Consider the following 922,746-nt stretch of genomic DNA (forward strand, 5'->3'; position numbering starts at 1 on the left):
CCATTCCAAATCTATAATCCGCACTACCTACGCCGCTCTCACAGCACGCTTGATAATGTGCCTTGGTTACGTGAACAGTGGCCAAGCCCAATTTATATCAATGCGTCTGATGCGAAACGTTTAGGTATTAAACACGGTGAAACTGTATTGATAACAAGCCCTCAAGGGAAGATTGTACGTCCTGCGTTAGTGACACAAACGATGAAGCCTGGTGTTGTGGCGCTACCACACGGTAGTTGGACAAATGTTGATGAAAAAACAGGGATAGATATGGCGGGAGCCGACAATACGCTAACCATTCAAGTCCCTACAGGGCTTGGTACATCAGGGTGGAACACGATGCTATGTAATATCGAAAAATGGCATGGTGACCAGTTAGTTCCAGATGCTGCAATTCCACAGCGTATTATATTTTAGGGGGCAATAAGAAATGGATAAACAAGTCGGATTTTATATTAATGTTGCCACTTGCATTGGTTGTAAAACCTGTGTTGTTGCATGTAAAGACAAAAATGACCTTGAGGTCGGGCGCAACTTTCGCCGTGTATATGATATTGAGGTAGGAGAGTATCCACGTCCTCGGACTTGGCACTTGTCTATTGCCTGTAACCATTGTGATGATCCGCAATGTGTGAGCCATTGCCCTACCACCGCAATGCACAAACGAGAAGAAGATGGTGTTGTATTAGTTGACCATGATAAATGTGTTGGTTGCCGTTATTGCACATGGGCTTGTCCATACGAGGCACCTCAGTTCGATGCCAGTATTGGTATGATGACCAAGTGCGACACTTGCCTTGATCTCCGTGAAAAAGGGGGGAATCCAATGTGTGTTGATTCTTGCCCTATGCGTGCGATTGAATTTGGCCTAATTAGCGAATTACGTAAAAAATATGGCTCAAATGCAGATATCGCAGGGTTACCTAGTTCAAGTATTACCAAACCGAACCTTGTTGTCGGTACAAAAGGATAAGGAGAATTATCATGCATGAATTTCCGTTGGTGATTTTCACCTTATTTATGCAAGCTTCTGTGGGGTGCTTGCTCGTTACATTAGTATGCTATTTTCGTGTGCTTGAAGGCGGAAACAACCTACAAAGTGTCCAGTTTATCAAATTGCCTATTTTAGCCAGTTTTGTTCTGGGTTGTGTTGGGTTGTTGGGTTCATTATTTCACATGGGTAACCCGCTACACATGTTTTATACCATGCTGCATGTGTCTACTTCATGGATGAGCCGTGAAGTGTGGGCAACTGCAATTTATATGGCGCTATTATTTTTCAGTGTCGCGCTGCTATTGCTGAAACAAAAAGCGAATGCGCTGCTACTATTGCTTAGCGCGTTAGCCGGTATCATCTATATGTACGCAATGTCAGCCTTATACGCTAACACCTTGTTTAACCTATGGAATGGCTTATTTACCTACGCCAGTTTTTTTGGTGCGGTATTACTAGTTGGTGGTGTGGTAGCTGCATTACTACTGGTAGGTTCTTTGCGCCGCGATGGTAAAGAAGAGCAATTAAAACGAGTGGTTAAAATTACGCTAGGTATTGGTGTTATTGGGATCTTACTGATGCTGCTGGGCGCATTATCTCTTCTTGGAAACATGGGAGAGCCTATCTATATGGGAATGACACCGCGTGAACTCCCAGATGGTTTAGTGAATTTAAGCATTGTTAGGGTCATACTTGTTGCATTGGGTATCGTATTTGTGGGCCGTTTACTGTGCTCAAAAAAGGGGCACGCTGTGAATGCAACATTCGTCATGTCACTGGCAACACTCTGTATTTTTGTTGGTGAAGGCGTTGGCCGAGTGGTGTTTTTCTCTCTAGGTGGTTAATTCTTTTAGAGACAAAATGATATTTGCCTCTAATTATATAATGTTTACCAATAATGTGAACCGAGGGATCTCCCTCGGTTTTTTAGTTCTCTACACTCTCAATAAATCAATAACCCTTTATATAATAAGGGATTAAACCAGTATAATTTCAAAATAAATAGTAAATTAAGTTGATTGTTTGTAATGATTATAATTATCATTATCTCTCTTAATCTCTTTTATTGCTTATTTCTTATGAATTTAAAAACTAGCAAGCTACTCATTCCATTAGCAATTTCAGCGGCATTAGCGCCTTATCATGTATTTGCTGTTGATAATTCAAAAAATGATCAGATTACAGTTACAGGCAACTGGCTTGAAAATACTGAAGATGGTGAGGTGGTATTTAATCACCCAGGTGCGCGAACAGTAAAAAACCAACAACAAATCAAAGAATCAGGCAGTGAAACCATTGCGGATGCATTGAAAGGGATACCCGGTGTACAGGTACGAGAAAGTAACGGGACTGGTGGGAGTGATGTTTCCTTGAATGTTGGGGTTCGTGGGTTAACCTCACGCCTTTCACCTCGCTCAACGATTTTACTCGATGGTATGCCACTAGCGGCAGCGCCTTATGGCCAACCTCAGCTGTCGATGTCGCCATTATCACTAGGTAGTATTGAATCTATTGATGTTATCCGCGGAGGAGCTTCCGTACGTTATGGGCCACAAAATGTGGGGGGCGTAATTAACTTTGTGACAAAGCCTATCCCGAAAGACTTTTCTGGTGGTGTCTCGTTACAAACCCAAGGGGCTAAAACCGGAGGGCTAAAAACGCTAGTCGATGCGTCCGTGGGGGGCTCAAAAGCCGATGATTCAGCGGGAGCGATACTACTGTATTCAGGGTTACATGGGCAAGGCTACCGTAAAAGCAATGATAATACAGATATTGATGACCTGATTTTAAAAACACGTTATGCCATAACCGATAATGACGAGTTACTGGCGAATTTTCATTATTATCATGCAATGTCAGGTATGCCTGGGGGGCTAACTCAAGCGCAATATAATGCTGACCCATTCCAATCAACGCGGCCTTATGACCGTTTTGAAGGGGATCGCCAAGATATGTCATTGAAATATAAACATGAAGAAGATGATAAACAATTTGAGTTAATGACATGGTTTAGTAAAAGTTATCGGGGTAGTTACATAGAAAGTGACCATAAAGATAAAGCGAATGAAAGACGGCTAGTTTCTTACCCTCGTCACTATACCGCGTATGCAATTGAACCGAGTTATTCACAATTATTCCGTTTTAATGATATTTCGCATGAAGTAACAGTGGGATACCGCTATTTAAATGAAACCGCAGACGAAAAAGCTTACCGCTCAAATTGGTACCAAGCTGGCACTCAAAGTTCGCGGCCGAGTACTAATGATTATTACCAACACACATCGGGTGGAACAGAAGCCCATGCTATTTACCTTGATGACACCATTGATGTTGGTAACTGGACTGTGATCCCAGGGCTCCGCTATGAGAACATTAATATTCATTTAAATGACAGTTTTAAAAACCAAAACAGAAGTAAGCGATATAGCGAACCACTTCCTGCGCTGGCGGTGATCTACCATATTGATGATGAATGGAAACTATTTGCCAATGCCAGTACGTCATTTGGCAGTTTGCAGTATTTTCAGTTGAACACTAAAGGGGTAGGGAATTCACCCGCAAATGGGTTAAGTGCAGAAAAAGCACATAACTATGAAGTGGGGACTAAATACGATAATACTGCGCTATCTCTTGAAGCGACATTATTCTATATCGATTTCGATGACCAATTACTTTACGTTGAAAATACAACGGGTTGGACAAATTTGGGCGCCACAACTCATCAAGGAGTGGAATTGGCGGCAAGATATAACTTGTCTGAGCTGAGCGATAAATTGGATGGTGTTAGCGTGTACAGTACTTATACCTACACTAAAGCGGTAAGTAAAAAAGGTGATTTTGCTCATAAGGATTTACCGTTTTATTCACGGCAAGTCTTTACCGCAGGTAGCCGTTATGAAACGGGTAATTGGGTATGGAACTTGAATACTTATGCGCAATCTACCCAAGAATCGCCTGGAACATCAAGCCATTATGTAACAAAACCAAGTGCTGATGGCCGATACGGAACAATCCCCGGATATATGGTGTGGGACGCACGAGGCGAGTACCATTTTGGTAAAAGTTTGTCTGATTTAACGCTATCTGCTGGTATTAAAAATCTTTTTGATCAAACCTATTTTACACGTTCTACGGATAATAATTATGGTATCTATGTGGGGCAGCCAAGAACTTACTATGTTCAAGCATCTGTAAAATTTTAATAAAAACAAGGTATAAGAATAATGATGAGAAAACTTATCAATACATTTGTACTGATTCTTAGTGCTGTTAGCCTACTATTTTCAACTAATAGCCTAGCGGCATCTATTACTGTGACGGATATTGCGGGTAGGGATGTGACGGTTAATGCCCCTGTATCTCGAGTGATGCTGGCGGACAGCCGAGTTTTAGTTGCGTTGAATATATTACATCCGCAAGACCCATTAAAAGGGATTATTGCTTGGGATGATGCGTTAATTAAAAAAGCGCCTGATTTGAGTGTTGCGTACAGCAAAAAATTTCCACAACTCAGTCAAATACCTGTTTTTCCCAACCCTTATACGACAGATTTTAGTGTTGAAAAAGCCTTAGTTGCCCAGCCTGATTTGTTAATTTTTGATATTGGTTTAAAAAGTAAGCTTGCTGAAAGTGGCACCTTATCGTTATTGGAAAAAAGTGGTTTACCCGTTGTTTTTATCGACTTTAGGCAATACCCATTGAAAAATACTATGCCGAGTATGACATTACTTGGCCAAGTATTTGGTGAGGAACAACAAGCACAAGCATTTAATCAGTTTTATCAACAAAAGTTAGACTTAATCCGTTCAAGAGTGGCTAAACTTAGCAAAGAGCAGCGCCCAAGCGTATTTATTGAACGAGCAGCTGGTATCCAAGGGGAAGATTATTGCTGCAAAACGTTCGGCAATGGTAATTTTGGCGAATTTGTTGAAACTGCAGGCGGAAATAACCTTGGTTCCCAATGGTTCAGTATTGGAATGGGTGGGGAAATCAGTGAAGAACAATTGATTCACAGCAACCCTGATTATTACTTGATGACTGCAGCTGATTGGGATAGTACCCGTAAAGGTAGTGCTTCTGTGCCGTTAGGTTATACAGGGGATAAACAAAAGTCCTTGGCCCGATTGAATAAGCTAATGGAACGCCCTAAATTTCGTTCATTATCTGCTTATAAAAATAAGCAGGTATTGGCGTTATACCAGCAATATTATGATACGCCATTTAACATTATTGCGGTGGAAGCGATTGCAAAATTTATCCACCCAGAGTTGTTTGCAGACCTTGACCCACAGGCTGATAGCGATTATTTACACCAGACTTTTACTGCCCTAGAGGGGGATGGTGTATTTTGGGTTCAAGCGGAATAAATTTCTTCTTATATAGCCCGCTTTAGTGGTGTTGGCAGTTAAAGCGGGCAACGGGCATATAGTTTGTGGGTTAATTATATTTTTTTAGGTTTCGTTGAGCACAGGCAAAATGATTTTTGACGGGTATTCGCTAGAAATATGTAGGCTATTACAAGCTATTTTCCACGTTCTATCACCCGCGATAGTTTTACCTGTATTTGTATTGAAGTCATATTTAGGGAAATTGCTACTAGAAATATCTAATCGGATACGATGTCCTTTTGCGAAACGGTTTGCACAGGCAAAGGGCTTAATTTTTACTTCGACAATTTCATTTGGGGTTAATAATTCCTTCTGTTCATAACCATGCCGAAAACGACAACGAATGATGCCATCAGTAATATTCATGGCATAGCCTTGAGGGTAATCGGCACTGGGAGGGTAAACATCAATAAGTTTTGCGGTGAAATCTGTATCTAATGCATCACTGCTTATCCAAAGCGACACTTCAATTTCACCTGCTAAACAGACATCTGCTTGTAATTCTTCGGTTTCGAATACTAATACATCACTGCGGGCAGAAAGGGGTAGGTTATTTTGCTTACTACCAAAAAAATTTGGTAATTCACATTGATTAAAAGCCCCACCCCAAAATATAGGTTGACCTGAAGTTAAAGCACCACCAATGGTAGGCACTGGGTGCCTAGGGTCATAACAATAGGATATTGTGGCTGTTTTAGCATAGGGCTGATGATGTAATTTGTTATTTGGCCACAGATAATACATGGTTTTTTCAGTATTTGGCAAAGGCCATTGATGGTGGCTAAGCCATTCTCCCCCATGTTCTATACGCCCTTGTTGGTTGCGTTTACCACTTCCACCACCCATCATGAATATTGTTACTTCTTCATGATGTTTTTTTGCATTTTCACCTTTTAAGTGAGTTTCAAACCAGTTTAAACGGCAAGATAACCAACTTTCACTAACATTGTGATCAAATGCTGCGATATCTCCGAACTCTGCGTCACCACTGTGCGTGATATTACGGTCGCCATGTAGCCAAGGCCCCATAATTAACTTTTGCGGTGATTGTTTTTTGGTAACAAATGCATAGTAGTTATCTAATGTTGAACTGACATAGGCATCGTACCAGCTAGACATAAATAACACTGGGATATCAGGTATTTGGTCATAATAGCCTTCGGCATAAATACCTATTTTTTTCCAATAATCGGAAAAACACTCTTCTTCCCATTGTTCAAATAAATATGATTCATATTCAGGAACATGTTTGAGCAATGTTTGCCCTTGATACCATGGCATTGTCGTAAACCATTCATGGATATTTTCTTGTTCGAGTGCGGCTAAAATGTCGGGAGACTGCTGAGCTAGCGGGCTTAGTTTAGCTTGTTTAAATGCCCAAGTGGCTTGTTTAAGTTCAAAAGCACCCCCTTGACGTATCCCACATTGGTAGGCGTTGGCAAAACCGCCAGAATCCAGCACCATCGTCTGTAAACCTGGTGGATTTAAACACGCCATTGCTAATTGTGTATGAGCGGCATAAGAGAGACCCATTGAGCCTATTTTGCCATTACACCAGGGTTGTTCCATAATCCATTGTAATGTATCAAAACCATCTTCAGCTTCATTAATATATTTTGTGAACTTTCCTTCGGACCCATAGCGCCCGCGGCAATCCTGATACACAACAATAAAACCATGTTTACTGAAGTATTTTGCCATTTCTTGGCGTGTTATTTGCTGGCCAGATACCATTTTTTCCGAACGAGAAGGTGCGGTTTTATCATAGGGTGTTCGCTCTATAATCACGGGAAAAGATGCAGTTGATTGAGTTAGTGGAAAGTAAACATCTGTTGATAGCATTATTCCATCACGCATTTCTATTCGGTAATTCTTCATATCCATCTTACTAATACCCTATGGTAACGGCGACGCTCAGTAAACCAATGCTGACTGCCATAAAAATGATAAAAAGCGGTAAAATGTATTTTGCCCAGGTGGTCCAACTGACACCGGCTGTAGCTAAAAAAATCAATAACCCACTCGATGTTGGTGTGATCATATTGGTTAGCCCATTACCCATTAAAAATGCAAAAACCGTTGTTTGGGGGGAAACACCAGAAATTTCACCAACGGGGCCTAGGATTGGCATTGTGACAGCGGCTTGCCCAGAAGTAGAGGGAATGGCAATGTCTAATAATAGTTGGGAGATAAACATGCTATATGATGAAACATAAGGTCCGTGATCACCGACAAGCCCAACTAATTGATGAATTATGGTATCGAGAATTTTACCTTGAGAAAGAATAATTTCGACAGCAGTCGCCAACCCAATTAACACCCCTGCGATGAGGACTTTTTTCATTCCACTGACAAATGCGTTAGCGGCGGCACTTGCGGTCAAACCACTACAAAAAGTTAAAATGACACTTAAGAATAAATAGTAGGCAGATAAATCATTATTTTTCCAATGCCAACGATTAGAGGCATAGACTAAAAATGCAACACCGATGGCTAAGATAATTAACATAAGTTTATGGCGATAGGTTAATGGTGTGGTTTGATTATGTTCTTCAGCCACATAGTTTGTGAGTGTCGTTTTACGAATGCTATAGAAAACGAATAAAATACCGAGTGTAATAAAAATAAGGTACGCCGCAATTCGCATACTTAAACCACTAAAAACGGGTAAACCAACAAGCGGTTGTGCGATAGAAAGTGCATACGGGTTGGTGATAGAGGCGAGGTATCCGACCTTAACCGCAATGGCTACAATGGCAAGCCCAATAAGTTCATTCAATCCAACGCGTTTCACTAAGGCAATAACCATGGGAATAACCAAAAGATACTCTTTGGCTAACCCCATAAAGGTACTTCCCATGGAAAATACAATCATTAAGAAAGGAATTAACAGGTAGATATTGCCTCGGGTAACATGGAGCAACCGCTCTAGCCCTGACTCTATTGCCCCTGTTTTATTGAGAATACCAAACATTCCTCCGATAAATAACACCATGTATATAAGTGGTGATTGTTTAACAATTCCTTCAGGGATCGCTTTAAACAGTTGAGGCAAACTGACGGGAGCGGCAGTACCTTCCTCCGATTTCTCAGTGCCTAATAATTGCGCTAACTTGATGTCTTTAGTGATAGTTTGGTAAGAGCCCGGAATGACTTTCTTACCATCGCGCTCATATTGGCCTGAATTAACAAAATAAGTCATTAAAAAAGCAATGATAACAATAGTTAACATTACTAAAACCGGGTTCATTTGCCAGCTAGGTGGTGAAGATGGGGCTTGTATTGTGCTGTTTGTTGGTTGCATGGCGTTGTCTCTTTTATTGTAATTAATTATGAGTCGTAACCGAGCTGCCTCGATATACGTAAAGCAGACAGAAGCAGTTGTTCAGTCATTTCTTGTTCTTTTTCATCAGAAAAACGGCTTAGAGGTAAGCTAATGCTCAGTGAAGCAATACATTCCCCATGTTGTGAAAAGATAGGCGCGGCAATCGCACCAATACCTGCGGTTAGTTCACCTCGGGTAATTGCAAAACCTTGTGAGCGTATGGTTACAATAGATTTTTCAATAGAGGGGTTCTTTTCAATAAAATGTGCTTGAACATCTTTAGGTGAGTAAGCCAATAGCACTCTGCCTGAAGCCCCAGAACCTAACGGCCGGCGATTTCCAGCTTCACTGCGCACTTGAAGTGATTGCCCTGATGGCTTATGAAGAACTTGTAAAATCTCATCGTTGTCACGTATACGCATTTGAATGTTTTCATCAAAACGTTGACGTAGTTGCTCTGCTTCAACTTCTGCAACTTGGATATAGTTAATTTGCTGGCGAGCGCAATTCCCCAAGCTTAATAATTGATGGCCTAAATGATAAGTAACCGGATTTTCGTTTTTTTGTACGAAATGGCGATTTTCTAGTGTGCATAATAAGCGGTATACCTTGGATTTATTCATGCCAGATAAGCGTGCAAGTTCACTTAACCCAAGATTGTTTTTTTCACCTAATAGCATCAATAACTGTAAAGCATCATCAACGGCAGTGACAATATTCTCTTTCATATCAACCTCGACCGGTTTATACAGTAAACCATTGGTTTATTTAATAAAATTAGCATGGAGAATAATAAAAAATGATTCAAGAGAGTTGTTAATAAATTGTGATGTGAGTTAGGGTTTTAAAAAGGTATTTTTCAGTTATAAAAATAAAATTAAAATATTATCAATATAAAACAATTGGTTATGGAAGTTTTAAAATAAGAGCATTTTGATGACAACGTGAATAGAAATGATTGTAAATGGGTGACTAATTGTCATTCATAGCGGTTATTTGGTTTACCTGATGAAATTGATAAGTACGCCAGCAATAATGAAAAGAACCTCCAGCGAAAAAATGCGTCATTTTTATTAAATTTTTAAGGGCAAAATTCGGAAATGGCAGTGGTTATCAAAAAAGCAACGAAGGTATTTCTTTAATAATGAGCCTTATGGCAGAATGAAATTCACTTTTCTTAACGGATAACAGAGATGAAACTAGCGCTGGTCGGTTCCGGGAAAATAATTATGTCGGCTCTCGATGCCTTAATACAGGTGCAGGGGATAGAGCTAGTCGCACTGTGTGTTCGGGCGGAAAGTATTGAAAAGGGACAGGCTATTTGCCAACAATTTGGTATAGCAAAGTTGTATACTGACTACCAAAAATTGTTACAAGACCCTGATGTTGAGGTGATATACATAGGTTTGCCAAACCATTTGCATTATCAGTATACCTTCGATGCATTAATGGCTGACAAACATGTGGTATGCGAAAAACCGTTTACACCAAATTGGCAACAGTTGCAGGTGTTAATTTCCATTTCACAGACTAGAGGGCTTTTTTTGTTTGAAGCCATTACGTCTATTCATACCCCTGAATTTCACTTTATCAGACAACATATTGGTAAAATCGGTGAAATCAAAGTGATTCACGGTAATTATTCCCAATATTCAAGTCGATATAATGATTATTTGCAAGGCCGAGTTCATGCTGCATTTGACCCACTGCAAGCCGGCGGTGCACTCTATGACATTAATCTTTATAACATTTATTTATTATCTGCCTTGATGGGAGCACCCGATAATAGCCACTATATTTGTAATAAAGGGTTTAATGGAATTGATACATCAGGGGTATTAACGGCCTATTTTGGGCGTTCAGTTGCATCGTGTGTGGGGGCGAAAGATTCGGCAAGCCCCGGTTACTTTATTATTCAAGGTACCAAAGGGTATATATGTATCAAGGGAGCCCCAAGCCTTTGTCAGTCAGTTGAGGTTTGTATTGGCGGGGAAATATCCAGCGTATCTCGGGATGCAGCTATCAGCCATATGGTCTATGAGTTTGCATTTTTTCGTGAGCAAATTGCCACTAAAAACTATGCTAAATGTAATGAATTACTTGAATTAGCATTAATTGTCTCAAAAATATTGCATCAATCACGAGACGATGTGGGGCTGGCATTTGGATCATAAAGACATTGGCAGCGCGATGGCTGCCATAATCTGTCAATTTAAAATGAATATAAAGATGCGACTGATTTTCCAAGTTTTTCAGCAAGCTCTGATGCCGCATATCTATCCATGACCACTTCAATATAGGCCGCATGCTTTGATAGTTCGGCCTGTTTAATTGCATTGTCTAATTCATCGCAATGGGTAACACGCTGACAATACCAATCTTTGCAGCCTAATGCTGCAGGGAGTTGGGCATAATTCCATTGGGGTAAGTCGTTATAATAGGCTTCAGGGTTTTTACACAAAAGTCGCTCAATTAAATAGCCATCATTATTCAGGACAAAAATAATGGGTTTTAAGCCAAAGCGGGCAAACTGGCTAATCTCTTGGGCAGTGAGTTGGTGAGAACCTTCTCCAGTCACTAAAATAACTCGCTTCTGTGGCTCTGCAATTGCTGCACCAAAGGCCGCGGGGGTGGCCCAGCCGATAGAACCCCACAATGTTTGGTTATGAAATTGTGCATTTTCAGGTAATAAAGCAAAACCTAACCCCATGGAGGCAGTCCCAGTCTCTGCAACAATAATATCGTCCTGACGGAACATTTTTTCTAGGCGAGGGTACAAATATGAGGCGGTAATTTGGCCATTTTCACCTTGCTGAGGGGATCCTAATCCTTGAGCTTTGAGCCCAACATGGTTAAGTGAGGGCGCAAATTCTTTTAATTTATCTAACACATCTTTCATCAATACATTCGGGTAGATAGCGGAACCCACTTTCACATGGTCAGAAAGAATGTTAATACAGCTTTCAGGGTTAATATTTGCGGTGAAGCTGCCGGAGTTGAAGTCTGTTAATACCGCGCCAATACCCATGACACAGTCACAGCTTTCGACGTACTCCCTAACCTCTGGATTCATCAGTTTGCCGTTATAAATCCCCATATATTGAGAGTTAGATTCGCTTACTACCCCTTTATCCATAAACATAGTGGCGTAAGGTAGGCCCGTTTTTTCAATAATCGCTTGAACATCAGCGGCTAAGCCGAAGCGTGCGGTTAAAATCCCAGGAATAATACAGGCTTTTGTACTCGATGTGAGCTTTTCGACAATAGCTGTAACGGCAGCTGATAATGACTCGCTATGACTTTTATTTATAGTGATAGTTTCAGGTGTTTTGTCTGTTTTAATTGGCATGATAGCGTAGTCAGAAGGGAAACCTAAATAAACCGGTCGAGATCCTTGTAAAGCGGTCGTAATTAAACGTTCTGTTTCGGCAATACAGTTTTCAGGCGTTAAAATAGCGTGAGCACAGCTTAAATGTTGGCTCATTTGATAAAACACATCAAAGTCACCATTTCCTAGGGTGTGGTGAACTAAACGGTGGTTTTTTTGAACTCCACTTGCTGGCATGCCAACAAGATGAAAAAGGGGAAGATGCTCGGCATAAGCGCCTGCAATACCATTTAAAGCACTGAGTTCGCCGACACCAAAAGTCGTTGATAATGCTGCTGCACCTTTCACGCGGGCATAGCCATCCGCAGCATATGAGGCATTGAGTTCATTGCAGTTGCCAATCCAGCGCATATTTTCACTTTCACATACGGCATCTTCAATCGGGAATGCGTAGTCACCAGCAACACCAAAAATATCGTGAATACCGATTTGGTAAAGTCTATCTAATACGTATTCGATAACAGTCTTGTTTATCATGCTGATCTCCAATAATTGCATAGCCAATAATTCTAAGTTGAATTATTTTTATCGTTTATTATGCTTTAAAGGAAATCACTTAAACTCATTCTATCTATAACTAAAAATTATAGGGGGCGAAATGGACATTCGTTCATTACGTTATTTTGTTGAAGTTGTGCAGCTCAATGGTTTTAGCCGTGCGGCAGAAAGTTTATTTGTAACGCAACCAGCGATTAGCCGCAGTATTAAAAAACTAGAAGATGAGCTTGGCTATACGTTACTGACTAGGGAAGTCGATGGCGTTAAGTTAACAGAGGAGGGGGATATTTTATTGGCTTATGCGAAGCAAATCCTTTCTCAATTTGGGAATATGAAAAAAGCGTTACTGGAAAGGTCTGGTCCTATATCTGGGGTGCTACCCGTGGGGTTACCACCCGTGATAGCATCGACCTATTTTGCTGATATTATTATGGCTTTTAGCCAACGTTATCCACAGGTGGAACTGAAAATTCTTGAATTGGGTACGCGAAAAATGCGTGAGGCAATGTTAAATGGCGACGTTGAAACTGCCGCTGTGATGTTACCTTTTGCAGATGAGCGCTTTGAAGTACACCCTTTTTCAACGGACCGATTAATGCTCTTGGTTAGTAACCAACATCCACTATCAATACGTGAATTTGTTAAATTTAGTGAAATAGTCGATGAGCCTTTTATTTTCTTTTCTGATGATTTTCTAATTAATGAACTTGTTGTCAGTGCTTGTGGTATTTATGGTAAAAAACCCACTATTTCTGGGCGCAGTAGCCATTTAGATTTGGTGACCGCTATGGTAAGAGCTGGGGTAGGGATAACGCTACTTCCAGATAGTATGTGGAAAAACACCAGCTCAGTGGGGTTGTCCGTTATTCCCGTTATTGAGCCAATACTGGCTTACGACATTGCTTTAGCGACAGTAAAAAATCACCACCAAAGCCGTCGTGCACAAGCATGGCATGATTTGGCTTTGGATATGTTAAGAATAAGGGAAGTATGAGTAAGGCTTGCATAAAATTTGATACCAATCAGGTATTTTCTTATGAAGCCTTCACTTTTTGTCAGTCATTACGGATAAAATAGAATAAGCCCAAACACAGCAAAGGTGGCAAGGTGCATCCAGCCTTGGATGGGGGATGTTCTCTGGCCATTAAATGAAAGCATAGTCAGTAACATGGTGATTGCGAATAAAACAATTTCTGCGCTAGAAACCCCCATGATGACTTGTTTACCAGTAATAATGCCGATAATTAATACTGCTGGCACAGTCAAACCCACCGTTGAGACAAATGCACCTTGGCAAAGGTTTATCGCTCGTTGCATTTCATTATTCATTGCCGCTTTTACAGCTGTGATCGATTCAGGCGTAAATACGATAATCGCGATCAGGACACCACCGACTGCTGCTGGTGCTCCTAAAGCCTCAATTCCGTAATCAGTTACGATAGCTAAGTAATGCGCAAGTAACACAATAGGGAGTATCAGCCCAACTAATACACAAGAGCGAATGATAATGGATTTTTTGTTTGACTCAGAGTGGTTATCTTTATTTTCGACATTATTGTCTGCTAAAACATGGTTAGTTGAAACGAATTGTTCTGGGACATTCATCAGCCCTTTAGGAGGCTGAATAAAAAACCGGCGATGGCCTCGCATTTGCATCCACAAAAAAGCCCCATAGATGAGTATAGTAATACCCGAAATACCAATGGCTTGCGTATAGGAGTACTCCCCTTGGCTAGAGGTGTAATTTGGTAGTATTAACGCTAAACCTGTCAGTAATACGATCATTGAAAGATAACTGTTCGCACCTTGCGTATTATATTCTTGTTCACCATTTCTAGCTGAACCTGCGAGTAAGCAGATACCTACGACGAGGTTCATGATAATCATCATCACTGCGAATATTGAATCACGCCCAATGGTTGGAAAATCACCAGGTCCTAGTAGGACTGAAGCAATAAGAATTACTTCAATTAAGACAATCGATAAAGTCAGGATCAGTGTTCCGTATGGTTCACCCAATTGTTCAGCAAGATGGTCAGCTTCTTTAACAACACCGAAGGAAGCGGTTAGTATTGTAATGAACAACAGTAGAAAAACCCAAGTTGCACTAAATGCTGAAAGGCTGTCATTAAGTAATGTTTCGCCACTTAAGATAAAGAAAATGACGACTAACCAAGAGCCAATTAACCGAGCCCAAGTCGTTAATGGGATGAGCGGACTATTGAAACGGAAGTGCCCCATAATATTTTTCCTTAAGAAGAAAGGGCCGTCCCTGTTGCTGATACGTACTTGAGGTCGTCCTCAAGCCGATAGAATGTAAATTAACGGTTACTATAGCATTCATCGATTATCTTGCAACCTTTGCTTGCTCAATGATAAACATTCATTTATTAATGAAATGTGGGTAGGGTTTAAGTGTTGATTTGGATTTAAACTTTTCTTTAATAAACAAAGATTATTAAAGTTCAAAAATAATTACATAAGAAATTATTTTTGATTTAAATCACATATACAAAATATTATTCATACATTAATAAATTAAAGGCGCTATTGTTAAATAAATGAAAATGAATTGTTTGTTTTATTTGGCGGGGTGACAAATGAGCGCAGTAAAATATGACTATATTATTGTCGGTGCAGGTTCTGCTGGTTGTGTTCTGGCTGCTCGGTTGATCCAAGAGACGCAATCTAGAGTATTACTTATCGAAGCGGGTGGTAGCGATAACCATTTGTTTATTCGTATGCCAGCAGGTGTAGCGAAAATTATCGCCCAAAAAAGCTGGCCTTATGAAACTGAGCCAGAGCCTCACGCTAATAACCGTAAAATGCAAATTGCTCAAGGCAAAGTGCTGGGGGGAAGCAGCTCTGTCAACGGAATGATCTACATTCGAGGCCAAAAACAAGATTATGATAATTGGGCTCTAAATTATGGATGTGAAGGTTGGGGATACTCGGATGTATTGCCATGGTTTAAAAAAGCAGAGAATAATGAAAGCTTAACAGGGGAATACCATGGGACAGAAGGCCCACTTCCGGTTAGTGAAAACAGATATCGGCACCCATTATCAATGGCATTTATTCGTGCAGCACAAGAGCATGGCCTTCCTTATGTCAATGACCTTAACGGAGAAAGCCAGCAAGGAACAAGCTTTTACCAAACCACAACGCATAATGGAGAAAGAGCCAGTACGTCGAAAACCTATTTAAAATCAGTGGAAAAGAGTGACAAATTGACATTAAAGCTTGGCACTCAAGTGAACCGTATAATCATTCGTGATGGCCGCGCGATTGGTGTTGCCTATCAAGGGAAAAATGGCCATGAAGTTGAGGCATTCGCCAGTTGCGAAGTATTGGTCTGTTCTGGTGCGATGGGCTCTGCAAAATTATTGATGCTATCAGGGATCGGGCCTGAAGAGCACTTGTCTTCGTTGGGGATCCATACACATATGAATCTACCTGTTGGCAAAAATTTTCATGACCACCTACATATGTCAATTAACGTCACGACTAAGCAGCCAATAAGTTTATTCGGTGCGGACCAAGGCTTAAATGCGATTAAACATGGGGTAGAGTGGATGGCATTTCGCAGCGGATTACTCGCATCTAATGTTCTAGAAGGTGCTGCATTTAAAGATAGCTGCAATCAAGGTCGCCCTGATGTACAAATTCACTTTTTACCTATTTTAGATAGTTGGGATGATGTTCCTGGTGAGCCACTGCCCGCTACCCACGGTTTTTCTTTAAAGGTCGGGTATTTACAACCTAAGTTTCGTGGTGAAATTTTATTACGCAGCACAGACCCACAAGCACCGCTAAAAATTCACGCTAATTACCTTGCATCACCAGAAGACATGGAAGGCTGCAAGCGTGCAGTTAAATTTGGTCTGGAAGTATTGGATTCCGCTTCATTACAAGCAGTAAGCAAAGAGGTTTTAATGCCGCCCGCTTCTGTACGTCATGATGAAGCTCAACTTGAAGAGTTTGTCCGAAATTTTTGTAAAACGGTTTACCATCCTGTGGGAACTTGCCGTATGGGAACGGATACCACAACGTCAGTGACTGACTTACGGCTACGAGTGCATGGTATTGATAATTTACGTGTAGTGGACTGTTCTGTGATGCCTGAAATTCCAAGTGGAAACACCAATGCACCAACGATCATGATTGCAGAACGCGCAGCAGCAATGATTATAGAAGATAGGAACGAAAATTAGCCTTGTGATGGGTCAACATAGGAAAAACAGCATAAAACCAAGGCAACCGCCTGAACTTTATGCTGTTTAAATACACTTATGGTACTTAGAGCGAACTAATGTTAGGTTATGTGTTATACAGTAAACCATTATTTTTATTTTATTGATTTATAACATCTTTATATTTAATGATTTATTTTGTATTCAAGGGTATGTTCATTTAATTAAATCTATCAAATAAAGCAGCATTTTTTTGTTAAAATTAAATAAACTATTACTGATATTCAACTTTTAATATTCCAGTAGCCTTAAATAAGCCTAGTTCAATTTCTTTTCCTTCATGAAATACGGGTGTCGCAGTTAATACTGGCTGTGTTTGATAAGTGAAATTACGGTATTCATTAGGTAATAAAAGTGTATTATCTGCTTGAATTTTTAGACCTAAATTAGGGTTGGATGTTTCAACTAAATCAGTATTAAAGCCAGCACTAGAGCTTTCAAGCTTTAATTTAAGATTTGGATTACTGGATGATTTATTTCCGCAATCCAAATGATAGTCAATATTTTTTGTATAGCGTTCACTGGTAAACTTATTTAGATTTATTTCACCAAATGAGACCTCAATAGGTTGTCCAGGGCCATTTTCACCATATACATCACAAGTGCTTTCAATAACATCTACCTTAATTGTTAATGTATAGGTTTCTGCAATACAAAATCCACTAAAAAAAATAATTAGTGTGTTCGTGAGTATTGCAAATAGTAAAAGTAATCTTTCTTTTATTATTTGAATTAAGAATATCATAATTATTTATACTCCAATCAATAAATTAAATAATTTATTTTTATTAATTAATTACAACAGATAGAATAGCATTTCCAACCCTCGAACCTGGCTCAGGATTTCCCAATGCAGATAGAGTTGAGCTAATGGAGAATGGTAAGTTAGTATTTTTTTTAATCTCAGTTTGAACTAAATTATTTGACATACATTTTCCTGAGACACATACATCTAATTGGCTTTCTACACCATGTAATAAATCAATTTTATTTTCAGGTAAAAATTGGAATGTGGCGCTCATATCGCCAGTGCATGATATACTTCCGTCAATTTTTGCAATATTTCCATTTATATTATTTGAATTGACATTACCATGAGATATAGTTAATGGCATAGATACATTGCAAGAAGGCAATACAGGGATTTCAGGGACATTAACTGAACAGGTTGTTCCTACAGTTTTGTCATTCACAATTATTTGTAAACAGGTATCGGCATAACCTGTTGCAGATGCAGAATAATCGAAGAAATTGATATATCTAACATTAAACTGCCCAAATTTCACGCCAAAATCAGGTAGCACCTCACTACAGTGCTTAGGTGTGTTTCGTGTGACTGAATAGTATTTAACTACACCTAGATTATATATACTACTAAACCCAGATAGTAGAGTAATATCTGGTGTTGCCATAGATTGTATAGAGCCTGTCGATGAGCGACCAGTTGCAATAACTGTAATATTACACTCAGTATTTGTGCTGTTTTTGATCTCATCTGGAATATACAAAAAATAAGGACCTAACGTTTTTGGTATAACATTGTATGCATCACTAATTAGTGGATGCTTTATACTTGTTGTATATATACTGTTAGGATTTAATGGGCTTGCATTAGCTTTACTATTAATTATGAATAGTAAAGTTAGCATCAATATTTTTATAAGATAAATGTTTTTATTTTTTAGCATTACGCTATTACCTATCAATTTTTATAAATTATTATTGCGATGCTATGACGTTAATCATATAACATTTCAAAAGCAATTAATGCAGAAAAAGCACCAGGTATGAGTGGGCCGGACGTTCTGATAGCTGAGACATAATAAGTTAAGTTATTTTGGCCTGATGCAATTAACGTGGGGTTACTTTCTTTACCTATTGGTAATATTTTCCCTTCTGAATTTGCTACTTGCAACCCAAAGCCGTATGCTCCATTGACTCGAATAATATTCGAATATTCAGGTTCATTTACTGCTAAAAATTTAACTTTGACCGCAGGCTGTGTGCTACTCCATACCGTTTTTCCAGTTTGGAAATTTTGAAGCTCACTTTGAACTTGCAGGCAATTTAACAACTCAATTTGGAATGGAATAGGCTGTATCACTTGCTCAGAAGAATTTAAATCACTGAATGATATATTTCCTAGTGAGATTGATTGGTTAGTAGATTTCATGGCTAATTCGCATGGATTTTCAGTTAAAGAACCTGAAACATGAATGACTCCATGCTGTCCATCAACCTCCCAACCATCTGTAGGCCTAAACAGATTAGTATTGCCAGCAGTTGCTGGCAATACTGTGGCTAAGCAAAGTGAAATGACCACATGTTTTGAACGTAGCCAGTGGTATATTCTTAAGCTCATAAATATGTCCTCATTTAGCTTTATATTCCTTTGCTATTTATATAATGATCTTTTTTAGTAACAGAGCAGATTGTATTTTTACAATCAAAGGCTAATTTTGGACGACCACCATAGTCATTAATATAAGTAATTACGGGGGTGTTACCTAGTTGCTCATTTGTCATTCCAATATTGATTTCACTAAAGGGTGCAATCATAATTGGAGTAAATTCTTTTGCATCTGTATTTTCATGAGCCCCTGCATTGATTATTGTGATATAATAAGGTGTTGGGTTTTTAACAAAAACAACACTTCCTTTTCTCTCAAGCTGCATTTTTTCTTGCCATGGTGCACTGTTTTGCTGTGGTGCAATTGCTTCTGGACGGTAAAATAATTTTATTTTTGTTTGTAATGCAATCTGTAAAGTATTTGGTTTATCACTCTTCGGTGGGATCTCTCGCATATTAAAATAAAATAATGATTCTCTATCCTGAGGTAAATTTTTTATATCAGGTAAAGATTCAATTTTCATTTGGCTAGATTTCCCTGGTTCTAATCGTTGAACCGGTGGTAATACAATCAATGGTGATGTTATTTTTTTACTTTCTTCATTTTCAATCCAACCTTGAGCAAGATAAGGAAGTTGCTTATTATTATTGTTAATATTTAAAGAGATTGACTTGTTCTCTCCATCAAAGATAACTCTTGTTCTATCTAATGAAACTGCAGCCTCTGAAAAACCACTTAGGGCTAATGACCCTAAAAAAACATTTGTTAATATTTTTTTGATATTCACTTGGTTATTACCTTTATACATTAATTTCATCTATTTAAATTAAATAATTATTTGTTTTTTACTACCTAGTTACAAGGAAGTAATAAATTGTCTTGAACTTCTCGATTCATTAATTCAGAAGGAAAAGTTATTTCACATGACATATTTTTACCCCATGTTATATTCATTGTTTCTGAAGGATGAACACCACTAATATAAGTGTTACCTAAATCGCCTACAATCCCGACATTTTGCTTTTTATGGTTTGTTACTTGGGCCCCTAATGGTGGATGAGCACCATCAGTAAGTACGATAACAGCCATAACTTTTTGACCTGAAATAACTGAAAATGAGCGATATCCAATGGCACCTTCAGTCAATGTTGCTTGAATAACGGATTGTTGGGCGTCAATGTCATCAGGCAGTTTATTTAAATCAATCTGTGCTTTATTTCGATAGTAACTACTGACATCTGAAATAACTGCTTTCCCAAATCGGTTTGATTCAACAGGAACGCCAATACCGCGAATTGTAATATTTGAAACATTATCAGTATCAACTAATATACGAGCTCCACCAAGATTATTTATTCTATGGGCAACAATACCTTTTCCTGTCAAAGTCAAACCACCAGAAGTGGAAAGACCAAAAGCACTATATTGGTTATTTACATGATTCGCATTTGCTGACCAGCGAGCGCTATCTCCTTGATGTGAAATAAAAGCACTTGCAGTTCCTCCTTTTCGATTTGCGCCCGCACTGACTTGATAATTTGTTCTATCATCCAATCTGTCATAATAAGAAACACGATTGGTCGTATCATAGCGGCTTGTATTCATCGAATAACCGACATTCGCCCCGTTACTTAGTGGGAAAGATAGTGATACATAAGCGCTATCATCTGTCACACCGTTATAAAAACTGCGATTTGCAGATAAACTAATACTCATGTTTTTTATTGGGCCAATATCCATATATTTGGACAGCATTAAACTGTAATAGTCATTATCTTTTTTGTCCCAATACGTCTGATGGTTATAATTTAAATATAATGATAATCCTATATCCTGGAAGTTTTTATCCCCCTGTGTCAGGATAGTTGTCGCCTCAGTTTTTCATAAAAATATAACAGGGAGCGGTAAGTTAGATATTAGTGAAGCATTATCCTGAAGATCATAAGAAAGCCATCATTAGAAAGCTGGTTGAAAGTGGCTTATCATTACGCCAATTCGCAAAGCTAGAAAGTATCAACTTATCTACTTTGTATTCATGGCGAGATAAGTATTTAAAAGCAGGTTCTAGTTTGGCTGATAGCAATAGTTCAGATGGTTGGTCACCAGAGCAAAAGTTCTCAATTGTTTTAGAAACAGCAGCATTGAGCGAAATTGAGTTAAGTGAGTATTGCCGTGAAAAAGGGCTTTACCCTGAGCAAGTTAAAGAATGGAAGCGAAGCTGCATTGCAGGCAATCAAACTAAAGCCCAGCAACGTAAGCAATTAACCCAAGAGCGAAAGGATGATCGTAAGCGGATTAAAGAGTTAGAAAGAGAGTTAAAGCGCAAAGATGCTGCGCTTGCTGAAACGGCAGCGTTGTTGGTGCTCAGAAAAAAGTTAAATGCCTACTGGGGGGAAGACGAGGACAATTAACCTCACTCACAGATAGGCAGCATTACGCATCTCTGATTGATGAAGCAGTCGGCTCAGGTGCTAGAAAAGAGAAAGCCTGTGAAGAAGTTGGTATGTCTGTACGCACATTACAACGCTGGCAGGAAAGCGGTGAAATCAGTGGTGACAAAAGACCTACAGCTGATAGGCCAGAACCGAGTAACAAGCTCACTGAGGAAGAGCAGCAAGCGATATTAGCTACCTGTAACCAAGAAGAATACGCCAATTTAGGGCCAAGTCAGATAGTGCCAATGCTGGCAGATAACGGGCAATATCTCGCGTCTGAATCGAGCTTTTATCGTGTGTTGAAAGCCAATGACCAGCTAGCCCATCGAGGTAAAGCAAAACCTAAAGGTAGCCGAGCTAAACCTAAGGGGTACACAGCGACAGCGCCAAACCAAGTGTGGACTTGGGATATTAGTTACTGCCCGTCAACGGTCATTGGTCGGTTCTTCTACCTCTACATGATAATCGACATCTTCAGCCGTAAGGTTGTCGGGTGGGAAGTTCATGACAGTGAATCAGGTGAACATGCTGCCCAATTGCTTGAGCGCACGCTCTGGTCTGAGAAATGCGTTAAAAAAGACGTGGTATTGCATTCAGATAACGGTAGCCCGATGAAATGTTTGACGATGCAAGCCAAAATGCTTGATATGGGTGTCATTGGCTCTCGTAGCCGCCCCGGTGTCAGCAATGATAATCCGTACTCAGAATCATTGTTCCGCACGGTCAAATACAGTCACCGCTGGCCAAGCGAAGGCTTTAAAAGCCTTGAAGATGCAAGAGCTTGGATGAAAGGCTTCGCTCAATGGTACAACACTGAGCACAGGCATAGTCGCATCAAATTCGTGACACCAGCGCAACGCCATAATGGTGAAGATAAAGCGATATTGGCAAGACGCCATGAGCTATATACCAAAGCGCAAAAAAAGAACCCTAACCGCTGGTCAAAGGGTATTAGAAACTGGGAGGAAATCGGTGATGTGAAATTAAACCCAGAGAACAAAAAAGAAGCTGCTTAACAGCTCAGGCGACAACTACCTTGAAAAACGCCGTTATTGACTGATATGGTGTATAGCTCTTTACTCCCATAATTACGTAATCCTGTTTTTTGGGTATTTAAGAATTCACTCATACTCATATAACTTCGTTCTGAAAAACGATAACCAGCGAACTGTATTTGGCTATCGAATTCTTCAAATCGTTTAGAATAGTTTATTCGGTATGAGCTCCCACTTAATGTTCCTTCACCGGGTAAACGGGCAATAGACTGAGTAATATCAAATGAAAGAGCACCGAATGCGAGCAAATCTCGCCCAAATCCCATTGATAACGCATTATAATTTTGGCTATTTAAACTACCGCCAATTAAAGACCAACCATTGCTTATACCCCAAGAAAATTCACCTGTAATGAAATTTTCCCCTTCACTTTGGCGATCAATATTCGTTGGCTGACCTAGTGCAAATTTATATTGAACTTGTCCAGGTCTTGTTAGATATGGCAAGTTTGCAGTATCAACTTGAAATTCTTGAATAGAACCATCTTGCTCTTTTATGGCAACATTTAGCGTTCCGGTTATGGCGTCACTTAAATTTTGGATACGAAAAGGGCCTGGCGCAACTTGAGTTTCATATAATATCCGTCCTTGCTGCATGACTGTCACTGTAGCATTACTTTGTGCTATTCCTGTTATTTCAGGGGCATATCCACGTAAGTTTGGTGGCATCATGCTTAATTCAGATTGTAAACTGGCACCGATAAATCTAAAACCATCAAAAATATTTGAGGACAAATAGTCTTCACCCAGTACGAGTTTAGCCTTTAATTCAGATAGAGCTCGGTAGGCATAAAAACGATCCCATGTGAAATCAGATTGATCACGTCCTTGGCTTCCTGTTGTATGGTTATAACGACTTTGCCAATCCGCTCGAAACCGCCAAGCACCTAAATTGATACCAGCGACGCCATTACTATTCACTGAAGATGAATTCGCTCCTCCGTTATAGGAATTGGTGGAATTAGCATTTACATTATAATCAATAAGCAAGGCTGATATTCCATTGTCCCAGCGAGAAGGGGGATCCCAGTTTTCTGATGTGTATTCTAGGTATGCTTGAGGAATACTGACATATAAAGATGACGTAGCTAAATCACCGCGCAGTAGTAATCCTGGCAAGCTATCCTCACTAAGGCATTGCCCTTCATGCCACCATGTTAATTTTTTTTGCGACTCTGAAGTAAGCCCTAGCAGCTTAACTATTTCAGGAGATAAACAAGGCTGGCTATCTTCAGGATCATGCTCACCAGAATAATAGGGGATGTTAATATCAGATATTTGTTCATTATTAATTTTTAAAGTGAAATTATAAACCCCGGGCATAATATAACCGGCGCGAGAGAATTGGTTTAAATCAATGTTATTTTTGTCTTCTAAATCTAAAACATCAGTATTGAATTCAATATAATTATTCGCATTGGTCGTTAAAGTCACACAACTGACTGTTAACCCAATAAGAATACTTAACAATTTTAATTTTGGTGTGTAAATAGGTAACGAAGACATAAAAATATTCCTAAAATATAGCAATAATTTATTTATTATTTAGTAATAATCCAGTTTAAAACGGATTGATGTCTGATACTGTCCAGCACGTAACGGTGTGTCATTTGAAACAACTTTTAACTGATAATTCAAAATATATTTCCCGGGTTTTATACTTTTCGGTAATGTTTTTTTTCCTGGGTAAATATATTCTCCATTCGATTCAGTTAATAATAATGCTATCCCTTGTGCAGAACCCGATACCGAAAAAAAATCCCCATTAACAGGCCCATCAAATGAAACTTCAAATGTTTTCCAAAGTTCGCCTGTATAAGATGTTAGCCTGCAACCAATTAATGTAATAAAAAAATCCTGTGCCTGTCCTTGCCCTTCTTGCTGTATTAATGACAGTGGTAATATCCCCATATCAATGGATTGTTCATAAGAACCGGTATCAATACTACACGCTGTATCCATAATGCTACCTTGCATTATCAAATCCATTGAACTCTTTTCAAAAGCACATTTAAAAAAGGGTAATAGTAAGAAAAAACACAATGACAAAATAGTTTCTTTTTTCTTTGTTATCATATTATAACCATTAAAATATACACCACGAGATTTATTAATCTCGTGGTGAGATAGCATTTTATAAAAAAATTATTTAATTATATGCTAATGTAAAGTTAGTAACTGCTTGGAATTTTCCTGGTGTTACTGGAATAACTTTGCTTTGTGCATCAACTAGCTGAAGTCCAATTAATGATGCTTGGAATTTTAATGTATTATTTCCTTCAACATAATTTTGTTTTGCGCTAGAGTTAACTTTAATTTGAGTACCTGATGAGTTCATGATCTTCACTGCGGCACCAGTAGCATCACCTGTAATCTGTAAATAGCCTGTATTTTTCCCTGCTTCAGTTCCTTTGAAAGTGACAGCAACTTGATTATCACCTTTCAGGTTACAGCCTTCTAATTTAATCTGGAACGGCTGCGCTGATGATTCACCACCATTATCTAAAGTTACATTAGATACTTGGCCTAATGGAACCTCTTGATTCTCTTCACCGGGAGCAATAGAGCATGGTGCGTCAATAATAGAACCAGAAAATGTTACCGTACCACTCCCTGCATCAACAGCTAAAGCAGATGCACTCATTAAACCAGAAATCATAGTTGCTAAAATAATTTTTTTCATTTTTTCCTCAAACGATAAGTATAGGTATACATATAAATATTTATATGCATCTTTTAAATAAAATATATTTAAATAAATATATTTAAATAAATATATTTAAATGGATTAATAAAAATAAATTGTATCAGAGGCTGATATCTTATTTCTTAAAGAAATTACATCATCCGAAGGGGATTTTTGAACTTCTGCAATAATAAGCTTAATAACTCTTTCAAATGGACATTCGAGTGCTACGCTTAAATTAAATAACATATCAATACTAATTTTATTTATTCCACGTTCATAACGTGACATTTGTTGCTGTGAAACATTCACTTTCTTGGCTAGGTCACAAGCTGTAATACCATTCTCTTTGCGTATTTTTCTTATAACTAATCCACAGTAAATAGAAAATAGATTATCTTGTGTTTCATATTTGGATATGACTCTATTAACTTTACTCATAATTAATAACAAGGTCTCAGTTTAATAATTCAATAATTTATTTTACTCTTATGTATTCCCCTTAAGTGCTTACAATTATAATGAGTAGATTTTTTTAAATCAAACCACTAAAAAGAATCAAGTCTAATTAACAGCTTATATTTACATTTTTTACAATTCAGTTGTTTTACTTATCTAACAATAAGTTATAAACATTCAAAGTTTTTAACAATTTTTTTAAAATCAAATTTAGAAGTTAGCTTGTTAGTTTATTAGGCTTGGTTTGACATGAAAAAAGTATTTTTATCTGAAATTAACAAATTTTAATAAATTCTCTTAAATTGTAACAGAATAACTTGATTTCAATCAAAAACACACACATAAGGAGTGATCATGCAATTTGAAAAATGAAAGACTTTATAAAAAAATCAATAAAATCAAATGATTAATCAATACTCTCATTTGGAGTAAAAATCTACAAAAAAATACAATTAAATCATTATAGTAGCTAGCAGAGATGGTGTGTAATTTCTTTTCATTACATCAATAGCCTTACTTATCTAAATATTTATACCTCCATAGCCGAGACACTATAGGGTTCTATCTGCTCAAATTTTTTGTTATGGGCTCTTCTCGCTTACTTCATATCTAGTTAGAGAGTTACTGCAGAGTAGTAAACAAGTACGGATATGTGTCGTTTTTTACCATAATGCTTTATTTTAAGATATGACTTAGGGCGGTCACTAGTCTGATATTTTTTAACTTGGTTTTGTTAGCCTGTAAATTCAAATTGTTATGAAAGTAAGCTAGATTCTATTTATTTAGAAAGAGAAGGAGAACCAATAGTGAGTTTTTATGATATAACAGGAGAGAAAACAGCATAGTATTATATTTATAAATTAAATATTATGCTGTTTTTTGATTAATGATATTTTTTAGTTGGGTGTAAATCTAAAATATAGGCTACACATTAAACAAGAAGTTGAGTACATCGCCGTCTTTAACGATATAATCTTTACCTTCAGCGCGCATTTTGCCTGCTTCTTTTGCGCCTTGCTCACCACGGTATTGGATAAAATCATCAAATGCGATAGTTTGCGCGCGAATGAAGCCTTTTTCGAAGTCTGTGTGGATCTTACCTGCAGCTTGTGGAGCCGTAGCGCCAACAGGGATAGTCCATGCACGAACTTCTTTAACGCCTGCAGTAAAGTAAGTTTGTAAGTTTAATAGCTCATATCCAGCACGAATAACACGGTTCAGTCCCGGTTCCTCGATGCCTAAATCTGCCATAAACTCATCACGCTCTTCATCTTCAAGCTCTGCGATGTCAGACTCGATTGCTGCACAAACGGGCACGACGACAGAACCTTCAGCTGCAGCAATTTTATAAACCACATCTAAGAATGGGTTATTTTCAAAGCCATCTTCATTAACGTTAGCAATGTACATTGTTGGCTTTAATGTTAAGAAGCTCAAGTAGCGGATCGCTGCTTTATCTTCACTAGATAAATCTAATGTGCGTAACATGCCCGCTTGCTCTAAGTGCGGCAGGCATTTTTCTAATGCTTCTAATTCCGCTTTTGCGTCTTTGTCGCCGCCTTTTGCACGTTTTTGGACGCGATGGATAGCGCGCTCACAGGTATCAAGGTCTGCGAGTGCTAATTCCGTATTAATCACTTCAATATCTTCGGCAGGGTCAACTTGGCCTGCAACGTGAATGATATTGTCGTTTTCAAAACAACGAACGACATGGCCAATGGCTTCGGTTTCACGGATATTCGTTAAAAATTGGTTACCTAGGCCTTCACCTTTGGATGCACCTTTCACTAAGCCCGCAATATCCACGAACTCCATAGTCGTTGGTAAAATACGCTGTGGCTTCACAATCTCAGCTAATTGATCAAGACGTGGGTCTGGCATTGGCACAACACCCGTGTTTGGTTCAATCGTACAGAAAGGGAAGTTGGCTGCTTCGATGCCGGCTTTGGTCAATGCATTAAATAGGGTGGATTTACCCACGTTAGGCAGACCAACGATACCGCATTTAAAACCCATATGTTTCTCACCTTAATAGCAAGGGGCAGCCACGCGCTGCACCCAATGTTTAGAAATTGGCGCTGATTATACACAAAAAGTTGATTCGGATGAAATGAACTCTTATGTGGTTGCTTTAAAACCATGCAGACGGTTGATGGCTTTGTCCATACCATCTGCTAGAAGAATATCTGTACACCTAGCCGCTTCATCAATTGCATCATCAATTAATTTTTGTTCAGATAAAGGCGGTTTACCCAAAACAAAACCAACGACTTTATTTTTATCACCCGGATGGCCAATACCAATGCGTAAACGATAAAAATTTGGGTTATTGGCGAATTTACTTTGAATATCTTTCAGCCCATTATGGCCGCCATTACTGCCACCTAACTTCATTTTAGCCACACCAGGTGGTAAATCGAGCTCATCATGGGCGACTAAAATTTCATCGAGATTGATGCGATAAAAATTGGCTATAGCGGCAACAGATTTACCACTTAAGTTCATAAATGTGGTTGGAACTAGCAGGCGAATATCGTTACCGTTCATATTAATGCGAGCGGTATAACCAAAAAATTTAGCTTCTTCTTTCAATGGCTGGTTATGGCGCTCAGCCAGTAAATCAACATACCATGCACCTGCATTATGGCGCGTTTGTGCATATTCAGCACCCGGATTGGCAAGTCCAACAATTAACTTAATTTTGCTCACGGTGGTGATTTCACTATCAGTTATGAAAATAATGCCCTAGTTTACCTTGTGAGATGCAGGATGTACAAAATTGTGATAGATAAAGTCACTGGGATTATAATTGCCAGATAAACTATTCGGGTTTACTGATTTTTTGATAAAAAGCACTTTTTGTACAGATATTCTTGCTAACTTCCTTCCTTGTGATGTCTATCGCAAAAAATTTTACTTAATGCACTATAATCATTACATAAATATAAAGTATGACCGAATTTATTTACACATGCTTGCTTATCAGTTTACTGGTACTGGAGGTATATATGAAACGGAAAAGCGCTCATCTTCTTGGTAATGTCTTCATGGGAATCGGAATGGTGTTGATGATCGGGAGTATCGGTGTCAACTTATTCTCTCATATCGTTAACTTAGGCCTTTCAGAACTTATCACTAATGGTTCCTTATTCGGTATTTTTATCGGTGCGATGGTATGGTTAGTCGGTGCTAGGATCGGCGGCCGTGAAAAAGTTGCAGACCGTTACTGGCAGTTAAAACAACATTATCATTCACGTAGAGATAATCACCGTTATCCATAAATAGCCTAAAGCAATTAATTGCTGATAATGGTGAACGAGTCTGATAATTAGGCATTAAGAGGAGTAAAATTCATGAGAATTTTGCTCTTCTGTCGTGAATATTGTGAGTTATTTTAAATGGTTATTTTTATGCCATGATATGCTGAAAATTATCAATTGGCTGGCTATAAAGTATAAAAATAGGTATTTACGGGGGGTACCCTCTACAATCATAAAGCCCCTGCAAATGACATTGCAGGGGCTTATATTTTTATTGCGACTTTTTCATCACGGTTGAACGCTAAAACCCAATACTAGGGAATTAGTGCTCAAACATTGCTGAAATTGACTCTTCGTTGCTGATACGACGGATAGCTTCAGCTAACATACCTGAAAGCGTTAAGGTACGAACATTGCTCAGCGCCTTAATTTCAGGAGAAAGAGGGATAGTGTCACAAACAATGACTTCATCAATGACTGAATTTTTGATGTTGTCTACAGCATTACCTGAGAAAATCGGGTGTGTTGCGTATGCAAATACACGTTTAGCACCACGTTCTTTCAGTGCTTCAGCTGCTTTACACAGAGTACCACCGGTATCAATCATATCGTCCACTAAGATGCAATCACGACCTGAAACATCGCCAATGATATGCATAACTTGAGAAACGTTCGCACGTGGGCGGCGTTTGTCAATAATGGCCATATCAGTGTCATTCAGGAGTTTTGCGATAGCTCTAGCACGTACCACGCCGCCGATGTCTGGAGATACAACGATTGGGTTTTCCAAATTCTTCTGTAACATATCTTCCAGAAGAATAGGGCTACCAAATACATTATCCACAGGAACATCAAAGAAGCCCTGGATCTGCTCTGCGTGTAAATCGACTGTGAGTACACGGTCTACACCTACACTTGACAGAAAATCGGCAACAACTTTAGCGGTGATTGGTACACGGGCAGAACGTACGCGACGATCCTGTCTTGCATAACCGAAGTAAGGGATAACAGCGGTAATACGACCAGCAGATGCACGGCGTAGCGCATCGACCATAACAACCAGTTCCATCAGGTTATCATTGGTTGGTGCACAAGTTGACTGGATGATAAAAATATCACCACCGCGAACATTTTCATTAATTTGAACACTGACTTCGCCGTCGCTAAAACGACCAACAGCCGCGTCTCCAAGATTAGTGTAAAGGCGGTTAGCAACACGTTGTGCTAGTTCCGGTGTAGCGTTACCAGCAAAAAGCTTCATATCGGGCACGAGAAAAACCTCAGGCTTGCGTCCAGAGAGATATTGTTGACCAATAGCGACAAGGCTTATTGGTGCAATACACGGGTTATCCCAGCGCGGAACTTGTGCAGTGGGGAAACGTTAACGCCTTGAGCGACGAACCCTTGCACCCACGATGGGGCTTTATTTAACACCTGCAGGGCATCCGCTTGTGTTTCAAATTCAGAAAAAACACATGCGCCTGTTCCTGTAAGGCGAGACGGAGCATATTCTAACAGCCAAGAAACAAGCTGTTCAACCTCACGAAAACGTTTTCTTGCGATTGGTTCGCAGTCATTTGCGTACGGAGCCAGTAATAATGCGGCTAGGGAGCGTTTTGGAGAATTTCGATTTAATTGTGGATCTGTGAAGATCATCGGGGTTGATATTTCAATTCCGGGATGAGCGACCAGATACCATTTCTCTTTAGGGGAAGCTTTGGTTAAAATATCACCAACCCCTTCAGCGAAAGCGGCATGCCCACGAACAAACACAGGGACATCTGCACCTAATGATGCGCCTAATTCTGCAAGGACTTCATCAGAAACCTGTGTGTTCCAATGTTCGTTAAGCGCAATTAAGGTGGTTGCTGCGTTTGATGAGCCCCCGCCAATACCACCGCCCATGGGTAATATTTTATGGATACGGATATCAGCACCTAATGGGCCACTGTGATGTAAGGTCTCGCGGCAATAGGACTGTAATAATTTAGCAGCCCGTAAAATTAGGTTTTTCTCGGGGGGAACCCCTTGCATTTCAGTCAATAAATTCAGTTGGTCGTCATCACGTGTTGTCATGGTGATTTCATCGCCATAATCAACAAATTGAAATAGAGTTTGTAACTCATGGTAGCCATCAGGGCGTTGACCTGTGATGTACAAAAAAAGATTTAATTTTGCCGGAGAAGGCCATGTTAACGTCATTTCTTCAGTGTCCAACTATCCATTTTTAATTTAATAAGCCTGTCCCCTTGGCGTAACTCGAGGTAGTTCGGCAGCATAGGTGCCGTTTTGCTGTCATAGGAAATATAGTTGAGTTGCCATGTTTCACCATTACTTTCAAATGTGACACTTTTTAGCAGATGATTTTCATCTAAGGTGAAGTCAGTTGCACGCCCAGGTGAGCCAGTTAACCAAGCAGTTAGGTCATCAATTGGAATTTCCATACCAGTGAGCTGATAAATAAGTTCACTTGGTACGTCACTCATATGGGTTTGGCCATCTTTAGTGGTTAGTCGAGCTAAATCAGGTTCAACGGTCAGTTCAAGTTCGCGGGAGCCTAACGGATTAGTTAACAATAAACGGTATTTTTCTGGCGTATATTGTTGCCAGAAAAACTTAGCGTACGTTTTTGTCTCCCCTCCGTTATAGGCAAAGGAGCCACGGGTTTGGTAGTCACGTAACTGATTTAATTCTTGTTGATGTGCTTTCCACTTAGCATCGGATGCAGAGCCAGTTCCTTTAGTGGTTGTTTGTGACGTTGTCACGCAAGCGGTTAGCAAGACGCATGAAAGTGGCAATAGGCGAAAAAAGTGCTTATTTATGTGCATAAAGGATAAAGCTTGAGTTAATTGCATATCAAATCTCAAAGTTGTATTGGGCGCTGATAGCAGTCTCTATTGAGTTACTTGCATTTAAAGAGGTTTAGTTTAGCGCGTTAAGGCTATCTGAGCCATCTATTACACTCGATCTATTGTACTCGATGATATACCTAGCCAATAAAAATCTGTAAGTGATTTACAGTTTGTATACAAATAACCTGTTTGTATACAAATGACATGGTGTATTGATGGGGGGAATGGTTTCCTAAAGATCCCTAAAGATGGTGTTAGGCCAATCTGATTTTGGCTAATGGGGGGTAACGTTATCAGGGGAAACCTCATTAGTCACCATTTGCTTTCTGTGCGAAATAATTGCATCCTCTATGCATCTTATTGCAGTTAATTTATCATTGTAAATAATGATATGGCTGATAATCAGTTTCATATAGCATAAATAAACGATAAAATTACGATCAGCTGGATTGGTAAAATAACTATTACGTCTGTTTTTTCGGTTTATTTTTTGGCGTGGGTCATCTTTCTGAAGGATAGGCTTATGCAAACCGTAGAAAGAGAGACGCGGATCATCTACAATAGAACAATATAAATAACAGTATTGCTAAATTGGTGGGGAATACCCATCGAGCATTACTGAAAATAATTAGCACTGTAAGCAATGTGAGTAAGTCGTAAAGCACAATGACCTTATTAGCCTTAGGCATCAACCATAAAACAGCACCAGTAGCCCTGCGTGAGCGGGTGACATTTGGTCCTGAAAAAATTGACCATGCACTTGAAGAACTCCTCAAACAGCCTCAAGTGAATGGTGGCGTTGTGCTGTCTACCTGTAATAGAACTGAGCTTTATTTGAGCCTTGAATCACAAGAGCGGGCTCAAGAACAACTAGTAAAATGGTTGTGTGATTTTCATGGTATAACCCAAAAAGATTTACAGCCAAGTTTATATTGGCACCAAGACGACCGGGCTGTTAGTCACCTAATGCGTGTGGCGAGTGGTTTGGATTCCTTAGTTTTGGGTGAACCACAAATATTAGGGCAAGTAAAAAAGGCATTTGCACTTTCACAAGGTAATCATTCGTTATCGAGCGAACTTGAGCGCCTTTTCCAAAAATCGTTTTCTGTTGCAAAGCGTGTGCGTACAGAAACCGATATTGGTGCAAATGCCGTTTCCGTAGCATTTGCGGCTTGTACGCTTGCTCGTCAAATATTTGAATCACTTAAGCATTTAAATATTTTGTTAGTTGGCGCAGGGGAAACTATTGAACTTGTGGCTCGTCATTTGCGTGAACACGGCGTACAAAAAATGATGATAGCGAACCGAACACGTGAACGGGCGGAGTTATTGGCCAATGAGGTTAATGCACAAGTCATTTCGTTATCGGATATTGATAACCGCTTAGCAGAAGCGGATATTGTCATTAGTTCAACGGCGAGTCCTTTACCCATTATAGGGAAAGGGATGGTCGAGCGTGCAATGAAAATACGTCGTAGTAAGCCGATGTTATTAATCGATATTGCCGTTCCCCGAGATATCGAACAAGATGTTGAAAAATTAAGAGATGTTTATCTCTATACTGTGGATGATTTAGAGTCTATCATCGCACAGAACCTTGCTCAGCGAAAAGCCGCAGCCGTTGAAGCTGAATACATTGTTGAGCAAGAAAGTAGCCACTTTATGGATTGGTTGCGCTCACAAGCGGCAGTGTCTACAATTCGCGATTACAGAGAACAAGCTGAGGCCATTCGGGCAAGCATGGCTGAAAAAGCGTTGACGGCTATCCGTCAAGGTACAGATCCTGAGCAAGTGATCATGCAATTATCGCAACAATTAACCAACCGCCTTATTCACGCTCCAACTAAATCTTTGCAGCAAGCTGCAGGAAATGGGGATGTCGAGCGTCTAAATCTACTTAGGGACAGCTTAGGGCTGGACCATCAATAACCACATTTTAATCATAGGTCTTATATAACGAATGAAGCCTTCTATTGTCGCAAAACTAGAAGCATTACAAGAACGCTACGAAGAAATTGAAGCGCACCTTGCTGATGCAGGTGTAATCGCCGATCAAGACCGTTTTCGTGCTTTATCAAAAGAATATGCTCAATTATCTGATGTCGCTAAATGCTTTAGCGCATGGCGCACAGTACAGGATGACATCGAAACAGCTGAAATGTTGTTAGACGATCCTGAAATGAAAGAAATGGCTCAAGAAGAGCTGAAAGAAGCTAAAGCGCGCAATGAAGAGCTTGAACAGCAATTACAATTGTTGCTGTTGCCGAAAGATCCTGATGATGAATATAACTGTTTCGTTGAAATCCGTGCGGGAGCAGGGGGAGACGAAGCGGCAATTTTTGCGGGTGACTTATTCCGTATGTACAGCCGTTATGCGGAAAATAACCGTTGGCGCGTTGAGCTCATGAGCACGAGTGACGGTGAACATGGCGGTTTTAAAGAAGTTATCGCGAAAATTTCCGGTGATAGCGTTTATGGTCGCTTAAAATTTGAGTCAGGCGGGCATCGTGTTCAACGTGTTCCTGAAACTGAATCTCAAGGTCGTATTCATACATCTGCTTGTACTGTGGCTATTTTGCCTGAGCTACCGGAAGCTGAATTACCTGAAATTAGCCCTGCGGACTTACGTATTGATACCTTCCGTTCATCAGGCGCGGGGGGGCAGCACGTTAATACCACCGATTCTGCAATTCGTATTACCCATATTCCGACAGGTATCGTTGTTGAGTGCCAAGATGAGCGTTCTCAGCATAAAAATAAAGCAAAAGCGATGTCTGTATTAGGTGCGCGTATTCGCCAAGCTGAAATGGATAAACGCCAAGCTGCAGAAGCGTCTGAACGCCGTAATTTATTAGGTTCTGGTGACCGTTCTGACCGCATTCGTACCTATAATTTCCCACAAGGCCGAGTGACGGACCACCGTATTAACTTGACGTTATACCGTTTAGATGAAGTGATGGAAGGAAAACTGGATTCACTTATCCAACCTATCATCAATGAATACCAGGCAGACCAACTTTCTGCGTTGTCTGAGCAGGAATAATGCAATATACCGAATGGGTCAAGCAGGCAGCGAATCGGCTGTCTGCAAGTGACAGTGCGAAGCGAGATGCTGAAATTTTACTGGAACATGTCACAGGCCGCAGTCGTACCTATCTTTTTGCATTTGGTGAAACGGAACTCAAAGCCGAAGAATTCCAACAAGCTGAATTACTTTTGCAACGCCGTGAGAAAGGTGAGCCTATCGCCTATATTGTCGGTGAACGTGAGTTCTGGTCCCTTCCTCTTTATGTCTCACCTGCAACATTAATACCTAGGCCAGATACTGAATGTATCGTTGAACAAGCCTTATCTAGGTTAACAGAGCAAAAAAATCACATTTTAGATTTAGGCACTGGGACTGGGGCAATTGCATTAGCCTTGGCGTCTGAGATGCCGCAAAGTCAGCTTATTGGTGTGGATTTTAATCCTGATGCGGTTGCTTTAGCACAACGAAATCAACAGCGCTTAAATATTTCAAATGTCAAATTTATACAAAGTAATTGGTTTGCTTCACTATCAATTCAACAATTTGATATGATTATCAGTAATCCACCTTATATTGATGAAAATGATAAGCACCTCAGTGAAGGTGATGTGCGATTCGAGCCCTTAACCGCTCTAGTGGCTAAGGATGAAGGTTTAGCCGATCTAATTTACATCATTAAAGAGTCTAGAAAATATCTGAAAAATCAAGGGTGGTTACTTCTTGAGCATGGCTGGACACAAGGTCTTGCGGTGCGTGATTTATTTAAAGTACATGGGTACACCAAAATTGAGACCTGTCTTGATTATGGTGGAAGAGAGCGAATTTCACTCGGTCAATGGAATGGTTAAGTGGCATAGCACTGGGAATGTAATGAAAACCATAGCGAATATAGAATTTAATCAACTCCCTTTAAGTGAAGGGATCATGACTGTTTCACAATGTATCCGTCATGATTTCCCGCTGATGAAAGTGCAAGCTCAGTTAGACAGCTTAGTCTCATCAGCCAAGTCTTGTATCGATTTAACCGCTGATAACGAAACCAAAATTCAGCAGTTGACCTCACTTTTTTACCAAGAATGGTCGTTTGGCCCAGCTGAAGGCATTTATCTGTTATCAGATATGCTATGGCTAGACAAAGTACTGTCATCTAAGCAAGGTACGCCAGTGACACTCGGTGCTATCTTTTTGTACGTTGCCGAGCGCCTTGGCATTGCGATTTATCCCGCTATTTTTCCGACTCAATTATTATTTATCACTGAAAGAAATGATGGCAGCCAGTGGGTAATTAACCCTGTAAATGGCGAGTCTTTATCACTACACACATTAAATTTATGGCTCAAAGGAACCGTTGATCCTTTTTCTGAATTTTACCATGACCAATTGGATGTAGCAGAAAACAGCGTTGTCATCCGTAAAATTTTTGACACATTGAAAGCGTCATTAATGGAAGAGAAAAAGATGGAATTAGCGCTGCGAGTTTGTGAAACGCTTCTGACTCTTGACCCTGAAGACCCTTACGAAATTCGGGACCGAGGGTTAATTCTTGCACATTTAGACTGTAATCATGTGGCGTTAAGTGATCTCAATTACTTTATTGAGCACTGTCCAGAAGACCCTGTTTCTGAAATGATTAAAATACAAATTTATTCGTTGGATAATCATCCAATCGTATTACATTAATTAACATACAGGCTAATGTCCCTGTTTCAATATTAAAGGTAAGAGTATGCAGCAGAAAGTAGTCAATATTGGTGATATCAATGTCGCGAACGACTTGCCGTTTGTGTTATTTGGTGGAATGAATGTATTAGAATCTCGCGATATGGCGATGAAAGTGTGTGAGCATTATGTCACTGTGACCCAAAAGCTGGGGATCCCTTACGTTTTTAAAGCATCATTTGATAAAGCAAACCGCTCATCAATCCACTCTTACCGTGGCCCAGGTCTTGAAGAAGGAATGAAAATTTTTCAAGAGTTGAAACAAACATTTGGTGTGAGAATTATTACTGACGTTCATGAACCTGCGCAAGCAGCTCCTGTTGCCGAAGTTGTTGATGTTATTCAATTACCGGCTTTCTTGGCTCGTCAAACGGATTTAGTTGCAGCCATGGCTAAAACAGACGCAGTAATTAATATCAAAAAACCTCAGTTTATCAGCCCAGGACAAATGGGAAATATCGTTGAGAAATTTATCGAAGGTGGCAACGATAAAATTATTCTTTGCGACCGTGGAGCAAACTTTGGTTATGACAACCTAGTTGTTGATATGCTTGGTTTTAATGTCATGGTTCAAGCATCAAAAGGCTGTCCTGTCATTTTCGACGTAACCCATGCACTACAATGCCGCGACCCGTTTGGTGCAGCATCTGGTGGTCGTCGTGGGCAAGTTGCTGAATTGGCAAGAGCTGGAATGGCGGTTGGGATAGCCGGGTTATTTCTTGAAGCTCACCCAGACCCAGATAATGCACGCTGCGATGGCCCATCAGCATTACCATTAGATAAGCTGGAACCATTCTTAAAGCAAATGAAAGCAATCGACGAAGTTGTAAAAGGCTTCCCTGAGTTAGATACGAGTCGCTAAGTTAGGCGGTTTATGCAACTCACTGAAGTCGTTTCTATGTTCGGCGCTGATTTGCAGCGCCGATATGGTGAAAAGATTTATAAAATTACCTTACATGGTGGTTTTAATTGCCCAAACCGTGATGGCACCCTTGGGCGAGGAGGCTGCACTTTTTGTAATGTGGCTTCTTTTGCTGATGAAAATCAGTCATCTCAAACTATTAGTGAACAAATTCACCAACAGATCACCCGAATTTCCCGCGCAAAACGTTACTTAGCTTATTTCCAAGCCTATACCAGCACTTATGCCGAAGTGAGCCTATTAAAACAACTTTATGAAGAAGCCTTACTGCAAGCCGATATTGTTGGATTATGCGTAGGTACCCGCCCTGACTGTGTTCCTGAGTCAGTGTTATCCTTGCTAAGCCAGTATCAACAGCAAGGCTATGAAATATGGCTTGAGTTAGGTTTACAAAGTGCCCATGATAAAACACTACATCGTATTAATCGCGGCCATGGTTTTGATGCATACCAACAGACGACACAAAAGGCTCGCAGCCTTGGATTAAAAGTTTGTACACATTTGATTTGCGGATTACCCGGTGAAAATGCCCAAATGAATATGCAAACACTTGATAAAGTCCTTGAGTGCGGAACGGATGGTATCAAACTTCACCCTTTACATATTGTCGAAGGTAGTGTGATGGCCAAAAGTTGGCGGGCAGGGCGCTTGGCAACGCTTTCTCTCGATGAATATACTGAAATTGCAGGTGAAATGGTGCGCCATACTCCGGCTGATATTGTTTATCACCGTATTAGTGCCAGTGCAAGAAAACCCACATTACTCGCCCCGAGCTGGTGTGAAAACCATTGGGTGGGAATGAATAATTTATATCAATATTTCTTAAAATGGGGCGGGCAAGGCTCCGCACTTTGATATATTCAATGAGAATACATATGAAATCAACTTTCTATAAAGCTATTATCGTTTCGTCTCTAATTACGTTTTCTTTTCAAGCGATAGCTCAACTTGATATTACCCCAGAAGATAAACAGAAATTTGTACAAACTCACCAAAAAGCAGCCAAGAAAGATGCTCAGGCCCAGTATCAGCTTGCCCAAATGTATTTTTCCGGTTTAGGTGTTCTTCAAAATCTTAATAGTGCGCGTTTATGGGCAAACGAAGCTGCAAAAAATGGTAATGGGGATGGTTATGCATTATTGGCAGATATCAATCTATTAAGTGATAGTTATTTTTCACAGGAATTGATTGATGCTCGTAAGTACGCGACGAAAGCTGTTGAAATGGGCAGTACGCGTGGCAAAATCAGTTTAGCAGAGTCATTGATAAACCCAATTGCGGGTAAAACGGATTATCAGCGGTCTATAGAACTTCTTAATGAGGTTAATGCGTTAAATAACCCAGATTATTTTATTGCGCCTATTTTGCTTGGTGTTATTTACTTAGATGGCAAAGGTGTTGCAAAAGACGAAAAGCAAGCACAACAATGGTTTGATAAGGCAAATGAGATGACTTATCCGGGCTATGCAGAGTGGATGGCAGCGTTTAAATTTTCTGAAGATAATACAGGTACGGTGACCATCGACCAAGTGAAAGCAAAAAAATTAAGGGAAATAGCCTGCGAAAAAGGAAAAAGTGCAGGGAATGAGATGTTTTGCTTCAGCGAGTGATACTAAACCGCCATGTAAAATAACATGGCGGTTTGGTTTGATACTTAAGTTAAGGTGTTGTTATTGGCTTTTCTGTGTCGATAGAACCCGCTTGTTCGATAGCTTTAACGGCTTCAAGCGCATGATCCATTGAATTATAAAAACTCAATACGCCTTCAATAGGTGCCACTTTTGCTCTCGCCAATGTTTTTAATGGCTGGAACGGAATATCACAAACTAAGATATGGGTATCTTTGCGAACGGCATCTATGAATTTTTCGAAAGCTTCTAAGCCCCCCGCATCCAATACAGGTACTGCGTCCCATTGCATAATAATAGTTTTATAGCCAGCGCTTTTGACACGTAACTCATCAAAAATACGTTCAGCAGCAGCGAAAAACAACGGGCCATTTATTCTTACGACTAAGCGGCTTTGTTCTTCATCTGTTTCTGCTAGTTGTGTTGAACGGGTCATATTGGCAATACGGCGCATAAACAATAATGATGCGAGAACAATCCCGACAGTGATGGCAATAACCATATCAAATAGAACGGTTAGAGACATACATAACACTAATACAATAATGTCATCTTTAGGAGCACGTTTAATTAGGTAAACGACCTTACCTGCAGCACTCATGTTCCAAGCCACAATCAATAATAATGCAGACATAGCGGCTAATGGCAGATAAGAGAGCATTGGAGCAAGAACCAATAATGTGAGTATCACCAGTATTGAGTGAATAATCGCAGAAATAGGGGATGTTGCACCTGCTCGAACGTTAGCTGCGGAGCGAGCTATTGCAGCGGTTGCGGTGATCCCACCAAAAAAAGGCGCTGCAATGTTCCCCACACCTTGGCCAATAAGTTCACTATTAGAATGGTGTTTGGTTCCCGTCATGTTGTCCAATACTACGGCACATAACAGTGACTCAATTGCGCCCAGTACCGCCATAGAAAATGCTGCAGGCATTAATGCGGTGATCATCGCCCAGTTAATTGGTGCACTTCCGGGGAGTTCCCACGGCAAAATAAACTGCGGTAGAATAGGGGGAATACCATTACCTTCAGTGCCATCAGGCAATAAATAGCTAAATTCAGAACCGATAGTCGCGACTTCCATACCAAATAATGAAAGCACCCACATGACGAAAGTCCCGACAATAAGGGCTGGCAAATGGCCAGGAAGTTTTAGTTTTAGTTTAGGCCAGAAGATAAGCACCAAAAGGGTTGAAAGCCCAATTAAAGTGTCACTGTATTGAAATGTGGGGAATGTATTGCCAATAGCAATTAGCTTATCAACATAGTTTTCTGGGACATGCGCCATTTGCAAGCCAAAGAAATCTTTAATCTGCATTGTGGCAATGGTGATAGCAATTCCCGAAGTAAAGCCTAAGGTGACAGAAACGGGAATGTATTCAATAAACTTACCAAAGCGAGCAAACCCCATCGCAAGAAGTATGATACCCGACATCAATGTGGCGACTAATAACCCACTCAACCCAAATTGTTGAGAGACTGGGTAGAGGATCACCACAAAAGCAGCCGTGGGGCCAGAAACGCTATAGCGAGACCCACCTGTTACTGCAATGATGATCCCTGCAATAGCCGCAGTATATAGCCCATATTGTGGTGGAACACCGCTAGCGATAGCCAAAGCCATTGCGAGGGGGATAGCGATAATACCCACGGTAATACCCGCGATTAAATCCTTAATAAAGCGGGTAGCCGTATATTTTTCTTTCCAACAAGAATCTATTAGCGCACTAAAAGGGCGCAACCTATTAATTTTTTTTGTACTCATTATACCCTACCAAATAACAGGGTGAAAAATAAACGAAAGATGTACCTATAAGGATACGCTTAGCAACCTGAAAAAAATCTGTTATGTATCAATGAATCTACAATTATCATAACGTTTTCAGTAACAAAAGTAAAAAAACGTTATATTATAAAGAAAAATAGTTAGAATATATTTTATATGGTTACGTTCCTGTTTTAGATGTGCATATAAATAATAGTCATTTTATTTTTTAATCGTAAATATAAATCATTATAAATAATAAATTGGTCAATACTTAATCGACTAAACTGCTATTATTGCTGCCAATAGCCCTATCCATTGAAGCAGCGCTATCCCAAGTGCTCGTGTGAAAAGGCGTTTAGTTCCAGACCACCTTTGTTGCATCGTACGATATTTAATTTTGCTTGGAAATAAACAATTCAAAGCATTATCAAACTGTTCCGTTTCATTATGCGTGTAGATAATTTTAAAAAAATGGTTATCTAACCAAAGACGATATATATAATACTGGCAAATTATAAATATAATTACATTGGCGAATAAAATATATTTAGAGTAATTAGAATAGAAAAACAAAGCGAATTGGCAAAATAGTGCCAATACAGACCCAGTAGCAAAATAACGCCAACTATGAGTCAAAATAGTGATGACCTCACCTTGCTGTTTATTCATCAATGTATTCATTTTTCACTCGGTTTAGATGGTAATTGGTGTGCCAATCATTCAGTTGTTCTATCGTTGCTGTATTTAAAATAACTTGTGGGCGAGCTTGTTCAACTAACGTTACGGCATCTTCTATGTTTTTAGCATCGCCATGATGTACCAACCATGCAACAGCAACAGTCGCACTTCGTGAATAACCTAATTTGCAATGAATGTATACCGGACCCTGTTTTATCAGTTCATCCATAGTATGGACTGACTTTTCGATATCTTCCGCGCTTAGTGGTAACAAATCAATTTGCGGTTGGCTACAATATTTCAGTCCTTTGCTGTAAAAATTGCGAGGCCATTCGCAAGTCATATCTAAAACAGCTTGAGCTTGCAAAGCGTATAGTGGGCGGCCTCCCAAAACGATATGTTGATTAACAATACTGGGTTGTGCGCAGTGCTTAGCGAAGTAATGATAGGTTCCCCAAGCAATGAGCCGGTACGGTAGTAATAAAATAGCAGCAGAAGGGGAAATATTTCCTTCAGGTGTTTTTTGAAAGACGCTGGCGCCTGCCCCTAAATAGCCGAGGGTAATAAAAAAGAGGGCGATAGCGGGCCATAATAGTACCCAAGCAAATCCTTGGAAGATAAAAGCAAGAATAAAACAAGCAAGAGAACCTATTCCATAGTTTTTGCTCATTTTAAAACTGCGAGGGGACCCCGTGTAGTGCCATTGCCAACGAGTTTGTATAGGAAGCAAATAGCTAATTAATAGGCCAACTGCAAATCCAGTAACGACATCAATAAAATGGTGCTGCCATGTGGTCAACACTGAAATTAAAATTAAAATAGACCAGCTATGAAGTAACCAGCGCCACTTTATTGGAGTATGGGCTCGAAAACGTAACCAGAGGATCCACAATAAAATAATATGTAATGAAGGGGCTTGGTTAAAAGGGAGGTCAAATAGTTCTAGGCTGTTAAACATCCAGCCAAATAGCCCATCAGTGGTTGGCCGAGGGAAACTAAACTTAAGTGGAAATAGCAAAAAACCAATACAGGCAACAAGAGAAGCTGTGATAAGCCGTAGGCCATGGATGGTTTGTTCTTTACGGGTCGTACAAATAAATAATGATAACCCATAGAATATGTCAATACTCCAATAGGGAATGATAGTCCAAGGAAGAAATGGAATATGTGTTTCCCAAGAAAAAACGACAGACGGAACCCGGTGTAACGTTGCAGTATACGTATTAACTTGGCCATAAGTTAAGAAGAAAAAAGGGGCTAAAAAAACTAACCATAGCAAACCAGACAATATTATTTTGTGTCGAGGTATAGTCTCTTGAGGCTCGCGGGTTGTAATCATCATCCTTTATTCTATTCCTTTAAATAGCAACAAACTGGTGGTGATATCAAAAAAATAACTGGAAAAACAGAGAGTATTAAGCAGCATAGGTGCTTTACTCGCAATAAACAACGGGTATTAGCGATGGTTAAAATTAGTGATTGATGGCAATGGTTCACCATCAATCATTAACAACTAATTATTTACTGCCAATCATTCACTGCCAATCATTCACTGCCAATCATTCACTGCTAATCATTCGTTGCTAATTACATAGTATGTTGAATGCATTAACGTCGTCTGGCTATAGATACGCTGAATATCCCCCAGTTATCAATAGATTGATTCAATTTTTCAAAGCCCGCGTCTTCAACTAAGCTATCCATTTCACCTTGGCTGCGGCAACGCATAACCCATGCTTGACCACCTTGGTGGCTTGGTAGTACACGGGCAATCATCTCAACTTGGGGGTGCCATGGTTGGCAGGTATAAATTAATAGCCCACCAGATGGAATTGCCCGAGAAAGCCCATTTAATGACGCCTTTATCATTTCATTACTGGGGAACAGTTCATATAAGCCACTAACGATACCAATAGTTGGTGATGGTGAAACGGCAGCTAAATCATCAGCGTCAAAAGCATTGCCTTCAGTGAATTGAATTTTGTCTTCAAGGTAACGCTGTTTGATGTGTAGGCGGCCTTGTTCAACGTTGACAGGGCTATAGTCTCTTAGTAGGACAGATTCGACTTTGCCATAGTCATTGATTGCGTCAAAAATGTAACGGCCTTGGCCTGCGGCAATATCCATAATTCGCACAGGTGTCCCTTTATCAGTGAGGTCACGAATAGCCTGTCGAATGATATTTTCAATGTTAACTTTACGTTGGCGTATTCCTTGCCAGCCGATACTGTTGAGATACTGTCTATCAATAACACGGCCAAATAAGCCTTTACCCTGGGCTTTATCGCGGTATACGTAATCAAGGGTTGAGCCTGAATCAAACCCTTTGTCATAACCAATACGAATACCTTCAGAAGCTTTGCCTAGTGTACTCATTGATTTGCTCATAATTTTATAAGCAAGATTTTTAGGGCACCATTTAGGCAATGGAGTCATGAGTGAACGATATTTTTCAGCGCTGGCACTCCATATATCTTCATATTGATAATTATGTTGGTAGCGCGGTAAGGCGAATAATTTGTCGATAAAATCACGGATTTTCTCTAGCGGGATATGACGATCTTTTTCTCCTAAAGTGTCGTGATAAAAACCGGGTAATATATGTTTTTCTTTTATTGGGGTATTTAATTTATCAAAAAATTGATGTTGAGGCCGATGGTGAACAACGTGGTCGCTACCTGAAATAAATAGTTGGGTGGGCAAAGTAATTGCGCCCGCATCAGCAACGATGCGATCAGCCGTTTTATACAGTTCAAGTAAAATATTGACGGCAATAGGGCGAGTAATCAATGGGTCGCGATTAAACGAATCAATGCGTTGTTCATCATGAGTGAGATACTTGGCTTTGACATACGAATTTACATAGAACAAGCCGCGCGTTTTTTGCATTAAAGCAAGCCCTGTTCGGGCAAATGGGACGTACAATTTAACTTTAAATGCAGGGGAGGCGAGTACCATCCCTCGAATTTTTGGGGCGTAGTCATGAACCCAAGCGGAGACAAGAACGGCACCAACACTTTGCCCGATAACAATGATATTTTCTAACGGAATAGTATATTCAGTGGAAATGTAACGCACAAACTCATCGACATCATTGATGGATGTGCTGAGTGAAGGGCTATAACCTCGAGGGCCATCATTTCTGCCATGTCCACGGGCATCCCATGCAAACATAGCATAGTCAGGTAGATTAAGTTCATCGACTAAATGGGCGACACGGCCGGAATGTTCGTGGCCACGATGAAATAAAATAACCGCTTTGTTGGTCGAAACCTCTGCTGGCCAATGTCGATAAAAAAGAGAAGTATGGTCACTGGTGGTAAATTGGGACTCAATAACGGGACGTTGCGTCAGATAATCTGTTTGAACGTTCATAATTCTTCCTTAATTATTATTCTCATGTGTAGATAATTCACAAAGAGCACGGCGAATACGGTTATAGCAAGTATAAAACAGCAACAAAGTTAAAAAGATAAACAGATAACTTACCCAACTAGACAATATGAGCTGTGGAAAAATGCTAATGAGAAGCCCTAACGCACCGAAAAAAAATGCACGATCACTTTTACCTATTGGGCCATCATAGCGGCGAGACGCACCAATAGCTTGAGCGATAACACCAATAAATTCAGTCAGTAGCGTAAGAAATAGAATGAATAAAATAAGCCAAAATACTTGAGGGAAAATAACCGCAAATGGCAAGTACAGAGCAATATCTGAAATGACATCACCGAGCTCATTCAATATTGCACCAAGGTGGCTTTTTTGGTTGTGCTCCCTAGCTAACATGCCATCAATCGCATTGAGTGCCATACGAATAAACAGAACGAAAGGTAATAAAATAAACAGGTGTGGATTTGGAATGAAAAGTAATAGCATTCCGCTGATAACGGATAGAAGTAAAGCCGCCAAAGTGACTTGGTTGGCGGTAACACCCGCACTAAATAGCTTATGAACAATTGGACGAAGAAGATCTTGAAATTTAGGTTTCAGATCGTAAATGGTCATTGAGTATTCCTTTCCCATCACTGCACTATGACGCAGCATTGGGATATATCAATACGCGATTGATTGATTTCTGCAATAAGAGCTATCTCAAGTTAGGAGATAACCAAAGGAAGCTATCCTATAATTTTAACGATAAGATTACGGCAATTATTTGAATAATCGAATAAAAAATATTTAGTGGCAGTGAAATAGAAGGGACTTATCAAAATTAAGGAAAAACAGATTAACCGATATGATACCCGATCACGCCAATACTTTTTGTTTATCGATTCGTGAACGCATTCGTTTGAATTGGCTAGGTGTCATTGTGGTCATTTCTTTGAATTTTCGACAAAAAGCGCTGTGATCAGCATATGCACATTTACTGGAAATTTCAGTAATTGAAAAATCATCTTCGAGCAGTTCAATAGCATGTTCCAGACGCATCTTTTGAATATATTGTTGGGGGGTTATCAAAAAAATCGCTTTAAACTGGCGGTTTAATTGAGAAAGCGAGAGGCCAGATATTTCAGCAAGAGTTGTCATTTTTATCGCAATATCAAAATGTTCACTAATATAGCGCTCAACACGGCTAAGCTGGTTATTCAGTTTAGGGCTGACCGATTTGACATCTTGTAAATCCACTGAAATTCCTGCAACCCCAATAACTTGGTTACGTGTATTAAAAATAGGAACCTTAGTTGTTAAACACCATCCCAACAAGCCTGCTTTATACAGGTGCAGTTCAAGCTTATTAATGACGCTAATTTTCTTTTCCATCACTAAATAATCTTGAGAACTATAGCTTTGGCCGAGTTCCGAATGAAAAATATCCTCAGCACCTTTACCTACTAAATGGTTAACACTATCGATTTTACAGCGGGTGGCTAAATTATCATTGGCCAAAACATACTTTGCATTATGGTCTTTCACAAAAAAAGTCACATTCGGCAAGGTATTAATGAGTGGCATAATCAAACCTAAATGGTTTAATAAAATATCAATATTATCAACGGGAAATAGCATGTTTTCCTGACTAATCAACAGCAATTTATTTAGATTGATCATGCCGCGCTCCGAAATATTAAATTAATTTTATTAATTCTGTTAAATATTTTTAGATTGTGCTGAAAACCGCATAAGTTTGTTAGAAAGATATCAAGAGTTGTTAACAAAAATCAAGCATTCTATTAACAATGATAATAGATAGGATGCTAACCAATGCAATCTCAATATACCAAAATTGAAGTTATCGACTCTCATACCGCAGGTGAACCAACTCGGCTTGTTATTGATGGATTTCCCGATTTAGGGCAACAAAGCGTGGCCGTTCGCTTAGATATTTTGCGTAATAGTCATGATATCTGGCGTCGTACAACGATTTTAGAACCTAGAGGTAATGACATTCTAGTGGGAGCCCTATTGTGTAAACCACAAAACCCAGCGGCAACAGCAGGCGTGATTTTTTTTAACAATCAAGGTTACTTGGGAATGTGTGGTCACGGCACTATCGGTTTAGTGGCCTCGTTGCACTTTCTGGGGCATATCACTTATGGCAACCATCTTATCGAGACGCCAGTTGGAGATGTAACAGCACAATTACATCAAGATGGTAGCGTGAGTATTCAGAATGTGTATTCGTATCGCTATCGCAAAGCGGTACGAGTTGATGTCCCAGATCTCGGCACGGTTATTGGGGATATCGCTTGGGGTGGAAATTGGTTTTTTCTTGTTGAACAGTCGCCAGTTGCCATTGATTTCCAAAACATTAAATTACTGACAGAAGTCAGTTTAAAAATCAAGCAAGCCTTAGTTGACCAAAGTATCTACGGTAAAGATGGCCAAGAAATTGACCATATCGAATTATTCGGTTCACACCCCAATGCCAATAGCCAAAGTTTTGTGTTATGCCCAGGTGGCGCATATGACCGCTCGCCTTGCGGAACAGGGACTAGCGCTAAACTCGCCTGCTTAGCTGCAGATAAAAAGCTGGCGGCAGGGGAAATCTGGCATCAAGCCAGCGTCATTGGCAGCCAATTTCAGGCTAGTTTTCAACAGGCTGATGAAAACGGCATTATTCCGACTATTCGCGGGCATGCCTATATCAGCGGAAAAAATACCTTATTGATAGATGAACAAGATCCATTTCGTTTTGGGATCTCGGTGGCATAGGGGTATGAAATGGAACGTAAATATCCAGTGATCGTGGTGGGTGGTGGCATTATTGGTTTGAGTATCGCACTGACAGTGCAAGCGAATGGCTCACAAGTGTTGCTGCTTGATAAACAGGAAATTGGCCAAGGTGCCTCATTTGGCAACGCAGGGCATATTGCGACAGAACAGGTTTTCCCGATTGCTGATCCGAGTGTTTTAACATCAATTCCAAAAATGCTCCTTGACCCATTGGGCCCTCTGCGTCTGGATTGGCGTTACTTATTACCGTTAACACCTTGGTTAATCAAGCTGTTAGGTAACATGCGCCATAAGCCCTTTACCCATATCCATCATACATTGATGACATTAAACAGTGCCGCTTTCGATTCATGGCAAGTATTTATTCAGAAATGGCAATTAAGTGATCTTGTCAAAATGAAGGGTTCACTGTTGGTGGCTGAGAAAAAAGAAACGCTCGATAAGTTAAGCCAGCACAGTGAGTACTTGCAACGTGTTGGTATAGCTAATCAATTGATTGATCAAGATGCGCTACTAACACGCGAACCTGCTTTATCCGAAAGGCAAATCGGGGGTATTTTTTATCCAGATACCGGCCATGTTGTGGATTTATGTGCATTACACCAAAAGCTGACTGAGGCGTTTTTACACGCGGGTGGACAAGTATTAACCCACTGTGAAGTAACAGAAATTACATCGACGTCGAATCAACAAGCGGTATTGACAACGACCCAAGGCCAGTTCACAGGCCAAAAAATTGTTATTGCAGGCGGCGCATTTTCCAAATCACTAGTGAGAATGGTTAGTCGCATCAATGTGCCGTTAGAAACTGAGCGCGGTTATCATTTGATGTTGCCCCATGAATTGGGACGATTATCAATACCCGTATCAAGTATGGATAGACGTTTTATTATGACGCCAATGTCTCAAGGGTTACGCCTCGCGGGAACCGTGGAGTATGCGGGGCTAAAGCGTCCAGCCAATATGCAACGCGCTCAACATTTTCTACCGTTAGCGCAGCCGATGCTGAAAACGCCATTGAACAGCCAACAATCTACACCGTGGATGGGATTTCGCCCATCAACGTCTGACTCTTTGCCGGTGATCGACCATAAAGGCCCTTATATTTTTGCTTTTGGTCACCAACACTTAGGGCTAACCCAAGCAGCGATCACCGCAGATATCGTTAATAGTTTTATTCATCAGCAACCGACAAGTATCGATTGCATCCCTTTTTCCATTGAGCGATTTCTTTAATATTGAGGAGAATTCAAATGAATTTCCATGGCATTCTTGTTCCTTTAGTCACGCCATTTCATGATGATTTAACATTAAATATCAGTGCGCTTGCAGAGTTAACTGAAAAACTTATTGAGCGCGGAGTTACCGGTTTAGTGGTATGCGGGACCACGGGAGAGTATTACGCATTAAATGAAGATGAACGTAAAACCGTGCTGTCTACGGTTTGTAAAATTGCAAAAGGGCGAGTGACACTAATTGCGGGTATTAACGACTTATCAACTGAAGGTGCCATTGCACGAGCGAAACAAGCTCAAGAACTGGGCTATGAAGGATTAATGTTATCGCCACCTCCGTACAGTTTACCGGATCAGCAAGGGGTGTACGCCCACTATGAAAAAGTCGCAAAATCAACACCATTACCCATTATTATGTACAACTTCCCAGCTCGGATCGGTATTGAAATTGACATTGAAACGGTTATCAAGCTAGCTGAAATTGACAATATTGTCGCTATCAAAGAAAGCAGTGGAAGCTTTAGCCGAGCACTGCATCTATTACAAACACCATTCAAAAATTTTGAGGTCATTTGTGGTTGTGATGACCAACCAGTAGATTTCTTCTTTTGGGGTTCAAAAAGTTGGATAGCAGGAGCTGGGAATGTATTCCCAGCAGAGCAAGTTGCTATTTTTAATGCGGCGCAAGCGGGTGACTGGCAACTCGCTAAGCAGATTATGAATGAAATTTATCCTGCAATTTACTCAATGGAATCAGGAAACTATAACCAAAAAGCCAAAGCGGGTTGCTTGAATGGCACATTCAATGTAGGCCCGGTCCGTTTGCCTCTGTCAAATATAGCGTCTCAAGAACGCGATGAATTCATTAAATTGATTAAACGCTAGGGGGAAATATGACCATGACCCAACAGCAGGTATTTGAACGTGCAAAACAAGGAAAACTGTGGGCTGGCAATTTAATTGCGGGGCATGCAGAACAGCAAAATAAATTAGAAAACCGTACCCCAATCGATAATAGCGTTATTGGTTTTATTGCTGACGGTGATGCGAACGATATTAATGTCGCTGTACAGGTAGCACGTGACACGTTCAATCAAGGTGAATGGCGCGGGTTATCACCTCAAGAACGTAAAGCTATCATGCTTAAGTGGGCTAGTCTCATTGAACTGCACAGTGAAGAACTAGCGGCACTAGATTGTATAGATGCAGGTAAGCCTATCACTGAATGTTTAAATACTGATTTACCCGCAACCATTGAAACCTTTTATTGGTATGCCGAAGCGATTGACAAACTGTTTGGCAAAATTGCACCGACAAGTCATCAAGAATTGGGGCTGATAGTGCACGAGCCTATTGGCGTGGTTGGGGCGGTGTTACCGTGGAATTTTCCTGCTCAAATGTTTGCATGGAAAGTGGCTCCCGCGCTTGCTGTAGGAAACTCGGTGATTGTGAAGCCTGCCGAATTAACCTCATTAAGTGCCTATCGTATGGTGGAACTGGCCTATGAGGCAGGTGTCCCTCAAGGTGCATTAAGTTTAGTTTGTGGATTAGGTGAAAAAGTCGGGGAAGCCCTTGGTCGCCATCATGATGTTGATATGGTGTCATTCACCGGTTCAACAGATGTGGGACGCTTATTTTTAAAATATTCCGCCGAAAGTAACTTAAAGGAAATTGTGCTCGAATGTGGCGGTAAAAGTCCTCAAGTAGTGTTTGAAGATGCAAACATTGACGCGGCAATTCCACATATTATGGCGGCTGCCTTTTGGAATATGAGTGAAAATTGCAGCTGCGGTTCTCGTTTAATTGTGCATGAAAGTATCAAAAAAACACTATTAGACAAGCTTGCTGTAGCGGTTAAAGAATGGAAAGTGGGTGACCCAAGGCAAGCGGATGTTTCAATTGGGCCAATGGTCGAACAGGCTCATTTTGAGAAAGTAAAATCCTTTTTAGATACCACGGTAAAAGAGGGAGGAAAATTAATTGCGGGTGGGAAAATCCATCATGAATTAGGTGCTGGGTGGTACATCGAGCCGACAATTTTTGATGAGGTCACACCTGACATGTCGCTATTTAAGCATGAAGTTTTTGGCCCTATCTTAGCCGTTACATCCTTTAAAACAGATGATGAAGCGGTCGCTTTTGCCAATGACACTCAATATGGTTTAGCGGCTTCATTTTATAGTCAAAACATTCACCGAGCCATGCAAATTGCACAGCGCATTAACGCAGGCACTGTTTCAGTCAATGGCTTTAGTGAAGGTAATATCACAACACCGTTTGGTGGCTTTCGTCAATCAGGTTTTGGCGGTAAAGATAACGGCTTAGAGGCATTTGAACAATATACTCAAACCAAGGTTATCTGGTTTATCCATCAGTAAAAACGTTGACCTGAGTGCCCAAGTGGACTCAGGTTTTTTTTACCCTGCAAATACAAATAAACAATTACAATAACGAAGGAGTACAAAATGGAAGCCATCGTTAATACAATCGTTGGTTACATCTGGGGTAATGCATTAGTGGTATTATCGCTAGGTGTTGGGCTCTATTTTACATTAGCGACTCGCGGTGTACAGTTTCGCTACCTTATTAAAATGGTGTGTTTGTTAAAGGAAAATAAAGCGTCAAAAGAAGGCATTTCCTCCTTCCAAGCATTCTGTTTAGCGTTGTCAGGACGTGTGGGGGTGGGGAATATCGCGGGGGTGGCGACAGCCATTGCCGCAGGTGGCCCCGGTGCGATTTTTTGGATGGTTGTCATGGGGTTATTAGGCGGAGCAAGTGCATTTATCGAATCCACACTCGCTCAAATATACAAACAGCGCTCTGATGACCAATACCGTGGAGGCTCCCCTTACTATATCGAGAAAGGGTTAAAATTGAAGCCATTTGCCATTATGGTGGCTGCCGTTATTTGCCTATCTTATGGTGTACTGGTTCCGGGTATTCAAGCCAATACCATAGCGGATTCCTTCCAATCCTCATTCAACTTACCCCCAATTGCGACAGGCAGCATTGTGACAGTGCTGATGGCGTGGCTAATTTTTGGTGGTATAAAACGTATTGCGAGTGCAGCAGATAAGATTGTACCAATTATGGCTTTGGCTTATATCGTCATGATGGTGATCATCTTGGGTAGCCATTACGAACAAGTGCCGGCTATGTTCAGTTTAATTTTCCGCAGTGCGATGGGAATGGACGCTGTATTCGGTGGTATTATTGGTACGGCTGTTTCATGGGGGGTGCGTCGTGCGGTTTTTTCCAATGTGGCCGGTGCGGGTGAAGCCACATTTAGCTCTGCGGCCGCTGAGGTAAGCCATCCTGTAAAACAAGGGCTGATCCAAGCATTTTCGATTTATATTGATACTGTCGTTGTGTGTACAGCATCGGGTCTGATGATCCTTGTCACGAATATGTATAACGTTTTTCCCGATGGTTCGGCAACGGCCTTAGTTGAATATGTCCCAGGGGTTGCAGCAGGAACCGCATGGACTCAGATGGCGGTATCAACCGTCTTTACTTCCGCAGGATCAGGATTCGTCTCAATCGCTGTATTTTTATTCGCATTCACAACATTGATGGCTTATTACTATATCGCAGAAACCACAATTGTTTATCTTGATAGAAAATTGCGTTACCCCATTCTCAAATTGATACTGAAATTTGTATTTTTGATTATTGTTTTTATAGGAAGCGTGCAATCAGTCAGTTTAATGTGGAGTCTTGGTGATATCGGGTTCGGTAGCATGAGCTACCTCAATCTTATCGCCATTGTCTTCCTATCAAAACCTGCATTACGGGCACTGCGTGACTTTGAGCGGCAGGAAAAACTCGGTGTTGACCCAGTGTTTGACCCAAAAGTAGCAGGAGTAGAAAATGCAGAACTCTGGGAAGATATTAGCCGTGAATACCATGCACAAGGAGTAGGTATAGAACCGAAAGAGAAACAAAACAAAGGGATGGAATATCAAGAAAGAGAGGGTAAGAACTAGAAGAAAAATGGCGGTGAGGGAGGGATTCGAACCCTCGATACGTTGCCGTATACACACTTTCCAGGCGTGCTCCTTCAGCCTCTCGGACACCTCACCGTTTTTCTAAATCTGTTGTGGAGTAGGGAATAAAAACCTGCTCTGCAACGGGGCGCTACTATAGGGAAAATAGCGTCTTACGTCAACTCCCTATTTCTCCTTTTTCCGACTTTTGTTGCTGTTTAGCTAAATAAAAAACAATTTGATTATTATCTAATCTTAAATGTGACCGACTAAGGTAAATAATACTCTTGATGTTAATTTAAAACGGCAAGTCGTGGAGGTAAAAACCGTTAGCTAGTTAACAAATTTCTGATTGAGTAGCGTGTATAGGCTTGATTAACTTGAAAAGAAATGCCATTCGGCACACTCTGTTAGAAACCAAAGAGGAGTTGCCATGAATATTTTATTTTACCATCCATTTTTTGATTCAAAACAGTGGATTGACGGTATGAAAGCGCGATTACCACAGGTGAATATTCGCCAATGGGAAAAAGGGGATAACCAAAGTGCGGATTATGCCATGGTTTGGTTACCGCCTTATGAATGCCTTGCTGGCCGAAGTGATTTAAAAGGTATTTTCGCGTTAGGTGCGGGGGTGGATGCTATTTTAAAGCAAGAACAAGACAAACCTGGCACCTTACCGGCAGGCGTTCCTGTCATGCGTTTGGAAGACACGGGTATGGCGATCCAAATGGAAGAGTACGCTTGCGCGAAAGTGTTAAGCTATTTTCGTCGCATGGATGAATACCGGCAGTTGCAATCACAGCGTCAATGGAAGCAGTTACCAGCTTATCAACACGAAGATTTTGTTATCGGTGTGATGGGGGCTGGTGCATTAGGGCAAGCCGTTGCAAAGCGCTTAGTTAGCTTTGGTTTTCATGTAAGAACATGGAGCCGCTCTGAAAAGCAACTAGATAACGTGAAAAGTTATTTTGGTAATGACCAATTAGCCAGTTTTCTTTCTGGTACCCGTGTGGTTATTAACCTTCTGCCAAGTACACCAGAAACGGTGGGAATTTTAAACCAGCAGCTGTTTAGCCAGCTACAGCAAGGGGCATATGTCATTAACCTTGCACGTGGAGCCCATTTGGTTGAACAAGATTTGCTTGTAGCGCTTGAATCAGGGCAAGTTGCAGGTGCTGCACTGGATGTTTTTGCGAGTGAGCCGTTATCGCAAATGCACCCGTTCTGGACACATCCACGTATCGCTATCACTCCCCATGTTGCGGCCTTTACAAAACCGAAAGAAGCCATGGATATGATTGTCAGTAATATTGAACGCATTGAAGCAGGCCAAGCCCCTGTTGGTGTGGTTGATATGCAACGCGGTTATTAGCCACTTCTTTGTTGCGAGTGGTCTTTGTGATCACTCGCAATCATCACCCCTAATATCTTTCCTATTTTTTCGATATACTGAAAGTAACTGCTTCGGTCACGAGGTGTGACTACTGAATCTGTAAAATAGGATAATATATGAACGAATTTTCAATCGTCTGCCGTATTTTGGGGACACTATTTCAACGTAGTCCCTCTGATAGCCTCGTAAAGCCGCTTATTGATATGATTGCTCAAGATAAATTAAAAGCATCATGGCCATTGGAACAAGATGAGTTGTGGTCACGCATGGCGAAAGATCTCGATATCAATGCGGTTAATGCGGATTACCAAGCTCTGTTTGCAGGTGGATCCCCAGCAGTTTCAATGTTAGCGAATGATTACGATTCTGAAATTACAGAAGCAGAGGTTCGCGAATTTTTAACTGTGAGAGGAATGTCTTTGACGAATGCGCCGGCTGATGCGTTTGGTGCTTTACTACTCGCAGCTTCTTGGTTGGAAGACCAAGCGGCGGAAGTTGAACCCGCATCTGGAATAACTTAACCTATTGTTATATAAATGATTATTAGATAAATATTACCCTGCGCATGATTTGCGGCTTAACCGTAGTCCTAGCAGTGGCTATTTAGTGTCTATTCTCTTTAAAATCGAGGTGTTGCCATCGTACTCTTTTAAGTATGCACCGTAGTGTCTAAATAGCATTTCAGGGCCTTTATGTCCCATCTGTGAAGCCAGCCAAAATAGGTTAACGCCGTTACTAATATGCTTGATCGCAAATGTGTGTCGGGTTTGGTACGGGTTTCTATATCGTACGCCAGCTTTCTTTAATGTCGGTACCCATGCTTTTTTTCGAATTGCATCCGCACCAGCCCATGCTTTATTTGTTTTTGGGTCTTCGAAAATGGTTTCATTTTTTAAAAAAGTAAATGGTTTTTGATTATTGATTGCGGCCATTGCATCTTCATTCAACTCTATGATCCGCGTTCCTGCTTTTGTTTTTGTACCTTTAATGACTCCAACAACACTAGCTGCTTGTACGTGAGCAGTCCTGCCTATGAAATCAATATCGCCCCAGCTAAGTGCGCATAACTCAGAACTACGTAGCCCGGCGTTTTTCAAGGTAGTTGTCGCCTGAGCTGTTAAGCAGCTTCTTTTTTGTTCTCTGGGTTTAATTTCACATCACCGATTTCCTCCCAGTTTCTAATACCCTTTGACCAGCGGTTAGGGTTCTTTTTTTGCGCTTTGGTATATAGCTCATGGCGTCTTGCCAATATCGCTTTATCTTCACCATTATGGCGTTGCGCTGGTGTCACGAATTTGATGCGACTATGCCTGTGCTCAGTGTTGTACCATTGAGCGAAGCCTTTCATCCAAGCTCTTGCATCTTCAAGGCTTTTAAAGCCTTCGCTTGGCCAGCGGTGACTGTATTTGACCGTGCGGAACAATGATTCTGAGTACGGATTATCATTGCTGACACCGGGGCGGCTACGAGAGCCAATGACACCCATATCAAGCATTTTGGCTTGCATCGTCAAACATTTCATCGGGCTACCGTTATCTGAATGCAATACCACGTCTTTTTTAACGCATTTCTCAGACCAGAGCGTGCGCTCAAGCAATTGGGCAGCATGTTCACCTGATTCACTGTCATGAACTTCCCACCCGACAACCTTACGGCTGAAGATGTCGATTATCATGTAGAGGTAGAAGAACCGACCAATGACCGTTGACGGGCAGTAACTAATATCCCAAGTCCACACTTGGTTTGGCGCTGTCGCTGTGTACCCCTTAGGTTTAGCTCGGCTACCTTTAGGTTTTGCTTTACCTCGATGGGCTAGCTGGTCATTGGCTTTCAACACACGATAAAAGCTCGATTCAGACGCGAGATATTGCCCGTTATCTGCCAGCATTGGCACTATCTGACTTGGCCCTAAATTGGCGTATTCTTCTTGGTTACAGGTAGCTAATATCGCTTGCTGCTCTTCCTCAGTGAGCTTGTTACTCGGTTCTGGCCTATCAGCTGTAGGTCTTTTGTCACCACTGATTTCACCGCTTTCCTGCCAGCGTTGTAATGTGCGTACAGACATACCAACTTCTTCACAGGCTTTCTCTTTTCTAGCACCTGAGCCGACTGCTTCATCAATCAGAGATGCGTAATGCTGCCTATCTGTGAGTGAGGTTAATTGTCCTCGTCTTCCCCCCAGTAGGCATTTAACTTTTTTCTGAGCACCAACAACGCTGCCGTTTCAGCAAGCGCAGCATCTTTGCGCTTTAACTCTCTTTCTAACTCTTTAATCCGCTTACGATCATCCTTTCGCTCTTGGGTTAATTGCTTACGTTGCTGGGCTTTAGTTTGATTGCCTGCAATGCAGCTTCGCTTCCATTCTTTAACTTGCTCAGGGTAAAGCCCTTTTTCACGGCAATACTCACTTAACTCAATTTCGCTCAATGCTGCTGTTTCTAAAACAATTGAGAACTTTTGCTCTGGTGACCAACCATCTGAACTATTGCTATCAGCCAAACTAGAACCTGCTTTTAAATACTTATCTCGCCATGAATACAAAGTAGATAAGTTGATACTTTCTAGCTTTGCGAATTGGCGTAATGATAAGCCACTTTCAACCAGCTTTCTAATGATGGCTTTCTTATGATCTTCAGGATAATGCTTCACTAATATCTAACTTACCGCTCCCTGTTATATTTTTATGAAAAACTGAGGCGACAACTATCCTGACACAGGGGGAGCCCGGTATTAATTGCAAACTGGAATAAATTTTTCCATTGCTCATACCTTACTGCATTATATATAGCGGTTACTTCCTCTGGCGTTAAAGGATCCACAATGTAGTCACTATCTGATGGACTATTTTTAGATTGATATCTCGATGCTGTCACCATATTTGCAGGATTGGATGTAATTAAACCATCGGTTACCGCTTCATCTAATGCGCTACGCAAAAAAGATAGCTGGTTCCTAATTGTTTTTAATGATGTCTTTTGTTTTTGGATCCATGTTTTTAATATGCCGGGCGTCAAATCTACCACTGATAAATCATGCAGTGTAGAAAGGGCACTTTTACATTTTTTATAGCCACCAATTGTGGAAGGGGATAAACCTCTGGTTTCACAAATATCTAAATATTCGTCCAGATATTCATTGATATTTCTACCTCTGTGTTTGTTGCCAAATACTTTTAATTTTGATGATTTAGGAAAATATTCAACATAAGAAAAAATACCTTTTTCAATTTTGTTATATATTTCGCCTAATAAACGTTCTGCATATTTTATATTTTTAGGGTTAACTTCAAGATTAGATAGGGGTTCTCTGCAATGAACCCCTTTAAACGTGAATGAAATATTAATTGTTTCCCCTGATTTATGTTTTCGGATCATTACTCCGCGAGGGAGGATTTGTTTTGTCTGGCCCATTTATTGACTTCCTTTATATCAATCCAGCGTTCTTTTACGCCTTCAATTTTCAATACGTGAACTCCCTCATGCCAGACTAGCCTTTGTAACCGTTTATTGATTGCTTCTGTTGTCTCGCCAAATAACTCGCAATACTTTGAAATTGGCAAGCATTCAACTGAAAGGCTTGTATTCATAATTATCTCCACATCTGCCGCATACAGATTTAAAAATTAAATATCTTTGTTAACTGATTTAAGTAAATGCTGGTGGATGCTATGCCTTATTCTGCTGTTCCATTTCAGTTTTAATCCATTCTTCAGCTTGTTCATTACACGCCAGTACATCAGGCATCATTAATTCAATATCAATCGATTCACTTGCTACGTGAGTTAGTAGGCCCATAAACTTAGCAAACTCTTTTGAATCGCAATCAATAAAATTAGCTCGATACGCACTAATTAAATGATTACGTGCAAATAGAACACCAAGCTTCATTTGTTCTTTGTTGAATAGTGGTTCTTTCCGTAGCTTTTCAATTTCAGGGCATAGTTGACGAATAAATTTTAGCGCCTCTTCATGGCTTACTGATTTTTCCATTTGCTGATTGAACCAGGAGTTCAAATCACCAGAATGAGCTTTCATGTCATTGCACATTTCAGGCTCAACCCATTGGTAAATGCTCTGAATCCATGAGCGAGCTTCTTTGACATTACCAATTGATAAATAGTGGTCGGCAATCATCAGAACCATGCTCCAGCGGTGAATATCCCAAGATAGTTTGAGTTCAGTTCCAGCATTACGCTGAAGTATTTCAATTTCTTCTGTAAGTTTGTTATTCATAATCACACTCGCTTAAATTCAATAACCCACACCCACGGATTATTATTCCATCCGTCAGTGCCGTTAATATTTTCCCAATCACGCCGAAATGCTCTTATTGGTTTTTCAAACCACCCAATTGAATTAGCAGCGTCAGATTGTGAATTATCAAAGCCTTCTGCCTTGGCGTCTTCTTCACTAATTGATTGCAAGCGCTCTACGCGAACATCATTAATTTCTAATGTAATGCGTGAAGCCCAACGAGGCATATTACTTGAGGGTCTCCAGCCTTGCCGAAAATTATCATCGCAATCGATATATTCAGGCGCATACCCACCATCAGCCTTATAAACACAGTTTTCTACTTTTTGGTATGGGGTCGGATCTTTAAATAGGTCGTAAGCTTTTTCGCTATCAACTAACGGACCTTGCCATGTTTCACGAACCCAAAGGCGATCGCCAACCTTACCGTAAGGACAGGTAAGAGGGTACGTCCTGTCATTCCAAGTGGCACCATCAGTGGAGCGCAGAACACAGCGACCATCTTTGACGCCTGCGTGATAATTTCCAGCCCTTAAACCGCTATAGTTCAAGTTAAGAGCCTTATCAATTGGTTTGAATTTAGCAATGCAGCGAGTTTGAGTTTTACGGCCATCAATGATGGCGCGTACCATTTCTGAGTTAAAAATAATTCCGCGCTCTTTCATGTCAGCCTCTCATTAATCCCAACCGTTGCTATAACAAATACCTTCTGGTGACTCATCCCACACCAAGAGACTCCCACCGTAATAAAGCGCTAAGACTAATTTGTCGAAACGGGAATATGCTTTAACTATTTTCTTACCTAAAATCTTGTCATTCACCTTGCCCGCAATTAATTCATACACATTGTTATCATCCTGCAGTAGAGGTTCGCTGTTGTAACCGCCTGTACGTTGAATACTTAAATGGAAACTATAATCACAGCTATATGCGCTAACTGAATTAGACGAATATCTTGATGTTGACCTTTCTTCTGGATGTATGCCGACTTGAATAAACCCATCATGCTCATCATTAATAAAGACTTGCGGTGACTCCCATTGGTTTTCCATTGCTGATTCACTATTATCTTCAATAAAAGCTTCCCACAAATCAGAGGCTTTAATGTATTTAGGGCACTCATCGTCACTTGTGAAATCTTTTACTAAAGCGATAACTTTTTCTTGTAAATCAGCTTCAATACCTGAATTCTCCCAAGAGTTACGCATTTTTTCAGCAACCAGTGTGTTGTATTTTTTCAAATCAACCACATCCTCTATATTCGCTGGTAATGCATCCTCCATTGCATTTTTAAATGCCTTACCAAAATCGCTATAGGAACGAAAGGCGTCATCAACAACACTGGTAAATAATTTAGTGATGCCTTTATCAATAATTTCTACGGCCTGCTCGCTATTAGCAAATTCAACGCAACGCTGAATTAATAACTCACTTAACGTTAGCTCTTTCGACATAATTAATACTCCACACAAAATTTAGATAACAAGATCCCGTTTCTCAATAAAGAGAATTAAATTCCTTGGTGTTGGCTAAATAGTTATTCTGTTTTTTCTTTATATTTTAATAATTCGATTAATAGCTCGATGGTATTAACCATGTGAAACATAAATACAGCGTTTGTGTGTCGATAACGAAAAGCTTTATCCCCGTCACAGTCGATTTCTATTAATGGTTTGATATTTTTAAAATCAAAATCATCTGTAAGCTTAAAGCTAATATCAAAGGTACTTAATTCAATTAAACAAACTTTAAAATGACTATCAATTGAATCTTTAACTTGCTCTCGGATTAAATTAAGTTCAGCATCATATTTTAGGGTTTCGAGTTTTTTATCAAGCTTACGTTGAAGCAAAAGAAAATTACCAGGATAAAGGTCATGACCGAAGCATTCTGCTGGTGGTTCATTATCAATGTGGTTAGATAACCGTGTTGTAATTCCATTTTTTGCATCATCAATGTGAAAAGTTTCAGTTTTTACAGTGCCACAAGCTTTCACTAAACTGCCTAATAGCGCTTGATGATCTGGCTTTCGCGTTGTGGATACAAACAGGAAACCCTTTTTAACATGATAAAGAGCAGTGATGATTTTTGTTTTAGTTAAAGCGACCTTTAGCATTTCTTCTACTGCAATGTGTTTTAGCTCAGCTTCAAGAAAATCATCGATACCTTGTTCTTTCAATTTCTCAATGCGTCTATTAACCTCAAATGCGATAGCCGCTTTTGGGAGTATCTTTTCATCAATACGAAAAGTAATAATATAGCCACCTTCAATTGGTGTAACTAATTCACCAGTGATTTTATTAGGAATGAATCCGTAGCTAATAGAATGTGATTCTAAAATATCAACAAAGGGTAATTCTTTTAAATGTTCTTCTAAAGCTTCGGCGCTGGGTAATTCAGCTTTAAAAATAACACAGCTAGTAATTGGAAAACGTTTCATCTGTTAATCTCCGCATAATTATTAACGCTCCACACAATAAATAAGACCACTGACAAATAATGAATATATTTACCTAGTATGAACACTGAATATCAGTGGCCTTATGTATTATGAAAAAGGGCGGCACAACACCGCCAAAAACTACAAGGGTCATTTATTACTAGCAGTGGCGTTTTTAATTTCCTCTTGAACTAAGTTATAGATTTCTTCGCGACAAATTCCGATATTCTTTGGCGCTTCGATACCGATCCGCACTTGGGTACCTTTAACACCGAGAATAACAATTCTTATATCTTTATTGATAATTAAAGCTTCAGATGGATTTCTTGTAAGAACAAGCATGCTAAGCACTCCACACAGTTTATAAGGTTGCCTGAACTAACTTATCCACATCAGGCGGCTGTGGTATTATTGTTATTCCGCAATAACAATAAGGATTAAAAATGTCTAAGAAAGATGATATCCCTGTATTTCCTATATCTGGCTACCAAATCGGACCCTTGAGAGGATATGACGCTTTAGTTATGAAACTACAGTATCTATCTTCGCCAATGCAGTCCTTAGACCAGGCTCAAGAAACTAATTTCTTCGCATTAAGTCCTGATGTTGTTAGGGGGATCATTTCTGACCTCCAAAAACATCTTGAGACCCTTGAAAAGTCCGAGATTCAATCGCCTCAAGGGAAGAAGCATTAACTGTTGGGAATGCACTGTAGCCATGTTGGATAGTTTTCCCGAACGCATTAGCCTCTAGTTCTAGCGAATTTCTATCCAGCATTAAGACTTCAGTGGTTTTTGCGATAAATGACAAGTAATCCGCAGCTACCGAGCCATCCGTTCTCAAATAACAAACCGTGGCGCCATTGATTTTCAACTCAATAATATTTCCTGTTGTTTTATTTGCTTTATTCGACATAGCTAGAACTCCACACAATTGAATTTAGTTAAGCATTAATAATGACTTGGCAGCGTTCAGACTGGTCGAAAATATCTTCATCGAGCTTTTCCAGTTGGCGCTGTAAGTCGGCTTGCTTAGCTTTAAGTGCCGCCAGCTTTTGAAGTTCAGCGGCTTTTTCCATAATCCATGCCGCAGCATCTTCTTGCGACATAGCTACGCTAAAAGTAACGATTGGTTCATTTGAATTGGTTTGCATGAGTTTCTCTCCATTGCTTTGATGTATTCAATGTAGGATATCCGACATTGGCATGTCAAGCTAAAATGTAGGGAAACTTACATTTATTTTTTTGAGGGGTTAGTAATGAGGGCTAATACAAGGAACTACCAATGGGGGGTTGGTAGCAATGAAAATTAAAAATCAATTAAAACTTGCTTGACGACACCTACAATCCTGCAGTTCTCATCGAAGTCTATTGTCTTATAGAAAGGGTTTAAAGGGATAAGGTACCTGTTCGGCCAGTCTTCTACGAATTTTTTTAATGTTGCTTCTGTTCCGCCATGAATATAAGCAACAACAATTTTCCCATTTATAGATGAAAAGCGTGTCAAATCAGGTTCAACGATAACTATTGAGCCGTCTGGGATGGAAGCATCCTTAACAATTGTAGTCATTGAAGAGCCATTTACACGCAAAGCGAAAGCATCACTAGAGAGGCTGAGGGTGGTTGTTATATATTCGTTAACATCATCAAGGCAAACCCCTGAATCAGTTTCAGTCCAAGTTCCAGCTTGAACCCAAGACAACACAGGCAACTCACGAACAGACACCGACAAGCCTCTTGTGTATGGGGCATCGCAACTTCCAGTTCCTTCAACTAACCAGATAGGGTTGCACTTTAGTGCTTCCGCTAGTGCCTGAAGGTTGGCTCCGTTCGGTTGGTAATCATCTTTCTCCCATCCAGTAACGGTGACACGATTCACACCAGCGATTTTAGCTAGTGCTTCTTGGGTTAATTTTAGCTCTTTTCGCCTTTCGCGAATTCTATCTCCCATGCTCATGTAGGATAGCCTACCACTTATCATTGTAAGTTTCTTGACATTGTAATGTTGGATATCCTACATTATGGATTAGACAGTACATTATGAGGCCTCAAAATGAAAAAAAGTGATGTTATCTCTTACTTCGGTGGTTCATGCAATACAGCTAAAGCTTTAGGAATTAAACATCCATCCGTAAGTGGGTGGGGCGAAATAATTCCTCAAGGTCGAGCTTATCAAATTGAAAAAATCACAAAAGGAAAATTGAAATTCAATCCTCAGCTTTACCAAAACGATACCAAAACCAACTAACTGAGTTAACTACCAACAAAACAACGGAATTGTAGATATGTGCAAACAAACATTAAAAGAAGTCGTGAAAGAAATGTGTAAAGCATTCCCTGGTGGTCGTTCAGCAATGGCGGGTGCGTTGGGTATTTCTGAAACTACTTTCAATAACAAGCTGTATGAGAAAAACGGCTGTCGTTTCTTTGAAAATGATGAGCTTGAAGCGATTGAGGAATTATCAGGTACCAAAGCGCTGGTGGCTTATCACATGGAACGTCACGGAATTACACCGGTAGTAAAAATTGAAGCTGAGAGCTTAGATACGGTTGAGTTATTTGATATTCAAATGCGCCTTGGTGCAATGCAAGGGGCTTTAAGCGTTTTAATCAAAGACAGTATTTCTGATGGCGTTCTAACACCAGATGAAACAAAGGCTATCTACAGAAAGATGGAAAAAGTCTTTGCTTATGCGCTTGGGTTTGTTGGTTCTTTGGAAAGTGTTTATGGGATTAAACCATGATGAGCATAGCTAGAAAGGTTGACGCCCCAGATATGCGGTCCGAGGCGTCGGGTGCTAATAACAACTTGTGTGGAGTAACTAGCATGAGCAGTTTAACGAATTTACGGGGTAGAACGCAAGTACGCGCATCTATCCGCGACGGTCGTTTTGTCTATGAACTAAAGGTACCAGAAGGGCGGCAAGAGACCAACTACAAGTTTGTTGAGTGGTTGGTAGATGATTTTAATGCAACTTTTGGGAGAGGGAATCGTGTCCAATGAAAAACATAAGAACCTCAATCGTTACTTTAGAGATAAGCGGGGACGCGTCGTCCATGTTGTTGAGTGGGACAAACCAAGGCAACGGGTTGTTTTCATGCTTGATGACTATGAGCACCCCTGTTTTGAGCCCCTCGAACAATTCAAGAAATATTATACAGAAGTTAAATAGGTAACAGCATGAGCGTAAAACTATCAAGTTATGTATGGGATGGCTGCGCAAGTGCAGGTTTAAAGATAACCTCTGTTGCGATAATGGCCCGTCTCGCTGACTTTTCAAATGATGATGGTGTTTGTTGGCCATCGGTACCGACAATTGCCCGGCAAATAGGTGCGGGTGAAAGCACGGTACGTACCGCTATTAAAAACTTAGAAAAAGCCGGTTGGTTATCAAGCGAAAAGCGTCGTAAAGGTAACCGCAATGCGAGCAATATCTATCAATTAAATGTTGATAAATTAGCTTCAGCGGCAATGGCTGCACTTTCTCAACCGCCAGTTTCTGACACGTCAAATCCTGACGCATCAAATTCTGTTGCATCAAAATCTGTCCCGTCAGAATCAAGCAAAAATAATCGTTTTGACCCGCCAGAATCTGGGGGCGATCCGTCAGTAACTTCAAAACATGATCCATCAGTAACTAACTCTTCGTCGCAGAATTCTAGCGAATCCAGCGACCAGTCAAAAATTGATTTTTTAAATCGTTACCCAGAGGCGGTGATTTACAGCACTAACTTTCAAAAATGGGGCTCAGCCAATGACCTCAAATGTGCGGAATGGTTATTTGAGCGCAAGTGCGAGGTATTCAAAGACTTAGGGCTCAAAGCTCCTAAGGAGCCTAATTTTACTGATTGGGCAAACGAAGTTCGCTTAATGGTTAGCGTTGATGGGCATAGTCACAAAGAAATTTGCCAATTCTACAAACGCGTTGTTCAAGATGATTTTTGGAAGAAAAACGTTCAGTGCCCAAGAACACTACGCAACCAGTGGGATGACCTCACATTGCGCCTTGCTGGTGAGCAAAAAGTTAAGGTCGATGCTGTTGAGCGTGATAACGCATTCACAAGAATCATTGGTTCCCGTTCAAAACCTCAAAATCGTATTGAGGAAATTGCAAGTGAACTGGCTGGGAAATCAGGCGTTCGTCGCATGACTGATTTTGTAGGCCGTAAGGCATGGGTAGGTATTTGGCAGCAAGCAGCAGAGCTAGCAGCGAGAGAGGTGACAGCATGATGCGTAGTGAAACTAAAACAATCTATGGTGTTGACGTGCTAGGCATGATTGCCATGTTCAAACAGTTACGTAAATGGCGCGCGATTAGCAAGCTTCGCAACAGATGGAATCAATCCCGTCGTGATTTAGTGACTTGCAGGAAGTTTCGCCACTTAAACCATCATGCTGACCATTTTCAAGTTCAGCAGCGTTATAAGCATATGCGTGAGTATGTTAAATCCCACCAGCAGCGAGGTGCTATCTGATGAAGCTAACATACGGATCAGTGTGCCCTAACATTAAAGCGGAAAGCATGGCTCAAATAGCACCGCAAAGCGATTACGTTAAAAAGCTCAATACTCTGAAGTTGCAGCCAACTCACGAACTTAAAGAGATTAAGGATCAGTGGCAATCACCCGAAAACCTTGTATGTGGCATTAATTCAATCTATGGACCATTTACCCTAGACCTATTCACTGACGGTGAAAATAGTAAGGCACCTCATTTCTATACCGCGGAAGATAACGCTCTCACTCAAGATTGGTCAGCGAAGTTAAAAGAAATTGGCGGTGTTGCCTTTGGTAATCCTCCGTACTCACGTAGCTCATATCATGGAAAGCAAGCAATAACAGGTGTTCGTCACATTATGTCCCATGCTTCAGCGATGCGGGAACTTGGTGGTCGATATGTCTTTTTATTGAAAGCAGCAACGAGTGAGGTGTGGTGGCCAGAAAATGCAGATCACATCTGTTTTATCCGTGGGCGTATTGGTTTTGACGTTCCGAAGTGGTTTATCCCCGCTGATGAAAAACAAAAACCAACCGGTGCATTCTTTGCCGGGGCAATTGTTGTTTTCGATAAAACATGGAATGGAAAAGCATTTGATTACATTAGCCGTGAAGAATTAGAACAGCGCGGTAAGGCATTTATAGAGCAAGCACAGTGGTTAGCGAAGAGGGTGGCTGCATAAAATGATAACTGAATACCAATACACGCAAGGAATTGAAGTTATTAGGATTGGACGCGAGTTTGAGACAATAAATGCCCCGATCCTAAAAGATATTGCTAGTTATTCACCATCTGCTGCGCACCGAACTTTTGAAATGTTAGAAAAAATTGGCTGCATAAAATATGTCGGTAATTTCGCTGCTGGGAAAACTAAGCAGAGGTCAAAGCAATACAGCATTGATCCTCACGCAATTACAAAGTTAAAAGCAGTATGGGAAACAAAGCTAAAAAAGAGCGGGGCAGTAAAGCCAGTCAGTAAGCCAATAGTCTCTGTAGCTGAAGTTAAATCAGAAGAGACTTTTAATGGAAATGATTTTGAGTGTGGGATCAGGGTTGTTGAAAAAGCCTATATCGGGGACATGGGGAGCGAGACGCTTAAGAAATTAGATAGACTTTTGGTGGAGGTTAGGGCGTGAAAAACAAAATGCCAGAAATTCACCAATGCAAATGCGGTAGTGAAGATCTCCACATTCAGACTCTTGAATACCGTACTTGGTTTTATGTTTATTGTCATAGCTGTGGGGCGAAAGGCCCTGCAGTAAATGATAAGCCATCAGCAATAGCAATTTGGAATAAGGTGGTAACAAATGGCTAGCAATAAATGCATGTTCTGTGGTGGCAATGCTGATTTGCTTTGTGATGGCGTTATTTGCTACATCGGTGAGCGAAATGATAGTGGCGTATTATCCCGATTCTCATCGGCTTACACTTGCGATGCTCCTATGTGTGCAAGTTGTTCCACTTTTCATGGAAATCTTCACTGGCGCAAGGGTCGCTCTGGTGGTTGTGAATCAATTGATTATTGTCCTATTTGCGAAAGTCAGGAAGTAGGCTTTGGTCGCCATTATATATTTGATGACATTGGGCAGGTTAAAATTTATCGCCAAGCTCACTATGCCAAGTTCAATTCAGCTAAAGGTAATCATTTATCTGTTATCCGTGGTGGAGGTCAAATATGTCTGGATATTTAAGTCTAGTCCTGCCTTTTCCACCAAGTGTTAATGCTTGCTGGCGGAACATCAACGGTAAAACGTTAATCAGCGCAAAAGGGCGTGCGTTCCGGGCTAGTGCAATAGCTGCTATTTATACCCAATTAAGACCAAGGCCTAGGGTAATTACTGAAAATGTATCCGTCATTGTGAAGATGTTCCCACCCACTTATCACAGAAGGGATATTGATAACTATCTAAAAGCACCATTTGACGCCATCACCCATGCCAATATTTGGAAAGACGATGAGCAAGTTAAGCATGTTGATATCACTTGGTGTGAGGTAGTTAAAGGTGGTCGATTTGAAATTGAGATAAGGCCTCTCAATGCAGAAGTGGAGAAAATATCATGAGTCATCAATGGATATTAACCCCAATATTAATCCCTGAACTTAGCGCGGTGATATTTAGACCAGGTGCACATTTAAATACATTCAATGGAAGAATGTTGCTCATGACTTTGCCTGATGAACTGAAACATAAACCGTCAGGCCTTATTTCCCTTTCTGACCGCTACCTCAGCGACGCGCTGAATGAGATTGAGATGTTAAAGCCAGTGCTAAGACTTTCTGTAGATCCTGAACCACCAGCAAGTTTTATGAAGAAACCTAAATTACAGCGCTGGACTAATGATAAATATCTGCAGTGGGTTAAATCACAGCCATGTTGCGTATGCGGTGCTACATCGGACGATGCACATCACCTAATCGGTCATGGTCAGGGCGGTATTGGCACTAAAGCCCATGACTTGTTCACTATTCCATTATGTCGCATTCACCACAGCGAATTGCATAAGGATCCAAACGGATGGGAAAGGGAGCATGGTAGCCAATTAATTTTTTTAATTCGATTCCTAGACCGTTCAGCGGCACTGGGTGTTTTCGGTTAACGTAGGGTGCGGCCTACTAAAGAGGTATTAAGTGATTTATCCATTAACGACAGGTAAAGGCGAAGAGCATTTAAAATTACGTACACTGGAAAGCGTGTGGATCCGTGGGCGTTTAAAAATGTGGGGAAGATGGGCGGCATTCAGTAAGGTACCAGATGCAGCGGGTATGTTTAACCAGTTATTAGAAGAGCCAACAATTACCAAAAAAGCCTTAAAAGATGCAATGAAGAGAATGCGCACATCAGGGCTATCTAAAGAAACGTTATTAATGTTCTTGGAAGAATTTAAGGATAAAAAGGCACTCAGTAGTATGTGGTTCTGTTCGGATGCTGAAGGCGGCAAAATGGACAAGGTCATTTGTGAGGTTATGAAAGCTGATGCTGGTTTATTGAATATCCTAAAAGAGCATTATGTTTATAAAAAATCCAAGTATAAAATCGCGCAGGAGCTTTGTGAGCAAGATGGCCGTTATTGTTTGCGTACATATCAGGATAGGGTTAAGGCGTGGATTAGTGTTGCTGAGTTTATGCTATATCGTCCGATGTGTGATGAATTCGACCGTAAGTATCATTACGGCGAATAAAGCTTGACTAATCTGCCGATAAAGTTATAGTTTTTGTATATGCTGCGCGAAGCTGTACACGCAAGGCAGTAAACGAATTTAAAGCCTCGCAATAGCGGGGCTTTTTTATTAAATTGAATTAAGGAAAGATAAGTAAGAATCTCTGTCTTCTGAGCTGACATTTTCCATTTTCTTAAGCTTTTCATTAATTAAATTAAGATTTTTTCTTTGTAGGAATTGCTTTGAATCCTTAAATAACTGAGATAGTTCATCTATTCTAGTCTTAATGGTACTAGTTCGTATTGATACTTCTAAAAGTAAAGGGCTAGCAGCCTCATTAATTTCAATGGCATCTAGCAACTTAAGATCTTCATAAATAGAAGTGTATCGATTTTTTAGGTTATTTTCTGGCAATAGGACATGAATATATTGCATTTTCCCCACAGAAACCGAATCAAAAGCCTCTCCGCTTTCTCTAAACTTTTTATTGAACTCAAAAAGTAATGACTTCAGTTTTTTATCTATGTTTGTAGTGTCATAGGCAATATCTGGATTTTGGTTCTTAGCAATATTTCTGAATTCATTGGCGGCGGTTCTTCCAACATACTGAGAATTACATAAACGCTCTATATTCATTGTTGACCATAAAATATCACGGCCTTTAAATTTAAGAGCTTCGAGGGATTCTCGCCAAGTTGGCAGGTTAAGCTTGCCTTGGGATATAATTGATTTCCGTTCTTCATGCTCCCTGAACTTATCAAAGTCAGAGGCTAGCCCTTCAAATTCAACCCCAAATATATTTTTGCCACAACTGTTACCAATAATGGTCTCGATATTTTCAGTTGTGACAACAATATATCCTTTATTGTGAGGTTGATTGCAGGTGGATAGGGAACAATGTACTTTTTCTTTAACCTCATAATATCCTATGATTTTTTCTAGTTGATGCTCTCCTTTGGGAATTTTACTCATAAATGATGGTTTCGAAATGATATCGTCCCATTTATCTAGTTTAATCGGTCCATTTTCAGTATTTAGAAATATCATTAACTCACCTTTTGCCGAATACAAAGATTGATAACGCTCACATTATAACCACACTTCACGTTATAAGTAATGTTATGAAAGCCAAGTTATTTGTGACGGTTAGCTAAAATATATGGACATTGCAGAGTACGATTTGAATATGCCAAGGATAAGGAATACAGCTGAAGAAAGTCCGAACAAACACATACATATGAGCAATGTCACTGATATTTTTATGTTTGAAATAAAGCCTTGCAATATATTGTTAATGTAAGCAAATGCAGTTGTTACTATTGCCAATGTTAGACCTACGCAAAAATACAACATGGAGTCGGCAAAAATCATAAGTATTTCACTCGGGATGCTTTTATTCCAAACATTACCGAAAAGCGCAAGTAAGGCTATAACAGCACCGCCGTTAGATAAAAATAACATTTTTACCACTTGCAAGCCTGATTCATATCCAATTCTATAAACTTCAACTGCTAGCTCATTTGATATATGAGCGTTATTTTTTTCAATGCCTTGTTCATTTTTCATGAAAACACCTATTTAAGAAAGTGATGATCATGACTAGCTTCTCATATTCATTATTTTTTATCTAAGCAAAGTATTAACTTCTATAGCTAATACTTACTCGTTAGCCACATTGATGGTTTTTATTGTCTAAATATCAACTGAATTCATTAACCTCCACTGGCTTTTATTGCTGGTGGTTTTCTATTAACTAATTTCGGGCACTCCGTAGGGGGTGGTATATGCGTATGGACAAATTAACAACTGGCGCCTCCTATGCTGCCTCTACGGGTTCAACATTCTATTGGCTAAAACAATTATTAGATGGTTTCTCATCTGAGCAGTGGGCAGCGATTGGGGTGTTGGGAAGCCTACTTTTAGGTGTAGCTACATTTTTAACAAATTTATATTTCAAACGAAAAGAAGATAAGCGCAAAGAGGCGGCTCATGCCAAAGATACCAAATAAAATCAAAAAAGCTGCCGCTGGTGGCTTAATTGCATTGACTGTAAGCATGATTGCTTATTTTGAAGGCATGGAAACTAAACCTTATAAAGATGTTGTGAATGTCACTACAGTTTGTTTTGGGCATACGGGCGCTGACATTATCCCCACAAAAACCTATACAGAATCAGAATGTTTAGCTTTGCTTGAAAAAGACCTCAGCATAGTCAGAAAGGGTGTAGACACTCTAATCAAAGTCGATATTGACGATAACACCCGAGCCGCTATTTACTCCTTTGCTTACAACGTGGGCACAGGTGCTTTTGCGCGTTCTACGATGCTAAAGAAACTGAATGCAGGTGATATCGCTGGTGCTTGCAATGAATTAAAACGCTGGACTTATGCAGGGGGTAAAGAGTGGAAAGGCCTAATAACACGCAGAGAGATAGAAAATGCAGTATGCCTTGGAAAGTTCGACTCGGCTTACTTTTATTCTTTATCGGATTCCCCATCTACTTGGCAACTGGCGTATATGTACTCAGAGACGATACCTGTGGTGTTGACAAGGTAAGCTTAGAAAAGCGTTGCCAAAAAGCCCTAGATCACTACCGAGGCAAGCAGGTGAATTTATGAAAATCGATAATTCATTCTGGTTATTTCTTATGGTTGTCGGGCTAGGCTTCTGGGCTGTTACTGAATATGAAAATAATTCACTGCTGAAAGATGACAATTTTAAGAAAAGCAAAATCATTGCTACACAATCGCTTCAATTCAATCGGTTTAATCAAATGGCTACTACAGCTTATCGCCATGGCATTCAGACTGAAGCCAAATCACAGGAGAAAGTCATTGAATATCGAGAAATACTCAAAAAAGAGCTTACTTGTGATTTGCCTGTGCCTCAGCCTATTGCTGATGGGTTGCTCAAGTATACCTACGAATTACGGTCAATGTACGCCGATCCCCAAAACACTAACCGAGCCAGTGTTAGTACCACTACCACCAACACATTAACTTATTGCCAAGCGGTGCTATGGATTGAACCTTTGTTATCAGCGTTAGATAAGGCCAATGGGCAATTAATGAGCATTGGAGATATTGAAGAAGATAGAAGTAATAAATAATAAGTGACTCATATCAATAATAATAATGGCGAGTCGTAACTCGCCTTTGTATTTACTTAACTAATTCAATATCAATAATACGAATTGCTGACATTCCTGATTTGAAATATTTAAGTGAATCCTTAAGGGCTAATTCGTTCTGCGCTTTAACATCATTAACGTCGATGTTATTTACAAAGAACTCATACGTATTTGAACCATCATTAGTCTTTAAATCGTAAGTTATTTTATACATAAAAATTACCTAAATAATATTTATAGTGAGAGGGTAATTATAGTGAAATTAAATATATACGCCATGAAGATATCATTTTGTTTCGGGATATATTCTCTTGAGGTAATTACATGAAGCTTGAGCCAAGAGCAGTGAGGTTGATAACAACTATTATAGAATATCAATGTGATGATTGTAAGCAAGGTGCAATGGTTAGAGATAAAGGGTGCAATACCATTCAACTAACTGACCCGCCGAGATTTAAACACATTTGTACTCAGTGTAGCAAAGCTGATTAGCTTTCCGATGAATACCCGCTATTTAAGAATGCCTACGCTTTAGATGGTGAGGCACCCGCCAGCGATACTGAAAGAATTACAAACATTGAGCAGACTATATCTGGCATGGGAGCCAAAATAGAGCGAATGATGAAGGAGATTTGTTCAATTAAATCAGGGTGGTCATTATGAATGATGCAGGTTGAAAGGAGGGTTTATTATGCCACTACCAATGTATAGAAACCACGAAATAGGCCTGACTGGGCGACTTAAATTTAGACGTCAGAGTATTACAGGACTGCCAGTATTGCAGGTTGAGATTAATGTAAAGCGCCCACGATTCCCTTTATCCATGCAAGATAAAGATACAAAGACCACAACTAGCTGGCGCGATGCCACATTTGAAGAAGCTATAAGAATACAAATTAACTTAGAGCGCAACACTAAACAAAGTGAGCATTACATCGCCGGTGAAAAATTACCACGAATGAAATAGCAAATGGAGGAAGCCATGGGCAGCGAAGGCTTTAAGAACCCCAACCAATTCAGAGAACAACTGGACAAGCAACTAAATAATGGGGATATAAATGTTAAAGGATATCAACCCAAGCGGTCTAGCAATTTCAAGCCACTCTCACCACCAAAGAAACCTTAAACTCATTAGATTGATTAATTTTACGTATAATTCAAAAGGTACTCCTGAGGGGGGACCCTTACCACGAGGCGGCGACCACGCGGAAAACGGCTCATTTTCAATTTTTCATGCTGTCAGCAGCAGGTGGGCTAACCTTTTGATTTAATTTGTAAATATTGATATTGAGGTGACAGTTTTGAAAATGAGTTGTCACCTCAATGTGTTATATCTATCTGATAATAAATAAAAATATCAGTTTTCACCTGACAGAGTGAGGTGTCAATGTCCAACATCAGCAATCTGGGGGACGCCTACAACTGGAGCGTGGCTAAGATTGCTGAAGCATTCGGCTTGAATCGCGGAACAGTTAAAAAGCGATTGCTCGATGCAAACACCCCGATAGCAAATATGGTTCGGGGAAATCCCGTTTACGCTTTACGAGATATTGGCCCGATACTTTTCGGCGCTGACCCTGATGCCAATACGAACAGTCTGCAAGATCCATCATTAATGCCACCCAAAGATAGGAAAGATTGGTTCCAGTCTGAAAACGAACGGATAAAACTAGAAACCACACTTAAACAATTGGTTCCTGTTGCCGATGTGCATTTGGAAATGGCGGTATTAGTTAAAGCAATAACCCAAGTTTTAGATACATGGCCCGATAAATTAGAGCGAGATAAGGGATGGAACGCAGAGCAGCTCACTGAGGTGCAAATCATTGTTGATGAATTACGGGATATTCTCGCTTCTCGCGTGATGGATGCGGAGGATTTTGACGAATGACAGTAAATTATGCCTCAGCATCAACGGTAAGAAAGGATGTCGCATCATTATTAAAAGCTCCCCGTAGAATGCCAATTGCTCAGGCTGTAAAAAAATATATGCGCGTTCCAATGGGGGAAGGCTCTTCAATACCGTGGGATGATTCATTAACACCTTATATTATTGAACCCATGAATTGCCTTGCAGATCGTCGCTATGACTCAGTGATATTTGTTGGTCCAGCTCGAACAGGAAAATCATTGGGGCTGATTGATGGCTGGATCGTCTATGTCATTGTTTGTGACCCTGCAGACTTTCTTCTCATCCAAATGACGGAAGAAAAGGCGAGGGAACACTCTAAAAAACGATTGGATAGAGCCTTTCGTTCAAGTCGAGAGGTGGCTAAAAGACTAAGCCCTCACCGCAATGATAATAACGTTCATGACAAAACATTCAGGGCGGGGAATTATTTAAAAATTGGCTGGCCATCCGTCAATATTATGTCCTCTTCGGACTATCGGTTTGTTGCATTAACGGATTATGACCGGTTTCCTGAAGATATAGACGGAGAGGGTGATGCCTACACACTAGCCGCAAAGCGTACAACGACATTTATGTCCGCAGGTAAAACACTTGTTGAAAGCTCTCCTGGTCGAGAAATAACAGACAGTAAATGGCGACGAAATACACCTCATGAGGCACCACCTACAACGGGGATTTTGTCACTTTATAATCGGGGTGATCGCCGCCGCTGGTATTGGCCATGTCCGCATTGTTCAGAATATTTCTTACCAAACCGTGAAAACATGGTGGGCTTTAGTGAGGGCGATGACCCAACAGTAGGTAGCAAGGCAGCACGATTACAGTGTCCACACTGCATGGGAATTATCGAACCAGAACAGAAAAGAGAGCTAAACAATAAAGGCGTTTGGCTTAGAGAGGGGCAGTCGATTGACCAAAATGGCGTTATAACAGGTGAGCCAAGAGAGTCACGCATTGCTTCATTTTGGATGGAAGGTCCTGCTGCGGCTTATCAAACATGGGAAAAGTTAGTTTATAACTTACTTAATGCGGAGCAGGAATACGAGCGAACAGGCAGCGAGGAAACGTTAAAGTCAGTCATTAACACTGACTGGGGGCAACCGTATTTACCGAAAATCAGCCAAGAACAGCGAAGCGGCGATGATCTCAAGGCTCGTGCTGAGTATTGGGATTATGGAACGGTACCCGATGGTGTTCGTTTTCTTGTGGCTACCGTTGACGTGCAGGGTGGTAAAAAACGTCGATTTGTTGTTCAAGTCACAGGCTATGGCGCTAGAGGTGAACGTTGGATAATAGACCGTTTCGACATCACTCGCTCTTTACGTTATAGCGAAGATGGTGAGGCTAGAAAAATAGACCCATCTTCTTATGCGGAAGATTGGAATATATTAATTCCTGATGTACTTGATAAAACCTACCCACTTCAAGATCGTGAAGATTTAGAAATGGGAGTCCACGCTATGGCGATAGATACCGGTGGTGAGGAAGGGGTAACGGATAACGCTTATCAATTTTGGCGTAAATGCAAAAAAGACGGCCTAGCGCGCCGTGTCTATCTGTTTAAAGGAGATGGTAAAGCCAAAAGCAAGCTGATTACCAAATCCTACCCTGATAATACGGAACGTTCAGACCGCCGTGCAAGAGCGCGTGGTGATGTGCCTATTTATTTGTTGCAAACAAATGAATTAAAAGACCGTATTTCCGCACATTTAGGGCGGGAGACTGTGGGTAATAACTATGTCCATTTCCCTGACTGGCTCGATGATTCGTTTTACGATGAATTAACGTATGAAGAGCGCGACAGCAGCGGAAAATGGTCAAAGCCGGGCAAAGGGGCTAACGAAGCTTTTGACTTGATGGTCTATGCACATGCGTTAGTTATTTTACTCGGTTACGAAAAAATCAAATGGGAGAACCCGCCTAAGTGGGCTCAGTTGCCGGATATCAGTGAAGTTAAACTATCACCTCTGACTTCTAATCAACCTCCTCCAAAATCAACACCAATTCAAACTCAAACAGAAACGCAAGAAACCAAGCCTAGCGCAAGTTCGGCATGGACTCCTGTGTCTTCAACATCTGGGGGATGGGTATGACCCGAGACGAAATTAAAGAAATGAGGGACGCGTATCTAAAAGCGGAAATGGAAATACTGCAGGGGAAAAGTGTCACATTTAATGGGCAGTCCATGACAATGGAAAACCTCAGCGAGATCCGCAAGGGGCGAGAATACTGGGAGAGGCGATATGCACAAAGCAGTGCTACAAAACGCAAGTCACCCGGCTATAAATTAGCGAGGTTCCAATGAATTTTCTTGATAAAGCCATATCGGTGATTTCACCAGGATGGGCCAGTAGTCGCTTGCGCTCACGAAACCAAATCCTCGCCTATGAAGCCGCAATGCCATCACGGCAACATAAAGCAAGGCGAGAGCCCCGTAATGCCAATCAATTAACGCAAACTGGGGGGAAATCATTGCGCGAGCAGGCGCGGTGGTTAGATAACAACCATGATCTTGTGATTGGTATCCTCGATAAAATGGAGGAGCGGGTTGTTGGTAGTAGGGGAATCATCGTTGAACCTCAGCCACTATCAATAACAGGGCAAATCCATGAAGAACTAGCCAAACAAATAAGATCTGCTTGGGCTGAATGGTCAATTCGTCCAGAAGTGACAGGGCAATTTACGCGCCCAATGCTTGAGCGTCTCTTGGTTCGAACATGGATACGCGATGGGGAGGTCTTTGCTCAATTAGTCAAAGGAAACCAAAAGGGGTTGGATAAACAAGCGGGGATTCCGTTTTGGTTGGAAGCACTTGAACCTGACTTTGTTCCTATTCATCTTGATGATACAGGGGAAAATATCCGACAGGGGATCCAATTAAATAACTGGGGTCGCCCACAATCCTATTCTGTTTACAAAAACCTGTTAACCGCAGGACAGCAAATGGGAGATCTCAAATCCATCCTCGCTGAAAACATGCTGCATATAAAATATGTACGGCGGTTACATCAGGTGCGTGGTGTCAGTTTATTTTCAGGTATCTTAATGCGCCTAAGCTCTTTGAAGGACTATGAGGACGCAGAGCTTACAGCAGCAAGGATTGCAGCTTCATTAGGGATGTACATTAAAAAAGGTGATGGCAGTTTCTATGATGCCGATGAAGATAAAGAAGACCGAAATATCATCATTGAGCCGGGCATAATCTACGATGACTTATTGCCCGGTGAAGAAGTTGGCATGATCAAATCGGATAGGCCAAACCCAAACCTTGAAAACTTTCGGAACGGTCAGTTAAGAGCTGTTGCTGCAGGTAGCCGGGGTAGCTATTCCAGTATTGCTCGTGACTACAACGGAACATACAGCGCACAAAGACAAGAACTGGTGGAGTCATTTGAAGGGTATTACATCTTGCAAGATACCTTCTGCGGCTCAATTAGTCGGCCTGTTTATCGACAATGGTTACAGATGGCTATCGCTGCTGGCGTCATTGTGGTTCAGGCTGATGTTGACCGTAACTCACTGTACAACGCGACATACAGCGGGCCTGTTATGCCATGGATAGATCCACTTAAAGAGTCAGCGGCATGGAAAACACAAATTCGAGGAGGGGCGGCAACAGAGAGTGATTGGGTTCGTGCTAGAGGTGGAAACCCAGCGGAAGTTAAACGCCGCCGCAAAGCGGAAATTGATGAAAATAAACGGCTTGGATTGGTTTATGACACAGATCCCGCCAATGACAAAGGTAACGACAATGCAGACGAGAAACGCGCATCTCATGCTACCAAAAAACAGCACGAAGATGAGTAAACCGCTAATGTCGGCACCGGAGAAAAGCTGGTTTCAAATGAAAGCAACCAGTGAGACTTCAGCCGATATTTATATTTATGACGAAATTGGGATGTGGGGGATAAGTGCAAAGCGATTTACCGAAGATTTAATTTCCCTTGGCAATATCAACCATATCAACCTCCATATTCATTCACCCGGCGGTGAGGTTTTTGAGGGTATCGCCATTTATAACCAGCTCAAAAACCACAATGCCAACATTACGGTTTATATCGATGGGTTAGCGGCTTCCATGGCGTCCGTTATTGCCATGGTGGGTGACGAAGTCAAAATGCCAAAAAATGCCATGATGATGATCCATAAACCTTGGGGTGTGTCGTGGGGTGATGCCAATGATATGCGAGATTATGCTGATCTGCTCGATAAGGTCGAAAACGTCTTAATTCCTGCCTACATGGAAAAAACTGGGAAAACCAAAGAAGAAATTGAAGCCATGCTCGGCGAAGAGACATGGTTAACGGCAGAAGAGTGCGTGGAGCACGGTTTTGCTAATACTGTGATTGAGCCGGTTAAAGCCATGGCCAGTCTTTCATCTAAACGCATCGAGGAATTTAAATCCATGCCGAAATCATTACAAAACACCTTGAAAAATAGCTTAGCTAACCCACGAAACACAATAACATCAAACGCACCGGCGACAGAGCCTGCACCACAATCACAAAATCCAACTAATACACAACAGCCAGATACGGCAAGCATTCAGGCGCAAGCACGACAAGCCGAGCAAACGCGCATGAATGGTATTAAAGATTTGTTTGCGATGTTCGGCGGTAAGCATGACAGCATCATGGTTGAGTGCCTGACAGATATCAACTGCACCGTCGAGCAAGCAAAAGACAAAATTTTAGATTTGGTAGCCAAAGAGGCGACACCAACAAATAAAAATAATTACGGTGCTCATATTTATGCGAATAACGGTAATCTTGTCGGGGATAGCGTCCGCGCATCATTAATGGCGCGTGCAGGATATGATGAAATTCAAGCCGATAACCCATATAACTGCATGACTTTACGTGAATTGGCGCGTATGTCATTAGCGGATCGCGGTGTGGGCGTTGCGAGTTACAATCCAATGCAAATGATTGCGATGGCCTTTACGCATACAACCTCAGACTTCGGTAATATTCTCCTCGATGTTGCCAATAAATCCATTTTACAGGGGTGGAATGAAGCAGAGGAAACCTTTGATTTATGGACCAAGAAAGGCCAACTTAGTGACTTTAAAACCGCAACGCGTGTAGGGATGGGGGGCTTCAATTCACTTCGTACCGTCCGTGAAGGGGCAGAATATAAATACGTAACGACCAGTGACAAAAAAGAGACGATTGCACTGGCGACTTACGGGGAGCTGTTTAGCATTTCTCGTCAAGCCATTATCAATGACGACATGTCCATGCTAACCGATATCCCAATGAAATTGGGGAGTGCTGCAAAAGCGACGATTGGGGATCTGGTTTACCTTATTTTAACCAAAAATGAAAAAATGCGGTCCGATAATAAACCTCTCTTTAGTGCTGACCATGGCAACACGATTAAGGGGGGAATGGATGTTGATACTATTGGTAACGGTAGAACCGCTATGCGTAAGCAAAAAGAAGGTGAACGCACGTTAAATATTCGCCCTGCCTTTATGCTTGTGCCGACCGCGTTAGAAATCGCTGCCATTCAGGTAGTAGGTTCAGGTAGCGTAAAAGGCGCAGATGTGAACGCTAATATTATTAACCCTATCCGCAATATCGCTGAAATCATCACAGAGCCCCGTTTGGATATCAACAGCGATACCACTTGGTATATGACTTCAGCGAAAGGCACTGACACAATCGAAGTTGCTTATCTAAATGGTGTTGATACGCCGTATATCGACCAACAAGAAGGTTTCACTTCTGACGGTGTAACTACAAAAGTCCGCATCGATGCTGGTGTTGCTCCTGTTGATTACCGCGGATTGGTGCGCGTTGAAGCTCCATAAGCAAAACTAAGAATACAAAACCTCTCGCCCTAACGGGCTTTTTTTATACCTAAAATCTGGCTCCTCGGGGCCAGAAGGAGAAGTTATGGCTAAGAATTATCAACAACAGGGATTAACTGTTGAAATTAAAAATACAGGTGCAACCGCTATTATCAGTGGCGATTTGGTCATGGTGGGTGCATTAGCCTGTATCGCTGCAACAAATATTGAACCAGGGGAAACTGGTGATGGATTTGCTGAAGGTGTCTTTTTACTAAAGAAAAAGGCGGGCGTTGCATTAACGGCAGGTCAAGCGGTGACAGGTGATAAAGGGGTTGTTGCAGATAAAGGCGGCGTTCCTGTTGGTATCACATGGGAAGCGGCTGAAGCTGGCGCGGAATTAGTACCCGTAAAACTTAATATTTTCCCAGCGACAGCGGCAGCAGGTGGTTAATTTATGAGTGCGTTTGAGAGGTTAACAGATCGACTGGACGCACTCACCACCAAACGAATGGGAAAGCCTATATCTATTAACGGTATAGACCACATCGGGGTGGATTCGCACTTTTTACCTGAATTCGGCCCCGTCACAGGGGATGGGCTTTCTTATGTCATTTTTTCAGCGGGTTATCAACCTAGAAAAAACGACAAAGTGGTTGCTGGTGGGCGCTCTTATCTGGTCACTCGCTATCAACGATTTAATGGTAAATGGATGATTTTTGTTGAGGACGATGATGATGAAGGGGAAGGATGAAGCGATTCGAAACCTTAACATTATTGTTGAGAAAGTCACTCCCGTTGCAACAGCTCAAGCGATAAATCGTATTGCTGCTCGAGCAGTAAGTCGCAGTGTTAAGCAAGTTTCTAAAGAAGTCAAAATCCAACAGAAGATCATCCGCAAGCGCGTAAGGCTCAAAAAGGCCAGTGCAAAGCATGGAACCCCTAAAGCGCGGATCACTGTGAACAGGGGGAATTTGCCCGCTATTGTACTTGGTACAGCGCGCGTTCAATTATCCCGAAGTCGAGGGATTGAGCGACGACATGGCAGTGTTTTAAAAGTGGGTAAATTCACCTTTAAAGGCGCATTTATTCAACAGTTAAAAAATGGTAAATGGCACGTCATGCAACGACTCAGTTTAAGTCGTTACCCGATTGATGTTGTTAAAATACCCGTTTCTAAACCGCTAACGGAAGCCTTTGAAGAGCATGCAGTTAAAGTCCGTGAGGAGGACATGAGTAAAGAAATGCGTGATGCCTTAAATAACCAATTACGGCTGTATTTTAAGGGGGGGTAGTGATTAAGCACACCAAGATCCGCGAGCTAGTGATTGAGGGCCTCAAAGCTAGCATTCCAAAATTATCAACTTATGACGGGCGACCCGTCAACTTCGATGAAAATGAACTGCCTGTTGTTGCTGTTTATTTAACTGAGCCTCGCCCAGACCCAAAGTACCTTGATAGCAATCAATGGACAGCCATTCTTCATATTGAGCTGTTTTTAAAAGCGGCCAAAACCGATTCTGATTTAGATAAATGGGTAGAAGAAAAACTGTATCCAGCAATCAAAAACATAACAAATTTAGGTGATGTATTAACCGATATGACGCCAAAGGGGTTTGATTATAATCGTGATGATGAAATGGCGCTATGGGCATCGGTTGATATTACTTACCAAATTGAATATGAAATGTAAGGAATTTTAAGATGACAAAAGTACCAAATCCACTGGAGCCCACGAAAGGGGCTGGCACGACACTCTGGGTTTACACCGGAACAGATGACCCTACCAAGGATCCGCATACTGATACAGGTTTTACTCGATTAGCTAAAATCAAATCACTAGAGCCGGGGGAAATCACGGCGGCAAGTGAAGATGACAGCTACCTTGATGACCCTGATGGCGACTGGGAAAACACCACTCAGGGTGAGAAATCATCAGGTGAAACCAGTGTTACCCTTGCTTGGCTGCCGGGTGAAGAAGGACAAAAAGACCTTGTTAAATGGTTTGATGAAGGTGCGCCACGCTTTTACAAAATTCTGTACCCAAATGGCACGCTGGATTTATTTAAAGGCTGGATTAGCGGCCTAGGTAAACAAGTCCCGATCAAAGAAACCATAACCCGAACGGTAAAGATAAAGAACACAGGCCGTCCAACCATGGCAGAAGAAATCCCCCCAAAACCAGCGGGTAAAACAGTTACTCAACCAAAAGAGTAATAAATATTTAAATCAATCAAATAGCCACAGAAATGTGGCTTTTTTATATGCATTTCACCCTGTGCACCACATGCACACACACCTAAAGCATCGAACCGTTATTTAGGAATGAGCCTTTGAGGAAATCAGTTATAGCTGATACTGCTTCGATGGGCTGATCTCCTATGTGGCAAGGGTTCATTACTAAGTAAGGACAGTATCATGGCTAAATTAACAGTCATCAATAATGCTATATCTGAACAACCAACTATGACCAGCTTAGAAATGGTTGACTACATTAATGCTGATAGAAAAGCAAAGGCTGAGGTGGAAGGTTTAAACTTCCCATGCAAGCAATATAAAAAGCTTTCACATAAAAACTTTATGGCAAAAGCTCCAAGAGTTTTAGGTGAAAGTCAATCAGCTAAATTTTTAGCTGATTACATTGATAGCAAAGGGCGGTCATATCCGTGCTTTAAATTCCCTAAGCGTGAAGCTTGTCTGATGGCTATGAGTTATAGCTACGAACTTCAAGCACAAGTATTCGATCACATGACAGAGTTGGAGGCTGAATCAGGATTTGGATTTACCATCCAGCAACTACAGCACATGTTAGCAGTGGCAAGAAAAGCTTCTGATGAAGATTCTAGCGATGCAGGCCGCCGATTACGTAAAAGGCAAGATGATTTGGTTATATTAAATCGCGCTGAAAAGCTGATTGGTGACATTAGCCAAATGGCTCTAGGGTTAGTAGGTGGCGGTAAGTTGCTAACTCATGACAAATAAATTTAATTACGTCTCCTCAAAATTGAGGGCATTGATTTTACAGATAAATAGGTCGCTAAGCGGCCTTTTTTATTATTAACGAAAAGGTATCGATATGTTTTTAAAGAAAAAAGAAATCAAAATTGGTGAAGAAGTTATCATTCTTTCTGAATTAACTGCCCTGCAGCGTGCTGAGTATTTTGAATTATTAGTCCATCAAGAGAGTGAACTTGAAAACCTCAAAGGTCACGCGCTGGGAGCTAAAGTAAATCGACATGGCGTTGAGCAACTTACATGGATTGTCTCTCGCTCGATTTGGAACACTGATAGAAATCGCGACATTGAAACCATCTATCAGGAAATACTCGATAACTGGGGTGATTCAGCCTTAAAAGCCGCATTTGATACCGCCTCTAAACTAAGCGGCATGAACAATGACAGCGACCCTAGTGAAAAAGAAGGGCAAGAAGCGCAGGAGCCTGAATCACTGGAAAAGTAGTCGCGCGTGAACGTGTGTTTGCTTTGCGACTGGCGCGTGAATTTGGGCGACCTGACTGGCGACGAATGCTAGATGAAATCAGTGCAACCGAGTATAGCGATTGGACCGACCATTTCAGCAAAGTACCGTTCACGCCTCAGCTTATTGATACCGAATTTGCTGCATTACAGAAAACCGTATTTCAGACCATGTTTGGTGGTGATACTGAGTTAACCGATTTTATGTTACTGACCGATGTAGAGGCGAGTGATACAGAAATGTCAGACGAAACACTGCAGACAATCGGCGAGGGAATTGTCGGAGGGGTGCGATATGAGCAACCAAATAGCGGATCTTGAGATTAAGATTGGCGCGAATACAACCGAATTCCTTGAGAAAGCCGGACGTGTTGAGCGTGAATTAAACAAGCAGGAGCGTGATGACCAGCGATTTGCGAAAATGCGCCAAGATGCATTAGACCATATCGCAGCAAAGGAAAGTGAAAGGCAGAGAAAACGGCAGTCTCAACTCAAGCAGTTTAGTGACGCGTCTGCAGCAGCGCATCAGCAAAAAATTTCAGAGCTTGAAGCAGAAGCACGCGCCGTTGAAAAAAATCACATAGATGTGAAGCGCATTTTTGAGGAAGAGATGCGTAAAGGAAAGCGGCCCGAATCAAATACTGGACTTGTTGCACAGTATGATGCGCAAATGGATGCATTGCAAAAGTACAATAAAGGACTTGAAGAAGCCCAAGCAATACGCCAGCGTCTTAACAGAGACTTACAAAACGGGCTCCTGGTTGGTAAAGAGTATGCGACACTTCAAAATCGAATCGGTGGGATAATTAAAACAACCACAAGAGCCGAAGAAGAGCAAACGCAGGCCAAGCAGCGTTTTATTAACAAGTTAAAAGAACAAGTGACTCAACAGAACTTGTCTCGCACTGAAATGTTACGTATTCAAGCAGCTCAGCTGGGAGTTTCAAGTTCAGCTGATGTTTACATTCGCAAACTTGAAAAACAAAACGTAGCGTTAAAAGGTGTAACGATTAGCTCTGGCCAGTATCGCCAAGCAATGCGACAGTTGCCAATGCAAATGACCGATATTGTCACTTCTTTGGCTTCCGGCATGCCACCGTGGTTAGTAGCCGTTCAGCAGGGAGGGCAAATTAAAGACTCGTTTGGTGGGTTTGGTAATTCACTGAAAGCGATCACATCTTTAATTACACCATGGAAAGTGGCCATGTTTGGTGGTGCCGGCGCATTAACGGCATTTGGTGTTGCTGCTTATCAAGGGTCTAAAGAGCTCAGCGAGTACAATAAACAGCTTATTTTAACGGGCAACTATGCCGCTAAAACCAAAGGCCAACTTAATGAATTAGCAAGGTCACTTTCGGGTGACGGTATCACGCAGTACAAAATGGCTGATGCGCTGGCACAAGTCGTTGGTTCGGGGTCGTTCACTGGCTCACAGGTAGACATGGTTGCTGGCGTTGCGGCAAAAATGGAAAAGGCCACAGGGCAATCTATCGATGAAACTATCAAGCAATTTCAGCGACTCAAAGATCAGCCGGTTCAAGCTGTTATGGAATTGGATAAGTCTCTCCACTTTTTAACAGCAACGCAACTTGAGCAAATAACTACGCTTGAGGAGCAGGGGCGAACATCTGATGCAGCTAAGATTGCGATGGAATCTTATGCTAATTCAATGAGAGACAGGACGTCTCAAATTGTTGAAAACTTAGGGTATCTAGAATCAGCTTGGAGCTGGGTTGGTGATGCTGCAAAAGATGCTATAGATAAAATGCGTAACCTCGGAAGAGATCTATCGGTAGAAGATGAAATTAGCCGATTAGAAGATTACATAACGAGATTCGATAATTCAATTTATACGTTTGGAATGGATGAAAGAAAGCAAAGGCTGGCAGCGTTAAAAGAAACAAAATTCCAAAATGATATTAAAGCAGCGCGGGAAAAAGCTGATAGAAATGAAGAAGAGAGAAAGAAAAGAACATTTAATGCAGACCAAAAATTAAAAAGAGATTACGAAAAAGCAGAGGAAAAGCATCAAAGAAGACTTAATGAAATAAAGAATTCTGGAGGTTCAAAAAACGTAATTGATGAAGCGATAAAGCGAGAGGAGATAAGATATAAGAAGGAGTTAGCTAGAGAAACTCCAAAAAAACCGAAAGGTAAGGCGTTTCGTCCTGATATGGGAACGCGGAACGATGAATCGGCACAAGCTGAAGTCACATCTCTTCAAGCTCAGTTAAAGCTACTTGAACAGCATTCCTCAACCACTGACTTTATTAGTCAGCAGCGTAAAAATTTACAGCTAGAACAAGCCAAATTTGATGTTTTAGAGGAGGCAAGCAAAACTCGTAAATTATCCCTTGATGAACAATCTTTATTAAAAAATAAAGAAAGTATTTTAGCAAATAAGATGAAATTAGCTGATTTGGGCGACCAAATTTCCAAGCAAGAACATCTTAATAAATTGCAAGATCAGGCTGATAAATACGTCAAACAGCAAGAAGCACGGCAAAAAGCCATTGCGGATTCGCTGGGCAAGTCGTCTTTAGAGCTTCAGCGGGCACTCGAAATAGAGCAATTACGTTCAACCTATGGCAATACCCCACAGTGGGAAAAAGTTGAAGGCGCAAAATTATCGACCTTTGCCCAAGAAGATGCCGCTAAACAAGATTGGGCGGCTGGCATGAAAACAGTCTGGGGTGACTATCGTGACGCCGCTTTAGATGCTAATGCGCAAATTCAAAGCGTTACATCAGCGACATTAAATGGATTTAGCTCCACACTGTCTAGCGTGCTAGTGGATGGACAAGCCAACTTTAAAGACTTCACTAAATCAATTTTGAAAATGCTAGCGGAAATTGCTATCAAAATGAGTATTGTTAAAGGATTGGAAGCCTTTGGCTTTGGTGGTGTGACCGCTAATGCAAAAGGGGGTGTATACAACTCTCCTGGTCTTAGTGCGTACAGTGGACAAATTGTATCGAAGCCAACTTTATTCCCGTTTGCTCGTGGCGCTGGATTAATGGGTGAAGCAGGACCAGAGGCGATATTACCTTTACGCCGAGGAATTGATGGGAAATTGGGGGTTGTAGCTGCAAGCGGTCCAACGGGCGGTGAGGTTAATCAAACTTTCCAAATTAATATTCAAAATGATGCTAGCAACGGTGAAATTGGGCCGAATGCAGTTAAACAAATTTTGAATTTAGTGGAGCAAAAAACCAAGCAAGTTATGATAAAAGAACGCCGTGATGGTGGTTCGTTTCAAGCGTAACATAATATGAAGCCCTCTGTTGAGGGCTGAATAATGGAGGGTTAATGGAAACATTTAACTGGCCTATTAAACCGGGGATGGGAACAGAATCCTCCCCCCGAGTGAGATCTGTTAGTTTTGGTGATGGGTATGAACAACGTAAACCTGATGGGCTAAACTCACAGCTTGAAAAATTCAATGTGAACCTATCTCTTACGCCAGAAAAGGCTAATCAGGCGTTAGATTTTTTAAAGCGCCATGGAGGGGTAAAATCATTTTTATTTCAACCGACTAAAAGCCAGCCAGCGGTTGTTGTCGTTTGTAGAAAATGGTCTTCAGACAGCGGCAACATCCGCAAAACAATAAGTGCCGAATTTGAAGAAGTGGTTCTGTGATCAGTTCATAAGTTTTAATTAAAGCGTCATCTCGGCTATCATTGGTCAATTGATAAGAGGCAAAAAAGGGGCTTTGATGAAAAAACTAGTGTTGGGGTTACTGCTTTGTTCGCCTGTATTTGGAGCTTCGGCGGAATGGGAATACCAGAGCGACACTGACCAAATGCGAGGGACGACTTCTTATTTGGGCACAATGGTAATTAAGCCAATAAGTAATAGTTCCGCTGGTGATTTAACTATGATCGTTGCTAGTGATAATAATAAAACATCTACTGGCATAGGAATGTACCTTCTAAATGAGCATTTTGATTGTGATAATGTAAGGCTGTGCAAAATCGCAGTGAAATTTAATAAAGGAAAGGTACTGGATAATTACATCAGGCTCAGCAAAGATCATTCTATAGCTCACTTTGTCGATGGCATGGAGTTAATTGAAACCCTTAGAATGGTTGATTCAGTCTTTATTGAGGTACCTGTTAGTGGTAAAGGATTAGTTCAATATAAATTTAATCCAGCAGGCATGAAGTGGAGCGGTATAGTAGAAGAGGGGGAGTACATCACATCAATAGGTGATGTTGATTTTATCAAATCTGTAATTGAGCCATCTAACGATACCTATGTGAATGATAGGGGGCACAAGTGTAATCTAATTAAGAATTTTAAATTCGGCACAAATAATAAGTTTGTCGGTGACGCCTCTATTTGCTTTGCCAGCCAAAAACCAATTTATATTGAGATAGATAATATTATTGCCAAAAGAAATGACCTGATCCGAGAAATTAATAAAGCTCGTAAAGATGACGAAGAACTAAATGGTGATGTAAGGGTGTGGTTAAATTCAGATGACAGTAAATATTTATCATCAGTTTTCATGAGTAAAAGTAAACTGAAAGGATATCAAATACACATGTCCTACAAGCCAAATGCAAACGCTTTTATAGAATAACCCGGTATAAATATTTCATTGGTGATAGCCATCCTCGGGTGGTTTAATAGGGTAATATATGATCTGTTTAGCAATCTAATTTTATTGGGGTTCTAAAGTGAAATCATATAAATACATTATCGGTTTTGCGGTTGGCTTTCTATTACTATATTTAGCGATACCTAGTACTAATGAGTCACCAAAAGATAAAGAGAAAAGTAAGGACAGAGATGTAATAAAACTTTGTTGGAAAGATTATGAGAAAAAATCTCTTTCACCAGAGACTAAGCAATTCGTTGCTTCCGTGTGTGAAAAGAAAGAGGATGATTTTCAAAAAAAATATGGTGTAAAACCATAATGTTACATCTTTCAAAACAGCCACCTTCGGGTGGTTTTTTTATGGGTAAAATAAATGCAAAACATCCCACCAGAATTGCTGATCGCGACAACAAAACTTGAAGCAGAAGCAGAAATTATACTCTATGAAATAGACCTAACAAATATAGGTGGAATTCGGTATCGATTCCACAACGGTACCAATGAATCATCAGGACCGGTTATTTGGCAAGGCCAAGAATATGAACCTTACCCAATCATGGGGGATGGGTTTGATTTAAATGGCAAGGGTCCATCGACACGCCCAACTATTTCATTGTCTAATTTGTTCGGCCTAATTTTTGGTATAGCTAGTCGCCTAAACTCAGGTTTAGGGGGGATTGTTATTCGCCGTAAAACAACAGCACAATTCCTCGATGCAGCGAATTTTGCTGGTGGTAATGACAATGCAGATCCAACGCAAGAGCAAGTTAGTCGCTGGGTGATTGAGCAACTAACCAGCCTTAATGCGGAAACAGCGACATGGGAACTTGCCGCCCCAACGGAAACAGATGGCGCCACTTTTCCAGCTCGAGTCATCCTTTCTGATGTATGTAATTTTGGCTATCGCTCTGAAGAGTGCGGCTATAAAGGTGCACCGGTTGCTGATGAGCTCGGCAACCCAACTCAAGACCCCAGTAAAGATAAATGCGGTAAGCGCTTATCTGATTGTAAATTAAGGAATAACGCACACCGAATAGGCTGCTTCCTCTCTTCGTCTCGCCTCAGTCAATAAGGATCGCCATGTTAGAACAAACTATTTTGGAACATGCAAAACGCATGGCGCCACAGGAATCGTGTGGCCTTGTGATTATTCAAGACGGTACCGAGATTTATATTCCTTGTGAAAACCAACATATCGACCCTGAAAATCATTTTTCAATTGCGGCTGAAGACTACATTCAAGCCAGCCAAATAGGTGAAGTCATCGCGATTGTTCACAGTCACCCCGGCGGCAATCCCTATTTAAGTTCAGCAGATAGAGCGCACCAGTTAAAAACAAACCTCCCCTGGTGGTTGGTTTGCGATGAAAAAATTATCAAATTTGAGTGTGTGCCAAAGTTATTAGGCCGTGAGTTTATTCATGGCTCTACAGATTGTTATGGCCTATTCCGTGACGCTTACCATTTAGCCGGTTGCTCATTGCCAGACTTTGACCGTGAAGACAATTGGTGGCGGAAAGGGAAGGAGCTCTATTTAGATAACTTAGCGGAAAATGGCTTTAAGCAAGTCAAAAGAGATATCCAGCCCGGCGATATTATTTTGTGTTGCTATGCCAGTTCCCGCGCAAATCATGCCGCAATCTACTTGGGCGACCAAACTATTTTGCATCACGTTCCTAATCAATTGAGTAAGCGAGAGGTTTATAACGAAAGATGGCAACGAATGACTCACTCGATTTGGCGCTACCGCGACTGGCAACCATCCGCTTTTATGGGGATCTGCAACGATTTGGCCGTCGATTCGATTTAAATATTAAAACCGCAGCTGAAGGGCTTCATGCCTTATTTCTTCAAATTCCCAATCTAAAACAACAATTCCGTGATGGCTGGTACCAAATTCGCATTAGCGGATCCGATGTTGACCCCAGCGAATTACATCAGCGTGTCCATGAACCTCTGATGGCAAATGCGGTAATTCACATCGTTCCGCGTATCGAGGGTGCAAAAACAGGGGGGGCATTTCAATTTATTGCCGGCGCAGCCGTTTTGGCGATCGGGTGGTGGAACCCTGCAGGCTGGAGTTTTGGCGCGTCGATGATGCTGGCAGGTGGTGCAATGATGATTGGTGGGGTCGCGCAAATGTTAACGCCGATACCTAAGCCTGCCAATTTGTCGCGTTCTGAAGAAGAAAAAGGGAACACGTACTTCAGCAATCTCGAAAACGCAGTGGCGCAGGGGATGGCGGTACCGGTTGCTTATGGTGAAATTATGTGCGGCTCAAGGGTGATTTCACAAGCAATTGAAATCATGGATGACGGTGACGCAAAAGATATTGATGTGGGTAAACACGGTGGTAGTGGGGAGACGTAATCATGGGTAAAGGCGGCGGTAAACAACATACTCCTTATGAGGCGCCAAACGATTTAACATCACGGCAGAAATTATCAATTATTGATTTAGTGAGTGAGGGTCCAATTGAGGGACCAGTTGGTGATTTAAAGGGGGTTTATCTTAATAATACTCCCGTTATTGACTCCTCTGGTAACAGCAATGTAAACGGCATGACCGCTCAGTGGGTGTCAGGCACTTTAGAGCAACCAGCCTTAGAGGGGTTTTCATCATCATCAAGCGAAACTCCTGTCAGTATTGAAATCAAAAAAAGCACACCTGTAACTCGCACAATAACTTCACGAAATATTGACCGCTTACGGTTAACGTTTGGCACCCAAGCGTTGGTTGAAGTGAAAGATAATGGGGATCGTGTTGGCACATCAGTTGAGTTACAAATTCAGGTACAACGTAATGGTTCGTGGGTAACTGAAAAAAATATCACTATTCGTGGTAAAAGGAGTAATTCCCCATACCTAATGGCTGTGATTATCGATAAGTTGCCACCGCCACCTTTTAGCATTCGCATGGTTCGTCTAACGCCAGATAGCAACAGCGATAAATTACAAAATAATACTATTTGGTCAAGTTACACCGAAATTACCGATATTAATCAAACCTATCCAGGCTCAGCAGTCGCGGGTCTAACGTTTGAAAGTGAACAGTTTGGTAATCAATATCCTACACGTAACTATTTAGTTCGGGGGCTGATTGTTCAAGTGCCGAACAATTATAATCCTGAAACTCGCGTATACAGTGGCATTTGGGATGGAACGTTTAAGCCTGCGTATACCAATAATCCTGCGTGGGTGCTGTATAGCTTATTAACAACGAAGCGATTTGGGCTAGGTAAAAGACTGAAAATAGCTGAGGTTGATAAGTTTGCGCTTTACGTTATTGGTCAATATTGCGATCAACTGGTACCTGATGGCTTCGGTAATAAAGAGCCTCGAGTCACCTGCAATGCTTATATTACTGATATTCGCAAAGCTTATGATTACTTCAGTGACCTGTGCTCAATAATGCGCATCATGCCTGTGTGGAATGGGCTGCAAATGACATTTGTTCAAGACCGCCCTAGTGATGTCGTTTGGCCTTACACAAATGCAAACGTGGTTAATGGTCGTTTCCACTACAGCTTTAGCCCATTAAAGGCTCGTCATACCGTTATTGAAGTACGCTTTATTGATCCGCAAAACGGCTGGAAAACCAGTGTTGAGCAAGTCTCTGATGATGCATTGGTTGCTCAGTTTGGTCTTAACGTGCTTCGAGTTGATGCATTTGGCTGCACAAGCCGTGGACAAGCTCGGCGTTATGGTCTGTGGATATTATTGACAGAAAAATTAGAGACCCAAACTGTTGAGTTTGAAGTAGGCGCGGAAGGGCTACGCCATACTCCCGGTGACATTATCGAAATTATGGATAATGACTGGGTGGGTGGCGAGGACCCTATTGGCGGTAGGCTCATTGCCATCGATGCCACTCAAAAGATTTTAACGCTTGATAGAGAAGTCACAAAACCTAAATCTGGTACCGCTTTTATTTCGTTAATGAATGCCACTGGCCGTTATGAGCACGTAAAAGTGACAGGGTACTTAGGCAACAATCAAATTAAAGTTGAATCGGTACCAAAAGGTGTCGCCACAAAATCGGTATGGGGTATTAACCAGCCCGATTTGGCTCGTCGTTTATTTAGGGCGATTACGATTTCTGATAAGGGTGATGGCACTTACGGTGTTATTGCAGTTCAGCATGTTCCCGAAAAAGAGGCCATGGTTGACCAGGGGGTGAAATTTGAACCGTTGCCTGACACGCCATTGGGCGGCTACATTCCTCCAGTTGAAAACCTCTCTGTTGAAGTCAGTGCAGATAGTGACAACTGGCAAGTGGAAGCCAACTGGACAACCGCAACGGCGGTTCGAGGTGTTGATTTTGTCCTCAAACTAACTCAAGCGGGGCGTATTGTTGGTACCGCGAAAACCCAAGAAAACCGTTATCGCATTGGTAATTTACCGCAAGGGAATTACCTGCTCTCTGTCGCACCACAAAATAAAGATGGGCAAAAGGGCGAACAAGCCTCGGTCTCATTTGATATTAACCCACCGCCACCGCCGTCTTACATCGATGTTGAGCCGGGCTTTTTCAGTTTAGGGATTATTCCTCATGTGGGAGGGCAAAATGCGCTGCGCCTGCAGTATGAGTTTTGGTTTTCCGAAAAACAGATTGCGAATATCAATGAAGTTGAGTTGCTAGCTGAATACCTTGGTAATGGCACGATGTGGGTTATTCAGGGGAGAAAGCTTAAAGCTGGCCAGACATATTTTATTTATGTCAGAACCGTGAACCCAGTAGGAAAATCGCAGTTTGTTGAAGCCAATGGTAAGCCAGAGGATCGGGCTGATGAAATATTGGAGGTTGTCGGCGATAAATTCCTCAGCACTGAAGCTGGCCAGCAAATGCAAGAGCAAATCGACTTCAATCAAGGAAATGTTCAACTGCAACTTGAGCAAGCGGCTGAAGCGACACTTAACAACACAATGATGTTAAATCAAGTTTCATGGCGTTTATTCGAAGAAGAGGGCACGCGTAAATCTGAAATATTCCGACTTGAACAAGTGAGAGTATCAGACCAGGAGGCGCTAGCACGCTGGCAGCAGCAAGTTAAAACAGACTACGAGCAAACCTCATCCGCAGTTCTAAAAGTGGAAGAATCTATTTCAACACTTGAAGAATCGACAGCTAAAGACATCTCACAAGTGAAAGCTGAGATTAAACAAGTTGATGACAAGCTTGCACCAATTGACGCTCGTGTAACAGAGCAAAAAGAGGCTATTGCTAAAATCGATGAGACGCAAACGAAGCATATTGAAACAGCAGGATCCCGATTTAATGATAATGAAGCGCTAATCAATCAACTAGCACGCACAATTGCCAATGCTGAAAGCTCACTAGCGGAAATGGGGATGCAGCTGACTGCGGAATATGGCAATCAAGCAGTTGAGCAATTGAGAATAAAAGCGTCTATTACTCGACTCGATACTGTTACAGCTAACAAATTCCAATCATTTGCACAGTCTATTGAAAAGCTAGAAACGCAGTTTAATGATGTGAATGCAACCATCACAACACTTAAGAAAACGGTGTCTGACAATGAGGAAGCACAAGCGGAAGTTAACGAGCTCATTAAATCAGAAGTGGGTGAGAATAAGGCAGCAATTGAATTGCGTGGGCAAACTATTTTCGATCACAAAGGGAATGGTTCTGCGATTTACACAATTAAGACCGGTATTAATTGGAATGGCCAATACTATGACGCCAAGTTTCTTATGGGCGCTACGGTGGCAAATGGAAAGGTAGTTACGCAGATTGGCTTCAGTGCAGATACATTCGGTATTTTCAATCCTTCCAGTGGCAAGTTGGAGCCTGTTTTCTTTGTTGAAAATGGTCAAGTATTTATCAATGAAGCGTTTATTAACAAGGCAGTCATTGGCAGTATTGTTGTCCAAACTGACATGCGCTCACCTAACTATGTGCCGGGTAAATCTGGAATGCGTATTGATATGCAAAATAGTGTGTTCGAAACAAACAGCAATGAGGGGGACTACTCCGTTATTCGAAACAGTAAAGGCGACTACTTTAAGTATAAAAACACCTACATTATTGAATTGGGGTGGTTCTTATGATTGATAGCTTATATGGCGTGAAAATTCGAAATTTAGACGGCAGTGAGTTTATTTTCAATGAGCACACCGCTCCAGCGACAAACCTATGGACTCGTTATGTCAAAAGAAGTGACGGCCTATCCCCAGACGGCGGCTGGCTAACATACAAATGGAATTGCCCCAATGAAATCCCAGAGGGTTATGGCTTTCAAGTGGTTTCTTTGAGTGCAGCAGAAGTGACGTTTACACAAAGTGGCGATAGGCGTTACGTATCAGGGACAAAGGATAAAATCGCTTATAGCTCCAACGGTAGAAAAGTCACTGTGATGGGGATGATGGATTATGACCTGAACTATGTAAAAATCATTGCATTCCCGACAATCGGATCCCAGAAAACGGCGAGCGGTTTTGGGTTAAAAGTGATGGGAAGTTCTGTCTTTCTGGAAAATACACCCCCGTTGGGTTATGCCTATGCAACTCACAAAGCAAAGGTCTATATTACAGAAGGGTTTAACATTGGAGAGACTTTCCCCGGGCTAACGATTGAGAATGCGGTATTTTTCTTTTATACCGATGACAATAAATCCTTTATTCGTTTGGAGCCATCGAATGTACAAAGCTGGGAAAAGTTAAAGTGGTGGCGTTATGTCAGTAGAAACCGAAATAGCACCAACATCACAGCATATTCGCCTGCGTGGTATTGGGTTGTTGCTTTTACGAATGTGCAACCCGCTCAACTGGATACACCCGGCTTTGGTTTGAAAATTCGCAACCTAGAAGGGAGGGTCACATTTAACTCTCAAATGGGCGTAATGACTCGGCCTATTACCGTTCCCGGCAATCAAATCCCACTAGGCTCGGGTATTAACGTTGATTCCATTCGTCGGCCCATGTACACACCGACAAAGGTCGGGGAGATATTCAGTAGTGATGGCGGTTTAGGCTGGTGGCGAGACCTGAATATAGGGAATTTAAGTGAGTCTCAAATCAGTTTATTTCAAACCAGTACATCTCAACAGCGTGGTTATCATGGCAATCAAACGATAGCCCGAACCGCAACACCCGCTATTTTTTTAGACGCTGCAGATTATTTTCCTTTTCCATAGGTAACCATATGAAAAAAATTAAATATGCGATATTCGCAGGAATCGTCGTGCTTATTGCCGCGTGTAAATCCCCTGTAACAGTCACGCACGAGGTCTGTGAAGGACTATTTGTTATCACGCAATCTGATGCAAGTGAGTTTAAACAACACCACTGTATGAAATAAACAACTGAACACCTACAGGCCGCTTAATTGCGGTTTTTTTACGTTCAAAATTCAAGGAAACACCATGATTTATGAAATTGGCACTATCTCAACAAAGGCTAGCGACCCAAAAATAACAGGTAAAAACACGTTATGGAAAAACAGTGTGACGAAAGTCTCTGTAGGTCAAATTATTCTTATACAGTCTGGAGATACGATATATCAAAACAGCATTCGCTCGGTGGAAAGTGATATACAAATGACGTTGAGCTTTCCTGTCCCGGCAACACTCACAGATGTGAAATACGTTATCTCAATCACGATGATTGGTTCGGTATCAGACGGCGTTAACAAAGCAACAGCAATGATCACTGAAAGCTATCAACTGATGATGATATTGAACCGACTCATGACCGAATCCGGTGTGATTAAAGTTGTGTTACCTGACGGCACTGAAATGCAACTGAGAACGGAGAAAGAAAGGGATAGATTGCTAGATGGGAAGCTTGATAAGGCAGGTGGAGATGTTAATGGTCGACTGGATGTAGCATCTGTCGTTGTAGCAAGTCAGTTAGTGGCTAAAACACCAAAAGAAAGTCGCATACAACTAAATCCTATCGATGCTGGCCCACGAATTGAATCGCGTACAGAAGGTGGAGCATGGCGAATTTATGCACTACCTGAAACTGGTGGCACGTTAATGAAAGTTGGTGATTTTGGAGTTGGAGCGTTAAGTATAAATAATGTACCAAAGGAGTTGGATCTTAATGCCAACAAAGCGAGAGCACTAGGCTTTTTTTATATTAATCCCGATGCAGTTGGAACCCCTTCAGGAAGGAGCGAATATGGTGGTGGCGTGTATTTTGGAAGAGACCCAGCAGTTTCATCTAATATTTTATATTCCCCTGATTGGTCTTCAAAGGTTTATTTTAGAACACCGATTGGTGCATCAGCGATGTCAGGGTGGTATGAGTTCTATACAACAGGGAATACGACAAAAGACGCAAATGGTAACTTAAAAGCCGCATCGCCGATTGTTAAAGTTTTTGCTGACCATGTCGATCCAAATGAAGAAGCCGAAGGTGTAACACTCAAAAAATTGCACACGGGAATTTATCAATTACATGGCGTTCTTGGCCTGCACTCGGATGCTAGCTGGGGTGGTGTAAATGGTGGTATTACGATTCCATGCGGTATTAACCAGCTCCCATTGGTATATGCGCTTTATGATGTACTTGAAAAAGGCAAACCACACCCATTTGACGGTCGTATTGTTGAGCCCGATGAGGACGGGGATATTGTTTTGTATACATCATATCGTCAGCATGATTTACCGCAAAATATTCAATATGAACGCTTCAAGCTTTACCCTGAGTTTTTGCGTGATGCTACAGAGGGTGAGGAATCAATACCGGGTTTTGACGGAAAAGTTGAATTAACACCCGGAGAACCTTGCGATATTCCTCGCGGCCACTGGGTTGATGTTCGTGTAAACATGCCATCAAACTCTATCTACAATCAAAAGCAAGCTGAAGCTGAGAGACTCGCTAAGATGGAAGCAGAGCGATTAGCGCAAGAAGAAGCCAAACGCGCAGCAGAGGAAGCGGAAAGGGCAGAGCAGGAAGCTGCGGAGCAGGTGGAGCAACAATAAAAACTAATGCGCCAGCTCGATCTGGCGCGTTTACCTTGCGGCGCTGTTTTGGCAATTTTAAAAAAATGGAAGACCATCCTCATCAAGTGGAGCTGGTGGGGCATATAATAATCTTAAATTTTCTTCCCAAAATCTGACAATCTTTTTCGCTTCAGGATCGAAGTAGTCGGTAACGTCAACACCTAAATTTTCAAAAATAACATCTAGCTCAAACCATGCATTTCTACAATCACCAATGAACCATTCTGATGGCTTTTCATTAAAAAAATTTATTCTGCCGGATCCTGCTTCAAGCTCTTTGTGTATATGGTTCTCTAATTCGAATAAATTCCAATTCAATGTTGAAGGAATGAAATATGCAACCTGAAAATCAAGAGTTGGATCCCCAGTTCTTAGGTTATTCAATCGTATTAAAGGATTGTTTATTGTCATTCCAACCTTAAATCTATTATAGTCAGAGGCACTCATAAAAACATAAATCCACCCGCCATCCATTATCATCTTATCTCCTGCGGTAATATTAACCATCAAAGCTTTAGTATCTGATTTTAATAACACTTTTTATATGCTTTCATAATAACAAATTTCAGCATAATCGAGTGGGTGAGAGTTATCAATCACTAGATTTATTTTGCTTGAGCAGATCACATTCTACAACATGAGCTCTGTGGCTGCGGAACGTCAACAATATGCCCTTGATGATAATAACGCATTGCTGTAATTAGACATTAAAAAGCCGCAGAAATAAACTGCGGCTAAGAAACATCATTAATCAATACTATGTTTTTGCGGAGGGGGGGCTTTATCTTGCTTGTTTATATCTAGCAAGTTAATTTGTCGATCTATTAACGCCCTATATTTGGCTCTTTTTTCTGCGTCTGTTAGTGGAGAACTGTCTATTAACATAGTTAAGTTATCAAAATCTTCGTTTATTGTTTTTCCGTTTATAGCTTTTATTAGCGTACGTATGTTGACTAATAGTATAAAAAAAATAAAAAGGAATGAATTCGTATAAAACCCAACTTGAATACCACATAAATCATTTATTTTAAGTGCGAAAATATTTGAAATGCAGACAAATAGAAGTCCAATTAAAGCCCCAAATGCTGTTTTAATTGGGTGAGCTAATGTTAAAATATCTAAGAACTTATGAAAAAAAAGGCTAGCTCGACTATCCATTACATCGCTCCTTCCTTGGCTCCACCAGCTTGTATTTTATTCTCTTGTAAGCGGTGAGGATCTCTTAGTATTCGCCCGCTGCCACCGCTTATGTTTATATTCCTTTTCTGGATGAACTTTAATAGTTGCATCGCTTCATAATTGTTATAGCCAAAATAGCCATGCTCAATCCTAAACTTCAATAGAGTATTTTTAGCTGCAATGAAGCACGAAAGGATTAATGGAAATGTTAGAAAATACAATGGAATGTTGCTATACGTGCAGAAAATGAAAAGAATTGGTAGGGGTAAAACTAAAATTAGATAGCTATAAAATGCTTTTTTTTGCTCACTTAACAAAAACAGAACGGCTAATGACTCAGCTTTTTTCTCACTAGCTGATCTTTTGTACTGTTGCTTGCGGTAAATTACAGCCTTATACCTTCTAAATCGTTTTACTTTATTTTTTGAGTAATAGATATTAGCTACAAATCCAGTTAAGACGCTGCAAAGACCGCCCAATAATCCTGAAAATATCACCGTATGCTCTTTAAGCGTCTCTTCTGCGAAAGAGAAATGGAGTGTTAATACCAAAAGGCCTGCAACAATTAATGATATTACGAACCTACCATAGCCATTCATTCAAATACCCTTTGAGGTTGGTTTTCCGTATGTAAGGTAGTTTAGCATATAATTTTATTTTTTTTATAAGCAAGAAAAAGCCCACCGAAGTGGGCTTTTAGTGAACTTAATAATCCGCGTACGATTTGCGTATCATTTGTAGTCCTATTTGTGTCAGTGCGTAGTCCAACTGATTTTGCTAACTTCCTGTTTTTAAACCTGTTGTCCTATCACTGACCCACCAAATTTGGTGGAGCTGGCGGGAGTTGAAACCGCCGCTCAAGAAGAGCTATTTGATAGCTATATTCTTAGCTGGTATGGCAGCTTTTTAGGGAAGGTTGAGGCCCATGCAATAACCCCATTTTACCGTACTTTAGCCCAGATTACCCGTGATGCAGTTATCGCACTGCGTGATGAACTTGACTCAGATACGGAATAATTGTGACGCTGTCACTTTTGATTCTGGGTATTACTCTACTTTAGTCGTCAGTGTTGATTAATAATTTTGATTGAGTTTGAACGAATAAGAAAGGCAACAGATTTTCCTGTTGCCTTTAATGCTTTTATCAATCGAAATTATTTATGGTTAAAATCAATCGACTAATGGAATGACCAGTTTGCCCGGTTTGATTTCCAGCCCTTTAGCGAGTTTCTTCGCGGTTGCTTCAGCAGCACCATTATCTGGATTCAACACATAAACAGGCTGAGTTTCAAAGAAAGTTTCAAGTGAACTGTTTAAGTAAGGAATAACAGCTGACATAGCGGTATCCATATTTTCTGGCGTCACTTTGTAATTGCTAATATTCAATTCTTTTAAGTAAATTGAACCTGTTTTGGCGTCAAAGTAAGGACGCGCAGTGAGTGTCAGGTTAATTTGTGCTTCCGCTTTACCAATCAGCGAGTCTAATTTAACGGTTGCATCCCCCGTTAACGCGACTTTTCCTGGTTCACTGCGGCCGATTTCTGATTTTAAATTCGCGAGCTGAATATCTGCATCAGCAAAACCCGTAATACCGACTTTATGGTCATATTTCACTTTATTAGCAAGGTAATTATTAATTTGTGACTCACTAATACTAAACTCAGATAATTGGCTACAGCCCGATAAAAGAGTGAGAAAGCCCACCATAGCAGCGATTAAAAACTTCTTCATAAAGACTCCTTTTACAGTAACACCGCTAGTTTAGCGCATTACTGCCCACTCAACATGACTGTTTCAATTTTTTTACGGTTAAATTGCTTATGAAGAGCCCATAAAGTGATAAAACCGATGATCCCTAATAAGAACCAAGGTAATTGTGGCATATTCCATTGGTGGCCAATATCGTACATCCAGCCGCCACCGGTATAACCGACAGCTCCGCCTAAAGCAAGGCCTAAGCGGCTAAAGCCCATATAGCTCCCTCGTGCTCTTGGGTCAGCAAGTGACGCGCTCAATGTTTCTCTAGCTGGGTCAGCGGTTATTGTGCCGAGATAAAAGAGGCAAATAAGAGCAAATAACGTATTGAGAGAGGTTGTCATGCCAATTGGAAACATGCTGAGACTCATTAAAAATAGCCCGGCCATGAGCCGGTGTTCAAGGCGAAAATGTTTTTCGCTCCAACGCGCAATAGGGTAAAGCAATGTTAAAGATATTGCTGCTTCAATGGCATACATCCATTTGACGGCAGTAGGTGTGCCTGCTAATTCATTGACAACAATCGGGAACATAAGCATCACTTGTACTGACAACATAAAATAGCCCGCCAATGTGACCACATAAGTTACAAAACGTTTGTCTTTCAGTACGCGTCCCATGCCTTCTTTGATGGGGGTTCTGACAGTTGAGATCCGGTAAGCGGGTAATAACCAAGCATTGCAAATGGCCGCAATAATAAACACCGCAGCGCCAACCCAGCAGACATAATGGAAGTCATATTGCAATAACCAACTACCAATCAACGCGCCAATAACGGCTCCAGCACTGTCTTGCATTAAGAGTAAAGAATAAAAACGGCCGCGTTCATACGGGCGGGTCAATTTAATCACTAATGCGGTTCGTGGAGGGTCAAATAAGGTGCCACCCAGTGCTGAGAGGACACAAGATAACCATAATATCCAAGGGTCATGGGCCACGGCCATCACCGCAAAACCACTGGCGCGTAATAACATCCCAATGACAATCATGGGTTTTGCGCCAAATCGGTCAGCAATAGCACCGCCAAAAATCCCCAAACCCTGTTGAACAAACTGACGAATTCCTAAGGCAAAACCCACCACCACGGCAGCCCAACCCAGCTGATCAACAAACCGAATAGAAATAAGTGGAAAAACGACAAAAAAGCCGAGGACAACCAACATGTTGTCAAATAGGAGAAAATACTTACCAAGGCTTCTTGCCCGTGACACCTGCGCCATGAGACACCATTAGAAAAATAGCAAAGAGGGAATGTTTTTAAAATTACGTATCAATAATATCAGTATATTGCGGGGTAATAGATGATATATTTTTATCGATAAATATTCGTCATACTTCACTCTGTGACGGTGTTGACTGCGTTCGGCTACTTGGGTCACATACTCGTGCATGCTCCCCAATCTATCCTCTCTAGTCGCCTAGTCACAGAGCGAATTATTTAGAATATTATTAATTATCAAAGCATAGACTGCTGGTGGCTTTAGTGATGTATTGGTATTTTAATTTACATAATATGTTTTTCGTCAACGCATTGTAAGCTACACTTTAGCGTTCTAAGTTATTGGCTTGGAAAGAGAGAAAATATCTGGCTTTTTATTAATTAAGGGTTAACGATGTTTGGTTATCGTTCAAATGTACCGAAAGTGCGCCTTGTCACTGATAGAATGGTTATTCGTTTGACTTATGAACGTGATAACTATCGACTAGCTGATTATTACAGCCTGAACAAAGACTTTTTAATTCCATGGGAACCCATCAGGGACAAATCTCATTATCAGCCAGCAGGTTGGCAGAATCGGTTACAAGTCATGAATGAAATGCATCGAGAAGGGAGCGCTTTCCATTTCGTACTATTAGATAAAGAAGAAAACGAAGTGATGGGAGTAGCGAATTTTAGTAATGTATTGCGCGGCTCATTTTATGCATGTTATCTAGGTTATTCACTAGGTGAAAAATGGCAAGGTCAAGGCCTAATGTATGAGGCACTAACCCAAACTATCCGTTACATGCAGCAACACCAAAAAATACATCGAATTATGGCAAATTATATGCCTCATAATATGCGTAGTGGTAATTTATTGACCAAGCTTGGCTTTGAACGGGAAGGCTATGCAAAGCAATACTTACAAATCAACGGTGAGTGGCGTGACCATGTATTGACGGCGCTGACAGATAACACTTGGGCACTGAATAAAGCCTAAATTCCTAATTTACTTTTCAATCGTAGTCAGTTGCAGTGCACACTGTTAAACTGATGCGATTGTATTCTTTTAGTCTATCAATCATGAATTTATTAAAATCATTGGCGGCAGTAAGCTCCATGACCATGATGTCTCGTGTGCTTGGGTTTATTCGTGACGCTATTATCGCCCGAGTGTTCGGTGCAGGAGCCGCGGCTGACGCCTTTTTTGTCGCCTTTAAATTACCGAATCTTTTACGTCGAATTTTTGCTGAAGGTGCCTTTTCACAAGCCTTTGTCCCGATATTAGCGGAATATAAAAACCAGCAGGGAGAGAAAGCCACCCGTACATTTGTCGCTTATATTGCAGGGATGCTAACCCTCGCTTTAGCGATTGTGACCATCCTTGGTATGATTGCAGCCCCTTGGATCATTTATGTCACCGCACCTGGCTTTACCGATGACGCTGATAAGTTTGCGCTGACGACGGATCTTTTACGGGTTACATTTCCTTATATTTTTCTGATTTCACTGGCCTCTCTCGCAGGCGCAATCCTGAATACTTGGAACCGTTTTTCGGTCCCTGCATTTGCGCCAACGTTACTCAATGTCAGCATGATCATTTTTGCTGCTTTCGCCGCGCCTTACTTTAACCCACCCATTATGTCATTGGCGTGGGCTGTGTTGGTTGGCGGTGTTTTGCAACTTGTCTACCAGCTACCCCATCTTAAAAAAGTGGGCATGTTAGTGTTACCCCGCCTGTCATTTCGTGATAGCGGGGTTTGGCGTGTAATGAAAATGATGGGGCCGGCAATTATCGGGGTTTCAGTTGCGCAAATTTCTTTAATTATCAACACAATATTTGCTTCTTTTTTACAATCTGGTTCAGTGTCATGGATGTATTACGCTGATAGGCTAATGGAATTGCCATCAGGGGTACTTGGTGTGGCTCTTGGTACTATTTTATTACCATCATTAGCGAAAAGTTTCACGAGCGGCAATCAAAATGAGTATCGCCAATTAATGGACTGGGGATTGCGTCTTTGTTTATTACTTGCTCTACCCTGTGCGTTAGGGTTGGCAATACTCGCAGAAGCATTAACGGTATCGCTATTCCAATACGGTAATTTTACAGCGCATGACTCATTAATGACTCAATATGCCTTAATTGCCTACTGTGTAGGGTTAACAGGCATGATTTTGGTGAAGATTTTGGCACCAGGTTTTTATTCGCGCCAAAATATTCGCACGCCAGTGAAGATTGCGATTGTCACTTTAATTTTAACCCAATTGATGAACTTAGCCTTTATTGGCCCTTTACAACATGCAGGTTTAGCCTTATCTATTGGGTTAGCGGCGTGTTTTAATGCGGGAGTTCTCTATTGGCAACTGCGCAAGCAAGGTATTTTTCAGCCTTTAGCCGGTTGGAAAGGGTTTATATTTAAATTATTGATAGCGTTAATTGTAATGGGCGCTGTGCTGTTTGGTGTTTTACACTTTATGCCTTCTTGGCAAGACGGTAATATGCTGATGCGTATGCTACGTTTGATAGGCGTCGTGATTATTGGTGCAGGAAGTTATTTCGTAGCTTTATATGTACTCGGGTTCCGCCCTCGTGATTTTATGAAACGTAGTGTTGCCTAATTAATAAGCCATCAATGATCTTAAAAGCCCAATTTTAATGAGAAGAGCTCATAAAATTGGGCTTTTTTTATCTCTGTAATCTGCGTCGTTAAGGAAAAAATAACCATAGATCTGTTCCCTTCAATTTCTAGTGAGTTCTTAAATTAATTCCAATAGTAACTGAATTATTAATTTCAAAATTATTTTATGAAATTTCAATTAATTGTTTTCATTGATAAAAATAATAGCCCACTCTATTTATGGGGTACATTGACTGGGTTGTTGTTACAACAATCAAGTGATAGGGAGATATTCAATTCATTGAATATTATTTGTTGACCGATGTCAACGGAATGATTATGTTATGTATCTCGGGGGCCAATGAAAAAACATCCGAACAAGCATATTCAGGCTGCTATTGAATATGCGATAGAAAATGGCTGGCTCTGGGTTAGTGCAGGGAACTCATCACATACTTTTTGTAAGTTACGCTGTGGTAACGCAGTAGATGAACACAAAACACATATGATGAGTGTCTGGTCAACGCCGAAAGTCATGGAAGTGCATGCGAAACCAAAGCGGCTTAGGCCGCTTATTCATACTATATGGGATAATTATGGCACTATTTACTTTCACATTAACACTATCTGGTGTGACTGCAGATACTGAAGGCTTAGTTGATACCTTATTTGCTGCAGGCTGTGACGATGCATTGGTGTGTTTCTATGGTAAATCGGTTTATTTAGAATTTGATAGGGAAGCGGAGTCTTTAGATCTTGCCATTGAAACAGCGATCACAGACATCGAAAGTACATCGATGAATATAAAAGTGGAATCTATTGATTCAACTTTAGTTGGGTTAAGTGATATTGCCGAATTGACAGGACTAACTCGTCAGGCAGTGGCTTTATTGAAAGATGGGGCTCGAGGTAAAGGCCATTTTCCAGCACCCGTACAACGCTTGAATGGCGCCTCCCCGTTATGGGACTGGGCGAGCGTTGCTCATTGGTTACAACAGAATAACAGGTTGGTGCATAGCCCTGAACTTTATGAACAAGCAAAAACACTTTGCAAATGGAACTTAGTGCTTCGCAATTGTGCAAATGAACATGTTGAGGAATTGCAAAAATTAACATCAAAGTTAGTAAAGCAACGCAAACAAAAACGGCTCACCGAAGTGAACCGCTAATAGGCTATTTATTGATTTGAATTACATTCTTTCAACGGTTTCAATGCCCAGTGTGTCTAGGCCCGTTTTTAATGTTTTTTGAGTTAATGCCGCTAATTTCAAGCGGCTTTGGCGCTGGGCTTCGTCATCAGCTGACAAGATAGGGCAGTGCTCATAGAAACCAGAGAATAAACCGGCTAACTCATACAAATAAGCACACATCACATGAGGTGTGCCATCACGTGCAACAGTGAGAATGGTTTCTTCAAACTGTAATAAACGTGTTGCAAGCGCAATTTCACGCGGGTCTTGTAATGAAATAGGCAGAGTTAGGTCTGTGTGGGTTAAATTAGCTTTCTTGAAAATAGAGGCCACACGGGTATACGCATATTGCATATACGGTGCGGTATTTCCTTCGAAAGCTAACATGTTGTCCCAATCGAAAATATAATCAGTCGTTCTGTTTTTGGATAAGTCAGCGTACTTAACTGCCCCAATACCAACCACATTCGCAACGTTAAGCAATTCATCTTCAGACATATCCGGGTTTTTCTCACGGATCAATGTTTGAGCGCGTTCAACTGCTTCATCAAGCAAGTCTGATAAACGAACGGTACCACCGGTACGAGTCTTAAACGGTTTGCCATCTTTCCCTAACATCATCCCGAACATATGGTGCTCAAGCGCCATCGATTCAGGGATGTAACCTGCTTTACGGACGATGGTCCATGCTTGCATCAAATGTTGATGTTGGCGTGAGTCAATATAGTAAAGAGAACGGTCAGCGTGCAGGGTTTCGTAACGGTATTTAGCACAGGCGATATCGGTTGTTGTATATAAGAAGCCACCATCTTTTTTCTGGACGATCACGCCCATTGGTTCGCCTTCTTTATTTTTGAATTCATCAAGGAAAACAACCGTTGCGCCTTCACTCTCAACGGCTAAACCTTTGGCTTTTAAGTCAGCAACAATGCCTGGAAGCATGCTGTTATATAAGCTTTCACCCATCACGTCATCTTCGGTCAATGTGACATTTAAGCGGCGATAGGTTTCTTGGTTCTGCTGCATAGTGATATCGACTAATTTGCGCCACATTTGGCGGCAATATTCATCACCGGATTGCAATTTTACAACGTAGCCACGAGCACGTACTGCGAACTCTTCATCTTCGTCGTAGTGTTTTTTAGCTTCGCGATAAAACTCTTCGAGGTCAGCAAGCGCCATATCGGTGGCATCTTCATTTTGCACTTTTTCAAGATAAGCAATTAACATACCAAATTGCGTACCCCAATCACCGACGTGGTTGGCACGAATGACTTTATGACCAATAAATTCTTGGGTACGTGCAGCTGCATCACCAATGATGGTTGAACGCAAGTGACCCACGTGCATTTGTTTTGCGACATTAGGCGCTGAATAGTCAATGACAATCGTTTCAGGCTTGACTGGTGCGACGCCTAGGCGTTGTGATGCTAATGCCTCTTCAACGTGTTTTTCAACCCACGTTGGTTCAAGGAAAATATTAATAAAGCCAGGGCCTGCAATTTCAACTTTGCTGGCAATCCCTTCCAAATCTAAGTGATTAACAAGCTGTTCAGCCAGTTGTCGCGGAGCTATCCCCATCTTTTTAGCCGCGCCCATCACTCCATTCGCTTGATAATCACCAAACTGAGCTTTAGCGGACTGACGCACAAGTGCATCACTGCCTTCTGGAGCACCCGCTGCTAACATCGCAGCACTAATTTTATCTGAAAGAATCGCCTGAATATTCACCGAATTACCTTAAATTACGAACCATAGTTACCGCATTGTGCCATCACATGCGTATAACTAAAAGGTTGAAGAGAAAAATCGGCAGGTTTTATACCACATTTTGGGGCTCTCATGCTACAGTCTGCGCCATTGTTTAGCTGATAAGTTTTTGTAAAGAGAGGGCTTTAGATGCCACAATTTAGCAAAATTTCGCAATTACAAGATTTATGGGATGACCTACCTGTATTTATGGGTAAATTACAACAGTTGGCGCAGGAATTGAACTTATCATTGTCATCTTTTCCGATAGATCATATTTCGGTGCGTTGCCATCATATGGCAACTGCAGAACGTTGGCATCAAGGGTTAATGGGATGCGCTGAGCTTTTATCTGACAATGTTATCAATGGCAGGCCAATTCGTTTATATGAGTTAAAAGAGCCATTAAACGTCGCGGGTCAAGATGTATTTATTATTGAATTGCCTTTCCCAAAAGACAAAATTTACCCGAAAGAAAGTTGGGAACATATCGAAATGGTGATTGATGTTGAGCCGAGTCAGCTAGAAACCGCAGCATTCCAGTTATTACCTGATCCTTTACCCCAAGGGTATCGTATTAAAGTAAGCCAACCCAAAGGGCAGCAAGAAAGGTTGCCAAATCCAACATTAGCAGTGTCAAATGGTGAAATAACGGTTAAATACCATCCTTTCACGCTAAAAAAGATAATTGAAAGTGAAAAATAAGTGATGCAATTAACGTTATTGATTAATAGTACACGTTAACTTTTAGTGCTGTGATGTCTATCCGATAACATTTTCCAATAAATGGCATTATTAAGCGAATTGTTAACGTTTAACATTAAATTTTTTCATTATTTTGGGGCATATAAAACCCGTGTTTTATTGCTCTATTTCGGAGGTCGTAATGGCAAAACTGGAAATCTGTTGTTTCGGAATTGAATGTGCCCAAGTGGCTCAAGAATATGGTGCAGATCGTATCGAACTATGCTCTGGTGCTGCAGACGGTGGCCTAACCCCCAGTTATGGTTACCTGAAATTAGCCAAAGAGAAACTGCATATTCCAGTTCATCCTATTATTCGTCCTCGTGGTGGCGATTTTTGCTATAACATCAGCGAATTTGACGTGATCCGTGAAGATTTAATTATGATTAAGGAAATGGGGTTTTCAGGTGCCGTTATCGGTATATTGGATAGTGAAGGGCGCATTGATATCAACAGGATGCATACGTTGATGGAAATTGCACAAGGGATGAATATTACTTTCCACCGCGCATTTGATATGTGTATTAACCCATTATTAGCTTTAGAACAATTAAACGAGCTCGGTGTTGCGCGTATTTTAACTTCTGGGCAGCAACAAAGTGCGGAGTTGGGTTTACCGCTTTTGAAAGAACTCCATGAAAAAAGCCAGCAAATTAATGGCCCACAGATTATGGCAGGTGCGGGAGTACGTTTAGCTAACCTAAGTAAATTTATGGAAATCGGTTTATCTGAGGTACACAGTTCCGCAGGGAGAACGGTGCCATCAACCATGAGTTACCGTAAAGTAGGGGTAACAATGGCCTCTAATAGCGAAACGGATGAATTCACCCATTACTGTGTTGATGGCCCTACGGTAGAAGCGATGAAGGACTTTATTTCTATTACTGAAAAAGTTTCCGTTTAATTGCCGCTAGCCACAATAGGCAGCTTGACGATAGAAATTTTAAATAAATTGTTATTCTCTAAGGAAAATCAACTAGTTGGTTTTCCTTGTTATTTTTCAGCTAACCAATGGTTAGTTACCATTAAAATACTAAATAAAGAAACTTATAATATTGTTTATTTATCATTAATAGCTCAATTATTGCTTGTGTTGATACACGTCAATTAACCCTTGTTTTTATAAGGCTACTATCTAATTACTATAAGAATACTAAGTAATTCAATTTATAATAATTAATGAGGTAGCAATGTAATGATCAATAAAATCAGGGAAAAAGCGCTGAGTCGGAGACAGTTTATTCAAGCCTCTGCCTCTGTCGCCACGACAACAGCTATTGCCAGCTCCATCTCTCTACCTTTTTCCGCTCAAGCAACACCCACTATCACAATCCAACCCGACGAAGTCAGCGAAAAAATCAAATACAGTGCATGCTTAGTCAATTGTGGTAGCCGCTGCCCACTCAAAGTGCATGTAAAAGATGACGTTATTACTCGCATATCGAATGAAACCATGTATGACGACACCCAATTTGGTTTACATCAAATACGCCCCTGTTTGAGAGGGCGCTCTGTTCGTTGGAAAACCTATAACCCAGACCGCTTGAAATACCCATTATTGCGTACAGGTAAACGGGGGGAAGGAAAGTTTAAACGGATCAGCTGGGACGAAGCGACGACGATTGTGGCTCAAAAACTGCGCTCAACCATTGATACTTATGGTAATGAAGCGATTTACTACCAGTATGGCTCAGGGTCTACCGGTGCTAATTTACAAGGGCGTAATGCCTGCAAGCGTCTATTAAACCAACTAGGTGGATTTCTTGATCAGCATGGAACTTACTCAACTGCACAAATAAACGGTGTTATTCCGTATGTCTATGGCAAGTTAGATGATTCATTACTGTCTGAAATAGCGAATAGCGATTTAGTCGTGATGTTCGGCCATAATATTGCGGAAACGCGTATGTCCGGTGGTGGTCAGTTCTATGAAACCTTAAAAGCATTAGAAAAAAGCCAAGCCAAAGTCATTATTATTGACCCGCGCCGTACTGATAGCGTGACAACGCTAGGCGCTGAATGGATCCCAATCTATCCGGGCACTGACGGTGCGCTTGTAGCTGCAATTATCCATACATTAATTAAAGAACAATTAACGGATGAGGCTTTTTTAGCGAAATATTGTGTGGGCTGGGATAGCCAGACACTTCCTGAGTCAGCGCCACAAAATGGCTCATATAAGGATTATATTTTAGGGCTCGGTGATGATGGTGTTGAAAAAACACCTCAGTGGGCTAGCCAAATTACAGGTGTTTCGCCAACCCGTATTGTTCAGTTGGCTCGTGAGCTGGGTAATGCAAAAGCAGCGTGGATTTCTCAAGGCTGGGGATTACAAAGAACCGCATCGGGAGAGCAAGCGGCCCGGGCAGTGATGATGTTACCGATTGTCACGGGGCATATTGGACGCTCTGGGACGAATGCGGGAGGATGGGGAGGTAACGTGGCGTATTCTGTGCCTGGTTTTGCTATTCCAAACCCAGTTAAAACCAAAATCCCGTGTTTTATGTGGACCGATGCGATTGCGCGCGGAACCGAAATGACCGCAACAAATTCAACATTGCTCGGTAAAGAGCGTCTTGAAACCAACGTGAAATTTTTATGGCACTATGCGAGTAATGTCACGGGTAATCAACATTCTGATTTGAACAAAACCCATAAAATTCTAACAGATGAATCCCTATGTGAATTTATTTTAGTTTGGGATACGCATATGACACCATCGACTAAATATGCGGATTTGATTCTACCCGATGTGACCAGTGTTGAATCGAATGATTTAATTAATAATTCGTATGCAAGCGGTGCTTACCATTATGCTATTCGTCTACAAAATGCGATTACGCCATTATGGGAGTGTCGCCAATCTTATGATGTTTTAACGGATATTGCTGAAAAGCTGGATATTAAAGACCAATTTACCGAAGGTCGTACTCATGAGCAGTGGATAGAACATTGCTATAACCTAATGCGAGAAAAAAATCCCCATTTGCCAACATTTGAAGAAACGAATGACATGGGAATTGTTGATAGGAAATTGGCAAACAGTGCAGATTATATTGCATTAAAACCATTCAGAGACTCACCTGAAACTGCGCCATTACCAACCCCATCGGGTAAAATTGAAATTTATTCAGAAAGGCTCGCTAAGATAGCGAAAGAGTGGGAATACCCTACTGACCAGCGAATTCCTGCTGTGCCTGAATATTGTGTGAATACGGAAGGTGTTGAAAACAAAAAAACTAAGCAAAAATATCCGCTGCAAATGACGGGCTATCACGATAAAGGCCATGCGCATTCATCGTATTTTAATATTGCTGTGTTACGTGAAGCCGTGCCTCATTAATATTGGATTAACCCAATTGATGCATCAAGTCGTGGTATTCAAGATGGTGATATGACTGAAATTTTCAATGACCGCGGACGTATGCATATTAAAGCGAAAGTGACTGAGCGCGTATTACCGGGGGTGATTGCGGTTCCGCAAGGTGCTTGGCGGGAAGTCAATGAGGAAGGGGTCGATATCGGTGGTTGTATCAATACACTAACCACACAACAGCCTTCAGCTCTCGTTAAAGGGAATCCACAACATACTAACTTAGTTGACGTGAAACGTGCATAAGGAGCGACAAATGAAACAGTATGGTTTTTATTTCGACTCAACAAAATGCACAGGATGTAAGACGTGTCAGGTGAGTTGTAAAGATGAAAAAGACCTTGATTTAGGCCCTAAATTTCGTCGGGTATATGAGTTTGGTGGTGGTAGTTGGCAGCAGCAAGAGGGGATATGGCAGCAGAATGTTTATAACTACTATCTATCAATTTCCTGTAATCATTGTTCTAACCCAACATGTGTTGAAGGTTGCCCAACAGGGGCGATGCATAAACGTGAGCAAGATGGGTTAGTCGTGGTAGACCAAACCATTTGTGTTGGATGCCGTTACTGCGAGTTACGTTGTCCATACGGTGCACCGCAGTATGACGAAAAGAAAAAATTGATGAGTAAATGCGATGGATGCTATGAACGTGTCGAAAAAGGGATGAAACCGGTTTGTGTTGACTCCTGTCCACAACGTGCATTGGATTTTGACGATATCAATATTCTACGTGAACGTCATGGCAATATTAGCGGGGTCGCCCCCATGCCAAACCCGTCTCTTACTAATCCTAATATTGTGATTAAACCGCATAAAGATGCTAAACCTTGTGGTGAAAAGAGCGGTAAATTACAAAATCCAGCAGAGGTATAATATGCACGAACTTCCACTCGTTTTTTTCACTGTATTGGGGCAGTCAGCGGCAGGTTTATATTTGTTGGCTTATGCAAGCCGAAGACTGGGTATGTTGAGTGAAAACCAATTACGTCATGCCAATATAGCTGCATTCGTCATTATGATCATTGCACTAGTGATTGGTGGTTTGCACGTTGGGCAGCCACTGCGCTTCTTCAATATGCTTTTAGGAGTCGGCCGTTCACCAATGAGTAATGAAGCCTTACTCAGTGGTATTTTTGTCGCTTTTGGGGCTGCAACTTTATTATTTACCTTGTTTATTAAAAATAAGGTGCTGAGTGAACTGTGTAACGTTGCCACAGTTATTTTTGGTTTGGCATTCGTATGGTCAATTCCTCAGGTTTATAATATTGCCACAGTAGCGAACTGGTTTACTGTTTTCACGACATTACAAATGTGGATGACACTGCTAGTTGCTGGTGGCGCATTAGCGATTTTATTCGGGGCTCAGCGGTTGGGGGCGATGGCATTTTTGATTGGCTCAATTATGATTTTTGCCACTCGTGCAGCTTATGTGTCATTCTTAGGCGAGACAGGGCCTGAAATTAGTGCCGAACAAGCGGGTTTTTGGAGCTTCCAGTTAGTCGTCTTAGCGGTGATGCTGTTTGTTTATCCTGCTCTGTTATATCGCGGAAGAAATTCATTCGCACTATTAGGCCTATGTGCGCTAGCGGTTATTTTAGCCGAGTTATCTGGCCGAATTGCCTTCTATAATTTATGGCAAATAACAATGTAATCGCTTGTTTACTAGTATGATAATAAATGCCTATGACTTGATTGCCATAGGCATTTTATCTTTATGGCTTACGAGCAACTAAAATTGCACGTAGTGGTGCGGGGTAACCTTCGATAGTTTTAGTTTTATCATTTGGGTCTAAAAATTCAGCCAGTGAATCTGTTTTCATCCACTGTGTGCGGCGTTGCTCTTCCAAAGAGGTTACTTCTTGGTCAACAATTCGCACATCAACAAAGCCGCATTTTTCCAACCAAACTTTGAGCATTTTAGCGGAAGGAATAAAATAGACATTACGCATTTGGGCGTAACGGTCACCGGGGATCAAACACTGAAATTCATCCCCCTCAATAACCAGGCTCTCTAATACCAATTCGCCTTCACTCACTAATTGGTTCTTAAGTTGCCATAAATGGTCGAGCGGTGAACGGCGGTGGTAAAGTACACCCATTGAAAATACAGTATCAAATGCCTTCAATTCGGGCAGTTGTTCGATACCTAAAGGCAATAAGTGGGCACGTTGGTCATCACCTAGTAGCTTTCTGACGGCTTCAAATTGGCATAAAAATAGTTCAGTTGGGTCGATACCAACAACAAATTTGGCATCTTGTCCTAACATACGCCACATATGGTAGCCACTGCCACAACCAACATCTAAGACATAGCGGTCTTTGAGTGATGAAATATGGGGTAGTACGCGATCCCATTTCCAGTCTGAGCGCCATTCAGTATCAATATTCACGCCATAGAGAGAAAAAGGGCCTTTACGCCATGGCATTAATTGTTCAAGAATATTATTCAGACGTCGCGTTTCGCCCGCAGTGAGTTCGGGTTCACGCGTTGCTGTCACGCTATTGCGTAAATCCAAATGGGTAGGAACCATAATGGGTAGGTTATCTAGCATTTTCTCCCATGAGGAAAATCCACCGTGTAACCCTTGTTTTTTCCATTCTGAAAGTTGTGCCGGAAGCGTTTCAAGCCAATGACTTAGAGGGCCAACCGCAATTTGTTGGTAAAAACGACCAAAATCAATCATGCCTAGGCCTCTTTAACCGCTAACAGTGAACCAAAATTAAAGCACTGGAACCAAACTTCACAGTGAGTAAAACCGACATTTTTTAAACGAGCTTTATGTGCTTCAACAGAGTCTGTGAGCATCACGTTTTCTAACATACTGCGTTTTTGGCTAATTTCTAATTCACTATAGCCATTTGCCCGTTTGAAGTCGTGATGCATATTGAACAATAATTCACCGATTTCGTTGTCTTCGAAATTGAATTTCTCAGAAAGCACTAAAATACCGCCGGGTTGTAGCCCTTGATAAATTTTACTGAGTAATAATTGGCGATCTTCCGGGTTGAGAAACTGTAAGGTGAAATTGAGCACAACCATGGAAGCATTTTCAATATTTACATCGCGAATATCGCCTTCGATAACGTCAACCGGTGTGTCGGCACGATACGCATCAATATGGCGGCGGCAACGTTCAACCATTGCAGGGGAGTTATCAACAGCAATAATTTTGCTTTTTTCTACTGTAATATTACGCCTTATCGATAAGGTTGCTGCACCTAAAGAGCAGCCTAAATCGTAAACATGGCTGTTGGGTTTGACAAAACGACCCGCTAGCATGCCAATCATCGTAATAATATTAGAGTACCCTGGCACGGAGCGTTGGATCATATCAGGGAATACTTCAGCAACTTTTTCATCGAATTGCCAGTCACCAAGGTTAGCGATAGGCGCAGAGAAAAGGCGGTCTTTTGAGGTTGGATCCGAATTTGACATAAGTTCTGTATTAAGCAAAAACAAAAGTAGTGGAGGATTGTATCAGAAAGGCAGTCTACTGAAAATCAATCCATAAGCAATGAAATAATGAGCGGCACATTAATAACTCGTGCCGTTACAGAGAATAAAAACTAAAGATTAAATGAAACGATTTGCAGCCAAGGTAGGTAATAAGTATTGGCGATAACCATTAGTGCCATAGCAAGGTAAGTGGCTACCATACCTGAACGGCGATATGAATAATCGTGATTTTTCAAGCCGTAAGAGTGCAGTAATCGGCCTGCTATTAAGATCAGACCACAAATATGAATCATCCACACTTGCGCGCCATTCATTTCCATTAAAAGCAGTAAAATCAATGAGATGGGAATGTATTCGATGGCATTACCATGAACGCGGATAGCGGTTTGCAACTCATAAAAACCGCCATCACCATAGGCTATACGGTATTGATTACGCAACTTCACAACATTTAAAGATAATCTAAGCAGCAGTAAGGCACCCAGTACAGCATACAAAGAGCTGACCATTTTTTACTCCACCATAAAACGAATCAAACTATGAAAACACCTAAAAATATAAGTTATAGTAATGGGTATTGACAATATTTTGTGAATTGTAAATCCTAAAAAGCCGTTAGACAAATGAAATCACAACTTTTTTGAGTCAGTCTTACACTCTATTTAATCAAACCTTCTTTTTTTAAGTGAGTTAAAATAGTCACCGCTGTGCTTGAGCAGCGAGGTAAATCGTTAATGCTAAACCAATCCAATTCAGCAATCTCAGCTGCGGGTTGTGGCTCCCCTGTATAGTCCGCAAAGTAACAACGAATACGGACTTGCGTTCCATCTGATTTTCCATCAGCAGGGCCAATGAACTCACCATAAAACCGGATAGAAGCGGCATCTAGCTCAAGTTTTAATTCTTCAGCAATCTCACGGCAGAGTGCTTGTTCGTCAGTCTCACCTTGCTCACGTTTTCCACCGGGTATATAAAATAAACTTTTATTATGGGAACGCACCATCGCAATTTTGTGGTCTGATAAGGTGATCAACCCAAGCTTATCAATGATTTTAACACTCATAATAGGGACACCCTGTTATTTAACGATGATAAGAGAATTATTGCTGTAAGTGAGTCATTAAGTAAACTGATAAAATTACTTAATGACTTAAATTATATTGTTTAAAAATTATTTTTTCTCAACGATTTTTACCAATTCATAACGAATACTTGGGGCATCAGCCGGTGGGTTTGGTACATTGAATTGCTTCACTTGTATAGTATAAGAGAAGCCTGGTTGATATTCGAAGCCTTGAATTGAGCTATAAAAAAGTTGCCAGTCATCACTTGGGTTTTCTTTCACTTTCATACATTTCATTGGGGCAACGCCCATACAATCAGCAAGTGAAGAATCAATATAAAAAGTTTTTGTATTATCAGTCTCTGCGGGTTTCATGTTCTGGCATCCAGCAAGTAGTACGAACATGGAAGTGGCAAGTATAATTTTTTTCATGGGTAGTCCTTAAACTGCAGATGGTGATTAATTCAGCGTTATATCTGTCTGTTGTGATTATAGCAAACTGAAAAAGGTAACGATTCTGAAATAGAAAGATTAATGATTAAAGCGATATTTATTAACCAATAATTGAATTGGAATACATTAAGTGGTGATTTTTCACTCAAAAAGGTATCGAACTGATGAAATAAACCTTTGCTGCAATATGTACATGGTGCGGATAGTCCCTTAAAATCGATAGGATCATCGTGATAGACGTCTATCTCGCTATTCAATTTTATTGTTGTTGATTAGAAAAACAATAATTGATGAAAATATGATTAAAAACAAAATGGTTTACGCGTTATGTAGAATACGTAACTATTTGTCTAACAGAATTTCCTGTATAATGTCTGCCTTTTTGACATTCTGAATTTTCAGCCCGTGTTTCGCAGATAAATAGGGTTCAGCAAAATGCCAAAATCCCGCAGCAAGCAAAAGCACAACAGCTGAGTAAAAGGATATTGTATGCGTACTAATTATTGTGGGCAGTTAAACATCGCTCACGAAGGCCAAAAAGTCACTCTTAGTGGATGGGTAAACCGCCGTCGCGATTTAGGTGGTTTGATTTTTATCGATATGCGTGACCGTGAAGGGATCGTGCAAGTTTTCTTCGACCCCGATCGTAAAGACATATTTGAAAAAGCGTCAGAACTGCGTAATGAGTTCTGTATCCAAATCACAGGGACAGTACGCGCACGTCCAGATAGCCAAAAAAATAAAGATATGGCAACGGGCGAAATTGAAGTTTTTGCTGAAGAACTGAATGTTTTCAATAAGTCAGAGCCACTACCATTAGATAGCAACCAAACGAATACAGAAGAGCGTCGTTTAAAATATCGCTATTTAGATTTGCGCCGTCCAGAGATGTCTGAGCGTCTGCGCACGCGTGCCAAAATTACCAGCTTTGTTCGTAACTTTATGGATAACGAAGGGTTTTTGGACGTTGAAACGCCAATGCTAACCAAAGCAACACCAGAAGGTGCTCGTGACTATTTAGTGCCAAGTCGTGTTCATAAAGGTAAATTTTACGCATTACCTCAATCACCGCAACTGTTTAAACAGTTGCTGATGATGTCAGGCTTTGACCGTTATTATCAAATCGTAAAATGCTTCCGCGATGAAGATTTACGTGCAGACCGCCAGCCTGAATTTACCCAAATCGATGTTGAAACCTCTTTCATGACCGCAGAGCAAGTGCGTGAAATTATGGAACGTATGATCCGTAATTTATGGTTAGAGGTAAAAGGGGTTGATTTAGGCAACTTCCCAATCATGACCTTTGCGGAAGCTATGCGTCGTTATGGTTCAGATAAACCAGACTTACGTAACCCAATGGAGCTGGTGGATGTGGCGGATATCGTAAAAGATGTTGAATTTGCGGTGTTCTCAGGCCCAGCAAATGACCCGAAAGGCCGTGTTGCAGCTCTGAAAGTTCCTGGTGGCGCAGCTATGACGCGTAAACAAATCGACGAATATGGTCAATTTGTTGGTATTTATGGTGCGAAAGGCTTGGCTTGGATGAAAGTCAACGAGCGAGCTAAAGGCCTTGAAGGCATTCAAAGCCCAGTTGCAAAATTCTTGAGTGAAGATGTGATTAACCAGTTATTAGACCGTACTGGTGCTGTTGATGGCGATATCTTGTTATTCGGCGCGGGCGCAAAAAATGTAGTGACCGATTCAATGGGTGCGTTACGTTTGAAAGTCGGTCGTGACTTTGAATTAACCGATTTAAATAGCTGGCAACCACTGTGGGTGATTGATTTCCCAATGTTTGAAGATAATGGTGAAGGCGGGTTAACTGCGATGCACCATCCATTTACTTCACCTAAAGATTTCTCACCTGAAGAACTGGCGAGTAAACCTGAAGAAGCCGTTGCTAATGCGTATGATATGGTCATCAATGGTTACGAAGTTGGTGGTGGTTCAGTACGTATTCACCGCAATGAAATGCAACAAACAGTATTTAGCATTCTAGGTATTAATGAAGAAGACCAACGTGAAAAATTTGGCTTCTTATTGGATGCATTGAAATATGGTACACCGCCACACGCAGGTTTAGCATTTGGTCTTGACCGTTTAGTCATGTTGTTAACAGGCACTGATAATATTCGTGATGTTATTGCTTTCCCGAAAACAACAGCAGCTGCGTGCCTAATGACGAATGCACCGAGCCATGCGAATCCTGATTCATTAACGGAACTCGCTATCGCGGTGGTTGCGAAAGACGAAGAGTAAGTTCAATGAAAAAATATAAGCGCCCGGAATCAGTATTAGTCATTATTGTGGCTCAAAGTAGTGGGCGGGTGCTTATGTTACGACGTAAAGACGACCCAAACTTCTGGCAATCAGTGACTGGAAGTTTGGAGCCTGATGAAAAGCCGTACGAAACGGCGTATCGTGAAATTAAAGAAGAGACAGGTTTTGAGGTTGAACAAAACCAGCTACAAGATTTGTCGCACAGTATCATCTTTGAAATTTTCCCGCATTTCAGGCATCGTTATGCACCCGATGTTACGCATTGTAAAGAACATTGGTTTAAAATGGTGCAAAGTGAAGAAAAAATGCCATTACTGACGGAACACAGTGAATTTCGTTGGCTAGCCCCCGATGAAGCAGCGAGCTTAACGAAATCCTGGAGCAACAGTCAGGCTATTTTAGAATTTGCTGTTTAATTATTTATTGACGTTTTTTGGAGATATTTCATGGCAGGTCATAGTAAATGGGCCAACACCAAACACCGTAAAGCGGCACAAGATGCTAAACGCGGTAAAATTTTCACTAAAATTATCCGTGAATTAGTGACTGCAGCTCGTTTAGGTGGTGGTGATCCCGCAACTAACCCGCGTTTACGTGCGGCTATAGATAAAGCATTATCTAACAACATGACTCGTGACACTTTAAACCGTGCTATCGCACGTGGTGTTGGTAATGATGATAATGATAATATGGAAACCATCATTTATGAAGGTTATGGCCCAGGTGGAACGGCTGTTATGGTTGAATGCTTAAGTGATAACCGTAACCGTACTGTTTCTGAAGTGCGTCATGCATTTACTAAAACGGGTGGTAACTTGGGTACAGACGGTTCCGTTTCTTACTTATTTACTAAACGCGGCGTGATCACTTATGCACCTGGCGTTGATGAAGATGCCATAATGGATGCGGCATTAGAAGCAGGCGCTGATGATGTTGAAACTTATGATGATGGTGCAATCGATGTTTACACAACACCAGAAACGTTTGGTGAAGTGAAAGATGCACTAGATGCTGCAGGTTTCACCAGTGAAGCCGCAGAAGTATCGATGATCCCATCGACTAAAGCGGAGTTAGATGCAGAAACGGCTCCTAAATTATTACGTCTTATTGATATGTTAGAAGATTCAGACGACGTACAGGAAGTTTACCACAATGGTGATATTTCTGACGAAGTCGCTGCCACACTGTAAGTCGTGAGGCACTAAGTGGCCATTTAGTCATTTAGCATAATCCGCGTAGAGAAAGCGGGCTGGCGCAGCCTGTTTTCTCTAACGCCTTCTATTCTTTCCTTTCCTTTATCCGCTATACTTTCTTTGTATCGACGAGCTAACTAAAACAGTTTAATTAATATAACGAGGAATAAATAAACGTATATGGCGATTATTTTAGGTATTGACCCCGGTTCTCGTGTTACGGGATACGGTGTTATTCGCCAGCAAGGCCGGCAATTGCTGTATTTAGGCAGTGGATGTATTCGTACCCAAGTTGATGATTTACCAAGTCGTCTGCAACGAATTTATGCGGGTGTCTCGGAAATTATCACCCAATATCAACCTGATGTATTATCCATTGAACAAGTTTTTATGGCGAAGAATGCGGATTCAGCATTAAAACTTGGTCAAGCCCGAGGGGCTGCAATTGTTGCTGCTGCAAACATGAATATACCCGTATTCGAATATGCGGCTCGCCAAGTGAAACAAACGGTTGTAGGCACAGGAGCTGCAGAAAAAAGCCAAGTACAACATATGGTTAAATCGATTCTGAAGTTGTCGGCGAGCCCACAATCTGATGCGGCAGATGCTTTGGCAATTGCGATTACACATTGCCATTTCAATCAAAACCTTTTAAAAGTTGGCGACCCACGGTTAGTTTTAACTCGCGGCCGTTTAAGATAGCGAGTTTATCTTAAACAGAATCGCTTATTAATAAATAGCGCGTAGCTGGATATGCATCCAGCATTTTTTGTGGTATAAACAACGGTATTAATGATAATAAACCAGCCTGTTCAGGGTTTAGATAGTATGTTCAGGGTTTAGATAGCAATAGAGGGCTTCAATGTGATAGGTCGTTTACGTGGTATTGTTTTAGAAAAGCAACCTCCAATCGTATTATTAGAGCTACAAGGTGTCGGTTATGAAGTCCATATGCCGATGACTTGTTTCTATGAATTACCCGAAATTGGTCAAGAAGCGATTGTTTTCACTCATTTTGTTGTTCGTGAAGATGCCCAATTATTATATGGCTTTAACGACAAGCAAGAAAGGGCGCTATTTAAAGAACTGATCAAAGTTAATGGGGTTGGTCCAAAATTAGCTCTAGCAATTTTATCAGGGATGTCTGCTCAACAATTTGTTTCTGCGATTGAACAAGAAGCTATCGCATCACTGGTCAAATTACCTGGTATTGGTAAGAAAACGGCAGAACGTTTAGTGGTCGAAATGAAAGACCGCTTCAAAGGCCTAAATGGCGATTTATTTAATCAAAATAGTGACATTAACCTACCAAGTGTGAACAGCAAAGTACCAAGCATGGCTGATATTGAGGCAGAAGCAGCTGCTGCATTGATTGCTTTAGGGTACAAACCACAAGAAGCAAGCCGTATGGTGAGTAAAGTCGCAAAACCGGATAGCGACTCTGAAACATTGATCCGTGATGCCCTTCGTGCCGCACTTTGATTGAGAGACGTTGAATATGATTGAAGCTGATCGCCTAATAACGGCTGAAGTATTACAGTCAGATGAAGAAGCTATTGACCGTGCGATCAGGCCAAAGCTATTGAATGAATACATTGGTCAGCCCCAGGTTAAAGACCAAATGGAAATATTTATTCAGGCGGCAAAAATGCGGGGCGATGCGCTTGACCATTTGCTAATCTTTGGTCCTCCAGGGTTAGGTAAAACAACTCTGGCTGGGATTGTTGCAAATGAATTAGGCGTTAATCTGCGTACAACTTCAGGGCCCGTATTAGAAAAAGCAGGCGATTTAGCAGCCATGTTAACTAATTTAGAACCTCATGATGTCCTATTCATTGATGAAATCCATCGATTATCTCCAGTTGTTGAGGAAATACTTTATCCCGCAATGGAAGATTACCAGCTAGATATCATGATAGGTGAAGGGCCTGCTGCGCGTTCTATTAAAATTGATCTCCCTCCTTTCACATTAATTGGTGCGACGACTCGGGCTGGGTCACTCACATCACCATTACGTGATAGGTTCGGTATTGTGCAACGCCTAGAATTTTATCAAGTTAATGATCTACAACATATTGTCAAACGTAGCGCCCAATACATGGGGCTAGACATCACCGAAGAAGGGGCTCTACAAGTTGCTATGCGCTCGAGGGGAACTCCACGTATTACCAACCGTTTGTTGCGTCGCGTGCGGGACTTTGCACAAGTAAAAGGCGATGGTTCAATTGATGGGCTAATAGCTAACCAAGCATTAGACATGTTAAATGTTGATGCTGCAGGCTTTGATTATTTAGATAGAAAGCTTCTGGTGGCTATTATTGATAAATTTATGGGCGGCCCAGTTGGTGTTGATAACCTTGCAGCAGCCATTGGGGAAGAGCGTGAAACCATAGAAGATGTTTTAGAACCTTATCTTATCCAGCAAGGCTTTATTCAGCGCACCCCTAGAGGCCGAATGGCGACGGTTCATGCATATAACCACTTTGGTTTAACCCCTAAAGAAATTTAATTATATTAAATAAATAAAAATGGCCCCAACATTGAAAGCAATGTTAGGGCCATTTACATCAAAAATTGTATGTAACAACTGAAATTATGTAGCTCATAGCTTAAATTAATTTTTCGCTTTTATTACTAAACTAAATACGAACAGAATAGCGGATACCAACACCACAGACGGCCCTGCAGGGGTATCGTAGAAAGCAGAAAGTGTTAGCCCACCAGTCACAGCAATCATACCAATTAAGACAGCGATAGAAGCCATTTGCTCAGGCGTTCGAGCAAAACGCCGAGCCGTTGCCGCGGGTATAATTAATAAAGACGTAATAATTAACGCCCCGACAAATTTCATTGCAATACCAATTGTTAGTGCGGTAACTAGCATTAGTAATAAACGCAGTCTTTGAATATTAATGCCATCAACAAAAGCAAGTTCAGGGCTAACCGTTATGGACAAAAGTGCCCGCCAACGATAGAAAAGCAACCCGCAAACGACAATAACGCCAATAAAAATCGTTATAATATCCTCATAGCTGACTGAGAGTAAGTCACCAAATAAATAAGCCATTAGGTCAACACGGACATTAGCCATTAAGCTAACAACAACTAGACCTAAAGAGAGTGAACTGTGCGCCATAATACCCAGTAGAGTATCAACAGCAAGTTGTGGCCGCTTTTCTAGCCAAACTAAAATTAAGGCCAATAACAAAGTGACAGCAATAACAGCATAGAATGGGTTGATATTTAATAGAAGCCCAAATGCGACGCCTAGCAATGAAGCATGGGCTAGTGTATCGCCAAAATAGGACATACGGCGCCACACAACAAAAGAGCCTAGAGGACCTGCCGCAATGGCAAGTAGCATACCTGCTATCCAGCCGGGTAATAGTAACTCAATCATGTTTGCAGTCCTTGCTGTGTTGGTGGCCAACAATAATATTGCCTTCTAAATCGTGTTGATGATTATGTTGATGGCGGTATACACCGAGTTGTTGAGCACCGCGATAACCAAACATTGCCACAAACTCAGGGTGGTTTGAAACAACGTCTGGCGCGCCAGAACAGCAAATATGGCCGTTAATGCAAAGTACTTTATCTGTTTTTGCCATTACGAGATGTAAGTCATGGGAGACCATTAATACGGCGCAGTTAAGCTCAGTTCTTAACTGATTAATTAAGTCATATAGAGCAACTTGACCTGTGATATCAACGCCTTGAGCGGGCTCGTCAAGCACTAGCAAGTCAGGTTTATTGAGTAGGGCGCGAGCCAGTAAAACACGCTGAGTCTCACCGCCTGATAACTTTTGCATTGGTTGTTCGAGTAAATGCGTTGCCTTGACCCTCTCGAGGGCGGGTAACAAATGCTCTTTACGAACACCAAGCTTTAATAACATAAACCGTTTAACCGTAAGAGGAAGCGTCGTATCTAAGTGAAGTTTTTGTGGAACATAACCAATAGCGAGAGAAGAAGGACGCGTAATGGTACCTGATGTAGGGGCAAGTAACCCGAGTACAACACGTACAATTGTTGATTTTCCAGCGCCATTCGGGCCTAAAAGGGTCACGATATCACCTTTATTCAGTTCAAAGGTAACATCGTTGAGAACCTGTTTTTCGCCAAATGAAACAGAAATCTTATTTAAAGTTAGTAGTGGTTGCATGTGAAAAACATCTTGCAGAATTCATGTTGTGTTATATTATAACATTTCAAAGTTAAAATCACGGAAAAAGACTGCTATGATACATAAATCGAAAAACATTGCCTGTAAATTTCTTTTTGGGGCAGTGGCAAGCTCGGTATTAAGTGCAACAATGGTATCAACCGCGAATGCTGATGTTGTGACTTCAATTCGTCCACTGGCCTTTATTGCAGCTGGTATTGCTGATGGTGTCACTGAGACACAAGTTTTATTACCAGATGGCGCTTCGCCTCATGATTATGCACTTAAACCTTCTGATTTGAAAAAAATTAAACAGGCTGATTTATTTGTATGGGTTGGGCCTGATATGGAAATGTTTTTACAGAAGCCAATCAATACATTACCACAGAATAAACGCCTAGCATTAGCTGAACAGAAAAATATTAAGCCGCTACTTATGGCAGAGTCCCATGAAGATGAACATGACCATGAACATGGAGATGAGGCTAATCATGACAAGGATCACGAACATCATCATCATGGTGAGTATAATATGCACATCTGGTTATCACCAGAGATCGCAAATTTTGCTGCGCAAGACATTTATGAACGTTTAGTAGAGCTTTATCCTGAACAAAAAGATAAGCTAGACGTAAACCTTCGTAAATTCAAAGAAAATATGACGCAAAATGATCAGAATATTGCTAATATTTTGCAGCCAGCTAGAAACAAGGGTTATTTCGTTTTTCACGACGCTTATGGCTACTTTGAAAAACACTATCAACTCGCTCCTTTAGGGCATTTTACGATAAACCCAGAAATACAGCCAGGCGCGCAAAAATTACATCAAATACGAACACAATTGGTTGAGCATAAAGCGCAATGTGTTTTTGCTGAGCCACAATTCAGGCCTGCTGTGATTGAAAGCGTAGCACGTAATACGGGGGTGAAAATGGGAACTCTCGACCCACTAGGAATTGGGCTGGCTATAGAGCCGGATAGCTACATGAAGTTTTTGACTCAACTATCAGAGCAATACGCCAGCTGCCTGGATTAAAAATAGAAGGAATTGTTTAAGTGCAGCAAATGGCCAAGAGTCTGGTTCAGGTATACGGTAGCCTGTCTAGAACACACAAAATTGTATTAAGTGCGCTCACTGTAGCGACTATGGCCGTCGCAATTTGGCGGCCAGTTCATATACCAACAACGACTGAAAATGACGGAACACCAGATACCATCATTCCGCTCTCATTATTACCTGCAAGTGATGCTACCGACGATATAATTCAAGATAGTAGTGAACAGCTACCTGATGAAGGCCTCGCTGATACTGACGCTGAAGCTGCAGAAACTGGTGGGGCAGCAGCACCTCTCGTTCATGAATATGTTGTTGCAAGTGGTGATAATTTAACGACTATTTTAACTCAATTCGGTATTGAAGCGGGTGATGTTGCAACACTATCCAATCAACATAAATCGCTGAGAAACCTGAAAATAGGCCAATCTTTAAATTGGTCGTTAACTGATCAAGGCGAATTAGAATCATTGACATGGGAAGTTTCTCGCCGTGAGACCCGTGTATTTACCCGCGTTGGAACGACAAACAAATTTGAAGAAGCCAAACAAATTCGTGAAGGTGAGTGGACTAACAGTGTATTAAAAGGCACGGTTGACGGTTCATTTGCACAAAGTACAAATAAAGCTGGCTTAACACGCAATGAAGGCCGTGAGGTGATCAAAGCCTTGCAATGGCAAGTTGACTTCAAAAAATTGAAAAAAGGCGATAAATTCAGTGTGTTAATGAGTAGAGAAATGCTGAATGGCCGTAGTGAACAGAGCCAACTCATTGGTGTTCGTCTACAAACAAATGGAAAAAGCTATTACGCTTTTCGTGCTGAAGATGGGCGATATTATGATAGCGAAGGGAATGGCTTAGAACGCGGTTTCTTACGTTTTCCAACTGCTAAACAATTTAGAGTTTCTTCACAATTCAACCCTCGACGAGTTAACCCAGTTACTGGGCGTGTAGCACCGCATAAAGGTGTGGATTTCGCAATGCCAGTTGGCACACCAGTGCTTGCTGTTGGTGATGGTGAAGTCATTGTTTCAAAATACAGCGGTGCTGCAGGTAACTTTATTGCGATCCGTCATGGGCGTCAATATACCACGCGTTACATGCACTTACGCCAGCTATTAGTTAAGCCAGGTCAAAAAGTTAAGCGCGGTGATCGAATTGCGCTATCGGGCAATACTGGGCGTTCGACTGGGCCTCATCTACATTTTGAAATGTGGGTTAATCAACAAGCGGTAAACCCACTCACTGCGAAATTACCTAGTTCTGGTGGCTTGACAGGGAAAGAGCGTAAGGAATACTTAGCGCTAGTTAAAGAAACTAAACCACAACTTAAACTACAATAACTTAAGTTTCTATTTTTATCGCTGGCAGGTACTTGTATCTGCCAGTTTTCTTTGTAATGCTCCCGTAAACTATTATTATAAGCTATAGAAAGATAGCTATTATTCACTTGAGTACAGCATGAATAAAGATCAAGACACTGATAGTAAAAAAGGCTATGTGCCAACGTTTCACCGCTCTTACCTTTTACCTAAATATTGGGGAGTGTGGCTAGGGGCCGGTGTTTTAGCCGGATTGGCTTTCATTCCGGTTAAAATACGTGATCCTTTACTGGCTAAAATAGGAAAATGGGTTGGACGACTAGCAAAGAGTGGTCGCCGTCGCGCTAAAATTAACTTACTTTACTGTTTTCCTGAATTGACAGAACATCAACGAGAAGAGTTAGTTGATCGCATGTTTGAAACCGCACCACAATCTTTTGTCATGTTGGCTGAGCTATGTCTGCGTGGTGCGAGTAAAACGCTAGCTAGAACGCATTGGCATAATCAAGAAATTATAGAGCGTTTAAAGCAGCAGCAAAGTAATGTTATTTTTATGGTACCTCATGGGTGGGGCGTTGATGTCCCTGCGATGTTATTAGCAGCCAAAGGCCAGCAAATGGCTGCCATGTTTCATCACCAAAAGAACCCCGTTGCAGATTATTTATGGAATAAAGCAAGATACCATTTTGGGGGGCGCTTACACTCAAGAGAGGCGGGTATTAAGCCTTTTATTGCTTCTGTTAGGCAAGGTTATTGGGGCTTTTATTTACCTGACCAAGATCATGGTGAAGAGCATAGTGAATTTGTCGATTTTTTTGGCACATATAAGGCAACATTACCTGCAATCGGTCGGCTAATGAAGGTATGTAAAGCGAAAGTTGTGCCACTGTTTCCTGTTTATGACCATAAAACGCATCAATTGCATATTTATATTCGTGAACCGATGGATGATATTGATGGAAAGGATGATAAGTATATAGCACGAAGAATGAATGAGGAGCTGGAGTACCTGGTTGCTCCGAATTTAGAACAGTACACATGGATATTAAAGCTATTGAAAACGCGAAAAGAGGGTGAAATAGAACCTTATCAGCGAAAAGACCTCTATCGTTAGTGTACAGATATACAGAATAAATTTTAAGCCATTACTTTTTAGTAATGGTTTTTTTTATTTAAAAGTGAGTATTTATAGAAATATACGCTTGATGATTGGTAATTTTAAAAAACTGTACACGATTATTAATAACGAAAATTTAGGATAGTACATTAATGATTTATGGATGTTTCATTCATTTTTTGAGCTGTATCTAATTTTTGTAAAGTCTTGATAAAAAGAAGAAGAACAAGGTTAAAGTTAACTTATTGATTTATATATCGATTGTAAATATTGCATTGTATATTTATAACTTACATGACAGATAGTTAAGTGCAATATAAGGAAGATATGCTTAATGAACACGATAAAAGAGCAAAAAAGCTTATGTATTCGTTCGATTGATAAGAGTTAATCTAAGGTATGCTAAAAAGTTTTGGATGGTAACATTTAATCCTAAGCTCAGAAGTCAATTTTATACATGGGTAAGGAAATGAGAACAATTAGATATTTTTTTTAGAAAAAATGTTAGTAGCCATTCAAAGCATTAATTGTAGAATGAACGAGGGTTAAGATTATTACTTGCCGAAGATCAGATAAGCTAGAATTGATAAATATCATACTGTATCGTTTTAAGTAATTATTATTCTAATCATATTATTATTAGCTGTAATTAGCCTGTGTTGCATCAATCATAAAATTAAATCTTAGTATAAATACGAGGTGACTTTATTTCAATGTTTGTATTGTGATATTCCTCTTTATTTATCTAATGCAAAGCCAACTATCCAGTAGATAATATTATAAAACCATCATTAAATGACTAACCAATTATAGTTATTATTTGTGTACTTCACCATGATTATAATTGAGTACTGTTTTTTTTATTCTAAAATTATTTTTTGTTTAATTTTTATAAGATTGTTAGTTTTTTATTTAATAAAATAATTTATTCTTATTTGGTATTAAAAATGCTATGGGTGTTTTTTTTGTTTACATTCTTACTTTGTTATTTTTTTAATTTAAAATTGAAATTATTTATAGGTTATTTCTATTCATGATGTAGTCAGTGTGAAAATTATATTTTATATATAAAACGGATCTTCATATTAAAAATTATTCCTTACATACAAAAAAAAGAACTTAAATAATTTTAAACATATGAGTAAATACTAAGCGTTATGTATAATCACTTATTAACGACTATAAAATATATTGCTATATTTTAATTATATAATAAAAATAACTCCCAGATTAATACTTGGAGACTCTATGGAAAAAACTCGAACAACGTTAGATCAATGGATAACTCTACAGGCAGTGGTTGACTGCGGTGGTTTTGCTCAAGCAGCTGAAATTTTGCATAGGACACAATCATCAATTAGTTACACCATTAGTAAATTAGAGCAAACATTGGAAATTGAAATATTTTCTTTAGAAAAACGTCGTGCAGTATTAACTAGACAAGGAGAGCAGCTATTAGCGCTATCGAGAGAGGTAACAAATAAAGCAATTTCATTAGAAAAGGTTGCTAAATCATTAAATTACGAAGGAAATAATAAAATTAATATTGTTATTGATTCACTATATCAAAGTGATGAAATACTGAAAAAAATTGGGGATTTAAGTCGGTCTAGAAAGGATTATGATATTGATTTAAAACGTTTATTATTAAAAAAAACAGATATTTTTGGGGTTAAAAATTATGATTTATTAATTACTCACCATTACGTTGAGTCGTTAAACCCTATATTCCTTGAGCAAGTTGAGGCGGTGTTTGTAACCAATCCAAATCATAAACTTCAACATTGCCAGGCTGATAATATATTGAAATCAATGGAAAAAACAACATTGATTGCTTTGGAGTCTACAGAGATAGATGGTATGAAAAGTATCCAAACTATTCATGTTCCTAATGTGGATTTAGCAATTCAATTAACAGAGAATTCGATTGGGTATTTATGGTTACCAAAGAATTTAGTCCAGAAGGAATTGAATAATAATTCATTAAAAGAGCTGAAAACAGCAAATAAAAAATCATTCTATAATTTCTACATGTATATGAATAAAAATTCAATGGATAATGAAATTTTAAGATACTACCTTATTGATAATGAAAAAATTAAATGAATGAGTCAATTAATGAATAATTAAAATAAAACATAAATATTTTAGATGTCATTTTAAAAAATTCAATGTATCCATTAGTTAACTTAACTAAAGGTAAATGGTATATTTCTTTCGTACACCCAATATGAGTAATTTATTTATTCATATAGTAGCAATTAATAATTAAAGATTTTTATTATAGGAACTATTATGAGTATTCTAAAAAATCCCTAGCAGTAATAGGGGTTGCTTTAGCTGTAACATCTGCACCAACTGTTTTTGCTTCAGGTACAATTAATTTTACCGGGGAAATAACTGACATTGCTTGTACAGTTGATAGTAACTCAAAAAATTTAAATGTTGACCTTGGAAAGGTATCAGCTAAAAGTTTAGCTGCACAGGGTGAAGTTGCAGGATTGAAAGACTTCACGATTAAGCTTGTTGATTGTCCAGCAAACTCGAAAGTAACCGTACGCTTTGGTGGTACACGTGATACTGCAGACCGCGATATTCTTGCAATTAACCAAGGTGCAGGTGTTGCAAATAATGTCGGTATTGCTTTATTTGAAAAAGACGCAACAACACAAATCAAATTATTTGATGATTCAAAACAAATTGAATTCGATGGTGCAACAGTAGACTTAGATTACGTAGCTCGTTATAAAGCAACAGGCGTAGCAACTGCTGGTCCTGCTAATAGTAGTGCAGTATATAGCATTCAATATCATTAATTAGTTGGAGGGTGACAATGGTTGCCCTCTTTCTCACATCAATATCATGGCTGTTTTATGAAAAAAATATTTTTTTCAATCTGTATATGTTTATTTTCTATTTCTAACATCTCTCAAGCGTCAGGTATTAGTGTAGGTGGAACGCGTTTTGTCTATGAAGAAAACAAACGTGAAATTGATATCCCGATTTTTAATAGTGATAAAGAAAAACCATTTTTAATCCAAAGTTGGGTTTCTCCATTTAATGGTGAGGGTAAAGCACCATTTATTGCGACGCCACCATTATTCCGAATTGAACCAGATACAAATGGTTCAGCGAGGATCTCATACATAGGTGAACCTATAAATTCAAATGAAGAAAAAATCTATTTGCTTAATATTAAATCAATACCACCTAAAGATAATAGTATTGAAAATGAGCTACAGATAATTATAAACTCACAATTTAAACTGTTTTTAAGGTCGAAAGATATTGAACCTTTTGATTTTGAAAAGGTTAATTTAATTGAGAAATCAGATGGAGTTATGATTGATAACCAAACACCATATCATTTATCAATCAAAAATATCCTTATCAATGGCAAGGTCATTGATGGTGCTAGCTTAATATACCCATTTAAAAATGATTATATTCTTAAGAAAAAAACAAATAATAGTGATTCAATAGTTGTTCAGTTTATTAATGACTATGGCGCTATCATAGAGAAAAAAACCAAGTAAGAGTATCTAAGATGTCAGTTCTCTATACCAAAAATAGACTTATGTATTCTAAAGTTTTTACTACGATCAGCTTAATATTGTATGCCAATAATACAATTGCTGAAGATATATTTGATATCAATGCTATTAATACTGGAATTGAAAGTCAAGTTGCTGATGTGAATAACTTGGGCTACTTATCATCCGCAGGTGGGCAATTACCAGGTGATTATTTTGTCGATATTTATATTAATGATCAACTTGTGGATAATAAGAATATTACATTTTTATTTGATGATAAAACTAAAAAACTACTCCCTAAAATAACAAAAAATATGCTACTAGAGTGGGGGGTAAAAAACTCAGCAAGTGAAAAATTCTCATCAATTGAAGGTGATGAATATTTGAACGATATTGCTCAAGTTATTCCTAGTGCTAATTATCAATACAAATTCGAAATCCAACAACTACAAGTAAGCATTCCTCAAATTGGATTAGAAAATACTAGCCGAGGCTACGTTGAGCCAAAAGAATGGGACGATGGAATTAATGCAGCATTTGTTAATTATACTGCAAGATTTAATAAACATTGGTACCAAAATAGAGACAACAGAGATAATACATTCATAGGTTTAAGAAGTGGCATTAATATAAATGCTTGGCGTTTACGTAGCTATAACACATATAGTAATACAACAAATGAAACAAACTGGAATAATTTACAAACCTATATAGAACGAGATATTAGAAGCTTAAAAAGCCGATTAACGATTGGTGAAACATCCTCTGATAATGGTGTGATGGAAAGCAACCCTTATCGTGGGATAAGGTTAGCCTCCGATGAAAGTATGTTACCTCAAAGTGAAAGAGGTTTTGCACCGACAGTCACAGGAATTGCGCAATCAAATGCGATTGTTACTATCAGGCAAAATGGTAATGTGATTTATCAAACAACTGTACCACCTGGTGAGTTCTCAATTAATGATTTATATCCAACTTCATACAGTGGTGATCTTGAGGTCTCCATTGAAGAAGCTAATGGAACAATCAGATCTTTTATTCAGCCGTTTTCAGCGGTACCAATGATGCAAAGAGCTGGTGCATTAAAATATAGCGTGGATATTGGTAAATATAATGTTGATAGTGCACGGCGTAAACCAAATTTTGCGCAAGCATCAGCAATTTATGGGTTACCATATAACTTATCCGCTTATGGAGGTTTTTTAGTTTCCCAAGACTATCAAGCTTACACAATAGGTACTGGAGTAAATTTAGGTAATATTGGTGCGATATCGACAGATATTACGCAAGCATCAACACAATTGATTGATAAAAAGAAGGCAGAAGGGCAATCGTACCGAATTCAGTATTCAAAATATATTCCAGACACAGGCACTTCTTTTTCTTTGGCATCATATCGCTATTCAACAAAGAATTACTATGATTTCTCTGATTCGAATAATTATTTCTATAATATCGGTCGGAAGAAACAACAGTTTCAAGCATCAGTATCTCAATCGCTTAACGGAATAGGTTATTTATCAGTGAATGGTTACCAGCAATATTACTGGGATAAAAGTGGTTCTGATAAAAATTTAACGATGAGTTTTAGTTCTAATTATAATTCGATGAATTACAGTGTTGCGTATTCTTATACAAAGCAAGATTATTCGAATACCAATGACCAAATGCTGTCATTAAATTTAAGTATTCCTTTTGATTTAGGACGGAAAAATAATTGGATCAATTATAGCTATAATACCAGTAAAAATGGCGATTCTATTAGCTCATTGAGTTTTAATGGCACGCAATTAGAAGATAATAATTTGCAGTATGACCTTACGCAAAGATATAACCATAGCCATGACGAATATAGTAGTTCCGTTAGTGCAAACTATATAGTTTCATCAGGGGAATACAGTGCAGGCTATAATTATGACCCTAAATATCATTCTGTCGATCTCGGTGCAACAGGAGCATTATTACTGCATTCTGGAGGGCTAACGACATCACGTACTATTTATGATTCTGCAGTACTCGTAAAAGCTGAAGATATTGATAATTTAAAAGTGAATAATGCGCAGTCGCTCTATACTAACTCTTCAGGCTTTGCCGTAATTCCTACGGTCACACGCTACGAACGAAATAAAATTAGTGTCGATACTGCAACATTAAGTGGTAACAATGATGTTGCTATTAATACAACAACCGTTGTTCCTACTCAAGGTGCTATTGTATTAGCTAATTTTCAAGCAAAACGCGGTGCTAGAGTATTACTAAAACTGCAGCATGCAGGCAAACCCATTGCATTTGGCACTCAAGTTTCTGTGATAGAAAATGAAGAGCAAGTGACTGGAGGTATTGTTGCAAATGATGGGGAAGTTTATTTAAGCGGTGTTCCAGAGCAAAGTACCATCATTGTAAAATGGGGTAATAGTCATAATCAACAATGTACAGTTCCACTTTCATTATCGTTAGAAAATGAAAAAATTCAGTTTATAGAACGAACTTGTGAATAGGGGTCGTCATGAATAATTTAGGATTAAAAATCGGCATTCCGTTACTTTTATATTCACAATTTGGTGTTGCAGAATTTAGGGCTGAATTTACTAACCAACTTGTTAATTCGAATAAAACACTTTATGTCTCACGCACATTACCGGTAGGTAGTTTTATTGGTTCAGTTGATTTAGGTACTCATTCCCCTTGGGTGTGGTGGAATGTAACTGGTAATACAGAAGTTGGCATCTATTTACCAAGCGGATATGGGAATTCAAGGTATATTTCTGGTGTAGGTTATGTGAGAGAAGTTAATAGCTCAGGTGTGGGTTATGCTTTACATGGTACAGTATTGAGTCCTTGCTCTGGTTCTGCGTATGTTGATGGAGTAAATACGAAAGATGGAAATATTAGTAATAGGTTAATTTGTGGTTCTAGTGCATCATCAGCAACATATACTGTAAAGTTAAGAGCAGATTTTTATAAAGTTGGTAACAATGTTAAAAGCCAAACTTTACCAACAACTAATGCTGCAATGTTAATTTTATTCCATAATGGTTTTATTACGTCAGATTTATATGGAAGAGTCGAACCCAAAGTAAATATGGGGCCAATTAATGTTATTTCGAGTGGTTGTGAAGTTAAAAATAAGTCAATAGATGTGCCGTTCGGTAAAGTCAGCAAATCATCGTTTACAGGTGTTGGTTCAACGAGCTCCGAGAGTAAGAAAAACTTTCAAATTCAATTAGATTGTGACCCTATATCGCCTATAAAAATTACATTTATTGGAACTCAAGATGCAAGCCAAACACCAGGGGCAATTGCACTCAATAATTTAGCCGATGAAAATACAGCGAAGGGCTATGCAATCCAAGTGAAATATAAAGGAGCACCAATTAAGCTTAATCAGTTAATGCCTATCGTTGAACAAAATAACGTAGGGCAATATAACATTCCATTGGAAGCTGCTTATATCCAAACTCAATCTACAACAACAGCAGGGAAAGCAAACGGTACGCTACAATTTAATTTGCAATATCACTAAGTTCTATTTGCTCTGCACGTAACAAGAAGTGAACTGCAGAGCTTTACTGTCTTGCATTACTTCTTATTTAGCCATCATTTTGTACTTTATCTTAATTCATCACTAACCTGAAGTAAGTTATAGTTAGTTTTTATTGATGCATAAATTGAGGAAGACTATGGCATTTGATCGTATGGATTGGCACTACGGTGGTGATTATCCTTCAGAGTTACCTACTGAGAATGGAGGCACCCATATTGGCTTTTATTTGACATGGATTATTCATAATAATTTAGTCGGAGAATTTCATGTTGAAGAATCAGAGGAAGAGCTCGCATTAGTCAAAGCTCGAAAGCTTGATGGCCGTGAATTTTTGATGACAATGTGTGATGAAAAATTTATAGATGAAGATTTAAGTGATGAAGGTAACGCTTTTACTCAGTTCTATTATGCAGCAGAAGAGAAAGGCTACTTTGAAGATTATGAACGTGTTCTTAAAGGTAATTTACCGACAACTTACCATATAGAAAACTCATGGGAAAATTACGATAAAATTGCACCTGTAATTAGCGAAGCATATATCAAATGGAAACAGGCTCAAGATTAGATAGAGCATCAATATAAAAGAAAGCCCCCACCCATTAGGTGAGGGCTAAAAGATTATTCGACTTCTAGAATACGACAAGTGTTCGTACTACCGACAGTACCCATTAAGTCACCTTGGGTGACAAGAACCACGTCGCCACTCATTAAATAGCCGTTATCACGCAAACGCGTCACTGCCTCGTTCGCAGCCGCAATGCCATCTGTGTGGGTGCTACAGAAAACGGGAGTAACACCACGATAGAGAGAACACTGATTAAGCGTTTTTTCATGGCGAGACATTGCAAAAATCGGTAAGCCAGAGCTGATCCGAGACATCATACGAGCAGTACGACCAGACTCAGTCATTGCAATGATAGCTTTAACCCCTTTAAGGTGGTTAGCTGCATACATTGTTGACATGGCAATCGCTTCTTCTGGGCTACTAAACTCTGCCTCTAAACGGTGTTTAGATACATTCAGGCCAGGCATTTTTTCTGCACCAAAACAAACTTGTGCCATTGCAGCGACAGTTTCTGCTGGGTACTGGCCTGCAGCTGTTTCAGCAGAAAGCATAACGGCATCAGTACCATCCAACACCGCATTCGCAACGTCCATAACTTCAGCTCGCGTTGGCATTGGGTTAGTGATCATGGATTCCATCATTTGTGTTGCAGTTATAACAACACGATTTAATTGGCGAGAACGGCGGATCAATTTTTTCTGGACAGCGACTAATTCTGGGTCGCCAATTTCCACACCGAGGTCACCACGAGCAACCATAACGACATCAGAAGCGAGGATAACTTCGTCCATGACTTCATCATTGGCTACGGCTTCTGCTCGTTCTACTTTAGCAACAATTTGGCATTCACAGCCTGCATCGCGAGCCAAGCGGCGTGCATAATCTAAATCTTCACCTGAACGAGGGAATGAAACGGCTAAATAATCAACATTAATTTTTGCTGCGGTTTTTATATCTTCTTTGTCTTTATCTGTTAATGCCTCAGCAGAAAGGCCGCCACCGAGTTTATTAATACCTTTATTGTTAGATAATTGGCCACCAACAGTAACTTCTGTAAATACTTGTAACCCTTTGACTTCGATGACTTTTAATTGAACTCGCCCATCATCAAGAAGTAAAATATCGCCTGGAACCACATCAGCAGGTAAACCTTTATAGTCGATGCCCACTTTATCTTGGCAGCCTTCACCTTTGCCTAAGTTGGCATCAAGAATGAATTTATCACCAATATTTAGGAAAACTTTACCATCTTTAAACGTGGAAACACGAATTTTAGGACCTTGTAAATCGCCGAGGATCGCAACATGACGACCTAAACGAGCGGCAATTTCACGTACTTTATTAGCACGTAATTGATGGTCTTCTGGAGTTCCGTGGGAGAAGTTAAGGCGAACAACGTTGGCACCAGCATTGATAATTTTTTCAAGATTATTATCGCGATCGGTTGCTGGACCAAGAGTTGTAACAATTTTAGTTCTTCTAAGCCGTCTAGACATGTATTACTCCGTTGACCTGTAATGGTGTTGATAAAAGAGTGAAACCATTTCACTCCATTTCGAAACCTGTTTACTGCAAATAGGGATGCTGACACGAGCACAGCTATTATATACAGCCAATTTCTTAATGCTATCAGGTCTGTAAAACTATTAAAGCCCGAAAGCAAAGAAAAGCATTTATACTGTCAATTTATTGCCTTTAGATGCTATCAAACCGCGAATCACGTAATGCTTCTTTGACGCGCTTCAAGTTATCTCTAAATTTTTCACCTCTTCTTAACGTAAAGCCCGTAGTTAATACATCAATTACAGCGAGCTGAGCCATTCTTGATACCATTGGCATATAGATATCCGTATCTTCAGGAACATCAATAATAATAGATAAGGAAGCGGCTAGAGAGAGTGGTGAGCTTTCTGAGGTAATTGCGATGACTGTAGCGTCGTTTTCTCGAGCTAAACGTGCCATGTCAACTAATGCTTTGGTTCTTCCCGTATGGGAAATGAGCACAATAACGTCTCCTTCAGTACTATTGATACAGCTCATACGTTGCATGACAATATCATCGAAGTATATGACAGGAATATTAAAGCGAAAAAATTTATTCATTGCGTCATGAGCCACAGCGGCTGAAGCACCAAAGCCAAAAAAACTGATTTTTCGAGCTTGAGTTAATAAATCGACAGCACGGTTAATTACCCCGATGTCTAGTGTGTGTTTTACATTATCTAACCCAGCCATAGCAGATTCAAAAATCTTGTAGGTATAGGTATTTACTGTATCCGTTTCTTCTATATGGCGGTTTATGTAAGGAGTACCATTGGCTAAATTTTGTGCTAATCGTAATTTGAAATCAGGGAATCCTTTCGTGTCCATTTTTCGACAAAATCGGTTTACTGTTGGTTCACTAACATCGGCCAATTGCGCTAGTGTGGCGATGCTAAGATGAATGGCATTTTGTGGCATACTTAGAATGACTTCAGCCACCTTTTTTTCTGATTTACTTAAAAAATCGAGACTAGTCTTCATTTGTTCTAAAATATTCATATAGCAAAAGCGCCTATTTCATCGAAAGGAGAAATTTTTGAGTCATCACGTTATCCTATTGTTGATTTTAAATTTCTTACTGTGATGCTGTAATAAAGAGTGAAAATATACTATGTATGATAGGTAAGCTATCTGAATACAGGTGATAAATAGCAGCTTTTTGTGAAACTTTGACCCGTATCTAATTTTCAGATTAGTAAACAACCTACTTATTTTGTTATTTTTTTACGAAAGCTGTCTCCATTCAGTTAAATCGCATCTTTTTAATACACTAAAAATTATTCAGTGTGTAACATAAGATTGAACAGGCAATATGTTGTTTTTTTCATCATAAAAACTGTGATCGGTATCATGAACATTTACTGGGCACTAGCAACAGGGTACATTAGCGGAATTAGGGCTAATTTTAACAAAATTACAATAAGGCCTATCCTAGTTAGGTCTTACATTCCGCAAATTGAGGAGAACCAATATGGCGGTACATAATGCTGCTCAAGCTTGTGACTTAATTATTTTTGGCACCAAGGGAGACCTCGCTCGTCGTAAGCTGCTGCCATCGCTTTATCAATTAGAGAAAGCAGGTTACATTCATCCTGATACGCGCATTATTGGCGTCGGCCGTGCTGAATGGAGTCAAGATGATTATGTTCACTTTGTCAAAGAAGCGTTAGAGAAGTTCTTAAAAGAAGATCTCGATTCAGCCTTATGGGAAAAACTGAGCGCGCGCTTGGATTTTTGTAACTTAGACGTTAATCAGACTGAAAGTTTTGTGCGCTTAGCTGAAATGTTAAAACAAGATGCACAACCTGCCATCCATTACTTTGCAATGCCACCGAGTACTTTTGGTGCAATGTGTCAGGGCTTGGGCCATGCTAAATTAAATAAAAAGCCAAATCGTGTTGTCATGGAAAAACCACTGGGAACGGATTTAGCATCGTCACAAGAAATAAATAATGAAGTGGCTAAGTATTTTGATGAAAGCCAAGTCTATCGCATTGACCACTATCTTGGTAAAGAAACCGTTTTAAACTTACTCGCATTGCGTTTTGCAAACTCGTTATTTATCAATAACTGGGATAACCGCACTATCGATCATGTCCAAATCACGGTTGCAGAAGAAGTGGGAATCGAAGGTCGCTGGGGGTATTTCGACCAAGCTGGCCAAATGCGTGATATGGTACAAAACCACTTATTGCAAATCTTAACGATGATTGCCATGTCGCCACCGGCAGACTTAACCACTGACCGTATTCGTGATGAAAAAGTGAAAGTCTTGCGTTCTTTACGTCGTATTGATCATACCAATGTGCGTGAAAAGGCTGTACGTGGGCAATATACCTCTGGTTTTGTTCAAGGCAAAAAAGTTCCTGGATATTTAGAAGAAGAGGGTGCGAATAAGCAAAGTATGACCGAGTCATTCGTTGCTTTACGTGTTGATATTGATGATTGGCGTTGGGCAGGTGTACCTTTCTATTTGCGTACGGGGAAACGCCTACCTGCTAAATGTTCAGAAGTTGTGGTTTATTTTAAAAAACCCGCGCTGAATATTTTCTCTGAAAGTTATCAAGACCTGCCTCAGAATAAATTAACTATTCGTTTGCAGCCTGATGAAGGGATTGATATTGAAATTATGAATAAGGCACCAGGCCTTGATCATAAACACCGTTTACAAACCACTAAACTGGATTTAAGTTTCTCTGAAACTTTCAACCAGACTCATCTTGCAGATGCTTATGAGCGTTTATTACTTGAAGCCATGCGTGGCATTCAAGCATTGTTTGTTCGCCGTGATGAAGTAGAAGAAGCATGGAAATTTGTTGATTCTATTATCGATGCATGGGCAATGGACAATGAAGCGCCTAAGCCATATCAAGCAGGAACTTGGGGGCCGATTGCATCTGTAGCAATGATCGCACGTGATGGCCGTTCATGGAATGAGTTTGAATAATATTATCAACACATGAAATGTTAGTTAGCGTATTGATTTAAATGGCGGGATGACCCGCCATTTTTCTATGTTTACGATATTTTTATCTTTATTACATAGGGAACTAAAGGATTAGTTCACTACGTCCTGTCGCTGCCATATGAATAATCGCTTGTTCGATGCGTAAACATGCCATTTTAGCGGCATCAGGAACGGATAGCCCTGCTAATAACTGGGCGGTGAGTTCTGCACCAAATAAATCCCCCGTTCCTTTTGGTGTGACAGGGTAACGTTTATGACGGATCACGGCTACGTTATCTTTGGTAACACAAACCACTTCAATATTATCGTCATCAGGCTGGAAAGCACTTGTGATGATTACCCACTGTGTATTTCCCTTTAATAAGCTACGGGCTGCGGCTGTCGCATCATCCAAGTTATTGACTTGTTTACCACTTAAGGTCATGAGTTCGAATTTGTTTGGAATAATTCCTGTAGCTAAAGGTATGACTTTATCGCGGTATACCTCGGCAATTTCGGGTGGAATATAAAAACCACTATCTTCATCACCCATGACTGGGTCGACAATAACCGGTAGCGCTGTTCGTTCTTTACGGACTAAGGTTAGCCAGTTAGCTAAGTCTTGGGCTTTTTCTGGGGAGCCTAGATAGCCTGTCAAAATAGCTCTCACTGAATTTAAGCTACCACGCTCAACAAAACCGTTTAAATAACCACGAAACCACTCACCAGGTAACTCACCACCATAGCAAGTTGTATAATGAGGCGTATTACTGAGTACTACAGTCGGTACTGCCGCAACACGTAAACCTTGTTTTGTCAGGGCTGGAACGGCAATGCTATTTCCAACACTGCCATAAATAACTTGTGACTGAATTGAAACAACATCATAAGGTAATGGTGTTGCATCAGCAGAATTTTGGAAACTATTAGAGGTAAGGCTAAAGGCGTTCATGGCTCTCTCTTCGGCATATTACAATCATATAGCTACTATAAGAAGCTTGTTCAATCAGGTTGTCAATGCTAAAAATCGAATAGATTATTTAAGGCGTGATGAGAGTATAAAAAGTGGGAAAAAGCATTTTTTTTAAAAAGTAATTCCACTGGAAAATTTATCATTGTCGCTTGTTTATTCGTGTAGTATCCGACATATCAAGGGTTAATTAGCATATTAATGAATAGTTATGCATATTTCTATTCAATATAAAAAATGTTTATATTCATTGACTTAATAAAATTGGCATGCTAAAAATAAGCTGAAATTAACTATCAACATGAGGGTTCGGAGTAAATTGGGTAGATGTCTACCTGATGAAAAGAATAAGATATCATGCTTAGCTCAACTAGCGGCAAGATCAGCAAGTCCCAAAAAAGAACGACACACAGGCTTTTCCTTTCAGCTATCCTTTCCAGTGAACACTACTGGTGTGGTGCATTATAGCGTCTCTCTCGATTATTCATTTCGCTGAATAAACTCAGCAACACGTTGTTATTTATTTGAATTTTCAACAACCGCGCAATAGTTATTTGTATTATTAACTTGTACAAAAAATAGTCTATTACGTGGCTGTATATAGAGAGATATTATAATGATTTACTGGATATTTTTAGTATTAGCTATCATAACTGAAGTTATCGGTACCCTATCAATGAAACATGCGAGTGTAAGTGGTGATTTCACCGGTATGGTGGTGATGTATGTCATGATAGCAACATCGTACATTTTACTTGCTGTCGCAGTTAAAAAAGTGGCACTAGGTGTCGCCTATGCACTATGGGAAGGTATCGGTATCCTTTTTATCACAACATTTAGTGTCATGTGGTTTGGAGAAACGCTATCGCCAATGAAAATCGGTGGGTTAGTATTACTGATCACCGGTATTGGGCTGATTAAATCAGGCACCAAAAAAGCCACTGTTCGCCAATCTGCACAGAAAGTAAAACAAGTTACACAAAACGCGGTCAATGCAGCCAAAACAAATGCTTTAGTTGGGCGCGAAGCTAAGTCGGAGGCGTAATATGGCCAGTCATTTTGAATGGTGGCATGCTGCGTTTTTGATCCTAGCAGTCATATTAGAAATCGCCGCCAACATTTTGTTAAAAATGTCGAATGGATTTAAACGGTACTGGATAGGCATTCTTTCTCTCATTGCGGTACTCGGAGCCTTCAGTGCATTAGCGCAAGCAGTAAAAGGCATCGAGCTTTCAATTGCCTATGCATTATGGGGGGCATTCGGGATTATCGCGACAGTAGCAGCAGGTTGGATACTTTTCAATCAACGGCTAAATTATAAAGGCTGGGGGGGAATTGTGTTATTGCTACTAGGTATGGTTCTCATCAAGATGTCGTAATGCTCGTCATATTTTGCATTGTCGCGTTGTTGGCTGCATTCGTTAACCCTAGTCACATACTTATGTATGCTCCAAGGGATTAACTCACTTGCCGCCTAGCGACACTGCAAACTATTTAGAGCATGAATGGGAAGCCTATTTTGCACTGTCGCGTTGTTGGCTGCATTCGTTAACTCTAGTCGCATACTTATGTAATTAGTTATATTCTCAAATTATAGCTATTCAAAATAAAATGGGCGCTCATAACTGGCGCCCATTTTAATTAAGTTAAAATTTGCCTAATCAATCAATTGCAGCAACAATCTTAATTTCGACTTTATATTCAGGCTTCATTAGTAATGCTTGGACAGTACAACGGACAGGCGCACTTCCAGCAACAACCCATGCATCCCATGCTTGGTTCATACCTGCAAAATCGGCTTTATCAGCGAGAAAAATAGTCGCATCAAGGATTTTACTTTTGTCTGAGCCAACACGCTCAAGCATGACATCAATCGCTGCAAGCGTGTTTGCTGTTTGGGCAACAATGTCAGCATCAAGGTTTTCAGGAACACTGGTGTAGTAAATTACATCATTGTGAATAACAGCTTCCGACCAACGATTATCTGGGTCAATGCGTTTGATAGTCATAATTATTCCTTATTATACATGTAGCTCAAGAATAACAGTTTGTAGGTAGGATGAAAATCAGTTGTTCAACGAAACAATAATTACCTCAGCAGGGTTAATAAACTCATGGTAAAGTGTGAGCCCTCATTATTACTCATAAATAGGTCTTGTAGTGCACGACGATTTTTCTGCGGATGGCTTTTTAGCCAGAACAATTCCCGGTTTTCAGCCTCGAGAAGCACAAGTTACTATGTCAAACGCAGTAACCGAGTCGATTGAGCAGCAGCATGTGCTAGTGGCGGAAGCTGGTACTGGAACAGGAAAAACTTATGCGTATTTAGTTCCTGCATTGCGTAGCGGAAAAAAAGTTATTGTTTCAACGGGCTCAAAGGCCTTACAAGATCAACTGTATCACCGGGACTTACCAACAATTATTGAGGCCATGAATTACACTGGGCGCACAGCCTTGTTAAAAGGGCGTTCGAATTATTTATGTCTAGAGCGATTAGACCAACAATCCCTCGGGGGTGGTAGTCTTGAGCCTGAGATATTGTCAGCGGTTGTGAGGCTACGCAGTTGGTCCATCGAATCTGAGCTAGGAGATACAAGTACTTGCCATGATATCGCTGAAGATAGCCCAGTTTGGCCATTGGTAACCAGCACTAATGATAATTGCCTTGGTAGTGATTGCCCGCGTTATCAAGACTGTTTTGTTTTAAAAGCACGACGCAAAGCATTAGAAGCCGATATTGTTGTTGTGAATCACCACTTATTTATGGCTGATAGAGTGGTGAAAGACACAGGTTTTGGTGAGCTAATCCCCCAAGCAGAAGTCATGATTTTTGATGAAGCGCACCAAATTCCTGATATAGCCAGCCAATATTTTGGCCAGCAACTTAGTAGTCGCCAATTGCTGGATCTGGCGCGCGATATGATTATGACCTATCGAACAGAGCTAAAAGACCAAGTGCAGCTACAAAAAAGTGCAGATAGACTCACGCAAAGCACGTTAGACTTTCGGCTCAATTTGGGTGAAAACAGTTTTCGTGGCAATTTACGTGATTTACTGAAACGTCCTGAAGTACAAAGGGCGTTGACGCTCCTTGATGATTCCCTTGAACTTTGTTACGAAGTGATTAAAACCACTTTAGGCCGCTCACAGAGCTTAGACTCTATTTTTGAGCGCGTCACAATATACCGAAATCGTTTAAACCGTTTAAAAGATGTGACAATTGCGGGTTACAGCTATTGGTTTGAAAGTTATGGTCGCCATTTTTTATTGGCACTAACACCCTTAACGGTTGCAGATAAATTCAGTGAAATGATTGCAAGTACGCCGGCCAGTTGGGTATTTACATCAGCGACGTTGTCAGTAAATGAGAAACTAAGTCACTTCACTGACCGTTTAGGTTTAGTTACTGCAAAAACGTTATTATTAGCCAGTCCATTTGATTATCAAAGCCAAACTTTATTATGCGTTCCTCGCTTTTTACCAGAACCCAATCAACGAGGTTTAGCACAAAAATTGGCAACAATGCTACGACCTATGATTGAAAAAAATCAGGGGCGCTGCTTCTTTTTATGTACCTCACATCTGATGATGCGCGAATTGGCGGAAGAATTTAAATCTTCATTGACATTGCCGGTCTTAATGCAGGGGGAAAGTAGTAAAAATAAACTATTGTCTCAGTTCATTTCAGCGGGGAATGCCGTGTTAGTCGCGACGAGTAGTTTCTGGGAAGGGGTTGATGTGCGAGGGGATGAACTCACTTGTGTCATTATTGATAAACTCCCATTTACGGCACCGGATGACCCGTTATTAAGAGCCCGCATCGAAGATTGTGAATTACGGGGGGGAGATCCATTCTCGGATGTTCAATTACCCGATGCCGTTATTACTTTAAAACAAGGTGTGGGCCGGTTAATTCGTGATACCAGTGACTATGGTGTCATCGTCATTTGTGATAACCGTTTAGTGACTCGCCCTTATGGTGAGGTTTTTTTACGTAGCCTTCCGCCATCACCACGGACAAGAAGTATACAAAAAGCAATTGCATTTCTTGAAGAAAAAAGGCAAGAAGCAGATAGAGCAAGCTAAATCCTATCTTGTTTTTCTGCTATTCCTACAGCCGTTTGTGCTAATATAAACGGCATCTTTTAATCAAAAACTATTAATTTGCCGGAGTTTAGGCATGTCGAGTCGTATTCTTGCTGTTGATACAGCAACAGAAGCCTGTTCAGTCGCGCTTTGGTGTGATGGTGACATTATTTCGCGTTTTGCTATTTCTCCTCGCGAGCACACGCAAAAAATTTTACCAATGGTTGAGGACGTTCTTGCAGAAGCAGGAATGGGGTTGAGCCAGTTAGATGCATTGGCTTTTGGGCGTGGTCCTGGCAGTTTCACGGGTGTTCGTATTGGTGTTGGGATCGCACAAGGGCTAGCATTAGGGGCTAATTTGCCTATGATCGGCATTTCCTCTTTAATGACACTTGCAGAAGGCGCCTTTCGTATTGAGGGCCATGAACAGGTATTAGTGGCTATAGATGCACGGATGTCAGAAATCTATTGTGCCCAATATCAGCGAACAGCTGAAGGTCAATGGTTAGGTGAAGACACTGAAGCCGTTTTACTTCCCGATGATTTTGAAAGTAAATTTGCTAAACTTTCAGGGCGTTGGGGTTATGCAGGCACAGGGTGGGAAGCTTATCCTTCATTATTGAATGCATCAGCTACATTAGCTAACAGCCATATAACGCTGCCTGATGCGCAAGATATGTTACCCATTGCAGCTCAATTATGGCAACAGGGAAAAGTGGTTGCCGTTGAAAATGTCGAACCGACTTACTTACGTAATGAAGTTACATGGAAAAAATTGCCTGGTCGTGAATAAGATACAGGAAGTTAATTGATATCGAATTGGCTATATCTCGTGATATAGCCAATTTTTTGTGTATAGAAAACCCCCAGCTAGGCTGGGGGTTCCGTAAAGCTTTCAGCTTTGAATAAGATATTAAAACCCCTTTTGATTTGTTAAAACACCTTGCGGTCTGGCAACTGCAAGAGTCAAACAAAAAATCAAAAGGGGGTCCCAATGGGGGACGAAAAGAGCTTAGCGCATACACGATGGAATTGTAAATATCACATTGTTTTTGCCCCAAAGTATAGAAGGCAAGTTTTCTACGGTGAAAAACGTAGGGCGATAGGTAGTATTTTAAGGAAATTGTGTGAGTGGAAAAATGTCAGGATAGTGGAGGCAGAATGTTGTGTTGACCACATACACATGCTTCTAGAAATCCCACCCAAGATGAGTGTTTCGAGCTTTATGGGGTATTTAAAAGGAAAAAGCAGTCTAATGCTTTATGAGCAATTTGGGGATTTAAAGTTTAAATATCGAAATAGAGAGTTTTGGTGCAGAGGGTACTATGTTGATACGGTAGGAAAGAATACGAAACGAATACAAGAATATATAAAACATCAGTTAGAACAGGATAAATTGGGAGAGCAATTGTCGCTCCCCTATCCGGGCAGCCCGTTTACGGGCCGTAAGTAATCCATAGATGCAAATGTCAGAGCCGTTATGCGCCTGTTAGGGCGCGGCTGGTAACAAAGCCTTATAGGCGCATATTAAAAACCTCCGGCTATGCCGGAGGATATTTATTTATATTAAACATAAAACCAATCAAATATTGATTATAAAAAATACAAATCGAATCATTTAATAATTTAGGGTATTATTAGGCAGTAATAGAACTATTATGGCGACTTTTAACATATCGTGTTTTTGTTTGCTAAATGCTATTTAAAACTGTATTACCTGAATTTATAATATAGCTAATCGGAGGTGGTCTATGAATATTGAATTAAACTGCCGTAATGCACTTAAAGGCCTTTTTGTTGCAAGCGTATTAGCACTAACAGGGTGTGTTTCTATACCAGCTTCAATTCAAGGTTCGGTTCAAAACCCAACAGATAACTTAACATCTGTACAAAATGCCCCTGAAATGTATATTGGTCAGGAGGCGCGTTTTGGTGGAAAAGTCCTTGCCGTTGAAAATGAAGCTGCAAGAACACGTTTAGAAATTGCGGTGATGGCATTAAATAAATATGATGCAGCGCCAGAACTTAATGCGCCTTCTATTGGGCGTATTTATGCTTATCTAAATGGCTTCCGTGAACCAAGTGATTTTACTAATCGTTATATCACTGTAGTGGGGAAAATCACGGGTGAGCAGCAAGGGAAAGTAGGGCAAGTTCCTTATAAGTACGTCACGTTAGATGTTACTGGTTTCCAACGCTGGAATGTTGCTCAAAGTGTTATGATCCCACCATCTGGCCCGTGGGGTTATGGTTATTACGGAGACCCATATTTTTATAATCACCCATGGGGTTATGGTTATGGATACGGTTACCCTGGGGGACCAGTACCCGTACAAACTTATTTAACAGAATAACACTCCCGTATCTGTTTAAAGGCCCTGCTTATAGCAGGGCCTTTTTGCTAGCACAAAAAAGAATATCCAATAAGCGTTAATAGATAAAAGTACGCAATAAAAACATTAATTGAAATATAATTCCAATAAAAGTGACTTCGGTTAACGTAATAGGCTAAATCCCTTCTTAAGTGGCTAGATAACCACTCCAAAAATCACGTAACATCATGTATAATTGCGCAATCTTGTACAGATTTACATCTGTTTAACTAATTTAAGACAAACTAGGCGGCTTAGTCCGCCTAGTTTTTTCTTGAAGGAACAAAATTTATTTAGTGATAGACCTCTCAACCTTGACATTGTCTGTTTTTCAAACTGGTACGCTGAGTTAATAATTTGTTAAAAGAGATGTTGAGTATAATAACTTCACTAAATTCAGGAGTAACATTTTGGAAAAAATCTGGCTAAAAAATTACCCTGCTGATGTGCCGGAAGAAATCAATCCTGATAGCTTCGCTTCTCTAGCAGAGTTACTTGAAAATGCGGTCTCTCAATTTGCCGACCAACCTGCATTCATTAACATGGGCGCGGTGATGACTTATCGGAAACTTGAAGAGAGAAGCCGCGCTTTTGCTGCCTACTTACAAAATGGACTTGGCCTTAAAAAAGGGGATCGTGTCGCGTTAATGATGCCAAACCTATTACAATATCCGATAGCCTTGTTTGGGATATTACGTGCAGGTATGGTTGTCGTAAACGTTAACCCACTTTATACCCCAAGAGAATTAGAGCATCAATTAAATGATAGCGGTGCAACAGCAATTGTCATTGTGTCGAATTTTGCGCATACATTGGAAAAAATTGTTTTCAATACCAAAGTGAAACACGTCATTTTAACTCGGATGGGTGACCAGCTTTCACGCCCTAAAGCTACAATTGTTGATTTTGTTGTCAAATATGTAAAACGCTTAGTCCCTAAATATAATTTACCCGATGCGATCTCCTTTCGCCGTGCCATGCATTATGGCTATCGTATGCAATATATTAAACCTAATATTACTGGCGATGACTTGGCCTTTTTGCAATATACGGGTGGAACGACGGGGGTTGCTAAAGGAGCGATGTTAACTCATCGCAACATGCTAGCAAACATTGAGCAGGCAAGGGCAGCTTACGGGCCTGTATTGAAATTTGGCGCTGAATTTGTTGTCACTGCGTTACCGCTGTATCACGTTTTTGCATTGACAGTAAACTGCTTACTGTTTATCACTGTAGGGGGCGTTAACTTATTGATTACCAACCCTAGAGATGTGCCCGATACCGTAAAACAATTAGGACGTTATCCCATTACATCAATTACGGGGGTTAATACCTTATTTAATGCATGGCTGCACAATGAAGAGTTTAAAAAACTGGATTTTTCACGTTTACGCCTTTCAGTTGGCGGTGGCATGCCTGTTCAAAAAGCAGTTGCAGAAAAATGGCAAAAGCTCACAGGAAAACATTTACTCGAAGGATATGGTTTAACAGAATGTGCCCCACTAGTAACCGGTAATCCTTATAATTTAACCAGTTATAGTGGAAGTATTGGTTTACCTGTTCCGTCAACAGATGTTAAATTTCTTGATGATGAAGGCAATGAAGTTGCTATTGGTGAGCCAGGTGAAATGTGGGTAAAAGGTCCTCAAGTCATGAAAGGCTATTGGAACCGGCCTGATTCCACCGCTGATACGATAGTGGATGGTTGGTTAGCAACGGGGGATATCGCTGAAATAGATAGCGAAGGGTATATCCGCATTGTTGATCGTAAAAAAGATATGATTATCGTTTCGGGTTTTAACGTCTATCCTAATGAAATCGAGGATGTTATTTCTGCACATCCTGATGTTATAGAGTGTGCTGCAATTGGCATACCAAGTGAAAGTACCGGCGAAGCGGTTAAAGTTTTCGTTGTAACGAAAAATGCGAATTTAACGGGTGATGAGCTAAAAACCTTTTGCCGTCGTTCATTAACCGCGTATAAAGTCCCTAAGATATTTGAATTTCGTGATGAATTACCAAAATCTAATGTGGGTAAAATTCTGCGTAAAGACCTACGTGATGAAGAAAAATTGCAAAGAGAAAAATCACAAGTATGATTGTGGTTTAGTCTTAAACTATGAATAGATGACGCCGGTTTTAGCCGGCGTCATTGTGATGAAAATAAAAAAAGAGAAACTTGTTTTGAATTATCGTTTAGTAACTACAGATAGCGAATTAGCCCAAGTATGCCAAGAGGCGAGTAATGCACCATGGCTCGCTTTGGATACCGAGTTTGTTCGTACCCGAACATATTACCCACAACTAGGTTTGCTACAACTATATGATGGAAAACAAGTTTCGTTAATTGATCCATTATTAATGACGGATTTTAGCCCGTTCAAAGCACTTCTGACGAACTCTGCGCAACTTAAATTTTTACATGCAGGGAGTGAAGACCTTGAAGTGTTCATGCATGATTTTGATTGTGTTCCTGAGCCGATGATCGATACACAAATTGTAGCGGCATTTTTAGGTTATCCAATTTCTTGTGGCTTTGCGTCATTGGTTGCTGAGCATTTAGGCATTGAACTAGATAAAAGTGAATCACGGACAGACTGGCTTGCGCGCCCACTGAGTGAAAAACAATGTGATTATGCTGCTGCTGATGTGCTGTATTTACTACCATTAGCTGAAATTCTGATGGAAAAAGTGACTGAAGCGGGCTATTTGGAAGATGCTAAAGATGAGTGCCAACGTGTTGTGGCCCGCCGGCAAAAAGCGTTAAAGCCTGAAAAAGCCTACATGAATATTCATAATGCATGGCAGCTACGTGATGAGCAGCTCGCCTGTTTGCAATTATTAGCCCAATGGCGTTTAAATCAAGCAAAAGCCCGCGATATGGCGGTTAATTTTGTGGTAAAAGAAGAGCACCTGTGGAAGGTCGCCCGTTATTTACCGGGTTCGCTCGGTGAACTCGATGCGCTTGGTTTAACGGGGCAAGAAATTCGTTGCCATGGTAAGCGCTTATTATCAATTGTCGAACAAGCTAAACAACTCGATGAGAGCCAATACCCAGCTCCTGTGTCGAATATTACTGAACAGAGCCAATACAAAAGCGTATTTAAAGAAATTAAAACAGTAGTTAAAGATATTGCTGAAAACGAAAAATTTAATGCAGAGCTATTGGCCTCTAGGCGGCAAATTAACCAATTACTGTCTATTCATTGGGGATTAAAGTCTTCGGCTACACCTCCTGAGCTGTTGGCGGGCTGGAGAGGGCGGTTACTTGCAGAACCCATCGCAAAGTTATTAGCGAACGTATAATGCATTCAGGTACAAGAAGAGTGCTTCTTGTACCTAATTTAAATACCTGAGTCTATTTATCTTTATCTTTATCTCCATTATTCATTCAATAAACTTATAAAAACATATATCTTATTTGTTTTTAAATATGTTTATTTGTTTTTTAATTAAAAACTGTAATTAGTCTTAAAAATCAAATCAATTATTAATGTAAAAAGTAATAAATAAAATTACTTATTTCAGGGTTTTTAATTAACCAATTAAAAAATAAAAAGTTATTTTATTTTAATGCTTTAATAATGAAAGGTTGAATTATATTTCTTACATTTGTAAATGAAAATTATTTTTATATACTGAATCTCGAGCATTAAAGGAAAGAGTAATCTTTTATTTAATGTGTTTCTTTAATAAATCAACCTAATTCAAACTTCTATTTAAGAGGGTGAATAAATGAAAAAATTATCACTAATTACAGTCGCAGTATCTTTCTCTATATTCTCTGTTGGTGTTATGGCAGAAACGGAATCAGCGCAAAGCTTAAGATACGATCTTGACCTAACAAATATTATTGTTGGTAAAACCCAATCAACCATGGGGCCACACGGTGGTAGTATTGGCGCACCGGGTATCGGTTCTCGTTTTATGAGAGATGGGAAAACAATTTCATTTTCAGGCTTAAAAAACTTAGTCACGCAAAAGCCAGACAATGTTTATGTTTTGGAAAGTGGCGGTAGCCCGCACGGCGGAATGGGTAAGTTCCAATTTAGTCAGGTTGCAGATGCTGAGGTATATTTCGGTGATTGGTCACAAACTGGGGAAGCCGATGACGCAATGCACACGGTTTATTTCTCCGGTGAAAATGCAACGACAGAAGTGCCAGCCAGTGGCCAAGCGACTTATACTATAGCGGGTATTAACCAGTTTGCAGGTGAAGTAAAACAGACGGGTTGGTTTAATGCTGATTTTACAGATAAATCATATACAGGTTTATTAGAAGGAACGGATAGCCACTCCATGGCGGGGGATATTAAAGAAGACGGTAAATTTAGCGGTACTGCCATTGCCAATGAAACACACCATGGTAACAGTATGGGGCAACTCTTTGGGGATAATGCAGAACAAGTGGCGGGTATTCTCTCTTATGAGAATAACCGTGAGTTAGACACGGCATTTGGTGGCCAGAAAGACGAATAATTACTGAACATATAATAAGCTAAAAAAAGTAGGCAAAAGTGATTTTGTCTACTTTTTTATTTTTGTCATTACAATGGTAGACTAATCATGTTAATTTTTAATAAAAAAACAGATTTAATATATTTGAGTTTATTATTATTTTTTTCTCTCCCTTCGGTATTGTCAGCTCAAGAGCTAAAAGGAGGAGTTATCGGTAATTTAAAAGATTATAGTAACGAAAAACTTCAATCAGAAATAAATAATGTTAAATATAGTGAAAAAAATATCGACGAACTTGGTTTTATTCTTTATGATCTCATTCAGAAAAAAGATTTCGATAAAATAAATGGAATTATTGGTAATTACGTTAACCACAAAGACCACGATAAAGAATTGGTTAAATACATTCATTCTGAGAAGGCAATGTTAAATAAGCAGTATGATTTAGCAATTAGCCTATATAATGAGATTTTGATTCACAAGCCTAATATGTTGTTGGTTGAGTTAAAATTTGCACAAGCACTAATCTATGTTAAACATTATGAATCAGCATTGTCAATATATCAAAATATAAAAACAAAATATAAAGGAAGAATATCAATTCGATTAACTGAATTTATTAAAAATAAAATAATAGATTTAGAAAATAAAAATCATTGGCAAGGTACAATTAAGCTAGGTTCAAGTTATGATTTTAATTTAAATGAAGCATCAAATAGCCGTGAGATGTACTGTTTTCGTCGTAAATGTATGAATAGTAGTAACCAGTCTATCGCTGGTGGAAAGTGGCATTATTATACTAAATTATCAAAGCGTTTTCCTCTAGTAGGAAACCACTCAACGGTACTCTCATTAGGTATAGTTGGGGTAGAGCCAATGAAAACAGTCGCGGTTAGAAAAACAAATATATATGTTACTGGGGAGTATCAATTTGATAACGCGAATACAACGTTCCATATACAGCCCACCCTTGAGGCTAAATGGCACGATAACCAATACTATAATTTAAGCCTAGGAGGAAAAATAGCGACAGAATACACGTTAAATCATCGGGTAACCTTGTTAGGTAATATTGAATATAAAAATAAAACTTACCCTTATAAGTATAGTTTTAATAACGGCGATAAATGGGTTTATTCAGTTACTGGTACCTATTTAATAAACCCTCGATTAATGGTTTTTGGCAGTTTTTATGGAGCCAACAGGAAAAAACAATATGATAGTGATAGCTATGTACAGTATGGGGTTAGAGCTGGTTTTTTAAAAGTAACCGAACTGTGTGACCTACTTATTGCAATAGGTTATAAGCAAACAAACTTTGAACGGTTTGATGCATTTTTGAATGTAAAAAGAAAAGATCATAATGGGTATTTAAATAGCCAATTAACGTTTGATAAAAATAAGATATTAACTTTTACGCCTTCTATTTATTTTAATAGCCAAGTGAATAAGAGCACGGCAGATATTATTTATTCTTTTAAGCAAAGTGAAGTCGGTGTCAATTTCACCAAGAAATTTTAATTTTCACCGGAACAGATAATGAAAATCAAAACAGTGATAGCCATTAATATCGCGACAGGGTTATCTATTGGTAGTATTGCAAATTTAGTCTATGGACAACAAAGTGCAAATATTGGCTCTATTGTAGTGAATGATAAAGCAACAACTATCAAAGAGCGTGATAGAAAAGGGGCGGATGACCAATATGATAAAGACGAATCAAATATTTATATTAGTAAAGAAGAAATTGATCGTTATAAAGGCACTAACCCTGCAGACACCATTAATCATGCAGTAGGGGTATATAGTGGTGACGCCCGTAATAGCGGGGCAATAGACCCCAATGTACGAGGGATACAGGGGCAAGGGCGTGTCCCGGTGACTGTAGATGGTACAGAGCAAGCTATCACTGTTTGGCGTGGTTATAATGGCGCGAATAATCGTAACTATATCGACCCGAATATGATTAGTAGCATTAAGGTAATGAAAAGTGCAACGTTAGACCGCAATGTGCGTACATCGACAGGCGGTGGAGTTGCCATAACAACGCTAGGCATTGATGACGTTGTGGATAAATACAGCAAGTTTGGTTTTGATATTAAATTAGAAACATCGAGTAACTCGACAAAACCGAGGGTTAATCAATTAAGCCACGGTATAGATTACCGTGATGATAAGCGGCTATTGAATACGTTAGACATGCAGAAGTTTCGTGGGATTTATTTTAAAGATCACGAAATGCTTGTTGATCCTCGCAGTAAAGGTAACGCTAATTTCTTTAATCTGCAAGATAACGCCGCGCGTATTGCCATTGGGACACGGCAAGAAAAGTTTGATTTGATGCTGGCATACAGCTATCGCAACCAAGGTAATTATTTTGCTGGGCGCCGAGGGGCGGGTAAATTTTATGACGACATCATTACTTATGACCCTAATAGCCCAAATAAAGCGATAGACCCATATATGCCCTTCGTTGCTAGGATTTATGGGTCAAATAAAGAGGTGGCGAATACATCAAATGAAATGTCGACATTGTTGGCTAAATTAAACGTGATGCTACCTAATTCACAGGACTTATCCCTTGGTTATATGCATACATCAAGTCATTATGGCGAAATCATGCCATCGCAAATTCGGTATCATGATTTAGAGGGAAAAATTCCACAATGGCCTTTAGCTAACTTGGCACTAAATACTTTTTACGCCAATTATTCGTTTAAACCTGAGTCCATTGGTTGGATTGACTTTCGATTAGGCTATTGGTTGACAAAAACGGATTTAAATTCAAATACCGCAGGTGGCCAACCTAGGGAACCAATGGAAAGGGATTGGAATTATGAATTTGGTCGAGATAAAAATGTAGCTAAAAATCCTGCTATCAATGGCACCTTAGTTGATGGGATTAAATTAAACCAACTAAACGATCGCTATGGTGTTTCATTATCTAATAAATTTCAAATTACACCTGAATTTAAAGTAACGTTAATGGGGAGCTTAATTGATGAAACCATTGGTAGCCGTGAAGATATCTTTAATTCGGACTCTAGCCCAAAGGGTAACATGTTCCGAGCTATCCCTAGGGAAGGTAAGCGTCAAGAATATAATGGGACTATTCGCTTTGATTGGCAGCCTACTGATTGGTTAAGTCTGAATGCAGGGGCTCAATATATTAGCTACTGGTCAAGGGATTTATTAAAAGAGAGACGCATTGCGGCTAAAGATATAAATTATGCACCTTATAGCCATATAACGGCGAGAAATTTCCTATTATCCCGTTTATTAAGCGCTGAAGAATATCAAACAATAAAACAGTATATTGATGATAAAGGGAATACATATAATGATATAAAAGAAAAAAATTATGAGAGAAGAATTTTTATCGAGCAAGCATTAAAAATGAAAAAGAATTCGTTACGTGATGTTGGATTAATAGGGAAAAAATTAGAATTTAGAATCACAGAAGTTAACCATATAGTGAAATGGAAAGTGGATGAAAATAACCGATTTACAGCAAAAAATAATCCATTTTATAATGGAGAGGTTGATTTAAAAGAAGAAAAAATAGACCCTGTCACCGGTTTAAAAGCCAAAAGATATCTCGTTGACCGCGATATTAATAACACTCAAGATGAAGTGAAGCATTCCAATAAACAAAAATTTAAAGCGCCGAAAAGAAATGAAGAATCAGCTTGGGCTCCGGCATTAGGGGCAACAATTTACTTAACAGAGAACGATCGAATATTTGGGCGTTATTTAGAAACCGTTAGGATGCCAAGTATCTTTGAAGACACTATTGGTTTTTCGGGGGGAAGAGAGCCGAATTACACACCACCAGTTTATTTGCCAGAACGCAGCCATACGATAGAACTGGGATATGTGCGTAATTTCCAAGATCTCGTCGCAGCAGAAAACCATGCTGATTTACGCATAAACTACTATAACACGGTTGTCACAAACGCATTTGATAGGAACGACAGATTAGTCTTTACGCAGGTTGATAAACATAATACGGCCGGTTTGGAACTGTTGGCGCGTTATGATAATGGCTGGGTATTCGGTGACTTAGGTGTGGATTATCGCTTAAAAAATGAGGTTTGTGATGAAGTTTCACTGATGGTAATGGACCCCTATAACAAATTTGGTGGCTCAGAGTGTACAACAGCAGGGTTCCCTGGTGGCTATTTGCGTACTCAACTGCAGCCTAAGTACAGCATCCATGCCAACCTTGGTCTGCGTTTCTTAGATGAACGTTTAGAAGTGGGGAGTCGTTTGCGTTATCACAGCAAAGCAAAAAATGAAGATGAAGCGGAAATGATGGATAAATACCCGTACCAGTATGCGCCATTAAACAATGACCCGATGAGTTGGAATGCCGTTTTTACCGCTGATGCTTATGTTAATTATCAGTTTAATAAAGACCTAGCATTTGAATTATTAGCCACCAATTTATTTGATGAATATTATATAGACCCATTAACCCGCAGTATGATGCCTGCACCGGGTAGGACTGTGCGTTTCAATATCACCAGTCGTTTCTAAAAAGGATCCCCCTTCGCTGATACTGTTGCATTTATGTATTGGTGAGGGGGCTATTAGGGATATTAAAATGATTACTTTACGTTTTAATTTTGCTGTGATGGTTTCTTTATTATTTCATTTTGGCATCGTTTTTTATTGTTTAAATATAGAGAAAACACGCTCTGCACAAATTTACACGCCAATATATGCGGCTATCGTCTCTGTTGCATTGACACAAAATGTAATTGAAAAACAAACAAATGACGTCACATTAAATAATAAGCTAGTGGGAGGCTTACTTGCAGAGTCACAACAAAATGAAAATGCTGTAATTAAAGTTGCTAATAAGAAAAATATACATAGTGATGAAAATAAAGCGTCAGAAAAACAAAAAAAAATTATCGAGAAAAAAGAACAAAAACAACCAAATAAAAAAGTGATTAAGCAGAAAGAACAGGAACAAAAAAGTGATGATGTAAAACAAGAACAGCGTGTAGGTAAAAACGACAGCCAATCTTATGCAGCAGGCCAAGCGGGAGCACAAAGGACGACCTCGGTAGGAAACGCAACAGATTCAAACTACCAAAGTTATATTGATAAACTACGTAGTGAAATTGAACGACATAAACGTTACCCAAGAAAAGCGAGAAATACCAATGTTCAAGGAACGGTTCTGGTGAATTTTACGCTTACGCCATTGGGGGAGATCACAAAGGTGAGTATTGAAAAGTCTTCTATGCATGTTCAACTGGACGAAGCCGCATTAGCTGCAACACTAAAGAGCCGCTCTGTTGGAGTGCCACCGGAAGGTCTAAGAAAACAGCACACGTTGGAAATTAAATTTAAGCTATAAAAGGATTAAAACATAACTTCTGGCTAATCAGGGCAAATTACATAGTAAAAAAGCAAGCCGCCATAATGTATAGCGGCTTCTTTGCGAATTATTTTTCTACTGTCGTGGTTTTAATTTCATCACCTTCAGGAAGTGTGACATTTAATTCCAAAACAGAAATATCATCGTCTTTTTGTTCAAATTGCAATGACAACATTTCAGGGTCAATTTGCACATATTTACAGATAACCTGCAAAATATCGCGTTTCATATCAGCAAGATATGGGGGCTCACTATCACCACGGCGACGTTCAGCGACGATGATTTGTAATCGCTCTTTTGCGATATTCGCTGTCGTTTTTTTTCTCGACAGAAAGAAATCCAATAAAGCCATTATTTACCCCCCAAATAGGCGTTTTAAGAAACCTTTTTTCTCTTCTTCAATGAAACGGATAGGGCGAGCTTCACCTAAAATACGCGCAACACAATCATCATAGGCTTGGCCTGCATCAGATTCTGTATCTAAAATGACCGGCTCACCTTGGTTAGAAGAGCGCAGTACAGATTGGTCTTCAGGAATAACGCCAATCAAAGGAATACAGAGGATCTCGAGGACATCTTCCATGCTTAGCATATCGCCACGAGTTACACGTCCAGGGTTATAGCGTGTCAATAATAAGTGTTCTTTAATTGGCGTATCGCCTTTTTCTGCGCGACGTGATTTTGACGCTAAAATACCTAAAATACGGTCAGAGTCACGAACGGAAGAAACTTCTGGATTGGTAGTAATAATGGCTTCATCAGCAAAATAGAGTGCCATTAAGGCACCACTTTCAATACCCGCAGGGGAATCACAAACAATAAAATCGAAACCAAGGTCATCACTCAATTCGTCAAGAATTTTGCCAACGCCTTCGCGAGTTAACGCGTCTTTATCGCGTGTTTGTGAAGCAGGTAAAATGAATAAATTTTCGGTGCGCTTATCTTTGATTAAAGCCTGATTAAGGGTTGCATCACCTTGAATAACGTTTACGAAGTCATAGACTACTCGACGTTCACACCCCATGATAAGGTCAAGGTTACGTAGGCCGATATCAAAATCGATCACTACCGTTTTGTTCCCTTTTTGTGCCAGGCCAGTAGCTATGGCCGCGCTTGAAGTGGTTTTACCAACGCCACCTTTACCTGAAGTCACTACAATTATGCGTGCCATGAATAATTCCTTGTAAATAAGGTCTAATTTAAATATTCGATGTTAAGTTTATTATCAACTAAACAAAGTTTAGCTGCTTTGGCGAGAAATTCAGCAGGGATTTGATCGCTCAGCCAATATTCACCGGCAATTGAGACCAGCTCAGCTTGCAAATGAGTACAATAAATCTGACTTTCAATATCACCAGAGGCTCCAGCTAAAGCACGGCCTCGCATCACGCCATAAATATGGATATTACCATCTGCTAACAGTTCTGCACCTGCACTAACATTGCTTGTGACGATCAGATCACTATTTGGTGCATAAATACGTTGCCCAGAACGAACAGGAGTATTGATAATGCGAGTTTTACGATATAAAGGTTCAGTTTGAACTGTAGCAGTCTGAGGTTCAGGCTGAATTTCAACAGGCTTTTGACTTTTACCTTCATTTAATATCGGTAAACCCGCATCGTTTGCTTTTTGCCGTATCTGTGGGTCAGTACATCCACTGATCCCTACAATACGTAATCCCGCAGAAATAACAGATTTATGAATACTCTGTAAATCGGCATTTGGGGATAATTCAGCAATGTTAATCACGACAGGGGCATTTTTAAAGAAATCAGGAGCCTGATTTACTTTATCTTGCAGCGCTTTTTTGATGAGTTTAGGCTCTTCACTGTATAAGTGAATAACTGAAAGAGTAAAACTGCTGCCTTTAAGTTCTATTGGCGATTGTGGCATCTATCCAGACTCAGCAAATTAAAATTTCCGAAACAATCCTCGGGTGAAGATATTCTGTAAAACAATAGCATGTTATAGTTACTATATACTTCAAGCAAGCTAATGAACTAAGAAAAAGAGTTAAATATAATGATTTGTGCAATTTATAGAAGCCCTAAGCGTGACCAAACTTATCTTTATATTGAGAAGAAAGATGATTTTTCACGTGTTCCTGATGAATTATTAGCTCAATTTGGAACACCTCAATTTGCCATGCTTATCTCATTAGATAAGCGTGAAAGGCTCGCCAATGCTGACTTGGCAAAGGTTAAATTAGACCTCTTAGAAGTTGGTTATTACTTACAATTCCCACCTCCGGTGGAGGATTTGCTTTCAGAACATAAAGAACTGAATAACTAAAGCAAATTAAGAAAATCCTGAAAAGCAAAGATAGTCTGGAGGAGACGAATGAAACCAACGTTATTATATACATTAGTCGCTGGCTTATTTTTAACAAGTTGTTCTGCAACACGGAATGAATCAGTTGTTACTCACCCGATTACCGCAGAACAAAATGCGGCTATAGCCCAAGAAGTCGCTGCTTTAGATAAAGCATTCCCTATTGAACAACGTGAACCATCACAATTTCCTGCTTATGTGGAATTACTGAAAGAACATGCTATTGCTCAGGGAATTAAACCTGCCACCATTGAACGCGCTTTTGCTAATATTCATTTCATTGAGCGTGTTGTGAAAGCTGATAAAGGCCAACCAGAGAAAAGGGCGACGGTTACGTTAGCAAGCTATCTAAAAAATGTACTCCCACAATCGCGTATCAATGCTGGCTATAACAAATATTTAGAAAATAAATCCACTCTAGATGCTATCAGTGATAAATATGGCGTCCCACCTCAGTTCATTGTTTCGTTATGGGGATTAGAAAGTGGTTTTGGGCGCTCGCAAGGTAAAGAAGATGTTGTTTCTGCACTTGCAACACTTTCATTTGAAGGCCGTAGAGAAGCGCTTTTTAGCAAGCAATTATTAGCTGCACTTGAGATAATGGACAAAGGTTATATTCCAGAAGATCAACAGCTCAAAGGTTCATGGGCTGGTGCCATGGGCCAAAGCCAATTTATGCCAACCTCTTATTTGTCTTACGCAGCAGATGGCGATGGTGATGGTAAAATGGACATCTGGAATAATAAATCAGATGTGTTTGCATCTATTGCTAATTATTTATCAACAGAAGGTTGGCAAGCTCAATTACCATGGGGCTACCAAGTTAATTTACCCATAGATTTTAATAAAACGTTGGAAGGCGTAAAAGCAGAACAAGGGAAATCTGTTCGTGAATGGCAAGAGTTAGGCGTTACATTACCTGCATTTGCTCAATTATCTTCAGACGTAAAAACCTGGGTGGTTATCCCTGATGATCCTGAAGGTAGAGCATTTTTAGTGACTGAAAATTTCCGTACCATTATGCATTGGAACCGCTCATATTATTTTGCATTGAGTGTATGCATGATGGCAGATGGTATCGCTAATAAAATACAATAACGATAATAGGAGTACTATTATGTATCAACATCGTGACTGGCAAGGTGCGTTACTTGATTTCCCTGCAAATAAAGTTGTTTGTGTTGGTAGTAATTACGCAAAGCATATAAAAGAGATGGGGTCTGCGACACCAGAAGAACCCGTTATTTTTATTAAACCAGAGACTGCTTTGTGTGATATTACTCAATCAATTGTTATTCCAAAAGATTTTGGTGCTGTGCATCATGAAATTGAGATGGCGATTTTAATTGGTATGCCATTAAAAAATGCAGATGAAGACCGCGTATCACGCTCTATTGCAGGTTATGCAGTTGCATTGGATTTAACCTTACGTGATTTGCAAGCTAAATTTAAAAAAGCAGGTCAGCCATGGGAAAAAAGCAAATCATTTGATGGTTCATGCCCAATTTCCGGTTTTATTCCTGTTAGTAGCCCGAATGACTTACAAAATGTTCAGCTTTCACTGGAAATTAATGGTGAAGTTCGCCAAGAGGGCTCGACGCGTGATATGATCACACCAATTTTACCGCTGATTAGCTATATGTCCCGCTTTTTCACATTACGAGCAGGGGATGTCATCTTAACGGGAACACCTGAAGGTGTCGGCCCATTAGCTTCTGGTGATATGCTAAAATTATCAATTAATGATCACTCGCTGACTACACGGGTTATTTAAGTATAGGATTAATAAGTATTATGTCGCAGTTCTGGCAAGTTAAAACTTTAGATGAGATGACAGATGAAGAATGGGAATCTCTCTGTGATGGTTGCGGGCAATGCTGCTTGCACAAATTAATGGATGAAGATACAGATGAAATCTATTTTACTAATGTCGCCTGTAATCAGCTAAATTTAAAAACTTGCCAGTGTAAGCATTATGAAGACCGCTTCAGCTATGAAGCGGATTGCATAAAGCTTAATCGTTATAACTTAGAAACATTTGAATGGTTGCCAAGTACTTGCGCTTACCGTTTGTTATTAGAAGGAAAATCTCTTCCTGCCTGGCACCCATTAAAAACAGGATCTAAAGCGGCAATGCATAATGAAGGTGTGTCTGTTCGTCATATTGCTGTTAGAGAAATTGACGTGGTGGATTGGGAGGAACATATAATGAATAGACCCATGATAGGAAGAGGCTAGTAGTAATATCTCAAATATACAGTAAATCATTATGGAAATATCTTTGCCAACAGTAGGCTTATTTGCCATTTTAAATATTGCCATTTTGCCGGCAATATTCTCTTTTTTTGAAAAATTTAGCCAAGCTGCATTGATGATGGTCTATACATTTTAATCGCGGTATCATGCTGTTTTATACGAAAATAAATAGTAATAATAATCACACTCAGACTGGGTGTGGTTATTTGCGTTATTAATAATAAGAATTATTTCTAATAAATACTCGATGTTAACCCTCTAATATTATCGTTCCTGACATAAAGTTTGAGTATATGAAAATCTATCTTTAAAACTGTCCACCCACTAATTCTTACGCGTTATAGGCTAAGCTGCAAAGTTTTCATTTAAGAAAATATTATAATTTGTGACTTCTCATTTTGCTTTTCTCAAAATACTTGGCTAATCTGTTTTGGTAAAAGCGACATAAGGGGATAGAAATGAAAACATTTGGGGTGGTGCTCACAATTATTGGTCTCGTTACTGCAATTATTTCTTACAATATGGATGTCAGCATTCCTATTGTATATGGGGAGAGTGTGAAAGATACAGGACTGGCATTTGATAGACAGAATTATATCATTGGTAGTTTGTTAGTCGCATTTTTTGGCGTTCTAATTGTCCTATTTGACAATAAACGACGCAAGTAAAATGGGGGATGTCTTACCAATAGACGGATGGTCATAATACGTTAGCTAATATGGTTAATATAATCCAGATATTGATAGATATAAGCAGAACACCAATAATTACTCTTAAAAATAAATAAAGTAGCTGATAGCAAAAGCTCTAGGTAATAATGCGGACAAGCTCCAGTATGCTAAACCAGATAAAACTAAGACAAGCAGTAACAAGTAATGAAATAAATCATATTTTTTAGGGTGTTGAAGTAATAAATAGCTGCTAATGATAAAGAATTTTAGGCTAAAGTAATTTATTAGCCGTTGCTGATATAATATTGAACACTTAATGCGATATTGTTTTATTTTCGAATAAAATTGAGTTTATATTAGTTTCACTCAGTTATAATAAATAAATATTTTAATTTAACCTAGAGAATATTTCTTATGAAAAAAATACTTGTGTTAGCTGGTTTGGCTATTATTTCTGGATGTGTTTCCAATGAAACTGAAATGGAGTCAAAGAGTGTAGGCATAGCAAATCCTGCATCAGTATATTGTGAGCAAATTGGGGGGACAGTCGAAATTGAAAATACAGCGGATGGGCAAGTAGGGTACTGTATTTTACCATCAGGTGAAAGAGTAGAAGAATGGGCTCTATACCGCCAGAACAAACACTAGTCAATCTTTCACCTCTTAACTGCCATCAGCAGAAATATTTTGTGAGATTTTTGCTGTAGTTCCCCTCTAATAATTTTTCTATTCTATATTAATCATTTCTTGAAATTAGCCGATATTACTATTATCCAGTATAACTGCCAGTGTTAAGTGTGTTTTCATAGTTTGATCAACGAGATAACTATGTTTATATACATGTAAAATACTTAGTAGACACATCATAAGGCTTTTTTGCGATATTTTGATGGCCTCATATGGATTTGGTAAGGGAGTCATCGTGTTTTTATGGTAAATTATTGATATAAAATATTTTTATCCTTTAATGTCACATAATCGGTAATTTGTAGTACGAAAACAGAAACAGCTACCTTATGTTATGTGATTGCTAAATAAAGTGGGCTTATTAGAACGATTGATTCACTAAAAAGACGCTAAACTGCCTGATAGTAGAAAAATAGCAGAAGGAAAAAGCATCTTTTATTGATGACTTTTTGTATTAGATCACACTTTAACACACGGAATGAGTGATTTAGGAATATTCCTAATGTCAAAATTTGTAATGTAGATCACCTTTTTATAAAGTGTTCGTTTTAAGAAAATATCATTGATTTCATATGGTTATAAAAAGAGAAAATTGACGTAACGCAGTTTATAGTTTGTACAGTTAATCAAGTTTTCTTATTCTATATCAAAAATAATGATAATTTTTTTTAACATAGGCTCAACTAAATAATTTGATATTTCAGTTTTCACTTCAATATCAAGTTGAATGAGTAAAGAATTATATTGCGATTTTATCACTAATTCTTCTATCAGATTTATTTCGTCCGTTTCATTTATTTTGAAATTTTGATTAAAATAGATATTTACCTCGTTAAAAAGCATATTTTAAAATTTTAATAACAACCAAAGCTGACTGTTAATACAAAAGAACATATATACACTCTTGCTGTGTTATTTTGATATTCAAGCATAATAATTCGGAATTCAATATTTGTCATTTTTAGATATGTCATACTCTTATTAAGAATGAATCATTAATTTAATTAATGTTAGTCTCTTGAGTTGATGTTCAGTAATTGATGAATTTCATGGTCATTCTGCAACAAAAAGTATCAAAGTATGAATGAAATTATATATTCAATGTAAATATAATGATTTTTGTTATTTCTAATAATCTGTAATTTCTATTTTGTTAGTTTTTAATGTTATGCAATGGCCAATTTCAATACATTAAAATCTAAATATTAATCTTAGTGCGAGTAAGTTAGTTAAATCTAAACATCAAGCAACCCAATCAATAGATCGCTTTTGATAGCTTGTACCTATCAAAAAATAAATAAGTGATGGAAAAAACGATTTAATAAAACTTAAGTTATTATCCCCCTGTGTCAGGATAGTTGTCGCCTCAGTTTTTCATAAAAATATAACAGGGAGCGGTAAGTTAGATATTAGTGAAGCATTATCCTGAAGATCATAAGAAAGCCATCATTAGAAAGCTGGTTGAAAGTGGCTTATCATTACGCCAATTCGCAAAGCTAGAAAGTATCAACTTATCTACTTTGTATTCATGGCGAGATAAGTATTTAAAAGCAGGTTCTAGTTTGGCTGATAGCAATAGTTCAGATGGTTGGTCACCAGAGCAAAAGTTCTCAATTGTTTTAGAAACAGCAGCATTGAGCGAAATTGAGTTAAGTGAGTATTGCCGTGAAAAAGGGCTTTACCCTGAGCAAGTTAAAGAATGGAAGCGAAGCTGCATTGCAGGCAATCAAACTAAAGCCCAGCAACGTAAGCAATTAACCCAAGAGCGAAAGGATGATCGTAAGCGGATTAAAGAGTTAGAAAGAGAGTTAAAGCGCAAAGATGCTGCGCTTGCTGAAACGGCAGCGTTGTTGGTGCTCAGAAAAAAGTTAAATGCCTACTGGGGGGAAGACGAGGACAATTAACCTCACTCACAGATAGGCAGCATTACGCATCTCTGATTGATGAAGCAGTCGGCTCAGGTGCTAGAAAAGAGAAAGCCTGTGAAGAAGTTGGTATGTCTGTACGCACATTACAACGCTGGCAGGAAAGCGGTGAAATCAGTGGTGACAAAAGACCTACAGCTGATAGGCCAGAACCGAGTAACAAGCTCACTGAGGAAGAGCAGCAAGCGATATTAGCTACCTGTAACCAAGAAGAATACGCCAATTTAGGGCCAAGTCAGATAGTGCCAATGCTGGCAGATAACGGGCAATATCTCGCGTCTGAATCGAGCTTTTATCGTGTGTTGAAAGCCAATGACCAGCTAGCCCATCGAGGTAAAGCAAAACCTAAAGGTAGCCGAGCTAAACCTAAGGGGTACACAGCGACAGCGCCAAACCAAGTGTGGACTTGGGATATTAGTTACTGCCCGTCAACGGTCATTGGTCGGTTCTTCTACCTCTACATGATAATCGACATCTTCAGCCGTAAGGTTGTCGGGTGGGAAGTTCATGACAGTGAATCAGGTGAACATGCTGCCCAATTGCTTGAGCGCACGCTCTGGTCTGAGAAATGCGTTAAAAAAGACGTGGTATTGCATTCAGATAACGGTAGCCCGATGAAATGTTTGACGATGCAAGCCAAAATGCTTGATATGGGTGTCATTGGCTCTCGTAGCCGCCCCGGTGTCAGCAATGATAATCCGTACTCAGAATCATTGTTCCGCACGGTCAAATACAGTCACCGCTGGCCAAGCGAAGGCTTTAAAAGCCTTGAAGATGCAAGAGCTTGGATGAAAGGCTTCGCTCAATGGTACAACACTGAGCACAGGCATAGTCGCATCAAATTCGTGACACCAGCGCAACGCCATAATGGTGAAGATAAAGCGATATTGGCAAGACGCCATGAGCTATATACCAAAGCGCAAAAAAAGAACCCTAACCGCTGGTCAAAGGGTATTAGAAACTGGGAGGAAATCGGTGATGTGAAATTAAACCCAGAGAACAAAAAAGAAGCTGCTTAACAGCTCAGGCGACAACTACCTTGAAAAACGCCGTTATGTATCCTCTCTTCGAAATCATATAGAGCATATGATTATAAATTCTAAATAGGACTAATTAAGAAAGACATTTACTTGCATTAAATAAATGGTTTAAAAATGAAACATAAATAACTAACTGTATTCAATATACGGTAGAACATCTATTTTCCTTATTTACCAAAATGAAAGCTTAATAAGTTCGTTTAAATGTAAGAATAAAAATCTCATATTAGGAAATGAAAATGAAGAAAGTACTACTGACTGCGGTTGCTACAACAATCATCGGCTTATCAACAGCTAACGCAGCAAATAAAGTTGGCGGTGGCCAAGTTAACTTTAACGGTAAAGTAACTGATGTTTCTTGTACTGTTTCTGTTGACGGTCAAGGTAGCGATGCAAGCGTATACTTAGCACCAATTTCATTAGAAGAAGTTCAAGCAAGTGGTAAAGGTACATTATTAAAACCAAAAACATTTGCAATTGATGTGACTAACTGTTCAGCAACTTCAGCAGATGCTAAGACGATCGGTGTAGTGTGGACTGGCGGTAATTTATTAAGTGGTAGTGAAAAATCAGGTTATTTAGCAAATACTGATATTAATGGTGCAAAAAACATTCAATTCGTTCTATCTGCTGATGATGCGAAGAAATTCATCGTTCCAGGTGCTGCGGCCGGTGAACAACAGCCATCCATGCTAACAAGCAAAATTACTGATGGTTCGCGTTTCCAATATTACGTAGGTTACATCACTGACAAGCCAACAGAAGTTACTGCGGGTGAAGTAAAAAGCTACGCAACTTACGAAATCACTTACCAATAAGAATAGGTTGGTTGTTTTAAATTAGTGTTATTAACGTTGTAGTGAAACACTAATCGATATTATTGCAATAAGCGGTAGAACACTGCCGCTTTTATGTTTTGAGGTTTAAATGAAAGCTATCGTATTAGCATGTTGTTTTATCTTCAGTATTAATTCGTTTGCTAACAATATAATTGTTAATGGTACGAGGTTTATTTACCCTGGAGATGAGAAAGAGATCACAGTACAACTTTCAAATACGGCAGAACGTCCAGCGGTTGCTCAAGCTTGGCTTGATACAGGTAATGCATCAGAAACACCTGATACGATAAAAACCCCATTTCAAATTACCCCTCCTGTTTCTCGAGTAGAAGCAAAGGGTGGTCAAAATTTACGCATAAAGTTGATGGATAAAGGGCAAATTCCTCAAGATAGGGAAAGCTTATGGTGGCTCAATATTCTCGATATTCCGCCTACCGTAAAAGGCAAAGATGGAGAAATGCAGAATGTTTTACAACTAGCAATTCGCTCTCGTTTTAAGTTCTTTTACCGACCTGTTGGGCTAGGTAGCCGAGAATTAGCACCTGAACAGTTAGTTATCAAAACAAATGGTAAGAATATTGTTATTGAAAATCCAACACCTTTTTATATTACGGTTACAAAAATATCCACCGATGGGAAAGTAGGCCTCACAGATAAGACTGTTTTGATAGAACCCAAAAATCAGACATTAGTTGAATTAAAGCAGGCAATTAAGTCAGGTAGTAAGGTTGTTGTTAACAATATTAATGACTATGGTTCAGATGTTGCGGTGACTCTAACTGCAAAATAGGAATATATAATGAAACAGCGAGAGTTAAACAATAAATATAGCAATACACTCTCTGTAGTCTGCTTTATTACGTCATGGATTGTTCCCATATTCTATGCATCAGCGGAAGAAGAAACCTATGAATTCAACAGTGGCTTTATCATGGGAAGTAAAGACAATGTTGACTTAGATCGCTTTAATGCCACAGGGATTAGCCCAGGAAAGTATTCAGTTGATGTATACACGAATAATGATTGGAAAGGGCGTTACGAACTTAATTTTGAAGAACAAAAAAATAAACAATTAGGGGTTTGTTACACCCCAGAGTTACTTTCAAACTTAGGTATTGATACTGAAAAATTTAATTCATCAATTGATAAAAATAGTGACACTTGCCTGCCATTGGATGAGTGGAACAGTGACAAAGAAGTTAAAGATATATTTCATACGTCGACACTTCGTTTAGATATTTCTGTACCGCAAATATATGAACAAAAAATTTCTCGTGGTTATGTCTCTCCCCAATTTTGGGAAACAGGAATTCCTGCGTTAAATATTGGTTATATGGCTAATTACTATGATAGCCATATCAGTGGAAACCAAGGCTCAGACAGCTCTAGCGCTTATTTAGGCGTTAATGCTGGCTTGAGCTATGATGGTTGGCTACTGAAACATATAGGAAATTTGAGTTGGCAGCGCTCTGCGGGGTCGGACTGGAACAGTAATCAAACCTATCTTCAGCGACCCATTGCTGCATTAAAATCAAAAGCGACGGTTGGGCAGTTTTATACGGATGGTAACCTATTTGATAGTTTTGGCTTGAGAGGTGTAAAGCTAACAACTGATGACAATATGTATCCAGATGGGATGACAACTTATGCGCCCGAAATTCGAGGGATCGCTCAAAGTAATGCCTTAGTGACGATTCGGCAAAATGGCAATATTATTTATCAAACAACCGTGTCTCCTGGGCCATTTAGTTTGAATGATGTTTATCCATCCGGCTATGGTAATGATTTGAATGTTACAGTAAAAGAGGCTGATGGTAGTGAGACTAATTTTAGTGTGCCATATTCTTCGTTAGCACAATTATTACGTCCAGGGTTTACGCGTTACCAAATAGCGGGTGGTAAATCTGATTCTGAAAATTTAAGAAATCGTCCTTTTGTTATGCAAGCGACTCTTCAGCATGGGATTAATAATACATTTACTCTTTATGGTGGGGTCACTGCTTTTGATGATTACCAAGCTTATTTGTTAGGAAGCGGTATTAATACTGGGATTGGTGCGGTTGCAATTGATGTAACGCAATCTCGTATTGTATTTAATCATCGTACAGATTATGGGCAAAGTTATCGTTTTACATTTAATAAGTTATTCACTGAAACAGACACAAACCTTGTGTTAGCAGCATATCGATATTCTACGAAAGATTATTACAATATTAATAATGCACTTTATGCCATTGATAACGATAAACGTGGCGTTGTCGATACATTAGGGCGTGAAAAGAATGGTTTCAGTTACACTATTAACCAAAATTTACCTGAAGGTTATGGTGGAATTTATTTCATGGGGCGTATTTCAAGTTATTGGGATAAGTCAGGAACAGAAAAACAATATCAACTAAGTTACAACAATAGCATCAATCGCCTTTCATATGGTTTGTCATTTATGAGGGTGTATACACAAAATAGTCATGATAAAAAAGATGACAGGATCGGTGTGAACTTGAGTATTCCTCTTTATTGGGGAGAGAATCAGGTATCTACCTTAACGTCAAATACTACATTTAATAATGAAAAGTTCGGAAGTAGCCAAATAGGAACCAGTGGTACGTTTGACCGTGATAACAATTGGACATACGGTATCAATACTTCAGTTGCAAATGGTGGTGCGAAAAATATCGGTCTTAATACTAGTTACCGTACATCGTCAGCCAATACAAATGCGAATTACAGCCAAGGTGAAGGTTATCGCCAATATGGTGTAGGCGCAAATGGGTCATTAGTTTTGCACTCTGGTGGAATAACGCTAACGCCGAATAATGCAACCACAATTGCATTGATTGAGGCGAAAGGCGCAGAAGGTGCATCAGTGGTAGGGGCGATGGGGACGACAATTGATAGTCATGGTTACGCTATTGCGCCTTATGTAAGGGCTTATCGCACTAATAAAATCGAAATTGACCCGAAAGGCAGTTCCGAAGATATTATTTTTGAAAATATGTCATCACAAATAGTTCCTTATGAAGGTAGTGTTGTTAAGGTTAAATTTGGTACTAAGATTGAAAAAAAATGTGATTTATAACGTTAAAAGGCCTAATAACAAACCTCTACCATTTGGCGCTAATGTGACAGACCAAAAAGGTGAGTCAATCGGTATTGTTGGGCAAGGTGGTATGGTGTTCATTAGCAGTGAAATTGCAACTAATGCCATTATTACGTGGGATAAAGGTCAATGTACATTCTCATTAGCTGCAGGAAATAGTAAGGAAGTTCTATGTCAATAAAAAATCAATGGTTTTGGTATATTGGGGTAGGGTTACTATTTACCGCAAATGGAGTATCTGCAAACAATTGGTGGACAGAACGTATCAATAGGAATAGTTGCGAAAGAACGAACCAGCCTGCATATAGAGTAGATATGAGGCTAGGAAAAATAGTTGTTGATCCTAACCTCCCGGTTGGTAGTGTAATTAAAACGCAAGATTATACAATGAATACCAATCAAACTTACCTCTGGTGCCGTGGAAAGGTGAATATTGAGGCTGAAGTCGTGATGCCTGACCTACGTGATATTGGTGGAAAAGTGTATCAAACGAATGTTGAAGGTATTGGTTTAAAATTCCACCGCTCATCGGGTCGGCAGCATTCTATGACTTACCCAAGTACTTTTCCTATAGATGTGGGATATTATACTACCCCAATGTCATTAAATGATTCTACTTTTACGTTAAGTATAATAAAAACGGCTAAATATACAGGAACCGGAACACTCGCAAGTGGTATCTATACTACTTATGGATATAAACCTAATAACAGTCCAATCTTAGTTAGTTATTTAGATGCAAATGCTATTACTATCGTTTCGCCATCCTGCCAAGTGACAAGTGGTGAAAATCAAAATGTAATGTTAGACCCTATAAAACGAGTTCAATTAACAGCGCGAGACCAACCTGCAGGTGAAAAAGATTTTACAATAAAATTGAAATGTAGTGGTGGTACTAGTTTTACAGGAAAAACTAATATTGATGTGACTTTTAGCGGAATTAAAGCAACGGGTACTCAAGTCAATGGTGTTTTAGCAAACCAAAGCACATATAGCCCAGCAAAAGGAATTGGTGTTCAAGTTATACAGCGAAAAGATAAAAGCCCAATCAATTTTGGCCGTCCATATCATGTAGCATCATTAAATAATAATGATACTAAAGATATCGATATAGAACTTACTGCTCGTTATTTTCAATATGAAGATAGAACTACACCGGGAGAGGTTTATGCTCAAATGCGCTTTGATATTACATATGATTAATTATTAAAAATATCTTATTCAATAATAAAGGTTGATTTCATATTTAGACTCAACCTTTATTCTGTCATTCAAAATGATAATACGTAATTATTATAGGAAAATCATTTTAAATCAACGATTATGCTTTCTGCAGTATACTGTCGCTCTTTATTTGATTGTTCAAATTCATCATTTTTTTCAATTTTTAGTCCGCTTGTATAACCTTGAAAAAACCATTCAATCGGGCAATTTAATGCTTCAGCGATATCAACTAAATGATTAATTGGAATTTTGTTAATACCATTTTCATAACGTGATATTTGTTGTTGGCTTAAATTTAATTTCTCAGCTAAATTAGCGCCTGATAGACCGAGTTCTTTTCTCCGGTTTTTTATTTTAATACCAATTATAGTATGAATGTCCATATGACATCCTCAATTTATAGGAAAGATTATTATTCAATGCACTTAATTTAAATTACGCTCGATAGTATATTAAAAAACAAATGAATTTAAAAGTTTTTATGAACATAATTATGATGAGAATCTCTATTTATAACTTGTTCATTTGCAGTATAATAACATTATTTATGATATGGTTATTATAATTACATAAGTAAAAATATCTATATTTATTATTCCCCACGGTGAGGTCTTTAAATTTAATTTTTAATATCTTATTTCCGCCTCTCAATTTTGTTAAATTTTTGATTTAAAATCAGCTAGTTATAATTTCTATTATAACACTGGTGTTATAGTGGTAAAGTTAATGGATCGTTTTAAAATGTTAATTTTTTGTTTTGGCTGATTTAATCTAAATAATCGTTTTTTAAAAATAAAGGTACAGATCAATAATATTAATCATATACCAATTTAATTGATATTAAATACAATCTTAAATCATCTTAAATGATTACTTAGAGAATGGATCATGTTTAGCATTTTGATTCCATATGTATTCCATTTTAAGTGCGATATTACTTGCAATACTTTGGTCATAAAAATCGCAAATAATCTGTAATGACATATCAATACCTGCACTAATGCCTGATGAAGTATAAAACTTATTATCATGAACCCATCTAGCTTTCGGTTGCCATAACACTTGGTTATTAAGAGAAGTTACCCACTGATAAGATAGCTTATTTGTCGTAGCTTTAAAGCCATTTAAAAGAGACGTTTTAGCAAGAAGTGCGGAGCCAGTACAAACGGAAATGACAGTCTCTGCAAACTCGGCTTGTTTTTTTAGCCACTGAATATACTGATCATTTTTCGATAATGAGCGAGTACCTTGCCCTCCAGGTATCAAAATACATTGATAGCAAGGGGTCTGAATAGGTAAGGTATTAAGTGTAACTCCCTGAGAACTGCGCATGGGCTCTCCTGAAGGTGAGATAAATACAATTTGGCAATCTTTTAAGCTACCAAATACTTCAACAGGCCCCATGACATCAAGGGTTTCAAAATTATCAAAAAGGATAATTGCGATAGAATTTAGCGACATATTTTTCTCAGATGTTGTCATTGTTGAGTATATTGTGCCACGTTATATATTTTATGATTGGGATTTTGTGCACTCTAATATACTTATATTACTTAGTGATAAACAAAATTTCATAAGCGTGATAAAGCATAAATATGGGCACTGAAGTATACTGTATAAAACCTATTGGGCTTTTAATACCAAACTAGCGAGGTTAACAATGAAATTATATATTTATGATCACTGTCCATTTTGTGTCAGAGCAAGAATGATTTTTGGTTTAAAAAAGTTAGCGGTAGAGCAAATTGTGTTATTCGATGATGACATCGAAACACCGACAAAAATGATTGGTCGGAAAATGCTGCCTATTCTACAAAAAGATGATGGGAGTTATTTACCTGAAAGCTTAGATATTGTGCATTATGTAGATAGCATTAATGAACCTAAATATGTAGGAGGAAACATAACCCCTGAAATAGAGGCTTGGTCTAAAGCGGTTTCTGCTGTGGTATATAAGCTTGTGACACCACGTTTTACACAAACTGATTTCCCTGAAATTAGTACAGCAGAAGCCAGAGCTGCATATATCGCTAGAACATCAAAATCTTATGGTGATTTAAACGAGCTTAAAAAAGAAACGCATACGCTGCTAGTTGAATTAGAGCCCCAACTGTCGTTATTAGATGCGTGGCTAGAAACACGGGGGGAGGTCATTGATATTAATGATTTTATTATTTTTCCAACTTTACGTAGTTTGAGCATAGTTGAGCACTTAGCATTTAGCACAAACATTCGCAACTATATGGAACGAATTGCAAAATCTTCGAATATTAATTTGTTATTTGATAAGGCTAAATAGTCTATCTAGCTGCCAGTTTAGTGTTTTTTGGCAAACGTTTACCGCCTCTAAAAGAGGCGGGTTGTATTCGTTAATTGACGTAGTCGCGTAGTGTATATACTAACTTGTAATGGCCTTGAGTTAACACTAGTTTGTTGTTTTTCAATGAAATTATCGCACCTTCAGACAGTGCTCGATTTATCATTGAATCCCATTTGGATAAATCTTCATCAACGCATTCGAGTTCAGTCCTACTTAAATTTTTTACGGTAATTTTTGCGTTTTTGATATTGCCAAATCCGTTGAAATCATTACACATTGATGCAGAAACAAACATTTTTTCGCCAAAAGCAAGGAAAGGGGCGGTCTGTTTACTGTTAATCGTCTTACCATTTACTTCAGTTAAAATAAAACGGTGGTGCATCAATTTATTTTCAAGTGCTTGGTCATCATTACGCGCATTGACTTGATGAGTTTGGCATGCTGCTAGCAATAAACCCAAAATAGTAAGTGGAATTAGGCGTTTCATAATCCCAGATCCAACTATGCGTTAACAATATTAGGGCAAGTTTCCCCACAACTAATTTGACGGATATTATTTAGCGTAGTTTGACTGATACTTGTTAATGCTTCTTCTGTTAAAAACGCTTGATGCCCAGTAAATAACACATTATGACAAGAAGAAAGTCGACGAAAAACATCATCCTGTATTACGTCATTAGATTTATCTTCGAAGAATAAATCACGTTCATTTTCATATACATCCATACCTAATGCGCCAATTTTTTGTGATTTTAGTGCATTAATGGCGGCAACAGAATCGACTAACGCACCTCGACTTGTATTGATGATCATGACCCCATTTTTCATCTTCTTGAATGCATTTTCATCGAGTAGGTGATGATTTTCAGGTGTTAATGGGCAATGAAGAGAAATAATATCTGATTGTTCATATAGAGTATCTAAGTCAACATATTCAGCACCCAAATCTAAAACAGCTTGGTTCGGGTATGGGTCATGTGCGAGTAAACGCATTCCAAAGCCCTTTAAAATACGTAGCGTCGCTTGGCCAATTTTCCCGGTACCGATAATGCCAGCAGTGCGGTTATGCATATTAAACCCCGTTAATCCCTCGAGAGAGAAATTTGCATCTCGTGTACGCTGGTACGCCCGGTGGATCCGGCGATTAAGGCATAGCATCATCCCAACTGCGTGTTCTGCAACGGCTTCAGGAGAATAAGCAGGGACTCGAACAACTTGGATACCTAATTCTTTAGCTGCTTGTAAATCAACATTGTTAAAGCCAGCACAACGTAAAGCTAAAATTCGAATATTGAGTGCGGCAAGTTCTTCTAAAACAGCACGATTAGCTTCGTCGTTAACGAAAATACAGATAGCGTCGGCACCAACAGCATTTTTCGCTGTCTGAACCGTCAATGGAAAATCAAAATATTCAATACTAAAATTAAATCCAGAATTTTGATTAACTTGTTCCATGTGCTTGCGGTCATACTGTTTGGTACTATAAGAAACAATTTTCATCATAAAGACTCCAATTTTTAGGAACCAATTAGAAAAGAGTAGGTAAAAAGGTGTACCTACAAAATATAAACTCAGAATAAGACAATTAAGTTTGTAAATCACCTATAAATTAAGAAAATAGGTATCTGTTTACGATTGAATGTGGTTTATCTTTGTTAGTATCGCGTTTAATGAGACGATTTTGCTGAAATTTATCATTTGCGCTACAGAACAATTCAGACAAGGGACGTAGTAATGCAGTTAATGAAAAGAGCATTCAGAATATTACTCTGCTTTTTGGGTGGAAGCATTGCTCTCTTAATACTTTTATGGATAACGATATCCCATTGGGCTCCTGTTGTTGCATCATACTATCTTCCTAAGCCATTTAAACTGTCGTTTTCAGAACCAAGAATTAGTCATGGCCAATTGGGTATAGCAAGTATCAGTATAACAGCAAACAATTGCACATTGGTTCAATTGAATAGCACAAGGCTTTCTGTCTTTCCCTTGCATGCTATTGTGGATGGCCTTGATATAAAAACTGAATGTTTAAGCGCTCTTGAGCCAACTAATGAAACAGTTAATGAACCAATTAACATTGAAGAGCTTATCGATAATATTCCTGTTTTTTCATTAGTCATAAATAATGCCAACATACAGCCATGGAGTGATTACCAAGGCAGTATCTGGTTACGTAAAAATCAGGCTAACCCTCTAGAATTTGATTTTAGCGGCGACAATTTAAGGTTGTCATCTTTAATAAACAGGGAACACCAATTAGTCATTCAAAATTTTTTAGCATTTCTACCAGAACAAAAGCAAACAATAGAATTATTTGGTGATGTGCAACTCCCCTTAATGGCAAATCAGCTTCCAGAAAAAGGCGAGCTGAATGCTTATTTTAAGTTAATCAACCCAGAAAAATTCTTACAAGCTAAATTCAGTTGGTTGAATGACCAAGGCGTCCTTAGTGTCATGGATACAGACACTAAGGAAGAATTGCTTTATTTACCATGGTTACTATCGCCTTCTAGAATACAAATAGCGCAAGGGAAGTGGCAATGGAAAGAAGCAGATATTCCTTTACAAGGCGGTATCAGCCTTCAAGTTGATAACTGGGATAATACATTAAGTGAAATGGTATTTTCAGGGCGTATTAATATGCTCACACAAGCAAAGAAAGGGAAAGCCAATATTGTCTTAACTGTGCCATCTACCCAGATAAATTTACTCGATGCTGATATTAACTTTAGGTTACATGGCCAAGTTAAATATGATGATATGGTGCTGGATATTAATTTACCAGCCAAGGTTTCAGGCCAGTTAGCCACACCAAAAGTTTCTTTTTTATCCAGTTCATTATTAAGAGCTTATGGCCGTCTCTCTGAAACACTGGTTCTTAACGAAGTTAGATTACCACTCGCGGGGACATCGCTAGGTGAAGATGGCATTTCAGGGCGTTTGCAAGCTATTCTAAAAATTAAAGAGCAATATTGGGGGGATTTTGATATTCATTTGGATGGTAAAGCTGATAAATTCACCTTGGATAAAGGAAAATGGTTTTGGAATTATTGGGGAAATGCCAACTTGCCGTCATTATCGGCTAATTGGGATATTAAGGGTAATGGAAGTTGGCAGGACACTTTAATCACATTAAATAGCTTAAATACAGGGTTTGACCAAATACAATATGGGCTCTTATCGATGAGGGCTCCGCGTTTACAACTAAGTAAGCCATTAGTTTGGCAACGTGATCAGAATAAAGCCAATTTTAATGGACAATTACAGCTTACCAGTGAACGAATGCAATTTGGTACTGAAAGTTATCTACCAAAAATTACATTAAATGCGGATCTTAGTGGAAAATCTCCCGCTGAATTTCAACTTAAAGGTGATTTAAGCACTAAAGATGTCGGGCCAATCGTCATATTTGGGCGCTGGGACGGAGAAAGATTAAGAGGGGAAGCGCGTTGGCCTGAACAGTCAGTCACGGCTTTTCAAACATTAATTCCTGCTGATCTTGGAATTGAATTAAAACAAGGAAAATTATTTTCTCAAGCTGCTTTTTCAATAACACCAGAAGATGGTTTTATTGCAGGAGGACACTGGCGTGTAGAAAATACTAGCCTTTGGTTAAAAGATGGTGAGTTATCAGGATTAGACTTTGTTTTACCATGGCGTTTAAAACAAAGTACTTGGACTTTAGGGGGGAAGGCGCCCGTTGAGTTACGTATTAAACAGCTCAATAATTTATTTGAATTGACGGATATTAAAGCCGATCTTTCTGGCTCATATCCACCAACGGAAAATATGCCGTTAAAACTGACTAATGTGGGCTTTAAAACCTTAGGGGGTGAGGTATCGATGGATTTACTGCGCTGGCCACAAATCCATGCCTCCTCAATAAAATTAAGACAGATTGAACTTAGTCAGTTATTTACCATATTAAAAGTGTCACAATTTGCTGTTTCAGGTAAAGTTAATGGTGAGTTACCTTTTTATTTAAATAATCCAGAGTGGATAGTTAAAGATGGGTGGTTAGAAAATAGTGGGCCATTAACGTTACGGCTAGATACTCAATTTGTTGATTCCATCCGAGAGGATAATATATCTGCGGGTTCCGCTATGGGGTGGCTACAATATTTGGAAATAAAACGCAGCCGTACAGACGTTAATGTTACAAACTTAGGGTTGTTAAACATGAAAACAATCCTTGAAGGATATAACACGCAAGAAAAGAAAAAACGTGAAGTTCATTTGCATTATCAACATGAAGAAAATATCTTTCAATTATGGCGTAGTTTACGATTTGGTAGCTCTTTAGAAGAGTGGTTGGAAAAAAATTTATAATGAGCATAAGAATGAACGTGAAAATATTAAAATTTACTACAGCTATATCGATTGCGTTATTGTTATCAGCTTGCTTACGAGTTGAGGTCGCAACACCGGATAAGCCCATCAATATTAATATGAACGTAAAAATTGAACATGAAATCCAAATAAAAGCGGATAGGCAAGTAGAAGAATTATTAAAAGAAAATAGTGATTTGTTCGGAGAGGTAAATCCCAAATGAGTCGAATTATCAAAGTACTAGCGCTATGTTCATTATTGACTACTTTTCAGGCTGTAGCAATTACAGTGGATGAAGCCAAAGAAACAGGCCTATTGGGGGAAACGCTGTCGGGCTATTTAGCTCCGATTAATACGAGTAATCAGGAGGCTACTAAACTAGCGGCACAAATTAATCAAGAACGAGAAAAAAGATACAGCGAAATTGCTGCAAAAAATAACCTAAAAACAAATGAGGTCGCTAGGATAGCAGGGCAAAAACTCGTAGAACGGGCAAGTTCTGGGGAGTTTGTGCGTGGCATTAATGGCCAATGGTTACAAAAGAAATAAAAAGCGCACTCAGAAAGTGCGCAAAATATAACAATGGTAGTTTTGGGTTTTAATAATATATGACTTAAAAGACTATATCTTAAGCGATAATAGTATTTATATGACTTTGTGCTTGTTGATGTGCTCGTTCAACGGACTCTTGGCCTAACGATGTTCCTTCAGCAAAAACGAACTCAACGTCTGTAATGCCAATGAAATCTAAAAATAATGTTAAATAAGGCACCATGGTATCTGTTGGTGTGCCTTTATAGATACCACCTCGGCTCGTTAATATATAGGCACGTTTGTCTTTTAATAAGCCGACAGAACCTTGTTCTGTATATTTAAACGTGTGGCCTGAGCGAGCGATAAAGTCGAAGTAATGTTTTAAGTGGGAAGAAATCGTAAAGTTATACATTGGGGCTGCAATAACAATTATATCGTGAGCTTTAATTTCCTCAATTAACGTATTTGACAGGTCCAAATGTGCTTGTTGTTGTTCTGTTTTCGTGTCACTTGGGCCAAAAGCTGCTAAAATTTCACCGTCAATCGCTGGAATTGGCTCTTTGACTAAATCTCGTACAGTTACTGTATCTGCTGAGTGTTTTTCCTGCCATTGTTGAATAAAGTAATCTGCCATTTTATTGCTTTGTGAATAGTCAGCCAGAATACTTGATTTCAATAGTAATACTTTACTCATGTGTTCCTCTATTTTTAGGTAAAACTTTATTGGTAATGATACGTATGGTGTAACTGATTGATAGGAAAAAAATTAGATAGCCTTCTTCAAAAAAATTGATGGTATTTTTATGTGATAACAACAATTAAAAAATAAAAACGAAATTTAGCCCTTACAAATTACGAAGTGGGTTGGCTAGCGTGTATTGAAATTTATTAAAGATAAGGATTTAACAGGTGAAATCCATTCTGACGGCATTAACTGCTGATATTGGACAAACTTCATTACGTGACCAATGGTTGCTAAAGAAAAGAGTGCAGGGTATTGCAAAGATCCAGAACGAAAAATCGCGCTCTGCGGTACTTGACGCTATTAAAATAGATATTGAAAAGGCCAAACAAAAAGTTGAAATTAAACGATTAAACTCACCTAAAATTGTGTATCCAGATAATTTACCGGTTAGCCAGAAAAAAGACGTTATTTTAGATGCCATTAAAAAGCATCAAGTTGTTATTATTGCAGGTGAAACTGGGTCAGGTAAAACAACGCAGATCCCAAAAATTTGCCTGGAACTTGGCAGAGGGGTTCTAGGGTTTATTGGGCATACACAACCAAGACGGTTAGCTGCACGCTCAGTCGCAACACGTCTTGCTCAAGAGCTTGAATGTGAATTAGGTTCAAATGTTGGTTATAAAGTCCGTTTTAGTGACCAAGTGAGTGAAACGACTCAAGTCAAATTGATGACTGATGGTATCTTGCTTGCAGAATTACAAAATGACAAATTGCTGTTGCAATATGACACTATTATTATCGATGAGGCTCACGAAAGAAGCCTTAATATCGACTTTATTTTAGGTTACTTACGTCAATTATTACCGAGACGTCCTGATTTAAAAGTGATTATTACATCGGCAACCATTGATCCTGAGCGTTTTTCGAAGCACTTTAGTCACGCTCCGATTGTTGAAGTATCTGGGCGAACTTATCCCGTTGAAGTTCGTTATCGCCCTATTATTGGAGAGCAAAACGATAGTGACCGTGACCAAATTGATGGGATCATAGATGCGGTAAATGAACTGTCGGTTGAAGGTAATGGCGATATATTGATTTTTATGAGTGGTGAGCGGGAGATCCGTGATACTGCTGATGCGTTATCAAAACTTTCTTTACGTCACACTGAAATTTTACCTCTTTTCGCAAGGCTCTCTAATAGTGAGCAAAATCGCATCTTCCATCCTCATGGGGGGCGGCGGATCATTCTTGCAACAAACGTAGCAGAAACATCATTAACTGTACCGGGTATCAAATATGTCATTGATACCGGTTATGCGCGAATTAGTCGTTATAGTTACCGAACAAAAGTGCAACGCCTTCCTGTTGAAGCTATTTCTCAGGCTTCAGCTAACCAACGTAAAGGGCGCTGTGGCCGTGTTTCTGATGGGATTTGTATTCGTTTATACTCAGAAGATGACTTTCTATCACGTCCAGAATTCACGGATCCTGAAATTTTACGGACGAATTTGGCATCAGTTATATTACAAATGACTTCTATTGGTCTTGGTGATATCTCTGCATTTCCATTTGTGGAGGCTCCAGATAAACGTAACATCCAAGATGGTGTGAAATTACTGGAAGAACTAGGTGCAATTAAGTCCCACAAACAAGCGGATAAAGGCTATCAATTAACGGATACAGGTAGGCAACTAGCCCAGCTTCCTGTTGACCCAAGGCTCGCTCGGATGGTGATTGAAGCTCGTAAACATGGTGCAGTACGTGAAACAATGGTGATTGTTTCTGCATTATCAATTCAAGACCCGAGAGAGAGACCGTTAGAAAAACAGCAAGCTGCTGATGAAAAACATCGGCGTTTCCATGATAAACAATCAGACTTCTTAGCCTTTTTAAACCTTTGGGATTATTTAAAAGAACAACAAACGCAGCTTTCTAACGCCCAATTTAGAAAAATGTGTCGCCAAGATTTTCTAAATTACTTACGTATTCGAGAATGGCAAGATTTGTATACCCAATTGAGACAAGTGGTGAAAGAACAAGGTTTTGCCATTAATAGCTCTGAGGCTGATTTTCGGAGTATTCATGTTTCGCTATTGGCTGGTTTGCTTTCACATATTGGCCAAAAAGACGCGGATAAACACGAGTTCACTGGGGCTAGGAATGCACGTTTTACTATTTTTCCAGGGTCGGGTCTATTTAAAAAACCACCCAAATGGGCAATGGTAGCGGAACTTGTTGAGACATCGAAATTATGGGGGAGAATTGCCGCATCCATCGATGTTGAGTGGGTTGAACCCTTAGCTGAACATTTAACTAAACATAGTTATAGTGAACCTCATTGGTCAAAATCTGAAGGTGCGGTAATGGCATCAGAAAAAGTGACGCTATATGGGCTACCTATTGTTGCATCAAGGCAGGTTAATTATGGGAATGTTGACCCATTACTGTGCCGTGAATTGTTTATTCGTCATGCATTAGTTGAAGGGGATTGGGCTACTCGTCACGCATTCTTTAAAGAAAATCTGAAGTTATTATCTGAAGTTGAAGATTTGGAGCATAAATCACGTCGGCGTGACATTTTAGTTGATGATGAAACATTATTTGCATTTTATGACCAACGGATCCCGAATGATGTGATTTCCTCCCGTCATTTTGATAATTGGTGGAAAACGGCATCTAAGCAACAATCTGACTTGTTAAGCTTTGAAAAGAGCATGCTGATTAAGGAGGACGCCAGTAATGTTTCGGCACTTGATTATCCTAACTATTGGCATCAAGGGGATTTAAAATTTCGGTTGAGTTACCAATTTGAACCTGGAACTGATGCTGATGGTGTGACGGTACATATACCTCTTGCTGTATTAAATCAGGTTCAGAATATTGGCTTTGATTGGCAAGTTCCTGGGCTGCGTCATGAGCTAATCGTTGCTTTAATTAAATCACTACCTAAACCTATTAGACGAAATTTTGTCCCTGCACCTAATTATGCTTCTGCATTTTTAGAACGAGTACCAGAGCCTGAAGGCAGTGTATTGGATAAACTTGAACGTGAATTACGCCGTATGACGGGTGTCACTGTTGAACGCGAATCATGGCAATTAGCGCAGCTTCCAGCCCATTTAAAAATGACGTATCGTGTTGTAGGTGACAAAAATAAAACTGTTGCAGAAGGGCAAAATCTTGATGAGCTAAAAAATAGCTTAAAAGAAAAAGTGCAAGAAACATTATCTGAAGTTGTGGATGACGGCATTGAGCAACACGGGTTACATATTTGGAGTTTTGGCGAGTTGCCTCAACGTTATGAGCAAAAAAGAGGCGGATATTCCGTTAAAGCTTATCCTGCGTTAGTCGATGAGAAAAATAGCGTTGGTATCAAGGTATTTGAAACCGAATTGGAGCAACAGCAAGCTATGTGGGCCGGAGTACGTCGGTTATTGCTGTTAAACATTCCATCGCCAATTAAATATCTACATGAAAAACTACCAAATAAATCAAAATTAGGTCTGTATTTTAACCCTTATGGTAAGGTATTAGAGTTAATTGATGACTGTATTGCTTGTGGCGTCGACCAAATAATTGCTGATTTTGGTGGCGCGGTATGGGATGAAGTGCAGTTTGAAAAACTGAAAGAGTTTGCACGTGCAGAATTAAATGATGTGGTTGTTAATATTGCTAAGCAAGTTGAACAAATATTAACAGCGGTGTTTGCTATCAATAAACGTCTAAAAGGGCGGGTTGATTTTTCGATGGCGATAGCGTTATCGGATATAAAAACACAAATGTCGAATTTGGTATTTAAAGGTTTTGTGACCACTCATGGTTGGAAGCGCTTACCTGATATTCTTCGTTATTTAAATGGGATAGAGCGGCGATTAGAAAAATTAGCGATTGACCCTAACCGAGATCGTGCTCAAATGAGTAAGGTAGAGCATGTTCAGAATATGTGGCAACAATGGCTAGTTAAATTATCTCCAATTCAGAAAAATATGCCAGAAGTTCAAGAAATTCGTTGGATGATTGAAGAACTGCGAGTTAGCTTGTTTGCCCAACAATTGGGAACTCCGTACCCAATATCGGATAAGCGGATCATACAGACGATGGAGCACTTGTCTCAACAACTGTAAGAATGATTATTTTACTCGTTGACGCTTCACATATTATTTATGTGAAGCGCTTTTCCTTTTTTAGTCAGTTTGGGCTTTTTAGTTACAACATACAAATAGATTGTAAAAATATAAGCATCTGAGATCGTACAACAGTAATTTTCACCAGTATAAGGGAAGTGAAATGGTAATAGGGGATTAATACTAGAAGATTATTGAAGTATTGAAGTATTGAAGTATTGAAGTATTGAGATCTTGAGGTTTTGAGTGTGTGGAAAATAGGAAATTACAGTAAATAGGGCTTAAATTTACGCATCAAAATTAAGCCCTTTGGTACAAAGCTAAACAACTAAATAATAGAGTGCTGGAATAGCAGCGATAGCAATTGCATAAGCCATGATTTTTTCAATCATCTTTAATGGTACTTGGTTGGTTTGTTGCTGACGAGCATAGAAAAATATCAAAATACCAGGGGCATACAAAACAACGGATAATAGTAAATTAATTAACCCTGAAGCATAAATCAGCCATAAACCATAAAGGCTAGCAATAGCTCCAACCGCAAATAATGCTTTATTATGACGCTCAAAAGCCACTTTGACTAAAAATGCACCGACAAGGAAATAGGGGACTAAAATCATTTCGGAAGCTATAGTAAGTAATGTATTGTAATTACTTCCACTAAGCCAAATAAGAACTAAAGAGAGTTGCACAGCACCATTAGTGAGCCATAAAGAAGAGGATGGCGCATCATTTTTATTTAGTTTGTTGAATATTTTAGGAAATGATTGATACTGCGCGGCGATATAAGGCACTTCAGCGGCCATAATGGTCCAACTTAGATAAGCTCCACAAACAGAGATAATGAGGCCAGCCGCAATAATAATATCACCACTCGAACCAATTAAATCTATCATGAGAGGAGCCATGGATGGATTTTTTATTTCTGCAAGTTCAGCTCTAGGCATGATACCAAGAGAAAGTAAGGTAACGAGTATATAGATAATTAAGGCGGAACTGACAGCAAAAATTGTTGCTAAGCCAACATCACGGCGGTTTTTAGCTCTAGCTGAAACGACAACAGCCCCTTCAATACCAATAAATACCCACAGGGTAATCAACATAGTATCTTTGACTTGCTCCCAAACAGGAACGCCAAATTCGATACCACTGAAATCTGCATTGAAAATATCAAGTCTAAATGCCAAAAAAGCTAATACAATAAATAAGCCAAGGGGAACTAATTTTGCCATTGTAGCGAGTTTATTAATTCCAGCGGCTGTTTGTACTCCACGAAGCACTAAATAGTGAACAAACCAGAGAAGTATTGATTCTCCGATTAGGGCTTGCCATGTGTTCCCATCACCAAAAATGATGTTATCAGGGGTATCAGTAAAAAAACTGATTGCTGCGAATACGATAACAAGATAAGACACATTGGCAACTACCGCACATAGCCAATAACCCCACGCAGAGCAAAAACCAATTAATTCCCCAAAGCCGACTTTGGCGTAAGTAAATATCCCACCATCAAGGTCAGGTCGTATACGAGAAAGCAACAATAAGGCAAATGCTAAAAAAAGGATGCCCACACCAGTAATTGACCAGCCGATTATTAATGCGAGAGGGCTAGCCACTTCAGCCATATTTTGAGGGAGACTAAAAACACCGGCACCAACCATCGAGCTAAGAACTAGCGCCGTTAGAGCGGTAAGACTCAAAGTATTTTTCAAAGTAAATCCTGAACGTTCAGAAATCAAAAGTTAAAATGACGTTAAAATGCCATTACAATAATTAGTTTAACTAGAAGCCATAAAAAAAGTAGACAGAATGACTGCATGTTTTCAGTGTGTGGATTCTACGAACGAAATGAGAGATATGCAATGGTAATGTATGCATTTTTTAAGGTGTTTTATGCACTTTCTTAAAAGAATGAAGGTGGATAGTGTGTGAGATGTGATTTAACGGAAACGAAGTGAATAAAAACAAAAAAACCAGCCGAGAAGGCTGGTTTTAGTATCACAGAATATTGAACTATTTAAACAAGTCAGCACTGATGGTGACACTTCCACCATTAGATTGCCATTCTCTTGTAATATGGAAATATTTAGCCCCTTTTGCTTCCGCACGTTTTGCTATTTGGTAACGTACTTCAGGCGTATTGGTGTAATATCCAGAGAATGTTATAGAGTCAAATGGAACCATTTGAGCCGCGGCTGTTTTGTTGACTTCTTCGATAACATAACCACTTGGCAGGGTCACACTAGTACGACCCGGTTGACTGCTAGAGGTTTCAAAGAAGCGTCCGACTGCGGTTGTTGGTTCTTCAGAAGATGCAACACCAGGAATGCGAACTTTTTTAGCAGCTTCACCACCTTCAGCTAATAGAGCACGGCCAGCGTCTGAATCAGCAGGAACCACTGCGTCTTCATTCAGTACTTGTCGCTTCGGCGCATCTTTCTTATAGATATAAGCTGTCGCTAATGTGTTTCCACCATCATTCATTGCGATATTACGAACCACATAGAACGAAGCTGCATTTTTCTCAAGGGCTTTTTTTGCAATAGCCTCATACAGGTCTGGTTGAGAAGGGTAAAAACCACTTACCGTAACAGTATCAAAAGGTTCATATTCGGTTGCATCCGCTTTTGACATTTCCTCAACACCACCGAATACACGACGCTTCGGTGAATCAACTTCTGGTGCATCTTTTGCGTAGACGTCTGCAACAACACGCATGTTGCCACTATCACCTACATCATCAAGGCTTTGAATGTAAAAGGCATACGCCCCCATTTTATCAGCCCTACGGGAAACTGCATCAGATGCTTCATAAATAGCATTAAAGCGCCCGGTAACTGTTATACGCTCATAAGGTTTTAATTCAGTAGCCTGTTTTGGCGTCAATTCAACAGCCGCCTGAGTAGCAGTTATACTAGTTAATGACAGCACCGCGGCTGCGATGACCGTAGTTTTCAGCTTCATACAAAATCCTTCCGCCTTGCGCAATTTATTATAAACATGCTGAATCTTAGTTGTATCACATGTACGTGATTATTACACGTAACAGAACCTGTTGTCTCATGATTTTATTTTTATGAGAAATAAATAATTATTGACTAGTTAAATTTACCAGATTTTTTAAAGTATCCAGTATTTTATTGACCTAAAACTAAGATTTTCACTGCGAATTCCATTTACTGTCTAAGAATCGAGATCAATTATGGATCAAGACGCTTATTTTCAGTAGGTTATTAGAACATTAAAAATCTGTTTATGCACAAAATAAGACTTTTCTCTGTGATGATGGTCATTATTTTAGCAAACACCCTATTAACAACATTACTTCAGGCATTAAAAAGGGAACATTATGCGTATTGGTATACCAAGAGAACGACTTGCCAATGAAGCGCGTGTTGCAGCTACGCCATCAACAGTGACTCAACTACTTAAATTGGGTTTTTCTGTGTGTGTAGAGCAAAATGCGGGTCATTTAGCTAGTTTTGATGATGTAGCATATGAGCAAGTGGGTGCCGAAATCGTTGATCGTGATACTGCATTTGCTGCGGATATTGTTTTTAAAGTCAACGCACCTCTGGATGATGAAATTCCTCTGTTAAAAGAAGGAGCAACACTGGTGAGTTTCATTTGGCCAGCACAGAATGCTGAGCTAATGGAAGCTTTAAAGGCTAGAAATATTAACGTGATGGCGATGGATGCGGTACCACGTATTTCACGTGCTCAGTCACTTGATGCGCTTAGCTCAATGGCAAATATTGCAGGTTACCGTGCAATTGTTGAAGCTGCTCATGAATTTGGCCGTTTCTTTACGGGGCAAATCACCGCGGCAGGTAAGGTGCCACCAGCGAAAGTCATGATCATTGGTGCTGGGGTTGCTGGCCTTGCTGCAATTGGTGCTGCGGGTAGCTTGGGTGCCATTGTACGTGCCTTTGACACTCGCCCTGAGGTAAAAGAGCAAGTTCAGAGTATGGGTGCTGAATTCCTTGAGCTAGATTTCAAAGAAGAGGCTGGCAGTGGCGATGGTTACGCCAAAGTGATGTCAGAAGCATTTATAAAAGCGGAGATGGAACTGTTCGCTGCACAGGCGAAAGAAGTCGACATTATAGTGACCACGGCACTTATTCCAGGCAAACCAGCGCCTAAATTGATTACCAAGGAAATGGTTGAATCAATGAAGCCGGGAAGTGTGGTTGTCGACTTAGCGGCTCAAACGGGTGGTAACTGCGAATTAACCCAAGCTGACAAATTAGTCGTGACCGACAATGGTGTGAAAATTATTGGTTACACAGATTTGCCAAGCCGTTTGCCAACACAATCATCCCAGTTATACGGCACCAACCTTGTTAACTTGATGAAATTACTGTGTAAAGAAAAAGATGGCGAAATTAATATTGATTTCGACGATTTGGTTATTCGCGGTGTAACGGTGATTAAACAAGGTGAAATCACGTGGCCAGCGCCCCCAATTCAGGTATCTGCTCAGCCGCAGGCGAAACCGCAAGCGGTGGAAAAAGTTAAAGCACCTGAGAAAAAGATGTCACCGACGGTAAAATATGGCTTGATGGCATTAGCTATCATCTTGTTTGGTTGGTTCGCTAATTCAGCGCCAAAAGAGTTTTTATCGCACTTTACTGTATTTGCATTAGCTTGTGTGGTTGGTTATTACGTGGTGTGGAATGTGACTCATGCATTGCATACACCGCTAATGTCAGTCACTAATGCTATTTCAGGGATCATCGTCGTGGGCGCCTTGCTTCAGATTGGAAGCGGTGGCTGGGTAAGCTTCTTATCCTTTATCGCCATATTGATCGCGAGTATCAATATTTTCGGTGGGTTTACTGTAACTCAACGCATGTTAAAAATGTTTCGTAAAGGATAAGGGGTAACTTATGTTGTCGAGTGGAATTGTGACAGCAGCTTACATAGTTGCTGCTATCCTGTTTATTTTCAGCCTTGCGGGGCTATCACGTCATGAAAGCTCTCAACGAGGGAATACTTACGGCATCATCGGGATGGCTATTGCATTGATAGCCACCATTTTAGGTCCTCACAGTGCAAATGTGGGCTGGATGATCGTTGCGATGGTTATTGGTGCGGTTATCGGTATTCGCTTAGCGAAAAAAGTTGAAATGACAGAAATGCCTGAGCTGGTGGCTATTTTACATAGTTTCGTCGGTTTAGCTGCAGTGCTGGTTGGTTTTAACAGCTTTATCGCTAGTGAAGGGCATGCTGATGTTGTGATGGAAAACATTCACTTAACTGAAGTTTTCTTAGGGATCTTCATTGGTGCAGTGACCTTCACCGGTTCAGTAGTCGCTTATGGTAAATTATCAGGGAAAATGTCATCAAAACCGATGATGTTACCTAATCGCCATAAACTGAATTTAGCAGCGTTAGTTGTTTCATTTATTCTGTTAGTCATTTTCGTTAAAACAGAAAGTGTCGGCTTACAAGTCTTCTTGATGCTAGTCATGACCGCGATAGCTTTAGCTTTTGGCTGGCATTTAGTGGCATCAATTGGTGGAGCGGACATGCCAGTGGTTGTTTCAATGCTGAACTCATATTCAGGTTGGGCTGCTGCAGCGGCAGGTTTCATGTTAAGTAATGACTTGCTGATCGTTACAGGGGCATTGGTCGGTTCTTCAGGTGCGATTCTGTCTTATATTATGTGTAAGGCGATGAACCGTTCATTCATCAGTGTTATTGCAGGAGGCTTCGGTACAGATGGTTCTTCAACAGGCACAGAAGAAGAAATGGGCGAATACCGTGAAAGCACTGCAGAAGAAGTCGCTGAAATGTTGAGAAATTCAACATCAGTGATTATCACTCCAGGCTATGGTATGGCAGTGGCACAAGCACAATACCCTGTTGCAGATATCACGACTAAATTACGTGAACGTGGCGTAAAAGTGCGTTTTGGTATTCACCCTGTCGCTGGGCGTTTGCCAGGGCATATGAACGTATTACTCGCAGAAGCTAAAGTGCCTTACGATGTCGTATTGGAAATGGATGAAATTAACGATGATTTCTCTGATACCGATACCGTTCTTGTCATTGGTGCTAACGATACGGTTAACCCAGCAGCTCAAGAAGATCCAAACAGCCCAATAGCGGGGATGCCAGTTCTTGAAGTTTGGAAAGCAAGCAATGTCATTGTATTTAAACGTTCAATGAATACAGGCTATGCAGGGGTGCAAAACCCGTTATTCTTCAAAGAGAATACACAGATGTTGTTTGGTGATGCGAAAGATAGCGTTGATGCGATCTTACGTGCTTTGTAATTTAATGAATCACTAATTCATGTCAAAATGATATAAATAAGAATGGGTTACTGGTTAATATCAGTAACCCATTCTTGATTTTTAAGTCACTAGTTAATCATCATCAGCAGGAGTGATAGGGCAGACAAAACCGTCAGGTTTAATTGCTAATAAATCACATTTTAGTTTATCGATGACATGTTCCGCAGTATTCCCTAAAAAGGCGGCTGAAATGCCTGTACGGCCTAAAATACCGAGTACGACAACCCCCGCATGTAACTCTTCACACATATCAGGAATAATTTTCTCAGGTAGGCCCTCTCGGACATGGGTGTACTTTTCATCAATACTAAACTTTTGCCGTAACTCTTTCATGGCAATTAAATGTTGGCCGCGTAGTGCGTTGTTATATAGGCTCGGATCGAAATCAGGTAACTCTATGGCAATATTCATAGGAGCAACAGGATACGCACTTACTAAATGGATTTCCTGCTCTTTAATAATACGTGTTGCTAAGTCTTTTGTTTTTTCAACCAATTTGATATTGAGGTCATCATGATAAGATTCCTCATTCGATAGGTTAACAGCAACAACAACTGAACCATGGTCAGGCCATACTTTATCTTTTACCATCCAAACGGGAGCGGGGCATTTTCGGAGTAAGTGCCAGTCAAGTGGGGTAAAAATAATAGATTCAAAATTATCTGTTTGATGTGCCATTTTGAGTAATAAGTCATGTTCACCACTTATCACTTCTTGAATAATGGCTTCATATGGCTTGTTATGCCAAATAACTTTAATTTCAATATCAATGCCCGCTTCAAGATAGAAATGAGCTTGTTGTTTGATCCAAGCCGCTTTTTGGCTTATTACACCTTTGCGCATGGCATTACGTTCTTCAGGCGAAAGTAATGTTGTCATGTCATAGGAAAGGTCGTAAATAGGTAAAAACGCTTTTATCCGTCCACCATTACGCTGCACGATGTAGACAGCACGTCTTAATGCAGGTTGATCATCCTGATTTGGGTCAATTGCAACTAGCAGGTTTTTATAGTTTGCCATATTGAAATCCTCTTGATACACGGATGTTTCCATATAGATAAACTATGATATTGGGATTAAATAGGCAAGAAATCTGGGAAAAAAAATGAAAACGGATCACCGATAACGTGATCCATTTAGGGATATTAACATGTAATAGCTGAAACTTTACCTGCAATATCAGTCAGTTTTGTCATATCTTCGATAGTGATATACTTACCTTTAACACTCAGCATGCCACTTTTCTGGAAACGGCCTAAAAGGCGGCTAATGGTTTCAACGGTTAATCCAAGATAGTTACCGATATCTCCACGCGTCATTGTTAATCTAAATTCTCTTGGTGAAAAACCACGCTCTGCAAAGCGATGAGATAGGTTAAGAATAAATGCAGCTAAACGTTCTTCAGCGTTTTTCTTGGATAATAAAAGGATCATTTCTTGATCGCCTTTAATTTCACCGCTCATTAAACGCATAATTTGCTGACGTAAATTAGGCATTTTGCCTGACAAATCATCTAAGGTCTCAAATGGTATTTCACAAACCATTGATGTTTCAAGGGCTTGTGCAAAACTCGGGTGCTGTGTATGAATGATAGCGTCAAAACCAACAAGGTCTCCGGCTAAGTGAAAACCGGTAATTTGCTCATCGCCTTCTTCGGTTATTGTATAGCTTTTTATTGTACCTGAGCGGATGGCATACAATGAACGCAATTCATCACCAGCTTTAAATAAAGCTTGGCCTTTTTGAATGGGTTTTTTGCGCTCGATGATATTATCAAGTTGATCCAGTTCATGTTCATTCAGCGTAAAAGGAATGCAAAGTTGGCTAATACTGCAGTCCTGGCAATGAATAGCACAACCACCAGACTGGATGCGACGAACAACTCTTTTTTCTGGGATCATATTTAAGGCTCAATCAAGTTAAAATTATTGATATGAGTCAATTTTAACATAAGATAATGCAACTGGTAAGTAGTAAAGTATGACAGAATCGACTTAATAAACAAAAAAGCCAATCAGAGAAACTGCAAGAGATTAGTGAATTTAGATGTTCATGCTAATTTAAAGAACATTACTAAATATAAAATTTGATATAGGTTAAATTTTGGTCTTTAAACGATAAAAAGCGATATGTACGACCTATTGTAATTAATACTTAAAATTATGCTAATTAAGCACGAAACATTAAACTAATTAGCATTAATTTAACACGAAAATAAATTTATGAATATCAATTTTTCAAATTAACCTCAAAAAGGAGAATATAATGACACTTACTCAACAGTCTTTACCCACTTCGATGACGGTTGTTGACATTATAGAACCTGGTGGACCAGAAAAACTGCGATTAATTGATAAACCACTACCTAGAGTTTCTGCAGGATATTTGCTTGTTAAAGTGGAAGCGGCTGGAGTTAATCGTCCTGATATTTTTCAACGTAAGGGGTCTTACCCTCCACCGGCAGATGCATCACCGATTATGGGACTTGAAATCGCAGGAACGATTGTTGCCAAAGCGGATGATGTAGATGAATGGCAGATAGGCGACAAAATTTGTGGGCTGGTGGCTGGGGGAGGTTATGCAGAATATTGTTTAGTACATAAAAATATCGCATTACCATTAGGGAGCCTTTCTTTTATCGAAGGGGCTGCGATACCTGAAAACTTTTTTACTGTTTGGGCAAATGTTTTTCAAATAGGTAAGCTTAAGAAAGATGAAACGGTACTTATTCATGGTGGGACATCGGGTATTGGCAGTGTGGCGATTATGTTAGCGAAAGCCTTTGGTGCAAAAGTATTAACAACCGTTGGTTCTGAAGAAAAAGTGGATGCAGCAAAACGACTCGGTGCGGATTGTATTATTAACTATAAAAAAGATGATTTTGTTGAGGCGACGCTCAACTACACCTCTTCACTAGGTGTTGATATGGTTGTCGATATTATTGGTGGAGATTATGTCGCGAAAAATTATCAAGTTGCCGCTAAATTTGGGCGGATCATCCAAATTGGGATGATGAAAGGTAACCCTAAAGAGTTAAATATGATGCCTTTAATGGTAAAGAGATTGACTCATACAGGCTCAACCATGCGCTCTCGTACTATTGAAGAAAAAGCATTGATCGCTCAAGAACTGAAAGAACAAGTTTGGGATTTGTTACTAAACGGTAAAATGAAACCTATTATTAACAAAGTGTATCGTTTATCACAGGTAAAAGAAGCTCATGAGCATATGGAATCTGGAGATCTTATCGGCAAAATTGTTTTGTTAAACAATTGATTAACTGTTATTTCTGTGATTTTTACTATTCTTCTTTAGTCATTTTTGAATAGTAAAAATCGCATTCAATATAACAATTTTTTCACATATTCAAGCTTTTTTAGCGTAAAAATCTCTTTACAGTTGACTAAATTTTGATTTTTTGTGTTTGTCCACAAATCAGAACGAAATTAGAAGGAGTTTGTTAATAATTTAATAGAGATCGATTATACCTATGAATAAGTTGGCCATTAACGGTTTGTTTATCAATAAATAATGTTTAAATGATATTTTTAAATGCATATCATTAATATATTGATATCTCTTATATAAACATAGCCCGTTATGCACTTTCCAATGATATTAAGTTAAGTGACTTAAGTGCAATTAGCACGCGTTAATTGTAGTTTGAAGGTGTAGTAATGATAAATAATTTTAAAAATTCAAAAATAAATGTTGATGCATTATTTTTAGGCCCTAAATCTGAAAATGCTGTCTTTTTCAAAGAAATGATGGAGTATTCAGTTAGTGAACATATGCATTGGCGCTCTAGCTACCATCCTGAAGATCCTGATCTTATCTCTACTGTTGACCGTTATGCTCCCGAGTACCGAGATACGCTTTATCGTACTGAAGGCATTCTTAATCAACTCTCTTCAAAATTAAAAACAACGTCGGTCCCCTGGTTCTCTCCCCGTTATATGGGGCATATGAATGCAGATACACTGATGATTTCTAATTTGGCTTATGTCATGGCAATGATGTACAACCCCAATAATTGTGCACAAGAATCTTCACCAACGACAACCGTTTTAGAAATAGAGGCTGGGTTAGATTTATGTGCCATGTTTGGTTATGACGTACAACATGCATGGGGGCATATTACATCTGGTGGAACGGTAGCTAACTACGAAGGATTATGGGTAGCTAGAAATATTAAAACACTACCGTTGGCGATTATGCAGCATCCACAATCCAAATATCTACTGCAGGGCAAAACCGAAAAAGAGTTACTCAATCTCTCTGTTTCTAAGGTGTTAGATTTAATTGATGAATTAAAGAAAATGCATATTTTCGAAGAAATTCGTGATTTGACCTGCCGTGGTGTTGGAATAAAGCAAGGAAAACTCGGTAAGTTATTGGTACCGCAGTCTAAACACTATTCATGGATGAAAGCGATGGATATTCTTGGTTTAGGCCAACAGAATATTGTGCAACTCCCCGTTGATGCAAGTTATCGAACGGATGTGCATAAAATGCGGGAAACTGTATTTGCATTGATTGAGCAAGGGGAGCCAATTTTAGCCGTAGTTGCTGTTGTTGGAACTACAGAAACTGGCGCGATAGACAATGTAAAAGAAGTCATTGAGCTACGACGTGAATGTGAGCAGCGTTTTGGGATTTCCTTCTATGTGCATATTGATGCCGCTTATGCGGGATACGCTTGCGCGATGTTTCGTGATGAAGAAAATCAATTTATGGAGTATGAGAATTTACTCCAACGTTATCATAGTGAAGGCATTTTTCCTGAAAATATGGTGTGGCCAAAGCGCGATGTTTATGAAAGCTTTAAAGCATTAAGCCAAGCTGACTCTATTACTGTTGATCCTCATAAAGTGGGGTTTATTCCGTATGCCGCAGGTGCAATCTGTATGAAGGATAAGCGGATTGTGGATTTAGTTTCTTATCATGCTGCATATGTATTTGAAGAAGTACAAGAAAAACAGCGTACAACAGAAAAAGCGCAGAATGTGTTACTTGGCTCTTCTATTATGGAAGGATCAAAAGCAGGGGCAACTGCAGCAGCGGTATGGGCTGCACATCGTTTAGTCCCGTTAAATATTTTAGGGTATGGAAAAGTGATTGCGGCAGGGGTCACCACAGCGAATTGGATGATCGACAAGATAAATCAATGTGAGCCCTTTATTATTGAAGATCGCCAGTTTTCAATTATTGCGATGCCTACACCGGACTTTCACATGATTAATTTTATGTTTCGTGAAATCGGTAACACATCTTTAGAAAAACAAAATCAATTAAATAAACGGTTATATGAATTATGTTCTTATGCCGCAGGGCGAAGTTATTCTAATGATTTTCTCACCTCATCAACCTCACTAACACATGAAGAGTATGGCGATAACCCATTGAGCTTATGTCGAGATGCACAATTTTCTGATAGTGAATGGCATAAAGTACGGTCAATTTATGTGCTACGGGCAGCGATAATGACGCATTGCTTGCGTGATAGGGCTCATTTTGAAACCTATTGGATGGAATTAAAAAATATCTTTGAAGACAAACTGCAACATCTCATTAATGAAGAAAATAAGTTAAATCATTCCAATTATAAAATTAAAATTTAATTACTTGTTAGGATCTCAATATGAAAAATCGCACACTTGGTAGTGTATTTATTGTTGCAGGTACTACGATTGGCGCAGGTATGTTAGCTATGCCTATCGCTGCCGCTGGTAATGGTTTTTTAGTTAGTTTGGCTATGTTATTAGTATTGTGGGCATTGATGTGTTACACAGCATTACTTTTGGTTGAAGTTTATCAACATGAATCTCACGAAACTGGGATCGGTAGTGTTGCTCAACGGTATTTAGGGCCTAGCGGTAAATTTATTACGGGCTTTAGCATGATGTTCCTTATGTATGCATTGACAGCGGCTTATGTGAGTGGCGCAGGGGAAATTATTACTTCAAATTTAAAAAGTAGTTTTGCCATTGATATGGCTGATTGGATGGGAATTGTTGTATTCACCATCATTGGTGGGGGAGTTGTATGTTTTGGGACTTCATCAGTAGATTTTATCAACCGTATTTTATTTGCTGCAAAAATTGTTTTCTTAGTCATTATATTGGCGTTAATGATACCTCATGTTGAGCAACAGAATTTATTAGCAGCACCAACTGAAAAAGTCCTCATTTTATCGGCTATTCCCGTATTTTTTACCTCCTTTGGTTTTCATGGCAGCGTCCCTAGTATCGTCAAATACATGGGGGGAGATGTCAAAAAACTTCGTGTTATCTTTATCATCGGTAGTGCTATCCCGTTAGTTGCTTATATTTTATGGCAAATTGCAACATTAGGGAGTATTGGCACAACAACATTTGTTGGTATTCTGGCTGAAAACGCAGGGCTTAACGGGTTGCTCGATGCAATTAAGGATGTAGCTCAATCAGGAAAAACAGAGTTAATAGCACAGATGTTCATGAGTTTGGCTTTAGCAACCTCTTTCCTTGGGGTCGCTTTGGGGTTATTTGATTTTTTAGCCGATTTATTTAAACGCCAAGATAATGCTTCAGGGCGCATACAAACGGGTTTACTTACCTTTGGACCACCACTAGTTTTTGCTTTATTTTATCCTAAAGGGTTTGTAATGGCGTTAGGGTATGCCGCGATTGCACTTTCAATACTCGCCTTATTATTACCTAGCGCAATGGCATTCAAATCAAGAACATTGAATCAACGGAAATATCAAGTCCTAGGTGGTGGGTTAGGCCTATCATTGGTATTTATTTGTGGAATTATTGTTATTGGTGTTCAGTTAGGGATTGTCTTCAATATATTACCTAATATTGGTTAATAAAATACGTGTATACAAGCCAGCCGTATCTTGATGGCTGGCTTGCTCAATTCCTAAAAGCCTTTCCTAAATTTACTGCATAATTTACTCAGCTAGACAATTCACCGCACATTTTTACTGTTGTATCGACAGTTAGTCGGTATAATCCATATAAGAATGATTATCATTAGCACGTTATGCACAAAAACAGATATATCTAAAGCTAGCATTTTCTGTAAAAGTAACTATTATATTAGATATATCGGTTTTAGTACGAATAACCACTGAGAATTTTAATGGCAAGTGAACAACAACTAGACCCGTGTTTGTGTAACGGTAAAAGTGTTAGCCGTATGTTTAACCCTAAACAGTTAAGGATTTATATCCTGCATTTACTGACAGGGGGAATTAATTACGGTTATGAGCTAATAAAAAAAATTGCAGAAGAGACAGCAGGTTTTTATTGCCCGAGCCCTGGGGTGATATATCCGACTCTAACGTTGTTAGAGGAGCTAGGGTTTATTTCAGCGGGTAAAGATAATGGAAAAGGGCGAAAGTGTTATGTCATTACCCCCGAAGGTCGCTGTTTTTTATTACTAAAAGCTGAAATATTGGCAGAAGTTCAACTAAAATTAAAATATGCACAGGAATTAAAAGCAGGTAATCAATTTGCTAATGAAATTGAATGTGCTGTAGACAAATTTAAGTCATTGTTGAGACACCAAATAGTGATACAACAGTTGACGAAAGAAGAGACAACAAGAGTCTTTGAGATCATTAACCGAGCAGTAGAACGAATTGAGCAAGTCAATGCCGTGTTAGTGGCAGAGGAAAAATAAAATGGCTAAAACGAATGATATTATACAAGCAAAAGAGCGTTTATATATGAAAGAAACAAGCAAAATACCACAAACCGACGCCCCGGTTTCATCTGAAAATGAACCGCCTATAAATACGAATAAAGAGGTTAAGTTTAAAGAAGTTGTATGCCCAAGTGTCCCAACTTCATATTTTAAGCGGGCTAAGAAACAGAAAATAAAATAACAATTTGGATAGTTTACAAAATCTTTATTCACATAAAATGCATAAAGAATAAACTTTATTTATTTTCATTATTGGTGAACAACGGTACTCATTTCTATTATGTCGTCAATAAGGTAAATTTTAGGGTGCATATAATTATTTTGTAAACTGTAACTATCATCCTATATTAATATACAGCTTCTTAAGAAAATCCCCTGATCACTAACGTTACCAGGGGTATCGGTTACAAGCCCAACTTAGCGTGTATTTGGGCTATTTCGTTGCTCCACAGTTGTTGTAACTGTGGTTTTTGGTGGCTTAGTTTGCGTTTCTGGTCCGCAAGTAATTTTTGCTCCAATATAAGCAATGTTTCTAACAACTCATCTTCATGAGTAGTTTCCTTACTGGGAATTTCAACCATCGATTTAACAGGGGCATTTCCCCCAATTGTAGACGCTAATAATGGTTGTGTTTGCTGTTCAATTTTATGATAGATATCATCAAGATTAAGGTATTCCTCTAACCGATTATCATCGATAAACCAGAATCGTTGGCAACTATTTTCAATGAGCCACCTATCATGGCTGACGACCAACAATGCTCCAGAAAATAAGCTAATTTGCTCGCAAAGTGCTTCCTTACCTTCTAGATCAAGGTGATTGGTTGGTTCATCCAACAAAATCAACTCGTACTGGGCCAAACTTAAACCAATAAACAATAATCTAGCGCGTTCGCCACCGCTCAGCGTAGCGACTTTTTGTTGATGACGCGTGTAGGTAAAACCCGCACCAATCAATGCCATTTTTCGTTGTTCATCGGTTAAAGGTGCAAAATGACGTAGTGCATCCAATAGACTATCATTATCATTTAGCTGCTCTAATTGTTGGTCATAATATCCAACACTAATTGCAGGATGAAACTTCAACTGTGCGCTATAGCGTAAGTCTTGCTGATAATGTTGCCAAAGTAGGCGCAGAAGTGTTGATTTACCACAGCCATTGGCCCCCATGATAGCGATATGCTCACCACTTTTGACTTGATGAAATGCCGTTTTAAATAACGAATTTCCATTCGGTGTTGAGACAACGGCGCCTTCCAATTCCAAAACTCTATCTGCAGGAATGGCTTTACCATTTAAGGCAAGCCGCCATTGATAGCCTTCAGTTAACTCTGTTTGGGCATCTTTAAGGCGGTCAATCTGTTTTTCCATTTGCTTAGCTTTGCGTGATAAGGCTTCATTGTCATACACATGCCCCCAAATGGCTAAGCGTTTGGCACTTGATGCAATACGGTCAATTTCTTTTTGCTCTGCTTGGTTACGGCGTGCGTCGGTGACGTCTTTTTCACTCAATGCTTGTCGTGCTGCACTGCAAGGTAACCGATAATAATGCAGTGATTTATCTCGTAAGATCCAAGTGCAGTTACTGACTTTATCTAATAACGATTGGTCATGAGAAACTAGCACAAAACTGCCTTTCCATGATTGTAAGAAGTTACCTAACCAAATAAGTGTGGGTAAATCTAAATGATTACTAGGTTCATCGAGTAACAGTAAATCGGGTTGTTCAATTAAAGCACGGCCCAGAAGCAAACGTGTATGTTGTCCGCCACTGATTGCATTCGCTTTTTGTTCCCATTGTTCAGGTGTAAAACCTAATTCTGATAATATAACCTCAGCTCGCCAACATTCAGTGACTTTATCTTGTTCGGGTAACTTTTGAACAAGTGCATCAAGCAGTGTCAAACTGGCAACATCATCGGGTAAGTGTTGTTCAATATAAGCAGTTACACAATGATTCGAATAAGTGATACTGCCACTATTGGGGGAGAGTTGTTGGGTTATTAGCTTCAACAATGTACTTTTGCCACTTCCGTTATGGCCAATTAAACCAATACGGTCACCTTGTTGAACAGTAAAAGAGATGTCATTCAATAAGGTAGAGGTTGAGGTATCGTAATTTAATGATTTTACAGTTAATAAAGTGCTCATAGCTTACTCAAATTTTAGGCATAAAAATACCAGGGATAGCCGTAACGACAACCCAGTAAGCTGAGGGAAGGTTTTCTTTAGTGGCTTCGCTCAGGCAGGGTTATCGCAGTATAAAACTGTGAAAGCCTGAGCTCTGGCGATTACCAAAGAAGTGTGAATATTCAATAAGATCACACAACAACATAAATTAGCCTCCTTAATATTCATCTAGTTAATCGATGAGACAATTATAGCTAATATGTTATTTAACCAACAAGGTCCGAAAATGCGCTCTCTGATTATTATGGGAAAAAGCATATAAAGGTATAAATAATACTTATATCATGCACGAATAGATGAATAATATTGCTGCGAATTGGGTTCTTGTTATGTAACGTTTAAAATCATGATTCAAATAATAAGAGAGCCCCAAATGAATGTAGAAATAAAACCCGCAACCCGTGATGACGCTGCTTTGATATTAGATATGATCATTGAATTAGCAGATTATGAAAAAGCACGTCACGAAGTTAAAGCCTCGGTGGCTGATATAGAAAATTCCCTATTTGGAGCGAACTCAAGCACAGAAGCTTTAATCTGTTATGTGGATGGGAAGCCAGCAGGATATGCCGTATTCTTTACTAGCTATTCAACATGGTTAGGCAACAATGGTATTTATTTAGAAGATTTATATGTTTCTCCTGATTTTCGTGGCGCGGGAGCAGGAAAAAAATTATTAAAGCATATTGCCGTGTTAGCCGTAGAACGAAAATGCCAACGGTTGGAATGGAGCGTTTTAGATTGGAATCAGCCTGCAATTGATTTTTATAAAAGTATTGGTGCAGAGCCTCAGGATGAATGGGTTCGCTATCGAATGGATGAAAAAATAATTGCCGAATTCGCAAGCTAATATTTAGTCACTGTTCAAATATTGCTGAATAAAGCCAGTAAGTTAATTTGCTGGCTTTATTTTTTGAATTAAATATATACAAATGATGCCTTATCCTGATTTTTGTAAGTTTATTCTGTTTTTTTGTGACATAAGGCAACTAAACTTAAACCAAACGTTGATAAACTATCATTAAATTAAATAGATAGCCAATTTAATGATAGTGGTAACACTTACTTGGCCGAGTTTATAATAAATAATATTATTTTTAGTTTTAATGGTATTTATTTCGTATAGAGACAGTTATGTCATTTTATTAATAATCACCAGGTTAATAATCAAAATAATTGTTGTTCCTTGTTTTCTCATTTAATGGAAAGGGATGGTATGAAAATAAATAAGCAAAAAATATCTTTTTACATCATTTTAATATTAATTATTGTTGCGGGTGGTCTTTATTACTGGAATGTTAATTCAGGTGGGCTACCTGCTGGGTTCGCGCAAAGTAATGGTCGTATAGAAGCAACAGAAATTGATATTGCCACTAAGACGGCAGGGCGTATTGAAACGATTAATGTAAAAGAAGGCGATTTTGTTAAAGAAGGGCAAGAACTTGCTCGTATGGATACGCGAGCACTCCAAGAGCAGCTACATGAAGTACAGGCTCAATTACGCCAAGCTATTAGTGCAGTGACGACGGCTGAATCAGCTTTAGCACAGCGTAAAAGCGAAAAAGTTGCAGCTCAAGCTGTCGTTCGTCAACGTGAAGCTGAGTTAGATGCTGCACAAAAACGACTAAATCGCTCTAGAGCTTTGGTAAGAACAAACGCCGTTTCTCAACAACAAGTGGATGACGATACCGCCCAGATGCAAGGTTCTCGCGCAGCCCTGGAAGCGTCGAAAGCCCAAGTGGCTGCAGCGACATCAGCGATTGATTCTGCCAGCGCTGGTATTGTTCAAGCTAAAAACCGTGTTGACGCAGCGACAGCAACGGAACGTCGTATTATAGCGGACTTAGATGACAGTATTCTAAAAGCGCCAAGAAATGGGCGTATTCAATATCGTGTAGCTGAGCCCGGTGAGGTACTTGGGGCTGGTGGACGGGTTTTGAATATGGTCGATTTAAGTGATGCATATATGACCTTTTTCTTACCAACTGAAGACGCAGGTAAAGTTGCCTTAGGTAGTGATGTTCACATTATACTCGATGCTGCACCAAACATCGTGATCCCAGCGAAAGCCACTTTTGTAGCAAGTGTCGCACAATTCACACCGAAAACCGTAGAAACACAAAATGAACGCTTAAAATTAATGTTCAGAGTACGTGCGCGTATTTCTCCAGAATTATTAGAGCAACACCTCGAATATGTGAAAACAGGGTTACCTGGAAAAGCATATGTGCGTTTAGACCCTAACGGATCTTGGCCTGCTGAACTTGAGGTGAGATTACCACAATGACCAATAAACTGATGGATGATGTGATTATTGATATACAGCATGTCAGCCAGCATTATGGTGATAATTGTGCGTTGGATGACATTGTGCTTTCCATCCCAGCGAGAAAAATGGTTGGGTTGATTGGCCCCGATGGCGTAGGGAAATCAAGCCTGATCTCCCTGATTGCAGGAGCAAGAGTGATTCAACAAGGCCAAATAACGGTACTTGATGGTGACATGAATGATATTGAACACCGTAGAGCAGTTTGTCCTCGCATCGCTTACATGCCTCAAGGGTTAGGAAAGAACCTTTACCATACGTTATCTGTTTATGAAAACGTTGATTTTTTTGGCCGGTTATTTGGCCAATCAAAAGCTGAGCGTGAATATCGCATTCAAGATTTGCTTGAAAGTACCGGGCTTGCGCCATTTAAAGACCGTCCGGCTGGCAAATTATCAGGCGGTATGAAACAAAAACTTGGGTTATGTTGTGCGCTAATTCATGACCCTGACTTATTGATTTTAGATGAACCTACCACTGGGGTTGACCCGTTATCTCGCGCACAGTTTTGGGATTTGATTGATCGCATTCGTTTGCGACAAACCAATATGAGTGTTTTGGTCGCAACCGCGTATATGGAAGAGGCGGAGCGCTTTGATTGGCTAGTGGCAATGGATGATGGCAAGGTGCTCGCTACAGGCCATGCATCTGAATTAAAAGCTCAAACGCAATGTGATGACCTTGAAGCTGCATTTATTGAATTACTACCTGAAGAAAAACGCAGTGGGCACAAAAAAGTCGTGATCCCTCCGCGTGATACCTCGAAAGACAATATTATTGCCATTGAAGCCCAAGACCTCACCATGCGTTTCGGTAACTTTGTAGCAGTTGACCATGTGAATTTTAAGATCCCAAAAGGGGAGATTTTTGGTTTCTTAGGCTCCAATGGTTGTGGCAAGTCAACCACGATGAAAATGTTGACGGGTTTGTTACAAGCCAGTGAAGGGCAGGCATGGCTATTTGGCCAAGAAATAGACCCGAAGGATATTGAAACACGCAAGCGTGTCGGTTATATGTCACAAGCATTCTCATTATATAGTGAATTGAGTGTTGAGCAGAACCTTGTGCTTCATGCCAAGCTTTTTCATATATCTGAGGATAAAATCCCTCAGCGAGTTGACGAAATGTGCCAGCGTTTCGAACTTGATGATGTGCGAGACGTCATGCCAGACGACTTGCCTTTGGGGATCCGTCAAAGGCTATCTTTAGCTGTCGCGGTTATTCATGAACCTGAAATGTTAATCCTTGATGAACCCACTTCAGGTGTAGACCCCGTTGCCAGAGATATGTTTTGGAATTTAATGGTTGACTTATCAAGACGTGACGGTGTCACTATTTTTATTTCTACCCACTTTATGAATGAAGCAGAGCGCTGTGACCGCATTTCACTCATGCATGCAGGTAAAGTCTTAGATTGTGATACCCCTGTTAACTTGACCAAGAAAAGAGGGCTTGGCACGCTTGAAGAAACCTTTATCGCCTATTTACAGGATGCCGTGGGGGATGCAGGACAAGGACAAGAGACCGCGCCAGAGTTCCACGTTGACCCTGAACTAAAAGAACAAGCGACTGAAGCATTGAAAAAACGTTTTAGTTTGCGTCGGCTATTTAGCTATTCCATACGGGAAGGCATGGAGTTACGTCGTGACCCTGTACGTTCAACACTGGCATTATTAGGAACGGTAATTCTTATGTTTATCATGGGTTACGGCATTAGCATGGATGTGGAAAATTTACGTTTTTCAGTGCTAGATCGCGACCAAACAGGGCTAAGTCAAGGATATACACTGAACTTAGCTGGTTCACGTTACTTTATCGAACAACCTCCAATCAAAGATTATGATGATTTAGAGGCTGGTATGCGTAGCGGAAATATTACCGTTGCGATTGAGATCCCACCTAACTTTGCAAGAGATGTTGCTCGAGGGAGTAACGTTAAAATTGGTGTGTGGATTGATGGTGCGATGCCAAACCGCGCTGAAACTGTGCGTGGTTATGTACAAGCGATGCATTTAGCATGGCTGAGCACGATGGCTGCGCGCCAACCGGCTGGCGTTGCAGGGATACCGGCTATCGACATTGAGACTCGATATCGTTATAACCCAGATGTTCGTAGCTTACCGGCAATTGTTCCCGCGGTTATTCCATTATTATTAATGATGATCCCAGCCATGCTGAGCGCGTTGAGTGTTGTTCGGGAAAAAGAGCTCGGTTCGATTATCAATCTTTATGTAACTCCGATCACCAAATTAGAGTTTTTGCTTGGAAAACAGCTCCCTTATATTCTATTGGGTATGTTTAACTTTGTGCTACTTTGTATATTATCGGTATATATATTTGGTGTTGAATTTAAAGGCAGTTTTCTGACGTTAACGTTGGCTGCATTTTTGTATATCAGTATTGCAACAGGCATGGGGTTATTAATTTCATGCTTTATGAAAAGCCAAATTGCGGCAATTTTTGGTACTTCTATCATTACGTTGATACCCGCAACTCAATTTTCAGGAATGATTGACCCTGTCTCATCATTGGAAGGTATTGGCCGCTGGGTTGGGATGGTCTATCCAACATCACATTTTTTGACTATCACACGAGGAACTTTCTCTAAGGGATTAAATTTATTCGATTTACAATCATCATTTATCCCATTACTGATCACCATACCTTTGGTTATTGGGCTAAGTGTTCTATTCCTGAAAAAGCAGGAGGCATAGCGATGATCCGTAAAATTCAGAATATTTTTAACCTAGGAGTCAAAGAATTACGCAGTTTAGGCCGCGATAAAGCGATGTTAGCTTTGATTGTTTTTGCTTTTACCGTGTCGATTTATTCGTCAGCAACCGTGACGCCTGGATCTTTACATAATGCGCCTATTGCGATTGCTGACCAAGATAAATCACAGTTATCAAACCGAATAATCAATAGTTTTTATGCACCTTATTTCTTATCTCCTGTAGATATTACGCCAGACCAAATTGATGGTTTGTTAAACCGTGGTTCATATACGTTTGCATTAGATATTCCACCTAATTTTCAACGTGATGTGCTTGCAGGGCGGCACCCAGAAATTCAAGTCAATATTGATGCAACAAGGATGAGCCAAGCCTTCTTAGGAAATAGTTATATTCAAAATATTACCTTAGGGGAAGTGAATGAATTTTTAGCAAAATACCGTAGTAATGCGAGTTTGCCTGTCGACTTGGAAGTACGTATGCGCTTTAACCCCAATTTGACACAGTCATGGTTCGGTTCTGTCATGGCAATCATTAATAATATTACGATGTTATCGATTGTTTTAACGGGGGCGGCGCTGATCCGCGAGCGGGAACACGGTACAGTCGAGCATTTGATGGTTATGCCTTTAACACCATTTGAAATTATGATGTCGAAAATATGGTCAATGGGGCTGGTGGTACTGATCGCATCCGGTGTTTCCTTAATTTTGGTCGTAAAAACATTGCTACAAGTACCAATCGAAGGGTCTATCTTATTGTTTATGTGTGGGGTGGCCTTGAGTTTATTTGCGACAACGTCGATTGGTATTTTTATGGGGACGATTGCACGCTCCATGCCCCAGTTTGGTTTGTTGATGATCTTAGTGCTATTGCCATTAAATATGCTTTCTGGCGGGATGACTGCGCGAGAAAGTATGCCTCAGCTTGTTCAAGATATTATGTTAACCATGCCGACAACACACTTTGTTAGCCTTGCTCAAGCGATTTTATATCGTGGTGCTGGCTTCCAAATTGTTTGGCCTCAATTTGCAGTTCTTGTTGTGATTGGTGCTGTGTTCTTTTCTCTCGCACTCATTCGTTTTCGTAAAACGATTGCCACCATGGCATAACCTACTGTACATAAAACATCCATTAAAAATAAAACGCTTGCTGAATTGTTCAGTAAGCGTTCTAATGCTTTGCCTATTAATTATATGAACATGATTAGGTTGTGCCTATCAAATCGATAGTAGGTAATGATTGGATTAAGCTGCTGTAAAACAGTAACTTAATAGGCAACCAAACAGGAGAACATCATATGTCATTAATTAATACTCAAATCAAACCATTTACTAACCAAGCATTTAAAGATGGCCAATTCATCGAAGTTTCTGAAAAAGATGTTGCAGGTAAATGGAGCGTTTTCTTCTTCTATCCAGCTGACTTTACCTTTGTTTGCCCAACTGAACTGGGTGACATTGCTGACCATTATGAAGAATTCCAAAAATTAGGTGTTGAAATTTTCTCTGTTTCTACTGACACACATTTCACCCATAAAGCATGGCATGCAAGCTCAGAAACTATCGGTAAAATCAAATATGCCATGATCGGTGACCCAACTGGCGCATTAACACGTAACTTTGAAAACATGCGTGAAAACGAAGGCTTAGCAGACCGCGGTACTTTCGTTGTTGACCCACAAGGTATTATTCAGGCAATCGAAATTACTGCTGAAGGTATTGGTCGTGATGCAGCTGACCTGTTACGTAAAGTTAAAGCAGCACAATATGTTGCTAGCCACCCAGGTGAAGTTTGCCCAGCTAAATGGAAAGAAGGTGATGCAACGCTGTCTCCATCTTTGGACTTAGTCGGCAAAATCTAATTAATCTATCTTAATTGATTAATACTGAATAATTCAGGTTGCAGGTGTTTAGGCCTGCAACTTGGATCATGACGGGTATATGTACCCGATTTTATGATAAAAATTAAAGGGGATTACATGCTCGACAATAATTTACAGGCACAGTTGAAAGCCTACTTAGAACGTTTAACTAAACCCGTTGAATTAGTTGCTAATATAGATGACAGCCAAAAATCAAATGAAATCAAACAGCTGTTAGAACAAATTGCCTCACTGTCAGATAAAGTCACTGTACGTGAAGAGCGCAATAGCGCACTAAGAACACCGTCTTTTTTAATTACTAACCCAGGTACAGATAGTGGTTTGCGTTTTGCAGGCTCACCTCTGGGACATGAATTTACCTCTCTTGTGTTGGCATTATTGCAAATCGGTGGTCATCCATCGAAAGAATCGCAAGAGTTATTAGAGCAAGTTAAAGGCCTTGAAGGCGAATTCCACTTTGAAACTTATTACTCTTTATCTTGCCATAACTGCCCAGATGTTGTTCAAGCTCTGAACTTAATGGCAGTTTTAAATCCAAATGTTAGTCATACCGCCATTGATGGCGCGCTTTTCCAAAACGAGATTGATGAACGTAATGTCATGGGCGTTCCAGCGGTTTACCTGAATGGAAAAGAGTTTGGTCAAGGGCGTATGACACTCAGTGAGATTGTGAGCAAAGTTGACACGAATGCCGATGCGCGTGCAGCGAAATCACTGACAGAGCGCGAGCCTTTTGAAGTCCTCGTGATTGGTAGTGGCCCAGCAGGGGCTTCAGCAGCAATCTATACTGCACGTAAAGGGATCCGCACAGGCGTGATAGGCGAGCGTTTTGGTGGCCAAGTCATGGATACGGTTGATATTGAAAACTATATTTCCGTTATCAAAACGGAAGGCGCTATTTTTGCAGGTGCGTTGAAGAACCATGTGGACAGCTATGATGTTGATGTTATTGATGGGCAGTCAGTGACAAAATTGATCCCAGCTGCGCAAGAAGGTGGTTTACACCAAATCGAAACAGCATCAGGCGGGATCTTAAAATCACGCAGTATTATTATTTCAACGGGTGCTCGCTGGAGAAATATGGGCGTTCCAGGGGAACAAGAATACCGGACGAAAGGTGTTACATTCTGCCCACACTGCGATGGCCCATTATTTAAAGGCAAGCGTGTTGCCGTGATTGGCGGTGGTAACTCAGGTATTGAAGCGGCTATTGACCTAGCGGGTGTCGTTGACCATGTGACTGTACTGGAGTTTGCACCAGAACTGAAAGCGGACTCAGTATTACAGCAAAAAGCACGTAGCATGAAAAATGTGGATATTATCGTTAATGCGCAAACCTTAGAAGTAAAAGGTGATGGCAGTAAAATGACCGGCCTTGAGTATAAAGACCGCACTGATGATAGCGTACATTTATTGGAAGTGGCGGGGGCATTCGTACAAATCGGTTTATTGCCTAATACCAATTGGTTAGGCGACACCGTTGCCAGAAACCGTATGGGCGAAATTGAAATTGACGCTCGTAACGAAACCAGTATTAAGGGTATTTTTGCTGCTGGTGACTGTACTACAGTACCTTATAAGCAAATTATTATTTCAGCCGGGGAAGGGGCCAAAGCCGCACTTAGCGCATTTGACTACCTCATCCGCACAAGTACCAGAACCGCTGAATAGGTATAATTTACTTTATATTCAGTGAGTTGTAGTCAAAAGGCACTCGGGGGCGAGTGCCTTTTTTTTGTGCATAGAAAACCCCCAGCTAGGCTGGGGGTTCCGTAAAGCTTTCAGCTTTGAATAAGATATTAAAACCCCTTTTGATTTGTTAAAACACCTTGCGGTCTGGCAACTGCAAGAGTCAAACAAAAAATCAAAAGGGGGTCCCAATGGGGGACGAAAAGAGCTTAGCGCATACACGATGGAATTGTAAATATCACATTGTTTTTGCCCCAAAGTATAGAAGGCAAGTTTTCTACGGTGAAAAACGTAGGGCGATAGGTAGTATTTTAAGGAAATTGTGTGAGTGGAAAAATGTCAGGATAGTGGAGGCAGAATGTTGTGTTGACCACATACACATGCTTCTAGAAATCCCACCCAAGATGAGTGTTTCGAGCTTTATGGGGTATTTAAAAGGAAAAAGCAGTCTAATGCTTTATGAGCAATTTGGGGATTTAAAGTTTAAATATCGAAATAGAGAGTTTTGGTGCAGAGGGTACTATGTTGATACGGTAGGAAAGAATACGAAACGAATACAAGAATATATAAAACATCAGTTAGAACAGGATAAATTGGGAGAGCAATTGTCGCTCCCCTATCCGGGCAGCCCGTTTACGGGCCGTAAGTAATCCATAGATGCAAATGTCAGAGCCGTTATGCGCCTGTTAGGGCGCGGCTGGTAACAAAGCCTTATAGGCGCATATTAAAAACCTCCGGCTATGCCGGAGGATATTTATTGTGCATAATCTGTACAAAAAAGGCTCAAAAGTGCCTAAAAGTGTTCAAGTGTGGACAACTTGTGGACGATCTAAACGCTGATTTGGTGGTACTTACAGCGGAGAAATACATCCCAGTGTGGACAATTTGTGGACATGCAAAAGTTAAATTTGCTTCGTTTTTCGTCGTCAAAATCATCCTAAAACGGACAATCTATTAAGCTAACTCTGTTCCTCCTTTTAATGGATTATACGTAATCGCATCCTGAAGAAAGTCCGGTGCAAAGTGTGCGTAGGTCAGTGTTTGCTGTAATGTCGAGTGACCTAGGATCCTCTGCAAAGTAATAATACTGCCGCCATTCATCATAAAATGGGTTGCGAAAGTATGCCGTAATGCGTGCGTGGCTTGGCCCTGCGGCATGTCAGGCTTAATGGTCTTTATGTGCTTTCTAAACATATCGTAAGAGGTGTTTGGAAAAAGCAGACCGGATTTTCGCGTACAGACCTTATCTGCGACTTCTTGGGAAATCGGCACAATGCGCGCTTTCCCCGTTTTGGTAAAAGTGAAACGGATTTTATTTTGGATCACATGCTCGCGTTTTAATTTAACCGCTTCCCCCCAGCGTGCACCGGTGCTTAAACATAAAATCGCCACTTTTTTATTATCACCTTTTAATATATTCAGCAGCAGCCCGATTTCTTCATGCGTTAAATAAGACATTTCAGTCGCTTTTTGCTTTAACCGTGATAACCCTCGTATTGGGTGTTTCCCCATAAATAAATCCGTGCCTTTAAGGCGGTAAATATGCCGCTTATCGCTGAAAAATCACGGTTTATCGTGGAGGGCTTGATATCGCCCCATTGAAAGGGTTGTATTCCGAGTCTAGCTATCATGCCAATGGGTTAGGTGCGGCAACGGTTAAATTTGCCTTACCTGAAGGGGCTTATTGGGAGCGTATTATTGATAGGCCGTCACAGTTTGATCGCAAAGCTAACTTTTTTGGTTCTTATAAAGGGCATTGGTGGACACTGCCACAACAGGATTTAACCCAAGCCAAAGAAATCTGGCTAACGGAAGGTATTTTTGATGCACTTAGCTTGATTCAAAATGGTATTGCGGCTGTATCGTTAATGACTTGCCATAATTACCCTGAAGTCGCGTTGAATACGTTGAGAACTGCGCTAGGGAACAATAAAAAGCCGTTGTTGGTTTGGGCGTTAGATAATGGTGCAGCTGGCGAACGCGCAATGAAAAAGTTTGTTGCCCGCAGCCATGATGATGGATGGAAAGCCACGGCCGCGAGACCTACTGAAAAAGAATGTGGCAACGATTGGAATGACTTGCATATGAAAGGCAAGCTAACGGAGCGCGATATTGCCCGTTATCGCTATTACGGCAAGTTGTTGTTAGCCTCAACCGCGTTTGAAAAGGCGCGTTTAATGTTTAACTGGACAGAGCGTTCAGAGTTCGATTTTCAACACGATAATCGCTTGTATTGGTTTAAGTTGGATATCGATAAAATGATGAAAACCATTGAACGTATTCATGATGCCGAACCTGATTTAGATGAAGATGAAGCCAGACAAAAAGCGGTGAAAGAGTCCGGCACGGTGGTTGAAATCGCTAATTGTTATCCCACACCATTATATTTCCAAAAGTCTGTAGAAACCGATGAATCATGGTATTACATGCGAGTCGATTTTCCTCGGCAGCCACAAGTTAAAGCCACGTTTACCGCCTCACAGTTAACCAGCGCCAGTGAATTCAAGAAGCGTTTATTGCATGTGGCCAAAGGGGCGGTTTATACCGGCACAACTTTGCAATTGGACCGCATTTGCAAACAAGCCTTGCCAGATATTAAAGAGGTGATCACGCAAAACTATGTGGGTTATAACAAAGAGTATGGTGTGTATGTGTTTAATGATGTTGCGGTGCAGGATGGTAAGTGTTTTACGTTAAATGAGGAGGATTATTTCTCTCTCAATAAGTTGGATATCAAGACGTTAAGCCTTAGTCCATCATTGGCCATTAATACCGATTTTAGTGAATTTGATACCAGTTGGTTAAGTTCTCTTTGGGATGCGTTTGGTGCAAAAGGTTATGTGGTGTTGGCGTTCTGGCTGGGTTCGTTCTTTGCGGAGCAGATACGCAAGACCCATAAAAGCTACCCATTTTTAGAAATTTGCGGTGAGCCTGGTTCAGGTAAAAGTACGTTGATTGAGTTTTTATGGCGTTTATGTGGCCGTGCAGATTATGAGGGGTTCGATGCATCAAAATCGAGTGTTGCCGCTCGAGGACGAAACTTTTCACAGATAAGTAATTTGCCAGTGTGTTTAATTGAAAGTGATCGCGTGCAAGATAATGCAAAACTAAAAGCGTTTGATTGGGAAGAGTTAAAATCACTGTATAACGGCCGTGCGACGCGTTCACTAGGGGTTAAAAATAGCGGTAATGAGACCTACGAGCCGTTATTTAAAGGCAGTATTGTGATTGCACAGAATGCAGAGATTAACGCGTCACGCGCCGTTTTAGAACGGATTATTCATCTTTATACCGACAAAGCGGAGCAAAGTGTTGAAACTCGTTATGCTGCCATTGCCCTTGAACGTTATCCTATTGAAAAGCTGTCTGGTTTTCTGCCTACGGTATTGATGAAAGAAGCGGCGATATTAAAGCAATACAATGAGCGTGTAGATGGCTTACAGGCGCAGTTATTTGCGGATAAGGCGATTAACCATGAGCGGATCGCCAAAAATCATGCACAGTTAATCGCATTATTGGAAACGTTAGCGTTAGTTTTACCCGTAAAAGCGGCACATATTCGCCAAACTCGTGGCTTTATTATTGAGTTGGCCAAACAACGTGTTCAGGCGATCCAACTTGACCAACCGCAAGTGATGGAGTTTTGGGAGCTGTTTGATTATTTACACGATAATGAGGCCTTTGGTGTGAATCATTGCGGTGAAAAGGGAGTTTATGCGGTGAATTTTAACCATATTGCACAGGTGGCCAGTGAATACCGCCAGTCTATGCAATTGAATACCGATATTAAGAACTTATTGAAATCGGGGCGAATGCGTAAGTTTGTGGGCGTTAAGACGGTGCGAAGTGTGGTAAACAGCCAGTTTAATAGCACGCTTGCGGTGGGGAGTACGCTTAAAAGACCCGAAGTGATTAAGTGCTGGGTATTTCAGGAAAACAGTGAGAGTTAGTTTTCTCCTCTATTTATCTATAGGCTGCCGATGTGCAGCCTTTCTTTTATCTGTAGAAAGCCATCAAGTAAGTGCTATAAATACTCAGAATGACAAACAAGTGAAAGCATAATGGATTGTACAATAAATGAGCATTACTAAGTGTCTTTTATATAAATAGAGAATTTGTGGGAGGGGTTCGGAAAGCGGTTACAATGGTTACAAAATTAAAATAGTCTTATATCTTATTGATACTATAAATAAATATGGTAATAGAAAAAGGTTACAAATGGGTTACTTTGTGGTTACGTGTAACCGTTTTAATAGGTTACAAATTAAAACTATAACTTATTGTTTTATAAGGATGTAACTTTTTAACCCCTGTTTTGTAACCCGTTGTAACCAGTAAAAAGTTACAACGGAGTTGTTTGTAATCAGTGGGTTAGGAGTGTTTTTAATAGGGTGTAACCGTTGTAACCGGTTTCCGAAAGGGGCAAAGTTATAGCTGTTGCAAGTTAACCATTAATCTTTAATCGGGTTCGTAATTGTATGATGGTTCAATATAGCCAAAACTAATATAAGAAGGTGAGGATAAAAACTCAACATCATATATATCTACGTCAATTATATTACTCACATTTTCAAAATTGCCAGTAAAGGTGATTAATATATCCGTATCAAAATCAAAGTTTGTGCTTTCAGATGTTGTACCTATATTAAAATAATCTTTATCTGTTGAGTCCCTATGGAATAAAGTGAAATCACAATAAGCGTTTGCATTTATATTCACTCTTGTTTGCACAACAACCATATCATCTTCAAACTGAATTAATTTTAAAAACAATGGATTTGAAGGTGAATGCGAAAATGTAATATCATTAAAACTAATTTCTAAGTAGTCATAGTCAAATTCAAAATCAGAATTTACATCTGGTTGAGGTTCTATTTGGTTGGTATAATCCTCAGCCTTTTCTTTGATTAAAGAGTAAAATTGCCCAGAGGAGGAATCTAACATATTAGCTAATTCAGTTAATAGTATTTCAGGATCTATTTGTGATTGAAGCTTTGAGATTGCGCTTGATAGGTCAGCAATAACATCAATGTGTTCAGAGTGTTCAGCGTATTTCAGCCAATCTTGATCTATACTTACCGCAATAATTTTTTTATTGTATTCTTCTGCCCATGCATCTAATGAAAGGAGAGCAATTGCATCTGGGAATTCTGATTTTTTCTTACCTGTCTCCTCAAATGGTGGCTGATTTGAAAAATACATTTTCATTAATTTTTTTACATCTAGGCAATCATCAACATTAATAATTTCTAATCCCGTTCTACCAATGAATTCGGATATTGATTTATCAGTTGACTCATTAGGTATTAATTCGCTAACCATATCTTGAAAATCGACCAGCCTATCATTATGCGAGTCATAGTATCGAATGAAGTCTTTTATAGCCGAACTTAAACCAGCATGCTTCTCTTGTTTTTTTTTCAAAAGATGTTTTTTTAATTCCTCAATAATGATATCTGGTATAACTAATTCTATATTTGAGTCTTTAAATTGGTCTAATCTTTTTAGTAGCCCTTTATTCAATGTTAATCCATGGTTTATAAAAATGGAAGTGTCAACACATAAGGCATTATATTTACTATCTTTCATTTTACTCATTCCAAAAAACGTTTAGGGGCGTTAAGTATAATTTTTATTTATGTTTTTGTGAATGATTGAATAAACACTGCAGAAATGCCTGTCTGATATTATTTATAGTCAGTTTTCTGGACTAAAATGGCCCTATAACTATTATGTAATTAATGTGAGTGTGAACACAAAAACTTGAGTTGACAAAACTGTAAAAATGCACCAACATTCAGGTTGACAAAATCAAATATTTGCACCATTTTTTATAAGAGATGATTATGACCGATTACAAAGCCCCTTGGTTTTTTTCCGATGATTTAAAAAAAGAGCGACTGACTATAGTTGCTGAAGAACTACTAAAAGTCCTTGATAATACTTACATGCAGTTATCTACACCACTAGATGATAATTATACAAGAGGAACGTGTACTTTTGGTAGACAGAGACAACTTTTAATTCAACTATGCATGAGTGGTAAATTTGATTGGTTAAAATTATCACACGCAGGAATGGATGTTACTTTTTCAATTGGTACAGTACCTGTCAGATTCTTTGCTGATGACCCTGATAATCCTCAAAAATCAGGATTTTATAGAAGAAATCAAGTTGACCAATTATGGGAACCAGAATTAACAGCACCTACAATGCATAGATTTGTGATTGAAAAACCAGAATTTGAGGGAGAAGGTGCTAGAGTTCATTTCATTGGTTATAATGCGTTAAATGAGATGGTTTCAAAATGGACCTATGGTGATGAAAGAGTAACAGTACTTCATTCTGAAGATAATACTCCTCCATTATCTGTTCCTATTGATTTGGATCCTATCAGTGTTCTTACAACTGATGTGGGAAAAAGCAGTAATAGTAAAAACGAAAAATAGGTGAAACAAAGTGTTTAAAGGCTCTAATTTACGATTGGCTCGTCTGTATCACGAGCTATCTCTTGAGCAAGTTGCTGAGCGGGTTGGTAAAACCCGCCAATACATTCAGCGCTTGGAAACGGATGATGCATCACCAACACAAGAGCTTACAAATGAATTAGCTAATGCCTTACAGGTTAATATTGATTTTTTTTATGAAAGTAGTGATGTTCTAGTTAACGAGGAAATCGTACATTTTAGAAAACGAAGTTCAACACGGATGTCGACTAAGCTAGCAACGTTGTCACGAGCAGAGTTGTATAGAAGGCTAATTAATATTTTTGACGAATATTTAAACTTACCTCCAGTTAAATTCCCGTCAATTAAAGTTATAACGCAAGATGATATTGAGAAGGCGGCTGAAAAGTGTCGATCTGATTGGGGATTAGGCATGGGACCCATAGAGAATATGACACGTTTAGCTGAAAAATTGGGGGCTTTTGTTACCTCTTTTGAATCTGTTTCAGATGAGGTTGATGCACTATCAGTGCCTTTAAGTCGTCCATTTATTGTTCGAAATATGGCGAAAAGGTCTCCATGCAGGCAACGATTTGATATAGCTCATGAAGTTGGGCATTTAATTTTGCATGAAGGTATATCTACAGGCGATAGAATAACAGAATCACAAGCGAATAGATTTGCTTCTGCACTTTTGTTACCTAGATCTTCAATGGCAAAATATTTTCCTCGACCAATAGGAGGAAGGATAGATTGGAAGGGGTTAAGCAATTTCAAGCTGACATGGAATGTCAGTAAAGCGGCTATAATCTATAGGGCTCATCAGCTGTCTTTATTGACTGACGCTCAGTATAAAACTGCTTTCTTTGGGTTAAAAAGAAAAGGTGAAGCAATTGATGAGAGGGAAGATTATCTAATTGAACATGAAAAACCAGAGTTTTTTCATAGGGCGATTAGAGTTCTTATTAATGAATTAGGTATAAGCCCCCAAGATTTAGCTAATAGGCTCAGAATTTCAGTGAATATGCTTTCTAATTTATCTGGAGACATTTTGTTATCTGAGAAAGTCTCGCAACCGGAAGAAAGCAATGTAGTATCTCTAGCTGGGTATAGATTAAAATTCGCTTAGTTTGATTTAATAAAAACCGTCAAAATTTTGGCGGTTTTTTTACTCATAATTCAGCACAAACTCGCACAACTTCCACTTAAATTTACTTCCTACCCAAACCATACCCAGCCTAACTTTCAGCGCTCCGCACACCTGCACAAATTCCCACCCCTTTTGTGTGCGGGCGAGGCGGGGGAGCAAGCGCGCGCAAAGGGGTAAAGATGAGCCGCGCTGGCTATGATGGGATTAGTCCATGAATGGCGTTATTTGCGATTATTCAGGCTGTACAGCCTAGATAAGATGTAAAATAGTTTCGGGTATGTGAAATAGGTAGAACGGCACTAAGGCCGTTCTATTAGCTTTGAAAGGGGGAACATCGGTTAATGTGAATTGAATGGTTTATTTATAATTCGGTTCTTTGTTCTTCGCCTGCGTCAAAAAATCCAGCAACGCATATTGTTTAAAGCGGATCACCTCAACACCTAGCATGTCATTAATTGATTTCATGCTTTCCATCAACGGTAATAACTCATTGAACCAAAACACCATTGCGGCTTTTTCAACATCACCAAGGCTACCCGAGCCTTGCGGGATGATCCCCATCAGTTGCGGTGGTATCCGGTGCATGGCCAACAAATCATCGCGAGTGGTGTCCTTGATACCGACAAACTCATCTTTAGCGCTGATTTGGGAGAAAGGTAAAATTTGAATCCCATCCTTGCCACCATTGGCGGCATAAACAAAGATATTTTTAAATGCCTTACCTTTACGGGCTTCGGTGAGTGATTTCTTTAATGACTCAACAGCCTTGTCGTCAGCCAAAGCCGCGGAAAGATACACCATCACACCGGCGTGACTGCCATTTTCATAATAGTTGGTCCGAAATAGGGTGGCTGAATGATTCAAGTTAGCGGAAATAAGTCCGGCCAAATAATCGGGAGTGCCATATATCTCTTGGTGAATACACGGGTTTTTCAAATGAATCACGCTATTTTTGCGGAACTCGTAGGCATCTTGGTAATTCTTCACTTGCCAGTATTGTCCCTCATTCACACCGGCACGGGTGTACTTAGCCAAGGAGGGTTTAAGCGTTAACATATCACCGAGCCAGTTAATACGTTTTTCAAGGTATCCATTACCAAAAACCACAAAATCCTGCGCTAAGGTAGTGAAATCAGGGCGTGATAAATACGGTGTTGGTTTAAAACAACTGGTGATCACATTACGTTTAAACACTAGCGGTGATTGATGGTAGGCAGCTGACGAGGTAAACGAACGCGCAATACCAGTAAAATCAATTGGAGTTTCATACCAGCGGCCATTATGGTTGCACTCCATGCAGTCCAGCAAATCACCAATGCCAGAGACAATTTTACGGATTGGGCAGAGGGGAATTTAGTCAAAGTTCCTGCCTTTGATTTAACGGTCGGTGGCGTGCAGCTGCTCGGCGTCAATGACCGGCTGATGTCATTAACATTAACGGATAATCGGGGTTTTGAGGCTGACACACTAGAACTTACTATCGATGATACCGATGGCAAAATTGCGTTACCGGCGCGTGGGACTGAGATTTCCGTCTCCCTTGGCTGGCAGGGGGAAGCCTTAATACATAAAGGGGTGTATACCGTTGATGAAATTAGCCATTCAGGCCCACCCGACCAAATCACGGTAACTGCCCGTAGCGCGGACTTTCGGCAAGACTTTAACGTCAAACGGGAATACAGCTGGCACGATATCAAAGTCCCTGATGTGGTGAGTGCAATAGCGGGGCGTTATAACCTAAAACCCGCAGTGAGCAAACAATTGATGCACATTGAAATTGACCACGCTGACCAGACCAACGAAAGCGATATTAGCTTTTTAACGCGCATGGCTGAAATGCTCGGCGCGATAGCCACCATTAAAAATGGCAGTCTGTTATTTATCGTGCCTAATCAGGGAGTCACGCAAAGCGGCAAGCCATTGCCGGTGATAACCATTATGCGGGAAAGTGGGGATAGGCATTATTTCAGGTTAGCAGACCGTCAAGCGTACACCGGCGTACAAGCTTATTGGTTAGATTTGAACTACGGCAAACAAAAGAAAACCAGTCTAAAACGCAAGCAAAAGCCCAAAAAAGAGAAGTCGAGCAAAAAAGAGGGCGATTATATCGAGGGTGCCGAGGGTAACGTTTTTGTGATGCGACAAACCTTTAAAAACGAGCAATCCGCTAAACGTGCCGCCGCGGCCAAGTGGTCAAAATTACAAAGGGGCGTAGCAGAATTTAATATTACGTTGGCCGAGGGGCGCGCAGACCTTTACCCTGAAATGCCCGTCACGGTAACAGGCTTTAAACCGACTATTGATAGTCACCAGTGGGTGATTAGCCGAGTGTCACACACCATTGATGGGAACGGGTTTATCACCCATTTGGAACTGGAAATAAAAATCAAAGATATTGATATGACGGATGACGAGCAAAACGAAACATAATTGATTATAATAACGTCAGGCATACCCATAACCCAAGGTTATAAAATGGCGTTCAATTGTCCAAAGTGTGGCGCTGTGACTTATACCAAAACCAGTAAATCCATGAGTAGTGAAACCCGTAGAAGTTACCACCAATGTCAAAATATTTTGTGTGGTTGCTCTTTTACGACAATAACCTCAGTGGAAATTTATCTAACAAAGACAATCCCACAAGAGTTGCCAGAATGCTTTGAAATCCCGATGGATGAGCTACCGAGATCACATAGGGGAGAGAAACAGGTGGAGATGTTTTGATATATTATATTGAATGATTAAAATTTCTTTCGAGCCAAAGGTCGAAGAGCCCTAAACTATTCTCTGCTATAACATATTTACCATTAGGTAATATCGCAGTAATTAATTTATCGGAATGCAACGACAAAACATGACCATCAAATGAAACGAAAGTAGTTGAAATAATTTCATCGATACACTTATCCATATCTCCAAAGTCTTGTTTGACGAATGTTATAAAGTTAGGTTCAGTGACAGATATATCGCTTTTAATTAGATGTTGAAATATGGAATATACTGAGGATGTCACTTCAACTGGTTCCCATTTTTTTGATACTAGTCTTGATTCCAGAGTATCTTTTGAGAGTGTAGAATAATTAAATATCCAGCCACCTTTACCTTCTTTTATTATTGGCTTCGCGCCCAAAAACTCATTTAAATTTTCTACATTCAAGTCATCCCCCCAAGGCATACCTATATCAAACTCTAGTGATAATTTTGTCCAAATAAATTCAAGCATAAGTAATACAGGATTTGCCTTGCTTGATGTCATGAAATCCCAGTACCCATCACGCATAGGAGATGAGTATGGTCTACCATTATTTTTAACTAAGGAGTATTCCCCACAGATAATTAGCTGTGGGAAAGATGGAACACCATATCCTTCGCATTGTTCTTTTTCTGATATAAAATTTACAAGTCCTTCTCGTAAAGAAAACTCTGAAGAAAAACCATCATACCCAAGAACAATTTTAACAGGCATTAATTGCTCCATAAAAATAGAGGTATAGATCATCTCATTCTCTGGAGTAAGAGTTTCTCTACAATGATAAGGCGGTGCTGTGATTCCCGTTATCTGAGAAAAAGTTTTATATGACGGGGATAAGTCTACTTTCCTGCTTTTATCCTCAGTTCCTTCAAAAAGATATTTAAAGTAACTGTCCGAAATTTGTTTTAATTTATAAAATGAGTTAATGAGATCTTTTGAATATAAATTTTTCTTTACTTCAAACACAACGAGCACATTTTTCACATGCCATTTGTAAGAGCTAGTATATGGGATTTTTTCACCTTCACCACGAACTAGCATACAATCTATTTGCCCAGATAGTAATTCCTCACCATCAGTTATAAATCCTTCTACGATTTGTAGCTGAAGTTGCTGTGGGATTGCTCGACTCAATATGTCTTTTGATAATCCTTCATACATATCACCAATCGTTGGCCCATGACTTAATTCATACGCATCTAATTTGGCTTTTTCTTCATTTTTGAAAGCTTGTAACAGCTCGGAAATATTTTTTATCATTTTTTCTATCTTAATTAAAGTATATGGATTCTATAGTTTAACAGGGAATAAATTTCATTAATATTGTTGATTCCATGTTTAAAGTTGAATAACCACTAATAGTAAATGTTTGTTATTATAACGATATGGTTTAATTTATAATGGTTAACTTTTTTGTTTTAGATATTAAGAATATATTCGAAAAAAATTAAAATGTGAACTGAGTTAATAAATATAAAAATAAAGGTAAAAATTAATGAAATTAAATTGATAAAAAAAACCTTAGAGTTATATTTATGGATCAATCAGGTACCTTAAATAAGGATTAAGCATGTTTATAGATTCAGTGACGATTAAAAATTTCAAAGGCTATCATGGAACTCATGATATTGAATTTAATACTCCCAATGGAGTGGAAGGTAGTGGGCTTAATATTTTTGTTGGCGAAAATAACTCAGGTAAGTCGACTATTTTTGAAATACTTGATCTGGTAAAAGAAAGTACTAAAAAAGATCCCTCCTTACTAATTAACAAATCAGATCCTGCAGTGATTTTTGATGATTTTTCTGTCGAAGTTACATTCACGGGTAATATTTCAGCTAGCATTAATGCACACGTACAACAAAATAAAATAACTTCATTTATGAATGCGATATATAGAGATAATAATGGACGGGAATATTTCAAAGTTAAAAGGTCTTGGGATAAAAATTCTCCTGATGACATAAAGAAAATAAATTTTTGGGGTGAAGTAGAACAAATCTACTCTAACCCTGCAGGAATAGATGCGCCATTCAAAAAGTTTTATGACAATAATTTTATATGGGCAGACACAAATCCTAGTGATGAATCTAAGTTTGGTGCATCGACAATCTGTGGTTCTCTCTTAAAAGAAATAGCTCTTGGGCATGTCAATACACCAGAATATCAGAGATTTCAAGCTAGTTACCAAAATCTTTTTAATAATCCAACATCTAACTTGAGAAATAAAATATCTCAGATAGAAACTAAAATTCAGGATGTTTTTTCATCTCAATTTGGTGCGGCAAATATTTCATTTTCATTCGAAGAATTACAAATAGAGAGTTTTTTTAAAACTGCAAGTATCATTATTGATGATGGCGTTTCTGTTCCTATGAGTGAGAAAGGTCATGGAATGCAAAGAGCTGTGGCTCTATCTTTATTACAAGTTTATGCTGATCTAACCTCTAACGTGGCAAATGCCCCAGTGTATAAACCCTTTTATTTGTTCATTGATGAACCTGAGATATGTTTACATCCAACAGGACAAAAAAAATTATTGGATGCGTTGATGACCATTTCAAAAACGAAACAAATATTTATTTCTACTCACTCTCCTTTTATGCTTTCTTCCCCGTATTTAAGGAATGCGGGTCTTTTTATTTTCAAGAAAACAGATAATAAGAATACAATCACTCCTGCTACAACATCACCAATGTTTCCATGGAGTCCATCTTGGGGTGAAATTAGTTATAGAGCGTATGACTTGCCTACTGTTGATTTGCATAATGAACTATATGGATATTTACAAGAAAAAAATACATTAAAAAGTATTTCTGAAGTTGAACAGTGGCTAAATACTAATCATATTGCATTTAGTAAGCTATGGACGAAGGAAAGAAATGGGAACCCACAATCACCACAACCCTCAACATTACAGTCATTTATTCGGAATCATATTCACCACCCTGAAAATGTTACGATGCAAGCCAATAGGTATACTGAGTCGGAATTGAAACAATCTATTGATGAAATGATCAATCTTCTTTGAGCAAGATATATTTTTCTCTGTTATCGTAACCTTGATTAAATAATCACTCCCACCCATTGAAAAATAAGCAAAAACAAAGCCTCTTATCAAAAGAGGCTTTATAAGTGTGGTCAATATGTGGACATTGACTATTGACTAAATTCATTTAAATCAATTGGTTAAATCACTTTCAGAACGCCGCACTTAGCGCATTTGACTACCTGATCCATACAAGTACCAGAACCGCTGAATAGGTATAATTTACTTTATATTCAGTGTGTTGTAGTCAAGAAGCACTCGGGGTGAGTGCCTTTTTTATATAACTATGGGTTATGACTAAAAATAAGCAGGTTTAAAAGCGAAATAAAAGTTTTTTTAAACTAAGTGTATTAAGAATAAGTTGGTTAAATTCTTGAGCGTTGTGTCTATCGCCTGACATTTGGCCGCCAATTAAACATAAGTGAACCAATTTCCCGATTTTTTCGGCATATTCACGGGGAATAGAAAGCTGATTTAGTTTATTAATAACGAAGGACAAACGTTTTTCATCAACACGGTGTTGGTACTCTGCGACTAAAGAGTCGTTAAGTGCCCAAGCACGGATAGCTATCTCTCTTAGTGGGTGTTTTTGAGAGGCAACATTAAGGTATCTTTTTAAAATATCATCAAGAGTATGCCCCATGTTAGCTTGTACTAACATCAGCTCTGTATATTCTAGCTCCCAACGATAAAGCAGTGTGCGTACAAAGTCTTCGCGATTCTTAAAATGATGGTAAAAAGACCCTCGAGTTACATTTAATAGCCTAGCAATATTTTCACTGGAAAAACGAGTATGTCCTTCAGTGTCTAATATTTTAAATCCCGCGTTGACCCAACATTCTCTAGTTAATTTTTTCATTGTTCAATACAGACTGTGTATGGTGAAAACATTATTGTTACTGTTCAGCTCTAACTTGTCTTAATAAGAGTGTAAGGGAATTAATATGAAAGAAATAGCTATTATTGCTTTCGATGATTTTACAGATATCGATTTATTTTTGATGTGGGATATTTTGGGGCGTAATCAACAGGATTGGCGTGTGCGTATTTTAGGTGTGACACCAACAATTCGTTCGACGCATGGATTAACAATTACGGTCAATGGTGCAGTGAAAGATGCTAATACGGCTGATGCAGTTTTATTTAGTAGTGGCAAGATAGGAGTCCCAAATATTTTAACTAATCCTAATTTTTTACCTGAATTACATTTGGACCCAAAGCATCAATATATTGGTTCTATTTGCGCAGGCGCATTTATTTTAGATGAGTTGGGGCTATTACCAGAACGCAAAGCAACGACACATCAAGATGCGCGTGAAGGCCTTATATCTCGAAAAATAACACCTATAGATCAACCGCTAGTGTGCCATGGAAAAATTGCAACCGCGGGAGGTTGTTTGTCTTCTGTATATCTTGTTGGCTGGCTGATAGAGTCTCTATTTGGCAAACAGAAGCGCAAAGAAACTTTGTACCATGTTTTACCTGCTGGACAGCAACTAGAATTTGAAGATTTAATCCAATCAACACTAAACCAAAGTGAAATGTCATAAACTTTTTGAAGGTGGTACTCAAATGATACGCCACCTTTTATTATTGTAGCGAATGATTCTTACTGTATAACCCAAGTGTTTTCTTTATGTATCAATTAAATTCATTTCATTAACCAATGTTCAAACCTGCGCAACGATGATTCACTCCGCTCATAATGTGGGTACGTAAATACCCTAATATCATGATTTTTCACAAAAAATAATATTTATTTGTTTTCTGTCACATAATTAAAATAAGTCAAATTTATGATCATGAAAATCATTCACGTTCGAAATGAAATTAAGTCGCTTTCACTCAGTCAACAGCTCTGGCATAAATTAGATAACGCGAGCAAGTTAACGTATTTACAACATAAATATTGATGAATGAAAAACGAAAACTTCTAGAAAATCAAGAAGTAAATTTATTTTCTATCTTAGAATTTAGGGTGTGGCGAGACGATGAACAAAAATTTTACATTTACGATTAAAAGTAGTCTTTTTGATGAAAATTATAATCCTTCTGAAAATACACGTATAACAACTAACTTTGCTAATTTAGCCAGAGGGAAAAATCGCCAAGAAAATTTGCGTAATACGCTTGTCATGATGAACAACCGTTTCAATACATTGGCCTATTGGGATAACCCTAAAAGTGACCGTTATTCAGTCGAGTTGGAAATTATTTCTGTCGAGATGAGTGTTGAAGGGAATGGTCATACTTTCCCCGTGATTGAAATATTAAAAACCAATATTGTTGATCATAAATCGGGCGAGCGAACTGAGGGCATTGTTGGAAATAATTTTTCATCTTATGTGCGTGATTATGATTTCAGTGTTTTATTGCTAGATCACAATAAAGACCAAGCCAACTTTAGTATCCCAGAAAACTTTGGTGACTTGCATGGGAATATCTTTAAATATTTTGTGAATTCGGACGAATACAAAGCGCATTTTAGTAAGGCGCCAGTGATATGTTTAAGTGTATCAAATAAAGATATTTACCACCAAACTGGAAATACCCATCCTATATTGGGTATTGAATATCAGCAAAATGGAGCTTCATTAACGGATCAATATTTTAAAAAGATGGGGTTACAGGTTCGTTATTTCATGCCTAAAAATAGTGTTGCACCGTTGGCATTTTATTTTACGGGAGACTTGCTGAGCGATTACAGCAATATTGAATTGATTAGCACAATCAGCACGATGGAAACATTCCAGAAGATTTATCGGCCAGAGATTTACAATGCGAACTCTGTGGCGGGGCCATGTTACCAACCGAGTTTGACGAACCAAGACTATTCATTAACAAAAATTGTTTATGACCGCGAAGAACGTAGCCGATTGGCTATTGAGCAGGGGAAATATACAGAAGAACACTTTATTGAACCCTATAAGCATATTCTAGAGCAATGGTCTGCTAACTACGCGCTTTGATTAATTATAAAAATTTAAGGTCAATTATTATGAAAACATTATTACCAACATCTACCGCTGGCAGTTTACCCAAACCTTCTTGGCTTGCTCAGCCTGAGACGCTTTGGTCTCCTTGGAAGTTGGAAAACGAAGAACTTGTAGAGGGAAAACAAGACGCACTGCGTTTATCCTTAGAAGATCAACTGCGCGCAGGAATTGATATTGTTAGCGATGGTGAACAAACGCGTCAGCACTTTGTGACGACATTTATTGAGCATCTCAGTGGCGTTGATTTTGAAAAGCGAGAAGTGGTTAAAATTCGCGATCGCTATGATGCGAGCGTGCCGACAGTGGTTGGAGCGGTTGAACGTCAAAAACCTGTTTTTGTGGAAGATGCTAAATTTTTACGTAAGTTAACGAACCAGCCGATAAAATGGGCGCTTCCTGGCCCGATGACAATGATTGATACACTGTATGATAACCATTACAAAAGTCGTGAAAAACTGGCATGGGAATTTGCTAAGATTTTGAATCAAGAGGCAAAAGAGCTTGAAGCTGCAGGGGTTGATATTATTCAATTTGACGAGCCTGCTTTTAATGTGTTTTTTGATGAAGTGAACGATTGGGGTGTAGCTGCATTAGAAAGAGCCATTGAAGGGCTAAAATGTGAAACCGCAGTTCATATTTGTTATGGATACGGCATCAAAGCCAATACTGATTGGAAGAAGACACTGGGTTCTGAGTGGCGGCAATATGAAGAGGCTTTCCCAAAACTGCAAACCTCGAGCATCGATATTATCTCTTTAGAATGTCATAATTCTCATGTTCCTATGGACTTAATTGAGCTTATTCGCGGTAAAAAAGTAATGGTGGGGGCGATTGACGTAGCGAGCAATATCATCGAAACACCAGAGGAAGTCGCTAATACATTACGTAAAGCGCTCCAATTTGTCGACGCCGACAATCTTTATCCATCCACTAACTGTGGTATGGCACCGTTATCTCGTCGTGTTGCAACTGGTAAGCTTAATGCATTAAGTGCCGGTGCTGAGATTATCCGCAGAGAATTGTTGAATAAGTAATTTAAGTATAAATTAACGAATACAAGGACCCAGAGTTGATGGAGTGCCCTATAAAGTTGGGACTTCATGGTATCTGGGTTTTTTTGTTGTTTTGAGTTTCTTTTTTTGCTCTAAACTGAGGTATATTAGGCGTATTATCTCAAAATTACTATTTTCAACAGGAATATCGGCAATGGCTTTGATCCCTAAAAACTATGCGCGATTAGAAAGTGGCTATCGTGAAAAAGCACTTAAAATTTACCCATGGGTTTGTGGACGCTGTACCCGCGAGTTTGTGTATTCAAATTTGCGTGAATTAACCGTGCATCATATCGACCATGATCATACCAATAACCCAGAAGATGGCAGCAATTGGGAGTTGTTATGTCTATTTTGTCATGATCATGAACATTCTAAGTACACCGAAGCTGAAATGTATGGCACGAATGTCGTGGCAGGGGAAGATGCGCAAAATGACGTTGAGGCAGCAACTTATAACCCGTTTGCTGACTTGAAATCGATGTTAAATAAGAAAAAATAAGTCTCATTGTAAATTCAGTCGATTATATCAAAAAGCACTCTATTGAGTGCTTTCTTGTGCGAGTTTAAATCCGTATTGGTTGTTAATGTATATCCTCATGACTGCGGTATATGAGCGATAATTCAGGGTGATGCCATAGACTTGCAGGAGTCACTGTTTTACGTTCCCACGGAATTTGTCCAATAAACCATAATTTCCAAAAATTTAATTTTGCATTCGGGTTTTTAGTTAATAATTCTTTGAAGGTTTCTAATTCCCCTATTTGAACTGATAACGCAGATTGATAAATATCGAAAACAAACTTTGAACAAAACTGCCTAGAAGACTCATAATTAAATCCAGTGTGATAAAACTTATTTAAACGAGCAGGAACTTCGGAAACTAATGCAGATTTTTGTTCATTGGTTAATGTATGTGTAAATCGACGTACGCTGTAACGTGTAGCGCGGCGAAATCATTTGCACTAATTGGCGAGCAATTTTGCATTAAAGGATAGATATATAATTGCTAGGTTTTGCACTGTGCGGAATTGATAGAAATAAACAAAATTAAAAACTTGGCAAGCCGCAAGGCTTGCCGTGGATATTATGGTTTTTCTGGCCAATCGATATCTGGTGCAAGTGAAGTATCGATATCAGCAACATTGATGCTATAAATTTCCCATTGTTTTAGTAGCTCTCTCTCCTCATCTGTCACCATTTCTAAGCGCACTTTACGCTCAAGCATTAAGATATTTTGCTCTACCTCTTCTAAGCGTTGTGCCTTTTCCTGCTCGGCCTGTGCAACCAATGCCGCTTTTTGGGCTTCGGTATCAGTAACCCATTTTTTGCCATTCCACTTATCAAATTCAGTTTTCGGCTCTAAAAGAGTCAGTGTATCGGGCAAATCGCCAATGAAATCAATTTCAATCGGTTGGCGGGTTTCTGTGCTGTACGCTGTTTTACCTCGGTTATCTGTTACGATTTCCCATTTTGCTCCATCTTCACTACGCACAACTGCGAAACCCGCTTTTGTCGGTAATTCGGGCGCGTCGATATAAGCACCAGCGGACACGCTCACATCAAAATAAATATTTTCCATGCTCGCGTTTAAATATTCGCGCGTGTGTGGGTCTGCAATATAAACTTTAATCCAACCCGCTTTTGTTGCTAAACCATTGTCGCCAATTTCGGCTTGTTCAACCTCTAAATTATAGTTTTTCATTATGCTGCTCTCACGATATATAAAAATGCAATGTTGCGTGGACGGTTTTCATTTGCTGTTGGTACAACCCTTGATGCGGCGAAATCCATTATTGCATGCGAACCCGCACCACTTGGTGTTACACCATTCTCTTCTTGATATGAAGAACGAATTGCCCCAGTACCTGTGTTTTGGTTTGAGTTTGATTTGAAGGATTTACCTAATGAACCTGTAATATCTCTGATCGCATCACCTTGACTTGATAATATGTTTCGACCAGCGTCAATATTCCGACCAGCATCAAGACCACGAAGGAATTCTCCTCGTAAATCAGGTAAAACCCCTGTTGGGTATGCTTTTGCTAAAAGTGGATAGGTTGTTTTATTGAATGATTGTCCATTGCAAACTAAAAAACCTGACGGAGCGGTAGCTTGAGTCCATGGAATAGGTGCACCCACGGGATAGTCGCTTAATCCTACTGTCCCTAACGTTTTTAAACCCCCATTGTGATCCTCGGTCACATTGAATCCAGTGTATACTTTTGCGTATTCCCAGTTTTCAGTCGTACCATTCCCTGATGTTGAAAAACCAACACACAGGTCTTTTCCTCTGACTTTATAAGCAAGCTCAAACCCACGCTTAGCGCTATAATCATTTATTCTTGTAATAATTACAGTGCCATCAATCAGTGAAGAATAAGGCGACTCAGATTTACTCATCTGCACTGAACCACGAAAACCAATATCGTACTGTGCTTTAGTGACTGTTAAGGATGGAGTGCTGCCGATATCGGCAAATAAACCATTTTCACCCTTACTGATTTTTCCTGCCAACGAGGCATTGACTTCATCCTTGCTGTATAAGCTTAAATTATTCCTTGCATCACTGGCGTTTTTTGCTCCCGTTCCGCCACACTCAACAGGTATCAAGCAGTTACCGATTCGACCTGTGCTATCAACAGAAAATGTTATTTTATTTGTGTTGAGGTTTTTTACTGAAATCCATCCAGTATTACCTAAGTCGAATGAAGAATTATTATTTGGCGTTTTAATGGAAACATCTGTGCCGCTTATGGTAAATCTATTTCCATCCGCATAATTTCCGGTTGGTTGTTTCTTGCCTAACTCAGTAGCCAGTAAATTCAAACTAGGAACTTTGTCATTATCATTGCCTAGAACACCTGAAATACTCGCTTTGTCAATTTTCTTATTAAGGCCATTATCAACATAAGCGGTCGAGGCATAATTACCGCTACCAATGATTTGACTGATTGCTTCTGCAAGCTGATTAGTCTTTTTAGGGTCGGGTTGAATGCCTGCTTTAGCTAGTACATTTTTGAGTTCTAATTGAGTATCACGCGTGGCTGCCTGTACGTTATTGAGCCACAGTGCGGTGACAATTGTACCTAATTGCCCCGTGGTAGGGTCACCATCATGAAAGGCGCTGTCTGGGGTATTAATGGGGGGCATTAAGTCCTGCATATCAAGACTCCTGATAAGTAAAATAACAGAATGTATGCGCGGGTTTTAAGTCATTAAAGACCGTTTCAATGACTGAATCCGCCCAAAATGAAAGGCGCTCTCCTGCAATGGAGCCACCTGCACGAAAGCGGTAAAATTGTGCTTTTGAACCAAAAATATTGACGACCCATACCCATAAAATACCAGGATGCGTTAACCTATCACCTGCGCGGCTTACCCCTGCTTGAAAGGGATCTAATTCATCAATGGTAATGTCATAACCGAGCTTTTTCGCCAGTTGAACAAAATAAGGGATGGATAGGCCGCCTGTTTCAGCGAGCTTGACGAGAACCAACTCAAGGCGCTGCTGATAACTTAATTTGGCATCGGGCGTTAAGTCTAAAACCCGTTCCCAATCAGGAAGCAGGCTTTCAGCAAAATATGGCGTAACACCATTTCGGGCACGGTCAGCACTTTCTAGGGTGAGATCAAACCGTTTTGTTTCAGCGTCGAGCTCAGCATCCAGTCTAGGCGCATCCAGTGAATAACTAACAGGGGGTAAGAGCTGCATTAATAACGATTTCATTGCGGTAACCTCACCACAATATTGCCTGGTCGTAACCATTCAAGGTGCGTTTCATCGACCAGTGCGATCACATTACCCGTAGGCTTGATAATGACACGGTCAGTAATGCCTGGTATTAATGAAATAGCCGTTTCTACCTCACTCCGAATTAAACGCTGACCAGGCGCAATGCGGCTCATTACGGCTTGAATTTCGCTATCAACTTGCGCAATAGCTGCTTCTAAGCTGATGCCTTCGAGGGTGACCTCAACCTCAAAATCAACGTTTCGTAGTGTCGGTGCGAGCACATAGGAATTTTTGGCCGTGACGGGTCGAACATCATCAATATGCGCTTGAGCGGCTTCGATAATGTCACGAGAAGGCAGGCCATCAGCAGAGGTGATCGCAATATCAACCGTTCCCAAGCCACGACGCAACGGATAAACAAACGCATTCGTCACGCCAGGCACTTCTAGTGCCCAGCGGCGATAGTCGTATTTATTGCCCCCTGCGGGTGGGCGTCGAATAATATCGAGTAAACGGGCTAATAGACTCGCGTCAGTCTCGATATCTGTACCACCTGAAAGCTGATTAATTGCGACTAAACTGTTAACGCCCATTGGGGCATTGACCAGTTCGCCCGTGGTGGGCTTGGATAAATTACTGATTGTGCCTGATTGGCTGGCTTGGATAGTGACGGTGGCCTGCGCATTTTCAGGTAGAGTGACCTCAGCGGTTGTAAAACAAGAAACATTATCGCCTCTAATTTGACTCCCCGCAGGCAATACCGCGCCTTTTGAGCCTGTGATCACGGCGATCCCTTTTGCTGTTGTTGCAGGTTTACGGGTTAAATTCCGTGTCCGAGCATGAAGTTCTAAATAGTCGCTATCCGCTGTATCAGGAAAGATTTGGCGCACAATCCAGCTTTGATGCTGATAAATTCCTTCAACAACGCTAGCAACGGAAGAAGCACGCACAAAATAATCGCTATCCGTGCCAATATCCGCATCGGGAAGCTGATTTTTGAGGTCATTGAGTAAGGTATCGCGGATTTGCTCAAATGTAGGCGTAATAAACATTAGGCAATCCTCACGGTATGTTTAAAGTTTTGAGTTTGGTTACCTGCATCGATGATCTCAATCCACAATACTGCCCGTTTTAGGCCATCACGATGGACGGTCACCTGAATTGAAAGCGCACGGCCATCATCAAGTAAGGGCTGCAACGCTTGCTCAGCATATTGACGAGCGAGCACATACACGCGAGAAACATCTTTTTCACGCGTCAATTCATGTAATCGGGAACCCAAGGAACGGTCAGCCCACCAACTGCCGAGCGGAGTCATTAGACGCAAGTAAACGGCATTAGAGAGGGTATTGGTTCGGGTTCCAGCGTAATCGCCAGTTGATGTATCGAGTGCTCTGTCCATGCTGCGCAGTATCGCAGCATGGGTAAATGATTAGTGTGTGAAGAGGTTCAGCACTTTATATGAGGGGAGTTAGGGTTTTGCGGTGCCAGTATCAGCGCCATTATTACCATTTGGATGTTTATGGCCTGTCAGAGAAATGTCACCTGCTTGAACATCACCGTCAGTTTGATAGTTCCCAGACGTCTGCGTGATATTACCCTCAAAGTTAGCGCCTTTACCACCTTTAATTGCCATACCGCCATTGCCCGTGATTTGTTTCATGGCGGTTAGCTGCTCACTGGTGGTGACCATGGGGGTGTTAAAATCGGCTTTTTCTTCCGCATTCACTTCATACTGTTTGCAATTAACCCGATAAAGGTCGCATTCAACATCAATAATACGTCCGCGCTTTAACACAATTTTAGCCCCTTCGTCGGTGTACAAGGCTACTTCGCCCGATTCCAGCCCTGCAAGGCGATAAGCGCCATGTTCAGTAGCAATGACAATACCGTGAGAGGAACGACCACCTAATGGCAGTATAATCGCTTCTGTGCCTGGTAGAGGGCGAGAAGTAAACCCATAATGTTGAAAGATTTCCTGCCCTTGTAATGATTCACCCGATAAACCTTCACCTTGCATGGTTTGGACTTTACCTTCACTATCCGTGGCATTTAATACCGCCCTAAACGCCATTCGAATGCCGTTTAATGCTTGGTTAATGCGTTGATTAATTTGGTTCCACATAACCCCCCCCTTACTGACCTGCTTGTGCGGGTAGGTCAACAGGTTTAATCTGGTCTTTTCCTTTCTTTTTACTGCCTTTTTTACCTTTTTTCTGTTTCGGGAAAGCATCGGGTATCCAGACAGCATCTTCTTTAAAGCGCAATTGCGTTACTGCACCGCCTGGGCGACCACCGATAAACGTGCGCCCCATTAAAAAGAAAATATCATCAATACCGTGTAACTCACTTTGAATGTGGACTCGTTGCCCTGGTGTCCATAGCTCACCATTCGGGGTGCGGTGACCATACACCTCCGCTACAATATCAAGACCTGATAAGCGGGCATCGGCCATGGCTTTTTTGGCACGGTATTGGAGCTGCTCTTGATTATCAACATCGCCCGAGGTCAGAATTTGCGGGCGATAATACGGTACAGTTGGGTCGGTCACTTTTATTTTTAAACTATGCTGACCAGATGCACTCGAAACGGCCGCCGTGTCATCTTCTGCCGCATCATATGTGACTGTATATGCCTTGGGTGTTTTATCATTGGGGTCAGGTAATGGCACAGGTTTAATCGGTAATTTTTTATTGCTGGTCGTGGTTGCATGGCTTTGAGCCAATACCATTAACTCTGAAAAACAGCCTTGAATATTGCGGCTATCGGACAGTGATATCAGGTTATTACCTTGCCCGTCACGGCGCATAATGAGGTCTGCAACAGGCGGTTGATTATAATCAGGCCCACCTATAACCAAGGTTCCATCTGGATCGAACCACGGGTGTAAACCGCGACCTGCCGCCGCTTTCATGAGTGAATCCCACGCACGTTCGCCAGGCTCAATATGCACGCGGTCGTTACGGGTGACTCCATCGGCTTGAATACGGATTTTTTTAATCCCTAATGGCCGTACAATGCTGGCAATCACCTCATCGAGACTCAATTGACGAGCGCTAAAGATAGGTGCAGCGCAATCGACTAAAATCGCGGAATCATCACGACCCGATAGGCTTAATGTCACACCACGACGGGAAACATCACGCGCCACAGTATCAACACGGCCTGATAACACCACATCATCATTAATTTTCACTTTAACGGGCGCACCTCTTACCGCATCCGCAGGAAAATTACCCTCGGGTAACCCAAGGGATAATTGCCAGGCATCGGCCGCTTTTAAAAAATCACTGTCAATACGGTAAGTTTGCCAATCACTGTGTGATGTGCCCCCAATTAACAGGGTGATTTTATCTTTTAACTCGGTATTATCGGGCGTAGGCATTGATGATATCTCCGACTTGTAGAAAGTTTGGATTGCGAACCTGTGGATTTAAACGGTGCAGTTCGGTAGCACGACGATAATCGCCATACCAAGTGTGCGCGAGTAAATGAAAGTTAGCAGGCGCAGTGAGGGTCTTACGGGTCAATGGTGGGCGTTTCTCAATAACACGTAATCCCAAAGTTTGTACGCCTAGTGCAACTTCTTTGAGGGATGACACGACGCCTTGCCACAATAAACCGATAGGCTCAGCATCAGAGCTGACCGATTGTGTGCGAGGTTGGTAATCCGTGCGTAACGTAATGATAGCCTGTAATGCTAACGTCCTTACCTCATTGACCATCAACTCAATATCAGCGGGTGACATTTGGTTAGGCTGTACAGTGTCAGCAAGCACTTGCGTGGTAATTGCTGCAATTTCAGCTACGGCCATCACTTGATACAGCACCACCAAATCCTGCACATCAGCAGGCTGCGCATTGCTTGGCATGGGGACGGTGGCCGCGCGTTCCTCTTGCACTAATGCAACAGGTAAACTGACCAATTCATCAACCACTGCAACACTATCACTCCACGCCGATAATAACGTGGTCGCATTTACCCCTTGCTCTACGTTGACGGTTTGTGAAGCGTTGGGAAGATAGCCATTTTGGGGCGTATTTGAAGCCATAAACGGCGAACTGTAGCCTTTATAGCTATTGGATTGCTTTGTATTAATCACTCCAGGGAATTTTAAATTAAGCAAATCGCCTACGGCACTGGTGCGAACGTCTAAAACTGATTGCAAATCATTAATAAAGGCACGCGGATAACTGAGATAATTCACGCCGTCACTGAATGCGCCATTAAAATCACCGCGCATGATAATTAAGGTGTTCATCATGCCTGAAAGAGCGCCTTTTCCTTTAGCAAGGTAGCGCAATCCCTTATTTACGGGTGCCATGACTTGCTCAAATAAATCACTCATGCGCTCTGAAAGCTGATTTATCTTGTCAAAGATATCATCACCAAGCTGCTCAGGGTGCGCCTGTGCGAGTTGTGTACCTGTGTTCGCTTCTAGGAAAACCAACTCTAGGCTACAGCTATCCACATTTTCAGCCTCATGACCGATGCTGTACTCAATGCATTGAGCCTGCGGAATAGAGCCGTGGACAGGGTGAATTAACTCACCTTTGCCAGGCTCATCGAGCACCGCAATGAGGTTATCCATATCGCGTTTATAATTGTCGCCCCAAAATACGGCACTGATGCGAAAATTACGGGGTTTGCGCCCCAAATCCATGACATCGCCGCCATCAATAAAGGGGTATTCATGGGTTGCAACCTCACGGGATATACTGTCTTTGGTGTTGTACACATCAAAGGTCACCCCACGAAATGAGGCGTTTTGTAAATCGGTTTGCCAACTCATGGGAACATCCCTCCTGTGGTGCGGCCTGCATCTTGACCATTGACACGGTTGACCGACTCAGCCACTTGCTGGCCGTCGAGTTCAACCACGCTGCGCACTTCAATCACAGGGGGTGGCGGTGGGTTTTTAAGGGCTTCGAGTAAAGGTTGAAGTACACCTGATTTTTCAAGGGTGTCAAAGGTGATCACATCCTGATTGATTGCACCTTCAAACTTAGGTAGCCCCGTAATTCCTAATATTTGATTGACGACATCTTTCGCGATCACACCCGCTTGATTCGCTTGCTCTTGGTCTTTGGTGTAGCGTTGTAACCACTCTTCGTTTTCTGTGGAGTAACCTTCGCCGAATTGATACCACGGCTGATATTTTTCACGAGCGGCATCAATCATGGATTGGGGGTAGTTGGCACGAATTGATGCCCACCGTTCCTCACTTCCCATCAAGGCTGCATCTTCTTCAGGAGAGGTAATTGTTGCCAGCTCTGTCGCAATCATGCCCCAACCAACTAAAGACCCCCAACGACCAAAAAGCCCAGAGGATTTAGCACCAGCCCCCGCACCAGTCGGTAAAGGAGAGTTTTTTCCACCAGGTACACCTGAAATACCCTCACCACCAAATAAGAATTTTAATGCAGCAAAGGCAATAGCAGCTTGAGTCATGGCTTCAATGCCTGTTTTGGCGCCCATCACAGCGGTAGTAAGTCCTGGAAACTCTTTACTAAAGTCCGTAAATTTATCAGCTAAATTACCCAAAGAGTCTGACAATGGTTTTACAGCACCCATCTGAGCAAAATCACTTTGCTCTTTAGCTTGTTGTACTTTGAAGTCATTTTCCTGTGCGATTAGTCCATAAGAAACATATCCCTCACCTTCACCTTTGGGTAAATAAAGTTGTTTTTTACTTTCAGTTTCAACTTGCTTGATATAACCACGATACTCACGCGCAGCGAGAAGTCCCATAAGCGCTTGTTGGTCGGCGATTAATTGACCGATAGCGGAGGACTCAAGAATTCGACGTTGTGATTCAAGCAATTTTTGATACTCAGGTGAGTTTTTATCTGTTTTTGATAGCTGTTCTTCAAGTTTTCTAAACTCAGGGTTTTGTCGTGCGATGACATCTGTAAGTCCAACCAGAGCTGAAATAGGGTCAATACCTTTTGCTTGAGCCTGCGTTAATGTACCCGCCATATCAATGCCATATCCATCCACTTTAATGGCTTTAGCTTTCGTGGCGAGTTCCTGACTTGAAACCTTATTGAGTAAGTTGACAAAGTTATTACCTGCGGTATCGGCTGTTGGCGCGTTTTTCATCATCCCTTGGCTATAGGCTAATAACTTAACGATATCCTCAGAACCACTATAACCAATGGCTTTAGCCTTAGATAAAATTTCAGGCAACCACTTGGCCATATCAGAAAACTCAAATGAGCCTTCTTGGCCAGAGCGGATAGCTGCATCCATCACTTTCATCATTTCATCAGCAGAGGTGATCCCGTACTCTTTCAGTGATTCAGTCACTTTTGCTAACTCTTCACCGCCAACCCCCGTAGCTGTTGAATATTGTTGTAAAAGTGGCATTAACTCTTTGATTTCCTCAAATTCAAAAACGCCTTTTGCAAGCAATCCACCAAGAAGATTAGCTGCCTCTTCTTTTGTTCCTCCGCCTTTGGCAATAGAATCTTGAATAATAATATCTAACTCTTTTTTACCTTCGATACGCCCTTGGATATCACGATCATTAAAGGCGACATTACTCATATCGGCGAGGGTTCGGCTATAACTCATTTGTTTTTTAACAGGAGGAGCAACAGCCATTCCTCCTGCGACCAGAGCACCACCTGCTTTAGCAATGCTACCTGCTATATCAGAGACTCGTGCTAATCTATTCATGCCTTGCATTTCAACTCTAAGCTGACTAACACGCTGGCGCATACGCTCATAGGCGCGTGATTGTTCATCAATAGAGAGTGTACCGCTACGAGCTAAACGGTTATAAGATGCAATAGTTTGCTGAATTTCGCGCTGTATGGCACGCTCAGCACGGATACCTAGTGTTTCCCGGGCACGGTTTTGACGCTTGATTTCTTCACCCAATGCCCGATTTTGACGTATACCTTCTTCTGAGGTAGTGCGTTGGCGCTTACCGAGTTTCTCTTGCGCTTTTTCAGCGTTCTGGCTCTCTTTGGTGCTATCACGCATCGCTTTGGTAATTGCCTTAGAGGCGTCATCACGTGCCGAAATGACCATTGATAGTTTAAATTCTTTCGCCATGATTAACCTCGTTTGGATTTTTGCTTACGTTGACGGCGGGACTTGACGCGAGTCGTTTTCGATTTTGTTGATGTTGACTTGCCACCATGCAGGCGGTTTAAAGCATTGAGATAGCCGTCCAGGGTAGGACGGCTCATAGAAAGGCATTGTTGCTCAGTGAAACCGTACTTACCGAGGGCTAAGACGACGGTTCGGAAGCTGTCTCGTCGTTGTTCTTGGCTCGCCGCTTTTTTTTTGCGATATCGATGGCCTCATCAATCACGTCATAGTCCATACTGGTGAGGTTATCCAGCAGGAAGTCTGTAGTAATAACGTCTTGCGGAATATCCCCCAACTTAATTAGGGCGCGTTTGGTTAATGCCATGCGATAGTAAAGATCAGAGCCTTTACTATCGGTAGAGCCGCAAACTTCTTCGGTCTCATCAAGCGCATCATAAACGTCACGCATGACAGGGATTTTGACGGCAAATATCAAGTGACGTTTGCCGTCATGGTCGATTCCATCCAGTAACATCAGCGGTTTTACATCAGCCATTATTCAATCACCTTACGCAATGCATTCAGTTTTAGATCACGTTTTGCTTCGTTATCGGTGGAATATTTTTCCCCGACCTCTGTCACAAAACAGTCAAGGTATGAGATACGCTTACCACCTGAGCCACTAATCGGGTACTGAGTCAGCTTCGAGCCTTCAATCGCGCCCCAGTCCATATCACCGTTTAAAGGGATCACAACAGAAATAGACAGTTCATAGGTGGCAATGCCGCGCATGAATCCCTTGGCGCGTCCTGTTTTGTTCATGGTTTTGACAAGCTTACGGCCTGTGACTTCTTGCACATCCATGTCGGTAACTTCCACTTCACGGCCGTCAATTTCTAAAATAATCGCACCTGCATATTCTTCTAACATCAGTGTTCTCCTTAGACGAACAGGTCAATGCGACCCGCAAACACATGCAAGCCATTGACAACATCGGCAGGGATAGCGGCATTCAGGCGGTTAGGGTCTTTACCGTCACGCTCAACCAACAATAGTCCCTTGTTTTCTTCCACGTTTTCGAGGATTTCTTCCTCTTCGAGTTTAATCAGCACATCCAACAGCTCAGAGCGGACTTTCACGCGCGTGCGTTCATTGAGCTTGTCGCGTGGGAAGCGTTGCGAAATGCGCTCACGGCACGCTTTACGGGTATAATCCAAGGTACGAATGGTGGTCAAATCCAGTAACGCAGTATCTTCAACGCCTTCCACATTACGGGTATAGGTGGTAATGGCGCGCACAATCTGCACACGGTTACCTGCGCCCACTTCAAGTGGGGTTAAGCCGTTATGTAAGGCATTTTCTTGCTCATTGCGTCCCGCGCGTTTGGTCACAGGGGCAATATCTAACCCTTTCAGTTCAAGGGTGTTGAGTGGACGCGCAGGGTCTTCTTCCGAAGCAATCACAGCACCATACGCCGCACTGATTTGACACGGTAATTTCACCGAGCCTGGATACCACGCGATTGATGTCCGACCATCATTAATATCACTGGCGAGAGTGGTTCCTGTACTGAGTGTACCTGTCCAGCCAGCCGTACCAATTGCGCCGCGTTGCTCCATGGCACCGCTGACTTTTTCTAAATGGGTGCGTAATTTTAACAGCGAGGCTTTATCACTAAATGGAATCGAAATAATGTTATGACCTGCCGCAAATACGGCATCAAGCGCAGGTTGAATATCGGCATTATTTTCACCCCCAACCATCGCGGTGACCGCAGCCGTAACCCCTTTGGCCGTCGATTGCACATCAATGACAATATCATTACCCCAATCACCCGATTGACGCGCTGTGAGCGTCACGGTGCCATTGGTTTCACCTGTCAGCGCAGCGACCACAGGCAAGTGAGTATTCGCATTGACAATATCTACAACCGCCTGATTAAGCACAGATACCGTATCTGCCGTTTCAACAGGAATATCGAGGCGGTCACCACACACGAACAGTGAGAGCGTGCCACCCCGTGTGGCAGGGGCGGTAATAGTCAAGGTGGCACTGGCTTTTTTACCTGCGGCTGCCTCTTCAATACCAATGACCTGCAATTGTAAATAGGGGTTTGCATCAATCGCGGCTTTCGCCATGATATGCGCTAAGGAACCCGCACCAAAGGCAACGGCGGCAGCGTCATCATCATAGATATCAAGGGGCATTAATGGCGACGCCTGCGCCGTCGATAACATTGACGCAATAATTAAAAGCGTCTGAGGGTTGCCTGGCAGCGTGCGCGTTGCCATACGCGTATTGAATTCAAAATATTTCCCAGGTTTGCGAATGCTACCCGGAATGGTATCAAAGGTTACCGTCATGATTTTTGTCCTTTGTTTGTGGCTTTCTTGCTCACCAAGACTAAATCACCGTTAGTCAGTAGGCGGCGGTAATAAGCGGTGTCTGGCACAGAAACCGCCTCACCATCGGTAATATAGCGACGGTGCTGATATTCAAATGACACCCGTAAAGTGGGTGCAGCTTTCACTAACAGTGTGTTCATGGTGTGGGTTTCCTTGTCGGCACTAAGTCCGCAGGTGCTTCAGCACTGCCAACACCCGGTGGGTCATAGTGCAATCCGACACGCAACAAATCCGGGTCGGGCTGTTGAAGCTTGCCGCGATAAAGATTAAAAAGGTTATCGGCTTCGTCAGGGTTGCGGGTAAATTCAGGCCAATCGCCATTCGCGAGAACGTGTTCATGCCAACGGGTTTCAAATTCACACGCAAAAATTGACAGTGCCCGCTCATTGACTTGCGTGTTGTAAAGCGTTCTGACGACACCAGGCATCAATGGGTCGATGGTCAGCCCTAAATCCTGCCCGGTTAACAAGCGACGCACACCGTGTATATGTCGATACGTGCCAACCTCATTGAGGTTAGCGCCACCTGTCCGGCTTGCAGCGTCACTGCGCGTGTTATAATCACCCACCATGACCACAAATTTACCTGTCACAATCACTTTCTGTCGGCTGGTACTGGTGTATTTGCTGTTTGTGATCCCGCCGAACGTCACCCAAGCCGCCGGAAATGCCCGGATGATATTGCCCATATCCACATCGAGTTCACCGCTGTAGTTGGCAACTTCACGTAACATTCGCCCCATACCCAGCGTTAGACGTTGAATGATGCTGCTTTCAATTTGAGTGATCAAAATGCACCTCCGCGCGTTGAGTCACGACCAAACTGACGTTGACTGCTTCCAAATTTCATTTGTGAAGACGACTTGATCACTTGACCGTTATCGGAACGCCCCAGACTAATTTTGCCTTCGGCCACGCGCTCAAAAAAACGAATAGCATCGTCATAGCGTGTCTGGATTTCAGGCGTGGACATTTTATACGTTGTTGCCAGATGGTAACGGGCAATGTCACAGCATCGCCCCGTCAATATCCGAGCACCATCTGCAAAGGGGAGCGCATAACGCCCCACAAGATAACCGTCAATTTCACTGCTCGCGCGTTCCAGCGCATAAACCATCACCTCAGTATTGATTTGTCCTGTCATGGCTTCATCAGTGAGGCTCACACATTCGCGTTCACCAAAGGTTTTCACCATGTCATCTTGTGTGGCGTACATAGCAGGCTCCCTTATTTGCCTTTCGGTGCGGGTTTATCATCCGATTTTTTATTTTCGGATGGCTCTACGGGGGCATTAGGCGTATTTAAGAGAGCAAGCTCTGCGTGTAAGGCTTGATTTTCATCCGTCAGGCGCTTCACTTCCGCTTTCAATGCACTGATTTGCTTCTCTGCACCCGCATCAGGCTGTTTTTTTTCTGCACCCGCGTCACCCACAGAGACCACGAGCATCGGCTCAGATTGCAGCACGTTTAGCTGGTCTTTGGTGAAGTGGTCGTCTGGGTACTCCGTCGCGGTGTCACTGTGCGCAATCCCACAGCGACGAAACCCATTCACTTTCGCAGTAATAATAATCGGCATTACGCATCACTCCCTGTTGAGCCATAGGCTAATTGCCAAAAACCATACCCCCCTGCGGCACGTGCTTCGGCACCGAACAGGAATTTTTTGCGCTTAAAGACACCATCACTGTTCATGTCGGTTTGTTCAACCAGCACAGGTGCTTTGCGCTCTTGGTAGATAATCGGTAAAACGGCTTGAGTGGTATCCAGTAAGAACCACGCCGTATCGGAGGTGATACGCGCCGAGACGACAACTTCGGCAGTACCTTTGTAGATATTGACCTTACCATCTTCTAAACGGTCAGCCGTCATGAGGGCATTCGCGATATCTTCAAGCGCAGGAGGAACCAGTAAAATATTGGGGTTCACATCCAGCGGGCGACCTTCGTCGTCTTTCATGTTGCGCAGGGCGGTACGCGCTGCACCGTAAGACGCCATAGCCGCTGCCTGGGTTGCAATGGACAGTTTTTTCGTGCCTTTATTGGAAACCGAGTTTTTACCGACAGGGTGGTCAGTATCAAAGAAGTATTGGCCGTCATAACACGGACGTTCAAAACCGAGGTTAAGGACTTCATAGACAATTTCGTCAGCCAACATGCCCGCAGAGCGACCTGCACCTTTGGCTTGAACCGCGTATTTACCTGTGCTGTCATCTTCAATGTCGTTACGGTCGACCTCAATCGTGGCTTCCCAGTCGTCATTTTCGATGGTGTATTTATGGGCGGAGAGTGATTTAATCACTTTTTCACCGACCCAACGTTTCATCGCAGGGAAGTTGGATAACCAGCTGTAATCTTCAGATTTTCCCGTCGACGGCACTTTCATGGCAATTTTTTGCCAGGTTGAAGGCGCCTCTTTTAATGCATTGTTAAATGTCATATTAATACTGACAAATAACGCGCTGATATTGGCTTTATTCACAATCATGGTATTTTCCTAATTAACCCATCATGACCCAGACACCATCTTCGGTGACTTCCAACACAAGACCCGCAGGGGTAGTCGTGGCTTCTCCAGCCTCACACACCGTCACGGAGTCTTTCACATCACACAGTTTGCCTACATGGGCTTGCGTGACAGGCTTAGCCGTATCGTTGCCTAAATAAAAGGCTTTTTGACGACGCACCATCACACTGATATCGCCTTGTTCACCGTCGCGGTTATCGGCAAAATCATCCGAGACGCCCAGTACGGTTAAACCCGATGCACCTGGGACAGCAAATCCGTCGGCATTGGCGCACACAATGTGCCCGCCGTAGATACGCACGGCAGCAGCACAACGTACCGCAAACAATTCACCGTCACGGTGAGGGGTATTTCTATCTTGGGTCATGAGTTACTCTCCCAACTGTTTTTTAAATTCTTCGGGGTCAAGCCCGAATTGGCTGCAAATCGCCAACTGGTCTTCGGTCAGCTCCGTGGTCACAGAGGTACTTTGCTCTGCACCTGCGGGCGCTTTACCCTTGGATTGCAGTTGTGTTAATGCCGCAATCGGGGTGGCTTTTTCGAGATAACCTTTAAGTGCGTCAGGGTCTTTACGCCCTAAGTCTTCCGCCCAATCTTTCATGGCCGTGTTGAGACGTCCATCACTGAGCGCGGCCTGGATCAGACCACTCACTTCCTGTTGCTGACCTGCGTTCAATGCTTCGTTGTACTTCGCTTGCAGTTCAAGATAGCCTGCAAGTGGTACATGTTTGGTTGGGTCGTAGGCTTTACTGGACAGGTCAGCAATCAAGGTTTCTTTGCCTTTGAGTAAATCCACTAAGCTTTGATTGGCGGCGACGGTCGTGCCTTGACCGTTTGAAATCAGGTCAATCGCTTTTTGCAGTTCTGTTTTGATATCTTCTGCTGTTGCCGTGGCGGGCAAGTTCAGCATCCAACGCAGGTTACTGAGTAGCTCTTTGATGAGTTCGTCATCCACAGTGAGATCCTCTTCGGTGGGTTGAGAAAGTGCAGCAAACTGAGAAGCAGCGGCAAGCATCACTTCATCCATACCATCTACTGCGGGGGTGTTGGTCAGTGCGGCATGAAGCAAGACTGTCACATGACCGTTTTTGTCATAGTTAAAAACAGGGGAAATAAAGCGGTACTCTTTGGCGGTAATGGCCGCTGCTGCCGCTTCCGTCCACTCCACGTTGATAGCATAAAGACCATCGCCTTCACGCCACGCAATATCCGTAAACCAACCCGCTGCGGGCGCAGGTTTACCATTTTGAGACGCGCGGAGGGTTTGGTGTTCATAGTCAATCACGTAAGGTGTTTGACGGGCTGCGACCTGTGCAATCAACGTTTCAGCGATTTCACGCGTCATTAACCACGCGTCACATTCAACGGGGCGACCATCGACAGCACGAAACTCGCCAGCAGGGAAGAGCTGGATTTCGTTAAGGTTTTGGCTGAGAATTTCAGCGACACAAGCAGCAATGTATTTTTTCATGCGGGCAGCATAACAACTGCCAGTAATGGGGAGTGTGTGAAGAGGTTCAGCACTCGGTGATAAAGCGGGAAAAGTAAAATGACTGAGGGCTTGCAATGCAATCTCTACGATAACGCATTTAAACCCCGTTTAAAAACGTTTTAAACATCCAACCACGAACAATGACACTCTAACTCATTAAAATGGCTCACAGCGTCTTACAGGCATTATTTTAACTTATTCAATCAGTCGGCTTAAATAATCTTCCACCGTTAACGTCATACGGTATTGATCCCACTCGTCCAATTGCAAGAAGGGTCGCGCTGGGATTTTGATTTTATAGGCGGGTAACGTGTGGTATTGGCTAAAGTTACTGCGCGACTTGCGAACAAAACGATTACCCACGGTGCCGTCTTTACGTTGCCGATAATAGGCTTGTTGACTGCGTGCAGGAATATTAATCTCACCACCTTCTTGGTGGATACGCGCATACTTGACATTGGTTCCCACCACAGCGCTATCATTATCACTGTATTGACCAATGCTGCTGGCTAATCGCCCGCTGTCTTGTAGTATTCTCCCGCCTGCGCGACGACGCGCATAAGCGGGACTCCAACCTAACCACGCAGGGCGACCTTCTTGTGCGAAGTTTTCCTCTACCGCATCCGCCATCATCCCCGCTAATTTACGCATCAAAGGCGCGCGACTTTCGATACCATCGACCAGTTTTTGCAGTGCGGCTTCGTATTCGCGTGTATCAATTTTGACGGTGATCATATTAACCTCAAAAGTCGGTTTGCGTGGTGACACGCTGCAATTGATTATCTTTAACTTCAACGACCCACCAACGCTTTTCGTGTTGCGTTGCATAGTATTGAACCCCATCCTCACCCAACCGCATTTTTTGCGGTGATTCAATAATTTGCTGTACAAATAAGTAATCGGCTTGCGTGATATCCTGTTGGGCGAGTGCCTTAATGGTGGGCGCATCAACATAAAATGCATCTGTATTGGGGGCGGAAGATTGAGGACGCGCGGCAATGGGATAACGTTGTGCAGGGTTAGGTTGTGTGGCATTGACCGCCTCTTGATACCCTAAACGAAAGTCCGCGCCTGTGAGTGAGCCTGTGATGTATTGACTCGCGGCCGTTGGGGAGTATTTATCTAATTCAGGTTGATAGTTAACCTGTCCAGGATTAAAACCAAAACCCGGGTCTGGCGTATACACTTGACCGTCTTTCGGATTTTTAAAGCCTGTGACGGTACGAGTTTCACCTGGCACGCCATACTCTTGCTCAACGTCCACCAAGCGCCCCTCAGAGGACTGCACCATCAACCCCAAACGCTCAACATCCTCGGCACTGCGTGTGCGCACCCGACAGCGACAACGGTAACCATCAGGCGGGTAAATGGTTTGCCAAATCGGATCGTCATAGCGGGCAATAAACCCATTAAGTGCCGCATGAGAAGGACGAATACGATTATCCATAATCCCCACGCGCTCCCAATAAGGGCGCTCCTCGACGGTTGCCATTTGCTGCTTGTAACGTCCCGCCATGTACGAGGATTGCAGATTGGTTTGAAAAATGGTGTCTAATCGACGCGGGGTTAAACGCTTGCCGTGCAGCTCCCCTGTATCCCTATCGGCAACCAAGCCTTTCCCGAGCCAGCCTTTTTGCTCAAGAATGGGAATGAGGCGTCGTTCAAAATCGGCATAGGTCTCACCCTTTTCAAGGGCTTCGTTTAACGCTTGGCGAATATCGTGCAACACATCAAGCTTAAGCACACCTGCGACAGTGAACGCTTTGGCGTGGGCTTGTGCTTCAATATCATACCAATGGAAACCAACGGCATAGCCTTTACTTTCAAAGTAAGCAATTGCCTCCGCAGGGGGGAGGCTCATGGCATAGCGCAAATCTACCGCTTGTTTAGCTGTCGGCATGGAGGCGCCCCCACACATCCGCCACAAAGATAGCCTGGCTCAATAACGTTTGAAGCGTGCTGTCATCCAAAAGCGGATAACTTTGCGCAATAATATTCATGGCGTCATCGACACTTTGACCTTGCTTGAGAGCGGCCACCATCGGCGTTAAGAGTTGGCTCATGGCTGCCCCAATGGTATCAGACTGCGGCGGTGCATTATCGAGGGTGATTTGTGCGGGATCTATTCCATCCGCTTCTACCGTTTGACTTAGCACGCCCAACCCGTAACGTGAATGACCGTAGCTTAATGGTGTGGGTAACAACGGCAGGGCTTGGCGCGCTTGCAATACAGGCTCATCCTTTTGGGCTTGCGGGATAGCGGCTTTCTTATGCACCCAAGAAACAGGGATACTCCCCACACCTGCGGTCACTAACTTACCCACCGCATCAGCAAACTGTGGTAAATCAACGGCTTCACGGGTATCAAACACAAAACGTGGTAAACGACGTGGGTTCACGTCTTGATAGCCATTGAGAGCCAACAACATTTGGATAAGCTGGCGAAACATCCCCTCAAGCTGGCGAGCATCGGCGGTTTTTAAATCGTGACGCACTTCGTTATGCACATTACCGAGGGCATTGGTGGAGCTTTTTCCGTCCGCCTGTGAGGTTAATGTCCCCCCTAAAATTACTTTGGATTGTGTCCGTTCCGCCCAGGCAATCATTTCCATGAACGGGTCAGAGCCACCCCCTGCGGCGCTTTCAAAGTTGATGTCTGTCCCTTGTTGAACGGTTGCAACCGCATCATGCCCCAAGTTAACCAGTGCATCTAACAGTTTATCTTTGTCCTCATCGGACGTGCCCGCAGGGTATTTGGCAATCCGTGCAGGCAAGCCATAAATCTCTAAGAACTCAGCAAAATCACGCAGCGAAAAGTTTTTAAACAGATACGGCCAGACGAGAACGCGGAATAACCCACTGGTGGCAATAAACCCACTGCGGGCATTGTGACGATGAACCAGCCAACCAAACGGCCATAACTCCGAGCCGTTCATTTCATCGGTGTTGAGGCGAACTTCGTCGCGTTGCTCAGGCAAGGTGCGGAACCAATAATGGGGACGCAGGTGCAAGGCTTTGGGTAACCACGTGTTATCAAGGCGATCCCATTCCAACTCTTGGCAACTAAACCCATGTCCCACCGCTTCCATCCCATTCAGTATGATATCTTCAATTTCAGGCATCGCATCAAACCAGGCTTGCACGTTCGCGGTCATGTCTAGCTCGGCTTTGGTGGCATTTTTTGGTGGCTCAATCGACCAATCCAACGTTAATAACGCATTCTTGCGCTTTTCCATTTCGGCAAAGATATGGCCGTCACGCTCGACCATATCCCCAAACAGGCAGGCCTGCGCACTCAAGTCACCGCGTTCAGCCGCTTGTAAGATACGCGGAAGCTTACGGATAGTGAGTCCACGTGAGGGATGATCAGGATAAATGCGACTCATCCGTGCTAATTTTACGGTTTGTGACGTTTTTAAAACTTCACGTTGTAACGGGTTACCGTGTATATCCACAATTTTTGACATAATAAATTCCTACCAAGCACCCGACCCAAAGCGTCGACCTTCCGGTCGGCGGGGACGAGTTTGAATATCGGTGTTACCTGCACGAGAAACCGCCAAAGACCAAAGCATGTGCAAGGCATCAGGGCCATCATCATGGTCAGCCTTGGGAAAGTGGCGCAGTTGGTCAATCAGCGTGTGTTGTGTTGCGTGCAAACGAATAAGCCCATTGACCATATGAGGCTGTAAAGACTCAATGCGCAAGGCTTTATCACTGTTTGGAATGACAGGGATAGCAGGAACGGGTATCCCTAACATCGCAGAACGCTTCACTAATTCGGTACGTAAAAACTCCTGGAAGGCGATGGATTCAAACGCCCACGTTAAACAGCCGTATTCGCGCTGATAGTCAATCACATCGGAGATAATGCGGTCAGGTAAACGGCGTTTAATATCTGCCTCAACCACATCAAGGATACCTGTCATGCGATTGAATCCGCCCACGAGCAAGGCTGACGGGTCACGAGTTTTATTCTGCTTACCGAGGCTTGGGTCACATGCTCCGTAAAAAATCCAATCGGAGAGATGGTTAGACCAAAAGGTAATGCAACTGGCAAAAATCGCATCTTCACCGCTCACGGGGTCATTTTGGTATTCGGAGTCAAACGTATCATGACCATCACGCGCACGAATTTTCATGAGGGTTAACAGTGGGCGTGCCGCCCAAGAGACAATTGCCCCCTCTAACATCGCAGGCTCATTCTCATGGTAGAAGCGCTCAGCTTCATCAATTTGTTTATTGTGGATCAAGGTTTCCCATTCATCCCACAATTTCATATTGGCAGGCATCTGGAGAATGGCTTTAAACCGTGCCGTCCGCCACATGGCATTATTGAGGGTACGAGAGAGTACCGAGTCATAGTGCAAGATGGTTCCGATGTAAACAATGTCAGTTTTGCCGCCTGCTTCACCGAGTGGCATCACCGTTTTTTTTAACCAGTTATGCAGCTTCTCGCGCTGCTCAGGGTTACGCACCATCTCATCGTTTTCAATATCATCGAGCACCACTAAGTCAGGGCGATATGGCCCATGTCGCAACCCCCGCAATTTCTTACCGCTACCCGCAACTGTCACTTTGATATTATTGCGTGTGACGATAGTCCCCATCTGCCAAGTACGCCCTTGACCGCAAATATCAGGGTAATCATTTTTTAGTCGTGGGTTATATTCCAGTTCGGCTTTGATGGCTTCGAGCATCGGGTAGGCTTGGTCGATACTGTCCATAATGATGACCGGATACTTTTTCAGCTCACGGATAATGCACCACAGCGTAAAGAGTTGACTCACCAGCGTCGATTTAGCCTCACCACGCGGTGCGGCGATGGCGTCACTTTCGGCATCTGAACTCGCAACAATGGCAGGTAAACGACTAAAAAGATAATTATGCAACTGACTACGGGAGGGGTGGCGCACATAATGTGGGAAATAGGTTTCCACAAAGAAGCTGTAGCCGTTCTCGACATCTGCGACTTGCGATCGCCTTGCCTCAGCAGCCTCGGGGTCAGCATCAAAGCCTAAGCACTCCGCCTCAATGGTTTGGCGCAGTTCGGTGATGTAGTCCTGGAGTGAGGCTTTAAATGCTTTTAATGAAACCTTTTTTGCCATTATGATGACCTGTTGTTTAATCTGTTATGACCCATTGATAAAAGGAAAATTAAATGAGTATTGCTGATATCATTCCTGGCTATGACAGCCTCAAAAAAGTCATTAGTACCGTTAAGGGTGCGATTGACACTAAAGAAGCCTTGTCTATCATGAAAGTTGAATCCGATATCTACCCGCAGCTTATTCAATTACAAAGCCAAGTGCTGACGGCGCACCAACTGTATGAGGCGATCTTGAGCCAAAAAAACGCGGTAGAACGCGAATTGATAGAGCTTAAAAACCACCTGATAAAACTTGAAGATTATGAGCTGCATACTTTCAGTAGTGGCAGCACGGTGTTTAAACTCAAACCATCTCAAGCAGGGACGCAGCCCCTTCATTATCTTTGTCCCCACTGCAACCACGAACATATCGCGTCGATATTGCAACCAGGCCAGCCGGAAACTTTTCATCACACCCTCCAATGTCCACGTTGTAAAACCACTTTCTTAACCGAAAAAATAAACTCAACCCCTCGCGTCAGAACTAACCCACGTAAAGATGGGGCATGGTGACCTAATTATCATGATTGGGGTTTAAAACACTGTTCAGTGTATGCTTACCCCGTAATACCAGTGATGCCTTAAGCAATCGTTCAGGCATCATTGCGCTTACTCCCAACTCATCATCGTATCAAGAACAGCTAAAGCACCGCCCATTAAACCTAGGTAATTAGGGTAGCGCTCCTGTAACTGAGTAATGAACACTTGTGTCTCTTTTTCTGCTTCCGCTAACAGGTGCTTTTCCTCTTCGGTTGCTTCCGTCGAAACAAAACCACGTATTTGATATTAATAGTTTTTTAATTGTTTTTTAATTTCATCCATATGCACGCTCCAATTCTTCGGCAAAGGCTTCTAAAATTTCCACAAACACCACGTTGTGTTGTGGGTACTTGTCACTGATAAACTGCCCGAACCGTTGGATCACATCGATGGCCGTGGCCAATTTATCCGTTTCAGGCAGTATTTTTTTACTTGCAGACGTGGCTTTATTAAAGGCATCCGCAAGGCTTGCCAACAGCTCAACACGCTTCTCGGCAGGAATATCAGGGTTTGTATTGATTTGCTCTGTCACGGCTTGGCACTGCACAACAAGGCTCATCAATACCGCACGACCTGCATCTTCAACGCCGCCACCTGCCAACATGTGCGCGGCACGCATTTTGTCCCAATCGTCATTTTTGTCTTGGGCTTCCTTCTTCCAGCGCCGCGCGGTCACAAAGGCCACGCCAATTTGACTCGCCGCCACCTCTAGGGAAAGCTGACTAAAAATGTAAGCGCGCCGTAACTTATCGCGTGTCTCTTGCGGATACGCCATAATTACAAGCCCATTTTCGCGCGGATTAAAATCACCGCCGTACTGACCACACAAGCGGTGACACCACCTGAAATAGCGCCTGCCACATAACCACGGCGAATAGCCCCGTTGGTTGCCTCTTCACGAATGAGGTCAATTTGCTCATCCATGTTTTCCATTTGACGTTCAATTCGGTGTTCAATCCGATTTAACTGGCTGTTAATGGACAGTAAAACGTCTTTTTTACGTCCTTTTTGTGGGCGTTTTTTCATCTTAAACTCCTTGTTGATGGTGGCTTGATGGCCTCATGGGTATCGTGATAACGGCAAACAAGGCCGTCTAAGTAAGTAGTTCGATTGCTGAGGTCTTGCGCGCGGTCACAGGTACTGACGACACGTAACCAAAACCCGGTACTCAGAAAAATAAATGCGCACATCAGGATAGCGATAGCGGCTAACACGGGCATACAGCGTCGTAATAATGGTGTCATCTTCATGGGGTGACCTCTCTGCGGCACTCTTTAACGACGTCTTTTACATAGCCTTGTAAGTAGTCGAGCTTGTCCTGATCTCGTTTGATATCGGTTCGGATATCTTCAACAAGGAGTCCAGCTTCAACAGAGAATTGGATTTCGGCTCCATCGCCCACGGTGCTGGCGCTGGAATGGTGGCTTGCGGTGAGCTGACAGGTTGCAAGATCGGCGCGGGCGAACTGCAACCGACGACGGCCAGTAGACAAATCATCACGCAAGGCTTGAGATTGGGCTTTTTCACGGGCTAACTCCTGTGTGTAATACGTATCTAATCGCGATTTTTCACGCTGGGCGTCTTCCATGCGTAGCATGGCTTGTTGTGTTGCGGCGGATGCCTCATCGGAGATAGCCTTTAACTGGCTGGCATACGTCGCTTGGTTAGTTTGAATAATGGTGTTGTAGTGATAACGTGCCAGCATGACACCCGCAAATGCACCCGCCGCAAATAACAACCACGCGCCTACAATGAGTGCAATTTTCAATGAGCGAGTTAATGTGTTTTCTGTGATTGAGTTCATGGCGTTGTCCAAGTGGTATTCATCTGCATTAACTCCCAACACAACAGCTCAGCTTCTTGATTACGGCGGATAACTTGGCCGTAGCAACCACCAGGCTGACCTTGAGTTTTACGACAGTCCTTCCCACCATCAAAGACCCAACGGGGGATCTCTTTACAGGCACCCTCGATGTCACCTGCCTGTAACTTGCGGTAGAAGGTGGATGAAAAGCATTTACCCGCACCGATGTTATAAGGGCAAAATGAAGCGATACCCGCGATTTGAGGCGGTGTGAGTGACACAGGAACATGCTTTTTCACCCAGGCAATGGCTTTATCACGCTCAATAGCATTTAAGCGTTCGCATTGTGCCTTAGTCAGCTTTTCACGGGGCTTGACAGCACGGCCATCAATACGGGTGACGCCTTGGCATACTGTCCAAATTCCGCCTGCATCTTGATAAGCGGTGGTGAAGTTACCTTCTTTTTCTTTGATAAACTGGTCAAATATCTGGCTTTCACTGGCTCCACCCACAATCAATGCAACAACGGCGGCAGTCAGGTAACGCTGCTTCATATCCATGTTATAAATCCTTGGGGGATTTGATGGATGCTTCAATCAGCTTTTCGGCATCCTCATGAGAAACGGGTTTATTCGAGAAATAGTTCTCTAAAATACGCGTTCGGCGTTTTTGCTCTCGGCGATTCAATAGGTAGGTCAATGTCCCAAGCAGCACACTGGCAAACACACCAATGAGGAATCCCCACTCATACAATGACAAGCCACTAAAAAACAAACCCAATCCAGCGAACCAATACGATATTTGAGTGATGAACTGGGTTATCTTTTCATCCATGCATCTGTCCTTTTCAAGGAAAGAGATCGGGTTCATGGCAACCTCCTCACGCTCACATAACAGCCTCCCAAAAACCGAGGGAAATGGACGAAAAACCCAATCAAAAATAAGAGAGTTTGAGTATAAGGAGATGGGAAAATAGAGAGTGTTTGAAGGGGTTCAGCAGTTAGCTACCAAACCCGAAAGGGGGTTTTTAGTGTGTCATAAATCACACTCGAATATCAATCAAATAAACGGTCTTGTGCGGCTTCTTCTGCATCAAGGTCACGCAATAGCTTCCACCCAATGCGATCACTAAAACCGTATTTAGGGCATAACAGCGCCATGGCTTGGCGGCGTGAACGGCCTTGTTCGCCCAACGTTAACAACTCTTTGATAAAGCGTTGATTGCGAATTTGGCGAAAAGCTTCTTCGCACCGTGGGATATAAAACGCCGTTTTACCAATGTAGTGCAAGAGCTGCTTGCATTCGTCTTCGTTTAACACTTCGCGTAATAGGCGATGCACGCCCCCCGTGCGCTCTGCGGCCTCACCACTGATACCTGCTAATGTAACACCACCAAAGCGGCTAATGAGCCGTGATGTGGCGTTGTAGCCAATAACATCAATAAGCTGTTTAGCTGAATCTGGTAAGAGCGTTTCGAGCCGTGCAAGTTCAGCTTCGTCAATCGTGGTTTGCATGTTACCCCCTAAAATGAAAACACCCTCCAAAAGGAAGGTGTTCAGTATTTCATTTTTATTGGGGCTTGACGTGTTGAAGGGGTTCAGTGGTTAGAGGTCAACGGCGCGTAAATTAGATTTATCTTCAGGGGCGTTATTTAACTGATGGTCACAATCTTTTTTAGCTGTTAGATATGAGTTAAATGTTGATACATCAATTTTACCCTCTGATATTGCTTGCCCCCATAGTTCAGTAGAGTAAATGGATAGTGCGATACAATATTGGAATGGCGATGCTAATGGTTTTCCTAGTTTCTTAGCATCTTCACTAAGTGCTTTTCGCTCATCACGAGCTTTTCTCCATACTGTTTTATCGTCTGCATATTTAAAACTTTGATACCCCTCATAGGAGCTTTCTGCTAAAGCAACAGAACGCTTAAAAATATCCTCTGCTATAGGCTTTAGTTTAATGTATTGTGCATCAGTATCATTATTTGCACTTACCAAAGAGCTAGTCATAAGTAATGGTAACATAATGCTTAGTAAATACTTTTTCATTTTCACCTCAAAATAAATTCGGTTGTTTTGCGGTTAGGATAGCAGATTGTTTATGTCGTGATAATAAGTCCCACGCATGGCGATCACTAAAACCAAACTTAGGGCACAGTTTTATAACGGCTTTAACACCTGATAAACCGCCCTTTAAAAGGGCGTTATATTCACTGATAAATCGTTGGTTACGCCATTCACGCATGGCGACTGAAGCATTAGGAATATAAATTTCAGTACCACAAAAATGAGATTGAAGCGTGACTGAATTATGCTCACCAATAACGTGTAATAGTTGCTTAAAGCGTTCTGTATCCGTTGTCTTTGTGAAAACAAACGTTGTTCCGCCAAAGACTTCGATTAATTTTAATGTGTCTGAATACCCAATTAACCCCGCAATATGCCGTAATGTTTCAGGGAGTAAATGTTCAACGGCTTTGAGATCCATTTTTCGCCCTCCGTTTTGCATCAATGATTAAGGCTTTCATTAAGTTAGATAACTCATCAAACGTTAACCACTCAATTTTTTCACGGTCAAACATACGCTTAGCCATTGCCTCTGCATATGACCAAGGACGCTTTGCATCAGAAAGCAACGCCTCAATTTTACTCAAAATAGCTTCCCTTGTTGCAGGGACACTAGGGTGACGCCCGTATTTACGCTTACTTTTGCGCGGATAACCTTGGTCATGAAGATAGTCACGGACTTGGCTTAACTCGTCTAGCGTTAATTTTTTAGCGGAATTTTTACCCGTCATACGAACCAGAATACTGCGATAGGTTTCATCATCTAATTTAAGGTACTGTTGAGCTGCTTTGATGATACCAATTAATATCTTTGCGTTAGGGGATGCCATTAATCTATCTCCTCTAAGTTTGCGTGACCTGTCACGCTGGTTAAGTTGAGCTGACGGGCATCACGGGTTAACCAGCAATTAGATTGACCGATAAATAACCCTTTGCAATGGTTAGGCATTTGCTCTTTACAATGCGGACAAATGCCTAACTTGGCTTGCTGACGCTTGAGATGCTCAAGGTTGCACAGTAAGAGCAATGAAACCAATTCGTTGCGGTCATAAGGTTCACGGCCTGGGTTACGATTTACGCAAAGATATTCAAGCGCCTCTTTTTCTAAGTCAGTAAAAGTGAATTCCATGCGGTGCAAACCATCTTTGCGCTGATTGGCACGCTGGCGACGCTTACGCGCCGCTGCTTGTGAAGGTGCTCTTAAGTTAGTCATAGTAAGTCACCCCCATTATCTACCTTCAAAGTTAACTCTTTAACACGCTTAAACTGACGGACAAGCACAGAGGCTTTGCTGAAATAAGGCCAATACCATGAAAATTTGTTATGTAGATTTGGGATCTCTTTTTTAGCACGCCTTTTACCCCAAATTTTTTCCAACTTTTTAACTTTTGTAGGGCTATAAAGTGATTTTTGACGTTTAGACCAAAACAACTCGACCAATGGATTAAAATCCTCGCCATTAAGCCGCCCCCATCCAGTATAAATTTGGCTATCCAGATAGACCGCTAACACTGTTTTTCCTTCCCCAGCACTAACACGCCTTATACTTACTTCGGTATCTCTGTACTGAAAATCAACTGAAGCGAAATAATCTTTTAGATCTCCTTCAATTTTCGCCCATTGCTCTTTACTTATGCTCACTTGACACCTCCGCAGACTGGCACTTGCATTCGCCAACTACCATGCGAGTCAGGTGACTGGGAGTATCAGATAATGACAAGTTATTGATGTGTATTTTAGATTCTTGCTTCCGATACAAAACAATTGCAACATCACCTTGAATATCAATAACTTTACCTGTACGTGATGATGATTTGATAGACGCACCACGAGAGTTAATATTGTAACGCTGAATAGTAAAATCGACCTTGTCACCAATACTGATAGTAAATAATGACTTAGGAAGCACTTTTTCACAGGTAGGACACCAACCTTTACGCATGATTATTCTCCCTTCCATAAGCTGAACACGTAGAAGAACAACCACCACGAGGCCAGTCATTACAGCTATCGCACAGATTTGACTTGGCAATGTGATTACGAAGCTCCTTAGCAAAATCACGGCAGTTAAAAATTTCATCTCTTAATGCCGACTTTACCTGTCCCATATAATCGCGATCAGGTAGAGAGTCGAGAATGGATTGTAACGATTCTGCCAACTTATCAACGCCTTGAGCTTGTAATTCACAAATATAGTCATCGGAGAATTGAATATCATCAGCGCTTAGCGAAATAAAAAGTGGCTCACAAAACTCACTGGAGCGCTCTCTTGAAACATCAATTTGTGGTGTTAATGGTGTGAATGGACGAACATAACAAACAGGTGTTGCTGTTATAATGAATTTCGGTTGAATTATATTATTAGTTGATGCGTTATTATTAAGCATAAATACCTCGTTATCTGGATTTAGGCGTAAGCCAGCCCCTGCGGGTTTACGCCATTAATTAAAAGGTTAAGTTTTTGAGTGAGTTACATTATTTAGCAGTTTAATGTATCAATATCGATGTAATAAGGTTCAATATCGATTTCTACAATGGTTCTTTCGCCTTCATCTTTAGCTCTACCTAATGTTCTCACTGTAGGGCCTCCGCGCAAAAAACGACTACGTTGATAAATGAAGGTATGACCAACAAGGTATTTTTCATTAAACTGTTTGGCTGTTAGTTTGGACACGATGACCTCCAGACGATTTGAGACAGTAATCAGCACGACATTCCGCCCATCTGCGATTTACTTCTTTACGTGCTAGGCGGACAGCATCAACCCAATTTTTATGTGCTTCAGCAAATAATTCTTTACGTTCTGCAATCGCTGCGCTTGTTGCATAATGAATAAATGACATATCACACTCCCGCAATATCAAGTGAAATAGGGGCATACTGATCACTATCACCAACCCGCTCATAAATACGGACATACTGACGACTACCAACGACTTGAATTGCTTCCCCAATCGCCTCCATCGCGCTAATCCAGCGCGTATCTTTAATATCTAAGCGGCGTAATGAAAGCACAGCACCTGTATTAATATTGCCTTCTTTATCAACGGCAAAGGCCTGGTCAATAATGGAATGAATTTCTGGTTTTGCACCCTGTACCCAATCTTTTAAACACTCATCAATTAAAGTCTTAGCACCTTGTAAACGCTCATCAAAAGCAATACGGTCTTGTATCGCACGTTGGATTTTGTAGCGGCCATCGAATGAATACAGTGTAACATTGCCTTTTTTACCTCCTACATTAACGCCGAATTGTTCGGCAGACAGTGCGATAAATGCCTCAATATCACCGAAAGCAGCAATTTTAAATTGACGTAATAACTCACTGATTTGTTGAGCTTGAGTGACTAATTCACCAACCAATGCGTCACGCTGCATATCAATGGGCTTAATTAAATCAATAGGGGTTAAAATGCCTTTCGCATCGCGCCAGTAGTTCTCGATTACTTCATGTTGTGTAAATTGTTTTGGATTAGTGTGCATTGCTTTTCCCCTTATTTGTTAGTTTCATTGCTTCGATTGCTTTTTTGATACCAAGAGACATTCTTTTTGCAATGTCGATTTCATTGTCTGTTGCGCCACGCCCTGTATGGCTGCCGATAATTTCATAATTCATTGTGCCATTGTTATTCTCTGTAATGTTGATTGTAATTTGTACAGCCATAATCCCTCCTAATGTATTGATTCAGACCAGTAAACGCGGCAACCTTCGGTATCGAACACGCCTTGTTTACCCTTATGACTATTAAAATATTGGTAAGACGCCTTACCTTCCTGAATGAGTGCATCACAATAGCTGTTTCGGGCTACGTGAATGCAAGGCTTACCTTGACGGGTGATCACACTCAATATGGTGACGCCTTGCTGTTCTAAGTGCTGTGCCACTGAGCCTGCACGTAGCAAGTCAGAGACAATGGATTGGTTTTCAGTCGTAATAGTGATATCCATGTTGAACCCCATTATTTCTTTGCTGATTGAAGCTTTTCTATTTCTTCACGAGCATCAATCAATACACTGATTAACTCATCGAGATTTTCGCGGCGAAATAAAACCCCTTTACTTGACATCTCTCTATCAAACACCAGATCATTAATTATAAGTTCGAGTTTATCGATGATGGTCTTAGCCATATAACCACCTAATTAATCAACATTTCCGAGAACTCATGAACCATTTGAACATCAATAGGTTGACCACTAATTTGGCTACCATTAGATATACCGCGTAAGAACTTAAACAAACGGCGAGCATTACCTTTACACGCTTTATAAAGGGCATTTAATACTTCTGGTTCAGACGCTTCCGGTAACATGGTTGTGATCATGTTAGTGATATCATCTTCGGGTAATGATTCCCCCATGCGTAAAGCAAAGCCCACACGGCTATATAATTGCTTATACTCTCCACGCTTACCTTTTAAGTTAAGAATCAAGCGAGGCATACCTGCGAGCACAATACCAACCCCTGATTTATCATGGATACGGCGCAAGGTTTCTAAGGCGCGGTAAGGTAAGTTTTCCGCTTCATCGACTAAGATAATGCGCCCCGAATCACGCAGATTTTGTATAATGGATTCGCTCAATTCGTGCATGTTGCCACGCTTACTTAAACCCAATTTGTTGCACAGCTCCTCCAAAACAACACGAGCGGTATAACCTGGGTCAGCTTCGATAAGCACTGCATTTAAATTTTCTTTGGCGTACTGACGAATAATCATGGTTTTACCCATACCTGCATCACCATAGATAACGTTAATATCACTATCCATGTGCGCCATACGGATAACATCACGCCCTTTACGTGCCATTAACGTATCAACATAGACAGGCTTAATACGACGTGATTTATCACGCTCTTGTTCACGAGATATGAACTGACGGACTTTTTCTTCTACCGCATTAACATCGCCGTTATACTTATTTTGCAAAAACTGATTAATTACGGCCGTACTGACTCCTATACCGCGAGCCGCTTGAGCTTGTGACCAGCCTTTGTTATTCATCATCGTGGTAAGTTCATTAACGATAGACATCGTAAACCTCCGTTATTGGTTACCTGCTTTCGCAGATAAGTATTCATATTCAGATTGTAAAAACGTAATCGGTTTTCTTGGTGTCGTGATAGGTTCATCCGCAGGAATAAAACCACCAAAATCAGGCGTAGGCTTCGTATCAATTAGTGGGCGAGCCTCAGCCTCAATCTCACGTATCTTATCTTCGACACGAGTCATACGGCGTTTACGACGGTCTTCAATGGCTTTATCCATTTGTGTGGTTGGTACTGCGGCCACTTTGTTACCGTTCCATATTGCGGTGCAGACATAGGTTCCATCCAGTTTGCGAATAATGACTTCCTTCGCATCATGAATGTCATAAGCCACACGAACTTCGTCACCATCAACGAGGATCAAGTCTTCGGCAAAATACTCGTTGTTATTAAACTCAATCCAACCGCGCTGTGCCTTTCTAATGACTTCAGGCATAAACATCTCGCGTAATTCAATTTCAGTGAGATATTCGATTTCATCGCCTTCAGCAGCTAACACTTCTTCGCGGTAAGCCGCAGGGGTTAAATGGCGACCGTTGCGTTTAGGTAATTCGCTGTGCTCATGCTCATAGTTATAACGCTGTACTTCAACCTCAATAGCATCAAGTAGCTGCTGCCAACTCGGAAGCTTAGCTAATGCACCTTTTTGCACTGGATTAAGTTCTTTATTGCTCTCGATAGCTTTTACAGCAGACTCGATACGACGGCTGGTAATACGCACATGTTCTCTGTCTGCACCTAATCCATTGTAAGTTTGAAACTGCTGAGCTACTCGACGGGGAATAACCGCATTGAGACGCTCAATAATCCCGCGTGCTTGTGGGTTACCAGGAATACCCGTCATATGCTTGATACCTAAGCGAGGGAAAATACCTGTAATATCAGCATCTAACGTTTTGTTTTTCTCACCACCACCATTATCTGAATAGGTAAATAATGGCTTGCCATGGTATTTCATGCCGTGGCGATAAGCCGATGCAACGGCGATCACGTTCTCTGATAAGTCCAAACTCCAACCCACAAGAAAGCGTGTCCGACCATCTAAAACCAACGTTAATTCAGGTGTAAATGGGCGTCCGTGAATAGGATGAGCCACTTTCATATTCATGGACTTACCATCTGATATCCAACAACCATTTACTGGCATCTGTGACCAGTCACGCTTTTGATAAGTTTCTAATGCGCGAGCTGCCGAACCTGTCACGCGTCCTCGTGCTCGTTCGCGTTTTGGTAATTTATCCATGACGCGGCGAACAGCATAATAAGAGGGCATAACATCCAACATAGTAGGCTGGTCTGCGTAGTGCTCCTGCCACTCTTCGGTGAATGTGCGGTACGCTGCCATCAACGATGGGCCATTCACATTACGATGATGTGATAAGAACATCGGTAGCCATGAGACCTGCTCAGGACGTGTCTCTTTATGGTGACCGGGTGCCAGTAACGCCAATCGCTCATCACCATTATTGGTACTCTGATACAATGTGACCCATTCCTGTAAAGAGCGGATGCTCACGCCTCGGCGGGTTGTCCCTTTACGCGCATTCGCATTATCCGCAGCTTGCTGTAACGTCATAGGTAAAATACCTTTGCGGGACTGTTCAGAAATACGTGTCACCGCCCCAATGCGTGTATCGCCTGCATAAATCAAAGAAAGCACTTCTAAGGCTAATGTTGCTCTCGCGTCAGCAATGCTTTTTTGATCTGCGGTTAACGATGAAACTTCACGCTCTAACAATGCAGGGCACTGGCGCATTAAAGCCAACTCATCAACGGGTTTAACGCTGGTATTTGATACCGTTTTTTCGAGTGCGTTATCCGTTTTTTTCTGCTCAAGAACTGCATTAAAATGACGTTGTTTGATAACTTCCTGCGCCGCCTCTGGCAAGCAATCAATGTGATACTCAAAAGCTTTTGTTCCCGTTCTACGGCGACGTAAGTTTTCGTTTTCACCTGAATACTTGTCTAGGCGGCTACGAATATTTTGCACCCGCGTCGGAAAGTCCGGTAGTCCAACGCATTCTTTAGCGGTAAGCCAAATAGACATAATTCACCTAATCAAGCTGTTTTGAGGTTAGAGAAATGAGGCGTTACGTGATAACGACTCGGCCAGATAACAGCAGGTTCAATACCAATCACCTCTGCGATGATCTCTTCTACTTTTGGATAAGAACGATAGAAGACATTACGCATGGTTCCAGTCTTTAAACCGTGTTCAATTTCTAATGAGGATAAATCCACTCCACGCTGCTCAAGTGCCGTATAAATTGCCTTACTCGACCAGTCATGACCTTCGCGCACAAATAAATGTGTCAAATCTTGCCTAGAAAGCTGCATTATGTGATCCTCTTGTGTTTATCGCTTTCGATAATCAAACTCTATAATCGTTCTCGATTATCGTTATTGATGATACTAAACGAACAATAATCCGATTGCAAGATTTAAATCGGATTATTATTACATTTTAATTGTTGCGGTTAATAAGAAGAGGTTCTCTTTTATGTCAGATAGTTACAATGAAAAGTCCGAAGATAAGACAAAAATTCGCGATCGGATTATTAGTACGACACCAATAGTCCGCTTTGGTGAAAGGCTCAAGGAGGCGATGAATGGAATAACAAATGTTGAGTTGGCTAAGCGAACAGGAATGTCAGAAGCTACGATTCGAAAATATATTGCAGGTAAAATTTTCCCAACAATTGATAGCTTAGCCATTGTTGCAGATGCATGTGGAGTTTCTTTTTCTTGGTTAGCATTTGGCGAAGAACCTGATGAAAATAATAGTTCGAAATACACAGAACAAAAAGACGATTTCAACAACGAGATTCTAACGGCATTTAACCGATTATCGCATAGTGAACGTGAGTTAGTTGTTGAATATATCTATAGGGAAGGAATTAATAATTTAGTGAGAATAGCCGCATCCCACACACCTGTTTTGGGTAACGATATGATGCTTCCGATAGTTGAAGCATTGCCTTTACGCCCTGTTTTAAAGAGTGCTATTAAAATAGGATTAGCTAATAATGGGGAATATGACAAAGAGATTTTACGCATTCTTGAAAAAATCGAGTCCAGCAGCCAAAGCAATAGTTTAGCCAAGGATAAGGTAGGATGATTGATTGCTGATTCAATTGTCCTTTAAATATGGTTTAAACACTCCTAAAACATGATCATTAGTATGCAGAATAGAATGCAAAAAATAACAAATTAAATCAAATTGTATTCTTTAGTGCAGAATCAATAAACTCTCGCCAAGTCAGTAACCTCAAGGCGTTCAGCCTATCTCAATCCAATTTTAAATAGTGCAAGATTGATCACCTCCCCACAAACGTTTATCAGATGAACGGGCAATAAAGCGAGATAAGGTCGTGGTTGTTGAAAGCGGAACGCGACTTTCTGCAATCAAGTAGTCTTCGCCATTATGGCCGACAATCATACCAACATGGTTACTCCAACATAAAGAAGCCGAGGCTATTTGCCTAAACAGCTCGGTTCCAATACTGGTAAAGACAACATCGCCAACTTCGTACTCATGGGGATAATTTATTTTTGTCATAAAAGTACCTCAATATAAACAATGCTATTAAGGTACAGTTATAAAGACTAGAAGAATTCTCGCTATCGGATAAACGCTGAAAATCATTCTTGTTTAACTAGGGTATATATTAGTCAATTGTTCACTAAGTAATTTTATATTGCTAATTATCTCGTCTTCGCAATGAGCAGCATAGCCAAATAGAATTGCATTTTGGTGAGGACTTTGAATACAGTAGCGCGATAACGGTTGTGCTCCAAAGCCTAACAGACGGCATTGGTTAAGGATCACGTTAGTATCATAACCGTCTTTAACCCAACAGACAGTATGAATGCCTGAATCCGTCATTTGTACATTAAATAGGTGAGGGAGATAGTGATTAATGGCATTGATAAACGTATTTTGCCTATCGTAGCATATCTTCCGTATTTTTCTGACATGGCGTGCATAGTGGCCTTCTTGGATAAACTGGGCTAAAGCGGCCTGTTCTAAATAACCACAATGGCTATCGCTATAATATTTCATCATGGTGAATGCTTCACTCAGAATTTCTGGCACAATTAAGAAACCTAAACGAAAGCCAGGATACATCATTTTAGAAAACGTCCCTGCATAAATAACACGTTGATGATTATCTAAGCCTTGTAGCGCTTGAATTGGCTTTGATAAAAAGCGAAATTCACTGTTGTAGTCATCTTCAAAAATCCATGCGTTGTTTTGTTGTGCCCAATCCAATAATGCTAAACGCCGCGGTAAGCTGAGGGTTGTGCCTAGCGGAAACTGGTGAGAAGGCGTGGTATAAATTAATTTTGCTGTTTCATGGTGTTTTGCACCGTAGGCAATATCCATTCCTTCTCTGTCAGATGAAATAGCAGCAATATCAGCACCTGCAGCGGTGAAAATAGCTCTGGCGCTATCATAACCAGGGTCATCTAACCATACTTTGTCCCCTTGCTGTAATAAGATTTTTGCTACTAAATTAATGGCTTGTTGCGTCCCATTAACAATAATAATTTGTTGTGGTTTGCAGTGAACCCCGCGAGTCGAACGGACGTAATCTACCAATAAGTTTTTTAGCGGTGTATATCCATCAGGATGATTAAAATGTGCAATAGGCTGTTTGGATTTACGCCAAACACGGCCTAGTAGTCTTCCCCATAATTCATGTGGAAATTGGTCAACACAGCCAATACCAATATTAAACATTTGGTACTTGTTGGTGTCCGGGCGCGATTTTTCCCATAAGTTCGTTAAAGTAGAAACTTTAGGATTCAGATTTAATGCAGGATATCTAGATTGGTCATTCTGCTTAGTACTATCTATGGTACCAACTAATTCATCAGGAATGTGGGGAGAAACATAAGTTCCCGAGCCTTTTTTTGAATAAATATATCCTTCATCAATTAATCGTTCAAACCCAGCAATGACCGAGTTTCGTGAGATCGACATCATTTCGGCTAATGCTCTAGAGGAGGGGAGTTTAATGCCGACAGCAATACGACCATCTAAAATAGCGTTACGTATTGTGTGATAAACATTTTCCTTAATATAGCCTTCTTCAAGTAAAAGTAATGGAAACTGTGCATGCTGTTGGCGTCGCATAAAGTGGATCCTAAATAAATAACAAAAGTGTCTCTTATACAGAGCCAGATTGCTATGTACTATAGCGCCATTATGTAATATGTCTATAAATGGAAGGGTTATTATGAATAAAATGGCATTACCAGTGACAGTCGAATTTGTTACTCCTGATCATTACTCAGCATGGTTAGTATATTGGTTGGAATACCAAAAATTTTATAAAGTCGATTTAAGTGAAGAAATTACCTTAAAAGCATGGGCACGTTTTTTTGATGAGAATGAACCGATGTATTGTGCTGTTGCACTTGAAAATGGCAAAGTTGTTGGCTTTGTGAATTATTTATTTCACCGGTCAACATGGGCTGAAAATGATTTTTGCTACCTTGAAGATTTATATGTGACGCCAGAAATGAGAGGGCGGCATGTCGGGAAGCAATTAATTGAATTTGTGCATGCACAAGCACAAGAAAAACAATGTGGCCGCTTATATTGGCATACACAAGAAACCAATCTACGTGGGCAAAAACTGTATAACTGGGTGGCAGAAAAACCTGGTGTGATTGAATATAGGATGCCTTTGTAATAGAGCTCAGTAGTATATTCTATATTTTGATAAAATATTGGCAGGCCCGCGGTTTAACAACAACGGGCTTTTCTGTTTTATCAGAAAATAAGCAAAAATTAGAGTGTTAAATTGGCTAGTTGGCTTCTAACGTCCATTAATGCGAAACCGAGCAGATTTAACCCTTTCCATGTTAATGGGTTTTCAATATTTTCAGCATCCTCAGCAAGGCCTATTCCCCATATTTTATCGACAGGGCTAGCTTCAACGAGCACGCGCTCATTTGTGGAGAGTAAAAATTGTCCCAATTCTTTATTCTGAGAAAATTTTGCCATATTAGCCGCAACGACAATAGCGAAACGATTTTCATCCCAAACATCTTGCTTAAACCCACGAACTTCACGGCCAAATGCTTTAGCCGCTCCAGGATTTGGTGCATAAATAATTTTATCCAGCGTTTCTAAATCGCCAAATAAGCGTGCTTTCTCGGCCATCATAAAATGTTCTGCACTGGCAAAGCGGTGGTTATTGACAATAAATGGGGAAGGGTACCATTGGCTGAAACAGCTTTTTGTTATTTGATTTTGTTTGGCTTGGTGGCCCCAGAAGAAAACATATTTAAATTTTTTCCCTGAGCGATATTGTTTGCAGAGGCTTGTGATATCCATAAATTAAACTTTATTAAGTAATAATATTCTTAGCTTATCGATAATAAAAAGATTTGGATATCAGAAAAACCTGCTTAGCATGCTAAGCAGGTAATAAAACTAAAGTACTTTACTTAAAAATTCCGCAGTTCGTGGGTTTTTAGGTGCAGTAAAGAGTTGTTCTGGTGTGCCTTCTTCTTGAATAATACCTTGGTCAATGAACATGACTCGGTCAGCAACTTCACGCGCAAATCCCATTTCATGGGTGACGATGACCATCGTCATACCTTCATTTGCAAGAGTTTTCATCACGGAAAGTACTTCACCAACTAATTCGGGGTCAAGTGCAGATGTCGGCTCATCAAATAACAGAATAGATGGCTGCATGGCTAACGCTCGGGCAATCGCAACTCGTTGCTGCTGCCCTCCAGATAAACTGGCTGGCCATGCATCAATTTTATCTAACAGTCCTACTTTGATCAGGAGTTGCTCAGCTTGCTTAAGCGCCACTTCCTTTTTTATACCTTTCACTAAGGTAGGGGCCATCATCAAGTTTTCTAACACAGTCATATGAGGGAATAGGTTAAAACGCTGAAATACCATCCCCACATTTTCCCTCATCTTATTTAAATCAGTTTTAGGATCATGAACGTCAAAGCCATTGACTTTAATTTCACCGCCATCTGGACGTTCTAGTGCATTTAAACAGCGTAGAAAGGTGCTTTTTCCTGAACCGGAAGGGCCAATGACACAAATCACTTCTTGAGGTTTAACTTCGCAAGAAATGCCTCTGAGTACATGGGCATCACCAAATTTCTTTTGTAAATTATTAACGTAAATCACTTCTGCCCAACCTTCTTTCCATATATTGCACCAACTGAGCAAGTATAAATGTCAGCATCCAATAAATCACAGATATCGTTAAGTAAGGTTCCCAGTAAGTTGCATAAGCACCGGATACAGTTCTCGCTGCATAGGCGAGATCTGCCAAGCCGATAGCGGAAGCGAGGGAGGAATCTTTGACAATCGCGATGGCATTATTTCCCAGTGGGGGAAGAATGCGCCGAAAAGCTTGCGGAAGAATAACCTTGCGCATTGTTTTTGCCCAACTCATGCCAAGAGCACGAGAAGCCTCCATTTGCCCTTTATCAATGGACTGAATACCCGCACGGAAAATTTCAGAGACATAAGCTCCTGAGTTTAAAGTAATTGCAATGACACAAGATAGAAATGCACCGTAATCTGAGCGGAGCATTTTAGCGGTGTCAACGGACATTATCCCAGATGTAACAAATAACCCATCACGAGGGTTAATAAACAGTGGCACTAAGGCAAAGTGAACAACCATTATTTGAACGAATAACGGAGTACCACGGAAGGCACTGACATAGAAGCGAACCGGCCACTGTACAAAATAATGTAAAATAGGTTTCCAAATTCCTTGTTCAGCTTTGGCCGTTCTTCCTAAGCCGAGGGTTAACCCCCATAGTGAGCCTAAAATAACGCAGATGATGGTCGCTTTTATCGTCATCATTGCGCCTTCAGCAAATAATGGAGCGTATTCTTCAATTATTTCCCAACGAAACGCAGACATCTTAATTTTCACCCTGATTTATAACGTGAAAAAGCCATCCAAGGATGGCCTTAAGTTAGATTAAATTATTGTTTTGGTAATTGAGGAACGTTTTCATCAAACCATTTTTGGTAAATTTTATTGTATGTACCGTCTTCGATGATCTTATTTAAGCCGTTATTTATCTTTTGCTGTAATTCACTATTTCCTTTAGCGACAGCAATACCAAAATATTGTTTTTCGAAATGGTTATCGTAGATAAGTTTAAATTTTTTCTCAGGGTGGGTTTTTATGTAGTATTTAATGACACCGACATCACCAACCGCAGCGTCAATGCCATCTTCGAACAGTTCTTGTAATAAAAGCGGAGTATTGTCAAAACGTTTGATTGCTGTGCTGTTTTTACCTATTACATCAGAAACAACAATATCACCAGTGCTGGAGTTCACGACGCCCACATTCAGGTCTTTTAAGCTATTTAAGTCTTTTACATCAGAGGTTTCGCTGATGACGATCGCTTGCTCAGCCGGGAAATAAGGGTTAGAGAAATCAACCATGTTTTTGCGTTTATCTGTAATCGTGATCCCTGAAATTAAGATGTCTCGATCACCAGACGACAAGGTTGCAAAAATCCCTTCCCAAGGTGTATTGACAAGCTTAACGTCAAAACCTTCTGCTTCTGCAACCGCTTTAATGATGTCAATATCAAAGCCTTCAAGCTGTTTCTGGCTATTTTCATATTCGAATGGGCGGTAAGTCCCGCCAGCACCAACGGTATAGCTTTCTTTTGCGTAAACATTCCCGGCGAAGGCTGCTAATGACATACAGCCAGCAAAAACTAATTTCTTAAACATACCAACCTCTTTAATTATGCATTTATAGTGAATAAAAATACATAATATTTCCGTTACAGGCAAATGATTTTTATATAGCGAAGTGAGATAATTTTAGGGTTTAATTTTTTATGGGTGGAAAAATATTCATTTAAAGATAAATAAGTGAAAGTTGATTAAATCGAAAATAAATTGAGAAAAGGAAAATATAGGAATAGCGCTTTTTTTACCTATCAGTTACAAAAATTTAACGATAGACTGATTAACAAACTTACTCAATACTCGAATAAAAACAGATTACGCTCTCATGGATAAGATTCTATTAGTTTTGTGGCCATTATTTGCTCTCATTGCAATGGGATTTGTATTACGACGTTCGACAATATTCGCGACTGATTTTTGGCCGAGTGCGGAAAAATTAAACTACTTTATTTTGTTTCCCGCACTGTTAATTAACAGTTTAGCCACCGCGCCTTTGGATAATCCTAAATTACCCTATCTAGCGAGTGCTATCCTTTGTGTTCTAGCGATTAGCTCTGCGCTAACTCTAGGTTGTAAATATTTATTCAAAATACCTATCCCGAGGTTTGGTGCGTATATCCAAGGAATTACGCGGTTTAATACTTATTTAGGGTTGGCTATTGTTGCTGATTTATTTGGCAAAGAAGGGATCGCTATTGCTGCGGTAATTATGGCTGTTTTGGTGCCAAGCTGTAATGTCATTGCGGTACTTTCGTTATCTTCGGGGCAAAAGGTTTCAGTTAAGCAAATTTTATTGCCGATCATAAAAAATCCATTAATCATTTCCTGTGTCGTTGGTGTGTTATTAAATATATCACCTATCGGATTGCCATTTGGCTCTGACCAATTTTTAAAATTACTCGCAGCCGCCAGCTTGCCACTGGGGTTAATATGTATTGGGGCCGCATTACAAACAGCAACGCTAAGAAATGAATTTAAACCTATTATGGCATCGACATTGCTACGTTTATTTCTTATGCCTATTTTAGCGGTAACAGTGGCGGGGCTATTTTCGTTGCCAAATCTTGAAACCATCCTATTAGTACTATTTTTTGCTATCCCTACGGCGCCAACAGCCTATATTTTAACGCGTCAGTTAAATGGGGACAGCCAACTAATGGCAGGTATAATTACATTACAAACCGTGACAGCGGTGTTCACATTACCCATTGTTCTATCCTTTGTAGTGCATTGATCATGATAATAAATGCATTGCTGAAGATATAAGTACATTAATCGCAATATATTTTGCAACTGTCACATTGATACTCTATGTTATCGGAGATGATTTTATCTGATGATGAGGAGTTGTGTGTGTCTTTGGAAAAATGCCAGAAATATGAAAACTTATCTATTGACGATGTTTTAGATAAACTTTCGTTGTTATATAGCAATGCAATTGATTCATTAAGAGATGCTATCGCTATTTATGTAGAAGAAGGCCGCATACCAGATATTACTGAAAGGGATAATGGGTTATTTGCTTACCCTGAGCTGTGTGTTACATGGGAAGGGAAAGTCGACCACTGCGAAAAAACACGTGCTTATGCACGCTTTGTTAAACGCGGTAATTACACCATTACGGTGACTCAGCCAGAGCTATTTCGTGCTTATTTAGCTGAGCAACTGTCTATTTTGCAGCAAGATTATGATGTCACTTTTGCTGTTCGCCCTTCAAAAATTGAAATTCCTTATCCTTTTGTCATTGATGGTTCAGATTTAGTGTTGGATAGGAGTATAAGCAGTCATTTAGCTGCACATTTTCCGATAACCGATTTATCTCATATCAGCGATGATATTACAGATGGTTTGTACTCTGCTACGGATGAAATGCCGCTGTCTCATTTTGATGCATTGCGTGTGGATTTTTCATTAGCGCGTTTGAAACACTATACAGGAACCCCTCCTGAACATGTCCAACCGTACATTTTATTCACCAATTATAATCGCTATGTCGATGAATTTGTGAATTGGGCATGTGAGCAGGTCCGTGATCCTGAAAGTCGTTATATTGCATTATCTTGTGTAGGACATAATTATTTAACTGCTGAGAATGCAGACCCACAAATTGCCACTTCTGATTTAACCTGGAAAAAATTTCAAATGCCTGCATATCATCTAATCGCTAGAGATGGTGCAGGAATTACTTTAGTGAATATTGGTGTTGGGCCTTCAAATGCAAAGAATATTTGCGATCATTTAGCCGTTTTACGACCACATGCTTGGTTGATGATTGGCCATTGTGGCGGGTTAAGAGAAAGCCAAAAAATTGGCGATTATGTTTTGGCCCATGCTTATTTGCGTGATGACCATATTCTTGATGATGTATTACCGCCAGATATTCCTATTCCAAGTATAGCGGAAGTCCAGCGCGCCTTATATGACGCAACAAAACAAGTTAGTAATATGCCTGGGGAATTGGTAAAACAACGTCTCAGAACAGGAACCGTTGTTACAACCGATGACCGAAATTGGGAATTACGTTTTTTTGCAACAGCTCGCCGTTTTAACTTAAGCCGCGCGGTCGCAGTGGATATGGAAAGTGCCACAATTGCAGCTCAGGGTTATCGTTTCAGGGTTCCCTATGGCACGCTGTTATGTGTTTCTGATAAACCATTGCATGGCGAGATTAAATTACCCGGTCAAGCCAACAGTTTTTATGAAGGTGCAATCTCAGAACACTTGCAAATAGGTATTCGTGCTATTGATTTATTAAGGCAAGAAGGGGATAAATTACACTCAAGGAAATTGAGAACATTTGATGAACCCCCATTTAGATAGCAAGGAGATGCAATCAATGGCTGTAATACCTGTGCTTGAAACAGAAAGATTGATATTAAATAAACATCAAGTGAGTGATTTTCCTGCACTTGCGAAATTATGGGCAACTGAGTCGATGGTTCGCTACATTGGTGGTATGCCATCTAGCGACCGCGAATCATGGATGCGCATGCTAGCTTACGGTGGTTTATGGCCGTTATTAGGATTTGGTTATTGGGCTGTCCGTGAAAAAGCAAGTGGCCAGTATATTGGTGATTTAGGGTTTGCTGATTTCCATCGCATGGTTGAACCCCAAGTTAAAGGTATTCCAGAAGCGGGTTGGGTCATTGCACCTGAATTTCAAGGAAAAGGTTACGCAACAGAAGCAATGCAGGCCGCATTGTCTTGGCTAGTAAAAGAAAATAAGTTCCGGCAATCTATTTGTTTTATTGAGCCGAGGAACTTAGCCTCTTTACGGGTGGCTGAAAAGTTGGGCTACGTAGTTGACCGTGAAATTTTTATGAATGGCGCAATCACGGTATTATTACGGCAACAATTAGCTTAAGTTGTGAATGTTAGAGCGGGTTATTATTTCATGCATGATGAACTGGATATTTCTCAAGTTAGCCAATTATCAGGTCTAGCGGCATCAACCTTACGTTATTATGAAGAAAAAGGGTTGATTAAACCGATTGGGCGCAAGGGGTTAAAACGGGTTTATCACGGGAAAGATGTTATCACCCGCTTATCTTTAATTGCATTAGGGCAAGAAGCTAAATTTACACTCGACGAAATTGCTATCATGCTCAATCATAAGGATGGCCCTAATATTGAACGTGCGAGCTTACTTGAAAAAGCTGAAGAAATTGAGCAAACCATACAGGGGTTATTAGCCTTAAAAAAGGGTATTTTGCATATTGCGAACTGCCCTGAAGAAAATCACTTTTTATGCCCTAATTTTCAAAAAATTATGGAAAACAGCTTAAAATTAAACTCACTAAAGAAAAGTCAGCGTTAAACATTATCCCACCATTGATAATAATCAATCCTATTTTAAAGCATAGAATGGGATTTATTCTCTGATTACACTCCTAAGATTACCGTCACCATTTTAGGAAAGTTATGACTAACCATTTTCTTGCATTTGAGAAACCCATCGTTGAACTCAATGACAAAATTGAAGCGCTTATTGCTTTCAAACAAAAAGGGCATCCTTCAGAAATAAAGTTAGAAGAAGAGATCATGCTCTTGAAAAAAAAGAGTCATTCGCTGACGAAAACGATATTTGCATCTCTTGGGGCATGGGAAATTGTCCAGTTAGCTAGACATCCACTAAGGCCTTATCCCCTTGATTATATTTCATTGATATTTACTGAATTTCAAGAGCTAGCAGGTGACCGCGCTTTTGCTGATGATAAGGCGCTGGTGGGAGGGCTTGCTCGTTTGGATGGTAGGTCTGTTATGGTGCTGGGGCAACAAAAAGGGCGTACAACAAAAGAGAAAGTTATGCGTAATTTTGGTATGCCGTCGCCAGAAGGCTACCGTAAAGCACTCCGTTTAATGAAAATGGCAGAACGTTTCCATTTACCTATTTTGGTATTTATTGATTCTGCTGGGGCTTACCCCGGTGTTGGCGCTGAGGAGCGAGGGCAAGCAGAAGCAATTGCACGCAATATCATGGAAATGTCACATTTAAAAACCCCCATTATTTGTGTTATTACAGGTGAAGGTTGTTCTGGCGGTGCATTAGGAATTGGTGTTGGCGATCGTATTAATATGTTGGAATACAGCACGTATGCAGCGATATCCCCGGAAGGTTGCGCTTCTATTTTGTGGAAAGATCCCCAAAAGGCACAAATTGCAGCGGAAGCAATGGGTATGACCGCGCCACGGTTAAAAGAGCTTGGTATTATCGATACTATTATTTCTGAGCCCTTGGGGGGAGCACACCGCGACTATCAATTAGCTGCACAACAATTAAAACAACAGTTACTGACTGATTTAAATGAACTAACTCAATTAGATATGGAAGTATTGTTGGCGGAACGGTATCAAAAAATAATGGATTTTGGTTACTGCTAATGCTATTAGTTCAGGTTAATAGAAAACTGTAGGGGTTAAATATGGCTGTTGACCTGAATTTATTGAAAGTGTTTATTGCTGTTGTGACACAAGGGAGTTTTGCCAATGCAGCAAAGTTACTTTCAATGCCGACATCGAATGTGAGTCGTTATATTAAACAGCTGGAGCAACAACTTAATAGCCAATTAATTGAACGCACAACCCGGCAAATGCGGTTGACCGAGACGGGAAACATTTTATTTGAGCAAAGTCAAAAGCTAGTCAGTGAATTAGAACAGGTTGTGGTGCAAATTTGTTATCCACAGCAAATTACGGGAACGTTACGGCTAACTATTCCGAGTGAATCTGGTAGTTTATTGTTAGCTGATTTATTAGCAAAATTTGCATTGTCCCACCCACAATTGAATATTCATTGTGATACTCAATTAATCCCCCAAGATGTCATTAGCGATGATATAGATCTATTACTCACTTTTCATCGTGGTCATCTTGAAGACAGTAGTTATCATTCACGCCTGGTTAAATCATGGCAAAGCGTTGTGGTAGCAGCTCCTCAGTTAATTGAAAAAGTGGGAAAACCACGTTCATATACTGATTTAGCCAGTATGCCGTGCATTTCGAGTTTGAGTGCGTTACAGGGGCAACCGTGGATATTTATTGATTCATCTGGCTTGCAGAAAAAAGTGATAATTAACAGTAACTACCGAGTGAATAGTGGCGCACTGGCTTATGCTGCTGCAATGAATGGGATCGGTTATGCCATTCTGGCATTAGAAGCATGCGCAGAGCAGATTAAACAGAAGAAATTAGTGCGCATAGAATTCGATGAAGTATCGCCAGCGCCAATAGAACTTCGTGCAGTTTATGCGAGTCGTAGTGCATTATCGCCGAAGATAGACGCTTTTTTACAGTATTTGTTAGCAAATATTTAGTTATGCTAAGCGTGGATCAACGCTAAAATCCAGTGGTTTAACCGTCCGTATGGCTTTTTGAAATTGCGGATGCAACGGGTTGATTATTGCGTTGTATTCATAGGGAATAATACAAGAGGGAATTAACAATACTAAGCTATCTTGGTTATTAAGCCATGTAGTGCCAATATCCATTGTAGAGGTTGACGCTGGGTCTTGCTGCCAATCCGTTGGAAGGTGGTCTAACGACAATTTCATTACGTACTTATCATTGATATCTATGGATAGTAAACTGAACTGGTTTAATAGTATGTCTTGATTGATGTGTACGAGTATTTCAAGGGTTGCTAATGAAATACTCGTCGATGTATAAACAGCGGGAGTCCCTTTATGATTCCAACGCCCACCATAGAGCATAGCCCCTTGGCCCGACCATGCATCGTGAGCAAAAATGGATTTAACCAACCGATATAGGATCATGAAAATACACCATGTTCAATACGGCCAATTAAATCAATCACTTCAATGGCTCCGCTTTCTGTTGCGATAAGCTCAATAGGGCGTAAATGACCCAAGCCTTTCACTGGGTGATTGAGCCAATCACTTGCTGCGTGTTTATCACCATTAAATAAACGCACTGCGGCATCAAATACCCTTACTAGACGTGCAATTCGTTCACTTTCATCAGCATTTAGGGGCTGGCCAGCATTTTTGCGACGAGCGATATTGCGTTCATTGATACCAGATATCCGCAATAGTTCTGTTTTGCTCACCCCTGACCACTCTTGGATATTGTCTAAGACAGAGACAGATAGGCCTTGACGTAAATAATGGGTTAATTCAATACCCCTTTCAGCGGGTAACCCGACATGGCGCCATAGTGGCTTAGAAGCAGAAGCTGCGGGTTGAAGCGGCGTTGTGGGGATATAGTTTCTCATTTGAACCTCCTGACATTTGTCACCTTCATTATAGACAAATGTCAGGGGGATGTAAAATAAACGAATAAAAAACGAGCAGGATACGGTTACTTATCACCACGTAGGCGAATTGTCAGGCCTTTTAGGAAGTAACGCAGTAATTGGTCTCCACATTCGCGGTAGTTTTTATGACCTGGTTTGCGAAATACAGCGTTAAGTTCAGGCTTAGATACGCGAAAGTCAACAAGCTGATAAATTTCAATCATATCTGTATCTTTTAATTCAAAAGCCACGCGTAATTTTTTGAGCATAATATTGTTATTAAGGCGGCTATCAACTTCAGGTGCGGGATGATTTTCATCTTTTCCACGACGGTGATAAATTAAACCGTTTAGAAAATGCCCCATGACATTGTCGTTACATTCAACATATTCAGGCTCATTATCTTTTTTTAACCAAGCCACCATTTCTTCTTTTGTAACATCCAAATCTGCAAGTTTTACGATTTTAACCATTTGGGCGTCGCTTAAGTCCAACATATAGCGAACGCTGCGTAAAACATAATTATTAAGCATGGTATTGTATTATCCATTATCTATAAAAGTTAATTGGCTATTTATTGAGTAAGGCCAATAAAGTATTCACTATGACAATCAATGACAGGGTGAAATTGAAAAGGAATGTATTTTGAGAGGGGCATATTATGAGGGATTAACCAAGATAAAGCAAAGTGCTAAACGATGCTTTATCCTGAATAATAAGTTAACCGATGAAATAAATAAGGGAATAGAAAAATATTAAGGTAAGACCGACAGTTAACAGCATATTTTTCAATACTGAGGCAACAACGACACAGAATAACGCCCCCCATAAGTAAGGATTATCTGGGAAGGAACGTAGCTCATGGTTTTCCAATAAGATAACAGGAGCACAAATTGCGGTTAATAAGCAAGGTGCTGAGTACCCTAACGCTTGACGAACCACAAGTGGGAGGCGTATTGGCAACTGTGGTATTAGAAAAATATAACGTAGAGTAAAAACAACCGCTGTTAAGGTAATAATTAAAAGCCAAATCATTTTTCTTCTTTCAATATACGTGAAACAGCCACTGATACAAACATCCCACCCACACCTGCGATAACAATAGCACTGCTAAAGGAGTACATTGAAAGTACGATAGCGACAACGAGCGAAAAGATAACGCCACAAAGTGTGCTTATTTTTCTGGTTAATGGAACGACGATTGCGAGCAAAGTTGCAACCACAGAAAAGTCGAGATGTAAGCGGCTCAAATCGCCCACAATATTGGCCATGGCAATCCCACAAAGGCTAGTAATTAACCAAACAAGATAAAAACTAAACCCAGCACCAAAGAGATAGGGAAAACTTAAACTCTGGCGTTTAGCAGCGCTAATCGCAAATAGTTCATCAGTCAGCAAAAAGCCGATGCTAAGGCGCTGAGGTGTTGTAAAGTCTTTAACTTGGGGGCGCAAAGTCAGCCCATAGAGTAAGTGCTGGGAAGTAATAAAAAAAACAGAAATGACAATTGTGATATAGCCTGCACCCGAGTTAAGCAACCCAAGAGTGACTAACTGTGCTGCGCCTGCAAATACCATTGCAGACATCGCTACGCTTTGCCAGAAATCGAGACCAGTTTCGACTGCCATTGAACCCGCTAAAACTCCCCAAGGAATAACAGCGAGATTGAGAGGAGCGGTATGAACCGCGCCTGCCATCATCGCTTTTTGCCATTGATTATTTTGTTGTGACGCCATTTAAGCTAACCTTATTGTAGTTATGAGTACTTATATAATTTGATTGATTTTAAAGAGATAAAATATTAGTGGTGGGATATTTTAGTTTCATACAGGCTTTATCCGACTTTACTTCTAAATAGCACCGACTTTTATGTTATAACGCGAAACCTTAATCAAATCACTACTGCTATTTTTATTTATTCCATGGTATTAAATACCGCTTTAGATTTAAATTTTGGTGTTTATCTCTATTCGACTAGCTGTTTATAGCTAGCTTCTGATTAAGAGGTTTGTTTTGGTTTATTATTTCAATTTAATCCTCCGGTTCAATGTTGTTTATCTAGTATTTTGCATTTAATTGGTTTTATGTATCGTAATGTAATTATCGGGCAGTGATATCTTTTACAAGTCATGTAAAGCCTGTATCATAATAACCATAAAGAAACAATGTGAATTTTTTGTTATAACTTTTATTGAGTTAGCGGGTTTCCTATGCTTGAAAATCTCGGTATTACAAATTTATGGACTTATCTTATCGGTGTTATTTTTATTACACTGGTACCAGGCCCTAATTCTTTATTTGTTTTAACTAGCAGTGCAAAATATGGTGTGAAAAATGGTTATAAAGCCGCATTAGGTGTCTTTACAGGAGATGCTATACTCATTTTTCTCTCATTTTTAGGCGTTGCATCTTTAGTAAAAACATCACCTATCTTTTTTAGTGTTATAAAATACGCAGGGGCAGCTTATTTATTTTATTTAGGGATGAAAACCCTGTATAGCGTATTATATAAAAAAGAAAATACAGGTGATGTTGATTCAATTATCTTAGAAACCAAGGGTACCTATAAAAAAGCTGTTTTTTTAAGTTTACTAAATCCTAAGATGATCATTTTTTATGTTTCATTTTTTATCCAATTTATTGACCCAGCTTACCCAAGTGCAGGTGTGCCATTTTTCATTCTTGGCCTAATTTTAGAAACCTGCAGCATGATTTACTTATCACTGCTGATCTTTGGTGCGGTTGCTGTAACGAATATGGTCAAACATAATAAAAAACTGTCTAAGTTCTCTAATAGCTGTATTGGTGCCGTATTCTTGATGTTTGGAGCAAAACTTGCACTAACCGCATAATGGTTTTATCAGAAATTGAATATCCTTTGGCGTAGGTTTTCCGTTAACCCATGGGGTTTCATTTGGAGCCCCGTCCTCAGAATACATAACTTGTTGCTTATAATAATCAAATGAGTTTTCCAATTTAGTCCCCTAAAAGTTTACAGCTAACCGTATCAACTAAGCATACGACAATTTATTTTGAAAGACCGCGCTTTGAATGCCCCATATTTTCAATAATTAACTCATCCTGCAAATCTTTTGGGCGCAGCAACAATCACATGGCTCAGGCTCGTTACCAAAAAAACGTTGATAAAATAGCAGAGCAGATTTCTCGTGGAGAATTGAAGCCCAGAGCTCGATTTTCGATCCATAGAGCTTTTGCTAAGCAAGAGGGTATTTCATTAGTGACAGTGTCACAGGTGTATCGTGAGCTTACTGAAAAAGGCTTAGTGAGTGGTGAAAACAATAAAATCAGTCATTCTCTATATGGTGGACTTAGAATAAAGCACAAAAAATTTGATGTTTTTTATCGGATTAACGTCTAATAAGATGTATCAATAGAATAGTTAATGGAAAAATGATGTTAAAACACTTAATTGAAGTAGCAAAGCAATATGCTAAACCCGCCACCTTTAATGGTTATATAGAAACTGGCTATGTGGCTTCGGCATTAGAAACAGAAGATGGTGAGATCTATAGTGGTATCAGTATTGATTCTGCATGTTCACTTGGCTTTTGTGCGGAACATGCCGCTATTGCAGATATGCTTAAAAATGGCAAATCAGTCATTAAAGCCATTGTTGCCGTTGATGCTTCAGGTTGTATCGTGCCGCCTTGTGGGCGCTGCAGGGAGTTGCTAAGTCAGTTGTCGGATAAAAACCAGTCAACAGTCGTTGCTGTCAATGAAAACACGCAAGTGACATTAGCAGAGCTAATGCCATATGACTGGAAGGCAACAAGGTGTTAGGCTCGACACCAGAAATACAAGGTAAGAATGGCACAATAAAAAAGAGAAGTGGTGAGATGAGAAAGGAAATTAAACATTTTACGGCAACAGCAATGATCCGTAATGAGCATGGTGAGTTTTTATTACACGAACATCAAAAACTTGGTTTTTGGTTACCCCCAGGTGGCCACATTGAAGAGAATGAAGAACCACAACATGCTGTTTTTCGAGAAGTTCTTGAGGAAACAGGGCTAGAGTGCCGAGTGATTAGTTGCGGTTTGCCATTTGCCTCACAAGTGCATGATTCATCTCATACACAAGTACTACCGTTGCCCATTGCTATTTTGAAAGAATTTATTGCGGATAAAAAGAGAGGAAACCATTGGCATATTGATATGATTTACTTATGTGAGCTATTACCCTCATCACAACCGCCTTTTGCTCCATTTGAATGGGTGCCATTTGAGAAACTCACCAAACTCAATATTCCTGAAGATGTTATTGAGTTGGCGAAAGTGGTTAATGAATACTATCGGTTGCAGGGCAAATAGCGATCATTTGTGTGAATATAAGATTAATTTACATTAAAGAATAATAAAGATAATCCCAATAGAATGAGTAGAGTACCAATTGTTCTATCCATAACGAATTGGTAGTTAAGAATTTTGTTTCGTACTACAGGTGTTGCAAAGAAAATAGCAATTAGACTAAACCAAAGCCAATGAGCGAAAGAAATAAATAGGCCATAACTCAAATTTAACCAAATTGAGTTCTGTGTACTGATAACTTGGCTATACACAGAGACCACAAAAAACATGGTTTTTGGGTTTAACGCATTCGTTAAAAAACCATTTTTAAATGCATTTAAGGCCGATAATGGCTTTGAGGTGGTCTTGTCTGAGGATATTTTGACTTTATTAGTCAATGATTTAAACCCGATGTACACCAAATAAAATACACCAATAAGTTTAACGATTAAGAATAATGTTGGTGAACTCAAAATGACTAAAGTGATGCCGAAAACGGTATAAAACACATGAACTTGCACACCTATAGCGATACCTAGCGCACACAGTAAGCCTGTTTTAATTCCATAGGTATAACTATTACGAGTTACCATAGCAAAGTCCGGTCCCGGACTAATAACAGCTAAAATGGTTATAGTCGCTACTGCAATAATTTCATTCATATTAATTTCCTTAAAGGTAATAAAAACAGACCAAAAATGTATTTTTTTTGAAATCGCTTGTTTATTTATTGTTTTTATTATCAATAGATTGAATAAAACTAAAAAGCGATTTATCCTGACGCAAATCTGTCAGTTTTAGTTACCTATATATGAAACTACCACCATTAACGTCATTACGTTTTTTTGATACTGCTGCAAAAGCAGGCAGTTTTGTGCAAGCGGCACATGAGTTGAATGTGACTCATAGTGCGATTAGCCGACAAATTCGTTTATTAGAAGAATACCTTGGTGTTGAGTTATTCGAACGAAGGAACCGTGCTGTTTTTTTAACAGCGAACGGCCAAATATTGTTACAAACCACTAGTTCGATATTTGAACAGCTCAAAGATGGTATTGAAAAGATAAAAAACAGCACATTTCCTGATGTTGTTAGCTTGTCTTGTGAACCAACAATTGCAATGAAATGGTTAATACCTCGACTTACGCATTTTTATCAGCAATATCCTCATATTACAGTACATTTAGTCGCAGCTGGTGGTGTAATTGATTTCACAAAAACGAACGTTGATTTAGCATTGAGGCGTAATGATTTTAAATGGAATGACAATCTTTGCGCGGTAAAAGTGTGTTCAGAACGAATGGGAGTCGTGGTTCGGCCTGAACTTGATTTTAAGAAAAACGCTAGTCATATAGCACTGCTATCAACCACATCTAGACCCAATGCATGGGAAACTTGGCAAAATATAAAAGAAATAGCGCTTCAAAATAGTAAAACTATTACATACGAGCACTTTTACTTGTGTATTCAAGCGGCCTTAGCTGGGCAAGGGGCGGCTCTCGCGTCATTTTTGATGGTTGCCGACGAAATACAATCGAAACAATTAGCCGCGCCATATGGTTTTATTGAAGATAATTCAGCGTACTATTTATTGTCATCGAAACCTGTTGAGCAAGGTAGTGCAGCGGCTATTTTTACGCAGTGGCTAATTGAACAGGTGAATATCAGTATTGAAACTCTGATAGATAAAAGATAATTAGCTATCAAAAAAAGAAGGTTTGGTTATAAAGCCAGCGAGTCTTAATGAAAAATAAATAATTTATGCCATAACCTTTTCTTTGCATGCTATATTTCTCGGCTAGGTCTAGTGTTTTATGTCGGAGCAAATAATGAGCAAAATACGAGTCGGTGTTATTTTTGGTGGTCGATCAACAGAACATGAAGTTTCACTACAGTCCGCTAAAAATATTATCAATGGGTTAGATCGCAATAAATTTGATGTATGCCTTTTGGGGATTAATAAAGAAGGGCAATGGCATGAATATAACGAATCTGATTATTTATTGCATGGTGATGATCCCTCTCGTATTGCGTTAAATACGCCTAAGCGAGCCATCGCACTTGTTCCAGGTAAAACGAGCGAGCAATTTATTTCATTAGAAGATGCCAAGCCATTGCCACAAATCGATGTTATTTTTCCTATTGTTCACGGTAACTTAGGCGAAGACGGCTCGCTACAAGGGTTATTGCGCATGGCGAATTTGCCGTTTGTAGGCCCAGGTGTTTTAGGCTCCTCTGCCTGCATGGATAAAGACGTTACCAAAAGATTACTTAGAGACGCAGGCTTAAATATTGCTCCATTTATAACAGTGCTCAAAAATGAACGTGCAACAACTGAATATGAAGCGACCGTGGCGCAATTAGGCTTACCACTTTTTATTAAGCCAGCAAATCAAGGTTCATCTGTCGGGATCAGTAAAGTCAGCACTGAATCGGAATTTAACGCGGCGCTGGATTTTGCCTTCTTATTTGATATGAAAGTCCTTATTGAAAGCGCAGTAAAAGGGCGTGAAATTGAGTGCGCCGTATTGGGTAATGAAGAACCTCTTGCCAGCCCTTGTGGTGAAATCGTATTACACGACAGTTTCTATGCGTACCACACTAAATATATTGATGAAAATGGTGCTTCTGTCGTGGCTCCTGCACAATTAGATGATGCCGTGAGTGATAAAATACGTGAGATTGCCTTATCTGCGTACCGCGCACTAAATTGCAGTGGAATGTCCCGTGTGGATGTTTTCTTAACGGAAAACAATGATGTAGTCATCAATGAAATCAACACATTGCCTGGCTTTACAAATATCAGTATGTATCCAAAATTGTGGCAGCAAGGTGGTATGACATACCCACAATTAATCAGCCGACTGATTGAGTTAGGAATTGAAAAATTCCAACAAACTGCGATGTTAAAAACGGCATGTGATGAGCTTTAATCGCTGAGTAAAATACTAACTATCTCGGTGGTTTTTATGACTACCGAGATGTTTCTTAACCCTGAACTTGAGCTTTCATCTGCTGTAAAAATAAATTTGTTTCTTTTGGAGAAGTGAGCCGGACAAACTGAATATGGCGTAAATTGAGGTTTGCCATATGACTTAGGTTTCTTTTCTTATTTGGATAGTAGGTCTTTAGCAGCCACAAAATTATCGAATCGCGGCTGAAAAATGCATTTTTCCAACGTTCTTTATTGCCTGTATCTTCCCACAGCTCTTGCCCAGAACAAATGCGCGCTAATGTACGCGTAATAGACTGATAAAGGGTTCGAGGCAAGGAGTAATCCAACCAAACCACCATATCAACCTCTTTCCATTTAATGGGTTGAGTCCGTGTATAGTTTCCATCAAGGACCCATCCAGATCCCGCGTTATCTAATGCAGCGGTGAGTTTCTGGCTAAGCTCATCATCCGAAGAACCTTGCCAATTTGCTAGCCAATATAAGCTATCTAACTCAATAGGAGGGACATTTAACAACAAAGAAAGTTGCTGGCAAAGGGTACTTTTACCGCTGCCACTCGTGCCAATAATATTAATTTTCATATGTAAACATCAGACGGATTTTGTTATTAGGATTGATTTGGAATGGCTGAATCTGGAACCATTGCCTGAGCAATGATCCCAGATTAGATGCCTCTACAAGTAACTCAATTGTTGTAAATTACTTGCACCAGACATAATTGATATAGCGGAATAGTGGCTCAAAACCGAATTTTTTATATAGGTCAAAACCTGCTTCAGACGCATCTAGGAAGCAGTGCTCTACGCCTTGCTGGCGGCAAAATGCAAGTGCGTAATCAATGAGTTGTGAAGCGTAGCCATTACCTTGGTAGCTTGGCTCAGTACCAATATCATCAAAACGGGCTAACGTTCCTTCAATCGTCACAGTCATTGAGGTCGCAGGCTCGCCATTGACGAGTAACACAAGGTGAAACTGTGGAGCGCCTTGCTGTAGTGCATCTTCATGATAACGCACATATTCCTGAATAACCTGGTCGTGCTCTTCTGACAGATAAAATGCAGAAACCAGAGGCTTTGCCCACAAGGACAGATCGTGATTCGCTAAGACGATATCGACTTGGTTATCAGGCAGTTCAACTTCATTTTGCTTAGCTAAGGTTAATGCCATCGCAGTAGTGACGCTGTCACGTTTATACCCTAAAGATTCGGCCTCATTAACCACCTGCGGGAGCATCTCTTCGGGGATCACTAAGGTATGGTTTTTCTTCTGTGAAACAAACAGGTTGTGAGCCTGCATAAAGGCGTGACTGGTCGAGTCAGGCTGCAAATAAATGAAGTTAAACGCCGGCGAATTAAGGGGCGTTAAATAGCAAATTGTGTGTTGTGCAATCTGGATACTATGTTCACAAATAGATGTCCAAAACGTTTTTTCAATCGATTGATAATGTCTTAAATAGTACAACGGAATATTCATTTGTCAGTTACCTGATACAAAACGAGTTAATCGATATGGGCCAAGGGCAGCTTGTTCTATTCCATGCAAGATTTCATCTTGAGCCAATTGGCATATCAAAGGCGCTAGCGTGATCGCAGCGTGCATACTGATAATATATAAACCTTCGAAATCAGCAACTTTTCCGACAATTGGCATCTCATCTTTAGGCATAGGTCGCATTCCTATGAAAGCGTTTTCAAGATTTAACGTATGACTACCTATAAATGAATTTTTAATCGTTGTAAGGGCGTTTTGTGCGATAGCCACCGCATTGTGCTCAGGTTTTTCACTAATATAGTCTTCAGCACAGAGTATTTTACCTGAACCTGCTGGCCGTAGCTCCATTTGTGGTGTCGAAATGATATGTTGAACCAATGTTTGCTCGGTGGAGCCATTGATATGCACAATGATAGAGGGCGAGGCTATAACAGGTAATTCAACATGTAGCGATTGCATAAGTGCAGTCGCGTCTGTACCCGCAGTCACGATAACCTGTTCAGCCAAAAAAGTATCTGTTTGAGTCTTTACGCCAATGATGCGTCCACCTTCCTGCAAGATAGCTTGAACTTCCTGCTCAGGTAAGTAAATAAGGCCTTGTTCAATAGCAAAGGATAATAGCGTTTTTGTTGCATGAATGGGGTCAACACTACCTTCATCTGGGCAAAATGCAGCGAGTTCAGGTAAAACAGATAAGCAAGGTTCCATCTTGTGAACGGTTGACTTGTCCAATAATTCGACATTAAATCCACTCTGTTGGTGGTGGTAGACATATTCTGCAGTTGCTGAATCTGTTTCTTGCCAGCTGAGAGCACCTGTCCACTGGATATTTAACTTTCCATCAGTGTGTTCATCGAGTTCATGCCATGCAACAAGCGCCTGTTGGCGCAGTTGACTATAGGCATCAGGCCTTCCATATGACACATTCAACCAAGCGAAAGCGTGCTGTGTGACACCTTGGCCTGCGTGTGCTTTATCAAGCAAAATGACCTGCTTATCAGATTGTTTTGATAAATACCAAGCTAATGTTGTACCAACAAAACCAGCTCCAATAATAATAATATTTTTTTTATGAGTCGGGTCCATTAAGCCTCAGTGTTTACAACGAAATCGATAGCAGGAAAATTAGAAAGGATTTTAATAGTTTAATGAATAATTATATAGATGAAACCTATAAATAAAGCACGATTACACCCATTTTTATCAGATACGAACAATTGATGACAGAAAACGGAGAATAGGGCTACAACCTAGTAGCCCAATGAGACTAAAAAATTAAACACGGATAAAACGAGTCACAAAAGCAATAATAACTAATAGTGCAGAGATTAATAATAATGCAGTCGCCAACGATAGTTGGAAGGCAACAAAACCAATAGCAGCTGGTCCCGCCAAAATACCTAAATAGCCTAAAGTAGAAATTGCGGGTACGGCAAGAGCCTCTGGCATCGTTTTTTGCTTCCCTACAGCAGAAAACATCACTGGTACTATATTAGATGAACCCGCACCGACTAATGCAAAACCCATGATGGCCAATATGAGATGAGGAGATAAAACAGCAATAACAAAACCGAGGCAAGCAAGTAAAGCACCTAAAAATACGACACGTGCGGAACCGACTCGCATAACAATTTTGTCGCCCAGTAATCGGCCAATAGTCATGGTTGTAGCAAAAGCAGCAAACCCTAAACCGCCTAAAGTCTCTTTTAATCCATGGTGTTCAATTAAGAATACAGCGCCCCAGTCAAGTACTGCGCCTTCAGCAAGAAAAACGGCAAAACAGACGATGCCAATCACCAAAACAACGCCTTTTGGGATAGCGATAAGCGGGCCAGTTGGGGCATTAGCGTAAGGGATTAAACCGTTATAGCAAATAGCTAACAAAACCACTGCAACAACTGAAATGATGATTGATGACATTGTTGCGGAAGCACCAAGTAGCAAAACTAAACTCATGGTACCTGCACCCGCGATGCCACCGACACTATAAAAACCATGAAAACCAGACATGATTGGTTTATCAGATGATTTTTCAACAATCACTGCTTGAATATTCATCGCGCAATCCGTTAAACCAATGAAAATCCCAAATAATAATAAGGCAATAATGATAAAGTTAACTTGCGATAAAGAGGATAAAACGGGGAATAACAAACTAAAGGCGATGGTGGAAAAAACCATTAAGCGGCGGCAGCCAAACTTGGCAGCTAATGCTCCAGTCACTGGCATCGCAATAAGTGCTCCTCCACCAAAACATAATAGCAGCATGCCAAGGGTAGCATCATTTGCTCCTGTGTTAAGTTTGACATAAGGAACAATGGCTGCCCAAGCCGCGGTAACAAAACCAGCAATAAAAAAAATAATTCGAGTAGAAATTTGCTCCCTTTTAGCGGGTATTAAAGATATATGGCTATTAACTTGTTGAGTAGATTGCATTTTATAGTACTTCTTAAAAAATAAAATTAACTACCTGTATTTAAGATAGTCAGAATTTGTTCATGAAGATATGGGCAGCCCGTTGCAACAACGGCACCGCCAGCTTCGGCTCGGTTGCCATCCAATGTAGTCACTATGCCACCCGCACGTTCTATAATAGGGATTAATGGAACAATATCATAAGGTTCCAGTGCGAATTCGACACAAATATCGATTCTACCCGCTGCTAACATTGCCATTGCATAGCATTCTCCTCCATAGCGAGTCATAAGTACCTGTTTCTCCAGCGTCATAAAATGAATGTCTGGGCGTGCTGCAATAGGTTCTGGTGATGTGGTATGCAAAATGGCTTGTTCGAGTTTGACTTGCTTGCGAGTAGATAAGCGATATTGCCCGTGAGAGCTACTGGTCCAGCTCCCGTGTTGATCAGCCCAAAAACGTTCGCCAATATAGGGTTGGCTCATCATCCCCATAACCGCTTTGCCATGTTCAGTTAGGCCTATCAGGTTTGCCCATAAAGGAAGACCACAAAGGAAAGGGCGGGTTCCATCAATGGGGTCAAGCACCCATTGAATGGGACCAGTACCCGTTATTCCATACTCTTCACCCATGATAGAATGCGTTGGGTAATGTTTGGATATCAGTTCTCGCATGGCTTTTTCTGCTAGCTTATCTGCTTGAGTGACTGGGTCGAAGCGATAGTTCACTTTGGGTTTGTTTGCAATAACGCTGAGTTCATGTGTTCGATAGTATTCAAGGGAAATTTTACCGGCAGTATTTGCAAGCTCATGTAAGAAAAAGCTATCTGGTAACGGAGAGTGCGCCATTTAGTTGTCCTCGAGTGCTTGAACAAGATAGTGTTTGACATCTTTTCTTGCTCGATTATGATTGATAAAAATAGTCAATGAGGAATTCCATGCTCGATTATGTCGCTTTTCCAGAACAAAGGCAAAATAAAATTCGCCAGCTACTACAAGATGAAGGGCGAGTGGTTTGCACGACATTAGCCCGTAAAATGCAAGTTTCAGAGCATACCATTCGTAGGGATTTAAATGAGCTAGCACAAGAAGGCGCTTGCCGACGAGTCCATGGTGGAGCGGTTAGTATGCTTGAAGAAAAGGGCACATTCGAGCAGAGAACGGCACAAAACCAAGATGAAAAGATCAAAATAGCGAAGGCTTGCAATAAACTAGTCAAACAAAATACCTGTATTTTTATTGATTCAGGTTCAACTAACTTAGAAATCGCTCGTTATTTACCTTCAGAACTATCGTTAACGGTTGTGACTCACTCTCCATCAATAGCATTGGAATTAATGAAAAAACCACTATATGAAGTGATTTTAATTGGTGGGAAATTAAACCGCCAAGTTGGCGCGAGCATTGATATTTCTGCAGTAAATCAAATAAACCAAATTCATTTTGACCAATGCTTTATTGGTGGCTGTGCTTTAGATCCACAAATGGGGGTCTCGATATTCGATTATGAAGAATCTAAATTTAAGAAAATCCTTTTTGAGCGCAGTAATCAAGTTATCATGGGAGTGACCGCGGACAAGTTACCCGGGGTCGCGAGGTATAAGATTGCCAATTGTGATCAAATTTCAATCTTAGTTATGACAACAGAATTGAATAAACAAACGGCTGACTTGTTTACTAATATGGCAATAAAGATCGCACAAGCATAGGCCATTATATCTAACGTTTATCTTATATCGTGAGGGCATTTTAGGTGCTATTTGTTATAAAGAACTCAATATAATATCGTCGAAAGACCCTTACAAAACATGATGAGTGTATGATGAAATTAAAAATTGCTGCTTTGTTATTTTCGACTTATTCGTTAAGTATATTTGCTCAGGATTTACCTGTGAGTATGCAAACTCTTCACTTAGCAGGCGAAGAAATAAACTATTACTTAATCCAAAAGCAAGCAGAAAAATCAAAGGATTTATTAGTTTTATTACAAGGCTCAGATTGTAAAAGCGTCATTAATAACCCAAACATGCTGAAAAATTTCGGTGTTGTATTTCCTGATAATGACATTTTATTAGTTGAAAAAACAGGGCTAAACAGTCAGGTGGGGACTAATGATGAAGAAGCTTCGGAAGAAGAATGTCCTGTTGACTATATGTCAAAAGACTCGCCATTAGAACGTGCCAATAATTATATAGCGGTATTAAAACAATTGAAAAATGATTACCAACACATCGTGCTATTAGGCGGAAGTGAAGGTGCGTTGGTGACTAATTTAATTGTTGCTCAAGAAAACTTTATTACCGCATCCGTTGCATTGAATGTTGGTGGTCAATATTTTATCAATGACGTATTGTACAGTATTGAAAATAATACACCTAAAGAAGAGGTTGCAAACTCAAAAGAAGGTTTTAAACAATTTGCAGAAGCGGTAAAACAAAAGCAATTAAATAACGACCAATTTGTCAGTGGACATGGTTCAAAATGGTGGTATGAGATGCTTACCATTGATAATTCAAAACTTATCCAGTCAGTCAAAACTCCACATTTAGTGATACAAACAATGGCGGATACCAATGTGGATGCTCATGGTACAGATAATATGATGCAACAAATCCGTAATCCCCATGTTAGTTATCGAGCATATCAAGATTTAGACCATTTTTTCAAAGATAAAAATGGGCAATTGCAGACAGAACAAATTGTGACAGATATTCAACATTGGTACCAAACGGTGACAAAATAAAGTGGATATATTAGTGGGATTACTCCCATTATTATGTCACCCCCGTACAATTAGGCACCTCGGTTATTAAGATGCATTTAATAAAATCACTCTGCAATGTAGCTGTAGTAATTAAATATAGGTTCAAAACCCAGCTTTTTGTAGATAGATAATCCATCGCTGGATGATTCTAATACACACTGTTTAACCCCTTGCTGATGGCAAAGGTATAGCGCATGTTTAATAAGTAAAGTCGCTAACCCTTTACCTTGGTATTGAATATCAGTACCAATATCATCAAGTCGAGCTGTTTGATTATTAAATGTCATAGTTAAGGTTGAGACTGGTTGCTGATCTGCAAATAAGACTAAATGCACCATATTAGTTTGTTTATCAAGCGCTCTCTGGTGATAACGAATATACTCGTCGGTAACAGTTGAGTCACTTTCATCTGTATCAGAATCGACAGGGAATGCTGTAATTAAAGGCTGAGCCCAATCTTTCAGTTGATCATTGCTCAGTGCTACCTGAAAACCAGAATTAAGCTGTGGTGGTGAATTGTATTGTGATAAAGCCTCTTGCGGCAAAATCATTGCGGTTGATTCACCATCTGCGATTAATCCACGTGTCGCTATTTCCGTCTCAAATGCTGAAAGTACCTGTTCATGAACAACCAATACATAAGGTTTAGCTTGCTGTTTGAATAACGCTTCGGCCTTTTCGTAATCTGAAATGAGAGCGCCTTGGTGGAGATAAATATAATTAAATATAGGTAATGGCAGCTCAGAAAAATAAGCACTAGTTTGGTTGCTGATTTTCACCGCATTTGCACATATTGCAGCCCAAAAATAGTGTTCTTGTTGATAGAACAAATTTTCATTGTTATTCATTATGTGTACTCAATTTATTGTAGTAGATAATATTTTTATAGTTTGATTGTATATAAAACTGAGTGTTCACTATAGTGTTCGTAAAATTGGAAGCACAAAAAGAACCATTTTATTGCAATTTATTAGGTTTATAAGAAAATAGGGGCTCCTAACAAAGGCATTGCATAAGAAATAAGAGAAATATTATGAATAACGCCCCTGACACGATAACCTTTTTTGAGCGTTTACTTCCATTGGTGGTTTCCGGTAAAAAAATTATCACTATCCGTGATAAAAGCGAAAGCCATTATATTCCTGGGACTATTGTGAAGGTATACGCGCTGGAAACAGGCGAATATTATACTGATATTAAAATACTGTCGGTAGAGCCAATTTTTTATGATGACATTTCTGAATACCATGCTAAGCAAGAAGCCATGAGTCTAGAGACGTTGAAAGCGCTTATCAAAGAGATTTACCCAAACGAGCCATATTTATACGTAATTACTTACCAGTTGCGAAATAGCACTGACTGATCACGAATATAGTTTTTTTGCAATTTGTAAAAATGCCTTCGTTGCAGGTGATGCTTGGTTTTCGTTATTAACAGCAAAAGCAATACTACGCTTAACCGGTGGGTTAAGGGGTTTAATCACGATGTCTTGAAGATGAGCAGGAATTGCTAATTGTGCAACAATAGAAATTGCTTCTCCCCGAGCTACGAGTGTAAAAGTGCTTAGCAATTGCTTTGTCTTAAATTGAATTTTTGGCGTTAATTTCTGTGAATGAAATAAATCTAGAACGATTTTTCCAGAACCCGCTTGGGTTAAATTAAATGGGTAATCACAAAGCTGCTTCAAAGAAATAGAAGGTTCATTTGCCAGAGGATGGCCTAATGGCAGTATAGCAACCATTTGGTCATCTTTGACTTTAAACGTATCAAAGCGTTCATCGGGTAGAACGACAACACCAACGTCAATTCGCTTTTCTTGTAACCACTGTGTAACGGTTTCATCATCGCCTTCATCAACCATAATATTTATCAATGGATATTTTTGGCGAAACTTATCGAGTAATGGCGGTAGGAGCCCTAAAGATGACCCCGGACCAAAAGAACCAATTCGCAAAATACCCGCCTTCAGACCATTTGCAGCAAATGCTTCTTGCTTCATCGCCTCCTGAATATTGAGCATATTATGAGCTCTTAATAAGAGTTTTTTTCCTATCTCAGTTAACGTGGTTTGATTTTGCTCTCGAGTAAATAACACGACACCAAGATCTTTTTCAAGGGATTTTACCGCGTGTGAAATGGCCGATTGAGAGATGTTTAATTTCATTGCAGCAAGCGTAAAACTTTTGAGTTCGGCTACTATTGTGAATATTTCAAGTTGGCTTAATGTCATGAGTAAATGCTCATTAGGATATGACTCAGCATTAAGGTTAGCTTATCCATCATGTAAAGAGAAGCGAAATATGAGTTGATAACAGGGAATACACGGATGAGCAATATAACAGAAATGAAAAGACGACCAAGTAATTTTATATTTTTCCAAATGGTATGTGTATCTGTCATTTGGGGAGGAACATTCATTGCAGGTAGGGTTATTCAACCTGAAATTCCACCGTTATTATCCGCGACGGTGCGTTTTCTTTTTGCCAGTATTTCGTTGGTTCTTGTCATTATACTCGGTCGATTAGGTTGGAAACGAATAAATAAAAGGCAGCTATGGCAGATTATGTTATTAGGGGCCAGTGGCGTGTTTATTTATCAAATTTTATTTTTTTATGGTTTACAAATTATTCCTGCGTCAAGAGCCGCATTATTAGTCGCCATTAACCCTGCCATGATAGCGTTCATTTCTTTTCTTCTTTGGCAAGAAAAGGTTTCATTGAAAAAAGGTGCTGGGATTACGTTATGTGTTGTTGGGGCAATAATCTTGTTATCAGATAAAGCGCCGAGCAGTGATGTTTTTATGGTTAGTAAAGGAGATCTAGCTATTCTAGGATGTGTAGTTAGTTGGGGGATTTATACTGTAACAGGTAAAAACGTTATTAAAGAAATAGGAGCATTACATACGGTAACTTACGCTGTGTTATTTGGGACTTTGTTATTGATAGTAACGTCGTTGTGTCTCGATATCACATTAGATACGGTATCATTATTTTCTCTAAAAGATTTAGTGAGTTTGGGCTATTTGGGTATTTTGGGATCAGCAATAGCTTACGTCTGATATTATCAGGGGGTCTCACAATTAGGGGCTGCGGGTGCAGGGGCATTTATTGCACTAAATCCGCTGAGTGCGGTTATTGTGGGAACTCTATTTCTTAATGAGCAAATCAGCACAGTGATTTTTATTGGCGGAATATTAATTGTTTTCGGAATACTTATTGCGAATAAAAAATAATATAAAAATAGGCCAAGTAGAGGCCTATTTTACGTTTATTTAAATTGTTCTTGGTGCTTTAAAATAAATTCTTTAAGTGATCTCGGTGCTTTGCCTGTTATTGTTTGAAAATTATCGAAAACCATTCCTGAGCGGTCTAATTTTCCATTAGTAAAATCTACATAATGGTCATAGATACTTTTCATATAGGCGAGCTCTAAATTATTTTTAAGGGCATGTTGCCAAAATTCATCGGGATTTTCTGCCTGATAGCTGAAAGGGATCCCCAACTCTTCTGTTAATAACTCAGCTATTTGTGTGTAATTTCTATTTTCATAACCAAGGCGATAAATTTGGCCTGCGTGCTGTTGCGGGTTAAGTAAGCAATAAGCCGCAAGTTCAGCAACATCGGCGCAGTCTACCCAACTGAGTACCGCATTGCCAAAATAAGAGCGCAAGACGCCTTTTTGCAAGTTATCATCTCCTTGATAACCCAGTAAGTTTTGCATATAAGATTCGGGGCGAAGGTGAGTAAATTGTATTCCTGACCATTCAATATAGCGTTCAATAAGTTGGTGCCATGCCCAATGTGCCACTTGCGCGTCATCGTCCCCACAGGCACCTAAATGCACGATATATTTCACGGCTGATTTTTTTGCGATATCAACAAAAACCTTACTTTGTACAAGCATATCAATGGTATAGCCTGTCATCATGAAAACAGAGTCGATATCTTGTAAAGCGGTTTCAATAGTATCTGGCTTATCGTAATCCATAACAACAGTTCGATAAGGTGTGTTCTTCAATTTAGCAGGATCTCTAACCGCTAAAACAATATCATGATAGCCTTTTTCCTGTAATGATTGAACGAGGTAGTGACCAACCTGGCCTGTTGCACCAGTGATAAGAATTGTATTTTTCATGAATATCCTATAGTGACAATATATTCAGTTAAAGTGTTTTGCTCATAATATATTCAAGAGATTGCTGAGTTTCGCTTGTAAATAAAATTTCTTTCATAATATGCATATCGTTTGACTGATAAAATGTCATTGCTCGAGTGTTACTTGCGAGAACATCTAGCCATAGCAAAGAGTCACCTTGCTGTTTTGCGAGCGCTTCAATTAATTTAAATACGATTTTTCCATAACCTTTACCTGTAGCGCCAGGAGAAAAGTAAAGTTTATTTAATAAAGTACCAGCTAAATCGGTTTCAGGTATACAGGAGTGATAGGTTAGTTTTACTAAACCGATTGGGCTAGTATTTTCAATAATATACCAATCAATATGCTGTTGATTAAGGTCTGCAGTGATTTTAGCTGTGCTGTATTCTTGACTTAAATATGTGTTAAGTTCATTTTGGTTATTCCATAATGTAGCAAAATGATGCAAATAACTTTCCGTACCTATTTTATGTAGCAATAATGCATCATGTTTCGTGGCTTTTCTTAGTATATGGGGAACTTGGTTCATAAATGTTTTCTCCTGTGCTTTATCAGTGTATAGCAATCAATTGATAAACGTCATAGAAGAGGAAAAGTAGAGCATTTTTGGTACTAAAGAAGAAAAAAGGGCAATTTAGCCCTTTTAACTGATAATTATTTAATTGTTTGGCTAATATCTGAGTAAGCAAATAATGCTTGAGCTCCACCTGTATGAATAAACAGAACGGGAGTTTTTTCTTCCGAGTTTTCTAAGTAGTCAATTAATCCAGCCATGGCTTTACCGGTATAAACTGGGTCTAATAAAATACCTTCTTGCCTCGCTAATAAATTGATTGCAGCGAGGCCTTTTTGGTTTGGCATTCCATACATCGGGGCAAAGAAATTATCCCATAATTGTACTTTTGGGGTTTTCGTTAGAGCCAGACATTGAGCCAACTCGGTTTGTAATTTCTCGACTTTAGGGGCTTGGTCTTGCTGCTTTCTTGAAACGGTTACGCCAATCACTTGGCTTTGTGGTAATAGTTCTTGCAAACCAATGGCAAGCCCTGCGTGTGTCCCAGCACTCCCAGATGCAACAATAACTTTATCAAATTCTATATGTTCTGGCTTCTGTTGAGCTATCTCAATAGCACATTGAATATAGCCTAAAGCACCTAATACATTTGACCCACCCACAGGAACAATATAGGCATCTTTAAGAGAAAGAGTTTCAATTAGTGCTTCCATTTGAGATTGTGGGTCAGTTAATTCATCACACATGACACAACGAGTAGCAAATAAGTCGGTTAATAATTTATTACCATTATGCAGAAAGTTAGGGTTATCACTTTGAATTGGATTTTCTAACAAAGCGACGCATTCAAGCCCATACATGGCAGCAACAGCCGCGGTTTGGCGAACATGGTTTGATTGAATTGCCCCCGCAGTAACAATAATCTTTGCTTTTTTGGCTAATGCATCGGCCATTAAAAATTCGAGTTTACGTAATTTATTCCCCCCCATGGCAAGAGGGGTCATATCATCACGTTTTATATAGATCTCACGGCCAAACTTATGCGATAAATTATTTAATCGATTAAGAGGAGTCGATGCGTTAAGTAAATCTATTTTTGCGAACTGTACTAATTGTTGTTGAAGAGACATCTAAACTCCCAATAATTAATAAGAGAAACCAAGGTAAAGGTAAATAGCAAGTACAACACTGGCCGTTACAAGTGCATAAGGCATTTGTGTTCGGATATGTTCAATATGTTCGCAGTCTGTCGCCATTGAGGCAACAATAGCATCCGCAGAGATTGGAGAGGTCATATCACCAAATATTGAGCCAGAAATTGCTGCACCTATCATATATTCAACAGGCATTCCTACAGACAGGCCTAATTGAACTCCGATAGGGATCATTATAGCGAAAGTTCCCCAAGAGGTACCTGTTGCTAAAGACATAATGGCGCTAATTATAAAGATAAAGCCAATAGAAAACCCTGGCGCCATAACGCCCTGAGTAACTTCAGCAATATAAGCACCTGTATTTAACTCAGCAGAAACATTTCCCATTAAGAATGCTAAAATCATAATTGAACTAATTTTTAGCATGTTGGCATAACCGATAAACAACTCTTTGAAGAACGCATCAATATTTAATAGGCGTCGGCCGACAAACCAACAGAAAGAAACCACTGTACCAAACATGACACCCCAATATACGGAAGTCGATCCACTTCCTTTGCTAAAGTCACCGTCGCCTGTAATATACAGAGCAATAGGTACCATTAACACCGTCGATAAAATAGGAATAAAAAAGTTTAATGAGGAATGAGCATTAGGATGGTCAATAATCTCTTCTTCGCTATCTTGGCTTTGTAATTGGGAAATATTCCCTGCAATGAAATTCTGTTGATATTTTTCTTCCGCTTTTTTCATGGGGCCCCATGAAACGTTAGTGAATACATAGAATAGAATAGTTATAATGGATAGCCATGCCATCAAGTTGTATCCAATCGAAGTAATTAAAATATCAAAAGGTTCACCTTGAATCAGCCCTTGGGATATTTGTACCCCGATTAACCCCATTATTACCGCTCCCCAGCCATTAATAATGGCGGAGGAACAAACAGAAACACACGCCGTTTGGATAATATAGGACATTTTTTCAGGGGCAACGCCATATTGTCGTGCGAGATTCTTAGTTGAAGCTCCGGCTACTAGCTGGTTAATAGAGCTTTCAATAAAAATAAGAGAGGTAATGATAATGGCGAGCAATTGAGTAGATTTACGGTTTTTAATCAGTTTTGTTTTATTTGTGAGTAACTGAACTAGAGCGCGAACTCCGCCTGTAACGACAACAAGTCTCATGATCCCACCAATCATGACCATAAAGACAATTGTTCGCGTATTCCCCGCCGATGAAAACGTATCAATAATACCATCAACGGTACCTTGCACACCTAATAGTAGATTGTGGTCATGAATAACAGTAAAACCAACGAGTATTCCTAACATTAATGAAAGCATGACTTGGCGAGTTAATATCGCCAAAATTATCGTCACAATGGGGGTAATAACGGTCCAAATACCATAGTCCTGCATGTGTTTACCTGTGATCCTAGTGAAAGTATGAATTTTATAATTATCGAAAAATCATAGCATTAATAGGAACACGGTAGAATAATTTTATTCAGCTTGAAATGAGTTGTGACAATAAATTAATAAGAAAAAGGCCAAACAGATAAATGCTGGCCATATGTATAGATGGAATCAAATATTACTGTCGAGCTTGCCACTCTTTAGCGGTTATTTTACTGACATCTTCTGTCTTAGTTTCACCAATTAATTCAATAAATTGAGGTTCAAGAGTTGCATAGTATTTGAAGCCACATTTTTCTTGGGCAATTTTAGATTGTTCGTTACCTTGAAAGTAACCGCACCATAAATTATCTAATTTTAAATTAGTGAATGCATGGTGCATGATGGCGTTAATTGATTCTGGTATAAGGCCTTTACCCCAGAAGGGTACACCAATCCAATAACTAACTTCTGCATCATTTTCCCCAATGGGGAAATTACTTTCATGGCTAAATGATAATCCAATCAGACCAATAGCTTGGTTTTCATTTTTTAACGTTACAGCGTAAATTTCATCACGCATAAAAATATTCTTGATGATAGAAAGACTCTCTTCTTCACTTTTATGAGCTGGCCAACCTGCGATTGGGCCAACTCTTTCATCTCTTGCATAGAAATATAAATCAGCGGCATCTGTTTCTTGCCAAGGACGCAATACTAACCTATTTGTTGTAAGTAGCATTTTCTAGTCTCTTCGTAAGGTGTTTTTAAACTTGGAGACCATTTTAGGTATTTATGGAAATAAAATAAGGGCGTAACTTGTTCATTTTGGGTACTTATGGCAACTTTTTTGTTATGCTTGCGTCATATGAAGCAAATTAAAGCACAATAATCATGCAGCATTTAAAAAATTATCAGATTGATTTGCCTGAAGCCATTCGGATTGGTGAAAGCAATATGGATGAAATGCAATGTAAACCAATTAAGACATCTTATGTGACGGTTTGTATATGCAAGCAAGGACATGCAGTATTCAATATTAATTTTAAACGGCACCCGGTACGTAAAAACGATATTATCGTTTTATATGATGACTCCTTTGCAATGCTGCAAGCCAAATCACGTAATTTTCGTTTGGAATATTGGTTGATTGATAAAAAGTTAGCAACAGAAATTGCTTATGCATTACCACGTCAACTGTTTGCTTTTTTTAATGATTTTCCTGTTATTTCAACGCCATTAGGAAAAGTGGAGCTACTTGAAAACTGGAGGTATATTCTGCTAGCTATAGTACATAACTGGGGCGAACATGGGTTATTACAGTTAAAAAATCATTTGCAAAATTTATTTTTAGAAATTAATCATCATACTCAACACACATTTAGTAAACCAGAAAATAAAAGCCGCCAAGAGCAACTATGCTGGCGTTTTTGGGACTTAATTACAATTTACTGTAAACAATATAAAGAAGTAAAATTCTATGCTGAAAAATTGTCTATTACGCCATTTTACTTATCTAAGATTAGTCAAAGTTTCTTTAATGACCCGCCAAAAGTATTAATTGATAGGCAAGTTATTCTAGAAATAAAAGCATTATTAGAAGTTGGTAATCTGTCCATTAAGCAAATTGCTGATGAATTAAATTTTGAAGATACATCCTATTTATGCCGCTATTTTAAACGGCATACAGGAATGACATTAACGGGATTTAAAAAACGAGTTGCACAAAGAGAGCAGGGAAATAAATAACATTAGTATGGTTCAATTTTTGTTGAGTACTTTTTTATAAACTCAATAAAACAGCGCAGCCGTGGCGAAACAGCTTGGTTACGGTAATAAACTGCATTTATGGGCTGACGGATCTCAATGGTTTCTTTTGTTAACACTTGTACTAACTCCCCACTTGCGAAGGCGTCTTGCGTGACGAAATCAGCAGAACATAGAATTCCAGCACCTTGAATAGCAAGGTGAAATAAAACTTCACCGCTGGCACCTGCAATATCGGGGGTAATTTTTAATAACTGTCCATCATGCGACGTAACAGGCCATGTATTTAAGGACTCTGGATGAGTAAAACCTAATAGGCAATGTTTTTTCAATTCATCAACGCTCTGTGGTACGCCATATTTTTCTAAATAGGAAGGACTAGCAACTAAACGTTTCTGGCTAAAGCCCAGTAAAGTAGCATTGAGTGATGAATCCTTGAGTGTGCCAATACGAAATGCAACATCAATTCGTTTTTCTAATAGATTAGTAATCCCTTCATAGTTATGGATTTCAAGTTCGATTTGCGGATAAAGTGCATAAAATTGTGGGATCAACGGGGCAATAACATGTGTAAGGAAGGGGGTTGATGCATCTATACGTAATTTACCTGAAGGAATAGCTTGCCGTATTGATAGCATATCTTCAGCTTCTTGAGCTAGTTCAACTATTTTTCGCGATTTCTGCAAAAATGCAGCACCTTCATCACTGAGTTTAATCGAACGAGTTGTTCGGTAGATTAACGTCGTATTTATTTTTTCTTCAAGCCTGAGTAATAAACGACTTACTGTCGATATCGTCATGTTTAATTGTTCTGCAGCTGCGGTGATAGAACCACAATCTACAACGCTAATAAAGGCTTGAAGCTCTTCAAAAGTTATTTTCATTATTGCATATCCGGCAAAAGTTATTTTCACCTTAACGCCTTTTTCATTGAGTATCAATGTGAAAAAATTCTGCTCATTAATAAAAATGTTAATAAATTATTTCAATAAGGTTTTTATATGAGAATTAACACGGCATTACTAGCATTAGCAATAGGGGCTTTTGCTATTGGAGCAACAGAGTTTTCGCCAATGGGAATGCTTCCTTATATTGCTGATAATATACAAGAAAGTATTCCATCTGTGGGTGTGATAGTGGTTATTTATGCCCTTGGCGTTATGGTTGGCGCTCCTATTATGACACTATTATTGGTAAAAAAGCGGCCTAAAGTAGCACTAGTATTTTTGATGTCGATCTTCACTGTTGGGAATGTATTATCGGCAATGTCACCTGATTTAGTGACACTGTCACTTTCACGATTCGTGACGAGTTTGAATCATGGCGCATTTTTTGGATTAGGTGCAATTGTTGCGGCAAGTGTGGTTCCTCCGGGGAAACAAGCAAGTGCAATAGCGGCTATGTTTATGGGGCTAACAATAGCCAATATCGGAGGAGTACCTCTGATGACGAAATTAACACAAGTTGTGGGATGGAGGCAGGCATTTTATTTAATTTCAATTTTAGGCATTCTGACGATTATTAGTTTAATTTGGGCTTTACCAAGTAACCTAATGGGGACAAAAGTAAATGTAAAAAGTGAATTGCGTATTTTACGTCGCCCTCAAGTCCTGTTAGGCATGTTATCTACTGTCTTAGGTGCAAGTGCAATGTTTACGCTGTATACCTATATTACACCAATGTTAATGAGTTTTATTCAGGCTTCAGACCAAATGATCACGATGATGTTAGTGATTATTGGTGTAGGTTTTACTATTGGTAACTATATTGGTGGATTATTTGCAGATAAGTCGCTCTTTGGCACTTTAATAATATTTTTCATTATGTTGGCATTAAGTATGGCTATATTCCCATTTATTGCGATAAATGCTTTTGGTGCGGGTGTCGGCCTAATGATATGGAGTATTTTTAGTTTTGGTATTGTACCACCAATTCAAATGTTAGTTATGAATGCAGCTACAGGGGCTCAAGCCTTAGCTTCTTCCGTTAATATTGGGGCATTTAATTTAGGAAATGCTATAGGTGCAGCAATTGGAGGGGTAGTTTTATCCTACGGGTATAGCTATTCAATGATTAGTTTTATGGGAGCACTCGTTGCTGTTTTAGGTATTTTGGTTATTCTGGTTTCTTTTCGCAAAAAATCCGATATTAAAGTAGAAGCTGAAATTGCATATGACTAATTTAATTACATTTATTCAACTGATGATTATCATAAAGTTACAGTTCAATAAATTAAAAGGATTATCGCACTGGATAAATACAATCTGAATTAAAAAGCAATGTTCGGAGTTTTTTGGTACTGAAATTTGCCATAATTAATGTAATTATCTAGCGGAGGGTGGCATGATGACAGCTAAAAATTTGTGGAAAACACCGGAACAGAGATGGCAAGCGGTAATTGAACGAAATAAAGCCGCAGATGGTCATTTTATTTACGGTGTAAAAACATCAGCTATTTATTGCCATCCTTCTGCGGCTGGGCGTTTACCAAATAGAAATAACGTTGAATTTTTCGATAGTGAACAGCAAGCGATTAAACAAGGCTATCGTGCTGGAAAACGTTTTCGAGCAGAAAATTCACGATTAGCCCAATTTTACCAAGAACAAATTGAAAAAGCTTGCCGTTATATTGAACTGCAGGAGCAAGCGGTGAGTCTGGCAAGTTTAGCTGATTATATTGGTATGAGCCGTTACCATTTACATCGTTTATTTAAAGCACAAACCGGGTTAACCCCAAAGGCATACGGGGATGCTTTTCGCCACAAAGCATTGCAACGACAGCTCCAAGAAAAAAAACGAATAACTGACGCTATTTATGATGCGGGTTATCAATCAAATAGTCGCTTTTATGAAGCTTCATCTAAACGATTAGGTATGACACCAAGTGAATGGAAATCAGGTGGCGGTGGTAATAAAATTTATTTTGCTCTTGCAGTTTGCTCATTGGGGACACTACTCGTTGCACAAAGTCCGATAGGTGTTTGTGCTATTTTATTAGGGGATGACCCTGAGCAGTTATTGAATAATTTACAGGATAAATTCCCAAAAGCAGAGCTGATTGGAGGAGATGACGGTTTTGAACAACTGGTAGCTCAGATAGTGGGTTTTATCGAGGCACCTGAAATTGGTTTAAATTTACCATTAGACATTCAAGGTACTGCATTTCAACAGCGCGTCTGGCAAGCTTTACGAAATATTCCATTAGGAGAAACGGTAAGCTACAGAGATATTGCAGAGAAAATTGGCAAGCCTAGTGCAGTCAGAGCGGTAGCTAATGCCTGTGGTGCAAATATGTTAGCTGTCGCTATTCCGTGTCATCGAGTGGTTAGAAGTAATGGTGATCTTTCAGGCTATCGTTGGGGCATTGATCGAAAACAAGCGCTATTGCTAAAAGAAGCCCAGTATAAGGCAGATAATAGTTAATGATAGCTAAGAAAATCATGGGTGGCCATAGTTTTCATATCATTATGTCTAATAAATTACTTTAGCTAGAATATTTAAGATTAACAGCACCAATATTAATATATAATGGGTGCTGTATTAGTAAATACAATATGATATCTAAAACTAAAATATTATTTTTAGAAGTAGCTATTTTCATTTATTGATATGTGAAAAACCCATTACAAACCCATTAAAAACTATCCAGGTAATATGTTTTTTTATACGGTTGATAATAATGCTATATTTTTTGTCCTTTATATTTTTCACGTCTTTTTTCTCGAATAAAAGTATTTGCTTTCTTAAATATCCAAACAATAGGTTGTAATAAGATGAATTTAGGGTGTGGCTTTCCTCTTGTGTTTTTTTCATATTCCATAAATATTCCTAATAAAGTACGAATTTATATTTAGAATTGCATGGCGAACATTTTTAAAAAAGTGACAGATTTGTTTTTTTGCAAAATACAGATCAAATTCAGTCATTTTTGTATTACATTATCCTTATGGGAAAATGAGAAGGGTTTATAATGTGTTACTGTACAAACAAATAGCACAAGAACTACAGGAAAAAATTAAACAAGGTGAGTTTCTTAGCGGTGAAAAGATGCCGTCAGTGAGGGATATTGGGCGCACTCATCAAGTCAGCATCACTACTGCACAACTCGCGTACCGTGAGCTGGAACGTTTACAACTGATTTATGCAGTACCTAAATCAGGGTATTTTGTGATACCAGAAAAAACAGAAGCTCTTTTGCCTAAAGTGGCAAATTATATTCAAAAACCTGTCCAAGTTGCTCAATGGAATCCAACAATGGATTTTCTGCGTGTATCTGAGCGGCATGGTGTGACATCATTATCTTGTGCCGTCCCTAATATAGAAGATAAAAGTTTAGAGCCACTATGGCAAGAAATGACCATGGTTGCACGTCGTAAACTTTCCCTAACTCTGGAATATGATAGCTTGCAAGGGCTAGCGTCCTTAAGAGAACAAATTCATTTAATTTCCGATGATAGTCATCTGTTTACGCCTGATGATATTGTGACCACGACGAGTGGTCATCAATCATTATCAATCGCTTTGCAAGCGTGTACACAAGGTAATGATGTTATTGCAGTCCCCCTGTGTCAGGATAGTTGTCGCCTCAGTTTTTCATAAAAATATAACAGGGAGCGGTAAGTTAGATATTAGTGAAGCATTATCCTGAAGATCATAAGAAAGCCATCATTAGAAAGCTGGTTGAAAGTGGCTTATCATTACGCCAATTCGCAAAGCTAGAAAGTATCAACTTATCTACTTTGTATTCATGGCGAGATAAGTATTTAAAAGCAGGTTCTAGTTTGGCTGATAGCAATAGTTCAGATGGTTGGTCACCAGAGCAAAAGTTCTCAATTGTTTTAGAAACAGCAGCATTGAGCGAAATTGAGTTAAGTGAGTATTGCCGTGAAAAAGGGCTTTACCCTGAGCAAGTTAAAGAATGGAAGCGAAGCTGCATTGCAGGCAATCAAACTAAAGCCCAGCAACGTAAGCAATTAACCCAAGAGCGAAAGGATGATCGTAAGCGGATTAAAGAGTTAGAAAGAGAGTTAAAGCGCAAAGATGCTGCGCTTGCTGAAACGGCAGCGTTGTTGGTGCTCAGAAAAAAGTTAAATGCCTACTGGGGGGAAGACGAGGACAATTAACCTCACTCACAGATAGGCAGCATTACGCATCTCTGATTGATGAAGCAGTCGGCTCAGGTGCTAGAAAAGAGAAAGCCTGTGAAGAAGTTGGTATGTCTGTACGCACATTACAACGCTGGCAGGAAAGCGGTGAAATCAGTGGTGACAAAAGACCTACAGCTGATAGGCCAGAACCGAGTAACAAGCTCACTGAGGAAGAGCAGCAAGCGATATTAGCTACCTGTAACCAAGAAGAATACGCCAATTTAGGGCCAAGTCAGATAGTGCCAATGCTGGCAGATAACGGGCAATATCTCGCGTCTGAATCGAGCTTTTATCGTGTGTTGAAAGCCAATGACCAGCTAGCCCATCGAGGTAAAGCAAAACCTAAAGGTAGCCGAGCTAAACCTAAGGGGTACACAGCGACAGCGCCAAACCAAGTGTGGACTTGGGATATTAGTTACTGCCCGTCAACGGTCATTGGTCGGTTCTTCTACCTCTACATGATAATCGACATCTTCAGCCGTAAGGTTGTCGGGTGGGAAGTTCATGACAGTGAATCAGGTGAACATGCTGCCCAATTGCTTGAGCGCACGCTCTGGTCTGAGAAATGCGTTAAAAAAGACGTGGTATTGCATTCAGATAACGGTAGCCCGATGAAATGTTTGACGATGCAAGCCAAAATGCTTGATATGGGTGTCATTGGCTCTCGTAGCCGCCCCGGTGTCAGCAATGATAATCCGTACTCAGAATCATTGTTCCGCACGGTCAAATACAGTCACCGCTGGCCAAGCGAAGGCTTTAAAAGCCTTGAAGATGCAAGAGCTTGGATGAAAGGCTTCGCTCAATGGTACAACACTGAGCACAGGCATAGTCGCATCAAATTCGTGACACCAGCGCAACGCCATAATGGTGAAGATAAAGCGATATTGGCAAGACGCCATGAGCTATATACCAAAGCGCAAAAAAAGAACCCTAACCGCTGGTCAAAGGGTATTAGAAACTGGGAGGAAATCGGTGATGTGAAATTAAACCCAGAGAACAAAAAAGAAGCTGCTTAACAGCTCAGGCGACAACTACCTTGAAAAACGCCGCAGTTGAATCGCCAACATTTCCAGGATTGTTACAAACGTTGTATGGCTTAGGTCGGAAAATTATTGAAATTCCTATTGACCCTGAAACTGGAATAGACCTCGATAGGCTAGAGGAAGCATTCGAACGCTGGGAAGTAAAAGCAGTTGTTGTGACGCCGAGTTGCAATAACCCAATGGGCTGTATCATGCCTGATAATAACAAACAACGTTTATTGAATATTGTTGAAAAACATCATGGAACAGTCATTGAAAATGATTGCCTCGCAGGGTTGGCGTATCAGTATCCAAGGCCTTCGACAATACAATCGCTAGATAACAATGGACATGTGATTTTATGTAGTTCTTTTTCAAAAACGGTTGCACCAGGCACTCGTACGGGGTGGATAATCCCTGGGAGATATAAAGAGAAAGTTCTACATTTAAAATATTTATCGCACTGTTCTGGTGAGATTTTTATGCAGCAAGTTATGGCGAACTTCTTAAAGGAAGGGCATTATTTTTTGCATTTGCGCCGAATGAGACAGCATTATAGTGAACTACAATGCCAATATAAAGAGTTAGTTGAAACCCATTTTCCTGTTAATACTCGTATTTCGCGGCCACAAGGAGGATTTTCATTGTGGGTTGAACATCTACCGGTTGATAATCGTAAATTACTCGATATTCTACATCGTAATAAAGTCACTGTTCTAACCGGGGAACATTTCTCGACTGGTGGATGTTTCCTTAATCATTTACGAATAAATTACGCGCTTCCATTAATCGCAAGGCGACGCAATGCAATTAAAATATTAGGGGAAGCATTAAAAGTCACAAGTTTAAAATAATATAAAGCCCCTTATTCTGTAAATATGTCTAATGAATAAGGGGGCTATCAGTTGTTAAATAGTCGTTTTTGGTTGGCTATTTTTAGAATAAAACAAGTAAACCAAATAAATAAGAGTGAAGCTAGCCGTGTACCCCGTAAAAATCATCCAGAAAGTTTTCCAATCCACCACGCCATTGACCGTATTTAATTCGATAACCCAACCACATAATACAGCACCTAAAAAAGTACCAAAACCGTTAACTAATGTGGTGAATACTCCTTGAGCTGTTGATCTAAATTCGGGAGCAATTTCTTTTTCCAAAAATAGCGAGCCAGCGATATTAAAGAAATCAAATGCGCAGCCGTATACAACCATGGACAAAAATAAAGCGATGGTACCAATTACAGTGAAATCACCATAGGCAAATAAACCTAATCGTAAAATCCACGCAATCATACTCATGAATAAGATGGTTTCAATTTTGAACTTTTTGAGTAGCAGAGGTAAAAGCAAAATGAAGATGATTTCAGAAAATTGCGATATTGATAAAAAGATAGTGGGATATTCAGAAAAAATAGAGCCTCTAGCTTCGGGCATTAATGCCATATCTTGTAAGAAGGGGACGCCAAAGGTATTGGTAATTTGTAAGACAGATCCCAATAGCATGGCAAAAAATAAGAATACCGCTACTCTTCCTTTTTTAAATAGTAAAATAATATTTTGGCAACTAAAGCTGGATTTTTCTCCTTTTTTCTCAATTTTACAGCTCTGCGTTGAAATAAAGAATACAGAAAAAATACTGAGCACAACCGATGCAATTGCGCCGACATATAATTGATAAAAACTCATTTCCAATTTTAATAAGCTAATTGTCCACATAGCGACAATAAAGCCTACAGTACCGTAAACTCGTATTTTGGGGAAATAGACATCAGAATCGAGTTTCTTGGCACTCAACATTTCAAAAACAATGCTATTACAAACAGAAATAGTTGGCATATAAAACATTAGATGAACTAATGTCATAATAAATAGCAGGGTTATTGAATGACTATGAGCCATAGCGATTAAAAATACAGCAGAAATAATATGTGATGCAACGTAAACAAGCTTTCGGTTATTAATTTTATCTGCAATAAATCCGATGATAATTGGCGAACATAAAGCTGAAATGCCTAATGTACTAAAAATCAGACCAATTTCACCGCCTTTGAAGTGCAATGTATTGAAGAGATAAGACGCGAAAGTAACTAGCCATGATCCCCAGATAAAAAATTGTAGAAATGAAACAAATTTCAACCGAGTCGTGATATTCATGTTTATACACCTTCCGTTAGCTTAAACATGCTTTAATTTAATTATTAAATAAACTGTTCTTTTCAATTCATTTAATAACCAAGTATGGAAGCATCTATCTTGTTATTGTTTGTGCATTATAAAATAGCTAGTGAGAGTTTTTTTTGATATGGAGGCGGATAATCATCGATTAATAGCTGGAGTTAGCCTATTTATATAGGAGATATTACGTATTCAAACACATAGAAATAATAAAATTAGCTATTAATTCTTGTTTCTGTATTCAAAATATCTGAACAATAGATAATATTTATTTAACTTTTTCATAAGTTAGTTGAATTTAATTAACGTTTAAGGTTTAATGGCTGTCTCTTCACGTTTGTCTTCCAGTTTGCTGTCTCAACTAATTATCTCAATATTTCCAGTCGTTAAACATCACTTGCTCCCTAGCAACTCATTACCAAAAAACTCCCTCATTTTCTTAAAAAAACGCTATAACCTCAATCATAGCGATGATTGGGAAATTTAATGTATGTCAAAACGAGAATATTATGATCTCCACTCATTACTTACTGCTTTTATCTGCAGTAGCGGTATACCTTGTTGGCACCGCAGAATTCATGTTGTCGGCTATTATATCGCCGTTAGCAATTGTGTTTCATGTTCAGCCCGAACAGATTACTTGGCTGATATCGGCTTATGCTTTGGCCTATACCTTGGCTGCTCCTATTATTGGTTTCTTATCAGATAGAATTGACAGGCGTAAAATTGTGCTCACGGCTCTCTTGTTATTATCGCTCGACAGTTTAGCTATCATTTTTGCGCCTAATTTATTGATTGTTCTAGTTTTAAGGGGGCTCGGTGGATTGGCTTCTGCCTCACTTGTTCCCGTTATCTTTGCCCTTGTTGCTGATGTAATTAGTGAAAGTCAACAGGCTATAGCAATGGGGAGTATTATGATGGGAATGACAGTCGGTATTATTACAGGGCCTATCATTGCAGGGGTATTAGTTCAATATTTTGCTTGGTATGCTCCATTTGTATATACCGCAATAGGATGCTTATTGGTATTTATCATAGCGTTATTTACGCTACCGCACTCTCAAAAAACGATCGGAAGAAAATTATCTTTTAAAGCGATTAAGCACGTAGGTATTGTCAGATTCATATTAGCTAAAAGCATATGGAATGGCGTGTCGGTCTGTATGTTTTTGCTTGCAGGTGAAATATTAAGGCAACGATCCTACTTAGAAAGTGTGGAGGTCGGTAGCTTAATGGGATTATTTGGAATTGGGCTATTATGTGGTAATGGCTTAGTTACAAAAATTGAAAAAATTAAAGCATCAAATAATGCAAAACTCGTGGTTATTATTTTAATAATTATGGTTACGATTACCTTATTTCTCAGTGGGTGGCTTTCGTTAATTGGTTATGGATTATGCTTAACTATTTTAGGGGGGATGTTGGGTCTAGCATCACCGATAAGTACAGCAATGTTAGCAAGAAAAAGCGCAGAGAATAAAGGTTTTATTTTGTCTATATCCGAAAGTGTTAACAACTTGATTTTATTATCTGCATTACCAATCTTTTCTTTACTCTTTGCAAAAAATTATCTTAACGTTTCTATAATCTTGACTATTGTATTATTGAGCGCGGCTATTGTTTTAGTTTTTCCTTCTAGAGAAAGGGCAAAGAAACTATAGATAGGGTATTTTCTCCACTGAAAATAGTTTTTCGGTGGAGAAAATACGAGGGTCAGAAAACTAATAATTGTTTTTTTCTTAGACGCATTCCATTTAACATGGATAGCCAGGCTAAAAATGTAATAAACATAAGAATAATGAAAATAAAATAGGGTGGAAGTTCAGTTAGTACAACTCCTGTTAACATCGGATTAAATGCACCACCAAGTAGCCCTAGAGATTGAGCCGAAAAATAACTGGCCTTCATTCCGTCAGGGGCAATACTATCAATTAACATATATTCTCCAGGGGCATAGATTAACTCACCTAGAGTGAAAATAAAGGCGCCAAGAGCCCAAAGGTATAAATTTTCATGAGAATACATAAAGGTTGCCAATCCTAAAATGAAAAATAGGCTACCTAATGTCATTAATTTTCTTAAATTATCTGGAGTGATCCGTTTGCCGACCGTATATTGCAAAGTTACAACGACAATTGCATTCACAGGTAAAATAACGCCAATAACCACTTGGGCAAAGTCGCTGTTAGCAACGGTAATGGCATACTGCGATATCCAAGTCGTAAAAGTACCGAAAACTAATGAGCCTAAGAAGGTGGATAAAATAAACCATGCTAGGACTTGATCTCTTAGCATAGCGACAGGGTTCCATTTACGGATCTGGCCTTCTTCTAAAGGTATTGGTTTTATGCTTTGCACAAACCTCTGTATAAAGAATATAGGGAAAGCGGCAGAAATTGCAGCTAAATAGAATGGTAAGTTAATGCTATACATTAATAACCAAGTACCAATAGGTGGCCCAACGGTCCAACCTATATTAATGAATGTATAATTTAAGGAAAATATTTTTGCTTTTAATGCAACGGTAAGAGTATCTGCAAAATAGGCTTTTAGTACCGTTGAGAACACGGAATAAGAGCAATTTATTAGCGAAAAGAAAATAATGACGAGAATTGCATTATTAACGATAGGTATTGCAACAAACCCACAAATAAAGGCGATAACTGCAGATAACATGCAGCGTTTTTTGTCAACGCGGTCAGCTAGCATACCAAAGCCCATGCTAAATAAAACACCGACCACCATAGCCATTGACATTGCGACACCGACAATATCAATAGCCATTTTATATTCGCGGGTTAAGTAAATAGCCATAAAGGGCAATGTTGCACCACGCCCAATAGTTAAGAGCAGTGACGATGCAAGTAATGCACTGTTTGATATATTAAATTTAGATAACATGGCTCACAACCTAACTTATTAATTGTTGTTATATATTTGTTTCAAACTATCTGTAAGCTATAAAATACCTAAATTTACAGTGGTGAGATATGGTGATTAATGCTCAAAATTGAAAACGATATTTTGCTGATGCTAATGTACCATTTTCAATTAAATATCTGGAAATATGAAACACCGACAACCTAATTGAATGTTATATGCTAGTGAGTAATTCTACACAATAAAGGAAAAACTTTATTACTCAATTAGGTCAAAAAAGACTCTATCCTTAAAAAATAGCTTTAAAGTTTTTGCTTTTTTGGCATATAAACTAGAAGCCGATTTCCTTTGTCTATATCAAAAGTCAACGAAGTATAGTCATAGTGCTGAGTGCAGTTTTGGTAACTTATTTCACGAATTCCCGTACAAGGTTGATAAATTTCATGTTTATTCCATAAGGTATTAAAGTAATCTGATTTTGAGCTTAAGGTATTAACCAGTTTTTGAATGTGAGGGTTGTTTTTCGTCCGAGCATAGTCGCGTCGGAAACTGGCTAACAATTGTTGTGTGACAAGAGGCCAATTAGGAAAACGAGTTTGGTAGCGTTCATCCATAAACAGCAAATAGAGAAAATTACAATAGTAGGGCTCTGCGCTTGAAAAATGGAAGTATTTATCAGCCAATGCGTTAAAAGCAAGTACATCCCAGTGTAAGTTGAGAACATAACAAAGATAGTCTGAAGGAAAGTCATTTATCATTCGAGTTATTGCGGCAGGAACATGATGTTCAGTCTGGCCAGTCGCTGTGGGTTCTCTATTTTGTGTAAGTAAATAAAGGTGCTGTCGTTCAGCGCTATTTAATAGTAGAGCCTTCGAAAGGTTATCCAAAAATTGGTTAGAAACGCCAATATCTCTACCTTGTTCTAGCCATGTATACCAAGTTAGACCAACTCCAGCAAGAGCGGCGACTTCTTCACGCCGTAACCCCGAGGTTCTACGCCGAGTGCTTCTAGGTAAGCCGAGTTGTTCAGGTGAAACACTTTCACGTTTATTTTTAAGAAAATCAGCAAGTTCTGGACGAGTTCTTTGTCTATCTTTCATAGTCTATTGCTTTTAGTAATAGTATAAATGGTTAAATTGTATCAGGATAATTAAGCAATTATAGTCCTCGTTTCCTATATTGTCGAAATGAGAAACAGATGAACAAGCATCAAATTATTGCATTGGTGGTCTTATTACTAGCTGGTTTTGTGACAATTTTTGACTTATTTGTTGTTAATGTTGCAATTGTCAGTATTGAAAAATCATTAAATGCAAACTTAACGGAATTAACACTAATTATTGTTGGTTATGAACTAGCATTTGGTTTGTTATTGATAACAGGAGGGAGATTAGGAGACATATATGGAAAAAGAACATTGTATCGACTAGGTATGGTATTTTTTGTTATTTCATCTGCATTATGTGCGGTCGCTCCTACTGCGGGAATTCTAGTGCTCGCGCGTTGTATTCAAGGGTTATCTGCTGCTTTATTATTTCCACAAGTTTATTCCAGTATTCATGTGAATTTTGAAGGAGCACAAGCTAAAAAAGCGTTTGGTTATCTAGGTATGACATTAGGTCTTGCTGCCATCGCTGGGCAGGCTTTAGGGGGCTGGCTGATTACTATGAATGTTCTAGAATTGGGCTGGCGAATGATATTTTTAATTAATATCCCGATTGGTGCTGTAGCTATAGGGCTGTCCCATTACTTATATGAGGGGAAAAAACTGAGTGTTAATTTAGATTGGTATGGCGTTGTACTATCCAGTATAGGAATTGCTATGGTTCTGTTTCCTTTACTGATGTTGCCAATTTGGGGATGGACATGGCTCTGTAGTGGTTTATTACTCATGGGCAGTTTAATTCTGTTACTGTTTATTGTTTGGGAACGAAAGCTGGAACGCGCAAATAAAGTGCCATTATTGAGTATCCAGCTACTTTTTAATAAAGCTTATGTGATTGGTCTATTTACCGTTTTATGTGTTTATGCGACATCATCTGCCTTTCCTTTATTAACATCCATACTATTACAACGTGGGTTTGGCTTAACGCCGTTAGACTCTGGATTGATCTTTGTGCCCGCAAGTATCGGCTTTGTACTATCTTCATTATTAACGCCCAAATGGACTAATTGTTTAGGGGATAAGGTTATTGTGGGCGGGGCAATTGGCTATGGTTTGAGCTATTTGCTATTCATTGGATTACTGTTCATTGTTACTCCAACAACCAATCTAAATATTATTACGCCGGCATTATTTCTTATTGGGTTTACCCAAGGAATGATTATGACCCCTATGTTGAACTTAATTTTATCACGGGTTAATTCAACATTTTCAGGAATGGCATCAGGCGTTATGGCGACATTACAACAAGTCGGGGCTGCTTTAGGGGCAACAGTGGCTTCTGTTATTATGCAATATAGCTTATTGGCTTCTTCATACGAAAATGCTTTTCTGCAGTTAAAAGCATCTGTGATTAATAGCCTGTATTTCAATATGGTTATGGCATCATGTGCAGGACTATTATTATGGTGCTTAGTTAATAATAACAAAAAATTAAAAGTGTAGGGGAAAGGAGCAGTATCAATTGCTCCTTTAATATCAGATTACAGTGCAGCCGTATATACGCGACGGCTAACCACTAGGTCAATATCTTGGTGCTCGCCTAATTTCACCATATCGTGTGCAGCCAAGCTGTTGATTAATGGTTCAATAACATCTTGAGTCAGCTGGTAGTCACTAAAACGTGTGCCTACTTGCATTTTTTCAAAGAATGCTCGAGTTAACTCGATAGATTTTAATGCTTTCTCTTGCTCTGAACCAGATGTAATTCCCCAAACTCGTTCAGCATATTGTGCTAACTTAGCTTGTTTCTGTGGTAATCTTTCGGCCAACATAGATGGCAGAACAATAGCGAGTGTTTGTGCATGATCCAAACCATACAGCACAGTGATTTCATGGCCTAACATATGTGTAGACCAGTCTTGTGGAACACCAACACCGATTAAACCATTTAAAGCCAACGTAGCCGTCCACATTAAATTGGCACGAATATCATAATCTTTTGGTGTCTCAAGAGCTTTAGGGCCAATTTCTATTAATGTTTTTAATAAACCTTCTGCAAATGCATCTTGAACGTAGGCATTCACTGGATAAGTTAAATATTGTTCAATAACATGAACGAAAGCGTCAACAACGCCATTACTGATTTGGCGAGTCGGTAAAGTATAGGTTTTTACTGGGTCAAGAATAGAGAATTGAGGAAATACATGGTCGCTCATAAAAGCAAGTTTAGAATGCAGTTCTTCACGAGTGATCACAGAACCTTTGTTCATTTCAGAACCTGTAGCAGGTAATGTTAATACTGTACCAAAAGGCAGCGCAGTTTTTATGGTCGCACCTCTGTTTGTGACCACTTCCCATTTATCGCCTGGATAATTTACCGCAGCAGCGACAAATTTAACGCCATCAATGACGGAACCGCCACCCACAGCTAGTAAAAAATCAAAGCCTTCTTTTTCAATTTTATCGACAGCTTTGATCAAGGTTTCATAGCGAGGATTAGCCTCAATCCCACCAAAATGGTCGAATGTTCGAGACCCTAAAGCTTGCTCAACTTCGCTCAAGGTTCCTGTTTTTCTTGCACTTTCACCGCCAAATAAAATAAGAACCTTAGCATTTTTAGGGACAACTCTGTCAAGTTCGCTGATTTTACCTTCACCAAAAATGATACGAGTGGGGTTATAAAATTCGAAATTGTTCATATATGGCCCTCGTAGAAAGTAGAAGTGAATCTAAATAATTACATGCATATAATTACAAGTAAATATAATACAACCTAAATGATTGCACATCATATCGATTTAATGGTTTATATTTCAATAGAGAAATTATCTTGATCATTGTTAATTGTAGTTAATCTTAATTGTTTTTTTTATATTTTACTGATGTGGCAATCTTGTTAAGTTGAAGGTGGGATTTAATTTGACATGGACAGAAAATTCAGATGATAAATATAAATGATAAGAAAATGAATGATAAAATAATTAATAAAGATTTGATATTTTTAACGGAACATATAGATGGTAGGCCATTAGTAGGGGAACAATCTTCTGAACTTAACAATATATCTAATTGGTTTAATCCTATAGATGAATTTACAAGGCTTAAAATTGCTCATCATTCAATGAGTAAGCCAACAAATGACTCTACACATGATTATCACGTTTTGATTCAAATAGGAGGTGATGACACTGCGGCTAAATCAACGGGTCGATTATTAGCGAAATTTCCTAATAATTCACTTGTAATACAGTTTGATATTGCAAATGAACAATGGAAGGTACTACATGGTGACTTAGAAACTAAAATTAAAGGGAAAATACGTTGGGTGGTTATTGGCCATGGGCAGTATAAAGGACGTAACCAGCAAAGTTATTTTGAAGGGTACCAAGCATACCAACTTATTGCAGGGCTGAAGTATCTTAAAAGTCATGTGTTAAAAGCATACCCACCGAGTAAGATTGTTTTAGCCGGCTGCCAATTAGGCCGTGGGGGCGTAAATGAAAATTTTGTTTTTAGGGCAAGTGTTGAATTAGCTAAACAGGGAATATACCTTCCAGTCGTGGGGTATAATAGGCCTATCGGTGTCACGAGTGACAGTAAAAAAATAACGTGGCCATATGATTTAACTGGAGAAAAGCAATCTACTAAAAATTGGCGGTTAGAAATTAATTTTAACCAAACTGACCAACAAGCCTATATTAATGGCAAGCATGCTAGTTTATATTTTATCGATGAGTTAAGAAGTGGTGAGCTAGACGTTTGGCAGTTAATAAAAGATTACCACTCTACTGCAATGGATATTTTTAGGGATCCAAACAATGAGTATAAAATCGACATTGATTTGATTAAGAAAGTGGCTTTTAACCATGATGCATACGCTATTTTTAAAAATAAATTAAACACGAAAGGCATTCTATTTAATAGTGATTTTAGACGTGAAATACTTCGTGAATATGAGAATGTTGGAATATTAGAAGCACCATTATGGTTAATGATCAATAAAGACAATGTGAATGTTAACTCGCAAAAAAATAACGATAATATCAAAATCATTATTCGAACAGGAAGGGGGATTGTAGGGAAAAAATATACGGAAGATCTACTGAAGGATTTCCCGAATAGCACACTGTTGTTTCAGTTAAATCCGAATACAATGGAGTTTTTCTTAGAGCATGGTGACATAGAGCAGTTACTCAAGGCACCCAAACAACAGTGGATATTAATAGATAATCTTCATCCTGAACCTGGTTATGTACAAAACTATGCTAACTCGTTAAATGTATTAAGATTAAGATATGGTTTTAAAATGCCAGAAAGTATTTCACTGTATTTAACCGATAAAAAATCATTATTAACTAAAGATGAGAAAATAAGTTTTTTTGATGATTTAAAAAGTAAACTAAAAACAAATGGAATATATTCAAAAGTCTTTTTAGAGAATAATTTTGAAACAAGACATAAAATAAGAGCATTACTTGAGGATATTAGCATAGGTAATTTGCTAATAGAAAACATTGATATAAGTAAAAACCTTTATTTAAAAGGACACTTTACATTCCAGGATGGGAGTATTGATAAAGATAAATTAAAAGTTGCAGCATATGACCCGATCATCAGCAAAAGAATTAACAAAATATGTGATGCTGAGAATGAAAACTATTTTTCCCAGATGTGGGATTCAATTTTTTCTGATGATGGCACTACTGGGATTAAGCAACAGGTTATTGAAGTAAAGGAAATTTTGGTATTTTTAAGTCACCAGCCTGAAAAAATAAATTACCTAAGTAAGCAGTCTATAAGCCGTTTGTCTGAGTTATTCCCAAGTGGACAAGGTTATAATCATGCAGAAGTTTTGAAATTAGTTCAAGACCCAATAAAGTTAAAAGAATATAATCAACATATTGAAGACTTTTTAATTATCTATATAGATATTGAAATGCCATTTGCAGATAAAAAATCATTAAGAAAAGAGTTTGAATTAATTATTGATTTAAATGAAAAAATAAAATCCAATTATGCAGCACTCTCTCAGTTATCATTTAAAGACGGGTTCGACATTACACTCAACAAATTACCAGTTGAGATACATTATTTTGAAGGGCTCTATTTTTTACATATTTTAAAATATAGTAATTTAACTAATGAACAACGTTTACAATTTAATGATAAATTAGAGGTTTTAACGAAACTAACACGTAAAAAAGAATTGGGTAATATTACCAGTAATGAGCTGCAAGTACTCAATCGGTTTGATGAGATATATCAATTTAATTCTAATTTATTAGGCGCTGTTTCTAATGAAATAAATGAGCAATCTCACATAGTCTTATTTGAAAATATAGGGAACAATCAAATCATCACGTTTCAAAGTGATGAAGAGATATATACAATTACAAGCTACTCGTGCAATGATAAGTATTTTCTGACTTTATCCGATACGACAGGTGTCGAGCTGATTATTAGTCATTCAGAATTTAGCCAAGCAAAGCAACACTTATTTAATATTTTCAATGAATATATTAACCAAGAAATAATCAAAGAGGATGGTACTGCGTCCACAAGAGGAAGTATTGCAGGATTTAAACATGAAGTAGGCGAAGCCCTGTTTGGCGAAGTGAAATCTATAAATACAAAGAGTGAAGCATACCAAAGTATGCAGAAAAATATAATGAGTGAGCTAGATGTCGTTTTCAGGTTATCAGAGATATCAGTGACTGATAACTCGGAAATTATTTTTGGCGAGCAGGTCACCTCATTGAAAACGCTTAGAGATATTGGGGCTACGATAGATAACGAGCCATTAGATTTTAAACATACTAAGCTCGCAAGCTGGGAGGATAATGTTAAATTTAATCCTGACAAATTAGTATTTCAGTTAGCCTTTTTAACTGGCAATGAAAAGGATATTAATTTAATTAAAATGCTAAATAAGAGCTTACAAGATGATCAAATAGCAAGACGAATTGATGGTAATTCAATGCTCCAACCAAGGGCCGTACTACAAGAACAATTCCAGATTATTCAGAAATTACAATTTGATGATTGGGCGAATATGGAGACAGCCATGGAAGATTTACGACGTGTCGGTGCTAAATTACCAGTCTATGCCAGAATGGCTAATCATTTCGGACAAGGAATTGGTTCTACAGGAATATTTTTGACGATCAATTCTGTCTATCAGTTGATAGATGAATTAGATAATCCTAATTTATCAGAGAAAGAAAAGCGAGAAATACAGAGAAATCTTGATCTAGCCTGTGCAAGTGCATTTTTTAATTATGGAGATATGGTCTTACAACCTATTTTACTTAAGCTCGCTTATAAACAAGCTGGCTCATTTAATGTGTCATCGAAAATTACGGCTCGTATTACAATTATATTTAACTTAATTGGAATGGGTCTAGATGTATATCAAGCTTGTGAAGCATTTGAACAGCTAGATAAAGTTACAAATGATAAAGATCGGCAAGATTTAATTGTGAATGGTTCATTGTCAATTGCCAACATCGCTGTGGGTGGTGTAACTATGATTGGTATAATCATTGGTTCATCTGCAATACCCGTTGTTGGTTTAATTGTTGCGGGTTCCTTATTAATTGGAGGGATGGTATATACAGGTATTCGCGCAGTAGAAAAAATTGAAGAGGAACTCGGTGAGTCTCTAGACTGGGATGAAAAAGCTAGAGAAGGTATTCGTGCCGCACTTGGTTTTCCCCCTTCAGACAATATATTAAATCGATTTAGTTATAAACAGCATTTAACTTACTTTAAAAATATAAATTGGCAACAAGATTTAGATACTTTTAAGTCATCATTTTTATATCAGGGGTTTGATGAACACTTGCAACTGGTTGGTAAACCGATCCTTGAGGAACATATAAAGTATTATATTTATTATAGAGATAATTCAAAAACAATTGATAGTATAGAGTTTTCTGATTCGGATAATAGTGTATTTCTTCGTCATATTGATAGTGATGAAATCGGGCCTTACTATACTATCGAGCAAATTAATTTTATTCGGGAAAATTATTATTATGATCCTCAAGATAATCGCTGGGTAAAAAGCACTCAACCTCAAAGCATTAATGAACTGAATTTTAATTATCGTTTTAGGCTTGTGAATAAAAAGGCTCCTATCGATTATAAAGACATTGGTGAGGAGGTTGCCAACGATATTATTGTGCTTAACCCTGAATATGATAGTTCATTATTAAAAGAGTTCTTACATAAAAATAACTTGGGTACGTCTTATAGACTAAAAAAAAGGCAGTCAGTTGCTACACAATTAAGTTCTTTATCGGCATCAGAATTACGGTTATTTCAAGCCAGAAATAATTACACCAATATTACTCATCCAGATATTAATAGCAATATTGCAGTACATAGGCTAGGGAGTGAATTTTTAAATCAACCTATTGATATTGCAAGGGAGTTGTTGAGTGAGAGCCCTAGGGTTATTTATGAAGGTATGCAAAATATTGGTTATCGATATGAAAAAGAAGCAAAGCAAAAAAACATTAGTTTTAACCCAGGAAATGGGACAGATATTATCGTTGGGAAAAAAAATTCAAGGAATTTGTTTAACATCAATACAGGGCATAAATTTCTAGTCGGAGGAGAAATGGATGACATTACAAACTTGTCCTTGTTATTTAAGTATGATGTTCAAGAAAACAAAGATATTTATTTTGATGGTAACGGCGGCAGTAATGGCATAATTATTAAAGATATTCCATCTAAGTGTAAAATTGATATCAATTTGAGCAATGAGACATCAGAAGTAGCGTTAATAAATCATGGCGTTAAGCGGATACATCTACGTAATGTTCATGATGTGATGCTAATTGGGGATAGAACTACGAAAGCAGAACTATTAGGCAATAAAGAACCCAACACATTGGATGCTGGGGCAACAATTGCCTTTATTCAAGGTCTGGAGGGAGATGACCAGTTAATATTTGAATCTGGAATAGTTAATGGTGGCGAAGGGGATGATAGTTATTTTCTACGTCGTGTTGATTGGTACAATGAGCAAGATGAATTAAATAATAACTTATTAGAGCTATCTGCTGTAATTATTGAAAATACCCAAAGCCAAAGCAGAGTAAACTTAGGGTATACATTAAACGAAATCAAGGGGGTGTGTATCTCTGGTAATGACCTCATCTTAGCTATTGAAATGAAATTAGCGGAGTCAGAAACCAAAAAATTAATATTGAATGTTACTTTAAAAAACATGTATAAACGCCATAGTAATGGTAGAGAGATTGTTCATCGCTATCAATTACATACACGGGACGGCTTTGTATTAAATACTAAATCAAATGATTTAGACTCAAGTGCTTCACATATTATCAGTGAAAATATTTTCAACATTACTTATCAAAAGGGCGTTGCTACTACAATGAGTATTGATGAGAGTGAAAAAACGATTTCAGTTGATAATAAAATACACCATCAACCCCTATGGGGAGATTTTAAATTCCATGGGTTAGTAAGTAAGCTAGAATATGAGGGAAGCAGTAGTGGTGACTATCTATTAATGGTAAGTAGAAACAGCCATGTTATGATTACTAAAGGGAAAGATATTTATCAGGTTAGCCCAGATCAAATTTTTAAAGGTAAAATAACGTTTGATTTTTTAAATATTAAACCAGAAATGAAAGATGATTTTGATGTACTAATTTTGTTACCTTATGAGAATGGGTTTAATATTAAGGCATTAGGGACATCAATATTTTTATATGATAAGTTCAGTAATGAAAAACTTGAAATTAATCTTATTAATTTATCATTTCCAATGAGTAAAGACATTTACATTAAAGATGGTCATGGAAGTCTATTTAAAATAAAAGTGGGGCAAGAGTTTCATGATGTAGAGGCCGTTGAATGTTTGGAGTTACCCACGGAAAGGGATGATTATATGAAAATCCCTAAGGGATATAATTCCCGCTATCCTATTTTAGATACAAACAATGGTGATGACCTCATTGAAGATAATAGCATGACAGGAAATATCATAAATTCAGGTGATGGTAATGATATTGTAATTGCCAATGGAGGGGCGAATGTTTTGTATGGGGGAAACGGTAATGATTATGTATATGGTGGTGAAAAGAGCGATCTGATTCTATCTGATTTAGGTAATGATAAACTTGATGGACAAGGAGGTGGGGATCATTATTTAATCGATGGAAGTAAAGGCCTCGGTAATACAGAGATAGTAGACCAAGTTGGATTTAATCGTATTCATTTATTTAACTTTAGAACAGAGTATAAGGTCATAAATCAACGAGAAGAGACTTACCATCTTTATACATCGGAATCTAATTTGCGGACAGTCAAAGTAAAAATCCCCCAAGATAATAAAAATAACAATAATCAAGTTTATCACCACCAGCGATTACCCTCACATATGCCAATCCATATTCATAATGATGGTATGGCTCATTTAGTTCGCTACCTTGCTGAACAGCGCCAATATAAAACAGAATTAGCGCCCGAGCAGATTTGGCACCCTATGGATGAATTTAAACATTTTTCTAACGAGCTAAGTTTTTCATCAATTATTGATACAGAGGCAAAGAATATACATATTAGTGAGAATGCACCATTTAGGCGTTTGTTTATTCGGACAAGTGGTTCAGAGCAAAAAATTTGGGATAGAAGTGGAGTTGGACGAGTATTTAAAGGGCAAGCAGTCACAGGAGCTATTTCAATACCAGATGGTATTGAGGGGAATAATGTTCTTTATGCGTCAACAAGTGATACCAATTTATATGGTGGTGAAGGCAATGATGTTTTCATCTCCAATGGTTCAAATGGGTTGTTGACAGATGCCAGTGGGAAAAATAGCTTTATTATTAATGGTGAAATTGTCGGTTGGAATTCGCTGTATAGCTTTGGCGGTGAAAACACGATTTACCTCATTAATTTTAATAAGGACGTCACTCGAGAAGAACCTGATCACCGGAGTAATGCAACTCGATATATTTATACTTCAGAGCAGGGACGCAGTGTGAAAATATTTCAGTATCCGAATACGATAGCGCCTACTGTTGTTCATGTGCAATCTTTAGAGGGGTTAGATGCGCATTCAACCCAACAAAAATTGGATCATCTAGTGGAGTCGTTAGCTGCATTGCGTTTACAAGATGAAGAAAACGGTATTGGTATGCAGGATATTGAACATTTACAGGTGGATTGGGCCCCTGTTAACCTTGTGGATAATTACATGAAAAAAGTAAGTTAGAGAGGCGAGGTAAACCACAAAACTTAAAAATATAGGGAGTTTTGTGGTTTTTAAGTCATTATTTAGCCCAAATCATCTTTATCTACAAAGTGTTGTACTAAAATAGTTTTAAAATTGATGCTAGAATTTAACGATTAAATGTAGCAAGTTATTTAAAATATATTATTTTTTGTTGTAACGGGAGAGTATATAGCAATGAGACGTTTTATTAGTTTAGAGCTGCCTCCTGAACCCATAATTAATGGCCAGTGCGTAAGGAAACGCCTGAAAAATAGCATCTGTGATAATTGTGCCACCAGTTGTCCCGTCGGTGCGGTATCGTTTAGCCATATGAATGCAGAAATTAATAATGAACTGTGTTTCCAATGTGGTAATTGTTTATTTGCTTGCCCTGTAGATGCTATTGAAAATATCAACCCTCATGAACGTAGTTATCAAGGGGAGTTTCTGATAGTAAACCATGACGAGCCTATTGCGAATGCGGATGAACTGATTGTTTGGCACCGACAATATGGTATTCGTGGGATGCAAATTGCTGAACCGTGGGTTGATAAATGGTTGCCAACGATAGCGGCATTAAACTTAAAACTCAAAGCGTTACAAGAACCTATTTGGCAATTGCGTATTGTTCAGCCGGAACAAGTTGATAGCGGCCGCCGTATGATGCTATTTCGTCAAAAATTAGATTCGAAACCTTTGGATAAGGGACAGGTAAAAACTGGGCTTAATGCGAGAAAGCAATTTTACCCTGAAGATAGCTGGTTTAAAGTCGAGCTAGACACGGAAAAATGCATTCTTTGTGGTGCTTGTGCCAAAATGTGTGATGAACATGCGATAGAAATTGAAAATAACCAATTTTTGATAGATGAAAAACGCTGTACGGGTTGCATGAGCTGCCAAGTCGTTTGTTTTCCTAAATCTATTCATGTACAAACCTATACAGCTAAAAATAACGTGCCAAAAATTTTCCATTATTATGATGCGCAGTGCCATACTTGCCACTTACCCTTTTCTTCTTGGGAAGAAAATACCCATATTTGCCCAATTTGTGCACAGCATAAGAAACAAGGGTGGCTATAATGGTGACTAAGGCTCATTTTTAGAGCCTTATCATGCTAACCTATTAATTTAAATGATTAATTACCAGTTTTGCAATTAGTGGATTAATCATTGGTGGCGTTTCGTGGCCCATACCTTCAATAACTTCCAATTTTGCGTTAGGAATATTGTCAGCAATATCTTGCCCTGCGGCTAAAGGGAAGAGCGGGTCGATTGAACCATGAATAACCAACGTTGGTACGTTAATTTGCTGAATATAAGGACGCAGATCTCCGGTAACGGCAACCGCAACAATTTGGCGTTTAGTGCCTTCGGGTGAATGATTACGTGCGAGCGATTGCAGTATATATTCACGGTAATAACTTTCATCAAATGGGCCGAATGTTGAGCTGATCCGGCGATAAAATGCGAGTTGTCCTGATAAATATCCTTCTAAATCCTCTTTTGGGTTAGCACTTGGGCTCATCAATATTCGCATTACATCGGGAGCACTTTGTGGCAGCGCTGGGTTCCCTGTTGATGACATGATTGTGCAAAGAGAGAGTGTACGTTCAGGGAATTTCGCTGCTACTATTTGCGCTATCATTCCGCCCATAGAACGTCCAATAAAGTGAGCTTTATCAATAGATAATGTATCCAATAGATGGATAATATCCTCAGCCATATCGAATAAAGTATAAGGAATAGTGAAAGGCTCACCTTTTTGCATTTTTTCAACCAATTCCCCTAAATTAATAGATGGAAACTCATTGATATGATGAGATAAACCCGCATCACGGTTATCTATACGTAAGAGATAAAAACCGGCATCTGCAATCTCCTGACAAAAATTGGAGGTCCAGCTAATGTTATGGCCACCTAAACCAGGAATAAGGACAATTGCAGGGTTATCTGGTGTTCCAAATGAGTCATAAAAAAGTGGAGCTGAATTAGTTTTGGTCATTTTTCTTCCGGGATCGTTATTAATGAATAGTGCTATTTATATGCCGTAGTTTCGTTGTAATTGCGAGCCATAAAAATTGGCAATGATTATCTTTGATATAATTGAAATATACCATGGCAACGCAATATAAGTCTGTTTTTCAGCCAATTCCGTAAAGCAATTAAAAATCATTGAGATATGATAAGTAGTAAGCAAATCGTTTGCTTGAGTAGAATAATTATTAATATATTTTTAGGTTTTATATGATTTACTTTATTTCAGATACCCATTTTTGTCATTCGAACATTATTAACCTATGTGATCGCCCATTTAAAAGCACCAGTCACATGAATGATACATTAATTCATAACTGGAATGCGTATGTTACTGATCATGATGAGATTTACATACTCGGTGATTTTTTATACAAGGGCAATGGTGCGGATGCCAATAAAATATTACGCCGTTTAGCAGGGAAAAAATATTTGATCCGCGGCAACCATGATAAATTTTTAGACGACCCCGAATTTGACCAATCGTTATTTGAATGGGTTAAAAGCTATCATGAGTTGGAATATCAAAAACAAAAATTAGTGTTATTCCATTACCCAATACTAGAGTGGCAAGGTTTCTTCCGTGACGCGATTCACTTATATGGACATGTTCATAATTCAGGTAAAGACCCCGAGCAGTTTAAGCGTTTAGCGGTATTAGGGCCCCGGGCTATTAATGTTGGTGTGGATGTGAATAATTTTTTCCCTATTAGTATTAAACAGATATTAAAAAAGGCAAATAGTTAACTTTCTTTTTTTGCATACAAATAAACTGAAGCTCTTGATACGCCTAAGTGTTGTGCCACTGTTTCCATAGATTTTTTGATATCTAACAGGCCTTCATTGCGCAGCACTTCAATTAAGTTTTTTCTTTCGTCTGCTTTCAATGTCCGAGGTGTCGCTGCTAAGGTTGCTGCATATTGGTCGATACGCATGCGAATGGCTTCCGCACCATTAGGCTCAATATGCTCTTTTATTGGGCTATTTCCCACATCTATAAACTGCGACAGCATACTTTGCATGCCTCTAAACAACGTCATATCCAGATTTAAACACAATGCTGCGATATATTGCCCTGACTCATCTTTAATGCCAATCGACGTACTTTTTACAGGGCGCCCATCAGAAAATTGGTTGGTATAATTGGCGATGATGTTCGGAAAATCTGCAGATTCAATTCTTGCATGACCGAGTTCAGTAGTCGGTTCACCAACTTGGCGACCAGATAAGTTATTATGAATCGAAAGGATTGAGTGTTCTGGGTTTTTAAGGTCGTGTACAACGACTTCACAAAAAGGCGCAAATGTTTCACTAAGGCCTTTTGCAATAATTTCAACTTGAGCCAGTAATGAATTATCTTTTTGATCTGACATGTCATTTCCCTTCATCTATCAAGCGGTAATAGTTAATTTTAACCTATTTTCAGTGTTGCTAATAGATGAAGGGCGGTGAACATTATGAAACCCATTCTCTATAATACTAATTGTGCAAAGTGCTGAATATCGACATTGCCTCCACTGACAATGATCCCCACACGCTTACCTTGAAACAACTCTTTGTGGGCAAGGGCGGCAGCATAGGACAAGCAACCTGTTGGCTCCACGATAATTTTCATTCGTTCAGCATAAAACTTCATGCGGTCAATAAGTTGTTCATCAGTTACAGTGAAAATATCATCAACCTTATTTTTGATAACTGCAAAGGTGTAGTTACCTAGATGTTGGGTTTGCGCACCGTCTGCGATGGTTTTCGGCGTATCAATGTGCACAATTTCCCCTCGGCGAAATGATTGTTGTGCATCATTGCCCGCTAAAGGTTCAACCCCATAAATTTGGCAATTAGGGGATAACTCTCTGGTTGCAATGGCACACCCAGAAAGTAAGCCTCCGCCACCTAAGCATACAAACAGGGCATCTAATTCACCCACTTCTTCAATCAGCTCTTTTGCTGCTGTGCCTTGGCCAGCGATGATATCAGGGTGGTCATAAGGAGGAATAATCGTTAACCCTTGTTCCGTTGCGAGTTGTTGGCAAAGTACTTCTCTGTCTTCTTTGTAGCGATCAAAACGGATAACGGTAGCACCGTAACCTTGCGTAGCGGCAACTTTCACGGCAGGTGCATCATTAGGCATTAGAATGGTGGCTGGAATGTGCAGAAGTTGTGCTGCTAAAGCGATGCCTTGCGCATGGTTACCAGAAGAAAATGCAATAACACCGGCTTTTTTCTGCTCAGGGCTTAATAAACTTAACGCATTAAAGGCCCCACGAAATTTAAAAGCCCCCATGCGTTGGAAGTTTTCGCATTTAAAAAATAGCTCACCACCAAATTCTTTATTTGCGGTTGTTGAAGTAAGAACAGGGGTTTTATGCGCAAAACCCGCAATACGTTGTGCTGCTGCTTTCACATCTTGATAAGTCGGTAGTATTAATTCTGACATGATATAACCCCAATGAATAATAAGTCGTTAAACAGAAACTGCAATCGCTTCAATTTCTAAGGCTGCGCCAAAATGAAGTTCAGAAACGCCTGCAACAGCACGGGCTGGGCGGTGCTCTCCTATCCACTTAGCATATATCTGGTTGAATAACGGCCAGTTTTCCATATTTGCTATATAAACTCGGACTTGAACCAAATGCGTTTTATCGCAATTAACGGAACTTAAGCATGCTTGTAAATTAGCAAGTACAAGGGAGGCTTGTTCTTGGAATGACGCGTTCGTAATGGCATTACCGAGTTTATCAACGGGCAATTGCCCTGAGATAAAAACCAGTCCATTTGCAGTAACGCAGTGTGAATAATGCCCTTTTGGGGCAATGAGTGTTGGTGCATTGACACATTCAATATTCACACTCTCAATAAGTTGACTCATATCGACCTCTCGATAAAAAACCATTAACTGGATTTTTAGTCTAATCCTAGACTATCTGTTTAGTCAATGCTTTTTTAGAGAATAAATTTGGTGTAAATAGCAACAAATTGTTATTGGAGTGTCCATCAACATGGCAAAAAGAAAAATATAAATATAAGCGAGTTAATCAAATGATTTATTGGGGAAAAGGTAATTATTAAGCGTAAATTCATCACTATATTCCTATAGGCAGAATTTAAAGTGGCAAGGCGGACTAGGTGATATATCCTAATTGAAAATGATTAAGAATAATCAAATTGTGACGATATCATTTAAATGATAAGAAGTTGTTATATAAATACTTTTAGGGATATCAGATGGCAAAGTTCACATTTAATCTTCTTTCAATTTTTGGGAAAAAAGAATTACCCGTTGCAGAACAATATTTACAAGAAGCGCTTTTGCCTTTGTCAGTACTAGATGAAGCATTGCCTAAAACTGTTTTAGAGTATGTGTTAGATGGAAAATCGCCAGAAGTATTGGTTCAATTAAGCCAATTGGATAACGAAAAAGCCGTTATTTTACTCGATAAACCCGGTACCGTAGATTGGTGGTGGGGAGGAAATAGCTTTAACTCGAGTCAATATAATAAATTAATTCGCCAAGGGGCAAATGCAAGACATAAGTTATATTCAAAAGTGGGTGATGGGATTACTTCGTCGCAAATCGCTCGTTTTGCAAAAGTTTTAGCTGCAGCATGTCAAGATATTAATATCAAAGTATTAACGCCTGAATTACCGTCATGGGTGAGTTATTTAATGGGCGATGCCTTTGCAAAAACCTATGATAATTCGCGGGATACCAAGTTAGAACATCGAAAACATTGGCATTTTGACTTACTAACGGAAATTATCGAACAAGAGACAGATAAACCGGCTAACACCATTTTATATATCATTTTCGATCGGCACCATTTATCCGATTACCATTATGATAACTTAAGTCGGCTCTTTGCTATCCCTGGTTTCAAAGCGTATTTAACTGCAGAGCAAGCGTTTATTAAGCAGACATTAGTGAATCATTTATCTGCTGCTGGGCAAATTCAATTAATCAATACGTTGAAGAAAGACGTTGACCTTTATACGCTTTTTGCTGACGTATTAGTTTCTTTTGCCACCAGCTCGTTAAAAACAGTGCGTGCAGCTGCGGAACCTACAATGGCAATTTTACCTGCACAATCGGTCACGCAACATTTAACCCAAATTTTAACAGAAGGGACGCCCAAACAGCGTACTCAAGCCGCAGATTTATTTGCTCGAATAGGTGAACATCGAGAGATATTAGAAGCTGCATTAACAACAGAAACGAATAAAACCGTCCTGAAAAGTATTGAAAGTGCGATTTCGAGATTTTCAGTGATGGATACAGCTAGCCAGGTTGAAGAAGCCGAGTTACCTGAATTCGTTGAATTAGAAGATACACCGCTGCCTGAAAGTGCAAAAGATATTTTAGTTAATAATTTCAATGAAATGCTGCAAAAAGCAAAAGAAAATGCAGAAAATGAAATTGAAGAAAATAAACAACAGAAGCACAGCTACAATTGGGCACAACGCCATTACAAAGAATTCCAAAAGCTTAATGCACAAGCTTGTTGCAAAGTGATTGATAAACTAAATTCAGGTAAGGAAATTATTACTGACCATGAATATAGCGTGGTGAAATTTAAAGAACGTATTACTAACTTGCCTGAATTTACGTTATTCCATGCATTACGTCTGATCAGCCATAACCGCACAAATGAAGAGCATCTATCCCATTACCATCTTACTCGAGAAGTTCCACCAAGAATTCTTGGGCAAATTGAATTGCGCCAATTAGAAAAAACGTTAACACAATGCCATTTTAAAAATGCAACACGGTTAATTGCAGACCTTTGCTTACGCTCATATGCCAATGGGTTAGCCATTTTTAACCAGCCAGCACAAGTTTGGCCGTTTTTTATTCAACACCCAGATTTTATTGCAGAAGCATTGGGTTTAATTCCTCAACAAGAAAAGCAACGTCATTACCAAGAATATGATGCGGCGAGTGGAATTGATGTACTTGCCATGCTGCCGACCATTCCCGCGCGATTCATTCCGCGTATTATGGAGTTGGCTCTTGGGGAAAATAAAACTCATCGTCTGAGTGCGCAGAAACTACTAGAGACATTACCGAATATTCACCTTAATGCGGCTGAGGGGTTAGATTCAGGTAAGCAAGAAATTCGTGTTACCGCAATTGAATGGTTGGCACGATTAAAAAGCCCTGATTCATTGAAACCACTTTATGCATTGTTAAAGAAAGAAAAACGCGAAGTGGTGCGGGCTGCCTTATTAACCGCTCTGGAACAATTTGGGGAAGATATTTCCGGTTACCTTGCGCCTAAAGTGTTATTAACAGAAGCGCAAAAAGGGCTAAAAGCGAAAGCGCCTGCCAGTATGGCGTGGTTTAACTTAGATACGTTGCCCGCATTAACTTGGCAAAATAATAAACCCGTAGAAGCCGATATTATTCGCTGGTGGGTGATCTTGGCCGTTAAATTAAAAATGCCAGCAGGTAATGGGTTATTGCAACGTTATATTGGCTTACTTTCAGTCGATAGCCAAAAGAAACTCGGCAGTTTTATTTTAAATAGTTTTATCGGGCAGGACATTGCTGGGCCGTCATTAGAAATGGCAATGGCGGAAGCAGAACGCGATGCGCCAAAGCGCTTAGCTAATTATCAAGATTGGGTGAAACGTTGGCCTGAATATTATAGCCAATATGAAAACTACACGTTAGAGCAGACGTTTAATGAGATAAAAAATGAAGTACTGCGCCGTTATTTAGGTTCCGCTATTAGTGATAAAGGGATGTTAGCACTGATTTGTGGTATTGAAGGGCACCTTGCCGTGACTACATTGCGTAATTATATGCGTGACCACTACCAACGGCGTGCACAAATTGAAGCTATGATTGATGCGGTGGCGACAAGCAATGACCCACTCATCATTCAATTATTATTGTCACTTTCTCGCCGTTATCGTACCGCGTCAGTTCAAGAAAAAGCGCGCGGATTGGTTGCTCAGATTGCCGAGCGTAATGGTTGGAGCGCAGATGAACTTGCGGATAGAACAATACCAACAGCGGGAATGGATGAAACCGGTATTTTGGCACTTGAATACGGTGACCGCACGTTTACTGCGAAACTGGATGCACAGCAAAAATTAGTTTTGTTTAATCCAGAAGGTAAAGAAATCAAAGCATTACCTGCTGCACGCAAAACAGACAATGAAGAGTTGGCTAAAGAGTCTAAAAAGTTATTCACTGCGAGTAAAAAAGAGCTCAAACAAGTGATTGAACTACAAACCGCACGTTTGTATGAAGCGATGTGTGCAGAGCGCCTTTGGACAACCGCAGACTGGCAGGAATATATTCAAGCACACCCGGTGATGCGTGGCCTTATTGAAAAACTAGTTTGGATAGAAACCAAAGACAACAATATTCTGAATGTATTTCGTCCATCGGACGATGGCAGTTTATTAAATTTAGATGATGATGAAGTCACTCTATCTACTGATTCTTATATCAAATTAGCCCATGCGGCATTGGTCAGTGAAGATGAACGGAAAGCCTGGATAGCACACTTTAAAGATTACAAAGTGAAATTTTTATTTTCGCAAATGGAGCATAAAATCCCTGATTTGGATCTGAAATTAACCGAAATTGAAGACCGCAAAGGGTGGCTAACCGATACCTACACCTTGCGTGGCGTCTTGACAAAAATGGGTTACCAGCGCGGGCAGGCGGAAGATGGTGGGAGCTTTACCCACTATGCAAAACATTTCGCCAGTTTAGGTTTTTATGTCTATATCGAATTTAGTGGCAGTTATGTGCCAGAGGAAAATATCCCAGCCGTTTTGTATTCATTAAGCTTTGAGAAATCACAACAAAGCTCATGGAACCGCAGCTATATCGAGTTAAAAGATATCCCGCCTATTTTGTTAGCTGAAAGCTATGCGGATTATTTAAAAGTTGCGGATGCGTGTGCAGGTTTTGATCCTGAGTGGGAAAAGAAAACACCTTGGTAAGCGGGTTTAACGTAGGATTTTGGAATGACTAAAAATAAAACAACACAAGGGAATGTTCTGCGTGAAAGCGCAGAAGTTCGTTTTGCCGATGAATTGGCACGTTTAACCGAAGCAGATAAACAGAACCCGAAACCACAAGGGTGGTTGCGATCGCCTCGTGCCGTTAGGCAATTTATCTTAGGTGATGGATCACTCAATATTTCTGCAAAATTTTTCGGTGATGATGCTTTAGTTGACCGCGCAATTGTGACGTTATTAGGCAAACAAGGACTAATGCTAGTGGGGGAACCCGGGACAGCGAAATCCATGTTATCGGAATTATTAGCTGCTGCAATTAGTGGTGACTCAGGTTTAACCATTCAAGGAACCGCAGGTACAACTGAAGATCATATTAAATATTCGTGGAACTATGCTTTGCTACTAGCAGAAGGCCCGACGGAAAAGGCTCTGGTGAGTTCACCGTTATACCAAGGCATGCAAGAAGGTAAAATCGTTCGTTTTGAAGAGATAACCCGATGCCCACCTGAAATTCAAGATGTGCTGGTCAGCTTAATGTCAGAAAAGCAAATGATGATCCCGGAAATGAAAGACAATGCACGGATCAGCGCGAAGCAAGGTTTTAATTTGATTGGTACAGCGAACTTGCGTGATCGCGGTGTTCATGAAATGTCATCAGCACTAAAACGCCGATTTAATTTTGAAACTGTGCGGCCAATCCAAGACCCCGCCTTTGAAATTGAACTGATTAATAAGCAATTAACCACAGAGTTAGCCGACCTCAACGGCCTAGTGACTATCCCTAGCAACGTTATTGAACTGTTAGTCACCACCTTTCAAGAGTTGCGTTCAGGGAATACCAAAGATGGGGGCAATATTAAAACCCCAGATGCGGTGATGTCGACAGCTGAGGCCGTGAATATTGCTTATGCATGTGCGCTTGAAGCCCATTACTTAGGCGATGGTACGCTCAATGCAGGGGCCGTTGCACGGCAGCTTATTGGTGTGGTGTTAAAAGATAACCCTGATGATATCAAACGGATGCGTTATTACATTGATAATGTCGCGAGAGAAAGGGCAAAACACAGCCAAGAGTGGAAAGCCTTTTTTGATGCATCAAGGGCATTTTGGCAATAAATTTTTTATCACAATGGCAGAGCCGTGAGGGCTCTGCTAATTCGTCTTCATGATAACTAAATCAGCAAAAGGCCATTTAAGGCGAATAACCCTTAGGGAAACAGCGGTGAGCTTGCTATCGATACCTTTACCAGAACGCATTGAAAAAGCATTACAAGATAGGCGACAACTTGAGTCAGTGGGTATTTATTTTGCGCCAATTCGTCATCATAGCCCTGCGTGTGCATACAGCACACTGTCTTTGATTGAGCACATAAAACCCGATTACGTTTTAATTGAAGGGCCTGATAGTTTTAATGGGCTACTGACCAGTTTGCTACATCATGATACTCAGCCACCTGTCGCTATTATGGCGCAAACAGAGTTAAAAACCACACAGGAGGATGATAAAAGTGACGCCGTCACTCGCTCTGCCTATTTTCCTTTTTGTGAATATTCCCCTGAATGGCAAGCTTTGCATATAGGCCAGCAATACCAAGCCCAATTACGTTTTATTGATTTACCATGGACAGCACAAGTTAATGAAGATGAAGCAAATGATCTGCAATCTCAAAGTTTGCAGAAAGAGCGCTACTTAGCACATAGCTTGTTTATTAGCCAGCTTGCGAAAAAAAGTGGTTGCCGTGACCATGATGAATTATGGGAACAGATTTTTGAATTACGAGCAATTGAACAGCTCGCAGATTGGCCAGCCTTTTTTATGGATAGCTTTATCTGGTGTGCTCTGGCACGACTTGATTATGAACCCCAAGTCCTTGAGTCAGAAGGTTCCATACAGCGTGAGCAATATATGCAGTCGCATATCCAAACCATTAAAGCCCAACATCCGGAAGCTAAAATTGTCGTGGTAACGGGGGGATTCCATACCCTTGCGCTACTTGAAGGGTTGGAAGAGGCGCGCAAACAGCAGTTTAAGCTTTCTGCGGCACAACAAAAAGCGTTTATCCAACAGCAAAAACTGGGCGAACAAGACAAGGCTTGGTTTATTCGCTATAGCTATGACAAACTCGATGCATTGAATGGCTATGCATCAGGGATGCCTTCCCCCGCATTTTACCAGCAGTCGTGGTTGTCATTATTAGAGCAACGCCAAGCCCAGATGGCAGGCGACAATCAACCTACACAAGCTTATCGAAATCGTTTAGGTGTTGCCTATCTGTCTAAAGTTGCGCATGTCTTACGTGAAAAGCAATTTGAAGCCGCTCCTGGCTTTCTATCGGTTAAATTGGCCGCAGAGCAAAGCATTCGTCTTGCCGCCTTTCGTGGGCATGCAGGTCCTGGGCGCTATGATCTGTTAGATGGGTTACAAAGTGTTTTTATCAAAGGTAGCTTAGATGAAAGCCAAATTGAGCTTTGGCAGGAAATAAAAACCTGTTTCTCTGGCTTTTTACTCGGGAAAATCCCCAAAGGGACAGCAACGCCTCCGCTGGTCACTGAAACTTATGAAATCGCAAAAAGTTTTCGTTTCAAACTTGATGACACCTTAAGTAAGGTGAGTCGCTTAGATGTCTATCGTAATCAACAACATCGTGCGCGTAGCCGATTCCTGCATTTATTAGCATTTCTCGATATCCATTTTGCTAAGCATCTATCTGGGCCAAACTTTTTTTCTGGTAACCAAATGGATTTATTGTTTGAAGAATGGCAATACGCGTGGACGCCCAATGTTGAAGGGGAATTAATTGCCTTATCAGAACAAGGAACACAATTAAAAGCTATTGCCCTAAACCGTTTGTTTGAAATGGAGAAAAACCTAGAACAGCAAGGTGTTAGTCGTTCAAGCCAAAGTGCGGTCGGGTTACTCATGCAAGCAGCATTGATTGGGTTGCATCAACGGATGCCGGCATTATTTTCCTTGTTAGATGGTTATATTCAACAGGATACAAAGTTTGCGTCATTGATTGCGTGTGGTCATAAACTTGTTCATCTGTGGCGGGGGCGCCAATTCTTTGATATTGACGATGGTTTTGCTATCGAAGCACGTTTAGATGCCTTGTTGCAACAAGCGTTTTATTGCTTTGCACAAATTACGCAGGGGGATGAACAGCAGCAAGAACCCCATTTCTCAGCCTTGCTTTCTTGCCGTGAATTAGTCACTTTCATGCCTGAAATCAATAAAAACCATGATTATGCCATTGATTTTTATCAGGAATTAGACCGCTGTCAAGGTCAATTAAACCATACGCCACTTTTAAAAGGTGCGGTGGATGCTTTGCGCTATCTCGGGGCAAAAATAGATGAATCCGTTCTAACAGAAGAGATTAAGCGTGCGTTCAGCTCCGGTAGTGATCCTGAAATGGCCATTGGCTATTTTATTGGTGTGATGCGAACCGCACCCGAGTTAGTCTTACGCATACCATTACTCATTGATATGTTAAATCAGTTACTTAGTGAATGGGATGAAGGGCGTTTTATTCAAGTATTACCCGATTTACGGTTTGCATTTAGCCAATTAACGCCTAAACAAAATGCACAAATGGCACAATATGTGGCACAAGACTTAGCGATTGAGGCAAAAGAACTCACACTGCACCAAACCGAGTTTAATGAGCAACAAATGATGCAAGTTATTCAACTCGAACAACAATTACAAAGCCAGCTCACTGAATTAGGGTTACAAAGTTGGTTTGCTCGCGCTCAGGAAGGTAAATAATGAGTCAAAAAAATGTCACATTAACCCCTGAACAACTTCTACTGGCTAAGCGCTGGCGTTTAATACTCGGGCAATATGCCGATAACGCACTTGGCCAAGCCACCTTCAGTGCTGAAGAGTTGAAAATAGAACGTTCTTTGGACTTTTTGTATCGAAGAGAATACCAACGTCGAGGCTTAAAGCAAGAAACTGGACGTCATGGTTCTTTAGATGCTTCCCAATTGACCGCGGTTAATTGGTTAAACCAAGCCCGTAAATTGTTTCCTAATAGTACCTTTGAGCGGATGCAATCTCAGGCTTTAGAACGTTATGAGATCAGTAGTTTGTTAAAGGACCCACAAGCGCTAAATGCCATGGAGCCGACAAAGTCCCTCGCAAAAGCGTTGTTAAGCCTACGCGGGAAGATGAATGAAGAAACCCGTGATGCCGTTAAAAATATTATACGCAAAGTCGTGGATGATATTCTAAGTCAAATACGTAACCAATTTCGCCACGCACTAACAGGACGACGTAACCGCTTTCAACGTTCACTGGTCCCAAACAGCCGTAATTTTGATTGGCGAGGGACGATTGCCGCTAATTTGAAAAATTACGATAAACAAAATCAACGGTTAGTGATAAAAACACCTCATTTTAATTCTCGTCAACAACAACATTTACCGTGGGATGTGATCCTGTGTGTTGACCAAAGTGGCTCGATGGCGAGTTCTATTATGTATGCGGCCGTGTGCGCGAGTATCTTAGCGGCATTACCGACTGTACGCGTGTCTTTGGTCGTTTTTGATACTCAAGTTGTTGATTTAAGCCACCTTGCACAAGATCCTGTTGAAGTGTTAATGACCGTGCAATTGGGTGGCGGAACGGATATCGCTAAAGCGATGCAATATTGTGAAAGTTTGATACGTAACCCAAAACGCACGGTGATTAGCTTAATCAGCGATTTTGAAGAGGGTGGCGCGCTGAATCATTTACTAAATTGCACACAACGTTTGCATAGCCAACAAGTGAAGTTGTTAGGTTTAGCCGCGTTGGATGATGAAGCACTTCCCGTTTATGATCCTGAAATTGCCCAAAAACTCGCTGATAGAGGGATGCATGTTGCTGCATTAACCCCGGAACATTTTGCTCAATGGTTAGCTGAGGTCATGCAATGAGTTGGAAAAACAGTTATTTACAGTATGACGACGATGCATTAGCCGTATTTGCGAATGTGGGGTTACTGAGACGTGCCCGCAAAGATGTTGAAAACCAAAAGGTTAACCCAACAGACTTAGACGCTGGAACATTTACGAGTGATGGTCAAAGCGTTTCTTTAGATGCGCAAGGGATCCAAAAAGCCACTTGTGATTGCCCCGCAACAGGGTGTTGTAAACACATTTTGGCGGCAGTTTTGTGGGTACAGTCGAATGCAACTACAGAAATTGATCCAGCGGAACCGATAGCCAGTGAAACGGTACTAAGCGAATTATTCGCACTGCAACCAGAGAGCTTAATCAAACAAGCAACTAAGCCTGAACTTCGTTTAGCGCTGAAATTTATAGCGCAATGGCAAGACGACAAACTGGTTTATGAAGCGCAATCCAACCAGTTAAAAATTAGTCTGCCAGAATATGATGAGCCAATTATTTATATGCGTAATAGTGGCTTACAGGGCATGATTTCATCTCTACCCGAAAAACAAAAAAATGCGGTTCATCTCGCTATTATTGCAAAATTGAAGCTTCAGCATGGCCAAGATTGGCATTGGCCAGAAGAGCTAACCGCAGGTCAAGTGCATCAACAGGGACTTAGCCAAGACGATAAAGTGGTGATGGGTTCCATCGAACAATTTATTCAGGATATGTTACGGCAAGGACTGTCACATATTAGCCAAAGCAGTGCTAGCCAGTTGCAATTACTGAATATGTCAGCACGAGCAGAAGGGCTGCCTCGCTTAGCTAATGATATGAGACGCCTTAGCCAACAAGTTAAGCGCTTAGCTGACAAACATTTTACGATGGATGAAGGGCAAGTTTTGCGGTTAATTGCCGAGATATCAGCTTATTTGTACCAATTATCAGTAGCAAATGAACATCAGCTTATTGAACTCAAAGGGTTACAAAGACGGCAGTATAGCGATAAATCCATAGAATTTGATTTATTGCCTATTGATGCAAACTGGTGGAAAACCGAGAGTGGTGCGATTGGAGCTACATTGAGTTTCTGGGATCGGCAAAATAAAAAAATCATTCAATGCACGCAAGGTCGTAGTAATAGCCTTGACCCAACGTTTAATCGACAAAATGTTTGGCAAACACTGGCGTTATGGAAACATACAGCCGAAAGTTTGATGAAAACCCCCTTTAAATTGCATTCACCGCGGTTATCAGAGGAAGGTAAATTATCAGCCACTGGCGAAAGCTATGCGGTTAGCACTAAAGAAAAGGGGGTAACAACCAATGATTACCTTAACATTAAAGCTGAATTTGGTTATACCGATTGGCAGCTGGCGGCTAATGAATTGCCAACACTCACACAAGACAATCGGTTTTCCCCGGTTTTATTGCATATTGATGACTATGAGCCGCTCTATTGGGATGAAACAGAACAATGTGTCTTATGGGCGGTGACTGACGCACAACAAAATCGGGCATTTTTACGGTTAAACTGGCTAGGGAGTGATGACCATAAAATTGAAGAATTGCGGTTTATTACGAAACAGCAATGGCCAATTTGTGCTGTGACGGTGCAGGTAAGTCATTCGCAAGAGGCGATTCAGTTGGTACCCAAAACGCTATGGTTAAAAAAGGAACACGGTATTGAGCTGTTCTACTTAGACTTTGAAAGTACACCACGTAAGAAACAACGTTCAGGCTTTTTTAATAAAATTATCGAATATATGGCGAAAAAGCAGCAAAAAAGCCAAGTTTTTGTGCCTGAATTAACGTTGGCTAGCCAGCTTGTTCGGCCAATACTTTCAGTATTGGAAACGCAAGCGTGCACAGGAAGACAATGTTTATCCCAAACCCAACAAAATGAAATTGCGTACGTTATTAGAACGCTAGAGGATTTGGGGGCTCTTTGGTTGGCTAATCAATTCAAACCATTGATTGCCTCCAGTGACTTACAACCCGAAGTACTATTACAGTTAGTCTATTTATGTGGCCGTTTTGAAAGGTTACAAATGCCATTGCCTTTTCAATTTAATCAATAATATAAGAGGGAGTAAGATCACTCCCTCATTATGTATCAACAGTGTGTTACTTCTCATTAGACTCAAATGACGCTAAGAATGTCCGCAGTAACTGATCTAATGCTTGTTGTTCTTTTTGCGATAATTTAGCAACGAGGCGGGCTTGGTTTTGTGTATGTGCTTCAATAAGTTGGTTGATTAGCGTTAAGCCTTCGGTTGTTAGTGAAACCAAAAAACCGCGGCCGTCATCAGGGTTGGCATGGCGGCTGACTAACCCCGCTTTTTCTAATTGGTCTATTCGGTTAGTCATTGTCCCCGATGTAACCATCAACGTTGAGAGCATTTCCCCTGGGCTTAGCGTATAGGGGGCTCCTGCACGGCGCAAAGTTGCAAGCACATCAAAACTTGAACGGTTAAGACCAAACTGAGCGAAGACCTTTTCCATTTCCCGAGTTAAGTGGTACGCGACATTACCCAACCGACCAATTAATCCCATTGGGCTAATATCGAGGTCAGGGCGTTCTCTTTCCCACTGTTGAGTGATTTTATCTATTCTATCCATAGGCAAATAATGGCGGTTATTTATCTTGACGTCAAGGTAAAATGCACATATCTTGACGTCAAGATAAACTGAAAGAGCAGAAATATGAATCGACTAACGGTTTTAGGGTTGACGGCATTAGCACCGATTGTGTGGGGAAGTACATACTTAGTGACAACAGAAATGTTACCCGCAGGGATACCATTAACATTGGCGGTATTGCGCGCTTTACCTGCAGGGTTGCTATTGATACTCGTGCTACGAAAACTACCTGAGGGTATTTGGTGGTTACGTGTAGTGATATTAGGTGTTTTAAATTTTTCTCTATTTTGGTGGTTATTGTTTATTGCTGCGTATCGCTTACCTGGTGGTGTGGCTGCAACGGTTGGCGCTGTACAGCCATTAATTGTTTTATTTTTAAGTCGTTGGTTGTTAAATAGCCGTTTATCACCAGTTTCTATTATGGCATCAATTGCAGGGGTATTCGGGGTGGCGATATTGCTTTTAACACCGAATGCAGCTTTAGATCCGCTAGGCATTATTGCAGGGTTAGCCGGCGCATTTTCAATGGCGGCGGGAACGGTATTAAGCCGCCGCTGGCAGCCACCCGTCAGTGCTTTAACCTTTACTTCATGGCAATTAACTGCGGGAGGGCTAGTTTTATTACCCTTTGCCATTGTGTTTGAGCCAGCTTTGCCAGCGTTGCCAGCGTTGAGTTCATTAAATTTAATTGGGTTGGGGTACTTAACGCTTATTGGTGGAGCATTAACTTATGCCTTATGGTTCCGTGGGCTTGCAATACTAGGCCCAAGTTCAGTTGCGTCTCTTGGGTTTTTAAGCCCTGTGAGTGCAGTAGTTTTGGGGTGGTTTTATCTCAACCAACAACTTAGCACCTTGCAATTTATTGGTATGATTGTCATTTTACTCAGCGTGTGGGCGAGCCAACGAGCGGAAACAAGAAAAGTGATTTTAACTTATCAACGTTAAAGTAAGCTCTGTAGGTTCCTCATTGCCTATAAGTTGTTCATTGCCTGTAAGTTGTTAACTAGATGCAATGAGCAACTTTTCCCTGTGTTAATATTCATTAGAGTATTCATGCGGTCTATAAATAAGTGGCTAATATGTTATTTCCTGATGAAGAAAATACGGTACAAATTGCACCAGAAGCTTTTTTACTCAAAGGGTTTTTACTGGGGCAAAGTGAGGCACTCTTGCAGTCATTAAGCAACGTTATTGCTGCTAACCCATTAAGGCACATGGCAACCCCAAATGGCTATCAAATGTCTGCAGCAATGACTAACTGTGGTGAGTGGGGCAGGGTAAGCGATGAGAAGGGATACCGCTATAGTAGGCGTGACCCTGTCACTAATGAACTATGGCAACCTATGCCTATTCCATTTGTTCAATTGGCAATTTCTGCAGCGAGCACCGCTGGCTTCGATCATTTTATCCCTGATGCCTGCTTAATTAACCGATATGCAGTTAGCGCTGCAATGTCATTGCACCAAGACAAAGACGAAGCCAATTTCACTCAGCCGATTGTCTCTTTTTCTTTAGGATTACCAGCCACCTTTGATTTTGGTGGGGCAACACGAGATGCGCCTAAAGTCGCTGTTTATTTAGAACATGGGGATGTTTTGGTCTGGGGAGGCCAGTCACGGCTGAATTATCATGGAGTACGTCGTATTAAACCAGGTGTACATCCGTTGTTAGGGCCTTATCGCTATAATTTGACGTTTAGGCGTTCTCAACCCTAAATTCACCTTTTACAGTATGCCGATTTATCAATTAAATAGACCATGAATGACTTAATATTTCATTTCAGTAGATTAAATAATATTAATCGTTAAATTTGGTATTTATATAGAAAAAATATCATTGAATAATAAATTGGATACACCTATAAATGATGATTATAAATTAATATAACTAGGTATTGGTAGGTAAGTGAATGTATAGCTTTTTAAATGATTATAATGAGATAGCCCACCCTGCAGTTATGCAGACTTTAAATGATTTATCAGGGAAACGTTTCAAAGGTTATGGCACTGATGAGGTTTGTAGCAGGGTCACGGCTCAAATTAGATTAAGGATTGGCCAACCTAGTGCTGATGTTCATTTCTTTAATGGCGGTACAATTACTAACCTGACAACGATTTCCCATGTATTACGACCTCACCAAGCGGTGATCACCGTGGAGAGTGGCCATATCGCAGTCCACGAAACGGGGGCAATTGAAGCGACAGGCCATAAAGTCATTACCATTGACTCACCATCAGGTAAATTAACCCCCGCACATATTACTAAAGTGTTATCTGAGCATGGTGATGAACATACTGTCCAGCCTAAGCTTGTTTATATCAGTAATTCAACCGAAATTGGCACTGTTTACCGTAAACAAGAGCTAGTTGCGCTACGCGAGATTTGTGACGCTCATAACTTACTGTTATTTATGGATGGTGCTCGCTTGTCTTCTGGTTTAATGTCGAAATATAGTGATTTAACCATTGAAGATGTCGCGAAATTGACCGACATTTTTTATATCGGTGGAACGAAAATAGGCGCATTAACTGGGGAGATCTTAGTGATTGTAAACCCCGCATTGCAATCAGATTTCCGTTTTAGTATTAAGCAAAAAGGTGGGTTACAAGCAAAAGGTTGGCTACTCGCTGCCCAGTTCGAGCCACTGTTTAATGATGATTTGTATTTTAAGTTGGGAAGCCACCTTAATGAGATGGCATCACAATTAGCTTCATTTTTTACCGAAAAGGGCTTCCAGTTTCTTGCGCCTGTAGAATCAAACCAAGTTTTTGTTATTTTTCCCAATGCATTGGCGAATAAATTATTAACGCACTACCAGTTAAGCTTAATTTGTAAGCCGACACCGGAAACCACCTGTATTCGCTTTTGTACCTCATGGTCAACAACTCAGCAAGATGTAGACAAATTAAAGCAGACTTTCCAAGCTTTACTTTAGGTAATTATCATCCCAATAAATATTTCCGATATTTCGCCTATATTTATTGGGTTTTATTTATCATGATGGCGGGATATTGATGACGTTAATGAGCAATTTGCCATGCCTTGGACTTTTTCCCATCCTGCGGTTGTTTTTCCGATTAAACAAAGTCGATTTGGGCGCTTTTTAAGCTTGCCTGCTTTAATTTTAGGCAGCTTAAGCCCAGATCTATTTTATTCAATGATGTGGTACTCGGCAGCGACTACGGCTCATGACTTGATAGGCTGGTTATATACTGGCTTACCATTATGTTTACTCATCACTATTTTTGTACAAAAAAGTGCTTTTTTTCTCCACTATGCTGTCCCATTTCCCCTAAAAAGCAGAAGTGTAAGCTCACTTCGACAATTCTGTATTGTCGTGCTTTCTTTTTATATTGGTGCCGCAAGCCATATTATCTGGGATGCTTTTACTCATCAGTCGGGGGCTTTTGTTCGGCACGCCGAATTCTTGCAGATTGTCGTATTTAACATGACAGATAGCCAAGAAATTGCTATTTATAAATTACTGCAACACCTTGGCTCTTTATTGGGGGCGTTGTACTTGTTGATAAAATACAAGCAGTTCTACCGCCGGCAATCTGCAGTTCAGCAGCTACGGTATGCGAAAAAGTTAATGGTATTGCTCAAGATTGCCATTATTTCAGCGTGTGTTTCCTTACCATTTGCTTATAATTTAGCCATGAAAGGGGATGTGCTTAGTTTTAATCGCTTTGTATATTTAGAACTGACACTGCTAGTGCCTGTTTTTTTTACAGCAAGTATATTGTTTGCACTGATAAAATATCAGCGCCAGCGAAAGGCAATGCAGAGTTAGCCTTTCGTGAGTAATAGCCCTGATAACATGATATCGATGGCAGCGATACTTTTCTTTAATCGCTGTTGGCTATCACCTTGTGAAATCCAATAGGCCGCTTCAGCGAGACCTCCATTAATCAAAAAAGCCAATGCGTGGGTATCAATATCTTTAATAATGTCTTTTTTGGCGAGCTCATAGAGTAAACGTTCAATCTGTTCGGTACATTGCAAGTTTGATTTAGCTAAGAAATCGCCTAATACGGCTTTCGCGTCACGAAAAATAATTTGTTGATATTCGGGCTCTAATGCCATTTCTAAGTAAGCATGACAGCGCTGACAAAAACTGTTCCATAGGTCTTCAGTATGGTGAGTAATTGCTTGTAAACGTGCATTCATTTGTGAGTCGATTTGCTCAACAACGGCAGTAAATAAGCCTTGTTTGTCGCCAAAGTGGTGGTAAAGGGCACCACGTGTGAGATTGACACTTGCTGCAACTTCATCCATTGAAGTTTCTGCATAACCAAGCCGGCTAAAGTGCTCTCGCGCTGTAGTTAGCAAATTCGCACGTGTTTCTGCCATTTGCGCTTGTGTTCTTCTTGCCATAAAAACTCTCTTACATACAGGGCGTATAATTATTTACATTCAATGTGTATGATTATATCATAATTATACATACACAAGGTATGTATAATTAAATTTCATATTGGAGCTCATATGATAGGTCGCTATCAGCAGTTATTTCAGGCAAAAGAAAACCAACGCTTTGTGATAGCAGGGTTACTGGCGCGTTTATCGTTACCGATGATGGGGATCGGGATCATTACCTTGTTAGCACAGCTAAAAGGGAGTTACACCTTGGCAGGGCTTGTTTCTGCAACTTTTGTATTAACGTATGCGCTGCTATCTCCACAAATTTCCCGTTTAGTGGATAAATATGGCCAATTTCGCGTCTTGCCAGTGGTGACTGTTATCAGTGTGCTCGGTGTGTTTATTATCATCATAACCACGTGGTTATCGTTACCGGATATCGGTTTATTTATTGGTGCATTGCTAACGGGTGCAATGCCCAGTATGTCGGCGATGGTCAGGGCAAGGTGGACTGCGCTGTACAAAAATCAACCCATATTACAAACGGCATATTCATTAGAAACTGTATTTGATGATGCCACTTTTATTGTTGGCCCTCCGTTGTCTGTCGGGATCACTGTCGCTTTATTTCCTCAAGCAGGCTTGCTGGTGGCAGCAGTTTTATTAACCGTGGGAATGGCTTTGTTTATTTCACAACGCAGTACTGAACCCAAAGTCGTAGCATCTGATCATCTTGTAATGCCGAATAAATCAATTATTTCAATGGTTGGGTTGCAGTTATTGATTGCATTGATGATTGCTTTAGGTGTGATTGTCGGCAGTGTGGATATTTTGAGTGTTACTTTGGCTCAATTACAACAGCAACCGGCGATGGCCAGTTTAGTGTTATCGGCCTATGCAGTCGGTTCATGTGCAATGGGGATTGTTTTTGGGGGGTTAACCTTTAACACGCCTTTGCCTCGCTTACTATTCCTCAGCGGCTTAATGACGTTTCTTTCTATTGTGCCGATGTGGTGGGTCGTCGGGGTTTATTCTCTATCTGTGGTGGTGTTCATTTCCGGGTTGTTCTTTGCCCCGACGATGATCATTGCAATGACATTAGTTGAGAAAATTGTTCCGCAAAATAAATTGACAGAAGGAATGACCTGGTTACTCGCTGGGTTAAATATTGGCGTTGCTATTGGCGCGATGTTAACGGGTAAAATGGTGGATACTTATGGCCCTTATGCCGGTTATGCTGTTGCGATATCTGGTGGTATTTTCGTTTTAATTTCAACATGGTTGAGTTACTTACGCGATAAAACCCAACAAAAAATAGCAGTTGAATGCGAAAATGGCCATTAAAAACAACGAAAAAATAAACCATGTAGTGATAAAATCATAAAAAATAATGTAATGAGGTAATCTAATGCATTCTCCTGTCTTTCGTGCCGCTACACTTGATGATGTCGACCGTTGTTATGCGATTGAAGTCGGATCCTATGAAGGGGATGAAGCCGCAACAAAAGAAAAGATAGCCACGTGGATCCAACAATATCCAGATGGTTTTTTATGTATGGAATTAGCAGGGGAAGTGATTGGCTTTATTAATTCAGGTTGTGCATGGGACGTTGTGATGTCCGATGAAGAATTTAAAGAGCTTATTGGACATGACCCACAAGCTCCAAATGTCGTCATTATGTCAGTGGTAGTACATCCCAAATACCAAGGTAAAGGGTATTCATCTTTACTGATGAAAGTGTTTATCAATTCTATGAGAGAAATGAATAAAGAAACAATTCATCTAATGTGCAAAGAACGTCATATCGATCTGTATAAGCATTTTGGCTACCAATATGTTAAACCGTCAGAATCTGACCATGGCGGAATGACGTGGCATGAAATGGTGATGAAACTGTAAAATCTATTTTCTTAAGCCTGTGATTTTGTTATCTGGTATCATATTTCATTATATATAATCACTATTTGGGAAGTCATAATGATAATTTGGGTTGATGCGGATGCATGTCCAAAAGTAATTAAAGAAGTTTTATACCGTGCGGCAGATAGAGAAAAAGTGCAAATAACATTTGTTGCAAACCAGCGTTTAACGGTACCACCATCACCTTTTTTAAAAACTTTGCAGGTGCCCGCGGGCTTTGATGTCGCGGATAATGAAATTGTATTGCGAGCTCAAAAAGATGACTTAGTGATCACAGCCGATATCCCTTTAGCCGCAGAGGTTATGGAAAAGGGCGCGAATGCATTAAATCCTCGAGGGGAACGTTATAGCGAAGCGACTATTCGTGAGCGTCTTAATATTCGTGACTTTATGGATACGATGAGAGCCAGTGGCATCCAAACGGGAGGGCCCGCAAGTTTAAACCAGAAAGACAGGCAGCAATTTGCCAATGAGTTAGATAAGTGGCTGTTACAACGTAAAAAAGCATTAGCGTCATCATAGGTCGGCACATTTTCTGATTGAAGCTCAGAAAATGTGCATAGCAAAACAGAATTACACTCTATACCGTGTCTATAATGGGTAACCTTAAATTTTTTGAAGAAAAATGATGGACCCATTACACAGCATTATCATCACACTTTTCTTATTTATACTGACCTTTTTTAATCCTGGGGCAAATTTGTTTATTGTGGTACAAACCACATTGAGCTCAGGTAAAAAAGCGGGGTTAACTTGTGGTTATGGCGTGGTGTTAGGCAATGCCATTTATTCAGGGCTCGGCTTATTTGGTCTGGTCACATTAATGGCGGAATTCGGCTCATTATTTTCAATCATTAAGATCCTTGGTGGCTTATATTTACTTTATTATGCAGTAAGTGTGTTCACTAATAAAACGCAACTCAATCTGTCCACCGAAAATACCATGGAACGTTTTCCTTCAGGTGTCTATTTTAGGCGGGGCTTGATTTCTGATTTATCAAACCCACAAACGGTTTTATTTTTTATGAGTATTTTCTCGACGACTATTTCGCCTTCAACACCACTATGGGCCAAGTTAGTCATTTGGATGGGTATTGTTATTGCGTCATTAATTTGGCGAATTATTTTATGCCAAACATTTTCTTTAACTTCTGTGCGTAGAACTTATTCACGGGTTCATAAAGTTGTCGGTAAAGGCGTTGGGGTAATTTTAGGGGCATTGGCAACAAGGCTGATTTACCAAGGTGTCAGCGAACTGGTTATAAAAAAATCACCGTTCTAAATTGATTAATGATAGATCCATTAATCAATAAAATAGCCTCAAACCCAATAAAATGAAGCTATTCACAGTAGAAAAATGACTGATTATTGATGGGTTAACCAATGTTCAACTTCTTGATAATTACCGCGAAAGACGATGCGCTGCTGTTTTTTACTCAACTGATAGCGATACATTGGGTCGTAATACTCATTCAACAATGGGACTAACCACGAAAAATGTGTTCGGGTATCGCCAGTTATTTTCTGGTCCGCTAAAGCAAGCTCAAGTAAATGAGTCAATTCGATTGTACGTTGTGATCCTAAACGTTTACGAATGGCAGACAAACCATGGTGCAGGTAGTCGCTATATTCCTGCCAACCGCGTTCAAAACCAAAAGCCGCTAAAAAGTCTTGAGTCATACGGTCAAAGTATTCATATTTTAAACGCTCAAGACGTAGTTCAAAAGGGTCGTCAATAATAGCGATGGGCGCTTTTTCCATTTGTGTACGTAGTTCAAGAGGTAGGCTATTTGCCCCAATGGCACGCCCTTCATCCTCCAGTACCCAGCGTTGGCAATGTTGAGCTTTTTTCAATAAGCTGACCGCTAAATAATTTTCAAAAGTGGCCTGTGAATACTGCTGTTGTAACGTACGGCCAAACGAAGAACCCCGATGATGCGCAAGACCTTCTAAATCAATTCCGTTTGCTAAGTGATGAACTAGGGCGGTTTTACCATTACCTGTACAGCCGCCCACTAAAATGATAGGGCGTTGCACCAATTCATTGACAGCATCAATTGCTGTTTGTCGTAATGTCTTATAACCACCGTTGATGAGAGGATATTCAATATCCACCTCTTTTAACCACGATTGCACGATATGTGACCGCATTCCTCCGCGCGCACAGCAAATATAGCCATGGGTATTTTTTTTACAGGCCTCTTTCCACGCAGTGACCCGAGCCATTTTAATGTCTCCACCGACAAGCTGGTGGCCTAGTTCAACGGCTTTCGCTGAACCTTGTTGTTTATAGCATGTACCGACTGCAGCGCGCTCATCATCATTCATCAAAGGCAGGTTAATGGCATTAGGCATTGACCCTTGCTGAAATTCGATAGGCGCTCTGACATCGATGAGTGGTGTGTCAGTGATTAAAATTTGGCGAATATTTTGCGAAGAAGTGGTTAATTCCATAATAACAGCGAGATTCTTTAAAGTTGCAATAGGATTACTATACTCTTAATCCCATTGCTTAGCATTAATGTTAGGTTTAAAAGGATGGTTAGTATTTTACTACTTAATGATGATATATTGTTGGTAGGTATTTTAATGTGAGTAAGGGGTAATACTATGAAGATGCTAACGATTCAAGAGATGACCGAAACTCAAAAAATCCAAGTACGTACTAGGCTCGCACAAGAAAGGAAAAAACTTGGCCGTGAATTAACAAATTCCGAGCAGAGCAAGGTAAGAAAACAAATTATTACCGAAATATCTCAAGAAGTCGAAAAACAAGCGAAAAAATTACGCGCAGAAAAGAAAAAAGATAAATTAGTTCCTAGTGATGCAAGTTACAGTTGGTCTTCTCAAAATCACAAAAGAGGGTATCGCTAATTTTTAATCAGAGTGTTCCGCTAGTGATTTGTATTAAGGAATTGTAATTTTATGCCATTCAAATCATTTAAAGACCTCAAAAATGAAAAAGATTGCGTTATTATTATTGTTATTCAGTAGCTTAACTGTCGCAAAATCCAATTATCATGGGAAACCATCCCGTAATGATTCTGTTGTTGTGCATGTTTGCGCTTTATCTCCTTTTTCTAATTTCTATGCAGAAGCTGCAATGTCTGAACAAACTGCGCGACACAAAACCTCTCGGCGTTGTGAATTAGGACAAGGGCAAGGCAGTATTTTCTGTAAAGCTCAAGATGCAAAATGCAGTACCAGCAAATTATCGTTTGGTGATCAATATATTGAAGAAAGTCTGATTGTCTACGCTAAATCGTGGCAAAAGGGCGATTATATTGAAGTATTTGATGATATTCCGTATCTTTCCCGCCACCATTTCGCAGATAAAATAGCTTCTTATACTATCCCTGATGGCTGGATGGTACGTTTTTACGAAGGCGATAATTATACTGGCAAATACCATACCGAAATGGGTGGTTCGCACAATACATTGGGCTATAGCCAAAAAACCCGCTCAATTAAAATTATTAAACGGCAATAACGTCAAAGGCCAGTGTGTCTGGCCTTATTGCTCTCTTTTTTTATCGACGGCCTGATTGAAATTAACTTTTTTATTTTGATTGCGGATATGCTCTTTAATTTCTTTTTCTAAAAGTGGTAAATCACCCGTACAAATTTTATCCAGCAACACATGGTGTTCTTGGGTAATTTCTTCCATTGGCTTAGTGAATGTTGATATGCCAATAATAATAGTGAGCTGTTTTGCTACATTTTCCCATAACGACGTTAATGTTTTATTGCCGCTTAGTTCACACAATGTACGGTGAAAATGGACATCACTGAGGGAGAAAAGATAGTTATCCTCGAGTGTCGCAGCTTTGGTCATTTGGTTAATACATTCGGTTAGTTCGTCAATGCATTGCTTATCTAAATGCTTTTTCTGAGAAATAAACCTTCTAATAGCATGTAATTCTAATAAGACCCGTACTTCGATAAGCTCATCAAGGCGTTCTTCCGAAACTGGAGCCATACGAATACCTTTAAAAGGCTCATTGATAACAATACCTTGGCTTTCGAGAACTCGAAGGGCTTCCCTAACAGGAACTCGACTTACGTTCATTTTTTCCGCAATTTCTTTCTCGACAATACGATCACCAGGCAAAATATAGCCACGTGTGGCGGCTTCAACTAACCTGTCAACCACATCGTCAGTCAGTGTTCTTGCTTTAATAGGCTGCCAGTAATCATTTTTTGCCGTCCCACCTAAAAAAAGGTTTTTTTTACTATCAGTCATCGTAAATGCCTATAAAATTTTTATTAATCAAATAGTAATGATTTTAGATATTCAAATTTTGTTCTAATAAAATTATCACATCATCAAATCATAGACCACAAAAAACATAGAAATAACAGTCATACGTTATTTAGACCAAACTCGATTCAGATCACAATTAGAACGATTGAATATTGTATACAATCTTACAATCTAGTTTAATGCACCCAATTGATAAGCCGTTATTGAAAGAAAAGTGAAGGAAAAAATGATGGATAAACGATTGGAAGACATAAAAATTACTGAGATTGTTGCAGTTCCACTATTTGGAGAAAGCCCTAAGGGGGGCTGGTCAAATGAAATAAAACCAGAAGATCCCATTCATGCCATCATTGCGGTTCATACTGACGCAGGTATTACAGGCTATGGCAGTGTATTTACTGATGGTCGCTTGGTTGAGGCGGCTATCCCAGTGCTAGCTTCTTTATGTATTGGTGAAAGCGCATTACAACCAGAGCGAGTATCTGAAAAGTTAAGACAGAATACTTTTTGGATGGGTCGTGGAGGAACTCTTACACACACAATTAGCGGGATCGACATTGCACTGTGGGATATTTTAGGTAAAGCAACAGGGCTGCCGGTGAGTACGCTATTAGGTGGTAACTATAGGTCAAAAGTCCAACCTTACTGTTCGTTGCTGATGGAAAAACCAGATGTTATGCACAAGGTGATCCTAGAATATAAATCATTAGGATTTAAAGCATTTAAAATAGGTTGGGGACCTTTTGGCCGCTGTAATGATCAACAATTAGACCGTGCAATTGTCGAAGCTGCAAGGGATGCTGCAGGGCAAGATTCCCAACTATTTGTTGATGCAGGAGCGAGCGATGCATATTGGCCGAATGGCTTAAAATGGGCAATCCAAACCTCACATATGTTAGCTGAATATCAGGTGGGTTGGTTTGAAGAAGCTTTGCGGCCTGATGATATTGAAGATTTCAAAGTACTGCGTAAAGAGAGCCCTGTAGCGATTGCTGGTGGTGAAGTATTGACTCGCCGTCAGGCTTTTTTGCCATGGTTATCGCAAGGAGCGTTTGATATTGTTCAGCCGGATGTGACGAAGGTAGGCGGAATTTCTGAACAACGCCGAATCGCGTGGCTAGCGGATGAGTTTGGCGTGAAATATGTTGGCCATGGCTGGAATACCGCAATGGGGCTTGCTGCTGATTTACAAATGGCGGCCGCTTTCCCACAAGTGGATTATGTCGAATTTATTGGTGGTAGCCAATATATTGATGGCATCGTTAAAACGCCTTTCAAAGTTGATGAACAAGGGTACCTCACAATACCGAATACACCAGGTCTGGGTATTGAATTGGATATCGAGAAACTCGCTAAATTCACGATAAATCCTGAACGTTTATTTAAGTAACTAAAGTTATTAGCCAGAAAGAAACATCTTTCTGGCCTCCATTTATATAAAGGTCTGGTTACTATGAAATATAAAAATAAAGGTACAAAAGTCAGATTTTCGATAGCAATTTTAATGACACTCGCAATTGTTATTAATTATCTTGATAGAACGGTGATGTCAGCAGCAGCACCAACGATCTCTGCAGAGTTACAAATATCCCCAGAAATGATGGGGTGGATTATGTCTGCCTTTTTTCTTAGTTATGCTCTTTGCCAAATTCCGGCTGGCTTTATTGCAGATAAATATGGACAAAGAAGAACATTGGCAGGGTCTGTATTATGGTGGTCACTAGCTACCGCAGCAACAGCATTAGCTAAAACACCGTTGAGTTTTATTTCAACGCGTATTTTAATGGGAATGGGAGAGGCAGGGGCTTATCCGTGTAATAGTGGTATTGCAGCAAAATGGTTCCCGGATAGAGAACGCGGTAGGATCACGGCATTATTTGATAGTGGCTCAAAATTTGGTACTGCTTTTGCTATGCCATTAGTGGTGTGGATTATTGCTAAATGGGGTTGGGAAGCGGCATTTATTATTTGTGGAGCCCTCGGTATTATTTGGGTATTTGCTTGGCTTAAGGTTTATCACGATCCTGAACAACACCCTAAAATTAGTGCTGAAGAACTTGCTTATATTAGAGAAGGACAAGTTAAAAAAGAGGGTATCGATAATATCCAACCAATGAAATGGTACCAATTAATTCGCTATCGTAATGTTCAAGCAATGTGTATTGGTTTTTTCATGTTGGATTATGCTATCTATTTCTTTATTACTTGGTTTCCCGCTTATTTAATGATGGAGCGGGGGATGAGCCTTGAAGAAATGGGTTTTGCAGCAATGCTTCCACCATTATGTGGTATTGCAGGGCAATGGTTGGGCGGTTGGGTTACTGACTATTTATTTATCAAATATAATAATGTCAGTCTTGCACGTAAAATTCCGATTGTAGGGGGAATGTTAATTGCCACGAGTATTGCATTTTCAGGTTTAGTTGAATCAGTTACGCTAATGATGACATTATTATGTTTATCTTACGCAGCTCTTGCATTTGCCGCATCTGCCATTTGGTCTTTACCAGGAGATGTTGCCCCACGCAATATGACTTCAGTATTAGGTGGCATGCAAAGTGCCGTATCTAATTGCGGTGGAATATTAGGCCCAATAGTGACAGGGTATATTATTGCAGCTACGGGATCATTTATATGGGCCTTAATTGTTTCTGGGATTGCTTGTGCTATCGGAGCTTTGGTTTATTTAATTATGTTAAGAGATATTAAGCCTATTGTTCCCATCGAAAGCAATGAAGAAAAGTGCATTAATATAAAATAAATAACCGCAGAACAAAAACGTTGGAATTCAAGTAATGTTTATTTTCGATAAGACTATAAATGCCAAGAATATTTCGCTTGGAACATCACGGAAAATATTTCTTGGTAGTGAAAACATGATGATAGCAAAGGTATTGCTAACAACAGGAACAGTTGGTGAACTACATGAACATCCTCACGAACAGATGAGTTATATCGTATCTGGCTCATTTAATTACCGTGTTGGTTTAATAGAAAATAGAGTCAATAGTGGTGATGTTATTTATATTCCATCTAATGAAAAACACCAATGTGAATGTTTAGAGAGCGGGGAAATATTAGATATATTTGTCCCGATGAGAAAGGACTTTCTTATAGAGAATTAAAATTTTTCACTGTATTATCAAGCGGCAACGTTCTGTTAGCCGCTTTTCTTCATTTATTGATTATGGTATTTCAACAGATAAAAGGAATATTCCTGAATATTCATTTGGTGGAATATCTTTTGTTTTAATTAATTGGCTAGAAACCTGAAACTGTTTTTGGCTAAATGCATCAACATGTAGCGTTGTTTCAGGAGAACCATCAATATTAATTTCTGATTCCAGGCCATCGGCAATAAATATAACATTATCGCCATCAAGCCCAGCTATCGCTGTAATTTTTACATCTGTTGTTTCTGTACAGCTCACTCGAAAATCAGTAGATACCTTATTACCATTTAGTGAGCTATTAGATAATGTGCCATGATCTAAATAATCAGGCCCTTCAATGTTACAGTTAATATTAGTTGGAGTTAATGGAGAGCACAAGATAATTGGATTGTTCGCTGTTTGTGCTATTTGCATCTTTTGTCGATATAAGATCCCTAAATTAAAACAGAAGCCTACTCCTGGCTTTCTTGGGTAAAACTGCCAACGGCCTTGTATTTTTCTATTCAATAAATTGCCTTTTTCTAGCGCTCTGGCAACCTCGCTAAAGGTGACGGGTTTTTCATCCCAGGAATTTCTTTCAGTCAATCTAACGGAATGGGTATCAAAACTGACAATGTGCGAGTTTCCTGCACCATAGCTACCATCAGCATAGGTTCCCCATGAACCGAGTTCAATGTCACAAGGGCAGGAACCAGAAGCCTGCATGGCCATTGGACGATTATCATGTTCTAGATCACCACGTAGAATATACCTAGCTTCGATCCATGCACCATAATCAGCAACGAACTCACCTTGAGCAGCAAATTCGGCATGAGCACCTTTTAAAGGTGAAACAAGCAGTAAAATAGCAAAAATAAATTTTTTCATAATATTCTTATAAAATGTGTTATTCATAATAAATATTAAAAGTTGTTGTAGCTGTGAAGTCACCAAGCTGAATACTTTTATTATTAATAGCGTCCTCTTCAGCTAAAATATAGGCTTTAAAGGCAATGATGGTGGGAAAACCATTTTTAGTATCTATTTGTAATGGATAATGTTCATTTAATTGTACTTCACCATGCTCATTCATTAATTTGATGCCATAGCCTGCACTTCCGTTATCGCTATCAATTGCTACAGCACCTTTGATATTAGAGTTTTCGATTCCAGTGAAAGCCATCGAGTAGGAGAAGTCAGGTAAATATTCACAGTCAGAGAGAGTGATATCAAATGGTTGCATGACATCTTTTTTTTTGTAGAGATCTTTATCACTGATTTCATTAAAAGGTACAACTAAATCGGAGTCACTATTAATATTGCAGGGTATGGCATTCCTCAGTACACCTGAAAAATTAACTTGGTCGGCTGATACGATATTTGCCGTTAAAAAACACAGTAGGGTAAATACTTGTTTTTTCATTGGTATGCTACCGTTAGTGTGGCATTTGCAGTAAATGCTCCTGCGTGTACACGTGCTGAGCTTGAACTGCTCTTCACTAAGCTGGCTTTTAGGTCTGGCGTATCGTGATCTGAATGATAAGTATATGAAAAATCTGAATTTATCTTTAATGAATTAGAACCTTGATAAAGTTGTAATGCGATATCATCTTGCTCATTAATTGCTAATAGGTCTTTGTCAAAATCAGAGGGCGCCCCATCAAAGCTAAAAATGACATCAGTTCCAGACGAAATTCCATTGCATTCCCATTCAAAATCAATGTCTTGAATGTAGGTTTTCCCATCTTTTGTGGGCACGAGAGCTACAACTAAGTCATCCCCAAAATCAATATCAATAGGGCGGTTATTGTTGATAACACAAGGCACGCCCTCAATTAAACGCCCACTAAAATTAACGGGTACTGCCGATGCCGTATTTATTACGATGATAAATAACGGTAATAAAAAGTGTCTTGTTCTCATAATAAATATCCTAGTGGTATCCCACAGTAAGTGTCGCGGCCGTAGAAAACTCGCCACCAACAGGTCGAATTCCATTTGCTAAAGCTAATTCAGCAGTTAAGGCAGGTAAGTTTGAGTCATTATCTATGTAATAACGACTTCCTATCACCATAGGTTTATTATCAATAAATAATTTGATATTAAGCCCAGGTGTATCTGCGACATCAAGGCTGTTTGCTGTTTCACCTTGAACACCATCAAAAATAAGATATAGTTCATCAAAATTAGAATCGCAATATAAGTCATAATCAATGACTTCTATGTACTTCCCAGAATCTATTTGAGATATGACAATATCATCACCAAAATCCACAAAAATTGCTTCATTATCGTTTAAAACACAACCACCGGATAACACATTCACTTTTACTGTTACAAATTTGCCATCAGCCCATGCATAGAGCGATATAAATAACAATAAACTGAAGCATAGAAACTTTGATATTTTAAACATTATGTTACCCATCTTTTGTAAAGAGTATTACTTTATTTGTTGTGTTTGGCATTGGGTTGCTGAACAGTTATAGGGTAAATAGACTTGGCCACCATAGTCGTTGATATAATTAATAATAGGGGCTGTTCCGAGTTGTTCGGCACTAATTGATAATTTTTTCTCTGCAAAAGGTTCGACATCGGTTACTGTAAAACCCGCTAATTTTTCTGCCGATTGGCTCTTTTTAATGCTATTTAAAATAATAAAGTAGGGTGTTGGGTTTTTTGCATAAACACCATCACTTTTTTTAATCAAGATAAGCTTGTTTTGCCATGGAGAATTTCTCATTTCGGTTGAATCCATGACTAGTGAAGCAGGGCGATAAAATAATTTGACTCGTGTTTGAAGTGCAATTTGTAATACATTACTTTTTTTACTTGTTGGTGGAATTTCTCGTAAATTAAAGAAAAATAAACTTTCTCTATCCTGAGGTAATTTGCCTATATCAGGTAAAGATTCAATACGTAGTTGACTTGTTTGTCCTGCGTTTATACGTTGGATGGGTGGTAATATAGTGAAGTAAGATGTGAGTTTGTCACCTTTAGCATCCTGTAGCCACCCTTGGGCTAAATAAGGTAACTGAGGGTTTTTGTTACTTACAGTTAATGACACTGAGTTATTATTTCCATCAAAAATAATTCTGGTTCTGTCCATTGAAATAGCTGAATACGCCTGAGCTGCCATTAAACTACTTAATAAAAAAACGGATATTTTTTTCATCATGATTGATTACCTTCAATGAGTTTTTATTAATTACAGGATAATAATAATTTGTCATAAACATTGTGTTCTTCAATATTTTCTGGAAATTGAATTACACACTCAGAACCTTGCCATGAAACATTCATTGTCTCTCCAGCACGGATCCCTCCAATATATGCCTCACCTTGGTCACCAATAATACCAGTAACCTTTCCATCTTTATTCTTAATATCTGAGGCAAAAGGTGGATAGCTACCATCTTTTAGTCGTACTACCGTCATTAATTTTAAACCATATATGACATCAAAGTTGCGGTAACCAATTGCACCCTCTGTTAACGTCGATTGTGTTACTGATTCAGCAACTTCAACATTCTTAGGGAGTTGGTTAATATCGATAACTAAGTTACTTTTATAGTAGCTATTTAAATCAGGCACAATTGCTGTGCCAAAATAATTGGAACGTATATGGCTACCATTATATTTAATAGGAACGTCTTTAACACCGTTTGTATCAACAATAATACGGGTTCCGCCTAATGCAGTGATAGGGTGGAAACCAGATCCATAACTTGTTAATGTCATTCCACCTTGCAATGTCGATGAAACATTTATTGAACTATTACTAATATAGTTAAAACTTGAATTAAAATCAGTATTGTTCCCTTTATGGGAATAATATCCACTAAGTAAAGCACTATGCCTGTTGTTACCGACACTGAGAGAAGCGTTATTTTTTGTATCAATTCGGGTATTTGCGGTCAGTTTATTTGTATTGTCATTCTTTCCGTTATACGTTGAGTAGTTAATGTTTGTTCCACTGGAGAAAGGAACTGAAATACTCATGTATGCACCGTTATCACGGTAACTCTGCATTTTACTGCTAAAAATATTAATGGATAGGCCGACATTACTAAACATATCGGTATCTGAGTACTTTGAAAATGTTAGGTTATATCGATGACTATTTGGCCTATTCCAATAAGTCTGGTGGTTATAGCTTAAATTCATCGATGAACGCCAATCAGTAAAATTTTTACTCATTGAAGCGGTATACAAGTTTTTATTAAAGCCAGTGTAAATAAATTCGTGGTCATTATTATAATTAATGAAGTCTGCCATGGTCATAAACTCACGGTCAATGACTCTCTGTGTCGATAACATCAACTGGCTATTTTGTTCTTGAATGCTTTTATAATAATCGATTTTAATCGATTTCCCTTTATGTGTTGATTCAGAATTTATTGATGAAATAGATTGAGTTAAAGAGGTTGATACTGCACCAAATTGAGATAAGTCGCGACCAATACCAATAGAAAAAGCATTGTAGTCATGACTATTTATTGCTCCCCCAAAAAGAGACCAACCATTATTTACCCCCAAAGATATTTCACTCTGCGCAAATAGGTCGCCATCAACATGGTGCCTTAAATCTGTTGGTCTACCTGTACTTATTTTATAACGAATCGTTCCGGGGCGAGACAAAAAGGGGACATTTGTCGCTTCAACTTCGAATTCCGAGATGCGCCCATCACTTTCTTCAACTACTACTTGTAAGGTTCCTGAAATACCACTATTCAGGCTTTGAATTCTAAATGGCCCTGCGGGTACTAGACTTTCATAAATAATGCGCCCATCTTGGCTGATTTTAACAATCGCATTTGTTTCTGCAAAGCCAGTGACTTCTGGAGCATAAGAGCGTAGATTGGGTGGAAGCATATTGTCATCAGATCGCAGAGCTATACCTGTATATTTAAAGCTATCAAACAAATCGGACTGTAAATAATCTTCACCAACAATTAGTTTTGCTTTTAAGCCTCTTACTGCACGGTATGCATAAATATTATTCCACTTTAGCTCTTTTAAATCATCAGCTTTATTGGTTTGAATATGGTTATAGGTTCCTTGCCAGTGCCCACGAATTCGCCAACTATTTAAATTAGCGCCAATAACACCTAACCCTGAAAGATATATTGCATCGTTTGTATAGTTGTTGCCAAGGCTATGATTATATTGCGATGTCAAGCTGTAATCCGAAATAACGCCAGTGATACCATCTTCCCAGCGTGAGGCAGGCTCCCAATCAAATGTTGAATACTCTTGGTACATTTTGGGAATATTGATTGTTAATGAGTTATTTGATAGCTCAGGTTTTGCAGTCATTCCCGATAAGCTCGCTATGGATAAGCAGGTTAGCTCATCGACTTTTTGCCATTCCAATGAACTTAATGCTGATTTATTGAGGTTGAATTTTTCAACAATATCAGGGGTTAAGCAAGCTTCTGATTTTTCACCATCTAAGCTTACAATATGGATTTTTTCTTCGGGCAAGTGTGTGTTATTGATATAAATTTTTAACGGATAAACGCCAGGAACAATATATAAATCACGAGAGAATACCGCTAAGTTGATGTTTTCTCTATCTTCGGCATTCAAAATATTAATGTTGAATTGAATATCATCTTCATCCGCAAATGAGATGAAACTGTGTAATATGATAAATGACAAAATTACTTTTTTCATAATAGCAGCGTAATTTTTTTCAAAAAGCACAGAAAATATCATGTTATTTTTCTTCATTCTAATGCCTTTATCTTATTAAGCTGAGGCAACGAGTTGTCATTACCTCAGCTTATTGCTATCGATAATTAAATTAATTATATGAAAGCACGAAATCTGTTACTGCTTGGAACTCGCCAGGTACAATTTCCACTGGACCTTGTTGACCCGTTGGAGTACCTAAACCTTTAACGTATGCCGCAAACTGCAATGTGTTCGTTTGCTCTTGTAATTTATGACTAGAATTAGTGGTTTCATTTAAAACGATAGGTGAGTTATTGCTATCTACTATTTGAATTCCTGCACCTGAAGCCGTTCCAGTAATTGCTAATAATGACTTTGGATCATTTGTTGCAGCGGCACCGCTAAAAGTGACATTAACGGATTGCTCAGTTTCTAACGTACAATCAATTAATTTAATATCAAACATTACTGGTGAAGATTGACCATCTGATTTGCCATTATTACTTAATACAGAATCAGCAACCTGGCCTAAATCTACTGTTTGGTCTAATGATGCTGGATCAATAGAGCAGGGGGCACTAATAATACTTCCGGTGAATGTAACTTTACCACTACCATGATTAATAGGAGCAGAAAAAGCACTAAAGCTTATTAAACTTGTCAATGCTATACTTATAACTGACTTTGTAAGTTTCATAGGTAATTCCTCTAGTAAATATAAAAAATGGATTTTAATAAAATATAGAATCATCTCTTTAATCAGGGAAAGAATAGAATTAATAACTATCATTTGGCTAATCGGTATGTATAAATAGTATACATACACCAATGCTAAGTAAAGGCAGTGTCTCCTATTAAAATTGTATTTTTTGATAGGTTATTATTCATTTCTTCTAAAAAATATCCAGTGTGAATTAAAATTATCTTTTAAATCAAATTGTTAATTATTTTTATAAATGTTTTAAAATTTAAATTTTTTAATAGTGGAAAGTACTTACTTTCATTTTGTTACAGTTTTAATATGAAATTTATATTTATTACTGCAATTTTGAGTAATGCAATTGCTGGAAATGAAATCGATAAAGGTAATTGTGTTGAGTAGTAGTAATGATTAATACGCGAAGAATAGGTATTAAGTGTAGGTGATTTTTTTGAAGGGAATTAATTCATATTTCCGGTACAGCTTTCATTCCTAAATATAAGACATTTCTTAATGATAGAGAAATCGAAGCCTATGGTTATAACTTAATTTTCAATTAATTTGAAATTGTAATAAGTATTATTACCTAATTGCATGTGAGCATCATCATAAATAACCAAAAAAATTTATTAGTGAAGATCACCTTGATGAGGCGAGGTCACTAATATCCCGTTTGGAGTGAGACTCGTTGGTATAATTATCTTTGCTTTTAACGTCGCGAATTACACCATGGGTCATTAGAATATGCTCCCGTATTATCAATCGAGTTGTTTTCTATCATATCCAAATAGAGTAACTCAACTTCAGTTCTTGCCCATGGTGTGCGACGAAGAAACTTTAAGCTAGATTTAATACTTGGATCTTTGTTAAAACAGTTTATTTTTATAATGCGTCCAAGTTGGCTCCAACCGTATCTATCAACCAATGCATTAACTTGCATTTCTAGTGTAACCCCATGTAAAGGGTCTTTTGATTTATATTCACTCATTACGGCACATCCGAAGCATAGGCAGGTTATTATTAAGCGCATATAAATAAGCTGAATACCAATCTAAGTCAATAGGGTGTTAGCAATGACTGAACGAGCAAGGTCTATTTTTGCTCTGATTTCTATTTAACATAATATGCATTATGCGAACCTATGTATGGAATAAAGAAATCCAGCGTTCTGGCTGGTTAATCATGTTGGTTCGTTTAGCCTTTAATTGCTGTTCTTATCTCTTGATTTATTTCATCCAAAAGTGTCGCTAGTTTAAAATATTCAGAAATATTGCTGATTTTAGACAAAAGCAGATTGTTAGTTTCTTCAGTAAGTGAAGTTAAACGCTTTTGTTGATCTTCTTCAAGCATTAAAAATAATAACAACGAAGCTGTAAAAATAGTTCTATTACTAATCCCATTCTTAAACGCAAATGACTGCAAATTTTGTACGAAATACTCTGGTAATTGAAATTTAATTTCCTGTTCTTCACTTGAAAAATCAGTATGTTCAATTGATAAATTTGAAAAGCGTTTATCTTGTAGAACCCCTTCAAGGAATCTATACAAGTATTTGATATCAGTTTGTTTATTCATTGTTAATCCTCATTTTCCAACGCATGTCATCTTGTTGCTATTGGTCTATGTTGTCTTCGACCATTAGGCTATTTCGCTGTTAAACGTTATGTTAAAACATGGCTTAACAGGAGGCGCAAGCGCAGTTTCTTGCTTCTCGACAAGTCCCCCCTTGTATCGGCGGATTGATGAACGGTTATCTTTAAAACTATCGAATGCCGCCTTACATGCCTAACGGCATAATACAGGTTAGCTTAACAATCATTGAGTTAGATAGTGATGATTTTTAAAAGGATTAAGCTCATCATCGCAGGCTGCGCCTACGCTAACGAGCTTAACCTTTTTATATGTTTCGTAAAATACGTGCTCGAATTAAAATGTACATAACCGCTTTATCATCTGCTTCTGATGTGGAATCGAACATCCAACCTATTAATGGGATGTTGGAAGCTATTGGTGTAGATGAGTCAGACTTAATGGAGTTATGCTGAATAAGCCCACCAATCAATAAAGTGTCACCGTCTTTTAATTGTACTGTGGTATCAATAGAACGTTGATTGAAAACAATGTCAGATGCTGTAGAAATGTTGGAAACACTATCTGCCTTAGATTTCACGGTTAGCATCACTTTATTATCATTAATTACTACAGGAACCACTTCTAATGAAACGCCAACATCACGTCGCTCAATAGTTTGAAATGGATTTTTGATATCGATTCCTTCACCAACAATTTTTCCCGTAACAATGGGGACATTTTGCCCTGATGAAATGAAACCTCTTTTTCCAGACATTGTCAAAACCCGAGGAACAGAGAGTAATTTACTCTTTTTATCGGTTTCAACCGCTGTTAAGGCAAGACTTAAAACATTGCCAGAAAAAATACCAAACGATCCACCACTGCTTGATAGAACATCACCAAGTGAACTGGTATTAATCCCTCCAACAACAGTTGCACCCTCTTTTTTACCTGCTCCAAACGAAAAATCAAAACTACTACCTTCTGTAGTTTCAAACATAATACTTTCAATTAACACCTGTGAGCGTTGAACATCAATTGATGGAATAAAATCAGCTAGTTCTGTTTGGTTATCTAGTGACGTTGTCACAATAATACTATTGCTACCTTCATCAACAATAGCATGCCCACCTGAGTAATTTGATGATTTTAAAAAGATATCAACAACGGGGAAAATATCTTTAGCGAGTACATTACTTATCCTATAAGTTACCGTTTTTTGGTCAAAAAAACGTCCTCTCTCAGGTGTTGGGTAATCAGGCAAATATTGCAAACTAGAACCATCTGCCTCATCCCAATATTGGTTTTCATCCTCAATGTTATTATTTTCAAAATCAATTGTATGAATGCCCTTTTTGCTTTTAGTTATAACAATCGGATTCCCTGGGCTAACCTCATAACCACGTGATGCCAGAACTGATACAAAAAAAGAATGGATCTCGTTTACAGCAACATCCGAATTATAAATTGTTACCGTTTCTGTAAAGTCATTTGGCGTCAAAACACCCTTACCTGTTTTATTCGAATACCATGAAACAAATTCATTAATTGGTACATTATTCATTTCAATTCTTTCAGCGTAAGTAATTATCGAAAAAAAACACAGAAAACTAGCAATTAATAATTTCATTTTCATTACCTTTATATATCCTAATCTTACATGAATTAATTATTTCTAATTTATATCCTTTTAATACCAGTTCTTTAGAATCAAACTCATGACCATTTTTATCTTCGAATTTAATGAAATAGTCATTACCAATTGACCTTGAATACTTTATCTTTAAATTTGCAAGATGATATTGAGTGTTCTCTGAAGGTGTAAAATCAGGTTTATAATGTAAGTATAAATAGCTTACCCCAAGACCCAATAATACACCTAGCATTACAAGCCTAAATTTAGAGAAACGCTTTAAATATATTTTTGTTAGTCGCATAATTTCTTTTAAAGACCGTTTTTTGTTTTTTACACCATGAGTAAAATAAGGAGGAAGTAGAGAAAAAGTACCTTTTTCATAATCAGAGGAAAATATTTGATTAGTATCATATGCAGAATACAAGTCAGTTCCTCTATAAATCCAACGGTCAACTATAGGGGCATTTAATGAATCACCATATTTAACTATTCCTAAGTGAATTTTTGGAGGGCTAATCTTTATCCCTAATATTAAATTAATAAAAAAACCAATAAATGGAATAGGTAACCTGTCAAAACGACGACAATAAACAATATGTTCTGCTAGTGCATCCCTAGCCTGTTTATCGACTAAAGATATACTTTGCACTAAAAAAAGAATATCCCATCCTAATTTTCTAGCATGTAAGAACCAATCTAAAACAGGTTGGCGTGTTTTATCATTCCATGTACGTGTATTTAGCCATGTTCCACATTCATCTAATACTATTAATCCATTCTTAGACTCATCTTTTTCTTTATTGCCTAATCCTATTAATTTGAAATCTTCTAATAAGGGTTTATCAGGTAAACGATATACCCGTGTTTTTTTTGCATTTCGTCCTACACTTGGCATATAATGAAGATTCAAGTTTAAATTAGTTGCAACAGGTAATCCTTTCACTAATTTTTCTTGTATCTTAGATATTGCAATTAATGATTTTCCTGAGCCTAAAGCCCCTGTTATAAAATAAACTGCCATCATAGAATCCTATTTGCATATTCAAGAAATCTATCTTTTAAATCAAAACAAAAAACTGTTATTTTAGTCGCCATAACAACAGAAACACAGTTTGTAAAACTGTCTGGTAATATTGACTCTGCTAAAATAAAATACTCATTAGGGAGAGGGTTGTATAAAATAGATGATAAATAACCAAGCAAAACACCGATAGTAATAGCTAATAAGCTAACTAAAGAAAATGAAATAATTCCTGTTTTAGTAACTAATTTAGTAATAAAGGATGATATAAAACCTATAAATATAGGCAATAATCCAATTAAATATCGTAATAAAGCAGGAATACCCAATAATAATGGCATTATTAAGGCTCCTTACGTAATAAATTACTTGCTGAGGAAAAAACATACCAAAATGTTAAAATATACATAACCCAAGATAAAATTGATTTTATTTCGATTAACTTATCGCATGATAGAATCATTCTATAGTTTTCAAATTCATAAAAAATAAAATCTTTACATCCACTACCATTAGGTAATTGAGGGAAAAATGCATTAGGATTTATAAATCCCTCCCAAACCGCTCCGCTATCATCACTGTTAAGCCCAAACTGTACTGATGCTAACCGTGAAGCCGAGTCAAAAACAGAATCACCCTCGCCATAGTATCCATCAGGATTTGCTATACGTCCTGCACCTCGTATTAAATTATCAATAGAATCAGATAGTTCACTAGTAGATTGTTGTAGTTTCTTATTAGCATTAGATTCATCTATAGCTGAATCATAATGTTCAGTTAATTCATTTCTTATTGATTTAGATAAATTGGGAGTAGCATTTTTTATACCAAACTCCACTGACTCGGTAATATCTTCTTTAGAAAGTGAATTATTAGAATTATTACCTCCTCCACTATTCCCACTATTACCTCCACTAGAGCCATCATCTCCACCATTTTCGCCTTCTCCATTGTCATCATCTTCTGATGGTATAGAAGGCTTATAAGATTCGTCAGAAATGTTTCCTGTAGGCACCCAATCAGCCGAACACTCATTATCACCAATACAAACAATTACACCAGTTGCCTCATATTCACAGCCATCATAATAAATAATACGTTCACCATTAATAAGATATATATTTTTAAAGCTACCTGTAATATTGGGTTTAATCTCACATTCATTAACCAATGGTATATCAGAATCAATTGTGGTTCTTTGCATATCTCCAACAATAAATGCAGTTAACGTCCAAACATTCAATTTTTCAGCAGGTTCACCATCGTAAGTACAATTATCGTCAAAATATATGCGAAATTCTGATTTTGGATACTGCATCTCAAATATAGAGATCATGTCTTTAAATACATTGTTGGCACTTTTTTTAGCCCCTTCACAAGCAGATAATCGCATTTCATTATCAATGTAATATATATAACCTGAAGATCCATCAGGTTTCTTTATTAGCTTAGACTCAGAAACAACAGAGTCACGATAAGTAGATTTGGAAATACTTATCCATTCATTTGAATTGGCTGAAAATGAAATAAGCATGAATAAATAAAACAATAAAAATTTTATTTTCACAAATGAAAAACCTTAATCCATTATTCATTGTAAGATGCGTGTATATAATTCTACACGCATCTATTTCTAGTTAAGATGCCCGATTAAAAAACTTCTTAACTAATTTATAGCAAATCATAGTAACTGTTACAGAAATTAATAGATCCCATCCTTGCCCCGTAAGAAGAGTTACCTGTTCCTTCAGAGTATTAAAAGCTCCAGAAACAGGATCTACAGCATCCGCTGCTAATGCTAATGACGATGAAGTAATAGCAGATACAAAAATAGATGATTTTAATAAAAAGGATTTACTTTTAATCATGTTGATACCTCTGATAAACGTTTAAAATATAAGAATGATGCTGATACACACCATCCCAATCCAAAGGCAGCCATAAAATAAGAAATAATTATCATCGCTGTCCTCCAAAAATTGCACCTATGCCAAAACACATAACAAGACCTAGACTTATGAATGAAATATAAAACATTTCAAATTGTTCTAAACTAATGGAATCCATTGAAACCCCATGTTATTAATTAAAATGAAAAGCTATTTTTTATCTAATGGTATTAATTTTGCTTTTTTTATTTTCAAAGAGCCAAAATCACCAACTGAATACGATGAATTATCTAAGGTATAAAACCCAAAGGGATATGGCGCTTCTTCCTTGTCTAATTGGATAATGAATCTTTCAGGATAAACACCACCATTATAAATATAGGCATTTTGTTCTCTGAAAGTTAATACCTCACCTGTTTGTTTGGAAATAACTTGCTTACTATTTACTTTTCCATCAACTTCATTAATTTCAATTTTCAACATAAATAAACACCTTATATTTAAAAAGGACACTGGTTTGTTTTTAATTTTTCATTTAATAATGTTTGATATATAGGAGGTATATCAAATCGTAAATTCATATCACTAATATGCTCTTCACGTATTATCATGGATAGAACTGTATTAATATCCCCATTAAAAAAATGAAATACTTTAGCAATATTGGCAGAAGCTTGTTTTCTCAACCATTTAACTTTAGCCTCTATTGAATCAATCGCTTTTCTACCAAATAATTTAGGAATTGATTGTGGTTTACTGGGATTTATTTGAGCGGAATAAGCACAAAGCCCTGTATAAATACCTGCAATATTAAGAAGCACATCAATAGATATTTCTTTTAATTCAACTTCTGAGCGATACCAGACACCAGAAATTTTTTGTTCTAATGCTTTATTATAAATACGCCAATAAACTCGTGATTGCCTAGAACCTACGTTTACTATTTCTTTAGTCGGGCACCCATTAGAATCAATAGCTTGAGAGGTTTCTAATTTCGGTTTTGGACCTTTACCACCATAAAATGCATCATCGTTGTACGCTTGTAATGCAGCGGTACAAGTATAAATACCATCATAATCATCAGTGGCTAAATCTAATCTTTTTAATCTAATAATATCCAAATGGATTAACCACTTATGGATTTTTTGCGGTGTTGTTCCACTAAAAACATGAGCACAACCTTTACCTGAAATCTGAACATAAAAAGTGTCTTTATTACCGCCCCAATAAACAACGCCAAAATGCTCAACACCGCCTTCATCACTATATAGTAACGCTGAATCTTGATAAGCAAATCCACCCTTTCCTCTTGGTGCTCCCATGACTAAACCAAATACAGATGAAAGCCATGATTTTAAGCGAGAGAAATAGCATGAAATCAAATCTGTTTCATAACGATTACGCTGTTCATCGGTCATATTAGAATGAATAATCTCAGGTATGTCCTGATAGTCGTCATGAGTAAAAGTGATATCACGATGCTGATATTGTTTATATGAAGGTAAAAATTGAAATTTTCGCCATTCAAAACCTTTTTCTTGAAAGGTATGAACATCTTTCATAACAGAAATAGGAGCAGAAAACGCAAAAAAATCAATAAGTACAGATCTTTCCTGCTTATCAGACATTATGACTCTCCTGATACCCAGTAAAATCCCCTGATTCCGCTGTTGTTGGCGCTAAAATAAAGTTATCACTAAAGTAGCAAGAACATTCTTTAATCAATTCATCAAAGGAACGATAAAAATCCCAGTCAATACCAACTTTGGCATTAACTCCGTATCCTTCAATAAAATCAAAATAAATAATGTTCATATCACACCAAGATTAGTATAAAGAATGACGCAAGTGCCACATTGGGCACTTTATGATGACATAATGATAAATATATTTAGCTGGATATGTCAATAGTAATGACACCATAAAGTGACACTTATGGCACCCATGGTAAGTGAGTGATAATTTAGATGTACAATGAGTGACAGAATTGCCAATTTAGAATGGGACGTGCTATGGATAATAAAGATGATGAAATGTTACTACTAACATGTTCTGAGAGGATCAAATCGAGCATATTGAGCAATTTCACTTATGACGACATTGAGAATGAGACAGGGATAAGTGCCAGAACATTAAAACGCTTAGCCGCTGGCGAAAGAGATCCTAAAATTAATGAAATAAGAGAAATAGCTAGAGCTACTGGGAAAAACCCAATTTGGCTCGCTTTTGGAGATCTAAATACAACCCTTGGTGAACATGCTTATTTTTTTAGTAGTGATAAAGTCGGTGTAAATTTTCCTGAGCATACAACTTTAGATGTTGCAGATAGAAAAATGCGAGTCTTAACTGCAGTTACAGACCTACCCGATGAAGATGTTGCATTTATTGAAAGGTTTATAGACTTACTGAACCTAGATAGAACAATATCAAAAGTAAAGAATAAGCGTTATCAACAAGATTAAGTAACTAGTTGGCTGAAAGCCTGAAGTTATCCTGAGACTACCCCCGTAGTACAGCACGGGGGTTTTCAAATTTTGCTGAATCCAAGTGTATTACTAATAAATTCTTCGAGTAATAATCAATGATACTATATAAATACTTATCTGTTGATAGAGCCTTTAAAGTACTAAAAGATAAAACAATTGCATTTACAACAATGGATTCATTCAATGACCCTTTTGAATTTGCTAATTTAACGGCTTTTCCAGATAAACAATATAATAATGAAAACATACTTGATATATTTAATGATTATAGCAAAAAATTCATTTTAAATAGAGAGTCGAGCATTTTGTGCTTGACAAGACAACAACTAAATCCATTAATGTGGGCTCATTACGCAGATAATCATAAAGGCATTGTTATTGGTTTAAATATATTAGAAACTAATTTCACGAGCGAAACTGAAAATATTATACCTGCTCAATATGGTAGTGTGATTTATACTGTAACAAAACCTAACTATAGATATATAACACCTATTTTCAAAGAAAATAAAATAGGATTAGATACTGATTACAAAAGCAAAAACCTTGAATTACTCCAAAGAAGATATTTATATAAATCAATGCATTGGAGTTATGAGGAAGAGGTTAGAGTAGTAAAAGCAACTTCTGGTGAAGATTTAATAAATACAGAAAAAAAGCATGTTAATTTATATAAACTAAAAGAAAAAAGCATATTTTCCATACATATAGGAATGAGATGCAATCAAGATGATCTAGCAAGAATAAAGCCTTATATTAATAAAGGTATTGAAATATACAAGTGTCAAATAGAAGAAAGTACGTGGGATATGAAAGCAAAAAAGGTGGAAATAGAACATGTATTCAAAGATAAGAATAAAACTAAAAATTTAAAATTCAAACCGATTTAATCAAGTTACTCATATACTATCTATTAACGTTTAAATGCAAACAAAATAGATAGTATATAATTAATATATTAAATATTATTCACACCAAAACCAGATAGATCATCAACATCATTGGGATTACTATTTTTAATTATAGCCTTATCTAACATATGTTCAGCAAAAACATCATTATGTAGATTATTTTTTTCAAACCAACAACAGTGGACATGAAAGAAATCATTTCCAGCATATTTAACTGATTTTTCAACAGTCATACTCGGACCGCCAGATTTAAGAACAACAACATCGCCATTAGCAAATTTACTCATATACACACCTCTAATTACGTTTAGGTTCTTCTAATAAATAAGGTCAATTTTAGTAAAAACAAGGTTAAAATATAATTTATTTGATTCGCACAATGCACTCTATGTGTAAAGACGAACCTTCCCGATTGCGGTAAACCCCAAAACCATTCTACCGCAATCGCTCAGAACCCTTTTGTAACATAGCGTAATACATTATGCGAACCTATGTATGGAATAAAGAAATCCAGCGTTCTGGCTGGTTAATCATGTTGGTTCGTTTAGCCTTTAATTGCTGTTCTTATCTCTTGATTTATTTCATCCAAAAGTGTCGCTAGTTTAAAATATTCAGAAATATTGCTGATTTTAGACAAAAGCAGATTGTTAGTTTCTTCAGTAAGTGAAGTTAAACGCTTTTGTTGATCTTCTTCAAGCATTAAAAATAATAACAACGAAGCTGTAAAAATAGTTCTATTACTAATCCCATTCTTAAACGCAAATGACTGCAAATTTTGTACGAAATACTCTGGTAATTGAAATTTAATTTCCTGTTCTTCACTTGAAAAATCAGTATGTTCAATTGATAAATTTGAAAAGCGTTTATCTTGTAGAACCCCTTCAAGGAATCTATACAAGTATTTGATATCAGTTTGTTTATTCATTGTTAATCCTCATTTTCCAACGCATGTCATCTTGTTGCTATTGGTCTATGTTGTCTTCGACCATTAGGCTATTTCGCTGTTAAACGTTATGTTAAAACATGGCTTAACAGGAGGCGCAAGCGCAGTTTCTTGCTTCTCGACAAGTCCCCCCTTGTATCGGCGGATTGATGAACGGTTATCTTTAAAACTATCGAATGCCGCCTTACATGCCTAACGGCATAATACAGGTTAGCTTAACAATCATTGAGTTAGATAGTGATGATTTTTAAAAGGATTAAGCTCATCATCGCAGGCTGCGCCTACGCTAACGAGCTTAACCTTTTTATATGTTTCGTAAAATACGTGCTCGAATTAAAATGTACATAACCGCTTTATCATCTGCTTCTGATGTGGAATCGAACATCCAACCTATTAATGGGATGTTGGAAGCTATTGGTGTAGATGAGTCAGACTTAATGGAGTTATGCTGAATAAGCCCACCAATCAATAAAGTGTCACCGTCTTTTAATTGTACTGTGGTATCAATAGAACGTTGATTGAAAACAATGTCAGATGCTGTAGAAATGTTGGAAACACTATCTGCCTTAGATTTCACGGTTAGCATCACTTTATTATCATTAATTACTACAGGAACCACTTCTAATGAAACGCCAACATCACGTCGCTCAATAGTTTGAAATGGATTTTTGATATCGATTCCTTCACCAACAATTTTTCCCGTAACAATGGGGACATTTTGCCCTGATGAAATGAAACCTCTTTTTCCAGACATTGTCAAAACCCGAGGAACAGAGAGTAATTTACTCTTTTTATCGGTTTCAACCGCTGTTAAGGCAAGACTTAAAACATTGCCAGAAAAAATACCAAACGATCCACCACTGCTTGATAGAACATCACCAAGTGAACTGGTATTAATCCCTCCAACAACAGTTGCACCCTCTTTTTTACCTGCTCCAAACGAAAAATCAAAACTACTACCTTCTGTAGTTTCAAACATAATACTTTCAATTAACACCTGTGAGCGTTGAACATCAATTGATGGAATAAAATCAGCTAGTTCTGTTTGGTTATCTAGTGACGTTGTCACAATAATACTATTGCTACCTTCATCAACAATAGCATGCCCACCTGAGTAATTTGATGATTTTAAAAAGATATCAACAACGGGGAAAATATCTTTAGCGAGTACATTACTTATCCTATAAGTTACCGTTTTTTGGTCAAAAAAACGTCCTCTCTCAGGTGTTGGGTAATCAGGCAAATATTGCAAACTAGAACCATCTGCCTCATCCCAATATTGGTTTTCATCCTCAATGTTATTATTTTCAAAATCAATTGTATGAATGCCCTTTTTGCTTTTAGTTATAACAATCGGATTCCCTGGGCTAACCTCATAACCACGTGATGCCAGAACTGATACAAAAAAAGAATGGATCTCGTTTACAGCAACATCCGAATTATAAATTGTTACCGTTTCTGTAAAGTCATTTGGCGTCAAAACACCCTTACCTGTTTTATTCGAATACCATGAAACAAATTCATTAATTGGTACATTATTCATTTCAATTCTTTCAGCGTAAGTAATTATCGAAAAAAAACACAGAAAACTAGCAATTAATAATTTCATTTTCATTACCTTTATATATCCTAATCTTACATGAATTAATTATTTCTAATTTATATCCTTTTAATACCAGTTCTTTAGAATCAAACTCATGACCATTTTTATCTTCGAATTTAATGAAATAGTCATTACCAATTGACCTTGAATACTTTATCTTTAAATTTGCAAGATGATATTGAGTGTTCTCTGAAGGTGTAAAATCAGGTTTATAATGTAAGTATAAATAGCTTACCCCAAGACCCAATAATACACCTAGCATTACAAGCCTAAATTTAGAGAAACGCTTTAAATATATTTTTGTTAGTCGCATAATTTCTTTTAAAGACCGTTTTTTGTTTTTTACACCATGAGTAAAATAAGGAGGAAGTAGAGAAAAAGTACCTTTTTCATAATCAGAGGAAAATATTTGATTAGTATCATATGCAGAATACAAGTCAGTTCCTCTATAAATCCAACGGTCAACTATAGGGGCATTTAATGAATCACCATATTTAACTATTCCTAAGTGAATTTTTGGAGGGCTAATCTTTATCCCTAATATTAAATTAATAAAAAAACCAATAAATGGAATAGGTAACCTGTCAAAACGACGACAATAAACAATATGTTCTGCTAGTGCATCCCTAGCCTGTTTATCGACTAAAGATATACTTTGCACTAAAAAAAGAATATCCCATCCTAATTTTCTAGCATGTAAGAACCAATCTAAAACAGGTTGGCGTGTTTTATCATTCCATGTACGTGTATTTAGCCATGTTCCACATTCATCTAATACTATTAATCCATTCTTAGACTCATCTTTTTCTTTATTGCCTAATCCTATTAATTTGAAATCTTCTAATAAGGGTTTATCAGGTAAACGATATACCCGTGTTTTTTTTGCATTTCGTCCTACACTTGGCATATAATGAAGATTCAAGTTTAAATTAGTTGCAACAGGTAATCCTTTCACTAATTTTTCTTGTATCTTAGATATTGCAATTAATGATTTTCCTGAGCCTAAAGCCCCTGTTATAAAATAAACTGCCATCATAGAATCCTATTTGCATATTCAAGAAATCTATCTTTTAAATCAAAACAAAAAACTGTTATTTTAGTCGCCATAACAACAGAAACACAGTTTGTAAAACTGTCTGGTAATATTGACTCTGCTAAAATAAAATACTCATTAGGGAGAGGGTTGTATAAAATAGATGATAAATAACCAAGCAAAACACCGATAGTAATAGCTAATAAGCTAACTAAAGAAAATGAAATAATTCCTGTTTTAGTAACTAATTTAGTAATAAAGGATGATATAAAACCTATAAATATAGGCAATAATCCAATTAAATATCGTAATAAAGCAGGAATACCCAATAATAATGGCATTATTAAGGCTCCTTACGTAATAAATTACTTGCTGAGGAAAAAACATACCAAAATGTTAAAATATACATAACCCAAGATAAAATTGATTTTATTTCGATTAACTTATCGCATGATAGAATCATTCTATAGTTTTCAAATTCATAAAAAATAAAATCTTTACATCCACTACCATTAGGTAATTGAGGGAAAAATGCATTAGGATTTATAAATCCCTCCCAAACCGCTCCGCTATCATCACTGTTAAGCCCAAACTGTACTGATGCTAACCGTGAAGCCGAGTCAAAAACAGAATCACCCTCGCCATAGTATCCATCAGGATTTGCTATACGTCCTGCACCTCGTATTAAATTATCAATAGAATCAGATAGTTCACTAGTAGATTGTTGTAGTTTCTTATTAGCATTAGATTCATCTATAGCTGAATCATAATGTTCAGTTAATTCATTTCTTATTGATTTAGATAAATTGGGAGTAGCATTTTTTATACCAAACTCCACTGACTCGGTAATATCTTCTTTAGAAAGTGAATTATTAGAATTATTACCTCCTCCACTATTCCCACTATTACCTCCACTAGAGCCATCATCTCCACCATTTTCGCCTTCTCCATTGTCATCATCTTCTGATGGTATAGAAGGCTTATAAGATTCGTCAGAAATGTTTCCTGTAGGCACCCAATCAGCCGAACACTCATTATCACCAATACAAACAATTACACCAGTTGCCTCATATTCACAGCCATCATAATAAATAATACGTTCACCATTAATAAGATATATATTTTTAAAGCTACCTGTAATATTGGGTTTAATCTCACATTCATTAACCAATGGTATATCAGAATCAATTGTGGTTCTTTGCATATCTCCAACAATAAATGCAGTTAACGTCCAAACATTCAATTTTTCAGCAGGTTCACCATCGTAAGTACAATTATCGTCAAAATATATGCGAAATTCTGATTTTGGATACTGCATCTCAAATATAGAGATCATGTCTTTAAATACATTGTTGGCACTTTTTTTAGCCCCTTCACAAGCAGATAATCGCATTTCATTATCAATGTAATATATATAACCTGAAGATCCATCAGGTTTCTTTATTAGCTTAGACTCAGAAACAACAGAGTCACGATAAGTAGATTTGGAAATACTTATCCATTCATTTGAATTGGCTGAAAATGAAATAAGCATGAATAAATAAAACAATAAAAATTTTATTTTCACAAATGAAAAACCTTAATCCATTATTCATTGTAAGATGCGTGTATATAATTCTACACGCATCTATTTCTAGTTAAGATGCCCGATTAAAAAACTTCTTAACTAATTTATAGCAAATCATAGTAACTGTTACAGAAATTAATAGATCCCATCCTTGCCCCGTAAGAAGAGTTACCTGTTCCTTCAGAGTATTAAAAGCTCCAGAAACAGGATCTACAGCATCCGCTGCTAATGCTAATGACGATGAAGTAATAGCAGATACAAAAATAGATGATTTTAATAAAAAGGATTTACTTTTAATCATGTTGATACCTCTGATAAACGTTTAAAATATAAGAATGATGCTGATACACACCATCCCAATCCAAAGGCAGCCATAAAATAAGAAATAATTATCATCGCTGTCCTCCAAAAATTGCACCTATGCCAAAACACATAACAAGACCTAGACTTATGAATGAAATATAAAACATTTCAAATTGTTCTAAACTAATGGAATCCATTGAAACCCCATGTTATTAATTAAAATGAAAAGCTATTTTTTATCTAATGGTATTAATTTTGCTTTTTTTATTTTCAAAGAGCCAAAATCACCAACTGAATACGATGAATTATCTAAGGTATAAAACCCAAAGGGATATGGCGCTTCTTCCTTGTCTAATTGGATAATGAATCTTTCAGGATAAACACCACCATTATAAATATAGGCATTTTGTTCTCTGAAAGTTAATACCTCACCTGTTTGTTTGGAAATAACTTGCTTACTATTTACTTTTCCATCAACTTCATTAATTTCAATTTTCAACATAAATAAACACCTTATATTTAAAAAGGACACTGGTTTGTTTTTAATTTTTCATTTAATAATGTTTGATATATAGGAGGTATATCAAATCGTAAATTCATATCACTAATATGCTCTTCACGTATTATCATGGATAGAACTGTATTAATATCCCCATTAAAAAAATGAAATACTTTAGCAATATTGGCAGAAGCTTGTTTTCTCAACCATTTAACTTTAGCCTCTATTGAATCAATCGCTTTTCTACCAAATAATTTAGGAATTGATTGTGGTTTACTGGGATTTATTTGAGCGGAATAAGCACAAAGCCCTGTATAAATACCTGCAATATTAAGAAGCACATCAATAGATATTTCTTTTAATTCAACTTCTGAGCGATACCAGACACCAGAAATTTTTTGTTCTAATGCTTTATTATAAATACGCCAATAAACTCGTGATTGCCTAGAACCTACGTTTACTATTTCTTTAGTCGGGCACCCATTAGAATCAATAGCTTGAGAGGTTTCTAATTTCGGTTTTGGACCTTTACCACCATAAAATGCATCATCGTTGTACGCTTGTAATGCAGCGGTACAAGTATAAATACCATCATAATCATCAGTGGCTAAATCTAATCTTTTTAATCTAATAATATCCAAATGGATTAACCACTTATGGATTTTTTGCGGTGTTGTTCCACTAAAAACATGAGCACAACCTTTACCTGAAATCTGAACATAAAAAGTGTCTTTATTACCGCCCCAATAAACAACGCCAAAATGCTCAACACCGCCTTCATCACTATATAGTAACGCTGAATCTTGATAAGCAAATCCACCCTTTCCTCTTGGTGCTCCCATGACTAAACCAAATACAGATGAAAGCCATGATTTTAAGCGAGAGAAATAGCATGAAATCAAATCTGTTTCATAACGATTACGCTGTTCATCGGTCATATTAGAATGAATAATCTCAGGTATGTCCTGATAGTCGTCATGAGTAAAAGTGATATCACGATGCTGATATTGTTTATATGAAGGTAAAAATTGAAATTTTCGCCATTCAAAACCTTTTTCTTGAAAGGTATGAACATCTTTCATAACAGAAATAGGAGCAGAAAACGCAAAAAAATCAATAAGTACAGATCTTTCCTGCTTATCAGACATTATGACTCTCCTGATACCCAGTAAAATCCCCTGATTCCGCTGTTGTTGGCGCTAAAATAAAGTTATCACTAAAGTAGCAAGAACATTCTTTAATCAATTCATCAAAGGAACGATAAAAATCCCAGTCAATACCAACTTTGGCATTAACTCCGTATCCTTCAATAAAATCAAAATAAATAATGTTCATATCACACCAAGATTAGTATAAAGAATGACGCAAGTGCCACATTGGGCACTTTATGATGACATAATGATAAATATATTTAGCTGGATATGTCAATAGTAATGACACCATAAAGTGACACTTATGGCACCCATGGTAAGTGAGTGATAATTTAGATGTACAATGAGTGACAGAATTGCCAATTTAGAATGGGACGTGCTATGGATAATAAAGATGATGAAATGTTACTACTAACATGTTCTGAGAGGATCAAATCGAGCATATTGAGCAATTTCACTTATGACGACATTGAGAATGAGACAGGGATAAGTGCCAGAACATTAAAACGCTTAGCCGCTGGCGAAAGAGATCCTAAAATTAATGAAATAAGAGAAATAGCTAGAGCTACTGGGAAAAACCCAATTTGGCTCGCTTTTGGAGATCTAAATACAACCCTTGGTGAACATGCTTATTTTTTTAGTAGTGATAAAGTCGGTGTAAATTTTCCTGAGCATACAACTTTAGATGTTGCAGATAGAAAAATGCGAGTCTTAACTGCAGTTACAGACCTACCCGATGAAGATGTTGCATTTATTGAAAGGTTTATAGACTTACTGAACCTAGATAGAACAATATCAAAAGTAAAGAATAAGCGTTATCAACAAGATTAAGTAACTAGTTGGCTGAAAGCCTGAAGTTATCCTGAGACTACCCCCGTAGTACAGCACGGGGGTTTTCAAATTTTGCTGAATCCAAGTGTATTACTAATAAATTCTTCGAGTAATAATCAATGATACTATATAAATACTTATCTGTTGATAGAGCCTTTAAAGTACTAAAAGATAAAACAATTGCATTTACAACAATGGATTCATTCAATGACCCTTTTGAATTTGCTAATTTAACGGCTTTTCCAGATAAACAATATAATAATGAAAACATACTTGATATATTTAATGATTATAGCAAAAAATTCATTTTAAATAGAGAGTCGAGCATTTTGTGCTTGACAAGACAACAACTAAATCCATTAATGTGGGCTCATTACGCAGATAATCATAAAGGCATTGTTATTGGTTTAAATATATTAGAAACTAATTTCACGAGCGAAACTGAAAATATTATACCTGCTCAATATGGTAGTGTGATTTATACTGTAACAAAACCTAACTATAGATATATAACACCTATTTTCAAAGAAAATAAAATAGGATTAGATACTGATTACAAAAGCAAAAACCTTGAATTACTCCAAAGAAGATATTTATATAAATCAATGCATTGGAGTTATGAGGAAGAGGTTAGAGTAGTAAAAGCAACTTCTGGTGAAGATTTAATAAATACAGAAAAAAAGCATGTTAATTTATATAAACTAAAAGAAAAAAGCATATTTTCCATACATATAGGAATGAGATGCAATCAAGATGATCTAGCAAGAATAAAGCCTTATATTAATAAAGGTATTGAAATATACAAGTGTCAAATAGAAGAAAGTACGTGGGATATGAAAGCAAAAAAGGTGGAAATAGAACATGTATTCAAAGATAAGAATAAAACTAAAAATTTAAAATTCAAACCGATTTAATCAAGTTACTCATATACTATCTATTAACGTTTAAATGCAAACAAAATAGATAGTATATAATTAATATATTAAATATTATTCACACCAAAACCAGATAGATCATCAACATCATTGGGATTACTATTTTTAATTATAGCCTTATCTAACATATGTTCAGCAAAAACATCATTATGTAGATTATTTTTTTCAAACCAACAACAGTGGACATGAAAGAAATCATTTCCAGCATATTTAACTGATTTTTCAACAGTCATACTCGGACCGCCAGATTTAAGAACAACAACATCGCCATTAGCAAATTTACTCATATACACACCTCTAATTACGTTTAGGTTCTTCTAATAAATAAGGTCAATTTTAGTAAAAACAAGGTTAAAATATAATTTATTTGATTCGCACAATGCACTCTATGTGTAAAGACGAACCTTCCCGATTGCGGTAAACCCCAAAACCATTCTACCGCAATCGCTCAGAACCCTTTTGTAACATAGCGTAATACATTATGCGAACTTAAGTGTGAAATGAAGAAAACCAGCGTTCTGGCTGGTTAATCGTGTTGGTTCTTTTTGGGTTCTAAACTCAGTTTGACTTCATAAATCTTTCGTTTTTCAATGAATTCTATGAGCCATAAGATAGCCAATGAATTCTGGTAATATGCTACAGGTATTCCCACAAAAGTTATTGACCGACGTTTGATACCAAACAAGAATATGACGGTATATTGCTTCTATAATTACAGGCTAATTTACTCATATAGATGTGGTCACATGGCTTACAAACTGAATCTTAACTGGCCTGAATTTTTAGAAAAATACTGGCAGAAAAAACCCGTTGTATTGAAAAATGCATTTCCTGATTTTGTCGACCCTATCACACCGGATGAACTGGCTGGCTTGGCCATGGAGTCGGAAGTTGACAGCCGCCTAGTCAGCTTTATTGATAATAAATGGGAAGCGAGTCACGGCCCGTTTGAAGATTTCAGCGAACTAGGCGAAAAAGGATGGTCACTATTGGTGCAAGCGGTCAACCATTGGCATATACCAGCGGCCGAACTAGTGAAACCGTTTCGTGTACTGCCCGAGTGGCGTCTTGATGATTTGATGATCTCCTATTCAGTGCCTGAAGGTGGTGTTGGGCCTCATATTGATAACTATGATGTTTTTATCATACAAGGTATGGGACGCCGCCGCTGGCGTGTGGGCGATGCCCTACCGATGCGTCAGTTCTGCTCACATCCGGCATTATTACATGTCGACCCATTTGAACCGATTATTGACGTGGAAATGGCACCAGGAGATATTCTGTATATTCCGCCGGGATTCCCTCACGATGGTTTCACTTTCGAAGATACCATGAACTATTCTGTCGGCTTTCGCGGGCCGACTGGTCGTGATCTGCTGAGCAGTTTTGCAGACTATGCGCTAGAACAGGATTTGGGTGGCATAAATTATGGCGATCCTGACCTCACGGTGACTGAAAATACAGGTACCATGGAACCTCATGAGGTTGAACGTCTACGAGCCATGATGATTGAAATGATCAACAAGCCGGATGATTTTGAACAGTGGTTAGGCCGTTTTGCAACGACTCTACGTCATGAGCTGGATATTGCACCCTCAGATCCGCCATATCAACCGGAAGAAGTGCTAAGTGTGTTAAATGACGGTCAAAAACTGATCCGACTGAGCGGCTTGCGAGTGATGCGTATCAATGAGCACTTTTTTGTGAATTCGGAAGGCTGGATTACCACAGAAACAAAGGGTGCAGATGCATTGTGCCAGCTTACGGAAGTCGGCATCAATGAACTCGGTGAAGCACTGGAGAGCCCTGCTTTTATCGCGCAATTAACCGAATTTATCAATCAAGGATATTGGTATTTCGAAGAGTAAGTCGCACCTGCCCAACAAGATAAAACACCTGCTAATGGGTGTTTTGTCTCGGCTCATCTAGAAAAATATCTCTTTCAGATTTCAGAAATTTCTACAGGTAAAAAGAAAGAAAAACCCATTAACCAAGTTTATCCCTTCGGTCCTTGTGCTTTTGCCAGTTTTTAGGTTTTATCTGTTATCTAATAAAAGTCAAATAGGCTAGTTTTAGTCATTATCTTACTTAGTGGTACTAATGTTCGGAGTTAAAAATGACAGTTTCTACTCGGCTAGTCAGCGGCTTATTATTCGCAACACTTTTGGCTTCTCAACACGTGCGTGCTGATGCTGAAACTAAACTAAATAAAGATGTTAAGCTAAATCACGCAACCGTATTTTTACGTGGTGCTGAATTAGATAACACCGTGACACTGTCACTTAATAAGGGGGCGAACTCGGTCATCCTCACCAATATCGCAAGTAATATTGACCCGCGTACGCTATCGATTGATCTTGAACAGGATGATGTGGTTATTCGCTCCGTTAATATCCAAAATATAGCAACAGAAGCTAATTATCCAATGGCTATTGCTGAACTTTTGGATCAGAAAAAACAATTAAGCCAGCAGATAGAGACATTGAATATTGCAATTAAAGTCGGTGAAGAACAATTAAATTTATTGAAAGATCACCGCTTTTTTGGGGAAAATACAGCGAAAACCCTAGAAGAATCAGCCCAGAAATTAAATTTTATTCGTCAGCAGATGTCTAATATTTTACAAGAGCAACAAAAAAACCAGTTGGAATTAGTTGAACTACAAGAAAAAGCTACGTTATTGCAGGCAAAAATTGATGAAAAAATGCCCTCTTCAATTGGTGAACAGACCCAAATTGTCTTGTCTATCGATGCGCAAAAACCGGTGACAGCAGAGTTGCAAATTTCTTATTTAACACCTGATGCGGCTTGGTCTCCAAGTTACGATATCCGCAGCCTGAATTCGCAATCCCCTATTGTTTTAACGTACAAAGCGGACATAGTGCAAAATACAGGCATTGATTGGGATAAAGTTAATTTAACACTTTCAACGATTAACCCGTCTAAAAATATCACGCCTTCTGTCTTACAGCCTTGGCGCTTGTCCGTTTATGATAATAACGCTCAAATAACACGCCAGGCTCGAATGAAAATGCCAGCAGCGCCAATAGCAATGTATGAAGAAAGCAGTGTCAGTGAGAAAAAAACAATAAATTCAGGTGTTTCAGATTTTGTAACTACATCTAACAATGGTGTCAATTTAAATTACCAAATTGCCCTGCCTTACTCCCTGAAAAGCACGATCAAACCGAATTCGCTCACCATTAAACAACAAAATATTGATGTAAAATACAAATATACTGCCACGCCAAAATTGACTGAAGAAGTATTCTTACAAGCGAATGTTGAAGATTGGCAATCACTTAACTTATTGAATGGAAATGCTAATGTATATTACGGAAATACGTATGTAGGCAATTTTATAGTCAATGCCAATCAATTGGTTGACACATTGAGCGTTCCTTTTGGTGTTGATAAGAGTATTCAAGTCTCTCGTGAATCAAATGAAAAGATGAAGAAAAAACCGAGTTTTATGGGGTCGACTATTCAACAAACAGAAAGTTACTTGGTCAAAGTAAAAAACATGCATACGAAACCCATTGAATTGACTGTTTATGACCAAATTCCAGTGAGTGAGGACAGCGATATAAAAGTATCTGCAATAGAGGATAAAAATGCGGTTACCAATAAAAGCACTGGTGAAATAACATGGGATATTGCCTTAGAACCGAATGAAGAAAAGCAAATTTCATTTAGTTATTCGTTGAGCTACCCAAAAGATAAACAGATATTAGGGTTGTAACAATTTTTGTAGTTCTTTTTCGATGGCGTTAGAATAAACCCACACTGACACGACAATTATAACTATGAGGTTTCCATGATTATTTTAGTAACAGGTGCTTCTTCTGGTTTTGGTGAATCAATTGCCCGCAGATTTATCAAACATAATTACACCGTTATTGGAACAGGACGTAGAACTGAGCGTTTAGATGCTCTCCATCAAGAGTTAGGTGATAAATTTTACCCTTTAACATTGGATATCCAAGATAGAACAGCCATCCAAGATGCGATTGCAAGTTTACCTGCACACCTCAAACATATTGATATTTTAGTTAATAATGCCGGTTTGGCTTTAGGCTTAGAACCGGCGTTTGATGCCAATCCTGACGATTGGGATGTGATGATTAATACGAATACCAAAGGTTTAGTTAATATGACTTACGAGGTATTGCAAGTCATGGTTGCTAATAACCACGGTCATATTATTAATATTGGCTCAACTGCAGCGAGCTGGCCTTACAAAGGTGGTAATGTTTATGGTGCAACCAAAGCCTTTGTGAAACAATTTTCACTTGGCTTGCGTGCTGATTTACAAGGGAAAAAAATTCGAGTTACCGATATCGAGCCGGGCCTCGTTGGTGGTACAGAGTTCTCAAATATTCGCTTTAAAGGGGATGACGATAAAGCAGCTAGCACTTATCAAGGCGCAGATGCTCTGACCCCTGAAGATATTGCTGAAACAGTTTATTGGGTTGCTACTCTACCGGCTCACATGAATGTAAATACATTAGAATTGATGCCTGTTTGCCAAACTTTTGCTGGTTTAACCGTATATAAACAACTTTAATTTTTAGTACTATTCTATACAGACGTACTGATACACTTTTAGCTATACTGGGATTATCGGTCCTGTTTGGTAAGGAATTTACATGAATTCACATAAAATGTTGAAAACTGGCTTAACTGCAATATGTTTCTGTCTCCCTTTACTTTGGGCTACATCATCTTCCGCTGCACAATCAACGACATCATGTACTGCAGGCAGTACGTGTGTTTCAGTAGGTCAAGGTGATGACTCTCTTAATAAAGAGCAAGCGCGCCAAGAAAAGGAACAATGGGATGATACCCGTATGTTGCGCAAAAAGGTTAATACTCGTACCGAAAAAGAGTTTGATAAAGTAGATCAGGCTTTTGATGCAAAAGATAAATGCGAGAAAAGCCTCAATCTAAATGCTTACTGGGAACCGAGCACTAAACGTTGCCTTGACGTAAGTAATGGCCGTCCAATTAATAATCCATAACCTTATAGGTTGTTTTATGGAGCTGTTGATCAAGGAGAGAAGATGAAAAAGAAATTATTGTTACCCTTATTTGCACTGGTGCTAGCACCAGCTTTCGCGCAAGCTTCATGTGAAAGCGTAATTGAGGAAATCAAACAAAAGATTATCAATAATGGTGTTCCTGCAGATAACTTTAGTTTGGTTGCAGTGCCTAATGATGAAGTTGACGCGTCTAAAGGCCAAGTCGTCGGCCACTGCCAAAATGATTCTTATAAAATCATTTATACCCGTCATTAATTATAAGTTATAAGTAAAAAACAGGGCGCTACTCATGATGGCGCCCTATTTTTTGATTAATAACTTACTTAGTTCGTAACGTGCTTAGTTAGGAATGGTAATAAGTTCTTGTAGTTTATCTGTATTAAGGTAATGCCCTAACTCTCTTTCTTCTGGCCGCAATAAATACGGGATCTCCCCAATTAATGGTGCCTTAATATGATGTTGTAACCGTTCAATGATTTGTGCGTAGTGCGCCAATCCTGGATTGATGCGGTTTGCCATCCAACCAATTAATGGTAAGCCATCAGCTCGAATTGCATCCGCTGTTAGTAATGCGTGATTAACACAACCATGTTGAATGCCGACGACTAAGATCACACCAACAGGTTGACCTTTTAACCAGTCTGCATAAAAAGTATTGTCATCAAGTAGATAGCGCCATCCCCCATTACCCTCGATAACAACCATGTCACATTGATGATGTAAATGGTCTAGACCATGCTTTATTTTATTAAAATCAATGCTATTTTCATGGCTGTAATTGTCTGTAATACGCACAGGGTTAACTTCATCATAAGAAACAAGGTCTTTAGAAACACTGTGGATGAGTAATGCATCTTTATTTCTGATTCCTTCAGGGGTATCAATGCATTGATCTGCAATAGGCTTATAGCCCACTGCTTTAATTCCTTGGTTATTTAGTGCTTGCAAGATGGCAAGCGTCGATACTGTCTTCCCGACATCTGTATCTGTCCCGGTAACAAATAGATTGATCATGGTCTTTTTCTATCCTGAAGTGACAGACTTATACAGCAATAAGCTGCAAAAATGATATGGATTCAGTTTATTGGAATGGGTAAGTGAGAAGTTTGCGTTAGCTCAATTTTGTGTACGATAGTATAAATATTATCGAATTGTTTTAACCTTGTAATAGTTGTAGTAGCAGTGAACCATCATATAATGCTCTCTGTATTAATGATGTTTCACTCTCCTTTACTGTAAATAAAGATTTTTCTATCGATAAATTGGATGAATACAGAGGAACTGCGTATTTATTTATATGGTCATGTAAACATTTTAAAAACAGCTCAGAACCTTGATTCAAAGGTGAATTGACTAAAATTAACTCACTACCAAATAAATTCACCATCAGTGCTAATGGTTTAGCTAATTGCTGGGCAACTTGATTAATAAGGTAAACACAAAGTCTGTCGTTTAATGTTGCTCCAGCGCAAATTTTTTCAATTGAAATATCGTGTTGATGCAAAAAAGAATCAGGGTAGTTTATTAGGAAATTATTAGCTTGCCGCAATATTGCAGGAATGGACGTTTTTGTTTCTAAGCAATCGTTGCTACCGCAATAGCAAAAGTTATGTTGGTATGGCTCACATTGGGTATGGCCAAACAAAATAGGTCGACGGGTATTCGCATCTAAGGCTGTTCCATGGTTTAACACCATGACATTAATAACATCTTGTAGCTGTAAGTAAATGATGTTTTTTGCTTTTCTTTTCTCCTGATGAGAAAAGTGGTCCATTAACGCCAACGCATCGACTGGCGGATGTAAATAGGTGGGTAAACCCGTTTGCTTGGTAAGGTGTTCCGCAATGGCCAATTGATGGATTTTAAAAGAAGGATGCTGATAAATAACACCGGTATGGGGATCTAAAATACCATCAATAAGAATGCTAATGGCGGTGACTCTTTCTAATATGTTTTGATGACTAGCAAAAAATTGACTAATTAATTCAGAAAGTGAATCCATAAATTCGCTATTCCCTAGCGGTGTAAATGGATATTCTGTTTGCGCTAAGGTAACCGCATTAATTTCTTTCAGGGAAATGGTAAGTTTCTGCTCTTCAATACGGATCGCTAGAAATTGCCACCCTTCACTTTCAATCACTAGCCCTATCGCTGGGCGTCCACGTAAACCGAGTACAGGAAACTCTAATTCTTTGATTAAGTGGGCATCCATAAGCTCGCGTGTAATTTTAGTGATACTTGCAGGCGCAAGCTGTGCTTGTTTTGATAAGGCAATACGCGAAATTGGACCATGCTGATCAATGATACGATATACAATCCCCGTATTTAATTGTTTGATTTGGTCAATATGGCCTGTTTGATTCACCATGGTAATAATTCAATTCCTTTATAAAGCAATGAGTTATTATGCCTTAATCTGTGTATGAATGATTTCGTTTGCATTGAAAGTGTGAGCTTACTCACTTTTGTTGACCAACAATATTGGCCATCAAAAGATTTGTTAATTTTTTGGCGACAGCAGGTAATGCTCTACGCGTATTGTAGACTAACCAGACTTCAGATGAAGCATTAATATTTGTGAGTTTTAAGTATTTCACACCATCAATTTTCATACGTGTGAATGATTCTGTAATTACGGAAATTCCCATACCTGCGGCAACTAACCCCAAGATAGTCATTGCTTCCCCTGCTTCTTGAGAAATGGTCGGTACCACCCCTGCAGATGTTAACAATTGGTTTATTTCATCATATAACGCAGTACCGACATCACGTTCAAAGAAAATAAAAGGATAATCAGCAAGCTGTTGAATATCGACACCAACATCAATAAATTCTAACAATGGGTGCCCTTCATAGACAGCGACCATAAATGGCTCTTTAAATAATAGCTGGTAATCCAATTGTTCTGGTAACACCGTATTTCTCATAATGCCGAAATCAATTCGCCCCGTAATTAATGGTGCAATCTGTTGTTTCGTATTCATTTGGTGCATATGAATAGAAACCTCTGGGTATGTTTCCCGATATTGCCGTAAACTCATTGTGACCTTGTGCATAAACGGCGTAGTTGAAGTAAATCCAATGGATAACTCCCCAAGTTCGCCTTTTTCCATGCGAGCCGCTTTTGTCGCAGCTGCATCGACTTGCGCTAAAATTTGATACGCTTCTTTTAAAAACATCGTGCCTGCTGGCGTTAAGGCAACATTTCGGTTATTCCTTTCTAACAGTTTTGCATTAATTTTCTCTTCAAGTATTTGTATTTGTTGGCTTAACGGGGGCTGTGAAATATGTAAACGTTCAGCAGCCTTGCCAAAATGGAGCTCTTCAGCGACAGCAATAAAGTACCGCAGGTGCCTAAGTTCTATACTCATCGTTTTCTCGATATCATTGATATGTTTAAAATATCATTGTTAATGATTAATATATTAGACAAAAAAATAGAAAGTTTCTATTCTTTGATCGAAATCAAACGTGTTGGTATGACAAGGAATATACATGGAACACTCACAGAATAGTCTTACATCTGAGCAACCTAACGAAGGAATAAGGGCACCCCAGCAAGGAAATACCACACCAAAAAAACATTACATACAAAGAGATGATGCGCTGTATTTACGTGTGACTTTATCTTTTTTTACGGTGGGTTTTGCCACATTTGCATTACTGTATTTTGTGCAGCCAATTTTGCCTATGCTGTCAGAGGATTTTAATATTTCCCCTGCCACTGCAAGCTTGTCATTATCACTGAGTACTGGCTTGATGGCATTAGGTTTATTAATTACAGGGCCAATTTCAGATGCAATAGGTCGAAAAAATGTGATGGTGATTGCATTGACCTGTGCCGCATTATTTACGCTACTTAGTTCCGTCATGCAGAGTTGGCAAGGGATCTTAATTGCGAGAGCATTAGTTGGTTTGTCGCTAAGTGGTGTTGCCGCGGTTGCAATGACCTATTTAAGCGAAGAGATCCATCCAAGCTATGTTGCACTATCCATGGGCTTATATATTAGTGGTAATTCATTGGGTGGAATGAGTGGCCGTTTGGTGACGGGAGTGATCGCTGATTTTTATTCATGGCGTGTTGCCGTGGTAATTTTAGGTTCGTTAGCTTTGATCGCGGCTATTGGCTTTTGGCGCTTATTGCCCCCTTCTCAGCACTTTCGGGCGAGTTCTTTAAAACCTAAGAATCTGTGGGTTAATTTGCATCTACACTTTAGAGACAAAGGCTTACCTTTTCTATTTATTGAAGGCTTTGTTTTGATGGGGGGCTTTGTCACAATGTACAACTACATTGGATATCGCTTACTTGAAGCGCCTTACTCTTTTTCTCAGTCTACTGTCGGCTTGTTATCCGTTATTTATTTAACAGGGACTTACAGTGCGACTAAAACAGGAAGCCTAATTCACAAATATGGACTTGGACAAGTACTCATAGCGTCCATCTGTATGATGTTAGTTGGTATTTTAGTCACATTACATTCAAATGTTTGGTTAGTTTTACTTGGAATGACAATACTGACAACGGGTTTTTTTGCAGCACACTCTGTAGCTAGTAGCTGGGTGGGACGCAGAGCTAAACGAGCACGTGGCCAAGCGTCTTCCTTGTATTTATTTAGTTATTACGCAGGGTCAAGTATTGCAGGTACGGTTGGTGGCTTATTTTGGCAACACTTCGGTTGGAATGGAGTTGCTTTATTTATCGCTGGAATATTATTTATCGGCATTATCATTGCTTGCCGTTTGAAATCAATTTGTTATAACCAATAGGTTAGGAACTAATAAAGGTTAAGCTACCGCTCCTCCTCGTGATTAGTAGATGATGAAAATGTCTATTAATTACGAGGAAACTCAATGAAACCATTCTCACTAAAACTATTTTTATTTGCATCATTGCTCTTTTGTTGTAGTTCTTTTGTTTGGTCCCATGGCTATGTCGAATCCCCTGAAAGTCGCTCATATTACTGCAAACAAGGTATAAATACTCACTGTGGGCCAGTGCAATATGAGCCGCAATCGATTGAAGGCCAAAAAGGCTTCCCCCAATACGGCCCAGCTGATGGAAAAATTGCTAGCGCTGGTATTGGTGCTTTTTCTCCCTTAGACATACAAACTACGAACCGATGGAAACGGGTTATTTTAAATTCACCTAATGTTAAGTTTAAATGGCGCATCACGGCAAAACATAAAACGACAAAATGGGAATATTTCATAACTAAGCCTGACTGGCAGCCAAATGCCCTATTATCGCGTAATCAATTTACACTAACCCCATTTTGTAAATTTGAACGTGTAGAAACTCCAGGGGAAATTGTGGAACACAACTGTGTATTACCGAAAAATCAAAAAGGTTACCATGTAATCTTAGCCATTTGGACGATATATGATACACCAAATGCATTTTACCAAGTCATTGATACAGAAATAAATTAACGTAAAAGTAAAGTTATATACAAGAAAAGGACAAGTGTTAAAATACCCACTTGCCCTTTTAAGCTTCGTTTTATTATTGATAAGCTCGATAGTTAATGGTAATTATAATTATCACCCATTTGAATGTTGTAACTAAATGACTATAAAACAAGATTTGATTGATACGTTCAATGAATTGGAGTCACGGATAAACCAATTTAGCCTCTTGCTGCTGGAACAATCAAAACAGGTTCCATTTACAGCCCATGTATTTCAATTACCTTCAGTTATTAAAGGTGAGGAAAATAATGAAATAGAACAAATTTCAGTACATACACTAGCGGGTCATGATGCTGTGAGTGAAGCAATAAAGTTAATTAACTTATTATTTTTGCAGAATAAATCCGAAGAAATTAGCAATAAAGCCGCTATCCGCTTACCTGGCGTTATATGTATACAAACTCATTTGCAGACATATCGTGACTTTAATTCGTTAATATTAAAGATCAATGAGTTAAAGATGCATATAAAGGCAATTGTCACACAAGTGAATGAACCTCATCGATTCGACTTTATCCGTGACAGTTTACACGGACTGCTGACATTAAATACCTATCGTACCCTCACCTCATTGGTTGATATCGATACAGTTAATTTTGGCTGGGCGAATAAAAAAGTTATCAATAAAGTGACCAAAAATACAGTACTAGACCGTTTACAAGCAAGTATAGATAGTGGCCGTTGCCCTCTTCATTTACCTAAAGAACATTGGCTTTTACAACTGGAAAATGAAATTCGGTTAATTGATTCCCTACCTCATAATGCGGTTTTGAAAACTCAACGCCCTGTAAAAGTTCAGCCAATAGCTCGAGTGTGGGATAAAGAGCAACAGAAACAAACGCAGTTTGCCTGTGCAACACCTTTATTCGTTTTTGCGCTCGAAAAAACAGTAGCAGAAATTAAAATCGGTGAGCTCCCCGATTACCATGCAAATAACATTGCTATTCGTAATCGACCTAAAGCAAAACAGGTTGAATTATTAATTCCTCGATTAAATTTGTATATTGAACGCTAAAAAAACACCCATCTGTAAAACAGTATGGGTGTTATATAAAGCCAGTTTAATAAGCTAGCTTAAGATTTCATGCTGCCAACCATATCTTCTGGACGAACCCAATCATTGAACTGTTCTTCAGTTAAATAGTTTAGTTTCAGTGCAGATTCTTTCAGCGTCAGCCCTTCTTTGTGTGCTTTTTTAGCAATTTCTGCCGCTTTATCGTACCCGATGTGGGTATTTAAAGCAGTTACTAACATTAACGATTCATGAAGTAATTTCTCAATGCGCTCACGATTTGGTTCAATTCCAATCGCACAGTGCTCATTAAAGCTACGCATACCATCAGCTAACAAGCGAACAGATTGTAAGAAATTATCAATTAGCATTGGGCGGAATACATTCAGCTCAAAATTACCTGAAGCCCCACCAATGTTCACAGCAACATCGTTCCCCATCACTTGAGCACATAACATTGTCAATGCTTCACACTGTGTCGGGTTAACTTTACCTGGCATGATTGAACTGCCTGGCTCATTTTCTGGGATAGATATTTCACCAATACCGCAGCGAGGACCAGATGCTAACCACCTTACATCATTCGCAATTTTCATTAGAGAAGCGGCTAAACCTTTTAAAGCACCGTGTGCGTGCACAAGGCTATCACAAGTTGCTAATGCTTCAAATTTGTTCGGAGCTGTAATAAATGGCTGGCCGGTTAATTCTGCAATTTTTTTCGCAACACGAACGGCATACTCTGGATGAGTATTTAAACCGGTCCCTACTGCTGTACCACCTAACGCTAATTCACACACATGTGGAACTGCGTTTTCAATGTGTTTTTCACTATGCGCTAACATTGCAGCCCAACCAGAAATTTCTTGGCCTAGCGTCAGCGGAGTTGCATCTTGTAAGTGAGTACGACCGATTTTTACGATATCTTTAAATTCTTTCGCTTTTGCATCTAACGTTTGATGCAAAATTTTCAGTTCAGGGAGAAGATGTTCGCGGATTGCGACGACCGCAGCAACGTGCATTGCCGTTGGGAAAACATCATTTGAACTTTGACTTTTATTCACATCATCATTAGGGTGAATAAGACGATCGTTACCACGTTGGCCACCGAGAATTTCGCTACCACGGTTAGCTAAAACCTCGTTCATGTTCATGTTACTTTGTGTACCAGAACCTGTTTGCCAAATAGCAAGAGGAAATTCCGTTGGATGTTTACCAGCTAAAACTTCGTCAGCGGCAGCAATGATTGCATCGCCGCGCTCTTTAGCTAATAATCCGAGATCCATATTGACACTAGCAGCGGCTTTTTTTGTGATAGCGAGTGCGTGAATCAACGCAACAGGCATTTTTTCTACAGATATACGGAAATGTTCTAAAGAACGCTGCGTTTGCGCGCCCCACAATTGGTCAGCAGGTACTTCAATTGGTCCCATTGAGTCTTTTTCAATGCGAGTGGCTGCCATTACTATCTCCTTAGGTACATACACAGAATAATTGATTTTAGAATCATCTGCTTGCAGGTAAGCAAATAACCGAGCAGTATAATGCCACAAATTGAATTTCATTTATGAGACTTGGTCGAGCTTATTGTATTGTAGTGAAAAGGAAATCAGTTGATTTTTATGAAAAAGAGAATTTTGCTATGCTGAAAATGATAAACAAAGTCCAAAACTATGACTGGGGCAGTAAAACGGCCCTGACTAAGTTATATGGGATTTCAAACCCCGATAACTTACCAATGGCTGAACTTTGGATGGGGGCTCATCCAAAAGCAAGCTCCGAAGTTCTCGATACGGAAAAAAATCAAAGTATTCCACTTAATGTCTTAATTGATAGCGATCCTGAAGCTTATTTAGGTCAACATGTTGCACAGACGTATCATCGTTTACCTTATTTATTTAAGGTGTTATGTGCTGCTCAACCGTTGTCTGTTCAGGTGCATCCAAACAAAACTTATGCTGAAGTTGGTTTCGCCAAAGAAAATTCAGCAGGGATCCCTTTAGATTCCCCAATACGTAATTATAAAGATGATAACCACAAACCTGAACTGATCTTCGCATTAACACCTTTTAAAGCGATGAATGCCTTTCGCCCACTAAATGAAATCGCTCAGCTTCTGGATTTTGTTTCTGCTGCCCATCCTGATATTCAGTTATTTGTTCAGGACCCCACTGAAGAAAAATTATCACGTTTATTTGCACAAATTCTTAACCTAATGGGTGAACAAAAAGATTTAGCACTTGGTGTATTAAAAGCAGCATTGAACAGCCGACAAGGTGAACCATGGAACTCAATAAAGCAAATGGTTAGTCTGTATCCTGAAGATAATGGGTTATTTACCCCTCTTCTTCTTAACATCGTTGAATTAGAACCTGGTGAAGCGATGTTTTTATATGCCAGAACGCCACATGCTTATCTAGAAGGTGTCGGGTTAGAGGTTATGGCAAATTCAGATAATGTACTGCGTGCAGGGTTAACAAATAAGCATATAGATATTCCAGAGTTGATTGCGAATATTGACTTTAAGCCTACGTTTGCAAAGGATTTATTGAACACCCCCGAAAAATCTGGAAATATCTGGAAATATAATATTCCAGTAGAAGATTTTGCATTTAATATATATTCTATAAGCCACTCGGAAGTTGTGCTATCTAATAATAGTGCCTCAATTTTGTTCTGCATTGAAGGCCAGTTAGTTCTGCATTCAAGTAATGATGAAATATGCGTTAATTCAGGTGAGTCTGTATTCTTACCTGCTTATGAGAAAAGCATAACCATTAATGGCAGTGGTAAACTAGCCCGAGTATTTAACAAATAGTGTCATATTCTGTATTTAACCGTCTTTATTGCATGAAGATGGTTACTTAAAACTTTTATAAATTTATAAGTACGGCAATAACGTACTGAAAGGATGGATGTTTATAATGAAAAAGTCATTAGTCGCGGTTGGTGTTATTGTTGCTCTAGGTGCAGTGTGGACCGGTGCTTCATGGTATACAGGTTCTAAAGTAAAAGATGAACTTGATAGAGTAATCCTCAAAACCAACGATTTTTTTGCTGTAAATGTGCCTGAGTCGGGTTTGAACTTTAAAGTAGAAAATTATGAAAAAGGCGTATTTTCATCTAAAGCAGATATTGTAATCACCTCTGCAGACTCAGTCTCACCAGACGACTCCATTGTATTCAAAACGAATATTGATCATGGCCCATTCCCATTATCACAAGTTGCTAAGTTTAATTTATTACCTAAATTAGCAGCAACACAAATTGAATTAGCTAATAACGCAACCACAAAAGAATTGTTTGAAGCAACACAAGGTAAACCTTTTGTTCATGGTTCCGCTGTTATTGGCTATAGCAAAAGTATTGATACCAGCTTAGAACTGATCCCTATCGAATATAAGAAAGATGATGTTTCATTATCATTCAGTGGTTCGAAGTTCGATGTATCAACAACCTCTGACCTTGCTGCTGTAGATGCAACTTTAGTGACGGATAATTTAGTTATTGGTAAAAAAGATAACTCTGAATCCATGACTTTAAAAGGTTTAAAATTAGTCTCTAATGTAGAAAAGTCACAATATGGCTTCTACACTGGAACCCAGTCATTTGTTATTGCGGATACAGATTTCAACATCCCTGAAACCAAATTCTCTTTTAAAGATTTCAAAATTTCAAGTGATACCTCTATTACTGGCGAAGATGTAAAAGGAAATATTTCTTATAGCATCGCTGATTTAAAAGCATTAGAGCAAAACTTAGGTTCTGGCGAATTAACTGTTGCTATTGAAAAATTAGATGCTAAAGCATTAGGTAAATTCGTTGAACAATATAATGAAGCTTTAGCGCAAGGTTTAGCTAGCGGAGATCCTACTGAAGCTACAGAGCGTTTAGCAATGGAGATGATGTCTACAACATTACCAGAGCTAATGAAAAGCAAGCCTGTATTTACGGTTAGCCCTTTCTACTGGAAAAATGAAGCTGGCCAAAGCTCAGTTGACCTAAACATCACATTCAATAAATGGAACCAAGACGAAATGACTGCGTTAGCAATGTCTAACAAAGTTGATGAAGCTATCAAGCAACTCATTACGTCTTTCGATTTCAATTTAAAACTGAATAAACCAATGATGATCGAATCAATGACTCAAGCAATGATTATTGATCAAGGTGTACCAGTTGATGCAGAAGCTAAAAAAGAAATGAAAGGCATGATCACTTCTGAGTTTGAAGGTGTTCAGCAAATGCTGACTTCAGATATGTTCTCTTCTCCATTTGAAGAAATGTTTATGACTGATGAAGAACGTGCTGAAAAAGCTAAGCAGAAAAAATCACCGTGGATGATTGATAGCGAAAATGACTTAACTATGACTATCAAATTTGCAGGTAATGACCTGACATTCAATAATGATAAATATACCTTAGCTGAATTCCTCACTAAGATGAAAATGATGTCTAGCCCAGAAGATGCATTAGAATATGAAGCTGTACCTGCTCCAGACGCAGAGCCAGCACCAGAAATGGAAGTTGAGCCTGAGTTAGCTCCACAAGAAGCACCAGCTAACTAATTTGACTCAATACCATCTAGTGACGAAAGCCAGTTAATATTAGCTGGCTTTTTTATTACACCACGAAATAAACGTGATATATATCACAATATTAATGTAATAATTAATCTCGTTTCACATTTTTCGTGATTCGTAATTGCCTTTAATGAAATAAAAGTCAAAATAAGGATAGAAAATAGATAAAGGATCATTCCGTGATTAATACACATTTACCTTTAACCGATTTACACCGCCACCTCGATGGCAATATTCGTCCAGAAACGATCCTCTCCTTAGCAGAACAGCATCATATTCAATTACCTGCTACAGAGATTGAAGCATTGCGCCCTCACGTCCAGATTATAGGACAAGAAGCTGACTTAGTTGGTTTTTTAGCAAAGCTAGATTGGGGAGTCGCTGTTTTAGCTGATTTGGACGCCTGTCGCCGTGTCGCGCTTGAGAATGTTGAAGATGCCTTTAATGCTGGTATCGATTACGCAGAGCTACGTTTCTCTCCTTACTATATGGCGATGAAGCACCAATTGCCTGTTGAAGGTGTAGTTGAAGCCATTGTTGATGGTGTACGTGCAGGGTGCCAACAATTTGATATTAAAATTAATTTAATTGGTATTTTAAGCCGCACTTTTGGCCAACAAGCCTGTACAGCTGAGCTGCAAGGATTATTAGCGCATCGAGATCATTTATGCGCATTAGATTTAGCAGGAGATGAGCTCGGATTCCCTGGAGAGCTCTTTGAGTCACATTTTATTAAAGCTAGAGATACTGGGTTAAATATTACTGTTCATGCAGGTGAAGCGGCTGGAGCAGACAGTATTTGGCATGCTATTAAGGTATTAGGCGCACAACGAATTGGTCATGGCGTTAAAGCTATAGAAGACCCTGCTCTAATTGAGTATTTAGTAAAACATCAAATTGGCATGGAAAGCTGTTTAACGTCGAATATTCAAACAAGTACAGTTCCATCCTTAGCTCAACACCCATTGAAAACCTTTTTACAACAAGGTGTTATGGCTTCAATTAATACAGATGACCCAGCAGTTCAAGGTATTGAGTTACGCCATGAATATGAAGTGGCTGCCCCACAAGCTGGTTTAACGGCAGCAGAAATAGAACAAGCACAACGAAATGGTCTGAGTATGGCATTTTTATCGGATAGTGAGAAAAAAGTGCTCTTACATAAAGCTGCTACTCGTTAATTTAAATTTCTTAAGGGCATTTGTTAGAATGCCCTTTTAAATTTTCAAGCCACTTTCCTATATTATTGTATTTCTACGTTTATACACAGACACACGACTCTCCTTTACTAGCTCACTTTCTGTATTCAATGTACAAGTACAGTTGTTAATTTAGCGATTATTAAACCCACTGTATGTTGTAACTAAATATAGCTAATCCTATAAATCAATAGCAAAAATATGAGGGGGTACTAATCCCCCTCAATCTTAGAATACTTATTTCATCGATAACCGTTTAGCATAGCGCTGAGCAAGTACAGCGCTGACCATCAGTTGTATTTGGTGAAAGATCATCAATGGCAATAAAATAACCCCCACTGTCGCAGCAGGAAACAACACATTCGCCATTGGGACTCCATTAGCTAAACTCTTTTTCGAACCACAAAACACAATGGTAATTTCATCTTCTTTGCTAAAACCTAACAACCGTGCAGCCAACGTATTAAATACAATGATAATAAATAAGATAACGCAAGTGACAACCACAATCATAAATAGTGAAAATGCGTCTATTTTCTGCCAAATCCCCTCTACCACCGCTTCACTGAATGCCACATAAACGACCAATAATATTGAAGACCGGTCAGTCATATTAACTAATTTGCGATTACGGTTTATCCAATTGGCAATCAGCGGCCGAGATAAATGCCCCACAATAAATGGCAGCATCAATTGCATTAGAATGGAGCCTATCGCATTAAGCGTATCCATGGCTTGGCTGCCATCAGCATCCATCAATAAGCCCACTAAGATTGGCGAAAGAAAAACCCCAAGAATACTCGACGCCGATGCACTACAAATAGCTGCAGCAATATTCCCCCCCGCTACCGATGTGAATGCAATGGCTGACTGTACAGTTGCAGGTAAAGCACATAGGTATAAAAAGCCCATATATACAGTGGGTGACATCCATTTCGGAACAATCACGGCAAGCCCTAGGCCTACGATAGGAAATACAATGAATGTACTCGCAAAAACCAAGAGATGTAGGCGCCAGTGCCCTATCCCCGCCATGATTGATTCACGAGATAATTTAGCCCCATGCATAAAGAACAATAATGCAATTGCAGCAGTCGTTAAATATTGAAACGCCGTTTTTATATCGCCTTCACAAGGAAAAAGACTGGCTAGAATGACAACGCCAATCATGATAAGTAAAAATGGGTCTATTCTCAGTTTAGCTAGCAAATTCATTCGATTATCCATAATAAAAGCCAGTTATATTAACTGGCCTTATAGTGAGCGTTGATGACATTAAAAGATTGCTTCAATTGTCCGTTTTTCTTTTGCCGAACGTATACCTGCTTCAATAAGTTTCATAATATCTATCGCTTCGCTCGGGGTGACAGGATTTGGTTTACCATGGCGAATCGCATCATATATCCCTTGATAATAACCACCATAATTTCCGCGTTGGTTTGGCCAAGATTGTGTTATAAGCTCATCACCTTGTGACAGCGTCACATTACCCATGTTGGTATCAATTCCCCAATCAGCCCCTTCTGGACGTTGGCCGCTCTTTAAGCAGTCTTCTTGGGTGTCTAAACCATATTTAACATAGCTACCATTCATACCATGAATAACATATATCGGCGTTGGTGCAGCGGCTAATGTTGTTGCATGTAATACCACTTTTTTATCTGCATACTGCAAAACAGCATGAAAGTAATCCACTGCCTGTGCATTAGGGCGGATCATGGCAAGATCAACGTTGATCCCTAAAGGCCTACCAAAATATTGCAAGACTTGGTCTAACAAATGTGGCCCTAAGTCGTACCAAATACCGGCTCCGGGTATATCGGCTTCACGCCAACGTTGCCTAACTAGCGGCCGATAACGGTCAAAATGGGATTCATAGTATTTAATATCCCCTAGCTTACCTTCTTCTAAGATCTTTTTAACGGTTAAAAAACCTGAATCCCATCGACGGTTATGATAAACCGACAGTAGTTTTCCAACTTGCTCCGCTTGTTGTTTTAATTGCTCTGCCTGTGAGACATCTAACGTAAAGGGTTTATCAACAACTACATGTTTTCCAGCTGCCAATGCCGCTTGTGCAAGGGGGAAGTGAGTATCATTAGGTGTAGGAATGACAACTAATTCGATATCTTTATCCGCAAAAACAGCTTCTGGAGATGCAGCAACATGAATATTTGGCCAATCTGCCTTAACCTTATTGGGGTCACTGCTAGAAATCGTTGCCAAATCATACCCTTCTAAAATACCAAGGAAAGGTGCATGAAATGTTTTGCTTGCATAGCCATATCCGATGATCGCGACTTTAATTGGTTTAGACATTTAGACCTCATACAACGATGAACACAAGTGGAGATAAAAAGTACCATCAGAAGGAATGAAATGGCAAATAAATCTATGATAGGATTGTAAATTGTCCAGCGATTTTGCCAAAATGGGTTTTATTAATTATGACTTCAGTTTATGACGCTAACCGCATCACTGGCTGGCTATTAGTTCCAGCAATCTATTTGTTATTAACCTTTTTAGCTGTTTGCAGTATGACTGTCATGTATTGCATTAAATTTTATGAGATTGTCACGACTGTTGACCATTGGACACGTTTTATTCCTGCCGCTTGGTATTTGTCATTCGCCATTGCTATTGGGATGACTATTTTCAGTATCCATGTGTTGCAACTGATGTTTTCTCGTTCAAAACATTTCCCTCGCCGTTTTATTATTTGGCTGCTTATTTTATTATTATTAGGCATAAAAACCTTCGCTTTTTCACCTATTGACGATGAAACCGCTTTGCAAGTCCTTGCATGGCCTTTAATTGGCGCGGGTTTCTTTGTCCCTTATTTCAAGCGTTCCCAACGTGTAAAAATGACTTTCACACAAGATCGATAAGCATCATATAAATTGCTTGATATCATAATGATAGTTTAACTGGCTGCGGCCAGTTTTTGTTCTTTTTTCATTTCAGGCAATAGCATGACTGATTATTTATTACTCTTTGTTGGAACAGTGTTGGTTAACAACTTCGTCCTCGTTAAATTCCTTGGCTTATGCCCTTTTATGGGCGTCTCAAAAAAACTCGAACCGGCCATTGGTATGGGCTTAGCAACGACGTTTGTTATGACATTGGCGTCAATCAGTTCTTGGTTGATTGACACACTTATCCTCATTCCTCTCGACCTCATCTATTTGCGGACGCTAAGCTTTATTTTAGCGATTGCTGTCGTTGTACAGTTCACTGAAATGGTGGTCAGGAAAACGAGCCCAACGCTCTACCGTTTACTCGGCATTTTTCTGCCTTTAATTACCACCAACTGTGCAGTTCTTGGTGTTGCCTTATTAAATATTAATATGTCTCATACTTTTATGCAGTCTGCCGTATACGGTTTTGGCGCTGCTGTGGGTTTCTCATTAGTGATGGTTTTATTTGCCGCTATTCGCGAACGTTTAGCTGTTGCCAATGTTCCAGCCCCTTTTAAGGGCTCGTCAATTGGCTTGATTACCGCTGGCTTGATGTCTCTCGCGTTTATGGGCTTTAGTGGTTTGGTGAAATTCTAATGATGTCTGTATGGATTGCTATCGGTATATTAGCCGTTTTTGGCCTAGTATTTGGGCTGATGTTAGGGTATGCCTCATTACGCTTCAAAGTTGAAGCTGACCCGATTGTCGAACAAGTTGAAGCAATATTACCTCAAAGCCAGTGCGGTCAATGCAGTTACCCTGGTTGCCGTCCTTACGCTGAAGCGGTTGCCAATAATGGGGAAATGATCAACAAATGCGCCCCAGGTGGCGAACAGGTCATGCTGAAAATCGCTGAATTGCTTAATGTCGACCCTCAACCGATTGATGGCGATGAGGCCGCGCAAAACCCCGTCCGTAAAGTTGCTATTATCGACGAAGAAAACTGCATTGGTTGTACTAAATGCATCCAAGCTTGCCCTGTTGATGCCATTGTGGGTGCAACCCGCGCCATGCACACTGTGATTGAAGACTTGTGCACCGGCTGTGACTTATGCGTCGCCCCTTGCCCTACAGACTGTATTGAACTTGTTCCTGTGAAAACGACTACAGCCAATTGGAAATGGGATTTAAACACCATCCCTGTAAAAAATATTAGTGTTGAACCCAATGAACAGCTTGTCTCTAAAGTAAGAGGTGAAACTCATGCTTAAGCTCTTTAATTGGTTAAAAAAAGATAATATCTGGGATTTCAAAGGTGGGATCCATCCGCCTGAAATGAAGCTACAATCTAGCCAGACACCGATGCGTATTGCATCAGTGCCCGATGAGTTGTTTATTCCATTACAACAACATTTGGGCCCTGAGGGAGAACTAATTGTTCAGGTTGGTGACTCAGTATTAAAAGGCCAGCCATTAACTAAAGGGCTTGGGCGTACTGTACCTGTTCATGCATCAACTTCAGGGGTGATCACTGCAATTGAACCTATGGTAACGGCACACCCTTCTGGTTTAAAAGAATTGTGTGTGCGTATTGCAGCCGATGGCCATGATACATGGTGTACTTTGTCCCCAGAGCCTAATTACGTTCAACTAACCCGTGCTGAATTACTGCAAAAAATTGAACAAGCTGGGATAGCCGGCCTCGGTGGTGCAGGTTTCCCAACCGCATCAAAATTGGCCGGAGGTCAAGATGCGATTAAAACATTAATCATTAATGCAGCTGAATGTGAGCCTTATATCACAGCTGATGATAGGTTAATGCAAGAACATGCACAGGAAGTCATTGAAGGCTGTCGTGTTTTACAGCATTTATTGAACCCTGACCAAATATTAATTGGTATTGAAGACAATAAACCTGAGGCTATTCAGGCACTCAAAGATGCGATCACGCCACAAGATAAACAGGTATTCATTAGGGTTATACCAACTAAATATCCATCTGGTGGTGCTAAACAACTGACAAAAATTTTGACAGGAAAAGAAGTGCCGTCTGGTGCGCGTTCTTCACAAATTGGTGTGTTGATGCAAAATGTCGGTACTGTGGTCGCCATTAAACGCGCGGTTGTTGATGGCCAGCCATTGATTGAACGAGTGGTAACTGTCACCGGAGAAGCAATCAGTAAACCGGGTAATTTTTGGACTCGTTTAGGGACTCCAGTTAAACATCTATTACAGCAATCCGGTTTTAACCCAGAGCCAGAACAAATGGTGATTATGGGGGGGCCTTTAATGGGCTTTACCCTACCCGACCTGAATGTCCCTGTCGTAAAAATTTGCAACTGCTTACTGGTCCCCACAATGGAAGAAATGGGACCTAAAGCACTAGAAGAAGCGTGTATTCGTTGTGGGTTATGTGTCGATGCCTGCCCAGCCGCGTTACTTCCTCAGCAACTTTATTGGTTCAGTAAAGGGGATGAACACGAAAAAGCGCAAAAACATAATTTATTTGACTGCATAGAGTGCGGTGCATGTGCTTATGTATGCCCAAGTAATATTCCGTTAGTGCAATATTATCGCCAAGAAAAAGCGGAAATTCGTGAAATTGCTCAAGAAGAGCGCCGAGCTGCTGAAGCTAAATTACGTTTTGAAGCAAAACAGTTGCGTATGGAACGTGATAAACAAGCACGAGAAGAACGCCATAAAAAAGCCGCGGTACAAGTTGATAGCGCGGATAAAGATGCAGTTAATGCAGCCTTGGCTCGAGTTAAAACCAAACAAGCAGCGACCGCGGAGCCCATTAAGATTATTTCGGGTGAACTGCCAGACAATAGTGCTGTGATTGCTGCTCGCGAAGCCCGTAAAGCTCAAGCCCGTGCAAAACAAGCTGAAAAACTGGCTAATGCACAAACAGAGCCCGTTGACACAGCGGCCACGGATGATCCTCGTAAAGATGCTGTCGCAGCCGCCATTGCCCGTGCGAAAGCTAAAAAAGCGGCGCAAGCGGAACCTGTAACTGAGCCAGTTGCTGAAGCAGTCACTGACGCAGACGTTGACCCGCGCAAAGCCGCTGTCGCAGCTGCCATTGCACGTGCGAAAGCCAAAAAAGCGGCGCAAGCGCAACCTGCAATTGATCCAGTCGCCGAAGCAGTCACTGACGCAGACGTTGACCCGCGCAAAGCCGCTGTCGCAGCTGCCATTGCACGTGCGAAAGCCAAAAAAGCGGCGCAAGTAGAACCTGTAACTGAGCCGGTTGCCGAAGCAGTCACTGATGCAGACGTGGACCCGCGCAAAGCCGCTGTCGCAGCCGCCATTGCCCGTGCGAAAGCTAAAAAAGCAGCTCAAGCGCAACCTGCAACTGAACCAGTTGCCGAAGCAGTCACTGATGCAGACGTTGACCCGCGCAAAGCCGCTGTCGCAGCCGCCATTGCCCGTGCGAAAGCCAAAAAAGCGGCACAAGCGCAACCTGCAACTGAGCCGGTTGCCGAAGCAGTCACTGATGCAGACGTTGACCCGCGAAAAGCCGCTGTCGCAGCCGCCATTGCCCGTGCGAAAGCCAAAAAAGCAGCTCAAGTGCAACCTGCAACTGAGCCAGTTGCTGATATAGTAACTGACGCTGAAGTTGACCCACGCAAAGCCGCTGTCGCAGCCGCCATTGCCCGTGAGAAAGCCAAAAAAGCGGCGCAAGCGGAACAACTTGCACAAGAAGAGCTCACCCCAGCAGCTGAACAACCCATTGAAGAGGAAACCGACCCTCGGAAAATTGCCGTTGCCGCAGCAATAGCGCGGGTAAAAGCCAAACAAGCACAAAAACAACATGAACAAACGACTACAGAGTAAGTGATAACGAGATGAAATTTAGGCCAATTGATGCGAAAAATCGCCGTTTAAAAATTGCTAGCGCGCCATTTACTCATAACAAACAAAGCACCAGTTTAGTCATGCTTTGGGTACTTTTAGCAGCAATACCCGGTATTGCTGCTCAAGTTTATTTCTTTGGCGTTGGCACCTTATACCAAATTATTTTAGCGATGCTAACAGCCGTTATCACAGAAGCGGTTTCTATTCGTTTGCGCCAGCAACCTGTAGTTCCTGTACTAAAAGATAATTCAGCCATTGTGACCGCACTATTATTAGCTATCAGCCTACCTCCGCTCTCACCTTGGTGGATGATCGTATTAGGGACATTTTTTGCTATTACCATTGCTAAGCAATGTTATGGTGGATTAGGACAAAACCCTTTTAACCCCGCGATGGTGGGTTATGTTGTTTTGCTAATATCATTCCCAGTTCATATGACAAACTGGCTACCCCCGCATGAATTACAGAGTATGTCGATTTCAGCACTTGATAGCCTATCAATCATACTCAGTGGCCATACGCCAACAGGGATCACCCTCGAACAGCTACGAACGGGAATTGATGGCATGAGCCAAGCGACCCCGCTTGATAGTTTTAAAACAGGGCTACTGACTCACTCTATTTCTGAGGTTTTACAGCAACCTATTTTACAAGGTTCCTTAGCGGGTATTGGTTGGCAATGGGTGAATATTGGCTATTTAGTCGGTGGTTTGTTCTTATTACAGCGCCGAATTATTAGTTGGCATATTCCTGTATCATTCTTAGGTACATTAGCGGTCTTAACTATTGTTAGCTACTTAGTTGATGATAGCCAACATGCATCACCATGGGTTCATCTGTTGTCTGGCGCCACTATGCTAGGGGCGTTTTTTATTGCTACTGATCCTGTCACTGCATCGACGACGCCTAAGGGGCGGATTATTTTTGGTGTGATTATCGGTTTCCTTGTTTGGGTGATCCGTGTATACGGTGGTTACCCTGACGCTGTCGCCTTTGCCGTGTTACTCGCCAATATTACCGTCCCATTAATTGATTACTATACGCAGCCTCGTGCGTACGGTCATGGACATAAGTAAGGATAACCGTATGTTGAACACGATGAGACGCCATGGGGTAACGTTAGCCATCTTTGCAGCAGGAACCACTGCGCTTAGTGCTGCTGTATACACGTTAACGAAAGGGACTATTGCTGAGCAAGCAGCTATTGTTCAGAAAAAACTACTCGACCAAGTAATACCAAGTGATTTATACGATAACGACCTCGCAAAAGAGTGTTATTTGGTCACTAATGAGGCCATACTGGGTAATAAACAACCTAGACGTTTGTATCTCGCCCGTAAAAATGGCGAACCTGTTGCTGCTGCATTAGAAACAACAGCACTAGACGGCTACTCTGGGGCTATACATCTATTAGTTGGAACCGATTTTCACGGTACCGTACTAGGTACTCGCGTAACAGAACATCATGAAACCCCTGGGCTTGGTGACAAGATTGAGACTCGAATATCTGATTGGATCACCTATTTTAGTGGTAAAAAAATAACCTCTGACAATGACCCTAAATGGGCCGTTAAAAAAGATGGAGGTGAATTTGATCAGTTTACTGGCGCAACAATTACACCCAGAGCAGTCGTCAACGCGACTAAGCGTACCGCTGTATTTATGCAACAAATTCCACAACAATTATCGAATTATCCACGCTGTGGGGACGAATAATGAGCGATTCATCTAAAGACTTATTAATGCAAGGTTTGTGGAAAAACAACTCTGCATTAGTCCAATTATTAGGGCTTTGCCCTCTTCTTGCTGTTTCATCGACAGCAACAAACGCATTAGGGCTAGGCTTAGCGACAACATTAGTCTTAGTTTGTACTAATGTTACCGTTTCTGCTTTACGCAGGTGGGTTCCTTCGGAAATTCGAATCCCTATTTATGTGATGATTATTGCGTCTGTTGTCAGCGCAGTACAAATGTTAATCAATGCATATGCTTTTGGTTTATATGAATCTCTTGGGATCTTTATTCCGCTAATCGTCACCAACTGTATTGTTATTGGACGCGCAGAAGCCTACGCTTCTCGTAATCCTGTTGGGCTATCAGCCCTTGATGGGTTTGCCATGGGCTTAGGTGCAACGGCGACCTTGCTTGTTTTAGGTTCAATTCGTGAGATTTTAGGAAATGGGACCTTATTTGATGGTGCTGACTTACTTCTAGGGTCTTGGGCCACCTCTCTTCGTATTGAAGTGTTACACCTTGATTCGCCATTTTTACTCGCTATGCTACCACCTGGTGCCTTTATTGGCCTCGCGCTACTCTTAGCAGCGAAGTATTTAATTGATGAAAAAATGAAAAAAAGAGCCGCACGACAATCCGGTATCCAACCCGAACGTGAATATGAAAAACAGCAAGGTTGCGGCAGCCATATTTCTTAACAGTGATATTTTGTGAGCAATGAATAAATCAAAACGCATTGAAATTCTAACTCGTCTACGGGATAACAACCCACACCCGACAACGGAGTTAGAGTTTAACTCCCCCTTTGAGCTGTTAATCGCCGTTTTATTATCAGCTCAAGCCACTGATGTGAGCGTCAATAAAGCGACAGCAAAGCTCTACCCAGTTGCTAATACGCCTGAAACTATTATGGCGCTCGGTGTAGATGGGATAAAAGAGTACATTAAAACCATTGGCTTATTTAATACCAAGGCTGAAAGTGTCTATAAAACCTGCCAAATTTTGATTGAAAAACACAACAGCCAAGTTCCTGAAAACCGAGAGGCCTTAGAGGCTTTACCGGGTGTCGGTCGCAAGACGGCAAATGTGGTTCTTAATACCGCATTTGGCTGGCCGACTATCGCGGTTGACACGCATATTTTCCGTGTCTGTAACCGCACTAACTTTGCCCCTGGTAAGAATGTCGTTGAAGTTGAAGAAAAACTCCTTAAAGTTGTACCAGCAGAGTTTAAAGTCGATTGTCACCATTGGTTTATTTTGCATGGACGTTATACTTGTATTGCCCGTAAACCTCGCTGTGGCTCTTGTATTATCGAAGATTTATGCGAATTTAAAGAAAAAATTTATCCAGAAGATTAACCACGGTACTATTTTTATAGGTTACAGATAATCGATATTTTTAATAAAGAATCTAGTCTGTAACGCATTTTTTCCTTGCTCTAAGACTTTGTCTTACGTAACAATAGAGCCAAACCCAACATCAATAAAACGGTAAGTATGTTCCAAGACAACCCACTGCTCGCGCAACTAAAACAAACATTACATGCCCAGACTCCACGCGTCGAAGGGCTGGTGAAAAGCACTGAAAAAGGCTTTGGCTTTCTCGAAGTTGATGGCCAAAAAAGTTATTTTATTCCACCGCCTCAAATGAAAAAAGTCATGCACGGTGACCGTGTTGTCGCTGCTGTTCATACAGATAAAGACCGTGAATTCGCAGAGCCAGAAGAACTGGTAGAACCTTTCTTAGACAGGTTTGTTGGGAAAATACAAAAAAAAGAAAATGATAACCGCTTATTTGTGATCCCTGACCATCCCTTACTTAAGGACATGATTTCTTGCCGCCCAGTCAATGGCATTACTCATGAATTTAAGCAAGATGATTGGGTGGTTGCACAAATGCGTCGCCACCCATTAAAAGGTGATAAAACTTTCTACGCTGAAATTACTGAGTTTATCACCGATGGTGACGACCATTTTGCCCCATGGTGGGTAACGTTACGCCGTCACCAATTAGACCGTGATGAGCCTCAAATGGTTGATAGCGAACGAGATGACCAAGGCATTGAACGCGTTGATTTAACTCACTTACACTTTACGACGATTGACAGCGCTAGCACTGAAGATATGGATGACGCACTCTATGTCGAAAGAATCGATAACGGTGACTTAAAACTGTATATCGCTATTGCTGACCCAACAAGCTATATCCCAGAAGGAAGCGAGCTAGATAAACTGGCTTTAGCCCGTGGATATACCAACTATTTGCCTGGTTTTAATATTCCAATGTTACCGCGCAAATTGTCAGATGACCTATGCTCTTTGCGCCCAAATGAACGTCGCCCTGCTTTAGTCTGCATTGCACTCATCAAAGAAGATGGACGCATTGATGATAACATTGAATTTTTCAGTGCTTGGGTTGAATCAAAAACTAAATTAGTTTATGACGAAGTCTCTGATTGGCTTGAAAATACAGGTAGTTGGCAGCCAGAAAATGATATTGATAAGCAACAAATTTTACTGCTTAAAGAAATGGCTGACAGGCGTTTGCAATGGCGTGAAAACAATGCACTCGTGTTCAAAGATCGCCCTGATTACCGCTTTGTATTAGATGATAGCGGAAATGTGGTTGATATCGTGACCGAACGTCGCCGCAGTTCTAATCGCATTGTTGAAGAAGCGATGATTACTTCTAACCTCTGTGCTGCAGCGGTACTAAAAGAAAAGCTAGGGTTTGGCGTATTTAATGTACATATGGGGTTTGAACCTCTGCAAATTGACCAAGTTGTTCAAACACTAAAAGACAATGGCATTGAAACAACGGCAGAATCGCTATTAACACTAGAAGGCTTCCGTCAACTACGTCGCCAATTAGATGCTCAGCCAACTCAATTCCTTGATAGCCGTATTCGTCGCTACCAAACGTTTGCAGAAGTCAAAGCTGATCCTGGCCCGCATTTTGGTTTAGGGTTTGATGCTTATGCGACATGGACTTCACCAATCCGTAAATACACAGATATTGTCAATCACCGTTTAATCAAGTCGATTATTGCGGGTAAACCTTCCGCGGATAAACCCTCCGAAGAGTTATCAATCAAATTAGCAGAACGCCGCCGTGCAAACCGTATGGCTGAACGCGATGTTGGTGATTGGCTCTACTCTCGTTACTTAAAACCTTTTGAAGGTACGGATACAAAATTCCCAGCTGAAATTATTGATATCACCCGTGGTGGAGTACGAGTCCGTTTAGTCGACAATGGAGCTGTCGCATTTGTTCCCGCCCCCTTCATTCATAGCGTTCGTGATGAAATCCAATGTAGCCAAGAAACAGGTAATGTTCTTGTGAAAGGTGAAATCGCTTATCAGCTTAATGATATTATCAATGTCACCATTAATGAAGTTCGCATGGAAACACGTAATATCGTCGCTAGACCTGCCGAATAATAACTTTTGTGCTACTCTTAAAAGACCATAGTTTTTGATACCTATGGTCTTTTATTCCTCTGTCTGTTATTTTTCAACCTCAAATTCGGTTAAGCGTTAAACTGCAGGCGTTTTCCCATATTTTTTCCTGATTATTCTTATTCGTAAATTTACCTATCGTGATATTTTATTAACTGTTAAATCTGCACTAAGGGTCAATAAAATGAACACAGTAAACAAACGTATTTTATCATTTGTGGTGGTAGCCACTGTCGCTATCAGTGTCAGTGCCTGTTCAAATATGTCTAAGCGCGATAAAAACACAGCGATTGGTGCCGGTGTAGGTGCTGTTGGTGGCGCGGTACTGACTGGCGGGAGCTCTATAGGTACCGTTGGCGGTGCTGCTATTGGTGGAATAATTGGCCACCAAGTAGGCAAATAAATCTCATCATCTCCTATAGCCGCTCCCCTTAATCTAGAATAGCGTTCCTCATGAACGCTATTCTATTTTTCATATCCGATAATCGATTAAACTATTGACGCCAAAAAGTGTACAAAGTACACTTATGTTTAATACAAAGGGAGGGAACCCTGTGAGTCACGCAATTGAATTTATTGAAACCAGCTTTTTTACCAAACAAATCCAATCTATCGCCACACAAGAAGAACTTAGGATATTACAAAATGAACTTATCGCATGGCCAGATAAAGGCGATATCATCCAAGGAACAGGTGGGCTACGTAAAATTAGGATGGCAACAGGTAATAAAGGGAAAAGTGCAAGTGTACGCGTTATTTACTTCCTAGCTACAGCAGAAATTATTTATTTTATAATGGCTTACCCAAAAAATGTCAAAGACACGCTAAGTGACTTAGAAAAAGCAGAATTAAAGAAACTAACGAAATTACTAAAAAATGAGGTGTAAAATGAGTATATTCAACGAATTAAAAGCCTCTTTAGAAGAAGCTGTTGAAATAAAACAAGGTCATCAAAAAGCCGCTAATGTTACTCGTTACGAAATTACTGATGTCAAAGCTATTCGAGAACAACTGAATGTTTCACAAAGCGAATTAGCCCATGCACTAGGCACTAGCATCGATACCATTAAAAGTTGGGAGCTTAAACGACGAAACCCAACAGGATTAGCGGCTAAAATACTCATCGCTATTAAGCGTAATCCGGCTTTGTTTGCTGAATTAGCAGAAATTTAATCATTTCAATCTTTATCAAATGAGTGGCTCTCTAATAGCCACTCATGATAAAAAACTCTCAAGTCAATCAGCCACCAGCTAGCTTAACTTGAAAACCTTTCGCCTCAAGGTACTGTTTGATAACATCACGTTTATCACCTTGAATTTCAACATTACCGTCTTTGACTGCACCGCCACAACCACATTTCTTTTTAAGATCAGCCGCTAGTTTAGACAATTCGCTGTCTTCAAGGTCAAGACCAGTTACAACACAAACCCCTTTTCCTTTACGACCTGAAGTCTCACGGCGAATTCGCACAATACCATCGCCTTTAGGTCTTTCAACTTTGGGCTTATCTTCAGCAATACGCCCTGTCTCAGTACTGTAAACAAGACGACTATTTGAATCACTCATAGCAAACCTTCAATAGATTGATTGATTTGTTGTAATGTGACTGTTGGGTTTTCACTGCGCGTAATCGGACGACCAATCACCATATAATCGACACCCGCTTTTACTGCATCTTGTGGTGTCATGATACGTCGTTGGTCCCCAACATCACTCCCCGTAGGGCGAATGCCTGGGGTAACTAATTTGAAATCCGCACCACATAGCTGCTTTAAGCGTTGTGCTTCATGGGCTGAGCAAACAACACCGTCTAACCCACATTGCTTAGTTAATAAGGCTAAACGCTCGGCATGATCTGCCGGTGAAGCATTAATCCCAATACCGATAAGATCAGACTCATCCATACTCGTTAATACGGTTACTGCGGTAAGTAATGGTGCATCTTTGCCATAATGTTCAAGTGATTGACGTGCAGCTTCCATCATACGAGCACCTCCACCAGCGTGAACATTAACCATCCAAACCCCCATTTCAGCCGCAGCTGCAACCGCACGGGCGACAGTATTAGGAATATCATGGAATTTCAAATCTAAGAAAATATCGAAACCACGCTCATGGAGTGACTTAACAAATTGAGGACCATTAAAAGTAAACATTTCTTTGCCTACTTTTAAGCGACAATCACGTGGGTCAATGCGATCCACAAAAGCCAAAGCCTCATTAGCATCTTCATAATCAAGTGCCACAATAATTGGCGAATGTGTGTGGTTCTCAGTTGAGGAAATCATTTCTTAGCCTTTAAAGAGTCGTTATTATTTAAGAAGGTGACGCTGTCACTGCCCATCCAGCCCGCGAATAGGCTTAATTGTGTCCCAAGAGCGACAAGATGGGCAATGCCAATATAATGCACGCGATGTAAACCCACATTTATGGCAACGATAATCGGGTTTTGTACGAATTTGTTCTCCTACCATTTTACGAAGCAAAATCAAACTTTCTTTTGCCCTTCCATCTTCGGCTTCTTCAAGATGGTAGTCCATTAAACGATAGAATAAACGCATGGTAGGATGGCGTTGAATTTGGTCATTAATATAATTTGCAGCAGCTTCATGGTTTTGTTTTTCAACAATAATATCAGCTAAATAAAGTTCTGCGATAGCCCCTGAATTACCTGCAACACACTGACGTAGGTAATCTTCCCATTCATCTGCTTGGCCGGTATGTTGGTAGCAATCAAACAGTAAAGGTAATGTTTCAGCGACTAGCTCTCTATCTTGTTCATAGACTTGTTTTAGAACATGAATCGCTTTATCGTAATTACCTTGTTCGATAAATAACCGCCCCTTCATAATTGAAACCCGAGCACAGTGGTTATCGGCTTGTTCTGCTTTATTTAACAATGTCAGAGCATCTTCAAGATCATCACTCGCGAGTTGTTGGGTCGCTAATTCGCAATAAAAATGGGCAATTTGCTCTCGTAGTTCTGGATGCCCTGATTTAACCAGTTTACCTGCTGTTTCAATGGCTTTAGTCCAGTCACTGGTTAGTTGGTAAATATTTAATAGGGATTGTAAAGCACTTTGTTTGAAATCAACTTCATCCGTTAATTGCTGGAACATATTTTCTGCACGGTCATAAACGCCTGCAGCCATATAATCTCGGCCAAGTTGTTGAGTTGCTAATAAACGTTGTTCAAATGATAAAGCGGCACTTTCCACCAGCGATTGGTGAATACGGATGGCACGTTCAACTTCACCTCGAGAGCGAAATAGATTTCCCAAAGTGAGATGAGCCTCAAAGGCGGAGCTGTCTTCATTTTTTAGCATGTCGAGGAACAAATCGACAGCTTTATCTTGTTGATTAGATAATAGAAAGTTAACGCCTGTCACATAATCACGTGACAAGCGATTCGCATGTTGTTGCTTATCTTGTTGAGCACTTCTGCGCCCCATATACCAACCGTAAGCAGCAGCAACCGGTAGCAGCAGAAACAGCAACTCGAACATACAGGATTATTCCTTGTTCTGAGTCGTCACTAATGAGGTTGATTCGGAAATATTATTTTCTCCAGCACCTAATTGTGATTCTAAACGTCTAATTTTACGACGTGCATTTTTCAGGCTAACAATGACCCGTAAATAAAACGCAGCACAGACTAGCCAACCTAGCACAAAACCGACACCAAAAAGTGATGCAAGAAGGGTTGATAATGAAAAATCCCCTTTTGCAATCAGGTAGTTAAATGTAATAACCTGATCATTGCTTGAACCTAGCGTAATCGAAATAATAAAAAAAGCGACCGCTAGTAATAAAATCAGAAAATATTTCACATTTATTCCCGTTATCAGTTCTATTCATCCAATAATATCTACCTGTTAAGGTAGCATTTCCAGCGCATTCAGACAAAGCAATTTATTTTATACAATGAGAGATTTAAGCTATATCCCCTCTAATAATGGTTAACTTGATGAAAGATTAATCGGCTTTGTTAAATACCCCCCATGTCCGCAAAATATAATAACCAAATATGGTAAAACAGGCACTGATGATCACGGAAGTAATTATATCAATAGGCCAATGCATGCCCAACAGCATACGGCTAAATGCAATACCCTCAGCCCAAATAGCAAGCCCTATCGATAACACATATAAACGTTGTTGCCAAAAGAGCGCGATTAAAAACAATGCCCAGCCAGCTGCAAATAGCATATGACCAGAAGGAAAAGAATACCCTGTTTCTGCTTGCCAATGCTTACGCTGCCATTTAGGTACATTTTCATCTTGTTTAACTGTGTCTTTAATTAATTTCGCTCGTATACTACGTTTTAACTCATAAAAATCTGATGAAGGAATTTGATATTCGGTTGCCAGCCATTCTACATAAGGGCGTGGCTCTTTAAATGTGCTTTTCAATGCGCTCTTCAAACCTTGTTGCAGTAATACAACGCAGATAAGAACAAACAGAATTTTTAGTCGCTGTTTCTTTTTTGAACGAAAAACAAATGCAACCGCCCCTAGAAATAACAGAGCCGTTAAAACACTGTAAGGCGTTCCCGCAGTGTCTGTCAGCCAAAGAAGCCATTTCATTGAGTTAAACTGGGTTTCTGGTGACCAATGCCAGCCTGTGATTATCATCAACATGGGCGGTGTCATTAATAACAATGCAAAAGCACAAACGACCAAAACAGTTTTTTTCATTCAATGTATTCCAAGTAAAGTTCTATTAAATATACAAATATTACATTCACACATTATTAACTCTGTTATAGTAATACAGTGTTGGTCGTGTGCAAAGAATACCAACCTCTATATGCTAAACGTCATATAGCATCGATGTAATATAGTTAAGCTACTTTATATCGATAAACGTTATTAATTAAGCAAGAGTTACTTTAACTAATGAAAGAAAATATGCAGCTAAAACGCGTTGCTGAAGCAAAGCTCCCAACACCTTTTGGTGAATTTTTAATGGTGGGTTTTGAAGAAATCGCAACCGGTCGTGATCATGTAGCGTTAATTTTTGGCGATATCTCTGGAAATACACCGGTTCTCAGCCGGATCCACTCCGAATGTTTAACCGGAGATGCGTTATTTAGTCTACGCTGCGATTGTGGTTTTCAATTAGAAGCCGCGCTCTCTCAGATTAGTAAAGAAGGCCGAGGAGTATTACTTTATCATCGTCAAGAAGGCCGAAACATTGGCTTGCTGAATAAAATTCGCGCTTATGCATTACAAGATCAAGGCCTCGATACGGTTGAAGCCAACATCAAACTCGGATTTAAAGCCGATGAGCGTGATTTTACCTTATGCTCTGATATGTATAAGTTATTGGGGATTAATGAAGTTCGCTTATTGACGAATAACCCGAAAAAAATCGACATCATGCGTGAAGCAGGAATTAACGTTGTAGAGCGTGTTCCACTGATTGTCGGCCGCAACCCAAGTAATGAACATTATCTTGACGTTAAAGCAGAAAAAATGGGGCACATGCTATTTAAGCACCAGTGATCTCACCAAAGGAAGAGTGTTCTGCTCTTCCCTTTGTTTCTCCTATTTCATTATAGCCTCTCAAAGTGTGCCATTTATTGGCTACTATATTCACTTTCTTTCCATAAGGTTTATACTGTTAGCCATCTGATTACCCTGACGAATAAACTGAATTCTTGAGGCTTATTCCGCATACTACCAGGAGATACTGTGAACAACCTGCATTCCATTCAACGCATGAGAAGATTGCGTAAAACTGAAAAACTCCGCACTTTATTCCAAGAAACACATCTTTCCGTTAATGACCTTTGCTTGCCAATTTTTGTTGAAGAAGAACTCGACGACTATATGCCAATCAATAGTATGCCGGGTGTTATGCGTATTCCAGAAAAACGTCTTGCTTATGAAATTGAGCGTATCGCAAATGCAGGAATAAAATCAGTGATGACCTTTGGGGTCTCCCATCATCTTGATGATAATGGTAGTGATGCATGGCAAGAAAATGGTTTAGTGGCACGTATGTCACGTATCTGTAAAGAAACCGTTCCTGAAATGATAGTGATGTCTGACACCTGTTTTTGTGAATACACCTCCCATGGCCACTGTGGAGTCATGCACGGCCATCTCGTTGATAACGATGCAACCATCCATAACCTAGGTTTACAAGCGGTTGCCGCTGCACGCGCAGGTGCTGATTTTATTGCCCCTTCTGCCGCAATGGATGGTCAGGTAGCGGCAATTCGCCATGCACTTGATGAAGCTGGTTTTACAGACACCGCAATCATGTCTTACTCCACAAAATTTGCTTCAGCACTTTATGGCCCATTCCGAGATGCAGCGGGTTCATGCCTTAAAGGGGATAGAAAAACGTATCAGATGAACCCAATGAACCGCCGTGAAGCACTCCATGAGTCATTAATTGATGAACGTGAAGGTGCTGACGCATTGATGATAAAACCTGCGGGAGCCTATTTGGATATTATTCGTGATTTACGCGAACATACTCAATTACCTATCGGTGCTTATCAAGTCAGTGGCGAATATGCGCAAATTAAATTTGCTGCTCAAGCGGGTGCAATTGATGAAACGCGTGTGGCTCTTGAAACACTCGGGTCAATCAAACGCGCAGGGGCTGACCTCATTTTCACTTATTTTGCTTTACAATTAGCCGAAGCCAACGCGTTATAACCTCTTTCCGTTAAAGAAAATCGCACCACTGTATATAATCACAGTAGTGCGGTTTTTTGCCATTTTTGGTGAATAATAATACTTAAACTGCCTTACTTATAACCAAATGGCTATTTTGCTCTTTGCAATTCAAGTTGTTGAGTTAAAGTTTGAGCATAATGCTTCGCCTGTTCTGCCGTTGCCAAACCGGCAATTAATAAATCTTGTTTACCCGCAGATGTCGTTGCAACCACTCCCCAGTAATCAACTTCAACTGTAATACTTTCAGGGTTTTGATCTGGCATTGGCAAAATATCAAAATAGTCTTGTAATGGTGCAATAGTAATGGTGGTGTAATCTGCATTTAAGCCCAATGGAAATTCTTTATCTGCATATAGACGCAAATCATGAACTTCCGTTTCAGGTGTTCTCATCACAATAGAATATAAGTTAGGTATGTGCTCCAAAATGTCACGAACCTCTTCGTTCGCACCATCAAAATGGGATGTGGTTAATAAGATATCTGCTGCCCACAATGCCCCTTTATAGAAATCGGTTTCATTGATATCTGCCATACTCATTTCCTTTATAGTGTTTTCGATAAGCTCAGTCACATGGTGACCTGTACTCAAGCTATTACATTCAATTATTTTGCACAAAGAAACTTATTTATGGCGAACTTCACCCTATTTTCATTTAGCCTAGTTGCGACTATTTTCTCCTTTAATCTACCGTCTATTTAACACCATAACGTAGATTGCCATCAAAAATATTGAGAAAAAACAAGATTGATAAATAAGATTAAATATTAAAAAACAAAAACGCCCGTAGGATACAATCATACAGGCGTTTAGCTATTACGGTTTAATGATTAATGTAGCATCTGCCTTATCACATAATGCAAAATACCACCATGACGGTAATAATCCATCTCAGTTGACGTATCAATACGACAGCGAGTTATAACTTCCTTTATATCACCATTGCCATAAGTGATCCTCACTGTGATATCCTGCCCTGGGGTAATTGATTGTAACCCTGTGACATCAATGCGTTCATCTCCTTTTAACCCGAGCGTTTTGCGAGATACCCCATCTTTGAATTCTAGAGGTATAACCCCCATGCCAATCAAATTAGAACGGTGGATACGCTCATATGATTCAGTAATAACGACTCTCACACCTAATAAATTCGTGCCTTTCGCAGCCCAATCCCGGCTAGAACCTGAACCGTATTCTTTACCTGCGATTATGGCCAGTGGGCGATTTTCTTGTTGATACAACATTGCCGCATCATAAATCGCCATTTGTTTGCCAGTCGGTATATGTAAGGTATAGCCCCCTTCAACACCGGGCACCATTTCATTACGAATACGAATGTTTGCAAATGTCCCCCGCATCATCACTTCATGGTTACCACGACGCGAACCATAAGAGTTGAAATCTGCGACAGCAACACCGTGCTCTTGCAGATATCGCCCAGCAGGGCTCTCTTTTTTGATATTCCCCGCAGGAGAAATATGGTCAGTAGTTACCGAGTCGCCGAGGATCGCTAAAATATTTGCACCATGAATATCGTTGACCGGTGCTGGCTGGACTTTCATCCCCTCGAAGAAAGGTGGATGGCGAATATAGGTTGAGTCTTCTTGCCAAGAATAAGTGGAAGAACTTTCAACTTTTAATGCTCTCCAAGCGTCATCACCTTCAAAAACCGCATTATATTCCTTACGGAACATATCTGTTTTAACTTGCTGTACAGCTTGCGCAATTTCAGCACTCGATGGCCAAATATCTTTCAAGTAAACATCGTTACCTGATTTATCGACACCGATAGGATCGGTTTTCAAGTTGATATTCATATTACCCGCCAGCGCATAGGCAACCACAAGTGGCGGTGATGCTAACCAGTTGGTTTTCACCAGTGGGTGAATTCGCCCCTCAAAGTTACGGTTACCTGACAGCACGGCACCAACAGTAAGATCTGTTTGTTTAATCGCCTCTTCTATTGGTTCTGGTAATGGCCCTGAGTTACCTATACAGGTTGTACATCCATACCCAACAAGGTTAAATCCAAGCTTATCTAAATACGGCGTTAAGCCGGCAACGGCAAGATAATCAGTAACCACTTTAGAGCCCGGTGCCAATGAAGATTTAACCCATGGCTGGCGAACTAACCCTTTTTCAACAGCTTTTTTTGCTAATAGCCCCGCTGCCATTAATACACTTGGGTTCGACGTATTTGTACAAGATGTAATTGCTGCAATAACGACTGCGCCATCGGTTAACTCAAAGGTTTTATTTTGATATTTAACGGAAGGATAGCTTGATGGGGTTTTCTTGTTAACTTCTAACTCGACTGCACCGCGAAATGCTTTTGATACTTGGCTGAGTTCAACTCTGTCTTGTGGACGTTTAGGCCCTGCTAAGCTGGACTCCACCGTTGACATGTCTAACTCAAGTGTACTGGTAAAAATCGGTTCATCACCTGCATAACGCCATAAACCCTGCTCTTTACTATAAGCTTCCACCAGCGCAATTTCATCATCACTGCGCCCAGTTAAACGCATATAAGACAGTGTTACTTCATCAACAGGGAAAAAGCCACACGTTGCGCCATATTCAGGGGACATATTCGCAATTGTTGCTCGGTCTGCTAATGGCAAATCGGCCAAGCCATCACCATAAAATTCAACAAACTTACCCACTACACCATGTTGACGTAGCATTTGTGTTACCGTCAATACAAGGTCGGTTGCCGTTATCCCTTCGGGTAATTTCCCTGTTAATTTAAAGCCCACAACATCAGGGATCAGCATTGAAACCGGTTGGCCTAACATCGCGGCTTCAGCTTCAATACCACCGACACCCCATCCTAGTACACCGAGCCCGTTGATCATGGTTGTATGGGAGTCTGTTCCGACTAAGGTATCCGGGTAAGCATATAATTTACCGTCAATTTCTTCATGCCATACCGCCTTACCTAGGTATTCTAAATTAACTTGGTGACAAATACCGGTACCCGGTGGCACCACTTGAAAACGGTTAAATGCTTTTTGCCCCCAACGTAGAAATAAATAACGTTCATGGTTACGCGCCATTTCAATTTCGACGTTATCATCAAAAGCAGATTGTGTGGCAAACTCATCCACCATAACAGAGTGGTCAATCACTAAATCAACGGGAGACAGCGGGTTCACTTGCTCAACATTACCGCCTAGTGATTTAACCGCTTCACGCATCGCAGCAAGGTCAACAACCGCCGGAACTCCGGTAAAATCTTGCATGAGAACACGCGCGGGGCGATAAGCAATTTCCCTATCTGCATGCGCGTTTTTTTGCCAGTCAATGATGGCTTGTAAATCTTGTTCGACAACTGAGCTCCCATCAATATGACGTAATAGGTTTTCGAGTAAGACTTTTAATGACTTAGGTAACTTCGTCCCCTCACCGAGCTTTTTTTCAGCAAGCGCTAAACTGAAGTAATTATACTGCTTGTTTCCAACATTGAGTGTCGAGGCACTCGTTGTTTTTAGACTCAACGACATAACTCCTCCTTGGTTTTTATGACTATGGCAATATGTGTATTTACCACTATTATTTTTTGTTAACCAATTGTAATCATAGTTGCTCTAGAGATTTGATTTATAGATTTTGTGCCAAATATTGAATTTATCTCTATTAATAATAGGAAATTTAAGATAAGAAGGGAAATAAGTCAGAAAAAAACCGAGAACACCAGCTAGGTATTAATAATAAAAACCCTAGAAATACGATCACTAGGGTTCCTTCTTACAAATTAAGACAATGCAAAAATATAAAGAAATTAAATAATAGGCAGTTTCATATCTTTAAAAAATTCTTCAATTTCGTCATTGTTACGAATAGCAACCGCTTTATCGACCACATCACGCGTTAGATGCGGTGCGAAGCGCCACATAAAATCATACATATAACTACGTAAGAAACTGGTACGCTTAAAACCGATCTTAGTTGTGCTATAGCTGAACTTATCACGCATATCAATTACAACTAAATCGCTATCACTAACAGGATCAACCGCCATACTCGCAATAATACCAATCCCTAGGCCTAATCTAACGTAGGTTTTGATCACGTCTGCATCGGTTGCGGTAAAAATAATTTTAGGCTCAAGACCAATTTTCTGAAATGCCACATCTAATTCTGAACGACCAGTAAACCCATGGGTATAGGTTACAATTTGATATTCAGCAATATCCTCAATAGTGACATTTTTTTTCTCCGCAAGTGGATGGTCTTTTTGCACAACCACACAGCGATTCCAATGGTAGCATGGCAACATAATCAAATCGTTATAAAGGTGTAATGCTTCGGTTGCTATCGCAAAATCACTGTTACCTTTGCAAACTTCCTCAGCGATTTGCGTTGGTGAGCCTTGCTGCATGTGCAATGAGACATGTGGATAACGCTCAATAAAACCTTTGATGGTTGGAGGTAAAGCATAGCGAGCTTGTGTATGTGTCGTGGCAATACTCAAGCTGCCTCTATCTGGATAAGTATGTTCCCCAGCAACCGAGCGGATCGCTTCTATTTTTGATAACACTTCACGAGAGATCCGCACGACTTCTTCCCCTGCAGGGGTAACATGCGTTAAGTGCTTACCGCTACGTGCAAAAATTTGGATCCCCAGCTCATCCTCAAGCATCCGCACTTGTTTACTGATACCGGGCTGCGATGTAAAAAGCCCCTCAGCAGTTGAGGAGACATTCAAGTCATGGTTAACCACTTCAACAATATAACGTAATTGCTGCAATTTCATATTTCAGTCTACCTCATACATGGATAGTGTGCTTTTGCTATCTATAGCTAAAGAATATTAGATATAATCAAAAGTTATAATGGACTAATTTGATATAACAAATATAACATCATTATCATAAGAATAAACAGTATGATGATAAAATTTCATCTAAGTGCTATCCACAACGATGAAAAGCAGTAAGATTCTGCAAAGACGGATTAACTTTATTTCATTATGTGCTTCAATAAGTGAAATGAATTTTGCAAGGCCCTTACTGCAAGGTTTAACGTATTGGAGTGGATATCGTAATTCTCAACGAAGAGAGGTGGTTACATGCGTTTGAATGTTTTGGCTTTATTAATTGGTATGTCAACTATTTCTTTTGCCCCTACGCTATTGGCGAAAGAAGTCAGTTATGGACAACAAAAAATTGTTTTGTCTGATGCAATTGAACCCGGAAATGATTTTTATCGTTATGTTAATGACGATTGGATAAATAAAGCACAAATCCCTACTGGTATGCCACGCATTAACTCTTTTGTGGAATTATATTTAAACACAGAAAAACAAATTCAATCGATTATTGACCAACTACAGCAGATCCCTGAAAACAAGCTCACGCATAATCAACGAAATATTCGAAATTTATACCTCAGTTACCTGAATGAAAAAGCTATTGAGCAAGCTGGAATTACCCCAATAAAATCCGATTTAGATGCCATTTCTAAAGCTAAAAACCATAATGATATTAGCAAATTAATGACAAAACCCGACTATAAATCGCTGATTTCCTACTGGGTAGACTTAGATGCCAAAGCACCTGATACCTATGTACTTTATATCGGCCAAGGCGGTTTAGGGCTACCTAACCGTACTTATTACCTCGATAACACACCGCAAATGGAAGATATTCGAAAAAGTTATATCGCTTATATCGCTACCATGCTAGAGCTAGCCGGTGAAAAAGATGTCACACAGAAAGCACAGAAAATTTTTGATTTGGAAAAAGCAATTGCAACTGTACATTGGAGCCCTGAGGCCCGCCGTGACACGATCAAAAACTACCACGCGATGAGCTTAGCTGAAATGAAAAACCATACTCAAGGTTTTGATTGGAATAGCTTTATTACTAGCCGCAAGTTAACTGATAAACAACTTGAGAAAGTGATCGTTGAAACCGACAGCGCAGTGGAACAAACCGCAAAGATTTTTGCAGATACCCCAGTTTCAACATTAAAAGATTACTTAACCTTTCAGTACATTAGTGAACATGCACGTTATTTAAACCAAACCATCGCAGATGCGCAGTTTGATTTTTACTCGAAGAAACTTAATGGTATTGAAAAGCAACGCACCCGCCAAGAACGTGCGTTGCAAACCGTTAACTCACTCCAAGGTGAGCCTTTAGGGCAAATTTACGTCGAACAATATTTCGACCCACAAGCAAAAGAAAAAATTAAAGATTTGGTCAGTTATGTGAGAGGAACATTTAATTCACGCTTAAAAGTCAATGACTGGATGGATGAGCCCACTCGCCAAGAAGCCCTTAGAAAATTGGAACAATTTACGGTTAAAGTGGGTTATCCCGATCAATGGAATGACTTTAGTTCGATTAACCTCAAGCCCGATTCATTATTAGAGAATTATAAGCAAGTTCTAGCTTGGTCATATGATGATATGATTGGCAAAATTGGCCAACCTGTTCGTCAATGGGAATGGGGAATGACGCCACAAACAGTCAATGCCTATTTCAACCCAGTTCAAAACGAAATTGTGTTTCCTGCTGCTATTTTGCAAGCCCCTTTCTTTGACCCTAATGTTGACCCTGCCTATAACTATGGTGCAATAGGTGCCGTAATCGGCCACGAAATGGGCCATGGTTTTGACGACCAAGGTAGTCTATATGACGGTACTGGGCAATTACGTAACTGGTGGAGTGAGAGCGCCAAAACTCACTTTAAAGAAAAGACCGCTAAGCTTGTTGATCAATATAACGCATTTACTGTTGATGGTTTAAATGTAAATGGCGAGCTTACATTAGGGGAAAATATCGGTGACCTCGGTGGGTTAAATATTGCCTTGAGTGCTTATAAACAATTCGCCAAAGAAAGCTATCCAAATGGTGAGGCCCCAATTATTGACGGAACAACTGGGTTACAACGTTTCTTCATCGCTTGGGCTCGTACATGGCAAGAACTGTCAAATAAAGAATCTGAACGTAATAAGATTATGACTGACCCTCATAGTCCTAACCAATTCCGTGCTAATGGTGTAGTACGCAATATTGATGATTGGTACCAAACATTCGGTGTCGATAAAAATAGCGCTCTGTATTTGGCGCCAGAGCAACGTATTCGTATTTGGTAATTTATCAATGAAAAAAGAAGGCTCGAGATTTAACTTGAGCCTTCTTTCTATAGCTAGGCGCTAAGCCCTAAGAGCATACATCAGTATGTAACTAAAATCAGAAGCTTAAATAACAACTCTGTTGTTTAAATCACTTTCTAATTAATGCAATACTGTCGTTTAAATTACTTTATAATCAATACAATACGCTAAATAGTTCAAGTTGTGGCTAGGCAGCAAGCGGCGCTAAGCCCTAGGAGCATACATAAGTATGTGACTAGGGTTAGCAAGCGCAGCTAACAACGCCACAGCTTGAAATATGACGCGTATTATTTGATGACGCCGCAGGCCATTCTAGCCCCACCACCGCCTAACGCTTCTGGATTATCAGAATAGTTATCACCACCCACATGCACCATCAATGCACGATCTTGAACATCTTTGAGTGATTTTAAACGTGGTGCTAATACCGCATAATCAGCATTACCTTGGCTATCGGCAACTAGGCCAGGTAAATCGCCTAAATGCCCTGTATTATCATAAGGACCTTTATGGACACCTGTTTTAGCTGTGTCTAAATGACCACCTGCTTTTAATGCTGGAACTGATTTACCGTCTTTTTCTCCGGGTTCACAGCTTGGGTTTTCATGAATATGAAACCCATGAATGCCAGCTTGCAGGCCCGTTAATTTGGGCGTGAACAGTAATCCATATTCCGTTTCTGAGATAACAACCTCACCTATTGCTTTACCATCACCTGTTGGGGTCGCTTCTTTTAATACAACAGTAGATTGAGCAGCGTATGCTGTCCCCGCTGTCAATAATGCAGCCAGTAAACACATTTTTAACTTCATTTTGCCTCCGGTGTATAACTTTTATCTATCATTCCATCGACTTACCTAAACACCTTAACAAGGTAAGAACTATTACTGTCAATTGATAACCACAACGACTTTATCTTAAGTTAACACAAATTAGTTATCACTTTGGTGCTACATTTGAGTTTAGTTGAAAATTGGCGGTTATATCACAGTGAGCGATAAGAAATAAAGGAAATGACCGTATAACAGTGGGTTATTCACCGATAGGCATTGATATGAAATTGACAAGTTAACAAAAAAGCCAATCAAATTAAATGATTGGCTTTTTTTCTTGAAAACAAAAGAGAACAATTATTTCTCTTTCACTTCCCATTTACCGTCAACGTAAAACGCACTCCAACCCGTTGCTTTGCCATTTTTTTCTGAAGAAACATATTGTTGCTTCGTTTTACGGCTAAAACGGACGACAGTTGGGTTACCTTCGCCATCTTCAGCTGGTGCTTCCGCCAAATAAGCAAGTTTTTCAGGTAAACGGTCTTTAAAGCGTTGTAATTCTGCAACTAATGGTGCACGTGTTTCCCGTGATTTAGGGAATGTATTTGCCGCAAGGAAAACCCCAGCTGCGCCATCACGTAACACAAAATACGCATCGGACTTTTCACATGGAAGTTCCGGTAATGGAACCGGATCTTCTTTCGGTGGTGCGACTTCACCACTTCGTAAAATTTTACGCGTATTTTTACACTCTTCGTTGGTACACCCCATGTACTTACCAAAACGCCCCATTTTCAGGTGCATTTCCGAACCACACTTGTCACATTCAATGACTGGGCCATCGTAACCCTTAATACGGAATTCGCCTTCTTCGATTTCATAGCCTTCACATGCCGGGTTATTACCACAGACATGTAATTTACGGCCATTATCAATCAAATAGCTGTCCATCGCGGTGCCACATTTTGGACAACGACGTTTTGCTCTTAACGCATTAGTTTCCGCATCATCCCCTTCAAGCACATTTAAGACTTCATCTTCAGGGATAAGGTTGATTGTTTTTTTACAACGTTCTTTTGGTGGTAAAGCGTAACCAGAACAACCTAAAAATACCCCGGTTGACGCGGTACGAATACCCATATGGCGTTCACAATCAGGGCAAATGATTGAAGTGATCACCATTGGATTGGTGCGCATTCCACCTTCTTCCGGTTCTTTTTCAGCAACGTTTAGCTGCTTACTGAAGTCAGAGAAGAATTCATCTAACACCGCTTTCCATTCGGCATCATGATTAGCAACGTGGTCAAGTTGGTCTTCCATACGCGCAGTAAAATCGTAGTTCATCAGGTCGTTAAAGTTTTCCTCTAATCGATCGGTTACGATTTCACCCATTTTCTCTGCATAGAAACGACGATTTTCAACTTTGACATAACCTCTATCTTGGATCGTCGAAATAATCGCTGCATACGTTGAAGGACGACCAATACCGCGTTTTTCTAGCTCTTTAACCAAAGATGCTTCACTAAAACGTGCTGGCGGCTTGGTAAAGTGCTGGCTAGGCAATAACTCAGTTAATGACAATTCCACACCAACTTGTATTGGCGGTAATGTTTTATCTTCATCATTTTTACGCAATGCAGGCATGACTTTCGTCCAACCATCAAAGCGCAGAGTACGCCCTTTGGCTTTTAGTTCAAAATCCCCTGCTTTGACCGTTAAGGTTGTTGAATCATATTTCGCAGGTGTCATTTGACACGCCACAAATTGATTCCAAATCAATTGATACAACCTTTTCGCGTCGTTCTCCATGTCTTTTAGTGATTCAGGTAAAACATCGACACTCGAAGGACGAATGGCTTCGTGCGCCTCTTGCGAATTATCTTTACTACTATAAACATTCGCGTCTTTTGGCAGGTATTTCGCGCCAAAATTATCATTAATATAACCACGAACCATGTCGAGTGCATCTTGGCTCAAGTTTGTTGAGTCAGTACGCATATAGGTGATGTACCCAGCTTCATAAAGGCGCTGAGCCATCATCATGGTTTTTTTCACGCCAAAACCTAAACGGGTGCTGGCGGCTTGTTGTAGCGTTGACGTGATATACGGTGCGCTCGGCTTGCTTGACGTCGGCCTATCTTCACGGTCAACAACCGAAAAACGCGCTTTCTCAAGGAGCTTAACCGCTGCTTCTGTTTGCGCTTTATTGACCGGTTTAAATGCCTTACCACCTTGTGAAGTGACTTCCATACGCAAGTTAGCGACATCTTTATCCGCTAAATCGGCATGCAGTTCCCAATATTCTTCAGGAACGAAGGCTTTAATTTCCCTTTCACGTTCAACAATGAGTTTCACTGCAACGGATTGGACACGACCAGCAGATAAGCCTCGAGCCACTTTTTTCCACAACAGTGGAGAAACCATGTAACCCACAACTCGGTCCATAAAACGACGCGCTTGTTGTGCGTTAACTCTATCTATGTTTAATTCCCCAGGACTATCAAATGCCTGAGTGATCGCATTCTTCGTAATTTCATTAAATACAACTCGACTAAAACGAGTATCATCTCCACCTATCACTTCGCGTAAATGCCACGCAATGGCTTCCCCTTCGCGGTCCAAGTCCGTTGCGAGGTAGATGTGATCAGCATCCTCCGCCAGTGATTTAAGTTCAGAAACTACTTTTTCTTTACCAGGTAGAATTTGATAATTCGCTTTCCAACCCTGGTAAGGGTCAATCCCCATACGCTTAACTAATGCGTCACGCGGATCTTTTTTTACTTTCTTTGTTTTGTCGGTAGATGAGCCTGTACTCTTTTGTGAGCCGGTTTGTGAACCAGAGCCGCTTTTCGGCAGATCACGAATGTGGCCAACGCTGCTTTTTACAACGTAGCCACTGCCAAGATACTTATTAATCGTTTTGGCCTTTGCCGGGGACTCCACTATAACAAGAGCTTTACCCATATTTACCTTTACCTAAATATCAATAATGGCGCATTTCTACATTAAAATGCGCAAAATGAGGATCTCTTTTTTATATTGCGACACAATCACAATATATCAATATATTTTTAAACAATTATTTGTGTTGAAACAAAACTTATAAATTCAATCACGTTATTCTAAAAAGCACAAAGTGTCTTCTAGTCGACTGATTTTAACCATATAAAGATGTTTAGCCATAATTGAAAACCACACACTCTACCTGATAAAATGCTAGAAGCAACCAATTATTTTTTCAAGGAAGCCAACTTATGCAAGACAGTTTACCATTCATCACAAAGAAAGAGTTACTTGAAAAAGCTAATGATATCATAAAGAAACATGATGATTACATTCATGGTATGTTTGTTGATACCGTTGAGCAACATCGAGGTACTCTGGTATTTAAAGGGGAGTTCTTCTTGGATGAGAACAATATTCCTACTTTAAAGAGTACAGCTGCTTTTAATATGTACAAGCACCTCGCTCATGTACTATCAGAACAATACCAATTGAGTGATAATAACTAGTTAACACGTTTGCTTTTTGTATAAAATTTACCGGCTAACAAGCCGGTAAATTAATAGTAGATTTAAAAACGCTTATTCGCTAGGCGAAATTCAAAATTACAAGAGTGGTTTTTGTCCGCGTTGCCACCAGCGCAATAATAAGTTATCCACGCTCTTTGCCGCGCTTCCCATAAACTTATCCATCATTTTTTTACTTAATACATAACGAATACTAACTATTTCCTTAGTATCAATTGCATTAATAATAAAATCATCACTAACACCGATATTATCCACTAACCCTTTATCAAGCGCCTGTGAACCATACCAATACTCCCCCGTTGCAACGGCGGAAATATCTAAAGATGGGCGGTTTTGATGCACAAATTGTTTAAATAATTCATGTGTTGAATTTAAATCTTCGACAAACTTCTTACGGCCTTGCTCCGTATTCTCACCTAACATGGTCAATGTGCGTTTGTATTCACCCGCAGTATGAAGTTCTACATCAACATCATGTTTTTTTAGTAACCGATGGATATTCGGAATTTGAGCGACAACACCGATCGAACCAATAATGGCAAATGGCGCTGCAATGATTTTATCTGCAATGCAAGCCATCATGTATCCGCCACTCGCCGCAACTTTATCAACCGCAATAGTCAGCGGGATATTTTTTTCTTTGATCCTTAATAATTGCGAGGCTGCTAAACCATAACCATGAACCATCCCTCCTGGGCTTTCAAGTCTTAGTAAAACCTCGTCTTGTTGATCAGCAACTGCAAGAATAGCGCTGATCTCTTCACGTAAAGAAGCGACTTCACGGGCATCCATGCTACCCTTGAAGTCTAATACATATAAACAAGGCTTTTTAACCCCTGTTTGGCCTAACTTAGCCCCTGTTTTCTCACTTTTTGATTTTGCTTTCTGCTGTTTTTTAAATGCTTTTAGCCACGCTTTATGTTCTGACTCATTCATTTTTATCTGTTGCATTTGGCGCTGACGCTCACGATAGCTCTCACCTAAATCTGTGATTTTCAAAGCACCTTTTGCCCCTTGTCGACGCATGCCTACGCCAAACACAAAAACAGCTAGCAAAACCACCGCCACCAAAATTGTGACGATTTTTGCTAAAAATAGCCCATATAATGAGAAATACTCCACAATCTGATCCTTTTGATGTTTATCTTCAATACAAAAAATAATCTCACGATTACGCGCAAACAACCAGAAAAAAACAGAGTTAGCACGACAAACTTCGTTAATAACTATGTTAGATTAGCCAATTATCGCAATCAGTGCGATGATAACCATACATGCTAATCACTATAGTAGGAAAGAATATGCTCCAATATCAGCCTAGACAAGACCTATTGAAAGGTAAAACAATCCTTGTGACTGGTGCCGGTGATGGCATTGGCCGTGAAGCGGCACTCACTTATGCTCGCTATGGTGCATCCCTTATCCTTGTTGGTCGAACGCAGCATAAATTACAAGCCGTTAGTGATGAAATAGCGGCATTAGGTGGAAAGAATTCGCCGTGCTTTACGTTAGATTTATTAACAGCAACGATTGATGACTGCCATTCACTCGCCTCGCAAGTTGCCTCCATTGCACCTTATTTAGATGGCGTTTTGCACAATGCTGGAATACTTGGTGTGGTTGCCCCTATCACTGAGCAACCAAGCGACCTCTGGCATGATGTTATGCAAATAAATGTTAATGCCACATTTATGCTAACCCAAGCTTTGCTCCCTCTATTGCTCAAAGCACCTAATGCCTCATTGATTTTTACCAGTTCAAGTGTAGGTAAACAGGGTCGCGCGGGTTGGGGAGCCTACGCTGTCTCCAAATTTGCAACTGAAGGTTTGATGCAAGTGTTATCCGAAGAATATAAGCAGAGCAATCTCCGAGTAAACTGTATTAATCCAGGCGGTACTCGAACCGCAATGCGAGCAAGTGCATTCCCTGACGAAGATCCACTTAAATTAAAAACCCCTACCGATATCATGCCTATTTATATCTATTTGATGGGTGATGATAGCCTGCGTAAAACAGGGGGAAGCTATGATGCTCAACCAGGGCGAAAACCGGGTGCTGCGGAGTAAAAACAATGTCTCAAAGCCGACACGAAGAACGCCAACAACGTTTAAAAGAAAAAGTGGATGCCCGAATCGAAGCTGCACAAATTGAACGGGGTATCGTGATTGTCTTTACTGGAAATGGGAAAGGCAAAACAACTGCTGCTTTTGGTACTGTCTGCCGTGCGGTAGGTCATGGTAAAAAAGCGGCCGTTGTTCAGTTTATTAAAGGCGGCTGGGATAATGGTGAACGTGAATTACTAGAGCCTCAAGGGGTTCCCTTCTATGTTATGTCAACCGGGTTCACATGGGAAACTCAAAACAAAGAGACAGACACCCTTGCCTGTATGGAAACATGGCAGTACGCTAAGCAATTGTTAAGCGACCCACAGTACGATTTAGTTATTTTAGATGAGCTAACCTACATGGTGAGTTATCATTACCTCCCATTAGCAGAAGTGATCCAGGCATTGCAAAGCCGTCCTGCCAATCAATCTGTCGTGATCACTGGTAGAGGTTGCCACCGAGACTTAATTGAGTTAGCCGATACAGTAACAGAAATGCGCCCTGTGAAACATGCGTTTGATGTTGGAATTAAAGCTCAAAAAGGGATTGATTGGTAATAATCCGATAATAAAGTGCAATAATACGATGTTTTTTACAGTTATTGCACTTTTAATCTAAAGTTATTTAACTGCTCCATCAATCAATCTATAAAAAATTATTTATTCTTATTCATTTATAACGCCAATTTGGTGTAAATATTAAATGAATAAATGTTTTAGATAATTTAAATTACTTTCAATAAATTTAGAAAATAAAATATCACAATTAATGTATAGCAAGAAAAACAAAACATAAAAATAATTAATGATATTCATTGTTATTTATCATTTTCATTAAACTGGATACGTATAACCACATCAGTAAAACTCCCTCATTAGACCAAAAGCCCCTAAACACAACCATATGATAAAAAAGAAATTATTTTAAAGATAGCAAAATCAGTGCGCAGTCCGCAATTGATAACACATCAAATAGCAAAATTATTGCACAACGCCATGCAGACATCAGTACGATGTATTTAACGCAAACTAATTCTGAAATAAATGCTATTAATGGCCAAATGAATTTAGATGCGTCGGTATCACTCACTAATACGGGAACGTCAACCATTCATAGTGGTCGTTTGATGAATATCAATGCGAACCAACTCAATAACACCGGCGCGATTGTTTCAAATAATGGCAAATCAGTCATTAATACTAATTCAATGAACAACCGTTCTGGTTATATTAAAGGACAAAACCTTGCAATTAAAGCCTATAGTATTGATAACCAAGCAGGGCTAATTAATGCAGAAAATAATCTCGACATTGAAACCAGTTATTTAAATAACAGCAACAGTAATGACTTTAAACTTGTTAATACCAAATTTGGGCTAACAGACCAAAATGGCGGCCTACAAACCAATAATGGTATCATTAAAGTTAAAGGTGATACGTTACATAATATCAATGGCTCTATTGTTGCAAATGTAAAAAATAATTCTGCAGTACGCAATGATGTTGATATTAATCTCAAAGCAGCACTCAATAATGATTATGGGAAAATTACAGCGGCTAATAACCAAAAGCTTGATATAGGTTCATTAGAAAACTACTCTGGAGAAGTGAAAGCCGGTAAAAACCTAACTATTGATTCAAAAAACCGCATTAATAACCAATATGGGACTTTACGTTCTACTAATACCACTAAAGTTACCAGCCCTATCGTCACGAATGGAACAACAGGAAATATTTCAGGTAATCGAGTGATTATTGATTCTGCATTAACTAACTAAAATAGTTCACGCTTAAAAGGGAGGTCATTTGACCTCCTCTCCATTCTACTCATAACAGAACTAATATTCTGAGTTAATCACAACTTCTTCACCAAAGCGCCCTGCTTTTGGCAATGGTTGGTAAGATGAGTTTGCTGCGCGTAAAATACGCACACCGCGAATACCTAACTCATGCGCTGCTGCGATATCGGCATCAGCGTCACCATAATATATAGTAAGTTTGTGATCACGCATCCAGCTTACTTTATTATTTTGGCCTGGCTCATCACCCGCAAAAATGACAGGTTGCATTTTATCTGCCGGTATTGCTAAACCTTCCTGAACGTATTTAGTTACTGTTTCTGTTTTGGTTTTCGTACGGCCAGTAATGAAATAAACAGTGTCACCGCGCTCTAAGTGCATTTTGACTAAATCAATACCCACTTGTTTTGGCATACTGAATTTGTCCCACTCATTATTCATTTTTTCCCAAAATTGCTGATTTTTGAGATAGCTAAAATCGTTAGGTGAGAACTCTAATTTACCACGGTAAAAACCTGGGCTCGAAAATAACACTGTATCATCGATATCAAACCCAACAGCCATCGGGGCTTTTCCTTCTAGGCTTTGTTTAATTTGCTCGATGGAAACCCAATGGACAGGCTGTTGTTGAGCAAGTTCAACAACGGTAACGCCAGGGCTTACGGTTTCTGGCATTGGAATTTTTGCTTGAGACGTCGCGGTAAAACTTAATGCCAATGCAATCGCACTCAAAGTCAGTGTTATTTTTTTCATGTTTCGTCCTTATTCAGGTTTATCCACTTAAACCATTCTTTATTTATCTGGATAAACTGGGTAAGTAATAGGTTTATCTGTAATTTTGCCTTTATTATCAGTTAATAAACCAATGTTTGTGAGTCATATCTCACAAGAGAGGTCATACTAAGACTTTTAGTTACATTAAAATGAGACAAATGTCTCATAAATATTATCTATTATTGATAGGTTTCATAATAATGTGAACTAGACCATTAATTTTCTTATTATTAATAAGGTTATGTTCAATTCAATCATTACCCTAAGATAGGTAATTTCTCTCATATAAAAGCTAATATATTTTAATAGACAATAAATTAGACAAAAACACGCTGAGGGGATGGCCCCAGCGTGTTTAATATTCGATATGCAATCAGTCTAGATGCGAGTACGACGTTTCGCTGTTGGTCTTGATGATTGACGTTTTGATGCAGGACGTGATGCGACTTGTGTATGGCGTTTTACCGCACGGCGAATTTGGTTCGCTTTAATACGACGTTGGTCACGCTCAACAGCAACCTTACTTTCCGTTTCTACTGGCAATTCCACCAGCTCACGAAGATAGTTAGTTTGCTCTAAACCAAGCTCCGTCCATCCTCCACGAGGCAAGCCTTTTGGTAAATCAATATCACCATAACGCACACGGATTAAACGGCTGACTTGGACACCAACAGATTCCCAAAGGCGACGGACTTCGCGGTTACGCCCTTCAGTCAAGGTGACGTTAAACCACTGGTTCATTCCTTCTCCTCCACGGTAAGAAACCGTTTTAAAAGAAGCTGGACCATCTTCCAGTTGTACACCATTGATTAACTGGCGAATTTTTGCATCATTAATTTCGCCAAATACGCGTACTGCATATTCACGTTCAACTTCACGACTAGGGTGCATTAAACGATTAGCTAACTCACCATCTGTCGTGAATAGCAATAAGCCGCTTGTGTTAACATCTAAACGGCCAACAGCAATCCAGCGAGCTCCCGTTAACCGTGGTAAACGGTTAAAAACGGTTGGGCGCCCTTCAGGATCATGACGTGTGCATAATTCGCCCTCTGGCTTGTAGTAAGCCATTACACGGCAGATTTCCTTTTCAGCTTCTTTGATCGCTAATAAACGGCCATCTAAACGAATTTTTGTTGCGGGTGTGACTTCAACACGGTCTCCTAGTGTAGCAATTTTGCCATCAACACTAATACGACCCGCTTGCAGGAATGTTTCGATTTCTCGACGAGAACCATGCCCAGAACGAGCAAGGATTTTCTGTAATTTTTCAGTTTTTTGCGGTTTTACGCTCATGTAACCCTCTGCTGTCGCCTTCACAGGCGTCAAATACCTTTTTGGCACGTTATTTTTGCCGCACCAAAAAGCAATGAATTTGAAAACCCGCGCATTATACACAGGTTTGTCCTGAACCCCTATTACTTATCTGTATATCGCACTTTCAATACTATTTTATTTAATTCAGTACTGAACCTTAGACTTTCCAATAGTGATATTTACTCAAAAGGCGTTGGATCGCCAGTTCCGACTCGTGCTACAACCGGTGTATCATCAGTAAAGTCAATCACCGTTGTGGGTTTTTGCCCAATATAGCCACCGTGGATCACTAAATCGACTTGTTTATCAAGTAAATCGCGAATTTCTTCAGGGTCTGATTGCGTGAAATCATCACCGGGCATAATCAAACTCGTTGACATCAACGGTTCACCAACCGCTTCGAGTAAATCTCGCGCAATCGGGTTCGACGGCACACGCAAGCCTATGGTTTTACGTTTTTCATTCATTAAACGCCGCGGAACCTCTTTCGTTGCCCGTAAAATAAAGGTGTAATTACCCGGCGTATTATTTTTAATTAAACGAAAAACGGTATTATCAACATGTGCGTAATTCGATAGCTCAGAGAGATCCCGACACATTAATGTAAAATTATGGTTAGCATCCAGCTGACGGATACGACAGATGCGCTGTAGAGCATCTTTTTCTTCTAAACGACATCCAATGGCGTACCCTGAGTCGGTAGGGTAAACAATCACACCACCTTTATTTAAAATTTCAACACTCTGGCTAATAAGTCTTGCCTGAGGGTTGTCCGGATGGATATAAAAAAACTGGCTCATACATACCTCTAATTTTTGGGTATCGACAGCATCACCCGGCAAAAATACCTATAAATGCTACTATCTCTTAATTCCATGAGATGACCTACTCAGAATAAATCATCACTTATAATAATTATTTTACACCGCATTATTAATACATCAATTGATTAGCTGCTTTTTACTGCATTCCAAAGCGTCCAAACTGCATTATCATCATTAGGTAGCCATAAGTTTCGGCCAAGTTCTATCCAAGAACATGGTCGATGAAAATCTGAACCAACAGATGTATGTAAATTAGCATTGTTGGCTAATTCAGCTAAATATTGCTTTTCATTTGGTGGTTGCTGGCAATGAGAAACTTCCATGGCATCCCCTTCACACTGTTTAAAATGCGCAACCAACCGTTTTAACCATTTATTGGATAGTTGATATTTAGCAGGATGAGCCAATACCGCAACACCGCCTGCCGCATGGATTGCGTCAATGGAGGCTTGAATTGTGCACCACTTCGCAGGGACATATCCTGTTTTCCCTTTTGATAAATAGCGCTTAAACACGTTATTAATCGTTTTTTCTTTACCTATTTGCACTATATATTGTGCAAAATGTGCCCGCGTTACCTGCCCACCACCAGAAATGCGCTGTGCGTTCTCCCACGCATCATCAATGCCTGCTTTTTGTAATCGCCTGCCCATCTCAATACCGCGTTCGAAACGACGCTCAGATTGCTCTTCTAACAATTCAACCATAGCAGGGTGTGACGGAGAAAAATTTAACCCCACAATATGTATTTCAATATTTTCCCAAAGTGTCGAAATTTCAACACCATTGACTAGCTCAATTGGCCTTTCGTTTTCAGTAAGATAGCGGCGAGCCTCAAATACCCCCTCACAAGTGTCGTGATCGGTAATTGCTAAAATATTAACCCCTTTTTCTATCGCACGTTCGATTAACGCGGCAGGAGTGAGTTCACCATCCGAGGCAGTCGTATGGCTATGCAAATCATAGCGAGTCACTAATGGCGTCGAGGCTGTCGACATATTGATATCTTCTCCAATTTCCATGAAAAACTATTTTTCCTAATAAATTAACAAAGCCCTTGACACAAACAATGCGATCTAGTTAACTAGTACGCAAGACAACCAAGACCAAAAATAATCAGTTTATCCAGTGAGGCATACAATGACTTTATTTAACTTATCAAATCGTTGGTGGCGTGACTTCCCAAATTGGGCGGAAGCCGCACGCGCATAGTTATTGTATGTTTCAGTGCCAAACCCGCCCTTCCTCGGCGGGTTTTTTAATGTCAAAAATTAATGTAAGGCAACAAAATGAACGAACAAAGCACCACATTAGCACATTTTACGTATCTGGATAGCCCAATTAATTATCAGCCTGATCCAACATTATTATTTAATCATCTGTGTCATCAAGTTCCATCAACAATGCTGTTGGAATCCGCTGAAATTAATAATAAAGCTAACTTACAAAGCTTGCTTGTTGTCAACAGCGCACTACGTATCCGCGCTTTTGGTCAAAAAGTTGAAATCGAAGCGTTAACGCCAAATGGCCAGGCTTTATTACCCAAACTATTAGCGCAATTAACAGATTTAATCATGCATCATAGCATGCAAGAAAATAGTTTAACGGTGACGTTCAGCCTACCGGCACAAGATTTAGACGAAGACAGCCGTCTAAAGGCGGCATCTTGTTTAGACGTTTTACGTGCGCTACCCGCTCTCGCGCAAACTTATTCGACAAAGCCTGAAAATCTGTTTGTTGGTGGGTTATTTGCTTATGATTTAGTCGCAAGTTTTGAAGATTTACCCAACGTTAATACCGTTAATCACTGCCCTGACTATTGTTTTTTTGTTGCTGAGCATTATTTAGTGATTGACCATCAAAATCAGGCTGCTCGGCTAAAAAGCAGCTTATTTAGCCAAAATGAGCAAGATGTCGAAACTGTTAAGCAGCGTCACGCACAAATTATTGCTTCGTGTCGGCCATTCTTACCTGCGCTTCCTTTAGCAACTGCGCCCGATTTTGCCGTATCGATAAACAAAAATGACCAAGAATATGGGGATGTTGTTACTTCATTAAAAGAAGCCATATACCGTGGTGATATTTTTCAGGTTGTGCCTTCACGTAAATTTACGATGCCGTGCTCGCATCCGTTGATTGCATACCAAAAGCTCAAAGCACAAAACCCAAGCCCTTATATGTTCTACATGCAAGATGACGCATTCACACTTTTTGGCGCTTCGCCTGAAAGCGCACTCAAATATGCGACAGAAAATCGCAAGGTCGAAATTTACCCAATCGCTGGAACTCGCCCTCGAGGCCGTAACACACAAGGTGAATTAGACCTTGATTTAGATAGCCGAATTGAGCTTTCCATGCGTTCAGATGAAAAAGAGCTTGCTGAACACATTATGTTAGTTGACCTAGCGCGCAACGATTTAGCACGTATCTGTGAAGCGGGTAGCCGCTATGTTGCCAACCTAACTAAAGTTGATCGCTACTCTTTCGTAATGCATTTAGTTTCTCATGTCGTGGGAACATTACGCCAAGATTTAGATGTTTTTCATGCATATCAAGCCTGTATGAATATGGGGACTTTAACGGGGGCACCAAAGGTAAAAGCAATGCAGCTGATTGCGCAATATGAACAAGAGCGCCGCGGGTCATACGGCGGAGCCGTAGGATATTTTCAAGGAAATGGTGATTTTGATACCTGCATCGTTATTCGCTCTGCGTACGTAGAAAATGGCATTGCCACTGTACAAGCTGGAGGTGGCGTCGTTCTAGACTCCATCCCTCAAGCCGAAGCCGATGAGACCCGAAATAAAGCACGTGCTGTGATCCGCGCAATTGCCCAAGCACACCAAGTTAAGGAGTTATTCTAATGGCGAATATTTTACTGCTCGATAACGTTGACTCCTTTACTTATAACCTAGTAGACCAACTGCGTGCAGGTGGCCATAACGTGGTTATTTACCGCAACACCGTCAATGTAGAACATATTTTATCTGTATTAGAACAAATGATTTCACCAATTTTAGTCTTATCGCCTGGTCCAGGAAAACCTAGCGAAGCAGGTTCAATGCCAGAAGTTTTAATGCGAGTAAAAGGCAAAATTCCTGTTATCGGTATTTGTTTAGGCCACCAAGCTATCGTAGAAGCCTATGGTGGGACCGTCTCTGCCGCAGGTGAAATTTTGCATGGTAAGTCATCAATAGCCACACATGATGGTTTAGCCATGTTTAATCATCTTGAAAACCCAATATCAGTGGCTCGTTACCACTCTCTTGTTGGTAGCCAAATTCCTGAAAGCTTGACCATTTGTGCCCAGTCAAATGGCATGGTCATGGCTGTACGTAATGATAGCGATAGAGTTTGTGGATTCCAGTTTCATCCTGAATCCATTTTAACAACGCAAGGCAAACAGTTGTTAGAAAATACCGTGGCATGGGCTCTTTCTACTCCCAATGCAATCGAATCCTCTCATTCGCACTAACGGAATACTAAAGAGCCAATTATGCAAAATATTTATGATAAATTATTTAAAGCGCAACCGCTGACTCAACAAGAAAGCCAGTTCTTGTTTAATGCCATCATTCAAGGTGAATTGACAGAGCCTCAGTTAGCCGCTGTATTAATCAGCATGAAAATGCGTGGTGAACAACCACAAGAAATTGCTGGAGCCGCTCTAGCTTGTTTAGAAAATGCACAACCCTTTCCTCGTCCTGACTACTCATTCAGTGATATTGTTGGCACGGGTGGAGATGGCGCAAATAGTATCAATATTTCAACAGCGAGCGCATTCGTTGCTGCTGAATGTGGTATTAAAGTTGCCAAACACGGTAATCGTAGTGTTTCGAGCCGTTCAGGATCTTCAGATTTACTTGCGGCTTTTGGTATCGCTCTAGATCTCAGTGCACAAAGTGCTCGTGACGCATTAGATGATCTTGGAGTTTGCTTTTTATTTGCACCGCAATATCACAGTGGGTTTCGCCATGCTGCACCTGTACGCACTCAGTTGAAAACCCGAACGTTATTCAATGTATTGGGCCCATTAATTAACCCTGCTCGTCCGCCAATTGCCCTTATCGGTGTTTACCAAGCGTCATTGGTAAAACCGGTGTCTGAAACATTACAGATGCTTGGTTTCACCCGTGCAGCTGTGGTACACAGTGGAGGAATGGATGAGGTTTCATTACATGCAGTCACTCAAGTCGCTGAACTAAAAGATGGTAAAGTACAACATTACCAATTAACTGCAGATGATTTTGGGTTAAAACCGTATCAATTACGTGACTTAGAAGGTGGTACACCAGATGAAAACCGCGTATTGCTTAGTCATTTACTTCAAGGCCATGGGCAAGCCGCTCACGAAGCGGCTGTAGCGGCCAATGTTGCCATGTTGATGCGTATTAATGGCCATGAAGACTTAAAACAGAACAGCGAACACGCACTCGCAATTATTCGTAGCGGTAAAGCATTTGACCGCGTTACAGCACTCGCGGCAAGGAAACAATAAAATGAAAGCGACAGTCTTACAAAAAATTGTTGATGATAAAGTTGACTATTTAATCGAACGCAAAGGCAAACAACCGTTAGAGAGCTTTATTGCTGATATTCAGCCTAGTCAGCGTAGTTTTTATCTCGCACTAAGCGCAAAACGCCCTGTTTTTATTTTAGAGTGCAAAAAAGCCTCTCCTTCAAAAGGGTTGATTCGTGCTGACTTCGACCCTGCAATGATAGCTAAAACTTATGCGCCCTACGCATCTGCGATTTCTGTTCTTACTGATGAAAAATATTTTCAAGGGAAAATGGATTACTTAACGATTGTCAGTAATACCGTAAAGCAACCTGTGTTATGCAAAGATTTTATCATTGACCCATACCAAATCTACCTTGCACGTTACTACCAAGCGGATGCTATCTTACTGATGTTATCTGTCTTAAATGATGATGAATATATAGCATTAGCTGAAGTTGCTCATCAACTTAGTATGGGAATATTAACGGAAGTCAGTAATGAGGAAGAATTAGAGAGAGCTATTCAGTTAAAAGCAAAGGTTGTTGGCATCAATAACCGCGATTTACGTGATCTTTCTATTGATTTAAATCGAACTCGTGAACTCGCCCCCCGCTTAGCGGAGGGTACCATTGTGATCAGTGAGTCAGGTATTCATCAGCATCAACATATTCAGTCGCTAAGACAATTTGCGAATGGTTTTTTAATTGGTAGCGCATTAATGGAACAAGCTGACCTAGATAAAGCCATTCGAAGCTTGTTAGTAGGAGAACATAAAGTCTGTGGTTTAACCCGCGAGCAAGATGCAAAAGCCGCATTTGAAGCAGGAGCACACTACGGCGGGTTGATTTTTGCTGAAACCTCCCCCCGAAAAGTGACGTTGTCACAGGCGCAAAATATCATCCATGCCGCACCGTTAAAATATGTCGGTGTTTTTCGCAATCAATCTGCCGATTTTGTTGCCCATATCGCCAAACAGCTTGCTTTATCTGCTGTGCAATTACATGGTGAAGAAGATGCTTCTTATATCAATACGTTAAGAACATTTCTACCAAACTACTGTGAAGTTTGGAAAGCACTCGATATGTCACGAACGACTTTAAATGACTACGACACACAAGGTATTGATGTGTTACTGCTGGATAATGGCTCCGGTGGAACTGGCAAAACCTTCGATTGGTCAGCAGCCCCCTCGTCCACAACACAGAAATTAATGATAGCGGGCGGGCTTACCCCTGATAATTGCCTAGACGCGGCAAAGTTACTGTGCAACGGATTAGACTTTAATTCAGGGGTTGAAATTGAACCTGGCATAAAAAGCGAACAAAAAATAAATTTGGTGTTGTCAGCGTTGTTAGCCGAATCAACGGCTCACTAATACACAACGAAAGATAAAACTCCAACACCAATTAATGTAACTGATAAAATGGACAATCGATAATGAGCAAATTAGATCCGTATTTTGGCGAGTTTGGTGGACAATATGTCCCAGAAATTCTTATTCCCGCATTAAACCAATTAGAAGATGCGTTTATCGACGCACAAAATGATGCTGAATTTATTCGTGAGTTTCACGACTTGCTAAAAAACTATGCAGGTCGCCCGACTGCACTCACGTTGTGCCAAAATTTAACGGCAGGTACAAAAACAAAACTCTATTTAAAACGTGAAGATTTATTACATGGCGGCGCCCATAAGACAAACCAAGTATTAGGCCAAGCACTACTGGCTAAGCGAATGGGGAAAAGCGAAATTATTGCAGAAACTGGCGCTGGGCAACATGGGGTTGCAACAGCGCTTGCTTGTGCATTATTGAACATGAAATGCCGTATCTATATGGGCGCAAAAGATGTTGAACGCCAATCTCCCAACGTATTTCGTATGAAATTGATGGGCGCTGAAGTCATACCTGTTCACAGTGGCTCAGCAACCTTGAAAGATGCCTGTAATGAAGCATTGAGGGACTGGTCTGGCAGCTATGATAAAGCACACTATTTATTAGGGACAGCGGCGGGGCCTCACCCATATCCAACAATTGTACGTGAATTCCAACGCATGATTGGTGACGAAGCAAAACAACAGATTCTCGAAAAAGAAGGCCGTCTACCCGATGCGGTAGTTGCATGCATCGGTGGCGGTTCAAACGCAATAGGCTTATTTGCCTCTTTTATTCCAGAAGAAAATGTGAAATTAATTGGTGTTGAACCTGCAGGATTAGGGATTGAATCTGGGCAGCATGGCGCTCCATTAAAACATGGTCGTGTCGGAATTTATTTTGGTATGAAATCACCGATGATGCAAACCAGTGAAGGTCAAATTGAAGAGTCGTATTCCATCTCTGCAGGATTAGATTTTCCTTCCGTTGGGCCTCAGCATGCCCATTTAAACAGTATTGGTCGCGCAGAATATGTTTCCATAACCGATGATGAAGCCTTAAATGCGTTTAAATTATTATCACGTAAGGAAGGGATTATTCCTGCGCTAGAATCATCTCATGCTCTCGCTTATGCATTAAAAATGGCGGAGAAAGAACCGAATAAAGAACAGTTATTAATCGTCAATTTGTCTGGCCGTGGTGATAAAGATATTTTTACAGTACATGATATTTTAGCCAGCAAAGGAGAAATCTAATGGAACGCTACACCCAACTTTTTGAACGTTTAGCTCAGAACCACCAAGGCGCATTTGTTCCATTTGTCACTTTAGGTGACCCGGATGCTGAATTATCATTAAAAATTGTCGATGCCTTGATTGCTGGTGGTGCTGATGCATTAGAGATTGGTATTCCTTTTTCCGATCCACTGGCAGATGGCCCAACTATCCAAAATGCGAATTTACGTGCATTTAAAAGTGAAATCACCCCGACAATTTGTTTCGAATTACTCAGCCGCATTAGAGAAAAACACCCTACTATTCCTATCGGGTTATTAGTATATGCAAATCTAGTATTTACCAATGGCATCGAAAATTTTTATATTCGCTGCGAAAAAGCAGGCGTTGACTCGGTATTAGTTGCAGATGTTCCTATGTCTGAATCACAGCCATTTCGTGAAGCTGCACGAGCTCACAACATTGCGCCTATTTTTATTTGCCCACCAAATGCTAGTGATGAGCTACTTCAACAAATTGGAAAATATAGCCAAGGTTATACATATTTAGTATCACGTGCAGGTGTGACCGGCACAGAAAAACGTGCTGAAACGCCATTGACCCATTTATTGAGTGAATTAAACCAATATAGCGCAGCTCCCGCCCTACAAGGCTTTGGAATATCAGAGCCTGAACAGGTAAAAGAGGCGATTAAAAATGGTGCAGCTGGTGCAATATCAGGTTCTGCGGTAGTTAAAATTATTGAAAATAATCTTAGTCGCCCTGACATCATGCTTAATTTATTAACTGAGTTTGTTGTAAAAATGAAAGCAGCAACACAAAAATAGATAAAGAATAAATAGTAATCAAGCCATATTTAAAATTAATGGCTTGATTGCTTCAAAACATTTTTATAAAGAGATAAAATGACAAGTTCATTTTTCACACAATCACTTCTTAACTTAAATTCCCTTACATATATTTACATACTCTAAATAACCGTAATTTATTTTTCATTATAATTACTAGCTCACTCAATCATAAAAAAAACTTACCAAATCAAGCTTTATTCAAAGTAGTGGCTACGCATTACCACTTTGATAATTACCCTTACCAAAACCATAGCAGAGTAAATATTACCCATTGATATCATTTATTATTTTATAATCAAACGTATAAATAGCTATATATATAGCAATATAGGTGCTTTACTCTTATTTTATACAGATAGAGCAACCTTAACAACGGGCATTCCTATTGTTGCAGCTGGTGATATTCTTGGCTACAACGTTTCAAATGGCCAAATCACGATTAACAACCGTCTACAGTCAGACTCACCAACAGATATCATCGCTCGTTCGGCAGTTATTCGTGGAAATATTACAGCTAAAGAAATTAATGTTATTACTGGTAATAACTTTGTTGATGCAGATGCAACTAACTTTATTATCTTTTCCATTATACGTATCAGGTAATACTGCACAAATCATTGATCAACAGATCAATAATCAAGCAACACAAGATAGATCTCGTCAGCAACAAACACAATTAGAAACTAAAGACGTTTTAGGTAAAAACAGAGAACAAGCAAACAATATTTTAGTTTTTGATGATGAGAAAGACTGCTTTGAAATGAAACGAGTTATTTTGCTTTCCGAGCCAAAGCTCCCATCAATGCGACCTTTAGAGACATATGCAAATCAAGTCGTTGGTGTTTGTATTGGTATTAACGGTGTAGAAACACTCGCTAAAGGCCTACAGGATAAAATAATTAAGTCAGGCTATGTAACAACTCGGGTTAATATTCCTGAACAAAACATTAGCGATGGTACGTTAACTTTGCAAATAATCCCTGGCAAGGTCGCTAACGTGAAATTAACGGAAGGCAGTGATACCTATATTACTTTAGGAGCAATCATACCTGCTAGAGAAGGCGATATCCTAAACATTCGCGATATTGAACAAGGTTTAGAAAACCTTGAGCGTATACCTGGAGCCAAAGTCAATATCGAGCTAGCGCCAGGTAAAGAATTCTCAACTTCAGATATTTCAATCCAAAGGGAAAAGTCACCTCACTTTAACGCTAGTGGTTACTATAATAACTCAGGCAGCCGGCAAACGGGTAAAGACCAAGTTGGCGTTACCCTTTATGGAAACAACCTTACAAGCTTAAATGATACTATATATGTATCAGCGGGTAAAAATTTAAAGAACCAAGCTCGCAATAGTAGTAGTAATGCTGCGATTTATTATTCAGTTCCTTATAACTATTGGCTTTTCTCTCTCTATGCTAGCAAAAGTGAATATAAACAAACAATTAATGATACTATTGCTAGTTATAAGTACTATGGTGATAGTAAATATTATAATGCGACAGCAAGTAATGTATTTTTACGTGGACAAACTTATAAAGATACCGCATCTATTCAACTAATTAAGCGTAAATCAAAATATAAATTAGAAGATATCACCTTACTTTCACAACAACGCGACTTAACCAGTCTGAAGCTTGGCGTTAGCCACCGACAGAATATTGATAACTCAACTGTTGACGCTTCAATTTACTATCAACGTAACGTACCTTGGTTTGGAGCCGATGAAAGCTGGGATATGAAATATGGTGATGTCAGCACCATGGGGCGACTATTCACTCTCGATGTTTCAGGAATGATCCCTTTTGCGTTCAATGATTTTGTGATGAGTTATAACCCACAATTATTTGTACAATATTCACGAGACCGTTTAACCATCCAAGATCAATTCTCGTTAGGTAACCGTTGGACTGTACGTGGTTTTGATGAAGAGTTTTCACTAATCGGAGATAAGGGGTTTTATTTACGAAATGAATTTAACTTTTATATCCCTGGCTTCTCCTTTTATCCCTACTACGCACTTGACTATGGCAGAATATTTGGAGGTGTTTATCCTCTAGGCCTCTATTCTGATGACCAATTATTAGGTACGGCTATAGGCATGAGAGGTAATGTTAATATATTCAGTTATGACTTATTTCTAGGTGTACCACTTTATAAGCCGGATGAATATGAAACTAGCAGTGTCAATGCTGGATTAAACGTGCAGTGGTTTTGGTAATTTAATATTGCAAATTTGAATAATATCTTAAAGCTGAATATGCTCCTGTATTCAGCTTTTTTATTTCAAGGTAGTTAGTCTCAATATTTTATTTAATCTTTATTAATCGCCCTAAATAGTGAAAACCAATAAGTACCTTTACTTTATTATCACTCTATAACACTAATTAATATATTATAAATATCATCATCATGATTTGTTATTATTATGATTATCACTTGTTAAATATATGTTCGATTTTAATAGTAATTGAAAAATCCGAGAATACGAATATTCTCGGATTTCCTACTTCTCTCTAATCCTTCAGAATTCAGGTAGTACCTGTATTGCGTCCAATCAAATTCTTAGAAACGGTAACCCGCACCAAACATAAATACAAATGGGTCTAAACGAGTATCAATTTTGTGTGTGTCATTACCCGCTTTAAATTTCACATCTGTTTCAATATTCATCCACCACACTGAAGCATTCAGCATCCAGTTATCAGTCAGCATGTAGTCCATACCTGCTTGTGCTGCAAAGCCCCAAGAGCTTGATAAATCAAGATCTGATAAACCGTTAGCTTTCCCTGTTGAGTTAAATTTCTCATCAAAGAAGAAGGTATAGTTAACACCGGCACCTAAATAAGGGCGTAATTTATCTTCTTTACTACCAAAATAATACTGCGCCATTAAAGTTGGTGGTAAATGTTTAACAGTTGCAATTGTACCTAACGGTCCTACGCCAACTTTGTGTTCAAACGGAGTTGCTGCTAATAATTCCACACCGATATTATCAGTAATCATATACCCAAATGTTAAACCTAATTGAGTATTGTTATTAACATCAAATGAACCTAAACCTAATACATTTTCAGAACCCGCATTTGGACGTACCGTTGCAGTACCTGTACGGAAAATAAAGTCGCCAGCTTCATGAGCAATAGAAACTGCTGGAGCTAAAGTTGCAGCAGCTAATACAAGCGCAGTGAGTTTTTTCATTATCAATCCCATTCCTATGTTTTTATTTTAGGAAAATATACCGTATTATTTAAATTGATGTTCAAATCAAGATCACATCTTTTACTAATTTATAGGTAAACCAATAAATATGGATTTATTATTCCATTTATTGTTTTTTTATTTTTGATTTAAATCAATTTTTATAAAGTAACTAACAAAATAAAAATTTGATTTCTAAATATAAATATTTATTTCAATATTTAAACATGCATAAAAAATACAATTTATATAAGCTCATTTTTTTAGTTAATTAAATTCGAGCATCATGAACAATATATTTTTCTTAACCTCCCGATTTTTATTATCTTTCTCTACCTCTAGGCGAGATACTCAGTTACAATTAGATTAAAATTTTGATCACGTTAGTAGATAGGAGCAGTGTCATGTCCATTTCGGCCAACTCACTCATTAGTGATAGTATCAATTTCTTTAAAAATCAATTGAGTGGCCTCCTCACCATTGTGCTCTTAGCCACCGTGGTAAGCCTTGTCATTTATGCGATGATGATCCCCAATGAACAGATGATAGGTGTTCTTGCACAAGCACAGAGTAAGATGATTGAGTCTGGTAATACGGGCTTACAAGACTGGATCCTAAGTCTATCTGAAGAAGATAAAAGCAGTATTTTGCGTGTTTCTTTTGGTTTGATTCTTTCCGTTACTCTTGGCAGCTTGCTCCTTATTTGTGGCACATTATCCTATATCTCAGGGATGTCACGTGGCGAAGATATGACAGGTCTTCAAGCGATAACATCATCACTGAACAAAGCACCTTCTATGTTTCTTCTGTTGGTCGTGTGCTCACTGCTGATCCAATTAGGCATCACAATTATGGTTCTACCCGGCATTGTACTCGCCATTGGTTTTTCCTTAGCGCCAGCAATTTTAATAACAGAAAGTACCAACTCCTTCAGTGCGATGGGAAAAAGCTGGAAATTGGCCTATGCAAACTGGCGTGTTGTCTTACCGATGATTTTAATTTGGATGGCAGCTCAAATGCTTATCAGTGTGCTATTGGGTAACCTTAATATGAATCATATCCTTATTAATGGCATCTCTTTTTTACTCAATAATGTTGTAGCTGCATTCGCTTTAATTTACTTTTATCGTTTATATATGTTGATCACTAAAAATTAATATAATTAAATAAAATAGAAAGGTATCAAAAGATGCCTTTCTATTTACATTATTTTTAAGAGTTATCTGAGTAAGTATCCGTTGGTGTAATTCGATCCTCACAATCATGCTCTAATATACCTGAATCCCTTTGGCTCTCTTGTGCTTTTCTTTCTTCAACACATTTCATTTGGATCTGTTGCTTACTTTGAATTAAACGAATTGCAAAATAAATATCAGGTACCACTAATAGGTCATCATCTGAACGATTAATTTTATTTTGTTCTAACCAACGATTAAGCGAGGTTCTCCGACCCGCTAATACCAAAGTTACCCCTTTCGCCTTCAAAGATGTCACAATGTCATTCAATGTGGAAAATACGCTCACATCATTATGCGTAAAGCTGACGGCAGCATCCACAATCACCCAAGCTGGCCTCTTCCGTTGATTATCTAAATGTTTATTTAACCGCTCTTTAAAGTAATTCACATTGAAATAGGTGAGTGGAGAATTGAAACGATAAATAAGGACTCCATCAACTTCTTGAATATCATTTTCTGATGTCATCGAATGCAACATACCGTGTTCATCTACGCCTAATAGTTGGTCTGTCGGCCTAAATATGACCCGGACAAACTGCAATAAACCCAATAGAACCGCTAAGCCTACACCACTGATCAAGCCAACCACCAGCACTGCACATAATGTGAAAACACATAAGAAAAAAGCTTCTCTATTGCGTTTACGCATCGAAAAAATACTACGGAAACTGAGTAAGGAATAAGTAGATATAATTAAAACCATCCCTAAAGCAGGCATAGGGATATATTCCAATAAATTTATGGAGAAAAGTAAAACAGCTAAGATAGTTACCGCAGCAACGAGGGAAACTAATTGCGTTTTCCCCCCCATCATGTCATTAACCGCAGTGCGGCTACTCGCAGCACTAACCGCGAACCCCTGGCCAAAAGCAGAAGCAATATTTGCCATCCCTAACGCTCTTAATTCTTGATCTGCATCGACGGTATAACCATTTTTGCTCGCAAAACTGCGAGCCGTCATCATAAAACTGACAAAACTAATCACGGCTAAGTTTAATGATGGAATAACAAGGTCTCGGAGTAAACTTGGTGGAAAATCAGGCAGTGGTATATGCGGGAGCCCTTCACCTAAATCCCCAACGGTGCTAATACCATATTGCTCAAGATTAAATAAAATACTCGCTGCTGTTGCCAAAACCATTGCAATTAATAAAGATGGCCACTTACTGCGCACTCGCTTAATCACTAAGGTAATTACCAATGTTACAATAGCAACTAATAATGTCGGAATATGTGTTTCCACTAACGCTAATGGAAAAGCTATTAATCGCTCAATAAACCCTGAAGGCAAGGTCGTAATACCAAATACTTTACTAATTTGACTAACGATGATCGTGAGGGCGACCCCATTTAGTAAGCCTTGCAATATTGGTCTAGATAAAAAATCTGCGAAAGTCCCCAAACGAAATCTTGCTGCAATCAAACACCAAACCCCGGTCATAAAGCTCATGACGATAATCAGCTGCCAACGAACAGTTTCATCCCCCATTGCGAGTGGAGCGACAGCGGCTGCAATCACCGCGCATGTTGCAGCATCAGGCCCAATAATTAATTGTTTCGACGTGCCAAATAACGCATAGAACAACATGGGTAAAATACATGAATACAATCCAACAATTGCATTCACCCCCATTAATTCGGCATAGGCAATAGCAACAGGTAAAGCAACCGCAGCGACAGACAACCCTGCTTTAACATCAGGGCCTAAGTCAGCACGTTGATAGTTAAACAGTGTTTTTAAACCTGGCATCCAGACAAATAGCCTTGCCTTTATCATGGGGGAAAAGTACCTATAAATTAGTAAGTTAAATTATTTTCTATACTATATATATCCGAACTAATAAAGTTTATCTAGAAGTAAGTCAAATTATCGTAAAATAGTGCAAATATGATTGGTAACAAAGCATGTTTATTGGTAAAAAGGTGCAAACTTTTAACAATTGATGCCAAAATCGGTTAAACTAGGCTATTACCTTTACGTTGAGGCGCTGCATTCACTGTTATGAAACAACTTATTGATTTTATTCCTTTGGTAATCTTCTTTATTGTCTATAAAAGATACGATATTTTCTATGCGAGTGGTGCATTAATGGTGACCACCCCTTTAGCATTATTAGCAACTTATCTTATCTATAAGAAAGTTGAAAAAGTTGCAAAAATTACCTGTGCAATCGTGATGGGCTTTGCTGCCTTAACGCTTATTTTCCATAGTGATGCATTTATTAAGTGGAAAGTCACTATTATCTATGGTGCATTCGCTGGCGCACTACTCTTCAGCCAATGGTTTACTGAGAAGCCTTTAATTCAGCGAATGTTAGGCAGTAACCAAGAAATAAAATTAGCCGATAGTTATTGGACCAAACTCAATAGTGCATGGGCTATTTTCTTTATTTTCTGCGCATTGCTGAATATTTACGTTGCTTTTTGGATGGCTCAAGATATCTGGGTCAATTTCAAAGTCTTTGGTCTGACAGCAGGAACACTAATATTTACAGTATTGAGTGTGGTCTATATTTTTAAAAATATGGTTAAAGAGCCTGCAGAAAATCATGAAGAATAATTTAAAATAGCGTCAAAAACCTGCTAATTGCATATCCATTAGCAGGTTTTTTTATATGTTAATAGCGTTTGTCACCAAATGCTTTTTCAATCTTTTTATCTGTATTGTACTGTGATAGCGCATATACCGACCAAATAGCGGCAGGTAACCAACCAATAAGCGTAATTTGTAAGATTAAGCAAATGATCCCAGCAAAAGGACGCCCTATCGTAAAAAATTGCAACCAAGGTAATAATATTGCCAATAACAATCTCATTTCATACCTCTAAGTAAATAAATAAATTTCATACTATTGAGTATAGCCAATTCAATCAATTGACTAAATATAAAAAACACTTCTTGCTGTTTCTTTGCAAAAATTGATTTTCTTTCCAAATTTAGACGTCGTTTATTAATAATGAGTATCATATTTATCTTATTTTTGCAGCAATTCAATTAAATAGCTATTATCAATCAATAACTGAGTGGTTCCAGTTTACTATTGCATATGTAATTTGTTATAAATGCAAAATCAAAAGTAATAACCCTTTTAATACGAGTCAGATATGCAATTGCCGAACGGTGAGTTAGTTTTACGTACATTAGCCATGCCTGCAGATACTAATGCAAATGGTGATATTTTTGGCGGCTGGTTGATGTCACAAATGGATATAGGTGGCGCTATCTTAGCAAAAGAAATTGCTCTAGGGCGTGTGGTCACTGTGGCGGTAAACGGCATTAAATTTCAAAAACCCGTTGCCGTAGGCGATGTTGTTTGTTGTTATGCACGCTGTCTAAAAACAGGGAAAAGCTCAATTACCATTAATATTGAGGTTTGGGTAAAAAAAGTCGCAACGGAGCCTGTTGGCCAACGTTATCGTGCAACTGATGCAGTATTCACCTATGTTGCCGTTAATGACGATAGCACCCCACGTTCATTACCCAAAGAAAAACAACATTTTCAGTTAGCAAGTTCAGATCAAAAAACTAACGAAGCATAAGTTTTCTACTCCACTCATTATGTAAAAAACAAAAAGCACCATCATCGCTGTGGTGCTTTTTTGTACAGCCCAATAATATCCATTAGACTTGACTAACAGTGCCATCCAATTTGAAATAAATTTCAGTCACGTAGCCTTTTGCGGGTTGCTTTTCAAAAGTCCAACGGTTCATTGCGCGTTTTACGTCTCGCTCAAATAGCCCTTTAGGTGTAGCTTCAACAAATTCAATATTTGTCACTCGGCCATCATCATTGATATCATAGCGAACTTTCACATACCCTTCTTTACCTAAACGACGCGCACGTTCTGAATAAGCAGGAGCTTGTTTATGCAGAGCCCTAGGGCCACCTTTCTTAGTCGATTGACTATTACTTGCCCCTGTATTGTTTGCAGTCTTTATTGGGCTATTATTCGTTTTCGGTGCAATGACGTCTGATTTAAGATTATTCATCGCCAATTGCTTCTCAACTGGCTTAACATCTTCTTTAATTTTTTTCTTTTCTTCCTGTTTTGGCTTAGGCTTTTTCTTCACCTCAGGCTTTTTCTTAGGTAATGCAATGACGGGTTCAACTACCGGTTCGGGTTCGGGCTCTATAACGGGCTCTGGTTCGGGCTCTACCGGTGTTTCAACCTGCTCAACGGGCTCAGGGGCGGCAAAAGCAACCATAGCAATCGTCAATGGTTCAGGGTCTCTGACCAAGTTAGGTTGATTAAAAATCCATGCCATTGCAAGACCCGCATGAATAGATAATGAAACGACGATAATTAAAGTCCAACGCATCCAACGCATATGCAATTTCTACCCTACACCTGTCAACCAAAAAGAATATGACTGATAGTTTAAATGCAAATAGCAATCATATTCAATAAGGTTTGTCATACAAAGTGAAAAATGTGAGTGTACGCTGTAATAACCTTACTCAATCCATTGGGTAAAAAGCAGGGAATGTCGACGATGGTAAATGTCAATTTTACGCATTGCATAGATGCGCATGTTCCGCCTTGAGTGCCCTTCTAACCAGCGTCTACGGCGACGTAGGGATTGTCTTAACATACGCCAACGCCCTACTTCATGCCTACTACGTCTCATTTAATTGTGTCCTTTTATCGTCTAAAAATTATTAGAAAAAAATATTATATTCCTTTGAAAAAAAGAACCAAGAGGAACTTTTTATGTCATTTCAGTGCACCATTTTTAATTTCATAATGATAAAATAAACTATTAAAACTATTTTTCCTAACGAATTACGCTATTTCACGAAGCTTTTACTGCAGAATTTTGCTAAATTCTATTAAGTTGATATTTTGCTAACAGTTTTTTAGCTAAACTATCTTTTTTTGAACCTTTTTCTTATCAGTGAGGCATCTGACCCGTTATGGCAACCGTCTATACACTTATGAGTTGGCTTCTGTTCTTCCTATATTGGCTAATTATTGCAGCAATTACAGTTCGCATTTTAGTCAAAAGAAGGCCAGTCACCTCAGCCATGACATGGCTCCTGATTATTTATATCCTGCCATTAGTCGGAATTATTGCATATGTCGCCTTCGGTGAGCTTCACCTTGGTAAACGTCGAGTCGATAAAGCTCATGACATGTGGCCATCTGTAGCCACATGGTTAGAAAATCTGCGAAATTCAAAACATATCTTTGCCACTGATAACAGCCCTGTTGCTGAACCATTATTTCAGTTAATTGAGAAACGCCAAGGTATCGCGGGGGTTAAAGGTAACAGGATTCAACTTCTGACCACTTGTGAAGATTCATTGAAAGCAATTGTCAATGATATCAATAATGCTCAGCACTCAATTGAAATGGTATTCTATATTTGGCAGCCTGGTGGTTTAGTCGATGGGGTTACCGAAGCCTTACTTAATGCCGCTAAACGCGGTGTTAAGTGCCGAATTATGGTGGACTCCGCGGGAAGTTGGCATTTTTTCCGTAACGATTACCCTGAAAAAATGCGTGCTGCTGGTATTGAGTTTGTAGAGTCATTAAAAGTTAATTTGATGCGTTTCTTCTTGCGTCGTATGGATTTACGTCAACACCGTAAAATAGTCGTTATCGATAACTATATTTCATATACTGGCAGTATGAATATGGTTGACCCCCGTTATTTTAAGCAAGATTCAGGGGTTGGCGAATGGGTTGATATTTTAGTGCGTATGGAAGGCCCTGTGAGTACCACATTAGGCATTGTGTATGCTTTTGACTGGGAAATGGAAACTGGCCAACGCGTACTTCCACCACCGCCTGATAGTAATATTATGCCTTTTGAACAGGCTAATGGGCATACAACACAAATTATCGCCTCAGGCCCAGGTTTCCCTGATGAGTTGATTCAACAGTCGCTGATGACCGCGATGTTCTCTGCACGCAAACAACTGATCATGACTACCCCTTATTTTGTGCCTAGCGATGACCTTTTGCATGCAATTTGTACAGCAGCAATGCGGGGTGTAGATGTCAGCATTATTATGCCAAGGCAGAATGACTCATTCCTTGTCCGCTGGGCAAGTCGTTCATTTTACAGTGAATTATTAGCTGCTGGCGTTAAGATTTACCAATTTGAAGATGGCTTATTGCACACCAAGAGCGTATTAGTGGATGGCGAGCTCAGCCTTGTCGGTTCAGTCAATCTTGACATGCGCAGTTTATGGCTCAATTTTGAAATCACCGTGGTCATTGATGATAAAAGTTTTGGTAGCGATCTCACGCTAGTTCAGTATGATTATATTGCACGTTCAACGCGTTTAGAAATCGAAGAGTGGGAACAACGCCCGTTCTGGAACCGTGTCGTTGAGCGCATTTGTTATTTCTTTAGTCCATTGTTATAAATTAAGTTTATTAGGAAAGGTCATGACCAAAATACAAAATACACCTTTAATCGATGAAGACGAGATCATTGAAATAGCTTATGACCTTTTTCTTGACGGGGCAATGGAGAATCTAGAGCCCGCTGACCAATTAATTTTTGCTTTGCAGTTTGAAGAGCTAGGCGCCGCAGAAATTGTGCCTTTTAGTCATAACTGGCAAGATATTATTAATGATAACATTGAATTAGAGCAACTAAGTGAAGTCGTTATCGGCTTAGCTCAAAGCCCGGATGCCGAATTAGACGATATTTTTGCTCGCGTATTGATTAGCCGCCACCCTTCCAAACCGTTTCACCATATTTTGTGGAAGAAATAATCGATTAAAAGGGACATTTTGTCCCTTTTAGATTAATTAAAGTAAAAGCCCTCTTTTGACCATCATGAGAAAACCATTACAGTGGATCAATTTTCAAACAAGACACCGCATGTTTGAAACTCCCTTCTAATAATGGCCTTGTTTTTGCACACTCTTCATCTGCTAATGGGCAACGGGTTCTAAATACGCAACCTGAAGGCGGGTTAATTGGCGATGGCAATTCACCTTCTAAAAGCTCTATCACCTTATTTTTTTCTTTATCGGGATCAGGAACTGGAACCGCAGACATCAATGCACGCGTATAAGGATGTAAGGGATTATTGTATACCTCATCATAGGTACCAAGCTCCACCGCATGCCCCAAATACATCACTAAGACACGGTCAGAAATATGCTTAACCACCGCCAAATCATGTGCGATAAATATCAGTGATAGCTTCATTTCACGTTGTAATTCTTGGAGTAAATTAACAACTTGCGCTTGAATTGACACGTCTAATGCAGAAACTGGCTCATCGCAAATCACAAGTTTTGGTTCTAAAATCAATGCTCTTGCGATACCAATGCGCTGGCATTGCCCTCCCGAAAACTCGTGGGGATAGCGGTTAATCAAGTTTGGTAATAACCCAACCCGCATCATCATTTTTTTCACTTTTTCTGTGATTTGTGATGGTGACATTTTAGGATGATAGGTTTTCAATGGCTCGGCAATAATATCGCCGATGGTCATTCGCGGGTTAAGTGAAGCCAAAGGATCTTGGAAAATCATTTGGATATCACTGCGAATGCTACGCCATTCTTTGTCAGTTTTACCTAACAAGTTCTGCCCAAGCCAACTTACTGTGCCATCTGTCGCTTTGACTAACCCAATGAGTGCACGAGCAAAAGTGGATTTACCACACCCGGATTCCCCGACTACCCCTAATGTTTCGCCTTCATATAAACGCAGTGTTACGCCATCTACCGCTTTAAGACTTTTGTTTGGTTGCCAAAACCACTGTTTTTTATCTCGGATCTCAAAGTGGACTTTAAGGTCATTCACTTCGAGTAAAACTGGCCTATTTTCATGGGTACTCATACCAATTCCTCCAGTGGCTTAAAGCAGGCACGTAACCGCGTTTGACCAAATGTGGTTAATGCAGGTTCTTGGTCAACACATTGCTGAACTGCATATTGGCAACGAGGTGAAAATGGGCAGCCTTTGGGTAAACGTAATAAATTAGGCGGATTGCCGGGAATGGTTGCTAAACTCTCGTCATCACCATCAAGGCGTGGAACCGCAGCTAATAAGCCAAGTGAATATGGGTGAGATGGATGATAAAAGATATCCTTCGCAGTACCGTACTCCATCGTACGTCCTGCATACATCACTAGGACTTTATCACATACCCCTGCGACGACCCCAAGGTCGTGGGTGATCAAAATAATTGCAGTATCAAACTCTTGTTTTAACTCATTGAGCAACGTCATAATTTGCGCTTGTACTGTCACATCAAGTGCGGTTGTGGGTTCGTCAGCAATTAACAGCTTTGGTTGGCATAACAGTGCCATTGCAATCATGACTCGTTGTCTCATTCCTCCTGAAAATTCATGTGGATACATATTCATCCGCTTACGTGCTTCCGGCATTTTAACGGCATCTAACATCCGAACGGATTCTTCGAAAGCCTCCCTTTTACTCATACCTTTATGTAGCATGAGAACTTCCGACAATTGAGTACCAATTTTCAAATAAGGATTCAATGATGTCATTGGGTCTTGGAAAATCATGGAAATCTCTTCCGCCCGCATACGGTTTAATTCTTTTTCTCTTAAATTCAAAATCTCACGGTCATTAAACATGGCAGAGCCATTAATTTTGCCATTTTTGGCAAGCAAGCCCATTAGTGCGAAAGCGGTTTGTGATTTTCCTGAACCTGATTCGCCTACTATTCCAAGCGTTTCCCCCGCACTTAATTCAAAGTTCAATTTATTTACAGCGGTAACATCACCATCTTGGGTCGCGAATGTCACACTGAGATCTTTCACGGATAACAGAGGGCTTTTCATTGGGTTATTTAACATATTATTCCCTCTAGCGATCTTTCGGGTCGAGCGCATCACGCAGCCCGTCACCGATAAAGTTAAAACAAAATAGCGTGATGACTAAAAAACCAGCTGGGATCAGTAGTAACCAAGGCGTCACTTCCATTGAGTTCGCCCCATCACTTAATAACGCCCCCCAACTACTTAACGGTTCTTGTGTCCCTAAACCTAAAAAGCTTAAGAATGATTCAAACAAAATCATACTTGGAACTAATAATGAGGCGTAAACGACTACTACACCTAAAACGTTAGGAACAATATGTCGTAGAATAATCTGCCGTGTACTCACACCACAAACAAGCGCTGCTTCAATAAATTCTTTACGTTTTAATCCAAGTGTTTGCCCGCGAACAATACGCGCCATATCCAACCATGACACCATTCCTATCGCCACAAAAATCAATAAGATATTGGTACCAAACAAGGTGACTAACAAGATCACAAAAAACATAAATGGAAAGGAGTTTAAAATTTCTAATATACGCATCATGATGGAATCCACTTTTCCACCTACGTAACCAGCTAATGAGCCGTACAGTGTGCCTACCACAACTGCGACTAACGCAGCGGCAACCCCCACCATTAAGGAAATTCGCCCACCGATCGCAACACGCACTAATAGATCTCGGCCTGAAGCATCTGTACCAAAATAATGTCCAGTTGCCATATCAGGTGGCATTGACATCATTTCCCAATCGGTATCGTCGTACAAAAAAGGCGACAACATGGGCGCAAAAATGACAAATAAAGTAATTAAGAACAACACACATAAGCTAAAAATTGCTGCACGGTTGTGCATAAAACGGCGCCTAGCATCTTGCCATAAACTGCGCCCTTCAATATCGAGCTGCTCTGAAAAGTTCGCCAGAGCTTCACTATTTTTTTGGTTCGATAGCATCGTGTTTCTCCGACTTAGTAACGAATTTTAGGGTCAATAACGGCATACAAAACATCGACAATCGCATTAAATGCAATTGTCAGTACCCCAACTAAAATTGTTAAGCTCAATACCAGCGAATAATCACGATTAAGTGCACCGTTAACAAAGAGTTGACCGATCCCCGGTAACCCAAAAATGGTTTCAATGACCATTGACCCAGTAATAATCCCTACAAAAGCAGGCCCCATATAGGAAAGCACAGGAAGCAACGCAGGTTTAAGGGCATGGCGTAAAATGATAGTTCTTAGTGGTAATCCTTTTGCACGGGCAGTACGAATGAAGTTTGAATGCATAATTTCAATCATCGAGCCACGTGTAATACGGGAAATACTCGCGATATACGCTAATGAAAGCGCAACCATGGGCAGAACCATATGTTTTAGGTTCCCGCCATCCCAGCCACCACCAGGGAACCATTTCAAGTGAATGGCAAAAATTAGCACCAATAACGGCGCTACAACAAAGCTTGGGATAACAACCCCCGTCATGGCAAACCCCATGACTGTAAAGTCCCATTTGGTATTTTGGTTGAGTGCGGCTATCACCCCTGCGGATACCCCAAATAACACAGCAACAATAAATGCAGTAGCCCCTAATTTTGCAGAGACAGGGAATGCTTTAGCCACTAAATCATTAACACTGTAGTCCTTGTATTTAAATGATGGGCCAAAGTCACCCTTGGAAAGCTGAATTAAATAATTAAAATACTGCTTATACATAGGGTCATTTAAATGGTATTTCGCTTCAATATTTGCCATTACTTCCGGTGGCAATTTCCGCTCGCCAGTGAATGGGCTCCCTGGAGCTAATCGCATCATAAAAAATGAAATGGTAATCAGAACCAAAAGAGTCGGAATGGCTTCTAACAACCGACGAAAAATAAATTTCAACATCGCTCTTTCCTACTTCTATTGCCTAAATAGGCGAATATCTGGCTCCAATAAATGGAGCCAGAGCAACTATATTAGTGTTTAATAATATATAAATCTTTAGTATGCAGATTATCTAATGGGTCTTTGCCACTATAGCCACCCACATAAGGTTTCACTAAACGCGTATTAACATAGTAGTAAAGCGGAACAACCCCTGAGTCTTTATCGAGTAATTTTTCAGCTTGTTGATAGAGTTCTGCTCGTTCTTCATCTGTTTTGGCTTGCAATGTTTTCTTCATCACCGCATCAAAATCTGTATTTTTATAGTGAACGGTATTATTACTGCTGTAGGAAAGTAACATATTGAGGAAGGATGAAGGCTCGTTATAGTCCGCACACCACCCCGCGCGTGCAACATCATAGTTGCCTTGATGTCGGCTATCTAAGAATGTTTTCCACTCTTGGTTTTCTAATTTCACTTCCGCACCAATGTTTTTCTTCCACATAGAAGACGCTGCAATCGCAATACGCTTATGTAAGTCTGAGGTGTTATATAATAAATTGAATTTTAGAGGATTCCCTTTGTTATATCCCGCTTCTTCTAGCAACTGTTTCGCTTTTTCATTACGCTGCTCTTGGGTCATATTCGCGTACCAATCTGGTTTTTCTGTTTTCATTCCGCTGGTAAATGGTGGAGTGAAACCATACGCAGGAATATCCCCTTGAGCTTTAACTTTATACGTAATTGTGTCTCTATCCATAGATAGCTTTAACGCTTCACGTACACGAGGGTCGTTAAATGGGGGTTTTTCATTATTAATCTCATAATAATAAGTACACAAGTATGGACTTACCCGTAACTCATTCGGCATATTTTTCTGCAAACTTTTGAACTGTTCGATAGGTAAGTTACTGTATGTCATATCAATTTCACCACTACGGTAGCGGTTAACATCTGTAACTTCTGAGGAAATCGGTAAAAAAGTCACTTGGTCAATAATGGTATTCGCATTATCCCAATAGCTTGGGCTTCGCTCTAATACAATGCGCTCATTAACTGTCCAATCCTTCAATTTATATGCCCCATTACCCACAAAATTCTGTGGCTGCGTCCACTTAGCACCATGTTGTTCAATAGTTTTTTTATTTACTGGGGACATAGATGAGTGAGCTAATAATTTAGGGATATAAGGAACAGCTTCACTCAGTGTAATAACTAGGGTTTTGTCATCGAGAGCTTTAATACCAAGTTCTTCAGGTTTTTTCTTTCCAGAGATAACATCGTCAATATTATTGATATGGGCATATTGTAAATAACTCGCATAAGGTGATGCAGTATCAGGATCAGCCAATCGTCGCCAGCTATACACAAAATCTTCGGCTGTGACAGGGTCACCATTAGACCATTTAGCACCTTCGCGAATTTTAAATGTCCATTCTGTAAAATCTTTATTTTCCCAGCTTGTTGCTGAACCAGGTAAAATTTCACCATCAGGCCCCACAATTGTGATCCCTTCAAAAAGGTCTCTCGCTAAAGCAGATTCCGGCACCCCTTCAATTTTATGTGGATCTAATGACTGAGGTTCTGAGCCATTATTACGAACCATTAACTGTTTTTCAGCCAGTTCAACACCTGCGGGAACCGTTGCTGCAAAACTTGTTGCTATAGAGCCCATTGCTAACCCAGCCGTTACGCTAAGCGCAATAATCGATTTATTGATTAATTTACTCATCTTATCGGTTACTCCCATACATAATTATTATGATTGTGTGTTGATATATGTTCACCCAGTAGATGAACACTTTTTATAATTATTTAGATATTATTAATTAGGTTCACTTATATATAACCGTTTAATATCCGTATAATCAAGGGGGTCATTACCTTTAAATCCGCGAACACTCGGTTTTATCATTCGAGCACTAACGCGATAATAAACAGGAACAATAGCCGAATCCTTGTCTAGCAAGGTTTCCGCTTGTTGATAAATTGCATGGCGAGATGAAGGATCTGGAGCTGTCAGCGCTTGCTCAAGCAAGGCATCAAAGTCCGAATTATTATAAAAAGCGGTATTATTACTATTTTGAGACAACATCATATTCAAAAATGCAGTTGGTTCATTGTAATCTGCGCACCACGTTGCCCTAGCAACATCGTAATGACCTTCATGACGACTTTGTAATGATGTTTTCCATTCTTGGTTTTGCAACGTCACTTGCGCACCAATATTTTTCTGCCACATCGATGCTGCAACAATAGCTTGCTGTTTGTTTTGATCTGAAGTGTTATACAATAAGTCAAATTTCAATGGGTTTTCTTTGTTATAACCCGCTTGTGAAAGTAAATCTTTAGCGCGCTGATAACGTTGTTCTGCCGATAAATTAGCCCATTCAGGTAATGCAAAGTCACCATTATTGATAAAGCTTGGCGTAAAACCATAAGCGACTTTTTGCCCTTGAGCGATAATTTTATTGGTAATTATTTCTCTATCTAAACCCAATTTTATTGCTTCACGTACTCTTGGGTCATTAAACGGCGCTTTTTGATTATTTATTTCATAATAGAACGTACACAAATATGGCCGAACATATAATTCATTGGGCCTTTCTTGCTGCATTTTTTTATATAAAACAGGTGGGATTGCAGAATTTGAAATATCAATTTCACCACTACGGTAACGGTTAATATCACTCACTTCGGAGCTAATCGCTAGAAAGGTCGCTTGCTCAATACGACTATTGGGATTATCCCAGTAAAATGGGTTTCGTTTGATAACAATACGTTCATTTACCACCCACTTATCCAATATGTATGCCCCATTTCCAATAAAATTTTGGGGTTGAGTCCATTTATCACCATGCCGTTGAATTGCAGACTTATTCACAGGCTTCATAGACGTATGAGAAAGCATATCGACAAAATAAGGTACTGGGTGGCTTAGCGTAACCTGTAGATGTTGCGGATCAAGTGCCTTCACCCCCAGCGCTGTTGCAGGCATTTTCCCTGCTAAAATCGCATCTGCATTTAAAATATACGCATTTTGTAGATAACTTGAGTAAGGAGAGCCTGTATTAGGGTCAGATAAACGTTGCCAACTATACACAAAATCTTCAGCGGTTACAGGTGAGCCATCACTCCACTTTGCATCTTCCCGCAAAGTAAAAACCCAAGAGGTGTAATTTTCATTGGTCCAATTTTTAGCAACGCCAGGAACTGCCTTACCGTCTATATCGGTATACACGAGGCCTTCTAATAAGTTTAATATCACATTGCTTTCTGGCACCCCTTCCACTTTATGGGGATCAAGAGATGTTACTTCTGAGCCATTATTAATTGTGATTACCTGTTTTACTTTTTCCGTGCCATTTGCTTGTAACGCAACAAATAATAACGAGAGCACACCATAACCAAGTGTTGATTTGAACATCCTATCCCTCACGATTCATTGATGGCGCTATAACCTCATTAGCAACCTTATTTACGCTGATATTTAAGCCCTAAGACTGTTATTTCCTTATGGGCAATCCACTTTATGACTCCAATATTCAAAACAATTAATTAACATTCGCTAGTTAAAAACTTTTGATAACTTTTAAAAATAACAGCTAAACATTATGTTTATCTTTAAATTACAATGCATTACAAAAGTATAATCATACAATACAAGATAGACCTCAAATTCGAATCCAAACATATCATTAACAAACGCCAATTAGAATAGTGAATAAATTTACGTAGCTCACAATTCCTTACTTTTTATCCCTGTTTTAGCAAAAAATGCCACATATAATTACAGGGAACATTTTTTTCATACGTGATTATTGATGACTAAAATTTTAATAAGCCAATTAAAACTACCTGAAGAGCAAAATTGATGTATGTAATACGATAGGAACTAACGATAGATATGGCTGCAAATAGGTTTAGTTTGCAGCCATAAAAAGAGAAGAAATTAGATTATAATAAGCCTGGGAATATGGCTTTAACCCCGGTCACAATAAACTCTATCCCCAGCGACATCAGTAATAGGCCCATGATACGCGTCACCACGTTGATCCCTGTTTGACCTAAGTAACGAACCAATAAAGACGCTGAACGAAATAATAACCAACAACAAAAAGCAAATGCGATACTCGTCAAGGCTAAACCTAAAAAGTTTTGCCAACCATGCCAACGAGATGACCAAACGATACAAGAACTGATTGCCCCAGGCCCTGCCATTAAGGGTAAAGCCAAAGGTACAACACCAATGCTATCCCTAACCGCAGTTTCTGTTTTTTCTTGCTTATTCTGTTTGTCTTCACCAATTTTACCGCTAATCATTGACATCGCTATTGTGACGATCAAGATCCCACCAGCAATACGGAAAGAATCAATTGAAATACCAAATAATTGCAGAATTGAGTCACCAATTAATAATGATGTACATAAAATGATAGCAACTGATGTATTTGCAATAGTATTAGTTTTATTTCTCCCTGCATTACTTTGATAGTTTGTCATACTAATAAACACAGGCAATATGCCAACTGGGTTCACAAGTGCAAACAAGCCAATAAAGAATTTTATATAACCCGATAAATCAAGTAATGCGCTACTCACCCATTCATTTCCTTAAGCAGTTCTCTTTAGAGATTCATTGATATCTTTTATGATTTTACCACCGATGTTATTAATTTCCTTGAGCAAAACAATATTTTCTTCAACTTGCTAAATTTGCTTAGCATTTAGTTAGGTATACATAAATTATCTGCACAAATTGTTTTGATAATATTAAATTAAGTAATAGATGAACAACATTTATTCAACTTGTGCATATATACACGTGCTGAAAGGAGTCAGCTTGGCGTTTTCGTGATATAGATCACTTTATTTAATTACCGTTTTGTTAATCTACTCTTAACTGATAGGCAGAGCTAATGAGGATATTAACTCAAAACTGAATAAGGTTTTTAAGCCAATAAGCGATCATGAGCAGCGTTATTATAGATAACATCTATACTTTCATCTTTAAGCATTTCCTAGTTCTATAGATGCATTTTGCTCATTGGCTTAAAAAGTTTAACATTTATCAGGAGTAATCTATATGTCCGTAACTAACGTTACCGAACTCAATGAACTCGTTGCTCGTGTCAAAAAAGCTCAACGCGAATTCGCAACTTTCTCCCAAGAGCAAGTTGATGAAATCTTTAGAGCCGCCGCCCTCGCTGCTGCTGACGCACGTATCCCCCTAGCAAAACTCGCTGTCGAAGAATCTGGAATGGGTATTATTGAAGATAAAGTGATCAAAAACCACTTTGCTTCAGAGTATATCTATAATGCGTATAAAGACGAAAAAACCTGCGGCACGCTATCTGAAGACCCAACATTTGGAACAATTACTATCGCTGAGCCGATTGGTATTATCTGTGGTATTGTTCCAACAACAAACCCAACTTCAACCGCGATTTTTAAATCACTGATTAGCTTAAAAACGCGCAACGCTATTATCTTTTCTCCGCACCCTCGCGCTAAAAATGCAACTAACCGCGCAGCACAAATCGTGCTTGATGCTGCCATTGCAGCGGGGGCACCAAAAGACATTATTGGCTGGATTGATTCCCCTTCTGTTGAGCTATCCAACGCTTTAATGCACCACCCTGATATTAACCTGATCCTAGCGACAGGTGGGCCAGGCATGGTCAAAGCAGCTTATAGCTCAGGTAAACCTGCAATTGGTGTTGGTGCTGGTAATACCCCTGTCGTTATTGATGAAACAGCGGACATTAAACGTGCCGTTGCGTCCATTTTGATGTCAAAAACATTCGACAACGGAGTTATTTGTGCTTCTGAACAATCCGTTGTGGTTGTGGATGAAATCTACAATCAAGTTCGCGAACGTTTTTCAAGCCATGGGGGCTACCTGCTACAAGGAAAAGAGCTTAAAGCGGTTCAAGATATCATCTTAAAAAATGGCAACCTAAACGCTGCTATTGTTGGTCAGCCTGCCTATAAAATTGCAGAAATGGCCGGCATTACCGTTCCAAAAACAACTAAAATCTTAATCGGTGAAGTCAAAACCATCGATGAGTCAGAACCGTTCGCACATGAAAAACTTTCACCATTATTAGCGATGTATCGTGGTAAGAATTTTGAAGATGCAGTTGCAAAAGCAGAACAATTAGTTGAAATGGGGGGGATTGGCCATACCTCTTGCTTATATACTGACCAAGATAACCAACATGATCGTGTTAACTATTTTGGCCAAAAAATGAAAACAGCGCGTATTTTAATCAATACGCCAGCGTCACAAGGTGGTATCGGTGACCTGTACAACTTTAAATTAGCCCCTTCTCTGACTCTAGGTTGTGGTTCTTGGGGTGGTAACTCCATCTCTGAAAACGTAGGTCCAAAACACCTAATCAATACCAAAACTGTGGCGAAGAGAGCTGAAAATATGTTGTGGCATAAACTTCCGAACTCAATCTACTTCCGCCGTGGTTGCCTCCCTATCGCCCTTGAAGAGATTGCAACTGACGGTGCTAAACGCGCTTTCATCGTAACTGATGGTTATCTATTCAATAATGGTTATGTTGATGAAGTGGTTAGCGTTCTCAAAAAACATCACATTGAAACAGACGTTTTCTTTGAAGTTGAGGCAGACCCAACATTAACGGTGGTTCGTAAAGGTGCAGCCCAAATGCAAGCATTCCAACCTGATGTGATCATTGCATTAGGGGGTGGTTCACCAATGGATGCGGCTAAAATCATGTGGGTTATGTACGAACACCCGGAAACTCATTTTGAAGAATTAGCATTACGTTTTATGGATATACGTAAACGTATCCACCGTTTCCCTAAAATGGGCGTTAAGGCTAAATTAGTTGCTATCACAACGACTTCGGGAACAGGTTCTGAAGTCACGCCATTTGCGGTAGTGACTGATGATAAAACAGGCCAAAAATATCCATTAGCAGACTATGCATTAACGCCAAATATGGCAATTGTTGATGCGAACTTAGTCATGAATATGCCTAAATCTTTAACGGCTTTTGGTGGTTTAGATGCGGTCACCCATGCGTTAGAAGCTTATGTTTCTGTTTTAGCTAACGAGTTTACTGATGGCCAAGCACTTAAGGCCCTGAGTCTATTAAAAGATTATTTACCAGCCAGTTACCATGAAGGGGCTAAAAACCCTGTAGCAAGAGAACGTGTCCATAACGGGGCGACACTTGCAGGTATTGCTTTTGCAAACGCATTCCTTGGTGTATGTCACTCTATGGCACATAAGCTTGGCTCAGAGTTCCACATCCCTCATGGGCTTGCTAATGCTTTGCTGATTTGTAACGTTATCCGTTTTAATGCGAATGATAACCCAACAAAACAAACTGCATTTAGCCAATACGACCGCCCTCATGCACGCCGCCAATACGCAGAAATTGCGGATCACTTAGGGCTCACTAAAGTTGGTGATCGTACTGCTGAGAAAATTGAAAAATTACTCGCATGGTTGGAGGAAATAAAAGCCGATTTAGGTATTCCTAAATCTATCCGTGAGACTGGTGTTACTGAAGCTGACTTCTTAGCTCGCGTGGATAAACTTTCTGAAGATGCATTTGATGACCAATGTACAGGTGCTAACCCTCGTTATCCTTTAATCTCTGAAATTAAACAATTATTACTGGATTCTTATTATGGTCGCGAGTTCGTTGAGCATCAAGACGCACCCGTGATTGAAAAAGAGGAAAAAAAAGCGCCTCAGAAAAAAACAGCCGTAAAAAAAGAAGCTGAAAAGAAAAGCACTAAGAAATAATGTATTAAACATTATTTAAAATAAAGGCACTGCAATAATTGCAGTGCCTTTTGTTTAGCTATTAAAAATGAGTTACTGTAAAAATACATAAAATCGATATTATATAAAACGATTCAACTCGCTGAGTTTATCTCACAGTTGGTCATAATAGGTTGATATCAGAGAGCTATTTTATTTCCTACACCAAACGATTTCCATTCATCTAAAGTGGAGTGCCTGTTTAGGTATAACACCCTCATTCATCAACTGAGCTTGTTTTATTGCTTCTGAATAGTGTTTACGACAAACAGAAATATACTTTTCATTGCCGCCTATATCGACTTGTAAGCCTTTATATACAGGTATCCCATCACTTCCTATACGTAAAACCTTACTTGCCTTACGGCCACAATAGCAGACTGTTTTTAGCTCGACTAATTTATCAGCCCAAGCAAGCAAATATTGGCTACCTTCAAATAATTGCCCCGCAAAATCAGTACGCAACCCATAACATAAAACTGGAATATCCTCGTTATCGACTATGTCACATAATTCTTCGACTTGTTTTTTTGTTAGGAACTGACACTCATCAATAAGAACACAATGCACTTTTTGTGTGCTATTTTCTTTTTTTATCAGCTCGGCCATATTTGTTGTCGCTGAGTAGAGTAACGCCTCTGCTGATAAACCGATGCGCGATGAGACTTTTCCTTGTTCAAAACGGTTATCTATCTCTGCAGTAAAAATAACCGTACGCATCCCTCTTTCATTATAGTTATACGATGATTGCAATAATGACGTTGATTTTCCCGCATTCATAGCTGAATAATAAAAGTAAAGCTGAGCCATTTGGCTGTTCCCTCAAAATTAATATACGTAATAATTTTACCATAAAACAGACTTTATGATTAACAATAATGGTCTGTATGTCCTTTACTTATTGAAAATTTAACTTTTTTTTCGACTATACTCGTTCCTTATTGCAAATATTGCTTAGCTTGTATGCAATAAAAACCAATTTGATATTAACTATAAACAGTTTCAATTAAAGCACATTCCGCTAAAAATCATCATCAAAAAAAGAAAATTTAAGGAATCCATCCCTTCAATTCATTCTGCGTAAAAGTAAAATGAGACTCTCCTCTTCTTTTTCGAATAATTTAATCACTACGATTTTAGCTTATTCCTATTTTTCGTTTAGTTCAGTTATTGATAATAGCTATATATATATCTACGAAAAGTTTATTTTTCTTTTGTAAAAAAATTGCAATCGCTAAAGATTACTTTTAAACTAAGGAAGTAATTTAGCTATTGCAGAATTTAAAATAGCATTCTATTATTACTGTACACATGCCAACTAATAATTTGAGACCAGGAAAATGAGCGAATCATTAAAAGCGTTAAATAACATCCGTACTCTTCGAGCTCAAGCTCGCGAAGTAACTTTAGAATCTTTAGAAGAAATGCTGGAAAAATTAACCGTCGTTGTTGAAGAACGTCGTGATGAAGAGAGCCAAGCTCGCGCGGAATTAGAAGAACGTAACCGTAAATTGGAAAAAGTTCGTGAAATGATCCTTGAGCAAGGCGTCGATTTAAATGACCTTCTGCAAACAATGGACTCAGGTAAAAGCACTAGCACCCGTGCTAAACGTGCTGCACGTCCAGCTAAATACAAATATGTTGATGAAAATGGCGAAACTAAAACTTGGACAGGCCAAGGCCGTACTCCAGCTGTAATCAAAGTTGCCATTGAAGAACAAGGCAAATCTTTAGATGATTTCTTAATCTAATCGCCTCAACATGTATTCTAAACACCCTTTTATAAGGGTGTTTTTATTTTAAAGCTTTATATATTATTTTATATTAACCTGTAATAAGAAAAGGTGCTTAGCTATTATAACTCTCCCCTTCAGCACGAAAGCCTCATAACTACTGCCCTCTGCTTCAATTAACTGCCCTGTTTAAGCTTTTGCGGCGTATTACGCTATCGACAAATAATCATGATAAATAAAAATATGCAGTAAAGATATGTAAGCTTAATTAGATAAATTTAAATATTGTTCAGTGATTTTATTTATGTAATGAGGTTGTTTGTTAATTTTTACACCCTATACACTTATAGGATGTACAGGCTAAAACAGCCGAAATCAGAGCGATACCCCTTAATATTTGATATCTATTGTTAGTAATTATTTTTTCACGCATAAAAAAGGCTAACAAATTAAGTTAGCCTTTAATAAAAATTCATTGTGGAATTTTATTTTGCTGAATTCAATGATACTGATAATTCTTTCAACCACTGGGTAAAATCATCTCCCAGCGCATCATGTTGCATTCCATATTCAACAAACGCTTTCATATAACCTAGCTTATTTCCGCAGTCATGACTTTTACCACATAAGTGGTAGGCTTCTACTGGTTCATTATTTTCCATCATTAATGCAATGGCATCAGTTAATTGTATTTCATCTCCAGCACCTGGTGCTGTTTTGGCTAATGCATCCCAAATCTTTTCAGATAAAACATAACGACCAACAATAGATAAATTAGATGGAGCCTCTTCACGTTTTGGTTTTTCAACCATACGGATAATTCTTTTACTATCCCCTGGCGCTAACATTTCACCATTACAATCCACAATACCATAGCTAGAGACATCTTCTTCTGGTACTGGCTCAACTAAAATCTGACTTGCTCCTGTAGACTCATATTGCTCTAGCATTTCACGCAAATTAAATTTGGTTAAGTCTGTACTGTAACGGTCTAAAATGACATCGGGTAAAATAACCGCAAAAGGTTCTTCACCGACTAACGGCTTAGCACACAAAATAGCATGCCCTAACCCTTTCGCTATTCCTTGGCGTGTTTGCATAATCGTTACGTGGCTTGGACAAATAGATTGAACCTCATCCAATAGCTGGCGTTTAACACGCGCTTCCAAAATAGCTTCTAATTCAAAGCTTGTGTCAAAGTGGTTTTCAATGGAATTTTTCGATGAATGGGTCACTAAAACAATTTCATTGATCCCAGCCGCAATACATTCGTTAACAACATATTGAATCAGAGGCTTATCGACTATTGGCAACATTTCTTTTGGAATAGCTTTTGTTGCAGGAAGCATACGAGTTCCTAAACCTGCAACAGGGATTACCGCTTTACGCACCTTGCGCTGTGTCATTTTTATCACTCCAGATATCATCTTAGCCTCTCTAATTTCACTAAAGTACCAAGAGGCATTTTAAGTGCGCAGAAGTATATCAGGAAATATTCATGAATAAATAGCGACGAGTCCGAATAGGGGTATTTAGATTACAGGAGTATGCATTTTAGGCATTAATTATGTTTCGGGATTAAACATAAGTTTTATTTTCTGACTATTATTACGAATTAAACACTGCCAAGCATTTCCTTTTACCTCTAAGTGATTAGATTGATAAAATTTTAGCGTGCCTAAAGGAAGGCTTCTAGGTAACTTAACATGTGTATTTTCTGTCGTTATTTCCGCTTCTAAGCCCGCACTCGCCATAATAATCGATTTATTCTGTGTATTAAAATACCCTAATAATAGAGGAAATTGCCCACTAAACCCCGAATCCTCCAGTAAATAATTTATTTGATTAATGATCCTGTCAATATTCGGTAGTTTTTTTTCTGGGTAGCTTACCGCACTTTTTAAAAGGTCATTAAACACAACTCGAATCAAAAAAGCCGCCATAATACCTTCTTGGGGAGAACGTTCAGTGTCAATGCAGTAGAACCCTATTTGGCTATCTGAAATAGGCGCTAGGTCTAATAATAACCCAAATCGGCTAGCCTCATTAAGTTGACGATAGTTAATTCGATAATTATTTATAATTTGGTGTACTGGTGGTTGTAACTGTTTCAATACCGCTAACATATCTTGGGTATGATCTTGCATTAATGTAGAAATTTGATGAATTTCCTCGTCAATCAACTCTGTTAGGTTACTTTGCTCGGGGTACAGTGCAGAAAGGAGTGTCACTTTGACTTCATCTAAATTTTTTATTGGCTTTAATAAAGCATCCTTAGCCCCTAAACGAAACATTCTATCTAACTGAGTAAAATCTGTTGTTGCTGTGATCACAATGACAGGAATATCGATATTGCGAGAAACGAGCTCTCTCATGAATGCTTCACCATTCATGACCGGCATGCTTAAGTCACATAGAATGATATCAGGGTTGATACGGTCTATTGTTAACATCTCTATTGCTAATTGACCATTATCTGCGGTATAGATCTCAATACCCAGTGTTTCTAGGTAGTTTTTTAAAATTGTACAGAAGGTGATTTCGTCTTCTATTATGAGTACTTTTCTATTTTTCATAAGATACCTACTGCAAAAGCCTGGTTTAATTAACAATACAATTATTCATACGATAAAATCATTTATTCACCATCATTTAAGTATAGTGATTTTTCAATCTTATACTTATTTTTATAGGGAGTGTTATGAAATCTCAAGCAGAAGATAAGTGTTACTGTGGTAACGAAGCACAATTTGAACAATGTTGTGCCCCTTTTTTGCAAGAAAAATCGATCCCACAGACGCCAGAGCAGCTTATGCGCTCAAGATATAGCGCTTATGTACAGCAAAATGCCGATTATCTGATTAAAACATGGCACCCTGATTGCCATGCCCAAGAGTGGTATCAAGAAATTGTAAATAGTTTCTCGAAGACACAGTGGCTTGGCCTTCGTGTTATTAGTTCTTCTTATGCCAAAAATCCTAATGAAGCTTATGTCGAATTTTCGGCTTGCTTTATTGATGAAAAAGCTGATCATAAGCAGCTTATTCATGAACGTTCGCGTTTTATTAAGATGGATTCGTGTTGGTTTTATATAGACGGCATTACTCCCAAAGTTGGTCGTAATGATTTGTGCCCTTGTGGCTCTGGTCAAAAATATAAAAAGTGTGGGCATCCAAACTAATCACCCTTTATTTGATATCTGTCTAATAAGACACATGCAATACTCAATCCGTCATTTTCTTTTTTATATCGCTTTGTTAGTTAAGGATTAGGCTGTTTCATGCAACACAAAATTGTACAGAAGAAAATTCTCAGGACAATTTGCCCTGACGCGAAAGGATTAATCGCGAAAATCACCAATATTTGCTATAAGCACCAACTCAATATCGTACAAAATAATGAGTTTGTTGATCACCACACCGGCCGTTTCTTCATGAGAACTGAGCTAGAGGGTATTTTCAACGATGAGACATTATTAGCTGACCTTGATGATGCATTACCGGTTGGATCTCAACGCGAATTAAATACAGCAGGTCGACGTCGTATTGTCGTTATGGTGACAAAAGAAGCTCATTGTCTGGGCGATCTACTCATGAAAAGTGCTTATGATGGTTTGGATGTTGAAATTGCAGCGGTTATTGGAAACCACGACACCCTAAAAAACTTAGTCGAACAATTTGATATCCCATTCCACCATATTAGCCATGAAGGCCTAACTCGCGAACAACATGACGAAAAAATGACAGCGCAGATTGACCAATATCAGCCTGACTATGTTGTGTTAGCTAAATATATGCGCGTATTAACGCCTGCATTTGTGCAGCATTATCCAAACCAAATTATCAATATTCATCACTCATTTTTACCCGCGTTTATTGGTGCCCGCCCTTACCACCAAGCTTATGAGCGTGGCGTAAAAATTATTGGAGCGACCGCGCACTTTGTCAATGACAACCTCGATGAAGGACCAATCATTACGCAGAATGTAATTAATATAGACCATACATTCACAGCGGATGATATGATGCGTGCAGGGCGTGATGTCGAAAAAAATGTCCTCAGCCATGCACTCTATTGGGTTTTAGCTCAACGTGTATTTGTCTATGGTAATCGCACCATTATTTTATAAGCCAACGTAGTGGCTTATTTAACAACACTTTGTTGATTTAACACGCATTAAGAATAAAAAAACAGCAAACAACCATTTTATTGAAAATTAATGCTTTACAGCGGCGCGTCATTTGATATGATGCCGCCCGCTGTCAACGATTACAGCAATTCAAAATCTGGTGGGATACCCAAGCGGCCAAAGGGAGCAGACTGTAAATCTGCCGTCACAGACTTCGAAGGTTCGAATCCTTCTCCCACCACCATCTAATTAATTTCACCTCCTAGTTTGTCAACAACCCCCATAAAACGATTTAACACACTTGAGTGTGATTTTGATTTATAGATATAACACACACTTTCCCCCAAAATTTTGTTCAATGATATATAAATCAATGACTTATCAATCAACTCTTCTTCTGGATAATGGTCTATAATGCCAATAAAATCACCCTCTTGAATGAAACTTTGGCAACAGCCGATATTATCCATTTGTCTTACACTTGTTTTATTATCAACCGTTTCAATTTTTGCCAATAAATCACTCATCAATGAACTTTTATAAAATGCAGGATCACATAGCCATGTACTTTTTTGTAATAATGTAACCAGGTCATAATGAAATTTTTCATACAGTTCTTTTCTGCAATAAATACCTAATGGTGAGTTTTCTATTATTTTTTGTAATGAAAATCGCTCACTAACTACCTGTTCTGAACTAAGTATAAGAGTATTCCCATCATAATCGACAATTTCATCTACTTCGTCATAATTAAACCTTAATATATTTACTTGTACATTATTTTGATGTGCTGATTGATATAAATTAATTAAATGATTTTCCTTTCCCCAGTCATAATAAATATTAGCCTCATTGATTATATAACCTGAAAAATGTTTTTTTGTTATTTCCTTCTCCTGTAAATAAAGATCTCTTAGATCGTTATAAAGTTCTTGGCCATCCTTAGTTAATGTCATTCCAAATTTTTCTCGTTTAAAAAGCCGTTTACCTAGGCTTGTCTCAAAGTCTTTGATTGACTTTGCGATGGGAGGTGTCGTACGGTTCATCACTCTTGCAGCCTTACTTAACGAGCCATTCTCAACAACCGCCATAAACGCCTCTAATTTTCTTGAAAAGAACATATCTATGACCCCATTCCGTTTATTAAAATGTTAATCAACATACTTAGTTTTCTCATTAATAATTATATTGATCACCCCAGAAATTAACTCATAAAATGAAAAATCAAACTTGATTTTTTATTGAATGATTAACAATATTTCATAAAAGTATTTTTATAATTTCCATCATTACAAAGCAATATATTATACTGTTTAGATTGATTATTTTTTATGCCTCCACTATTAAATCACATTAAAATATAAATAACCAATTGACTTTAAATGAAATTAAAACTAGTTAATATTGAAATTATTAATTTAATTTCAATATTAAATTATACCCTAGCATTCATAATAAATTTAATTAACAATAATATTTTTTGATTAACTAAAATTATTATTATATTTATATTGAGCGCTGAATTTTGATATTGTTCTAAGAGTGAGTTATGCCATGACCGTTTTTATCATAGCCATTACTAACTATAAAACAACCTAATCATTGAAACATGTTACGCGGGGTTACAGTACAGCTACCATCTGGTAGAATAAGCATAATAATCATAAAACTAGGTGATAAAAAACCATGAAATTCATATCGTTCAATATCAATGGCCTTCGAGCTCGCCCTCACCAACTCGCTGCAATCATCGAAAAACATCAACCTGAGGTTATTGGCTTACAAGAAACAAAAGTCCATGATGATATGTTTCCTTATGAAGAAGTTAGTCAGCTCGGCTATCATGTTTTTTATCACGGCCAAAAAGCGCATTATGGTGTCGCTCTTTTAACTAAAAATGAGCCTCTTGCTGTCCGTAAAGGCTTTCCAACTGATGATGATGACGCACAGCGTCGTATTATCATGGCTGACATCCAAACGGAGCGTGGCCCATTAACTGTTGTGAATGGTTATTTTCCTCAAGGGGAAAGCCGTGACCACCCAACAAAATTTCCAGCAAAAGAAAAATTTTATCAAGATTTACAAAATTATATTACATCAACACAAACTGCTGAGTCCCAATTGCTCATTATGGGTGACATGAATATCAGCCCAACAGATCTTGATATCGGTATTGGCGAGGTAAATCGCAAACGTTGGTTAAAAACCGGAAAATGTTCTTTTTTACCCGAGGAGCGTGAATGGTTAGCCAAATTATTAGGCTGGGGCTTAGTTGATACATACCGTGCGAAAAACCCTGATGTTGCTGATTGCTACTCATGGTTTGACTACCGTTCTAAAGGTTTTGATGATAATAGAGGCTTACGTATCGACTTACTGCTTGCATCAAATAAGTTAGCAGAGCGCTGTATAGCAACGGGTATTGATTATGATATTAGAGGAATGGAAAAACCGTCAGACCACGCACCTGTATGGTCTGAATTTGACCTAACAAAATAATTTTTATCTCGGGTTCTAATGCAAAAAGGCGCTCTAAGCGCCTTTTATTGTTTTACCAGACTCAACTAGTCTTCTTTCTTTTTCGTTTTTTCACCCGTTTTTGTTGGTTTTTTCCCCGTTTTTACTGATGGGGCCGGCAGCTCTCGAAATGCCCTCAAATTTGTAAACTGGCGCGCATGGTGAATTAATTGCATCAAAGTTTGACTTAGTGGATGCATAAAATCATCATAACGTGATTGTTTCTCACTAATTTGAGTTAACACTGATTCCCAATGGGCAGTCATGTCCGGTAAAGTCGCCATGTCAGGTAGAACATGAATTAGAGCCCTTCCCGCAGGCGAGGAATGAATATAACGCCCTTTCTTATAGAGGAATTGGCGCTTGAATAGTAAATCAATGATGCCCGCCCTTGTCGCTTCGGTGCCAAGCCCATCCGTTTCTCGCAATACTTTTTTTAATGCTTTATCCTGCACAAAACGCGCGATCCCTGTCATTGCGGATAGCAACGTCGCATCCGTAAAAGGGCGCGGGGGCTGTGTTTGCCGTTCAACCACTTCCCCTTTTTCACATAGCAACTCATCATTTTTACTCACAACGGGTAGCGGCATACCATCATTCTCAGCATCGCGCTCTTTATTACCCAATACGACTCGCCAACCTGCTTCAGCAAGAAATCGAGCTTTTGCAATAAATTTACCCTTTTCAATTTCAAGATCAATCGTGCACTTACGGTAAACTGCATCAGGCATAAACTGGATAATATATTGACGTGCAATCAGTTGGTAAATTTTACTTTCATTTTCAGTTAGCTTTGCTGCTGCCGTTTTTGCTGTTGGAATTATTGCATGGTGGGCATCCACTTTTTTGTCGTCCCAACACCGGTTTTTTTTATCCAACTCTGTCAATTCAAATTCAGTAAGGTCTGGTTGATGTACCGCAATTGCATTCAATACACTGTGCCGCCCTGCAAAATGTTCATCAGGTAAATAGCGGCTATCTGAACGCGGGTACGTAATTAACTTGTGCGTTTCATATAAACGTTGGCAAATGTCCAATACTTCTTGCGCACTCAACGCATACTTTTTAGCAGCTTCAATTTGCAAAGACGATAAAGAAAAAGGCAACGGTGCAATTTCAGATTCGCGTTTGTCTTGATATTGCGTCACTATGGCAGGTTTGCCCTCGATACGCGATACCACATGTTCTGCAAGCGGTCGGTGAAACAAACGCCCTTCTTCGTCTTGGTAATCAATACAGGAGTCACTTGGTTGCCATATCGCCACAAAACGCTCATCCTTTGGCGTAACAATATGGGCTTTAACCTCGAAATAGTCTTTAGGAACAAAGTTCTCTATTTCTTCGTCACGCCTAACGACTAGCCCCAAAACTGGCGTTTGTACCCGCCCAACAGAAAGAACACCTTGATACCCACCCCGTTGTCCTAATAACGTATAAGCACGAGTCATATTGATGCCATACAACCAATCTGCTCGTGCTCTTGCTAAAGCAGAGACACAAAGAGGAATAAATTCGCGATTTTCTCTTAAACGGTCAATTGCCCGCTCAACCGCTTGAGGGTTAAGGTCATTAATTAAACAACGCTTTACTTCTTTGCGTTTTTCAGGGTCGAGCTTTAAAAAATCAAGCACTTCGTCCACCAGCAATTGACCTTCTCTATCAGGGTCTCCTGCATGAACGACAATTGAGGCTTGCTTCAGCAATGTTTCAATAGTTTTTAATTGTTTAGTTACTGCGGGACGGGGCTTCAACTGCCACTTATCAGGGATAATTGGCAGATCCTGAAGATTCCAGCGTGCGTACCGAGGCTCATAAGCATCCGGCTCAGCCTGCTCTAAAAGGTGGCCAATACACCATGTTACGGTTTGGCCATCACCACATTGAATAAAACCATCACCTCGTTTATGAGGTTTGGGTAATACATCTGCAATGGCCCTTGCAAGGCTCGGTTTTTCCGCAATAAACAAACGCATAAATTAATCTATCACTTCAACTAAAGGAACATTATCCTGATGGGGTAATAATTTGCCGATAGACTGTAACAAAACACCTTGCTGCTGTGCAATCTCTTTAATTTTAGAGACTTCGGAAGGTTTTACTGCAATGAGTAGGCCACCAGAGGTTTGCGGGTCACACAGTAGCTGGCGCTGCATATCATTCATAGGGCCAATAAGATGACCATAACTGTCGAAGTTACGAGTTGTTCCACCGGGAACACAGCCTGCTTCAATATACTTTTCGACATCCGCTAATTTAGGAACTTTACTAAAGGAAATTTCAGCGCGAACGTTAGAGCCTTCACAAATCTCACTTAAATGACCTAATAAACCGAAACCGGTCACGTCAGTCATCGCCGTCACACCATCTAAAGGCGCAATGACAGCTCCTAGTTTATTCATTTGGCACATGGTTTCTGCCGCTAAGTGTTGATGTTCAGGTGCAAGTACCCCTTTTTTCTCTGCCGTTGTCAAAACGCCAATACCGAGCGGTTTAGTTAAGAACAGTTCGCAACCCGCTGTTGCAGCACTATTTTTCTTCACATATGCCGTATTGACAACACCAGTAACCGCCAGCCCAAAAATAGGCTCAGGTGCATCAATGGAATGCCCTCCTGCCAATGAAATACCTGCATCAGCACAAGCTGCACGGCCACCTTCAATCACTTCTCGAGCCACTTCAGGTGGTAGCTTAGCGATTGGCCAGCCTAAAATTGCGATTGCCATGATGGGCTTTCCGCCCATCGCAAAAATATCGCTAATCGCATTCGTCGCGGCAATACGGCCGAATTCAAACGGGGAGTCAACAATCGGCATGAAAAAGTCGGTTGTGCTGATGATGCCAATTCCATTACCTAAATCATAAACAGCGGCATCATCTTTCGTCTCATTACCAACTAACAAATGTGGATCATGGAATTTTGCTTGTTCTGTGTGTAAGATTTGCTCTAATACTTTCGGTGCAATTTTACAGCCACAGCCTGCGCCATGACTATATTGCGTTAATCTAATTTTTTCAGTCATTATTATTCTCTTTAGAAGTGAGACACAAAACCTGTCATGTCGGGCGCTTGTACTTTTGTTGGTGCTTTAAGCTCTGGTGTTCCTAAATAAAGAAATCCAACAATACGGTCGTTATCTCCACAACCTAGTCCAGCACGAACCACGGCATCTTCTGTCCATGCCCCTGAACGCCATATACCGCCAAAACCCTGAGCTACAGCGGCCATTTGCATCGCCTGCACAGTACAACTCGCAGCAACTAATTGCTCCCATTCTGGTACTTTCGGGTGGTCTTTTAATTTCGCAATCACAGTAATAATTAATGGGGCACGAAAAGGTGCATTGCGTGCTTTTTCTTCTACCTCAGCACCTAACTGTCCTTCAATTGCCGCTTTTTCTAATAACTGACTGAAGCGTTTAATCCCCTCATTTTGCATAACAACAAAATGCCACGGTTTTAACGCACCGTGATCAGGTGCTCTCATCCCTGCTGCAAGTATGTTATTAAGTTCTTCGCCTTGCGGTGCTGGTGTTGTGAGTCTAGAAGCTGAACGGCGGTTCAACAAAAGGGTTAGAGCATCCATAATTGTCTCCGTTTAAGAGTAAACTGATGTAATAATCATTCAATTAGATAATTATACCCACGTTATCTATTGTTTAAGCTTAAAGGAAAATCGCTTACACTAATACAACAATAACAATGATTCGCTAGGTAAAATTACGTTATAAATTCATTGAATTGTATCATTTGTCATACGTGAAAAATATCATTGAAACATTGTACCTTGCGTATCTTAATTTTGTTATGCATAAAAATAGCCCGCAATTGCAACTAATTGTATTGATATAACTTTAATATCAAACATTCGAAGTGATGATCGGGTAACAGATTTGCTTTTGAGCATATTATTGTTAATTCGTGCTACAGACGGAAATAGCCCAGCTGTAGAAAGAAATATTTATGTGATATCCAAAAATAGTTTGTACCAGAAGCCAACACCCGTGTGGTGCAAAATATACAGGATAGGAGAAAACATGCGTCAACTATGGGACATCATCGCTACCATCTTTAGAATTAGCTGGCGAGCACTCAACTTTATTAGGGAATTCGTTTTCAACGCCATTTTCTTAGTATTATTTTTTGTCGTTATTGGGTCGATTGCCCTTTACCAAACAGATACTCAACCTGAAAAAAATTATTTTGGTGCTTTATATGTTGATTTGCAGGGCGTTATTGTAGACCAAGTTTCTGCTCCAGACCCATTTGGTCGTATGAGCCGTGAACTACTCGGTACTTCAAATAGCCGTATGCAAGAGAATTCACTATTCGACATCGTTGACACCATTCGCACCGCCGCAAATGATGACCGCATTACAGGAATGGTATTACGCCTAGATGATTTAGTTGGCGCTGATCAACCCTCTTTAGCTTATATCGGTAAAGCAATCAACGAATTTAAAAGCTCAGGGAAACAAGTTTACGCCATCGGTAACAGTTATAACCAGTCACAATACTATCTTGCTAGTTACGCTGATGATATCTACCTCACTCCTCAAGGGGCTGTTGGGGTGTATGGTTTTGCAACTAATGGTCTGTATTACAAGACACTATTAGAAAAACTCAAAGTCAGTAGCCATATTTTCCGTGTCGGTACTTATAAATCTGCAGTTGAGCCGTTAATGCGTGATGATATGTCCCCAGAGGCTCGTTTAGCCAATAAACAGTGGTTAGATGCCCTTTGGAACAATTACCTCGCAGAAATCGCCAAAAACCGTAATACGACCAGTACACAAATTTTCCCTGGGGCTGATACTATTTTAGAACAATTACGATCAGTCAAAGGCGATAGCGCACAGTATGCTTTAAAACAAAAGTTGGTTGATAAACTTTATACAAACGAACAAGTTGAAGATTTACTCAGTAAACACTTTGGTTGGAATAAAGAAGATAAACAGTTTAATAATATTAGTATCTATGATTATTCTGCCAAAATAGCAGATATCAACACGGATCAAGGCGGCAATATCGCTGTGATTGTTGTTCAAGGTGCCATCATGGATGGCCCGCAAACAGCAGGAATTGCCGGGGGCGATACTATTGCAGCACAAATCCGCGATGCTCGCCTTGATGATAATATTAAAGCGATCGTCTTACGGGTTAACAGCCCGGGGGGAAGCGTCAGTGCTTCTGATTTGATCCGCAGTGAACTGGCTTCTGCCCATGCAGCGGGCAAACCTGTTGTGGTTTCTATGGGAGGCATGGCAGCATCGGGGGGTTATTGGGTATCAACTCCCGCGGACTATATTATTGCTAGTCCAAACACACTGACTGGCTCAATTGGTATATTTGGTGTGATCAATACCTTTGAAAAATCCTTAGATTCTATTGGGGTATATACTGATGGTGTATCAACATCACCATTAGCTGATATTTCTTTGACAAAAGGGATCAGCCCACAATTTGCTGACATGATGCAAATCACTATTGAAAATGGCTATGAAACATTTATTGGCTTAGTTGCTAAAGCTCGCCATAAAACGCCAGCAGAAATAGATAAAATTGCACAAGGCCGTGTGTGGATCGGGCAAGATGCACTTAAAAATGGCCTTGTCGACCAGCTAGGTGATTTTGATAATGCGGTAGATAAAGCCGCTGAGCTCGCTAAACTCACTGATGTTAAGTTAGATTGGATGAAGCCTGAGTTGACCTTTATGGATCAATTGCTACTTGAATTAACAACTAGCGTCCAAGCCGTAATGCCCGATGTACTACACGTATTTTTACCCCCAGCTGTCGCGACGGACATCCGCCAGCAAGCTCAATTTTTCTTAAAAATGAATGACCCGCAAAACCGTTATGCATTTTGCTTAAATTGCGCAGAAATTAACTGATTGCTAAATCCCCTTCAGAACCGGTGAAGGGGATTTCTCTCATAACCCCATCAATAACCTCATATCAATCTAATTATTCGTAAGTTAACGATAGTAATACGCTAACAAATACGTCAAAATCCTGATAATCACTCTCCTTCGATAAGTTGGATAAATTAGGTAATCAGATGCAGAAGAAATCAATTTATGTTGTCTACACGGGCGGAACAATCGGCATGCGCCATTCACCACAGGGATATGTGCCTGTTTCCGGTCACTTACAAGCTCAATTAGCTCAAATGCCTGAGTTTCACCGTCCTGAAATGCCTGAGTTTACGATCCGAGAGCATCAGCCGTTGATTGATTCATCTGATATTACCCCTGAAGATTGGCAGCTTATCGCTGATGACATTTGTGAAAACTACCCACTTTATGATGGGTTTGTCATCTTACATGGCACTGATACCATGGCTTTTACTGCTTCTGCGTTATCTTTCATGTTTGAAAACTTGAAAAAACCGGTAATAGTGACAGGGTCACAAATACCTTTAGAAGCATTGCGTTCTGATGGGCAGACGAATCTATTAAATGCATTATATTTAGCGGCAAACTACCCCGTTAATGAAGTCGGCCTATTTTTCAATAATAAATTATATCGCGGTAACCGCACCGTTAAAGCCCATGCTGATGGCTTTGATGCTTTTAGCTCGCCTAACTGCTCACCACTAATGGAAGCTGGCATCAATATTCGCACATTTAATACATGTCCTGCTCCTATTGGTATCGGTGAATTTAAAAGCCACCAAATTACACCTCAACCTATCGGTGTGGTTACACTTTACCCTGGGCTCTCAATTGAGATTGTTCGCAATATTCTTCAGCAACCCGTTAAGGCACTAATATTACGCTCTTACGGTGTCGGTAATGCCCCTCAGCAACCTGAATTACTCCGTATACTTCGCGAAGCAACGAGCCGAGGAATTATTGTGGTGAACCTGACACAATGTATTTCTGGTCGTGTTAATATGGAAGGCTATGCCACGGGACACGCCCTTGCTGAAGCTGGTGTGATCAGTGGATATGACATGACTTTTGAAGCCGCCTTAAGTAAGTTGCACTACTTACTTAGCCAAAATTATACCCCTGCGTTGATCCGTGAATTAATGCAGAATAATTTACGCGGTGAGTTGAGCTATGCTGATGAATAACAGATAAAATACTGAGGACATAATGAAAACAGCTTTACTGTTAGTCGATTTACAAAACGATTTTTGCACTGGTGGGACATTGGCAGTAAATGAAAGCGAACATGTTATTGATGTTGCGAATAAAGCAATGGCTATTTGCCAACAAAAACGGATAGATATCATTGCAAGTCAAGATTGGCATCCCGCGACACACCTTAGCTTCGCTGCTAATTCAAACACTCAAATTGGTGAAGTCGGTGAATTAAACGGCATTACACAAGTTTGGTGGCCAATTCATTGCGTACAAGGTGAACACGGCGCTCAGTTACACTCGAATTTAAACCAATCGCTTATTCGTGAAACTTTCACCAAAGGGGAAAACCCTCAAGTTGATAGTTATAGTGCCTTTTTCGATAACGATAAAATTAGCCAAACTCGTTTGCACGCATGGTTACAAGAACAGCATATCTCACATTTAATTATTATGGGAATTGCGACAGATTATTGTGTCAAATTTACTGTATTAGATGCGTTAAAACTAGGCTATTCCGTGGATGTTCTCGCCGATGGGTGTAGAGGTGTTAACCTAGCGGCCAATGATAGCCAAGAAGCCTTAGCTGAAATGCAAAAGCAAGGCGCAAGGTTAATCACTTTAGCTGACCTTCATTAGCTCATACTTTGCTGACAAGTTTTCTCATATCAGTTGAGAAAACTTGTTTTAGTGACCCTGTCACCCTTTAGCATCATATTGAATAACCAAACTTTTTGTAAAGCAGCTGTTATTCATCATTGTTTTGTGGTTTTAAGGTCGCTAACATTTCACCTTGAAACAACATTTTCAGCTCTTGTTTGCTCTTCATCGTAATTTCACCATTAGTCCCTACCGTCATATGTTCCGGGTCATGGTTATTCCGAGACTGCCACAATAGCACCATTTGTAAGCTATGTTCTTTCTGTTCCGGTGTTAACATCACCCCATCAGGCCATTTACCGAGTTCAACTGCTGTCACTAGGCGCTCATAAATTTCGGGGGTCATCACTGCCAACAATTGTTCAAGCTGCTCTGGATTAACTTCAACGCTCACGGTAAGGCTCCTTCAAATACACAATTAGCACATTATTTTATTTTTCTCGATTTCAGCTAAAAGCTGAATCGTTTTTGTTATTATCATAGAATAGCTTCAGCAACCTTCAGCTCTTTATCCACGTGTCTTTTCACCGCTATCATCATCAATAAAGCTTAATGATGCTGAATTAATGCAGTAACGCTGACCGGTAGGCTGAGGACCGTCTGGAAATACATGCCCTAAGTGCGCATTACAGTGTTGACAACGAACCTCAATACGATGCATTCCATGAGAGAAATCCTCAATGTATTTGATGGCCTCTTCATTAACCGGTTGATAAAAGCTTGGCCAACCACAACCTGCATCAAATTTGGTCTCAGACATAAATAAAGGTGTACCACAACATAAGCATTCGTACACACCGTCTTTACGGTTATGCAATAATTGACCACTAAAGGGTGGCTCGGTACCGGCTTGTTGTGTAACATAACGCTGCATCTCATTTAACTTTGAGATATCAATAGGTTGGTTATCTTTATTTGACATGTCATCCCTAAATATTTAAATGACTAAACGGTTTAATGGTTATCATACATCAATTTCAATCAACAAAAAATTAACAACATTTTCTGTAAAACTATTCTAAACTAAGAAGCATCTTACTTTCCGTTTTGATTTGTGAACCGTATCACATATATCACTGATAGATGGTTTCATTATGCCGTACAATCCCGATAATACGTGCGGCTGTATTTGCCGCTGAAGTGGCTGACAAATAAGCAATTGGTGGTATCAGAATTGATTTTTTTCAATAATTGACACGATTCCGCTTGACGGCTGGCAAGGTTTTGGTAACTTTAACTACAACTTAATTCACGAATAAATAGCTGGTGGAAATACTATGACTATCAAAGTAGGTATTAATGGTTTTGGTCGTATTGGCCGTATCGTTTTCCGTGCTGCACAAGAGCGTTCTGACATCGAAATCGTTGCTATCAACGACCTGCTCGATGCAGAATATATGGCGTACATGCTGAAATACGACTCAACTCATGGTCGTTTCAACGGTACTGTTGAAGTTAAAGATGGTCACCTAGTTGTAAACGGCAAAAAAATCCGTGTAACAGCAGAAAAAGATCCTGCAAACCTGAAATGGAACGAAGTCGGTGTTGACGTCGTTGCTGAAGCAACAGGTATCTTCTTAACTGATGAAACTGCACGTAAACACATCCAAGCAGGCGCTAAGAAAGTTGTTCTAACTGGCCCTTCTAAAGATGATACTCCTATGTTCGTTATGGGCGTTAACCACAAAGCTTACGCAGGTCAAGAAATCGTTTCTAACGCATCTTGTACAACTAACTGCTTAGCTCCACTGGCTAAAGTTATCAACGACAAATTCGGTATCGTTGAAGGCTTAATGACAACTGTTCACGCAACAACTGCAACTCAAAAAACAGTTGATGGTCCTTCTCATAAAGACTGGCGTGGTGGTCGTGGTGCTGCTCAAAACATCATCCCTTCATCAACCGGTGCTGCTAAAGCTGTAGGTAAAGTTATCCCTGAACTGAATGGCAAACTGACTGGTATGTCTTTCCGTGTACCTACGCCTAACGTTTCTGTTGTTGACTTAACTGTTCGTTTAGAAAAACCAGCAACTTATACTCAAATCTGTGATGCTATCAAAGAAGCAGCAGCAGGCGAGCTGAAAGGCGTTCTGGGTTACACTGAAGATGACGTTGTATCAACTGACTTCAACGGTGAAAAACTGACTTCAGTATTTGATGCTAAAGCAGGTATCGCACTGAACGACAACTTTGTTAAATTAGTTTCTTGGTATGACAACGAAACAGGTTACTCTAACAAAGTATTAGACCTGATCGCTCACATCTCTAAATAAGAGCTGTCGTGTAATCTGTCTAACTGAGCCGCCAATTGGCGGCTCTTTTGTACCGTATCCAATAACAAATTAACACTTCATATTTTCTGCTATATCGCTTATGGTTGATCTCTCATTGGATACGCTATAAACACAACTTATTTTAGAATGAATACTATTCACTGCGGCTTTAAGTATGCCGGACAGATACTCTAAATAATTCAAGTGAATGAACACCGTCAACAATGCTGCAGTTTAATGTATGACGAGTATTCACTCTGTTTCATTAACACAGGCCTAATACCATGCACGATAAACTTTTTGCATTACCGGTCATCAAACAAGTCTCCGCTTACATCACTCAACGCCAACTTGGTGAGCTTCCACTCATTGTTATCTCGCATCCTAAGGTGCGTGGGGCCGTCAGTTTACAAGGCGCCCAACTTATTGATTGGCAACCTGCGGGGCAAAAACCTTGCTTGTGGCTAAGTTCAGAGAGTGCTTTTAAAGAAGGCGTTGCTATCCGCGGTGGTATTCCTATTTGTTGGCCTTGGTTTGGTCCTGTAGCTAGTCCTAGTCATGGTTTTGCACGAATTCTACCTTGGCAATTCACTGCACATAATGAACATGAAGATGGTGTTATTTTAACCTTCACATTAACAGATACAGAATATACCCGTAAATTATGGCCCCATGAGTTCACCCTGATCCTACGAATGAAACTAGGTGAAACATGTGAGCTTGAACTAGAAAGTTATGGGGACTTCGAAACGACTGCTGCATTACACAGTTATTTCAATATCAGCGATATTCAAAAAGCCACTGTATATGGATTAGGTGGCCACTATTTCGATAAAGTCGCAGATAAAGAAGCTTATGTAAATGAACCACTGAAATTTAATAAACATACCGACCGTATTTATTCAGAACCAGAGGAATACAGCCTCTTACGTGATGACGGATGGGCCCGTACAATAGAAATTCACCATTACCATAATAGTGATGTTGTCTGTTGGAACCCTTGGGCAGAATTATCATGCAGTATGGGCGATATGCCAAATAATGGGTACAAACAGATGGTTTGTGTAGAAACAGCAAGGATCAACGTCCCAATGAAAAGTGATGCGCAGCACCCTGCTCGCCTTTCATTAGTGATGGTCAGCCGTGATAATAAGCCGCAAGATTAATTATCCATTCTGAGCATATAAGATCTAAGCACATCAAATTTCTCGATAGATAAAATTAGCCCCTGATAATCATCATGATATCAGGGGCTAAATAATTTAATATTCTATAACGAACTTAGAATGTGTAAGTGACGCCCGTCCACATAATGGCAGAAACATCTTTATTTACCATTGGGCTATCTTTCACTTCACTTGGCAGGCGGTCAACACGGCCCATTGCGAATACCGTCCAATTTTCATCAAAGCGGTAATTCCCTGTCACCTCAACGTATGGTGTCCAACTTGAACCTGGGTTATAGCGTTTTAAACCGCTATTACGTGATTCTTTTGAAGACACGCCATATTCATAACGGTTTTGGTTCTTACTATCCCATTTAATACCCAGACCTGGAGTGATTGACCATTTGTCACCTTCAAAGCCATACAGGTAGGCAAACTCACCACGAATACCATTACTGATACCTAAAATATCACCAGAAATATTCGTTCTCAGTGTACCCCAATCAGCTTTATGACGATAAGTCAGCCCCGTCATCACCGTATCACGGCGGCGGTCTAACTCGCGCATCGCTTTATCATCATTGTCTTTAGGTTTAAAAAATTGTGGGTAATAATAAGCATCCAATGATAACTGGTCTTGTGTATCATTCCATAAATAATAACCCGCAGCTAATGTATGAAAATAGAAATTCTCACTGTCATAATTAACAATAGGCACTGGCGTGACATAATCACGGCTCTTAATTCCTTTATAAGGTGTTGACTGCGCTAATACCGAACCACCAACAGACCAAGTTCCTGCAAATGCGGCCCCAGATAACACACTCAGAGCCATCGCAAGTGTCGTTAATTTAATTGCTTTTGACATATTATATTTAACCTAAAAATAATGAGAAATAGATCACACTCTATATGTTATATCAATATAGTTGCAATCCAAACATTCTTAACCAAAATCACACGTAAAGCTAAATTTTTACTATTTTCAGTATGATTGGTTAATATTTATTCTACTTTATTTTCATAAGAAATAGGAACTCTTTTCGCAAGCGCACAAAGTAGCTCATAACCAATTGTCCCCGCTGCTTGTGCAACCTCATCAACCGGTAAATTTTGCCCCCATAACTCCACTCGCTCACCAAGTTTAACATCGTCACAATCACTAATATCAATAGTCAGCATATCCATCGAAACAGCCCCCAGTAGTGCACAGCGCTTTCCTTTGCACCATACCGGCGTTCCATTTGCAGCATGCCGAGGGTATCCATCTGCATAACCACAAGCGACTGTTGCAATACGCATAGGTTTAGTTGATGTAAACCGGCTACCATAACCAATTGATTGCCCAGCTGGGATTTCATGGATAGCAATCACTTCTGATTGCAATGTCATCGCTGCTTTCAAACCCAACCCAAATATATCTGCAGATTTTCCACTTGGGGAAGCGCCATACAACAAAATGCCAGTACGAACCCAATCATATTGGGTTTGTTTATGCCACAATGTCGCTCCTGAATTTGCAATACAGGTTTCTAACGATAAGTGTTCGAATTGTTGAATTTGTCGGAACGGTTCTACAACACCTGTTTTGGTATCTGAATTCGCAAAATGACTCATTAACGTTAAATGGCGTATATTCGGCATTTTAAATAACCGTTGTACTACACTTTCGTATTCGCTCGGTGAAAAACCTAAGCGATTCATTCCGCTATTTAGTTTGATATAGACTGAAATCGGTGATGATAATTGAGCATTCTCAATGGCAAATAATTGCCACTCACTATGCACGCTTGTCGTTAAATTATATTGATCAATCAATTGCAAGTCTTGAGGCTGGAAAAAGCCTTCTAGCAATAGAATTGGCCCCTTCCACCCTTCTTTTCGTAACAAAATTGCTTCGTCAAAATCCAACACCCCAAAACCATCAGTTTCTTTCAGCGCTGACCAAATCTGCTTGATACCGTGACCATAACCGTCTGCTTTCATAACTGACCAAATTTTCGATTTTCCAACATGTTGCCGTACGATAGACAAATTGTGTTGTAAATTTTGTAGATGAATAACAGCACTTATTGGGCGCGGCATTTAAATTCCCTTAATACATTTAATTAATTCTAAAATTACAATGATGCCAAAACATCAAATACTTAGCGTGCCGGCGTTAAATCACCATGCGTAACCAACTTGGTATTAAAACCATCAAGATATCTAAATACCGATAAATCATCAGACGCTATCTCTGGTGTATTCCCTGAAATTATATCTGCCAGTAGTTTCCCTGCACCACAAGCCATTGTCCAACCCAATGTCCCATGCCCTGTATTTAAATATAAATTACTGTATGCAGTCGGCCCAACTATCGGAGTACCATCCGGTGTCATTGGACGCAACCCTGTCCAAAATTGTGCTTGTTCGATGTCACCACCGCCTTGATACAAATCTTGTACCACCATTTTCAATGTTTCGCAGCGTTTTTTCAGTATATTCAAATTAAACCCAACAACTTCAGCCATTCCACCGACGCGAATACGCTCATCAAACCGCGTTACTGCAATTTTGTATGTCTCATCCAAAATGGTGGAGGTTGGCGAACGCTGCTCGTCAATAATTGGCATGGTTAATGAATAGCCTTTGAGTGGATAGACTGGGATTTGAACCAAACTTTGTAGTATTGAAGTAGAGTAAGAGCCCATTGCAACAACATAGCGGTCTGCTTGCAAAATTTCACCATCAATTTTGACGCCACTCACCTTATTACCTTCAGTTAAGATTTGCTCAACATGGCCACCAAATTTGAATTTAACGCCTGAGTTTTGTGCCATTTTGGCTAATTTTTTAGTAAATTGCTGGCAATCCCCCGTTTCATCATTCGGTAACCGCAACCCGCCGGTAAGCTTATGCTTAACAAATTCTAACGCAGGTTCGGCTTTAACTAGTTCATTTGATGTCAGTAATTCGTATGGAACACCTTCTTGCTGTAAGACCGCAATGTCATTGGCTGCATTATCAAACTGCTCAGCAGTACGGAAAATCTGTAAAGTACCACCTTGGCGGGCTTCATATTCAATACCTGTATCCGCTCTTAATTGACGAATACAATCACGGCTGTATTCTGCAATGCGCACCATACGGCTTTTATTCATTGCATAATGTTGAATGTCGCAATTCTTTAACATCTGCCACATCCAGCGCAGCTGAAATAACGTGCCATCTGGACGTATCGCCAAGGGGGCGTGTTTTTCAAACATCCATTTCACCGCTTTAAGAGGGATCCCAGGTGCACCCCATGGGGTCGCATATCCAGGGGATACTTGCCCTGCATTGGCGGCACTTGTTTCTTCTGCCACATCATGTTGCCTATCCACCACTAGCACTTCGTGCCCTTCTTGTGCTAAATACCACGCGGTTGTCACACCGATAACGCCTGCGCCTAACACTAGAATTTTCATCGCTTCCCCACAAAATAAAAGTCTGCACCATTTCTTTTAGGATAATATTCTAGGAAATATTTGCCAATGTGGTGAATTAACACTTTTAACAATACAGTTAAAAAATTTAAATTTGGTCACATTTTCTTTACATGTCGATATTAAATTCCAGCTTAAAATTCAAACAAAAAATAAATTAACTTAAATTCAATAGGATAAAAAAAATGAATTCTTAGTTATTTTTTAATTTAGAATTTTCTATCGATTCACGTGAGGCGCCCAATAAAATCAATTTATTTTATTAAACTAAGAAGAGGACGTTTGATGGTATTAAATACCAATAAACAAACAAAGATTGGTTTTTCACTTCATTCAAGTGAATGATGGCTATTTGGCTAAAATCTGTCAATGATTAATGATAAAAAAACCAGCATACTGATACAACACAACATGCTGGCCTTATGGGATTAATGTCAGTTAACTAGCGGCTTTGTGCTAAATCTGAAGGCATATTACTTTGCATACTATGCCAGATCATTCCGCTTTCTTTTCCATAAGTACGCACACAATCCATAATACGGTCATAGGCTTGCTCACGACAAAGATGGCTTAATTGTTGGTAGAAGTTCAACGCTAAGCGCCTCGCTTCAGGGTTCGAAAAATAATAGCGGCCAACACGGGTATACAGCCCTCTTAACCCGTTAATAATCAGACCATAAATTGGGTTACCAGATGCAAATGCAAGCCCACGGAAAATGTTATAATCCAAATCACTGAATGCATCTGAATTATCTTCCACTTTTTCCCGCCCAGCTAACACTTCTATTGATTTCTCTGGGTTATTTCGAAAGGCTGTGCGAATAAAGATTGCCGCAATATTGGTACGTACTGCCAATAAATTATCAATGAGTTGCGGCACTCTATCGTGATCAAGCCTAGCCAGTGTCTCCAAAATATTTAGACCTGACGTTTCCCAATAGTTATTCACTTTCGTTGGTTTACCATGCTGAATGGTTAACCAACCGTCACGAGCCAAACGCTGTAACACTTCTCGTAAGGTTGTTCTGGTCACACCAATTAATTCCGAAAGCTCACGCTCAGCGGGTAAAATTGAACCTGGTGGAAAGCGGTTGTTCCATATGCTCTCAATAATATACTCTTCCGCGAAACCGGCCGGACTTTGAGCTTTAATAACCATATTTTTATTATTCCAAACATTTAGACGGATATTGAGCAAATCATACCAGATTGTCATCACCTGATATAGTTAGACTAAAAATAAAGGGTGAAGCAAATCATATAATTTCCATATAATTCATACGCTCTCAATTAGCAAATATGCTTAAAATCTGTAAGAGATAAGAGTAGTATGTATAACACAGTACACGACATCCGCATAAAAGAGGATAACGAACCATAATGGATTTTAGTTTAAAAACAGCTTTTTTGAAAAATTTTCTGGGAAATTCGCCTGATTGGTACAAATTAGCAATTATTATATTCCTAATAATTAACCCTATTGTCTTTTTCTTTATCAGCCCCTTCGTTGCAGGCTGGCTATTAGTTGCTGAATTTATATTCACATTAGCAATGGCACTTAAATGTTACCCATTGCAGCCCGGCGGTCTTTTAGCCATAGAGGCCGTTCTCATTGGCATGACGACCCCTGCTCAAATTTCACATGAAATTAGCAATAACCTTGAAGTTATCTTGTTACTGATTTTTATGGTAGCGGGTATCTATTTCATGAAGCAATTGCTTTTGTTTGTTTTTACCAAGCTGTTGATAAATGTGCGTTCTAAACGAATTCTTTCCCTTGCTTTTTGTATAGCGAGTGCATTTTTATCTGCATTTTTAGATGCATTAACCGTTATTGCTGTGGTCATTAGCGTTTCAATTGGTTTTTATTCTATCTATCACCAGTATGCCTCTAACCAGCCCAACAACACTGACCTACAAAACGATGGTTTTATTAACAATGCAGAGCAAAAACAAACCCTCGAGCAGTTTAGGGCTTTTTTACGAAGCTTGATGATGCATGCAGGTATTGGTACGGCACTTGGTGGTGTCATGACCATGGTGGGTGAACCACAGAACCTTATCATTGCAAAACATGTCAATTGGGACTTCATTACCTTCTATATCCGTATGGCTCCTGTAACCATACCCGTTTTTGTTTGTGGCTTAGTCGTCTGTTTTGTCGTTGAAAAATTTAAACTATTTGGCTACGGTGCTGAGCTTCCAGACTCTGTACGCCAAATTTTAACTGAGCACGATAAAAAACAGACGGCTAAACGTACCAAAAGAGATCTTGCACAGTTAGTTGTTCAAGGATTAATTGGTATTTGGTTGATAGTCGCCCTTGCTTTCCATTTAGCTGAAGTTGGTCTGATTGGTCTATCCGTTATCGTACTTGCTACCGCATTTTGTGGCATCACAGAAGAGCATGCATTGGGTAAAGCCTTCGAGGAAGCGTTACCTTTTACCGCTTTATTAACTGTCTTCTTTAGTATTGTTGCTGTTATTATTGACCAGCAATTATTCACCCCATTTATTCAGTTTGTATTGCAATCCTCTGAATCATCGCAACTCTCCTTATTTTATCTCTTTAATGGCCTGCTTTCTGCTGTATCAGATAACGTTTTCGTAGGGACAGTTTATATTACTGAGGCTTTAAAAGCGGCAAATGACGGTTTGGTGTCAACGGAACAATACCAGTTTTTAGCCGTGGCAATTAATACAGGGACTAACTTGCCTTCAGTTGCAACACCTAATGGCCAAGCTGCCTTCTTGTTTTTATTAACATCCGCGTTATCACCGCTGATCCGCTTATCTTATGGCCGTATGGTTTGGATGGCGCTGCCATATACCATCGTAATGACAATTGTTGGGCTATTAGGGGTAGAGTTCTGGCTAGTACCAATCACGCATTGGATGGAAAGTATTGGGTTGATAACATTCGCTCAATAACTATACTTTAAAACAATTAGCCGTACACCAATACGGCTAATTGTAATATTAGGTAAAGCCCTATCTAAAATTGCATTATTTCACTTTAATTACTTTTTTTATCGGTCTGATAGAGGCAAAATGGGCGCATCACTCAATTAGGATACTAAGTATGTTCAGATTTTTTAACTACTGCTCACAAGGAAGAGGCGCTTGGCTACTTATGGCCTTTATTGCCTTTATACTCGAGTGTGCTGCTTTATATTTTCAGCATGTTATGAAGCTACAACCATGCGTTATGTGTATCTATGAGCGCGTTGCATTACTTGGGATTATGGTTGCTGGCATAATTGGCGCAGTGGCACCGCGAAACATGGTGATACGCTGGGTTGCCATGCTTATTTGGGTTTACTCTGCTTGGCGCGGTTTAGATCTTGCATGGGAACATACCATGCTACAGCTTTATCCTTCCCCATTTGCCTCTTGTGATTTTTTCGTTAATTTCCCTGATTGGTTACCATTACAAGAATGGGTACCTGCAGTGTTTGAAGCGACAGGTGACTGTGCTGTTAGGCAGTGGGCATTCTTAGGGCTGGATATGCCACAATGGTTAATTGGCATCTTCGCGGCTTATCTCTTAGTTGCCATCATTGTTATCATCAGCCAGTTCTTCCCAGCCAAAAAATAATCTTTAAGACCCCAAATGTTACGTTCAACATTTGGGGTTTCTAAAACTTAAATCTGTTTATTGAATAACTCGTTCTAATTTCACGGGAATATTTTTATACGCAGGAATACCACATTGCGGGTCGAAATTATCTAACGAAATTAGATTATTAGCTTCAGGAAAATAAGTAGCAACGCTGCGGTCTGCCATATCATAAATCACGACAGTGAGGTTATCTAAACGGCGTTTTGTCGGTTTCTGCTCACGATCTAATGCAATGAGATTAACTTTATCCCCCGCCTCTAACTTCTGTTTTTGGGCTTCTGCACCACTGATGAAAACAACATCTCGCTGCCCAAACACACCACGGTATCGGTCATTTAACCCATAAATTGTTGTATTGTACTGATCATGGCTACGCAATGTCGCCAAAATCAATTCGCTATTTACCGCTGAATTCGGGTCTTCAATAACGCCCTCTGTCGGTACAAAGTTAGCTTTACCTGATTGCGTTAACCAACGACGCTCAGAAGCAGCGTTAGTCAGATGGAACCCTCCAGGTATTTTAATACGTGCGTTATAATCATCAAAACCAGGCAGTACCGCTTCCATCGCATCGCGGATCAAGTCGTAATTACCGATAAAATCATCCCATTCAACTTTACTCTGCGGTATTGCCGCTTTCGCTATCCCTGCAACAATCGCACACTCGGATTTAAGATAAGGGCTACAAGGTTTAAGTAAACCTTTTGATGCGTGAACCATCGACATGGAGTCTTCTACCGTAACGCATTGCACACCACTGCTTTGTCTGTCTATCTCACTACGCCCTAATACAGGTAATATGAATGTCTGCTTAGCGGTTAATAAATGAGAACGATTTAGTTTCGTTGCTGTATGGACGGCTAAATCAAGCTTTTTCATACCTGAAAAACAAGCGTCTCTATCTGGCATTGCAACTGCTAAGTTTCCACCCATACAAATTAACGCATTGGCTTTTCCTTCAGAAATTGCTTGCATACTAGCCACTGCTGCATGGCCAAATTCACTTGGTGGTTTAAAACCAAATCGTTGTTCAATTTTGTCTAAAAAGCTTTTTGACGGTTTCTCTGTAATGCCAACCGTTCTGTCACCCTGAACATTCGAATGGCCGCGCAATGGGCAAATACCCGCACCTTCGCGGCCAATATTACCTTTTAGTAGCAGTAAATTAACGAGTTGCTGCACATTTTGCGTACCATGTTCGTGCTGAGTGATCCCCATGCCATAACAAATAATAGTGCTTTTTGCCTCAATATAAAGGTCGGCAATCTCTTCAATAGACTCACGAGGTAAACCAGAAACCCTCAAGATATCTTTCCAGCTTGTTGTCTCTAAGTCATTTTTTAAAGCTTCATAACCCTGTGTATGAGTTGATATGAACTCAGTATCGAGAATAGGTTCTTTTCCTGCGTCCACAGCGGCTTGGTGCTTTTCAATCAACAACTTCATGACACCTTTAAGTAAAGCTGTGTCTCCACCGATACGAACCTTATAATAGTGCCCTGCTAAAGGTGTAGACTCTAGCGTTAGCATTTCTACCACGTCTTGCGGGTAGGCAAAACGCTCAAGACCGCGTTCTCTCAAAGGATTTATTGCAATGATTTTTGCGCCGCGTTTAGAAACTTCGCGCAATGAACTCAACATCCTTGGATGGTTAGTCCCTGGGTTATGGCCTATACAAATAACTAAGTCCGCTTTATCAAAATCGTCTAACAATACTGTCGCTTTACCGACACCAATGGAATCAGCAAGACCAACACTCGTTGGCTCATGGCACATATTTGAACAATCAGGGAAATTATTTGTTCCATATTCACGAGCCAGCAATTGATATAAGAATGCGGCTTCATTTGAAGTTCGACCGGAGGTATAAAATTCAACAGTATTTGGGTCTGAATAACTTTGTAAACGCGTACCTATTTGCTGAAAGGCCTCTTCCCATTCGATAGGTTCATATTTATCGGTTTGTGAATTATATTTCATAGGGTGAGTTAGACGGCCTTCATCCTCTAAATGGAAGTCATCCCACTCAAGTAATTCTGTAACAGTGTATTTAGAAAAAAATTCCGGGGTTGTTTTTTTAGATGTCGCTTCCCAAGCAATTGCTTTTGCCCCATTCTCACAAATATCAAATGACGCTGTGTGTACAGGATCAGGCCACGCGCAGCCAGGGCAGTCAAAACCGTCCACCTTATTCATTTCAAACATCGCAATGATATCGTGCCCGACTTTCATTTGGCCGCGTAGCGCTTCTGCAACTGCTTTTACAGCCCCCCAACCTGCAGCGGGGCCATCATACTCTTCAATTTTCTTTTTCATTAGGCATTACTCTTTAATAAATGTAAACGTCTTTATATGTGCTTTTATAATTATCTAAAATATTCTTTATTATTTAATATTAGTAATTTCGTCGTTAAATATCAATAATTAAAATAAACACCTAAATAGATGCTCATAATTAGATGACCTATATATGATTAATAAAAAACATAATTAATAAAATGAAATATAGGAATATTAAAATAGAATAGATTAGAATGGGAATATAGCGTTAATTAACCTCTTATTAATAATTAATAGGAGGTTAATTAACTTCATAAAAAGAAGAGTTATATGCAAGAGCCCGATTGTATAATGTCAACAGCACAACGTTTACCATTCGCAAATTGACATACGGCAGTTTGTGAACCATTTAATTCTAATGTCAATGCAGGTAAGCCCCCCGCTGACACACAAGCTTCTTGCGCACCAGGCCCTAAATTGACCACTTGCTGGGCATACTGACTCGCGGAATGTTCCACAGACTTATCTACGTTTGAGCTACCACACGCAGATAGCATGACAGATATCACCCCAGCAAGTGACATTGCTATTACTGGTTTTAAAAATTGACTAACCCGATGCCTCATTTTTGTTTCCCCAATCATGCTGCCTGAATATCCTGCACCAACGGTTTAGTGCCCACCACTTTTTGAAAATAAATTAATGACTAAGACACCAATAATAATTAATAGCATACCAATAATTGCAGGTAAATCGAGTTTTTGGTTGTAAATATAAATTGCAGCGATGGAAACCAACACAATTCCCAAACCTGACCAAATTGCATAAGCAATACCTAATGGCATGGTTTTCACCACCTGTGAAAGCCCCCAAAAAGAGACTGCATAACCGATAATAACAATCAAAGACGGCCAAAAACGACTAAAACCATCAGATGCTTTTAATGTTGTCGTTGCAATGACTTCAGCAATAATAGACATCAATAAGAAACCTAGACCCTTCATTGTCTTTCCTTATTATTAGAATGAGTTACTCAGGTAACAACAAAAAAGCTCTGTTTATCATTAAAATAACACAGAGCTTTCATCTTTACGTCATAATGAAATGCGAGTTAGTGATTTGCAGCAGCGCCTATTCTATCGCTAAGGGTGTCACTATAGCGCCTGAATAAATAGACACATAATGCGAAAGCTATAAGACCAATCACACCACCAATGTAACCAATCTGAGTCATCCCCATATGGACAATAACTTGATTACCTAGCAGCGCCCCTGCACCAATACCGATGTTGAAAATTCCAGAGAAAATTGACATTGCCAAATCGGTGGCATCTGGAGATAAATCAATCACCTTAACTTGCATCCCTAAACCAATGCACATCATTGCCATTCCCCAGAACACCGATAACATCACCAAAGACCAAACATCTCTGCCTAATGGCATCAGCAATAATAAACAAATCGTCATAAATGCGATTGCTGCGGGTAAGAATGATAATGAAAACTTGCTGCTGTAGCGACTGAATATGACGCTGCCAACAATACCAGCTCCACCAAAAATCAGCAGGAGTAAAGTTGCAAAATTTTGGCTTTGTAATGCAACTTCTCGAACAAAAGGCTCAATATAACTGTAAGCCGTAAAATGTGCGGTTACTGCTAACACCGTTAATGCAAACATTCCAACGAGTGCCGGCCGTTGAAATAGCATAGGCACACTTTTTAACGAACCGGAATGTTCACTTGGTAACCGAGGTAAATAACGGATCAAGACAACCATAGTAAACAATGCAATAACACCGATACCTAAGAATGTCGCTCGCCAACCTAAGAATTGCCCAACCACTCGGCCAAGGGGAAGACCTAATACTGTCGCTAATGCAGTCCCCGTCGCTAATAATCCAAGTGCTTGAGCTTTTTTACCTGCGGGGGCAACCCGAATAGCCAACGATGCCGTAATTGACCAAAATACAGCATGAGATAAAGCCACACCAATACGTCCTGCAATTAAAATATCAAAACTCCATGCAAAACCAGAAATAATATGGCTAATAATAAAGATAACAAATAAGAAGCCTAATAATTTACGGCGCTCTATTTTACTGGTTAATAACATTAAAGGTAGCGACATCAAAGCCACAACCCACGCATAGATTGTTATCATCAAACCAGTATGTGCGACCGTCATATCAAAGCTTTTTGCAATATCACTGAGTAATGCAACAGGTACAAACTCTGTTGTATTAAAAACAAATGCAGCAACCGCTAATGCTATTACACGGATCCAAGCTGTTTTTCTAGAAACTTGCGTCATATTTCTTTTAGCCTTCACTTTCCCACAAATAACAGATACCAACAGCTTAATTGGATGTAAAAATTGCTGCAAAAAGACATTGGTATTTAGTACAGGATTGAGTCGTTACTGAGCAACCTCTGTTGCCAATAACTCTTTTTGTGAATTGTATCACAATTTTTTATTGTTCATAAAGACTCCTTCCTACCTACTGGCAAGAAAAACAGCGGGCCTAGTAATTATTAGCGCCTCCTACATCCTATTTAATCGTTCGTTCAAATTTAACGCATTAATCTGAATATTTATAACATTCAGTTATCTGAAAACACATAGTATTACTTTCTATGCTACAATCTTGCTATTATTTTTTATGCTTAAAGGACCTTTTTAATGAAAAACCATTTTCCTACTGAACCTAACGTTAATACTTTAGCGGATGAAGTTACTTGTCTAAAAAATTTACTGACGCATATGTTAAAAGCTATCGGCCAAGCTGATGCAGGTAAAATTTTAATCAAGATGCAACGTGAAATTGCACAAATGGAAGACGAAAAACAGGCAGAAACCTATAAAAACACGTTAGAACAAATAAAAACAGGGTATCGCCAATAGATTATTTAGCGATAAATGCTATTTTAAGGATATATATACTATTGAGTGGTTTAAACTGCACAAATAACTAAGTTTTAATCATGAAAATCATCTATCTTTGTTCATGAATTAAACCATTCTTTATTCATTTAGCTCCCCCTTCAGAACCCTATGAAGGGGGCTTTTTTTTTCTACAACTTATGCATTATTCCGCTTATAAATATCTTGGCAATGCTGAATATATTCATCAACTGTCGTATCAGCGGTTTGTTTATCCCAGCTTTTCTGCTCTTCAAAAGCCCACACTTGAAATGTTTGCCCTAAGTTAGCCCCTGACATGCCAACTTGCTTATAGACTCGATGGTAAAAACCTTGCTCAGAATGATAGATCTCAAATTTAAATGGAACTAACCTAGCGGGGTTTGTCGTTGTCAAAAATTCATTACCAAACAATAACGTTTTCTCCAGAATATCCATTCTATCCCCTTGTTTAATTTATAAAATACGCATGGTTTACAACTTCTCTTCTAAGCATAGCGCATTTAACGCCATTCCGTAATTTTACCGATAAAAATAGATGATTTATATATTACCCATCGATAAGCTTTATGAATAAGAGGGGGATATTGAAGAAATAATAAGCTTCATCATTAAAATGAAGCTTATTATCAATCGATTATGATTTATTGTCGTACAACTGTTTTGCCATATCAATGCTATCTGCGTTCACATCTTTTATATGGTCTCGTGTTAACCGATAAACAACAGGGCTTAAAAGTAACAGAGCAATTAAATTAGGGATCGCCATCATAGCATTTAGTGTATCCGCTAATAACCAAACAAAATCAAGTGATTGCGTTGCACCAATTGGTAAAGCTATCAACCATAAAACTCGGTACGGTTTTATTGCTCGCAACCCGAATAAATATTGCACACATTTTTCGCCATAGAAACTCCAACCCAAAATGGTGGTGAATGCAAATATGGCTAATGCAATAGCAACAATGTAATTTCCACCTGGAATGGCTGTTTGGAATGATGATGCGGTTAGTGTCGCTCCGGTTTCACTGGTCAGCCAGCCACCAGTAATAATGATGGTTAATCCTGTAACAGAACACACAATGATAGTGTCAATGAATGTCCCTAACATCGCAATAAGCCCTTGGCGAATAGGATTTTGTGTTTTTGCAGCAGCGTGGGCGATAGGTGCACTTCCCAAACCCGCTTCATTGGAAAACACGCCTCGTGCAACCCCAAAACGTATTGCAGCCCATACCGCCGCACCTGCAAACCCACCTTGAGCAGCGACAGGGTTAAAAGCTGAGGTCACGACCAAAGAGAGCGCACCTGGGATCTCCTTAAAATAGATACCAAGCACAATGACACCTGCGCCAAAATAAGCCACAGTCATAAATGGGACAAGTTTTCCTGCAACATCAGAGATACGTCGTAATCCACCAATCAATACCGCACCGACTAATAAAACTAATACCCCCGCCGTCAACCATTTATGCACACCAAAGTTACTTTCTAGTACATCTGCAACAGAGTTAGCTTGTACCGTATTTCCGATACCAAAGCTAGCACATGCACCGAAAAAGGCAAACAGCGTTCCTAACCAAATCCATTTAGGGCCTAACCCATTTTTAATGTAGTACATTGGGCCACCAATATACTGGCCATATTTATCCACTTCACGAAAACGAACTGCTAACACGGCTTCGGAGTACTTAGTTGCCATTCCGACCAAAGCCGTCATCCACATCCAAAATAACGCGCCAGGCCCTCCCATGACGACCGCAGTTGCGACCCCAGCTATATTCCCCGTGCCAATAGTGGCCGATAACGCTGTCATTAATGCGTTAAAAGGTGATATTTGCCCCTCACCTCGTGACTCATTCTTTTGAAACAATAGCTTAAAGCCTGTTCCAATTTTTCTTATCGGTAGGAATGCAAGCCGAATTTGCATATAAATGCCAACGCCTAAGATCCCAACAAGCATTGGTACTCCCCACACCACACCATTTAGTTCACTTAACCACGTCGTTATCAAATCCATCCTACCCCCAATTAATTCATATCAATTAACATATCAATAAAATTCATAACATTTCCTTATCAATCTAATAAAGATTAAAAGTAGAATAAAAGCGAACAAAATTTCTAAAATTCATCATTTAAAATAAAAGATTGTGAGTAAGCTCACTTGTGATTTATCAATTGCAGTTATAAATACAATTAATTGCGAGTCGTCATTAAAATTGAGTTAATTGAATATGGGTTGATATTTTTGAGGGGATATGTGTCACATACTGTTTCAATAAAAAAGCCCAGTAATTAAACAATTACTGGGCAGATACTAAAATTATTGTCTACTTAAAGCTAACTTTAGACGATTATTTAGGCTACTTTAAATATTCACCTGAACGTAATGCTTCGATACGTTTGTCTAATGGTGGGTGCGATAAAAATAATTCACTGAATGCTTTACCACGACCATTGATACAAAATGCCATCAAACGACCTTCTTCTTGTGGTTCATAGCTCGTTTTCAACCGTTGCAATGCCGCTATCATCTTTTCACGCCCCACTAATTTTGCCGAGCCAGCATCCGCGTGGAACTCACGGTAACGAGAGAACCACATAGTAATGATGCTCGCCAAAATACCAAAGACGATTTCAAGTACCATGGAAACCGCAAAATAGACCATTGGGTTACCATTGCTACTTTCACTTTCGTTATCACTGTTGGACATAAAACCTGCCGCAACCTGTGCAATAATACGTGAAATAAAGATAACGAACGTGTTCACCACACCTTGCAATAAGGTCATCGTTACCATGTCGCCATTTGCGATATGGCTAATTTCATGAGCAATTACAGCTTCAGCTTCATCACGGCTCATATTTTCTAATAACCCGGTACTCACCGCGACAAGCGAAGCATCACGTCGCGCGCCCGTAGCAAACGCATTGATATCTGGTGCATGATAAATAGCCACTTGTGGCATCTGAATACCAACTTGTTGTGCTTGGCGCTCAACGGTTGATACTAACCACTGTTCCATTTGGTTACGTGGCGTTTCGATAACCTCACCGCCCACTGATTTCAGAGCCATCCATTTGGACATTAATAGTGATATGAAAGCACCACCAAAACCAAACAGACCAGCCATGATCATAAGACCTTGGACACTACTCCCTCTGATCCCAGTTAAACTTAGGATTATCCCAAACACAAACATAACTGCTAAGTTTGTGAGTAAGAATAAAGCAATTCTCATCATTTTTTATGTATTCCTTGGTAAAAACAAATATACGTAGAATTTACTTTATAAATAAGGTTTTTTCACACTTTTTCAAGTGCATTAACGCGAAAACCCTAAAAAATAACATAACTTTACATAGCTACATGCAAAACTCATTGGTATATGCTAATTAAATGATAACTTTTGATGGTGAAATTTTTAACCATTTGTTTTTTAAGGTTCATTTTATAACCATTTAAATTTAAAGTTATTTTTCATTGAAACGATAAAGCTAGTTTGTCAATCACCAAAAACAATTTAGTGTATTTATCTATCTTATCATCCACTTTGCTTGTCAAATGAATGAATATTCAATTTTACTTTTATTTTATTAAAAAATAATGCCACATTAAGTGGCACTATTATGTTTTATTGTAATTTGCAGTTTTATTTTCGAACTAATTAGTTTTCTCTTTAGTCGATTTTGTTGCTTTCTCTTTTACGGCTTTTGCAGATTCTTTGTCTGCAGCTTTAGATGCTTTCTCTTTTACGGCTTTTGCCGATTCTTTGTCTGTCCCTTTACTAACTTTATCTTTTACGTCTTTAACTTCTTTATCCGCAGCTTTGCTGGCCTTCTCTTTTACTGTCTTAGCTGTGCCAGATGCTTTATCACTTGCCTTGTCTGCTTTATCAGAAACGGTTTTACTGGCTTTGTCACTACTGTTTTTTATTGAGTCAGAAACCGATGATTTACTTGATTGCTTGACAACGCCTGTGCCAATCACCGCTCCAGCCGCTTTCGCTTTACTGTTAATATCGTTTTTTAATTCTATCGTACACACTTGCTCTGAACGGCTTGTTGACCCGTCATTACAGATAAACTTCTCCCCGTCACAACGGTCAATTCCTCCTTTACTTCCAGAACAAGGGTAATTTCTTGCATTCGCTGTATTAATAGATGCAACCATCATCACACTAACAGCCATTAATCCTATAAATAATTTACGCATGGTAATGCCTCATTGATAAGGAAACTATACCAAAAGTTTAGGATAAATTAAGTAAAGGTAAAGAAACCTATAGTTAATTATTAATTTCAGTTAGTCATTTTAAAAAATAAAGTAAACAAAGCATAAAACTGCATTAATTTGGGGACTATTTACTAAAAATATCAAATTAACAATACACTAATGTTTAGCTTATATTTTGCGATAGCTATTAAGATGGTACAGGAAAACTTAAAAAATTAAGCCAGCTTAGGCGCTGGCTTAATTTGACAAATAATAAGAGGAAATTATTTATTATTTGATAATAACTTAGTATGTTGATTCGCTAAATCGACCGCCATTTTAACCGTTTCATCGAGGTATGGATCTGGCCCTTCGTAATCTTTAGGTAAATCATCAATTGATTTCAATAATGGTTTACCTTCTCGAGTATTACGTTCATTTATACGTTTCAATTTTGTCGCTTCAATTTCTGAATCTTCTTTTTGTCTCTCAGCATAGTTGAGTGAAATACGATTCTTACTCTCTTTGTTAACTTTATAGCGCGCAATATCTTCATCAATATAGTTGAACTCAGGGTCTTTGCTAATACGCGCCAAATGCTGCGTTTTTATTGGCGATAAATCAGAAGAAACATCACCAACAGGCGTATATTTTGCCGGTGGAATGCTATCCCATGGCAATGCGTTGTCCTCAAAACTTTCACCTGTTTCAGCTGGATCCTGGCCTGTAGGCATGACCACATCAGGAGTCACCCCTTCACGCTGTGTACTACCACCATTAACTCGGTAAAATTTCTGAATAGTATACTGAACGGAACCTAATGAAGGCCATTCTGGTTTTAGCATTTGATCGTAAACACGACTTAAACCACGGTGTTGCTGAACGGTTCCCTTACCAAAAGTCGGTTCACCGACAATCATCGCCCTACCGTAATCTTGCATTGCCGCAGCAAAGATCTCTGATGCGGATGCACTAAAGCGGTCGACTAAAACAACAAGAGGACCTTTATAGTAAACAACGTCATCATCATCGATATCTTGGCGAACTTGGCCGTTATTATCACGAACTTGCACAATTGGCCCTTTCGGAATGAACAAGCCAGATAAAGAGACCGCTTCGGTTAATGCGCCACCACCATTACCGCGTAAATCGATAACCAATGCGGAAACATTATCTTTTGCCAAGTTTTGTAATTGGGTTTTAACATCATTTGTTAAGCCGACATAAAAACCAGGAATATCTAAAACAGCAACTTTATCTTTACCTTGCTGTTTGATTGTCAGCTTGACCGCTCGGTCTTCTAGCCGGATCTGCTCCCGAACTATGGTGACAATATGTGGCTTCGCCCCTTTAGTATCAGAAACGACTTCTAACCGAACTTTGCTTCCTTTCGGGCCTTTGATTAAAGCAACCACATCATCAAGGCGCCAGCCAACCACATCAACAATCGGTTTACCCGTTTGACCTACACCGATAATTTTATCACCAACTTTTAGCTCTTTACTTTTAGCCGCAGGGCCTCCAGCAACTAACGAGTTGATAACTGTATTTTCGTCATCTTGCTGTAATACCGCACCAATTCCTTCTAATGATAAACTCATTTCTGAATTGAATTGTTCTGTATTACGAGGCGATAAATAACTTGTGTGCGGATCGATTTCACGAGCGAAAGAGTTAACGATCAATTGAAACACATCTTCACTTTGCGCTTGCGTTAAACGCCTCAACGCAAAGTTATAACGCTTTGTCAGTTTCTCTTTGATTTCTTTGTCATCTTTCCCTGATAGTTTTAAATTCAACCAGTCATAACGCACTTTTTGGTCCCAAAGACGATCAAGCTCTTGCTTGTCTTTGGGCCATGGTGATTTAGAACGGTCAACTTCAATTGAATCAGTCGCATTTAAATCGATGGGTTGCTCTAAACGAGCTAGTGCATATTTAAAACGCTCGAAACGTCTTTCCTGAGACAGGTTATACAGGTCATAAAACGGATCTAATTTGCCATCCTCAAGCCATTGACCGACTTTGCCTTTATCTTTGGCGTATTGGTCAATATCGGATTGAAGTAAAACATTATGACCGAAATCTAACATATTAAGATAACGGTCAAATATCTTCCCAGAAAACGCATTGTCTAAATCAAATTGACGATAATGTGAGCGAGTAAACCGAGATGTGACTCTTTCACTCACTGTACCGTGTTGTACATTCTGTTTTAAGACAGGTAACTGAGCCGCAGTGACCGGAGCCACTGCTTGAGTATTAGCGACTGCACTGCCGAAAGTCGCTAGACTAACCACCAGTGCAATTTTAAGAAGTTTGTTCATGACCTGATTGACCTCCGTATCAGAACTTTAAATGTTCCGCGCGTACAATCATTGCCAGCCCTGTTGGCAATTGAACCCTAACACCGTCTTTTGCAATTTCCAGCACAGAGGCGTCCATCACACTAGTGCCCACTTTCACTTTCAAAGTTTGGCCAATCTGTAGTGCGTTGATATCAGTCACTGATTTCAGTTTTTGCTCTGGAGCTGGTGTATTACGACGAGAGTTCTTAGATGATGTATTTTGCGGACGTTCTTTATTCTCTGTTGGACGGCGGCGAGGTGCTCTTTCTTTAGTTGCATCTTGAGTACGCGGTGTTTTTTCACCCGTTTTTTGTGCAACTGGGCGTTTTTGTGCTTTCTGTTCAGCACGTTGTGCTTGAACGCGAGCTTTAGCCTCAGATAATTGTTGGCGCGCATGAGCAATATGTTCTGCGTCTAATTCGCCACAATCTTCACCGTTTAGGTCAACGCGTTTAGCGCCCTCTTTAACACCGTAAAGATAACGCCAGCTAGAAGTATACATGCGTAATGCAGAACGCAGTTGCGTTTTGCTAATACCATCTTCTTCTTTTAAGCACCCTACGATGTCTTGAAAAATTCCGACTTTTAACGGACGTGCTTCGCCTTCAGCGATAAAACAGCGAGGAAAACGCTCTGCTAGAAATGCGATAACTTCTTTACTACTATTCAACTTAGGTTGATTTTCCATGAAATTTCCTGATAACAACGATTTTGCCAACCTCACGGGCATGAACAAGCCGACATTATAATCGTGTTGCTGACAATTGCCACGTTACTATTAATTTAACTGACCATTATTTAATGATATTTAGGCATAGAACACATTGCCAAGTGTTGACACAACTGGCTTACAAGGTGTTGTAACCCTTTTTCGTCTTCCTGGTCGAACTGGCTAATATTTGGGCTATCGATATCTAAAACCCCGATAGTTTGCCCATTAACTACCAAAGGAAAGACAATTTCTGCGTTACTTGCTGCATCACAAGCAATATGACCTGGGAATGCATGTACATCTTCTATACGCTGAACTTGGTTATTGCTAAAGGCTGTTCCACAAACGCCTTTACCAAAAGGGATCCGAACACATGCAACTTTACCTTGGAAAGGACCCAACACTAATTCTTGCCCATTACTGAGATAAAAACCAGCCCAGTTAACACCTTCTAAACATTCATATAATAATGCGCTGGTATTTGCTAAGGTTGCAATTAAATCATACTCACCTGCAAGTAGAGCAGAGAGATTGTCTGAAAGTTCAAGATAATACTTCTTTTTATCCATAATTATTTCTTGTAATAATCAAGCAATTAATCAAATATTTGTAAGCGTAGCCCTAAGATTACCAATTTGTCACTTTGAGGTAAATTCTTTTACACTAGATTACATCTAGGTAACCACCTAAAATGAGTCAATATGAGCCACACTAATCACACTGATTTGCTTTTTCAACGCTGTAATCATTGCAATCAGAAGCTATTAACGCCTCAATTCAGCATACGGCAAGTCGTTGTTTGCCCTCGCTGTTTTAGCCAACTTAATGATGGGCGATCTTGGTCACTTAATCGTTTATCAATACTGGCTATCACATTATTGATGCTTGCCCCCATTGCATTTTGGCAACCTCTCATTTCTATTCATTTATTAGGAAGCCAAATCAACGCAAATGTCATTGAAGGTATTCGCTTAATTAATCAACAAGGGGACCCATTTACCGCCAGTATAGTGGCTTTTTGTGCTATTGCCGCCCCCTTATTATTACCAATTTTAATTTTATTGTTACCTATTGGTCAGCGCATCAATTTGAATCTCCGGCCGATCCTTTTAGTGCTTGGACATATCAAAGAGTGGGTTATGTTAGATGTTTACCTGATAGCATTGGGTATTGCCGCCATTAAAATGCAAGATTACGCGAGTGTATTTATTGGCCATGGCTTAGTCGCTTTTATTACCATGTCTATTCTCAGCTTATTAATTCTCATCCATATGAACCTAGATGAGTTATGGCACAAATTTTATCCCACTAATAATAAAGAAGCGCAAGATAGCACACTAGCCTGCACTGCCTGTCATTACACTGGGCCTGCGAATTGGAATGGGAAATGCAGACGATGCCATCGTCCTCTACATTTTCGGGAGCCTCATAGCTTACAAAAAACCTGGGCCGCACTAATTGCAGCCATGGTGTTATTATTTCCTGCTAATTTAATGCCAATTTCTATTTTTTATCTCAATGGACAGCGCTTAGAGGACACCATTTATTCTGGAGTCGTTTCATTAATTGATACAGGCAACTGGCCAATAGCAATTATTGTATTCATCGCCAGTATACTCGTTCCATTTATTAAGATTATTATCATGATATTGCTACTGTTTTCTGTCCATTTCAAAAGCAATACTGACCCTATTCTACGTATGAAATTACTTAAGTTTGTTTCATGGATTGGTCGTTGGTCCATGCTTGATTTATTTGTCATTGCTTTAATGATGACACTCGTTAATCGAGATCAGCTGATGTCTTTTACTATGGGGCCTGCTGCTCTGTATTTTGGTTCAGCCGTTATTTTAACTATTTTGGCTGTTGAGTGGTTAGATAGCCGTTTAATTTGGGATTCTTATGGAAAATCAAACCCCGCAAAATGAACCTTCTGAAGAAATATCAGAAGCCATATTACGTAAACGCAAGCAAATTTCGCCTTTCTGGCTGCTGCCTTTAGTCGCTATTTTCATTGCGGGCTGGCTTTTGTTTCAGCATTGGGTTGAACGAGGAACAGATATCACGATTGAGTTTACCTCTGCACCTGGTGTTGTCGCCAATCGAACGCCTATCCGATACCAAGGTGTTGAAGTTGGTTTAGTGCAATCTGTTGCTATCAGTAAAAATATGAAAACCATTATTGTGACCGCTAGTGTGAATAAAGACATGCGACCGGCTTTGAACTCAGGCACTAAATTTTGGTTAGTCACCCCCAAAGCATCATTGGCTGGCGTTTCTGGCCTTGATGCTCTGGTTGGTGGAAATTACATTGGCATGTTACCCAGCACAGGAACAGAGCAGTTCTCTTTTGTTGCACAAGATACGCCCCCACAACTCAATATTGATAAAGGTGAGTTACTTATTCACCTTACAGCTCCAGATCTAGGCTCATTGAATGAAAACTCCCCTATTTATTACCGGAAAGTGCCTGTTGGTTATATTTCGGACTACACTATTTTGCCTGATAACAAGGGTGTTTCCATTTCTGCGGTAGTAAAAAAGCCTTATGTTAACTTAGTCCGCAAAGAGAGCCAGTTTTGGAATGTATCAGGGCTTCAAGGCAATTTTGACCTTAAGTCTGGTGCCAGTCTAAAAATGGAAAGCCTTTCTGCAGTTATCAATGGCGCTATTGCCTTTGATTCACCGCAAAACGGCCCACAAGCAGAAGAAGGGCAACAATTTGTCCTACAAAGTAGCAAAAAGATAATCAAAACCGAAGAGGAAGACGGTAAATCCCCCCTTACGGTAGCACTTTGGGCACATGACACTTACGGTGTCGATAAAGGTCAACCGATTGTTTATAAAGGCATTCAAATTGGCGAGGTGTTACAGCGTCACTTGGCTACTGAGAAAGTCAATTTTAGTATCTTGATATATGATGAGTTCAAACACCTTGTGCGTGAAGATAGTAAATTTGTTGCTAATAGCCGGGTGGATATCCAATTAGGTCTTAATGGAGTGCAATTCCAAGGTGCTACTCCTCAAGAATGGTTAGATGGCGGCATCCATCTAATTGCAGGACAAAGTAAAGAGAAACTCCCCGAAACGTTTCCTTTATATCGTAGTGATGATAATGCAAAAGCGGGTATTTTAGGGGCTTTACCTCCCACCACTATCACCCTCAACACGACTACATTACCAGACATTCAAGCTGGCTCTGTTGTTCTTTATCGCCAATTTGCCGTCGGCAAAATCATTGCAATTAAACCGACCAAAGTCGGGTTTGCGATCAATGTAAATATCTCAAATGAATATCTTCATTTACTCACTGAGAACAGTGTGTTTTGGGCTGAAGGTGGCGCAAAAGTTCAACTTAATAGTAACGGTTTAACCGTTCAAGCGGCCCCTCTGAGCCGAGCCATTAGCGGTGCAATTAGCTTTGATAACCTTGATGGTAGCGTCGCCAATACTGCTCGACAGCATACACTTTATCCAAATGAGACCTCTGCGAAAGCAATAGGAAGCATCATTACTCTGACAACATTTGATGCATCAAAACTCTCCGAAGGTATGCCAATCCGTTACTTAGGTATAAATATTGGCCAAATTGAATCATTAAAATTGTCATCTGATAAACGTGAAGTGCAAGCAAAGGCGATCCTATACCCTGAATATGTCAGTACTTTTACTAAACTAGGAAGTCGCTTCGCTGTTGTAACCCCTGAACTATCTCCCGCTGGTTTAAATAATTTAGATAGTATATTGCAACCATATATTAGCGCAGAACCGGGACGGAATAATAAAACCCGTTATCAGTTTGAATTACAAACCGCCAATATTACAGACTCGCGCTATCTCGACGGTTTAACTATTTACCTTGATGCTAGTGATGTCGGGGCCATTCAGGTTGGCACGCCTATTTTGTTTAGAGGATTAGAAGTCGGTGTCGTTACAGGTCTATATTTGGGAGAGCTTTCCGATCGCGTATATGTTGCAACACGTATTGGGAAGGAATACCAATATCTTATTCGCAGCAATACCGAGTTTTGGCAATCCTCCGGTTTTAATTTTTCCTTTGGCTTAACGGGTGGCGTTGCCAAAAGCGGAACGTTCAAACAGTTTGTGCGTGGTGGTATCTCCCTTGCAACACCGCCATCAGTGCCTTTAGCCCCACAAGCTAAACCTGAACAGCATTTCATCCTAAAATTAGAGCCCCCTAAAGATTACATGGCGTGGGGAACGTCTATCCCTAAAAAATAACCACTATTAGGGTGCATATTAACCACATATTGCACCCTTCCCTAACACACACCATAAAAATTATTTTGGAAATTAATTCCATTTATACTATGCTTAACTTCGTTGGGCTGATTATATATGGTTAAAATGGATAAAATGAGGTGCAGTTATGTGTATTGTGAAATTGAAAATATCTTCCTATGAAATTAATGATGCGATTATGGCTTCCCACAAAAGCGATACCGTCAGTATTCCATGTGATTCTGATACTGACTTCTGCATGCAACTTGATGGGTGGGACGAACATACAAGTATTCCGGCAACTTTAGATGAGAAACCAGTCTTACTCTACCGTGATCGCTATGACAAAGAAAATCATCATTGGGTGATGAAACTGGCTTAATCGTTTTGTTACTATGCTTAGGTGAGTGACTAAAGCTTAGGCGAGTGGCTAAGCATATAAATGAGCAGGAACTAATAAGCTGATATGAAATGAGAACGAACAAAATAATAGGCAAAAAAAGAGGCCTGGTAGATTCCGATTACCGGGCCTTGGGAAATGGCTCTGGCAGAGCCGTGCGCTAAAATTGCCATTGAGACGTAACAAAGTACACTCTAATACTAGCTTTCAATGCACGTTCTTACCATGTTTATTATCAATAATTTCACATATTATTAACACAATTTATTTCTTAATTTTCTAAAGTTGAACTATTTGTTTAATAGGTTGAACCTATGCATGCAATAACTCAAACCTTTCAATCAATCAACATATTGAATAATATTGATAATTTTCTAATTCCCCACTTTCCTATAGGCTGATAATTTTAATTGGCAATATACTTAATTGACCACACACAATTTTTCAGCGGCTTCTTTTATCGGCAAGATTCTTTCCTCTACTGACTTGGCGCTATCAATAGGCTTAAGTAGTACATCAATAGGCTGCGCTTTTATCTCTTTCTTATTCATCAGTTCAGTCGCTATTTCATTGAGTGGATATTGCATTAATGTGGCAGGGTTAATGACGACCAAAGCCCCATTATGGCGGCACTCTAACATGACCTCCTCACGAGTAAATGGCCAATCAGCACCAAATTGTTTTTTACTCACGGATGTTAACGGTGCAGAAAAAGCTGTACTCACAGTTCCACCCAATAATAGAGAGCAAATAATGAGTTTAAGTTTCATGGTAGTGACCTTATTAAACATTGAAGATATCGTTGCATATTATCAATTAAATATAAAAGTTTAGCTAGATTGGTTGGTAGCTTGCAAAAATCGCCACAGAAAGGATCGCCATAGTGCCTAACAGTAACTCAACCCAACTGTTAATGATTAGGTAATTTACCCGCCCTTTTTGCCTAATGATCGGAACAATGTAGTAGCGATTGATAATAGCTAACAAAAGCATTCCCCCCACTAAAATGATCTTAAACCAAAGTAGTGATTGGTATTCTGACCCAGAGTAGTTTAATGGCCAGCCTGGCAAGAGAGTTACTGCGCTGATGATCCCCGTTATAATAACCAGTGCAACGGCGATATGGCCAAAACGCGAAAAACGCATCATGGTATTCACAATTTGTTTATCCATCCCTTCAGCCATCTCTTTTTTATTGCGTAAAAATTGAATGCAAATTAAAAAAGGCCACAAACCACCAAACCAATAGGCAGAACTAATAAGATGAACAAACTGATTAATACGATGAAGCATTCCGATTGCGCCATCATGCATCGCCGAGTGCCCAATAAAAGCATGCAGACCGAGTAGGATTAGCGAAAAGAGCAATATTAACTTTAATCGTAATTTGATAGGTTTTACAAATAAAACCAAAAGTAATGAAACGGATGACAAAAGTTCCCAACGCCATATTTGACCAAATGACGTCCCTAATACCCCTTGCCATATCTCCCAGTCGATACTATCTTCCCAACCATCACCCATCAAACCTGCTTGCGCAAGCATCCAGCTAAAGGCCGTTAACACTGTAACGATGGCGCAGAAGAAAATGCCTTTATTCAGATAGCGGCTTAGTAAATAATTAAATGACCCGCGACTAAGCACCACTGCAAATATTGACATTCCGCACATCAATATTGCAGCGATAAAATGAACAAAGCGAATAAGTGTGTAAAAAGCTTCTAGTGACATATTATTTCACTGTAAAGCTATACGTTCCTTTTGTTTTGTGTCCATCGACAGAAACAACGCTCCAATTAACATCATATTTCCCAGCAATGAGCTTGTCTTCAACAGGAACGATCACTTTTGTATCGTTACTTGGGTCTAATATTGCTTTACCCGTTTTCACAATTTTATTTTCAGGCCCAATAATACTGACTTTAGTGAAATTAACTTCGATACCTTCAGAAAAGCTTAATGAGATAGACTCTGGCGCTTGTTCTACTGCTGTACCTTCAGCAGGAAGCTGGTCTTTTAAATGCGCATGTGCAAATGCTTGCTGGAAAGACATTCCTAAAAAAAGAACGGCAACTGCGCTGAGTTTGCGCCATGAAGATTTAATAGGGTTAATTGGCATAGTAACCTCTTAATTTGCAGGTGAATTTAGAATAATTGCCAATCATTATACGGAAAACAAACCATTTTACCGCTTAAAAATGGGTTTTATCGCCCTATCCTGTGAGTTTTCACACAAAATGAAAAGAAAAAGACTTATGAACATTGAATTACCGTATTCATGTCCATAAGTCTAGGGAGCTTTATATCAAGTTGAAATAAAAACGATGTTTCTATTTACTGGTGTTTCGATTAAACATGTGTTGCTGCTGACAGGTTTTTTAAGTCTTTATCTAGCAAGAAGAGTGCTTTACCAGACTCACCCACCATATCCAGTTTATCCAGAACTGATTTAAATAATTTCTCTTCTTCATGTTGCTCTGCAACATACCATTGTAAGAAGTTAAATGTAGAATAATCTTGTGTTGTCATTGCTAAATGAGCCAATTTATTAATTTCACGGGTGATTAATTGCTCATGTTCGTACGTTTGGTTGAATACATCGCTAATTGATTTGAAATCAACTGGTGGCGCTGCAATTTGCCCTAACAGTGGCAATGCACCTGTGTCACTAAGATAATCAAATAAACGCTGCATATGTTCCATTTCTTCTTGAGAGTGTGCTTTTAAGAACGCAGCAGCGCCTTCATAGCCTTTGTCACTACACCAAGCACTCATTTGCAAATAAAGGTTTGCAGAGTAAAATTCAAGGTTTAATTGCTCGTTTAATTTTTTGACCATATCTGTAGTTAACATATTTATGCCTTATCGGTTAATCATTGATGAGTATATTATGCACAGTATTACAATAATTAAAACCCTAAAACAATCTTAAAACAAAAAAATCCAATTTACTGATAATTAATAACTTTTGTTAAAAACAATAATAATCAATCTCATTATCTTTTCCTGTTTTTTCTTAATAACTAAATATATAAATGGATAAATTTAACCCTTATTTTTCATTATTCCAATTAATGTATTGAGATTTTTTCTCATTATCCAGTTACAATAATAAGGGATGAATTTAACCGTAGAGATCAAATATGAGTCACAATCTTGCTTTATTGCCTAAAGATGAAATGGATAAGGTCAATGTCGACCTTTTGGCTTCCGGTGTTGCATTTAAAGAGCGCTATAATATTGCCATCATCGCTGAAGCTGTCGAGCGAGAACAACCTGAACACTTAAGGGAATACTTCAGGGAGCGACTCGTATACTACCGCCAGCTATCACAGAATTTTGCACGTATGCCTTATGAGCCGCGAAATCGCTAGCCCCACGAGCACACAAAAAAATGATGCAAAAAAGGGATAACCTGAATGGTTACCCCTTGATTCTTAAGATTAAAAAATTTATTTCGTCGTATTATATGTCACGGTGTTATTTTGGCAGTCTACCGCAACTGAATAATGTAAGTCAGATTTTGCACCACGAACAACTAGCGGTACCCTGTAACCTGTTTCGGTTTTAGTGACTTCACTATCATTGACCCATGCAACCGCTTTCTTGCCTAAAGCCGCTTTTTCGTCCGTCCAGCGAGGTAAACGATTATGCATAAAATCGCTTTTCACTTGCGCTGCAATTTGTGGCTCAGTTAACGTACCACAACTGACGAAAGGTGCAGCTTTACCTTCTTCACTATTTGCGCTTAACGCAAAAGAGCTAAAAACCAGCGCACAAGCACCTAAAACTACAGCAATTTTTTGATTCGCTTCCATACCATCCTCCGATACCTATTAATAGGTAAAGACTTTTGATTAGTTTAGCGGCTTATTTCAGCCTATTAGATACCAGTTATCTTCTGGTTATTACCTAGTCTTCATTGATAAATAGAATGACTTAACTAATATTAATCTATCAGGTTTATGTATGGATGTTAATAGTATGTTTACGGATTATTAATTTTCATCATCAAAACGAACATGGATCTGCTCTTTACCTTGGTGCTTTTCTCTAATTTCTTGAGCAACTAATGCAATTGCCTCACCACTACTCATCCCTTCCGCCATCAATTGATGAATTTTTTCAACTGCTTCTTGCTGTTCTTGGTGATTAAGTGCTGGCATACCAGAAAACATGGTTTAAACCTCATGTATAAAAGACTAAAATCAATGATTAAGATTTTAACATCTCTTCGACTATTAAGATAAGAATATATGTTAATCTGTATTGATTCACTTGCGGAAATTTAGACTCATCATTATGGTTATCAAAAAAATCCAATTACCTTATAGCCCAAACACAGCCATTGATTATTTTACCCCTCTGGCACACCAGCCATGGGCGATGTTACTGCATTCAGGTAATGCAAAACACGCCCATAATCGGTATGACATTATTGTTGCTGACCCCATTGCAACACTGACGACTTATCAGCTTGAAACAACCATCTCAGAGCCAAATCAGGCTCCTATCGTTTCTGAATCAGATCCTTTTGAGCTTCTTCAAGGATTGCTTGATAAATACCAACCGAAACATCAGGAAGAGACTGAATGTCCCTTCAACGGCGGTGCCCTCGGTCTTTGGAGCTACGATTTAGGTCGACGCATTGAAAAATTACCTGAAATTGCAACAACAGAATTGCAATTTCCAGATATGGCAGTTGGCATCTACTTGTGGGCACTCATTGTTGACCATCATGATAAAACCACCACACTCATTAGTTATGATGATGTTGAAGCTCGGCTTGCTTGGCTACAAGCCCAAAAGAAGCCCCGTAAAAACAAATTCCAATTAACGACCTCATGGCAATCAAATATGTCAGAAGAGGCATATCATCATAATATTGCCCGTATCCATGACTATTTACATAATGGTGATTGCTATCAAATCAACTTAGCGCAAAGATTCAAGGCCAAATATAAGGGCGATGAATGGAATGCATTTTTAGCGCTACTTGAGCGTAATGGAGCTCCTTTTTCTTCATTTATACGCCTCCCAGAAAATGTAATTATCAGTATTTCGCCTGAGCGTTTTATCAGTTTACAAGATGGGAATATTCAAACCCGCCCAATAAAAGGTACGCTACCTCGCCTAGATAATGAACAAGATGACCTTGCACAAGCAGAAAAACTGGCGAACTCAGTAAAAGACCGCGCAGAGAACTTGATGATTGTCGACCTACTACGTAATGATATTGGCCGCGTTGCAAAACCAGGCACGGTCAGTGTTCCTGAATTATTCGCTGTTGAAGCTTTTCCTGCAGTGCATCACTTAGTCAGTACCGTCACGGCAAAACTCGATAGCCCATACCGTGCAACTGATTTGTTACGTGCGTGCTTTCCTGGTGGTTCAATAACCGGAGCACCTAAAGTGCGCGCAATGGAAATTATCGAAGAGTTAGAACCCCATCGTCGACATGGCTATTGTGGCGCAATCGGCTATATTAGTTTCAGTGGTAATATGGATAGCAATATCACTATCCGTACTTTACTGACGTATAAAAAGCAGGTTTATTGCTGGGCTGGCGGCGGTATCGTTGCAGATAGCCAAGCAGACAAAGAGTATCAAGAAACTTTTGATAAATTAAGCCTGATCTTACCGTTATTAGGAGCGCTCAATACCGATGACTGAACTGAATAACTTTATCAGTCGTTTTCAGTTTACTTTACCGGCTACCCGCCAGTCTGAACGCAAGGCGGGTAAATCGGCGGCTGTTCTTTTACCTATTATCAATAAACCAAATCCGACGCTACTTCTCACGCAACGCTCTCCTTTTTTACGCTCCCATGCAGGCCAAGTCGCCTTTCCGGGAGGCGCTAGTGACCCAGAAGATGGCACGCTCGTCAATACCGCCTTGCGTGAAGCTTATGAAGAAGTGGCCATCCCCCCTGAAAAAGTCACAGTACTGGGTCAGTTAAGCCCCTTACAAAGTTACGGTGGCTATGAAGTCACGCCAATCGTTGGCTTAGTGCCAAATAACATTCAATACCAAGCCAACCCGAGTGAAGTCGCCGCTATCTTTGAAGTTCCCTTATTTGATGCGCTTTCATTACAACGTCATAAGTATGTCGATATTAAGCGTTCAGGGCGACATAATCGCATCTTTTTTTATTGGTATAATGGCCATTTAGTGTGGGGACTAACCGCCTCTATTATTCACCAACTAGCTTTGCAATTGGATTAACGCTTAACACAACTTTTCACCATACGATGCCAGTATTGCAGTAAAATCTATTTAAGATAACAAGATATGACGTCATATATGACAAAATATACCTCTACCACCTGTTGATTTTTTGAGCACATCACAGACATTTTGTGCTATTTACAATCAATTACCCTTCAGCAACTACCTTATTTCAAAAAATACTTTAAACTTACTGGTTAACACTACTAAATAACAGTAAAGTAGCGCCTTTTAAAATAATGCACTACATTTTCATCTTTTTTTTAAGGAGTCCTGCGTGATAAGCGTTTTCGACATGTTTAAAGTGGGCATAGGCCCTTCAAGCTCTCATACCGTTGGTCCAATGAAGGCTGGGAAAGAATTTGTCGATGATTTAGTAAGCAAAAATCTATTACCTAATGTCACTCGTATTTCAGTGGATGTTTATGGGTCATTATCGCTTACTGGAAAAGGGCACCATACTGATATTGCCATTATTATGGGGCTAGCAGGTAATTTACCTGCCACTGTCGACATTGAATCCATCCCAACTTTTATCAAAAATGTAGAAGAAACAGAAAAGTTATCATTAGCGAATGGTCTTCAGGTCGTAGACTTCCCTAATGAAGGTGGCATGAATTTTCGTCAAGACAACCTGCCATTGCATGAAAATGGCATGACAATCCATGCTTTTGCAGGTAATGATGAAATTTACACCAAAACCTATTATTCCATTGGTGGTGGTTTCATTGTAGATGCAGAGCATTTTGGCGAGTCAGCGCTTGATAGTAAACCAGTCTCTTATCCATTTAACTCTGCGGAAGAGCTGCTGCTAAATTGTAAAAAATCAGGTCTTTCAATTTCTAGCTTAATGATGAAAAATGAGTTAGACCTTCATACCAAAGAAGAGATTGAAGCCTATTTCGCTGATGTATGGCAGACGATGCAAGCCTGTATTGAACGCGGTTTAAGCACCGAAGGTGTTTTACCGGGCCCATTGCGTGTGCCCCGTCGTGCGCCGGCACTTAACCGAATGGTCACTTCATCAAGTAAGCTATCTAATGACCCGATGAATGTGGTTGATCTGATCAATATGTATGCCTTAGCCGTGAATGAGGAAAATGCAGCTGGCGGCCGTGTCGTAACTGCCCCAACTAACGGTGCCTGCGGCATCGTACCAGCGGTATTAGCTTATTATAATCATTGCATTGAACCTGTAACGCCAGAGTTATATATGCGCTATTTCTTAGCTTCAGGCGCTATTGGTATTTTATACAAAATGAATGCGTCAATTTCAGGTGCTGAAGTAGGCTGCCAAGGTGAAGTCGGTGTGGCATGTTCTATGGCCGCAGCTGGTCTGGCCGAATTATTTGGTGGCAGCCCTGAGCAAGTGTGTATTGCTGCAGAAATCGGTATGGAGCACAATTTAGGTTTAACTTGTGACCCTGTCGCAGGCCAAGTGCAAGTTCCGTGTATTGAGCGTAATGCCATCGCATCCGTTAAAGCGGTGAATGCCACACGTATGGCCCTACGCAGAACAAGTGAGCCGCGGGTTTCACTCGATAAAGTCATTGAAACTATGTACGAAACAGGGAAAGACATGAATGCGAAATATCGTGAGACATCCCGAGGCGGGTTAGCCATCAAAGTACAATGTGACTAATTTTATTCTCAATTAATTTAAGCCTTAAGCACCCTTTTCTATTCTGTTATCACTTTAAACAGTATTTTGAGGGTGCTTTTTTAATATGCATTAAAAAGTTTTTGTTATTCTTTAGTCACCTTTATCTTCCTAAATGATCCAATTCACCTAATCAATTACCCATAATTTTTCCATTGAATTAACTCAGTTTTCTTATATTCAACAAGTTACATCAAAACGAAATTAATACTATTTTGTGCTAAAGATTGTTTTGAGCTGAACAAGAGATAGCTAATCACTACTGAAATTTGGTTGTTTTTTACTCTAAAAATCAATATCGCACTATTTTATTTGCTTTTTTTGTTACCGATAACACAGCAAGAAACTAACAAAAACAAAATACTCAGATTATTAATTTTATTGAATTGAAATAAACAGCAGCAAAATGCAATTCAATATCAATTTTTAGGTATATTCTTATTTTTCTGACGCGAAACAAGTTTTTAGGATAATGCAAGATGATATGCTAATAATGTAATTGATACTAACAACACCATGAGCTAGTTAATGAATATTATGAGATGTTTGTAATTATTCAGCTAAAATTATTATACAGGGGAAACTGATAAAAAGGCGCCTAACTTAAGTGTCCATTTTATCGACAGATAATGTTTTGTTTTATCTATCTATGAGGGAAAAATAGTGAGTATAGCTATTATGATTGGTACACACGGAGTCGCTGCAGAGCAGCTTCTTCGAACAACCGAAATGTTAATAGGCGAACAAGATAATGTGTCGTTTATTGACTTTATCCCTGGGGAAAACGCAGACACCCTATTTGATAAGTACACCCAAAAGCTAACTGATTTAGATACATCAAAGGGTGTCTTATTCCTTGTTGATACATGGGGAGGCAGTCCATTTAACGCGGCTAGTCGCATTGTTAATGAGCATGATAATTATGACATTATCACTGGTGTGAATGTTCCAATGTTAGTTGAAACCTTCATGTGCCGTGATGATGACCCATCAATGAATGAACTTATCTCTGTTGCACTCGAAACGGGTCGCGGTGGTGTTCGTTCATTTAAATTCAAAGAAGCTGAAACAGAAGTAGAACCGACTCCTGTCGCATCAAGCACCCCCGCCCCAGCACCAGTGAAAGCCGGCCCCGGTGGACATATGGTGATCGCACTTGCTCGTGTTGATGACCGCTTAATTCACGGACAAGTCGCAACACGCTGGACGAAAGAAACCCAAGTTAAGCGCATTATCGTAGTCAGTGATGACGTAGCTAAAGACCAAGTTCGTTCAACATTGCTGAAGCAAGTCGCACCACCCGGTGTCACCGCGCATGTTGTCGATGTGGCTAAATGTATTCGCGTCTACAATAACCCGAAATACGCTGGTGAGCGCGTTATGTTGCTTTTCACTAATCCAACTGATGTTAAACGTATCGTCGAAGAAGGTGTTGATATTAAGTCCGTTAATATTGGTGGTATGGCATACCATGATGGCAAAACCATGGTCACAAATGCCGTATCTATCAACCAAGAAGACATTGATGCATTTAATTATTTGAACGACAAAAATATTGAACTTGAAGTTAGGAAAGTCTCATCAGATAGCAAAGTTTATATGATGGACTTGATCAATAAGCTCAAAAAATAATTTTTATATTAATTTTAATCCATTACTCAAAACAGATTTTAAAACTTTTGGTTACAGGAGATTAAACAATGGAACTTACCGTTGTTCAAATAGTAATGGTCTTCATCGTCGCGTGTATCGCGGGGATGGGATCAATCCTTGATGAATTCCAATTTCACCGTCCTCTCATTGCCTGTACGCTTATAGGTATCGTTCTGGGAGATATGAAAACAGGTATCATCATCGGTGGTACATTAGAAATGATCGCACTTGGGTGGATGAATATCGGTGCTGCCGTTGCACCAGATGCCGCTTTAGCATCCATCATTTCAACGATTCTCGTTATTGCTGGTGGGCAAAGCATTGGTGCAGGTATTGCCATCGCCATCCCACTCGCAGCAGCAGGACAGGTATTAACCATTATTGTTCGTACTGTAACGGTTGCATTCCAACATGCTGCTGATAAAGCCGCCCTCAATGGTAATCTAACTGCTATTGGCTTTATCCATATTTCAGCTTTATTACTGCAAGCAATGCGTATCGCAATACCTGCGTTAATTGTCGCCATTTCTGTTGGTACATCAGAAGTACAACAAATGTTGGATTCTATCCCACAAGTTGTTACCGACGGCCTTAATATTGCGGGTGGTATGATTGTCGTTGTCGGTTATGCGATGGTCATCAATATGATGCGTGCAGGCTACTTAATGCCATTCTTCTACTTAGGTTTTGTTACCGCGGCATTTACTGACTTCAACCTAGTTGCACTTGGGGTGATCGGTACTGTTATGGCTATTTTGTATATCCAACTCAGTCCAAAATACAATAAATCACAAACTGTTGTTACCCAAGGGAATAGTAGTAATAACAACCTTGATAATGAGTTAGACTAGGAGGAACGTATAATGGTAGATATCACAAAACCGACAGCTAAAAAGCTTACACAAAGCGATATTCGCGGCGTATTCTTACGGTCTAACCTGTTGCAAGGTTCTTGGAACTTTGAACGTATGCAAGCCCTAGGCTTCTGCTACTCAATGGTTCCAGTTATTCGTCGTCTTTACCCAGAAAATAATGATGATAGAAAACAAGCCATTAAGCGCCATCTTGAATTCTTCAATACTCACCCGTATGTTGCAGCGCCTGTTCTGGGTGTCACAATGGCAATGGAAGAGCAGCGTGCCAATGGTGCCGACATTGATGACGGTGCAATAAATGGTATCAAAGTTGGTCTAATGGGGCCATTAGCTGGTGTGGGTGACCCAATTTTCTGGGGAACTGTTCGCCCTGTATTTGCGGCTCTCGGTGCAGGTATCGCAATGACAGGTAGCTTACTTGGCCCTCTCCTGTTCTTTGTTTTGTTTAACCTTGTACGTTTATTAACCCTTTACTATGGTGTGTCATACGGCTACAAAAAAGGGATTGATATTGTTCAAGACATTGGTGGTGGTTTCCTACAAAAACTAACCGAAGGAGCATCAATCCTTGGTTTATTTGTTATGGGGGCTTTGGTAAACAAATGGACACATGTCAATATTCCACTTGAAGTGTCACGGATCAAAAACCCTACAACGGGTACTGAAGATATTACCACCGTTCAAATGATCCTTGATCAACTCATGCCAGGCTTAGTGCCTCTATTGCTGACTTTCGCCTGTATGTGGTTGTTACGTCGTAAAGTTAACGCGTTGTGGATTATTATCGGCTTCTTTGGCTTGGGTATCCTAGGTGCTTGGCTGAACTTCTTAGCGCCATAATTTTCCATCATTATTTGAATTGGGAGGTTGCAGCCTCCCTTTTTTAATTTTAAGCTCTGCATTATGTCTACTTATCCAAGGGCTCACAAATGACCTTCAATGATGCCATTCTTGCTATAATCATTTTGATCATGCTTGTTTATGCAATTTATGATGAATTCATTCAGCATTTGCTAAAGGGTAAAACCTTATTAAAAATTAATCTAAAAAGAAAACATCGGGCTGATGCTATTATTTTTATTGTTCTAATTTGTATCGTTATTTATACAAATATTGTACGTCATGGTAATTTATTAACCACTTACTTATTATTGATTACTATTTTTATGTCAATCTATTTGGCATTTATAAGAACACCTAAGCTATTCTTCAAACAAACTGGTTTTTATTTTGCTAATGCATTTATTTTGTATGACAGAATAAAAACAATGAATTTATCCGAAGACGGTGTATTAATAATAGGTTTAGAAAAAAAGAAAATTAATATTCAAGTATCACATCTTGATGATTTACAACGAATTTATGAATTCCTCATTAATCATAAGTAAGCGCTTTTTATATTGGCATTAAAAATAGGGTTAATTATCAATTTAATTAACCCTATTTTTACCAATAACCTTGTTGATAATAATTCTCACTAACATTTAATATCCACAATTAATTAAGTGTTGCCTTTAATATAAAATATGGTATCTTTCTTTCCACGTCATTGGGGAGTAGCCTGTTCTGGTTTTATATATAATACCAGAAAGTCCGTATCAACATACTCGTTTGGTTTCAAGCGTGGTGCGGACACCAAAGTTCGGTTGGCAAGACCATAGACACATAAATAAGCCTTTTGGTTGGGGGTAATTTATGTGTATATGGAATCACCCAACCGAGGTTCTATTATGAGTTTCTATGCTACCCTTATCTTAGCCCTTGCCCTGTCAATGGATGCCTTCGCTGTCGCTATTTGTAAAGGTGCAGTACTTCATAAACCCCGCTTTAGAGAAATCCTCCGTACCGGTTTTATTTTTGGTTTTATTGAAGCCATAACCCCCATTATTGGTTGGGGTATCGGGATCCTAGCTAGTCAATATGTTATCCGCTGGGATCACTGGATTGCATTTGGTTTATTGTTTGTTTTAGGTGCTAGAATGATCTGGCAGAGCATTAAAACAAAAGATGAAGAATGCTGTTCTAAACCCACTAGTCATAGCTCAACAAACCTTATTTTTTCTGCGATAGCCACCAGCCTTGATGCAATGGCTATTGGTCTCGGTTTAGCTTTCTTACAAGTAGATATTGTTCATACTGCCATGACTATCGGCTTAATGACGATGATTATGGCAACTATCGGTATGATGATTGGCCGCTATGTTGGCCCATTACTCGGAAAAAAAGCAGAAATTATTGGTGGGTTGGTACTAATAGGTATTGGTTTTAATATTTTATTTGAGCATCTTGAGTTATTTATGTACGCCCATTAGTTTTTGTGCCCCCTTATATGGGGGCAATAACCTTACTCTGCATCAGATTGATAAACACGAATTAAAAAATCAGCCGTATACTCTTTCACTTCAGCTTGTTGCAAATTCTCTTTGACCTGTTCTGATGCACGCCAAGCAAATGGTGTCATCATCAACAATTCATAAGCTTCTTGCCCTGTCAGTGCCATTTTATAATTTAATTGGCAGCTATCTATTAGCGAAAGATTGGGTAAATCTTCGTCTTTAGTTGGATGTAACTTAACCTCATCGTAAATTAACGCTTTTAATTCTTGCAGATGCTCTGCCGCAGGTGTAACGGTAATTAACATACCTTTAGAAACTAATACACGACTTAATTCTTGTGCTTTGCAGGGCGCGTAAATTCGGACAACTCCACCTAAGCTGTTATTTGAGAATGGCAAGCGATGACTTGTACCGACGCAAAAACGAACGGATTTATACCGCTTCGCCGCATAACGAATCGCTGCTTTCGAAACATCTAGGCCTAAAACTGTATATTTTTCAAAATATTTTTCTAGTTCTCGAGAGAAATAGTCTGTGTAATACCCTTCCCCACACCCTATGTCTAACAAACTAGTATTAGATGATGGAATAAACTGAATAATTTTTTCTGCCACCTTTTCACGCATCGGGTGGTAATGCCCTGCATCGAGAAATTGCCTACGCGCTTGCATCATTTCAGCATTATCACCGGGGTCTTTAGATCGTTTATGTTGCACCGGCAACAAATTAACGTAACCTTCTTTCGCACAATCGAATTGGTGGTTTTCTGCGCAGCGATAGCTGTTATGCATCAAGTTTAGCGGTGTAAAGCAAAGGGGGCATTGATAATTCATAAAAGTCACTGATTTAAAAATAAGGGTGAGTATACCATATTCAAATTAGTTTTCTTTCTGTTATATATCTTGCTTTTTAACTGTATTTTTTGTTCTATAAAAGTAATCAAAAAAACATTAGCGATGTGTCTCATGATGAAAATTAGGTTAGCAACAGCCGATGAAGCAGAACATCTTTGGTCTATACGTAACCAAGCCATTCGACATGGATGCACAACGAGTTTTGATGCAAAAACGATCAGTGCCTGGACACCTGATGAAATGCCAGTAAGTTATATATGTATTGTGAAGAATAACCCATTCTTTGTCGCGGTAAATAAGAATGATGACCCCATTGCAACTGGCTATCTTAATTTAGAGGCTGACAGTGTTGAAGCAATATTTACTCTACCACAATACACTGGCTGCGGAGCTGCTGGCTTAATATTAGATGCCATTAAAGCTGAAGCCAAAAAGAGAAACATTAAAAAATTAGTATTATATTCATCACCGAATGCGGAACGCTTTTATCAGAAACATGGATTTATTTCGATTAAAAATGGTAGCTATTACTCTTCTCTTGCACAAGCCGAGTTAAATTGTGTTCGAATGGAAATTGAATTATAACTTTCAGTATAGCTGGAGTTAAAAGCCACTAACCTATTTAGTGGCTTTATTTCTATTCAAGACTGACTATATTTGTGATCAACAGTACCTGTGACTACAGTTTTATATAACAGTTAAAAATCAGCAAATTCAGGGATAGGCTTACGTCCATGGGACTCTAAAAAGTCCAATACACGGCGAGGGGAAACATTTAAAATTTGCGATTGCGGAAAATCAATTGATTCCAACATTTCAACCACGCGATCAAAACGGCCGAGATACCCCGCAAAATGGGAGTCTGAACCTAATGCTACCCACCCGCCTGTCTCTTTAACTGCCTTAGCAATTTCTAAGCAATTCTTTTGGCTACCCGCTCTTGAATGCAAAAATGAGGAATTATTCATTTCCAAAGCAACATTACACTCTTTAGCGGCTTGTGCTACTGCTTTGATATCAATAGGGTATTTAGGGTTACCTGGGTGAGTAATTATTTGTACTTTGCCGCTGCGGATCGTGGCAATCATGGCTTCGGTATTATCAGCTAAACTTTGAGGCTCAAGAACTGGTTCATGGAAACCCGCTAAAATAATATCTAAATGGCGAGAGATCTTTTCATTGCAGTCTGTCTCACCCAACTTGTTCTTTATATTCGCCTCAATACCGTACAATAAACCGACACCATCCACAATTCTGGGTAAGATAGGCATATTACCAAAATGCCACTCATGTGGAGCATCTTGCATTTCAGGACCGTGATCGGTAATTGCAAAGAGTTTGACACCACGACTAGCTGCTTCAGCAAAATATTCATTAACAGTGCTATATGCATGGGTGCTGGCAATGGTATGAGCATGTAAATCAACTTGATACATAAATGATATCCTTCTAATTCTTTTATTTCCCTTCTGAGTCAATCCGCTCAAAAAAGACTCTATCAACCTAACATATCAGCCTAAAAGTTTCGATAGTCATTCAGCTCAACAGCATTTTATCAACATATTGCGATATATTGGATAAAATCCGAAGAGGCTTTTAGGATAAAAAAACCCGCGTTCATTGCGGGTTAAAACATACTGAGTTAAAAATCAGTTTAGTCAACTAAGATACGTTTATTGGTCGCTCCCCATAAGATTGACATTTCAGTAAATAATGCACCGCTGATATCTTCAACCTCTTCGGCAGTAATTTCAGCATTGCCTTGTTTACCAAAAAATACAACCTCATCTCCTGGGCTAACGTTTTTTAAATCAGTAACATCAACCATAACCGTATTCATTGATGTTTTTCCTAGAACAGGAACTGTCTGACCATTAATCAATGCATGTCCTGCATTGCTAAATACACGGCGATAGCCATCCGCATAACCGACAGGAATATTTGCCAATACTGAGTCACGCTTTAAGATATAGGTTCTGTCATAACCTACCGTATTACCTTTCGGGTAATGATTGACAGAAGCAATACTCGATTTCAGCGTCATTACACGTTTATAATCATTAGTCGCAACTGTATCACCATAGAAAATGCCGCCTACACGTACCATATCCAACCATGATTCTGGTACAGTAATGGTTGCATAAGTATTCGCCACATGTAATGTAATGTCTTCACGTTTTAACCCTGTAACATCCAATACTTGTTGAGACTCTTTTTTGAATTTCGCAAGGTCTTTACGGATCTGAGCTTCATCCTCTTCTGGATAATGAGACATAATGCCCACAATTTTTAATTGTGATAACGCCGCAATCTGTTTTGCTTCATCTAAGCCAGAGACATTACTGACGTCTAGCCCATTACGGGACATACCTGCCGAGTTCAGTGCTAGATGGATAGGGATCACTTTATTTTGCTTTTTCGCAATCGCATTCAAGCGCTGCGCCATTTCTAAATTACCGATTAACTCTTCCGTCTCATATTGTGTTGCTTGAGCCATTTCTTGCTCTGTCGCACTTCTCACTCGCATTAAGCGACCTTTAAAGCCTAAGTCTCTCACAGTTTTAAGCTCTTGATTATTTGTTACCCCAATACATTGCACGTTATTTTCAATCATTATTGGTGTAACTAAAGAAAGGTCATGCCCATATGCATCCCCTTTCAAAACTGCGCACAGAGAAGAGTTATCCCCTAATAGGTTTTGTACTTTTTTGATATTAAAATTCAATGCACCGCGAGATATTTCAATCCATGCGTTATTAACCACCGCAGGTTGGCTTTGTGATGCATAGGTTTCTACTGGTGTTTTAATATTATTTGGTTGCTGGCAAGCTGTCGCAGCAACGAATAAAGGGAGTAATGCCAGATACTTCAAACGAAAAGCCACGTGTCATTCCTTATTTCTAATGATTTTTACCAAAATCATTTTGATGTTTCTGAGTTATATAAAAAAAATATATATCGGTATTCAAATAATACCAACCTTAGCACTTCAAACAAGTAATAATTCATATTTTATGCATAAAAAACCACTTAAGTATAAACATAGCTCTTACATCATATTGATTTTAATTTTCTAAAAATAAAACATTTGGTTGAAATCACCATAAATTAAATTATTTTTATTATTTAATAAGTTAGCCATAATATTTCACTAATATTTAATTTTGTTACATTTTTTATTTGGCGAATTAAAATGCTTAAATGATAATAACTATCAATTAGGACCGGTTGCTAAATATCACTCAATCCATAAGGCTATATTATGAAGTACAAATTACTCGCACTCATTATTCCAACACTACTTACTACTAATGTTGCTAACTCCGCTGAAATGTACAATAAAGATGGTAATAAGCTTGATGTGTATGGGCAAATCGATGTTCGCCATCATATTGCTAAAAGCCGTAGTGGCGAAGATGGTGATGACTCACGTGTCAGATTGGGGCTAAAAGGTGACACACAAATCACCGACCAGCTCATTGGCTTTGGGCGTTTTGAATGGGAAACTAAAACTAACCAATCAGAATCAACTGAAGAAAATAGCAATCGTTTAGCTTATGCAGGCTTAAAATTTGCAGATTACGGCTCCCTTGATTATGGCCGCAATTATGGAGTTATCTATGATACCAATGCTTGGACAGACGTATTACCTCTCTGGGGAGCGGATACGATGGATCAAGAAGATAACTACATGCTAAGCCGTAACCGCAATTTACTCACTTATCGCAATAATAATGCCTTTGGTTACATTGATGGTTTAAGCTTTGCACTACAATATCAGGGTAAAAATGGCGAACAAAACCTATCATCCGGCGATGAATTAACCGATAACGGAGATGGTTTTGGTTTATCTACAGCTTATGAATTAGGTTATGGTATTTCCCTTGGCGGTGGTTATTCCTCATCTTCCCGTACACCAAAACAAAAAGATACCACAACTAGCAGTGCGACTGGTAAACGCGCTGAAGCTTGGAACGTCGGGGGAAAATTTGAATACGAAGACCTGTATCTCGCAGTCATGTATGGCCAAACGCTTAATATGAGCCGTTTTGGTAATGATAATATGGAGTCAGTAGCAAATAAAACTCAGAACCTTGAAGTGGTTGCTTTGTATTCTTTTGACTTCGGTTTAACCCCATCAATTGGCTATAACTATTCCAAAGGTAAAAACTTGGGCAGCTTTGGTGATAAAGAACTAGTAAATTATATCGCTGTCGGATCTGCATATGATTTCAATAAAAATCTAAGTGCTGTCATCGACTATAAAATCAATTTATTAAATGATAATGATTTTACCGACCATTACAAAGTCAATACCGATAATGTCCTTGGCTTAGGGTTAGTGTATCAGTTCTAATTTTAGAATTGAGTGAAAAGCAAAAGCGTCTGTAAATTACAGGCGCTTTTTTACGGGTGAGCTTTGACAATAAAAATATCTCTCATCATCTTCATGGCTTATTCCCTCAGAACGGGAAGTTTTGTTGCTTTACCCTCGATAAAACAGTTGCAAGATACAAAAGTATCTAATCCCATACATAGAGGCCCCCTTTTCCTAAATAAATTCCTATAATGGTATACCTATTTTTTCTAACGTCTTTGGTACAGCCAGTATGTTGTTTTTACCTTTAGAATTTGCCAATATAACCGGCTCAAGATTTCAGGCCTACCACACAATCAGCGGCTATATTGGCTTATGTCGATTGGCTCTACTCTAAGGATCCTACTATGACCCCCTTTCATCAATTAGCAGCGACGAGTCTCGGCGGGCAACTTATCTCTATGAAAGACTACGCTGGTAAGGTTGTTCTCGTCGTTAATACCGCCAGTCATTGTGGTTTTACACCACAATACAACGGCTTAGAATCACTCTACAAGAAATATGCTCCTCAGGGCTTTGTGGTGCTGGGATTCCCCTGTAATCAGTTTGGCAAACAAGAACCCGGTGGCGCTGAGGAAATCGCGCAGACCTGCTTTATTAACTACGAAGTGAGCTTTCCAATGTTCGAAAAAGTCGACGTTAATGGAAGCTCAGCTCACCCGATATTCCGTTACCTGAAAAACGAGCTACCAGGTCTAATGGGTGGGCGAATCAAGTGGAACTTTACTAAATTCTTGATCGGGCGTGATGGTAAACCGCTCAAACGCTTCGCGCCATTCACTACCCCTGAAAAAATGGAAGCAATAATCCTTTCGGCACTTCAAATTTAAGTGTTCACTAATTTGCTTAATTAAATCGAATGCTATTAAAGACTAAAAAAAAAGCCCATTTTTACATGGACTTAAGTCGTTATTTTGCTAGTCAGTGCCAGCTGGTTCTTATTGGGGGATTATTCCCACTCGAATATCAATGAGAAAAAAATACATCCAAATAACAGCTAGTTAGAAATGCTACCTTTCTCGATACCATCATCTGTACCATGCGCAGATTTTTTTTGATTTTTTGCAACTCGTCGACGTTTTAGTTCGGCTTTGGCCCATGCTGAGGATTCTTGCATATCACGACGAAGCTCTTGTTTCTCTTCGGTAGTAAGCATTCGCGGTCCCGATGTAACTCTAGCCACCTTGTTTCTCCAACTTGTCGCTGTGTATTTTAGAATAATTTTTTAGACAACCGTTTAGGACTTTTCATGTTGGAGTGGTTAACCATTTAAAACTGTTCGTTATGTACCCACAAATGTTCTAATGCCGTTGAATGCTGAACTGCTTTAATTCTTTCTAATGCTTCAGATAACTCCGTTTCCAAAAGTTCAGTTAGCTCATCGTTATCATCATTAACCAACATCTCCCAATAACTATCTGCCAAACTTTTTTCTCCCGCAATAGCCGCTTTTCGAGAGTTTTCTAGTGTACTATCACCATCAAGATTGAAAACAGCAATGGTGTTATCAGCAATCTCTTTTTTTTCCGGTGTTAGAGTTGTTTTAGCTCTAACCTTTCCAGAATTAAGGAACAGTATTAGTTCACTAGGATCCATTACATCAGGTTTGCATACCTTAGTAAGATCTATCTTTTTAGCTTCTGGATCCTCATCTTTGAACTTCCCGCAACGATTCGGATTTTTACATGAACCAAATAAATTATCCCAGTCAAATGTCATACTCGGATTTTGATCCTTTTGAATAAAATGCTCAATATGTCTTTTGGTATTATCTTCTTGTAACTGACATTCACAATACGCACAAAAACCACGCTGCATGATGTGGAGCTTTGCCCAAATTTCGTTAGTTAAGCCATTGTTTGAAATAACAGACCAATTATCTCGACCATGCATAAATTGAGCTAAACACAAGGGAGCATCACCACGAACTAATTTCTTCATCAGAATCACTTTCCTTTTAGTGCCCTGGCCTTTAATTTGAACTCTTGAGTTCTAATATTTCCTTTAATTTTCACAACCTCAGGATGATCAATGCCGAAATGCTTAACTATTTTATCGAATAACTTTATGCCATCCTCCGACTTCCAAAGGTTCTCTGCTACCAAACTCGAATAGTCAGAAATCCAATTGGCTTCACACACTGGGGGTACAGAAAATGTTCGCATAATTTGTTCTAAGACATCAGAGCTGCACACACCTTTGGTCTGAAATCTTGGTTTGTCTACAAAAGCAACTCCACTATCATCAAATCGAAGTATACGAATGCAATCTTTATCTACAGTAGATAGCACTTGGGGACTATGAGTAGTCACAATGAACTGTAGGTTAGGGAACGTCTCTTGAAGACCTATTAGAATTTCTTGTTGCCATTTTGGGTGAAGGTGTAATTCAATTTCATCTATGACTACAATTCCATGGCTATGTAAAGGGGCGTCAGAGTCGGGATTTAGTTTAACTAAACGCCTTGCCAAGTCTCCGGAGAGAGCTACCAACATTTTCTGACCTTGTGATAGCTGGGCTATATTCACTCTATTCCCAAAGTTATCGACCATTAGTCTGGCTTTTCCTGAACTGCGGTCGACCTCAAGATTCTTCACATCTGGAACAAGTGCTTCTATTGCTTGGTTGACTAGCTCTAAATGTCGCTGATATTTTAATGAAGATTTAGTTTTTACTAAGTTTTCTAACTCTTGCTTTTTAGCATTTAACTTGGCATTGAATACATCATTTTCTGGAGGCGCTTGATCTGCGTATACATCATCAATAGTGGCTTGCAACGTTGCGATCTGCACCTTGAGTTCTTGAACTTCCTTATTCTCTTCACCTTTTGCCCTATTAACGAGCTCGATATAAAGCTTAGAAAAATCCTCCAGTTTTCCGCTTCCATCCAAAGCGGTCTTAAGGTCAGAAAACCTATTGCTGACACTGTCTCCTGAAGCTGTTTCCGTAATCGTTGAAGATAATGGAAAGTCTGAACGTTCAACTGAATAGAATACCAAAAGTGGGATATGTATTGATGGGTTTTTGGCAGTGCTTTTATACATATGAGCAACTTGTCTTATATCGACCACATCAGTAGGAGAACTCCCCTCATACCCCAAAACAGTACTACCAATACTTACATCAAACGTATTCTGATCATCAAATTTAAATTTAGTCGTTACTTCACTGAATTCTTTAGAGTCAACATGGATATCACTTTCTGTAACAGGTCTACCAACTACGTCTGTTTTTTCCAGATTATTATTCAACCATGACAATGTCTTCGCAATAGCATCAGCAACACTCGTTTTGCCAGCGCCGTTGGCGCCTATAAGAACAGTAACTTTTTCATCAAATGAGATATCAAGATCTGTAAACCTTCTAAAATCAGTTAGGTGCATTGAAGATAAAACAAGTTTCTTTTCAAGAAGCGCAGATTCTACTTTATTAAAATATTGATAAGCTAAGTCCTCATTTTTATGCTCTACATTCTTACCTTCAAAGTAGTTTCGATACAACTGATACGAAGATTGAAAATTACCTTTATCTGAGTTTTGAATGAGGTGTTTAACCGTTCTGCTTCTATTTTTTTGTGACTTAGCCATTTGATTCCTCAATAATTTGAGTAATTAACTTAGAAGTATATTTTCGCTTCAATGATTGAACAAACATAGGCTCTACATGATTTGCAAAAGCAATAAGCCCTCTAAGGTGTTGTCTATCCTCAGTATCAAGTTTACTTAATTGAACTTGGTGCACTAAATGTTTGATATATCTTTTGCGCTCTCTTCCTAGGGAAAGAGAGCCATCATTAGTAATGGTTATACCTGTAACATGTCTATTATGGGCTCTAGATGAAAACCTAGTTTTCTTCCTATTGATTCTTATCGCCCCACCAAATAACTCAGCCAGCTTTTCTTTTACAAGCTTAGGAACGACAAAAAGAGAATCCTTGTGCTTGGTCGAGAATGTCAAGTCATCAGCATACCGCGTATAAATAATTTCTTTTTCAGCGCACATATTGCTGACAACACAATCAAATTGATACATGAAGAAATTAGATATTAGTGGAGAGCTTGGTGCTCCTATACTAAGAACTAGGGCACCTCCTGTTGTTTTACTTGGGGACCAGAAAAGTAAATTGTCTAAAGTTTGCATGTCTTGGTTAGTGGGAAGAGGCAATATTGACTTCCAAACCTCCCAAAAGAGCTTAGTAGAGATAGAATTAAAAAAATTTTCGAGATCAAGCTTAAGTAGGTAAGGATTATTTTTATGAGCAATTGCATTTTGCTTGATACCCAGACCTTTCCTATAAGCCATAGCTGAACCATGGATAGGTAACTGTTGTATTTCCAGAAACTTACGCTGATACTCTTTCAACTCTTTAGAAGGCTGAGCTATAACACGGTGCCCAGAAGTACGCTTTGGAATAGTATAGACTTTATACCTTTTAGGCGCACTCTGGAGAAAGCGACCGACTTCGTCTTCACTCTTTTTCAGCTCTAATGCTAACTGCTCTATCAAAGTCATACCTAATCCCATAAAAAAGCCCAAAAGCAACACTCTTGGGCTTTGGGCTCAACTCTTTACTAGAGGAAGCGATAGGTTCGCAACCTGATTGACGAACGGAGTGAGGAGATCAGGTTGCGAACCTATCGCAACCATAAAACCGTTCAATAAATTAGAGTCTGGCTAAACACCCGACTAGACGGATTCGTCCTAAGCTAAAGAGCTCTATAACTATATCATAACTATATGAGGTTATTCAATTTCATGTTCTTGATGCTTTACTTCTAATAACGTGTTGCCAGCAGAAATGGGGCTTTGTGCCTCACACCAGCTCGCCTTTGGCTACACCTCAATTAATTTCTTTCCTCGGACAGGCAGTACACCTTGATAGATGTACTGCTTTTCCTCGTATTCGTTTTGCCTTATCGTTCATCAGCTTTTGCCTCAGTTACTTGTCACCAGCCGGATAGTGTCCAACGCCTGCTCGAAGTCCTCCGGCGTCGCTCGGCCAGTTTCAGCCTGGTAGTAAAGGATCGTAAACATATTGGCGACCGCTTCTGCGACAGACGAAATCTGCTGAGCGGTTTCCTGATCAATGAATTCTAGGGAGGCCAGCTTGATTGCTGCCTGATGAATTGCGTGCTGAACTTCGATATTATGTGTGATTGCCATGCGTCACCTCTCTGACAGGTGGTATGTGAAAATTCGTGCCGGTGCACCATCACCGGCCCGTGTACTTTCGTTCTACTTGCGTCGGCCAAACGGCCAGCGTCTCATTTTGTCGATTTGATCGACCGATCTCGTCATGTCCTTGTAAGCACGTCCGGCCAACCTGTTTTGGAATACCTCCATTTTGTCGGCAATGTCTTTCATCTTCGGGCCGTGTCCGGTGCTGTGCAGCCACTGCCCCAAAAAATAGAAGGCCAGCATCACAATGAACATCCCTGCGAAGAAACCAAATACCTCCGCAAGGTTTTGAGGTGGAAAGCTAAACTCCATAATCAGTAATCCTTATCTAGTTAGGCCATACGACTCTTTTTAACAAAACTGGCAACCTCTTCGTTGCGCTCCTGCTGGCGTTCCTGGGCATACGACACGTAGTCCTCAACATCGAAGGTGTGCTTTTCCGGGTCACGCTCTTGCCATTCTGCGTGCGCTTGGCGGGCTTCTTTTTGGTCCTCACTGGATAGGCCATCAAAGCCGCCTGTTTGATTCATCCAGCCAGTACCCACACCGCCCAAGCTATCGTTGTCAAATGCAGGGGAAGCGTCGTCAGTCGCCCTCCTGGTCATCGCTATCCCCGTCATCTTTCGTGCTGTTTCGGATCGAGCTAGCTAGACGGCCTCCAGCAGTGCCGCTGATTCTATCCCCGGCCATATCCCCCATTCCCTTCATCAAATTCGCACCGGTATCCGCTGCAATACGCCCCGCTTTTACAGCGCTACCTTTAAAACCACCAGAGGATTGGCCACCGCTAGAAGATTGGCCGGAAGCTTGGGAGAAGGAGCCAGCCTCATCAGAATCGCCACTGCCACTGATTGCTCCGCCAAGGCTCGACATAACGTCAGTATTGTTCGCTACGTTCTCACCTGCTTTTGCAAATGCAGCCTGAATAGCAGACGCACCGCCGGCAGTAGCCATTGCTGCACCGGCAGCCATACCGCCAGTGGCAACAGCCGCTCCGGCCATCGCTCCGGCACTGATACTGCCAGCACCTGCCGCCGCGCCGCCTCCAGGAACCAGGCTGGCGACCACATTGGGAACCGAGTGAATGAGCATCACAAGAACCAGTGAAACGACAAAGATCACCAGCAGTTCACGCATAGGGGCATCATTAGATAGATCGGCATAGAAACCGTCCATGATCGACATGGCAATACCAATGAGCAACGTCATTGTCATCAACTTCAAAGCAACGCCCAATACGCTTTTGAAGTAGTTGATTGCTATATCTGAAGTCCAACGCGAACCACCAAACCCCAGCACGAAGACACCGGCATAGATCAATATCCAAGCCGTCACCAAGGCCAACAACACATTGGCCGCCACTACCGCCATACAGGCCAAAATTGCCAGCGTGATTAAGAAGATAGACAAGTTATCTATCGGGCTTGTGATGCTGTAGGACTCACCAGCTTTCACAATAATGTCGAACGCAATACTAATAGGCTCTGACGGGGTTAGGTCTCTCGAAAGGCCACCGGCTTGAGCACCGATCATTCTCAATGAGTCGATGATTGACGTCGCAAAGTCTGGGCCGTTTCTGAGCAACCAAAGAAAGAAACCAAACGTCAGGATGAAGCGGACGAACTCGGCAAAAAACTCCCTTATATCCGCTTGTTTAAGGATTAAGGTCCCGCCAGTCCAAACAAGGGATATCGTACCCAGCGTCCAGAATAGCCAGGCGGCATAGTTTGTAATTACCGTGCCCCAAGTAGCACTGGCCGTCATGAAACGCACGGCCACTTCATCCAAGACACCATTAGGATCAATGGCCGCTGACGCAGTTTGCGAAGTCAGTAAAACTGCCAGGAGCATCACAAGTCGAATGAATATCTTGTTCATGGTTAGAACCCCTTGTTCTTGGAGCGATCAGTGGGTTCGCCCATATCCCAAAGACAGTTCCCTTCTTCCCTCTGCTCTTTCGTCAGGTTTGGGTTGTCACAGTCGATCGTTGCAGGCTTGGGCCCGTCATCTTCACCGCATCCCACCAGAACGAAGGAGACCAACGCACTAACGATAAAAGTTCGTGTGATATTTTTCATAATTAAAACCCCTTGTTTTCCGAACGGTCGGTTGGCTCGCCCATATCAAACAACCTTTCACGGGACGCTTGATATTGAGCTTCGCGGTCAGCATCCGCCTGCATTCGAGTGCCAACAGCATTCTGCTGAGCGATCAGCAGGCTGCGGATTTGCAGGAGCTGGTTGGCCTGGTTGCTAGCAAGCTGGTTAGCGTAGCCAATGGCCGCCAATTGGCCGTCCGCGCTCTGAGCACCAGATTGCAGGCGATTAAGCTGACGGGCATCGGCTTCCAAGTTATCTTGCTGCTGTTCCAGACTCCTAAACAGTGCGTCGTTGGCCTTTTTCTGCGATTCAGACGCAAGGCGTCGGTTCTCGGTCATTGCGGCCCGTTCTGCATCGCTGCACCCCGCCGCCGAGAAACAAGGAGAGCTGCGGTAATAGGCCACGTCCTGGAACTTGCCTAAGTAAGCATCGAGGCTGCCAAGCTGGTTCTGGTAATAGGCGAGCGTGTTGGTCGCCTGGTTCAGATCGTTGATGGTGCGCTGCGCCTGGTCCCAAATATAAGAAGCCGGGGCCATCGAGTTTTGCAGCATATTTTCGTACTGCTGCAACTGGGTTTGATACTGCTGAATTTGTTTAGCAGTCTGTGTAACAGCTTCCATTGCCGACATGATGTTCTGAACTAGATTCGTACCATCAGCAACCGGAATCCCCGCATATACAGGATTAGAAAGGTTTAACGCCAAGGAGATGGCAAGCACGGGAATTTTAGCCGCTAAAATTTTTCGTTTTAGCATGGTTAATTACTCTTAGTGGTTATGACTAAAAGTTGCATTCACCAACCTGTATGCCAGCGGTGAATGTGGGCCTTTTCAGAGATAGCTCGCCACTTACTATCCCGGCGCCCGACCTGCGCGACACCGTAAACGCGCGGCCAAATAGGGTTAAACATCGGTGTTATTACCAACCGAAGCGGTTAGGGCTTCCGTCGATTCCTTTGCCATCACATCAACGTGATCGGCTCTTATGTTGTCGTTTCGCCTTTTTAGCTGCCTGCTCAGCTTGGAGCTTAGCTTTACGCTGCTCTAGTACTGGCATGACCGCCGCTTTTTCAGTTACAGGGCCTGACTGTATAGCTAAGACTTCTAGCTGAGAGAGATTCTGCAACCAGCCACGGCGTGAAGGTGGCACTTTGCCAATCGGTAACACGCCAGGCTTATCAGACCGCTTGGCCCTTTTATTCTGGGTCATTAATGCCTGACGACGGCGTTCTAGTCCTTGATCGGCAAATTTGATAGACAGATTGCCATCTACCGTCGCCTTGATTACTCGCGCCTTGAACTCAGGCGAACCAGTCACGGTAATACGATTACCGTAACGCTCCATTGCTACCTTTAGCGCAGCTAAGACACTGGTTTGGTTGGAAGCCGTCGACACTTGTAGACGCTCACCGTCATCACGCACAGCGCTGTTACCTACTCGATAAATAATGGTGCCTTTTTTCGTAATCGTATCGACCGTTGCTTTGAGCTCGGCCTGAACGGCATCTCCTTTGAGGGTATTGCCTTTAAGCTTTTGTGCAGCCTCTCGGCTACGTAGCGCTTTGAGGGCTTCACCATCTCCCTGCAATGCCTGGCTCTTTAACCAATCCGCCCAGGCTTGGCGTTTATTGCTTTGATATATCGTTTGCCGTTGCTCTTGGTAACGCTTGTGAATGCTCTCAAGATCGCTTTTCAATGCATCGCTGGCCTGTTTGTACAAAAGCTTCTTAGTAAGCTTATTACTACCGGTTAACTTAATCGCTGCGCGACGGCCACGCCCTTTCCTCTTGGCGTTTTCAATCTGTCGATCTTTATCACGGCGGGCCTGTTCGAGGGCTTGCGACTTACTCGCTGCAGCACGTTTCTGCTCTGATTGATAACGGGCATATAGCTCGGTGGTATCCACCTTCAATCGAACAGGTCGGTGTGTATATTGGCGGCTCGGCTTAACAGAATCCGATGCAGTCGCTTCAAAGGGACCAAGGCGCGCTTCGAGTTTGGATTTAGAAAACTCACGTCCCAAGGTGCTCGCTTTGATGATCGCTTCACCGTCAGCAACGATCACTAGACCATTTCCTCTGGTTCTTAACTGCAAACCATTGTCCTGCATGACTTGGTGCAACGCCTGCCAGCTATTGGCTGATTTAATCTCGTCCATACATTCGCGCTTCACCCACCCCACTAAGCTTTCAATACCCGAATGTCGCTCCATATCCATCGCACGTGATTCCGCCCCACGCTTGCGCGGTATGTGATTATCCGGCTGCAAACCAAAATCCTGCTCGATGGCCTCGCACATTTCCGCTAGCTTTTTATGTGGGTAATAAGGCTCATGGATTGTATTTCGCGTGGGATGGATTTTATTGATCGCGATATGGATATGTTGATTGTCCGTATCGTTGTGCACAGCGCTGACACTCTGATGTTCTCCATAACCTAAGCCTTGGCAAATGCGCTCTTCTATCGCGGCCAAGGTATTTGCTTCTAACTGTTCGCCACTTGGGAAGCTCACGATTAGATGATAGGTTTTATCACTCTTCGCTCGGGTGTTCGCGAATTGAGTTGCTAACACTTCGCTGATCGCATCGCGCACGGTTTTCGCTTCACAGTTATTTAAACGAACGTTACCAAGTCGATGCTCTTTGCTCTGGTGATCGGTGATGTAATTCACCAAGCCCGCAAAGTCAGATTTACCTTGCGAACGCATCGGTACGTGCTTGACTATCATTGATCGACCCTCGGGCGAAGAATGGATTCCATAAGCGAGCTCATTTGATCTTGTGTCGCTTCAATACGATTAAGCACCGCTAAGATTGTATTGACTCCCACATTCGCTACCTTGGCATCATTACTAAGCCATAACTTAAGCAAACCACCCAAACGCCCTAAGTCACCATTCACTCTTACCAGTTCGCGTACCTGTTCTACATCGGTAATACCTTGAATGCGATAACCTTGGCCGACTTCACGTAGATAAGTAGAAGTACTAAGACCTGCTTGCACAGACAGCGATTCGATCAACTCACGCTCCTCTGGCAAACAGTAAACCTTAATCGGTGGGCTATTTTTTCGAGTGATCTTGTTCGTGCTGTTCCCCATGCTTTGCCTCCTATCTCTGGCCCCGCAGGGCAGGATTAACGTTGAGCTCCGAAGGTGCGAATAAGTCCAAAGTGAAGAGGCTTCGCCATGCTTGCATGGTGTGCCTACTTCACACATCCTGCCCGCATTTCAACTTTGGTTTTATCACGGAAAGTTATGCATGCCCTTGTGCATTTCTCTGCATTTAACTGTTTATTCCTGTGTAAACCATGTTTACCTGATAAGTCAGACACTTATAGCGGTATGACAGCGTACTTATAGCGACTGAATAGCGCTAAAATAGCGGCCTTACAGCAATTTATGTGTATTGGCTTTACTCAATATCACGACACAGAAAAACACAGCTTTCCTAGCACTTTCCGCTCTAGGCTAAATTCAAAGTCTTCGTACTTAACTGCCCCTCAAGTGTCAATGAATGTTTAGACGCCAAGGAGAAAAAATAAAAACATTTTATTTTCATAAAGTTAAAAACACATAACTTCCAAAAAAATGATTTCATTGACAGTTTTGATCACGACACAGACAAACATCGCTTTCTTAACACTGTCCGCCCTAGAGTAAATTCAAAGCCTTCGTGTTTGACTGCCCCTCAAGTGTCAATAAATGTTTAAACGCCAAGGAGAAAAAAATAAAAACATTTTATTTTCATAAAGTTAAAAATACATAACTTCCCCAAAAATGATTTCATTGACACTTTTGAGCAACTTATTGATCAAAGTTATCCACAATATTTGTTTGGTCAACTACAGGTTTATTTTTTTATATAGGTATACCTACAGGAAAGACTATAGGGGGTTCTGCAACCACATGTTATTAAAAAGCTTTTTAGCCTTTCTAGAAACAGAACATGCGCACTCAGAAACAAAACATGCGCAGCCAGAAACAGAACATGCGCAAAATCCCCCCTTTAAAGGGAAACAGAACATGCGTGGATAACTTTCTAAACACCCAGGCTTACTAACATCAAGAATGGTGCGTACATACTGTTTCATCACACTTCAATATCCCGTGAAACCTGTCGCTTTGTCTGACGAGGTACTTGAGGAGCACTAGGCTTCAAAAGCAACCCTTTTTCGGTTGGAATAGCATCTAGCTCTGGCCATGCCTGCTGTACCTTTTTCAGTCCATCCTTAAACCGCTGCTTAAAGCTTTTTACATTGGCATAATTAGACCCCATTTGCTCCATCAAACCTGACCACGGAATAATTGTGGCTCGCTTTAAGTAACTCACCCGATAAGTCGCCCAACAATATATGTCTAAAGCCATCGGAGAACGCTTAATCAACCGCAACACTCTCATATCCAGAGGGACCGGTTTATCAGTAATCAATTGAAAAAATTTAGGCGACAGTTCCACCCAAGATTCCCATAGTGAATCTTGATCAGGTTGCTTCGTACTCCACCAAATATGGGAAATATCAGCAACTCTGGCTCCAGTTTCATCTTCACAAATATATCCACTTTCATCATTTAGCTCTGTATAGCTAACACTGATCGTCGTTTTAAATAATCGCCGCATTTGTTCTCGAAAAGGACCAATGGTTCCATTTTCGCCTCCAGTTGAACCTAGCCCTAGCTCTTCCATAAAACGTCTTTGAGAATGTCCCAGATCAAGCTTGCGTGCTTCCTGTTCAGTGATAAAACCACTGTCCAGTCTTGACTTATTTCTCACTGCTTGTGTACTGACCCAAACCAACAACAAACGTGCATAGCAACCGTAAGGCAAACCTACAGATGAGGGGGCCATCATGTGCATTGTGAAATGACCATTCTTGCGGCTCCACTCATTCGATTTGGGCTTACTATGCGGTATAGTTGCTTGAATCAGAAGCCGAGCGATAAAACCGAGTTCATTCGCCTCCTGAGCACTGCGCTCCTGGATTGCTATGATGTTGTCGATATATTTCGTGCTGATCTCTAGCTTACCGCTGGTAACCGAGGCACTTTTTCGCCGAGTGGTTCCCTTAGCCTGAACATCCGTTACATCTTTAATCGTCATGTGGACTCAGACTTACCAAATAAAACCAGGTCTTGCGGCTTTTAACGCAGACCTACGTTTTTCTTCTATCCAGTTCTCAACCTCAGCTAGGTCCCAAGCAACACTTCGGCTGGTCAGAACAATACGGCGAGGGAACTCCCCACGCTGTTCCAGGTTATAGATGGTTCGATCAGATAGCGGAACCATACGCAGTAATGTTTTTCTATTAATCAGTGTCTTATGTGCTAGTTCATGCATGGTAATACCTCTACTTGCTGTAAGAGGTTTAATCATGCCAAACACGATAAAAGTTTAATCTTAGATTCAGGACAGAAAGGTGGAATATGAATGCTAGCCTTAGCATGCCATTACAAGACATTTCCTTTTATTGCCAATTAACAGATAAATTCTTATAGTGAAACTTTATAAAAATCGCATGTTGAGACTGGATAATGATATGGATAGTATTGAGTCAGAAAAAGATGCAGCAAAGCGCTTAGGCTTATACAATTTTTTAATCATAGATAAAGGCTGTGATGAGTTTGTATCTCAGGCTATCAAAAGATTCCGGGGGGAATGGGGGCCATATTCTCAGTACTCTACGCGTAGGAATATTATTAACTTAATTCACAAATCATTAGACAATAGCATTTCAAGGTTTATTAATAATCTTCCTGAGAAGTATCAATATTTCTTTCCAAAACAAGACAAAAAGATATCTTTAAGCTTATTGATTAAAGAGTTAGGTTTTCAAGAAGCCCATAAGGAAATAAAAAGACATCTAGCATTTTTCATCGAATACAATAGTTCTGGCACTGAAACAGATAGACGATTCATCGCCACTTTAGAAGCAATAATAAATCTAGTTTGGATGTGTTATCTAAGACGGCCGAAATTCCAAGAGTACTCAACTGATGTAAAAATTAATACTACTAGAAAGCAGACTTTATGTGAGTTCTGCGGCGAAAAAACAGAATTAACGTCATTTATAGAATCATTAGATAAGAATATCATTCAATATAAAGATCTAGACGATATAAAATTAATGGCTCTAAGCCATAATTTTTGCTCACTCCATAAACAAAAGAAAAATAATACTTCGGCTTATAAACGAGCAAAACGCTCTCAAAATCAGTTTGAAACCGAAGTATTAAGATTACGCCGACAAGTAGCCAAACCAGATAAGCGTAATGCTATGTCAGGTGATGAACTCATAGACGAATATTTCTATCTCTACCTTCAGGGGAAAATGGTCACGTCAGAACAAGCTGAAGCTTATATGAACTATGTACGCAAAACATTTGGCAATCAAATAAAAGTCGATACAACTATGCTCCATCGCTTACATGAGATTTCGGATTCTCTGACTAATGAAGGAACTATGATTTCTTCCGGTGATATTGACAAAATTCGAAACATAGCTCGAAGAATGGTCGATTCGAGGATCACTGATAACAAGAAAAGAATGCTAGTTTTGAAACAAAGAAAGCTTAGTCAAAAAGAGATAGCTCAAGAACTTTCAGAGTACACTGGTCAGCACATAATTCACCAAACCGTATCTAAGGCGCTTTCATCTGTTCGAGATGAATTTTTTCTATGAGTTAATTTAGCCGCTAAAATTTGACTCAAAAGTAGCGGGGTTTCATCTGACAGGCAGGTATGAACGTTCAAGGAAGGGATCATTACGATAACTTGGCGCAATTATTAGTTCAACTGAGCAGAGCAGACGTTCGCCTAACTTGTTTCTGCCCCTTTATTGGTTAGATCAAATACTCCAACTAATAAATCAACACCCATCGTTGATAAATACACAACTGCATACCCATGCAATCTCACACTTCCACTCTCCAACTAAAATTAATAAGGCCACTTCTAAAGTTAGATTGGAGGTCAATTATGTGGACAAAGAAAAGTCATTTAACAGGGCAGAAAAAGCCATTTAAGCTAGAAGATATCTGGCGTATTCGAACTCGACTAGAAATTGAGGGCAACATCAAAGAGCTGGCGTTACTGAATATCGCCATCGATTGTAAATTACGGTCATGTGATCTGTTGAGAATGAAAGTTCGAGATATTTCTTCAGGTGGTGTCATTCAGAACAGAGTTCTTTACCAACAAAGTAAAACGGAACGTGAGGTTCAATTCGAAATAACTTCGCGTACTGCGCAATCATTAACACAATGGTTGATGCAAAGTGGTTTATCTGCGTCTGATTATATCTTCCCTAGCCCTCGTAAGGAGGGTAAGCCTATGAGCTATAGCTGCTATTCAACCATCATTCACCGCTGGGCGTCTCAACTCGGTTATGATCCTTATCTATATGGAACTCATTCAATGCGAAGAACTAAGGCGACTTTAATCTATGCTCGAACAAAAAACATTCGTGCCGTTCAGTTACTGCTTGGACACGCTAAGTTAGACAATACAATTCGTTATCTGGGCGTCGAAATGGAAGATGCGCTTAATATATCTGAGGATATCGAAATTTAACATAGGTGACTAGTTCAAAAGATAAAGCGTTCCAGACGCTATGTTTTTGAGCGGAAAGACTTTGATGGTTTTGCTAGCTACGATCAAATTGGTCGAGCGCTTAGGTATTTGGTCAAACAAGGTGAGCTAATAAAGCTTGGCTATGGCTTGTATACCAAGGCAAGGATTAACAGCTTAACAGGCAGACCCATGCCTACTAACCCAGGGGGAAGCGATGCCCTGATGCGTGAGATATTAAAGATGAAAGGGGTCGATTTTGAGATGGACAACCTATCTCTGCAAAGCCTCTCAGGTGAAAGCACTCAAATACCATCATCCGTTCATTATTCATGGAATCCTAAGCAGTTTAATCGCAAGCTGGTAGTCGGCAATCGAGTACTGGGGACGTCTCAGAAAACGGAAAATAAAGCACGTTAAGCCCATTGCAGACTCTAGATATTGACGAGTACGTCGGGTTTTCTCTTGTTTGAGTTGCCTCTTGTGGTAAGATAGTAATCAATTACTATCTTACAAGGAGTGCTCGTGGACACCCATCCAAAGCATCTGCCGGCCGATGAACGTCGTGCCGTAACTGTCGAGTCCGTCGTGGCGCTTGCCGGTTCACAAAACCCAAGCGAGATAACCACTGCGGCTATCGCTAAACACATGAACTTGACCCAGGGTGCGCTGTTTCGGCACTTCCCGAACAAGGAAGCCATTTGGCAGGCGGTCATGGAGTGGGTAGCAGAGCGCCTATTAGCCAGAATCGATCGATCCGCACAAGGAATCGAGTCGCCCTTGGCAGCCATGGAGGCGATGTTCATGAGTCACATCGAATTCGTAGCTGAGCACCCAGGCGTGCCAAGAATGATGTTTGGTGAGCTTCAGCGTGCCGAATCGACACCGGCCAAGCGCATGGTGCAAACCTTGATTCAGCGCTACGGCGAACGTTTGCATCGTCTCATCGAGAAAGGCAAGGCCAGCGGCGAGTTGTCTCCCTCGCTTGACAACGAGGCGGCGGCAACGCTGTTCATTGGCACGATCCAGGGCTTGGTCATGCAATCGCTGTTGGCGGGTGATGTGGGACGTATGCACCGCGATGCGCCGCGCGTCTTTGCAATTTATCGACGTGGCATAAGGAGTGCGCAATGAAAAAGTTACCCTTGCAAGGCCGCACCCTGGCACTGCTTGCCGTCATCATTCCTTTGCTGGTGCTTTTTATTTATGTCGGTCTGCGATCAGGGCCGCTCGCCCCGGTCGCTGTGACGGTGGCAAGCGTGGAATCACGGGCTATCACACCGGCGCTGTTCGGCATCGGCACGGTGGAGGCGCGCTACACCTACAAGATCGGGCCGACGTTTGCCGGGCGCGTCAAACGCCTGGAGGTGCATGTAGGCGACCAGGTCAAGGCCGGACAGGTGCTCGGCGAGATGGAGCCGGTCGACCTTGATGATCGGGTGCGCTCACAGGAGTCTGTATTCAAGCGGGCGGAAGCGGCTTTGCGTGAGGCAGAAGCCCGGCAAGCCTACGCGCAAACCCAGGCGCGCCGCTATGAGCAATTGTTTGCGGTGCGCTCGACCAGCGAGGAAATCGTCACCACCAAGCGGCAGGAACTGCAGATCGCCGATGCCGCCCTATCCGCCGCTCGGGAAGATATTGCCCGGGCACGCTCCGACCACGAAGCACTCGTCGCGCAGCGGAGCAATCTGCGCCTGATCGCGCCGGTCGACGGTGTAGTCGCCGTGCGCGATGCCAATCCCGGCACGACCATCGTCGCGGGCCAGGCCGTGGTGGAAGTGATCGACCCCAAGAGTTTGTGGATCAATGTGCGCTTCGACCAGATCAGCGCATCGGGGCTGGCTGGGGGGCTGCCGGCTCATATCGTCCTGCGTTCGCGTGGTGGCCAGACCTTGAAAGGTCGCGTGCTGCGGGTGGAACCCAAGGCCGACGCGGTAACCGAGGAAACGCTTGCCAAGGTGACATTCGATAACAAACCAGAACCTTTGCCACCAGTGGGTGAACTGGCCGAAGTCACGGTTGACTTGCCGGCGCTCCCGGCCGCTCCACTGATCCCCAACGCTGCCGTCCAGCGTGAAGGCGATAAAGTTGGTGTCTGGCAAATCGTGGATGGTGATCTGCATTTCTCCCCGGTCAAGCTCGGCACTTCCGACCTCAATGGTTACGTGCAGGTGCGCGAAGGGCTCAAGAATGGGGACCAGGTTGTGACCTATAGCGAAAAGGCACTGACGGCGCGCAGCCGCATCCATGTGGTCGAGCATATCCCGGGAGTTTCACGATGATCAGCCTGGCCGGCCGCGACATTCTCCATGCCTGGGGGAAATTCGTCTTCACCGGCATCGGTCTGGGTCTGCTGATCGGCGTCACCCTAGTCATGGCTGGGGTGTACCGAGGCATGGTGGACGACGGCAAGGCGTTGCTCGACAACAGTGGCGCTGACCTTTGGGTGGTGCAAAAGGATACTCTGGGTCCTTATGCGGAGTCGTCCAGCCTCAACGATGACGTGTATCGCGCCATTCTCGCCATGCCGGGAGTCTCACAGGCAGCGAACGCGACCTACCTGACCATGCAGGTACGCAAGGGCGAGAGTGATGTACGCACCATGGTGGTCGGCATCGCGCCCGGTGCGTTGGGGGCTACACCCGGATGGCCTCCTTATCTCGTCGCTGGACGCCAGATCACGCGCGGTCACTACGAGGCTGTGGCCGACATCGCCACCGGCTTCAAACTGGGAGATCGTCTTGCCATTCGCCGCAATCATTACACCGTCGTGGGGCTGACACGGCGCATGGTGTCGTCCAGCGGCGACCCGATGGTATTCATTCCGCTCAAAGATGCCCAGGAGGCCCAGTTCCTCAAGGACAACGATGCCATCTGGCAAAGCCGGCGTCGCACCGAAGCCAACCCGGTCTTCAATCGACCCGGTGATCCAGGTTTGCTGGATGCCGTGATTGCTTCACAGAGCAGCAACGCGTTCGTCAATACCGTGCTGGTCACTCTGAAACCTGGTCATGCGCCGGACGAGGTTGCCGAATCCATCCAGCGCTGGAAGCGTTTGACGGTCTACACCCGGGCACAGATGGAAGACATCCTCGTCGGCAAGCTGATCGCCACCTCGGCCAAGCAGATCGGCATGTTCCTTGTGATTCTGGCCATCGTTAGCGCGGCCATCGTTGCCTTCATCATCTATTCGCTGACGATGGACAAAATCCGTGAGATCGCGGTGTTGAAGCTCATCGGCACACGCAACCGAACCATCGCCGCGATGATCATGCAGCAGGCGCTCGCCCTGGGCGTGATTGGCTTCGTGGTCGGCAAGATCACAGCCACCTTTTCAGCACCGGCTTTTCCAAAATATGTCCTGCTCACGCCAATGGATTCTGTCGCCGGTTTTTTTGCTGTGCTCGTGATCTGCGTTCTAGCTAGCCTCGTCGCCATTAGCATGGCACTCAAGGTCGATCCGGCCGAAGCCATTGGAGGTTGAGATGAGTGGCAAAGGGATACACATCGAAAGTTTAAGCAAGCGGTATGGCGATGGTGACACCGCTGTCTTTGCCTTGAGAGACGTGAATATGCATGTTGCGCCTGGTGAAGTGGTGGGACTGATCGGCCCTTCCGGGTCCGGCAAGAGCACGCTGCTCAAGTGTCTGGGTGCGGTGATCGAACCGACCGCCGGTCGCATGACGCTGGGCGATGAAGTGATCTACGCCGATGGCTGGAAAGTCCGCGACCTGCGCGCCTTACGGCGTGACAAGATCGGTTTCGTTTTCCAGGCGCCGTACCTGATTCCGTTTCTCGATGTCACCGACAACGTGGCGCTGCTGCCGATGCTTGCAGGCGTCGCGAATGGAGAGTCGCGCGCGAAGGCACTGGAATTGCTCACAGCGCTTGATGTGCAACACCGAGCTCGCGCAATGCCCTCGCAACTCTCCGGTGGCGAGCAGCAACGGGTCGCCATCGCGCGCGGACTGGTCAATCGTCCGCCGGTGATCCTGGCCGATGAACCTACTGCGCCGCTGGATTCCGAGCGCGCCATGGCTGTAATCCGCATCCTCAACGACATGGCCCGGAAGTTAGAGACCGCCATCATCGTCGTCACCCATGACGAAAAGATCATCCCCACATTCAAGCGCATCTACCACATCCGCGACGGCGTGACCCATGAGGAAGCTGGCGAAGGGCGGGAGTTCGAATGAGAGAACGATTGAATTACAGGAGAATTTCATGACCCACCGCAAACACAGCCACGCATTTGGAACTATCACCCTGACCGTTACGGCCTGCCTGCTTTTATGGGGTTTTCAGTTGCCAGCTTGGGCTGGTGACGCTACCCAGGTTGAGCCACTGGCGCTACGCAAGATCATGCAGGAACTCGGGCGCAACATGTAGGCTATTACCGGTGCGATTTCGCAGGAGGAATGGGTTCAGGTCGTTCAGCTCGCCCCAAAAGTTGCTGCACACCCCGAGCCACCGCTTACTGAAAAAATGCGCATCCTTGCTTACCTCGGCGCTGATGCGACCAAGTTCAGAAACTTTGACGCGCAGACTCACGAGGCGGCGCTGGCCATGAAGCTGGCTGCTGCGAGCAGCGACGGCAAAGCGGTGTCCAATCATTTGGCGGTGCACTGTCTGAAAAAGATCGTAAAACAGCCATGGTAACCACAGGCCGCCGCTTAGCGGAGCAAATCGGCAAAGGCAACGAGCGCATCATCTTCTCCATCATCAACAAGTTTGGCACCGCGATTGAACTGCCAGAGTGTTATAACGACAGCCCTGACATGATTGTCCTAGTTGATGAAGGCCACCGCAGCCAAAACGGTGAAAACAACATTCGAATGCAACAGGCGCTGCCAAAAGCCGCTTACATTGGCTTTACGGGGACACCACTGCTGCAAGATGACAAGACCGAAAACAAATTCGGTAAAATCATTCACTCGTACACCATGCAACAGGCGGTGGAAGATAAAACCGTTACCCCCTTACTATATGAAGAGCGTGTTCCCGAGTTAAGCACCAACGACAAAGCGCTTGATGCTTGGTTCGACCGCATCACCGATAAGCTGACCGAAAAACAACGTACCGATTTGAAGAAGAAGTTCGCTCAGAAAGGTCAAATCTATCAAACCGAGGGTCGTATTGAACTTATCGCTCATGATATTTCTGACCATTTCCAAAACTTCAAACGCCAAGGTTTAAAGGGTCAGCTTGCTTGTGACTCAAAAGCGTCTGCCATCCAATACAAAAAGCTTCTTGACCAAATTGGCAAGGTGACTTCGGTTGTCGCTATGTCACCGCCAGACACCCGTGAAGGACACGATACGGTCGATGGTGAAAGCAAAGACATGGTGCAAAATTGGTGGAAGGATAATGTCGGCAACGAAGATGAAAAAGCCTACACCAAACGCATCATTGAAGAGTTCGCCAAAGACGATGGCCCTGATTTGATGATCGTGGTGGATAAGCTTCTAACAGGCTTTGATGAGCCGAAAAACACGGTGCTGTACATCGATAAGCCGCTGAAACAACATAACCTTATCCAAGCCATCGCTCGTGTGAACCGCCTGCATCAGAAGAAAGAGTTTGGTTACCTCATCGATTACCGTGGCATCTTAAAAGAGCTCGATGCGACCATTGCGGACTACCAGGACTTGGCCGAGCACACCCAAGGTGGTTTTGATATCGATGACCTTAAAGGCTTGTACAGCCGCATGGTACTGAATATAAGAAGCTGCCAGGTCTTTATAGTGAGCTGTGGGCATTTTTTATTGATGTAAAAAACACACAAGATCCGCAAGCAATGGCACGGGTATTTGCGCCGAACATAGAATACGTAGATGGTCAGCCCACCGATTTAAACCTAAAGAAACGCCAAGATTTTTATAGCACGCTCACTGCGTTTGCTAATTGCTTAAAAGTCGCCCTGCAATCAGCCACCTACTTTGAAGACAAGAGCTTTGATGATAAACGTCAGATTTATAAAGACACGCTAAAAAGCATGACATCACTGCGTAAAGTTGTCCGTGAGCAAGCAGAAGAGACCATTGATTACGACGAGTACGCTGAGAGCATTCGCACTATGTTAGACAAGCACATCGGCGGCGTTGAGATCCAAGAGTCTAAAGGCGCTTATCTGGTTGGCAATATGGGTAAGGATATAAAACCAGAAGAGCTAAGTGACGATGAGGCTCGTAATAAGAAAGATGCGATCACAGGGCGTGTCACTAAGATGATTGAGCAAGACCTTGCCGACGACCCTTACGCTCAAGAGTATTTCTCGAAGCTACTTAAACAAGCGATTCAGCAAGCAAAAGAGATGTTTGATGCGCCTGTTAAGCAATATCTCCTATTTGCTGATTTTGAACAGTAAGTGAAGGAGCGCAAAGTCGAAGGAATGCCAACCGATCGCTTCGCAGAGCTAGACCCCAAAATTAAGCGTCATGTACAAGCTTACTTTGGATTGTTCTTAAAACATGGCGCTGAAGGTCAAGGTCTTACTGAAGAACAATGCCTCAACTATGCAGTAGAGATTGACGAGAAAGTGCGCAAAGCGGTGGCAGAGTTTTCAATCAATCCATCAGAGATTGAAAACCAGATCACTCTAGAGGTGCTGCCTTTACTGTTTGCCGATTTAGGGGTCGATAAAGCGCAAGTCATTGCCGAAGAAGTGGTGCAAATCACTCGCTTAGGTTTAGCTGGTCACCATTAATGGCATCAACACTCTCTGACGAACGTAACAAAGAGGAATACAGCTTCATCTATGGAGATGAGGCTGTGAGCTATGAGGTGCTGCGTAAGCCTATCAAACAAGGAAAAAAGCGAAGTATTACCATCAAGGTGCAACCCAACTGTGATGTCACAGTTAGTACCCCAGAAGACGCTGAGCTTGAGGACATTCACCAAGCGGTAATGAAACGTGCCAAGTGGATTTATGATGCCCTGAAAGAGTTTCGAGGTCATTTGGAGTACGTGCAGCCCAAACACTACGTTAGTGGTGAGATGCAGTTCTATCTTGGGCGTCGTTATGTATTGAAGATCGTGGAAGATTCAGAAGCCTTACCAACGGTAAAAATGACTCGCGGTAAGTTACTTGTCACCTTGACGAGGTTTAACGATGACAAAACTTCCATGGTTAAAGCTTTGGTGCGCAACTGGTACAAGGTTCGTGCTGAACGTATTTTCCATGAGCGCCTATCTGAGTTACTACCTCAAGCGACATGGGTTGATGGTATCCCCAGCTTTCGTGTACTGCCCATGACAAAGCAATGGGGAAGCTGTTCAGCCAAAGGGAACCTGATGCTCAACCCTCATCTAATTAAAGCGCCTAAAGAGTGTATTGATTACGTGATTCTGCACGAGCTTTGTCATATCGCTGAGTACAACCACAGTGAGAAATTCTGGCGCTTATTAACAAGCGTGATGCCCAATTGGAAAGCAGTAAAAGCCCGTTTAGATGGAATGGCGGAGCTGTATTTGAATGAGTAAGGATTGTTGAATGACATGCCCAACTTGTGAAAAGCATATTGGCTGGGATTGGCTCGAAGATGAGTGCATCGAGCCAAACGAAGCCTTTGACTGCCCACACTGTGATGAAACCTTGCGCTATGAAGTGGATGAAGGTACTTACCTTGGTGCTCAGCATGTAACGATTGAAGTTGTGGATGATTAGGTAAATTATTTATATCCGAGTGCCTATTCATTTAAGGTGAATAAGTATTTTCATTGTTCCATGAAGGTTTCGATGCATCGAATCTTTACTCTAACCAATAAATGTCCAAAAATCAGTTACGTTGAATGTCAGTTACCTTAATAAGCTTAAAATGAGACGAGTCAAAAATGATACTTAGATGGCTGTCAGATATGATTAATTTCTCATCAAATCTGACAGATCAAGTTAAGACTTACTCGTATAATTGATAGCAAGATACTAAGTGGTCCACTCATCAATCATGTCAGCCCAGTCCTGCAACATGGCCGCGCGCTGCTCTCGGTACTCGGCTTTATTGTAAACTGCCCTCACCCCTTTCTGTTCGTGTGCCAGGCACTTTTCTATCCAATCCGTGTTGTATCCAGCCTCATGCAGCAAAGTGCTCGCTGTTCTACGCAGGTCATGCGGCCCAAACTTACTTAGTGACTGCCCATCCTTCTGCGCAGCCTTGTACGTTAAAGCCAATACACGATTCATTGTCGCACTGCTCATTGGGGCATCGGAGTCATAACGGGAAGGAAGAATATAATCAGACCCACCGGCAAATGTCTTCAAGGCAATAAGAATGTCCATCGCCTGGCGTGACAAAAACACCAAGTGAGGCTTTCGCCGTTTCATTCTTTCTTTCGGAATCGTCCACAGCGCTTCGCTAAAGTTAATTTCACTCCAAGTCGCATTGGTTAATTCGCTTTTGCGCACCATAGTTAGCAATAGCAATTTTACCGCAGTACGAATCGAAGGCGTGGTTCCAACTTTTTCCATATAACGATACATCAAACCGATTTCAGCCGGTGTTAACGTTCGGTCTCTTGGCTCAAATCGAGCGATACTTGCGGGCCTCACCAAGTCTGCCGGGTTGTCAACTTTCTGGCCCCGTTCAATTGCCCACCGATACACCTGAAGTACAATATCACGCGTGTGTACAGCCGTTGCGGGCGCACCACGCTCTACTATCGAGTCAGTCAGTGCTCGCAGATCTTCATGGGTAATTTCTGTGAGCTTCCAGTTACCAAATTTATCTTTGAGTTCTCGGGCATAGACTGAGCGACGCATATCCCGGGTAGAATCGGCCATCTGATAACCTCGTAGCCATTTTATAGCCCAAGCACCAAAGGTTTCAGCATCTTTCGTTCTCGCCTTCGCACGGGCTTTCTCTTTGGCCGGTGACTTTCCATCAGTAACCATTCTCTTCGCTTCATTGAGACGCTCACGTGCTTCTGCTAACGTGATGCCTCCTATTCCATAGCGGCCAAAGGTAATGGTTTCTTGTCTGCCATTGATCGAGTAGTTGTAGCGAAAGGAGATAGACCCCGCTTTGGTGACAGCAACATAGAGGCCATCACGATCATTGACTTTGTAAAGTTTATCTTTGGGTTTGAGATTGCGTAGCTTGGTATCAGTCAGCATGTTTCGACCTATTATTTTTGTTTGATACCATGCTGAAACACCCCTAAAAAACTAGACGTTAATCTTTATAAAACAAATAGATATAAAAAATTAATACCATGCCCCATCAAAAACACTCAGCATGGTATCGGGCGTAATCCATGGCATTACCAATGAATCATACCCATCAAAATACCACGGTCAAACCGTGCTTGGCGTTGCCAGACATTGCCAAAATTGACTAAGCTAAAAACAAAAAAAGTCCGCAATTACGCGGACTTAAGGTTGATTTAGTGCCTGTTAATGCCAGAGCATTCTTAAAGGAGGATTATTCCCACTCAATGGTCGCAGGCGGTTTGCCGCTGATATCATATACAACCCTTGAAATGCCTTCGACCTCATTAATGATGCGGTTTGAAACGCGGCCTAGGAAGTCATAAGGTAAATGAGCCCAATGCGCGGTCATAAAGTCGATGGTTTCAACTGCACGTAATGAAACAACCCAGTCGTATTTACGGCCATCACCCATAACACCGACAGAGCGGACAGGTAAAAATACAGTAAATGCTTGGCTAACTTTATGATATAAATCCGCTTTATGCAGTTCTTCGATAAAGATAGCGTCTGCGCGGCGTAGTAAGTCACAGTACTCTTTCTTCACTTCACCTAGCACGCGAACCCCTAAGCCTGGGCCTGGGAATGGGTGGCGATATAACATATCGTACGGCAGACCTAACTCTAAACCAATCTTACGCACTTCATCTTTAAACAGCTCTTTTAATGGCTCAACTAAACCAAGCTTCATGTCATCCGGTAGGCCACCTACGTTATGGTGAGACTTGATAACGTGCGCTTTGCCAGTTGCTGATGCCGCTGATTCGATAACGTCTGGGTAAATCGTCCCTTGAGCTAACCATTTGATATTAGGCAGCTTAGATGACTCTTCATCGAATACTTCGATAAACACATGGCCAATTTTCTTACGTTTAGCTTCTGGATCGCTGATCCCCGCTAATACATTTAAGAAGCGATCTTCGGCTTTTGCATGGATGATGTTTAGGTCAAATTTACCTGCGAACATTTCCATTACTTGGTCTGCTTCGTTTAAACGCAATAAACCGTTATCAACGAACACACAGGTTAAACGTTTACCAATTGCGCGGTTTAATAGCAATGCCGTAACCGATGAGTCAACACCACCCGATAATGCAAGCAGTACGTGGTCATCACCAATTTGCTCTTTTAAACGCGCTACTGTGTCTTCGATAATTGCAGCTGGTGTCCACAGGGCTTCACATTGGCAAATATCTTTCACAAAACGCGTTAAAATATTTAGGCCTTGGTGAGTGTGAGTCACTTCTGGGTGGAATTGAACACCGTAGAATTTTTTCTCTTCATTTGCCATGATGGCATATGGGCAGCTTGGTGTGCTGGCAATGGTTTTAAAGTCCGCTGGAATTGCAGTCACTTTATCACCATGGCTCATCCAGACATCTAGTACTGGTTTGCCCGCTTCGTTCAGAGAGTCATGAATATCACGGAATAATTCACATTGCTCAGTGATTTCAACATTAGCATAGCCAAATTCACGTTCACCAGAGACTTCAACTGCACCACCCAACTGCATTGACATGGTTTGCATGCCATAACAAATACCTAATACAGGAACGCCTGCATTAAATACGTAATCAGGGGCACGTGGGCTATCTGATTCAGTCGTACTTTCTGGTCCACCAGAAAGAATAATACCGTTTGGATTAAATCCTCGAATTTGTTCTTCTGTAACGTCCCACGCCCAGAGTTCACAGTAAACGCCAATTTCACGGATGCGACGAGCGATCAGCTGTGTATATTGCGAGCCGAAATCAAGAATAAGAATGCGATGTTTATGGATATTTGTTGTCATTTGAGGAGAATTCCAAAAATTCAAGTCAAAAATAAGAATCGGTGACGCAAACAAACGCATGCGCCACCCTGAGAAACTTTATCGATTATTGCCCCAAACGGTAGTTTGGAGACTCTTTCGTGATAGTAACATCATGGACGTGGCTTTCTTGGATACCCGCACCACTAATGCGAACAAATTCTGCTTTTGTTCTTAATGCATCAATAGTACCACAGCCGGTCAGCCCCATACAGGAGCGTAAACCACCCATTTGTTGATGAATAATTTCTTTTAAACGGCCTTTATACGCGACACGGCCTTCAATCCCTTCTGGCACTAATTTGTCTGCTGCATTATCCGATTGGAAGTAGCGGTCTGACGAACCTTTAGACATCGCACCAAGTGAGCCCATACCACGGTATGCTTTGTAAGTACGGCCTTGGAATAAAATGGTTTCTCCCGGAGACTCTTCAGTTCCTGCGAACATTGAGCCGACCATCACACAGGCTGCGCCTGCCGCGATAGCTTTAGAAATGTCGCCTGAGAAACGAATACCACCATCCGCAATAACAGGAATACCAGTACCTTCAAGCGCTTCTGCCGCTTCTGCAATCGCTGTGATTTGTGGTACACCAACGCCTGTCACGATACGTGTGGTACAAATAGAACCCGGACCAATACCCACTTTAACTGCGCTAACACCGGCATCTGCTAAGGCTTTAGCCCCTTCAGCTGTTGCAACGTTACCACCAATAATTTGCAAATCAGGGTATTTTTGGCGAGTTTCACGGATACGTTGTAGTACACCTTCGGAATGACCATGTGATGAGTCAATTAATAAAACATCAACGCCAGCGGCCACCAGCGCATCAACACGTTCTTCATTTCCTGCGCCAGCACCAACTGCAGCGCCAACACGTAAACGGCCTTGCTCGTCTTTACACGCGTTTGGTTTACGTTCTGCTTTTTGGAAATCTTTAACGGTGATCATCCCTAACAAATGAAAGTTATCATCGATCACTAAGGCTTTTTCTACACGTTTTTCATGCATTTTTTGCAAAACGACTTCGCGTGCTTCGCCTTCTTTTACGGTCACTAAACGCTCTTTTGGCGTCATCACTGCGGTAACAGGTTGGTCTAAATCTGTCACGAAACGGACGTCACGGCCTGTAATGATACCGACTAGTGAATTGTCTTTAGCAACAACAGGATAACCCGCGAACCCATTACGCTCAGCCATTTCTTGCACTTCACGAATGGTCGTATCTGGCGTTACGGTGACAGGATCAGTAACCACACCACTTTCATGCTTTTTCACGCGGCGAACTTCTTCCGCTTGGCGCTCAATAGTCATGTTTTTATGGATGAAGCCAATGCCACCTTCTTGTGCTAATGCGATAGCAAGGTCAGATTCAGTGACAGTATCCATGGCTGCAGAAAGCATAGGAATGTTCAGGCGGATGTTTGCAGTCAGTTGAGTTGATAAATCTGCAGTATTTGGTAATACCGTTGAGTGTGCAGGAACGAGTAAAACGTCGTCGAAAGTTAGTGCTTCTTTTTTAATGCGTAACATAGGCAATATCCCACCAGGCAGCGTTATGGAAAGGTATAAAATATTGCCGCGGCATTATACACACCGAAAACGGTTGCTTCCAGCGTTTTTTTGAAAAAAAACTTGATAACTCTTATGGCTAGGTTAGTATCTAACGATTAAGTCATTGTTTTAAAATTTGATCTGGCTCACATGTCGACATCACAAAATAGCGCAATTTACTCTGTTAGCAAGCTTAACCAGACGGTTCGAGAACTTCTTGATAACCAAATGGGTCGTATTTGGTTAACCGCAGAAATTTCTAATTTTTCGCAGCCCAGCTCCGGTCATTGGTATCTAACCTTAAAAGATGATCGGGCTCAGGTTCGTGCAGCAATGTTCCGTGGGCAAAATGCGCGTGTCACTTTCCGCCCCCAGAATGGTCAACAGGTGTTAGTCAGAGCGACTGTCACCTTGTATGAGCCACGAGGCGACTACCAATTAATCCTTGAAAGCATGCAGCCCGCCGGTGAAGGGTTACTGCAACAGCGTTTTGAGCTATTAAAACAAACGCTAAGCGCACAAGGCTTATTTGATATTATTCATAAAAAACCGCTCCCTAGCCCTGCTAAGTCTGTCGGTATCATTACCTCGGCAACGGGTGCAGCCCTACATGATATTTTAAATATTTTACGTCGTCGTGACCCTTCCCTGCCTATCATCATCTACCCAACGGCCGTTCAAGGTGAGATGGCGCCAGCACAAATTGCTCGAATGATTGAGCTAGCAAACCTACGTCAAGAATGCGATGTGTTGATCGTCGGTCGCGGAGGCGGTTCACTTGAAGATTTATGGGCATTTAATGAAGAAATCGTTGCTAGAGCCATTTTTGCCAGCCAACTGCCAATAATTAGCGCTGTTGGCCATGAAACCGATGTGACAATTGCCGACTATGTGGCGGACGTAAGAGCACCAACCCCGTCAGCCGCTGCTGAGCTTGTTAGCCGTAATCAATTGGAAATGCTCCGCCAGCTAAAATCAGCACAGCAACACCTTGAAATGGCGATGGATTATTACGTGGCAGGTCAACAACAAAGATTCGCACGCTTGCATCACCGCCTACAGCAGCAGCACCCGCAATTGCGGTTGGCAAGGCAACATAACCAGCTCAATTTATTGCAGCAAAAGCTGGCGCAGTCGATGACGCGGCAACTACAAAGTTCAACGGCTAAATTCGAGAAAGTTAATCATCGTTTACTGCAAAATGATTTGCGCCCACATCTGCAAAAACAACAACGCCAGCTGCAACAGACGCAATATCATTTGCAAAATATGGTTACCCATTTGGTCAATAGCTATCGCCAGCGATTCGCAGTGGCTTGTTCGAAAATGGAAGCGGTTAGCCCATTAGCCACCCTAGCTCGCGGGTTTAGTATCAGTGAAACCGCTAAAGGCACTGTGTTGAAAAAAACCAGCCAAGTGAAAGTCGGCCAACCGTTGAAAACACGCCTTAATGATGGCTGGGTTGAAAGCCAAGTCACCCACATTGAGAAGGTTAAAGTCAAAAGAGTATCGAAATAATTATTTTATCCACTTATCTCGATAAAAATAACGAGATAAGTGGTGTTAAATTTATATGTTGATTAGAAACGCACCTGCCCACCTATCATATAGGTACGCCCTCTACCCGTTTCGTTATTTCGCCCTCGTTCTTCCATAATTGCACCCGAATTTGCGCGATTTAATGCATCGGTATAGTTTTTATTTGTCACATTGTTAATGGTCATCATCAACTTAACGTTTTTATTAATTTCATAATCTGCATATACATCAATAATGGTTGGCTGTTTTTCGTATTTTTCCGTCATAGCGTCACCATTTTGGTCGGCATCAAGAACTGGGCTAATTCGCTTAGACGGCCCTGTCCACGTTATCGTTGACCCCAGTGTCAGCTTTTCATCCAGCAAACGCACACCTGAATCTAATGTTAGGTAATAGTCGGGTAATTGCGTAAAGTCCCCAGCACTAAATGCAGAGGTACTATTAATAGAAACCGGTTGTTTCCCTGACTCTTTGGTATAGGAAATGTGGGGAGGTGATCAATCTTGCACTATTTGAAAAGGGATTGGGATAGGCTGGACGCCTTGATGTTACTGACTTGGCGAGGATTTATTGATTCTGCACTAAAGAATACAATTTGATTTAATTTGTTATTTTTTGCATTCTATTCTGCATACTAATGATCATATTTTAGGAGCGTTTAAACGGCATTTAAAGGACAATTGAAAGTTCTTCCAATCATCCTACCTTACTGTGGTTTCCATCCTGGTTTAACTCACCAGATACATTGGTATTTTCCTGTTCTTCAATACGGTGCAAAATCTCTCTATCTATCGATTCATCACCAGCAATAGCTAGCCTGATAACTTGTTGCAACGTAGGTCGTATCTTTAGAATATCTAACGCTTGATCCAAATTGTATTCACTAATGCCATTGTTTGATTCTAATATTCCATCAATGCCCTTTGTGGTTATGATCCTAATGAGTTGATTAACTTGCTCTGTCGTCATTATATTGAATAGCATATGCCAAACGGATGACAACTCACTCTTACTATCATTTTCAGTATTAGTTGATAGCGCTCCATCTTCCTGAGTCTGCCCATTCACAAGCCAGTCTAGGCTAACATTTTCCTGTGTTGCGATGGACTGTATAGTACTCAACGCTGGGTCAGTATCCTTTGTTAAGTAGTTATTTAATGTTGAAAATGATAACCCCCAATCCTTAGCTGCTGTTCTTATGCTTCTACTACCTATTAATATTTTTAGCCTTTCTTTAAATGCACTCTTTGTCGCTAGTGGGCTTTCTTTTGCTTTATCTTGAAAAGAAACTTCTAATGCTTTTTTTCTATTCATTTTCTTTTACACCTAACCTATTGAAAAACAACGATTGATCAAAATAAAAATCAATCGATTTAAATAAAGAGCAAAGAAAGTGATTTTCTTTCTTTACATGAACATAATTTGGATCAATACTATATCCGTACAGATAACCCTAGCGGATTATCCGCGAGGGTAATTTTTAAGGGTAAACGAAATATGGATAGAAATGAAGTGAGTTATTCAGATTGGCATCGTATCGATATTGTTGCCGCTCTCCATAAGGAAGGGTTAACGATGAGAGACTTGTCAACGCGAGCAGGTTTAAGGCCTGACACACTCAAGAATGCACTGGCGCGTTCTTATCCAAAAGGTGAACGAATTATCGCTGATGCTCTTGGTGTTTTACCTCAAGATATTTGGCCTAGTCGTTATAACAATAGAGTGAACCATTATGTACCTAACTGCGAATGAATTGATTGGATTACCTGAATTGCCAGGAACAGTTCAGGGTATACGCCTGGCACTGAAAAAGCGTACAGGTAAACACCCTGAATTTGTTCGTAAACGCGAAGGCACAAAGGCTTTCGAATACCACATTGATTGCTTGCCAGAAGCGGCGCAGGAAGTTGTTAAGCAACGTCATTTTAATGCGGTTCTTGAGCAGAAAAAAACGGATAACGCGCTCGAAAAAACGGTATCAAATCCCAGTGTTAAACCCGTTGATGAGTTGGCTTTAATGCGCCAGTGCCCTGCATTGTTAGAGCGTGAGGTTTCATCGTTAACAGCAGATCAAAAAAGCATTGCTGACGCGAGAGCAACATTAGCCTTAGAAGTGCTTTCTTTGATTTATGCAGGCGATACACGCATTGGGGCGGTGACACGTATCTCTGAACAGTCCCGAAAAGGTGTTTTGCCTCAGACGTTACAGCAAGCTGCGGATAATGCGAATGCGCGTAAAGGGACAACCCGCCGAGGTGTGAGCATCCGCTCTTTACAGGAATGGGTCACGTTGTATCAAAGCACCAATAATGGTGATGAGCGATTGGCGTTACTGGCACCCGGTCACCATAAAGAGACACGTCCTGAGCAAGTCTCATGGCTACCGATGTTCTTATCACATCATCGTAATGTGAATGGCCCATCGTTGATGGCAGCGTACCGCACATTCACTGAAGAGTGGCAGGAGCACTACGCAGACCAGCCTACTATGTTGGATGTTATGCCCTCTTATTATGCCGTTCGCCGCGTCATGGATAAATTACCAAAACGTGAGCGTGCTCGCGGGCGTGTAACTGGCTCGGCAGCTCGTGCATTAGAAACTTATCAAAAGCGTGACTGGTCACAGATGCCAGTAAATGGTTGTTGGATATCAGATGGTAAGTCCATGAATATGAAAGTGGCACATCCTATTCACGGACGCCCATTTACACCTGAATTGACGCTGGTTTTAGATGGTCGGACACGTTTTCTTGTGGGTTGGAGCTTGGACTTATCGGAGAACGTGATCGCCGTTGCATCAGCTTATCGACACGGTATGAAATATCACGGCAAGCCATTATTTACCTATTCAGATAATGGTGGTGGTGAGAAAAACAAAACGTTAGATGCTGATATCACAGGTATTTTTCCACGGTTAGGTATTAAACATATGACGGGGATACCTGGTAATCCTCAAGCGCGTGGGATTATCGAGCGTCTCAATGCGGTTATTCCTCATAACGTGGCTGAACAATTCAAGACGTATAACGGAAGAGGTGCAGATAAAGAGCATGTACGCATAACCAGTCGACGTATTGAATCTGCGGTTAAAGCGATTGAAAACAATAAAGAACTTAACTCTATACAAAAAGGTGCATTAGCTAAATTACCCAGTTGGCAGCAGCTATTAGATGCCATTGAAGTTGAGGTACAGCGTTACAACTATGAGCATCAGCACAGCGAATTACCTAAACGCAACGGTCGCCATTTAACCCCTGCGGCTTACCGCGAAGAAGTGTTAGCTGCCGAAGGTGATGAAATCGAATATCTCACTGAAATTGAATTACGCGAGATGTTTATGCCTGAAGTTATTAGAAAGGCACAGCGCGGTTGGATTGAATTTAATAACAACGAGTATTTTGCCGAAGACTTGATCCTCGTTGATGGTGACGAAGTTCGTGTGGCTTATGACATCCATGATGCAAAGGAAGTCATTATTCGCAAACTGGATGGAACCTATGTCTGCACTGCAATATGGAACGGTAACAAAGTGGCCGCAGTACCAACCACACAAATGGATAAAGCCATTGAAGACCGTCGTAAACGCCGTATGACTCGTGTAGAAGACAAGATACGTGAGATTGAGGCTGAGGCTCGCCCACTAATTGATACGAAGCCTACGCCTGATTTTGGTGGCTTTATTCCAGCAGATGAACCTATCACGACACCAAGAAAACCGATTACGTTTTTACAATCTGAATATGAATACTTATCTGCGAAAGCAGGTAACCAATAATGGAGGTTTACGATGTCTATCGTTAATGAACTTACCACGATGATGAATAACAAAGGCTGGTCACAAGCTCAAGCGGCTCGCGGCATAGGTGTCAGCACGGCGGTAATTAATCAGTTTTTGCAAAATAAGTACAACGGCGATGTCAATGCGGTTGAAGAAAAAGTCCGTCAGTTCATATCCCGTGAGCAAGAGCGTGATAAATCACGTCGTATTAAGCCTGTCTATGTAGCCACGTTAATGGCACGTAAAGGGCGTGATGTTATCCGTATGGCGCACATGGATGGTGATATTAACGTTATCTATGGTGATGCAGGGATGGGTAAAACCATGATCATGCGCCAATATGCCAAGGAACATTTAGATGCAGTATTAATTGAGGCAGACCCAGGCTACACCGCTCGTGTTGTTTTAGAGGAGCTATGCAACAAATTGGGTTTAAGTAAGCGTGGCAACATGCACGAACTGAGCGAAGCCATTATTCAAACACTGCGGGATTCAGGGCGCATTATCTTAGTTGATGAAGCCGAAAACTTACCGTACCGAGCATTAGAAACCTTACGTCGTATCCATGATAAATCAGGGGTTGGCATTGTATTGGCGGGTATGCCTCGTCTGATTCTAAATCTTAAAGGTAAGCGCGGTGAATATAAGCAGTTGTATAGCCGTGTAGGCTTTGCGTTACGTATGGGAGAAGCATTACCCGAGGATGATATCACCAACATGATCACCATGATGTTACCCGAAGCGTCCGAACCAGAAGTATTAAATGCCCTTTATAAAGCGTGTAAAGGTAATGCTCGACGTCTGTTTAAGTTCTTACGCGGGATATCCAATGGTAGCCAAATTAGTGGTCAACCTATTGATGTTCAAATGGTTCATGAGTTCTCGGAAATGTTGATTAATTAGGTGGCTACATGACTAAATCTATTACTCAAAGGTTAGACAGTGCAATAAGCAGCATTAGCCACTTTAGAGGGCAAGCAAGTTGCACAGCTGAAGAGCGAACCAGTTTTCACGTTTCACATTTAGATGAATTAATTGATTTATTTACCGAAGCTAAAACCGAAATTGAAAAGCTTCAATCAGTTAAAAAGCAATGAGGTACTGCATGGATATCACTATTACGGCTGAAAACCAATCCATTGTCTCTGACTTGCTACGTGCAGGCTCAGTGGCGCAGAACTTAGAACAGCAAGGCGTCACCATATTGAGTGTGATCACCCGTCAAGGTAAGCCTTGCATTCACGTAGCCCGAAACAGCTATTGTGATGCACTCATTCAGGAAGGTAAGGCGTCTTACCAATATTTTAATGGTCATAAGGGTAAACAAGGCGTGTTCGATACCGAAGGTTGCCGTGTTTACTGGTCTGAATCAATACATTAGGAGGGATTATGGCTGTACAAATTACAATCAACATTACAGAGAATAACAATGGCACAATGAATTATGAAATTATCGGCAGCCATACAGGGCGTGGCGCAACAGACAATGAAATCGACATTGCAAAAAGAATGTCTCTTGGTATCAAAAAAGCAATCGAAGCAATGAAACTAACAAATAAGGGGAAAAGCAATGCACACTAATCCAAAACAATTTACACAATATGAAGTAATCGAGAACTACTGGCGCGATGCGAAAGGCATTTTAACCCCTATTGATTTAATTAAGCCCATCGATATGCAGCGTGACGCATTGGTTGGTGAATTAGTCACTCAAGCTCAACAAATCAGTGAGTTATTACGTCAATTTAAAATTGCTGCTTTCGGTGATATTGAAGCATTCATCGCACTGTCGGCAGAACAATTCGGCGTTAATGTAGGGGGTAAAAAAGGCAATGTCACACTGTATTCATTCGATGGCCGTTACAAAATCCAACGCGCAATACAAGACCGTATTGCCTTTGATGAACGTTTACAAGCGGCTAAAGCGTTGATTGATGAATGCTTAAAGGACTGGGTACAGGGTGCAAAACCAGAAATCCATTCTATTATTGACCAAGCCTTTGCCGTTGATAAAGAAGGTAATATTAATACAGGTGCTGTGCTTTCATTACGCCGCTTAGATATTAAAGATACGCGCTGGATAAACGCTATGGAAGCGATTGGCGAAGCGATTCAAGTCGTTGGTAGCCGTCAGTATGTCCGTATTTATGAGCGCATTGGTGATAGTGATCAGTATGCCCCTATTTCACTTGATATTGCGGGAGTGTGATATGTCATTTATTCATTATGCAACAAGTGCAGCGATTGCAGAACGTAAAGAATTATTTGCTGAAGCACATAAAAATTGGGTTGATGCCGCCCGCCTAGCACGTAAAGAAGTGAATCGCAGATGGGCGGAATGTCGTGCTGATTACTGTCTCAAATCGTCTGTAGGTCATCGTGTCCAAGCTAACAGCCAAACAATTTAATGAAAAATACCTTGTTGGTCATACCTTCATTTATCAACGTAGTCGTTTTTTGCGTGGAGGCCCTACGGTGAGAACATTAGGTAGAGCTAAAGATGAAGGCGAAAGAACCATTGTAGAAATCGATATTGAACCTTATTACATCGATATTGATACATTAAACTGCTAAATAATGTAACTCACTAAAAAACTTAACCTTTTAATTAATGGCGTAAACCCGCAGGGGCTGGCTTACGCCTAAATCCAGATAACGAGGTATTTACTATGGTCGATAAAATGGACTTAGTATTATTAAAACAAGAGATTGTTGATTGGCATGGTCGGGCGAATGAAGCTTGTGATTTATTAAGGAACCATGCTGACGCAACAATTAAATTGCCGAATTGCCTGCCTGATATTGAGTTTAAAACTAAGGAAGAACAGAAAGCCTTTAAGATTGGTGTTGTTCTAGCTTGCTCTCAATTTAACTCATTACCTTTCGAAGTTGAATCTGACGAGGCCGCTACTGATGAGCAAAATTAAACAACTTGGTTTAGTGAGTGCAATTTCATTTGAAATTGGTAATCAAAACCCAAACCAGACCATCAATAGCATTCAACTAAGCGCTATTACACAAGCTGCAAATATGATTTGTGCCGCATTTGAAGAAAAAAATTTGTGTGATAGCTGCAACGATTGGCCTCGTGGTGGCTGTTCTTCAATATGTTCAGGTTATGGAAAGGAGAATAATCATGCGTAAAGGTTGGTGTCCTACCTGTGAAAAAGTGCTTCCAAAGTCATTATTCCTTATCAGTATTGGTGACAAAGTCGATTTCACTGTTCAACGTTACAGAGCAAACTCTCGTGGTGTAGCTGTAAAAGCATCATCACGAACTGGAAAAGTTATTGATATTCAAGATGATATTGCAATTGTGTTGTATCGGAAGCAAGAATCAAAAATACACATCAATAACTTATCGTTATCTGATATCCCAAATGACCTAACACGCATGATTGCTGGTGAGTGCGAGTGTGAGTCTGTGGAGGTGTCAGATGAGCATAAGTAAAGAGCAATGGGCGAAAATTGAAGGAGATCTAAAAGGTTATTTCGCTTCAGTTGATTTTCAGTACAGAGATACCGAAGTAAGTATAAGGCGTGTTAGTGCTGGGGAAGGAAAAACAGTGTTAGCGGTCTATCTGGATAGCCAAATTTATACTGGATGGGGGCGGCTTAATGGTGAGGATTTTAATCCATTGGTCGAGTTGTTTTGGTCTAAACGTCAAAAATCACTTTATAGCCCTACAAAAGTTAAAAAGTTGGAAAAAATTTGGGGTAAAAGGCGTGCTAAAAAAGAGATCCCTAATCTACATAACAAATTTACATGGTATTGGCCTTATTTCAGCAAAGCCTCTGTGCTTGTCCGTCAGTTTAAGCGTGTTAAAGAGTTAACTTTGAAGGTAGATAATGAGGGTGACTTACTATGACTAACTTAAGAGCACCTTCACAAGCAGCGGCGCGTAAGCGTCGCCAGCGTGCCAATCAGCGCAAAGATGGTTTGCACCGAATGGAATTCACTTTTACTGACTTAGAAAAAGAGGCGCTTGATTATCTTTGCGTAAATCGTAACCCAGGCCGTGAACCTTATGACCGCAACGAATTGGTTTCATTGCTCTTACTGTGCAACCTTGAGCACCTCAAGCGTCAGCAAGCCAAGTTAGGTATGTGTCCGCATTGTAAAGAGCAAATGCCTAACCATTGCAAAGGGTTATTTATCGGTCAATCCAATTGTTGGTTAACCCGTGATGCCCGTCAGCTCAACTTAACCAACGTGACAGGTCACGCAAACTTAGAGGAGACAAATTAATGACATCCCCTAATGCAAAGATATTAATTGGTATCATCAAGGCGGCTCAACAGTACCTTAAATTAGATGATGAAACCTATCGCAGTATCCTTGTTCGCATGACAGGCAAGGATTCCGCTAAAAAGTTAACGTTAGATGAATTGAGCCAAGTCCGCGATTATCTCCATGACCAAGGTTATCCGCGCAAAAGTAAGCGTAATTACGGGCGTCGCCCTAATGTCCCCGCAACAAGGGAAGCTATTTTGAGTAAAATTGAGGCGTTACTTTCTGAAGCAAAACGCCCCTGGTCATATGCAGAAGCAATGGCTAAGCGCATGTTTGACCGTGAAAAAATTGAGTGGCTAACGTTTGATGAGTTATCTAACTTAATGAAAGCATTAATCATTGATGCTAAACGGAGGGCGAAAAATGGATCTCAAAGCAGTTGAGCATTTACTTCCTGAAACATTACGGCATATTGCGGGGTTAATTGGGTATTCAGATACATTAAAATTAATCGAAGTTTTTGGTGGGACAACGTTTGTTTTCACAAAGACAACGGATACAGAACGCTTTAAGCAACTATTACATGTCATTGGTGAGCATAATTCAGTCACGCTTCAATCTCATTTTTGTGGTACTGAAATTTATATTCCTAATGCTTCAGCCGCCATGCGTGAATGGCGTAATCAACGATTTATCAGTGAATATAACACCCTTTTAAAGGGCGGTTTATCAGGTGTTAAAGCCGTTATAAAACTGTGCCCTAAGTTTGGTTTTAGCGATCGCCATGCGTGGGACTTATTATCACGCTATAAACAATCTGCTATCCTAACCGCAAAACAACCGAATTTATTTTAGGAGTTAATCTTTATGAGTAACGGAAGCAATATCGACACATCTAAACTTGGCTATAATTCTAGTCAAAGAAAAAGAGCTATATTGATTGTGATTGTTATTCTTACGTTCTTTGGGGTTGGTTTTTATTATAATTCAACAGTTGATTCATTACCTAAATGTAATTCCACTAAAGTAATGAATGCGTTAGAAGATATGTTAATACCTGGAACAACTGTTAAAAATCCTGAGCAATATGATTTAGATACTGACAGTTTAACTAGATTTTGTCGAGTTACACTAAATGACCAAATTTATAGTTATAAAGTAAATTGGTATAGTGAAAACAAAGATAAAATCATTGTTAGTTTTCAATAACCACTGAACCCCTTCAACACGTCAAGCCCCAAGAAAAATGAAATACTGAACACCTTCCTTTTGGAGGGTGTTTTCATTTTAGGGGGTAACATGCAAACCACGATTGACGAAGCCGAACTTGCACGGCTCGAAACGCTCTTACCAGATTCAGCTAAACAGCTTATTGATGTTATTGGTTATAACGCCACATCACGACTCATTAGCCGCTTTGGTGGTGTTACATTAGCAGGTATCAGTGGTGAGGCCGCAGAGCGCACGGGGGGCGTGCATCGCCTATTACGCGAAGTGTTAAACGAAGACGAATGCAAGCAGCTCTTGCACTACATTGGTAAAACGGCGTTTTATATCCCACGGTGCGAAGAAGCTTTTCGCCAAATTCGCAATCAACGCTTTATCAAAGAGTTGTTAACGTTGGGCGAACAAGGCCGTTCACGCCGCCAAGCCATGGCGCTGTTATGCCCTAAATACGGTTTTAGTGATCGCATTGGGTGGAAGCTATTGCGTGACCTTGATGCAGAAGAAGCCGCACAAGACCGTTTATTTGATTGATATTCGAGTGTGATTTATGACACACTAAAAACCCCCTTTCGGGTTTGGTAGCTAACTGCTGAACCCCTTCAAACACTCTCTATTTTCCCATCTCCTTATACTCAAACTCTCTTATTTTTGATTGGGTTTTTCGTCCATTTCCCTCGGTTTTTGGGAGGCTGTTATGTGAGCGTGAGGAGGTTGCCATGAACCCGATCTCTTTCCTTGAAAAGGACAGATGCATGGATGAAAAGATAACCCAGTTCATCACTCAAATATCGTATTGGTTCGCTGGATTGGGTTTGTTTTTTAGTGGCTTGTCATTGTATGAGTGGGGATTCCTCATTGGTGTGTTTGCCAGTGTGCTGCTTGGGACATTGACCTACCTATTGAATCGCCGAGAGCAAAAACGCCGAACGCGTATTTTAGAGAACTATTTCTCGAATAAACCCGTTTCTCATGAGGATGCCGAAAAGCTGATTGAAGCATCCATCAAATCCCCCAAGGATTTATAACATGGATATGAAGCAGCGTTACCTGACTGCCGCCGTTGTTGCATTGATTGTGGGTGGAGCCAGTGAAAGCCAGATATTTGACCAGTTTATCAAAGAAAAAGAAGGTAACTTCACCACCGCTTATCAAGATGCAGGCGGAATTTGGACAGTATGCCAAGGCGTCACCCGTATTGATGGCCGTGCTGTCAAGCCCCGTGAAAAGCTGACTAAGGCACAATGCGAACGCTTAAATGCTATTGAGCGTGATAAAGCCATTGCCTGGGTGAAAAAGCATGTTCCTGTGTCACTCACACCGCCTCAAATCGCGGGTATCGCTTCATTTTGCCCTTATAACATCGGTGCGGGTAAATGCTTTTCATCCACGTTCTACCGCAAATTACAGGCAGGTGACATCGAGGGAGCCTGTAAAGAGATCCCCCGTTGGGTCTTTGATGGTGGGAAAGACTGTCGTAAAACTCAAGGTCAGCCTGGTGGTTGCTACGGCCAAGTTATCCGCCGTAACCAAGAAGCTGAACTGTTGTGTTGGGAGTTAATGCAGATGAATACCACTTGGACAACGCCATGAACTCAATCACAGAAAACACATTAACTCGCTCATTGAAAATTGCACTCATTGTGGGCGCGTGGTTGTTATTTGCGGCGGGTGCATTTGCGGGTGTCATGCTGGCACGTTATCACTACAACACCATTATTCAGACTAACCAAGCGACGCATGCCAGCCAGTTAAAGGCTATCTCGGATGAGGCATCCGTCGCAACACGTCAAGCCATACTGCGCATGGAAGACGCCCAGCGCGAAAAAGCCCGATTAGATACGTATTACACACAGGAGCTAGCCCGTGAAAAAGCCCAATCTCAAGCCTTGCGTGATGATTTGTCTACTGGCCGTCGTCGGTTGCAGTTCGCCCGCGCCGACCTTGCAACCTGTCAGCTCACCGCAAGCCACCATTCCAGCGCCAGCACCGTGGGCGATGGAGTCGAAATCCAATTCTCTGTTGAAGCTGGACTCCTTGTTGAAGATATCCGAGCCGATATTAAACGAGATCAGGACAAGCTCGACTACTTACAAGGCTATGTAAAAGACGTCGTTAAAGAGTGCCGCAGAGAGGTCACCCCATGAAGATGACACCGTTATTACGACGCTGCATGCCCGTGTTAGTCGTTATCGCTATCCTGGTGTATTTGGTTATTTTCCTGAGTACAGGGTTTTGGTTACGTGTCGTCAGTACCTGTGACCGCGCGCAAGACTTCAGCAATCGAACTACTTATTTAGACGGCCTTGTTTGCCGTTATCACGATACCCATGAGGCCATCAAGCCACCATCAACAAGGAGTTTGCGATGAAAAAACGCCCACAAAAAGGACGTAAAAAAGACGTTTTACTGTCCATTAACAGCCAGTTAAATCGGATTGAACATCGAATTGAACGTCAAATGGAAAACATGGATGAGCAAATTGACCTCATTCGTGAAGAGGCAACCAACGGGGCTATTCGCCGTGGTTATGTGGCAGGCGCTATTTCAGGTGGTGTCACCGCTTGTGTGGTCAGTACGGCGGTGATTTTAATCCGCGCGAAAATGGGCTTGTAATTATGGCGTATCCGCAAGAGACACGCGATAAGTTACGTCGAGCCTATATCTTTAGTCAGTTATCCCTTGAGGTGGCGGCGAGTCAAATTGGCGTGGCCTTTGTGACAGCACGGCGCTGGAAGAAGGAAGCCCAAGATAAAAATGACGATTGGGACAAAATGCGTGCCGCGCACATGTTAGCAGGTGGTGGTGTCGAAGATGCAGGCCGTGCGGTATTGATGAGCCTTGTTGTGCAGTGTCAAGCCGTGACAGAGCAAATCAATACAAACCCTGATATTCCTGCCGAGAAGCGTGTTGAGCTGTTAGCAAGCCTTGCGGATGCCTTTAATAAAGCCACGTCCGCCAGTAAAAAAATACTGCCTGAAACGGATAAATTGGCCACGGCCATCGATGTGATCCAACGGTTCGGGCAGTTTATCAGTGATAAGTACCCACAACACAACGTGGTGTTTGTGGAAATTTTAGAAGCCTTTGCCGAAGAATTGGAGCGTGCATATGGATGAAATTAAACAACAAATAAAAAACTATCAATATCAAATACGTGGTTTTGTTGCGACGGAAGCAACTGAAGAGGAAAAGCACTTGTTAGCGGAAGCAGAAAAAGAAACACAAGTGTTCATTACTCAGTTACAGGAGCGCTACCCTAATTATTTAGGTTTAATGGGCGGTGCTATTGCGGTTCTTGATACGATGATGAGTTGGGAATAAGCGTAATGGCAAAAAAGGTTTCCTTAAAAGCGTTTAAAGCCTCACTCCAGAACTACATCACCGAACTGCGCCAAACCATTGAGGCGGAATGCTTAGGTTTTGATGCTGACCCCGAGTCGGCTGAGACTCGACGAGCACAAGTGGCGGATGTCGAGAGCGGCTACAGCTTCTTTGTGGAAACCTATTTCCCGCATTATGTGCGCCACCACTCTCGCAGCCAGTTGCATGATTATCTTTTTAGTCGTTTACCTGCGATTGTGGCCAGTTCAGATGCCGAAAGTGACGCCATCGCCGCACCGCGTGGTGAGGCTAAATCAACGCTGGTGAGTCAACTCTTCACGCTGTGGTGCATTATTCGTGAGTTGAAAAAATACCCTGTCATCATTATGGACAGTATTGACCAAGCGTATCCCATGCTCGAAGCCATTAAAGCCGAACTGGAATATAACCCACGACTGAAAAATGATTACCCTGATATTTGCGGTCAAGGGCGTACCTGGCAGATGGGGACTATCGTCACACGCAATAATATCAAAGTGACCGTTGCGGGTAGCGGTAAAAAACTGCGGGGGTTGCGACATGGTCCATATCGCCCTGACTTAGTGGTGCTTGATGATATCGAAAATGATGAGATGGTGCGTAACCCTGAGCAGCGCGAGAAGCTGCATAACTGGTTAAAAAAGACGGTGATGCCACTCGGTGAAGCAGGCGGAAAAACCGACATTGTTTACATCGGGACTATCTTGCACTATGACTCGGTACTCTCTCGCACACTCAATAATGCCATGTGGCGGACGGCACGGTTTAAAGCCATTCTCCAGATGCCTGCCAATATGAAGTTGTGGGATGAATGGGAAACCTTGATCCACAATAAACAAATTGAGGAGGCCGAGCGCTTCTACCATGAGAATGAACCTTTAATGTTAGAAGGTTCGATAGTCTCTTGGGCGGCACGTCCACTGTTAACCCTCATGAAAATTCGTGCGCGTGATGGTCATGATACGTTTGACTCCGAATACCAGAATGACCCCGTGAGCGGTGAAGATGCGATTTTTGCCAGTTGCATTACCTTTTGGTCTAACCATCTCTCCGATTGGATTTTTTACGGTGCGTGTGACCCAAGCCTGGGTAAGCAGAATAAAACCCGTGACCCGTCGGCCTTGCTCGTGGGCGGATTCAACCGCATGACAGGTATCCTTGATGTGGTTGAGGCAGATATCAAACGCCGTTTACCTGACCGTATTATCTCCGATGTGATTGACTATCAGCGCGAATATGGCTGTTTAACGTGGGCGTTTGAGTCCATCGCTTTCCAAGAGTTTTTACGTACCGAATTAGTGAAGCGTTCTGCGATGTTAGGGATACCCGTTCCTGCTATCCCTGTCATTCCAAACAGTGATAAAGCCCTGCGCATTGAGTCCTTACAACCTCATATGGTCAATGGACTTATTCGTTTACATGCGACACAACACACGCTAATTGACCAACTGCGCCACTTTCCCAAGGCTGACCATGATGATGGCCCTGATGCCTTGCATATGCTTTGGTCATTGGCGGTTTCTCGTGCAGGTAACACCGATATTCAAACTCGCCCCCGCCGACCGGAAGGTCGACGCTTTGGGTCGGGTGCTTGGTAGGAATTTATTATGTCAAAAATTGTGGATATACACGGTAACCCGTTACAACGTGAAGTTTTAAAAACATCACAAACCGTAAAATTAGCACGGATGAATCGCATTTATCCTGATCATCCCTCACGCGGACTCACTATCCGTAAGCTTCCGCGTATCTTACAAGCGGCTGAACGGGGTGACTTGAGTGCGCAGGCCTGCCTATTTGGGGATATGGTCGAGCGTGACGGCCATATCTTTGCCGAAATGGAAAAGCGCAAGAATGCGTTATTAACGTTGGATTGGTCGATTGAGCCGCCGAAAAATGCCACCAAAGCCGAGCTGGACATGACCGCGAACGTACAAGCCTGGTTTGATGCGATGCCCGAAATTGAAGACATTATCCTCAATGGGATGGAAGCAGTGGGGCATGGGTTTAGTTGCCAAGAATTGGAATGGGATCGCCTTGATAACACGTGGTTACCCAAAGCCTTGCACCTGCGTCCCCATTATTGGTTCCGCACCTTACCTGAGCAACGCGACGAAATTCGCCTCAACACCGATGAAATGAACGGCTCGGAGTTATGGCCGTTTGGTTGGCTGGTTCATCGCCACAATGCCCGCAGTGGGTTTATTGCCACCAGTGGATTATTCCGCGTTCTCGTCTGGCCGTATCTGTTTAAAAACTTTTCGTTGCGTGATTTTGCCGAATTCTTAGAGATTTATGGTTTGCCTGCACGAATTGCAAAGTACCCCGCAGGCACGTCCGATGAGGACAAGGATAAACTGTTAGATGCACTGGTTAACCTGGGGCACGATGCGGTTGCGACGGTTCAACAAGGGACAGAAATCAACTTTGAAAGTGCCGCAGGGGGTGGCTCTGACCCGTTCATGGAAATGATTGCCTGGGCTGAACGGACACAATCCAAAGTGATTTTAGGGGGGACGTTGACCTCACAGGCGGACGGGAAAAGCTCTACCAATGCCCTCGGTAATGTGCATAACGAAGTGCGTCACGATTTAAAAACTGCCGATGCACGCCAGCTTGAGGGCATGTTTAGGCAAATGATCCAGATGCTGTTAGCGATTAATGGTTATCAAGAGGTAAACCCGCGTCGTTTACCGCGTTTTGTGTTTGATACCCGTGAAGCCGTTGATTTACCGCAGTTTGCTGACGCGGTGGGTAAGTTGGTGGCCGCAGGTGTGGAGAGTATCCCTGTTTCTTGGGTGCATAAGAAAGCCGCTATTCCGCAAGCCCAAAAGGATGAACCTGTATTGCAGCCGCGCCAAACCCTGCCGTTGTTACCCACACCATTAAGCTATGGTCATTCACGTCACGGTTTGGGCGTGCTGAGTCAAACAGTAGAAGCAGACGGAATAGACCCTGCACAAATTACCCTCGATAATGCACCGCCGCAGTCTGACACGATTGGGGCGGCTATGAGCCAACTCTTAACGCCAATGGTCGCCGCACTCAAGCAAGGTCAAAGTGTGGATGAGGCCATGAATATTATTGCGCAAAGTTACCCGCTGTTGGATGACAGCACACTTCAAACGTTATTGAGCCAGGCTATCTTTGTGGCGGATGTATGGGGACGTCTCCATGCCGACAGCTAAACAAGCGGTAGATTTGCGCTATGCCATGAGCCTCCCCCCTGCGGAGGCGATTGCTTACTTTGAAAGTAAAGGCTATGCCGTTGGTTTCCATTGGTATGATATTGAAGCACAAGCCCACGCCAAAGCGTTTACCGTGGCGGGTGTACTCAAATTGGATATCTTGCACGATATTCGCCAAGCGTTAAACGAAGCCCTTGAAAAGGGGGAGACCTATGCCGACTTTGAACGACGCCTCATCCCCATTCTTGAACAAAAAGGCTGGCTCGGGAAAGGTTTGGTTGCGGATATGGATACGGGCGAGCTGCACGGCAAGCGTTTAACGCCACGTCGATTAGACACGATATTTCAAACCAATCTGCAATCGTCGTACATGGCAGGACGTTACAAGCAGCAAATGGCAACCGTCGAGGAGCGCCCTTATTGGGAGCGTGTGGGGATTATGGATAATCGTATTCGTCCTTCTCATGCGGCACTCAATGGGTTTATTGCCCGCTATGACGATCCGATTTGGCAAACCATTTACCCGCCCGATGGTTATCGCTGTCGCTGCCGTGTGCGCACGCGCAGTGCTGAAGATGTTGAGCGTTTGGGGTTGATGGTGCAATCCTCTGAGGGGCGCTTGGTAGACGTTGAACAAGAGTATGGCGTGCCAGGTGAAACCCGAACCGTCACAGGCTTTAAAAATCCGAAAGACGGTCAAGTGTATACGCCTGACCCTGGTTTTGGTTTTAATCCTGGACAAGTCAGCTATCAACCTGAATTAGATAAATATCATCCGACGGCAGCAAGCCAATACATCACAGGATCACTCACAGGCGCGGACTTTCGTTTAGGGTATCAAGAAGCAGTGCAATCCCCTACGCCAAACCCTGCGCAACGTTATCCCATTGCTGCACGTCCTCAATCTTCCGCACCCAATACAGAGGCATATTATGTTGATGCGCCCACCATTAAGGCACTCGCCCAACAGGATATCACGCAAGCCGATTACTTATTTGTGCAGCAAATTATTGAATCACCTCAAAAAATGCGGTCGGGTGAGGATGGGGTTCAATACTATGCAACGCAACACGAAAAGCGTTGGTGGGTCGTTGAAGTCAAAGATAATCAATTGCAGCGTGTCACCACGCAAACCGACTTTTGAGGTTAATATGATCACCGTCAAAATTGATACACGCGAATACGAAGCCGCACTGCAAAAACTGGTCGAAGGTATCGAAAGTCGCGCGCCATTGATGCGCAAATTAGCCGGAATGATGGCGGATGCGGTAGAGGAAAACTTCGCACAAGAAGGTCGCCCCGCGTGGTTGGGTTGGAGTCCCGCTTATGCTCGCCGTCGAGCAGGCGGGAGAATATTGCAAGACAGTGGGCGATTGGCCAGCAGCATCGGTCAATACAGTGATAATGACAGTGCCGTCGTGGGCACCAATGTAAAGTATGCGCGTATCCACCAAGAAGGTGGTGAGATTAATATCCCTGCTCGTAGCCAGCAAGCCTATTATCGGCAGCGTAAAGACGGCACCGTGGGTAATCGTTTTGTCCGTAAGTCGCGCAGCAACTTCAGTCAATACCACACGTTACCCGCCTATAAAATCAAAATCCCAGCGCGACCTTTCTTGCAATTGGACGAGTGGGATCAATACCGTATGGCGTTAACGGTGGAAGATTATTTAAGCCGACTGATTGAGTAAGATAAAATAACGCCTGTAAGACGCTGTGAGCCGTTTTAATTGTTTAGAGTGTCATTGTTCGTGGTTGGATGTTTAAAACGTTTTTAAACGGGGTTTAAATGCGTTATCGTAGAGATTGCATTGCAAGCCCTCAGTCGTTTTACTTTTCCCGCTTTATCACCGAGTGCTGAACCTCTTCACACACTCCCCATTATTGGCAGTTGTTATGCTGCCCGCATGAAAAAATACATTGCTGCTTGTGTCGCTGAAATTCTCAGCCAAAACCTTAACGAAATCCAGCTCTTCCCCGCTGGCGAGTTCCGTGCTGTCGATGGCCGCCCGTTTGAATGTGACCACTGGCTCATGACCCGTGAACTCGCTGACGTTTTAATTGCGCACGTCGCTGCACGTCAGACACCGTATGTGATTGATTATGAGCACCAGACGTTGCGTGCCGCAACCAATGGACAGCCTGCGCCCGCAGCGGGTTGGTTTACGGCGTTGGAATGGCGCGAAGGCGATGGACTGTATGCTGTAAATGTAGAATGGACGGACGCGGCAGCAGCGGCCATTACCGCCAAAGAGTACCGCTTTATTTCCCCTGTCTTTAATTACGACAAAAACGGTCATGTGACAGTGCTGCTACATGCTGCCCTGACCAACACCCCCGCAGTAGATGGTATGGATGAAGTGATGCTTGCCGCTGCTTCTCAGTTTGCTGCACTTTCTCAACCCACCGAAGAGGATCTCACTGTGGATGAAGAACTCATCAAAGAGCTACTCAGTAATCTGCGTTGGATGCTGAATTTGCCTGCCACCGCCACGGCAGAAGATATCAAAACGGAACTGCAAAAAGCGATTGACTTGATTTCAAATGGTCAAGGCACGACCGTCGCCGCCAATCAAAGCCTCGTGGATTTACTCAAAGGCAAAGAAACCTTGATTGCTGACCTGTCCAGTAAAGCCTACGACCCAACCAAACATGTACCACTTGCAGGCTATCTTGAACTGCAAGCGAAGTACAACGAAGCGTTGAACGCAGGTCAACAACAGGAAGTGAGTGGTCTGATCCAGGCCGCGCTCAGTGATGGGCGTCTCAACACGGCCATGAAAGATTGGGCGGAAGACTTAGGGCGTAAAGACCCTGACGCCCTTAAAGGTTATCTCGAAAAAGCCACCCCGATTGCGGCATTAACACAACTGCAATCCAAGGGTAAAGCGCCCGCAGGTGCAGAGCAAAGTACCTCTGTGACCACGGAGCTGACCGAAGACCAGTTGGCGATTTGCAGCCAATTCGGGCTTGACCCCGAAGAATTTAAAAAACAGTTGGGAGAGTAACTCATGACCCAAGATAGAAATACCCCTCACCGTGACGGTGAATTGTTTGCGGTACGTTGTGCTGCTGCCGTGCGTATCTATGGCGGGCACATTGTGTGCGCCAATGCCGACGGGTTTGCTGTCCCTGGTGCACCCGGTTTAACTGTGCTGGGTGTCTCGGATGATTTTGCCGATAACCGCGACGGTGAACAAGGCGATATCAGTGTGATGGTGCGTCGTCAAAAAGCCTTTTATTTAGGCAACGATACGGCTAAGCCTGTCACGCAAGCCCATGTAGGCAAACTGTGTGATGTGAAAGACTCCGTGACGGTGTGTGAGGCTGGAGAAGCCACGACTACCCCTGCGGGTCTTGTGTTGGAAGTCACCGAAGATGGTATCTGGGTCATGATGGGTTAATTAGGAAAATACCATGATTGTGAATAAAGCCAATATCAGCGCGTTATTTGTCAGTATTAATATGACATTTAACAATGCATTAAAGGATGCGCCTTCAACCTGGCAAAAAATCGCCATGAAAGTGCCGTCGACGGGGAAATCTGAAGATTACAGCTGGTTATCCAACTTCCCTGCGATGAAACGTTGGGTCGGTGAAAAAGTGATTAAATCACTCTCCGCCCATAAATACACCATCGAAAATGACGACTGGGAAGCCACTATTGAGGTCGACCGTAACGACATTGAAGATGACAGCACAGGTAAATACGCGGTTCAAGCCAAAGGTGCGGGTCGCTCTGCGGGCATGTTGGCTGACGAAATTGTCTATGAAGTGCTTAACCTCGGTTTTGAACGTCCGTGTTATGACGGCCAATACTTCTTTGATACTGACCACCCTGTAGGTAAAAACTCGGTTTCCAATAAAGGGACGAAAAAACTGTCCATTGCAACACAGGCAGCCGCCATGGCGTCTTACGGTGCAGCGCGAACGGCTTTGCGTAACATGAAAGACGACGAAGGTCGCCCGCTGGATGTGAACCCGAATATTTTACTGGTTCCCCCTGCGCTTGAAGATATCGCAAATGCCCTCATGACAGCTGATCGTTTAGAAGATGGCAAGGTCAATATCTACAAAGGTACTGCTGAAGTTGTCGTCTCGGCGCGTATCACCTCAGATACGGCGTGGTTCTTACTGGATACCACCCAAGCCGTTTTACCGATTATCTACCAAGAGCGCAAAGCGCCTGTGCTGGTTGAGCAAACCGACATGAACAGTGACGGCGTCTTTAAGCGTAAAAAATTCCTGTTCGGTGCCGAAGCACGTGCCGCAGGGGGCTATGGTTTCTGGCAGTTAGCCTATGGCTCAACAGGGAGTGATGCGTAATGCCGATTATTATTACTGCAAAAGTGAATGGGTTTCGTCGCTGTGGGATTGCGCACAGTGACACCGCGACGGAGTACCCAGACGACCACTTCACCAAAGACCAGTTAAACGTGCTGCAATCTGAGCCGATGCTTGTGGTCTCTGTGGGTGACGCGGGTACAGAAAAAACACAGCCTGATGCGGGTGCAGAGAAGCAAATTGCGGCACTGAAAGCGGAAGTGAAGCGCCTGACTGAGGAAAATCAAGCCTTACACGCAGAGCTTGCTCTCTTAAAAACGCCTAATGCGTCCGCAGAGCCATCCGAAAATAAAAAATCGGATGATAAACCCGCACCGAAAGGCAAGTAAGGGAGCCTGCTATGTACGCCACACAAGATGACATGCTTAAAGCGTTTGGTGAGCGTGAATGCGTGAGCCTCACTGATGAAGCCATGACAGGACAAATCAATGCTGAGGTAATGATTTATGCGCTGGAACGCGCGAGCAGTGAAATTGATGGTTATCTTGTGGGGCGTTATGCGCTCCCCTTTGCAGATGGTGCTCGGATATTAACAGGGCGATGCTGTGACATTGCCCGTTACCATCTGGCAACAACGTATAAGATGTCCACGCCTGAAATCCAGACACGCTATGACGATGCTATTCGTTTTTTTGAGCGCGTGGCCGAAGGCAAAATTAGTCTGGGACGTTCCGATAACGGTCAAGTGATTAAGTCGTCTTCACAAATGAAGTTTGGGAGCAGTCAACGTCAGTTTGGCCGTGACTCAACGCGCGGAGGTGCATTTTGATCACCCAAATTGAAAACAGCATCATTCAACGTCTAACGCTGGGTATGGGGCGTATGTTACGTGAAGTTGCCAGCTACAGCGGTGAACTCGATGTGGATATTGGCAATATCATCCGTGCGTTTCCGGCGGCTTGGGTGACGTTCGGCGGGATCACAAACAGCAAATACACAAGTACCAGCCGCCAGAAAGTGATTGTGACAGGTAAATTTGTGGTCATGGTGGGTGATTATAACACGCGCAGTGACGCTGCAAGCCGTACAGGTGGTGCTAATCTCAATGAGGTTGGCACGTATCGACATATACACGGTGTTCGCCGCTTGTTAACAGGGCAGGATTTAGGGCTGACCATCGACCCATTGATGCCTGGTGTTGTCAGGACGCTTTACAACACACAAGTCAATGAGCGGGCACTGTCAATTTTTGCCTGTGAATTTGAAACCCGTTGGCATGAGCAGGTTCTCGCGAATGGCGCTTGGCCTGAATTTACCAGCAACCCTGACGAAGCCGATAACCTTTTTAATCTTTATCGCGGCAAGCTTCAACAGCCCGACCCTGATTTATTGCGTGTCGGATTGCACTATGACCCACCTGGCGTTGGCAGTGCTGAAGCGCCTGCGGACTTAGTGCCGACAAGGAAACCCACACCATGAATACACTGTTAGTGAAAGCCGCACCCACGTTACGGGTGTCATTTGAATATCAGCACCGTCGCTATATTACCGATGGTGAGGCGGTCTCTGTGCCAGACACCGCTTATTATCGCCGCCTATTGACTAACGGTGATTTAGTCTTGGTGAGCAAGAAAGCCACAAATAAAGGACAAAAATCATGACGGTAACCTTTGATACCATTCCTGGCAGTATTCGCAAGCCAGGGAAATATTTTGAATTTAATACGCGTATGGCAACGCGCACGCTGCCAGGCAACCCCCAAACACTTTTAATTATTGCGTCAATGTTATCGACGGCGCAGGCGTCGCCATTAATGCCCCTTGATATCTATGATGATGACGCAGCCGCCGTTGCCTTTGGTGCGGGTTCGTTAGCGCATATCATGGCGAAAGCTGCGATTGATGCAAACCCCTATTTACAATTGCAGGTCATTGGTATTGAAGAGGCGGCCGCAGGTAAAAAAGCCAGTGCCACCTTGACTATCACCGCGCCTGCCACACGGGGTGGCACGCTCTCACTGTTCGTGTGTGGTGAACGCCTCGATATCCCTGTTGAAACAGCAGATACGGTATCTGTGCTTAATCAGGCGGTTGTAGATATTGTCAATGCGAATACTCACTTGCCTGTGGTCGCTGCGCTGACAGGTGAAGCCAATGGCACCGTGACGCTCACTGCGCGTCAATCCGGTGACTGGGGTAATGATATTGTTATTGATGTGCAATCGACGGCCAAAGGGGTTACAGCAACAGTGACCGCGATGGTCGGCGGTGAAAATAATGCCGATATTCAACCTGCGCTTGATGCCGTATTTGCGGCAGGTCATAACATTATTTCTATTCCATTTAGTGATAAAGCCTCGCTGTTAAAATTACGTACCCATTTAGAAAAAGTCAGTGGTGCTATGGAGCAACGCGGCGCAATTGGTACGGCTGGCTGGACAGGCACGCTCAGTACAGGAACCACTCTCGCCAGTGATATTAATGATGGTCGGACATCAGTCGCATGGTATCCAGGCTCGGTAAAATTACCGTGTCAAATCAGTGCGGCGTATGGTGCTGTCATTGCTTCGGAAGAAGACCCTGCGCGTCCACTCAACACCCTTGAACTGAAAGGGTTAGATATTGCCCCTGTGACCAAACGCGCGGGACGCAATGAGCAAGAAAACGCCTTACATAACGGCTTAACCCCACTTGAAGTGGGCGCAGGTAACCGTGTGCAGATTGTGCGCGCCATTACTACGTATACCCGCAATGTGGAAGGCGTTGAAGATACCGCGCTACTGGATTTAACCACCATTCGCACCTTGGATTATACCCGTAAGGCGTGCCGTGAGCGCATTTCGCAACGTTTTCCACGCGATAAACTCAATGAACGCACGCGCGTGAAAGTCCGCTCTGAGCTGTTGGATGTGCTGATTAAACTCGAAGAGGAAGAAATCCTCGAAAACGTGGAAGAAAACAAAGGGCTATTGTTGGTTGAGCGTGACGGTAAAGACCCTAACCGCCTAAATGCCGCTATCCCTGCCGATGTTGTCAATGGCTTGCATGTGTTTGCGGGTCGCATTGACCTGTTCGTCTAAGGAGAACACTGATGTTAGAAGAATATGCAGGTGCGATTGTTTTAGAAATTGACGGCCGCGAAGTGGAAGTTACCGACATGGATGTGCAAGAAGTCACAGGCCGTAAGCTTGTCAAAACCATGAACAAAACAGGACGTGCCAAGGGATTCATGCGCGGCATTGCTACTTATGAGTTGTCTATTTCTGTTGTGATCCCTTTAAACGGTGATATGGATTGGGGCGCGATTGAAGGCTCGAAGCTGACCCAATACCCGATTAGTGGCTCAGGGGGTAAGCGTATCTCATACCTTGACTGTTTTGTGACTGAGGTCGGGGAAAAATATTCCACCGATAATGAAGCAAAACGTGACTTAAAACTGAATGCGTTACGTAAGGTGATTGAATAATGGCAGAGGTAAAACCGCTGATGTTACTGGATGGGATTGACCACAACGGCAAACGTCACTTGAACTTTGCCGTCAAAATCCCTGTTATGCGTGACGTTTATGATGCGCTTGATGAAACTGAAGAGGCCTGTGGTTCAACAGAAACCAAAGGCGCTGACCTCTATTATCGCATGGCACTCACTAAACGCGCACTCACCCAACTGGGCGATATCTCATTGGAGGATATCACCACGGATTTCCTACTGGATAACCTCACCAGTATGGATTATGACGTGATTGACAGTGCGATTGATGACGCAAAAAAAAAGCGGAGAGCCGAGAACAACGACGAGACAGCTTCCGAACCGTCGTCTTAGCCCTCGGTAAGTACGGTTTCACTGAGCAACAATGCCTTTCTATGAGCCGTCCTGCCTTGGACGGCTATCTCAATGCTTTAAACCGCCTGCATGGTGGCAAGTCAACATCAACAAAATCGAAAACGACACGCGTCAAGTCCCGCCGTCAACGTAAGCAAAAATCCAAACGAGGTTAATCATGGCGAAAGAATTTAAGTTATCAATGGTGTTGTCTGCGCGTGATGCGGCATCCAAAGTGATCACAAAATTGATGCGCGATAGCACCAAAGAGAGCCAGAACGCTGAAAAAGCGCAAGAAAAACTCGGTAAGCGCCAACGCACCACCGCCGAAGAAGGCATACGCCAAAATCGGGCATTAGGGGAAGAAGTCAGACGTCAAAACCGTGCCCGTGAAACGCTAGGGGTTAGAGCTGAACGCGCCATACAGCGCGAAATTCAACAAACAGTCGCAGCTTATAACCGCCTTGCCCGTAGTGGCACACTCTCCATTGATGAGCAATCCCGTGCTTATTCACGTATGCGACAACGTGTAGGTGAGCTAAAAACCGAAATGCAAGGTATGAATAAACTGGCTCGCTTATCTGATATTGGTGGTAGCTTGACTCAAATCGGTGGAGCGATGATTGCGGGGGGTATGGCTTATGCTGAGCCAGTTAAAAAGCAGATGAGCTATGAGCAACGATTAGCCTATATGAGTAATACCGCATTCAGTGACCGTGATGCTGCTGGTAGACAAGAAGGAATGAAAAACCTTGATGCGCTTATCCGAAAATCTGTCGCTGAAGGCGGAGGCTCAATTGATGAGGCTGCGGAGGTATTAAGTAAATTGCTATCAGAAGGGATTTTTACTGATAAGGAAATCAATGGACTTCTTCCATTAATTCAAAAATATAGCACTGCATCAGGTGTTCAAAGTTTAGATTTAGCCGCCGTTTCTGCTGCATTAAAAAAGAACTTTGGTATTAGTGATCCAAAAGATATTAAAACTGCTTTAGATATGGCGCTTAAAGGTGGCCAAGAAGGTGCTTTTGAATTACCTGATATGGCTAAATGGTTAGCACAGCAACTATCGGCTGCAAATAGTGTAGGTATGAATGGACTCGATGACTTTGCATCAATTGTCGCTGCTAACCAAGCCGTAGTTTCAACAGCTGGCACAAATGACCAAGCAGGTAATAACTTAATGAACTTTCTGCTCAAATTAAATAGTCGAGAATTAGGCACTGCGGCTGAGAGAATTAAAGTAGATGGTTATGGTATTGACCTGTCAGGAACACTTATTAATGCGAGAGAAAAAGGTATTGATCCAATTGATGCTTTTATTGGTCTTACTGACAAAATAGCTGCTAATAATCCCAAATATAAAGCACTGCAAGATAAATTAAATAAAACAGATCAGAATGACCCTGAACACCAAAGGACATTAGCTGCAATGGCTAAAATAGCTGAAGGTTCCGCTATTGGTCAATTAATAGGAGATCAGGGCACACTGATGGCTGTTATCGGCTTAAAAGGCCAAAGTGAGTATAGAAATGAAGTAAAACAAAAAGTATTAGAACAAAAAAATAAAGGCGAAGGTCAAGGTGAAGGTGATATTCAATTTGCGGTAATCTCTGCGGGTAATCAATTTAAAACAGATCAAGCTGGCAATGCTAAACAATTTGCAGAAATGGATTCAGCCAAACCAGTATCTGATGCACTTGGTACATTAGCGGATAAGTTTACTGATTTTAGCAAAGAATTTCCTACCTTAACGACCGCAGCTATGGGAGCTAAAACGGCTATTGAAGCCATGACGCAAGCCGCTGTTGCTTTTGCTGCATTGAAATTTTTATTTGGTGGAGGGTCAGGCTTGGGCGGGGTTTTAGGTGGCAAAGGAACACCTAAGCCTGGCATGTTTAATCCTATTGGTGGCGCGGGAACAGGTGGGCTTCCTGTGCATGTTACCAACTGGCGAGAGAGTGGTTTTAATTCTCAAGATAAAAGCTTATTGGCTAAATTTGGAACTTATGCAACTGCAATAATTGATATAGAAAATAGTGATATTGTTAAAGAAAATTTAAAATCACTGCAAGATAAACATGCAAAGCAGTTCGCAGATGAAGGTTTAGAGGGTTCGAAATATCCTTATTTACCTGCGGGTATCGATATTTGGCTACAAAAACGTGATCAACGTTTAGAAGATAATCCAATCAAAGTTAGCCCATACTTAACGGGGGAATCCGCGTCACCTTTTATTAAGAATGAGCGAGCCATCGATAAAGATGTGATCACCTTTGACACCCTTGAAAAATCTGGTGTGCTTCAACCTTTACTCGATTTAACACAAGCTCTTAAAAACCCACCGCCACCCCCCGTTATTGAAGTACGCAGCGTGGTTGAACTCGACGGCCAGCAAGTGGCTGAGTCGGTCAACCGTGTTAATGGTCAAGATGCGGGTCGCACCACGGGAGGCATGTTCCCATGAGTTGGCAAACTGATTTACAAAACGCCTCATTTCGAGGGGTGACCTTTGATGTGTATAACACCAAAGACAGCATATCCCGTGAGGTTGCAACCCATGAATACCCCTTTATTGATGGCGGTGATGTCATGGATTTGGGGCGCAAACCGCGTAATTTTCGCATCAGTGCCGTATTTTGGGGTGACAATTATAAACGTGATATGGATAACCTCATTGCGGTGCTTGATGAGCCAGGTAAAGGCGAGTTAATTCATCCTGTCCACGGCTCTATTCCGCAGGCTCAATGCATTGAGTACAGTATCGGTCATGAGGCTGAAAATGTGGATAGCTGTAGCCTAGAGTTGGTTTTCCTAGAAGCGAACACAGGTACACAACTCGCACAGGCGCACCCTGAGCAGCTTGGTGATGATATTTTTGACAAAATTAATCAGCTTTCCGAGCGCATGAGTGACCTGTTTGAACAGGTTATGGCTCCTGTAAATAAGGGTGTTCGGTATCTCGCAAAAGGTAAAGCGGCGTTATCAGGCATGATGAATACGTTAATTATCATGCGCGGTGATTTTAATGGCGCATTCAGTGACGGCGTGAATTATCTCAGTTATCCGCGTGCCTTTATTAATGATTTGCAATCAGTTTTAGACGTTCGCACCAGTGCCGTAGGCGATTTGCTTAATTTAAAATTCCCTGGAGTGATTAATACAAAGCAATCCAATAGCTATAAAGGCTACAGTTCGCCGTTTATGGCTTCAAATACGCCCCAAAATGGCTATCTTCCCAACGCTTCACAAACCGTCAACGTAGAGCAAGGGGTAAATGCGACCACGTTATTATCGGCGTGGAGTGATAGTGTTGCAGTGGTTGATGAATTGGTCAGTTTACCTGTTGCATTAGTGCAAGAGGAACGCGCGGCCACCGTCCCCATGCCAAGCAATGCGCAGCCTGCTGATGTGCAGGATTTGGTGGTGCTGTATCAAGTGATGGCCGTAGCTGAAATTGCAGCAATTACCACGCAAGTGCTTGCTGACACTGTACAGCCTAACCAAATGTCACCCGCTGATATTGAGTTGATGGTCAATGAGGTAAGGACGTTAGCATTACAGGCTATCATTACGTTACGCACGGATTACCAACCTCGCACACAATCGGTCAGCTCTGATGCTGAGCCTATCGGTTTATTGTGGCAAGGCGTCGTGTCATCCCTCAAAGAAGTTGCACTAGGCGTACAAACTTTGGGATTACGTGTTATTGAGAAACGCCCACCATTGACCCGTAAGACCCTCACTGCGCCTGCTAACTTTCATTTACTCGCGCACACTTGGTATGGCGATTATCGTCGTGCTACCGAACTGCACCGTTTAAATCCACAGGTTCGCAATCCAAACTTTCTACAAGTCGGAGATATCATCAATGCCTACGCCCGATAATACCGAGTTAAAAGATAAAATCACCCTGTTAATTGGGGGCACATCACACAGTGATTGGCAAACTTACCGTATTGACAGTGATTTTTTAAAAGCGGCCGATGCCTGGCAATTATCCCTTGGGTTACCCGAGGGTAATTTTCCTGCGGATGCGGTAAGAGGTGCGCCCGTTAAAGTGAAAATTAATGATGATGTGGTGTTATCAGGCCGTGTTGATACTGTGGCGCGTGATGTTTCCCGTCGTGGTGTGACATTAAGCCTATCGGGTCGTGATGATTCCGCGATTTTAGTCGATTGCGCTGCACCTATCTTTAGCGCTCGTCAATTGAGTCTCGATGAGGTGATTGCCAGCATTGTACGGCCATTAGGGATTAAAAAAATCCGTATTCAAGCCGATGGAGTCACCCGTAACGACCGCGTGCATATTGAGCCTGGCGAACGTGCGTGGGATTCACTCATGAAAGCGGCGGCAGGTCGCGGTTTACACCCGTGGTTCGATCCAGATGGAACCTTGGTTATAGGTGGGCCTGATTATAATCAACCGCCTGTTGCAGACCTCATTATGCGCCGTGACGGGCAAGGTAATAACCTGATATCACTGTCCGATAGCCGCAATATTCAAGGCTGTTTTTCAGAGTTAATGGTATTGGCTCAAAGCCATGCAACCACGACCAGCAATAAAAAATTACCGATTAAACCTGTGCCATTACCTGACCCCAATGATAAAACACCCAAGGCATATACAGTCACATATGATGCGGCAGAAGATGACACGGCGGCCGTTTCGAGTGCATCTGGTCAGCATAGTTTAAAAATAAAAGTGACCGACCCAACTGTACCGTATTATCGCCCGCAAATTCTGACCTCGGGCGATGTTGATAATCAAGAGCAGCTCCAATACCGTGCCAAAAAAGCCATGGCCGATGCCCGCTTATCAGGTCTTGATATTGTAGCGGAGGTGTATGGTCACCGCACCCCGAATGGTGAGCTATGGACACCAGGGCAACGAGTCCACATTCAAAGTGAGTTACACGGTATTGATGATATTTTCTTTTTAATGGGGCGCACGTTTATCGGTGGTCGCCCAGGCGGTGCAGTAACGCAATTGCGCTTTAAAGAAGATGCTGTCTGGATACCCGATGCTTTCCCGAAACAGAAAAAAGGTAAAAAAGGCAGTAAAAAGAAAGGAAAAGACCAGATTAAACCTGTTGACCTACCCGCACAAGCAGGTCAGTAAGGGGGGGGTTATGTGGAACCAAATTAATCAACGCATTAACCAAGCATTAAACGGCATTCGAATGGCGTTTAGGGCGGTATTAAATGCCACGGATAGTGAAGGTAAAGTCCAAACCATGCAAGGTGAAGGTTTATCGGGTGAATCATTACAAGGGCAGGAAATCTTTCAACATTATGGGTTTACTTCTCGCCCTCTACCAGGCACAGAAGCGATTATACTGCCATTAGGTGGTCGTTCCTCTCACGGTATTGTCATTGCTACTGAACATGGCGCTTATCGCCTTGCAGGGCTGGAATCGGGCGAAGTAGCCTTGTACACCGACGAAGGGGCTAAAATTGTGTTAAAGCGCGGACGTATTATTGATGTTGAATGCGACCTTTATCGGGTTAATTGCAAACAGTATGAAGTGAATGCGGAAGAAAAAGCCGATTTTAACACCCCCATGGTCACCACCAGTGAGCAGCTAACCGCCATGAAACAAATCACGGGCAATGGCGGTATGGCAATTAAAGGTGGTAAAGGCGCTAACTTTGAGGGTAATATCACGCAGACGTCTGGGAACTATCAAACTGACGGTGATGTTCAAGCAGGTGACATTTCTCTGACAGGCCATAAACATCCAAATGGTAATAATGGCGCTGATACTGGCACCGCAAAACCCTAACTCCCCTCATATAAAGTGCTGAACCTCTTCACACACTAATCATTTACCCATGCTGCGATACTGCGCAGCATGGACAGAGCACTCGATACATCAACTGGCGATTACGCTGGAACCCGAACCAATACCCTCTCTAATGCCGTTTACTTGCGTCTAATGACTCCGCTCGGCAGTTGGTGGGCTGACCGTTCCTTGGGTTCCCGATTACATGAATTGACGCGTGAAAAAGATGTTTCTCGCGTGTATGTGCTCGCTCGTCAATATGCTGAGCAAGCGTTGCAGCCCTTACTTGATGATGGCCGTGCGCTTTCAATTCAGGTGACCGTCCATCGTGATGGCCTAAAACGGGCAGTATTGTGGATTGAGATCATCGATGCAGGTAACCAAACTCAAAACTTTAAACATACCGTGAGGATTGCCTAATGTTTATTACGCCTACATTTGAGCAAATCCGCGATACCTTACTCAATGACCTCAAAAATCAGCTTCCCGATGCGGATATTGGCACGGATAGCGATTATTTTGTGCGTGCTTCTTCCGTTGCTAGCGTTGTTGAAGGAATTTATCAGCATCAAAGCTGGATTGTGCGCCAAATCTTTCCTGATACAGCGGATAGCGACTATTTAGAACTTCATGCTCGGACACGGAATTTAACCCGTAAACCTGCAACAACAGCAAAAGGGATCGCCGTGATCACAGGCTCAAAAGGCGCGGTATTGCCTGCGGGGAGTCAAATTAGAGGCGATAATGTTTCTTGTTTTACAACCGCTGAGGTCACTCTACCTGAAAATGCGCAGGCCACCGTCACTATCCAAGCCAGCCAATCAGGCACAATCAGTAATTTATCCAAGCCCACCACGGGCGAACTGGTCAATGCCCCAATGGGCGTTAACAGTTTAGTCGCAATTAATCAGCTTTCAGGTGGTACAGATATCGAGACTGACGCGAGTCTATTAGCCCGTTTACTCGATATTATTCGACGCCCACCCGCAGGGGGCAATAAATACGACTATCGCCGCTGGGCACTAGAAGTGCCTGGCGTGACGAATGCGTTTGTTTATCCGTTGCGTCGTGGCTTGGGAACGGTTGATATTGCGATCACCTCTGCTGATGGCCTGCCTTCTCGTGACATTATCGAAGCCGCTCAAGCGCATATTGATGATGTTCGACCCGTCACGGCCAAAAATTCCTATGTGCTCGCACCGACACTACGAAACGTTGATTTTGAGGTTGAGGTCACCCTCGAAGGCATCAGCTTAGAAGCAGCTATTGCGCAAGTTGATAGCGAAATTCAAGCCGTAATGAGCCGCATTGCGCCTGGTCAGCGTTTAATTCGGAGTGAGGTAGAAACGGCTATTTCATTAATACCAGGCATTACTGACCGTGTCATTATCAAGCCTACGGGTAATGTGATCGCACTGGTCGATGAAACGCACCTTGAATGGTTACGACCAGGCAATATTGTGGTGAGGTTACCGCAATGAAATCGTTATTAATGCAGCTCTTACCCCCTGTTAGTTATTCACTGGATGCGCCTAGACTGGATGCTGAGCTCGACGCTGAAACAAAACGGTTTGATCTCACCCTAGAAAGTGCTGACCGTGCCCGAAATGGTGTTACGCCATATTTTGCTGAAAGCCTGCTTCCTGATTGGGAACGGGTTTTAGACTTAACGCCCGATGCCAAATTAAGTTATCAGCAGCGCCTTGAGTTGGTTCTCGTCAAGCTCGCTGAAACAGGCGGCCTATCCATCCCTTATTTTGTTCAACTGGCGAAAAAGCTCGGTTATGACATTACCATTGATGAATTAGATCCCTTTCAAGCAGGGGTAAGCCGCGCAGGTGATAGGTTAACGCATCCTGGTATTTTATGGGTATGGGTCGTCAATATTTTTGGTTCAAAAGCACAATTTTACCGCTTTCGTGCAGGTGGCTCCATTGCAGGAGAGCGCCTTTCATTTTGGGCGGATTCAGTCATTGAAACGGTCTTTAATGACTTAAAACCCGCGCATACATTCTGTTATTTTACTTATCAGGAGTCTTGATATGCAGGACTTAATGCCCCCCATTAATACCCCAGACAGCGCCTTTCATGATGGTGACCCTACCACGGGGCAATTAGGTACAATTGTCACCGCACTGTGGCTCAATAACGTACAGGCAGCCACGCGTGATACTCAATTAGAACTCAAAAATGTACTAGCTAAAGCAGGCATTCAACCCGACCCTAAAAAGACTAATCAGCTTGCAGAAGCAATCAGTCAAATCATTGGTAGCGGTAATTATGCCTCGACCGCTTATGTTGATAATGGCCTTAATAAGAAAATTGACAAAGCGAGTATTTCAGGTGTTCTAGGCAATGATAATGACAAAGTTCCTAGTTTGAATTTACTGGCTACTGAGTTAGGCAAGAAACAACCAACCGGAAATTATGCGGATGGAAATAGATTTACCATAAGCGGCACAGATGTTTCCATTAAAACGCCAAATAATAATTCTTCATTCGACTTAGGTAATACTGGATGGATTTCAGTAAAAAACCTCAACACAAATAAAATAACATTTTCTGTTGATAGCACAGGTCGAATCGGTAACTGCTTGATACCTGTTGAGTGTGGCGGAACGGGAGCAAAAAACGCCAGTGATGCAAGGAATAATTTAAGCTTATACAGCAAGGATGAAGTCAATGCCTCGTTGGCAGGAAAAATCAGTAAGGGTGAAAATGGTTTATTTGCCGATATCGGCAGCACTCCATCCTTAACAGTCACTAAAGCACAGTACGATATTGGTTTTCGTGGTTCAGTGCAGATGAGTAAATCTGAGTCGCCTTATTCTTCACTGATTGATGGCACTGTAATTATTACAAGAATAAATGATTATAGCGCTAAGCGTGGGTTTGAGCTTGCTTATAAAGTCAGAGGAAAAGACCTGTGTGTTGGTTTTTCAACATCAGGGAATGGTACGACTGAAAACTGGGAATACGCAAAAGTATACACTGGATTCAATGTGACCGAGGATCACAATGGGGGTTTAAAAACGTTAGGGACAGTAGGATTAAGCGACTATCCCGTGGGTGCACCTATTCCATGGACTCAAGCTACCGCTCCGTCAGGTTTTTTAGTTTGCAATGGACAATCATTCAATAAAACAACCTATCCACTTTTAGCAAAAGCATACCCAACAGGGGTTTTACCTGATTTACGAGGAGAATTCCTTCGTGGTCTTGATGCTGGTCGGAATATTGACGCTGGTCGAAACATATTATCAAGTCAAGGTGATGCGATCAGAGATATTACAGGTTCATTAGGTAAATCCTTCAAATCAAACTCAAACCAAAACACAGGTACTGGGGCAATTCGTTCTTCATATCAAGAAGAGAATGGTGTAACACCAAGTGGTGCGGGTTCGCATGCAATAATGGATTTCGCCGCATCAAGGGTTGTACCAACAGCAAATGAAAACCGTCCACGCAACATTGCATTTTTATATATCGTGAGAGCAGCATAATGAAAAACTATAATTTAGAGGTTGAACAAGCCGAAATTGGCGACAATGGTTTAGCAACAAAAGCGGGTTGGATTAAAGTTTATATTGCAGACCCACACACGCGCGAATATTTAAACGCGAGCATGGAAAATATTTATTTTGATGTGAGCGTGTCCGCTGGTGCTTATATCGACGCGCCCGAATTACCGACAAAAGCGGGTTTCGCAGTTGTGCGTAGTGAAGATGGAGCAAAATGGGAAATCGTAACAGATAACCGAGGTAAAACAGCGTACAGCACAGAAACCCGCCAACCGATTGAAATTGATTTCATTGGCGATTTGCCCGATACACTGACTCTTTTAGAGCCGAAAACTGAATTTGATAAGTGGAATGGCAAAAAATGGGTTACTGATACCGAAGCCCAAAAAGCGGCATTGGTTGCACAGGCCGAGCAGGAAAAGGCACAACGCTTAGAAGAGGTAGAGCAAAATATCTTAATGCTTGAGCGTAAAGTGCGCTTAGAAATGGTGACAGATGAGGAGAGAGAGCTACTAAAACAATGGGAAATTTATAGCATCAATGTTGCTGATATCGATACTTCACTTGCACCAGATATCGATTGGCCAGAAAAACCATAATATCCACGGCAAGCCTTGCGGCTTGCCAAGTTTTTAATTTTGTTTATTTCTATCAATTCCGCACAGTGCAAAACCTAGCAATTATATATCTATCCTTTAATGCAAAATTGCTCGCCAATTAGTGCAAATGATTTCGCCGCGCTACAGAAATCATTGAGTAAAATACACCTGCATCATAATTGGCTTGCAGTTCATACCCTCGTAGATTCACATTTCGGTGGTCATTCACATACATTTCTGCTCGCTGAAACATGGGTGGATTCTCTTTATCCCATACATCATCATTGACTAAACACCAATCAAATTCATCCCGTGGATTGGAACGACAAAGAATGAAAGCTTTACTCGTGATGTAGTCTTTAACCTGAGTATGAAACCACAATGCTTTCAGGTTAAATTGGTCACCCTCCACCACTAAATCAGGTTTTAAGCTATTAAAGCCAACCTGCCAAGTTTTCGATTTTTCCCCCTTAAGAAATGGATTCATAGTCTGGCCACCATTTGAGGAGAAAAAAGCTTCTTGTGAATTTGGTGCTCGCATTGAATGAGCATAGCTAACAAAGGGTTGGAATTCAGGAATGAGTTGTGCGGATAATAATATTCCAGGGTTAATTCCGCTATCTTTAATATTCAGATTACTGGCTTCTTGAGGAAAACATTTCTCTGTTGCATCACACTCAGGTTTATAGCCTTTCACACTATAATTGAGGTAATTAAGGTCAAATATCGCTGTGTAGATATCGTATTTCGCTTCAAACTGAGTATATACACTGGCAATATCTTGTGTTCCGCTTGGTGCAAATGGATTATTTTTCTGGGTGTTTGGGTCTTCAACAGATTGAGCTTCCTTACTGTACTTGGTTTTCATTAATTTCGAACCAACTTGCCATTTATAATCCACGTCGCCATAAGAAAAATGGCTAGTATTGGATAAATTTATACTATCTGATTTATTTTTAGATATGGCATCTCTGTACGCGCCACCAACGGGATCACCTTGGAGTTTCTGCTGATTATTTCCATGGCTTGCCAATATTTCCACATCAATTAATTCATTTAATGGGGTGTATTTATATTTAAGGTAATAGTCATCACTATTAATCTTTCTGCTAGTTAACTTATTTTGTAAGAAACGGCCACTAAATTCTAATTCATGACTGTCATTAGGTTTATATTTCAGTTTGGCTAATTGGGATTGTGGTTTTTGTTTAAATGATGGGTCTGTGGCAAATTCATCACTATCAAACCCATCACCATTCTTATAACTACCAGGAATATTATGGCCACTAACCGCAATTAAACCGCCAAAATAGCCATCATCTTGTAATAATGTCTTTCCTGCAACTGCAACCATGCCATTATAACCGAGACCATTATCTCCCCAACTGGCCTTACTACGTAGGCCATATAAGTTGTTATTGAAAATGACATCATCAATACCGATAGTGCGGAAATTTGCACTCCCCGCTAAGGCGTTGACACTATTACTGCCATTTAGCTGTCCTTTTTCTACTTCTACCGACACTATAAAGTTAGGATCTATTAATGAGCCAAAATCATTACTTGGCTGCATCCCGTGTGTGTACTTACTTGGGGAATTACCATAATAACTTTGAGTGATACCATCAACCATCATATTCACGCGACCAAAACCACTTAACCCGCGAATATTCACGTTAACCGTTCCTTGGCTAGCATCCATTTGCGTATAAGTCCCTGGCATGGTGCGGATTATTTTATCCATCGACTGCAATTTATTTTCTGTACCCACCGCACTGTAAGCCCCCGGTTTTTCCAATGCCTTGACTAATGGTGTTTGTTTTTGTGCACCTGAAACTTTTAATTGGCTAAAATTAACCACACCCTCTTTCTGCTTATTTTGCTGCTGTGTATTTTCAGCCAAAGCAATCCCTTGGTAGCCAGTGGCAATAAAGCCAGCTACCATAATTATTGTTTTATTATTCATTAAACCATTCCTGTAAACGTACTGTGTGTCATACGCTCACACTGCTAACACAGGGCAAATAAAGCCTGTGAAAAGGCTCAGCAACAATGTCATTAATATTGTTGCTGACCTGAAATAACCTCAATTTTATAGGCTAATTATTATTTTAAATAAGGAAAATATTTATCTTTATTTTCAAGCATAAGAATAAAACTATATTCTTGAGCAATATCATCTAACGCATTAAAGCGGCCCGATTTACCACCATGCCCTGCATTCATATTCGTTTCTAATAATAATAATGAATTGCCTTGTTTAATATCCCGCAATTTAGCCACCCATTTTGCAGGTTCCCAATATTGAACTTGTGAGTCATGTAGCCCTGTCGTCACTAATATGTGCGGATAATGCTGTGCTTTGATATTGTCATAAGGGCTATACGCTTTAATTCGCCAGTAGTCCTCTTCATTCTCAGGGTTACCCCACTCATCATACTCCCCAGTGGTCAATGGGATTGACGGGTCTAACATTGTGGTCACCACATCAACAAATGGAACAGCGGAAACAACACCCTCGTATAAATCAGGTGCCATGTTCACTACAGCGCCCATTAATAGCCCACCAGCACTTCCGCCCATGGCATACACATGCCCTGCTTTACCATAACCTTCTGATAATAACCCTTTGGTTGCATCAATAAAGTCAGTAAAAGTATTCATCTTGTGGATTGTTTTGCCTTGTATGTACCAATTTTTACCTAAGTCACCACCACCACGAATATGAGCAATCGCGTAAACAAAGCCACGATCCAGTAAAGACAAACGAGATGAGCTAAATGAAGGGTCAATACCATATCCATAAGCGCCATAACCATAGACTAACAATGGGTTTTGGCCATTTTTGAAAAGATCTTTACGATAAACCAAGGAAACCGGAACTTTTACTCCATCTTGTGCAGTAACCCAAATACGCTCACTTTGGTAGTTTTGCTTATTAAAATCTTTAACTTCTTCTTGTTTTAAAAGCTGTTTTTCTTGAGTCAGCATATTAATTTCATATACTGAAGACGGTGTGGTCATTGATGAATAGCCGTAGCGTAATATGTCTGTATCAGGCTCAGGGTTATTACTAATCCATGCCATATACGTTGGGTCATCAAAGCTTACTTGATTTTCTTTATGCGTTAACCAGCTGATTTGGCGAATATTTACTAAGCCATTTTGGCGCTCTTCTATCACTAGCCAATTATTAAATAAAGCAAAACCTTCAAGGTCAACCCCATCACGTGCTGCTATAAAACTTGCCCACGGAGCTGAAATATTGTCTGCAATATATAAACCAAATAATGGGTGCTGGTGATTAGAACGAATATAGAATTTACCGTTGAAATGATCAGGATAGTACTCAACACCTGTTTGACGAGGTTTTAAGATTTTAGCGTCATTTTGTGGCTTGTTTGCATCAATTAACCGATATTCAGAGGTTTCAGTACTCGTGATACCAATTAAAATAAAATCTTTTGAAGTTGATTTCGATAAACTAACGTAAAAAGTATCATCCTTTTCTTCGTACACCAGTTTGTCTTGAGTTTGCTGTGTGCCATATTGGTGCCTAACGACTTGATAAGGAAGCAATGTTTGCTTGTCCTTATTCACATAGAATAGCGTTTGGTTGTCATTGGCCCAAACAATATTACCTGATGTATTGGTTAACACATTTTCTTGCCACTCGCTCTCATCAATTTTGCGAAATGACACGACAAATTCATTACGCCCTTGGCGATCTTCAGCGATGGCAAGCGTGGTATTATCTGGCGAAATCGCTAATGCGCCCATACGATAATATTCAGTGCCTTCTGCACGTTCATTACCATCAACTAATACAGCCCATTCACCCTGGCTATTTACCGGGCGTCTTTCATATATAGAGTAGTTTTTACCTGCAACCACTCGTGAGCGGTAAGTATAACCATTATAATTATAAGGAACTGATTCATCATCCTGCTTCATACGCGAAAATAGTTCATCGTAAATTTCTTTTTTTAACGGCTCACCTTTTTCAAGTTGTTGCTGCGTATAATTATTTTCTTGCGTTAAATATTCGATAACTTCGGGAGACTCACGCTGGTCATCTCTTAACCAGTAATAGTTGTCAACACGGACATCTCCGTGAGTGGTAATGGTATGAGGTTGCTTTTGTGCTATTGGTGCTGACATTCTTTCCTCCGCAGCACTAGTGGCTGCATATAAACCAAGTAATGTAATAAGACAAAACTCAGTGAGTTTATTACGCATAATTAATCCAATCTATTTTTCATTAAGAGTAAAATCAATAGGGATCCTGACCGTTACCCGCCCATTAATTAAAATTTCGGCCGGTGGTTCAGGTAACGGTGCTGCCCTTGAGAGCACCTGCAACGCTTCTCTGTCCAAAGATCGCGTTCCAGATGAACTCACCAAGTCGCTACCAAGTAAAAAACCTTGTGGGTCAACCGTGAATGTCACGGTTGATTGACCAACTCGCCCTCGCCTTACGGCATCTTCAGGGAACCGCTTGTATTTATTTAGTTTTCCCAATACTTGAGCTTCCCACAGCCTTTTCGCGTTCTCTATCGATTGTGACTGGCTATTAAATTCTGCAGCAATTTTCTGCGTCTGTAATGGTGCTGCTGCATCACTGGTGACAGGAGCATCATTGGCTTTTGAATCAGTCGCTTGTTTTTGTTCAACCACCTGCTTTTCATGTTTTTGTTTTTTGACTTCAACTGTTCGCTGTTTACTCACCGCCTTAGCCACTTGCACTTCTGCCTGCTCATTGACTGCTAGGGGTGGGATAATTTTATCTTCAGACGGTGCCTCATGAACTTGACTCGCCACAGACAACTCTTGTAACTGACCAATGTTAGCTTCTGTCAATTGCACCGCTTGCGACTCAATCGAAATTTCCATGACCACGGATGGCGGTGGCAATAACTCTTCCCATTGTTGATTGTGAGTTACCCATAAATACATGCCAACAACCACAACATGAAGAGCGATTGCCAATGCGAGCCAACCACTCATCTTTGTCGTTCGCTTTAAATACTCATTTTCAAATGTTGTTATACTCATTTTTATCTTTCATACTTACGTATTCTCACATAAACGCAAATGATAATTAATAACAAATGAAAATGGAAATCATTTCTTAATGAAAATAAAGATTACTTCACAAAATTAACTTTTTTGAAATCATTAGGTTGCTATTATTTAGTCATCATTTAGGTGTGTACCACACAAAATCCGCATGTAAGTGGTCTATTTCTTCCCCTCTTTCCGAAATAATTAACACTTTCATTGGTTCATCAGGGGCGAGATCTTGCACATGCAAGGGGACACCAATAGCTCTTGTTGCATGGTAGCCACCTGCGAACAGAAGCGCTGGTGTAGGCGCATTTAATAACGACTCTGCCATACGACGGTCACGCAGCTGCTGTACGAACGTCATTTTTATAACTTGTTCCGCTGTAAGCTCCCCACCATGAGAACTTTCAATCGTTTTGCTGATAAGTTCTTGAACAATAGGCTGAGTAGAATACTGCCCCGCTATCGATGACGGGTTAGCATAGGCGGCAAGCACCTCTTCTTTGTCTAAATTTGCAGACAATAGTGGATAAGGTGAGCTCAGCAAATGGCGGATTAAAGACCCATATTGTTCCCAAGGCCAGCCGCTATTCCAATTTAAGGCAGACTGTAACTTTTCATCACGAATATAGGGGTTACTTTGCATCTGTGCCTGTACACGGCTCACGCCCTTTTGCTGTGAAGGTGTCAGCATTTCGAGTAGAACCGCGCCTTGAGGACGTATTTTTGGCATTTCTTGTACAAGCCACTGCTCAATTTGGTGGTGATAGTGGTTATCATGCTTTTCTCCCACGATCACACGTGGAGATTGAGCAAGCTGCTCAATTAATTGTTGAGGAGTTAAAGACTTACCTGTTGCTAAGTCAATAATTTGGTTACTAACTGTTAGTTGATTATCTAATTGTACGGTTGTCGGTTCAACTTTTTGTGTACAACCAGTAAGAAAGAATAACCCAACCATCAAAGTGGCTATTCGAGAGGTCAATCTAATTGAAATCATTATGCTTTCCGTCTTGTGTAGTCAAACCCACAAGATACAGATAATGAGAATCATTTTCAATAAAAAAGGCCACTATGAAACCATAGAAGCCTTTAAAAGGGATTAACTAATATTAACCGTTAGAGAGGATTTGTTTGAGCCTCAACAACCGCTAAAGCAACCATATTCACGATACGGCGTACCGACGCAATTGGTGTCAAAATATGCACAGGTTTCGCAACCCCCATCAACACCGGCCCGACAGTCACACCATCAGAGCTAGTCACACGCAGTAAGTTATAACTAATACGTGCCGCTTCCATATTTGGCATTATTAATAAATTTGCTGAACCTTTTAATGGGCTATCTGGCATCACATCTTTACGGATAGACTCAATTAATGCGGCATCCGCATGCATTTCGCCGTCAATTTCAAGATGTGGGTCACGTGCTTTAATCATCGATAACGTATCACGCATTTTTTGTGCTGATGAGCAATCTGAAGAGCCAAAGCTAGAACGCGATAACAGCGCGACTTTCGGTTCAATACCAAAGCGTCTTACCGTATCCGCTGCCATTAACGTGATTTCAGTTAGCTCTTCCGGTGAAGGGTCTTCATTGACATAAGTGTCTGCAATGAATGTATTCCCCGTTGGCAGTAATAATGCGTTCATTGCACCAGCGGTGTGAACACCTTCGCGGAAACCAAACAGTTCTTTAACCACTTCGTAGTGTTCGCCATAACTTCCGACAGTACCACAAATCATCCCGTCAGCTTCGCCACGTAACACCATGATCCCACCAATTAAGGTTGGGTTATTAATCACTGCACGGCGCGCCATTTCTTGGGAAACACCACGACGTTTCATGATTTGGTAATATTCTTGCCAATACTCTTTATAACGCGGGTCATTTTCATTATTGACCACTTCAAAATCTTTACCTAACTCAATATGTAGGCCAAGTTTTTGAATACGCATTTCAATCACACTTGGACGCCCAACTAAGACTGGGAAAGCTAAACCTAAAGAAACCAGCTCTTGAGTGGCATGTAATACACGTTCTTCTTCCCCTTCGGCTAAAACAATGCGTTTTTTCGCAGTCTTCGCTTGGGAGAAAATAGGCTTCATAAATAAGTTTGTTTTATAAACAAATTGGTTCAATTTTTCGATATAAGCATCGAAATCTTCAATTGGACGTGTTGCTACCCCTGAGTCCATTGCCGCTTTTGCCACAGCCGGTGCAATTTTAACAATCAAACGTGGGTCAAATGGTTTCGGAATAATATACTCAGGGCCAAAGAATAGATCTTGATTGCCATACGCTGAAGCCACTTCTTCGCTTTGTTCTGCCAATGCCAAATCTGCAATGGCGTACACACAAGCCAGTTTCATCTCTTCATTTATCGTTGTTGCACCGACATCTAACGCACCACGGAAAATGAATGGGAAACATAACACGTTATTAACCTGATTTGGGTAATCAGAGCGACCGGTACAAATGATGGCATCAGGACGAACTTCTTTCGCTAACGGTGGCAATATTTCAGGTTCAGGGTTAGCCAATGCTAAGATCAGTGGATCTTTTGCCATGGTTTTCACCATTTCTGGCGTTAAAAGGCGAGGACCTGAACAACCTAAGAAAATATCTGCATTAGGAATAGCATCCGCTAAAGTACGTTGACCGTTATCTTCAATTGCATACGCGGCTTTAGTCACATCCATGCGCTCGTCACGGCCTTTATAAATCACCCCTTTGGAATCACAGACGGTGATATGTTCGCGTTTCAACCCTAACGCGACTAATAGATTCATACAAGCGATTGATGCTGCCCCTGCGCCAGAAACGACTAGGCGAACATCACCAATCTCTTTTTTAACAATCCGTAACCCATTAATGACAGCGGCAGTACAGATGATCGCCGTTCCGTGTTGGTCATCATGGAATACAGGAATTTTCATCCGCTCACGGAGTTTTTGTTCAATATAAAAGCATTCTGGTGCTTTGATATCTTCTAAGTTAATACCGCCAAAAGTCGGCTCAAGGGATGCTATGATATCCACGAGCTTGTCTGGATCGGTTTCATCAACTTCAATATCAAAGACATCAACACCAGAAAACTTTTTAAATAGTACACCTTTCCCTTCCATGACGGGCTTACCAGCCAAAGCACCGATATTACCTAACCCAAGAACAGCAGTACCATTAGACACCACCCCGACAAGGTTACCTTTAGCCGTGTAACGATAAGCTTTAAGTGGGTCATCTGCAATTTCAAGACATGGCACTGCAACACCTGGTGAGTATGCTAATGCGAGATCTCTCTGGGTTGTTAGGGGTTTAGTTGGGGTAACCGTAATTTTCCCAGGATGTGGAAACTCATGAAAATCAAGAGCACTTTGTTTTAATTTATCATCCATCGTCAAGTCCTTTCAAAATAAGTAAGGTAAGAGCGATAACAGTATAAACACATCTCACTAGCAAATCATGATCATACCTGCAATTTCCAGAAAAATCTTTCAGTTACAGCCTTTCAGTGACAATAGAGTTAGGCCACTATTAGAGTAAAACGTAATCGCTTTGATTATATCGCAACACCGTTTTAATTATTAAAAATAAAACTAAAATAATTTATAGTTAATTTCATGATGGTAATATATATAAATAATTAATTACCTAACAACACTGTGTAATTCCGTTTCAAAATCACTTATTTTTAATTTTAATTTAAATATTAGATATGAATTTTCTGATTTTAATGTATTATCGATAAACACCTTATTTTATTAGCATAGCTATTCAAATTAATTAAAGAAGTAACATTAATAATATACCAAACTAGTTTTATAATTATTAATATACTTATTAAATATAATAAACATATTGAAATCAGATTGTCTATTTTATGGGGAATACTTAACTAGACTTTGACGTTTGAGACATAAAAAAGGAACCCTCTATGTCTAAATATACAGTAATGATTATTGATGAGCACCCTATTATACGCTTGGGATTGCGTCAGCTCATAAATACAGATACACACTTTAGTGTCACAGCAGAGTGCTCTTGTTGTTACGAAGCCTTAAGTATCGCAAGGCACCTACAGCCTAATCTCATTATCATCGATACCAATATTCAAGGTATTAAAACATTTGAAACTATGCGATTACTTCGTAAACACTGCAATGACAGTTACTTACTAGTGTTATCTGCATCAACAATTAAAACAGATATATATGGTGCTATTGATGCAGGTGCACAAGGTTATTTATTGAAAAGCAGTGAACTTGACATGCTATTTTATAGCATGAAGAAGGCCTCTAGAGGGCAATTAGTTTTTAGTGAAAAAATATATCAACATCTTATTTCACGTCATAATTATAATGATCCGCTATCAGTACTGACGAAACGAGAATCTGAAATTTTACATGAACTGGCTGTCGGCTTGAAAAATCGTGAAATATCTAATTTGCTTTTTATTTCTGAGGAAACCGTTAAAGTTCACATTCGAAATATTCTTAAAAAGTTACGCGTTCGCTCTCGTCTAGAAGCTAGTTTAATTTATATGCGCTCAAGATGATTTTTTTAATATATTAATTATCGAGGCTAAGTCACATAGTTTTTAATTATAAGGTTATTATATATTTCTCAAGTTTGGGCTAGATCCCAAGTGATTTTTGCCTCATTATGTAAGGATTATCGCTAGTTTTTTTGAGGAAAATCATATGCCAAATACATCTAACTCTCCTTATATCATGTACGGAATTAAAAACTGTGACACCATTAAAAAAGCACGCCGTTACTTAGAAGATAATGGCGTTAACTATCAGTTTCATGATTATCGTGTTGATGGTATTAGCGATGAATTACTTTCTACCTTTATGGAACATATTGATTGGGAAGTGTTAGTCAATAAACGGGGAACAACGTGGCGTAAACTGACTGACGATGAAAAAAATGCAGTTGTTGACGCAGACAGTGCAAAAAAAGTACTACTTGCAGAGCCTGCCATGATCAAAAGGCCCGTACTTGTTTCTCCAGATAACCAATACTTAGTTGGGTTTAACGCTAATGACTACCAAAACTTCATTCGATAATCAGGTGGATATAATGGATTGCCCCGTTATTCAGCTTGCCAAAGAATTAATTACTCGCCCTTCTATCAGCCCCGATGACCAAGGCTGCCAAGCAATACTTACCGAGCGCTTAAACCAACTTAGTTTTACTGTTGAACCCATGCATTTTGGTGACACATTGAATTTTTGGGCACACCGAGGTGCTCAGGGGCCAACCCTTGCATTCGCAGGTCATACCGATGTTGTACCGGCAGGCAATAGCGAAAATTGGCAGACTCCGCCGTTTAACCCAACAATTATAAATCAACATCTATATGGCCGTGGTGCTGCTGATATGAAAGGTTCAGTCGCAGCAATGGTTGTCGCAGCAGAGCGTTTTGTCAAAAAACACCCTCATCATCCGGGACGCTTGGCCTTTTTAATCACATCTGATGAAGAAGCTGCTGCGTTGGATGGCACGGTTAAAGTTGTTGAAACATTAATAGCACGTAATGAGCGCGTTGATTACTGTTTAGTCGGTGAGCCGTCAAGCCAATCACAATTAGGCGACATCATAAAGAATGGACGTAGAGGCTCTATTACAGCGAACTTAACTATTTTGGGTACACAGGGACACGTTGCCTATCCCCATTTAGCGGACAACCCGGTGCACCGCTCAACCGCTTTTTTGCAAGAGCTCACCTCAACTATCTGGGATAACGGCAATGAGTTCTTCCCTGCCACTACCATGCAAATTGCCAATATCCATGCAGGTACTGGGGCAAGTAATGTGATCCCCGGAGAGTTATTTATTCAATTTAATTTTCGTTTCAGCACAGAATTGACTGACACACAGATACGTGACAGGGTCACCAATATGTTAGACCGCCATGGCCTTACATATAAAATGGAATGGTCATTATCTGGGCAGCCATTTTTGACTGAAAAACAAGAACTTGTCACTGCAACTCTGCAAGCAATTCATGAACTGACAGGTCTTAACGCAGAGCTATCGACAAGTGGTGGAACATCGGATGGTCGTTTTATCGCCCAAATGGGAACTCAAGTGATTGAGCTCGGCCCATTGAACGCCACCATACATAAAGTTGATGAATGCGTGAGTGTCAAAGACTTGCAACAATTGGCCTTAATTTATGAGCGAGTCATGGAGCTATTGTTATTATGATCACCATCGCAATGCTAACAGGCCGTTCCACGGACCATCTAGTGACACTTGGCGGCTCTCATCGCCTACAGTTTAATGCCACCAAAGCATTTTTAGCCATGCAACAAGCAGCGGTAAAAGCAGGCTTCAAGTTACAATCAGCAAGTGCATTTCGTGATTTTTCACGTCAACAGTTAATTTGGAATGAAAAATTCACTGGCCTCCGCCCTGTTCTTGATGCACAGAGCCAACCTCTAGATATTACAGCCCTTTCTGAAGGTGAGCTTTGTGAGGCGATTTTGCATTGGTCTGCATTACCCGGTGCAAGCCGTCATCATTGGGGAACCGAAATAGACGTGTATGACCCATTACGTATCCCAGCAGGGCAAACATTGCAGTTAGAACCTTGGGAGTATGAAACTGGCGGCTACCTTGCTGAACTAAATCACTGGCTCACGGATAATATGGCGACATTTGATTTTTATCGCCCTTTTACTGCCAAAAATGCAGGGGTTGCCTATGAACCTTGGCATATTAGCTACTGGCCGTTATCCCATGAAGCTGAACAGCTATTAACGCCAGAAGTGATTAAGCAAGTTCTAGAACAAGAGGATATTTGCGGGAAAAACTGGTTAAACAGTAACTTAGATTATGTATTCGAACGCTATATTAGAGCTCCTGAATAACCCCTAAGTCAGCAAAGCAACTTCTATCACGCCTCATAAATTACATTACATAATTTATGAGGCTTTTTTATTTTTCGTGGAAATTTGTTCATCAACAACTGGAAGTCGATACATAAAAATAAGCAGCCAACACAACAGTGCCAATAAGCCAATTTTCAACCATACATAACTAACAACCCAGATTGATAATGAAAAAGTAAGTATTATCAATATAATTGCTTTGGGTTTTGCCCCTTTAGGTAGCCCTCTGTGCTTTTGCCAATGACGGATATACCCCCCAAACCAAGAGCGATATAATAACCAATGATGAAAGCGTGGAGATGAACGAGAAAAGCACCATGCCGCCAGCAATAAGAAAGGCGTAGTCGGCAAAACAGGAAGAACGACGCCAGCAAAAGCCAGCGCAACAGCTAACCATCCAATAACAATGAGGAACAATTTTTTCAAAATTACTCCTCCTCTCTAATAAATAAATTAAATGGTAAAAACCGCATAAATTTTGTGGTAACTCATAATAATATCAATGGTATACTCTAATGGTAAACAAGCTTAATGAAAAGTCGCTTTTGCCTGTTGGAATGATTATTACTAGCAGTGACTAGAGTAACTGAGCGATATCAACGCACAAACAGCTCAAAGAATGGCTCTCTCAACCCATTCTAAATTATTTGAGTTGTATGAAGGCGATGAGTGAAGGCATCCCTAGGAGCATACAAAAGTATGTGACTAGGGTAACTGAGCGATATCAACGCACAGACAGCTCAAAGAATGACGAATGGAAGGTAATGTATGCAATGGTTAGCCGACTACTGGTGGATAATTTTACTCTTATTGGTAGGTATTATCTGGAATTCAGTCAAAGAAATGATGAATTGGACCCCAAAAAATTTTTAGATGACAAGCCAGAAATTCCCCCACATCAAGATAATAACCACCTTTGGGATGATGAAGACGATTGGCCTAAAGACAAGAAGAAATAACCTTTTGCTTTATCTCCGCTAACAGCGTGGGTTGGTATTGTTTTACCTGTATACCAACCACTTCTCTTACTCGTTGTAGCCATTGCTTTTGCCCTGTTATACCAACATCTGCGCAAATCTGTGCGATGGGCTCACATGACACCAAATGCCGTCTGAGAAGCGAAAGCCCGTTTTTTTCTTCCTTCAATAAACGCAGAATCGCACTTTCACTCGCAGAAATGGGCCGTTTAAACTCACTAAACCCGATGAGTTCAACCCAATCATCTGTCGTTAATTGCTGTTGTGAGTCTGTTGTGAAAGCAAACTCTTGTAAATCACTGCGCCAATATAGGTCACGTTTTAGCCGTAACTCCCCCTGTTCACAGAGTTGGTATGCACGGTTTGATATCGGTAGAATAGCCATTGCGGTAAAACAGCCACTGCTTGCTTCTTTATGAGTGCCAATGCGTATCAGCCTAAAACCGGCTTTTTGCCAAAAAGCCGTTAAATCAGGTGTTAGCCCAAAACTAACAGATAAAAAATCCAACCCTTGCTCTGTAGCAACTGTTTTTTGTTTTTCTAACAGCGTTAAACCAATTTGGCGCCTACGGTGGTGCGCATCAACCGCAATACGCATTACACGGCGAGATTGCCACTGTGCCGCATTAGGAAAAGCACTGTGAGCTGCCAATGACTGGACAACTAAATTTCCTCTTGGTCGACGAAGCCCAGCCCATATTTGCCAACTCAATGATTCGGTCAACTGTCCTTCATCTACCATCCATAATGCACCTAAATAAGCACAATTATGAGACTCGGTTTTTGCCACCATAAAATGTTGTTGCTGAGCATCCAATAGTCGTCGTAAATCTAATGGTGACGTTCGATAGTGTGCGCTCATCAATAGGCCATAAAATGCGCTTAGTTTTTCATTATTTTCTACTAATGACGCCTGAGTTAACGCTTTATATTCAACAGTTTCAGTAATAACCGTTTGAGAGGTGGGCTCTTGCAGTAATAGAGCGCTATTAACCCATGATTCTAAGGCGTCATTAGCCGCATAGCGCATAGGGCTATCAAGTTGCAATAACCTGAAATGCGTTAGGCTTGCGCAAAATTTCAACATGAAACCACGCCCTGTTCCCTCATAGCCATCGACGGTTGTGGTCAATAAAACACGGGGAAAATACTCAACCAGCTCTCGTAAAATATAATTAGGAATAGCGGAAGCTTCATCGATGATCAGCCAATCTGCTGTTATTTTTTCATTGCTGCGGCAGTAGGCTAATAAGTTATCAGGTGACCAAAAGTTAATCGGTTGGCCTGCATGTCGGCTTAATACTTCCGTCGCCACTTTGGCGGGTGCACAACACCAACACTCTCCCCCAAATTGTTGTATTAACATGCCTGCTATTGCCGATTTTCCGCGCCCTCTTGGCGCTATTAAGCCCCAAACTCCATGTTCTGCGTTTAATAATTGGCTAATTATTTGTTGCTGTTGTTTTGTTGGCTGTCCTGTAGGTGCTTGCCATAACGGTTTGTTTTTTAGCAATGGAAAATCAGGTTTATCCCCTTGTTTATAAAATAAAATATCAGAGGGTGCTTCAAAAGTCCGTTGCAGATGGTGAACAAAATTCGGTGTCGAAATAACCCCAGATTGTTCATTCCAACGAAGGCTGTCGATATCATTATTTGTCGCCCACTCAGATTGCGGTGCGGTGCATAATATTAACAAGCTCCCTGCTTTTAACGTGCCAGCAAGCATGGCTAGCGCTTCGCTATGAAAGCCTTCACGCACATCAAAGATGCCATGCAAAAATTCACGGCCCAATAATAGATGGGCATTTTCAGGGGAAACACCGTGAGGCAAGTTTGATGAAATTGTTAACCAGTCGCCATCAATAGTTGTTTGAATTTCGTTGAGTTGCTGTTCCACCCACACATTGTCGCCAGAAAGAACCATAAGACGACGCATGCCAACCAGATGCAGCTGCTCGATAATAACAGGAAGTAATTTCAACATCGTAATGCTATGATTTACCAATTAATAATGACAATATCCCTGCCGCGATTAAAGGCCCCACAGGCACACCACGGAATAAGGCTACACCAATCACGGTTCCAACAAGTAAGCCTGCAACAGTAGACGGTTGATGGGTCATTAATGTGACGCCTCGGCTACCCAGCCAAGAAACGGCGATCCCAATAACAATTGCCAGAATCGATTTCCAATTCAAAAATGAGCCCAATACCTCACTAGCGGTTATTTTGCCGCTCGCAATTGGTGTCATAACGCCGATAGTTAAGATAAGTATGCCAATGGTTAAACCATATTTTTCAATCCATGGAAAATAATTATTCAATGGTGTTATTCTGACTACCAATAAAAATAGCATCGCAAGGGTGACTGTCATATTATGACTGATAATACCTAACCCAGCTAATACCAAGAGAATGATTAGTGTTGGATCAACATGACTCATAGATTTGTCCCTGTAAAACGCACAATTATAATTTATTTGCAGTCAATCGACTGACTTAAAAACATGTTATTGGCTCATCATCAAAGAAGCAAATATTAACGCCAACTCTTTTTATTTTTATAACGATATTTTTAATTAATAATAAGCCACTATCTCTGCACAGTTAATTAACCAAAATGTGACATTTGAGCTATTTTTTATTCGCTATTTAATGCTTCTAGAAAAATAGTCACTCAGAATATCTGACGGCGCCTCCCTTAATTGAACAAAAATTAACATGGTAATACGGATAATCCTGACCATCGATAAAACTTAAGCTAAATATTCGGAATATTCATCACTGTTTATTTTTTTACTTCTCGCTTTTTTTTATATTTATCATTATAAAAACCAACTTATGGTGCCTTTTGCTGAAGATAGACCGAAATACCTTTACCGCCAGACAATCCATCTCAATTGCGTATAATAATCACGACCAATTAATACTGAAAAATCATAACTTCACATTATTTATAATTTTAGTGATTTCAATGGTTGTGCGACGCTCAGCGCAAGCACAATTATTAGGATTAATAATATGAATCAACTTTTATCACCCTATTCAAACGCTCGTTTTATTGCCATCCGCTTAGTCCCTGGCGAAGATGTGATCTTAACATTAAGACAAAAAATTGAGCAGCATGGCCTAAAAGCTGCATTTATTGTCAGTAGTGTCGGCAGCTTAACTGACGTTGCACTGCGTTTTGCAGGCCAAGAGAATACCTTTCAAACAACCGGTAAGTTTGAAATTGTTTCATTCATTGGCACGTTAGATGCCCAGGGTGAACACCTGCATTTATCTGTCTCCGATGAACACGGAAAAGTCCTCGGTGGTCATATGATGCCGGGTTGTACTGTTAGAACCACATTAGAGCTGGTTATTGGGGAACTTGAGAAAGTTAATTTCACTCGTGAGCCTTGCCCGTTGTCTGGTTATGAAGAGCTGATTATCACGTCTCGTTAATTTTATTATTTTATTACTGTAAGGAATGACTTTGTCATGGGTAAAATGTCGATTATCTCTAGTCGCACTCTGACCTTAATTGTGTTTTCTATTGCCATTAATATGGTCATTGGCCAATTAAGTTCGATGCTAAAATTGCCTATATTTTTAGATTCTATCGGAACGCTAATTTGTGCATTATTAGCTGGCCCTTGGGTTGCATTATTGAGTGGCTTATTAACGAATTTATTATGGGGTTTACTCAGTGGCCCAATTGCAGCGGCTTTTGCCCCTGTAGCAATGATGATTGGCCTGAGTGCTGGGTTATTAGCCCGTGCAGGTGGTTTTCGCACCTTACCAAGAGTGATCTTATCCGGTGTTGTGATTACTTTTGCGTTAATGATCGTTGCAGTTCCCATTCGCACTTACTTATTCGCAGGAACAACTGGTAGTGGAGCTGACTTTTTTGTCGCGTATTTTCATGCAGTTGGCGATAACTTATTAGAGTCAGTGGCAATTACGGTATTAGGCGCCAATATTACAGATAAAGTCGCATCAGCCATTATTGCTTGGTTACTGGTTCGACAATTACCAGAACGCGTTCAACGTAATTACCCAAATATGGCTAAGGTCCGTTAGATGCATCCATTTACCTCGCTGACAATTTGGTTTTGGCTCAGTATAACTTCGCTTTTTTTACCATTGGGTTGGCCATTAATTCTGCTAGGTTGCAGCACTTTCGCTGCTTTAATATTTTGGCGGCCAGCCCGCCACCGTTGGAAGATTGTTGCATGGATTATGCTTCCCATGGCTGCAGGGCTTTGGTTAATTCATGGTGGATGGCTAGCTCAGCTATTAACTGGAGCCACTTTAAAAAATAGCCGCCCTGAATTTGCGTTGGCATTGTGGTTTAAGTTATTAACGATTATTAGTGCTTCTCAACTTTGGCTGCAGTATGTACCGACTGAACGCTTTATTCGGGCTTTATTTGCTAGCCGTTTACCTGCGAGTTTCGCTTACCTACTCGCTGGCCCATTACTACTTGCCGAACAACTTCGTCAACAATTAGGCACCATCCGTGAAGCACAAATAGCCAGAGGCGTTCCTCTTGATGGTCGCTTTTGGCAACGTATTACATCGTTACCTGCCCTATTGTTTCCACTTGCCAGTAATACCTTGAGTGAACTGAGTATTCGTGGCGCTGCATTAGATATGCGTGGCTTTCGTTATTGTACTAAACGCACGACATTGAACCCACCGGTGGATAGCACCCACCAAGCCTTGCTCAGGTATGGGTTAGTTTTGTTAATTGTTATTGAAGGCGGTCTTTCTCTGTGGTGGTGAATTTACAACAAATGCGCTTCATTCCACAAGGCGCGGAACAGTCCCTATTAGGGCCAATTGACCTTCAGCTCAATGCAGGCCAATGGCTATGTGTATTGGGTGGTAACGGTAGTGGAAAAAGTACGTTAGCACAAATACTTGCAGGTTGGCACAATGACCTCATTCAGGGGGAAATTGAAGGAGCCGCAGAGGTATTGCAAGCCCCCTTAGCTGACAGCTCTGTGGTTCAGGCGTCTATCTCACGCCAACTTGTTCAGCAATCCCCCCAATTACAACTTTCAGGCTGCGCGTTTACCGTTGAACAGGAAATTGCGTTCGGGCCTGAGAACCTTGGTTTAACACCCGACGAAATTAGTGAGCGAGTTGAAGTTGCCATTGAACTCACATTTTGTGAGGCACTGCGTACGCGCCACCCTGCCACCTTATCCGGCGGTGAAGCACAACGCGTTGTGTTAGCAAGTGCATTAGCGATGCAGCCTAAACTCCTGTTACTTGATGAAGCTTTTAGTCGGCTAACACCCAGTGCAACACAGCGCATATTAGCCCAGTTACAACGCTATACAGAACAAACGGGCTGCAGCATTATTTTTTTTGAACGTAACTTACTACCGGCTATCAGTTTCTGTGGCCTATTTCTTTTGCTAAGTACGGGGCAAGCCTTTCAAGAAGCAGGAAAAATGGTCTCAACAGGCGGTTTAAATGATGTTTTTCTTGATGCTCTTGAAACAATCAATATGCCAGATGCATGGCGGGTGATAGGTGAGCTGGTCAAATTAGAGCATTGGCAAGAAAATATTCCCCACGATGAAGCGCAATTGCTACAGATGTTTAAGGAGCAATATGTTACAGCTTAACAATCTGAGTTATCGTTGGCCAAGTTCAACTATTGATAATATACAATCTTTATCTCTATCTATTCACCCTGGTGAATGGGTTGCTTTGGTTGGGGATAATGGTGCAGGAAAATCAACATTGTTGCGCCTTTTAGCGGGGTTATTACACCCCACACAAGGCGACATTCTGCTTGATAGCCAGCCGCTTCACCTTCTCTCTTCACCACAAAGAGCCAACCATATCGGCATTTTATTCCAAGAAGCTGAGAAACAAATTTTTCATAGTTGTGTGCGTGATGAAATTGCGTTTGGCTTAAAACGCCAGAAATATCATAAACGTGATATTCAAGACCGAGTACATCAGGCACTTGAAATTTGCCATCTATCCGACGTAGCGGATAAACACCCTTTAGATTTGCATGCAGGCCAACGTAGGATGGTTGCTGTTGCTTGTTTAGAGGCTGTTTCCCCTAAGCTATTGCTACTTGATGAACCAAGCCGTGACTTTGATGCCTTTTGGATGCGAAAATTTGAAGATTGGCTGACATTACAACGCGAAAAAGGGGTAACTGTCGTTTCGATTAGCCACGACCTTGATTTTGTTGCCCGCCATTTTCAGCGTGTATTGCATCTATCAAAGGGGAATCTAATCGCTGATGGTCAGCCACTGGAAGTATTAGGTCATCCAGAGTTACAAGTTGAAAGCCCACTTCCCGCACCGACATTGATGTCACTTAGTCAGCAACTACAAATAAATACCACGGATACCACTCTCTCTTCATGGGTCACTCATTTGATTCGCCAATAGCCGCCTTGGGTTAATGGCTAAAAAAATAGCCTGCAATGCAGGCTAAAATATCATTCAAATTATAGGAAATTGATTAATCTAACTGCACGCCAATACGACGTGCGACTTCTTCGTAAGCCTCAATTAAGCCGCCAAGGCTCTGACGAAAACGGTCTTTATCCATTTTATTGAGCGTTTCTTTGTCCCATAAACGGCTACCGTCTGGAGAAAACTCATCGCCTAAGACGACTTGGCCTTTATACAAGCCAAACTCCAGTTTAAAATCGACTAAAATTAGCCCTGCATCAGCAAAAATTTTACTGAGCACTTCATTGGCTTTGTAGCTTAGCTCACGCATTTTTGCCAAGTTTTCTTTACTCACCCAGCCAAATGTCTCACAGTACGATTCATTCACCATCGGGTCGTGCTTGGCATCGTCCTTTAAGAATAAATCAAATAAAGGCGGGTTTAACTCCATGCCTTCTTCAACACCTAAGCGTTTTACCAGTGAACCTGCTGCACGGTTGCGGATCACACACTCAACAGGCACCATATCTAACTTTTTCACCAGAGCTTCTGTGTCAGACAATAATGCTTCCATTTGCGTTGGAATACCGGCGGCTTCTAATTTGCTCATAATGAAATGGTTAAATTTGTTATTTACCATACCTTTACGGTCAAACTGCTCGATACGTTCACCATCGAGTGCTGATGTATCATTACGGAACTCCAGAACCAGTAGATCAGGATCCTCTGTGGTATAGACTGTTTTTGCCTTACCACGATACAACTCAGCTTTCTTTTGCATCTTACACACTCCAGAGATGTGATTAAACTAAACAAAATCAACCTGCACAGCAGATTCAGATAAGTAACAGAAGAACAAAAACCAACCAAATGGCCTATTCATTGTTAATTTTCTGCTCTGTTTCAGTCAGTTACTGAAATTCACCATGCGAAACGCTAACTAGCTGATATTCAATATTTTATAATTCACTGCTAATCATGATAATAAAATTCCCGAGCAGACGCAAACGATTACTTAACCATAAACACTGATTTTTTGTCCATTTGTTTTAGGTGAAAATATGAAAAATAAAATTAGCGTTGCAGAGAGGAAAAAATTAAAACTAACGAAAGGCCAATTAATAATTAGCTAAGCATATAAATTACGATAGAAATAACATGAACCAAATACAGAGAATAAATCATTAGAGAGGTTATTCTATTTAGATTAAGGGCGTTTTACTGATGGCCACCAACCTATATGTATGAATATCAATATCTTTCCCCCAATACAACTCCATCCAATTTAAGTAAAAATCATCCATATCTTTAATCGGGATCAATAGGCGGTTTTCTTCTTCACCATTTGAGGCGTAAACATAATATTTTTTATCAAATGCCCAATTGATCATCGTTTCCCAAAAACGTTGACCTGCATCTGTTTGCTCTTCATCGGTTACCATAATGCAATATGTATTAAGAAGGTAAGCAAAAAACTGACGAGGTAAATCTTTGATAATTTTAATATATTGATGAGCAGTGCTTCGCCAAACTTTAATTTGTGTGCACGTTATCTTCCCGATCACAATGTCTTTGCGAAATTTTAGTTCAACGAGATAAAGAGTTTCCGGCTTTTCCCCATTAGCAATCAAGCGATATTGTTGTTTCCTGAGTGATTTTACGAGTCGGTAACCTTCCGGTATATCAAACCCCTGCAAACTAAAGTCTATTACCCCTTTAGTTAGAAAACACTGTGTATTTTCTATATTACTGGCTGTTATTCTCAATTTTTGGTTAAACTCAGCCCCTGATATTTTCCTTGGCATACAATCACGACTATTTTTGATGGGTTTCATCGCGTGATTATCCATCCCTCTTCTCCTTGATGTTAGCGATTTTCGTTGAAGTATATCCGAAAATAGTGGGATGACAAATCCATCAAACTTAATTTAGCCCTATCAATAATTGATGTTTATAACGCCACTACGCGATTAAAATTACCCATAAAAAAACCGCAGCTTGCATTTAAGCTACGGTTTAATTAACAATCTCAAAATGTTGAATTATGACTTTTTAGCGGGTGCTTTACTAAACGCTGCTTTCAGCGCGGCAACCATTTCATCATTTTGTTTTTGTGTTAAAGGCACACCTTTAGTGGTGATAAATTGCAGTGTACTACGGTTATTTAAGTCACCGACCTGCACTTTATAGTCTGCTTCTGGCACAGTTGGGTCATCAATGCCCAAAGCCTGCCATTCTGAGCTGCTTAAACCTTTGTAAGTCACCATTACAGAACCACTTGAACGTGTACGGTCACCCACTTTCATACCAACACTTTCTAAGGTGTGAGGTAAACGCTCCCATACTGCGTCAAATGGTGCACGAACGACAATTAAAGGTAAGCCAGTATCATCACTACCCGTTTGAACATCTATAATGCCATACGCGTTTTGAATGCTACCTTTGTTTGAGGTATCACGTAACGTATATAAGTTATCGGTTAATTCATTCAATAACAGCTTGTTATATCGTTGAGTTTCGACAACATCGGTAATTGTCTCTCCACCTTGACGTAAACCTAAGCTTGTTACCGTCAATGCCATCATACCGTTTTCGGGTTGTACCGTGACTTTATGGCGGCTTTCAATTGGAACGTTTTCATCTGCACGGTCCCATTTCACCCAATCGGTTTCAATTGAGCGAGAACCATCATCTTTAGAGGACACTGGAATATTTCTTTGCTCTAAGATCATTGTAACTTGTGACCAAAGCGCACTATTTTCAGGTGTATTTTCTAGCAACAAACGGCTTGCTTGAGCGCTATCCTCTGTACGAGAACCCGCTAATTGCGAAATTGTCAGTACTGGTGGACGAATGTCTAACGCTTTTCCTATTGCCCCTGTTGATGTGGCTTTAGGGATATCATACTCACCATTTTGTTCTGGTAATGTCAGCCCTTGTGGCACATTCAACACTTTCAATGGCGCAGCATTGAGATATTCCTCATCACCACTGACCTGACGTTTATAGCGCTGATCGCTGGAGCAGGCTGCCAGTAACACGACAAGTGACAGGCCAGCAACCTTCATAACCTTCGATTTTTGCAATAATGTTGCCATTAAAATTCCCTAAATTTTACAGTAACCCAGCGAGCTTCAAGGCTTCCTCAACTTTTTGCTGGCCTGAGGTGGTTAACGGTGTCATTGGCAACCGTAATGTACCATCTGCAATCAGACCTAAGCGATGACAGCCCCACTTCGCTGGAATTGGATTTGGTTCAACAAATAACTGAAGATGAAGCCCCATCAGTTTTTTATTTAATTCACGCGCCTCAGTATATTTGCCTGCAAGCGCTAAGTCACACATTTTTACCATCTGCGGTGCAGCAACGTTGGATGTGACTGAAATAACGCCTTGACCACCCAGTTGCATGAAATCAAGTGCTGTTGCGTCATCACCTGTTAACAGTACAAAATTATCATCAACCAGTTCTTTGATTTGATGAACCCTAGCTAAGTTCCCTGTTGCTTCTTTAATTGCAACAATATTCGCCAGTTTTGCTAAACGCCCCACGGTTTCAGGCAACATATCACAGCCCGTCCGTGATGGTACATTATAAAGAATTTGTGGCAAGCTGGTGTTTTCTGATATTGCTTTAAAATGCTGATATAACCCTTCCTGAGAAGGCCTATTATAATAAGGTGTTACTGTCAGGCAAGCAACTACACCGCTGTTTTCAAAATCATTTGTCAGAGAAATAGCTTCCGCTGTCGCATTTGCACCCGCACCTGCAATAATAGGAATACGGCCATCTGCTAACTCGAGTGTCGCTTTTACGACATCGACATGCTCTTTATGCGTTAAGGTTGCTGACTCGCCAGTTGTACCAACAGAAACAATAGCAGTTGTTCCACTTTCAACATGGTAATCCACCAATTTTTTTAGGCTGGCTTTATCTAAACGCCCTGCCGAATCCATTGGTGTGATAACTGCAACAATGCTTCCCGTTAAAAAATCTTTATAATTTGCGTTTCCATTAGCCATAGCGATACCCCCTCAATAATTGAACCCCCATGTTACTTTTTCATTTCAAAGAAGAAAACCACCCAACAGCAAGAATTTAATGAATTTTGTTAATGCCGAGGACATTAACTTAAATAGAAGTAATAATTCACTGATATTTCTCGCAAGAGTCTATTTCCCCTCTTGGCAGATTCCCTTTTTTATGGTTTCCTTACCTTCATAGTCAGTCAGTTTTTAATGCCCGAATTTTACGGCGATATTCTAATCAAATATTTAACTGACATAATTACAATACTAAGGAATAGACTTTGCCTAAGACTGAACAGCAATTTCTTGTCATTACTGCGCTGGGAACAGATCGTCCGGGCATTGTGAATACCATTACACGCCTCGTCAGCGAGTGTGACTGTAATATTGAAGATAGTCGCTTAGCGATGTTTGGCAAGGAATTCACCTTTATTATGATGTTATCCGGCAGCTGGAATGCGATCACCCTTTTAGAGGCAACATTACCACCTAAAGGCGCTGAGCTTGATTTGCTCATCGTAATGAAAAGAACCCAGAGTGTCCAAACAACCTATTACCCATCAACCGTAACCGTGAATATTGTTGTCGACGATGCACCTCGTATTGTCGAGCAATTCACAAATTTATTCACAACTTCGCAGTGTAATATCGCAGAGCTTGTTTCTAAAACACAACCAGCCAATAATGATATGCCCGCTCAACTGGAGATTCAGATTACTGCACACGACCCGTTGGACGATAATGGCATAATTATAAAAAATAAATTTCAACAACTGTGTACAATGCTAAATGCCAAAGGCAACATAAGTATTGTTAACAACCCCAATATGCAAAGTTAACGGAGATATATGTAATGAACCCATTGAAAGCCGGTGATAAGGCGCCTCAATTTAGCCTTCCTGACCAAGATGGTGAGCTCATCAATCTTTCTGATTATCAGGGTCAACGCGTATTAGTTTACTTTTATCCTAAAGCGATGACGCCTGGCTGTACTGTTCAAGCGTGTGGTCTACGTGATGAAATGGATACACTTAAAGCGAAAGGTGTCGAGGTATTAGGTATTAGCACAGACAAGCCAGAAAAACTGTCTCGTTTCGCTGAAAAAGAGATGTTGAACTTCACTTTATTATCAGATGAAGACCACCAAGTATGTGAGCAATTTGGAGTTTGGGGTGAAAAACAATTCATGGGGAAAACCTATGATGGAATTCATCGTATTAGCTTCCTCGTTGACCCTACTGGGAAAATAGAGCACGTCTTTGACAATTTTAAAACCAGTAACCACCACGAAATCGTGCTTGATTACATAAATACACACGCTTAATCGTCACTGCATAGTGCTGTATGCCCCCATACAGCACTATTCCTAACCTAGTTTGTTGGTTCCGTTGTTTCTTCCGGCCATACATGAATAACCGCTTTAATCAGTGTTGCTAACGGTATTGCAAAAAACACCCCCCAAAAGCCCCATAACCCACCGAAAATCACAACAGATAAAATAATCACAAGTGGATGTAAATTCACCGCTTCAGAGAACAATAAAGGCACAACAACGTTGCTATCCAAACCTTGGATCACTAAATATGCCAACATTAAGTACCAAAACTCGCTGCCAACACCATACTGAAAGAGCGCAACAATAACCACTGGGATCGTAGCCGCTACCGCACCAATATAAGGGATTAATACCGCCACCCCGACTAGAACCGATAACAATACAGAATAGCGCAGGTCAAAATATGCAAAGCATAAATAGGTTGCCACCCCAACAATCACCATTTCTGTGACTTTTCCGCGTAAGTAGTTGGTGATCTGTTCATTCATTTCAACCCAAACTTTCCCCACTAACAAACGGTTTTTGGGTAACAACTTGAGAAAACTTTTGCTAATGCGTTCTTTATCTTTCAAAAGGAAAAATGTCATCAATGGCACGAGAACTAAGTAAACCGCTAAAGTAAAAATACCAATTAACGAAGCAACTGACGCTTTAACTACTGAGTCTGCAATACCTGACATACGGCTACGGAGGTTATCTGCCATCATATCGATGATGCCAACATCCACCAATGCGGGATATTGTTCTGGCAGTTTCTGTGCAAATTCATTGAACCGGTTAACCATATTTGGTAGATCGGCCATCAAATTAATCCCTTGCTGCCATGCCGTTGGCGCAATAATTAAAATAACCATGGCACTTATTCCAGCAAATAAGGTCAAAATGATACCAACAGCAACTGAACGGGATAGCCCTATGCGTTGTAATAAATTTGTTGGCCATTCAAGCAAATAAGCTAAAGCAATTGCCGCCAGCAACGGAGCCAGTATACTGCTGAAAAAGAAGATGATCACAAACCCTGATACGAGTAATGTAAAGAGGGCTATGGCTTGTGGGTCAGCAAAACGCCGACGATACCACTGTAAAAACAATTCCAGCATTTATTGCTCCTGGGGAATAACACAAAGGACAGTTCCTAAAGTAACGAAAATTATACCGAAGAACAGATTTTACGATAGCTTTTGCTATCATGTGTTTTAAACTTTTCGCGTTTTTAGGTGCCTTACTTAAATATACCCGAAATAAAGTCGGTACTTACCCTAAATTAAAATGTTGTATGGGATACTCACGTTTCATGAAGAAAACTTTAAAATATCCATTATTGGCTTTCATGATCGCTGCGCTAATGAACGGTGCAGTTTTACCTGCTTATAGCGCAATTGAAGATACCTTACCCGATATAGGAACGACGGCGGGAGGCACTCTTAGTATCAACCAAGAAATTATTATGGGAGATGCAATCACACGCCAAATTCGCGCCAGCACCCCTCTTATTTATGACCCATTGTTAACCCAATATGTTAACAAACTTGGCATGCGGTTAGTGAAAAATGCAGACTCAGTTAAAACACCGTTTAAGTTCTACTTAGTCAACAACCCCAATATTAACGCATACGCCTATTTTGGGGGGAATGTCGTGCTGCACTCTGCATTATTTCGGTACAGCCAAAATGAAAGCCAGTTAGCCTCCGTCATGGCGCACGAAATATCTCACGTCACGCAAAGGCATCTCGCGCGAATGATGGAAGATCAGAAAAGCACCACGCCTCTCGCGATTGCTGGGACTATTGGTTCTTTACTGTTAGTCATGGCAAACCCTCAAGCTGGTTTTGCAGCATTAACCAGCACGATGGCTGGGGTGCAGCAAGGCATGATAAGCTTTACCCAAGCCAATGAGCAAGAAGCAGACCGCATTGGCCTACAAACGTTACGACGCTCAGGTTTTGACCCACACGCCATGGCTGATTTCATGCAAACCATGTCAGACCAAACCCGCTATATGTCTAAGCCCCCTGAAATCCTGCTAACGCACCCCTTACCGGATAGCCGTTTAGCGGATGCCAGAAACCGCTCGAACCAATACCCTAAAGTGAGTGTGCCTTCATCACTGGATTTTATGTTAGCTCGGGTTCGTATTTTGGCCATGTATAGCACAGATCAACACCATGCTTTAGACCAAATCATTGATAATTATGGTAAAGGTTCTGCACAAGAACAGATTGCGGCTCAGTATGGTAAAGCATTACTCCTTTCCCAAGACAAAAAGTACGCAGAAGCTGGGAAAATCCTGACAGAACTATTAGCGAAACAACCCGATAACCCTTGGTTTATCGATAGTATGACGGATGTCGATATTGAACAACATCAAGTATCTAGAGCGGTCTCTCGTTTACAAAATGCATTGAAAAAAGCACCGAAAAACACCGTATTTATAGTCAACTTAGCCAATGCGTTGATTAACAATCATCAGTATAAAGAAGCAACAACCTTGTTGAATAAATATACGTTTGATTACCCTGATGACCCAATTGGCTGGGATTTACTGGCCGAGGCATCCGCAAAACAAGGTAAACGTACTGAAGAACTTGCTGCTTACGCAGAAGGAATGGCATTACGAGGGAATTATGACATTGCGATTAATTATCTCAGCGATGCTAGCCGCCAAAGCCGTTTAGGCAGTTACGAACAACAGCGCTATGACGCTCGCATTGATGCGCTTCGAAAACTACAATTACGCGATCAAAATGCAAAACCGTAAGGAATTAAAATAATGACGGATCCAATTAAGATTTACCACAACCCACGTTGCTCTAAAAGCCGTGAAACCTTAGCCCTTTTAACAGATAAAGGCATCACGCCAACCGTGGTTGAATATTTAAATACTCCTCCAAGCGCGGCTGAAATCAAAAAACTGCTTAAAATGCTAGGGTTCAAAGACGCACGCCAATTAATGCGTACCAAAGAAGAGTTATATAAAGAGTTAAAATTAGCCGATGACTCTTTAACTCAAGATCAACTCATCAAAGCGATGCATGAAAACCCTAAGTTGATTGAGCGCCCTATCGTTGTTAATGGGGATAAAGCACGTTTAGGCCGTCCACCTGAGCAGGTGTGTGAAATTTTATAATCTCTGTTTTGGCAGCTATATAGCTGCCAACTCATTTAATCGGTTAGAGTTTTAAAATATCTTTTACGAAAGGGATCGTTAATTTGCGCTGAGCAACGATGGATGCATGGTCAAGTTTGTTTAAAATATCAAACAAAGTTCCCATTTTCCTATCTAGGCGTTTTAACACGAAACGGCACACATCTTCTGGTAATTCGAAACCACGAATACGAGCGCGTAATTGAAGAGCCCAAATCTTATCTTCATCACTGAGTGGATGCAGTTTATAAATTTGCCCCCAATCAAGGCGAGAGGCTAAATCGGGTAATTTCAGTTCAATTTGCCGCGGAGGCCTATCCCCAGTAATTAACAAACAAGTGCGGCCGATTTCTAAAATACGATTATATAGATTGAAAATCGCCATTTCCCACTCTTCATCACCCGCAATACACTGAATGTTATCAATACAAACGAGTGATAAATGCTCCATACCGTCTAGCACTTCAGGAACAAAATACGCACGCTTATCTAGAGGGACATAACCGACTGCAATACCTTGTTCAGACAGTTCTGCGCAAGCCGCATGTAATAAATGGCTTTTCCCACCACCTTCTCGCGACCAATAATAGATATAACTACCATGCGGTTGATTAATAGCAGACTGAATAGCAGACAGCAACGCCCCATTTTCCCCTGCATAAAAGCTTGCAAAGGTTTCATCATCTGGCAGATATAGTGGTAATGAAAGCTGTGATGGTGTGTTCAGAAGCGCCTCTGGCTGTATAAATCAATTTTCATCTCGCAGTTTACCATAAAAAATACGGATAGATGAATAACAACGGTCACCAAATGCCGCTCGAACAATCGAACGGCAATATGGAAGTTACTGTGGCTTATTTTTTATTGCTATCAAGCTCTTGCACTTCAGATGTCACAAACTGCTTTTCAGGCCTAACAAACGTAATAAAGCGGAACAATAATGCCATAAAGATCCCGACTATCGTTGCCAGTGCCATACCTTTAAGTTCAGCTTGCCCAATATGGATAACCGCGCCACTGACACCAATAATTAAAATCACTGAGGTTAAAATCAAATTCTGTGGCTTGTTATAATCTACTTTTGAATCAATTAGCACGCGAATACCTGATGCACCAATCACCCCGTATAATAAGAGTGAAACCCCGCCCATTACAGGAACCGGCACTAACTGAATAGCCGCTGCTAACTTACCGACACAAGATAATAAAATGGCGATAATTGCAGCGCCACCAATCACCCAAGTACTGTATACCTTGGTAATGGCCATTACCCCAATGTTTTCACCATAAGTCGTATTCGGTGTTGAGCCAAAGAAACCTGAAATCACTGTAGAGAACCCATTGGCAAACATTGAGCGATGTAAACCTGGCGATTTCATTAAGTCACGTTCAACAATATTCGCAGTGACAACTAAGTGCCCTACGTGCTCAGCAATTACCACTAGAGCCGCAGGTAAAATAGTTAAAATGGCAAACCATTCGAAGCGTGGTGTATAAAATGTTGGGATAGCAAACCACGGCGCTTCAATAACAGGCGTGAAGTCTACAATACCCATAAAATAGGACAAAGCATAACCCGATAAAAAACCAATCAAAATCGGGATTATGGCTAGAAACCCACGGAAAACGACAGCACAGAGGATAGTGACTGATAACGTCGTCAGGGAGATAATTAACGTATTTGAATCAACCACTGCGCCATCTTTAGGCAACAGCCCTGCCATGCCTGCAGCCGTTTGAGCTAACTCTAAACCGATCACGGCCACGATTGCCCCCATTGCCGCTGGAGGGAACATCACGTTAATCCACCCTCTTCCTGCAACTTTAACAATCAATGCAACGATACAGAACAACACACCGCAAATAATAAAGCCGCCAAGTGCCAGTTCATAACCTAATGGTAGCAAAATCAGTACAGGGGAAATGAATGCAAAACTTGAACCTAAATAAGCTGGGATCTGCCCTTTACAAATAAATAGATACAGCAGCGTTCCTATCCCATTAAACAGCAAAATTGTCGCGGGGTTTACACCAAACAGAATGGGTACGATAACGGTTGCGCCAAACATAGCAAACAGATGTTGAAGGCTCAGTGGAATAGTTTGTAATAATGGTGGTCTTTCTTCAACACTGATGGTGCGACGAGTCATGTGACTTTATCCTCTTTTAGCGAAATGGCTAATCACTGAATAAGCAGTGAGTCTCTACAATTAATCAAAAAAAAGCCGACTTCTCAGTCGGCTTATCATTATTTAGTACCAAATATCTTGTCGCCGGCGTCACCGAGACCCGGAACGATATACCCCTCTTCATTTAAATACTCATCAATTGAAGCAGTGTATAATTCAACATCTGGATGCGCAGCTTCCAAAGCTTTTAAACCTTCTGGCGCGGCAACAAGGACTAAGATTTTAATTGAGGTACAACCCGCATTTTTTAATAAATCAATGGTGGCAATCATTGAGCCACCCGTTGCTAACATTGGGTCAACGACTAATGCCATACGTTCTTCAATGTTAGATGCGAGTTTTTGGAAATAAGGGACAGGCTGCAGTGTTTCTTCATCACGATAAACACCTACCACACTGATACGTGCACTTGGAATACTATCTAATACACCATTCATCATACCAATACCAGCACGGAGAATTGGTACTACAGTGATTTTCTTACCTTTAATTTGTTCTATTTCTACAGGACCACACCAACCATCGATAGTCACTTTTTCAGTTTCAAGGTCAGCAGTTGCTTCATAAGTCAGTAGGCTACCAACCTCTGAGGCCAGTTCACGAAAGCGTTTAGTGCTTATATCATGATCTCGCATCAGGCCGAGTTTATGTTTAACGAGAGGGTGTTTTACCTCAACGATCTTCATGGGTTTCTCCTACTATTTAAGACGGCGGCGGACAAAAAAATCGCCGGATTATACCTCTTTTAGCTTTAGTTGCCACTAGATAACGCTTGATTTTGGTCAAAACAACAACGATTAACACAATTTTTTTTAAAATTATACCTCATATCAGTTAAGTTGAAATTGGCCAAACCGCAAATTTGATTTAAATAAAACTATTTATTATTTCTCTGTACTGCTTTTTAGCTTTCATATCCTTTGATTATGAGTACCCAAAAATTTCCAACACAAAGCTATCGCAAACGTTTGCCTAGCCTGTTAGAATAATGTCAGTGATGTTATTTTTCTCAAAAATGTAATTGCCTTGGGGGCCGTAGTGACTGATAAAACCTCTCTCAGCTATAAAGATGCCGGTGTTGATATTGATGCGGGTAACGCCTTGGTTGAACGTATTAAAGGTGTCGTAAAAGAAACCCGCCGCCCTGAAGTGATGGGCGGGCTTGGGGGATTCGGTGCATTATGTTCCCTACCGCAAAAATACCGTGAGCCTGTTTTAGTTTCAGGCACTGACGGTGTCGGTACCAAATTACGCTTAGCAATGGATTTAAAACGTCATGACTCTATTGGGATTGACCTTGTCGCTATGTGTGTCAATGATTTGATCGTTCAAGGCGCAGAGCCTCTGTTTTTCCTTGATTATTACGCGACCGGTAAACTGGACGTTGATACCGCTGCGAGTGTGATCACTGGTATCGCTGAAGGCTGTAAACAATCGGGTTGCGCGTTAGTTGGTGGTGAAACCGCAGAAATGCCGGGGATGTACCATGGTGAAGACTACGATGTGGCTGGTTTCTGTGTTGGCGTAGTTGAACGCTCAGAAATCATCGATGGCAGCAAAGTGAGTGCTGGGGATGCTTTAATTGCTTTAGCGTCTAGCGGCCCTCATTCAAATGGCTATTCGTTAGTTCGCAAAATCCTTGAAGTCAGTCAAACTAACCCAGAAGAAACACAATTAGATGGGAAACCTTTAGCTGATCACTTATTAGAGCCAACACGCATTTACGTTAAAAATGTATTAGAACTGATCGCAAATAGTGATATCCACGCCATTGCACACATAACAGGTGGGGGTTTCTGGGAAAATATTCCTCGCGTACTCCCTGACAACACACAAGCAATTATTGACGGTAGCAGCTGGCAATGGCCTGCTGTCTTCAACTGGCTACAGCAAGCTGGTGATGTTAGCACTCACGAAATGTACCGTACGTTCAACTGTGGTGTCGGTATTATTATTGCCCTGCCACAACAGGAAGTCGCAAATGCGCTTGCTCTGCTGAACAAACTTGGTGAAAACGCATGGCAAATCGGTACCATTGGCGCATTACCCGCAAGTGAAGAGCAGGTTGTGATCCGCTAATGAAAAAAATTGTTGTCCTCATTTCTGGCAGTGGCAGTAATTTACAATCATTGATTGATAGCTGCCACTCTGGGGCAATTGGCGCTCAAATTGTTGCTGTTATCAGCAATCAAGAGAATGCTTATGGTCTTGTTCGAGCACAACAGGCTGAGATCCCAGCCTGTTATTTAGATGCGAAACAGTATACTGACCGCCAAGCCTATGATGCTGCCTTACTCGCACAAGTTGACCAATTTCAGCCTGATTTAGTCGTGTTAGCCGGTTTTATGCGCATTTTATCAGCCCAATTCGTCAACCATTTTGCGGGTAAATTACTCAATATCCATCCCTCTTTATTGCCTAAATACCCCGGTTTACACACACATCGTAAAGCGTTGGAAAATGGGGATAAAGAGCATGGTACATCCGTTCATTTCGTTACTGAAGAGCTGGATGGCGGGCCGGTTATTTTACAGGCCAAAGTGCCTATCTTTGAGCAAGATAGCGAAGACGATATTATCGAGCGGATAAAAACCCAAGAACATGCGATTTATCCTTTAGTCGTTGAGTGGTTCATCAGTGGCCGATTAACGATGCAAAAAGGCAAAGCCGTGTTAGATAACAAAATTTTACCGCAGCAAGGTTATACTAACGAGTAACTTTCGTAACCGCGAAAAATATAGATTTAAGGGTGGATATCCACCCTTTTTTCGTCGTATTTCACATGGAATAACATAAAACAGTATTGAGTTAAACTGCGTCCCCCTAAGTAAAATGAATTATTTTTCAACAAGGTGATAATCTCTCTGTGCTGTGTCATTATTTTATCGTAAATAAATGTTATCCTTATAATCGAAAAACAAAACATTTTTCCTAACTAAATAGAGGTATTTTTATGACTACCGGGCAAGTTCATCCGTTTAGGTTGCGCCCACTTGAACGTGAAGATTTAGCATTTATTCACCAGCTTGATAATAATGCCAGTGTTATGCGTTATTGGTTTGAAGAACCTTACGAAGCTTTTGTTGAATTAAGCGATCTTTACGATAAACATATTCATGACCAGTCGGAACGCCGCTTTATTGTAGAAAATGATAGCGAGAAAGTTGGCCTAGTCGAATTGGTAGAAATTGATTATATTCACCGACGCTCTGAATTTCAGATTATCATTGCACCAAGCCATCAAGGTCATGGCTATGCGAGTCGCGCTGCAAAATTAGCAATGGACTACGCGTTTTCCGTACTAAACTTATACAAACTTTATCTTATTGTTGATAAAGAAAATGTCAAAGCTATCCATATTTATAATAAACTAGGCTTCCATACTGAAGGCGAACTGATCGACGAATTCTTTGTTAATGGTCGTTATCATACTGCTATCCGTATGTGTATTTTTCAGCAGCAGTATTTTACGATGAAACAACAACTTGCAAACCCAGAAAGTGTTATTACCCAAGATAAAGCAATTAAACAACACATTTAGCTAACTGACTGGTATCATAGCCATAAAGTAACAAGAGTCTAATACGGAGTTAGAATGTCCCAAGAACGTCTCTATCATGAAAAAGAGTTAAGCTGGCTGTCTTTTAACGAACGTGTTTTACAAGAAGCAGCCGATAAGCGTAACCCTCTTATTGAACGAATGCGTTTTTTGGGAATTTATTCCAATAACCTAGACGAATTTTATAAAGTCCGCTTCGCCGACGTCAAACGCCGTATTTTAATTAATGAAGAACGGGGTTCGGCAAGCGGTGCTCGCCACTTGCTAAAGAGAATTCAGTCAAGAGTCGCCAAACAAGAACAAGAGTTCGACATTCTCTATAATGACTTACTATTGGAAATGGCGCGTAATCAAATATTCTTGATTAACGAACGCCAAATTTCTCCACGCCAGCAGATTTGGTTACGTCAATATTTCCGGCAGAATCTGCGTCAGCATATTACGCCAATATTAATTAATCCTGATACCAATCTCGTTGAATTTCTAAAAGATGACTACACTTATCTTGCCGTTGAAATCATCAATGGTAACCAAATTCAATATGCACTATTGGAAATTCCATCCGATAAAGTACCTCGGTTTGTTAACCTACCGCCTGAAATGCCAAAGCGTCGCAAATCAATGATTTTAATTGACAATATCCTTCGTTATACACTGGATGAAATTTTCAAAGGCTTCTTTGATTACGATAAGCTCAATGCCTATTCGATGAAAATGACGCGTGATGCAGAGTACGACATCGCAACAGAGATGGAATCGAGCTTACTTGAGATAATGTCATCCACATTAAAACAGCGTTTAACCGCAGAGCCTGTCCGTTTTGTCTATCAACGTGATATGCCTGACGAAATGGTTGCTCTTTTACGTGAAAAACTGGGGTTATCCAGTGATGACTCCGTGATTGCTGGTGGTCGCTATCACAATTTTAAAGATTTTATTAACTTCCCGAACGAGGGAAATAAAAACTTATTAAACAAGCCATTGCCAAGGCTGCGTCATCGTTGGTTTGATAATTTTCGTAACGGTTTCGATGCCATTCGTGAACGTGATGTGCTGTTGTATTATCCCTACTATACCTTTGAACATACTTTAGAATTATTACGCCAAGCGTCTTTTGACCCGAATGTATTGTCGATTAAAATTAATATTTACCGTGTCGCGAAAGACTCACGTATTATCGATTCTGTCATTCATGCCGCCCATAATGGAAAAAAAGTCACGGTAGTCGTTGAGTTACAAGCACGGTTTGATGAAGCCGCCAATATTCATTGGGCTAAACGGTTAACTGAGGCGGGCGTGCATGTTATTTTTTCTGCGCCTGGGCTTAAAATCCATGCGAAATTGTTTATTATCTCACGCATGGAAGAAGGCCAAATCGTTCGCTATGCCCATATTGGTACGGGTAATTTTAACGAAAAAACTGCTCGGCTTTATACCGATTACTCCCTACTTACTGCAAATGAGCTGATCACCAACGAAGTTCGTCGGGTATTTAGCTTTATTGAGAACCCTTACCGCCCAGTGACTTTCGATAATTTAATGGTGTCTCCACAAAATACACGGATCCGTTTAATGGCCTTAATTGACCAAGAAATCGAGAATGCGCTCGCTGAACGGCCCAGTGGCATTACATTAAAAATCAATAATTTAGTCGACAAAGAGTTAACTGACAAACTGTATGATGCCTCCAATGCGGGTGTCAAAATTCGTTTGTTAGTCAGGGGGATGTGCTCTTTAGTGGCGGGTCAAGCTGGCTACAGTGAAAATATTCAAGTAACTAGTATTGTTGACCGCTTCCTTGAGCATGACCGTGTCTATGTTTTCACCAATGCGGGTGACGAAAAAGTCTTTATTTCCTCCGCTGACTGGATGACGCGCAATATTGACTACCGCATTGAAGTTGCCGTTAGCTTAGTCGACCCACATTTGAAACAGCGGGTGTTGGATATTTTAGAGCTGCAATTTAGCGATACCGTAAAAGCACGTTATGTTGACAAAGATTTAAGTAATCATTATGTTCCACGCGGAAACAAACGAAAAATCCAAGCCCAGCTTGCTGTGTATGATTATTTAAAATCAATCGAAACACCTGATACAAGAGCTTAAAAATATGCCAATAACCGACGCCTCAACACCGAGACCACAAGAAATTGCGGCTATAGATTTGGGCTCCAACAGTTTTCATATGGTCATTGCCCGTATTGTTAACGGTGCATTGCAAGTTCTCACCCGTTTAAAAAAACGTGTTCACCTAGCGGATGGTCTGAGTGACACGAATGAATTAAGTGAAGAAGCCATGGAGCGTGGGCTTGCCTGCCTTGCGTTGTTTGCCGAACGGTTGCAAGGTTTTTCCCCTGAAAATGTGTGTATTGTTGGCACCCATTCATTACGTGTCGCAACCAATGTAAAACTGTTTTTACAACGCGCTAAAGAAATCATGCCCTATCCTATTGAAATCATTTCAGGCCAAGAAGAAGCTCGATTGATTTTTATGGGCGTTGAACATACCCAACCCGAGAAAGGTCGCAAATTAGTACTTGATATCGGTGGCGGTTCAACTGAGTTAGTCATTGGTGAAAAGTTTGAACCGCTTTTGATTGAAAGCCGCCGAATGGGCTGTGTGAGCTTTGCTCGCACTTACTTCCCAAATGAAGAAATTAACCCTGAGTTTTTTAATCGAGCCTACCTAGGGGCTTGCTTAAAGCTAGAAAGCACCGCGATTTTATTTAAGAAACAAACTTGGGATGTGGCGATGGGCGCCTCTGGCACCATCAAAGCTGCCCATAGTGTCATACAAGAATTAGGCTATAAAGACGGTATTATCACCCGTGAACGCCTTATCGAAATCAAGCAAATGGCGTTGAAATATAAGTCATTTAGCGCACTAAATATACTCGGTCTCTCTAATGAACGTAAACACGTATTTGTTCCAGGTTTAGCTATTTTACTTGCCGTATTTGATTCCTTAGAAATTAAAGAGTTACGTTTATCTGATGGTGCATTGCGTGAAGGTGTTTTATATGAAATGGAAGGCCGCTTTCGCCACCAAGATATCCGTCAGCGTACTGCATTAAGCCTTGCTGAGCACTATAATATCGATAGGGAGCAAGCTAAACGCGTATTAAAAACGATGGAAGAGCTCTATTTCCAGTGGGGGCAACAAAACCCTAAGCAGCTCAATCCACAATTGGAATCCATTTTAATATGGGCGGTTATGCTTCATGAAGTCGGGTTAAGTATTAATCATAGTGGCATGCACCGCCATTCTGCTTATATATTGCAAAATACCAACTTACCGGGTTTTAACCAAGAACAGCAGTTATTACTGGCAACATTGGTACGAAACCATCGAAGGGCTATCAAGTATGACGATATCCCTAAATTTAATTTATTTAAAAGAAAACAATTTATGCCGCTTATTCAAATTTTGCGGCTAGCCATTTTGTTAAATAATCAACGCCAATCTACAACAATCCCTTCTTCGTTACGGATAGAAACGGATGATGGGCACTGGACTCTCTATTTACCATCTGAATATCTCGTGCAAAATGCATTGATGTTATTAGATTTAGAAAAGGAAAGTGGCTATTGGGAAGATGTTCCCGGTTGGTCGTTAACTATTTGTGCAGAAAATGAGTAATTTGCGGCCATTATTGTAGTGATTTGTTCTTATTATTCATCTTTGATGACTTGAAAATCACCGCTTATTTGACTCAACTATTTGATATATTATTTAAATAGGCGACAATAATGATAATAAATTTCGTCCGCTCGCAGGCGAATTCATAAAAAGCGCTTTTGCGCTGCTATTGCTTTAAGGATTAAAATGTCACAATCTGCTTTCTCAACCGATGCGTTGCCAACAGTCAACCCGCATTCACAAAAACTGGCACATATTCGCCAGCAAATTCTGACGCTATTTTTAGACGACGAAGAGTTCGTCCATGCGCTTGTTGAAAATGACCAACACGTCAGTATTGATGACAAAGCAATTAGTGAAAAAATTAGTCTTGTAAAAGAATTGCTACTTGATTTACACACTGCGGATATCGCCGATATCTTAGAAATGCTCCCTTATGATGAGCGTCTTGCGTTATGGCGTCTTGTTGATAACAACGAACGTGGTGAAGTGTTAGTTGAGGCTTCCGTTTCTGTTTGGGATAGCCTAATCAAGGATATGTCTGACAGAGAGCTATTGCGCGCAGTTGCTAGCTTACATGTCGACGAACAAGCCTATATTGCTGAGCATTTACCCCGTGACACCATGCGTCGGCTCCTTACCTACTTAGAACCTAGCCTACGTAGCCGCATTCGCGAAGTTTTACAATATGCGAAAGATAGCGTCGGCCAAATGATGGATTTTGAATTCGTCACCGTACGCCCAAATGTAACGTTAAAGACAGTTCAACGTTATTTACGCCAACGTGGCAAGGTTCCAGAAGCGACCGATAAAATTTTCGTTGTCGATAACAATAATTATCTACAAGGTGAATTGCCACTAACCACTATTTTAACGCAATCCCCTGAAAAAATAGTCGCTGACGTTATGAAAACCGACACTGTGACCTTCTTACCGGATGAAAAAGGCGAAGATGCAGCGAGTGCGTTCGAACGTTATGACTTAATTTCTGCGGCTGTTGTTGATAACAGCGGCCTACTAATGGGCCGCCTGACGGTTGAAGATATCGTTGATAATATTAGTGAAGAAAACGATAACAGCATTCGTCGTATGGGGGGGTTAAGCCCTGAAGAAGACGTTTTCGCCCCTGTCGGCCAAGCCGTTAAAACCCGTTGGACATGGTTAGCCATTAACTTATGTACCGCCTTTGTCGCTTCACGTGTGATTGGCGTTTTTGAAGATACGATTTCCCAATTAGTTGCCCTTGCCACATTAATGCCTATTGTTGCAGGAATTGGCGGTAATACGGGGAACCAGACCATTACCATGATTGTTCGTGCCATTGCCCTGCACCAAATACAAAACAACAGTTTCTCTTTCTTAATGTTAAGGGAGCTTGGTGTCGCCTTTATTAATGGGGTTGTTTGGGGAGGAATAATGGGTGTGGTCACCTATTTCCTGTATGGCGATATCGCTATGGGTGCAGTCATGACATTAGCGATGATCTTAAACTTGTTAATGGCCGCGATTATGGGGGTGCTGATCCCACTCATTATGCTGAAAATGGGCAAGGACCCTGCTATCGGTTCTAGCGTGATGATCACCGCTATCACAGATACAGGCGGTTTCTTTATTTTCCTTGGTTTAGCCACTCTTTTCCTCGTTTAAATTTGCTTTGCACGCGTCCTGTGTCCCTGCTGGGCGCGTGCGATTTACAAAACACTCCCTCCAACAATAAAACCCAGCTAAAAAACCAAAATTCCACAAACAGCCATTTCATTTATCTGCTAATTAAATGCTTTTATAGTTATTTAGTTTATCTTGATTAATAAAATTAATTATAATAGAAAATAATTAGGTAATATTTACTTACTATAATTCAGTAAGAATTTATTAAATTAAATATTATTAACACTATAACTGGCTAATTTAAATATACGATATTCTGCAAAATTAATATTATTAACATCATATAAGGTTATTTATCGTCACACCAAATCAATAACCTAACAAAAGCAAACTAACTGGAATGTTGAGCTTGTTTTTGGGGTTGAGGTTTACAGAATATAGAATTTCCTGCTATAAATATACACATGCAAAAAAGATACTGTGTATTAAACTAAGTTATACCCACCCAACGTTTTATACCTCTTATCTGCACCAATAAAAATGATTAGCTCATTATTATGAGCCAATGCTTATTATTTTGAATTTATGCAATTTAGTATTTCAGGTAGTTAGAAGGAAACTATAATGACACCGCAAACCGCCAGCCAGCCCTCTGCGAGGCCTTTGGGCAAAGAAGACTATAAAACATTAGGCTTATCCTCTTTAGGGGGAACTCTTGAGTTTTACGACTTCGTTATCTTTGTTTTTTACGCAAAAATTATTTCCCAGCTATTTTTCCCAGGGGATAACGAATTTCTCGCACTAATGGCAACACTGGGTCTATTTGCAGCAGGTTACCTTGCCCGCCCTCTTGGTGGCATTATTATGGCTCACTTCGGGGATAAAATTGGCCGCAAGAAAATGTTTACCCTCAGTATTTTCTTAATGGCATTTCCAACATTTGTTATTGGTTTCTTACCTACTTTTGAAACCATTGGTGCTGCCGCGCCATTATTACTGCTGTTAATGCGTATTATGCAAGGTGCCGCGATTGGTGGTGAAATGCCAGGTGCCTGGGTATTCATTGCAGAACATACACCAAAACAACGCTATGGCTTAGGGGTTGGTACACTGACTTCTGGGATCACTGGTGGTATTTTATTAGGCTCTATCGTCGCCATTATTATTGAGCGTTCTTATAGCACAACTGAAATTCATGATTTTGCATGGCGTATTCCATTTATTCTTGGTGGTATTTTTGGGTTTATTTCTGTGTATTTACGTCGCTTTTTACAAGAAACTCCGATATTCAAAGAACTGGCAGCCAAAAAAGCCTTATCACAAGAGTTACCAGTCAAAACCGTCATTAAATCTCATAAACAAGCTTGTATGATCACCGCTGCACTGACGTGGTCATTATCAACCGCCATCGTTGTGACCATTTTGATGACACCTGATGTTGTGTTAAAAGGGATCTATAACATTGACCGTAATATTGCATTGCAAGCCAACTGTGCAGCGACTTTAACCTTAACATTAGGCTGTATCTTCTGGGGTTGGTTAGGCGATAAAACTGGCACACGTACCTCAATGACTTTATCGTGGGGTGGATTAGCCGTAACCGCAATTTACTTCTATTCGTCATTATCCACTGATATTGCTGCAAGTACGTTGATTTTCAACTATGGTTTGATGGGCTTCTTTGTTGGTGCGATTGCAACCACACCGATTATCAGTACCCGCGCATTTCCACCTGAAATTCGCTACTCTGGCCTGTCATTCGCTTACAATGTGGCTTATGCAATTTTTGGTGGTTTAACACCAATATTGACCGGAGCTTGGTTGCAGCAGTCTCACATGGCACCGGCTTATTATGTCGCTGGCGTCTCATTATTAGCGGTTGCTGTGGCCTTTATCCCATTATCTTGGAAGGGGTGGACAGTCAATTCTGAGCCTTCTAACGAAAAATCTGCAGTCCTAAACACTTCTAGTCTATAAAATCTATTGCACCCTATTTATTAGGGTGCAAATCTATTTCATAAAAAAGTTAATTTCGCCTACTCCCACCTTTACAAGCGCAGAAGCCGATAAGTACAGAAATTGACACTTATTCATATTTCCTCCATTTTTCTTTGTACCTATCACGTTAAACTACTAATATGTCTAACTGACTCTTTTTTGTTAGTTTTTTAGTATACAGCCTGACGGATCTCATCCACTTTTTTGAGTTAAGCGAATTACCCAAAATGAATAAACAAAAACAACGTAAACCTTTTATTCGCTCTGCCATTTTTATTGCCATTATTGCGGCAGCTGGCGCTTCTTGGTATTTTTATCATCAAGAAAAACAATCAGATACACAATCTACTGATGCGGTAGCAAAACCGAATTCACAGCGAAGCGCAATGGGCCGCCCACCACGTGTTTTAGCTCCTGTGCAGTTTGCCGTGGCTGAACAAAAAGTTGTTCCTCGCTTTTTATCAGGTTTAGGCACAGTACAGGCTGCAAATGTTGTCACAGTAACCAGCCGTGTTGAAGGCCAGTTAATGCAGCTGTATTTTACCGAGGGGCAACACGTCAATAAGGGAGATTTATTAGCACAAATTGACCCTCGCCCATTTGAAGTTCAGCTATCACAAGCGGAAGGCCAATTGGCTAAAGACAAAGCAACATTAGCGAATGCACAATTAGATTTAGTTCGTTATCAAAAGCTTGCTGGTACTAAAGTGATTTCGCAACAAGAGCTAGATAACCAAAAAGCGGCGGTCTTACAGGCTCAAGGCAGTATTAAAGTCGACCAAGCAGCCGTCGACAACGCCAAACTTCAGTTAACCTACAGTAAAATTACCGCTCCAATTTCAGGGCGTGTTGGTTTAAAACAAGTGGATGTCGGAAACTTTATCTCTGCGGGAACCTCAACCCCTCTTGTTGTTATCACGCAAACTCAACCTGCAGATGTCCTTTTTGCGTTACCTGAAGGCGATATTCCCGCTATCCAACAGGCCCAATCCTCTGGTGAGAAAGTGTTGATTGAAGCTTGGGACAGAAACAATATCGCGCTAATCGCAAGTGGTGAGCTACTCAGTACTGATAACCAAATTGATGCCGCGACAGGCACGCTGAAAATAAAAGCGCGCTTTACTAATGAAGAAGAAAAACTTTTTCCAAATCAATTTGTTAACGTAAAAATGCAAGTTGAAACGCTACAAAATGCTGTGGTGATCCCAACAGCAGCACTGCAAATGGGTAATGAAGGCCATTATGTCTGGATATTAAGTGATGATAATAAAGTCAGCAAACACAATGTAACCGTGGGTATGCAAGACAGCCAACAAGTGGTTATTGAAAGCGGACTTGCTGCAAATACCAAAGTCATCACCGATGGTGTTGATAAACTCACCGATGGCACAACGGTTGAAGTCGTTACCCCTGAAAGCATTGCCAAAAAAGAGCCTCGCAAAGGTAAACCGAATAGCGCGGAGAAAGCGTAATGCAGTCTGAAATGTTAAAAGGCGGTGGGCCTTCTCGTTTATTTATTTTGCGCCCTGTTGCTACCACATTATTCATGGTGGCTATATTACTTGCAGGGATCATCGGCTATCGCTTCTTACCTGTTTCAGCCCTGCCCGAAGTCGATTACCCGACAATTCAAGTTGTTACCCTTTACCCGGGAGCCAGCCCCGATGTGATGACCTCTGCGGTGACTGCGCCATTGGAAACACAGTTTGGGCAAATGTCGGGTCTTAAACAGATGTCATCGCAAAGTTCAGGGGGAGCATCAGTTATCACGTTAATGTTCCAATTAACGTTACCTCTAGAGGTTGCGGAACAAGAAGTTCAAGCTGCGATTAACTCCGCCAGTAGCTTACTGCCTTCTGATTTACCTTATCCTCCGATTTATAATAAGGTTAACCCTGCTGACCCGCCTGTTCTCACCTTAGCGGTTACCTCTGATGCAATGCCGTTAACGCAGGTACAGGATATTATTGAAACGCGAATTGCCCAGAAAATATCCCAAGTTAATGGGGTAGGCTTAGTCACCTTAGCGGGTGGCCAGCGACCTGCTGTTCGCGTGAATTTAAACCCACAAGCCATGGCAGCCAAAGGGCTGGATAGCGAAACGATCCGCCTTGCCATTAACAATGCAAACGTCAACTCCGCCAAAGGGAGCTTCGATGGCCCTACGCGGGCGGTTACACTTTCTGCTAACGACCAAATGAAGTCACTTGACGACTATCGTCAACTTATTGTGGCCTTCCAAAATGGTGCGCCAGTGCGTTTAGGTGATATCGCAACGATTGCACAAGGGGCTGAAAATGCCTATTTAGGGGCATGGGCGAATAATGAACAAGCGATTGTGATCAATGTTCAGCGGCAGCCCGGCGCTAACGTGATTGAAACCACCGATACCATTCGTTCGCTGTTACCTGAATTAATTGAAAGTTTACCTAAATCGGTTAATGTCGATATTTTAACTGATAGAACCAGTACCATTCGAGCGTCCGTTAATGATGTACAGTTTGAGTTAATGTTAGCTATTGCCCTCGTGGTGATGGTGATTTACTTGTTTTTACGCAATGGAATTGCCACCTTAATACCAGGCATTGCCGTACCACTGTCGCTCGTTGGTACTTTTGCTGTGATGTACTTTTGTGGTTTTTCTGTCAACAACCTCACGCTAATGGCTTTAACCATCGCCACTGGTTTTGTAGTCGATGATGCGATTGTGGTGATTGAAAATATTTCTCGCTATTTAGAAAAAGGCGATAAACCACTGGTCGCTGCACTCAAAGGGGCAGGTGAAATCGGGTTTACCATTATCTCCCTCACCTTTTCTTTGGTTGCGGTGTTAATTCCTCTGTTATTTATGGGGGATATTGTCGGTCGGTTATTCCGCGAATTTGCCATTACCTTGGCTGTGGCTATTTTGATCTCCGCTGTCGTCTCTTTGACGTTAACCCCAATGATGTGCGCCCGTTTATTAAAACCGGAGTCACAACATAAACATAACCGTTTTGAACTAGCGTGTGAGCGCTTTTTTGACCGTATGGTTGCTGGATACGCTATTTGGTTAAAGCGTATTCTTAATCACCAATGGTTAACCCTTTCTGTGGCGCTTGGCACCATGGTACTGACTGTTTTGCTGTATATGTGGATCCCAAAAGGGTTTTTCCCGTTGCAAGACAGTGGAATTATTCAAGGCTCAATTGAAAGCCGTCAATCCATTTCTTTTGATGCCATGGCTCAGAAGCAGCAAGAAGTCGCGTCAAAGCTATTAGCAGATCCTGCGGTCGACAATGTCACCACCTATGTGGGGGTTGATGGGAATAACCCAACATTAAACAATGCACGCTTGCAAATTACCTTAAAGCCCCTTGATCAACGTGAAGATAGAGTGGTGGCGATTATTGATCGTCTACAACAATCCGTGGATAACATTGCAGGGGTGAATTTATATCTGCAACCCATGCAAGATCTCACCATCGATACGCAAGTTGCACGGACGCAGTATCAATTCACTTTACAAGCCGGTTCACTAGAGGAATTAACCACTTGGGTTCCACGCTTGTTAGACGCCCTAGAACAACAACCTGAACTCACTGATGTCAGTAGTGATTGGCAAAATAAAGGGCTAGTTGCTTATGTGAATGTGAACCGCGATACAGCAAGTCGTTTTGGTATCACGATGTCAGCCATTGATAACGCTTTATATAATGCATTTGGGCAGCGAATGATTTCGACTATCTATACGCAGTCAAATCAATATCGTGTGATATTAGAACATGACACACAAACCCGTGATGGTATGGATGCACTGAATGATATCCGTCTAAAAGGGACTGATGGAGCCATTGTGCCACTGAGCACTTTAGTGAATATTCAAGAAGGTAATGGGCCATTAGCCATTAATCACCTCGACCAATTCCCCGCTGTGACATTCTCGTTTAATGTGGCGGATGGCGCTTCGCTTGAGTCAGCCGTCAATGCCGTCAAATTGGCCGAATCACAAATTGCTATGCCAAAATCCATTACCACACAATTCCAAGGGGCGACTTTAGCCTTTGAAGCGGCATTAAGCAGCACTATTTGGTTAATTGCAGCTGCGATTGTGGCGATGTATATCGTATTGGGCATTTTATATGAAAGTTTCATTCACCCGATTACTATTTTGTCTACCCTACCGACAGCCGGGGTTGGCGCACTACTCGCTTTAATGATGGCAGGGAAAGATCTTGATGTTATTGCGGTCATCGGCATCATCTTATTAATTGGTATCGTGAAAAAGAATGCCATTATGATGATTGACTTTGCCCTTGCGGCAGAGCGTGAACAGGGAATGTCCCCTTATGATGCCATCTACCAAGCATGCTTGCTGCGTTTTCGCCCAATTTTAATGACCACCATGGCGGCCTTGCTGGGTGCTTTACCATTAATGCTAAGTACCGGTGTCGGTGCAGAATTACGCCAACCATTAGGAATTTGTATGGTTGGCGGCTTAATTATGAGCCAAATCCTCACTTTATTTACCACACCGGTTATTTACTTATTGTTCGACCGTCTTTCTCATTACTTTAAAGACCGTCGCCAAGCGAAGAAGGCACAGGTGTCATAATGAAGCGCTTCTTTGCTCTGTTTATTAGCCGCCCGGTAGCAACCACGCTTATTAGCGTCGCGATTACCTTGTGTGGTGCCCTGAGTTTTCTGTTTTTACCGGTTTCTCCGTTGCCTCAAGTGGATTACCCTGTGATTAACGTGACAGCGTCACTTCCTGGGGCATCACCCGAAACCATGGCCTCCTCCGTAGCGACGCCGCTTGAACGCTCTTTAGGCAGTATTGCAGGTATTAGTGAAATGACCTCAAGCAGTGCGCTTGGTCGAACCACCATTACCCTTGAATTTAATCTCGACAAAGACATTAATAACGCGGCTAGGGAAGTGCAAGCTGCGATTAATGCCGCACAAAACCTGCTGCCCAGCGGAATGCCAAGCCGCCCACGTTATTACAAGTCAAACCCGTCTGATGCGCCAATTATGATTTTGACCATGACCTCAGACACCCTGAATACTGGCGAGATTTATGATATTGCTTCAACGCGCTTAGCCCAACGAATTGCCCAAATTGAAGGGGTTAGTGAAGTTTCAGTTGGTGGCGGCTCGCTCCCTGCCGTGCGGGTTGAACTCAACCCAACTGCCCTATTTAATCAAGGGGTTTCCCTTGATGCCGTGCGTTCAGCCATCAGTAGTGCTAACGTTCGCCAACCGCAAGGCTATATCAATGATGACGAAAAACGTTATCAAGTACAGACTAATGATGAGTTAAAAAAAGCGGCAGATTATCGGCCAATTATTGTTCATTATAGTCAAGGCAATGCTGTAAAGCTCAGCGATGTCGCCAATGTTAAAGATTCCATTGAAAACGTACGCGCTGCCGGTATGGCAGACGGTAAACCGGCTATTTTGATTGTTATTCGCCGCGAAGCGGGTGCCAATATCATTGAAACAGTGAATCGAATTCGTGCTGAGTTACCTGAATTCAATGACATGATCCCTGCCGCTATTGATTTAAAAGTGGCACAAGACAGAACACCGACCATCCGCGCGTCTCTAGCCGAAGTGGAACGTGCTCTACTAATTGCCGTTGCCTTGGTGATCCTCGTGGTACTGCTGTTCTTACGTTCAGGTCGCGCTACTTTGATCCCTGCCGTTGCTGTCCCTGTCTCATTGATTGGGACTTTTACGGCCATGTATTTATGTGGCTTTAGTTTAAATAACTTGTCATTGATGGCATTAACGGTTGCGACGGGTTTTGTGGTTGATGATGCCATTGTCGTATTAGAAAATATCTCGCGTCATATCGAAAATGGTAAAAAACCGTTTATTGCGGCGGTTAAAGGCGTGCATGAAGTCGGCTTTACCGTCGTTTCCATGAGTATTTCCTTAGTGGCTGTTTTTATTCCGCTACTGCTTATGGATGGACTGGTCGGCCGTTTATTCCGCGAATTTGCCATTACCCTTGCAACCGCTATCGGTATTTCTTTGGTGATCTCATTAACGCTCACCCCTATGATGTGTGCTTACTTACTGAAGAAACGCCCTCACAACGTCAAAGCCAAGCATCGTGGGTTTGGCCGTGTGTTATTGCGTTTGCAAGAAAGTTATGGCGTTGCTTTAAAATGGGTGCTTGGACATCGCCGTAGTGTTCTCGCGGTGCTATTTGCCACAATCGGCTTAAACGTTTACCTGTATGTCACCGTTCCAAAAACGTTCTTCCCTGAACAAGACACTGGCCGAGTGCTGGGCTTTGTTCGCGCAGACCAAAGCATTTCATTCCAGTCGATGAAAGAGAAAATGACCCGTTTTATGCAGCAAGTTAAAGCCGACCCAGCGACAGATAATGTCACCGGCTTTACTGGCGGTAGTCGGGTAAATAGCGGTTTTATGTATATTTCATTAAAGCCACTGAGTGAACGCACGGAAAGCTCAGCTGAAGTCATTAATCGATTACGCGCGAAATTAGCCAATGAACCGGGGGCTAACCTGTTTATGATGCCAGTGCAAGATATTCGAGTTGGTGGCCGACAAGCCAATGCCAGCTACCAGTTTACCCTGCTTGCAGATGAGCTTTCTGCATTACGTGACTGGGAACCTGCTATCCGTAAAGCACTTGGCGAATTACCACAGCTGACCGATGTGAACTCCGATAAGGAAGACAAAGGCGCAGAAATGGCGATCACCTACGACAGGGACTTAATGGCTCAATTAGGTATTGATGTTCGTGAAGCCAACAGCTTGCTCAACAATGCATTTGGTCAGCGCCAAGTTTCCACTATTTATGAAGCAATGAACCAATATAAAGTGGTGATGGAAGTTGCCCCTGAATATACGCAAGATGTCAGCTCCCTCAATAAGATGTTTGTTATCAATAAAGATGGTGAAGCGATCCCTCTGTCTTATTTTGCGCGTTGGCAGCCTGCCAATGCCCCATTAAGCGTGAATCACCAAGGGCTATCAGCGTCATCCACTATTGCGTTTAATGTCGCAGACGGTTATACCTTAAATGATGCCATTGTCGAAATTGAAAAAACCATGACCGCACTTGGCGTGCCATCAACAGTAAGAGGCTCTTTTGCAGGAACGGCACAGATATTCCAAGAAACCTTACAATCACAATTGTTTTTAATCTTAGCCGCCATCGTGACTGTTTATTTAGTACTGGGCATATTGTATGAAAGTTATATTCATCCACTGACTATTTTATCAACCCTCCCTTCTGCAGGAGTCGGTGCATTACTAGCCCTTGAACTATTCGACACTCCATTTAGTTTAATCGCCTTAATTGGCATCATGCTATTAATTGGGATCGTCAAGAAGAACGCCATTATTATGGTGGATTTCGCTATTCAAGCACAAAGAACGGCGGGTTTAACGGCCCAAGAAGCCATTTTCCGTGCCTGTTTATTACGTTTTCGTCCGATTGTAATGACGACACTCGCTGCCATTTTTGGTGCGCTACCGTTAATGCTAGGTAGTGGTGATGGTGCGGAATTACGCCAGCCCCTCGGGATCACGATTGTCGGTGGCTTAATAATGAGCCAATTACTGACCTTATTTACCACTCCTGTTGTGTATTTAAGTTTTGATAGCTTGAGACAACGTTGGCTGCGAAAAAAATCATTAACGCAGAGAATCGCGGAGAATAACCATGAAGCTTAGGTTGAATAGTGTAAGCACTCGGCTTTTTTTGGCTATTTTTGCAACATGCTTATTGCTAGTGCTGATTATGCACCAGGGCGTACGCATGAGCTTTCAACACGGCTTTATTGATTATATAAAGGAAAATGACCAACAGCGTGTTGAGCTGGTTTCTTCCGCCCTTGCGGAACAGTATGAAGAGATGGGCAATTGGGGTTTTCTAATTGGTAATGAACGCATTTTCTTTCGTATTTTGCGCTCAGTAGAGCACCAACAACACCGTGGCCCTATGCGCCAGCGTTGGCGAACAATTTTTTGGGTTTATGATACACAGGACAAGCTGATTTTCGGACAAGACACGCCTTTACCTAGCAAAGTACTCCGTGAACCTATTATTACCAGCAAGGGAGATACCGTCGGCTGGCTTGTTGCCAGTTATGAAACGGGGATTAGCAGCGCCCTTGACCGCCGTTTTGATACCAAACAGATGTACACTAGCTGGATCATCGCTGGGCTGTCTTTATTTGTGGCTCTGGTTGCCACATTGTTCCTTGCCCGTAGTTTTTTAAAACCCATCAAGCGGTTACTCGAAGGCACTAACCGGCTCGCCAATGGTGACTTTGCTACGCGGGTTCCTGAATCTGGCCGCGATGAGCTTGGGCAACTGGCTAAAGATTTTAACCATCTGGCCTCGACCCTTGAAAAAAACGAACAAATGCGGCGTGATTATATGGCGGATATTTCCCATGAGCTCCGCACGCCGTTGTCAGTTCTACGAGGCGAATTAGAAGCGGTGCAAGATGGCGTTCGGCAAGCCACTCCCGAAACAATTAATTCCCTACTCAATGAAACCCAAACTTTAATTAAGCTGGTTAATGACCTCCACCAGCTCTCGTTATCGGATAGAGGCTCATTGGTCTACCGCATGCAACTTACCGATATCATTCCTTTAATTGAAATGGCAATAGGCCAAGCTCGCTGGCGGTTAGAAGACCAACAACTTTCGGTTGAACGGCAATTTATTGCGCAAGGCTACGTATTTGCAGACCCTGACCGCATCACCCAGTTGTTCTATAATTTAATGGAAAACAGCTTACGCTATACCGATCCACACGGTAAAATTGCCATCCAAGTCACACAAGACCAACACCAGCTCAATATAATTTGGCAAGATAGCGCCCCAGGGCTTACTGCTGAGCAATGCCAACATTTATTTGAGCGTTTTTACCGCGCTGAAGGCTCTCGTAATCGTGCCAGTGGCGGCTCCGGTTTAGGTCTGGCCATTTGCTATAATATTGTTGAGGCTCATCATGGTACAATTTCCGCGACACCGTCATCATTAGGTGGTGTCAAAATTACCATTAATTTACCGATTCAATTAAAAGATAAAGGGTTATGATCATGGCTGAACAGAGCAATATCCCTATTTTGGTTGTGGAAGATGAACCCAAATTAGGCCAACTGCTGTTTGACTATTTACACGCTGCAAACTATCAACCCGCATTAATTGCGCGTGGTGATGAAGTTATCGACTATGTTAAACAACATCAACCCGCACTTATTTTATTAGATTTAATGTTACCCGGTATGGACGGCATATCCGTGTGCCGTGAACTGCGAAAATTTAGTGATGTTCCCATTATTATGGTGACAGCAAAAACTGAAGAAATTGATCGCTTATTAGGGTTAGAAATTGGGGCTGATGACTATATTTGTAAACCCTTTAGCCCGCGAGAAGTTGTGGCTCGTGTCAAAACCATTTTACGTCGTTGCCAGCCAAACATGGCAGCGCACAACAGCCAAACGAATAACGATAACCAAACCAAACTGATTATTGATGAAAATGCTTTTCAAGTACGCTATGGCTCACAGTTACTTGAACTGACACCCGCTGAATTTCGGTTACTCAAATTTATGTCTGACAATGCGGGTATGGTGTTTTCCCGTGACCAGTTACTGGATATCTTATATGACGACCACCGCGTAGTCACTGACCGTACCATTGATAGCCACGTCAAAAATTTACGCCGTAAATTAGAATCTCTCGATAACGAAAAAACCTTTATTCGCTCAATATATGGTCTTGGCTACCGTTGGGATGAATATTAACTAACCAATAGACATACTATTTTTGTGGGATATTTGGTTTTTTTATCAAATAGGCGTAAAATCCACATCCCTTAAAAACACTCTCTCATAAGAGTGAGTGCTGACTTGATATCAGATAGAGAATAACCATGTTTACACCAGAGCTTTTGTCCCCTGCCGGTTCTTTAAAAAACATGCGCTACGCTTTTGCGTATGGCGCAGATGCCGTTTATGCAGGCCAACCCCGTTACAGCTTACGCGTACGCAATAACGAATTTAATCACGAAAACTTAGCTAAAGGCATTCAAGAAGCCCATGAGCTGGGTAAAAAGTTTTATGTGGTCGTGAATATTGCTCCCCATAATGCGAAATTAAAAACCTTCATTCGTGATTTAACCCCCGTCATTGAAATGGGCCCAGATGCACTGATTATGTCTGATCCTGGCCTTATTATGATGGTTCGTGAAGCGTTTCCTGAGATGGATATTCATTTATCTGTACAGGCGAATGCCGTTAACTGGGCATCCGTGAAGTTCTGGAAACAAATGGGCTTAACACGGGTGATTTTATCCCGCGAATTATCCCTCGAAGAAATTGCTGAAATTCGCCAACAAGTTCCTGAAATTGAACTTGAAGTCTTTGTCCATGGCGCCCTTTGTATGGCCTATTCAGGCCGTTGTTTACTTTCTGGTTACATTAATAAACGCGACCCAAATCAAGGGACTTGCACCAATGCTTGCCGCTGGGAATACAACGTACAAGAAGGTAAAGAAGACGATGTGGGTAACATTGTCCATGTGCATGAACCTATCCCTGTACAAAATGTGGCGCCAACCCTAGGTGCGGGTGCGCCAACAGATAAAGTCTTTATGATAGAAGAAGCCAAACGTCCAGGTGAATATATGACTGCCTTTGAAGATGAACACGGCACGTATATCATGAATTCGAAGGATTTACGCGCAATTGAGCACGTTGAAAACCTAACAAAAATGGGCGTTCACTCATTAAAAATTGAAGGCCGTACAAAATCGTTTTATTACTGTGCACGTACTGCACAAGTCTATAGACGTGCAATTGACGATGCTGTTGCAGGAAAACCCTTTGACCCAACGTTGCTATCCACCTTAGAAGGTTTAGCACACCGCGGTTACACTGAAGGTTTCTTACGTCGCCACACCCATGATGCCTACCAAACTTATGAATATGGCTATTCGGTTTCTGAGACTCAACAATTTGTGGGTGAATTTACAGGGAAACGTGTTAATGGTATGGCTGAAGTTGATGTAAAAAACAAATTTAGCGTTGGTGACAGCCTAGAAATGATGACCCCTGCAGGGAATATTGTCTTTACCTTAGACGCCTTAACAAACCGCAAAGGCGAAGCAATTGATGTTGCACCTGGTAACGGCTATGTGGTTTATCTCCCTATCCCTGAAGATGTCGATGTTAACTTTGGTTTGTTGATCCGTAACCTAGCAGGCACAACGACCCGAGCTCCTCATCAAACTCAGGCAGAAAAACAAATTGCTGGCTAGTCACCACGCCTTTATTGTTAAATAATCTGCTAACTAAAAGCCAAAACTTCATCGTTTAATACTTTGATATTTTGGCTTTTTTTTACCTATAAAATGATATTATTTTTACTTTATATGCTTTTTCTTATATGAGAATTATTCGCGTTATTGACATTTTCATTAAAAAATGCACCGAATATCCAATTTTATGCAACAGATCACATCAATTGGTTATTCAATATCGTATAGTCACTCTCGAAAATGAAGAACTAGAAAGTCATAAAATAAGACTAGGAACCACCTCCTTGGCTGGCTCAATCTCCCTTGAGCTAGCCATTTCTTTTATCTGCGATTTGCATTTCATTTCTCTTACCAACGCTTTTTCTGCAAAAAAACAAAAAAAGCGCATCCCTATTTTGTTAATCCATTTATACTCATTTTAACGAATATTGACGTGCGTTAAGCCGAATGGATGGGTATTTATGAATCAATATAAGTCAGCTATGATTATCCTTAATGGTAAGCAAGCAAATCACGTTGAGCTGCGAAAAGCCATTACTCACTTGCGTAAAGAAGGCCATCAAATTCAAGTCCGTATTCCTTGGGAGATGGATGATACGTATTATTTTATTTCTCAGGCGATAAAACACGGTATTGATACCATCATTGCGGCTGGAGGTGACGGTACTGTAAATGCCGTTGCCAGTACTTTAATGAAGTTCCCTAGCGAGTCTCGCCCTATTTTAGGTATTCTTCCGATGGGCACGGCAAATGACTTCGCCACCAGCGCAAATATTCCAATAGATATTGAAGCGGCCTTAGCACTCTCATTAAAAGGGAAATCCGTCCCCATTGATATTGCACAAGTCAATGAACAGTATTACTTCCTCAATATGGCCACTGGCGGCTTTGGGACGCGTATTACCACTGAAACACCTGAAGCACTAAAATCGGCATTAGGCGGTGCAGCTTATGTGATAAACGGCTTACTGCGCCCTGACACGCTGAAAACAGATATTTGCCATATTGAGGGGGAAAACTTTAGTTGGGAGGGTGAAACGTTAGTCATCGCGGTTGGAAATGGCCGCCAAGCGGGCGGAGGGCAACAACTGACACCGCAAGCACTCATTAATGATGGCACACTAAACTTACTGATTATTCCTGCAAGGGATGTCATACCGGCATTTTTATCGAATTTATTTTCAACCGATAAAAACGAGCACTTGGTCGAAAAGCCATTATCATGGATAAAAATTTCATCACCTCACGATATGATCTTAAACCTAGATGGCGAGCCATTATCGGGAGACACCTTTACCTTCACTGTGCAGCCAAATGCCATTCAGTGTCGGTTACCTCCCCAATGTAACTTATTGGCTTAAAACACGTCGTGAAAGCCCTTGTATCAGGGCTTTCAGTCTTTAAAGGCTACCACCATGCGTGGAAGTGATGAACCGGGCCAATCCCCTTCCCGACTTCTAAGCTATCCGCTTGTTCCAAAGCAGCTTGTAAATAAGCTTTCGCCTGTGTTACAGCGTCTTGCCAATCTGCACAACGAGGGCGCAATGCAGCCAAAGCCGCTGACAAAGTACACCCTGTCCCATGAGTGTTTTTAGTCTTTATGCGAATAGAGGTAAAGCGCCATTCACCCTCTGGCGTGATTAGCCAATCGGGGCTTTCAGCATCACTTAGGTGCCCGCCTTTCATCAATACTGCTTGGCAACCTTTTTCAAGTAATTTATACCCCTGGCTCAACATTTGGCTTTCCGTTTGTGCGACTTTTTCATCTAACAATACCGCTGCCTCAGGTAGGTTCGGTGTAATAATCGAAACAAGGGGTAATAGTTGTTGGCGTAGCGCATCAACTGCATCCGGTAATAATAATGGGTCACCACTTTTAGCCACCATTACCGTATCCAATACCACATACGGAATTGGATACTGTTTCAACGCATTCGCCACTACCGCGATATTACTTTGGTTGAATAACATGCCGATTTTTGCGCTATCAATTCGCACATCACTGAGGACTGAGTCTAATTGTGCCGCCACAAATTCAGGGGGTAAGTCTTGGACAGATTGCACGCCTTGGGTATTTTGAGCCACCAATGCCGTCATCACACTCGTACCATAAGCCTCTAATGCAGAGAAAGTTTTTAAATCCGCCTGAATACCCGCCCCACCCGATGGGTCTGTTCCGGCGATAGTTAACGCATTGATCCTCATGAGTGACTCCCCTTTTCAGCTAAAGCAATTGAATGGATTGATAAGCGAGGTTTACTGAAATCATTTTAAATCAAACAATAAAACCGCATTGATTGTCTCATAACATTTAACAAATACCAGCGGTTAGTGAATGAATTTTAATGACTTAGATAAAAAGAGGGAATATCTCACATAGGAAAAATTAGCATGACTTATAAGTACACATTAGGCAAATGAATGTTACCCACACCTCGCGATTGTAACTGTTGAGCAAATGCCTCCACTTCCGTTTGGGTTGCCGCAGGCCAGTTAGCGGCTTCATTTTTAACCCCATGTTGCTGGAAGGCGTTAATTTTTATCCGTGTGTTTTCAGGGAGTTTATTTAAAAAATCAGCAAGTTTATCAATATGTTCTTGGTAATCTGTTTGCTGAGGAATATACAATAAACGCAATTCATATAATTTCCCCGCTTGGGCCAGAAATTGAACCGATTGAAAAACACGTTGGTTATCTTTTCCTGTTAATCTTAATGCGCACTCATCACCCCATGATTTTAAGTCAATCATCACGCCATCCGTATACTCAATCACTTTATTCCACCCTGCAGAAGCAAGGTGTCCATTACTGTCAATAAAGCAGGTTAAATGCTTGAGTTCCGGTGCCGCTTTAATCGCTTTAAACAATTCAATAATAAAGGGTAATTGTGTTGTTGCCTCTCCGCCACTGACGGTTACACCATTCAGGAAAGCAACATTTTTCTTTAAGTCATTGAGGGCATCATTAACACTTAATGATACGGTCATCGGGCTTGAATTCTTAGTGCACGTCTGCAAACAAGTATCGCAGAGCTGGCAAGCATCGCTATCCCATACCACCTTGCCGTTAACAAACGATAACCCATTGTGAGGACAGGTTAAAACACAGTCCCCACAATGGTCGCAGAGCGACATGGTATATGGATTATGGCAATTCAGACAACGTAAGTTGCAACCTTGCAAAAAAATAACATGTCGATTACCCGGCCCATCTACGCAGGAAAAAGGAATAACCTTATTCAGCGTAGCGCATCGATTGCTCATTGCTGATGACTCGCTGCTGACGGGCTGTAATTTTACAGTTCTTAGTCGCCTCTTCACCTAACCAGGTAGTATTGCTTCTAGAACCTTGCTCTTTATATTTCTCTATATCTGATAAACGCACCATATAGCCCGTAACGCGAACTAAATCATTACTTGCCACATTTGCAGTAAACTCACGCATTCCACAACTAAACGCCCCTTTACACAATTGCATTAGAGCTTGCGGGTTCTGCTTAATCGTCTCGTCGATGGTTAAAATGTCACTGATCCCAGACAAATAGTGTTTGTGATGGGGAGCTACCGCTTGAATGTGTGACACCGGGTCTGGCTCTTCACCGTATGGAATACGAGCCCCCGGTGTTGTCCCGATATCCGAGCTGATCCCTGATTGAGCATGGAGCATCGCTCTGCCTTTATAGCCATACTTAACGGGGGTCGTTTCAACAAAGTCAGCTAGCTGCTCGCTGATTTGATAAGACAATGGCAAGGCCGGTGAATTTGCCTGATACTGGCCTTTCATTCCGTCTTTTTCCATCAGGATGTTCACAGCTTCTGCTAAACCGTAAATACCAAACATAGGGGCAAAACGTTCAGGCTCAATTAACCCTTCTTGCACAAGAAAGCTGGTTTGGAAGAAATTAGACTCCTCAAATAAAAATGCGCTACGTGTTTCAATGAGTTCCATTTGTAACTCACAATATTTTTTCAATTGCACATTTAAAAAATCAGCTGAATTTTGACTACGTAATGCAACTTCACGTAAATTAATACGAACTAAAGTACTTCCCCCACCCGCAACGGGCAACGCATTATAACAACTGACAATACCGTAACCTTGTTCATCAAATGCCGCACTATGAATGATATCATTTGCAATATGCGGTTTACTGCATTCACAAATGCTTTCAATCGCTTGTAAGAAAAGTGACTCCGGTGTGCGCTGTGGATGATAAACAAATGTCAGATTAGGTGCGACTTGTTTCAGTTCTGCATCAATGCGTAAAATCAAGCGGCAAATAACGTTGTCATCCGGGCCAATATTGGCATGCATAAAGGCATCGGGCAGTGTTCGGTCTAACTGTATCCAAAACCTTTTTAACTTTGGATACAGCTGTTCTTCTGTCAACTCCCCCACATATGGCATGAGAAGTTTATCTAAATACCCTAAAAATACTGGGAAATTGGTTACCGACGGCACATGATGATACAAAATCATCAGATGATTAAGTGCGTCATCAAAATCCTCTGCGGGGGCTAATTCTAAGTATGCCGAACCTTGTTTGAGGTATTTTACGTAGTCAGGCAATACATAACGTGGCTTATACGGAGCATTTCCTTCATACATATCACAAATAACACGTTCATCTAACGCATCAGCAAGAGGCTGGCTCATTGCAAGATATGGAATATGGCTATCTGCCTCTGCCGCTAAAAAATTGGCTTTTTGTTTTGGTGATAATATTTTGTCTGTGGCGATAGCCAAGCATTTAGCTTGGTACTCAGTCAGTGGTTCTTGGCGTTTCATCATGGTGACGTTCCTTTTTTAGTTAGAAGCCAAGGTAATTCACAGCAATATATATGCCATAAACCTTTAAAGACTAGCTCCTAGCCGTGTTGACATACCGCAGCTTATACCTGCCGCCTATGTGATCCATTTCATCTCATTGAGACAAGTCATTATTTGATGTGCGTCATACTTTTTGGATTTGTTTGCACGCTATTTTTCATAAATGTCTGCTCTATCAACATGACTAGTCGCAATCACCTAGATAATAAAAAATATCTTTCTATTACATAACGTTAACTACAAAAATAATGAATGGCACTTTATTTTTCTTATTCTTTTAAAAATCCCTCTCGTCTTATCCAACCTGAAAATGAAGCACCTCGTCTATTATCAGCTACTTTAGGAGTATTAGCCTATTCAACAACTAATTTGATACGTTATTATTTAATCAGATAATCGGTTATCCCACATAAAAACAGGCAAAATTAAACGGTTCTAATATGACCAGCCAGTTATTATCCTTAATTATGTAATAAATACTGTTATATTATATGTATCTTAATTAAAATAATTCCGCTCAAAATTATAATAATAATGCTAATCTGATAATCATTAGCGAGCTAATCATCATTTTTATATCTGCGATACAGAACTGGATTTACAATGAGAGTTTATAAAAACATACAGTTGGCCGTAGGTGCATCGTTACTCATGAGCACCTCAATCTGCATATCATCGCCTGCCATTGCTCAAGAGCAATCGGAAAATTTATGGGATAAATTTAAAGGCAATGTCAGTACCACGTGGGACTCAGACAAATATGAGCTATACATTCCCGCGGTGACTTGGCACAACCGTGCAATGTACGACAAGAAAAAAACGGATGAATATAATGAGCGCCCTTGGGGTCTGGGCTTTGGTAAATATCGTTATGATGAAGATAATGACTGGCATGCTATCTATGCAATGGCATTCAAAGATTCACATAATGATTGGGAGCCAATTGCTGGTTATGCATTCCAAAAAATGTGGATCCCGGGAGATATTGATGGTTTCCGTATGGGAGCAGGCTTCACTCTGAGCGTCACTGCCCGTAAGGATATGTATTATATTCCGATCCCTGCACCACTCCCTCTGGTATCAGTGGAATATGATAGACTTTCACTGCAAGCCACTTACATTCCGGGGACTTATAATAACGGCAACGTATTATTCGCTTGGTTACGTTGGCAATGGTGACCTAGCCATCTCATGGCTATATAAAATTTCATGGCTGTATAAAAAGGCCGGTGGGAATACCCTACCGGCCTTTTTTATAAGAAAAAAATAAATTTAACTTAGTTGTTGGCTTTTAGCTAAATCTTGCTTTTTAGCCCCTGAGAATTGATACCCAACCCACAGAACAGCTACCCACAATGGCATAATTAATACCGAGATACGCAAACCGTCCATTGTCAGGATAATCCCTAAAATCAACAGTAAGAACGCTAAACACAAATAGTTTCCAAATGGATACCAAATGCTCTTAAATTTCGTTTCGACACCTTGTTTGTTCATTGCCGCTCTGAACTTCAAATTTGAAACACAAATCATAATCCAGTTTAAAACTAACGTCGTCACAACTAATGACATTAACAATTCGAAAGCTTTACCTTCCATCAAAAAGTTAATTAAAATACCACCAGACGTCGCAACACCTGAAACAAATAATGCCATGACTGGTACGCCACCTTTATTCACTTTTGCAAGAAATTTAGGTGCATTACTTTGTTGTGCCAAGCCATACAGCATGCGACTTGTCGCATAAGCTCCGCTGTTATACACAGACAATGCAGCGATTAAAATGACAACGTTCAACGAATTAGCAACCAGTAAGTCCCCTAATTCATGGAAAATTAAGACAAATGGGCTTGTTTCGCCGTCAAGATCAACCCATGGATACAAAGCTAACAGTACCGCTAACGAGCCAATATAAAAAATTAAGATACGGTATACAACTTGGTTAATCGCTTTTGGAATGCTTTTATCTGGGTCTTCTGCCTCTGCAGCTGTAATACCGACCAGCTCTAACCCCCCAAATGAAAACATAATAATTGCTAACGCCATTATTAGCCCATTAAAGCCATTAGCAAAGAAACCGCCGTGCTCCCATAAGTTACTCACTTTCGCTTGTGGGCCACCATGGCCGCTGAGTAATAAGTAGCAACCAAAAATAATCATCGCAACGACTGCAATAACTTTAATTAATGCAAACCAGAACTCAGTCTCACCATAAGAGCGTACATTAATCAAATTAACTGCATTTACCGCAATAAAAAACACCGCGGCAGAAACCCATATAGGGAGCTCAGGCCACCAATGTTGCATATATTTGCCTGCAGCGGTCAGTTCGGTCATCCCAACGAGAATAAACATGAACCAATAGTTCCACCCCGAAAGGAACCCTGCAAAACCACCCCAATACTTAAATGCAAAATGGCTAAACGAACCCGCCACAGGTTCCTGAACAATCATTTCGCCCAACTGACGCATAATCAGGAAAGCAATAAACCCACACAGCGCATAACCCAGTAAAACTGACGGCCCTGCCATTTGTATGGTTGTTGCTATTCCGAGGAATAACCCTGTACCAACAGCACCTCCCAATGCAATCAATTGGATATGCCTGTTTTTTAATCCCCGCTTTAGCGTCTGTTGCTGTTGCGCCATAACTTTACCCTTTTGTCCCCTTACTTGTTTTTTATCTTCCAAAATAATGATAATGACACAAGTTTATTTGAATTTTCTTATTAACACTACATTCTTCTGGTGCCGTTTTCAGCATTTTGTACGACCCCAAAACAGATGCTATTAATTATTTTTTTCATCACATAGCAAAATGATACCGCAGGATGGTTACCCCGATTCAATATCATGGATTGAGCATTAAAAAGCAAATTCAAAATGGTAACAAGTCAGTCACACGACAAATACCAAAAATAAAGTTTTCACCACCCTGATCACACAGGTTATCCATCGCTAAAAGATAGAAAAAAATACAAGCCAAAACTGCACTTACAGCAATAATTAATTTACGACCAAACACAGACAATTCCTTCATATTTCTATGATGATTTTATTTTTCAAATGATTACAATATTAAGATACTGCCATTTTATGATTGGTATCACTTATGGCATTGCATATAATGCGTTTATAAAAGAAATGGTACTCTAATTTAGAGCATCAAATTTGAGGAAAATATGCAATTGACCTCTTTTTACAAAAATTTGCTCATTTTAGGTGCTATTGGTTACTAACTTATTCTGATTGTGCTTTTTTTACCCTAAAAATGGGAAATACCGCACAAGCAGCCTTTGTCATGATGAAATGAAGTTGTGTATACTTCTGCTACCGTAAAACTAGAAAACATTTGAGATGCCACAAGATAACCACTTAGCACTTGTTTATGCTTTGAGTAAATGGATAGAAGAACACTTAGGGCGCGTGATCCACTTAGAAGAGCTCGCGGCTTATTCAGGCTATTCACTTTGGCATATGCAAAAAATCTTTAAAGAAGTCACAGGGATTTCACTGGGTAAATACATCCGTCAACGCCGCCTTGCAGGTGCGGTCAACTTACTCCGTAATAGTAACCAGTCCATTTTCGATATTGCACTGGATTTTGGTTTTGGGTCTCAGTCCCACTTTACCTATATGTTCCGCAAAGAATATGGTATCACGCCATTTGATTTTAGACAGAATGACCAAATCCAATTAGATGTTAAGCAACCGCTCCATCTAATTCATAATTATGAGTGAGAATATTTTAGCCGCATTAACCTATTGATTAACATAATAATGCTATAAAACATTGTCATTTCAACTTTTGACTATTGAACAGAGTTCCTGCTTTACATTCTGTTCAATTTCACATCAAACACGCATTATTCTAATGCAACTAAAGTTATAACTATTTGTATAATTTACATTCTGAATAATTAGAGTAAGGTATTGGCAGAAAGCACGAACTTTAGGAGGCATTGGATGTCAATCAAACTGGTCGCCATTGATTTAGATGGCACATTACTTAACTCCCAACACCAAATATCTCCCGTAGTAAAAGAGACTATCACGCAGGCTAAGCAAAAAGGTGTCCATATTATTTTAGCCTCGGGCCGACCATTTTCTGGTATATCTCCTTACCTACGAGAATTAGATTTAAATACAACGGATAACTATTGTATTAGTAATAATGGTAGCGTCATTCACCAAGCCAATGATGGCAGCCATCTCGCAGAGAATTTGTTAGATTTCGCTGACTTCCAATATTTTGAGGAACTCGCAAGAAATGTCGGGGTTCACATGCATGCTCTCGCAGATAATTGCATGTTCACGGCTAACCGCCATATTAGTCACTATACGGTCGCAGACGCCTATTTAACTCACACACCACTCATCTATTGCCCTGTTAATGAGATGGACTCTTCTCTAGAATTTACTAAGTTTATGATAATTGACCACCCAGAAAAATTAGATATTGGTATCAGCTATATTCCAGAGAATGTCTTCGATAATTACGCTTTAACCCGAACAAGTCCGTATTTCCTTGAGGTCTCAAATAAAACGGCGAATAAAGGGACTGCGTTACAATGTATTTGTGAAAAGTTGGGTATTACACCTGACAAAGTCATGAGTATTGGTGACCAAAATAATGATATCCAAATGCTGCAATACGCCAGTGTTTCTGTCGCAATGGGCAATGCGTTAGAACCCATTCGCCAAATGGTGAAATTTGTCACTACGACTAATGATGAAGATGGCGTAGCCGTCGCCATCAATAAATTTATTAATGTGTAGCCACAGAAAAATTTGCTATCAACATGATGTCCATGGCAGCGCCTACACTCGTTCACGCTGCCACTTTTAGCCGCTTACTGTTTTTTGCCTAGTCGCTAAAAAGCAAATGACCGACCCCATGGTCACCATTAATACACCTTGCCAAAAACTTAACGTTAATGTAGTGCTTAACAATATTGATGCGAATGCTGTCGAAATAACGGGGGTAAAATAAGAAAGCGTTCCTAAAAAAGCCACATTTCCCTTGATAACCGCAAATGTCCACAATGCATTCGCTCCACCAGTCGCTATTGAGGCAATGAGTAATAATAACAGGCTTTGGCTATTGATAATAAACGGTGTCGGTGTACTGAAAAAATACAGTATCCATAACCCAATAGAGGTCATGATAAAGAATAATACCATCCCATTATGGCCACCAGAAATACGCTTAGTCACATTGCTGTAGAATGACCAAACAATAGCCCCGATAAAAGCTAAAAAATAACACAGTGGATTACTTTGAATATTTGCCAAAATAGTTTGTACCGATAATGGCTGATTTCCTGAAATTACCCAAATCAGTCCCATAAAAGCTAAAACTAACCCTGCCCCCAATAATAAAGTGAAACGCTGACGGTTAAAAAACACAGCAAGTGCGATAGTAAAACTTGGCCACAAATAATTCACCATACCCAGTTCAATCGCTTGTTGCCGACTATTAGCTAAACCTAACGCTAGTACAAAACAAATTTCATAGCTAACAAACAGTATTGTTCCCCAAAGTAAATAGCGTTTAGGATATTTCGTTATTTTTGGTACTCCCATGGCAAGTACCAATACCAGTGAACCAACCGTATAGACTAATGCGGCGCCACCTACTGGTCCAAAGTTTTCACTTACACTGCGGATCAGCCCTACCATTGTGCTCCACAACAAGATCGAAATAACCCCATACAGCGTTGCGGCATACTGATTCAATTTCATAACTCTCTCAGCTATTTAGTTTCGAAAATGATATTCATTGTAATAATACATTCATTTTACCATCTAAAAAAACCTTATAGCTCAAACAATTATAATGCAAGCGTTTATTTTTAGTAAATATTGATAATATGTCATAAAAAAATTCTCAGGCTATCACCTAAGAATTTTATGATTTAAAACTTTTGTATTAGCGAGATGTTTCTTTCTCAACCCACTTATCAACTTCTTCTTTTTCCCATATCCCTTCTTCAAATTGTTTCTTTAATTCAGGATGCTGATTGATATCAAAAGTTGGTATTTTACCTGCGACTAACTGCTGGTTATAATCTTTAGCAAGTTTAAAAGCGATACCTGATAATAGAAGGATCGCGATTAAATTAGTTATCGCCATTAGACCCATCGATAAGTCTGCAAGTTTCCAAATAAATGGCATTTCTGCAAGCGCACCAAACATCACCATACCTAATGCAGCTAAACGGAAAATAAATAAACCCGCCGTATGATTATTCTCTAAAAAAATCATATTGCTTTCGGCATAAGCATAATTAGCAATAATTGACGTAAATGCAAAAAAGAAGATAGCTATCGCAATAAATGTACTTCCCCAACTACCGACGGCAGAAGAAAGAGCAAGTTGTGTCAATTCAATACCATTGATGTTGTCCATTCCACTTTCTAATACACCAGATGATAAAATAATAATTGCTGTCGCACTGCAAATAACGATGGTATCCATAAAAACACCAAGCATCTGTACATACCCTTGTGATGCAGGATGTGGAGGATAAGGTGCTGCCGATGCCGCTGCATTTGGTGCAGACCCCATTCCAGCCTCATTAGAGAACAATCCCCGCTGAATTCCTTGTGTCATCGCCTGAGCAACACCATAACCAACAGCCCCGCCAGCCGCCTCTTGCAAACCAAATGCATTTCGGATTATCAGCATAAAAACTTCAGGTAATCGTTCGATATGGTGCCCAACAACCCAAAACGCCAATAGTAAATAGGCTAACGCCATAACAGGAACAACTAATTCAGCAACCTTCGCAATGGATTTCAATCCACCAAAAATAATGACTCCGCTTAATAAAACTAAGCCAATGCCAACATAAATTGGATTGAAATCAAAGGCGACTGCGGTTGCTTGAGCAATAGAGTTAGCTTGTACTGCATTAAATACTAAACCAAAAGCAATAATCAGAAAAATTGAAAATAACACGCCCATCCAGCGTTGGTTTAAGCCTTTTTGCATATAATATGACGGCCCACCTCGATAATTTCCTTTATCATCTTTGGTTTTGTATAACTGTGCTAAAGTACATTCAATAAAAGAGGTTGCCATTCCCAATAAAGCAACAACCCACATCCAAAAAATAGCCCCAGGCCCGCCTGCTGTTAGGGCAATAGCTACCCCAGTTAAATTTCCTGTACCGACCCTAGCGGCTAAACTTGTACATAATGCCTGAAAAGATGAAATACCTGCGCTATCAGACTGTTTACTGTTTTTTAAGACACTAAACATATGGCCAAAATGCCTAATTTGAATAAAACCAGATCGAAGGGTAAAATATAGACCAGCTCCCAGTAATAAATAAATAAGTAAAGAACCCCAAATGAAATTAGTTATTGAGTTTATAAATTCTATCAAATTACACTCCTTTTTTATTAAAACGATTAATAAAAAACTAATCGAAAATTAAATCCTCACATTTAAATCAAAACTCCAGAAAAGGAGTTTAGCTAGCAAGAGCCAACTCATCTTAATATGATTAGCAGAAATTATATTTTTTTATCTTTAATGTAAATTAATTTTCGATTCATTAATCATTGACTACATTCAATTTTAATAGAAACACGTTACACGTCCATAAAAAAGAACCTATAACCCTTTGAAAAAACTAGTCATGAAAAATCCCCTTATCATTTCACCGAAAGTAAATCAAATGATTGATTCATCGTGCTTATTTTAACCAACAAGTTAATTGAATAAATAAAAACTCATCATTCATTTCATATATCCACTTTGAATTAGCTTATTCCTTAACGAAAAACTTTATAATATTTCTTTTATTTAATTCATTATTTGGAATGTATCATCGATGTGTAACACTAATGTACAATAAAAAAGCAAATCCAATTACAATCATCTTAATTAGATGGTTGCTTATGTTGTCACTTAACAATAAACTGAGCCTAATAAATTTATAGACAAGAGGTTAACACATGGAAATTAATATCAAGTTATCTGATGACCCACTTTCTCAGCTCTCTGAAAAATCATATGACGCCTTCATTGCTGAGCTGAAAGCACGTGTTTTAGAAGTCTATCCTGGCAGCTATCTATTGATCACTCATGATAACGGCCCAACGACTTTTCAAACTAAAGGCTTTCATGATGATAACGAAGCACATATTGTTTTACATGAACTTGTCGAAGATGTCTTAAAGCATGGCCATTGGTTAAAACAGTAATTTCCTTGCCAGATTACACCAATAAAACCAGCTGTGAGCCTACATGGGCTCTAGCTGGTTATTTTTAATATCCTCTCGTATTTCGATAACGTTTCCCCTCAATATTTATTCAAAGTCTGATCAAGATCATACTTAGTCTTATCTATTATCAAAACAAGTTAAATTTGCTTTACCTTTAACCGTTATATGTTAATGTATATAACGTAATTTTCATTTACATTGCTTTTGCTAATTATAGCGGCCAGTATTTATACTGGCTCTTTTTTATGAAATCATGCTAAAAATCCATTCGACGTCCCCGTTTTAGGTCTAATCTGCTATAGTATTTCTCTAATACTAGATAGAGTTATTATTCATTGAGTGCAAAATAGAGGTATGACTATGAAGCGTTTATTACTGGCTTTTTGCCTGACCCCAGTCCTTGTTATGGCTGATAATGCCCCATTAAATATTAGTGAGATAGCCAACGATTATTGCGAAATCACAGGTCAAGCACTAAGTGAAGCGTACAGCACTGACAAAACTAGCAGTGAGTTAACTCAAGCAACCATTGCTAAACTGAAAAGTGAAAATGTCGACCTCAAGCAATTAGCCACTGTTGAGTCAGACCTACGCGAAAATCTAACTTCAGCGATTGATGCCATACGCAGCAATAAATCTAAGTTTGCTAATGAAGCTGATTTCAATAAATCATTAAATGATTCTGTTTCAGCTTGTAAAATTCAAACTGAACTTCTTTTGAATAAATCTTAATCATTTAATTTTCTAGTAAAAAAGCGCTCAAACTAAAATTTGAGCGTTTTTTTATCAATTAGTTTGTTTTTTAACACACAACTGTTCAATCGAGAATTGTAATTCCGGTGTCTCACTTATAATCAGTTGCCCGTGTTCAGAGAAACGCCCATCTTTAATACTTACATTCGCAACAAATGGCAGAGAGTTTTCTTGAGAAGGTAAACGGTATAAACCACAAACTCGATAACTTTCGCCTTCCTTGAACTCACTTTTTTGTGCTATTTCCACATCACTAAACTCAACCACTGATGAGTTGCCGAGTTTTTTTTCCACCATGCTTTGGGCTTCATTTTTGACATCTGAATCACCAATACTCGTATAAGAATGGTATGCAAATACTCCTAAAGCCAATAGCAATACTATCAATAATTTTGTTTTTATACGCTTCAACGCATCACCCTTCCTACTTTATGATTAATTAGCTTAGTATAAATGTATTATACCCATTTGAGTAAACAATTTGAGCTTTTAACTCCATTGTTTAATGTTTACCCTAACCAATTGATAACAAGATATAAAAAATACTTTCCAACCCTGACAATTGGCTAGAAAATATCTATCAACATTGATTCAATTTATATTTATTAACTTAGCATTAATAAAAAAAACATTTTTTATTTTCTTAGCTAGTTTTATACTAGTCTCCATACTATTAGACTGATTTAATATATTTTTATGAAAGAAAAAATCGTTAAAAATCTTGTTAGCTTAACTCATGGAAACAATAATGATGTTAAAATAGCGGCGATAAATGCATTAGGCGATTATATTTGTTCAATTGAACAAGAAGCCGCTATCGATAGGCTACTTGTTTTATGTGATGATTATAATAAAGACATTGCCGTTGCATCAATTATATCAATCAGTAAACTTGCTAAGTTCTTCAATGAAAAACAATAAAATAAAATCAATAAAAAACCATGAGTTAACGTTAAGTTTATTTTATTAACAAACTATTTTCATTGTGAGGAAATAATGAAATAAAAGTGGCTGAATTATGGTTTATTCATTTAGATAAGTAAATGCAATTGAATTAATTAATTACAATGGCAAAATGATAATTAATAAATATCTAAAGGAGATATCATATGAATATATTAAAGCCATTAATTCTTAGTGCGAGTTTAATCGCTATTAGCTTTTCGACACTCGCTTACCCAGGGGATGGTAATGGTTCATGGCACCGTGGCGGATACCAAAACCAACACCAATATAATGATAGGCCTTGCGATAATTATCGTCACTCTAATTATGCAAATCGTCACCGTGGAATGATGCAGTATTCAACATCTATTCAAACTGCTCAACCAGATGAAACACTGAAAAAAATCGCTGCAGATGCACCTAAAGGAGAAAATGGTAAACAGTATATGGTTAAAGTTGCAGTTGTAGAAATTACACCTAATACCCCTGTGCAAGGCCAATAATCTTTACCAAGGGTAGAAAAATACTACCCTTTTTTATATATCCTCAATAATGCTATAACCCGATTGGTTGCCCTTCACCACCGTAGTATGACAAGCCTTCCCTTTATACTTCCAATAAATTTTCAACAGATAAATCCCCTACACCACTGATACGAATAATTAGTCATAAAAAGTAAATAATTATTTACTTTGAGTCAATTTTAAGTAATCTAATGTACTCAAAAAATAATAACTTCAGGGAATAGCTATGGATCGTCGTTCATTTCTTAAATCCAGCTCATTAGTGGCTGGCGGGCTTGCGCTTAATTCATTGTTTAATCATGCGGTTGCACAAAATAGTAATATTGTATTGCCGAGTGAAAAGCACCCATTACTATTGAATTTCAATGAAAATTCATTAGGGATGTCCGAAAATGCTAAAGAAGCTATCATCAAGGCATTACCTAATGCATTCCGCTACCCTGATGATGCTCGTGCTGAATTACAGCAGAATATTGGCGAGCTCTACAGTTTATCTGATAAGCACATTACTATAGGCAATGGTTCATCTGAAACCATTCAAGCCGCTGTTGCCATGTTGGCTGCTAAAGCAAATAAACTCGGTAAAAAAATTCAATTAGTCACCCCAGATCCAACATTCAATTATACAGAACTCTATTCTCTTCCATTGAATATAGCGATAACGAAAGTTCCTTTAAAAACCGATTTATCATTTGATTTAGAAAAAATGAAACAAGCCGCTGATAATTTTGACGGTTTATCCATGGTCTATATTTGTAATCCGAATAATCCGACGGCAATGATCACACCTTATAGCCAGCTTGATAAGTGGATGAGTAAAGAGTCTGACAACACATTTTTTATCGTTGATGAGGCTTATGCTGAATTTGTTGAAGACTCGGACTTTACAAGTGCTATTGAGTTAGTCAAAAAAGGCCAAAATAACTTGATTGTCACACGCACCTTCTCAAAAATTTTCGCCTTAGCAGGCTTAAGAGTCGGCTATGGGGTCGCAACTCCCGAAGTTATTGCTGCTGTAGATACGTTTTTATCTATTGATAATACTAATACAGCAGGTGCGGTTGCTGCGATTGCATCACTGAAGGATAAATCATTTATTCAATACAGCCTAAAATCCAACAATATATCGAGAAAAATCGTAGAAAAAGCATTAAACGAAATCGGGCTAGAATATACTCCATCACAAGCTAACTTTATTTTCCATAAGGTTAAAGGGGACGTAAAAACCTATCAACAACGTATGGCTGATGCGCATGTCATGGTAGGTCGTGAATTTCCACCCGCGGTTGGCTGGAATAGATTAACGCTAGGAACCCCCGAGGAAATGCAGCAATTTGTTGTGATACTAAAACAATTCCATGAAAAAGGATGGGTATAAATTAAGTTCAATCCAAAAAGAGCAGCTCAAGCCGCTCTTTTTGTTAAAATGGCCCCTTAAATATAAAAAAGGCCCCCGCAAAAATAAGAATAAAACCTATCAAATGGTTAATTGTAAAACTTTCACCTAAATACAATACGGAGAAAAGAACAAAAACACAGAGTGTTATCACCTCTTGCATTGTTTTCAATTCAGCTGCACTGTAGTACTGATGCCCTAACCGGTTAGCTGGCACTGCAAAACAGTATTCAACCAATGCAATTAACCAGCTAAAGAAAATAACAATATACAGTGGCTTTGTTGTGAATTTTAAATGCCCATACCAAGCAAACATCATAAATACATTTGAAACAACAAGTAATAATACTGGGTAGAATTTAGTTAACATACTGATTTAATAGATAAATAATAAGTAATCGATATTATGGAATTAAAGGTAACACATTCCAATGTGCTCCGGCAAATCCCGTCACTTTTCATATCATAAATTTAAACGTATTTAGCAATCATTACGAGGTAATAATGAATATTAAATATGAATTAATGACACAATCAGATTGTCATGCTGTAGCTCAATTATTGCAATCTAATTCTGAATCCCAGCAAGGTGGGTTACTCGGTGAATATCCTCAAGCCAAAGTTAACGCAATGTTTGCAGGAAGCCTAACCACCATTATTGGTCGGGATGGAAATAAAATTGTCGCGGTCGTATTTAGCTTTGACTCTCACTCTTTATCTTTACCACCTATAGCTCATTTTATTATTAAACAACATACAAACATTATACAAGGTAACTGGCTTTATGGCCCTGTTTGTATTGATAATGCTCATAGGGGAAAAAATATTCTCAAGACTCTTTTTGATGAAATTTGTTCTTACAATCAAGGAAAGCCCGTTGCTTTTATCAATGCAGATAATCTTAGGTCTCTTTTCGCACATAAAAAAATAGGCATGAGTAATGTCACTGATTTTGAATTTGATGGCACAACATATCATCTAATGGTCGGAAACTAAAAGTGTACCAATAAGTACATTTTTAGTTTCAACTTGCTTATTTTTTGCTACACTGTGACAAATTATTGTATACAGAGGTACATTTATGACCGATTACACGAGTGCAAATCAAAAGGCATGGGATAAACAAGCAGAATCCCAACTTGCTTGGTCAAAACCTGTTGATTCCAAAACTATCCATGATGCCAAGCAAGGTAAATGGCAGGTTCATTTAACGCCAACACCTGTTGACGCAGCTTGGCTAGGCGATATAAAAGATAAAAAAATTCTCTGCTTAGCGTCAGCGGGTGGGCAACAAGCCCCGGTACTCGCAGCTGCGGGCGCAAATGTGACTGTGTTTGATTTTTCTCAGAAACAACTTGAGCAAGACAAAATGGTAGCAGAAAGGGATGATTTAACATTAGAGATTGTTCAAGGTGACATGCGCTCATTACACATGTTTGCGGATGCAACCTTTGACATTATATTCCACCCTATTTCTAATTTATATATTCCAGATGTTAACCCTGTCTGGCAAGAATGCCACCGTGTGTTAAAAACCAATGGGCGCCTATTATCCAGCTTTTATAACCCAATTCTTTTTATTGGCAAACGAGATAAACACTATGACGAGCAAGGCATAATAAAACCAAGTTATACTATGCCATACTCCGAGCTATCCACTTTATCAGCAGAGCAAATAGCACAGAAACAGGAAAGACAAGAAGCTTTTGTATTTGGTCACTCACTGACAGACTTAATAGGTGGGCAAATAAAAGCAGGCTTTTCTATCACAGGTTTTAAAGAAGATTGGCAACCTAATCCACGGTTCGTTATTGATAATTATCTACCAACATTCCTAACGACAATGGCAATTAAAACCAATTAATTATTAACGCTCGTTGTGTTAACCACTCAACGAGCGATCATTAACTTAGCTTCTTTTACAGTACCTATCCCATACAGCTTCAAATTGTTCTGCGGGGATAATATCATCAGTTTTTTCCACAAAAGGAATGGATATCATTACCTTACCAGCTCTATTTTTGTGAAGCCTAATGATAAATCTTTTATAGCCATGAGGTAATTCATTTTCAAAGCCAAAGACTTCACCGCAATAATAGCCCGTTTCATCCCCTTCTTCACTTTTCGTCAATACATAATATTGAACATTTTTATAATTAGCTGCTGATGGGTAAGCAAGAAAATCTTCAACAGAGCTTTTAACCCGACTCTCTGTATCTAATTCAGGATCAAGTGAAACTTCAGTCATAATTCCTGCAATATATGCGCACCCAGCTACTAACAGTAACACCAAGGCTCTTAATAACATTTTAATGATACAGCTCAATAGAAAACACTGGTTATCATTATAGTTAATAATTAATTTTTTGCGACTCTACCCAAGTGTACTTAAGCCGTCAGCTTATCGCACTTCTTTAGTTTTCATTATAGTTTGCAGTTAATTATGTCTCCCAATGTTATCTATTGAGTGAGTTGCCATATATAAACTAATATTGCCGCTGTTATTATCCAAATAACAGTTGCAACACTTAAACTTCCCCAAACTGTGATTTTTGTTGCTAATAAATATACTGTTAATAAATACATTGCATAAGGAATGAGAGACCACAACCCAAACAGTGCAGTTTTTCTTAGAGCTTCCGCTCCTTGCTCTTGTACAACAATAACATGTGCAATTAATGCGAATGTAGGAAAAAGAGGAACTAATCCTGCAATGTAGTAAATTTTACTACGCGAAAATAGTGCAATAACCAACACAGCTAAAGCACCTAAAAGGCATTTAAAGAGTAAAGAAAACATACCGCACTCAATAATTAAATTTTAAACATGGACTATTATTATCACAAATAATCCGTAAGTTAACTGTATTGTCGCTGTCAATGTACAACTACAGTGTCCTTTTCCCACCTTGAATCAGTAAAAACACCTAATTAACTTCAATTTTATGAGCTAAGTCAAATTGTTGGATATAAAGTATCCAGAAATAGTGCCGATACATTTATTCAGTCCCTACGCCTGATGCTTTCGCGTGACTACATATAACTTTTTAGCTATCGGACAGCTTCGATTTGCTCATGGTTAATCACGTTATGTTTAGAAGTCGTATTTAGTATGTGTGAAACATACTATTCGATGGTATGAAAGGAAATAATCAATGATGTCTGGTAATTTAAAAAAAATTAATTTTAGTTCAACTAAGTTCTCTTTTTCTGGTTTTAAGACAACAACTCTAGTCTGGTTTATTTCAGGCCTACTTATCGCCCTTCTTCTTTCAACTTGTTGGTTTTTCTTTAGTTCTTTAAAACAATATCAAGAGACATTAACCAAACTCGATACTATCTATAACGAACAAACTCAACTAAACAATACATGGCAGTCTTTATTACAAGCAAGAAATACATTAAATCGTGCTAGCTCTCGCCATTTATTAGTTATCAATAAGATGAAAACATCAAATACTGACATAGATAGTCTCATCGCGTTTTATCATAAAAAAATAGCTGAAACGGGTAATTATTGGGATGCATTTACAACCGTTTCCATCTACAAAAATAGTGACCAATTTGCTGAGTTAGAAAAATCATATAACGCGTTATACGCTGCATTAAATGAGCTTTCCGTATTTTTAGTTCAAGGAAAAACATATGACTTTTTAAACCAGCCGACTCAAGGATTTCAGGACACATTTGAGAAAAACTACGTAAAATATCATCAACAATTAAATAGTAGCTATCATGATATTGCTCTCGCAAGTGAGCAACTGTATAAACAAAGTTTGATTGGCTTAATCGTTACTATCTCAATCGTTATCCTCGTAACTCTGTTCATTCGCTTTATTCTACAGCTTTTCTTTATTCGCCCACTAAACCAAGTTATTGATGGTATTGAAAAAGTTAGCCATGGCGTTTTATACCATAGCTTTGATAACAAAGGTTTATATGAAATCAAATTACTTAAACAACATGTATCTAATATGCAAAGTAAATTGATTGATATCGTCAAAAATATTTATGACAACACTCACCATATAAAAGTTGAGCTGAGTGATATCACTCAGATGAATCACGACCTTTCTATTCGAGCAGATCAACAAGCCGCCGCCATTGTTGAAACAGCAGCCAGCGTCGAAGAACTCGATTCATCTTTTAAATTGAATACCGCTCACACTAATCAATCGTGCAAATTGATGTCAGAGACGAGTATAACAATTGATAAGAGTAATGAACTTATCTCTGATGTTGTTGAAAATATGGATGATATTGTCGATTTTTCGAAAGAAATTAGCAAAATTACTTCAACCATTGATAATATTGCGTTTCAAACTAATTTATTAGCATTGAATGCCGCTGTAGAGGCAGCTAGAGTGGGTGAACATGGCAAAGGGTTTGCAGTCGTCGCAAATGAAGTCCGCGAATTATCAATTAGTTGCACTCAAGCATCCAAAGAAATCAAGCTATTAATTAATAATTCAAATGATAAAATTAATCACTGTTTCCAGTTAGCCGCTGATGCAAATGACAATATTGTTTCAATTGCACAGGATACATCTAATATCAATGAGATGATCCAAAGTGTTGCGCTTGCCTCAAATGAACAAACCCATGGTGTTAGCCAAATACACCTAGCAATCAATGAATTAGACAACACTACACAAGCGAATGCAACCATGACTCGTGAATTGCAATCGTCTTTAAGAGCTTTGGAGTCCCAATCAGATTTATTAGAGGCTATTATTTCTATTTTTCACATTGAACCCAAAAGTGAACATGAAATAGATAGTGATACTCCCCAAGAGGCTAAAACTAAAAAAGTAAAACAATCTATCTAGCAAAGTATAACATTTCATTTAGGGGGTTGACTTTCTTTGGTCACCTCCAACATTTTTATCTTTTCTCTATTACTCCCTCCACGTTATCAATTTTTATTACTATGTTTTATAGCCATTTAATACTTTTTAGCGTTTATCTGATATAACAGATTACAATTACTTCTATGAAATCTGAGTTCATGATGACAATAAAAATTACTGTTCTTGTCGATAATAATACCCTGATTGATAGTTATTTCTGCGGTGAACCTGGAGTCTGCTACTATATCGAGGCCGATGATAAAAAAATATTATTCGATACCGGCTATTCAGATATATTTATTGATAATGCACACATTTTACATATTGACCTTGCAAATATCACTGACTTGGTTCTTTCTCACGGTCACAACGACCATACATGGGGCTTAAGTCACTTAATCCAATATTTTGACCGTCGTAACATTGAAACACCTGAAGCGAAGCATCTGGTATACCACCCGGATGCCTTAATTCCTAAAAAATTTCAATCTAAAGTCATCGGAACAAATACATCTAAAGATATTTTAGCGTCCTACTTCAATTTAATAGAAGCGACTAAGCCTTATTATCTTTCTGAAAACATCGTATTTTTAGGCCAAATTCCTAGAATTAATAGCTTTGAAGGAAAAGAGCCAATTGGTACGACCCTGGACTTCAATCATAATATCGTTGACGACTATGTATTTGATGATTCAGCACTTGCAATTAAAACGACGGAAGGCCTAATTGTCGTAACTGGTTGCTCTCATTCTGGAATTTGCAATATCACTGAATATGCAAAACATGTAACTGGAATAAATAACATTGTCACCGTGATAGGCGGGTTTCATTTACAACAAGCTTCAAAAGAGGTTTTGGAACAGACGGGGAATTACTTTCACCAACAGGATTTAAAATTTATACACCCATGTCATTGTACAGATCTCAACGCAAAAATACATTTAGCAAAATATGCGCCCGTACAAGAAGTCGGTACTGGATTACAACTAATTTACCCAAGTTAAACACTGTATGTAATCAAGGTAAAATCTTGTTTCTTATTAGACTTTACCTAAATTAGTAATATTAAATACCTTACAAATAATGAAGGTTTAAGTTCTTGAGCCTAAATCTTCATCCTGACTACTGCCTTTAATCATTCTTGTCATTTCTTCGCAACGGATAATTTTCCCATCTTCTATTTGAAAACAGGCAAATACCTCAAATTCACTTATTGAGCCATCTTTTTTAGTTGCTTTTGCCAAATGTTGAGTATGAACACACCCATCTCCCTCAGCGATAGATTTAATAGTAATAACAATCGACTCAGTGGCCTGCTTCAATACCTGTAAGTGTGCAATAAACTCATTAAAATCAATTTGCTTTCCATCAACAACTTGGATGTATTTATCTGAAAAATATTGTCTAGCCACAGACAATGAACCTATGTCCTCACCCAATACTGCGTTTAGTGCTTGTGTAACCCTCTGTGAATTAGTCATATTTTATCCCTTATCATAAAAATATCATTTTTAATTGTTATGGGTGTATTATTTTGTATTTCAAGTCAAAATTGAATTTATTATCTTTTAAACTTCACATTTATATTATCTTTCGATGATTTATCATTTGTCCGTGATTTAATCTGAAAGATAGTGCTTAATTTTATGCATTTTATCCCTTTTTTATATCACGATAACTTTTTGGGTAAACAATCAAAACTTATTTCTTATTCATCAACTTTAGTTTAGTTTTATTGGTGTTTTCAATTAATTACTCATTAACTCACTTTATGCGTAATTGAATCCCCTATAAAAAATTTCACTTTTATGCTTACTCCGATTTGGATTAAGGCTTAAGAACTGGTATTATTTAGTGGTCTATCTAAGCAATAGGCGCCTTATAACAATAACTATAAATATACATTTCCATTAGATACCCCTGCTTGCAGGGGCTTTTTTTGTTACGCAATGATATATAACGAAAAAGTCACTGCCAATAACCTATCCTAATTGCCAACCTTATATATCAATAAAGAATAACATCATATTTACTTTATTACACAATGGGTTATGCTAATGCCTTATTTGTACTGCTCATTAAATTTAAACCGATGAGTAAGGTACACTCGGAAAATTTAAAATATCTATTCAGAACTCGGAAAAACAAATGCCAATTAAAAATACCGGCTCAATTGAGCAAGATATTCTGGTATATCTTGTCAATTCTTTCACACAAAATAACACTGGTGGTAACCCTGCTGGTGTTGTTCTCAACCCGCCGGTGCTCAGCACTTCACAAAAAATTGCTATTGCGCAACAAGTTGGTTTTTCAGAAACAGCATTTGTCTATAATGGTGAAGAGACTGATTTTAAAGTGGAGTTCTATACCACTGAAGGTGAAGTCGATTTCTGTGGTCATGCAACATTAGCGGTGTTTTTCACTTTAGCTTCACTTAAGCTAATTTCTTCTGGGTGTTACACCCAAAAAACCAAAGCCGGTATTCTAAGTGTATCTGTTAGCCCAAACAATATCGTTATGGAGCAGGCGCTACCAACCTTAAGAAATGGGCCTAATATCAATGAAGTTGCAACAGCTCTTGGCATAACGAGTGAAATTATTACTGAAACAGGCTTACCTATTATGATAGTTTCAACTGGGTTACCTGACATTATTATTCCAGTGAATACAGGCTATTTAGATTTACTGCAGCCTAATTATGAAGCAATAACGGAAATCAGCAGAGAATCAAATGCTATCGGCTTCCATGTGTTTGAGTTAAGTCATGCTCGCTCAACCACAGCGCATTGTCGAAATTTTGCACCGCTCTATGGGATCAATGAGGAATCGGCAACGGGCAGCGCTAGTGGAGCGCTTGGCTGCTATTTGGTCAATTATGTCTTACCGAATGAAACGCAATTTCTATTTGAGCAAGGCCGTGCGATGGGATGCCCCTCCTCGATTCATGTAACCATTAACTCACAAGCAAAAAATATCACTCAAGTGAAAGTTGGTGGCCAAGCAGCCATGATCGATACGCAAATGATACACATTTAACAAAGAATACAATATGTTCAGCTACATAAGTTATGATTTATTTAATAAAAAATAAGGCTAGCAAATGCAATATAATAGCCATGTTTTAATACCATTCCCTCGATTATTTATCATCGCTAAAAAGCTTAACTAACTAGTATAGAAACTTTTCCCAAGGATGGGATAGCCCTGCATATAATAAATGACTATGCCGTTAACCTATAACTATCTTCAATTAGTCCCTTAATTTCATCATCGGTAAGACTCCCTGGTATCTTTATCGTAATCCAATGCTCTTTATTCATATGATAAGCTGGATAAATATCATCCTTTAATCTCAATGAACCAATGAGCTCCGGTGGGGCTTTAAGGTTGACAATATTAACTATCTCTTCATTCTTATTTGGATCTAATTTACGAGATGAAATACGCATAATAACTGCAAACCATTTTGTATTGTTTTTTCGCCTAAAAACAAGATAATCAGGGTACTTTGCCCACGGACTATCAGGATCCACACCATAATTATTCTGAATATAATCAATCAATTCACTACGGTTCATTTGATCATCCCATTTCAATAATAAACTTCAGTAATATCACCTAACCTCATTATTGTATGCCGTCTCATCGACCTTGTAACTCTTCTTCTAAAACTTTATTAGGCCATAAGAGTCAAGCGATGACCGATAAATATCATGATGATCGTAGGAAAAATTGGCAGGTTTAAGCTATAAAATAACAATTGTTTTGTAGAAGAGTTTTGCAGAAGAATTTTTCTAGACAATAAATATCCTCCGGCATAGCCGGAGGTTTTTAATATGCGCCTATAAGGCTTTGTTACCAGCCGCGCCCTAACAGGCGCATAACGGCTCTGACATTTGCATCTATGGATTACTTACGGCCCGTAAACGGGCTGCCCGGATAGGGGAGCGACAATTGCTCTCCCAATTTATCCTGTTCTAACTGATGTTTTATATATTCTTGTATTCGTTTCGTATTCTTTCCTACCGTATCAACATAGTACCCTCTGCACCAAAACTCTCTATTTCGATATTTAAACTTTAAATCCCCAAATTGCTCATAAAGCATTAGACTGCTTTTTCCTTTTAAATACCCCATAAAGCTCGAAACACTCATCTTGGGTGGGATTTCTAGAAGCATGTGTATGTGGTCAACACAACATTCTGCCTCCACTATCCTGACATTTTTCCACTCACACAATTTCCTTAAAATACTACCTATCGCCCTACGTTTTTCACCGTAGAAAACTTGCCTTCTATACTTTGGGGCAAAAACAATGTGATATTTACAATTCCATCGTGTATGCGCTAAGCTCTTTTCGTCCCCCATTGGGACCCCCTTTTGATTTTTTGTTTGACTCTTGCAGTTGCCAGACCGCAAGGTGTTTTAACAAATCAAAAGGGGTTTTAATATCTTATTCAAAGCTGAAAGCTTTACGGAACCCCCAGCCTAGCTGGGGGTTTTCTATACACAATAAAAAACGGGAACTATTAAGCTCCCGTTATTAATCACACCACGTAATAAATTACATGTGTTTAATGATTGCGTCACCGAACTCGCTACATTTCAGTAACTTAGCGCCTTCTAATTGACGTTCGAAGTCATAAGTTACTGTCTTAGCTTCGATTGCGCCTTCCATACCTTTAACGATTAGGTCAGCCGCTTCAGTCCAGCCCATGTGGCGTAGCACCACAATAAGATAAATAAACTAACATGCTGATAATTAACAATATACATCAAATAAAACGGCCTATAATGCTGATTATTATCAATTTATAAACCCCTTAAAGATCAATATATAACAAATAGTTTTGCAGATAGGTTTTTGGATCTTATTAGGTGATGTATTATCTAATCTTTGCTATGTTGCCAAGCAATAATTTACTCACCATAATATGGTTTGCTTAGATTTCTGGAGAAAATGGAATGGATTTTATTTTTGATCAAACTTTTTGGACTGCTATTACTGGATTAGCAGCATTCGCTAGTTTATTTATTACTATAACTCCTCGATTATGCTCATGGATAAGCAAAAAAAAACCAAATGTTTCTATTCCAACTATTTGTACTGTTGGTCATTTCTTTGGTAATCCTGATTTTTTCTTGTTTGTGGATATAGAGAACGATTCTCAAAGAGATTTAAAGATTGAATCAATATCTATTAGTATTACCAACCCAAGTAGAGAGGTCATAACAAAAAAAGCTTATGCTTATTTTGGCAACACTCAACAAGACCAAAATTTTAAAGCCTTTGTTCCATTAACCATTAAAAAAGGAACTACATGGTCGAATAACATTCGTTTTTATACCCCTGTGCTAGGTAGTAACGAAAAAACACTAAAAATAATTACTAAAAAGTTCAAGGAAGCAATAGTTCGCGCAAGGGAAGAAAACAATACAAACGGGTTGATTAATTGTTTTGATTATGATCTAGAACTTGAACCTATAGCATCAAAATTATATGAAAACTCTAAATACTGGATGGAAGGTCAATATCTAGTAACTCTGGATATAAAAACAGGAAACCCTAAGACTAACATCCAAAGAAAACTCAATTTTAATTTACTACAAATAGATATTTTAACACTAGAAGATCTATTTATGGCTGACATGAAATTTGGCACTGGAATTTTAATGAATCCAACAAATCATTATATTTACCCTATACTCAATATTGATGAGTAATTTTTAAATCCAACAATGTGGTCCAGGGAGGAGCGAGTTAAAATCTTTTCATACTGACCAAAATTACCTAAAAATTATGACGAATAAAGCTACAACAAAATTAAATCTAGATTTATTAAATATAACATATTAGGCTCAATACGTTTACAGTGTGTTGAGTCATTGTTTCAATAGCATGTACATTCACGCACAGTCTATTAAAATCAATAAGTAACAAGGTTTCTTAAAAATAGCACCTCGCACATACATGCACTAATTAGCAATTCCATGCCCCATTTATGCCCCATGAATCTTTACTGTTTTTACGCCAACTACGCGAGTTGGCGCATTAGTTTTTATTGTTGCTCTACCTGTTCCGCTGCTTCCTGCTCTGTCCTTTTCGCTTATTCTAGCTTAAAATTAGAGAGTAAGTTAGATGATACTTAGGCGTACATAGATTTAGAGGCTTTCTAATATTTAAGTATATTTTAATACATAATATCTATGGTGTAATTATCATTGATTAGAGTCAAGCGTCTCAGCCCTGACTTTTTAGCCTGTTGATATTGCGTGCTCATGCGCCCATGCAATCCCATGTCTTTATAATTTTTATATCCACAAATTTCCCATAAAATATCTATAACCGCATAATTTGGAGGGCTGTATGTTAATTGTATTTGTATTTCTTCTTCATCGATAATCTTCTTTCCCTGTACTGTGACAGTAACTATTCCATCAAATATCGCGAAAGTAGCCTCACCTGTTAAATCCCTAATAACACTAAGAATAACTGCCGTTGATTCTCCGCGCTTAATTAAATCTAGCATAAAACCGTCCTTTTTATAGATTTCTATTAAATTTAGAGCAATTGACAAATAATTTTAACCGAACTAGTCACTTATTATTAGTGAGATAGCTTAGTTCTAGACTTATTGCAATAACCTAAACACAGACAAATATATTACCTTGCCTGTGTTTATTCATAAACATAATTAAGGTTTTTCAGGCCAATTAATATCCGGTGATAGCGAAGTATCAATATTAGATACTTTGATGCTGTAGATTTCCCATTGCTGTAATCGTTCTTTTCCCTCTTCCGTTGCCATGTCCAGCTTCTTCTTCCGCTAATCGCTCTGCTTCTAGCTTAGCAAGTCTCTCAGCTTCAGCTTGCTTTTGATTGTAGATAGAGTTGCTAGGCATGTTTACACGAACATCAACCCAGTGGCCCACAGGAATATCACATGGCTCACCCGGTGTTAATTCTACCTTTTCCCCGTCCACTTCTTTCAAGAACTCAGGGTAAAGCTTGAATCGCTCATATTGAATGTTCTGAGGTAAATCATGCTTACGGTAAGTCGTGTATAGGACAATGTCACCATCTTCGTCAGGCTCAACAATACGACCATCGAATGGATGCGGTTTGCCTTTTTCAAGTACATCATAAAGCGCATATACCAATGGGAGCTGGTTAATACCGCATGGAATCGTAATACCACCATTTACACCACCCCAGCTAGCATCCGAGTGCAGGCCAAGAACGCCATGTAATTGATAAATTCCCGTGTGCAATTTTTTGAGTGTTACACCTTCGGCTTCTTCATTTGGATCGACATGGTCAGCAAAAACTTTAACAATCGGCGATGCGGCTTTTAAGTTACCATTTGCGTCTTTTGTCGTATTCCCTGTTGTATAGAACTCATACCACCCTGACATCGCTGATGCACCAATCGGTGTTCTAAAATAAACCTTTGAAGACCAATCAGGGGAATATAAAATATTAGATGAAACTGCTGGGTCTCTTCCAAAATACACGCCACCACCATATTCGCTCCTTCCTGAAGGGGTTCCAACTGCATCGGGATTAATATAAAAAAAGCCTAGTGCTCTCGCTTTGTTGGCATTAAGATCCAACTCCTTTGGTACATTATTTATACTTAACGCTCCAACTCCAAAATCACCAACTTTCATTAACGTGCCACCAGTTTCAGGTAGTGCATAAATTCGCCATGCTCCACCTTCTGTACGCGATTCAATTCGTGGGCCAGCATCGATAGGATTTAGTTGTATGCGACTTTCTTTTGGTGTTTTAGCCACTAACTGACTTGCTACAACGACAGATGCTACATCCAGTCGACCATTAACATCTCCACCTGCCTTATCAAGCTTCCCATCTAGCAATCTATCCCTTTCTTTCTCCGTTCTCAGTTGCATTTCAGTGCCGTCAGGTAACACAACTTTAATCACACCGGATTCGGTCATGAGTCGGTTCAATATCATCATCAGTTGATAGCTTTCAGTGATCATTGCTGTTGCTTTGTTAACGCCGTCTGATACCGAACCAATCATCGTGATTGAGATAACGTATTTCACATCTGTGAGTGTTGCCGGGACAGGAAAGCTCAACGTCATTTGTATATCACTTTCCACCGAGCGAATGCTGTTTTGATATATCGTATCTCCAGACTGTATAAGAATAATTTGACCTACAGAGACTTTCGTCACACTGTTTTTCCATAACGTGTTTTTACCTGTTATTTTTGGGTCGCTAGCCTTTGTTGAGATAGTGCCAATTTCATAAATCATGGTGTTTCCTTGAATTTTGAACGTAAAAAAACCGCAATTAAGCGGCCTGTAGGTGTTCAGTTGTTTATTTCATACAGTGGTGTTGTTTAAACTCACTTGCATCAGATTGCGTGATAACAAATAGTCCTTCACAGACCTCGTGCGTGACTGTTACAGGGGATTTACACGCGGCAATAAGCACGACGATTCCTGCGAATATCGCATATTTAATTTTTTTCATATGGTTACCTATGGAAAAGGAAAATAATCTGCAGCGTCTAAAAAAATAGCGGGTGTTGCGGTTCGGGCTATCGTTTGATTGCCATGATAACCACGCTGTTGAGATGTACTGGTTTGAAATAAACTGATTTGAGACTCACTTAAATTCCCTATATTCAGGTCTCGCCACCAGCCTAAACCGCCATCACTACTGAATATCTCCCCGACCTTTGTCGGTGTGTACATGGGCCGACGAATGGAATCAACGTTAATACCCGAGCCTAGTGGGATTTGATTGCCGGGAACGGTAATAGGCCGAGTCATTACGCCCATTTGAGAGTTAAATGTGACCCTCCCTTCTAGGTTGCGAATTTTCAAACCAAAGCCGGGTGTATCCAGTTGAGCGGGTTGCACATTCGTAAAAGCAACAACCCAATACCACGCAGGCGAATATGCTGTGATGTTGGTGCTATTTCGGTTTCTACTGACATAACGCCACCACTTTAACTTTTCCCAGCTTTGTACATTCGATGGCTCCAAACGAATAAAGGATTTATTGTCATCGGTATAAAAGAAAAATACCGCATTCTCAATCGTTAGCCCGGGGAAAGTCTCTCCAATGTTAAACCCTTCTGTAATATAGACCTTTGCTTTGTGAGTTGCATAGGCATAACCCAACGGGGGTGTATTTTCCAGAAAGACAGAACTTCCCATCACTTTTAACCCAAAACCGCTCGCCGTTTTCTGGGATCCGATTGTCGGGAATGCAATGATTTTTACATAGTTCAGGTCATAATCCATCATCCCCATCACAGTGACTTTTCTACCGTTGGAGCTATAAGCGATTTTATCCTTTGTCCCTGATACGTAACGCCTATCGCCACTTTGTGTAAACGTCACTTCTGCTGCACTCAAAGAAACCACTTGAAAGCCATAACCCTCTGGGATTTCATTGGGGCAATTCCATTTGTATGTTAGCCAGCCGCCGTCTGGGGATAGGCCGTCACTTCTTTTGACATAACGAGTCCATAGGTTTGTCGCTGGAGCGGTGTGCTCATTGAAAATAAACTCACTGCCGTCTAAATTTCGAATTTTCACGCCATATAAGCTATCAATCATAAGAACCACCCCAATTCAATAATGTAGGTGTTTTTATACTTAAAGTAGTCGCCTTTACTGTTTCGAATAACGGAGTAGTCCCCCTCATTGCTGTTTGTTTCGAACACACTATTTTGCATATCAATACGCATTCCAGATTTACCCGGCACATAGTTAGGTGAGCGCATGTCAGTTTGGACAACAATACTGCCAATGACTGCCTTGTTAATAAACGCTTCATTGATAAATACTTGACCATTTTCAACAAAGAAAACAGGCTCCAACTTGCCACTGGAAGGATTGAAAATACCGAATGTATCTGCACTGAAGCCAATCTGCGTAACTACCTTTCCATTTGCCACCGTAGCGCCCATAAGAAACTTGGCGTCATAGTATTGGCCATTCCAATTAATACCGGTCTTAATTGTGTAAATCGCAGAACCATTCCCTTTGTGATCGAAAATAGTTTGCCCACGCAATTCAATTGCTGCCTTATTCTCACCCACTTCTGATTTAATGAGCTCGTTAACTTCCGCTTGTGCTTCCTCATTGTCAGACACCGTTTTCTTAAGTGTTGTGATGGTTGCATTCACATCATTAAACTGCGTTTCTAGCTTTTCAATAGACTGTGCAAATGATTGGAATTTGTTAGCTGTAACAGTATCGAGTCGAGTAATAGACGCTTTTATTCTCAATTGCTCAACTGCTTGATTGCCATATTCCGCAGTCAGCTGCATCCCCATTTCCGCTAGTGAGCTTTCAGCATTGGCAATTGTGCGTGCTAGTTGATTGATTAGCGCTTCATTATCATTAAATCGGGATCCTGCTGTTTCAATATGCTTCGTTTGCGTCTCATCGATTTTAGCAATAGCCTCTTTTTGCTCTGTTACACGAGCGTCAATTGGTGCAAGCTTGTCATCAACTTGTTTAATCTCAGCTTTCACTTGTGAGATGTCTTTAGCTGTCGATTCTTCAAGTGTTGAAATAGATTCTTCCACTTTTAGAACTGCGGATGAGGTTTGCTCGTAGTCTGTTTTAACTTGCTGCTGCCAGCGTGCTAGCGCCTCCTGGTCTGATACTCTCACTTGTTCAAGTCGGAATATTTCAGATTTACGCGTGCCCTCTTCTTCGAATAAACGCCATGAAACTTGATTTAACATCATTGTGTTGTTAAGTGTCGCTTCAGCCGCTTGCTCAAGTTGCAGTTGAACATTTCCTTGATTGAAGTCGATTTGCTCTTGCATTTGCTGGCCAGCTTCAGTGCTGAGGAATTTATCGCCGACAACCTCCAATATTTCATCAGCCCGATCCTCTGGCTTACCATTGGCTTCAACAAACTGCGATTTTCCTACTGGGTTCACGGTTCTGACATAAATAAAATATGTCTGGCCAGCTTTAAGCTTTCTCCCCTGAATAACCCACATCGTGCCATTACCAAGGTATTCAGCTAGCAACTCAACTTCATTGATATTCGCAATCTGTTTTTCGGAAAACCAAAACTCATACTGCAGGCGCAGCGCATTTTGCCCTCCCACATGAGGAATAATCCCTAAACTGAAAAAGCCCGGCTCAACATCGATGTAAGACGGCGGTGGCGGTGGGTTAATATCAAATGAGACCGAGGCTTGTTCGCCCTTTTGCCCATCTTTATTTTGTGGTGCGACAGAGAGCAGGTAATTCCCTTGCGGTAAATTACCAATGCGATAACGGTTTTCTTGGGTTTTCGCGGTACCAACAATACGCCCCGCTTGAGTTAGTTTGAGGACAAAATCAACACCTCGAACCGCCGTTGCGGTTGTCCAGTTGGCTTCCACTTGCCAGTTGTCACTATCTGCACTGACTTCAACAGAGAGGTTTTCAACTGGAGGAATGTAGCCGCCCAATGGCGTGTCAGGCAACGGTTCAAATTTCACCCCCTGGTCAACCATGGCCTCTTTTTCGGGAACATGCTGAACTGCAATAACACCGTAAGTGCCATCACCCTTATCAGAAATCGTAATCGCCCTAAATAAACGACGAGCCAAATCGGGCTGGTTAATACCCCATACCGATTTTGTGGCGACACCTTTTGGTACCGATTCAACTTTAATTTGATTGTTGCCTAAGTACCCTGTCACTTTTACGTGCTCATAACGGCCAGTGGCATTCATTAACGAAATAAAAGCGGTACCAGATTTAGGTTTTGTGACTTCTCTATCAAGCGTTAAAATCTTTTGAGTGGCATCGATGGCAATGAGCCTACCGCCAATAGGGTCCTCGCCACCCACCCAGTCATTATCCATAATTTCGATAATGTCACCGGGAGTATGGCGTAGCCCTTCCGCGCCTACTTCAAACTCAACAGTTTGGGTCTCTAATTTTTCTGTCAATAATATCCACAGACCATAACGCCGAGCTTGTCCACGGCTTGTGCAGCCAAATGCATCAACTCGAAGCACGTTAAGACCAAACTGAGCAACCAATGCATCATCAGAGACTTGCTCAACACTGGTTTTCCAGCCGTTTTGCGGATCAATAAAGCGTACTTCAATAACGGTATGACGAGCCTTTAATGGGCTAAAGCTGTAGTGGAAACGACCATTAACCACGTTTGCATTTGTGTAAGGCCAAACGACATCACTAGGGCGGTCTTGAACAAATGTCATTTGCAGCCCATTCCACACAGGCATGATGCGCATTATTGAGCACAGGTCACTGAAGTAATCATAAGCTTTGCGAATATCAGTAATATAAGCATTGCAGGTGACTCGAGGCTCTTTATTACCGAAGCCATCAGGTACCAGTTGATCGCAATATTGACCAATAACGTAAAGCGCAAACTTATCAACCTCAGCTATTTTCAGTCTTTTACCTAGCCCAAATCGCTTCGTTGTTAATAAGCTATACAGCACCCACGCAGGATTATTGGTATACGCAGGCTTAAACGTTCCATCCCAAATGCCACTGTATACGCGAGTTTCAGGATTATAATTGTTCGGCACTTGAACAATCAGCCCCCGAACTAAATAGTTACGTGTAGGATATTGATTACCAAACTGTTCACTTTCAAACGTTAGACCCGCGACTGCTGAGCCTGGATAGGTTTGATTAATATCGGTAATTTCGGTGTAACTTGACCAAATAGTATTATTTTGTAATTTATCGCTGTTGCTATCTGGCGTTAGACGAACCATGCGAATGCTAAAAGGTGGCGGTGGCAACTTATCGATAATCACAGCCATTAGGTATGGGGAATTACTCCTTTTACCACGAATAGTGATATTTTTTTCAGTTACCCACGAACCATTACGTTGTACCTGAATTTGTAACTCAACTGATGTGCCAACACGATCCCCATTATCTTTCACTTCAACCAACGCTTGGGTGCCAAACGTTAACCGTAAGCGGTCAATATTTCGTGAAGTTATTGTGCGAGTTACAGGTGTGCTTTTTTTGATTTCAATACTGACAGGAGTTTCGCTTGATGATGATGAAAACCCCTCTAAGGCTGGTTGCTCTAAAGTGCCTGACACCCACTGAGCGGTCATGCCGTTTACATTGCTGTTACCAGAGGAGTCAATAACGGGAGTATTATTAAGATAAACCCCCTTTAAATCACCAACTGGTCCCTCAATTGGACCCTCACTCACTAAATCAATAATTGATAATTTCTGCCGTGATGTTAAATCGTTTGGCGCCTCATAAGGAGTATGTTGTTTACCGCCGCCTTTACCCATGATTACGTCTCCCCACTACCACCGTGTTTACCCACATCAATATCTTTTGCGTCACCGTCATCCATGATTTCAATTGCTTGTGAAATCACCCTTGAGCCGCACATAATTTCACCGTAAGCAACCGGTACCGCCATCCCCTGCGCCACTGCGTTTTCGAGGTTGCTGAAGTACGTGTTCCCTTTTTCTTCTTCAGAACGTGACAAGTTGGCAGGTTTAGGCATCGGCGTTAACATCTGCGCGACACCACCAATCATCATTGCACCACCTGCCAGCATCATCGACGCGCCAAAACTCCAGCCAGCTGGGTTCCACCATCCGATCGCCAAAACGGCAGCGCCAGCAATAAACTGAAATGCGCCACCTGTTTTTGCACCCTCGATACGCGGAACAATATGAATTACCGCATTTGCCATCAATGGCTCATGGACACGCTGATGTAATTCGCTTGGATCAACATCGGAGCCGCTAATGCGGATTTGGTACCAGCCATCACGGAATTGTTGTTTTAGATTGGGAATTTGAAGAAATAAGGCATGAAGCCCTTCAGCTGCGGTTTTAATATTTAAATCGAATCGACGGCCAAATCGTTGCAGATCCCCATAAAAGCGGATGGTTGCCAGTCGCGGTAGCGCCAAATCGAGTGAGTCATTCGTTGCCATCTTTCGTTATAAACCTCACGTTTGCTCAGTTGATTAGGGACGTGGTGTAGGATTGTTTGATCACCAAGGTAGATTGCGGCATGATTTGCGCGGGAACTGGCGTAACAACACAAAATAATATCGCCGGGCTGGATGTCTTTTTTAACTTGCTTAAAGCCATTTTTCGCTAAGTTATCTAAATAGAGTTCCTTCCCTTGTCGCCACCAATTGTCTTCGCGCTCAAAATCTGGCAACGAGCAGCCTGCCAAATGGTAAGCGTCACGGAATAGGCCATAACAATCTGTAGAGCCATGAATAAACTCACGGCCTAATAACTTAGGTACGCACTCAAATTTGATAATTTTTTCATCGCAAACCAGCCGCCATGGGAGGTTTGTTTTTAACTGGTGCGCTCTATCTGCTGTACTTAAATAGGGATTGCCACTGGGGTGACTATGAACAATAGCGATGACTTCGCCGATCTGGCTAGCTTGAATATAGTCCTCGGCCGCAATTGAAAAATGATTTTCAGGGTCGATATGTTGGTTTTCACAAGGAATATAAATCTCGGTACCGTCTTGAATAATCACAAGGCCACACGATTCCTGTGGCGTCATGCGTTTTGCATGTTCCAAAATAGTTTGTTCTAACATGGGGATCCTTATTGACTGAGGCGAGACGAAGAGAGGAAGCAGCCTATTCGGTGTGCGTTATTCCTTAATTTACAATCAGATAAGCGCTTACCGCATTTATCTTTACTGGGGTCTTGAGTTGGGTTGCCGAGCTCATCAGCAACCGGCTCTCCTTTATACCCGCACTCTTCAGAGCGATAGCCAAAATTACACACATCAGAAAGAATGACTCGAGCTGGAAAAGTGGCACCATCTGTTTCCGTTGGGGCAGCAAGTTCCCATGTTGCTGTTTCAGCATTAAGGCTGGTTAGTTGCTCAATGACCCATCGGCTAACTTGCTCTTGCGTTGGATCCGCATTGTCATTGCCACCAGCAAAATTAGCTGCATCAAGGAATTGCGCTGTCGTTTTACGACGAATAACAATACCCCCTAACCCTGAGTTTAGGCGGCTAGCGATACCAAAAATTAGGCCGAACAAATTAGACAGTGAAATGGTTGGGCGTGTAGATGGGCCTTTGCCATTTAAATCAAAACCATCCCCCATGATGGGATAAGGCTCATATTCTTGGCCTTGCCAAATAACCGGCCCTGATGATTCATTGGTACCGTTGTGGAATCGATACCGAATTCCACCTATATTTGTTAGGTCTATTTCATAGAGTATAATTTCTGCTTCTGCTTCAAGTTTCGTTGTCGCGATAAGCAACTCTGGTGGGATGTTATGCATTTATTTTGCCCATAAAAAAACCACCCGAGGGTGGTTTATAAAGTATCTAGCTATTACTCCGATTTGATTTCAGCCATGTTCTTATCATATTGACCTTGAATATAATCAAACATTTCTACGGAGTCGTCACATTCCTTTCCTTTTTCACTGTTAAGTTTACATCTGTAGTATGTCAGCGTGCTGATGCTAGTCATAGCACTTAGATTTTCTATTTGCCACTTACAGAATTTAGGATCTTTATGGTCAGAGCAAGCCTCTTTCACCATTTTAATAAAAAAATCCTTTCCTGATTCATTATCTGATGCAATTGCAATAAACGGCAATAACATTATTAGAAATACAAATCTATTCATTACCCAACAGCTCCTTTGTTATTTTTTTATAAATTAGCTCATGATTTTAACTCGTTAGATTGCAGTGTAATCACTAACTGTCAATGGTAGCTTATGAGTTATGATATTTAAAGAATGCAAATAAATCACAAAGTGATCATCTCAACTATCAGAGCACTTCTTCAAATTCGGCACTTATTGTTTTGCGGATATTGCCGCTGTCTGAAGACCATTTTTTACAAACCACTACAACTGCAGGCTTATTTTTAGTCGGTTGAAATAAAAATGATTTTACCCCTCCATGGCGCTTTAAAAAATCTAACGCCTGATTAGCCTTTTCTGGTGTGAGAGATAGGTTCACATTGAATTTTTCAAGCTGTGAGTTTAGCCCATCAGGTTTACGTTGTTCATACCCATCACCAAAACTAACAGTTCTGACTCGGGGAGAGGATTCTGTTCCCATCCCCGGTTTAATAGGCCAGTTAAATGCTTCCATTAACCCTCCATTATTCAGCCCTCAAAGGAGGGCTTTATGCTATGGTTACGCTGAAAATGAACCACCATCACGGCGCTGAGATCTCAAATAATCCTCAGCTCCTTTTTTACCCACTTCATAAACTGCTTTAAGTGCTTGAGGTCCAATCTCACCATTTGATCCGTCATTCTGAATGGTGACATGATTGGTTTGATAAAAATCACCAGAATTCGACTTAGCATTCCCAGCAATAACTCCTAGCTTCCCATCGATTCCCCTACGTAAAGGTAATATCGCCTCTGGTCCTGCTTCACCCATTAATCCAGCGCCCCGAGCAAACGGGAATAAAGTTGGCTGTGATACAATTTGTCCACTGTACGCACTAAGACCAGGAGAGTTGTATACGCCCCCTTTTGCGTTAGCAGTAACACCACCAAAGCCAAAGGCTTCAAATCCTTTAACAATACTCATTTTGATAGCAATTTCCGCTAGCATTTTCAAAATTGATTTAGTGAAGTCTTTAAAGTTGGCTTGTCCATCCACTAGCACGCTAGACAGTGTGGAACTAAATCCATTTAATGTCGCTGATGTAACGCTTTGAATTTGCGCATTAGCATCTAAGGCTGCATCCCGATAATCACCCCAAGCTGTTTTCATGCCAGCCATCCAATCTTGCTTTGCAGCATCTTCTTGGGCAAACGTGGATAGTTTTGCACCCTCAACTTTCCCCCACTGCGGAGTATTGCCATAGGTTGAGCGTAACTGCTCTATTTCGAGTGCCCGTTGAAGTTCTAAGGATGATTTACCTAGTGAATCAGCAATAGCTTTTTGTCGTGCTTCTTGCTGTTTGACGTATTTATCAGCCTGATCTTGCAATTTATTAAGATGTTCTTGCTTGGAAATTTGGTCGCCCAAATCAGCTAATTTCATCTTATTGGCTAAAATACTTTCTTTATTTTTTAATAAAGATTGTTCATCAAGGGATAATTTACGAGTTTTGCTTGCCTCCTCTAAAACATTAAATTTGGCTTGTTCTAGCTGTAAATTTTTACGCTGCTGACTAATAAAGTCAGTGGTCGAGGAGTGCTGTTCAAGCAGCTTTAACTGAGCCTGAAGAGAGGTAACTTCAGCTTGTGCTGATTCATCGTTACGCGTTCCCATATCAGGGCGAAATACCTTACCTTTCGGTGTATTCGGCACTTTTCGATCTGCATACTTTCGCTCAATGTCTGCCTTGTATTCCTGATATTTTTCCTCTCCCAACGCTTTTCTGTCAAACTCTAATTTTTCTAACTCTTTCTTCCTTTGGGTTTCTCTTGAAGAAAATTTGTTTGCATATTCATTTTGAATTTGGATCTTGCGCTTTTGGCTCTCTTCCTCTCTTCTTTCTGACAGCTTTCTTGCATTTTCCATGTCTTGCTGATATTTTTTTTCCTTCAGCTCAAGAAGCTCATATCTTAGATCATCAGCTGTTTGCCCTGTTTTGTTGAAGTGAAGACCTTTGGATACAGGATTTATTTGGAAATCAACAAGCTTTTCTTCATATTCCCTTATTTGTTGGTCAAGCGTTTTGGCTCTTCCTAAGTCAAGCATTGCATCCCATGCGCCTACAACCATATCTTTAACGCCAGCCCAAGCAGATTCTAAGAAACCTAAGTTTTCAACAATTTGAGACGTTCTGTCTCTCATTGAATTAGCATAAGATTCCATCGCAATCTTAGCTGCATCAGATGTTCGCCCTTGTTCTTCAAGCGTGGTTATTTGCTCAAGTTGCGTTGCCGTTAAAAAGTGGAGAGACTTATCCAATTCCATAACAGCTTGAACCGGCTGATCTTTGAGTCGCTGAAATTGCTTGATAGTTTCATCGATAGATTGCCCTGTGGCCTTTTCCATTTTTGCCGCAACGCCAGCAACCATGCCTACCTGTGAGCCAGTGAACGAACCCGAACCAACGACTTGTGCCAGCGCATCAGCCATTTTGTACTGCGTGATACCGTCACCCGAAAGTGACCTTGCTAATTCATTAAGTTGGCCTTTGGTTTTAGCGGCATAGTTGCCCGTTAAAATAAGCTGTTTATTGTACTCGCTGAGCTCTTTAGACCCTTGATAAGCAGCAACACCAAATGCCGTTAATGCGCCGGCACCACCAAACATGGCCACTTTCCATGGTGTAATTAAAGATGTGATCGCTTTAAGTGAATTACCAAACCCACCAAAAGAGTCTTTAATTTGACCTCCCTGCTGAACTGCGACTAACCACGGCGGCATACCAGAAGCCAAAGAAGTGACAATATCGGTCATTTGCATCGGTAGCTGTCGCATTGCTTGCCGATACTGGCCAGAGCTAATCGTTACACCTTTTAACGCTACGTTTTGTTTTTCAAGTTTGCGAATGTAAACATCTGCTGAGCTTGAAACGCCAAGCTGTGCCGCTTGGATACGTAACATTTCAGTGCGAGACAAGTTCTGTTGAGTCACCTGTTCTTTTAGCTTGTTAATAAAACGCTGCTTGGCCTGCGTTTGCTCCTCTTCGGCTCTTGTGGTTGTTTTAATTATCCCACCGATTCGATTTTGAAGTGTCGCATACTCTTTACCAACTAGGAGCCCGTTTTGTAAGTCTCTGTTAAGACGCTGGCGTATTGCTTGGGCTTCTTCAAGTCCTTTGTTGTACTTTTGCAATGCATCCATTTGCGCATCATACTGTGCAACAAGTCCAGTATTTGATTCGGGACGCTTTCCTTTACGCATCTCTTCTTCAAAAATGCGCTTCACATCTCGATGGTTCTTTTCAACGGCGCGTGCTTCTGCTTCAAGCTCTGAAATTTTTTGTTGATGCGCCGCTGCGGACGCGTCACTAAACTGTTTGAGTTGGGATTGTCGCTTTCTCTGCCTTTCACTTTCCTTTGCTGCAATTCGGTCTAATGCATCTTGGCGCATTTTCGCAAATCGCTGGTCATCACGCTCCTGTTTTTCCAGCATACGCTGAACTCGACCAGGGGTTTCACGAACCTCCGTGTCATTGACTCCAATCTTAATCTCAAGATCCGCTATTTGGTTGCTCATATCGCACCCCTCCGACAATTCCCTCGCCGATTGTCTGCAGTGTTTCGTCTGACATTTCTGTATCACTCGCCTCTACATCGGTCAGTAACATAAAATCGATTAACTCAGTATCACCACCAAACATGGTCTGAAATACGGTTTTCTGTAATGCAGCAAATTCGGTATCAATAAGCTGAGGCGTGAACGGTACTTTGCTGAAATGGTCGGTCCAATCGCTATACTCGGTTGCACTGATTTCATCTAGCATTCGTCGCCAGTCAGGTCGCCCAAATTCACGCGCCAGTCGCAAAGCAAACACACGTTCACGCGCGACTACTTTTCCAGTGATTCAGGCTCCTGCGCTTCTTGCCCTTCTTTTTCACTAGGGTCGCTGTCATTGTTCATGCCGCTTAGTTTAGAGGCGGTATCAAATGCGGCTTTTAAGGCTGAATCACCCCAGTTATCGAGTATTTCCTGATAGATGGTTTCAATGTCGCGATTTCTATCAGTGTTCCAAATCGAGCGAGAGACAATCCATGTAAGTTGCTCAACGCCATGTCGATTTACTTTAGCTCCCAGCGCGTGACCTTTGAGGTTTTCAAGTTCACTCTCTTGATGGACTAATAATTCAAAATACTCAGCACGCTGCAGGGCAGTTAATTCAGAAAGAATGATAACTTCTTCACCAATTTTGATTTCTTTTTTCTTTAAAAACATATCGATACCTTTTCGTTAATAATAAAAAAGGCCGCTTAGCGACCTATTTATAATCCAGTGCAATTTGCAGTTTATTTTCTGCTTCTTGTTTATTGTGTAGCAAGTGAGCTTTTCTACCCCCTCTACCCCAATAATTCATTGTTCGACCACAATCACTAACTATTGCAGCCTCTTGGTTGTAAACATATGCAGCCATATTCGCTTCAGCCATAAAGCTAGCAACTGAAATTAACTCACCTGAAAAATATTTATCTAGGACGGTGTAAACACCAACTTTAAATGCAGGGTCGATATATCCTGCATATTCATAGGCCAAAAACTTAGTTGCAAATGTTCCACCATTACGGCCTTTAGAGATTATAAAAGGTGTAGAATTTCCACCTTTTACTAACTCATTGATAAATGACTGAGTTACTGAGCTTCTTAGGAAGTCAACTGGCCGTAAGTTATCTACTTTCATGCCTGATGCTTTTGCAGCCTTCCAAATATCAGTGATTGATATATATCCATCATCACCCACTCTTACTGGTGTATTAAAAACTGATAATTCTTTCATGGTGCTTACCTTATTTAGTAATGAACCCTTGCCGAAATAGGAAACCAGCCCATCGAAGCGACACCAGCTATAACTGATCCCCTCAAAGGCTCATTACCTAAATTTTGGCTCGATGTTTAACATGTGAATGTGCTTTCGGTGCACAGGGTGAAATGCATATAAAAAGCCACATTTCTGTGGCTATTTGATTGATTTAAATATTTATTACTCTTTTGGTTGAGTAACTGTTTTACCCGCTGGTTTTGGGGGGATTTCTTCTGCCATGGTTGGGCGGCCGGTATTTTTAATTTTTACCGTGCGCGTCATGGTTTCTTTAATCGGAATGGATTTACCTAGGCTGCTAATCCAACCCTTAAATAAGTCCAGAGTACCATTTGGGTACAAGATTTTGTAAAAGCGTGGCACTCCCTCATCAAACCATTTAACAAGGTCTTTTTGCCCTTCTTCGCCCGGCAACCATGCAAGGGTCACACTGGTTTCACCCGAGGATTTTTCGCCCTGAGTGGTGTTTTCCCAGTCGCCATTGGGATCGTCTAGATAGCTATCGTCTTCACTTGCCGCCGTAATTTCACCCGGTTCTAGTGATTTAATTCTAGCTAATCGAGTAAAACCTGTATCAAGATACGGATCCTTTGTGGGGTCATCCGTTCCGGTATATACCCAAAGTGTGGTGCCAGCCCCTTTTGTGGGCTCCAGTGGATTTGGTACTTTTGCCATCGTAAAATTCCTTACATTTCATATTCAATTTGGTAAGTGATATCAACCGAAGCCCATAGCGCCATTTCATCATCGCGATCGTAATCAAACCCCCTTGGCGTCATATCGGTTAATACGTCACCTAAATTGGTTATGTTTTTGATTGCTGGATACAGTTTTTCTTCTACCCATTTATCTAAATCAGAATCGGTTTTGGCCGCTTTTAAAAACAGCTCAATATGAAGAATGGCTGTCCATTGATTGCTATCAAGGTACTTTGGGTCTGGGCGAGGCTCAGTTAAATAAACAGCAACAACAGGCAGTTCATTTTCATCGAAGTTGACGGGTCGCCCGTCATAAGTTGATAATTTTGGAATGCTAGCTTTGAGGCCCTCAATCACTAGCTCGCGGATCTTGGTGTGCTTAATCACTACCCCCCCTTAAAATACAGCCGTAATTGGTTATTTAAGGCATCACGCATTTCTTTACTCATGTCCTCCTCACGGACTTTAACTGCATGCTCTTCAAAGGCTTCCGTTAGCGGTTTAGAAACGGGTATTTTAACAACATCAATCGGGTAACGACTTAAACTGAGTCGTTGCATGACGTGCCATTTACCATTTTTTAACTGTTGAATAAATGCGCCTTTAAAGGTGAATTTACCCACTTTTAAAACACTGCCATGTCGTCGCTCAATCCCTCGACTTCGGGATAATTGAACGCGCGCTGTACCAAGTACAATAGCGGGCAAATTCCCCCTGTTCACAGTGATCCGCGCTTTAGGGGTGCCATGCTTTGCACTGGCCTTTTTGAGCCTTACGCGCTTGCGGATGATCTTCTGTTGGATTTTGACTTCTTTAGAAACTTGCTTAACACTGCGACTTACTGCTCGAGCAGCAATACGATTTATCGCTTGAGCTGTTGCAACGGGAGTGACTTTCTCAACAATAATGTTAAGGTTTCGAATCGCTTCATCCTTCCCCTTCATCGTCATCATCCTCTAAAAAAATCATCCACTTGCCATTAAATCGCTGAAAACGAGTCACTAAATAATGGCAACCACCAGCAGCCACTTTGTCGTTTTTTCTGGGTTGATAACCCGTCGAAAAAATGACATAAGAAAGCCCATCTCCTGTTACGGGGCCGAATTCAGGTAAAAAGTGAGAATCCACCCCGATGTGGTCTATACCGTTAATAGATATAGGCTTTCCCATTCGTTTAGTGGTGAGTGCGTCCAGTCGATCTGTTAACCTCTCAAACGCACTCATAAATTAGCCACCTGCTACCGCTGCCGCTGGGAAAATATTAAGTTTTACGGGTACTAATTCCGCGCCAGCTTCAGCCGCCTCCCATGTAATACCAACAGGAACGCCGCCTTTATCTGCAACACCCCCTTTATCACCTGTCACCGCTTGACCTGCCGTTAATGCAACGCCCGCCTTTTTCTTTAGTAAAAAGACACCTTCAGCAAATCCATCACCAGTTTCCCCTGGTTCAATATTTGTTGCAGCGATACAAGCTAATGCACCCACCATGACCAAATCGCCACTGATAATAGCGGTTGCACCTGTATTTTTAATTTCAACAGTTAACCCTTGTTGTTGATAATTCTTAGCCATAACTTCTCCTTCTGGCCCCGAGGAGCCAGATTTTAGGTATAAAAAAAGCCCGTTAGGGCGAGGGTTTTAACCTGTAATAAGGTTATTTCGTATCAACACGAACCATGCCGCGATAATCTACTGGGGCAACCCCTGCATCGATACGAACTTTAGTGGTTACACCGTCAGAGCTGAATCCTTCTTCTTGGTCAATGTAAGGCGTATCAACACCATCAAGGTAAGCAACTTCAATGGTATCTGTACCTTGTGCCGAGGTCAGGAACCACGTTGGTTTATCTTTACTCGCGCCACGAGATAAACGAGATTCACGGATAACTTCAACAATATCTTTGATTGGGTTAATGATCCCCGCGTTGATATCCGCACCTTTAACACTGCTAGAACCAATAACTTGTTTGGCAGAAGTTGCTAAGGCCGTTGGAACCAGCATAAATGCAGGTTCAATATTTAACTCACGCTCACCTTCTTTTTGCTCTTGCATTAACGCACAAGCAGCCGCAATCGTATCAACATCCATGCCGCCACTGGTTAAGTTTGCGTGTTTTGCATCAAACATTTTAATGTTATCACCGCTGAAAATTACGTTATCCATAAGAATGGCGTAAACCAAGTCACCAATGGTCGCTTTGGCTGCACGACCTAGTTTCATCGGAATATCAGTGAGCATCGACATATCATCGTTAATGATAGCTTGGCGAGTAATGCTGAATAACTCACCGTAAGTTGCCAGTGCGATAGTTGCCTTTTTGTCACCCGTAGTCACGTATTTGTATTCTGCTCCTTCGCGAACTTCACGGATGGAGTTAAACCCGCCCATTCCAACACGGGTAGCCGGTTTAAAGTCGCCCAAGTGTCCTTTTTTCGTCCATTTTTCAAACGTTTCTGGCGCTTCATTCCAACCTTGCAAAATAGATTTATTTGCTACATCTAACAAAATATTACCAAAGTCAGATGTGCCGTGAGTAAAGGCCATGCCAACCATTTGCATTGAGTTACGAGTCGCAATACCAACGCCACGATCCGTTAATGACATGCGAGCCAATTCACGTAATGTCATGCAGTTATAAGGGTTATCAGCATGCGCTTCATCATATCCTGCACGCGCCATTAATGATGCTCGGACGCTATCACCCACGATATTGCCGTTATTTGCATAAATATGAGCACCGTAATTGTTTTTATTTGTTGGTGTCGCCTCCTTAGCAACCAAATCTAAAATTTGATCTTTTGCCTGATCAACGGTGCAGTTGATATCTGTCAGGCACTCAACCATGATGCTGTCATGCTTACCACCAAACATCGCAAATAGATCTTTAATGTCATTCATGCGCGTTTGCTCGGCTTGTCGTGCTTGCGCTTGAATGCCTGCAGTATCAGGTTGTTGTGTATTGGTTGGGTTTTGTGATTGTGGTGCAGGCTCTGTCGCCGGTGCGTTTGATGTTATTGTGTTTCGTGGGTTAGCTAAGCTATTTTTCAAGGTGTTTTGTAATGATTTCGGCATGGATTTAAATTCCTCGATGCGTTTAGATGAAAGACTGGCCATGGCTTTAACCGGCTCAATCACAGTATTAGCAAAACCGTGCTCCACGCACTCTTCTGCCGTTAACCATGTCTCTTCGCCGAGCATGGCTTCAATTTCTTCTTTGGTTTTCCCAGTTTTTTCCATGTAGGCGGGAATTAAGACGTTTTCGACCTTATCGAGCAGATCAGCATAATCTCGCATATCATTGGCATCACCCCACGACACACCCCAAGGTTTATGGATCATCATCATGGCATTTTTTGGCATTTTGACTTCGTCACCCACCATGGCAATAACGGACGCCATGGAAGCCGCTAACCCATCGATATAAACCGTAATGTTGGCATTGTGGTTTTTGAGCTGGTTATAAATGGCGATACCCTCAAAAACCTCACCGCCGGGTGAATGAATATGAAGGTTGATATGGTTGATATTGCCAAGGGAAATTAAATCTTCGGTAAATCGCTTTGCACTTATCCCCCACATCCCAATTTCGTCATAAATATAAATATCGGCTGAAGTCTCACTGGTTGCCTTCATTTGAAACCAGCTTTTCTCCGGTGCCGACATTAGCGGTTTACTCATCGTCGTGCTGTTTTTTGGTAGCATGAGATGTGTGTTTCTCGTCTGCATTGTCGTTACCTTTGTCGTTAGCGGGGTCAGTATCAAATTTCAGCCCCAGTCGTTCATTTTCATCAATTTCCGCTTTACGGCGGCGTTTAACTTCTGCTGGGTTACCACCTCTAGCGCGAACCCAATCACTTTCTGTCGCAGCACCACCGCGAATTTGTGCTTTCCATGCATTTGATTCTTTAAGCGGATCAATCCATGGCATGACAGGGCCATTGTATGTGGCGTTATAAAGTGAGTTGAGGTCAACATCAGGCGGAAGGATGATTACCCTAGATGCAATCGCCATTTGTAGCCATTGTCGATAAACAGGCCGACTAATTGAGCCGCAGAAGGTATCTTGTAGAATGTAATAACCCTCAAATGACTCCACCAGTTCTTGTCTTTGTGCGCTGTATGTTCCGTTGTAGTCACGAGCAATACTGGAATAGCTACCCCGGCTACCTGCAGCAACAGCTCTTAACTGACCGTTCCGAAAGTTTTCAAGGTTTGGGTTTGGCCTATCAGATTTGATCATGCCAACTTCTTCACCGGGCAATAAGTCATCGTAGATTATGCCCGGCTCAATGATGATATTTCGGTCTTCTTTATCTTCATCGGCATCATATAAACTGGCATCACCTTTTTTAATGTACATCCCTAATGAAGCTGCAATCCTTGCCGCTGTAAGCTCTGCGTCCTCATAATCCTTCAAAGAGCTTAGGCGCATTAAGATACCTGAAAATAAACTGACACCACGCACCTGATGTAACCGCCGTACATATTTTATATGCAGCATGTTTTCAGCGAGGATGGATTTGAGATTTCCCATTTGCTGTCCTGCGGTTAACAGGTTTTTGTAAACAGAATAGGATTGTGGGCGACCCCAGTTATTTAATTGGATCCCCTGTCGGATATTTTCCCCTGTATCATCAAGATGAATAGGAACAAAGTCAGGTTCAAGTGCTTCCAACCAAAACGGAATCCCCGCTTGTTTATCCAACCCCTTTTGGTTTCCTTTGACTAATTGAGCAAAGACCTCCCCATCGCGTATCCATGTTCGAACCAAGAGACGCTCAAGCATTGGACGCGTAAATTGCCCTGTCACTTCTGGACGAATTGACCATTCAGCCCAAGCGGACCTTATTTGTTTGGCTAGTTCTTCATGGATTTGCCCTGTTATTGATAGTGGCTGAGGTTCAACGATGATCCCCCTACTACCAACAACCCGCTCTTCCATTTTATCGAGGATACCAATCACAAGATCATGGTTGTTATCTAACCACCGCGCCTGCTCGCGCAATGATTTCCCCCCAGTTTGCGTTAATTGATTGGCATTGCGGGGCTCTCGCCTTGCTTTATGTTGCCGTGATGGCATTGCGGCTTCATAAGCGAGGATTTGGTTTCGTGAGCGCAAGCGACTACTGGCCCATCCTGGTGAAATCACCGATATGGCTTTATCAAGAAAATTCATTGGAACCTCGCTAATTTATAGCCGGGTGACTTGCGATTTGTTGCACTACTTTGTGAATATCGCCGCTCCCAATATTCTCGCCCCTTGCGGATCTCGCTGAGGTTTTCCATTGTCATGGATTGGCCATTGAATGTGACGCTCTTCCCCTGCAGTATTTCCATTTCTGCTTTTAAATACGCGTCCATCATTTCTTTAATTTCTTCTCGGGTCATACCCATCCCCCAGATGTTGAAGACACAGGAGTCCATGCCGAACTTACGCTAGGCTTGGTTTCTTGCGTTTCTGTTTGAGTTTGAATTGGTGTTGATTTTGGAGGAGGTTGATTAGAAGCCGGAGGCGATAGTTTAACTTCGCTGATATCCGGCAACTGAGCCCACCTAGGCGGGTTCTCCCATTTGATTTTTTCGTAACCGAGTAAAATAACTAACGCATGTGCATAGACCATCAAGTCAAAAGCTTCGTTAGCCCCTTTGCCCGGCTTTGACCATTTTCCGCTGCTATCGCGCTCTTCATACGTCAATTCATCGTAGAAAGAATCCTCAAGCCAATCAGGAAAATGGATGTAGTTATTACCCACCGTTTCCCGCCCCAAATGTGCAGAAATACGGTCTTTTAATTCATTTGTCTGCAACAAATAAATAGGCACATCACCACGCGCTCTTGCACGGCGGTCTGAACGTTCCGTATTATCAGGGTATGATTTGGTGATCAGTTTACTTTTGGCTTTACCATCCCCTTTAAACAGATAGACACGACGCGCTAGGCCGTCTTTTTTGCATTTACGCCAAAATTGATAAGCGTTATCCGTTACCCCTTCCTCACCACCGGTATCTATCGCCATAGCGTGGACTCCCATTTCTAAATCTTCACGATCTTGAAGTGGGTAGGTTTTATCAAGTACATCAGGAATTAATATATTCCAATCTTCCGCATAAGAAGATGGGTCTATTTTTCTAGCCTCACCATCTTCGCTATAACGTAAAGAGCGAGTGATGTCGAAACGGTCTATTATCCAACGTTCACCTCTGGCGCCATAACCTGTAACTTGAACGACAAATCGCCGTTTTTTACCACCCTGCACGTCAACGGTTGCAACGAGGAAGCGAACACCATCGGGTACCGTTCCATAATCCCAATACTCAGCACGAGCCTTGAGATCATCGCCGCTTCGCTGTTCTTGGCTGATTTTCGGTAAATACGGTTGCCCCCAGTCAGTGTTAATGACTGATTTTAACGTTTCCTCACTCCCTGTTCGCTCGTATTCCTGTTCCGCGTTGAGTAAGTTATAAACTAACTTTTCCCATGTTTGATAAGCCGCGGCTGGACCTTCCATCCAAAATGAAGCAATGCGTGACTCTCTTGGCTCACCTGTTATAACGCCATTTTGGTCAATAGACTGCCCCTCTCTAAGCCAAACACCTTTATTGTTTAGCTCTCTTTTCTGTTCTGGTTCGATTATTCCCATGCAGTGTGGACACTGTAATCGAGCGGCTTTGCTGCCCATTGCTGGGTCATCGCCCTCATTAAACCCCACCATATTTTCTCGAATAGGCAAGAAATATTCCGAACAATGCGGACATGGCCAATACCAGCGGCGGCGATCACCCCGATTATAAAGTGACAAAATCCCCGTTGTAGGTGGTGCCTCATGAGGTGTATTTCGTCGCCATTTACTGTCTGTTATTTCTCGACCAGGAGAGCTTTCAACAAGTGTTTTGCCTGCGGACATAAATGTCGTTGTACGCTTTGCGGCTAGTGTGTAGGCATCGCCCTCTCCGTCTACATCTTCAGGAAATCGGTCATAATCCGTTAATGCAACAAACCGATAATCCGAAGAGGACATAATATTGACGGATGGCCAGCCAATTTTTAAATAATTCCCTGCCCTGAATGTTTTGTCATGAACGTTATTATCATTGCGGTGGGGACTTAGTCTTTTGGCCACTTCTCGACTTGAACGAAAGGCTCTATCTAGTCGTTTTTTAGAGTGCTCCCTCGCCTTTTCTTCCGTCATTTGGATGAGAAGAAAATCTGCAGGGTCGCAGACAATGACATAGACTATCCAGCCATCAATCAACCCCAATGATTTTCCCGTTCGAGCCGGGCCAACAAATATCACTGAGTCATAGCGACGATCTGCAAGGCAATTCATGGGGTCAATAATATAAGGTGTTAATGAGTCATCCCACGGAATTGAAGAACCTTCACCCATGGGAACACGCATATATTTTTTTACAGCCTGAGCAATTGGCATTCTGCGGGGCGCTTTTAATAATGATGCGACATCCTTTCTTACCGTTGATGCTGAAGCGTAATTTACTGTCATTCGTCAAAATCCTCCGCATCCATCACGCGAGAAGCGAGAATATCCCGTAATTCATCAACAATGATTTGCACCTCTGTGAGCTGTTCTGCATTCCAGCCCTTATCTCGCTCTAATTTATCGGGCCATGTATCTAAAACTTGGGTTATTGCTTTAACTAATACCGCCATTTCCAAATGCACATCGGCAACAGGAACCAATTGTTTAAGTGTGGTTTCTAGTTTTATCCGTTCATTTTCAGACTGAAACCAATCCTTCCTATCTTTGGGTGGCATTAATGATGGATCTTGCAGACTGTTCGTATTGGCATCAGGGTCAGCGCCGAAAAGTATCGGGCCAATATCTCGTAAAGCGTAAACGGGATTCCCCCGAACCATATTTGCTATCGGGGTGTTTGCATCGAGCAATCGCTTTTTAACTGTTCCGCGATTCAAGCCGAATGCTTCAGCAATCTTAGCCACGCTCCAGTTGTAGGCGTCCCCCAGATTGCTGATGTTGGACATTGACACCTCACTCTGTCAGGTGAAAACTGATATTTTTATTTATTATCAGATAGATATAACACATTGAGGTGACAACTCATTTTGAAAATTGTCACCTCAATATTGATATTTACAAACTAAATCAAAAGGTTAGCCCACCTGCTGCTGACAGCATGAAAAATTGAAAATGAGCCGTTTCCCGCGTGGTCGCCGCCTCGTGGTAAGGGTACCCCCTCGGGAGTACCTTTTGAATTTTCCACGGAATTAATTGTTTTCATTGAGTTAAGGTTTCTTTGGTGGCGAGAGCGGTTTGGAATTGTTAGACCGCTTGGGTTGATACCCTTTAACATTTGTATCGCTATCATTTAACTGCTTGTCCAATTGCTCTCTGAATTGATTGGGGCTCTTAAAGCCTTGGCAAGCCATTGAAGCCTCCTGTAGTCGCTTGTTGTGGCGTGGCATTATCCAGCAATCTATCAACTATCATCTGCTGATCTTTAATATCAGAATCAATGGATGCTCTTTGCTTTTCCACTTCAGGTGGCAACTCTTTATCACCAAGCATTGTTATAGCCGTCTTTATTAAATGAAGAGTAATAAGCTTGAGTACTTCATTGAATCCCTTCGATTCACTGTTGCAAACCGGTTGTCTTGGCTGTGAATTGCTCATAATGACCACCCTGATTTAGCAGATTGCACATCTTGCGATAGTCGTTCGATTTGCTTTCCCATATTAAGTACGGTTTGTTCAAGCTGTCTGATTCGTTCAGCATCGCTTTCTGATACCGTATCGGATGGATTGTAAGAATTGTTAGCTAATGGGTATGAATCAGAAAGCCAATCAGTCGAACTACACTTAGTACAAATATGCTTAAACTTAGGTGGGGATGTGAGTTGAATATCATTACATCCCCTGTCTCTAGCCATTAAACCTTCTTTGCAGTTATCACACTGATATTCAGTAATAGTTGTTATTAGCCTTACTGATTTTGGCTCTAATTTCATTAAATTACTCCAAATAAAAAACCCGCACTAGGCGGGTCATTTGAATTAACGGTTAACTCTATTTAGATTTTTTAAACCTAATTTGTGATGGGGAAACCTCAACCACACGACCATCATCTAGTTCAACAATAGCTTGCTCAGCCACATACGGTTCGTTTGCATTATCTAGCATTTTTATAGGGGCATACTTGATGAAGTCTCCCTCTGGTTGATCGTGAATACCAACCACTTTACAGCGCCTTTTTTCCTCAGACATGCAGGTAATCTCCCAAAAAAACATAATTAATGAATCGGGCTAATTTACTATAAGTCTTCATTTATTACTGTGATGGCTGTCATCAAAGTAACATTACAATAACTTTACCACTTAATTAAATCTGTTTTTTATCATTAAAAACAACAATTTAAATATATAAACCAGTCCCGTAATACACTTTTAACTATACTTCAAAACTAACTAAATCTGTCTATCAACTGAAATTCTAAGATATTTATTCTTCACTCATAGCTAACTAGAGTATTTAAATTATGATACCTGTAGCCTTCCATATAAGTCACTAAGATCAAACAGTTTATCTTTTGGTAGTTTATACTCATCACAAATTTGGTTTCTAATTTCAATAGCTTCAATTGTAAGCTCAGCGTATAGATCATTGGAACGTTTTATGTAATCAAAATCATCTGGAAACACGTTTGAGTAGAATAATGACATATCACTTTCAATATATTTTATTCTGGTTGGAATTACTGAGATTCTAAACGAAAGATCTTTATTTAAAAAATTCAGGGTTTCATCATCACCTAAATTAAATGATGGCGTTACGCCATGTACTCTTATCCATCCTTGCTCATTATCAGAAATAATTTCTGATTTTATATACTCATAAGAATCATTTATAAAATTAGTTAGTTTAATTACAATATTAATAGCTAACTTGATATTTACTGATTTTTTATTTTTATTACTGTCTCTATTTGAAACATAAAACATAACCAATTGTGTAGATAATGGGATTGCAGCTCCAATAATAACAGATATTGCACTATTCAAATCTAACATAAGTGACCTATAGAAAAAGCGAGAATAATATTGAGTATAACTACTTCCATCTCTGCTCTTCAATTTTTTCTATCATTTCAAGCTTCCCATTCGCTATAGCAAGCGCGGATAACAGTGGCTCAACCCATAGAACAACCTGACAATAAGTTAAGGTGCTGGTGGTAGTGGTACTAGCACTGGTTCGGTTAGTGTTTTGGGGATCGGCATACATTGACCGTAATTCGTAGGTGTACTTGAGCAACCCATCAGCAATAGGCTGAGGCACAGGCAAATCACAAGTAAGCTCTTTTTTGAGTGTTTCTCGATATTCAATGACTTTCTCCTGTGATTTGGCTTCAGTCTGAATGCCATGGCGATAAGCTGTAGTAGCTATTTGATTAAACCGACTGAATTGAAGTGACTGACTAGCAATGATTTTGCTTTTATTACTGTTATCCACCTTTAGCAACGCATTATTTTCATGCTCTGAAACAGCCCACCAGCCCAAGAACACAATCATTACAAAGAGCCAGAATGAATTATCTATCTTCATAAGTTAACCTGCCGGGCTTTGTTGTGATTAACCGCACTTTGGCAGCGCTTTTCTAGGCTTACCTTGTCAGTGCCACCGCAGGTGTCGTCTCTGAGTGCATATACGCCAGTTGAAATAAAGAAGGCGTACCCGAGAAAGAAGAAGAATAAGCCGATTCGAACTTTCCAAGGCATACTGTATTTTCTATCTCTCTGCGTGTTATCAGGCCTTTCCACTCTCTACCCCCTGCATAAGTCCAGCGTTTTAACTCGTTGCAAGCGCCAGCAATATCACCTGCATTCAATTTCTTCAGCATCGTAGAACGCGCAAAAGCACCTGTGCCCACGTTGTAAGCAAAGGAATAAATAGCGGCTCGGGTGTTATCGTCAATATCGACTTTAATTAGAGGGTCTACGCCCTTTCTGACTTTGCTGAGGTCTTTTTCAAGCAAAGCTAAACATTCGGATTCTGTATAGGTTTTGGTGGGGATAATGTCAGCACCCGTGTGCCCAAAACAAACCGTGGTGACATTCACGACATCTTTATACGGTTTAGTTTCCATCCCCTCAAAATAAGCAATCATGCTTACAGTCAAAGCAATTAAGCCACCAGCGGCAGCCTTTTTGATTTTATTTGGTATCTTTGGCATGAGCCGCCTCTTTGCGTTTATCTTCTTTTCGTTTGAAATATAAATTTGTCAAAAATGTAGCTACACCTAAAAGTAGGCTTCCCAACACCCCAATCGCTGCCCACTGCTCAGATGAGAAACCATCTAACAATTGTTTTAGCCAATAGAATGTTGAACCCGTAGAGGCAGCATAGGAGGCGCCAGTTGTTAATTTATCCATACGCATATACCACCCCCTACGGAGTGCCCGAAATTAAAAGTTTGTGGGGATTTCTGTTTTTTCGCCCTCATTTGAGGGGATAAAATAAGAAGTGATGCCTGATTTAGCTCAGGCTGGCTGCTGTTAGCCACTACAGCTTTTGTCGCTCAGTATTCTGCTCTATTTCTAACTTGGTTTGTTCGAAACGGTCTGTTTCTAGCTCAACACCAATAACACGACGATTAAGTTTTAATGCTGCTTTTACTGTTGCCCCAGATCCCATAAAGAAATCAGCCACTACATCGCCTTCACGGCTACTACTATTGATAATGTGTTCCATCATCGCTGCAGGCTTTTCACATGGATGTTTGCCGGGGTAATACTGCACTGGAGGATATGTCCACACATCAGTATAAGGAACATCAACAGTCACGTAGAAAGGACGCCGTAATAATTGGTATTGCGCTGCTAATTCATGATATTCACGCCTTAACGTGATTTGTTCACTCGCTAGATCAGCATGTTTACGATCTAACGGGTTATGGCTTAACTTTTCCTCAGCAACGCGCTTAAACAATTCTTGAAGCTTCAAATAATCCGGTTCACTTGGTAGCTGCCACTGGCTATAACCAAACCAATGCGAAGCCATTTGCTTACCCGTATCTTTGTGGATTTCTTTTGCTGTTATCCCTAACAAATCACGGGCTTGCTTGAAATACTCAATCAACGGCTTAAGCACATTTTCTTTAAGTTCACGGCATTGTTGCAGATATTCACTACTTTTCCCTTTGTAAGGGCTTTGGTAATGTTCTGCAAATATAATGCGCTCTGTACTTGGGAAAAAACTACGCAGATCAGCTTTACACGCTCTTCGCCATGGTCCTGACGGTTTAGCCCAAATGATATGATTTAAAACATTGAACCGCTCACGAACTAATATTTCAGTATCTGCAGCCAGCTTTGAACCACAAAACATATATAAGCTACCATTTGGCTTCAGAACTCGCCAAAACTCCGCCAGCATTTCATCAAGCCAAGATAAGTATGCAGTAACATTTTCCCACTGATTATCCCAGCTACAGCTTTTAACTTGAAAATATGGCGGGTCGGTTGCGATTAGGTCAATACAATTATCTGGAAGTGTCTTTATATAGCGGAGTGAGTCATCATTGATTAAATTTATACTGTTTAAAGTTACAGTGTTTTTCATAGATCAGGAGAACCTTTTTTGATAAGCTCACCTAGCTTTACGCGTAAAAGCGGTGGGCCTTGGTTTGTCCGTGACCTCTTACAACGGGCAGATGGCTGGTGGAGTGCGTCAACACCCACCAGCCGCCCATTTTTCACAGTTGAATGCTTTGATATGTTCTTTCTTTGATGTTTTCTTTGATTAACCCAGCCATGACAAGTTGTGTCAGTATTAGTTGGCAGCATGAATCTGTTAACTTAGCATCCTGCGAAACCTCACCTGCTGTGGCTGGCACATCAGTAACCGCATTAAAAACAAGTCTTGCTTTTTCTGTCATATGTACATGTTTTAACATGATAATTTCAAACCTTTGGTTAGTTATTGTGCATAACTACACATGTAACTCTGACCAATCGTAACAGCAAGTCTTATGTTTATTTCAGGCATAAAAAAACCCCGCATTGCGAGGTTATAAACAATTTTGGCAACATACCAAATTAGTGTTAAATATGGCTTATTTTGTTCGGTTTTGCAAGTATTATGATGTTAAATTGCAAGAACGTGACTCATTTCTAATATTTGAAACCGACAACAAAACCTCGCGATCTATTCGTTCTACAATAGAAATTAACATAGTCCAATGATCCCGATATATCTCTGACCATGTTGACTTACTGACACCGACTAATTTTGCTAACGCTGTATCTGTATATTTATCAAGTGTTAGTATTTCCCCAAACCTTGAAGCGGTATCTTGTACTGCTAACCATACCAATTGCATTAATCTGGCCGTTACCTTTTTAGTGATCCGTTTCCCTGATAGTGAGGGTTTAAACTGCTCCCACACGTAATTACATATTTCTACTTGATGGTTATAATCCAAATCATATGCATAACAGTACAACAGCCATGCCTTATGAGCTTCATCTAACTTATTAACTGCACGACGCCATGAACTAAGACAAAATGTTGTTTCCAGTATCGGAGGCATCGGTGATTTACTTATTCGTGTTTCAGTACATTTAACAGGATCCGATTCACGCATTGCCCCTGTACTATCACGCATTCTATTTCTTTTGAATCTACTAGTTCTTACTAATGCTGCACCTTGAAACGCATCTAATTGCCCTTTAGTTCCTCCGTTAATATTGGCTAATGCTAAGGTCACATTTGCTCGAAGATACTCTAAATATTGATGATTCATTCTGTTATCTCCTGATGCCACATTAACCTAATACACCTAGGGCAAATGCCTTATTTACCAATTTAATAAAAAACTCTATTTGAGTTCCGTGCTCTTTTTCCCACCCTTTAGGGTCTCGATGTAACTCACTATGATCTACACGACATAAAGGAATTACAAAAAAGTCGTGTGGCTTTGTTCCCATACCACTAAGGCCATAATCAATAATATGATGAGCATCATCAGAGATAGCACCACAACCACAGCAAGGCTGTGATTTAACCCATTGTAGATATTTATCATTTGTCCAGCGCAGTAGTTTTGGGTTCTTCATAAAGCTAGCTGGTGGCTCAGGATCTACAGTTAGTTTTAATATCTGTTTTATATCTTCTACATCATTAAACTCGTCGCTGAGGAATGATGAAGAAAGAGCGATAGGCCCTACTGATTTATCACCTAATGATTCTGGTACCGGGATAATCAACATACGACAATTAAACTTATGCAGCTCACTTACTCCTGGTCTAAATATCACGGCGCTAAGTTCAGGAACAGGGATCGGGGTTAATATCCATTGATGACTCATGCTGCTTGCCCCACTACCATTAATTTGACGAGATCAGCACTTTTGCTTTCATAGAAATGAGGCTGGGTTTCTCTTGGATTATTGGGACTGGTGATATTTTTTCCGTAGATTAAGCCTTTAGTAGTGATTGACCAGAATTGCTTGGTTTTATCTGCTCCCCTAGTGCTTGGACGTGACTTTCTTTCCACCAAACCTAACTCAGCTAAACGCTTAAAAGCTGATTGAGCGGTTATATTAAGTCTATTTTTGCGAATAAATTCAGTTAATGAATGGGTAGATCTACTTGAACCATCTACGGCATCACTGGGGGCATCAATCGCATAACTAGGTGATAAATTAGGTAACCCAGCCATTTGCTGTAATTTTTGGTAGCCCCCCAATTTTGATGAATTAGATAGATTAAGGGTTTTAGCCATTGATTCTAGCAAGATAGTGCCCGCTTGAACCTTATCGGTTAGTTGGGCTTGGTTTCGTCGCTGAACTACAGCATCAAATGTACGAATGACTTTAAGGCTAAATAAAGGGCTGATCCACATAGCGTATGCATAAACGATTTCACGTAGAACATACGTGCCTTGTTCGGTACCCCCCTTAATTACCTCAACTGAAGCGATGCTCATATCTGAGCATCGGTCAATTTCCATACATAAATCTTTTGTTGTTTCAATTCTTAGGAAATTTGAAGGTTTATGTTTGTCTTCACCACCAGCTGCACGGTGTAAATCATTCAAACAAAAACGGCCGTTAAAATCTTGTCGTACACCAACACCATCAATGATTAACTGGTTCATATTACATCTCCACTTATTTACGCAACCGCATTTGCGCTTTTAGATACTGACAACTCGTTCATTCCATACTATTACTGCTGTAGGCTTATCATTTACCTCTGGCCCCTTTTCACCACAACTGTGGCACTGAATGTAAAACCATGTCCTATAACTGTGACTCTCGATAGTTATGTTTTCACTGCCGCAGTGGGGGCAAGGGTAAATTTCGGCTATTTTGCTTTTCATCCAACCTTCCCCTCATGCTGAAGCTTTTTATTTTCAATAAACGCTAAATCTGTTCTAGCACTACGTAATCTGGCTTTGGTGTTCTTTTCTTCTTTCAGTAAAGCATCAACTGATTTACGCAGATCATCACGCTGTTCGGTTAGGGTTGAGACTTGCCTAAAAAGATGCTCAGCATCATTAGCTCTCAGTAAAAAAACATCAAAAGCATCAACAATACACCCACAGTTTTTACACTTAACTGTCCTATGCTGCTCACTAACAATAACGGCATAGTGCTTACACTGAACCTGCCTAAAATCTCTTTTATCCTCTATCTGGGTTTCTAATACTGGTTTGGTATCGTCTGTGAAATTAACTTTGATAATATTGTCAGTCATCCTTCTGGCCCTCTACTATCAGGATTTCACGCTGATTATTGCTACACACATCATCACGCCCCTCAATCACACCAAACCAGCGCAAAAAGGCTTTACCGCTTAGGGTTGTAGCTTTCCACATTTTCCCCGGATAAACGCCAGATGGAATTGAACTCGAGTAATCAGCCAATAGATTAAAGTCTTTGGCGCTCATAAGAGCGTGCGTATCATCAATAAGGATATTTTTTCGACTTGGTTGGTCCCAGTACTTACCAAGAGAATCCGTCATAGGTGGAATTATGTTGTTCACGACCTCACCTCCGATAAAAGTTTATTAAACTGTAATATCAATGGGTTGTGCGTTTTCATTAACTCTTTAACATCACACTTAACATATGGCTTTGTTTTTACTCTATATTTCTTACTTTTATTATCTTGTACGACTACTTTTTCGTAAGCGTTCTGCTGAAGTACATAAACAATAAAAGTTCCTTCCTTTCTGTCGGTTTTCACTACGGCACCAGCTCTAAGTAAAAACGCTATAGTATGCTTTGTGTGATTATCAGATGATGCATATATGCTTCTGATTTTCTTAGTTGTTATTTCATTACCCGCTTTAAACTCGCCCGCAATTCTTAGATACAAAGGAGTCATACCGCCTCCCCTAAAATTGCCTTGCCTACTTTCATTAAGCGATTCTTTGAGACATGCGTACCTACTGCCTTTGGCTCTACAAATGGACGCCAAATAAGAAGAATTGAGCCCTTACTGTTGCCCTTTTTCTCTTTTCCTGTGTTGGGATCAATAAAATTAATACGGCCATCGATGATAGTTCTAACTTCATCAACGCTTTTTAGTGCCAGTGAGTACCAGGATGTTGATTTATCCGCTGGTAATAACATCACTATTGGCTGGTTTTGCTTTGTGCATTGCTCTGCGGCTTTAGCGATCCATGGTTTTATCTTGCTGTAAGGCGGGTTACACCATATCGCACCATTGCTTACCCAATCACTTTGTAATGCATTCTGTTCTAAGGTTAGGAAGTATGGGCATAGGGCGTTTTGTTCATTTGCGGCAGCATCTAACCAGAAACCAAACTCAAGCGTTAAAGCTTCAAATAACCATTGAGGCGTTTGCCAGCAATCTTTATCTTCTGGTGCGGTATTACTTGAATAAACAGCCATTAGATAACACCTCGCTGCTGGTGGTGTTTGGCAAATTTACTGACAAACTCATAGCGTTGCTGAACATTGAAGCTGTCAATATGGTGGTTTAAGTGCTTGAACTTTCGACACATGACTAAAAAGTATCTATCTTTTTTCCAGTAGTCGCGTAACCCGCGTATAACCCACCAGCGGCGAATTTCTTTTAGCATTGAAATGATGCCCAACACGTCAACACCATAAATTTCTTTAGATTCACTACGCATCACGCTGTCACCTCTTTCGCTGCTTGCTCTGCTGCCTGTTGCCAAATCCCCTTCCATGCCGAACGCCCTGCAAATTCATTTAGGCGACCTAGGCCACTTCTGCTAGCCATTTCTTTGGCAATTTCTTGGATCCTGTTAGCTGGCTTCCAACCTGTTGAGAAAATTTGAGTAAATACCGTGTCACGCTCAACCGTATCGATATGAACAACCACTTCCCCCGGCTTCAGCCATTTACCGTTAACGCACGCGGGGCGACCTGCTTCATGCCATTTTTGAGCCTTTTCAAAGTACTCCATGCAATTTTCAGGGCTAAATAATGTTTTAGGGCGCAGGTAGTCGCTCATTTTTGAATCATTCAGCCACTTGGCTGTGGTGTAGTCAGTCACCAGGATTAAATCATCAGCGATATAGTTTTCAGCTAGACGGGCTCTGATATGACCCATTGTTGTTTTTCCATCCCGGTAACTTGAGTTAGTGACCTTGTTGAAATGATTTAAAACAATTTGCGCATGGTCGGGCTCAGCATGAGCCTGACAAAAAGAGTTACTCTCTGTTGTAATCTCTTGAGTATTCTCTGTAGTACTCTCTGTAAGATCAGGGCAATTTGCCCCGTTCGATGGGGTCATTTTGGTATTATTCGAGCGTTTCATTTTGCGCTTATCGATGAGGTCATTTTGACCTGTTAGAACACGGTCGGATGAACTGTTCGATTGGGTCAATTTGACCTCATCGGATAACAACGCATGTTCATAATTTATTGAGTAATAATTTGTGCGGTCATGGGTGCGTTTATTGATCTGCTCAATATTTAATACGCCCAATTTTTTTAAATTGTTAAATGCACGCTTAATTGTGGATTCAGAAAAATATGGGAACTGTTCACGCCATTCTTCAATAGTGTTATAAATCCAGCGGTGCCCCTCATGGTCAATGCCCGAAGAGGTTTCAGATAGCCAGTATTGAACTTGCTGAAGCAATAAAGCCTCATTCAAGCCCAAGCGTACCGCCAGTTCAGGTATAACAATTTGTGGGCGTGTTTTAAGTAGTAACAAGCTGCTCATTCCATCACCCTTGTGAATTCGGCTTTAAATTTGTACAAAGGGGCGAAGCATTCATGTTCATAACCGTCACGCATGAAAATGACCCACTGTTTGACTCGGTCATAACGTATGACACGAACACGAATACCGCGCTTATCCAGATACACCCGATTAAGATTATTGCTATTTTCATTAGACATGCGCCTCGCCTTTGCTATTGAAATAAAAGTTAGCCCAATCGTTTCTCAACTCAGCGATATCTACCAATTGCTGCTCAGTCTGGTAGTTGCCCGAGGCATCTGCTGAAGTTATGATTTCTACATATTGAAACGGACCACTTTTAGAAGCTGGTAAGCAGCGGAATTGCTTTTTAGCTCTGATTTGGTTTAAACTGCTCATGCTAATTACTCCACAAATGTTTTTAGCGACCCCGACGCCCGGACCGCATATCTGGGCGTCACCCTTTCTGGCTATGCTCATCATTGTTTAATCCCATAAACGCTTTCTAAAGAACCCACGAAGCCCAACGCATAAGCAAAGACTTTCTCCATTTTTCTGTAGATAGCTGTAATTTCATCTGGTGTTAAAACGCCATCAGAAATACTGTCTTTGATTAAGACGCTTAGCGCCCCTTGCATTGCTCCCAAGCGCATTTGAATATCGAACAATTCAACCTTGTCTAAGCTTTCAGCTTCAATTTTTACTGACGGGGTAATCCCGTGGCGTTCCATGTGATAAGCCACCAGCAGATCAGTACCGGATAACTCTTCAATCGCTTCCAGCTCATCAATCTCAAAGAAACGACAGCCGTTTTTCTCATACAGCTTGTTGTTGAAAGTAGTTTCAGAAATACCCAAAGCACCCGCCATCGCTGAACGACCACCGGGGAATGCCTTACACATCTCTTTCACGACTTCTTTTAGTGTTTGTTTGCACATATCTACAATTCCGTTGTTTTGTTTGTAGTTAACACATCAGATTTCCTTTGATAAATTCCATAACAACTTTTAATTGTTATGGATATAAATCAGGACGTAATTTGCTTCTAGAAACCCCTGATGCCTGTTCAACAACAAGGACTTTGTCTGCTGGAACCCTTTTGTTTCTATTTAGCCAATTCCAGATTTGTTGCTGCTTGACTGGCTTATTCAGAAGCTCACTAATACGTTTTGCTAGTTGTGTTTGCCCACCAGCCGCAACAATTGCTGTTTGTAGTCCAGCAACGCATGATTCATCGGTTACATGCACCATAACTCCCCCAAAGTTGTAATTAACAACTTTATCTTAATCCATGACAACAACTTTGACAACTTTTAGATGTTGGAAGTATCAACACTTAAAGTTGTAAAATACAATTTCGAGGGAGGGAAATGTATGTCGATAGCTAAACGGTTGTTAGAAGCACGAGTTAAAGCAGGAATGAGCCAAGCAGACCTTGCAGAGAAAGTTGGCGTCAGTCAGCAGTCAATTCAAAAGATTGAGGCAGGACAAACAAATGCCCCAAGAAGGATTGCAGATATAGCCAAAGCAGTTAATGTTTCAGCCCATTGGTTGCAGTTTGGGGCTAGGGACGAAAATGGAAAAAAAACAGACTATGAAGTAAAGGAATGGGAAGAGGTTCCAACTTATAGTGATGCTGACTTTGTGGATATTCCCGTGCTTGATATTGAATTAGCCGCTGGTTGTGGCGCAAATGCAGAAGTTGTTGAATCTGAAGAATATACATATCCATTTCGTAGGGATGAACTACGTAAACATGGTGTCAGTGCAAGTAATGCGCGAATTGTAAAAATAGTTGGGAATAGCTTATTCCCTGTGTTGAATGGAGGCGACCTTGTCGCCATTGATGTTAGCAATAAAAAAATAAAAGATGGCGACCTTTACGCGATAAGGGATGGCGTGTTATTGCGCGTTAAAATCTTGATTTATCGGCCTGATGGAGGCTTGGTAATACGTAGCTTCAATAGGGATGAGTATCCCGATGAGCAACTACCAAGAAGTGAAGCTGTAACTAGAGTGCATGTTATTGGCCGGGTTTTCTGGTCTTCTAGAAGCTGGTAGAGCATCCAATAGTTTCTTCCCACCTGCCGATACCTAAGATTATCACCCGCCACCTTTTGTAACTAAATCACCTCCAGTTACAAAGGGTGGTCTTTTCTACTCTACTAAAACCCATTAAGCATGATTAGATAAGTTATTTACTCCTGCTTTATCTTTTCACCACGCAAACAAACAACATAAAGTTGTTGACAACTTCATTTAATACAACTAAATTACAACTTAAGGATGTTTGAGAAATAAACTGTTCACAACAACTTTAACAACTTAAGGGAGAGCCCATGCAAACTAATTCAACAAATCCAATCATTACTTTTAACAATCCAATGTCTACTGAGGAAATTCACGCGTGGATTTTGGAGAAGGCCGCTGCACTTAAAAAGCTTGAAGAACTTAATTCTTACTACGCTGAACTGAAAAGTAAGCTTGAAAAAACCGAAGATGATATTTACGAGCAAACTGAAATCTGCAATGCGGGCCTTGGCTTAGTTACTGCCAACTAATCAACTTATTGTGTGGAGTGCTTAGTATGGGAATGCTTATTTTAACCCGTAGAGTCAGTGAAGAAGTCATGATCGGCGATGATATTAAAATTAAAATCTTAGGGGTCAAAGGAAACCAAGTGCGGATTGGTGTCGCTGCCCCCGAAGATGTATCAGTACATCGTGAAGAAATTTATCAACGTGTTTTAGCTGAAAGAAATAATGCCAGTGCTAATAAGTAGTTATTGATAGTTTTGGTGGCGACCTGAATCTTCCACACTACGAGGTCGATGATAATGTTCTATTCAGTAGCCACCCTTTTTACATCACACATAAGACCGCTGATATTTAATCAGTCCATACTAGGTAATATGTTTTAATTATTATTAGCGGTCTTATTTGTGGAGTAATAACCTAATTATGAGGATCTACTCATGAGTGAAGATAGAAAAACAAATATACCTGAATTTTTAGGCGAATTAGATGCAGGAATATTTGAAAATAAAGTTGCAGCTGTATTAAATGATGTTGCACTAGGTGTTATAAATCACGCAGGGAAAGGAAAAGTTATTATTGAAATGGATATCTCTCGAATGAATAATTCAATCGAGGAAAAGCGAGTATTAATCCAACATAAACTTAAGTTTACTGCACCAACACCAAAGGGAAAAAGATCGGAGGAGGACACTACTGAAACGCCAATGTACGTAAATAAAGGCGGCAAGCTTTCGATTATGCAAGAAGATCAGGGACAGCTTTTTTCAATTAAAGGCGAACCTGACGGGAAATTAAAACAAGTTAATTAATTTCTTTTTTATTTAAAACTCAATCTTTAAAAATACTTTATTAAATAAGTAGGAGCTTTTATGTCTCAATTAAATGGTGATGCTATTTCTCAAATTACAGAACTAGCTATTTCCGGTGTTCGTTTAGGTGCTGTAGAAAATATGCCTTGCCCTGCTGTTGCTAAACCTGAAGGGCTTGAAATTGTAAATCTTGAAAAGTATCAAAATAATCGTTACCGCTTCCGTGGCTCATTAAAAACCACCAGCATTAGCGATTTTGTTAAATATTGTATTGGTTATTCTGATGCAGATGGTGTTCGTTGTTTTATCAATGCTGAAGATATGAGCGCAAAAACTATCTTTAATCTCGGTACTATTGCAGCTCCTGGTCACGCAGATAACTCTGCTGTAATTGGCCTGAAAAAAACATCCCCTTTTTCCGCTGTTCTATCCATTAATGGGCGTAAACAAGGACAAAAAGAACTTGCTGAGTGGTTGGAAGATTGGCGCGATTTCCTATTGGCTTTCGACGCTGAAGGTAATGTTCTCGATATTAAGCAGGCTATTGGTGCTGTTCGTCGAATTACTATTGAATCAAGCCGTTCATCCGATCATGAAGATAGCGATTTTTCGGCTAAGAAATCAATTATGGAAAACGTCGAAGCAAAAAGCAAAGACATTATGCCAGCTGCTTTTGAGTTCAAATGTACCCCCTATGAAGAATTGCAAGAACGCGCAATTAAACTTCGTTATAGCATTTTAACTTCACACGATACGCCAGCATTAGTTCTTCGTATTGTTCAACTTGAAAATTTAGAAGAACAAATGGCACAGGAATTTCGTGATCTGCTTGCTTCCAAATTTGAAGTCTCTCAGATCGAAACATTCATTGGGAATTTTTCAGCTTAACTAATTTATGCGCCGCTGAACTGGTGGCGCTATTTATTATAGTGAATCAATAAAATTAGAATGATAAACTAAAGCTTTATAATTTTAAAAAATTTAGAGGACTTATGAAACTACGTGAATATAGACAAGAGTTGCGGAGCAAACAACAAAAGAATGTATTTGGCAACACCCCAAAAAATGATGAGGATTTAAATAATTATATTCAAAATATGGTAAATGATGGTGTAATTGATACATTATTAATTTTAACATCCCTCTTGGCATCTTTGTCTTTCGCATTTTTTATTGGTTTGCTTAGTGTAAACTCAGCAGTGATTGAGAGTTCTACCTCAATCAAAATCGCTATATTTTTAATTTCAATCTCATTATCTCTAAACACATTATTTTCATTAATAATATTCCATTCAAAAAACAGAAGTGATTCACAAGGTATTCATGTCTTATGCATAACTTTAACTAAGAGTTATATCAGGATACTTTATGGAATTTCTATGTTTTCACTCCCATTAGGGTTCTTATTCCTCATATATTACTTTTCTCCTTTTATTTTTATCTTTTCCTTCATATTTATTTGCATACTATTATTTCTATGGAACAAAGCAGAAGAAGACTCTAGGCAAGTTTTTAAAAAGTTAAATTTATTAAATAATAAAACGCAAGAAAGCAATGATCAAAACTGATTATTAGCAACATAGTGTTAAGCTCAATAATATAAATCTGTATGCGGCAGATGTGTGGAGGTATTTACTGTGACACGTACAAAAACATTGAAATCTTGGGCTCAGGAAGAGTTTGAAGCGCCAGTGCCAAGTTATCAAACATTAATACGTTACGCAAAAAACGGCATGATATCACCCCAGCCATTTAAGGCTGGTCGTTGTTGGCGGGTCGACACAAATGCAAGATTTATTGGAATGAATAACAAACCGACAATCAAGCAAAATGACGATCCGCGATTACTGAGGATATTAGAGGATGGCTCGTCCACGTAAATACAATATCAACATACCGGGATTATCATGTTATATCGACGCCAGAACAAAGAAAGTGTACTGGCGTTATAAGCATCCTATAACTGGTAAATTCCACGGATTGGGCACGGATGAAAGTGCAGCCAAAGCAATCGCTATTGAGGCTAATTCCCGACTTGCTGAAGCAAAAATGAACCAGTTAATTAAAGCCAAGGATGAAATAAGCCGAAAGCTAAAAAAAGGAATAACAGTTCATACATGGCTAGATCAGTTTTTAAAAATACAAAAAGAACGCTTGGAATATGGCGAAATAAAACTCAATACATATAAGCAAAAAATATCGCCAGTTGAGGTTTTTCGGCAAGCGTGTGGTAACCAAATTATTTCTGAAATAGATGTTAGAGACATTGCCTCTATCGTTGATGAATACAAAGAGCGTGGGCAAACAAGAATGGCTCAAGTAGTAAGAATGGTTTTAGTCGATGTATTTAAAGAGGCTCAACATGCTGGTGAAGTTCCACCAGGATACAACCCCGCACAAGCAACAAAATTACCGATGAACAGAATTAAGCGCCAGCGATTAGACTTTGATGAATGGCTAGTGATCTTTAATGAGGCCGAAAAAACGCAACGTTATTTGCAAAATGCAATGCTACTAGCGGTCATAACTGGCCAGCGTTTGGGTGATATTGCGAAAATGCGATTTGACGATATTTGGGATGACCACTTACATGTTATACAGGAAAAAACAGGCTCTAAAATTGCAATCCCCCTTTCATTGCATTGTGAAAAATTAGGGTATTCATTAAGAGATGTAATTGCTCGATGTCGAGATCTAATAGTTAGCCCTTATATACTTCATTATCACCATACGACCTCACAAGCTAAACGTGGCGGACAAGTTTCAAGTAATGCAATCACAACATTATTTCAGCGAATTAGGGATCAGACTGATTTGAAGTGGGAAGATGGAACCCCGCCAAGTTTTCATGAACAACGTTCTTTATCGGAAAGGCTATATAGAGATCAAGGCATTGATACTAAAACATTATTGGGGCATAAGAGCCAAGCAATGACCGATAAGTATCATGATGATCGAGGAAAGAATTGGCAGGTCTTATCTGTAAAATGATATATTAATTTTTCTAAACAAAAAATTATCATTACAATTCTTTTTTGAAGGAGTGTGTTATGAAAGTAGTTTTTAATGTGGGTGGAAAAAAAGTCCCCCTTAAATCCTTGCAATATATAAGCAAAGCAAATCAACTTGAAGTTATGCGCAATTGGTTTTTTGAAAACTTCGAAGATCCAGTTCATTCATGTCCTTATAACGGCGGTGATGGCGGTTATGCATATATTTATGGTGGGCCATATGACGCAAGAGAAGAGCTACAAGCAATGTTTGAGAGTTACGTAAAACTTGATCTTATTGAAGAATTAGTAAGCGAACTCCAAGATCAGTGCTATGACTGGTCAGGTAACTCCAACAATATAGATGATTGGTATGATGATGACTTATACAACGCGGTAACTTCTTCTGAGGAGCCTTTTGTTAAGTTTAATGAAAATATAAACAAAATAAAATTACTCGCAGAAGCAGAACATAAAGATAAGCAAAGAGATCATTTGCTAGGTCTCTTATATACAAACATCATTACAGCTTTAGAAACTCTTTATGTTGAATTATTTATTCACTCTTTAGAAGAAAATGACTTATATATTTCTAATTTGATCGAAAAAGGTAAAACAGAATTCAAGGTGAGCAAAGAGATTCTAGCTTTGCCATTTAAAGGTGAGTCTATTGAAAAAATAAAACAAGAGCTAATCCGGTCTGTCAAAGAACATTTAATTAGCGCAAGCTGGCATAACACAGACAAAGTAGTTGGACGCTATAAGGCTACTTTTAACATTAAAACACAAAAAGACTGGCCAATAACCGAAATTGAGGCTGCAACTCTAACCCGCAATCATTTAGTCCATCGTGGCGGTAATGATAAAGAAGGTAACCCAGTAACAATTACCGAGCAAGATTTAGAGCAATTGCTTGATCATGCAATGCAGATTGGAACTAAACTAAACGATAGTCTCATAAGTGCCCTGCAAGAACAATCCAGCATGACTGACTGGGAATTCTAGATAAGAATGTGAAGAATATATAGCCCAATCCATACCAAGTTTTAATATATTTTTAGCACGTTTTGCAGAAGAGTTTTGCAGGAGTTTTGCAGAAGAATTTTTCTAGGCAAAATAAAACGGGAGTTTTTAGGCTCCCGTTATTAATCACACCACGTAATAAATTACATGTGTTTAATGATTGCGTCACCGAATTCGCTACATTTCAGTAATTTAGCGCCTTCTAATTGGCGTTCGAAGTCATAGGTTACCGTCTTAGCTTCGATTGCGCCTTCCATACCTTTAACGATTAGGTCAGCCGCTTCAGTCCAGCCCATATGGCGTAGCATCATCTCAGCAGAGAGAATGATAGAGCCTGGGTTTACCTTGTCTTGGCCCGCATATTTTGGTGCAGTACCGTGCGTTGCTTCGAATAATGCACACTCAGAACCAATATTCGCACCTGGAGCAATACCGATACCACCAACTTGTGCTGCTAATGCATCAGAAATGTAGTCACCATTTAGGTTCATACACGCGATAACATCGTATTCAGCTGGGCGCAGCAGGATTTGTTGTAAGAAAGCATCTGCAATAACATCTTTAACAATGATATCTTTGCCTGTTTTAGGGTTTTTAATTTTAACCCATGGGCCGCCATCTAATAATTCACCACCGAATTCCTCTTGTGCTAATTGGTATCCCCAATCTTTAAATGCACCTTCAGTGAATTTCATAATGTTACCTTTATGAACTAAAGTCACTGAATCACGGCCGTTATCAATAGCATATTCAATAGCTGCACGAACTAAACGCTTTGTACCTTCTTCAGAACAAGGCTTAATACCAATACCACAATCTTGTGGGAAACGGATTTTAGTCACACCCATTTCATCTTTCAGGAATTTAATAACTTTGTCTGCTTCTGCACTACCCGCTTTCCACTCAATACCTGCATAGATATCTTCAGAGTTTTCACGGAAAATAACCATATCCGTCAATTCAGGTTGTTTAACTGGGCTTGGAGTGCCTTTGTAGTAGCGAACAGGACGTAAACAGATATACAGGTCAAGTTGTTGACGTAGTGCAACGTTCAGGGAACGAATACCACCACCAACAGGAGTTGTTAAAGGACCTTTAATTGAAACACGGTAATCACGGATTAAATCGAGGGTTTCTTCTGGTAACCAAACATCTTTACCATAAATTTGTGTAGATTTTTCACCGGTGTAAACTTCCATCCAAGAAATTTTGCGCTCACCGTTGTAGGCTTTTTTAACTGCCGCATCAACCACTTTTAACATTGCTGGTGTAACATCGATACCAATGCCGTCACCTTCGATATAAGGGATAATTGGGTTGTTCGGAACGTTTAGTTTGCCTTTTGCATCAATGGTAATTTTAGCGCCTTCTGCCGGAACTACTACTTTGCTTTCCATTAACCTCTCCTTTCACTTGCGTATTTTGCTTGTTAATTTTTTGTAAGAGACGTGTCAATACTACTTCAATCTGCGTCGAACGCCAATGATTACTCATCTAAGCTTCAATGCCGATCGCATTTAACGTACTGTTTTATCTTGTAAGTTAATCGAATAACTCTTTATAAACACTTTTAAATCAATAAATTAATTTAAGTATTCTATTATTGAAAATAAATCAAACCGCGATGAAAAGTTGTCAAAGACTCATTTGAGCGAGTGACTTGATTTTGATTAAAGTACTTCCCTACAAAAAATAATATTAGCAAGTTAACTCAAATTAAAAATACGTTTTGCTCACACTATCACCATCCAAATAAACTCATATGTACTTATTTTTAAATAGAAAATTGTTTTTATTGATTTAAATGTTTTTAAAGTTGTTAATTAAATATTACATCGCCATGAAAAAATACCTCCTAGGATCCAACCGTTAAATCTCCTACACTAGATGCGGTAAATAACCACAAATTATAAATTCTTATTGAATGGCCATGAACAGACCGAACACGAAATCCGTTTCGAAGAAAAACCGCTACTCACCGAGGCCTACCGCTTTAAAACATAAAGCTAAACGGGTTTCGGTTAGTTCGCAAACATCAACTAAAATCATTTTATTTAACAAACCCTTTGATGTTTTACCTCAATTTACTGATGAACAAGGCCGCGATACATTAAAAAAATATATTCCAATCACCGATGTATACGCAGCAGGACGCCTTGATAGGGACAGTGAGGGGCTTTTAATTTTAACCAATGATGGAAAGCTACAGGCGCGTTTAACACAACCACAGAAAAAAACAGGGAAAATATACTATGCTCAAGTAGAAGGGCTCCCTGATGACGAGGCGCTGCTAAAATTTCGGCAAGGGCTGGTGTTAAATGATGGTCCAACGCTCCCCGCAGGCATCGAGTTAGTTGGCGAACCAGAATGGTTATGGCCAAGAAACCCACCTATACGGGAACGCAAAAATATCCCGACCAGTTGGTTAAAAATCACCTTATATGAAGGACGTAATCGGCAAGTCCGTCGTATGACGGCAAATATAGGTTTTCCAACACTTAGGCTAATTCGCTATCAAATTGGTGAATTTAATTTGGGAAATCTTTCAGTTGGCGAATGGAAGGAGGTAACTGTTGTTTAAACCTAATGTGACTGTAGCAACTGTCGTGCATGCTCAAGGCAAGTTTTTAGTCGTGGAAGAGTGGATAAATAACAAACCCACGTGGAATCAACCTGCTGGGCATTTAGAAGCGAATGAGACTATTTTGCAGGCCGCTGAACGTGAGCTGCTGGAAGAAACTGGAATAAAAGCCACACCAACGCAATTAATTAAAATTCATCAATGGATTGCCCCAGATAAAACCCAGTTTATCCGCTTTTTATTCGCCGTAGAACTTGGTTCCCTTTGTGAAACACAACCACAAGACAGTGATATTAGCGAATGCCACTGGCTAACGGCCGAAGAAATTTTACATAGCAGCTGCTTACGCTCGCCATTAGTTGCTGAAAGTTTGCGCTGTTTTCTCACAGGAAAGCATTATCCTTTAGATATCTTAACGGCTTACGGTGATCATTACCTTTAAGCCCTTAACTTCTGCTTGGTGAAATCTTCACCAAGCAATAATATTCCCCTCTAACTCTGGTGTAATGCGGGAACAACATGCTAAAGTATGGGGCTTGATTTTTCCGCAGTGAGATATTTCCATGTCAAATAATAGTACCATGTCAGATAACAGCCAAAAAAAAGTCATCGTCGGGATGTCCGGTGGTGTTGACTCCTCTGTATCCGCTTACTTGCTACAGCAACAAGGGTATCAGGTTGCTGGTCTGTTTATGAAGAACTGGGAAGAAGATGACGACACAGAATATTGCTCGGCTGCGGCTGATCTTGCTGATGCGCAAGCCGTGTGTGACAAACTGGGTATTGAACTTCATACCATTAATTTCGCTGCTGAGTACTGGGACAATGTTTTCGAACATTTTTTAACTGAATATAAAGCAGGTCGCACACCAAACCCAGATATCCTCTGCAACAAAGAAATCAAGTTTAAAGCTTTCTTAGAGTTTGCTGCTGAAGACTTAGGCGCAGATTACATCGCCACTGGTCACTATGTTCGCCGCCGCGATGTTGACGGAAAAAGCCAGTTATTACGCGGTTTAGATGGCAATAAAGACCAAAGCTATTTTTTATATACATTAAGCCATGAACAAGTTGCTAAAAGTCTGTTCCCTGTTGGCGAACTGGAAAAACCTGAAGTTCGTCGCATCGCTGAAGAAATTGGCCTGATTACAGCGAAGAAAAAAGATTCAACTGGCATCTGTTTTATTGGCGAGCGTAAATTTCGCGACTTTTTAGGCCGCTACTTACCCGCTCAACCCGGCCCTATTGTGACTGTCGATGGCGAAACCATTGGCCAACATGAAGGTTTGATGTACCACACTTTAGGTCAACGTAAAGGTTTAGGTATCGGCGGTACAAAAGAGGGGTCTGAAGAACCTTGGTATGTTGTCGATAAAGACGTTGAAAACAATATTCTTATCGTTGCGCAAGGCCATGAACACCCTCGTTTAATGTCTGTTGGGTTAATTGCCCAGCAGTTACATTGGGTTGACCGAAAAACAATGACTGAGCCGCTACGTTGCGTTGTAAAAACACGTTATCGCCAAGCGGATATTCCTTGTACTATTACCCCACTGAGTGATGAACGCATTGAAGTCGCTTTTGATTACCCAGTTGCGGCTGTCACTCCAGGTCAATCTGCTGTATTTTATATCGATGAAGTTTGTCTCGGTGGCGGTATTATTGAAGCCCGTATTCAGGAGTAAATGTGGCAAAAAACTATTATGACATTACGCTTGCTTTAGCGGGTATCTGCCAAGCAAGCGCAATGGTTCAAAAACTTGCACATGAAGGTGTTTGTCTTGAGAAAGACACTGAAACCATGGTCAATTGCCTCACCAATATGAATCCAAAATCCACTTTGGATGTCTTTGGTAATGATACCGAAAATTTAAAAACGGGACTCAGTGCCCTGTTAGGCATGTTAACAGGCGGCAACAGTGGTTTATCCGCTGAAATGACACGCTATATGTTAAGTATTATGGCACTCGAGCGTCGTCTCAATAAAAACCAAGAAGCGATGAACCAACTTGGCCAACGTATTGAGCAATTCGAACGCCAAGCTGATTATTTTGAGCCACTTTCTGAAGGTGTATTTAACGCGCTTGCGGGTATTTACGTGGACGTAGTCAGCCCTGCGGGACCTCGAATTCAAGTCACAGGTTCCCCTGATATTCTAAAGAATACGTTAGTTCAAGCAAAAGTTAGAGCCACTTTACTCGCAGGTATTCGCTGCGCGGTGCTTTGGCAACAAGTTGGCGGAAGTCGTATCCAACTCATGTTCTCTCGCAGTCGTCTGGCTAATCAGGCGAAAGATATTTTGTCTCACCTTTAAATCTGGAGTTGCTACCAATGGAATTATCCTCACTGACCGCTGTATCCCCGATTGACGGCCGTTACGGTGATAAAGTCAGCACTTTACGCACTATTTTTAGTGAGTTTGGTTTACTGAAATTTCGCGTGCAAGTTGAAGTTCGCTGGCTACAAAAACTGGCTGCAACCGCTCAAATCAAAGAAGTTCCTTCATTTGATGCTGACGCAATCGCTTACTTAGATGAAATTGTCGCGAACTTCGGTGAAAAAGATGCAATGCGTATCAAAGAAATTGAACGCACAACCAACCATGATGTGAAGGCCGTAGAATACTTCCTAAAAGAAAAAGTGGCAAACATCCCTGCTCTTCATGCCGTTTCTGAATTTATTCACTTCGCTTGTACTTCAGAAGATATCAATAACCTTTCGCATGCATTGATGCTGAAAACCGCTCGCGAAGAAGTATTACTGCCACAATGGCGTCAAATTATTGATAAAATCAAAACAATGGCTCATGAGTACCGCAATTTGCCGTTACTATCACGTACTCACGGCCAACCTGCAACGCCTTCCACCATTGGTAAAGAGTTTGCCAACGTTGCTTATCGTTTGGAACGCCAATTCCGCCAGCTACAACAAGTTGAAATTTTAGGTAAAATCAATGGTGCAGTTGGTAACTATAATGCACATATGGTCGCTTACCCTGAAGTGAATTGGCACGAATTTAGCGAAACCTTCGTTACGTCTTTAGGCATTCAATGGAACCCATTCACCACACAAATTGAACCTCATGACTATATTGCTGAGTTATTTGATTGTGTCGCTCGTTTTAACACAATCGTGTTAGATTTCGACCGTGATATTTGGGGCTATATCGCATTAAATCACTTCAAACAAAAAACAATCGCTGGTGAAATTGGCTCTTCCACTATGCCACACAAAGTAAACCCGATTGATTTTGAAAACTCTGAAGGTAACTTAGGGTTAGCAAATGCCGTCTTAGGCCATTTAGCAAGCAAACTTCCAGTTTCTCGCTGGCAGCGTGACTTAACGGACTCGACAGTATTACGTAATCTCGGTGTCGGCTTAGGTTATGCATTGATTGCTTATCAATCAACCATGAAAGGCCTAAACAAATTAGAAGTTAATGAACAGCATTTACTGGATGAATTAGACCAAAACTGGGAAGTACTAGCTGAGCCGATTCAAACCGTAATGCGCCGTTATGGCATTGAAAAACCATATGAAAAACTCAAAGAATTGACCCGTGGCAAACGCGTTACCGCTGAAGGGATGAAACAATTCATTGATAGTTTAGAATTGCCAGAGCATGAAAAAGCACGTTTGAAAGAGATGACACCAGCTAACTACATCGGTTACGCTGTCACTTTTATTGACGAGCTAAAATAGCCTCGATAGTGTCAAATTGGGCGGCTTCTAAGTCGCCTTTTTTAATTACCATTCTGAATTCCCCGTTCTATCCCTCATGCTAAATTATCTAGAGATAAATATAGATAAACTATTTTTTAGGTTCGTTTGATTTATATTTACTTAATCCCTTGTCGTTCTTCAGAACTCTTTTTACCATAGCGTATCTAGTGCTACTATCTGATAAATTGTAGCTATCTCTTTTCAATATGAGGGTTTCCGATGCGTATTCTTATTGTCGAAGATAATGCATTACTTCGTCACCATTTAACCGTACAGCTTAAAGAGCTTGGTCATCAGGTTGACTCCGCTGAAGATGCAAAAGAAGCTGACTACTTTTTACACGAAAGTTGCCCAGATATCGCAGTAGTTGATTTGGGCTTACCTGATGAAGACGGGCTTTCCATGATAAAACGCTGGCGTGGCGAGCACGTCAATATTCCACTTTTAGTACTGACGGCTCGGGAAAGTTGGCAAGAAAAAGTACAAGCGCTAAACAGTGGTGCAGATGACTACGTGACAAAACCTTTCCAACTAGAAGAGCTGGTCGCCCGTATGCAAGCTTTAATGCGCAGAAATAGCGGTCTCGCGTCACAAGTACTCGAATTAGGCAATTTCGTTATTGACCTCTCACGTAAAGAATTTACAGTTAACGGTGAAACCGCCAAATTAACTGCTTTTGAGTACACCATCATTGAAACACTGCTTCGCAACAATGGGAAAGTGGTTAGCAAAGACTCGTTAATGCGCCAGCTTTATCCAGATGCCGAACTTAGAGAAAGTCATACTATCGATGTTTTAATGGGCCGATTACGCAAAAAAATTCAACAATTCCATAGTGATGATGTGATTGTCACTGTACGTGGCCAAGGCTATCGTTTTGATGTGAATGGCTAATATGAAGCTACGTAAATTTAAGTTCAAGCCCCTTTCGCTACGAGCGCGTTTTCTCTGTGCAACATCAGCCGTGATCTTGGCGCTCTCTTTGTCTTACGGTATCGTAGCAATTTTGGGGTATCTAATTAGTTTCGATAAAACAACTTACACCCTATTACGTAGCCAAAGTAACTTAATTTACAGCCTAGCCCAATGGCAAAATAATAAAATTGATATTCGTGTTCCACCAAATTTCACGTTAAATAACCCTACTTTGGTTATTATTTATGATGAACAAGGTCTCGTATTGTGGCGCCAACGGGATGTACCTAGCGTTGAACGGCTGATCCGTAATGATTGGCTAAAAAAAGAGGGCTTATATGAAATTGATACGGACATTCGTGAAACTCGCCAACTCCTAGACGACAACCCCGAGTTCAACACAAAATTAGACGACATGGGTAATGACGACGAACCGCTTACTCACTCCGTGTCCGTTAACCAATATGCAGCAAGCGAAAACCTGCCGCCTCTCACCATTGTCGTTGTTGACACCCTACCACAAGACTTACAAAATACCGGGTTAGTTTGGGAGTGGTTTGGTTACGTTTTACTGGCTAACTTAATTTTAGTCATCCCTTTATTATGGTTGGCCGCTTATTGGAGCCTACGGCCAATTAAATCATTAGTATCACAACTCAGTAGCCTAGAAAAAGGTGAACGGGATGCACTGGACGAGAACCCACCGTATGAGCTTCGCGGCCTAGTACGCAACCTTAATATTTTGTTAACGAATGAACGAAAGCGCTACAGTAAATATCGCACCACACTTTCTGATTTAACACACAGTTTAAAAACGCCGTTAGCTGTTTTACAGTCGACATTACGCCTGCTTCGCTCAGGCAAACAAATGAATATTGAACAAGCTGAGCCTATCATGCTTGAACAAATTGGCCGTATTTCTCAGCAGGTTGGTTATTATTTACACCGTGCGTCAACGCAGGGTGATGAAAACATGATGCTACGTGAAATTTCATCTGTTCCATCAATATTAGACAGCCTTGCAAGTGCCCTACATAAAGTTTACCAGCACAAAGGGGTTTCTATTACGGTTAATGTTTCTCCTGAAATAACCTGGCTAGGTCAGCCTAATGACTTCATGGAAGTAATGGGCAATATTATGGAAAATGCGTGTAAATATTGCCTTGAATTTGTCGAGGTTAGCGCTATTACGGGAGCTGATAGCTTAACATTAATTGTTGATGATGATGGTCCTGGAGTACCTGAAAGCAAACGTAGCTTAATTTTTGTTCGAGGGCAACGTGCAGATACGCTTCGTCCAGGCCAAGGTTTAGGCTTATCCATTGCCGTGGATATTATCGACCAATATGACGGGGAGATCACAATTAGTGACAGCCCTCTTGGCGGTGCTCGTTTATCCGTCACATTTAGGCAGCAATCTATGATTGAAGATAGTTAATCTGTGATATGTGTCCGTTTGCCCCCTATTTTACAAACCATTTCCGGTATACTATTTGTGAAGTGTTTTATGAAAAGTCGTTTAGGGTGGCTAACTTGTTTATGCCCAAGATAAACCGTCACCCCATGTTTCTCATAAAGTTTATTTAGCATCATACCAGTGTATATAGGTCATTTTTCAGTATTAAGGCCGGGTATATTGCAATAAACAGATTAGCAATATTTAGCAGCTCCAAGGGACAATAAGATGGATTACAAACTAAATCTCGACTGGCAAAGTTTTCTCGACAGTCACTGGCAAAAGCGCCCATTGCTTATTAAAAAAGGGTTTGCGAATTTTATTGATCCTATCTCACCTGACGAACTTGCCGGTTTGGCAATGGAAGATGAGGTTGATAGCCGTTTGGTTAGCCATAAAGAAGGAATTTGGCAAGTTGGTCATGGCCCATTTGAAAACTATGAGCACCTCGGTGAAGAAAATTGGTCTATTTTAGTTCAGGCTGTTGACCATTGGCATCACCCAAGCTCTGCGTTGATGAAACCATTCCGTGTGCTTTCAGACTGGCGAATGGACGATTTAATGATCTCCTACTCGGTTCCCGGTGGTGGTGTAGGCCCTCACTTAGACCAATACGATGTGTTTATTATTCAAGGTGAAGGCCGCCGACATTGGCGAGTGGGCGAAAAAATCCCAATGAAACAACACTGCCCACATCCTGACTTACTGCAAGTGCAACCCTTTGATGCCATCATTGATGAAGAGATGGAACCTGGCGATATTCTCTATATCCCACCAGGGTTTCCACATGAAGGCTACGCCATTGAACCTTCATTAAATTACTCAGTTGGCTTTCGTGCACCAAATACTCGTGAATTAATCAGTAGCTTTGCTGACCACTTAATCTCTAACGATTTAGGTAGTTACCGTTATAGTGACCCCGATTTATCATTTCGTGATAACCCCGCAGAGATCTTGCAAGGTGAACAAATTAAGCTGCGTGAGATGATGGGATCACTCATTAATGACCCTGAACTATTTCGTAAATGGCTAGGTGAGTTTATCTCACAATCACGCCATGAATTAGACATTGCGCCACCTGAGCCGCCTTATGAGCAAGAAGAAATCTATGATTTACTTAAAACTCAGCAAGAAACCTTATACAAATTAAATGGTCTTAGGGCATTGCGTGTTGGCGACCAATTTTTTGTGAATGGAGAATGCTTAGAAACTGAGTGTTATGAAGCCGCTGATAGCTTATGTCGCTATGATGCTGTTAATAGCCAACTTTTAGCTGATGCCATTGATGACGTTAATTTTATCGCACTGCTTACCGCACTCGTCAATAATGGTTACTGGTATTTTGATGATTAATCGGTACCTATAATATTAAATTTGTATTTTATGAAAGGCTCATTAAATATGGGCCTTTTCTTCAAAATAATCTTATTAGTATTATATAACATCTCTCTCCTACCCATTAATAAAAACCGCTGACTGTAATTAAAATACCTTTATTAATAACTAAATTATTTATTTTAATATGTATTTCATTCCCCGTTCATATACTCCCATTATGAGTCTTACTTACCCATAAGCACGCAAAGATAAAGGACTTTATTTGATTCGATTCTAAACTCTTTTACTTCAATATCGCCAATTTTACACAGCATTAATTGCTTCTTTTAAAGATGATAACAACATGAACATAGAAACACTTTTGGCTTTATCATTGTTTTCCTTTGTGACATCCATAACGCCAGGACCCAATAATATTATGTTACTTGCTTCAGGCATTAATTTTGGATTTAGAAAAACATTGCCGCATTCATTTGGGGTATCAATCGGTTTTCTTATTATGCTCGTTGCAGTAGGGCTAGGTGTGGGCACATTGATCCAATCATCCCCTATGGTTTATTCGATATTAAAATATTTTGGAATTATTTATTTGTTCTGGCTTGCATGGAAAACGACTATTAGCCACTCAATTGCACAGACAAATAACCAAGAAATTAAACCACTAACTTTCTTAGAAGCGGCACTATTTCAATGGATAAATCCTAAAGCATGGATGATGGCGGTCTCTGGAATGGCTATGTATACCAATACAATTTCACCCTATTTATCAATGTTGCAGGTCGCTATAATATTTGCAGCTGTCAATTGGCCATGTGTTGCTATCTGGGCTATGTTTGGAAGTAAATTAAGAGAAAGGCTAAAACAGCCTAAGACATTAAAGCGATTTAACTTAGTCATGGGAGTTTTACTGGCACTCAGTGGTATTTCTGTATTATTTCAATAGCAATAGTAAGAGCGCTTATTGTTATAAGCACTCTTACTTCTCAAAAAATATCACGATTGCCGTGCGTGAATAGCCGTTAGCTCCGCAATACGCATGATCACACTAACAGCCTGCTCCATACCTTCTTGTGTTATAAATTCATGTTTACTATGGAAATTATAACCACCTGTGAAAATATTTGGGCACGGTAAGCCGCGATGTGAAAGCTGAGCACCGTCGGTACCACCACGAACAGGTTGAATAACGGGCTCAATGCCACAATCAAGCATTGCTTGTTTCGCTAATTCAATAACATGTGGGTACTTCATGACCTCTTTATGCATGTTATAATAGGTATCATCAAGCGTCAGTTCGATATAACAGCTTGGATGTAGCCCTTCGCCAACTTTTTCAGCAATTCGAATGATATTTTTCTTCCTAGCTTCAAAGCCTGCTAAGTCAAAATCACGAATAATATAATTCAACTCGGCCTTTTCTACTGTCCCTTTTAACGATGTCAAATGATAAAACCCTTCATATCCCTCTGTATTTTCAGGTATTTCATCAGGAGGTAACATCGAGTGAATACGATTCGCTAAACCTAATGCATTAACCATCACCCCTTTGGCTGTACCTGGATGGGTGTTATTACCGACAATTTTAATCGAAACATTGGCCGCATTAAAATTTTCATACTCTAATTCACCAACACCACCACCATCGACGGTATAGGCCCACAATGCATCAAATTGTTTAAAATCGATATGGCGAGCCCCGCGTCCTATCTCTTCATCAGGTGTAAATGCAAGACAGATTTTACCATGCGGAATATTCTTTTCCTTTAAGCGTACTAATGCTGTAATGATTTCTGCAATACCCGCTTTGTCATCGGCACCGAGTAAAGTTTTACCATCGGTCATGATCAGGGTTTTACCAATCATTTCATGGAGTACCGGAAACATCACAGGGGATAGCACTTCATCACCAATACCTAACGCAATATCCCCTCCTCGATAATTTTCGAGTATTTGTGGACTCACGTTTTTACCTGAGAAATCAGGCGCTGTGTCTAAATGTGAAATAAAACCAATCGTTGGAACATCCCAACTAACATTTGATGGCAAATAGGCCATCACGCAACCTTGGTCGCTTAGTGTTATTTTTTCAAAACCTAATTCGTTCAGCTCATTAACTAATGCACGGGCAAACTTTAACTGTCCCGCACTGCTCGGTACTGTTTTTGCGTTTAGTTTTGACTGTGTGTCGAAAGCGGTATATTCAAAAAACCGCTCTAAGAGTTTGTCCATACCCTTCCCCCTAAAATATTAATGCTCATATTATGGGAAAGATCACAGATTCAATTATTGTCTCAAATCAGCTTTCCTGTTAATGCTCACTATTTTTATGATAAATCTTTAATAAAATTTATTTTTCAGCCTATTTTTTTATTGATTAACTATTATAGTCACAATCAGCACATATAATTAATAAAGCTAATAATCAAATTATATTAATTAGTAGGTTGTTCGTTATTTGTTACCTAAAAACACTCCATTTGGTTAACTTTCACTCACCCACTACACAGATCATCAATTATTAAATTAAAATAGTGTGCTATATATGATGTCTAATTTTTTATTTATTAGCTAATTAATAAACAAAACGAAATTTTACTCGTTAATAGGAATGTTCATGTCAAAAACATGTTTAATTTATGGTGTCAGCAAAGGCTTAGGCAAGGCATTAGTCGAAGGATTTCCTGAAAAAGTAGACCATATTTATGGTGTTTCCCGCTCAAAACCCCCTTTTGAACAAACTAATTTTACGTGGATCCCTGCTGATTTAAATGACATTAATAGTGCAAATACCATTAAGCATGTTATTCAAAATCAACCTATTCATACTTTAATTTATAACGTTGGCATATGGGAAAAACTGGCGTTTAATGAGGAGTACCAATTTGAATCGACTGATGACATAGAGTTACTCAATATGGTTCAAACCAATATAAGCGCCTGTTTATTAAACTTAAAAGCGCTTTTACCTAATTTGCGCCTAGCAAAAAACAGTAAGATTATATTGATTGGTTCCACATGGGGTTTAGATAATCATAATGGCAAGGAAGTCACCTTTTCTGCCACCAAATATGCCCTCAGAGGAATAGCTCAGTCATTAAGAGAAACTCTGCGAGAAGATAAAATAGCAATATCAGTCATAAACTTAGGTTATCTAGCAACTGAGTTCCCATTAACTGTTTCTGTCGATGACGTCATTGAAAGAAGTGATGGGCAATTAATCCCATTACAAGATGTTGTCAATGCCGTACGCTTTATCGCCAATACCAGCAATGCAACTTGCGTCAAAGAGATTACAATGCCCGCTATGATGGATACGAATGTCTAATCTATAAGAGAAAACAATGCGTTTTCCCTTATATTGCCATATATTGAAAGCTTATTGCGTGGTATTCGTTGTCTGTAACTCAGTAATAAGCTTATTAATATATTCAACAACGACTTTGCTAGCTAAACCATAGTGTTTTTCATCGAACTCACTTTCCACTTGGCTAGGCTCTAAATTAAGTTCTACCGTATGGGCCCCATGTAATTTTGCCTCATGGACAAAACCTGCAGCAGGGTAAACATGGCCAGACGTCCCAATAGAAATAAAAATAGTCGCCGATTCAATGGATTGATAAATATAATCCATGCCAATTGGCATTTCACCAAACCAAACAATGTGAGGTCTTAGCGGTTGAGGAAATTGACAACAATGACAACGATCATCCGTGGATAAATCCCCTTTCCACTCCAATACTTGATTTGACCAATTACAGCGAACTTTTAATAGCTCTCCATGCATATGGATAACCCGCTGACTTCCTGCTCTTTCATGCAAATTATCTATATTTTGCGTAATTAACAAAAAGCGGTCACCAAAAAGTTCTTCAAGCTGTGCAAGTGCATAGTGAGCAGCATTAGGCTTAATATTTTCTTGCTGTAACTGCCGACGCCGCTCATTATAAAAACGTTGTACTAATTCAGGATCACGCTCGAAACCTTCAGGAGTAGCGACATCTTCAACGCGATGTTCCTCCCATAACCCATCCGCAGAACGGAATGTTTGGATCCCAGATTCAGCTGAAATTCCAGCCCCCGTCAAAACGACGATATTGACATTTTTCATGTTATCCAATCTATTATCTATATAAAAAGACCGGTTACGAAGTCGCTGGCGGCGTATACATTTATTCTTACGAGCTTTTTTTAACCTATAACGAAATCGCAACATCAAAGCTTCCTTTCATCCATATAACCAATAAATTTATACCGTATTAAATATTAATTGTTTTCTATCATGTCATTACGACATGAATTTATAAACCTTGATTGTTTGAAATTATTTAAAACAATCAAGCTCAAGTGTGTATTTTATTGGCATATTAACCATTTCCTTACCATAACTGATGACATTATCTAAATGTTAACATACTAAAACGCATCATCATGCTGAATGCAAATAAAAATATCGAAGGTATCGATTTTGTCACTTTTTGTTCATGAAAATAACATTATATCTTCATAAATACGCCATAAAACCGACACAATGGGAAAACAATAAAAAAACCTTTCTCGTTCACTCTGAGTGCAGTTAAAATACGCCTCGCAGATTTTACTGTGTTATTAACTCACCACTACAAGGGATTTCATGGAAAAGTTTTTTGAAAGAGCGATGTATGCTTCACGTTGGATTTTAGCGCCTATCTATTTTGGGCTTTCACTGACACTATTGGCTTTAACCATTAAGTTCTTTCAAGAGCTGTACCATATTTTGCCAAATATCTTTTCAATTCCTGAAGCGGACTTAATTTTGACGCTATTATCATTGATTGATATGGCATTAGTCGGTGGGTTATTGGTTATGGTGATGTTTTCAGGTTATGAGAACTTTGTTTCCCAAATGGATATTCCTGACAGCAGCGAAAAACTCGGCTGGCTTGGAAAAATGGACGCTTCATCATTAAAAAATAAAGTCGCGGCTTCCATTGTTGCAATTTCCTCAATTCACTTGTTAAAAATCTTCATGGACTTAAAAGGTGTCTCAAATGACAAACTAATGTGGTATGTCATTATCCATTTAACCTTTGTATTGTCTGCATTCGTTATGGGTTATCTAGATAAAATGACAAAAAAATAAACAGTAAAATTTATTTTCAAAGTGCCTAATCTCGACAGATAGGCACTTATCTGTTGGCTAATCTTATCTTTATTCCCCTCTTCATTTTCCGCGTTGTGTTACCATCACTGTCCTGAATACCAGTAGCAAGGATACTCAACATGAGCCAACATTTTGTCGGCAAATATGAAGCTGAGATTAAATTTCAATTACCAGACCCTGACACTTTTTTGTATAAAATAAGAGCCGACTTAGCTGAACCCTTTACGGAAAATAATACAGAAACAGATTATTTCTATGAAAACCCGCATTTACCACTGGCCGACAATAACGTCAGCATGTGTGTACGTGAAATGGTGCCATCAGGCATAAAATTATGGATAGTTAAAGGCCCAGGGGTTTCTGAATGCAAAGCCATTAATATTGATGACTGCCGCCATGTACAAAATATGTTGACGACACTGGGATACCATTGCTACTTAACCACGACAAAGGTAAGAAGTATTTATTTTCTGAATGACATACACATTACAATTGACCATCTTAGTGGGATCGGTTGGTTTGCTGAGTTTGCCATCATGACTGATGAGCAAGATTTACTTGATAGTTTATATAAAAGGTTGATGGCGACGGCCAAAAAGTATGGATTTACAGAAGAAATGGTCGAAACTCGCAGCTATAGACACATGTTTTTAACTGCACAGTCATCAAATAAAGAGCCAATAAATTTTTAGCGCCATCCCCTAAAAATAATTAGCTCTTTACCCCTAATAACTATTGGCCACTCAGGATCCGTGCTGGGTCTAACTTACTCGCTCGGCGAGCCGGATACCAGCTGGCTAGCAGGCTTAATATAATGGTTGTAATTAAAACATAAACCACATCCATAACATGCAATTCAGAAGGTAAAAAATCAATAAAATAGACATCGCCGGATAAAATTGGATGGCCAACAATAGCCTCTATGACCTTGATCATTGACGTTAAATTTAATGATATGGCGACCCCAAGTACTGCGCCAATCAAAGAACCAACAAGGCCACCCAACAAACCATACCATAAGAAAATAGCGCGGATTTGCCTATCTTTTGCCCCTAAGGTTCGCAATACAGCGATATCACTACTTTTATCTTTAACGGCCATAACAAGCGTAGAAACAATATTAAAACAGGCAACACCGATGACTAAGATCATAGCTAAGTACATGATACTTCTAACCATTTGAATATCATTGTACATGTAGCCATAATCACCAATCCAACTTTTTACAACAACATGATGCATAGTTTTCAAACCTGCATCATAAACGACTTGATCGGCAATAAATGGGTCTGTGGCTTTGATTTCAAACCCTGTCACACCATCCCCATAGTCGAGGTATTTCTGTGCATCGGCGAGTGGAACAAGAGCCAATTGGTGATCTAGCAGGCCACTAAGTTTAAAAACCCCTGTCACCTGCACACGAATACGCTTAGGTTGCTGAATTTTTAAGCTAGCATCCGTATTTGGGATCATGATTGTCACCCAATCCCCAACCTTCACATTCAATGCATCAGCCACACCTTGGCCTAAAATAATCGATTGTTTACCCGCTTCAAAATGCTGCCAAGCGTCATTGAGAATAAACTGTGGTAATGCGCTGACTTGTGGCTGAGTCTCTCGTGAAACTCCCATCACTTGGATTGCTTTTAAATTTGCGCCACGCTCAAGCAACCCAGTAAAATTGATGTAAGGGCTAACGCCTTCTACACCCGGTGTTTTCCGAATAACTTGCTCAGCAAATTCCAAATCTTTATAAGGAGGTTTAACTGCATATATTTGCCCATGGGGAACGACAGATAATACACGGTTATTTAATTCACGCTCAAAGCCGTTCATCGCGCTCAAACCGATAATGAGCACCGCAACCCCGAGAACAATACCCAACGTTGAAACTATCGAGACTAACGAGACCATCCCAGTTCGACGTCGGCCACGGCTGAAACGTAGCGCCGTGAGTAGTGAAAGAGGCAATTTAGACATTACCGAGCCCCCAAGGTAATTTCCTGCTGCAAATGCCCATCACGCATTTCCAATTGGCGAGATAACCGGCGAGCCAGTGTCATATCATGAGTGACCACTAAAAATGCGGTCCGCTGTGTTCGGTTTAATTCCCCCAGCAATTCAAAAATGGCGTCTGCATTACGTAAATCCAGATTACCTGTCGGCTCATCGGCTAAAACCAATGCTGGCTCATTCACTAACGCCCTTGCAATAGCAACACGCTGACGCTCTCCCCCTGATAATTCAGAAGGACGATGCCCTGCCCGATGTGCTAGCCCGACGGCTTCTAGCATTTCGGTCGCTTTCAAAAATGCTGTTTCTTTCGCAACCTTGCCAATTAATAAAGGCATCGCCACATTCTCTAGGGCGGTAAAATCCGGTAAAAGATGATGAAATTGGTAAATAAAACCTAAATCTTTATTACGAATAGCCGCACGTTCATCTGAGGATAATTGATTAATATGCTGCCCACGAAAAATGACATTCCCTTCTGATGGGGTATCTAGGCCACCCAGTAAATGTAATAAGGTACTTTTACCTGAACCAGAACTTCCCACAATGGCCATCATTTCCCCAAGCCCCATGGAGAAACTGACATTTTTCAACACTTGCGTCGACAATGTCCCTTCTTGATATGTTTTACTTAAATTTTCACAGACCAGAAGTGGTTGTTTATTCATAACGTAAAGCCTCAGCAGGTTGAACCGCTGCTGCACGCCAAGAAGGATAAAGCGTTGCCAGCAGAGAAATCAGCATTGCACTCAGTGCAATAATTAAAATACCAGAGTAATCAAGCACAATAGGTAAAGAGACACCTTTGGGTAATAAACCAATCAGCGGCATAATGATATTCAGTTGACTAGACAGTATTGTGCCTAATATTGTGCCGATGAGTGAGCCAATCACCCCCGCCCCTGCACCTTGGATCATAAATATCATTAAAATACGCCAACGTTTGAGACCAAGAGTTTTTAAAATAGCCACTTCACCTTGCTTTTCCATCACTAACAATGATAGCGAGGTAATAATGTTAAATGCCGCCACTGCGATAATTAAGCTGAGCAATAAGCCCATCATATTTTTTTCCATGCGAACGGCTTGGAAAAACTCCCCTTTACGTTCTCGCCAGTCTTTCCACACTAAGCCGTCTGGTAACGTTTGCTGACTCAGAACGTCAACCTTTAAAGGTTCATCCAAATACAAACGCCACCCAGTAATGTGCCCTGTTGGATAACGTAGCATACGTGCAGCATCTTGCTGTGCGACGACCAATTCGCTCGTATCCGCTTCCCCATTCGTTTGGAAAATGCCTGCAACGGTGAATAAGCGCTGACTTGGAATACGCCCCATCGGTGTTAACTGACTCACCCCAGGAATAATTAAGCGAACTTCATCACCACGTTTTACGCCAAGCGTTTCAGCCAGTTTGTTTCCCAGAAAAACATTATAACTGCCTTCTTTAAGGTCACTACGTTGCCCAACAACCAGTTTATCCAATAACAGCGAAGGTTCTTCGGGTTCAATCCCCCCCATGACACCAACGCCAACATTAGTTCGGCTTTGTAGTACCACATCAGATTGCACAATAGGTGCGACATGGCTAACACCGTTTAAATGCTGTAGATCGGTTATTGGATATTTTGCTGGGTCTATGTTTCCAGAGGCAGAGGTTAAAATTGCCTGCGGCATATAAGCAAGTATGCTATCTTGTAAAGATCGCTCGAACCCATTCATCACTGAAGTGACGGTTATCAATGCCGTCACCCCCAGTGTGATGCCAATAGCAGATAAACTGGAAACGAAACGCCCAAATTTATCTGCAGCGCGCCCACGTAAATAACGTAGGCCTATAAATAATGAGACAGATTGGTGCATGAAATCTATGATGCCCCTGTTGCCAAAGCGAAGTGTTCAGCGATAATAAAGGGTACGATTGATGAATGGAACCACTCGATGGTTTTTTTTCTGCTTTGGATGCCTTTTTGTCTGACTTTCAGACGAATTACGGGTTAAAACTGATTGTTTTGTTCCGAATTTTGTAGTTTAACTATTCATTGATTAACTTAACTATTTTTCGTACAAAATTTGGCTATGTTTGTGCTAACTCTTGTTTAACTGCTTACTAATCGCTGTGAGATACCGAAGATTTCTATGTTGTCAAAATTTCGTTATGAACTCCCTAGTCGTAGTGGCGATGTTCGCCATTTAGGTTGCCTTATCGGGGCGGCTGGTGCACTTGAATGTGGAGAAATAATACAACGTCATCAAGGGCCTGTTATCATCGTGACACGTGACATGCAAAATGCATTACGTTTAAAAGATGAAATTCAACAGTTTACACAACACCCTATAGAGACACTTTCTGATTGGGAAACATTGCCATATGACAATTTCTCCCCCCACCAGGAAATTATTTCTCATCGTTTATCGACCTTGTACCGCTTGTCCAGTTTACAAAAAGGCGCGTTAATTCTTCCCGTCAATACACTGATGCAAAAAGTCTGCCCTGCTGACTTTTTAACCAGTCATGCCTTGGTGATGGCAAAAGGTGATAAACTTTCCCGTGATAACTTACGCAATGAGCTCGATAACGCGGGTTACCGTCATGTAGAACAAGTTTTAGAACATGGCGAATATGCAACACGCGGAGCGCTGCTCGATTTATTTCCAATGGGAAGTTCATTACCGTTTCGTATTGATTTCTTTGATGATGAAATTGATAGCTTGCGAACTTTTGACGTTGACTCGCAAAGAACCCTCGAGGAAGTCGAGCAAATTAATTTACTCCCAGCGCATGAGTTCCCGACCGATAAAGACGCGATTGAACGTTTCCGCAGCCAATGGCGCGAGCGTTTTGAAGTTCGCCGTGACCCAGAACATATTTACCAACAAGTCAGTAAAAACACCTTACCAACGGGGATAGAGTATTGGCAGCCTTTATTCTTTGCACAGCCTCTGCCCTCTTTATTTGAGTATTTACCGCCATCAAGCTTAATTGTTTCGCAAAGCTTACAAGAGGCCGCTGAACGCTTTCAGGTTGACACCCAGCAGCGGTATGAAAGCCGCGGTGTCGACCCAATGCGCCCATTGCTCCCGCCATCTGAACTCTGGCTAACCGTTGAACAACTTAATCAATCGTTAAAAAACTGGCCACGTATTCAGTTATCTCCCGAGTCTCTGCCCAAAAAAGCGGCAAATACCAATTTAGATTATCTGCCATTGCCTGATATCAGCACACAAGGGCAAAGCAAAACGCCACTCGAAAAATTGCGGCAGTTTACTGAACAGTTCGATGGAACTATCGTCTTTTCTGTCGAAAGCGAAGGCCGACGTGAAACCGTTACCGAACTATTAGCTCGTTTAAAAATTCGCCCTGAAATTATTCAAAGCTATACTAGCCCTGCGGACAACCGGTTTGCCATCACCATTGGGGCCGCTGAACATGGCTTTATTCAGTCTGATATCCATAAAGCACTAATTTGTGAAAGCGATTTACTTGGGGAGCGTGTTGTTCGCCGTCGGTCAGACAATCGCCGCGCCATTAATACCGATACCCTCATTCGTAATTTAGCTGAGTTACGCACTGGGCAACCTGTTGTGCATATTGAGCATGGTGTGGGTCGTTACCAAGGGCTCATTACCTTAGAAGCGGGCGGAATTAAAGCTGAATATTTAATTTTAACCTATGCGGGTAATGATAAACTGTATGTTCCTGTTTCTTCACTCCATTTAATTAGTCGTTATGCCGGTGGTGCGGATGAAAATGCCCCATTGCATAAATTAGGCAGTGATAGCTGGGGACGCGCACGTCAGAAAGCCGCAGAAAAAGTACGTGATGTTGCGGCCGAACTTCTTGATATCTATGCACAACGAGCCGCTAAGGCTGGCTTTGCATTTAAGCATGATAAACAACAATACCAAGAGTTTTGTCAAGGTTTTCCATTCGAAACAACGCCTGATCAAGAAGCCGCCATCAATGCTGTTCTCAGTGACATGTGCCAGCCATTAGCGATGGATCGTCTCGTTTGTGGCGATGTGGGCTTTGGTAAAACCGAAGTGGCAATGCGAGCCGCATTCCTTGCGATTAATAATAACAAGCAAGTTGCCGTGTTAGTCCCCACGACACTACTTGCACAGCAGCACTATGATAACTTTAAAGATAGGTTTGCTAACTGGCCTGTTCGCATCGAAATGTTGTCACGCTTTAAAACAGCGAAAGAGCAACAACAAATTATTACCCAGACCGCTGAAGGCAAAGTGGATATTCTGATTGGTACCCACAAGTTGCTACAAAGTGACTTGGTATGGAAAGATTTAGGCTTACTTGTCGTCGATGAAGAGCACCGCTTTGGTGTCCGTCATAAAGAACGGATCAAAGCCATGCGTGCAGACGTTGATATCTTAACACTCACTGCCACACCTATCCCTCGTACGCTCAATATGGCCATGAGTGGTATGCGTGATTTATCTATCATCGCCACACCACCCGCGCGCCGCTTGGCCGTAAAAACCTTTGTACGCCAATATGATGACTTAGTTGTCCGTGAAGCAATTTTACGTGAAACCTTGCGTGGCGGCCAAGTTTATTACCTTTACAATGATGTTGAAAATATTGAAAAAGCAAAAGCACGCCTTGAAGAGTTAGTCCCTGAAGCGCGTTTTGTTGTTGGCCATGGTCAAATGCGTGAGCGTGAATTAGAACGCGTAATGACAGATTTCCATCATCAACGTTTTAATGTATTGATATGCACAACAATTATTGAAACGGGTATTGATATACCGACGGCTAATACCATTATTATTGAACGTGCTGACCATTTCGGGTTAGCGCAACTCCATCAACTACGTGGCCGAGTGGGTCGTTCTCACCATCAAGCCTATGCATACTTGCTCACCCCGCATCCAAAAGCCATGACCACCGATGCACATAAACGCCTTGAAGCCATTTCTTCACTGGAAGATTTAGGTGCTGGGTTTGCTTTGGCAACTCATGATTTAGAAATTCGTGGCGCTGGCGAATTACTCGGTGAAGATCAAAGTGGGCAAATGACCACAATTGGTTTTACCCTCTATATGGAGCTTTTAGAAAGTGCTGTTGATGCGCTAAAAGAAGGTCGTGAGCCTTCACTAGAAGATTTAACTAGCCAACAAACAGAGGTTGAGTTACGTATGCCTGTTCTGTTGCCTGACGACTATATTCACGATGTGAATATTCGCTTATCTTTCTATAAGCGAATAGCTAGTGCAAAAGACAGCCAAGAACTCGACGACTTACGTACAGAGCTAATCGATCGTTTTGGTAGCTTACCTGATGCAGGTAAATTCTTATTAACGAATGCAGCTATTCGATTACAAGCTCAAGCCCTTGGTATTAAACGGATTGAAGCCCATGAAAACGGTGGGTTTATTGAGTTTAGTGATAAAAATAAAGTCGACCCAAGTTTCTTAATAAGCTTATTACAAAACCAGCCACAAACTTATCGGTTAGATGGCCCTGTTCGACTAAAATTTTTCCATGATTTAACCGAAAGAGTCTATCGATTAGAGTTTATTAAGCAATTACTCACTGGGTTTGAAGAACATCAAATCATCTAGATTTAACACTGTAAAATGATAAAGGCGACACTCATGTCGCCTTTATCATTTTAATATTTATATAAAAAGGTTATTCCATAAAGCCAAATGTATTTTTGTTCGGTTGCAATTCTAAGACGACTGATGCGTTTCTTGTGACTGGTAATTCATTTTGCTGTAGACAATAAAATGGTAATAATCCTTTTATATCACTGCGAATGGTTTCACATACTGAATTAGATGATGTTAGCACTAAGCGCCCTTTATCATCTAAAGGAATAAACATTGATGGTTCATAGGATGTTCTAACTTTCCCAATGGTTTTACCAATTTGGTACACGACATCATATCCAACAACAACTAATTCCATTTTTTGTGTCTTAACACAAGTTTGATTTTGCATATCAAACAGAGATGGAAAGCCTTTCCCTTGTAGCGCTTCAATCATGAAAATCATTTTGCATTCGCTTTGCGCAGGATGAAAACGAGAAAGAGACTGTTGGTTAAAAGAGCCTAAAACCCCTGTTACTGTACAATTTTCATACTCAACAAGGCGATTGGATTGAATTGGTTCAACAGACAAAACCGTAGCCAATTTAGTTTCGGGGCCTCGGTTGAATAAAGTCACGAGCAAGACAATAAGGAGTGCCACTACAGTTGCTAATAACAACTTAAATTTTAGCTTCATCGTGTTAACCCTTATTAAAATATGCTGTATCTATTGTAACCACTACTCAGAATAATTCGATAATTACGTACTAATCGTATTGTTTTTTAGAATTATCTTAAGTCATCATCAAAAAACGGTTTATTATAACTGTTTTAGAAAGTAGAAACTTTACTATTAGTGTACTTTCTTACATCCATTTAATTAAGTCCATTCAATCATTAATAATCAAGTAGATACAAATAAAACTAATTCATTTTTAACTTTTCGTTATATAAACAAATTTATACCTTAATTATTTACACTTAAGGTATTCAATATTCTAATCACTCATTCAATATTAATTACTCGGTTTATGTTTCATTTGGATATAATATATGCATAAGTGATAATGACAATATAATCGATATTTAATATATTACTTTTGATCTAAATAGTTTTTCTAAGCAATATTTAATACAGATAAATCTTGACAGATTAAGTTAATATATTTTATTAAAAGAGTATTTATCATTATAAATATAAAAAATAATGCACCTGTTATACGAATATACAGGTGCATGTCGATAATAAAACCAGATTAAACAAGTGGTTATTAGCAGATTAGTGCAATTTCAACTTCGGTCGAATAATTCTGTTAATACTGCCAACAAGCATCATTAGCCCAGTTTTAATATAACCGTGCAATGCGATTTGGTGCATACGGTATAAAGAAATGTACACAAAACGCGCAATGCGCCCTTCTACCATCATATCCCCACGCATTAAGTTGCCCATCAAGCTACCAACAGTACTGAAGCGCGAGAGTGAAACTAATGAGCCATGGTCTTTATAAACATATTCTTTTAAAGGTTTATCTTTCATTAACGCGACAATATTGTCATAACATAGACTAGCCATTTGATGGGCTGACTGAGCCCTTGGCGGTACGAAGCCCCCTTCTGGCTTAGCGCAAGACGCACAATCGCCAATGGCAAAAATCATATCATCACGAGATGTTTGTAACGTTGGTTTTACCACCAATTGGTTGATACGATTTGTTTCTAACCCAGCGATATCTTTCATGAAATCAGGTGCTTTGATCCCAGCAGCCCAAACCATGAGATCCGCATGAATTTTACCATCCTCTTTCGTATTCAAACCATCTGCATCAGCGCTGGTTACCATGGTTTTCGTCAATACATTCACACCTAACTTATTAAGTTCTTGATGAGCTGCACTTGAAATTCGAGGGGGTAAAGCCGGCAGAATACGTTCCCCTGCTTCGACTAATGTGACATTCAATGCATCAGTATCTAACCCTTTGAAACCATAACTGGTCAGTTGCTCAACTGCGTTATAGAGTTCTGCTGATAACTCAACTCCCGTTGCACCGCCACCAACAATAGCAATATTAACGCTCTCTTCTGCGTTATCACGGACTGAATAACGTAAAAACAGATTTAGCATTTCATCGTGAAAACGGTGCGCTTGGTGTGGGTTATCTAAGAAAATACAGTGTTCTTTAACTCCAGGAGTACCGAAATCATTCGAAGTACTGCCTAATGCCATCACTAAAATATCGTACTCTAATTCACGCAAAGGGACTAATAATTCGCCATGCTTATCATAAAGTTCACCGAGAACCACTTTTTTATTTTCACGGTCAATATTGGTAAGCGAGCCTAATTGGAAATTAAACGCATTATGGCGGGCATGGGCCAAATAGCTTATCGCATCGACGCCATCATCTAACGAGCCTGTCGCAACTTCATGTAACAACGGTTTCCATAAATGACTAGGGTTGCGATCAACCAAGGTAATTTGTGCGCGTTTCTTACGGCCTAGCTTACGGCCTAAACGTGTTGCCAGTTCTAATCCACCAGCACCACCGCCTACAACAATGATTTTGGGTTGAGATAAGGTCATAAATCCCTCGAAACAAAATATATTAATGTTATTTAAGGTTTCTCATTTAGAAAAACCTTATATAACAATAATTAGCCACAGCTCCTTTCATTCCAATTAGAATATCATGAGTGGTCTATTGGTAATACCAAATATTGATTCATATCAATTTAGTTGATTATTATGACTACGATCACATTCGTCAAATCATTTTTTCTCCAGAACGAATCGAGTCAGCTTTTTAGCATTTATATCAATCAATTGTTTAAATCCGCAAACAGTGTAATGATAATGAGAATTATTATTCTATCATTCTTTAATTTGTGACGCACAATCAATTACCCCCCCCAATCACTTTCAATATGAACCTAAATAGAGCGCAAAAAAAAACTCTAAGGATGATAAACACCCTCAGAGTTTTTTATGAAACATTAAATTTTATTATTTAATTTTCTTGATACGCACATCAGTTGGAACTGAAACTGGTGAGTTATCTTTAAAGTATTGCATTAACGCTTCGTTATCTGGCAGGCTATAAACACGGTCTTTACCTTGATTGAAAGCAGAGAAACGGCTACCACCTGTTGCTAAGAATTCATTCGCAGCAACACGATAGCTTTTGTTCATGTCTAGCGGCTTACCATTTAATTTCATTGATTTTTGAATGACTTTGTCACCCACTGGGCGGCTGTCATCCCACTCGTAATAAAAACCTTTAGAAACAGGCATGACCTGTGGACGAGCACGATCCCATTGCTGTTCAAGCGCTTGCTTAATTTGCGCACCTGTTAGCGACTGTGTGACAACCACGTTAGAGAATGGTTGGACAGTGAAAATATCACCATACGTCAATTCACCTGCTTTCATGTCAGCACGAATACCGCCACTGTTCATAAATGCAATTTGAGCACCGCCCGCTTCTTTGCTAGAGGCCGCATATAATTGACCATCAGCAATAATCTTACCTAAAGTTGAATCACCCGCAGGGAGTAATTTTTTATCCACATTGGCCGTTAAAGACCCCATCACTTGTTGCGAAATAGGTAACGCAATTTTTTCGTATTTTTGTACGAACGTGGTTAACTCAGGGTTCTTCTCATAGCGACTCGTTTCAACAGGGATATTTTTTGCATTGATGCTAACGATATCTTTCGTGTTTTTATCAATCTCAATGTTTAATTGAGACAATAAAGTCCCATTAGATTGGGCAGAAATGACTGTCATCCCATTGATTTCGCAATTATAAGCTTGGTGTGTATGACCGCTAATAACAAAGTCTACATTCGCATCTAATTGTTTGACGATATCGACAATTGGGCCTTTGATATTATCACAACGGTTAATATCTTTAACTTTGGTATCAACTTGTTGTGTTGCGCCTTCATGGATCAGAACACCGATACTGTTAATACCTTGTGATTTTAATAATTTCACTTGGTTATTAATAGTTTCAACTTCATTTTTGAATTCTAAACCTGCGGTTCCACTTGGAGTTACGATAGCCGGCGTACCTTCTAACGTTAAACCAATAAATGCCATTGGAACACCATCAAACTCTTTAATAAAGTAAGATGGGAACAGTGTTTCACCTGTTTCTTTAACAATAACGTTGGCAGCTAAGTAGTTAAAGTCAGCCCCTGCAAAGGAATCTTTACCCACACAACCAGCCGTTGGGTGACAGCCACCATTTTGCTTTCTCAGCAGCTCTTCTTTACCTTTGTCGAACTCATGGTTACCCACTGCACTGGTTTCCATACCAATCGCACTTAGCGCTTCAATAGTGGGTTCATCGTAGAACATTGATGACAATAGCGGACTTGCTCCGACTAAGTCACCTGCGCCCACAACGATGGTTTTATCGTTTTGCGCTCTTAATTGATTAACTAGCGTCGCAATTGACTCAATGCCACCTAGTTTACCATCGCCCGGTGCTTGTAAAGCCCCATGAAAATCATTTATACCAATGACTTGTACTTTTACTGTATCCGTATTTTTGGAAGCACAACCCGCCAAAAGTGCACCGGAAATGAGCAGTGTGAGTAATCCAATTTTATGTTTCATTTATCTTACCTTTTTTAATCCTTTTCAACTATCGACTACATTTTGAAACGATAAGTTGTTGTCATTGAACCAGATAACGAGTGTGCGCGACGTGAGTGGCCATCATATAATTTTGGCGTCGTGTAATCGTTTTCCTGACGATGGTGCCAGCCCAGACCACCACTTAACGAAACAGAAAGATTTTCAGTTGGTTTCCAATAACTAAATAGACCAAATTGACCTTGTTTTAATCTTTCACCTTCATATTTAAATTCTGAATAGTTAGTGCGTGCGCCAACAGAAAGCTCTTTACTAATACGATACTCTGCGGCCATAGCGACCATGGTTTCTCCATCACGTACGTAGTCGATATCTGCATAAGCTGGGGAGTTAAAGCGACCACGGGTATTACCAATTGGGTTACGCGCAAACTGGCCGACACCATTTGCTTTTTTCGCTTGGGTATAAGTTAAACCTGTGCTTAACGTCCAAGGCGACTCAGGAATACGCCATTCTGCCGTTCCTGCATAGTGCCACGCACGTTTGTCAAAATTACGCTTCCCTTTTTGTTTATCGGTTTCAGTACGTTTACCATCACTACCGTATTCATGGTTATAGATTTGTGTACCAAGTGTCACATCTGAAGTCAGCTTATATTTTGCTTCTAAGCCTTGTTGACGGAATAAGTCATCCGCTTGCCCATAGAAATAATGCACTTTCAATGGCTTAGTATTGTAGTTAATTCCACCGGTGATGACATGATTGACATTGTGTCGAACGCCATTTGCATCAGTAAAATACATAGCATCAATGTTTGGACTATCACGACGCATGACTTTCTTATCGAGATATAATAAATCCAAACTCCAGTCACTGATCGCAGTATTAGTGTAGTAACCGCTATAGCTGTTCAATGATAAACGCTGTGAATTCGTGAAAATACCCGTATTTTTCAGCGTAAACCAACCTGCTTTCGCATTAAATTTTACTGGTTCAAGGTCCAGTTTTACTTTTGCATAACGTTGACCAATTTTGTTATACCCTTTCGCATGGCCATCATCGTTATATAAAATTGCACGGGAGGCGAAGTCTTTACTTGCCCCCAGTTTGATACCGCCGTAATAAGAGGCATCAAAACCAATGACATCCGCGAAATAACCTGATTTGAAATCTGCTTGGAAGTTTTGACCCCAAGCATTTGCGACTTGTTTTCTATAACGGTTTTCGTTTTTATCAAAACGGTTTTCTGTTTTTAAGTATTTCCACATGTTACGGGTTGACAGCTCTAGCTCCGAATCCGCAATGAATGAGTTTTCCTTGATAGAATCTTCCCAGTTGCTGGCATTTGCCATTGCTACCGCTAAATAGCAAGGAGAAAGCATTAATAACGCAATATTTTTAACTTTCATTGGAATAAACCTAGTTAATGATTATTTGAATTAATTTTATGCTGTGCCATGTTTCCATGAACAACAAAACACCATTTTTTATTTTTAGCTTAATAAAACAATTTCACTTAAAGACAAACGGACACATCCATTTCAAACACATAAGTCATTTTAAATATAAAATTCAATACAGTATTTCCCTGTATTTGTGTTTACTTATTACTATGAATAGAAATATTCCTTATAGGAATTCCAAAGTACATTATTGAATCAATAGCGATAAATACTCATATTTGGTGTTTGTTTGGCTTAAGCCTCACATTACGGTACTGTATTTACCGACACCGCATTAATTCATTAAGAAAAAATTTTCACTCTATTTTTTATGACAAAGTGTTCCCCTGAGAAATAATCATCTCAAATAAATTTGAATATTTAACTTAAAGTGCAACCATTAAATTGCTGTTTTTTTTAACTGATTACTTATCGCTCTAAATTGTCATAAATCTTTCATAATATGAATGCTATCGTAATTTTATGTCAATTAAAACGATCGCTGTCACAACGCGTTACATCAGTTGCATTAAACTACCTACCAACAGTGATCGCAGTCACACTTCATTTTAGGAGAATTTAAGGTATAAACCTTTATTTTGGATAGGGTTTCAGAATCAATTCATTTATAACCAGTTAAAACATAAATTTAAATGGATATCTGTAAACTGCTTTCTTTATAGATATAAAGAGTAATGAATAAAATATAACCTAATAAAAATTTTCACATGAATACATACTGTTTGTAGATATATATTCAATCCACAATTATTCTATATAGCACATCACAAGAGAAAGTACATTTCCCTACAGGCCAATTGCGATCAAGTAAATCTCGGATAAATGATAAGTATTATTTAGCTATCAAACGTTGTTTTACTTATCTTGTTTTTCATTTATTTAAATTTTCTTTAACTTTTGAAAGTAACCTATTTCATTATTAAATGGCTCAAAGTCATATTGAACACTTTTAATCGCATAAAAAGTAAGCTGTAATGCAAATTATTAGTTAATCATTTCATATAAACTAAAAATATAAATACCAATAAGTCAAACTATCAACAATTTCACTTTTTTATTTCAAACACTGAACCTTAAAATGATTAAATCAATAAAATACTCTCTAATTATTTTAGAGAGCAAAATAAATATTGATTGATTTTTATCTAATACGATTAGATATATTATTGTGATTAACTGTGCAATTATTGATAACGTTACGGGTAACTTTTAATATGAGCAATGATATCACCATCTTCTTTATGCAAAATAGTGTCCCTTTGCTATGCGTATTTATGCAAAAAAGCCAGTAAATAAAATACTGGCTTTTAGATATACTAAATGTAATCGAAATCATTAGCGGTGTTCTTGCCAACGCTCATGTAAATCAACCAGTTGCCGATGACTTTCTTTCCAACGCTCAACGGCTTGTAGTTCTGTCAAACTGTATTGTCGACCACTATGATATAGTTTAGAGGCTTGGCTATCATATTGCTTCGGTAAGTTATCTAAAACACTGACGGCACCTTCACGGTTATTACAGACTAAAATCATGTCACAGCCCGCATTCAGTGAGGCCTGTGCTCTCTCAGGGTAACTCCCCATCACTGCCGCGCCTTCCATAGACAAATCATCAGAAAAGATGACCCCCTGGAAACCAAGCTGCTCACGCAATACCGATTTTAACCAAAATGGTGAACCGCTCGCGGGACGATCATCCGCTTGGGTATAAATAACATGGGCAGGCATAACCGCATCGAGTAACTCTCGTTGGATAAAGTCTTTAAAAATTAACATATCTTTACCACGGATCTTCTCCAACGTGCGATCATCCCGTGGCGTTTCTTTATGCGAGTCGGCTTTCACTGCACCATGACCAGGAAAGTGTTTCCCTGTCGTTTTCATACCCGCACTGCGCATACCTTTAATGAAACGCTCCGCCATAACCATCGCAATCTCTGGGTCTTCATGGAATGAGCGTTCACCTATCGCAATACTTTGATGACCAAGATCCAAAACAGGTGCAAAGCTAATATCAATATCCATGGCTATCATCTCTGATGCCATTAACCAGCCAGCCTCTTCAGCAAGCTTAGCCCCATCCATTTCACTATTGATTGCAGCAAATGCCTGAGCAGAAGGCAATGCGGTGAAACCATCACGAAAACGTTGTACTCGACCACCTTCTTGGTCAACCGCTATCAGTAACCGGTGTCTTGATGCATCACGAATTTGGCGAACAAGTTCTCGTAATTGTGCTGCGTCATGAAAGTTACGGGTAAATAATATTAACCCTCCCACGGATGGGTGAGCTAATATTTCGCGCTCTTCATTGTCCAATTCATAACCCTGAACATCTAGCATTATAGGACCCATAACATGCCTCACTTATTAAACTAATTAACTTAATCCGATACTGTTTTCTGATAGCCCTTGGCCATCAACCTAATAAACCAAAATATTTTCGTAATGACTGTGAGTGTAACAAAAAGTCAGATGACTGGCTTTCATGCCACTGCACTTCATACCACATTAATGTCATATATTTTACCCAAGGTGCCCACAATTGACAGCTTTCGGCCAATTGCTGTTTGTCTCGATAAGCACCATGAATGCCACAATATTGCGTCAAGAAAAAATCTCGCTGAATATCACTCAGACCATTAAATTGAAAATAGGTTTCTAAAGAGAACGCGATATCTGTATTTGCCGCATATTCCCAATCCAATAGCAGTAATCGCCCTGTTGGTGTGCAAACAATATTTTTAGCATGAATATCCATATGGGCAGGGGCAAGTTTTAGCGTTTTAGGAAAATCAGCAGAGGTGAAATGATGATGTAATTTTTTCCAACGAGGTGAAAAACGTTTTTTATCAATTAAATAGCCATAATGCGATATTTCATCGTGCAGTTGTAAGTGATACCCCAACAGTGGCGCACGATGTAATTGTGTGACTATATTTGCAAGTTCGCACTGAAAGCTAGACTGCAAAAAAACATGATTGTCAGGGTGTTGCCCTTCACACCACCCTAATAATAACCATTGTGAATTTCGACCAATCACTTTCGGTGTAAAGGAAAAAGCACGTAATTGCTGTAATATCCGCGCTTCTTTCTTTCGGCTAACATACAACGCGGTTTGTGCATTTCCATCAGCACGTGCGATAAGCTTTACTTGGCTGCCAGGCAAAGAACATTGCAGCAAATAACTTCCACCTGACAGCCCTGCTAGCGGGGTCATTTCCCAATCTCGTACCGAGATTGTAGGAAAGCACGTCACTAACAGTTGAAAAAGTAACTGCGAGTTACTCAATATTGTGCTTTCCAGTCCAAATAATTTCACCTGTTTGCACTTCCATCAATTGCATTTCAAGGCTTCTTTCTTTGTTTGAACCTGACATCACACTGTAAATGACATAATCCGCTTGGACATAGCGACCTAATCCAATTGCTTTGCTACGGGTTACCAAGCTGTCTTCTTGAGATAAACCGAGAGTTTTACGCGCAGAACTCACCACACTGGCAGGAACAACTTTAAAGCGATTTGTATTCTCAACTGCGGTTGTCATGGCTGATGTCACCGCTTGCACAGGTAATGAACCGTTCGTATTATTTTTCACTGAATCAACTAACAGGACTTTGCCACTTTCAACGCCATCCTCAGTCACCATTTGGTTAACTAAAGGCGTAATAGACGCTGACCAATCTGTTGTTTGCTGTTTTGGTGGAGTTGGAACAACATCAATGGGTGGTGGCGTTACTTCAGGTTGCTTTTCCGGCTCTACGGGGACAATCGGTGGCTGAGTGCCAGGTTGTTGAGGTGGATATGAAGGGCACCCAGCCAAAATTAATGTAGCGGCAGCAACCATTAAGATGCGTTTCATTATTACTCTCCGGCCTTTGGCGATAAAAATACATGAACACGTACATTTGTTGCACGTGGAGAGGAAGTCACAGCACGAACTTTCGCAACGGAATTCGCTGCAATCGGCTGATACAAGGTATTTGAAGTTTCCACTTTTAACCCTTGCTTATCATACCAATATAAACGATAAGCAATAGTCACCACTTCAGATTGAGTATTACTCATATTAATCGTGGCAATGGTTTGATGGTTTTCACTACCTATAACTGGGTTTTCGACAATGACCCCTTGTGCGAGTACTGCTGGCTCCATAATGATGCGTTGTTGCTCATTAAAAACCAGCCCTTGTGTCTTTTTAAAGATGCAACCACTTAGCAACATTGTTACCAAAGCAAGTAATGCAATACGGTTCATTGTCGATCCCTTATCCCTTATTACTCATTACTTAGCCAATAATGGCCCTAATGGACGACCACCCACTAGATGCATGTGGATATGAAAGACTTCTTGCCCCGAGTGTTCATTACAGTTCATTATTAAACGGTAACCATCCTCTGCAATCCCTTCTTCTTTGGCAATTTTAGCCGCAACAGTAAACAAACGGCCTAACGCAAGCTCGTCATCCGCAGTGACATCATTGACAGTCGGAATTAATTTATTAGGAATGATAAGAATGTGTGATGGTGTTTGTGGCGAAATGTCACGAAATGCCGTGACAAGTTCATCTTGATAAACCACATCTGCGGGGATCTCGCGACGGATAATTTTACTGAAAATCGTTTCTTCTGCCATTTCAATTTCCTTAGTCATTTAATCGTTCTTGTAAACTCATTTATACGTTATCTGTACCAACATTTAAATGAAACAAACGATTGAAGTTTTGCGTCGTAATTTCAGCGAGCTGTTCAACACTCACTCCCTTCAGTACTGCCATATATTCAATGACATCCCGAACATACGCAGGTTGGTTTTCCCTACCACGGTGAGGAACAGGAGCCAAATAAGGTGAGTCGGTTTCAACTAAAATGCGATCTAAAGGGACAACACGAGCGGCTTCTCTAATTTGTTCTGCGTTACGAAATGTGACGATCCCTGAAAATGAGATATACATGCCTAAATCGAGTAGTTCCACTGCCGTATCTTTATCTTCAGTAAAGCAGTGTAATACCCCGCCACAATCCATCACGTTTTCTTCGCGCAAAATCGATAAGGTATCTTCTCGTGCCGCACGAGTATGCACAATGACTGGCTTATTAACTTCGCGACCAATGCGAATGTGCTGACGAAAAGACTCTTGCTGCAACGCGGCATTTTCTTGTTGGTAATAGTAATCCAGCCCGGTTTCCCCTAACGCAACGACCTCGTTTCCTGCGGCTAATTGTGCTAATCGAGCGAAATCATACCCTTCATCTAAATTAAGAGGATGGATACCACATGAAAAAGCGATATTGTCTCGCATGCCAATCATTTTCTTCATGCTTTCAAAACCATGCAACGTCGTTGCAACGGCTAACATAAAGTGAACATCACGAGCAGAGGCCTTTGCGATAACATCATCGACATTTGTGTGCAATTTTTCATAATCTAAACAGTCGAGATGACAGTGTGAATCAACAACAAACATATTTAACTCTTTTTAAAATGTAGGGACAGGCAATGAAGCTTCCCATTGTAATAATTGATTTATCAGGATCAGTTCCTGATTCAGTGCAGGAACTGTCATTAATTGATGACGGCAATATAACCACTTATCATACATATTTATTAACTGAGTGCGATTCATAGCACCAGCTAATTGCAGGACTTGAGCTTGCTTATCTTGGTTGATGCAAAAAGCCCCAGCCCCTTGTTGAATTTTAATCGCATCCGCAAATAAACTGAGTAACCAATTTAAGGCATCAGGCAGTTCATCGATATTCAAACTAGGCAGCAAACTCAGCATATCACCCGTTTGCAATGCGTGACTTAAACTATGGCATAGCGCATTACGTTTTTGCCAACGTTGTTCATCCAGTAAGGCTAGCGCAGAAATTGGCGCACCTTGGCATATTTTTAATGCCGTTATCGCATTTTCAGTCGCAATACCCGGTTTTTGCTTTTGAAGCCAATAGAGCGCAATTTGTGAGTCGGGTGCTGGCAAGAAATGACTTAAACAGCGGCTGCGAATGGTCGCTAGCAAATTCTCTTGTTTATCGCTTCCTAATAAAAAGTAAGTATCCTTTGCGGGCTCTTCCAATGTTTTTAATAAGGCATTCGCTGCTGCATCTGTCAATGCTTCAACCTGTGGGATATACACCACTTTGTTGCCACCTTGCTGAGCATGGCGACTTAAGGTTTCAATTAATTTCCTAACTGCATCAACACTAACAGTAGATTTTCCTTTTTCTACTTCAATAATATGATAATCAGGATGATGACCTGCGAGCATCAAACGGCAACTATGGCATTGCCCACAGCTTTTTAAGCCGTCTCTTTCTTGGCAAATAAGCCAACGACTCACGCCATAACACAGCGCTTGCGCCCCATTTCCCGGTATAGAATGAAGCAGTAACGCGTGGTGGCCTCGACCGCTTTGGTACGCAGTAATGATTTGTCGGTAAGGTTCATTTAACCAAGGATACCAATTCATGGGATTAATACCTTATGTGGTTTATCAGGCACGCGCGAGCCATTCTGTCAGCGTTTGCCGAATATCTTGCTGTACTTGCTCAATGTTTTGGCTTGCATCAATAGTGAGTATCGTTTTGTCGCCAGCAGCAAGTTCAAGATAACGGCTGCGTGTTCTTTCAAAAAAGGCTAACGATTCTTTTTCAATTCTATCTAATTCACCTCGTGACCTTGCACGCTGCAAACCTAATTCAGGTGGTAAATCAAGGTATAACGTTAATGAAGGTTTGAATTCACCTAGCACCAAGTCACGTAATGATTTCATTAAGTCGCGGTCAATCTCACGTCCGCCGCCCTGATAAGCTTGCGAAGATAAATCATGGCGATCACCCACCACCCATTTACCTGCTGCTAATGCAGGTTGGATCACTGTATCGACCAGTTGTACACGGGCAGCATATAGCATTAGCAACTCCGCCTTATCAGTAACTTTATCATCCGCAATACCTTGTTTTATCAGCTCGCGTAATTTCTCTGCTAATGGCGTGCCTCCCGGTTCACGGGTGAAAACAATATCCGTGATCCCTGCTTGGTTCAACGTTTCCACAACTGTATTGATTGCGGTCGTTTTACCAGCGCCTTCAAGTCCTTCAATAACAATAAATTGGTTTTTCATTTTTATCAGTTTTGCTGTTCAAATTGGCGGTAAACTTTAACGGCACGATTGTGGTCGTTTAAATTACGACTAAAAGTATGCCCACCTTTACCATCTGCGACAAAGAATATGTAATCCGTCTTAGCCGGATGCGCTGCTGCCTTCAGTGATGCAAGGCTTGGCATTGCAATCGGTGTTGGTGGCAAACCATCAATCTTATAGGTATTGTACGGTGTGTAATTATCTAAATCACTACGATAAATTTTACCACGATACTTTTCACCTAAACCATAGATGACTGTTGGGTCAGTTTGCAGACGCATATTTTTCTTTAGGCGATTAACAAACACCGAAGCGACTTGAGATCTTTCACTATCGATACCGGTTTCTTTCTCAATAATCGAAGCCATAATAAGCATTTCATAGGCATTTTTATAGGGTAAATCCCTATCACGCCCTTTCCACTCTTCATCAAGGCTATTTTGCATACGTTTATAGGCACGTTTCAAAATTTCAGCATCGGTTGTCCCTGCTGTGTATAAATAAGTGTCAGGATATAGCCACCCTTCTAAAGTGCCTTCCCCGTTAAAGCCAATGAGGGAATGCAGTTCAGTCGGGGTTAAGTTGGTAGTTTTAGGCTCTAAGTAAGGAGCGTCTCGTAAAATATTACCCCAATCACTTAAACGATTACCTTCGATAAAACGGATCGAAAACTGGGCTTCTTTTCCACTCACAATTAATTGTAATAGCTGTTCAACATTCATCCCCGGCTGCAAACGGTAAGTTCCCGCTTTTAGCTGAGCCAGTTCAGGTCGTAGTTTGAGTAACCATTGAAATTCATTCCCTTTTTCAAGAAGGTTATCTTCAATAAGTAGCCCTTCAAACGCAACACGTCCAGTCCCCGCAGGCACCGTGAAGATTTTTTCTTGTGTGATGTTGATAGGCGTTTTGGCATAGTCCAATACTTGACGGTATTGCCAATAGACCGCAGCTGCGACAATAGCAGCCAAGGTAACGGCGATTAGAATGATTTTTTTGGCTAATTTCATTTATTGACCATTTCAATGCGTGTGTTGGTAATAATTAATTCATTTATAAAAACTAAATTTTGCAACGCAAAAATAAATACTCAAACAACTCGCGGGACGCAAATTGCAATGGTGGACACTGTTTGTTCATTTGAATACTTTGTACCGGCAAAACAGGCATCAACGTATTACAAATGATCACTTCATCACAATGATTTAAAACATTAGCAAAGCGTTCGACCTGTTGAAGATGGTACTGGCTATCCTCTAACAGTGATATGATCTTTTGTCTCATTAATCCATTCACACCACTATGAGATAAAATTGGGGTATACACAGTTTGCCCAACTCGCCAGAAAACATTCGCACTACCGCATTCAATAATAATGCCGTCGGTATCTAGCACAATCGCTTCATCTGCACCAAGTTCATCAACCTCTTGTCTAATAAGAACTTGTTCTAGGCGGTTGAGATGTTTCATTCCAGCTAACAATGGGTTACGAGCTAATGGAATTTGGCTAAGAACTAAGCGCGCTCCTTTGCACTGCAGTTGAACATAGTTATTTGTAAAGGGAGAAACGCTCACTATCACCGTCGGTGAAGTAAAACCTTTAGCACTATATCCCCGGCCTCCGACACCACGGCTCAGGATCACTTTAATCACAAACTCGTCTTGAGTTTGTTCTGTACAAATCTGCTTTAAGTGCTCTGCCAAGCTTTCCCAATCTGGCTGTGCAATTCTCAACCTCTGGCTATCATGTTTCAACCGAGCAATATGCTCATCTAGCATTTTAGCTTGCTGATTAACACCGTGTATGGTCGTAAAGCAGCCGTCCCCAAAAGAGACTGCGCGATCGGTAACACTTATTTGCTGGCAAAGCTGCCCATTAACCCAATATGACATTGATATTACTTATAATAAAAGCTGATAAATCAGACAGTAATCAAGTGGGATCATCATAAACTAAAGCGAAGAACTGTGCAAAGAACTGAAAAAAATAAAGCCCTAGCCACAATTAAGTGACTAGGGCTAATTAATAACGGTAGTAGATTAATTACTCGCCGTGATAACGACGGAAAATTAATGAACCGTTGGTACCACCAAAACCAAATGAATTACACAGAGCAAACTCCATGTTGTCCACTTTACGGGCTTCACCTGGAACAAAATCCAGTTTGCACGCTTCATCTGGGTTATCCAGATTGATGGTTGGTGGAACAATTTGTTCGCGCAATGACAAAATGGTGAAGATTGACTCAATAGCACCCGCTGCACCAAGTAAGTGCCCCGTCATTGATTTAGTTGAGCTGACTAATACGTCAGTACCTTCACCAAATACATTAATAACCGCTTGCGCTTCTGCCAAATCACCAGCAGGGGTTGAAGTACCGTGAGCATTGATATACCCCACGTCACTCGCTTTAATTCCTGCGTCATTCAGTGCGTTTTCCATTGCAAGTGCTGCACCCGCACCATTTTCAGGTGGTGATGTCATATGATAAGCATCACTGCTCATCCCAAAACCTGCAATTTCTGCATAAATTTTTGCACCACGCGCTTTGGCATGTTCATATTCTTCAAGAATAATGATACCTGCGCCGTCTCCCAGAACAAAGCCATCACGGTCTTTATCCCATGGGCGACTTGCCGCTTGCGGGTCATCGTTACGTGTTGATAATGCTCTTGCTGCACCGAAACCAGCTACACCGAGTGGTGTTGTAGCTTTTTCAGCACCGCCTGCAACCATTACATCCGCGTCACCGTAAGCAATCATACGTGCAGCATGGCCAATATTATGCACACCTGATGTACAGGCGGTTGCAATTGAAATACTTGGGCCACGGAAACCGTACATAATACTTAAATGACCAGCCACCATATTAATGATGGTTGATGGTACGAAGAATGGGCTTACCTTACGAGGTCCACCGTGCAGTAATGACTCACAGTTGTCCTGAATTAAGCCTAACCCACCAATACCAGAACCAATCGCTGCACCAATTCGGGTAGCATTGGCTTCTGTTACTTCCAATCCAGCATCTTTGAAGGCTTGAAAGCCAGCCGCGATACCATATTGGATAAATGGATCCATTTTCTTTGCATCTTTACGGGAGATGCCAAATTCTTCGTAATTGAAATCTTTTACTAAGCCAGCAAATTTAGTTGCGTGGTTAGTAGTATCAAAATGATCGATTAGGCTGATACCACTCTGTCCGTCACAAACAGCTTTCCATGATGACTCAACTGTGTTGCCGACAGGAGATAACATGCCCAGTCCGGTTACGACTACACGACGCTTAGACACGTATTTCCTCCAAGGAGGGAAAAGTTACAAAAGAAACATAGGCGATCGAGTGATCGCCTAGATAAGTTTTCGTACAATTATTTAGATGCGTTCTCGACGTAGTCAATCGCAGCCTGTACTGTTGTGATCTTTTCAGCTTCTTCGTCAGGGATTTCGCAATCGAACTCTTCTTCCAGAGCCATAACCAGCTCAACTGTGTCAAGAGAATCAGCGCCCAAGTCATCAACAAATGAAGCTGTATTTACAACTTCTTCCTCTTTAACACCCAGTTGTTCAACGATGATTTTCTTAACGCGTTCTTCGATAGTGCTCATACTATTAAAATTCCTATCAAAACTCGCTTTCGCGATGGTTTTCGTAGTTTATGAAATACAGGAAAAGATACAACCCAATCCCGGCTGTTGGAACTATTATTTTGCATTATTTAGCGTTGGATAACATTAAAAATGCAAATAGTTCCATCATTTCTTTAGATCATGTACATGCCACCATTGACATGCAATGTTTCACCTGTGATGTAAGCAGCTTCATCAGAAGCTAAAAACGCTACAGCACTGGCAATTTCTTGTGCATCACCCAGTCTATCCGCAGGAACCTGAGATAAAATGCCTGCACGCTGTTCATCTGTCAATGCTTTAGTCATATCAGTTTCGATAAAACCAGGTGCAACGACGTTGACAGTAATACCACGAGAAGCGACTTCACGAGCCAATGATTTGCTAAAACCAATCAACCCTGCTTTCGCTGCTGCATAGTTAGTTTGCCCCGCATTTCCCATTACACCAACAACGGATGCAATTGAAATAATACGTCCACAACGTTTTTTCATCATGGCACGCAAAACGGATTTAGACAAACGGTAAACGGATGAAAGATTAGTGTCAATGATATCTTGCCATTCATCTTCTTTCATACGCATCAATAGGTTATCACGAGTGATACCTGCATTATTAATCAAAATATCAATTTCACCAAATTCTTCGCGGATTTTGGTCAAAGTTTCTTCGATTGATGCTGTATCAGTCACGTTTAACGCTAAACCTTTACCTTTACCATCAAGATAAGCGGTAATGGCTTCTGCGCCTTTTTCGCTGGTTGCTGTTCCGATAACAGTAGCACCACGAGCAATTAGAGTTAAAGCAATCGCTTTACCAATTCCACGACTCGCGCCTGTTACCAGTGCAATTTTTCCTTCAAAGCTCATGTCGTCCTCAGCTATTTTCTAAAGCAGTGCTTAATGATACAGGATCATTGACTGCAACGGCAGTTAATTTAGAGACAATTCGCTTGGTAAGACCAGTCAATACTTTCCCTGGGCCTACTTCAATTAGATGTTCAACACCTTGATCTGCCATCAATTCTACTGTTTCCGTCCAGCGTACTGGATTATACAGTTGACGGACTAAAGCATCACGAATATTTTGTGCCGATTTCTCAATTTTAACATCAACATTGTTAATAACTGGATAGCCTGGCTCACAAAAATCAATTTTTTCTAACGCTTCGGCTAATTTATCAGCAGCTGGCTTCATTAATGCACAATGTGAAGGTACGCTAACGGATAATGGCAATGCACGTTTTGCACCCGCTTCTTTACATGCGACACCCGCACGTTCAACGGCCGCTTTTTCACCCGCAATCACAACTTGGCCCGGTGAATTAAAATTAACCGGTGAAACCACTTGACCTTGAGAGGCTTCTTGGCAGGCTTTTTCAATTGATTCGTTATCTAAACCAATGATGGCATACATTGCACCAGTGCCTTCAGGAACCGCTTCTTGCATGAGTTTCCCGCGCAATTCGACCAATTTAATCGCTTGTTTAAAGTCGATAACACCGGCACAAACTAAAGCTGAATACTCCCCAAGGCTGTGGCCTGCCATGATTGTAGGCATTACGCCATTTTTTTCTTTCCAAACACGGAAAATCGCCACAGACGCTGCTAATAAAGCAGGCTGTGTTTGCCATGTTTTATTTAATTCTTCTTCTGGCCCATTTTGTACTAACGCCCAGAGATCGTAACCCAATGCTTCCGATGCTTCAGCGAATGTTTGCTCAACCAACTGATTTTCTTCAGCCAGTGCCGCTAACATACCTAAAGACTGAGAACCCTGCCCGGGAAATACCATAGCAAATTGTGTCATGTCTATTTTCTCAGTTAATTAAAAACGAACCAATGCAGAGCCCCAAGTGAAACCACCACCGAAGGCTTCTAAAAGCACAAGTTGACCACGCTGAATACGGCCATCGCGCACCGCTTCATCCAACGCTGTAGGAACTGATGCTGCAGAAGTATTACCGTGACGGTCTAATGTGACAACGACTTTATCCATTGTCATATCTAATTTTTTTGCCGTCGCAGAAATAATTCTTAAATTTGCTTGATGTGGGACTAGCCAATCAAGTTCTTCTTTCGCAATGCCGCTCTGTGCTAATGTCTCATCAACAATATGAGCTAATTCGCGCACTGCAACCTTAAAGACCTCGTTACCTGTCATGGTTAAATATGCAGGGTCTTCAGAACAACGGCTACGGTTAGGTAATGTGAGTAAATCCCCATAACGGCCATCGGCATGTAAATGTGTCGAAATAATACCCGGTTCTTCAGATTCACCAATAACAACAGCCCCTGCCGCATCACCAAATAAAATAATCGTGCCACGGTCTGCTGGGTCTAATGTTTTAGATAATGCATCGGCACCAATCACTAATGCTTTTTTGGTCATACCCGTTTTGACGAATTGATCAGCAATACTAATTGCATAGGTAAAACCTGCACATGCGGCTGCAACATCAAATGCGGCACAATCTTGAATGCCAAGCATTTGTTGGATTTGGCAAGCTGCACTAGGAAAAGCGTGAGTTGCTGATGTGGTTGCAACGATAATCAAGCCAATGTCAGTTGCATCAACTTGCGCCATGCTTAAAGCATTCTTCGCCGCATGAAACCCCATCACTGAGACACTTTCGTCTTCGTTGGCAATTCGTCTTTCATGTATGCCAGTGCGTGTCACAATCCATTCATCAGAAGTATCAACCATTTTTTCCAGATCAGCATTGGTACGTACTTGTGCTGGTAAGTAGCTGCCGGTTCCTAAGATTTTACTGTACATAGCCATAGGTTATTGATCACTCCTGGGCAAAACAATATTTAGTCGCGCTGTTATTCTTTCTGGGACTTGTTTTTCAACAGCTTGTACTGCGCGGTCAATAGCCGCTTTAAAAGCGCCTTCATTCGCTGCACCGTGACTCTTGATGACAATACCTTTTAATCCTAACAGAGTCGCACCGTTATACTGGTCGGGGTTCATGTCCCCAAAACGTTTCATTAAACGTTTTTTTAACCATTTTTTCGCTAGTTGCATAAACCAACTGCTTTTTTTATGTTGATCACCGGTCGATTTTATCAATGAAAGAATGACGCGTATTACGCCTTCCATCGTCTTCAATGAGACATTACCTGCGAAGCCGTCACACACTAACACATCGGTTTTACCTGTCAGTAACTCGTTACCTTCTACATAACCAATGTAGTTAATTGATGTCGTTTCTTTTAATACTGAGGCGGCTTCGCGGATATTATCCAACCCTTTACTCTCTTCTTCGCCAATATTCAGTAACGCAACTCTCGGTTTAGAAATGTTAACCACTTCCTCAGCCATCACGGAACCCATTACGGCAAATTGGACGAGCATATCACTACTACAGTTAACATTAGCGCCTAAATCTAGCACTACTGTTTGGCTTTTTTGCTGATTAGGTAAGATTGTCATTAGCGCTGGGCGCTCAATCCCCTCTATAGACTTTAGCATTAATTTCGCTAAGCCCATCAGCGCACCCGTATTCCCTGCACTCACGCACGCTTGTGCCTGCCCTGTCTTCACTAACTCTAAGGCCACTCGCATCGATGTTCCTTTACTTTGCCTTATCGCGTTTGATGGTTTTGCATCGTTTGCGATAATGCCGTCTGCAGGAATAATTTCGACACGCGAAATTTGCTCAGCACTTTGATGTGCAAGCAAAGGTTGAATGGCTTCGGGTTGACCGACAAGCAGTAATTTGAGTGCTGGATTAGATGCCAGTGCCTGCAATGCAGCAGGCACCGTGACGCGGGGACCAACATCCCCGCCCATAGCATCTAACGCAATGGTTAGATTAGCCAAGGTAACAACAAACTACTTGTTGATAACCTTACGGCCACGGTAGTAACCATCTGCAGTCACATGGTGACGCAGGTGAGTTTCACCGGAAGTTTTATCTACAGAAACTAGGGTTGCAGTCAGTGCATCATGTGAACGACGCATACCGCGTTTTGAACGAGTTGGTTTATTCTGTTGTACGGCCATTGACCTTACTCCTTAAGTACTTTTCTTTAAACTGGCTAATACGGCAAATGGGTTTGGTTTTTCTGCCTCAGGAGGCAGTTCACCATACACCATGTCCGCTACGGACACTTCACAGTGTTCAGAATCATGAACCGGAACCACTGGTAAGGATAGAATTATTTCATCTTCTATCATTCCCAGCAAATCTATTTCACCAAATTCATCAATTTGAATCGGTTCGTAGAGCTCCGGTAATGCTTCGGCCTTTTCGTCATTGACGACAGGACTAAAACAATACGATACGTAGGCATGATGCTTGAAATTTTTCCCGCAACGTTGGCATTGGAGGGTGAGATCCACATCGGATTTCCCTTCGATAACCGTGAGTCGTTGTTTATCAATATTAAATGATAATTCGGTTTCTACATCACTGTCTACACTGACTACTGATTCGGCAATTCGTGTAACTTGCTCAGATGTATAACTCCCAACATAGTCGAGGTTTTTCTGAGCTGCACGCTGCGCATCGATAGTCAGGGGTAATTTTACCTTTTGCATAAGGCGCGCATATTAACTTTGTAATGAGCTATAGTCAAAGAAAAAGGCGGGGTAAACTCGCCTTTTCACCAAAAAACCGTAGGTTTTACGTTTTATAGTTTAAAATGAGTTAACCCTTTTGGCTACGAGTTTCGAGAAAAATCATGAAATCGATTATTTTGGCGTCAACTTCGACATACCGACAAGCCCTATTAAAAAAGTTGGGATTACCTTTTTTAGCAGCGGCACCCAATATTGATGAGTCCCCTATATTAAATGAGTCAGCTCAAGCTTTAGTCATGCGTTTATCTCATGCAAAGGCTAGCGCACTCTCTGCTCAATACCCTCAGCATCTGGTAATTGGTTCTGATCAAGTTTGTGTTATTGATAATAAAATTATAGGAAAACCACATAATTTTGATAATGCGTTTCAACAACTTCAATCTGCGTCAGGGAATAAGGTTACTTTTTATACTGGCTTATGTTTGCTTGATACTGAAACAGGTAAGTTTAATGTTGAGTGTGAACTATTTCATGTTCATTTCAGGCAACTATCTGATGAGGAAATCACTAATTACTTACTCAAAGATGAGCCTTATCAATGTGCTGGAAGTTTTAAATCAGAGGGGTTAGGGATCAGTTTATTTGAACGTTTAGAAGGACGTGACCCTAATACATTAGTTGGGCTTCCACTTATCTTATTACTCGAGATGTTACGTCAACACCAAGTCAACCCATTACTTAGTCTCTAACTATTTAGTCTCTAACTATTTATACTGGCAGGAAAAACCTGCCAGTTAATTAAATGACTTACTTTTCTGCTTTACGGCTACGCAGTATTTTTAGGCAGTGATTCAACTGGCTATCTAATGGAGCGTGCAACCGCATCTCTTCACCCGTTTTAGGATGCGTAAATTTCAGTGCGCTCGCATGCAAAAATAAACGATTCAAACCTGTTCCTGTCAGTTGGCTATCAAATTGTTTGTCACCGTAACGGTCATCAAACGCAATTGGATGCCCTGCATAAAGGGTATGTACGCGAATTTGATGGGTACGTCCTGTGACGGGGCTCGCTTTTACTAAGGTTGCATTATCAAATCGTTCTTCCACTTTAAAGCGCGTCTCTGATGGTTTTCCTTCGCTACTCACTTTTACAACGCGCTCACCACTTTGTAGAATATTTTTGAGTAAAGGCGCTTGGACAACTTTCATATGTGACTGCCAGTTGCCTCTTACCAATGCTAAATAATCTTTTTGCATTTGTTTCAGACGTAATTGTTCATGTAGCGCCCGAAGTGCTGAGCGTTTTTTAGCCACCAACAAAATGCCTGAGGTGTCTCTATCAAGACGATGAACCAATTCAAGAAAACGCGCTTCTGGGCGTAATGCTCTTAAGCCTTCGATAACACCAAAGCTTAAACCGCTTCCCCCATGAACGGCTGTACCAGACGGTTTATTCAGCACTAAGAGAACGTCATCTTCAAATAAAATGCAATTCGCTAATGCTGCGACCTTATCCAGCTTGGCAGAAACCGGGGCTGTTTCACGCTCAGCAACCCGAACAGGTGGAACGCGGACTTGGTCCCCTTCTGCCAATTTATATTCAGGCTTTATCCGCCCCTTGTTAACACGCACTTCCCCTTTGCGGATAATGCGATAAATCATACTTTTTGGGACACCCTTTAGTTTAGTGAGCAAAAAGTTATCGATACGTTGCCCAGCTTCGTCATCGCTGATGTCAATAAATTGAACTTGATTTTGTGTATTCATTCGGGAATGCGTTAACTCTAATTGATTAAAATATGCTCTTATTCGCTTTCACTATCATACCGACTCCACAAAATTTTTTATCTTTTTTTTTAATTTGGTTATTTTCTGCATGATTTATCCTATTTCTAAATAAAATTTCCATATAACTTCCGTATCCACTTGCTATAATGGCTATGGCAATGGAATAATATGAAGTTGCTGAGATGTTTAAAAAACGAAAGTTAACGTTTTATAGGATTTCTTATTTGATGGCGTAACAATGCAGCAATGGCGTAAGACATTTAGCAACATCAAATAAATTAGCGAGCAACGAATTTTGGCTTATTGGGTTAGGAACTTCCGTTTTCTTTAATAACTTACGGCATCCTGATTAAGAACGCTGAATTTTTAATCTAAAAATCAGGTTCACCGAATACTGCGCGTCTCTATACGAACGACTGCCGCGAGGCAGACGGTTTTGTAAAAATCACGAGGCCATCGGTTTACAGTAGCTCTTTCTTTCGCTGCTCTTATTTAAAAGAAAATAATGAGTAAGTAATAACATGAAAAGAATGCTAATAAACGCAACTCAACAGGAAGAGTTGCGTGTTGCCCTTGTTGACGGGCAACGCCTCTATGATTTGGATATTGAAAGTCCCGGTCATGAGCAAAAAAAGGCCAATATCTACAAAGGTAAAATCACCCGTATTGAACCTAGTCTTGAAGCTGCTTTTGTTGATTACGGCGCTGAAAGACACGGTTTCCTTCCTATCAAAGAAATCGCTCGTGAATACTTCCCAAGTAACTATCACTCTCAAGGCCGTCCTAACATTAAAGATGTGTTAAAAGAAGGCCAAGAAGTTATTGTTCAAGTGGATAAAGAAGAGCGTGGTAATAAAGGTGCAGCGTTAACAACCTTCATTAGCTTGGCAGGAAGTTACCTCGTTTTAATGCCTAATAACCCGCGTGCGGGTGGTATTTCACGCCGTATCGAAGGGGAAGACCGAACGGAATTAAAAGAAGCGCTGTCTTCTTTAGAAATCCCTGATGGCATGGGGTTAATCGTTCGCACCGCAGGTGTAGGTAAATCGGCAGAATCACTGCAACAAGATTTACTCTACCGTTTACGTCATTGGGAAGCTATTCAAAAAGCGGCTGAAAATCGCCCTGCACCGTTCCTAATTCACCAAGAAAGTAACGTTATTGTTCGTGCATTCCGCGATTACCTACGTCCAGATATTGGTGAGATCCTGATCGACAACCCGAAAGTTGTCGAAATGGCTCGTAACCATATCGAAGCTATTGGTCGTGGTGATTTTGCAAGTAAAATCAAACACTACAGTGGTGATGTTCCACTCTTTAGTCACTACCAAATTGAATCGCAAATCGAATCTGCGTTCCAACGTGAAGTTCGCTTACCGTCTGGCGGTGCATTAGTCATTGATACCACGGAAGCGTTGACTGCTATCGATATCAACTCTTCACGCTCAACACGTGGTGGTGATATCGAAGAAACGGCGTTCAATACTAACTTAGAAGCAGCCGATGAAATTGCTCGTCAATTACGTCTACGTGACTTAGGTGGTTTGATTGTTATCGACTTTATCGATATGACGCCAGTTAGGCATCAACGTGAAGTTGAAAACCGCTTACGTGAAGCTGTGCGCCAAGACCGTGCTCGTATTCAAATTGCCCGTATCTCTCGTTTTGGTTTATTGGAGATGTCACGTCAACGCTTGAGCCCTTCTTTAGGTGAATCAAGCCACCACGTATGCCCTCGCTGTACAGGAACGGGAACCATTCGTGACAACGAATCACTTTCTCTGTCTGTTCTTCGCCTTATTGAAGAAGAAGCGCTGAAAGAAAATACCCATGAGGTACATGCGATTGTTCCCGTACAAATTGCATCTTACCTATTGAATGAAAAACGCAAAGCGGTCAGTGATATCGAACAACGCCAAAGCCATGTTCGTGTTGTAGTTGTTCCTAATGACCAAATGCAAACTCCTCACTTCCACGTGATCCGTATCCGTAAAGGTGAAGAGGTAAATACTCTAAGCTATAACTTAGCTCAATATCACGAGACAGAAACTTTAACGCAAAGTGATGAAACTGCTGCTGAGCGTAAAGTACCTGAGCAACCTGCAATTTCTGCTTTTGCACTGCAAGAGCCTGTTGATGCATCTACAACTGTTAAGTTAAAAGAAGCCTCTACAAAAGCGCCGGTTAAACCAGCAACAGCAGAACCAGCAAAACCAGGTTTATTTAGCAAAATTGCTGCTTTCTTCAAGAACCTATTCGGTGAAGAAGAAAAAGTGGTAGAGAAGCCTGCACCAAAAAATCGTCATAATAATGATCGTCGTCGGAACAATGATCGTCGCAATAATAATCGCCGTAATAATAATCGTCGTGACCGCGATGATAATGAAACACGCGACAATCGTGACAATCGTGACAATCGTGATAACCGCGACAATCGCAATAACCGCAATGCCTCATCGGATGATGCGAATAATCGTAATAAAGGCCGTAATAATAAGAATACGAGCCAACAAGACGAACAAACAACTGAGACTAACAATCGTGACAACCAGCAGCAACGTCGCGAGCAACGGACTGAGCGTCGCCGTCGCCAAGATGAAAAACGTCAACAGCAGGTGGCTAAAACCCAGCAAGATTCTCAGCAAAATAATGTTGAAGATGCAGTGGAAAAGGAAGAAGAACAACGTCCTGTTGCTCCTCGTCGTCAACGTCGTCAATTAGAGCAAAAAATTCGTGTTACTGATAACGAGCAGGTTATTGCTCCAGTTGAAACGACACCTGAAATAGCGCCTGCGCCAATTACTGCATTGCCTGCACCAATTGCCCCAGTGAGCCAAACTGAAGGTGAAGTACAAGCAGAAGAGCGTCAAAGCGCTGTGGCACAAACTGATGACGAAGAAAAGCAAGACACCATCATTCCACGTCGTTCACGTCGTTCACCACGTCATTTACGTGTCAGTGGGCAACGTCGTCGTCGCTACCGTGATGAACGTCATTTAACAAAATCACCAATGCCATTAGTTGCTGCAGTTGCCTCACCTGAGCTCGCATCTGGCAAAGTATTTATTCATTACCCGATTGCCCAGTCTCAACAAGAGAGCATGGCAATCATCACTAATGAAGAAATGCTTGAACAACAAAGTGTTAATGAAGCTTCTGTAACTGAAACTGCAAATGTTACCGCGTCACAAAGTCATGTGACTGTTGCCCCTGTCGTCGCTGAAGACGTTAAACTCGAGTCTCAGGACACGACTGTAGAAACTTCTTTAGTTAACGAACCAACCGCTGTCGAGCACATTGTTGAACCAGCTCCAGTTATTGTCGAAGAGAAAACTGGTGTTTCGCAAGAAGTTGAAACCGTCGAAGCTGTAAAAGAAACTGTAGCAATAGTGGCTGACGTTATTGAGCCACAGGTTGAAATAGCTCAAACAGAAGTGGCTGAAAGCGTTACTATCGCGGACGAACAAACGGCGCCCGTTATTGTTAATGAAAAGGTCAATGACGTGGTTGAAGAAGTACAGCATGCTGAAGTTGCTGTCACTACATCAGTTGAGGTTGCCCGTATCGAGGAAGTTATCGAACCTGTTGCAGCGGTTGAGCCTGCTGCGGTAGCAAGCAGCCCAGCGGTCAGCTTACACAAACGCCATGCTTATTCTCCAATGACAAAAGCGCCAGCACCTACAACTGCCGCTGCACCATTTGAGATAACAGAGTATCAGCGTGAAGCCTCTACCTTTGAAGGTAAAGGTGGCGCAGGTGGCCATGTTGCTTCAAACGTCGCAACCTCTGCAATGGCAAAACCATCTAGTCACTAAAACTTAATAGTTTTAAAACACCGAAGCCTTGATAGGAAACTATCAAGGCTTTTTTATTACAATATAATTTAAAAATTTCATCACCTCGTCGTTTTTTTACATTGTATTCTCACCCAATTCATGTTTATATTACTGTGTTTTTGTACAGTTTATTTATAAAGAAAAGGGAAATCCATGTTAAAAGTCATTGCGGAAGATTTTATTAAAACTGAGGCGATTGAAATAGTTATGCCACTATATCGTGAATTAGTCGCTGCAACCAAACAAGAACCATTGTGTATCAGTTACGACCTTTACGTTGACCAAAAAGATCCGGGGCACTTTATTTTTATCGAGGAGTGGCCGAATCAAGAAGCGCTAGATATTCACTGTGCCAGCGAACATTTTCAGCGCCTTGTTCCGCTCATAAATAGCTATAAGCGGTCGGACCCTATTATCAAACTGATGAATGGTGCGTTTGAATAAGCGCATTAGCTAAACGAGACCCTAGGAGCATACATAAGTATGTGACTAGGGTGAGTGCACGACGCCAACAACGCGATAGCCCTAAATAAATACAATTATATTAATCCCCTACTAATCCTAAATAAAATACAACTATATCAATCCTCTAAATAGTTCGCCCTGTCGCTAGGCGGCGAGCTAAACGAGACCCTAGGAGCATACATAAGTATGTGACTAGGGCGAGTGTGCGACGCCAACAACGCGATAACCCTAAATAAATACAATTATATTAATCCCCTACTAATCCTAAATAAAATACAACTATATCAATCCTCTAAATAGTTCAGCCTGTCGCTAGGCGGCGAGCTAAACGAGACCCTAGGAGCATACATAAGTATGTGACTAGGGCGAGTGTGCGACGCCAACAACGCGACGGGCAAAAATAGGAGAGGATATGTGCGCGATGATGGCAATACTAATAACCCTAAATAAATACAACTATATCAATCCTCTAAATAGTTCGGCCTGTCGCTAGGCGGCGAGCTAAACGAGACCCTAGGAGCATACATAAGTATGTGACTAGGGCGAGTGTGCGACGCCAACAACGCGACAGGCCGAAATATGACGAGGATTTTTAGAACCAAGGAGCTTGGATCATAACCGCTCCATAAAACAAGGCTCGGCCGGCTAACTCTCCGCTAAACATCGCCAACATTATCAATACAATTAAGACTACGGATGGTCGCTCCTTATATGCTTTCATCACCATAATACATGGCAATAGCATACTCATCACAACTTGCCACCACAGAAAATAACTTCCACCTTGGCTTGCGGGTAACTGTAAGCGAATAACCTGCGCGATTAATACCAATGCAACACCTATCAGCACACCTACTTTAATTGTCGATGGTAATGGTTTGCCTTGACTGATAACAAATAAGGCCACTAGACTAAAACCAAGGACAATTGCACTACCTAGAAACGCAATTTGTGTTGCTGGTGTATGCCATAATGGGTGAGCGACCATCTGGTAATAGACTTGTGCGGTGACAAGTATAGCGGCTAACCCACCGACCCCACTTAGCCAACCTAAAATCGTATTGCGTGTGTTTACCGTGGGTTGTAACCAGCAAGATAGCGCCCACAACGTAACAATTCCATTTAATAGTACAAATGTCACTGCCTCGCGACTTAGCCATGAATGGCCTAGCCCCAGAACGGATCGATAGGCTTCGAGAGGCACACCCAAGTGCCCCATTGACATCGTTGACCCGACAACTTCAATCAGCCATATCAATAACACTGCACGACGTAATACATAACCTGATAATAGGTATTCTTGACTGGCTTTCATTTGGTAAATGGTTAATGCGAGAACAGCACCGACTCCCCATTGGCTCATTACCGTGAAAAATACCAGAGGGAGCTCCATATGTTTAATATCCATGATCAGTCCTCCATCCCAATAATCACAATATTTGGATGACTAATTGTGTGATCGGGCATGTTATAACGTCGCTCCAGCACCGCACAGTTTGTCGTATGCTTTTTACGTAGTTCAGAAATATCACCAAACTCAATCGCGCCTGTCGGACAAGACTCCACACACCTTGGCAGTAGGCCTTCATCTAACCGCTCTGCGCACATATTACACTTACTGGTTTTTCCTTCTGCTGGGTCAAAGACAGGGGCATGATATGGGCAAGCCATGATACACATCTGGCAACCAATACATTTTTCATGGTCTTGAACGACGATGCCATCTGCCCGTTTGGTATAGGTGTCTGCAGGGCAAACTTTTAAACATTGTGGGTCATCACAATGATTACAAGACATCGTAATGAATGCTTGGGTATTCGGTGAGTCATCATTAAATTCGCGAACTCGGCGCCACAACACTCCCGGTGGAGTGACATTTTCAGATTTGCAGGCCATTGAACAAGTGCGGCAACCATAACAATCTTTTGTATTAATTAAAAAACCATATTGTTTAATCATGATTAAGCCTCCCTTCTGACATCAACCAATGTACTGTTACAGCAATGCCCAGTGCCTAAATGTTCAACTTGGTCATTCGTGACATGGCTGCTACTTCCCCCCTGCTGTTCCCACCAGCCGTTATCTAGCGAAATTACGCCTTTTTTAATATGCGTAGTTACCACCGCAATGGCTCTGTGTTCCCCTCGGTCATTAAATGTAACCGCCCATTCTCCATTCTTAATGCCTCTAGACTTAGCATCTTCTGGGTGAATTAAAACATTCGGCTGGTTTCGTTGTACTTCAAGGATCCATTCATTCATTCCATGACTTGAATGCACGCTACGCGCTAACTTGCGCTGAACCGCCATCAGCGGGTACTTTTTGGCTAATTCAGGTGAACCTTTAACAGACTCCGTCACTTGGTAGTAAGCGACAACAGGTGAAAAGTTTTTCTTTTGCCAATCTTCAATAAACAGGTGAGCTTTTTGGGTTGATGTCCTAAAAATACCGTCTTTGAATGGTATCCAATCCCCCTCGACTGGGCGCACAGGGCCCTTTTCTAACATTTGGCGCGTAATACCAGAGCCGACTAAACAGGCGTCAATATAGTGCTCTATTGGTTTATTGAATACCTCACCAAAACCAAAACGTTCCGCTAATTGGGCAAAAATCCAATAATCGGGTTTTGCTTCACCAGCTGGCTCAACCGCTTTTTCCATTAACTGAACATATTGGCTACGGACACCCGCCATCAAACTGGTATCTTCAAAAATAGTGGTCACCGGTAAGACTAAATCTGCATATAACGCCGTCGAACTCATTAAGTTATCAGCCACAACCACAAATGGCACTTTCTTCAGAGCCTCCCGAACCTTATTCGTGTTCGGTAATTGAGTCATAACCCCCATCGTCATAATCCACCAGAAATTAATTGGATGCGGTTTTTCATTGACGATAAAATCACCAACTTTCGCGACAGGAATAGGCGGAATATTTTTCACATTCGGTGCGGGGGGAACGATTGGACTAAATTTAGCCATTTGCCGAGCACCACCTGCATCACAAACGCCTGCGCCACGTTGACCAATATTTCCAGTGAGTAAAGCGAGGTAGAACTGGCTAGCGGCAACATAAGCCCCATGCTCGGTACGCTGAGCACCGGACATGTTTTGTACAATCATGGAAGGCGTAATGGATGAGTAATCACGAGCAAGGCGAACAATCGTTTCCACTGGTACGTCTGTTTCTTCACTGACGCGAGCCACATCCCAACCTTTAGCTTGCTGATAAATTTGCTCAAATACTGTGGTGTAACCCAAGTTATCGGGAAGTTCATGCTGGAAAAGTGCCGGTTTAATATCCGGTGAATCATGACGAACTAATTGTTTGCTTAATATATCGAAAACTAAATAGCTGTCTTTATCATCTTCATTTTGCCTAACTTGTTTTTGGTCTGTATCAACCAAATAGACAGCACCGGTATGAACCCTGAGAAAATTTTCATCTATCCGGTTTTCTTCAATAATAATTTTAATCATGCCTAGAGCAAGTGCGGTATCTGTCCCTGGAATAATCGGGATCCACTCATCGGCTTTTGCTGCGGTTTCATTAAAGCGCGGGTCAATAACCACTAACCGAGCGCCATTTTTTCTTGCTTGGTTATAATTTTTAAAATAGGCTTGCATCGTAACCGCTGGGTTATTACCCCAACACAGGATATAACGGCTATCTGCTATCGTATCGCGGGTATCAGCATACCTCAGGCCGAGCATCGGGATCATTGCGGCTGTTACAGCAGAACAACACAGTGAGCCTGCTTGTTTCGTTGCCCCACCTAAATAATCGAAAAACGCCTTCCCCATGTCATTTTTAATCGAATCCATATTTCCGGCATGAGTAGAAATGAACAACCCTTCATTTCCATATTTATCGATGGTCTCTCTAATATTTTTTTCAATAAGATCCAGTGCCTCATTCCAACTTATTGGTTTGAATTCGGCTTTACCTTTTTCACCTACTCGCAGTAATGGTGTTTTGACGCGTTGATCATGGTAGACCCATTTAGTTCGGCTCATACCTCTCAAGCAACATTTAACATTAAACCCTTCCGTTGCTTGAATTTTCATCAGCTTACCTTGGTAGGTATATGCGGTTAGGTTGCAATGCAAACACTCCATTGCACAAGTTGAACGAAATGTTTTGTAGTCCGACAGTTTTAGCCGCACTTTGGGTAAGGGTTGATTACTGTTACCCTGTGCATATGAACAGGGTGCAATACTTGCCAGCCCAACAACACCAAGCCCTTTGAGCAGGGTTCGGCGTTTTAAACGTAGTGAATTTATAGTTTTCATTATAGTAAACCTCGACATTGCCTCTATAGGTACACTATATATATACCCCATTCACCAAAGATGAACTTGAGTAGCATCAATAATTCTATCTATTTATAGGTAATAATGTGCTACCGCTTTAGGGTTATCTTTTTTGCTTTATCGGGTCGTTAGCAGCACAAGGCAACTCATGGTAAAATATAACGACTTGTTAAACTGAGGTTTATGTATGTCTACTTTGCAAGGTGTTAATTCTGTTGATATAGCTGTAAGCATTTTAAATTATATTGCTCAAAATGGGGGCATTGCGCGCGCAGCGGATATTTCAAAAGGTTGTGATATATCGAAAAGTCGTCTACATAAATATCTCGTTTCACTATGTCGTACACAAATGCTGTACCAAGATATTCAAACTAGTCGTTATGGATTAGGTCGAAATTTAGCCTTCCTAGCCAACTTTGTTGAATCTGAGGACTCTTATATCGACACCATTAACAATGGTTTGATTCAATTTCGCGATGAACAAAACGTCTCAACGGGCATTGCCACCCGCCTAGGGAAAGCACTTTCTTTAATTAAATATAATCGTAGCTTCAAAAATATTGAAATTGACTTTTTGCCTAACACCCCATTACCTGTCGTAAAAAGTGCGGCTGGGCTAGTGTATTCTGCATTTGATAGCCAATTTGGCTCGAACTCATATTCACAAGACGAGATTAGTAAAGTTATCCAACAAGGCTATGCTATCCGTTACCAACCGACAGAAGGTATTCCCGGTGCACAATCTATTGCTTGCCCTGTATTTAACAGCGAAGGCCAGCTTGTTGCAGCTGCAGTGACGATGGGATTTATTGCAGAAAATGAAATGGAAAGGTTGGCAACTTTATTAATCAAACAAGTTAGCCGGCTAAATTTATAATAACTACACCTGGCCGATACTATCGACCCAAGCTATAAACTATAGTTCAAATCAACGGTTCCAAATAAACCAAACAAATAAAGCCGAGGTTATCTCGGCTTTATGAATTCATTACTTCACATCGATACGAGGCAATTCGCCCATTTCTTTGAGTTTTTTAGATATTTCACGACGCTCTTTAGAAAGCTCTGCGTTCTTAATAATATAATCATCGACGCGATCATCATAATCGCTACGCATGTTCGCAATAATTGCCTGAATATCTTCAATCGACATGCCTGGTTTTATATATTCACTCAAGTTATCCAGCAGTAAAACACGCTTCTGGTTATCACGAATTTTTTTCTCATTGTCGGTAATTTCACGACGAATTTTATTTTTGCGACGAAACATACGCACAAATTCCAGAACATTTTGGAAAGACGGCTTGTTAGCGTTGTCCATGTTTAAAACCCTCTAGTCAATATTCAAAACGCATTATCTATTAACACAATACATTCTAATCCTATCGTGTTACAAGCCCGTTTCGCATATTTATCAAATTATTCCGCTGAAAATTGATTTCACTTTATACTTTTACGTCCAAATTTTCGGAGTGACCTTCATAAAATTTATTTATCTGATCTTGCCCTTTGATTTCTGGATCACCAGCGCCATCACCTCTGAGACAAAATGCAGATAATATTGTCGTAATAATCACAAATGTACCCATAACGAGATAGGTATGAGCAAAACCAATTTTATCATACCCCCAGCCTGCTAATGGGGAAAAAAGACTTGCAACGACAGAACTCATGCAACTAAAGCCAACTAAATAAAGTGTCGATGACAAACGCTTATCAAAATGAAGACTGTTATATTTAAAAATTGCGACTAAAAGAATTGGGAGTTCAACGGCATGCAGTAATTTCATTATCGATATCATAATTGCGCCATCAGCTAAGCCTGAACCAATAATCCGTAACGCCATGACTGAACTCGCAAATAATAACCCATTTTTAGCACCTATGCGGTTGACGATAAATGGCGCTATAAACATGCCTCCCGCCTCTAAGAAAACCTGCAATGAATTTAGATAACCGTACATCTCATTACCTTGTTGTTCACTTTGGAACTGATGAACAAAATACACCATAAATTGCTGGTCATAGACGCTGTATATGCAGGTTCCAAATACAAATAATATTAAAGCCCAAAATTGAGGCTGCACAAATAATTGTAAAGCATCTTTCACCGTTATGACGGAAGGCTTACCGTGTTCAAGACTATTATAAGCATCCGTATTTACTGTTTTTAATTTCAATAAAATAACTAAAAATAATAAGCCTGAAACGGTTGCCATAATAAAATTGTAGTCGGGGTTTACGTTAATATTACGTCCAGCAAAAAACGTTGCAGTCGCCCAACCCAATGAGCCCCACATCCTCGCTTTACCATATTCAAAATTGCATAATCGGCTGACCCGCTCAGTATAAGACTCAAGAACACCTATCCCTGCGTGAAATGTCATACCAATAAACAAACCGCCAATAACACTGCCTAAAAATACATTCCATTTTAGCAACGTACCGAAAACCATAAAAAATGGCCCAGATAAAATCAGCAGTACAGCAATAAATAGCAGTAAATTTTTTCGTAATCCTAATTTGTCCTGTATAAATCCATAAAGTGACTGAGCGCAAAGCGCCACAATTGAAATACAAGAGAAAATAAACCCCGTATCTGCACCATCTAAGCCAACATATTTACGCAGCCAAATTGCGACGACAGAAAATATTGATGACCACGTGAAAAAGAAAAAAAACAATAATGCACTCAAAGAGGCATAATACTGTTTTACTCCACGCTCCATATTTCATCACCTGCCAAAAATTATCCTGATTAAGCAGCTATCAATCTCACTCGCTCAATATCAGATAGCGTTGGTTTAGCTTTCACAGTAGATAAGGTATCATTAATCAACAATGTATAGTGATACCAATAAATTAACCACTATCAACCTATTATATAACCATCAAAATGGTGAAAACGTTGCAAGATAATAAAAAACAACCTTCATTCTTTATTCATGACTATGAAACCTTTGGTAAACGCCCTGCTCTCGATAGGCCTGCACAATTTGCCGGCGTTCGTACCGACCTTGATTTTAATATCATTGAAGAGCCTGAGGTTTTTTATTGCTCTCCGGCTGATGATTATTTACCACAGCCTGAAGCCGTCATGATCACAGGGATCACCCCACAGGTGGCATTATCTCAAGGTGTTAATGAAGCCGAGTTTGCTAAACGAATTCATGCAGCTTTTAGTGTCCCTAATACCTGTATTATGGGTTACAACAATATCCGTTTCGATGATGAAGTTACCCGTAATATTTTTTATCGAAATTTTTACGACCCATATGCTTATAGCTGGCAACAAGGAAATTCACGTTGGGATTTACTCGACACTCTGCGTGCCTGTTTTGCACTTCGCCCTGAAGGTATGCAATGGCCAGAAAATGAAGATGGCCTACCAAGTATGCGCTTAGAACATTTGACCAAAGCAAATGGGGTTGCTCATGAAAATGCTCACGATGCAATGTCTGACGTTTTAGCCACTATTAACATGGCAAAACTGTTGAAAGCTGCTCAACCGCGGATGTTCGACTATTTCTATCAGTTAAGAAATAAAAACAAAATAAGCCAACTTATTGATATTGTAGAAATAACGCCATTAGTTCATGTGTCTGGTATGTTTGGCGCATTGCGTTCTTATGTTAGTTTAGTTGCGCCTCTTGCTTGGCACCCTGACAACAAAAATGCCGTCATTATGTGTGATTTATCTGCCGATATCTCACCATTAATTGAGTTAGATGTTCAACAGTTACGTACTCGTTTATATACACCTAAAGCCGAACTGGCTGGCGAGTCCCCTGTTCCTGTAAAATTAGTGCATATTAATAAGTGCCCTATTTTAGCGCCAGAGAAAACTCTGCGGCCAGAAGATGCGCAGCGAACCGGTGTTGACCGTGACTTGTGTATGCGCAATTTGGAAACCTTACGCAAGGCTCCTGACATTCGTAACAAATTAATTGAGTTATTTAGCGAGCCTCAAGTATTCGCAGAGTCAGATGATGTCGATACACAAATTTATAATGGCTTTTTCAGTCCTTCTGACCGCTCAACTATGGATATTATTCGTGAGACATCCCCACAAAACTTGCCTGCATTGGAATTAAGTTTTGAAGATAAACGTATGAAAGAACTGTTCTTTCGCTATAAAGCACGTAATTATCCTGCGACGCTATCTTATGATGAGCAGCAACGCTGGTTACAGCACCGTAGGGATTACTTTAATGAAGAACGTTTAACAGACTATATGCAACAAATACAGCAACTACTTGTAGAACATCAACATGATGAAAAGCGTTGTCAGCAATTAAAAGCATTGATTAATTATGCGAGAGATCTCGCCAGTTAATTTATCAATAAAAAAGGCAGATATTGTACTATTCCCAATATCTGCCTTACTTCATTTATATAGCGAGTTTATTGCTGGTCATGAGTATGACCACAGCCACAATCTCCTTCCCAATTTTTCCGTTTAGTTGTTTTACCTAAACCTGGGTTCATTGTGTTTGTTGGGTCAGATTGCTTATAGAACGATTTCAGTTGTTCAGGGGCTTTATACAAATGCCCTACGTTATGCTCTGCAGGGTATTGAGCGCCTCTTTCATCTAATAACGCTAACATTTTTTCTTTTAGCTCTTTCGGATCTACACCTTTCTTCAATACATAATCCTGATGCATAACATGGCACATAAAGTGACCACAATATAATTTATGAACTAATAGCTTTTCAATTTCTGGTGGTAATGTTTCAAACCAGTTTCTATCATTACGACGTAATGCGATATCAAGGGGTAAAACATCTTCCACATCTTTGTTGTGAACAGCATGATAACGAACCGCAGAACCCGCAGCAGCAAAACGGTGTAAAAATGCTTTCGTACCCTCTTCTGGCGTACATTCAAAATAGCCACCATCTGCGTTTGAAAAATAAGATTTTAGCCAAACTTTAGCTTCATCAATGCCGTCTCCAGCCATTTTCAACATTAAATGGTGTTCATAACGATCACGGAACTCTTTCATACGAGGCGGTAAGTGGGAAGGCCATAATTTACTGAGAACCTGCATGGTACGGTCAATCAGATTTGATGGTAGGAATGGGACTTTATTTAATACTGCATCAATACGCCCTTTAATAGTGAAAAACATTGGCATTTTGTCAGTGCCGAATTTATCAATCATTAAAAAGGTGTCTTTACCATAAACCTCTGCAATATCGAAGCAACCACGATGCATATATTCCCCCGCTACTGGCAGGTTTTTAAACTCACTCAGAATATAGCGACGTATATCTTCCAAAACATCTGGATTGTTAGAACCAATATAAAATACTTGTGTTTTTTTATCTGCAGGGAAGGTATCTAAGCGAACAGCAAATACCGCTAATTTGCCAGCGCACCCTGACGCTTCAAATAGGCGCCGTTCATCCGCATTGAAACGTGACGGTGTGTCTGCATCAACATCACGAACGCGTTCTGCATATTCATGGTCAGACGCTAGTTTATCGCTCACTTGCACATCTTCGCTGCTATAACCACGATTTTGTAAATTCGTCAGTATCTCTTCTGGCGTATTCCCCAAATCAATACCGAGGTGATTGACAAGCTCTACTTTGCCATCATCATTCACTCGGCCATAGAGAGCAAGTTCAGTATAGGCAGGGCCTCTGCGCACCAATGAACCACCAGAACTGTTACAAATACCACCAACAACTGAGGCACCAATACATGAAGAGCCAATCAAAGAGTGCGGCTCGCGCCCTAATGGTTTTAGAATTTTTTCCAGATCGTACAAAGTACTTCCCGGCATCGCAACAACTTGATTAAACTCCGGTAAAACTTGAATTTGGTTTAGTTTCAAAGTGCTAATGATGACGATATCGCGATCATAATCATAACCACTCGGAGTTGACCCTTCGGTTAACCCTGTATTAGCCGCTTGCATCAGCACAATTTTGTCTGCTTCAACACACGCCTTGAAGACATACCACTGTTCGAGCAATGTTGTTGGAAATACAACTGCGATTGCATCGCCCATACCAGAGCGGAAGCCTTTACGATAACGTTCTGTTTTATGCGGCTCTGTTAAAATATTTTTTTTGCCAACAATATTCCTAAGCGTCAGTAATAACCGTTGATTCTCAGGTTTCTTTGCATCATTCATTTGCGTGCCTTATTAATCGAATACGTAATTATCATAGTTATACATTATGTGTTGTAACAACAATATCACATAATATTATGATGTTAATAGGCTACACGCTTTATCTTAAATAATTCTTAACGGGTAAAAAAATAGCACCTCAAGGGCGCTATTTTTAAATCTAATTCTGAACATATTCAAAGTCGAATTCTTCAGTATATTCAAAATAGTTCGTGTTGTAGCAAGGCGCCGAGCAAAACGCAGCTACGGCGCGAAATAGGAAGAATTATGAAGAACTATACGTCGCTCATCTGCGGCATAGGCCGCTTAAACATGCGTGTCAGCACCGCCATATAGACCAAACCAACTGCTGTCCAGATCAACCCATAAACCATTGAGTCTTCTTCAATATTCAGCCATAACACACACACTGTTAGCGTACCAATAACAGGCAGGATCAAGTAGTTTAGGATATTTTTGAAGCCTGTCATTCGACGTTCACGAATAAAGAATTGGCTAATGACAGAAATATTCACGAAGGTGAACGCAATTAGCGCACCAAAGTTAATTAATGCTGTCGCAAAATCCATTTCAAACCAGATAGCGCCTAATGCCAAGAAACCAACCAGTAATACGTTGTATGCCGGGGTGCGCCATGTTGGGCTTACGTAGCCAAAAACTTTTTCTGGGAATACCCCATCACGTCCCATTACATACATTAAACGCGCACTACCTGCATGAGCGGCCATGCCTGATGCTAATACGGTAACACATGAGAACACCAGAATGATTGACTGGAAGAATGTACCAGCGACAAAACGCATAATATCTGGTTGTGTTTCGTTTATATTCTTAAAGCGTGATACATCAGGGAAGTATTGCTGTAAGAAGAACGAAACAGTAATAAAGATAACCCCACCGATTAACGCAGTTAAGAAAATAGCACGAGGAATAACTTTACCGGCATTCGGTGTTTCTTCTGAGAGTGAACTTAACCCGTCAAAACCTAAGAATGAGAAACAGAGGATTGTTGCCCCAGCAATGAGTGGGATCATTTCCGTTTTTTCATTAGCAAATGGGTTAAAAGTCCAGATTTCTCCCGTTCCTTCACCGTTAGAAACACCGTGGATCACAAGCCCTGTAAATACCACCATGACACCCACTTGAATAATTGCAATAACGGTACTTAAGTTTGCAATTACGTTAATCCCACGTAAGTTGGCTGCAGTCATTAAAATAACCAGCCCAACAACGAAGATTGCAGGTTCTACATTAGGGAAAATATCTTGTAAATAGATTTTAGCCAATAAGATGTTGATCATTGGCATAAAAATATAGGACAACAATGATGTCCAGCCCACCAAGAAGCCAATGTGTGGGCTCATGGATTTTTGGGCATAAGTATACGCTGAACCGGCTGATGGGAAACGTTTCACCAATTTACCGTAGCTCAGTGCAGTAAACAGTATCGCAGCAAGTGCAATAATGTATGAAGTTGGAACATGTCCACCGGTTTTATCTGATACCATTCCGAAGGTATCAAATATCGTCATTGGCTGGATATATGCAATACCAATCATTACCACTTGCACCAATGTTAAGGTTTTTGCAAGTTGTACGCGGTTATTCGCACCCGTTTGATTGTGACCGATGTCTAATGGAATTGGCGTATTATTTTGCACGTCTAAGCCCTCCCATAACTTTCGATTGCATACTACTTCGGCTTAATCGACAGTTACTGGGAAGACTTTGCATCTGCCTATAGGCAGAGAAAAACGAAGAAAGGGAGAAAGGCGTGTGAGCGAAGCCACCGAGAGCCCCGTAGTCATCGATACGGCAGCCGCCAGCGCCTGGCCCTGCTGCGAATGCGAAAAAGTAAGCCATAAAAGCATTCCTCAAATCGGTAGCGAAAAATGTTTGCTACACGTAAATATTAAAATTATCTCTCCGGCTCTATGTCCGGCCCCGCTAGAATGAACGTTCCTAAAAACAAAAAAACCGATGCTTTATTTAATTAAGCATCAGTTATTTTTTAGTTCGCGCATTTTGCACGCCATAACTCGAAATAGCAAGCTAAATTGTTAACAAATCACCCTATTTCCCATGAGAAATTTTGATTATTTCTGACTTTTTGCCATATCTGCTTATAAGTTCTTTTTCTTATGATTTTTATCAGGTTTTAATCAACAAAAAACCCTCTGGTGAGAGCCAAAGGGTTTGGGTTAATCGAGATAGTATTTTCGATTAGAAGTTGTAGTTGATACCGATATTGTAACGACGGCCTTCTAATTCAGCACCGTAAGTCGCATTATCGATACGGCGATCTAAGACGTTATAGACACCACCAACAATGTTCGCATTCTTGTTAAGCTGATAACTCGCACCTAAATCAAATAAAGCATAAGATGCTGTACCACTTGACATTTTTTGTCCACGGCCTTGGTACTCAGAGGTTTTACCACGGAAATTCATACGCGTCCACGTTTCTAAATCTTCAGTGGTTTGCCATGTCAGTGTGGAATTAGCCATATGTTTAGGCTGTTTATTTAATGGCTTACCTTTATTTACACCACTTTTTTGTTCAGTATCGGTATAGGTGTAGTTAGCTGCGAAGCTTAAGTCATCCACAATACGCCAGTTGAAAGTTAGTTCAACACCGCGCATTCTTGCTTTATCAACGTTTGCTTTGTCACTAATAAAACGATATGGTTTTCCAGGTTTATCACCTTCACCATCTTGAGCTACTGTACATGCTCTTACTGTGCTACTATTTTCTTCACAACGCCTAACTTCAGTAATTTTATCTTTAAATTCAGTGTTATAGATAGTTATCCCTGCGGTAATATTATCTTGGTTATTCCAAATAACACCAATTTCTTCAGTAATACTTTTCTCTGGTTTCAAATCAGGATTACCATAAATAACGGCATTTCCTGCACCACCGCCTGTTGCTTGTCCCCAGTTTGCGGACGATTCGCGCAAGCTTGGTGCTTTATAACCTGTAGTTACCCCACCTTTAATCGTCCATTGTTCATCAGCATGCCATACACCATACAGACGCGGAGTCCAGTGTGAACCATAGTTTTCGTCTTTATCCATACGAAGGCCACCCGTTAATGCAAAATCATTAGTCATTAACCATTCATCTTCTGCAAATAACGCCCAGCTATATCGTTCAAGCTGATTATACTGTTTAAATTTATTACCTTCGTCTTTCAACTTCTCTTTACGATATTGACCGCCGATACTTAAACTATGATCACCCAGTAAAAAGACACTTTGATTACGGAAAACAAGGTCTTCAGCCGTCATTTTACGGCCTGGGTTTTTTGTCTCATCATATTGAACATAGGTATCTGTTGATGCAATATCATAAATACCCGTATGGGTTAATGCCATATGAGTCAATTCATATTTGCTAAAACCGCTACCATCACCTCTTTTGCTGGTATAACCTTCACGGTCATCACGGTGTTGGTTATCACGTTTGAACTCTGCATCGAAGGTATTTTTGTCATCTGGAGTTAACGATACCGTTGCTCCACCACTTGCCATGATTTGGCGGTTAAAACCATTAATGATTTTATCTTCACCACGATGTGAATACTGGCCTTGTAGTTTTACACCTAACAAACCATCAATTAATGGACCAGAGGTATAGAAACTGCCTTGCCCTGTATTACCTGAATTTTTGCGTTCTGTAATTGTGGCATCTGCTCGTAAACTGGTCGTCCACTCTTGTTGCACACGACGAGTGATAATATTGATAACCCCACCCATCGCATCTGAACCGTACAGCGATGACATTGGGCCGCGTACCACTTCAATACGCTCAATCGCAGGTAATGGCGGTAACCAACCTTGCTCAATACCAGAACCGTCACTATTTGGACGAGTGCTGCGTGTATCTACACGTTTACCATCGATTAAAATCATGGTGTATTTTGCATCCATACCACGGATGCTAATATCAGAGCTACTGCCGCCACCGGTGACCAAAACACCCGGTACAACTTTTAATGCGTCAGTTACATCACGATAAGCTTTAGTTTCGAGTTGTTCGCGAGTTACTACAGAAATAGACGCAGGTGCATCTTCAATTTTCTGTTGATAACCTGATGCGGTTGTAACATAGATTTTATCTTTACTGTCATCAGCAAATGCAGGTGCCGCAGCGATAGCCGCAATTATGCTAATTGCCACTTTTCTTTTATTAAAAACAACCATTCCCAACTCTCCAAGAGATATTTTGTTTTATATATGAATTGATTTGCTCACATTGATTTCATTGAATCAAAAATATCATTTTTATTATTTAGGCATTTAAATACCCATAAGAAATTCATGGTAAAAAACCATTATATAATTCAATTAAATTTCCTGTGGGTAATTACTATTAATTAATATTTAATTTGTTTATTTTTGAATATTGTTTCCTATTATTTTATTTGATGTGCTTGCTGTGTACTGCAAGCACATCATTTGCTTAGTGATATTAACTCGCCAGTTTATCAACCAGCCCATCAATCAGGACTTGTGGAACACCTTGCGAACAACGTTCGATGCGACCGCGTACACCATAAACCTCAGCAAGGCTTTCGGGTGTAATGACCTCTGCGGGTTCACCTTGTGCAATTAAATTACCCTGTTTCAACATTAATATGTGTTCTGCATGTTTAAGCGCAATATTAATATCATGAACAACCACAACCGTGATTATATTTCGGCGTTTGGTTTCTTTCGCCACTAAATCCATCACATGGTATTGGTAATTCAAATCCAATGCACTTAACGGTTCATCTAATAACAATAAGTTGGGTTGACGAATTAAAGATTGAGCCAAACCGACTAATTGTTTTTGCCCACCTGAAAGTTGGTCTAAATAACTTAACGCCAAATGTTCAATACCCAATTGGCGTAATAACCCCATCACTTCGTCTTTACTGTTTTCATTGCTTAAACCGCCTGAAGCACGTTGAGCAACAATAACAGACTCGAGAACATACAGGTGCACACCAGCAGGTAACGTTTGCGGTAAATACACCACATTTTGTGCCCGCTGGGCAAAACTCTGTTGGGTTAAATCCAAACCATCAAGCAACAACTGCCCTGTTGCCTTATTTAGACCCGCCAGCGAACGCAACAACGTGGATTTACCACTGCCATTAGGCCCAAGTAATACCGTGATCTTGCCGCGAGGCAAAATATCCGTCGATAAATTCTCAATCACCGGGCGTTTTGGGTAGCCTGCATTAAATTGATTAATAATCAGGCCACTCATGATACGTTCCCTCTATGACGTAAAATAATGCTTAAAAAGAACGGTACCCCCACTAATGATGTCACAATCCCAACAGGAATAATCACACCAGGAATAATATTCTTCGACGCAATTGACGCCATTGATAAAATTAACGCCCCAATTAATGCACTTGCTGGTAGATAAAAACGGTGATCTTCACCAAAAATCAACCTTGCAATATGCGGTGCGACTAAACCAATAAAAGCAATAGGGCCAACAAATGCCACCGCTAAAGCCGATAAAATACTAATACGCAATAACGTTGTTAGCCTTAAACGACGCACATCAATACCAAAACTGATTGCCCTGTCCTCGCCCAACCTTAAAGCCGTCAGTTTCCATGAGCTCATCATGGCAATCGGGAAAATAAGTGCGAACACTAGCGCCATCACACCCAGTTTTACCCAAGTTGCTTTTGATAAACTCCCCATCGTCCAAAAGACTAAACCTTGCAAGGTATCTTCCGTCGCGATGAATTGCATCATAGAAACCAATGCATTAAAGGTGAACACGAGAGCAATACCAAACAATACGACACCTGAAGTTGCTACGCGCGTCCAACGGGTTACTGCGTCTAACATCAAAGCGGCTAACAACGCAAAAATAAAGGCATTCGCTGATATCACCCATTGGTCAGGCACACCTGGAATTGCAATGCCAGAAACAATCGCTAATGCGGCACCAAAAGCCGCTGCATTAGAGACCCCTAACGTAAATGGGCTCGCTAACGGGTTATTGAGGATCGTTTGCATCTCTGCGCCAGCAAGCCCTAATGACATGCCAATCACCACTGCCATCAACGCATATGGCAGACGAATATCCCATACGATGACGCGTGTCCCTGCATCAACGGCCTCTGGGGTCACCAACGTTTGCCATAAACGCTCAAGAGATAAACCTGATGGCCCTAAAGTAAAATCAATAACCAGTGATAATAAAATTGCCGCAACGATGACCGCTAGCCATGTCAACCGACGACGTAACATATTTTGATAATGTATTTTTACATTATCGTCAGCCTGGATCGCGGCTTTTTCAGCCGCAACTATTGGCTCGCTCGTAATACTCATCAATTCTTACCCGTTTTCATTACTTTTCGCTGACCCAATATACACCTGTTGGCTCAATGGCGAGAAACTCTCTATGTAATTGCTCCAGCGTTTTTTGCGGCTCAAGGTCGGTAAATTGTTCTGGATAGAACCACTTAGCGAAAACTTGCGTCGCAATCACATTGTATGGAGAGTTATAGTAATTGTGCCAGATAGCATAATCTTGCTTATCTTTTATGGCTGATAACGCGCTAATTCCTTTACGTTCAGTAATTTTTTTCAGGCTTTCTTTTGCATCAGTTAATGTGCTTTGTGCCCCTAATTGAACGCCTGCATCTTTACTTCCCGGTGCTTTTGCACCAGATGCAATGTAAATACTTGGGTCTGCAGCAATGATTTTCTCTAAATTCATCGTACCAAGTGCACCCGGTAAAACACCTTTAGCAATATTTTTACCACCAGCTAAATCAATAAAGTTCCCCATGTTCCCATCACCAGCGGTACCACAGCAGTCTTCAAAGGCTCCCGCGCGTAATTCGATAAAAACACTGGGTTTTTTATCGTCTGGTATTTTAGAGGTAATATCAGTGACTAACTTTTGGTTTCTTTCATAAAAATCGACATACTTATTTGCTGCCTGTTCACGATTTAACGCTTTGCCGAGTAAACGCATACTTGGCAATGTATTTTCCAGTGGCTTATCACGGAAATCCACGAATACGACAGGCACTCCCGCTTTTTCAAGCTGGTTAACTAATTCGCTATTTTTACCCGGCCCATGGCCTGACAAACCAAAAATCGCGATATCTGGATTTAGGGTTAATACTTTTTCTGAACTGACGCTATCTGCGCTGGTATTACCAATCAGTGGAATATTATCAATTTCAGGAAATTTAGCTTTATAAGCAGCGTAGGTTTGTGGGTCTAGTTTTCGAAGGTCACCTTGCCAACCCACAATTCGGTCAATAGGTTTATCACCTTCCAGCAGAGCTATTGCACTAAATAGGCGTCCCTCACCTAATAAAATGCGATTAACATTATCAGGAACTTCAACTGTACGACCTGCAATATCAGTGACTGTTGCAGCCCAAGCACTCATACTGGCACTTGCTAATAACGCTAAACTTATCCCTTTTACTACCGACCTAGCTACAGACTTCTTGGCTACCGACGACATAGTATTAAGCTCCACTATTAACCTCATTGACTTACCTTTTTTTTATGCGGTAACAATAAAGCAAATAAGAATACTTATCAATACGATTATTAGTTTAATCATGACTTTCATCAATGGAATTTTGTGACCACCATCGTAAAGCCAAGCATTCAGCATATTTTACCGCCAAAATACCACTTTATTGCCAGCGCTATATATAAAAAAACAGCACCCTATAAAGAGTACTGTTTTCATGATAAGTATTTTAAAAAATTATTTATCTAAATTTTCGCGGTAACTTGGAAAGCTCATGTCTTTATAGCGAATAAACGTAGTTTTCTTCGCTATCTTATAGCCAAACCAAATCGCTAAAAATAATGGGAGACCAATATAAGTTGCAGTAACCCCTACCCAATCAATTTTATCTTCTAAAAAGGCTTGGTAATTTTGGCCTAATGTAATTGTTAAACACAAAATAAAGGCAAAAATAGGGCCAATTGGGAAGAAACCTGAACGATAAGGTAAGTCATTAAGATCTTTCCCTTGTGCAATATAGCCTCTACGGAAACGATAATGGCTAATTGCAATACCTAACCAAGCAATAAACCCTGTCATCCCAGATGTATTTAATAGCCACAGGTACACCGTCTGGTTTCCAAACATAGAACTTAAGAAACACAATCCCGCAACAACTGTTGTTGCTAACAATGCATAACGCGGTACGCCCCCTTTAGATAAACGGGCGAAAATGCGCGGCGCTTTGCCTTCACGCGCTAAGGTATACAACATACGCGTTGATGCGTACATACCCGAGTTACCTGCCGATAATACTGCCGTTAAGATAACCGCATTCATCACTGCTGCTGCGGATAATAGGCCTGCATTTTCAAATACTAAGGTAAATGGACTGACACTAATATCTTTGACATCATTACGCAGTAAACTTGGGTCAGTATAAGGAATGATCAAACTAATAATTAAAATTGCGAAGATATAGAATAACAGTATACGCCAAAATACTTTGCGCACTGCTTTTGGAATATTTTTGGCAGGATCTTTCGACTCACCCGCAGCAATACCAATTAATTCAGTACCTTGGAATGAGAAACCAACGATCATTGCCACACCAATCATCGCTGAGAAACCACCAGCAAAAGGTGCATCACCAATTTCCCAATTATGCCATCCTGCATTCTCTGCACCATTCATGATGCCAAAAATCATTAATACCCCGACGATAATAAAAATAACGACCGTGGTGACTTTTATTAATGAGAACCAGTATTCCGCTTCACCAAACCCTTTAACAGAGATGAAATTCAGTAAGAAAATAATTGCAAGGAAGATCGCGCTCCAAATCCAACCGGGAGTATCTGGGAACCAGTAGGTCATCACCAACTGAGCAGCAACTAAGTCAACGGCAATAGTCACAGCCCAGTTGTACCAGTAGTTCCACCCTAGTGCGAAACCAAAACCTTCATCGACATATTTTGCACCATAGGTTGCAAATGAGCCTGAGACAGGCATATAAGCGGCTAACTCGCCCAAACTGGTCATCAAAAAATAGACCATTAAGCCAATGATGGCATAAGAAAGGAGTGCTCCACCGGGGCCTGCTTGTGCAACCGTTGCACCGGATGCAACGAATAAACCGGTACCGATGGACCCACCGATAGCAATCATCGCAAGATGGCGTGCCTTTAACTCACGGCGTAGTTTTTGTGGGCCGCCCTGCGAGATAGTATTGGTATGTTGTTCTGACATTTGTTCCCTGCATTTTATTATTCAGCTAATATCGCATGGATTCTAGCAAAATAGGCTGTGAGAACTAAGCAACTCTTCACTGTTATAAGATACCTTCATAATTCACATAAAATTATAAGTAAAACGCGTTATTACCCAAGACCGAATATTGTTTCTTTAAAATCTTAGAAAAAACTTAACGTTGTTATTCCTCTGAAGGCTTTAGCCCGTTACGAGGCGGCAAATGATTAGTATGTGGCTTGGGTAATCGAATGCAGCCAACAACGCAACGGACTAAAAGGTAACGAGAGTTTTTTAGTGACAATATGACAACAAATTAGTAATCGCACTCGAAATATGCTTTTGGCGGTGATAAATCAAATATAGCGTTCTTTCTAAATGAAGTTCGTCTATTTTTAACTCAACTAAAGTCCCATTCTCTAATTGCTCTTCGATCACTCGGCGTGATAAACAGCTTATACCTATTCCATATCGGACGGCATGTTTGATAGCTTCTGAATTTCCAAGCTCCATCAAAATATGAAAGCCGGGAAGATGTGCAAATAATAGTTGGTCAAGGACATCCCGCGTACCAGAGCCCCTTTCACGCAAGATCCAAGGAGCGTCACGTAAATCTTTTAAAGAAACGCTTTTATTCGCTAATGGGTTTTGAGGTGAAACAAAAATAACGAGTTCATCTTTTAACCATGCTTTAGAAATTAACTCAGGGCTATGGCAAACGCCTTCAATTAACCCAACGTCCGCTCTAAACTCCATAACGGATTTAATGATCTCTTCTGTGTTACTGATAAAAAGCTCTAAAGGAATATCTGGGTGGTCATGACGATAACCCGCTAAGACTTCCGGTAAAATATAATTACCAATCGTCGTACTGGCAGCAAGACGCACAGCTCCCATCTCTTTTTTAAATAATTGCTCGACCTCTAGCCCTTGCTCTAATAATGCTAAAGCTTTGGGATAAAGCAGCCTTCCGTGCTCATTCGTAACAAGTCGTTTACCCACACGGTCAAATAATTGAACACCTAGTTGACCTTCTAAATCCGTTAGCGACGCACTGACAGCCGACTGTGAAAGCGCTAATAGCTGAGATGCTTGCGTCGTGGAGCCACTTTTTAATACTTCCGTAAAAACCTCAAGTTGCCTAAGAGTAATTCGCATAAAGGTAAGCCCCAACGTGATTTTTAGTATTTGTAATAATAATGTTAATATTAACGATTTATTCGCAATATTCCAGAAGAAACTTATAATCTATTTTGGTGGTAGATTATATAAAAATAATCAATTTAAATTATTATTGCTTTTGTTATATCCTTATTACTAAATCTTATAAGCGGTAATAAAGAGTATTATCATGAATAAAAGTGACACCAACACCCTTGAGCAAAATAGCCTAAGCCCTATATTCAAACTCATACCAGGCATTATTTTAGCGGGTATTCTAACTGCTATTGCAATTTACCTAGGTGACCAACCCTGGTTTATGGATATCGGTTTAGGTGCATTAACCCTCGCAATATTATTAGGAATTATTGTAGGGAATACTTTTTACCCCGTAGCCAGTCGATCTTGTGATGCTGGTACTAAATTTGCCAAACACTATTTCCTACGCGCTGGTATTATCTTGTATGGCTTTCGCCTTACTTTCCAGCAGATCACTGACGTAGGAGCAACTGGGGTAATTATTGATGCTTTAACATTAACATCGACATTTTTATTAGCATATTGGCTAGGTAAAAAAGTGTTCGGTCTTGATGAAGAAACAACATTGTTAATTGGCGCAGGCAGTAGTATTTGTGGTGCAGCTGCCGTCATGGCAACCGAACCTGTCGTTAAAGCTTCTGCGAGTAAAGTCGCTGTTGCTGTTTCAACCGTTGTTATCTTTGGTACGATTTGTATCTTTGTTTACCCTTGGATTTACCAATTAAATGCGCACTTCGGCTGGTTTCCAGCAACAGAAGAAACTTTTGGGATTTATATTGGTTCAACCGTGCATGAAGTTGCACAGGTTGTTGCAGCAGGGCACACCATTGGTACTGACGCAGAAAATGCCTCTGTCATTGCCAAAATGATCCGTGTCATGATGCTTGCGCCTTTTCTAATTATTTTATCGGCTTTCTTAAGCCGTAAAACAGCGGCTAACCAAACAGCCAATAGCCAAAAAAGCAAAATCACTATTCCTTGGTTTGCTGTATTTTTTATTGTTGTTGCAGGTTTTAATTCACTCAACTTACTGCCTCAAGTGTTAGTGCAACAAATCATTGCGTTAGATACAATTTTACTCGCTATGGCAATGGTGGCTTTAGGACTAACGACCCATGTGAGTGCTATTCGCCAAGCGGGTATTAAACCCTTGTTAATGGCGCTGATTCTATTTGTTTGGTTGATTGTTGGCGGGCTTCTAATTAACGTACTGATTCAAAGCATTTTTTAGCATATATCCTCCTCATTTTTAGCCACCTTACTTGGTGGCTTTTTTGTTGATTTCATTTATTTGCTCATTAATGGCATACTCCAAGAAAAAGGAGTCAAAAATGAAATATATTGGAGCACATGTCAGCGCCTCAGGTGGCGTTGACCAAGCCGTTATTCGCGCACATGAAATCAATGCAACCGCTTTTGCTTTATTCACAAAAAATCAGCGCCAATGGAAAGCTGCGCCACTAAGCGAAGACGTGATTAAAAAATTTAAAGATAACTGCAAAAAATATGGGTACGGTAAACACCAGATCCTTCCTCATGACAGCTATTTGATCAATCTAGGTCACCCCGAATTTGAAGCTTTAGAGAAATCTCGTGTCGCTTTTATCGATGAGATGCAACGCTGCGAACAATTAGGTATTGATTTACTTAACTTTCACCCAGGTAGTCATTTAAAGAAAATTGAAATTGACGATTGTTTAGCGCGAATTGCTGAATCTATTAATATTGCCCTTGCTGAGACCGAAGGGGTGATTGCAGTTATTGAAAATACGGCCGGCCAAGGGACTAACTTGGGCTTTGACTTTACACATCTCGCAAAAATTATTGATGGAGTGAAAGATAAAAGCCGTGTAGGCGTTTGTATTGATACTTGCCACGCATTTGCCGCAGGTTATGACTTACGCACAGCCGAAGATTGTGACAAAACATTCGGCCAATTTGCAGAGATTGTTGGGTTTGAATTTCTAAAAGGAATGCACCTGAATGATGCTAAAAGTGAATTTGCCAGCCGCGTTGACCGCCACCATAGTTTAGGTGAAGGGAACATTGGCTTTGCTCCATTTACTTACATTATGCAAGATGACCGCTTTGATGGTATCCCATTGATTTTAGAAACTGTTAACCCCGATATTTGGCCGCAAGAAATTGCATGGCTAAAAGCACAACAAAATAGCTAATTATTTGCTTTCTAATAACCAAAAACCCCTGCATTTATCATGCGGGGGTTTTGGTTGAAACTAATGTACTATAACGACTTCATTTCAATTTTAGCCATCATATCCGCTAATTTGTTTCTATTTTTTAAACCGACATCTGGCTGAGAAACGGATAGCGCGGAAATCGCTGTCGCCATACGTAACGTGTGCTCACTGGATTCACCGTTAAGTAACCCATAAGCTAACCCTGCCACCATGGAATCACCGGCACCAACAGTGCTTATCACTTCACAATGGGGTGGTTTTGCAAGCCAAGAGCCCGAAGCGTTAACCCAAAGGGCCCCTTCTTCCCCTAACGATATGACCACATGGGAAATCCCTTTGTCTCTTAATTCATGCGCTGCGGCCACGACCTCTTGTAAATCAGGAAGTTTTCGGCCAACCCAGCTTTCTAACTCATGACGATTAGGTTTTACTAACCATGGAGATGCTTTTAAACCTGCCTTCAAAGCTTCTCGGCTACTATCAAAAATAATACATGGACATAATTGGCGAAGGCGAGTCATCCAGCGAGTAAATTCTTCTGGGTCAATACCACTCGGTAAACTTCCGCTCACCACAACCATATCGAAATGGCCTAACCAATTGAGCGACTCTGTCGAGAAGCGGTTCCAATCTTCTTTACTAACCTCAAAACCTGAAAAATTGAAATCAGTCGATTCCCCGTTATTTTCAGTGAGTTTCACGTTAATTCGTGTACGCCCTGGCACCATACTAAAGCGATTAGCCATACCATTTTCACTGAAAAAATGTTGGAATTCTTCTTGGTTATCCTTTCCCATAAAACCACTAACAGTGATATCAATACCTAAGTCACGGAGCACTTTTGCGACATTGACACCTTTACCACCCGCATTGAGGCTAGCGGTTTTGACTAAATTGACTTCACCAACTTCGATAGTAGAGCATAAGCCCACAAGGTCGTAAGCAGGATTTAATGTAATTGTAGCAACCCGGCGAGTCATAACCACTAATCTCCCTTATCATGATTATCGTGTCTTTAAATTTAATTATAGTTATAACATTAAAGCATATTGTTTTCAGTGATATTTGTACTTTTTCCTGCTTGTTTTTCTACTAGATTATGTCAGGATCAACGCGCTAAAAAAGAAAACAATAAGGAGAATATATGTCTGAGCCTACCAACGTCGTCGTGGGTGTCGGTGTTATAATCACTAACAAATGTGGGCAAATTTTGATGGGCAAACGCAGCAGTAAACATGCGCCCTATTGGTCTATTTTCGGAGGGCATGTTGACCCAGGTGAATCATTTGAAACCTGTGCCATCCGCGAAATAAAAGAAGAGATTGGTATTGATATTCAAACTCCCACCGTTTTTGGCATCAGCAACAATTTACAGACTTATCAACAAGAAGGTAAACATACCGTTTCTATTTGTATGCATGTTGAATATAGCGGTGATGTGGAGCCTCGAATTATGGAAGCAGACAAATGTGAAAACCTAATGTGGGTTTCACCTGATAACCTCCCAGAACCGCATTTTGAAGCTAGCCGCAATGCCGTAGACCTCTGGCTAACACAACGCTTCTATCACCAAAGCGCCTAATTAATCATAAGCGTACAAATATCTTCGCGTTGTACGTTTATTATCCATCTCGTTCTAATTACTCATTTTTCCCTATTTTATTCTATTTGCCATATTTACAATACTTCACGCTTGCCGTATCATTTAGCTAGTACAGTGAAACATTATATTTAGGAGCCACCATGGCTATTGATGGAACAACACAACAAAAAAATCCTTCTATATTGGGAGGTGCTATGATCATCGCCGGTACTGCAGTCGGTGCTGGTATGTTTTCTATTCCTATGGTGACTTCTGGCGTTTGGTTCACAGGTTCCGTCATACTGTTAATTTATACCTTTGTTTGCATGTTACTTTCTGGGCTAATGATTTTAGAAGCTAATATGAATTATCCAGCGGGTGCTAGTTTCCATACGATGGTAAAGGATTTATTAGGTTCGACTTGGAATTCAATTAACGGCTTATCCGTCACTTTTGTGCTTTATATACTCACTTATGCCTATATTTCTGCAGGCAGCTCTATCATCGCAGCAAACTTGTCAGAAAAAATACAGTTACCACAAGCGGGTGCAGGCTTTATTTTTGCCTTTATTGTGGCTTTTTTTGTATGGCTTTCTACGCGTGCTGTCGATAGGTTAAGTACCATTTTAATTGGCGGGATGGTGCTCACCTTTATTATGTCAATCGGTGGAATGATTTCCACTGCATCGCCCGCAATTTTATTTAACCAGACTGAGCAAAGTGAAAGCCAATACCTTCCCTATGCCTTAGCCGCATTACCTTATTTATTAACCTCTTTTGGTTATCACGGTAATGTTCCAGGATTAGTAAAATATTATAATAAAGATAGCCGTAGTGTTGTTAAAAGCCTAGTCTATGGTGCCACCATTACCGTGGTTATCTATATTTTATGGCAGTATGCTATTCAAGGAAATATTCCAAGAACGTCATTTATTGAAATAAGAGAAAACGGTAATAATATTGATGCATTACTGGCTCAAATGAATATTTCCACCAAAAGTAGTTTTATCTCTCAATTTTTGAACCTGTTTTCATATATGGCTCTAGCGAGTTCCTTTTTAGGCGTATCTTTAGGGTTATTTGATTTTATTGCTGACTTTTTCAAATTTGAAGATAATAAGTTTGGCCGCCTTAAATCTGTCGCAGTCACATTTTTACCACCAACAATTCTCGCGTTAATTTTCCCTAATGGGTTTATTTATGCGATTGGTTTTGCCGGGTTAGCAGCCACTATTTGGGCCGTTATTGTCCCTGCACTGATGGCGAAAGCAAGTCGTAAACGTTATCCAAACAACAGCTATAGAGCACCGGGGGGAAGCTTTATCATTGGCTTCGTGATCCTCTTTGGTTTAGTTAATGCGGTTGCTCATTTATTGTCATTGTCTGGCTTACTTCCTATCTATTAATCATTCCAGTATGAATATAGCCCACGGGTTATATTCATACTTATTGCATTATCCAATAACTGCATTATCTAGAATTGTATTATCCAAAAATTTTTCACTGAAAATTGACTTCAGCATCTTGCCTAATTCCTTATCTGCGAGTAATTTTGTCGCACTCTTTTTGACAACCCCAAAGAAGGTTATTTATGGCCAAGGCCAATGAAATCAAACGTGGTTTAGCAATCAACTACAACGGCAAATTATTACTTGTAAAAGACATTGATATTCAAGCACCTAGCGCTCGTGGTGCGAGTACATTATATAAAATGCGTTTTACTGATATCAAAACTGGCCAAAAAGTTGAAGAACGTTTCAAAGGCGATGATATTTTAGACACAATTTCGCTTACGCGCCGTGGAGTCAGTTTTTCTTATATTGATGGTGACGAGTATGTCTTTATGGATAATGAAGACTACACTCCCTACATTTTCAAAAAAGCAGATATTGAAGAAGAATTACTTTTTATTCCTGAAGAAGGGTTACCAGGAATGCAAGTGTTAACGATGGATGGGCAAGTTCTTGCTTTAGAGTTACCACAAACGGTTGATATGGCCATTATTGAGACAACACCTGCAATTAAAGGGGCGTCTGCCAGTGCACGAACTAAACCTGCAACGATGGCTACAGGGTTAACTGTCCAAGTTCCTGAGTATTTAACCAGTGGTGAGAAAATTCGTATTCATATCGCTGAGCGTCGTTATATGGGCCGTTGTGATTAATTTTTGCTTTTAGTTTCGCAGAAATAATGCTTTATATGCCTATGAGTCTATTGTTCATAGGCATATGCCATTAAAATTAAACATTGCACCCTCATCTCATTTTAGTTTGCTACATTCAATTCTTGCTTATCTCAAGATTAATCGTATTTTATCGTATAAATACCTAAGGTTTTATCTTTATTAATCCAGGTAAATTGTTGAGTACCTTTTTGGTTCGGAAGCAACGTTTCTTGATTTTTTAATTTTTGAATATCTGCAGATGCGGTTTCCAATTTGCCATTATCATTCCAGCATTTAGTTTCAACCCTGTGAACATTCGCTTCGACTACACAAGGCGACGCAACAATAGCACCAGTAAATCGAATAACGGCAGTATTACTCCTTCTCACATCACTGTTTTCAGAGGCAAACATTGAAAAATTTGTACTTAGTGTCGCTACCGCTAGAAAAGTCATTACTATTTTTTTTACTGAGCTATTCATGAAGAAATCTCCTCCTAAAATTATGTTATCGTCACTTTCTGTCATTTATTTACAGTTAAAGTATTTAATTTGGCTAAATTGCCTGAGAACGACATACTAATTCCAAAAAGAAATTAAAAATTTCATTTATAGTCGTAGTTTTTTATTTTTCCTTTTAATTATTTATCCAAATAAAATAAACGACTTACATCACTCTTAATTAACCACACAAAATGCAACACTTTATAAATAGTATCTATTAGCATTGGTTGTATAATTTATAAAAACCGTCGCAATATCACTTGAGGCTTATCCAATAAATCATTAAAAATAGTGTTTATCATCATGAATAAAAATTTAGATAAAAAAATTTCATTACCCTCTACCAACTTGATCGCATCAGGCCGACAACGTGCTTGTTATCAGCATCCTGAGCATCATGACCTATGTATAAAAGTTCATCTAAATGGGAGAGACGACAAAGAAACCTTAAGAGAGATTCGCTATTACAAGCGTTTATATAGAAAAAACTTCACTACAAAAACAATTTCTCATTACTATGGCACCCAACAAACTGATCAAGGGCTGGGTTATGTATTCCAATTAATCAAAGATAAAACAGGAAATGTTTCACACACTTTAGATTATTACCTAAAAAACAAACAACTTTTTTTAAAACATAAAAAAAATATGAAAGTTGCTTACGAGCAATTTAAAAAAAACATATATAAAGAGGCTATCACCACGATGGCGCTAAAAACTTATAATATCGTTTACCAACTAGGTTATAAACCTTGTGGCCAATTTCTTATTATTGATAACCTGGGGTCTGCTAACTTAATCCCCATTGATTATTTTTCAACTAAAATAGCCCGTTCTACACTAAATCGTCGGTTTACCGATTTCGAACAACGGCTTTATCGTGACTATAATATTAAGGTATAGCACACATACTCTGACTTACACTTTACCCTCACCATTAGTATCTGGTTATATTGATTTATTGTGAGCGTAGATTATTTCACATTATCCGATATCAATATCACACAAAGAATATGATTAACAAAAATACTGATATACATACAGTATATTTATTTTTTGAGTATTTTTCATTCTAATGGTGGTTTTTAAGACAAATTAAACTATTCGTTTTCCCCACAAACAAACCTTCGTTAAATATAAATTTAAACTTCTTTACATTTTGAGCTTAAAAAGGACTTAATTATGTAATTACACTGAAATAGCACACAATAAAACGTGATTCAGATCATATTTTATTAGTGATAAACACCCGTTTTATAAGTGAATATACCTCATTGTAGACGACCATCACATAACCCAATGGCAAATAGGCTCTTTTATCTAATGTTTTGTAAATTTCACCCCTATTAACTCGCCATTTTGCTTTTGTTTATGTATGCTCTTAAAGGTTTGATTTGGTACTAATGCGAAACCAAATCTTCCAAGCAAAAAATGTAAAGAATGTCTTAGTAAATTTAGTAAATATTGATATATATCCTATACTCAATAAGTCATTAAATATGATTAACACATTCGAAGTTTGGTAGTGCTGCAATAAACACTTTCTGCGAAAAACACACTTCTATGATTTATAATGCGTTTTTCACAGGGATAGGTTTAGTTTTTTTGTGTCTTTTTACACAATAAAGTACTAGAAAAATGGTAAGGGATATATATAAGAATGCTAACGTCTGAAAAACTTAAGCGCTATGCTTGGCGCATTGTTCCGGCAATTGCCATTGCCGTAACGCTCACAGCATGTACCACCCCAAAGTCAGCTAAGAATACACAATATACTGCCAAATCAGATACACGTATGCTAAATGGCTCTGCTGGCGATTCGTTGACGATGGCATCTCAAGATGAATTCGAAGAGTTAGTACAAAGCGTTGATACTAAGTCTAAAATAATGGACCAATACGCAAGCTGGAAAGGTGTAGCTTATCGCCTTGGTGGCACAACAAAGAAAGGTGTCGATTGCTCAAGTTTCGTTCAGCGCACATTCTTTGAACAATTTGGTGTTGAGCTTCCTCGTACAACATCTGAGCAAGAATCCTCCGGGAAAAGCGTAAAACGTAATAACCTAAAAGTCGGTGATATTGTTTTATTCAAAACAGGCCGCACGATGAAGCATGTTGGTATCTATATTGGTGATGAAAAATTTGTTCATGCATCAACCAGTAGTGGTGTTATCGTTTCTGAAATGACTAACTCTTACTGGAGCAAAAGATATTATGCAAGTAGACGCATTATCAACGGCTCATAAATTTTTGTAGTACCCTATATCCCCTTTCCAATAAAAAAGCTTCCATATGATGGAAGCTTTTTTATTGGAAATCTCTACTGACTAAATTTAGTGGTAGTCATCCGATTTTAAATCAAGAATAACTCAGTCACCAAATTCCACCTCATGATGATACTCATCCAAAAAAACAGTTTTAAATATAGAGCCAAATAAAATCAGTAAGCAAAAACAGTAATAAACAACCGAGCCATCATTACTAAAAAAATATTAAAACATACTCAAAGCTAAGTTCTATAAACTATAGCTCTTAAACTAAGCACTATAAAAACCAGAAGAAAGTTCTGCAATAGCAACACCTGAAGCTTTTAAACGGCACATAGCGGCTAACTCATCATTAGCATGAATGAATAGGCAAATTTCTTTCTGCCACTCTAAGATCGCATTAGCAATTTGCATGTCTGATAATGATTCAGATAATTGCTGCATTGCAATACAGTCTGTCGCACAGTCATGGCTAAGTAATTTCAGCCCCACAAGCTTATCGCTATCGACATCATTCATAGGTACAACTTCAACATCTGTACCTTTTTTGCCTGATAACCAGCGGTAGCTTTGCGGTAGCCTGTGCACCACCGAAAGACCTAATTTTTCCACAAACATATCCTATTGAAACATTTTAGTATTTTGCCAAGTATTGATATTTACTTTCTTACTTGACCTAACACCGGCTTAAGCCAATCATTCATCGTTCAAACCGAACTTTTAGTTATCTAAAAAGTAACATTAATGTTAAATATCGAACCTTAAATATAACATTAAAAAAACAAAATGTCGTTAAATTTTTGTGACACAAATCATTGCATATTCATTTTAATAGTAAATATATTAAAATTTAAACTAATTTTGATCTTCAAGCTCAACATCCAGCTCAAAATACTTAACTTTTTTTTACATTTCTGAAATGAAAATAGTAAAAAAGAGTTTATTCTTGAAGTTAAACCAAATTTTTATTAATGAATAATGTTGCAATGCACATTAAATCATAAAACATAAATTTAACAAATCCAGCCCTAATGATAATTGATTTAGATCATTTTTTAGCAAAAATTTTAAATACCCTGCGTTACTACTCGATTTTATCGAGCAATAATCCTCTATCTCTTATAGATAAAATGAATGATATGGAGAAGTAACTAGAACATGCTTTATTTGATTAGATATTAAAGAAGAGAATTACATGTTCTCAGCTTCATCCTTGAAACTTGAAAACATATGACATGACTTACTTTGTTTTTTTGGCCAATAATACAAACAACATTGAAAATGCAACGCAAGCGACCATTGAACCGACCATTGGCCATGCGCTCTGCGCAGGTATTAGTGATAATAACGTTCCAACGAGCGCACCAATCGAAAACCTGATTGTGCCTGCCAATGAAGAAACCGTTCCTGCAATATGTGGATAATTATCTAAGATCACGGCCATTGCATTCGAAGTGATCATCGCTATGCCACTGACATAAATGGCAACACCGATTACCAGTGTCCAAAAATCTAGCGCAAAGGCTGTTGTCATTAGCAACCACAATCCCATCACGAATTGAATAATAATACCAAAGTAAAGCATTTTTTCTGCACCAAAATGCCTAACATAGCGGCTATTTATTGTCGTCATAATAAATAGGAAGATAATATTGATACCAAAATAGTAGCCAAAATTCTGTGGAGACACCCCGTTCAAATCGATATACACAAAAGCGCCTGCATTTAAGAATGAAAACATCCCTGCAAAGGAAAATGAACTCGCTAATATGTAGAACAGTACCTGTCTTGCCCTAAATAAAGTGGCAAACTGCCTTAATGTTGTACCAATATGAAACTTCTGCCTTTTAGCTACGGGTAATGTTTCCCGCACAAAACAGCTCACTAAAACGACAGCGATAACCGCTGCAATGGCGATGCTCCAAAAAATTGCATGCCATGAGAACCAACGCATTAACTCTCCCCCTAAAATAGGGGCTAGCAACGGTGCTATTGTCATCACTAATACAACAAAAGACATACTTCTTGAAAATTCATCACGGGTAAACATATCCCGCATAAGCGCGTTAATCACAACACTTGCAGCGGCAGCGGCAAAACCATGTAAGAAACGCAACCAAATCAGTGAATCAATCGATTCAGTGATAGCACAGGCCGCTGAAGCGATTGCAAAAACGACGACACCACCTAAAATAACGGGTTTACGCCCAATGCTATCTGCCATCGGACCATAAAATAATTGTCCTATAGCAAAACCAAAAATGTAGCTATTGAGCGTCATCTGAATGCGCCCTTCATCTACATTAAAATAATGCATCATCGTCGGAAAGCTTGGTAGGTACATGTCGATAGCCAATGGCATTAGCATCGATAATAAACCTAGAATTAATATCAGCCCCAAATAGGATGAACGCTGCTGTTGCACTCTTTAAACTCCTGCTGTTTTTTTACGTGGTACATTAATACTGTTGATCTCTTCTTCCGTCAGTGGGCGGTATTCTCCTGGTTCAAGCGTCTCATCTAGCCAAATTTCGCCAACGCGCTCACGATGTAGCCCACAAACATGGTTTCCTACTGCAGCAAACATGCGTTTTACTTGATGATAGCGCCCTTCACTAATCGTCAATCGGACATCTCTAGGGCTAATAATTTCCAGTTTCGCCGGTTTAGTTGGGTGTTTTTCCCCGTTAAGCATAACGCCCTTAGCAAACTGCTCGGCAACATCATTGGCGATGTCGTCACTCAATTGAACTCGGTATGTTTTTTCACAGTGATGCTTCGGTGAAGTAATGCGATGTGACCATTGACCATCATCAGTCAATAACACAAGACCCGTTGTATCGATATCTAAACGCCCTGCTGAATGCAGTTTTTGTGCAAGAGGCTCATCAATAAAAAAAAGAATTGTTGGATGTGTTGGGTCATCTGTTGAGCAAATATAGCCTTGCGGTTTATGTAACATAAAATAACGCGGCCCAGTAACTTGTACGAGGACATTACCATCATAAGCGACTTCATGGTCAATCGTAACTTGAAAGGCACCTGATTTAACGATTTCATCGTCAACTGTTACAAGCCCTGCGCGCAATTCTCGCGCTACCAAACTTCGGCTTATCCCTAATTGCTGGGACAAAAATTTATCCAGTCGCATAGATTCTCTTAACTTGATGGAATGCCAGTGAAGCGTACAATAACGCTCAACTGTCAGAATATAGAGTGAAAGGTTGTTGTGATTGTTATCACATTATTCATTATAACAATAACCCCTGTGAAGTGATAGTTTCCCTGAAGCTACAGGCATCTTTAGACAGACTCATCGTTTTAAATTAAATTTAACGTCATTCACCTGACTGAATTACATAATACTGAATAATATGTCTTTTATTTTACGCCCTTACCAACAAGAAGCTGTCGATGCGACAGTGAGTTATTTCCGTAAGCAGACTCACCCTGCCGTGATTGTCTTGCCAACTGGCGCAGGTAAAAGCTTAGTGATTGCCGAATTGGCCCGACTCGCTCGAGGACGAGTACTGGTAGTAGCGCATGTAAAAGAATTAGTTGAACAGAACCATGCTAAGTACCTCGCATATGGCCTGCAAGCTGATATTTTTGCAGCAGGATTGAATCGCAAAGAGTCTCAAAGCAAAGTCGTTTTCGGCAGTGTGCAATCCGTTGCTCGCAATCTTAAAGCATTTGACGCACATTTTTCCCTAGTAATTATTGATGAGTGCCACCGTATAAGTTTGAATGATAAGAGCCAATACCAACAGATTATTCAAGTTTTACAAGCAAATAACCCTTCATTACGTATTTTAGGCTTAACAGCCACCCCCTACCGCCTCAACAGTGGCTGGATTTACCAATACCATTACCATGGCATGGTACGCGGTGATGAAAATTGTTTTTTCCGTGAGTGCATCTATGAATTACCACTACATTATATGATTAAAAACAAGTTCTTAGTCCCGCCTGAACGGCTTGACATGCCTGTTTTACAATATGATTTTAGCCAGGTTTCACTTACATCATCGGGTATTTTTAACGAACAAGAACTTAATTTGTCGTTAAAAAAACAACAACGCATTACACCTAAAATTATTGAGCAAGTTATTGAATATGCAGCACCTTTGCAAGGCTGTATGATCTTTGCTGCAACGGTCGAACATGCAAAAGAAATTTTGGGCTATTTACCTCAGGGTCGTGCTGCATTAGTGACAGCTGAAACCCCGGCTGCTGATAGGCAATCAATTATTAAGCAATTTAAAAACAAAGAACTACATTATCTCGTTAACGTTTCAGTGTTAACAACCGGGTTTGATGCTCCTCATGTGGATGTGATTGCTATTTTGCGACCAACAGAGTCAGTGAGTTTATACCAACAAATTGTTGGTCGAGGATTACGCCTTTCTGAGGGAAAAACACGCTGTTTAATCTTAGATTATGCAGGGAATCCACATGACCTATTTCGACCAGAGGTGGGCTCAAGTAAACCGAATTCAACCAGTGTGCCGGTACAAGTTTTCTGCCCATTGTGCCAATTTGCGAATATTTTTTGGGGAAAATGCACCTCTGATGGCCAAATTATTGAACACTTTGGCCGGCGTTGCCAAGGCTGGGAAGAAGACGAAAATGGGCAGAAACAGCAATGTGAATTCCGTTTTCGCTTTAAGCAATGCCCACACTGTGGCGCTGAAAACGATATAGCCGCTCGTCGCTGCCAAAAATGCCAAGAGGTGCTTACCGACCCTGACGATATGTTAAAAGCCGCATTAAAACTTAAAGATGCATTGATCATTCGTTGCGGGGGAATGCAATTTATCACAGGGAATGATGCCAAAGGCGAATGGATTAAAATCAACTATTATGATGAAGATGGAACCTGTGTTTCAGAACGTTTTCGCCTAGCAACTCCTGCGCAAAAACGCGTGTTTGAATACCGTTTTTTACGGGAGCATCAACGTGCCCCAGGTGTTCCATTTAAGTGGAATAATGCAAATGATATATTATTGCAGCAATCTTTATTACGATATCCCCAATTTATTGTCGCTCGCAAAAAAGAACGTTTCTGGGAAATTCGAGAGAAAATCTTCAATTATCAAGGGCGTTTTCGCGTTGCAGATCCCCTATCGTAAAGCGAAAATGATCATAATGATTGCTGGATGACGGATTTTTCGTTAAAATGCCGCCCGCCTTCCGATATCTTGTTCTCTGAATGAAGTATCCCTAGGCCAAATCTCGAACCTGCTGCTGGGTCGCCTGTAGCAGGAATTTATATTTTCTTTTTATAGAGAAATAGTAATGTTAACTATCAATGCAATTGAACGTAAAGAGCAGGGTAAGGGTGCGAGCCGCCGCCTGCGCAGAGATAACCAGCTTCCAGCTATCGTTTACGGTGGCAACCAAGAAGCAATCTCTGTAACTCTTAACCACGATGAAATCATCAACCAAGAAAGCAAAGCAGAATTTTACGAAGTTCTGAATCTGGTTATCGATGGTAAAGAAACAAAAGTAAAAGTTCAGGCTGTTCAACGTCACCCATTTAAGCCAAAAGTGACGCACATTGACTTCCTGCGCGCTTAATTAAAGCCCACAGCCGAGCTTTAGAATTTTCGGGACGCCGAGTAAATAACGCCGCAATTGCGGCGTTATTTATTTCTAGCGATTCAACACCATAACTTATTTAGTACCACGGCGTTGTAATTGGTCCCGCAAATTAGGTGGTGTGCCGCGAATGGTTAACGTATCAGTGACAGGATCCCAAAAGATACGCTCCCCCATGAGCATCGCATCAAAGCTAATCGTGATCCCTCCACCACTCCCCGAAAACTTCGTTAATTGTTTTAACGTTCCTCTATCGGCAGGGAAACTTTCTTCGAGTTGATAATCATTTTGGCGAGCGAAATCATCGAAGCTTTGTTCTTCCACCATTGGTAACTCTTTTGCCAATGCTTCTAACTCAATTTCTTCACCTGATTGTAATTGCTCCGTGCAATAGCTATGCACTTGCTGGCGATAAGCTTGACGAGTATTTTTATCCATCTGAGCATTGTCACAAAAATCATCAAGTGCTTGAACTAAGCCTTTATTTTGAACTTTTGCATTTAGCCCTTCAGACGCAGCTAAAAAATCCATAAAGAAGTCAGAGACTTTTCGTCCTACTCTACCTTTTAAAAAGGTTAAATAGCGTTTTGACTCTGGATTGGTTTCCCATTCGGTTAAATCAATACGAGCGACAATATCCGCATGAGGAATATCTAAATAATGAGTTGTGCCTAAATCTAATGATTCCGTGACAAACATGCTGTCACAACTATTGAGCACTGCAATTAATAAGTATTCGACTGCAAGGTAACGGTATTGACAGAAAAGAACGACGCCCCCTTCAGCAAAAGGATATTTAGCTAATTCATCTTTCAAGCGAACGGTCATCGCACGACTAAAACCTAAAAATTCGTCCTCACCTTTGCGCAATAGTTTTAATGCATCAGCAAGTTCACTTTCTTCGTTAAACTCACCAAATGCTTTACTTTTTGCACTATAGACGCGGTGTAACTCTGCCATCATGTCTTGTACGACACCATCTGCTGTTAATAAAGAATCCCGCAACATCACCTCGAGGGTTTGTTCATCTCTTTTAATTAACTGGTGTAAAGCTATCTGGTTAATTTCCAGACTCATTGTTGGCTCCTTCGAAATAGCAGAAATAATGTTGCGCGTATTCAAACACTGATATTATTCCTCTGCAATAGAAACTATCATTTGTGCAAATTTTAACCCCACCCTGCTGAACTTATGCACACTTTACGAATCTGAATTAGCATTATTATCACTTAAACAAAAATTTGTTGCGAAGAAAGAAGAAAAACCAACTGTGATACGCTATGATATGTAGCTTTCATTAATTTAGGATGTCTCAATTTATGCCACAATCATCTCGCTATAGTGATGAAAAAGTTGAAGGTTTACTTTCTGACCTTGTTAGTGTGTTAGAAAAAAACCACACCCCTGTTGACCTTTCCCTTATGGTGTTAGGTAACATGGTCACGAATCTGCTAAATACGTCGGTTGCACCTGCACAACGTAAAATGATTGCAGAATCATTCGCAAATGCATTACTTTCTTCTGTTAAAGAAGATAAATCACACTAATTGATTAATGAAATAAACAGTATGGTCACCCACCTGCGCTACCGTGACAAAGTCTCTAACATGATTGGTTGGGGGCACTGGTTTGCACTATTCAATATACTGCTTAGCCTCGCGTTAAGTAGCAGCTACCTGTTTATTTTTGATTGGCCAGACACCCTAACTGGTCGAGTTTATGCCTTCGTCAGTTGGTTAGGTCACTTTAGCTTCGTGGTCTTTGCGGCCTACTTACTAATTATTTTTCCACTGACCTTTATTGTCATGTCTCAGCGGTTGCTGAGGCTACTTTCTGTTGCCCTCGCGACTGCAGGGATAACCCTTTTAATTTTTGATATCCGTGTTTTTAGCCAGTTTGGTTTGCATCTAACACCACAGGTTTGGGATTTAGTCATTAACCCCACAAAAGGCGAAATGGCTCGTGAATGGCAGCTGATGTTTATCGGTATCCCAATTATCTTTCTCGTTGAAATGTTATTTGCAACTTGGAGTTGGCAAAAACTGCGCAGCTTAAGCCGGCAAACCTTTGGTAAACCGCTTGCAGGTATTTTTATTGTGACTTTTATTATGTCACACCTGATGTATGCATGGGCCGATGCGAATTTTTACCGCCCTATCACTATGCAGCGTTATAATTACCCATTATCACAACCGATGACCGCACGGAAACTTCTTGATAGATATGGCTTATTGGATTTAACAGAACATCAAAATCGTGTCTTCCAGCAAGGTAGTCCGACCGCCCTTAAGTTGAATTACCCATTAAAACCATTAAGCTATTATGACCAAGGTTCAGGCTATAATTTATTATTATTAGTGGTTGATGACCTCGGTGATAAGTCACAACAAGATTCGATAAATGCCCTGAATGAGTTTAAATCAATCAGCACACAGTTTACCAACCATTATACAACTGGGTTACGTAACGATACCGCCTTGTTTGGTTTATTCTATGGGATTTCATCGACTTACTTTGATAATATTCTTAATGGCCGCCATCCATCTAGCCTGATTGAAGCCCTTCAACATCAAGGGTATCAGTTTGGTTTATTCTCAACGGATGGCTTTAACTCTCCATTATTCAGGCAAGCTATTTTAGCCGATTACTCTTTGCCTGCCAAAACTGCAGATAACGATAGCTTGACCGTTTCTCAATGGAATAATTGGTTAGATAACCTTAAAAATGGGTCGCCTTGGTTCTCGTTCCTTAACATTACTGGCACACCGGGTAGTGCAAAAACCAACGAGCAGATCAAACGTGTAATGGCGGCATTGCAACGTGATAACCGGTTAGAAAATACTATTGTTATTGTGACTGCCAATTACAATAATCAAGGTAAATCAGAAAACGATTGGTTAGACGGCAAACACTTTAATCGAGATAACATGCAGGTGCCTCTATTTATTTACTGGCCGAATACCCCTGCGCAACAAATAGATAAACTGACTAGTCATCAAGATATAATGACTACGCTAATGCAGCGTTTATTACATGTCACAAACCCACCAGATGATTACAGCCAAGGTGAAGACTTATTTAGTATTAAACGTACTTATCCATGGGTGATCACCGGTGATAACGACGATGTTGTGATTACCACTGACAATGCCACCCTTTATATGGATCAAAATGGTCAGTTTAATATCTATGATAAACAAGGTGCTATCGAGAAGAATGAAAAACCTGATTTAGCTGAGTTGTTGAAGATCTTTACTGAATTAAAGCGTTTTAATGAAAATTAAGTGCTTAAATATCAACCAGTCGCATCATGAGTCTATTGCTTTTAGAAGCAAATTGAGTAGTATAAATCAGAGTTCGGCATGTAGCGCAGCTTGGTAGCGCACCGTCATGGGGTGTCGGGGGTCGTAGGTTCAAATCCTATCATGCCGACCAACTTATTCTAAGAAAACCAACCTGTTACGGTTGGTTTTTTTGTGCCTGAAATTTTAGGTGGGTAAACGTCGGGTAAAAGTCAGGTAAAAATCCGACATGGTTACATTAGCTTTTACCCTTCTTTTTTAGGATTTATCATCCTGCAGATCACCTTCAACAGCTTCCTGCTCTACCCTTTCCGCTTCCTCTGCTGCACGCTTAGCTTCTTCTTGCGCTAATCGCTCCGCTTCTAGCTTAGCGAGTCCTTCTGCTCCAGCTTGCTTTTGATTGTAGAGTGAGTTGGATGGCATGTTTACACGAACAATATATTGGCGTATGGCGTAATAAACCAACGTTTTTTTGCTCATAGCTTCATTGAACTGCTTATGGTAAATCGCCAGTATCGTCGGCAAGGCCTTGGCCTCACTTTAATTAATAAACTAAAAATGCAGAGTAAATCCCAAAAGATTTTTACTTCTACAAATCAATCGAATACAGCAACTCAACACCTCTTAATAAAAGCTGGCTTTATTCCTAGTGGCTACATTGAAAATTTAGATGATAATGATCCCGAACTTATCTATTGCTATATACCTGAGTAAAACCATCTACATAATGAACTATAATAGCGTTTTATTCATCACAACCGTTTGTAAGATATGATTAAATTGCTGATACACTTCTTGAGCTATCACTTCTGGATAGCTTAATACGCTAAGCTTATGTGGCTTATTTTTTGGGTAATAACTTGGGTGTGCGTGAGCATATTCGTTTTGCTGAAAACCGCAATGTTGATAAAAAGACCAACGTTTTTGACTCACATCATCAATAATAGGATCGATTTCTAGGATCACTTTGCCTACGTCATGACAAAACTGCTTTAATACCCTTTGCCCATAACCTTGCCCTCTTAATACAGGGGAAATAGCAAAGTGTTCAATATAATAATAATCTTCGATTTTCCAACACCCAATAAAACCAATGAAAATATCATTTTCTTTGAAATTGAGTAAATAATAGTCACCATGATTTAATATTGCATCTCTTCCTTGATAGCTTCTTTGTTCATACAATGGAAAAGCTGTGTCATACAACTGGTTAATCATTGCTATCGCTTGGCTATCTTCACTTGAAACTCTTAAAGCATATAACATTTAATTGTAACTCACCTTCATAGAATATACTTTCTAGGATACCTATTTTAATTTTTCTGACAATTATTTTATCAAGCATCTATAATATTAACCTACTGTTTTAACTTGATATTATTTTTTCACTCTATTCACTGCTAAAAATATTTATGCCTCTATATTGACTTTTTTGCCTAATAGTTCTAAAAATACTGTATATTAATACAGTCTTCATTAGAGGCTATCATGTTACGTATCGAAGTTTTATTTGATAAGAACGCTCCACAAAAACCGAGTTCAGTTGTTTTGCAAGCACTTGAAACTGAGATTTTACGCAAACTTCAAAACCAATATCCAGATATGGTAACGCGGGTTGGGTTTAGCTCACAACAACGCGTTAATATCTCAGGAACAAAAATAGCGGAGGATAAAACTCGTATTGAAGAAATACTGGAAGAAATATGGATGGATGATGGTTGGATCCCAGAAGAAACAACAGTGGATTAACCAAATACTTAAAGGAATGTTTCCTTATAGTGTAACATTCCTTTTTCTGCACCTAAAATTAGAAATTAAAACAGACACTTGACTCACCACCTCATATCTAAATTTTACTCCCTGTTAATCAGCCAATTTTATGTCGAAGAAAGGCTTTAATCTCTTTCACTGGATTCAACTTTTTATTTTTTGCATTAGTTGCTCTAACCTGAGAAATACAGTTATTAACATCCACACAAGTAGGGATTTCATTCAACGTTATTGTTGATAAACTAACTACCGGCCTATTATTGAAATCTTTTCCAATAAAAATCAAAGCAAGTGCGATTGCTACTATAAATAATGGCACCTCATAGAATGCTTGTTTCATTATCAATGCTCTTATTGTTTGAGTGATGGACTCATAATAAACAGTCTATTTTTTTGTACCTTAAAAAAGGGTTAAACCAACCTTAAGATATGCTTAAATCCACTTCAAACTTGAATTGTTCGTATTGTCTGACGCTCATTGCCTGCTTATACTTGTTAGTAGAGGTGATGATATGAATATCCTATTAGTCGAAGATGATCTTCAATTGGGAAAAGCGCTATGCCGTGGGTTAGAACTTGCAGGTTTTAACCCTTGTTGGGTCAGGCTACTTGCTGATGCAAAATTACAACTCGCATCTCGCAATTTTGATTTAATGCTTTTAGATTTAGGCTTACCTGATGGCGATGGTCATGATGAACTGATTACTTGGCGTAATATGGGAGAAACGATCCCAATAATAATTCTCACGGCAAGAAATCAAATGGATAACTTAGTTTCTAGCTTAGATTCAGGTGCTGATGACTTTTTAACAAAACCATTTGCTATGCCTGAGCTTATTTCTCGAGTAAAAGCCGTTAGTCGCCGTATGGCAGGTTTCTCATCTGAAATATGGCAATTGGGTAACCTACAATTAAATCCTCTTAATCACCAAGTCACCCTTAATGAGCAATTGTTGCTGCTCTCTGGGAAAGAATATCTATTGCTCTACGAACTAATAAAAAATGCAGATAATGTTGTCAGAAAAACGGATTTAGAGCAGCGCCTATTCGGATTAGATGATGTGGAAAGTAACTCTTTAGAGGTTCACATTCATAATTTACGCCGAAAGATAGGTAAAGACCGCATAATTACTATCCGCGGTATTGGTTATTTATTAAAAAAAGAAGTGCCGATAAGTGAAAGTTAAATCATTTTTTATTTATACCTTTGGGCTACAAATTAGCTCAGTTATTTTCCTTTGGTTATTATTAGTTGGCTGGCTACAGTTTTTTTATTGGCCCTCAATTCATGATGAGCTAAATGAACAACAAAGTGTCATCACCCAAGGGTTTGCTAAGACACTTGATGTGGTTGCTGATAAGCCAGAATATTTCAATAAAATAGCTGATAACCTACAAGAACTTTATTCTGCTGCGATGGAAAGTGGCGATGACATTAGTTATCGGCCTTTTATGGTTGTTAGAGATAAACAAGGGAATGTCTATTACCGAAACAGTGACAAATTACATATTCCATCGCTTAAATCTGTCTCTGAGCTCGCAGCATTACATAAAGACTGGCATTTTACTTCTGCATGGAATGATCAAGAAACTTTCGAAGTTGTTATTGCAGAGTCTTATAGTGACCGTAAATCCTTATTAGGTAACCCTGCCGAAGGCACAGCCATTCCTCTCGCGTTTATTTTGGGTATTATGTTGTTAGCAATATTAATTACCGCTTATTTTAGTCTGCGGCCTTTAAGACAATCTGCAAAACTCATCTCTAGCCGTCAGCCAGGTAATTTAACTCCAATAGAAACGAAGGAACAATACAAAGAAATTCGCCCTATTATTGATGCAATAAATAACCTCATGTCTCGTGTTGATGCTGCAAATCAACGTGAAAAGCGCTTTATGGCAGATGCCGCACATGAATTAAGAACCCCCATAGCGGCTGTTATTGCTCAATTACATTTATTGATGCAAATTGATAATCCGAAAGAGAAAGAAGAAATTATTAATGATATGCAAGAGACTTTAAATCGCGCAGCCTCTTTATCGCATCAATTAATTGACCTAGCCCGCTTAGAAACTGAAGACTTTTTATTAAATAAAGAGCTAATTGACCTGCCCGTATTAATCAGCCATTTAATATCCTCACACATACCTTACGCTATTAATAAAAATATTGATGTTGAACTACAAAGCCCAAAATCTTTTTATATCCTCACCGATAAACTCGCATTGAGTAATATTTTTACTAATTTGATTGAAAATGCGATTAAATACTGCCCAGAAGAAGGGAAAATAAAAGTCGTTTTAAAAGATCTTACCCCATTTGGTGGGACTATTTCTGTTCAAGATAATGGCCGAGGAATTCCAGAAGAGAGCCGCCAACTTATATTTTCTCGTTTTTATCGCGTTCCAGGAACGATGGAAACCGGAAGTGGTTTAGGTTTATCTATCGCTCAAAATTTAGCCCATAAAATCGGTGCTGTAATTAGAGTTACTGATGGATTAGACAATCAAGGTATCGGCTTTATTATTGACTTACCCTAAATCTAATTATGTTATTGAGTTAACAGCATTTGCTATTTTTTCTGGATAGAATACGCCTTTTATACGTTAATATACTTACACCTAAAAGAGGCAATAATGTCCAAGGCATTAGTAATTATTGATCTCATTGAAGAGATAATTGGTAAAAATGGCTTATCTAATTCGAGTTACCAGCAAACTTGCTCACGTAAAATCGTTGAGAAAGCTAATCGAGCAGCACAATATGCAAGAAACCATCATATTCCAGTGATTTGGGTTAAGGTTGGCTTTTCAGACAATTATCACGATGTTCCTGCTGGCTCCCCTATGTTTCAGCAAGCTAAAAAACTTGGAGCCTTAAAACTAAGTGGCACTGGGTGTAATTGGGCCCATGACCTTGAGGTAGCATTTCGTGATCCGGTAATGATTAAAAAAGGGGTTTCTGCATTTGCAGGAAACCATTTCCATAAATGGCTTACCGATAATGATATTACCGAGTTATTTATTGGCGGAGTTAGTACCGTAAAAGCAATTCAAAGTACTGCACGACAAGCCCATGATTTAGGATATACTGTCACAGTACTCGAGGATTTATGTGCGGCCCCAACGCTAGAACTCCATCAGCAAAGTCTTCAGGCACTAGAAGGCATGGTAACGATTTCTTCAGTTACAGAATTTATGCAATTAAAATAACATTTATATTTCTCATGTGATTATTTCAATTTTTGCAAGTATATCTCCCGTAGCCGGATAGCTAGTTTCCCCGGCTTACCTTCCCCAATTAATTGGTTATTCGCCATAATAACTGGCCAAACTAATGTTGTTGCAGAAGTAATAAAGACTTCTTTTGCTTCTAACATTTCATCAATACTAAATGGCTTTTCAACAATGTCTATTCCTTGTTCCCGAGCAAGTTGTAAAATTGCTTGACGAGTAATGCCTGGTAATATTTCATTATTTAACCCTCGTGTTTGTATTTGGTTCTGATGGTTAATAATAAAACAATTACTGGAACTTCCCTCAGTGACATAGCCATTTTTAACAAATATAGCGTCGTCTGCACCTTGCTGTTTAGCGTATTCTTTTGCCATGGAAGCTGCTAATAAAGCAACTGTTTTAATATCACAACGCTGCCAACGAATATCATCTACAGTTACGACTTTTATTCCATATTTTGATTTCTCATTTTCAACAATCTTCATCTTTTGTGCAAATAAGACTAATGTTGGCTTCGTTTGTTTATCAGGATATAAAAAATTGCGTTGTTTCGCATTGCCACGTGTCAATTGCAGATATACAAGCCCTTCTTCTATATTATTCTGCTGAACTAATTGAAGATGAATTTGTTTTAATTCTGCTAAATCGTAGGGAAATGATAACTGTAATTCAGCACAAGAACGCTGCAAACGAGCCATATGATGTTCAAAGTCAACTAACTTACCGTTAATTATTGCAGTCACTTCATACACAGCATCCGCAAATAAAAACCCACGGTCAAAAACAGATACTGATGCTTCTTCTTCAGGTAAAAACTGGCCGTTTACATAAGCAATCATGAGCTATATTCCTTTATCAATCAAATCATTACCTAATCTCTTATTAACCATACACCATATTACAAAAATTACCTTTCAATTCTTCACATTTTTTATCTCTATTTGCAGATTCAGGCCCTCTTGTAAGAACCGCGACTAACAAAAAAACAAGCTGTAGCACAGCGACTAAAATATAGTTTAAAATTTAAAATTATTTTTAATATTAACTTGACATTAACATGTGAATAGCTAAAATGCTCTCACGTGATCTGGATCACATTTTAATTTGGAGTTCTCGATGAACAGCATCAAAGAATTTATCAGCAGTGTGCAAGAAGTTGTTGAATTACTATCTAAACGTTTTATGTAAGCAAGTTAATTATCTTTTAGTTAATCAAACCTTTAGTTACCTCATCATTAGCGTTAATTGCATTTATTTTGCACAACGACCTTGAAATCAAGGTCGTTTTTTTTATTCAAAAACATTCTCAATAATTTCAGCGACAACAGCTGTACCTAACGCAACCAAGATAAGGTCTCGGCCACTCATTTTCCATTCATAACCGACATAAACAGGTAATTGTGCTAAAAATGCTGAGGGTAACGTTTTTTTTGCAATACCTGGAGGAAGTGGTTTTCCCCTGCTAATTTGTTTTGCAATACCTGGAGGCAAGCCACGATATCCTGTCAATCCATATTCAATGGCCAAAGGCCTTACATTGCCAAAGCTCACATTAAAACTAACATTTGCTTCCCGATGCTTATCGTAATACTTACTTGATTTGACATGCTTTGCCTCTTGATTATTATTTCCTTTATTTGAGTTATCTTTGTTCTGCTTCCCTTTATTTCCATGAACTTGTTGATGTCCTTTGTCGTTTCCTTGGCCTTGATTGCCATTGGGGGATGAATTAGCAAGCAATGAGGTAAAAGCAATAATGGGCAATAAGATATACTGCAAAAGAACAGAACAAATCGGCCTTTTAAATCGGTTCATAATAAATTCCTGCAAAGTTAATATAACATTAGGACATTTTGTAGAACATTATGCTTAGTTATAAAGACTCACAATCAGAAAATACTTATCACACGTAATGTTATGTAAATGTTACTTAATCTCTCAAATTAGTGAGCGCGCTCCTTTATAATAGCTCTTATTGCCATTAATATTATTTCCATATATTAGACAATACTTAGAACTAGTAATAAGAATTAAGACGGAATTTAATGTTGCTCCCCATGAATTTTCGTTGTAAATATGATAAGGTCATTCAACCTATGATATTTTTATAAACAATTGTTCCTAACACTCTAAAGAAGGAGAAACCATGCAGCAGCAACTGCTAGACTGGGTACGTCAATTCAACCAAGATTACGCTGACCTTGCCTCTTTACTTATGGTGCTCGGTTTAATCCTTATCGTCGCCTGCGTATTACACTTAATTCTACATAAAATATTTCTTCCACAACTCGAAAAACGTGGGCAAAAAAATGCAGGAACTTGGGTACATTTAATCACTCAACATAATCTTTTTAATCGCTTCGCATTCGTGATCCAAGGTGTTGTAGTCAATATCCAAGCAACGCTATGGTTACATTCAGGCTCGACTGCCCAAGCCGTTTTAAAGGTTGGCTCACAGGCATGGTGCCTATTATTTGGCTTACTCACCCTTTATTCCGTTCTTGATATTATACTTGGTGTACTTCAACGTGCGGCCAAAACCGCGCATTTACCTCTTAGAGGAATATTTCAAAGTCTTAAACTGATTGCCACAATTCTAATTGGCATCATGATTATTGCACTATTAATAGGTAAATCGCCTCTGATTATTCTCAGCGGTCTTGGTGCAATGACAGCGGTCATGATGCTAGTGTTCAAAGACCCTATTATGGGGTTAGTTGCTGGGATACAACTTTCAGCCAACAACATGGTTAACATTGGCGATTGGTTAGAAATGCCTAAATACGGTGCTGATGGCGCTGTGGTTGATATTGGTTTAACTACGGTAAAAGTGCGTAACTGGGACAACACCGTTACGACCATTCCGACTTATGCGCTTATTTCTGATTCCTTCAAAAACTGGAAAGGAATGACAGAATCAGGTGGACGCAGAATAAAGCGTAGTGTCCGCTTAGATGCCAGCAGTGTGCATTTTTTAACTTCTGAAGAAATCGCACAATGTATTAAGGCAAATTTACTTGAGCCCTACATCGAACAGAAAATATCTGAGATCCAAGTCTTTAATTCTAGCCTACCGGATGACAAAGCGGTTCCTTTGAATCAGCGTCGTTTGACAAATATAGGGACCTTCCGAGCTTATATTGAAGCTTATTTAAAATCACACCCTAATATTCACAAAAATATGACGATTATGGTCAGACAGCTAGAATCTGACTCAAATGGTATTCCAATCGAAATATATGCATTTACGAATACAACCGTGTGGGTGGAGTATGAAAGAATACAATCTGACATTTTTGACCATATCTTTTCCATCCTTCCGCAATTTAATCTGATGGTACATCAATCACCTACCGGAAATGATGTTAGAATGATAGGCCATTTCCCAGAAAAATAACTAATACTAAGTGATTAGTTAAATTTCCTTATCCATCTACATCTAAAGTAGTATCGAAAGAGGGAGATATCCCTCTTTACGCTTACTTTTCCACCCAGCGTTATATAAAAAATAACATTTCGATAGTTAACAAAAACAAAACTGATCGATGCTCTAACAAACAAAAAACCCTTATAAATTAAATAAATACATTTCCTTTATCGTGGATAACATTGATGTAAGTTATGTAACTCTACAGGATCTGTTTTTAACATATAAAACAAGATAGTAATGTTGTTATTTACATATAGGCAATGTCAATGCATAAAAATAAAATAAATACTCAATTTGGAAAACTGAGCAGGAGGGAGTTTATACAAACCTCTGCAACCGTTGCGGGTGTCGCTGCTGTTGCTGGCTCAATCACTCTACCTTTTGCTGTACAAGCAAAAACACCAGCAATCATGCCTGACGAAGTCAGCGAAAAAATTAGCTATAGCGCATGCTTAGTAAACTGTGGTAGCCGCTGCCCATTGAAAGTTCATGTGAAAGATGGTGTTATCAGCCGTATTTCCAATGAAACGATGTATGACGACTCAACGTTAGGCGAACACCAAATTCGTCCATGTTTACGTGGCCGTTCAGTGCGTTGGAAAACCTACAATCCAGACCGTTTAAAATACCCAATGGTTCGTGTTGGTAAACGTGGTGAAGGTAAGTTTAAAAAGATTTCATGGGATGAAGCAACAACCATTATCGCTGAAAAATTAAAGTATACGATTGATAAATATGGAAGTGATGCCATTTATTATCAGTATGGCTCTGGGTCAACGGGTGCTAACTTACACGGCCGTGCAGCTTGTAAACGTTTATTAAGCTTAACTGGTGGTTTCTTGGGTGACTATGGTACATATTCATATGCTCAATTAATGGAAATCACACCTTATGTCTATGGTAGCGTAGAAGAATCCTATTTATCTGAAATCCAAAACTCTGACTTAGTTGTCATGTTTGGCCACAACCTTGCAGAAACACGCATGTCTGGCGGCGGTCAATTCTACGAGACCCTCAATGCGTTAGATAAAAGCAAGGCAAAAGTGATTATCATTGACCCGCGTCGCACTGATAGCGTCACAACGCTTGGCGCTGAATGGATACCAATTTACCCCGGTACTGACGCTGCATTAGTTGCTGCTCTCGGTTATGTCATGATCGAAGAAGGCCTGACTGACGAAGAATTCCTGAACAACTATTGTGTTGGTTGGGATGAGTCTACCTTACCTGCTTCTGCACCACGCAATGCATCATATAAAGATTATATTTTAGGTAATGGGCCTGATGGCATCGCAAAAACCCCAGAGTGGGCGAGTAAATTAACGGGGATCTCCGTCGCACGCATTAAGCAACTTGCACGTGAAATTGGTAATGCCAATAGAGCATGGATCTCACAAGGCTGGGGCTTGCAACGTACCGAAAATGGTGAGCAAGCTTGTCGTTCAATCATGATGCTACCGTTAATGTCTGGGAACATTGGTCGTGCAGGAACGAACACCGGCCTGTGGGGTAATAGCTATGCTTATCCTGTTGCGGGATTTGCTTTACCTAACCCAGTCAAAGCCCTGATCCCAACTTATATGTGGTCAGAAGCTATTGTTCGTGGGAAAGAATTAACCGCAGAGAACGGTGGTATTAAAGGTGTCGATAAACTCAATAACGACATCAAATTTATGTGGTGTTACTCCAGTAATGTCATTGGTAACCAACATGGTGATTTAAACAAAACCCATGAAATACTTGCTGATGAGTCAAAATGTGAGTTCATTTTGGTGTGGGATAACCATGATACTCCATCCGCAAAATATGCAGATTTATTGTTACCGGATGTCACTACCGTTGAAACCAATGATTTAATCAATAACTCCTATGCAAGTGGTGCATACCACTATTTAGTTCGCCTACAAAATGCCATTGAGCCACTGTGGGAAAACCGCCCTAACTATGATGTATTAGCAGAAGTTGCTGAGAAAATGGGGGTAAAAGAACAATTCACAGAAGGCCGTACCTACGCCGAATGGATTGAGTTCTGTTATAACAAAACACGTGAAAAAATGCCTCATTTACCTGAATTCAGCGAAACTGACGGTGCGGGTATTATCGACCGTAAGTTCTTGAACAGTTCAGAAAATATTGCATTGAAGAAATTCCGTGATGACCCAATCAATAACCCATTGAAAACGCCGTCAGGTAAAGTGGAAATCTATTCGGAACAACTGGCTGAGCGTGTTAAAAATTGGGAGTTACCAGAAGGCCAACGTATCCCTGCCCTTCCTGAATATTGCGTCAATAAAGAAGGCGTTGAAGCCCAAGCAAGCCAACAGAAGCATCCGCTATTAATGACGGGCTTTCATGATAAAGGCCATGTGCATTCATCTTATTACAATGTTGCCATGCTCCGTGAAGCCATTCCGCATCAATTTTGGCTCAACCCAATTGATGCCCAGCAACGCGGCTTGAACAATGGTGACATGGCTGAAATATTTAATGATCGTGGCCGTATTCAAATTAAAGTGAAAGTGACAGAGCGTGTATTACCTGGTGTTATCGCTGTTCCACAAGGTGCATGGCGTACTCTCAATGAAGATGGGCTGGATATTGGTGGTTGTATCAACACACTGACCTCTCATGTTCCTTCGCCATTGGCTAAAGGTACCCCACAACATACTAACCTTGTTGAAGTTAAACGCGCTTAAGGAGTTGAATGATGAAACAATATGGCTTTTACTTTGACTCCACAAAATGCACTGGCTGTAAAACGTGTCAAGTCAGTTGTAAGGATGAAAAAGATTTAGATTTAGGTCCAAAATTCCGTCGTGTCTACGAGTTTGGTGGCGGAAGTTGGCAGAAGCAAGATGGTATATGGCAGCAAAACGTCTTTAATTACTATCTTTCGATTTCATGTAACCATTGCTCAAACCCGACTTGTGTCGCAGGTTGCCCAACCGGTGCAATGCACAAACGTGAAGAGGATGGTTTAGTCGTAGTTGACCAATCTATTTGTGTGGGTTGCCGTTACTGCGAACTACGTTGCCCATATGGCGCACCACAGTTTGATGAGAAGAAAAAACTCATGACTAAATGTGACGGCTGTTATGAACGCGTCGCAAAAGGAATGAAACCAGTTTGTGTTGAATCTTGCCCGCAGCGTGCTTTAGATTTTGATGATATTAATGTTCTTCGTGAGTTACACGGGACAGAGTGTGGTATTGCGCCAATGCCAAACCCAAGCCTGACAAACCCAAATATTGTCATCAAACCACATAAAGATGCGAAGCCATTTGGCGATAAAAGTGGCGAATTAAAAAACCCTGCGGAGGTGTAAGATGCATGAATTACCACTCGTTTTTTTCACCGTCTTAGGACAGTCAGCTGCTGGGCTTTTTTTACTCGCTTATATCAGCCGTAAAATGGGGTCTATTGACGATAAACAGCTAAAAACTGCCAATATCGTTGCCTTTATTATTATGATAATTGGTTTGGGTATCGGTGGGTTACACGTTGGTCAACCACTACGCTTCTTCAATATGCTACTGGGTGTAGGCCGTTCGCCAATGAGTAATGAAGCGTTCTTAAGTGGCGTATTTGTTGGATGCGCTGCGGCAACGTTATTTTTCACTCTGTTTTTCAAGCATACGTTATTGCGTGAACTGGCAAATATTGCCGCAGTAGTGTCAGGACTCGCATTTGTTTGGTCAATACCTCAAGTGTACAACATCGCCACTATTGCTAACTGGGACACCGGTTATACCACACTGCAAATGTGGATGACGATGTTAGTCGGTGGTGGTGCGCTCGCTATTGCAATTGGTGCGCGTGGCTTAGGTATTGCTTCGTTCTTAATTGGTACTTTCGCTATTTTTGCAAGCCGTGCTGGTTACCAAGCGTTTTTAGCCGAAACCGGCCCCGCTCTTAGCGGTGAGCAAACAGGCTTCTGGGGCTTCCAAGTTGTCGTCTTAGCCATTGCTTTAGCTGCATTTGTTGGTATGACGTTAAAGCAACGCGTACCAAGAGCAACATTAGCAACGTGTGCGGCAGCTGTTTTATTAGCTGAACTTGCAGGCCGTATCGCATTCTATAACTTGTGGCAGATAACCATGTAAGGCATTGTTCTTACTATGTTATAATTTATTATTAAAGAACCCCGTTTGGGGTTCTTTGTTTAGTAATCCCACATCATCCTGCATCGATACAGTGACAGGAAATCAGATAATGATGTCATGCTTTAACGCGAAATAAGACGGATAAAATAATATGATTGATACGACAATGATCCGCATCCTTGGTGCGTTTTTCTACTACCCTCCGCAATCGGACACGTTACGAAACGTCTACCCTGTTTTGGGTGAAATCCCACAGTTACACTCATGGGAAAATCCAGAGCAAATTCAGGCGATTTGTACTTCGTTGTCACAAACACAACCTGATGATATCTCGTATGATTATTCTATCTTATTCGAAGGACAAGGTAGTATGCCAGCGCCTCCATGGGGGTCTGTATATCTGGAACATGACAATTCTGTTATGGGAGAATCAACAGCGGCTTATCGCCATTTTTTGCAAACCAAAGGGTTAGTGACTGACACCGGACTTCGTGAGCCTGAAGACCAATTTGGCTTAATGATGATGGCTGTTTCTGCTTTAGCGGAACAAGAAGACGACAGCGCCATTATAACGCTATTTGAACAACATTTATTACCTTGGGCATATCGTTATTTAGAACTGGTGCAGGAAAGTAAAACTGAGACAGCCTTTTACCCTAACCTTGCGCAGATCACTGAAATTTACCTCAAATCACTACAGTTAGAATTAGCATTATCGCCAATCCATGCTGAGTTATTTCGTTAAATGAAAAGCGAAACCAAATGAGCTTATTAAGTAAGATATGGGCTCATTTGGTTTTAACCTAAAAAGAAGAATTTGGCTCTTGTAAAAATGCAATTTCTTCTTGTGTAGATGGCCGACCTAAAATTTCATTACGGTGCGGATAGCGACCAAATTTGTCAATAATCGCTTTATGTCGCATTTCATAATCTAATGTGCCGTCATCACCCAGCATGCGAAAGAGTTCAACGGCCTGTAAATGAATAAAACTGGATTCAGAATGCATAAATGGCATTAAAACAAACTTGCGCTGTGATAACGTCAGGAGGTTATAATCATGTTGCTTAATCGCCTCTTGCGCTAGTGCTAAAGCCATCCCATCTTGAGCAAAAGACTTTGGCGTATCACGCCATAGGTTACGTGAAAACTGGTCTAGAACAATAATTTCCGCTAAACGGCCTCGAATAGATGCCCGCCAATACGCTAATTCACCCTTAGCTGCGCGTTCACAAACATGAGCAAATCGTTGTGCTATCGTCAAATCAAATTTAGCATTTTTTTCAAACCATTGTTTTGGTGTCGATTCCTCAAACCAAAATGAAAGTACTTCTTCCATGGAAGTCATGATTTATTCCTATCAGTTTTCTTATTAGAGGTTGTCATAATCCTAGTTAAAAATAGTCTTAATTGACAGGCTTGAGCTCTAACATCGGTTATTTGTAGATAATTATTTTATTTTTTTGCGATCTGACACCAAAAAACACTCGATATCGACAGGGTTATTTTAATAATATACAGCGTTATTTATTATTAAATCATTTAATTTCTACTTATAATAATTCGCAACTTTTTAATTCATAAAGATTTGCTTTTTAGTGTGAATAAGAGAATTCATTATGTCTAAATACATACATTTGGTTAACTCAATGTTAGAATTTAACTTATAATGTGTGTGAATTAGAGAGCTACTTACAGTCATCACTTTTCAGCGGTTCATATTGGTTCTTATTAAGGAAGGCAATGTAAATGGCAGGACATATGGTACTCATTGGGTGGGCATTATGGGTGAGTCCTTGTGGCTCAGATTCATGTGATGCGTTACCTGTGACTGAAACTATTTTCACACAAGAACAATGTATTAGCCGAAAAGACTACCTAGAATCAAAACGGCCAAATCTCTATTTTCTATGTGGTGAAGTCTACCGTGATAGCAATGAAATGACCGCTGAAGAAAAACATGCCATTCCTGCGCCTCATCTTCCTCTAAGAACATTGCCTGAACGACTTTCTCGTTAGTTTGAGCTAATTCCTTTAGCTCAAACTTAATCCAACCAAACTAAACAATTTCAGCTATTGGGCTCTCTGCTTCAACAAAATCCCCTTTAATCGCACAGTGTTTCAACGTTCCTGCTCGGTGTGCAACAATTTGAACTTCCATTTTCATCGCCTCCATGACACCGATTATATCCCCTTCAGAAACATTATTTCCGTGAGGGATCAGCCAGTTAAATAATAGCCCAGAGATAGGTGCATTGACCGCATCTGGGTTATGAATTATTTGAGGAGCTGAATGGGTTGCAGCTGAACTATTGACTGAAAAGCCAGAAAACAGTTGTGTAGGTAAACCCAATTCGCAACGCTTTCCATCGATTTCAATAAAAGTGCGTGTCATTTCAGCAGGCGATAGTGGAATTTGCCGTTTTGCAGGTGGAATTTCCACATTAAATTCGGTCTCTATCCAACGCGTATGAACGCTAAAATTATCACAAAAATCAGTTTGTTCCATTACCGCTCTGTGGAATGGTAATACGGATGCAACGCCTTCAATATTAAATTCAGCCAAAGCACGACGTGCACGCAAAATGGCTTGCTCTCGTGTACTACCCACAACAATTAATTTCGCCATTAACGAATCAAAGGTACCCGGTATTGTTGTTCCCGCTGTTACACCACTATCGACACGAACCCCCGGCCCCGTTGGTGCATCAAAAACAGTAATAGTGCCTGGTGTCGGTAAAAAACCATTTCCAGCATCTTCGGCATTAATACGAAATTCAAACGCATGCCCTCGAGGAGTCGGCATCTCATTAATACTTAAAGGTAAACCTTCTGCAATTCGCAATTGCTCAATCACTAAGTCAATACCTGCGGTTTCCTCTGTGACTGGGTGCTCAACTTGTAAGCGCGTATTCACTTCTAGAAATGACAACGTGCCATCTTGGCTTAACAAAAATTCAACGGTTCCGGCTCCCACATAGCCCGCTTTGCGGCAAATATCCGTTGAAGCTTGAATGATTTGCTGCTGTTGACTCTGAGATAAAAAAGGGGCTGGCGACTCTTCAACCAGTTTTTGATTACGCCGTTGTAGTGAGCAGTCACGAGTCCCCACCACCAGCACGTTACCATGCGTATCCGCAATAACTTGGGCTTCAATGTGCCGAGGGTTATGTAAAAATTGTTCAATAAAACATTCACCCCGGCCAAATGCAGCGGTCGCTTCGCGTACTGCTGAGTGATAAAGTTCTTCAACTTCATGGAGTTGCCAAGCTACTTTTAGCCCTCGGCCACCACCACCAAATGCCGCTTTAATAGCAATAGGTAAGCCGTGTTGATGAGCAAATTCAAGGACTTCCTGTGCACTATTCACAGGATCTTTTGTGCCAACCACTAGCGGTGCACCGACTTGCATTGCAATATGGCGAGCTTGAACCTTATCCCCTAGTATATCAATGCTATTTGCGCTCGGCCCAATCCAGATTAACCCTGCGGCTTCAACTGCACGCGCAAACTCAGCCCGTTCAGATAAAAAACCATACCCTGGATGCACCATGGTTGAACCTGACTGCTGAGCGATACTAATCAACTTTTCAATATTTAAATAACTTTCTGCTGGCGAGTTTCCCCCAAGCCCGTAGGCTTCATCAGCCATTGTGACGTGGAGAGCGTCAATATCGCTGTCCGCATAAACCGCAACAGACTGGAAACCATAATCACGACATGCACGGATAATACGAACTGCAATTTCGCCTCGATTAGCAATCAATACTTTATGTTTTTTGTTGTTATTCATTTTCATAAGCACAATGGCTCCCTTGTAGTACTTTAAATTCACCGAGTGGATTAAAACGTATTTTGGCATTCACAGGAATTTGCCCTGCTAAATCCAAATGATATTCACATACCGCGCCAATAACGGGATAACCGCCTGTTAAAGGGTGATCATTGAGAAACAAAACAGGCTGGCCATTTGCGGGGACTTGAATAGCGCCAATGCAAGTTCCTTCGCTCGGTAGCTCCTGTAATTGTTCGCGCTCTAACGGTTTTTCACTAAATAGCCGCAAACCTATTCGGTTTGATGACGCTGTTACTTGCCATAATTGGCTCGTTAGTTGCTCAACAGCTTGTTTTGTAAACCAATCCGCTCGGGGTCCTAATACAACATCCAAAACCACCACGTCGTTTTCTGTTGGGTAATCAAAAGCAGGCGCCTCATATAATGAAACGGCTAATGGAGATGAATTGCTGTTAACCGTGAGTGTTTGGCCCGCCGTGATTGGGGCTGGACCAACTTGCGCTAATGTATCAAACGAGCAGCTCGATAAAATAGGCTCTATATTGAAACCACCTCGGACAGTGAAATAACTACGCACACCTTTGCTCGGGCGGCTCAGTTTGATGGTGTCGCCCTTTGCTAAATGAATCGGTTGATAAGTGTCAACTTGATATTGCTGGTCTTCTGCTGTGATAACGTCAATAGTACAAGGCGCTCCAGTCACTGCAACAATGAGGTCTTTGTGAACTTGAGCCTTAAACCCACCTTGCGTTATCTCTAAAACGGCAGAATCTGATTTATTCCCCACAATACGGTTTGCACTACGTAATGCCGATTTATCCATACCGCCTGATTCAGAGATCCCCAATGCCGATTGGCCTATACGCCCTAAATCTTGAAATAAAACCTGTAACCCCGTCGCTAAAACTGTTAAATCAGCACTGACATTCTTAGCATTTTTTTCAATACTTACTTTCGCTGGCAAGCTATAGCTAATTTGGCTTTTCGCGGCATCGATAAAGTTGACCCGCATGCCTGCTTGAACGAGTGCAGGTTCAGGTCGATTGATATCCCACATTAATAGTTCAGTCACACCAATTAACTGCCATCCCCCTGGGCTAGCTTGTGGGTAAACGCTGCTAAACTCTCCAGCTAAGGCAACCGACCCCGCAGGGATGCGTACTCTTGGCGATTGACGCCTTGGGACGTTCAGCTTAGCTTCTTTCGAAACCATGTAACCAAAACCTGGGGCAAAACCGCTAAATGCAACCTGAAATTCATTTTCTGTATGACGACGTATTACTTCCGCAGTGGATATCCCTAAATGCGCTGCGACATCGGGTAAATCCTCGCCATTGTAGTGAACGGGGATAGTAACCAATTTACTGGCCTTGCCGACGACCGCCGACACATCTCTAAGTGATATCTTTTCAACCAAATCATTCACATTTGTCTTGATCGGGTTATAGCGAATTAAAATTGTCCTCGCTGCTGGCGTTATTTCGTCAATCCCATAAATTGGCATTTCTGTTAAGGAATCAGTCAATGCCATTGTTTGTTCAAGACTTTCCAACTCCACCATAAAGGCACTTAAATTGACGGGTAAAAATCTCAATTGGCACCTCTATATGTGATATGCGGCATCAGGTACATCTGTAATAAACATGTAACCGGGTGCATGGCTTAATGCGAATGGAACCCCTGATTTCATTACTGCAGCTTGAGGTGTGACACCACAAGCCCAAAAAACGGGAATTTCGCCCTCTTCAATGCGAACCGCATCACCAAAGTCAGGTTGCATAATATCCGTAATACCTAATTGTTCTGGCGCGCCAATATGAACAGGTGTTCCATGCACGGCAGGGAACCTACCCGTAATACTCACTGCATCAGCCACGCGATTTGCAGGTATTGGTCGCATTGAAACCACTAATTCGCCTTGTAAACGCCCTGCTGGGCGACAAAGACGATTAGTCTTATACATCGGAACATTCGATTTATCCGTGATATGCCGTATATCAATACCGGCTTCAATCATTGGCGTTTCGAATGTAAAACTGCAACCAATTAAAAAAGTGACTAAATCAGGATGTTGTTGATAGATTGCTGTCGCATCCGTAATTTCATCAATTAATTGTCCTTTTTCCCACACACGGTAACGTGGGATATCCGTGCGTAAATCGGCACCTTCAGCTAGGACAGTTTGCCAGCTCCCTGCTTCACATACGTCTAAAACAGGGCAGCTCTTTGGGTTACGCTGAGCATATAATAAGAAGTCAAATGCCCAGTCACGTGGCAACGCAATCATGTTGGCTTGAGTCATACCCGGGGCAAGGCCTGCTGTTGGTTTGTCATATCCTTCGCGGATAGCTTGCCGTGCAAGGCGAGCAGCTTCGATGGCCTGCAGTGATGCTTTCATTAGCTGTGTCATTCACGGCCTCCTTTGTAGGCAAAACCATAAATTTCAATACCTTGTTGTTCTAATACGGCTCGCACCTGTTTCGCCATTTCAAGGGCGCCAGGGCTATCCCCATGAACACAAATCGACCCAGCGTCAACAGGTGTAAATTTTCCATCAATCGACATCACACCGCCTTCCATGACCAACTGCAACATACGGTCTGCAACTATCTGTGGGTCATGTAATACTGAACCGGCTAATTTTCGGGACACTAATGTGCCATCGCTATTATAAGCTCTATCAGCAAAAGCTTCTGCGACCACATTTAAGCCACATTCTCTAGCCCACCCAATTAATGGTGACCCTGCTAACGCCACTAATATCAATCGCTTATCAATCGCTAATATCGCATCAATCACAGCCATTGCTTGGCGTTTATCATGAGCAATCGTGTTATACAATGCGCCATGAGGTTTAACATATAAAACTTGTGTCCCTGCTGCGGTTGCTAGCCCTTGTAATGCACCAATTTGGTAAATCACGTCTGCGGTTAATTCATTCGATGCAATATCCATATTACGTCGACCAAAACCCACTAAATCGGGATAACCCACATGAGCACCAACAGCAACCCCATTTTCTTTTGCGGCTTTAAGGGTTTTTAGTATCCCTTCTGGTGAACCCGCATGGAAACCACAAGCAATATTCGCACTGCTAACAACAGGTAGAATGTCGGTGTCATTGCCCATTTCCCATTGTCCAAAACTTTCCCCAAGGTCACTGTTTAAATCAATCTGCTTTTTCATGATCACTCCTTGAGTTATTTCAGATAATTAAAAATTGTACCGACAGACATTGCCCCCATATACCAAGTGAGTGCACAGGTCACGACACCAGACCATAATAGCCAACGCGGATAATGATAGCCCGACATTAAATCTGAGCGTTTCCAACCGATATAAACAAATAAAGTTAAACCAATAGGTAAAATTAGCCCATTGAAACCACCAGCAAAAACCAATAATGCCGCAGGGGCTGTTCCCATGAATAAATAGACAACCAGAGAAACTGCGATAAATATGATAGTTGCGACATTACGTTGCCTTTCTGTGATAGAAGACTTAAATGCCGTTAAGAAGCTCATTGAGGTATAAGCCGCACCAATTACACTGGTGAGTGCCGCAGCCCATAGAATTAAACCAAAGATACGTAAACCAAAGTTACCTGCGGCAGCCTGAAATGCTTGAGATGCTGGGTTGGCCGCATGACCAGAAATATCAATAGTCACACCACTTGCGACTACACCTAAGATAGCCAAAAACAAAATATAACGCATCAGCCCAACAACTAGGATACCTTTTGTGGCTGCGCTAGAGACAACTTTAATGTTTTCAATACCAACAGCGCCTTTATCTAATAAACGGTGAGCACCTGCATAACAGATATATCCCCCGACAGTGCCCCCAACAATGGTGGTTATCATGGCAAAATCAACTGTGTCAGGTAATACGCTTTGACGTAATGCTTCCCCAACAGGTGGGTTTGATGCAATAGCGACAAACAAAGTTAAGCCGATCATCACTACGCCTAAGCCAATAATCAACCGGTCAATAAACGTACTAGCCTTACGGGAGGAAAATATATAAATTGCTAATAATGCGCTAATCAAGCCCCCCCATTTGGGGTCTAAGCCGACTAAGGCATTGAGCCCTAACCCTGCGCCTGCAATATTACCAATATTAAAAATTAGCCCGCCGAAAATAACTAATACCGCTAATAAATAACCACTCCCAGGAATTGTGGCATTCGCAATTTCTGATGAGTGCATTTTAGTCAGGGTAACAACTCGCCATATGTTTTGCTGAACAATGAAGTCAATCACAATAGACGCTAAAATTCCGAAGGCAAAAGCAGCCCCTAATGTCACGGTAAAAGTCGCAGTTTGTGTGATAAACCCAGGCCCAATGGCTGAAGTTGCCATTAGAAAAATTGCGCTTATCAGTGATGAACGACGACTTTTCACATATTCAGCAGTAGTTGGTGCACTTTCATGAGCTGCCATATGCATACTCCTCTAATAGTTATTGTTTTAATTATTGATGTGGTTGTTGATCTAGTTGTTGATGTCACAGTCACTAAGGCAATTATCGTGCCATTGTTCTACTTGTTAGCTGTATTGTTAATTCATTTTTAATAGATTGTTGAACAATTAGTATTGAATGATGAATAAACAATCAATAAAAATCGTAATTGTTCGTTTAAAAATCAAGACGAGATCACTTTTTTAACAATTTTGACTCACAAGCCATATCGCTTACCAAGCAAATCGCACCAAATTAGTGCAATAAATTCTAATTTCACTATTCTTGTGCAAATACAGGGGGGAATGTGGTAAAGAGAAATGAAACTTGCTGCTATAATTTGAATATGTGAATATAGCGGCTCATTGCCTCTGAGACTAAAATTAGCCTTTATTATGAAAAAACAACCTGTTGCCCAAACTTTATCTGTTTCTATTGCAGAAGTTATACGTCATAAGATAACAATTGGGGAGATCACACCAGGTCAACGCTTATCTGAAGCGGCATTAAGTGAAGAACTCGATATTTCTCGAAATACATTACGGGAAGTATTTCGTGTACTCACGCAGGAAGGTTTATTAACTTATGCTCCAAATAAGGGCGTATTTGTCTCAGTACCAGATATGGCTGCCATTATCGATATTTATCAAGTTCGCCGACTTATTGAGTGCGATGCACTAACTCATGCATATGCCATGCATCCATCAGTTCAAAAAATGAAAGATGCAGTTCAAGAAGCTAGAGAACATGAAAAGACAGAGAACTGGGTGGGTGTAGGCACTGCAAATATGAAATTTCACACTGCCATTGTCGAACTATCTGACAGCGAACGCCTAATTAAATTATACCGTAATGTGTCTGCTGAGTTACGACTGGCCTTTGGTCACCTCAATGACCCTAAAATTTTATATGCCCCCTATATTGATAAAAACCATTCTATTCTTAATTTATTAGATTCAGGCAAAAATATAGATGCAGCCAATATGTTACGTGGTTACTTAGATCTCTCTGAACGCACACTGCTCGCAGCATTTAAACGGAAACAATCTGCCGTTTGAGTTGCTTGACGTTTTCTTTTTCATTATTTAACTCACCCACTTCTAACTAATTTCATTATATAAATTTGAGTGAGAAGCCATTTATAGAAATCCTTTAATATTTCAATATCATCCATTCATCTAGCTATATCTAAGTTAAACTTTAATTAACTAATTAAATCTAACAATTTAAATATAAAATCACATTCAGTCGTATATTCGATAAAAATAAAGAGTTGCAGTCTATTTTTCGCTCAATCTAGTTTTGTTTGCAAAAAACAAACAGTGCAAAAACAATACCATTAACAATTTTGGAATATTTATCAGATTTACTTTTAGAAACACCTTGCAATTAAAAATCACTTATTCATTCACACTCCCACCATTTATTTTACATAAATAACCATAATTGCCTTATTTATTAACAAAACAAACACATTTATATAGATCACTCATTGAAATTACTCAAATTAATCGAGTTATTAGTTGTAGTTTTACCGAATATTCGATATAAAATTTATGATAATAAAAACACATACATAAAAATTATTAATATAAATGAGATTTAATTATGACATTAAACCAAGTGACTAAAAAAAAACCGTTTAAATTTGGCCTAGGATGGCAAATATTACTTGCTCTTATTTTAGGTGTTATTGCTGGAGCGCTTTTACATGATAATTCAGAGTACAAAGATTGGTTGATTTTAAATATTCTTTCCCCGGCGGGTAAAATATTTATTCAGTTAATCAAAATGATTGTTGTTCCTATCGTTATATCAACGTTAATTGTTGGGATCGCAGGGGTTGGTAATACCAAACAACTCGGTTCTCTTGGTTTCAAAACTATCCTTTATTTTGAAATTATTACTACAATTGCCATTATCGTCGGTATTTCTTTTGCCAATATATTCCAACCAGGTGTTGGTATCGACATGTCGCAATTAACACAAGTCGATATTTCACAATATGAAAAAACCACTCAAGAAGTTGAAAGCCACCCTTCAGGGATCATTAATACGATCCTAACTTTAGTGCCAAGTAATATTTTTGCTGCTATGGCAAGTGGTGACATGCTGCCAGTCATCTTTTTTGCTGTGTTATTTGGTTTGGGGCTTTCTTCTTTACCTTCTGAGAAAAAACAGCCTCTACTCAATGTATTACAGACTTTCTCTGAAACCATGTTCCGTGTAACGAACATGATTATGATGTATGCTCCAATCGGGGTTTTCGCATTAATATCTGTTACCGTCGCTAACTTTGGTTTCTCATCCTTAGTGCCTCTGTTGAAACTTGTTATACTCGTCCATTGTGCAATTCTATTTTTTGCAGTAGTAGTATTAGGATTAGTCGCCCGTTATTGCCGAATAAATATTTTTACTTTAATGAAAATATTGAAAGATGAGTTATTACTCGCTTATTCAACAGCCAGTTCTGAAACCGTACTTCCTCGTATTATGGATAAAATGGAGAAATATGGAGCGCCTAAATCAGTAACAAGCTTTGTTATTCCAATAGGTTATTCATTTAACTTAGATGGCTCAACATTATACCAAAGTATTGCCGCTATTTTTATTGCCCAACTCTATGGTATCGAGCTCTCTATTGGGCAAGAACTTATCCTAGTATTTACGCTCATGATCACGTCTAAAGGTATTGCGGGTGTCCCTGGCGTTTCATTTGTTGTTCTTCTTGCCACACTAGGAAGTGTAGGTATCCCACTAGAAGGGCTTGCATTCATCGCAGGTGTAGACCGTATTCTAGATATGGCACGTACCGCACTTAACGTTGTAGGTAACGCCCTAGCCGCTCTTGTTATTGCCAAATGGGAACATAACTATGACGATAAAAAAGCTCGTGAATATGAAAAAAGCTTTTAGTTTATTCTAACGTAACTCTATATTAGAATAGCCTTCCACTAACATCGTTATTGAAGGCTATTCTATTTTTACGTATTTTACTTAATAAATGACCAGATATTTTATTATTTATTAACCACTCATTAACTTAGTTAATTTTACTTATTAAGTGTAATTTATTTCACATTTTTTTAATTTTTTTAATGGAATTTGGTATTTTATAGTTAGTGTTACTACACTATATAAGACTGTTTAATTAGCCGTTTTTATTAGCCAAGCAGGAAACAATGAATCAAATAAGAAGATTTCTTTTGTTTTTAAAGGTGCTCCAACACCTAATGGTAATTTTTATATTTTCATTATCATATTTTATGCTACACAGCTGGTTATAACGAAAAGCCTTATACTAAAAACAACATAATTCTTTGATAAAACGAGATAAATATATGTTTATCTCGTTTTATATTATGAGTTAGAAAACACTATAAGATAAAAATGGTTATCAATAGAAAGCTTACAAGTTCCTTTTCAACCCTCTATGGCATCTGACACTAAAGATAAAACTAGCGATAAAGTGACACTTCACCTTCAGGCCGGGTTTTAAACCGTCGATGAGCCCAAAGATACTGCTCAGGGGCTTTCATTATTTCGGCCTCTAAAACAGCGTTAATCATTGTTGCATCCTGTAATGCATCAGAGCTTGGATATCCTAGTATTTCTTTGCCCAATACTAAATCATAGTTAACCCCACTCTTACTTCTCAATAATGTTACTGTGAGCGTCGGTGATTTAGATAATTGAGCAAGTATTGATGTCCCCTTTGATGTAGAGCTATTTTTGACAGAAAAAAATGGCGCAAATATAGTGCCTTTTCTTCCAAAATCTTGGTCAGGTGCAAACCAGATGGACTTGCCACTTTTCAATTCTTGAACCATAAATTTTAAATTTTTACGATCAATCATTCCTTTGCCAGAACGGCACCGCCCCTTTGTCTGAATATATTCCATCGCTTTATTATTATGAGGTCGATACATCGCATTAACAGGGAAACAAAGGCCCATAATCCGACCACCTAGCTCAAGTGACATAAAATGGACTCCAACGATAATTACACCTTTATTTTTCCCAATAGCATCTAAATAATTAGACATTCCTTTTACTTGAAATAATTTTTTTACTTTTTTATCGCTCCAGAACCAGGCGATCCCCGTTTCAAATAATGCGATGCCTAAAGATTTTAGGTTGTCATTTACCAGAGTATCTATTTCATTTTTGTTTTTATTCGGAAAACACAACTCTAAATTTCGCTTAATTATCGACACTCTTCTCTTAATAAAATACCGTGAATTACTGCCTAGAAAAGCACCAAGCCACATTTGCCATTTATAAGGTAATTGAACCAATAAAAATAAGATAAAAACCCCCACCCATGTTACTAAGTACTTCGGATGGACCAATTTCAGTGAAAATGGGTTTTTGGCGTACATTATATCTCCCAATACTTCGCCTTTGCAGAATGCACGCTATTTTAGACAATATTTAGTCTTTTAAATTCAACATGATTACTACAGCAAGATGGGCTTTCGCCCACAACTATCTGAATACCCTTACAATGTATCTTCCATTTGAGTAGATAACAGTCGGATAACCTTTTCCAAGCAGTTAAGTAATATTTAATTTTCAGTGTAGCCAATGAATGAATAGCTCTGTAACTTTATTTACCTTTAATCAGAACTATATGCCAGTTAAGCTAAAAACGTAATCACCTAAACAGTTATGAATGGTCAAAATTATCACATATATGGCTTAATTAATCTCATTATTAATGTGTATTTTTGTCATTTTACGGATTATTTTGCTAGTTTTGTCAATTTAGTAGCTATGTTTATTAGCAGTCAATTCAGGTGACCGCCATAATCAACGATGGAAAGGAAAATTGAGTTAGGGATTAAGAAGTAGCCGTGAAGCTACTTTCTACTCATCAACCTACTATCCATTATTCGCCTGTCGTTGCTGTTCAATTTCCCATATTGCTTTCTTGCTATAAGAACCATTTCAAAATCAAAATGTCTATTGATGCACAATCACAATTTTTTGGTGTATATGAAAAGCCTTATTGCATTGATATCTGTAGCTGCAATGTGCATTGCAGGGTATTTGGTTTATATAGCAGTGCTATACATTAAAGTGCGGTTCTAACTGCTTTGATTTTTCGAATGACCTTCTTGTCAAGCTTGCTCTTTGCTATTGGGTTCATTGTGCCAGCCAATAGTTAAGGAAGGAAAGTAGCTTGGGTCGACCCTGAAGATGCAAAAGGAGGAAAAGCGATAGGTGTTGGCCTAAATAATACCACATGCATGGTATTGAAACTCCAAATAGGAAAACACCAGCGTTTTGTATTTGTTTATGCTACAGCGAATCACCTCACTGAACATGCCATGAAGGTCGACGAGCTAATGTCACACGATGACACCAATATGGCACAACCACGGCTTAAGGCATTGTCATTATGTACATAAATACAAAGAAAAAACCCGCTACATCTATTAAATGTAACGGGTTCTTATTTGGTGCCGGCTACCGGAGTCGAACTGGTGACCTACTGATTACAAGTCAGTTGCTCTACCAACTGAGCTAAGCCGGCTAATATGGCGGAGAGATAGAGATTCGAACTCTAGGATGGTTACCCATCGGCGGTTTTCAAGACCGCTGCCTTCGACCGCTCGGCCATCTCTCCATGGGGCGCGATTATGGAGGAATCCCACCAACTTGTCTACCCCTGAAAGTAAAAAAATTGATTTTTTTACTTCGTTTGGCTAATCTTCACTCAATTGTTCTCTATTTTCCAATAAAAATGGTAGTATCTGTGCAAAATCGGTGTCTATCCTTTCTCTAGGCGTATGATTTTTAACCTAATAATACTATTGCCGATGGGACGACTTGCTACAGTATGTACAAACAATCATTATTAAAACCAAACACGCTTTTTCGTATTTTCGCAGCATTTATTCTGTTGCTAATTGTGATGCTTTTTTTATCACTCTTTAATTACTATCAAGCATTGGTTCAAAGCCGTCAAACTAGCTTGAACAGCATGGCAAGTCGGTTAGCGTATCAAATCGAAGATTATCGTTATCAAGCAAGCCATATCTACAAAATTGCCAATGACAAATCTTCAGTGCCACCCACCGATAATCTCGCAGTGACTGGGATCCGCCATGATATTTTTTGGCTAAGTAGTGCAAACCAATCCATTGATGCCATTGTATTTGGTAATAATAAGCAAAGTAATAATGCTTTAGCGTCTAAACTTGCAAATTATATGGAGATTGTGTGGGGAGCCCGTAATGAATATAACTCCATGTATTATCTCAATGGCTTAGACAATACCTTAGTCTTAGTGACCACCCATTCAATCCTTAAACCTGAGCTCCGTTTTAAAGAAAGTTATCTCACATTAACGGCTGAAGAAAAGCGTGCTGATATGTTGACTCAATCAACATTGTTAGATCGACGGGAAATAATTTCAAATATCCAAAAATACTCCCCCGATAACCTTTTTTACTATACTTATCGGTTAATGTTCAATTCACCAGGGCAGTTAACTAGCGTCATATCCTTTGATATTTCTATCAACTCACTTATTCCACCAAGTTTAAATGGGAATTTTTTTACAATTAATGCACGCCCTTCAAGCACGGGCAGCAATGAATCTCATTCAACTTGGTCTGGAACCAACCTCATTTTCTCCCATCCTATTGATGGGACTGGATATCAGCTTTATTACCATGTTTCATTAAAAAGTATTATTTTTAATGTGGTTAGTTATAACTTATGGCTAATGACAGGCATGCTTATTATGATCTTATTCGCTTTACTGATCATGCTCTTTATTCGTAAGCGCCTTATTTCACCAAATACCAATATGTTGCAAGAGCTGAGTTTTAATGCCTCACTGACTAGCGATATTATCAGTCATATTTCATACGGTATTTTAGTTTATGACTTTAACACCAACAAAAAGATCCTGAGCAATGACATTGCTAACCAATTATTACCTTCTATGGACCTTGTTCACATTAAAGAAATGGCGATTGAAAACCATGATGTGATTCAAGTTTCTATCGAGAATATTGTATATGAAGTTATACTTGTCGATAACATGTCAAAATCTAACACTGCCCTCTTTATTATTATGGACAAAGATAAAGAGGCGTTGACCCAAAAACGCCAAGAGTTAGCCAATCGCGAATACAAAAAAAATATTCACATGCGTAAAGTCGTATTTGAGAATATGTGCAGTGAAATATTACCTTCACTTATTAAAGTGGATAAGCAACTAACTAAATTATCCGAAATGGCTAATATAAATAACCGTGAGTTTATTTTAAAAATTGAAAGTCAGCTTTTCTATATCAATCGTTGGTTTAAAAATATTAGCTTATTAAATCAGCTAGAATCCCAAGCTGAACCTATAAAAACTGAGAATGTTTCTATCAGTAACCTGGTTAGCCAATTTTTGAAGCAAAATCTATCCCAGTGTAATAACAAAGGGTTAGCGCTTTATTTTCATAATAACGTTAATCCAGATTCGCTTATCGTGGCAAATCCTGATTATTTAAAGCAATTAATGCAACTAATTTGGGATTATTCTATTGCAACAACCTCTTTTGGAAAAATTTCATTCACGCTATCTTATAACCCCAGTAAAAATACAATCTTATTAAATATTAAAGACAGTGGAACTGGAGTAAGTAACCAAGAACTGAGTAATTTGCAAAGCCCCTTTACTGGGCAAATTTTGAACGCCTCTAACTTTACACGTTCAGGTATAACGTTTTATTTATGTAAGTTACTGGTAAAAAAAATGAATGGTGTTTTTTCTATTCGCTCAAGTGATGCAATCGGTACTCATTATGAAGTTACGCTTCCAGCAGCCAAAGAGATGCTTGCCAAAGAGTACCCTGCATTATTGGAGGATATTTGTATTCGTTTAAATATACATAATGCTGATATTTCACGGATTGTGAGGAGCACATTAACAAATTATGGCGCGGAATATTTGGATTTAAGTGAGAGCTCCCCTCATACCAACTGGGATCTCTTAATAACTGATAATAACGAGGAATGTTTTGAAAACATTGTTAAAGTAAATGGTTTCCTATCTGGAATCAATCAATTACAACCTCATTACATCGAAGCTAACTATAATTTTGCTGATGAATTAATTGATGCTATCTCATTACTGATCGAAAACGCAGACGATGAACATGGCCATTCTGATAATTTGATTTCACACCATGTTGATACTCAAGTGCTTTCACAGACCTCGAATGAATCAATAGAAAATGCAATTTTAAGTTATCAATTAGCGCTAGCAAATAGTGGATATCGAGATTTGTTCATCACAACAGTACCGATAGATATTAATAAACTGTATAATAGTGAAAGTGTTGAGGATTTGACCGAATTGAAAAACACTGCACATCGTTTAAAAGGAGTTTTTGCTATGCTCGAATTTACTTATCTTCATAAGCTTTGTGAAGATTTGGAGCGTTACATAGCAGATGAAAACGGATTGGAAATAAAAAATTGCATTAGCATGCTGGATAATTCAGTCAAAAAACTAATGCCAGAAGGTAACCAATAATATGAATAACCTAAATGTCATTGTTGCCGATGATCACCCTATCGTTCTTTTCGGCATCAGGAAATCACTTGAACAAATTGAATGGGTGAATATCGTAGGGGAATTTGAGGACTCAACTTCTTTGATTAATAACTTAGCGCGTTTAAATGCGGATGTGCTAGTTACTGATTTATCAATGCCAGGTGATAAATATGGTGATGGTATTACTTTAATCAAATACATCAAACGGCATTATCCTGACCTATCAATCATTGTTCTCACAATGAACAATAACCCGGCCATTCTTAGCGCAATTTTAGAGCTGGATATTGAAGGGATTGTGCTCAAACAAGGCGCACCTGCTGATTTACCTAAAGCGTTAGCGGCTTTACAAAAAGGTAAAAAATTCACACCCGAAAGCGTGAGCAAGCTGCTGGAAAAAGTCAATGCAAGCGGCTATGGCGACAAACGTTTATCACCAAAAGAAAGTGAAGTGCTACGTTTGTTTGCTGAAGGTTTTCTGGTCACTGAAATTGCAAAAAAACTTAACCGCAGTATAAAAACAATAAGTAGCCAGAAAAAATCAGCCATGCTGAAATTAGGCGTTGAAAATGATATAGCGCTACTGAATTACCTTTCTTCCGTCAGCATTGATAACTCGCCTTCAGAGTAATTTCATTTCGACTACAAAAGTACACCAATAAAAACCCAACTATGGGTTTTTATTTTTGTATCTATTTTTTAGCTACACTTAACAATAGCGAGTCAAGGTCTCACGTAAAATTGCAATTGTTGTCGGTTTTGATAAACAATCATTCATCCCTGCATTAATACAACGTTGCTTTTCTTCTGCCATTGCATTAGCGGTTAATGCGATAATCGGTAAGTTGAACGCTAAACGTCGCAGTTCTTTGGCCAGCTGGTAACCATCCATATTTGGCATATTTACATCTGTTAAAATAATATCAACATGATGATTATCTAAATATTTCAATGCATCTAGCCCGTCTATCGCCGTGCCAGTAGTAAAGCCGATTGTCGCTAATTGCTCACTCAATAATACTCGGTTAATTGGATGATCATCAACAATCAATACATGACATTCACCTAACGAATGGTCAACGACTAATGGTTGATTTGCCATACTATTTTTTTGTGATTGTTCACTTGTTTTCATGATGGCTTTATCAATTAACATGGGTAATTTATCTAATTGATATGTATTATAAATCCATTGATTCTGTTTTACTTCATGGAGCTCGCCTGCATAACCACTTGATAGCTGGATATGATGTTCGTAGGCTATCTCCTCAACATGCTCATAATCGGTTATTAGCAAATCATATCTTTGTGTTTTATCTATTGTGCTATGGCTAACAACTAAAAATTGCTCATGACCTAACAGACGCAAAAGAAAATTCATTAAAAATTCATTTCGACACGAAATAGCAATGCGATAATGTGCACGATATTCTGGAATATTTTTCTTTGTATATTCTTGCCCATATAAAGGAATACGAATAGTAAATGAGCTACCAAGTCCAATCTGTGAAGTTACTTCAATATCACCATCCATGAGGTTAACCAGTTTTTCACAAATAGCTAAACCTAGGCCTGTTCCTTTATGACCCAAATTATTTTGCCCATAAACTTGAAAAAATGGATCAAATAACTGCATAACCACTGCCTGGGTCATTCCAATCCCTGAATCACGGATTTCTATCTTTAAATAGTTTTCATCTTTCCAAACATAAAGCAACACAAAACCTGATTCCGTAAACTTAATACTATTATTTACAATATTAGAAATCACTTGTTGTAAACGAACTGGATCATTCAAAATGAGATCTGGGATGCTGGGTTCAATATAGGAATATAACGATATTTTTTTCTTAGTCACTAATGGCAAGTAGTTCGCTAATACAAACGCAAAAACTTCTCGACAATGAAACAATTTGCTTTCTATTTTCAATTGTTTAGATTCAATTTTTGAAAAGTCTAAAATATCACTAATAATCTGTAATAAAAGCGATGATGAATTATCCATAGTTGAAACTAAGCGTGTTGCTTTCTCTGATAATTCATAACGTTGTAGTAACTCTATATTACCAATAATTCCATATAATGGTGTTCTTAATTCATGGCTAACAGTCGCCAAAAACATTGATTTAGCATGGTTAGCTTGTTCAGCTGCATCGGCTACATCCTGCAGTGATTTTTCCATTTGCACACGAATGCTGATGTCAATTAATACACAAATAGCGACATCTTCATTTTGATATCGTGAGTTTACAAAGCTAATTTGCAAGTGTGTGCCGCTGGTTGTCACTACATCGATATAATTGCTCGTTTTCTGGCGGATGATTGTCAGTATTCGCTGTTTATCATCATCATTTAATAACCGAAAATAGTCATGGGCTAATTCATTACTGAGAATATTACCGCCATCAGTCAATCTTAAAATAATGATACCAACAGGTGCTGATGCTACAATTTTATGGTTGAATTGCTCATGTTCCTCGAGCCGTATCGCGGTGTTTTCTGCAGGTTCAAGCATTTTCCGTTCAAGTAACCAAATTAAAAAGAAAATCAATCCCCCTGTAAAAATATTTAGGACAATACCGTAAAAGATAGCATTTTCTAAACTCGCTAATATTTCAGACGTCGCAATTGAAAAAATGACGGTAATTTGAGAAGGTGCTAACCGTTTTTTGAAAATTAATTTTGAATAATCTGAGTTAAAACCAAAAAATGAAGGCTCAGAAATATTGAGCAGCGCTGAGCCTTTAGGATTGATATCTATAGGAGAATATAAAACAGGTTGGTTATAATCGTTAATTATCAATATTTCGATAGCTTTATTTCGGCGTATGTTAAATTGATTCAAATTAATTGTACGCTCTAACCCAATAAATGCAGGCAGCATATTGTCGTGCTTGATTGCCTGAATTAAGTAAAGCTGCCCATAATCTGGCTGTACGCCATGCATAATGGTAAATAATTTACGCTCTTTGCCTTGTAGCCTTAAACCTTGGTAAGTCCGTACGCTTTCGTAGCTGACTTTTTTTAGTATTTCGATATCCGATATAGTAGATCGAATAGGATAATCCACCAGACAATAACTTTTCGAACCAACTAAAAAGACATGATTTAAAGCTTGAGGGGCAGCAATACTATCTTTCCAAAAATAATTTAATTGCTCAAAAGCCTGCAAATAATTTTCCGCTCTATCCCTAAAATAATCACAATCTGTATTCGATGTTAATTTATAGAAAGAGTAATTAGATGCGTTCGGTAATTCCAGAAACTTACTTGGAAGATTATTTTCATCTGTCGATTCTTGCAACTTTACTCTATATAGCTCAGTCATCGATTGAATCGAATTCAGCGTCGCTCCCGTTTGTTGAATATACGCTTGTATATTTTCATGCCCGGAATAGAACTGTTGACGGATATCAGATTTGTATTCATTAAACTGCGAGTAAAGGAAAAATAGAGTGATAAAAACGCCCATGCCCCACAACATCAAGCCGAGGATACGAAATAAATCCCGAGAAAGTCTAAGTGATGTTTTAAACGAGGGTAAATATCTCAAGCGCTTTCCTGTACATTCGATACTATGACTGCTAATTATACTCGATTATATGATAAAAAAGCGACAAACATGAAAAGTAATAAAACAAAGACATTTAGGCTAGAAACTAAAACGGGCAGCTAATTATGCTGCCCGTTCATTAAATTAAACGTCGTGATTACTCTTGATCGTCGATACTTGCATCATCAACACCATTTTCTTCAGTGTTTTCATTTGCATTTTCATCATCAATGTTTTCATCATCATCCGTTTCAGCAACGCGCTGCAAACCAACAACTTTTTCATCTTCAGCAGTTCTAATCAAGGTAACACCTTGAGTATTACGGCCAACGACGCTCACTTCAGACACGCGTGTACGCACTAATGTCCCTGCGTCTGTGATCATCATGATTTGGTCAGTTTCATCAACCTGAATCGCGCCAATTACATGCCCGTTTCGCTCACTCACTTTAATGGAGATAACCCCTTGAGTTGCACGAGACTTAGTTGGGTACTCAGCTTCTTCAGTACGTTTACCGTATCCGTTTTCTGTCACCGTTAAGATATGCCCTTCACCACGTGGAATAATCAAAGAAACGACTTTGTCGTTATCCATTAATTTAATACCACGCACCCCTGTAGCAGTACGTCCCATTGGACGAACGGCATCTTCAGCGAAGCGCACAACTTTACCTTGAGCTGAAAACAGCATAACTTCGTTTGAACCATCAGTTAAATCAACACCAATCAGCTCATCACCGTCATTCAAATTAACCGCAATGATACCTGCGCTTCTTGGACGGCTGAATTCTTGTAAAGGTGTTTTCTTAACGGTACCACTCGCAGTTGCCATAAAGACATTGTAACCCTCTTCGTACTCACGCACTGGCAAGATAGCTGTAATTCGCTCATCTTGTTCAAGTGGCAATAAGTTAACGATTGGGCGACCACGAGCACCACGGCTAGCCTCTGGTAATTGGTAAACTTTCATCCAATACAAGCGGCCACGGCTTGAGAAGCACAAAATGGTGTCATGCGTATTGGCCACTAAAAGGCGGTCAATAAAGTCTTCGTCTTTAGTTCGTGCTGCAGATTTACCTTTACCACCACGGCGCTGTGCTTCGTAATCAGACAGAGGCTGATATTTCACATAACCTTGATGCGATAATGTCACCACCACATCTTCTTGGTTGATCAAGTCTTCAATATTGATATCTGCAGTATTTTCAGTAATTTCTGTACGACGAGGGTCGTTATAAGTATCGCGAATAATTTCTAATTCTTCGCGGATCACTTCCATCAAACGTTCAGGACTACGCAAAATAAACAGTAATGCTTCAATTTGTACTAGAAGCTCACGGTACTCTTCCAGTAATTTTTCATGCTCAAGACCCGTTAATTTTTGGAGACGTAAATCCAAAATAGCTTGAGCTTGTTGCTCAGTCAGGAAATATTGCCCTTCATGAACACCAAACTGGGGCTCTAACCACTCAGGACGAGCGGCATCATCACCCGCACGCTCTAACATTGCAGCGACATTGCCCAGATCCCAAGAACGTGCAATCAACCCTGCTTTCGCTTCTGCTGGCGTTGGTGCTTTACGGATCAGTTCAATAATTGGGTCAATATTGGCAAGAGCAATTGCCAGTGCTTCAAGGATATGAGCACGATCACGCGCTTTGCGTAATTCGAAAATCGTACGACGAGTGACGACTTCACGGCGGTGACGCACAAAAGCAGCAATGATATCTTTTAAATTCAGTATTTTCGGCTGCCCTTGGTGTAGAGCTACCATATTGATACCAAAAGAAACTTGCAATTGGGTCAAGGAATATAAGTTGTTCAGTACAACTTCACCCACCGCATCGCGTTTGATTTCAATAACAATACGCATACCGTCTTTATCAGACTCGTCACGCAGTGCACTGATACCTTCAACACGCTTGTCTTTAACTAACTCAGCAATTTTTTCAATCAAGCGAGCTTTATTCACTTGATAAGGGATTTCGCTGACAATAATGGTTTCGCGACCATTTTTCTCATCGACTTCCACTTCAGCGCTTGCACGGATATAGACCTTGCCACGCCCTGTGCGATACGCATCAATAATCCCACGACGGCCATTAATAATAGCTGCGGTTGGGAAATCAGGCCCTGGAATGTGTTCCATTAAACCATCAATGCTGATGTCTTCGTCTTCTATATAGGCAAGACAACCATTAATCACTTCCCCTAAATTGTGAGGTGGGATATTGGTTGCCATCCCAACAGCAATACCTGACGACCCATTAACCAAAAGGTTTGGGATTTTCGTTGGCATAACTTCAGGAATGTGCTCTGTTCCGTCATAGTTAGGAACGAAATCAACGGTTTCTTTTTCAAGGTCAGCAAGTAGTTCATGGGCAATTTTCGCCATACGGATTTCCGTATAACGCATTGCCGCTGCGGAGTCTCCGTCAACAGAACCGAAGTTTCCCTGACCATCAACCAGCATGTAACGCATTGAGAAAGGCTGAGCAAGACGAACGATTGTCTCGTAAACAGCGATATCACCATGTGGATGGTATTTACCGATGACGTCCCCAACAATACGGGCAGATTTTTTATAGGGTTTATTCCAATCATTTCCCAATACATTCATCGCATACAATACTCTGCGGTGTACTGGCTTCAGTCCATCTCGAACATCTGGAAGTGCACGGCCGACAATAACGGACATTGCATAATCCAAATACGAACTTTTAAGCTCTTCTTCGATATTAACTGGTGTGATTTCTCTGGCAATCTCGCTCATGGAACCACTGTCCCTCATAACTTCGGATTCAAAGAGTAGAACTATACCACAATTCGCCAATTTAATAAAAATAAGAGACGGGTATTTGTCTTCCAAGCTATGTATAATAGCGGAAAATTAAGTTTATGTGTCCGAAACTTGACGGTTTATCAATTAATCACGGCAATAATTACATTATTGTTTATATTTTAGCCATCAATTCTTATCGGGCCACTATTTCCCCCCGACTTAACATAGTTTAAATATCACTATCGTTAATAGGCCTTCGGGTTATAGGTTAAAAATAGGAGCTTCTTTGTATGAATGACACCCAAACCCCAACTTACCTCAACGTCGATAAGCAAGAAATTGAAAAATTTGAGTCCATTGCTTCACGTTGGTGGGACTTAGAAGGGGAGTTCGCCCCACTACACCGCATCAACCCATTACGCTTAGGTTATATTATGCAGCGTGTAGACGGCGTTTTTGGTAAAAAAATTCTTGATGTTGGCTGTGGTGGTGGCATTTTGTCCGAAAGTATGGCGCGCGAAGGCGCGGAAGTGACTGGCCTTGATATGGGGGCAGATCCATTAATGGTTGCTCGCTTGCATTCTCTTGAGTCCGGCATTCCGGTTGAATATGTACAAGAAACCGTTGAACAACACGCAGACAAGCACCCACAAGCCTATGATGTTGTGACCTGCATGGAGATGCTTGAACATGTTCCTGATCCTCAATCTGTCGTTAGAGCTTGCGCTAAATTAGTGAAACCTGGCGGGCATGTTATTTTTTCTACCATTAATCGCAACAAAAAGGCATGGTTGATGGCAGTGGTTGCTGCTGAATATGTGATGAAAATGGTTCCAAAAGGCACCCATGATGCGAATAAATTTATTCGCCCTTCTGAATTGATTAGCTGGATTGATGGAACACCATTGAAAGATAAACATATCATAGGGTTACACTATAACCCATTAACGGATAAGTTCTGGCTTGGGCCAAATGTTGATGTAAATTATATGTTGCATACAGTCAGTGAATAATCACCTAGTCGTGAAAAGAATAAATCACAAGCAGTACGTTTAAGAAAGCAGCAAACGATCGCATTTTACAAAATTTATTTTAATCCTCATGTCGGAAGCATTTTTTTTATTAATGCCTTTTACCATGCAGCTTACCGACATGATCATTTTTCTTATCCAACCAGTTATCCACAAGAACTCGCTAATTTGTTCACTTGATAAAATCACACATTAACATTATCTTGTTATGGTATTCTAAACAAACTACTACATATAGTGGTACAACAAAACATAACACAACTAGTCTCATGGCATTACACCATGAGCTTTTTTATGTTTATTTTAAACTATTTGTAGTTCAACCAAGGTGTACTTGCTCATGAACCAGAGTCTGTTAGTCACAAAGCGTGATGGACATAAAGAACGCATTGATCTCGATAAAATCCACAAGGTAATCACCTGGGCTGCCGAAGGCCTAAGTAACGTATCCGTTTCTCAAGTGGAGTTACGTTCACAGATTCAGTTTTATGATGGGATCAGAACTTCTGACATTCACGAAACGATGATCAAAGCAGCAGCCGATTTAATTACGGGTGATACACCTGATTACCAATACCTCGCTGCTCGTCTTGCTATTTTTAACTTACGCAAGAAAGCCTATGGTCAGTTTGAGCCGCCTACATTATATAAGCATGTTAAACACCTCGTTGAAATGGGGAAATATGACAAGCATTTGCTGGAAGACTACTCTGAAGCAGAGTTCGAGCAAATGGATAGCTTTATAGACCATTGGCGTGATATGAATTTTTCCTATGCTGCGGTAAAACAGCTTGAAGGGAAATATTTAGTTCAAAACCGCGTTACCGGTGAAATCTATGAAAGCGCACAGTTTTTATACATTTTAGTCGCTGCTTGCCTGTTTTCACACTACCCAAGAGAGACGCGTCTTGATTATATTCGCCGTTTCTATGACGCAGTTTCAACATTCAAAATTTCATTACCTACGCCTATTATGGCGGGGGTACGTACCCCTACACGTCAATTCAGTTCCTGTGTACTGATTGAGTGTGGCGACAGCTTAGATTCTATCAATGCAACTTCAAGCGCAATTGTGAAATATGTCTCACAACGTGCAGGGATTGGGGTAAATGCGGGTCGCATTCGTGCATTAGGCAGCCCAATTCGTGGCGGTGAAGCGTTCCATACTGGCTGTATTCCGTTCTATAAGCACTTCCAAACTGCGGTTAAGTCTTGTTCGCAAGGTGGTGTTCGTGGTGGTGCAGCAACCTTGTTCTACCCGATTTGGCACCTTGAAGTTGAAAGCTTATTGGTACTGAAAAATAACCGTGGGGTTGAAGGTAACCGTGTTCGCCATATGGATTATGGTGTGCAACTAAACAAGTTAATGTACGAACGTTTGATTAAAAACCAAGACATTACATTATTCAGCCCATCCGACGTTCCAGGTCTTTATGACGCCTTTTTCGCAGATCAAGACGAATTTGAACGTTTATATGTGAAATACGAAAAAGATGAAAATATTCGCAAATCGAGTGTTAAAGCGGTTGAGCTATTTTCATTAATGATGCAAGAGCGTGCGTCTACAGGCCGTATTTATATTCAAAACGTTGACCACTGTAATACACATAGCCCATTTGACCCACAGGTTGCCCCTGTTCGTCAGTCTAATTTATGTTTAGAAATTGCGCTGCCAACCAAACCATTAAATAACATTAATGACGAAAACGGTGAAATTGCACTGTGTACGTTATCAGCGTTTAACTTAGGTGCGATTGATAGCCTCGATGAATTAGAAGAGCTGGCAATATTAGCTGTTCGTGCACTCGATGCGCTGCTTGATTACCAAGATTACCCAATCATTGCAGCTAAACAAGGCTCAATGGGACGTCGTACACTCGGTATTGGCGTGATTAACTACGCTTATTATCTCGCGAAGCACGGTGTTCGTTATTCAGATGGTAGCGCGAATAACTTAACGCACAAAACATTTGAAGCTATTCAATATTATCTATTGAAAGCTTCGAATGAGTTAGCGAAAGAGCAAGGTGCGTGCCCATGGTTTAACGAAACAACCTATGCACAAGGCGTTTTACCTATCGATACCTATAAAAAAGAACTCGATAAGTTAACGAATGAGCCGTTGCATTATGATTGGGAAGCATTACGCCAAGAAATCAAACAGCACGGTCTGCGCAACTCGACGCTGTCTGCATTGATGCCTTCAGAAACATCATCACAGATTTCTAACGCAACCAATGGTATTGAACCACCACGTGGTTATATCAGTATTAAAGCCTCTAAAGATGGTATCTTGCGCCAAGTAGTACCTGATTACGAAAGTCTGAAAGGCGCTTATGAGCTGCTATGGCAAATGCCTTCAAATAGTGGCTATTTACAACTCGTTGGTATCATGCAGAAATTTATCGACCAGTCGATTTCTGCTAACACAAACTATGACCCGACTCGTTTTGAGAGCGGCAAAGTACCAATGAACCAATTGCTAAAAGATTTATTGCTCGCCTATAAGTTTGGTGTGAAAACACTTTACTACCATAACACCCGCGATGGGGCGGAAGATGTTCAAGGCGATCTGGAAGAAGTTGTTGAGTCAGCGGATTCCGATTGCGAAGGCGGCGCGTGTAAAATTTAATAGGAATTGTTATGTCACATACATATACAACGTTTTCACAGAAAAAGAATGACCAAATGTTGGAGCCGATGTTTTTCGGCCAACCCGTTAACGTGGCGCGCTATGATCAGCAAAAGTACCCTATTTTTGAAAAGCTGATTGAAAAACAATTGTCGTTTTTCTGGCGCCCTGAAGAAGTTGACGTGTCGCGCGACCGTATTGACTACAATGCGCTGCCAGATCACGAAAAACATATTTTTATCAGTAATCTGAAATACCAAACGCTGCTGGATTCTATTCAGGGCCGCAGCCCTAACGTGGCGTTATTGCCACTGATTTCGATTCCTGAACTGGAAACTTGGGTTGAAACGTGGGCGTTTTCTGAAACTATCCACTCACGTTCGTATACACATATTATTCGTAATATCGTGAATGACCCTGCTATTATTTTTGACGATATTGTTGAAAATGAAGAAATTTTAAAACGTGCTAAAGATATTTCGGGTTTTTACGATGATCTTATCGAAATGACCAATTACTACCATATGTTTGGTGAAGGCACACATACTTGCAATGGCAAACAAGTCACTGTTTCTCTACGTCAATTGAAGAAGCAACTGTACCTGTGCCTAATGAGCGTTAATGCGCTTGAAGCCATTCGTTTCTATGTTAGTTTTGCCTGTTCGTTTGCGTTTGCTGAACGCGAACTGATGGAAGGAAACGCAAAAATCATCAAACTGATTGCACGTGATGAAGCGTTGCACTTAACGGGTACGCAACACATGTTGAACCTGTTACGCTCAGGGCAAGATGACCCAGAAATGGCCGAAATCGCAGCAGAGTGCGAGCAAGAATGTTATGACTTGTTCGTTCAAGCAGCAGAGCAAGAAAAAGAGTGGGCTGACTACCTATTCAGCGAAGGCTCGATGATTGGTTTAAATAAAGATATTCTATGCCAATATGTTGAATATATTACGAATATCCGCATGCAAGCAGTCGGTCTAAAATTGCCATTTGAAGCACGTTCAAACCCAATTCCATGGATCAACGCATGGTTGGTGTCTGATAACGTACAAGTTGCACCTCAAGAGGTTGAAGTCAGTTCTTATTTAGTCGGGCAAATTGACTCTCAAGTCGATACCGACGATTTGAGCGGCTTTGAACTATAAGCATGGCAAGCCATAAAATCACCCTGCGGTTAACGCAGGGTGTTCAAGTCCCCTACCATACCGAAGTTCATTCGTGTTTGCTGGAAGCCTTAGAAGACAGCCGTATTCCTGTAGAGTACCAATGCCGAGAAGGCTACTGTGGTTCATGCCGTGTGACATTATTGCAAGGGAAAGTGGGCTACAAGCAAAAGCCGATTGCATTTGTGCAAGATGGAGAGATCCTGCCTTGTTGTTGCCACCCGCTTTCTGATATTGAAATTGGTTAATCATTAACTTAATGAATGATGGAATTCAAGATCCCTGCAACAAATCCCTGCAACAAAAAGTATAAAACCTGACTTCAAAGCATCTGACTTAGCCCCACAATGCGGCTAAGTCACTTTAATAATAGAAAAATCGACAATATGCATAGACATTATTTTATTGCTGGTATTTTTATATCCAGATCATAAAGCCTTAAAATAGAAGGCTCATCTTCAACCTCTAAAAATTTAAGCCTAACCTTGGATGCTGCATTTTTGGGAACACTGATATCCTCTTGCTTGCCCGATAAATAGGATGTAAAGCCATCTTTATCTAAGATATAAAGGTTATTTTTATCTTCAAGGTTTGTTAAACGAACCGCTGAGTCAGACTTATTTTTAACGGATAGTGTTAATAAATACTCGTTGTCCGCCACTTTTTCAGATGTTAATACCTTTACATCAATATATTTATTTAGGTTTTCTATATCGTAAATTATAATTGCGCCATCAACACTACTCCCAGATGTCCTCCCCTCGTCAATCCCTTCTTTTAACCCTGACAACGCATCTTTACTTGAGCTTGTTATTGAAGATGTTATTGATTTTACGCTACTTTTAATTGTGCTTGAATCGTCAGTATTAGCAAATGCCCAAGCAGATGTGAACAGCAACATATATGCAATTTTTTTCATGTTTATCCCAAAAAGTTTACTTACGTTATTTTTATAGTTTAAGTTAATTACAACGAATAATAGTTAGTCTTAATCTGAGATTAGCTCATAGTCATGAATGAGTATTGGTTAAAATTAATCATTCAAGTAATCAAACAGATACGAAATAATAGCGAGCACAATGGTAGTTCCAATCGTAATATAACTTTCTTATTGTATAGGCTATTTAAGCGATATATTGAACCCTGAACTCACTGTGAATTTAGCGTACTTATTTAGTATGCTTTTATAAGACATTTATTGATCAAACATTTATTGATAAAACATGGCAATCATTGTGGCCACTAACGCTATTACAAGGTAATAGGTCTTATGATGAACGATTGTAAGACTACCGATAAAACTGTCTTACAATCGTTGTGATAAACCGAGGGTTAAACCTTATAAATAACCGTACATCGCTGCAAATATCCAGCCAAACACACAGGATACACCCACCCCGATTAATCCAGGAAGAATGAAGCTGTGGTTAATAACAAACTTACCAATTCGTGTAGTACCTGAACGGTCAAACTGAATTGCCGCAAGGTCACTTGGGTAAGTTGGTAAAATGTAATACCCATAACACGCAGGTGCGGAAGCGATAATATAAGCCGGGTCAACACCAATCCCTAACGCAATGGGGACGACAGCGGCCAATGCGGCTGCCTGTGAATTAACAAACTTAGAGACTAATAATAAGATGACGGCATAAGCCCAAGGGAAATCTTTTACTAAAGAACCTAACGTTCCTTTAATTTCATCCATGTGAGCACCGAACATGGTTTCTGCCATCCACGCAATACCATACACTGCGACAATCGCTATCATCCCTGAACGGAATACTTCGTTCTTTGAAATTTGCCCTGGGTTGGTCTTACAGATAATGATTATTAGCGCACCAGCTAATAACATAAACATCTGAATGACTAAAACCATAGATAACGGCTTACCATTAACTAGAGGTCTTAGCTCTGAGAATGCACCAAGTAATGCAACAACTGCGATAGAGGCTAAAAAAATCCACATCGCGACCCAGTTAATTTTCGGTAATTTGGTATTCAACAGTGTCACACTGTCACCATAGACGTAATCATGGTTTTCAGGCACTGAAATAAACTCTTGGAATACAGGGTCTTTATCGAGATCTTTACCTCTAAACCAACTAAAAATACCAATCGCTAAAATACCAATTAATGTCGACGGGATAGTAATTGCCAATAAATCAAGGAATTCAAGTGACTGGCCATTGATTGTCACACCATTTAGCATTGCTACTAATGAAACAACGGCCACTGAAACTGGACTGGCGATAATCCCCATTTGTGCGCCAATACTACTCGCAGCCATTGGCCTTTCAGGGCGAATATTATTTTTAATCGCTGCATCGTAAATGATAGGTAAAATTGTATACACCACATGCCCTGTACCACACAAAATGGTTAAGATACATGTCACAAAAGGTGCCACAATAGAAATGTACTTAGGGTTTTTCCGCAGTAGTCGTTCTGCAATTTGTAGCATGACATCCAAACCGCCTGACGCTTGCAACGTTGCTGATGCGGCAACAACAGCAATGATAACAAGCATAACATCAACAGGCGGTTTTCCAGGCGGCAAACCAAAGCCAAAAACTAAGATAACTAGGCCAACACCACCTAATAGCCCGAGTGCCATTCCCCCTTTTTTTGCCCCATAGAATAAGCAAACAAGGATAATGGCGAGTTGAATCATAAAGTCCATAGTTCCATCCTTTATATATATGTTTACATATATTATCGGGATGATTTTCAAGCATTAATTTGATTTATGATAACTTCAAAATCAATTTACTTTTATTTTTTATGCTTTTATTTTGACCTCATCACATAATTTATATTAAGTAACTGACATACTACCCAGTTACCTACCACTTTCATAAAAATCAATCAATTATCACACCATTTTTAACAACCTACCCCATATAAATTTACCTTTAGCCACTTTAAATCATCATTTTTTCTTTACTTTATTAACGCTGCTATTGTCTTTCATTTCCTACCTACATGATTAGAGGTGTAAATATAAGATTACACCCCCTGTAATTTACATTTGACAGCGAACTTGCGATCGCATAATCTGCATCACTTGTTAATTATTCAAATTCAATTAGAGGAACTTGTGAAGAATCGTACGCTTGGCAGTGTGTTAATCGTTGCAGGGACAACAATAGGTGCAGGGATGTTGGCAATGCCACTTGCCGCTGCAGGAGTCGGTTTCACAAGCATCGTCTGCTTGCTTGTTGGATTATGGATGTTAATGAGTTATACCTCATTACTATTAGTCGAGGTGTATCAACATAACCCTGCGAATATGGGTTTAGGCTCTGTTGCTAAGAAATATCTTGGGCCTGTTGGACAGATAGTAACCGGACTGAGTATGCTGCTATTAATGTACGCGTTAACAACTGCTTATATCGGTGGCGCGGGCGTATTAATTTCAGATAGCCTATCTTCATGGTGGGGAATTAAAATTTCAACCGATACTGCCATTATTGCATTTACCATTATTGGTGGTGCAATTGTCTGTATTGGTACGCATTCAGTCGATTTTATTAACCGAATTTTATTCACGGCCAAAACAATTTTTTTGGTGATCATGTTAGTTGTGATGATGCCGCATGCTGAAGCCGTGAATTTAAGCACTATGCCAATTGAAAAAGGCCTTATCCTTGCTGCCGTTCCCGTTATTTTTACTTCTTTTGGTTTCCATGGCAGCGTGCCTAGTTTAGTTAACTATATGAATGGGGATGTGCGCAAGCTACGCATGATTTTCATTACCGGAAGTGCAATTCCTTTAGTCGCTTATATTCTATGGCAAATCGCAACATTAGGTTCTATTCCATCACAGACTTTTATCGGGATCCTAGCTCAGGAATCAGGCCTTAATGGGTTACTCACAGCCATTCGCGATGTTGTCGCTACGCCTCGAGTCAATATTGCCGTTAGCTTGTTTATGGATTTAGCGTTAGCCACATCCTTCTTAGGCGTTGCATTGGGTTTATTTGATTACCTCGCTGATTTATTCAAACGGAGCAATCATTTTATTGGTCGTGTACAAACCAGCTTGCTGACTTTTGTTCCGCCATTATTGGCCGCCCTATTTTTCAGTAGTTTCGTACAAGCATTAACGTATGCCGCTGTTGCACTCTCGGTCTTAGCGCTGATTATTCCTGCACTACTAACATTCCGTGTTCGCAAATTAGAAACTCAAGGTGGGTATCAAGTTAAAGGCGGTACACCTATTTTAGCCCTCGTGTTGGTATGTGGTATCGCTGTAATTGCTATCCAATTTTCGATTGTTGCCGGTTTTTTACCAAACGTTGGCTAAATATCTGCCATATTAAGTATACGACCAGTCCCCAAGCATTGATTTATCAAGATTGGGGGCTTCCCCCCTTGAAAACTAAATTAATTATCTAAATTTAATCTATTACTCATTACATTTAAAAAACTTCGTTCTGTTATTTCGATACTTGTCAGAAAATAATTCTGAACAGACAACCTAATCATTTTACCGTATCTTCGCCATATTGCGGTCTTCATGAGGTGAATTAGGTGAAGAAAAAACAAGTATCCAACATTCATGATGCGGCTTTTAAAGGCATCATGACGAATATCGAAAATGCACGAGATTTTTTTGATATCTATTTGCCTGCACAAATAAAATCATTGTGTGACTTCAATACGTTATCACTTACAAATTCCTCATTTATTGATGAGCAACTCCGCTCGCGATTATCAGATGTACTATATTCAGTAGAAACAACGCAAGGAAAAGGATACCTTTACCTTTTAGTTGAACACCAATCAACGCCCGATAGACTGATGGCATGGCGTCTGATGCATTATGCTTTTTTAGCCATGAATCAGCATATGCAACAAGGAAATAAGAAATTGCCCCTTGTCGTCCCTATCCTTTTCTACCATGGCGGTCGTTCGCCTTATCCTTATACCCAACTTTGGACTGACTGTTTCCCTTTCCCTGATATCGCTAATAATCTTTACACTCAACCATTTCCTTTAGTCGATATAACTATCATAGATGATAATGAATTAGTTAATCATCGAAAGATTGCAGTAATGGAATTAGCAATGAAACATAAGCACTTACGGGATGAATTTCAACAGGTACTCCCGCTCTTGGCGCAAGCACTCAATAAACACTATAATAGCGATAATGACATCATTACTATTATCAATTATCTGTTCATTGCTTTAGATTCTGCTAATTTCGAACATATCATTCAGGCATTGAGCGAAAAAACAGAAAAACATAAGGGAGCTATTATGAATATCGCACTGCGTTTACAGAACAAAGGCCGCCAAGAAGGCAGAGTAGAAGGTCGCCAAGAAGGCAGAGTGGAAGGTCGCCAAGAAGCCCAAATAACAATGGCACGCCACCTTCTTAAGAATGGTATTAGTTTGGATATTATCGTTGAATGCACTGGACTAAGCCGCGAAATACTCATGTCTTTAAATAATACTAAACAAGGTTAGTTTCTGGTGGATACCTCTTTGAGTTATTTTCTGTTGGACTAAAGGCATCACAGCCAGCTCCTAGCCATGCAACGACTAGGAACTGTAGATATATCACAACAACTTAGAAAGATAGCCCTGCACCAACATACCAGCCATCGGCAAGTTTATCGCTACTATTACCATGCGTCCCTTTCATTTCAATCAAGCGATATCCTGCATCAATAGATAAAGGCTTGAATACCGTATAGCGCGCACCAGCTTTAGCTTCGACATACGATTTGCTGCCAGAAGTCAGTTGTTCTGGAGCACCGTAAGCTTCACCGTAAATATTCAGTGAAGGCAGTGCCTGCCAATTTAACCCACCACCAACAGCTAATGCAGCACCGCTACTATTATGATCGGGAGATAAATATAACCCCTTACCACCAACGAATGCAGAGAAAGGCCCTACAGGTAAGCCAAATGTGGCACCAATACTTCCCGTTTGTCCATCATGGTCACTACGAGCCCAAGAGCCATTAAATGCTAACCCTGCATTTTGGTTACCTAACCCCGCAGACAGCTCAGTAAAATGTTCACCTGCTTGTGCACTGACTGAAACTGCATGTGCAGTACCTACGAATAATGGTGACATCGCTGCTGCCAATAATAATAATTTGCGCATTATTTTATCCTCTTGATATTATTACCTATGAATATTACGCGAATCTCACCTTATTTTCAGCCATTCTTACCTAGATTTACGCTATAGCCTCGATAAAAGCCCACTTTATTCATTACAAAATTTCACGCATCAAAAAATTTAGTACAAGAAAGTGCGATAAATACGCATTTTTCTACTTGTAATCACAGTAATTGGTTATATTAATTAGATAATCAATTCCATAATAACTATACTGAATTACAAGTTTATTGTAGTAGTGTTTTTTATTTTTTACAAAATATTAACTTATTAGTTAGGTTTGTGTAGTCATTTAATCCAAACAAAGGAGCATTGTGATGAAAAAGAAAGGCCTTACTACCGCCTCAGGCGCCCCGGTCGCCAATAATAATAATGTGATGACAGCAGGTAAACGTGGCCCAATGTTATTACAGGATGTTTGGTTTTTAGAAAAGCTTGCCCATTTTGACCGTGAAGTGATCCCTGAAAGACGCATGCATGCAAAAGGTTCTGGTGCTTTCGGTACGTTTACCGTAACCCATGATATTAGCCGCTATACTCGTGCAAAAATTTTCTCTGAGGTGGGCAAAAAAACAGAAATGTTTGCTCGCTTCTCTACCGTTGCAGGTGAACGTGGTGCTGCCGACGCAGAGCGTGACATTCGTGGTTTCGCATTAAAATTTTATACTGAAGAAGGTAACTGGGATATGGTGGGTAACAACACCCCTGTATTCTATTTCCGCGACCCATTAAAATTCCCTGATTTAAACCACGTAGTGAAGCGTGACCCTCGCTCTAACCTGCGTACAATGGAACATAAATGGGCCTTTTTCTCTCAGTTACCTGAATCTTTACACCAATTAACCATTGATGCGAGTGACCGTGGTATTCCACAAAGTTATCGTCATATGCATGGATTTGGTAGCCATACATACAGTTTCATTAACAGTAATAATGAACGTTTCTGGGTCAAATTCCATTTCCGTTGCCAACAAGGCATTGAGAATTTGTCTGATGAACAAGCTGAGCAATTAGTTGGTAAAGACAGAGAAAGTTCACAGCGCGATCTGTTTGAATCAATTGAAAAAGGGGATTTCCCACGCTGGAATTTGCAAGTACAAATTATGCCAGAGAAAGAAGCCTCTCAAGTTCCTTATAACCCTTTTGACTTAACTAAAGTTTGGCCACATAAAGATTATCCATTAATTGATGTCGGTTATTTTGAACTTAATCGTAATCCAGATAACTATTTTGCAGATGTAGAACAAGCAGCTTTTAGCCCTGCTAACGTCGTTCCGGGTATTGGTTTCTCACCGGATAGAATGTTACAAGGTCGCCTGTTCTCATATGGGGATGCCCATCGTTATCGCCTTGGTGTCAACCATCATCAAATCCCAGTGAATACCCCACGTTGCCCATTCCATAATTACCACCGCGATGGTGCAATGCGCGTTGACGGTAATAGTGGCAACCACGTAACCTATGAGCCAAATGAAGCAGGTCTATTCCAAGAACAGCCTGACTTTAGCGAACCGCCATTATCTATTGAAGGTGCAGCTGACCATTGGGATCACCGTGAAGACCAAGACTATTTCAGCCAACCACGTGCATTATATGAGTTATTAGATGATGCAGAACACCAACGTATGTTTAAACGTATTGCAGGTGAACTCATTGACGCGACAGAAGCCACGCAAGTGCGCCAAATCGAGTTATTTAAACAAGTTCATCCTGAATATGGCGCGGGTGTTGAAAAAGCGTTGAAAGCACTAAAATAGTGTAATTCATTAAGTGGTGGGGGTAACCCCGCCACTATTTTGTCCTATACTTTTATTTTCGCTAACAACCACTTTTTCACTTGTTGCCTAGAGACTTTTATTCCCCCCGCTTTCAGTTCGGGGTCTAAATAATAAAATGCTATAGGATATTGGTATGGAGCGAGTTTATCTTTTAACCAATCCGCCAGCTGATTCAAATCCACTGACTTATTTACTTCAACAACCGCGACAGGACGTTGCCCAAACTGCACATCCTCAATGGGTATAATAAAACTTTGGCTTACATCAGGGTATGAATTGATTACTGACTCGATATCTTCGGGTTGAACACATTCTCCACCACTGATAAATAAATTGTCTAGACGACCAATAATTTGATATTCACCATCAATAAATACCCCTTTATCATTCGTTTTGAACCAGCCATCAATACAATTTAAAGGCTTGATATTCCCATCAAACCAATACCCCAGCGCTTGACTATTTGATTGGATCTGAATTTCATCATCCAAGATACGAATTTGCTTACCTTTTAAGGGTAAACCCACACCTTTCTTGCCATCTGCGCGTTTAGCACAAACTGTAGAAGCCATTTCTGTCATGCCATAGCCGCTCCAACAAGCAATACCGTGTTGTTGAGCAAGATCCGTTAACGTTGAAGGAATACTGGCTCCCCCCAATAAAACAGCTTTTAGCGTAAGCTCCGCCACCCGTTTATCATTTAATAACCGCCATAACTGGGTCGGTACCAAAGAGGCATGAGTAACTTCATGTAATGCTTGAGCCAAAGGAAGATTTTTGACCGCAAGTGAGCCACCCTTAAGAAGCCAGCGCCAAACAATACCTTGCCCAGATACATGAAATAACGGCAGCGATAGTAACCAACAATCTCCTTGCTGGTAATTCATCAAATTAACAACACCTGCTGCACTATTTAAGTGCGCAGCGACACTGTGAACAGCGGCTTTAGGTAAGCCTGTCGACCCCGATGTTAAAATCAATGTGGCAGGCTGCTGAATAGCCTCTTGAAAAACAGTCGGAGCAACCTCTTCATCACCAATAAAATGATAATAGAGTTGATAATCTAAATTACGATAATTTGCTAATGAATTTGATTCATCAGTAAAATCGATGACCGCACTAACATTCAGATGAGGCAATAATTCTGCTAACAACCGTTCAGGGAGACGGGGGTTTAACGGTAAAACACGAGCACCACACGCAATAAGAGCTAGCTGACTCAGTAATAACTCAACTGAATTTTTCCCACGCAGAACGATACACTGCCCCTGCTCTACACCTTGCATTGAAAAGTAAGTACTGAGGTCAGTAATTTGTTGGCTGACACTTTCCCAAGTTAGGCGTTCGGAGTCGGTCACTAAGGCAATTGAGTTAGGATGAAGATTGGCCCAATGCTGCCAAGGCCAATCTTTAAAGTCATCTAGTTCTGCCATACAAGCGTTAAATCATCTAACTGCTGAAGCGGAATATCACATTGTGGCCAAGGCCGTACCAATTGAGATTGAATAAGCGATACAGTGTCTAAACCAGGAATGGTATTTGGGGTTAACCAGTGTGCTATACGAGCAAGTTGTGTTAAACCAAAGCTACTTTCAATGGATGAGCTGATCACTGCTTGTAACCCTAAGCGATGGGCCTCTTCCGCCAAATAGCGGCAATAAGACAAACTGCCTGTCAGGGTCGGTTTAATCACAATCGCAGACACCCCCTCTTGTGCCTCTACCATAAAGCCTTCTTCACGTACACTTTCATCCCAAGCAATGCTAATGCCAGTTTCTGCTGCAAATTGCAGTGACTCTTCACGGGTTTTACACGGCTCTTCCAAAAAAGCGATTCGGTCACGGTAGTCAGGGTTAACATATTTTGCAAAACCGTCGGCTTTTGCTCGAGTCCAACTGCGATTTGCATCCAGACGCAATTTCAGTTCTGGAACGGCCTCGAGTAACAAGTTAACCACCATTCCATCACGAACAGCTTCATATAAACCGACTTTAACCTTAGCCACTTTCTCACCTTCCATTGCATCAAGGCTTAGGATTAAATCGTCAGGATCACCACTACATAAAGGCGCTTTGCGGTAGTCCGCTTGTTCAGGAAGCTCCCCTGTTAGCTCCGCGATAGCACAACTACAGCCAAAAGCCACTGAGGGTAATAAACTATTAGAAATTTTGCCTTCTTTCACCCATTCATTCAGTCGTACAATAGTTTCGGCAGTGGCCTCTTCTAATGTTTCACGGCTGAATTCAGGTAGAGGCGAAATTTCTCCCCAACCTTCGTTATCCCCATCTTGTAAACAGACCAAAAGCCCATCACGCGTTTTTAACCGCTGATAACGAAGGATAACGCCTGCCTCCATCGGCAGGCTGAACGAATAAATCTTGGCTTTACGCATTATGGGTTACGCTTATATTTAGAGAAATCAGGCGCACGTTTTTCATTAAAGGCGTTACGGCCTTCTTGCCCTTCGTCTGTCATATAGAACAACATAGTGGCATTACCAGCCAACTCTTGCAGACCTGCTTGTCCATCACAGTCCGCATTTAACGCTGCTTTTAAGCAACGCAGTGCCATCGGGCTATTTTCTAGCATTTCACGGCACCAGCGCACCGTTTCTTTTTCAAGATCTGCATATGGAACAACCGTGTTAACCAAGCCCATATCTAATGCTTCTTGTGCATTGTATTGACGGCATAAAAACCAGATTTCACGTGCCTTTTTCTGCCCAACAATACGAGCCATATAAGATGCGCCCCAGCCGCCATCAAATGAACCGACTTTTGGGCCCGTTTGACCAAAAATTGCGTTATCTGCCGCTATCGTAAGGTCACACATCATATGTAACACATGGCCACCACCGATAGAAAAACCAGCGACCATCGCGACAACAGGTTTTGGACAAGTACGAATTTGGCGTTGGAAATCTAATACGTTTAAGTGGTGCGTGCCGCTTTCATCACGATACCCGCCGTAGTCACCACGAATTTTTTGGTCACCGCCTGCACAAAATGCTTTTTCACCTTCACCGGTTAGGATAATGGTTCCAATATGGTCATCATAACGTGCGTCGGAGAGTGCTTGGATCATTTCTTTCACGGTTTGTGGACGAAAAGCATTGCGCACTTCTGGACGGTTAATCGTAATTTTAGCTATCCCTTCAGGAGACTTATGATAGCGAATATCTTCAAACCCTGTAGAGCAATCTTGCCATTCAATTGGTGCGTATAATTTTTCTTCGCTTGGATAAATCATTATCAGATTCCTTTAACCACAGTGTGATAAAAAATGGTGTAGTGCAGTGGCAAAGCCCATAGGGTTTTCCCGATGTGCATTATGCCCTGCATTTTCAATCAGCGTTAACGGCAAAGCATATTGTTGCGAAACGCTTCGAAACTTTTGGTCTTTTTCGCCACAAAAATAGCGATAAGGACAGGTCAATTTGCGCAATTTATCCGCTAAAAAAGGTTGCTTTGCTAATGATGTGTTTTCTAGCATAGCAGCAATACTTTGCGGGTTATTTTGTCGACGTAATTGAATTAAACGTTGGCGTTGGATCACCGACAAATCAGCAAATACAGTTTGTTGATACCAGTCATCTAACACTTCTTCAATCGGCTCTGAACGAAAACGCTGCGCCCAAGCCGCATCATTAGCAGCTCGAGCAATTCGTTCTTTTTCATTGACTAACCCCACATTCCCACCTTCAATCACTAAACCTAATAGTCCGTTAGGTTGATAGTAGCAAGCAAAATGCATCGCCAGCCGAGCGCCTAGTGAATAACCAACCAAGTAGTATTCATTAATTTGATGATACTGTAAAAGTGCGCTGAGTTGTTGATCAAAATGTGAAAAACCTAGGCAGGGTTCTGAATGAGAACCCCCATGACCGGGTAAATCGACAGCTAACGATGGAAAAGCGCATGTTTGCTCAATCACCGGTAGCCAATCATCCGCACTGCCTAACAAACCATGTAAGTAGATTATCCAAGGAGCGGATGAAGCAGAATGATGAATCTGTGCGGATAACATTACAGTTCCACAACTTCATTCAATAGTTGTTTTAAAGTACGCGCACCTTCATCACTTGGCACCTGTAATTCCACCAGCAAGGTGCCCTGTGGACGATGCCAAAATTGTTGTACGGTTTCTTTTAGTGTTCCCCAGTCTGTCGGAGCACAATATTGTAAGCCAAACATTTTCGCCGCTGGATCGAAACTGACATTTTGCGGCATACAGTAATAATTTTGTCTTGCTTCGTCTGGTGTGGGTAGCATAGAAAAAATCTGCCCACCATTATTATTCACAACGATAAGCACTGTTGGTGCTGAAGGTTCTCTCAATAGCGCCAAACTATTCAAATCGTAGAGTGCAGAAATATCCCCAACGATAGCCAATGTTGGCCGTGCGGTTGCCCGCTGAACTCCCGCCATGGTAGAAATCAAACCATCAATACCACTCGCGCCCCGGTTGCTATACACCGGATAACCCAATGGAAGTTGTGCCAACGCATCCACCAAGCGGACAATTAAGCTATTACCAACAAACAGTTGGCCTCGAAGAGGCAGTAGTTCAGGTAATTGGTGTGCCACCGCGGCTTCTGAAAACTGGTCATGTAACTGTTGGTGCACGTGATTTTGGGTTTTTTGCGCTAAAGTCAGCAGCGATTCACACCACAAACTTCTCGGCTGCGCAGGATGGTTATCTAGCCAACCTTTAATTGAGCAAGTTAGCTTTCTACCCATATGATTGGCTGGGTCTAGTCGCTGAGGTATTGAGTCGATAATCCAATACTCTTGCGGCTCACAGTTGGCTTGCCATTGTAGAAGCCGCTTTCCCGTTAAGCTTGAACCAAACTGGACCACTAATTCTGCGTCTTCTAAAATAGACTGGGTTTCTGGATGTTGCAGCCATAAGTCGACACATGGAAAAGGTTGTCCGGTTTGTGACAGCACATCTCCGAGTACTGGCCATCCGAGCTCTTGAGCCCATTTAGCGACGAACTCCCCTTCACTTGCACTCATTCTACCCGCAATCACAACGCCTTTTTTCTGACGCCAGAAATACCAATCAGCAACTAATGCCACCGTATTCGTCAGCGGTTCACTTAACCAAGGATGATTAGAACTCCACCATTCACCCAGCGTTTTTTGCCACTCATATTCCCCATCCATATCACCATACAATGGTTCTGCAAATGGGCAGTTAATATGAAATGCGCCATGGTGTAGTTGATTCATGCCATTATCAATCGCGGTTACCAACCACTTCGCTGAAATATCTTGTGTCGGTCTTGGCAACATTAATGATTGAGCTGGATGGGAAGCAAAGATATGTGCTTGTCGAATAGCTTGATTAGCACCACAATCAATTAATTCAGGGGGTCTATCTGCTGTAAGAAAAATAACCTTCTCACCGGTTAAACCCGCTTCAATCAATGAGGGGTAAAGGTTCGCGACTGCCGTACCAGAGGTCACTATGACCCCAACAGGCTCACGACTGGCCTTTGCTAAACCTAGAGCTAAATGCCCTAAACCACGCTCATCAAAATGGGTATGGCAATGCAATTTCCCATGGCTAATGGCGGCAAGGGTCAACGGTGTCGAGCGCGAGCCGGGCGCAATACAGATATGTTTCATTCCGTGGCGAGATAGCGCTTCGATAATCACTTCAGCCCAACGGAGATTAAAAGCAGAATTCGACATAATATGCTCAGCAAATTATTAGTTATCAATTAGTTTAGACTGGCTGAAATAAATTTCTTGATCTCAGAACAATTTTTGGTGAACTAATTGAAATAAAAAGAAAATAACCATTTTTATTTTATGGTTTTTCGTTATTTCCAAATAAAGACTTTAGCCCAGCGGCTTTATTCTCAATTTCTATCCACTCTTGCTCTGGGTCTGAACCACTGACAATGCCAGCGCCTGAATATAATGAGACATGTGCACCCTCTATCTGTGCACAACGTAGAGAGACCGCGAATTCACTTTTATCTAAGCTAATAAACCCGCCTGTTCCGGCATACCAACCGCGAGAGAACGGTTCATTTTTTGCTAAAAATTGCCGTGCAACCTTTCGTGGCAAACCGCAGACCGCTGCTGTGGGTTGGAGACGCTGCAAACAATCGCTATCAGAAGGGCTAACTAATGTCGCAACAATTGAACGGTAAAGGTGTTGAATTTTTCTCAAGCGGATCACTTTTGCTGACGATACATCAACCCCCGTCACTGCGCCTTGTAATTGTTGGCAAATATCATCAACAACCACTAAGTTTTCATGTTGGTTCTTTTTATCTTCCATCAACCATTTAGCGTACTCCGCTGCGACCACGTCATCAGGGTCATTAGCGACGGTTCCCGCTAAGGCCTCTGAGTTCAGTTGTTCGTCTTGACGTAAGTATAAACGTTCGGGTGTTGACGAAATAAAACCTGAATGCGCGCTAAAGGCCATCATAAAATGGTAACAATGGTGATTCACCTGCTGACTTTGTGCTAAAAACTCAGCAACCGCAATTGGCTTAGACAGAGTCAGTTTTGTTTCCCTTGCCATAACCACTTTTTCCATTTTTCCTGACTTCATGTCATCAATAGCGCAATTTAATAAACGGCACCATTCATCATGCGTAGGAATATGTTCCTGTGCAGTAATATCGGCGTCAAGAGTCAATGTCACTTGAGAAGCGGATTTTAATTGCTGTAAAAAATGGATAGCATTTAACCTATCTTCTTCACCTTCTATATTGACACTAACGCTAATCGTCGAACGTAACCGATGAATTTCAATGCGAGGCAAAAAACAAAAAGTTGCTTGGCGTTTTATCTCTTCAGGGATGCCATCTCCAACTGCATTCCAACCATTAAGCCCCCATAGACGCATCTCTGGCATATCAGGATATTGTGATAAAAAAGCTTGTGCTGTATCTATCGAATCAAAGGACTTCACCATCCCAAGAGCACTGCATTCTTCGGCTCCTGTCCGTTGATACCAATAAAATTGTGGGTAGCTTTCTTGCACCGACAGCCATGCAAGACCAGGGAAAGCGGTTTGCGCATCTAACTGCCAGACAAAACGAGTATACGCTTTGGTTTTTAGTGTCAATGTAGACAAATGGTCCAAAATTTCAGTTATCAGTTGATCAATTTTTTTATAGTTCACTTTAGATTCCCACTGCTACATCACACAAATTTACTACGCGTTATTATATAGCGCAAAACCATTTTTTAATACATTGATGACTAACAGTAAATGCTATATCACCCGTTCAGTACTAAAAGCAGATTATCTGCAATAAACAGGTTACTTTCAGTACATCACTATAATTATCGCTTATGACACAAATAACGATAACCAAGAGAAATCACCTCAAGACAAACCTGCTTACATGAATAGAGGCTTCAGGTTGTTGATAGTATAGCTTATTATATATATTAGATGTCATTCTATTCATTTAATTAATGGAAAATGTGATTTTATCCCCCTTTCTTCTTTCCTCTCTCTCGAAATTGCTTCATTTTCATCCAATAAAAATTCCATTTTGAAACATAATTATATTTAAGCTGCAAACCCATATTCCATTACATATTTATTTAGCCTCAAAAAGTAAAATTACCGTAAATTTTAATTATCATCATATTGTTATGGATTATTTAATTTAGTACCGCTATAGATTATATCTAAATACATATAACGCTAAATAATATTTTCAACATATATTAGCTTGTTCAAAATGCTATTTTTTAGCTCTGCTTTTCATTTTTTAGTATAAAACTTTCAGCCAATTTCTAGTAGGTTAACAAATATGAGATTTATATTTTCATTTACAATAAATAGGTAGCTTAACCATACAATAGTGCTAATACAAATTAGTGTTCAATCCTTAACTTAATCAACATGGATTTTAAAATGAATACAAAAGAAAATTACGACAGAATTATTGAAAAAGAGCATATAGGCCATACAACCTTAGCTTTATTAACTAATCAAGATGCTCTTTCAACCCGCGAAGTCGGTATTTTTACATTAGACGATTTAATTAGCATACATCGCCATGTTTACTTCTCTCTTTCTTTGCCTTGGAAAAAAGATGATATTCTAAAATGGTTTGGTATTACATCATCAACCACTTTACCAATAGATACAGACGAATTAATTAATACTATTATCAATATTCGTGACCATGCCAATACCTGGGATAATGTCGAGCAACATGTTAAAGAACAGTCTGTCAACCTATCTCTGGCTAGTCGAAACATTATACAGACAGGTAGGCAAATTATTGAATATATTAACCATATGCCTATATTAAAAAGAGTCTCAGACAGTTTGAATGATATTGATGAAAGTGAGCTAGATGAAATATTTTATCAAAGTGATGACCAACAAATAGCGACTGAACTAACTAATATATTGCAATTAATTAAAGATGACATTAAGGACCAATCGCTTAAGACAAGTAATATTAAGAATATCATTTCAGATTTTAGAGTACATATTACAGGAGGGTATCTATCTAATTATCAACACGTTGAATCTTTATTGTTTAACATTAAAGGATTATATAAGCAACTTGAGCCTACTAATAGTGAAAATATAGATGCCCATTTACAAGAATCACTTAAAATGAAAAAACAGGAGCTAAAGCAACTCGACCTAGAGTATTCACACTTTGTGAAACTAAGTTTCACAGGCTTAGCGGGTGGTGTCATCGGTCTCATTATTACGGGCAGTATTTTTGGCTCAAAAGCTGAAAAAATTCGAGCAAGAAAGAATGAGACATTAGCAGAAATAAAATTAATTAACGACCAAATTAACAGAGAAGAAATCATCAAAAAAGTTATCTTTGATATTCAAATCAACCTCCATAAAATCGATGGTTTATTTAAAGATGCACGGCTAGCCGTTGACCATTTAGATTATATGTGGCTTGTCCTCTTAACCGAAATAACCCAATCAATCGAGATTTTTAAACATATCAACAATGCTGATAAACTTATTAAATTCATTACTTATTTCAAACGAATTATTACATCTTGGTATACCATTCAAGAATATTCTACACATTTAATAACGTTATTTGACCAAATTCAACCAAATAACACTCCCCCTCAATAAAAGGTACTCATATGCAAGATAAGCTTGATTTACCGATATTGCCCTCCATTGATATTTATCAGTTAAGGCATATGTCAAATGAAATCTCCGCATTCAATAAAAATATAATACATTATGACTTTATCATACACGGAAAAATACAAAAAATTGCAAGTAAGAGTTTCAATATAAATGAAACAATCAGAAACTCGATACCGAAGCTAAAAATAAAATTAAATTACATTCTAAAAAGTGAATTAAATAGTGAAAACACAAATACACCTGACGGAATTTTAGTCACGAGTTTTATTGAGGATTTAATCGATTTTAAATTAGAGCTAGAAAGAATAATTACTAAATTCAGTTATACCACAGACTCTCTGTCTCTCATTCACGTGGAAGAAAGCAATCAACATAAACTACAGCAATACGCAGAGCAAAAAGAGCTCCTAGTCACATCCAAAAATAGCAAAATGCTAAAAATAAATGAAATCAATCAGCAACACTCCGTTATTACCGCAGCAGAAGATATCATCTTAAAATCTAAAATCACTGATTTCTTAAAGAAACATTTGTTAAATGATGAGTTAATTGACTCAATTGATATGCCAACAAATAAAAAACAAATATTAAAATCAGCCATTGCCTTTATTAAAAATTTATTATCAGTCATTGATGATGGTTTAGAGTTTGCGCAGCTTGTCGAGGTCAGATTAGATTTAGGAAACCAAATTTTAGAATTAAAAGAAGAGGTTAATCACATTGATAAAACAATATTTAAACTAGCTCAACTCATGTTATTAGCTGACCAAATAACAATCATAGACTCACATAAGCTGTCAATTATTACTCAGATAGGTTTAATTAAAGATTACTGGTCGGAATGGTGTCATTTCATTAATGAAAAATCGTCTGAAAAAACATTGAATATTCAAGAGATCAATATGGCAAGCCAGGTACTCATGTCATTCCTAGACGACATGGAGTATCAATATCAACGCCAGTTACCTGACTAAAAAAAACCGGCTACTCTGAAGTAACCGGTTTATCAACAATAGGAAATTTTCTGCCTACTAATTAAGCACAGCAAGCGCTGTTGATGTCATATCAATAAGGGGTTGTGGCCATACCCCAAAGACGATAACTGCAATGGCGCATATAACAGCAACAACCGTTCCTAACGTTGCTTTTTCAGGGCCTGTATAACGTTCTGCATGTTCCGCATCACGACTATATAGGCTAGCCATAAAGCGCAGGTAGTAATATAAACCAATTGCACTACCGACAACGACAGCACCTGTTAACCACCATAACTCTGCGTTCACCGCGGATGCAATCACATAGAATTTACCAATAAATCCTAATGTAATTGGAATACCCGCCAGTGACAGCATCATCACCGTCATTACCGTTGCGAGAACAGGTTTATGCCAGAACAGACCACGGAATGCACTGAAATCATCTTGGTCATCACCACGGTAAGGGCTTGAAACGATACTCACAACACCAAATGCCCCTAGGCTTGCAAACAAGTAACCCACTAAGTAGATTGCGATAGTGACTTGTGAAGCGACTGGATCGATACGAAGCGCAACCAGAGCAACCAATAAATATCCCATATGCGAGATGGATGAGTAACCCAGCAAGCGTTTTGCACTTTTTTGCGTGATAGCCAGTAAGTTACCAAACAGAATAGAGGCTATCGCAATTACTGAAATGACAATCGACAATGTATTGCTATTGGTGATTGGTGCTTCCAGAAAGATACGCACTAATACGGCAAAGATAGCGATTTTACTGCCCGTTGCTAAGAAGGCTGACACTGGCGCAGGAGCGCCTTGGTAAACGTCTGGTGTCCACAGTTGGAATGGAAACAGAGACAGTTTAAAACCAAATCCTACAATGAGCATACCGAAGCCAATCATCACCAATGGTGCGTGGATCTGGCTATCAGAAAGGCTTTGACCAACCGCAGCAAAGCTTAAGCTACCCGATTCTGCATACAGTAATGCAATTCCGAATAACAGGAATGAAGACGCTGCTGCAGATAACAGCATGTACTTGATCCCAGCTTCTAATGTGCGACTGCGCTCAAAGGTATAGGCAACTAAGCCAAACAATGGCAATGAAATCAGCTCAATACCGATAAACATTGACGCCATATGATTTGACATAGATAACAGCACCCCACCCGCCACTGCGATAGCAACGAGTAAGTGGAACTCATCTCTATTATCACCAAAACCTTCTAACCAGTGATAAGCAAAGATAGTCGTTCCGATACCTGCAATCAGGACTAATGCACTATAGAACAGCGCAAAGCCATCAACACGGATAAGCGAAGTCACATCCATTAGGTAGCCGTCGGCTACCCAAATGAGTGAAAGCAACGCAATAATAAAGCCAGATACTGTCAGCGCGGCACTGGTAAGGTGATCGCGTCGCCACGCAATGGACAGCATCACAACCACCGCCGTCAACCCGACGATCATCAGTGGCAGTATTGCGATCAGTTCTTGAGGAGTTATTGTCATGGCGAATTACAGCCCTAATGTTGTAAGTGAAGCAGAATACAGGTTATGCAATGTTTCCATCGAACCAATTGATGTATCTAAAATTGGTTGCGGATAGAAGCCAATGATAACCAGTAAAGCAGCCAGAGCCAGCAGCACACCAAACTCACGCGCCGTTAACCCTTTCATTTCTTTTTCTGATTTTGGTGTGCCGTAGTAAGTCTGTTGCATCATCCACAGTGAGTAGATAGACGCAAACACCACACCAAAAACCATAATGCAAGTCACTAACGTGAATTGGCTGAAGCTGCCAAACAGGATCATAAACTCACCAATGAAGTTACCTGTACCTGGCATTCCTAGCGTTGCCGCAGCAAAGAACAGGGACATTCCTGGTAACCATTTAATGCGTTTCCACAATCCACCCATCATGCGCATATCACGAGTTTGCGTACGTTCATACAGTTGGCCACTAATGATAATCAGTGCCGCACCAGATAAACCGTTGGTGATCATTTGGATCACCGCACCTTGGTAAGCCAAGGTTGAACCCGCGTAAATAGCGACTGTCACAAACCCCATGTGGGATAAGCTACTGTACGCTGCTAGACGTTTGATATCCGTTTGTTTGAATGCCAACCATGCACCATAGAAGATACTGATCACACCCAGCGTCATCGCCACTGGCGTGAACTGGATAGAGGCTTCTGGGAATAGAGGCAAAGTAAAGCGTAACAGACCGTATGCTGCGGTTTTTAACATGATACCGGAGATATCTACAGAACCCGCTGTTGGCGATTGTTCTTGAGTATCTGCCATCCAACCATGGAATGGAACCAGAGGCATTTTAACGGCAAAGGCGATAAAGAAGCCTAACATCAACATAAACGCAACGTTGCTAGAGAGCTCTGCTCCCAGCAGTTGGTTATAGTCGAATGTTAATACACCTGAAGTATTGAAGTTTGCTAGTGCCAATCCAATGATGGAGACCAGCATGATCAAACCACTCGCTTGCGTATAAATGAAGAACTTAGTCGCAGCTTTGATATGTTGTCTGTTTTCTGACCCTTTGTGTCCCCAATTGGCAATCAGGAAGTACATTGGGATCAGCATCATCTCCCAGAAGAAGAAGAATAAGAACAGGTCAACCGCGGTAAAAATCCCCATCACCCCTGTGATAATCCACAGCAGGTTAAAGTGGTACGCACCTTGGTTCTTTTGGTTTTCACTCCAAGAGCTCAGAATCGAAAAAGCCCCCATGATAGCCGTTAATACAACCATCAGCAGTGATAAACCGTCAATTGCTAAATGAAAGTCAATTCCCAGTGACGGGATCCACGGCATAAAGAAAACAGATTGCCACTGTGGAATACCTTGTGGATTAACAAGCGAGTAGTTCCCTTGTAACCACAATTGCACGGAAAGTATCAATGTTATTCCCATCGTCGCCAGTGCAATCCAACGCGGTGCGCGATGACTGAACCGGTCAGCCTGCCAGCTTAGCAGGCCTCCGATGAAGGGAATGAGTATTAGCCAGGGTAATAGCATGGCGCAATGTGTCCCTTAATTAAACCAAAAGCAGCAGAGCAAGAATCAGCACTGCACCCAGCCCCAACGAGGCAACATACCAACGGATTTGGCCGTTTTCACTCACTGCAAGCCCTTTATTTGCCCAACGTGAAAGATGTGCAGGGATATTCATCAGAGAGTTAATCGGATCGCTTTCCAGTAGCCATGCAATACCTTTAAACGGTTTTACAAAGACTACGTCATACAGCCAATCGAAGCCCCACGCTTGGTACCACCATGCGCTGAAGAAACGACCCACTGCAGTTTTTGCGATAGCATCGACTATTGAACGTCTAAACAGGTAGAGGAATACCGCAATTAATAGACCTGCGATAGCAAACCCGCCAGAAATCGCTTCGAGTAAGACTTTACCGTCTTCACTGCCAGCAGCTTCTGCAGGGAATACCCCTTCGAGTGGTTGGTGGATTAATGCACCAACAAACGTTGCAAGGATAGCCAAAATACCCAGTGGTAATGTGTGAGTGATGCCTTTAACCTTATGCGCTTTGATTTTTGCTTCACCGTGGAACACGATGAAAATCATACGGAAGGTATAAATTGCGGTCATTAATGCACCGAGGATACCGGCCCACAACAATACAGTTTGTCCATCAAGCTGCGCACCCCACAAAATGGCATCTTTACTGTAGAAACCAGCAGTAAACAGTGGCAATGCTGCCAGTGCGCTTCCGCCAATCAACATCACAGCGTAGATAAATGGAATTTGCTTACGCAACCCACCCATTTTGAAGATGTTTTGCTCGTGGTGGCATGCCAAGATGACCGAACCTGCTGACAGGAATAACAGCGCTTTAAAGAAAGCATGCGTCATCAGGTGGAAAATCGCAGCATCCCAAGCTTGCACACCCAGTGCCAAGAACATATAACCGATTTGGCTCATGGTGGAGTATGCAAGTACACGTTTGATATCCGTTTGAACCAGTGCAGCAAACCCAGCCAGTACCAATGTCACCGCGCCCACAACGCCAACTAAATGTAAAACTTCTGGCGCTAATAAGAACAGAACGTGGGTACGAGCCACTAAGTACACACCGGCCGTTACCATGGTTGCGGCGTGGATCAATGCTGAAACTGGCGTAGGACCCGCCATCGCATCTGCCAACCACGTTTGCAATGGTAATTGTGCTGATTTACCGACTGCGCCACCTAATAACATCAAGGTTGCCCAATTGATCGCACTTGAACCTTCAGCAAATTTCTGAGGTGCTAACACCGCCATTTCGCTGAAATTCAATGTACCGAGCTCATTCCACAGGATAAACATACCAATGGCGAGGAACACGTCACCGATACGCGTGACAAAGAACGCTTTCATGGCGGCTTTACCGTTTTCTGGATTGGTATAATAGAAACCAATCAACAGATAACTGCACAGCCCTACCCCTTCCCAGCCGAGATACATCAGCATCATGTTATCAGCGAGAACTAAAACCACCATGCTCGCGATAAACAGGTTAGTGTAAGCGAAGAAACGTGAGTAACCTTCCTCGCCACGCATATACCAAGAAGCGTATACGTGAATAAGGAAGCCCACACCCGTTACCACACCTAACATGGTCAGAGATAAACCATCTAACATTAGGGTGAATGGGATATTAAAGGTACCGACAGACATCCAAGTCCAAAGTGGCTGGATGAATACGCTACCTGCGTCTTGAGCTAAAAATTCATTGCCAGCATAGAATGCGACGATGGCCGCTAAGCCGACCGACCCCGCACCAATAATGGCCGAAACGTTTTCTGACCAGCGTCCACGGGAGAAGGCTAACAGTACCGACCCCAGTAAAGGCAACAGAATGGTTAAATAGAGTAGGTTCATCCGCGCATCTCACTGACTTTATCAATATTCAGGTTCTGACGATGACGATGGAGTTGCAGTAACAACGCCAATCCAATACTCGCCTCCGCTGCAGCCAGTGCGATTGCCAAGATATACATAATCTGGCCGTCTGGTTGCCCCCAAAAACTCCCTGCAACCACAAATGCCAGTGCAGTTGAGTTAATCATGATTTCCAGTCCGATCAACATGAAAAGCAAGTTGCGGCGGATAACAAGGCAGCTAAGCCCCATCACAAATAGAATTGCCGCTAAAATCAGACCATGCTCTAGAGGTATCATTTTTGCTCCTCCACCTTCGCGATGCTCACAAGATCAGCACCGTTTTCTTTACGGTCACGTCCAACGTGGAATGCGACGACTAAACCCGCTAGTAGTAGCAATGACGCCAATTCGACAGCCAGAACATACGGCCCGAACAAGCTAATACCCACTTCTTTCGCCCCAATGATGGTGCCCTCAATGCCATTTTGATATGACAACGAGGTGATGCCGTAAACTAAGATAGCCAATAAAACTGCGGATAACGCCGCAGGGCCAATCCAGTTTTTCGGTGTCAACCAAGCGCGCTCTTGTTCTTGAACAGAACGCCCCAAGTTGAGCATCATCACGACGAACACGAACAGGACCATAATGGCACCTGCATACACGATGATTTCCAATGCCCCAGCAAAATACGCACCGAGGGAGAAAAACACCATTGACAGAGCCAGCAGAGAAACAACCAGATACAACAGTGCGTGCACTGGATTTGTATTCGTTATCACCCTTAAAGTTGCTAAAATGGCAACTAGACCGGCGATATAAAATGTAAATTCCATGAATATCGCTCCTTATGGCAACAGGTCTTTGACGTTGATAGGTTTCGCTTCGTTATCCGCTTCACCTTTGTCTTTACCTGCAATCGCCATACCCGATTTACGGTAAAAGTTATAATCAGGATATTTACCTGGGCCTGAAATTAACAGGTCATTTTTCTCGTAAACCAGATCCTGACGTCTCCAATCGGCCATTTCAAAATCAGGTGTTAATTGGATTGCCGTCGTTGGGCAAGCCTCTTCACACAGACCACAGAAAATACAGCGCGAAAAGTTAACGCGGAAAAATTCAGGGTACCAGCGGCCATCTTCGTGCTCGGCTTTTTGCAGTGAAATACACCCCACTGGGCAAGCAACCGCACACAAGTTACATGCAACGCAACGCTCTTCACCGTCAGGGTCGCGCGTTAGCACGATACGCCCACGGTAACGGGGTGGCAGATAAACCGGCTCTTCTGGATACATTTGCGTTTCGCGTTTATCGAACGCATGTAGGCCGACCATCCAAATACTACGTACTTGGGTGGCGAAACCGACCAATAACTCTTTCAATGTCATGGTTCAATCACCCCTTACTGAGCGTTGTATAAAATCACTGCTGCAGTACCCAGCAGATTAAGCAGTGTCAACGGCAGGCAAATTTTCCAACCGAAAGACATCACTTGGTCATAACGTGGACGCGGTAAAGAGGCACGGATCAAGATAAACATCATCATGAAGAAGCCAGTTTTGATAGCAAACCACAAGAATGACGGCAGGAATGGACCATGCCAGCCACCAAAGAACAGCGTCACAATCAGGGCAGAAACCGTTACGATACCGATATACTCACCGACGAAGAACAGACCGAACTTCATGCCTGAGTATTCAACGTGGTAACCATCCGCAATCTCTTGTTCTGCTTCTGGTTGGTCAAACGGGTGACGGTGACATACCGCAACGCCCGCTATCGCAAAAGTCACAAAACCAAAGAACTGAGGAATGATGTTCCACATGCCTTCTTGGGAGTTCACAATATCAATCAGGTTGAAAGAACCTGCTTGTGCAACCACGCCCATTAAAGAAAGGCCTAAGAACACTTCGTAACTCACGGTTTGTGCTGACGCACGCATCGCACCTAATAATGAGTATTTGTTATTACTTGACCAACCCGCAAACAACACCGCATAGACCGCGAGCCCCGCCATCATCAGGAAGAATAAAATCCCAATATTCAGGTCTGCAACGTGCCATGTTGGGCTAACAGGGACGATAGCAAATGCTAAGAACAGTGAACAAAACGCAATCACTGGCGCAAGCGTAAAGATTTTCTTGTCCGCGAACTGTGGGATCCAGTCTTCTTTAAACAGCATTTTGAACATGTCGGCGATTAACTGGCCCATCCCAAACGGACCAACGCGGTTTGGACCATAACGGTTCTGGAATAGACCGAGAATACGGCGCTCTCCCAGACTCATGTAGGCCCCACAAGTCACAACAACCAATAAAATGACGACAGATTTAAGGATGGAAATTAACACTTCCATCACTTCAGGAGAAATCCAATCCATCATGCTCCCCTCCGCAGATTATTGACTGACACGCCAGCCATTGAAGGTGCGATACCTGGCATGCCTAACGGTAAGCCAATTTGACCTGTAGATAAGTGATTGCTGAGACGAACAGTCAAGTTAAACGCTTGACCTGCATGGCTAAATTCAGCTTTTGTTCCTGCTACCAAGCCAAGTGACGCAGCATCTTGCGTGTTCAGCATGATATATGGCTCTGGCATACGCTCTTGGATCACTTCTGAACGCTGTGACATTTCATCACTACCGAACAGGTGGTAATAAGGTGCGACAACCCACTGAGCTTCGCTGGCTTGATAAGCCGCTGGAATTTCAGTGAAGTAAGCCAATTTACCTTCTGTTGAATTGAACAAACGGATACCCGGGTCACCAAATAACAGGTGTCCCCCCACTTCGGCTTGGAATTTGTTCCAGGCTTGCGGTGAGTTCCAACCCGGTGCCCATGCAAATGGAATTTGCTGGCGCGGCGCGGTTGGGCTGTTGTTCCCTTCCATTGAGAAAGCAAATGGAGAGTCAATATCTTGCGGTTGACGAGGCTCATGGACAGATTGATTTGCTAGCATCGCTGTACGACCACTGTAACGATGTGGTTCACGCGCCAGTTTTTGACCACGAATACGGAAAGACGCTTTCGGAGCCGCATCAACCATACCTGAGAATTGTGGCATTGCGGCAACACAATCAGCGATAACGTGATCCAGTTGAGACCAATCTGCATCACGCTCTTGCGCTTCAGTTTGCAGTGAATGCATCCAGCGCCAGCTTTCGTTCATCACGATAGCTTTGTCGTAATACGTTGGGTCGAAGACTTGGAAGAAACGTTGTGCACGACCTTCTTGGTTAATCAACGTACCGTCTGCTTCAGCAAAACTCGCTGCAGGCAGAACTAATGTTGCTTTATCCATGATGTCCGTTTGCTGATGGTCTGCAACAATCAAGTGGCTCAATTTTGCGAGTGCGCTATTGACCGCATCCACGCTGCTGTGACGGTACAAGTCGTTTTCGATAACAACAGCCACATCCGCTTCTTTCGCTTCAATGCGAGCTAAAGCGCTGTCTAGTGGCTGTGCGTTCATCATTGCCAGACCGAAACTATTTGCATGAGACGCTAAGTAAGATAACCCAACATTCGCGCCTTTCGCTTTCAGTGCAAATGCCACGTTAGCGGCCGCTTGGATCATTGCCTCGCTGGCACTATGGCTACCACTGATAATTAATGGTTTTTTCGCACCCGCTAAGGCCTGAGCAATGGTTTCCACTTTGGCTTTTAAGTCTGCCGGTAAATCATTCACCGCAGGGGCTTCGCCATTAATCATATTGGCGATAGCAAAACCAAAACGCGCTTGGTCAGCGACTGGAGCACGGTAATTAAAGGCGGCCACATCGTCTAAGCGAGTATCATCAACATTGGTAATAAACAGCGGATATTTCGCGTGTTGGCCAATGTTTTGGATAGCGGCGATTTGCCAGTCAGCGACTTTCTGCGCTGCGGCCATTTCACGCGCTTTCCCTTTCACGGCTTGACGAACAGATAACGCCATACGTGCGCCCGTCTGAGTTAAATCTTCACCCAGAACCAGTACCGCATCATAGCCTTCCACTTCACGCAATGTTGGGGTATAGATACCACCATTTTGCAAAATGTTTTGCATCAGCGCTAAGCGACTTTGCTCACCCGCAGAAATACCTGAGTAGAAGTTTTCTGCACCGACTAAAGCGCGCAATGCATAGTTGCTTTCAACGCTAGCACGCGGCGAGCCGATACCAATCACTTTTTTCGCTTGATTGATAATTTGCGCACCTCTTTGCATCGCTTCGATAGCCGAAATCACGTTCTTAACGCCATTTTTATTGAGTACGGCTTGGCGAGGACGGTCTTTACGGTTGACGTAACCATAACCAAAGCGACCACGGTCACACAGGAAATAGTGGTTTACCGAGCCGTTATAACGGTTTTCGATGCGGCGGATTTCACCATAACGCTCACCGGGGCTAGTATTACAACCGATACTGCACTGCTGGCAGATACCCGGTGCAAATTGCATATCCCATTTACGGTTATAGCGCTCAGAGTGAGTTTTGTCGGTGAATACCCCAGTAGGGCAAACTTCAACTAAGTTACCGGAGAACTCGCTTTCCAGCGTACCGTCTTCAGTACGACCGAAATACACATAGTTATGTGCGCCATAAACCCCTAAATCGGTGCCACCTGCGTAATCTTTGTAGTAACGAACACAACGATAACACGCGATACAACGGTTCATTTCATGACTAATAAATGGACCGAGGTCTTGGTTAATGTGAGTACGTTTCGTAAAACGATATTTACGCATATTATGACCGGTCATTACCGTCATATCTTGTAGGTGACAGTTCCCACCTTCCTCACAGACTGGGCAGTCATGAGGGTGGTTGGTCATCAGCCATTCCACGACACTTTCACGGAATTGTTTGGCTTCTTCATCATCAATTGAGATGTAAGTCCCTTCCGTTGCGGGTGTCATACAAGACATTACTAGGCGACCGCGAGTGTCATCTGCGTTCTGATACTGCTTAACCGCACACTGGCGGCAAGCGCCAACGCTTCCCAGCGCCGGATGCCAGCAAAAATAAGGAATATCTAGCCCGAGAGAAAGACAGGCTTGTAACAGGTTTTCAGACCCGTTTACGTCATATTCTTTGCCGTCTACATATATTGTAGCCATAGTCAGCATGCTTCCCAAAGGCCCGCATAAAGCAGGCGTTAATCAAAAATACGTTCTTCGTGAAAAATCTCTTTAGCGGTTGCTCAATCGCTAAATAATTACCAGCGCTGCTTCAGCAGGTTGGGCTGGATACCCGCAATCTGCACAATGTTACGCAGATCTTTTTGCGAAATACCCGCTTCGAATTCATCACGGAAATATTTGATGGCACTTTGTAGCGGTTCGACCGCACCCGGTGCGTGAGCGCAGAAAGTTTTACCCGGCCCTAAGAAACGGCAAAGTTGCTCTAGGGTTTCAATATCCCCCGGCTGCCCTTCACCTTTTTCCAGCGCTTGTAAAATTTTCACACTCCATGGCAAACCATCGCGGCACGGTGTACACCAACCACAGGATTCACGGGCAAAGAAGGTTTCTAGGTTACGCACTAACGAAACCATGTTGATCTCATGATCAACCGCCATCGCCAATGCAGTACCAAGACGGCTTCCCGCTTTGGCAATATTTTCGAAATCCATCGGTAAGTCGAGATGGTCGTTGGTCAGGAAGTCTGTCCCTGCGCCACCCGGCTGCCATGCTTTTAATTTTAGTCCATCACGCATACCACCTGCGTAATCTTCCAGCACTTCACGTGCCGTCGTACCAAATGGCAGTTCCCACAGACCCGGGTTTTTCACACGGCCAGAGAAACCCATCAGTTTAGTACCCGCATCTTTACTCTTACCTGCGCTTAAATCGATATACCATTGGTCTCCGTGCTCTAAAATAGCAGGCACGTTACAGATGGTTTCAACGTTATTAACGCAAGTTGGTTTACCCCAAGCACCTGATGTGGCAGGGAATGGTGGCTTAGAACGCGGGTTAGCACGGCGGCCTTCTAAAGAGTTAATCAGTGCGGTTTCTTCACCGCAGATATAACGCCCAGCGCCGGTGTGGACAAATAGTTCAAAATCGAAACCTGAACCGAGGATATTTTTGCCTAATAGACCTGCCGCTTTAGCTTCTTCGATGGCACGACGCAGGTTTTGCGCGGCTTCAACGTATTCACCCCGTAAGAAGATATAACCACGGTAAGCTTTTAGTGCATAAGCGCCCGTGATCATCCCCTCAACTAACAAGTGAGGAAGTTGTTCCATCAATAGACGGTCTTTATAAGTGCCCGGTTCCATTTCATCCGCATTACATAAAAAGTAACGCAGTTTCATGTTTTCGTCTTTTGGCATCAGGCTCCATTTCAGACCTGTTGAGAAGCCCGCACCGCCTCGCCCTTTCAGGCCAGCGTCTTTCACGAGATTCACAACTTCATCCGGTGCCATGCCTTTGAGCGCACGCTCAAGACCTTTGTATCCGTTTTTACTGCGATACTCATCTAACCAAACAGGCTGATTGTCATCACGCAAACGCCATGTTAGGGGATGAGTTTCAGCAGTACGGATCACTGGATTAACAGAATTTGTCATGGATACTGCTCCAGTAATTTTTGAATATTTTCAGGCTGCACGTAGCTGTGAGTGTCATCATCGATCATCATCGTTGGACCCTTGTCACAGTTACCTAAGCAACAGGTCGGCAGCAATGTAAAACGGCCATCAGCTGTTGTTTGGCCCGGGCGAATATTAAGCTGTTTAATGATTTCAGCTTCTAAGCCCTGATAACCTGTAATATGGCAAACAACACTGTCGCAATAGCGAATAATGTGGCGACCCACTGGTTGGCGGAAGATTTGGCTATAGAATGTCGCCACCCCTTCAACATCACTAGCTGGGATACCTAAGACGTCAGCGATAGCATGGATCGCACCATCTTCAACCCAACCGCGGTTTTTTTGCACAATTTTCAGTGCTTCAATTGAGGCAGCACGTGCGTCTTCGTAATGGTGTTTCTCACCTTCAATCTCTTCGCGCTCTTTCTCGGTTAAGACAAAGCCATGATTGACTTGCGGTTCAAACACGTTCACGACATTGAGCTCGTTGTGCTTCTCATTTTCGTTATGTTCATTATGCATGGTTAGCGATCCACATCCGACATTACAAAATCGATACTACCCAGATAGACGATTAAGTCTGAAACTAAGCTGCCTCTGATAACCGCAGGAATTTGCTGCAAGTGAGCGTAGCTCGGCGTACGAATACGCGTGCGGTAGCTCATTGTGCTGCCATCACTGGTTAAGTAGTAGCTGTTGATCCCCTTCGTCGCTTCAACCATCTGGAATGACTCATTTGCTGGCATCACCGGACCCCAAGACACTTGTAAGAAGTGGTTGATCAGGGTTTCGATGTGCTGCAACGTACGCTCTTTTGGTGGCGGAGTTGTCAGTGGATGGTCAGCTTTGAAAGGACCTTCTGGCATATTCTTATAGCATTGCTCAAGAATACGGATACTCTGGCGCATCTCTTCCACTTTGATCATCACACGGTCATAACAGTCACCGTTATGCGCGATAGGGATATCAAATTCGAAGTTTTCATAGCCTGAATATGGACGCCATTTACGCACGTCAAAATCAACGCCTGTTGCACGTAATCCAGCCCCTGTCACACCCCATGCCAACGCCTCTTCTTTTGAGTACATTGCGGTACCAATAGAACGGCCTTTTAAGATGGAGTTCTTCAGTGCGGAAGTGACATAAGACTCTAAACGTTTTGGCAGCCAGTCTAATAACTCACGCAGCAGTTTTTCCCAGCCACGTGGTAAGTCGTGAGCGACACCACCGATACGGAACCATGCAGGGTGCATACGGAAACCGGTAATCGCTTCAATGACGTTGTAGACTTTTTGACGGTCAGTAAACGCAAAGAAGACTGGGGTCATCGCACCAACGTCTTGGATATAGGTACTGATGTACAGTAAGTGGCTGTTGATACGGAATAACTCAGACAACATGACACGGATCGTTTTGACGCGATCTGGCACTTCAATGCCTGCCAATTTTTCAACGGCCAACACATATGGCATTTCATTCACACAACCACCGAGGTACTCGATACGGTCGGTGTAAGGAATGTAGCTGTGCCATGACTGGCGTTCACCCATTTTTTCAGCGCCACGGTGGTGGTAGCCGATATCAGGTACGCAGTCGATAATTTCTTCGCCATCCAATTGCAGTACGATACGGAACGCACCGTGTGAGGATGGGTGGTTTGGCCCCAAGTTCAGGAACATGAAATCTTCGTTTTCATTTCCGCGTGCCATGCCCCACTCTTCTGGTTTGAAAGTCAAAGCTTCCATTTCCAGATCTTGTTTCTGCTTAGTCAGCACAAAAGGGTCGAACTCGGTCGCACGCGCAGGGTAATCCTTACGCAGTGGGTGGCCTTCCCAGCTTGGTGACATTAAAAGGCGGCGTAGATTCGGGTGACCTTGGAACGTTATACCGAACATGTCCCACACTTCACGCTCATGCCAATTCGCATTCGGGAACAGTGAAACAATAGAAGGCACGTTTAAGTCTTTCTCATTAAGAGCGACTTTTAACATGATATCGCGGTTACGATCGATGGAGATGATATGATAGAAAACACTAAAATCTGCTTCTGGCAGACCTTGACGGTGAATTCGTTGACGTTCATCTACCCCATGTAAGTCAAATAACATGACATACGGTTTTGGTAATTTCTTTAGGAAATCGACCACTTCCAGTAACTGTTCACGACGCACCCAAAGCACTGGCATACCAGTGCGAGTTGCTTGAACAGAAAAGGCATCCGGCCCAAATTGATTGCGCAGTTCCAGAAGCACAGGGTCGTTTAAGTGATCCTGTGTCTGCCATCCTGGCTGGTTACTACTCGCTTGCGCTATCTGATCTGTCATCATTCTTCACCATAACGCTTGATCAGGTTTATTATTTCGCAACAACATTGCTCTGTTACGCTGTATGGCTTTAAGCCTTAAATTTCGTCTGGTGTACGCAGGTTTGTCACTGCAATACGTTCACCATGCTTTCTTTCTCTTTCTGATTGCATATTGGCACGGTAAACCCCTTGGTCTCCAACGACCCAAGATAGCGGACGACGCTCTTTACCGATAGATTCTTGCAATAGAAGCAGAGCCTGCATATAGGCTTCTGGGCGTGGTGGGCAACCTGGGATATATACATCCACAGGAATAAATTTATCGACGCCTTGTACAACAGAATAAATGTCATACATGCCACCAGAGTTGGCACATGAACCCATGGAAATAACCCATTTTGGTTCAAGCATTTGGTCATACAGACGTTGAATAACAGGTGCCATTTTTGTGAAACAAGTACCTGCAACTACCATGAAATCGGCTTGACGAGGTGAAGCACGCAGTACTTCTGCACCAAAGCGGGCGACGTCATGAACAGCCGTGAACGAAGTCACCATTTCTACATAGCAACATGAAAGACCAAAGTTATATGGCCAGAGAGAGTTTTTGCGCCCCCAGTTAACCACATCGTGAAGTGCATGAGAAAGTTTCCCCATGTAAACACTGTTTTCAACTTGCTGCTCCAGTGGATCTGTTACGATTTCCTGGGTTTGCAGTGGGTAACGGTCGTTCTCACCGTTCGGATCTATGCGGGTGAGCGTATAATCCATTGTATAATGCCTCGCTTTTTACTGCGGATGACGATTGCTGATTTTAATAACTTCACTAGGATGCTTTACTTTTCCGCGGGAACGGACTGGAGTCCAATCCAATGCCCCAACGCGGACGAGATAAAACAGTCCCGCCAACAATACCAAAATAAAGATCGCGGCTTCGATGAAACCTACCCAACCGGCTTCGCGGATGGCAACTGACCATGCAAATAAGAACATGGCTTCAACATCGAAGATAACGAAAAACATGGCGACTAAGTAAAACTTAGCGGACATGCGGAGACGTGCACTACCGACCGAGTCGATACCGGACTCATAAGGAACGTGTTTTGTTCTGGCTTTGGCGCGGCTACCTAAAAAGTGACCCGCGACCAACATGAAAGCACAAAGACCGATAGTGCCGATAAGGAATATCGCAAACGCCCAGTTATGGGCTAACGCTAGGATTGATGTAGACATACTCGTTGCTTACTCATTACTTATGGTGTGTTAACTGCTCTTTTTTACATCACGGCAGTATTGCACCACAATTGCCCAGTTAATCGAGAAGAAAGACCAAAATTGATCACAAACTAAAATATCACCAAACTTAAATCAGTCTGTTGACTGCGTTTGGTTTGTCCTCTCTCATTACAATTTACCTTACTTAAATTAAGTAAAATAACCCGTATTTGTTACAAAAACTTCACACTACAAAAACAACGGAACAACAAAAAGTACTCATAATCTGCTAAAACGTGTCAGTGTAATGATACTCAAGTAAACACGCAAACTAGTTTAACTGATTATTCGTTTTTACTACACCATTATCTCAGGAAAAACCTGTCTTAACAGATGAAAAATTGCGCTTTTTATTTGATCTAACGCACACTTTTATTGAAAAAGTACTCAATTTGTTTACATAGCATTCAATTTAACTTTAAGTCTTTGTAACTCTTTTTAACGCATGACTTCAAGTAACTACCTGACATTCCAGCGCTATTTTATCTATTCAATAAAAAAATATTGTTAACAACATAACAAATTGTTAACTAAACAATGAAATTCAGGTTATGCCAGCTACATCACAATTATTTCATGGTCTTTCCTATTTAACCATACTTATTAAGTGGTTAATTGTTTTTTTTATGAGCGGATATCGATAAAAAAATTGATAAACTTGAATTTGATAACCTATTAAAAATATCACTGAGGATTATTTAAACACCCACAAGAACAAATTTCTCGATGCCATTTCCCAATATTGAAAATTTTGTTCCACGGTATGAGATAATCGTTTCAGTCATCAGCAGCGATCCACTTTCATCTACCACCAAACAGCTTAACCTACGCGTACGTAAGCCATTCAACCAATGAATGCCATCACAACCACAGCCCGAATGTTATTTAGACTGTGATTAACACATTGATTTTATTTGTACATGACCAATAACACATTGATCACAAACAAGTGATTCAGTAATAAACGGACAAAAAAGATATAAAAAAACGGCAATCCCAAGATAATTGGAATTGCCGTCAGTACAATAAATCGATTAAATATTATGCTTAAGATAACCAGTTGAATCGATTAAATTAATTACCTTCTTCGTTGATATCCACCAATTCACTTGCTGGAGTTGCAACATAAGGAATTTTTTTGTTTTCAATCGCATCGAATACAGTCAGAACAAAATCTTTTTGCTCATCTGCATTCTTATACAACCAATACTGAATATCAGGTAAACGAGGCAACCCATCAGCTTCACTCAAAATGCGTAAATCTGCATTTTGCATTTCCATTGGCCTTGCTGTTACCCCAACTTCTGCATTTACGGCTGCACGGACAGCAGGTAAAGAAGCCGCTTCATACGCCACATGCCATGACAAACCTGCATCATCAAGAGCACTAGTACAAAGTTTACGATATGGGTTAGTTTCGTCCATAACCACTAATGGAATGGGCTCATTAGAACGCAATTGAAAATCCGGTGCACTATGCCACAAAACAGGCACAGTTCTTAAAGCCGTTTTGGGATGGTGGCTAATTCTTGCCGTTGTTAAAGCAAGGTCTATCTCATGGTTATCGAGCATTGACTCAATAAACTGTGCCCGTTTAATACGCACTTCAACGGCAATTCTTGGATAGACAGATGCGATACGATTAAGCAAGAAAGGTAATAAGATATCGACGGTGTCATCAGATGCACCAATACGCAATTCACCATCCGCGTCATTATAGGTTAACGATGCCGTTGCATCATCATTGGCGCGAAGTATTTGCCTTGCGTAGCCAAGCAATTGTAATCCATGCGCAGTGAGCAGTTTATTTCGCCCATGACGAGCAAAAAGCTCACGGCCGACTAATTGCTCTAGGCGCTGCATTTGCTGGCTCACAGCAGATTGTGTTCGACAAACGGCTGCAGCTGCAGCTGCGAACGTGTTAAGATCTGCGACAGCGACGAAAGTACGTAGCAAATCAAGATCTAGGTTCATGATGGGACGATTGGAATTTATCATCGTTCATTCTCTTATATAATTTTATGTTACCTGGTGTTTCTGCTCTCCTCCATGAGAATCAGCGAGTTTATAGCGACTACTAAGCGAGTGCATTTCTAATCCATAGATCTGCAATAACTTCTCATTACTTTACTTTTTTGCACCTTGTCCATTATTCATTGACGATAAGGCATGTGTACAAATAGCATACTTCCAAAAATCAAATAATCTTAATAAAAAGGCAATGTTTTCTTAAAAAACAAGCTAAAACATGCTTTCTTGGAAACGCCTAAATAGTAACATATTTAATGTAATCGCAATTATTTTAATGTAAGCACATTATAAAACTCATTTCACTATTTGGTTATAGCCAAAAATATCAATGAGTTATGAATTTAAGGCGCACTTTTCGTTAAAAAAAACACCTCGAAACAATCAATATTACTAACAAAATCACACTAATTATTATGAAAAAAGGCCATTACCGCAAAAAAAACATGTCTGATTTAACCATTCAATGCTTAATATTACATTTTGATACAATTTTTCCTTCTTCACTATTTTTATGCTTTTTTACTATTTATACTCCAAAACATCAAAGAATGTTAAAATTATAATCCAACTAATACCCTATTTTTGGAATAGACAGCTAACCTAAGTAAGATAATAAGATACCAAACATTACATTTACGCGTAAACCAACCTTTTACACCAAAAATAACCTTGCATCTTCAAAAGCTTCTGAGGGAAGAGTACAGTAAAGGAATAACGCCGGCTCGACCAATGTAACCCTTAGGGTAATGAGAGAACTATGAATAATCTAACTAAATCCAGTAAGCTCGATAATGTTTGCTATGACATTCGTGGGCCCGTATTAAAAGAAGCTAAGCGCCTAGAAGAAGAAGGCAACAAAGTCCTCAAACTCAATATTGGTAACCCGGCCCCGTTTGGCTTTGAAGCCCCAGATGAAATCCTAGTCGATGTCTTACGTAATCTGCCGAGCTCTCAAGGTTATTGTGATTCCAAAGGGCTCTATTCTGCACGTAAAGCTATCGTCCAGCACTACCAAGCTCGAGGTATTCACGAAATGACGGTAGAAGATGTTTACATTGGTAATGGTGTATCTGAGCTTATCGTCCAAGCGATGCAAGCACTGCTTAATAATGGCGATGAAATGTTAGTCCCTGCCCCTGATTACCCACTATGGACTGCTGCAGTTTCCCTTTCTGGTGGGAAAGCCGTTCATTATATGTGTGATGAGCAGCAAGGTTGGATGCCTGATATTGAAGATATTCGCAAAAAGATCACCCCAAGAACGCGTGGGATTGTGGTTATCAACCCAAATAACCCAACCGGTGCTGTCTACAGCAAAGATCTATTAATGGAAATTGTCGAGTTGGCTCGTCAGCACAATCTTATTATCTATGCTGATGAAATTTACGACAAAATTCTTTATGATGATGCTGTGCATCACTCGATTGCCGCCCTCGCCCCTGATTTATTAACCATCACCTTTAATGGTTTATCGAAAACGTATCGCGTCGCTGGCTTCCGCCAAGGTTGGATGGTATTAAACGGCCCGAAAAAACATGCTAAAAGCTACATTGAAGGCTTAGAAATGCTAGCCTCTATGCGCCTATGTGCCAACGTGCCAATGCAACATGCTATTCAAACTGCATTGGGTGGCTATCAAAGTATTAGCGAATTCATTCAGCCGGGTGGCCGCTTATATGAGCAACGTAATCGTGCATGGGAATTGATCAACCAAATACCGGGTGTTTCATGTGTCAAACCGCAAGGTGCTCTTTACATGTTCCCGAAAATAGATATTAAACGATTTAATATCTATGACGACCAGAAAATGATTTTAGACCTGTTACTACAAGAAAAAGTACTATTAGTTCAGGGTACCGCATTCAACTGGCCTGAACCCGACCACTTTAGAATTGTTACATTACCTTATGCTGACGACCTTGAAATGGCGATTAATAAATTTGGCCGTTTCCTGGAAGGTTATCGCCAATAGAATTGGGTAAAATATAGAATAAAAGCCCCCAGCTCTGGAGGCTTTTTTATTCTAAATCTAGCCATCACTAATAGACTGTATTATTCTGATAATCAAAGAATGGAAATAAAATAAATTGCCACAAGGAAAAAGCCCAATAATATAAATGGAAAATATTTCATACTGCCTCTTTATTTATGGATTGAATATTCATTATATTTTTTTGATTACATAATTCAACACAATTAAAATATCAGTTAATTTACAATCTAAATTAGATAATATTATTAAGACGCTCTTAATTTGACAAAATAACATTAAAATACAGTCACTAAGTAGTAACCAATTAAAAAACAATAAATTTATATCACTGTCACTTTATTTCCGTTATAATTTTTGTTGTTTGTAGACACCATAAAAGAGGACTTATGAGCTACTTTTTCGCCCACCTTGCTAGAATGAAATTAATCCATCGTTGGCCGTTAATGCGTAATGTCCGAACTGAAAACGTTTCGGAACATAGCTTGCAAGTGGCTATGGTTGCCCATGCTCTTGCTATCATCAAGAATCGTCGATTCGGTGGTCAGGTTAATGCAGAACGAATAGCTATGTTAGCCATGTACCATGATGCGAGCGAAGTTATCACTGGGGATTTACCAACTCCGATTAAATATCATAATCAGCAAATTGCTCATGAATATAAAAAAATAGAGAAGTTCGCCCAGCAAAAATTACTCGAAATGCTACCAGAAGAACTGCGAGATGACTTCCGTGAGCTAATTATTGAAGATTTACAAACTGCTGAAGAACATTCATTGGTTAAACAAGCTGATTCACTATGTGCTTATTTGAAATGTTTAGAGGAACTTTCCGCAGGTAATAGTGAATTTAAACTTGCAAAAAAACGTCTAGAGAAAATATTAGAAGAAAGAAAAAGCCCTGAAATGAACTATTTTATGGAAAAATTTGTCCCAGGCTTTAAACTTTCCCTTGATGAAATCAGTAATTAATTTTTTAGTAGGAATAATAAATATTCCTACTCTGCATAAGCAGTTATTAATTATATTTCGTTAAATGCGGTAGAACAGTCAGACGATGACGGAAAATGCACATACAGCCGCTTGGAGTCCCCATTAACCCCCAATACCATTTTTCCTTTATCTTCGAAGGTAATAGAACAATAAAAACTCGATTTTGTACGATATTTTTTGCCACTTTTAGTTGTTATTTCAACAACCCAATAATCATATGAATCATTAACACCGAGCTCATATTTAAATGCAAAAATATCTTTCATAACAGCTTTATTTGCAATATTAGACAACGTTTGTGACCTAGGGTATTTTTTCGCACTGCTATTACTAAGGTTATTAATATAGTGTTCAATGACAACAGAACTTAAATCTTCCCCCCAAAAATTTTCAAATGTTGCCAAGCCCAAATAATATCTTTCTGGTGTAGCAGTTTCTTTATTCATATTAGATATTCCTCACATTAATTTGTCAGAAATAAGCTAGCATTTAGTTTATCAAATGAAAAAACGAATAAATATTAACGCTTACGTTTTTTTAATAGAAACCATCAATAACGATTTACTTTTCATTCGTTATTGATGGTAATTTTGAGATTATAAATAACAAAAATTAATTAAAGGGAAATAATACCGGTACGACCAAAATACTAATAAACATCACAATAATAGTGAATGGCACTCCCACTTTCAAAAAGTCAGAAAATTTATAACCCCCTGGCCCTAATACCAAAGTGTTAACAGGTGATGAAACAGGGGTCATAAACGCAGCTGATGCAGCAATACCAACAACCATAGCAAATGGCAACGGAGAAACCTCCATTTGACGTGCTGCAGCAATGGCAATTGGCGCCATCAATACCGCTGTTGCAGTGTTAGAAATAAACAAACCAATCGTAGCGCAAAGGATAAATAAACACAGCAGCATGACGTGCGGACCTAACCCACCCGCTATCTTCATCAAGGCATCAACTGCAAGTGCTATCCCGCCCGTTTCTTGCAATGCGAGCGCAAAAGGCATCATCCCAACAATTAATATGATACTCGGCCAGTGAATTGACTTATACGCACTTTCCATGTCGATACAGCGAAATTTTCCCATTAATAAACAGGCAATCAGTGCCGCAATAAAATTAGGAATTTCATTGGTCACCATCATCGCGACCATTAGTGCCAAGCAAAATAAAGCATGAGGAGCTTGAGAGGCGGCAGGGGCAACCGCTTCGACTTCAGCAGCTAGATTCAGGACAATAAAGTTCCGTGGCTTAGTCGATAAAACCCGGATTAATTTCCAATCACCAATGACTAATAAAATATCCCCTAATCTAAGCGGTTCATCAACTAGTTTTCCATCCAATGCCTTGCCATCACGACGAATACCAACAACGTTCAAACCATAGCGAGTACGAAATTTAATATCCTTTAACGATTTACCCAATAGTTCGGAATCTGGGTTCATCGATACTTCAGCCATGCCTACGTCTCGTGATTGCTCTGAAAAATAATCACCTCGTAAAATCATGGGTTCAAGGAGTTGTTCGCTACAAAACTGACGTAAGTCGTCATCACTCACAGAAATATCAATTAATAAGACATCTCGCTCGCGTAACTCCGTTCCCCCCGTCGCGCTCACCATCACACGACGGAATTTACGCCAACGCTCAATCCCTACCACGTTAGCTTCGTAGCGAGAGCGAAGATGCAGTTCATCAAGGGTATGGCCAATAAGCGGGGAACCTTTGCGGATAGCAAGACGGCGAGCTCTGCCTGTCAGCTTGTAATCTCGAATTAAATCACGGAAAGTACGCTGATATTTAACTGGTTGTTTATCAGGTTCGTTACTGCCTAGCCAGCGCCTTGTCAGCCACATGTAGGCGATACCCGCGAATAAAATTAAAATACCAATCGGGGTAATAGAGAAAAATTGAAAGCCTTTGATCCCTTCTCGTACCAATTCACTGTTCACCACCATATTAGGTGGCGTGGCCACCAGTGTCATCATCCCACTGATTAGCCCAGCGAAGCCTAATGGCATCATTAACCGGCTAGGGGACGTTTTCATGCGTGATGCGACACTTAAAACGACGGGGATGAAAATCGCCACCACCCCAGTGGAGCTCATAAAAGCCCCTAACCCAGCGACGGTGAGCATTAAGAAAACCAGCATTTTGCTTTCGCTGCTTCCTGCAACGCGAACAAGCCAGTCTCCCATTTGATAGGCTATCCCTGTGCGAACAAGGCCATCACCGATGACAAATAATGCAGCGATTAGCAAGACGTTAGGGTCAGCAAAACCGGCTGTAGCTTGTTCTAGCGTTAAAGTATCGCTCAATACAAACGCGACAATGACAAGTAACGCTACCACATCCATACGGATCTTATTTGTGGTAAATAAAACTATCGCAATTAATAGGAGGGTCAAGACCCACAGCAATTCTCCGTTCAAAATATCCCCTTTCGACGAAAAAAAACATTGCTAAGAATTTTATTCAGTTAAGCATGTTTTACGGAGAATTTCTTTGATTAAATCACCATTAAGTCAAATTAGACACGAAAAGTTCATAATCACCATTATTGTCAGGCCCCGTAACGGAAATTTGTGCCAGTGAACTCACAATTACTTGGATTTCATCACGACGCGGCATGCCTTCTGGCGCATGGACTGCGACCACTTGGCAGCCTGCTGTTAATGCAGAATGGATGCCTGCCTGCGCATCTTCAAAGGCAATGCAGGATTTTGTAGGAAGAGAAAGTGCTTGTGCCCCAAGTAAAAACGGTTCTGGATCTGGCTTACCTTTGGACACTTTTTCAAATGTTATCCAATGTTTAGGCTCTGGTAACCCTGCCGCTTGTTGACGGCCATGGGCAATTGGTACAGTACCAGAGGTGACAATCGCCCACGGCGCGCCAATTTCATTTAAACGCGATAGCAAAGCAATAGCGCCGGGTAAAGCAATAACGCCTTCAGTATCTTCACTTTCCATTTTTTCTAACCAGCGAAAATAACCCATAATTTCTTCATCATTCGCCTCAGGTAAAAAGTGACGCAAACTGGTTAATGCTGGCTTCCCATGAATAAAGTTAATAATTTCTTCAGGGCTTTTTCCTATTCGCTCACCAAATTTACACCAGCAACGCTCAACAACTGCCAGCGAATCCGCCAATGTGCCATCTAAATCAAATAGAAACCCTTTTGCCTTTAACTTCACATCTCCCCCTTTACCCTTTAATTGTGCAATTCGCATAACATAAAAAGTTGAATCGATTCTAGCCCACTAGTTAACGCTAAATAGGCATATATACGCAACCTCAATATTAAAAATAATTAAGAATTGAGCCTAAGACTTAGATTTGAATGCACTAGAGAGTTAAAACAGGAAAGAAATGTTAATTTGAAGTTGAAATTTTATACCTATTAATCCCATTTACTCTAAATAATTTGCCTTGTCTCTAGGCGATAAAGTGAAGTATGACGAGATTGCTCTAAATATTCACGCTGTAGCTAGGCGACTAGAGAAGATATCTCGGGGAACATACAAAAGTATGTGACCCGAGTAGCTGAATGTAGTCAACAACACTACAGCGCGAAGAATGATGAGTACTAAGCGTTGAAGATTTGGGATATCTCTACTGCTGATAAATGATACTGCCTTGGACACGCATGCCAAATCGCTAACATACGATTATATTTTTCCCACATTGGTGTTTGTGAGTTAAACCCATGCGTTCCACTGTCAAAGTGGGTATAACGCCCTTCTGTATTGACCATAAAACGAACATAGCTCAGATAACGCGCTTCTGTTGCCGCATCAAAGCCCAAAAATTGCACACGGCGGCCATCAATGTCTTCTTTATTAGCCATGTTGCTATAAGAGACTTGCAGTGCATGGTACATTTCCATGATATCAATAACAGTACGGCAGGTGTCTTCACTTAAATGGCCAAAGTCTCTGTCTAACTCACGCATTTGTAAACCGAAACCACGTTCAATAATGGTTTGTAAGCGGCGATAACGTTCTGCATTATCGGGGTCAAGCATGGTCATCATTTTATATTGATTAGATAAGATCAAGCGTTGTGCGTTAGTCATTTCCATCATGGTTCTCCCACTAAAAAGTATGGCTTATCTTCGCATTCAACATCAATCATAGACAGTGAAAACATCGCTTTTATTGATCTAAACACGTTTTTTGCATTACTTATTGTTAAATCTACCTTTTAATGGAAATCATCTCTTAGATATCTTCCAAAAAGGAACGATCCAGCTGCTTAAACGCACGTTTTAGTAAATCAGCTAACGCCATATAATCGGGTTGCTGTTCAATCGGTGCCATGACAATACCCGCTTCGGTAAATTTATCACGGATCTCGTGAAACCAGCTCAACAAGCTCGATGGCAGAGGCGTCGCAGCACGTTTTCCTAACCACCATAAACCTTGCATTGGCAAACTACAGGCAAACAGTGCCGTTGCAATGGCGGGACCAAGTTGCCCACCTAATGCGATTTGCCATGCTAATGTGAAAATTGCAATGGGTGGCATAAAACGAATACCAAAGCGAACAGCCTTGTTAATGCGAATTTCGGGGAAGATTGGCGACAGTTTTTTCTCCATAGGAAAAGTCTTCAGATAGTGGTTACCTAATCTAAAGCGTTTAAAAAAACCGGGCGGTGTACTTTGTAATGTACTCATGAAACGTTTCCTATCGACTTCTTAAAAACTGAGGCAATAATTTATAGATTGCACGATGGTAAAATGATAGCACATTTAAGATAACGAAATTATTTCATTACATTTACCTTAAGTTAAGTCATTTTACTAAATATCAGCTATTCTAATAGCAATGTAACCCTGTGCTATAACACCACTTTATACGTCACTTATGATTTTAATCAATCAAAGCCCCTATTTTTAAAAAAAACGTATAAAATATAAAATAATTTTAGTAGAATCTACCGCATTTAGAATTGCTGTTGCATTTGTTACTTTTTAGCTTTATCCATCTTCAAAACGGAAGATAGACAACAGTTATATATTGGGGTTATTGGTCGTTATTTCAACACTAGATGCAAAGGTTTACTTTTATAACCCTTTGCTGGAAAGAATAGCGCCTGTTTTATCAACCCCATAAAGGTCTCACGATCTTTAACTTTTTCGCCTTTAACATGATATCAATCATGATGTTTCAGGTCATAAATACGCTAGGCTTTAGCAGTATATTTTTAATCTGAGTCTTTTCATGTTGTTTAAAAGGCTTCACAACAACAATTAACGATAGGTATTTCCATGTCAAGTAAGCTGGTACTGGTTCTAAACTGCGGTAGCTCCTCACTGAAATTCGCCATCATCGACCCAACTAATGGCGATGAATTTTTATCTGGATTAGCTGAGTGCTTTAACCTCCCGGAAGCCCGTATTAAGTGGAAAATGGATGGTGCTAAGAAAGAAGCGCCTTTAGGTGCTGGTGCAGCGCATAGCGAAGCATTGGATTTCATTGTTAACACTATTCTTGCTGAAAAACCTGAGCTATCAGAGCAAATCACCTCCATTGGCCACCGTATTGTTCATGGTGGTGAGAAATTCACCTCTTCTGTATTAATTACAGACGAAGTGATTGAAGGCATCGAAGCGGCTATTCCATTCGCGCCATTACATAACCCTGCTCACCTTATCGGTATTGAAGAAGCAAGAAAATCTTTCCCGCATCTGATCAACAAGAATGTCGCTGTCTTTGATACCGCATTCCATCAGACCATGCCGCAGGAAGCTTATCTGTATGCATTGCCATACGAACTATATTCAGAGCATAGTATCCGCCGTTATGGTGCGCACGGTACAAGCCATTACTATGTTTCCCGTGAAGCTGCGAAAAAACTCAACAAATCTGTTGATGATCTAAACGTTATCACTTGCCACTTAGGCAACGGTGGTTCTGTTACTGCTATTGTTAATGGTAAATGTGTAGATACGTCAATGGGCTTAACGCCATTAGAAGGTCTGGTAATGGGAACTCGTAGTGGTGATATCGACCCTGCAATTATTTTCCATTTACATGATTCTTTAGGCATGAGCGTTGATCAAATCAACAAAATGCTGACTAAAGAGTCTGGTTTATTAGGTTTAACTGGCGTAACTAGCGACTGCCGCTACGTTGAAGACAACTACGGCACTAAAGAAGATGCCACTCGCGCAATGGATGTTTTCTGCCATCGTTTAGCTAAATACGTTGGTGCATACAGTGCACTGATGGAAGGCCGTCTTGACGCTATCATCTTCACAGGTGGTATTGGTGAAAACTCAGCGCAAGTTCGTGAAATTACTTTGAAGAAACTGGCTATCCTTGGTTTCGAATATGACCATGAGCGTAACTTAGCAGCACGCTTCGGTAAAGAAGGTTTAATCACCACCGATAACAGCCGCCCTGCTCTGGTTATCGCAACCAATGAAGAGTTGGTTATCGCCCAAGATACTGCGCGTTTAACCGCATAAGCAACTTCTACCGCCAGCAACATGCTGGCGGTATCGTTTTGTCATTAGAGTAACCGAAATAAAGAGGTTCCCGTGTCCCGTACAATTATGTTAATACCTACTGGCACCAGCGTTGGCTTAACTAGCGTTAGCCTAGGTGTCGTTCGCTCAATGGAACAAAAAGGTGTTCAATTAAGCGTTTTCAAACCTATCGCACAGCCACGCGTCTCTGGCAACAAAGACCAAACCACTGAAGTCCTGCGCTCTCATTCAAGTATTACTACCATTGTTGAACCCTTAACAATGGAATACGTTGAATCGCTACTGACCTCTTCCAAAAAAGATGTGTTAATGGAAGAAATCGTCGCTCGTTATCATGACCACACAAAAAATGCGGAAGTGATTTTAATTGAAGGTTTAGTGCCAACACGTAAACATTCATTTGCTCAATCATTAAACTATGAAATTGCCAAAACATTAGGCGCAGAGATTGTTTTTGTCACTGCACCAGGCAATAGCTCCATTACGCAAATGCAAGAACGTTTAGAGTTAGTACGCAACGAATTTGGCGGCCAACGTAATAAAAATATTATCGGTGTTATTATTAACAAGGTGAATGCGCCTGTTGATGAGCAAGGCCGTACTCGCCCTGATCTGTCTGAAATCTTTGATGATTCAACTAAAGCGACAGTGGCTAACCTCGATACTAAGCAACTTTCTGCGCTGAATTTACCTGTACTTGCATCCATTCCATGGAACTTTGATTTAATTGCCACTCGTGCTATGGACATGGCAAGGCACTTAGGTGCAGAAGTTGTTAACGAAGGTGAAATCAAAACCCGTCGCGTTAAATCTGTGACTTTCTGCGCACGTAGCATCCCTCACATGCTTGAGCACTTCCGCCCTGGCTCACTATTAGTGACCTCCGCAGATCGCCCTGATGTGTTAGTTTCTGCATCACTAGCGGCAATGAATGGTGTTGAAATCGGTGCGGTTCTACTAACGGGTGGCTACAACATTGACCCGCCTATTCGCCAACTGTGTGAACAAGCGTTCGAAACAGGCCTGCCGGTGTTTATGGTGAAAAGCAATACATGGCAAACATCACTGAATCTGCAAAGCTTTAGCTTAGAAGTCCCTGCAGATGACCACGAACGTATTGAAAAAATTCAAAACTACGTGGCTCGTCATATTAGTAGCGATTGGATCGAATCACTGGTTGCAGACTCTGAGCGCCCTAACCGCCTCTCACCACCTGCTTTCCGTTATCAGTTAACTGAATTAGCGCGTAAAGCTGGCAAACGTATCGTTCTTCCTGAAGGCGACGAGCCACGTACCGTTAAAGCTGCATCTATCTGTGCAGAACGCGGCATCGCAACTTGTGTACTGTTAGGTAACCCAGAAGACATTCGTCGCGTTGCGGCAGCGCAAGGTATTGAGCTCGGCACTGGCATTGAAATTGTCGACCCAGTTAAAGTACGTGAAGAGTACGTTGCTCGCCTCGTTGAATTACGTAAGAGCAAAGGAATGACTGAGGTTGTTGCTCGCGAGCAATTAGAAGATAACGTCGTATTAGGGACATTAATGCTGGAAAAAGGCGAAGTTGATGGCCTAGTTTCTGGTGCAGTTCATACGACGGCAAATACTATTCGTCCACCGCTACAATTAATTAAAACAGCACCGGGCAGCTCATTAGTTTCTTCTGTTTTCTTTATGCTATTACCTGAGCAAGTGTTTGTTTATGGTGACTGCGCTATCAATCCAGATCCAACTGCAGAGCAATTATCAGAAATCGCTATCCAATCTGCTGATTCCGCAAAAGCGTTCGGTATTGACCCACGCGTTGCGATGATCTCTTATTCTACTGGTGATTCAGGTGCAGGTAGTGACGTTGAGAAAGTGCGTGAAGCAACACGTTTAGCAAAAGAAAAACGCCCAGACTTAATCATCGATGGCCCATTACAATATGATGCGGCAGTGATGGCTGACGTTGCTAAATCTAAAGCGCCTAATTCGCCAGTTGCAGGTAAAGCGACCGTATTTATCTTCCCTGACTTGAATACCGGTAATACCACTTATAAAGCAGTACAACGTTCTGCTGACTTAGTGTCTATTGGTCCAATGCTGCAAGGTATGCGTAAGCCTGTCAATGACTTGTCTCGTGGTGCATTAGTTGATGACATCGTTTATACGGTTGCATTAACTGCAATCCAAGCCGTACAAAACGAAAACGCATAATTCATCTCTATGATGTAAAAAAGCGCTCAGTTGAGCGCTTTTTTTATATTTGAAACCAATAAGCACAAATAAACAAATTAATTACCATAAAACTATCATCTAGTTTATTAGTCGCATTTTTTATTAACTATATCAAATTTACAGATGATAGCATTCGCACTAATTTTTTGTGTCGCATCATAGCAATGGTAATAATATGAATCACCTAACTAAAAATCTTATAATCATAATCGGTACTTTATTCCTAGCATCTTGTTCTAGTCGCCTTCCTTCCTCAACAGAACAATCAAATTTTTTGAGCAACTATGACCGTTTATCTGAAGTTAAAACGCCGTCTGGCAATATAATCAAAGCATGGCATTCAGACCAACTAAATACAACTCAAAAAAATAAGCTTATTTTTACCCCTATAAAATTTAAACCGCTTAATGAACATAATAAAATAAATGAAAAATTCGCAACGGTTCTACTTAATTACACGAATCAACAGGTCAAAAAAGAGCTAGAAAAGCACTTTGAATTAACCCAAACACCAGGGCCTAATACATTACAATTTGCAGGTGTCATTACCTCTGTTAGCGCAACTGCCGAGGAACTCAAACCCTATGAAGTTTTACCTGTTATGTTAGTAATAGCAGGAACCCAACTTGCAGTAGGAAGCCGAGATGCTGACACGAATATTTATTTTGAATGGAAAGTCACTGACTCACAAACTGGGTTGCCTTTATATGAAGCCATTAGGAAAAACAGTGGGAACCAATTAAGTAATACTGAACAGGTGATAACCTTAGAAGACTTAAAGGACGCTGTTGATATTATCGCGGATGAAGTTGTTCCAAATGCATAATATGTCATTACGGATGGTAAATAAAATTACCATCCGTAATTTAATAGACTATCTTTTACGCGTAAATAATGACACCACTACTGCAACAATAATATTCAGAATAAATGCCGCAATACCGATATTCATGAAACTTAAACTTTCCCCTAACCAAGGGAACAATTGTGCTAACGAAATTTTCTCGATATAGGTTACCGCAAGGAATAAAACTCCCGCAGAAATCCCACAAATAGCACCTGCTGGTGTCATTGGGTTTTGTTGTTTAAAGCTCATCAATAAAGCAGGGAAAAACTGTGCAACAATATTCACGCCGAGTAACATAATCGCTACGAGAGTATCGTTACTGTGGAAAATAAAATACAAGCTGACTAACGCAACAACAGGCACCATAAAGCGTGCATAAACACCTGACTGGCGTTTTTCTTCACTCACACCCATCGCTTTTTGCACAACGCCTGCTAGCATATTGGAGGTGGTTAACAACAACATCGATCCTGGAACTAATGCCGTTAGCATACCCGCAGCGCCAATAAAACCGACAACAATAGGTGAGAAGGTGCTTTTAGATATCTCAAACAGCGATAAATCCACCGCGGCCCCTTCAAGATGCGGAATTTGCAATATAGACGCATAGCCGACAAAAAAAGCAAATAGCATAATCAAGCTGTAAGCTGGGATCAAAATACTATTACGTTTCAGAGATTTCTCATCTTTTGCGGTAAACACTGCGGCCATATAGTGTGGCCAACAGAAATAGGCAACCACAGATAAGAATATTGTCGAAATATACCAAGGAATATTAAGCCCTGTTTCGGAGAAGGTTAAAAAGCTTGGCATTGCCGTATCTATCGCTTTAAACATCTCCCCAAAGCTACCGTAATAATGAAGTGGGATATAAATACCGATAAACACCACCACAATTAAAATCATTAGATCTTTCAGAGCTGATGTCCAAGCTGAGCCATGAATACCTGAAATCATCACAAACAACGTCACTGCGATAATTCCAATCCAAATGGCAATATCAGCTGGAATTGCACCATAAGACGCTTGAGAAACAATAATGCCTAATCCTTTGAGCTGCAAAACAAATAAAGGCACCATCGCAGCAATAGAAATTAAGCTAATTAATAACCCTAACCCCGGGCTTTGATATTTCTTGGTAAATAACTCAGAAATCGTTCTGACATCATTATCTTTTGCGAAGCGCCATACTCTTGGGTGTACCCAATATAAAAAGATCCCCATAAACGCATTGACCGCTAAGGTATATAGGATTGCAGGGCCTTTTCCGTAAGCCCAGCCGCTCCCACCGAGGAAGGTAAATGTGGTATATATTTCCCCTGCACTTAATAAGAAAACCAGCAGTGCGCCGTAACTACGCCCACCGACAGACCATCCTTCGTGATCCATCGTTTTTCCTTTTTTAGCGCGGATAGCTAAATAAATACTAAAAAAGAAAAATGCAGTGATGATAATTAATGAGGAACTCATGATGTTTCCTTAGTATTTTTATTATCTAATACATTGATTAGTAACATCACTAAAGCTGTAATAATCACCCATGCCACAATCCAAAACATTAAAAATGGCAAGCCCATCACAAAAGGCTCTACTTGGTTAACGAAATAAATGCCCACGGTTAATGCTAGGATTGGGAAAATAACTAAATAATGATACCACTTCATAGAAAATTCCTTATTCCATTACCCTAAAGAGACCAATTCACGGGGCAGATGACTTAGCATTTCAACACCATCTTCAGTGATGAGTAGCATATCTTCAATCATAATGCCGCCCACACCAATCCCGTAATATGGCGTTTCTAAACTCATGACCATCCCAGCTCGAAAGACTTCTGTCGTCGCAGCACTCACAAAAGGGGCTTCTTCTAACCCGACAAACACGCCATCCCCATGGCCTAGGTGCCCACGGTTATAATAAGGCAATCCCGAGGAACGGATCAGTGCCATTGTTTCATTAAAAACATCACTCAATGCGACACCGGGTGCAACTCGGCTTAGCATATATTGATGCCCCTTTAAAATGGTTTGATAAATAGCAGCGACTTTTTCATTCGGTTTACCAACCACAAATGTGCGTGCAATATCAGCGCCATAGCCTGCCACATCAACACCACAGTCAAATTTAATTAAATCACCTTCTTTTGCCGGCTGGTCATCTGGGATCATTTTGGGTGAAAAATCACTGCCAACTGAAATTAAATTGAAGCGGCTATAGTTCGTTTCAGGGAATTCCATCACTTTCGCTTTAAAAGCTGCGGTTAATTCTGCTGAAGTACAACCAACTCTAATTAATTTACTCGCAGCAGCAATACCAGCTTCTGTAATTTGTGCAGACTTTCTGAGGTGAGCAATTTCCCACTCACTTTTAATCATGCGTAATTCATTAAATAACGGTGAAGAGTCAACCAAATTTAGCCCAGGGATAACCTTATCCAGCCATACTTTTCCAGTATGTGTAATTTGGTTTAATTCAATCGCAACCGGTTTTCCATAAACGCCTGCATCTGACAACGCCTCTTTAAGTATATTAAAAATCGTTTCTATTGGGCTATTAATTGGCCTTGCCTTCATTACTTTGCCATTTTCAGGATTGTAAGGGTCGTCTACATCCACCCAAATTGGAAATGTTTTAATCTTTGCATTAGGCATTTGAAGTGACAAATTTGCCGCTTCAAATTCATTCATAATAACCAATGATTCAATAGACGGATCACGAAAAATAACCGCGATCGCAGAGCCTGTTTGCCTGAAAGTATACATAAAGAAGCTCGCAAAACCGGTTAAGTGATAGAAATTATCACCCACTGTTGCGATTAATGCTTCAATCCCTTCACGCTCCATAATCTCACGAGCTTTGTGGGTTACGTTCTCAAGGTGTTGTTGTTTCAAAAAAGTATTCTGTTTATTCATTATCATTTTTATTCTCTCGAAGCGTCATATCTACATCACGCAGTGCATCATATCGCAAACGATAAATGTTAAGATCTGCCACATTATATCTAGTGTGGAAATGAATACATCGTTTAACATACAAGTTTTTTATAACTAATAGTTATATATTAGCCAGAAATTAACTTTGCTAGAGATTTGATTTTAGGGAAAATAAAGAAAAGGACTAAATAAATTAGCCCTTTAATCATTTAAGTCTGAGTAGTTATAAGTTTTCAGCACAAGTGATGGTTTTTTCTAACTCATTATTACGCGTTAACCATAAAGAAAGCGCTTTGAGTGAATCTGGCGTAAATTCGTCACAGCGTGCACTGATCTCTTTCGGGGTCAACCAACTGACCTCAGCCACTTCAGACTCTTGTAAAGCGAATGGGCCATGGCTTACACAACTAAACAACCCGCCCCATACACGACAATGCGCATCTTCAAAATAAAAATGGCCATGTTCAGCAAAAGGAACACCTGCAATACCCAGCTCTTCTTCCGCTTCGCGCTTTGCAGAATCAAGGATGTTTTCACCTTTTGTAACGACTCCTCCTGCTGTTGCATCAAGGAAGCCGGGGTGAAAATCTTTAATGTCTGTGCGTCGTTGAACCAGTATTTTTCCCATTCCATCATGGACAACGATGTAAGTTGCACGATGGCGTAGGTTTTCTGCTCGCATTTGGCTACGTGTTGCCTGAGCAATCACCGTATTGTCTTCATCAACAATATCGACCCACTCAACGACTTCGGTTGGTTGTTCCATCCTGTAAACCTTTTATTTTTAAGCTAAAACTGCTTATATCATTAGACTGATTATTATTGTGTGCCAAACAATACTAATCTGCATTGATCCACAACTATAGAAACGATCCTAGCTGAATTTGTGATGGGTTGCCATCATAAAAAAACACTTCTTTATTACAATGATAATGAAATCCTGTTTCTTTAAGGTAGCCCAAGCAAATCATACAAATTGTGTTCACAAATGCTATAGTTAAATCATAACGCTGTAGTTTGTGACACTAATGAAAAGTTAATACGCAAAGTTGGTGTATTGTGACTAAGGTGACAGAACGTAGGCAACAACGCTGCGGTTTGAGTATATTGACAGGGGGTATCCCCTAAATAGTTCAAATTGCAGCTAGGCGCTAAGAGATGGCATCCTTAGGAGCATACACAAGTATGTGACTAAGGTGACAGAACGTAGGCAACAACGCTGCGGTTTGAAATATGACGGGGATGGCGATGAAGATACTCATAACAGGCGGCACCGGGCTAATCGGAACACCACTTATCCAAAAACTGATCTCTCTAGAGCATCAGGTTACTGTATTAAGCCGCTCTCCACAAAAAGTTTATAGCCATTTTTGCAAGGCTGTTGAGTGCTGGACGACGCTCAATGATCAAACTCACTTAAATGACTTTGATGCTGTCATTAACCTTGCTGGCGAACCCATCGCGGACAAGCGCTGGACAGAGGAACAAAAAAAATTATTGTGTGACAGCCGCTGGAAATTAACTCAACAGCTTAGTGAATTAATTACGGCCAGTGAAACACCACCTCGCGTATTTTTATCGGGTTCAGCCGTTGGTTATTATGGTAACCAAGGCCAATCAGTCGTCACAGAAGACGAACAGCCCCACGATGAATTTACTCACCAACTCACACAGCATTGGGAAGCTTTAGCCGCTAATGCACAATCAGAAAAAACGCGTGTTTGTTTATTACGCACCGGCTTAGTGTTATCAGCGAATGGCGGTTTACTTGCCAAAATTCTCCCCATTTTTAAAATGGGTGCGGGAGGTCCAATTGGTGACGGGAAACAATACATGCCATGGATACATATCAATGATATGGTTCGTGCGATTTGTTTTCTATTAGATACTCCAACACTCTCTGGCCCTTTTAATATGACCTCACCTTATCCGGTTCATAATGACTTATTTTCTGCCACATTAGGTGATGTTCTCAATCGCCCTTCATTTGTGCGAACACCCGCTTTTGTGATTAAGACCATTATGGGTGAATCTGCAGCGCTGGTCTTGGGTGGCCAACAGGCGATCCCCAAACGATTAGAAGAGGCAGGCTTTCAATTTGAACATATCGAATTAAAAGAAGCGCTTACTGACTTGCTTATTCCACATGCTGATCAGTAAATATTATTTCGCCCCCTGCCAGCGGTGAAATAGGTCTTGTTCTAGTTCGATATCAAACTGATCAAGAATGCGGTTAACCGTTTGGTCAATAATATCTTGGATTGTTTCAGGTTGGTGATAAAACGCAGGCATTGGGGGCATGATCACGGCTCCCATTTCTGCTGCTTGAACCATTAATTTCAAATGCCCAACATGCAATGGCGTTTCACGGACACCTAAAAGTAATTTTTTACCTTCTTTCAGTACCACGTCCGCCGCTCTAGTGACCAACGTATCTGTATAACTATGAACAATACCTGATAACGTCTTCATGGTACAAGGCATGATCACCATGCCAGCAGTACGGAACGACCCCGAAGAGATCGCAGCTGCGATATCGCGGCTATCATAGTTATGGTCAGCGAGCTGTTGAACCTCTTTGACACTGTAATCTGTTTCTAATGCTAATGTTTGTCGGGCAGCCGCACTCATCACCAAATGGGTTTCTACCTCTTTGACAGGTTTCAACACTTCAAGCAAGCGAACACCATAAATAGCCCCACTTGCCCCGGTTAACCCAATGATCAGTTTTTTCATTTCGCTGCCCTATTCACGATAACTCACCGTATTATATACAAATCTCACTAGAATGGCAGATACCAACGACGCTGTAGCTCTAGCTATGAGGAATTTTTTGGCTATCAGCCGCAATCCCAATTATACACGACTCGACTAAAATCACGTTTTTTCAGATCATCGGGGTGAATAAAGAAATTACCCACACCGATATCCCCCCAAAGGATCCCACTTTCATAATCACTATTGATTTGCAGAAGTAATTCATATTGTTGAATTTTTTCTTCATATTCCCTTGGGTCACTTTGGGTAAAAAATGGATAACCGCCAATGCAGTGAGCGCCTGACTCGAATGCATCACTATAAGGTTCAACCCATTCGTCGTAAAAGTCTTCACCTTCAAATTGGTCTTCATAATCGTAGAGGTTGTCGACCCCTAAAATTTTCTGACCAAATTGGAAATCATCGATACTGATGTACTGCTCCGCGAGCGCATATTCAATACGGCATTGACAGTCTATCGGTGTATAATAATCATCGCTGTGCGCTGCAATAACCTCAGAGAAATCTTGGGTTAATTGGTTTGAGTCTTCAATAATATCTTCCCAATAGACAACCCTGAAATCTTCTTGGTTTTGTCTGTCATTGAAATCGGCACCATATAAATCATCACCGCCAATAAAAAATTGCAAAATACCCTTTTCTGGATAATTTTCGAGTTTAGGCATTTGTGCAAAATTAATTTGTGCCAACAACTTTAAAGGAGTTCCTTCACTATTCGTCGGGTATTTTTCATTCAGTGGCAAATATGGCATACCACCGACTCGACTCTCCCATAACACAGTGTTTTCAATTGGGGTTAAGGCCATTGTAACAAGCGGCTTTTTAGTGGCTTTGATTTTATCTGCGAAAGGTTTAATTACATCAGGAAGGGAATTGAAGTCGACCATATAGCATTCCAAATAGACAGTTAATGTCCCTCTAGACTACTTGATTTTTACGTATTTAAAATCAGATATAACTGTAACTTATCCTTTCATTTCAAGTCATAGTTATAAAACTATAACTAATTTTCTAAATAGTTTCGGTTACAGCTAGGCGGCGAATGAAGCTATCCCAAGGAGCATACAAAAGTATGTGACTTGGGTAGCTGAATGAAGCCAACAACGCTGTAAATTTAATGACGACAAAAAATCACAATCACCATTAATTTTCTAAATAGTTTCGGTTACAGCTAGGCGGCAAATGAGGCTATCCCAAGGAGCATACAAAAGTATGTGACTTGGGTAGCTGAATGAAGCCAACAACGCTGTAGCCCAAACTATGACGAAAATTTAGCCTTCGTTGTAAATTTCCAAATCCTCAACCTCACTCTGGTCCTTCAACTTTAACTCATCGTCTTTCCGTAAGTTTTCTAAGTAGTCTAAATAACTTTGGTCGATATCCTTTGTCACATAAATACCATCAAATACCGAGCATTCAAACTCCGTGATTTCCGGGTTTTCTTCTTTAACAGCATCCACCAAATCACTTAAATCTTGGAATATCAGGCCATCTGCACCGATAAGCTTACGAATTTCATCCACTTCACGACCGTGTGCAATCAATTCATTTGCATTTGGCATATCAATACCATACACGTTAGGGAAACGCACTTCGGGTGCCGCTGAGGCAAAATAAACATTTTTTGCTCCAGCTTCGCGTGCTAGCTCAACAATTTGCTCAGATGTTGTTCCGCGCACAATTGAGTCATCGATGAGTAAGACGTTTTTATCACGAAACTCTGCACGGTTCGCATTAAGTTTACGACGTACGGATTTACGACGTTCTTGCTGACCCGGCATGATAAATGTACGGCCTACATAGCGGTTTTTCACGAAACCTTGGCGATATGGTTTATCAAGAATATGTGCGATTTCTAGCGCAATATCACACGATGTTTCTGGGATAGGGATCACCACATCGATATTTAAATCTTCCCATTCACGGGCAATTTTGGCGCCCAGTTTTTGTCCCATACGTAATCTTGCGTTATATACCGACACTTTATCAATAAAAGAGTCTTGGCGAGCAAAATAGACATATTCAAAGATACATGGGGTTAATTGTGGGTTATCAGAGCATTGGCGTGTAAATAATTGCCCTCTTTCTGTCACATATACCGCTTCACCCGGAGCGACATCGCGTAAAAATTCGAAGCCTAAAGTATCAAGCGCGACACTCTCTGAAGCGACCATATATTCATGCTCACCGCTTTCAGTAATGCGGCGCCCTAATACTAACGGACGGATACCATGAGGGTCACGGAAGGCTAACATGCCATGCCCAATAATTAATGCCACGCATGCATATGCACCGCGTATTTTCTTATGCATGGCTGCCACTGCACTGAAAACATTGTCTGGCTCGAGAGGAAAATGGTCAAACCTATCTAGCTCATGCGCTAATACGTTCAGTAGTATTTCAGAATCAGAGGTGGTGTTAACATGGCGGCGAGCAGTTTCAAATAAGCTTCGCGTTAGTTCGTGAGCGTTTGTCAGATTACCATTATGTGCAAGGGTAATACCAAAAGGTGAGTTTACATAGAAAGGCTGTGCTTCTGATGCACTCGAACTGCCTGCTGTAGGATAACGAACATGGCCCAACCCCATACAACCTTGTAGTCTGAGCATATGTCGGGTTTCAAAGACGTCTTTTACAAGGCCATTCGCTTTACGTAAACGAATATTATTTTTGCCATCAATTGTGGCAATACCTGCTGCATCTTGCCCACGATGCTGAAGCACCGTGAGAGCATCATAAATTGATTGGTTTACCGGTGTAACACCGGCGATACCGACAATACCGCACATTTAGTCTTTCCTCATCAGCCAGACGGAGAAATGTTCTCCGGTAGGAAACTTGACGCATTTTGCAGGTAGTCAAAAAACCACCTGATTATATGACTGAACTGCGGAATAAGTTCCGAACGCTGCCAGTCCTCACTTTGAGGTAATGGTGTAAATGTATCGAGAAAAAACAGCAATGCCGAAACAATCAGTACACCACGCAACGCGCCGAAGCAGATCCCCAGAACCCGATCTGTGCCTGATAACCCGGTTTTTTGTACCAACGAGCTAATCACATAGTTCACCACCGCGCCAACAATTAATGTGGCGATAAACAGAGCAGCGATAGCAATGCCATTTCTAACCAGCACATCCTCAAAGCGAGTAAAATAGCCCGCTAAATAAGGATAAAACGTACTCGCAACAAAAAAAGCACAGCCCCATGTAACCAATGAGAGCGCCTCTCGTACAAACCCACGGATCAAGCTAACTAGTGCCGAGAAGCCAATAATGGCGATAATTGTGTAATCTATCCAGACCATATTTTATTCCAAAATTCGCACTCACGACATCAGCGAAGTGCATTCTAACAGAAAACGAAAACGTTTGCGCAACCATTTTTCTATCAATTTTAAAAAAATAGCGGCGAAAAGAAAAAATCATAATCGCCGCAGTAAGTTACTAAATCCCCTTACCTTTTAGGGATTATTGAAATTCTATTTTAAGGTTTATAGCTTTGAATTATTCCTTTTGTTCCCGTAATCTTGTTCAATTCAGGTAAAGCGGCTTCTAAGCGCTGCCTTGAGGCCTCAGGCCCTACGTAAATACGTGTGAGTTTATTATTCACCGGTTTTGCAGGAACCGTATACACCTGGTAACCAGATAACCTTAGTTTAGCGACAATCTCCTCAACTTTACTTGCATTGTTCAATGCAATCACTTGCACCACAAATGCTTTGCCCTGTGGCTGAGGTTTTGGCTCGGGCTTAGGTTCAGGCTTCGGTTGTGGTTTCGGTTCAACTTTAGGTTCAGGCTTAGGATCTGGCTTGACTGGTTCAACTACGCTCGGTGCAGGGCTTGTTGTCGATGGCCGTGTTTCAACCTGTTCGTTTTGCTGCTGCGTAATGGCTTCTGACAACATGGCTTCAGAAGCCCCTTCTGAAGAAGCGGTGGTTGTCGTACTCACAATAGGCGCGATTGCCTCAATATCTTCTTCATCACCCGGTTTAGGGATAATAGGAATGGCCGCAAATTCATTTTCATTGTATTTTTTATCGCCATCAAGCAGAGCAGGAAGCACAATGACACCTACTGCTACGAGCACAATGGCGCCAGCAAGTCGATTCTGAAATTTACTAGCCACCGGCACTATCCTTCTTGATTTTCCAATAACATCATGACGTGAGCGACGGTATGAAATGACCCGCACACCACAATCACATCTTGCTCGTTTGCATCGATGCAAGCTTGTTGCCACGCTTTTTCTACACTGCCAAACTGGTTAGCTGCTGGTAAATATTGACTAAGTTGGGCCACATCGGCTCCCCTAAACTCAGTTAATGGCGCAAGGTACCAGTCGGTGACTTGTTGTGATAAGCACTCAAGCGTCCCTTTGATATCTTTATCGCCTAGCATCCCAACCACCGCGCGAATGCGACGGTTTTTAGTTTCCGGTAAGGTAGCTAATTTACTGACTAAGTACCCAGCTGCATGTGGGTTATGAGCGACATCCAATATCATTAACGGTTTTTCACCGATAATTTGGAATCGACCCGGTAATTGAGCCGATTTCAAACCTTGATGAATAGCGGATTCAGTCACTTTCTGGGCAATATCAGTGTCAATTTCCAGTAAGCAACTTACCACACCCAGTGCCGTCGCGGCATTCGCTAAAGGGACATTGGGTAACGGCAAATTATGCCATTCACGCTGTGAACTTTTCCATGACCAACTATTTTCTTGCTCACTGTATTGCCAATCCACACCACGACGAAATAACGGCGTACCTAACTGCTCAGCCACTTGAGCAATTGAAGCTGGCATGTCTGGCTCACCAACGACACCATAGTGATCTTTGCGAAAAATGCCGGCTTTTTCATAACCAATGTGCTCACGGTCTGCGCCTAACCAATCAATATGGTCTAAAGCAATACTGGTGATCGCTGCAATGTCAGCATCAACGATATTTGTCGCATCTAACCGCCCGCCTAAACCGACTTCTAAAATCACAATATCGAGTTTAGCTTGTTTAAATAACTGTAACGCAGCCAAGGTGCCATATTCAAAATAGGTCAGCGAAATATCTGCACGCTGGGCTTCAATTGTGGCAAATGCCTCACAGAAATCAGATTCGGGAAGTTCTTGCCCTTGAATACGAACGCGCTCGGTATAACGGATAAGATGTGGTGAACTGTAAACCCCAACGTTTAGCCCAGAAGCCATAAAAATGGACTCTAGCGTATGACAGGTTGTTCCTTTGCCGTTGGTTCCAGTGACAGTGATAACTTTGGGGGCAGGTTGCGTTAGGTTCATTTTCCTAGCAACTTGACCGACTCGCTCCAACCCCATATCAATATTTTGGCTATGTAGGTCGGTGAGATAAGAAAGCCAAGCCTCCAAAGGAGACTTGGCGTTAGGAATGATTAGATTACTCATCATCTTTTTTATGCTTTTCAGAATCCTTTTTTGGCTCTTGGGCATCAAGTTCATCAACGGCGTTAATGTCGATTTCAACCGTTTCCGCTACGATGATAGGTGTCTCATTAAAGCTTGGTTTATTGGTTAACATTGCCAATATTTCAGCTAAACGGTCACGCATCTCAGGGCGGCGAACTATCATATCAATCGCGCCTTTCTCAAGTAAGAATTCACTGCGTTGGAAGCCTTGTGGTAATTTTTCGCGAACCGTCTGTTCGATAACACGCGGCCCCGCAAAACCGATTAATGCTTTCGGCTCAGCCACGTTAATATCACCTAACATAGCTAAACTTGCAGATACCCCACCCATGGTTGGGTCGGTCAATACTGAAATATAAGGTAAACCACGCTCTTGCATTTTTGCTAATGCGGCACTGGTTTTTGCCATCTGCATCAATGATAACAGTGCTTCTTGCATACGCGCACCGCCACTTGAAGAGAAACAAACCAATGGGCAGTTATCTTCCAGAGCTTGTTCAACCGCACGCACAAAACGCGCACCGACAACAGAGGCCATTGAACCGCCCATAAAGGCGAATTCAAACGCTGCAGCCACAACAGGCATGCCTTTCAATGTGCCTTTTAGCACGATGATCGCATCTTTTTCACCTGTTTCTTTTTGCGCAGCAGCAATACGGTCTTTATATTTTTTTGAATCTTTGAACTTAAGGATATCTTTTGGCTCAAGTTCGCTACCTAATTCCGTTGTTGAGTTTTCATCAAGGAAGGTTTCTAAACGCTGACGTGCGTGAATTCGCATATGGTGGTCACATTTTGGACACACGGATAAATTACGCTCTAATTCAGCACCATATAATACTTGCCCACAGCTATCGCATTTAGTCCAAACCCCTTCTGGGATATTGGCTTTATGTGATTGGGTCAAGTTACCTTTCTTTAAAATTTTTTCAATCCAGCTCATTAATGGACCTTTTTGTCTGATTCACTCTGGTTATCACCAGTATGTAATTTTTTGCCATTAAACCACAATGATATCTCACTGTAGATAAAAACTTGTTAAACCACCTTGCTAAACGGCTTAGTGGTTATCGATTTTTTGCGCTGCCGCACGCTTTTCTTTTGCAGCGATCCGGCGATGACGAATAATTTCAACCACACCCGGCAAAATTGAAACAAAGATAATCGCGACTATCAGTAATTTCAAATTCTTTTGTACGAACGGTAATTCACCAAAGAAATAACCTGCATAGGTGAATAATAATACCCAAATAAACGCGCCCGTCACATTATAAAACGCAAAGTGACGATAAGACATTTTACCCATTCCTGCAACGAATGGCGCAAAAGTTCTGACTATCGGCACAAAGCGTGCCAGTATAATCGCTTTACCGCCATGTTTTTCATAAAAAGCATGGGTTTTATCTAAATAAACACGACGAAAAATCTTCGAATCTGGATTTTTGAATAGTTTCTCACCAAAAATACGCCCGATTGTGTAGTTCACTGCATCACCAATAATTGCCGCGGTGATCATTAAAGCGACCATTAAATGGACATTCAAGTCATTGCTGTCTAATGACGAAATCGCGCCAGCAACAAATAATAACGAATCTCCAGGTAAAAATGGTGTGACCACTAACCCTGTTTCACAAAATAGGATCAGAAACAGGATACCATAGACCCATGTACCATAATCTCTGACCAGTTCAGCAAGGTGTACATCGATATGTAAAATAAAGTCGATAATAAAAGTGATAAATTCCATATAATCCTCATTAATAATAGCATCCATGCTATTTGCAATAATTATGAGATAGATAAAAATTCGCTTTACATCAGTTCATCTGCCAGAAAAAGAGGCCCCATCACATTCTGAGGTAACTCAAATTTCTCTGGGTAATCGACACTCACTAAATACAACCCTTCCGCTTTGGCGGTTGCAGCTGCCTTCGTGCGATCTTTTAACTCAAGAAGATGTGCCATCCAATCAATATTTTGATTGCCACAGCCAATCTCCAACAGACTTCCGACAATATTTCTTACCATATGGTGAACAAACGCATTGGCTTTGATGTCTACCACCACATAATTACCGTGGCGGCTGACATTCACATGCATCACATTACGCCATGGCGACTTCGACTGACACTGGACTGCTCTGAATGAGGTAAAATCACGCTCACCCAATAGCGCCTGTGCCGCTTCATGCATTCTTTTTTCATCGAGCGGGTAATGAAAATGTGTTACGCCATTCGACAAAATTGCAGGCCGATAACGGTGATTAAAAATCACATAGCGATATCGGCGTGCTGTTGCACTAAAGCGTGCATGAAATTCCTCGGCCACTGGTTTACACCAGCGGACAGCGATATCCGCAGGTAAATGGGTATTCGTCCCCATCGTCCAAGCCGCCTCTTTACGGATGGCCGAGGTTTCAAAATGCACCACTTGCCCTGTGGCATGCACACCTGCATCGGTACGCCCTGCGCAAAACACGCTAATTGGCTCCGCAGCAATTTTTGATAAAGCTTCTTCTAAGCAGCCTTGAACACTTTTAACTTCTTGCTGACGTTGCCAACCAAAATAACGACTGCCGTTGTATTCAATACCTAAGGCGATTCGATACAACTGTGTAGACTCAAACATTAGTAAAACAGCTCCTGAGCCAGTTTTTCTGCTGTTTCTACTGCCATCAATGCCCCACCGAAACGCACGTTATCTGCCACTGACCAAAACTGTAAAATTTCAGGTATGCCGTAATCATTGCGAACACAACCAATGCTTAATTGGTCATGACCTGACGCTTCTGTCACCTGTGTGGGATAATCACCCTCTTCTGAGACCTGAATATCCTCAAAACGTTCAAGTTCGTCGTTAGCTTCTTCTGCACTCATTGGACGCAATGTTTCTAAATGAACGACTTGCGCATTACCATAAAAAACAGGGGATTGAATAAAGCTCACCGCCACTGGCAAGCCATCATCTTGCAATACCTTACGCACTTGCTCAACCAAACGACGTTCGTGAACCACACTGCCTTCTATGTCAGCCAATAATGGCAACATATTGAACGCGAGTTGCTTACTAAAACGGCCCTCTTCGGCAGGAATACCATTTAATAAACGCGCACTTTGCCCGGCCAGTTCGTCGACTGCGGCTTTACCATAGCTGGAAACCGACAGCATGTTTGTCAAGGTAATACGGCCTAACCCTGCGGCATCCACCAGCGGTTTAATCGCTGTTAATAATTGACTCACAGAGCTATCTGCCAATGAAATAATATTACGGTTGCGATAATCAGCTAACACTTGCGGATTCACATTTGGAACAATCAATGGCACGTCCGGTTCTTGGGCAAATACACCGCTAGTATCGATGACAATACACCCTTCTTGCGCTGCTAAATCGGCATATTCTCGGCTCACACCTTCATTGGCGGCAAAAAAAGCTATTTGTGCCTGTGACCAATCAAAATCGGCCACATTTTCAACTTGAATACTTTTACCATTAAAGCGCACGCTCTCCCCTGCACTACGCTCGCTGGCAAGTAAATACAATTCGCCGACTGGGAATTCTCTTTCTTGTAACAGTGAAATAATAGCTTCACCTACAGCACCGGTTGCGCCTAATACTGCAATATTCCAACCTTCAGTCATGGCTATTCCTCTAAAAAATAAAAAAAATCAAACAACCCCCAATAATTAGGGGCTATTTAATTAGATGTTCATTTTAACTACATTTATTATGCGTGGGTTAAACGTGCCTTAAAACCCAGCGCATTCAGTTTCGATGCCGTTTGTTCATTATCACAAATAATTTCAAGGGATGACCATTCACGGCGTTCTTGGTAATTTTTGCGCAGTTTATCAAATTCGCCTTTTACCCCTGCAACCGCTCTTAACGCTGCGTCATCTCGGCGCACATCATACACGAGATGCACTAACCTTTTGAGCTGGTTTTGCGTTAATTTACCATTGAAAGTCAATTGATTGATATCTGGCTTAGGCAGTAAGGATGAAAGGCAAACTTGTGACGATTTGCCGAGAAACTGACAGTAAGCTTCATAAACTTGCGTGGTTCCTCGTGCTTTGCCTTCTAGGGTATAACCTGCAATATGGGGCGTGCCGATATCCACTAATGCTAAAAGTGCGGTGTCTAAATCAGGCTCTGGCTCCCACACATCTAAGATAACACTGAGTTTTTTCCCTCGGTTAAGTACAGATAATAGTGCTTTATTATCAACTACCTCACCCCGGCTTGCGTTAATCAAAATGGTGCCAGCCTGTAATTTTGCTAAACGCGCTTCATCCATTAAATGGAAAGTTTGATATTCCCCTGACATATTCAGCGGAGTATGGAAGGTAATGACGTCAGCGCGCTCGAGGACATCTTCAAAAGAAACAAATGGCTCGTCGTCCCCCTTAGCTGCTCGCGGTGGATCACAGAGTAATGTTTTGACGCCCCAAGCCGATAACCTAGCGGCTAAGCGCCCTCCGACATTGCCAACGCCAATAATTCCTACTGTTTTATCACGCAAATCAAAGTTATCGCGTTCCGCTAGCAATAATAGTGAGGAAATAACATATTCAACAACCGCTATCGCATTACAACCCGGCGCTGATGAAAAACCGATATTTGCCGTTGATAACCACTCGGTATCAATATGATCAAAACCAGCAGTCGCGGTTCCAACAAATTTAACCGGGGTATTATTGAGTAGTGATTCATTAACCTTAGTGATAGAACGCACCATTAGTGCATCTGCATCAATTAATTCTTGTTCTGGTATAGGGCGTCCTGGTACCGCTTTTACCTCACCAAGCTCACTAAATAAAGTTTGAGCATAGGGCATATTCTCATCGACTAAAATTTTCACGCTGTTGTCCTAATCAATCACTTTTTTGTTTTGTGTCGTTATTTATATAGATAAGTGGAATAATATTTTGCCACGGTTTAAGCCAGATGCCTATTAGAGGTTGCCTTCTACGGCAAATTCTTTCACTCGAAAACGGTCTGGTGTCACGCCAGATATTTGCTGGAACATTGCAATAAAAGCGGATGCGGAGCTATATCCCACATCCAGTGCGACTTCATGTACACTCTTCCCTTTTTCTAGCCCTGCAACCGCATGTAGATATCGCAAGCGTTGGCGCCATTCACTAAATGACATGCCTAGCTCCTGCTGGCAACGTCTTGATAACGTGCGTTCCGATGTGTAATAGCGTTTTGCCCATTGTGCTAACGTCGTGTTATCGGCTGGGTCGCTTTGTAACTCTAATAAAATGGGGGCAAGAAATTTGTCCTTTGAAACAGGCAAATAGGTGTCTTGGCAGGAAGACAATGGAAATTGGTCAATCAACACATGCGCCAAACGCAAGTCTTGCGCGGTTTCAGGTTGAACAATACCGCGTTGATACATGTCCGTCATAATTGATTGAAATATAGGGCTAAGCTTAATCACACAAGGCCGCTGGGCGAGCACTTGGTTGTATTCATGTGCAAAATCTATGATCCGAAATTTGACACTTTCTTTATTAAAGCTAGCATGGGAAATGTTCGCTGGGATCCAAATGCAAAATTCTGGTGGTGCTAAATAATGTTGACCTGCCACCTCCATTTCCATGATGCCACAAACCACATACAGCATTTGTCCAAAGGGGTGCGAATGGGATTTATACTCAGTGAGAGCTGCCGTTTGCTCGTGCCGAAAAGCCACCAATTCGGGTTCTGCAATATTACATTCACTGATTTGCCAAATGTCTGATTTTAAGTTTTCCATAGTCCTGTCTGAAAAGCGTTATCGATTGTCTGGTTATCAGTATATATAAAAAATCGGACAGATGTATACTAGCGCCCATTCAATATGGGAGAGTGTTTTAATGAAAAATCTTCTTTTTCCGCTAATCGCGGTTTTATTATGGTCAATTAACGCCATTGTTAACAAAGCGGCATCAACTGCCATTGACCCTGCGGCAATCTCATTTTACCGTTGGGCACTGGCATTTCTTGTCATGACCCCTTTTGTATTACGTTCTGTGCTTCGAAATTTTAAAATGGTCATGAAACATTGGTGGCAACTCGCCATTTTAGGCGCTTTAGGGATGATGTTATACCAAAGCTTGGCTTATTATGCCGCACATAGCGTGAGTGCCACCTTTATGGGAATTATGAACTCGTTGATCCCATTATTGACAGTCATTATTAGTATCTTTGTGCTACGCGTTATTCCTACCGTGGGGATTGTGCTAGGTTCAATCCTCTCATTATGTGGATTAGTGTGGCTAGTGAGCCAAGGAAGCCCAAGTGCGTTGTTCTCTCAAGGCTTAGGCCAAGGGGAAGCCATGATGTTGGTTGCGTCTGCGGCATACGCCCTGTACGGTGTTCTGACTAAGCGTTGGTCAATTCAGTTATCGAGTTGGGATGCCCTTTACGTTCAAATTTTCTTTGGCGTGATCATGCTGCTCCCTAATTTCTTATTAGCTGAAGATGTCTCTCTGAACAGCCAAAATATTGGTTTAGTGGTATTTGCAGGTATTGCAGCTTCTATCATCGCCCCAGCTTTATGGATCAAAGGGGTTATAAAACTCGGCGCAAATACAACCTCCATATTTATGAACCTTGCCCCTGTATTTACCGCCATTATTGCCATTTTCGCCTTGGGTGAAGAATTAAAAAGCTACCATTTAATCGGTGGTGGTGTGGTCTTACTCGGGGTAATGTTAGCGCAACAATTACGTACTCCACTGACAGAATTATTCCGCCGTGAAAAAAAGGTGGTTCAAGAGGATTCTTGCCAGTAGAATAGAATTATAAAAGCAATAAATGCAATGTCGTCACTCATATGCCCCACTCTGTGGGGCTATGTTTGAAATCCCCTCTATTTCCTCTTCAATTTCTCCTTAATTTTCTTCACCATTCATACTTTGTGACATTTAAAATATCTTCAATTCACCTTTAATTCGCTCATCATTGATATGATTTATCGGATTACCATTTTCCAGATAAGGGAAAATCCGATTGAATCTTCTGGAATTACAATTAGACTTAAACAAAATTAAATACCCCTTTAGGAGTAGTAACTCCACTCAATAAGCCGTGATAACGCGATAAATCTAAATGGAGCGTGGCAAGTAACCACTATAATAAGGAATAACAATGACTAAGCCGTTTAAAGTTGGGTTGTTCATATTGATAATAATTGCTGTAGCCACTGGCATTTATTTTATCAATAACACCAACCCATCCTCTCCCTCCCAATTAGGCTATGATTTATATCAACAAGGTGAGTCTCAAGCTGCCTTTGAACAGTTCCAAAAAACAGCAGAGCAAGACTCACAATCCGCTTTTGCATTAGCCATGATGTATAAAGACGGTATTGGTACAAATGTCGATGATGTGGCAGCTCAAAACTGGTTAATTAAGGCAGCAGAAGCTAACAATAAAAATGCGTTATATAACCTTGGTTTTTTCCGCTATAAGCACATGATAGAAGACACTTCTACAGATGAAAACGGGTTAGCTTCTTTAACGAAAGCGGCTGATCTCGGTGTAAAAGAAGCACAAGAAATGGTTGGTGGTATTTATTTAGCTGATAAATACGAAGAAGTTCCACAAAATATTGAACTTTCTCGCCAATATTTCACTTTAGCTTCTGACCAAGGCTCAAAACTGGCCAAATTTGCTTTAGGTTATATCGCCCATGACTTTGACAATGACAGTAAGAAAGCCGTTGATATATTAACGCCACTTGTCAGCAACGATTTTCCCTTACCCGCTATGCTGCTTGCCTCGATTTATAAGGATGGCGGTAACGGTGTGCCACCGAACCCATCACTCGCTAAAAAGTACGAGCGCCTCTCTTTCTCCTCTGCATTAGAATACATTTCTGACGCGGATGAATTAGAACCTGGAGCTTTATCATTGTATGGTTCACAAACAGAAGAAGAAAAACAAAAGGTCATTTCTAATTTAGAAGAGCGGGCAAGCCGTGGTGATGAGAACGCCATCTATGTGTTGTACCAAAAATACATGACTGGCGATGGTGTTCGGAGAAATAAAAACCGTGCAATGGCTTATATCCGCCCCCTTGTAGACGCAAAAAAACCTAAAGCCTTATATTTAAATTACAAAGCTGATACCGACCGTATTCAGGATTTAACTGATGCCGCTGATGGTCAATACCCTCCCGCGATGTATCAAGCCTATAACGTGTATTCTGGCCGTACATTTAGCGATGTTAAGCGAAATGACGCTTTAGCTGAAAAATATCTCACCGCTGCCGCAGACCTTGGTGATTTAAACGCACTTGTTATCATCAACCAGAGAGCAATTTCCAGTTACGATTTTCCAAACAAAAAACTGAGTGATATTGTCGCCAAATATACCCCTATTTTAATGGAAAAGTACCCGAACTCTGCGGAAGCGTTAGTGGCGGCAAGTGATGTTTATAGTGTTAAAGGTAGCCCATTATTTTCGCCAGAAAAAGCCTTCACCGCTTTAGAAAAAGCAAATCGCATTGACCCCACTTATGATGCCCAGATGCAATTAGCGCGTTATTATATTAATGCTTTTGGTACTAAGCAGGATGTGCAGAAAGCCGCTAAATTACTCATCGACAACCTTAATGAAAACGGTTACCCATCAACCGCTGAGCGCTTATTGGTTCAAATATATTATCGCTATGATATTAAAGCACTTATCGATGAAAAAACGATTATCGATATCCTCAAAGAGGATGTGATTAAACGCGAAAATTATTCCTTAGCTTATTTGTATGCTGACTATTTACTAAAGGAAGATGCTGAAAAAAATAGTGATCAGGCTTTTGATTTATACGAAAAATCAATCAAGCAAAATTATAATAGCCAAGTTTATTATGCTGCTGCATTATTAAAATATCGCCCAACAGAAACCAATAAAATAGCTAACTTGATAGTCAATGTGCTCCATTCATCCCAAGCACGAGCCGAATTACTTCCAAGCCAGTTACAAATCGCTAAAGATATTTTATTAAAAACAGGCTTAAACCGAGCTGACACAAAAAAAATATTAGTGCAACTTGCCTTATATGATAACAATGTTGAGGCTCAAAAATTAATTGAACCGCTTATTAATAATGATGCTGATATCACCTATTTATATGGGATAAACAAGCTTACTCAATTAACGAATGTTGACTCTTTAAGTGATGCTGAAATAAAACCATTGTACGATTATATTTTAAAAGCAGGAGAATTAGGTAGTTCATCGGCTTATTTATATATCGCACAGAACCTTGATGGCGTCACTTACCACAATGATAAGGCATATTATAAATCTCGCTTCCAAAAAATTACTGGGCTTAGCGCAAAAGATTTAATTTCTCAATATAAAAAATGTGCTGCACTCAAAAACAACCGCTGCTTATATGAATTAGGGGAAATATACCAAGAAGGTAACTACGGGGAAGATGCCAATTATGACACCGCCCTCTCCTATTACAATCAGATTTCTGATCCTGATTTTAGCTTCTTAAAATCACGTAAAAGAGAAATTGAAAAATCCAAAGCTTCGTTTGCCAATATTCAAGAAAATTGAAACAGAATGACCCAGATGCGTTACGTACACTCGCCAATGCTTATAAATATGGTAACTATGGGCAGAAAATCGATCAGAAAAAGTGGCTTGAATATTTAGAGAAAAGTGCAAAATTCAATCAAGAAAGTGCGCTTGAAGAGCTTATTGATTATTACCAACAAGATCAATTTATCAATGCAAATAAAGCAAAAATCTTAGGTTATTACGACCAATTAGCCGCCATTGGCAGTAAAGACTATACCCGTAAACTGGCACACCAGTATTTAAAAGGCAGCCAGCTTGTTGAGCTTAACCGACAAAAAGCACGTGAGTATTACCTAAAAGCAGGAAGTTGGGGCAATGAATTCATCAAATATATGGATGATTATGATATTGGCATGAAAATGCTCAATGATAGCCCTTCTGCGAAATACAAAGTGGGTCGAGCTTATTTCTATGGGCAAGGTGTCAAAGAAGACCTTTTAGAAGCGGCTAAATACCTAAAACAAGCGAGTGATGAAGGCAATGACTACGCCATCGCGCTCTATAGTGAAATGCGATATATGGGCGTACTGAATGAAGAAAAAAATGCTTGGGTAATGGAACCTGATTGGGACGAAGCCATTGTTTATCTAAGAAAACATTCTAATCCAAAACGGGTTGATGATTATATTGAAGCCTATGAAACCCTCGTGGTTCCTGCCCAAAAAGGTGATACCACCGCTTATATTAAACTCGGGGATTGGTATAGTACACGCGGCCGAAGCCTAGCAGCGCAAGGTTGGTATAAGAAAAGTATCGACGCTGGCAATTTAGCCGCTTATCAACCTCTTGATTCCGTGACTGAAGATAACCAAGCAAAACGCCAAAATTATATTGATGGCACAGCGAAAGGTGACCTTTTCTCTAAAGTTCAATTAGCCGAAACGTATTTATATGATAACAAAATTCTCACGAACTCTCCTGAATATGATTTAGCAATTCAATATCTTCAAGAAGGGATAAAATCAACCGATGAGGCGCTTTCTAATAACGCCTTCAATGCATTGGTGAATTTATATCGAGATGGGATCAAAAATACAAAAAGGGAGCTTAATCGCCCCAAAGATGAACAAAAGTATTTAGCATTGCTACTCAGTGAAGAAAACAATCGTACCGTAGCATTGGTGAACTTGTATTACTATTATGTAAATAGTGATAACGCTAAAGCCTTAGCCTATTTACAACGGGCTTATGATAAGGGTGATTTAGCGGCAACGAAAAAACTCTATCAAATCTATTATCCTGGCCAATACTGTAGTAACAGCGATAATGTCGACATGGATAAAGCGAGCCGATATTTGAAGGAGTGGATTGAGAAAAGCAATTTCCAGAAAAATACCGACAAACATTATATCCATTATCCTGAGAGCCTTTCCGAAGAGATGGGAACCATCTATTTAAAAGGTGATTGTAATGTTGATCAAAATATCGACAAAGCCATCGAATGGTACCAAATTTCGCTAAATTACCATCCAACTCATGCACTTGGTTCGATTTATCAGGCTTATGTAGAAAAAGGTGATGCCAAGCAGGCCTATTACTATGCATTGCTACTTGATAAAAAACCAAGTTCCATCGAGCTACTGGATACACTTTCAGCCCAAGACAAACAAGCGATTGAGAAACAAGTTGCCGATGAAAAAGCCTATGAGAAATATGGCCGCTTTGCCGAGCAAATTGAAAAACAGCGCGTCGAAGCTGAGGCCGGTGACAAAATGTCAGCCTTCTCCTTAGGTGTCGCCTATGCGCGTGGTGAACGTGTGCCTGAAGATACGCAAAAGATGATCTATTATTATGAATTAGCAGGGAAAAATGGCTATCCTCGTGCTTATAATATTTTAGGCAATCTGTATCGTAAAGATAACGAACGCGGCATTGAAAAAGACTTCCCTAAAGCACTTTATTATTTTGATTTAGGTGCGCAACAAAATGACAGTAATACGGCTCACCTCGCTGGTGACATGCTCTATTTTGGCCAAGGCATACCAAAAGATTATGTCCGAGCAGCGAAATATTATGACATTACAAGCCTAGAACAAGGCACCCACCATGCAATGGCAAAATACAAGCTTGCTTATATGTATTATAACGGCTGGGTCGGTAACAAGAGTAAAGAAGATATCCAAAAAGCCCATGATTACCTTAAACTTGGTGCTAAATACTTAGATGATGACTCAATCAAAGCCCTAAAAGAGTGGGACTTTAGTATGTTAAATCAATAAGTCATGACTCTAAGGCGCTAATTAACTTTAGCGCCTTCATCCGTCTACAATTATCATTTTACATCCACGCAAAATATCTTTTATAGCACCCACTTATAATATAACTAAAAAATTATTAGCTAATGATTTTTGATTATATTAATGAGATTTCCATACTAAATAAAAATTAGTCTTCCTCCTATCGTTAGATTATATTTTATTTGCGTCTGCACATCTGCAGATTTAAATAATCTATTAACAAGGAGTGTTTACTATGATTTCAATATTTAATAAAGACCATAAATCATTGGGAAGTATAAAAATTCAAGATATATATAAGGAGATAGACTATTCAACAATTTTATCAATTAGTAAAAAACCACCCCAAAATATCATTTACCTAGAAAAAACATATCAAAGCATTAGAGAGAATACAGAACAGAATAGTACAAGAATTCGTCATTTACTTAATAAAATTGATAATTTAAAACATAAATTTAAGACGACGGGTTCTGATGAATTGAATGAATTAAAAAACATAGAGTATAAACTTCACAAACAAGCCGAAAACCAAGAGAAAAATTTCGAAACGCTACAGTTTTTACACAGTAAACATACAAATAAGCAAGGCCATTATACGATTTCAGGAACTTCAGAGTCTATGAGTCTCAATAAATCCAATTTAATTGACCGATATGGAGCTGATTTATCGAGTTTACTGAATGATATTAACGGTCATTTTATTTTTCCTAATGAAATTTCACATCAAGAAAATCCTATTATTCTAAACGCCATAAGTTCAGAGCTTAACCAAATTAACACCAACCTAAATAATAGTTACAATTTATCCCAAAAATATCTGCATAAAGCCACTGAAAACATGCAGTCTAGGCTTAGACTTATGCAAAAAACATTTTATGCAGAAGAAGATATACATAATTTATACGCAAACGCTAAAGAAAGTAAAAATAACATAGAAAAACTGCTAAAAAAACTTAATAATGAAGGAGCAATGCACTCCTCTAGCAATAATACCATCAATAAATTAATAAAACACACGACAAAACTAAATACTCAATATGCGAAAATTCAATATTTACACCATAGTTTTGATAAAATCAAAAATTTTGAATACTTAGATGATGTTCATAATTACATTGAACAAGACAAAGGTTTCGACAGTAACTATCTTGAAAGCCATTTTCAAAAAAATAAAGAGTTTAAATTACTAACTGAGTTATCCAAATCCGCTGATAATTTAAAAAATTTAAAAATTGACGCTCAAAAAAAACTGGAAAATCATATATTACCCGTTGATAAGCTATTCACACATCACTCTGATAGACAGAAAGAATACCAGCAAGATATAGAAAATAAATTAGAAAAATTATTCAATAAGATTGAATTACGTATCAACATAGAAATAAAAAAAGAGGCGGGTTTATATTACGACCAATCCACATACTTGATCCACAGGGCTCAGCTAGAAAAAAACATACTGAATATAAAAGAAGATTTAGCAAGTTATATCATTAAAAATAGGATGTTAGTTCAGGAGAAAAAGACCCATGATAGCATTGACGAGTTAGCGACGCAGTTTTCTGATGAATTACTTAGGGCAAAAACTCTCCAAAAATTTATTAACTTAGAGTTTAATAATCATCTACAACAATTTTCTCAGCCAAATAAGGTAGGTTCTTACATTAATAACTTTGGTGAAAATAAAGATAATATCTACATGCTAGCCGTGGAAAAGAAGCTATTGAAAAATGAAATAAATAGTTTAATTTCTAACATTCGTATAAAGATCCCCTTAAAATCAGCGTCGTCTACGATTGATGAAAATACATATTACCAAACGGTTCAAGATAAAATGTATACATTATTAGGCTTAACTGACCAATTAGGGTCGTTAACAAAACTGTATAACTCAAAAGGGCATGCAGAAATAGTAGAATACATTAATGATATACATTCTTTAGAGAAACAAATTGCTCAGACAGAAAAAGAGATATCTCAATATATTTATACCCATTCGGAAAATAAAGATAAGAAATCAATTTCTTCAGAGATCACACCACTACTTATTGAATTAATTAACAAAAAAACAAAAGTAATGTCAATTGAAACCACGATTAACAAGGGATCAGATAAAATCAATCTCAACTTCGCTGATAGCGATGGAAATGATAAAGACCTAGAATCTCTATTATCGTCAATCATCGCAGAGTTTCCACAAGACACGATAACAAGTGATGTAAACCACCAACCATTGCATAGTAAATCAACGCCTATATTTGCACCATTACGCAACTAACACGTATTTTTATTACCGCCAGTTGCAGTTTGCTGTTATTTAAACCACCTATTTTACTAGGTGGTTTCTCTTATAACGGCGCTTGGCTGGCTTTGAATGGGATTCTGACCAACAATCCATTGAGTAATTTACTTTTTAATAATTGAGGCTCAGAACCATGATAGCTTGCAATATCTTTCACGAGCGCCAACCCAAGCCCTGCCCCTTCCTTCCCTAGCGCATTATTTAAACGCGTAAAGGCTTCCATAGAACGGTTAATTTTAGCATCAGGGATCCCAGGCCCCGAGTCCTCCACCTCCAAGACCCAATGAAGATGGTCGTCACTGCTAACCACACGGACGGTGACCACCCCATTTTCGGGTGTATATTTGATGGCATTATCAATTAGATTTGCACACATCTCTGCTAATAAAATCGGCTCGCCTTTGATCCATGCTGTTTCCGCGCCTTCATAACCTAAATCAATATTTTGGCTTTCAGCTTGGGGCAGACGAGTAAAACAAACTTGATGAACAATTTCTACCAAATTTATGGCTCGATACTGTGTAATCGCCTCTTTTTCATGAGCTTTTAATCGCGATAGCTGCAAGAGCCTATCCGTCAGGATAATCGTATTATCGAGCGTTTTTTCAATGGCTTGCAAACTCTGTTGCCGTTGGGTTTCGTCCGTACTATTAATCGCTACGGAAACTTGAGTTTTGAGAACAGTTAGTGGCGTTTTAAGTTGATGAGAAGCATCTGCACTGAATCGCTCTTGTCGCCTAACCATCCGCTTTAGGCGGGAAATATAACGATTTAATGCATCAATGAGTGGTGATAAATCAGACCACGGCAGTAAATCTGGCAATGGGGTTAAATCATTAGCAGAACGGCCTAGCATTAAATGGGACAATTTTTTCAACGGTGCCAGTAGCTTACTCAGTAGGATATAGGCAAGGGCCAAGGTTAATAATACCACCGTACCTTGGCTCATCAGGGCAGAGATTAACAATTGGTTAGCGAGATCTTGCCGTGAATAGACCGTTTCCGCCACTCGGATTTCAACCATTCCTGTTATCCCACCTTCGTTAATCGGTTGATAAAACGCAGCAATACGAATAGGAAGCCCCTTATACTGCGCATCATAAAAATAAACTAGCGCAGTATAGTGTTGTGAACGCATCCAATAAGGGGGAATTGGTGGTAAATCATCATAACCAGAGATGGTTTCACCATCAGGGGAGATCACTTGATAAAAAATTCGGTCATTATTATTTAATTCGAAACTATCAAGCACGACATAAGGCACGCTCACAGAGAGATGACCATCAACGACTTGCAAGCGTTCCGCGACGGTTCGTGCTGAAGCTAATAAGGTTCGGTCATAGGCTAAGTTTGCGGCATTTTTTGCACTGTAATAGTGGGTATAAACCGAGAAACTTCCCAACAAAATGAGCGGGATACCGAAAAAGAGCAGCAACTGATGAAAGAGAGAGCGTGGATGAGAGACTAATTTCATACACTACACTGCTCTAATCGGTATCCCAATCCGCGTAAGGTATTGATGTTAACGTCTGAACCGGCAAGCTTTTTTCTTACACGATGAACATATAACTCAATACTTTGTAAATTGGCTTCATCTGACAACGAAAAAACCTGTTCAAATAATTGCATTTTAGAAACAGGACGTCCTCGTCGATGAAATAAGGTGTTTAACACCGCATATTCTCTTGGTGTTAAGCCTAGAGGCTCTTCGCCTAATAGAAAATAGCCATCCTCATGGTAACTCAGTAACCCAAACTGTTGTGACTCATTGACTTTCCCTTGGCTGCGTCGCAATAAAGCGCGAAGGCGTGCTTCTAATTCCGCAATATCAAAAGGTTTCGTCAAGTAGTCATCAGCCCCTGCATTTAGCCCTTGCACACGGTCGGCTACGTCTGAATTCGCCGTTAATAACAAGACAGGGGTTTCTTGATGACGCTTGCGCATTTGCGCCAATACCTCAAGCCCACTCATTCTCGGAAGTGATACATCTAACACGACTAATTCATAGTGTTCGGTTTGTAATAGTTGGTCTGCTATCGCGCCATCACTGGCAACATCAACCGCAAACCCGGATGACGATAACGCTTTTTGTAACCATAATGACAATTCGTCATGGTCTTCAACCAATAAAATTCTCATTCCGCATACTCATTATAATTATTTATCAGTATACGTTGGCATTCCATTGGATGAATGGAAAGCAAATGTGACCATTTTTACTGTATCCATCACAACTATTATCAGTAAACACCATTAACGTGATTAAATTAACATTAAGTTAACATAACAAAAAAGCAAAAATACAAAACAATCTGATATATATCACATAAAAATAATAATATTTGTTAATGAAAGGTAAATGAAAGCTTCATAGGGCAATGATGTCATACGAATACAACAAGAAGTAAACAATTTTTACCTCTAATTATTGTCTTAGTAAGGAAAAAAGAATGAAAAAATTCACACTGAAGGCCTTAGCAACAGCAATATTTTTAGTTGGCATCAACCCTGCAAACGCCCTACCTGAACGTACAGAATGTATTGCCCCCGCCAAACCTGGAGGTGGTTTTGATTTAACTTGTAAGTTAGTACAAGTGTCTCTTCTTGAAACCAAAGAAATTGAAAAACCGATGCGAGTGACCTATATGCCTGGCGGTATTGGCGCGGTTGCTTATAACGCTATTGTTGCTCAGCGCCCTGCAGAACCCGGCACCATCGTCGCGTTCTCAGGAGGCTCATTACTCAACCTTGCACAAGGTAAATTTGGCCGCTATAACGAAAATGACGTGCGTTGGCTTGCCAGCGTTGGTAGTGACTACGGCATGATTGCGGTTCGTGCAGACTCCCCTTATAAAGACCTTAAAGATTTAATGGATACCTTCAAGAAAGACCCTAACAGCATCGTGTTTGGTGCGGGAGGATCTATTGGTAGCCAAGATTGGATGAAAACCGCTTTACTCGCAAAAGCGATAGACATTGACCCTCGCAAAATGCGTTATGTGGCTTTTGAGGGCGGTGGTGAAACCTTAACCGCGCTACTGGGCAACCATATTCAAGTACTTTCAGGGGATATCAGCGAAATGACCCCATATATCAATGAAGGTAAAATTCGTATTCTTGCCGTCTATGCAGACAAACGCCTTGGTGATGGGTTATCCGATATCCCTACAGCAAAAGAACAAGGGTATGACATTGTCTGGCCAATCATTCGCGGTTTCTATATGGGCCCCAAAGTGTCTGATGCCGATTATAACCAATGGGTTGAAGCCTTCCAAAAACTGCAACAAACCGACGAATTCAAAAAACAACGCGAACTCCGTGGTTTATTTGAATACAACTTAACCGGGCAAGAACTCGATAGCTATGTCAAAAAAGAAATTGAGCAGTATCGTGAACAAGCCCGCGCTTTCGGTTTAGCTAAATAACGGAGTGAACGATGAGCCAACGCATATTTGCCATAGTTTGGCTAATACTGTGTGCTATCGGAATTTATATTGGTTGGGGGATCCAAAGTGAGTTTACCTATGAACCACTGGGCCCCCGCCCTTTTCCGGTTGTCATACTCTCCTTAATGGCCCTTTGTGCTCTTGCCTTATTATTTGGCAAGCAAGAAGCCGTTGAGTGGCCAAAACCCTATGTATTACGTCGTCTAGTTTTATTAGTCATTGCACTTGTTATCTATGCATGGGCTTTTGAATGGTTAGGGTTTCCAATTGCAACCAGTTTAGTCACCATCAGTATCGCCCTGCTATTTGGTGCGACACCTATTGCCGCGATTATTTCGGGTCCGGTCTTAGGTATCTTTTTGTTCTATGCCTTTGATAAATGGCTAGATGTTACCTTGCCTATTGGCAGCCTGCTAAGTTAAGGAGCGAAGTCATGGAAACTTGGATGTACCTATCGCAAGGTTTTGAGGTCGCTCTGGTTCCTCAAAATATCTTGATCGCCTTAATTGGCTGTTTTATCGGAACAATCGTGGGCATGCTTCCCGGCCTCGGCCCTATCAATGGCGTGGCAATTTTACTGCCGTTGGCTTTTGCGCTTAAATTACCGGCTGAGTCTGCATTAATCTTACTCGCCACGGTTTATTTAGGCTGTGAATATGGAGGACGCATATCATCAATCTTACTTAATGTCCCCGGCGATGCCGCAGCAATCATGACCACGCTAGATGGTTATCCTATGGCAAAACAGGGAAAAGGTGGCGTTGCGCTCTCTATTTCCGCGGTCAGTTCATTTATTGGTTCAACGATTGCAATTGTAGGGATAATTCTATTCGCTCCTTTGCTTGCTCAATGGTCACTCGCCTTTGGTCCTGCCGAATATTTCGCCTTAATGGTTTTTGCCATTGCCTGCTTAGGTAGCATGATGAGCCAAAACCCAATTAAATCACTACTGGCTGCACTAATTGGTCTATCACTTGCCACTGTGGGGGTGGATGCCAACTCTGGGGAATATCGTTTTACGTTTGATAGCGTACATTTATCAGATGGCGTACAGTTTATCGTCGTGGTTATTGGTTTGTTCTCTGTCAGCGAAATTTTATTGATGCTCGAAGGTACCGCGACAGGCCAAGGGCTGATCCGCAAAACAGGCCGAATGCTATTCAATCGCAAAGAAGCTAAAGCGTGTGCAGGTCCAGCTTTACGCTCCTCTTTTATCGGTTTCTTTGTTGGCGTTTTACCGGGAGCCGGTGCCACCATCGCCAGTGCTATCACCTACATGACTGAAAAGAAAATTAGTGGTGAAAAAGGGGATTTTGGTAATGGCGATGTGCGTGGTGTTGCCGCACCAGAAGCGGCCAATAATGCCTCTGCATGTGGCTCATTTATCCCAATGTTAACCCTTGGTGTGCCGGGTTCAGGAACCACAGCGGTAATGATGGGGGCGCTAACGCTCTATAATATCACCCCAGGCCCAGGGATGTTTACTGAGCAACCTGATATTGTTTGGGGGTTAATTGCGGCTCTGTTGATTGCTAACGTGGTTCTGCTCATCATGAATATTCCATTAATTGGCCTATTCACACGAATGCTAACAGTTCCATTATGGTTTTTAGTCCCTGCTATTGCTTGCATTTCTGCTGTAGGGGTATATGCCGTTCATAGTACAACGTTTGATTTGTTACTCATGATGGGGCTAGGTGTATTTGGGTTTATTCTACGAAAAATGAACTTCCCACTTTCTCCATTAATTTTAGGGTTTGTACTCGGTGAAATGTTAGAACAAAACTTACGCCGTTCACTGTCCATTAGTAATGGTAATTTCGATATTCTTTGGAGCAGTACGATTTCTCAAAGCTTATTAACACTTGCGGTATTAGTGCTAATTCTACCACCGATTGTAAAGCGTATTCGTAAACGTAAACATTCCGCGGTTTCATCATAATTAAGTGTTCATACAATCTCTGTAAAACTTTGCCCCAGTGAATTTGGGGCAAAGCTTTATTTAATCAACCATTTGTTTAAAATAGTTATATTGCTTTAAAAACTCAGCTTCCACATTTTTATGCTTTTCAAAATATTTACGATTTGACTCATAAGCTTTATTTAGTTCACTCAACAATCCTAATTTTATATTTTTATCATTAATTGTTAGTATTGATTTGAAAGCACTACTGTTAATGTAATTACCGTCCTCACCAAATAAAGACACTAAGTTTACCTCACTTAAATTTCCACTAGGGATACCTATTTCAATGTCTGTATTATTTAATTTGGCTCCCGTGAAATCATAATCAACACCTAATTTAATGGGCAATTTAATCTTTACATCATTCAGATTTGCATTAGAGAAATCAGCTCTAACTAGTGCTTTATTTCCATCATATTTTATTATCGCGCCAGATAATGTTGAGTTAGAAAAATCAATATTAACATTAGTAGACATTAAATTATTTCGATCTACCCCATCAAAAAAAATATAATCTATATCTTTTCTTCCTAACTGACGACATGACGAATCATAATGTAGTGAAATGCGGTCAAGAAGATGATGAGATTTAATTTCCACTGAACTAGCAATACCATTTTTATTTAAATTAGATTTAAGAAACTCATTATGAATTATATTATCTAATACATTAATTGCCTTATCTATCTTATTCTTATCTTTTTCTTTAATATTCCAACCACGTGCATTATAAACATTCATCACCTTTAAAAGATGTTTCTTTAATAGCTTTATTTTAATTTCAGTGCTATTACTTTTCTCATACTCTTTAATCATCTTCGTCGAGCTATTGCTTAACATTACGAAATAATGCTTGATATTCATATTAACACGCCTCAATTCAATTTATTTTTAGAAGTTGAATTGAGTATCTCATGCTAATCACTTCTATAATTTAATAAAGTGATACTCCAACAATAACTTATTGAAAAAAAACGAGAACCGAAGTTCTCGCTTATTTAATACGTTAGCCTAATACAAATTACGCTTTGTATTTGCTCATCACTAATGTGGCGTTAGTTCCACCGAAACCAAAGCTGTTAGACATGACGGTTTCCAACTCTTGTTCCGTTGGTTTAGTCACGATATTCAAGCCAGCAGCTTTCTCGTCTAAATTTTCGACGTTAATGCTTGGTGCAATAAAGCCGTGCTCTAACATCAGTAAGCTGTAAATCGCTTCGTGTACACCCGCTGCACCTAATGAGTGGCCACTCATCGCTTTCGTTGCAGAAATTGCAGGAGAATGGCTACCAAACACTTCTTGGATAGCTTCTAACTCTTTGGTGTCACCCACTGGTGTTGACGTACCGTGTGTGTTGATATAATCAATTTTATCAACACCCTGCATAGCCATTTGCATACAACGCACCGCACCTTCACCTGATGGGGCAACCATGTCTGCACCGTCAGAGGTCGCACCATAGCCGACAATTTCAGCGTAGATATGTGCACCACGCGCTAACGCATGTTCTAATTCCTCGACAACAACGATACCACCACCACCTGCGATAACGAAACCATCACGGTCTTTATCGTAAGTTCTTGATGCTTTGTCTGGCGTTTCATTGTATTTAGTCGACAATGCGCCCATCGCATCAAACTCACAGGTCATTTCCCAGCTCAGCTCTTCACCGCCACCCGCGAAAACCACATCTTGTTTGCCTAATTGAATTAATTCAACTGCATGGCCGATACAGTGCGCTGATGTTGAGCATGCAGAACTGATTGAGTAGTTTACGCCTTTGATTTTAAATGGAGTCGCTAAACAGGCAGAAATACCCGATGCCATTGCACGGGTCACCATGTATGGGCCCACACCACGTAAACCTTTAGCACGCATACCGTCAGAACCCGCCACTTGGTTACGTGGAGAACCACCACCAGAGCCAACAACGATACCTGTACGTAAATTTGAAACTTGTTCTTCAGCTAAACCTGAATCCGCAATCGCTTGTTCCATCGATAAATAAGCATAGGCGGAGCAATCACTCATAAAACGGAAAATTTTACGGTCGATTAAGTCTTTTGGGTCTAAATTTTTGACATTACCCCAGACATGGCTACGTAGCCCTGCCTCTTTGAATTCTTCTGAGAAAGTGATCCCGGAACGACCTTCCTTCAGAGAAGCCAGTACTTCTTCCTGGTTATTACCAAGGCTGGAAACAATACCTAGACCAGTGATGACTGCACGCTTCATTCGTTACCTCATGACTATAATTATATGATTGCGGGATTACAGGATGTCACTTTAGCTTACACTTGTACGCTGAACAAGTCCGATCAGGGTAAATATTTGTATTTTTTTCTTTATGACACGGATAAGACTTTTTTATTGCGGTAGCCTTACAGTGATATCAGCGGTAAAATTTAGGGATTATATAAAAAGTGTAGGCATATCGTGAAAAAGAACGCTGTACAAACCGCACGCCTGAGTTGGAATGACGAAGGCACTCCCATGTCTGAACAGTTTGCAGATATCTATTTTTCTAACCAAGATGGCTTAGAAGAAGCTCGACATGTGTTTTTGCAAGGGAATCATTTTCCTGGCCGCTTTGCGACGCACCCTTTTGCAACCTGTGTCATTGCTGAAACTGGGTTTGGTACGGGTTTGAATTTCCTAGCATTGTGGCAATCTTTTAATCAGTTTAAAGCCGAAAACCCCAATGCAGCATTACAGCAATTACATTTCATCAGCTTCGAAAAATACCCTTTAACAAAAACAGATTTAATCGCTGCACATCGCTGTTGGCCTGAACTTGCTGGCTTATCGCAAACCCTTTGTGAAAGTTGGCCACAAGCTCTACCAGGCAACCAGAGGATCATATTAGAAAATGGCCATATCATATTAGATTTATGGTTTGGCGATGTTAATGAGCAAATATCTTTACTGAAAAACAACTTAAACAACAAGATAGACGCATGGTTTTTAGATGGTTTCGCCCCCTCAAAAAACCCCGAAATGTGGAGTGAACAGCTGTACACTAACATGGCAAAGTTAGCCCGCCTCAATGGGACTTTTGCGACATTTACTGTGGCAGGTTCAGTTAAAAGAGGCCTACAGCAAGCTGGCTTCACCCTTAAAAAGGTTAAAGGCTTTGGCAACAAGCGAGAAATGTTAACTGGCGTATTAGCCGAAAAAGAAATTGATATCCCAACGCCTTGGTTTGCAAGACGAAAAGCCGATAACCCAACTGACGTTGCTATCATTGGCGGCGGGCTTGCCAGTTTAACGGTGGCCTACGCCCTTCATAACCGCGGTGCTAAAGTCACCTTATTCTGCCAAGATGCCCAAGTTGCACAGAATGCTTCCGGCAATCGCCAAGGGGCTATTTACCCCTTACTCACCGGTAATAACGACCCACTTGAGCGTTTTTTTGTCAGTGCTTTCCCCTTTGCCTCTCGCTTTTATCACCAATTAGCAAAACAAGGGCTCACATTTGAAGGCCAGTGGTGTGGCGTAAGCCAACTCGCTTATAACGACAAAATTGCTCACAAAATAGCAGGAATGTTAGAAACTGAGTGGCCTGATGATTTTGCGATTGGTAAAAATCGTCAGCAACTGAGTGATATTTGCGGCGTTGATGTCAACCATGATGGTATTCACTACGCGTCTGGAGGATGGTTGTGCCCTGCCCAACTGTGTGAGAGTTTACAACAATATTTGCAACAGCAGGGTGTCACCTTCTGTTTTGAACATAATGTCGTTGAATTAAAACAAACAGAACAAAATTGGCAGTTATTAATTGAAACTGCACAACACAAACAGCTAACACGTGTTCACTCAACTGTCATCATTGCTAATGGGCACAAGCTGCGCCAATTTGCTCAAACCGTTAATTTACCCATTTCGCCTGTACGTGGGCAAGTCAGCCATATTCCAACCAATCACACCCTACAACAACTGAAAAATGTTTTGTGTTTTGAAGGGTATTTAACACCAGCCGATGCCACTGGTACACAACATTGCTTAGGCGCTAGCTACCAACGTGAACGGCTTGATTTCGATTATAGTGAAGAGGAGCAGCAAGGAAACCGCCAGAAACTGGTTGATAACCTACCCGATGTAACTTGGCCTAGGGACATCGATATTTCACAGCAACATTCACGCCAAGGTATTCGTTGTGTTATTCGCGACCATTTTCCTTTATTAGGCAATGTGCCTGATTTCGAACAACATTTGGCACTCTATCACGATTTACCCACTCAAATCGCCAACAAACAGCCTATTGGACTCGCTCCTGTGCACCCAAATTTATTTATTTTTGGGGCATTGGGGTCAAGAGGGTTATCAACTGCACCACTTTGTGCGGAATTGCTGGCTGCTCAAATTTTTGGGCAAGTACTCCCGCTCGATGATGAAACCCTTGCAGAACTCAACCCAAACCGTTTTTGGGTAAGGAAATTATTATTAGGTCGCCCTATTAAACTCCCTTATTAATACACTAATATTAATGCATTAAGTTAATGAGATAGCCATTGCACAGCGGTCTTCAGCAGCAAACCCTGCATCGACCTCAGACTGTAAAATAGCCTGTAACTCGGTGGTTAGCTCATTAATTTCAAGAATTTTAAAACCCAAGCGTTGGTAATAAGGTGCATTCCAAGGCACATCGCGGCAAGTGGTCAATGTCACTACCGTGATTTTGCGTGCCAAAGCGGCATCAAGAACCTGCTTAATCAGCTTCTTACCCAGCCCCTGTCCTTGCCATTGCTGGCAAACAGACACTTCACAAATATGCAGGCTAGTATGGTGACTTTCAGCATTGATAAAACCAATTGGTTCATCACAATCATTCACAGCCACCCACTCTAATTGCTCAGAAATAAAACCGAGGTGGTCTTGCTCTGTTTGCCCATCACCTTCAGCAAGCCATTGATATTTTTCGATACTCGTGAACGCCTGCCCTGCGGAAGCTTCCACCGTAGGAAGGGATTTAGCATCAAGGGGGGTTGCTAAACGAACATTCGCCATAATGTGTACTCACAACAAAATTTAGCTAACAAAAAAGCGGGTTTCCCCGCTTTTCATGCAGAACTCAACAGATAATGCATAACACAATAAATTAAATTGCGTTATTTAATAAGCTTTTCCACATATCTAATACCAGTACTTGGTCTGGTGGTGTCAATTCACCAGCTTTGATGGCATTTTGAATACTGACTTCAACACGTTGGTATAATGCTTCAGAACTGGTTTCGTTTTCTTCTTCCAGCTCAGCCACAGCAAGGGTTAAGTGACCACGCAAATAGCCGCCAGCGAAGAGTTCATCATCACTCGCGTGTTCAACCATATCATCAATTTTCGTTAGTATGCGTGTTTCTAAATCCGCAAGCATGCTTAATCCTTACTATATTGTGTGTTCATTAGGCAAAAATATCTTCCGGGTAAGGAAAAGCTTCTGCACAAAGAGGTGGCGTATTGTAAAACAATTGTAACGCATTAATAAAGCGTAATGGGCGCTCAGGGATACCATTTTCTAAATAAAGCATCACTTGGGCATGAACTTTGCGCATAAACGCAATGCGATCAGGCTCAAAATCCCCTTCTAAGTTGTCACAGCTGACATTAAATGGAATGCCAACAGCAACACAAAACAGCCAGTCTAGCGCTTGAGGTTTGATTTCCACCACTTCAAACTCACACTGTGTTTTTTCATCTCGCCCATCAGGGCAATACCAATAGCCGTAATCAACTTGCTGGCGCCTTGCTTCCCCTGCGATACACCAATGTGAGATTTCGTGTAATCCACTGGTGAAAAAGCCGTGTGCGAACACAATTCGGTGATAAGGCACTTCCTCATCTGCAGGTAAATAAATGGGTTCATCATCCCCTTTTACCAGTCTAGTGTTATATGTCACACCAAAGCATTCATCAAAGATATTGATTAGATCCTGATAATTATGTGTACTCATGAATAATTTAAATCATCTTAAAATAATGAGAGGAACCAAGCTTTAATCACGTCACCATGGCTATCATGGAGTAATTTAATACTCATCAGCAACGAAATCACCACGATCATCGGCCTGATCAGTTTCTGTCCTTTGGTTAATACCAAGCGCGCACCTAAACGAGCGCCAACCATTTGGCCAATTAGCATAACAAAACCTAATGCCCAAAGAACATGACCCCCGATAATAAAAAACACTAAAGAGCCAAAATTAGAGGCAAAATTAAGTAACTTCGCATGAGCAGTGGCTTTAGCAAGGTTATAGCCAAGCAACAAAACATAACCTAATGCCAAAAATGAACCAGTTCCGGGACCAAATGCACCATCATAAAAACCCAGTGTCATCCCAATTGCCACCCCGAAAAATGGCATACTGATACGTTGTTGACGGTCTTGCACACCAATTGACGGCGTTAATAAAAAGTATAAACCGACACAAATCACCAAAATGGGCAACAGTTGTTTTAAGAACGCAGTGTCAATCATTTGAATAACAATCGCACCTAACATGGCACCAATCATTGTCATAATGAATGGAAACAATTGCTCTCGTAAATCTATGGCTTTTCGCCTGACAAAATAGAGCGTTGAAGAAAACGAACCGCCAACCGCTTGCAACTTATTGGTTGCTAAAGCTTCAACTGGAGTTATTCCCACAGATAACAGGGCTGGGATTGTTAATAGCCCACCACCACCCGCGATGGAGTCAATAAACCCTGCAAACAGCGCAACAAAGAAGAGTAAAGCATAAACTTCAGGTGCAACGGCAGTTAGCCAATCCATTTTACTATCCAAAGAGAAGAAATATCATGATGTTGATGTGAATATATCGCCAATCAGGTTTGGTGATATCACAACCTAGATGAGGTATTTTTAGGAGGCTTCATCCGAACCTTCATCATCAACAAAGCGACCTTATAGGCCGCTCAGTTGTCACTACATAAACACAGTAAAACGGTTATTCAAACGGTTCCATTGCTGGCGTTACATCCGCACATTGGCCACGATGACGTAAATAGTGGTCCATTAGAACAATCGCCATCATCGCTTCCGCAATTGGTACTGCGCGAATGCCTACACAAGGGTCATGACGCCCTTTGGTGATCATTTCAACTTCTTCACCATCACGGTTTAGTGTTTTACCTGAAACGGTAATACTGGATGTCGGTTTTAACGCAATATGCGCAATAATAGGCTGGCTGCTGCTAATACCGCCTAAAATGCCGCCTGCATGGTTTGAGGTGAAACCATTACGGGTAATTTCATCACGGTTTTCACTGCCTTTCAGTGCAATAACACCGAAACCATCCCCAATTTCCACGCCTTTTACCGCGTTAATACTCATCAACGCATGAGCGAGGTCGGCATCTAAACGGTCAAATACCGGCTCACCTAAGCCCGCAGGCACATGCTCTGCAATGACGGTAATTTTAGCACCAATCGAATCACCTTCTTTCTTTAAACCACGCAATAATTCGTCAAGTGCTTCTAACTTGCTTGGATCAGGACAGAAAAACGGGTTTTCTTCGACAATTGACCAGTCTTTAATTTCACAAGCGACTGACCCCATTTGCGTTAAACAACCATGAATTTGCACACCAAGCTTTTCTTGTAAATACTTTTTCGCAATCGCACCTGCCGCAACACGCATAGCTGTTTCACGTGCTGATGAGCGACCACCACCACGGTAATCTCGCTGGCCATATTTTTGTTCGTAAGTGTAGTCTGCATGACCTGGCCTAAAAACATCTTTAATCGCGCCATAATCTTGCGAGCGTTGGTCGGTATTTTCAATCAGTAAACCAATACTCGTGCCCGTTGTCATACCATTAAACACACCAGATAAGATTTTGACTTGGTCAGGCTCCCGACGCGCTGTCGTATAACGAGATGTCCCCGGACGACGACGGTCTAAGTCTTTTTGTAAATCTGCTTCTGTCAGTGCTAAGCCAGGGGGAACCCCATCGACGATGCAACCTAATGCAACCCCGTGTGACTCACCAAATGTGGTTACGCGGAAAAGTTGCCCAATTGAATTTCCTGCCATCGGAGTATCCTATTCTAAGCCATTCTTGTTTTACTAAGAATTTTGGTTGTTAATTATTATATCGTTGTGTCGTTATTATTGATTACATGATCTTGGAACATCACGCAACTGTTGATTAATCGATATAAAGCTCAAAATGTGCGTGGTGCTCAACAAGTTGTTCACGCGTTAACATAAACACACCGTCACCACCATATTCAAAGTCTAACCAAATAAATGGAATTTCAGGATATTGTTCAATCAGATGAACCATGCTGTTGCCCACTTCGCACACTAACACGCCTTCTTCTGTCAGAAAACGCGGTGCATTGGCTAAAATACGGCGCACCAATTTCAACCCATCACTTCCAGCGGCTAGCGCTAATTCAGGCTCGACACGAAACTCTTCCGGTAAGTCATCCATATCTTCCGCATCAACATACGGTGGGTTCGTCACGATCAGGTCATATTTAACCTCTGGCATATCGCGGAATAAGTCAGAGCGGATCGGTATCACCCGGTGTTCTAAACCATGATTGGCAATATTTTGCTCAGCCACCGCCAGCACATCACTTGAAATATCAACCGCATCGACTTCTGCATCAGGGAATTCATACGCACAAGCAATCGCAATACAACCACTTCCGGTACATAAATCAAGAATAGTTTGTGGTTCATCCGCCACTAAACCAACAAAATGGTTATTGATTAATTCACCAATTGGCGAGCGTGGGATAAGCACTCGCTCATCAACATAAAACTCATGGCCACAAAACCATGAACGATTAGTCAGGTATGCAACCGGAATACGCTCATTAATGCGGCGTAAAACACGCTCAATAATGCGGTGGCGTTCTGTTGGTGTTAGGCGTGAGGTTAACAGCTCATCGGGCAGGTCTAGAGGCAGGTAAAGTGTTGGTAACACCAATTGTAGCGCCTCATCCCATGGGTTATCTGTACCGTGACCATAGTACACATTGGCTGCATTAAAGCGGCTCATCGTCCAACGTAAAATATCTTGAATGGTATGAAGTTCTGCAACGGCTTCATCAACGAAAATCTTTTCCAAGAAGGGGTTCTCCAGCCTGTATTTTGAAAGGGAATATATGAATAGTTAAAGTTTGCCACGAAGTGAAAGACAAATCAGCAGATTAATGCAATAAAATTTGCCAAGGGGATCTGCTCATCGAGCTTATTAATGCATGTTTTGACGTAAAAACGCCCTTTATTTAGCTAAAGGGCGTGAAGAAAATAACAAGTTCAGCAAGGAAGCAACGATATTAGCTTTCGTTTTGCAGTACGATTTCCGCCTCTTTCGCAGGTTTTTTTACCCAAAGTGCGTAGGCGATAGTCAGTAATACTAACCAAACAATGCCTACATAGAGTGCAATTCGTGTTGATTCAAAATACCCCAAGACACCAAAAACAAATACCATAAATGCGATGGCTAAAATAGGTGCCACAGGCCACATAGGCACAGGGAATTTTAATTGGCTAATTTCTTCTGGCGACATTTTTTTACGCATTGCAAACTGTGACAGCAAAATCATTAACCATACCCAAATGGTGGCAAATGTCGCAATTGACGCAATTACCACAAATACATCATCAGGGATGACATAGTTCAATACCACACCGACTAACAACACAGCGACCATCACTAATACCGTCATCCAAGGCACACCATTTTTTGTCAGCTTGGTAAAGGCTCTTGGCGCTTGCCCTTCATGTGCCATGCCATACATCATACGCCCTGCACCAAAGATATCGCTGTTAATCGCCGAAATTGCCGCCGTGATCACCACAACATTTAAGATATTCGCCGCAGATTGAATACCTAAGCTATCGAAAATTTGCACAAATGGGCTACCTTGCTGCCCAATTTGGTTCCACGGGTAAATGCACATCAAGACAAATAACGTTAGGACATAAAACAGTAAGATGCGAATTGGTACTGCATTAATCGCTCTTGGGATAGTCGTTTCAGGGTTTTTCGCTTCACTCGCGGTAATACCAATAACTTCAATTCCCCCGAAAGCAAACATCACGACAGCAAAGGATGCAATCACCCCACCAATACCATTTGGCATAAACCCATCGTGAATAAATAAGTTTGATACCCCAACCGCATGGTCTGCTGCTTGGCCAAAACCAAACATCATGATGGCTGCACCACCGACAATCATCGCAATAATCGCAATAACTTTAATGATTGACAGCCAAAACTCCATTTCACCGAAGGTTTTCACGTGACATAGGTTTATCGCGCCAATAAAGAAAATAATGCTTAACACCCAAATCCACTGTGCAACCTCTGGAAACCACAGTTTCATATAAACACCAAATGCCGTCACATCCGCCAAACAAACGATGAGCATTTCAAAAACATAGGTCCATCCCGCAAAAAAACCCGCTCTAGCCCCTAAATAATGGCTGGCATACTGTGAGAACGACCCCGCAAGTGGCCGATGAACCGCCATTTCACCCAGCGCTCTCATAACCATAAATACTGCGGCGCCGCCGATAATATAGGCGAGTAATACCGCAGGCCCAGCGGTTTCTATTGCTTTCGCTGAACCATAAAATAAACCTGTACCAATCGCAGAACCTAAAGCCATAAATCGAATGTGGCGCGCAGAAAGCCCTCGCGCAAGTTGTGATGTGCTTTGCATGATTTATCCTTCGTATTATTTTATTGTCGTGCAGATAAATACTTCAGGTAGCCGATACTTTGCCGGCCACCTTTTATTTGCTTGATATGTTAGTTAGGGAAGACTGCGCCAGCCTTGAAGAGCGCAGACAGTTTATATTGGTTAATTAAATCAATTGCCGCTTCAATATCAGGGGCAAAATAACGGTCTTTATCATAGTAAGTCACTTGGTCACGCAACGTTTTACGTGCTTTTTCCAAGGTTTCGCTCGACGTCAAACCTTCACGAAAATCCATTCCCTGACACGCAGAAAGCCATTCAATGGCTAAAATACCTGTGACATTCTTTGCCATTTCCCATAATCGACGACCTGCTGCAGGCGCCATCGATACGTGGTCTTCTTGGTTAGCGGATGTAGGTAGGCTATCAACACTCGAAGGGTGTGCTAATGCTTTGTTTTCACTGGCTAATGCAGCCGCGGTCACTTGGGCTATCATAAAGCCTGAATTGACGCCGCCATTATTCACTAAGAAAGGTGGCAACTGCGACATGTGGGTATCCATCAATAATGCAATGCGACGTTCGGATAACGCGCCAATTTCTGCTAATGCAAGTGCAATATTATCGGCTGCCATCGCAACAGGTTCGGCATGGAAGTTACCGCCCGAAATAATATCGCCATTATCGGTAAAGACTAACGGGTTATCTGACACCGCATTAGATTCAATTAATATCACTTCGGCTGCTTGGCGAATTTGGGTTAAACAAGCCCCCATGACTTGTGGCTGACAACGTAGTGAATAAGGGTCTTGCACTTTCACGCAGTTTTCATGGGACTTCGCCAATTCACTCGTCGGTGACAAAATATCACGGAACATCGCCGCAACATCGATTTGCCCTTTTTGCCCTCGAACTTCTTGCACTCGTGCATCAAACGGTTTACGGGAGCCCAATGTGGCTTCAACACTAAGCGCACCACAGACAATGCCAGATAGCAGCAATTTTTCTGCTTCAAATAACCCTTTCAATGCAAAGGCCGTGGATGTTTGGGTGCCGTTTAATAACGCTAGCCCCTCTTTAGCTTCCAATTTTAGTGGCACTAACCCAGCTTTTTCTAACGCTTTTTTCGCTGAGATCCACTTGCCTTCATAACGCGCCTTTCCTTCTCCTAGCAGAATTAAACTCATATGCGCCAATGGTGCTAAGTCACCAGAAGCCCCTACAGAGCCCTTCGCAGGAATAAATGGATAAACTTGCGCATTCACTAATGCAATTAAAGCATTAATGACTTCGAGACGGATACCAGAGAAACCGCGAGCTAAACTATTAATTTTGAGCACCATGATTAAACGCACGAGGTCATCATCTAACGGCTCGCCAACACCCGCAGCATGAGACATCACAATAGAGCGTTGTAATGATTGCAAATCTTTAGTCGCGATGCGGGTATTGGCAAGTAAACCAAACCCCGTATTGATACCGTAAGCGGTTCTATCTTCTTCAATAATTTTATTGACCGTTGCAACACTTTTTTCAATAGCCGCATGAGCGCGTTTATCCAATGTCACTGTTACCGCTTGTTGGAAAACAATACGCAGGTCTTCGAGTGTCATTTTTCCTGGGTGAATAGTTAACTTAGTCATTAATGGCACTCCTTAACGTGTTTTAATCATTGGTAAATTAAGATTTTTTTCTTGCGCACAAGCAATCGCGATGTCATACCCTGCATCTGCGTGGCGCATGACGCCTGTAGCCGGGTCATTGTGTAGCACTCGAGCAATACGCTCTGCGGCTTCATCCGTTCCATCACAGACAATCACAACCCCAGAGTGCTGAGAGAAGCCCATACCGACGCCACCACCGTGATGTAAGGATACCCACGTTGCACCACTGGCTGTATTTAATAACGCATTGAGTAACGGCCAGTCTGAAACGGCATCAGAGCCATCTTTCATGGATTCTGTTTCACGGTTTGGGCTGGCCACTGAGCCTGAATCTAGGTGGTCACGGCCGATAACAATTGGAGCCGAAACCTCACCGTTTCTGACCATCTCATTGAATGCTAAACCTAATTTAGCGCGGTCCCCAAGCCCTACCCAACAGATACGCGCTGGCAAACCTTGAAAGCTGATACGTTCACGCGCCATATCCAACCAGCGATGCAAGTGCTTATCATCCGGTAGAAGTTCTTTCACTTTCGCATCGGTTTTATAGATATCTTCAGGATCCCCTGATAACGCGACCCAACGGAATGGGCCAACACCGCGGCAAAATAGTGGGCGAATATAAGCAGGCACAAAACCAGGGAAATCAAACGCATTCTCTACGCCCATTTCCAACGCCATTTGGCGGATATTGTTCCCATAATCAAACGTTGGAATGCCTTGCTGTTTGAACG

General features: G+C 40.4%; 902 protein-coding genes, 5 tRNA genes, 20 pseudogenes, 1 riboswitch and 1 other annotated feature (2 of these 929 running past the window's edge). Of the genes and pseudogenes, 451 read left to right on the forward strand and 476 right to left on the reverse strand.

Annotation, left to right across the window (positions count from 1 at the left end; all coding sequences use genetic code 11):
• The 5 genes from CYG50_RS07070 to CYG50_RS07090 form a co-directional block, all read left to right on the forward strand.
• Positions 1-417: the final stretch of a molybdopterin-dependent oxidoreductase gene (locus tag CYG50_RS07070; protein WP_102139646.1), read on the forward strand. Its footprint begins 2,166 nt before the window's first position; 417 of the gene's 2,583 nt are visible here — the last part of the coding sequence; its start codon lies off the left edge, out of view; it ends in the stop codon at positions 415-417.
• A gap of 13 nt (positions 418-430) precedes the next feature.
• On the forward strand, positions 431-973 hold the full coding sequence (locus CYG50_RS07075) for a DMSO/selenate family reductase complex B subunit (RefSeq protein ID WP_004264054.1): 543 nt from the start codon (positions 431-433) through the stop codon (positions 971-973).
• Between the two features lie 11 nt (positions 974-984).
• Entirely contained in the window at positions 985-1,839 is an 855-nt protein-coding gene (locus CYG50_RS07080) for a dimethyl sulfoxide reductase anchor subunit family protein (protein WP_102139645.1), read from the forward strand.
• Between the two features lie 234 nt (positions 1,840-2,073).
• Positions 2,074-4,197 (forward strand): TonB-dependent receptor family protein, encoded by a 2,124-nt coding sequence (locus CYG50_RS07085; RefSeq protein WP_102139644.1) that lies wholly within the window; start codon positions 2,074-2,076, stop codon positions 4,195-4,197.
• A 21-nt stretch (positions 4,198-4,218) separates the two neighbouring features.
• Positions 4,219-5,361, forward strand: coding sequence for an ABC transporter substrate-binding protein (locus tag CYG50_RS07090; protein WP_102139643.1), 1,143 nt, complete (start codon positions 4,219-4,221; stop codon positions 5,359-5,361).
• A gap of 84 nt (positions 5,362-5,445) precedes the next feature.
• Here the strand turns inward: CYG50_RS07090 and CYG50_RS07095 are convergent, their stop codons facing one another.
• From CYG50_RS07095 to CYG50_RS07105, 3 genes are read right to left on the reverse strand one after another with little or no spacing between them, the layout of a single operon-like run.
• Complete coding sequence (locus CYG50_RS07095; protein ID WP_181489835.1) at positions 5,446-7,266, reverse strand: CocE/NonD family hydrolase; 1,821 nt, start codon at positions 7,264-7,266, stop codon at positions 5,446-5,448.
• A gap of 4 nt (positions 7,267-7,270) precedes the next feature.
• Positions 7,271-8,686, reverse strand: coding sequence for a YfcC family protein (locus tag CYG50_RS07100; protein WP_231068356.1), 1,416 nt, complete (start codon positions 8,684-8,686; stop codon positions 7,271-7,273).
• A gap of 26 nt (positions 8,687-8,712) precedes the next feature.
• The gene (locus tag CYG50_RS07105) at positions 8,713-9,435 is read right to left on the reverse strand and encodes an IclR family transcriptional regulator (protein ID WP_102139642.1); all 723 of its coding nucleotides are present in this window, start codon (positions 9,433-9,435) and stop codon (positions 8,713-8,715) included.
• Between the two features lie 465 nt (positions 9,436-9,900).
• Here CYG50_RS07105 and CYG50_RS07110 point away from each other — a divergent pair, with 465 nt between their 5' ends.
• Complete coding sequence (locus CYG50_RS07110; RefSeq protein WP_102139641.1) at positions 9,901-10,881, forward strand: Gfo/Idh/MocA family protein; 981 nt, start codon at positions 9,901-9,903, stop codon at positions 10,879-10,881.
• Between the two features lie 38 nt (positions 10,882-10,919).
• Here CYG50_RS07110 and CYG50_RS07115 read toward each other — a convergent pair whose 3' ends face one another.
• The gene (locus CYG50_RS07115; protein WP_102139713.1) at positions 10,920-12,569 is read right to left on the reverse strand and encodes an alpha-keto acid decarboxylase family protein; all 1,650 of its coding nucleotides are present in this window, start codon (positions 12,567-12,569) and stop codon (positions 10,920-10,922) included.
• A gap of 124 nt (positions 12,570-12,693) precedes the next feature.
• On the opposite strand from CYG50_RS07115, the gene CYG50_RS07120 reads away from it, so the two are divergent.
• Positions 12,694-13,587, forward strand: a complete 894-nt coding sequence (locus CYG50_RS07120) for a LysR family transcriptional regulator (RefSeq protein WP_102139640.1) — start codon at positions 12,694-12,696, stop codon at positions 13,585-13,587.
• Between the two features lie 68 nt (positions 13,588-13,655).
• Here CYG50_RS07120 and CYG50_RS07125 read toward each other — a convergent pair whose 3' ends face one another.
• Complete coding sequence (locus CYG50_RS07125; RefSeq protein ID WP_102139639.1) at positions 13,656-14,834, reverse strand: calcium:cation antiporter; 1,179 nt, start codon at positions 14,832-14,834, stop codon at positions 13,656-13,658.
• A 359-nt stretch (positions 14,835-15,193) separates the two neighbouring features.
• Here CYG50_RS07125 and CYG50_RS07130 point away from each other — a divergent pair, with 359 nt between their 5' ends.
• Positions 15,194-16,807, forward strand: a complete 1,614-nt coding sequence (locus CYG50_RS07130; RefSeq protein WP_102139638.1) for a GMC family oxidoreductase — start codon at positions 15,194-15,196, stop codon at positions 16,805-16,807.
• A 253-nt stretch (positions 16,808-17,060) separates the two neighbouring features.
• On the opposite strand, the gene CYG50_RS07135 is transcribed toward CYG50_RS07130, so the two are convergent.
• Genes CYG50_RS07135 through CYG50_RS07155 form a run of 5 tightly spaced genes read right to left on the reverse strand, consistent with a single transcriptional unit; the run spans position 17,061 to position 21,060 of the window.
• Positions 17,061-17,591 (reverse strand): fimbrial protein, encoded by a 531-nt coding sequence (locus CYG50_RS07135; protein WP_102139637.1) that lies wholly within the window; start codon positions 17,589-17,591, stop codon positions 17,061-17,063.
• Between the two features lie 43 nt (positions 17,592-17,634).
• Positions 17,635-18,534, reverse strand: coding sequence for an MrpH family fimbial adhesin (locus CYG50_RS07140; RefSeq protein WP_102139636.1), 900 nt, complete (start codon positions 18,532-18,534; stop codon positions 17,635-17,637).
• 50 nt (positions 18,535-18,584) lie between these two features.
• Positions 18,585-19,208: a fimbrial protein gene (locus tag CYG50_RS07145; RefSeq protein WP_102139635.1), complete on the reverse strand. Its 624-nt coding sequence runs from the start codon at positions 19,206-19,208 to the stop codon at positions 18,585-18,587.
• Between the two features lie 20 nt (positions 19,209-19,228).
• Positions 19,229-20,005 (reverse strand): fimbria/pilus periplasmic chaperone, encoded by a 777-nt coding sequence (locus tag CYG50_RS07150; RefSeq protein ID WP_102139712.1) that lies wholly within the window; start codon positions 20,003-20,005, stop codon positions 19,229-19,231.
• A gap of 44 nt (positions 20,006-20,049) precedes the next feature.
• A complete protein-coding gene (locus CYG50_RS07155; protein WP_311136311.1) occupies positions 20,050-21,060 on the reverse strand; it encodes a fimbria/pilus outer membrane usher protein in 1,011 nt (336 codons plus the stop codon).
• Between the two features lie 56 nt (positions 21,061-21,116).
• Here CYG50_RS07155 and CYG50_RS07160 point away from each other — a divergent pair.
• Positions 21,117-22,648, forward strand: a protein-coding gene (locus CYG50_RS07160) for an IS3 family transposase (RefSeq protein ID WP_374189495.1) whose coding sequence is annotated in 2 segments (ribosomal slippage) — positions 21,117-21,579 and positions 21,579-22,648 — 1,533 coding nt in all. Because the reading frame shifts where the segments join, the coding sequence is not laid out codon by codon here.
• On the opposite strand, the gene CYG50_RS07165 is transcribed toward CYG50_RS07160, so the two are convergent.
• The 6 genes from CYG50_RS07165 to pth all read right to left on the reverse strand — a co-directional run bounded on the left by CYG50_RS07165 (position 22,645) and on the right by pth (position 28,540).
• Positions 22,645-24,192 carry a fimbria/pilus outer membrane usher protein gene (locus tag CYG50_RS07165; RefSeq protein ID WP_238706829.1) on the reverse strand — a complete coding sequence of 516 codons (1,548 nt, stop codon included), beginning with the start codon at positions 24,190-24,192 and terminating at the stop codon, positions 22,645-22,647. The genes CYG50_RS07160 and CYG50_RS07165 overlap by 4 nt on opposite strands.
• Positions 24,193-24,231: 39 nt before the next feature.
• Positions 24,232-24,663 (reverse strand): fimbrial protein, encoded by a 432-nt coding sequence (locus CYG50_RS07170; RefSeq protein WP_229597578.1) that lies wholly within the window; start codon positions 24,661-24,663, stop codon positions 24,232-24,234.
• A 172-nt stretch (positions 24,664-24,835) separates the two neighbouring features.
• A complete protein-coding gene (locus tag CYG50_RS07175; protein WP_102140444.1) occupies positions 24,836-25,369 on the reverse strand; it encodes a fimbrial protein in 534 nt (177 codons plus the stop codon).
• A 105-nt stretch (positions 25,370-25,474) separates the two neighbouring features.
• On the reverse strand, positions 25,475-25,813 hold the full coding sequence (locus CYG50_RS07180) for a helix-turn-helix domain-containing protein (RefSeq protein ID WP_102140445.1): 339 nt from the start codon (positions 25,811-25,813) through the stop codon (positions 25,475-25,477).
• A 942-nt stretch (positions 25,814-26,755) separates the two neighbouring features.
• Complete coding sequence (ychF, locus tag CYG50_RS07185; protein WP_102140446.1) at positions 26,756-27,847, reverse strand: redox-regulated ATPase YchF; 1,092 nt, start codon at positions 27,845-27,847, stop codon at positions 26,756-26,758.
• A 102-nt stretch (positions 27,848-27,949) separates the two neighbouring features.
• On the reverse strand, positions 27,950-28,540 hold the full coding sequence (pth, locus tag CYG50_RS07190) for an aminoacyl-tRNA hydrolase (protein ID WP_102140447.1): 591 nt from the start codon (positions 28,538-28,540) through the stop codon (positions 27,950-27,952).
• 299 nt (positions 28,541-28,839) lie between these two features.
• On the opposite strand from pth, the gene ychH reads away from it, so the two are divergent.
• On the forward strand, positions 28,840-29,112 hold the full coding sequence (gene ychH, locus CYG50_RS07195) for a stress-induced protein YchH (protein WP_102140448.1): 273 nt from the start codon (positions 28,840-28,842) through the stop codon (positions 29,110-29,112).
• Positions 29,113-29,413: 301 nt separating this feature from the next.
• Here the strand turns inward: ychH and prs are convergent, their stop codons facing one another.
• Genes prs through lolB form a run of 3 tightly spaced genes read right to left on the reverse strand, consistent with a single transcriptional unit; the run spans position 29,414 to position 31,946 of the window.
• Positions 29,414-30,361 (reverse strand): ribose-phosphate diphosphokinase, encoded by a 948-nt coding sequence (prs, locus tag CYG50_RS07200; protein ID WP_004910604.1) that lies wholly within the window; start codon positions 30,359-30,361, stop codon positions 29,414-29,416.
• 56 nt (positions 30,362-30,417) lie between these two features.
• Entirely contained in the window at positions 30,418-31,293 is an 876-nt protein-coding gene (ispE, locus tag CYG50_RS07205) for a 4-(cytidine 5'-diphospho)-2-C-methyl-D-erythritol kinase (RefSeq protein WP_102140467.1), read from the reverse strand.
• Positions 31,290-31,946 (reverse strand): lipoprotein insertase outer membrane protein LolB, encoded by a 657-nt coding sequence (lolB, locus tag CYG50_RS07210; protein ID WP_102140449.1) that lies wholly within the window; start codon positions 31,944-31,946, stop codon positions 31,290-31,292. The genes ispE and lolB overlap by 4 nt, the downstream gene beginning before the upstream one ends.
• 663 nt (positions 31,947-32,609) lie before the next feature.
• Here lolB and hemA point away from each other — a divergent pair.
• From hemA to CYG50_RS07245, 7 genes are read left to right on the forward strand one after another with little or no spacing between them, the layout of a single operon-like run.
• Positions 32,610-33,872, forward strand: a complete 1,263-nt coding sequence (hemA, locus tag CYG50_RS07215) for a glutamyl-tRNA reductase (RefSeq protein ID WP_102140450.1) — start codon at positions 32,610-32,612, stop codon at positions 33,870-33,872.
• A 31-nt stretch (positions 33,873-33,903) separates the two neighbouring features.
• Positions 33,904-34,986, forward strand: a complete 1,083-nt coding sequence (prfA, locus tag CYG50_RS07220) for a peptide chain release factor 1 (RefSeq protein ID WP_004264135.1) — start codon at positions 33,904-33,906, stop codon at positions 34,984-34,986.
• The gene (gene prmC, locus CYG50_RS07225; RefSeq protein ID WP_102140451.1) at positions 34,986-35,819 is read left to right on the forward strand and encodes a peptide chain release factor N(5)-glutamine methyltransferase; all 834 of its coding nucleotides are present in this window, start codon (positions 34,986-34,988) and stop codon (positions 35,817-35,819) included. Before prfA ends, prmC begins: the two co-directional genes overlap by 1 nt.
• 22 nt (positions 35,820-35,841) lie before the next feature.
• Positions 35,842-36,651, forward strand: a complete 810-nt coding sequence (gene sirB1, locus CYG50_RS07230; protein ID WP_102140468.1) for an invasion regulator SirB1 — start codon at positions 35,842-35,844, stop codon at positions 36,649-36,651.
• Positions 36,652-36,697: 46 nt separating this feature from the next.
• Positions 36,698-37,552: a 3-deoxy-8-phosphooctulonate synthase gene (kdsA, locus tag CYG50_RS07235; protein WP_102140452.1), complete on the forward strand. Its 855-nt coding sequence runs from the start codon at positions 36,698-36,700 to the stop codon at positions 37,550-37,552.
• 12 nt (positions 37,553-37,564) lie between these two features.
• Positions 37,565-38,467, forward strand: a complete 903-nt coding sequence (gene mnmL / locus CYG50_RS07240) for a tRNA modification radical SAM protein MnmL/YtqA (RefSeq protein ID WP_102140453.1) — start codon at positions 37,565-37,567, stop codon at positions 38,465-38,467.
• 20 nt (positions 38,468-38,487) lie between these two features.
• On the forward strand, positions 38,488-39,222 hold the full coding sequence (locus CYG50_RS07245) for a tetratricopeptide repeat protein (RefSeq protein WP_102140454.1): 735 nt from the start codon (positions 38,488-38,490) through the stop codon (positions 39,220-39,222).
• 49 nt (positions 39,223-39,271) lie between these two features.
• Here CYG50_RS07245 and dauA read toward each other — a convergent pair whose 3' ends face one another.
• From dauA to CYG50_RS07275, 6 genes are all read right to left on the reverse strand, one after another.
• Positions 39,272-41,005, reverse strand: coding sequence for a C4-dicarboxylic acid transporter DauA (gene dauA, locus CYG50_RS07250; RefSeq protein WP_102140455.1), 1,734 nt, complete (start codon positions 41,003-41,005; stop codon positions 39,272-39,274).
• A 282-nt stretch (positions 41,006-41,287) separates the two neighbouring features.
• Positions 41,288-41,677, reverse strand: a complete 390-nt coding sequence (locus tag CYG50_RS23435; RefSeq protein WP_232368181.1) for a hypothetical protein — start codon at positions 41,675-41,677, stop codon at positions 41,288-41,290.
• On the reverse strand, positions 41,670-43,025 hold the full coding sequence (locus CYG50_RS07260; protein WP_375373119.1) for a phosphatase PAP2/dual specificity phosphatase family protein: 1,356 nt from the start codon (positions 43,023-43,025) through the stop codon (positions 41,670-41,672). Before CYG50_RS07260 ends, CYG50_RS23435 begins: the two co-directional genes overlap by 8 nt.
• A gap of 269 nt (positions 43,026-43,294) precedes the next feature.
• On the reverse strand, positions 43,295-45,061 hold the full coding sequence (locus CYG50_RS07265) for a bifunctional alpha/beta hydrolase/class I SAM-dependent methyltransferase (protein WP_102140458.1): 1,767 nt from the start codon (positions 45,059-45,061) through the stop codon (positions 43,295-43,297).
• A gap of 9 nt (positions 45,062-45,070) precedes the next feature.
• Positions 45,071-45,694, reverse strand: a complete 624-nt coding sequence (locus tag CYG50_RS07270; RefSeq protein ID WP_102140459.1) for a CDP-alcohol phosphatidyltransferase family protein — start codon at positions 45,692-45,694, stop codon at positions 45,071-45,073.
• A 243-nt stretch (positions 45,695-45,937) separates the two neighbouring features.
• Positions 45,938-46,741, reverse strand: a complete 804-nt coding sequence (locus tag CYG50_RS07275) for a helix-turn-helix domain-containing protein (protein WP_102140460.1) — start codon at positions 46,739-46,741, stop codon at positions 45,938-45,940.
• A 153-nt stretch (positions 46,742-46,894) separates the two neighbouring features.
• Between CYG50_RS07275 and CYG50_RS07280 the strand changes: the two genes are divergently transcribed.
• From CYG50_RS07280 to CYG50_RS07300, 5 genes are all read left to right on the forward strand, one after another.
• Positions 46,895-47,845: a 4-hydroxyproline epimerase gene (locus CYG50_RS07280; protein ID WP_102140461.1), complete on the forward strand. Its 951-nt coding sequence runs from the start codon at positions 46,895-46,897 to the stop codon at positions 47,843-47,845.
• Between the two features lie 9 nt (positions 47,846-47,854).
• Positions 47,855-49,102, forward strand: coding sequence for an NAD(P)/FAD-dependent oxidoreductase (locus tag CYG50_RS07285; RefSeq protein WP_102140462.1), 1,248 nt, complete (start codon positions 47,855-47,857; stop codon positions 49,100-49,102).
• Positions 49,103-49,119: 17 nt separating this feature from the next.
• A complete protein-coding gene (gene dapA / locus CYG50_RS07290) occupies positions 49,120-49,986 on the forward strand; it encodes a 4-hydroxy-tetrahydrodipicolinate synthase (RefSeq protein ID WP_102140463.1) in 867 nt (288 codons plus the stop codon).
• Positions 49,987-49,994: 8 nt separating this feature from the next.
• Positions 49,995-51,479 (forward strand): aldehyde dehydrogenase, encoded by a 1,485-nt coding sequence (locus CYG50_RS07295; protein ID WP_102140464.1) that lies wholly within the window; start codon positions 49,995-49,997, stop codon positions 51,477-51,479.
• Between the two features lie 87 nt (positions 51,480-51,566).
• Positions 51,567-53,087 carry an alanine/glycine:cation symporter family protein gene (locus tag CYG50_RS07300; protein WP_102140465.1) on the forward strand — a complete coding sequence of 507 codons (1,521 nt, stop codon included), beginning with the start codon at positions 51,567-51,569 and terminating at the stop codon, positions 53,085-53,087.
• 8 nt (positions 53,088-53,095) lie between these two features.
• Here CYG50_RS07300 and CYG50_RS07305 read toward each other — a convergent pair.
• Positions 53,096-53,183, reverse strand: a tRNA-Ser gene (locus CYG50_RS07305).
• A gap of 337 nt (positions 53,184-53,520) precedes the next feature.
• Between CYG50_RS07305 and ghrA the strand changes: the two genes are divergently transcribed.
• Both ghrA and CYG50_RS07315 read left to right on the forward strand, forming a co-directional pair.
• Positions 53,521-54,462 (forward strand): glyoxylate/hydroxypyruvate reductase GhrA, encoded by a 942-nt coding sequence (gene ghrA / locus CYG50_RS07310; protein ID WP_102140466.1) that lies wholly within the window; start codon positions 53,521-53,523, stop codon positions 54,460-54,462.
• A 137-nt stretch (positions 54,463-54,599) separates the two neighbouring features.
• A pseudogene (locus CYG50_RS07315) lies at positions 54,600-54,992 on the forward strand (TorD/DmsD family molecular chaperone); the annotation flags it as partial.
• Between the two features lie 90 nt (positions 54,993-55,082).
• On the opposite strand, the pseudogene CYG50_RS07320 reads toward CYG50_RS07315, so the two are convergent.
• The 9 genes and pseudogenes from CYG50_RS07320 to csrA (CYG50_RS07360) form a co-directional block, all read right to left on the reverse strand.
• Positions 55,083-55,574 (reverse strand): annotated as a pseudogene (locus CYG50_RS07320) (site-specific integrase); the annotation flags it as partial.
• Positions 55,575-55,600: 26 nt separating this feature from the next.
• A protein-coding gene (locus CYG50_RS07325) for an IS3 family transposase (protein ID WP_374189495.1) occupies positions 55,601-57,132 on the reverse strand; the annotation gives its coding sequence in 2 pieces (ribosomal slippage) (positions 55,601-56,670 and positions 56,670-57,132; 1,533 coding nt in all).
• A 71-nt stretch (positions 57,133-57,203) separates the two neighbouring features.
• Positions 57,204-57,893, reverse strand: a pseudogene (locus CYG50_RS07330) (Arm DNA-binding domain-containing protein); the annotation flags it as partial.
• On the reverse strand, positions 57,857-58,069 hold the full coding sequence (locus CYG50_RS07335; RefSeq protein WP_102140681.1) for an excisionase: 213 nt from the start codon (positions 58,067-58,069) through the stop codon (positions 57,857-57,859). The gene CYG50_RS07335 and the pseudogene CYG50_RS07330, both read right to left, overlap by 37 nt.
• Positions 58,070-58,148: 79 nt before the next feature.
• Positions 58,149-58,715: a hypothetical protein gene (locus CYG50_RS23440; RefSeq protein ID WP_202981451.1), complete on the reverse strand. Its 567-nt coding sequence runs from the start codon at positions 58,713-58,715 to the stop codon at positions 58,149-58,151.
• A gap of 2 nt (positions 58,716-58,717) precedes the next feature.
• Positions 58,718-59,401 (reverse strand): ASCH domain-containing protein, encoded by a 684-nt coding sequence (locus CYG50_RS07345; protein ID WP_102140682.1) that lies wholly within the window; start codon positions 59,399-59,401, stop codon positions 58,718-58,720.
• A gap of 12 nt (positions 59,402-59,413) precedes the next feature.
• Positions 59,414-60,190, reverse strand: a complete 777-nt coding sequence (locus CYG50_RS07350) for a hypothetical protein (RefSeq protein ID WP_102140683.1) — start codon at positions 60,188-60,190, stop codon at positions 59,414-59,416.
• Between the two features lie 83 nt (positions 60,191-60,273).
• Entirely contained in the window at positions 60,274-61,176 is a 903-nt protein-coding gene (gene rdgC, locus CYG50_RS07355; RefSeq protein WP_102140684.1) for a recombination-associated protein RdgC, read from the reverse strand.
• 150 nt (positions 61,177-61,326) lie between these two features.
• The gene (gene csrA / locus CYG50_RS07360; protein WP_102140685.1) at positions 61,327-61,518 is read right to left on the reverse strand and encodes a carbon storage regulator CsrA; all 192 of its coding nucleotides are present in this window, start codon (positions 61,516-61,518) and stop codon (positions 61,327-61,329) included.
• Positions 61,519-61,700: 182 nt separating this feature from the next.
• Between csrA (CYG50_RS07360) and CYG50_RS07365 the strand changes: the two genes are divergently transcribed.
• A complete protein-coding gene (locus tag CYG50_RS07365; protein ID WP_238706854.1) occupies positions 61,701-61,871 on the forward strand; it encodes a BssS family protein in 171 nt (56 codons plus the stop codon).
• Here CYG50_RS07365 and CYG50_RS23445 read toward each other — a convergent pair.
• From CYG50_RS23445 to CYG50_RS07375, 3 genes are all read right to left on the reverse strand, one after another.
• Positions 61,795-62,091, reverse strand: coding sequence for a hypothetical protein (locus CYG50_RS23445; protein WP_168222819.1), 297 nt, complete (start codon positions 62,089-62,091; stop codon positions 61,795-61,797). The two genes, CYG50_RS07365 and CYG50_RS23445, sit on opposite strands and share 77 nt — an antisense overlap.
• Positions 62,092-62,119: 28 nt before the next feature.
• The gene (locus CYG50_RS07370; RefSeq protein ID WP_102140687.1) at positions 62,120-62,329 is read right to left on the reverse strand and encodes a hypothetical protein; all 210 of its coding nucleotides are present in this window, start codon (positions 62,327-62,329) and stop codon (positions 62,120-62,122) included.
• 155 nt (positions 62,330-62,484) lie between these two features.
• Complete coding sequence (locus CYG50_RS07375) at positions 62,485-63,132, reverse strand: LexA family protein (protein ID WP_238706830.1); 648 nt, start codon at positions 63,130-63,132, stop codon at positions 62,485-62,487.
• A gap of 96 nt (positions 63,133-63,228) precedes the next feature.
• Between CYG50_RS07375 and CYG50_RS07380 the strand changes: the two genes are divergently transcribed.
• The 13 genes and pseudogenes from CYG50_RS07380 (at position 63,229) to CYG50_RS07435 (ending at position 68,854) form a co-directional block, all read left to right on the forward strand.
• A complete protein-coding gene (locus CYG50_RS07380; RefSeq protein ID WP_102140689.1) occupies positions 63,229-63,423 on the forward strand; it encodes a Cro/CI family transcriptional regulator in 195 nt (64 codons plus the stop codon).
• 37 nt (positions 63,424-63,460) lie between these two features.
• Positions 63,461-63,919 carry a YmfL family putative regulatory protein gene (locus tag CYG50_RS07385; RefSeq protein WP_102140690.1) on the forward strand — a complete coding sequence of 153 codons (459 nt, stop codon included), beginning with the start codon at positions 63,461-63,463 and terminating at the stop codon, positions 63,917-63,919.
• Positions 63,920-64,002: 83 nt separating this feature from the next.
• On the forward strand, positions 64,003-64,179 hold the full coding sequence (locus CYG50_RS23450; protein WP_168222832.1) for a hypothetical protein: 177 nt from the start codon (positions 64,003-64,005) through the stop codon (positions 64,177-64,179).
• Positions 64,145-64,348 carry a DUF4222 domain-containing protein gene (locus CYG50_RS07390; protein ID WP_102140692.1) on the forward strand — a complete coding sequence of 68 codons (204 nt, stop codon included), beginning with the start codon at positions 64,145-64,147 and terminating at the stop codon, positions 64,346-64,348. The genes CYG50_RS23450 and CYG50_RS07390 overlap by 35 nt, the downstream gene beginning before the upstream one ends.
• Positions 64,349-64,356: 8 nt before the next feature.
• Positions 64,357-65,406, forward strand: a complete 1,050-nt coding sequence (locus CYG50_RS07395; protein WP_102140693.1) for a helix-turn-helix domain-containing protein — start codon at positions 64,357-64,359, stop codon at positions 65,404-65,406.
• Complete coding sequence (locus tag CYG50_RS07400) at positions 65,403-65,651, forward strand: hypothetical protein (protein WP_238706831.1); 249 nt, start codon at positions 65,403-65,405, stop codon at positions 65,649-65,651. The genes CYG50_RS07395 and CYG50_RS07400 overlap by 4 nt, the downstream gene beginning before the upstream one ends.
• Before the next feature lie 47 nt (positions 65,652-65,698).
• Entirely contained in the window at positions 65,699-66,355 is a 657-nt protein-coding gene (locus CYG50_RS07405) for a phage N-6-adenine-methyltransferase (RefSeq protein WP_102140706.1), read from the forward strand.
• 1 nt (position 66,356) lies between these two features.
• Positions 66,357-66,809, forward strand: a complete 453-nt coding sequence (locus CYG50_RS07410) for a hypothetical protein (protein ID WP_102140694.1) — start codon at positions 66,357-66,359, stop codon at positions 66,807-66,809.
• Positions 66,806-66,988, forward strand: coding sequence for a Lar family restriction alleviation protein (locus tag CYG50_RS23455; protein ID WP_102140695.1), 183 nt, complete (start codon positions 66,806-66,808; stop codon positions 66,986-66,988). Before CYG50_RS07410 ends, CYG50_RS23455 begins: the two co-directional genes overlap by 4 nt.
• Positions 66,981-67,364 carry a hypothetical protein gene (locus CYG50_RS07420; RefSeq protein ID WP_102140696.1) on the forward strand — a complete coding sequence of 128 codons (384 nt, stop codon included), beginning with the start codon at positions 66,981-66,983 and terminating at the stop codon, positions 67,362-67,364. The genes CYG50_RS23455 and CYG50_RS07420 overlap by 8 nt, the downstream gene beginning before the upstream one ends.
• The gene (locus CYG50_RS07425; RefSeq protein ID WP_102140697.1) at positions 67,349-67,735 is read left to right on the forward strand and encodes a RusA family crossover junction endodeoxyribonuclease; all 387 of its coding nucleotides are present in this window, start codon (positions 67,349-67,351) and stop codon (positions 67,733-67,735) included. Before CYG50_RS07420 ends, CYG50_RS07425 begins: the two co-directional genes overlap by 16 nt.
• Positions 67,736-67,923: 188 nt before the next feature.
• Positions 67,924-68,271: pseudogene (locus CYG50_RS23695) on the forward strand (DUF968 domain-containing protein); the annotation flags it as partial.
• 31 nt (positions 68,272-68,302) lie between these two features.
• A complete protein-coding gene (locus CYG50_RS07435; protein ID WP_102140699.1) occupies positions 68,303-68,854 on the forward strand; it encodes a DUF1133 family protein in 552 nt (183 codons plus the stop codon).
• 108 nt (positions 68,855-68,962) lie between these two features.
• Here CYG50_RS07435 and CYG50_RS07440 read toward each other — a convergent pair whose 3' ends face one another.
• Positions 68,963-69,880: a hypothetical protein gene (locus CYG50_RS07440; protein WP_102140700.1), complete on the reverse strand. Its 918-nt coding sequence runs from the start codon at positions 69,878-69,880 to the stop codon at positions 68,963-68,965.
• A 99-nt stretch (positions 69,881-69,979) separates the two neighbouring features.
• The gene (locus CYG50_RS07445; RefSeq protein ID WP_102140701.1) at positions 69,980-70,399 is read right to left on the reverse strand and encodes a hypothetical protein; all 420 of its coding nucleotides are present in this window, start codon (positions 70,397-70,399) and stop codon (positions 69,980-69,982) included.
• 218 nt (positions 70,400-70,617) lie between these two features.
• Here CYG50_RS07445 and CYG50_RS07450 point away from each other — a divergent pair, with 218 nt between their 5' ends.
• From CYG50_RS07450 to CYG50_RS07580, 28 genes and pseudogenes are all read left to right on the forward strand, one after another.
• The gene (locus CYG50_RS07450) at positions 70,618-70,842 is read left to right on the forward strand and encodes a class II holin family protein (protein WP_004911666.1); all 225 of its coding nucleotides are present in this window, start codon (positions 70,618-70,620) and stop codon (positions 70,840-70,842) included.
• Positions 70,823-71,389, forward strand: coding sequence for a lysozyme (locus tag CYG50_RS07455; protein ID WP_102140702.1), 567 nt, complete (start codon positions 70,823-70,825; stop codon positions 71,387-71,389). Before CYG50_RS07450 ends, CYG50_RS07455 begins: the two co-directional genes overlap by 20 nt.
• A gap of 58 nt (positions 71,390-71,447) precedes the next feature.
• Positions 71,448-71,942, forward strand: coding sequence for a hypothetical protein (locus CYG50_RS07460; protein WP_102140703.1), 495 nt, complete (start codon positions 71,448-71,450; stop codon positions 71,940-71,942).
• A 712-nt stretch (positions 71,943-72,654) separates the two neighbouring features.
• On the forward strand, positions 72,655-72,930 hold the full coding sequence (locus tag CYG50_RS07465) for a hypothetical protein (RefSeq protein WP_202981452.1): 276 nt from the start codon (positions 72,655-72,657) through the stop codon (positions 72,928-72,930).
• Between the two features lie 420 nt (positions 72,931-73,350).
• Entirely contained in the window at positions 73,351-73,854 is a 504-nt protein-coding gene (locus CYG50_RS07470; protein WP_102140851.1) for a DUF1441 family protein, read from the forward strand.
• On the forward strand, positions 73,851-75,968 hold the full coding sequence (locus CYG50_RS07475; RefSeq protein ID WP_116068743.1) for a phage terminase large subunit family protein: 2,118 nt from the start codon (positions 73,851-73,853) through the stop codon (positions 75,966-75,968). Before CYG50_RS07470 ends, CYG50_RS07475 begins: the two co-directional genes overlap by 4 nt.
• Positions 75,965-76,180, forward strand: a complete 216-nt coding sequence (locus tag CYG50_RS07480; RefSeq protein WP_102140841.1) for a DUF6148 family protein — start codon at positions 75,965-75,967, stop codon at positions 76,178-76,180. Before CYG50_RS07475 ends, CYG50_RS07480 begins: the two co-directional genes overlap by 4 nt.
• Positions 76,177-77,682, forward strand: coding sequence for a phage portal protein (locus tag CYG50_RS07485; RefSeq protein ID WP_116068741.1), 1,506 nt, complete (start codon positions 76,177-76,179; stop codon positions 77,680-77,682). The genes CYG50_RS07480 and CYG50_RS07485 overlap by 4 nt, the downstream gene beginning before the upstream one ends.
• Positions 77,627-79,690 carry a ClpP-like prohead protease/major capsid protein fusion protein gene (locus tag CYG50_RS07490; protein WP_375373110.1) on the forward strand — a complete coding sequence of 688 codons (2,064 nt, stop codon included), beginning with the start codon at positions 77,627-77,629 and terminating at the stop codon, positions 79,688-79,690. Before CYG50_RS07485 ends, CYG50_RS07490 begins: the two co-directional genes overlap by 56 nt.
• Before the next feature lie 85 nt (positions 79,691-79,775).
• On the forward strand, positions 79,776-80,123 hold the full coding sequence (locus CYG50_RS07495; RefSeq protein WP_102140800.1) for a DUF2190 family protein: 348 nt from the start codon (positions 79,776-79,778) through the stop codon (positions 80,121-80,123).
• Between the two features lie 3 nt (positions 80,124-80,126).
• Complete coding sequence (locus tag CYG50_RS07500) at positions 80,127-80,423, forward strand: ATP-binding protein (RefSeq protein ID WP_102140801.1); 297 nt, start codon at positions 80,127-80,129, stop codon at positions 80,421-80,423.
• Positions 80,401-80,964: a phage tail protein gene (locus CYG50_RS07505; protein ID WP_202981458.1), complete on the forward strand. Its 564-nt coding sequence runs from the start codon at positions 80,401-80,403 to the stop codon at positions 80,962-80,964. The genes CYG50_RS07500 and CYG50_RS07505 overlap by 23 nt, the downstream gene beginning before the upstream one ends.
• Entirely contained in the window at positions 80,964-81,362 is a 399-nt protein-coding gene (gene gpU / locus CYG50_RS07510) for a phage tail terminator protein (RefSeq protein WP_116068737.1), read from the forward strand. The genes CYG50_RS07505 and gpU (CYG50_RS07510) overlap by 1 nt, the downstream gene beginning before the upstream one ends.
• Before the next feature lie 11 nt (positions 81,363-81,373).
• A pseudogene (locus tag CYG50_RS07515) lies at positions 81,374-81,865 on the forward strand (phage tail tube protein); the annotation flags it as partial.
• 222 nt (positions 81,866-82,087) lie between these two features.
• The gene (locus CYG50_RS07520; RefSeq protein WP_202981453.1) at positions 82,088-82,651 is read left to right on the forward strand and encodes a Rha family transcriptional regulator; all 564 of its coding nucleotides are present in this window, start codon (positions 82,088-82,090) and stop codon (positions 82,649-82,651) included.
• A 94-nt stretch (positions 82,652-82,745) separates the two neighbouring features.
• Positions 82,746-83,129, forward strand: a complete 384-nt coding sequence (locus CYG50_RS07525) for a phage minor tail protein domain-containing protein (protein ID WP_116068664.1) — start codon at positions 82,746-82,748, stop codon at positions 83,127-83,129.
• A 14-nt stretch (positions 83,130-83,143) separates the two neighbouring features.
• Positions 83,144-83,467 (forward strand): phage tail assembly protein T, encoded by a 324-nt coding sequence (locus tag CYG50_RS07530; protein ID WP_227528954.1) that lies wholly within the window; start codon positions 83,144-83,146, stop codon positions 83,465-83,467.
• A complete protein-coding gene (locus CYG50_RS07535; protein WP_116068734.1) occupies positions 83,442-86,411 on the forward strand; it encodes a phage tail tape measure protein in 2,970 nt (989 codons plus the stop codon). Before CYG50_RS07530 ends, CYG50_RS07535 begins: the two co-directional genes overlap by 26 nt.
• A gap of 44 nt (positions 86,412-86,455) precedes the next feature.
• Positions 86,456-86,785: a phage tail protein gene (locus CYG50_RS07540; protein ID WP_168222833.1), complete on the forward strand. Its 330-nt coding sequence runs from the start codon at positions 86,456-86,458 to the stop codon at positions 86,783-86,785.
• A gap of 76 nt (positions 86,786-86,861) precedes the next feature.
• Positions 86,862-87,731, forward strand: coding sequence for a hypothetical protein (locus CYG50_RS07545; protein WP_102140751.1), 870 nt, complete (start codon positions 86,862-86,864; stop codon positions 87,729-87,731).
• 97 nt (positions 87,732-87,828) lie between these two features.
• A complete protein-coding gene (locus tag CYG50_RS07550) occupies positions 87,829-88,068 on the forward strand; it encodes a hypothetical protein (protein ID WP_096863838.1) in 240 nt (79 codons plus the stop codon).
• A gap of 54 nt (positions 88,069-88,122) precedes the next feature.
• Positions 88,123-88,821: a phage minor tail protein L gene (locus CYG50_RS07555; RefSeq protein ID WP_096863839.1), complete on the forward strand. Its 699-nt coding sequence runs from the start codon at positions 88,123-88,125 to the stop codon at positions 88,819-88,821.
• Between the two features lie 2 nt (positions 88,822-88,823).
• Positions 88,824-89,558: a C40 family peptidase gene (locus tag CYG50_RS07560; protein WP_375373120.1), complete on the forward strand. Its 735-nt coding sequence runs from the start codon at positions 88,824-88,826 to the stop codon at positions 89,556-89,558.
• Positions 89,462-90,118 carry a tail assembly protein gene (locus CYG50_RS07565; protein ID WP_116068731.1) on the forward strand — a complete coding sequence of 219 codons (657 nt, stop codon included), beginning with the start codon at positions 89,462-89,464 and terminating at the stop codon, positions 90,116-90,118. Before CYG50_RS07560 ends, CYG50_RS07565 begins: the two co-directional genes overlap by 97 nt.
• 2 nt (positions 90,119-90,120) lie before the next feature.
• Positions 90,121-93,819 carry a TipJ family phage tail tip protein gene (locus CYG50_RS07570; protein ID WP_102140733.1) on the forward strand — a complete coding sequence of 1,233 codons (3,699 nt, stop codon included), beginning with the start codon at positions 90,121-90,123 and terminating at the stop codon, positions 93,817-93,819.
• Complete coding sequence (locus CYG50_RS07575) at positions 93,816-94,904, forward strand: hypothetical protein (protein ID WP_102140732.1); 1,089 nt, start codon at positions 93,816-93,818, stop codon at positions 94,902-94,904. The genes CYG50_RS07570 and CYG50_RS07575 overlap by 4 nt, the downstream gene beginning before the upstream one ends.
• An 8-nt stretch (positions 94,905-94,912) precedes the next feature.
• Positions 94,913-95,068, forward strand: a complete 156-nt coding sequence (locus CYG50_RS22900; protein WP_168222834.1) for a hypothetical protein — start codon at positions 94,913-94,915, stop codon at positions 95,066-95,068.
• Positions 95,069-95,132: 64 nt separating this feature from the next.
• Positions 95,133-96,698 (forward strand): phage tail fiber protein, encoded by a 1,566-nt coding sequence (locus CYG50_RS07580; protein WP_116068728.1) that lies wholly within the window; start codon positions 95,133-95,135, stop codon positions 96,696-96,698.
• Between the two features lie 57 nt (positions 96,699-96,755).
• On the opposite strand, the gene CYG50_RS07585 is transcribed toward CYG50_RS07580, so the two are convergent.
• From CYG50_RS07585 to CYG50_RS07595, 3 genes are all read right to left on the reverse strand, one after another.
• Positions 96,756-97,256, reverse strand: a complete 501-nt coding sequence (locus tag CYG50_RS07585; RefSeq protein ID WP_102140246.1) for a GIY-YIG nuclease family protein — start codon at positions 97,254-97,256, stop codon at positions 96,756-96,758.
• A 210-nt stretch (positions 97,257-97,466) separates the two neighbouring features.
• Entirely contained in the window at positions 97,467-97,877 is a 411-nt protein-coding gene (locus CYG50_RS07590) for a hypothetical protein (protein ID WP_102140247.1), read from the reverse strand.
• Positions 97,877-98,497 carry a hypothetical protein gene (locus tag CYG50_RS07595; protein ID WP_102140248.1) on the reverse strand — a complete coding sequence of 207 codons (621 nt, stop codon included), beginning with the start codon at positions 98,495-98,497 and terminating at the stop codon, positions 97,877-97,879. The genes CYG50_RS07590 and CYG50_RS07595 overlap by 1 nt, the downstream gene beginning before the upstream one ends.
• Positions 98,498-98,744: 247 nt before the next feature.
• Here CYG50_RS07595 and CYG50_RS07600 point away from each other — a divergent pair.
• Positions 98,745-98,915 (forward strand): annotated as a pseudogene (locus tag CYG50_RS07600) (molecular chaperone); the annotation flags it as partial.
• 153 nt (positions 98,916-99,068) lie between these two features.
• On the opposite strand, the gene CYG50_RS07605 reads toward CYG50_RS07600, so the two are convergent.
• Both CYG50_RS07605 and mdtH read right to left on the reverse strand, forming a co-directional pair.
• Complete coding sequence (locus CYG50_RS07605; RefSeq protein WP_102140249.1) at positions 99,069-99,629, reverse strand: lipoprotein; 561 nt, start codon at positions 99,627-99,629, stop codon at positions 99,069-99,071.
• Positions 99,630-99,667: 38 nt separating this feature from the next.
• Positions 99,668-100,873 carry a multidrug efflux MFS transporter MdtH gene (gene mdtH / locus CYG50_RS07610; protein ID WP_102140250.1) on the reverse strand — a complete coding sequence of 402 codons (1,206 nt, stop codon included), beginning with the start codon at positions 100,871-100,873 and terminating at the stop codon, positions 99,668-99,670.
• A 393-nt stretch (positions 100,874-101,266) separates the two neighbouring features.
• On the opposite strand from mdtH, the gene rimJ reads away from it, so the two are divergent.
• The 4 genes from rimJ (at position 101,267) to CYG50_RS07630 (ending at position 104,644) form a co-directional block, all read left to right on the forward strand.
• Complete coding sequence (rimJ, locus tag CYG50_RS07615) at positions 101,267-101,854, forward strand: ribosomal protein S5-alanine N-acetyltransferase (RefSeq protein WP_102140251.1); 588 nt, start codon at positions 101,267-101,269, stop codon at positions 101,852-101,854.
• A gap of 83 nt (positions 101,855-101,937) precedes the next feature.
• Positions 101,938-103,476 (forward strand): murein biosynthesis integral membrane protein MurJ, encoded by a 1,539-nt coding sequence (gene murJ, locus CYG50_RS07620; protein WP_102140252.1) that lies wholly within the window; start codon positions 101,938-101,940, stop codon positions 103,474-103,476.
• A 360-nt stretch (positions 103,477-103,836) separates the two neighbouring features.
• Positions 103,837-104,124, forward strand: coding sequence for a hypothetical protein (locus CYG50_RS07625; protein ID WP_232368180.1), 288 nt, complete (start codon positions 103,837-103,839; stop codon positions 104,122-104,124).
• Positions 104,072-104,644 carry a helix-turn-helix transcriptional regulator gene (locus CYG50_RS07630; RefSeq protein WP_102140253.1) on the forward strand — a complete coding sequence of 191 codons (573 nt, stop codon included), beginning with the start codon at positions 104,072-104,074 and terminating at the stop codon, positions 104,642-104,644. Before CYG50_RS07625 ends, CYG50_RS07630 begins: the two co-directional genes overlap by 53 nt.
• 21 nt (positions 104,645-104,665) lie before the next feature.
• On the opposite strand, the gene argS is transcribed toward CYG50_RS07630, so the two are convergent.
• On the reverse strand, positions 104,666-106,396 hold the full coding sequence (argS, locus tag CYG50_RS07635; RefSeq protein WP_102140254.1) for an arginine--tRNA ligase: 1,731 nt from the start codon (positions 106,394-106,396) through the stop codon (positions 104,666-104,668).
• A gap of 168 nt (positions 106,397-106,564) precedes the next feature.
• Here argS and CYG50_RS07640 point away from each other — a divergent pair, with 168 nt between their 5' ends.
• The 5 genes and pseudogenes from CYG50_RS07640 to CYG50_RS07660 all read left to right on the forward strand — a co-directional run bounded on the left by CYG50_RS07640 (position 106,565) and on the right by CYG50_RS07660 (position 112,183).
• Positions 106,565-107,119, forward strand: coding sequence for a VOC family protein (locus tag CYG50_RS07640; protein WP_102140255.1), 555 nt, complete (start codon positions 106,565-106,567; stop codon positions 107,117-107,119).
• A 181-nt stretch (positions 107,120-107,300) separates the two neighbouring features.
• Positions 107,301-108,062: a copper homeostasis protein CutC gene (cutC, locus tag CYG50_RS07645; RefSeq protein ID WP_102140256.1), complete on the forward strand. Its 762-nt coding sequence runs from the start codon at positions 107,301-107,303 to the stop codon at positions 108,060-108,062.
• A gap of 291 nt (positions 108,063-108,353) precedes the next feature.
• Positions 108,354-110,777: pseudogene (locus tag CYG50_RS07650) on the forward strand (DMSO/selenate family reductase complex A subunit).
• A 10-nt stretch (positions 110,778-110,787) separates the two neighbouring features.
• Positions 110,788-111,405, forward strand: a complete 618-nt coding sequence (locus tag CYG50_RS07655) for a DMSO/selenate family reductase complex B subunit (protein ID WP_102140257.1) — start codon at positions 110,788-110,790, stop codon at positions 111,403-111,405.
• Position 111,406: 1 nt separating this feature from the next.
• A complete protein-coding gene (locus CYG50_RS07660; protein WP_102140258.1) occupies positions 111,407-112,183 on the forward strand; it encodes a dimethyl sulfoxide reductase anchor subunit family protein in 777 nt (258 codons plus the stop codon).
• Positions 112,184-112,244: 61 nt separating this feature from the next.
• Here CYG50_RS07660 and cmoB read toward each other — a convergent pair whose 3' ends face one another.
• The 5 genes from cmoB to CYG50_RS07685 form a co-directional block, all read right to left on the reverse strand.
• Positions 112,245-113,216 carry a tRNA 5-methoxyuridine(34)/uridine 5-oxyacetic acid(34) synthase CmoB gene (gene cmoB / locus CYG50_RS07665; protein WP_102140259.1) on the reverse strand — a complete coding sequence of 324 codons (972 nt, stop codon included), beginning with the start codon at positions 113,214-113,216 and terminating at the stop codon, positions 112,245-112,247.
• A gap of 2 nt (positions 113,217-113,218) precedes the next feature.
• Positions 113,219-113,968, reverse strand: a complete 750-nt coding sequence (cmoA, locus tag CYG50_RS07670) for a carboxy-S-adenosyl-L-methionine synthase CmoA (protein WP_102140260.1) — start codon at positions 113,966-113,968, stop codon at positions 113,219-113,221.
• Between the two features lie 131 nt (positions 113,969-114,099).
• A complete protein-coding gene (locus CYG50_RS07675; RefSeq protein WP_102140261.1) occupies positions 114,100-114,498 on the reverse strand; it encodes an MAPEG family protein in 399 nt (132 codons plus the stop codon).
• A 149-nt stretch (positions 114,499-114,647) separates the two neighbouring features.
• A complete protein-coding gene (locus CYG50_RS07680; RefSeq protein WP_102140262.1) occupies positions 114,648-115,052 on the reverse strand; it encodes an NUDIX hydrolase in 405 nt (134 codons plus the stop codon).
• Between the two features lie 108 nt (positions 115,053-115,160).
• Positions 115,161-115,484 (reverse strand): DUF4377 domain-containing protein, encoded by a 324-nt coding sequence (locus CYG50_RS07685; RefSeq protein WP_102140263.1) that lies wholly within the window; start codon positions 115,482-115,484, stop codon positions 115,161-115,163.
• 510 nt (positions 115,485-115,994) lie between these two features.
• Here CYG50_RS07685 and aspS point away from each other — a divergent pair.
• The 6 genes from aspS (at position 115,995) to ruvB (ending at position 121,487) form a co-directional block, all read left to right on the forward strand.
• Positions 115,995-117,764: an aspartate--tRNA ligase gene (gene aspS / locus CYG50_RS07690; protein ID WP_102140264.1), complete on the forward strand. Its 1,770-nt coding sequence runs from the start codon at positions 115,995-115,997 to the stop codon at positions 117,762-117,764.
• Between the two features lie 5 nt (positions 117,765-117,769).
• Positions 117,770-118,201, forward strand: a complete 432-nt coding sequence (gene nudB / locus CYG50_RS07695) for a dihydroneopterin triphosphate diphosphatase (RefSeq protein WP_102140265.1) — start codon at positions 117,770-117,772, stop codon at positions 118,199-118,201.
• A 30-nt stretch (positions 118,202-118,231) separates the two neighbouring features.
• Positions 118,232-118,975 (forward strand): YebC/PmpR family DNA-binding transcriptional regulator, encoded by a 744-nt coding sequence (locus CYG50_RS07700; RefSeq protein WP_102140266.1) that lies wholly within the window; start codon positions 118,232-118,234, stop codon positions 118,973-118,975.
• Between the two features lie 183 nt (positions 118,976-119,158).
• Entirely contained in the window at positions 119,159-119,680 is a 522-nt protein-coding gene (gene ruvC, locus CYG50_RS07705) for a crossover junction endodeoxyribonuclease RuvC (protein WP_102140267.1), read from the forward strand.
• A 162-nt stretch (positions 119,681-119,842) separates the two neighbouring features.
• Complete coding sequence (gene ruvA / locus CYG50_RS07710; RefSeq protein WP_102140268.1) at positions 119,843-120,460, forward strand: Holliday junction branch migration protein RuvA; 618 nt, start codon at positions 119,843-119,845, stop codon at positions 120,458-120,460.
• A 16-nt stretch (positions 120,461-120,476) separates the two neighbouring features.
• A complete protein-coding gene (gene ruvB, locus CYG50_RS07715; RefSeq protein ID WP_102140269.1) occupies positions 120,477-121,487 on the forward strand; it encodes a Holliday junction branch migration DNA helicase RuvB in 1,011 nt (336 codons plus the stop codon).
• A 105-nt stretch (positions 121,488-121,592) separates the two neighbouring features.
• On the opposite strand, the gene znuB is transcribed toward ruvB, so the two are convergent.
• The gene (gene znuB, locus CYG50_RS07720; protein WP_102140270.1) at positions 121,593-122,378 is read right to left on the reverse strand and encodes a zinc ABC transporter permease subunit ZnuB; all 786 of its coding nucleotides are present in this window, start codon (positions 122,376-122,378) and stop codon (positions 121,593-121,595) included.
• Complete coding sequence (gene znuC / locus CYG50_RS07725) at positions 122,371-123,138, reverse strand: zinc ABC transporter ATP-binding protein ZnuC (RefSeq protein WP_004910688.1); 768 nt, start codon at positions 123,136-123,138, stop codon at positions 122,371-122,373. Before znuC ends, znuB begins: the two co-directional genes overlap by 8 nt.
• A gap of 76 nt (positions 123,139-123,214) precedes the next feature.
• On the opposite strand from znuC, the gene znuA reads away from it, so the two are divergent.
• The 9 genes from znuA (at position 123,215) to CYG50_RS07770 (ending at position 134,276) form a co-directional block, all read left to right on the forward strand.
• Positions 123,215-124,174: a zinc ABC transporter substrate-binding protein ZnuA gene (gene znuA / locus CYG50_RS07730; RefSeq protein WP_102140271.1), complete on the forward strand. Its 960-nt coding sequence runs from the start codon at positions 123,215-123,217 to the stop codon at positions 124,172-124,174.
• 20 nt (positions 124,175-124,194) lie between these two features.
• Positions 124,195-125,535, forward strand: a complete 1,341-nt coding sequence (mepM, locus tag CYG50_RS07735; protein ID WP_102140272.1) for a murein DD-endopeptidase MepM — start codon at positions 124,195-124,197, stop codon at positions 125,533-125,535.
• A gap of 118 nt (positions 125,536-125,653) precedes the next feature.
• Complete coding sequence (lpxM, locus tag CYG50_RS07740; protein ID WP_102140273.1) at positions 125,654-126,628, forward strand: lauroyl-Kdo(2)-lipid IV(A) myristoyltransferase; 975 nt, start codon at positions 125,654-125,656, stop codon at positions 126,626-126,628.
• 1,251 nt (positions 126,629-127,879) lie between these two features.
• Positions 127,880-128,737 (forward strand): LysR family transcriptional regulator, encoded by an 858-nt coding sequence (locus CYG50_RS07745; protein WP_102140274.1) that lies wholly within the window; start codon positions 127,880-127,882, stop codon positions 128,735-128,737.
• A gap of 161 nt (positions 128,738-128,898) precedes the next feature.
• Positions 128,899-129,447: a fimbrial protein gene (locus tag CYG50_RS07750; RefSeq protein ID WP_102140275.1), complete on the forward strand. Its 549-nt coding sequence runs from the start codon at positions 128,899-128,901 to the stop codon at positions 129,445-129,447.
• Between the two features lie 57 nt (positions 129,448-129,504).
• Positions 129,505-130,167, forward strand: a complete 663-nt coding sequence (locus CYG50_RS07755; RefSeq protein WP_102140276.1) for a fimbrial biogenesis chaperone — start codon at positions 129,505-129,507, stop codon at positions 130,165-130,167.
• 11 nt (positions 130,168-130,178) lie between these two features.
• A complete protein-coding gene (locus CYG50_RS07760; protein ID WP_102140277.1) occupies positions 130,179-132,665 on the forward strand; it encodes a fimbria/pilus outer membrane usher protein in 2,487 nt (828 codons plus the stop codon).
• An 8-nt stretch (positions 132,666-132,673) separates the two neighbouring features.
• Positions 132,674-133,690: a fimbrial protein gene (locus tag CYG50_RS07765; RefSeq protein WP_102140278.1), complete on the forward strand. Its 1,017-nt coding sequence runs from the start codon at positions 132,674-132,676 to the stop codon at positions 133,688-133,690.
• 157 nt (positions 133,691-133,847) lie between these two features.
• The gene (locus tag CYG50_RS07770; protein WP_102140279.1) at positions 133,848-134,276 is read left to right on the forward strand and encodes a DUF7832 domain-containing protein; all 429 of its coding nucleotides are present in this window, start codon (positions 133,848-133,850) and stop codon (positions 134,274-134,276) included.
• Between the two features lie 53 nt (positions 134,277-134,329).
• Here CYG50_RS07770 and pyk read toward each other — a convergent pair whose 3' ends face one another.
• Together pyk and CYG50_RS07780 are read right to left on the reverse strand one after the other, a co-directional pair.
• Positions 134,330-135,772 carry a pyruvate kinase gene (gene pyk / locus CYG50_RS07775; protein WP_102140280.1) on the reverse strand — a complete coding sequence of 481 codons (1,443 nt, stop codon included), beginning with the start codon at positions 135,770-135,772 and terminating at the stop codon, positions 134,330-134,332.
• A gap of 199 nt (positions 135,773-135,971) precedes the next feature.
• Positions 135,972-136,817 carry a MurR/RpiR family transcriptional regulator gene (locus CYG50_RS07780; protein ID WP_102140281.1) on the reverse strand — a complete coding sequence of 282 codons (846 nt, stop codon included), beginning with the start codon at positions 136,815-136,817 and terminating at the stop codon, positions 135,972-135,974.
• A 472-nt stretch (positions 136,818-137,289) separates the two neighbouring features.
• Between CYG50_RS07780 and zwf the strand changes: the two genes are divergently transcribed.
• Positions 137,290-138,765 carry a glucose-6-phosphate dehydrogenase gene (gene zwf, locus CYG50_RS07785; RefSeq protein ID WP_102140282.1) on the forward strand — a complete coding sequence of 492 codons (1,476 nt, stop codon included), beginning with the start codon at positions 137,290-137,292 and terminating at the stop codon, positions 138,763-138,765.
• A 103-nt stretch (positions 138,766-138,868) separates the two neighbouring features.
• Here zwf and pdxK read toward each other — a convergent pair whose 3' ends face one another.
• Positions 138,869-139,717 (reverse strand): pyridoxine/pyridoxal/pyridoxamine kinase, encoded by an 849-nt coding sequence (pdxK, locus tag CYG50_RS07790; RefSeq protein ID WP_102140283.1) that lies wholly within the window; start codon positions 139,715-139,717, stop codon positions 138,869-138,871.
• A gap of 634 nt (positions 139,718-140,351) precedes the next feature.
• On the opposite strand from pdxK, the gene mdtJ reads away from it, so the two are divergent.
• Both mdtJ and mdtI read left to right on the forward strand, forming a co-directional pair.
• Positions 140,352-140,780, forward strand: a complete 429-nt coding sequence (gene mdtJ / locus CYG50_RS07795) for a multidrug/spermidine efflux SMR transporter subunit MdtJ (RefSeq protein WP_042843885.1) — start codon at positions 140,352-140,354, stop codon at positions 140,778-140,780.
• Between the two features lies 1 nt (position 140,781).
• Positions 140,782-141,114, forward strand: coding sequence for a multidrug/spermidine efflux SMR transporter subunit MdtI (mdtI, locus tag CYG50_RS07800; RefSeq protein WP_004254980.1), 333 nt, complete (start codon positions 140,782-140,784; stop codon positions 141,112-141,114).
• Positions 141,115-141,396: 282 nt separating this feature from the next.
• Here mdtI and CYG50_RS07805 read toward each other — a convergent pair whose 3' ends face one another.
• On the reverse strand, positions 141,397-141,744 hold the full coding sequence (locus CYG50_RS07805) for a RidA family protein (protein ID WP_102140284.1): 348 nt from the start codon (positions 141,742-141,744) through the stop codon (positions 141,397-141,399).
• Positions 141,745-141,895: 151 nt separating this feature from the next.
• Between CYG50_RS07805 and yoaA the strand changes: the two genes are divergently transcribed.
• From yoaA to CYG50_RS07860, 10 genes are all read left to right on the forward strand, one after another.
• Entirely contained in the window at positions 141,896-143,821 is a 1,926-nt protein-coding gene (gene yoaA / locus CYG50_RS07810; protein WP_102140285.1) for a DNA repair helicase YoaA, read from the forward strand.
• Between the two features lie 94 nt (positions 143,822-143,915).
• Positions 143,916-144,614 (forward strand): tRNA (adenosine(37)-N6)-threonylcarbamoyltransferase complex dimerization subunit type 1 TsaB, encoded by a 699-nt coding sequence (tsaB, locus tag CYG50_RS07815; RefSeq protein WP_102140286.1) that lies wholly within the window; start codon positions 143,916-143,918, stop codon positions 144,612-144,614.
• Between the two features lie 201 nt (positions 144,615-144,815).
• Positions 144,816-145,274 (forward strand): IS200/IS605 family transposase, encoded by a 459-nt coding sequence (gene tnpA, locus CYG50_RS07820; RefSeq protein WP_114365413.1) that lies wholly within the window; start codon positions 144,816-144,818, stop codon positions 145,272-145,274.
• A gap of 298 nt (positions 145,275-145,572) precedes the next feature.
• On the forward strand, positions 145,573-146,175 hold the full coding sequence (locus tag CYG50_RS07830) for a Slp family lipoprotein (protein WP_102140665.1): 603 nt from the start codon (positions 145,573-145,575) through the stop codon (positions 146,173-146,175).
• A gap of 428 nt (positions 146,176-146,603) precedes the next feature.
• The gene (fadD, locus tag CYG50_RS07835) at positions 146,604-148,292 is read left to right on the forward strand and encodes a long-chain-fatty-acid--CoA ligase FadD (RefSeq protein WP_102140664.1); all 1,689 of its coding nucleotides are present in this window, start codon (positions 146,604-146,606) and stop codon (positions 148,290-148,292) included.
• A gap of 85 nt (positions 148,293-148,377) precedes the next feature.
• Positions 148,378-149,499 (forward strand): ribonuclease D, encoded by a 1,122-nt coding sequence (rnd, locus tag CYG50_RS07840; RefSeq protein WP_102140666.1) that lies wholly within the window; start codon positions 148,378-148,380, stop codon positions 149,497-149,499.
• A 429-nt stretch (positions 149,500-149,928) separates the two neighbouring features.
• Entirely contained in the window at positions 149,929-150,672 is a 744-nt protein-coding gene (locus CYG50_RS07845) for a Slam-dependent surface lipoprotein (RefSeq protein ID WP_102140663.1), read from the forward strand.
• Positions 150,673-150,759: 87 nt separating this feature from the next.
• Positions 150,760-152,172: a surface lipoprotein assembly modifier gene (locus CYG50_RS07850; protein ID WP_102140662.1), complete on the forward strand. Its 1,413-nt coding sequence runs from the start codon at positions 150,760-150,762 to the stop codon at positions 152,170-152,172.
• Between the two features lie 18 nt (positions 152,173-152,190).
• The gene (locus CYG50_RS07855; protein ID WP_102140661.1) at positions 152,191-155,190 is read left to right on the forward strand and encodes a TonB-dependent receptor domain-containing protein; all 3,000 of its coding nucleotides are present in this window, start codon (positions 152,191-152,193) and stop codon (positions 155,188-155,190) included.
• 67 nt (positions 155,191-155,257) lie between these two features.
• The gene (locus CYG50_RS07860) at positions 155,258-156,022 is read left to right on the forward strand and encodes a TonB family protein (protein WP_102140660.1); all 765 of its coding nucleotides are present in this window, start codon (positions 155,258-155,260) and stop codon (positions 156,020-156,022) included.
• A gap of 88 nt (positions 156,023-156,110) precedes the next feature.
• On the opposite strand, the gene minE is transcribed toward CYG50_RS07860, so the two are convergent.
• The 3 genes from minE to minC are packed head-to-tail and all read right to left on the reverse strand — an operon-like array spanning position 156,111 to position 157,939.
• Positions 156,111-156,395 carry a cell division topological specificity factor MinE gene (gene minE, locus CYG50_RS07865; RefSeq protein WP_102140659.1) on the reverse strand — a complete coding sequence of 95 codons (285 nt, stop codon included), beginning with the start codon at positions 156,393-156,395 and terminating at the stop codon, positions 156,111-156,113.
• A gap of 3 nt (positions 156,396-156,398) precedes the next feature.
• Positions 156,399-157,214 carry a septum site-determining protein MinD gene (minD, locus tag CYG50_RS07870; protein ID WP_102140658.1) on the reverse strand — a complete coding sequence of 272 codons (816 nt, stop codon included), beginning with the start codon at positions 157,212-157,214 and terminating at the stop codon, positions 156,399-156,401.
• 23 nt (positions 157,215-157,237) lie between these two features.
• On the reverse strand, positions 157,238-157,939 hold the full coding sequence (minC, locus tag CYG50_RS07875) for a septum site-determining protein MinC (protein ID WP_102140657.1): 702 nt from the start codon (positions 157,937-157,939) through the stop codon (positions 157,238-157,240).
• 129 nt (positions 157,940-158,068) lie between these two features.
• Between minC and CYG50_RS07880 the strand changes: the two genes are divergently transcribed.
• The 12 genes and pseudogenes from CYG50_RS07880 to CYG50_RS07930 all read left to right on the forward strand — a co-directional run bounded on the left by CYG50_RS07880 (position 158,069) and on the right by CYG50_RS07930 (position 170,098).
• Positions 158,069-158,338 carry a YcgL domain-containing protein gene (locus tag CYG50_RS07880; protein WP_102140656.1) on the forward strand — a complete coding sequence of 90 codons (270 nt, stop codon included), beginning with the start codon at positions 158,069-158,071 and terminating at the stop codon, positions 158,336-158,338.
• A gap of 48 nt (positions 158,339-158,386) precedes the next feature.
• A complete protein-coding gene (locus tag CYG50_RS07885) occupies positions 158,387-159,475 on the forward strand; it encodes a lytic murein transglycosylase (RefSeq protein ID WP_102140655.1) in 1,089 nt (362 codons plus the stop codon).
• A gap of 19 nt (positions 159,476-159,494) precedes the next feature.
• On the forward strand, positions 159,495-160,151 hold the full coding sequence (locus CYG50_RS07890) for a fumarylacetoacetate hydrolase family protein (RefSeq protein ID WP_102140654.1): 657 nt from the start codon (positions 159,495-159,497) through the stop codon (positions 160,149-160,151).
• 20 nt (positions 160,152-160,171) lie between these two features.
• Positions 160,172-160,615, forward strand: a complete 444-nt coding sequence (gene ycgN, locus CYG50_RS07895) for a cysteine cluster protein YcgN (protein ID WP_102140653.1) — start codon at positions 160,172-160,174, stop codon at positions 160,613-160,615.
• Positions 160,616-160,646: 31 nt separating this feature from the next.
• Positions 160,647-160,769 (forward strand): hypothetical protein, encoded by a 123-nt coding sequence (locus tag CYG50_RS23225; protein ID WP_256372924.1) that lies wholly within the window; start codon positions 160,647-160,649, stop codon positions 160,767-160,769.
• Positions 160,770-161,091: 322 nt separating this feature from the next.
• A complete protein-coding gene (locus CYG50_RS07900) occupies positions 161,092-161,301 on the forward strand; it encodes a hypothetical protein (protein ID WP_102140652.1) in 210 nt (69 codons plus the stop codon).
• Between the two features lie 417 nt (positions 161,302-161,718).
• The gene (locus CYG50_RS07905; protein ID WP_102140651.1) at positions 161,719-161,952 is read left to right on the forward strand and encodes a putative hemolysin; all 234 of its coding nucleotides are present in this window, start codon (positions 161,719-161,721) and stop codon (positions 161,950-161,952) included.
• Between the two features lie 1,451 nt (positions 161,953-163,403).
• Positions 163,404-164,935, forward strand: a protein-coding gene (locus tag CYG50_RS07910; protein ID WP_374189495.1) for an IS3 family transposase whose coding sequence is annotated in 2 segments (ribosomal slippage) — positions 163,404-163,866 and positions 163,866-164,935 — 1,533 coding nt in all. Because the reading frame shifts where the segments join, the coding sequence is not laid out codon by codon here.
• 260 nt (positions 164,936-165,195) lie between these two features.
• Positions 165,196-165,774 carry a fimbrial protein gene (locus tag CYG50_RS07915; protein WP_102140364.1) on the forward strand — a complete coding sequence of 193 codons (579 nt, stop codon included), beginning with the start codon at positions 165,196-165,198 and terminating at the stop codon, positions 165,772-165,774.
• Between the two features lie 109 nt (positions 165,775-165,883).
• Complete coding sequence (locus CYG50_RS07920; RefSeq protein ID WP_102140365.1) at positions 165,884-166,585, forward strand: fimbrial biogenesis chaperone; 702 nt, start codon at positions 165,884-165,886, stop codon at positions 166,583-166,585.
• Between the two features lie 9 nt (positions 166,586-166,594).
• A pseudogene (locus CYG50_RS07925) lies at positions 166,595-169,076 on the forward strand (fimbria/pilus outer membrane usher protein).
• Positions 169,067-170,098, forward strand: a complete 1,032-nt coding sequence (locus CYG50_RS07930; RefSeq protein ID WP_102140366.1) for a fimbrial protein — start codon at positions 169,067-169,069, stop codon at positions 170,096-170,098. Before CYG50_RS07925 ends, CYG50_RS07930 begins: the two are co-directional and overlap by 10 nt.
• A gap of 101 nt (positions 170,099-170,199) precedes the next feature.
• Here CYG50_RS07930 and CYG50_RS07935 read toward each other — a convergent pair whose 3' ends face one another.
• Both CYG50_RS07935 and CYG50_RS07940 read right to left on the reverse strand, forming a co-directional pair.
• Positions 170,200-170,502, reverse strand: coding sequence for a helix-turn-helix domain-containing protein (locus tag CYG50_RS07935; protein WP_102140367.1), 303 nt, complete (start codon positions 170,500-170,502; stop codon positions 170,200-170,202).
• Between the two features lie 487 nt (positions 170,503-170,989).
• Positions 170,990-171,601, reverse strand: coding sequence for a DJ-1/PfpI family protein (locus tag CYG50_RS07940; RefSeq protein ID WP_202981454.1), 612 nt, complete (start codon positions 171,599-171,601; stop codon positions 170,990-170,992).
• Positions 171,602-171,779: 178 nt separating this feature from the next.
• On the opposite strand from CYG50_RS07940, the gene grxB reads away from it, so the two are divergent.
• Positions 171,780-172,418, forward strand: a complete 639-nt coding sequence (grxB, locus tag CYG50_RS07945) for a glutaredoxin 2 (RefSeq protein WP_102140369.1) — start codon at positions 171,780-171,782, stop codon at positions 172,416-172,418.
• Between the two features lie 70 nt (positions 172,419-172,488).
• Here grxB and CYG50_RS07950 read toward each other — a convergent pair whose 3' ends face one another.
• Positions 172,489-172,926 carry an META domain-containing protein gene (locus tag CYG50_RS07950; protein ID WP_102140370.1) on the reverse strand — a complete coding sequence of 146 codons (438 nt, stop codon included), beginning with the start codon at positions 172,924-172,926 and terminating at the stop codon, positions 172,489-172,491.
• A 14-nt stretch (positions 172,927-172,940) separates the two neighbouring features.
• A complete protein-coding gene (locus CYG50_RS07955) occupies positions 172,941-173,939 on the reverse strand; it encodes a 2-hydroxyacid dehydrogenase (RefSeq protein WP_102140389.1) in 999 nt (332 codons plus the stop codon).
• A 234-nt stretch (positions 173,940-174,173) separates the two neighbouring features.
• Here CYG50_RS07955 and CYG50_RS07960 point away from each other — a divergent pair, with 234 nt between their 5' ends.
• Genes CYG50_RS07960 through CYG50_RS07970 form a run of 3 tightly spaced genes read left to right on the forward strand, consistent with a single transcriptional unit; the run spans position 174,174 to position 177,321 of the window.
• Complete coding sequence (locus tag CYG50_RS07960; RefSeq protein ID WP_238706835.1) at positions 174,174-176,771, forward strand: YdbH family protein; 2,598 nt, start codon at positions 174,174-174,176, stop codon at positions 176,769-176,771.
• 11 nt (positions 176,772-176,782) lie between these two features.
• Positions 176,783-176,995, forward strand: a complete 213-nt coding sequence (locus CYG50_RS07965; protein ID WP_102140371.1) for a YnbE family lipoprotein — start codon at positions 176,783-176,785, stop codon at positions 176,993-176,995.
• Positions 176,992-177,321 carry a YdbL family probable chaperone protein gene (locus CYG50_RS07970; protein WP_102140372.1) on the forward strand — a complete coding sequence of 110 codons (330 nt, stop codon included), beginning with the start codon at positions 176,992-176,994 and terminating at the stop codon, positions 177,319-177,321. The genes CYG50_RS07965 and CYG50_RS07970 overlap by 4 nt, the downstream gene beginning before the upstream one ends.
• Positions 177,322-177,400: 79 nt before the next feature.
• Here CYG50_RS07970 and CYG50_RS07975 read toward each other — a convergent pair whose 3' ends face one another.
• On the reverse strand, positions 177,401-178,000 hold the full coding sequence (locus CYG50_RS07975; protein WP_102140373.1) for an FMN-dependent NADH-azoreductase: 600 nt from the start codon (positions 177,998-178,000) through the stop codon (positions 177,401-177,403).
• A gap of 215 nt (positions 178,001-178,215) precedes the next feature.
• Here CYG50_RS07975 and hrpA point away from each other — a divergent pair, with 215 nt between their 5' ends.
• Entirely contained in the window at positions 178,216-182,115 is a 3,900-nt protein-coding gene (gene hrpA, locus CYG50_RS07980; protein ID WP_102140374.1) for an ATP-dependent RNA helicase HrpA, read from the forward strand.
• Between the two features lie 320 nt (positions 182,116-182,435).
• On the opposite strand, the gene CYG50_RS07985 is transcribed toward hrpA, so the two are convergent.
• The gene (locus tag CYG50_RS07985; protein WP_375373121.1) at positions 182,436-183,776 is read right to left on the reverse strand and encodes a basic amino acid/polyamine antiporter; all 1,341 of its coding nucleotides are present in this window, start codon (positions 183,774-183,776) and stop codon (positions 182,436-182,438) included.
• 352 nt (positions 183,777-184,128) lie between these two features.
• The gene (gene ydgH / locus CYG50_RS07990; protein ID WP_102140376.1) at positions 184,129-185,079 is read right to left on the reverse strand and encodes a DUF1471 family protein YdgH; all 951 of its coding nucleotides are present in this window, start codon (positions 185,077-185,079) and stop codon (positions 184,129-184,131) included.
• A gap of 385 nt (positions 185,080-185,464) precedes the next feature.
• Between ydgH and pntA the strand changes: the two genes are divergently transcribed.
• Positions 185,465-186,994 carry a Re/Si-specific NAD(P)(+) transhydrogenase subunit alpha gene (pntA, locus tag CYG50_RS07995; protein WP_102140377.1) on the forward strand — a complete coding sequence of 510 codons (1,530 nt, stop codon included), beginning with the start codon at positions 185,465-185,467 and terminating at the stop codon, positions 186,992-186,994.
• Between the two features lie 13 nt (positions 186,995-187,007).
• A complete protein-coding gene (gene pntB / locus CYG50_RS08000) occupies positions 187,008-188,396 on the forward strand; it encodes a Re/Si-specific NAD(P)(+) transhydrogenase subunit beta (RefSeq protein ID WP_102140391.1) in 1,389 nt (462 codons plus the stop codon).
• 93 nt (positions 188,397-188,489) lie between these two features.
• Here the strand turns inward: pntB and uspE are convergent, their stop codons facing one another.
• Positions 188,490-189,437, reverse strand: coding sequence for a universal stress protein UspE (uspE, locus tag CYG50_RS08005; RefSeq protein ID WP_102140378.1), 948 nt, complete (start codon positions 189,435-189,437; stop codon positions 188,490-188,492).
• Positions 189,438-189,562: 125 nt separating this feature from the next.
• Entirely contained in the window at positions 189,563-190,318 is a 756-nt protein-coding gene (gene fnr / locus CYG50_RS08010; protein WP_068443675.1) for a fumarate/nitrate reduction transcriptional regulator Fnr, read from the reverse strand.
• Positions 190,319-190,682: 364 nt separating this feature from the next.
• Here fnr and CYG50_RS08015 point away from each other — a divergent pair, with 364 nt between their 5' ends.
• The 5 genes from CYG50_RS08015 to CYG50_RS08035 all read left to right on the forward strand — a co-directional run bounded on the left by CYG50_RS08015 (position 190,683) and on the right by CYG50_RS08035 (position 196,290).
• Positions 190,683-191,693 carry an NAD(P)H-quinone oxidoreductase gene (locus tag CYG50_RS08015; RefSeq protein ID WP_102140379.1) on the forward strand — a complete coding sequence of 337 codons (1,011 nt, stop codon included), beginning with the start codon at positions 190,683-190,685 and terminating at the stop codon, positions 191,691-191,693.
• 404 nt (positions 191,694-192,097) lie between these two features.
• Entirely contained in the window at positions 192,098-194,038 is a 1,941-nt protein-coding gene (locus CYG50_RS08020; RefSeq protein WP_102140392.1) for a pyridoxal phosphate-dependent decarboxylase family protein, read from the forward strand.
• 20 nt (positions 194,039-194,058) lie between these two features.
• Entirely contained in the window at positions 194,059-195,267 is a 1,209-nt protein-coding gene (tyrP, locus tag CYG50_RS08025) for a tyrosine transporter TyrP (protein WP_102140380.1), read from the forward strand.
• A gap of 275 nt (positions 195,268-195,542) precedes the next feature.
• Positions 195,543-196,085 carry a PadR family transcriptional regulator gene (locus CYG50_RS08030; protein WP_102140381.1) on the forward strand — a complete coding sequence of 181 codons (543 nt, stop codon included), beginning with the start codon at positions 195,543-195,545 and terminating at the stop codon, positions 196,083-196,085.
• Position 196,086: 1 nt separating this feature from the next.
• Complete coding sequence (locus CYG50_RS08035) at positions 196,087-196,290, forward strand: DEAD/DEAH box helicase (RefSeq protein WP_102140382.1); 204 nt, start codon at positions 196,087-196,089, stop codon at positions 196,288-196,290.
• Between the two features lie 223 nt (positions 196,291-196,513).
• Here the strand turns inward: CYG50_RS08035 and CYG50_RS08040 are convergent, their stop codons facing one another.
• Positions 196,514-198,259, reverse strand: a complete 1,746-nt coding sequence (locus tag CYG50_RS08040) for an ABC-F family ATP-binding cassette domain-containing protein (RefSeq protein ID WP_102140383.1) — start codon at positions 198,257-198,259, stop codon at positions 196,514-196,516.
• Between the two features lie 412 nt (positions 198,260-198,671).
• Here CYG50_RS08040 and CYG50_RS08045 point away from each other — a divergent pair, with 412 nt between their 5' ends.
• From CYG50_RS08045 to tnpA (CYG50_RS08075), 7 genes are all read left to right on the forward strand, one after another.
• Positions 198,672-199,148, forward strand: coding sequence for a GNAT family N-acetyltransferase (locus CYG50_RS08045; protein ID WP_102140384.1), 477 nt, complete (start codon positions 198,672-198,674; stop codon positions 199,146-199,148).
• Between the two features lie 366 nt (positions 199,149-199,514).
• A complete protein-coding gene (locus CYG50_RS08050) occupies positions 199,515-200,585 on the forward strand; it encodes an HlyD family secretion protein (protein WP_102140385.1) in 1,071 nt (356 codons plus the stop codon).
• Entirely contained in the window at positions 200,582-203,338 is a 2,757-nt protein-coding gene (gene rbbA, locus CYG50_RS08055; protein WP_102140386.1) for a ribosome-associated ATPase/putative transporter RbbA, read from the forward strand. The genes CYG50_RS08050 and rbbA overlap by 4 nt, the downstream gene beginning before the upstream one ends.
• A 5-nt stretch (positions 203,339-203,343) precedes the next feature.
• Entirely contained in the window at positions 203,344-204,468 is a 1,125-nt protein-coding gene (locus CYG50_RS08060) for an ABC transporter permease (RefSeq protein ID WP_168222884.1), read from the forward strand.
• A 188-nt stretch (positions 204,469-204,656) separates the two neighbouring features.
• Entirely contained in the window at positions 204,657-205,220 is a 564-nt protein-coding gene (ahpC, locus tag CYG50_RS08065) for an alkyl hydroperoxide reductase subunit C (RefSeq protein ID WP_004254784.1), read from the forward strand.
• A 117-nt stretch (positions 205,221-205,337) separates the two neighbouring features.
• Entirely contained in the window at positions 205,338-206,912 is a 1,575-nt protein-coding gene (ahpF, locus tag CYG50_RS08070) for an alkyl hydroperoxide reductase subunit F (protein WP_102140388.1), read from the forward strand.
• A gap of 209 nt (positions 206,913-207,121) precedes the next feature.
• Positions 207,122-207,580, forward strand: coding sequence for an IS200/IS605 family transposase (gene tnpA, locus CYG50_RS08075; RefSeq protein WP_114365413.1), 459 nt, complete (start codon positions 207,122-207,124; stop codon positions 207,578-207,580).
• A gap of 304 nt (positions 207,581-207,884) precedes the next feature.
• Here the strand turns inward: tnpA (CYG50_RS08075) and CYG50_RS08080 are convergent.
• Positions 207,885-208,519 (reverse strand): annotated as a pseudogene (locus CYG50_RS08080) (tyrosine-type recombinase/integrase); the annotation flags it as partial.
• Positions 208,520-208,528: 9 nt separating this feature from the next.
• On the opposite strand from CYG50_RS08080, the gene CYG50_RS08085 reads away from it, so the two are divergent.
• Positions 208,529-210,880 carry a toprim domain-containing protein gene (locus tag CYG50_RS08085; RefSeq protein ID WP_238706836.1) on the forward strand — a complete coding sequence of 784 codons (2,352 nt, stop codon included), beginning with the start codon at positions 208,529-208,531 and terminating at the stop codon, positions 210,878-210,880.
• 508 nt (positions 210,881-211,388) lie between these two features.
• On the opposite strand, the gene CYG50_RS08090 is transcribed toward CYG50_RS08085, so the two are convergent.
• The gene (locus tag CYG50_RS08090) at positions 211,389-212,519 is read right to left on the reverse strand and encodes a PIN domain-containing protein (protein ID WP_102140667.1); all 1,131 of its coding nucleotides are present in this window, start codon (positions 212,517-212,519) and stop codon (positions 211,389-211,391) included.
• 257 nt (positions 212,520-212,776) lie between these two features.
• Between CYG50_RS08090 and CYG50_RS08095 the strand changes: the two genes are divergently transcribed.
• The gene (locus tag CYG50_RS08095) at positions 212,777-213,379 is read left to right on the forward strand and encodes a hypothetical protein (RefSeq protein ID WP_102140668.1); all 603 of its coding nucleotides are present in this window, start codon (positions 212,777-212,779) and stop codon (positions 213,377-213,379) included.
• 10 nt (positions 213,380-213,389) lie between these two features.
• Positions 213,390-214,505 (forward strand): helix-turn-helix domain-containing protein, encoded by a 1,116-nt coding sequence (locus tag CYG50_RS08100; protein ID WP_102140669.1) that lies wholly within the window; start codon positions 213,390-213,392, stop codon positions 214,503-214,505.
• Between the two features lie 378 nt (positions 214,506-214,883).
• On the opposite strand, the pseudogene CYG50_RS08105 reads toward CYG50_RS08100, so the two are convergent.
• Positions 214,884-215,855, reverse strand: a pseudogene (locus CYG50_RS08105) (phage portal protein); the annotation flags it as partial.
• Here CYG50_RS08105 and CYG50_RS08110 point away from each other — a divergent pair.
• Together CYG50_RS08110 and CYG50_RS08115 are read left to right on the forward strand one after the other, a co-directional pair.
• On the forward strand, positions 215,808-216,956 hold the full coding sequence (locus tag CYG50_RS08110) for a phage late control D family tail protein (protein ID WP_102140670.1): 1,149 nt from the start codon (positions 215,808-215,810) through the stop codon (positions 216,954-216,956). The pseudogene CYG50_RS08105 and the gene CYG50_RS08110 overlap by 48 nt on opposite strands.
• A 45-nt stretch (positions 216,957-217,001) precedes the next feature.
• Positions 217,002-217,250 carry an ogr/Delta-like zinc finger family protein gene (locus CYG50_RS08115; protein WP_102140671.1) on the forward strand — a complete coding sequence of 83 codons (249 nt, stop codon included), beginning with the start codon at positions 217,002-217,004 and terminating at the stop codon, positions 217,248-217,250.
• A gap of 4 nt (positions 217,251-217,254) precedes the next feature.
• Here the strand turns inward: CYG50_RS08115 and CYG50_RS08120 are convergent, their stop codons facing one another.
• Entirely contained in the window at positions 217,255-218,538 is a 1,284-nt protein-coding gene (locus CYG50_RS08120) for a DUF6602 domain-containing protein (RefSeq protein ID WP_102140672.1), read from the reverse strand.
• A gap of 310 nt (positions 218,539-218,848) precedes the next feature.
• Here CYG50_RS08120 and CYG50_RS08125 point away from each other — a divergent pair, with 310 nt between their 5' ends.
• Positions 218,849-220,309: an ATP-dependent nuclease gene (locus tag CYG50_RS08125; RefSeq protein ID WP_102140673.1), complete on the forward strand. Its 1,461-nt coding sequence runs from the start codon at positions 218,849-218,851 to the stop codon at positions 220,307-220,309.
• Between the two features lie 331 nt (positions 220,310-220,640).
• Here CYG50_RS08125 and CYG50_RS08130 read toward each other — a convergent pair whose 3' ends face one another.
• The gene (locus CYG50_RS08130) at positions 220,641-221,186 is read right to left on the reverse strand and encodes a TetR/AcrR family transcriptional regulator (RefSeq protein ID WP_102140674.1); all 546 of its coding nucleotides are present in this window, start codon (positions 221,184-221,186) and stop codon (positions 220,641-220,643) included.
• Between the two features lie 85 nt (positions 221,187-221,271).
• On the opposite strand from CYG50_RS08130, the gene CYG50_RS08135 reads away from it, so the two are divergent.
• The 4 genes from CYG50_RS08135 to yajD all read left to right on the forward strand — a co-directional run bounded on the left by CYG50_RS08135 (position 221,272) and on the right by yajD (position 224,877).
• Positions 221,272-221,877 (forward strand): DJ-1/PfpI family protein, encoded by a 606-nt coding sequence (locus CYG50_RS08135; RefSeq protein WP_102140675.1) that lies wholly within the window; start codon positions 221,272-221,274, stop codon positions 221,875-221,877.
• 441 nt (positions 221,878-222,318) lie between these two features.
• On the forward strand, positions 222,319-223,296 hold the full coding sequence (locus tag CYG50_RS08140; RefSeq protein ID WP_102140676.1) for a DUF1852 domain-containing protein: 978 nt from the start codon (positions 222,319-222,321) through the stop codon (positions 223,294-223,296).
• Positions 223,297-223,325: 29 nt separating this feature from the next.
• Positions 223,326-224,357, forward strand: a complete 1,032-nt coding sequence (locus CYG50_RS08145; RefSeq protein ID WP_102140677.1) for a methionine synthase — start codon at positions 223,326-223,328, stop codon at positions 224,355-224,357.
• A 172-nt stretch (positions 224,358-224,529) separates the two neighbouring features.
• A complete protein-coding gene (yajD, locus tag CYG50_RS08150) occupies positions 224,530-224,877 on the forward strand; it encodes an HNH nuclease YajD (protein ID WP_102140678.1) in 348 nt (115 codons plus the stop codon).
• Positions 224,878-224,959: 82 nt separating this feature from the next.
• Here the strand turns inward: yajD and CYG50_RS08155 are convergent.
• From CYG50_RS08155 to terL (CYG50_RS08270), 24 genes and pseudogenes are all read right to left on the reverse strand, one after another.
• Positions 224,960-225,316 (reverse strand): annotated as a pseudogene (locus CYG50_RS08155) (YiiX/YebB-like N1pC/P60 family cysteine hydrolase); the annotation flags it as partial.
• A 146-nt stretch (positions 225,317-225,462) separates the two neighbouring features.
• The gene (locus tag CYG50_RS08160) at positions 225,463-226,080 is read right to left on the reverse strand and encodes a tail fiber assembly protein (protein WP_102140723.1); all 618 of its coding nucleotides are present in this window, start codon (positions 226,078-226,080) and stop codon (positions 225,463-225,465) included.
• A complete protein-coding gene (locus CYG50_RS23030) occupies positions 226,080-227,540 on the reverse strand; it encodes a phage tail protein (RefSeq protein ID WP_238706837.1) in 1,461 nt (486 codons plus the stop codon). Before CYG50_RS23030 ends, CYG50_RS08160 begins: the two co-directional genes overlap by 1 nt.
• Position 227,541: 1 nt before the next feature.
• Entirely contained in the window at positions 227,542-228,105 is a 564-nt protein-coding gene (locus tag CYG50_RS08170) for a YmfQ family protein (RefSeq protein WP_102140724.1), read from the reverse strand.
• Complete coding sequence (locus CYG50_RS08175; protein ID WP_102140725.1) at positions 228,102-229,163, reverse strand: baseplate J/gp47 family protein; 1,062 nt, start codon at positions 229,161-229,163, stop codon at positions 228,102-228,104. Before CYG50_RS08175 ends, CYG50_RS08170 begins: the two co-directional genes overlap by 4 nt.
• A complete protein-coding gene (locus CYG50_RS08180) occupies positions 229,163-229,513 on the reverse strand; it encodes a phage GP46 family protein (RefSeq protein WP_102140726.1) in 351 nt (116 codons plus the stop codon). Before CYG50_RS08180 ends, CYG50_RS08175 begins: the two co-directional genes overlap by 1 nt.
• Before the next feature lie 69 nt (positions 229,514-229,582).
• The gene (locus CYG50_RS08185) at positions 229,583-230,236 is read right to left on the reverse strand and encodes a phage baseplate assembly protein V (protein WP_102140727.1); all 654 of its coding nucleotides are present in this window, start codon (positions 230,234-230,236) and stop codon (positions 229,583-229,585) included.
• Between the two features lie 10 nt (positions 230,237-230,246).
• Positions 230,247-231,497, reverse strand: a complete 1,251-nt coding sequence (locus CYG50_RS08190) for a phage baseplate assembly protein (RefSeq protein WP_102140728.1) — start codon at positions 231,495-231,497, stop codon at positions 230,247-230,249.
• Positions 231,481-232,905, reverse strand: a complete 1,425-nt coding sequence (locus tag CYG50_RS08195; RefSeq protein ID WP_116068726.1) for a DNA circularization protein — start codon at positions 232,903-232,905, stop codon at positions 231,481-231,483. The genes CYG50_RS08190 and CYG50_RS08195 overlap by 17 nt, the downstream gene beginning before the upstream one ends.
• Positions 232,902-235,175, reverse strand: a complete 2,274-nt coding sequence (locus tag CYG50_RS08200) for a phage tail tape measure protein (protein WP_102140780.1) — start codon at positions 235,173-235,175, stop codon at positions 232,902-232,904. The genes CYG50_RS08195 and CYG50_RS08200 overlap by 4 nt, the downstream gene beginning before the upstream one ends.
• 178 nt (positions 235,176-235,353) lie before the next feature.
• Positions 235,354-235,710: a hypothetical protein gene (locus CYG50_RS08205; protein ID WP_102140781.1), complete on the reverse strand. Its 357-nt coding sequence runs from the start codon at positions 235,708-235,710 to the stop codon at positions 235,354-235,356.
• On the reverse strand, positions 235,710-236,087 hold the full coding sequence (locus CYG50_RS08210; RefSeq protein WP_116068724.1) for a phage tail protein: 378 nt from the start codon (positions 236,085-236,087) through the stop codon (positions 235,710-235,712). The genes CYG50_RS08205 and CYG50_RS08210 overlap by 1 nt, the downstream gene beginning before the upstream one ends.
• 8 nt (positions 236,088-236,095) lie before the next feature.
• Positions 236,096-237,520, reverse strand: a complete 1,425-nt coding sequence (locus CYG50_RS08215) for a phage tail sheath C-terminal domain-containing protein (RefSeq protein ID WP_202981459.1) — start codon at positions 237,518-237,520, stop codon at positions 236,096-236,098.
• Positions 237,514-237,699 carry a DUF2635 domain-containing protein gene (locus CYG50_RS08220; RefSeq protein WP_102140764.1) on the reverse strand — a complete coding sequence of 62 codons (186 nt, stop codon included), beginning with the start codon at positions 237,697-237,699 and terminating at the stop codon, positions 237,514-237,516. The genes CYG50_RS08215 and CYG50_RS08220 overlap by 7 nt, the downstream gene beginning before the upstream one ends.
• A complete protein-coding gene (locus CYG50_RS08225) occupies positions 237,696-238,349 on the reverse strand; it encodes a DUF1834 family protein (RefSeq protein ID WP_238706838.1) in 654 nt (217 codons plus the stop codon). The genes CYG50_RS08220 and CYG50_RS08225 overlap by 4 nt, the downstream gene beginning before the upstream one ends.
• Positions 238,346-238,774, reverse strand: a complete 429-nt coding sequence (locus tag CYG50_RS08230) for a gp436 family protein (protein WP_102140763.1) — start codon at positions 238,772-238,774, stop codon at positions 238,346-238,348. The genes CYG50_RS08225 and CYG50_RS08230 overlap by 4 nt, the downstream gene beginning before the upstream one ends.
• A gap of 11 nt (positions 238,775-238,785) precedes the next feature.
• Entirely contained in the window at positions 238,786-239,133 is a 348-nt protein-coding gene (locus CYG50_RS08235) for an HI1506-related protein (protein WP_102140762.1), read from the reverse strand.
• Positions 239,133-240,041 carry a Mu-like prophage major head subunit gpT family protein gene (locus CYG50_RS08240; protein ID WP_116068720.1) on the reverse strand — a complete coding sequence of 303 codons (909 nt, stop codon included), beginning with the start codon at positions 240,039-240,041 and terminating at the stop codon, positions 239,133-239,135. Before CYG50_RS08240 ends, CYG50_RS08235 begins: the two co-directional genes overlap by 1 nt.
• 13 nt (positions 240,042-240,054) lie before the next feature.
• Positions 240,055-240,447, reverse strand: coding sequence for a hypothetical protein (locus tag CYG50_RS08245; RefSeq protein ID WP_116068716.1), 393 nt, complete (start codon positions 240,445-240,447; stop codon positions 240,055-240,057).
• A 3-nt stretch (positions 240,448-240,450) separates the two neighbouring features.
• The gene (locus CYG50_RS08250) at positions 240,451-241,551 is read right to left on the reverse strand and encodes a phage protease (RefSeq protein ID WP_116068713.1); all 1,101 of its coding nucleotides are present in this window, start codon (positions 241,549-241,551) and stop codon (positions 240,451-240,453) included.
• 216 nt (positions 241,552-241,767) lie between these two features.
• Positions 241,768-242,307 (reverse strand): phage virion morphogenesis protein, encoded by a 540-nt coding sequence (locus CYG50_RS08255; protein WP_102140771.1) that lies wholly within the window; start codon positions 242,305-242,307, stop codon positions 241,768-241,770.
• 7 nt (positions 242,308-242,314) lie between these two features.
• Complete coding sequence (locus CYG50_RS08260; protein ID WP_102140772.1) at positions 242,315-243,472, reverse strand: phage head morphogenesis protein; 1,158 nt, start codon at positions 243,470-243,472, stop codon at positions 242,315-242,317.
• Positions 243,459-245,039, reverse strand: a complete 1,581-nt coding sequence (locus CYG50_RS08265; RefSeq protein WP_116068711.1) for a DUF935 domain-containing protein — start codon at positions 245,037-245,039, stop codon at positions 243,459-243,461. Before CYG50_RS08265 ends, CYG50_RS08260 begins: the two co-directional genes overlap by 14 nt.
• A 9-nt stretch (positions 245,040-245,048) precedes the next feature.
• Positions 245,049-246,680 (reverse strand): phage terminase large subunit, encoded by a 1,632-nt coding sequence (gene terL / locus CYG50_RS08270; RefSeq protein WP_102140786.1) that lies wholly within the window; start codon positions 246,678-246,680, stop codon positions 245,049-245,051.
• A gap of 53 nt (positions 246,681-246,733) precedes the next feature.
• Here terL (CYG50_RS08270) and CYG50_RS08275 point away from each other — a divergent pair, with 53 nt between their 5' ends.
• Positions 246,734-247,234 (forward strand): hypothetical protein, encoded by a 501-nt coding sequence (locus tag CYG50_RS08275; RefSeq protein ID WP_102140787.1) that lies wholly within the window; start codon positions 246,734-246,736, stop codon positions 247,232-247,234.
• A 301-nt stretch (positions 247,235-247,535) separates the two neighbouring features.
• Here the strand turns inward: CYG50_RS08275 and CYG50_RS08280 are convergent, their stop codons facing one another.
• The 23 genes from CYG50_RS08280 to CYG50_RS08385 form a co-directional block, all read right to left on the reverse strand.
• A complete protein-coding gene (locus CYG50_RS08280) occupies positions 247,536-248,036 on the reverse strand; it encodes a DUF1804 family protein (protein WP_112307074.1) in 501 nt (166 codons plus the stop codon).
• Positions 248,037-248,038: 2 nt separating this feature from the next.
• A complete protein-coding gene (locus CYG50_RS08285; RefSeq protein ID WP_102140862.1) occupies positions 248,039-248,287 on the reverse strand; it encodes a hypothetical protein in 249 nt (82 codons plus the stop codon).
• The gene (locus tag CYG50_RS23460) at positions 248,284-248,511 is read right to left on the reverse strand and encodes a hypothetical protein (protein WP_116068708.1); all 228 of its coding nucleotides are present in this window, start codon (positions 248,509-248,511) and stop codon (positions 248,284-248,286) included. The genes CYG50_RS08285 and CYG50_RS23460 overlap by 4 nt, the downstream gene beginning before the upstream one ends.
• The gene (locus CYG50_RS08295; RefSeq protein ID WP_116068706.1) at positions 248,508-249,065 is read right to left on the reverse strand and encodes a lysis system i-spanin subunit Rz; all 558 of its coding nucleotides are present in this window, start codon (positions 249,063-249,065) and stop codon (positions 248,508-248,510) included. The genes CYG50_RS23460 and CYG50_RS08295 overlap by 4 nt, the downstream gene beginning before the upstream one ends.
• The gene (locus CYG50_RS08300; protein WP_102140802.1) at positions 249,062-249,625 is read right to left on the reverse strand and encodes a lysozyme; all 564 of its coding nucleotides are present in this window, start codon (positions 249,623-249,625) and stop codon (positions 249,062-249,064) included. The genes CYG50_RS08295 and CYG50_RS08300 overlap by 4 nt, the downstream gene beginning before the upstream one ends.
• A gap of 1 nt (position 249,626) precedes the next feature.
• A complete protein-coding gene (locus CYG50_RS08305) occupies positions 249,627-249,935 on the reverse strand; it encodes a phage holin family protein (protein ID WP_231136935.1) in 309 nt (102 codons plus the stop codon).
• Positions 249,936-250,120: 185 nt separating this feature from the next.
• Complete coding sequence (locus CYG50_RS08310; protein WP_102140804.1) at positions 250,121-250,579, reverse strand: mor transcription activator family protein; 459 nt, start codon at positions 250,577-250,579, stop codon at positions 250,121-250,123.
• 90 nt (positions 250,580-250,669) lie between these two features.
• Positions 250,670-251,116, reverse strand: coding sequence for a hypothetical protein (locus CYG50_RS08315; protein WP_102140820.1), 447 nt, complete (start codon positions 251,114-251,116; stop codon positions 250,670-250,672).
• A gap of 7 nt (positions 251,117-251,123) precedes the next feature.
• A complete protein-coding gene (locus CYG50_RS08320; RefSeq protein ID WP_168222835.1) occupies positions 251,124-251,555 on the reverse strand; it encodes a Mor transcription activator family protein in 432 nt (143 codons plus the stop codon).
• Entirely contained in the window at positions 251,536-251,964 is a 429-nt protein-coding gene (locus CYG50_RS08325; protein ID WP_102140818.1) for a gp16 family protein, read from the reverse strand. Before CYG50_RS08325 ends, CYG50_RS08320 begins: the two co-directional genes overlap by 20 nt.
• Positions 251,964-252,347 (reverse strand): hypothetical protein, encoded by a 384-nt coding sequence (locus CYG50_RS08330; RefSeq protein WP_116068704.1) that lies wholly within the window; start codon positions 252,345-252,347, stop codon positions 251,964-251,966. Before CYG50_RS08330 ends, CYG50_RS08325 begins: the two co-directional genes overlap by 1 nt.
• On the reverse strand, positions 252,344-252,775 hold the full coding sequence (locus CYG50_RS08335) for a hypothetical protein (RefSeq protein ID WP_116068702.1): 432 nt from the start codon (positions 252,773-252,775) through the stop codon (positions 252,344-252,346). Before CYG50_RS08335 ends, CYG50_RS08330 begins: the two co-directional genes overlap by 4 nt.
• Positions 252,762-253,076: a hypothetical protein gene (locus CYG50_RS08340; protein WP_102140815.1), complete on the reverse strand. Its 315-nt coding sequence runs from the start codon at positions 253,074-253,076 to the stop codon at positions 252,762-252,764. The genes CYG50_RS08335 and CYG50_RS08340 overlap by 14 nt, the downstream gene beginning before the upstream one ends.
• Positions 253,069-253,521 carry a hypothetical protein gene (locus CYG50_RS08345; protein WP_102140814.1) on the reverse strand — a complete coding sequence of 151 codons (453 nt, stop codon included), beginning with the start codon at positions 253,519-253,521 and terminating at the stop codon, positions 253,069-253,071. Before CYG50_RS08345 ends, CYG50_RS08340 begins: the two co-directional genes overlap by 8 nt.
• Before the next feature lie 92 nt (positions 253,522-253,613).
• The gene (locus CYG50_RS08350; protein ID WP_102140813.1) at positions 253,614-253,808 is read right to left on the reverse strand and encodes a hypothetical protein; all 195 of its coding nucleotides are present in this window, start codon (positions 253,806-253,808) and stop codon (positions 253,614-253,616) included.
• Positions 253,780-253,977, reverse strand: a complete 198-nt coding sequence (locus CYG50_RS08355) for an ANR family transcriptional regulator (RefSeq protein WP_102140812.1) — start codon at positions 253,975-253,977, stop codon at positions 253,780-253,782. The genes CYG50_RS08350 and CYG50_RS08355 overlap by 29 nt, the downstream gene beginning before the upstream one ends.
• Before the next feature lies 1 nt (position 253,978).
• Positions 253,979-254,617, reverse strand: a complete 639-nt coding sequence (locus CYG50_RS08360; protein WP_116068699.1) for a DUF3164 family protein — start codon at positions 254,615-254,617, stop codon at positions 253,979-253,981.
• Entirely contained in the window at positions 254,607-254,798 is a 192-nt protein-coding gene (locus CYG50_RS08365; RefSeq protein ID WP_102140852.1) for a hypothetical protein, read from the reverse strand. Before CYG50_RS08365 ends, CYG50_RS08360 begins: the two co-directional genes overlap by 11 nt.
• A gap of 8 nt (positions 254,799-254,806) precedes the next feature.
• Positions 254,807-255,082: a hypothetical protein gene (locus CYG50_RS08370; protein WP_112307088.1), complete on the reverse strand. Its 276-nt coding sequence runs from the start codon at positions 255,080-255,082 to the stop codon at positions 254,807-254,809.
• A gap of 11 nt (positions 255,083-255,093) precedes the next feature.
• Entirely contained in the window at positions 255,094-255,264 is a 171-nt protein-coding gene (locus CYG50_RS22905) for a hypothetical protein (protein WP_168222836.1), read from the reverse strand.
• Between the two features lie 8 nt (positions 255,265-255,272).
• Entirely contained in the window at positions 255,273-256,166 is an 894-nt protein-coding gene (locus CYG50_RS08375) for an AAA family ATPase (RefSeq protein ID WP_102140834.1), read from the reverse strand.
• Positions 256,167-256,178: 12 nt separating this feature from the next.
• Positions 256,179-258,227, reverse strand: a complete 2,049-nt coding sequence (locus tag CYG50_RS08380) for a Mu transposase C-terminal domain-containing protein (RefSeq protein WP_116068697.1) — start codon at positions 258,225-258,227, stop codon at positions 256,179-256,181.
• An 11-nt stretch (positions 258,228-258,238) separates the two neighbouring features.
• Positions 258,239-258,517 carry a helix-turn-helix domain-containing protein gene (locus CYG50_RS08385; RefSeq protein ID WP_102140360.1) on the reverse strand — a complete coding sequence of 93 codons (279 nt, stop codon included), beginning with the start codon at positions 258,515-258,517 and terminating at the stop codon, positions 258,239-258,241.
• A 163-nt stretch (positions 258,518-258,680) separates the two neighbouring features.
• Here CYG50_RS08385 and CYG50_RS08390 point away from each other — a divergent pair, with 163 nt between their 5' ends.
• On the forward strand, positions 258,681-259,298 hold the full coding sequence (locus CYG50_RS08390) for a helix-turn-helix domain-containing protein (protein WP_102140359.1): 618 nt from the start codon (positions 258,681-258,683) through the stop codon (positions 259,296-259,298).
• Between the two features lie 213 nt (positions 259,299-259,511).
• On the opposite strand, the pseudogene CYG50_RS08395 reads toward CYG50_RS08390, so the two are convergent.
• Together CYG50_RS08395 and pdxR are read right to left on the reverse strand one after the other, a co-directional pair.
• A pseudogene (locus CYG50_RS08395) lies at positions 259,512-259,739 on the reverse strand (YiiX/YebB-like N1pC/P60 family cysteine hydrolase); the annotation flags it as partial.
• 93 nt (positions 259,740-259,832) lie between these two features.
• The gene (gene pdxR, locus CYG50_RS08400) at positions 259,833-261,320 is read right to left on the reverse strand and encodes a MocR-like pyridoxine biosynthesis transcription factor PdxR (RefSeq protein ID WP_102140358.1); all 1,488 of its coding nucleotides are present in this window, start codon (positions 261,318-261,320) and stop codon (positions 259,833-259,835) included.
• A gap of 103 nt (positions 261,321-261,423) precedes the next feature.
• On the opposite strand from pdxR, the gene CYG50_RS08405 reads away from it, so the two are divergent.
• Positions 261,424-261,882, forward strand: coding sequence for a GNAT family N-acetyltransferase (locus tag CYG50_RS08405; protein WP_102140357.1), 459 nt, complete (start codon positions 261,424-261,426; stop codon positions 261,880-261,882).
• Positions 261,883-261,980: 98 nt separating this feature from the next.
• On the opposite strand, the gene ybiA is transcribed toward CYG50_RS08405, so the two are convergent.
• The 4 genes from ybiA to CYG50_RS08425 all read right to left on the reverse strand — a co-directional run bounded on the left by ybiA (position 261,981) and on the right by CYG50_RS08425 (position 264,935).
• Entirely contained in the window at positions 261,981-262,529 is a 549-nt protein-coding gene (gene ybiA / locus CYG50_RS08410) for a riboflavin biosynthesis intermediates N-glycosidase (RefSeq protein WP_102140356.1), read from the reverse strand.
• Between the two features lie 99 nt (positions 262,530-262,628).
• On the reverse strand, positions 262,629-263,351 hold the full coding sequence (locus CYG50_RS08415; RefSeq protein WP_102140355.1) for an amino acid ABC transporter ATP-binding protein: 723 nt from the start codon (positions 263,349-263,351) through the stop codon (positions 262,629-262,631).
• On the reverse strand, positions 263,338-264,102 hold the full coding sequence (locus CYG50_RS08420) for an amino acid ABC transporter permease (RefSeq protein WP_102140354.1): 765 nt from the start codon (positions 264,100-264,102) through the stop codon (positions 263,338-263,340). The genes CYG50_RS08415 and CYG50_RS08420 overlap by 14 nt, the downstream gene beginning before the upstream one ends.
• Before the next feature lie 65 nt (positions 264,103-264,167).
• A complete protein-coding gene (locus tag CYG50_RS08425; RefSeq protein WP_102140353.1) occupies positions 264,168-264,935 on the reverse strand; it encodes a basic amino acid ABC transporter substrate-binding protein in 768 nt (255 codons plus the stop codon).
• Between the two features lie 286 nt (positions 264,936-265,221).
• Here CYG50_RS08425 and CYG50_RS08430 point away from each other — a divergent pair, with 286 nt between their 5' ends.
• The 6 genes from CYG50_RS08430 (at position 265,222) to CYG50_RS08455 (ending at position 270,709) form a co-directional block, all read left to right on the forward strand.
• The gene (locus CYG50_RS08430; protein ID WP_102140352.1) at positions 265,222-266,130 is read left to right on the forward strand and encodes an AEC family transporter; all 909 of its coding nucleotides are present in this window, start codon (positions 265,222-265,224) and stop codon (positions 266,128-266,130) included.
• Between the two features lie 125 nt (positions 266,131-266,255).
• Entirely contained in the window at positions 266,256-267,716 is a 1,461-nt protein-coding gene (locus CYG50_RS08435) for an AMP nucleosidase (protein WP_375373122.1), read from the forward strand.
• Entirely contained in the window at positions 267,697-268,260 is a 564-nt protein-coding gene (locus CYG50_RS08440) for a GNAT family N-acetyltransferase (RefSeq protein ID WP_102140350.1), read from the forward strand. Before CYG50_RS08435 ends, CYG50_RS08440 begins: the two co-directional genes overlap by 20 nt.
• Positions 268,261-268,290: 30 nt before the next feature.
• Complete coding sequence (locus CYG50_RS08445) at positions 268,291-268,713, forward strand: helix-turn-helix domain-containing protein (protein ID WP_102140349.1); 423 nt, start codon at positions 268,291-268,293, stop codon at positions 268,711-268,713.
• A 104-nt stretch (positions 268,714-268,817) separates the two neighbouring features.
• The gene (accA, locus tag CYG50_RS08450; RefSeq protein ID WP_102140348.1) at positions 268,818-269,777 is read left to right on the forward strand and encodes an acetyl-CoA carboxylase carboxyl transferase subunit alpha; all 960 of its coding nucleotides are present in this window, start codon (positions 268,818-268,820) and stop codon (positions 269,775-269,777) included.
• Positions 269,778-269,818: 41 nt separating this feature from the next.
• Positions 269,819-270,709 carry a LysR family transcriptional regulator gene (locus CYG50_RS08455; RefSeq protein ID WP_102140347.1) on the forward strand — a complete coding sequence of 297 codons (891 nt, stop codon included), beginning with the start codon at positions 269,819-269,821 and terminating at the stop codon, positions 270,707-270,709.
• Here CYG50_RS08455 and CYG50_RS08460 read toward each other — a convergent pair whose 3' ends face one another.
• The 5 genes from CYG50_RS08460 to CYG50_RS08480 form a co-directional block, all read right to left on the reverse strand.
• Entirely contained in the window at positions 270,710-271,168 is a 459-nt protein-coding gene (locus CYG50_RS08460; RefSeq protein ID WP_102140346.1) for an RES family NAD+ phosphorylase, read from the reverse strand.
• Positions 271,165-271,626, reverse strand: a complete 462-nt coding sequence (locus tag CYG50_RS08465) for an Xre family toxin-antitoxin system antitoxin (RefSeq protein ID WP_102140345.1) — start codon at positions 271,624-271,626, stop codon at positions 271,165-271,167. The genes CYG50_RS08460 and CYG50_RS08465 overlap by 4 nt, the downstream gene beginning before the upstream one ends.
• Positions 271,627-271,712: 86 nt before the next feature.
• Positions 271,713-272,180, reverse strand: coding sequence for a YehS family protein (locus CYG50_RS08470; RefSeq protein WP_102140344.1), 468 nt, complete (start codon positions 272,178-272,180; stop codon positions 271,713-271,715).
• A 187-nt stretch (positions 272,181-272,367) separates the two neighbouring features.
• Positions 272,368-272,682, reverse strand: a complete 315-nt coding sequence (locus CYG50_RS08475; RefSeq protein ID WP_102140343.1) for a branched-chain amino acid transport AzlD family protein — start codon at positions 272,680-272,682, stop codon at positions 272,368-272,370.
• Positions 272,679-273,380 carry an AzlC family ABC transporter permease gene (locus tag CYG50_RS08480; RefSeq protein WP_102140342.1) on the reverse strand — a complete coding sequence of 234 codons (702 nt, stop codon included), beginning with the start codon at positions 273,378-273,380 and terminating at the stop codon, positions 272,679-272,681. Before CYG50_RS08480 ends, CYG50_RS08475 begins: the two co-directional genes overlap by 4 nt.
• Positions 273,381-273,854: 474 nt before the next feature.
• Between CYG50_RS08480 and leuE the strand changes: the two genes are divergently transcribed.
• The 4 genes from leuE to CYG50_RS08500 all read left to right on the forward strand — a co-directional run bounded on the left by leuE (position 273,855) and on the right by CYG50_RS08500 (position 275,975).
• Positions 273,855-274,496: a leucine efflux protein LeuE gene (gene leuE / locus CYG50_RS08485; RefSeq protein ID WP_102140341.1), complete on the forward strand. Its 642-nt coding sequence runs from the start codon at positions 273,855-273,857 to the stop codon at positions 274,494-274,496.
• Positions 274,497-274,756: 260 nt separating this feature from the next.
• Positions 274,757-275,023, forward strand: a complete 267-nt coding sequence (locus CYG50_RS08490) for a GntR family transcriptional regulator (protein WP_102140340.1) — start codon at positions 274,757-274,759, stop codon at positions 275,021-275,023.
• Between the two features lie 35 nt (positions 275,024-275,058).
• Complete coding sequence (locus CYG50_RS08495; protein WP_202981455.1) at positions 275,059-275,445, forward strand: cytidine deaminase family protein; 387 nt, start codon at positions 275,059-275,061, stop codon at positions 275,443-275,445.
• A 56-nt stretch (positions 275,446-275,501) separates the two neighbouring features.
• Positions 275,502-275,975 carry an NUDIX hydrolase gene (locus CYG50_RS08500; RefSeq protein WP_166267453.1) on the forward strand — a complete coding sequence of 158 codons (474 nt, stop codon included), beginning with the start codon at positions 275,502-275,504 and terminating at the stop codon, positions 275,973-275,975.
• A gap of 23 nt (positions 275,976-275,998) precedes the next feature.
• On the opposite strand, the gene CYG50_RS08505 is transcribed toward CYG50_RS08500, so the two are convergent.
• A complete protein-coding gene (locus CYG50_RS08505; protein ID WP_102140337.1) occupies positions 275,999-276,613 on the reverse strand; it encodes a LysE family translocator in 615 nt (204 codons plus the stop codon).
• A 149-nt stretch (positions 276,614-276,762) separates the two neighbouring features.
• Between CYG50_RS08505 and CYG50_RS08510 the strand changes: the two genes are divergently transcribed.
• Together CYG50_RS08510 and ddlA are read left to right on the forward strand one after the other, a co-directional pair.
• The gene (locus CYG50_RS08510) at positions 276,763-277,647 is read left to right on the forward strand and encodes a LysR substrate-binding domain-containing protein (RefSeq protein WP_102140336.1); all 885 of its coding nucleotides are present in this window, start codon (positions 276,763-276,765) and stop codon (positions 277,645-277,647) included.
• 133 nt (positions 277,648-277,780) lie between these two features.
• Positions 277,781-278,884, forward strand: a complete 1,104-nt coding sequence (gene ddlA / locus CYG50_RS08515) for a D-alanine--D-alanine ligase (protein ID WP_102140335.1) — start codon at positions 277,781-277,783, stop codon at positions 278,882-278,884.
• Positions 278,885-278,939: 55 nt separating this feature from the next.
• On the opposite strand, the gene CYG50_RS08520 is transcribed toward ddlA, so the two are convergent.
• The 5 genes from CYG50_RS08520 to CYG50_RS08540 form a co-directional block, all read right to left on the reverse strand.
• Entirely contained in the window at positions 278,940-279,488 is a 549-nt protein-coding gene (locus CYG50_RS08520) for a P-loop NTPase family protein (protein WP_102140334.1), read from the reverse strand.
• A gap of 118 nt (positions 279,489-279,606) precedes the next feature.
• The gene (locus tag CYG50_RS23465; RefSeq protein ID WP_102140333.1) at positions 279,607-280,380 is read right to left on the reverse strand and encodes a GNAT family N-acetyltransferase; all 774 of its coding nucleotides are present in this window, start codon (positions 280,378-280,380) and stop codon (positions 279,607-279,609) included.
• A 3-nt stretch (positions 280,381-280,383) separates the two neighbouring features.
• Positions 280,384-281,484: an NAD(P)/FAD-dependent oxidoreductase gene (locus tag CYG50_RS08530; protein WP_102140332.1), complete on the reverse strand. Its 1,101-nt coding sequence runs from the start codon at positions 281,482-281,484 to the stop codon at positions 280,384-280,386.
• A gap of 189 nt (positions 281,485-281,673) precedes the next feature.
• Positions 281,674-282,834, reverse strand: coding sequence for an MFS transporter (locus CYG50_RS08535; protein ID WP_102140331.1), 1,161 nt, complete (start codon positions 282,832-282,834; stop codon positions 281,674-281,676).
• A 26-nt stretch (positions 282,835-282,860) separates the two neighbouring features.
• Positions 282,861-283,661: an inositol monophosphatase family protein gene (locus CYG50_RS08540; protein ID WP_102140330.1), complete on the reverse strand. Its 801-nt coding sequence runs from the start codon at positions 283,659-283,661 to the stop codon at positions 282,861-282,863.
• 89 nt (positions 283,662-283,750) lie between these two features.
• On the opposite strand from CYG50_RS08540, the gene CYG50_RS08545 reads away from it, so the two are divergent.
• Positions 283,751-284,521, forward strand: a complete 771-nt coding sequence (locus CYG50_RS08545; RefSeq protein WP_102140329.1) for a DeoR/GlpR family DNA-binding transcription regulator — start codon at positions 283,751-283,753, stop codon at positions 284,519-284,521.
• A gap of 110 nt (positions 284,522-284,631) precedes the next feature.
• Complete coding sequence (locus tag CYG50_RS08550) at positions 284,632-285,555, forward strand: alpha/beta hydrolase family protein (protein ID WP_168222837.1); 924 nt, start codon at positions 284,632-284,634, stop codon at positions 285,553-285,555.
• Positions 285,556-285,641: 86 nt separating this feature from the next.
• On the opposite strand, the gene CYG50_RS23470 is transcribed toward CYG50_RS08550, so the two are convergent.
• Positions 285,642-286,424 (reverse strand): GNAT family N-acetyltransferase, encoded by a 783-nt coding sequence (locus tag CYG50_RS23470; protein WP_102140327.1) that lies wholly within the window; start codon positions 286,422-286,424, stop codon positions 285,642-285,644.
• A gap of 185 nt (positions 286,425-286,609) precedes the next feature.
• Here CYG50_RS23470 and yqfB point away from each other — a divergent pair, with 185 nt between their 5' ends.
• A complete protein-coding gene (gene yqfB, locus CYG50_RS08560) occupies positions 286,610-286,939 on the forward strand; it encodes a N(4)-acetylcytidine aminohydrolase (protein ID WP_102140326.1) in 330 nt (109 codons plus the stop codon).
• Here yqfB and CYG50_RS08565 read toward each other — a convergent pair whose 3' ends face one another.
• Positions 286,940-287,806 carry a LysR family transcriptional regulator gene (locus tag CYG50_RS08565; RefSeq protein ID WP_102140325.1) on the reverse strand — a complete coding sequence of 289 codons (867 nt, stop codon included), beginning with the start codon at positions 287,804-287,806 and terminating at the stop codon, positions 286,940-286,942.
• Positions 287,807-287,956: 150 nt separating this feature from the next.
• On the opposite strand from CYG50_RS08565, the pseudogene CYG50_RS08570 reads away from it, so the two are divergent.
• Positions 287,957-288,808, forward strand: a pseudogene (locus CYG50_RS08570) (DMT family transporter).
• A 35-nt stretch (positions 288,809-288,843) separates the two neighbouring features.
• Here CYG50_RS08570 and CYG50_RS08575 read toward each other — a convergent pair.
• From CYG50_RS08575 to CYG50_RS08595, 5 genes are all read right to left on the reverse strand, one after another.
• Positions 288,844-289,710, reverse strand: a complete 867-nt coding sequence (locus CYG50_RS08575; protein WP_102140324.1) for an SDR family oxidoreductase — start codon at positions 289,708-289,710, stop codon at positions 288,844-288,846.
• A 28-nt stretch (positions 289,711-289,738) separates the two neighbouring features.
• A complete protein-coding gene (locus CYG50_RS08580; RefSeq protein WP_102140323.1) occupies positions 289,739-290,260 on the reverse strand; it encodes a GNAT family N-acetyltransferase in 522 nt (173 codons plus the stop codon).
• 125 nt (positions 290,261-290,385) lie between these two features.
• On the reverse strand, positions 290,386-291,375 hold the full coding sequence (locus CYG50_RS08585; RefSeq protein ID WP_102140322.1) for a D-cysteine desulfhydrase: 990 nt from the start codon (positions 291,373-291,375) through the stop codon (positions 290,386-290,388).
• 15 nt (positions 291,376-291,390) lie between these two features.
• The gene (locus CYG50_RS08590) at positions 291,391-292,818 is read right to left on the reverse strand and encodes a Na+/H+ antiporter NhaC family protein (protein WP_102140321.1); all 1,428 of its coding nucleotides are present in this window, start codon (positions 292,816-292,818) and stop codon (positions 291,391-291,393) included.
• A gap of 175 nt (positions 292,819-292,993) precedes the next feature.
• A complete protein-coding gene (locus CYG50_RS08595) occupies positions 292,994-293,536 on the reverse strand; it encodes a GNAT family N-acetyltransferase (RefSeq protein WP_102140320.1) in 543 nt (180 codons plus the stop codon).
• 152 nt (positions 293,537-293,688) lie between these two features.
• Between CYG50_RS08595 and CYG50_RS08600 the strand changes: the two genes are divergently transcribed.
• The gene (locus tag CYG50_RS08600) at positions 293,689-294,543 is read left to right on the forward strand and encodes a helix-turn-helix domain-containing protein (protein ID WP_102140319.1); all 855 of its coding nucleotides are present in this window, start codon (positions 293,689-293,691) and stop codon (positions 294,541-294,543) included.
• 2 nt (positions 294,544-294,545) lie between these two features.
• Here CYG50_RS08600 and CYG50_RS08605 read toward each other — a convergent pair whose 3' ends face one another.
• Positions 294,546-295,445, reverse strand: coding sequence for a LysR family transcriptional regulator (locus CYG50_RS08605; protein ID WP_181489781.1), 900 nt, complete (start codon positions 295,443-295,445; stop codon positions 294,546-294,548).
• Positions 295,446-295,562: 117 nt separating this feature from the next.
• Here CYG50_RS08605 and CYG50_RS08610 point away from each other — a divergent pair, with 117 nt between their 5' ends.
• Both CYG50_RS08610 and ada read left to right on the forward strand, forming a co-directional pair.
• A complete protein-coding gene (locus CYG50_RS08610; protein ID WP_102140318.1) occupies positions 295,563-296,741 on the forward strand; it encodes an MFS transporter in 1,179 nt (392 codons plus the stop codon).
• A 163-nt stretch (positions 296,742-296,904) separates the two neighbouring features.
• Positions 296,905-297,984, forward strand: coding sequence for a bifunctional DNA-binding transcriptional regulator/O6-methylguanine-DNA methyltransferase Ada (gene ada / locus CYG50_RS08615; protein ID WP_375373111.1), 1,080 nt, complete (start codon positions 296,905-296,907; stop codon positions 297,982-297,984).
• A 259-nt stretch (positions 297,985-298,243) separates the two neighbouring features.
• On the opposite strand, the gene CYG50_RS22910 is transcribed toward ada, so the two are convergent.
• A complete protein-coding gene (locus CYG50_RS22910) occupies positions 298,244-298,381 on the reverse strand; it encodes a hypothetical protein (RefSeq protein WP_168222838.1) in 138 nt (45 codons plus the stop codon).
• A gap of 152 nt (positions 298,382-298,533) precedes the next feature.
• Between CYG50_RS22910 and CYG50_RS08620 the strand changes: the two genes are divergently transcribed.
• The 3 genes from CYG50_RS08620 (at position 298,534) to CYG50_RS08630 (ending at position 301,584) form a co-directional block, all read left to right on the forward strand.
• Positions 298,534-299,160, forward strand: coding sequence for a GntR family transcriptional regulator (locus CYG50_RS08620; protein WP_238706839.1), 627 nt, complete (start codon positions 298,534-298,536; stop codon positions 299,158-299,160).
• Positions 299,161-299,192: 32 nt separating this feature from the next.
• A protein-coding gene (locus tag CYG50_RS08625) for an IS3 family transposase (RefSeq protein WP_374189495.1) occupies positions 299,193-300,724 on the forward strand; the annotation gives its coding sequence in 2 pieces (ribosomal slippage) (positions 299,193-299,655 and positions 299,655-300,724; 1,533 coding nt in all).
• A 20-nt stretch (positions 300,725-300,744) separates the two neighbouring features.
• Positions 300,745-301,584, forward strand: a complete 840-nt coding sequence (locus tag CYG50_RS08630) for an aminotransferase-like domain-containing protein (protein WP_238706840.1) — start codon at positions 300,745-300,747, stop codon at positions 301,582-301,584.
• Between the two features lie 54 nt (positions 301,585-301,638).
• Here the strand turns inward: CYG50_RS08630 and CYG50_RS08635 are convergent, their stop codons facing one another.
• Positions 301,639-302,883: an MFS transporter gene (locus CYG50_RS08635; protein ID WP_102138535.1), complete on the reverse strand. Its 1,245-nt coding sequence runs from the start codon at positions 302,881-302,883 to the stop codon at positions 301,639-301,641.
• Positions 302,884-303,413: 530 nt separating this feature from the next.
• Here CYG50_RS08635 and CYG50_RS08640 point away from each other — a divergent pair.
• Positions 303,414-304,565 (forward strand): MFS transporter, encoded by a 1,152-nt coding sequence (locus CYG50_RS08640; RefSeq protein ID WP_102138536.1) that lies wholly within the window; start codon positions 303,414-303,416, stop codon positions 304,563-304,565.
• 52 nt (positions 304,566-304,617) lie between these two features.
• Here the strand turns inward: CYG50_RS08640 and ydeE are convergent, their stop codons facing one another.
• Together ydeE and CYG50_RS08650 are read right to left on the reverse strand one after the other, a co-directional pair.
• Positions 304,618-305,805, reverse strand: coding sequence for an efflux MFS transporter YdeE (ydeE, locus tag CYG50_RS08645; protein WP_102138537.1), 1,188 nt, complete (start codon positions 305,803-305,805; stop codon positions 304,618-304,620).
• Between the two features lie 281 nt (positions 305,806-306,086).
• Positions 306,087-306,884 (reverse strand): helix-turn-helix transcriptional regulator, encoded by a 798-nt coding sequence (locus CYG50_RS08650; RefSeq protein ID WP_102138538.1) that lies wholly within the window; start codon positions 306,882-306,884, stop codon positions 306,087-306,089.
• A 98-nt stretch (positions 306,885-306,982) separates the two neighbouring features.
• On the opposite strand from CYG50_RS08650, the gene CYG50_RS08655 reads away from it, so the two are divergent.
• Positions 306,983-308,392, forward strand: a complete 1,410-nt coding sequence (locus CYG50_RS08655; RefSeq protein WP_102138539.1) for an MFS transporter — start codon at positions 306,983-306,985, stop codon at positions 308,390-308,392.
• A gap of 38 nt (positions 308,393-308,430) precedes the next feature.
• Here CYG50_RS08655 and CYG50_RS08660 read toward each other — a convergent pair whose 3' ends face one another.
• Positions 308,431-309,588, reverse strand: coding sequence for an iron-containing alcohol dehydrogenase (locus tag CYG50_RS08660; protein WP_102138540.1), 1,158 nt, complete (start codon positions 309,586-309,588; stop codon positions 308,431-308,433).
• Between the two features lie 242 nt (positions 309,589-309,830).
• Here CYG50_RS08660 and CYG50_RS08665 point away from each other — a divergent pair, with 242 nt between their 5' ends.
• Together CYG50_RS08665 and CYG50_RS08670 are read left to right on the forward strand one after the other, a co-directional pair.
• On the forward strand, positions 309,831-317,144 hold the full coding sequence (locus CYG50_RS08665) for a C80 family cysteine peptidase (protein WP_102138541.1): 7,314 nt from the start codon (positions 309,831-309,833) through the stop codon (positions 317,142-317,144).
• A gap of 195 nt (positions 317,145-317,339) precedes the next feature.
• Positions 317,340-318,224: a DUF362 domain-containing protein gene (locus tag CYG50_RS08670; RefSeq protein ID WP_102138542.1), complete on the forward strand. Its 885-nt coding sequence runs from the start codon at positions 317,340-317,342 to the stop codon at positions 318,222-318,224.
• A 43-nt stretch (positions 318,225-318,267) separates the two neighbouring features.
• Here the strand turns inward: CYG50_RS08670 and CYG50_RS08675 are convergent, their stop codons facing one another.
• On the reverse strand, positions 318,268-319,146 hold the full coding sequence (locus tag CYG50_RS08675) for an alpha/beta fold hydrolase (RefSeq protein ID WP_102138543.1): 879 nt from the start codon (positions 319,144-319,146) through the stop codon (positions 318,268-318,270).
• 242 nt (positions 319,147-319,388) lie between these two features.
• On the opposite strand from CYG50_RS08675, the gene CYG50_RS08680 reads away from it, so the two are divergent.
• Positions 319,389-319,925 carry a metallophosphoesterase family protein gene (locus tag CYG50_RS08680; RefSeq protein WP_102138544.1) on the forward strand — a complete coding sequence of 179 codons (537 nt, stop codon included), beginning with the start codon at positions 319,389-319,391 and terminating at the stop codon, positions 319,923-319,925.
• Here CYG50_RS08680 and CYG50_RS08685 read toward each other — a convergent pair.
• The 3 genes from CYG50_RS08685 to CYG50_RS08695 form a co-directional block, all read right to left on the reverse strand.
• Positions 319,922-320,551, reverse strand: a complete 630-nt coding sequence (locus CYG50_RS08685; protein ID WP_102138545.1) for a helix-turn-helix transcriptional regulator — start codon at positions 320,549-320,551, stop codon at positions 319,922-319,924. The genes CYG50_RS08680 and CYG50_RS08685 overlap by 4 nt on opposite strands.
• A gap of 98 nt (positions 320,552-320,649) precedes the next feature.
• The gene (locus CYG50_RS08690) at positions 320,650-321,615 is read right to left on the reverse strand and encodes a threo-3-hydroxy-L-aspartate ammonia-lyase (RefSeq protein ID WP_102138546.1); all 966 of its coding nucleotides are present in this window, start codon (positions 321,613-321,615) and stop codon (positions 320,650-320,652) included.
• 27 nt (positions 321,616-321,642) lie between these two features.
• Positions 321,643-322,047, reverse strand: coding sequence for a RidA family protein (locus CYG50_RS08695; protein WP_102138721.1), 405 nt, complete (start codon positions 322,045-322,047; stop codon positions 321,643-321,645).
• A 356-nt stretch (positions 322,048-322,403) separates the two neighbouring features.
• Here CYG50_RS08695 and CYG50_RS08700 point away from each other — a divergent pair, with 356 nt between their 5' ends.
• The 5 genes from CYG50_RS08700 (at position 322,404) to CYG50_RS08720 (ending at position 333,118) form a co-directional block, all read left to right on the forward strand.
• The gene (locus CYG50_RS08700) at positions 322,404-326,138 is read left to right on the forward strand and encodes a DUF4132 domain-containing protein (RefSeq protein WP_102138547.1); all 3,735 of its coding nucleotides are present in this window, start codon (positions 322,404-322,406) and stop codon (positions 326,136-326,138) included.
• A gap of 24 nt (positions 326,139-326,162) precedes the next feature.
• On the forward strand, positions 326,163-327,272 hold the full coding sequence (locus CYG50_RS08705) for an ATP-binding protein (RefSeq protein ID WP_102138548.1): 1,110 nt from the start codon (positions 326,163-326,165) through the stop codon (positions 327,270-327,272).
• A gap of 106 nt (positions 327,273-327,378) precedes the next feature.
• A complete protein-coding gene (locus tag CYG50_RS08710) occupies positions 327,379-329,925 on the forward strand; it encodes a DUF5682 family protein (RefSeq protein ID WP_102138549.1) in 2,547 nt (848 codons plus the stop codon).
• The gene (locus CYG50_RS08715; protein WP_102138550.1) at positions 329,925-331,079 is read left to right on the forward strand and encodes a VWA domain-containing protein; all 1,155 of its coding nucleotides are present in this window, start codon (positions 329,925-329,927) and stop codon (positions 331,077-331,079) included. Before CYG50_RS08710 ends, CYG50_RS08715 begins: the two co-directional genes overlap by 1 nt.
• Complete coding sequence (locus CYG50_RS08720; protein ID WP_102138551.1) at positions 331,076-333,118, forward strand: SWIM zinc finger family protein; 2,043 nt, start codon at positions 331,076-331,078, stop codon at positions 333,116-333,118. The genes CYG50_RS08715 and CYG50_RS08720 overlap by 4 nt, the downstream gene beginning before the upstream one ends.
• Positions 333,119-333,164: 46 nt before the next feature.
• Here the strand turns inward: CYG50_RS08720 and CYG50_RS08725 are convergent, their stop codons facing one another.
• Entirely contained in the window at positions 333,165-333,659 is a 495-nt protein-coding gene (locus CYG50_RS08725) for a MarR family winged helix-turn-helix transcriptional regulator (protein WP_102138552.1), read from the reverse strand.
• A gap of 84 nt (positions 333,660-333,743) precedes the next feature.
• On the opposite strand from CYG50_RS08725, the gene CYG50_RS08730 reads away from it, so the two are divergent.
• The 4 genes from CYG50_RS08730 to CYG50_RS08745 all read left to right on the forward strand — a co-directional run bounded on the left by CYG50_RS08730 (position 333,744) and on the right by CYG50_RS08745 (position 337,473).
• Positions 333,744-334,625: an EamA family transporter gene (locus CYG50_RS08730; protein ID WP_102138553.1), complete on the forward strand. Its 882-nt coding sequence runs from the start codon at positions 333,744-333,746 to the stop codon at positions 334,623-334,625.
• A 134-nt stretch (positions 334,626-334,759) separates the two neighbouring features.
• Complete coding sequence (gene alkB, locus CYG50_RS08735) at positions 334,760-335,395, forward strand: DNA oxidative demethylase AlkB (RefSeq protein WP_102138554.1); 636 nt, start codon at positions 334,760-334,762, stop codon at positions 335,393-335,395.
• 194 nt (positions 335,396-335,589) lie between these two features.
• The gene (locus CYG50_RS08740; RefSeq protein WP_102138555.1) at positions 335,590-336,615 is read left to right on the forward strand and encodes a threonine aldolase family protein; all 1,026 of its coding nucleotides are present in this window, start codon (positions 335,590-335,592) and stop codon (positions 336,613-336,615) included.
• 102 nt (positions 336,616-336,717) lie between these two features.
• The gene (locus tag CYG50_RS08745) at positions 336,718-337,473 is read left to right on the forward strand and encodes a DUF4184 family protein (RefSeq protein WP_102138556.1); all 756 of its coding nucleotides are present in this window, start codon (positions 336,718-336,720) and stop codon (positions 337,471-337,473) included.
• On the opposite strand, the gene CYG50_RS08750 is transcribed toward CYG50_RS08745, so the two are convergent.
• On the reverse strand, positions 337,470-338,057 hold the full coding sequence (locus tag CYG50_RS08750; protein ID WP_102138557.1) for a TetR/AcrR family transcriptional regulator: 588 nt from the start codon (positions 338,055-338,057) through the stop codon (positions 337,470-337,472). The genes CYG50_RS08745 and CYG50_RS08750 overlap by 4 nt on opposite strands.
• 111 nt (positions 338,058-338,168) lie before the next feature.
• Here CYG50_RS08750 and CYG50_RS08755 point away from each other — a divergent pair, with 111 nt between their 5' ends.
• The 4 genes from CYG50_RS08755 to CYG50_RS08770 all read left to right on the forward strand — a co-directional run bounded on the left by CYG50_RS08755 (position 338,169) and on the right by CYG50_RS08770 (position 341,245).
• Complete coding sequence (locus tag CYG50_RS08755; protein WP_102138558.1) at positions 338,169-339,386, forward strand: MFS transporter; 1,218 nt, start codon at positions 338,169-338,171, stop codon at positions 339,384-339,386.
• 64 nt (positions 339,387-339,450) lie between these two features.
• Positions 339,451-339,942 carry a GNAT family N-acetyltransferase gene (locus CYG50_RS08760; protein ID WP_102138559.1) on the forward strand — a complete coding sequence of 164 codons (492 nt, stop codon included), beginning with the start codon at positions 339,451-339,453 and terminating at the stop codon, positions 339,940-339,942.
• 78 nt (positions 339,943-340,020) lie between these two features.
• Positions 340,021-340,485, forward strand: coding sequence for a YaiI/YqxD family protein (locus CYG50_RS08765; RefSeq protein ID WP_102138560.1), 465 nt, complete (start codon positions 340,021-340,023; stop codon positions 340,483-340,485).
• A gap of 106 nt (positions 340,486-340,591) precedes the next feature.
• Positions 340,592-341,245, forward strand: coding sequence for a LysE family transporter (locus CYG50_RS08770; protein WP_102138561.1), 654 nt, complete (start codon positions 340,592-340,594; stop codon positions 341,243-341,245).
• 83 nt (positions 341,246-341,328) lie between these two features.
• Here CYG50_RS08770 and mnmH read toward each other — a convergent pair whose 3' ends face one another.
• Positions 341,329-342,417 carry a tRNA 2-selenouridine(34) synthase MnmH gene (gene mnmH, locus CYG50_RS08775; protein ID WP_102138562.1) on the reverse strand — a complete coding sequence of 363 codons (1,089 nt, stop codon included), beginning with the start codon at positions 342,415-342,417 and terminating at the stop codon, positions 341,329-341,331.
• A 156-nt stretch (positions 342,418-342,573) separates the two neighbouring features.
• On the opposite strand from mnmH, the gene CYG50_RS08780 reads away from it, so the two are divergent.
• Positions 342,574-342,837 carry a YjbD family protein gene (locus CYG50_RS08780; protein ID WP_102138563.1) on the forward strand — a complete coding sequence of 88 codons (264 nt, stop codon included), beginning with the start codon at positions 342,574-342,576 and terminating at the stop codon, positions 342,835-342,837.
• Positions 342,838-342,919: 82 nt separating this feature from the next.
• Positions 342,920-343,453, forward strand: coding sequence for a beta/gamma crystallin family protein (locus CYG50_RS08785; RefSeq protein WP_102138564.1), 534 nt, complete (start codon positions 342,920-342,922; stop codon positions 343,451-343,453).
• Between the two features lie 24 nt (positions 343,454-343,477).
• Here the strand turns inward: CYG50_RS08785 and CYG50_RS08790 are convergent, their stop codons facing one another.
• Positions 343,478-344,206: a GntR family transcriptional regulator gene (locus CYG50_RS08790; RefSeq protein ID WP_102138565.1), complete on the reverse strand. Its 729-nt coding sequence runs from the start codon at positions 344,204-344,206 to the stop codon at positions 343,478-343,480.
• Positions 344,207-344,456: 250 nt separating this feature from the next.
• Here CYG50_RS08790 and CYG50_RS08795 point away from each other — a divergent pair, with 250 nt between their 5' ends.
• From CYG50_RS08795 to CYG50_RS08805, 3 genes are all read left to right on the forward strand, one after another.
• A complete protein-coding gene (locus CYG50_RS08795) occupies positions 344,457-345,617 on the forward strand; it encodes a mandelate racemase/muconate lactonizing enzyme family protein (protein ID WP_102138566.1) in 1,161 nt (386 codons plus the stop codon).
• Positions 345,618-345,680: 63 nt separating this feature from the next.
• Positions 345,681-346,988: an MFS transporter gene (locus CYG50_RS08800; RefSeq protein WP_102138567.1), complete on the forward strand. Its 1,308-nt coding sequence runs from the start codon at positions 345,681-345,683 to the stop codon at positions 346,986-346,988.
• 34 nt (positions 346,989-347,022) lie between these two features.
• Entirely contained in the window at positions 347,023-347,352 is a 330-nt protein-coding gene (locus tag CYG50_RS08805) for a cupin domain-containing protein (RefSeq protein WP_102138568.1), read from the forward strand.
• A gap of 60 nt (positions 347,353-347,412) precedes the next feature.
• On the opposite strand, the gene CYG50_RS08810 is transcribed toward CYG50_RS08805, so the two are convergent.
• The 18 genes from CYG50_RS08810 to CYG50_RS08890 form a co-directional block, all read right to left on the reverse strand.
• Positions 347,413-348,267 carry an MrpH family fimbial adhesin gene (locus CYG50_RS08810; protein WP_102138722.1) on the reverse strand — a complete coding sequence of 285 codons (855 nt, stop codon included), beginning with the start codon at positions 348,265-348,267 and terminating at the stop codon, positions 347,413-347,415.
• A gap of 19 nt (positions 348,268-348,286) precedes the next feature.
• The gene (locus tag CYG50_RS08815) at positions 348,287-348,802 is read right to left on the reverse strand and encodes a fimbrial protein (protein ID WP_102138569.1); all 516 of its coding nucleotides are present in this window, start codon (positions 348,800-348,802) and stop codon (positions 348,287-348,289) included.
• Positions 348,799-349,302: a fimbrial protein gene (locus CYG50_RS08820; RefSeq protein ID WP_102138570.1), complete on the reverse strand. Its 504-nt coding sequence runs from the start codon at positions 349,300-349,302 to the stop codon at positions 348,799-348,801. Before CYG50_RS08820 ends, CYG50_RS08815 begins: the two co-directional genes overlap by 4 nt.
• A gap of 10 nt (positions 349,303-349,312) precedes the next feature.
• A complete protein-coding gene (locus CYG50_RS08825) occupies positions 349,313-349,795 on the reverse strand; it encodes a fimbrial protein (protein WP_102138571.1) in 483 nt (160 codons plus the stop codon).
• A 27-nt stretch (positions 349,796-349,822) separates the two neighbouring features.
• A complete protein-coding gene (locus CYG50_RS08830; protein ID WP_311136308.1) occupies positions 349,823-350,557 on the reverse strand; it encodes a fimbria/pilus periplasmic chaperone in 735 nt (244 codons plus the stop codon).
• A 26-nt stretch (positions 350,558-350,583) separates the two neighbouring features.
• Positions 350,584-353,058 carry a fimbria/pilus outer membrane usher protein gene (locus tag CYG50_RS08835; protein ID WP_232368171.1) on the reverse strand — a complete coding sequence of 825 codons (2,475 nt, stop codon included), beginning with the start codon at positions 353,056-353,058 and terminating at the stop codon, positions 350,584-350,586.
• 130 nt (positions 353,059-353,188) lie between these two features.
• Positions 353,189-353,755, reverse strand: coding sequence for a fimbrial protein (locus tag CYG50_RS08840; protein ID WP_102138572.1), 567 nt, complete (start codon positions 353,753-353,755; stop codon positions 353,189-353,191).
• Between the two features lie 712 nt (positions 353,756-354,467).
• Entirely contained in the window at positions 354,468-354,746 is a 279-nt protein-coding gene (locus tag CYG50_RS08845; RefSeq protein ID WP_102138573.1) for a VF530 family protein, read from the reverse strand.
• 206 nt (positions 354,747-354,952) lie between these two features.
• Positions 354,953-355,333 carry a hypothetical protein gene (locus CYG50_RS08850; RefSeq protein WP_102138574.1) on the reverse strand — a complete coding sequence of 127 codons (381 nt, stop codon included), beginning with the start codon at positions 355,331-355,333 and terminating at the stop codon, positions 354,953-354,955.
• Positions 355,334-355,655: 322 nt separating this feature from the next.
• Positions 355,656-356,960: a secretin GspD/PilQ domain-containing protein gene (locus tag CYG50_RS08855; RefSeq protein ID WP_102138575.1), complete on the reverse strand. Its 1,305-nt coding sequence runs from the start codon at positions 356,958-356,960 to the stop codon at positions 355,656-355,658.
• The gene (locus CYG50_RS08860) at positions 356,941-357,987 is read right to left on the reverse strand and encodes a zonular occludens toxin domain-containing protein (protein WP_102138576.1); all 1,047 of its coding nucleotides are present in this window, start codon (positions 357,985-357,987) and stop codon (positions 356,941-356,943) included. Before CYG50_RS08860 ends, CYG50_RS08855 begins: the two co-directional genes overlap by 20 nt.
• On the reverse strand, positions 357,987-358,328 hold the full coding sequence (locus tag CYG50_RS08865) for a DUF5455 family protein (RefSeq protein ID WP_102138577.1): 342 nt from the start codon (positions 358,326-358,328) through the stop codon (positions 357,987-357,989). The genes CYG50_RS08860 and CYG50_RS08865 overlap by 1 nt, the downstream gene beginning before the upstream one ends.
• Positions 358,329-358,330: 2 nt before the next feature.
• Positions 358,331-359,554: a phage attachment proteinphage attachment protein, G3P family gene (locus CYG50_RS08870; RefSeq protein ID WP_227528756.1), complete on the reverse strand. Its 1,224-nt coding sequence runs from the start codon at positions 359,552-359,554 to the stop codon at positions 358,331-358,333.
• Between the two features lie 70 nt (positions 359,555-359,624).
• Positions 359,625-359,855, reverse strand: coding sequence for a major coat protein (locus CYG50_RS08875; protein WP_102138578.1), 231 nt, complete (start codon positions 359,853-359,855; stop codon positions 359,625-359,627).
• A 91-nt stretch (positions 359,856-359,946) separates the two neighbouring features.
• On the reverse strand, positions 359,947-360,054 hold the full coding sequence (locus CYG50_RS23035) for a tail virion protein G7P-2 (RefSeq protein WP_311136309.1): 108 nt from the start codon (positions 360,052-360,054) through the stop codon (positions 359,947-359,949).
• 32 nt (positions 360,055-360,086) lie between these two features.
• The gene (locus CYG50_RS08880) at positions 360,087-360,359 is read right to left on the reverse strand and encodes a single-stranded DNA-binding protein (RefSeq protein WP_102138579.1); all 273 of its coding nucleotides are present in this window, start codon (positions 360,357-360,359) and stop codon (positions 360,087-360,089) included.
• A 17-nt stretch (positions 360,360-360,376) separates the two neighbouring features.
• Positions 360,377-361,504 carry a replication initiation factor domain-containing protein gene (locus tag CYG50_RS08885; RefSeq protein ID WP_102138580.1) on the reverse strand — a complete coding sequence of 376 codons (1,128 nt, stop codon included), beginning with the start codon at positions 361,502-361,504 and terminating at the stop codon, positions 360,377-360,379.
• Positions 361,497-361,691 (reverse strand): hypothetical protein, encoded by a 195-nt coding sequence (locus CYG50_RS08890; protein ID WP_102138581.1) that lies wholly within the window; start codon positions 361,689-361,691, stop codon positions 361,497-361,499. Before CYG50_RS08890 ends, CYG50_RS08885 begins: the two co-directional genes overlap by 8 nt.
• A gap of 197 nt (positions 361,692-361,888) precedes the next feature.
• Between CYG50_RS08890 and CYG50_RS08895 the strand changes: the two genes are divergently transcribed.
• Together CYG50_RS08895 and CYG50_RS08900 are read left to right on the forward strand one after the other, a co-directional pair.
• On the forward strand, positions 361,889-362,338 hold the full coding sequence (locus tag CYG50_RS08895) for a helix-turn-helix domain-containing protein (RefSeq protein ID WP_102138582.1): 450 nt from the start codon (positions 361,889-361,891) through the stop codon (positions 362,336-362,338).
• 119 nt (positions 362,339-362,457) lie between these two features.
• A complete protein-coding gene (locus CYG50_RS08900) occupies positions 362,458-363,252 on the forward strand; it encodes a DUF2971 domain-containing protein (RefSeq protein ID WP_102138583.1) in 795 nt (264 codons plus the stop codon).
• A 68-nt stretch (positions 363,253-363,320) separates the two neighbouring features.
• Here the strand turns inward: CYG50_RS08900 and CYG50_RS08905 are convergent, their stop codons facing one another.
• The 11 genes from CYG50_RS08905 to CYG50_RS08950 all read right to left on the reverse strand — a co-directional run bounded on the left by CYG50_RS08905 (position 363,321) and on the right by CYG50_RS08950 (position 370,556).
• Positions 363,321-363,560 (reverse strand): YodC family protein, encoded by a 240-nt coding sequence (locus CYG50_RS08905; RefSeq protein ID WP_102138584.1) that lies wholly within the window; start codon positions 363,558-363,560, stop codon positions 363,321-363,323.
• A 257-nt stretch (positions 363,561-363,817) separates the two neighbouring features.
• A complete protein-coding gene (locus tag CYG50_RS08910) occupies positions 363,818-364,198 on the reverse strand; it encodes a hypothetical protein (RefSeq protein WP_102138574.1) in 381 nt (126 codons plus the stop codon).
• Between the two features lie 322 nt (positions 364,199-364,520).
• Positions 364,521-365,825 carry a secretin GspD/PilQ domain-containing protein gene (locus tag CYG50_RS08915; protein ID WP_102138575.1) on the reverse strand — a complete coding sequence of 435 codons (1,305 nt, stop codon included), beginning with the start codon at positions 365,823-365,825 and terminating at the stop codon, positions 364,521-364,523.
• Entirely contained in the window at positions 365,806-366,852 is a 1,047-nt protein-coding gene (locus tag CYG50_RS08920) for a zonular occludens toxin domain-containing protein (RefSeq protein WP_102138576.1), read from the reverse strand. Before CYG50_RS08920 ends, CYG50_RS08915 begins: the two co-directional genes overlap by 20 nt.
• On the reverse strand, positions 366,852-367,193 hold the full coding sequence (locus CYG50_RS08925) for a DUF5455 family protein (protein ID WP_102138577.1): 342 nt from the start codon (positions 367,191-367,193) through the stop codon (positions 366,852-366,854). The genes CYG50_RS08920 and CYG50_RS08925 overlap by 1 nt, the downstream gene beginning before the upstream one ends.
• A gap of 2 nt (positions 367,194-367,195) precedes the next feature.
• A complete protein-coding gene (locus CYG50_RS08930) occupies positions 367,196-368,419 on the reverse strand; it encodes a phage attachment proteinphage attachment protein, G3P family (RefSeq protein ID WP_227528756.1) in 1,224 nt (407 codons plus the stop codon).
• Positions 368,420-368,489: 70 nt separating this feature from the next.
• The gene (locus CYG50_RS08935; RefSeq protein WP_102138578.1) at positions 368,490-368,720 is read right to left on the reverse strand and encodes a major coat protein; all 231 of its coding nucleotides are present in this window, start codon (positions 368,718-368,720) and stop codon (positions 368,490-368,492) included.
• Between the two features lie 91 nt (positions 368,721-368,811).
• Positions 368,812-368,919 carry a tail virion protein G7P-2 gene (locus tag CYG50_RS23040; protein ID WP_311136309.1) on the reverse strand — a complete coding sequence of 36 codons (108 nt, stop codon included), beginning with the start codon at positions 368,917-368,919 and terminating at the stop codon, positions 368,812-368,814.
• A 32-nt stretch (positions 368,920-368,951) separates the two neighbouring features.
• Positions 368,952-369,224, reverse strand: coding sequence for a single-stranded DNA-binding protein (locus tag CYG50_RS08940; RefSeq protein ID WP_102138579.1), 273 nt, complete (start codon positions 369,222-369,224; stop codon positions 368,952-368,954).
• 17 nt (positions 369,225-369,241) lie between these two features.
• On the reverse strand, positions 369,242-370,369 hold the full coding sequence (locus tag CYG50_RS08945) for a replication initiation factor domain-containing protein (protein WP_102138580.1): 1,128 nt from the start codon (positions 370,367-370,369) through the stop codon (positions 369,242-369,244).
• Positions 370,362-370,556 (reverse strand): hypothetical protein, encoded by a 195-nt coding sequence (locus tag CYG50_RS08950; RefSeq protein ID WP_102138581.1) that lies wholly within the window; start codon positions 370,554-370,556, stop codon positions 370,362-370,364. The genes CYG50_RS08945 and CYG50_RS08950 overlap by 8 nt, the downstream gene beginning before the upstream one ends.
• A 197-nt stretch (positions 370,557-370,753) precedes the next feature.
• Here CYG50_RS08950 and CYG50_RS08955 point away from each other — a divergent pair, with 197 nt between their 5' ends.
• Both CYG50_RS08955 and CYG50_RS08960 read left to right on the forward strand, forming a co-directional pair.
• Positions 370,754-371,203: a helix-turn-helix domain-containing protein gene (locus CYG50_RS08955; protein ID WP_102138582.1), complete on the forward strand. Its 450-nt coding sequence runs from the start codon at positions 370,754-370,756 to the stop codon at positions 371,201-371,203.
• 119 nt (positions 371,204-371,322) lie between these two features.
• Positions 371,323-372,117 (forward strand): DUF2971 domain-containing protein, encoded by a 795-nt coding sequence (locus CYG50_RS08960; protein ID WP_102138583.1) that lies wholly within the window; start codon positions 371,323-371,325, stop codon positions 372,115-372,117.
• A 68-nt stretch (positions 372,118-372,185) separates the two neighbouring features.
• Here the strand turns inward: CYG50_RS08960 and CYG50_RS08965 are convergent, their stop codons facing one another.
• Positions 372,186-372,425: a YodC family protein gene (locus CYG50_RS08965; RefSeq protein WP_102138584.1), complete on the reverse strand. Its 240-nt coding sequence runs from the start codon at positions 372,423-372,425 to the stop codon at positions 372,186-372,188.
• 459 nt (positions 372,426-372,884) lie between these two features.
• Between CYG50_RS08965 and CYG50_RS08970 the strand changes: the two genes are divergently transcribed.
• The 5 genes from CYG50_RS08970 to CYG50_RS08990 all read left to right on the forward strand — a co-directional run bounded on the left by CYG50_RS08970 (position 372,885) and on the right by CYG50_RS08990 (position 377,435).
• Positions 372,885-374,006, forward strand: coding sequence for a ribosomal protein uL16 3-hydroxylase (locus CYG50_RS08970; RefSeq protein WP_102138585.1), 1,122 nt, complete (start codon positions 372,885-372,887; stop codon positions 374,004-374,006).
• Positions 374,007-374,254: 248 nt separating this feature from the next.
• Positions 374,255-375,880 (forward strand): DUF4139 domain-containing protein, encoded by a 1,626-nt coding sequence (locus CYG50_RS08975; protein WP_102138586.1) that lies wholly within the window; start codon positions 374,255-374,257, stop codon positions 375,878-375,880.
• Positions 375,881-375,955: 75 nt separating this feature from the next.
• Positions 375,956-376,705: a bifunctional NADP-dependent 3-hydroxy acid dehydrogenase/3-hydroxypropionate dehydrogenase YdfG gene (gene ydfG, locus CYG50_RS08980; RefSeq protein ID WP_102138587.1), complete on the forward strand. Its 750-nt coding sequence runs from the start codon at positions 375,956-375,958 to the stop codon at positions 376,703-376,705.
• An 82-nt stretch (positions 376,706-376,787) separates the two neighbouring features.
• Positions 376,788-377,159, forward strand: coding sequence for a DUF1283 family protein (locus tag CYG50_RS08985; RefSeq protein ID WP_102138588.1), 372 nt, complete (start codon positions 376,788-376,790; stop codon positions 377,157-377,159).
• A gap of 42 nt (positions 377,160-377,201) precedes the next feature.
• A complete protein-coding gene (locus CYG50_RS08990; RefSeq protein ID WP_102138589.1) occupies positions 377,202-377,435 on the forward strand; it encodes a DUF1161 domain-containing protein in 234 nt (77 codons plus the stop codon).
• Positions 377,436-377,519: 84 nt separating this feature from the next.
• On the opposite strand, the gene bioD is transcribed toward CYG50_RS08990, so the two are convergent.
• The 3 genes from bioD to CYG50_RS09005 form a co-directional block, all read right to left on the reverse strand.
• Positions 377,520-378,194 carry a dethiobiotin synthase gene (bioD, locus tag CYG50_RS08995; protein ID WP_102138590.1) on the reverse strand — a complete coding sequence of 225 codons (675 nt, stop codon included), beginning with the start codon at positions 378,192-378,194 and terminating at the stop codon, positions 377,520-377,522.
• Positions 378,195-378,336: 142 nt separating this feature from the next.
• Entirely contained in the window at positions 378,337-379,548 is a 1,212-nt protein-coding gene (locus tag CYG50_RS09000) for an ROK family protein (RefSeq protein WP_102138591.1), read from the reverse strand.
• A gap of 91 nt (positions 379,549-379,639) precedes the next feature.
• Positions 379,640-380,551: a LysR family transcriptional regulator gene (locus tag CYG50_RS09005; RefSeq protein WP_102138592.1), complete on the reverse strand. Its 912-nt coding sequence runs from the start codon at positions 380,549-380,551 to the stop codon at positions 379,640-379,642.
• 124 nt (positions 380,552-380,675) lie between these two features.
• On the opposite strand from CYG50_RS09005, the gene CYG50_RS09010 reads away from it, so the two are divergent.
• From CYG50_RS09010 to tus, 3 genes are all read left to right on the forward strand, one after another.
• Positions 380,676-381,947, forward strand: a complete 1,272-nt coding sequence (locus CYG50_RS09010; RefSeq protein WP_102138593.1) for an MFS transporter — start codon at positions 380,676-380,678, stop codon at positions 381,945-381,947.
• An 84-nt stretch (positions 381,948-382,031) separates the two neighbouring features.
• Positions 382,032-382,610, forward strand: a complete 579-nt coding sequence (locus CYG50_RS09015; protein WP_168222839.1) for a lytic polysaccharide monooxygenase — start codon at positions 382,032-382,034, stop codon at positions 382,608-382,610.
• Between the two features lie 136 nt (positions 382,611-382,746).
• Positions 382,747-383,664 carry a DNA replication terminus site-binding protein gene (gene tus, locus CYG50_RS09025; RefSeq protein WP_102138594.1) on the forward strand — a complete coding sequence of 306 codons (918 nt, stop codon included), beginning with the start codon at positions 382,747-382,749 and terminating at the stop codon, positions 383,662-383,664.
• Positions 383,665-383,723: 59 nt separating this feature from the next.
• Here tus and fumC read toward each other — a convergent pair whose 3' ends face one another.
• Complete coding sequence (fumC, locus tag CYG50_RS09030; RefSeq protein WP_102138595.1) at positions 383,724-385,121, reverse strand: class II fumarate hydratase; 1,398 nt, start codon at positions 385,119-385,121, stop codon at positions 383,724-383,726.
• Between the two features lie 179 nt (positions 385,122-385,300).
• Here fumC and manA point away from each other — a divergent pair, with 179 nt between their 5' ends.
• From manA to add, 3 genes are all read left to right on the forward strand, one after another.
• Positions 385,301-386,476, forward strand: a complete 1,176-nt coding sequence (gene manA / locus CYG50_RS09035; protein WP_102138727.1) for a mannose-6-phosphate isomerase — start codon at positions 385,301-385,303, stop codon at positions 386,474-386,476.
• A 106-nt stretch (positions 386,477-386,582) separates the two neighbouring features.
• On the forward strand, positions 386,583-388,226 hold the full coding sequence (locus tag CYG50_RS09040; protein ID WP_168222840.1) for a YdgA family protein: 1,644 nt from the start codon (positions 386,583-386,585) through the stop codon (positions 388,224-388,226).
• Between the two features lie 194 nt (positions 388,227-388,420).
• Positions 388,421-389,422 (forward strand): adenosine deaminase, encoded by a 1,002-nt coding sequence (gene add / locus CYG50_RS09045; RefSeq protein ID WP_102138597.1) that lies wholly within the window; start codon positions 388,421-388,423, stop codon positions 389,420-389,422.
• A gap of 255 nt (positions 389,423-389,677) precedes the next feature.
• Here the strand turns inward: add and CYG50_RS09050 are convergent, their stop codons facing one another.
• Complete coding sequence (locus tag CYG50_RS09050) at positions 389,678-390,655, reverse strand: bile acid:sodium symporter family protein (RefSeq protein ID WP_102138598.1); 978 nt, start codon at positions 390,653-390,655, stop codon at positions 389,678-389,680.
• A gap of 60 nt (positions 390,656-390,715) precedes the next feature.
• Positions 390,716-391,759 carry an oxidoreductase gene (locus CYG50_RS09055; protein WP_102138599.1) on the reverse strand — a complete coding sequence of 348 codons (1,044 nt, stop codon included), beginning with the start codon at positions 391,757-391,759 and terminating at the stop codon, positions 390,716-390,718.
• Positions 391,760-391,887: 128 nt separating this feature from the next.
• Between CYG50_RS09055 and CYG50_RS09060 the strand changes: the two genes are divergently transcribed.
• From CYG50_RS09060 to nadS, 12 genes are all read left to right on the forward strand, one after another.
• Positions 391,888-392,328, forward strand: a complete 441-nt coding sequence (locus CYG50_RS09060; protein WP_102138600.1) for a DUF2569 domain-containing protein — start codon at positions 391,888-391,890, stop codon at positions 392,326-392,328.
• Between the two features lie 84 nt (positions 392,329-392,412).
• The gene (gene rsxA, locus CYG50_RS09065) at positions 392,413-392,994 is read left to right on the forward strand and encodes an electron transport complex subunit RsxA (protein WP_004910983.1); all 582 of its coding nucleotides are present in this window, start codon (positions 392,413-392,415) and stop codon (positions 392,992-392,994) included.
• Positions 392,994-393,608, forward strand: coding sequence for an electron transport complex subunit RsxB (gene rsxB, locus CYG50_RS09070; RefSeq protein ID WP_102138601.1), 615 nt, complete (start codon positions 392,994-392,996; stop codon positions 393,606-393,608). The genes rsxA and rsxB overlap by 1 nt, the downstream gene beginning before the upstream one ends.
• On the forward strand, positions 393,601-396,174 hold the full coding sequence (gene rsxC, locus CYG50_RS09075) for an electron transport complex subunit RsxC (RefSeq protein WP_102138602.1): 2,574 nt from the start codon (positions 393,601-393,603) through the stop codon (positions 396,172-396,174). The genes rsxB and rsxC overlap by 8 nt, the downstream gene beginning before the upstream one ends.
• 11 nt (positions 396,175-396,185) lie before the next feature.
• Positions 396,186-397,271 (forward strand): electron transport complex subunit RsxD, encoded by a 1,086-nt coding sequence (gene rsxD, locus CYG50_RS09080; protein WP_102138603.1) that lies wholly within the window; start codon positions 396,186-396,188, stop codon positions 397,269-397,271.
• A 10-nt stretch (positions 397,272-397,281) separates the two neighbouring features.
• The gene (rsxG, locus tag CYG50_RS09085) at positions 397,282-397,911 is read left to right on the forward strand and encodes an electron transport complex subunit RsxG (RefSeq protein WP_102138604.1); all 630 of its coding nucleotides are present in this window, start codon (positions 397,282-397,284) and stop codon (positions 397,909-397,911) included.
• On the forward strand, positions 397,911-398,627 hold the full coding sequence (locus tag CYG50_RS09090; protein WP_102138605.1) for an electron transport complex subunit E: 717 nt from the start codon (positions 397,911-397,913) through the stop codon (positions 398,625-398,627). Before rsxG ends, CYG50_RS09090 begins: the two co-directional genes overlap by 1 nt.
• 19 nt (positions 398,628-398,646) lie before the next feature.
• The gene (gene nth / locus CYG50_RS09095) at positions 398,647-399,288 is read left to right on the forward strand and encodes an endonuclease III (RefSeq protein WP_102138606.1); all 642 of its coding nucleotides are present in this window, start codon (positions 398,647-398,649) and stop codon (positions 399,286-399,288) included.
• Between the two features lie 138 nt (positions 399,289-399,426).
• Complete coding sequence (locus CYG50_RS09100; protein ID WP_102138607.1) at positions 399,427-401,370, forward strand: exoribonuclease II; 1,944 nt, start codon at positions 399,427-399,429, stop codon at positions 401,368-401,370.
• Positions 401,371-401,572: 202 nt separating this feature from the next.
• Positions 401,573-401,791, forward strand: coding sequence for an osmotically-inducible lipoprotein OsmB (gene osmB / locus CYG50_RS09105; protein ID WP_102138608.1), 219 nt, complete (start codon positions 401,573-401,575; stop codon positions 401,789-401,791).
• Positions 401,792-401,942: 151 nt separating this feature from the next.
• Positions 401,943-402,275, forward strand: coding sequence for a type II toxin-antitoxin system RelE/ParE family toxin (locus tag CYG50_RS09110; protein WP_102138728.1), 333 nt, complete (start codon positions 401,943-401,945; stop codon positions 402,273-402,275).
• A 1-nt stretch (position 402,276) separates the two neighbouring features.
• The gene (gene nadS / locus CYG50_RS09115; protein ID WP_102138609.1) at positions 402,277-402,561 is read left to right on the forward strand and encodes a NadS family protein; all 285 of its coding nucleotides are present in this window, start codon (positions 402,277-402,279) and stop codon (positions 402,559-402,561) included.
• Between the two features lie 67 nt (positions 402,562-402,628).
• On the opposite strand, the gene yciH is transcribed toward nadS, so the two are convergent.
• The 5 genes from yciH to CYG50_RS09140 all read right to left on the reverse strand — a co-directional run bounded on the left by yciH (position 402,629) and on the right by CYG50_RS09140 (position 406,087).
• Complete coding sequence (yciH, locus tag CYG50_RS09120; protein WP_102138610.1) at positions 402,629-402,955, reverse strand: stress response translation initiation inhibitor YciH; 327 nt, start codon at positions 402,953-402,955, stop codon at positions 402,629-402,631.
• Positions 402,952-403,677: an orotidine-5'-phosphate decarboxylase gene (pyrF, locus tag CYG50_RS09125; protein WP_102138611.1), complete on the reverse strand. Its 726-nt coding sequence runs from the start codon at positions 403,675-403,677 to the stop codon at positions 402,952-402,954. The genes yciH and pyrF overlap by 4 nt, the downstream gene beginning before the upstream one ends.
• A gap of 45 nt (positions 403,678-403,722) precedes the next feature.
• Entirely contained in the window at positions 403,723-404,895 is a 1,173-nt protein-coding gene (gene lapB / locus CYG50_RS09130; protein WP_102138612.1) for a lipopolysaccharide assembly protein LapB, read from the reverse strand.
• A 6-nt stretch (positions 404,896-404,901) separates the two neighbouring features.
• A complete protein-coding gene (locus CYG50_RS09135) occupies positions 404,902-405,219 on the reverse strand; it encodes a LapA family protein (protein ID WP_102138613.1) in 318 nt (105 codons plus the stop codon).
• A 145-nt stretch (positions 405,220-405,364) separates the two neighbouring features.
• A complete protein-coding gene (locus CYG50_RS09140) occupies positions 405,365-406,087 on the reverse strand; it encodes a phosphatase PAP2 family protein (protein WP_102138614.1) in 723 nt (240 codons plus the stop codon).
• Between the two features lie 213 nt (positions 406,088-406,300).
• Between CYG50_RS09140 and ribA the strand changes: the two genes are divergently transcribed.
• Both ribA and hemB read left to right on the forward strand, forming a co-directional pair.
• A complete protein-coding gene (ribA, locus tag CYG50_RS09145; protein WP_102138729.1) occupies positions 406,301-406,897 on the forward strand; it encodes a GTP cyclohydrolase II in 597 nt (198 codons plus the stop codon).
• A gap of 189 nt (positions 406,898-407,086) precedes the next feature.
• A complete protein-coding gene (gene hemB / locus CYG50_RS09150; protein WP_102138615.1) occupies positions 407,087-408,064 on the forward strand; it encodes a porphobilinogen synthase in 978 nt (325 codons plus the stop codon).
• Positions 408,065-408,174: 110 nt separating this feature from the next.
• On the opposite strand, the gene CYG50_RS09155 is transcribed toward hemB, so the two are convergent.
• From CYG50_RS09155 to cysB, 3 genes are all read right to left on the reverse strand, one after another.
• Positions 408,175-408,618 carry a hypothetical protein gene (locus tag CYG50_RS09155; protein ID WP_102138616.1) on the reverse strand — a complete coding sequence of 148 codons (444 nt, stop codon included), beginning with the start codon at positions 408,616-408,618 and terminating at the stop codon, positions 408,175-408,177.
• Positions 408,619-408,914: 296 nt separating this feature from the next.
• The gene (gene acnA / locus CYG50_RS09160; protein ID WP_102138617.1) at positions 408,915-411,587 is read right to left on the reverse strand and encodes an aconitate hydratase AcnA; all 2,673 of its coding nucleotides are present in this window, start codon (positions 411,585-411,587) and stop codon (positions 408,915-408,917) included.
• A 278-nt stretch (positions 411,588-411,865) separates the two neighbouring features.
• Positions 411,866-412,840 carry an HTH-type transcriptional regulator CysB gene (gene cysB / locus CYG50_RS09165; protein WP_102138618.1) on the reverse strand — a complete coding sequence of 325 codons (975 nt, stop codon included), beginning with the start codon at positions 412,838-412,840 and terminating at the stop codon, positions 411,866-411,868.
• Positions 412,841-413,155: 315 nt separating this feature from the next.
• Here cysB and CYG50_RS09170 point away from each other — a divergent pair, with 315 nt between their 5' ends.
• Positions 413,156-415,189: a M13 family metallopeptidase gene (locus CYG50_RS09170; RefSeq protein WP_102138619.1), complete on the forward strand. Its 2,034-nt coding sequence runs from the start codon at positions 413,156-413,158 to the stop codon at positions 415,187-415,189.
• Between the two features lie 308 nt (positions 415,190-415,497).
• Here CYG50_RS09170 and sodC read toward each other — a convergent pair whose 3' ends face one another.
• Positions 415,498-416,022, reverse strand: coding sequence for a superoxide dismutase family protein (gene sodC, locus CYG50_RS09175; protein ID WP_102138620.1), 525 nt, complete (start codon positions 416,020-416,022; stop codon positions 415,498-415,500).
• A gap of 318 nt (positions 416,023-416,340) precedes the next feature.
• Positions 416,341-418,947 (reverse strand): type I DNA topoisomerase, encoded by a 2,607-nt coding sequence (gene topA / locus CYG50_RS09180; protein WP_102138621.1) that lies wholly within the window; start codon positions 418,945-418,947, stop codon positions 416,341-416,343.
• Positions 418,948-419,237: 290 nt separating this feature from the next.
• Here topA and CYG50_RS09185 point away from each other — a divergent pair, with 290 nt between their 5' ends.
• Positions 419,238-419,495, forward strand: coding sequence for a DUF2498 family protein (locus CYG50_RS09185; protein WP_102138622.1), 258 nt, complete (start codon positions 419,238-419,240; stop codon positions 419,493-419,495).
• Between the two features lie 96 nt (positions 419,496-419,591).
• Here CYG50_RS09185 and sohB read toward each other — a convergent pair whose 3' ends face one another.
• Positions 419,592-420,638 carry a protease SohB gene (sohB, locus tag CYG50_RS09190; RefSeq protein WP_102138623.1) on the reverse strand — a complete coding sequence of 349 codons (1,047 nt, stop codon included), beginning with the start codon at positions 420,636-420,638 and terminating at the stop codon, positions 419,592-419,594.
• A gap of 179 nt (positions 420,639-420,817) precedes the next feature.
• Between sohB and CYG50_RS09195 the strand changes: the two genes are divergently transcribed.
• From CYG50_RS09195 to CYG50_RS09205, 3 genes are all read left to right on the forward strand, one after another.
• Positions 420,818-421,582 (forward strand): YciK family oxidoreductase, encoded by a 765-nt coding sequence (locus CYG50_RS09195; RefSeq protein WP_102138624.1) that lies wholly within the window; start codon positions 420,818-420,820, stop codon positions 421,580-421,582.
• A 5-nt stretch (positions 421,583-421,587) separates the two neighbouring features.
• Positions 421,588-422,178, forward strand: a complete 591-nt coding sequence (gene cobO, locus CYG50_RS09200; RefSeq protein ID WP_102138625.1) for a cob(I)yrinic acid a,c-diamide adenosyltransferase — start codon at positions 421,588-421,590, stop codon at positions 422,176-422,178.
• 455 nt (positions 422,179-422,633) lie between these two features.
• Positions 422,634-423,398 (forward strand): hypothetical protein, encoded by a 765-nt coding sequence (locus CYG50_RS09205; protein WP_102138626.1) that lies wholly within the window; start codon positions 422,634-422,636, stop codon positions 423,396-423,398.
• 60 nt (positions 423,399-423,458) lie between these two features.
• Here the strand turns inward: CYG50_RS09205 and aphA are convergent, their stop codons facing one another.
• The 4 genes from aphA to rnm form a co-directional block, all read right to left on the reverse strand.
• On the reverse strand, positions 423,459-424,172 hold the full coding sequence (gene aphA / locus CYG50_RS09210; RefSeq protein ID WP_102138627.1) for an acid phosphatase AphA: 714 nt from the start codon (positions 424,170-424,172) through the stop codon (positions 423,459-423,461).
• Positions 424,173-424,571: 399 nt separating this feature from the next.
• Complete coding sequence (gene rluB / locus CYG50_RS09215) at positions 424,572-425,489, reverse strand: 23S rRNA pseudouridine(2605) synthase RluB (RefSeq protein ID WP_168222841.1); 918 nt, start codon at positions 425,487-425,489, stop codon at positions 424,572-424,574.
• Between the two features lie 200 nt (positions 425,490-425,689).
• Entirely contained in the window at positions 425,690-426,310 is a 621-nt protein-coding gene (locus CYG50_RS09220) for an L-threonylcarbamoyladenylate synthase (protein ID WP_036957701.1), read from the reverse strand.
• A gap of 149 nt (positions 426,311-426,459) precedes the next feature.
• Positions 426,460-427,332, reverse strand: coding sequence for an RNase RNM (gene rnm, locus CYG50_RS09225; RefSeq protein ID WP_102138731.1), 873 nt, complete (start codon positions 427,330-427,332; stop codon positions 426,460-426,462).
• 163 nt (positions 427,333-427,495) lie between these two features.
• Positions 427,496-427,597 (forward strand) — a sequence feature (Trp leader region).
• A gap of 26 nt (positions 427,598-427,623) precedes the next feature.
• Between rnm and CYG50_RS09230 the strand changes: the two genes are divergently transcribed.
• The 6 genes and pseudogenes from CYG50_RS09230 (at position 427,624) to CYG50_RS09260 (ending at position 436,514) form a co-directional block, all read left to right on the forward strand.
• On the forward strand, positions 427,624-429,198 hold the full coding sequence (locus tag CYG50_RS09230) for an anthranilate synthase component 1 (protein ID WP_102138628.1): 1,575 nt from the start codon (positions 427,624-427,626) through the stop codon (positions 429,196-429,198).
• Positions 429,198-430,832, forward strand: a pseudogene (gene trpD / locus CYG50_RS23045) (bifunctional anthranilate synthase glutamate amidotransferase component TrpG/anthranilate phosphoribosyltransferase TrpD). Before CYG50_RS09230 ends, trpD begins: the two are co-directional and overlap by 1 nt.
• A 1-nt stretch (position 430,833) precedes the next feature.
• Entirely contained in the window at positions 430,834-432,210 is a 1,377-nt protein-coding gene (gene trpCF / locus CYG50_RS09245; RefSeq protein WP_102138631.1) for a bifunctional indole-3-glycerol-phosphate synthase TrpC/phosphoribosylanthranilate isomerase TrpF, read from the forward strand.
• A 62-nt stretch (positions 432,211-432,272) separates the two neighbouring features.
• Complete coding sequence (gene trpB / locus CYG50_RS09250; RefSeq protein ID WP_102138632.1) at positions 432,273-433,463, forward strand: tryptophan synthase subunit beta; 1,191 nt, start codon at positions 432,273-432,275, stop codon at positions 433,461-433,463.
• A complete protein-coding gene (gene trpA, locus CYG50_RS09255) occupies positions 433,463-434,269 on the forward strand; it encodes a tryptophan synthase subunit alpha (protein ID WP_102138633.1) in 807 nt (268 codons plus the stop codon). The genes trpB and trpA overlap by 1 nt, the downstream gene beginning before the upstream one ends.
• Before the next feature lie 430 nt (positions 434,270-434,699).
• Positions 434,700-436,514, forward strand: a complete 1,815-nt coding sequence (locus CYG50_RS09260; protein ID WP_102138634.1) for a ShlB/FhaC/HecB family hemolysin secretion/activation protein — start codon at positions 434,700-434,702, stop codon at positions 436,512-436,514.
• Positions 436,515-436,858: 344 nt separating this feature from the next.
• Here CYG50_RS09260 and ompW read toward each other — a convergent pair whose 3' ends face one another.
• On the reverse strand, positions 436,859-437,494 hold the full coding sequence (gene ompW, locus CYG50_RS09265) for an outer membrane protein OmpW (RefSeq protein ID WP_102138635.1): 636 nt from the start codon (positions 437,492-437,494) through the stop codon (positions 436,859-436,861).
• A gap of 404 nt (positions 437,495-437,898) precedes the next feature.
• On the opposite strand from ompW, the gene CYG50_RS09270 reads away from it, so the two are divergent.
• Positions 437,899-438,651, forward strand: a complete 753-nt coding sequence (locus CYG50_RS09270; RefSeq protein WP_102138636.1) for a YciC family protein — start codon at positions 437,899-437,901, stop codon at positions 438,649-438,651.
• A gap of 55 nt (positions 438,652-438,706) precedes the next feature.
• Here CYG50_RS09270 and CYG50_RS09275 read toward each other — a convergent pair whose 3' ends face one another.
• Entirely contained in the window at positions 438,707-440,509 is a 1,803-nt protein-coding gene (locus tag CYG50_RS09275) for a SulP family inorganic anion transporter (protein ID WP_102138637.1), read from the reverse strand.
• A gap of 225 nt (positions 440,510-440,734) precedes the next feature.
• Between CYG50_RS09275 and CYG50_RS09280 the strand changes: the two genes are divergently transcribed.
• Positions 440,735-441,292: a septation protein A gene (locus CYG50_RS09280; RefSeq protein ID WP_102138638.1), complete on the forward strand. Its 558-nt coding sequence runs from the start codon at positions 440,735-440,737 to the stop codon at positions 441,290-441,292.
• A 58-nt stretch (positions 441,293-441,350) separates the two neighbouring features.
• Here the strand turns inward: CYG50_RS09280 and CYG50_RS09285 are convergent, their stop codons facing one another.
• Positions 441,351-441,548, reverse strand: coding sequence for a YqaE/Pmp3 family membrane protein (locus CYG50_RS09285; RefSeq protein WP_004911118.1), 198 nt, complete (start codon positions 441,546-441,548; stop codon positions 441,351-441,353).
• Positions 441,549-441,837: 289 nt separating this feature from the next.
• Here CYG50_RS09285 and yciA point away from each other — a divergent pair, with 289 nt between their 5' ends.
• Positions 441,838-442,272, forward strand: a complete 435-nt coding sequence (gene yciA / locus CYG50_RS09290) for an acyl-CoA thioester hydrolase YciA (protein ID WP_102138639.1) — start codon at positions 441,838-441,840, stop codon at positions 442,270-442,272.
• 82 nt (positions 442,273-442,354) lie between these two features.
• Here the strand turns inward: yciA and CYG50_RS09295 are convergent, their stop codons facing one another.
• Both CYG50_RS09295 and CYG50_RS09300 read right to left on the reverse strand, forming a co-directional pair.
• Positions 442,355-443,062 carry a TonB family protein gene (locus tag CYG50_RS09295; protein ID WP_102138640.1) on the reverse strand — a complete coding sequence of 236 codons (708 nt, stop codon included), beginning with the start codon at positions 443,060-443,062 and terminating at the stop codon, positions 442,355-442,357.
• Between the two features lie 126 nt (positions 443,063-443,188).
• Positions 443,189-443,362, reverse strand: coding sequence for a YciY family protein (locus tag CYG50_RS09300; RefSeq protein ID WP_004254127.1), 174 nt, complete (start codon positions 443,360-443,362; stop codon positions 443,189-443,191).
• A 286-nt stretch (positions 443,363-443,648) separates the two neighbouring features.
• Between CYG50_RS09300 and cls the strand changes: the two genes are divergently transcribed.
• Both cls and CYG50_RS09310 read left to right on the forward strand, forming a co-directional pair.
• On the forward strand, positions 443,649-445,109 hold the full coding sequence (gene cls / locus CYG50_RS09305) for a cardiolipin synthase (RefSeq protein WP_102138641.1): 1,461 nt from the start codon (positions 443,649-443,651) through the stop codon (positions 445,107-445,109).
• A 22-nt stretch (positions 445,110-445,131) separates the two neighbouring features.
• Entirely contained in the window at positions 445,132-445,464 is a 333-nt protein-coding gene (locus tag CYG50_RS09310; protein WP_102138642.1) for an HI1450 family dsDNA-mimic protein, read from the forward strand.
• Between the two features lie 76 nt (positions 445,465-445,540).
• Here the strand turns inward: CYG50_RS09310 and oppF are convergent, their stop codons facing one another.
• The 7 genes from oppF to CYG50_RS09345 form a co-directional block, all read right to left on the reverse strand.
• Entirely contained in the window at positions 445,541-446,542 is a 1,002-nt protein-coding gene (oppF, locus tag CYG50_RS09315; protein ID WP_102138643.1) for a murein tripeptide/oligopeptide ABC transporter ATP binding protein OppF, read from the reverse strand.
• On the reverse strand, positions 446,539-447,528 hold the full coding sequence (locus tag CYG50_RS09320; RefSeq protein WP_102138644.1) for an ABC transporter ATP-binding protein: 990 nt from the start codon (positions 447,526-447,528) through the stop codon (positions 446,539-446,541). Before CYG50_RS09320 ends, oppF begins: the two co-directional genes overlap by 4 nt.
• Before the next feature lie 10 nt (positions 447,529-447,538).
• A complete protein-coding gene (gene oppC / locus CYG50_RS09325; RefSeq protein WP_004911132.1) occupies positions 447,539-448,447 on the reverse strand; it encodes an oligopeptide ABC transporter permease OppC in 909 nt (302 codons plus the stop codon).
• Between the two features lie 14 nt (positions 448,448-448,461).
• Complete coding sequence (gene oppB, locus CYG50_RS09330) at positions 448,462-449,382, reverse strand: oligopeptide ABC transporter permease OppB (RefSeq protein ID WP_102138645.1); 921 nt, start codon at positions 449,380-449,382, stop codon at positions 448,462-448,464.
• A gap of 71 nt (positions 449,383-449,453) precedes the next feature.
• Entirely contained in the window at positions 449,454-451,094 is a 1,641-nt protein-coding gene (oppA, locus tag CYG50_RS09335) for an oligopeptide ABC transporter substrate-binding protein OppA (protein WP_102138646.1), read from the reverse strand.
• Positions 451,095-451,187: 93 nt separating this feature from the next.
• Complete coding sequence (locus CYG50_RS09340) at positions 451,188-452,789, reverse strand: ABC transporter substrate-binding protein (RefSeq protein WP_232368170.1); 1,602 nt, start codon at positions 452,787-452,789, stop codon at positions 451,188-451,190.
• A 530-nt stretch (positions 452,790-453,319) separates the two neighbouring features.
• Positions 453,320-453,964 carry a YchE family NAAT transporter gene (locus CYG50_RS09345; RefSeq protein ID WP_004254112.1) on the reverse strand — a complete coding sequence of 215 codons (645 nt, stop codon included), beginning with the start codon at positions 453,962-453,964 and terminating at the stop codon, positions 453,320-453,322.
• Between the two features lie 484 nt (positions 453,965-454,448).
• On the opposite strand from CYG50_RS09345, the gene adhE reads away from it, so the two are divergent.
• Positions 454,449-457,154 carry a bifunctional acetaldehyde-CoA/alcohol dehydrogenase gene (gene adhE / locus CYG50_RS09350; protein WP_102138648.1) on the forward strand — a complete coding sequence of 902 codons (2,706 nt, stop codon included), beginning with the start codon at positions 454,449-454,451 and terminating at the stop codon, positions 457,152-457,154.
• A gap of 198 nt (positions 457,155-457,352) precedes the next feature.
• Here the strand turns inward: adhE and CYG50_RS09355 are convergent, their stop codons facing one another.
• Positions 457,353-457,982, reverse strand: a complete 630-nt coding sequence (locus CYG50_RS09355) for a thymidine kinase (RefSeq protein ID WP_102138649.1) — start codon at positions 457,980-457,982, stop codon at positions 457,353-457,355.
• A 530-nt stretch (positions 457,983-458,512) separates the two neighbouring features.
• On the opposite strand from CYG50_RS09355, the gene hns reads away from it, so the two are divergent.
• Entirely contained in the window at positions 458,513-458,923 is a 411-nt protein-coding gene (gene hns, locus CYG50_RS09360; protein WP_004254106.1) for a histone-like nucleoid-structuring protein H-NS, read from the forward strand.
• A gap of 467 nt (positions 458,924-459,390) precedes the next feature.
• On the opposite strand, the gene galU is transcribed toward hns, so the two are convergent.
• Positions 459,391-460,311: a UTP--glucose-1-phosphate uridylyltransferase GalU gene (gene galU, locus CYG50_RS09365; protein WP_102138650.1), complete on the reverse strand. Its 921-nt coding sequence runs from the start codon at positions 460,309-460,311 to the stop codon at positions 459,391-459,393.
• 159 nt (positions 460,312-460,470) lie between these two features.
• A complete protein-coding gene (rssB, locus tag CYG50_RS09370; RefSeq protein WP_102138651.1) occupies positions 460,471-461,481 on the reverse strand; it encodes a two-component system response regulator RssB in 1,011 nt (336 codons plus the stop codon).
• Positions 461,482-461,606: 125 nt separating this feature from the next.
• Here rssB and CYG50_RS09375 point away from each other — a divergent pair, with 125 nt between their 5' ends.
• From CYG50_RS09375 to CYG50_RS09385, 3 genes are all read left to right on the forward strand, one after another.
• Positions 461,607-462,086 (forward strand): YchJ family protein, encoded by a 480-nt coding sequence (locus CYG50_RS09375; protein ID WP_102138652.1) that lies wholly within the window; start codon positions 461,607-461,609, stop codon positions 462,084-462,086.
• Positions 462,087-462,185: 99 nt separating this feature from the next.
• Entirely contained in the window at positions 462,186-463,034 is an 849-nt protein-coding gene (gene purU, locus CYG50_RS09380) for a formyltetrahydrofolate deformylase (RefSeq protein ID WP_102138653.1), read from the forward strand.
• Between the two features lie 159 nt (positions 463,035-463,193).
• A tRNA-Tyr gene (locus tag CYG50_RS09385) sits at positions 463,194-463,278 on the forward strand.
• Between the two features lies 1 nt (position 463,279).
• Here the strand turns inward: CYG50_RS09385 and CYG50_RS09390 are convergent.
• Complete coding sequence (locus CYG50_RS09390) at positions 463,280-464,155, reverse strand: LysR family transcriptional regulator (RefSeq protein ID WP_102138654.1); 876 nt, start codon at positions 464,153-464,155, stop codon at positions 463,280-463,282.
• A gap of 565 nt (positions 464,156-464,720) precedes the next feature.
• On the opposite strand from CYG50_RS09390, the gene xthA reads away from it, so the two are divergent.
• Positions 464,721-465,533 carry an exodeoxyribonuclease III gene (gene xthA, locus CYG50_RS09395; protein ID WP_102138655.1) on the forward strand — a complete coding sequence of 271 codons (813 nt, stop codon included), beginning with the start codon at positions 464,721-464,723 and terminating at the stop codon, positions 465,531-465,533.
• A 65-nt stretch (positions 465,534-465,598) separates the two neighbouring features.
• Here the strand turns inward: xthA and CYG50_RS09400 are convergent, their stop codons facing one another.
• The 3 genes from CYG50_RS09400 to CYG50_RS09410 are packed head-to-tail and all read right to left on the reverse strand — an operon-like array spanning position 465,599 to position 469,134.
• Complete coding sequence (locus CYG50_RS09400) at positions 465,599-467,524, reverse strand: DNA topoisomerase III (RefSeq protein ID WP_102138656.1); 1,926 nt, start codon at positions 467,522-467,524, stop codon at positions 465,599-465,601.
• Between the two features lie 3 nt (positions 467,525-467,527).
• Positions 467,528-468,571: a selenide, water dikinase SelD gene (gene selD / locus CYG50_RS09405; RefSeq protein ID WP_102138657.1), complete on the reverse strand. Its 1,044-nt coding sequence runs from the start codon at positions 468,569-468,571 to the stop codon at positions 467,528-467,530.
• 11 nt (positions 468,572-468,582) lie between these two features.
• Positions 468,583-469,134, reverse strand: a complete 552-nt coding sequence (locus CYG50_RS09410; protein WP_102138658.1) for an NAD(P)H nitroreductase — start codon at positions 469,132-469,134, stop codon at positions 468,583-468,585.
• Positions 469,135-469,585: 451 nt separating this feature from the next.
• On the opposite strand from CYG50_RS09410, the gene sppA reads away from it, so the two are divergent.
• From sppA to pncA, 3 genes are all read left to right on the forward strand, one after another.
• On the forward strand, positions 469,586-471,442 hold the full coding sequence (gene sppA / locus CYG50_RS09415) for a signal peptide peptidase SppA (protein WP_102138659.1): 1,857 nt from the start codon (positions 469,586-469,588) through the stop codon (positions 471,440-471,442).
• Between the two features lie 167 nt (positions 471,443-471,609).
• Positions 471,610-472,629 (forward strand): asparaginase, encoded by a 1,020-nt coding sequence (gene ansA, locus CYG50_RS09420; RefSeq protein WP_102138660.1) that lies wholly within the window; start codon positions 471,610-471,612, stop codon positions 472,627-472,629.
• Between the two features lie 22 nt (positions 472,630-472,651).
• Complete coding sequence (gene pncA / locus CYG50_RS09425; RefSeq protein ID WP_102138661.1) at positions 472,652-473,278, forward strand: bifunctional nicotinamidase/pyrazinamidase; 627 nt, start codon at positions 472,652-472,654, stop codon at positions 473,276-473,278.
• Between the two features lie 109 nt (positions 473,279-473,387).
• On the opposite strand, the gene CYG50_RS09430 is transcribed toward pncA, so the two are convergent.
• Positions 473,388-473,693 carry a YeaC family protein gene (locus CYG50_RS09430; protein ID WP_102138662.1) on the reverse strand — a complete coding sequence of 102 codons (306 nt, stop codon included), beginning with the start codon at positions 473,691-473,693 and terminating at the stop codon, positions 473,388-473,390.
• 114 nt (positions 473,694-473,807) lie between these two features.
• Entirely contained in the window at positions 473,808-474,221 is a 414-nt protein-coding gene (gene msrB / locus CYG50_RS09435; RefSeq protein WP_102138663.1) for a peptide-methionine (R)-S-oxide reductase MsrB, read from the reverse strand.
• Between the two features lie 355 nt (positions 474,222-474,576).
• Between msrB and gapA the strand changes: the two genes are divergently transcribed.
• Entirely contained in the window at positions 474,577-475,572 is a 996-nt protein-coding gene (gene gapA / locus CYG50_RS09440) for a glyceraldehyde-3-phosphate dehydrogenase (protein WP_004911198.1), read from the forward strand.
• Between the two features lie 284 nt (positions 475,573-475,856).
• Positions 475,857-476,738: a D-hexose-6-phosphate mutarotase gene (locus CYG50_RS09445; RefSeq protein ID WP_102138664.1), complete on the forward strand. Its 882-nt coding sequence runs from the start codon at positions 475,857-475,859 to the stop codon at positions 476,736-476,738.
• A gap of 115 nt (positions 476,739-476,853) precedes the next feature.
• Here CYG50_RS09445 and CYG50_RS09450 read toward each other — a convergent pair whose 3' ends face one another.
• The 4 genes from CYG50_RS09450 to fadR form a co-directional block, all read right to left on the reverse strand.
• On the reverse strand, positions 476,854-477,606 hold the full coding sequence (locus tag CYG50_RS09450) for a MipA/OmpV family protein (protein WP_102138665.1): 753 nt from the start codon (positions 477,604-477,606) through the stop codon (positions 476,854-476,856).
• Positions 477,607-477,743: 137 nt separating this feature from the next.
• Positions 477,744-478,823 carry an alanine racemase gene (gene alr, locus CYG50_RS09455; protein ID WP_102138666.1) on the reverse strand — a complete coding sequence of 360 codons (1,080 nt, stop codon included), beginning with the start codon at positions 478,821-478,823 and terminating at the stop codon, positions 477,744-477,746.
• Positions 478,824-478,885: 62 nt separating this feature from the next.
• Positions 478,886-480,187: a D-amino acid dehydrogenase gene (locus tag CYG50_RS09460; RefSeq protein WP_102138667.1), complete on the reverse strand. Its 1,302-nt coding sequence runs from the start codon at positions 480,185-480,187 to the stop codon at positions 478,886-478,888.
• Between the two features lie 460 nt (positions 480,188-480,647).
• Complete coding sequence (gene fadR, locus CYG50_RS09465) at positions 480,648-481,364, reverse strand: fatty acid metabolism transcriptional regulator FadR (protein WP_102138732.1); 717 nt, start codon at positions 481,362-481,364, stop codon at positions 480,648-480,650.
• Between the two features lie 221 nt (positions 481,365-481,585).
• Here fadR and nhaB point away from each other — a divergent pair, with 221 nt between their 5' ends.
• Both nhaB and dsbB read left to right on the forward strand, forming a co-directional pair.
• The gene (gene nhaB, locus CYG50_RS09470) at positions 481,586-483,136 is read left to right on the forward strand and encodes a sodium/proton antiporter NhaB (RefSeq protein WP_102138668.1); all 1,551 of its coding nucleotides are present in this window, start codon (positions 481,586-481,588) and stop codon (positions 483,134-483,136) included.
• Positions 483,137-483,287: 151 nt separating this feature from the next.
• Positions 483,288-483,803, forward strand: coding sequence for a disulfide bond formation protein DsbB (gene dsbB / locus CYG50_RS09475; protein WP_102138669.1), 516 nt, complete (start codon positions 483,288-483,290; stop codon positions 483,801-483,803).
• 57 nt (positions 483,804-483,860) lie between these two features.
• On the opposite strand, the gene CYG50_RS09480 is transcribed toward dsbB, so the two are convergent.
• From CYG50_RS09480 to CYG50_RS09495, 4 genes are all read right to left on the reverse strand, one after another.
• Positions 483,861-486,143, reverse strand: a complete 2,283-nt coding sequence (locus CYG50_RS09480) for an FdhF/YdeP family oxidoreductase (RefSeq protein WP_102138670.1) — start codon at positions 486,141-486,143, stop codon at positions 483,861-483,863.
• A gap of 290 nt (positions 486,144-486,433) precedes the next feature.
• Positions 486,434-486,733: a DUF333 domain-containing protein gene (locus CYG50_RS09485; RefSeq protein ID WP_102138733.1), complete on the reverse strand. Its 300-nt coding sequence runs from the start codon at positions 486,731-486,733 to the stop codon at positions 486,434-486,436.
• Positions 486,734-486,778: 45 nt separating this feature from the next.
• Entirely contained in the window at positions 486,779-487,111 is a 333-nt protein-coding gene (locus CYG50_RS09490) for a DMT family transporter (protein ID WP_102138671.1), read from the reverse strand.
• 107 nt (positions 487,112-487,218) lie between these two features.
• Positions 487,219-488,418, reverse strand: coding sequence for a sugar transporter (locus tag CYG50_RS09495; protein WP_102138672.1), 1,200 nt, complete (start codon positions 488,416-488,418; stop codon positions 487,219-487,221).
• A 369-nt stretch (positions 488,419-488,787) separates the two neighbouring features.
• Here CYG50_RS09495 and CYG50_RS09500 point away from each other — a divergent pair, with 369 nt between their 5' ends.
• Positions 488,788-489,009, forward strand: coding sequence for a DUF2594 family protein (locus tag CYG50_RS09500; protein WP_102138673.1), 222 nt, complete (start codon positions 488,788-488,790; stop codon positions 489,007-489,009).
• A 177-nt stretch (positions 489,010-489,186) separates the two neighbouring features.
• Here the strand turns inward: CYG50_RS09500 and CYG50_RS09505 are convergent, their stop codons facing one another.
• The 7 genes from CYG50_RS09505 to msrC all read right to left on the reverse strand — a co-directional run bounded on the left by CYG50_RS09505 (position 489,187) and on the right by msrC (position 496,875).
• On the reverse strand, positions 489,187-489,465 hold the full coding sequence (locus CYG50_RS09505; protein ID WP_102138674.1) for a hypothetical protein: 279 nt from the start codon (positions 489,463-489,465) through the stop codon (positions 489,187-489,189).
• A gap of 199 nt (positions 489,466-489,664) precedes the next feature.
• Entirely contained in the window at positions 489,665-491,047 is a 1,383-nt protein-coding gene (locus CYG50_RS09510; protein ID WP_102138675.1) for an alanine/glycine:cation symporter family protein, read from the reverse strand.
• A 346-nt stretch (positions 491,048-491,393) separates the two neighbouring features.
• Positions 491,394-492,275, reverse strand: coding sequence for a protease HtpX (gene htpX, locus CYG50_RS09515; RefSeq protein WP_102138676.1), 882 nt, complete (start codon positions 492,273-492,275; stop codon positions 491,394-491,396).
• Positions 492,276-492,694: 419 nt separating this feature from the next.
• Complete coding sequence (locus tag CYG50_RS09520; protein WP_202981456.1) at positions 492,695-493,246, reverse strand: YdcA family protein; 552 nt, start codon at positions 493,244-493,246, stop codon at positions 492,695-492,697.
• A 284-nt stretch (positions 493,247-493,530) separates the two neighbouring features.
• Positions 493,531-495,573, reverse strand: coding sequence for a carboxy terminal-processing peptidase (gene prc, locus CYG50_RS09525; protein ID WP_102138677.1), 2,043 nt, complete (start codon positions 495,571-495,573; stop codon positions 493,531-493,533).
• A 19-nt stretch (positions 495,574-495,592) separates the two neighbouring features.
• Positions 495,593-496,282, reverse strand: a complete 690-nt coding sequence (proQ, locus tag CYG50_RS09530) for an RNA chaperone ProQ (protein WP_102138678.1) — start codon at positions 496,280-496,282, stop codon at positions 495,593-495,595.
• Positions 496,283-496,392: 110 nt separating this feature from the next.
• Positions 496,393-496,875: a free L-methionine (R)-S-oxide reductase MsrC gene (gene msrC, locus CYG50_RS09535; protein WP_102138679.1), complete on the reverse strand. Its 483-nt coding sequence runs from the start codon at positions 496,873-496,875 to the stop codon at positions 496,393-496,395.
• A gap of 132 nt (positions 496,876-497,007) precedes the next feature.
• On the opposite strand from msrC, the gene yebS reads away from it, so the two are divergent.
• The 3 genes from yebS (at position 497,008) to CYG50_RS09550 (ending at position 500,930) form a co-directional block, all read left to right on the forward strand.
• Complete coding sequence (yebS, locus tag CYG50_RS09540) at positions 497,008-498,234, forward strand: membrane integrity lipid transport subunit YebS (RefSeq protein ID WP_102138680.1); 1,227 nt, start codon at positions 497,008-497,010, stop codon at positions 498,232-498,234.
• Positions 498,209-500,548 carry a PqiB family protein gene (locus tag CYG50_RS09545; protein ID WP_102138681.1) on the forward strand — a complete coding sequence of 780 codons (2,340 nt, stop codon included), beginning with the start codon at positions 498,209-498,211 and terminating at the stop codon, positions 500,546-500,548. Before yebS ends, CYG50_RS09545 begins: the two co-directional genes overlap by 26 nt.
• A gap of 148 nt (positions 500,549-500,696) precedes the next feature.
• Positions 500,697-500,930 carry a DUF1480 family protein gene (locus CYG50_RS09550; protein WP_102138682.1) on the forward strand — a complete coding sequence of 78 codons (234 nt, stop codon included), beginning with the start codon at positions 500,697-500,699 and terminating at the stop codon, positions 500,928-500,930.
• A gap of 440 nt (positions 500,931-501,370) precedes the next feature.
• Here CYG50_RS09550 and CYG50_RS09560 read toward each other — a convergent pair whose 3' ends face one another.
• The 4 genes from CYG50_RS09560 to ftnA form a co-directional block, all read right to left on the reverse strand.
• Positions 501,371-501,718 (reverse strand): DUF2511 domain-containing protein, encoded by a 348-nt coding sequence (locus CYG50_RS09560; RefSeq protein WP_102138683.1) that lies wholly within the window; start codon positions 501,716-501,718, stop codon positions 501,371-501,373.
• 64 nt (positions 501,719-501,782) lie between these two features.
• Complete coding sequence (gene copD / locus CYG50_RS09565; RefSeq protein WP_102138684.1) at positions 501,783-502,679, reverse strand: copper homeostasis membrane protein CopD; 897 nt, start codon at positions 502,677-502,679, stop codon at positions 501,783-501,785.
• A 1-nt stretch (position 502,680) separates the two neighbouring features.
• A complete protein-coding gene (gene copC, locus CYG50_RS09570) occupies positions 502,681-503,067 on the reverse strand; it encodes a copper homeostasis periplasmic binding protein CopC (protein WP_102138685.1) in 387 nt (128 codons plus the stop codon).
• A gap of 230 nt (positions 503,068-503,297) precedes the next feature.
• Entirely contained in the window at positions 503,298-503,801 is a 504-nt protein-coding gene (ftnA, locus tag CYG50_RS09575) for a non-heme ferritin (protein WP_102138686.1), read from the reverse strand.
• Positions 503,802-504,091: 290 nt separating this feature from the next.
• Between ftnA and CYG50_RS09580 the strand changes: the two genes are divergently transcribed.
• Positions 504,092-504,322 carry a DNA polymerase III subunit theta gene (locus CYG50_RS09580; protein WP_004253885.1) on the forward strand — a complete coding sequence of 77 codons (231 nt, stop codon included), beginning with the start codon at positions 504,092-504,094 and terminating at the stop codon, positions 504,320-504,322.
• A gap of 78 nt (positions 504,323-504,400) precedes the next feature.
• On the opposite strand, the gene yebF is transcribed toward CYG50_RS09580, so the two are convergent.
• Both yebF and CYG50_RS09590 read right to left on the reverse strand, forming a co-directional pair.
• On the reverse strand, positions 504,401-504,766 hold the full coding sequence (gene yebF, locus CYG50_RS09585) for a protein YebF (RefSeq protein ID WP_102138687.1): 366 nt from the start codon (positions 504,764-504,766) through the stop codon (positions 504,401-504,403).
• 180 nt (positions 504,767-504,946) lie between these two features.
• Complete coding sequence (locus CYG50_RS09590; protein WP_004253877.1) at positions 504,947-505,126, reverse strand: YoaH family protein; 180 nt, start codon at positions 505,124-505,126, stop codon at positions 504,947-504,949.
• Positions 505,127-505,250: 124 nt separating this feature from the next.
• Between CYG50_RS09590 and pabB the strand changes: the two genes are divergently transcribed.
• From pabB to mntP, 8 genes are all read left to right on the forward strand, one after another.
• On the forward strand, positions 505,251-506,621 hold the full coding sequence (pabB, locus tag CYG50_RS09595) for an aminodeoxychorismate synthase component 1 (RefSeq protein ID WP_102138688.1): 1,371 nt from the start codon (positions 505,251-505,253) through the stop codon (positions 506,619-506,621).
• The gene (locus tag CYG50_RS09600) at positions 506,614-507,174 is read left to right on the forward strand and encodes a CoA pyrophosphatase (protein ID WP_102138689.1); all 561 of its coding nucleotides are present in this window, start codon (positions 506,614-506,616) and stop codon (positions 507,172-507,174) included. The genes pabB and CYG50_RS09600 overlap by 8 nt, the downstream gene beginning before the upstream one ends.
• A 280-nt stretch (positions 507,175-507,454) precedes the next feature.
• Positions 507,455-508,819, forward strand: coding sequence for an L-serine ammonia-lyase (locus CYG50_RS09605; RefSeq protein ID WP_102138690.1), 1,365 nt, complete (start codon positions 507,455-507,457; stop codon positions 508,817-508,819).
• Positions 508,820-509,500: 681 nt separating this feature from the next.
• Complete coding sequence (gene manX / locus CYG50_RS09610; protein ID WP_207393009.1) at positions 509,501-510,469, forward strand: PTS mannose transporter subunit IIAB; 969 nt, start codon at positions 509,501-509,503, stop codon at positions 510,467-510,469.
• A gap of 68 nt (positions 510,470-510,537) precedes the next feature.
• Positions 510,538-511,341, forward strand: coding sequence for a PTS mannose/fructose/sorbose transporter subunit IIC (locus CYG50_RS09615; RefSeq protein WP_004253851.1), 804 nt, complete (start codon positions 510,538-510,540; stop codon positions 511,339-511,341).
• 12 nt (positions 511,342-511,353) lie between these two features.
• A complete protein-coding gene (locus tag CYG50_RS09620) occupies positions 511,354-512,205 on the forward strand; it encodes a PTS mannose transporter subunit IID (RefSeq protein ID WP_102138691.1) in 852 nt (283 codons plus the stop codon).
• 89 nt (positions 512,206-512,294) lie between these two features.
• The gene (locus CYG50_RS09625; RefSeq protein WP_004911283.1) at positions 512,295-512,753 is read left to right on the forward strand and encodes a DUF986 family protein; all 459 of its coding nucleotides are present in this window, start codon (positions 512,295-512,297) and stop codon (positions 512,751-512,753) included.
• A gap of 151 nt (positions 512,754-512,904) precedes the next feature.
• Positions 512,905-513,049: riboswitch (yybP-ykoY riboswitch) on the forward strand.
• Between the two features lie 46 nt (positions 513,050-513,095).
• On the forward strand, positions 513,096-513,677 hold the full coding sequence (mntP, locus tag CYG50_RS09630) for a manganese efflux pump MntP (protein WP_102138692.1): 582 nt from the start codon (positions 513,096-513,098) through the stop codon (positions 513,675-513,677).
• Positions 513,678-513,709: 32 nt separating this feature from the next.
• Here the strand turns inward: mntP and rlmA are convergent, their stop codons facing one another.
• Entirely contained in the window at positions 513,710-514,534 is an 825-nt protein-coding gene (rlmA, locus tag CYG50_RS09635) for a 23S rRNA (guanine(745)-N(1))-methyltransferase (protein WP_102138693.1), read from the reverse strand.
• A gap of 135 nt (positions 514,535-514,669) precedes the next feature.
• On the opposite strand from rlmA, the gene CYG50_RS09640 reads away from it, so the two are divergent.
• A complete protein-coding gene (locus CYG50_RS09640) occupies positions 514,670-515,140 on the forward strand; it encodes a GNAT family N-acetyltransferase (RefSeq protein WP_168222885.1) in 471 nt (156 codons plus the stop codon).
• Between the two features lie 113 nt (positions 515,141-515,253).
• Here CYG50_RS09640 and CYG50_RS09645 read toward each other — a convergent pair whose 3' ends face one another.
• The gene (locus CYG50_RS09645; RefSeq protein WP_102138695.1) at positions 515,254-515,991 is read right to left on the reverse strand and encodes a phosphatase; all 738 of its coding nucleotides are present in this window, start codon (positions 515,989-515,991) and stop codon (positions 515,254-515,256) included.
• 218 nt (positions 515,992-516,209) lie between these two features.
• The gene (alr, locus tag CYG50_RS09650; RefSeq protein ID WP_102138696.1) at positions 516,210-517,439 is read right to left on the reverse strand and encodes an alanine racemase; all 1,230 of its coding nucleotides are present in this window, start codon (positions 517,437-517,439) and stop codon (positions 516,210-516,212) included.
• A gap of 378 nt (positions 517,440-517,817) precedes the next feature.
• Between alr (CYG50_RS09650) and CYG50_RS09655 the strand changes: the two genes are divergently transcribed.
• Both CYG50_RS09655 and CYG50_RS09660 read left to right on the forward strand, forming a co-directional pair.
• Entirely contained in the window at positions 517,818-518,912 is a 1,095-nt protein-coding gene (locus CYG50_RS09655; protein ID WP_102138697.1) for a porin, read from the forward strand.
• A gap of 368 nt (positions 518,913-519,280) precedes the next feature.
• Entirely contained in the window at positions 519,281-519,763 is a 483-nt protein-coding gene (locus CYG50_RS09660; RefSeq protein WP_102138698.1) for a glutathione peroxidase, read from the forward strand.
• Positions 519,764-519,930: 167 nt separating this feature from the next.
• Here the strand turns inward: CYG50_RS09660 and CYG50_RS22915 are convergent, their stop codons facing one another.
• The 14 genes from CYG50_RS22915 to CYG50_RS09725 all read right to left on the reverse strand — a co-directional run bounded on the left by CYG50_RS22915 (position 519,931) and on the right by CYG50_RS09725 (position 531,544).
• Positions 519,931-520,089, reverse strand: coding sequence for a hypothetical protein (locus tag CYG50_RS22915; RefSeq protein WP_168222842.1), 159 nt, complete (start codon positions 520,087-520,089; stop codon positions 519,931-519,933).
• A 113-nt stretch (positions 520,090-520,202) separates the two neighbouring features.
• Entirely contained in the window at positions 520,203-520,874 is a 672-nt protein-coding gene (ptuB, locus tag CYG50_RS09665; RefSeq protein WP_102138699.1) for a retron Ec78 anti-phage system effector HNH endonuclease PtuB, read from the reverse strand.
• A gap of 5 nt (positions 520,875-520,879) precedes the next feature.
• Positions 520,880-522,520, reverse strand: coding sequence for a retron Ec78 anti-phage system effector ATPase PtuA (gene ptuA, locus CYG50_RS09670; RefSeq protein ID WP_102138700.1), 1,641 nt, complete (start codon positions 522,518-522,520; stop codon positions 520,880-520,882).
• On the reverse strand, positions 522,513-523,445 hold the full coding sequence (locus tag CYG50_RS09675) for a retron St85 family RNA-directed DNA polymerase (protein ID WP_102138701.1): 933 nt from the start codon (positions 523,443-523,445) through the stop codon (positions 522,513-522,515). Before CYG50_RS09675 ends, ptuA begins: the two co-directional genes overlap by 8 nt.
• A gap of 423 nt (positions 523,446-523,868) precedes the next feature.
• Positions 523,869-524,096: a type I toxin-antitoxin system ptaRNA1 family toxin gene (locus tag CYG50_RS09680; RefSeq protein WP_102138702.1), complete on the reverse strand. Its 228-nt coding sequence runs from the start codon at positions 524,094-524,096 to the stop codon at positions 523,869-523,871.
• 72 nt (positions 524,097-524,168) lie between these two features.
• On the reverse strand, positions 524,169-524,423 hold the full coding sequence (locus CYG50_RS09685; RefSeq protein ID WP_102138703.1) for a hypothetical protein: 255 nt from the start codon (positions 524,421-524,423) through the stop codon (positions 524,169-524,171).
• A 20-nt stretch (positions 524,424-524,443) separates the two neighbouring features.
• Positions 524,444-524,641, reverse strand: a complete 198-nt coding sequence (locus tag CYG50_RS23050; RefSeq protein ID WP_231619285.1) for a conjugal transfer protein TrbL — start codon at positions 524,639-524,641, stop codon at positions 524,444-524,446.
• Positions 524,642-524,696: 55 nt separating this feature from the next.
• A complete protein-coding gene (trbL, locus tag CYG50_RS09695) occupies positions 524,697-525,989 on the reverse strand; it encodes a P-type conjugative transfer protein TrbL (protein ID WP_102138705.1) in 1,293 nt (430 codons plus the stop codon).
• Between the two features lie 2 nt (positions 525,990-525,991).
• Complete coding sequence (locus CYG50_RS09700) at positions 525,992-526,189, reverse strand: hypothetical protein (protein ID WP_102138706.1); 198 nt, start codon at positions 526,187-526,189, stop codon at positions 525,992-525,994.
• A gap of 2 nt (positions 526,190-526,191) precedes the next feature.
• Entirely contained in the window at positions 526,192-526,965 is a 774-nt protein-coding gene (gene trbJ / locus CYG50_RS09705; protein WP_102138707.1) for a P-type conjugative transfer protein TrbJ, read from the reverse strand.
• A gap of 211 nt (positions 526,966-527,176) precedes the next feature.
• Positions 527,177-528,937: a TraI/MobA(P) family conjugative relaxase gene (gene traI / locus CYG50_RS09710; protein ID WP_102138708.1), complete on the reverse strand. Its 1,761-nt coding sequence runs from the start codon at positions 528,935-528,937 to the stop codon at positions 527,177-527,179.
• Entirely contained in the window at positions 528,934-529,308 is a 375-nt protein-coding gene (traJ, locus tag CYG50_RS09715) for a conjugal transfer transcriptional regulator TraJ (protein ID WP_102138709.1), read from the reverse strand. The genes traI and traJ overlap by 4 nt, the downstream gene beginning before the upstream one ends.
• A gap of 991 nt (positions 529,309-530,299) precedes the next feature.
• A complete protein-coding gene (locus CYG50_RS09720) occupies positions 530,300-531,307 on the reverse strand; it encodes a replication protein RepA (RefSeq protein WP_102138710.1) in 1,008 nt (335 codons plus the stop codon).
• 12 nt (positions 531,308-531,319) lie between these two features.
• The gene (locus CYG50_RS09725; RefSeq protein ID WP_102138711.1) at positions 531,320-531,544 is read right to left on the reverse strand and encodes a helix-turn-helix transcriptional regulator; all 225 of its coding nucleotides are present in this window, start codon (positions 531,542-531,544) and stop codon (positions 531,320-531,322) included.
• 199 nt (positions 531,545-531,743) lie between these two features.
• Between CYG50_RS09725 and CYG50_RS09730 the strand changes: the two genes are divergently transcribed.
• The 14 genes from CYG50_RS09730 to CYG50_RS22920 all read left to right on the forward strand — a co-directional run bounded on the left by CYG50_RS09730 (position 531,744) and on the right by CYG50_RS22920 (position 541,439).
• Complete coding sequence (locus CYG50_RS09730; protein WP_102138712.1) at positions 531,744-532,886, forward strand: hypothetical protein; 1,143 nt, start codon at positions 531,744-531,746, stop codon at positions 532,884-532,886.
• A gap of 296 nt (positions 532,887-533,182) precedes the next feature.
• Complete coding sequence (locus CYG50_RS09735; protein ID WP_102138713.1) at positions 533,183-533,776, forward strand: tyrosine-type recombinase/integrase; 594 nt, start codon at positions 533,183-533,185, stop codon at positions 533,774-533,776.
• Positions 533,777-533,797: 21 nt separating this feature from the next.
• Positions 533,798-534,193, forward strand: a complete 396-nt coding sequence (locus CYG50_RS09740) for a DUF6088 family protein (protein ID WP_089110956.1) — start codon at positions 533,798-533,800, stop codon at positions 534,191-534,193.
• A gap of 105 nt (positions 534,194-534,298) precedes the next feature.
• Positions 534,299-534,907, forward strand: a complete 609-nt coding sequence (locus tag CYG50_RS09745; RefSeq protein ID WP_004393990.1) for a TetR/AcrR family transcriptional regulator — start codon at positions 534,299-534,301, stop codon at positions 534,905-534,907.
• On the forward strand, positions 534,904-536,055 hold the full coding sequence (locus CYG50_RS09750) for an efflux RND transporter periplasmic adaptor subunit (protein ID WP_102138714.1): 1,152 nt from the start codon (positions 534,904-534,906) through the stop codon (positions 536,053-536,055). Before CYG50_RS09745 ends, CYG50_RS09750 begins: the two co-directional genes overlap by 4 nt.
• Complete coding sequence (locus tag CYG50_RS09755) at positions 536,052-537,257, forward strand: ABC transporter permease (RefSeq protein ID WP_089110954.1); 1,206 nt, start codon at positions 536,052-536,054, stop codon at positions 537,255-537,257. Before CYG50_RS09750 ends, CYG50_RS09755 begins: the two co-directional genes overlap by 4 nt.
• A 1-nt stretch (position 537,258) precedes the next feature.
• Positions 537,259-537,969 carry an ABC transporter ATP-binding protein gene (locus CYG50_RS09760; RefSeq protein ID WP_014611607.1) on the forward strand — a complete coding sequence of 237 codons (711 nt, stop codon included), beginning with the start codon at positions 537,259-537,261 and terminating at the stop codon, positions 537,967-537,969.
• Between the two features lie 28 nt (positions 537,970-537,997).
• On the forward strand, positions 537,998-538,162 hold the full coding sequence (locus CYG50_RS23630) for a hypothetical protein (RefSeq protein ID WP_226981121.1): 165 nt from the start codon (positions 537,998-538,000) through the stop codon (positions 538,160-538,162).
• Positions 538,163-538,258: 96 nt separating this feature from the next.
• The gene (locus tag CYG50_RS23635; RefSeq protein ID WP_231619284.1) at positions 538,259-538,432 is read left to right on the forward strand and encodes a hypothetical protein; all 174 of its coding nucleotides are present in this window, start codon (positions 538,259-538,261) and stop codon (positions 538,430-538,432) included.
• Positions 538,426-539,547, forward strand: a complete 1,122-nt coding sequence (locus CYG50_RS23065; protein ID WP_238706841.1) for a type I restriction enzyme subunit R domain-containing protein — start codon at positions 538,426-538,428, stop codon at positions 539,545-539,547. Before CYG50_RS23635 ends, CYG50_RS23065 begins: the two co-directional genes overlap by 7 nt.
• A gap of 23 nt (positions 539,548-539,570) precedes the next feature.
• Entirely contained in the window at positions 539,571-540,140 is a 570-nt protein-coding gene (locus tag CYG50_RS23070) for a hypothetical protein (protein ID WP_231619282.1), read from the forward strand.
• The gene (locus CYG50_RS23075) at positions 540,141-540,479 is read left to right on the forward strand and encodes a hypothetical protein (RefSeq protein ID WP_238706842.1); all 339 of its coding nucleotides are present in this window, start codon (positions 540,141-540,143) and stop codon (positions 540,477-540,479) included.
• Positions 540,480-540,544: 65 nt separating this feature from the next.
• On the forward strand, positions 540,545-541,255 hold the full coding sequence (locus tag CYG50_RS09775) for a M48 family metallopeptidase (protein ID WP_238706843.1): 711 nt from the start codon (positions 540,545-540,547) through the stop codon (positions 541,253-541,255).
• A gap of 10 nt (positions 541,256-541,265) precedes the next feature.
• Complete coding sequence (locus CYG50_RS22920; protein ID WP_004394002.1) at positions 541,266-541,439, forward strand: hypothetical protein; 174 nt, start codon at positions 541,266-541,268, stop codon at positions 541,437-541,439.
• A 258-nt stretch (positions 541,440-541,697) separates the two neighbouring features.
• On the opposite strand, the gene CYG50_RS09780 is transcribed toward CYG50_RS22920, so the two are convergent.
• The 3 genes from CYG50_RS09780 to guaB form a co-directional block, all read right to left on the reverse strand.
• A complete protein-coding gene (locus CYG50_RS09780; RefSeq protein WP_102138716.1) occupies positions 541,698-542,885 on the reverse strand; it encodes a tyrosine-type recombinase/integrase in 1,188 nt (395 codons plus the stop codon).
• 307 nt (positions 542,886-543,192) lie between these two features.
• The gene (gene guaA, locus CYG50_RS09785; protein WP_102138735.1) at positions 543,193-544,770 is read right to left on the reverse strand and encodes a glutamine-hydrolyzing GMP synthase; all 1,578 of its coding nucleotides are present in this window, start codon (positions 544,768-544,770) and stop codon (positions 543,193-543,195) included.
• An 85-nt stretch (positions 544,771-544,855) separates the two neighbouring features.
• Entirely contained in the window at positions 544,856-546,322 is a 1,467-nt protein-coding gene (gene guaB / locus CYG50_RS09790; RefSeq protein WP_102138717.1) for an IMP dehydrogenase, read from the reverse strand.
• A gap of 171 nt (positions 546,323-546,493) precedes the next feature.
• On the opposite strand from guaB, the gene xseA reads away from it, so the two are divergent.
• Positions 546,494-547,861 carry an exodeoxyribonuclease VII large subunit gene (gene xseA / locus CYG50_RS09800; protein ID WP_102138718.1) on the forward strand — a complete coding sequence of 456 codons (1,368 nt, stop codon included), beginning with the start codon at positions 546,494-546,496 and terminating at the stop codon, positions 547,859-547,861.
• A gap of 62 nt (positions 547,862-547,923) precedes the next feature.
• Here the strand turns inward: xseA and CYG50_RS09805 are convergent, their stop codons facing one another.
• Positions 547,924-548,247: a hypothetical protein gene (locus tag CYG50_RS09805; protein ID WP_375373112.1), complete on the reverse strand. Its 324-nt coding sequence runs from the start codon at positions 548,245-548,247 to the stop codon at positions 547,924-547,926.
• Positions 548,248-548,578: 331 nt separating this feature from the next.
• Positions 548,579-549,196 carry a hypothetical protein gene (locus CYG50_RS09810; protein ID WP_102138719.1) on the reverse strand — a complete coding sequence of 206 codons (618 nt, stop codon included), beginning with the start codon at positions 549,194-549,196 and terminating at the stop codon, positions 548,579-548,581.
• A 183-nt stretch (positions 549,197-549,379) separates the two neighbouring features.
• Between CYG50_RS09810 and CYG50_RS09815 the strand changes: the two genes are divergently transcribed.
• From CYG50_RS09815 to CYG50_RS10050, 48 genes are all read left to right on the forward strand, one after another.
• Entirely contained in the window at positions 549,380-549,634 is a 255-nt protein-coding gene (locus CYG50_RS09815) for a helix-turn-helix domain-containing protein (RefSeq protein WP_102138720.1), read from the forward strand.
• Positions 549,615-551,657 carry a Mu transposase C-terminal domain-containing protein gene (locus CYG50_RS09820; protein WP_116068692.1) on the forward strand — a complete coding sequence of 681 codons (2,043 nt, stop codon included), beginning with the start codon at positions 549,615-549,617 and terminating at the stop codon, positions 551,655-551,657. Before CYG50_RS09815 ends, CYG50_RS09820 begins: the two co-directional genes overlap by 20 nt.
• A gap of 12 nt (positions 551,658-551,669) precedes the next feature.
• Entirely contained in the window at positions 551,670-552,563 is an 894-nt protein-coding gene (locus CYG50_RS09825; RefSeq protein ID WP_102140833.1) for an AAA family ATPase, read from the forward strand.
• An 8-nt stretch (positions 552,564-552,571) separates the two neighbouring features.
• Positions 552,572-552,757 carry a hypothetical protein gene (locus CYG50_RS23480; protein ID WP_102140832.1) on the forward strand — a complete coding sequence of 62 codons (186 nt, stop codon included), beginning with the start codon at positions 552,572-552,574 and terminating at the stop codon, positions 552,755-552,757.
• A gap of 8 nt (positions 552,758-552,765) precedes the next feature.
• Positions 552,766-553,041 carry a hypothetical protein gene (locus CYG50_RS09835; protein ID WP_116068690.1) on the forward strand — a complete coding sequence of 92 codons (276 nt, stop codon included), beginning with the start codon at positions 552,766-552,768 and terminating at the stop codon, positions 553,039-553,041.
• 8 nt (positions 553,042-553,049) lie between these two features.
• Positions 553,050-553,241, forward strand: coding sequence for a hypothetical protein (locus tag CYG50_RS09840; RefSeq protein WP_102140852.1), 192 nt, complete (start codon positions 553,050-553,052; stop codon positions 553,239-553,241).
• Positions 553,231-553,869, forward strand: coding sequence for a DUF3164 family protein (locus CYG50_RS09845; protein WP_116068688.1), 639 nt, complete (start codon positions 553,231-553,233; stop codon positions 553,867-553,869). Before CYG50_RS09840 ends, CYG50_RS09845 begins: the two co-directional genes overlap by 11 nt.
• Position 553,870: 1 nt before the next feature.
• Positions 553,871-554,068: an ANR family transcriptional regulator gene (locus CYG50_RS09850; protein WP_102140807.1), complete on the forward strand. Its 198-nt coding sequence runs from the start codon at positions 553,871-553,873 to the stop codon at positions 554,066-554,068.
• Positions 554,040-554,234, forward strand: a complete 195-nt coding sequence (locus tag CYG50_RS09855; RefSeq protein WP_102140813.1) for a hypothetical protein — start codon at positions 554,040-554,042, stop codon at positions 554,232-554,234. Before CYG50_RS09850 ends, CYG50_RS09855 begins: the two co-directional genes overlap by 29 nt.
• Positions 554,235-554,329: 95 nt before the next feature.
• Entirely contained in the window at positions 554,330-554,587 is a 258-nt protein-coding gene (locus tag CYG50_RS09860) for a hypothetical protein (RefSeq protein WP_102140808.1), read from the forward strand.
• Entirely contained in the window at positions 554,574-554,804 is a 231-nt protein-coding gene (locus tag CYG50_RS09865; RefSeq protein ID WP_102140809.1) for a hypothetical protein, read from the forward strand. Before CYG50_RS09860 ends, CYG50_RS09865 begins: the two co-directional genes overlap by 14 nt.
• Complete coding sequence (locus tag CYG50_RS09870) at positions 554,797-555,111, forward strand: hypothetical protein (protein ID WP_102140810.1); 315 nt, start codon at positions 554,797-554,799, stop codon at positions 555,109-555,111. Before CYG50_RS09865 ends, CYG50_RS09870 begins: the two co-directional genes overlap by 8 nt.
• A complete protein-coding gene (locus CYG50_RS09875) occupies positions 555,098-555,529 on the forward strand; it encodes a hypothetical protein (RefSeq protein ID WP_116068686.1) in 432 nt (143 codons plus the stop codon). The genes CYG50_RS09870 and CYG50_RS09875 overlap by 14 nt, the downstream gene beginning before the upstream one ends.
• Positions 555,526-555,909, forward strand: coding sequence for a hypothetical protein (locus tag CYG50_RS09880; protein ID WP_116068684.1), 384 nt, complete (start codon positions 555,526-555,528; stop codon positions 555,907-555,909). Before CYG50_RS09875 ends, CYG50_RS09880 begins: the two co-directional genes overlap by 4 nt.
• Entirely contained in the window at positions 555,909-556,337 is a 429-nt protein-coding gene (locus tag CYG50_RS09885; RefSeq protein WP_102140823.1) for a gp16 family protein, read from the forward strand. Before CYG50_RS09880 ends, CYG50_RS09885 begins: the two co-directional genes overlap by 1 nt.
• Complete coding sequence (locus CYG50_RS09890) at positions 556,318-556,749, forward strand: Mor transcription activator family protein (protein ID WP_168222843.1); 432 nt, start codon at positions 556,318-556,320, stop codon at positions 556,747-556,749. The genes CYG50_RS09885 and CYG50_RS09890 overlap by 20 nt, the downstream gene beginning before the upstream one ends.
• Positions 556,750-556,761: 12 nt before the next feature.
• Positions 556,762-557,103, forward strand: coding sequence for a hypothetical protein (locus CYG50_RS09895; protein WP_102140825.1), 342 nt, complete (start codon positions 556,762-556,764; stop codon positions 557,101-557,103).
• Between the two features lie 90 nt (positions 557,104-557,193).
• Positions 557,194-557,652, forward strand: a complete 459-nt coding sequence (locus CYG50_RS09900; RefSeq protein WP_102140804.1) for a mor transcription activator family protein — start codon at positions 557,194-557,196, stop codon at positions 557,650-557,652.
• Between the two features lie 185 nt (positions 557,653-557,837).
• On the forward strand, positions 557,838-558,146 hold the full coding sequence (locus tag CYG50_RS09905) for a phage holin family protein (protein ID WP_231136935.1): 309 nt from the start codon (positions 557,838-557,840) through the stop codon (positions 558,144-558,146).
• Between the two features lies 1 nt (position 558,147).
• Positions 558,148-558,711, forward strand: coding sequence for a lysozyme (locus tag CYG50_RS09910; RefSeq protein ID WP_102140802.1), 564 nt, complete (start codon positions 558,148-558,150; stop codon positions 558,709-558,711).
• Positions 558,708-559,265 (forward strand): lysis system i-spanin subunit Rz, encoded by a 558-nt coding sequence (locus CYG50_RS09915; protein ID WP_102140803.1) that lies wholly within the window; start codon positions 558,708-558,710, stop codon positions 559,263-559,265. The genes CYG50_RS09910 and CYG50_RS09915 overlap by 4 nt, the downstream gene beginning before the upstream one ends.
• Complete coding sequence (locus CYG50_RS23485) at positions 559,262-559,489, forward strand: hypothetical protein (RefSeq protein WP_148241595.1); 228 nt, start codon at positions 559,262-559,264, stop codon at positions 559,487-559,489. The genes CYG50_RS09915 and CYG50_RS23485 overlap by 4 nt, the downstream gene beginning before the upstream one ends.
• Positions 559,486-559,734: a hypothetical protein gene (locus CYG50_RS09925; RefSeq protein ID WP_102140862.1), complete on the forward strand. Its 249-nt coding sequence runs from the start codon at positions 559,486-559,488 to the stop codon at positions 559,732-559,734. Before CYG50_RS23485 ends, CYG50_RS09925 begins: the two co-directional genes overlap by 4 nt.
• Before the next feature lie 2 nt (positions 559,735-559,736).
• On the forward strand, positions 559,737-560,237 hold the full coding sequence (locus CYG50_RS09930; protein ID WP_112307074.1) for a DUF1804 family protein: 501 nt from the start codon (positions 559,737-559,739) through the stop codon (positions 560,235-560,237).
• The gene (locus CYG50_RS09935) at positions 560,230-560,442 is read left to right on the forward strand and encodes a hypothetical protein (RefSeq protein WP_102140796.1); all 213 of its coding nucleotides are present in this window, start codon (positions 560,230-560,232) and stop codon (positions 560,440-560,442) included. The genes CYG50_RS09930 and CYG50_RS09935 overlap by 8 nt, the downstream gene beginning before the upstream one ends.
• Before the next feature lie 5 nt (positions 560,443-560,447).
• A complete protein-coding gene (gene terL, locus CYG50_RS09940; RefSeq protein WP_102140795.1) occupies positions 560,448-562,079 on the forward strand; it encodes a phage terminase large subunit in 1,632 nt (543 codons plus the stop codon).
• A 9-nt stretch (positions 562,080-562,088) separates the two neighbouring features.
• Positions 562,089-563,669 carry a DUF935 domain-containing protein gene (locus tag CYG50_RS09945; protein ID WP_116068682.1) on the forward strand — a complete coding sequence of 527 codons (1,581 nt, stop codon included), beginning with the start codon at positions 562,089-562,091 and terminating at the stop codon, positions 563,667-563,669.
• Positions 563,656-564,813 (forward strand): phage head morphogenesis protein, encoded by a 1,158-nt coding sequence (locus CYG50_RS09950; protein WP_102140775.1) that lies wholly within the window; start codon positions 563,656-563,658, stop codon positions 564,811-564,813. The genes CYG50_RS09945 and CYG50_RS09950 overlap by 14 nt, the downstream gene beginning before the upstream one ends.
• Before the next feature lie 7 nt (positions 564,814-564,820).
• Entirely contained in the window at positions 564,821-565,360 is a 540-nt protein-coding gene (locus CYG50_RS09955) for a phage virion morphogenesis protein (RefSeq protein ID WP_102140774.1), read from the forward strand.
• Between the two features lie 216 nt (positions 565,361-565,576).
• A complete protein-coding gene (locus CYG50_RS09960) occupies positions 565,577-566,677 on the forward strand; it encodes a phage protease (protein WP_116068838.1) in 1,101 nt (366 codons plus the stop codon).
• A gap of 3 nt (positions 566,678-566,680) precedes the next feature.
• Positions 566,681-567,073, forward strand: a complete 393-nt coding sequence (locus CYG50_RS09965; protein WP_102140830.1) for a hypothetical protein — start codon at positions 566,681-566,683, stop codon at positions 567,071-567,073.
• 13 nt (positions 567,074-567,086) lie between these two features.
• Complete coding sequence (locus CYG50_RS09970; RefSeq protein WP_116068680.1) at positions 567,087-567,995, forward strand: Mu-like prophage major head subunit gpT family protein; 909 nt, start codon at positions 567,087-567,089, stop codon at positions 567,993-567,995.
• Positions 567,995-568,342, forward strand: coding sequence for an HI1506-related protein (locus tag CYG50_RS09975; RefSeq protein WP_102140767.1), 348 nt, complete (start codon positions 567,995-567,997; stop codon positions 568,340-568,342). Before CYG50_RS09970 ends, CYG50_RS09975 begins: the two co-directional genes overlap by 1 nt.
• An 11-nt stretch (positions 568,343-568,353) precedes the next feature.
• Positions 568,354-568,782: a gp436 family protein gene (locus CYG50_RS09980; RefSeq protein ID WP_102140768.1), complete on the forward strand. Its 429-nt coding sequence runs from the start codon at positions 568,354-568,356 to the stop codon at positions 568,780-568,782.
• Positions 568,779-569,432, forward strand: coding sequence for a DUF1834 family protein (locus CYG50_RS09985; RefSeq protein WP_238706844.1), 654 nt, complete (start codon positions 568,779-568,781; stop codon positions 569,430-569,432). Before CYG50_RS09980 ends, CYG50_RS09985 begins: the two co-directional genes overlap by 4 nt.
• Positions 569,429-569,614 carry a DUF2635 domain-containing protein gene (locus CYG50_RS09990; RefSeq protein ID WP_102140764.1) on the forward strand — a complete coding sequence of 62 codons (186 nt, stop codon included), beginning with the start codon at positions 569,429-569,431 and terminating at the stop codon, positions 569,612-569,614. The genes CYG50_RS09985 and CYG50_RS09990 overlap by 4 nt, the downstream gene beginning before the upstream one ends.
• Positions 569,608-571,032 (forward strand): phage tail sheath C-terminal domain-containing protein, encoded by a 1,425-nt coding sequence (locus CYG50_RS09995; protein ID WP_202981460.1) that lies wholly within the window; start codon positions 569,608-569,610, stop codon positions 571,030-571,032. Before CYG50_RS09990 ends, CYG50_RS09995 begins: the two co-directional genes overlap by 7 nt.
• Before the next feature lie 8 nt (positions 571,033-571,040).
• Positions 571,041-571,418, forward strand: coding sequence for a phage tail protein (locus tag CYG50_RS10000; RefSeq protein ID WP_112307064.1), 378 nt, complete (start codon positions 571,041-571,043; stop codon positions 571,416-571,418).
• Positions 571,418-571,774, forward strand: a complete 357-nt coding sequence (locus CYG50_RS10005; protein WP_102140778.1) for a hypothetical protein — start codon at positions 571,418-571,420, stop codon at positions 571,772-571,774. Before CYG50_RS10000 ends, CYG50_RS10005 begins: the two co-directional genes overlap by 1 nt.
• 178 nt (positions 571,775-571,952) lie before the next feature.
• On the forward strand, positions 571,953-574,241 hold the full coding sequence (locus tag CYG50_RS10010; RefSeq protein WP_102140777.1) for a phage tail tape measure protein: 2,289 nt from the start codon (positions 571,953-571,955) through the stop codon (positions 574,239-574,241).
• Complete coding sequence (locus tag CYG50_RS10015; protein ID WP_116068676.1) at positions 574,238-575,662, forward strand: DNA circularization protein; 1,425 nt, start codon at positions 574,238-574,240, stop codon at positions 575,660-575,662. The genes CYG50_RS10010 and CYG50_RS10015 overlap by 4 nt, the downstream gene beginning before the upstream one ends.
• Entirely contained in the window at positions 575,646-576,896 is a 1,251-nt protein-coding gene (locus CYG50_RS10020) for a phage baseplate assembly protein (protein ID WP_102140728.1), read from the forward strand. The genes CYG50_RS10015 and CYG50_RS10020 overlap by 17 nt, the downstream gene beginning before the upstream one ends.
• Before the next feature lie 10 nt (positions 576,897-576,906).
• Entirely contained in the window at positions 576,907-577,560 is a 654-nt protein-coding gene (locus tag CYG50_RS10025; protein WP_102140727.1) for a phage baseplate assembly protein V, read from the forward strand.
• 69 nt (positions 577,561-577,629) lie between these two features.
• Complete coding sequence (locus CYG50_RS10030) at positions 577,630-577,980, forward strand: phage GP46 family protein (protein WP_102140726.1); 351 nt, start codon at positions 577,630-577,632, stop codon at positions 577,978-577,980.
• Positions 577,980-579,041 carry a baseplate J/gp47 family protein gene (locus tag CYG50_RS10035; protein WP_102140725.1) on the forward strand — a complete coding sequence of 354 codons (1,062 nt, stop codon included), beginning with the start codon at positions 577,980-577,982 and terminating at the stop codon, positions 579,039-579,041. Before CYG50_RS10030 ends, CYG50_RS10035 begins: the two co-directional genes overlap by 1 nt.
• Positions 579,038-579,601, forward strand: coding sequence for a YmfQ family protein (locus tag CYG50_RS10040; RefSeq protein WP_102140724.1), 564 nt, complete (start codon positions 579,038-579,040; stop codon positions 579,599-579,601). Before CYG50_RS10035 ends, CYG50_RS10040 begins: the two co-directional genes overlap by 4 nt.
• 1 nt (position 579,602) lies before the next feature.
• Positions 579,603-581,063 (forward strand): phage tail protein, encoded by a 1,461-nt coding sequence (locus CYG50_RS23080; RefSeq protein ID WP_238706837.1) that lies wholly within the window; start codon positions 579,603-579,605, stop codon positions 581,061-581,063.
• A complete protein-coding gene (locus tag CYG50_RS10050) occupies positions 581,063-581,680 on the forward strand; it encodes a tail fiber assembly protein (protein WP_102140723.1) in 618 nt (205 codons plus the stop codon). Before CYG50_RS23080 ends, CYG50_RS10050 begins: the two co-directional genes overlap by 1 nt.
• A 130-nt stretch (positions 581,681-581,810) precedes the next feature.
• Here CYG50_RS10050 and CYG50_RS10055 read toward each other — a convergent pair.
• From CYG50_RS10055 to maeB, 5 genes and pseudogenes are all read right to left on the reverse strand, one after another.
• Positions 581,811-583,646 (reverse strand): annotated as a pseudogene (locus tag CYG50_RS10055) (TonB-dependent receptor domain-containing protein); the annotation flags it as partial.
• A 140-nt stretch (positions 583,647-583,786) separates the two neighbouring features.
• On the reverse strand, positions 583,787-585,919 hold the full coding sequence (locus CYG50_RS10060; protein ID WP_102139846.1) for a S9 family peptidase: 2,133 nt from the start codon (positions 585,917-585,919) through the stop codon (positions 583,787-583,789).
• Positions 585,920-585,931: 12 nt separating this feature from the next.
• Positions 585,932-586,735 (reverse strand): energy transducer TonB, encoded by an 804-nt coding sequence (locus tag CYG50_RS10065; RefSeq protein WP_102139845.1) that lies wholly within the window; start codon positions 586,733-586,735, stop codon positions 585,932-585,934.
• 145 nt (positions 586,736-586,880) lie between these two features.
• Positions 586,881-587,747 carry a ChaN family lipoprotein gene (locus tag CYG50_RS10070; RefSeq protein ID WP_168222844.1) on the reverse strand — a complete coding sequence of 289 codons (867 nt, stop codon included), beginning with the start codon at positions 587,745-587,747 and terminating at the stop codon, positions 586,881-586,883.
• A 119-nt stretch (positions 587,748-587,866) separates the two neighbouring features.
• Positions 587,867-590,146 (reverse strand): NADP-dependent oxaloacetate-decarboxylating malate dehydrogenase, encoded by a 2,280-nt coding sequence (gene maeB, locus CYG50_RS10075; RefSeq protein WP_102139844.1) that lies wholly within the window; start codon positions 590,144-590,146, stop codon positions 587,867-587,869.
• 539 nt (positions 590,147-590,685) lie between these two features.
• Between maeB and CYG50_RS10080 the strand changes: the two genes are divergently transcribed.
• From CYG50_RS10080 to CYG50_RS10095, 4 genes are all read left to right on the forward strand, one after another.
• Positions 590,686-591,306, forward strand: coding sequence for a LuxR C-terminal-related transcriptional regulator (locus tag CYG50_RS10080; RefSeq protein ID WP_102139843.1), 621 nt, complete (start codon positions 590,686-590,688; stop codon positions 591,304-591,306).
• A gap of 145 nt (positions 591,307-591,451) precedes the next feature.
• Complete coding sequence (locus CYG50_RS10085; protein WP_168222845.1) at positions 591,452-591,823, forward strand: ArsC family reductase; 372 nt, start codon at positions 591,452-591,454, stop codon at positions 591,821-591,823.
• 13 nt (positions 591,824-591,836) lie between these two features.
• Positions 591,837-592,967, forward strand: a complete 1,131-nt coding sequence (dapE, locus tag CYG50_RS10090) for a succinyl-diaminopimelate desuccinylase (protein ID WP_102139842.1) — start codon at positions 591,837-591,839, stop codon at positions 592,965-592,967.
• Positions 592,964-593,632: a M15 family metallopeptidase gene (locus CYG50_RS10095; RefSeq protein ID WP_102139841.1), complete on the forward strand. Its 669-nt coding sequence runs from the start codon at positions 592,964-592,966 to the stop codon at positions 593,630-593,632. Before dapE ends, CYG50_RS10095 begins: the two co-directional genes overlap by 4 nt.
• Positions 593,633-593,686: 54 nt before the next feature.
• Here CYG50_RS10095 and CYG50_RS10100 read toward each other — a convergent pair whose 3' ends face one another.
• Positions 593,687-594,079: a DUF454 family protein gene (locus tag CYG50_RS10100; RefSeq protein WP_102139840.1), complete on the reverse strand. Its 393-nt coding sequence runs from the start codon at positions 594,077-594,079 to the stop codon at positions 593,687-593,689.
• A gap of 342 nt (positions 594,080-594,421) precedes the next feature.
• Here CYG50_RS10100 and CYG50_RS10105 point away from each other — a divergent pair.
• Positions 594,422-594,612, forward strand: a pseudogene (locus tag CYG50_RS10105) (YpfN family protein).
• Here CYG50_RS10105 and CYG50_RS10110 read toward each other — a convergent pair.
• Both CYG50_RS10110 and CYG50_RS10115 read right to left on the reverse strand, forming a co-directional pair.
• The gene (locus tag CYG50_RS10110) at positions 594,593-596,614 is read right to left on the reverse strand and encodes a tRNA(Met) cytidine acetyltransferase TmcA (RefSeq protein WP_102139839.1); all 2,022 of its coding nucleotides are present in this window, start codon (positions 596,612-596,614) and stop codon (positions 594,593-594,595) included. The pseudogene CYG50_RS10105 and the gene CYG50_RS10110 sit on opposite strands and share 20 nt — an antisense overlap.
• A 7-nt stretch (positions 596,615-596,621) precedes the next feature.
• Positions 596,622-597,074 (reverse strand): DUF441 domain-containing protein, encoded by a 453-nt coding sequence (locus CYG50_RS10115; RefSeq protein ID WP_102139838.1) that lies wholly within the window; start codon positions 597,072-597,074, stop codon positions 596,622-596,624.
• A gap of 577 nt (positions 597,075-597,651) precedes the next feature.
• Here CYG50_RS10115 and CYG50_RS10120 point away from each other — a divergent pair.
• Genes CYG50_RS10120 through CYG50_RS10140 form a run of 5 tightly spaced genes read left to right on the forward strand, consistent with a single transcriptional unit; the run spans position 597,652 to position 601,041 of the window.
• Positions 597,652-598,077, forward strand: a complete 426-nt coding sequence (locus CYG50_RS10120; RefSeq protein ID WP_102139837.1) for a PPC domain-containing DNA-binding protein — start codon at positions 597,652-597,654, stop codon at positions 598,075-598,077.
• Positions 598,078-598,113: 36 nt separating this feature from the next.
• Positions 598,114-598,695, forward strand: coding sequence for an ECF transporter S component (locus CYG50_RS10125; RefSeq protein WP_102139836.1), 582 nt, complete (start codon positions 598,114-598,116; stop codon positions 598,693-598,695).
• Positions 598,696-599,400 carry an energy-coupling factor transporter transmembrane component T gene (locus tag CYG50_RS10130; protein ID WP_168222846.1) on the forward strand — a complete coding sequence of 235 codons (705 nt, stop codon included), beginning with the start codon at positions 598,696-598,698 and terminating at the stop codon, positions 599,398-599,400. It abuts the gene before it with no gap.
• Positions 599,391-600,254, forward strand: coding sequence for an energy-coupling factor ABC transporter ATP-binding protein (locus CYG50_RS10135; protein ID WP_102139835.1), 864 nt, complete (start codon positions 599,391-599,393; stop codon positions 600,252-600,254). Before CYG50_RS10130 ends, CYG50_RS10135 begins: the two co-directional genes overlap by 10 nt.
• Positions 600,241-601,041, forward strand: a complete 801-nt coding sequence (locus CYG50_RS10140; RefSeq protein WP_102139834.1) for an energy-coupling factor ABC transporter ATP-binding protein — start codon at positions 600,241-600,243, stop codon at positions 601,039-601,041. Before CYG50_RS10135 ends, CYG50_RS10140 begins: the two co-directional genes overlap by 14 nt.
• A 73-nt stretch (positions 601,042-601,114) precedes the next feature.
• On the opposite strand, the gene purC is transcribed toward CYG50_RS10140, so the two are convergent.
• The 4 genes from purC to dapA (CYG50_RS10160) all read right to left on the reverse strand — a co-directional run bounded on the left by purC (position 601,115) and on the right by dapA (CYG50_RS10160) (position 605,070).
• Positions 601,115-601,828 (reverse strand): phosphoribosylaminoimidazolesuccinocarboxamide synthase, encoded by a 714-nt coding sequence (gene purC, locus CYG50_RS10145; protein WP_102139833.1) that lies wholly within the window; start codon positions 601,826-601,828, stop codon positions 601,115-601,117.
• Between the two features lie 421 nt (positions 601,829-602,249).
• A complete protein-coding gene (locus CYG50_RS10150; protein WP_232368241.1) occupies positions 602,250-602,897 on the reverse strand; it encodes a hypothetical protein in 648 nt (215 codons plus the stop codon).
• A gap of 192 nt (positions 602,898-603,089) precedes the next feature.
• Positions 603,090-604,145 carry an outer membrane protein assembly factor BamC gene (gene bamC / locus CYG50_RS10155; protein ID WP_102139832.1) on the reverse strand — a complete coding sequence of 352 codons (1,056 nt, stop codon included), beginning with the start codon at positions 604,143-604,145 and terminating at the stop codon, positions 603,090-603,092.
• A 16-nt stretch (positions 604,146-604,161) separates the two neighbouring features.
• Positions 604,162-605,070: a 4-hydroxy-tetrahydrodipicolinate synthase gene (gene dapA / locus CYG50_RS10160; RefSeq protein ID WP_102139831.1), complete on the reverse strand. Its 909-nt coding sequence runs from the start codon at positions 605,068-605,070 to the stop codon at positions 604,162-604,164.
• Between the two features lie 287 nt (positions 605,071-605,357).
• On the opposite strand from dapA (CYG50_RS10160), the gene CYG50_RS10165 reads away from it, so the two are divergent.
• Entirely contained in the window at positions 605,358-605,915 is a 558-nt protein-coding gene (locus tag CYG50_RS10165; RefSeq protein WP_102139830.1) for a glycine cleavage system transcriptional repressor, read from the forward strand.
• A gap of 14 nt (positions 605,916-605,929) precedes the next feature.
• Positions 605,930-606,400 carry a thioredoxin-dependent thiol peroxidase gene (gene bcp / locus CYG50_RS10170; RefSeq protein ID WP_004253548.1) on the forward strand — a complete coding sequence of 157 codons (471 nt, stop codon included), beginning with the start codon at positions 605,930-605,932 and terminating at the stop codon, positions 606,398-606,400.
• A 47-nt stretch (positions 606,401-606,447) separates the two neighbouring features.
• Here bcp and CYG50_RS10175 read toward each other — a convergent pair whose 3' ends face one another.
• Positions 606,448-607,512 (reverse strand): AI-2E family transporter, encoded by a 1,065-nt coding sequence (locus CYG50_RS10175; protein ID WP_102139829.1) that lies wholly within the window; start codon positions 607,510-607,512, stop codon positions 606,448-606,450.
• A gap of 194 nt (positions 607,513-607,706) precedes the next feature.
• Between CYG50_RS10175 and bepA the strand changes: the two genes are divergently transcribed.
• Together bepA and arsC are read left to right on the forward strand one after the other, a co-directional pair.
• On the forward strand, positions 607,707-609,170 hold the full coding sequence (gene bepA, locus CYG50_RS10180) for a beta-barrel assembly-enhancing protease (protein WP_102139828.1): 1,464 nt from the start codon (positions 607,707-607,709) through the stop codon (positions 609,168-609,170).
• A 12-nt stretch (positions 609,171-609,182) separates the two neighbouring features.
• Entirely contained in the window at positions 609,183-609,539 is a 357-nt protein-coding gene (gene arsC / locus CYG50_RS10185) for an arsenate reductase (glutaredoxin) (protein WP_102139827.1), read from the forward strand.
• 43 nt (positions 609,540-609,582) lie between these two features.
• Here arsC and hda read toward each other — a convergent pair whose 3' ends face one another.
• The 3 genes from hda to upp form a co-directional block, all read right to left on the reverse strand.
• Positions 609,583-610,302, reverse strand: coding sequence for a DnaA inactivator Hda (hda, locus tag CYG50_RS10190; RefSeq protein ID WP_102139826.1), 720 nt, complete (start codon positions 610,300-610,302; stop codon positions 609,583-609,585).
• 109 nt (positions 610,303-610,411) lie between these two features.
• Positions 610,412-611,707, reverse strand: coding sequence for a uracil permease (uraA, locus tag CYG50_RS10195; protein ID WP_102139825.1), 1,296 nt, complete (start codon positions 611,705-611,707; stop codon positions 610,412-610,414).
• Positions 611,708-611,805: 98 nt separating this feature from the next.
• Positions 611,806-612,432 carry a uracil phosphoribosyltransferase gene (upp, locus tag CYG50_RS10200; protein ID WP_004253541.1) on the reverse strand — a complete coding sequence of 209 codons (627 nt, stop codon included), beginning with the start codon at positions 612,430-612,432 and terminating at the stop codon, positions 611,806-611,808.
• Positions 612,433-612,784: 352 nt separating this feature from the next.
• Here upp and purM point away from each other — a divergent pair, with 352 nt between their 5' ends.
• The 14 genes and pseudogenes from purM to yegS all read left to right on the forward strand — a co-directional run bounded on the left by purM (position 612,785) and on the right by yegS (position 635,209).
• Positions 612,785-613,825: a phosphoribosylformylglycinamidine cyclo-ligase gene (gene purM / locus CYG50_RS10205; protein WP_102139824.1), complete on the forward strand. Its 1,041-nt coding sequence runs from the start codon at positions 612,785-612,787 to the stop codon at positions 613,823-613,825.
• Entirely contained in the window at positions 613,825-614,463 is a 639-nt protein-coding gene (purN, locus tag CYG50_RS10210; RefSeq protein WP_102139823.1) for a phosphoribosylglycinamide formyltransferase, read from the forward strand. Before purM ends, purN begins: the two co-directional genes overlap by 1 nt.
• 236 nt (positions 614,464-614,699) lie before the next feature.
• On the forward strand, positions 614,700-615,287 hold the full coding sequence (gene speG / locus CYG50_RS10215) for a spermidine N1-acetyltransferase (protein ID WP_102139822.1): 588 nt from the start codon (positions 614,700-614,702) through the stop codon (positions 615,285-615,287).
• A 54-nt stretch (positions 615,288-615,341) separates the two neighbouring features.
• Entirely contained in the window at positions 615,342-617,411 is a 2,070-nt protein-coding gene (gene ppk1, locus CYG50_RS10220) for a polyphosphate kinase 1 (protein ID WP_102139821.1), read from the forward strand.
• 4 nt (positions 617,412-617,415) lie between these two features.
• Positions 617,416-618,945, forward strand: coding sequence for an exopolyphosphatase (locus tag CYG50_RS10225; protein WP_102139820.1), 1,530 nt, complete (start codon positions 617,416-617,418; stop codon positions 618,943-618,945).
• 360 nt (positions 618,946-619,305) lie between these two features.
• A pseudogene (gene mgtE, locus CYG50_RS10230) lies at positions 619,306-620,592 on the forward strand (magnesium transporter); the annotation flags it as partial.
• 585 nt (positions 620,593-621,177) lie between these two features.
• Entirely contained in the window at positions 621,178-622,530 is a 1,353-nt protein-coding gene (locus CYG50_RS10235) for an MFS transporter (RefSeq protein ID WP_102139818.1), read from the forward strand.
• 248 nt (positions 622,531-622,778) lie between these two features.
• Positions 622,779-624,023 (forward strand): MdtA/MuxA family multidrug efflux RND transporter periplasmic adaptor subunit, encoded by a 1,245-nt coding sequence (locus tag CYG50_RS10240; protein WP_102139817.1) that lies wholly within the window; start codon positions 622,779-622,781, stop codon positions 624,021-624,023.
• Complete coding sequence (locus CYG50_RS10245; RefSeq protein WP_102139816.1) at positions 624,023-627,145, forward strand: MdtB/MuxB family multidrug efflux RND transporter permease subunit; 3,123 nt, start codon at positions 624,023-624,025, stop codon at positions 627,143-627,145. Before CYG50_RS10240 ends, CYG50_RS10245 begins: the two co-directional genes overlap by 1 nt.
• Positions 627,145-630,246, forward strand: a complete 3,102-nt coding sequence (gene mdtC, locus CYG50_RS10250; RefSeq protein ID WP_102139815.1) for a multidrug efflux RND transporter permease subunit MdtC — start codon at positions 627,145-627,147, stop codon at positions 630,244-630,246. The genes CYG50_RS10245 and mdtC overlap by 1 nt, the downstream gene beginning before the upstream one ends.
• Positions 630,236-631,624, forward strand: coding sequence for an envelope stress sensor histidine kinase BaeS (gene baeS, locus CYG50_RS10255; protein ID WP_102139814.1), 1,389 nt, complete (start codon positions 630,236-630,238; stop codon positions 631,622-631,624). Before mdtC ends, baeS begins: the two co-directional genes overlap by 11 nt.
• On the forward strand, positions 631,621-632,334 hold the full coding sequence (baeR, locus tag CYG50_RS10260; RefSeq protein WP_102139813.1) for an envelope stress response regulator BaeR: 714 nt from the start codon (positions 631,621-631,623) through the stop codon (positions 632,332-632,334). The genes baeS and baeR overlap by 4 nt, the downstream gene beginning before the upstream one ends.
• Positions 632,335-632,462: 128 nt before the next feature.
• On the forward strand, positions 632,463-633,848 hold the full coding sequence (gene trhP, locus CYG50_RS10265; RefSeq protein ID WP_102139812.1) for a prephenate-dependent tRNA uridine(34) hydroxylase TrhP: 1,386 nt from the start codon (positions 632,463-632,465) through the stop codon (positions 633,846-633,848).
• A 461-nt stretch (positions 633,849-634,309) separates the two neighbouring features.
• Positions 634,310-635,209 carry a lipid kinase YegS gene (gene yegS / locus CYG50_RS10270; RefSeq protein WP_102139811.1) on the forward strand — a complete coding sequence of 300 codons (900 nt, stop codon included), beginning with the start codon at positions 634,310-634,312 and terminating at the stop codon, positions 635,207-635,209.
• 46 nt (positions 635,210-635,255) lie between these two features.
• On the opposite strand, the gene thiD is transcribed toward yegS, so the two are convergent.
• From thiD to CYG50_RS10285, 3 genes are all read right to left on the reverse strand, one after another.
• On the reverse strand, positions 635,256-636,053 hold the full coding sequence (thiD, locus tag CYG50_RS10275) for a bifunctional hydroxymethylpyrimidine kinase/phosphomethylpyrimidine kinase (RefSeq protein WP_102139810.1): 798 nt from the start codon (positions 636,051-636,053) through the stop codon (positions 635,256-635,258).
• Positions 636,054-636,244: 191 nt separating this feature from the next.
• Positions 636,245-637,111, reverse strand: a complete 867-nt coding sequence (locus tag CYG50_RS10280) for a YjjW family glycine radical enzyme activase (protein ID WP_102139809.1) — start codon at positions 637,109-637,111, stop codon at positions 636,245-636,247.
• Complete coding sequence (locus tag CYG50_RS10285) at positions 637,083-638,639, reverse strand: YjjI family glycine radical enzyme (RefSeq protein WP_102139808.1); 1,557 nt, start codon at positions 638,637-638,639, stop codon at positions 637,083-637,085. Before CYG50_RS10285 ends, CYG50_RS10280 begins: the two co-directional genes overlap by 29 nt.
• A 642-nt stretch (positions 638,640-639,281) precedes the next feature.
• Between CYG50_RS10285 and pagP the strand changes: the two genes are divergently transcribed.
• Complete coding sequence (pagP, locus tag CYG50_RS10290) at positions 639,282-639,857, forward strand: lipid IV(A) palmitoyltransferase PagP (RefSeq protein WP_102139807.1); 576 nt, start codon at positions 639,282-639,284, stop codon at positions 639,855-639,857.
• A gap of 93 nt (positions 639,858-639,950) precedes the next feature.
• On the opposite strand, the gene CYG50_RS10295 is transcribed toward pagP, so the two are convergent.
• Positions 639,951-641,327 (reverse strand): amino acid permease, encoded by a 1,377-nt coding sequence (locus tag CYG50_RS10295; protein WP_102139806.1) that lies wholly within the window; start codon positions 641,325-641,327, stop codon positions 639,951-639,953.
• A 229-nt stretch (positions 641,328-641,556) separates the two neighbouring features.
• On the reverse strand, positions 641,557-641,703 hold the full coding sequence (mgrB, locus tag CYG50_RS23490; protein ID WP_229597447.1) for a PhoP/PhoQ regulatory lipoprotein MgrB: 147 nt from the start codon (positions 641,701-641,703) through the stop codon (positions 641,557-641,559).
• Between the two features lie 332 nt (positions 641,704-642,035).
• On the opposite strand from mgrB, the gene CYG50_RS10305 reads away from it, so the two are divergent.
• Together CYG50_RS10305 and yidA are read left to right on the forward strand one after the other, a co-directional pair.
• Positions 642,036-642,419, forward strand: a complete 384-nt coding sequence (locus CYG50_RS10305; protein ID WP_004253477.1) for a helix-turn-helix domain-containing protein — start codon at positions 642,036-642,038, stop codon at positions 642,417-642,419.
• A gap of 225 nt (positions 642,420-642,644) precedes the next feature.
• Positions 642,645-643,457: a sugar-phosphatase gene (yidA, locus tag CYG50_RS10310; RefSeq protein ID WP_102139804.1), complete on the forward strand. Its 813-nt coding sequence runs from the start codon at positions 642,645-642,647 to the stop codon at positions 643,455-643,457.
• Positions 643,458-643,523: 66 nt separating this feature from the next.
• Here yidA and yddG read toward each other — a convergent pair whose 3' ends face one another.
• Both yddG and CYG50_RS10320 read right to left on the reverse strand, forming a co-directional pair.
• Positions 643,524-644,423 carry an aromatic amino acid DMT transporter YddG gene (gene yddG / locus CYG50_RS10315; RefSeq protein ID WP_102139803.1) on the reverse strand — a complete coding sequence of 300 codons (900 nt, stop codon included), beginning with the start codon at positions 644,421-644,423 and terminating at the stop codon, positions 643,524-643,526.
• Positions 644,424-644,610: 187 nt separating this feature from the next.
• Positions 644,611-646,071 (reverse strand): alanine/glycine:cation symporter family protein, encoded by a 1,461-nt coding sequence (locus CYG50_RS10320; protein ID WP_102139802.1) that lies wholly within the window; start codon positions 646,069-646,071, stop codon positions 644,611-644,613.
• Positions 646,072-646,646: 575 nt separating this feature from the next.
• Between CYG50_RS10320 and CYG50_RS10325 the strand changes: the two genes are divergently transcribed.
• Both CYG50_RS10325 and CYG50_RS10330 read left to right on the forward strand, forming a co-directional pair.
• A complete protein-coding gene (locus tag CYG50_RS10325) occupies positions 646,647-646,895 on the forward strand; it encodes a DinI-like family protein (RefSeq protein ID WP_102139801.1) in 249 nt (82 codons plus the stop codon).
• A gap of 381 nt (positions 646,896-647,276) precedes the next feature.
• The gene (locus tag CYG50_RS10330; protein ID WP_102139800.1) at positions 647,277-647,648 is read left to right on the forward strand and encodes a hypothetical protein; all 372 of its coding nucleotides are present in this window, start codon (positions 647,277-647,279) and stop codon (positions 647,646-647,648) included.
• A gap of 54 nt (positions 647,649-647,702) precedes the next feature.
• Here the strand turns inward: CYG50_RS10330 and CYG50_RS10335 are convergent, their stop codons facing one another.
• Positions 647,703-648,080, reverse strand: coding sequence for a hypothetical protein (locus tag CYG50_RS10335; RefSeq protein WP_102139799.1), 378 nt, complete (start codon positions 648,078-648,080; stop codon positions 647,703-647,705).
• A 285-nt stretch (positions 648,081-648,365) separates the two neighbouring features.
• Between CYG50_RS10335 and CYG50_RS10340 the strand changes: the two genes are divergently transcribed.
• The 3 genes from CYG50_RS10340 (at position 648,366) to CYG50_RS10350 (ending at position 650,516) form a co-directional block, all read left to right on the forward strand.
• Positions 648,366-648,590, forward strand: coding sequence for a hypothetical protein (locus CYG50_RS10340; protein WP_102139798.1), 225 nt, complete (start codon positions 648,366-648,368; stop codon positions 648,588-648,590).
• Between the two features lie 188 nt (positions 648,591-648,778).
• Positions 648,779-649,117, forward strand: coding sequence for a hypothetical protein (locus CYG50_RS10345; protein ID WP_102139797.1), 339 nt, complete (start codon positions 648,779-648,781; stop codon positions 649,115-649,117).
• A gap of 247 nt (positions 649,118-649,364) precedes the next feature.
• Positions 649,365-650,516, forward strand: coding sequence for a pyridoxal phosphate-dependent aminotransferase (locus tag CYG50_RS10350; protein WP_102139796.1), 1,152 nt, complete (start codon positions 649,365-649,367; stop codon positions 650,514-650,516).
• Positions 650,517-650,559: 43 nt separating this feature from the next.
• Here CYG50_RS10350 and CYG50_RS10355 read toward each other — a convergent pair whose 3' ends face one another.
• Positions 650,560-650,904 (reverse strand): DMT family protein, encoded by a 345-nt coding sequence (locus tag CYG50_RS10355; protein ID WP_102139795.1) that lies wholly within the window; start codon positions 650,902-650,904, stop codon positions 650,560-650,562.
• A gap of 134 nt (positions 650,905-651,038) precedes the next feature.
• Here CYG50_RS10355 and CYG50_RS10360 point away from each other — a divergent pair, with 134 nt between their 5' ends.
• Together CYG50_RS10360 and CYG50_RS10365 are read left to right on the forward strand one after the other, a co-directional pair.
• Positions 651,039-651,530 (forward strand): N-acetyltransferase, encoded by a 492-nt coding sequence (locus tag CYG50_RS10360; protein WP_102139794.1) that lies wholly within the window; start codon positions 651,039-651,041, stop codon positions 651,528-651,530.
• Between the two features lie 85 nt (positions 651,531-651,615).
• Positions 651,616-652,398, forward strand: coding sequence for a class I SAM-dependent methyltransferase (locus CYG50_RS10365; RefSeq protein WP_102139793.1), 783 nt, complete (start codon positions 651,616-651,618; stop codon positions 652,396-652,398).
• A 45-nt stretch (positions 652,399-652,443) separates the two neighbouring features.
• Here the strand turns inward: CYG50_RS10365 and CYG50_RS10370 are convergent, their stop codons facing one another.
• On the reverse strand, positions 652,444-652,782 hold the full coding sequence (locus tag CYG50_RS10370; protein WP_229597449.1) for a hypothetical protein: 339 nt from the start codon (positions 652,780-652,782) through the stop codon (positions 652,444-652,446).
• 212 nt (positions 652,783-652,994) lie between these two features.
• Positions 652,995-653,333 (reverse strand): GlpM family protein, encoded by a 339-nt coding sequence (locus CYG50_RS10375; protein WP_102139791.1) that lies wholly within the window; start codon positions 653,331-653,333, stop codon positions 652,995-652,997.
• A 355-nt stretch (positions 653,334-653,688) separates the two neighbouring features.
• On the opposite strand from CYG50_RS10375, the gene CYG50_RS10380 reads away from it, so the two are divergent.
• Positions 653,689-655,362, forward strand: coding sequence for a methyl-accepting chemotaxis protein (locus CYG50_RS10380; protein WP_102139790.1), 1,674 nt, complete (start codon positions 653,689-653,691; stop codon positions 655,360-655,362).
• A 182-nt stretch (positions 655,363-655,544) separates the two neighbouring features.
• Positions 655,545-656,387, forward strand: coding sequence for an MBL fold metallo-hydrolase (locus CYG50_RS10385; protein ID WP_102139847.1), 843 nt, complete (start codon positions 655,545-655,547; stop codon positions 656,385-656,387).
• A gap of 87 nt (positions 656,388-656,474) precedes the next feature.
• Here the strand turns inward: CYG50_RS10385 and CYG50_RS10390 are convergent, their stop codons facing one another.
• Positions 656,475-656,864 carry a nuclear transport factor 2-like protein gene (locus CYG50_RS10390; RefSeq protein ID WP_102139789.1) on the reverse strand — a complete coding sequence of 130 codons (390 nt, stop codon included), beginning with the start codon at positions 656,862-656,864 and terminating at the stop codon, positions 656,475-656,477.
• A gap of 667 nt (positions 656,865-657,531) precedes the next feature.
• Here CYG50_RS10390 and CYG50_RS10395 point away from each other — a divergent pair.
• On the forward strand, positions 657,532-658,419 hold the full coding sequence (locus CYG50_RS10395; RefSeq protein ID WP_102139788.1) for a PhzF family protein: 888 nt from the start codon (positions 657,532-657,534) through the stop codon (positions 658,417-658,419).
• 185 nt (positions 658,420-658,604) lie between these two features.
• On the opposite strand, the gene CYG50_RS10400 is transcribed toward CYG50_RS10395, so the two are convergent.
• The 3 genes and pseudogenes from CYG50_RS10400 to CYG50_RS10410 form a co-directional block, all read right to left on the reverse strand.
• Complete coding sequence (locus tag CYG50_RS10400) at positions 658,605-658,961, reverse strand: MmcQ/YjbR family DNA-binding protein (protein ID WP_166264752.1); 357 nt, start codon at positions 658,959-658,961, stop codon at positions 658,605-658,607.
• Between the two features lie 331 nt (positions 658,962-659,292).
• Positions 659,293-659,751, reverse strand: a complete 459-nt coding sequence (gene tnpA / locus CYG50_RS10405; RefSeq protein ID WP_114365413.1) for an IS200/IS605 family transposase — start codon at positions 659,749-659,751, stop codon at positions 659,293-659,295.
• Between the two features lie 196 nt (positions 659,752-659,947).
• Positions 659,948-660,115 (reverse strand): annotated as a pseudogene (locus CYG50_RS10410) (isocitrate/isopropylmalate family dehydrogenase); the annotation flags it as partial.
• A gap of 233 nt (positions 660,116-660,348) precedes the next feature.
• Here CYG50_RS10410 and CYG50_RS10415 point away from each other — a divergent pair.
• Positions 660,349-661,107, forward strand: a complete 759-nt coding sequence (locus CYG50_RS10415) for a hypothetical protein (protein ID WP_102140790.1) — start codon at positions 660,349-660,351, stop codon at positions 661,105-661,107.
• A gap of 467 nt (positions 661,108-661,574) precedes the next feature.
• Here the strand turns inward: CYG50_RS10415 and CYG50_RS10420 are convergent, their stop codons facing one another.
• The 48 genes and pseudogenes from CYG50_RS10420 to CYG50_RS10645 all read right to left on the reverse strand — a co-directional run bounded on the left by CYG50_RS10420 (position 661,575) and on the right by CYG50_RS10645 (position 695,979).
• Entirely contained in the window at positions 661,575-661,913 is a 339-nt protein-coding gene (locus tag CYG50_RS10420) for a hypothetical protein (RefSeq protein WP_102140789.1), read from the reverse strand.
• A gap of 165 nt (positions 661,914-662,078) precedes the next feature.
• Positions 662,079-662,150, reverse strand: a complete 72-nt coding sequence (locus tag CYG50_RS23085) for a tail fiber assembly protein (RefSeq protein ID WP_238706858.1) — start codon at positions 662,148-662,150, stop codon at positions 662,079-662,081.
• Positions 662,128-663,669: a phage tail fiber protein gene (locus CYG50_RS23090; protein WP_238706846.1), complete on the reverse strand. Its 1,542-nt coding sequence runs from the start codon at positions 663,667-663,669 to the stop codon at positions 662,128-662,130. Before CYG50_RS23090 ends, CYG50_RS23085 begins: the two co-directional genes overlap by 23 nt.
• 64 nt (positions 663,670-663,733) lie before the next feature.
• Complete coding sequence (locus tag CYG50_RS22925) at positions 663,734-663,889, reverse strand: hypothetical protein (protein WP_168222834.1); 156 nt, start codon at positions 663,887-663,889, stop codon at positions 663,734-663,736.
• An 8-nt stretch (positions 663,890-663,897) separates the two neighbouring features.
• A complete protein-coding gene (locus CYG50_RS10430) occupies positions 663,898-664,986 on the reverse strand; it encodes a hypothetical protein (RefSeq protein WP_102140732.1) in 1,089 nt (362 codons plus the stop codon).
• A complete protein-coding gene (locus CYG50_RS10435) occupies positions 664,983-668,681 on the reverse strand; it encodes a TipJ family phage tail tip protein (RefSeq protein ID WP_102140733.1) in 3,699 nt (1,232 codons plus the stop codon). The genes CYG50_RS10430 and CYG50_RS10435 overlap by 4 nt, the downstream gene beginning before the upstream one ends.
• Positions 668,682-668,683: 2 nt before the next feature.
• Positions 668,684-669,340 carry a tail assembly protein gene (locus CYG50_RS10440; protein ID WP_116068671.1) on the reverse strand — a complete coding sequence of 219 codons (657 nt, stop codon included), beginning with the start codon at positions 669,338-669,340 and terminating at the stop codon, positions 668,684-668,686.
• A complete protein-coding gene (locus tag CYG50_RS10445) occupies positions 669,244-669,972 on the reverse strand; it encodes a C40 family peptidase (protein WP_116068668.1) in 729 nt (242 codons plus the stop codon). The genes CYG50_RS10440 and CYG50_RS10445 overlap by 97 nt, the downstream gene beginning before the upstream one ends.
• 8 nt (positions 669,973-669,980) lie before the next feature.
• Positions 669,981-670,679 (reverse strand): phage minor tail protein L, encoded by a 699-nt coding sequence (locus CYG50_RS10450; RefSeq protein WP_102140756.1) that lies wholly within the window; start codon positions 670,677-670,679, stop codon positions 669,981-669,983.
• Positions 670,680-670,732: 53 nt separating this feature from the next.
• Positions 670,733-671,032, reverse strand: coding sequence for a hypothetical protein (locus tag CYG50_RS10455; protein WP_102140757.1), 300 nt, complete (start codon positions 671,030-671,032; stop codon positions 670,733-670,735).
• A 148-nt stretch (positions 671,033-671,180) separates the two neighbouring features.
• On the reverse strand, positions 671,181-671,507 hold the full coding sequence (locus tag CYG50_RS10460) for a phage tail protein (RefSeq protein ID WP_238564554.1): 327 nt from the start codon (positions 671,505-671,507) through the stop codon (positions 671,181-671,183).
• Positions 671,508-671,552: 45 nt separating this feature from the next.
• The gene (locus tag CYG50_RS10465) at positions 671,553-674,549 is read right to left on the reverse strand and encodes a phage tail tape measure protein (RefSeq protein WP_116068666.1); all 2,997 of its coding nucleotides are present in this window, start codon (positions 674,547-674,549) and stop codon (positions 671,553-671,555) included.
• The gene (locus tag CYG50_RS10470) at positions 674,524-674,847 is read right to left on the reverse strand and encodes a phage tail assembly protein T (protein WP_238706847.1); all 324 of its coding nucleotides are present in this window, start codon (positions 674,845-674,847) and stop codon (positions 674,524-674,526) included. Before CYG50_RS10470 ends, CYG50_RS10465 begins: the two co-directional genes overlap by 26 nt.
• 14 nt (positions 674,848-674,861) lie before the next feature.
• Positions 674,862-675,245, reverse strand: a complete 384-nt coding sequence (locus tag CYG50_RS10475; protein ID WP_116068664.1) for a phage minor tail protein domain-containing protein — start codon at positions 675,243-675,245, stop codon at positions 674,862-674,864.
• A 43-nt stretch (positions 675,246-675,288) separates the two neighbouring features.
• Positions 675,289-675,801 carry a KilA-N domain-containing protein gene (locus CYG50_RS10480; protein ID WP_096863834.1) on the reverse strand — a complete coding sequence of 171 codons (513 nt, stop codon included), beginning with the start codon at positions 675,799-675,801 and terminating at the stop codon, positions 675,289-675,291.
• Between the two features lie 225 nt (positions 675,802-676,026).
• A pseudogene (locus tag CYG50_RS10485) lies at positions 676,027-676,518 on the reverse strand (phage tail tube protein); the annotation flags it as partial.
• Between the two features lie 11 nt (positions 676,519-676,529).
• Positions 676,530-676,928 (reverse strand): phage tail terminator protein, encoded by a 399-nt coding sequence (gpU, locus tag CYG50_RS10490; protein WP_096863832.1) that lies wholly within the window; start codon positions 676,926-676,928, stop codon positions 676,530-676,532.
• Positions 676,928-677,491 carry a phage tail protein gene (locus CYG50_RS10495; protein WP_180312663.1) on the reverse strand — a complete coding sequence of 188 codons (564 nt, stop codon included), beginning with the start codon at positions 677,489-677,491 and terminating at the stop codon, positions 676,928-676,930. The genes gpU (CYG50_RS10490) and CYG50_RS10495 overlap by 1 nt, the downstream gene beginning before the upstream one ends.
• Positions 677,469-677,765 carry an ATP-binding protein gene (locus CYG50_RS10500; RefSeq protein WP_096863830.1) on the reverse strand — a complete coding sequence of 99 codons (297 nt, stop codon included), beginning with the start codon at positions 677,763-677,765 and terminating at the stop codon, positions 677,469-677,471. The genes CYG50_RS10495 and CYG50_RS10500 overlap by 23 nt, the downstream gene beginning before the upstream one ends.
• 3 nt (positions 677,766-677,768) lie before the next feature.
• On the reverse strand, positions 677,769-678,116 hold the full coding sequence (locus CYG50_RS10505; protein ID WP_102140798.1) for a DUF2190 family protein: 348 nt from the start codon (positions 678,114-678,116) through the stop codon (positions 677,769-677,771).
• A gap of 82 nt (positions 678,117-678,198) precedes the next feature.
• Positions 678,199-680,247 carry a ClpP-like prohead protease/major capsid protein fusion protein gene (locus CYG50_RS10510; RefSeq protein ID WP_342136090.1) on the reverse strand — a complete coding sequence of 683 codons (2,049 nt, stop codon included), beginning with the start codon at positions 680,245-680,247 and terminating at the stop codon, positions 678,199-678,201.
• Positions 680,216-681,721 carry a phage portal protein gene (locus tag CYG50_RS10515; protein WP_116068658.1) on the reverse strand — a complete coding sequence of 502 codons (1,506 nt, stop codon included), beginning with the start codon at positions 681,719-681,721 and terminating at the stop codon, positions 680,216-680,218. The genes CYG50_RS10510 and CYG50_RS10515 overlap by 32 nt, the downstream gene beginning before the upstream one ends.
• Positions 681,718-681,933, reverse strand: a complete 216-nt coding sequence (locus tag CYG50_RS10520; RefSeq protein WP_102140840.1) for a DUF6148 family protein — start codon at positions 681,931-681,933, stop codon at positions 681,718-681,720. The genes CYG50_RS10515 and CYG50_RS10520 overlap by 4 nt, the downstream gene beginning before the upstream one ends.
• Positions 681,930-684,047 (reverse strand): phage terminase large subunit family protein, encoded by a 2,118-nt coding sequence (locus tag CYG50_RS10525; protein WP_116068656.1) that lies wholly within the window; start codon positions 684,045-684,047, stop codon positions 681,930-681,932. Before CYG50_RS10525 ends, CYG50_RS10520 begins: the two co-directional genes overlap by 4 nt.
• Entirely contained in the window at positions 684,044-684,547 is a 504-nt protein-coding gene (locus CYG50_RS10530; protein WP_102140851.1) for a DUF1441 family protein, read from the reverse strand. The genes CYG50_RS10525 and CYG50_RS10530 overlap by 4 nt, the downstream gene beginning before the upstream one ends.
• A gap of 385 nt (positions 684,548-684,932) precedes the next feature.
• Complete coding sequence (locus tag CYG50_RS10535; RefSeq protein WP_102137782.1) at positions 684,933-685,196, reverse strand: hypothetical protein; 264 nt, start codon at positions 685,194-685,196, stop codon at positions 684,933-684,935.
• On the reverse strand, positions 685,193-685,531 hold the full coding sequence (locus tag CYG50_RS23495; protein WP_102137781.1) for a hypothetical protein: 339 nt from the start codon (positions 685,529-685,531) through the stop codon (positions 685,193-685,195). Before CYG50_RS23495 ends, CYG50_RS10535 begins: the two co-directional genes overlap by 4 nt.
• A 58-nt stretch (positions 685,532-685,589) precedes the next feature.
• Positions 685,590-685,787 carry a hypothetical protein gene (locus CYG50_RS10545; RefSeq protein WP_102137780.1) on the reverse strand — a complete coding sequence of 66 codons (198 nt, stop codon included), beginning with the start codon at positions 685,785-685,787 and terminating at the stop codon, positions 685,590-685,592.
• Positions 685,788-686,057: 270 nt separating this feature from the next.
• The gene (locus CYG50_RS10550) at positions 686,058-686,591 is read right to left on the reverse strand and encodes a hypothetical protein (RefSeq protein ID WP_102137779.1); all 534 of its coding nucleotides are present in this window, start codon (positions 686,589-686,591) and stop codon (positions 686,058-686,060) included.
• A 40-nt stretch (positions 686,592-686,631) separates the two neighbouring features.
• Complete coding sequence (locus tag CYG50_RS10555) at positions 686,632-687,123, reverse strand: hypothetical protein (RefSeq protein ID WP_102137778.1); 492 nt, start codon at positions 687,121-687,123, stop codon at positions 686,632-686,634.
• Between the two features lie 58 nt (positions 687,124-687,181).
• Entirely contained in the window at positions 687,182-687,751 is a 570-nt protein-coding gene (locus CYG50_RS10560; protein WP_102137777.1) for a lysozyme, read from the reverse strand.
• On the reverse strand, positions 687,732-687,956 hold the full coding sequence (locus tag CYG50_RS10565) for a class II holin family protein (RefSeq protein ID WP_004911666.1): 225 nt from the start codon (positions 687,954-687,956) through the stop codon (positions 687,732-687,734). The genes CYG50_RS10560 and CYG50_RS10565 overlap by 20 nt, the downstream gene beginning before the upstream one ends.
• 124 nt (positions 687,957-688,080) lie before the next feature.
• On the reverse strand, positions 688,081-689,139 hold the full coding sequence (locus CYG50_RS10570; RefSeq protein ID WP_102137776.1) for a DNA-methyltransferase: 1,059 nt from the start codon (positions 689,137-689,139) through the stop codon (positions 688,081-688,083).
• Between the two features lie 133 nt (positions 689,140-689,272).
• The gene (locus CYG50_RS10575) at positions 689,273-689,473 is read right to left on the reverse strand and encodes a TrmB family transcriptional regulator (RefSeq protein ID WP_102137775.1); all 201 of its coding nucleotides are present in this window, start codon (positions 689,471-689,473) and stop codon (positions 689,273-689,275) included.
• Between the two features lie 183 nt (positions 689,474-689,656).
• Positions 689,657-690,322 carry a bacteriophage antitermination protein Q gene (locus tag CYG50_RS10580; RefSeq protein WP_102137774.1) on the reverse strand — a complete coding sequence of 222 codons (666 nt, stop codon included), beginning with the start codon at positions 690,320-690,322 and terminating at the stop codon, positions 689,657-689,659.
• 22 nt (positions 690,323-690,344) lie between these two features.
• Entirely contained in the window at positions 690,345-690,887 is a 543-nt protein-coding gene (locus CYG50_RS10585; RefSeq protein ID WP_102137773.1) for a DUF968 domain-containing protein, read from the reverse strand.
• Positions 690,884-691,678 carry a KilA-N domain-containing protein gene (locus CYG50_RS10590; protein WP_102137772.1) on the reverse strand — a complete coding sequence of 265 codons (795 nt, stop codon included), beginning with the start codon at positions 691,676-691,678 and terminating at the stop codon, positions 690,884-690,886. The genes CYG50_RS10585 and CYG50_RS10590 overlap by 4 nt, the downstream gene beginning before the upstream one ends.
• A gap of 39 nt (positions 691,679-691,717) precedes the next feature.
• On the reverse strand, positions 691,718-691,903 hold the full coding sequence (locus tag CYG50_RS10595; protein ID WP_102137771.1) for a Lar family restriction alleviation protein: 186 nt from the start codon (positions 691,901-691,903) through the stop codon (positions 691,718-691,720).
• Positions 691,900-692,280, reverse strand: a complete 381-nt coding sequence (locus tag CYG50_RS10600) for a hypothetical protein (RefSeq protein WP_102137770.1) — start codon at positions 692,278-692,280, stop codon at positions 691,900-691,902. Before CYG50_RS10600 ends, CYG50_RS10595 begins: the two co-directional genes overlap by 4 nt.
• Positions 692,273-692,569, reverse strand: coding sequence for a hypothetical protein (locus tag CYG50_RS10605; RefSeq protein WP_102137769.1), 297 nt, complete (start codon positions 692,567-692,569; stop codon positions 692,273-692,275). Before CYG50_RS10605 ends, CYG50_RS10600 begins: the two co-directional genes overlap by 8 nt.
• Complete coding sequence (locus CYG50_RS10610) at positions 692,566-692,913, reverse strand: hypothetical protein (protein WP_102137768.1); 348 nt, start codon at positions 692,911-692,913, stop codon at positions 692,566-692,568. The genes CYG50_RS10605 and CYG50_RS10610 overlap by 4 nt, the downstream gene beginning before the upstream one ends.
• Complete coding sequence (locus tag CYG50_RS10615) at positions 692,910-693,443, reverse strand: phage N-6-adenine-methyltransferase (protein WP_102137767.1); 534 nt, start codon at positions 693,441-693,443, stop codon at positions 692,910-692,912. The genes CYG50_RS10610 and CYG50_RS10615 overlap by 4 nt, the downstream gene beginning before the upstream one ends.
• A complete protein-coding gene (locus CYG50_RS10620; protein WP_102137766.1) occupies positions 693,443-693,688 on the reverse strand; it encodes a hypothetical protein in 246 nt (81 codons plus the stop codon). The genes CYG50_RS10615 and CYG50_RS10620 overlap by 1 nt, the downstream gene beginning before the upstream one ends.
• Positions 693,688-694,749 (reverse strand): conserved phage C-terminal domain-containing protein, encoded by a 1,062-nt coding sequence (locus CYG50_RS23500; protein WP_102137765.1) that lies wholly within the window; start codon positions 694,747-694,749, stop codon positions 693,688-693,690. Before CYG50_RS23500 ends, CYG50_RS10620 begins: the two co-directional genes overlap by 1 nt.
• Positions 694,746-694,928 (reverse strand): DUF4222 domain-containing protein, encoded by a 183-nt coding sequence (locus CYG50_RS10630; protein ID WP_102137764.1) that lies wholly within the window; start codon positions 694,926-694,928, stop codon positions 694,746-694,748. The genes CYG50_RS23500 and CYG50_RS10630 overlap by 4 nt, the downstream gene beginning before the upstream one ends.
• Positions 694,921-695,127: a hypothetical protein gene (locus CYG50_RS10635; protein ID WP_154638958.1), complete on the reverse strand. Its 207-nt coding sequence runs from the start codon at positions 695,125-695,127 to the stop codon at positions 694,921-694,923. The genes CYG50_RS10630 and CYG50_RS10635 overlap by 8 nt, the downstream gene beginning before the upstream one ends.
• Before the next feature lie 80 nt (positions 695,128-695,207).
• The gene (locus tag CYG50_RS10640; protein WP_102137762.1) at positions 695,208-695,666 is read right to left on the reverse strand and encodes a YmfL family putative regulatory protein; all 459 of its coding nucleotides are present in this window, start codon (positions 695,664-695,666) and stop codon (positions 695,208-695,210) included.
• A gap of 76 nt (positions 695,667-695,742) precedes the next feature.
• A complete protein-coding gene (locus CYG50_RS10645) occupies positions 695,743-695,979 on the reverse strand; it encodes a transcriptional regulator (protein WP_102137761.1) in 237 nt (78 codons plus the stop codon).
• Positions 695,980-696,102: 123 nt separating this feature from the next.
• Here CYG50_RS10645 and CYG50_RS10650 point away from each other — a divergent pair, with 123 nt between their 5' ends.
• The 9 genes from CYG50_RS10650 to CYG50_RS10690 all read left to right on the forward strand — a co-directional run bounded on the left by CYG50_RS10650 (position 696,103) and on the right by CYG50_RS10690 (position 702,069).
• Positions 696,103-696,789, forward strand: a complete 687-nt coding sequence (locus CYG50_RS10650; protein WP_102137760.1) for an XRE family transcriptional regulator — start codon at positions 696,103-696,105, stop codon at positions 696,787-696,789.
• Between the two features lie 278 nt (positions 696,790-697,067).
• Entirely contained in the window at positions 697,068-697,289 is a 222-nt protein-coding gene (locus tag CYG50_RS10655; RefSeq protein ID WP_102137759.1) for a hypothetical protein, read from the forward strand.
• Positions 697,290-697,321: 32 nt separating this feature from the next.
• Positions 697,322-697,510, forward strand: a complete 189-nt coding sequence (csrA, locus tag CYG50_RS10660; protein ID WP_102137808.1) for a carbon storage regulator CsrA — start codon at positions 697,322-697,324, stop codon at positions 697,508-697,510.
• A 192-nt stretch (positions 697,511-697,702) separates the two neighbouring features.
• Entirely contained in the window at positions 697,703-698,074 is a 372-nt protein-coding gene (locus CYG50_RS10665; RefSeq protein ID WP_102137758.1) for a YfdP family phage-associated protein, read from the forward strand.
• Positions 698,075-698,134: 60 nt separating this feature from the next.
• Positions 698,135-698,962 (forward strand): YfdQ family protein, encoded by an 828-nt coding sequence (locus tag CYG50_RS10670; RefSeq protein ID WP_102137757.1) that lies wholly within the window; start codon positions 698,135-698,137, stop codon positions 698,960-698,962.
• Between the two features lie 104 nt (positions 698,963-699,066).
• A complete protein-coding gene (locus CYG50_RS10675; RefSeq protein WP_102137756.1) occupies positions 699,067-699,642 on the forward strand; it encodes a hypothetical protein in 576 nt (191 codons plus the stop codon).
• A gap of 69 nt (positions 699,643-699,711) precedes the next feature.
• Complete coding sequence (locus CYG50_RS10680) at positions 699,712-699,954, forward strand: excisionase (protein WP_102137755.1); 243 nt, start codon at positions 699,712-699,714, stop codon at positions 699,952-699,954.
• A complete protein-coding gene (locus CYG50_RS10685) occupies positions 699,938-701,065 on the forward strand; it encodes a phage integrase Arm DNA-binding domain-containing protein (protein ID WP_102137754.1) in 1,128 nt (375 codons plus the stop codon). The genes CYG50_RS10680 and CYG50_RS10685 overlap by 17 nt, the downstream gene beginning before the upstream one ends.
• A 59-nt stretch (positions 701,066-701,124) precedes the next feature.
• Positions 701,125-702,069, forward strand: coding sequence for a hypothetical protein (locus CYG50_RS10690; protein WP_102137753.1), 945 nt, complete (start codon positions 701,125-701,127; stop codon positions 702,067-702,069).
• Positions 702,070-702,230: 161 nt separating this feature from the next.
• Here the strand turns inward: CYG50_RS10690 and icd are convergent, their stop codons facing one another.
• Positions 702,231-703,484, reverse strand: a complete 1,254-nt coding sequence (gene icd / locus CYG50_RS10695) for an NADP-dependent isocitrate dehydrogenase (protein ID WP_004253371.1) — start codon at positions 703,482-703,484, stop codon at positions 702,231-702,233.
• A gap of 533 nt (positions 703,485-704,017) precedes the next feature.
• On the opposite strand from icd, the gene rluE reads away from it, so the two are divergent.
• From rluE to CYG50_RS10740, 9 genes are all read left to right on the forward strand, one after another.
• Complete coding sequence (gene rluE, locus CYG50_RS10700; RefSeq protein ID WP_102137752.1) at positions 704,018-704,668, forward strand: 23S rRNA pseudouridine(2457) synthase RluE; 651 nt, start codon at positions 704,018-704,020, stop codon at positions 704,666-704,668.
• Entirely contained in the window at positions 704,661-705,110 is a 450-nt protein-coding gene (locus CYG50_RS10705) for an NUDIX hydrolase (RefSeq protein ID WP_102137751.1), read from the forward strand. The genes rluE and CYG50_RS10705 overlap by 8 nt, the downstream gene beginning before the upstream one ends.
• A gap of 139 nt (positions 705,111-705,249) precedes the next feature.
• Positions 705,250-706,353 carry a tRNA 2-thiouridine(34) synthase MnmA gene (mnmA, locus tag CYG50_RS10710; protein ID WP_102137807.1) on the forward strand — a complete coding sequence of 368 codons (1,104 nt, stop codon included), beginning with the start codon at positions 705,250-705,252 and terminating at the stop codon, positions 706,351-706,353.
• Between the two features lie 2 nt (positions 706,354-706,355).
• Positions 706,356-706,982, forward strand: a complete 627-nt coding sequence (gene hflD / locus CYG50_RS10715) for a high frequency lysogenization protein HflD (RefSeq protein ID WP_102137750.1) — start codon at positions 706,356-706,358, stop codon at positions 706,980-706,982.
• Positions 706,983-706,999: 17 nt separating this feature from the next.
• Complete coding sequence (purB, locus tag CYG50_RS10720) at positions 707,000-708,370, forward strand: adenylosuccinate lyase (protein ID WP_102137749.1); 1,371 nt, start codon at positions 707,000-707,002, stop codon at positions 708,368-708,370.
• A gap of 240 nt (positions 708,371-708,610) precedes the next feature.
• Positions 708,611-709,285: a two-component system response regulator PhoP gene (gene phoP / locus CYG50_RS10725; protein ID WP_102137748.1), complete on the forward strand. Its 675-nt coding sequence runs from the start codon at positions 708,611-708,613 to the stop codon at positions 709,283-709,285.
• A 1-nt stretch (position 709,286) separates the two neighbouring features.
• Positions 709,287-710,744, forward strand: a complete 1,458-nt coding sequence (gene phoQ, locus CYG50_RS10730; RefSeq protein ID WP_181490123.1) for a two-component system sensor histidine kinase PhoQ — start codon at positions 709,287-709,289, stop codon at positions 710,742-710,744.
• Positions 710,745-710,990: 246 nt separating this feature from the next.
• Positions 710,991-712,115 (forward strand): ribosomal protein uL16 3-hydroxylase, encoded by a 1,125-nt coding sequence (locus tag CYG50_RS10735; protein ID WP_102137746.1) that lies wholly within the window; start codon positions 710,991-710,993, stop codon positions 712,113-712,115.
• A 328-nt stretch (positions 712,116-712,443) separates the two neighbouring features.
• Complete coding sequence (locus CYG50_RS10740) at positions 712,444-713,043, forward strand: LysE family translocator (RefSeq protein WP_102137745.1); 600 nt, start codon at positions 712,444-712,446, stop codon at positions 713,041-713,043.
• Positions 713,044-713,093: 50 nt separating this feature from the next.
• Here the strand turns inward: CYG50_RS10740 and pepT are convergent, their stop codons facing one another.
• Positions 713,094-714,329: a peptidase T gene (pepT, locus tag CYG50_RS10745; protein ID WP_102137744.1), complete on the reverse strand. Its 1,236-nt coding sequence runs from the start codon at positions 714,327-714,329 to the stop codon at positions 713,094-713,096.
• Positions 714,330-714,714: 385 nt separating this feature from the next.
• On the opposite strand from pepT, the gene CYG50_RS10750 reads away from it, so the two are divergent.
• Positions 714,715-715,425, forward strand: coding sequence for an SDR family oxidoreductase (locus CYG50_RS10750; RefSeq protein ID WP_102137743.1), 711 nt, complete (start codon positions 714,715-714,717; stop codon positions 715,423-715,425).
• Between the two features lie 51 nt (positions 715,426-715,476).
• On the opposite strand, the gene cobB is transcribed toward CYG50_RS10750, so the two are convergent.
• Positions 715,477-716,310 carry a Sir2 family NAD+-dependent deacetylase gene (gene cobB, locus CYG50_RS10755; RefSeq protein ID WP_102137806.1) on the reverse strand — a complete coding sequence of 278 codons (834 nt, stop codon included), beginning with the start codon at positions 716,308-716,310 and terminating at the stop codon, positions 715,477-715,479.
• Positions 716,311-716,730: 420 nt separating this feature from the next.
• Between cobB and CYG50_RS10760 the strand changes: the two genes are divergently transcribed.
• Together CYG50_RS10760 and CYG50_RS10765 are read left to right on the forward strand one after the other, a co-directional pair.
• The gene (locus CYG50_RS10760; RefSeq protein ID WP_102137742.1) at positions 716,731-717,219 is read left to right on the forward strand and encodes a TIGR00645 family protein; all 489 of its coding nucleotides are present in this window, start codon (positions 716,731-716,733) and stop codon (positions 717,217-717,219) included.
• A 140-nt stretch (positions 717,220-717,359) separates the two neighbouring features.
• Positions 717,360-717,932, forward strand: a complete 573-nt coding sequence (locus CYG50_RS10765) for a class IV adenylate cyclase (RefSeq protein WP_102137741.1) — start codon at positions 717,360-717,362, stop codon at positions 717,930-717,932.
• 40 nt (positions 717,933-717,972) lie between these two features.
• Here the strand turns inward: CYG50_RS10765 and lolE are convergent, their stop codons facing one another.
• From lolE to lolC, 3 genes are read right to left on the reverse strand one after another with little or no spacing between them, the layout of a single operon-like run.
• On the reverse strand, positions 717,973-719,220 hold the full coding sequence (gene lolE / locus CYG50_RS10770) for a lipoprotein-releasing ABC transporter permease subunit LolE (RefSeq protein WP_102137740.1): 1,248 nt from the start codon (positions 719,218-719,220) through the stop codon (positions 717,973-717,975).
• Positions 719,220-719,921, reverse strand: coding sequence for a lipoprotein-releasing ABC transporter ATP-binding protein LolD (gene lolD, locus CYG50_RS10775; RefSeq protein WP_102137739.1), 702 nt, complete (start codon positions 719,919-719,921; stop codon positions 719,220-719,222). The genes lolE and lolD overlap by 1 nt, the downstream gene beginning before the upstream one ends.
• Positions 719,914-721,116, reverse strand: coding sequence for a lipoprotein-releasing ABC transporter permease subunit LolC (lolC, locus tag CYG50_RS10780; protein WP_102137738.1), 1,203 nt, complete (start codon positions 721,114-721,116; stop codon positions 719,914-719,916). The genes lolD and lolC overlap by 8 nt, the downstream gene beginning before the upstream one ends.
• A 276-nt stretch (positions 721,117-721,392) precedes the next feature.
• Here lolC and mfd point away from each other — a divergent pair, with 276 nt between their 5' ends.
• Positions 721,393-724,836, forward strand: coding sequence for a transcription-repair coupling factor (gene mfd, locus CYG50_RS10785; RefSeq protein WP_102137737.1), 3,444 nt, complete (start codon positions 721,393-721,395; stop codon positions 724,834-724,836).
• 70 nt (positions 724,837-724,906) lie between these two features.
• Here the strand turns inward: mfd and umoD are convergent, their stop codons facing one another.
• The 22 genes from umoD to yceD all read right to left on the reverse strand — a co-directional run bounded on the left by umoD (position 724,907) and on the right by yceD (position 746,195).
• Positions 724,907-725,503 (reverse strand): UmoD family flagellar biogenesis regulator, encoded by a 597-nt coding sequence (umoD, locus tag CYG50_RS10790; protein WP_102137736.1) that lies wholly within the window; start codon positions 725,501-725,503, stop codon positions 724,907-724,909.
• A gap of 582 nt (positions 725,504-726,085) precedes the next feature.
• The gene (locus CYG50_RS10795; RefSeq protein ID WP_004253300.1) at positions 726,086-727,390 is read right to left on the reverse strand and encodes an NAD(P)/FAD-dependent oxidoreductase; all 1,305 of its coding nucleotides are present in this window, start codon (positions 727,388-727,390) and stop codon (positions 726,086-726,088) included.
• A gap of 420 nt (positions 727,391-727,810) precedes the next feature.
• Positions 727,811-729,430, reverse strand: a complete 1,620-nt coding sequence (locus tag CYG50_RS10800) for a bifunctional metallophosphatase/5'-nucleotidase (RefSeq protein ID WP_102137735.1) — start codon at positions 729,428-729,430, stop codon at positions 727,811-727,813.
• Between the two features lie 35 nt (positions 729,431-729,465).
• On the reverse strand, positions 729,466-730,818 hold the full coding sequence (locus tag CYG50_RS10805; RefSeq protein WP_102137734.1) for an OprD family outer membrane porin: 1,353 nt from the start codon (positions 730,816-730,818) through the stop codon (positions 729,466-729,468).
• Positions 730,819-732,207: 1,389 nt separating this feature from the next.
• On the reverse strand, positions 732,208-733,227 hold the full coding sequence (nagZ, locus tag CYG50_RS10810) for a beta-N-acetylhexosaminidase (protein WP_102137733.1): 1,020 nt from the start codon (positions 733,225-733,227) through the stop codon (positions 732,208-732,210).
• Between the two features lie 64 nt (positions 733,228-733,291).
• Positions 733,292-734,092 (reverse strand): phosphotransferase, encoded by an 801-nt coding sequence (locus CYG50_RS10815; RefSeq protein WP_114365399.1) that lies wholly within the window; start codon positions 734,090-734,092, stop codon positions 733,292-733,294.
• A 64-nt stretch (positions 734,093-734,156) separates the two neighbouring features.
• Positions 734,157-734,735 (reverse strand): penicillin-binding protein activator LpoB, encoded by a 579-nt coding sequence (lpoB, locus tag CYG50_RS10820; protein ID WP_102137731.1) that lies wholly within the window; start codon positions 734,733-734,735, stop codon positions 734,157-734,159.
• Between the two features lie 2 nt (positions 734,736-734,737).
• Positions 734,738-735,130, reverse strand: coding sequence for a YcfL family putative periplasmic lipoprotein (locus tag CYG50_RS10825; protein WP_102137730.1), 393 nt, complete (start codon positions 735,128-735,130; stop codon positions 734,738-734,740).
• Between the two features lie 27 nt (positions 735,131-735,157).
• On the reverse strand, positions 735,158-735,508 hold the full coding sequence (hinT, locus tag CYG50_RS10830) for a purine nucleoside phosphoramidase (RefSeq protein ID WP_102137729.1): 351 nt from the start codon (positions 735,506-735,508) through the stop codon (positions 735,158-735,160).
• A 40-nt stretch (positions 735,509-735,548) separates the two neighbouring features.
• Positions 735,549-736,340 (reverse strand): metal-dependent hydrolase, encoded by a 792-nt coding sequence (locus tag CYG50_RS10835; protein WP_102137728.1) that lies wholly within the window; start codon positions 736,338-736,340, stop codon positions 735,549-735,551.
• Between the two features lie 12 nt (positions 736,341-736,352).
• Positions 736,353-737,345, reverse strand: coding sequence for a DNA polymerase III subunit delta' (gene holB / locus CYG50_RS10840; protein WP_102137727.1), 993 nt, complete (start codon positions 737,343-737,345; stop codon positions 736,353-736,355).
• A gap of 24 nt (positions 737,346-737,369) precedes the next feature.
• The gene (tmk, locus tag CYG50_RS10845; protein WP_102137726.1) at positions 737,370-737,999 is read right to left on the reverse strand and encodes a dTMP kinase; all 630 of its coding nucleotides are present in this window, start codon (positions 737,997-737,999) and stop codon (positions 737,370-737,372) included.
• A 5-nt stretch (positions 738,000-738,004) separates the two neighbouring features.
• On the reverse strand, positions 738,005-739,027 hold the full coding sequence (gene mltG / locus CYG50_RS10850) for an endolytic transglycosylase MltG (RefSeq protein WP_102137725.1): 1,023 nt from the start codon (positions 739,025-739,027) through the stop codon (positions 738,005-738,007).
• A 52-nt stretch (positions 739,028-739,079) separates the two neighbouring features.
• Complete coding sequence (gene pabC / locus CYG50_RS10855; protein WP_102137724.1) at positions 739,080-739,910, reverse strand: aminodeoxychorismate lyase; 831 nt, start codon at positions 739,908-739,910, stop codon at positions 739,080-739,082.
• A gap of 151 nt (positions 739,911-740,061) precedes the next feature.
• Complete coding sequence (gene fabF / locus CYG50_RS10860; RefSeq protein ID WP_102137723.1) at positions 740,062-741,312, reverse strand: beta-ketoacyl-ACP synthase II; 1,251 nt, start codon at positions 741,310-741,312, stop codon at positions 740,062-740,064.
• Positions 741,313-741,389: 77 nt separating this feature from the next.
• Positions 741,390-741,626, reverse strand: coding sequence for an acyl carrier protein (gene acpP / locus CYG50_RS10865; protein ID WP_004253236.1), 237 nt, complete (start codon positions 741,624-741,626; stop codon positions 741,390-741,392).
• Positions 741,627-741,781: 155 nt separating this feature from the next.
• Positions 741,782-742,516, reverse strand: coding sequence for a 3-oxoacyl-ACP reductase FabG (gene fabG, locus CYG50_RS10870; RefSeq protein ID WP_102137722.1), 735 nt, complete (start codon positions 742,514-742,516; stop codon positions 741,782-741,784).
• 7 nt (positions 742,517-742,523) lie between these two features.
• Positions 742,524-743,456, reverse strand: a complete 933-nt coding sequence (gene fabD, locus CYG50_RS10875; protein ID WP_102137721.1) for an ACP S-malonyltransferase — start codon at positions 743,454-743,456, stop codon at positions 742,524-742,526.
• A gap of 18 nt (positions 743,457-743,474) precedes the next feature.
• Complete coding sequence (locus tag CYG50_RS10880) at positions 743,475-744,425, reverse strand: beta-ketoacyl-ACP synthase III (protein WP_102137805.1); 951 nt, start codon at positions 744,423-744,425, stop codon at positions 743,475-743,477.
• 9 nt (positions 744,426-744,434) lie between these two features.
• Complete coding sequence (gene plsX / locus CYG50_RS10885; RefSeq protein WP_102137720.1) at positions 744,435-745,475, reverse strand: phosphate acyltransferase PlsX; 1,041 nt, start codon at positions 745,473-745,475, stop codon at positions 744,435-744,437.
• Positions 745,476-745,487: 12 nt separating this feature from the next.
• On the reverse strand, positions 745,488-745,658 hold the full coding sequence (rpmF, locus tag CYG50_RS10890; RefSeq protein WP_004253223.1) for a 50S ribosomal protein L32: 171 nt from the start codon (positions 745,656-745,658) through the stop codon (positions 745,488-745,490).
• Between the two features lie 12 nt (positions 745,659-745,670).
• A complete protein-coding gene (yceD, locus tag CYG50_RS10895) occupies positions 745,671-746,195 on the reverse strand; it encodes a 23S rRNA accumulation protein YceD (RefSeq protein ID WP_102137719.1) in 525 nt (174 codons plus the stop codon).
• 143 nt (positions 746,196-746,338) lie between these two features.
• On the opposite strand from yceD, the gene CYG50_RS10900 reads away from it, so the two are divergent.
• A complete protein-coding gene (locus CYG50_RS10900) occupies positions 746,339-746,926 on the forward strand; it encodes a Maf family protein (protein WP_102137718.1) in 588 nt (195 codons plus the stop codon).
• A 58-nt stretch (positions 746,927-746,984) separates the two neighbouring features.
• Here CYG50_RS10900 and rluC read toward each other — a convergent pair whose 3' ends face one another.
• Positions 746,985-747,944: a 23S rRNA pseudouridine(955/2504/2580) synthase RluC gene (gene rluC / locus CYG50_RS10905; RefSeq protein WP_102137717.1), complete on the reverse strand. Its 960-nt coding sequence runs from the start codon at positions 747,942-747,944 to the stop codon at positions 746,985-746,987.
• 542 nt (positions 747,945-748,486) lie between these two features.
• Between rluC and rne the strand changes: the two genes are divergently transcribed.
• Both rne and CYG50_RS10915 read left to right on the forward strand, forming a co-directional pair.
• Entirely contained in the window at positions 748,487-751,780 is a 3,294-nt protein-coding gene (gene rne / locus CYG50_RS10910) for a ribonuclease E (protein WP_102137716.1), read from the forward strand.
• A 174-nt stretch (positions 751,781-751,954) separates the two neighbouring features.
• Positions 751,955-752,245 (forward strand): putative quinol monooxygenase, encoded by a 291-nt coding sequence (locus CYG50_RS10915; RefSeq protein ID WP_102137715.1) that lies wholly within the window; start codon positions 751,955-751,957, stop codon positions 752,243-752,245.
• Positions 752,246-752,858: 613 nt separating this feature from the next.
• On the opposite strand, the gene CYG50_RS10920 is transcribed toward CYG50_RS10915, so the two are convergent.
• The 3 genes from CYG50_RS10920 to CYG50_RS10930 are packed head-to-tail and all read right to left on the reverse strand — an operon-like array spanning position 752,859 to position 756,558.
• Positions 752,859-753,674 (reverse strand): dimethyl sulfoxide reductase anchor subunit family protein, encoded by an 816-nt coding sequence (locus CYG50_RS10920; RefSeq protein WP_102137714.1) that lies wholly within the window; start codon positions 753,672-753,674, stop codon positions 752,859-752,861.
• Between the two features lie 2 nt (positions 753,675-753,676).
• Complete coding sequence (locus CYG50_RS10925; protein WP_181490121.1) at positions 753,677-754,225, reverse strand: 4Fe-4S dicluster domain-containing protein; 549 nt, start codon at positions 754,223-754,225, stop codon at positions 753,677-753,679.
• A 2-nt stretch (positions 754,226-754,227) separates the two neighbouring features.
• Entirely contained in the window at positions 754,228-756,558 is a 2,331-nt protein-coding gene (locus CYG50_RS10930; protein WP_102137713.1) for a molybdopterin-containing oxidoreductase family protein, read from the reverse strand.
• Positions 756,559-756,766: 208 nt separating this feature from the next.
• Here CYG50_RS10930 and CYG50_RS10935 point away from each other — a divergent pair, with 208 nt between their 5' ends.
• Entirely contained in the window at positions 756,767-757,456 is a 690-nt protein-coding gene (locus CYG50_RS10935) for a helix-turn-helix domain-containing protein (protein WP_102137712.1), read from the forward strand.
• Positions 757,457-757,567: 111 nt separating this feature from the next.
• Here CYG50_RS10935 and tmaR read toward each other — a convergent pair whose 3' ends face one another.
• Both tmaR and CYG50_RS10945 read right to left on the reverse strand, forming a co-directional pair.
• A complete protein-coding gene (gene tmaR, locus CYG50_RS10940) occupies positions 757,568-757,900 on the reverse strand; it encodes a PTS system regulator TmaR (RefSeq protein WP_004253179.1) in 333 nt (110 codons plus the stop codon).
• Positions 757,901-758,024: 124 nt separating this feature from the next.
• On the reverse strand, positions 758,025-759,308 hold the full coding sequence (locus CYG50_RS10945; protein WP_102137711.1) for an MFS transporter: 1,284 nt from the start codon (positions 759,306-759,308) through the stop codon (positions 758,025-758,027).
• A gap of 167 nt (positions 759,309-759,475) precedes the next feature.
• Between CYG50_RS10945 and sbcB the strand changes: the two genes are divergently transcribed.
• Positions 759,476-760,915, forward strand: coding sequence for an exodeoxyribonuclease I (gene sbcB / locus CYG50_RS10950; protein WP_375373113.1), 1,440 nt, complete (start codon positions 759,476-759,478; stop codon positions 760,913-760,915).
• A 68-nt stretch (positions 760,916-760,983) separates the two neighbouring features.
• Here the strand turns inward: sbcB and dld are convergent, their stop codons facing one another.
• The 9 genes from dld to yieE form a co-directional block, all read right to left on the reverse strand.
• Entirely contained in the window at positions 760,984-762,726 is a 1,743-nt protein-coding gene (gene dld / locus CYG50_RS10955; protein ID WP_102137709.1) for a D-lactate dehydrogenase, read from the reverse strand.
• 275 nt (positions 762,727-763,001) lie between these two features.
• Entirely contained in the window at positions 763,002-764,387 is a 1,386-nt protein-coding gene (locus CYG50_RS10960) for an APC family permease (protein ID WP_102137708.1), read from the reverse strand.
• Positions 764,377-764,589, reverse strand: coding sequence for a hypothetical protein (locus tag CYG50_RS10965; protein WP_004253162.1), 213 nt, complete (start codon positions 764,587-764,589; stop codon positions 764,377-764,379). The genes CYG50_RS10960 and CYG50_RS10965 overlap by 11 nt, the downstream gene beginning before the upstream one ends.
• Before the next feature lie 360 nt (positions 764,590-764,949).
• Positions 764,950-766,932 (reverse strand): ligand-gated channel protein, encoded by a 1,983-nt coding sequence (locus tag CYG50_RS10970; RefSeq protein WP_102137707.1) that lies wholly within the window; start codon positions 766,930-766,932, stop codon positions 764,950-764,952.
• Positions 766,933-767,200: 268 nt separating this feature from the next.
• Positions 767,201-767,989, reverse strand: a complete 789-nt coding sequence (locus tag CYG50_RS10975; protein ID WP_102137706.1) for an ABC transporter ATP-binding protein — start codon at positions 767,987-767,989, stop codon at positions 767,201-767,203.
• Positions 767,983-769,077, reverse strand: coding sequence for a FecCD family ABC transporter permease (locus CYG50_RS10980; protein WP_102137705.1), 1,095 nt, complete (start codon positions 769,075-769,077; stop codon positions 767,983-767,985). The genes CYG50_RS10975 and CYG50_RS10980 overlap by 7 nt, the downstream gene beginning before the upstream one ends.
• Positions 769,078-769,096: 19 nt before the next feature.
• Positions 769,097-770,233 (reverse strand): ABC transporter substrate-binding protein, encoded by a 1,137-nt coding sequence (locus tag CYG50_RS10985; protein WP_168222847.1) that lies wholly within the window; start codon positions 770,231-770,233, stop codon positions 769,097-769,099.
• Positions 770,234-770,485: 252 nt separating this feature from the next.
• Positions 770,486-771,976, reverse strand: a complete 1,491-nt coding sequence (locus CYG50_RS10990; protein ID WP_102137703.1) for an amino acid permease — start codon at positions 771,974-771,976, stop codon at positions 770,486-770,488.
• Between the two features lie 294 nt (positions 771,977-772,270).
• Complete coding sequence (gene yieE / locus CYG50_RS10995; protein ID WP_102137702.1) at positions 772,271-773,134, reverse strand: DNA-binding transcriptional regulator YeiE; 864 nt, start codon at positions 773,132-773,134, stop codon at positions 772,271-772,273.
• A gap of 193 nt (positions 773,135-773,327) precedes the next feature.
• Here yieE and CYG50_RS11000 point away from each other — a divergent pair, with 193 nt between their 5' ends.
• Positions 773,328-774,407, forward strand: a complete 1,080-nt coding sequence (locus tag CYG50_RS11000; protein WP_102137701.1) for a YeiH family protein — start codon at positions 773,328-773,330, stop codon at positions 774,405-774,407.
• Between the two features lie 100 nt (positions 774,408-774,507).
• Positions 774,508-775,353 (forward strand): deoxyribonuclease IV, encoded by an 846-nt coding sequence (gene nfo, locus CYG50_RS11005; RefSeq protein WP_102137700.1) that lies wholly within the window; start codon positions 774,508-774,510, stop codon positions 775,351-775,353.
• A gap of 68 nt (positions 775,354-775,421) precedes the next feature.
• On the opposite strand, the gene fruK is transcribed toward nfo, so the two are convergent.
• Positions 775,422-776,357, reverse strand: a complete 936-nt coding sequence (gene fruK, locus CYG50_RS11010) for a 1-phosphofructokinase (RefSeq protein WP_102137803.1) — start codon at positions 776,355-776,357, stop codon at positions 775,422-775,424.
• A 164-nt stretch (positions 776,358-776,521) separates the two neighbouring features.
• Between fruK and CYG50_RS11015 the strand changes: the two genes are divergently transcribed.
• The 3 genes from CYG50_RS11015 to yeiP all read left to right on the forward strand — a co-directional run bounded on the left by CYG50_RS11015 (position 776,522) and on the right by yeiP (position 779,123).
• The gene (locus CYG50_RS11015) at positions 776,522-776,959 is read left to right on the forward strand and encodes a nucleotide triphosphate diphosphatase NUDT15 (protein ID WP_102137699.1); all 438 of its coding nucleotides are present in this window, start codon (positions 776,522-776,524) and stop codon (positions 776,957-776,959) included.
• A 161-nt stretch (positions 776,960-777,120) separates the two neighbouring features.
• Entirely contained in the window at positions 777,121-778,365 is a 1,245-nt protein-coding gene (gene mtr, locus CYG50_RS11020; RefSeq protein ID WP_102137698.1) for a tryptophan permease, read from the forward strand.
• 185 nt (positions 778,366-778,550) lie between these two features.
• Positions 778,551-779,123, forward strand: a complete 573-nt coding sequence (gene yeiP, locus CYG50_RS11025; RefSeq protein ID WP_102137697.1) for an elongation factor P-like protein YeiP — start codon at positions 778,551-778,553, stop codon at positions 779,121-779,123.
• Positions 779,124-779,260: 137 nt separating this feature from the next.
• On the opposite strand, the gene CYG50_RS11030 is transcribed toward yeiP, so the two are convergent.
• Positions 779,261-779,605, reverse strand: coding sequence for a YmdA family protein (locus CYG50_RS11030; protein ID WP_102137696.1), 345 nt, complete (start codon positions 779,603-779,605; stop codon positions 779,261-779,263).
• Between the two features lie 324 nt (positions 779,606-779,929).
• Between CYG50_RS11030 and CYG50_RS11035 the strand changes: the two genes are divergently transcribed.
• Positions 779,930-780,529 (forward strand): YrbL family protein, encoded by a 600-nt coding sequence (locus CYG50_RS11035; protein WP_102137695.1) that lies wholly within the window; start codon positions 779,930-779,932, stop codon positions 780,527-780,529.
• Positions 780,530-781,286: 757 nt separating this feature from the next.
• On the forward strand, positions 781,287-781,871 hold the full coding sequence (gene mepS, locus CYG50_RS11040; RefSeq protein ID WP_102137694.1) for a bifunctional murein DD-endopeptidase/murein LD-carboxypeptidase: 585 nt from the start codon (positions 781,287-781,289) through the stop codon (positions 781,869-781,871).
• 291 nt (positions 781,872-782,162) lie between these two features.
• On the opposite strand, the gene CYG50_RS11045 is transcribed toward mepS, so the two are convergent.
• The 3 genes from CYG50_RS11045 to rsuA all read right to left on the reverse strand — a co-directional run bounded on the left by CYG50_RS11045 (position 782,163) and on the right by rsuA (position 785,043).
• Positions 782,163-782,504, reverse strand: coding sequence for a YejG family protein (locus CYG50_RS11045; RefSeq protein WP_102137693.1), 342 nt, complete (start codon positions 782,502-782,504; stop codon positions 782,163-782,165).
• Between the two features lie 628 nt (positions 782,505-783,132).
• Positions 783,133-784,317 (reverse strand): Bcr/CflA family multidrug efflux MFS transporter, encoded by a 1,185-nt coding sequence (locus CYG50_RS11050; RefSeq protein ID WP_102137692.1) that lies wholly within the window; start codon positions 784,315-784,317, stop codon positions 783,133-783,135.
• Between the two features lie 3 nt (positions 784,318-784,320).
• Complete coding sequence (gene rsuA, locus CYG50_RS11055; protein WP_102137691.1) at positions 784,321-785,043, reverse strand: 16S rRNA pseudouridine(516) synthase RsuA; 723 nt, start codon at positions 785,041-785,043, stop codon at positions 784,321-784,323.
• Between the two features lie 223 nt (positions 785,044-785,266).
• On the opposite strand from rsuA, the gene radD reads away from it, so the two are divergent.
• On the forward strand, positions 785,267-787,024 hold the full coding sequence (gene radD / locus CYG50_RS11060) for a DNA repair helicase RadD (protein ID WP_102137690.1): 1,758 nt from the start codon (positions 785,267-785,269) through the stop codon (positions 787,022-787,024).
• Positions 787,025-787,190: 166 nt separating this feature from the next.
• Positions 787,191-787,472: a 50S ribosomal protein L25 gene (gene rplY / locus CYG50_RS11065; protein WP_004260060.1), complete on the forward strand. Its 282-nt coding sequence runs from the start codon at positions 787,191-787,193 to the stop codon at positions 787,470-787,472.
• A 96-nt stretch (positions 787,473-787,568) separates the two neighbouring features.
• Here rplY and yejK read toward each other — a convergent pair whose 3' ends face one another.
• The gene (yejK, locus tag CYG50_RS11070; RefSeq protein WP_102137689.1) at positions 787,569-788,570 is read right to left on the reverse strand and encodes a nucleoid-associated protein YejK; all 1,002 of its coding nucleotides are present in this window, start codon (positions 788,568-788,570) and stop codon (positions 787,569-787,571) included.
• Between the two features lie 242 nt (positions 788,571-788,812).
• Here yejK and CYG50_RS11075 point away from each other — a divergent pair, with 242 nt between their 5' ends.
• The 3 genes from CYG50_RS11075 (at position 788,813) to CYG50_RS11085 (ending at position 790,928) form a co-directional block, all read left to right on the forward strand.
• On the forward strand, positions 788,813-789,040 hold the full coding sequence (locus CYG50_RS11075) for a YejL family protein (RefSeq protein WP_047755730.1): 228 nt from the start codon (positions 788,813-788,815) through the stop codon (positions 789,038-789,040).
• 21 nt (positions 789,041-789,061) lie between these two features.
• Positions 789,062-790,777: an LPS biosynthesis-modulating metalloenzyme YejM gene (yejM, locus tag CYG50_RS11080; RefSeq protein ID WP_102137688.1), complete on the forward strand. Its 1,716-nt coding sequence runs from the start codon at positions 789,062-789,064 to the stop codon at positions 790,775-790,777.
• A 74-nt stretch (positions 790,778-790,851) separates the two neighbouring features.
• Positions 790,852-790,928 (forward strand) — tRNA-Pro (locus CYG50_RS11085).
• Positions 790,929-791,053: 125 nt separating this feature from the next.
• Here CYG50_RS11085 and CYG50_RS11090 read toward each other — a convergent pair.
• Positions 791,054-791,320: a hypothetical protein gene (locus tag CYG50_RS11090; RefSeq protein WP_148241596.1), complete on the reverse strand. Its 267-nt coding sequence runs from the start codon at positions 791,318-791,320 to the stop codon at positions 791,054-791,056.
• Here CYG50_RS11090 and CYG50_RS23640 point away from each other — a divergent pair.
• Positions 791,237-791,509, forward strand: a complete 273-nt coding sequence (locus tag CYG50_RS23640; protein WP_168222848.1) for a GNAT family N-acetyltransferase — start codon at positions 791,237-791,239, stop codon at positions 791,507-791,509. The genes CYG50_RS11090 and CYG50_RS23640 overlap by 84 nt on opposite strands.
• An 18-nt stretch (positions 791,510-791,527) precedes the next feature.
• Here the strand turns inward: CYG50_RS23640 and CYG50_RS11100 are convergent, their stop codons facing one another.
• Entirely contained in the window at positions 791,528-792,061 is a 534-nt protein-coding gene (locus tag CYG50_RS11100; RefSeq protein WP_102137686.1) for a GNAT family N-acetyltransferase, read from the reverse strand.
• 222 nt (positions 792,062-792,283) lie between these two features.
• Here CYG50_RS11100 and CYG50_RS11105 point away from each other — a divergent pair, with 222 nt between their 5' ends.
• Positions 792,284-792,544, forward strand: a complete 261-nt coding sequence (locus CYG50_RS11105) for a DinI-like family protein (RefSeq protein WP_102137685.1) — start codon at positions 792,284-792,286, stop codon at positions 792,542-792,544.
• A 118-nt stretch (positions 792,545-792,662) separates the two neighbouring features.
• Here CYG50_RS11105 and CYG50_RS11110 read toward each other — a convergent pair whose 3' ends face one another.
• A complete protein-coding gene (locus CYG50_RS11110) occupies positions 792,663-792,905 on the reverse strand; it encodes a hypothetical protein (protein ID WP_102137684.1) in 243 nt (80 codons plus the stop codon).
• A gap of 172 nt (positions 792,906-793,077) precedes the next feature.
• Between CYG50_RS11110 and CYG50_RS11115 the strand changes: the two genes are divergently transcribed.
• The 3 genes from CYG50_RS11115 to CYG50_RS11125 all read left to right on the forward strand — a co-directional run bounded on the left by CYG50_RS11115 (position 793,078) and on the right by CYG50_RS11125 (position 795,775).
• Positions 793,078-793,752, forward strand: a complete 675-nt coding sequence (locus CYG50_RS11115) for a response regulator (protein ID WP_102137683.1) — start codon at positions 793,078-793,080, stop codon at positions 793,750-793,752.
• Positions 793,742-795,103: a sensor histidine kinase gene (locus tag CYG50_RS11120; RefSeq protein WP_102137682.1), complete on the forward strand. Its 1,362-nt coding sequence runs from the start codon at positions 793,742-793,744 to the stop codon at positions 795,101-795,103. The genes CYG50_RS11115 and CYG50_RS11120 overlap by 11 nt, the downstream gene beginning before the upstream one ends.
• Positions 795,104-795,199: 96 nt before the next feature.
• Entirely contained in the window at positions 795,200-795,775 is a 576-nt protein-coding gene (locus tag CYG50_RS11125) for a cysteine hydrolase family protein (protein WP_102137681.1), read from the forward strand.
• A 20-nt stretch (positions 795,776-795,795) separates the two neighbouring features.
• Here CYG50_RS11125 and CYG50_RS11130 read toward each other — a convergent pair whose 3' ends face one another.
• On the reverse strand, positions 795,796-796,638 hold the full coding sequence (locus CYG50_RS11130; RefSeq protein ID WP_102137680.1) for a D-amino-acid transaminase: 843 nt from the start codon (positions 796,636-796,638) through the stop codon (positions 795,796-795,798).
• 451 nt (positions 796,639-797,089) lie between these two features.
• Positions 797,090-797,614, reverse strand: coding sequence for an anti-virulence regulator CigR family protein (locus CYG50_RS11135; protein WP_102137679.1), 525 nt, complete (start codon positions 797,612-797,614; stop codon positions 797,090-797,092).
• Positions 797,615-797,945: 331 nt separating this feature from the next.
• Here CYG50_RS11135 and CYG50_RS11140 point away from each other — a divergent pair, with 331 nt between their 5' ends.
• The 5 genes from CYG50_RS11140 (at position 797,946) to CYG50_RS11160 (ending at position 804,077) form a co-directional block, all read left to right on the forward strand.
• On the forward strand, positions 797,946-799,196 hold the full coding sequence (locus tag CYG50_RS11140; protein WP_102137678.1) for a mechanosensitive ion channel family protein: 1,251 nt from the start codon (positions 797,946-797,948) through the stop codon (positions 799,194-799,196).
• A gap of 299 nt (positions 799,197-799,495) precedes the next feature.
• Entirely contained in the window at positions 799,496-801,925 is a 2,430-nt protein-coding gene (locus tag CYG50_RS11145) for a DMSO/selenate family reductase complex A subunit (RefSeq protein WP_102137677.1), read from the forward strand.
• 11 nt (positions 801,926-801,936) lie between these two features.
• The gene (locus CYG50_RS11150; protein WP_102137676.1) at positions 801,937-802,554 is read left to right on the forward strand and encodes a DMSO/selenate family reductase complex B subunit; all 618 of its coding nucleotides are present in this window, start codon (positions 801,937-801,939) and stop codon (positions 802,552-802,554) included.
• Between the two features lies 1 nt (position 802,555).
• On the forward strand, positions 802,556-803,332 hold the full coding sequence (locus CYG50_RS11155; protein ID WP_102137675.1) for a dimethyl sulfoxide reductase anchor subunit family protein: 777 nt from the start codon (positions 802,556-802,558) through the stop codon (positions 803,330-803,332).
• 151 nt (positions 803,333-803,483) lie between these two features.
• Positions 803,484-804,077 carry a TorD/DmsD family molecular chaperone gene (locus tag CYG50_RS11160; protein ID WP_102137674.1) on the forward strand — a complete coding sequence of 198 codons (594 nt, stop codon included), beginning with the start codon at positions 803,484-803,486 and terminating at the stop codon, positions 804,075-804,077.
• A gap of 58 nt (positions 804,078-804,135) precedes the next feature.
• On the opposite strand, the gene CYG50_RS11165 is transcribed toward CYG50_RS11160, so the two are convergent.
• Positions 804,136-804,678, reverse strand: a complete 543-nt coding sequence (locus CYG50_RS11165; RefSeq protein WP_102137673.1) for a DUF924 family protein — start codon at positions 804,676-804,678, stop codon at positions 804,136-804,138.
• 401 nt (positions 804,679-805,079) lie between these two features.
• Between CYG50_RS11165 and CYG50_RS11170 the strand changes: the two genes are divergently transcribed.
• Positions 805,080-805,349 (forward strand): hypothetical protein, encoded by a 270-nt coding sequence (locus CYG50_RS11170; RefSeq protein WP_102137672.1) that lies wholly within the window; start codon positions 805,080-805,082, stop codon positions 805,347-805,349.
• A gap of 40 nt (positions 805,350-805,389) precedes the next feature.
• Here CYG50_RS11170 and CYG50_RS11175 read toward each other — a convergent pair whose 3' ends face one another.
• The 5 genes from CYG50_RS11175 to CYG50_RS11195 are packed head-to-tail and all read right to left on the reverse strand — an operon-like array spanning position 805,390 to position 811,568.
• Entirely contained in the window at positions 805,390-807,129 is a 1,740-nt protein-coding gene (locus CYG50_RS11175; RefSeq protein ID WP_202981457.1) for an acetyl/propionyl/methylcrotonyl-CoA carboxylase subunit alpha, read from the reverse strand.
• Positions 807,116-808,720 (reverse strand): 5-oxoprolinase subunit B/C family protein, encoded by a 1,605-nt coding sequence (locus tag CYG50_RS11180; protein ID WP_102137671.1) that lies wholly within the window; start codon positions 808,718-808,720, stop codon positions 807,116-807,118. The genes CYG50_RS11175 and CYG50_RS11180 overlap by 14 nt, the downstream gene beginning before the upstream one ends.
• Before the next feature lie 9 nt (positions 808,721-808,729).
• Positions 808,730-809,536, reverse strand: coding sequence for a putative hydro-lyase (locus CYG50_RS11185; RefSeq protein ID WP_102137670.1), 807 nt, complete (start codon positions 809,534-809,536; stop codon positions 808,730-808,732).
• Positions 809,533-810,312 (reverse strand): LamB/YcsF family protein, encoded by a 780-nt coding sequence (locus CYG50_RS11190; RefSeq protein WP_102137669.1) that lies wholly within the window; start codon positions 810,310-810,312, stop codon positions 809,533-809,535. The genes CYG50_RS11185 and CYG50_RS11190 overlap by 4 nt, the downstream gene beginning before the upstream one ends.
• Before the next feature lie 14 nt (positions 810,313-810,326).
• Positions 810,327-811,568 carry an NRAMP family divalent metal transporter gene (locus CYG50_RS11195; protein ID WP_102137668.1) on the reverse strand — a complete coding sequence of 414 codons (1,242 nt, stop codon included), beginning with the start codon at positions 811,566-811,568 and terminating at the stop codon, positions 810,327-810,329.
• Here CYG50_RS11195 and CYG50_RS23255 point away from each other — a divergent pair, their 5' ends adjacent.
• The 3 genes from CYG50_RS23255 (at position 811,569) to gltP (ending at position 814,503) form a co-directional block, all read left to right on the forward strand.
• On the forward strand, positions 811,569-811,700 hold the full coding sequence (locus CYG50_RS23255) for a hypothetical protein (protein WP_256372923.1): 132 nt from the start codon (positions 811,569-811,571) through the stop codon (positions 811,698-811,700). It abuts the gene before it with no gap.
• A gap of 282 nt (positions 811,701-811,982) precedes the next feature.
• Positions 811,983-812,645 carry a GntR family transcriptional regulator gene (locus CYG50_RS11200; RefSeq protein WP_102137667.1) on the forward strand — a complete coding sequence of 221 codons (663 nt, stop codon included), beginning with the start codon at positions 811,983-811,985 and terminating at the stop codon, positions 812,643-812,645.
• Between the two features lie 550 nt (positions 812,646-813,195).
• Positions 813,196-814,503 (forward strand): glutamate/aspartate:proton symporter GltP, encoded by a 1,308-nt coding sequence (gene gltP / locus CYG50_RS11205; protein ID WP_102137666.1) that lies wholly within the window; start codon positions 813,196-813,198, stop codon positions 814,501-814,503.
• Between the two features lie 542 nt (positions 814,504-815,045).
• Here the strand turns inward: gltP and lpxL are convergent.
• A complete protein-coding gene (gene lpxL / locus CYG50_RS11210) occupies positions 815,046-815,969 on the reverse strand; it encodes an LpxL/LpxP family Kdo(2)-lipid IV(A) lauroyl/palmitoleoyl acyltransferase (RefSeq protein ID WP_102137665.1) in 924 nt (307 codons plus the stop codon).
• A gap of 792 nt (positions 815,970-816,761) precedes the next feature.
• On the opposite strand from lpxL, the pseudogene CYG50_RS23095 reads away from it, so the two are divergent.
• Positions 816,762-816,899: pseudogene (locus CYG50_RS23095) on the forward strand (integrase); the annotation flags it as partial.
• Positions 816,900-817,050: 151 nt separating this feature from the next.
• Here the strand turns inward: CYG50_RS23095 and CYG50_RS11220 are convergent.
• Positions 817,051-817,126: transfer RNA gene (locus CYG50_RS11220), tRNA-Thr, on the reverse strand.
• 5 nt (positions 817,127-817,131) lie between these two features.
• Positions 817,132-817,219 (reverse strand) — tRNA-Ser (locus tag CYG50_RS11225).
• A gap of 213 nt (positions 817,220-817,432) precedes the next feature.
• Between CYG50_RS11225 and rcsD the strand changes: the two genes are divergently transcribed.
• Together rcsD and rcsB are read left to right on the forward strand one after the other, a co-directional pair.
• Entirely contained in the window at positions 817,433-820,132 is a 2,700-nt protein-coding gene (rcsD, locus tag CYG50_RS11230; RefSeq protein ID WP_102137664.1) for a phosphotransferase RcsD, read from the forward strand.
• A 1-nt stretch (position 820,133) separates the two neighbouring features.
• The gene (rcsB, locus tag CYG50_RS11235; protein ID WP_004259923.1) at positions 820,134-820,784 is read left to right on the forward strand and encodes a response regulator transcription factor RcsB; all 651 of its coding nucleotides are present in this window, start codon (positions 820,134-820,136) and stop codon (positions 820,782-820,784) included.
• 78 nt (positions 820,785-820,862) lie between these two features.
• Here the strand turns inward: rcsB and rcsC are convergent, their stop codons facing one another.
• On the reverse strand, positions 820,863-823,706 hold the full coding sequence (rcsC, locus tag CYG50_RS11240) for a two-component system sensor histidine kinase RcsC (RefSeq protein ID WP_102137663.1): 2,844 nt from the start codon (positions 823,704-823,706) through the stop codon (positions 820,863-820,865).
• Between the two features lie 157 nt (positions 823,707-823,863).
• Positions 823,864-826,479, reverse strand: coding sequence for a DNA topoisomerase (ATP-hydrolyzing) subunit A (gene gyrA, locus CYG50_RS11245; RefSeq protein WP_102137662.1), 2,616 nt, complete (start codon positions 826,477-826,479; stop codon positions 823,864-823,866).
• Positions 826,480-826,778: 299 nt separating this feature from the next.
• Here gyrA and ubiG point away from each other — a divergent pair, with 299 nt between their 5' ends.
• The 4 genes from ubiG to yfaE all read left to right on the forward strand — a co-directional run bounded on the left by ubiG (position 826,779) and on the right by yfaE (position 831,565).
• Positions 826,779-827,501: a bifunctional 2-polyprenyl-6-hydroxyphenol methylase/3-demethylubiquinol 3-O-methyltransferase UbiG gene (gene ubiG / locus CYG50_RS11250; protein ID WP_102137661.1), complete on the forward strand. Its 723-nt coding sequence runs from the start codon at positions 826,779-826,781 to the stop codon at positions 827,499-827,501.
• A 358-nt stretch (positions 827,502-827,859) separates the two neighbouring features.
• On the forward strand, positions 827,860-830,151 hold the full coding sequence (gene nrdA / locus CYG50_RS11255) for a class 1a ribonucleoside-diphosphate reductase subunit alpha (protein WP_102137660.1): 2,292 nt from the start codon (positions 827,860-827,862) through the stop codon (positions 830,149-830,151).
• 11 nt (positions 830,152-830,162) lie between these two features.
• The gene (gene nrdB / locus CYG50_RS11260; protein WP_102137659.1) at positions 830,163-831,299 is read left to right on the forward strand and encodes a class Ia ribonucleoside-diphosphate reductase subunit beta; all 1,137 of its coding nucleotides are present in this window, start codon (positions 830,163-830,165) and stop codon (positions 831,297-831,299) included.
• 2 nt (positions 831,300-831,301) lie between these two features.
• Positions 831,302-831,565, forward strand: a complete 264-nt coding sequence (yfaE, locus tag CYG50_RS11265; RefSeq protein ID WP_102137658.1) for a class I ribonucleotide reductase maintenance protein YfaE — start codon at positions 831,302-831,304, stop codon at positions 831,563-831,565.
• 149 nt (positions 831,566-831,714) lie between these two features.
• Here yfaE and CYG50_RS11270 read toward each other — a convergent pair whose 3' ends face one another.
• Together CYG50_RS11270 and CYG50_RS11275 are read right to left on the reverse strand one after the other, a co-directional pair.
• Positions 831,715-832,236 carry a hypothetical protein gene (locus tag CYG50_RS11270; protein ID WP_102137657.1) on the reverse strand — a complete coding sequence of 174 codons (522 nt, stop codon included), beginning with the start codon at positions 832,234-832,236 and terminating at the stop codon, positions 831,715-831,717.
• 420 nt (positions 832,237-832,656) lie between these two features.
• Complete coding sequence (locus CYG50_RS11275) at positions 832,657-833,997, reverse strand: anaerobic C4-dicarboxylate transporter (protein ID WP_102137656.1); 1,341 nt, start codon at positions 833,995-833,997, stop codon at positions 832,657-832,659.
• Positions 833,998-834,414: 417 nt separating this feature from the next.
• On the opposite strand from CYG50_RS11275, the gene tyrP (CYG50_RS11280) reads away from it, so the two are divergent.
• Both tyrP (CYG50_RS11280) and CYG50_RS11285 read left to right on the forward strand, forming a co-directional pair.
• Positions 834,415-835,623 carry a tyrosine transporter TyrP gene (tyrP, locus tag CYG50_RS11280; RefSeq protein WP_102137655.1) on the forward strand — a complete coding sequence of 403 codons (1,209 nt, stop codon included), beginning with the start codon at positions 834,415-834,417 and terminating at the stop codon, positions 835,621-835,623.
• Positions 835,624-835,850: 227 nt separating this feature from the next.
• Entirely contained in the window at positions 835,851-836,792 is a 942-nt protein-coding gene (locus CYG50_RS11285) for an Rpn family recombination-promoting nuclease/putative transposase (protein WP_102137654.1), read from the forward strand.
• Positions 836,793-836,895: 103 nt separating this feature from the next.
• Here the strand turns inward: CYG50_RS11285 and CYG50_RS11290 are convergent, their stop codons facing one another.
• Entirely contained in the window at positions 836,896-837,438 is a 543-nt protein-coding gene (locus CYG50_RS11290; protein WP_102137653.1) for a YfaZ family outer membrane protein, read from the reverse strand.
• Between the two features lie 335 nt (positions 837,439-837,773).
• Between CYG50_RS11290 and CYG50_RS11295 the strand changes: the two genes are divergently transcribed.
• A complete protein-coding gene (locus tag CYG50_RS11295; protein ID WP_168222849.1) occupies positions 837,774-839,213 on the forward strand; it encodes a catalase in 1,440 nt (479 codons plus the stop codon).
• Between the two features lie 44 nt (positions 839,214-839,257).
• Here CYG50_RS11295 and menE read toward each other — a convergent pair whose 3' ends face one another.
• From menE to CYG50_RS11325, 6 genes are all read right to left on the reverse strand, one after another.
• Positions 839,258-840,667: an o-succinylbenzoate--CoA ligase gene (gene menE, locus CYG50_RS11300; RefSeq protein ID WP_102137651.1), complete on the reverse strand. Its 1,410-nt coding sequence runs from the start codon at positions 840,665-840,667 to the stop codon at positions 839,258-839,260.
• Positions 840,655-841,626, reverse strand: coding sequence for an o-succinylbenzoate synthase (gene menC / locus CYG50_RS11305; protein WP_102137650.1), 972 nt, complete (start codon positions 841,624-841,626; stop codon positions 840,655-840,657). The genes menE and menC overlap by 13 nt, the downstream gene beginning before the upstream one ends.
• Positions 841,626-842,483, reverse strand: coding sequence for a 1,4-dihydroxy-2-naphthoyl-CoA synthase (gene menB, locus CYG50_RS11310; RefSeq protein WP_004912212.1), 858 nt, complete (start codon positions 842,481-842,483; stop codon positions 841,626-841,628). Before menB ends, menC begins: the two co-directional genes overlap by 1 nt.
• Positions 842,484-842,495: 12 nt before the next feature.
• Positions 842,496-843,260 (reverse strand): 2-succinyl-6-hydroxy-2,4-cyclohexadiene-1-carboxylate synthase, encoded by a 765-nt coding sequence (gene menH, locus CYG50_RS11315; RefSeq protein WP_102137649.1) that lies wholly within the window; start codon positions 843,258-843,260, stop codon positions 842,496-842,498.
• Positions 843,260-844,933, reverse strand: coding sequence for a 2-succinyl-5-enolpyruvyl-6-hydroxy-3-cyclohexene-1-carboxylic-acid synthase (menD, locus tag CYG50_RS11320; protein WP_102137648.1), 1,674 nt, complete (start codon positions 844,931-844,933; stop codon positions 843,260-843,262). The genes menH and menD overlap by 1 nt, the downstream gene beginning before the upstream one ends.
• A 118-nt stretch (positions 844,934-845,051) precedes the next feature.
• Positions 845,052-846,386, reverse strand: coding sequence for an isochorismate synthase (locus tag CYG50_RS11325; RefSeq protein WP_102137647.1), 1,335 nt, complete (start codon positions 846,384-846,386; stop codon positions 845,052-845,054).
• Positions 846,387-847,133: 747 nt separating this feature from the next.
• Between CYG50_RS11325 and CYG50_RS11330 the strand changes: the two genes are divergently transcribed.
• The gene (locus CYG50_RS11330; RefSeq protein WP_168222850.1) at positions 847,134-848,342 is read left to right on the forward strand and encodes an alpha-xenorhabdolysin family binary toxin subunit A; all 1,209 of its coding nucleotides are present in this window, start codon (positions 847,134-847,136) and stop codon (positions 848,340-848,342) included.
• Positions 848,343-848,353: 11 nt separating this feature from the next.
• A complete protein-coding gene (locus tag CYG50_RS11335; RefSeq protein WP_102137645.1) occupies positions 848,354-849,337 on the forward strand; it encodes an alpha-xenorhabdolysin family binary toxin subunit B in 984 nt (327 codons plus the stop codon).
• Between the two features lie 57 nt (positions 849,338-849,394).
• Here CYG50_RS11335 and nuoN read toward each other — a convergent pair whose 3' ends face one another.
• The 14 genes from nuoN to CYG50_RS11405 all read right to left on the reverse strand — a co-directional run bounded on the left by nuoN (position 849,395) and on the right by CYG50_RS11405 (position 866,409).
• Entirely contained in the window at positions 849,395-850,855 is a 1,461-nt protein-coding gene (gene nuoN / locus CYG50_RS11340; RefSeq protein ID WP_102137644.1) for an NADH-quinone oxidoreductase subunit NuoN, read from the reverse strand.
• A gap of 6 nt (positions 850,856-850,861) precedes the next feature.
• Positions 850,862-852,382 (reverse strand): NADH-quinone oxidoreductase subunit M, encoded by a 1,521-nt coding sequence (nuoM, locus tag CYG50_RS11345; RefSeq protein ID WP_102137643.1) that lies wholly within the window; start codon positions 852,380-852,382, stop codon positions 850,862-850,864.
• Positions 852,383-852,401: 19 nt separating this feature from the next.
• Positions 852,402-854,243 carry an NADH-quinone oxidoreductase subunit L gene (nuoL, locus tag CYG50_RS11350; RefSeq protein ID WP_004259845.1) on the reverse strand — a complete coding sequence of 614 codons (1,842 nt, stop codon included), beginning with the start codon at positions 854,241-854,243 and terminating at the stop codon, positions 852,402-852,404.
• On the reverse strand, positions 854,240-854,542 hold the full coding sequence (nuoK, locus tag CYG50_RS11355) for an NADH-quinone oxidoreductase subunit NuoK (RefSeq protein WP_004912233.1): 303 nt from the start codon (positions 854,540-854,542) through the stop codon (positions 854,240-854,242). The genes nuoL and nuoK overlap by 4 nt, the downstream gene beginning before the upstream one ends.
• Complete coding sequence (gene nuoJ, locus CYG50_RS11360; RefSeq protein WP_102137642.1) at positions 854,539-855,081, reverse strand: NADH-quinone oxidoreductase subunit J; 543 nt, start codon at positions 855,079-855,081, stop codon at positions 854,539-854,541. The genes nuoK and nuoJ overlap by 4 nt, the downstream gene beginning before the upstream one ends.
• Before the next feature lie 12 nt (positions 855,082-855,093).
• Entirely contained in the window at positions 855,094-855,636 is a 543-nt protein-coding gene (gene nuoI, locus CYG50_RS11365) for an NADH-quinone oxidoreductase subunit NuoI (RefSeq protein ID WP_004259834.1), read from the reverse strand.
• A 14-nt stretch (positions 855,637-855,650) separates the two neighbouring features.
• Positions 855,651-856,628 (reverse strand): NADH-quinone oxidoreductase subunit NuoH, encoded by a 978-nt coding sequence (nuoH, locus tag CYG50_RS11370; protein ID WP_004912244.1) that lies wholly within the window; start codon positions 856,626-856,628, stop codon positions 855,651-855,653.
• Positions 856,628-859,351 carry an NADH-quinone oxidoreductase subunit NuoG gene (nuoG, locus tag CYG50_RS11375; RefSeq protein WP_102137801.1) on the reverse strand — a complete coding sequence of 908 codons (2,724 nt, stop codon included), beginning with the start codon at positions 859,349-859,351 and terminating at the stop codon, positions 856,628-856,630. The genes nuoH and nuoG overlap by 1 nt, the downstream gene beginning before the upstream one ends.
• Before the next feature lie 98 nt (positions 859,352-859,449).
• On the reverse strand, positions 859,450-860,808 hold the full coding sequence (gene nuoF / locus CYG50_RS11380; protein ID WP_004259820.1) for an NADH-quinone oxidoreductase subunit NuoF: 1,359 nt from the start codon (positions 860,806-860,808) through the stop codon (positions 859,450-859,452).
• Positions 860,805-861,353, reverse strand: a complete 549-nt coding sequence (nuoE, locus tag CYG50_RS11385; protein WP_036958085.1) for an NADH-quinone oxidoreductase subunit NuoE — start codon at positions 861,351-861,353, stop codon at positions 860,805-860,807. Before nuoE ends, nuoF begins: the two co-directional genes overlap by 4 nt.
• A gap of 2 nt (positions 861,354-861,355) precedes the next feature.
• Positions 861,356-863,158 (reverse strand): NADH-quinone oxidoreductase subunit C/D, encoded by a 1,803-nt coding sequence (gene nuoC, locus CYG50_RS11390; protein ID WP_375373114.1) that lies wholly within the window; start codon positions 863,156-863,158, stop codon positions 861,356-861,358.
• A 74-nt stretch (positions 863,159-863,232) separates the two neighbouring features.
• Entirely contained in the window at positions 863,233-863,907 is a 675-nt protein-coding gene (locus CYG50_RS11395) for a NuoB/complex I 20 kDa subunit family protein (protein WP_004912254.1), read from the reverse strand.
• Between the two features lie 18 nt (positions 863,908-863,925).
• Complete coding sequence (locus CYG50_RS11400) at positions 863,926-864,369, reverse strand: NADH-quinone oxidoreductase subunit A (protein WP_004259806.1); 444 nt, start codon at positions 864,367-864,369, stop codon at positions 863,926-863,928.
• A gap of 1,116 nt (positions 864,370-865,485) precedes the next feature.
• Positions 865,486-866,409: a LysR family transcriptional regulator gene (locus CYG50_RS11405; protein WP_102137640.1), complete on the reverse strand. Its 924-nt coding sequence runs from the start codon at positions 866,407-866,409 to the stop codon at positions 865,486-865,488.
• 790 nt (positions 866,410-867,199) lie between these two features.
• Here CYG50_RS11405 and CYG50_RS11410 point away from each other — a divergent pair.
• Both CYG50_RS11410 and yfbR read left to right on the forward strand, forming a co-directional pair.
• Positions 867,200-868,414, forward strand: coding sequence for a pyridoxal phosphate-dependent aminotransferase (locus tag CYG50_RS11410; protein WP_004259802.1), 1,215 nt, complete (start codon positions 867,200-867,202; stop codon positions 868,412-868,414).
• A 407-nt stretch (positions 868,415-868,821) separates the two neighbouring features.
• Positions 868,822-869,403: a 5'-deoxynucleotidase gene (yfbR, locus tag CYG50_RS11415; protein WP_102137639.1), complete on the forward strand. Its 582-nt coding sequence runs from the start codon at positions 868,822-868,824 to the stop codon at positions 869,401-869,403.
• A gap of 50 nt (positions 869,404-869,453) precedes the next feature.
• Here yfbR and CYG50_RS23100 read toward each other — a convergent pair whose 3' ends face one another.
• From CYG50_RS23100 to yfbV, 5 genes are all read right to left on the reverse strand, one after another.
• On the reverse strand, positions 869,454-869,870 hold the full coding sequence (locus CYG50_RS23100; RefSeq protein ID WP_229597463.1) for a hypothetical protein: 417 nt from the start codon (positions 869,868-869,870) through the stop codon (positions 869,454-869,456).
• A gap of 166 nt (positions 869,871-870,036) precedes the next feature.
• Positions 870,037-871,869 (reverse strand): SLC13 family permease, encoded by a 1,833-nt coding sequence (locus CYG50_RS11425; RefSeq protein WP_102137638.1) that lies wholly within the window; start codon positions 871,867-871,869, stop codon positions 870,037-870,039.
• A gap of 88 nt (positions 871,870-871,957) precedes the next feature.
• Positions 871,958-872,632, reverse strand: coding sequence for a sugar phosphatase (locus CYG50_RS11430; protein WP_102137637.1), 675 nt, complete (start codon positions 872,630-872,632; stop codon positions 871,958-871,960).
• Between the two features lie 392 nt (positions 872,633-873,024).
• A complete protein-coding gene (locus CYG50_RS11435) occupies positions 873,025-873,519 on the reverse strand; it encodes a YfbU family protein (RefSeq protein WP_102137636.1) in 495 nt (164 codons plus the stop codon).
• Positions 873,520-873,658: 139 nt separating this feature from the next.
• Positions 873,659-874,114, reverse strand: a complete 456-nt coding sequence (gene yfbV, locus CYG50_RS11440; RefSeq protein WP_102137635.1) for a terminus macrodomain insulation protein YfbV — start codon at positions 874,112-874,114, stop codon at positions 873,659-873,661.
• A gap of 594 nt (positions 874,115-874,708) precedes the next feature.
• Here yfbV and ackA point away from each other — a divergent pair.
• From ackA to CYG50_RS11455, 3 genes are all read left to right on the forward strand, one after another.
• Positions 874,709-875,911: an acetate kinase gene (ackA, locus tag CYG50_RS11445; protein WP_102137634.1), complete on the forward strand. Its 1,203-nt coding sequence runs from the start codon at positions 874,709-874,711 to the stop codon at positions 875,909-875,911.
• An 87-nt stretch (positions 875,912-875,998) separates the two neighbouring features.
• Positions 875,999-878,128: a phosphate acetyltransferase gene (pta, locus tag CYG50_RS11450; RefSeq protein WP_181490151.1), complete on the forward strand. Its 2,130-nt coding sequence runs from the start codon at positions 875,999-876,001 to the stop codon at positions 878,126-878,128.
• Between the two features lie 196 nt (positions 878,129-878,324).
• Entirely contained in the window at positions 878,325-878,975 is a 651-nt protein-coding gene (locus tag CYG50_RS11455) for a DUF3313 domain-containing protein (RefSeq protein ID WP_102137632.1), read from the forward strand.
• Positions 878,976-879,023: 48 nt separating this feature from the next.
• Here CYG50_RS11455 and CYG50_RS11460 read toward each other — a convergent pair whose 3' ends face one another.
• The 4 genes from CYG50_RS11460 to yfcD form a co-directional block, all read right to left on the reverse strand.
• A complete protein-coding gene (locus CYG50_RS11460) occupies positions 879,024-880,466 on the reverse strand; it encodes a sodium:solute symporter family protein (protein ID WP_102137631.1) in 1,443 nt (480 codons plus the stop codon).
• Positions 880,463-880,660 (reverse strand): DUF3311 domain-containing protein, encoded by a 198-nt coding sequence (locus CYG50_RS11465; protein WP_102137630.1) that lies wholly within the window; start codon positions 880,658-880,660, stop codon positions 880,463-880,465. Before CYG50_RS11465 ends, CYG50_RS11460 begins: the two co-directional genes overlap by 4 nt.
• 18 nt (positions 880,661-880,678) lie before the next feature.
• Positions 880,679-881,908 carry a M24 family metallopeptidase gene (locus tag CYG50_RS11470; protein ID WP_181490111.1) on the reverse strand — a complete coding sequence of 410 codons (1,230 nt, stop codon included), beginning with the start codon at positions 881,906-881,908 and terminating at the stop codon, positions 880,679-880,681.
• A gap of 244 nt (positions 881,909-882,152) precedes the next feature.
• Positions 882,153-882,695, reverse strand: coding sequence for an NUDIX hydrolase YfcD (gene yfcD, locus CYG50_RS11475; RefSeq protein ID WP_102137628.1), 543 nt, complete (start codon positions 882,693-882,695; stop codon positions 882,153-882,155).
• Positions 882,696-883,177: 482 nt separating this feature from the next.
• On the opposite strand from yfcD, the gene CYG50_RS11480 reads away from it, so the two are divergent.
• Positions 883,178-884,089: a TIGR01777 family oxidoreductase gene (locus tag CYG50_RS11480; RefSeq protein ID WP_102137627.1), complete on the forward strand. Its 912-nt coding sequence runs from the start codon at positions 883,178-883,180 to the stop codon at positions 884,087-884,089.
• Between the two features lie 3 nt (positions 884,090-884,092).
• Here CYG50_RS11480 and CYG50_RS11485 read toward each other — a convergent pair whose 3' ends face one another.
• The 12 genes from CYG50_RS11485 to CYG50_RS11540 all read right to left on the reverse strand — a co-directional run bounded on the left by CYG50_RS11485 (position 884,093) and on the right by CYG50_RS11540 (position 895,909).
• Positions 884,093-884,665, reverse strand: coding sequence for a UbiX family flavin prenyltransferase (locus tag CYG50_RS11485; RefSeq protein ID WP_102137626.1), 573 nt, complete (start codon positions 884,663-884,665; stop codon positions 884,093-884,095).
• Between the two features lie 104 nt (positions 884,666-884,769).
• Positions 884,770-885,594: a YwqG family protein gene (locus CYG50_RS11490; RefSeq protein ID WP_102137625.1), complete on the reverse strand. Its 825-nt coding sequence runs from the start codon at positions 885,592-885,594 to the stop codon at positions 884,770-884,772.
• Between the two features lie 384 nt (positions 885,595-885,978).
• Entirely contained in the window at positions 885,979-887,496 is a 1,518-nt protein-coding gene (gene purF, locus CYG50_RS11495) for an amidophosphoribosyltransferase (RefSeq protein ID WP_102137624.1), read from the reverse strand.
• Positions 887,497-887,510: 14 nt separating this feature from the next.
• Positions 887,511-888,014 carry a colicin V production protein gene (cvpA, locus tag CYG50_RS11500; protein ID WP_004912301.1) on the reverse strand — a complete coding sequence of 168 codons (504 nt, stop codon included), beginning with the start codon at positions 888,012-888,014 and terminating at the stop codon, positions 887,511-887,513.
• 179 nt (positions 888,015-888,193) lie between these two features.
• Positions 888,194-888,835, reverse strand: a complete 642-nt coding sequence (gene dedD / locus CYG50_RS11505; protein WP_102137623.1) for a cell division protein DedD — start codon at positions 888,833-888,835, stop codon at positions 888,194-888,196.
• 5 nt (positions 888,836-888,840) lie between these two features.
• A complete protein-coding gene (gene folC / locus CYG50_RS11510; RefSeq protein WP_102137622.1) occupies positions 888,841-890,130 on the reverse strand; it encodes a bifunctional tetrahydrofolate synthase/dihydrofolate synthase in 1,290 nt (429 codons plus the stop codon).
• Complete coding sequence (gene accD, locus CYG50_RS11515; protein WP_102137621.1) at positions 890,120-891,091, reverse strand: acetyl-CoA carboxylase, carboxyltransferase subunit beta; 972 nt, start codon at positions 891,089-891,091, stop codon at positions 890,120-890,122. Before accD ends, folC begins: the two co-directional genes overlap by 11 nt.
• 117 nt (positions 891,092-891,208) lie before the next feature.
• Positions 891,209-891,895 carry a DedA family protein gene (locus tag CYG50_RS11520; RefSeq protein WP_042851864.1) on the reverse strand — a complete coding sequence of 229 codons (687 nt, stop codon included), beginning with the start codon at positions 891,893-891,895 and terminating at the stop codon, positions 891,209-891,211.
• Positions 891,896-891,960: 65 nt separating this feature from the next.
• Positions 891,961-892,776 carry a tRNA pseudouridine(38-40) synthase TruA gene (gene truA / locus CYG50_RS11525; RefSeq protein WP_102137620.1) on the reverse strand — a complete coding sequence of 272 codons (816 nt, stop codon included), beginning with the start codon at positions 892,774-892,776 and terminating at the stop codon, positions 891,961-891,963.
• Positions 892,776-893,786, reverse strand: coding sequence for an aspartate-semialdehyde dehydrogenase (locus CYG50_RS11530; protein WP_102137619.1), 1,011 nt, complete (start codon positions 893,784-893,786; stop codon positions 892,776-892,778). The genes truA and CYG50_RS11530 overlap by 1 nt, the downstream gene beginning before the upstream one ends.
• An 86-nt stretch (positions 893,787-893,872) precedes the next feature.
• Positions 893,873-895,006, reverse strand: a complete 1,134-nt coding sequence (pdxB, locus tag CYG50_RS11535; protein ID WP_102137618.1) for a 4-phosphoerythronate dehydrogenase PdxB — start codon at positions 895,004-895,006, stop codon at positions 893,873-893,875.
• Positions 895,007-895,099: 93 nt separating this feature from the next.
• Positions 895,100-895,909 (reverse strand): AraC family transcriptional regulator, encoded by an 810-nt coding sequence (locus tag CYG50_RS11540; protein ID WP_102137617.1) that lies wholly within the window; start codon positions 895,907-895,909, stop codon positions 895,100-895,102.
• Between the two features lie 100 nt (positions 895,910-896,009).
• Between CYG50_RS11540 and CYG50_RS11545 the strand changes: the two genes are divergently transcribed.
• From CYG50_RS11545 to CYG50_RS11555, 4 genes are all read left to right on the forward strand, one after another.
• The gene (locus tag CYG50_RS11545) at positions 896,010-896,930 is read left to right on the forward strand and encodes a DMT family transporter (RefSeq protein ID WP_102137616.1); all 921 of its coding nucleotides are present in this window, start codon (positions 896,010-896,012) and stop codon (positions 896,928-896,930) included.
• A 355-nt stretch (positions 896,931-897,285) separates the two neighbouring features.
• A complete protein-coding gene (locus CYG50_RS23105; RefSeq protein ID WP_238706848.1) occupies positions 897,286-899,706 on the forward strand; it encodes a tetratricopeptide repeat protein in 2,421 nt (806 codons plus the stop codon).
• Entirely contained in the window at positions 899,703-901,949 is a 2,247-nt protein-coding gene (locus CYG50_RS23110; protein WP_238706849.1) for a tetratricopeptide repeat protein, read from the forward strand. The genes CYG50_RS23105 and CYG50_RS23110 overlap by 4 nt, the downstream gene beginning before the upstream one ends.
• Positions 901,950-902,202: 253 nt before the next feature.
• Positions 902,203-904,245, forward strand: coding sequence for a coiled-coil domain-containing protein (locus CYG50_RS11555; protein ID WP_102137615.1), 2,043 nt, complete (start codon positions 902,203-902,205; stop codon positions 904,243-904,245).
• 70 nt (positions 904,246-904,315) lie between these two features.
• Here CYG50_RS11555 and CYG50_RS11560 read toward each other — a convergent pair whose 3' ends face one another.
• Both CYG50_RS11560 and tctD read right to left on the reverse strand, forming a co-directional pair.
• Positions 904,316-905,743: a sensor histidine kinase gene (locus CYG50_RS11560; protein WP_102137614.1), complete on the reverse strand. Its 1,428-nt coding sequence runs from the start codon at positions 905,741-905,743 to the stop codon at positions 904,316-904,318.
• Positions 905,740-906,408, reverse strand: coding sequence for a transcriptional regulator TctD (gene tctD / locus CYG50_RS11565; protein WP_094962689.1), 669 nt, complete (start codon positions 906,406-906,408; stop codon positions 905,740-905,742). The genes CYG50_RS11560 and tctD overlap by 4 nt, the downstream gene beginning before the upstream one ends.
• A gap of 311 nt (positions 906,409-906,719) precedes the next feature.
• On the opposite strand from tctD, the gene CYG50_RS11570 reads away from it, so the two are divergent.
• From CYG50_RS11570 to CYG50_RS11580, 3 genes are read left to right on the forward strand one after another with little or no spacing between them, the layout of a single operon-like run.
• Positions 906,720-907,694 carry a Bug family tripartite tricarboxylate transporter substrate binding protein gene (locus tag CYG50_RS11570; RefSeq protein WP_094962690.1) on the forward strand — a complete coding sequence of 325 codons (975 nt, stop codon included), beginning with the start codon at positions 906,720-906,722 and terminating at the stop codon, positions 907,692-907,694.
• Between the two features lie 11 nt (positions 907,695-907,705).
• Complete coding sequence (locus tag CYG50_RS11575; RefSeq protein WP_102137613.1) at positions 907,706-908,137, forward strand: tripartite tricarboxylate transporter TctB family protein; 432 nt, start codon at positions 907,706-907,708, stop codon at positions 908,135-908,137.
• An 11-nt stretch (positions 908,138-908,148) separates the two neighbouring features.
• Positions 908,149-909,657, forward strand: a complete 1,509-nt coding sequence (locus tag CYG50_RS11580; protein ID WP_102137612.1) for a tripartite tricarboxylate transporter permease — start codon at positions 908,149-908,151, stop codon at positions 909,655-909,657.
• Positions 909,658-909,717: 60 nt separating this feature from the next.
• On the opposite strand, the gene CYG50_RS11585 is transcribed toward CYG50_RS11580, so the two are convergent.
• A complete protein-coding gene (locus CYG50_RS11585) occupies positions 909,718-910,545 on the reverse strand; it encodes a hypothetical protein (protein ID WP_102137611.1) in 828 nt (275 codons plus the stop codon).
• A gap of 157 nt (positions 910,546-910,702) precedes the next feature.
• The gene (fabB, locus tag CYG50_RS11590; protein ID WP_102137610.1) at positions 910,703-911,917 is read right to left on the reverse strand and encodes a beta-ketoacyl-ACP synthase I; all 1,215 of its coding nucleotides are present in this window, start codon (positions 911,915-911,917) and stop codon (positions 910,703-910,705) included.
• Positions 911,918-912,118: 201 nt separating this feature from the next.
• Here fabB and mnmC point away from each other — a divergent pair, with 201 nt between their 5' ends.
• Entirely contained in the window at positions 912,119-914,158 is a 2,040-nt protein-coding gene (gene mnmC / locus CYG50_RS11595; RefSeq protein ID WP_102137609.1) for a bifunctional tRNA (5-methylaminomethyl-2-thiouridine)(34)-methyltransferase MnmC2/FAD-dependent 5-carboxymethylaminomethyl-2-thiouridine(34) oxidoreductase MnmC1, read from the forward strand.
• An 18-nt stretch (positions 914,159-914,176) separates the two neighbouring features.
• On the opposite strand, the gene CYG50_RS11600 is transcribed toward mnmC, so the two are convergent.
• The 9 genes from CYG50_RS11600 to hutU all read right to left on the reverse strand — a co-directional run.
• Complete coding sequence (locus CYG50_RS11600) at positions 914,177-914,692, reverse strand: GNAT family N-acetyltransferase (protein WP_102137608.1); 516 nt, start codon at positions 914,690-914,692, stop codon at positions 914,177-914,179.
• Between the two features lie 91 nt (positions 914,693-914,783).
• Positions 914,784-915,056 carry a YfcL family protein gene (locus CYG50_RS11605; RefSeq protein WP_102137607.1) on the reverse strand — a complete coding sequence of 91 codons (273 nt, stop codon included), beginning with the start codon at positions 915,054-915,056 and terminating at the stop codon, positions 914,784-914,786.
• A gap of 28 nt (positions 915,057-915,084) precedes the next feature.
• Positions 915,085-915,633, reverse strand: coding sequence for an elongation factor P hydroxylase (locus tag CYG50_RS11610; protein ID WP_102137606.1), 549 nt, complete (start codon positions 915,631-915,633; stop codon positions 915,085-915,087).
• Positions 915,634-915,650: 17 nt separating this feature from the next.
• Complete coding sequence (locus CYG50_RS11615; protein WP_004912371.1) at positions 915,651-916,454, reverse strand: TSUP family transporter; 804 nt, start codon at positions 916,452-916,454, stop codon at positions 915,651-915,653.
• A 175-nt stretch (positions 916,455-916,629) separates the two neighbouring features.
• Entirely contained in the window at positions 916,630-917,718 is a 1,089-nt protein-coding gene (gene aroC, locus CYG50_RS11620) for a chorismate synthase (RefSeq protein ID WP_102137605.1), read from the reverse strand.
• Positions 917,719-917,833: 115 nt separating this feature from the next.
• Positions 917,834-918,766, reverse strand: a complete 933-nt coding sequence (gene prmB / locus CYG50_RS11625; RefSeq protein ID WP_004257202.1) for a 50S ribosomal protein L3 N(5)-glutamine methyltransferase — start codon at positions 918,764-918,766, stop codon at positions 917,834-917,836.
• A gap of 211 nt (positions 918,767-918,977) precedes the next feature.
• On the reverse strand, positions 918,978-920,369 hold the full coding sequence (hutT, locus tag CYG50_RS11630; protein ID WP_102137604.1) for an L-histidine transporter HutT: 1,392 nt from the start codon (positions 920,367-920,369) through the stop codon (positions 918,978-918,980).
• Positions 920,370-920,458: 89 nt separating this feature from the next.
• Positions 920,459-921,991 (reverse strand): histidine ammonia-lyase, encoded by a 1,533-nt coding sequence (hutH, locus tag CYG50_RS11635; RefSeq protein ID WP_102137603.1) that lies wholly within the window; start codon positions 921,989-921,991, stop codon positions 920,459-920,461.
• A 12-nt stretch (positions 921,992-922,003) separates the two neighbouring features.
• On the reverse strand, positions 922,004-922,746 hold the 3' portion of the coding sequence (hutU, locus tag CYG50_RS11640; protein ID WP_102137602.1) for a urocanate hydratase. The gene runs 937 nt beyond the window's last position; 743 of the gene's 1,680 nt are visible here — the last part of the coding sequence; its start codon lies off the right edge, out of view; the stop codon is at positions 922,004-922,006.

This window comes from Providencia huaxiensis, from assembly GCF_002843235.3.
Taxonomy (GTDB): Bacteria; Pseudomonadota; Gammaproteobacteria; order Enterobacterales; family Enterobacteriaceae; genus Providencia; species Providencia huaxiensis.

Coding starts and splice junctions, on each gene's coding strand:
- CYG50_RS07075 (WP_004264054.1), top strand. CDS start 431: ATGGATAAACAAGTCGGATTTTATATTAATGTTGCCACTTGCATTGGT.
- CYG50_RS07080 (WP_102139645.1), top strand. CDS start 985: ATGCATGAATTTCCGTTGGTGATTTTCACCTTATTTATGCAAGCTTCT.
- CYG50_RS07085 (WP_102139644.1), top strand. CDS start 2,074: ATGAATTTAAAAACTAGCAAGCTACTCATTCCATTAGCAATTTCAGCG.
- CYG50_RS07090 (WP_102139643.1), top strand. CDS start 4,219: ATGATGAGAAAACTTATCAATACATTTGTACTGATTCTTAGTGCTGTT.
- CYG50_RS07095 (WP_181489835.1), bottom strand. CDS start 7,266: ATGGATATGAAGAATTACCGAATAGAAATGCGTGATGGAATAATGCTA.
- CYG50_RS07100 (WP_231068356.1), bottom strand. CDS start 8,686: ATGCAACCAACAAACAGCACAATACAAGCCCCATCTTCACCACCTAGC.
- CYG50_RS07105 (WP_102139642.1), bottom strand. CDS start 9,435: ATGAAAGAGAATATTGTCACTGCCGTTGATGATGCTTTACAGTTATTG.
- CYG50_RS07110 (WP_102139641.1), top strand. CDS start 9,901: ATGAAACTAGCGCTGGTCGGTTCCGGGAAAATAATTATGTCGGCTCTC.
- CYG50_RS07120 (WP_102139640.1), top strand. CDS start 12,694: ATGGACATTCGTTCATTACGTTATTTTGTTGAAGTTGTGCAGCTCAAT.
- CYG50_RS07125 (WP_102139639.1), bottom strand. CDS start 14,834: ATGGGGCACTTCCGTTTCAATAGTCCGCTCATCCCATTAACGACTTGG.
- CYG50_RS07130 (WP_102139638.1), top strand. CDS start 15,194: ATGAGCGCAGTAAAATATGACTATATTATTGTCGGTGCAGGTTCTGCT.
- CYG50_RS07135 (WP_102139637.1), bottom strand. CDS start 17,591: ATGATATTCTTAATTCAAATAATAAAAGAAAGATTACTTTTACTATTT.
- CYG50_RS07140 (WP_102139636.1), bottom strand. CDS start 18,534: ATGCTAAAAAATAAAAACATTTATCTTATAAAAATATTGATGCTAACT.
- CYG50_RS07145 (WP_102139635.1), bottom strand. CDS start 19,208: ATGAGCTTAAGAATATACCACTGGCTACGTTCAAAACATGTGGTCATT.
- CYG50_RS07150 (WP_102139712.1), bottom strand. CDS start 20,005: ATGTATAAAGGTAATAACCAAGTGAATATCAAAAAAATATTAACAAAT.
- CYG50_RS07165 (WP_238706829.1), bottom strand. CDS start 24,192: ATGTCTTCGTTACCTATTTACACACCAAAATTAAAATTGTTAAGTATT.
- CYG50_RS07170 (WP_229597578.1), bottom strand. CDS start 24,663: ATGCAAGGTAGCATTATGGATACAGCGTGTAGTATTGATACCGGTTCT.
- CYG50_RS07175 (WP_102140444.1), bottom strand. CDS start 25,369: ATGAAAAAAATTATTTTAGCAACTATGATTTCTGGTTTAATGAGTGCA.
- CYG50_RS07180 (WP_102140445.1), bottom strand. CDS start 25,813: ATGAGTAAAGTTAATAGAGTCATATCCAAATATGAAACACAAGATAAT.
- ychF (WP_102140446.1), bottom strand. CDS start 27,847: ATGGGTTTTAAATGCGGTATCGTTGGTCTGCCTAACGTGGGTAAATCC.
- ychH (WP_102140448.1), top strand. CDS start 28,840: ATGAAACGGAAAAGCGCTCATCTTCTTGGTAATGTCTTCATGGGAATC.
- ispE (WP_102140467.1), bottom strand. CDS start 31,293: ATGACGTTAACATGGCCTTCTCCGGCAAAATTAAATCTTTTTTTGTAC.
- lolB (WP_102140449.1), bottom strand. CDS start 31,946: ATGCAATTAACTCAAGCTTTATCCTTTATGCACATAAATAAGCACTTT.
- hemA (WP_102140450.1), top strand. CDS start 32,610: ATGACCTTATTAGCCTTAGGCATCAACCATAAAACAGCACCAGTAGCC.
- prfA (WP_004264135.1), top strand. CDS start 33,904: ATGAAGCCTTCTATTGTCGCAAAACTAGAAGCATTACAAGAACGCTAC.
- prmC (WP_102140451.1), top strand. CDS start 34,986: ATGCAATATACCGAATGGGTCAAGCAGGCAGCGAATCGGCTGTCTGCA.
- sirB1 (WP_102140468.1), top strand. CDS start 35,842: ATGAAAACCATAGCGAATATAGAATTTAATCAACTCCCTTTAAGTGAA.
- kdsA (WP_102140452.1), top strand. CDS start 36,698: ATGCAGCAGAAAGTAGTCAATATTGGTGATATCAATGTCGCGAACGAC.
- mnmL (WP_102140453.1), top strand. CDS start 37,565: ATGCAACTCACTGAAGTCGTTTCTATGTTCGGCGCTGATTTGCAGCGC.
- CYG50_RS07245 (WP_102140454.1), top strand. CDS start 38,488: ATGAAATCAACTTTCTATAAAGCTATTATCGTTTCGTCTCTAATTACG.
- dauA (WP_102140455.1), bottom strand. CDS start 41,005: ATGAGTACAAAAAAAATTAATAGGTTGCGCCCTTTTAGTGCGCTAATA.
- CYG50_RS23435 (WP_232368181.1), bottom strand. CDS start 41,677: ATGAATAAACAGCAAGGTGAGGTCATCACTATTTTGACTCATAGTTGG.
- CYG50_RS07260 (WP_375373119.1), bottom strand. CDS start 43,025: ATGATTACAACCCGCGAGCCTCAAGAGACTATACCTCGACACAAAATA.
- CYG50_RS07265 (WP_102140458.1), bottom strand. CDS start 45,061: ATGAACGTTCAAACAGATTATCTGACGCAACGTCCCGTTATTGAGTCC.
- CYG50_RS07270 (WP_102140459.1), bottom strand. CDS start 45,694: ATGACCATTTACGATCTGAAACCTAAATTTCAAGATCTTCTTCGTCCA.
- CYG50_RS07275 (WP_102140460.1), bottom strand. CDS start 46,741: ATGATCAATCTAAATAAATTGCTGTTGATTAGTCAGGAAAACATGCTA.
- CYG50_RS07280 (WP_102140461.1), top strand. CDS start 46,895: ATGCAATCTCAATATACCAAAATTGAAGTTATCGACTCTCATACCGCA.
- CYG50_RS07285 (WP_102140462.1), top strand. CDS start 47,855: ATGGAACGTAAATATCCAGTGATCGTGGTGGGTGGTGGCATTATTGGT.
- dapA (WP_102140463.1), top strand. CDS start 49,120: ATGAATTTCCATGGCATTCTTGTTCCTTTAGTCACGCCATTTCATGAT.
- CYG50_RS07295 (WP_102140464.1), top strand. CDS start 49,995: ATGACCATGACCCAACAGCAGGTATTTGAACGTGCAAAACAAGGAAAA.
- CYG50_RS07300 (WP_102140465.1), top strand. CDS start 51,567: ATGGAAGCCATCGTTAATACAATCGTTGGTTACATCTGGGGTAATGCA.
- ghrA (WP_102140466.1), top strand. CDS start 53,521: ATGAATATTTTATTTTACCATCCATTTTTTGATTCAAAACAGTGGATT.
- CYG50_RS07335 (WP_102140681.1), bottom strand. CDS start 58,069: ATGAATACAAGCCTTTCAGTTGAATGCTTGCCAATTTCAAAGTATTGC.
- CYG50_RS23440 (WP_202981451.1), bottom strand. CDS start 58,715: ATGAATAACAAACTTACAGAAGAAATTGAAATACTTCAGCGTAATGCT.
- CYG50_RS07345 (WP_102140682.1), bottom strand. CDS start 59,401: ATGAAAGAGCGCGGAATTATTTTTAACTCAGAAATGGTACGCGCCATC.
- CYG50_RS07350 (WP_102140683.1), bottom strand. CDS start 60,190: ATGTCGAAAGAGCTAACGTTAAGTGAGTTATTAATTCAGCGTTGCGTT.
- rdgC (WP_102140684.1), bottom strand. CDS start 61,176: ATGAAACGTTTTCCAATTACTAGCTGTGTTATTTTTAAAGCTGAATTA.
- csrA (WP_102140685.1), bottom strand. CDS start 61,518: ATGCTTGTTCTTACAAGAAATCCATCTGAAGCTTTAATTATCAATAAA.
- CYG50_RS07365 (WP_238706854.1), top strand. CDS start 61,701: ATGAAACTACAGTATCTATCTTCGCCAATGCAGTCCTTAGACCAGGCT.
- CYG50_RS23445 (WP_168222819.1), bottom strand. CDS start 62,091: ATGTCGAATAAAGCAAATAAAACAACAGGAAATATTATTGAGTTGAAA.
- CYG50_RS07370 (WP_102140687.1), bottom strand. CDS start 62,329: ATGCAAACCAATTCAAATGAACCAATCGTTACTTTTAGCGTAGCTATG.
- CYG50_RS07375 (WP_238706830.1), bottom strand. CDS start 63,132: ATGAGCATGGGAGATAGAATTCGCGAAAGGCGAAAAGAGCTAAAATTA.
- CYG50_RS07380 (WP_102140689.1), top strand. CDS start 63,229: ATGAAAAAAAGTGATGTTATCTCTTACTTCGGTGGTTCATGCAATACA.
- CYG50_RS07385 (WP_102140690.1), top strand. CDS start 63,461: ATGTGCAAACAAACATTAAAAGAAGTCGTGAAAGAAATGTGTAAAGCA.
- CYG50_RS23450 (WP_168222832.1), top strand. CDS start 64,003: ATGAGCAGTTTAACGAATTTACGGGGTAGAACGCAAGTACGCGCATCT.
- CYG50_RS07390 (WP_102140692.1), top strand. CDS start 64,145: ATGCAACTTTTGGGAGAGGGAATCGTGTCCAATGAAAAACATAAGAAC.
- CYG50_RS07395 (WP_102140693.1), top strand. CDS start 64,357: ATGAGCGTAAAACTATCAAGTTATGTATGGGATGGCTGCGCAAGTGCA.
- CYG50_RS07400 (WP_238706831.1), top strand. CDS start 65,403: ATGATGCGTAGTGAAACTAAAACAATCTATGGTGTTGACGTGCTAGGC.
- CYG50_RS07405 (WP_102140706.1), top strand. CDS start 65,699: ATGGCTCAAATAGCACCGCAAAGCGATTACGTTAAAAAGCTCAATACT.
- CYG50_RS07410 (WP_102140694.1), top strand. CDS start 66,357: ATGATAACTGAATACCAATACACGCAAGGAATTGAAGTTATTAGGATT.
- CYG50_RS07420 (WP_102140696.1), top strand. CDS start 66,981: ATGGCTAGCAATAAATGCATGTTCTGTGGTGGCAATGCTGATTTGCTT.
- CYG50_RS07425 (WP_102140697.1), top strand. CDS start 67,349: ATGTCTGGATATTTAAGTCTAGTCCTGCCTTTTCCACCAAGTGTTAAT.
- CYG50_RS07440 (WP_102140700.1), bottom strand. CDS start 69,880: ATGATATTTCTAAATACTGAAAATGGACCGATTAAACTAGATAAATGG.
- CYG50_RS07445 (WP_102140701.1), bottom strand. CDS start 70,399: ATGAAAAATGAACAAGGCATTGAAAAAAATAACGCTCATATATCAAAT.
- CYG50_RS07450 (WP_004911666.1), top strand. CDS start 70,618: ATGCGTATGGACAAATTAACAACTGGCGCCTCCTATGCTGCCTCTACG.
- CYG50_RS07455 (WP_102140702.1), top strand. CDS start 70,823: ATGCCAAAGATACCAAATAAAATCAAAAAAGCTGCCGCTGGTGGCTTA.
- CYG50_RS07460 (WP_102140703.1), top strand. CDS start 71,448: ATGAAAATCGATAATTCATTCTGGTTATTTCTTATGGTTGTCGGGCTA.
- CYG50_RS07465 (WP_202981452.1), top strand. CDS start 72,655: ATGCCACTACCAATGTATAGAAACCACGAAATAGGCCTGACTGGGCGA.
- CYG50_RS07470 (WP_102140851.1), top strand. CDS start 73,351: ATGTCCAACATCAGCAATCTGGGGGACGCCTACAACTGGAGCGTGGCT.
- CYG50_RS07475 (WP_116068743.1), top strand. CDS start 73,851: ATGACAGTAAATTATGCCTCAGCATCAACGGTAAGAAAGGATGTCGCA.
- CYG50_RS07480 (WP_102140841.1), top strand. CDS start 75,965: ATGACCCGAGACGAAATTAAAGAAATGAGGGACGCGTATCTAAAAGCG.
- CYG50_RS07485 (WP_116068741.1), top strand. CDS start 76,177: ATGAATTTTCTTGATAAAGCCATATCGGTGATTTCACCAGGATGGGCC.
- CYG50_RS07490 (WP_375373110.1), top strand. CDS start 77,627: ATGCAGACGAGAAACGCGCATCTCATGCTACCAAAAAACAGCACGAAG.
- CYG50_RS07495 (WP_102140800.1), top strand. CDS start 79,776: ATGGCTAAGAATTATCAACAACAGGGATTAACTGTTGAAATTAAAAAT.
- CYG50_RS07500 (WP_102140801.1), top strand. CDS start 80,127: ATGAGTGCGTTTGAGAGGTTAACAGATCGACTGGACGCACTCACCACC.
- CYG50_RS07505 (WP_202981458.1), top strand. CDS start 80,401: ATGATGATGAAGGGGAAGGATGAAGCGATTCGAAACCTTAACATTATT.
- CYG50_RS07520 (WP_202981453.1), top strand. CDS start 82,088: ATGGCTAAATTAACAGTCATCAATAATGCTATATCTGAACAACCAACT.
- CYG50_RS07525 (WP_116068664.1), top strand. CDS start 82,746: ATGTTTTTAAAGAAAAAAGAAATCAAAATTGGTGAAGAAGTTATCATT.
- CYG50_RS07535 (WP_116068734.1), top strand. CDS start 83,442: ATGAGCAACCAAATAGCGGATCTTGAGATTAAGATTGGCGCGAATACA.
- CYG50_RS07540 (WP_168222833.1), top strand. CDS start 86,456: ATGGAAACATTTAACTGGCCTATTAAACCGGGGATGGGAACAGAATCC.
- CYG50_RS07545 (WP_102140751.1), top strand. CDS start 86,862: ATGAAAAAACTAGTGTTGGGGTTACTGCTTTGTTCGCCTGTATTTGGA.
- CYG50_RS07555 (WP_096863839.1), top strand. CDS start 88,123: ATGCAAAACATCCCACCAGAATTGCTGATCGCGACAACAAAACTTGAA.
- CYG50_RS07565 (WP_116068731.1), top strand. CDS start 89,462: ATGGCAACGAATGACTCACTCGATTTGGCGCTACCGCGACTGGCAACC.
- CYG50_RS07570 (WP_102140733.1), top strand. CDS start 90,121: ATGGGTAAAGGCGGCGGTAAACAACATACTCCTTATGAGGCGCCAAAC.
- CYG50_RS07575 (WP_102140732.1), top strand. CDS start 93,816: ATGATTGATAGCTTATATGGCGTGAAAATTCGAAATTTAGACGGCAGT.
- CYG50_RS22900 (WP_168222834.1), top strand. CDS start 94,913: ATGAAAAAAATTAAATATGCGATATTCGCAGGAATCGTCGTGCTTATT.
- CYG50_RS07580 (WP_116068728.1), top strand. CDS start 95,133: ATGATTTATGAAATTGGCACTATCTCAACAAAGGCTAGCGACCCAAAA.
- CYG50_RS07590 (WP_102140247.1), bottom strand. CDS start 97,877: ATGGATAGTCGAGCTAGCCTTTTTTTTCATAAGTTCTTAGATATTTTA.
- CYG50_RS07595 (WP_102140248.1), bottom strand. CDS start 98,497: ATGAATGGCTATGGTAGGTTCGTAATATCATTAATTGTTGCAGGCCTT.
- CYG50_RS07605 (WP_102140249.1), bottom strand. CDS start 99,629: ATGAAGAAGTTTTTAATCGCTGCTATGGTGGGCTTTCTCACTCTTTTA.
- mdtH (WP_102140250.1), bottom strand. CDS start 100,873: ATGGCGCAGGTGTCACGGGCAAGAAGCCTTGGTAAGTATTTTCTCCTA.
- rimJ (WP_102140251.1), top strand. CDS start 101,267: ATGTTTGGTTATCGTTCAAATGTACCGAAAGTGCGCCTTGTCACTGAT.
- murJ (WP_102140252.1), top strand. CDS start 101,938: ATGAATTTATTAAAATCATTGGCGGCAGTAAGCTCCATGACCATGATG.
- CYG50_RS07625 (WP_232368180.1), top strand. CDS start 103,837: ATGAAAAAACATCCGAACAAGCATATTCAGGCTGCTATTGAATATGCG.
- CYG50_RS07630 (WP_102140253.1), top strand. CDS start 104,072: ATGGCACTATTTACTTTCACATTAACACTATCTGGTGTGACTGCAGAT.
- CYG50_RS07640 (WP_102140255.1), top strand. CDS start 106,565: ATGCCACAATTTAGCAAAATTTCGCAATTACAAGATTTATGGGATGAC.
- cutC (WP_102140256.1), top strand. CDS start 107,301: ATGGCAAAACTGGAAATCTGTTGTTTCGGAATTGAATGTGCCCAAGTG.
- CYG50_RS07655 (WP_102140257.1), top strand. CDS start 110,788: ATGAAACAGTATGGTTTTTATTTCGACTCAACAAAATGCACAGGATGT.
- CYG50_RS07660 (WP_102140258.1), top strand. CDS start 111,407: ATGCACGAACTTCCACTCGTTTTTTTCACTGTATTGGGGCAGTCAGCG.
- cmoB (WP_102140259.1), bottom strand. CDS start 113,216: ATGATTGATTTTGGTCGTTTTTACCAACAAATTGCGGTTGGCCCTCTA.
- cmoA (WP_102140260.1), bottom strand. CDS start 113,968: ATGTCAAATTCGGATCCAACCTCAAAAGACCGCCTTTTCTCTGCGCCT.
- CYG50_RS07675 (WP_102140261.1), bottom strand. CDS start 114,498: ATGGTCAGCTCTTTGTATGCTGTACTGGGTGCCTTACTGCTGCTTAGA.
- CYG50_RS07680 (WP_102140262.1), bottom strand. CDS start 115,052: ATGAGTGTTAAAATCATTGATAAGCTTGGGTTGATCACCTTATCAGAC.
- CYG50_RS07685 (WP_102140263.1), bottom strand. CDS start 115,484: ATGAAAAAAATTATACTTGCCACTTCCATGTTCGTACTACTTGCTGGA.
- aspS (WP_102140264.1), top strand. CDS start 115,995: ATGCGTACTAATTATTGTGGGCAGTTAAACATCGCTCACGAAGGCCAA.
- nudB (WP_102140265.1), top strand. CDS start 117,770: ATGAAAAAATATAAGCGCCCGGAATCAGTATTAGTCATTATTGTGGCT.
- CYG50_RS07700 (WP_102140266.1), top strand. CDS start 118,232: ATGGCAGGTCATAGTAAATGGGCCAACACCAAACACCGTAAAGCGGCA.
- ruvC (WP_102140267.1), top strand. CDS start 119,159: ATGGCGATTATTTTAGGTATTGACCCCGGTTCTCGTGTTACGGGATAC.
- ruvB (WP_102140269.1), top strand. CDS start 120,477: ATGATTGAAGCTGATCGCCTAATAACGGCTGAAGTATTACAGTCAGAT.
- znuB (WP_102140270.1), bottom strand. CDS start 122,378: ATGATTGAGTTACTATTACCCGGCTGGATAGCAGGTATGCTACTTGCC.
- znuC (WP_004910688.1), bottom strand. CDS start 123,138: ATGCAACCACTACTAACTTTAAATAAGATTTCTGTTTCATTTGGCGAA.
- znuA (WP_102140271.1), top strand. CDS start 123,215: ATGATACATAAATCGAAAAACATTGCCTGTAAATTTCTTTTTGGGGCA.
- lpxM (WP_102140273.1), top strand. CDS start 125,654: ATGAATAAAGATCAAGACACTGATAGTAAAAAAGGCTATGTGCCAACG.
- CYG50_RS07745 (WP_102140274.1), top strand. CDS start 127,880: ATGGAAAAAACTCGAACAACGTTAGATCAATGGATAACTCTACAGGCA.
- CYG50_RS07755 (WP_102140276.1), top strand. CDS start 129,505: ATGAAAAAAATATTTTTTTCAATCTGTATATGTTTATTTTCTATTTCT.
- CYG50_RS07760 (WP_102140277.1), top strand. CDS start 130,179: ATGTCAGTTCTCTATACCAAAAATAGACTTATGTATTCTAAAGTTTTT.
- CYG50_RS07765 (WP_102140278.1), top strand. CDS start 132,674: ATGAATAATTTAGGATTAAAAATCGGCATTCCGTTACTTTTATATTCA.
- CYG50_RS07770 (WP_102140279.1), top strand. CDS start 133,848: ATGGCATTTGATCGTATGGATTGGCACTACGGTGGTGATTATCCTTCA.
- pyk (WP_102140280.1), bottom strand. CDS start 135,772: ATGTCTAGACGGCTTAGAAGAACTAAAATTGTTACAACTCTTGGTCCA.
- CYG50_RS07780 (WP_102140281.1), bottom strand. CDS start 136,817: ATGAATATTTTAGAACAAATGAAGACTAGTCTCGATTTTTTAAGTAAA.
- zwf (WP_102140282.1), top strand. CDS start 137,290: ATGGCGGTACATAATGCTGCTCAAGCTTGTGACTTAATTATTTTTGGC.
- pdxK (WP_102140283.1), bottom strand. CDS start 139,717: ATGAACGCCTTTAGCCTTACCTCTAATAGTTTCCAAAATTCTGCTGAT.
- mdtJ (WP_042843885.1), top strand. CDS start 140,352: ATGATTTACTGGATATTTTTAGTATTAGCTATCATAACTGAAGTTATC.
- mdtI (WP_004254980.1), top strand. CDS start 140,782: ATGGCCAGTCATTTTGAATGGTGGCATGCTGCGTTTTTGATCCTAGCA.
- CYG50_RS07805 (WP_102140284.1), bottom strand. CDS start 141,744: ATGACTATCAAACGCATTGACCCAGATAATCGTTGGTCGGAAGCTGTT.
- tsaB (WP_102140286.1), top strand. CDS start 143,916: ATGTCGAGTCGTATTCTTGCTGTTGATACAGCAACAGAAGCCTGTTCA.
- tnpA (WP_114365413.1), top strand. CDS start 144,816: ATGGGGGACGAAAAGAGCTTAGCGCATACACGATGGAATTGTAAATAT.
- CYG50_RS07830 (WP_102140665.1), top strand. CDS start 145,573: ATGAATATTGAATTAAACTGCCGTAATGCACTTAAAGGCCTTTTTGTT.
- CYG50_RS07845 (WP_102140663.1), top strand. CDS start 149,929: ATGAAAAAATTATCACTAATTACAGTCGCAGTATCTTTCTCTATATTC.
- CYG50_RS07850 (WP_102140662.1), top strand. CDS start 150,760: ATGTTAATTTTTAATAAAAAAACAGATTTAATATATTTGAGTTTATTA.
- CYG50_RS07855 (WP_102140661.1), top strand. CDS start 152,191: ATGAAAATCAAAACAGTGATAGCCATTAATATCGCGACAGGGTTATCT.
- CYG50_RS07860 (WP_102140660.1), top strand. CDS start 155,258: ATGATTACTTTACGTTTTAATTTTGCTGTGATGGTTTCTTTATTATTT.
- minE (WP_102140659.1), bottom strand. CDS start 156,395: ATGGCTTTATTGGATTTCTTTCTGTCGAGAAAAAAAACGACAGCGAAT.
- minD (WP_102140658.1), bottom strand. CDS start 157,214: ATGGCACGCATAATTGTAGTGACTTCAGGTAAAGGTGGCGTTGGTAAA.
- minC (WP_102140657.1), bottom strand. CDS start 157,939: ATGCCACAATCGCCAATAGAACTTAAAGGCAGCAGTTTTACTCTTTCA.
- CYG50_RS07880 (WP_102140656.1), top strand. CDS start 158,069: ATGATTTGTGCAATTTATAGAAGCCCTAAGCGTGACCAAACTTATCTT.
- CYG50_RS07885 (WP_102140655.1), top strand. CDS start 158,387: ATGAAACCAACGTTATTATATACATTAGTCGCTGGCTTATTTTTAACA.
- CYG50_RS07890 (WP_102140654.1), top strand. CDS start 159,495: ATGTATCAACATCGTGACTGGCAAGGTGCGTTACTTGATTTCCCTGCA.
- ycgN (WP_102140653.1), top strand. CDS start 160,172: ATGTCGCAGTTCTGGCAAGTTAAAACTTTAGATGAGATGACAGATGAA.
- CYG50_RS23225 (WP_256372924.1), top strand. CDS start 160,647: ATGGAAATATCTTTGCCAACAGTAGGCTTATTTGCCATTTTAAATATT.
- CYG50_RS07900 (WP_102140652.1), top strand. CDS start 161,092: ATGAAAACATTTGGGGTGGTGCTCACAATTATTGGTCTCGTTACTGCA.
- CYG50_RS07905 (WP_102140651.1), top strand. CDS start 161,719: ATGAAAAAAATACTTGTGTTAGCTGGTTTGGCTATTATTTCTGGATGT.
- CYG50_RS07915 (WP_102140364.1), top strand. CDS start 165,196: ATGAAGAAAGTACTACTGACTGCGGTTGCTACAACAATCATCGGCTTA.
- CYG50_RS07920 (WP_102140365.1), top strand. CDS start 165,884: ATGAAAGCTATCGTATTAGCATGTTGTTTTATCTTCAGTATTAATTCG.
- CYG50_RS07930 (WP_102140366.1), top strand. CDS start 169,067: ATGTCAATAAAAAATCAATGGTTTTGGTATATTGGGGTAGGGTTACTA.
- CYG50_RS07935 (WP_102140367.1), bottom strand. CDS start 170,502: ATGGACATTCATACTATAATTGGTATTAAAATAAAAAACCGGAGAAAA.
- CYG50_RS07940 (WP_202981454.1), bottom strand. CDS start 171,601: ATGACAACATCTGAGAAAAATATGTCGCTAAATTCTATCGCAATTATC.
- grxB (WP_102140369.1), top strand. CDS start 171,780: ATGAAATTATATATTTATGATCACTGTCCATTTTGTGTCAGAGCAAGA.
- CYG50_RS07950 (WP_102140370.1), bottom strand. CDS start 172,926: ATGAAACGCCTAATTCCACTTACTATTTTGGGTTTATTGCTAGCAGCA.
- CYG50_RS07955 (WP_102140389.1), bottom strand. CDS start 173,939: ATGAAAATTGTTTCTTATAGTACCAAACAGTATGACCGCAAGCACATG.
- CYG50_RS07960 (WP_238706835.1), top strand. CDS start 174,174: ATGCAGTTAATGAAAAGAGCATTCAGAATATTACTCTGCTTTTTGGGT.
- CYG50_RS07965 (WP_102140371.1), top strand. CDS start 176,783: ATGAACGTGAAAATATTAAAATTTACTACAGCTATATCGATTGCGTTA.
- CYG50_RS07970 (WP_102140372.1), top strand. CDS start 176,992: ATGAGTCGAATTATCAAAGTACTAGCGCTATGTTCATTATTGACTACT.
- CYG50_RS07975 (WP_102140373.1), bottom strand. CDS start 178,000: ATGAGTAAAGTATTACTATTGAAATCAAGTATTCTGGCTGACTATTCA.
- CYG50_RS07985 (WP_375373121.1), bottom strand. CDS start 183,776: ATGGTTGGTGCCGGTGTTTTTAGTCTCCCTCAAAATATGGCTGAAGTG.
- ydgH (WP_102140376.1), bottom strand. CDS start 185,079: ATGAAGCTGAAAACTACGGTCATCGCAGCCGCGGTGCTGTCATTAACT.
- pntA (WP_102140377.1), top strand. CDS start 185,465: ATGCGTATTGGTATACCAAGAGAACGACTTGCCAATGAAGCGCGTGTT.
- uspE (WP_102140378.1), bottom strand. CDS start 189,437: ATGGCAAACTATAAAAACCTGCTAGTTGCAATTGACCCAAATCAGGAT.
- fnr (WP_068443675.1), bottom strand. CDS start 190,318: ATGATCCCAGAAAAAAGAGTTGTTCGTCGCATCCAGTCTGGTGGTTGT.
- CYG50_RS08015 (WP_102140379.1), top strand. CDS start 190,683: ATGACACTTACTCAACAGTCTTTACCCACTTCGATGACGGTTGTTGAC.
- tyrP (WP_102140380.1), top strand. CDS start 194,059: ATGAAAAATCGCACACTTGGTAGTGTATTTATTGTTGCAGGTACTACG.
- CYG50_RS08030 (WP_102140381.1), top strand. CDS start 195,543: ATGGCAAGTGAACAACAACTAGACCCGTGTTTGTGTAACGGTAAAAGT.
- CYG50_RS08035 (WP_102140382.1), top strand. CDS start 196,087: ATGGCTAAAACGAATGATATTATACAAGCAAAAGAGCGTTTATATATG.
- CYG50_RS08040 (WP_102140383.1), bottom strand. CDS start 198,259: ATGAGCACTTTATTAACTGTAAAATCATTAAATTACGATACCTCAACC.
- CYG50_RS08045 (WP_102140384.1), top strand. CDS start 198,672: ATGAATGTAGAAATAAAACCCGCAACCCGTGATGACGCTGCTTTGATA.
- CYG50_RS08050 (WP_102140385.1), top strand. CDS start 199,515: ATGAAAATAAATAAGCAAAAAATATCTTTTTACATCATTTTAATATTA.
- rbbA (WP_102140386.1), top strand. CDS start 200,582: ATGACCAATAAACTGATGGATGATGTGATTATTGATATACAGCATGTC.
- ahpC (WP_004254784.1), top strand. CDS start 204,657: ATGTCATTAATTAATACTCAAATCAAACCATTTACTAACCAAGCATTT.
- ahpF (WP_102140388.1), top strand. CDS start 205,338: ATGCTCGACAATAATTTACAGGCACAGTTGAAAGCCTACTTAGAACGT.
- tnpA (WP_114365413.1), top strand. CDS start 207,122: ATGGGGGACGAAAAGAGCTTAGCGCATACACGATGGAATTGTAAATAT.
- CYG50_RS08090 (WP_102140667.1), bottom strand. CDS start 212,519: ATGAAAGATAGTAAATATAATGCCTTATGTGTTGACACTTCCATTTTT.
- CYG50_RS08095 (WP_102140668.1), top strand. CDS start 212,777: ATGACCGATTACAAAGCCCCTTGGTTTTTTTCCGATGATTTAAAAAAA.
- CYG50_RS08110 (WP_102140670.1), top strand. CDS start 215,808: ATGGTTGCACTCCATGCAGTCCAGCAAATCACCAATGCCAGAGACAAT.
- CYG50_RS08115 (WP_102140671.1), top strand. CDS start 217,002: ATGGCGTTCAATTGTCCAAAGTGTGGCGCTGTGACTTATACCAAAACC.
- CYG50_RS08120 (WP_102140672.1), bottom strand. CDS start 218,538: ATGATAAAAAATATTTCCGAGCTGTTACAAGCTTTCAAAAATGAAGAA.
- CYG50_RS08125 (WP_102140673.1), top strand. CDS start 218,849: ATGTTTATAGATTCAGTGACGATTAAAAATTTCAAAGGCTATCATGGA.
- CYG50_RS08130 (WP_102140674.1), bottom strand. CDS start 221,186: ATGAAAAAATTAACTAGAGAATGTTGGGTCAACGCGGGATTTAAAATA.
- CYG50_RS08135 (WP_102140675.1), top strand. CDS start 221,272: ATGAAAGAAATAGCTATTATTGCTTTCGATGATTTTACAGATATCGAT.
- CYG50_RS08140 (WP_102140676.1), top strand. CDS start 222,319: ATGAACAAAAATTTTACATTTACGATTAAAAGTAGTCTTTTTGATGAA.
- CYG50_RS08145 (WP_102140677.1), top strand. CDS start 223,326: ATGAAAACATTATTACCAACATCTACCGCTGGCAGTTTACCCAAACCT.
- yajD (WP_102140678.1), top strand. CDS start 224,530: ATGGCTTTGATCCCTAAAAACTATGCGCGATTAGAAAGTGGCTATCGT.
- CYG50_RS08160 (WP_102140723.1), bottom strand. CDS start 226,080: ATGAAAAACTATAATTTAGAGGTTGAACAAGCCGAAATTGGCGACAAT.
- CYG50_RS23030 (WP_238706837.1), bottom strand. CDS start 227,540: ATGCAGGACTTAATGCCCCCCATTAATACCCCAGACAGCGCCTTTCAT.
- CYG50_RS08170 (WP_102140724.1), bottom strand. CDS start 228,105: ATGAAATCGTTATTAATGCAGCTCTTACCCCCTGTTAGTTATTCACTG.
- CYG50_RS08175 (WP_102140725.1), bottom strand. CDS start 229,163: ATGTTTATTACGCCTACATTTGAGCAAATCCGCGATACCTTACTCAAT.
- CYG50_RS08180 (WP_102140726.1), bottom strand. CDS start 229,513: ATGGACAGAGCACTCGATACATCAACTGGCGATTACGCTGGAACCCGA.
- CYG50_RS08185 (WP_102140727.1), bottom strand. CDS start 230,236: ATGTGGAACCAAATTAATCAACGCATTAACCAAGCATTAAACGGCATT.
- CYG50_RS08190 (WP_102140728.1), bottom strand. CDS start 231,497: ATGCCTACGCCCGATAATACCGAGTTAAAAGATAAAATCACCCTGTTA.
- CYG50_RS08195 (WP_116068726.1), bottom strand. CDS start 232,905: ATGAGTTGGCAAACCGATTTACAAAACGCCTCATTTCGTGGGGTGACC.
- CYG50_RS08200 (WP_102140780.1), bottom strand. CDS start 235,175: ATGGCGAAAGAATTTAAACTATCAATGGTCATTTCGGCACGTGATGAC.
- CYG50_RS08205 (WP_102140781.1), bottom strand. CDS start 235,710: ATGGCTGATGTAAAACCGCTGATGTTACTGGATGGAATCGACCATGAC.
- CYG50_RS08220 (WP_102140764.1), bottom strand. CDS start 237,699: ATGAACACACTGTTAGTGAAAGCTGCACCCACTTTACGGGTGTCATTT.
- CYG50_RS08230 (WP_102140763.1), bottom strand. CDS start 238,774: ATGTACGCCACACAAGATGACATGGTGAAAACCTTTGGTGAACGCGAA.
- CYG50_RS08235 (WP_102140762.1), bottom strand. CDS start 239,133: ATGCCGATTATTATTACTGCGAAAGTGAATGGGTTTCGTCGCTGTGGG.
- CYG50_RS08240 (WP_116068720.1), bottom strand. CDS start 240,041: ATGATTGTGAATAAAGCCAATATCAGCGCGTTATTTGTCAGTATTAAT.
- CYG50_RS08245 (WP_116068716.1), bottom strand. CDS start 240,447: ATGACCCAAGATAGAAATACCCCTCACCGTGACGGTGAATTGTTTGCG.
- CYG50_RS08250 (WP_116068713.1), bottom strand. CDS start 241,551: ATGAAAAAATACATTGCTGCTTGTGTCGCTGAAATTCTCAGCCAAAAC.
- CYG50_RS08255 (WP_102140771.1), bottom strand. CDS start 242,307: ATGATCACCGTCAAAATTGATACACGCGAATACGAAGCCGCACTGCAA.
- CYG50_RS08260 (WP_102140772.1), bottom strand. CDS start 243,472: ATGCCGACAGCTAAACAAGCGGTAGATTTGCGCTATGCCATGAGCCTC.
- CYG50_RS08265 (WP_116068711.1), bottom strand. CDS start 245,039: ATGTCAAAAATTGTGGATATACACGGTAACCCGTTACAACGTGAAGTT.
- terL (WP_102140786.1), bottom strand. CDS start 246,680: ATGGCAAAAAAGGTTTCATTAAAAGCATTTAAAGCCTCACTCCAGGAC.
- CYG50_RS08275 (WP_102140787.1), top strand. CDS start 246,734: ATGAGTATTGCTGATATCATTCCTGGCTATGACAGCCTCAAAAAAGTC.
- CYG50_RS08280 (WP_112307074.1), bottom strand. CDS start 248,036: ATGGCGTATCCGCAAGAGACACGCGATAAGTTACGGCGCGCTTACATT.
- CYG50_RS08285 (WP_102140862.1), bottom strand. CDS start 248,287: ATGAAAAAACGCCCACAAAAAGGACGTAAAAAAGACGTTTTACTGTCC.
- CYG50_RS23460 (WP_116068708.1), bottom strand. CDS start 248,511: ATGAAGATGACACCATTATTACGACGCTGTATGCCCGTGTTAGCCGCT.
- CYG50_RS08295 (WP_116068706.1), bottom strand. CDS start 249,065: ATGAACTCAATCACAGAAAACACATTAACTCGCTCATTGAAAATTGCA.
- CYG50_RS08300 (WP_102140802.1), bottom strand. CDS start 249,625: ATGGATATGAAGCAGCGTTACCTGACTGCCGCCGTTGTTGCATTGATT.
- CYG50_RS08305 (WP_231136935.1), bottom strand. CDS start 249,935: ATGAACCCGATCTCTTTCCTTGAAAAGGACAGATGCATGGATGAAAAG.
- CYG50_RS08310 (WP_102140804.1), bottom strand. CDS start 250,579: ATGCAAACCACGATTGACGAAGCTGAACTTGCACGGCTCGAAACGCTC.
- CYG50_RS08315 (WP_102140820.1), bottom strand. CDS start 251,116: ATGAAAAAGTATTTACTAAGCATTATGTTACCATTACTTATGACTAGC.
- CYG50_RS08320 (WP_168222835.1), bottom strand. CDS start 251,555: ATGGATCTCAAAGCCGTTGAACATTTACTCCCTGAAACATTACGGCAT.
- CYG50_RS08325 (WP_102140818.1), bottom strand. CDS start 251,964: ATGGCATCCCCTAACGCAAAGATATTAATTGGTATCATCAAAGCAGCT.
- CYG50_RS08330 (WP_116068704.1), bottom strand. CDS start 252,347: ATGACTAACTTAAGAGCACCTTCACAAGCAGCGGCGCGTAAGCGTCGC.
- CYG50_RS08340 (WP_102140815.1), bottom strand. CDS start 253,076: ATGCGTAAAGGTTGGTGTCCTACCTGTGAAAAAGTGCTTCCTAAGTCA.
- CYG50_RS08345 (WP_102140814.1), bottom strand. CDS start 253,521: ATGCTTAATAATAACGCATCAACTAATAATATAATTCAACCGAAATTC.
- CYG50_RS08355 (WP_102140812.1), bottom strand. CDS start 253,977: ATGTCATTTATTCATTATGCAACAAGCGCAGCGATTGCAGAACGTAAA.
- CYG50_RS08360 (WP_116068699.1), bottom strand. CDS start 254,617: ATGCACACTAATCCAAAACAATTTACACAACATGAAGTAATCGAGAAC.
- CYG50_RS08365 (WP_102140852.1), bottom strand. CDS start 254,798: ATGGCTGTACAAATTACAATCAACATTACAGAGAATAACAATGGCACA.
- CYG50_RS08370 (WP_112307088.1), bottom strand. CDS start 255,082: ATGGATATCACTATTACGACTGAAAACCAATCCATTGTCTCTGACTTG.
- CYG50_RS22905 (WP_168222836.1), bottom strand. CDS start 255,264: ATGGCTAAGACCATCATCGATAAACTCGAACTTATAATTAATGATCTG.
- CYG50_RS08375 (WP_102140834.1), bottom strand. CDS start 256,166: ATGTCTATCGTTAATGAACTTACCACGATGATGAATAACAAAGGCTGG.
- CYG50_RS08380 (WP_116068697.1), bottom strand. CDS start 258,227: ATGTCTATTTGGCTTACCGCTAAAGAATGCGTTGGACTACCGGACTTT.
- CYG50_RS08385 (WP_102140360.1), bottom strand. CDS start 258,517: ATGCAGCTTTCTAGGCAAGATTTGACACATTTATTTGTGCGCGAAGGT.
- CYG50_RS08390 (WP_102140359.1), top strand. CDS start 258,681: ATGTCAGATAGTTACAATGAAAAGTCCGAAGATAAGACAAAAATTCGC.
- pdxR (WP_102140358.1), bottom strand. CDS start 261,320: ATGCGACGCCAACAGCATGCACAGTTTCCATTACTTTTACTTGAAGAA.
- CYG50_RS08405 (WP_102140357.1), top strand. CDS start 261,424: ATGAATAAAATGGCATTACCAGTGACAGTCGAATTTGTTACTCCTGAT.
- ybiA (WP_102140356.1), bottom strand. CDS start 262,529: ATGGATATCACAAGCCTCTGCAAACAATATCGCTCAGGGAAAAAATTT.
- CYG50_RS08420 (WP_102140354.1), bottom strand. CDS start 264,102: ATGTCTGCGTTTCGTTGGGAAATAATTGAAGAATACGCTCCATTATTT.
- CYG50_RS08425 (WP_102140353.1), bottom strand. CDS start 264,935: ATGTTTAAGAAATTAGTTTTTGCTGGCTGTATGTCATTAGCAGCCTTC.
- CYG50_RS08430 (WP_102140352.1), top strand. CDS start 265,222: ATGGATAAGATTCTATTAGTTTTGTGGCCATTATTTGCTCTCATTGCA.
- CYG50_RS08440 (WP_102140350.1), top strand. CDS start 267,697: ATGAACCCCCATTTAGATAGCAAGGAGATGCAATCAATGGCTGTAATA.
- CYG50_RS08445 (WP_102140349.1), top strand. CDS start 268,291: ATGCATGATGAACTGGATATTTCTCAAGTTAGCCAATTATCAGGTCTA.
- accA (WP_102140348.1), top strand. CDS start 268,818: ATGACTAACCATTTTCTTGCATTTGAGAAACCCATCGTTGAACTCAAT.
- CYG50_RS08455 (WP_102140347.1), top strand. CDS start 269,819: ATGGCTGTTGACCTGAATTTATTGAAAGTGTTTATTGCTGTTGTGACA.
- CYG50_RS08460 (WP_102140346.1), bottom strand. CDS start 271,168: ATGATCCTATATCGGTTGGTTAAATCCATTTTTGCTCACGATGCATGG.
- CYG50_RS08465 (WP_102140345.1), bottom strand. CDS start 271,626: ATGAGAAACTATATCCCCACAACGCCGCTTCAACCCGCAGCTTCTGCT.
- CYG50_RS08470 (WP_102140344.1), bottom strand. CDS start 272,180: ATGCTTAATAATTATGTTTTACGCAGCGTTCGCTATATGTTGGACTTA.
- CYG50_RS08475 (WP_102140343.1), bottom strand. CDS start 272,682: ATGATTTGGCTTTTAATTATTACCTTAACAGCGGTTGTTTTTACTCTA.
- CYG50_RS08480 (WP_102140342.1), bottom strand. CDS start 273,380: ATGGCGTCACAACAAAATAATCAATGGCAAAAAGCGATGATGGCAGGC.
- leuE (WP_102140341.1), top strand. CDS start 273,855: ATGCTTGAAAATCTCGGTATTACAAATTTATGGACTTATCTTATCGGT.
- CYG50_RS08490 (WP_102140340.1), top strand. CDS start 274,757: ATGGCTCAGGCTCGTTACCAAAAAAACGTTGATAAAATAGCAGAGCAG.
- CYG50_RS08495 (WP_202981455.1), top strand. CDS start 275,059: ATGTTAAAACACTTAATTGAAGTAGCAAAGCAATATGCTAAACCCGCC.
- CYG50_RS08500 (WP_166267453.1), top strand. CDS start 275,502: ATGAGAAAGGAAATTAAACATTTTACGGCAACAGCAATGATCCGTAAT.
- CYG50_RS08505 (WP_102140337.1), bottom strand. CDS start 276,613: ATGAATGAAATTATTGCAGTAGCGACTATAACCATTTTAGCTGTTATT.
- CYG50_RS08510 (WP_102140336.1), top strand. CDS start 276,763: ATGAAACTACCACCATTAACGTCATTACGTTTTTTTGATACTGCTGCA.
- ddlA (WP_102140335.1), top strand. CDS start 277,781: ATGAGCAAAATACGAGTCGGTGTTATTTTTGGTGGTCGATCAACAGAA.
- CYG50_RS08520 (WP_102140334.1), bottom strand. CDS start 279,488: ATGAAAATTAATATTATTGGCACGAGTGGCAGCGGTAAAAGTACCCTT.
- CYG50_RS23465 (WP_102140333.1), bottom strand. CDS start 280,380: ATGAATATTCCGTTGTACTATTTAAGACATTATCAATCGATTGAAAAA.
- CYG50_RS08530 (WP_102140332.1), bottom strand. CDS start 281,484: ATGGACCCGACTCATAAAAAAAATATTATTATTATTGGAGCTGGTTTT.
- CYG50_RS08535 (WP_102140331.1), bottom strand. CDS start 282,834: ATGCAATCTACTCAACAAGTTAATAGCCATATATCTTTAATACCCGCT.
- CYG50_RS08540 (WP_102140330.1), bottom strand. CDS start 283,661: ATGGCGCACTCTCCGTTACCAGATAGCTTTTTCTTACATGAGCTTGCA.
- CYG50_RS08545 (WP_102140329.1), top strand. CDS start 283,751: ATGCTCGATTATGTCGCTTTTCCAGAACAAAGGCAAAATAAAATTCGC.
- CYG50_RS08550 (WP_168222837.1), top strand. CDS start 284,632: ATGATGAAATTAAAAATTGCTGCTTTGTTATTTTCGACTTATTCGTTA.
- CYG50_RS23470 (WP_102140327.1), bottom strand. CDS start 286,424: ATGAATAACAATGAAAATTTGTTCTATCAACAAGAACACTATTTTTGG.
- yqfB (WP_102140326.1), top strand. CDS start 286,610: ATGAATAACGCCCCTGACACGATAACCTTTTTTGAGCGTTTACTTCCA.
- CYG50_RS08565 (WP_102140325.1), bottom strand. CDS start 287,806: ATGACATTAAGCCAACTTGAAATATTCACAATAGTAGCCGAACTCAAA.
- CYG50_RS08575 (WP_102140324.1), bottom strand. CDS start 289,710: ATGAAAAATACAATTCTTATCACTGGTGCAACAGGCCAGGTTGGTCAC.
- CYG50_RS08580 (WP_102140323.1), bottom strand. CDS start 290,260: ATGAACCAAGTTCCCCATATACTAAGAAAAGCCACGAAACATGATGCA.
- CYG50_RS08585 (WP_102140322.1), bottom strand. CDS start 291,375: ATGTCTCTTCAACAACAATTAGTACAGTTCGCAAAAATAGATTTACTT.
- CYG50_RS08590 (WP_102140321.1), bottom strand. CDS start 292,818: ATGCAGGACTATGGTATTTGGACCGTTATTACCCCCATTGTGACGATA.
- CYG50_RS08595 (WP_102140320.1), bottom strand. CDS start 293,536: ATGCTACTTACAACAAATAGGTTAGTATTGCGTCCTTGGCAAGAAACA.
- CYG50_RS08600 (WP_102140319.1), top strand. CDS start 293,689: ATGCAGCATTTAAAAAATTATCAGATTGATTTGCCTGAAGCCATTCGG.
- CYG50_RS08605 (WP_181489781.1), bottom strand. CDS start 295,445: ATGAAAATAACTTTTGAAGAGCTTCAAGCCTTTATTAGCGTTGTAGAT.
- CYG50_RS08610 (WP_102140318.1), top strand. CDS start 295,563: ATGAGAATTAACACGGCATTACTAGCATTAGCAATAGGGGCTTTTGCT.
- ada (WP_375373111.1), top strand. CDS start 296,905: ATGATGACAGCTAAAAATTTGTGGAAAACACCGGAACAGAGATGGCAA.
- CYG50_RS22910 (WP_168222838.1), bottom strand. CDS start 298,381: ATGGAATATGAAAAAAACACAAGAGGAAAGCCACACCCTAAATTCATC.
- CYG50_RS08635 (WP_102138535.1), bottom strand. CDS start 302,883: ATGAATATCACGACTCGGTTGAAATTTGTTTCATTTCTACAATTTTTT.
- CYG50_RS08640 (WP_102138536.1), top strand. CDS start 303,414: ATGATCTCCACTCATTACTTACTGCTTTTATCTGCAGTAGCGGTATAC.
- ydeE (WP_102138537.1), bottom strand. CDS start 305,805: ATGTTATCTAAATTTAATATATCAAACAGTGCATTACTTGCATCGTCA.
- CYG50_RS08650 (WP_102138538.1), bottom strand. CDS start 306,884: ATGAAAGATAGACAAAGAACTCGTCCAGAACTTGCTGATTTTCTTAAA.
- CYG50_RS08655 (WP_102138539.1), top strand. CDS start 306,983: ATGAACAAGCATCAAATTATTGCATTGGTGGTCTTATTACTAGCTGGT.
- CYG50_RS08660 (WP_102138540.1), bottom strand. CDS start 309,588: ATGAACAATTTCGAATTTTATAACCCCACTCGTATCATTTTTGGTGAA.
- CYG50_RS08665 (WP_102138541.1), top strand. CDS start 309,831: ATGATAAATATAAATGATAAGAAAATGAATGATAAAATAATTAATAAA.
- CYG50_RS08670 (WP_102138542.1), top strand. CDS start 317,340: ATGAGACGTTTTATTAGTTTAGAGCTGCCTCCTGAACCCATAATTAAT.
- CYG50_RS08675 (WP_102138543.1), bottom strand. CDS start 319,146: ATGACCAAAACTAATTCAGCTCCACTTTTTTATGACTCATTTGGAACA.
- CYG50_RS08680 (WP_102138544.1), top strand. CDS start 319,389: ATGATTTACTTTATTTCAGATACCCATTTTTGTCATTCGAACATTATT.
- CYG50_RS08685 (WP_102138545.1), bottom strand. CDS start 320,551: ATGTCAGATCAAAAAGATAATTCATTACTGGCTCAAGTTGAAATTATT.
- CYG50_RS08690 (WP_102138546.1), bottom strand. CDS start 321,615: ATGTCAGAATTAATACTACCGACTTATCAAGATGTGAAAGCAGCAGCA.
- CYG50_RS08695 (WP_102138721.1), bottom strand. CDS start 322,047: ATGAGTCAACTTATTGAGAGTGTGAATATTGAATGTGTCAATGCACCA.
- CYG50_RS08700 (WP_102138547.1), top strand. CDS start 322,404: ATGGCAAAGTTCACATTTAATCTTCTTTCAATTTTTGGGAAAAAAGAA.
- CYG50_RS08705 (WP_102138548.1), top strand. CDS start 326,163: ATGACTAAAAATAAAACAACACAAGGGAATGTTCTGCGTGAAAGCGCA.
- CYG50_RS08715 (WP_102138550.1), top strand. CDS start 329,925: ATGAGTCAAAAAAATGTCACATTAACCCCTGAACAACTTCTACTGGCT.
- CYG50_RS08720 (WP_102138551.1), top strand. CDS start 331,076: ATGAGTTGGAAAAACAGTTATTTACAGTATGACGACGATGCATTAGCC.
- CYG50_RS08725 (WP_102138552.1), bottom strand. CDS start 333,659: ATGGATAGAATAGATAAAATCACTCAACAGTGGGAAAGAGAACGCCCT.
- CYG50_RS08730 (WP_102138553.1), top strand. CDS start 333,744: ATGAATCGACTAACGGTTTTAGGGTTGACGGCATTAGCACCGATTGTG.
- alkB (WP_102138554.1), top strand. CDS start 334,760: ATGTTATTTCCTGATGAAGAAAATACGGTACAAATTGCACCAGAAGCT.
- CYG50_RS08740 (WP_102138555.1), top strand. CDS start 335,590: ATGTATAGCTTTTTAAATGATTATAATGAGATAGCCCACCCTGCAGTT.
- CYG50_RS08745 (WP_102138556.1), top strand. CDS start 336,718: ATGCCTTGGACTTTTTCCCATCCTGCGGTTGTTTTTCCGATTAAACAA.
- CYG50_RS08750 (WP_102138557.1), bottom strand. CDS start 338,057: ATGGCAAGAAGAACACAAGCGCAAATGGCAGAAACACGTGCGAATTTG.
- CYG50_RS08755 (WP_102138558.1), top strand. CDS start 338,169: ATGATAGGTCGCTATCAGCAGTTATTTCAGGCAAAAGAAAACCAACGC.
- CYG50_RS08760 (WP_102138559.1), top strand. CDS start 339,451: ATGCATTCTCCTGTCTTTCGTGCCGCTACACTTGATGATGTCGACCGT.
- CYG50_RS08765 (WP_102138560.1), top strand. CDS start 340,021: ATGATAATTTGGGTTGATGCGGATGCATGTCCAAAAGTAATTAAAGAA.
- CYG50_RS08770 (WP_102138561.1), top strand. CDS start 340,592: ATGGACCCATTACACAGCATTATCATCACACTTTTCTTATTTATACTG.
- mnmH (WP_102138562.1), bottom strand. CDS start 342,417: ATGGAATTAACCACTTCTTCGCAAAATATTCGCCAAATTTTAATCACT.
- CYG50_RS08780 (WP_102138563.1), top strand. CDS start 342,574: ATGAAGATGCTAACGATTCAAGAGATGACCGAAACTCAAAAAATCCAA.
- CYG50_RS08785 (WP_102138564.1), top strand. CDS start 342,920: ATGAAAAAGATTGCGTTATTATTATTGTTATTCAGTAGCTTAACTGTC.
- CYG50_RS08790 (WP_102138565.1), bottom strand. CDS start 344,206: ATGACTGATAGTAAAAAAAACCTTTTTTTAGGTGGGACGGCAAAAAAT.
- CYG50_RS08795 (WP_102138566.1), top strand. CDS start 344,457: ATGGATAAACGATTGGAAGACATAAAAATTACTGAGATTGTTGCAGTT.
- CYG50_RS08800 (WP_102138567.1), top strand. CDS start 345,681: ATGAAATATAAAAATAAAGGTACAAAAGTCAGATTTTCGATAGCAATT.
- CYG50_RS08805 (WP_102138568.1), top strand. CDS start 347,023: ATGTTTATTTTCGATAAGACTATAAATGCCAAGAATATTTCGCTTGGA.
- CYG50_RS08810 (WP_102138722.1), bottom strand. CDS start 348,267: ATGAAAAAATTTATTTTTGCTATTTTACTGCTTGTTTCACCTTTAAAA.
- CYG50_RS08815 (WP_102138569.1), bottom strand. CDS start 348,802: ATGAAAAAACAAGTATTTACCCTACTGTGTTTTTTAACGGCAAATATC.
- CYG50_RS08820 (WP_102138570.1), bottom strand. CDS start 349,302: ATGAGAACAAGACACTTTTTATTACCGTTATTTATCATCGTAATAAAT.
- CYG50_RS08825 (WP_102138571.1), bottom strand. CDS start 349,795: ATGTTTAAAATATCAAAGTTTCTATGCTTCAGTTTATTGTTATTTATA.
- CYG50_RS08830 (WP_311136308.1), bottom strand. CDS start 350,557: ATGATGAAAAAAATATCCGTTTTTTTATTAAGTAGTTTAATGGCAGCT.
- CYG50_RS08835 (WP_232368171.1), bottom strand. CDS start 353,058: ATGAAAAAAGTAATTTTGTCATTTATCATATTACACAGTTTCATCTCA.
- CYG50_RS08840 (WP_102138572.1), bottom strand. CDS start 353,755: ATGAAACTTACAAAGTCAGTTATAAGTATAGCATTGACAAGTTTAATA.
- CYG50_RS08845 (WP_102138573.1), bottom strand. CDS start 354,746: ATGAGTGAATATAAATCAAAAGACCCTTTACATGGGGTTACACTAGAA.
- CYG50_RS08850 (WP_102138574.1), bottom strand. CDS start 355,333: ATGAATAAACAAACTGATATCAAATACTTGTATAGATTCCTTGAAGGG.
- CYG50_RS08855 (WP_102138575.1), bottom strand. CDS start 356,960: ATGAAATTATTAATTGCTAGTTTTCTGTGTTTTTTTTCGATAATTACT.
- CYG50_RS08860 (WP_102138576.1), bottom strand. CDS start 357,987: ATGGCAGTTTATTTTATAACAGGGGCTTTAGGCTCAGGAAAATCATTA.
- CYG50_RS08865 (WP_102138577.1), bottom strand. CDS start 358,328: ATGCCATTATTATTGGGTATTCCTGCTTTATTACGATATTTAATTGGA.
- CYG50_RS08875 (WP_102138578.1), bottom strand. CDS start 359,855: ATGATTAAAAGTAAATCCTTTTTATTAAAATCATCTATTTTTGTATCT.
- CYG50_RS23035 (WP_311136309.1), bottom strand. CDS start 360,054: ATGGATTCCATTAGTTTAGAACAATTTGAAATGTTTTATATTTCATTC.
- CYG50_RS08880 (WP_102138579.1), bottom strand. CDS start 360,359: ATGTTGAAAATTGAAATTAATGAAGTTGATGGAAAAGTAAATAGTAAG.
- CYG50_RS08885 (WP_102138580.1), bottom strand. CDS start 361,504: ATGTCTGATAAGCAGGAAAGATCTGTACTTATTGATTTTTTTGCGTTT.
- CYG50_RS08890 (WP_102138581.1), bottom strand. CDS start 361,691: ATGAACATTATTTATTTTGATTTTATTGAAGGATACGGAGTTAATGCC.
- CYG50_RS08895 (WP_102138582.1), top strand. CDS start 361,889: ATGGATAATAAAGATGATGAAATGTTACTACTAACATGTTCTGAGAGG.
- CYG50_RS08900 (WP_102138583.1), top strand. CDS start 362,458: ATGATACTATATAAATACTTATCTGTTGATAGAGCCTTTAAAGTACTA.
- CYG50_RS08905 (WP_102138584.1), bottom strand. CDS start 363,560: ATGAGTAAATTTGCTAATGGCGATGTTGTTGTTCTTAAATCTGGCGGT.
- CYG50_RS08910 (WP_102138574.1), bottom strand. CDS start 364,198: ATGAATAAACAAACTGATATCAAATACTTGTATAGATTCCTTGAAGGG.
- CYG50_RS08915 (WP_102138575.1), bottom strand. CDS start 365,825: ATGAAATTATTAATTGCTAGTTTTCTGTGTTTTTTTTCGATAATTACT.
- CYG50_RS08920 (WP_102138576.1), bottom strand. CDS start 366,852: ATGGCAGTTTATTTTATAACAGGGGCTTTAGGCTCAGGAAAATCATTA.
- CYG50_RS08925 (WP_102138577.1), bottom strand. CDS start 367,193: ATGCCATTATTATTGGGTATTCCTGCTTTATTACGATATTTAATTGGA.
- CYG50_RS08935 (WP_102138578.1), bottom strand. CDS start 368,720: ATGATTAAAAGTAAATCCTTTTTATTAAAATCATCTATTTTTGTATCT.
- CYG50_RS23040 (WP_311136309.1), bottom strand. CDS start 368,919: ATGGATTCCATTAGTTTAGAACAATTTGAAATGTTTTATATTTCATTC.
- CYG50_RS08940 (WP_102138579.1), bottom strand. CDS start 369,224: ATGTTGAAAATTGAAATTAATGAAGTTGATGGAAAAGTAAATAGTAAG.
- CYG50_RS08945 (WP_102138580.1), bottom strand. CDS start 370,369: ATGTCTGATAAGCAGGAAAGATCTGTACTTATTGATTTTTTTGCGTTT.
- CYG50_RS08950 (WP_102138581.1), bottom strand. CDS start 370,556: ATGAACATTATTTATTTTGATTTTATTGAAGGATACGGAGTTAATGCC.
- CYG50_RS08955 (WP_102138582.1), top strand. CDS start 370,754: ATGGATAATAAAGATGATGAAATGTTACTACTAACATGTTCTGAGAGG.
- CYG50_RS08960 (WP_102138583.1), top strand. CDS start 371,323: ATGATACTATATAAATACTTATCTGTTGATAGAGCCTTTAAAGTACTA.
- CYG50_RS08965 (WP_102138584.1), bottom strand. CDS start 372,425: ATGAGTAAATTTGCTAATGGCGATGTTGTTGTTCTTAAATCTGGCGGT.
- CYG50_RS08970 (WP_102138585.1), top strand. CDS start 372,885: ATGGCTTACAAACTGAATCTTAACTGGCCTGAATTTTTAGAAAAATAC.
- CYG50_RS08975 (WP_102138586.1), top strand. CDS start 374,255: ATGACAGTTTCTACTCGGCTAGTCAGCGGCTTATTATTCGCAACACTT.
- ydfG (WP_102138587.1), top strand. CDS start 375,956: ATGATTATTTTAGTAACAGGTGCTTCTTCTGGTTTTGGTGAATCAATT.
- CYG50_RS08985 (WP_102138588.1), top strand. CDS start 376,788: ATGAATTCACATAAAATGTTGAAAACTGGCTTAACTGCAATATGTTTC.
- CYG50_RS08990 (WP_102138589.1), top strand. CDS start 377,202: ATGAAAAAGAAATTATTGTTACCCTTATTTGCACTGGTGCTAGCACCA.
- bioD (WP_102138590.1), bottom strand. CDS start 378,194: ATGATCAATCTATTTGTTACCGGGACAGATACAGATGTCGGGAAGACA.
- CYG50_RS09000 (WP_102138591.1), bottom strand. CDS start 379,548: ATGGTGAATCAAACAGGCCATATTGACCAAATCAAACAATTAAATACG.
- CYG50_RS09005 (WP_102138592.1), bottom strand. CDS start 380,551: ATGAGTATAGAACTTAGGCACCTGCGGTACTTTATTGCTGTCGCTGAA.
- CYG50_RS09010 (WP_102138593.1), top strand. CDS start 380,676: ATGGAACACTCACAGAATAGTCTTACATCTGAGCAACCTAACGAAGGA.
- CYG50_RS09015 (WP_168222839.1), top strand. CDS start 382,032: ATGAAACCATTCTCACTAAAACTATTTTTATTTGCATCATTGCTCTTT.
- tus (WP_102138594.1), top strand. CDS start 382,747: ATGACTATAAAACAAGATTTGATTGATACGTTCAATGAATTGGAGTCA.
- fumC (WP_102138595.1), bottom strand. CDS start 385,121: ATGGCAGCCACTCGCATTGAAAAAGACTCAATGGGACCAATTGAAGTA.
- manA (WP_102138727.1), top strand. CDS start 385,301: ATGCTGAAAATGATAAACAAAGTCCAAAACTATGACTGGGGCAGTAAA.
- CYG50_RS09040 (WP_168222840.1), top strand. CDS start 386,583: ATGAAAAAGTCATTAGTCGCGGTTGGTGTTATTGTTGCTCTAGGTGCA.
- CYG50_RS09050 (WP_102138598.1), bottom strand. CDS start 390,655: ATGAATTTGCTAGCTAAACTGAGAATAGACCCATTTTTACTTATCATG.
- CYG50_RS09055 (WP_102138599.1), bottom strand. CDS start 391,759: ATGTCTAAACCAATTAAAGTCGCGATCATCGGATATGGCTATGCAAGC.
- CYG50_RS09060 (WP_102138600.1), top strand. CDS start 391,888: ATGACTTCAGTTTATGACGCTAACCGCATCACTGGCTGGCTATTAGTT.
- rsxA (WP_004910983.1), top strand. CDS start 392,413: ATGACTGATTATTTATTACTCTTTGTTGGAACAGTGTTGGTTAACAAC.
- rsxB (WP_102138601.1), top strand. CDS start 392,994: ATGATGTCTGTATGGATTGCTATCGGTATATTAGCCGTTTTTGGCCTA.
- rsxC (WP_102138602.1), top strand. CDS start 393,601: ATGCTTAAGCTCTTTAATTGGTTAAAAAAAGATAATATCTGGGATTTC.
- rsxD (WP_102138603.1), top strand. CDS start 396,186: ATGAAATTTAGGCCAATTGATGCGAAAAATCGCCGTTTAAAAATTGCT.
- rsxG (WP_102138604.1), top strand. CDS start 397,282: ATGTTGAACACGATGAGACGCCATGGGGTAACGTTAGCCATCTTTGCA.
- CYG50_RS09090 (WP_102138605.1), top strand. CDS start 397,911: ATGAGCGATTCATCTAAAGACTTATTAATGCAAGGTTTGTGGAAAAAC.
- nth (WP_102138606.1), top strand. CDS start 398,647: ATGAATAAATCAAAACGCATTGAAATTCTAACTCGTCTACGGGATAAC.
- CYG50_RS09100 (WP_102138607.1), top strand. CDS start 399,427: ATGTTCCAAGACAACCCACTGCTCGCGCAACTAAAACAAACATTACAT.
- osmB (WP_102138608.1), top strand. CDS start 401,573: ATGAACACAGTAAACAAACGTATTTTATCATTTGTGGTGGTAGCCACT.
- nadS (WP_102138609.1), top strand. CDS start 402,277: ATGAGTATATTCAACGAATTAAAAGCCTCTTTAGAAGAAGCTGTTGAA.
- yciH (WP_102138610.1), bottom strand. CDS start 402,955: ATGAGTGATTCAAATAGTCGTCTTGTTTACAGTACTGAGACAGGGCGT.
- pyrF (WP_102138611.1), bottom strand. CDS start 403,677: ATGATTTCCTCAACTGAGAACCACACACATTCGCCAATTATTGTGGCA.
- lapB (WP_102138612.1), bottom strand. CDS start 404,895: ATGTTCGAGTTGCTGTTTCTGCTGCTACCGGTTGCTGCTGCTTACGGT.
- CYG50_RS09140 (WP_102138614.1), bottom strand. CDS start 406,087: ATGAAAAAAACTGTTTTGGTCGTTTGTGCTTTTGCATTGTTATTAATG.
- ribA (WP_102138729.1), top strand. CDS start 406,301: ATGCAGCTAAAACGCGTTGCTGAAGCAAAGCTCCCAACACCTTTTGGT.
- CYG50_RS09155 (WP_102138616.1), bottom strand. CDS start 408,618: ATGGCAGATATCAATGAAACCGATTTCTATAAAGGGGCATTGTGGGCA.
- acnA (WP_102138617.1), bottom strand. CDS start 411,587: ATGTCGTTGAGTCTAAAAACAACGAGTGCCTCGACACTCAATGTTGGA.
- cysB (WP_102138618.1), bottom strand. CDS start 412,840: ATGAAATTGCAGCAATTACGTTATATTGTTGAAGTGGTTAACCATGAC.
- CYG50_RS09170 (WP_102138619.1), top strand. CDS start 413,156: ATGCGTTTGAATGTTTTGGCTTTATTAATTGGTATGTCAACTATTTCT.
- sodC (WP_102138620.1), bottom strand. CDS start 416,022: ATGAAGTTAAAAATGTGTTTACTGGCTGCATTATTGACAGCGGGGACA.
- topA (WP_102138621.1), bottom strand. CDS start 418,947: ATGGGTAAAGCTCTTGTTATAGTGGAGTCCCCGGCAAAGGCCAAAACG.
- CYG50_RS09185 (WP_102138622.1), top strand. CDS start 419,238: ATGCAAGACAGTTTACCATTCATCACAAAGAAAGAGTTACTTGAAAAA.
- CYG50_RS09195 (WP_102138624.1), top strand. CDS start 420,818: ATGCTCCAATATCAGCCTAGACAAGACCTATTGAAAGGTAAAACAATC.
- cobO (WP_102138625.1), top strand. CDS start 421,588: ATGTCTCAAAGCCGACACGAAGAACGCCAACAACGTTTAAAAGAAAAA.
- CYG50_RS09205 (WP_102138626.1), top strand. CDS start 422,634: ATGTATTTAACGCAAACTAATTCTGAAATAAATGCTATTAATGGCCAA.
- aphA (WP_102138627.1), bottom strand. CDS start 424,172: ATGAAAAAAATAACACTGACTTTGAGTGCGATTGCATTGGCATTAAGT.
- rluB (WP_168222841.1), bottom strand. CDS start 425,489: ATGAGCGTAAAACCGCAAAAAACTGAAAAATTACAGAAAATCCTTGCT.
- CYG50_RS09220 (WP_036957701.1), bottom strand. CDS start 426,310: ATGAGCCAGTTTTTTTATATCCATCCGGACAACCCTCAGGCAAGACTT.
- rnm (WP_102138731.1), bottom strand. CDS start 427,332: ATGTCGACAGCCTCGACGCCATTAGTGACTCGCTATGATTTGCATAGC.
- CYG50_RS09230 (WP_102138628.1), top strand. CDS start 427,624: ATGAACGAACAAAGCACCACATTAGCACATTTTACGTATCTGGATAGC.
- trpCF (WP_102138631.1), top strand. CDS start 430,834: ATGAAAGCGACAGTCTTACAAAAAATTGTTGATGATAAAGTTGACTAT.
- trpB (WP_102138632.1), top strand. CDS start 432,273: ATGAGCAAATTAGATCCGTATTTTGGCGAGTTTGGTGGACAATATGTC.
- trpA (WP_102138633.1), top strand. CDS start 433,463: ATGGAACGCTACACCCAACTTTTTGAACGTTTAGCTCAGAACCACCAA.
- ompW (WP_102138635.1), bottom strand. CDS start 437,494: ATGAAAAAACTCACTGCGCTTGTATTAGCTGCTGCAACTTTAGCTCCA.
- CYG50_RS09270 (WP_102138636.1), top strand. CDS start 437,899: ATGTCCATTTCGGCCAACTCACTCATTAGTGATAGTATCAATTTCTTT.
- CYG50_RS09275 (WP_102138637.1), bottom strand. CDS start 440,509: ATGATAAAGGCAAGGCTATTTGTCTGGATGCCAGGTTTAAAAACACTG.
- CYG50_RS09280 (WP_102138638.1), top strand. CDS start 440,735: ATGAAACAACTTATTGATTTTATTCCTTTGGTAATCTTCTTTATTGTC.
- CYG50_RS09285 (WP_004911118.1), bottom strand. CDS start 441,548: ATGAGATTGTTATTGGCAATATTATTACCTTGGTTGCAATTTTTTACG.
- yciA (WP_102138639.1), top strand. CDS start 441,838: ATGCAATTGCCGAACGGTGAGTTAGTTTTACGTACATTAGCCATGCCT.
- CYG50_RS09295 (WP_102138640.1), bottom strand. CDS start 443,062: ATGCGTTGGATGCGTTGGACTTTAATTATCGTCGTTTCATTATCTATT.
- CYG50_RS09300 (WP_004254127.1), bottom strand. CDS start 443,362: ATGAGACGTAGTAGGCATGAAGTAGGGCGTTGGCGTATGTTAAGACAA.
- cls (WP_102138641.1), top strand. CDS start 443,649: ATGGCAACCGTCTATACACTTATGAGTTGGCTTCTGTTCTTCCTATAT.
- CYG50_RS09310 (WP_102138642.1), top strand. CDS start 445,132: ATGACCAAAATACAAAATACACCTTTAATCGATGAAGACGAGATCATT.
- oppF (WP_102138643.1), bottom strand. CDS start 446,542: ATGAGTACCCATGAAAATAGGCCAGTTTTACTCGAAGTGAATGACCTT.
- CYG50_RS09320 (WP_102138644.1), bottom strand. CDS start 447,528: ATGTTAAATAACCCAATGAAAAGCCCTCTGTTATCCGTGAAAGATCTC.
- oppC (WP_004911132.1), bottom strand. CDS start 448,447: ATGCTATCGAACCAAAAAAATAGTGAAGCTCTGGCGAACTTTTCAGAG.
- oppB (WP_102138645.1), bottom strand. CDS start 449,382: ATGTTGAAATTTATTTTTCGTCGGTTGTTAGAAGCCATTCCGACTCTT.
- oppA (WP_102138646.1), bottom strand. CDS start 451,094: ATGAGTAAATTAATCAATAAATCGATTATTGCGCTTAGCGTAACGGCT.
- CYG50_RS09340 (WP_232368170.1), bottom strand. CDS start 452,789: ATGTTCAAATCAACACTTGGTTATGGTGTGCTCTCGTTATTATTTGTT.
- adhE (WP_102138648.1), top strand. CDS start 454,449: ATGTCCGTAACTAACGTTACCGAACTCAATGAACTCGTTGCTCGTGTC.
- CYG50_RS09355 (WP_102138649.1), bottom strand. CDS start 457,982: ATGGCTCAGCTTTACTTTTATTATTCAGCTATGAATGCGGGAAAATCA.
- hns (WP_004254106.1), top strand. CDS start 458,513: ATGAGCGAATCATTAAAAGCGTTAAATAACATCCGTACTCTTCGAGCT.
- galU (WP_102138650.1), bottom strand. CDS start 460,311: ATGACACAGCGCAAGGTGCGTAAAGCGGTAATCCCTGTTGCAGGTTTA.
- rssB (WP_102138651.1), bottom strand. CDS start 461,481: ATGAAAAATAGAAAAGTACTCATAATAGAAGACGAAATCACCTTCTGT.
- CYG50_RS09375 (WP_102138652.1), top strand. CDS start 461,607: ATGAAATCTCAAGCAGAAGATAAGTGTTACTGTGGTAACGAAGCACAA.
- purU (WP_102138653.1), top strand. CDS start 462,186: ATGCAACACAAAATTGTACAGAAGAAAATTCTCAGGACAATTTGCCCT.
- CYG50_RS09390 (WP_102138654.1), bottom strand. CDS start 464,155: ATGTTCTTTTCAAGAAAATTAGAGGCGTTTATGGCGGTTGTTGAGAAT.
- xthA (WP_102138655.1), top strand. CDS start 464,721: ATGAAATTCATATCGTTCAATATCAATGGCCTTCGAGCTCGCCCTCAC.
- CYG50_RS09400 (WP_102138656.1), bottom strand. CDS start 467,524: ATGCGTTTGTTTATTGCGGAAAAACCGAGCCTTGCAAGGGCCATTGCA.
- selD (WP_102138657.1), bottom strand. CDS start 468,571: ATGACTGAAAAAATTAGATTAACGCAATATAGTCATGGCGCAGGCTGT.
- CYG50_RS09410 (WP_102138658.1), bottom strand. CDS start 469,134: ATGGATGCTCTAACCCTTTTGTTGAACCGCCGTTCAGCTTCTAGACTC.
- sppA (WP_102138659.1), top strand. CDS start 469,586: ATGCGTCAACTATGGGACATCATCGCTACCATCTTTAGAATTAGCTGG.
- ansA (WP_102138660.1), top strand. CDS start 471,610: ATGCAGAAGAAATCAATTTATGTTGTCTACACGGGCGGAACAATCGGC.
- pncA (WP_102138661.1), top strand. CDS start 472,652: ATGAAAACAGCTTTACTGTTAGTCGATTTACAAAACGATTTTTGCACT.
- msrB (WP_102138663.1), bottom strand. CDS start 474,221: ATGTCAAATAAAGATAACCAACCTATTGATATCTCAAAGTTAAATGAG.
- gapA (WP_004911198.1), top strand. CDS start 474,577: ATGACTATCAAAGTAGGTATTAATGGTTTTGGTCGTATTGGCCGTATC.
- CYG50_RS09445 (WP_102138664.1), top strand. CDS start 475,857: ATGCACGATAAACTTTTTGCATTACCGGTCATCAAACAAGTCTCCGCT.
- CYG50_RS09450 (WP_102138665.1), bottom strand. CDS start 477,606: ATGTCAAAAGCAATTAAATTAACGACACTTGCGATGGCTCTGAGTGTG.
- alr (WP_102138666.1), bottom strand. CDS start 478,823: ATGCCGCGCCCAATAAGTGCTGTTATTCATCTACAAAATTTACAACAC.
- CYG50_RS09460 (WP_102138667.1), bottom strand. CDS start 480,187: ATGAAAATTCTAGTGTTAGGCGCAGGCGTTATCGGTGTGACAACCGCG.
- fadR (WP_102138732.1), bottom strand. CDS start 481,364: ATGGTTATTAAAGCTCAAAGTCCGGCCGGTTTCGCGGAAGAGTATATT.
- nhaB (WP_102138668.1), top strand. CDS start 481,586: ATGGATTTTAGTTTAAAAACAGCTTTTTTGAAAAATTTTCTGGGAAAT.
- dsbB (WP_102138669.1), top strand. CDS start 483,288: ATGTTCAGATTTTTTAACTACTGCTCACAAGGAAGAGGCGCTTGGCTA.
- CYG50_RS09480 (WP_102138670.1), bottom strand. CDS start 486,143: ATGAAAAAGAAAATTGAAGAGTATGATGGCCCCGCTGCAGGTTGGGGG.
- CYG50_RS09485 (WP_102138733.1), bottom strand. CDS start 486,733: ATGAGGCATCGGGTTAGTCAATTTTTAAAACCAGTAATAGCAATGTCA.
- CYG50_RS09490 (WP_102138671.1), bottom strand. CDS start 487,111: ATGAAGGGTCTAGGTTTCTTATTGATGTCTATTATTGCTGAAGTCATT.
- CYG50_RS09495 (WP_102138672.1), bottom strand. CDS start 488,418: ATGACGCAAGTTTCTAGAAAAACAGCTTGGATCCGTGTAATAGCATTA.
- CYG50_RS09500 (WP_102138673.1), top strand. CDS start 488,788: ATGAAAAACCATTTTCCTACTGAACCTAACGTTAATACTTTAGCGGAT.
- CYG50_RS09505 (WP_102138674.1), bottom strand. CDS start 489,465: ATGGATATTCTGGAGAAAACGTTATTGTTTGGTAATGAATTTTTGACA.
- CYG50_RS09510 (WP_102138675.1), bottom strand. CDS start 491,047: ATGGATTTGATAACGACGTGGTTAAGTGAACTAAATGGTGTGGTGTGG.
- htpX (WP_102138676.1), bottom strand. CDS start 492,275: ATGATGAGAATTGCTTTATTCTTACTCACAAACTTAGCAGTTATGTTT.
- CYG50_RS09520 (WP_202981456.1), bottom strand. CDS start 493,246: ATGCGTAAATTATTTATAGGATTAATGGCTGTTAGTGTGATGATGGTT.
- prc (WP_102138677.1), bottom strand. CDS start 495,573: ATGAACAAACTTCTTAAAATTGCACTGGTGGTTAGTCTAGCGACTTTC.
- proQ (WP_102138678.1), bottom strand. CDS start 496,282: ATGGAAAATCAACCTAAGTTGAATAGTAGTAAAGAAGTTATCGCATTT.
- msrC (WP_102138679.1), bottom strand. CDS start 496,875: ATGGATAAAAAGAAGTATTATCTTGAACTTTCAGACAATCTCTCTGCT.
- yebS (WP_102138680.1), top strand. CDS start 497,008: ATGAGCCACACTAATCACACTGATTTGCTTTTTCAACGCTGTAATCAT.
- CYG50_RS09545 (WP_102138681.1), top strand. CDS start 498,209: ATGGAAAATCAAACCCCGCAAAATGAACCTTCTGAAGAAATATCAGAA.
- CYG50_RS09550 (WP_102138682.1), top strand. CDS start 500,697: ATGTGTATTGTGAAATTGAAAATATCTTCCTATGAAATTAATGATGCG.
- CYG50_RS09560 (WP_102138683.1), bottom strand. CDS start 501,718: ATGAAACTTAAACTCATTATTTGCTCTCTATTATTGGGTGGAACTGTG.
- copD (WP_102138684.1), bottom strand. CDS start 502,679: ATGTCACTAGAAGCTTTTTACACACTTATTCGCTTTGTTCATTTTATC.
- copC (WP_102138685.1), bottom strand. CDS start 503,067: ATGCCAATTAACCCTATTAAATCTTCATGGCGCAAACTCAGCGCAGTT.
- ftnA (WP_102138686.1), bottom strand. CDS start 503,801: ATGTTAACTACAGATATGGTCAAAAAATTAAACGAGCAATTAAACCTT.
- CYG50_RS09580 (WP_004253885.1), top strand. CDS start 504,092: ATGAGTCACAATCTTGCTTTATTGCCTAAAGATGAAATGGATAAGGTC.
- yebF (WP_102138687.1), bottom strand. CDS start 504,766: ATGGAAGCGAATCAAAAAATTGCTGTAGTTTTAGGTGCTTGTGCGCTG.
- CYG50_RS09590 (WP_004253877.1), bottom strand. CDS start 505,126: ATGTTTTCTGGTATGCCAGCACTTAATCACCAAGAACAGCAAGAAGCA.
- pabB (WP_102138688.1), top strand. CDS start 505,251: ATGGTTATCAAAAAAATCCAATTACCTTATAGCCCAAACACAGCCATT.
- CYG50_RS09600 (WP_102138689.1), top strand. CDS start 506,614: ATGACTGAACTGAATAACTTTATCAGTCGTTTTCAGTTTACTTTACCG.
- CYG50_RS09615 (WP_004253851.1), top strand. CDS start 510,538: ATGGAACTTACCGTTGTTCAAATAGTAATGGTCTTCATCGTCGCGTGT.
- CYG50_RS09620 (WP_102138691.1), top strand. CDS start 511,354: ATGGTAGATATCACAAAACCGACAGCTAAAAAGCTTACACAAAGCGAT.
- CYG50_RS09625 (WP_004911283.1), top strand. CDS start 512,295: ATGACCTTCAATGATGCCATTCTTGCTATAATCATTTTGATCATGCTT.
- mntP (WP_102138692.1), top strand. CDS start 513,096: ATGAGTTTCTATGCTACCCTTATCTTAGCCCTTGCCCTGTCAATGGAT.
- rlmA (WP_102138693.1), bottom strand. CDS start 514,534: ATGAATTATCAATGCCCCCTTTGCTTTACACCGCTAAACTTGATGCAT.
- CYG50_RS09640 (WP_168222885.1), top strand. CDS start 514,670: ATGAAAATTAGGTTAGCAACAGCCGATGAAGCAGAACATCTTTGGTCT.
- CYG50_RS09645 (WP_102138695.1), bottom strand. CDS start 515,991: ATGTATCAAGTTGATTTACATGCTCATACCATTGCCAGCACCCATGCA.
- CYG50_RS09655 (WP_102138697.1), top strand. CDS start 517,818: ATGAAGTACAAATTACTCGCACTCATTATTCCAACACTACTTACTACT.
- CYG50_RS09660 (WP_102138698.1), top strand. CDS start 519,281: ATGACCCCCTTTCATCAATTAGCAGCGACGAGTCTCGGCGGGCAACTT.
- CYG50_RS22915 (WP_168222842.1), bottom strand. CDS start 520,089: ATGCTTACTACCGAAGAGAAACAAGAGCTTCGTCGTGATATGCAAGAA.
- ptuB (WP_102138699.1), bottom strand. CDS start 520,874: ATGAAGAAATTAGTTCGTGGTGATGCTCCCTTGTGTTTAGCTCAATTT.
- ptuA (WP_102138700.1), bottom strand. CDS start 522,520: ATGGCTAAGTCACAAAAAAATAGAAGCAGAACGGTTAAACACCTCATT.
- CYG50_RS09675 (WP_102138701.1), bottom strand. CDS start 523,445: ATGACTTTGATAGAGCAGTTAGCATTAGAGCTGAAAAAGAGTGAAGAC.
- CYG50_RS09680 (WP_102138702.1), bottom strand. CDS start 524,096: ATGGCAATCACACATAATATCGAAGTTCAGCACGCAATTCATCAGGCA.
- CYG50_RS09685 (WP_102138703.1), bottom strand. CDS start 524,423: ATGGAGTTTAGCTTTCCACCTCAAAACCTTGCGGAGGTATTTGGTTTC.
- CYG50_RS23050 (WP_231619285.1), bottom strand. CDS start 524,641: ATGAATCAAACAGGCGGCTTTGATGGCCTATCCAGTGAGGACCAAAAA.
- trbL (WP_102138705.1), bottom strand. CDS start 525,989: ATGAACAAGATATTCATTCGACTTGTGATGCTCCTGGCAGTTTTACTG.
- CYG50_RS09700 (WP_102138706.1), bottom strand. CDS start 526,189: ATGAAAAATATCACACGAACTTTTATCGTTAGTGCGTTGGTCTCCTTC.
- trbJ (WP_102138707.1), bottom strand. CDS start 526,965: ATGCTAAAACGAAAAATTTTAGCGGCTAAAATTCCCGTGCTTGCCATC.
- traI (WP_102138708.1), bottom strand. CDS start 528,937: ATGATAGTCAAGCACGTACCGATGCGTTCGCAAGGTAAATCTGACTTT.
- traJ (WP_102138709.1), bottom strand. CDS start 529,308: ATGGGGAACAGCACGAACAAGATCACTCGAAAAAATAGCCCACCGATT.
- CYG50_RS09720 (WP_102138710.1), bottom strand. CDS start 531,307: ATGACGATTAAAGATGTAACGGATGTTCAGGCTAAGGGAACCACTCGG.
- CYG50_RS09725 (WP_102138711.1), bottom strand. CDS start 531,544: ATGCATGAACTAGCACATAAGACACTGATTAATAGAAAAACATTACTG.
- CYG50_RS09730 (WP_102138712.1), top strand. CDS start 531,744: ATGGATAGTATTGAGTCAGAAAAAGATGCAGCAAAGCGCTTAGGCTTA.
- CYG50_RS09735 (WP_102138713.1), top strand. CDS start 533,183: ATGTGGACAAAGAAAAGTCATTTAACAGGGCAGAAAAAGCCATTTAAG.
- CYG50_RS09750 (WP_102138714.1), top strand. CDS start 534,904: ATGAAAAAGTTACCCTTGCAAGGCCGCACCCTGGCACTGCTTGCCGTC.
- CYG50_RS09755 (WP_089110954.1), top strand. CDS start 536,052: ATGATCAGCCTGGCCGGCCGCGACATTCTCCATGCCTGGGGGAAATTC.
- CYG50_RS09760 (WP_014611607.1), top strand. CDS start 537,259: ATGAGTGGCAAAGGGATACACATCGAAAGTTTAAGCAAGCGGTATGGC.
- CYG50_RS23630 (WP_226981121.1), top strand. CDS start 537,998: ATGACCCACCGCAAACACAGCCACGCATTTGGAACTATCACCCTGACC.
- CYG50_RS23635 (WP_231619284.1), top strand. CDS start 538,259: ATGCGCATCCTTGCTTACCTCGGCGCTGATGCGACCAAGTTCAGAAAC.
- CYG50_RS23065 (WP_238706841.1), top strand. CDS start 538,426: ATGGTAACCACAGGCCGCCGCTTAGCGGAGCAAATCGGCAAAGGCAAC.
- CYG50_RS23070 (WP_231619282.1), top strand. CDS start 539,571: ATGGCACGGGTATTTGCGCCGAACATAGAATACGTAGATGGTCAGCCC.
- CYG50_RS22920 (WP_004394002.1), top strand. CDS start 541,266: ATGACATGCCCAACTTGTGAAAAGCATATTGGCTGGGATTGGCTCGAA.
- CYG50_RS09780 (WP_102138716.1), bottom strand. CDS start 542,885: ATGCTGACTGATACCAAGCTACGCAATCTCAAACCCAAAGATAAACTT.
- guaA (WP_102138735.1), bottom strand. CDS start 544,770: ATGACAACAAATATCCATAAACATCGCATTCTTATTCTTGATTTCGGC.
- guaB (WP_102138717.1), bottom strand. CDS start 546,322: ATGTTACGCATTAAAAAAGAAGCACTAACTTTCGACGACGTTTTACTC.
- xseA (WP_102138718.1), top strand. CDS start 546,494: ATGTCGACATCACAAAATAGCGCAATTTACTCTGTTAGCAAGCTTAAC.
- CYG50_RS09810 (WP_102138719.1), bottom strand. CDS start 549,196: ATGAATAGAAAAAAAGCATTAGAAGTTTCTTTTCAAGATAAAGCAAAA.
- CYG50_RS09815 (WP_102138720.1), top strand. CDS start 549,380: ATGGATAGAAATGAAGTGAGTTATTCAGATTGGCATCGTATCGATATT.
- CYG50_RS09820 (WP_116068692.1), top strand. CDS start 549,615: ATGTACCTAACTGCGAATGAATTGATTGGATTACCTGAATTGCCAGGA.
- CYG50_RS09825 (WP_102140833.1), top strand. CDS start 551,670: ATGTCTATCGTTAATGAACTTACCACGATGATGAATAACAAAGGCTGG.
- CYG50_RS23480 (WP_102140832.1), top strand. CDS start 552,572: ATGACTAAATCTATTACTCAAAGGTTAGACAGTGCAATAAGCAGCATT.
- CYG50_RS09835 (WP_116068690.1), top strand. CDS start 552,766: ATGGATATCACTATTACGGCTGAAAACCAATCCATTGTCTCTGACTTG.
- CYG50_RS09840 (WP_102140852.1), top strand. CDS start 553,050: ATGGCTGTACAAATTACAATCAACATTACAGAGAATAACAATGGCACA.
- CYG50_RS09845 (WP_116068688.1), top strand. CDS start 553,231: ATGCACACTAATCCAAAACAATTTACACAATATGAAGTAATCGAGAAC.
- CYG50_RS09850 (WP_102140807.1), top strand. CDS start 553,871: ATGTCATTTATTCATTATGCAACAAGTGCAGCGATTGCAGAACGTAAA.
- CYG50_RS09860 (WP_102140808.1), top strand. CDS start 554,330: ATGGTCGATAAAATGGACTTAGTATTATTAAAACAAGAGATTGTTGAT.
- CYG50_RS09865 (WP_102140809.1), top strand. CDS start 554,574: ATGAGCAAAATTAAACAACTTGGTTTAGTGAGTGCAATTTCATTTGAA.
- CYG50_RS09870 (WP_102140810.1), top strand. CDS start 554,797: ATGCGTAAAGGTTGGTGTCCTACCTGTGAAAAAGTGCTTCCAAAGTCA.
- CYG50_RS09875 (WP_116068686.1), top strand. CDS start 555,098: ATGAGCATAAGTAAAGAGCAATGGGCGAAAATTGAAGGAGATCTAAAA.
- CYG50_RS09880 (WP_116068684.1), top strand. CDS start 555,526: ATGACTAACTTAAGAGCACCTTCACAAGCAGCGGCGCGTAAGCGTCGC.
- CYG50_RS09885 (WP_102140823.1), top strand. CDS start 555,909: ATGACATCCCCTAATGCAAAGATATTAATTGGTATCATCAAGGCGGCT.
- CYG50_RS09890 (WP_168222843.1), top strand. CDS start 556,318: ATGGATCTCAAAGCAGTTGAGCATTTACTTCCTGAAACATTACGGCAT.
- CYG50_RS09895 (WP_102140825.1), top strand. CDS start 556,762: ATGAGTAACGGAAGCAATATCGACACATCTAAACTTGGCTATAATTCT.
- CYG50_RS09900 (WP_102140804.1), top strand. CDS start 557,194: ATGCAAACCACGATTGACGAAGCCGAACTTGCACGGCTCGAAACGCTC.
- CYG50_RS09905 (WP_231136935.1), top strand. CDS start 557,838: ATGAACCCGATCTCTTTCCTTGAAAAGGACAGATGCATGGATGAAAAG.
- CYG50_RS09910 (WP_102140802.1), top strand. CDS start 558,148: ATGGATATGAAGCAGCGTTACCTGACTGCCGCCGTTGTTGCATTGATT.
- CYG50_RS09915 (WP_102140803.1), top strand. CDS start 558,708: ATGAACTCAATCACAGAAAACACATTAACTCGCTCATTGAAAATTGCA.
- CYG50_RS23485 (WP_148241595.1), top strand. CDS start 559,262: ATGAAGATGACACCGTTATTACGACGCTGCATGCCCGTGTTAGTCGTT.
- CYG50_RS09925 (WP_102140862.1), top strand. CDS start 559,486: ATGAAAAAACGCCCACAAAAAGGACGTAAAAAAGACGTTTTACTGTCC.
- CYG50_RS09930 (WP_112307074.1), top strand. CDS start 559,737: ATGGCGTATCCGCAAGAGACACGCGATAAGTTACGTCGAGCCTATATC.
- CYG50_RS09935 (WP_102140796.1), top strand. CDS start 560,230: ATGGATGAAATTAAACAACAAATAAAAAACTATCAATATCAAATACGT.
- terL (WP_102140795.1), top strand. CDS start 560,448: ATGGCAAAAAAGGTTTCCTTAAAAGCGTTTAAAGCCTCACTCCAGAAC.
- CYG50_RS09945 (WP_116068682.1), top strand. CDS start 562,089: ATGTCAAAAATTGTGGATATACACGGTAACCCGTTACAACGTGAAGTT.
- CYG50_RS09950 (WP_102140775.1), top strand. CDS start 563,656: ATGCCGACAGCTAAACAAGCGGTAGATTTGCGCTATGCCATGAGCCTC.
- CYG50_RS09955 (WP_102140774.1), top strand. CDS start 564,821: ATGATCACCGTCAAAATTGATACACGCGAATACGAAGCCGCACTGCAA.
- CYG50_RS09960 (WP_116068838.1), top strand. CDS start 565,577: ATGAAAAAATACATTGCTGCTTGTGTCGCTGAAATTCTCAGCCAAAAC.
- CYG50_RS09965 (WP_102140830.1), top strand. CDS start 566,681: ATGACCCAAGATAGAAATACCCCTCACCGTGACGGTGAATTGTTTGCG.
- CYG50_RS09970 (WP_116068680.1), top strand. CDS start 567,087: ATGATTGTGAATAAAGCCAATATCAGCGCGTTATTTGTCAGTATTAAT.
- CYG50_RS09975 (WP_102140767.1), top strand. CDS start 567,995: ATGCCGATTATTATTACTGCAAAAGTGAATGGGTTTCGTCGCTGTGGG.
- CYG50_RS09980 (WP_102140768.1), top strand. CDS start 568,354: ATGTACGCCACACAAGATGACATGCTTAAAGCGTTTGGTGAGCGTGAA.
- CYG50_RS09990 (WP_102140764.1), top strand. CDS start 569,429: ATGAATACACTGTTAGTGAAAGCCGCACCCACGTTACGGGTGTCATTT.
- CYG50_RS10005 (WP_102140778.1), top strand. CDS start 571,418: ATGGCAGAGGTAAAACCGCTGATGTTACTGGATGGGATTGACCACAAC.
- CYG50_RS10010 (WP_102140777.1), top strand. CDS start 571,953: ATGGCGAAAGAATTTAAGTTATCAATGGTGTTGTCTGCGCGTGATGCG.
- CYG50_RS10015 (WP_116068676.1), top strand. CDS start 574,238: ATGAGTTGGCAAACTGATTTACAAAACGCCTCATTTCGAGGGGTGACC.
- CYG50_RS10020 (WP_102140728.1), top strand. CDS start 575,646: ATGCCTACGCCCGATAATACCGAGTTAAAAGATAAAATCACCCTGTTA.
- CYG50_RS10025 (WP_102140727.1), top strand. CDS start 576,907: ATGTGGAACCAAATTAATCAACGCATTAACCAAGCATTAAACGGCATT.
- CYG50_RS10030 (WP_102140726.1), top strand. CDS start 577,630: ATGGACAGAGCACTCGATACATCAACTGGCGATTACGCTGGAACCCGA.
- CYG50_RS10035 (WP_102140725.1), top strand. CDS start 577,980: ATGTTTATTACGCCTACATTTGAGCAAATCCGCGATACCTTACTCAAT.
- CYG50_RS10040 (WP_102140724.1), top strand. CDS start 579,038: ATGAAATCGTTATTAATGCAGCTCTTACCCCCTGTTAGTTATTCACTG.
- CYG50_RS23080 (WP_238706837.1), top strand. CDS start 579,603: ATGCAGGACTTAATGCCCCCCATTAATACCCCAGACAGCGCCTTTCAT.
- CYG50_RS10050 (WP_102140723.1), top strand. CDS start 581,063: ATGAAAAACTATAATTTAGAGGTTGAACAAGCCGAAATTGGCGACAAT.
- CYG50_RS10060 (WP_102139846.1), bottom strand. CDS start 585,919: ATGCGTAATAAACTCACTGAGTTTTGTCTTATTACATTACTTGGTTTA.
- CYG50_RS10065 (WP_102139845.1), bottom strand. CDS start 586,735: ATGAGTATAACAACATTTGAAAATGAGTATTTAAAGCGAACGACAAAG.
- CYG50_RS10070 (WP_168222844.1), bottom strand. CDS start 587,747: ATGATTTCAATTAGATTGACCTCTCGAATAGCCACTTTGATGGTTGGG.
- maeB (WP_102139844.1), bottom strand. CDS start 590,146: ATGGATGATAAATTAAAACAAAGTGCTCTTGATTTTCATGAGTTTCCA.
- CYG50_RS10080 (WP_102139843.1), top strand. CDS start 590,686: ATGTCTAAATATACAGTAATGATTATTGATGAGCACCCTATTATACGC.
- CYG50_RS10085 (WP_168222845.1), top strand. CDS start 591,452: ATGCCAAATACATCTAACTCTCCTTATATCATGTACGGAATTAAAAAC.
- dapE (WP_102139842.1), top strand. CDS start 591,837: ATGGATTGCCCCGTTATTCAGCTTGCCAAAGAATTAATTACTCGCCCT.
- CYG50_RS10095 (WP_102139841.1), top strand. CDS start 592,964: ATGATCACCATCGCAATGCTAACAGGCCGTTCCACGGACCATCTAGTG.
- CYG50_RS10110 (WP_102139839.1), bottom strand. CDS start 596,614: ATGTTGAAATTACTTCCTGTTATTATCGAGCAGCTGCATCTGGTTGGC.
- CYG50_RS10115 (WP_102139838.1), bottom strand. CDS start 597,074: ATGAGTCATGTTGATCCAACACTAATCATTCTCTTGGTATTAGCTGGG.
- CYG50_RS10120 (WP_102139837.1), top strand. CDS start 597,652: ATGAATCAACTTTTATCACCCTATTCAAACGCTCGTTTTATTGCCATC.
- CYG50_RS10125 (WP_102139836.1), top strand. CDS start 598,114: ATGGGTAAAATGTCGATTATCTCTAGTCGCACTCTGACCTTAATTGTG.
- CYG50_RS10130 (WP_168222846.1), top strand. CDS start 598,696: ATGCATCCATTTACCTCGCTGACAATTTGGTTTTGGCTCAGTATAACT.
- CYG50_RS10140 (WP_102139834.1), top strand. CDS start 600,241: ATGTTACAGCTTAACAATCTGAGTTATCGTTGGCCAAGTTCAACTATT.
- purC (WP_102139833.1), bottom strand. CDS start 601,828: ATGCAAAAGAAAGCTGAGTTGTATCGTGGTAAGGCAAAAACAGTCTAT.
- CYG50_RS10150 (WP_232368241.1), bottom strand. CDS start 602,897: ATGGATAATCACGCGATGAAACCCATCAAAAATAGTCGTGATTGTATG.
- bamC (WP_102139832.1), bottom strand. CDS start 604,145: ATGGCAACATTATTGCAAAAATCGAAGGTTATGAAGGTTGCTGGCCTG.
- dapA (WP_102139831.1), bottom strand. CDS start 605,070: ATGGCTAATGGAAACGCAAATTATAAAGATTTTTTAACGGGAAGCATT.
- bcp (WP_004253548.1), top strand. CDS start 605,930: ATGAACCCATTGAAAGCCGGTGATAAGGCGCCTCAATTTAGCCTTCCT.
- CYG50_RS10175 (WP_102139829.1), bottom strand. CDS start 607,512: ATGCTGGAATTGTTTTTACAGTGGTATCGTCGGCGTTTTGCTGACCCA.
- bepA (WP_102139828.1), top strand. CDS start 607,707: ATGAAGAAAACTTTAAAATATCCATTATTGGCTTTCATGATCGCTGCG.
- arsC (WP_102139827.1), top strand. CDS start 609,183: ATGACGGATCCAATTAAGATTTACCACAACCCACGTTGCTCTAAAAGC.
- uraA (WP_102139825.1), bottom strand. CDS start 611,707: ATGACTCGTCGCACCATCAGTGTTGAAGAAAGACCACCATTATTACAA.
- upp (WP_004253541.1), bottom strand. CDS start 612,432: ATGAAGATCGTTGAGGTAAAACACCCTCTCGTTAAACATAAACTCGGC.
- purN (WP_102139823.1), top strand. CDS start 613,825: ATGAAAAAAATTGTTGTCCTCATTTCTGGCAGTGGCAGTAATTTACAA.
- speG (WP_102139822.1), top strand. CDS start 614,700: ATGACTACCGGGCAAGTTCATCCGTTTAGGTTGCGCCCACTTGAACGT.
- ppk1 (WP_102139821.1), top strand. CDS start 615,342: ATGTCCCAAGAACGTCTCTATCATGAAAAAGAGTTAAGCTGGCTGTCT.
- CYG50_RS10225 (WP_102139820.1), top strand. CDS start 617,416: ATGCCAATAACCGACGCCTCAACACCGAGACCACAAGAAATTGCGGCT.
- CYG50_RS10235 (WP_102139818.1), top strand. CDS start 621,178: ATGACACCGCAAACCGCCAGCCAGCCCTCTGCGAGGCCTTTGGGCAAA.
- CYG50_RS10240 (WP_102139817.1), top strand. CDS start 622,779: ATGAATAAACAAAAACAACGTAAACCTTTTATTCGCTCTGCCATTTTT.
- CYG50_RS10245 (WP_102139816.1), top strand. CDS start 624,023: ATGCAGTCTGAAATGTTAAAAGGCGGTGGGCCTTCTCGTTTATTTATT.
- mdtC (WP_102139815.1), top strand. CDS start 627,145: ATGAAGCGCTTCTTTGCTCTGTTTATTAGCCGCCCGGTAGCAACCACG.
- baeS (WP_102139814.1), top strand. CDS start 630,236: ATGAAGCTTAGGTTGAATAGTGTAAGCACTCGGCTTTTTTTGGCTATT.
- baeR (WP_102139813.1), top strand. CDS start 631,621: ATGATCATGGCTGAACAGAGCAATATCCCTATTTTGGTTGTGGAAGAT.
- trhP (WP_102139812.1), top strand. CDS start 632,463: ATGTTTACACCAGAGCTTTTGTCCCCTGCCGGTTCTTTAAAAAACATG.
- yegS (WP_102139811.1), top strand. CDS start 634,310: ATGAATCAATATAAGTCAGCTATGATTATCCTTAATGGTAAGCAAGCA.
- thiD (WP_102139810.1), bottom strand. CDS start 636,053: ATGAGGATCAATGCGTTAACTATCGCCGGAACAGACCCATCGGGTGGG.
- CYG50_RS10280 (WP_102139809.1), bottom strand. CDS start 637,111: ATGAGCAATCGATGCGCTACGCTGAATAAGGTTATTCCTTTTTCCTGC.
- CYG50_RS10285 (WP_102139808.1), bottom strand. CDS start 638,639: ATGATGAAACGCCAAGAACCACTGACTGAGTACCAAGCTAAATGCTTG.
- pagP (WP_102139807.1), top strand. CDS start 639,282: ATGAGAGTTTATAAAAACATACAGTTGGCCGTAGGTGCATCGTTACTC.
- CYG50_RS10295 (WP_102139806.1), bottom strand. CDS start 641,327: ATGGCGCAACAGCAACAGACGCTAAAGCGGGGATTAAAAAACAGGCAT.
- CYG50_RS10305 (WP_004253477.1), top strand. CDS start 642,036: ATGCCACAAGATAACCACTTAGCACTTGTTTATGCTTTGAGTAAATGG.
- yidA (WP_102139804.1), top strand. CDS start 642,645: ATGTCAATCAAACTGGTCGCCATTGATTTAGATGGCACATTACTTAAC.
- yddG (WP_102139803.1), bottom strand. CDS start 644,423: ATGAAATTGAATCAGTATGCCGCAACGCTGTATGGGGTTATTTCGATC.
- CYG50_RS10325 (WP_102139801.1), top strand. CDS start 646,647: ATGGAAATTAATATCAAGTTATCTGATGACCCACTTTCTCAGCTCTCT.
- CYG50_RS10330 (WP_102139800.1), top strand. CDS start 647,277: ATGAAGCGTTTATTACTGGCTTTTTGCCTGACCCCAGTCCTTGTTATG.
- CYG50_RS10340 (WP_102139798.1), top strand. CDS start 648,366: ATGAAAGAAAAAATCGTTAAAAATCTTGTTAGCTTAACTCATGGAAAC.
- CYG50_RS10345 (WP_102139797.1), top strand. CDS start 648,779: ATGAATATATTAAAGCCATTAATTCTTAGTGCGAGTTTAATCGCTATT.
- CYG50_RS10350 (WP_102139796.1), top strand. CDS start 649,365: ATGGATCGTCGTTCATTTCTTAAATCCAGCTCATTAGTGGCTGGCGGG.
- CYG50_RS10355 (WP_102139795.1), bottom strand. CDS start 650,904: ATGTTAACTAAATTCTACCCAGTATTATTACTTGTTGTTTCAAATGTA.
- CYG50_RS10360 (WP_102139794.1), top strand. CDS start 651,039: ATGAATATTAAATATGAATTAATGACACAATCAGATTGTCATGCTGTA.
- CYG50_RS10365 (WP_102139793.1), top strand. CDS start 651,616: ATGACCGATTACACGAGTGCAAATCAAAAGGCATGGGATAAACAAGCA.
- CYG50_RS10370 (WP_229597449.1), bottom strand. CDS start 652,782: ATGACTGAAGTTTCACTTGATCCTGAATTAGATACAGAGAGTCGGGTT.
- CYG50_RS10375 (WP_102139791.1), bottom strand. CDS start 653,333: ATGTTTTCTTTACTCTTTAAATGCCTTTTAGGTGCTTTAGCTGTGTTG.
- CYG50_RS10380 (WP_102139790.1), top strand. CDS start 653,689: ATGATGTCTGGTAATTTAAAAAAAATTAATTTTAGTTCAACTAAGTTC.
- CYG50_RS10385 (WP_102139847.1), top strand. CDS start 655,545: ATGACAATAAAAATTACTGTTCTTGTCGATAATAATACCCTGATTGAT.
- CYG50_RS10390 (WP_102139789.1), bottom strand. CDS start 656,864: ATGACTAATTCACAGAGGGTTACACAAGCACTAAACGCAGTATTGGGT.
- CYG50_RS10395 (WP_102139788.1), top strand. CDS start 657,532: ATGCCAATTAAAAATACCGGCTCAATTGAGCAAGATATTCTGGTATAT.
- CYG50_RS10400 (WP_166264752.1), bottom strand. CDS start 658,961: ATGAACCGTAGTGAATTGATTGATTATATTCAGAATAATTATGGTGTG.
- tnpA (WP_114365413.1), bottom strand. CDS start 659,751: ATGGGGGACGAAAAGAGCTTAGCGCATACACGATGGAATTGTAAATAT.
- CYG50_RS10415 (WP_102140790.1), top strand. CDS start 660,349: ATGGATTTTATTTTTGATCAAACTTTTTGGACTGCTATTACTGGATTA.
- CYG50_RS10420 (WP_102140789.1), bottom strand. CDS start 661,913: ATGCTAGATTTAATTAAGCGCGGAGAATCAACGGCAGTTATTCTTAGT.
- CYG50_RS23090 (WP_238706846.1), bottom strand. CDS start 663,669: ATGATTTATGAAATTGGCACTATCTCAACAAAGGCTAGCGACCCAAAA.
- CYG50_RS22925 (WP_168222834.1), bottom strand. CDS start 663,889: ATGAAAAAAATTAAATATGCGATATTCGCAGGAATCGTCGTGCTTATT.
- CYG50_RS10430 (WP_102140732.1), bottom strand. CDS start 664,986: ATGATTGATAGCTTATATGGCGTGAAAATTCGAAATTTAGACGGCAGT.
- CYG50_RS10435 (WP_102140733.1), bottom strand. CDS start 668,681: ATGGGTAAAGGCGGCGGTAAACAACATACTCCTTATGAGGCGCCAAAC.
- CYG50_RS10440 (WP_116068671.1), bottom strand. CDS start 669,340: ATGGCAACGAATGACTCACTCGATTTGGCGCTACCGCGACTGGCAACC.
- CYG50_RS10445 (WP_116068668.1), bottom strand. CDS start 669,972: ATGTTAGAACAAACTATTTTGGAACATGCAAAACGCATGACGCCACAG.
- CYG50_RS10450 (WP_102140756.1), bottom strand. CDS start 670,679: ATGCATAACATCCCACCAGAGTTGCTTATCGCGACAACGAAACTTGAA.
- CYG50_RS10455 (WP_102140757.1), bottom strand. CDS start 671,032: ATGAATAGATTTGTATTTCTAATAATGTTATTGCCGTTTATTGCAATT.
- CYG50_RS10460 (WP_238564554.1), bottom strand. CDS start 671,507: ATGGAAGCATTTAACTGGCCTATTAAACCGGGGATGGGAACAGAATCC.
- CYG50_RS10465 (WP_116068666.1), bottom strand. CDS start 674,549: ATGAGCAACCAAATAGCGGATCTTGAGATTAAGATTGGAGTCAATGAC.
- CYG50_RS10475 (WP_116068664.1), bottom strand. CDS start 675,245: ATGTTTTTAAAGAAAAAAGAAATCAAAATTGGTGAAGAAGTTATCATT.
- CYG50_RS10480 (WP_096863834.1), bottom strand. CDS start 675,801: ATGAAAGAATTATCAGTTTTTAATACACCAGTAAGAGTGGGTGATGAT.
- CYG50_RS10495 (WP_180312663.1), bottom strand. CDS start 677,491: ATGACGATGAAGGGGAAGGATGAAGCGATTCGAAACCTTAACATTATT.
- CYG50_RS10500 (WP_096863830.1), bottom strand. CDS start 677,765: ATGAGTGCGTTTGAGAGGTTAACAGATCGACTGGACGCACTCACCACT.
- CYG50_RS10505 (WP_102140798.1), bottom strand. CDS start 678,116: ATGGCTAAGAATTATCAACAACAAGGGTTAACTGTTGAAATTAAAAAT.
- CYG50_RS10510 (WP_342136090.1), bottom strand. CDS start 680,247: ATGCTACCAAAAAACAGCACGACGATGAGTAAACCGCTAATGTCGGCA.
- CYG50_RS10515 (WP_116068658.1), bottom strand. CDS start 681,721: ATGAATTTTCTTGATAAAGCCATATCGGTGATTTCACCAGGATGGGCC.
- CYG50_RS10520 (WP_102140840.1), bottom strand. CDS start 681,933: ATGACCCGAGAAGAAATTAAAGAAATGATGGACGCGTATTTAAAAGCA.
- CYG50_RS10525 (WP_116068656.1), bottom strand. CDS start 684,047: ATGACAGTAAATTACGCTTCAGCATCAACGGTAAGAAAGGATGTCGCA.
- CYG50_RS10530 (WP_102140851.1), bottom strand. CDS start 684,547: ATGTCCAACATCAGCAATCTGGGGGACGCCTACAACTGGAGCGTGGCT.
- CYG50_RS10535 (WP_102137782.1), bottom strand. CDS start 685,196: ATGAGCAATTCACAGCCAAGACAACCGGTTTGCAACAGTGAATCGAAG.
- CYG50_RS23495 (WP_102137781.1), bottom strand. CDS start 685,531: ATGAAATTAGAGCCAAAATCAGTAAGGCTAATAACAACTATTACTGAA.
- CYG50_RS10545 (WP_102137780.1), bottom strand. CDS start 685,787: ATGTCTGAGGAAAAAAGGCGCTGTAAAGTGGTTGGTATTCACGATCAA.
- CYG50_RS10550 (WP_102137779.1), bottom strand. CDS start 686,591: ATGTTAGATTTGAATAGTGCAATATCTGTTATTATTGGAGCTGCAATC.
- CYG50_RS10555 (WP_102137778.1), bottom strand. CDS start 687,123: ATGAAGATAGATAATTCATTCTGGCTCTTTGTAATGATTGTGTTCTTG.
- CYG50_RS10560 (WP_102137777.1), bottom strand. CDS start 687,751: ATGCCAAAGATACCAAATAAAATCAAAAAGGCTGCCGCTGGTGGCTTA.
- CYG50_RS10565 (WP_004911666.1), bottom strand. CDS start 687,956: ATGCGTATGGATAAATTAACAACTGGCGCCTCCTATGCTGCCTCTACG.
- CYG50_RS10570 (WP_102137776.1), bottom strand. CDS start 689,139: ATGAAAAACACTGTAACTTTAAACAGTATAAATTTAATCAATGATGAC.
- CYG50_RS10575 (WP_102137775.1), bottom strand. CDS start 689,473: ATGTTAAAACATGTACATATGACAGAAAAAGCAAGACTTGTTTTTAAT.
- CYG50_RS10580 (WP_102137774.1), bottom strand. CDS start 690,322: ATGAATCATCAATATTTAGAGTATCTTCGAGCAAATGTGACCTTAGCA.
- CYG50_RS10585 (WP_102137773.1), bottom strand. CDS start 690,887: ATGAGTCATCAATGGATATTAACCCCGATCCCTGTTCCTGAACTTAGC.
- CYG50_RS10590 (WP_102137772.1), bottom strand. CDS start 691,678: ATGAACCAGTTAATCATTGATGGTGTTGGTGTACGACAAGATTTTAAC.
- CYG50_RS10595 (WP_102137771.1), bottom strand. CDS start 691,903: ATGAAAAGCAAAATAGCCGAAATTTACCCTTGCCCCCACTGCGGCAGT.
- CYG50_RS10600 (WP_102137770.1), bottom strand. CDS start 692,280: ATGACTGACAATATTATCAAAGTTAATTTCACAGACGATACCAAACCA.
- CYG50_RS10610 (WP_102137768.1), bottom strand. CDS start 692,913: ATGACTCCTTTGTATCTAAGAATTGCGGGCGAGTTTAAAGCGGGTAAT.
- CYG50_RS10615 (WP_102137767.1), bottom strand. CDS start 693,443: ATGGCTGTTTATTCAAGTAATACCGCACCAGAAGATAAAGATTGCTGG.
- CYG50_RS10620 (WP_102137766.1), bottom strand. CDS start 693,688: ATGCGTAGTGAATCTAAAGAAATTTATGGTGTTGACGTGTTGGGCATC.
- CYG50_RS23500 (WP_102137765.1), bottom strand. CDS start 694,749: ATGAGCAGCTTGTTACTACTTAAAACACGCCCACAAATTGTTATACCT.
- CYG50_RS10630 (WP_102137764.1), bottom strand. CDS start 694,928: ATGTCTAATGAAAATAGCAATAATCTTAATCGGGTGTATCTGGATAAG.
- CYG50_RS10635 (WP_154638958.1), bottom strand. CDS start 695,127: ATGAGCAGTTTAAACCAAATCAGAGCTAAAAAGCAATTCCGCTGCTTA.
- CYG50_RS10640 (WP_102137762.1), bottom strand. CDS start 695,666: ATGTGCAAACAAACACTAAAAGAAGTCGTGAAAGAGATGTGTAAGGCA.
- CYG50_RS10645 (WP_102137761.1), bottom strand. CDS start 695,979: ATGGTGCATGTAACCGATGAATCATGCGTTGCTGGACTACAAACAGCA.
- CYG50_RS10650 (WP_102137760.1), top strand. CDS start 696,103: ATGTCGATAGCTAAACGGTTGTTAGAAGCACGAGTTAAAGCAGGAATG.
- CYG50_RS10655 (WP_102137759.1), top strand. CDS start 697,068: ATGCAAACTAATTCAACAAATCCAATCATTACTTTTAACAATCCAATG.
- csrA (WP_102137808.1), top strand. CDS start 697,322: ATGCTTATTTTAACCCGTAGAGTCAGTGAAGAAGTCATGATCGGCGAT.
- CYG50_RS10665 (WP_102137758.1), top strand. CDS start 697,703: ATGAGTGAAGATAGAAAAACAAATATACCTGAATTTTTAGGCGAATTA.
- CYG50_RS10670 (WP_102137757.1), top strand. CDS start 698,135: ATGTCTCAATTAAATGGTGATGCTATTTCTCAAATTACAGAACTAGCT.
- CYG50_RS10675 (WP_102137756.1), top strand. CDS start 699,067: ATGAAACTACGTGAATATAGACAAGAGTTGCGGAGCAAACAACAAAAG.
- CYG50_RS10685 (WP_102137754.1), top strand. CDS start 699,938: ATGGCTCGTCCACGTAAATACAATATCAACATACCGGGATTATCATGT.
- CYG50_RS10690 (WP_102137753.1), top strand. CDS start 701,125: ATGAAAGTAGTTTTTAATGTGGGTGGAAAAAAAGTCCCCCTTAAATCC.
- icd (WP_004253371.1), bottom strand. CDS start 703,484: ATGGAAAGCAAAGTAGTAGTTCCGGCAGAAGGCGCTAAAATTACCATT.
- rluE (WP_102137752.1), top strand. CDS start 704,018: ATGAACAGACCGAACACGAAATCCGTTTCGAAGAAAAACCGCTACTCA.
- mnmA (WP_102137807.1), top strand. CDS start 705,250: ATGTCAGATAACAGCCAAAAAAAAGTCATCGTCGGGATGTCCGGTGGT.
- purB (WP_102137749.1), top strand. CDS start 707,000: ATGGAATTATCCTCACTGACCGCTGTATCCCCGATTGACGGCCGTTAC.
- phoP (WP_102137748.1), top strand. CDS start 708,611: ATGCGTATTCTTATTGTCGAAGATAATGCATTACTTCGTCACCATTTA.
- phoQ (WP_181490123.1), top strand. CDS start 709,287: ATGAAGCTACGTAAATTTAAGTTCAAGCCCCTTTCGCTACGAGCGCGT.
- CYG50_RS10735 (WP_102137746.1), top strand. CDS start 710,991: ATGGATTACAAACTAAATCTCGACTGGCAAAGTTTTCTCGACAGTCAC.
- CYG50_RS10740 (WP_102137745.1), top strand. CDS start 712,444: ATGAACATAGAAACACTTTTGGCTTTATCATTGTTTTCCTTTGTGACA.
- pepT (WP_102137744.1), bottom strand. CDS start 714,329: ATGGACAAACTCTTAGAGCGGTTTTTTGAATATACCGCTTTCGACACA.
- CYG50_RS10750 (WP_102137743.1), top strand. CDS start 714,715: ATGTCAAAAACATGTTTAATTTATGGTGTCAGCAAAGGCTTAGGCAAG.
- CYG50_RS10760 (WP_102137742.1), top strand. CDS start 716,731: ATGGAAAAGTTTTTTGAAAGAGCGATGTATGCTTCACGTTGGATTTTA.
- CYG50_RS10765 (WP_102137741.1), top strand. CDS start 717,360: ATGAGCCAACATTTTGTCGGCAAATATGAAGCTGAGATTAAATTTCAA.
- lolE (WP_102137740.1), bottom strand. CDS start 719,220: ATGTCTAAATTGCCTCTTTCACTACTCACGGCGCTACGTTTCAGCCGT.
- lolD (WP_102137739.1), bottom strand. CDS start 719,921: ATGAATAAACAACCACTTCTGGTCTGTGAAAATTTAAGTAAAACATAT.
- lolC (WP_102137738.1), bottom strand. CDS start 721,116: ATGCACCAATCTGTCTCATTATTTATAGGCCTACGTTATTTACGTGGG.
- mfd (WP_102137737.1), top strand. CDS start 721,393: ATGTTGTCAAAATTTCGTTATGAACTCCCTAGTCGTAGTGGCGATGTT.
- umoD (WP_102137736.1), bottom strand. CDS start 725,503: ATGAAGCTAAAATTTAAGTTGTTATTAGCAACTGTAGTGGCACTCCTT.
- CYG50_RS10795 (WP_004253300.1), bottom strand. CDS start 727,390: ATGACCTTATCTCAACCCAAAATCATTGTTGTAGGCGGTGGTGCTGGT.
- CYG50_RS10800 (WP_102137735.1), bottom strand. CDS start 729,430: ATGAAACATAAAATTGGATTACTCACACTGCTCATTTCCGGTGCACTT.
- CYG50_RS10805 (WP_102137734.1), bottom strand. CDS start 730,818: ATGAAAGTTAAAAATATTGCGTTATTAATGCTTTCTCCTTGCTATTTA.
- nagZ (WP_102137733.1), bottom strand. CDS start 733,227: ATGGGTCCTATAATGCTAGATGTTCAGGGTTATGAATTGGACAATGAA.
- CYG50_RS10815 (WP_114365399.1), bottom strand. CDS start 734,092: ATGACCCCGCTAGCAGGGCTGTCAGGTGGAAGTTATTTGCTGCAATGT.
- lpoB (WP_102137731.1), bottom strand. CDS start 734,735: ATGAAACGCATCTTAATGGTTGCTGCCGCTACATTAATTTTGGCTGGG.
- CYG50_RS10825 (WP_102137730.1), bottom strand. CDS start 735,130: ATGAACCGTATTGCATTACTTGCTTTGGTAACAATGTTGCTAAGTGGT.
- hinT (WP_102137729.1), bottom strand. CDS start 735,508: ATGGCAGAAGAAACGATTTTCAGTAAAATTATCCGTCGCGAGATCCCC.
- CYG50_RS10835 (WP_102137728.1), bottom strand. CDS start 736,340: ATGTTTGTTGTTGATTCACACTGTCATCTCGACTGTTTAGATTATGAA.
- holB (WP_102137727.1), bottom strand. CDS start 737,345: ATGAATTGGTATCCTTGGTTAAATGAACCTTACCGACAAATCATTACT.
- tmk (WP_102137726.1), bottom strand. CDS start 737,999: ATGAAAAACCAATTTATTGTTATTGAAGGACTTGAAGGCGCTGGTAAA.
- mltG (WP_102137725.1), bottom strand. CDS start 739,027: ATGAAATTAGCCAAAAAAATCATTCTAATCGCCGTTACCTTGGCTGCT.
- pabC (WP_102137724.1), bottom strand. CDS start 739,910: ATGTCATATTGGGTTAATGGGCAGCTTTGCCAGCAAATAAGTGTTACC.
- acpP (WP_004253236.1), bottom strand. CDS start 741,626: ATGAGCACTATCGAAGAACGCGTTAAGAAAATCATCGTTGAACAACTG.
- fabG (WP_102137722.1), bottom strand. CDS start 742,516: ATGAGCTTTGAAGGAAAAATTGCACTGGTAACAGGCGCGAGTCGTGGA.
- fabD (WP_102137721.1), bottom strand. CDS start 743,456: ATGACACAATTTGCTATGGTATTTCCCGGGCAGGGTTCTCAGTCTTTA.
- CYG50_RS10880 (WP_102137805.1), bottom strand. CDS start 744,425: ATGTACAGTAAAATCTTAGGAACCGGCAGCTACTTACCAGCACAAGTA.
- rpmF (WP_004253223.1), bottom strand. CDS start 745,658: ATGGCCGTACAACAGAATAAACCAACTCGTTCAAAACGCGGTATGCGT.
- yceD (WP_102137719.1), bottom strand. CDS start 746,195: ATGCAAAAGGTAAAATTACCCCTGACTATCGATGCGCAGCGTGCAGCT.
- CYG50_RS10900 (WP_102137718.1), top strand. CDS start 746,339: ATGAAATCGATTATTTTGGCGTCAACTTCGACATACCGACAAGCCCTA.
- rluC (WP_102137717.1), bottom strand. CDS start 747,944: ATGAATACACAAAATCAAGTTCAATTTATTGACATCAGCGATGACGAA.
- rne (WP_102137716.1), top strand. CDS start 748,487: ATGAAAAGAATGCTAATAAACGCAACTCAACAGGAAGAGTTGCGTGTT.
- CYG50_RS10915 (WP_102137715.1), top strand. CDS start 751,955: ATGTTAAAAGTCATTGCGGAAGATTTTATTAAAACTGAGGCGATTGAA.
- CYG50_RS10920 (WP_102137714.1), bottom strand. CDS start 753,674: ATGGATATTAAACATATGGAGCTCCCTCTGGTATTTTTCACGGTAATG.
- CYG50_RS10925 (WP_181490121.1), bottom strand. CDS start 754,225: ATGATTAAACAATATGGTTTTTTAATTAATACAAAAGATTGTTATGGT.
- CYG50_RS10930 (WP_102137713.1), bottom strand. CDS start 756,558: ATGAAAACTATAAATTCACTACGTTTAAAACGCCGAACCCTGCTCAAA.
- CYG50_RS10935 (WP_102137712.1), top strand. CDS start 756,767: ATGTCTACTTTGCAAGGTGTTAATTCTGTTGATATAGCTGTAAGCATT.
- tmaR (WP_004253179.1), bottom strand. CDS start 757,900: ATGGACAACGCTAACAAGCCGTCTTTCCAAAATGTTCTGGAATTTGTG.
- CYG50_RS10945 (WP_102137711.1), bottom strand. CDS start 759,308: ATGGAGCGTGGAGTAAAACAGTATTATGCCTCTTTGAGTGCATTATTG.
- sbcB (WP_375373113.1), top strand. CDS start 759,476: ATGGTGAAAACGTTGCAAGATAATAAAAAACAACCTTCATTCTTTATT.
- dld (WP_102137709.1), bottom strand. CDS start 762,726: ATGAATGATGCAAAGAAACCTGAGAATCAACGGTTATTACTGACGCTT.
- CYG50_RS10965 (WP_004253162.1), bottom strand. CDS start 764,589: ATGGCTTACTTTTTCGCATTCGCAGCAGGGCCAGGCGCTGGCGGCTGC.
- CYG50_RS10970 (WP_102137707.1), bottom strand. CDS start 766,932: ATGGTTGTTTTTAATAAAAGAAAAGTGGCAATTAGCATAATTGCGGCT.
- CYG50_RS10980 (WP_102137705.1), bottom strand. CDS start 769,077: ATGAGTATTACGAGCGAGCCAATAGTTGCGGCTGAAAAAGCCGCGATC.
- CYG50_RS10985 (WP_168222847.1), bottom strand. CDS start 770,233: ATGTCGTCGGTAGCCAAGAAGTCTGTAGCTAGGTCGGTAGTAAAAGGG.
- CYG50_RS10990 (WP_102137703.1), bottom strand. CDS start 771,976: ATGTCAGAACAACATACCAATACTATCTCGCAGGGCGGCCCACAAAAA.
- yieE (WP_102137702.1), bottom strand. CDS start 773,134: ATGCGAATTACTCTTAGGCAACTTGAGGTTTTTACGGAAGTATTAAAA.
- CYG50_RS11000 (WP_102137701.1), top strand. CDS start 773,328: ATGAATAAAAGTGACACCAACACCCTTGAGCAAAATAGCCTAAGCCCT.
- nfo (WP_102137700.1), top strand. CDS start 774,508: ATGAAATATATTGGAGCACATGTCAGCGCCTCAGGTGGCGTTGACCAA.
- fruK (WP_102137803.1), bottom strand. CDS start 776,357: ATGACTCGCCGGGTTGCTACAATTACATTAAATCCTGCTTACGACCTT.
- CYG50_RS11015 (WP_102137699.1), top strand. CDS start 776,522: ATGTCTGAGCCTACCAACGTCGTCGTGGGTGTCGGTGTTATAATCACT.
- mtr (WP_102137698.1), top strand. CDS start 777,121: ATGGCTATTGATGGAACAACACAACAAAAAAATCCTTCTATATTGGGA.
- yeiP (WP_102137697.1), top strand. CDS start 778,551: ATGGCCAAGGCCAATGAAATCAAACGTGGTTTAGCAATCAACTACAAC.
- CYG50_RS11030 (WP_102137696.1), bottom strand. CDS start 779,605: ATGAATAGCTCAGTAAAAAAAATAGTAATGACTTTTCTAGCGGTAGCG.
- CYG50_RS11035 (WP_102137695.1), top strand. CDS start 779,930: ATGAATAAAAATTTAGATAAAAAAATTTCATTACCCTCTACCAACTTG.
- mepS (WP_102137694.1), top strand. CDS start 781,287: ATGCTAACGTCTGAAAAACTTAAGCGCTATGCTTGGCGCATTGTTCCG.
- rsuA (WP_102137691.1), bottom strand. CDS start 785,043: ATGCGACTGGATAAATTTTTGTCCCAGCAATTAGGGATAAGCCGAAGT.
- radD (WP_102137690.1), top strand. CDS start 785,267: ATGTCTTTTATTTTACGCCCTTACCAACAAGAAGCTGTCGATGCGACA.
- rplY (WP_004260060.1), top strand. CDS start 787,191: ATGTTAACTATCAATGCAATTGAACGTAAAGAGCAGGGTAAGGGTGCG.
- yejK (WP_102137689.1), bottom strand. CDS start 788,570: ATGAGTCTGGAAATTAACCAGATAGCTTTACACCAGTTAATTAAAAGA.
- CYG50_RS11075 (WP_047755730.1), top strand. CDS start 788,813: ATGCCACAATCATCTCGCTATAGTGATGAAAAAGTTGAAGGTTTACTT.
- yejM (WP_102137688.1), top strand. CDS start 789,062: ATGGTCACCCACCTGCGCTACCGTGACAAAGTCTCTAACATGATTGGT.
- CYG50_RS11100 (WP_102137686.1), bottom strand. CDS start 792,061: ATGTTATATGCTTTAAGAGTTTCAAGTGAAGATAGCCAAGCGATAGCA.
- CYG50_RS11105 (WP_102137685.1), top strand. CDS start 792,284: ATGTTACGTATCGAAGTTTTATTTGATAAGAACGCTCCACAAAAACCG.
- CYG50_RS11110 (WP_102137684.1), bottom strand. CDS start 792,905: ATGAAACAAGCATTCTATGAGGTGCCATTATTTATAGTAGCAATCGCA.
- CYG50_RS11115 (WP_102137683.1), top strand. CDS start 793,078: ATGAATATCCTATTAGTCGAAGATGATCTTCAATTGGGAAAAGCGCTA.
- CYG50_RS11125 (WP_102137681.1), top strand. CDS start 795,200: ATGTCCAAGGCATTAGTAATTATTGATCTCATTGAAGAGATAATTGGT.
- CYG50_RS11130 (WP_102137680.1), bottom strand. CDS start 796,638: ATGATTGCTTATGTAAACGGCCAGTTTTTACCTGAAGAAGAAGCATCA.
- CYG50_RS11135 (WP_102137679.1), bottom strand. CDS start 797,614: ATGAACCGATTTAAAAGGCCGATTTGTTCTGTTCTTTTGCAGTATATC.
- CYG50_RS11140 (WP_102137678.1), top strand. CDS start 797,946: ATGCAGCAGCAACTGCTAGACTGGGTACGTCAATTCAACCAAGATTAC.
- CYG50_RS11145 (WP_102137677.1), top strand. CDS start 799,496: ATGCATAAAAATAAAATAAATACTCAATTTGGAAAACTGAGCAGGAGG.
- CYG50_RS11150 (WP_102137676.1), top strand. CDS start 801,937: ATGAAACAATATGGCTTTTACTTTGACTCCACAAAATGCACTGGCTGT.
- CYG50_RS11155 (WP_102137675.1), top strand. CDS start 802,556: ATGCATGAATTACCACTCGTTTTTTTCACCGTCTTAGGACAGTCAGCT.
- CYG50_RS11160 (WP_102137674.1), top strand. CDS start 803,484: ATGATTGATACGACAATGATCCGCATCCTTGGTGCGTTTTTCTACTAC.
- CYG50_RS11165 (WP_102137673.1), bottom strand. CDS start 804,678: ATGACTTCCATGGAAGAAGTACTTTCATTTTGGTTTGAGGAATCGACA.
- CYG50_RS11170 (WP_102137672.1), top strand. CDS start 805,080: ATGGCAGGACATATGGTACTCATTGGGTGGGCATTATGGGTGAGTCCT.
- CYG50_RS11175 (WP_202981457.1), bottom strand. CDS start 807,129: ATGAAAATGAATAACAACAAAAAACATAAAGTATTGATTGCTAATCGA.
- CYG50_RS11185 (WP_102137670.1), bottom strand. CDS start 809,536: ATGACACAGCTAATGAAAGCATCACTGCAGGCCATCGAAGCTGCTCGC.
- CYG50_RS11190 (WP_102137669.1), bottom strand. CDS start 810,312: ATGAAAAAGCAGATTGATTTAAACAGTGACCTTGGGGAAAGTTTTGGA.
- CYG50_RS11195 (WP_102137668.1), bottom strand. CDS start 811,568: ATGGCAGCTCATGAAAGTGCACCAACTACTGCTGAATATGTGAAAAGT.
- CYG50_RS23255 (WP_256372923.1), top strand. CDS start 811,569: ATGCATACTCCTCTAATAGTTATTGTTTTAATTATTGATGTGGTTGTT.
- CYG50_RS11200 (WP_102137667.1), top strand. CDS start 811,983: ATGAAAAAACAACCTGTTGCCCAAACTTTATCTGTTTCTATTGCAGAA.
- gltP (WP_102137666.1), top strand. CDS start 813,196: ATGACATTAAACCAAGTGACTAAAAAAAAACCGTTTAAATTTGGCCTA.
- lpxL (WP_102137665.1), bottom strand. CDS start 815,969: ATGTACGCCAAAAACCCATTTTCACTGAAATTGGTCCATCCGAAGTAC.
- rcsD (WP_102137664.1), top strand. CDS start 817,433: ATGTACAAACAATCATTATTAAAACCAAACACGCTTTTTCGTATTTTC.
- rcsB (WP_004259923.1), top strand. CDS start 820,134: ATGAATAACCTAAATGTCATTGTTGCCGATGATCACCCTATCGTTCTT.
- gyrA (WP_102137662.1), bottom strand. CDS start 826,479: ATGAGCGAGATTGCCAGAGAAATCACACCAGTTAATATCGAAGAAGAG.
- ubiG (WP_102137661.1), top strand. CDS start 826,779: ATGAATGACACCCAAACCCCAACTTACCTCAACGTCGATAAGCAAGAA.
- nrdA (WP_102137660.1), top strand. CDS start 827,860: ATGAACCAGAGTCTGTTAGTCACAAAGCGTGATGGACATAAAGAACGC.
- nrdB (WP_102137659.1), top strand. CDS start 830,163: ATGTCACATACATATACAACGTTTTCACAGAAAAAGAATGACCAAATG.
- yfaE (WP_102137658.1), top strand. CDS start 831,302: ATGGCAAGCCATAAAATCACCCTGCGGTTAACGCAGGGTGTTCAAGTC.
- CYG50_RS11270 (WP_102137657.1), bottom strand. CDS start 832,236: ATGAAAAAAATTGCATATATGTTGCTGTTCACATCTGCTTGGGCATTT.
- CYG50_RS11275 (WP_102137656.1), bottom strand. CDS start 833,997: ATGGACTTTATGATTCAACTCGCCATTATCCTTGTTTGCTTATTCTAT.
- CYG50_RS11290 (WP_102137653.1), bottom strand. CDS start 837,438: ATGCGCAAATTATTATTATTGGCAGCAGCGATGTCACCATTATTCGTA.
- CYG50_RS11295 (WP_168222849.1), top strand. CDS start 837,774: ATGAAAAAGAAAGGCCTTACTACCGCCTCAGGCGCCCCGGTCGCCAAT.
- menE (WP_102137651.1), bottom strand. CDS start 840,667: ATGGCAGAACTAGATGACTTTAAAGATTGGCCTTGGCAGCATTGGGCC.
- menC (WP_102137650.1), bottom strand. CDS start 841,626: ATGCGTAAAGCCAAGATTTATTCGTTCAGCCTGCCGATGGAGGCAGGC.
- menB (WP_004912212.1), bottom strand. CDS start 842,483: ATGATTTATCCAAGCGAAGAAAAATTATACGCACCAATTGAATGGCAA.
- menH (WP_102137649.1), bottom strand. CDS start 843,260: ATGTTATCCGCACAGATTCATCATTCTGCTTCATCCGCTCCTTGGATA.
- menD (WP_102137648.1), bottom strand. CDS start 844,933: ATGTCGAATTCTGCTTTTAATCTCCGTTGGGCTGAAGTGATTATCGAA.
- CYG50_RS11330 (WP_168222850.1), top strand. CDS start 847,134: ATGAATACAAAAGAAAATTACGACAGAATTATTGAAAAAGAGCATATA.
- CYG50_RS11335 (WP_102137645.1), top strand. CDS start 848,354: ATGCAAGATAAGCTTGATTTACCGATATTGCCCTCCATTGATATTTAT.
- nuoN (WP_102137644.1), bottom strand. CDS start 850,855: ATGACAATAACTCCTCAAGAACTGATCGCAATACTGCCACTGATGATC.
- nuoM (WP_102137643.1), bottom strand. CDS start 852,382: ATGCTATTACCCTGGCTAATACTCATTCCCTTCATCGGAGGCCTGCTA.
- nuoL (WP_004259845.1), bottom strand. CDS start 854,243: ATGAACCTACTCTATTTAACCATTCTGTTGCCTTTACTGGGGTCGGTA.
- nuoK (WP_004912233.1), bottom strand. CDS start 854,542: ATGATACCTCTAGAGCATGGTCTGATTTTAGCGGCAATTCTATTTGTG.
- nuoJ (WP_102137642.1), bottom strand. CDS start 855,081: ATGGAATTTACATTTTATATCGCCGGTCTAGTTGCCATTTTAGCAACT.
- nuoI (WP_004259834.1), bottom strand. CDS start 855,636: ATGACATTGAAAGAGTTATTGGTCGGTTTCGCCACCCAAGTACGTAGT.
- nuoH (WP_004912244.1), bottom strand. CDS start 856,628: ATGGATTGGATTTCTCCTGAAGTGATGGAAGTGTTAATTTCCATCCTT.
- nuoG (WP_102137801.1), bottom strand. CDS start 859,351: ATGGCTACAATATATGTAGACGGCAAAGAATATGACGTAAACGGGTCT.
- nuoF (WP_004259820.1), bottom strand. CDS start 860,808: ATGACAAATTCTGTTAATCCAGTGATCCGTACTGCTGAAACTCATCCC.
- nuoE (WP_036958085.1), bottom strand. CDS start 861,353: ATGCATAATGAACATAACGAAAATGAGAAGCACAACGAGCTCAATGTC.
- nuoC (WP_375373114.1), bottom strand. CDS start 863,158: ATGATGACAGATCAGATAGCGCAAGCGAGTAGTAACCAGCCAGGATGG.
- CYG50_RS11395 (WP_004912254.1), bottom strand. CDS start 863,907: ATGGATTATACGCTCACCCGCATAGATCCGAACGGTGAGAACGACCGT.
- CYG50_RS11400 (WP_004259806.1), bottom strand. CDS start 864,369: ATGTCTACATCAATCCTAGCGTTAGCCCATAACTGGGCGTTTGCGATA.
- CYG50_RS11405 (WP_102137640.1), bottom strand. CDS start 866,409: ATGATAAATTCCAATCGTCCCATCATGAACCTAGATCTTGATTTGCTA.
- CYG50_RS11410 (WP_004259802.1), top strand. CDS start 867,200: ATGAATAATCTAACTAAATCCAGTAAGCTCGATAATGTTTGCTATGAC.
- yfbR (WP_102137639.1), top strand. CDS start 868,822: ATGAGCTACTTTTTCGCCCACCTTGCTAGAATGAAATTAATCCATCGT.
- CYG50_RS23100 (WP_229597463.1), bottom strand. CDS start 869,870: ATGAATAAAGAAACTGCTACACCAGAAAGATATTATTTGGGCTTGGCA.
- CYG50_RS11435 (WP_102137636.1), bottom strand. CDS start 873,519: ATGGAAATGACTAACGCACAACGCTTGATCTTATCTAATCAATATAAA.
- yfbV (WP_102137635.1), bottom strand. CDS start 874,114: ATGAGTACATTACAAAGTACACCGCCCGGTTTTTTTAAACGCTTTAGA.
- ackA (WP_102137634.1), top strand. CDS start 874,709: ATGTCAAGTAAGCTGGTACTGGTTCTAAACTGCGGTAGCTCCTCACTG.
- pta (WP_181490151.1), top strand. CDS start 875,999: ATGTTAATACCTACTGGCACCAGCGTTGGCTTAACTAGCGTTAGCCTA.
- CYG50_RS11455 (WP_102137632.1), top strand. CDS start 878,325: ATGAATCACCTAACTAAAAATCTTATAATCATAATCGGTACTTTATTC.
- CYG50_RS11460 (WP_102137631.1), bottom strand. CDS start 880,466: ATGAGTTCCTCATTAATTATCATCACTGCATTTTTCTTTTTTAGTATT.
- CYG50_RS11465 (WP_102137630.1), bottom strand. CDS start 880,660: ATGAAGTGGTATCATTATTTAGTTATTTTCCCAATCCTAGCATTAACC.
- CYG50_RS11470 (WP_181490111.1), bottom strand. CDS start 881,908: ATGAATAAACAGAATACTTTTTTGAAACAACAACACCTTGAGAACGTA.
- yfcD (WP_102137628.1), bottom strand. CDS start 882,695: ATGGAACAACCAACCGAAGTCGTTGAGTGGGTCGATATTGTTGATGAA.
- CYG50_RS11480 (WP_102137627.1), top strand. CDS start 883,178: ATGAAGATACTCATAACAGGCGGCACCGGGCTAATCGGAACACCACTT.
- CYG50_RS11485 (WP_102137626.1), bottom strand. CDS start 884,665: ATGAAAAAACTGATCATTGGGTTAACCGGGGCAAGTGGGGCTATTTAT.
- CYG50_RS11490 (WP_102137625.1), bottom strand. CDS start 885,594: ATGGTCGACTTCAATTCCCTTCCTGATGTAATTAAACCTTTCGCAGAT.
- purF (WP_102137624.1), bottom strand. CDS start 887,496: ATGTGCGGTATTGTCGGTATCGCCGGTGTTACACCGGTAAACCAATCA.
- cvpA (WP_004912301.1), bottom strand. CDS start 888,014: ATGGTCTGGATAGATTACACAATTATCGCCATTATTGGCTTCTCGGCA.
- folC (WP_102137622.1), bottom strand. CDS start 890,130: ATGATGAGTAATCTAATCATTCCTAACGCCAAGTCTCCTTTGGAGGCT.
- accD (WP_102137621.1), bottom strand. CDS start 891,091: ATGAGCTGGATTGAAAAAATTTTAAAGAAAGGTAACTTGACCCAATCA.
- CYG50_RS11520 (WP_042851864.1), bottom strand. CDS start 891,895: ATGGAATTTATCACTTTTATTATCGACTTTATTTTACATATCGATGTA.
- truA (WP_102137620.1), bottom strand. CDS start 892,776: ATGTTTGAGTCTACACAGTTGTATCGAATCGCCTTAGGTATTGAATAC.
- CYG50_RS11530 (WP_102137619.1), bottom strand. CDS start 893,786: ATGACTGAAGGTTGGAATATTGCAGTATTAGGCGCAACCGGTGCTGTA.
- CYG50_RS11540 (WP_102137617.1), bottom strand. CDS start 895,909: ATGGAAAACTTAAAATCAGACATTTGGCAAATCAGTGAATGTAATATT.
- CYG50_RS11545 (WP_102137616.1), top strand. CDS start 896,010: ATGAAAAATCTTCTTTTTCCGCTAATCGCGGTTTTATTATGGTCAATT.
- CYG50_RS23105 (WP_238706848.1), top strand. CDS start 897,286: ATGACTAAGCCGTTTAAAGTTGGGTTGTTCATATTGATAATAATTGCT.
- CYG50_RS11555 (WP_102137615.1), top strand. CDS start 902,203: ATGATTTCAATATTTAATAAAGACCATAAATCATTGGGAAGTATAAAA.
- CYG50_RS11560 (WP_102137614.1), bottom strand. CDS start 905,743: ATGAAATTAGTCTCTCATCCACGCTCTCTCTTTCATCAGTTGCTGCTC.
- tctD (WP_094962689.1), bottom strand. CDS start 906,408: ATGAGAATTTTATTGGTTGAAGACCATGACGAATTGTCATTATGGTTA.
- CYG50_RS11570 (WP_094962690.1), top strand. CDS start 906,720: ATGAAAAAATTCACACTGAAGGCCTTAGCAACAGCAATATTTTTAGTT.
- CYG50_RS11575 (WP_102137613.1), top strand. CDS start 907,706: ATGAGCCAACGCATATTTGCCATAGTTTGGCTAATACTGTGTGCTATC.
- CYG50_RS11580 (WP_102137612.1), top strand. CDS start 908,149: ATGGAAACTTGGATGTACCTATCGCAAGGTTTTGAGGTCGCTCTGGTT.
- CYG50_RS11585 (WP_102137611.1), bottom strand. CDS start 910,545: ATGAATATCAAGCATTATTTCGTAATGTTAAGCAATAGCTCGACGAAG.
- fabB (WP_102137610.1), bottom strand. CDS start 911,917: ATGAAGCGTGCAGTCATCACTGGTCTAGGTATTGTTTCCAGCCTTGGT.
- CYG50_RS11600 (WP_102137608.1), bottom strand. CDS start 914,692: ATGGCGAATGTTCGTTTAGCAACCCCCCTTGATGCTAAATCCCTTCCT.
- CYG50_RS11605 (WP_102137607.1), bottom strand. CDS start 915,056: ATGCTTGCGGATTTAGAAACACGCATACTAACGAAAATTGATGATATG.
- CYG50_RS11610 (WP_102137606.1), bottom strand. CDS start 915,633: ATGAGTACACATAATTATCAGGATCTAATCAATATCTTTGATGAATGC.
- CYG50_RS11615 (WP_004912371.1), bottom strand. CDS start 916,454: ATGGATTGGCTAACTGCCGTTGCACCTGAAGTTTATGCTTTACTCTTC.
- aroC (WP_102137605.1), bottom strand. CDS start 917,718: ATGGCAGGAAATTCAATTGGGCAACTTTTCCGCGTAACCACATTTGGT.
- hutT (WP_102137604.1), bottom strand. CDS start 920,369: ATGCAAAGCACATCACAACTTGCGCGAGGGCTTTCTGCGCGCCACATT.
- hutH (WP_102137603.1), bottom strand. CDS start 921,991: ATGACTAAGTTAACTATTCACCCAGGAAAAATGACACTCGAAGACCTG.